The organism is Nonomuraea jabiensis, assembly GCF_014204795.1.
Lineage (GTDB): Bacteria > Actinomycetota > Actinomycetes > Streptosporangiales > Streptosporangiaceae > Nonomuraea > Nonomuraea jabiensis.
On the sequence record NZ_JACHMB010000001.1, the window covers coordinates 9787861 to 10691642 of the forward strand.

Below are 903782 nucleotides of genomic sequence, written 5' to 3' on the forward strand. Positions count from 1 at the left end.
CTCGGACACGTAGGCGAAGTTGTTGACGACGTTGGACACGGTCCGTACGGAGACTCCCGCCAGCCGCGCCACGTCGCGCTGGGTGACCACAGCCGCTCACATCCTCCAGTCGGCAGCATTGTTCAAGGAGAAGTCTTGCCGCGCGGCATGCCGCGTGGCAAGAATGAATTTGCCACGCGGCAACATTTCTTTACGACACGTTCACGCGCCGCGCGGTGAAAGGCAGGACCGATGACCGCGATGACTCGGCGAGGGTTCCTCGCCGCGGCGGGTGCCCTCACGGCCGTGGCCGCGACCAGTGCGTGCGGCGGGAGTGGCGGTGCCGGGGGTGGCGGTGCCGGTGGCAACTCGCTGACCTGGTGGGACCACCAGAACCAGCTCCAGTCGGCGAAGAAGGAGATCTTCGCCCAGTTCGCCAAGAGCCCCGGCGGCGCCCCCGTCCAGTACACGTACTACAACCCCGCGAAGCTGGGCCAGGCGCTGCAACTGGCCAAACAGAGCAATCAACTCCCCGACCTGCGCAGCAACGCCGGGCTCACGCTGCCCGCCGCGGCGCTCGTCGCCGCCGGATGGTCGCAGCCGCTGGAGCTCAGCGCCCAGGCGAAGGCCCGGGTCCAGGACTCGCTCATCGAGGGCCTGCACATGTTCGACGGCAAGATCTACGCCTTCCCCATCTTCAGCCATCAGACCTACTCCGCGGTGACGTGGTTCAACAAGGAACTGGTCGCGCGTGCCGGGCTGGATCCCGAGGCGCCGCCGAAGACATACGACGAGTTCCGGGCCGCGGCGCGCGCGGTGCAGAGCAAGGGCGGCGGCCAGACGTACGGCTGGGTGTGGAACATCGGCATGCCGATACGGCTGGCCGAGCAGGTCAACGACCTGGCGCAGGCGGCCGGGTTCGCCGGGGCCGCCGGCGTCCGCTACGACAACGGCCAGTTCGCCTTCCACTCCGACGAGTACCTCGACGTCATCGAGTTCCTGGTCTCGCTGAGCCGGGACAAGGTGCTGGTGCCCGGGGCGAACTCCTGGCTGGACGACGTGGCCCGGGCCCGGTGGACCGCCGGAATCGCGGCGTACTACTTCGACGGCCCGTGGTGCCCCGGCGTGGCGCTGAAGGCGACGCCCGGCTTCGCGGACAAGCTCGGCGTGGGACCGATCCTGACGCCCGAGGCCGGCACCGAGGTGGCCACCTACCATGCGCCGCAGCCCGGGGACTACTGGTTGTCCTCGACGAGCAAGAACGCCGCGCTGGCGAGCAAGCTGCTGAGCGAGCACTTCACCACGGAGGAGTACTCGCGCCGGGTCGCCGACACCATGTCGCAGCCGCCGCGCGACATCTCCGTCGTCGACCGGTCCCAGGCGCACCCCGCCTACAAGAAGCTGATCGGCTGGTTCAAGGAGAGCGTCTTCCTGGCCCCCGAACCGATCGCCGGCAACAAGGACCTCCAGCAGGTGCAGATCGCCACCAAACCGGTCAACCCCACCCTCGGGGACATCGTGCAGGGCGCGCTCACCGGCGACGTCACCGACGTGCGTGCGGCGCTGACCAAGCTGTCCAGCGACAGCGCCGCCATGCGTGACGCGGCGATCGCGGCGGCCAAGGCCAAGGGCGCGCAGGTCAGCCTGGACGACTACGTCTTCCCCAACTGGAAGCCGCGGACGGACTACACCAAGCCGATGTACGCCGAGCGCTGACGGAGCACCGTGAACCGACCCAACATCGTGCTGATCATGACCGATCAGCAGCGGGCCGACTGGACGGCCGCGAGCGGCTTCCCCCTGGACACCATGCCCTTCCTCGACGGGCTGATGGGCGGCGGGACGCGGTTCCGGCGGGCGTACACCACCTCGCCACTGTGCGTGCCCGCCCGGATCAGCCTGCTCACCGGGCGCTACCCGTCCGCGCACCGCGTCCGCCAGAACAGCGCCGCCCGGCACGTGCTGCGCGGGGCCGACCTGGTGGACGTGCTCCGCGACGCCGGGTACGCGCTGCATCTGGCGGGCAAGACGCACTTCCACCGCGAGCGGGCCGACTTCGACACGTTCGCGGCGCCGTACTGGCATGATCGCGGCCCGGACGGCGCGGCGACGCCCGAGCAGGCCCGTTTCGAGCGGTGGCTGGCCGAGCTGGACCACTCGGTCGGGCACGAGCCGACGCCGTTCCCGGTGGAGTGCCAGTTCCCGCACCGGATCGTGGACGGCGCGATCGACGCCATCGAACGCACCCCCGCTGACCGGCCGTTCTTCACCTGGTTGTCGTTTCCCGAACCGCACAACCCGTACCAGGTGCCGGAGCCTTACTTCAGCCTGTTCGACCCCGACGAGATGCCGGAACGGCTCGCGGGCCCCGAAGGCGCCGCGCGCAAGGGCGGCATGTACGCCTGGCTGCGGGAACTGATCGAGGAGAAACGGCCCGGCTACGACGCCGAGTGGCGGCGCTACCGCGCCAACTACTGCGGCATGCTGCGGCTCATCGACGACCAGCTGCGCCGGTTCTTCACCCACCTGCGTGAGACCGGACGGGACACCGACACGCTGGTGTTCTTCGTCGCCGACCACGGCGACTACGCCGGCGACTACGGCCTGCAGCGCAAGGGCGCCGGCATGGCGGAGTGCCTGATGCGCATCCCGTTCGCCGTGGCCGGGCCGGGGGTGCGGCCGCTGGCCAACGACACCGACTTCGTCTCGCTCGCCGATCTGTTGCCGACGATCTGCGACGTCCTCGACGTCGTGATCCCGCCCGGCGTCCAGGGCCGCAGCCTGTGGCCTCTGCTCACCGGGGCTCCGTACCCGGCTGAGGAGTTCGCCACCGGGTACGGCGAACGCGGGTTCGGCGGCCTGTCCTACGACGTCGACGAGCGCCCTCCGCTGCACTTCCCGTACGAGGGCCGCACCTTCGACGAGCTCAACACCGTCACCCAGGCCGGCACGACGGTGATGCTCCGGCGCGCCCAATGGAAGCTGCTCCTGGACGAGCGCGGCACTGGCGAGCTCTACGACCTGGAGACCGACCCGGCGGAGCTGGACAACCGGTATGACGATCCGGCGCTCGCCGAGATCCGCGCCGCCCTCACGACCGACCTCGCCCGCTGGATGATCCGCGTCCGGGACGACCTCCCGGAGGCGGCATACACCCTTAAACGCGCATCACACAACTGGCACGCCCCGGAACGGAGGTAGCCCCGGGCCGCGCAGACCAGCCAGTCCTCGCTCTCGCGGTGCTCTGATATCCGTTGTGCCGCTGCCCGGCGTGGCTGGGAAAGGTACTTCACCAGTAGGCGTTCTCCGGCCCAAAGGCGGCGGGCCGGGGAGGGGTCGGCGGCGGCGTACGGGGCGAGGTCGGTGCTGACCTCGCCGCCGGCGAGCATCTCAGGGGCGAGGGGACGGTCGTCGACCGGGGCGAATAGCGCTGGGCTGCCTCAGCCGGCGGGGGCGGCGACCATGCCGGCGCTCAGGAGCTCGCCGGTCTCGTCCGCCGGATCGGCGATGATGGCGACAGGTTCCTGGTCGTCCAGCGGATCCCGGATCTGCCTGACGTTTTCCTCCAGGTGTGGCACGAAGCGGGGGGCGACTACACGGTGGAGCACCGCGACGGCGGCCCCGAGCGGCACTTCCAGGTGACGGTCGGGGAGCCGGAGCCAGTGATCGCCGCCATGACCGGCTGGGCCCGCCAGGAGCACGAGTGGGGGCTGGGGCTGGACTGGGCGCCGCTCGACCTGGGACCGGCCCCGGACCCCGCTCCCCCGCTCGACCTTGACGACGACACGCGTGAACGGCTCGAAACGCGCCTGCACGAGGTGCTGGCCGGCGGTTATGCCACGCGAGCCCAACGGGTGGAGCTCGTCTCCGGCGAGCACCGGCCGGTGTCGCGCGAGCAGGCATGGCAGCTGGTCGACCGGATGTGGCTGGAGCGCGTCGAGGAGCAGGCCGCCTGGCAGGGCGAGACCGACCCCGAGCGGCTCGCCCGGGCCTTCGCGGCGCTGGAGCAGGCGGGCATCACGGCCCGGGAGGACTTCGCCTGCTGCCGTTCGTGCGGCGACGCGGAGATCGGCACGGCAGGCGCGGCGGACGCCCGCGGCTTCGTCTACTTCCACTCGCAGTGCACGGACGCGGCCACGCGGGGGCACGGGCTGACGCTCCTGTACGGCACGTTCGACGGCTCGACGGCGACTTCCATCGGCCGCGAGGTCGTGACGGCACTCGAAGAGAGCGGGCTGTCGGTGGAATGGAACGGCGACCCCCTGCGGGCTGTCACCGTCACGCCGCTGGACTGGCGCAAACGCCTCGTCGGGTAGGAGGGAGCGTCCTGGCCCAGGCTGACGCGGACCCTGCCCCTTGGTGGCGGGGGTTCAAACGCGCTTCGGTTCGTAGTGCAGCGCGGTGATCCCGCAGTCGAACGGCCGGGCAGCGACCAGACGCAGCCGCCTGTAGTCGCCGGCGTCGCCGAACACCGGCATTCCGGCGCCGATGGCGACCGGGTTGACGAACAGGTGGAGCTCGTCGAGCAGCCCCTGCGCGATCAGGCTCGACACGAGCGTGCCGCCACCGTAGGCGATCATGTCGCCGCCCGGCCGGGCCTTGAGCCCGTTGACGATCTCGGCGAGGTCACCGCCCGCGACCACGGCGTTCTCCCAGGGCGACTCGGTGAGGGTGTTGGAGATGACGACCTTGGGCGTGTTGTTCATCTGGTCGATGGACTTCTGGTCCTCGCCCTCGGGCCCGGCCGCCCACGCCGGGATGAACCCCTCGGCGAGCCTGCGGCCCAGCACGATGCAGTCGACGGAGTCGGTGAGCGCCTCGATGTAGGCGTTGATGTCGTCGGTCCACGGGAAGCTCAGCCAGTCCATCTCACCCTTCGGGCCGGCCATGTAGCCGTCGACGGTCATCTGGACCTGCAGTTTGAACGTGCGCACTGGATGCCTTCCTTCCGGGCCGAAGGGGGTGTTGATCAAGAGCGTAGCGGCGCGCCCGTACGAGCCGCTCGAAATTCCCTCTGCTCACGCCAGGCAACCGTGGTCGTGGCGCTGCGGGGCCGTCTCGTGCCCGGCAGTCCGTACGTCGTGTTCGCCGCGGGGATCGGAATGCTGGAGGCCGGCTTCGGGCTGCTCATGCGGAACCTGGTCGTTCTCGCGCAGAACGCCCCCTCCCTCCGCGGACCTGGCCATTGCTGGACCCGGTCGGTGAAGCCGTTCCGGTTGGCGATGCCTTCGACTTCGGGCCAGCCGTAGTTGCCGCCTGGCCGGATGACGTTGAGCTCGTCCCAGGTGTCTTGCCCGAACTGCACGTTCATGTCCTGGGCGGCGGTGTGGTCGCCGGCATCCAGATCCGGCATCCCCGGCCGTGCTTCCTACCACGCCTCTGAGCACGGCGTCATCGGCCTGACCACCAGCGCCGCCCCAAGTACGCGCCGCCCGGCGTCCGCATCAACGCGGTCTGCCCGGGCACGATCGACACTCCGATGGTCACCGACATGATCGCCAAGGGCGAGCTCGACCTTGGCGACGCCGAGGCCAACCAGCCCATCAACCGGCTCGGCACCGCCGAGGAGATCGCCCAGGCCATCCTGTGGCTGTGCAGCCCGGGCGCGAGCTTCGTGATCGGCCTCGCCCTTCCGGTCGATGGCGGCTACGTCGCCCGCTGAGCCCGCCCAGGGTCCTGCTGTGACCGGGCACCTTCACCGGGAAGGTCACGCCTGTCGGCTGCGGTTGGCGGGGACTTCGAAGATGAGTCCGAGACCTTCCTCTTCATCCCAATCTTCGCCGACCTGGACGAAGCCGAAGCCGGCGATCGTGGCCAGGGACGCCACATTGTCGGGACTGATCGTCGCCCGTACGGTCTTGACCTCCGGTTCGGCCGCCGCCCGGCGCAACAGCTCGATCAGGATGGCTCGGCCATAGCCCTGGCGGCGGAAGTCAGGAGCGACGGCGTAGCCGATCTCCACCATGCCCGCCTCATCGGGCGGTCCATGGAAACCGGCATGACCGATGACGACACCTTCAGGCCCGGTCACCGCCTGCCGCGCCATCCACCGCGCGTGGTGGGGATCGGCGGCCATCTGGTCGAGCCGAACCTGCCACAGCCACCGCGCTTTATCTGTCACGAAGTACTCGGTCAGCGCGACCCCGGCCGTGTCGCTGGCTGCGGGCAGATCCCCATCGAGCAGAGCGGACATCGCAGCGCTCGACAACTCGACAAAGCGCACGTGCTTCGAACTGGTGGGGAACGACGTCTGGCGTTCGGCTTCATCTGTCACGCGCGGATGATCGCAAAATGTCCGACAGACGTCCAACGAATTTCGGAGAGTTCCTGTCAGCCAGGCGACGCCCCACGAAGCTGGTCCTTGCGACGTGCCATGGCATGCTCGGGGCCACGACGGCTTCGCCGCGCAGCGCCCGGGAGGATGCTCTGGTGGACGCGCTCGCCGAGCGCGGCGACCTCACCCTGCAGCAGGCCGCCGACCGCCTGGCCCAAGGCGGGGAGAGGTACCGCACGTTCCTCGACGTGGGGCAGGCCACCATCGCCCGCGCCCTCAACACCCCCGCCGCGTCCTTCCTGGGGGCCCCGAGCGCACCGCGATCCGGCACGCCCTGGACGACCTCACCAACCGGCACCTGCCGTCTGCCGACGCCGAGCGCATCGTCGGCGCCCGGCTGGATCGGACCGGCAACTGGGAGCTCGGCGCCGGATCAAAGGGCGTCTCCGGGGACCGGACGCCCCCGGAAGATCCGCCAGATCAGCCACGCCTGCAGCAGACCGGCGCCGGCCAGGACCACGGTAAGCAGCACCGGGTTCTCGATCTGAGGCGGCACCAGGTGCCATCCCCACCAGATCAGCCATCCGAGAGGGAAGGTGACGGCGATGAGCGCGACGCCGGTCAGCAGGATCGGATCCCGCACCGTCAGCAGGATCACCAGCGAGATCACGCCGAGAACCAGCACGAGGGCGGCGTAGACGACGGCGAGCACAGCCGCGACCTTGCCGTTCCTGTAACGGCGCATCCAACCACGTCCTTCACGGGAGACTACGGCGTCCACCCACGATCCTTTCACGGTCGCGCGGCCGCGACCCTCCTCGACGCTTCGGGGCATGACGAGCAGCAGAACAGACGTGAGCGGCTTGCCGTGACTTTCCGCTCGAAGGCGTCTCGCCGAAAGGGTTTACGCAGGTAACGAGCCATGCAGGTGGGTTGCCCGGACGGCCGCGACGCGGGCGAGGCGGGAAGGCGAGAACCGCCACCCCGCCGTGCGGAGATCGGCGGCGATATCCATATCGATATGACTGAATGATCAATATCAATATTGGACGTCCCAGGCCGGTTTCTGATCTGCTCTCCGCCATGGCACAACCACTTCTGCGTCTTGGGATCGCGACATTGACCACTTCTCTGCTGCTGAGCGGCGCCGCCAGTGCGGCGCAGGCCGCCACCGGCGCGAAGGGCACCTCCGGCGTCGACTCCCGGACGGGGACCACCGCCCCGTCCGACTCCGAGCTGGACAAGACGCTGCAGGAACTTGAGAAGTCCTACCAGGGGCGTATCGGCGCGGTCGGCATCGACCTGGGAACCGGCAAAACGGTCGGATACCGAGCCGATGAGCGCTTTCCCCTCAACTCCATGTTCAAGGTGTTCGCCTGCGCGGCCGTACTGCACAAAGCACGTACCAGCGACCCCGGGCTGATGGACAAGGTGGTTCGCTGGAAGCCTGCCGAGATGGCCGGGCTGACCACGAACTCCCCAGAGACCACCGAATACACCGACACCGGCATGACACCTGCACAGCTGTGCCGCGCCGGGATCACCAAATCCGACGGCTTCGCAGGCAACACGCTGCTGAAGCAGATCGGCGGGCCGCGCGGGCTGACCGGGTTCTTCCGCGCCACCGGTGATCGGACAAGTCGGCTGGACCGACCGGAGCCCACCCTGACCGAGTGGCAGCCGGGTGAAGAGCGCGACACCACCACCCCCGCCGCGGCCGCACAGACCTTCGCCAAGCTCACCACCGGCAAGACCCTCCACATCGGCGACCGGGCGCGGCTGGTCGGCTGGCTGAAGGCCAGCCTCACCGGTGCCAACCGGATCCGGGCCGGACTCCCCAAGGACTGGACGGTCGGCGACAAGACCGGCACCGGCGGCGCGAGCAACTACGGCACCGCCAACGACCTGGCGATCGTCTGGTCGCCCGGGTCCAACGCGCCGATGATCCTTTCGGTGTTCACCAACCGTAACACCGACAACACCGCGCATGACGACAAGGTGATCGCCTCCACCGCGACCGCGCTGGCCAAAGCCCTCGGCCGGCTCTGACGGGCCCGTCCGTTCGCAAACGCGATCATGAACCAGATCGTGCGCTCCAGCCGCCGAAAGCCGGCAGGGGCTGTACGCAAATGAACAGACGCATGCCCGCTCCGGCACCTTGGCGACGTCGGCGGCCGCGGCCGGAGCAGGGCAGGCTCTTGGGCACCTTCGCGATGTCGATCCGGTCCATCGGGTTGGCCTGCAGCAACTCCTGCCGGACGGCCCACTTGGCGAAGGAGACGATCGCGGCGCGCTCGCGCTTACGGCCGGCCGGTGCCAGCCAGGCGAGCTCGGCCAGGAACGCGCGAACCGGCACGGCGGTCAGTGCGTCGATCTCCTCGCCGTGGTGGGCTGCGAAGGCGATCAGGTCGCCGCGGCAGGCGCGCCGAGTGTGCGGTACGGCGGTGAAGCAGACGTCGTCGGCAGCTGCCCTCACCCCGCGCGCAGCCCTCGCACCATCGTGTCGAAGGCGCGGTCCCAGTGACGGCGGGCCTCGGTGGCGTCGCCGAGGGCGCCGCGCAGGTCGAGGCTGCACAGCCCGTGCGCGAGCGCGTTGATCCCGACGGCGAGGTCAGCGGGCTCGGCGAGAGAGAAGGCTCCTTCCCGTACGCAGCGCGCGACGGCGGCGATGAGCATGTCGAAGGTCGGCTGGATCTGGGCGGCGGCTTCGGCGTCGGGCTGGAACTCGGGGATGGGACGGCCGAACATCAGCTCGTAGAGGTGCGGGTTGGCCAGGGCGTTGGCCCGGTAGGCATGCCCCAGCGCCAGGAGGTCGGCGATCGGATCGCTGGTGTGCGGGACGGCGGCGAAGGCCGTGGCGAGCCGCTCGAACCCGGCCAGGAACATCTCGCGCACGAGACCACCCTTGTCGCCGAACACCTGGTAGACGGCCATGGTGGACACGCCCGCCCGCTGCGCGACGCGGCGGGTGGTCAGCGCCGCCGGGCCCTCGGTGGCCAGGAGCCGGCCTCCGGCGTCCACCAGCTCTCGGCGAAGCTCGTCGTAGTCGCGGTTTCTCGGTCTTGCCATGGACGGGATAGTATCATAACGTTGTTATATAACACTGATTCGAAATGACCTCGCAGGAGTGATCACATGTCCGACCTTCATGTAGTCCTTGGAGCCACCGGCGGCATCGGCGCGGCCGTCGTCGCGGAGCTGACCGCGCGCGGCCACGAGGTCCGGGCCGTCAGCCGAGGAGGCGCCGCCTTCAGGGCCGACGTCACCACCACCGAGGGTGCCATCGCCGCCTGCGAGGGCGCAGCCGTGGTCTATCAGTGCGCCCAGCCGAAGTACGAGCGCTGGGCCAAGGAGTTCCCCGGCTTCATCCGCACGGTCCTGACCGGGGTCGAGACCGCCGGGGCGAAGCTGGTCATGGCCGACAACCTGTACGTCTACGGCCCGGTCGACGCCCCCATGACCGAAGACCTGCCGCACGCCGCCACCAACCCCAAGGGCCGGGCCCGCGCCGAAGTGGACCGGCTGATCCTCGACGCCCACCGGACCGGGCGCATCCGCGCGGCCCTGGGGCGGGTCTCCGACTATTACGGTCCCGGCGGGGTCAACACCACCATCGGCCCGACCGTTTTCGCCGCCGCGCTGGCCGGCAAGACCGCCCGCTGGGTCGGCGACCTCGACCAGCCGCACACCGTCGCCTACCTGCCGGACGTCGCCGCCGGGCTGGTCACGCTGGGCGAGCACGCAGAGGCCGACGGCCGCTCGTGGCACCTGCCCGCCGCCGAAGCGATCACCGGCCGGGAGTTCCTGGGCCTCGTACGGACCGCAGTGGGAGGCGAGCTGAAGGTCGCCGGGCTCGGCCGGGGAATGCAGCGCCTGATCGGGCTGTTCAACCCGACCGTGCGCGCCCTCGGGGAGACCTGGTATCAGCGCGACCGTCCGTTCATCGCCGACGACTCGGCCTTCCGCCAGGCGTTCGGACCGGTCAAGGTCACCCCGCACGCCGACGGCATCGCCGCGACCCTCGACTGGTTCCGCCGCAACGCCGCCTGAGATTGAGAAACAACCCCAGAGTTCGTTGAGCGGTTGAACGTCGACCTGGCCGCAGGACCTGGGGCAACGGGCCAGGCCGGGAGTAACCCGCACGTCAGATCCGCATCGGTGACTCCCGACGACGAACCAAACCCCGTACAGCCGCACGGAGGGCCTGGCGGTCGATGCCGGGCTGAGCGTCCGGGGCTTGGTTGCGTCGGTCCCGGACACCCCTACGTCAGCACACGGGGCAGGCACGCATGGCGATGCTCGACGGCGCGGCCGCGCTCGCGTAACAGGTGAGCCAGGAACTCCACCAGACCGGCTGCCCGGTGCTTGCCGCCGGCGCGCCCGATGGCGATGGCCCGCGGGCAGCATCGCATATTGCACCAGGCTGCCGATGGGGCTGCCATTCGGCAGGCTCTTGAACACCAGTCGCTTCAAGGACCCCTTTCACCAGCTCGGCGTCGATGTCGGCCTCGGTGACCTTCTTCTTACGTCCGTCCAGCAGCCGGGGCAGCTGCTTCATCGCCGCGACCGCCCGCGCGTCTTCGGGTTGGCAACGAATTCGATCACCGTGGTCAGCATCTTGAGGAACCTTGACACGGTGGCGATCCGGGAGGCCGGCAGCGCCCGCATCTCACCGTCGGCATCGGCGCCGGGCGGCGGCACCATCCCGGTCACCGCCGCGACCGCCTCCCACAACTCCCGCCGCGGCACGATCGCATCGATCGCCTCCCGCACCTGGTCCAACATGCCGTACCGCGCCAGGGCGACCATCCGCTGATGCGGCACCTCCGGCGGGAGCTGCATGGTCCCCCAGCCCCACTCCGAGGATTTCCTGCGGCGAGCTCCAGCGCCTTCTCCAGATTCCTGCCCGAGGACGCCGCCGGGCCTTTGCGCCAGCGTTCCAGGTTCGAGGCGCGCCGGCCTCCGGGCACCTCCAGCGGCATCTCCAGGATCATCCGCTGCCGCGGCGACAGCACCCCTCGGTGTACTGGCTGATCTGCGAGACATCCTCGATCCCGAGCTGCTCGCCGAGGTACACCAGCACCTCGTCGGGCACGTCCAGCGGGTCGGTCAGAAAGCACCCGACGTAGCGAGCTGTCGTCAGCTGGAAGGCGAAGCCGAGGCGGGCGTGCGCCCCACGCCCGCTCAGCGATCAACGCCCGATCCGCTTCCTCCAGATAGAAGAACCGCTCCAGCTCCGCCTGCGACTGAGCACCCGAGAAGCGGCCACCTCACCATCACTCAAGAACTCAACCGGCATAGACGCCGAAGGTAGGCCAGGCCCGGCAAGCAGGACGAGCGGAAGATCAAATAGTTAGCAGGGGCCACCCGCTAACGGGACTTTCGTTCGGATGCTCGTCATGCCCCGCTTCGAGCGCAGGGGCGGCGTCGCACCCGGTCGCCCGCCCGGCTGTACGGGATCGGATGACCCGTCACCCTGCTCGCCCCGACAGCCGGGTGTCCCGCCACGCCCGCTACGAGAAGGCGCGCGTCCAGTCCATGGGCGCGTACTCCACCCGCCGTAGCCACACCACCCGATACCCCCTGGGGAGTATCGGGCGGTGACATCACCAGGACGACGACACCACCGCACCCGGAACGCGATGCTCGACACCTCATCCGAAGAAAGGCATCGCCTCATGTCATCGACCCTGGTACGGCACATCACCCCCGTCCTCCCGCACCGCGCTCGCGGCGTGGTGGCCGAGGTGTACGTGCAGGTCAACGCCGAGTTCAGCAGCATCGGCCCGGTCGTGATGATGATGTCGCCCTCCCCCGAGCTCATGGCCGCGGGCTGGTCGCTCATGCGCGAGAGTCAGCTCGCCGGCGACGTCCCGGCGCTGGAGAAGACCGTCGTGGCACTGGGCGGGGCGCAGGCCAACGACCTCGACTACGACATCCAGGCGTTCCTGTCGGTGCTGCGCCTGCTCGGCGAGCCGCACCTGGCCGAGACCATCGAACGCGGCGACCCGCCCGCCGACGCCAGGCTCGCCGCCCTGCTGGACTGGGCCGCCTCCACCGGGGTGGCCACCCGCGAGCCGCTACGGCCCCCCTTCCCCGCCGGGCCCGAAGCCGCCGAATTCCTCGGCACGCTCCTGTTCACGCACTTCGTCGACCGGGTCGCGGCCGCCATGCTGCCCGCCGGGCTGACCCCCGGTACCCTGAACCCCGACGACGAACCGCCCTTCGACGGCGCCCCCGTCCTGCGCCCGCTCGACCAGGCCCTGCGCCCCGGCGCCACACTCCCCCTGCTGGACGGCCTGCCCACCGCGCCACCCCCGCCGTGGGCCGGCGACCACCCGATCGGCACCGCGTACGCCACCCTCACCGCCACCGCCGCCCAAGGCGCCGGCCTGCTCACCCCTGAGGCCGCGGCCGTGACGGCCGAGGTGATCGCCGAACACCGGGGCCGCCGCCTGCAGGTCGGCGACTGGCTCGACCAGCCGCTGGCCGGCCTGGCACCGGACGAGCGCGCGGGCGCGCGCGTCGCGATCCTCGCCGGCCTGGCACCGCACGCCATCACCGACGAGCACGTCGCCGCCTGGCGCGCCACCGACCGCCGCTTCAGCGACCACTGCACCGTCTTCCTGCTCGCCTACGGCGCCATGACCGCCGTCACCCACATCGAATCCGACATCACCACCTGACTCCATCCGCACCTGGGCTGCAAGGACGGCCGGTCCAGCACGGCTGCCACCACTCCGCGGGTGGCGCGAGTCAGGAAGGAACGGCTGCCACCACACCGTGGATGGCGCGGGCCAGGAAAGAACGGCTGCCACCAGACGCAGGCCACACCGAGACGGCGCCACCAGCGGGACCGCCACACCGCAGACCGCCCATTCCAACTCCCTCCCGTGAGCGCGCCGGGCAGCCGCACGCACGTAAGCCGCCACAACCACGGGGGCCACGCCCACCCAAGCCGGCGCGCGGCGGACGGTCCGCTCGGACACGGCGGCTCGGCGCGCTCACGGGCGGGAGTCCAGTCGGCGGGTGTGACGCTCACCGACAGTCAGCGGGTGCTGGGCGAGCCGATCATCCGAGGACGTGGCACCCGCTCGGACGTCTCAACCGCGCAGCAGCTCCTCCCGCTTGGCCAGCAGGCGCGCTCGTTCTTCGGACAGCACGGCGTCGCGGTGCCGCAGCTGCGTCCCCATGCCCTTGACCCATTGGGCCGTCCGCTCGACCTCGGCGCGAGTGTTCTCGATGCGCTGATGCTTCATCACATCGGTGATGATGTTGTCGAAGAACGTGTCGACGAACCACCGCGTGTCCACCTCGGGCAGGCGCGGATGCGCGGAGACCCCGACGTCGGCGAGTTCGCGAGAGAAGACGTCCAGGGCCCGCTGGGCGTGCCAGGCGGCCTCGTCGGCGGAGCGCAGCCGGTTGTGCTCGACGGCGTCGGCGATCAGGCCGCCGCCCAAGAGGTCCCAGGTGGAGGCGCCCTTGGCCGAGCCGAGGTAGCCGAGCACCTTGGCCAGCGCCTGGAGTGCGGCCTGCCCAGCCTGGTACGCCTCCGCCTGTTCGCGCAGCTGCGCCGCGACGCGGTCGAGCGCGGCGCCGAGCTCTGTCAGCTCACGGGCGCGGGCATCACCGCTGGCGAGTAGCTGCCGTTCCTTCTGGGCCAGCAGCGTCTCGTACTCCTCCGAGGCCGTCGCGAGTACCGCCAGCTCGGCTTCGATCGCCTGCGCGTCCGCCTCGATCTGGGCCAGCCGGGCCCGGTGGCCGTCGAGCCGCTGCCTGGCGGCGGCGGCCTCGGCACGCTCACGCTCCAGCCGCTCCTCGCGCTGGTTCACCAGGCGGGCCAGCAAAGCGGTCAGCCCGCCTTCCAGGCGCGTGACGTCGGCCTCCTCCTTGGACAGATCCTTCTCCAGGCCGGTCAGGGTGTGGTGGGCCTGCTTGATCTGCTCTACGGTGGCCGCTTGCTGACGCCGCAGGCGGTCAGCTCGATGCATTCGAGCGGCCGCCGCACGCAGCCGCTCGTCGAGATCTAAAGAACTCGTCACACTCCGGATGACGAACGAACAGCCCCAGACGTTCCGGCACCCGACCGCTCGCCCGTAGGGTCCGCGCCACGAAGGGTCCGCGCCCGTGGAGTGCGCACCACGGAGAAGGGTCCCCACCGACGCGGTGTCGCCGCCCACCACGGCGGGTCTCCACCGGCGGCTGGCACGGCCCATCACAGAGGAGGGTCCCACGGGCGCGGTGGCACGGCGCCTCACGAGTGGCAGTCGAACCCGCTGTTCGCGGTGCTCGCCGACCTCAACCAGGAGCGTGTCCTGCGAGCCCGAAACCCACGCCCTCCACCCCTCACCGCCGGCGCGCCACGAACGCCGGTAACCCCGCCACGTCCACATCCGCGTCCGGCCACCGCCGCCGCAATGCCTCGGCCACCCGCCACCCCCACCCGGCCAGCCCCGGCAGCACACCGAACGACTCCGCCACCCGCGCCGCCGCCTCCACCGTCGCCACCAGCTGCACCCGGCTGTCATCACCCGGCCCCCGCCCGTCCACCAGCGACAACCGCTGCAGCCGCAGCAACATGTACGAGAAGCACGCCGCCGCCAGCCCGAACCCGAACCGCCGATCGTCCTCCGCCTCCGGCACCCCCACGGCCAGCGCCCGCCGATACGCCGCCCCCATCCGCCAGTCCACCGACAGCCACGCGGGACCCGGGACGTACAGGCAGACCGCGTCATGCAGCGCATGCGTGAACCCGGCGAACTCGAAATCGATCAGCCGCGCGTCCGGCGCCCCCGTCACCCGCACCAGAACGTTGTTGGCCTCCGGATCGCCGTTGCTCAACGCCAGGAACGGCCCCGGATCCTCCAACTCCTCCAGCACCAGAGCCAACTCCCGCTCGGCACCACCGGCGACCTCCACCCCCAAGGCCGCCACCTGCAGCCGCCCCTCCTCCCGGAACCCGGCGTACCTCCCCGCACAGTCCGCCACCCGATCGACCGCCCCCAGAGCCGCCCTGCGCGCGTAATAGACCTCCGCCCGGCCGGCGGTCACGGCGTTCAGCTGACCGCGTATCCGGGCGAACGCCGCCAGCCGCTCCCCATGCGCCGCCGCCCCGTCCGCCAGCAGCAGGCCGTCCAGCGCCACCCGCGGCGCCAGATCCTCCAGCACCACCACCCCCGCCGCCAGATCCACCGCCACCACCCGCGCGGCCAGCCGCACGCCGAGATCGTCCGACAGGAACCGCAGGGCGGCCACCTCGCTGCGCAGCCGCCACGACTCCGAACGGTCGGGACCGGGCCCATGAGGCCGCATCCACTTCACGATCACCGAGCCGTCCGAGCCGTCCGAGCCGCTCAGCTGTGCCCGCGCGACCGCCCATGGCTCCAGCCGCCGCCACCCGACGACGGTCGCGGGCGACAGCAGCTTCTCGACCTTGTGGACCAGGTTGTTCTCTGTGGGATCGAGGATGATCATCAGCCCGGCGCCTTTACAAAGTAGATTTCTGAGGGAGTGCGACCAGGTGCTGCAGCCGCCGCGCCTCCTGGACCAGCCTGCTCGACCCCTTACGGGCCGCCACCGCCGCCACCTCCGGCAGCTCGGCCCGTACGCCGCCGATCCTGGCCGCCCGGGCCCCCGCCGCCAGCAGGTCGGACACGCCCGCGCGGGGCCGTTCGCCCTCCTGGGGCAGCAGTCCGGGCAAGAGCCGCACGACCACCTCCCACACCGCCTCGTGGGCCCCGGCCTGCGTGGCGTCGTCGAGCACCGACACCACCCGGTTGAGCTTGAGGAACCCCTCGGCGACCAGCTTCGTGAGCGTCTGCGCCAGGGCCTGCGCCGGCACCCGGCCGCGGGCGGCCAGCGTCAGGAGGGCGTCGGTGGCGGCGGCGCGTTCGGCGGCGTGCGCGTGGCCCATGCCGCAGGCGAGCGCGTGCGCCACCGCGCTGCCGAGCGGCCCGTCGGCGTGGGCCAGGCCGACCAGCGCCTGCGTCTGCGACTCGCTGGAGTCGATGCAGATCGACATCATCCAGACCAGGTGCGCGGCCACGATCTCCGGGTGCGAGGGCATGGCGAGCGGCCACCACTCGAGCGTGAACGCGTAGCCGGTCTCCGGCCGGTAGAGCGGGCGGAGCTCCTCGGGAAGATCGTCCGGCACGTCCACCACGGAGCGCAGGGCGGGCACACCCGTCAGGTAGTAGCCGTTACGTTCCTTGGCCAGGTGGACCGTCACCCGCGGATCGGGGGCCCCACCGTCGCGCATCCAGGCGGCGCACGCGCGGCCCGCCTCGGAGGCCAGCCGCTGCGCCCGCCGCACGCACGCGTCGGGGACGTCGCGGGGCAGCCGCAGCAGGGCCTGGATCAGGTCGCCGGGTAACGCCCGCGCCCCGGCGGCCTCCAGCAGCTCGAGCCGGTCGAGCAGCACCTCCGGATCGACGTGGCCACTGCCCGCCGTGGGCGTGGCCAGCAGGACCGGGTATCCGTCGCCCTCCTCGAACGAGCGCGCGAGCTCGGCGGCGCGGCCGAAGTAGAGCTGCTTGAACCCGCCCAGGGTCGGCGGCTGCCGGATGGCGGGCGTGGGCTGCCGGTGCCCGCCCTCCGGCGAGGCGAACGCGAGGAACACCCGGCGCACGACATGGAGGGGGTTCTCGCTGTTGGGACCGAAGAAGAACGGATCGAACGGCTCCAGCCAGGGACGCAACGCCTCGCGCAGCGCGTCGGGCGCCCGCCGCGACCACTCGACCAGCCCGGCCAGGAGGCGTTCGAAGGTGTGCGGGTCCACCTCGTGGGCGCTCACCGCGCGTACGAGCTGCTCCGGCGAGGCGTACGGCGCCGGCAACGCCGGCCCTTGCCCCACCGCCGGCAGCGGCGTGACGGTCACCTCCTCGGCGGCGATGTCGCCTCCGTACGCCGCCGAGACCCGCTCCAGCAGCTCCTCGGGCAGCCCGGCCGCCGCCTGCCGCACCGCCTCCCGGCCGGTCTCCCCCGCCTGCGGGGCCAGCTTGACGGCCAGCCGCACGGCACGCTCCTGCAGCGCCAGCGTGTCCTGCGCGAAGATCAGGGACACGGCGGCCAGCACGACGTCCGCGCGGCGGGCGTCACGCAGCACGGCATCGCCGGCCCACGACAGGGCCGCGCGCAGCAGCTTCTTCTCCGGCCGGAACGCCAGCGCCTCCACCGCCTCGGCGAACAGCTCCTCCTCCAGCCGCCCAGCCTCCTCCAGCCGACGCAGCTGCGCCAGCGCCAGATCGGCCACCGCCACCGGCCCGGCCGGCAGCAGCCGCGTGTAGTCCCTGGCCCGCTCGGCGGACTCGTCGATGTCGAGGTCGAGCCGATCGTGCAGGACGACCAGGGCGCTCAGCGCCGACGGCCCGTCACGCAGCAGCCGCCCCACGATGCCGTCGATGACCGGCTTGCGCTCCAGCGGGCCGTCCTCGACGAGCCGGGCGATGGTCCCCACCTGCTCGGGGAGGGCCTCGCCCAGGCCGTCGATCTCGAAGAGCCGCGGCGCGAACGCGGTGAACAGCGGATCGGTGGCCGCCGTCCGCGAGTGAAGCGAGCGTAACCAGCCCACCATGAACGCGTCGCCGTCCGGCGGCTCGATCCCGGTCTCGCGCACGAGCGCCGCGGCCACCTCCCAGTGGCGCAGCTCGGGAAGGCGCAGGCGGGCGGCGATGCGGCGGGCCACGTCGGCCCGCCACTCGGCCGGCCGCTGCCGCAGCAGCAGGATGATGCGCTCGTCGTCGCCGTGCTGGGCCCACTGGAACTCGCGCCTGAACAGCCACGCCGTGACGGCCGCCGCGCCGCCCAGGCACGCCACGCCCGCCAGCCGCAACGGCCTGAGCTGGTGCCGCCAGGACCCCCAGTCCGCCGGCCGCAGCCCCGACAGGTGGCCCGGCAGCTGCGCCGCCACCGCCTTGCGATCGTCGGCGTCCAGCTCGAGGAGCAGGTGGAAGACTCGGGCCACGTCACCGCCCTTGGCCAGCTTGACCAGGCGCTCCCAAGCGCTCATCCGGCCACCTCCGACACGGGCCGGCAAGAACCGGCGCATGGCCGGCAAGAGCCGGCGCATGAACACACCTCCGCTGCGTCAACCATGACGGTGACCCTAGCGATCACCCACGACAATCTCGGGCCCCGCACGTCGACCAGCCCCGCGGCACGTGGACGACGCCCGAGGGTGCCCTGCCATCGGCGACCTTCCGGCAGAAGTTCCGCGGTCAGAGCGGGGAACGGGACGGCTCACCTGCGGCCGCACGCTCCCGCTCCGGCGCGGGAACGACGGGGGCTCTCATGAACGCCGCGGCGACGGCCGTGGCGGCCAGCAGCACGAGGCCGAGCCCGAACGCGAGCGCCGCCGCCGCGCCCGCATCCGAGCCGCCGGCCAGGCCGTGCAGGAAGACGCTGCCGAGCAGGGCGATCCCCAGCGTGCCGCCGAACTGCTGGACGGCGTTGAGCAGGCCGGCCGCCGACCCGACCTGATGGGGGTGCAGGCGCGCCAGGGCGGCGGTGAAGAACGGGACGGTGACCATGCCGTTCCCGGCCCCGCACACCGCCAGCGCCGCAAGCAGCGGCCACGGGTGGGCACCCGCGTAGGCGGCCAGGGCGCCCAGCACCCCGGCGAACAGGACGCCCAGCCCGGCGAACATGACCCGGGTCAGGCGGCGCGGCGTCATCCGCGCGCCCACGATCGCCGAGGAGATCGCCAGCCCGCAGGACCACGGGAGCAGCGTCAGCCCGGCGGTCAGGACGTCGCGGCCCAGGCCGAGCTGCACCTGCAACACGATGACCAGCATCAGCCCGTTGGTGACCGCGAAGAGCAGCGTCGAGGTCGCCAGCGCGGCCGGGAAGACCCGGTCGCCGAACAGGCTCGGCTCGACCAGGGGAGCGCGCCCGCGCCGGGCCCGGCGGCGCTGGTGGAGCCCGAACGCCACCAGGACGAGGACCCCGGCGACGAGCATGGCCGCACCCCACCCCGGCCGTACGACGTCGCCGCCCTCGATGAGCGGGTAGACGACCAGCCCGGCACCCAGCACTGCCAGCCCGGTCCCGGGCAGGTCCAGCCGGGGCGGCCGTGCGGCCCGGTCCTCGCGGAGCAGGGGTCCGGTGGCGAGCACGGCCACAGCGAGGGGCACGTTGACCAGGAACGCCGCCCGCCACGAGGAGCCGAACAGGTCGGCGTGGGTGAGCACGGCCCCGAGCACCGGCCCGCAGATCACCGACAGGCCCATGACGGGCCCGATGGTGCTCATCGCCCTGGCCAGCTCGGCGCCGGCGAACATGGACCGGATCAGCCCGATCGTCTGCGGGATGACCAGGGCGGCGGCCGTGCCCTGGAGCGCCCGCGCCCCGATCAGCACCCCTGCGCCGGGCGCCAGCGCGCAGCACAACGACGCCAGCGTGAACCCCGCGACCCCGATCAGGAACACCCGCTTGCGGCCGAGCAGGTCTCCCAACCGGCCACCCAAGATCAGGAACGCCGCGAACGGCAGCGTGTAGGCCGAGCTGAACCACTGGATGGCGGACTCGGAGCCGCCGAGCCCGGCGCGGATCACCGGCGCCGCGACCTGCACGATCGTCGAGTCCAGCACGTTCATCGCCTCAGCGGTCAGCAGCGCGCCCAGCACGGCCCACCGCCACCGGTAGGCCGCCGTCGGATCCGGTCGAACCGGCATGTCTCAGTCCCCCTCAGTCGTACGGATGAATTCCGCGACCAAGGCTGCGGCCACCGGCACCGGCGATTCCACAAGGCCCGCGATGTTCGGGCGATTTTTCCACGAAGCACGGTCTGGTGCATGATTCGCTCATGCTCGACGATCTGGACCGTGGTTTGATCCATGCCCTGCACATCGACGGGCGGGCGCCGTTCAGCGGCATCGCCCGGGTGCTGGGCGTGTCCACCCAGACCGTGGCCCGCCGCTACCAGCGGCTGCGCGCGAACGCCTCCCTGCGCGTCGTCGGGCTGCCCGACCCGCGCCGGGTGGGGCGCAGCCAGTGGGTGGTCCGCCTCAGCACCAGCCCGGCCGCGACCCGCACCCTCGCCCAGGCCCTGGCCCGGCGGCCCGACACGTCATGGATCAAACTGCTGTCCGGCGGCACCGAGATCTTCGCCATGGTCCACGTCCCGCACGGCGTGGACGACCCGCCCTCGATGCTGCTGCACGACCTGCCCAGGAAGGCGGGGATCACCTCGGTCTCGGCCCAGTACCTGCTCCACTCCTACCGGGGCGGGCCCACCGCGTGGCAGGGCATCGCCCAGACCCTCGACGAGGAGCAGCAGCGGCAGCTCAGGCGGGCCCACGCGGCGCCGTCGGGCCGGCCGTCACTGGACCGCACCGACCAGGCCCTGCTCGACGCCCTGCGCCACGACGGCCGCGCCGGCTACGCCGACCTCGCCAGGAGCACCGGCTGGTCCGAGGCCACGGTCGCGCGGCGCCTGGCCGACCTGCGCGCCCACGGCACGATCTTCTTCGACCTCGAGATCGACCCCGTCGCCCTCGGCGTGGCGACGCAGGCGCTGCTCTGGATGGCGATCGCGCCGGCGCACCTCGACCAGGTTGCCACCGCCCTGGCGGGCCACGACGAGCCGGCCGCCGTCGCCCACACCACCGGCCCCACCAACCTGCTGGCCCACGCGCTGTGCTCCGGCACCGATCACCTGCACCGCTACATCACCCACCGGCTGGGAGCGTTGCCCGAGATCCGTACCATCGAGACGGCTCCCGTCCTGCAGACCGTCAAGCACGCCGGACCGCTCCGGCCCGGCCCCTGACCCTCACGAGCGGTCATCAGCCCTCGGCAACGCCGGCGGCCCGGACGGCGCGACCACCCACCTCTCGCAGGTACGCCAGCAGTTCCGGCGGGTCGTGCACCTCGAACTCGCAGCCGAGCATGAGCAGCCGCGCCGCCAGCCACTCCAGGGTGTCGGCGTGTCCGCGCAGCTCGCAGCTGTGCCCATCGACGGGCCGGACGTCGTCCGGAGCGGCGCCGAGCCGCCGGATCACCTCCTCGGCCGGCAGGCGCAGGGTCGCCCGCACCTCGTAGGTGGGAACGATCGAGTACATCTTGCGCGTGACGAAGGCGGCCGCGTCCGGCTCGGGCGGCTCGCGGAGCGCGACCCGCACGCCGGTCGGCCGCGGGGCGCTGAGCCGGTCGACGCGGAAGATCCGCCAGTCGTCGCGGTCGTTGTCGTACGCGAGCAGATACCAGCGGCGCCCGCCGGCCACCAGGCGGTAGGGCTCGACCAGGCGGCTGCTCCGGCTCCCGTCGTTGGCCTGGTAGTCGAAGCGCAGGCGTTCGCGGTTGGCGGCCGTCCAGGCGAGCACGGCCAGGTTCTGCGGGTCGACGCTGGGCCCGTTCGCCGCCGTCATCGATACCGTGGCGGCCCCGAGCGCGCCCACCCGCTGCCGCAGCCGCGCCGGCAGCACCTGCTCCAGCTTGGCCAGAGCGCGTACGGAGGCCTCCTCCATGCCGGCCACCGGCTGCCCGGCCGCCATGCGCAGGCCCACCGCGATGGCCACCGCCTCCTCGTCGTCCAGCAGCAGCGGCGGCATGGCCTTGCCGGCGACGAGCCGGTAGCCGCCCATCGCGCCCATCGTCGCCTGCACCGGGTAGCCGAGCTCGCGCAGGCGGTCGATGTCGCGGCGAACCGTACGGGGGCTGACCTCCAGCCGTTCGGCCAGCTCGCTGCCGGGCCATTCGCGCGGGGTCTGCAGCAACGACAGCAGCGCGAGCAGCCGTGCGGGGGTGTCGCTCATGACTCCAAGTATGCGTGCCATGTAGGACACGGATCGACCTAGATGCCTCCTACCGTCGGTCCCGTCATCGCGACCACAGGAGGACAATCATGGGCACCGAGATCCGCCCCTTTCGCATCGACATCCCCCAGGCCGACCTGGACGACCTGAACGACCGGCTGGCCCGTACCCGGTGGTCCCGGCGGCTGCCGGGCGAGGGCTGGAGCCGCGGCGTCCCCGCCGACCACCTCGAGGAGTTGGCCTCCTACTGGCGCGACGGCTACGACTGGCGCCGGCACGAGGCGCGGCTGAACGGGTTCCCCCAGTTCATGACCGAGATCGACGGCCAGGACATCCACTTTCTGCACGTGCGCTCCGCCGAGCCGGACGCCCTGCCGCTCGTCCTGACGCACGGCTGGCCGAACTCCTTCGTGGAGTTCGCCGACCTCATCGAGCTTCTCACCGACCCCCGCGCGCACGGCGGCGACCCCGCTCAGGCGTTCCACGTCGTGGTGCCGTCGCTGCCCGGGTTCGCCTTCTCGGCGCCGCCGCGCGAGACCGGCTGGGACGTCACGCGCGTGGCGCGGATCTGGGCGGAGCTGATGCGCCGCCTCGGATACGACCGCTACGGCACCCAGGGCGGCGATTACGGCGCGTACGTCGCCCCGGAGGTCGCCACGGCCGACCCGGAGCACGTGATCGGCGTCTACGTCATCAGCGGGCTCGGCTTCCCCACCGAGGACGACGTCCCGGAGATGACCGAGGAGGAGCGGGCAGCGTACGCGCTGCTGCAGGGGCAGGACTGGATGAACGGCGTGGACCATCACGGGCTGCTGCGCGCGGCGCCGGCGACCTTCGCCTACGGCTGGCACGACTCCCCGGTCGGGGCGCTGGCCTGGATGACGCACAAGTTCAAGGAGTTCACCGTCGCGGCCAAGACGCCGGAGGAGGTGATCGACCGTGACCTCCTCCTGACGAACGTGAGCCTCTACTGGCTCACCGGGACCTTCGGCACGTCGTCCTGGCCGTACTACGACAGCACGGGCTTCGGCTGGCCCCAGGGGCAGACGGTGGCGCCCACCGGCGTCTACAGCGGGCCGCCCGGGATCCGGCGGCTCGCCGAGCGGCACAACACCATCCTGCACTGGCCGGAGGACAACACGGCCGGGCACCACTTCGTCGCCATGGAGCAGCCCGATCGCCTGGCGGCCGACCTGCGCGCGTTCTTCGCCAAGGTCCGCTGACGTTCCCGTGCGGCCGCGCCGGTGGCGCGGCCGCACCGGTCAGAGCAGCTCGACGTAGCCCTCGGCGCCGTTGACGCGGATGAGGCGGCCGTCCTCGATGCGCCGGGTGGCGTTCTCCACGCCGACGACCGCGGGCAGGCCGTACTCCCTGGCGACCACCGCGCCGTGCGTCATCACCCCGCCGACCTCCATCACGACGCCCTTGACCGAGACGAACAGCGGCGACCAGCTCGGGTCGGTGTAGACGGTGACGAGGATGTCGCCCTCCTCGACCGCCGCCTCGTCCATGCTCAGCACGACGCGGGCGCGCCCCTCGACGACGCCCGAGGACACGGCGATGCCCGCCAGGGCGCCCTCGGGCAGGGCGCCGGTGTCGTACTCGCCGGAGATCACCTCGCCGTCGGAGGTGATGACGCGCGGCGGCGTCAGCTTCCGGTCCTCCTCGAACGCCTGCCGCCGCTCGTCGACGAGCGCGGGGTCGAGCCGCCCGGTCCGTACGACCTGCCGGAACTCCTCCAGCGACAGGAAGAACACGTCCTGCGGCTCCCTGATCACCCCGCGGGCGGCGAGGTCGGCGGCCTCGGCGAGCAGCGCTCGCTTGTACAGCTCGTACCGCTGGAGCAGGGCGTGCTTGGAGTACTCGCGGTAGCCGATGAAGTGGCGGATGAGGCTCATCTGCCGGGCCGCCTTCTTCGCCTTCCGCTCGCCGCCCGGCAGCGCCCTGAGGCGTTCCAGCAGGCCGGCGATGGTGCGCTCGGCCTCGGCGCGGCCCCGTTCGGCCTTGCGGGCGCGCTCGCCGGGCGCGAAGTTCCTGACGTTGCTCAGCAGGAGCGGGACGAGCTGGGTGGGGTCCTCGCTCCACCGGGTCCTGGTGATGTCGATGTCGCCCGAGCAGTGCATCCCGTACGTGCGCAGGTAGCCCTCAAGGGCGCGGCGCGCCTCGGGGCCGCCCTCCAGGCCGTCGAGCCCGGTCAGGAGCGTGTCGCGGCCGGCGCGTTCGAGGTGTTCGACCACCGCCGGGTACGGGCGGACGGCGTCCGCGACGTCCAGCAGGTCGAGGCCCATGGCGGCGACCACGTTGTGGTCGGCGGACTGGGCGATGGCGTCGGCGGCGTTCCGCACGCCGAGCCAGGCCTTCATGCGCTTGTTGACCCAGTTCACCGCCTGGATGCCGACGAAGGCCGCCGCCACGCTGCGCGGGTCGAAGGTGAGCCGGGCCAGCACGTCGTGGTCGTCCAGGATGTACGCGAACAGCTCGTCCCCCGTCTTGCCCGCGATGCCGCGTCGCAGCTCTTCGACCGTCCTCTCGTTCTCGGCGATCAGCTCGGGCACGGCCGCGGCGTCGTCCTTGCCGGACATCTTCAGATATTGGCGGGCCATCGGCAGCAGCCCGCCCTCGCCGAAGTCCAGCATCGAGGTCTTGCCGCGGGCCAGGTCGCGCACGAAGTCCTTCCTGGTCAGGACCTGGCGCAGGGCGTTGGCCATGAGGACGTCCACCTGGCCGAGGCTCTTGAGGGTGACCGCGCGCGCCCACGGCGAGGACAGCTCGGGCGAGACGTCCTTGTAGAACCGGCTGCCGGCCACCGTGCCCGCCGAGCGGCCCAGCCGGTCGTGCAGGAGCGCGAACACCGACAGGCCCAGGGGCTTGAAGGCGTCGGTCATCATCTGGCGGTGGCCGTAGGACATGAAGACGTGGTTCTTGCCGTCGGCCGTCCCGGGCACCGGGTAGAGGGTGGTGATCGGGCGGCTCTGCAGGATCTGGAACTCGCCGCCGGCCAGGCCCCACTCGATGTCCTGCGGGCGGCCGAAGTGGCTCTCGATGCGGCGGCCGAGGCGTTCGAGGCGGCGGATCTGCTCGTCGCTCAGGGTCTGGACGTGCCGGCGGGCGGGCTCGATCTCCCGCTCCTCCGTGCCGCCGTCCGGGGACGGGCGCAGCTCGATGGCCTGGGTGACGACGTTGCGCGCGATGATCTCGCCCGCGCGCACGCGGTAGTTGTCGGCGTTGGCCACGCCCGACACGAACGCCTCCCCGAGGCCGAACCCGGCGTCGATCGAGACCACCTTCCGGTTGCACGTCACCGGGTCGGCGGTGAACATGATGCCCGCGGCGTCGGGGAAGACCATCTGCTGCACGACCACGGACACGCGCACCGCGCGGTGCTCGAAGCCGCTCCTGATCCGGTACGCCACCGCCCGGTCGGTGAACAGCGACGCCCAGCAGCGCCGCACGCTCGCGAGCACCGCCGCGGCTCCCCTGACGTTCAGGTACGTGTCCTGCTGGCCGGCGAACGAGCTGGAGGGCAGGTCCTCGGCGGTGGCGCTGGACCGCACCGCGCAGGGCACGTCGCCGAGCTCCCCGAGGCGGCGCAGGATGTCATCCTCGATCTCGGCCGGCACGGGCAGCGTCTCGACGGCCTCCCGCAGGCGGGCGGACGCCTCGGCGATCCCGGCGCGGTCGTCGGCGCGCAGCCCGGAGAGCCCGTCGATCAGCGCGGCGATCGTCGCGTCCGACTCGACGACCGCGCGGTAGGCCTCGGTGGTGACGCAGAAGCCCGGCGGCACCCGCACCCCGTCGACGGCGGACAGCTCGCCGAGGTTGGCTCCCTTGCCGCCGACCAGGGGAAGCAGAGTCTTGTCGATGTCGTGGAAGCCGAGCACGTAGGCACCCATGGCGTGTTCCCGTCTGCCTGTCATGGCCAATTAGGATACAGAGCTGTCCTGTATCTTAATCCTCCGGGACCGCGCCGGGACGGCCGGGGTGGCTCAGGTACGCGTCCAGCCCGGCGGCGCCGGCCAGCATCGCCCGGCCGCGGGCCGTCAGCCGGGCCTGCCAGTCGCGCAGGGTCGCCTCCAGGGGCGCGATCCCCCCGGCGGAGCGCACCTGGGCGAGCAGCGGGGCGATCTGCTCCAGCAGGTAGCCGCCGCGCCTGAGCTGGTGGGCCAGCCGGGCGTCGCGCACGTCGGCGGCCGTGTAGACGCGGTAGCCGGTTTGAGGGTCGCGGCGCGGGTCGACCAGCCCGGCGCGCTCCCACTTGCGCAGGGTCGCGGGCCTGATGCCGAGCCTCCTGGCCAGCGGGCCGATGAAGGTGACGCCGCCGGGCCGCTCCTGTGACACTGCGGGCTTGTCCTCCGCCGTCAGGTCGCGCAGCGCCCGCTCCACGGCCAGCAGCGTCCGGCGGTCGTCGAGCAGCTGCGCGTGGCTCTCGTCGATGAGCCGCAGAGCCTCCTCGACCGCACCCCCGTTCACCTCCCGCATGATCGAGGTGGCCGTCTGGTGGCCGTGGCCGGGGATCAGGGCGAGGAAGGCGCGCAGGGCCTCCCGGTGGACGGGGGTATAGGTGCGGTAGCCGTGGGGGGTGCGCGCGGCCGGCGGGAGGATGCCCGCCTCCTCATAGTTCCGGATCGCCTGCGTGGACAGGCCGTGCTCGCGCGCCAGGTCCACGGGCCGGAGTCGCTCGCGGGGCATGGGCAAAGTTTACACAGAAGGTTCAACGATACGGTTGAAGGCATGGACTCCGCGATCCCCGACTCCGGCTGGCCCTTCGAGGGCGCCGCGATCACGAAGCTGCTCAGGTCGTTCCCGGCTCCTCCGCGCCTGCTCGCCCTCGGCGAGCCCACGCACGGCGAGGAGGTGTTCCTCCGGCAGCGCAACGAGGTCTTCCGCCACCTCGTGGAGCACGAGGGCCATCGGTCGATCGCGATCGAGAGCGACTGCCTGGCGGCGCTGGTCGTGGACGCGTACGTCACGGAGGGCGCAGGCACGCTCGACGACGTCATGCGGCGCGGCTTCAGCCACGGGCTCGGCGGCTCGGCCGCCAACCGGGAGCTCGTGAGCTGGATGCGGGAGCACAACCGGCACCGGCCCGCGGCCGAGCGGATCCGGTTCTTCGGCTTCGACGGGCCGCTCGAACTGGCCGGGCCCGGCAGCCCCCGCCAGGCCCTGGCCGGGCTGCACGGCTATCTCGCCGCCCACCTCGACGTGCCGCCCCTCGACGTGATCGACCGGCTGCTCGGCGCCGACTCCCGGTGGACGGACCCCGACGCCACCATGGACCCCACGCGGTCCGTCGGCCGCTCGCCCGAGGCCGTCGAGCTGCGCCTCATGGCGGACGACCTGGTGGCCCTGCTCATGGCGGAGTCACCGCGCCTGATCGCCGCAACCTCCCGGGAGGCGTGGTGGCGGGCCCGCCTGTTCGGGCGTACGGCCACGGGCCTGCTCCGCTACCACGCGGGGATGGCGGACACGTCGCCGGCCCGGGTCGGGCGCCTCATGGGGCTGCGGGACACGATGATGGCCGACAACCTCCTGGCCCTCGCGCCGCTGCACGGCCCGGCGCTGGTCCACGCCCACAACCGGCACCTCCAGCGGGACAGGAGCGTCTGGCAGACGTCGGGCTGGCAGGGCGGCGACCTGCTGCTGGAGTGGTGGAGCGCAGGCGCGATCGTCGCGGCGCAACTGGGCGAGGAGTACGCGTTCATCGCCTCGACCGTGGGCGCGGCCGCTCCGCCGGACACCCTGGAGGGCGTCCTGCACGCCGCCCTGCCTCCCGGCGCTCATCTGATCGCCTCCAGACGCCTGGCCGAGGCGTTGAAGGGCGTCGAGCCGGCTGCCCAGAGCGACACCAGCTCCGGCTACTTCGCCCTGGACCCCGGCCAGGCGCACACGACCGACGGCATCCTCTTCCTCAGGACCATTCCACCGGCCGAGTAACGGCCGCGGGGAGTCACTGCTGCCCCGGCCGCCGAGCCGGGGGAGGGGCGGGCCCGGCGGTGCCGTCGGCGAAGCGGGACGGGCGGAACGGCGCCAGCAACGGTGACTCCTCGCCGTACACCTCCCCCGCCACCTCCTCCATGAGCAGCGGCGCCAGCGTGACCCCGCTGTGCGTGGCCACCGTGTACACGCGCCGCTCCGCGTCCGCGAACCCCGCCACCGTGAGCCCGTCCCCCGGCATCGCCCGCCGGCCCACCACCGCCCGCTCCACCGTGGCCCCGTCCACGGCCCGCAGCACGCGCGACATCAGGGCCAGGATCGCGTCCAGGACGTCGCCGGGCACCGGGACGGCCGGGTCCGCCCGCCCGTCCAGCGGCAGCGACTGCAGCAGCAGCCGCCCGCCCCCGTCCGGCCGCAGGTTGAGCCCGTCGGAGTGGAGCACGCGGGACAGGCGGGCGGGCACCGGGGACGTGGTGAGGAGGAAACCATTGGTGACCGCGCCGGACACGGCCGGGTCGAGCATGGGCACCTCGGCCCCGGCCAGCGCCGCCACCCCCTGCGTCCAGCGCCCGGCGCAGGTGACCACCACATCGCCGTCGAAGGCCCGCCCGTCGGCCGCCGTCACCTTGACGCCCGACGGCGAGGTCTCGATCGCGGTCACCTCGGCCCCGCACGCGAGCGCGGCCCCGGCGTCGCGGGCCTCGCCGAGCAGGCGCCCGAGCAGCCGCAGCGGGTGCACGTGCGCCTCCGTGGGGAAGAACACGTACTCGGTGCCGGGAGGCTGCGGCACCAGGTCGGGCTCCAGGGTGCGGGCGCGCCCGGCGGTGATCCGCTCGACCGGGTAGCCCATGCCGATCAGCCGCCGTACGCGGGCCTCCAGGAGCTCCTTGTGCTCGTCGGAGACCGCGCACTCGAGGTTGCCCGTGGGGAAGAACCAGTCGCCGGGCAGCCGGTGATGCGCCCGGACGGCGGCCTGGTTGAGCTCGAAGTACTCCTTGGGCGTCTTGTTGTTGGCGTTGACCCACGCCAGGGACGTGGAGGTCGTACCGGATCCCGGAGTACGCGCCTCCAGGACGGTGACCTGCGCGCCGCGCCGGGTGAGCCCCGCCGCGACCGCCGCCCCGACCACCCCCGCACCGATGACCACGACTCGCACGCCGACTCCTTCCGCTTGCGTCAGGGTGGATGTACCCGTACGTGCTCTCTCAGCCGGCGTGAAGGACCCGGAAGCGATCGGGTTCCGCCGGATCTCGATCGACGACCTGGACCGGCGTCCAGGCCCATTGCCACACGCTGATGCCCGGCGTTCGGGAGAACCGGATCTGCCCGCGGGTCCCTTCGACCGCGACGCGCGACCAGGCTTCGGCGGTGCGCGCCCGGTCCGCGCCGTGCGAACGCAGCACCTCGGCCAGGACGGCGACCGTGTCGTAGCCCTCGAAGGCGACGAAGGAGGGCGCTTCGGCCAGCCGCTCGCGCAGGGCCGCCTCGACGCGCGCGCCGAGCGGGCTGAGGCGCTCGGGCAGGTAGCGCAGGAACGGGATCGCGGCGCCGTCCTCGCCCAGCAGCCTGGCCCATTCGGCGAACTCCGGCTGCCCGGCCGGAGCGCCGATCATGATCTCGGCGAGGCGCCGGTCGCGGCGGACGGACGTGACGATCGGCACGGCCGGCTCCGGGTGGCCGACCAGGAGAAGGAGGGCCGTCGCGCGACTGCCGGCGAGTTCGTCGCACACGGCCGCGGGTGCGAGTGCGCTCATGTCGAGTTCGATGACGGTGCCGCCGCGTGGCGCGAGGTGGTCCCGCAGGATGCGGGTGCCGGACGCCCAGTAGACACTCGGCTGGGCCGCCACGGCGATGCGGCTGTGGCCCGCGCCGAGGAGGAAGTCCGCGTAGATCCGCCAGCCGTGGGACTGCGCCGGGGCCAGGCGCGCGACCCATGGCGTCGGCTGTTCGGTGAGCGTGTCGAGAACGGCCGAGGAGCACAGGAACGGCAGGCCGAGGGCGTCGGCCCTGGCGGCGGCGGCGCGGGCGACGACGCTGTGGTACTCCCCCGCCAGGGCGGCCACGCCCAGGCCGGCCAGTTCTTCCACGGCCGCCGCGGCCCGCTGCGGATCAGCCGCGGTGTCCCGGACGAGCAGTTCGAGCGGTCTTCCGGCGATCCCGCCGGCGTCATTGACTTCACCAACGGCCAGCTCCAGTCCGGCGAGCAGGTGCCGGCCCGCCTCGACCCAGCCCGGCCTGGTCAGCGGAACGAGAGCGCCGATCCGGACGGACGACCCGTCAGCCCGCTCCGCTCGGGGCGGCGATGGTGGCGCATTCATGCGTTGGCGTCTCCCGTGTGGTGATTCGCTTGCAGTATGCCTGGATCGGGCCTAGCTGGGCGTGCCGGACGGCCGTCTGGTGGCGGCGTTCACACGGTCACAGGCCGATGTTCGACTTGGCGCCCATGTAGGAGCCTGCGCCGGGCCATCCGGCCTGAGCCAGCTCCACGAAACGCGGGGAGAAGCCGATCGCCGGCAGGTCGGTCAGTGGCACGAACCGGACGCCACGGATCGGCGTGGTGTCGGCGCCCTCGGCGACCGCGCCCACCCTGCCGCCGACCCGGGTGGCCTCGAACGTCAGGTGCACGACGTGGGTATCGCCACCGGGCAGGTGGTCGCACACGTACAGGAGCCGGCCCGCCTCCACGTCGATGCCGGTCTCCTCGCGCATCTCCCGCACCAGGGCGTCGCCGATGGGCTCGCCGGGCTCGACCTTCCCGCCCGGCAACGACCAGGAGCGGCCGGTGTCGGCGTCCTGGTCCAGCAGCAGGATCCGGTCGTCCTCGACGACCACGCCCGTGACACGTACCTTCACGTCGGCAATCTATCCCCCAGCAGGTGGCATGGCGATGGGCTGCCACGGGCACGCGGGAGAGCGCGGACCGCCGGTCGCGCGGCCGCTGGTCATGCGGGGCCCACGCCGAACATCGCGTGCTCGGCGTGGTCGAGCGCCAGCCGTACCGCACCGGCCTCGAAGCTATTTCGAGGCCGGTGGCAAGGACCCGAGCAGGCCGCTGCCCAGCGGGGTCAGCAGGTTGAGCACGGCGGGGCCCCGGCGCACGCTCCTGATCAGGCCGGCCTCCCGCAGCACCTTGGCGTGCCGGCTGGCCGCCGCCAGCGACACGCCCGCCCGCCGCGCCAGCTCCGTGGTGGTGGCCCCGCCGTCGGCGGCCTGCAGGACGGCCGCGCGGGTGGCGCCCATCAGCGCCACCACGGAGCCCGGCGTCCGCTCGCCCGGCTGCCACCGGAACGCCGCGTCGATGGGATAGATCAGCACCGGCGGCAGGTCGGGGTCGGCCAGCGAGACCGGTACGCGGCGGCAGAAGAAGGACGGCACCAGCGTCAGCCCCCGGCCGCGCAGGTGCAGCTCCCGGTCCACGCTGTAGTCGACCTCCAGCACCGGCCACCGCCAGCGCAGCATCGGCTTCATGCTGCTCAGCAGGCCCTCCACGCCGGAGTTGAGCAGGTGTCCGGCGCGCCAGGCCCGGTCGGCCTCCACCGCGGGCTGGATGAGGTCCTGGTACGGGGCGATGGCCGCCGCGTGGTAGCCGGCCAGGGCGGTGGCCAGCTCGGCCACGGGCGCGGACGGGCGGTCGGCGAGCGCGCCCAGCCAGGCGGGGATGGGCGTGTGCCGGGCAAGTAGCGCCAGCTCGTGGCGGAACCGGGGGCTCGGGGTGGCGCGCAGCGCGTCGAGCCCGGCCTCCAGGCCGTCGCGGGCCGCCGCCGGCGTGAGGAAGTCGGGGAAGTACGGCGCCTCGGGCGCCAGCGCGGTCAGCCAGCGCAGGCCGGAGGCCATCCCGGACAGCCTGGCCGGGCTCTCGCGCAGGGCGCGCTCCCAGGGCCGGAAGGCGGGCGCCTTGTCCCTGTCCTGCAGCCGGAACCTGCTGAGCACGACCTCCCACAACGGGTCCGCGCCCGCGGCCACCGTCGTGCGCGCCACGTCGTCCGCCGTGAAATGAATGCGCAGCAGCCCCACGAACCCTCTTCTCCGACGCCGGCGAGCAGCCTGTTCTCACTAGGCTGCAAAGGGTCTGGCCGAGGCATCGTACCAACGACCACCATGTGACCAACGATGATCGACAATCCCCCCGAATCCCTCTTGTCCGGGCGCTACCGGCTGATCCGGGCCCTCGGCCGAGGCGGCATGGGCACCGTCTGGCTCGCCCGTGACGAGACACTCGACCGCGAGGTGGCGGTCAAGGAGGTGCTGCTCTCTCCTGACATCGCGGCGGAGGAGCGCGCCGAGCTGTGCGAGCGCACGGTGCGCGAGGCGTACGCGGCGGCGCGGCTGAGCCATCCGGGCATCGCCACCGTCCACGACGTCTTCTCCGAGGACGGCCGCCCGTGGATCGTCATGGAGCTGCTGCGGGGGCGTACGCTGCAGGACTCGATCCGCGACGACGGCCCGTGGGCGCCGCGGCGGGCGGCCCGGCTCGGCGCCGACCTGCTGACGGCCCTGTCGGTCGCGCACCGGCAGGGCATCCAGCACCGCGACGTCAAGCCCGGCAACGTGTTCCTGTGCGACGACGGCCGGGCGGTGCTGACGGACTTCGGCATCGCCAGGATCGACGGCCAGGTCACCATCACGCAGTCGGGGCTGCTGATCGGCTCGCCGGGGTTCATCGCGCCCGAGCGGTTGCGGGGCGAGCGCGGCGGGCCGCTGTCGGACCTGTGGTCGCTGGCCGCCACGCTGTACACGGCGGTGGAGGGCACCTCGCCGTTCCACACCGCGTCACCGCTGGCGACGCTGCACCGGGTGCTCACCGAGGATCCGTCGCCGTCCGCGCAGGCGGGGCCGGTGCTGGGGCCGGTGCTGCTGCGCATGTTGTCGCGCGAGGCCGCCGACCGCCCGGATCCCGCGCTGGCGGGCCGGTGGCTGGAGGCGGCCGCCTCCGGCGTACCGGCTGCCGTGGGCCGTCCCCGGCGTCCGCGCCCGCACCTCGGCAGGGCCGTCCCGGTGGCCGCCGCCGTCGCCGGGCTCGCCGTCGTCGGCACCCTCGCCTGGTACGGCGTCGCCCGCGACGACGCCCCTGACCCGCCGCCACCGCGCCACGCGGCCGCCCCGCCTCCCCTGACCTCCAGCCCGCCGTCCAAGGGCAGGTTCACAGTGCCGGTCGACTTCTGCACGCTGCTCACCGGCGCGCAGGTCAAGCAGACGGCGTACGGGCGCGAGCTGAAGCGCGACCACTCGGACGACGGCTGCGCCTGGACGAAACGGAAGGTCGGGCTCTTGGTCGAGCCCACGAAGGCCCAGAACAAGGACTACTGGGAGGCCCTCCCCGTGGAGGCGCACGAGGAGTTCCTCAACAAGCGGACCGTCAACGCCGACGGGTCCGACGGCGGGGTGTGGCAGTGGGGCGCCGTCGGGATGCAGTGGCCGATCGGCACCACGTCCACCGCCGCCGCGCCGGTCGCCGGGGTCGGTGAGGAGGCGTTCCAGTACGACGTCTCCGAGCGGAAGTCGGGGACCATGGTGAGGTCCAACGTCGTGTTCCGGGTCAGCAACATGGTGGTGGAGGTCCAGTACGTCGACTTCGACGGCACGGAGGCGGCGCGGGTGCGCTCGGCCGCGCTGCGGGCCGCCAAGCTGACAGCCGCCGCGCTGAGCAGGCGGGGGTGACATGACGCCGCTGATCGGAGGCAGGTACCGGCTCATCGAACCCGTCGGCGAGGGCGGCATGGGCGTCGTCTGGCGCGCCCGCGACGAGAGCCTCGGGCGGGAGGTCGCGGTCAAGCGGGTGCGGCTGGCCCCGGGGCTGGACGCCGCGTCCCGGGCCGCGCTGTGCGACCGCGCGCTGGCCGAGGCGAGGACGGCCGCCGCGCTGCGGCATCCCTCGATCGTGGCCGTGCACGATCTGATCGTCGAGGACGGGGATCCGGCGATCGTGATGGAGCTGGTCCACGGGCCGTCCCTGGAGCAGGTCATGCGCGAGAACGGGCCGCTGCCGGCGCGCCGTGCGGCCGAGATCGGGCTGCGGGTGCTCTCCGCGCTGGCGGCCACGCACGCGGCGGGGGTGCTGCATCGGGACGTCAAGCCCGCCAACGTGCTGCTGGCGGGGGACGGGCGCGTGGTGCTGACGGACTTCGGCATCGCGACCCTGGTCGGCGGCCTGCCCGGCACCCCGGTCGGCACCCCGGGCTACACGGCCCCCGAATGCCTGCACGCCCCCGCCCTCGTCCACCCCCCGGACCCGACCGGCCCCGCCCACGCGCTCGTCCACCCCACGGGCCCGACTGGCCACGGCACCGTGGACGGCACGGCCGTCCAACCCACCGACCCGACGGGGACGGATCCTACGGACCGGACCGCGATCCAGCCGACCGGCCCGGCGTCGGCGCGGGCCGGGGGGGCCGGCTCGGAGGCCTGGTCGGGGGCCGCGGGACCGGCCTCGGATCTGTGGTCGCTGGCGGCCACCCTCTACACCGCCGTCGAAGGGCGCGGCCCGTTCGCCAGGGACAGCGCCGTCGCCACGCTGAGCGCCGTCCTCACCGAGCCGCCCGCCCCCTCGGGGAGCGTGCTGTGGCCGGTGCTGGCCGCCGCGCTGGACAAGGATCCCCACAAGCGTCCCGGTGCCGACCGGCTCCGGGGCTGGCTGGAGGCGGTCGTGCAGGGGCCGGCCGCTACAGCCGTACTTCCCGAACCGCCGCGGGCCACCCCGCCCGGGGTGCGGCTGCCGGTCGCGTTGGCCGCACTGGCCGTCGCGGCCCTGGTGGGCGCGGGTGCGGTCGTCGTACCCCAACTCGGCAGAGCCCCCGCGTCCGTCGCCGCCGCACCGTCGGCGACGGCCGCGGCGGGACGGTTCGCCACCCTGCCGCGCGCGTGCGGCCTCCTCACCCCGGAGCAGGCCGCCCAGGCCGTCCCGAAGGCGTTGATCATGCCGAGGGAGAACGCCGAATGCACCTGGCACCAGAGCCTGGCCAAGGAGTCCCGGTCGCTGCGGCTCGAACTGGAGATGCAGGAGCCGACCGGCACCCACGCGGAGATCGCGCTGGCCGCCGACGACTTCGACTCGCGGCGGGAGGAGGCCGAACGGAGCAGGAAGTACTCCTCCGTGGGCAAGACCTCCGAGATCACCGACCTCAAGGGGCTCGGCGACGAGGCGATGACGTGGACCGTCACCGGCGACCGCCGGCCGCAGACCGAGGTCGCGATCGTCTTCCGGGTGAGCAACCTGGTGGCCAAGCTGACGCTGCGGCGCGAGGTCGCCCAGGACCCCGCTCTGCCCGGGCAGGCGGGTGCCGCGGCCCGCTCGGTCGTCGAGGCGCTGACGCGATGAGGGGCACCGTACTGGCGGGACGCTACACCCTGGTCGAGCCGCTCGGCCCGGGCGGCGGCACCTGGCTGGCCAGGGACGAGGTGCTGCACCGCGACGTGGCGGTCAGGCGAATCCCCCTCACCACCGCGACAGGCGGGCTGCCGAGCTCGGGGGCGGGTGAGCGGGAGCGGGTGCTGGCCGGTGCCAGGTTCGCGGCGTCGCTGAACCATCCCGGGCTCGTCACCGTCCACGACGTCCTCGCCGCCGGCCCTCAGCCCTGGGTCGTCATGGACCTCATCCGGGGCGGCTCGCTCGACCGGGTCACCGCCGCCGAGGGGCCGCTGGAGCCGGGCCGGGTCGCCGCGATGGGGCTGCGACTGCTCGACGCGCTGGCCGTCGTCCACGCGCACGGGCACGCGCACGGCGCGGTCACACCGGGCAACGTCCTCATCGCCGCCACCGGCGAGACCCTCCTCGCGGGCCTCGGCACCGCCACGCCGGACGCCACCCCCGCCGTCGATGTGCGCATGCTCGTCAGCACCCTCGTGTTCGCCCTGGACGGAGGCTCCACGCCCCACCCGGACCACGCGGCCGCCTCCCCAGCGCTCCTTCCCCGGCTGCGGGAGGCGGCCGCGTTACGGGCCGCGCTCGCCCGGGCGCGCGACGGGGCGGAGGTCCGTGCCGTCCTCGCCGAGGCGGCGGCCCATGCGGCGGTCGTCGCGGCCGAGGTGCACACCGTGCCCACCGAGGTCGGCTCCACGAGCGGGCGCCGTACGCTCTGGATCTCCGTCACCGCAGCGACCGCGCTCGTCGCCGCCGTGGCGGCCCTCGCCGTCGCCGGGCCCGGCACCGCGACACGCGACTCGACCGCCGCCACCACCCCCGCCACTCCGACCCCGAGCCGGTCCCGGACCGCGGCGGCGGACCCCTCCCCCGACCCGTGCGCGGTGGTCGTCCCCACGGAGCGGGTGGTGCCGAGCAGGTCGTCCACGTGCTCCGTCACCGTGGACGGCGCCGGCGTCACGATCAAGACCCAGCGGAACGTGGAGACCGCGCGCAAGGTGTTCGACGCCCTCCGCAAACGCCGGCAGTCGCAGACCGGCACCTCGAAGGTGGAGCGCGCGGTCACCACCCCCGTCAAGAACGTGCCCGGCCTCGGCGACGAGTGCTTCTCCCAGGACACCACCGTGGGCATCCTGTCCAGCGTGAGCAGCAACGTCTGGCTGCGGGTCCGCACGATGGTGATCGAGGTGTCGGTGATGGGGAACGGCTCCGCGGTCACCTCCGAGATGCGGGACACCGCCATGCGCGCCGCGCGCACCACCGCCGCCAGACTCCAGGGGAACTCTTGACCGGCGAACGCTTCCACCCGATCGGCCCCCTCGCCCAGGGCGCGCCCGGCCGCGCTCTGCGGGTGTTCGACCGCCGCACCGGCATGGAGGTGGCGGCCAAGCGCCTGCCGCTGCCGGAGGGCCGGTCCGACTTCGACTTCGACTTCGACGAGGTACGGCGGCAGGCCATGGCCGCCGGAGGGCTGCGGCACCCGTCGATCCATCCGGTCTACGAGGTCGTCGGCGTCGGCACCGAGGTGTGGATCCTCTCCCCGGTCGTCAACGGCTGGTCCCTGCGCGCCGAGCTCCACCAGCGTGCCGCCCTCGGCCCGGCCGCGGCCGCCGCCATCGGGCTGCGCGTGCTGGACGCCCTCGCGTACGCGCACCGGCACGGCGTCACCCACGGCAACCTGCACCCGGGCAACGTCCTGCTGGCCCCGGGCGGCCACGTGGTGCTGAACGACTTCGCCATCCCGGCCCTCGCCGAGGAGACGACCGCCAGGCTGCCCGGCTTCACCGCACCGGAGCTCACCCCCGACGACGCCAAAGCCACCCACCCCCCGCAGCCACCCGACCGGAACGAGGCCACCCCAGAACCAGCCGCCGAACCCGGACCCGCCGCCGACCTGTGGGCGCTCGGTGCGATCCTCTACACCGCGGCGCTCGGCAGGCCGCCGTTCGTCCGGGCCACACCCGCCGCCACCGTGGAGGCCGTTCGGCAGGGGATCGCGATCGAGGCGAAGGACCCGTTCACCGCCCTCCTGCGCGACCTCCTCGACCCCGACCCGGCCCGCCGCCCCGACGCGGCCGCGGTCCACGCGGTCCTGCGGGAGGTCGCGGCGCGGCCCGCCTTCGAGGTCGTGACCGTCACGGTCGGCGGCGTCGAGATCGTCGGCCGGCCCATCCCCGCCGACGCCCCCGCCCCTCCCCCGGCCCCGCCCAAACGCTCGCGGCGCCTCAAGCCGGCCACCCTCGTCCCCGCCGTGGCCGCCGCCGCGGTCCTGGGCGCGGGCCTCGCGCTGCTCGTCCCCGTCGGCACCACCGCGGCGCCCCCGGCCGCCGCCTCCGGCACGGGCCCGGCCGCCGCGCCCGTGCCGGACGACCTCCCGCCGTTCACCAAACCTCTCAAACCGTGCACGCTGGTCTCCGACGACCTCGTACGGGAGCTCGCCCCCTCGGCGGGCGAACCGTTCACGTACGTCAAGGGCGCCTTCACCTCGTGCTCGTGGAAGAGCGACTACGCGGTCCCGGAGGCCAAGCGCGGCGAGCTGTCGATAACGCTGGACACGCTGGACAGCGCGGCGATGTCGGACGCCACGTTCGACCTCTCCAAAAGGGTCGCCTCCCGGCTGCACACGAACTACCGCGAGGTCGACGGCCTGGCTCACGACGCGTTCACCTACACCGACACCGCGACGCGCGGCTTGAGACGGTACAAGGTGACGTACGAGTTCCGGCTGGGCAACCTCCGGGGGACGGTCGAGTACGGCCGCTCGGTGGGCGTCGACCCGGACGGCTCCATCGCCGGGAACGCCGAGAAGGTCACCCGCCTGGTCATCGACCGCCTGCTGAAACGCCCCGGCTGACGAGCGCCCCAGGGCGGCCCCCGTACCGGCGACCTTAGGCTGGCCCCATGGACATCTCCTCGGCGCGCGAGCTCTGGGACGCCGACCCCGGCTGGCTCAACACCGCCTCCTACGGCCTGCCCCCTCGCCACGCCTTCGAAGAGCTCCAGGCCGTCCTGACCGAATGGCGGCACGGCAGCGGCGACTGGAAACCGTGGGACGCCTCGGTGGGCCGTTCGCGCGCCGCCTTCGCCCGCCTCATCGGCGCGCCCGTCACCGACGTCACCGTCAGCTCCACCGTCTCCCAGATCATGTCCACGGTCACCACCGCGCTGCCGCCGGGGGCGCGCGTGGTGGTGCCGGAGATCGAGTTCACCAGCAACCTGTTCCCGTGGGCGGTGGCCGCCGAGGTCGAGACCGTGCCCGCCGACCGGCTGGCCGACGCCGTCACCGGCTCCACCGCCGCCGTCGCCTTCAGCCTCGTGCAGTCCGCCACGGGGTACGTCGCCCCGCTCCAGGACATCGTGGCCGCCGCGCGGGCCCACGACGCGCTGGTCATCGCCGACGCCTCCCAGGCGTGCGGCTGGCTGCCGGTCGGTGTCGAGGGCATCGACGCGCTGGCCTGTGCCGCGTACAAGTGGCTGATGGCGCCGCGCGGGGCCGCGTTCGGCTACCTGTCGCCCCGCCTGCGCGAGCGCATGCGCCCGCTGGCCGCCAACTGGTACGCCGGGGCCGACGAGGGCGGCTCCTACTACGGCCCGCCGCTGCGGCTCGCGCCGGACGCCCGCGCGTTCGACCTGTCGCCGGCCTGGTTCTCCTACGTCGGCGCCGCCCCGGCCATCGAGCTGCTCGACGAGCTCGGCGTCGAGCGGATCCGCGACCACAACGTCGCCCTCGCCAACCGCTTCAGGGCCGGGCTCGGCCTCGAACCGTCCGACTCGGCCATCGTCTCCGTGGACGCCCCCGGCGAGCGCCTTGAGGCGGCCGGCATCCGCGCGGCGGTGCGGGCGGGCAAGGTTCGGGCCAGCTTCCACGTCTACACCACCGCCGACGACGTCGACCGCGCGCTGGACGCCCTCACCTGACTCGGCCCTGACAGCGGGCCCTTGCGGCCGGCAGACGGGGCCGCTTTAATACGCCGGGCCGCGGACGCGGCGACCCCGTGGGCCGATGAGGAGACATTGTGGCCATTTCCGCAGGTCTGACATTCGTCCCTGACATCCGCGGTCCCGGCCTGCGTCCGTTAACGCTAACACCCCGATGAAACTTTCTTTTTCGCCCATCGGGAAAGCGCTTACCACGAAGGGAAAGAACGCATGCGCTTACGACTGGCCGGCGCGGCGGCGGTCCTCGCCCTGGCTACGACGATCAGCGGCGTCCCCGCCCAGGCCGCCCCGCCCACGAAACAGATGGAGGACCTCGACCGCGGCCTGGTCAGCGTCCGGTCCGGTTCGGGCAACCTCGTGTCGTGGCGGCTGCTGGGCACCGACCCCGACGGCGTCGCCTTCAACGTGTACCGGGGCTCCACCAGGGTCGCCACGAACCTCACCGCCTCCACCAACTACCTCGACAACGGCGCCGCCGCCGACGCCTCGTACACGGTCAGGGCGGTGGTCGGCGGGACCGAGCAGGCCGCCTCGCCCGCCTCGCTCCGCTTCACCGGCGGCTCGTACCTCGACGTGCCGATCCAGCCGCCGTCCGGCGGCACGACACCCGACGGCGTCGCCTACACCTACAGCGCCAACGACGCCAGCGTGGGCGACGTGGACGGCGACGGCCGGTACGAGATCGTGCTCAAGTGGGACCCGTCCAACGCCAAGGACAACTCCCAGTCCGGCTACACCGGCAACGTGTACGTGGACGCGTACCGGCTGGACGGCACCCGCCTGTGGCGCATCGACCTGGGCCGCAACATCCGCGCGGGCGCCCACTACACCCAGTTCCAGGTGTACGACTACGACGGCGACGGCCGGGCCGAGGTCGCGATGAAGACCGCCGACGGCACCAGGGACGGCGTCGGCACCGTCATCGGCAACGCGTCGGCCGACTACCGCAACTCCAGCGGCTACGTCCTGTCCGGCCCCGAGTACCTGACGATGTTCGACGGCCAGAGCGGCGCCGCCAGGTCCACGGTCTCCTACGACCCGCCCCGGGGCACCGTGTCGAGCTGGGGCGACTCGTACGGCAACCGGGTGGACCGCTTCCTGGCCGGCACCGCGTACCTGGACGGCGAACGCCCCTCGCTGATCATGGCCCGCGGCTACTACACCCGTTCCGTCATCGCCGCCTGGGACTTCCGCAACGGCACGCTCACCAAGCGCTGGACGTTCGACAGCAACTCGGCGGGCTCCCAGTGGACCGGCCAGGGCAGCCACAGCCTGTCCGTCGGCGACGTCGACCAGGACGGCAGGGACGAGATCGTGTACGGCGCCATGGCCGTCAACGACAACGGCACCGGCATGTGGACCACCGGCACCGGCCACGGCGACGCCCAGCACCTGGGCGACTTCGACCCGGCCAGGGCGGGCCTGGAGTACTTCAAGGTGAGCGAGTCGGGCTCCCAGCCGTCCTCGCTCTACATCGACCCGCGCACCGGCCAGATCCTCTGGTCCACCCCCGCCAACGGCGACAACGGCCGCGGCGTGGCCGGCGACATCTCGACGGTCAGGGTCGCCAGCGAGTTCTGGTCCGCCGCCGACGCGAACCTGCGCAGCGTCACCGGCAACAACGCCGGCCGCAAGCCGTCCTCGGTCAACTTCCTCATCTGGTGGGACGCCGACCCGCTGCGGGAGCTGCTCGACCAGACCAGGATCGACAAGTACGGCACCAGCGGCGACACCCGCCTGCTGACCGCCTCCGGCGTGCACTCCAACAACGGCACCAAGGCCACCCCGTCGCTGTCGGCGGACCTGTTCGGCGACTGGCGCGAAGAGGTCATCTGGCCCACCAGCGACAACCGCGCGCTGCGGATCCACGCCACGACCACGCCCACCGACCGCCGCATCTACACCCTCATGCACGATCCGCTCTACCGGGTTTCGGTCGCGTGGCAGAACACCGCTTACAACCAGCCGCCGCACACGAGCTTCTTCATCGGCGACGGCATGCCCACCCCACCCAGGCCGAACATCTACGTCCGCTGATCCTGGCTATCACCAGTTGATCTCCTGGGCCGTCTGTGGGCCGTCAGCCATGGAGGCGGACCGCCCGGAGCGCACGGTCGATGACCTTGCGCATCCGCTGCTCGCTCTTCTCCATCAGGTGCGCGTAGGTCTTCAGGAGCAGCACACCGCCGTCAGTGTGTCCCACCCACTCGGCGACCGCCTTCGGGCTCTCGCCCTCGGTTCAAGAGCAGGCTCGCGAAGTGGTGCCGCATCGCGTGCATGCCGCGCTCACGGAAGGCGGCCCCGCGGTTCTCCTCGCGGGGCCACCTCAGCGCGTCGGGAGGCGCGTCGCGCTGAATAGTCAGACCGGTGATGGCCTGGCCGCTACGGATCCGCGCCAGGATTGCAGCCACCTGATTGTCCGGCATGCGGCTCACGTATGCCCTGAGGGATCGCGGGCGGGACTCGCTGTCGATAAGGGCGACGATCTGCTTCGCCTCCTCCGGGGTCGCGCCCGCAGCGATGCGGAGCCGCTCGGGAAGCGGTGGAACGATGCCGGCCTCTTCGAGCGCTCTGTGCCGCAGATGGCTCCTCTCGGGTCTTGTTGAACTTCGGCGGCGCGAAGAAGAGCTTGCCCTTCAATCCCTTGATCTGCCGCTGGATCGTCACGCCGTCGTGGAGCCAGTCAGGGAGAAGGCCAGGATCTCGCCCTGGCGCAGGCCGAGGCCGGCGTCCACTATGGCCTGGAACCGCCCAGGCAGCACCTCGCCCATGGCGTGCACCCTCTCCTGCGTCCACGGCACAAGCTTCTTCTTGGTCATGCCCGGCAACACGACCGTGCTCGACTTCGTCGGGTTTCGCTGGGTGCGGGCAGGTACGGGCGGGTTGATATTGGACAAGGACTTCGAGGCTACGGAAGCCAGAGCCGTGGTGCAGGCGTGGGCTTCACAGTGGGTAATCGACCAGTTCGAGCGACTGCGCGACTATGAACGCACTCACATGACGCTTCCCGAAGAATGGCGCCATGCGGGGTTTGGAAGCAGCCGCCACCTACGGCTCACCAAGGATGAGCTCGCGCAACTGGCCGACCAGCTCAATGCTGTGTTGGAGCCGTGACGCGAGCTGACCAAAGCGCGTGTCGAATCGAGAGAGGATTCGCCGGACACACGCCCGGTCTTCATCTTCTACCACGCGTTCCCCGAAGACCTCTGAGGAGAGGCTTCTGTATTTCATGCATGAGGAGTGGGGCCGCGCTCACCTCGCTGAACAGCGAGCTGAGGCCGCACGGTTACGCATGATTTCGCCGCGCTCGCGCCAGCGGATTCTTCCGCGTCTCCGCGGCCGGTTCGCGGTCACCCTCCACCGCCTCGAACCTGCGTGGTTGAGGGGGGCGGCCGGCATACGCCAGAAGGGGATCGCCGGGCCGTGTTTTATCTGGTCGGAGCGGTGATGCAACGACGCCCGAGCGTTGGCTCGGGTGTCGGTGGTGCTGGGTGGGTTCAGTTGGTGAGGCGGTGTCTTCGATCCCAGCTATCGAGAAGTCCAGTGCGGCCGACGCCTTGCCGACTCTGGGCACCGCATCGCTCTTGATCTGCATGATCCGGCCTCGGGACTGGTAGGAGTCGTTGATCAAGTGGTCTGTATTCGAGCTGGTCGCGCTGAGGACGTTCACCGTGAGTGGCCATTCGGGGCGTAGCGGTTCCAGGTGTCCCCTGCGTCAGCAGCGACTCGGGTGTGGTGTTGTCGTGGAAGCCGATGGCCCTGGCCATGACGGGTGTGGGGCCTGGAGGACACGTGCAGCTTTGATCTGACCGGGGCGCCACCCACCCCGAAAGCTGACGTGACAGAGGAAGCGCTGGTCAACATGACGGGATGAGCACCGGCGGCTCAGCCACCGCCCCGGTTGTCTGGAACGCGCGCCGGGCGCGGGGCTTGAGCAGCGCGGCCATCGCCTCCAAAAAGCCTTGGCGCGTGCCACCGTCGGGATGATGAAGTGGCACGGTGATCAACCACGATGAGGCGGCTGTCCGACCGTTAACACTGGCTTGGGTGAGTCGGCACCTGGAGGTCGGCGAACGGATCCTCAAAACCGAGGCGCTGCACGGCGGCATCACTGCCGAGATGCGGAGGCTGACCATCGGCACGCGGGACGGAGGCACCCGTGACCTGGTGCTGCGGAGCTTCGTCGACCCGTTCTACGTGAGGGGCGCCGAGGACGGACTGAACGGGGAGGCCGGCGCTCTGTCCCTGCTCACGGGGACCGGCGTGCCGGCTCCTGGGCTGGTCGCGGTGGATCCGACCGCCGCGCATTGCGAGTATCCATCGCTCTTGATGACACATCTGACGGGCCGGACGGTCCTCGACGATGAGGGATTGGAAACGCGCGTCCCTCTGCTGGCCCGTCAACTCGTGGCGATCCATGCGCTGCGGCCCGCCGAGCGGCCCCGGAAGTATGTGACGCTGACGACCGCCGACACCGTCGTGGTTCCGAAGGGCGCCGACGCGGAGGCATGGGCCGCGGCGATCGACGTGATCCGCAAGCCCGCGCCGTCCTATGAAGGGCGATTCCTGCACCGGGACTTCCAACCCGGCAACGTGCTGTTCGACGTGCCGCCCTCAACGCCGACGGGTGCCCGGATCACCGGCGTCGTCGATTGGGCAGGGACTTGTTGGGGCCCGGCAGACCTCGATGTCGCACACTGCTCCACCAATCTCGCGCTGCTGCACGGACCGGCGTGGGGCCTGCGGTTCGCTGAGGCGTACGAGGAGGCTGGCGGGGTGCTGGCCGCGGCCGCGAGCGAGCGGCTGTACTGGCAGGTGCGGGACGGGCTGGCCTGCTCAGAAGAAGTACAGTTAGTGTCGCAGCCATGGCGGGAGGCAGGCAGGACAGAGCTGACGACGCGAGCCGTGGAGGAGCGACTGGATGCCTATGTCACCGCCCTGATGGACGCGCTGGGCTGAGCCGCCATCTGCGAGATTGCTGAGGAGGTCCCGAACGTAGGGGCGCCGCAACCACATCCAGGTGGATTTGGGGTTGGGTGAGGCGATCAGCCGATCGGCGAGCGGGCGCAAGGCTGGGCTGATGGAGCCCGTGCCGTCGTCGAAGACGGTGTGGATCAGGTCGGTCAGGGTGCATCTGGTGCAGAGACGACCTGTATAGAGCTGGCCTTCATGTCTGCAGCGAGAGCAGGAGAACGAGCGGGTGATGCCGGCGCAGTCCCGGCAGATCGCCTCGCCGTTATCCCTGCGGCCGGGCAGGAGACGGTCGGTGCTGCAGGTGGGGCAGGTGCCGTGTGTGTTCTCGGCCTTGTGCAGGCAGGTCCGGCAGATCGGCCCGTCAGACCAGTTTGCGGCTTTGGCGGCGCGGCGGCCGCAGCGGGCGCAGTCGCGGATGTGATTGCGCTCGTAGCGCTCTGGGGAGAGGGGGCTCATTGGTCGGGGCGGATCCGGGCGCGCTTGGGTCTGATCGGCGCGATCTGGGTTGCCGGGCCGGTGTCGCCGGTGGCGGTGCGGCGGGGTGCGGCGTTTTCGGCTTTGGTGGCGATGAGGTCGGCGGGGGTGCAACCGAAGATGTCGCAGAGTGCGGCGAGGACCGGCATGGAGAGCCGTTCGGGGGTCTGGGTGACCAGCCGCCAGATCTGGACCGATGACAGGGTGATGCCGCGGTCGGCGAGAGGCTGGGCGAGGTCGGTGGCGGTGAACATGCCGTGCGCGGCCATGGTCTCGCGGAGCCGCCACTGGTAGCTGACCTGGCGTTTCATCGGTTCTTCCGTCCGGTGGCGAGGGCGGCATTCAGGGTCGATTCCATCGCTTGGCGCAGGGTGCGGGTACGGAAGACGGAGGAGACGCAGGTGTAGATCGAGGTGGTGGAGGCGTGCTCGTGGCCGACTTGCTCCTGGACGAATCGGGGGTCCCAGCCGTCCTCGATGAGGTGGGTGACGTAGGAGCGGCGAAAGGAGTGGAAGTCCAGGCCCGGGTCGAGGCCGAGTGCGTCGCGGTAGGTGGCGAAGCGGGTGTTGATCTGGGAGAACCCGATCCGTGGGCTGCGCTCGGAAGGCCAGAACGCCGGTGAGACGGCCGCCTGGGCGAACCCAGGCCGGACTTCGGTGACCCACTGGTCGAGGATGTCGACGATCCAGTCCATCCCGCCGATCCCGTCGCGCGGGCCGACCGTCAGGACGCTGCGGCGCTTGGGCGGTGAGCCTTTCATCGCCTTGCCCCAGCGGACGTAGCAGACGCCGAAGTCTCCGAAGATCGGCGCGTGCGGGTTGGGCCCGAAGTCGACCAGGTCCAGCATCCGGTCTTCGCGGCGGCGCAGCCCGTAGGCGTAGGCGGTCTTGAACAACGTCGCGTCCCGGAATGCCGGCAGCCAGCCCTTGCGTCCGGCGCCACTGACCCGGTGGACCTGGTCGGCGGCGTAGTCGAAGAACGCCTGGAGCTCATCGCGGGTGAACGCCCGTCTGGCTGGGTCGGCCTCGTTGTCCTAGAGGTGGACTGCGGTGTTCCACTCGTGGCAGACCTGGATCGGATGTGACCCGAACCGCCGCTCGCACTCGGCCGCCCACCCATAGGCCGGATCGGTGAGGAAAGCGCAGAACGACCGGAACGCCTCGGCGTAGTTCCGCAGCGTCGAGTGCCGCAGATGCCGGATCGCTCGCAGGTCGCCCAGCCACTCGTCCACCATCTGCGGCATCCACTGCCACGGAACGCACAGCGTGGCGGGAGAACGCCTTCACCGCGTTCTCTCGGCCCTCGATCGTGGAGAACGCCAGGTTCCGGGCCAGCTGCTGATTTCGCCAGCCCTCCAGCATCGCCTCGGCCACCTGTTCCTCAGGCCGGAGCAACACCGCCCCACCGCCCAGATACAGGCCTGCAGCGCCCGGCGCCATCCCGTCCCGGCTCACTCTCCGCCACCCTTCAACCGATTACATCAAACGAAAGGATCTTTCATCAAATGTAATCGCTTGGCAAATCCGCAGATGAGAGCCCTATCGCGATAAGCTGGCGACGGCTGCTAACTTGATCTCGCCTCCGCCATCCCGACGGATCCGAGCAGCAGGCCAGCATCTCTCTACGGCCCAACAGCCTGTGTGAAGTGGTCGGAGATTTCATCCGCTGCAATAGCGTGCGCTTGGAGCAATGGAACAGTGGTTGGCGTTAACCATTGACCGACGCCATGGACGCCTGACGGCGGGCGTTCCCGCCGGTCAGTCGATGCCTTCGATGATGCGGAAGTCGCGCTCGAAGCCGTCGGGGAGGGCCACCAGCGCCTTCTGGTATGCCTCGCTCTCGTATGCCGCGACGGCCTGTTCAAAGCTGTCGAACTCGATCAGAACGACGCGCTGCGTGATTCCGGCCTCGTGGGCGACGACTCGACCGCCACGGGACGGGAGGAGGGCCAGGTTGCGCCCGCCCCCAGCCTGGACCGCCGGACCGGCCAGCTTGTCGTAGGCAGTCAGCCTCTCAGGGTCGGAAATGGCGGGGTAGACACTGACCCAGTAGCCCTTAGCCATGGAAACTCCTGTGTTCGGCCGGACACGTCCGACTTCGAATTGACACTCAGATTGATCGATCCCAGCGACCGGTACTGCGGTCAGTTGAATCGTCATATGCGCAGGTTAGGGCTTGATGTGCGGTCGGGGGAAAGATCGGTACGAGATAGGCTCAGAACGGATCGTTATCAATCGGCAGGGGGGCACGTGGCACCGGATACGGTGAGCCTGCGGTACTTCCTGGTGCTGGCGCAGGAGTTGAACTTCACCCGCGCGGCCGCACGGATCGGTATCGCACAGCCCGCACTCAGCGCCCGGATGCGCCGATTGGAGGCGGAACTCGGTACGGCCCTGCTGGTCCGCAACACGCGTAGCGTCGTATTGACCACGGCCGGTGCGGCTTTGGCGGAGTCCGCGCCACCCGCGCTGGCGGCGCTGGACCGGGCATGGGACACCGCCCGGCGCGCGGCGGCCGGTGAACTGGGCACGCTGCGCATCGGATACAGCCTCAGCACCGGGGCCGAGACGGCACCGGCCCTGGTGGACAGGCTGATTCGCGACAACAGCGGACTCGAGGTCGGCGCGGTCCCGATGGCGACACCGGAGATCTCCCCCGCGGTCGCCGACGGCCGCATCGATGCCGGGATCACCCGCGGTGAACAGCCGGGCCGTGGCGTGCGCCGGTTCCTGCTGCGGCGTGAGCGCGTCGGGATCCAGCTGGCGCAGCACCACCCGCTGGCCGAACACCCGGAGATCGAGATCGCCGACGCGGCCGCGTATCCGCTGCGACTCCCGGACCGTGCGGCCAACCCCGTGATCCACGATCAGCTGTCCGCACTGTTCCGAGACACCCGACCACACCCCCGATTCCACACGCCCGCAGTCTCTGTCGACATGTCTCAGAGCCACCTGCGCGACGGCGTCACCCTCGCCCCGGCCGGAGAAGCTGCGGTCACGGCACAACCGGCCGGTCTCACCTGGCGACCGCTGCGGGGCGCGCCCAGCCTGACGATCCACCTGGTCCTCCCACTCGAGCCGTCGCCACTACACCGCCGCATCCGTGCCATCGCCAACACCCTGGCGCACGAGCTGCACTGGCTGCCGGACTGACGCGCAAGAGGTCAAGCGAGACGGACGCCTGCGGTGGCGAGGCCGAAGACCTTGTGCCCGGCGGACTTCGCGGTGATGACGACGACGGCGGTCTTGCTGAATGTCCGACACGACTCGCTACGCCGGCGGATCAGCATCCGATGATGGCCCCAGGTCCGGTCCGAGTCGTACACTGCGGCGACGTCCTCGCCCAGCCCGAGATCTCGGCGGATACCGCGCCTTCGCCGACGCTGAACCGGACAAGCACGGGTAACCGGCGGGAACGCCCGCCGTCAACGGCGCAGAGTCGGCAAGGCGTCGGCCGCACTGGACTTCTCGATAGCTGGGATCGAAGACACCGCCTCACCAACTGGACCCACCCCAGCACCACCGACACCCGAGCCAACGCTCGGGCGTCGTTGCATCACCGCTCCGACCAGATAAAACACGGCCCGGCGATCCCTTTCTGGCGTATGCCGGCCGCCCCCATTGACAGTTCTCGCGACCGAGATCACTCATGCTGGCTCGCTCGTATCGCTCAAGACGGCGGCGCAACTCCAGGTTCTCCCCCTGAGCCACTTCCAATGCTCTGCGGAGTTCCGCAACCTCGTGACGCCGAGCGCCTCGTCTTCCTCCAGCTTGCGCGCGAGCACTCTCACAGCGGCCGAGGACGAGGCGACGGGCTCATCATCTGCCGGGGGACGCGCTATGCTGCGGGATTTGGCTCGTTGCCGTTCTATCTGCGCACGTAGCGTGGGTGACGATAGAGGAAGTCGGTGCTCACGCCCGCAGCTTTGGCGACGGCAGTGAAGCTAACGGGCTCGCGCGCTGCGGCCAGGCGCCGCAGGGCTCGTCGAGCTTTGTCCTCTGCTGCCACTGTTCGAGCAGCAGCCGCTTGTCTCAGATGCTCGGGCAGGTCGTTGGGCCTTCCCCCACGGAAGTGGACACGCGTTGGGGTGTGTCATGCTAATCGATCTTAAGTTGATTCTTCGGATCGGTTTCCAGACCATCGAGACCTTCCTGGAAAACTATCCCGCAGTGCGGGCGCGGGCACGAGTCCGTGTTACTGAAGCCCGCAGAATTACATAAGGGCCCGGAGCTGCCATCCCTCGTCAGCCAGGCGTTCCAGGAGGCGGGTCTGCTCCTCCTCGTTGTCGCAGGTGACGATGATGCCCCACACCTCCGGGCGTACGTCCTCGTCGGCGTCGCCCGGGTCGGGCAGCGCCTCCGCGCGGTCGCTGCCGTCCGTTCCTGCGATGGCGTCGGCGAGGTCGTTCAGGTCGTCATCGATGTAACCGGTCGCGAGCAGCAGGTCCGGGTCGGCGTCGCGCAGGTCGGCGAGCATCCGCTCTTCCCAGCCGCCGCGCTCGGTGAGCCGGTTGTTCTCAAGCAGGTACGCCTCCGCGTCCGAGTCGCCGGCGTTCGGCGGGGCGGCGCACTACTGGTCGGTGCGGGGAAGGGCGGGTCTGGTGATGGCCGCGGCGTGGGCGGCGCCCCGGCCGTGGGCGCGGGCGACGATCTCGCCGGCCTGGACGCGTACCGCGGCCTCGGTGGCGTCGTCCGCGTCCGGGATCCCGGCGGCCGAGGCGACGGCGGCGTGCTCGTCGAGGACCAGGTGCAGGCCCGGCCAGGGATCGGGGCCGAACACCCGGCGCAGGCTCCCGGCCAGGTCGCCGATCCTGAGCCGGACGAGCCGCCCCAGCTCGGCGGGGTCGCCGGTCACCACGGCGATGGTGACGCGGTCCCCCGGACGGGCGGCGCGGACGGCCTCCTCGGCCGCCTCCAGCCGGCCGGTCCCCAGAACGGCGATCACACCGTCGGCGTCGAGCCGCGTCGGGCGGCCGGTGAGCTCGTCCGGCAACTCCGCGGGGGGCTCCCAGGCGTCGCGGACATCTCGCGCGGGGGTGACGAAGGGCAGGTGCGGCGGGTCCCAGGTGTCGGCGAGGTCGAGGCCGGCCAGGTGCCGGCAGGCGCGGGCCACGTCGAAAGGATCGCCGAAGCCGGGCGCCGTCTCGGCCAGATGAGCGGCTCCGCCCAGCAGCGTGAGGACCAGCTCGGCCAGCCGCACCCGCCGCGCATGGCTCGGCGCGCCCGGCTCCAGTGCCTGGCTCGGCGCGTGCGGCTCCAGTGCGAGGGCGAGCAGCAGGGCCTCCAGACGGGCGAGCTGGCCCAGGGCGGTGCGGCCGGGTTCGTCGTCGAACACCCCGGCCAGCGAGCGCGACTGCAGCTTGCCCCCGGCGGCGGTGTCGCCGGTCAGGGGCAGCCGTTCGAGCCACACGCGGGCGAACGCCCCCAGCGCCTCGGCCACGTCGGACGGCGGCCGGCCCTCCTCGGCCGCCGCGGGCCCGAGCGAGTCGACCAGGACCGCCAGGTAGAGGGCGCGCTTGCCGGGGAAGTTCGAGTAGACCGCGCCGCGGGTCAGCTCGGCCCGCTCCGCGATCCGGTCCACCTTGGCGTCGGCGTACCCGCGCTCGGCGAACTCCTCCCTCGCCGCCGCCAGCACGGCCGCTCGGGTGCGTTCCTGCTGCTGCGCCCGGGTCAGCCTGGCCATCGAGCCACACTCCCAACATTCAGATGTTCACATCATCCGAAAGGATAGTCCCTTGACATCGAGGCGTCGCGCAGGGGAGCCTGACTACGTAGTCAGAACCAGGAGCCGCACGTGTCCGACGCCAGGCGAAGGCCCCCGAGCAGCACCGACGTCGCCGCCCTCGCGGGCGTGTCGCAGAAGACGGTCTCGCGGGTGCTCAACGGCGAGCCGTACGTCACCGACGAGGTCCGCGAGCGGGTGCTGGCGGCGGCGCGCGAGCTCGGCTACCGCCGCAACACCGCCGCCAGGGCGCTCCACCTGGGCCGCTTCCACCGGATCGGGGTCGCCTCGATCGGCAGCTCGCTCTACGGCCCGTCATCCCTGCTCGTCGCCCTGGAGCGGCAGGCCAGGCAGATCGGGTACGCGTTCGCGGTCGCCTACGCGGGCGAGGGCGCCGGTGTCACGAACGCGGTCGAGTCGCTGCTGGCCCAGGGCGTGGACGCCCTCGTGGTCTCCGACCCGATCGACCCCATCGACGGGGGCCAGGAGTTGCGCATCGACCCCGACGTGCCCGTGCTGAGCTTCCGGCCGATCCCCGGGCTCGCCGGGCCGCGCGTGGTGGTCACCGGCGCGTCCGGCGTGGAGGCGGGCAGGCAGGCGACCGAGCACCTGCTCGGCCTGGGACACGCCACCGTCTGGCACGTCGCGGGGCCGCACCGGTGGCCGGCGGCGCGCGACCGGGCGCGCGGCTGGCGGGAGGCGCTGGCCGCCGCCGGGGCTGCCGAACCGCCGGCGCAGGAGGGCGACTGGTCCCCGGCCTCCGGGTACGCGGCGGGCCAGGTGCTGGCGGCGGACCCGCGGGTCACGGCGGTGTTCGTGGCCAACGACGACATGGCGATCGGCGTGCTGCGCGCCCTGGCCGAGGCCGGTCGGGCGGTCCCGGAGGAGGTGAGCGTGGTCGGCATGGACGACATCCCGGCGGCGGCGTACCTGTCGCCACCGCTGACCACCATCCGCCAGGACTTCGAGGCGATCGCCCGCCACGGTCTCGCGCTGCTCGCCGCCGAGATCGAGCGCTCCCCCAGCGAGCACAGCGACCCCGCCGAACCTGCAGAGCCCGCAGAGCCCCGAGAGCCCGCGGAGGCCGGCGAGCCCCGCGAGCCCGCCGGCCTGCCCCCGCACCTCGTGGTGCGCCGATCGACCGCACCGCCCGCCAAGCCGTGACAAGGAAGGGAACCCCCGTGCCGCGAGTACTCTTCGGCGCCGCCTACTACCCCGAATACCACCCCGCCGACCTGCTGAAGACCGACCTGGACCTGATGGCAGACGCGCGCTTCTCGGTGATCCGGGTCGGCGAGTCGGTCTGGTCCACCTGGGAGCCCGAGAACGGCCGCTTCGACCTCGACTGGCTGCAACCGGCGCTGGACGGCGCGCACGAGCGCGGCATCGGGGTCATCCTGGGCACGCCGACGTACGCGGTGCCGCCGTGGCTGGCCCGCCTCTACCCGGAGATCGCCGGGGAGCGGGCCACCGGGCAGCGCATCGGGTGGGGCGCCCGCCAGGAGATGGACTTCACGCACCCGGCGTTCCGCTTCCACGCCGAGCGCATCACCCGCAAGGTCGTCGAGCGGTACGCCGGCCACCCGTCGGTCATCGGCTTCCAGGTCGACAACGAGCCGGGCCTGCACCTGCTGCACAACCACGGCGTGTTCCAGCGGTTCGTCGACTGGCTGCGGGAGCGTTACGGCGACGTGGAGACGCTGAACCGGGAGTGGGGCCTGGTCTACTGGTCGCACCGGCTGTCGGACTGGGCCGACCTGTGGCGGCCGGACGGCAACGCCCAGCCGCAGTACACGCAGGCGTGGCGGCGCTTCCAGGCCGACCAGGTGACCGAGTTCATCGCCTGGCAGGCGGACATCGTGCGCGAGTACGCCCGTCCAGAGCAGTTCGTCACCACGTGCATCGCCTACGACCGGCCCGGGGTGGCCGACGAGGAGCTGACCCGGGGGCTCGACGTCACCGCGGGCAACCCGTACTACACGATGCAGGACGGCTTCGCGCTGCCCGCGCCGCAGGACGCGCCGCAGAGCTGGATGACCAGGAACACCTGGGCGCTGTACCTCAGCGCGGACCGGATGTTCTCCTCGCGCCAGGAGCCGTTCCTGGTGACCGAGACGAACGCGCAGGCCATCGGGCCGTCCTGGGTGAACCAGCCCGCCTACGACGGCCAGTGGCGGCAGGCCGCGTGGGCGCTCGTCTCCCGCGGCGCCTCCATGATCGAGTACTGGCAGTGGCGGACGCTGGTGTTCGGCACGGAGACGTACTGGGGCGGCGTGCTGCCGCACAGCGGGCGGCCGGGGCGGACGTACCGGGAGATCGCCCGGATCGGGGCCGAGCTGGAGACGGCGGGAGAGCTGGTCGAGGGGCTGGTCCCGGACGCGGACGTCGCGATGCTCTACTCCACGCCGAGCAAGTGGGCGCTGAGCGCCCAGCCCGCGCTCGGGCGACCGGACGGCGGGCCGGACGAGCGCTCCTACCAGGGCATCTTCGAGCCGTTCTACCGGGGCGCGTTCGACGCCGGCTGCCAGGTGCGGGTGGTGCACGCCGCCCAGGCGGTCGCCGAGGAGCCGGGCGCGCTGGCCGGCCGGCATCCGGTGCTGGTGGCCGCCGGGCTGTACGTCGCCGACGACGCCACGCTGGACTGGCTGACGGCGTACGCGCAGGCCGGCGGGCACCTGGTGGTCGGCCCGCGCACCGGCTACGCCGACGCCGAGGCCCGGGCCCGCAGGGACGTCCAGCCGGGCAGGCTGGCCGACGCGGCGGGCGCCTGGTACGACGAGTTCAGCAACCTGGCCGAGGACCTGCCGGTGAAGGGAGCGGCGTTCCCGGAGGGCGCGGCGGGCACCCGGTGGGCCGACGGCCTGCAGGTGGACGGGGCGGAGGTGCTGGCCGGTTACGAACACCCGCACTTCGGGCAGTTCGCGGCGATCACCACTCGCGCGCACGGGCGGGGCCGGATCACCTATGTCGGCACCGTCCCCAACGCGGTGCTGGCCGAGGCCCTGTTCCGCCGGCTGGTCCCGTCGCCCGGCCCCTGGTCGGAGCTGCCGCCCGGCGTCACCTCGACCGGCGCCACCGCGCGCGACGGGCGGCGGGTCCGTTTCCTGCACAACTGGGCGTGGGAGCCCGCGTCGGTGCGGGTACCGGTCCCGGTACGGGATGTCCTCGACGGCTCCGCCCACGAGGCCGGCGCCGAGTTGCCGCTGGGGCCGTGGGACGTGCGGGTGCTGTCGGAGACGGCAGGCGGCGACGTACGCTGATCTTGCGCCCGTACGGCCAGGAAGGAAACGCATGGCGGTCAACGTCACTGTCTGGAGCGAGAACTATCACGAGCCGCGCGAGGAGGCGGTACGCCGCATCTATCCCGACGGCATGCACGGCGCCATCGCGGAGGGGCTGACCGAGCTGCTGGGCGAGCGCGTGAGCACGCGTACCGCCGTGCTCGACGAGCCCGAGCACGGCCTGACCGACGCGGTGCTGGCCGGCACCGACGTGCTGACCTGGTGGGGCCACATGGCGCACGAGGAGGTCGACGACAAGATCGTGGAACGCGTGCGGCGGCGCGTGCTGGGCGGCATGGGCCTGCTGGTGCTGCACTCGGCCCACTACTCCAAGATCTTCCGCGCCCTGATGGGCTCCACCTGCACGGTCAACTGGCGTGACGCCGGCGAGCGCGAGCTCGTCTGGACGGTCGCGCCGGGCCACCCGATCGCGCGGGGCGTGCCCCGTCCGCTGGTCATCGAGCAGCAGGAGACGTACGGCGAGCCGTTCGGCATCCCGGAGCCCGACGAGCTGGTCTTCATCAGCAACTTCAGCGGCGGCGAGGTGTTCCGCAGCGGCTGCTGCTTCCGCAGGGGCCTGGGCAAGATCTTCTACTTCAGCCCCGGCGACCAGGAGTACCCCGTCTACCACCACCCCGGCGTGCGGCAGGTGCTGGCCAACGCCGTGCTGTGGGCCGCGCCGGAGGACGGCGTGGGCGAGCCGCTCCAGAACGCCCACACCCCCATCCAGTGGTAGGAGGCCCAGTGGTAGGAGACCCAGGGACCTTCGAGACCATCAAGGAGGACAGGCCGCTGCGCGGCGTGGTGGTCGGCGCGGGCTACATCGGCGGCCAGTGGGCGCCCGAGCTGCTCGCCCACCCCGGCACCGAGCTGGTGGGCTGGGTGGACGTGGTGGTGGAGCGCGCCCGGGCCGCCGCCGCCGAGCTCGGCCTCGACGACCTGCCCGTCAGCGACTCGCTGACCGCCCTGCTCGACGGCGAGGAGCCCGACTTCATCGTCAACTGCACCGTCCCCCAGGCCCACCACGACGTGACGGTCACGGCGCTGCGGCGCGGGGTGTCGGTGCTGAGCGAGAAGCCCATGGCGGTCACCCTGGACGAGGCCCGCTCCATGGTCAAGGCGGCCGACGAGGCGGGGCGGCTGTTCGCGGTCAACCAGAACCGCCGTTTCATGCAGACCCTGGTGGCCTTCCGGCGCACGGTGGCCGATCTGGGGCCGCTGGGGGTGCTGACCTCGGAGTTCTTCATGCCCTACCGGGGGCCGGAGTTCCTGGGGACGCTGGAGCATCCGCTGTTACAGGACATGGCGATCCACCTGTTCGACGCGGCCCGGGCGGTGTCGGGGGCGGATCCCGTGTCCGTCTACTGCGAGTCGTTCCGGCCGTCGTGGACGTGGTATCCGGGGGCGTGCTCGGCGACCGCGATCTTCGAGATGACCGGCGGGCTGCGCTACACGTTCGCCGGGAGCTGGTCGGCGCCGGGTCAGGCGACGTCGTGGACGGGCAGCTGGCGGGCGGCCGGCCCCCGGGGGACGGCGCGCTGGGACGGCAAGGGTGATCCGACGGCGGAGGCGGCCGAGGGGCACGTGGTGCGGCCGCACCCGCCGGAGGCCGACGCGTTCCCCGGTCGCCGGCGTTTCCAGGGGCTGGCCGAGGGGCTGGAGGAGTTCGTGACGGGGCTGCGTACGGGGCAGGCGCCGCAGGGCGAGTGCCACGACAACATCCGCAGCCTGGCCATGGTCACCGCGGCCCTGGAGTCGGCCCGCACGGGCGCGCGGGTGCCGATCACGCTCTGACCGCGCGGGGGCCGCGCCTCGGCGCGGTCCCCCGCTAGGATGGGAGGGCGTTGCCGGGCGCGTCCAGTCCGCGGGAAAGGGATCATCCCACCGGCGGCTCACCCCATGTGGTCGACGGACCTCGGCCCGAGCGCGCGGACCCGGGCAGCCGGAGGTTCGCCGTGTCCGATCTTCCCCAGCGCCCTTCGCTGGAGCATCTGCGCAAGCAGGCCAAACACCGCAAGCGTGCCCGGGGCGTCCCGCTGAGCCGGGCGCAGTTCGAGCTGGCCCGCGAGTACGGCTTCCCGAGCTGGCCGAAGCTGGTCGAGCACGTACGCCTGGCCGCCCTGGAGGGCATCGAGCGGGCGCTGGTCCTGGCCGATCCGGCCGCGCTGGCGGCGTTCCTGCCGGCCGGCGAGCCGGTCGGCGGCCTCCCGCCGCTGCTGGTGCTGCTGCGGCGGGCCGTCGCCCCCGCCGAGCGGGTACGCGAGTGCGCCCGGCTCCTGCTGGACGCGGGCGCCGACCCCGGCAGCCACACCGTCGAGCGGGACGGCGAAGGCAGGCGGACGGCGCTGTTCGACGCCGTGGAGCGGGGTGACCTGGCCCTGGTCCGGCTCCTCGTCGAGCGTGGCGCGCCCGCCGACGAGGACGCCTTCTACCACGCGTGCGAGCAGTCGGACCCGGCCTTCCTCGACCTCCTCCACCGGCCCGGCTTCGAGCGCATGGTGGTGCACAAGCTGGACTTCGAGGACGCGGCGGGGCTGCGCTGGTTCCTCGACCGCGGCGCCGACGTGAACGCCTGCCGCGCCCTGCACCACGCCATCGCCCGCGGCCGGGGCGTCGCCATCCTGACGATGCTCCTGGACGCGGGCGCGGACGTGAACCTGCCATGGGACCGCTGGGACGTCGGCCGCCGTCCCCTCGCGCTGGCCGCCCGCTGCGGCCATCTGGCGGCGTACGAGCTGCTGGCCTCGCGGGGCGCGACGGCCGACCTGGATCCGGTGGACGCCGCCGACCTGGATCCGGTGGACGCCGCCGTCCTGGCGGTGGCCCGGGGCGAGTCGGCGCGCCTGCCCGCCGCGCCGCCGCCGGCTCTCGGCAACCCGGCGGACAGCGGGGACTACGGCTGGGCGCTGGGCCAGTTCGCCCTCCTGGGCCGTACCGACGTGGTCCGGACCCTGCTGGACGCCGGGATGGCAGTGGACACGCGCGGCTGGAGCAACTTCACGCCGCTCGACCAGGCCGCCATGCACGGCCGCGCGGCGACGGTGCGGCTGCTCATCGAGCGCGGCGCCGATCTGGACGACCGCGCCTTCGACGAGGAGGGCCCGACCCCGCTGGACTGCGCGCTGTGGGGGCTGCGCCACAACCGCGCGCAGGACGGCGACTACCTCGGCACGGTGGCGGCCCTCCTGGAGGCGGGCGCCCCCACCCGCCTGGGCCCGCCCACGGGCGACCCGGCCGTCGACCACCTCTTTCTCACCAGGATCAGCCGAGCTTGAGGAGGAGTTCCGACAGCTCGACCGGCATGGTGATCATGCAGTCGTGGCCGGTCGCCAGTTCCCACACCTGTGACGGGGTGCCGTTGGGCTGCGTCTCGGGGACGGGCCGGCGGACGACGCCCTCCGGCACGCCGACGGTGCTGTGGATGTGGGTCCGCGGGATCGCGTTCAGAGCCGGGTTGTCCAGCCGGACCGGCTGCTGGAAGCAGCGCACCGGCTGGTCCGACAGCATCGTACGCAGCCAGGCGACGTCCGCCGGGTCGGTGACCCCGAACAGGCCGGCGGGCGGCGGCAGCTCGGGCAGCGGCGGAACCCGCCAGCCGCCGCCGGACTGCGCGACGCGGTCGATCAGGGCCCGGGTCACGGGCTGGACGTCGGCCGCGCTTTCGCCGTCCCGCGGGACCATCGCGTCGAGGTAGACCAGCCGTGCGATCCGGTCCGGGACCCGGTTGGCGGCCGACGAGACGACCAGGCCCGCGTAGCTGTGCCCCACGAGGATCACGTCGGTGAGGTCCTCCTCGAGGATCAGCCCGACGATGTCCTCGACGTGCGTGTCCAGCCCGACCTCGGGGCCGAGCAGATGGGCCTTGTCGCCGAAGCCGGTCAGCGACGGCGCGACCACCCGGTGCCCGGCCGACTCCAGCAACGGGACGACCCGCTCCCAGCACTGTCCGCTGTGCCAGGCACCGTGTACCAGTACATAAGTTGCCATGGTTCGCCAGGCTGCCGACCAGGCCCGGACCGAGCCAGAGCCCCCGCGATCCTGGGGGTGACAGGACCAGGCACGCAGGCGGCCGCCCGAATACAGTGCGAAGATGAGCGAATCGAACCTGCTGGGTGATTACGTGCGCGCGCGCCGCGAGCTCGTCACTCCCGAACAGGTCGGCATCCCCGTCTCGGGGGTGCGGCGCGTGCCGGGCCTGCGCCGGGAAGAGGTCGCGATGCTGGCCGGCATCAGCGCCGACTACTACCTGCGCCTGGAACAGGGCCGCGACCGCAACCCCTCCGCGCAGGTCCTGGAGGCCATCGCCCGCGTGCTGCGGCTCGACGACGACGCCACGGCGTACCTGCTGCGGCTCGGTGCGGGCAAACCCCGCCGGCAGCGGCGCCGGCCCAGGAAGGAGACCGTGCCGCCGGGCGTGGCCCAGCTCGTCGCCACGCTCCCGCTGCCCGCGTACGTGGAGGGCCGCTACTTCGACGTCCTGGCCGCCAACGCCCTGGCCACCGCTCTGTCGCCGCGCCTCGTGGCGGGGGCCAACCGCCTGCGGGACGTGTTCCTCGACCCCGCCGAGCAGGCGCTCCACCCGTACTGGGAGGGCGCCGCCGCGGGCATGGTGGCCGGCTTCCGCGAGTCCGTCGGCACCGACACGGACGACCCCCGCTTCATCGAGCTCGTCGGGGAGCTCTCCCTCGCCAGCCCCCTCTTCAGCCGGCTCTGGGCCCGCCACGACGTGGAGGCGTGCGAGGGCGCGTCCAAGCACATCGACCACCCGCAGGTCGGCGCCCTGCGGCTGAACCGGGAGAGGCTGGGCGTCGGCGGCGCGTCCGGCCAGACGCTCGTCGTCTTCCACCCGGACCCCGGCACCGACGACGCCGACAAGCTCGCGCTTCTCGCCTCGGCCATGAGCGTGACCCCACAAATGAGGCCAGCGGGGTGAAAGATCCTGCAAAGAACCATATGACGTGACGAAAGCCACGGTCCCAGCACGTAGAGTGACGGAACTGGAGAGGGGTCTGGGACGAGGCACGGTCGGGATGGTGTGGGAAGACGCGCCGTACCCGATGTTGACGGTCGATACCGCCGGCATCATCGAGCAGGCGAACGAGGCGGCCCGGCTGCTTCTCGCCGGCGCGGCCGCCAGCGTGCCGCTGGCGCGGGTGGCCCCGGCCTGGCTGTCGCGGGCCCATCACGACGTCTGTGCCGGGCGCCGGGTCGATCAGCGGGCCCGCGGGCCGGTCGGCGGGCCGGTGTTCGAGGCGCATCCCGTCCATGCCGGCCGTGACCGGGTCACGTGGTGGCTGGTCGACGTGGACGATCATCAGCAGGTCGTCGAGGAGCTGCGCGCCGAGCGGGAATGGACCGCCTTCATGGTCGAGGCGTCCGTCGAGCTGCTGTCGTCGCTCAACCTGGAGCGTTGCCTGGAGGCGACCGCGCGCCTGGCCGCCCGGCGGCTCGCCGACGCCGCGCTGGTCGTCATGCCGCTGGACCCGCGCCGGTACGCGATCGTCTCCTGCGATCCGCGGGGCGAGGTGTCCCGCGAGCACGCCTCCGTCGATCCCCGTACGCTCCCGGGGCTGGTGGAGGCGCTGCAGGGCTTCCCTCCGGCGCCCACCCGGTGGGTGGAGCCGGCCGAGGCGCCCGGCTGGGTGCTGCGCGACCTGGGCGGCGAGGTGGGCTCCGTGGCGGTGACCGCGCTGCCCGGCCATGGCCTGGCCACGGGCGCGCTGGTGCTGCTGCGCCGTACCCCTCGGGCGGGTTTCTCGGACGCCGAGAAGGTGTTCGCGCCGCTGTTCACCGCGTGGGCGGGCGCGGCGATCTCGGTCGCGCGGCTGTACGCCGAGCAGGCCGCCATCGCCGAGACCCTGATGGCCGAGCTGCTGCCGCCCACGGCGCCGCCGCTGGAGGGCGTGGAGCTGGCCGCCCGCTACCGGCCCGCGGGCGACAGCGAGCGCGTCGGCGGCGACTTCTACGACGTGCATCCCGTCGGCGGCTCCGGCCGGGAGTCGCTGGTGGTGCTCGGCGACGTGTCCGGCAAGGGCCTGGAGGCGGCCGTGCTCACCGGCCGGATCCGCAACATCCTGCGAGCCCTGGTGCCGCTGGCCGACGACCACCATCGGGTGCTGGAGCTGCTGAACGGCGCGCTGCTCGCCAACGGGGATCCGACGAGCTTCGTCACGCTCGTCCTGGCCTCGATCGAGCGCCGCGCGCGCCAGCTCGTGGTGCGGCTGACCAGCGCCGGGCACCCGCCACCGCTGATCCTGCGCAACGACGGCCGCGTGGAGCCGGTCCACGCCGTCGGCACGCTGATCGGCCTGATGGAGCACATCACCAGCGTCACCGAGTCGGTGCTGCTGGAGCCCGGCGAGACGTGCCTGCTCTACAGCGACGGCATCGTGGAGGCCAGGGGCGGCCCGCTCGGCGACGAGTTCTTCGGCGAGGAGCGGCTGTGCGAGCAGCTCCGGCAGTGCGCCGGCATGCCTCCCGAAGCCCTGGCCGACCGCGTCCAGATGCTGGCCTGCCAGTGGGTCGGCGCCGGCGAGCACGACGACATGGCGGTCGTCGCCATCACCGCGCCCCGCGAGCCCTCTCACCGAGCGCCGCCATGACGCCCGCCGTCGAGGAACGCGTCGAAACGTTGTGGGCGGCGGCCACGGCCGGGGACGAGTACGCCGCCGCGGACGCGGCGCTGGCCGCGCTCGACGCCGGGATGCCGATGGAGACCCTGCTGCTGGACGTCGTCGCCGCCGTGCAGGCGCGCGTCGGCCTGGAGTGGGCGGCCGGCCGCATCACGGTCGCCCAGGAGCACACCGCCACGGCCGTCAACGAGCGCGTCCTCGCGGTGCTGGCCCATCAACCCGCCGCGCGACGGAGTCGGGAGCCGGGCCGGGGCCGCATCACGGTGGCCTGCGTCCACGGCGAGTGGCACGCGTTCCCGGCGCGGCTGCTGGCCGAGGTACTGCGGCTACGCGGCTGGCACGTCGACTACCTGGGCGCGCAGGTGCCCACCCCGCACCTGGTCGCCCACCTGCACCGGACGAACCCGGACGCGGTGGCGCTGTCCGGCTCGCTCGCGCCCCGGCTGCCGGCCGCGCACGCGGCCATCACCTCGTGCCAGGCGGTGGGCACGCCGGTGCTGGTCGGCGGCGCCGCCTTCGGCCCGGACGGGCGCTACGCGCGGCTGCTCGGAGCCGACGCCTGGGCCCCGGACGCGTGCGCCGCCGCCGACCTCCTGGCCGGCGGGCCGCCACCGTGCCGGACCGCGTCCGGCCGCGGCGCCGGCGAGCCTCCGCACCTGGCCGGCCCCGAGTACGCCGCCCTCACCGGATCGGCCGCGGACCTGGTGAGAAGCGTCGCGGAAGAGCTGGCCCGGCGCGTGCCCGAGCTGGCACCGGCCTACGCGGAGCGGCGGCTCGCGCACCCCGTCGAGGACGTCGCGTCCATCATCGACTACCTGAGGGCCGCCCTGTACGTCGACGACCCCGAGCTGTTCTCCTCCTTCGTGGACTGGATGGCGGAGGTCCTCACGGCGCGCGGCATCCCGGCGCGCATGCTGCTCCCCGTCCTGGAGGCGCTGGCCGAACGCCTTCCCGGCTCCCCTCGCGCGCTCGTCATGCTGGAGGGAGCGCACGACGTGGCCCGGCGACACCGCGCAGGTGACCGTCGCTAATGCCGTATCAGGGAATGTTTGCCCGGTTGTGCTAGCTAGCTCGGCCAGGTGGCGTGGAGTCTCTGAGAGTGCGTTACGCGAGCTGATGCCCCTTTCGTCGTTGCGGTTGGATGAGGTCTGCGGGTCGGTGGGTCGCTGTTCGGTCTACGGGCGCGGCTGGGTGAACAAGCCGGGCTCGGTTTCGACGAGGATGCGGCGGCTGGCCAGGCGTTTGAGCTTGGCGCGGACGTTTTGGATGCCGTTGGGCGTCAGGGGCAGGCCCATCGCCGGCGCCAGGTCGCGGGCGCGTAGAGAGCCCTCGGCCTGGCCGAAGACGGTGAGGATCTGCTGGTAGTAGGGATGATCGAAGCCGAACAGCCGCGGCGCGTCCGGTTCGGCCGGAGCGGGGTCCGCTTCAGCGAGGGACAGGAGCGTCTTGCGGCTGATCCGCAGATGCTCGGCCTCCTGGCTGAGTTCACTGAGCCGCGCGGTCAAGGAGTCGATGTCGGTCTGGGTCTGCTCGATCTGGCGGGTCAGGGCCTGTTCTCGGGCATCCAGCCGGTCCAGGAGCCAGGTTCCGGGTCGGGCGGGCGGGTATCGGGCCTGGTCATGTCCACCGCCAGGACGGCGTCGAAGGGGGTCAGACGCCGGGACATCACGTCCGTCATCGCCCAGTACACCCGTGATTCGGAACTCGATGGGAGATGCTCATAGTCGCGGACCAGGCGCCGGTGGAACATCAAGATCCCGTAGGTCTGCTCGACGACCCATCGTTTCGGCTGGGGCACGAATCCCTTGTCGGACCGGTTGCGTTCGACGATGTCCATGTCGATTCCCAGGCTGGCGCCATGGGCGACGACCGCGTTCTTGAATCCCTGGTCGACCAGCGCCTTGGTCACGCTTCCCTCGGTGACGGCGGCGACCCGGTCCAGCAGGGCGATCCCGGCGGCGTTCTCGTGGGCTGAGGCCGCGAGCACGACGACCGTGATGACCAGGCCCAGCACGTCTACGGCCAGGCCTCGCTTGCGTCCCGGCTCCTTCTTGGCGACGTCCCGGCCGGTCGTTTCGGCGGGAACCCCGGCCGCGACGTGGACGCTTTGGGTGTCCAGCACGACCAGGCTCGGGTCGGCTAATCGCTTCTTCTTCTCGCGCAGGTGCCAGCGCAGCAGGTCGTGGATCGTCTTGTCGGTGCCGTCGTCGTGCCATTTGGCGAAGTAGCAGTACGTCGCGCCCTTGGGCGGCAGATCATGGGGAAGATAGTCCCATTGGACGCCGGTTCGTCCCTGGTAGCGGATCGCGTTGACGATCTCACGCAGCGCATAGTTGCCTTCGTGGCCGCTGACCGAGGGGTGCGCGGCCTTCCACGCCGTCAGAACCGGCTCGATCAACGCCCACTGCGCGTCGGTTAAGTCGCTCGGGTACGGCTTACGCTCAGTCACCGCGCCATCCCAGCACAACTGGACCCGCAGACTGGCGGTAACACAACAAATCCACACGATCACATAACGACATCACGGATGCAGGCTCACGTAGGCACTCTCAGGGACTCGAGGGCGGCTAGGACGAGGTCGAGGCCGAAGGTGAACTCCTCCACCGGGTCGTAGCCGGCAGCGGCGAGCACCGCGGCGGACTCGTTGAGGTAGGGGAACTCGTCAGGAGGAAGCTGGGGCAGGAAGACGTCCTCGGCCATGTCCGCGAACTCATCGGCGGTGTCGAACGGCAGGCTGGCTTCCTGCAGGGCGAAACCGTAGACATAGCTGTCGAGCAACCAATTGGCGTGCGTCGCCATCAAGACCGGGAAGCCGGCCCTTCGCAGGCAGGCGGTGACCGCTTCGCGGTGGCGAAGGTTCGCGGGCCCCGGCGATGTCCGCGACTCCATCAGGCCGATCGCCCACGGGTGGCGGGCGAGAACCTGTCGGGCGGATACCGCCCGACGTCGCATCGCTGACTGCCAGTCGGTCTCTTCGGGCGGGAGCTCGATCTCCTCGAACACGACGTCGATCATGGCGTCCAGCAACTCCTCCTTGCTCGCCACGTAGTAGTAGAGCGACATCGCGCCCGCGCCGAGCGCGCCAGCCAGCCGGCGCATGCTCAGCCCTCCGACCCCCTCGCGGTCGGCGAGCCGAACCGCCTCGACCACCACCCGTTGCTTGCTCAGCGCCGCGTCTGACGCCACCTGGCGTTGTTCCCTCGCAGGCACGGGTCTCCTCTCGCTCGCTCGAGCGGCTTGACAATCGTCCAGCGCACGGTCATGGCCCAGCGTACTACTCGTAGTACAGCGTACGACGTACGATGTACGAACCAGCGAGAGTCGTAGCTCGGACGTGAGGAGGCTCCTGTGGGAATCGAACAGCGATCGAGTGCCGGAGTACGCCTGGCGCCGGGGGCGAGTCCGCCGGGGCGACGACGATGCGTGCCGCCGACCGGCACCGCTACGGCCTGCCCTCAGCGCTCGAGTCGTCCGAGGTCCGGGCTACCGCTGCCCGGTCGAGGCGATGTGCTCGTTCAGGTGGGCGCGGCCTCGGTACATCCCTGCCGCCACTCCGGCGGAGGGACCGCTCCTCTCGAAAGAAGAACCGATGACCATCCGAACGAAAGCCCCGAACCTGCTCGACAACCCGCCGGTCCCCGTGCAGGCCAAGCTCGCCGCCGCATGGACCAGCTTCATGTTCCTCTACATCTACGTCGACTACTTCCACCTCCACAAGCCCGGCGTCATCGACAACCTCCGCGCCGGCGTCGTCTTTGAGTTCGACATCAGCCCGACGTTGTTAACCATGATGCTCGCGTCCGTGGCGATCCCGGCCCTGATGGTGATGCTCTCCATGACGCTGCCCGCCCGGGTGAACCGCGCCACGAACCTCGTCGTTGCATCGCTCTACATCCCCTACTCGGTGTTCAACGCGGCAGGGGAATCCTGGAACTGGGCCCCCTTCTACGGTCTCTCCATCGGAATCGAGGTGCTGCTCCTGGCCTTCATCCTGCGCTCCGCCTGGACCTGGCCTCGAACCCCCGCCGTCCCAGCCGGTCCCGCGACGACCGACCTTCGACAGGACCTTCGACAGTAGGTGTCCGTGTAAAGCCCTACGGCGTGAAGCCCGCCGCGGCGCCCGTAGGCCAAACGGTGGCTGACCGACCAGCAGACCTCATCCAACCAACCGCAACGACGAAAGGGGCATTAGCTCGCTTAACGCACTCTGACAGGCCGAACGTCGGCTGATGCGGCACGAGGCGCGGTTGGCGGGGAGGGGCTTGGGCTGAGGCCTGCGGTGCGGGCGAGGTCGCACCGCAGGCTGCCGCGTTGGGTTATGGGGTGATGGTTAGTGGTTCGCCGGGGTTGATGACTTTGACCGGGACGTCGGGGACGAGGCGGTGGACGGCGTCGACGAAGAGGGTGGGGTCCTTGTCGCTCTTGAGGAAGAGCGTGTCGCCTATCGTGCCGCCGGTGAAGGCGTAGTGCTGGGGGATGGCGAGTTTGGGGCGGAGGGTGGCGGTGAGTTCGGCGGCCTCTTCGGCGTTCATGACGACTTGTTTGCTGCGTGGTATCCGGGTGTGCAGGCCGTTGACGGGAAGCAGTGCGACGTCGAGTGGGCCGTAGCGGTCGGTGAGGGTGTGCAGTTCTGGGATGAGCAGGGTGTCTCCAGCGAAGTAGACGCTGCGCCCGCCGCTGCCGATCACGTAGGTGACCTCGTAGACGCCGTGTTTGCCGGGTGCTGCGGAGATGGTCAGGTCGCCGACCCGCGCGGATTGCCACGGCTCGAGCGCGCGGACGTGGCTGAATCCCGCCTTGCGAGCCTTCTTGAGGACCGGTCCGGCGACCAGCAGCGGCACGTCCTTGCGGGGGTAGCGGCTGAAGGCGTCGAGGTCGCAGTGGTCGTAGTGCTCGTGGCTGATCACGACCGCGTCGAGGTGCGGCAGTGCCTCGGGCTGCAGGGCGATCGGTTCGCCCGGGTGGTAGAAGGTGCGTTGGGAGAACCAGGGGTCGGTCAGCACGGTCAGGCCGCCGATCTGGATCAGGTGGCAGCTGTGGGTGATCCGGGTGATGACGAGCGGCTCGGTCATGGGGTTTTCCTCGTCGGGCGGGCGATGGATATTGAGGCGGGCAGGTCGATCGCGGTTCGGTCTGCGCGGGCGGGCTGCACGCTCAGCGCTCGGCCGCGTGCGTCAGGTGCAGACCGCCGAGCGGTGTGCGCTGCGCGAGGATGACGCGCCGGCTGATCCGCCAGCCGCCCTCCCCGCGCCGCAGGGTGTCGAGGTGGGTGACGCTGGCGACGGATCCGTTGGCCATGAGGATGAGCCCCTTGGACTGCGCGGTGACGACGTCGTCCTCCTGACTGCTGATCACGATGTTCGTGATGTGGTGCGCGACGGGGTTGCCGGCGCCGAGCTCCAGTGCGCCGTTCCTGATTGCCTCGATGCCCTCGAAGGTGCCGGCTCCGACGTCGCTGAGGTCGTAGACGGCGTCGGAGGTGAAGGTCTCGCCGAGCCGGTCGAGTTCGCCTCGGTCGACGATGTGTCCTGCCAGGCCCAGGGTCCGGTCGATGGCTCGGTGGTCTTCTAGGGTCAGTTCGTACGTCATCAGGGTCTCCGTTCGATTTGGTATCGCGTACCAAAACGTATCGAGTTCCTTTCGGGACGGCAACCGTCCGAGGTATGCTGCTCGCATGACCTCGTCGCGGCCCCTTGTCGAACGCAAGCAGCGCCAGGCGCGGCAGCGCATCATCGAGGCCGCTCAAGAGCTGTTCCAGGAGCACGGCTTCGACGGCGTTTCGGTCGGCGACATCGCCGAACGCGCCGAAGTCGGACGCACCACGTTCTTTCGCCACTTCCGCGACAAGCAGGAGGTCGTGTTCGCCAGGGAGCAGGAGTTGCTCGACCTGGTCGCCGCGGCCGCCCAGGCGGACGACGCCCCGCCTCCGCGCAACGTCACCGAGGGTGTCGAGCAACTGGGCCCGGTCGTGGTCGCCCTGTGCGCCCAGGCGACCGCCGACGCTGCGGGCTACGCGCGCCACTTCGCGTTGATCGAGCAGCACCCGGAACTACGCGACCGCGACGCCGTGAAGATGCAGCAGTTCGGGGACAAGCTGAGCGAACTGCTCATCCGACGCGGATCCGATGAAGCAACCGCCGTCCTCGCCGGCCAAATCGCACTGGCCTGCTTCCAGACCGCCAAACGCCTCGGCAACAATCCGCACACCCTGGCGGACGACACCCGCGCCGCACTCGCCCAAGCACTGACCCTCGGGACCGGAACCACCAACACGGCAGCCCCGTAAACCCGGCTAGAGCCGTAGCAGGCAACGTTTGCCCTGTAACCGCGTGGGGCGTCAGCTCGTACTGAGTGGTTCGCTCTCCTAAGCGTCGAGCTGGTGGTCCGCCCAGATGTAGCTTTCGGAAGGCAGGTCGGTGACAGGCACCATCCGGAGGCCGTCGCTTGTTCCGACGATGACCTTCAGGGCGGGGAAGTAGTCAAGAAGGACCTGGCGGCAGCGGCCGCATGAGGGCTCGACGCCTCGGTCGCGGTCGCCCACGGCGACGATAATGTCCAGGTCATAGGTGCCCTGAGCGGCAGCAGCGCCGATCAGGACCAGCTCCGCGCAGGGGCCTCCGGTGGAGTGATAAGCGTTCACCGCGGTGACGATCCGGCCGTCTCGGGCGCGGGCCGCAGCCGCCATGGTGTGGGAAACCGCCACGCAGACGACCGGCGCCTGCGCGCAGAACTGGGCTTCTGTGCGGTTGAGCCAGGAGCTGTTGGTCGGGTGTAGGCGATCTCGACATTGTTTGCTAACTGGGTGCGCTTCCTGACCGGCTTGATGTGGCCGTAGAGCTTGTCTTTGGCCAGGTCCAGTGCGGCGAACAGGTGCCGTACTCCGCCGTAGCGGTTGTAGGTCGCCCGTCGCCTGCGGCGTGGTTCGCGCTCGGGGTCCTTGCGCTTGCCCGAGCGTTCGGCCCACTGCCGGCCCGGGTGGGGCATCAGGTTGAGCGGTACGAACTCCTCCATGCAGAAGACGATGTGGGGCTCGTCCGTCTCGGGCATGACCTCCCCGTCGGCGCCTCGGCGACCAGGAAGTCCGCCAGCTTGGTCAGGCTCCAGGTCGAAAAGGGCAGGTCATGTTCGGTCGGCTTGGCATCCCGGACCCGGTCCGCGCTGGTGAACGTCACTTCGGCGATCTTCGCCATTGGCATGCCCTGGGCGGACAGCAGGACCATCTGGGCACGCCGCCAGGTCACTACCGACCCCGTTCCCCGGCGGATGATCCGAAGCAGCCGTCTGCCTTCGTCATCGTCGATCTCGCGTACATGTACTCGTTCTGCCACCCGGACAGGGTGACGGCCACGCGCCGCCCCGCACAGCACCAGGACGGCGCGTCACATCACAACAGGGCAAACAGTTGCCTGCTACGGCACTAGGGCCTGTTTCAGAAGTCGGGTGAGAAGTCTCGGGTGAGGGCTGCGTGTGCTCGACAAGCCTGAGCGATCCAGATGGTGACGTCGGAAGCGATGCGGCTCGGGTCGGTCGCGGTATCAAGACGGTGATACCGACGAAGCGGGTCGCGGTATTCGACCTCGTAGGTGCCATCGTCAAGGCGGGCAACTGAGGCGAACCAGGTGGGGTCGTCTTCGTCTGGTTCGACGATGACGAAGGTGTTGTCGGGCAGGGCGAGCGTGATGATCATCTCGTGCAGGGCGTCCTCGGACGGCTCTACGATGAGTTCGCCGCCCTCGGTTTCCGCCTTCAGCCGGATGTACTCGCGCCCCACCATCGGCCCCTTTCCAGGCGTACGGGTCACCGCTCCAACAGATTGTGCAGGATCCAACTGCGGCCAAGAGCGTGGTCACAACCACTCGTTGATGCAGGCGATGTGCACGGTCGCTTCGTAGCGGACAGCCAGCTTGTCATACCGCGTGGCCACGGCGCGGTTGCGCTTGAGCCGGTTGATCGCGCACTCGACGGCGTGGCGCTCGCGGTAGTCGATCTTGTCGAAGGCGGGAGGTCGGCCGCCGCGTGATCCACGTGCGCGGCGGTGAGCCGCTTGATCCTTCTTTTCAGGGATGGTGCATCTGATGCCACGCCGGCGCAGGTAGGAGCGATTGGCGCGAGAGGAGTAGGCCTTGTCGGCGCGGACTCGATCGGGGCGAGTACGGGGACGACCGCCGCCCGGACGCGGCACCCGGATCCCCTCCAGCACCGGTCTGAACTGCGGGGAGTCGCCCCGCTGCCCGGCCGTGACCACCATCGACAGCGGCTTTTGCCCCTGCTCCACGGCCAGGTGCGTCTTGGTGGTCAGACCGCCACGCGATCGGCCCAGCCCATGATCGTCCGGTTCCGTGCGAGTCCCGCCGGGTGGTTCCTTCTGCACATCGCCGTCTTTGCGCGCACCGGCGGCATGCTGGTGCGCGCGGACGATGGTGGAATCCACGGACACATCCCAGGTGATGAGCCCCTTGGCATCGGCTCTTGCCTGTAACGCGACAAGGATGCGCGCCCAGATTCCCTCCCGCTGCCAGCGGCGAAACAGTCCGTACACCGTCTGCCACGGCCCATACCGCGCGGGCACATCCCGCCAGGGCGCGCCAGTCCGAAGCCGCCACCGGATCCCGTCGATGAGCTGCCGCTTCGCCCAGACCGGCGGACGGCCCGCCTTCCTGCCCACCGGCAACAGCGGCTCCAGCACCGCCCATTGCCCGGCGGTCAAATCACCCCGATCCACACAAAGATCATCTCGGAAGTGAACCACCCAGGTGATCCACTTCTGAAACAGGCACTAGTTCTTGATGCCGGTCAGGGTGACCCCCTCGATGAAGTAGCGCTGCATGAAGAAGAACAGCGCGATGATCGGCGCGATGATGGCCGCCGAGGCCGCCATGAGGTAGCCCCACTGGGTGATGTACATGCTCTGGAACGACGCCAGCCCCAGCGACAGCGTGTAGTTCTCCTCGTTCTGCAGGTACAGCAGCGGCCCGAGGAAGTCGTTCCAGGTGCCGATGAACGTGAAGATGGTCACCACGATGATCGCGGGTTTGGACAGCGGCATGATGATCGTCCAGAACACCCGCCACGGCGAGGCCCCGTCGATGTAGGCGGCCTCGTCCAGCTCGAACGGGATCGTCAGGAAGAACTGCCGCAGCAGGAAGATGTTGAACACTCCCCCGCCCGCCCCGGCGAACCAGCTCGGGACCGTGAGCGGCGCGATGGTGTCGATCGCGTCCAGCTCCTGCCACATGACGAACGTCGGGATGAGCGTCACCGCGTACGGCAGCATCACGCCGCTCAGCAGCAGCGCGAAGACGACGTTGCGCCCGCGCCAGCGCAGCCTGGAGAAGCTGAAGGCCGCCACCGAGCAGGTCAGCACGGTGCCCAGGACGCTGATGACGGCGATGACCAGCGTGTTGAGGAAGTAGCGGCCGAACGGCTGGGTGGTGAGGGACTCGCTGAAGTTCGACCACTGGAACGGCGAGGGGATCCACTGGGGCGGCGAGACGAACATCTGCGCGTCCTGCATGAGCGCGCTGCGCACCAGCCAGACGAACGGCAGCAGGGTCGGGATCGATCCCGCCACCAGCGCCACGTAGAGCAGGATCCGGCCGTACCTGCGCGGTTTGCGCAGCCCCTGGGTCGGGGCCACGCCACGCGCGGCGGTCTGGTCCGGGGTCGCCAGGGCGGTCATCGCGCGCCTGCCATCTCGTAGTAGACCCAGCGGCGGGCGTTTCTGAACATGAGGAACGTGACCACCATAATGATCATGAAGAGGGTCCAGGCGAGGGCGCTGGCGTAACCCATCTCGCTCTCGGTGAACGCCTTGCGGAACAGGTAGTAGACGTAGAAGAGCGTGGCGTGGTTGGGGCCGCCCTCGGTCATCACGTACGCCTGGTTGAACACCTGGAAGGTGCCGACCACGCCGACCACCAGGTTGTAGAAGATGGTCGGCGTCATCATCGGCAGCGTCACGTGCCAGAAGCGCCGCCACGCGCCGCCGCCGTCGATCGAGACGGCCTCGTACAGGTGCCTCGGCACGCCCTGCAGCCCCGCCAGGAAGATCACCATGGTGTTGCCGAAGCCCCACGTGCTCATGATGATCATCGAGGGCACCGCGGTCGACTCGGCGTAGATCCACTGGGAGCCCGGCAGGCCGCCCTGCCGGAGCAGGGAGTTCAGCAGGCCGAAGTCCGGGTTGAAGATCCAGATCCACAGGACGACGTTGGCGATGGCGGGGACGAGCGTGGGCAGGTAGAAGATCGTCCGCCAGACGGCCAGGCCGCGCACCTTCTGGTTGAGCAGCATGGCCACGGCGAAGCTGACGATCAGCACCAGCGGCACCGCGCCGAGCGTGTAGTACGTGGTGGTGGACAGCGACTTCCAGAACAGCTCGTCCTGGACCATGGTGGCGTAGTTGTCCAGCCCGATGAAGTTCGGGCTGGCGCCGATCGTCCAGTCGGTGAGGCTGAAGAACGCCGAGGCCACCATGGGCCCGATCGTGAAGATGACGAACCCGAGGATGGCGGGCAGCGCCATCAGGATGCCCCATCGTGCTTCGAGGCGGCGCATCACAGCTCCTGGGTGTGCTGCCAGCCCTGGAGCATGCTGGAGATCTTCGGCGCGACGGCCTTGAGGATCTCGGCGGCCGGGCGCTTGCCGGTCTCGAGCTCCTGGAGGGCGGGGGTGAGCACGTCGCTGGAGATGGTGGACATGTTCTTGACGCGGTTGCCGAAGGTGGGCACGCCGTGGTCGCGCGCGTAGTCCACCACGGCCGTGCGGAACTCCGGCGGGTGGAGCTCGTTCTTGGTCCAGGAGTCGATGGCCGCCTGGTCCTCGTAGTACTTCTTCTCCTGGGGCATCCACAGGCCCTTGGCGAACAGGTCGACGTAGCGGGGGTCGTTGTGGAAGGCGAACAGCTCGACCGCCTCCTGCTCGTGCTTGGACCCGGCGAACACCGCCGAGGCGCCCGCCACCTGGGAGGAGGTGAACGGCTCCTGGTACTTGGGCAGCACGCCGATGCCGTAGTCGACCTTGCTCTCGTTCATGTCGAGCAGGCTCCAGTGGCCGTCCACCACCATCGCCACCCGCTTGGTCTTGAGCAGGATGTTGGTGCCGGGCACGTCGTCGCCGGTCGCGGCCAGCTGGCCCGGGCCGGGGGCGACGCGGTGCTTGTAGACGAGGTCCTGCAGGTTCTGGAACACCTGGATCGCCTCGGGCGTGTCGAGCAGGCACTTCTTGCCGGTCTCGTCGGCGAAGTCGACGCCGTTGCTGCGCAGGAAGCCGTACCAGGCGGCGCCGTAGGTGATGCTGCTGGAGATGCCGAACTGCTTGATCTGCTTGGGGTCGAAGCCCGACTCGTCCGGGTGCTTGCCGTTCTGGTCGATCGTCAGCTTGTAGGCGTTCTCGACGAGCTGGTCCCACGTCCACGCGGAGGCGGCGTCGGCGGGCGGCGTCACCCCGGCGGCCGCGACGGCGGACTTGCTGTACCACAGCAGCTCGATCTCGTTCGCGGTCGCGACGCCGTGCAGGTTGTCCTGGCCGCTCCACAGGTACGCGTCCGGCAGGTATCCGGCCAGCTGCGGATATTTCTTCAAATAGGGGAACAGGTTGACCAGCTTGCCCTGCTGGCCCAGCCGGTACGACATCGCCAGCGGCACGTACCCGGCGTCCGGGAGCCGGTTGCTGGCCACGAGCGTGTTGAGCTTCACGTCGTACTCGTCGGGCGTGTAGAGCGGCTTGACCGTCACCCCCGCGTGCTTCTGCTCGTACTGCTTGAGCATCCGCTCGACGGCCGCCTTCTCGAACGTCGAACCCCAGTACATGAACTGGAGCTGCACGTTCTTGCCGCCAGAGCCGGAGCCCGAGCCGCCACCGCAGGCCGCGGCCGCGGTGCCGAGGGCGGCGAGCCCGCCCAGCTTCAACAGGTCGCGTCTTCTCATCCGCGTCTTTCCTTACGCGAGGGGGATCCAGACCCGCATCGGGCCGCCGTCCCGGTTGTCCCACTGGAAGTAGGGGACGGCGGTCGCGGTCACGCTGGTGCTGGTCGCCAGGGGTTTCGTGGTGTACGGCAGTCCGCCGCGCGGCTGGTCCACGGCGACGGCGTCGGTTTCGATCAGTACGGTGCGCCCGGCACCCTGGAGGTCGTCCACGGGCTTGAGGCGCAGGGGTGCCTGCGGGCTCAGGGCGAGGTCGTCCACCTCGACGCCCTCGGGCTGGTCGGCCTGCTCGAAGCAGTAGACGAGCGGGCCGCGCTCCAGGGCCACGCTGCCCCGCACCGCGTCGATCCTGCGGTGGGGGTGGACGATCCTGGGCGTCATGTCGAGCCGGAGCTCGACGGTGTCGCCCTGACGCCACTGGCGACGGATACGGAAATATCCGTCTTCGGCGGCTTGGGCTGGGCTGTCATCGACGGTGGTGCTCTCGCTCCAGGCGGGGATGCGCAGCGCGAGCTCCCATTCGCCCTCGTCCTCGATCGTGATGCGGACGAGCCCGTCCCACGGGTAGTCGGTCTCGATCCGGACCCGGCCGTTCACGGTGCCGGGGACGTACTGGTGCAGCTGCAGGCCGGCGTCGGTGGTCGTGGCCAGGTAGGAGCCGAGCGAGGCCACCAGGCGCATGATGTTCGGCGGGCAGCAGGCGCACGCGAACCACTCCCGGCGCCGCCCGAGATAGGCGTCCTCGACGAGGTCGGCGCGGCGCTGCAGCGGGTTGACGTAGAAGAAGCGCACGCCGTCGGCCGACGTGGAGGCGGCGAAGGCGTTGTAGAGCGTGCGCTCGATGAGGTCGGCGTGGCGGCCGTGGCCGGTGGCCAGGAGCAGCCGCCAGTTCCAGTGGATGTTCGCGATGGCGGCGCAGCTCTCGCTGTAGGCGCGGTCGGGCGGCAGCTCGTAGCGTTCGCCGAACGCCTCGCCGTCGTGGCGCGAGCCGTGGCCGCCCGTGATGTACGTCTTGGTGGCGACCAGGTCCTCCCAGCGGCGCAGCGAGCACTCCAGCAGCGACTCGTCGCCGGTCTCCAGGTAGACGTCGACGACGCCGGCCTCCAGGTAGAGCTGGCGCACGGCGTGCCCGACCGCGGTGTCGGCCTCGCGGACCGGCAGGTGGTCCTGGGCGTACAGCAGGCCCATGCCGCTGTCCTTGATGAGGCCCTTGCCGCGGTTGTCGATCAGTTTGGAGGCCAGTTCCAGGTACGTGCGCTCGCCGGTCAGCCGGTACAGCTCGACCAGCGCGGTCTCGACCTCGGCGTGGCCGTCGATGCCGTCGTTCCCGCCGGTCAGGAACTCCTCCACCAGGTGGTCGGCGAAGCGCCTGGCGACCTCGACCACCCCCTCGCCGATCCCGGCGCGGGCGGCCGCCACCGCCGCCTGGAACAGGTGGCCGGCGCAGTACATCTCGTGGCTGTACTCGAGCTCGGCGTAGATCTTGTCCGGCTTGACGACCTGGTAGTGCGAGTTGAGGTAGCCGTTGTCACGCTGGGCCTTCTTCAGCACGGCCGCGGCCTGGTCGGCGAACTCGGCGTAGGCCGGCTCGGGGGCGCGGACGTGCTCCCACGCGATCGCCTCCAACTGCTTGTAGAGGTCGGAGTCCTGGAAGCGGTAGCCCTGGAAGGGCCCTTCGCCCTCGCCTGCGGCCCGGCGGAGGTTGGGCAGCACGCCCGAACGCTCCATCTGCTCCAGTCCCAGCGGGATGCTGGCCTCATGATTGATCCGCTGCCATCGCGCGAACGGGCCGCCGGTGATGACGACGTCATTGATGCCGATCGGCCGCCACAGTGCCCGACTGGACGGAACGACAGGACTCTGGTGCATCGAGCTCCTCAACCTCAACCTCGGGGCCTCGCAGAGAAAACCTTGGGAATAGGTTTTCTCAAACGGAGGGTAAGGTGTGATACATCACAGGTCAAGAGCGGATGCTTGTGCGAAAGGGGACTCGGTTGACCAGTCCTTCGGATGGGGCGGCGAAGACCATCACCATCAGGGACGTCGCGGCGGCGGCCGACGTGTCGATCGGCACCGCGTCCAAGGCGCTCAACGGCCGCGGCCGGATGCGCGACGAGACCCGCGACCGGGTGCTGGCCGCCGCCGAACGGCTCGGCTTCCGGCCCAACCCGCTCGCCCAGGGGCTGCTGGCGGGCCGTACGTACACGGTGGGCCTGGTCACGGGCGACAGCTTCGGCCGCTTCAGCATCCCGGTGATGCTGGGCGCCGAGGACGCGCTCGGGGCGGGGCAGATCTCGGTGTTCATGTGCGACACGCGCGACGACCCGATCAGGGAGCGGCACTACGTCGAGCGCCTGCTGGCCAGGCGCGTCGAGGGCATCATCGTCACGGGGCGGCGCACCGAGCCGCGCGCCGGCATCGGCCGCGACCTGCCCGTTCCCGTCGTGTACGCGATGACGCAGTCGACCGACGACTCCGACGTGTCGATCATCCCGGACGACGAGGGCGGCGGGGCGCTGGCCGCCCGCCACCTCATGGCGACGGGCCGCACCCGCATCGGCCACGTCACCGGGCCGCAGCGCTTCCAGGCCGCGCGGCGGCGCGCCCAAGGCCTGATCACGGCCCTGGCCTCGGCCGGGCTGTCGCCCGCGGGCGAGATCCTCTACGGGCAGTGGAGCGAGGAGTGGGGGCGGCAGGGCGCCGACGTGCTGCTGCACGCCGCGCCCGACGTGGACGCCATCTTCTGCGGCAGCGACCAGATCGCCCGGGGGGTCGCCGAGACGCTGCGCGAGCGGGGGCGGCGGGTTCCCGAGGACGTGGCGCTGGTCGGGTTCGACAACTGGGAGCCGATGGCGCTGGGGTGCCGGCCGCCGTTGACGACCGTGGACATGAACCTCGGCGAGATCGGCCGGATGGCGGCCCGGCACCTGCTGGACGCCATCGCCGGCAAGCCCGCCGCCGGCGGCGTCACGATCGTCCCGGCCAGCCTGGTCCTGCGCGAGTCCACCCGCCGCGCCGCCCCATAGCGCGGGGGTGATGCAAGGCGCTGCAAGGGCGGCGGATGGGGTTGACCGGTGCTGTGTAACACCTTACTGTGCGCCAGGGAAAACCTATTCCCATCCTTTAAGGAGTCCGGATGGACCGAGGATGCCGCAGCGCCCCGAAAGCCGCCAGGGGTGCCAGGCGAATCACCGTGGCGGCAGTCGTACTCGCCTCCTTACTCACCGGCGTGTCGCAGCCCGCGCACGCCGCCGCGCCGACCGCGACGGTCGTCGACATGTTCGGCAGGACCGTCAACGACTACGGCGTCAAGCTCGTCGACTGGCAGGGCTACCTGGCCAACCCGTACGTCGAGCTCACCGTCAAACCCCCGACCGGCGTCCAGTACCCGGTCACGATCGACCTCAAGGCCGAGGGCACCTCCAGGCTCATGATGGACCTGCCCAGCCAGCTCACCGCCACGGGCGCCACCAAGACGCTGACGTTCGCGAGCGCGAGTGACCAGAAGGTGTTCCGCCTCGCGATCCACTCCAAGCGGGGCCCCGGCCAGGATGAAAGTTACACGCTCAAGCTGAACATCCGGGACGGGTCCGGCACGACCACCCAGCAGCAGCTGCCCATCCGGGTGCAGCAGGACGAGAAGACCGCGCTGCAGCCCAGCCTGCCGCTCACCTTCGACTACCGCTACGACAACATCACCGGCTACTTCAACGAGCCGAACTTCAGGAACGCCGCCGAGGAGGCGGTGAAGGACTGGTTCCGGTTCTTCGACATGCAGCCGTTCGACACCGTGGCGGCCGGGGCGGAGAACAACCACCTGCCGGGCAACGACTGGCAGAACAACATCAACGTCACCAACAATGCCGCCTACAACGGCATGTACGTGTTCTTCCGTGGCATCCAGACCCCGTACTCGACCGGCTACCCCGCCGCCAACGGCAAGTACAGCACCCGGAACGGCCAGCAGGTCGCGGGTCCGCTGCACCGCTCGACCGCGATGATCTTCGAGTACGACGAGGCCGGCAAGCAGCTGTTCACCTCCCTGGCCGACGAGGACTGGTACAAGACGGAGATCGCGGGCTCGGTGCTCGACGTCCACGGCCTGGTCATGCACGAGTACGGCCACGCCGTCGCCTACCACAGCGACTGGGCCGGCATGCGCTCCTACGTCCAGTCGGGCGGGAACGACCCGGATGTCGTCGCCTACCAGGGCTACCCCGTCCCCCTGGACAGCAGCTACCACATCCCCGGCGACCAGAAGTACTGGGACCGGCTCAGCGGCCAGAACGGCGGCTGGACCCACATGTTCCCCACCCGCCGGTGGATGCTGACCAAGCTGGCGCTGCTGGTCGCCGAGAACGCCGGGTGGAAGCTCAACCGCAACCTCACCCCGTTCCTGCCGCCGTCCATCGTCACCACCTCCCTGCCGTCGGCGACGCCGGGCACGGCCTACAGCCAGACCCTGCAGGCCAAGGGCGGCGTGCCGTTCTACGACTGGCAGGTCACCAGCGGCTCCCTGCCCGCGGGGCTCACGCTCGACCGGTTCACCGGGACGATCAGCGGCACCCCCACCACGGCCGGGACGTCCAGCTTCACCGTCCAGCTGCGCGACTACGACAAGCTCAGCACCCCGCAGACCAGGACCTTCCAGCTGACGGTCGGCAGCGGCGGCGGCACCTCGGTGAACGTGGCCGGCAGCGCGACCCCGTCGGCGTCGTACACCTCCTCGTGGGAGAGCGTGGCCGCCATCAACGACGGCATCGACCCGCCCAGCTCGAACGACACCGTCAACCCCCGCTGGGGCACCTGGCCCAACACCGGCAGCCAGTGGGCCGAACTCACCTGGCCGTCCGCCCAGACCCTCAAATCCGCCGACGTCTACTTCTTCGACGACGCCGACGGCGTGCGCCTGCCCGCCTCCTGGAAGCTCCAGTACTGGAACGGCAGCGCCTACGTCGACGTCCCCGGCACGTACCCGATCGCCATCAACGCCTACAACAAGGTCACGTTCAACCCGATCAGCACCACCCGCCTGCGCGTGGCCCTGCAGAGCGGCCAAGCCTCGGTGGGACTGCTCGAAGTGAAGGCCTACACCTAGAAGGGTTCAATGCGGAAGATCGCCATCTTCAGCGCGCTGGCTGCCCTGGCCGGCGCGCTGTCGGTCCCCTCCCCCAGCCTCGCCGCACGCCAGCCCGCTCCCGCGCTGGACGTGTTCGACATCTTCTACCGCAAGGTCAACGACTACGGCGTCCAGCTCGTGGACTGGCAGGGCTACCTCGCCAACCCCTACATCGAGCTGACCGTGCGCGCCCCCAAGGTCCCCGGCATCCAGTACCCGCTGAAGGTGGACCTGCAGGCCAAGGGCACCTCCCGGCTGATGTTCAACATGCCGAGCGAGCTGACGGCCGCCGGGGCGACCAAGTCGTTCACGCTCACCGGCCCCGCCGACCGCGAGGTCGTGCGGCTGGCCATCCACTCCAAGCAGAGCGGCGGCCAGGACGAGCTGCACCAGTGGATCATGAAGACCACGGACGCGAGCGGCGCCACCGGCACCCAGACCATGCCGATCCGGGTGCAGCAGGACGAGAAGACCCCGCTCAAGCCGACGATCCCCATCGACTTCGACTACCGCTACGACGACATCACCGGCTACTTCAAGGACCCCGGCGTCCGCAAGGCCGCCGAGGCCGCCGTGCGCAACTGGTTCGCGTTCTTCGACCTGCAGCCGTTCGACACCGTCCCGGCGGGCGACGAGGTCAACCGGCTGCCGGGCGACGACTGGCAGAACGAGGTCGAGGTCTCCAACGCCAAGCCCTACAACGGCATGTACGTCTTCTTCCGCGGCATCCAGACCCCGTACTCGACCGGCTACCCCACCATCAACGGCAAGTTCCACACCCAGAACGGCAAGCCCACCCCCTACCACCGCTCGACCAGCATGATCCTCGAGTACGACGAGCAGCTGATGAAGCTGTTCACCTCGCTCAAGGACGAGGACTGGTGGAAGACCGACCTCGGCCAGGTGATCGACGTCGAGGGCCTGGTCATGCACGAGTACGGCCACGCGGTCGCCTTCCACAGCGACTGGCAGGGCATGGCCGACTACGTGGCCTCCAAGGGCAAGGACGACCAGGAGGTCATCGACTACCAGGGCTACCCCGTGCCGCTCGACACCAGCTACCACGTGCCCGGCGACGACCCGTACTGGGACCGGATCAGCGGGCAGAGCGGCGGGTGGCGGCACGTCTTCCCGACCCGCAGGTGGGAGCTGACCAAGCTGTCGCTGCTCATCGCGGAGAACGCCGGCTGGAAGCTCAACCGCAAGCTCACCCCGTTCCTCAAGCCCTCGATCGAGACCTCCGCCGTCCCGGCGGCCAAGGCCGGGGCCGCCTACGAGCAGCGGCTGCGGGCCAAGGGCGGCGTCCCGTTCTACGACTGGCAGGTCACCGGCGGCTCGCTGCCGGAGGGGCTCACCCTCGACAGGTTCACCGGAGCCATCACCGGCAAGCCCGCCAAGGCCGGGTCGTACGAGTTCACCGTCCAGCTCAGGGACTACGACAAGCTGAGCGCCCCCGTCACGCGTGACTACCAGCTCACCGTCGGATAGCACGAAGGAGGGCGGCGGAGACCCCGCCGCCCTCCCCCTTTTTCAGAGGCCGTAACGGCTCTTCAGGTGCCGCCACCAGTCCCGGAACATCCACTTGTCGAACTCCGTGATCTGCGTCGCGCTGCCCGCCTTCATCAGGAAGCAGCACTGGCCCGTCGGAGTCCAGTCGTAGAAGTCGTCCAGGCCGAACGAGTGGCCCATCTCATGCAGCAGGATGTGGATGTTGTCGGCGTTGAGGTTCGACATGTAGTACTCGCTGCCGATCCGCTGCCCCCAGTCGCCCCCTGCTCCCCCGCCGAACCCGGCGGTCAGCCAGAGCGACATGTCGTAGTGGTGCGAGGCGCCGCCCGGGCAGTTGGGGTACTGGCCGCTCTGGTTGAAGAACCGGCCGCAGGGCTCGGAGCACTGGGGCGCGTTCTCGCGGATGTTGTTGACGTAGATGTCCACGGAGTTGTCGCTCCACTGCAGCTGCGCCCGGTCCCGTACGGCCCAGCCCACGACCTTGACCGGCACGTTCGCGTAGGGCCAGCCGTTGTGGCCGGCCATGACGTCCATCCACTTCTTGAACTGGCGGGCCAGCGCCGCGTGGATCTGGTCACGCTGCGCCGCCGTCACCGTGGCGGTGGTGTCCCAGCGTACGCAGTAGTTGATCGAGCCGCCGTTGGCCATGATCTGGTCCCAGCCGTAGTTGCGGAACCCGTACAGGTTGGGGTACGTGCTCTCGACGTGCTGCCAGACCTCGTTGAGCGGGGTGACCAGGTTGGCGGGCGGGTTCCAGGCCGAGGTGCCGCCGCCGGAGTCGGGGGCCCACGCCTTGACCTCCAGCAGGCCGACCGAGCCCGCGCCGCTCTGCAGCTGCACGCGCAGGCGCGTGGTGCTGACCTGCGTGAAGGTCACCTTGTTGTAGGCGTTGACGGCGACCGGGTAGGAGGCGGAGATGTCGACGTAGGCGCTGCCGTTCCAGTACTGGAGCTTCCAGGAGGCGGGGACGCGCACGCCGCCGCCGTCGTCGAAGAAGTACACGTCGGCGCCCTTGAGGTTCTGGGCCGAGCTCCAGGTGAGCTCGGCCCACTGGGCGCCGGTGTTGGGCCAGGTGCCCCAGCGGGGGTTGACGGTGTCGTTCGAGCTGGGCGGGTCGATGCCGTCGTTGATGGCGGCCACGCTCTCCCACGAGGAGGTGTAGGAGGCGGACGGGGTCGCGGACCTGGCCGCGTTCGTGTCGGCCAGGGCGTTCTGGATGGGTAAGAAGAACGTGATGATCAGGAGGAGGGGCAGGACGGCCAGCCGTTTCATTCGGGCCTCTCTGATTGTGGTAGCGCTAACATTCGGGGGCTCACCGGTAGGTGATGTCGGATGAGGAGTAGATGCAGTTCACGCCGTCGGCCCCGGATCCGATCTTCACCGGCTCCTGGCCCTTGGGGACGCCCCGGTACTTCTCGCAGATGGTGGCGCTGCCGTACACGGTGATCCGGCTGAACCTGGCCGTGTCGCCCCAGTTCGTGTTGATCCCGGCCAGGACCTTGGTGGTGCGGACGGTGACGCCGTCCATGACCACGTTCCGCCGGTAGGAGGTGGAGCAGTTGCCGCAGGCGCGGTAGAGCTTGCCCGAGCTGTGCACCTGGAAGTTCCTGATGGTCAGCGTGCCGGCGCCGTTGTGCTGGAACACCTTGTCGGAGGCGGACTTGGCGCCGCCGCCGTCCACCAGGTAGGTCGCCGACGAGCTGGACGACTTGAACGTGGCGGCGTCCTCGCCCACGTCGTTCCACCACACGTTGCGGATGGTGCACGAGCCCTCGCAGTGGATGCCGTCGCCGGCCGGGGCGTCGATGATGACGTTCTGGATGGTGCCGCCGTTGGCCACGACGAACATCGGGTCCTGGCTCTCGCCCTGGCCGCCGTCGCCGATGCCGTAGTAGCGCTTCATGCCGCCGTCGAAGAACGTACCGGCGTTGCGGGTCGAGGTGAGATGCACGCTGCCGGTGTCCGAGGGCCAGGGACCGCTGCCGTCGGTCGGGGCGGCCTGCGCGGACGGCGCCGCGGTGACGGCGGCCAGCAGCCCGGCGACCATCGCTGTGGCCACCACGGTGGAACGGGATCGGAATGTCAAGGTCGCCCTCCCTAGTCGGTAAGCGCTTTCCCAATGGGACTTGAACCGCGCCTGCTTTGATCGCACGGGCACGGGTCCACGTCAAACCCGGGACGAAGGTGTCGCCGCCGACCTGCGGGTTCAGGCTGAAACTTTCATCTTCTCCGGGCCCCCTGAATTGTCGGCCCGGCCGCGTAGGGTGCCCCGCATGGCGATGCTCATCGGGAGGGAGCGACCCGCGGCCGTGCTCCGCGCCGAGGTCGAGCGCACGCTCGTCAGCCACGGCGCGCTGGTGCTCGTCACCGGCGAGGCCGGCATCGGCAAGAGCGTCCTGGTGGCGGGCGCGGCGGAGGAGGCCGTGCGCGGGGGCGCCCGGCTGCTCGCCGGCGCCTGCTGGGAGGGCGAGGGCGCGCCCGGCTACTGGCCATGGGTCCAGGTGGTCCGCCGCCTCACGCCCGGCGCCACCCCGCGAAGCCCCTTCCTGGGCCTGGCCGGCTCCGACGGGTTCGAGCTGTACGACGCGGTGACCGGCCTGCTGGTGGACGCCTCCCGCGAGCAGCCGGTGGTGGTCGTGCTCGAAGACCTCCACTGGGCCGACCCGGCCTCGCTGCGGCTGCTGGAGTTCGTGGTGCGTCATGCCTGGTTCGAACGGCTGCTGGTGATCGGCACCTACCGCGACGCCGAGGTCGACGGGCCGCTGAGCCTGCCCCTGGAGGCCAAGGCCACCGTCCTGACGCTGACGGGGCTGGACCGGGAGGAGGTGGGCCGGCTCGTGGCCCACACCACTGGCGTGGAGCCCGGCGAGGAACTGGTGACGGAGATCCACCGGCGCACGGGCGGCAACCCGTTCTTCGTGGAACAGACCGCCCGCCTGTGGCAGGGCGGGACCCCGCTCGCGACGATCCCGCCGGGGGTGGGGGCGGCCGTGCGGCGCCGGTTGGCGCGGCTGCCGGAGGAGGTGCTCGAGGTGCTGCGGATGGCGGCGGTCCTGGGCCGCGAATTCACCGAACCCACCCTCCACACCGCCCTCACTCCCCCACCCCTCAACTTCCCCCTCACCGCCTCCCCACCCAACGGCACCTCACCCCGCAGCACCTCACCCGACTGCACCCCGCCCCACCACACCTCACCCGACGGCACCCCATCCCAAGACACCCCAGCAGACGGCAACGCATCCGCCGACACCCCATCCAACGGCACCCCGCCCAACGGCACCTGTTTCGACGGCACCCCATCCGGCGACCCCGTGCCTGACGGCTTCTCTCCCGACGGCCCTCCGTGTGACGAGCCCGCGCCTGGCGAGCCTGCGCCCGACGACTCTTCACCCGACGAGCCCTCACTCGACAGGACCCCGCCCAACGACCGTGCGTCCAACGGGCCTGCGCCCAACGGGCCTGCGTCCAACGGGCCTGCGTCCAACGGGCCTGCGTCCAACGGCCCCTCGCACGACGACTCTCCACCTGGCGGACCCCAGCCCTACCGAGGATCCGCTCGCAGCGCCTCTCCAACCAGGCAGGCGTTCGTCGCGACCTCGGCCTCGGTGCGGCGGGCCCTCGACCAGGCGGTGTCCGCCAAGCTCATCACCCCTCTGGGCCCCGGCCGCCATGCCTTCATCCACGACCTCGTACGCGAGACCCTCTACGCCGAGCTGAACGAGGAGGAAGCCCGCGCCCGGCACGCGGCCGCCCTCCGCGCCCTCGACCCCGCACTCCCCGCGATCCGCGCCCACCACGCGTACCTCGCCGCCGCCCCCGACGCCCCCGCCCTCCTCCTCACAGCGGCCAGGGACGCCGAGGCACGGATGGCGGACGAGGAAGCAGTCGGCCACTACCAGCGCGCCCTGGAGCTGACCCCCGCATCGGAGGCACGCAGACGGGCCACGATCGGCCTGGACCTGGGCGTGGCGCAACACCGAGTGGGCGACACCACCACCGGCGCCCGCACACTGGAAGCCGCCGTCGCCATCACCCGCCGCCTGGACGACCCCGACCTGCTGGCCCTGACCGCCCTGAAACTGCACGACCTCGGCCACACCGACCAGGGCCGCTGGACCGACTTCGTCCACGAAACCCACCACCGCCTGGTCCCCCCACCCACGGCCGGCGCGCCCTCCCGCGAGATCACCGCCCGCGCATCGGTCAACCCCACCCCCGGCCGACCCGCGACTCAGAGCGCGCCAGATCATGGCAGACCCAGTCCAGCGAGCACAGTGGGCCCGGCAAGCACCCCCACCCCAACGACACACCGACGCAACAACATCGCGCAGACACCCACCCACGTCCTCCACGAGACGAGCGACACCACAGGTCCGCACGGCACCCCACAGGACCTCAATGTCCTGCACGAGCGCAAGGCCCGGGGCGTGCTCGACCACTTGCGTGAGGACGACTACCCGTGTGACGACGGTCATCCGCGCGAGGCCGACCACCAACGCGAGACCCACCCCCCACAGGATGCCGACCACCAACGGGAGGCCGACCCCCCGTGCCAGGCCAACCACTCACGGGACGCCCACCATCCACGGGATGCCGACCACCCCCATGAGGACGACCACCCACGCGAGGCCGACGCCCTGCTCGGCGGCGGCGACACCACACCCGACACCACTCGCTACCCCCGAGGGCGGTTGGACGTCGCGGCCCTGGAGTTGAGCGCGGTCGCGGCAGAGCTGGCCAGGCAGGGGCAGGACGACGAGACGCTAGGCTTCAGTCTCCTGGCCAGACTAGGGGCCATTTGGGGCCCGGGCAGCGTGGCCGAGCGGCTGGCCGTCACCGAAGAGCTGTCGGCCGTGGCGCGACGAAACCGGGATCCGCGCCTGGAGCTGACCGCGCGCTCCTGGCGCGTCGGAGCGCTGCTGGAAATCGGCGATCCCCGGTGCCTGCCCGAGCATCAGGCATTCGCCACGCGCGCCGAAGGTGCCGGGCTGACGCTGTTCCAGCACGAGGCTACGGTGCTCAAGGCCATGTTCGCCACGCTCACCGGACGCTTCGCCGAGGCTGCGACCCACATCGACGCCGCCTACGAACTGGGCGAGCAGCCAGGCATCGGCCGACGCGACCTGCGCTGGATGCAGCGGTGGTCGCTCGCGACGCTCAGCGGCCACTTCGACGTGGCCGACGTCGTTCTGGCGGAGATGGAGCTCGCGGGCAGCCATCACTTCCCGCTCTACCGCGCCGCGACGGCGGTGCAGCGCGGCGACGAGACTACGGCGCGCCACCTGGCGCAGGTCGTGACAGCAGGCGAGGGTGCAGTGGGGCACCCGGCGGAGATCGTGCCTGCAGGGGAGGGCACGGCGGGCCACCCGGCGAAGATCGTGACAGCAGGCGAGGGTGCGGCGGGCTACCTGGCGGAGGTCGTGGCGGCGGGTGAGCAGTATTTGCGGTGGATGGCGCCGCTGTGGCTGAGGCTCCAGGCTCAGGCGGCCGCCCTGTCCAAGGATCCGGTGCTCTGCGAGCGCGCGCGGGCCGCGATCACCCCGTACATCGGCCAATGGGGCGTGACGGCCACTGTCGCCGTCGAGGGGCCGTTCGCGTACTGGGCGGCCGTACTCGACGCCGCCCAGGGACGCTTGGACGAGGCCGTCGACGGGTTCACGGCGGCCTGTCGTGCGGCCGACCTGCTGGGCGCCCGACCCTGGTCGATCGAGTCCCGCGCCCGCCTGGCCGAGGCGCTGCAGGCGCGCGGCGACGACGCCTCCACGCTGATCGCGCAGGTCGAGCGGGAGGCCACCGCTCTCGGCATGCTGGTACGCCTGCCGCGCCCCGCAGCCAACGCCTTCCGCTTCGACGGCGGGGTCTGGACCCTGACCTTCGCCGGCCGTACCGTGCACGTCCCCGACTCCAAGGGCCTGGCTGACCTGCGCGTCCTGATCGACCGCCCTGGGAGCGACGTCTCGGCGGTCGAGCTGCTGAACCCGGCCGGCGGCGAGGTCGTCGTCACCGCCCGGAGCATGGGCGGCGACGACGTACTGGACGAGGAGGCCAGGACCCGCTACCGGAGGCGGCTGGAGCTGCTCGACGACGAGATCGACCGAGCCACGGAGCTGGGCGACGACCGCCGGGCGGCCGAGCTCGACATCGAGCGCACGGCACTGCTGAACGAACTGCGCACGGCCGCCGGGCTGGGCGGCCGTCCGCGCCGGCTCGGCGACGAGGCCGAACGCGCCCGCAAGGCGGTCACCAACCGAATCCGCAACACGCTACGCCAGCTCGACCACCGCCACCCGGAACTCGCGGCCCACCTGAGATCCTCGGTCTCCACCGGTGCCACCTGCCGGTATCACCCCAGCCCCGAGGTGCGCTGGTCCCCGTGACAACCGACCCTTAGGGGGCTCGGGCTGCGGGGCCTGACCGTGGCCCGCTGGCCGGAGGCCGTCCCGACCGAGCGGCTCGCCCACGACCCGGCCACCGCGGCCCAGCTCATCCCTCACAGGGCAGCCACCGCCGCTCAGCTCATGCCCCACAGGGCAGCCCCCGTCGCTCAGGTCATCGCCCACAGGGCAGCCCCCGCTGCGCGGCTCATCGCCCATGGGCCAGCCGAGGTGTTCGGCGCGGCAGCTCAGTACGACATCGGCGAGATCGCACAGGCCGTTGAGCACGCAATCCGGCCGGGGAAGACAGGCATGGTTCTCGTCGCCATTCCCTGACTCTTCGGTTGCCTTCCAAGTGTGTCCAGAGCAAAGCTGACGCCTTTACATTGTAGATTTCCCAGAAGGGTCCTCGAGTTGCCGGATCCGAGGCAAGCGGCAGCCGTGTCAGCTGGTTGCCGTCACCGGGTGGTGTCAGCGGAGCGTCGCGAAGAACGTGGTGACGTCCTCGGCGAAGAGCGCAGGCTGCTCGGTGGCGAAGAAATGGCCGCCCTTGTCATATTCGGCCCAGTGCACGATGTTGTGGTCGCGTTCGGCCCAGGGGCGGATGGTGACGTCGCAGGGCTTCGACACGAGCACGCCCGTTGGCACGGTCCCCCGCGCTGCCGCAGCCCAGTCCCCCGCGCCACCCCAGTCACCCACACCGCCCAAGTTGGACGCTCTCGAAGCGGTCGCATCGCCCCAGTCACCGCCACCACCCGAACCGGCCACACCCGAACAGGACGCGCTCGGGTCCGACGCACTCGAACCCGACGCACTCGAACCCGATGCACCCGAGCCCGATGCACCCGAGCCCGACGCACCCGAGCCCGACGCACTCGGGTCCGACGCACTCGAACCGGACACACCCGAGGCCGACGCACCCGAGGCCGACGCACCCGAGCGGGACGCGCTCCAGCCCGGCCCACCCGAGCCCGACGCGCCATCCCACTCACCAGCAGCGTCGGCATCGGGAGCGCTGGCCCAGTCGGAAGTTTCGCTTGGGACGGAGTCGCCGCTTGAGGGGGCGGTCCAGTCGGTCGGGCCGGATTCGCTCCAGGCGGCCGTGCCCATGCTCTCGTAATAGAACTGCGCCGACGACCCCGCCGTGCCGGTCAGCCAGTAGATGGTGACGTTGGTCAGCATGAGGTCGCGGTCGAGCGAGTCCTCGGGCAGCCCCTCCACCGGGTCCGTCAACTCCTTGAACTTCTCCATGATCCACGCCAACTGCCCCACCGGCGAGTCGTGCAGGCCGTACGAGACCGTCTGCGGCCGCTTCGACTGGGTCTGGAGGTAGCCGTCGTTGAAGTTCTGCATCGTGTCCCAGCGCCGCCGCTCCTCCTCCGTCAGCCCGTCCATCTCCCCCTCCTGGCCGACGGGAAAGGTGATGGCGGCGTTGAGGTGGACGCCGACGACGTGGTCGGGGGCGTGTTTGCCCATTTCGGGCGCGATGAAGGAGCCGCTGTCGCCGCCCTGCACCCCGTACCTGTCGTAGCCGAGCAGTGCCATCAGCTGCGTGAACGCCCTGGCGGTGCGAGCAGGATCCCAGCCGGGGCCGGACAGCGGGGTGGAGAAGCCGAAGCCCGGCAGGGAGGGGATGACCAGGTGGAAGTCTCGCGAGAGGGGCTCGATGACGTCCAGGAACATCACGAACGTGCCCGGCCAGCCGTGCAGGAGCATGAGCGGCAGGGCGGACGGGTTCTCGGAGCGGATGTGGGCGAAGTGGATGTTCTGCCCGTCGATCGTGGTGGTGAACTGGGGGAGCTCGTTGAGTCTGGCCTCGTGGGCGCGCCAGTCGTAGCCGGTGCGCCAGTATTCGGCCAGGTTCTTGAGGTAGTCGAGGGGGACGCCACGCTCCCATCCGGTGCCGGGGAGCTGGTCCTGCCAGCGGGTCATGGCCAGGCGGGTACGGAGGTCGTCCAGGTCCTGCTGAGGGACTTCAATACGAAAAGGGCGAATTGTCATGATATTTCTCCTGTTAATGAGCTAAATGCGGAAGGCGGCGGCGTGCGCTGCGGCCCACTGGGCGAACGTGCGCCCAGGACGGCCGGTCACCTGCTCCACGGTCGGCAGTACGACCGAGGCGGCCTCGGGCGGGTTGGCGCCAAGCCGGACCGCGAACTCGATCAGCTCCTCCCCCGCCCCCCACGCCTCCATCGACGCCCGGTACTGCGCCTCGCTCAGTTCCTCGAACCGGATCTCCCGCCCGACGGCCTCGCCGATCACGCGGGCCCTCCGCTCCGGGGTCAGCGCCTCCGGCCCGGTGAGCAGGTACGACTGCCCGGCGTGTCCCTCCTCGACCAGCGCCGCCACGGCGACGGCGGCGATGTCGGCCTCGTGCACCACGGCCCCCGCATGGTTGCCGAAGACCCGGACCACGCCCTCCGCGCGGATCGATTCGGCCCATTCGAGCGCGTTGGTCATGAACTCCACGCAGCGCAACTGCGTCCAGCCGAGGTCCCCGGCCCGCAGCGCCTCCTCGACCGAGCACTCGTCCCAGCTGCTCAGCACGCTGACGCGGGTCACGCCCGCCTTCGCGGCCAACTCGGCGAGCTCGGCCCCGGTCCGGAGCGCCGCCTGGTCGTCCTCGGCGACGGTGATCAGGTGCAGCCCGGTCACGCCTTCCAGCGCGGGCCCCAGGGTCTGCGGTGCGGTCAGGTCGCCGTAGGCCACCTCCACGGCCCCGGGCAGTTGGGCCGCCGCCGGGTTCCTGGTCAGGGCTCGGACGCGCTCGCCACGCGCGACGAGCTGCGTCACGATCTGGCGGCCGACCGTGCCGGTGGCGCCGGTCACGAGGATCGTCATGGTTTCCTCTCATCCGAAGGTCTCGAACGTCTCGACAGTCAGGCGCCACACGGGAAATAGCACCCGCTACACCGGTGGAGGCTCCGCCCAGCGGCCGCGCCCGCCATCGGCTGGAGCTCGATGACGTACCCGAACATCTCCCGCCTACGGGGAGGCAGGCCACGCCGGCAGAGCCCCCGAACGTTCGCGACTTCTGCGGAGGCGACAGGCCGCGACGAGCTTGGCGGCGGTGAACGCGCCGGCGGCTCTGGGCATTAGCCTTCTCGCCGGCCCGCGCGACATTTGACAAATTCGCCTCCTCCTGCTCTCTCAATTTACCCCGAGAGCGCCTGGAATTAATTTGTCAAATCGACTCGACAAAGGTCTCAGTGGTCAAAATGAAGCGCTACCTTAAACGCATGGAATTTCGTCGTCTCGGCCGTAGCGGCCTGTCCGTCAGCGCGATCTCCTATGGGCACTGGCTCGCATACGACGCCCCGGACCAGGAGGAACGTGCGCGAGCATGCGTCGCGGCGGCGCTGGACGCGGGCATCACCACATTCATCACCGCGGACGCGTACGCGAACACCGCAGCCGAGTCGGTGCTCGGCCGCGCCCTGAAAGGACAGCGGCGGGAAAGCTTGGAGATATCCACGAAGGTGTTCTGGCCCACCGGTCCGGGCGGGCCCAATGACAAAGGTCTGGGCCGCAAGCACATCATGGAATCGGCACGTGCGTCACTGCGGCGGCTGGGCACCGATTATCTCGATGTGTATCAGGCGCATCGATTCGACCGGACGGTGCCGTTGGAGGAGACCATGGTGGCGTTCGCCGACCTGGTCCGGCAGGGCCATGTGCTCTATGTCGGCGTCTCCGAATGGACGGCCGAGCAGATCACCAAGGGCGCCGCGCTCGCCCGGGAGCTGCGCGTGCCGTTGGTCTCGAACGAGGCGCAGTACAGCGCGTTGTGGCGGGTGGTCGAGGCCGAGGTCGTGCCGGCGTGCGAACGCGAAGGGCTCAGCCAGCTCGCCTGGTCCCCTGTCGCGCAGGGCGTACTGACGGGTAAGTACCAGCCGGGGCAGCCGGCGCCCGCCGGATCGCGTGGCGCCGACCTGAGCGGTGCGGGCAGTTTCATCCAGCCCTTCCTGAGGGAGGACGTGCTGGTACGGGTACGGCGGCTGCGTCCCCTGGCCGATGAGGCCGGGCTGTCGCTGGGGCAGCTCGCGCTGGCCTGGGTGTTGCAGCGCCCCAACGTGGCTTCGGCGATCATCGGGGCATCGCGGCCCGAGCAAATACGGGAGAACGTCGAAGCGGCCGGGGTCCGGCTCGGCGCCGATCTTGTGGAGCGCATCGATCAGGTGCTCGACGGCGTCGTCGAGACGAACCCGGCACTGACGACGAGCCCGTGAAGGGGAGGCTCGAAGACGGGCCTTCGGTCCAGTCGACACCGGATGCGGGTTGATCTTGAAGGCTCCGGCAGATCCGATCAGTCAGCCACCACGGCGGTCGTCGACGATCACGGCCAGGCCGGGCCAGGCGCCCGCAAAGCGGCGCAGGTCGTCGGCGAGCGGGGGCAACTGCGCATCGGGCAGGAAGTGCACGGTCGTCCCCGTGGTGCCGTCGCCGGCGACGGGCTCCAGGCCGGTGACGGGGACGCCGTGCTCGTACCGCTGGGTCCAGGACCCGTTCAGGCGGCGGTTGGTGTGGACGAGCCACTCGCTGAGCGCGGCGACGACGGACATGCCGCGGCGCGGATGCCCGTCGGCGAGCACCTCCGCGCCGAGGTTGTCGAAGAAGCGCAGGTCCCTGGACGCCATGACAGGCTTCTTCACCGGCCGCCCCTGGTCGTCGAAGCGGGTGTCAGTGCCTCGCCCCTCGTCGGCCACGGACACCGAGCCGTCGGCGTGGAGGGTGACGGTGCAGCGTCCGGCTCCGGTGCTCGCCGCCTCGTCGGCGGGGTAGGCGAGGACTTCGAGGATCAGGTGCCGGACGCCGCCGGGGGCGAACTCGGCCGGGTTGTCCCGGATGTGGGAGAGGTGGGCGAGGTCGATGTCGGCCGCCCAGTCGTGGGTGGTGTTACGCCAGGAGGCTCGGGGTGTGCTCACCGCAGCACCCTACTCACGGCCCGGAAGCGGTCGAGGGCGCCCTGTGGACGCTACGGCAGCGTGCGGCTGTGGCGGATGGCGCGCTCACGAGTGCGACGGGTGGGCTCTCCGCGCAGTTGCAGGTGACCACCCCAGATCGGGGGCGGCGAGCAGATGCGGCGGGCACAGGGTGAAGGTGCCCACGTGGTTGACGCCGAACTGCGACTCGAACCCGTCGGTGGTAGGCAGTGCGCGTCACGCTCGCCGGCGTCCTGCAGCCGGTCAACGGGTGACAGCGGGCGCGGTCGGCCCAGCCCATCGGCCGGGCGGCCGGGCGATCGAGAACTGCGGCGACGTCGCAGGCAGGTGCCCGCTCGGACAGCGCGCCGGTCAGCCGCCTCGGTGGTGCGGGTAGGCGGAGGCGATGAGGCGGCTCAGAAATTGATCGAGATCGTCGAGCCCGTAGGAGGCGAGGACGTCGGGCGGCTGGGTGAGCAGGTAGGTCAGAGCGCTGTTGACGGCCAGGGTCACGATGGCGGCGCTCTCCCGGGTGGCCGGGAGGCCGGCGGCCTGGTGGGCGGACAGGTGCAGGTCGAGGTCGGCGCGGGAGAGCCGGGCCAGAGCCTGCTGCACCGGGGGGTTCCTGGCGGCCTCGGCATGCAGTTCGATGAAGGCCAGGACCCGCGACCGGTTGACCGTCATCGCCCGCTCGATCATCAGGCGCAGCAACACGAGCAACTGGTCGACGGTGTCGATCTCGGCCTGCCGCAGCTCGCTCCAGTAGCGCTCGACGCACCGCTCGGCGGCGGCCCGGAGAAGGCTGTCGCGGGTCGGGAAGTAGTTCTTGGCCGTGCCTTCCGGCAGCTCGGCGGCACGATCCACCGCACGGTGGGTCAGGCCTCTGCCGCCCTCCCCCGCCAGCACCTCGATGGCCGCGTCGCACAACCGGTCGCGGCGGTCCCTGTTCTCCACCATGGCCCCATCCTCCCGCCTTTGTGCAATCACCATAGCTGTGGTACCACATATGTGGTGATTGAGATGAAACGAGCTGTCGTCGTCGGCGCCGGAGTCGGCGGGCTGACGACCGCGATCGCGTTGCGCGCGATCGGCTGGGAGGTTTCGATCTTCGAGCGATGGCCTCAGGTCGTCGCCGAAGGCACGGCGCTGGGCATCCGCCCGGACGCCCAGGCCGGCCTGGCCCGTCTGGGGCTGGGCGAGCAACTGCGCGAGCGCACCGTCCCCTACCGGCGCGCGCAGATCCGCACCCCCGACGGCCGGCGCCTGGCAGACCTGCCGTTGGAGCGCATCGAACGACGCGCAGGGGCGCCGGTCCGCATGCTGTCGCGGGTCTCGCTGATCGAGATGCTGGTACGGCAGGTGGACCCGGCGACGATCAGCACGAGCGTGGAGATCACCGATCCCGCCGCGCTACGCGCCGACTACGACCTGGTGGTGGGCGCCGACGGGGTACGCAGCGCGGTGCGCCAGGCGTTCTTCGGTGCCGCGACCCGTCCCCGCTACGCGGGCATCATCGCCTGGCGCGGCGTGATCAAGGGCTTCGAACCGCAGGACTACGGCGAGACGTGGGGGCGCGGACAGATGTTCGGGATGACGCCGCAGGCCCCGGGGGTGACCAACTGGTACGCGCCCGTACGCACCCCGGAAGGCGTTCGCGAGAGCCTCGACGACCTGCGCGCCCGCTTCGCCGGCTGGCACGACCCCATCCCGCGCGTGCTCGCGGCGGCCGAGGAGGACGCCGTGCTGCGGCACGAGGTCTACGACCTGGCGCCACCGCTGGGGTCCTACGTGAGGGGGAACGTGGCGCTGGTAGGGGACGCGGCCCACGCGATGACGCCCGCGCTGGGGCAGGGCGCCTGCCAGGCGCTGCTCGATGCGGTCGAGCTCGCCGCCTGCCTGCGTGCGCACCCCGGCGACGTGGGCAAGGCGCTGCACTCCTATGACGCGCGGCGGCGCCCGGCCGCCCAGCGGATGGTCACCGCCTCCAGCTGGATGACCCGCCTGGCCGGAGCCGGTCGCCTGGCGGGTCCGCGCAACACGCTGATGCGGCTGCTGCCCATCTGAGTGCATGGGACGAGCTCGACCTCCGCGGCGCCAACCGTGGCCCAGGGGCTACGGCAGGACCTTGAGCAGCCGGTCGGCCAGGACGGCTGCCGAGGCGGGGTTCTGGCCGGTGAACAGGTTGCGGTCGACCACCGTATAGGGCTTCCATGTCTCACCCTTGGTGAAGTCGACGCCCAGGTCGATGAGCTCGTCCTCCAGCAGCCAGCGGGCCTTGGGGGCGAGGCCGACCGCGTTCTCCTCCTCGTTGGTGAACGCGGTGACCCGGTAGCCCGCGAAGGGCGACACGCCACGGATCCGGGTCGCCAGCATCGCCGCCGGGGCGTGACAGACGACGGCCAGGGGCTTGCCGGAGGCCAGCGCCGCGGTCAGCAGCCGGCCGGCGTCCGCGTCGACGCACAGGTCCTCCATGGGACCGTGGCCGCCGGGGAAGTAGACCGCGTCGTAGTCCTCCGGACGGGCGTCCGACAACCGGATCGGCCGCCGCATCTCCTCGGCGGAGCGGATGATCGCCTCCAGGTCGAGGGCGAGCTGCGCGCTGCCGGCCATCTCGGGGCGCAGGCTCATCATGTCGACGGTCGGGACCACGCCGTCGGGCGTGGCGACGACGATCTGGTGGCCGGCGTCGGTGAGCACCTTGTACGGGGCCGCGAACTCCTCGGCCCAGTAGCCCGTCGCATGCCTGGTGCCGTCCTTGAGCGTCCAGTACGCCGTCCCGGTCATCACGAAAAGTAGCTTCGCCATCGGACAACCGCCTCCCCGTCCTGCGTTCTGATGCGGTTGGCACAGGTCGTACAGACAGCATTTCATGTCCGCCGTGATCGAGGCGACGGTGGGGCCTCAGCCCGGGCTGAACCAGCGGGTGAGCGCCGCCTTCAGGCCGTCGGGGTCCGCGCCCGCCCAGGCCACGTAGCCGTCCGGCCGGATGAGCAGGGCGGGTGCCGGGGCGTCGTCGGCGGTTGCGGTCACGCGGCGCACGTGCTCGTTCCAGGGCTCCGCGGTGGCGGCGAGGTCCCCGCCGGTGAGGTCGACGAGCAGGGGGCGGGCGTCGCGCAGGAGCTCGGCCAGGCGCCGCCTCTGCCCGTCGCCGGTGGTCAGGTCAAGGGACGGTACGAACCAGCCGGTGGGCGCGGCGGGGTGGTCCTCGCCCATGTCGTAGCGGACGTCGGCGCCCGCCAGCAGGGCGGCGACCAGGCGCAGGTTCTCGGTGCGGCCGAGGAGCTCGGCGAAGAGCAGGCGCAGGGCGGTGACATCGCCTCCCGGCGCCATCAGGGCGGTCGCGGCCCGCGTGTGCATGAGCACGCGTTCGCCGCTCGCGTGGCGTTCGGTCTCGTAGCTGTCCAGCAGGCCTTCCGGGGCCCACCCCCGCAGGGTGGCGGCCAGTTTCCAGGCCAGGTTGGCCGCGTCCTGCAGGGCCAGGTTCAGGGTGGGCCCGTGGCTGACGTGGGCGGCGTCGCCGGCGATGAAGACCCGGCCGTCACGGTAACGCTCGGCGAGCCGGGAGTTGCGGCCGCACTGGCGGCGAAGCAGCGTGGGCGCGCCCTCGGGCGGCGGAGCCAGGGGCAGGCGCACTCCGAGGACGCGTTCGACGCTGTCCTCCATCTCGGCGAGCGTCATCGGCGCGCCCGGCCCCGGGAAGTCGCCTGCCGGGCGATCCTCCCATTCGGCCGTGTTGATCAGCGGCCGCTCCGGGTCGTGCGCGAGGAGGGTGAAAACGCCCCGGTCGGTACGGTGGAAGTGCGCCGGGATCTCGCCGAGGCCCTCGATCACGACCCGTCCCCCCGGCGCGAACCGGAAGCGGTCGCTCGGCCCGATGAGGGCCGTCCGGTCGACGACGTTGTCATCGCTGGTGCCGGGGAAGGCGATTCCCGCCTGCTTGCGGATCAGGCTGTGGCCGCCGTCGCAGCCGACGAGGTACCGGGCCGTCAAGGTCGTCTCGATACCGTCCGCACCGCGTGCCACGACGTCCACCCGGTCATCGTCCTGGCTGAAGGACAGCACGTCCCAGCCTCGCCGGACCTCCGCGCCGAGTTCCGCCGCGCGCTCGCCGAGCACCCGTTCCAGATCGCGCTGGTTGACCGGCAGGAGATACATGGGGTTCTCGTCGCCGAGCACGTGCAGCGGCAGGGGCATCCCGCCGAAGAAGAACCCGGGCGCGGGCACCGGCGTCCCCCGGCCCCCGCAGCGTTCGAAGAGGCCGCGGTGGTCCAGCAGCCGCACGACCTGGCCGGCGAGGCCGTGCGCCTTGTCCGCCGGGTCCGGCTCCGGCCGCCGTTCCAGCACCAGGGGCCGGACTCCCGCGAGGCGGAGCTCGCAGGCCAGGAAGAGGCCGGCGGGTCCACCGCCGACGATGATGACGTCGAACATCGTTTTCCTTAGGATACGCATCTGTATCTAACGGCGGCCACCGTAGGTCACCGCGATAAGATACGCAAGTGGATCGTAAGCGTGAGGCGACCGGACGTCGTACCGGCGGCGGCACGGCCCGGGGGGACAGCGGCGCGTCCCGGCGCCGGGGTCCCAAGCTCGAGGACGCGATCCTCGACGCCGCGTGGGAGGTGCTGATCGAGCACGGCTACCACGGCTTCACCTTCGAAGCGGTCGCCGCCCGCGCCGGCACGAGCCGTCCCGTGCTCTACCGGCGCTGGCCGCAGCGCGACGACCTGCTGCTGGCCACCCTCACCAGGTTCTGGCAGCCGATCGCGGTGCCCGACACCGGCGGCCTCCGCGACGACGCGATCGGCTTCCTGCGCAACGCGAACGCCGACCGCGCCCCCACGATCACGTTCATGAGCGTGCAGCTGGCGGACTACTTCCGCGACGCCGGCACCAGCTTCAGCGAGCTGCGCGACACCCTCCTCCCGCCGGGCCGGGCGAGCGCCTTCGAGACGATCGTCGCCCGCGCGGTCGGGCGCGGCGAGCTTCCCGACGTGCCACGCCCGTCCCGCGTGGTGAACCTGCCGTTCGACCTGCTGCGCCACGACCTGCTCACGACGATGCGCGCGGTGCCGGACGAGTCGATCGTCGAGATCGTGGACGAGGTGTGGCTACCCCTGCTGGGGATGTCCGGAGACCCGTCGCCCCCACCGGCCTGATCCCAACGCGGTCCCGGCCGGGCGGCTCAGGTCCACACTTCCGGGGGATGGACCATGAGAAGTTGTGCGACGAACTCGCGCCGGCTGCGAACCCCGGCCTTGGTGAAGATCGACTTGAGATGGTCCTGCACCGTCAGTGGCGTCGTGCACAGGTTCTGGGCGATGTCGCCGGTGCTGCGGCCCTGCACGATGCGCAGGGCGACCTCGCGTTCGCTGGGGGTGAGCCCGTAGGAGGCGAACACCACCGGCATGATGTCGGCAGGCGAGGCCAGGGTGATCACCACCGCCGCGGGTCCGTCCGCCTTGCCTCCGAGCAGCGAGGCGTGCAGCACGAACCACCTGCCGTCGCGCCCCCGTACCCGCAGGCCCGAGGGAGTCCGGATGCCCGCCGCCGCGCCCCTGGCCTGCTCGGCCACCATGACGAACGACGTCGGCACGGTGAATATCGAGCCGGAGTCGTCGGCGAATTCGCCGAGCAGCCGTTCTGCCCGCTCGTCGGCGCCCAGCAGGTGGTTGTCGGGCCCCAGCAGCACCACGGCGGGCGGCAACGGCGGCTGCGTGAAAGGCGAGTGCAGCAACTGGCCACGCTGCAGGGCGATGCCAAGATGCCGCGCGGCGCGCTGGGCCAGCACCAGCTCACCCGTCCGGTACGGACCCCGGTCGGGAGCGCGCATGAACGCCGCACAACCCCACATCCCGCCTCGGCGTCGAACACCGCGCGCAATTCGTCACCGAAGCCGGCCGGGGCGATCTGCTCGCGATAGCGCAGACTGCGCCGCAGCACCCCACCGGTAGCGCGGCTGAGGGTGTCGGCACCGCGACCGCTCAGCCGGATCTCGGGGAACCTCGCGACGTCATCGCCCCAGATCTCCAGCTGCACCGCCTGGCGGAAATCGTCCAGCTCCAGATCATCGGTGAGCACCGAGGTGACCAGACCCGTCGCCGGATCAGTCGTGTGCCAGCACACCGCGTCGAATCCGAGCACATCGCGAAGCATGGGATCGGCCTGCCGGAACACCTCCGGCGCGCTCAAGCCCGCCCCGGCCAGGTCCCGTAGATCAGAGATCACCTGGCGCTCCACATCCCTGCGCGAGATCACGGCGGCAGCCTAACCCGTCGCCCGGAATATCCCAGATTTCTGGGATATTCACGAACTTCTTCCTGCTGTGATCATGAGCTGGTCATCCCCCGACCGAACCAGGAAGACGCATGACGCCTCGAAGATCCCCGCGACGAAAACTCCTCATGGTCGTCCTCGCCACCGTCTCCTTCCTCCTCTCCCTCCTCACCGCGATCGCGATCAACCCCGCACCCGCCTTCGCCGGCGGAACCTGTTCCACCGGCAGCGGCCCCGGCGGAGGCGGCGGAGGCGGCGGTCCCGGCGGCATCCCGGAAGATCCCGACGCGGACCCGAGCCAAGAACCGCAGCTGACAGAGGAGGAGATGCAGGCGTACGTGGCGGAGAATGAGAGCCCCTACGGGCTGAGCGGCAATCCGCACGTCTATCCCGACAGCGCCGACCCCCCGCACCCCTCGGTGGGCGTCGGGTTCAACCTGGACCGCCTTGACGCCCCCGCCCTGCTGGCGGCCGTCGGCGCCAATTACGCCGCGGTACGCGCCGGAACCCAGGACCTGACACCGCTTCAGATCAGCACCCTGTTCCAGGCCGACTACCGCACCGCCGTCGCGAACGCCCGCCGAGTGTTCCACAATTTCGACCGTCTGACGTCGGCCAGGCAGGTCGTGCTGATCGACATGCTGTACAACCTCGGGCCCGGGAAATTCGCAGAGTTCAAGGCGACGATCAACGCTGTGAACACCGGCAACTTCCTCGCCGCATCGGTGCACATGCAGAACTCGAAATGGGCGAAGCAGGTCGGCAACCGGGCCAAGAAGAACGGGAGACTGATGAGCCAGGGCGCGGTATGCGACCCCAGAGACAGGCCGCGCCACGTCCCCGTCCCTCACGGGGGTGGTGGCGGCGGTGCCACATATCCCGGTGGCATCGAGGTCACACCGGTGGGTGGGAACAGCCCCTCCGACTTCGAGATGATGCTCAAGAACATCGCCAGCGAAGTCCGCTGCTACACCATGACCGTCACGGTCACCGGGCCGGACGGAACGTATTCAGCCTCAGCGATCCGCTGCGACTGACCGAGAAGCGGCGGCGAAGGGAAACCCCGTAGGGCGTCCGGTCCCGGCGTCGACCACCCGTGCCGTGCAGAACGCCGCCACGGACCTGGCGATCTCGGTCTCGCGCAGGAACCGGTCCAGGGCTTCGGGCTCGGAGGCCGTCCGGGCGTGCAGCGTCCTGACGGCCACCCGCCGCCCGAGGGGGCCCGACCCAGATAGACGACCCCTTGGCCGCCCACGCCCAGCATCCCGACCAGTCGATAGTCCCCGATCCGCCGGGGATCGTTCTCGGCCGACGGGCGCGGACCGGACATGAGGCAATCTTCTCCTGCTCAAAAAGGTATGTGTCCGATGGTGGCGCAAAGCCCACCACGGGCGAGGGCCGTCAGCCGGACAGGACACGGTAACCCGCGTCCACCGGGATGCAGGCGCCGGTCACGGCGTCGAAGCCGCCGTCGAGGACGGAGCCGATCACCGCGGCGACGTCGCGAGGTTCGAGCATCCGGCCGAGGATCGAGCGCCGCCCCAGTGCCGCCTCGATCTCGGGCGTTCGCATCATCGCGCTGGCTTCGGTACGGACCGCGCCGGGCGCCACGATGTTCACCGAAATGCCCCAGGCACCGGCCTCCGCGGCGACATGCAGGGCAAAGGTGTTGAGCGCCGCCTTCGCCGTCGCGTGCGCGATCGCCCCCTGACGTACCGACTCGGCGCTGAGGCTGGAGACGTAGACGATCCGGCCGTTGCCCTGCTCGCGCATGCGGTCCAGGGCCCGCTGGGTGAGGTGGAAGACCCCGGCGAGTTCCCCGGTGACCTTGCCCTCGAAGTCCTCCCACTGCATCCGGGCCAGCGGGCCGAACGGCGGGGCGATGTTGGCGTTGCAGACCAGGGCGTCCACCCGCGGGCAGGCCTCAACGAGCTCGGCGACCTGGCCGGGGTCACGGACGTCGGCCCGCAGAGCCTGCGCCGTGCCACCGGCCGCCTGGATCTGATCGACCACCGAGGTGGCCGCCGACGTGTCGGCGCGATAGTTGACGATCACGTGGAAACCGCGACGGCCCAGCTCCTGTGCCGTCGCGGCACCGATACCGCGCCCTGCACCGGTGACGAGTGCGATGCGTCCCATGTCCTGCCTCCTCCGCTCCACGGCTCCGGTGGCAGACTCTAGGTATTGAGCATTCCAAGAGAAAGTACATACCCGTTGGTAAGCTCCATACCCCGCCATCGGCTTTCTGCTCGTCAAGGGGTGGCATGACGCATGAGTGACGCGTTTCACAAGGACTGCCCGGCGCGCATGGTGCTCGACCACGTCACCAGCCGCTGGGCGGTGCTCGTGCTGACAGCCGTCCGCGGCGGCCCGCTACGGTTCCACGAGCTACGGACCAAGATCGAGGGGATCAGCGAGAAGATGCTGTCCCAGACGCTGCGCACCCTCGTACGCGACGGCTTCGTCCGCCGAACCGTCACCCCTTCCACGCCGCCGCAGGTCAGCTACGGTCTGACCGCCCTCGGCGAGGGGATCACCGAGCCGCTCCAGACCCTGTCCGACTGGATCCGGGACCACGCGGATGACATTCTCGCCGCCCAGGCCGGGTACGAGCAGGAAACTCCCTGAGCGTCCAAGGAGCACACCCGCTCGACATTTGCCGGTAACAACCTGGTAACAGGGTCTTCTCCTCGGCAATGTGAGCGGTCACACTCAGGCAACAAGAAATGTGACCGGTCACATCAGCGCACCTCCACGTCCCCCCAAGGGCTCGAACGCCCGCAGCACGCAAGGAGGTTGTCTCGCCATGAGGAGGAAACATGCCTGGTCAGCGATGCTGGCGGTGGTCCTGGTGACGGGTGCCCTGCACGCCGCCCCCGCCCAGGCCGCGTCCCAGCTCGTCGTCGATCTCGGCAGCTCGACCGGCGCGCTCAGGTACGGAGCCACCGGCTTCCTGTACGGGCTCGGCGACGAGGGCATCCCGAACGAGACCATGCTCGCCGCCCTCAAACCGCAGGTCACCGCCCAGAAGGCGCCCGACGGCCTGCAGCACCCGAACGGCGACGCCCTCAAGGTCGCCCCCATGTTCAAGCGCGCCGGCGGCCGCGAGATCCAGATCTACATGCAGGACGTCTACAAGCAGTGGCCGTACGAGAACCTGGGCATCAACGACTACCTGGCCAAGGTGGACACGATGGTCAGGAAGGTCGTCGCCGACCCGTACCGCACCTCGTACGTCTACGTCCCCTTCAACGAGCCCGACCAGATCTGGTACGGCGGCAACCTCAACGGGTTCCTGAACGACTACCGGACCGTCTACCGCCGGATCCGCTCCCTGGACCCCGGCGCCCGCATCGCGGGCCCCAACTTCGCGAGCTACCGCTCGGCCGACCTGCGGACGTTCATGCAGTTCGCCCGGGACAACGCCGTGCTGCCGGACGTCACCACCTGGCACGAGCTGGGCGACGACTTCTTCACCGGCTGGCACACCCACTACGCCGACTACCGGGCGATCGAGTCCGCCCTGGGCATCTCCCCCAGGCCGATCACCATCAACGAGTACGGGCGCTTCTCCGGTGATCTGGGCGTGCCGGGCAACCTGGTGCAGTTCGTGGCGAAGTTCGAGAACAGCAAGGTCGACGGCTGCCTGGCGTACTGGACGACGGCCGGCGGGCTCAACGACCTGGTCACAAGGAACAACCAGGCGACCGGCGGCTGGTGGCTGTACAAGTGGTACGGCGAGCTGACCGGCAACACCGTGGCCGTCACCCCGCCCTCGCCCGGCGGCTCCCTCCAGGGCCTGGCCGCGCTCGACCAGGGCAAGAAGCAGGCCAGGGTGATCTTCGGCGGCAACAACCCGGCCAGCGGCACGTACGACACCAACCTGGTCATCAAGGGCATCCCGGGCGCCCTGGGCACCACGGTCCACGCCGCCGTCTGGGGCGTGGACGACACCGGGCTGAACCCCTCCCCCGGCCCGTACAAGGTCACCGAGGCGGACTTCACGCCGTCCGGCGGCCAGATCACGATCCCGCTCACCGGGCTGAAGGGCTCCTCGGCATACCACGTGATCGTGACCCCGGACAAGGACCCGACCGCCGGGTCCCGCTACGAGGCCGAGTACGCCGCCGCGCCGGGCGCGATCACCTACGGCCCGGTCTCCTCCGCGGACGGCGGCGCCACGTTCGTGGTCACCGCGCCCTCGGACGGCTACTACAACGTGGACCTGCGTTACTCGGCCTCCGCCGCCCGCACGGCCAGGCTGCGGCTCAACGGCTCCGACCTGACCGACGTCACCCTGCCCGCCACCCTGCCCGCCACCCTGCCCGCCGCCGCGAGCTGGAGCACCGTCACCACCAAGGTGTTCCTGGCCGCCGGGATCAACCGCCTGGAGGTCAACGCCGCCGGCGCCAACGTCGACTACCTCGACGTGTCGGCGACGACCGGGACGATCACCGCGTACGAGGCGGAGTCCAGCGCCAACACGCTGGGCGGCGCCGCCAGGGTCGCGGCCAACTCCGCCGCCTCGGGCGGGAAGTACGTCGGCTACGTCGGCGCCGGCGCGGCCAACACGCTGCGCTTCAACAACGTCACCGTCGCCTCGGCGGGCCGTTACCGCCTGGTCGTCACGTACGCCAACGGCGAGCTGGGCGAGGGCGCCTCCAACTACAACAGCAACATCGTCGACCGCTACGCCGACATCTCGGTCAACGGCGGCGCGGCCCAGCGGCACTACTTCCGCAACACGCTGGGCTGGTCGAACTACCGAACCACGGTCGTGGACGTGACCCTGGCCGCCGGAGCGAACACGATCACGTTCGGCAACTCCTCCGCCGGCTACGCGCCCGACATCGACCGCATCCAGATCGCCAAGCCGGTCGGCTGACACCCAGCCCGGCCGGTCGGAACGCAGCAGAGGAGATCCATGAACACCAGCGTCGTCTGGGGCCACCCGAGCCTGCGGGTCGTGCTCGACGTCTCACCCGACGGCCCGGTCGGCGTCCGGTCGCTGTCCGGCGGCGACGCCGCCACGGCGCACCTGCCCAGGGCGACGCAGCCGCTGGTGGAGCTGCTGGTCCCGGAGGAGGGCCGGGCGCGGGCCTCGCACCGCTTCTCCCGGACGGCCGTCGGCCTGCGCCTGGCCTACCGGGGCTGCGAGCAGCACAGGGATGGGGTGTGGCACGTGCTGCAGCTCGACCTGCACGACGCGCGGAGCGGGCTGAGCGCCGAGGTGTTCCTGCGCTCGGCGGAGGGCGTCAGCGCGTTCCAGGTCTGGACGCGGGTGACCAACCGCGGCCAGGACCCCCGGCTGCTGCTGGGCCTCACGTCGTTCGCCGCCGCCTTCGCGGGGGCGGTGGACGACCTGGACGTGGTACGGGCCGACAGCGAATGGCTGGGCGAGAGCCGCTGGGTCCGCGAGGCCCTGCGCGAGCACGCCGTACCCGATCTGCGCCTGGGCGGCCACGGGCAGGACGGCCGCGGGCGGCTCGCGGTCGTCAGCACCGGCACCTGGTCGACCGGCTCCCACCTGCCCACCGGCGGCCTCATCGACCGCGCCGGCGGGCAGGCGTGGCTGTGGCAGATCGAGCACAACGGCGCCTGGCGCTGGGAGGTCGGCGAGCGGCTCGACGAGCCGTACGTCGCGTTGTCCGGCCCGACCGACATCGACCACCAGTGGCAGCACCTGCTGCGGCCCGGCGAGTCGTTCACCACGGTGCCGGTGTCGGTGGCGGTGTCCGGCGCGGGCCTGGAAGGGGCGGCCGCCGCGCTCACCGCGCACCGGCGGATGATCGTCCGGCCGCATCCGGACCGGGAGCGGCTGCCGGTGGTGTTCAACGACTACATGAACACGCTGTCGGGTGACCCGACCACGGCCAAGCTGCTGCCGCTGATCGACGCCGCCGCCTCGGCCGGGGCCGAGGTGTTCTGCATCGACGCGGGCTGGTACGACGACGGCGGCACCTGGTGGGACAGCGTCGGCGAATGGCAGCCGTCGCAGACGCGCTTCCCGCGCGGCATCGAGGAGGTCCTCGGCCGCATCAGGGAGCACGGCATGGTGCCGGGGCTGTGGCTCGAACCCGAGGTGATCGGCGTCCGCAGCCCCATGGCCGACAAGCTGCCCGCCGAGGCGTTCCTGCAGCGTGGCGGCGTACGCCTGGTCGAGCACGGCCGCTACCACCTGGACCTGCGCCATCCCCGCGCGATCGCGCACCTGGACCAGGTCGTGGACCGGCTGGTGGAGGAGCTCGGCGTCGGCTATTTCAAGCTCGACTACAACATCGACCCGGGCGCGGGCACCGACCTGGACGCCGACAGCGCCGGGGACGGGCTGCTGGCCTGCAACCGGGCCCACCTGGCGTGGCTGGACGGCGTGCTGGCGCGCCATCCGGGGCTCACCCTGGAGAACTGCGCGTCGGGGGCCATGCGCATGGACTACGCCATGCTGTCCCGGCTGCACCTGCAGTCCACCAGCGATCAGCAGGACTTCCGCCTCTACCCGCCGATCGCGGTGTCGGCGCCGATGTCCGTGCTGCCCGAGCAGTCGGCGAGCTGGGCGTACCCGCAGCCCGACATGTCGGACGAGGAGATCGCCTTCGCGCTGTGCACCGGCATGCTGGGGCGGCTCTACCTGTCCGGCCATCTGGACGCGATGAGCCCCGCCCAGCTCGACTCGGTCCGCGACGCCGTGCGCGTCCACAAGGAGATCCGCGCCGACCTGGCCCGCGCGACGCCCGTGTGGCCGCTGGGGCTGCCGGCCTGGGGTGACCGCCACCTCGCGCTGGGATTGCGTGCCGCGGACGTCACATACCTTGGCGTATGGCGACGCGACGGGGCGAAGCCCGTACGGCTGGACCTGCCGCACCTGGCGGGCCGCGCGGTCGAGATCGACGTGATCTACCCGCGGCACCTGCCGGACTGGGCTCGCGACTGGCAGCCCGGCGCCGGCGTGTTGACGCTCACCCCCTGCTGCGACGAGCCCCACTCCGCCCGGATCCTCCGCATCCGCACCGCCTCATGAAAGAGACCACCATGAACACCAAATGGACGGCCGCCGCCGCCGCGACGGCGCTCGCGCTCGGCCTGGCCGCGTGCAGCGACCCCTCCGTCGAGACCTCCTCCGCCGCGCCCGCCACCGCCGCGGCCTGGCCCGACCCGGTCGCCAAGCTCGACGGCGTCAAGCTGACGATCTGGGCCGCCCAGAACAGCAACACCGTGCCCAAGGCGGTCATCGCCGGGTTCCAGAAGGCGACGGGCGCGACGGTCGAGGTCGTGACGATCCCGGACCCGTACGAGCAGGGCATCCAGACCAAGGTCGCCACCGGTGACAAGCCCGACCTGGCGTTCTGGCAGCCGACCGCGTCCATGCTGACCGCGATCAACGCCAAGGCCAACCTCCAGCCGCTGAACGACGCGCCGTGGCTGGCGCAGCTCTCGCCGGACCTGAAGGACATCACCGGCATCCTGGACGGCGCCCGGTACGCGGCCCTCATCACGAGCCCCGCCGTCGAGGGCGTCTACTACAACAAGGAGGTCTTCGCCGCCAACAAGATCGCCAGCACGCCGAAGAACTTCGACGAGATGGTGAAGCTGGGGCGCGCGCTGAAGGCCAAGGGCGTCACGCCGTTCTTCGAGATGGCCGGCGACAAGTGGGCGACCCAGTGGTGGGTGCAGGTCCAGCTCGCGGACGCGGCCAAGGACGGCCTGTGGGAGCGGATCAACACGGGCAAGGAGACGTTCAACAGCCCGGCCGTCGTCGGGGCGATCAAGACGTACAAGTCGCTGATCGACGAGGGGCTGTTCAACTCCGACATCAAGACGGCGAAGTTCGAGGACCAGGGCGCGGCGCTGCTGTCCGGCAAGGCGGCCATGGTCGTGCAGGTGAACTCGTTCTTCGGGCAGCTGCAGGCCTCGGCCGACACCGCCACGCTGAACAAGAAGATCGGCTTCTTCCCGATCTCGCCGTCGGGGAACGTCGGCACGTTCATCCCCGACCAGTCGAACGCGCTGGTGGCCTTCAAGACCGGGGACGCCAAGCGCGAGGCCGCGGCGCGGCAGCTGCTGGCGTACTGGATGGGGCCCGGCTACAAGGACTTCGTCGCCGACCGCAACACCGTCTCCCTGGAGCCGTCGGTGCCCAGCCCGGCGGGCGTGCCGCAGGCGCTGCTGGACGTGCACGCCGCGCTGCCCACCGCGGTCGGGTCGATGCAGGCGCTGGCGGTGGCCAACCCGGACCTGTACCTGAACCTGGCCGACATGATCACCGGGACCATGACGCCGGAGAAGGTCGCCTCGGCCACCCAGGATCAGTTCGCCCAGCTCGCCAAGGCCGCCGGGGCGAGCGGTTTCTGACGTGCTGATCACCACCTCGCGGCAGGCCGCCTCCCGAACCACGACCGCGACCCGCGGGCGCCCGGTCGTCGGGAGGCGGACGCACCCCATGTGGTTCATGGCTCCGGCGTTCGCCATCCTGCTGGTGTTCTTCTTCCTGCCGACGCTGTTCAACTTCGTCTACGCCTTCACCGACTGGTCGGGCTTCAAGAGCGCGATCCGGCCGGTCGGGGTGGACAACTTCACCGACCTGGGCTCCAACGGCACGCTGTTCCGGTCGCTGCGGGTCACGGTCGTGTACGCGGTGCTGGTGGCGATCTTCCAGAACGCGTTCGGCTTCGGCCTGGCCGTGCTGCTCGAACGCGACACCTGGCTCAACCGGGTGGCCAGGGTGTTCTTCCTCATCCCGGTGCTGATGTCGGCGCTCGCCGTCGGCTACATCTTCCAGGCGCTGCTCAAGCCGACGGGCGGCCTGAACCGGCTGCTCGGGATCGACTACGCCTGGCTGGGCGACACCACCTGGACGATCGTGGTCGTCGCGCTGATCCACGCGTGGAAGTGGATGGGGCTGTCGATGCTCATCTACCTGGCGGGGCTGAAGACCGTGCCGGACGACATCGTGGAGGCCGCCCACATCGACGGGGCCTCGCGGTGGCGTACGTTCTGGGCGGTCCGCTTCCCGCTGCTGGCGCCCGCGATCACGTTCAACGTCGCCACGGCGCTGCTGGGCTCGATGAACGGCTTCGACATCGCCCAGGCCACCACCGGCGGCGGGCCCGCCCGTACGACGGAGATCCTGAACATCTTCATCTACCGCACCTTCGGCCAGGGGCTGTTCGCGCAGGCCACGACGATGAGCCTGGTGCTGTTCCTGCTGGTGGCCCTCATGGCCTTCCCTGTCATCTACGTGCTGCGCAAGCGGGAGGAGATCCTGTGACCCCCGTCGTCCCCGAGCGCCGCGGTGTGAGCGACGCGCCGGTGTGGCGCCGGCTCCAGCCGGTGGTCACGTTCGTGCTCGTGGTGCTGTCCATCGGCATCCCGCTGTGGCTGGTGCTGGTGACGGCGGCCAAGTCCCGCGGCGAGGCGCTCACGCCGGACCTGTCGCTGCCGACCGAGTGGCACCTGCTGGAGAACCTGCGGCAGGTGTGGGGCGACGGCGAGGTCCTGCGGGCGTCGCTGGGCAGCCTGCTCGTCGTCGTGCCCTCGGTGATCGGGGTGCTGCTGTTCGGGTCGATGGCGGCCTGGATCCTGGCCCGCCGCGCCACGCGGCTCAACGCCGTCCTGTACGCGCTGGCGATCAGCGGCATCGTGCTGCCGCCCGCCGTCGTCACCGTCGTCCTGCTGCTGCGCCAGCTCGGCCTGGCCGGGAGCGCCGTCGGGATGATCGGCGTCTACATGGGCATCTACATGTCCACGGTGATCTTCTTCGTCACCGGCTTCGTGCGGACGATCCCCACCTCCCTGGAGGAGGCGGCGCAGCTCGACGGGGCGAGCCCGATGCGGGTGTTCTGGCTGGTGGTGCTGCCGCTGCTGCGCCCGGTGCTGGCCACGGCCACCATCCTGGTCTGCCTGTACGTGTGGAACGACGTCTTCTACGCCTTCTTCGTGATCGGCGGACGCCTGGACACGCTGCCTCTCAACCTCTTCCGCGTGGCCAGCGCCGGGCTCTATCTCAACAACTGGCACCTGATCTTCGCGTACGTGATCCTGATGAGCCTGCCGCTGGTCGTGGTCTTCGCCGTCGCCCAACGCAAGATCATCTCGGGGATCACCAGCGGCGCCGTCAAGTAGCGGGCCGGCCGGTTCCGGAGCCGTCCAGCAGGCGCCGTACGTCCTGCAGGAGTTTCTGGTCGGCGGCCAGGTGCGCCTCGGCGTTGTCGAACAGGGCGTCGGCCAGCGGTGACAGCCCCGCCTTCGCCTCGCGCCCGGCGGCGAGCGCCACCCGCCGGGCCTCCAGCGCCCGGAACGAGGCCGCCACCAGGTCCCGCGCCTCGCCGGACTCCAGAAGCGCGTGCCAGCGCAGCGCCAGCGCGAAGTCGGACCTCGTGGAGTGCGGGGGCGCGGCGAGCGCCTTGCGCAGCAGGTCGCGGAGCGTGCGCCGGCCCTCGGGCGTGATCGCGTAGACGCGGCGCAGCCGATCGCCGGTGCGCTCCTCGGAGTGGGTCTCCGCCAGCCCCTCGGCCTCCAGCTTGGCCAGGGCGTGGTAGACCGACCCCGGCTTCACGTCGGTCCATTGCTCCAGCGCCCCGGCCGTGACGAGCTGGTTGATCTCGTAGCCGTGCCGCGGCCCCTCGTTGAGCAGCCCCAGGACGAGCATCCGGGTCGACGACACTCCACACCTCCACGCGATAGTCAAGGTTGACCATACCAGCGGCGCCATGCTCATATAGTCAAACTTGATTATTCAAAGTGGAGGTTCCTTGCTGTTCTCACGTCTCGCGCGCCGGATGGACGCGCTCGTCAGCGCGTACACGCGGCTCGGCAGGTTCAGCGGCGCGGTGCTGGTCGCCCGCGGCGACCGGCGGCTCTTCGCCAAGGGGTACGGCCACGCCGACCACGAGCACGGGGCGCCCAACACGCCGGCGACGGCGTTCCGCATCGGATCGCAGACCAAGACGTTCACCGCGATCGCGATCCTGCAGTTGCAGGAGCAGGGCCGGCTCCGCGTCACCGACCCGCTCGCCCGCCACCTGCCCGGCTACCCGCACGGCGAGCGGATCACCCTGCACCATCTGCTGACCAACACCTCGGGCATCCCCGACTACGTCACGACGGACGGCTTCACCCGCGTCATGGGGACGCCGCGCACCCGGCGGCAGCTCATCGACGGCTTCAAGGACCGGCCCCTGCTGTTCGAGCCCGGCGCGCGGATGAGTTACAGCAACTCGGGCTGGATCCTGCTGGGCGAGGTGATCGAGCGGCTGTCCGGCCTGACCTACGGCGAATACCTGCGCCGGAACGTCCTCATCCCCCTGGCCATGCAGCGCAGCGGCCTGGCCGGCGGCGCCGGGACCGCCGTCGGCTACATGTCGGCCGACGGCGGGCTCACCAGGACCCCGTACCTGGACAACTCCAACCAGGACGCTGCCGGAGCGCTCCACTCGACGGTCGAGGACCTGCACCGCTGGAACCGCGGCCTGCCCCGGCTGCTGCGGCGCGAGTCGCTGGCGGAGCTGTTCGGGCCGCACGTCGAGTCCGACGGCACCGGGTACGGCTACGGCTGCTGGGTGAGCGGCGACCGGGTGGAGAGCGCGGGCGGCACCATCGGATTCGTCAGCGTCTCAGCCCGGTACCGGCGCGACGACCTCTTCGTGACCGTTCTGTCCAACATCGAGAACGCCGCCTTCTCCGAGATCGAGTCCGCGCTGGCGGCCATCGCCCGCGGCGAGCCGTATGAACTGCCGAGCCGGCGCCTCTTCGTCACCGTCGCCCCGGACCTCCTCGACCGGTACACCGGCCGCTACACCATGCGGTACATGGGACGCACCTCCACGATGGACGTCACGCGGGAGGGCGAGCGGCTCATGGTGGAGGTGCACGGGCTGGTCAGGACGGAGCTGCGCCCGATGTCGGAGACCCGCTTCTTCGCCAGGATGAAGGGCGAGGTCGAGCTGGACTTCCTGGCGAACGGCGAGGTCGCGCTCAACTGGGCGGGTCACGAGGTCACCGCCCGGCCAGTCTGAACGCCCCGGCCCGCCCACCATGGCGAGGAGCGGGTGGGCCGGGGGTGTGCCTGTTGGTCAGGCGCAGGTGTAGCCGGATGGGAGGGCGGTGTCGCCGTTCGGGCGGGTCGCCTGGAAGCCGACGCTGGTGGTGGCGGCTCCGGGGGCGAGGGTGCCGTTGTGGCCGGCGTTCTTGATGGTCACGGTCTGCCCGCTGACGGTGGCGGTGCCGTTCCACGAGCCGGTGAGCGTGTGCCCGGCCGGCAGCGTGAAGGTGACCGTCCATCCGTTGATCGTCGAGGTGCCGGTGTTGGTGACGGTCAGGGGCTGGATGACGTACCCGGTGGCCCACTGGGTCTGCACGGTGGGGACGGCCGTGCACCTTCCGGTGGAGGTGCCGGGCTGGGTGGTGACCTGTGCGGTGTTCGAGACCGGCGAGGTGTTGCCCGCGGCGTCGCGCGCCCTGACCTGGTAGCGGTAGGTGGTGCTCGGGGTCAGGCCCGTGTCGCTGAACGAGGTCGTGGCCGAGGTGCCGGCCTGGGTGAACGTGCCGCCGCTCGCGCCGGGCGCGCGCAGGATGTCGTAGCCGGCGACGCCGGTGTCGTCCGTCGAGGCCGTCCAGCTCAGGGTCGTGCCCGTGGCCGTGGTCGCCGAGGCCACCAGGCCGGCCGGGGCCGTCGGCGGCGAGGTGTCGCCACCGCCGGTCGTCGTGAACGTGACCGGTTGCGAGTCGCCGGACAGGTTGCCGGCGCCGTCCCGCGCCCGCACGTACACCTGGTACTGGGTGTTCGCGGTCAGCCCGGTGAGGGTGATCGAGTTGGTGGTGGACTGGCCGAGCTGCGGGTCGGTGGCGCCCTGCTCGCGGTAGACGTTGTAGCCGGCCAGGCCGGAGCCGCCCTGGTCGGTGGACGCGGCCCAGGTCAGCGTGGCGCCGGTGGCGGTCACGCTGGACGCGGCGGGGGTGCCGGGCGTGCTCGGCGGGGTGGTGTCGCCGGAGTCGCCGAGGGTGGGGGTCTGCCAGTCCCTCCACTCGGCCAGATTGCCGAGCGCCTTGGCCGAGATCCTGATCGCGCCGGGAGCGTTGCCCGTCTTCAGCAGGAACTTCTGGATGTTCTGCTGGAGCGGGGTCCGCCATTCCGCCCTGTTGGCGCAGTGGTTGCCGTCCTGGATGTCGGACCAGTACGTGAGGTTGTCTCCCGCGCCGAGCGCCTTGTAGACCTCGGCTCCACCCAGGGCCGCCACGCTGGCGGACTTGGGTCCGAGGTTGGTGATGTGCGGATTGTCCATGATGAACAGTCCGCGTGGCGCGACCATGGCCACCATCTCATGCGTGTCCACCGGCAGCCTGGCCGGGCTGCTCGTGAAGGAGCCGAACGCGTCGCCGAGCCACGACTGCTCTCCGTACGCGCTGCTCAGGCTCTGGGCGCCCTCCCCGGGAATGCCGCGGAAGATGGGAACGCCGGCGCTGCCCGACTCGATCGGCATGGTCAAGGCGATGCGCTGATCGAACGCGCCGATCACGAAAGCGCCCTTTCCGAATCGCGAGCAGCCGGTGACGCCGGTCGCATCCGCTTTGAGAATGCTTCCGCCCGACTGTTCGATGACGTCGATGATCCGGCTCACGCCCCAGGCCCAGGCGAGCAGCAGCCCCGTGCTGCTGGAGGAGCCGTAAATGCTGTAGAAAGCGCCCTGTTTGTTGTTGCGCGGCGTGCCCTCTTTCCCGACCGCGTACGGGTCGTAATTGATGACGGCGGCGCCGGCCGCTTTGATGGCGGCCGTGTCCGCGCCGAATCCGCCCAGGACGACGACGGCGGGGAAAGGTCCGGAACCGCTCGGCAGATCGACGCTCGCCGAGAAACTCGAGCTCCTGCCGTTGTGGTTCACATTCACGGTGATGCCGGTCCTGGAGACCGTTCCGGTGACGCTGGCCGGCTTTCCGGGCTTCTCACCGTAGACGAATTTCTCGGCCAGCTTTTTGATCTCCTGCCGCCGGCAACGCCATTCGGACTTGGCGGAGATGCGCGTACCGTCCAGTTTCTTGAAGGGGTCGGGAAGCTTGGAGTTGGTGGGCAGGGAGCCTGCGTCGGGCAGGCCGGTCACCGTGCAGTCTGCGCCCTCGTCCTCGACTCCGGCAGCCGCGACGGCCTCGGGGGGCGCTACCGTCACCGCTCCGGCGACCGACAGCGTCAGCGCTGCCGTCAGCGCGACGACCCTCGAACGGATCTTGGAGCGGGCCAGGCTGGTGATCACCAGGGCTCTCCCTTCCGGGTGGAGTTTTGGCGATCAGTCTGGAAACCCTTATGAAACATGTCAACACTGAGCCGAAACGTTTCAAGAGTGGAGGTTTTTGAGCTGGGCTTGCTGGTTTGACGATGCCGAAACTTTCGGAAAGTCGGCCGAATGTGGGGCATCATCCCTCGGCACTATCCGCCACCCCGAAAGTTTCGAGCGTGCGGTCAGCGGCTGAAGGACGGCTGGTTGGCGGCGAGGGTGCGGACGGCCGACACGACCGCCTCGCGGCGCCGGGCCAGGGCCGCCCGGTCGTCCTGCTCGTCGAGGACGAGGCGGCACAGCTGGGGGACGGCGAAGTTCCAGGCCACCAGCCCGAGCACGGTGAACATCCAGTCCTGGGCGGCGCAGGTGCGCTCGGGCTCGCCCAATCCGGCGCCGACGCCGGCGTCCACGAGGTCGCGTACGTTGCCCCGGTAGGCCGCGCGGCGCTCGTCCTCGCCCTGGACGGGACCCGGGCCGCTTTCCAGCGCCTCCCACAGCAGCAACCTGATCAGGTCCGGGTGGTCCTGGTACCAGTCGAACAGCTGCCCCACGGAGTCGGCCACCGCGCCGGGATCGAGGGTGCCCGCGTGGCAGACCTCGTCGACCTTGGCCCGCACCACGGCGCCGAACAGCTTCTCCTTGCCCCCGAAGTACAGGTAGATCGCCTGCTTGTTGGCCTTGGCGGCGGCGGCGATGCGCTCGACCCGGGCGCCGGCCAGGCCGTGCGCGGCGAACTCGGCGGTGGCGGACTCGAAGATCCGCTGTCTGGTGGCCTCCGCGTCGTAGCTCATGTCCAGAATTAAACCATCCAGTTGACTTTGCGGGCGACTTCCGCTTCGATCTAAACCAACCAGATGGTTTATTTCTGAGGAGACATCATGTCCGTAACTCCCGTGCCGGTCCGCTCGCCGCTGCCCACCGGTCTCGCCGGCTCCACCGTTGTCCTCATCGGCGGCACCTCGGGCATCGGCCTGTCCGCCGGCGTGCTGCTGGGTGGGGTGGGCGCCCGGGTCGTGCTGGTCGGCCGCGACCAGGCCAGGCTGGCGGCCGCCGTGGACCGCGTACGCGAGGCGGCCCCGGCCGGCGGCCCGGCGGACTCGGTGCTCGGCGTCTCCGCCGACGGGTCGGACGAGGACGCGCTGGCGGAGGTCTTCGAGCAGGCCGGCCAGGTCGACCACGTGCTCGTGACGGCCGGCGGCATCGGCGGCGCGGGCCCGGTGACCGAGCTCTCCCGCGACGACCTCCGTTCGGTCCTGGACGCCCGCCTCTGGGGCGCGTTCGCCGCCGCCCGGCTCGCGGCGGCCCGGCTGCCGGCGGGCGGCTCGATCACGTTCACCTCGGGCACGTACGTCCTCCGCCCGGTCCCCGGGATGACCGGCCCGCTGGCGGCCGTCGGCGCCGTCGAGACCTTCACCAGGGCGCTCGCCGTCGAGCTGGCGCCGAAGCGGCTCCGGGTGAACGCCATCCGCTACGGCAGCTTCGACACCCCGCTGCTGCGCACGGTGTCCGGGCTCGACGGCGACGCCGCGGTCGCCAAGGCCGGGGAGGGCACCCCGCTCGGCCGCTTCGGCACCGCCGAGGAGGCCGCCGCCTCGGCCCTGTTCGTGATGGCCAACAACTACGTCACCGGTCAGGTGATCACGGTGGACGGCGGGCAGAGCCTGGCGTGAGACGGACACGGGTGAGCGGCCCCGGGCACCGCTCACCCATGCCCGCGCGGTGGGCGGCGTTCGGCCAGGCTGAGCAGCGCGTCGGCGGTCTTGCCGAGCGCCGGCCCTGGGCCAGGCCCAGCCGCAGGCCCGCCACCACCGCGGGGGCCGCCGACGGCAACTGGATCCGGGTGAGCAGGGCCACGCCGCGCAGCCCGTACGCCTTTCCGGCCTCCACCAGGTGCGGGTCCACGTGGGACAGGGCCGAGGAGAGCGTGGCGTAGACGGGGAAGAGGACGCCTATCGCCACCAGCACGGTCGTCGAGCCCTCCGCGATGCTCAGCCAAAGCACGAGCAGGGGGTCTCGCTTTCCTTTCGTGTGGAATCCGTAGAACCAGGATTCAGGCAGGCGTCCCCATCAAAGTCGCCTTCAGTGCTCGGAGTCGAGTTTCGCCCGCTGGTCCGCCGTCAACTCCAGGTCCACCGCGGCCAGGCTCTCCTCCAACTGCTCGACCGAGGAAGCACCGACCAGCGGGATCATCGGAATCTCGCCGCCGATGAGCCAGGCGAGCACCACCTGGTTGACGGTCGCGCCTGTCTCCTGTGCCACTTCCCGCAGTGCCGCCAGCCGCCGAGGCGTGCCGGGGTGGTCGAACGCGGCATCGAACGGCTTGTCCGCACGTACGTAGCCGCCGCCCAGCAGGGGCGAGTAGGCGACCAGCGTGAGCTCGGGCTCCGCCCTCAGATAGCTGAGCAGGTTCCCGTCGACCACGCCGAAGTTGCCGTCCTGGGACCGCAGCGTCGGCAGATCGGTACGTGGACGCAGGTAGGAATGGTGATACTGCAGGACCTCATAGCCGGGCAGACCTGCCGCAGCCGCCAGGTTCCGGGCCCGTTCGAGCCGCCAGGCCCAGTGGTTGCTCGCCCCGAGAAGGCCGACGGCGCCTGCCTGAACCAGATCCGCGAACGCCTCGACGGTCTCCTCCAGCGGCACCTTGGAACCTTCGAGGTACGCATGTGCGTACAGCAGGTCCAGCTTGTCCATGCCGAGCCGTTCCCTGCTTCGCTCCGAAGATTCCCGGATCACCTGGGCGGACAAGCCCTCAAGGTCGTGGCTGAGGCCGGTCGCCGGAGCGTTGGGCCGTCCGCCGAGTTTGGTGGCGATGACGATCTCATCGGTGACGTTGCGGCTACGGCGCCAGCGGCCGAGCAGCGCTTCGCTCTCGCCTCCCTGAGTGCCATTGACCCAGTAGGCGTAATTGTTGGCGGTGTCAATGAAATTGCCGCCGGCCTCGACGAAGCGGTCAAGAATGGCGAACGACGTCGCCTCGTCGATGGCGGTGCCGAACAACATCGCGCCCAGGCTCAGCACGCTGACGCGACGGCGAGTCTTCGGATCGGTGCCAATCGTGCGGTACTTCATGTGAAATCCTCTCCCGCTGCCCATCCATGTCGGACGTCGGCCGGGATTATTCACCCTAGAGTCGACTCAAGGTCAACCGGAGGCCAGATGGTCACCCCCCGTCGCGGGTCTCGCCGGTGAAGCCGATGCCGAGCGCCTTGCGTACCGGGCTCCTGCCGCCGTCCGCCGCGACCAGGTGACGCGCCCGCAGGGTCTCTCCCGTTCCGAGTCCGGCGGTCACCCCGTGCTCGTCCGGCTCGAGTTCGGCGATCCGCTCGCGCAGCACCGCCTCGGTACGCCACTGCGGGCGCGTCATCACGGTGGGGTACGGGCACCGCGTCGGTGGCCGGGGCGCGCTGCGGCAGGTGACGTCCCGGCGGGCAGGTCCACGGCAAGGGTGACTCCGGTCGGGCCGGCACCGACGATGAGGACGTCCGTCGTTTTCTCCGTGATCACCATGGCGCTGGTGAGCCCGGCCCGGCAGCCGGTCTTGGCGGTGAGGTCGGCGACCATGAACGACGGCACGAGGGCCCACGTGCCGGGCGCCTGCTCGCGGAACACGGCGACCATGGGGTAGCGTGCCAGGACGCGGACGCGCAGGTCGGTGTGGAAGGGCTCGTAGAAGACGAACGCCACGTCCAGGTGGCCCGAGACGACCCGGTCGCTCAGCTCGTCGCCTCTACCGGTCTCCAGCGTCAGGTGCAGCCGGGGCGAGCGGCGCAACCGTTCTGCCCGCGCTCCGCGACGCCTCGATCGAGAAGGTGACGGTGGACCGCAGGATCGTCCCCGCGGACGGCCTGCCCGTGATCGGGCGCAGCCCGGTGTACTCCAACGTGCGCAGCGTCACCACCAACGCCGGCATCACGCTGGGGCCGGTGCTCGCCCAGCTCATGGCTACCGAGGTGCTCGACGGGGCACGCATGGACGTGCTGGACCCGTACCGGGCCGATCGCTTCTGATCATTCCTGTTCGGCGCGGCGGCTTGATCGGCGGCGTACGAGCGTCACGGCGAGCGCCGCGCCACCCATGACCGCGATCGGCAGCCAGAGCGTGGCCCGCATGGCGCCCACGAAACCCTGATGGAAGACGAGCGTGAAGAAGGCGTCCAACTGGGCCCGCGCCTGATCGGGGAGCCCGGCGGGCAGGCGGGGGGCGATCTGTCCAGCGGCGATGTCCTGGCTGCCGGAGGCCACGTGGCTCAGCGTGTCGATCACCTGCGTCCGGTACTGCGGGGGCAGCCGGCCGGCGTCGGCCACGGCGGCGCTCTTGAGGTGGGTGGAGATCTGAGCCTGCAGCACCGCGCCGACGGCCGCGGAGCCGATCACTCCGCCGAGCTGCCGGGTCGTATTGATCAGGCCGGAGGCGGCGCCGGCCATCCGCGGCTCGACGTTGCGCATCGCGACGGTCTGCATCGGCGCGAACGTCATGCCCAGCCCGAAGCCGGCCACGATCAGCCCGGGCAGCAGGTCCAGCCTGCTGGTGTCCACCTGCGAGGACGCGATCAGCACGCCCATGCCGATGGAGAACAGCGACATTCCGGCGAACAGGATCCACTTGCCTCCGACCCGGTCGGCGGCGCGCCCGGCCACCGGCGCCACCAGCATGGAGATCAGCGCCATCGGCGCCATGGTCAGGGCCGCCTGCAGCGCGGACAGCTCCAACACCGACTGCAGGAAGATGGTCAACGGCAGGAACAGGCCGAGCATGCCGAACGCGATCGACGCGGCCACGACGTTCATCACGGAGAAGTTCCGATCCCGGAAGATCTGGAACGGGACCAGCGGCTCCCGGCGCTGCTGCGACCATTGGTGCGCGAAGAAAAGGCCGAGGACCACGACGCCGGCGACCAGGATCTCCACGATCGTGATCGGGCCCCAGACCCTGCCCCAGTCGTGGGACTGGCCCTCGATCAGGCCGAACGTGATCAGGAAGAGCGCCGCGGTGACCAGTACGGTGCCGGTCCAGTCCAGCCGGGGCCGGCGGTTCAACCGCAGGTCCGGCATCACGATCCCGGCGAGCACCAGCGCGATCACGCCGACGGGCAGGTTCACGAAGAAGATCCACTGCCAGCCGAAGTCGGTGACCAGCCACCCGCCCAGCAGCGGCCCGGCCAGCGTGGCCACGCCGGCGACCGCGCCCCAGACGCCGAACGCCGCACCGCGCTTGTCCGACGGGAAGATCACCGTCAGGACGGAGAGGGTCTGCGGTGTGAGCAGCGCGCCGCCCAGCCCCTGGATCACCCGGAAGACGATGAGCTGCGCCGGGTTCTGGGCGAACCCGCATGCGGCCGATGCCGCCGTGAAGATCACAAGTCCGATCATGAAGAGCCGCTTGGGACCGTACAGGTCGCCCAGGCGCCCGGCGGTGATCAGCAGGACCGCATAGATCAGGACGTAGGCGTTGATGATCCACAGGATGTCCGACAGGGACGCCTTGAGGTGGTCGCTCATCTGCGGGATCGCGATGTTCACGATCGTCGTGTCCAGCAGGATCATGAAAAAGCCGAGGCAGAGAGTGAAGAGGACGAGCCAGGGGCTGTGTCTGCGCTCTGTCGTGGTGGCCGTTGAGAGTGTCATGTCGCGAACTCCTTCTCGGCGTAAGGTACGCCGGGCCTCCCGCTGAAAGCCACCGCCGGCGACGCCGCGCCCTCGGCCGGCGGAGGCGGTGGAGCAGCCGGTACGGCAGCGAGTCCCGCATTGTTCGGCTGCGGAGCGGCGGGGTGGGCGCCGAACCGTTCGTCGCTGGTTTCTGACCGCTTGCCGTAAAGATCTTCGATCCTGCATACGGTATGTGGTACGCGTGTGAGGTGGCAAGATTCCTCGACCGTTCCCGGATCGTGGCGGCACCCGGCTGGAGCCGGTGGCTGGTGCCGCCCGCCGCGCTCTCGGTCCACCTGGCGATCGGCCAGGCGTACGCGTGGAGCGTCTTCAAGCCCCCGCTGGAGTCCTCCCTCCACCTGTCGGGCACGCAGAGCGCCCTGCCGTTCCAGCTGGGCATCGTCATGCTCGGCCTGTCGGCGGCCTTCGGCGGCACGCTGGTGGAGCGCAACGGGCCGCGCTGGGCGATGTTCGTCTCGATGGCCTGCTTCTCCTCCGGCTTCCTGCTGTCGGCGCTCGGCGTAGCCACCCGCCAGTACTGGCTGGTCGTGCTCGGCTACGGCGTCGTGGGCGGGATCGGGCTCGGCATCGGCTACATCTCCCCCGTCTCCACGCTGATCAAGTGGTTCCCCGACCGGCCCGGCATGGCGACGGGGATCGCGATCATGGGGTTCGGCGGCGGCGCGCTCATCGCCTCGCCGTGGTCGGCGCAGATGCTGGAGTCGTTCGGCACGAGCACGAACGGGATCGCCACCACGTTCCTCGTGCACGGCGTGGTCTACGCGGTCTTCATGACGATGGGCGTGCTGCTGGTGCGCGTCCCGGCGGAGGGCTGGTCGCCGCCGGGCTGGACGCGGCCCGTGGTCGCGTCGAGGCCGCTGATCACCGACGCGGACGTCTCGGCCCGCAACGCGATCCGCACCCCGCAGTTCTACTGCCTGTGGGTCGTGCTGTGCTGCAACGTCACCGCGGGCATCGGGATCCTGGAGAAGGCCGCGCCCATGATCAGGGACTTCTTCGCGGACACGGCCACGCCGGTCGCGGTGGGGGCGGCGGCGGGGTTCGTCGCGCTGCTGTCGCTGGCGAACATGACCGGCCGCTTCGTCTGGTCCTCCACCTCCGACGTGATCGGCCGCAAGAACATGTACCGCGTCTACCTGGGCGTCGGCGCGCTGCTCTACCTGGTGATCGCGCTGGCCGGCGACTCCTCCAAGCCGCTGTTCATCGTGTGCGCGCTGGGCATCCTGTCCTTCTACGGCGGCGGCTTCGCGACGATCCCGGCGTACCTGAAGGACCTGTTCGGCACCTACCAGGTCGGCGCGATCCACGGCCGGCTGCTCACGGCCTGGTCCACGGCGGGCGTGCTCGGCCCGCTGATCATCAACGCCATCGCCGACGCGCAGAAGGCGGCGGGGCGGTCGGGGCCCGCGCTCTACACGACCTCCCTCTACATCATGATCGGGCTGCTGGCGGTGGGCCTGCTCGCCAACGAGCTGATCCGGCCGGTGAGCGACAGGTACCACGAGAAGCCGGCCGAGCCGGCCATGGAAGGGCAGGCGACATGACCTCCAGGCGGACCGCCCTGATGGTGCTGGCGTGGGCCTGGGTCGCGCTGCCGTTCGCGTTCGGCGTGTACGAGCTGGTGCTGAAGCTCACGCAGCTGTTCGACTAGATCCGGTGGGCTCGACGGAGCGTTTCACGCCGTGCGGGCGGACCGGCCGTCCTGCGCGCCGCGGCCGCGCCCGGCACGGTGCCCGATCTGGATCACCGGGGCGCGACGGCCGCGGAAGTACAGCGTCAGCAGCGAGCCCGAACCGTTGTCCTCCAGGGTGACCTCGTCGCACAGGCGCTGGATCACCCACAGGCCGAACCCTCGCGAGCCGGTCGCGTCCACCGTGGCGGCGGCCAGGTGCTCCGGGGTCAGCCGGCCGCCGACGTCGAGGATCTCCACGATGACGCCGTCGTCGTGGCCGCGCGCGGTGATCAGGCCGGCCTGGCCGCCGTGGTCGAAGACATTGGTGACAGCTTCGTTGACCGCCAGCACCAGCCCGTCCAGCTGCTCATCGTCGAGTCCGTGGTGCTCGCCGTGGACGCGCACCAGGTCGCGAATGTAGCCCAGGTCGGGGCTGATGGGGCAGTGCAGCTCGAAATTCATCGCTCTCCGAGACCGCGGGCCGGGAATGGGAGGGAGCTTCGCGGGCTTTCGGGTAGTTTTCCGGCTGGCCGATCGTTAAACACCCGGGGCGCAATCTGCCACGTGAGGATCAGGATGGCTGCTGGGCACCGTCCGCGTCCTGGCAGCACATCGCGACGGCGGCCTGCTGAGCGTCGGGGTAAATGGTGACCACCGACCACACGCCGGTGACCTGCAGGATGCGCGCGGGCCTCCCCTGGACGCCCGCCACGCGGAGGAGCCCGCCCCGCTCGCCTGCCGCGGCGTGCAGCCGGAGCAGGAGGTGCAGGCCGCGGCTGTCCAGGAAGGTCAGCCCACCCAGGTCGAGGATCATGCCCGGGCCGGCCCCGCGGTGCGACTCGGCGTAGGACTCCAGCTCGTGCGCGTTGGTGGCGTCGAGCTCGCCCGTCACCGTGATCAGCACCCCGCCGGGCAGGTCGCGGCGGCTCAGGCTCAGGGGCGACATGGCGCCTCTTCGGTGACGGCCCGGTACGGGCGGCCGGCCCGTGACCGAACGGGCGAGAGCGCGCCTGCCGGCCCGCCGTGCCTGATGCTCCAGCCTGGACGCGGTTGCGCAAAACTCTTCCGAGCAGGGGTCACCCATCACCCTCTCTGTTCCACGACGCCGGCCGGCCTTCGCCCTCCCACTCTTGTGCCGCCGTCGCGGCTGGTCTGCACCCCAGGCGAAGCCTTGTCCGCACCGCTGTCCGAAAAACGAAAGCAGCCGCTCAGCGCTGGGGCGGTTCGGCGGAGGCGTTCAGGGTTTCGCTGGGCACGCACCCGTACACGGCCTTGTAGGAAAGGGCGAAACGCCCTGGATGGAAGAAGCCCCAGCGGGCCGCGGTCGCGGCCACCGTGGTCTCGGCGGGATCGCCGGTCTTCAGCTCATCGTGCGCGCGGGCCAGCCGGACCTGGCGCAGGTGGCCCAGCGGGGTGATGTTCAGGTGCCGGTGGAAGGCGTACTGCAGGGCGCGGGCGCTGACCCGGGCCGCGGTGGCGATCTCGTCGACGCCCAGGGGCGTGTCGGCGTTCTCGTCGATGAAGGCGATCGCGCGGCGCAGCGTCTGGGGATGGGCGTCGTGCCGGTCCACGGCGGTGGCCTCGGTGCCGGCGTTGCTGGGCAGGGCCGCCAGCACGCTCGCGGCGAGCAGTTGTGCGGCGGTCGAGACCACGAGGGGTTCGCCGGCCAGCTCCGGGTTGCCCAGGACGTCGTCGCGCAGGTAGGCAATGGTGCGTTGGAGATGCCGGCCGGTGGCGGCGGAGACGGGCCGGTGTCCCAGCAGCCGTACCGGTTCCGGCCGGCGCCCCGGAAGGGTGTCGGCCACCTGCTGCAACAGCGCCGCGTCGAACATGATGATGTTGTAGTGCGAGCGGCGGATCTCACCCGCGTAGGGCCGGTCCGGCGGCGCGAACAACACCGCGTCCCCCGGCCCGAACACGTCCTGCTCGCCCCCCGCGACCTGCTGGACGATGGACCCGGACTCCACGGTGCACAGGCACACTTTGCCGAGCGGGTTCACGTCGTAGCTCATGGCGTACTCGAGCTGCAGCTCGTCGATGCTGACCGGCCCCATGACCTGACGCGAGATCCAGGTCCGCGGACGGTCCACGTCGGACCCGATGCGCATCTTGGCGTAAGCCTTGCTGAGGAACTCCTCCGTCTGCCCGATATCACGACTGTCGAAGGTCAACGGCTCCATGGCAATCTCCGCTCGCCGGACGACCCGTAGCCACACCCGTGGAACCCTCGAGCCCCGCGTGCAGGCGCCGGAGCAAGGTGACTGATTTACCGACCATACCGTGACAGCGGTCCCGCGGGCACCGGAACCGGATGAGCGAGTCCCTGGATCGCTCCCTTCAGACCTCCGACGAATAGCGCAGCCAGGGCCCCCGGTCAAGAGTCTTGACGTGCGAACGCGCCGAGTGATCCTATGTCTCATGATAGGAAAGTTTCCTAATGGAGGGTCGATGCGATTACTCGTCACGAGCGCGCTGACCGCCGGGATGCTGCTGCCCGCCCTTCCGGCCGCGGCCGATCCCGTGGAGTCGGGGCCGTGGACCTCGTACTCGCCCACGTTCACCGTCCAGGAGCGGGGCTGCGGCGACGTCAGCGACCTGACGTTCACGCTGACCTGCTCGACCGACAGCGGCGACCAGCGGGCCGAACGGCGCTACGCCACCTACTCCAGCGGCACGCGCCAGTTCGAGGGCTACTTCAAGATCTCCAGCCTGCCCGGTTCGCGGATCAGCCTCAAGCAGACGTTCAAGACCACGGGCCCGTTCTTCATGCTCGCCGTCGAGCGCGGCGGGCGGCTGTACGCGGTGCACGGCGGCGACACGATCGCCACGGGCGCGACGATCGGCACCACGGTCCGCGTCAACACCGTCCACGTGGTCGGCAGCGTCCACCGCACCTATATCAACGGGTCGCTGAAGCACACCGTGGCCAGCGAGAGCGGCAGCTTCTACGACAAGTTCGGGGCCTACCGGACGGCCAGCGGCCAGGGGCCCGCCACGGTCGAGTGGAGCGGCATCCGCTTCTGGCGTAAGTAGGGGGCGATGAGGGCCCGGATGGTGTTGGCGCTGGCGCTGGTGGTCGCCGGGTGCGCGGCCCCTCGGCAGGAGCGGCCGCAGGATCCGGCGGCTGCTCCTGCCAAGGGGCCGCGGTATCCCGCGGTCCGGCTGGAGGCCGCGCTCGTGTCGCCGACCGACATCGCGCTGCGCTGGCGGGGCCGCGATCCGGGCGCCGCCGGGCACGTGCTCGAGTTCGCCACCGAGCCTCAGGGGCCGTACACGATCCTGGGCTTCCTGCCGCCGGAGCAGACCACGTACACCCATCCCGACCTCATGCCGCGCACCACGTTCCACTACCGGCTGCGGCCCTACTACGGCGCGGCCTCCGCGCCGGTCGACGTCGCGCTCGGCGACGGCCCGTACCCGAAGCCCGGCCCCGGCTGGGCCGAGCCGCGCGTGATCCCGGGAGGGTCCCCCGGGACGCGGCCGGTGGGCGGCGACGGGGCCGCGCCCACCGGCCTGGCGGCCACGGTGACGCAGGCCGACGGCGTCGCGTTCCGGTGGGCCGACCAGGCCCGCGACGAGGAGGGCTTCCTGCTGGAGGACCGGCCCGCCGGCCGGCCCGACTACCGCGTGATCGCTGTCCTGGCGCCGGACGTCACCACGTTCGGCCTGGTCACCCTGCCCGAGGAGCGGCACGCGTCATACCGGGTGCGCGCCTTCCGCTACGGCCCGCCGTCGAACGTCGTCCGGCGGACGACCGGCGACGACCCCCCATCCCCCACCACCGGAGAAGACTGAGCTCACCATGAACAAGCTGTCCGCGGCCGGCGCCCTCGCGCTGGCCGTCACATTGGCGCTGAGCGCCTGTTCGAGCGGTACGCCGAGCACGTCCGCCCAGCAATCAAGCGGCCCCTCCAGCGGGGGCAAGCAGAAGGTCACCTTCCTCGTCTTCCCGTCGCCGAACCTGCCGGAGTCGTACTGGAAGGCCCAGGTCGCGCTGGTGACGAAGGCCAACCCCGACCTCGACGTGGAGCTCGTCGCCGCGCCGTCGGAGTCGGAGCGCAACGACTACGCCAAGCAGCTCGCCGCCTCGGGCCAGCTGCCGGACGTGCAGATCGGCATGCAGGACCTGATCGCGCTGGAGCCGAACCTGGCGACCTGGACCCAGGAGGAGCTGAAGGACTTCATCTGCCCGACCTGCGGGGCGGTCAACGGCAAGGTGCTGCAGCTGCCCGCCAACACCCAGACGATCCCGAACGTCTACTACAGCAAGAAGCTGTTCAAGAAGGCCGGGATCGAGGCGCCGCCGAAGACGTACGCCGAGCTGCTCGCCGACGCCGGCAAGCTGCAGGCCGCCGGGATCACGCCGTTCGTGAGCGGCGGGGTGTTCGTCACGTCCCAGCCGTGGACCGCCATCCTGGCCACCGACCTGTACGCCAGGACGCCCGACTGGATCGCCAAGCGGCGCGCAGGGCAGGTCACCTTCGCCGGTGACCCGGCCATGAAGGCGGCCACGCAGAAGTTCGCCGACATGGCCGCCAAGGGCTACATCGACAAGCGGCAGATCGGCCAGGACTATCCCAAGACGCAGGAGGCGTTCCTGGGCGGCAAGGGCGCGATGTACCCGATGGGGAGCTGGTTCGCCGCCGCGGCCGACCAGTCGGACATGAAGGACGACATCGGCGTGTTCGCCTGGCCGAGCGACGACGGGAGCCTGCATCTCCCGGCGTTCACCGGCGGCGGCCTGTCCGTCAGCGCCACGGCCAAGAACATGGCCGCGGCCAAGAAGTTCGCGCTGGCCTTCCAGCTCACCAAGGAGAACCTGGACGCCTCGGTCAAGGCCGACGCCCTCTTCCCCGCCGTCAAGGGCTACACGCCGCCGTCCACCACCGGCCCGGTCTTCAAGGCCGTGTACGACCTGTGGCAGCAGGCCCTCAAGCAGAACGCGACCGTCCCGGCGTTCAGCTGGGAGGCGGGCGACGCGGCGATGCTGCCCGGCATGCAGGGCAAGTTCTGGTCGACCGCGCAGGACCTGGTCAGCGGCAAGAAGACGACGGACCAGGCGCTGGCCTTCCTCGACACCGAATGGGAGAAGAGCGGCTGATGGCCGTCAGCACCACCCATCGCAGGCCCGGCACGCTCACCCGCCGGAGGAGCAGGCGGCCGGCGCGGCCGGGCCTGTGGCACTTCCTGACGTTCGCGGCGCCGGGCACGCTCGTCTACACGTGCCTGGTGCTGCTGCCGATCGCGATGAGCGTCGGCTACAGCCTCACCAACCAGGCGCTGCTCAGGCCGAACACGCAGTTCGTGGGCCTGCGCAACTACGCGCTGCTCCTGCGGGACGAGACGTTCCTGAACTCGCTGCGGGTCACCACGATCCTGACGCTGATCGTGGTCATCGTCCCGAACGTGCTCGGCGTGGCCGTCGCCGTCGTCCTCGACCGGCGCGGCTGGCTCTACAACGCGCTGCGCAGCGTCTTCTTCACGCCGATGGTGATCAGCTCGGTGGTCATCAGCGTGATCTGGACGCGCGTGCTCGCCGACGACGGGCCGGTCAACCAGGGGCTGCGGGCCCTGGGCGTGGCCGAGCCGCCGGGCTGGCTGTCCGACCCGGACATCGCGCTGTACTCGCTGTCGTCCATCGTCTGCTGGCAGATGCTGGGCTTCTGCGTGGTCGTCTACCTGGCCGGGCTGCAGGGCGTGCCGCAGGAGCTGGCCGAGGCGGCCGCGATCGACGGGGCGGGGCCGCTGCGCCGCTTCTGGAAGGTGACCTGGCCGCTGCTGGCGCCCGCGCTGACCATCAACACCGTCGTGCTGCTGATCTCGGCGTTCAAGATCTTCGACCACGTGAAGGTCATCACGAACGGCGGCCCGGGCACGGGCACGACGGCCAGCGTGGCGTTCGTCGTCCTGCAGGAGGGGTTCGTGGAGAACCGTACCGGTTACGCCTCCGCCGAGGCGGTCGTCATGCTCGTGGTCATCGCCGCCCTGTCGGTGGTCACGCTGCGGATCCTGCAGCGCAGGGAGGTGCAGCTGTGAGCGGATCCCGCCTGCCGTGGGTGCGGCCGCTGGTGGCGCTGGTCATCGGCGCGGTCTTCTTCATCCCTCTCTACATCGCGCTGATCAACGTCTTCAAGGCGAGCGGCCAGGTCGCCCGTGACACGATGTCGCTGCCCGATCCGTTCACCCTGGACAACCTCACCCGCGTGCTGACCGACCCCGACAGCCTCTTCTGGTCGTCGCTGCGCACCAGCGTCGTGGTCACCTCGCTGTCGATCGTCATCCTGACGCTGCTGTCGGCCATGCTGGGCCACTACCTGGCGCGGCACACCCAGTGGTGGTCGCGCGCGGTCATGGTGCTGCTGCTGTGCGGGCTGATGATCCCGCCGCAGGTCATCCTCATCCCGGTCACGCAGGTGCTGAAGTCGCTCGGGCTGATGTCCACGCTCCAGGGGCTCATCCTGTTCAACGTCGGCTACTACGTGCCGTTCGGGGTGTTCGTCTTCTCCGGGTTCATGAAGGGCATCCCGCGCGAGCTGGAGGAGGCGGCCGCGATCGACGGGGCGACGCGCTGGCAGACGTTCTGGCGCGTCGTCTTCCCCCTCCTGCGGCCGGCCACCGCGAGCGTGCTGATCTTCCTCGGGGTGTGGATCTGGAACGACTTCCTCAACCCGCTGATCATCTACGGCCCGCGCGAGGGCACGACGATCATGACGGGCGTGTACAAGTCGCTCGGCCAGTACGCGGCGGACTTCGGCGGCATGTTCGCGCTGATGTTCCTGGCCACGCTGCCGATCCTGGTCTTCTACCTGCTGCTGCAGAAGCAGTTCGTCAAGGGCCTCACGGGCGGGGCGACGAAGGGGTGACGGCCTCCTCCAGGCGCAGGCCCGCGGGCAGGCCCTTGACGGTGGCCGCGCCGTCGTGGTCCACCCGTACCTCGACCTCCGCGTCCGCCACGCGCAGCCCGGCGGCCAGCGCGCCCAGGGGCGCGCCGGACAGCGGGCGCAGCTCCACCCGGCCGGCCGGCACGTCGGGGTAGAGCCCGGCCGCCGCGTGGGCGATGACGACCGCGGCGGCGGCCGACCACGCCTGGGGGCGGCAGGCGGCCGGGTAGGCCACGGGGCGGCCCACCAGGTCCCGGGCGTCGCCCGCGAACAGCTCCGGCAGCCGGTAGCCGAACGACTCGGCCGCCGCCAGCAGCCCCTCGGCCAGGGTGGTGGCCTGCTCGTCGAAGCCCTCCCTGGCCAGGCCGGCGATGACGATGGCCGTGTCGTGCGGCCAGACCGATCCGCAGTGGTACGACAGCGGGCTGAACCCGCCCTCCTCCGACGACATCGTCCGCAGCCCGAACGCCTCCGCCATGCCGGGCGCGGCCAGCAGGCCGGCGACCTGGGCCGACTCCTCGCGCGAGAGCAGGCCGGTGCCGAGCAGGTGGCCGATGTTGCTGGTCAGGGAGTTGACGGGGCGCTTGTCGCGGTCGAGGGCGAGCGCCGGGAAGGGGCCGTGGGGCCCGTCGACCCAGAAGGCGGCGCGGAAGCGCTCGGCCAGCGCACCGGCGTAGTCGCGCCACCGGTCGCCCCCCGGGAGGTCGAAGGCGTCCAGCAGGGCGGCCCCGTGCAGGGCGGCCTGGTGGGCGTAGCCCTGCACCTCCGCCAGCGCGATCGGCGGCTCGGCCTGGCGGCCGTCGTGGAAGCGGACGGAATCGCCCGAGTCCTTCCAGCCCTGGTTGGCCAGGCCGCGGCCGCTGGAGTCGATGTATTCGAGGAACCCGTCCCCGTCGGGGTCGGCGTGGTCGGCGAGCCAGCCCAGCGCGGCCTGGAGGTTCGGCAGCAGCGCCCGCACCTCCGAGTCCGGCAGCCCCCAGCGCCACGCGTCGTGGAGCAGGCTGATCCAGAGCGGGGTGGCGTCGATGGTGCCGTAGTAGGCGGCGGGCAGCCGTCCGCCCTTGTCGTCCAGGTCGAAGGCGTCCCGCCGCAGCTCGTGCATGATCTTGCCCGGGGCCTCGCCGGAGTCCGGGTCGAGGCGCCGTCCCTGGCGGCGGGCCAGGACGCGCAGGGTGCCGGCGGCCAGCCGGGTGCCGAGCGGGAGCAGCATGCGCGCCGCCCAGATGCTGTCCCTGCCGAAGAGGGTCAGGAACCAGGGCGCCCCGGCCGCGAGGAACGCGTCGCCGGGCTCGCCGGGCTCGGCCAGCCGCAGCGAGCGCAGGTCCTCGAGCGACTGGTCCAGCAGCCTGGTGACGCGCCGGTCGCCGGCGGTGACGTGCGGCGGGCTCCATTCGAGGGTGGCGTTGGGGGGCACGACGACCGCGGTGGGGTCCTCGACGGCCAACTCCCAGCGCAGGGTGGCCCGGCCGCGGGGCGGCAGGCTCACCTCCCACCGCAGGCGCGCCCCGTCGCCCGCCGTCGCGTGGGCGCCGTGGCCGGTGACGGTGACGCGGGTGGTGTCGGCGTGCCAGGTCAGGCGTCCGTCCCCGGCCTCGCCCGCCGGTACGGGGGTGCCGGAGCGCCCGGACTTGACCGCCTCGACGGCCGCGAAGTCGCACGCCAGCTCGACGGTGACGGTGGCCGTGACCGGCGACGACGCGGTGGAGACGATCTCCACCTGCTCGCCCATGCCGAACGGCGACAGCTCCCGCGAACGCTCGATCCGGACCGTGGGGTCGGTCGTGGGGTCGCCGAGCCAGCGGGTCAGGGACACGAACCGGGCCTGTCCGGCGGCCCCGGGCGCGTACCCGATGGACTCCGGCTCGCGCCCGTCCACGAGGAGCCGGGCCTGGGAGAGCACCCGGCGGTCCGCGCAGAAGAGCCCCTGCACGCCGGCCGGGCGGATCTGGCCGTCGGCGTCGCTCAGCGCGCTCGCCGGCGCCATGACGGTGCTGACCAGATCGTGCAGCAGCGGCTGAAGCACTACGTTTCCCCCTGAGGCTAGGTCAATGATCACCCCGGGTCTTGACAGACGGACGCCGGGGGTGCAGATTTCGAAACACTCCGCTAACTTTGAACGATCAAATCATGCCGCACCAGACTTTGAACGTTCAACCCCCTCGAAAGGCGATTTATGGCGGAAAAGGTGACGATCACCGATGTGGCGAAGGCAGCAGGCGTGTCGCGCCAGACGGTGTCGAACGCGCTCAACAGCCCGGAAGTGGTCCGGGAGGAGACCCTCAAGCACGTCCTCGAGGTGATCGAGCGGCTCGGCTACCGCGCCAACCAGGCCGCCCGCCAGATGCGCACCGGCCGCTCCCGCCTGATCGCCATCGGCATCGAGCCCGACGGCGACGGGATCAGCGGCTCGTGGGCCGACCGCTTCCTGCACAGCCTGTCGGAGACGGCCGCGCAGGAGGGGTACCGGATCCTGCTCTACACCGCCGCGGACGACGACTCGGAGATCGCGACGTACGAGGATCTGCTGGGCGCGTACAAGCCGGACGCGTTCGTGCTGACCGCCACCCACCACGACGACCTGCGCGCGTCCTGGCTGCTGGAGCGCGGGCTGCCGTTCGTGGCGTTCGGCCGGCCCTGGAGCGATCTGCCCGACGCGCGCCACCCGTGGGTGGACGTGGACGGCGCCGCGGGCACCGAGGCGGCCACCCGCCACCTGCTGGCCGCCGGGCACCGGCGCATCGGCTTCATCGGCTGGCCGCCCGGCTCGGGCGTGGGCGACGACCGCCGCGAGGGGTGGGCCAGAGCGCTCAGCAGGCAGGACCTCAGCGGCCTTCAGCGTGCGGTCGAGGACGGCATCGCCGCCGGGGAGAGCGCGGCCCTCGACCTGCTCGCGGCCGACCCCGGCGTGACCGCCCTGGTGTGCGCGAGCGACTCCCTCGCCCTCGGCGCGCTGCAGGCCCGCGAGCCCGGCCGGCCCGTCGCCGTGATCGGCTTCGACGACACGCCCGCTGCCCGGGCCGTCGGCCTCACCAGCGTCCACCAGCCGCTCGGCGAGGCCGCCGCGGCCTGCGTCGACCTGCTCGCCCGCGCCCTGGAGAGCCCCGACGCCGGGCCGCCGTCGGCGCACGTGCTGCTGGCCCCCACGTTGACCATCCGTCAGTCCGCCTGACCCCTGACCCCCCATAACGCGAGAACAGGAACCACTCCGATGACGCCACGCACCCGCCGCGCCGCCACGATCAGCGGCCTCGCCTGCGCCACGCTCGTTCTGTCGGCCTGCGGCAGCGGCTTCGACGACAAGCCGAGCCAGGCCCCCCAGCAGAGCGGCGGCCAGGTCAGCCTGCAGATCCTCATCGGCTCCTCCGGCGAGGCCGAGACCACCGCCGTCAAGCAGGCCGCCCAGACCTGGGCCTCCTCGGCGGGCGCGACCGCGACGGTGACGCCCGCGCAGGACCTCGCCCAGCAGCTCGGCCAGGCCTTCGCCGGTGACAACCCCCCGGACGTGTTCTACGTGGACGCCTCCCGCTTCGCCGACTACGCCAGCGTCGGCGCCCTGGAGCCGTACGGCGACAAGATCAGCCAGCCCGACGACTTCTACCCCTCCCTGCGCACGGCGTTCACCCGTGACGGCAAGCTCTACTGCGCGCCCAAGGACTTCTCCACCCTCGCGCTGATCGTCAACAAGGACCTGTGGTCCAAGGCCGGGCTCACCGACGCCGACGTGCCGACCACCTGGGAGCAGCTCACCTCGGTCGGCGAGAAGCTCAAGGCCAAGGGCGTCACCCCGCTGGCGATCGGCCCGACCCGCGACCGCGTCGGCGCGTTCATGGTGCAGGCCGGCGGCTGGCTGACCAGCCCCGACGGCAAGCAGGCCACCGCCGACAGCCCGCAGAACCTCGCGGCGCTCGAGTACGTGCGCTCGCTGGTGTCGGCCAAGCTGGCCCGCTATCCCGACCAGCTCGACGCCGGCTGGGGCGGCGAGGCGTTCGGCAAGGGCAAGGTCGCCATGACCATCGAGGGCAACTGGATCAAGGGCGCGCTCAAGGCGGACTTCCCCGACGTCAAGTACTCGGTCCACGAGCTGCCGGCGGGCCCCAAGGGCAAGGGCACGCTGTCGTTCACGAACTGCTGGGGCATCTCGGCCAAGAGCAAGCACAAGGAGCAGGCCATCTCGTTCGTCGAGGCGATGACCAAGGCCGACCAGCAGATGACCTTCGCCAAGGCGTTCGGCGTCATGCCCTCGCGCCAGTCCGCCAAGGCCGCCTACACCGCCGAGTTCCCCGACGACGGCCCCTTCGTCAACGGCGCCGACTACGCCCAGGGCCCCGTGAACGCCCCCAAGATGGACAGCGTCCTGGCCGACTTCGACACCGGGCTGCAGCAGCTGGCCACCACCGCGCCCAAGACGCTGCTGCAGCGGACGCAGAAGAACATCCAGGCCGCGCTCGGCACGTCATGACCGTTCGCAAGACACGTGAGCACCTGGCGGGCTGGCTGTTCGTGGCCCCCGTCGTGGTGATCCTGGGCCTGTTCATGCTGGCGCCGATCCTCATGGCGCTGTGGGTGAGCCTGACCGACTGGAACGGGCAGGGCAGCCCGTTCCGGGGCAGCGTGCCGTTCGTCGGCGTGGACAACTACACCCGCCTGTTCACCGAGGAGGGGCTGGCCAGGCAGGACTTCATGACGAGCGTCCGCAACAACGTCTACTACGTGGCCATCGTGGTCCCGCTGCAGACCGTGCTGGCGCTCGGCCTGGCCCTGATCGTCAACAGCCGGCTGCTGAAGGGCCGGACGTTCTTCCGCGCCGCGTTCTTCTTCCCCTCGGTGACCAGCTCGGTGGCGATCAGCGTGGTGTTCCTGTTCGTGTTCGCCAACTCCGGCGCCGTCAACGCCCTGCTGGGCCTGTTCGGCATCGACGGGCCCCAGTGGTTCGCCGACTCGCGCGGCGTGCTGCACCTGCTGCTCGGGGCCGTCGGCCTGGTCGATCCGGCGGCCCCGCCGGAGGCGCTGACCTCCGGCGGGCCGTTCGGGCTGTCGTGGTGGGAGTGGCTGTCCGGGCCCAGCGTGGCGATGACGACCATCATCATGCTGGTCGTCTGGACCACGTCGGGGACGTTCATGCTCATGTTCCTGGCCGCCCTGCAGGACATCCCGGTGTCGCTGGAGGAGGCGGCCATGCTGGACGGCGCGGGCCGCCGCCAGGTCTTCAGGAACGTGACGCTGCCGCTGCTCAAACCCACCCTGTTCCTGGTGCTCACGCTGGGGCTGATCTCGACGTGGCAGGTCTTCGACCAGATCTACGTGATGAGCCAGGGCAATCCCGCCAAGACCACCCTCACACCGGCGTTCCTGTCGTACCAGACGGCTTTCCGCAGCTTCGAGTACGGCTCGGGCACCGCGATCTCGTTCGTGCTGTTCGCCATCATCGTGGTACTGACCCTGGTCCAGCGCTGGGTGATGAGAGAGAGGCGTCATGCGTAAGGACAACGCGCGGTCGCTGGCCTCCACCTTCGCCGGCTACTGCATCCTGATCTTCTTCGCGCTCGTCTTCCTCTACCCGTTCGTCATCCAGATCGCCACCTCCTTCAAGACCGAGCCGGACGCGGCGGCGCACCCCCTGTCGCCCATCCCCGACCCGGTGACGATGGGCGGCTACGAGAAGGTGTTCCTCAACACCGACCTGCCGCTGTGGCTGGGCAACTCGCTGCTGGTGACCGTGGTCGTCACGGCCGGGCGCGTGCTGCTCGACTCCATGGCCGGGTACGCGCTGGCGCGGCTGCGCTTCGCGGGGCGGCGCGCGATCTTCTCGTCGATCATCGCGATCATGGCGGTGCCGGGTGTGGTGCTGTTCATCCCGAAGTTCCTGGTGCTGAACCAGTTCGGCATGTACGACAGCTACACCGCGCTGATCCTGCCGGTGCTCGCGGACGCGGCCGGGGTGTTCATCATGAAGCAGTTCTTCGAGTCGCTGCCGGTCAGCGTCGAGGAGGCGGCCCGGGTGGACGGGGCCGGAGTCTTCCGCACGTACTGGTCGGTCGTGCTGCCGATGGCCCGGCCCGCGCTGCTCACGCTCACCATCATCTCCTTCCAGGGCACCTGGAACGAGTTCCCGCACACGCTGGTGGCGGTGCAGAACCCCGAGCTGTTCACGCTGCCGCGGGGGCTGGCCGACCTGGTGAGCGGGTCGCTGGGCAAGGGCACGCAGTATCCGCTCAAGCTGGGGGCCGCGCTGATGGCGACCATTCCGGTGGCGGTCGTCTTCGTGATCTTCCAGCGGTACTTCGTGCGCGGCGCCAACGAGGGCTCCGAGAAGGGCTGACCGTTCCGCTGGGCGTCAGCGGATGTTCAGGAGCACACCATAGATTCCGGTCACGTGAAAGTTGATGACAGATCTTCCCTGCTCTCCCGTCGATCCCTGCTTGCCGGCGCGCTCTCCGGAGCGGGTCTCACCGTGCTGGGCGGCACCGCCGCCCAGGCGGCCACGCCCGGTAGGGCGCCCCGGGTCCTGATCGCCACGAACGAGCCGTGGGGCACCTACCACGTGGCTCCGCTGCTGCCGGAGGCGCGGCGGCGCGGGTGGGAGATCACGCAGCTGGTGCCCGACCTGACGGGCATCAAGCCGGGCGATCCGGTGCCGGTCGCGACGCCGGACCGCGCTCCGGACGCCGACCTGCTCGTCGTGACGGGCGCCGGGGACTGGCCGGCGGACTGCGCCGCCCGGTTCCGGAGGCTGCCGCTGGTCGCGAGCTCGCTGGCGTACCAGCTGCCGGTCGAGGCGCCCCGCGCGAAGGAGTTCCGCGACCGGCTCAGGGCGGTCACCGCGTCGTCGCCGGCCGAGGCCAAGGTGTTCGACGACTACCTGGGTACGCGCCGCCCGATCACGGTCGTGGGCACCCCGCAGACCGACGACCTGCCCCGGCAGGCGCCGGAGCCCGGCACCGTCCTGGTGCTCACCAGCGTGACCAGGTCCAGCAGCACGGGCGGCTCGGCGCCCGGCACCGAGCTGCTGCTGGCGGCGGCCGATCGGCTGGCGGCGGCAGGCAAGCACATCCTCGTGGGGCTGCACCCCCGCGAGGACCGCTCGCTCTGGGAGAAGTACGAGATCAGCTCCGTGCCGTCGGTCCAGGCGTCGGCCCAGGCCGAGGCCGCCATCGGCATCCCGGGCACGGTCTTCCCGGTGGTCGCCGCCGTGGGGATCCCGCTGGTGGGCTGCACGGACCCGGCCCTGAACATCCCCGGCTACCTGCTGAGCGTCTGCTCCCACACGATCACCGCCGCCGACGAGGCCGTGCCCGCCGTGACGCGGGCCGAGCCGGTGTCGCGGGAGGTGCTGTACGAGGCCGTCGGCCCGATCGGCGGCTCGGCGCGCCGGCTGCTGAAGGCGTGGCGGAAGGCCGGCGTCCGGGTCTAACCCGGTCGGGGCGGCTTAGGGCATGGTCTGGCGGAGCCGTTCGGCCTGCTCGCGCAGGGGTTGCGGGATGAGCTCCACGAGCTGGTCGGGTCTGAGCGGCAGGTCCAGCAGGCTGAGCTTGACCCGGTTGCGCCGGGCGTAGGCGTCGACGTCGAACCGTACGATGTCCACGGCGTCGGTGCGCAGCCGTATCCGCAGCTCGGCCCCCGGCCGGAGCGGCTCGGCGGGGGTGCCGTCCACGGAGAACAGCAGCGGGACGTCGCCGGACGGGTTGCGCAGGACGATGCGGTCGTCCTTGCCGAGGATGACGGGGCGGCTGATGCCGGACATCGGCGCGACCGGGGTCAGGGCGACGACGGGGGCGGACGGTGAGACGACCGGGCCACCCGCGGCGTAGTTGTAGGCCGTCGAGCCGGTCGGGGTGCAGGCGATCACCGCGTCCCCGCGGTAGTAGCCGTGGCTCAGGCCGTTGACCTCGAGGTCGAGGGTCACGCTGGACAGCGGCTCGACGGCGGTGACCACGATGTCGTTGAAGGCGGTGTGGTCGTCGGCCTCCAGGCAGCTGTGCGGTTCGAGGGTGTAGTGGCCCTCGGCCAGGCGGTCGAGGGCCGGCTCCAGCTCCGACGGGGTCACCTCGATGAGGAAGCCCAGGTGCCCGTGGTTGACGCCGAGCACCGGCACCTGGCGGCCGACGACCAGGCGCATCGCGCCCAGCATGGTGCCGTCACCGCCGAGGCTGATCACGCCGTCCACCCGTTCGACGAACTCCTCAGGCGTGACGATCTCGACCTCCGGCCCCACCTGCGCGGCATCGCACGGCCGGGCGACGACGGCGGCCCCGATGCGGCGCGCGTGCCGGACGATCAGCCGTACGGAGTCCAGCACCGGCCGGTCGGGGTGCACCACCAGCCCAAGAGTGAAGTGCTTCACGTGGTGCCCCCTACCCAGCGGTGCGGTCAGCGGACCTTTCTGATGGGAATCACCGTCAGGGCACCGAGCACGGCGAACACCAGTGCGGCCGTGAAGGCGGCGGGATAGCTGTCGTCGCCGCCGCCGATGGTGAGGAAGAGCGGGGCGATCAGCGGGACGAGCGACTGGTGCAGCGAGTTGGCGATCTGGAAGACGGCCAGGTCCTTGGCCGCGTTGTCGGGGTGGGGCATGACCCGCACGACCAGCGCGATGTCGACGGCCATGTACGCCCCGGGGACACCACCAGCACGAAGATCTTCCGGCGTCCCAGCCGATCGGACAGCCAGCCGCCGATCGTGGCCGTGACGAGCGAGCCGCAGGTGAAGACGAGCGTGGCGGTGAAGACCAGGGACACGGCCTCGGTGGGGCCCCGCGCGGCCCGTACCGGAGCGGCATCAAGCGCCGCCAGCAGATCGTCAGCGCCGCCGCCAAAGCTTTCGGCGAGCGCGGCTACAACGGGGCGTCCATGCGGCAGATCGCCGCGGACGTGGGCGTCTCACCGGCGGCCCTGCTCCGCCATTTCCAGGACAAGGAGGAGCTGCTCGCCGCGGTGCTCGAATGGTGGGCGCGGGAGACCGCCGCGCTCCGGCTCGAAGGGCGCGACGGGCTGGGGGCCTTCGACGGCCTGCGCGACCTCATGACGTACCACACCCACCACCGGGGCCTGCTCGAGCTGTTCATCCACCTCACGGGCGAGGCGTCCAGCGAGAAGCACCCGGCGCGCGCCTTCAGCCAGGACCGCTACACGGGCATCGTGAACATGCTGGTCAAACGCCTGCTCGCGACGGCGGAGACGGGAGAGATCCCGCCGTTGACCGACGCGCAGGCCGAGGTACGCGCGCTCTGCGCCACCATGGACGGCCTGGAGATCCAGTGGCTGCTCGATCCCACCGTGGACCTGGCCGGCCTCTTCGACTTCCACCTCGACCACACGCTGGCGCGGTGGAGGAGCGGCGGGTACGCGCCGGTCGGGGGCTCCTGAGTCAGCGGTTGCCGGCTTCGCGCGCCACGCGCTCCAGCCGGCTCCGGTGGCCTTCCCACCATGCCCGATCACCTGGTGGCAGGCTGTCCTTGCCCTGCGAAAGCCCGGCGGATCCGTCGATGAGCTCCCGCACGATGTCAGCGTGACCGGCGTGTCGCTGCGTGTCGGAGATCACGCGCACCAGGATGTGGTGCAGCGTCACCTTCCGGCGTTCGGCCGGCCACCACGGTACGTGACCGACGGCGTCGAGCGTCAGCGCCGCGATCGTGCTGTCGGAGTGCTCCCACGCCTGGCGATAGAGCCCGACGATCTCTTCGCGTGACTCGTCCGCGGTCGCCCACATGTCCGCGTTGGGTTCCGCCTCCTCCGTGTACCACCAGGGCGGTGGCGGCGCCTTGTCGAAGAACGGCCGCCCGAACGTGTCACCGAAGTATCCCAGCTCCACGCCGGCGACATGCTTGACCAGCCCCAACAGGTTCGTGCCCGTGGGGGTCAGCGGACGGCGGACGTCGTATTCCGGGAGCCCGTCGAGCTTCCACAGAAGGGCGTCACGCGCGTCTTGCAGATATCGGAGAAGGTCCGCTTTCGGATCCGGTTCGCTCATGCCGGGCAGTCTTCCACCCGGCACCGACAACCGGGCTCCACCTCGGCTCTTATGGGCGATCAAGAGCGCAGTACGACTCCTGATCTCGGAGGCCGGCCTGGTGAGCACCGCGGCATCCGCAACGGCGGCGACCACGGCCGCTGACACCGCAGCGACCTCGGCCGAGGAGGACGACGCCGCGGCGGCCTCGCCGAGGAGGGTGCCGTCCTGACGCGGTGGGTGGCGGCCGACGAGATGGTGTTGGTGCGCAACGACGGTGAGCTGCCGTGGGCCGCTCCCGGATCGGGTCGGTCGCGGCCCCCGGTCGGTCGCGGTGATCGGTCGGTCGCGGTGATCGGGCACAATGCCCTCCAGATCCGCACCCAGCGCGGCGGCAGCGCCACCGTCACGCCCCCGTACGTCATCTCCCCGCTGGACGAGCTGCGCACCGCGCTGCCGGACGCCGAGATCACCTGGACTCTCGGCGCCATCACGCAGGCGGGCGAGGACCCGACCGCTGAGCAGACAGCGGCGAATCCGTCGAGAACCACTGCCACCGGATGCCGACCGAGGCCCTGACCGGGGAGCACGCGCCGCCGCTCGCCCTCGTCACGCGGGTGCGGGTCATGCGGCAGGTGGTCGGCCTCCGCGCGCTGGCGGGAGGCCGGCCCGGACACGATCGCCCGGCTGCTCACCCCGATGTTCCGCCACGTGGTCGACGGCGAGTCCTGAAGCCGGCAGGCGGTTCAGCGGGGTGGGAGGTCGAAGCGGGTCAGTACGCTCCTGCCGTCCGTCACCATGAGGTCGAGGCGGTCGTCGCCGGAGGCGAGGACGAGCTCGTCGTCCCCGTCTCCGTCGTAGTCGCCCGCCGCCAGCGGCGCGCCGCGGTCCAGGCCGCGGATCCCGCCTCCGGCGCGCAGGCCGCCCGGCCCGCCCCAGAACATCCGGACCGGCTCACGCCCGCCGCGCGCCCCGCCGAAGGCGAGGTCGTCGCGGCCGTCGCCGTCGAAGTCGCCGCCGACCGCCGAGCCCCTGCCGCCCTTGAACGTACGGGTACGGCCGTCGCCGTAGTAGACGGTCAGCGTCCTGTCGACCTCGGGCGCCTCGGTCTCGGTGCCGGGCTCGTCGTTGCGGCTTCCGTCGTCGCCGACCGCCAGGTCCCTGGTGCCGTCGCCGTCGAAGTCGCCGAACGTGGCCGCCAGGCCCTTGCCCAGCTTGCGCCCTTCCTTCGCCAGGCCGTCCGGACCGCCGTTCAGCAGCCACCCGGAGGTCTGCTCACCGTCGTCGCCCGTGAACACCACCAGCCCGGTCGCGTGCCGCCCGTCGATCTCGTCGACGGTCATCCGCCAGAACTGGCCGCCGGTGGGCGAGGGCTGGACGGTCTGGCGGCTCGGCACGCCCGCGCGGCTGAACGGGCCGTACATCACGACCAGGTTGGAGGCGCCTCGGTTGTCGTCGGCGGACATCGCCACGTCGGCGGCGCCGTCCCCGTCGAAGTCGCCGGCGACGGATCGGAACGTCGCCATGGTGGTCTTGATGGGCGGCGGGACCGGGGTCGGGAGCGTTGCCGGGTCGATGCCGTCCGGGCCGCCCCAGAAGATGTGCGGGCCCATCTGCTCGTCGCGATCGCCCGGCCGCCCGTAGGCCAGGATGTCGCCGAAGCCGTCCCCGTCGAGGTCGGCCCTGATGCCTGGGTCGATCTGCCAGGCGAAGAACGTCTGCGACGAGACGATCGCCGGTCTGCCGGTGCGCAGCCCCCGGGACGAGCCGTAGACGACGGCGAGGAAGCGCAGGTCCGGCCGGGGCAGCTCGGCGTAGACGAGCAGGTCCGCACGGCCGTCGCCGTTGACGTCGTCGGACCGCCCACCGGCCGGGGCCGAACGCCGCGCGAGGGTCGGAGTGGTGGCAGGCGCCGGTGTGGACGCCGACGGCGACTGACCGGCGGGGCCGCGGGGCGCCGGCGGGACGCCGCCGCATCCGGCGAGCAGGAGGGCCAACGCCGGCCAGATCATCACCCTTCGCGGCACAGGCACCGAGCTTAGTGCGCCGCCGCCCTGCCGAGCGCCGGGTTTCCGTCACCAACCGTGATCAGATCCGCCGCCGCGCCTTCTCGCGACCGGGAGAGGCCCGCAGGTCCCGGGGCGCGTCAGTCCGCCGCCGCGCCTCCTCGCGGCCGGGAGAGGCCCGCGGGTCCCGGGGTGCGTCAGATCCGCTGGAGGGCCTTTTCGCGGCGGGCCGCGACGCTGGAGCCCGATTCCCTGCGGGCCATCCTGCGCAGCACGAACGGCGCCGCGACCAGGCCGAGCACGGCCCAGGCGACCAGTACCCCGGCCGTCTCCACGGGCCGCCAGGACCCGCCGATCTCGACGGCGGCCGCGGCGTCCGGGAGCAGGGCCGAGCGCATGCCGAGCCCGAGCCAGTAGACCGGGAACGCCTGGGCGATCCACTGCGCCCACTCCGGCAGCGCCGTGATCGGGTAGAAGATGCCGGAGATCGCGATCAGGCCCAGGACGGGGAGCTGGATCAGCCCCTGGCTGCGGGCGCTGACGAACACCGAGCCCAGCACCGCCCCCAGCGGCAGGGTCGCGACCAGCCCCAGCACGAGCACCCAGAGCACGGTCAGCCAGGCGCCCGCGTCGCCGAATGCCAGGCCGGGCACCAGGAACATGCCGGGCACCAGGAAGATCGCGAGGTCGGCGACCAGGCCGCCGGCGACCAGGATGATCTTTCCGATCAGGTAGCCGGTCATCCCGTGCGGCGTGGCCTTGGCGCGCAGCAGGGTGCCGTCCTCGCGGTCGGCGGTCAGGTGCTGGCTCATGCTCACCATGGACATCCCGGCGTTCATGCCGAGGATGCTCGGCAGGGCCAGGGCGCCGAGGGAGAGCCCGCTCTGCCCGAAGGAGACGTTCCGCAGGAAGTAGGTGGTGATCAGCATCAGCACGGGCCAGAGGAAGTGGCTGACCAGGTCGGCGGCGTTCGTGAACGACTGCCGCAGCTCGATCAGGCCGCGGGACCAGCCGGCCCGCCAGGCCGTCGCGGTCGGGCTCATCGGGTGCCCTCCTCCGCCTGCCGGACGAGGGAGAGGTAGGTGTCCTCCAGCGAGGCGCGGCGCACCTCGAGGTCCTCGATCTCCTCGCCGTACTGCTTGAACAGGTCGAACACCAGCCGGGTCGACTCGGTGGCCGACCGGGCGAAGCGCTGCCCGTCGCGGGTCCAGCGCACCTCGTCCTGGCCGGCGATCTGCCGGGCGAGCTGCGCGACCGTGCCGTCCGCGACAATGCGGCCCCCGTCGAGCACCATGATGCGGTCGGCGAGCTTCTCGGCCTCGGCCAGGTCGTGGGTGGTGAGCAGGATCGTGGTGTCGCCCTCGGCGGCGAGCTCCAGGACCAGCTCGTGGAAGGCGCGCCGGGCCACCGGGTCGAGCCCGGCGGTGGGCTCGTCGAGGAAGACCAGCTCGGGGCGGCCCACCAGGCCGACGGCCACGTCGAACCTGCGCCGCTGGCCGCCCGAGAGCGTCCTGATCTTGTGCTCCGCCTGCTCCGTCAGCCCGACCGCCGCGATGAGCCGGTCGGCCCACCACGGCCGGGCGACGGTCTCGGTGGCGTACGCGGCGTAGTAGCGGCCGAGGTGCTCGAGCAGCTCGCGTACCCGCCATTTGCCGTGGTCGCGCCAGGACTGCAGGACGACCCCGACCCGGGCCCGCCAGTCCTCGCCGGCGCGGGCCGGATCGGTGCCGAGCACCTCGACGCGGCCGGCCGACCGCATCCGGAAGCCTTCGAGGATCTCGATCGTGGTGGTCTTGCCAGCGCCGTTCGGGCCGAGCAGGCACACCACCTCGCCCCGGCGTGCCCGGAACGTCACGTCGTGCAGGACGTCGGCGGGGCCGTAACGCATCCGCAGGCCCTCGACGTCCAGCACGACTTCGCTCGTCGTCATGGATCTCGCCTCTCGTGGGAGCACGCCTCGGCGTGGCGCCCGGAGATCCCGGCCGCGCAAGCAACTCTAGTTGACTAATCTCAGCTTAGTCAACGCGGGTTGCTTGGCGCGGGCGCGCGAGGTCACTTCAGGCCGTAGGCCCGCTGGACGGTCTGCTCGACGGTGTTGCCCTCGGCGTCCGTCGCCTGGGCCCGCAGGCCCACCGCGCCCGTGGTGGCGGCCAGCGCGGGCGGCGTGATGGTGGCGTGGCCGGAGGCCGAGACGCGGACCGGGGTCCAGTGGGCGCCGTCGTCGAACGTGACCGAGAGCTTCACGTTCGTGACCTTCGCGTCCGGCGTGCCGTAGGACCCGTGGTAGCCGGTGACGGTGATCCGGTGCGGCCTGCCCGCCTTGAGGCGGTTGTCCAGGTCGAGGGGCACGTCGTAACGGAGGTTGAGCCGCCGGACCGGCTCGCACGGCGCCAGCTTGCCCGTGCTCAACCAGGCCAGGCAGAGCCCGTCGTCCGTGGTCTGCATCCCGCCGGTGGGCCGCTTCGACCGGAACGTCCAGGCGGTCTCGACGTCCTTGGCGTACAGCTGGGACTTGTTGGGGGTGTGGAACTTGTCGGTGAGCCGGTAGGCGGCCTCCGTCTCCGGGAGGGTGAAGGTCGGCACGATGATCGCGAAGATGGCGAGGACGACCGTCGCCTCGACGAGCGGGATCTCCTGCCCGTCGCGGTACAGGCGCAGCTCGTCCTTGCCGCCGTGCTTGTCGCTCTGGAAGTTGGCGTTGTACGCGAACGCCTCCTGGTGGTTCGGCACCGGGCCCATGACCGGCAGCGCCGCCAGGAAGGTGTCCTTCGTCCGGCAGGGGAAGCACTGGGCGGTCCCGGAGCGGAGCACCGCGTCGGAGACGACGACGTTGCCCGGCACGCGGGGCTGGATCCCCCATGGCTCGGTCCGCGTGCCCGCGGTGGCGAAGATGTCCACCGCGGTCGCCGACAGCGCGCGCCTGCTGTAGAAGTCGACGCCCTCGTCGTAGTCCATCGTGTTCGTACGGGTCCAGACGACGTCCGGCGAGACGGGCCCGACGTACTCCGTGAAGGTCGTCTGCGCCCGCACGACGTGCTCCATGGACCACGTGTTCGCGACCCTGGCCGGCCGCAGCATCGCCGCCGCCGTGCTCAGCTCGACCGCGCCGGGCCGGTCGGCGTGGAAGCGGTCCTCGATGCGCTGCAGGTCGCGCGTCCTGACCGAGTAGGACAGGTCGGCGGGGACGCGGCCCTGCTCGGGCAGCATCAGCGAGTACAGGTACGGCGTGGTCGCGACGCCCTCCGCCGTGACGGTCACCGGCCGGCGCGCGGCCAGGGCGGCCAGGGCCCGCCCCTGCTCGGCGGGCAGGCTCATGGTCGGGATCGGGTACGTGGGCCAGCTGCCCGCCGGGTCGAGGAAGGCCCGGTTGACGGCCCCGTACCCGAGGACTCCCACGGCCCCCGCCTGCTGGGCGGCCTTGACCCGGTCCAGGGCGTTGCCCGTGCAGGCCATGGCCGGGCAGAGGTCCCCGAGGTCGAGCAGGACGAGCTTGCCGCGCACGTCCAGGCCGCCGAAGTCGGTGCCCTTGCCGGCGTAGGCCAGCGGGAGCCGGCTGCGGCCGTCGAGCTTGGGCGTCTGCGGCGCCAGGTCCTGGTAGCGGGGAGTGATGCGGGGGCCGCCGGGCACCGTCATGGTGACGGCGGGCGCGCCGAGCTGGTAGCGGCCGTTGAGGGTGAACGTGCCCTGGGTGACCTTGCGGGTGGGCAGCATCACGTAGTTGTCCAGCCCGTACTGCGGATACAGGGATTGCACGTCGACGTAGCCGACGCCGTTGGCCGCGACGCGCCGGTAGGCGTACTGCGAGAGGTGGACCTCCGAGGCGCGCGGCGTCTCCACCGACACCTTGCGTGCCTTGCGCAGGTCGAGCGTGACCGTGGTGTCCTTGGTGATCTCGATCTGCGGGTCGGACGGGAGCGACTGGACCCATTCGCCGTCCGCGCCGCGCCAGGCCAGCGCGGTGAGCACGGTGTAGGTGCCGGGGTAGACCTGGGCCTCGGTCTCGGTGCCCGGGGCGGGGGTGTAGGCGTACTGGAGGTCGTCGCGCTCGTCGGTGCGCATGAACATCCACGGGTTGGCCAAGGGGGCGCTCGCGCCGTCGGGCAGCACCACCCGGGCCCGGACGGTGACCTTCTTCGGCTCGACGAACGCGCCCACGGCCGTGTTCACCTGGACCTGGCCGTTCTCGCCGGAGGCGCGGACGTAGCCCTCGTACCAGGTGTCGGGGCCCGCGGGGGCGAACGTGACGGCGACCGGCGCGGTGCCGTGCGCGGGGACGGTGACCGTGTCGCGGTCGGCGGTGAGCGTGCGCGCGGGCAGGTCGCCGCCCAGGTGCGCCTTGACGCCCGTGCTCAGCGTGAGGGTGACCGGCTGGTCGCCGTCGTTGGTGTAGGTGAGGGTCTTGGTGACGGGGCCGTTCTGGGGCGAGGGCAGGAAACCGAAGTCGATGCCGCCGGAGCCGCGCACCTGCTGCTTGACGGCGCGGGCGACGTCCACGCGGCCGGCTCCCTGCTCGTAGGCGTCCTGGCCGTCACCGTGGGCGGAGCTGGTGAGCGCGGCCTTGAGCTGGGTGTTCGTCCAGCCGGGGTGCTGCTGGGCGAGCAGCGCGGCGGCGCCCGCGACGTGCGGGGTGGCCATCGAGGTGCCGGACGCGGTCGTGTAGCCCTCCTCGGCGGGCTCGCCCATGGAGGTGCCGGCCGCGCGGGCGGCGACGATGTCCACGCCGGGGGCGCTGATGTCGGGCTTGAGGCTGTAGTCGATCGCGGTGGGGCCCCGGCTGGAGAAGGAGGCCAGCTTGTCCTCGCGGTCCACGGCGGCGACCGTGAGCGCCGAGGCCGCGGTGCCCGGGGTGCCGATCTGGCGGCTCTGGCCGTCGTTGCCCGCGGCGACCACGAACAGCGCGCCGGAATCGGCGGACAGCTTGTTCAGGGCCTGGTCGAGCGGGTTGTCCGGGCCGGGGCAGCAGCCGCCGAGGCTCATGCTGACCACGCGGGCCTGCTGGTCGACCGCCCACTGCATGCCCGCGATGACGTCGGACTCCAGGCCGCCGCCGTAGTTGTTGAGCACCTTGCCGACCACCAGCGACGCCTCGGGGGCGACGCCCCGGTACTTGGCGCCGTTACCCGCGATGATGGAGGCGACGTGCGTGCCGTGGCCGTGGCCGTCCTGGGCGGTCTGCTCCGAGCTGAAGTTCTCGGTCGCGGCGATGCGGCCGGCGAGGTCGGGGTGGGTGGCGTCGATGCCGGTGTCGAGCACGGCCACCTTGACGCCCGCGCCCTTGAGCCCGGCCGCCCACGCCTCGGGCGCGCCGATCTGCTTGACGCTCCGGTCGAGCGAGACCTGGACCTTGCGGTCGAGCCAGATCTTCTCGGAGGCGGCCCTGGCCGTGCTGACCCCGGACCAGAACTGCCCGGCGGCCTTCTTGTCCACCTTCACGGCCGCGGCGTCGATGCTGGCCAGGGTGCGGGCCCCGGCGACGCGCCGCTGCGTCCCGTGCTGGACGATCAGGGGCAGGGTGGGGCTCTCCGCGTCGGAGTAGCCGTTGGCCGCCAGGTAGGCCACGTCGAACAGGCCCCTGTCCAGGCGTCCCGCCGAGATCAGGCCCATCACGTCCGTGGGGTAGACGTAGTACGCGGCGGGCTCGCGTACCGACATGAAGAACACCGGCGCGCCGTCCGGCCGCCGGGCCGGCTGGATCTGGGCCTGCGGGCTGCCGTCCGGGGCGGTACTGTACGTGACCACGTCCCCGGTGATCAAGGTGATCTTCTTCGCGGACTCCCCCGCCGCGCCGACGAGCGGCGGCGGCACCGAGGGAGCGGGAGGTGGGGTCGGGGCGGCCATCCCGGTGGAAAGCAGCACCCCCAACGCGACAAGCGACCGGCCGATCATGCGTCTCCTCAGAGATCATCGTGTCCCCGGGAACCATGACAGATCGCAGTAAAGCCGCGAAAGACGATCGTGAGTCCTCTTCCCGCCATGTGCGGAAATAGGACATGCTGTGATCGTGCTGGAGATCATCGGGCTCTCGTACGCCGAGCAGGCGCTGTACGAGGCACTGGTGGAGCGCTCCCCCGCCGCGCTCGCCGAGCTGGGGCACGCCGCCTCCACGGCCGCCCGGCTGGAGCAGCTGGGGCTGATCACCCGGCTCCCGGAGGACCCGCCACGTTACGTGGCGGTCTCTCCCGAGATGGGGCTGGACGCGCTGATCCGGGCGCGTACCCGGGAGCTGGCCGCGGCCCGCCACCGCGCCGCCCAGCTCGCGGCGCGCTTCCACCGCTCGGTACCGGACGGGGACGCCGCCGACCTGGTGGAGGTGGTGATCGGCAAGGACGCGGTGGGCCGGTGGTTCCAGCGGCTCCAGGAGAGCGCGCGGCGGCGGATCAGCGTCTTCGACGCGCCGCCGTACGCGACGCCCATGGGCGGCAACGCGGTGGAGTTCGAGCTGCTGGAGCGGGGGGTCGAGTACCGGGCGCTGTACGACAGGCGGGCCATGGAGGTGCCGGGCACCCTGTCGCTCATCACCCGTTACGTCGCGGCCGGCGAGCAGGCCAGGGTCGGCGACGTGCCCGTCAAGCTCGCGCTGAACGACCTCCCCATGGCGATCATGCCGCTCCGCCACGACCAGCACGTGGTGGAGTCGGCGCTGGTGGTGCACGACTCGACGCTGCTGGACGCGTTGTCGGCGCTGTTCGAGATGTACTGGGAGCGGGCCGTGCCGCTGCAGGTCAGGCACGGGCGGCTGGCCGAGGCGACCGGCCCCGCCGACGCCCAGCGGGACCTGCTGCCGCTGCTCACCGCCGGGCTGACCGACGCGGCCATCGCCGCCCACCTCGGGTGGAGCGACCGCACGGTACGCCGCCACGTGCGCGCGATGATGGTCCGGCTCGACGCGCGCACCCGCTTCCAGGCGGGCTACCAGGCGGTCGTACGCGGCTGGCTGGACAGGGACGCCCTGTGACCGCCCCCGGGACCGGCATGGGCGGGGACCGGCCATGACCACGCTCGGGACCGGCATCGACGGGGACGGGCCGTGACCCCGCTGGGCGCGATCGGGCTCGGGCCCGATGAGGAGGCGCTGTACGAGGTGCTGCTGGACCGCTCCCCCGCCACCCTCGCCGAGCTGGCCGCCGCCTGGCCGCGCGCCGACCTGCAGCCGCTGCTCGCGTCACTGGAGGTTAAGGGCCTGCTCAGCGCCTCCCCGGGCCCTCCGCCCGCCTACGCCGCCGTCGCCCCGGAGATGGCGCTCGACGTCCTCCTGCTCGCCGCCGAACGCGACCTGCTGCGGGTCCGTGAACGCGCCCGCGAGCTCGAGGAGGTCTTCCAGGAGCGCGCCCGCGAGCGTACGCCGCCGGTGGTCGTCGAGGTCGTCACCGGGCGGCGGGCGGTCGAGCAGCGGCACGCCCAGATCCAGCGCGCCGCCAGGCAGCAGCTCCGGTGCCTGTCCAGGCGGCCGTACTTCGACCCGCTGGGCAGCGTGGCCGCGCAGCGGGAGCTGCTGGAGCGCGGGATCACCAGCCGCATGATCTACGAGCGGGACTTCGTGGCGGCCGAGGGCGCGTTGCGGCAGATCGAGGAGATGGTCGGGGCGGGCCAGCAGGCGCGGGTGCTGCCCGAACTGCCGATGAAGCTGTACGTGGTGGACGACCGGCTGGCGCTGCTCCTGCTCAGGCACGAGCCGGCGGACGCGGTGGCGGCGCTCGTCATCCATCCGTCGGGGCTGCTGGAGGCGCTGATCAGGCTCTTCGAGGCGTTGTGGCAGCGGGCGCTGCCGCTCGGGCTGGCACCGTCCGTCCGCAACCCGCCGCCCAGGGACTCCCGGGACGACGCGCGGCTGATCGCGCTCCTGCTGTCGGGGCTCACCGACGAGGCCATCGCCCGCCAGCTCGGGGTCGGCCACCGGACGGCGGAGCGCCGGATCGCCGAGCTGATGTCCCGGCTCGGCGCCCGCACCCGCTTCCAGGCCGGCGTCCAGGCCGCCCTCTCCCACCCGCCCCCGCCACCGTCCCCTTGACGCCCCCAGCCGGGGTGCTGTCCTTCGGGGGGAAGAGGGGGTGCGGGCCTTCCGGGGGAGGGGACGGGTGTGGCCGGATCGCGAGCCCCGCGCGATCCGGCCACAGTTCAGAGGGTCAGCTTCCGCAGTGTTCGAAGCCGCTCTCGTACGTGCTCGACCCTGCCTTGCCGCCCCACTTGACGCACTTGTCGGCGGCGGCGGCCCGGACGGGCCCGGCGTAGTACGCGAAGTTACCGGTGTCGGTGACCCGGGTCTGGCCCTCGACCTCCAGGAAGGCCGTGGTGGCGGTGGCCGTGCCCAGCGAGGTCGCCTTGATCGTGGCCACGCAGTTGTTACCGTTGTCCGTGTTGTACAGCAGATAGACGGTCCCGGCCGTGCCCAGCGGGTTCGAGTCGATCACCTTGTAGCCGGTGCCGCACACCGACTCGGGCGTGTGCGGGTTGGTGCCCCCGCTTCCACCGGTGACGTACTGCATGTACTTGGTCCAGTTCCAGTACTGGCCCGGGTCGGTGTGGTCGGCCTCGGGGACCTCACTGTGGCCCACGATGTGGGTGCGGTCCTTGGGGATGCCGTACCGGTCGGCGATGTTGCGGACCAGCGCCGCGGACGAGCGGTACATCGTGTCGGTGAACCACGTCGCGTTGTCGACCCAGCCCTCGTGCTCGATGCCGACCGAGCGCCGGTTGTAGTTGCCGGCGTGGAAGGCCCGGTCCTTCTCCCTGACCGTCTGGGTGATGGCGCCGTCGGAGGAGCGGACCACGTAGTGGGCCGAGGTGGGGTTCGGCCGGGGCCCGGTCTGGAACCAGGAGATCGTCCCGGCGTAGGTCCCCTGCGCCACGTGGATGACGATGCGGTCGATCGCGTCGCTGGTGGGCCGGTTGGAGACGGCGTAGTTGCTGCTGTGCGCCGGAGCCCACGCGGCCCCCGGGTAGTCGGTGCTCGCCGCCAGCGTGCTCGGCTGGTCCAGGTCGTCCACCTTGGCGTACGAGCCGCGGTCCGGCGTCACGGCCCGCGCCGGCGCGGTGACGGTCTCTCCCGCCGGCGTCTTGGCGTTCACGCCCTTGGCGAGTTCCTCGTACACGGTGTCGGCGTACAGCCGGGCGACCGCGGGCGAGGAGGCGCCGCTGTACCTGGCGATCGCCTGGTACCACTTGCCGGCGTCCTTGCGGGCCGCGGCGTCCAGCTTGAGCTCGTCGGCCAGAGAACGCAGCACGGCCGCGCCGCCCGTGATGTTGGCCGCGTCGTCCGACTTCAGGGCGGACAGCGGCTGCTTGGTCAGCGTTGCGGCCTTGTCCAGGGTCTTGGCGGTGACCAGGTGCATCACGCCGTAGCCGCCGTCGGCGCTGGGCTGTCCCTGGTGGCCGTCCAGGTGGGTCTCGGAGTAGGCCACCGAGACCAGCAGGTCACGAGGCACCTCGTACGTCGAGGCCGCCTTGGCGAACGCCTCGGTCATCGGATCGGCCGAGGCCGCCCCGGCCGGCTGCCCCACGAGCAGCGACAGGGGCAGGACGGCGGCGCCGGTCAGGAGAATACGCAGCTTCACAGGGGTTCAGCTCCCGCAGTGCTCGGACGGGCTGTTGTAGGTGCTGGAGCCGGCCTTGCCGCCCCACTTGACGCACTTGCCGGCGGCCGCGGCCCGTACCGGGCCCGCGTAGTACTCGAAGTTGCCGGTGTCGGCGGCCCGGGTCTTGCCCTCGACCTCCAGGTAGGCGGCGGTGGCGGTGGCCTTGCCCAGCGAGGCCTTCTTGATCGTGGCCACGCAGTTGTTGCCGTTACCGGCGTTGAACGTCAGATACACGGTGCCGCTGGAGCCGAGCGCGGCCGAGTCGATGACCTTGTAGCCGGCGCCGCACACGGACTCGGCGGTGTGCGGGTTGGTGGAGCCGCCACCGCCGCCGCACTTGTTCTTGGAGGTCACGCTGGCGTTCGGGTAGCCGAAGGTGGCGCCGTTGAAGGTGGCCTTGCGGATGTTGCCCGGGTAGCTGGTGCCCTGGCGCACCTCGTAGTGCAGGTGCGGGCTGATGTTGTTGCCGGGCTTGCTGGTGTTGCCGACCGTGCCGATCTTCTGGCCCTGGGCGACCTGCGCGCCGGCCGAGACCGAGCGGACGGTCAGGTGCGCGTAGTAGGTGCTCCACCCGCCCCCGTGGTCGATCTTGACCAGGTTGCCGTAACCGTTGGTCGAGCCCTGGTGAGCCGAGATGACCACGGTGCCGGCCGCGGCCGCGACCACGGTGTCACCACGGTCCGCATCAGCGGTGCTGCCCCGGTTGAAGTCGATCTCGTACGACTTGTGCGCGCTGCTGTTGCTGGAGTTGCCCGTCCACGTCTGGCCACAGGGGAACGGCAGCTGGAAGCTCGGCGCCGCCAGAGTGGACACCGGCGGCACGTCCACCTGATCCGGCGGGTTACCCATCTCCCCCTCGTCCTCCTTGGCGGAGGACGACGGCGACGGAGACGGGGTCGGGGCGGCCCATGCCGCCGCGACCGGGCCGGTCGTGAGGCTGAAGAGCAGGGCGAACCCGGCCGTAAGCACCCCTCTGGTTCTCATGCGGATACCTTTCTGCGCGCACCGGAGGGGCGATGCCCCACCGGCGCCGCGAATCTGTCCGTCGGATCTTTCGAAGCGCTCTCGCTGGGGATCAAGATTGCGAGTCCGGCATACAAAGAACATCCAAAATCGGTATAAAGGCCCTTCCAGCTTGAACGCTTCACCCAACGGACGCCCCGCACGGCGCCCAGCTCAGGAGAACGCGCGGTCATGGTGGTTGAACAGCCCGTATTCAGTGTTCTTGGGCCGTTGCAGGTCCGGGGCCCGGAAGGGTCCCTCCGCATCGCGGGCAGGAAGCCCAGGCTCCTGCTCGCCTCGCTGCTGCTGGAAGCCAACGAGGTGGTCAGCTCGGAGGCCCTCGTCGAGGTGCTGTGGCCACGGGCGCGGCCGTCGTCGGCGGTGGCCAACCTGCGCACGTACGTGAGCACGCTGCGCTCGGCCGGCGTCCAGATCGAGGCCCGCGCCTCCGGTTACGCGATGCAGCTCGACACGGGGCGGCTGGACGCCCTGGAGTTCGAGGACCTGGTGGCCAGGGCGCGGGCGGCGGGGCGTGCCGAGGAGGCGGCGGAGCACTTACGCCGGGCGCTGGCGTTGTGGCGCGGCACCCCGCTCGGCGACCTGCCCGCCAGCCCGCTGTGGGACGGGCGGCTGCGCGCGCTCACCCAGGCCCGGCTGGCCGCGGTCGAGGAGCTGGTGGCGCTGAAGCTGGCCCGCGGCGAGCACGCCGCCGCGATCGACGACCTGCGCGACCTGATCGGCGAGCACCCCTACCGCGAGGACCTGTGGCAGCAGCTGATCCTCGCCCTGCACCACAGCGGCCGGCGGGCCGAGGCCCTGAACGCCTACGCCACGATCCGGCGGCAGCTCGTGGACGAGCTCGGCATCGAACCGGGGCAGGAATTACGTGACGTGCACGCCTCCGTGCTGGCGGGCGACGCCCCGCCCGCGCCCGTCGCGGCGGCCCCCCACCAGCTGCCCGCGGACGTGCCGGACTTCACCGGCCGCGCGCACGACGTCGCGACCGTGACTCGAGCGCTGTCCGCCGAGGCGCACCGCCCGGACGGGCCGCCCGCGATCGCCGTGGTGACCGGACCGCCGGGGGTCGGCAAGTCCGCGCTGGCCGTGCACTGCGCCCACGCGTTGCGGGCGGGCTACCCCGCCGGCCAGCTCTACCTGTGCCTGGGCGGCACCGACGCCGAGCCCGCCGATCCGCTCGCCCTCCTCGCCGAGGCGCTGCGCGCGCTCGGCGTCGCGGAGGCGGCCCTGCCGCCGACCGTGCGCGAGCGGGCCTCCCTCTACCGTTCCGTGCTGTCCGAGCGCCCGATGCTCGTCCTCCTCGACGACGCCGCCGACACCGCCCAGGTACGCGCCCTGCTCCCCGGCAGCGGCAGCGCGGTGCTCGTCACGAGCCGCCGGCGGATCGCCGAGCTGCCCGGCGCGCTCCAGCTCGAACTCGACGTGCTGCCGCCATCGGAGGCCGAGGAGCTCCTGGGCCGGATCGTCGGCCCCGAGCGGGTGGCCGAGGAGCGCGAGGCCGCCCGGGCGATCGTGCGCTCCTGCGGCCACTTACCGCTGGCCGTCCGGGTGGCCGGGGCCCGGCTGTCCGGACGGCCCGGCTGGTCGCTGGGGGTGCTGCGGCAGCGGCTGGCGGACGAGGCCGGCCGCCTCGACGAGTTACGCGCCGGCGACCTGGAGGTACGCGGCTCGTTCGAGCTCAGCTACCGGCGGCTGCCCGACGACGCCGCCCTGGCCTTCCGCGCGATCGGCCTGCTCGGGGAGCAGTCCGTGCCGGGCTGGGTGGCCGACGCCGTGCTCGACCGGCCCCGCTCCGACGCCGTCGTGGACACCCTGGTGGACGCGAACCTCCTGCGCCTGGCCGGCACCGACCCCATCGGCCAGCCCCGCTACCGGCTCCACGACCTGATCCGCTGCGCCGCCAAGGAGAAGGCGGGCGGCGACACCGAACGGCACGCGCTGGCCCGGGTGCTCGGCGGCTGGCTGACCGCCGCCGAACACGCCTCCTTGCGACTGCCCACCACCCTCTTCGGGCTGACGTCCGACCTCGCGCCCCGCTGGAGCCTGGAGCGGGAGACCCTCGGCCGGCTGACCGCCCAGCCGCTGTCGTGGTTCGACGCCGAGCGGGAGTCCCTGGTCGAGGCCGTACGGCTGGCCGCCGGCGCGGGCCTGGCCCAGTCCGCGTGGGGGCTGGCCGCCACCCTGGTCCCGTACTTCGACCTGCACTGCCTGCTGGACGAGTGGCAGCTGACGCACCGCCTCGCCCTGGACAGCGCCCGCGCGGCCGGCGACCGCCACGGGGAGGCCGCCATGCTGCGCGGCCTGGCCCAGGTCTGCCTCTACCAGGACCGGTACGCCGAGGCCGAGGACATGTTCAAGCGGGCCCGCGCCATCTTCCACGAGCTGGGCGACACGCGGAGCGAGGCCATCTCGATCTGCGGGCTGGCGGCGGTCAACCAGTTCTCCGGCCGGCACCTCAAGGCGCTCGGGTCCTTCCGGCACGCGCTGGCCATGTTCCTGGCCATCGGCGACCGCAGCGGCGAGGCGTACGCGCGGCAGGCGATCGGGCGCGTCTACCTGTCGCTGCGGGACCTGCAGCAGGCGTCCCGGTGGCTGGGGGGCGCGCTGCGGCTGGCCGAGGAGCTCGGCGACGCCCACCGCGAGGGCTGCGTGTCGATGCAGCTCGGCCGCATGTACGACCTGTTCGCCCAGTCGGAACGCGCCATGCGCTACCAGGGGCACGCGCTGGACATCTTCGAGGCGCTCGGCGACCGCCACTGCGGCGCGTACGCGATGCGGAACCTGGGCGGGCTCCAGGTGGCCAGGGGCGACCGTTCGGACGGCTCCGACCAGCTGGAGCGCTCGCTGATGATCTTCCAGCAGCTGGGGGACCGCAGCGGGGAGGCGGACACGTACCAGACGCTCGGCGAGCTGTACCGCTCCTCCGGGCGCACCGCGCTGGCCACCCATTACCTGCACCAGGCCCGCGAGCTGCGCAGGGAGCTCAGCGAGTCGTTCGCGTGAGCTCCGGCCGGAGCCACTGCCCCGTGGGCCAGCTCTCCAGGCGCCAGGCGCTGTCCCAGAACATCCACTCGTACTCGGTGGCCCGGCAGAACGCCTCGTCCATCGCCCGGCGCGTCTCGGGGTCGGCGGTCTCTGCCAGCCGGTCGGTGATGGCCCTGGCCTGCTCCACCGAGGCGGCGAAGGCGGGGTCGGAGTAGGTGGCGATCCAGGTCCGGTACGGGTGGTCGGCCGCGCCCGCCGTACGTTCGAGCAGCGCCGCGCCGACGTCCTGGTAGACCCAGAAGCACGGCAGCACGGCGGCGGCGAGCACGGGCAGCGGGGCGGCCAGGGCCGTGGCCTGGAGGTAGGAGGAGTAGGCCAGGCAGGTCGGCGAGGTGGCCACGGCCGCCGTCTCGCCGGCCGTCAGCCCGAACTCCTCCAGGTAGCCGGTGTGCAGGGCCCGCTCGACGACCAGCGCCGTGTGGGCGCTCTGCGCGAAGAACGCGGCGTCGGCCGGGGCGGTGGCGCGGGCCGAGGCGGTCGCGAGGACCTTGGCGTAGGCCACCAGGTAGCGCCCGTCCTGGACCAGGTAGAACGCGAACCGCTCGCGGTCGAGGGTGCCGTCGCCGAGCGCGGCGTTGAACGGGTGGTCGTGGATCGCCTGGAGCAGCGTGGCCGTGCGCGCCCAGATCTTGTCACAGAAGGTCACCGATGACGTCCCTTCGCTAGTGCGAACTAGATCAGGTTCGACGGGTGTGATCTCAGCCCGGCAGCCCGGGCACCCCGCGTCGCGGCCAACGCTAGCAGAAGGCCCGGCCCTGCCGTGCAGCCGGACGTGTCAGGCGGGGATCAGCTCGTGCAGCGTGCCGGGGGTGTGGACCCGCGCCCCCTCCGGCAGGCCGGCCGGCGCCTCCAGCCCGATGTAGGTGGTGTGCCCGGCCGGCGAGCTCTTCGCGCGCATCAGGTCGGCCAGGTAGCGCACGCGCAGGAAGTCGCGTTCGACGATGGAGCGCACCAGCAGGGAGGCGCTGACGCGGTTGCCCTCCACCTGGTTGAAGCCGGGGTGGCCCTTCAGGTAGAGGTGCAGCCACTTCACCAGCCAGCCGCCGTCGGCGCCGCGCAGGAAGACGAGCGGCAGGGCGATCCGGCCGGCGCCGCGCAGGTCCGACTTCATGCGCACGGTACGCGGCTCGAACGGCCTGCCTTCCTGGGCGGCGTCCCTGGTCATGTAGCCGAAGAACGCCTCGGCGGCCTCGTCGAACCCCTCCCCGGCGTAGATGTTCACCTGCGGGATGATGATCGGCCGGGTCGCGGCGGCGAGCCGGAGGTCGATGAACTCGGACGCGCCCTCGGGCGCCTCGGTGAGGTCGCCGGAGTACCGGGCGAAGCCGTTGGTGTGGTTCGTCCAGGAAATGTGCTCCGGGCCGTCGTAGGTGTCGTCGAGCATGAGCGCCGACAGGTCGTAGTCGGTACGCCGGCGGGCCTCGTGCCAGTGGACGAAGAACCTGAGCAGCTCGCCGTCCACGGCCGACACCGAGCCCCGGGGCAGCATGCCGAGCCCGGGCACGACGGCCTTGCCGGACAGCGGCAGGGCGACGTCGAGCACGTCGGGATCGACGATCAGCTCGCCGGGGTCGGGGAGGCGACGGGCGATCTCCTCGTCCAGGATGGCCAGCGCCCGCGCCAGGGCCTCCTCCTCCAGCGGCGAGCGGGAGTCGGGGGTGGCCCACGCCCTGCCGTGCCGGTTGACGAAGACGCGGCCCGCGGCGGGGGCCAGCCGGTTCTGCAGATGCTCGCGCAGCGACAGCAGGACGCGGCCGGAGGCGCTGGAGGCGGCCCCTTCCGCGGCGTCCAGCACGGCCGTCGTGGACGGGGCGGTCCGCAGCAGGTGGTCGAGGCGGCGTAGCAGCGCGCCGGGGGCCTGCTCCAGCAGCTTCACCGCCTCGGCGGTGCGGCCCGCCGACAGGGCGGTCTCGACCCGGCCGTCCAGGCTCGGGGCCCGGCGGGTGCCCCTGGCCGTTTCGAAGACGGCCCGGGCGCGCGGGAACCGCGGGTACTCGTGGGGGTGCAGCCGTTCGCCGAGCCGCTTCCACGCCTCCCGGTGGCGCGGCACGTCGCCGAGCCTGGCCGGGGACGCGACGGCGTCCAGGGCTGCCAGCAGGGCGCGGCGCTCGGCCCGGCGGAACGAGCGGAACCTGGTGGGCTCGGCCAGCGTGACATCGCCGCCGGAGCAGCCGCAGGCCAGCCGGAGCACGTCGGTCACGGTGTCGACCAGCAGCGGCCGGCCCTCGGCCAGCCGGACCTCGTTGACGATCGCGCGGTTCTCGCGCACGGGGATGCGCTCGGGCTCGTCGGCGCAGAACCCGGCCAGCAGGCGCAGCGCGGCCAGGTCCTCGGCGGCCAGGGGCACCTCGGAGCCCGCCAGCGAGAAGTAGAGCTCCCGCGCCTCCGACTCCAGGCTCCCGCCCAGCTCCAGCACGGTCACCCGGTCCCCGGCCAGCGGGATCAGCTCGGCGTGCGCGGCCAGCAGGTCGGCGTAGGTGTGCCGGTAACGGCCGTAGCCGGGCAGGGAGAGCAGGTTGAGCGTCGAGGTCTCGACGCGGGCGGCGGCGACCGGGTCGAGCAGGGCCTCGCGCAGCAGCCCGGCCCAGAACTCCAGGGTGTCGGGCACGTTCCTGGGGAAGTTCAGGAAGTAGGCGTTGTGCCGGACGTGGTCGCCCACGAGCGTGCGGACGGCGGCCAGAACGCGGATGCCGAGGTCGACCACGGTCTCGCCGCGCAGCCCGGACAGCCGTTCGAGCAGCGCGGGCGAGCACGTGAAGCCGACGCTGAGCAGCGCCGCGTCGAGCTGGCGGGCGGCGGTCTCCCCCCAGCCGGACGCGGCGCCGGCGGGCGCGCCGCCGATGGGGACGCGCAGCCGCCGGGCGATGACGAGGCTCTCCAGAGTGTCCACGAACGGCACCATATAGCCGGGACACGCCCGATCACGGGGGGTTTTCCGGCCGGTCACCGGAGCGGGTCCGCCGCGCGTTCAGCGGCTGGTCAGCGGCCAGGGTCCGCCGAGCGCTCGGCGGCCGGGCGCAGCACGCCCGCCAGGGCCAGCGCGACCAGGATCCCGGCACCGCCCGCCACCGCGATCGCGGCCCCGGGCCCGATCAGCTCTCCGAGCGCCCCGACCAGCGCCGCCCCGGCCGCCTGCCCCGTCATCAGCCCCGACGACTGCAGCCCGAACGCCTGCCCCCGCACCTCCTCGGGCACCGACTCCACGAACCGCCGCTGCAACCCCAGCTGGTACGACAGCCCCGCGGTCGCCACGGCGGCCAGCACGGCGGCCCACGCCATCCCCGGTCCGAGCGCGAACCCCACCCAGGGCACGGCGAGCAGCACCGCCAGCGGGAACGACAGCCGCTCCCGCAGCCCCGGCGCGGCGAACCTGCCCACCGCGAACTCCCCCGCCGCCATCCCCCCGGCCGCCGCCGCGAGCACCACCCCGGCCTGCCCCTGCCCGCCCAGGTAGGGCACGACCATGGCCTCGGCCCCGGCCAGGCACACGCACGGCAGCCACCCCGCCAGCAGCAGCCCGCGCACGTGCCCGTCGGCCAGCAGCCGCCGGTTGACCCGCAGCGTCTGGCGCACCGCGCCCGCCCGCGCCGTACCCCGGGCGGGCCGGTACGGCAGTCCGGCCCGCAGCACCACGGCGGCGACCGCCGCCAGGCCCGCGGTCGTGGCCAGCGCCCCCGAGGGCCCGGCGACGGCCAGGAACGCGCCTCCGGCCGCCAGCCCGGCGATCTGCGCGCTCGCGGAGGCCACGTTCAGGACCGACCGTCCGAGCACGAACGCGTCGCCGGGCAGCACGTCGGGCAGCATCGCCGCCCGCGCGGCGAAGAAGACCGGCGTGAACAGCCCCGTGACCAGCACCAGCGCCAGCATCGCCCAGACCGGCAGCCCCGCGTAGGCCAGCAGCAGGCACGTCACCGCCCTGACCACCTCGCCGGTCACCATCAGCGCCCGCGGCGGCAGCCGGTCGGCCAGCGAGAGCAGGAACAGCCCGCCCACGATGAACGGCAGCCAGCCGGCCATGTACGCGGCGGCCGACAGGCCGGCCGAGCCGGTCCGCGCGTAGACGAGCACGGACAGGGCCAGCATCTTGATCGAGTCCCCGCCGATGAGCAGCGCGAAGCTGCCGAACAGGACCCGGAACTCCTTGACGGCGAACACCTCGCCGAACGTCGCTCCTTGCACGTCCACGATGGTGCAGACGGGGTCGGCGACCTGGCGACTGTTTCGGATATAACCGAAAGGTGCCGGTAAGGATCGAGGTCACCCCGCAGGATCTGGTGGCCACCAGGTTCGCGATCTCGCCGCTGATCGAGACCATGCACGCGCAGTGGGTGCTGGCGGGCCGGTTGGAGGCGGGCGTGCACGGCCGGTGGGCCGCGCGGTGGCGGGGCACGTACCGGGAGCTCGAACGCGCCCACCCCGTGCTGCGGGCCGCGGCCGCGATCAGCGGCAACCGGCGCGGCACGAACGTCGCCTTCATCGCCCCGCCGCCGACGGCGGTGGACGTGCCGTTCGAGGCGGAGCTGGCCGCCATGCGCGCGACGCCGCTGGAGCAGGCGCACGCGGAGATCGCCGGGGCGCTCGCCGGGCGGCCGGCGGCGGGCGAGGCCAGGGAGCTGCTGGCGGGGCCGCGGGTGGTGGAGCGGTTCGCCGACGCGTACGAGGCGCTCTGGAGGCGGATCCTCTCCCACGACTGGCCGCGCTTCCGCGCGATCCTGCAGCGTGACGTCGCCCATCGGGCGGGACGGCTGGCCGCCTACGGCTGGGCGGCGGCACTGGACGACCTCAGCCCGCAGGTCCACTGGCGGCCCCGGGGGCAGATCGAGGTCGAGCTGACCAGCCTGCACGGGCTGCGCCGGCTCGGCGGCAAGGGGCTGCTCTTCCTGCCGTCGGCGTTCACGACCGCCGTCGGGGCCTACCTGGAGGACGCCTGGCCGTACGCGATGATCTACCCCGCGAGGGGCGCCGCGGCCGCGCCCGCCGCGGCCGACGCCGGCCTGGCGGCCCTGATCGGCCGCAGCCGCGCCCGCATCCTCGCCGAGCTGGCCGAGCCGGCCACCACCACCCAGCTCGCGGCCCTGCTCGGGCAGAGCCTGGGCACCACGGGCGGCCATGTGGCGGCGCTGCGCAGGACGGGCCTGATCGCGGGCACCCGCGTGGGCCGCGGCGTCCTGTACGCGCGCACGGCCCTCGGCGACGCCCTGGTCAACGGCTGAGCACCCCCTCCCACGAAAGAGACAAAAGCCACTAAGCACCCCCCTTCGCCATATTCAGGTAAACCCTACTGATACAGTCGCTTATGTCACGAGTCCAGTGCGAAGCCCCGGCTTGCTGGACGGCAACCCTCCCACCGCGGCGGGGTGCCCCGGGTGATGACATGGTCGTCGAGCTGAACGGTGCTCCTGGCGGCAAGCGCGGATGACGAGTCGTGCTGCCCTGCGCCCTTGGCCGGCCGCTCGAAAGGGAAGGGAAAGATGAAGGGCGGATTCACTCGCCTCGCGGGACTGGGCATGGTGGTCGCGCTGGCGGTCACGGCCTGCGGCGGCGTCGACACGGGCGGATCGTCCAGCACGGGCGGATCGCCGGACGCGGCGAAGCAGGAGCTCACGGTGACCGCGTTCGCGGGGGCGTGGGGCGAGCTGTTCAAGAAGTCGTTCGTGGAGCCGTTCGAACGCGACACCGGCGCCAAGGTGAACCTCGTCTACGGCGCGAACGCCGAATGGCTCACCAAGCTGCGCGCGGCCGGCGGCAAGAACCCGCCGTTCGACGTCATCGCCTTCACGCCGGACGCGTCGCTGCCCGCGGCCTCCGCCGGGCTGCTCCAGCCGCTGGCCACCGACGGGCTGGCGCACTTCAAGGAGCTGGACCCGGTGCTCGCCGGCAAGTCCGCCTACGACGGCAAGCAGTACGGCGTGCCGCTGACCACCGGCTCCACCGGCCTCCTCTACCGCACCGACAAGATCAAGACGCCGCCCGCGGACTGGGCGGACATCTTCGACAAGCAGTACTGCGGCCACGTCGCCCTCCCGCCGCTCACCTACAACCCCGGCCTGGAGTTCTTCTCCGCCCTGGTCACCTCCCAGGGCGGCAGGCTGTCGGATCCGGCCGCCGTGGACAGGGCGTTCGACAAGCTCGCGACGCTGAAGGGCTGCGTGTCCTCCTTCCCCGCCAACGCGGGCAACGCCGCCACCGTCATCGAGAACGGCGACGCCTGGATCATGCCCTTCTGGGACGGGCGCGCCTTCGCCATGGCCCAGGCCGGCTCCCCGATCGGCTTCACCTACCCCAAGTCCGGCCCCGTGGGCGCGCTGACCTCGTACTTCGTCGCCGCGGGGACGCAGAAGAGCGACCTGGCGAACAAGTTCCTCGACCACCTGACGGCCGCGCAGAACCAGAAGCCGTTCGCCGAGGGCACCTGGTACGCCGCGGGCAACGACTCGATCTCCTACAGCGAGCCGTTCGAGCAGAAGGTGAAGCACGGTCCCGACGTCTTCAAGAAGTTCATCTGGGTGGACTACGCGGTCGCCACCCCGAAGCTGAACGAATGGCAGCAGCGGTGGAACCAGATCTTCGGCTGACCCCGGAAGAAGGCGGCGGGCACGTCGAGATCGAGGGGCTCGCCGCCGGGTACGACGGCGCGCGCGTGCTCGACCTGGACCGGCTGTCGATCCGCAAGGGCGAGTTCCTGTCGATCCTCGGGCCCAGCGGCTGCGGCAAGACGACGCTGCTCAACTGCGTCGCCGGGTTCGTCCAGCCCACGGCCGGGCGGATCGTGATCGACGGCTCCGACGTGACCGCGCGGCCCCCGTACCGGCGGGGCCTGGGCATGGTGTTCCAGAACTACGCGCTCTTCCCGCACATGACCGTGGCCGCCAACGTGGCGTACGGGCTGCGCGTGCGCCGGCTCGACCGGCGGGAGCGGGACGAGCGGGTGCGGGAGGCGCTGAGCCTGGTCGGCCTGGAGGGGTACGCCGGGCGGCGGCCCCGGCAGCTGTCCGGCGGGCAGCAGCAGCGCGTCGCCCTCGCCCGCGCCCTGGCCATCCGGCCCGCCGTGCTGCTGCTGGACGAGCCGCTGTCCAACCTGGACGCCAAGCTGCGCAGGGAGATGCGGGTGGAGCTGCGCGCCATCCAGCGGCGCATCGGCACCACCATGGTCTTCGTCACGCACGACCAGGAGGAGGCGCTCGCGCTGTCCGACCGGGTGGCCGTCATGAACGGTGGCCGGGTCGAGCAGCTCGGCACCCCCGACGAGGTCTACCGGCGGCCGGCGACCCGGTTCGTCGCGCAGTTCATCGGCGCGGCCAACGTCCTGGAGGGCACGGTGACCGGCTCGGGCGCGCTCGACTCCGGCGGGATCGTCGTCGAGTGCGGTCCGCTGCCGCTGCGGCCGGGCGGGCGCGCCGTCGTCGCCGTCCGCCCCGAACGCATCCGCCTGGCCACACCGGGCCCTGATGTGAGCGGGCTGGCCGGGACGGTGGGATATCGGGCCTTCGCCGGGGACGCCTGGCACGTGGAGGTGCGGCTGGCCGACGGGCGCACCCTGAGCGTGCAGGTCGCCGACACCGGCGGGGGCGCCGCGGACCCGCCCGGCGCGGGCACGTCCGTGCTCGCGCACTGGGATCCGGCCGACGTCATCCTCCTGGAAACGGAGGCGCGATGACACGCCGCTGGGCGGGCCTGCCGTACGTTCTGCCGCTCGTCGCCTTCCTGGCCGCCCTCTTCCTGATCCCCCTCGTGGGGCTGCTGCGGCTCAGCTTCAGCCCTGTCGGCGCTTTCAACGCGGCGCTGCCCGGGTTCACCTTCCAGCAGTACGCGCGGGTGTTCACCGAGCCGTACTTCTACGGCTCCCTGCTGCAGACCCTGGCCACCGCGCTGCTGGTGGCGGCGCTGTGCGTGGCGCTGGCGTACCCGGCCGCGTACTTCCTGGCCCGCCGGCGCCCCGGCGTGCTGCGGACCCTGCTGTTCGTCATCGTGATCTCGCCGCTGCTGACCAGCGTGGTGGTGCGCACCTACGGATGGGTCGTGCTGCTGTCCGGCAACGGGCTCGTCAACCGGGCGCTCGTCGCCTCCGGGCTGCGTGACCAGCCCGCCCAGCTGCTCACGAGCTATCCGGCCGTCGTGGTCGCGGTGACGCACGTGCTGCTGCCGTTCGCGATCATCCCGCTCACGACGGCGCTCGGCGGGCTGGACCGCAACCTGCACCGGGCCTCGCAGACGCTCGGGGCCGGACCGATCAGGACGTTCCTGCGGGTCACGGTCCCGCTCAGCCTGCCCGGCGCGGTCACCGGCGCCCTCATCGTCTTCGCCCTGGCCATGGGCATCTACATCACGCCGCTGCTGGTCGGCGGGGTGACCCAGCCGCTGACCGGCATCCGCGTCTACGACCAGGTGACGACGGTGTTCGACTACCCGGTGGCGGCGGCGCTGAGCTTCGCGCTGCTCGCGCTGACCGTCGTGGCCACGGGGCTGCTGGCGGGCGTGTTCCGGATCTGGGAGAGGCGCCTTCATGGGTGAGCGGGGCTACGACAGGATCGTGCGGCTGGTGGCCGCGGCCCTGGCGGCGCTGGTGTTCCTGTTCCTGATCGCGCCGCTGGTCGTGCTGGTGACGAGCTCGTTCAACCGGGCGGGCTCGATGGCGTTCCCGCCGTCGGGGCTGTCGCTGCGCTGGTACGCCGAGGTGCTCGGCTCGCCCGACTGGCAGGTGTCGTTCCGGCTGAGCGGCCTGCTGGTGCTCCTGGTGGTGCCGACGAGCGTGGTCATCGGGACGCTGGCGGCGTACGGGCTGACGCAGGGGTCGTTCCCGGGGCGGCGGCTGCTGCAGGGGTTCGCGCTGTCCCCGCTGATGGTTCCGGAGATCATCGTCGCGCTCGGCCTGCTCTACTACTTCCACGGCGTCGGCCTGGTCAACTCGGTGACCGGGCTGTGGCTGGCGCATTCGCTGGTGGCGCTGCCGTTCGTGGTGCGGGCGGTCATGGTGAGCGCGACGCAGCTCGACCCGGCGCTGGAGCGGGCCGCCCTGAGCCTGGGCGCGGGGCGGGTGCGGGTGTTCCTGACCGTGACGCTGCCGCTGCTGCGGCCCGGCATCCTCGCGGGCGCGATCCTCGCCGCGGTCACGTCGCTGGGCGAGGTCGCCGTCACGGCCCTGGTGGCGGGCGCCAACACCACGACGGTGCCGCTGCGCATCTTCTCGGCCGTGCAGTACCAGCTCGACCCGTCGATGGCCGCGGTGTCCACGCTGCTCATGGCGGCGAGCGTGGTGGTGATGGTGGTCGCGGACCGATTCGCTCGCATTTCGGAGGCCCTGTGACGAGCACAGTGACCAGCACAGTGACAAGCACGGGTAGGGCGGCCGCGGCCGGCGCGCGGATCGGCATCGACGTCGGGGGCACGTTCACCGACCTCGTGGCCTCCGTACCGGACCGCGGCCTCGTGGTGCACCACAAGGAGCCGAGCACGCCCGCTGACCCGTCCCTGGCGGTCGCGGACGGGCTGGCGGCCCTTCTCGCCCGCGCGGAGCTGCGGCCGGAGGAGGTCACGGGCCTCGTCCACGGCACCACGATCGGCCTGAACGCCGTCATCCAGCGGCGCGGCGCGCGCATCGCCCTGGTGGTGACCGAGGGCTACCGCGACATCCTGGAGATCGGCCGCAGCCGCATGCCGTCCTCCTTCGACCTGTACGCGGGCAAGGAGGAGCCCCTCGTCCCCCGCAACCTCATCGTCGAGATCGCCGCCCGGCTGGGCCCGCGCGGCGAGCCCGTGGCCGAGCCGGACGCCGCCGAGCTGGACCGCGTCGCCGCGCGGCTGCGGGCCACCGGGGCCGACGCGGCGGCGGTCGTGATCCTGCACGGCTACACCGACCCGGCCTTCGAGGAGGGCGTCGCGGCGGGCCTGCGCGAGCGGCTGCCCTCGTTGCCGGTGACGGCCTCGGCGACCGTGTGGCCCGAGGTCCGCGAGTACGAGCGTGCCCTGGTGGCCTGCATGAACGCCTACATCCAGCCGCTCATGCGCGACTACTTCGCCCGCCTGGAGGGCCGGGTGCGCGGGCTCGGGGTGTCGGCGCCGATCTTCATCAGCGCGTCCAACGGCGGCTCGATGAGCCTGCGCTCGGCCGCGGAACGGCCCGTCGAGACCGTGCTGTCGGGGCCGGCCGCCGGTGTGGCCGCGGCCGCCCGGCTGGGCGCGGGGGCCATCGTCACGTTCGACATGGGCGGGACCAGCAGCGACATCGCCGTGTCCGTGGACGGCTCGCCCGAGCTGGCCACCCACACCACGGTGGGCGGGCTGCCCCTCATCGTGCCGGTCGTGGCCGTGCACGCGATCGGGGCCGGGGGCGGGTCGGTGATCCGGGTGGACGGGCAGGGCGTGCTCAAGGTCGGGCCGGGCAGCGCGGGCGCCGACCCCGGCCCGGCGGCGTACGGCCGGGGCGGCGACCGGCCGACCGTGACGGACTGCTACCTCGCGACCGGGCTGATCGACCCGCGCACGTTCCTCGGCGGCCGGATGCCCCTCGACGCCGGCGCCTCGCTCAAGGCCCTGTCGGGCCTGGCCCCCCACCTCGCCTCCGGAGGCGAGCGCGGGGAGCCCGCCGGCGGCGACGTGGCCGGACCGGACGGGCCGGGTGGCGAGGTGGCCGCGTACCGGGTGGCGGCGTCGGCGTTGCGGGTGGCGACGGCGGGGATGGCGACCGAGCTGCAGAAGATCATGGCGCAGCGCGGGCTCGACCCGCGGCGGTTCGCGCTCGTGCCGTTCGGCGGCGCGGGCCCGACGCACGCCGCCCTGCTCGCCGAGGAGGTCGGGATCGGGCACATCGTGGTCCCGCCGACCGCCGCCACGTTCTGCGCGCTGGGCGCGGCCGGCGCCGACCTGCGCCGCGACTTCGCCCGCAGCCTGCGCCGCCCCCTGGACGCCGCGAGCGCCACCCGCCTGGCGGGCGTGCTCGCCGAGCTGTCCGCCCGGGCCCAGGAGTGGCTGGCCGAGCAGAACGGCGAGGCCAGGCTGCGGGGCCGGCTGTCGTTCGCGGCCGACATGCGTTACTCCGGCCAGGCGTACGAGCTCCGCGTCGACCTCGACCCGGAGCGCCTGGACGCCGAGGCGGTCTCCGAGGCGTTCCACGCCGAGCACGAGCGCCTGTACGGCTTCCGCGACCAGAGCGCGACCATCGAGCTCGGCACCGCCAGGCTCGGCGTGGTCGGCCCGGTGGCCGGCCTGCCGCCCGCCGCCGTCCCCCCGGGCACGGGCGCGCCCCACCCCACGGCCCGCAGGCGGGTCCTGCTGGCCGGCGCCTGGCACGACGCCCACGTCCATGCGCGCGAGTCCCTGGGCGTGGGGGACGCGTTCGACGGCCCGGCGATCGTCGAGCAGGACGACACCACCGTGGTCGTGCCGCCCGGCTGGTCGGCGGACGTGGACGAGGCCGGCAACCTGCACCTGCGCCGGACGGACGGCGCCCACCACCCCCGTCGGAAGGCCTGAACGTGCGGCTCGACCCCGTCACCATGGAGATCGTCGGCAACCGGCTCAGCGCCATGACCGAGGAGATGTGCCTCACCCTGCAGCGCACCAGCCGCTCCCTGTACGTCAAGGAGACCGCCGACTTCTGCTGCGCCTTCGCGGGCCTGGACGGCGGCTTCGTCGCCTACCCGCGCGGCATCGGCGTCTCCGGCTTCGTCGGCCTGAACGTGCTCACCGCCGTGCAGGCGGCCGGCCCGCTGGAGCCCGGCGACGTGATCATCACCAACGACCCGTACCGCTCCGGCGGCCTGGCCACCCACCTGACGGACATCCAGCTCATCGAGCCGTATTTCCACGAGGGCGAGCTGATCGGGTACGGCTGGGCGTTCATCCACTGCTCCGACATCGGCGGCCGGGTGCCGAGCAGCCTGTCGCCGGTCAACGACGAGATCTTCCAGGAGGGCCTGCAGATCCCGCCGGTCAAGCTGGTGCGCGCCGGGGAGCCCAGCCGCGACGTGGAGGCGCTGATCACGGCCAACAGCCGCACCCCCGAGGCGAACCTGGGCGACATCAGGGCCATGCGCGCGGCCCTTCGCACCGGCCGGGAGCGGCTGGCCGGCGTCGTCGCCCAGCACGGCCTGGCCACCGTGCTCGACGCGCAGCGCGACCTGGTCGAGTACACCGCGGGCAAGGCCCGCGCCGCCCTGGCCGGGCTCGGCGACGGCACCCACCGCTTCGTCGACTACCTCGACGACGACGCCGTCTCCAGCCTCCCGGTCCGCCTGTCGGTCACCGCGACGCTGCGAGGGGGCGACCTGCACCTTGACTTCACCGGTACGGATCCGCAGGTGGCCGCGGCGTTCAACATCGCGACCCTGGGCCGGCCGCACGCCTGGATCACCACCAGGGTGCTCGCGCTCATCTGCACCCTCGACCCCGGCATCGCGCTCAACGCGGGCCTCATCGCGCCGATCACCGTCACCACGCCCGAGGGCTCGCTGGTCAACCCCGTGCACCCGGCCGCCGTGGGGGTGCGGCACGCCTCGGCCAACCGCGTCAACGACGCCATCGGCGGCGCGCTCGGGCTGGCCGCCCCGCACGTGCTGCCGGCGGCCTCCAGCGGGCTCGTGGTGCCCGTGGTGGTCGCCGAGCAGCGCGGCGCCGGCCAGAACGTGCAGGTCCTGGAGCCGATGGTGGGCGGTACGGGGGCCCGCGACGGCGCCGACGGGGTGGACGGCCGCGACAGCGGCATCTCCAACCTGTCCAACAACCCGGTGGAGACCGTCGAGACGGAGATCGGGGTCGAGATCCTCAGGTACGGGCTGCGTACCGACTCGGGAGGCGCCGGGCGCTGGCGCGGCGGGTGCGGGCTGGAGCTGACGTTCCGGGTGCGCGGGGAGGGCTCGAAGCTGCTGGCCCGGGGGCTGGAGCGGATGTGCTTCCGCCCGTGGGGCGTGCGCGGCGGCGGTCCGGGCGCGGCCACCGAGCTGATCGTCAATCCGGGCACGGCCCGGGAGCGCAGGCACTTCAAGATCGATGTGCTGCCGCTGGAGCCCGGTGACGTCGTCACGCTGCTGACCTCGGGCGCGGGCGGCTACGGCGACCCGTACACCAGGGATCCGGAGGCGGTCCTGCGGGACGTGGAGCGGGGCGTGGTCTCCCGGGAGGCGGCGGCGCGCGCGTACGGGGTGGTGCTGGCGGAACGGGACGGCGGCCTGGCCGTGGACACCCACGCCACGGCGGACGCCCGCCGCGAGCACCGCCCGGACCGGCTCGGCGCCGTCGGCGGTGACCGCGGACCGGCAGGGCGGGACGCGGTCACGGCCGACGGCGGGCCGGCAGGGCGGGACGCGGTCACGGCCGACGGCGGGCCGGAGCGGCGGGCGTGGGAGTCGGTGTTCGACACCGCCACCGTGGACCGCCTGGTGGCCGCCCTGTTCCGGCTCCCCCGCCCGGCCCGCACCCCGCGCAGGACGGCCCTCTACACCGCGGTCCTGGCCGGGTTGCCGGCCGGCTTCCCCAGGACGCCCCCTACCCCCGAGCAGCGCGACGCGGCCCGCCGTACCCTCATCCAAGAGATCACCGAACTGGAACGGATGCCGGCATGAGCGATCAGGACGCCATCGACGCGATCATGGCCGGGCTCTCGGGCCCGGCGCTCGGCGAGCTCGCCGAGCTCTATCGGGACCTGCACCGGCACCCCGAGCCCGCCTTCGAGGAGAAGCGCACGGCGGGCATCGCCGCCGGGCGGTTGCGGGCGGCCGGGTTCGAGGTCGTCACGGGCCTCGGCGGCACGGGCGTGGCGGGCGTGCTGCGCAACGGCGACGGCCCCACGGTGGCGTTAAGGGCCGACATGGACGCGCTGCCGGTGCTGGAGGCCACGGGCCTGCCGTACGCGAGCACCGCCACCACGCCCGACGGGGTGCCGCTCATGCACGCCTGCGGCCACGACATGCACGTGACGTGCCTGAGCGGCGCGGCGCAGCTGCTGGCGGCCGGCCGGGACCGGTGGCGGGGCACGCTCGTGGCGCTGTTCCAGCCGGCGGAGGAGATCGCGGCCGGGGCGCGGGCCATGCTGGACGACGGGCTGTTCGACCGGATCGGCACCCCCGACGTCGTGCTCGGCCAGCACGTCTTCCCCAACCCGGCCGGGACGCTGCTCATCAGCCCCGGCGAGATCCTGGCCGCGGCCGACAGCATGGAGATCCGGCTGTACGGCCGGGGCGGGCACGGCTCCCAGCCGGAGCGGACCGTCGACCCGGTCGTCCTGGCCGCCTCGACCGTCATGCGCCTGCAGACGGTCGTCTCGCGCGAGGTCTCCCCGTTCGAGCGGGCGGTGCTGACGGTGGCCCAGATCCATGCGGGCCACAAGGAGAACGTCATCCCCGACGAGGCGTCCATCACGGTCAACCTGCGCTCGTTCTCGCCCGAGGTGCGCCGCACCTTGCTGGCGGCCGTCGAGCGGGTGGTCAACGCCGAGGCGGCCGCGTCCGGCGCGCCCCGCCCGCCGGAGATCCGCACGCTCAACGCCTTCCCGCTGACCGTCAACGACGGCGACGCCACGGCCCGGGTGCGCGAGGCGTTCGCCGGCCGGTTCGGCTCCGAGCGGGTGCCGGCCATGGCGCCGCTGATGGGCAGCGAGGACTTCGGCCTGTTCGGCGCCGAGGCGGGCGCGCCGTCGGTCTTCTGGGGGCTCGGCGGCGCCGACCCCGACCTGTACGCCCGCGCCGAGCGGGAGGGCCGGCTGCGCGAGGACGTGCCGGGCAACCACTCGCCCTTCTTCGCGCCCCAGCTCCTGCCCACGCTGCCCACGGGGGTCGAGGCCCTGGTCACCGCCGCCCTGGCCTGGCTGCCGGGCGTGCAGCGGTGAAAGTTTCACGTGCTGACCTGGGCGGACGTCGCCGGGCGGGCGCCTGGCTGGTGCCCGCGTCCGGCCCGATCTAGGGTGACGGTGCCTGTTCGGCGCCGGCCGTACACCTCGTGGACGGGTGCCCCGACCGGTGCCGGAGCGGCATTCCTGGCGCGCCCCCCCACGTGAAAGGGCCCCCGATGGCACCTCGCCACCTCCTCCCGGCGCTGGCGCTCGCCGCCGCGGTCACCCTGGTCTCCGCTCCCGCGCACGCGGACACGTTCCGCACCGCGAGCTCGTCCGGCTGGGGACCCAGCTGGTCGGCCGGTCAGGCGAACGCCGAGGCCAACGCCCGCGCGGAGCTGAACCGGCAGGCCGCCCAGGCGGGCGAGGTCTGCCCGAGCGTGTCGGTCACCTCCTCCCACGTCTACACCGCGCCCGACGGCTCGGCCTACGTCTTCAACGCGACCGCGTCGGGCACCTGCGTTCCGCAGCCTCCGCCGCCGTCGTACCCGGTGCCGCGCTCGGAGACCCGCCAGGGCAGCGGCGCCACCGCCGACGCCGCCATCCAGAACGGCGCCCAGGCGGCCCGGGCGGCGGTGCTCGCGGCCGGCGTCAACTGCGCGAACTGGACGACCACGTCGGCCCTCGTGTGGTCCGCGCCCGGCAGCGTCTGGTACATCTATGACGTCACCGTCTCGGCGAACTGCACCAATTGACGCCGTGTCCCGGCTCCTGACCCTGCTGGCCGGGCTCTGCCTGGCGCTCGCGCTGACACCCGTCGCCCCGGCCGCGGCCGCACCCGTGACCGTGCCGGTCGGCGCCCAGTTCACCGACACCTCGGGCAACCTGCTGCACGCCCACGGCGGCGGAGTGATCAAGGTCGGTTCGTACTACTACTGGTTCGGGGAGAACCGCAACGCCGACGGCACCTTCCGCTACGTCTCCGCCTACCGCTCGGCCGACCTGCGCACCTGGGAGTTCCGCAACCACGTGCTCACCCAGTCCAGCTCCGCCGAGCTGCAGGTCGCCAACATCGAGCGGCCCAAGGTCGTCTACAACGCCGCGACCGGCCGGTTCGTCATGTGGATGCACAAGGAGAACGGCCAGGACTACGGCGAGGCGCGGGCCGCCGTGGCGGTCTCGACCACGGTGGACGGCGCCTACACCTACCTGCGCAGCTTCCGGCCGCTCGGCCACATGTCGCGCGACATCACCGCGTTCGTCGACACCGACGGCACCGGCTACATGATCTCGGCCGCCAACGAGAACTACGACCTGCACGTCTACCGGCTCAGCGCCGACTACACCGACGTGGCCGCGCTGGCGCGCGTGTGGGCCGGCGACCACCGGGAGGCGCCGGCGATGTTCAAGCGCGACGGCGTCTACTTCATGCTGACCTCGGGCGCGACCGGCTGGCAGCCCAACCAGGCCCAGTACGCCACCGCCACCAGCATCACCGGCACGTGGAGCGCCTGGCAGAACGCCGGCGACGCGCAGACGTTCGGCTCCCAGCCGGCTTTCGTGCTGCCGGTGCAGGGCACGTCCGGCACGTCGTACCTGTACCTGGGCGACCGGTGGGCCGGCGCGTGGGGCGGGCCCGTCAACGACTCCCGGTACGTGTGGCTGCCGGTGCAGTTCCCCAGCAACACGTCCATGAGCCTGTCCTACGCGCGCCAGCTCACCATCGACGCGGCCGCCGGCACGATCGCCACCACGGGCACCGGCTACGACCGGCTGGCGGTGCGCCACTCCGGCAAGTGCGCCGACGTGCGCGGCGCCTCCACCGCCAACGCGGCCGCGGTCATCCAGTACGCCTGCGGCGGCGGCACGAACCAGCAGTGGCGCGTCCAGTCGATCAGCGGCGGCTACGTGCAGGTCGTGGCCCGCAATTCCGGCAAGTGCCTGGACGTCAACGGCGCCTCCACCGCCGACGGGGCGGCGCTCCAGCAGTACTCGTGCGGCACCGGCGCCAACCAGCAGTGGACGCTGCAGGACGCGGGCGGCGGCTACGCGCGCCTGGTGGCCAGGCACTCGGGCAAGTGCGCCGACCTGCCCAGCTCCTCGCAGGCCGACGACGTGCAGTTCAAGCAGTATCCCTGCAACGGCGGCCAGAACCAGCAGTTCACCCGCACCCCGCTGTGACCCATTGGAAACCCAAGCCACAGAAGAGCACGTCAAGCACTGGTCAATAGCACGACCCCGCCTCTTTCGGCACAAATCGTGACGTTAGAGTGACGTATTGTGAACGAATCGAAGCGTGTGGAAATCACCTGGCCCAGCCTCGGCATCACCGTGACCGCCGAACTCGACCAGCGCAACCGCGCCCTGGCCCAGTGCCTCTGGGACGCCCTCCCCTACCGCAGCCTGCAGGGGCACGCCCTGGTCGCCGGATATCACCTCTACCACGTCGCACCGGTCCATTCGCTGCTGCACACACCAGCGGAATACAAGGTGGACCGGCGCACCGTGCCCGACGGCACCCTGTTCTGCTCGCGACTACAGCATCTCGGCATCAAGTACGGCGAGCTCACCGAGCCCATGACCGCCACCCCGATCGGCCAGGTCGTCCCGGAGGACCTCGACGCCCTGATCCAGGCCGGCCGCGACGTCTGGCACTCCGTCTACACCACCAAGAAGCCCGTCATCGCCGAAGTACGCCGCCAGGGCCAGCCCAGCGGCCACCAGCTCCCGCGCCTGCCCATCGGCGACCCGCAGCTCAACGAGCTGGTCAAGGACGTGCACGCCGAGACCGAGCGCATCTGGCTGGACCCGCCCCGCGAGCTGCTCGACCTGCACGCGGGCCGCATCCCGTCCGGCGCCGGCAGCTACGAGACGGTCCTGACCACGCTGCTGTTCGTCAACGGCGAGACCCGGCCGCTCGGCTACAGCTGCTACGGCGGCCTCGTCCGCGCCGCCCTCGACGGCATGCCGATGCCGTGGCTGCGCCAGATGACCCGCCAGCTCGCGCACACGCCCGCCGAGTTCCTCGGCTACTGCGGCCTCGACACCCTGTGGGGCTTCACCCAGCGCCTGCTGGACGGGCTCGACCGCCTCGACGACCACGAGGACTTCGTCTCCGTCATGGCCCACATGGCCCTCTACTGCAACTGCCTCGGCGGCTGGAACCTGCACCTGTTCCCATGGGAGGCGGGCGAGCACCTGCGCCGCGAGGAGACGCCCGCATGAGCAGCCCGCGGGTAGTGGTCGTCGGCGGCGGCGTGATCGGCCTGTCGATCGCGTTCCACCTGGCCGAGGCCGGCGTCGACACCACGCTGCTGGAGCGGGACACGCTCGGCTCCGGCGCCTCGCGCGCCACCGCCGACGTGGTCCGCTCCTACTTCGCCGGCAACCCGGTCAGCTCGGCGCTGGCCGTGCGCAGCCTCGAGGCCTACCACGCCTTCCCGACCAGGCCGGGGATCGACCTGCCGCTGCGGCAGGTCGGTTACCTGGTGCTGTTCACCGAGGCCGACCAGGTGACCGCGTTCGAGGCCGACCTGCCCGCCCAGCACGCCGCCGGCGTCGACGTGAACCTGATCAGCGCGCGGGAGGCCCGGGAGCGCAACCCGCTCATCGGGGACTTCCCGCTGGTGGCCGCCGCCTACTCGCCGCAGGCCTACATCTCCGACACCACGGCCATCGTCACCGCCTACGCGCGGGCGGCCGAGCAGGCGGGCGCGACGCTGCGTACCGGCTGCCCGGTCACCGCCATCGACACGCGGGCCGGGCTCGTGCGGACCGCCGCCGGAGACGTCAGCGCCGACGCCATCATCTGCGCCGCCGGCGCCTGGTCGGCCTCGCTCGTCCGCGAGGCCGGCGTGGACCTGCCGCTCACCGAGCCCATCGAGCAGGAGCTGCTCACCACCGACCCGCTCCCGCCGGACACGCCGGACATCCCGGTCACCCTGCATGCCGCCACCGGCCTGCTGGTACGGCTGCGCGGCGACCGGCTGCTCATCGGCATGGGCTACCCGGGGCCCGACCGGGAGGCGTGGCGGCGGCAGGTCGCCGAACGCCTCGCCGCCACGTACCCGAGCCTGGCCGGGCTCGCACTGCACACCGCCGTCACCGGACTGCGCGACGCCAGCCCCGACAAGACCGCCTTCATCGGCCACCATCCCGGACCGCCGGCCTTCCTGTACGCGACCGGCTTCTCCGGGCACGGCCTGTGCAACGCGCCCGCCGCCGGGGAGCTGGTCCGCGACCTGTACCTCGACCAGGACCCCGGCTTCGACGTGACCGCGCTGGCCTTGAGCCCGCGCCGCGCGGGATGACCCAACGACAGACGGACGGGAAGATCCATGAGCCAAGAAAGCCGCCTCGACCAGGACACTCTCGACGCTCGGGAACAACAAGCCGCCGACGGGTACGACCCGGACGCCGGCCGAGGGTGCCCGCATGCCCGGTTCGTCCTCGACCCGGCCACCCCGAGCCTGCACGCCGACAACGACCGGCTGCGTGCGGCCGGCCCGCTCGTGCCCGTGACGGCCGAGGGCGTACCCGCCTGGGCCGCCACCCGTTACGCCACGCTGCTGACGGTCCTGACCCATCCGAAGCTGTCCAGGGACATCCGCCACTGGGCCACCCGCGACACCTGCCCGGCCGGCACCGCCATCGACCGCATCGTCACCGACACCTCGATGCTCAACGCCGAAGGCGACGACCACCGGCGGCTGCGCACCCCCGTGGCCGGCGCGTTCACCGCGCGCCGGCTCCAGCAGCTGCGCCCCAAGATCGAGGCGCTCACCGACAGGCTCGTCGACGCCCTCGCCGAGCTGCCGCCCGACGAGCCGGTGGACCTGCGCAAGGAGTTCGCCTACCCGCTGCCGCGCGAGGTCATCTCCGAGCTGATCGGCATCCCGGCCGAGCACCAGGACGCGCTGCACGAGCTCTCCGACGCCGTGGCCCAGGTGTCCGACACCCTCGACGACTCGCCCGACGTGCGCCGGGCCCTGCACGAACTGCTCGACCGGATCATCGAGGAGCGCCGGGACACGCCCGGCGAGGACCTCATCACCGACCTGTTCAGGCTGCGCGAGAAGGACGGCGACCGGCTCTCCAGCGACGAGCTGTTCGCCACCATCGAGCTGCTGTTCATCGCCGGGCACGTGACGACCGTCAACCTCATCACCAACGCCATCGGCGCCCTGCTCAACCGGCCTGACCAGCTCGAACTGCTGCGCACCGGCCAGTGCGACTACAGCGCGGCGGTCGAGGAGACGCTGCGCTGGGACTCGCCGATCGCCTACTTCCCCATGCGGTACGCCGTACAGGACATCGAGATCGACGGCGTGCGCCTGCGCGCCGGCGAGCCCGTGCTGGCCTGCTTCGCCGCCTCCGGGCGCGACCCCGGCCAGTTCGGCGAGAACGCCGACCGCTTCGACATCACCAACCCGCCCAACGCCCACCTGGCCTTCGGGCACGGGCCGCACTTCTGCCTCGGCGCGCCGCTGGCCAGGATCGAGGCCGAGATCGCGCTGAAGGCGCTGTTCGAGGCGTTCCCCGAGATCGCGCCCGCCGCGCGGCCCGAGGACCTGGCCCCGCTGGACACGCTGCTGGGCAACAGCACCCGCAGCATGCCCGTCCTGCTCGGCCCGCGCGCCCGCTGAAGCTCCCCGGACGGGCGGGCCTGCCCGTCCGGGGTCAGCCCACGCTCTCCGCGTGCCGGTCCGTCAGCCCACGCTCTCCGCGTGCCGGTCGTAGTGGCGCAGGAACAGCTCCTCCAGCGTCGGCGGCCGGCTCACCAGGCTGCGCACGCCCGCCTCCGCGAGCCGGCGCAGCGCCGGGTCCAGCGCCGCGCCGTCCACGCTGAACCGCACCCGCCCGTCACCGGCCCGCAGCTCGTGCACCCCGGGCAGCTCGGCCAGCCCGTCCGGCGGCTGCGCCAGCTCGGCCTCGATCGACGTGCGGGTCAGGTGCCGCAGCTCCGCCAGCGTGCCCGTCTCGACCGTGCGGCCGTCCCGGATGATCGTCACCCGGTCGCACAGCGCCTCCACCTCGGCCAGGACGTGGCTCGACAGCAGCACCGTACGCCGCTCCCGCTCCTGCCTGACGCACTCCCGGAACACCTCCTCCATCAGCGGGTCCAGGCCGGAGGTGGGCTCGTCCAGGATCAGCAGCTCCCCCTCGGAGGCCAGCGCGGCCACCAGGGCCACCTTCTGCCGGTTGCCCTTCGAGTACGTCCGCGCCTTCTTGCGCGGATCCAGGTCGAACCGCTCCAGCAGGTCCGCCTTGCGCCGCGCGTTCAGCCCGCCGCGCAGGCGGCCCAGCAGGTCGATCACCTCGCCGCCCGACAGGTGCGGCCACAGCGTCACGTCGCCCGGCACGTACGCCAGGCGCCGGTGCAGCTCGGCCGCCTGCGACCACGGGTCACCGCCCAGCAGCCGGGCGGTGCCCCCGTCGGCGCGCACCAGGCCCAGCAGAATCCGGATCGTCGTACTCTTCCCCGCGCCGTTCGGCCCCAGGAAACCGTGCACCTCCCCGGCGCGCACACTCAGGTCGAGCCCGTCCAGCGCCCTGGCCGTCCCGAACGACTTCACCAGCCCCTTCACCACGATGGCGTCACTCATGGCGGTGCTCCTCCAGATTCACGCGGTCGCGCCCCGATCGAGGGCCTTCCTGGCCTCCGCGGCCTCCTCCAGGCTGAGCAGCGGGTGCGAGTAGAGGTCCACCAACACCCGCATCAGCTTGACCTGCCCCTCCGGGCTGGTCAGGTCCACTCCCAGACCGCGTTCGACGTGCTGGCGCAGCACCGTGGCCGACAGCGCCATCGCCGCGATCATCGTCGAGCGGGAGCGGGCGTCCACGTCGGGCGGATCGGGGCGGCTCTTGTCGGCCTCGACGATCCACCCCTCGCCGAGGTCGACCATCTCGTCGAACAGCGGCGCCGCCCACCCCTCCGTCAGCGCCCGCGCCAGATAGGGCTGGTACGGGCCCATGACGGCGGCCGGGTTGAGCCCGGCGCCGTACGGGTCGTCCGCGGCCTGCCGGTTCAGCCTGCGGATCATCTTCATCAGGTGCTCGTCGCACGCCTCGCGCAGCGCCTGCTTCGAGCCGAAATGATGGCGTACCAGGCCCAGGGACACGCCGGCGGTCTCCGCGATGCCGCGGATCGTCGCCCGCTCGAAACCGTGCTCGCCGATGTGCCGCATCGCCGCGTCCCTGATCCGCGCACGCGCCGTGAGATCCTCCGGATCCGGTACGGTCGTCATCCATTCCCCTGTATAGCTCGCTGTTCACCCGAAAAGCAGACTATACCGGTGTATAGCGGCCCCGCAACGCGACCCCCGGCTACGCACGACGGCCCGGATCGTTCTACGCTCCATGCACGACGATTGGAGACAACGCCGTGCCACAGCCCGACCCGGCGCCCATGCGCCTGGCCACCGCCATCCGCCCCTACGACTGGGGCTCGGTGACGGCCCTGCCGCAGCTCTTCGGCACCGAACCGACCGGCCGGCCCCAGGCCGAGCTCTGGATGGGCGCCCACCCCGGCGACCCCTCCACCGTCGGCGGCACCCCGCTCAACGAGCTCATCGCCGGCGACCCCGCCGGCACCCTCGGCGAGCCCGCCGCCGCCCGCTTCGGCCCCGCCCTCCCCTACCTGCTCAAGGTCCTGGCCATCGAACGGCCCCTCTCCCTCCAGGTCCACCCCACCACCGAGCAGGCCCAGGCAGGGTTCGCCGACGAGGACGCCCGCGGCGTCCCCATCGACGATCCCGCCCGCACGTACAAGGACGCCTCGCACAAGCCCGAGATGGTCTGCGCGATCACCCCCTTCCACGGCCTGTGCGGCTTCCGCGACCCCGCCGCGACCGCCGCCCTCCTCGACCGCCTCGCCGTGCCGGACCTGGCCCCCTGGATCGGCCTGCTCCGGGCGGGCGACCTGCGGACCGTGTTCGCCCAGATGCTCGACGACGCCCACGAGCCGCTGCGCGCCCAGGTCGAGCGGGCCCTGCGCGAGTCGGACGACCCCGGCCTGGCCGTCTACGGCGACCTCGCCCGCGCCTGCCCCGGCGACCCGGGCGTCACCGCCGCGCTGCTGCTGCACCACGTCAACCTGGCCCCCGGCCAGGCCCTCTACCTCGGCGCCGGCGTCCCCCACGCCTACCTCGGCGGCATCGGCGTCGAGATCATGGCCAACTCGGACAACGTGCTGCGCTGCGGGCTCACCACCAAGCACATCGACGTGCCCGAGCTCATGCGCGTCGTCGACTTCACGCCCTCCGCCCCTCACCTGGTGCAGCCTGAGCAGGACGCGCCCGGCGAGCACCACTACCGGCCGCCGGCCCCCGAGTTCGCCCTCACGCGCTACGACCTCGACAGCCCCCACACGCTGCCCGGGGGCGCCCCCCAGATCGTCGTCTGCATCGACGGGGAGGCCCGCCTGGGCGACCTGACGCTGCGGCCGGGCGAGTCGGCGTTCATCCCCGCGGCTGCCGCGCCGGTGCCGCTTGCCGGGAAGGGGACGGCGTACCGCGCCGCGCCGGGCGCCTTTACATTGTAGATTCGCTACGACGTTTCGGTCCGGCGTTGAACGTCCCGTTCCTAGGCTCGCCCGCATGAACACTGTGACCATCGAGCCGAGCATCCTGTACTTCGGGACCCCCGTCGTCCTGCTCTCCACGGAGAACCCGGACGGGACGTTCAACCTCGCCCCGATGTCCTCGGCCTGGGCGCTGGGCCAGGTGATCGTGCTGGGGCTGGGCGCCGAGGGGCAGAGCGCCCGCAACCTCATGAGCCGCCCAGAGGTGGTCGTCAACCTGCCCGCCCCCCACCAGTGGGAGGCGGTCGAACGGCTGGCGCCCCTCACCGGGCGGCACCCGGTGCCGGCCACCAAGCACGCGGGCTGCCGGTACGAGCCCGGCAAGTTCGCCGCGGCGGGGCTGCGGCCCGAGCCCTCCGAGACCGTACGGCCGCCGCGCGTGGCCGAGTGCCCGCTCCAGTTCGAGGCGCGGGCGGAGCGGGTGGGCCACGACGTCTCGGGGTCGTTCGTGATCGCGGAGGCCGTCGTGAGCAGGGTGCACGCGGACCCGCGCATCGTGGTGCCCGGCACCCAGCACGTGGACCCGGGCACGTGGAGCCCGCTCATCTACAACTTCCGCCACTACTTCGGCCTCGGCCCCGAACTCGGCCACTCCTACCGCAGCCAGACGCCCCGCTAGGGCAGCCTGCGGACCTTGAGCACGCTGTCCACGCGGGTGCCGGGCCGGCCGTCCGGGTCGTCCTGGGCGCGCTCGTACTCCTCGCAGACCTGCACCTCCCACTCCCCCTCCGGCAGCCGCAGCGCCTCCAGGACCTCCTGCGGCGTGGGGAAGTGCACCTCGGCGTGCGCGGCGTGCTCCCAGGACGGCCATCCCGCGTGCCCGACGACCAGCAGCACCCCGCCGGGGGCGACCGCCGCCGCAGCGGCGCGCAGGATCTCCTCGCGCGGCAGCTCCACGAACGAGTGCAGGAAACAGGCGGAGACGAGGTCGAAGACGCCTTCGGGGAAGGACACGCCCAGGTCGTGCCGCTGCCAGTCGATGCGGTCGGCGACCCCCGCCTCCTCGGCGTGCGCGGCGGCGCGTTCGAGGGCCACGCCGGAGACGTCGGCCGCGGTGACCCGCCACCCCCTGCCCGCGAGCCAGATCGCGTCACCCCCCTCACCGGAGCCGAGATCCAGCGCCGTGCCGGGTTCGAGGTCCGACACCTCGCGGACCAGCGTCACGTTGGGGTTCCCGCTCCAGATCCGGGTCTTCTCGGAGTAGCGGGAGTCCCAGTACTCCTCCGGGGCGACGTCCATGGCGGCGACGGCGCGGCGGGTCTCCTCGGCGACCAGGTCGGCGTTGATCGCCGCCGCCGCCCGCACGCCCGCCGCCGCGGCGCCGATGACCTGCTCGTTCAGGGTGGTCACGTTCCCGGCCACCCACACCCCGGGCACGCTGGTGGCGCCCGCCGGGTCGGCGGGCACGCGGGTGCCGATCACGTGCCCGGACATCTCCATCTCCTCCGTCTCCAGCCCCAGCGCCGCGAACGGCCCCACCTGGGCGGTGAGCCGGCCGGCCGTCGCCAGAGCCTGGCAGGCGACCACGCGCCCGTCGGCGAGCCGCACCCCGGACAGCCTGCCGTCCGTCACCTCCAGGCCCACCACCTTGCCCTCGACCACGGTGACGCCCCGGGCGGCGAGCTGGCGCCGCTCGTCGAGACCGAGCTGGGGCGCGGTGTGCGGGAAGAAGGTCACCTCGGCGCTCCACTGCCGCCACAGCAGCGCCTGGTGAACGGAGAGCGGCCCCGTGCCCAGGACCGCGATCGCCTGGTCGCGCACCTCCCAGCCGTGGCAGTACGGGCAGTGCAGCACGTCCTTGCCCCACCGCTCGGCCAGGCCTGGCACGTCCGGCAGCTCGTCGGTCAGGCCGGTGGTGACCAGCAGCCGGTCCGCCTCGACGGTCGCGCCGCCCGTGTCCCCGCCCGCCAGCACGACCCGGAAGCCGCCGCCGTCGAGCCGCTCGGCGGTGGTGACGGTGCCGGTCACGATCTCCCCGCCGTACCCGATCACCTCCTCCCGCCCCGCGGCCAGCAGCTCCAGCGGCGCAAGGCCCTCGCGCCCCAGGTACGTGTGCACGCCCTCGGCGGGCGCGTTGCGCGGCCGGCCGGCGTCGACGACCAGCACCTTCCGCCGCGCCCGGCCCAGCGTGAGCGCCCCGCTCAGTCCCGCGGCCCCGCCGCCGACCACCACGACGTCGTATTTCGCGTCCATCTCGCCTCTTCTCACGATGATTCCGATGTCCGACACTGTCCGCGCCCGGCGGCTGATTTGACAAATTTCCTTGCCGAAATGGCAAAGTGGGTCGCATGGACGACCTCGACGACGTACTCCAGTCCGTGGGGCCGCGGCTGCGGTCGGTGCGCCAGGAGCGTGGCGAGACGCTGGCGCAGCTGTCCGCGAGCACCGGCATCTCCGTCAGCACCCTGTCCCGGCTGGAGTCGGGGCAGCGCAAACCGACCCTGGAGCTGCTCCTGCTGCTGGCCCGGGCGCACCAGGTCCAGCTCGACGAGCTGATCGACGCGCCGGTGACCGGTGACCCGCGCGTGCATCTGCGCCCCTTCAAACGCCACGGCACGACGTTCATCCCGCTGAGCCGCCGGCCCGGCGGCGTGCAGGCGTACAAGCAGATCCTCCCGCCGCACTGGCCGGGCTACGAGCCGGGGCCGCCGGACCAGAAGGTCCACGAGGGCTACGAGTGGCTGTACGTGCTGTCGGGGCGGGTGCGGCTGCTCCTCGGGGAGCACGACGTGATCCTCACGCAGGGGGAGGTGGCGGAGTTCGACACGCGGACGCCGCACGCGTTCGCCAACCCCGGCCCGGAGCCGACCGAGATCCTCGCCCTGTTCGGCCCCCAGGGGGAGCGCATGCACGTCCGCGCCCGCCCGGCCGCCCGGTGAACACCCGGTGGTCTGGTGCATGATGATGCACGTGACCGAGTCGGTGATGCGGTGGGTGCGGCGGCACCGGCCGGACGGCAATCCGCTGCGGCGGCGCTCCGACCGCCTGGAGAGCGCCGCGCTGCTCGTGACGGTGGTCCTCGTCCTGCTCAGCGTGTGGCCCGCGGCGGCGGCGGGGCGGCAGTCGTACGAGCACGCGCTGCCGGCGCTCGGCGACGGGCGCCGGGAGGTGGTGGCGACGCTGCTGGCGGACGCGCCGGTCACGCGCCTGTCGTTCGGGGAGGCGCCCCGCGGCGAGCCGGCCCCGGCACGCTGGACGACGCCGTCCGGCCTGGAGCGGACCGGCCGGGTGATGGCGCCGCCCCTGGCCCGGGCGGGCACGGAGGTGCGGATCTGGGTCGATCCCGGCGGCCGGCGCGTCGGCGCGCCGCCGAGCCCCGGCGACCTGCGGGTCACGGCCGTGGCGACGGCGCTGCTGCTGGTGCTGGTGGCGGCGGTGGTCGGGGGGCTGGGGTTCGCGGGCTTCCGGCTGCTGCTGGACCGGGGACGTTACCGCGAGTGGGAGGCCGCCTGGTCGCTGGCCGACGCGCGGTGGCGGCGCCGGCGCTCGTCGTAGGCGCCGGGCCGTCCTATACCGAAATCGCATGCCCGGTCAGGGCCCGAGTCAAGGGCCCGCCCAGGTCAAGGGCGGTATTGCGGCGAATCGCGGTGATCTCCGGGCGTCTAAGGTGGAGGGGATGGGACGCGTCACCCGGATGAACGGGGTGCGGGCGCGGGGCGCCCTGCCCGGCCAGGCGGAGCTGGAGCCGCCGCGGCCGGTGCGGGCGCCCCGCTGACGCACTCAGGCGTCCGGGAGCCGCTCGGTGCCGAAGCCGTCGAGCTCCTGGCGCTCCTCCAGGTCGCGCAGCTCCTGGAAGACCGTGATGTGCAGGCCCGCGGGCGCGTCCAGCCGGGCGTTCAGCGACTCCCAGGGCGTGACCGTGGGCGGCGCCACCTCCGTCGCGCCCGCCGCGACCAGCCGCTCGGTGGTGCCCCGCGCGTCGTCCACCTCGAACGCCACCCGCAGCTTCGGCGCCACCTGGCGCCCCACCTCGACCTCGTCGATCATCTTCTTCTGCGCCGGGTTCGCGATCTCCAGCGTGGCCCGCCCGGCGTCCAGGATCGCCACCCGCGCGCCGTCGCCGCCGGAGAACGCGGCCTGCTCGGGAAGGCCCAGCACGTCACGGTAGAAGGCCAGCGCGGCCTCGTAGTCCTCGGCCTCCACCACCAGCCGGAGCTGCCGTACGGGGCGGTCGTCGATGGGTGCGCTCATGCGATCTCCTCAGCGGGAATGCGGGCTTCAACTGCCTCGTGCAACCCACCTGCCCCGCCGGTTCATCCCGCTCGCATGGTTCGAGAAACCTCTAAGTGTTTCCGGGAACCCTCCCGTCTCCGGAAGAGTCCTTCATGCAAAAGGGGCCGCCTCTGGGGAGGCTGTATGGACGGGGCTTTACACACGGCTGCCATCGTGCTGCTCGCGCTGGTCGTCCTCATCGCGATCCGGACGCAATTCGCGTTGTTCCGCGCCCGTTCCGTCGCTGCGGCGCGCGAGGGCCGCCGCCTGAGCGTCTACGAGGCCGCGTTCCTGGCGGGCGGGCCGCGGCGGGTCATCAACGCGGCCCTGGTGTCGCTGGTCTCGCAGGGCGGGGTGCGGGTGTCGAGCGAGGGGCTGGTCACGCCGGTGAAGGGGTTCCGCGTGACCAAGTCGGTGCCGGTCGAGCGGGCGCTCTTCCGGCACGTGCGCTCCGGCGGGGGGCCGCACACGACGGCCGAGCTGCGGCACCAGACGGTCCGCGATCACGCGATGCGGCGGCTGGCCACGCCGTTGTGGCGGCACGGGTTCCTGATGTCGCCGGCCGTGCGGACGCGGTCGCGGCGGCGTACGAGCTGGCTGGCCGTCCTCGCCGGGCTGGCGGCGGTCGTGGCCGTGGTGAGCCTGCTCCTGCGCGCCCCGCTGGCCACCATCGTGATCGCCGGGACGGCCGCCGTCGCCGGCGGGCTCTGCTTCTTCCTGCTGCGGCGCTCCATGGCGAACCCGGTGACCAGGGCCGGGCGGGCCGCCCTGCGGCAGGCCGAGGCCCGCGACCTGGCGGACGGGTCGTGGAAGGTCTCGGACGAGGTCGGGGTGGTGGCGTTGCGGGGGCTCACCGAGCTGCCGGACCGGCGGCTGGCCGACTCGCTGGCCCGCGACACGCGGGCCAGGAACCTCGGCGGGCTGCGGGCGGCGTGCTGCGCGCCCGGCCACTGCGGGTCGTACGGCGGCCCGGCTTACTCCTACGGGGACGCCTCGTACGGGGGCGACGGGGGCGGGTTCTTCGACTTCGGCGGCCTGTTCGACGGGGGCGGCGGGTCCCACGGCCACGACGGCGGAGGCGGCGGCGGGTCCGACAGCGGGGGCGGCGGGTGCGGCGGAGGCGGTGGCGGAGACCCGTGACACCGCCGTTCCCGGTCAGCCCCGCCCGTAGCGGTCCTCGGCCCGCCAGAAGTACCAGAACCCGAAGATCAACGCGAACACCGCCCAGAACACGCACGACACCCACACCGTCCGCGGCGGGACGTGGCTGCCGATCAGGATGTCGCGCATCCACTCGATGTAGGAGGCCGCCGGGTTCAGGTACATCACCGTCGCCACCCACTCCGGCAGGCGCGCGCTGTTGACGACCTTGTCATGGATGGCGAAGAACACCCCGGACGCGTACAGCCACGTCCGCATGATGAACGGCAGCAGCTGGCTGAGGTCCCGCAGCGTGGACCCCAGCCTGGCCAGCACCAGCCCCGCCCCGATGTTGAACGACGTCTGCAGCGCCAGCACGATCGGCACCATCAGCCAGAACCACGTGGGGTACTCCCCCGTCACCGTCACGATCACCAGCAGCACCCCCATGGAGATGGTGAGCTGCTGCAGCTCCTGGATCGTGTACGCCAGCGGCAGCGACGCCCGGGGGAAGTGCAGGGCGCGGATCAGCGACAGGTTGCCGGAGATCGACTTGGCGCCCGCGGTGACGGTCCGCTGCGTGTACGTGAACACGAACATCCCGGTCAGCAGGAACGCCGGGTAGTTGTCGATGTTCTTGCTGCCGCCGAGGATGAGGCCGAACATCACGTAGTAGATGGCCGCGTTCAGCAGCGGGGTGAGCACCTGCCACAGCTGGCCCAGCGCGGACCCCGAGTATTTGGAGACGTTGCGCGAGGTCGCGTACGTCAGGATGAAGTGCCGCCGCTCCCACAGCTGGCGCGTGTAGACGGGCAGTCTCGGGCGCGCGATGGCGGGGCGCAGCCCGTGTCGCCTGGCGAGCTCGGCCAGTGACCCGCTCTCCGGCGGGGCGTTGTCCAGTTGGCTCATGAGCACCTCGCTGCGTTGCGGTCCCCGGCCCCGGTCCTGGCGGCGCGCGGCGGTGCGCGCGCCTTCCAGATGCCGAGGCTAACGGATCAACCGGCGTCATCGCAGCTAGCGGGCGGTAGCCGTTTCCGTGCGGCGTCGCCGGGACGGTGCCCTAATCGGGCGATGCAGGGACGCACCATCTCATCCGGACCCGCCCGCAACGCGGCGGTGGCTCAGGGACGGATGAGCCGGCGCAGCGGGGTCGCGGGGTCGGCGAGTGCGGCGCGGTCGAGCGGGGCGGCGGCTCGGACGAGTGCCTTGAGCTCGTCGGTCTGGTCCCAGATGTTGACGTTCATCGCCGCGATCACCGTGTCGTCCCGGAGCCAGAAGGCCAGGAACTCCCGTTTGGCCAGGTCGCCGCGGATGACGACGTCGTGGGCGAGGCCGGGCGGGACGTGGCCGACGTACTCCATGCCCAGGTCGTACTGGTCGGTGTAGAAGTAGGGCAGCTCGTCGTAGGCGGCCTCGCGGCCGAGCATGGCGCGGGCGGCCACGGCGGGCTGGTTGAGCGCGTTGGCCCAGTGCTCGACCCGGATGTGCGCGCCCAGGCGGGGGTGGTAGGCGTTGGCGACGTCGCCGGCGGCGAAGATGTCGGGATCGCTGGTGCGCAGGTCGGCTGTGGTCGTGACGCCGTTGCCGACCGTCAGGCCCGCGGCGGCGGCCAGACCGGTCTCCGGGACGGCGCCGATGCCGGCCACCACGGCGTCCGCGTCGATGCGGGTGCCGTCGGCCAGCTCTACGCCGGCCTCGGTGACCGCGGCCAGGCGGGCGGCGAGCCGCAGGTCGACGCCGTGGTCACGGTGCAGGCCGGCGAAGACGGCGCCGATCTCGGGGCCGAGGACGCCGAGCAGCGGCTGCCGTTCCTGCTCCACCACGGTGACCTCGACGCCGGCGGCGCGGGCCGCGGCGGCGGTCTCCAGGCCGATCCAGCCGGCGCCGACGACGGCGATCCTCGTGGCGGCGGACAGCGTGGCGCGCAGGCGGTCGGAGTCGTCCACGGTACGGAGGTACAGCACGTTGCCGCGATCGTGCCCGGGGACGGCCAGGCGGCGCGGGCTTGCCCCGGTGGCCAGCAGCAGCTTGTCGTACCGGAGCCGCTCGCCGTCGGACAGGGTCACCTGATGAGCGGTCCGGTCGATGCCGGTGACCGTGACGCCGGTGCGCAGGTCGACGGCGTGGTCGCGGTACCAGCCCGCGTCGTGCACGAAGATCTTCTCTCGCTCGCCGCCGTCCTGCAGGCAGGTCTTCGACAGCGGGGGCCGCTCGTAGGGCAGGTGCGGTTCCCTGCCGACCACGACGATCGCGCCGTCGAACCCCTCCTCCCGCAGGGCCTCGGCGGCCTTGGCCGCGGCCAGGCCGCCTCCGGCGATCACGAACGTGGCTGGTGCCGGCATCGTCAGTCTCCTGTCTGCTCGTAGGTGGAAGGGCTCGTACGAGGGGCTAGCCGTGGACGCCGGCCAGCGCGAAGAATTCCTGCCGGGAGCGCGGATCCTCCCGGAGCAGCCCCTGCAGGGCCGACGTCACCGTGCGGGATCCGCGGGCCTGCACGCCGCGCATCGACATGCACAGGTGCTCGGCCTCGATCACCACGCCGACGCCCTTGGGCTCCAGGTGCTGCTGCAACCAGTCGGCCACCTGCTTGGTCAGCCGTTCCTGCACCTGCAGGTCGCGGGCGAACAGCTCGACCACGCGGGCGAGCTTCGACAACCCCAGGATGCGGTCGCCGGGCAGGTAGCCCACGTGCGCCACGCCCTGGAACGGCAGCAGGTGGTGCTCGCACAGCGACTGCACCGGAATGTCGCGGGCCAGGACGAGCTCGTCGTACCCCTCCTCGTTGGGGAAGGTCGTCAGGTTGAACTCGCGCGGTGCCAGCAACTCGGCATAGGCGTGCGCGACCCGCCTCGGCGTGTCGGCCAGGTGCTCGGACTCCGCGTCCCGGCCCAGCGCGGTCAGCAGGTCGGTCACCGCGCGCTGCGCGGCCTCGAGGTCCACGTCGCCGCGTCCGCGGACCACGCGCAGGCGTCGCTGCTGGTGGTCCGGGGACACGACGGAAGACGAACCACTGGCCGGCTGCGCCACAGACTCGCTCATGCCGCCCCCTTCTATTGACAAGTTTCGCTAACGTTAGAAGGTGACCAGCGATTTAGTCAATAAGAATGGGTTTTAGAATGAGCGAGGCTGACGAGGCCTGGCCGGCACGCGTCTCCGCCGTCGCGGCGCTGGACGAGCCGACCCGGCGCCGCTTGTACGAGTTCGTGGTGCGACAGCCGGCGCCGGTGAGCCGCGACCAGGCCGCCGACGCCGTGCAGGCGCCACGCAACACGGTCTCGTTCCACCTGGACAAGCTGGTGGCCGAAGGGCTGCTCGAAGCCGTCTACGAACGCCGCACCGGCCGTACCGGGCCCGGCGCCGGCCGCCCGGCCAAGCTCTACCGGCGCGCGCTCGGGCAGATCACGATCTCCCTGCCCGACCGGCGCTACGAAACCGCCGCCCACCTGCTCGCCGACGCTCTCCAGGAAGCGCAGGCCTCAGGAGAGTCACCACGCGCCGTGCTCGACCGGCGCGCCCGCGAACTGGGCAGGGAACTCGGCCGCGAGGCCCGCCCCACCGCCTCCGCGCCCGATCCCCGCGCGGCGGTCATGCCTGCCCTGGAGGCCCTCGGATTCGAGCCCCGCGCCGAGGGCGCGGCCATCACCCTTGTCAACTGTCCCTTCCACAGCCTGGCCCGGCAGCACACCGAGCTGGTCTGCGGCATGAACCTCTGCCTTCTCACCGGCCTGCTCGAAGGTCTCGCCGCGACAGGCGTCACCGCCCGCCTGGAACCCGCCCCCGAACACTGCTGCGTCCGCCTCCACCCGACCGGCCCGGCCTGACGAGGGCGGCAGCGCCGAGCCTGCGGGGGGGGACGCGTGGGATCGGGCGCGCCATCGCCTGCGGTACCCGACCCTGCAGGGGACGTGCGGATCGGGCACGCCCGCGCCACCACCCGCCCCGCGCTCGGCAAGCCCGCCACCACCCACCCCGGACCTCCGCAAGGCCCCCGCCATGGCCCGACCTCGGCAAGCCCGCCGCCCGGGCCCCGCGCTCGGCAAGCTCCCCGCCCGGGCCCCGCGCTCGGCAAGTTCGCCGCCCTGGCCCGACCTCGGTAAGGCCGCCGCCCTGACCTCAGCGACCGCACGGGCTCGGCGGAGTGCGCCGCGGACGGCGGCGGCACCGGGGGCAGGTGTTCAGGAGGACGGGACGTTCACGCCCGTCACCGCGAAGCGTTCGACGGTCGCCACGTGGCCGCCCGTGGACGCCACGACGGTCAGCGTGCGCCCCGGGGGCGCCTTGAAGGAGACCCGGGCCGTCCACGGCGAGCCGGTCCCCCCGGCGCCCACGCAGCACGCCTCCCCCACCGGGGTGGTCGAGCCGGGCCGGCGGACCTGGACCTTGACGCTCTCGTCCACGCCCGTGATCCGGCCGCCCACGGTCAGCGGGGACCGCACGGTGGCGCCGTAGCGGGGTCTGGTGAGCGAGAACGAGGTGTCGTCCGTGCCCACCACCTCCCACGGCGCGTCCTCGCCCGAGCCGTACTTGACCAGGTGCACGACGGCCGCCACGAGCAGCCGCGGGCCCTCCTCGGCCTGGTAGGCGACGTGCACCCGCGCGTGGTCGCCCTGCCGGACGGACTTGGCGACCCGGTCGATCTCGGTGAAGCGGAGGAAGTCCCGGGTGAAGGCGAGCGCGGTGCGGCGGGCGTCGAGGTGCCACGCCTCGCGGCCGTCCCTGCGGTGCGCCTCCTGCCACGCCGTCGCCTCGCCGGGGGTCGAGAACGGCCACAGCGGCTGGTAGCGGCCGGCGACCAGGCCCCCGCGAGGGGCCGGCGTGCCGGGAGGGGTGGTCTCGGGGCTGGCCTGCGGGGTGGTCTCCTCGGGTGAGGCCGTCACGCTGATCGACGAGCCCCGCGGGTCCCCCACGGCCCCGCAGCCGGCGGTCGCCATCGCGAGCACGATCAGCACCGGAAGGGCTGGCCCGGTGAAGCGTTTCATGCGGCACCTCCTGACAGTGGCGATCGTGCCCGGCCGGCCACCGAAGTATCCCAGCCGACCGCCTCTGATCAGCAGCGAAACGCCGGGCCGCTACATGCCGTGGATGCGCCGGCCCGCGATCTGCTGGGGAACGATGCGGATGTACAGGCGGCGTTCGCCGCCCGCCCAGGGCGTGACGCCCGAGTCGGCCACCTCCTCCATCTCGTCCGCCGTCACGTGGTGGGCGGCCCCCTGCACCAGGACGCTCCACCCTTCGCGGTTGGCCTCGTCGATCTTGTCGACCTCGAAGGCGATCTTGATGTCCACCCCTTCCAGCCCCGACCGGAGGTCCTGGTCCATCGGGCCGCCGGACGCGGTACGGAAGACGATCACGCCGTGGTGCAGCTTGTAGTTGACGGGCAGCACGGTGGGCCCGCGCGAGCCGCTGAACGCCACCCGCCCGATCCCGCCCGGCGAGATCAGCCGCAGGCACTCCTCCGGGTCCAGCACCTCCATCGTCGGGTTGGCCATGGCGGGGCCGTGCCCGGGCGGGCGGTCCAGGCCGCCGCCCAGCAGCTCGTGCACCGTGGTCTGCAGGGCGTCCGCCAGGCGGTAGAGGGCGCCGGTGTCCGGCATATCCGGATTTTCCTCTAGGTATCTCAGATAGCCGGCCGACATGGCCGCACGCTCGGCGACCTGCTCACGGGTCAGGCCGAGGCGTTCGCGGCAGTGGATGAGGCGGCGTCCGAGATCTCCGGTGCCAGTCATGATCGTTTCTCCTCGCGTGTAGCTACGGCGCGCGGTGCCGTTCACGCGTGCCTCGCGGCCGTCGGCGTCGATGAAGAGCCGGCGTCCGTGGTAGCGGATCGGCATCGACAGCACCCCGAGCCGGCCGGGCGGCAGCGGATCCAGCCGCAGCCCGCGCACCAGCACGCCAAGCCGCAGCCCGCGCCCAGCACGTCGTGCCGCAGGTCGAGCTCGTGCCGGTAGGCCGGCAGCGCGGCCCGCTCGGGCCGGAACCACTCGCACCCCGGGGTGGCGAACCGGCCGTTGCCGGGCGTGCGCAGCGCCTCCCGCGTCCCCTCCCCGCTGGGGTCGGCGCCGTCGTACACGAGCGTCCCGTCGTTCATGGCCGTCCCACCGGCACGCGGCCGGAGACGTCCACGTCGGCCAGGTCGGCGACCACGACGTCCGCCCCGGCGGCCCGCATCGCCCGGGCACCGGTCCCCGCGGCGGCCCGCGGCCCGTCCCCCGGCACCCCGGACCCGCTCCTGTCCACCCCGACGACCAGGCCGAACCCGCCCTTTCGCGCGGCCTCGACGCCCGGCACCGCGTCCTCCACGACCGCCACCACGCCGGGGGCCAGCTCCAGGCGGCGCGCGGCCTCCAGGAACAGCGCGGGATCCGGCGTGCCGGGCAGTCCCAGCTCGGCGGCGTCCTCGCCGCCGACCACCACGTCGAACAGGTGCAGCAGGCCCGCCGACGACACCACCGCCCGGCAGTGCCTGGCGGCCGAGACGACGCCGGTGCGGCAGCCGCGCTGCCGCAGCTCGTGCAGCAGGACGACGGTGGAGGGGAACGGGGCCACGCCGTGGTGCGCGATCGCCTCCACGAACAGCGCGTCCTTGGCCAGCCCCAGCCCGTGTACGGTCTCCGCCCCCGGCTCGTCCTGCGGCCCGCCCTCGGGGATCGAGATGCCACGCGAGGCCAGGAACGTGCGCACGCCGTCCAGCCGGGGCCGCCCGTCCACGAAGGCCAGGTAGTCGGCGCGCACGTCGAACGGCGCGGAGCGGCCCCGCAGGAACGCGTCGAACACGTGCTTCCACGCGGCCGCGTGCACCCGCGCCGTGTCGGTGACCACGCCGTCGGTGTCGAAGACGACCGCCCGGACCCTGGTCAGGTCGAAAATGGCCATATCCAGCACGCTACCCACGCTCGTGGCGGCCAGCCCTGCCGCCTGACCAGGCATGACACACCTTCCGGGCCGGCGTCCTCACGGACACCCCGTAGCGGCGAAGGCGAGGAACTGGGTCGCCTCGCCCTGGTCGAAGTTGTCGTCCGAACCGATCACCAGCGTGCACGTCCCGTCGGCCAGGCGCGGGCCCCACGCCAGGCTCTCGAGGTTCTGCGCCGGGGGCCGGAAGGAGCTCAGGTCGGAGACCAGCCGCTTGGTCACCGGCCGGTATGGCTTGCCCTGCGCCAGGTCGTCCCTGGCCAGCACGTTCGTGGCGCCGCGCAGGTCGATCTCGTAGAGCTTGACCCGGTAGTTGACGCCCTGGATCCAGGACCGCTCCAGCGCGAGATAGCGGTCGTCGTCGATGGCCAGGATCTCCGACACCCCGCTGTCGGCGTCCCCGCCGGACGGGACCGGGGCGGCCGGCAGGGGTCCAGCGGGTAGGCGTACTGGGCGCGCGCGATGCCCAGGCGGTTCCACACGGTCAGGCGCGCGGGCGCGCCGCGCGTCACCGAGGGCACGGGCCCGTCCTCGTGGCGCGGGCCCTCGGTGACGGCGGTGATGCCGCTTTCCGTGACCGCCACCCCTTCAAAGCCGAAATTACGCCTGGGCCCGCTTTCGGTGTCCGTCAGCCGCAAATTCGGCGGCACCCGCAATTCTCCGACATTACGCCCCTGAAGGTCGGCCATGTGCACCGCGGAGGGGGAAATCGGAATGGCCGGATTGGCGCTGTCCGGCCGGTCCCCCTCGTCTCCCCAGATCAGCCGCCCGCTCCACCGGTCGTACCTGATCGACTCGGGGTCGGCCGAGCCCGGCTGGCCGTACGCCGCGTACGGCGTGCCGTCGGCCCTGGTCAGCGTCCTGACCCCGGTCAGCCGCACGCCGACGAACTCCCCCGTGTCCCGGTTGAAGTCCAGCCGCCCGGTGTAGAAGCGGGCGGGGTTGTAGCGCCAGCGGTCGTCGGAGACGAAGTACCAGGTGCCGGTGCCGGGATCGCGGTCGATCCCGGACAGCCCGCCCACCGTGGTGTCCTCGAACTTCAGCAGGTGCGGCAGCCGCTGCTCCCCGAGGAAGCGTGTGATCCGCACGGGATCCCGCTGCGCCGCCGACGCCGGAGGGGCGGCGCACGCCACCACCGTGAAGGCGACGGCGATATGCATGATTCGCCGCGAACGAGCCATCTGACCCCCGTAATTCGATGCCGAACCGACGGAGAAAATGAAAGCGCGGATCAGAGGCTAAGTCCACGGACAAATAACGGCACGCCGCCCATCAAAAAGGGCGATTCACGCCAAGAAAACCGTCCCGAAAAGAGGCGACCACGCCGTCACACACGGGCCGCTCCCGGTGACCGGCCACGCCGCCATGCGCGATCGGGTCCCGGTGACCGGCCGCGCCCCGTCACTCCGGTTCAGCAGCGTGCGGCGGTAGCGGTGGGCGGTCCGGGGCGGGGCGCGTACCGATCACGGCGGTGGCGTCCAGCTCGTCGGAGCTCGCCACCCGGGCGGCCAGCCCCGCCCGCGCGACGGCCTCGGCGGTGGTGGCGGCCTGGCGCTCGCTGGTCTCGACCAGGAGGTGCCCGCCGGGCGCGAGCCAGCGCGGCGCGCCCTCGATCACCCGCCGTACGACGTCGAGCCCGTCGCCGCCGCCGTCGAGCGCCATGAGCGGCTCGTGCAGCCGGGCCTCCGGGGGCAGCAGGTCGATGGAGGACGACGGTACGTACGGAGGGCTCGCGATCAGGATGTCCACCCGGCCCAGCAGGGAGGCGGGCAGCGGCTCGTACAGGTCGCCCCGGTAGACCCGGCCCGTGAGCGCGCCGCCCGACGGGAGGGGCACGGCGGCGAGGTTGCGGCGGGCGCACCGTACGGCGGCGGGGTCCAGGTCGACGGCGTGCAGCTCGGCCTCCCCCAGCCCCACCGCCAGCGCCGCCCCGGCCGCGCCGCTGCCGCAGCACAGGTCGAGGAGGACCGGCGGACCCGGGACGCGACGGGCCAGCTCGGCGGCCCGGCCGATGAGGAACTCCGTACGAGGCCTGGGCACGAACACCCCCGGCTCCACGACCACCCGCAGGCCGCAGAACTCCGCCCAGCCGAGGACGTGCTGGAGGGGTTCGCCGGCGGCGCGGCGTTCGACCATCGCGGCGAGCTCGGCGGGAGTGCGGGCGGTGGAGACGAGCAGCTCGGCCTCGTCCTCGGCGAACACGCAGCCGGCGGCGCGCAGCCTGGCGACGATGGCGGGGATGGAGAGAGCTGAAGGGACAGATGACGAAAAAACCGACATGAGAGCCTTTCGGGATGCCGATGGGCGCTCCCGCGGTCACCTAATCCGGATCACGGGGAGGGAGCACCCGGCCTGCAACAGCGTTGATGGGGCTCACCTCCTAAGGACGATCTGCCCGAGAGCGTACCAGAGCCTTCCTGGCAGAATTCCGTCTGGATCACCACCCCGCGACCTCCTGGGAGAGCGTCATGACCATCGCCCCGTACCCCGTGACCGACCCCGTGGCCGAGCTCGGCGAGGGCCCTGTGTGGTCGAGCCGGTGGGGCGGGCTGCGCTGGGTGGACCTGCTGGCCGGTGACGTGCTGGCGCTCGACCCGCAGGGCGGGGTGCGCCGCCGCCACGTGGGCAAGGTGGCCGCCGCGCTGCGCCCGCGCGCGTCGGGCGGGTACGTGGTCGCGGGCGAGCGCGAGCTGCTGCTGTCCGACTCCGACGATCTGGACGCCCCGCTCCACTCCCTGGGCGAGGCGTGGACCGACCCCGGGATCCGCATGAACGACGGCGGCTGCGACCCCGGCGGCCGCTTCTACATCGGCAGCATGGCCTACGACGAGACCCCGGGGCGCGGGTCGTTCTACGTGGCCGGGCCCGGCGGCGACCTGCGGGTGGTGCTGCCGGAGGTGACGATCTCGAACGGGTTCGACTTCAGCCCGGACGGCTCCCTGGCCTACTACGCCGACACCACGACCGGCCGCGTCGACGTGCTCGACTACGACCCGGAGGGCGGGCTGAGCGGGCGCCGCCCGTTCGCCGTCGTGGACCCGGAGGACGGGTTTCCCGACGGGCTGACCGTCGACGCGGAGGGCGGGGTCTGGGTGGCGCTGTGGGACGGCGGGGCCGTACGCCGCTACGACGCCGGCGGCCGGCTCGATGCCGTGGTCAGCCTGCCGGTACGGAGGGTCACGGCGGTGACGTTCGGCGGCGAGGGCCTGGACCGGCTGTTCATCACCACCGCCGCGCTCGGCGTGGACCGGGCGGAGCAGCCGGACGCGGGCGCCCTCTTCGCCGCCGACCCCGGCGTCAAGGGACGGCCGGTCCTCCTCACTACCTTGTGAGAGTGCTAACCTAGGGCATCTAGGAAAACAACTAGATGGCTTAGGTTCAGGAGGTGGCCATGGCCCGTGCCGGGCTGACGGCGGACCGGGTGACCGAGGCGGCCGCGGAACTGGCCGACGAGGTCGGGTTCGACAACATCACCGTGTCCGCGCTGGCACGCCGGTTCGGGGTCGCGGACGCGAGCCTGTACTCACACGTCAAGAACCTCAAGGACCTGCGGGTCCGGGTGGCGATCCTGGCCGCCCGCGACCTGGCCGACCGGCTGGCCGACGCGACGGCGGGGCGGGCGGGCAAGGAGTCGCTGGCCGGGTTCGCCAGTGCGTGGCGCGAGTTCGCCCGGACGCGGCCCGGCCGCTACCAGGCCACCCAGCTGCCCCTGGACCCGGCCGTGGTGGCCGAGTCCGCGGGGCATCTGCGGATCATGTCCATCACGTACGCGCACCTGAGCGCGTACGGGCTCGCCGAGCCGGACCTGACCGACGCCATTCGCCTGCTGCGCAGCACGTACCAGGGATTCTTCAGCCTGGAGGCGAGCGCCGGGTTCAACCACCCCCGCGACCTCCAGGACACCTGGACGAAGATCCTCGATGTGCTCGACGTCGCGCTGAGGCATTGGCCGAGCAACCCCCAAGGAAACGATCATGAATTCCCTCACTGAGAACGACATCCGCGCGTCCTTCGTCAACTGCTCCAAGGGCGAGGCCCGCCGGCTCGGCCTCCCGCGCGACCTGTCCGAGTCCCCTTGGACCGACCTCGACTTCCTGGGCTGGCGTGACCCGGGGGCGCCCGAGCGGGCGTACCTGGTGGCCGAGCGCGACGGCGAGCCGGTCGGCGTGGCGCTGCGCCTGACGCAGGAGGTGCGCAGGAGCTTCACGAAGTCCACGCTGTGCTCGGTCTGCGTGACGCCGCACTCGGGCACGGGGGTGGCGCTGTTCACCGCGCCCAGGACCGGAGCGGCGGGCCGCCAGGGCAACACGGTCGGCGCCTACATGTGCGCGGACCTGGCCTGCTCCCTCTACGTCCGCGACAAGAAGCGCACGGAACTGGGCACCCGCTTCGAGTCGCTCACGGTGGCGGAGCGGATCGTGCGTGCGGCCGCCAACCTGGACGGGTTCCTGGACCGGGTGCTCGACGGCAATCTCAAGTGACGTGACTCGGCGACAGCCGCCCGAGGCGACGCGGCTTCGCAACAGCGGCGCGAGGTGACACAGCTTGCAGACGGCGGCCCGAGGTGACGGGGCTTGGCGGGGGCGACGTCCAGCGCGCGTCCGCGGGCGGGAAGGGCCGTCCGCGGCGCCGTCCGGGCGCTCTGTGAGGCGGCCGGTGCGGGCGTCGCCCATGGCTTGGACAGCGCTTGCCCGCCCGGCGGTTCCATCGAAACGCCGGCGAACCCGCACCCGCGTCAACCCAGCAGCTCAGGCGCGTGATCCTTGAGCCTGTCCAGGAAGGCCGCCGCCAGCCGGCTCCGGTGGCCGCGCCTCCTCCGTACGGCGACCACGGGCAGGCCCGCGTCCAGGCTCTCCACCTCGATCGCCCGCAGGCTGCCGATGCGCAGCTCCTCCCGGACGCTCCCGGTGGGCATGAGCGCGACGCCCAGCCCGGCCTCGACCAGCCTGCGCTGCGCGGTGAGGCTGTCGATCCTGGTGATCGCGGGGTCGGCCAGCCCGGACGCGAGCAGCAGGCGTTCGAGGAGATGGCCGAACGAGTCCGACTGCCCCCGCTCGGGCGGAAAGCCGAGCCACCGCTCCCCCTGGAGCGCCCGCAGGTCGGGCAGGCGGCGGGCGGTGACCGGGTGCGAGGCGGGCACCACGACCTGGAGCTTCTCCACGCCGAGCGGGATCGACTCCAGCTTGGGGTCGGCGTCGGAGAAGTAGCGAAGACCCAGGGACGCCTCGCCGCCGCGCACGAGCGCGCTCACCTCGCGGCTGGTCGCGGTGCGCAGCTCGACCGAGGCGTCGGGGAACTCCGCCTCGAACGCGCGCAGCGCCCGGACGATGTGCGAGTCGGCCAGGGTGCCGACGATGGCCAGGCTGAGGGCCTGCGCCTCGGCGGGCTCCCGCGACAGGTCCCGTACGGCCCGCTCGCCGTCGCGCATCGCGGCGAGGGCGGCCTCCGCGTACGGCAGCAGCGCCCGTCCCGCCTCGGTGAGCACCACCCGCCGACCGGCCCGCTCGAACAGCGCCGCGCCCAGCGAGCGCTCCAGCTCCCTGATCCGGCGGCTGATCGCGGGCTGGGACCGGTCGAGCCTCCGGGACGCCTCCGTGAACCCGCCCGACTGGGCGATGCACACGAACGCTTCGAGCTCTTCCACCGTCATGATCCATCAGTATTCCTGATGTCAAATGTCAGATCTATGCATTTGACGGATCGCGAGAACGGCGACGACAGTGGGCTCATGACCGATCAGACGACCAGGGCCATGCGGTTCCGGGCTCTCCACGAACGGCCGGAGCCCTTCCTGCTGCCCAACCCGTGGGACGCCGGAACGGCGCGGCTGCTGGCCGGCCTCGGCTTCGAGGCGATCGCCACCACGAGCCTCGGCGTGGCCAACATGCTCGGCCGCACCCGGGCCGGCCGGCAGGACGTCCTCGACAACTGCCGCCTCATCAGCGAGGCGACGCCCCTGCCGGTGAACGCCGATCTCGAGAACGGCTTCGCCGACGAGCCCGCCGAGGCGGCCAAGATGATCGAGGACGCCTGCGCGTGCGGCGCCGTCGGGGCGTCCATCGAGGACGCGACGGGCGACCCCCGGCGGCCGATCTACGACTTCGGGCTCGCCGTCGAGCGGATCCAAGCGGCCGTCGAGGTCGCCCGCGGCCTGCCGGTCCCGCCCGTTCTGACCGCCAGGGCCGAGAACCTCCTGTACGGCGTCGCCGACCTGGACGACACGATCAGGCGCCTGCAGGCGTTCGAGGCGGCGGGCGCCGACGTCCTGTACGCGCCGGGCCTGCGCACGCTCGACCAGATGCGCGCGGTCGTCTCGTCCGTCGGCAGGCCGGTCAACGTGGTGATGGGCTTCGCGGACCCCTCGATCACGCTGGAGCAGCTCGCCGAGATCGGGGTGCGGCGGGTGAGCATCGGCGGCGCGCTCTCCCGGCTCGCCCTGGGGTCATTCCTGGACGGAGCCCGGCAGATGCGGGCGGGCCGGTTCGGCTTCCTCACCGAGATGGTCTCGATCTCCGACCTCCACGAGGCATTCGCCCCGCCATCCGAGTAGGTCGCCGCCCCCGCCCTTCGCAAGCGCCACCGCGCCGAGCCCCACTGCCCGAGTGCCATCCGCGTAGGTCATCGCCACCCGACCTTCCCGAGCGCCGCTTCCCGAGCACCACCGCCCGAGCGCCATCGCTGGATCAGCTCGCCGAAGCGCGGGCTCGCCGGGTGAGTAGCCACTGCCAGCGCGGCAGCTCCAGCACCGCGGTGACCACGGCCAGCACCGACACCGCCCCGGCGACGACGACGGGCCAGGCGGCCCACGCCGCCGCCATCGCGGCCACGAGCTGCAGCAGGACCAGCGCGATCGTCACCGGCCCTGGCACCGCGACGATCACGTTCCGTTTGTCGCCGGGCGTGGAGAAGAGCGTCGGCAGGCCGATCAGCACGACGACCGACAGCACGGCCAGCGGCACGGAGTGCGGGGCGAGGGCCCACGGGGTCGCGACCCAGGCGACCAGCTCGGTGGCGAACCGGAACGCGGAGGCGACGCGGTCGTCCGGGCGCGGGGTGGAGGGCATGCGCGCAATCTACCGGGTGCGCCCCGCGTGATCCGCGGGGGCACCCGGCGTCAGCCGACCACGACCCGCACCCCGGGCGAGGGAGGGTGCCGATGCGCGCGTGCGGGGTGTCGGGACGGCCTTCACGGCATGGAGGCCCGCCGCCTCATCCCCGACCCGGACACGGGCCTCTGACCCCCGCCTTACGTCCCCTTCCGCGCCATCGTCGGCAGGCCCCGCCGCCCGCGGGCCACCTCGGGGTGAGCTTCCCCTCGACTCGAGGCCATGGCTCGCGGCCCCGAGCCGCCGAATCCAGGGGCCCTGAGGTCGGGACGTTGTCCTTGACGGCGTCGGCGAGGTCGTCCTGCTCGGTCAGGCTCTCCTCGACCTTGTGCGAGGTCTCCTCGGCGGTCCGCTCGACCAGCGTGCGGCGGGTGCTGCTCTCGACCACCTCGACCATGCCGCCGGAGCTGATCCACAGGTGGCCGACGCAGGAAGGTGTCGAACTCGAAGAAGTACTCCCTGAACAGGTTGACCAGCCCGACCGGCGACAGCACCCCCTGCGCGAGGGTGTCGAACCGCTCGGCGAGCGCCGCCAGCCCCTCGTCGTCGAGCGCGGGCGGCCTGCCAGGCGAACGCGCCGCCGCCGAGGCGGGCCGGCCGCTCGTCGGCGAGCGCCCGGCGGCCCGCAGGAATCCGTTCTGGCCGAATCATCCGGCCAGCGGCTGGTAGACGCCGAACAGCTCGCCGGCGTACGGCAGGGCGCCGGTGAAGTCGTCGGGCGGTCGCCCGTTGAACACCGGCGCGCCGACCATGGGCGCGGTCATGACCTGCAGGGGCTGCGCCGTGGTGCCCGCCCCCCCGCCAGGAACGGCACCGCGGCGAGCGACTGCCCCTGCGGCGCCTTGGCCATGAGCACCTCGTACGAGGACTCCACCGACGGAGCGACGAACGAGATCGTCTGGGGCCCCGGCGAGGTGATCTGCCGGCCCGCGTACACGCGGCTGGAGGTGGCGCCCCGCAGCACGAAGGCGCCTTCGAGCTGCGGCACGCCCGGGTATTGCTCGGGGCCACGCACGTCCGCCCGGCGCGGCAGGCCGATGGCGATGCGCTGGCCCGGCGTGAGATCCCCCTGCCCGGCCCGGGGTTGTTCGTGTCCACCCGTCAGGACCAGATGCTGTATCCGTTGCCGGTGGTGGGCCCGGGATCGCGGCCCGGCCGGCGAAGGTGACTGTCAGCATCGAACACCACCTGACCAGGGTCAGGGCGGCCGGGCGCGGCGCATGAGTATGGCCTGCTCAACGTGCGCCCGCGGAAGCGGACTGTCACCCCGGGAGGGGGGCTCGGGCTAGAAGTCCATGTCGCCGCCGCCCGGCATGGCCGGAGCGGCAGGGGTCTTCTCGGGCTTCTCGGCGATGACGGCCTCGGTGGTGAGGAAGAGCGCCGCGATGGAGGCGGCGTTCTGCAGCGCCGAGCGCGTCACCTTGGCCGGGTCGATGATGCCCGACTCGAACATGTTGACGTACTCGCCGGAAGCGGCGTTCAGGCCCTCACCCGGGGTGAGGTTGCGCACCTTCTCCACCACGACGCCGCCCTCGAGGCCGGCGTTGACCGCGATCTGCTTCAGCGGCTCCTCCAGAGCCTTGCGCACGATCGCCGCACCCGTGGCCTCGTCGCCCGACAGCTCCAGCTTGTCGAACGCCTTGGCGCCGGCCTGCAGCAGCGCCACGCCACCGCCGGGCACGATGCCCTCCTCGACGGCCGCCTTGGCGTTGCGCACGGCGTCCTCGATGCGGTGCTTGCGCTCCTTCAGCTCGACCTCGGTCGCCGCGCCGGCCTTGATGACCGCCACGCCGCCGGCCAGCTTGGCCAGCCGCTCCTGGAGCTTCTCACGGTCGTAGTCGGAGTCGGTGCGCTCGATCTCGGCGCGGATCTCGTTGACCCGGCCGGAGATCTGCTCGGCGTCACCGGCGCCGTCGACGATCGTCGTCTCGTCCTTGGTCACCACGACCTTGCGGGCGCGGCCGAGCAGGTCGAGGGTGGCGTTCTCGAGCTTGAGACCGACCTCCTCGGCGATGACCTGGCCACCGGTCAGGATGGCGATGTCCTGCAGCATCGCCTTGCGGCGGTCGCCGAAGCCCGGGGCCTTGACCGCGACCGACCGGAAGACGCCCTTCATCTTGTTGACGATCAGGGTGGCCAGGGCCTCGCCCTCGACGTCCTCGGCGATGAGCAGGAGCGGCCTGCCCGACTGGACGACCTTGTCGAACAGCGGCAGCGCGTCCCTGTTGGCGGAGACCTTGCCGTTCACGACCGCGACGTAGGGGTCGTCGAGGACGGCTTCGAGCCGGTCGGCGTCGGTGATGAAGAGCGGGGCGATGAACCCCTTGTCGAAGCGCATGCCCTCGGTGAGCTCGAGCTCGAGGCCGAAGGTGTTGCTCTCCTCGACGGTGATGACGCCTTCCTTGCCGACCTTGTCCATCGCCTCGGCGATGAGCGAGCCGATCTCGGGGTCGGCGGCGGAGATGGAGGCCGTGGAGGCGATCTGCTCCTTGGTCTCCACGTTCTTGGCCAGCTTGGAGAGCTCCTCGCTGACGCGCTCGACGGCGGCCTCGATGCCCTTCTTCAGAGCCATCGGGTTGGCGCCGGCGGCCACGTTGCGCAGGCCCTCGCGCACCAGCGCCTGGGCGAGCACGGTGGCGGTGGTGGTGCCGTCGCCGGCGACGTCGTCGGTCTTCTTGGCGACCTCCTTGACCAGCTCGGCGCCGATCTTCTCCCACGGGTCCTCGAGCTCGATCTCCTTGGCGATGGAGACACCGTCGTTGGTGATCGTGGGAGCGCCCCACTTCTTCTCCAGCACGACATTGCGGCCCTTGGGGCCCAAGGTCACCTTGACGGCGTCGGCGAGCTGGTTCATACCGCGCTCGAGCCCGCGCCGGGCGTCCTCGTCGAACGAAATCATCTTCGAAGCCATGTTCTCTCCTGCTCATGATGGGGGCGTGCCGGGACGGCGCCCGCGACGGACGGCCCGCGGGCAGGCGGCATGACCTGCCCGCGGACCTCGCCGTCCCGGCGGCTGGCACTCTCAAGGGGTGAGTGCCAGGCGTCTCCCCGCACTTTACCCACAACTTGCGCGCCACGCACATAGTGCGCGGCACGCAATATCGGATAGAGTCATCTCATGAACGACGACGCCGTGGACCTCCGGGCCCGCAACAAGCAGGCCACCCGGGAGGCGATCAGCCATGCCGCCCTGCGCCTGGCCATCGAGCAGGGGCCTCACGGGCTGGCCCTCGTCCGCGTCCATGACATCGCCACGGCCGCGGGCGTCTCCCCCCGCACGTACAACAACTACTTCTCCAGCAGGGAGGAGGCGATCTGCGCCTTCCACGCCGACCAGGCCAGGCGGGCGGGGGAGGCGCTGCGGGCCCGGCCCGCCGGCGAGCCGCTGGACGAGGCCGTCATCGCGGCCGTGGTCGAGCTCTACACCGACCCCGAGCCCGACCGGGCCGGGCTGCGCATGATCATGTCGACGCCGGCGCTGGAGGGAGAGGCGCTGAAGACGTTCACCATGGCGGAGGGGCCGCTCGCCGAGGCGATCGCGGCACGCACCGGCGCCGATCCCGGGCGCGACCTGTTCCCCGCCGTCGTGGCCGCCGCGGTGGCCGGCGCCATCCGGGTGGCGGGGCGGCGCTGGCTGGAGCCCGGCAACACCGAATCGTTCGGTGCCATCCTGCGCCAGGCCCTGTCCGTCGTCCTGCCCGCCGCGCCGCCCGGAGGGCCCCAGGGGTAGGGCGCTCAGTGCTGGGCGGTGGCCAGGTCCAGCCGGGCGGGGGTGCGCCACCAGACGGCCGCGGCCGCCAGCAGCATGAGGACGGCGCCGTACAGGCTGGTCGTGCGGAGCGACTCGGTGAAGGCGAGCGTGGCCTGGGCGGCCAGGTCGGAGGAGCCGATCGCGCGGGCGGCCGCCAGCGCGCCGCCGAGCGACTCGCGGACCGCGTCGGTGGCGCCCTCGGGCAGTTCGGCCCGGTAGAGGGCGGTGGCCAGGCTGCCCAGCACCGCGACGCCGAAGGTGCCGCCGATCTCGTACGAGGTCTCCTCGATGGCGGCCGCGCTGCCCGCCTTCTCCGCTGGGGCGCCCGCCATGATCACGGCGGAGGCGATGGCCAGCGAGCCCATGCCCGCCCCGATCAGCAGGATCGACACGGCCACCCAGAGATAGGTCGTCGGGGCGACCCAGAGCACCGCGAAGCCAAGCCCGCCGACCATCAGCCCGCCGGCCAGCACCGTACGCGCGCCGATCCGGGTGGCCAGGGCCGGCGCCAGCGGCGACAGGACCGCGGAACCGGCCGCCATGGGCAGCATGGCCAGCCCCGTCTGCAGCGGCGAGTAGCCCTGGACCAGCTGCGCCCACTGGACCATGAGCAGCATCATGCCCGCCATGGCGATCGAGGTGGTGAAGGCGGCCACGGTGCCGGAGGTGAAGGCGCCGCCGCGGAACAGCCGGATCTCCAGGAGGGGGTCGGGGCGGCGCAGGCACCGCCGCACGAACCAAGTCAGCGCGATCGCGGCCAGGACGACCGTGAGGGCGGTCCAGGCGTCCAGGCCCTCGGTGGCCACGTGCTTGATGGCGTAGACCAGGGCGATCATGCCGACCATCGACAGGACCGTGCCGAGGACGTCCCAGCGGCCCGGGCTGAGGTTGCGCGACTCGGGCAACAGGAGCAGCCCGGTGACAACGGCGACGGCCATGATCGGCACGTTCACCAGGAACGCGGCGTGCCAGCTGAAGGCCTCCAGCAGCAGCCCGCCCACGATCGGGCCGAGCGCGCCGCCCACCGCCGCCATCGCGGCCCACACGCCCAGCGCGGTGGCCCGCTCGCGGGCGTCGGTGAACAGGTTGCGGATCATCGACAGCGTCGACGGCATGATCATCGCACCGCCGACGCCGAGCAGCGCCCGTACGGCGATCACCTCGGCCGGACTGTCGGCCCACAGCACGGCGACGGAGGCCAGGCCGAAGACGGTGAAGCCCGAGACGAGCATGCGCTTGCGGCCCCAGCGGTCGCCCAACGCGCTGACGGCCACCAGCAGGCCCGCCACGACCAGGGAGTAGACGTCGATCATCCACAGCAGTTCGACCGCGCCCGGCCGCAGGTCGGCCGAGATCTGCGGCAGTGCCACGTTGAGGATGGTCATGTCCATCGTGATCAGCAACAGGCTGGCCGACAGGACGGCCAGCGCCGCCCAGCGTCTGGGGTTCAGCTCGGTCACGGTGTTCGTCATGGGGGTCCTCCGGAGAAAAAAGGGGTGGTGGCGCAGGGTCACACGGCGGGCCCCGGCGAGCTGGACGAACGCCGGGGTGCTGGGCACGTATGGGGGGTGGAGGACGCCTGCTCGGACTCCTGCTTCAGCCGGCGTCGGCGTCCCGCGCCGCCACCAGCTTGAGCAGGCGGTCGTGGAGTGCCTGCTTGACCGGCTCGGACAGGGGGATCATGCTCGTGGCCCGCCACAGCCACAGCCCGTCGACGGCCAGCTGGGCCAGGAGCCGGTCGATGTCGTGCGGGTCGGTCGAGGTGGGCGGTGGGGCCCAGCGGGCGATGAGGTCGTCCCACGGCTCGGCCAGCGCCGGCGTGGCGACCGACTCGACCATGAAAGCCAGGTCGGCCTTGCTCACCGCTCCGTGCACGCCCAGCCGTACGTAGGCCTCGAGGGCCTCCTGCGGCGACGCCTGCGCCAGCGGCTTGCCCAGCTCGGCGACGAGCTGGGCCTCCCACGCGTCGGTCAGGTGCCGCTGGATGGCCAGCAGCAGCTCGTCGCGCGTGCGGAAGTGGTACATGAGCCCGCCCTTGGTCACGCCGGCCTCCTCGGCCGCCGACTCCAGGGTCAGGGCGGTGATGCCGTCGCGCTCCGTCACGCGGATGGCGGCGTCCAGGATCCGGGTTCTCTGGCTCGGTCGCATGGCGAGTAACTGTACCATCCAGAAGGTACAGTTACTCGCTCACGCGGTAGCCGCCCGGGGGCGGCGGCCGGAGTCAGGCGGGGCGCAGGGCCTTGAGGGTGAGCTCGACGAGGGCGTCGGCGTACTGGGGGGTGAGCGGGCCCGAGCGGTGCAGCCAGCGCTGGAACAGGGGGGCGTACAGGAGCTCCAGGGCCAGGTCGAGATCGGCGTCGGCGGCGATCTGGCCGGCCCGCTGCGCGCTGCGCAGCCGGGCCTTCTTGGCCTCGTCGACCGGCCCCGCCAGCTTCTCGCGGTACTGGGCGGCGAGGTCGGGATCGTTGATGATCTCCATGTTGAGCGCCCGGATCGGCGCCTCGAACGCAGGGTCGGCGAACTCGGCCACCGTGGCCCGCATCACGAGCTTGAGATCGGCCTCGATGTCGCCCGTGTCGGGCAGCGTGATGCTGTCGCCGACCTGGCTGAGGGCGAGGAAGGCGTCGAAGATCACGGCGCCCTTGGAACGCCACCAGCGGTAGATCGTCTGCTTGCCCACGCCCGCGCGGGCGGCGATGGCCTCGATCGAGACCTTGGCGTAGCCCAGTTCGGAGACCAGCTCGCGGGCCGCTTCGAGGACGGCCTGCCGCGAGCGCTCACTGCGGCGGGCGGGATCGGGGCGCTTGGACATGCGGATCAGCATAGCACCAAGACGAGACGATACGGTCCGTCTTGCTTGCGGCGAGCGTGTCGCGGTCGGCGCCGACCGCGATGCACCCCAGGTCCCGCTCCGCGCCGAGATAGGAGGCGATCCTAATGCAGGCCTCCGTCAGGACCGGGACGCCGGGCGCGCAGCTCGTCCCGGAAGGTGACGAGGGCGACGATCGCCCCGGCGACCGACCCGAACAGGGCCGTCAGCGCGTCCGCGAGATTCCCGGCGACGGTGCCGGTCCCGGCGGACTCGCGCAGCTCGGCGGTCTGGGCGTCCATCCGGTCGACGCGATCGAGCACGAACTCGGCGAGGAAGGCGTCGAAGTCCTCGAAGTGCCGGTGCAGGACGGGCCTGGCACTGGGTGGACCCGGTCGCCGGCGCGGCCAAGGCGGCGCGGGTGCTGCGTCCCGGGGGGACGGCTGGCGACGTGGAGGAGTGGCGGTTCGACTGGGAGCGGTCCTACACCCGCGACGAGTGGCTGGACCTGTTGCCCACGACCGGCCTCCACACCCGGCTCCCGGCGGGCACGCTGCGGGAGGTGCTCGCGGGCGTCGGCGCGGCCGTCGACGCGATGGGGGGCGCCTTAACGATGCGGTCCGCCACGGTGGTGGTCACCGCGGCGCGCCAGTCATGACGCTCCCACCCTGACCATCAGTCCGCGGATCTCGTAGCCGCCGATGTCGTTGTTGAAGCTCACGCGCGGCGCCGACGCCATCCGGACGCCGTCCATGGCGAACAGGCGGCTGAGGAAGACGTCCGTCTCCAGGATGGCGATGTTCGATCCCGGGCACCGGTGCGGCCCGTCGCCGAAGGACAGCGCCGCGGCGCCCGGGGCCCCGTCGATGGCGCGGCCGGGGCGGATCGACAGCGGCCGCGAGCCCACGGCCAGGGGATCGGTGTTCGCCGCGTCGACGAACACCTCGATCACCGCGCCCGCCGGCACCGTGACCGGCCCGTCGGCGCCGATCAGGTCGAGGGCGGCCGTGGTGCGCCGGCGCAGCCGCCCGACCACGGGTTCGAGCCGCAGGATCTCGTGCAGGACGGCGAGGCGGCCGGGCTCGTCCGCCGCGCGGTAGCGCTCCAGCAGCGCCTCGTCGGTGAACAGGTGCCAGGCCGCGACGCAGATGAACTCGCGCGTGGTCACCATGCCGGCCGCGGCGAAGGTCAGGCACTCGCCGAGGATCTCGGCGTCCGTGCACCCTTCGGAGATCAGATGCGAGATGAGGTCGTCGCGCGGCTCGCGGCGGTGGGCGCGGATCGCCGGGCGCACGTCGGCCAGGTAGACGCGCAGCCAGTTGACGTTCTGCCTGACCAGCCAGTAGATCCCGCTCGGGCTGGTCAGGCCGGGCCGGCCGAACTTCTCGGGGAAGAACCGTTCCAGCCTGCCCCGGATCCCGGGCCTGCTGGAGGTGAGGCCGATGATCGCGCTCGCCACCTCGATCGCCATGCCGAAGCTCAGCTCCGACAGGTGCGCCTCCCCCGTCGCCCGCAGTTCGGCGAGCCGGCTCTCCGCGACCCGCGCCATCAGGCCGCGATACCGCTCGTCCACCCTGCGGGGCGTGAAGAACCGCGCGGTCTGGCGGCGGTCCTCGCGGTGCTCGGGCCCGTCCCGGTAGAGGACCGGCCGCCGGACCCTGGCGGGCAGCTTCTCCACGGTCTCGACGCCCAGCCCGGCCTGTACGGTGTCGTGGCTGCGCAGCACGGCGCGGGCCTGCGCGTGGCCGCGGACCTCCCACGTTCCGTCGTCGGCGCGCCGGACCGGGCAGGCCCCGGGCGCGGCCGGACGCGGGATCTTGCGCGTGTCCTCGCTGTGGTCGTTCACGCCGGCACGCCTCTCCCTGTCGTCGGCCGCCGTTGACCATGCTCGTCCCCGTTCGACGTGAGATCAAGGGAACGGGGTGTCCGGGAAATACCGGATGTCACGATTCGACTTGACTGATGATCTTCGATGCACCAGATTGTTCGCGACTTTTCGGACCGTTCCCAAGGAAACCCATGAAGCGAGCCATCATCGGTGTCGCCGTGGTCGCGGGCGTGGTGCAACTCACCGCCACGCCCGCGCAAGCGGCACCCCAGATCGACCCGGTCAAGGCGCTCAAGGCCGAGCTGACCGCCGGCAGAGCCGTCAACGTGCAGTCCACGGCGAAGGTGACGTACACGCGCAGCCTGGTCGTCACCTCGGGGCTGGAGGGCACGATCGGGTTCGACCGGCGCGGCGCGGCCGCGTCCGATGTGGCCCAGACCCTGCAGTACAGCGAGGACCTCCTCCGCAGCGTGAAGAAGTCGAAGCCGGCCGAGGTCGAGGCCCTGCAGCAGGGGCCCATCAGAATGATCTCCACGCGGGAGGCGAGCTACGTCTCCGGCCCGATCGTGGATCCCGCGTTGCCCCAGGGCACGAGCTGGGTGCGCTACGGGACCGGCCTGCCGCCGGGCAATCTGGTGCTGAACGTCCTGGAGCCCGCCACGCTCAAGACGCTCCTGTCCCACCGCGCCTCCTGGCGTGACGGAGTGCTGAAGGGCTCCATCAAGGCCACCAAGCTCGCGGCGGTGTCGCCCTCGTTCGCGTCGCGCTTCGGCACGCGTTCCAAGAGCGGCGGCAAGATCACGTACACTCTCTGGTTCGGCCAGGGCGGCCTGGTCGAGCGGCTGTCCGCCAAGGCCGTCCTGCCCTACGGCGACGGCTCCATGACGGTCGAGTCGAGCACCCGCTTCTCGGACTGGGGTCGCCAGGTCACCGTCCTGCTGCCCCTGCAGGGAGACGTGCTCGACCGGGACCAGCTCGGGGACAAGGTCCCGGCCGAGGTCCCCGGGATCTGGAACTAGACGCCCCTCCGTTCGCCCGGCCGCGCCTCACGAGAGCCGGCCGGGATTTCCCGGCTCCGGAGCACGCCCCAGCGGGTGTGTGCCACGGCAGAACACCACCGCTGGGCCGGCGCCCCGCGATCTCCCGACCCTGCCAATCGATGACCGGCCACGCCGAACCGCCCGGCACCATCCGGCGACCCGAGGCCGGGTCAGGTGAGCGAGCGGGCGGCCCGGTGGGGACGGCTGAGGGCAATGTCAGTCGCGGGTCGTCAGTGCGAAGATGCGGACGAGCTGATGATCGATCAAGGCCACGGCTTCTTCGGGGGTCCGCTTTCCGAGCAGGACGGTGGTCTGGAGCCCGTCGGCGCCCGCCACCAGGAATGCCGCCTCGGCCGCGGCGTCGAGATCGTGAGACACCTGGCCGAGCTCCTGACCTTGCGTGATCAGAGCGGCGACGAGTTCCTCCATCGCATGCGGCGTGTCCCGGGCGACCTTGACCAGGGCGGGATCGGTCAGGAAGGGGACGAAGTAGGCGGCGTACACCAGGTGCCGGTTGCGTCGCTCCTCATCCAGCGGCAGCAGTTCGAGCAGCACTCCTCGCACGAGCGCGTGCATGCCGGGCGCTTCGCCGAGCGTTGCGAGGCGTTCGCGGGCTCGTCGCTCGGCGTCGTCGTTGAGGATCTCCAGCGCGCCGAGCAGCAACTGGTCGCGGGTGCCGAAGTAGTACTGCAGCAGCCGGGCGGAGACCTTGGCCTCGGCGGCCACCTGTCTCAGAGTCACATCCTCCAGGCCGCCTCGGATGGCCAGGCGCCAGACCGCTTCTGCGATCTGGCGACGGCGCTGGTCGTGGTCCACCTGTTTCGGCATGCGATCCATCCTCGCGACTTTTGTGGTGCGATCGTACCAAGACCAATGTTATGGTTCGATCGCACCACAACCTGTGGCGGGCGGTCCCCGCCTGCCGTCACGGCCCGTCGGGGCGATGGGAGACAAAGCACACATGAAGCACGTCGCCGTGCAGATCATCGGAATGCTGCTGCTGGTCCTGGGAGCGCAAGGCGCCATCCGGCTGCTGGCCGACCACGACAACGCCGGGCTGCTCGCATGGTTGCCCGGTGGATTCACGGTGTGGCTGGCGTGTTACGCGGTGGCCACCGTCGCCGGAGCGGTGCTGGCCGGCTGGGGCAGCAAGAAGGTCAAGCAGAGCGGGCGCGGGCGATGACCGGCCGCACATCGGCGACGGCCGCAGTCCTCGTCCTGATGGCAAGCGCATCGATGCTCGTGGCGGGCGGCACGCCCGCCCGTGCCGGCGAGGTCTCCGATCCGGTGGCCGTGACGGCGTCGGGCAAGGTCCGGGGAACGGCTCAGAGCCAGGTGCATCGTTTCCGCGGCATCCCGTACGCCGCCCCGCCAACCGGGGAGCGGCGCTGGCAGCCACCCCAGCCGCCGAGTCCCTGGCCCGGCATCCGCGACGCGACGAAGGCGGGACCGGCGTGCATGCAGCAGGAGGCGCCTGACATGCCCAAGGGCACGCCGCAGAGCGAAGACTGCCTCACCCTGGAGGTGACCACACCCGCCCGGCCCGGCAAGCGACGGCCGGTCATGGTCTGGGTGCCCGGCGGCGGTTTCATCACCGGCGCCGGCTCGATCTATGACACGGCACGACTGGCCGCGGCCGGAGACCTCGTGGTGGTGACGGTCAACTACCGGCTCGGCGTCTTCGGCTTCTTCGCCCACCCCGAGCTGGGCGAGGCCAGCAACTTCGGCCTGCAGGACCAGGTGGCGGCGCTGGGCTGGGTACGCGCCAACATCTCCGCGTTCGGCGGCGATCCCGGCAAGGTGACCCTCGCCGGAGCCTCGGCCGGCGCGATGAGCACCTGCACCCTCATGACCTCACCAGCCGCCCGGGGCCTGTTCCACCGGGCGATCGTCCAGAGCGGATCATGCCGCACCAGCCATCCGGCCGGAGCGTTGGGCACGGGCATGCCCGCGATCTCCTCCTGGCATCCGATCCAGACCATCCAGGGCGCCGGCCAGGCCCTCGCCGAGCAACTCGGCTGCGCCGACGTCGCGTGCCTGCGCCGCAAGAAGGCCGGTGAGCTGTTGCCGTACACCGCCCAGTTCCCACTGCTCGCCTACGGCACCAGCCTCGTCCCGCAAGAGCCGGCCAAGATCTTCGCCGCGGGCAAGCAGGCCACCATACCGCTGCTGCAAGGCAACGCCCACGACGAGCACGTCGAGTTCATCCTGACCGCCTACCCGCACGACATCACCACCCGCCAGTATCCGGCCGTGCTCAAAACCGCCTTCGGAGCGGCCGCACCACGGGTCGAACGACGCTACCCCGCGCGACGGTTCCCCTCCCCCATCGCGGCGGCCGGCCGCGTGTTCAGCGACAGCGGCTGGATCTGCCCCTCATGGAAGGCCGGCCGCGAGCACGCCAGAAAAGCGCCCACCTACGCCTACGTCTTCACCGACCCTTCCGCGCCCACCCCCAGCGGACAGCCCCTGCCCGCCCACGTCCGCCCCGCCACCGCGCACGGAGCCGAGACCTTCTACCTTTTCGATTTCCCCGACGCTCCAGGACTCACCGCAGACCAGCGACGCCTCGCGGACCAGCTCGTCGGCTACTGGACGCGGTTCATCCGCACCGGCGACCCCAACGGGGCGGGCAGCACGACCTGGCCCCGTCTCGACGCCGCCGACAGCGCGCTCAACCTCGCTCCTGATGCGGTACGCCCGGTCAACATAAAAGTCGCCCACCACTGTGGTCTCTGGTTCTGATCAACCGAGACACCGCAGGGAGACAAGAGGTTCACGACCCCCTTGACGATCTCCGACCGTCCCGTGCGGAACCTCCAAGGCCAGGCCGCCCACCGGCAAAAAACGCGGATCGCGGCGGCTGGCGACCGCCCAATTCGACAAGACCGGCTATCAAAAGTAGCTCTGACCTGGCAAAGGCTGGTCTGATCGGTCACCCACAATCACGAGCAGAAGGTGCTGGCTGCCGAGGCGGGTAGCCGGCTGCGCCGGGTCGGCATTTCATCGTGCCAGGCCTCTTCGACGGCACCCATGAGTTCGTCCTGACCGCGACGAACAGCGGAACACGCCTCATCCAGAGTGAGACCTTCAAGGGCATCCTCGTGCCCTTCCTCGGCAAGATGATCGCCGGCACCGAGCGGAACTTCGCGCGTCTGAACGAGGCGTTGAAGAGGCACGTGGAATCGCCCCGGGTTGATGAAGGCCTTGGTGTCCCCCGGCCGGCGAGCGAAGGGTGAATTCCGGGTGAGTGAATCGGGCGTGCGCCCGCTGAGGCGGAGGTGCTGATCAGGCTGCCGCGCGAGGCCACCGGGGCGATCGCGCCGCCGGCCCACGAGATCGCCGTCACCGAGCTGCTGCTCGTCGCCACGGCCGCCCGCCTGGCGCCCACGACGACGCGAGCGGCTGGCCGACCTCGACGCGCTCACCCGGACGCTCCGAGCGAGCGAGCGGGCGGCGAGGAACGCGGCGGGGGAACGCGGCGGGAGACTCAGTCGCGCAGGAACTCGGCGGCCTGGCGGCGGAGCCTGTCCGGGGCGTCCGCCCAGACGGGGGCCCGCGTCATCGCCTCCAGCCTGACCTTCTTCACCTCGCGTGGCGCGTCGGCGCCCACCCCGAGGTGCGGCCACAGGTGGTCGAGCTCGTCGTACGGCAGGTCCCACGACTGTCCGATCGCCCCTTCGTCGGGAGCCGCCGGCAGGAACACCTCGTCGGCGGTCCGCGCCGGGTCGACCTGGACGATCGTCAGTCCGAGGTGTTGGGCCGCGTCGCGCAGGCGGCGCCGGTGGCTCTCGACGGTCTCCGGCGACGGCTGCCCCCCGCCGGACAGCAGCGCCAACAGCCAGCCCGACGCACCGACCTTGGACAGGTCGAGGACGAGCCGCGCGCCGGCATCGTCGGTGAAGGCCCGGTGGGCGAGGCTGGCCTCATTTCCGGGCCCCTCGGCACGCGGGACCTCGTCGAGGCCGAGCGTGCCGATCAGCTGCCGCACCTGATCGGCCGCGAGGTCCCCGTGGGCGAGGACCCGGAGCACGGGCCAGAGCATCGTCAGTGTCCTCCCTCGTCGGTGAACGGCCAGTCGACCAGCCAGGCTCTCGGGTTGTCCGGGTTGTGGATGATCCAGTCGGTGTCGCGGAAGTGCGACGAGAGCGGCGAGCCCGTCACCGTCCCGTCGAACGGCCCGCTGGACTCGAAGAGCCCCAGCGAGATCGGCCGCCCCAGCAGCGCCTCCCAGTCATTCTTCCATGCCGCCAGTTCGGGGAAGGATTCCATCAGGCTCTGCTTGTCCATGTAGCCATGACCGCCCATGAAGTCCCCCGGGTAGCGGTCGGGGGCCCAGTGCGAGCGGGCCACCCGTACCATCGCGGTGCTGGAGAGGTCCATGTCGTAGTCACTCGGCTCGGTCTCCAACCCCAGCCGGTACATCGAGTCGAACGGGCGGCGCAGCGGGCGGTTCGGGTCGTCGCCGAACCATTCCCGCAGCCTGCGCGCCGCTTCCGGATTGCTGTCCGGGATGTCCTCCGGTGCCGGGAAGGTCTTGTGCATCCCGGCGAACATCCCGGCACCGGTTCCCTTGAGCCGGATGTCGACGTCGGACGGCCCGATCCCGTGGCGTCCGAGCGCGTCGAGCAGTTCGCCCGCGTACCGGTGGTACTGCTCCGGCGTCATTCCCAGCGGGGACTGCCGGGTGACGAGCCACTTGAGCTGCACGGGGGCGATGCCGAGGAAGTCGAGGTCCCGCTTGGCGATGCGGTAGCCGGAGTCGTCCGCGGGCCACCATGGGGGGTGGGGTTCCCTCCCGTCGAGCACCCGGTCGATGCGGCGGCTCACGGGGTCGTTGAGATCGAGGTCTCCGGCCATCACGGGAGTCGGCCGCAGCTCCTTGACGGCGGGGCCCGGGAACACGGCCGGCGGATCGGCCTTCTCCGTGGGCCTGCCTGCGGTGATGTGGTCCAGCGTCACCAGCCGGTCGCCGGGGAGTGAGACGAACTCGCGCTGCTTGAAGAAGCCCATGCCCGTCAGGGGCATGGAGATGATGTCCTGCGCGGGTTTCCTGTCGACCAGCAGAACGCCGCGGCCGTCGAGGGAGTCCAGCCAGTCCATGACCACCTGCCGGTCGGCGGACCAGCTCGCCAGCGGCCGGCTCCGCAGCTCGACCATGTCCCCGGGGCGCAGCGCGTCCCACGCCGAATACCCGCCCTCCGGCCAGGCCATCCCCCTGTACGCGATCACCTCGTCGATGCCGCGCCTGGCCAGCTCCTCCTGCGTGATCTCGTACTGCGCGCGCACGAACTCCCGCAGCGTGTTGCGGTTGTACAGCAACTCCATGTCGACCGCGCTGCGGGTCTTGCCGTCCATCGGCCAGGAGATGGCCTGGGTGAGGCCGAATTCCTCCTGGACGACCTCCTGCAGGGCCAGGACCCGGGCGTTGCTGTTGGCGTTGCGGTGTGCCCAGGCCCCGAGGAGCTCGCTCACCGCGATCCGCCGTACCAGGGACTCGGCGTCCGGGGTGTCCATCCGTATCACTTTGTCGGGCGCGTGGCTGGGGTCGGCGGTGTCGAGCTCGCGAACGTGGCGGACCTGCGCGCCTATGGACGGGAAACGCTCGTTGAACGGGACCAGCACGTAGTCGCCGTCGCCCAGGCGGTTGATCATGTCCGAGCCGACGTGCAGGCCGACCGCGGCCAGGACCAGCTCGGGCGTCGACGACCGCATTCTTCCCGCGAGGGCGTCGATGGTGTGCGTCTTGGCGTCACTGGTGTCGGTGAACCGGCCGTCGCCGGTCAGCAGCGCCTCCGCGGCCTGGCGGGCGTGCGCGCGCTCGGGAGAGCCGGGCGGCGGAGGCGGCGGATAGTGGACGGGCGGCTGGGTGTCGGGCATGGTGACCTCGTGGCCGGCCGCCCTGGGCAACAGCCGCCCGGTCCCCCGCGCGTGCTCGGCGACGTGCTCGAAGCGCTGAATCACCGCCTCGTACATGGAGAGCCGGTTCATCCGCGCGAACAGCGGGCGCAGGCCGTCCAGCTGACGCCTGATGATCGCGATGTCACCCGGCGGGATCGGATTGTCGACCCACCTGAACACGCGCGGCTCCGTCTCGCGGAAGAACGTCTGGACGAACGGGTTCGCCGCGTCGGGGAGCTGCAGATGGGACGCGGCTCCGTCGCCCGTCCCGATGAGGCCGCCGTTCGGGCCGAGCGTCAGATCCGCCGGCGTGAAACCGTGCTTGGCGGTCACCGCGTGGTACAGGCCGAGGAACACCCCGTCGCGGGTGGCCGCCCAGCCCTGTCCGGTCAGGTCGCGGTGCCGCGCGGACGCCGGCTCGCCGGGCATGTGATCGGTGTAGACGTCCCGGCGGCCGAGTGCGTACGACAGCGGCGTCCGGGCCCCGACCGCGCGGCCGACGTGTGAGTCGAGCACCTTGACCAGGGCGTCCCCGGCGTTGGCGTACCTCTCGTAGACCGTCCGGGTGCCGTCGTCGAACGTGACGAGCTCCCGGTTCAGCACGCTGTCGCCGTGCGGGAGAGGTTCCCTGCCCGTCACCCGGGCGCCTGTTACGGGGTGCGCGGGCAGCGCCAGGGCCGGGGCGTCGCCGAACCCGTATTTGGCCGCCGCCGGATACGAGGGTTCGCGCTCCGCCGCAGGAGGCGCCTGCTCCAGCGCCGCTCGCAGGCGCGGCCAGCTGGCGGCGAAGTCCGGGTGAAGGTCGAGTTCGGTGACCCTGTCGACCGGGATCCACGCTGTCGCCAGGGACTCGTCCCCGTTCACGTGGACCGGTGCCCGCCGCGGGACAGAGACGATCACCGTGTCGAACGCCCAGCCGCCGTGATCGTTCCTGAGGACCTGCTCGACGTGGAGCCCGTCGGGCGAAAGGTCGGTCTCCTCGACGGTCTCGCGGATGGCCGCCTCGGGCGCCGCCTCGTGGCTGTCACGCGCCCCGCCCGGCAGGGACCAGGTCCCCCCGAAGTGGGTGGCCAGGCCCCGCTGGTGCATGAGCACGTGCACGCCGTCAGGGCCACGGTGGACGGCCAGCAGGCCGGCCCCGCCGAACCGGCCCCAGTGGGCGTGCCCCTGCGCGCAGTTCACCCAGCCGTCGCCCGACATCGGTGGCAGGTCCGGTGCCGGCGTTCCGGTGGCGGCGCCGCGTTCCAGACCGCGTACGGCGGCGACCAGGGACTCGGCCGCACCCTTCCACGTGGAGTTCGACTCGCGCAGGACCTCCTGGAGCTGACGGGCCTTCTCCTGCGCCCTGGGCACGTCCTGCAGGATCTCCTTCAGGTGCGCGACCCAGCGCTCGATCGGCACCCGGTCCTCGAATCCCTGCTCGACCAGGCTGGACCGGGTCAGGTCCGGCGGGAAGCGGCCGGAATCGCCGAGCAGGGTGCCGACGCCGCTCGACCGGGGCACCAGAATGGGCACCGCCGCGCCGGCCGCCTCCAGACCGACCAGCCCGAACCCCTCGCCGCGCGACGGCATGATCACGACGTCGGCCCGCCGCATGTCGGCCAGCATCTCCTCGCGGTCCAGAGTGAAGGGCTTGACCTCGACCTCCCTGCCCGCCACGTTCGACAGCCGCTCCTTGGCCTCCAGCACGGTCTCCGGCGCCGCGCCCCGGATGACCAGCCGGACGTCGAGATCCTTCTGCAGCTCCCTGATCATGAGCGCCGCCTCGTGCCCGCCCTTCTGCGCGGCGTCGGCGCGGCCGATGAGGAGCACGGTACGGGTCCGTTCCCCAAAGAACGGCCGCTGCCGCGGCGCCTCGAACGGCACGCCGGGCAGCAGCTCGTGCACGGGGGGCTCGCGATCGCCGGGATTCGTGTCCGCCAGCCGCCGCGCCTCGCTCGCCAGCACCGGCCCGACGCCTACCAGCATGTCGGCCTCGGACACGATCGCCCGTTCGATGCCCTCGAAGTCGCGGCCCAGCGCCTCCATGTCGGCGATGCGACCCAGCGCGCCGGTCACCATGTGCAGGACGTGCACCAGCGGAGTGTCCGGGTAGAGCTGGTCACGGGCCCGCATGGCTGCCGGGCCGGAGTAGCGGCTGTGCCCGATGACGACGTCCACGTCGGGCGGCAGCTCCTCGCCGTCGAAGTCGAGCTGGTCCATCTCGCTGCGAGCCGGATCGTAGCTCCGGGGGCCGATCACGTGCAGCCGCTCGCCGCCCACGCCGTCCGGCACCTCGTGCCCCACACGGACGTACACGTCATGTCCGACCTCCGCCAGCGCCTCGACCAGCTTCCGGTTGACGGCGATGATGCCGCCCTTGTGGGGATCCCATTCGGTGCAGAACGCGAGAACGCGCAGCCCGGCCCGGTCGAGCTCGTGCTGCTGGGTGAGCCGGTTCCACTCCTCGGCCAGCTGCCGGCGCAGCGGCTCCCGCTCGTCCGGCGCCGCCTCGGCCAGCCGGCGGCGGTGCTCCTGCCAGAGCTGCTCGCGCTGCTGGACCTGCTCGTCGCGCAGGACGTCGTCGGCCCGGGAGGTGTACCGCTCCCGGAGCCGCTCGGCCCGCCCCCGCGGGTCGAGGTCGAGCCCGTGCCCGGCGGCCAGGTCTGCGATGCCGGGCAGTTGGGCCCGCAGTTCCTCCGGCAGCCGGGCGTCGAGGTAGGCGTACGTGTCCCGGAACCAGCGGGCCTGCTCCTCGCTGAACGGGCGGGTCCGGGTTTCCTGGAGGATCTCGTGAGCCTTGGCCGGATGCCGCCAGTTTCCCGTCTCGTCGAGGGAGTTGGCGTACACGACCTGGCCGCCCCACCGGTGGATGGTGATCGCGTCCAGGTACCGCGTCCGGTCGATGGCCCGCATGGTGTCGGGGATGCCGCCGTAGCCCGTGTCGTGAATGTCCTGGGCGACGAGGCGGCCGTATCCGTTCTCCTCGCGCATCCGCTGGTAGCGGTTGAGCACGGACAGGCGGCTGATCGGCGCCGGGACCGCCATGACGTGCGCCTCGGCGCGGTAGCCGAGCGCGTGGAACTGCGCGGCCTCGGCCTCGACGCCCTCGCTGCTGTTCATCGCGCCTTCGCGGATGAGGTTGACCCGCAGGTCGGCGGCCAGGGCGATGACCTTCTTCATCCACGTGTACGCGTCCCCGCCGACCTGCTTGGCGGCGATGCGGTCGTTCTCGGCCATCAGCTCGGCGTACTTCGGGTGGAACCGGAGCAGCCCGCCGAAGTCGGCGATGAGGGCGCGGTCGGCGCCCATGCCGTCCATGGCCGCCTGCTGCGCCGTGGTCTTGCCCGACGCGGCCTGGCCACCGATGAACACGATCCGCGGGTGTTCCGGGCGTTTCACGCCTGCCATCAGGGCGGGGATGATGTCGCGCCGGAAGATGAGGTCGTTGTCCTCCTCGGTCAGCTTCCACTGATCCGGGCCGCTGGCCTGGTAGCGGTACGGCCGCCGGCCGCCGGGGTCCTCGAGCGGGCCTTGCGGCGTTGCCGGGCTTGGTTCCCGGCTTTGAGGGGCTGCGGTGCCTTCGGGCGCGCGGGGCGTCCCGGCGTCGTCGGTCGCGGTCGGAGAGAGGTCCCTGCCGCTCAAGAGGTCGTGGAGGCTCGGCCCGCCTGACGCCGGCCCGCCTGACACCTGCTCGGCGACGCTCAGCTGCGGCGGCTGGGAGGGGGCCGGCCCAGTGGGGGGCCCAGTGGGAGGCGCGGTGGGGGGCGCGGTGGGGGGCGTGGTGAGGGGCGCGCCGTTGGCCGGCGTCTGCGCCTGCGCGGTGGCCTGCTCGGGCTTTGCCGGCGGCTCCGCCTGAACGTCCGCCCGCGTGCCGTCCGCAGGCCGCGCCACCTCGGGGTGCTCGGCCACCTGAGGGCCGTCGCTCACACCGCGCTGGTCGGCCGTCTCGGGGTGGTGGCTCCCACCGCGCTGGTCGGTCGTCTCGGGGTGGTGGCTCACACCGCGCTGGTCGGCCGTCTGAGGGGGGCCGCTGACATCACGGTGACCGGCGGTGTCGACGGCCGCTGCGGCCCGCGGGCGGTCCGGTTGTCTCGCCGGCTGTTGCGGCTGCTCCGGCCGGTCGGGCGTCCTTGTGGCGCCGCCCGGTTCGCTCCTGTGCGACGGAGGCCCCGTCTCAGGCAGGCCCCGCACCTCCGCGCGCCCCGGCATAGGGGCGTCCGTGGTCGTGGCCTGCCCACCCCCGGCGGCCGGGCTCGGGGGCGTCGCGCCATGAGCTGCGGCCGTGCGTGCCGCGTCCGCGGCCAGCGCGGCCGTGGTGGCCGTGTCGAGTGCCCGGCGCGGGTTGCTGATCGCGCTCATGACGTCCACGCTGAAGGGGCTGATCGTGTTCGTCCGCCCCACGCCCGCCAACGCGCTGCCCAGCAACGACTGCACGGTCGGCAGCTCGACCTTGCCGTACACGATGGCGTTGGAAATCATGCCGGCAGGCGCCGAGATCACCGCGTTCGTGAGACCGGTCTGCGCCGCCCTGCCCGGAAAGCGCATGATCGCGTTGAGCACGCCGGGGGCGTCACCCGCGGCCTCGTTGAGCGCCCTGATCCCGGGCATCCGTCCGACGAGTCCTGCCATGGGCCCGGTGACCTTCGACGCGAGCACCGCGCCCGTGGCGTCGCCCAGGATCGTGGCGGCGGTCTTCTGCCCGTCCCATCGGGTACGGGTGCCCCGGTCCATCTGCTCCTTCTGGGCGACATAGTCCGTCAGGAAGCCCTCACCGATCTCCTCGGGGAGCTCCCTGAGGATGTGACTGGCCGCCGCCCTGGCCAGCAGCCCCTTACCGGCCTGCCGTCCCGCCAGCGCGGCGAGTTTCGGCGCCCCCTTGACGGCGACCTGACCGGCGTACCTGGCCCTCGCCACGCGTTCGAGCCAGGTGAACACCTTGTCCATGAACGCCCGTAACCGCACGGCGAACTTGCCGATTATCCCCGACAACGCACCCGCGCTGGCCGCGGCCGCGAACGCGGAGATGGCGATGGACGAAACGGTGAGCCAGAACCCGGCGTTGATCAGCAGCTTGGCGTACTGGGTCTCCCGTGCGAAGGTGTCGTGCTGGAGCGCGTACGCGTGCGCCAGCTCGGCCAGGGCCGGGATCCCCTTGCCCTCGTCGAGGAGTTCGTCGGCCCGTCGGTAGAACTCGTCGGCCGCAGGTCCCAGGTAGCCGCGCTTGATCAGATCACGCGCCGTGCCCCCGGCCGCGGCGAACTCCATCGCCGCCCGGCTCCAGTCCTCGAAGGCGACCGCCAGCTGCGCCTCGTAGGACTCCTTGCACTCCGGCCACATGTCCCCCGACGACAGCAGCGAGATCAGCGCGTTGCACCACGCCGGCAGGCTGGTCCCCCACGCGGGGGTGACGTCGGTGGCGTACCCGGCACTGCCGATCGTGTTGTCCTGACCGGCCAACGGGCTGGTGACGGGTGTGCTGACGTTCCTGGTCACGGATATCCTTCCCGCCGCGTGATCAGGCCTGCTTCTCGCGCCCTTCCAACCCGCGGGTGGTGCCCAGGTCGGCGGCGGCGCTCTCCGAGTTGCGGATGTTCTCTGTCACGGCCGTCCCCGCCGACACCGCGAACTCCGCCAGATCAGCCCCCGTCCGGAGCAGCACGTTGGGGCCGTCGTCGGCCATGTACGCCCGCTCGAACTCCCGGCCCGCCGAATCGTGCCCCCATGGCGCCGCCGCGTGCAGGCTCTCGATCCTGGCCGCGGCCTCGGCCAGCTTGTCCCGGGCCGCGACCGCCGCGTCCGTCCAGCGCGCCACCCCGCCCACGACCACCTGCCGGTGGATCTCCAGCCGCTCGCCCACTGCTCTCGCCCCCTACACATAAGGCCCACGTGTACGGGCCATGCACTGCGCATGAACGCTAGTTCGCATGGAAGGCAGAAAGACGCCACTTCACCAATAATCGAAATGACCGAACCGCGCTCACTCGGACGCTGGTAGAAGAAGCTGCAGCAGGGCGCGCGACAGGCCCCGGCCCCCGCCCGCCTGCGCTGACCGCGCCGGGGGCCGTCAGAAGGCGAAGCCGCCCGGGCGGGCGTTGCGGTCGGCGATCAGCCCGGCCAGGGTGGCGACGGCGATCTCGGGCGGGGTGCGCGAGCCGATGTTGAGCCCGATGGGCCGGTGCACCCGGGCGATCTCCTCCGGCGGCACGCCGAGGCCGGCCAGCGCCCGTACGTGCGGCGCGGTGTGGCGGGCGCTGCCCATGATGCCGACCCACCGGACGGGGAACTTGAGCACGTCGCGCAGGACCGGCCCGATCTCCTCGCGGTGATGGTCGGTGAGCACCACGTCGGCCGTGGCGTCGAGCCAGGCGCCGGGTCCGGTCACCGCCGTGAAGCCTTCGAGGCGGCGCTCAGGATCGGGCTCGAAGAGGATCGGCCGGAAGCCGAGCTCGGCGCCGAACCTCAGCAGGCACTCGGCCACCGGGGAGGCGAAGACGGCGACCAGCGTCCGCCCGGCCGGCTCGGCGGGAGCCTCGCTGTGGGCCACCGCGCACGCCGGGTCCTCTGCGTCATGGGTGTGGGCCATATTCGCAGTCTGACATGAACAGGAGGCCATCCTCGGCCGCGTGCGTCCATGAACATCGCGCCGATAGGCTTCGGCGATGGACGCCGACCCCAGGATCGACCGTACGAAGCCGCATTCCGCCCGGGTCTGGAACTACCTGCTCGGCGGGCAGGACAACTACGACGTGGACCGCGAGGCCGGGGACACCCTGCTGCGCGTGTTCCCCGATTTCGCGCAGGTGGCCACGCTCCAGCGGGAGTTCCTCCGGCGGGCGGTGACCTACCTCGTCACCGAGGCGGGCATCCGGCAGTTCCTCGACATCGGCTCGGGCCTGCCCACCGCCGACAACACGCACGAGGTGGCGCAGCGCCTCGCCCCCGAGTCCCGCGTCGTCTACGTCGACAACGATCCCCTCGTGCTCGTGCACGCTCGCGCCCTGCTCGCCGGGACCCCGCAGGGCAGGACCGCCTACGTCGAGGCCGACGTGCGCGACCCCGGCACCATCCTCGCCGCGGCGGCCGAGACCCTGGACTTCTCCCGCCCGATCGGCCTGATGATGCTCAGCATCGCCGGCCAGATCCCCGACGACGACCTGGCCGCCAACCTCGTCCGCCGGTACGTCGCCGCGCTGCCGCCCGGCAGCCACCTGGCGCTGTCCGACGGCGCCGACGTCAACCCCTCGCTGGTGGCGGCGGTGAGCTCCTACAACGAGCGGGCCGCCTTCCCCTACACGCTGCGCAGCCCCGAGCGGCTCGCCGTCCACTTCGAGGGGCTCGAACTCGTGGACCCGGGCGTGGTCTCCACGCCGCTCTGGCGGCCCCCGGCGGGAGCGCCGCCCCAGCCGGCGGTGATCAACGCGGTCTGCGGCGTGGGCCGCAAGCCCTGACCTGGGGGCGGTCCGGCGGGGCCGCGCCGGACCGCCGCGCGGGTCAGGTGAGCTGGATGTAGTCGAGTTCGGCGTATCCGGTGCCGCCCGCGAAGTACGGCGAGCCCTTGGCCAGGCGGATCACGTTGTACCCGGCCCGGAGCGTGACGGTGGTGCTGACGGTGGCGCCGAACTCGCCCCACGCCGGCGTGGGCGGGTAGCTGACCGTGGTCCAGGCGCCGCCGTTGTAGGCCAGGCCCTGGGTGGCGGTGGCGCCGGTGCCGTTGGCGTAGCCGATGGTCATCGTGTACGAGCGCGCCGCGGGCACGTTCACCACGAAGTCGACGTAGCTGTCGGTACGCGGCGTGCCCGAGTTGTCGATCCGGCCCACGTAGCCGCCGCCCGACGCGCTCGAGGCGCTGAGCCGCTGGGCGCGGAAGACGGAGGCGTTCTCGGCCTCGTACCGCTGCTGGTAGGCGGGCCCCCCGCTGACCGGCTCGACGACGAGCTGGTAGGCGCTGGTGGCCACCATGTTCGGCACGGAGACGCTGAGCTGGCCGCCGCTGACCGTCCGGGTCGTCGTGGAGATCGTGGTGGGGGCGGTGACCGCGGTGAAGCGGCCGCTGGACGGGGTGGAGGTCAGCGTGACGCGGACGCTGGAGCCGAGCGCGCCGAGGCCGGTGAGGTTGACGGTGTTGGTGCCGGCCTCGTTGCCGAACACCACGTTGACGATCTTGCGGGTGCCGTCGTAGGCGGCGAACCCGTCCAGGCCGGTCGTCGTGGTGGTCGTGGTCGTGACCATGTTCCCGGCCATGTCGCCGTACCACTTGTACAGCCACCACGTGCCGGTGGGCTGGTTGTTGTTGACGACCAGGCCGTTCATGGTGCCGTACTCGTACCAGAAGGCGCGGTGCGCGGACTCCACGCCGCCCCGCTCCAGCTTGGCGACGTAACTGGCGATCCGGCCGGGCACGTCGACCTCGCCGGTGGCGGCGTACTCGTTGATGGAGATGCGGCGCGGGCTGATGCCGAGCGAGGACTCCAGGTTGCGGTAGTCGGCGATGTCGGAGGCGATCCTGGTGGGGTTCTGCAGCTCGTGCCAGCAGATGATGTCCGGCAGGGTGCCGGTGTTCTTGGCGTTGGTGAGGAACGACTGCATCCAGGAGCGGTTGTAGGTGGCGGTGCTGGGGCCGACGATCGGCGTGAGCGTGTCGAGCGCGCGCACCGCCCGGTACGTACGCACCCAGGCGTCGTTGAAGTTGCCCGCCGCGGCGGTGTTCCAGGTGTAGTCGGGCTCGTTCCAGAGCTCCCAGCCGATGACGTTCGTGACCGTGGTGGCCGACAGCCGGGCGTTGACCATGGTGTTGACCTTGGCCAGCCAGTCGTCCCAGCTCACCCACTTGTAGGGGAAGTCGGGGTAGATGTCGGGCATCCGGATGAACTCGCCCGCGCCTACCCGGGTGGCCTGCGGGGCCACCAGCAGGGAGTCGCCGCCGGGCGGCTGGCCGTTGGGGCGCTGGCCGACGCCGGGCGCGGGCTGGGTCAGGGAGTTGACCTTGATCGGGAGGAGGGTGGAGTCGGCCGGCCGGGAGTTCTCGGCCAGGCCGTACAGGCCGCCGGAGGCGACGTGGGTGACCGGCCGGAACGGCCGCGCGACGTCGACGGTCAGCGTCGCGCCGGCGGCCGCGGCCGGGGGTGAGACGGTCACCAGGGCCGTGGCCGTGGTGACCAGGGCTAAGGCGAGCACTCGGAATCGGGACATCGTGTCACTCTCCTTCGATGGGCAACCAGACACGCATGCTCGACGGGCCGCGGCGGGCCCACGAGTGGTACGGACGCAGCGGCACGTCGAACCACTCGATGCCCGCCGCGGAGGCGGCCGGGGCGCCGGAATAGGCCCACGGCCGGTCGGGGGGCGCGGCCAGGCGGCCGCGGACCAGCACCTCGCCGGACTCGGCCCCACGGACGGATCGGGGCACGGCCCGGGGATCGATCGCCAGGGCGTCGAGCCCGCCGGGGTGCGGGAGGTCGTGGGACTCGGCGCACAGGACCTCCGGGCCGCGCTCGACGGCGACGCAGCCGCGTACGGCGTCGATGCGGGGGTCCGGCCAGGTGAAGCGGGGCTCCATCGGCAGTTCGAGCGTGATCACCTCGCCCGCCCGGAACGCCCGCCGCACCGTGGCCATGCCGGGCTCGACCGGCCGGGCCCGCCCGTCGTCGGCGAGCGTGGCCCCCGCGGCCCAGGCGGGCACCCGCAGCGCCAGCGTCCAGAGCCCGTCGGCCAGGATCCGGACGCGGACGGTTCCGCCGTCGGGGTAGGCGGTCTCGACCTCCACCGCGACCTCCCGCCCGTCCGGCAGCTCGGCGCGGACGGTCGAGGGGGCGTACTGGTGGAGCTGCAGGCCGTCGTCGTCGGCCGTGGCGAGGTAGCCCTGGAGGCCGGCCAGGGTGCGGGCGACGTTGGTGGGGCAGCAGGACACGTCGAACCAGGCGGCCCTGACGCCGGCCTCGGCGCGCGGGCTCACCTCGTCCGGGTCCGCCGGCCGGCCCGGGGCCCGCTGGTGGAGGGGGTTGGCGTAGAAGAACGCCCTGCCGTCGGGGCTCGGGGAGGCCGCGACGACGTTGTAGAGCGTGCGCTCGATCAGGTCGGTGTAGCGGACGTCGCCGGTGGCGAGGTGGAGCCGCCAGGAGACCATGATCGAGGCGACCCCGGCGCACGTCTCGCAGTACGCCCGGTCCGGCGGCAGCTCCCAGTCCTCGCCGAAGCCCTCGTCCTGGTGGCGGGAGCCCATGCCGCCCGTGATGTACGTGCGGCGCGCGACCGAGCGCTCCCATTGCCGCTCCACGGCCCGCAGCAGCTCGTCGTCCCCGCGCTCGACGGCGACGTCCACGGCGGCGGCGGTGAGGTAGAGCGCGCGGACCGCGTGGCCGCGCCACACGTCGGCCTCCCGGATCGGCAGGTCGTCCTGGAAGTAGGCGCGGCCCAGGGGGATGTCCCTGAGCGTGCCGTGCCCGCGGCGGTCGAGGAAGATCCGCGCCTGCTCGACGTAGCGCTCCTCCCCCAGCGCCCGGCCGAACTCGGCCAGGCCGACCTCGATCTCCGGATGCCCGCAGATCCCGGCCCGGCCGTCCGGGCCGAAGGTGCGGCACACGTGGTCGGCGGCGCGGCGCGCGACCCGTACGAGGTCGTCCTCGCCGTGCGTGCGCAGCCGGGCCACCGCGGCCTGCAGGAGATGGCCGGTGTTGTAGAGCTCGTGGCCCATCTCCAGGTCGCTGTAGCGCGGCGGCTGCGTGCCGTGCCCGAAGCAGGTGTTGAGGTAGCCGTCCGGGTCCTGGGCGCGGGCGATCCGCCCGGTGAGCCGCTTGATCGCCGCCTCCGCCGCCGGGTCGCCGGTACGGCCGCTCTCCCAGGCCAGGGCCTCCAGGAGCTTGTAGACCTCCGAGTCGGAGAACGACCAGCCGGGGCGGTCGGGCGCGGTCGTCCCGTCGGCGACCCGGTCGAAGTTGGCGAGCCAGCCGAGGCGCTCCATCCACGACTCGCAGTGGGCCAGCGTCGCCGTGGCGTTCACGGCCTGCCGGCTCCCCCAGAACCCTCCGGTGATGGAGACCTGCGCGAGCCCGAGGGGGCGTACCCGGCCCTGGGACGGCAGCACGGGGCTGGTCATGTGGCGAACCTTTCGACGAATTGCTTGATCAGTCCTTCACGGCGCCCGCGGTGACCCCGGCGGCGATGTAGCGCTGCGCGAGGACCAGCAGGAAGGCCGCGGGGACGGAGGCGATCACGGCGGTCGCCATGATCGAGTTCCACTGCGTGGTGTTGTTGCCGATGTAGCGGAAGATGCCGAGCGTGATCGGGATCACGTCGCTGTTGCGGTTGAGGGTCGAGGCGAAGATGAAGTCCGACCACGCCCACAGGAACGAGAAGAGCGAGACCGTGATCACCGAGTTGCGGCTCAGCGGCAGGATGATCGACCGGAACGTCCGCCAGGTGCTCGCCCCGTCGATCTGCGCCGCGGCCATGAGCTCGCCGGGGATGCTCGCCATGAACGCCCGGAAGAGCAGCACCCCGAACGGCACGGCCAGCGTCGAGTCGGCGACGATCAGGCCGGGGACGGTGTTGAGCATCCCGAGCCTGATGTAGATGGCGTAGAAGCCCATGGCCATGACGACGGCGGGGATCATCTGCGCGACGAGGAGCAGGAAGTCGATCCCGCGCGCGCCGCGCGGGCGCAGCTTGGCCAGCGAGTAGCCCGCGGGCAGGGCGACGAGCAGCGTGAGCGCGACGGTGCCGAGGCCGATGAACAGGCTCGTGGCCAGGGCCGGCAGCTGCTGGGCGAGCGCCGCCGCGTACCCCTCGAACGTGGGGTTCCAGGGGAACCAGTGGGGCGGGTCGGCCCGCATGTCGCCCGTCCGGGTGAGCGAGACGTTGAACATCCAGTAGACCGGGAAGAGCATCACCCCGACGAGGACGACACCTGCGGCGGTTTTCCAGGTCTTCATGCGCGCTCCTCCTTGCGCTGCAGGTGCACGTGCAGGAGCCCGGCGGTGAAGGCGATGAGGATGAGCAGGTTGCCGACGGCCGCCGCCGGGGAGAAGTCGGGCTGGCCGGTGCCGAACGCCTCCCGGTACGACCAGATGGCCAGCGTCGTCGAGGCGTCCGCCGGCCCGCCCTTCGTCATGATCCAGATGATGTCGACGACCTTGAGCGTGTAGATCAGGCCGAGCAGCAGCGTGATCGCCGACACCGGGCGCAGCAGCGGGAAGGTGATGCGCCGGAAGCGCTGCCACCCGTTCGCCCCGTCCAGGCCGGCGGCCTCGTACAGGTCGGCGGGGATGTTCTGCAGCCCGGCGTACAGGATCACCAGGTTGAACGGGACGCCGAGCCAGATGTTGGCGATCGTGACGGCCAGCAGCGAGGTGTCGGGAGAGGTGAGCCAGTTGATCTGGCCGATCCCGAACGCCTCCAGTGCCGCGTTCACGATGCCGTTGTCGCTGTTGAGCATCCACGACCAGGTCGAGGCGGAGACGATCAGCGGCAGCAGCCACGGCACGAGAAACATCGCGCGCAGCACCGCCGACAGGCGGAAGTTGCGGTGGAAGAAGACCGCGAGGGCCAGGCCGAGCGCGTACTGCGCCGCGATGGACACCAGCGTGAACAGGGCCGTGTTGCGCAGCGCCCGCAGGAAGGTGTCGTCGGACAGGATGTCGCGGTAGTTGTCCAGCCCGGTGAACTCCGGGTCGCCGCGCACGAACGCCCGCGGCGTGTAGTCGTGCACGCTGAGGTCGATGTTGCGGTAGAGCGGATAGGCGTAGAAGAGGAGCAGGTAGATCACGAGCGGCGCGAGGAAGGCGTAGGCCGTCCACTGCCGCGAGCGCCGCCGGGGAGCCGCGTGCGTTGTCCTGCCCACCGTCACCGCCTCGCTGGCCTCGCTGCTGAGAGAGGTCATCGGATCAGCCGCCGGTGGCCTGCTTCGCCTGGGCCTGCGCCTCCTTGAGCGCGTCGGCGGGGGTGGCCGAGCCGCTCAGCGCCTTCTGCACCCCGGTCCACAGCGCCTCGGAGATCTTCGGGTACTTGGTGCCGAGGTTGTCGCTGGTGCGGCCCTTGGCCGACTTCACGGCGTCCACCCACGGCTTCAGGCCCGGCTCCTTGGCGAGGATGGCCTGCTGGCCCTCGGCGGTGGAGGGGATGTAGTACGCGAACGTCGTACCGGTCTCCACCAGGCCCTCGGGCGTCGTCATGCACTCGAGGATCTTCTTGGTGGCGGCGTAGCGCTTGGTGTCCTTCTGCACCGGGACCGTGATGAACTCGCCGCCCGTGGGCGTGGGCGCGGTGCCGCCGTCCTTGCCGGGGATCTGCACGATGCCGGTGGGGAAGCCCGCCTTCTTGGCGCTGTCGATCTGCCAGGTGCCGTTCTCGGCGAAAGCGAACTCCCCGGTCAGGAACTGCTCCCAGGTGGTGTTCTGGGAGTTGCTGATGACGGAGTTGGGTGCGATGCCGTCCTTGACCCACCTGGTCCACAGGTCGAGCGCCGCGACGGCCTGGGGCGAGTCGAGCTGGGTCAGCTGCGCGCCGGAGCCCCAGAACCACGGCAGGAACTGGAAGGAGCCCTCCTCCGTGCCGATGGCCGAGAACGTGATCGGCTTCTTGCCCGCGGCCTTGACCTTCTTCAGCGCCGCGTCGAGCGTGTCCCAGTCCTTGATCGAGCCGGGGTCGACGCCGGCCGCGTCGAGGATCTTCTTGTTGTAGTAGAGGGCGAGGGTGTTCGCGCCGATGGGGATGCCGTACGTCTTGCCGTCCAGCTCGCCGGCGGCGATGAGGTTCTTGTCGAACCGGGCCGTGTCCAGGCCGAAGTCGGCCATGGTGCCGGACCCGGGCACGTCGGACATCGTGGTGAGCATCCCGGCGTCCGCGAGCGTCGAGACGGCGGGATTGTCGAGGAGGATGACGTCCGGCGCGTTGCCCTCCTGGCCGGCGAGCAGCGCCTGGTTGGTCAGCGCGGTGGTGTCGTAGGCGGTGCGCTGGATGGTGACGCCGGCCTGCTTGCCGCAGGAGTCCACCCGCTTCGCCCAGGCGGAGGACGGGTCGTGCTGCGGGTACGGGTCCCACCAGGTGTACGCGCCGGAGCCGCCCGCGGAGGCGCCGGCGGTGGTGGTGCCGGCGGTTTGCGGGGCGGACGCGCAGGCGGACAGGGCCAGGACGGCGGTTCCGAGGACCGCCGCCTTCGCGGAAACCGACGTGCGGTTCATCGAGGCCTCCAATGATAGCGCTCACATCGGAGCGCGGCCGGAAGGTTGGGGGGTCGGGCCCGCGAACTAGCGGGCGGCAGGGGGTGCGGTCGGCGGCGCCGGCCGGGGGCGCGGTCGACGCGGTCTAGGGGGCGGTCGGCGGGGCGGTCAGGGCGGTCGGTGGGGCGGTGCTTCCGCGGGAGACCAGTTCGGGCGAGATGAAGCGCACGACGAACGGCTCGTCGCGGGCCGCCGGTGATTCGACGCGGCGCACGAGCTGGCGTACCGCCATGGCGCCGAGCCGGTCGGGCGCGCTCTCGATGAAGGAGTAGGGCAGGGAGAAGGTGGCGGCGAACTCGGCGGAGTAGCGGCCGATGACCGAGAGGTCCTCGGGCACCCGCAGGCCCCGCTGGTGGGCGACGGAGGGCAGGGCCGCGGTGGCGGCCTCGTTGTTGAGCAGCAGGCCGGTCGCCGACGGGTAGGCGTCGAGCAGGGCGTTGAGCAGGCGTCCGACCGCGGGCTGGCGGGACTCGCCGTACACGGCGTGCAGGGTGACGCCGAGCTGGCGGGCCCGTTCGAGTGCGGCGTCGCGCAGGCGCCACACGTACGCGCCGCCGCGCTCGACGACGTGCTCGGGCTGCGAGATCAGGATGAGCTCGCGGTGGCCGAGCCGGTGGAGGTGCTCCACCATGGCCCGGCCGGCCTCCTCGAAGTCGAGGTCGAACACGTCGAGCCCCGAGCAGTCGCCCGGCAGGCCGACCAGGGCGCCCGGCTGCGGCGCGGCCCGCAGGATGGGCAGTCTCGGGTCGTTCTGCGCGATGTTCATCAGGACGACGCCGTCGACCATGCGCGAGTCGGTGATGCGCCGCAGCGCCCGCACGCCGTCGGCCTCGGTGACCAGCAGCGTGTCGTAACCCAGGTCGCGGGCGGTGTTCGTGACGCCCAGGATGTACTGCATCATCGCGGGCGCGAACTCGTCTTCGTGGAACTGGGCGAGCAGACCGAGGACCTTGGTCTGGGAGGTGGCCAGCGCCCGGGCGCCCGCGTTCGGCGTGTAGTCGAGCGCCTCGGCGGCCGCCAGCACGCGACGGCGGACCTCCTCCGAGATGGGCCGCTTGCCCGACAGCGCGTAGGACGCGGTGCTGCGGCTCACCCCGGCCTCCCGGGCCACGTCTCCGATCGTCGCCACTCTCACCTCCTGTAGGTCATTGAACCGGTTCGACAGTTGCGTCGCGAAAACCCTCGGATCGCCGACCGGTCGGCGCTTTTTCTGGGGATCCGCAGGATCGATCGGCCCGCGGCCAGTCATGGTCGGGAGCGGGCTCCACCTGCGGGTCGCCGGAATCAGCGAACCGGTTCAACGATGTGGCTCGACTGTCGCGCCGCCGGTGAGCGACCGTCAAGAGTGAGAACGGTCGGCGATACCGAATCGTGACAAGCCGGAAACGCCCATTGACGCGCCGGACGCGGCTACGTAACCTACGCGAAACCCTCAGTTGCGCTCGCCGATCACCCTCCCTGAGACTTGTTAACGCTCACACCTCCCAGGGACATCGTCATGACCATCAAGGCCATGTGGGCCGGGCTGCTCCCGGCCGCCCTCGTCGCCGCCTTGACCACGGGCGTCGCGGACGCGCGGACCGTGGATCCGCCCTCTCCCGTGCTCCTCTACACGTTCGACTCCGACGACCTCGCCACCGGCTCCATCACCGACTCCTCCGGCAACGGCCTGAACGGCACGCTGGTCAACGGCTCCACCGCCGCGCTGGTCGACGGCGCCGGCGGTGGCCACGCGCTGAGCCTGCCCGGCGGCGCGCCCTCCTCCGACGGCGCCTACGTGCGCCTGCCGCTGGACGCGATCAAGGGCAGGACCGACCTGACGGTGTCGGCGCGGGTCAAGTGGGACGGCACCGCCGCCTCCTGGCAGTGGATCTACGCGCTCGGCAAGGACACCAACCGCTACCTGTTCAGCACGCCGTACAACGGGGACGGCGTGCTGCGCACCGCGGTCACCACCTCGGGCGGCGGCGGCGAGGCCAAGGTCACGGGGTATGCCCCGCTGCCGGCCGGCGCCTGGAAGACGCTGACGGTCACCCTCGACACCGCCGCCAAGCGCCTCACCACCTACCTCGACGGCGCCGCGGTGGCGTCGGCCCCCACCACCATCAGCGCCGCGCAGCTGATCGACGCCGCCACGACCTCCGCCGGGTTCATCGGGCGCTCGTTCTACCAGGACCCGCTCTTCGACGGCGCGATCGACGACTTCCGCGTCTACGCCGCCGCGCTGTCGGCGGAGCAGGTGGCGGGCGTCACCGGCGGCCAGACCCCCACGCCGACGGGCCTCGCCCAGAGCGCGTTCTCCGTCCGGACGACCATCGGCACCGCGCCCGCCCTGCCGGCCGCCGTCCGCGCCACTTTCAGCGACGGCTACGACCGCGAGCTGCCCATCACCTGGTCGCCCGTGGACCCCGAGGACTACGCCGCCGCCGGGACCTTCACCGTGACCGGCACGGCCGGCGGCAGGCCCGTCACGGCCGGGGTCACCGTGATCCGCGAGGGCCAGCTCGCCATCGACCTCGCCGCGGACACCGGCCCCTTCCACGGCGGCGCGTCCGGCACGCTCTACGGCCTATACGGGCAGGGGGTGCCGACCAACAACCTCATCGAGGGGATGCGCCTGCGCACCGTCTCGACCAAGGCGCAGGACGGCCCGCAGCACCCCGGGGCCGACGCCCTGGAGGTCGTCAAGCCGCTGGCCGACAGCACCGACGGCGACGTGTACATCTACATGACCGACATCCACCGCGGCTTCCCCTACCAGTGGCCCGGCGCCACGCCGCAGGAGAAGCTCGACCTGTACGAGCAGAAGATCGCCAAGCAGGTGGACCAGGTTCTCCAGCTCGACCCGAAATATCAGGACAACATTGTCTTCGTTCCGTTCAACGAGCCCGAGGGCAACATGTTCGGCACCGGCGAGTGGAGCTACAACCGGGTCAGCTGGCTCAGCGACCCGCGCGACTACTTCAAGGCGTGGGACGACGTCTACACCCTCATCAAAAGCAGGATGCCGGCCGCCCGGATCGCCGGCCCCAACACCAGCGTGCTCTACTCCCAGGTCAAGGGCTACCTGGAGCACGTCGTCGAGGCCGGCACCGTGCCCGACGTGATGACCTGGCACGAGCTCAGCCACCCCGAGCAGGTCAGGGCGAGCGTCAAGCGCTACCGCGAGATGGAGGCCGAGGTCTTCGCCGGCACCAAGTACGCCGGCAAGCGGCTGCCCATCAACGTCAACGAGTACGCCTTCAACTACCACACCTCGGTGCCGGGCCAGATGATCCAGTGGGTGTCGGCCATCGAGGAGTCGAAGGTCGACGCCGACATCGCGTACTGGAACATCGACGGCAACCTGTCCGACTCCGCCGTGCAGGCCAACCGCGGCAACGGCCAGTGGTGGCTCTTCAACGCCTACGGCAGCATGAGCGGCCACACCGTACGGGTCACGCCGCCGTACCCGGGGCAGAACTACACCCTGCAGGGCGTCGCCACGCTCGACCCCGGCAAGAAGCAGGCCCGCGCGATCTTCGGCGGCGCCGACAGCGCCGGGCACATCCGCTTCGAGAACGTCCCCGCCGGGGTCTTCGGCCGCGACGTGCACGCCTGGGTGCGGGAGATCCCGTGGACCGGCCAGGTCGGCGACTCGGCGCAGCCCGAGATCGTCGCCGAGCGTGACGTCGCCGTCAAGGACGGCACCGTGGTCTTCGACTTCGGCGCCGGTGACCTGCCGAGGCTCAAGGAGTCGTCGGCGTACGAGATCGTCCTCACCCCCGCCGGCTCGGGCACGGCGACGGCGCCCGCGCCCAAGCTGTGGGAGGGGTCGTACGAGGCCGAGGACGCGAAGTACACCGGCGGCGGCTACAGCCGCAACGGCCCCGAGGGCTCTCCGGCGGACGTGTCGAAGTTCTACACCTCCGGCCGCTACGACGTGGGCGGGCTGCGTACCGGCTCGGACGGCGTGCTCGACTTCACCGTCGAGGTCCCGCGGGCCGGCCGCTACGACCTCAGCGTGTTCGCCAACTCCCTGAACACCTTCGACCGGGTGCGCGAGCAGGGCCCGACCAACGTCTTCGTCCGCGTGGACGGGGGCGCCGAGCAGGAGCTGTTCCTGCCGCTGGGCTACAAGTGGGTGGTGTGGGACCACGCGGACACCACCGTGGAGCTCACGGCGGGCAAGCACGTGCTCTCCCTGGCCGCGCGCAGCCTCGACGGCGCCAGGGCCACCAAGGGCGACGCGATCGTCGACCGGATCCGCCTCTCGCTGCCCAACCCGGCGGCGGCGACCTCGATCTACGAGGCCGAACTGGCCGACCTGCGCGGCGCCCGCCCGTCCTACTCCGCGCACGGCGCCGCGCTCTCGGGCTCCGGCGTCGTCGCGGCCCGGCGCGAGGAGTCGGCCACCTTCTGGGTGTACTCCGCCCAGGACGCCCCGGCCACCCTGGACCTCAAGCTGCTCGGCGCCGGCAAGGCGTCGGTGACGGTCAACGGCGTACGGGTGCTGGAGCGCGCCCGGCGCGGCGACTCGACCGCGGCGGTGTCGCTGTCCGGCGGCGTCAACAAGGTCACGGTCACCGGCAGGTCCGGCACGTCGCTCATCGACCGGCTCGAGGTGCGGCCCACCGCCGGCGCGCTGCCGGCCACCGTGTACGAGGCGGAGTCCGCGCGGCTCGCCGGGACCGCGAAGGCGACGCCGCTCTCGCTGGCCGGCGGCGGGAGCGCGGTCACCGGGGTCGGCGGCACGCCCGGCAACGCCAACACGCTCACCTTCGACGTGCGGGCGGCGACCGCCGGAACGTACGCCATGCGGGTGCGCTACTCCAACCCGGAGCAGTCGGCCGCCACGCACTACAACCCGGACCCGCTGGCCAGGCACGCCGACATCGCGGTGAACGGCGCCGCCGCGCAGCGCGTCCTGTTCCCCCACACCTTCCACGAGAACAACTTCTGGGAGCTCACCGTCCCGGTGCGGTTGAAGAAGGGCGCCAACACGGTGCGCTTCTCCGCCGAGGAGCTGCCGAACTTCGACGGCACCACGTACGCGTCGGAGACCTTCCCCGGGGTGCTCCTGCGCGCGCAGTACGCCCCGGTGATCGACAAGATCACGGTCGCCCCGTACAGCGGCTGACCCCACCACCGGTGCCGCCCGCGCCCCCGGGTCTCCGGGGGCACGGGCGGCACCGCGCTCAGCGCGACGGCAACACCAGGCCCGCGTCGTAGGCCGTGATGACCAGCTGGATCCGGTCGCGGGCGGCGAGCTTGGCGAGCAGGCTGGCCACGTGCGCCTTGGCCGTGCCCGGGCTGATGTGCAGCTCGGCCGCGATCTCGGCGTTGGACAGGCCGCGCCCGACCAGGGTCAGCACCTCGCGCTCCCGCTCGGTGACCCCCGCGAGCTCGCGCGGCCGGGGCGCCGGGGCGGGGCGGCGGGCGAAGTCCTCGATGAGGCGGCGGGTGACGCTCGGCGCGATCAGGGCGTCCCCGGCGGCGACGACGTGCACGGCGGACAGGATGTCCTCCAGCGCCATGTCCTTGACCAGGAACCCGCTGGCCCCCGCCCGGAGGGAGGCGTAGACGTTGTCGTCGTCGTCGAACGTGGTCAGCATGATCACCCGGGTGGCCGGGGACTCGGCGGCGATGGTCTGGGTGGCCTCGATGCCGTCCATGCCGGGCATGCGGATGTCCATCACCACCACGTCCGGACGCAGCCGCCTGGTGAGCTGGACCGCCTGGGCTCCGGTCCCGGCCTCTCCGGCGACCTCGACGCCGGGGGTGCCGTCGATGACCATGCGCAGGCCGGCGCGGATCAGCGGCTGGTCGTCGGCGAGCACGACGCGGATCGTCACGGGACCTCCACCTCGGCGGTCGCCCGTTCGGCCGGGCCAGTGAGCGGGCCGGTGAGCGGCAGGCGGGCGGTGACGCGGAAGCCGCCGCCGGGCCGGGGGCCCGCGCTGAAGTCGCCGTTCAGCAGGGCGACCCGTTCGCGCATGCCGGCGATCCCGTGCCCGCTTCCCGCGCTCGGCATGGCGGGGTCGTGGGCGGCGGCCTGCGTCGTGGCGTCGCGTCCGGCGTCGGCGACGTCGATGCGCAGCTCCTCGTCCCCGTAGTCGATCGTGACCTGGCAGCGGTCGGTGCCCGCGTGGCGCAGCACGTTGGTCACCGACTCCTGCACGATGCGGAAGGCGGACCGGTCGACGGCGGCGGGCAGGGGCCGTGGCCGCCCGTGCCGGCGCACGTCCACGCGTACCCCGGCGGCCGCGGTCGCCTCGGCCAGCCGGTCGACGTCGGCCAGCCCCGCCGCGGGGACGGGCTCAGAGGGCTCGCGCAGCGCGCCGAGCAGGTGCCGCAGCCCCTTCAGCGTCTGCCGGCTGGTCGCCTCGATCGCGCCCAGCGCCTCGCGCGCCTGCTCCGGCCGGCTGTCGATCACGCGGGCGCCCGCGCCGGCCTGGATCGCGATGATGCCGATGCTGTGCGCGACCATGTCGTGCAGCTCGCGGGCGATGCGCAACCGCTCGTCCGTGACCGCCTGGGCCGCGGCGTGCGTACGCAGCGCGCGTTCGTACTCGCGCCGCTGCCGGATGAACATCCCGCCCATCCAGCCGGCCACGACGCCCAGGCCGAGCAGGACCGACAGCGCGAGGAACCCGGGCGCCAGGGCACGCAGGCCGTGCCGCAGCAGGTCCGCCTGCCAGGCCGTCTCCTGGACGACGAGCGTGACGGCCGCCGCGGCTAGGCCGGCGCGGCGCGACCGGGCGGCGGTGACCAGGCAGACCAGGACGTCGCCCGCCAGGAGGAGCGGCCAGAACCGCTCCGCCGGCAGCCCCGCCGCCGACGCCGTGACCACCCCGGCCAGCAGCACCGCGAGCACCGTGCCCGGCCGCCGCCGCGCCCAGGCCAGGGGGACGGCCATGGCGGCGGCGAACGCCGCGTGCGCGGCGCCCACCGGGAGCAGGTTCTCGCCGTCGGTCAGCGTCAGGGCGTACAGCAGCGGCACCAGGCCCGCCAGGCCGCACCAGGTGAGCAGCGTCCGCACGCCGCCCGGCAGCCGTTCCGGCCATCTGTCGCGCACCCGTCGATCGTAGTCACCCGATCAGGGGCCGGGCATCGGCCGCCGGGCCTATGCCCGCGGGCCACCCCCGCCCGCCGCAAACAGGCCCGCGGCCAGATGTGGCACGCCTACGACCTGCGACAACGTGGGTCACGTGATCGAAGTCAACGGACTGACCAAGCGCTACGGCGCGGTGACGGCGGTGAACGGCCTGACGTTCACCGTGCGGCCGGGGCACGTCACGGGGTTCCTCGGCCCCAACGGCGCCGGCAAGAGCACCACCCTGCGCATGATCCTCGGCCTGAACCGTCCCACGTCCGGGAGCGCCACCATCGACGGCCGCCCCCGCCCGGCGGGCCTGCGCCACGTCGGCGCGCTGCTGGACGCAGGCGACGTGCACGGCGGCCGCACCGCGGACGCCCACCTGCGCGCGCTGGCCCGCGGCATCGGCCTGCCCCGGCGCCGGGTGGCCGAGGTGCTGGAGGAGGTGGGGCTGGCGGGGGTGGCGCGCCGCCGGATCGGCGGGTTCTCCCTCGGCATGCGCCAGCGGCTCGGCATCGCCGCCGCGCTGCTGGGCGACCCGCCCGTGCTGATGTTCGACGAGCCGATCAACGGCCTGGACCCGGAGGGCGTGCTCTGGGTGCGCGGCCTGTTCCGGCGGCTGGCCGCCGAAGGACGCACGGTGCTGGTCTCCAGTCACCTGATGAGCGAGATGGAGAACACCGCCGACCGCCTCGTCGTCATCGGCCGCGGCGAGCTGATCGCCGAGGAGAGCCTGGCCGGGTTCGCCGCCCGCGGCACCGGCGCGTCCGTCACCGTGCGCACTCCCGACCCCGCCGAGCTGGCGGCCGTCCTCAGCCTGGAGGGGGCGCAGGTGCGGCCGGAGGGCGGCGACGCCCTGACCGTGACCGGGCTGAGCGCCGCCCGCGTCGGCGAGCTCGCCCATCGGCGCCGGATCATGCTGTACGAGCTCGCGCCGCGGACCGCCTCGCTGGAGCAGGCGTTCATGGAGCTGACCGCCGGACACGCCGAACATCGGGCGGGTGACCCGCCGATGCCCGCCGGACCCGCCGAACACCGGGGCCGGCGACTCCCGATGACCACCGGACCCGCCGAACACCAGGCCGGTGACCCGCGATGACCGCCAGGCACGCCGATGATCCCACGAAGAGTACCGGCACCTTCCGCGACCTGCTCGCCGCCGAGTGGATCAAGCTCTGGTCCCTGCGCTCGACCTCGTGGCTGCTCGGCCTGGGCACGCTGGCCATCGTCGCCCTGGCCGCCCAGAGCAGCTTGGACGCCTACCAGAGCTGGCCCGGCTTCACCGCGATGGAGAAGGCCAGGTTCAACCCGCTGGGCGAGGCGTTCAGCGGCCTGGCCGCCTCCATGCTCATGATCGGCGCCGGCAGCCTGGGCGCCCTGGCGATCGTCGGCGAGTACGCCACCGGCCTCATCCGCACGACGCTCACGGCCGTCCCGGCCCGCCACCGCGTCGTGGCCGCCAAGCTCGCCGTCACCGCCGCCGTGACGCTCGCGACCGGCGCGCTCATCTCCGCGGGCACGTTCGGCGTCAGCCAGGCCATCCTGTCCGGCCGCGGCGTCGCGGTCTCGCTCGGCGACCCCGGCGTGCTGCGCGTCCTGGCCGCCAACGCGCTGCTCGCCCCGGTGTCGGCGCTGACCGGCATGGGCATCGGCGCGCTGGCCCGGCACACCGCCGCCGCCGTCGTCACCGTCTGCGCCGCGCTGGTCATCGTGCCGACCTTCTTCCAGCCCACCGTCCACCAGTGGCTCAACGACCTGTACGCCCTGGTCCCCTTCTACGTCTGGCGGACCTGCCTGGGCCTGCCCCAGGTCCGCGACGACCCCGCCCTGCCCACGGTGGCCGGCTCGTGGGCGGCCTTCGCGCTGTGGCCGCTCGTCGCCGCCGTCCTGACCCTGATTGTCGTACGTCGCCGCGACGTGTGACCCCGTACGGAAGGAAATCCGATGAAGATCCACCTGCCCGCCATCACCCTGACGGCCTGCCTCGCCCTGACCGCCGTCCCCTCCACGGCGGCGAGCGCCTCCGCGCAGCCCGCCCCCTCGATCCAGCTGGAGCTCCCCCGCCCCACCGGCCCGAACCCGGTCGGGCGCGACATCCTCCCCCTGGTCGACAGCGGCCGCAAAGACCCCTGGGTCCCGGAGTCGGGCCCGCGCCGGCTCATGGTCTCGATGTACTATCCCGCCCGCTCGGCCACCGGCGGCCCCGCCCCGTACATGACCACCGCCGAGGCCGCGTCCCTGCTCCAGCGCAAGGCCCCCGGCGCGAAGATCCCCGCCGAGGTCGTCAGCGGCACCCGCACCCACGCCCGCGCCGGAGCCCCGCCCAAGCAGGGCCGCTACCCGCTGGTGGTGCTCTCCCCCGGCCTCGGCCTGCCGCGCGCGAGCCTGACCTTCCTGGCCGAGGACCTGGCCAGCCGCGCGTACGTGGTCGCGCTCGTCGACCACGCCTACGAGTCGTCCGGCACGACCCTGCCCGACGGCCGGACCATCACCTGCGTCCCGCTCTGCGACCAGCCCAAACCGCCGGAAGGCGGACAGGCGGCCATCACCGCGAACCGTACCAAGGACATCGCCTTCGTCCTCGACGAGCTGACCGGCCGGCACCCCGCCTGGAAGAACGCCCGCATGATCGCCCCCAAGTGGATCGGCATGGCGGGCCACTCCCTCGGCGGCGACGCCGGTGCCGCCACCATGGCCGTCGACAGGCGCGTACGGGCCGGGGTGAACCTGGACGGCACCTTCCACCCCGCGGTCCCGCTCGACCGGCCCTTCCTGCTGATGGGCAGCCGGTCCGACCACGTGCCCGGCGAGGACCACACCTGGGACGACGGCTGGACCAGGATGAGCGGCTGGAAGCGCTGGCTCACGGTGGCCCGTACCGACCACACGAGCTTCACCGACCTGTCCGTCCTGCAGCAGGCGGCCGGCATGTCGGGCCCGGACGTCCTCTCGGCGCGGCGCTCGCTGGAGATCATCCGCGCCTATGTCGGCGCCTTCTTCGACCAGCACCTGAAGGGCCGCAAGCAGCCGCTGCTCAGCGGCCCGTCACCGGCGAACCCGGAGGTCGCCTTCCACACCCCCTGACCGCGGCTCCTGGCGCAGCGGGAAGCGCGAGACCGCCGTCCAGCGGGCCCCGTCGAAGCTCGCCAGGTCCACGGCGGTGACGCGGGTGGTGAACGGCAGCCCGGGCGCGACGGCGGACTCGACGCCGTCCAGGACCTGGTCGTCGCCGTAGCCGACGGACAGGTGCGGGACGGCCTCGCCGTGCCGGCCGCCGTACGGGCGCAGCGCCGGCCACCGGCCGGTCACGCTCCGCGTGAGAGCGGCGAACGGCTCGGCGGGCTCGGGCCCCAGATAGAGCAGGCCCGGAAAGCGGGCGCAACCGGTGAAGGCCGCCTCGAAGGGCTGGTGGGCGGCGAACAGCCCCGCCAGCTCCGCCACCGTCCCCTCCCCGATCTCCGGCCGTGGCAGGAACGGATAGAGGACCGTGACGTGCGCGGTCACGCCGAACCTGGCCGACGGGTCGAACAGCGCGCGCTGCCCGCCGACGACCGGCTCGGCTTCGGGCACGGGCACCACGAGGACCGTGGCGCCGACCGGGTAGGGGGCCGCCCCGCCCGCGCTCAGCTCGTGCTCCGCGTGCCGTACCAGCGCCATTCGGTGAGCCGTGGGCGATCGGGGAGAGCGGTGCGCCCGGTCGCCCACAGCAGGACCTCCCAGGCGTCGCCGTCAACGGCGGCATGGTGGGGAAAGAGCCTCGTCAGGACGCGTTCGCACAGTTCCCTCGGCGGCGACCACTCCAGGTCCAGCCCTTGCGCGATGTCATGGGTGTGCACGAGGACCTCGACGACGGCCATGGCGGCGAAGCCCTCCGGGTCGGAGGGGCCGAAGACGTGGTAGGCGACGGTGCCGGAGGGGGCGGTGCGCAGGACGGACGCGAGCAGGCCGCCGCACGCCTCCACGAGGGTCAGCACGCCCTCGGCGCCCGCGGCCGGGTCGGCGAAGATGACGTTGGCCGGGCCACCGCTCCGGTCGCTGCTCGTCCGGAACGGCAGCAGCGCGGTCGTCGGCGGTCTGGCGAGCCCGAACCTCGCGGCGTAGGTGAACAGGTCGTCGGCCAGGTGCTCGAGCGTCTCCCGGCACGTCCACTCGAGCGTGCCCGCCTTGGCCTCCCACGCGTCGGCGTCCGCCTCCCTCAGGGCGTCGAGGGCCAGAGCCACGACCCGACGCACGTCCGCTCCGTCGACTGTGGCCTCCGCGCTGCGCATGACAAGGATCGTAACAACGGCCGGTCAGTCCCTGGTCGGGGTGAGGGCGCGCAGCGCCTCGCGCAGGTCGGCGCCGGAGCCCGCCGCGACGATCCCGCCCTGACGGTCGACGGCCACGGCGGAGAAGACCGGGCCGGACGGCGCGTCCAGGTCGCAGGTGAGGGTGACGGCGTGCCCGTCGAGCAGCATGGCCTCGGCGGCCGTCCTGGACGGGGGCGCGGCCCGGTTGAGGAGGTCGCGGGCCGAGATCAGGGCGGCCACCGGGGTGCGGTGGCGGCCCAGCAGCACGGGGCTCTCGTCGTACGGCTGGGTGACCTGCCGTACGAGGTCGCCGAGCTTGCCCCGGGCCGTCGAGAGCGGCACGAGCGGGAGCCCGCTCCAGATCCCGGACACCTTGGAGAGGGGGACGAGCGCGGCCCACTCCCAGCGCTCACGGGTGATCAGGATGGTCTCGCCGCCCCTGGCGGCCTTGACGATGGTCCCCCAGCGGGCGCGGGCCTCCTCGACGCCGAGCGGGGTGCCGTATCGGGCGTGGAGTTCGGCGTAGGAGGGCGGCTGGGCGACGGATTCGTTGATCACTTGAGAAATCGTAAGGCGCCTTACGGAATATGTGCAAGGCGCCTGGCAGAATCCCGGGAGCCGGTCAGGTGCGCTTGGAACACGTCACGTCCGCCGTGGAGGCGCGGACGATCAGCTCGGTGGCCAGCTCGACGTGGTGGGAGTCGATCTTCTCGCCGGCCGCCAGCCGCAGCGCCGTACGCACCGCCACCCCGCCCATCTCGCGCAGCGGCTGGCGAATGGTGGTCAGCGGCGGAGAGGCCATCCGGGCCATCTGGGTGTCGTCGAACCCCACGATGCTCAGATCCTGCGGGATGCGCAGGCCCCGCGCCCGGGCGGCCTCCATGACGCCCAGCGCGCTCTCGTCGCAGCCGGCGAAGATCGCCGTCGGCGGCTCCGGCAGGTCGAGCACGGCGGCGCCGCACTCCAGCCCGTCCTGGTAGCGGAAGTGCCCGGAGCGCGTGTACGCGGGCGGCACCGGCACCCCTTCGGCCTCCATGGCGGCGCGGTAGCCGTGCAGGCGGGCCTGGTTGCAGGTGGCGGTGGCCTGGCCGCCGAGGTAGGCGATACGCCGGTGGCCGAGGGACAGCAGGTGCTGGGTGGCGGCCAGCCCGCCGGCGAAGTTGGTGGAGCCGACGCTGGTCACGCCGGCGTGCGGCAGGTGGAGCGGGTCGATCACGACCAGCGGCAGCTGGACGCGGGACAGCGCGGCCAGCTGCCGGGTGGTCAGCTGGTCGCACGTGACGCAGATCAGCGCCCGGCGCCCGGCGGCGACCAGGTCGCGGGCCCACGCGGCGGGGTGGTCGATCTTCTTGCGGACGCTGACGACGATCCCGACGCCGACCTCGGCCCCGGCCGCGACCACACCCTGGATGATCTCCGTGGAGTAGGTGCTGAAGTCGTCGTCGAACTGCACCTCGATGGTGTCCGTCGCGACCGGCCCGTCCCGGCGCGGCGACGGCGCGATGTAGTCGTGCTCCCGCAGCAGCGACTGCACCAGGGAGCGGGTGGTCGGAGCCACGTCGCTGCGGCCGTTGAGCACCTTGGACACGGTCGCCACCGACACGCCCGCCGAGGCCGCGACCGTGGCCAGCGTGGCGCGTCTACGACTGGACGGCATCGCGTCCCCCCTCCCGTTCGACCGACACGGGGGTGTCCAGGCGCCGGTCGTGGCCGACGACCCGGGCCGGGCCGGTCAGCCGTACCGTGCCCCGGCACGGCAGGTCGGCCGCCGACGTGCCGACGAGCACCTCGATGTCCCCGGGCTCCACGATGCGCCTGAGATCGCGTCCGGTGAAGGCGGTCCGGTCGGCGTGCACCCGGAAGGTCACGCGGGCGCTCGCCCCGGGCTCCAGCCGGACCCGGGCGAACCCGGTCAGCTGCCGGACCGGCCGGGTGACCTGGGCGACGACGTCGTGCAGGTAGAGCTGGACGACCTCCTCGCCGGCCCGGTCCCCGGTGTTGCGCACGCTGACCGCCACGCCGAACTCGCCGTCCGTGGGCACCTCGGCGGCGTCGATCCGCAGGTCGCCGACCTCGAAGGCGGTGTAGGAGGCGCCGTACCCGAACGGGAAGAGCGGGGTCGGGTCGAGGTTGCTGATGCCCTGGCTGTCGGCGCCCAGCGGCGGCTGCAGGTACGTGCCCGGCTGCCCGCCGTGCCCGCGCGGGATCTGCACCGGCAGCCTGCCCGACGGCTGGACCCGGCCGGACAGCACGCCGGCGATGGCCGCGCCGCCCTCCTCGCCGGGCATGAACGCCTGGACGAGCGCCGCCGCGCCCGCGTGCACCCGGCCCAGCGCGTACGGGCGGCCGGAGACGACGACGGCGACGACCGGCGTGCCCGTCGCGGCCAGCTCGGCCACCAGGTCCTCCTGGACCCCGGGCAGGCGCAGGTCGTCGGCGTCGCACCCCTCCCCCGAGGTCCCGAGTCCGAACAGCCCGGCGAGGTCGCCCACGGCCACCACGCACAGGTCGGCCCCGCGTGCCGCTTCGAGCGCGGCGGCGAAGCCGGAGCGGTCGTCGCCCTGCACCTCGCAGCCCCGCTCGTGGACGAGCTCGGCCTCCGGCAGCTCGGCCCGCAGCCCGTCGAGCAGGCTGGGCGCCTCGATGCCGAGCCCGAGCGCGGGGTGGCGGGGCAGCACGTGGTTGGGGAAGGCGTAGCAGCCCATGAACGTCCGCGGATCGTCGGCGCACGGCCCGACGACCGCGATCCGGCGCGGCCCGGCAGGCAGCGGCAGCGCGTCGCCGGCGTCGAGCAGCACGATCGACCGCTCGGCCAGCTCGCGCGCCAGCGCCCGGTTGCCCGGCGAGTCGAGGTCCACGCCGGCCGCCCCGGCCACGGACTTCTCGGGCGTCCAGTCGGCGTCGAGCAGCCCGAGCTGCACCTTCTGGGTGAGCAGGCGGCGCACCGCCCGGTCGATCAGCGACTCGGGGAGCTCGCCGCCGCGTACCCGCTCGACCAGGTGCGGGCCGAAGCCGAGCGTGTCGGGCAGCTCGACGTCGATGCCCGCGGTGAGGGCCTGCACGCCCGCCTCGCCGGTGTCGGCGGCGACGTGGTGCATGCTGGCCAGGAACGGGATCGCCCAGTAGTCCGACACGACCGTCCCGGTGAAGCCCCACTCCTCGCGCAGCACCTCGGTCAGCAGCCAGGGGTCGGCTCCGGCCGGCACGCCGTCCACGTCGGAGTAGGAGTTCATCACCGACCGCGCGCCGCCCAGCGCGATGGCGGTCTCGAAGGTCGGCAGGATCATGTCCATCAGCTCGCGCCGCCCCATCGGCACCGGCCCGTGGTTGCGGGCCGCGCGGGAGGCGGAGTATCCGGCGAAATGCTTGAGGGTGGCGATGACGCCCGCGCTCTCCAGCCCGCGCACGTAGGCGGCGCCGAGCATCGAGACGAGGTACGGGTCCTCGCCCATCGTCTCCTCGACCCGGCCCCACCGGTAGTCGCGCACCACGTCCAGCACGGGTGACAGGCCCTGGTGCACGCCCACGGCCCGCATGTCCCGGCCGATCGCCGCCGCCATCCGCTCCACCAGTTCGGGATCGAAGGTCGCCCCCCACGCGATGGCCGCCGGGTAGACGGTCGCCCCGTACGTGGTGAACCCGGTCAGGCACTCCTCGTGGACGATGGCCGGGATGCCGAGCCGGGAGTGTTCGACGACGGCCCGCTGCAGCCTGACCACCTCGGCGGCGCCCTCCCGCGCGCTCACGGGAGCGCTGCCGTGCACGCGGGTCAGGTGGCCGAGCCCGTGCCGGGCGGCCTCGTCCAGGGGGACGGTGCCGGAGGCGGCGAACACGTCCTGCATCGGCGCGACGTTCAGCGTCTCGGCCTCCTGCGCCGGCTCGTGCTGCATGTCGTTGCCGATCCACCGGCTGCCGAGCTGGCCGACCTTCTCCTCGAGGGTCAGCTCCGCGAGGAGGGCCTCGACTCGGTCGGCCACGGGAAGCGCCGGGTCCTGCCACGGGTGGAGCACGCCGTCCATCGCGGGGGTCCGATCCAGAGCCGTCATGTGCTCTCCTTAAAGCCGTTTCCCGCCGTGATTATTTCGAAATGTTTCGATGTCGTCGAGTGGCCTGTGAGCAAGCGTCCCTGATTACAGACGACCAGATGAACGCCGCGCCTGAGTACTTTACACACGCGCTGCTCCCATGGGCAGATTCCCGGATACGGCGGTCTTGACAGGCCCATGGTCGAAACCTAAATTGACGGACCACGCGGTATGTCGCAAATGTTTCGACGAGCTCACTCAAAGGAGACGTGACGAGCGGCATCGGCAGGCGCCGCGTCCCCGGCCGCCCGCCACCACCATCCGACGATCAACGAGCCGCGCGGCCAATCCCCCCGGCGTTCAAGTACGGAGATCAGCGTGGAGAACAGGTCAACTTCTCGCCGCACCTTCCTCAGCCTCTCCATGGGCCTTCCCCTCGGAGCCGCCCTGACCGCCTGCGGAGGCTCCGGGCCGACCCAGGCCGGCGCCGGTGGCGGGGGTGGCTCCACCACAGGTGGCGGCAGCGGTGGCGGCAAGGCCACCTACTGGTATCTCACCGGACAGCCCCAGGAAGGCATCCGCACCCGCGCCGTCGAGCGCTTCAACAAGGCCAACCCGAGCACCCAGCTCGCGACCACGATGTTCCAGAACGACGCCTTCAAGACCAAGATCAAGACGGCGATCGGCGCGGGCGAGGCCCCCAGCATCATCTGGGGCTGGGGCGGCGGCGGGCTGAAGAGCTACGTGCAGGCCGGCCAGGTCGACGACCTCACCTCCTGGTTCGACCAGAACGCGGCCCTGAAGGACAAGCTGTTCCCGTCCTCCTTCAACGCGGCCACGGTCGACGGCAAGATCTACGCGGTGCCGGTCGAGGCCGTGACGCCGATCGTCCTCTTCTACAACAAGAAGGTCTTCGAGAAGGTCGGCGCGCAGCCCCCGCAGAGCTGGGGCGACATCATGGACCTGGTCAAGAAGTTCAACGCCGCGGGCGTCGCGCCATTCTCCCTCGGCGGCCAGTCACGCTGGACGAACATGATGTGGCTGGAGTTCCTCTTCGACCGCATCGGCGGCCCCGAGGTCTTCCAGGCCGTCTTCGACGGCGAGAAGGACGCCTGGAGCAACCCGTCCGCCATCGACGCCCTGACCAAGATGCAGGACCTCATCAAGGCGAATGGCTTCATCAAGGGCTTCTCCTCGATCACCGCCGACTCCAACGCCGACCAGGCGCTGCTGTACACGGGCAAGGCCGCGATGATGCTGCACGGCGGCTGGACGTACGGCAACATGCGCGACACCGGCGGCGACTTCGTCAAGGGCGGCCACCTCGGCTACATGAACTTTCCGCCGGTGGACGGCGGCAAGGGCGACCCCAGCAACACCGTGGGCAACCCGGCCCAGTACATGTCGATCTCCTCCAAGGCGACGGCCGAGGAGAAGGAGATCGTCAAGAAGTTCCTCTCCACCGAGATGAACTCCGACGCGCAGAACAAGGACTGGGCCAGCAACGGCTTCGTGCCGATCGTCAAGGGCACCGACTCGCAGTTCGGCACCGACCTCGACGGGACGTGGCAGCGGTTCGTCTACGACACCGCCAGCAAGGCCAAGTCCTTCCAGCAGTCCTGGGACCAGGCGCTCAGCCCGACCGCGGCCGAGGTCCTGCTGGACAACATCGCCAAGTTGTTCCAGCTGTCGATCTCGCCGCAGCAGTTCGCCACGAGCCTCAACGAGGTCATAGGCAAGTGACGGTCCCCCCGATCTCCGCCAGGGGAAACGCGCCCCTGGCCGCCGTGCCCGGCGGCCAGGGGCGCGGCCTGGCCTGGCTGGCCGTGCCGGCCCTGCTGTTCTTCGTCGGCTTCGGCGTCATCCCGCTCATCGGCGTCTTCGTGCTTAGCTTCACCGCCTGGGACGGGCTCGGCGAGATCCGTCCCGCGGGCTTCGACAGCTGGCGCGCCGTACTCTCCGATCCCGGCCTGCCGCACGCGCTGTGGGTGACGTTCCTGGTCATCGCGTTGTCGTGGGTGGTGCAGACGCCGGCGAGCATCCTGCTCGGCACGTTCCTGGCCGGCTTCCAGCGCTACCGCGCGGTGCTCTCGGTGATCTACTTCATCCCGCTGCTGCTCAGCTCGGCCGCCATCGCGATCACCTACAAGGCGCTGCTCGACCCGAACTTCGGCCTCGGTGCCGGGCTGGGGATCCCGCTGCTCGTGCAGGACTGGCTGGGCGAGCCCGTCCTCGCCTTCAGCGTCGTGATCTTCGTGGTGTCGTGGCAGTTCATCCCGTTCCACTCGCTGATCTACCAGGGTGGCGTGCGCCAGATCCCGCGCTCGATGTACGAGGCCGCCGAGATCGACGGCGCCGGCCGGGTCCGCATGTTCTTCAGCATCACCCTGCCCCAGCTCAAGTACACGATCATCACGTCCTCGACGCTGATGGTCGTGGGCTCGCTGGTCTTCTTCGACCTCATCTTCGTGCTGACCGCCGGCGGCCCGGGGGACGCCACCCGGGTGCTCGCGCTGGAGATGTACAAGAGGGGCTTCCAGGCCAACCTGATGGGCCCGGCCAGCGCGATCGCCGTCATCCTGGTCCTGGTGGGCCTGGTGCTGGCGCTGCTGCTGCGCCGTCTCGGCGGCCGCGACGCGAGCCACAGCCAGCTGGAAGGTGCCTGACATGACGACGACCCTCGCGAAGAACACCTCGCAGGCGGCGGCGCGGCACACCGCTCCCGGCACCAAGAGGGTGACCCGCCGGCCCAACTGGCTGGGCGGCGCGGTCGCCTGGTTCTGGCTGGCGGTCGTGGTCGTGCCGATCTACTGGATCGTCATCACCAGCTTCAAGTCGCAGAGCAACTACTACGTCGAGAACCCCCTCCTGCCGCCGGCCGAGCCCACGCTGGACAACTACCGGCTGGTCATCGAGTCGGACTTCATCCGATATTTCATCAACAGCGTCGTGGTCACGGTCGGCGCGGTCGCGCCCGCCGTGGCGGTGTCGTTCATGGCGGCGTACGCGATCGTCCGCAGCGGCAGGGGGCGGTTCCTGCGCTGGACCAACTCGGCGTTCCTCATGGGCCTGGCCATCCCGCACCAGGCCACGATCATCCCGATCTACCTGATCATCATCAGGCTCGGCCTCTACGACACGCCCATGGCGCTGATCCTGCCGTCGATCGCGTTCGCGATCCCGCTGTCGGTGCTGATCCTGTCGAACTTCATCAGGGACGTGCCCAAGGAACTGTTCGAGTCGATGCGCCTCGACGGCGCCAGCGAGCTCCGCACGCTCTGGAACCTGGCACTCCCCCTGACCAGGCCCGCCGTGGTGACGGTGACCATCTACAACGCCCTGACGATCTGGAACGGGTTCCTGCTGCCGCTGATCCTCACCCAGAGCCCCGAGCAGCGCACGCTGCCGCTGGCGCTGTGGACCTTCCAGGGCCAGTACAGCATCAACGTGCCCGCGGTGCTCGCCTCCGTCGTCCTGACCTCGGTGCCCATCCTCATCCTGTACGTGGTGGGCCGCCGCCAGCTGCTGGCCGGTCTGACCGCGGGATTCGGCAAGTAGCCGCGGTCGCCCCAGATTGCAAATGCGGACTGCGGTCCGGTAACGTCTTACCCACGTAACCGGACCGCAGTCCGACTCATTCTGGAGGCAATGACATGACCGCTCTGATCACCCGGGACGACCTCGCGGCGGCCATCGAGGCGGGCACGGTGACCGTGGTCGATGCGCTCGGCGGCGCGTACTACGCCCAGCAGCATCTCCCCGGCGCCGTCCCCCTGGCACCGGCCGACGTGGACGCCCAGGCGTCCGCGCTGCTGCCCGACAAGAACGCCGCGATCATCACGTACTGCTCCAACCCGGCGTGCCCGAACAGCGGCCAGGTCGCCGACCGGCTCACCGCGCTGGGCTACACCGACGTGCGCAAGTACCGCGAGGGCATCGAGGACTGGACGGCCGCGGGGCTCCCCGTCCAGTCGTCCTAGCCGCCCTGGCCGACGTAGGCGAGCAGCCCCGCCCCCGCGACAGATCGCATGGATCAAAGGTACGCACGTGCGGGAATGCCCGGCGGTGGTCCTGCGTTGAGGCGGGCAACCGATTGAATTTTCAACCACCAGGAGGGGTCATGCCCGCCATCACCGCCGACACCCTGGCTCTGCCCCGCGTCGCCGCGCCCGACCCCGCCACCCTCACGCGGCGGCCCGTCAGGTCGGTGACGACCGCGCCCAGCGGGTTCGAGGGCGAGGGGTTCCCGGTACGGCGCGCGTTCGCCGGCGTGCCGCAGTCCGCGCTGGACCCGTTCATCCACATGGACCAGATGGGCGAGGTCGAGTACGCGCCCGGCGAGCCGAAGGGCACCCCCTGGCACCCGCACCGCGGCTTCGAGACCGTCACCTACATCATCGACGGCATCTTCGAGCACCAGGACTCCAACGGCGGCGGCGGCACGATCACCGACGGCGACACCCAGTGGATGACCGCGGGCTCGGGCCTGCTGCACATCGAGAAGCCGCCGGAGCACCTGGTGGTCTCGGGCGGGCTGTTCCACGGCGTCCAGCTGTGGGTCAACCTGCCTCGGGCGCACAAGTTCCACCTGCCCCGCTACCAGGACATCCGCGGCCGCCAGGCGGCGCTGCTCGCCTCGGCCGACGGCGGCGCGCTGCTGCGGGTGATCGCCGGCGAGCTGGACGGCCACGCCGGTCCGGGCATCACGTTCACCCCGATCACGATGGTGCACGCCACGGTGGCCCCCGGCGCCCGGCTGGAGGTGCCGTGGAACCCCGGCTACAACGCCCTGGCCTACGTGCTGGCCGGACACGGCCACGCCGGTGACGAGCGCACGCCGGTGCACAAGGGACAGCTGGTCGTCTTCGGCCAGGGCGGGGCGATCACCGTCGCCGCCGACCCGGCCCAGCCGCAGGCCGAGCCGAACCTGGAGGTGCTGCTGCTCGGCGGGCAGCCGATCCGCGAGCCGGTCGTGCAGTACGGCCCCTTCGTGATGAACAACCGCGCCGAGATCCTTCAGGCGATGGAGGACTACCAGGCCGGCCGCCTGGGCGTCATCCCCGCCGAGCGCCTCCCGCACACCGGACAGGAGTGAACATGCCGATCGAGAAGCTGGCCGAGGAGTACAAGCGCGGGCGCCGGTTCTTCGACTCGCAGGACTACGTCGGGGCCGCCCGCATCCTGGCCCAGGTGGTGGGCGCGGCGCCGGACAACCTCGCGGCCCGGCTGCTGCTGGCCCGCGCCTACTACCACTCGGCCCAGCTGGGCCGGGCCGAGGCCGAGCTCCGGCTGGTGCTGGAGCGCGATCCGGCGGAGGGGTACGCCTGCCTGCTCCTCGGTCGTACGCTGCAGCGCCAGAACCGGCCGAAGGACGCCGAGCCGTACCTGCGCATGCACGCCGCGATGACCGGCGAGTGACATGCGCGACGCCGAGCGCCGCCGTCCCCGCACGGCGGCGCTCCGGCCTGCGGCGATATCCATTCGAATATCAATAATCAAGGCATATCAGTCTTGGACAGCGCGAATGGCTCTGTGCTGTCATGACGCCCATGTCTCGTTCGAGCCCCTTGTGGAGCCTTGCCCGCCTGACCGGAGCGGCCGTGGCCGCCGGCACGGTGGTCGCCGCGATCGCGCTGCCCACCGTGGGCGGCACAGGCTCCCTGTTCGTCTCGGCCACCGAGATGCTTGATCTCAAGCCCGCCCAGCTCGAAGAGCCGCCCCTGCCCCAGACCTCCGTCGTGTACGACGCCGAGGGCAACCGCATCGCCCAGTTCTACGCCGAAAACCGCAAGGAGGTGCGGCTGGACCAGATCGCCGACGTGATGAGGACGGCGATCGTCGCCATCGAGGACTACCGCTTCTACGAGCACGGCGCGCTCGACCTGGAGGGCACCGCCCGGGCCCTGGCCAAGAACCTCAGCTCCGGCGGCATCGCCCAGGGCGGCTCGTCGATCACCCAGCAGTACGTCAAGCAGGTCCTGCTGAACTCGGCCGACACCGAGGAGGGCAAGAACAAGGCGCTGGAGGCCAGCTACGCGCGCAAGCTCAAGGAGCTGCGGTACGCGATGGGCGTCGAGGAGAAGTACTCCAAGGACGAGATTCTCCGCAGATATCTGAACATCGCCTATTTCGGCGCGGGCGCCAACGGCGTGGAGGCGGCGGCGCGGCGCTTCTTCGGCGTCTCGGCCGCCGACCTGAACCTGGCCCAGGCGGCGACCCTGGCCGGCGCCGTCCAGAACCCCAACAGGACCGACCCCGCGCTCGGCAAGCAGGCCCGCGAGCTGCTGCTGGAGCGCCGGAACGTGGTGCTGGACCGGATGGCGCAACTCGGCCGGATCACCCCGGACCAGGCGGCCCTGGCCAAGGCGGCGAAACTCGGCTACAAGGGCGTCGAGGCCCCCAACGGCTGCCAGGCCGGCCGCTACCCGTACTTCTGCGAATACGTACGTCATGAGCTCCTCACCAGCCCCGCCTTCGGCAGGACCGAGCGGGCCAGGAAGCAGCGCTTCGCCCGCGGCGGCCTGAAGATCTACACGACCCTGGACCCGAAGGCGCAGCGGGCGGCGGAGACGGCGATCAGGAAGCACGTGTTCGCCTCGGACCACCCCGTCGCCGCCGAGGCGCTGGTCGAGCCGGGCACCGGCGAGATCAAGGCGATGGCGGCCAGCCGCCCCTACGGCCGTTCCGCCAAGCGGAAGGAGATCTCCTACAATCCGGTGGCGGACAAGCGGCACGGCGGGCTGATCGGCTTCCAGGCGGGTTCGACGTTCAAGACGTTCACGCTGATCACGGCGCTCTCCCAGGGCATGAAGATCGACGACGGGATCAGCGTGACCAACGCCTACACCGCCCCCGGCTACGCCTCGTTCAAGAACTGCAAGGGCCAGAACGTGGGCATTCCGTCCTGGACGGTCACCAACGACGAGGGCTCGCCCGGTTTCAAGACGCTCGCGACCGGTACGTGGGGGTCGGTGAACACGTTCTTCATGGCGCTGGAGCAGCGGGTCGGCCTGTGCGAGACGGTGCGGACGGCCAAGGCGCTGGGCATCAGCCGGGCGGACGGGGGGCCGCTGCAGGAGTACGAGACGTTCACGCTCGGGATCAACGAGATGGACCCCGTCACCGTGGCCACCGCGTACGCGGCCGTCGCCGCCCGCGGGACCTACTGCACGCCCATGGTCATCACCAAGGTGACCGAGGCGAGCACCGGCACGGCGACCTCGTACGACCCGTCGTGCCGCAAGGCGCTCGACCCGGAGGTGGCCGACGCCACCGCGCACGTCCTGTCCGGCGTGTTCACCAAGGGCACGATGCGCGGGGTCGGCGGCATCGGCCGCCCGGCGGCGGGCAAGACGGGCACCACGGACGGGTACGCCACGGCCTGGTTCGCCGGCTTCACCCCGGATCTGGCGGGCGCGGTCAGCCTGGGCGACCCGCGCGGCTCCCAGCGCTACAAGCTGACCGGCGTCACGATCGGCGGCCGCACCTTCGGCGCGGTGGCCGGCGCCTCGGTGCCCGGGCCGATCTGGAAGGACACCATGACGGCGGCGCTGAAGGACGTGCCGGCCAGGGACTTCACGCCGGTGAACACGGCCCGGTTCGGCGGCTGCGGCCAGAGCTGCGCACCGCCCCGCGAGGACCGCCCGGAATCGCCCCTGGACCAGCCCGAAGACGCCGAGTTCGAGCCCCAGGGGTGACTGACTCCCGCGCGTGCGGCGCTGCCCGCGGCGATCGGCATCGTGACAGGCGACCCGCTCGCCGCCGCGCCGGGCCGGTCAGGGTCGCTTCTGCGATCGGAGCAGCAGGGCGAGCGCGCAGTCCTGGTCCGTTCATGAGCGGGTCCGCCCGGTGCGCGGGACGGCCGTCCCCGCAGCTGGGCATCAGGAAAGCGCAGGCCGCCCGGCCGTCGGGACCGAAGTCGGCGAGGTTGGCCGCGAAGATCGCACCGGCCACGCGCTCGGCGTCCAGGGTCCGCAGCGCCTCGGGGAGCTGCCGAAGCGCGACCGCCGTGAGCACGCTCCAGTAGTGCGGGAACGTGTCACCCCACTGACGGTCGATGCCGAACCAGTACCCGTCCCAGTGCCGGATACCGAGGCCGGCGAACCCGAGCGCGTGCTCGGCCAGCGCGTCCCGGTGATCGACGGGCCGGCCTTGCCGCCGCCGCACACGTCGTACAGCGGATCGCCGCTGAGGCCTCCAAGGTGTTTCACACGTTTCAGGGGCGAGGCATGGCGGGTGCGGGAACGTGCGGCTGCTCGCGTGCGAGGAGCGCACCGAGGGCGGCGGCGAGGAGGGGAAGGCCGGCGACGACAGCCACGATCGCCGGCCAGGGGGTCTCGAACGGTACCCGTAACGGTGCCTCCCACGTGGTACGCACCGTTAGGGGCCACAGCAGCAACATCCCGGCGGGACATCCGGCGACCGCGCCAAGGAGTGTGCCGCACAGGGCGCTCAGACCCGCGCGGAAGGCGCAGAACCACCGGAAGGCCGCGGCGGATCCGTTGCCGGCCCGTCTCAGGACCCGGGCCTGGCGCGCGTTCGCGGCCTGGCCGAAGCTGGTGGCCAGCGCGCCCGCGAGGGCGATGAGGAGCGCCGCCGCGACGACGGGCAGCCACCCGGTCGAAGCCTCGAAGCCCCGTTCGACGTAAGTTGCCGCGACCGCATCGTCCAGCCGGTCGTCGAGGCGCTGCTGTTCCTGCACCGTCGTGCGGTGGAGGGTGGGGTCGACGATCAGCTCGTCCGGTTGGAGCTGGTAGCCGAGGCCCCGGACGACTTTCGAGGGGACGAAGATCGTCTGCATGTGCCGGTCGGCGGGCCTGGCGATGACCGCCCTGACGGTCTTGGTGACCGCCGTCTCGTCGTCCTCGTTGATCCCGTAGGAGAGTTCGACCGAGTTGACTTTCACGTTGGCTGACGTGATCACCACGGCCGTGCTCTCGTCGTATGGCGTCGACTGGTCACCCGTGAGATATCGCAGCAGCTTCTCATCACCGATGGCCTGATCCCAGTAGACGGCTTCCTCCGGTATTTCGACGTTCTCCGCGCTCGCGCGGAAGTGCCCGGACTCGGAGGAAATGCGCTCGCTCTGGGCGATCGGCACCTGGGGTAATTCCCGTTCGATCGCCGCTCGTACGATGTCCGCCTCCGCGGTTGAGAGAGGCTCTGCGAACATGGCGCTCGGCCGGACCAATAAGGTGCCTGGCCGGGCGCGGGGAGAGTATCCGGCCCTGCTCTGCGTTGTTTCGCCGGCCGCGATGACGGTCAGCGCGATGCCGGAGGCTGTCGCCAGCATCGCCAGCGTGATGGCGAGGACCGCGCGAGCGCGACGTTGGGCCAGGTCGCGGGCCGCCAGGCGGAAGGGCAGCGGCAGTCGTTCCGCGTACGGACCGATGATCTCCAGCAGCCACGAAGGCAGTGGCCCGAGACCGGCGACAAGCAGGCCCGCGCCGATGAGGGTGATCACCAGTATTCCGAAAAATTCGATGGCGCCGTAACGCGAATCCTCGCTCCCGAGCCACGCGCCGAGCCCCATCAACAAGGCGCCGGCGAACGATACGAACAATCCCACGGCGACGACTTCCCGGTTGATGAATTCGTGGCGGTTGGGCGGGGCGGAGAGCAGCGCGGCAGGGAGGGCCCCGGCTGCGGTCATCAGAGGAATGCCCACAAGCAGGGCGGCCATGATTGCGTAGAATGCAAGATCAACAGGCATGGCGGAATAGTAGTGAGTCGCTACGGCGACGCCTACGGGTCAGCGGCGCCGCGTACGCCCCCGCTCCGGCGGTGGTGCGCCGCTCCTGCACGACCCGGCCATGCGGCAGAGCCTGTCCTTGCCGACCTCATCAACGGCCCCCAGTTCGCCCGCTTGTGCGAGGCCTACGCCGCACTCCCCGTCAAACCCCGCCACCGGCCGAGCACCTACAGACCGGCCCGCTGGTGGGTTGCCGAAGGCTCCGGCCTGCCCGCCGGCGGCCATCCGGCCGAGGCGCCCGCCTCCCGCCAGGCCTACGAGTACGCCCTCGGATGGAACCTCGCCCACGCCGCCAGCCGCACCTTCGACAACCGGCGTGAGCCCAACGCGCCGACCGTCCCCGGGCAGGGCTGCGATGCGCCGATGAGGCGCGAGCCAGGACCCCGGACCAGGACGCGCGAGCCAGGACGCCCGCGCTGGTCGCCTCCCCCGGGGCGACCGCAGCATCGGGTTTCCACGGCAGAATGATGCCGATGACCGTCCCGCCCGCCGTGCGCGTCTCCGTCGCCGCCGCCGCCCTGATCTCCCTCGCCGCCTGCGGCGCGCAGGCGGCTGGTGCGGGTGCCGCGCCGGCACGTCCCACGGTGACGGGTCTCCCGCCCGGCCACCCCCTGGGCCAGCCGCCGCCGACCGTGTGGTCCCCGCCCCCGACCCCGTCCTGCGCCGGCCCGGGACTGCTCCTGTACGCCGGACCGCCGGATGCCGCCATGGGGCTGCGCGTCCAGACCGTGACGCTCACCAACTGCGGCGACACGGTGCGGCAGGTCAAGGGTTACCCGCGCGTCCGGCTCCTGGACGAGGACGGCGAGCCGCTGAAGGTGGAGATCGACCAAGGCGCCCGGCGGGTCACCACCGCCGTCGAGGATCCAGGGCCGAAGGCGGTGACCGTACGGCCGGGCCGATCGGCCGCCTTCACCCTGGCGTGGCGCAACACCTACGGCGGCACCACCCGTCCCCCGGCGGTCGGCGCCACGCTCGTCGTCACCGTCGGCTCCGGCCGGCAGCGCGTCGGCGGCCTCTTCGACCTCGGCTCCACGGACCTCCTGGGCGTCACCGCCTGGAAACCGGTCACGGCCAAGCGGTGAGGCGCGGCGGCCTCCTCCCGAGGAGGCCGCCGCGCGGACGCCCGGTCAGCTCGACGGGGTCTCGGAGTTCGCCATCCGCAGCAGGTCGTCCATGGCCGGCGGCTGCTGCCCGCCCTGGGAGGCGCCCATGCTGAGGAGGGTCGCCAGCGGGATCTGGGCGATCAGCGCCTGGCTGGCCGGGTCGGTGAAGAAGCTCTGCTGCCCGTCGGCGGCCTTCAGCAGGACCTCCTCGACGATCTTCCGGCCCCGGGGGTGAGCGAACCATTCCTGCAGCGTGCTGTCGGCCCTGAGCGCGGCCTGCGGGTGCTCCACGTCCAACTGGATGCGCTGCTCAAGGACCAGGTCGCGGGAGGAGTGGCCGACGTGCACGCCGTACTCGCCCGGCTCGGCCACCCAGCGCCCGTGCCGGGTGCTCCAGTAGCTGAAGGCCCGGGCGTCCAGCTCGATCGCCACGCGGGCGCTCTCGCCGGGGGCCAGGCGGACCTTGCGGAAGCCCCGCAGCTCGCGTTCGGGACGGTCCACGTCGGCGACGGGGTCGCTGACGTACACCTGCACGACCTCGGCGCCCTCCCGCGTGCCGGTGTTCGTCACCGTGACCTCGACGCGGGCCTCGGCCCGTGCCGGGTCGGGGACGTGCACGGCCAGGTCGGAGTAGGCGAACGTGGTGTACGACAGCCCGAACCCGAACGGGAAGGCCACGTCCCGCCCGGTGCGGTCGTACCAGCGATAGCCGATGTAGAGGCGCTCCCCGTAGAGCACCTGCCCCTCCGAGCCCGGCCAGTTGACGTGCGCGGGCGTGTCGGACAGCCGGTGCGGGACGGTCTCCGCCAGCCGGCCGGAGGGGTCGGCGTGGCCGAAGATCAGGTCGGCCGCGGCGCCGCCGCCCGCCTGGCCCGGCAGCCACATCTCCAGCAGGGCGGCCGCGTGCTCGGTGAGCGGGCCGGTCAGCACGACGCCGCCGTTGCTCAGCACGACCGCGACCGACGGGTTGACCGCGGCCACCGCCTCCAGCAGCTGGAGCTGCGCCTCCGGCAGGTCCAGGTCCTCGCGGTCGAAGCCTTCGGACTCGGCCTCCGACGGCTCGCCGAGGAACATCAGCACCGCGGCGGCGCCGCGGGCGGCCTCCACCGCCTCGGCGAGCAGGGCGGCGTCCGGCTCCCCGTCGAGGCGGAACCCCGGCGCGAAGGCGACCTCGCGCGAGGTGGCGGCGCGGATCGCCGTCAGGGCGTCGTCGAGCCGGGTCGGGTTGATGAGGGAGCTGCCGGCGCCCTGGTAGCGGGGGGTGCGCGCGAACTCGCCCAGCACCGCGATCGGCCCGCCGGACTCCGGGTCCAGCGGGAGCAGGCCGCCGTCGTTCTTCAGCAGGACCGCGCACTCGGCCGCGACGCGGCGGGCGAGCGCGTGGTGGGCGTCGAAGTCGGGCGCCGCCTCCGCGCGGCCCCGGCGCAGCCGGTCGTGGGTGCTCACCAGGCGTTCCACGGCGACGTCCAGGACGTCTTCACTCAGCTCGCCGGCGCGTACGGCCGCGACGATGGCGGCGGCGCTGCGGCCGCCGGTCCCCGGCATCTCCAGGTCCAGTCCGGACCGGACGGCGGCGACCGGGTCGTGGACCGCACCCCAGTCGGAGACCACGTATCCGTCGAAGCCCCACTCCTCGCGCAGGACCGTCGTGAGCAGCCAGGGGTTCTCCGACGCGTACACGCCGTTGATCCGGTTGTACGAGCACATGATCGTGGCCGGCCGCGCCTCGCGGACGACGTGCTCGAACGCGCGCAGGTAGATCTCCCGCAGGGTGCGCTCGTCCACCTCCGCGCTGACGCGCATGCGGTCGGTCTCCTGGTTGTTGGCCGCGAAGTGCTTGACCGACGCGCCGACGCCGCGCGACTGCAGGCCCGCGACCCACGCGGCTCCCATGACGCCGGCCAGCAGCGGGTCCTCGGCGAAATACTCGAAGTTGCGCCCGCACAGCGGGGAGCGCTTCATGTTGACGCCGGGGCCGAGGAGCACGTCCACGCCGAGCGCCCTGGCCTCGACCGCGAGCGCCTCCCCCACCTCGCGCAGGAGGCCGTCGTCCCACGACGAGCCCAGGGCCGCCGCGGTGGGGAACGCCGTGGCGGGCATGCTGTCGGCGAGCCCGAGGTGATCGACCCCGGTCCGCTGCAGGCGTACGCCGTGGGGGCCGTCGGTGAGCAGCGCGGCCGGCACGCCCGCGTGCGACACCTCCGCGGTCGTCCAGAAACTGGCGCCGGACACGAGCCGCGCCTTCTCCTCGAGCGTGAGCCGTTCGACGACGGATCGTCCGTCGGTCATGTCATGACCTTCCTGTCCTGCGAGGGATGAGTGGAGCTAGCGCGCGCTAGCTGCCCGCGATGTGACGCTAACCTTGGGGCACTAGCGCGCGCAAGTGCCAGGTCGGGAAAGGGAGGGCGGCCATGGGCGGAGGGGCACGGCGGGTGACGGCGAGCGACATCGCGCGGTCCCTGGGGATCTCCCGGGCCACGGTGGGTTTCGTCATCAACGACACCCCGGGCCAGACGATCTCCGAGGCCACCCGGCGCAAGGTCCTCGCCGAGGCCGCGCGCCTGGGCTACCGCCCGCACGCCGCCGCCCGGGCGCTCGCCCGGGGCAGCAACCGCATCGTCCTGTTCGTCCTGCCGGACTGGCCGGTGGAGCACAGCCTGCGCCGCTACCTGGAGGAGGCGACCCTCGTCCTGGACCGCGCCGGCTACTCGCTGGTGACCTGGACCCGGCACGCGAGCGGCCGTTCCCGCCCGCTGTGGGAGACGCTCGACCCCGACCTCGTCGTCCCGGTCATCCCCCTCCCCCGCGACGACCTCGACGTTCTGCGCCGGGAGGCGGGCGCGCGGCTGCTGCTCGGCGGCGATGAGCCCGCCGAACTGCACGAGGTGCCGTCCCTGCGGGCCGGGCCGCCCCTGCAGGTGGAGCATCTCCACGAGCGCGGGCACGCCCGGCTGGCCGTCGCCCTCACGGGCGACCCGCGCCTGGAGCTGCTCGCCGGCCTGCGCGCGTCCCTGGCGAGGGCGCGCGCCGCGGAGCTCGGCCTCGAGATCGCCGACCTGCGGACGGTCTCCGACGAGGACGGCTCCGCGGCCGATGCCGTACGGGACTGGCTGGACGCCGGCGTCACCGGGGTGGTCGCCTACAACGACGACATCGCCGCCGCCGTCGTGGGGGCGGCCGTGCGCGCGGGGATCGCCCTGCCCGGCCGCCTCGCGGTGGTCGGGCACGACGACAGTCCCCTGGCACGGCTGCTGGTGCCCGCGCTGTCGAGCGTGCGGGTGGATGTGGCAGGTCTGGGCAGGTACGCCGCCCACCGCGCGCTGCACGCCCTCGGGGTGGAGGACACGCCCCCGGCCAAGCCCGGCGTCCGGGCCAGTGTGGTGCACCGGGAGACGTCGTGACCGGGTGTCAGTCCGCGAGCTCCTGCCGGCGGCGGAGTTCGAGCTCCTGGCCGACCCGGGCGGTGTCGCGCGGGTAGGTGACGTACAGGACGGAGAGCACGAGGCCGTTGACGATCATCAGGATGACCAGGCGCTCGAACTGGCCGGGCGGGGCGTCGGTCTCGACCATGAGCCGGCGCAGCAGCTCGATCATCCGCAGCTCCACGTCGTCGTCCACGATCGGGCTCTCCTGCGCCGGATCCTCGTGGAGGTCGAACAGCGCGCCCTCCCGCAGCGGCCCGTCCTGGGCGAGGTCGTATGCTCCGATGAACGTTCCGAGTCCGGCAAGCCCGCGGGGAGACGTCGATGCCAGCACGGACCCGTCGCGGTACGGCGTCACCCCAGGTCCGGGAGGCTCAGGACGGGGAGGCGGCAGTGTGGCTGTGGCCCGGCCGCGCCCTGTACGCCGGGCCGTCCCTGCGGCTGGGCCCGCACTCCGGCGCGGTGGCGTGCGTGGCCGTCGGCGTGGACGCGCCCTTCACCGTACGGCGCGCGCCCGGCGGCGAACTGCGGGCCCGGACCGCTCTCATCCCGCCGCGAACCCGGCATCACCTCACGGCGGGCGGCGAGCGCATGGTCTTCCTCTACCTCGACCCGGGCTCGGCCGAGGACCGGGCGTGCCGGGCCAGGTTCACCGCCGGCGAGTACGGCGTCATGACCGGGCACGAAGCCGAGGCCGGCCTGCTGGCCCGGGCGGCGGCCATCTCCGCGCACAGCCCGGACCGGCAGGTCGCCGCCTGGACGGACGGGGCCACCGGCCACACGACGGCATCGTTCACCGACCCCCGGATCGCCGCCGCCCTGCGCCGCCTGATCGGCGCGGACGAGCCCGTGCCCGCCGCGCTGCTGGCCGCCGAGCTGGGGCTGTCGGAGTCGCGCTTCCTGCGGCTGTTCAGGGACGGTACGGGCACCTCGTACCGGAGGTTCCGGCTGTGGGCGCAGATGCACCGGGCCGCTCGGGCGCTGGCCGCGGGCGAGAACCTCACCCGTGCCGCGGCCGACGGCTACTTCGCCAGCCCGTCCCACTTCAGCACCGCGTTCCACGCGATGTTCGGCCTTCCCCCGAGCGCCCTGCTCTCCCGGCGCCTGACGATCCGGTGCCTGGACCCCCTGGTGTGACGGCTCACCCGGCGACGGCGGCCAGCAGCGCGCCCCCGCCCACCGCCTCCACCCAGAAGTACAGCCACGAGGGATAGAACGCCGACGGCCGCTCGACCGACCGCGCCACCAGCCGGCCGGCGGCCATGCCCAGCAGGGACACGGCGACGGTCACGACCATGCCCGTCCGCATCCCGCCCGTGTCGGCCGCCGCGGCCACCAGCAGGCCCGCGACGGCCACGCCGAAACCTCCGTACACGGCGCGGACCTCGGTCCGCGCCTCGACCGAGTCGGCCACGATCCGGAACGGCCTGATCAGCGCGGCGGGCGCGAGGAGGCCGTAAACGCCCATCCCCAGGAAGAAGACCGCCGCGGCGGCGATCACGACAGTCGACATGGAGGTGCTCCCCTTCGTGTCACGGCAGCTTGCCTGGCCAGGACAGCCTGCCGGGCGCGCACCGCACCCGGCTTTCACAAACCCGCCGCGTTCCCCGTCGCACCCGCGCGGACGGGGCCGACCCGCTAAATCGTTCGATCGCGGTCGTGGTCACGACCTACGATGCGGAGGCGTGGGCAACAGATTGAGCCATGTCGCGACGGTGAACGAGCGGATCGCCGCCGACGGCCGGTACACCGCCGAGGACGGCACCCTCGTCACCGTGGGTCCCGCGTTGGCGGCGGCGATCGCCGGCACGGTGAGCCATCCGGCGGACGAGCCGATCGCCGCGCCGGCCACCGGAGGGCACCGGACGTCTTTCGAGGTCACCCCGGAAGGCAGCCTGCAGGCCGCGCGGCGCCTGCACCTGGCCGGCGCCGAACGGATCGCCGTGCTGAACTTCGCCTCGGCCCGCAACCCCGGCGGCGGCTACCTCGGCGGGGCCAAGGCGCAGGAGGAGGATCTGTGCCGCGCGAGCCTGCTGTACCCCTGTCTGCTGAATGCCCCCGACTACTACGCCGCGCACCGCGCCTCCTCCGACCTGCTCTACAGCCACCGGGTCATCTGGTCGCCCGATGTGCCGGTGCACCGCGACGATCGCGGCCGGCTGCTGAGCGAGCCGTACCCGGTCTCGTTCCTGACCTCGGCCGCGCCCAACGCCGGGCAGCTGCTGCGGCGCGATCCCGGCGCGGGGCCGCGGATCCGGCGGGCGCTGCACGAGCGGACCGGACGCGTGCTGGCGGTCGCCGCGCACCACGGCGCGCGGCAGCTCGTGCTCGGGGCGTGGGGGTGCGGGGTGTTCCGCAACGACCCGCGGGAGGTCGCCGCGGCCTTCCACGCCCACCTGGCCGGGGGCGGGGTGTTCGAACGGGTGGTGTTCGCGGTCTGGGACCGGTCGGAGCAGTCGGCCAACCGGGCCGCGTTCGCCGAACTCTTCGGGCAGCCGGTCACCGGGTGAGCCCGTCGAGGCCGGCCAGGCTCGGGCGGCACGCCCACCAGGAGGACGAGGAACTGCGCCGCTGACTCGCCGGTTGCCCGTGTCTCGGCCGGACCCGCTAGAGGGCGATGTCGGCGGGAAGCAGCTGTTCGGTGAGCAGGCGCCGAACCCGGTCCGGACGCGTCGCCGCCCAGGGCCGTAGCAGCTCCCATCCGTGGAAATAGCCGAAGATGTACGGACTCATCGGCGACGGCTTGAGCAGCCCCAGCGCAGGCGCCACCTCGTCGTCGCCGTACAGAGCCCACCGGGTGAGGTACTCGCCCAGCTCGGCCTCGGCACGCCCCTCGGCCGCCAGGAACATCGCGTTCCCCCACACGCCCCACAACACGTTCTTGGCGTGGTGGATCGCCGCGAAGTCGCTTCCGTCGGACCGGATGCCGGCGTCGGGGAAGATGTGCCGGTTCAGCCATTCCTGCGCCTCGTCGCCGGGGAACAGGATCTCCTCGGCGAGCAGCCCGAGCCCCTCGCTGAGCACGAACGACGGCGACATCATGAACCGCACGCCCTGGTCCTGACGGTCAGCGAGGTGGATCTCCTTGAGCATCGACTCGGCGATGTGGCCCGGGTGCCCCTCGTGGGCGACGAGATAGAGCAGATCGGCCAGGTTGAACGGGATCGCCCTGTTGATGTGGATCGTGGACCTCAGCCCACCCTCGTAGGCGCCGGCGCCGTGGAACGACACGCCTTCCACGAGCCGGCAGCCGACCACCTCGTCCTCCGGCAGCGGGATGATCGTGTTCGTCCGTGCCCGTGTCTCGGCCACCGCCTTGGCCACCAGATCGGGCAGCCGGTCGATCGGGTCCAGCGTGTGCCGTGCCTGCCACGCCCGCAGCCGCTCCGCGAGCGATCCACGGCCTTTCGGCAGGGCGGCGTCGAGCTCGGCGTGCGCCTCCTCGAAGACCACCTCCGGCAGCCGCCGCGGTTCCAGGCCCAGGCATTCGCGCGCGTACTCGGCCGGCGGCGGCCGCTCGCCGTCCAGGTAACGGGCGACGGCCCGCATCGCGCGTACCTGGGCGGCCAGGTAGGGCGACGGGGCGCTCTCCAGCAACCGCTCGGCGTCGTCCGCCAACCTCCCCGGCGCGGCCGGCGGCTCGCTCCCCGCCTGGGCGCCCCACTCCTCCGGGCCCCGGTAGATCAGCACGGTGCCGCTGAGCGCGGCACCGCCGACCAGCCGGTCGATCCGCAACGCCAGCATCGCGTAGTCGCGCTGCCAATCGGTCATCGAGCCCTCCTGTCCTCTCGGTGGGCTGTTAAGTTAGCTGTACGGTTTTCCGTACAGTGCACGGAAGGGTCGGGGGATGCCGGAGTCCATCTGGTTCCGCGACGACGCGCGCCCGCGCAGGCCGCGACTGTCGCGCGAGCGCATCGTCGAGGCCGCCGTCGCCCTGCTCGACGCCGAGGGCGTCGCAGGCTTCTCGATGAGGGCGCTGGCCGCGCGCCTGCGGGCCGGCACGATGTCGCTCTACGAGTACGTCACGAGCAAGGAGGACGTGCTCGACCTGGCGCTCGACGAGGTGTTCGGCGAGATCTCGGCGGAGGAGCGTCCCGCCTGGCGCGACACGGTCGTCCGCCAGCTCAGCCAGAGCAGGGACGTCATGCGCCGCCACCCCTGGGTGCCCGCGCTGACCGCCACCCGGCCCCTGCTCGGCCCGAACGCGCTGGCCCGCTCCCGGCTCTTCTACTCCGCCCTGGCCGGGGCCGGGCTGACCGGCCCCGTCCTGACCGCCGCCGTCGGGACCCTGACCTCCTACGTGAACGGATACGTCGCCGCCGAGAACATCTGGTGGGCCACCGTCCGCACGCCCGGCGCGGACGCCGAGATCCGCGAGCGCGTCGGCCGCTTCCTGGAGGAGAACGCCACGGAGCTGTCTCGGCACGCGTATGTGGAGGACGGCGACTTCGACCGGCAGTTCCTCCTGGGCCTGGACATCGTCCTCGACGGCATCGAAGCCCGGATTCCCAGCCCGGAAGGGCGCCGATGACCCTCCGCCCGCCCGAGCCCGACGGCAGGCCGGACGGGCAGCGCCCGTGGTCGATCCGCTCCGGTCAGCGGTAGTCGTTCTCCTTCAACTCGATGACCCAGGCACGGCGCTCGGCGATCTTGCCATCGCGCATGACGAACACCTCCGCCATGGACATGCGCATCTCGCCGCCCGCGACTCGCCGCACCGTCCCGGTGAGCTCGGCCATGATGACATCGCCCTGCTCGACCATGCGCACGACCTCCAGGTGCGGCGGGTCGAGGAGCTCGGGCGGGCCGTCGATGGCCCGGTCATAGGCCTCTTTACCCGTCAGGTGGAAACCGCCGAAGACGGTCCACTCGATGTCGTCCGTCAGACAGGACAGGATCTGCTCGTGATCGTTCTTACGGAAACCGTCCAGATAGGTGTTGACGGTCTCGATGTTCCGCGACATGTCTGCTCCTTCGCGTCGGGTTGTCGGCGGTTCCCTCGCAGGACGGTCGGAGCGGCCAGAGCGTTCTCGACATGGCTTCGGCCCTGCTTACGGCGGTGAGCCACATGCGAATCAGTTGGATTATGTACTGATCACCTGTCGCCCTTCCCCTTTGTTCGGCTTCACAATCAGCGCATTCACCCCCCGTTGGAGATGCGCATGAAGGTCAGACACGCGCTCGTCACACTGAACGCCGCATTCGGACTTGCGGCAAGCCCCTTCACTCCCGCACGGGCCGCCGTGCCGCAACCCCAGCCCGGTACGCTCGGCAAGCACGACATCAGCGGCACGTACGTCAGCGGATTGTCGTCCGGCGGGTTCATGGCCAACCAGCTCCACGTCGCCTACTCCAGTGTCTTCAAGGGCGCGGGCATCTTCTCCGCCGGCGCCTACGACTGCGCGCAGAACAACCTCAACACCGCCCTGTACGCGTGCATGGACACCTTCATGGCGCGCACACCCCCGGCCCGGTTGGTGCAGCTCACCCGTGATCGGGCGGCGGCGGGCAGCATCGACCCGGTGCAGAACCTCTCGGGCGACCCGGTGTGGCTGTACCACGGAACCGCCGACCAGACCATCGACCCGGCGGTGAACGACGATCTGGCCACCTACTACCGCGACCTCGGCGCCAACGTCGTGTACAACAACACTTCCGGCGCCGGGCACGCCTGGGTCAGCCCGATCGGCTCCAATGCCTGCTCCGCCACGAGCTCCCCGTACGTCAACAAGTGCGGGACCACAGATCCGGTCAAGGAGATGCTGACCCACCTGTACGGAACCGTGAGCCCCGCCGCCTCCTCGCTGACCGGCAAGCTCATCCAGTTCGACCAGAACACCTATGCCCCCGGTGGCGACGCCGGCTCGATCAGCATGGGCCGCGACGGCTTCGTCTATGTCCCCCGGCAGTGTGAGGGAGGTTCCTGCAAGCTGATGGTCGCGGTGCACGGGTGCTATCAGTACTACGGTCTGGTCGGAGACGCCTTCATGGACCAGGCGTACCTCAATGAGTACGCCGACACCAACAACATGATCGTGCTGTATCCCCAGGCCACCACCAGCGCGGCCGGCACCAATCCGCGCGGCTGCTGGGACTGGTGGGGCTACCAATCCGCCCAGTACCCCCTCAAGAGCGGCCCGCAGATGACCGCCATCGTGAACATGGTCAAGGCCCTCGGCGGTGGCGGCGCGCCGCCCGCTACGTTGCCGGCCCCGGCCGGCCTGTCCGTGACCGGAACGACGAACAGCGGCGTCTCACTGTCTTGGACCGCCGTGTCGGGCGCGGCCTCGTACAACGTCTACCGCGACGGCAGTAAGGTCAACTCTTCCGCCGTGACGGGCACGAGTTACACCGACAGCGGCCTGAGCGCCGGCACCACCTACACCTACACCGTCGCCGCCGTCGACAACAGCGGCACGGCCAGCGCCCGGTCAACGGCAGTGACCGCGACCACCACGGGGCCCTCCACCGTCTGTGTGACGGCGAACAACTATGCGCACACCGTCGCCGGCAGGGCTTACGCGCAGGGGGGACAGACTTACGCGCGCGGTTCCAACCAGCCGATGGGCCTGTGGAACACCGCGATCGTCCACACCCTCAAGCAGACCGGAGCCACGACGTGGGTACTGGCCGACAACGGTTGCTGACCGGCCCGAGGCACCTCCTCCGAGCCGATGACGTGACAGACGCCCGCGATCGGCCGGCCCGTATAAATTGCGGTGATGACCTTCGATGATCTCATCCCGTCCGCCGGTGAGTCTCCTCTGGTGTCGCGGCCGGTGACCCAGGCCGTGATCCTCGCCGGCGGCAAGGGATCGCGCCTGCGCCCCTACACCGACACCCGGCCCAAGCCGATGATCGAGATCCCGGGCACCGGCCTGCCCGTCATCGGTCACCAGCTGGAATGGCTGGCGGCGGAAGGAGTGACGGATGCCATCATCTCCTGCGGCTACCTGTCCGAGGTCGTGCTCGACTGGCTGGGCAGCGTGAGCCTGCCGCTCAAGGTGATCCCGGTGGTCGAGACCGAAGCGCTCGGGCGTGGTGGCGGGCTGAAGTTCGCCGCCGCCTCTCTGCCCCGCCCCGATGGGCCCTGGTACGCCACCAACGGCGACATCTGGACCCGCTTCAGCCTGCGTGCCATGGCCGACTTCCACCATGAGCGGGACGCCCACGCCACCCTGGCCCTGGCCCGGCCCCGCCTCCCCTGGGGGACCGTCGACATCGACCGTTTCGGCAACGTCCTCGACTTCGTCGAGGCTCCGCCGTCGCCCTATCCGATCAACGCCGGTGTCTATGTCTTCTCCGCCGAGTTCGCCTCGATGCTCCCGGATGTCGGCGACCATGAGCGGAGCACGTTCCCCCACCTCGCCCGCCGGCGCCGCCTGGCAGGTTACGAGCTGCCGCAGGGGGTGTACTGGCGAGCCATCGACACGGCCAAGGATCTGGACGAGGCCGCCAAGGAACTGGCCGCCTTCCGCAAGAAGAACCCGGCGCCCTGACCGGACGGACGGCCACAGCTCAAAAGAGTGCGTAGCGCGTTACTTCATTGTCGCCGCGATGCCGGGGGAGTCTGGACCGTACGCCCATCTCTGCAGGGAGGATGACGTTGTCGACATCCGTGGGTCAGCGCCCCACTCCCCCGAACGTGCCGTTCCTGGACGTCCTGGATCCGGCCTTCGACTTCGGCGCCCCCGAGGTCCTCGCGGCCCAAGCGGAAAGCTGGTACGCCACCAGCCCCATCGGCCTGCTCGTGCTGCGCTACGAGCAGGCCAATGACCTCTTACGCGACCGGAGGCTGGACCACAACGGCAAGCGGTACCTGGAGACGAACGGGATCTTCGACGGTCCGATCTACGACTGGTTCGTCCCGATGATCGTCAACCACGAAGGAGAGGACCACCGCCGCCTGCGCCGCCTGACGAGCAAGGCGTTCACCGCGCGTACGGTGGAGAGCCTGCGGCCGTTCATCCGGGAGCAGGCCGAGCAGCTGACCGAGGGCCTGGCCTCGGCCGGGACGTGCGAGTTCGTCGAGGACTTCGCCTCCCGGCTGCCGCTGACGGTCATGTGCCGGCTGCTCGGCGTGCCGCCCGAGGACTACGACGTCTTCGGCACCTGGACCAGAGACATCGGCCTGGTCTTCAGCCTCGCGGCCGGCGGCGACGTCGTCACAAGGGTGGAAGCCGCGGTGCGCGGCCTGAACGACTACGCCGACTTCCTCATCGAGGAGAAGGCTGCCAGGCCCACCGACGACCTCAGCTCCGCCCTGGTCGCGGCCTACCAGGCCGACGACGGCCGCGTCAGCAGGGACGAGCTGCGCAACCTGCTGGTCACGCTGGTGTTCGGCGCCCAGGACAACACCCGCTACCAGCTCGCGAACGCCATGGTCGCCTTCGCCGAGCACCCCGCCCAGTGGACCCTGCTGGGGCGGCGGCCGGAGCTGGCGGCCCAGGCCGTCGAAGAGGTGATGCGCTGGCTTCCCTCGGCGGGCACCATCTACCGGTTCGCCGCGGAGGACTTCGACTACGAGGGGCTGCGCATCGAGCGCGAGACGTTCCTCACGATGTGCGTCAGCATCGCCCAGCGCGACCCGCGCGCGCACAAGAACGCCGGCCGATTCGACATCACGGCCGTCAGGGACAATCCCCCGCTGCAGTTCGGCGCGGGCCCGCACCACTGCCTGGGCGCGGCTCTGGCCCGCGTCGAGATAGGCGAGGCACTCCCCATCCTCGCCGCCCGGCTGGGCCCGCCCTCCGTCGCGGGGCCGATCGCCTGGCAGGGCCCGCTCGGGATCCAGGGCCCGGACACGCTGCCGCTGCGCTTCGGCTGATCAGGACCGGTGGCCGCCCGCCTCCCGGGGTGGGCGGCCACCCGTACGCCCCGGGGCGCTCATGGCCGGGAAACGCCGTGGTAGTGCGGCAGGTCCAGCGGCGGCACCGGGAAGCCGCCTGCCGCCGGCTCTTCGGACAGTTCCTCGAACTCGGCCTCGGCCTGGGCCTTCTGGGCCTCCTTGCGCCGCTGGTTGACGGTGTCGAACCGCGTCCAGATGGCCAGCGCGCCGATCACGACGACCCCGGTCACGCCGAGGGCGATCATCCGGGACTCCTCGTTGAGCATCACGCTGCGCACGCCGGCCACGAGCAGGATCCACGCCAGGTTGACGGGGATCAGCACCTTCCAGCCCAGCGACATGAGCTGGTCGTAGCGCACGCGCGGCAGCGAGGCCCGCACCCAGATGATGAAGCTGAAGGTGAGCACGAACTTGATGAGGAACCACAGCACCGGCCAGTAGCCCTGGTTGGCGCCCTCCCACCAGGAGATCGGGATCGGCGCCCGCCAGCCGCCGAGGAACAGCGTCACGGCCATGGCGGAGGCGGTGAAGGTGTGCAGGTATTCGCCCATCATGATCAGGGCGAACTTCAGCGACGAGGAGTACTCGGTCTGGAAGCCTCCGACCAGCTCGCCCTCGCCTTCGGGCAGGTCGAACGGGATACGCGCGGCCTCGCCGAACATGCAGATCACGTAGATCAGGAACGACGGGATCAGCAGGAACACGAACCAGGTCTCGCCCTGCGCCTTGACGATCTCCGAGGTGGACAGCGTCCCGGCGAACAGGAAGACGGCCACGAACGACAGGCCCATGGCGATCTCGTACGAGACCACCTGCGCCGCGCTCCGCAGACCGCCCAGCAGCGCGTACGGCGAGCGCGACGACCATCCGGCCAGCACCACGCCGTAGACCGACACCGCGCCCATGGCCAGCATGAACAGCACCGCCACCGGCAGGTCCACCAGCTGCAGCGGCGTCCGCACCCCGAACAGGCTCACGACCGGCCCGAACGGCACGATCGAGAAGGCCAGCATCGCCGGCACCACCATGATGACCGGCGCCAGCAGGTAGAGCACCCGGTCCACCGTGCGCGGGAAGAGGTCCTCCTTCAAGCCCATCTTGATCGCGTCGGCGACCGACTGCAGGAGGCCGAACTTACCGGCCCGGTTGGGCCCGTACCGGTTCTGCATCCGCGAGATCAGCTTGCGCTCGAACCAGACGCCGAAGACGACTCCCAACCCCAGAAAGAGGAACACCATCACGGCCTTGACGATGATGATCCACAGCGGGTCCTTGCCGAAGTCGGCAAGCGTGGGATCGGCCGCGAGAACGCCTGCCATGACGTGATGCCCCTTCCTCTCCCCCGGCCCTCGTGCGGTCCGGAGCGGAAGGTCACGCTAGCCCGTGAGCCGATCGCTGTCTTGAACGAATGCGAACAGCTGCTTGGGCGTCATCCGCACCATCGCCCGCATCTCGCGGGTGAGGTGCGGCTGGTCGGCGTAACCGCAGGCGACAGCCTCCTCCAGGGTGGCCGAGGGCCGCCGCCACCTGTCCACGGTCCGCTGGAACCGGGCGATCCGGGCCACCGTCTTGGGCGACAGGCCCACCACCCGGCGGAAGCCGAGCTCGAGGTAACGGCGGCTGACGCCCAGCTCACCGGCGAGGGACGCGATGGTGGGCGGGCCGGCCGGCTCCTGCAGCCGCCACCAGGCGCGCATGATCAGGTCGCCGGGGCCGGCGCCGGGGCGCAGCCACGCCGTCAGCCGCTCCTCCAGCAGCCTGAAGCGCTCCGCCCAGCCCTCCGGCGCCATCAGCCGGCCGGTCAGCTCCTCGGCTCGGGTGCCGAGGAGGTCGTCCAGGCGCACGCTCGTGCCGGCCACCTCGCGCAGGGGCGTCCCCGTCAGCGCCGACATCCCGGCGGGCGTGAGCCCGACCGCGACCCCGTGACGCCACGGCGTGTGGGCCGAGAACGTCGCGGTCGCGCGGGGGCCGGTGACGATCGGGCTCATGCCCGTGAAGTCGACGATCAGGGTGGCCGCGTTGAGCGGCAGCATCCGGCTGGGGTGGGCGGGCTCTCCCGCCCTGGTGCGGAAACCGGCCCATCCCAGCACGTACGGACGCAGGTGCGGCGGTGGCAGCCGGGCGATCATCTCGTACGGTTCCGCCTGTCGCTGCGCGGGCAGCGAATGGATCGCCATCACACCGGCAAGCCTGCCCTATCTCACGTCCGGCTACCGGACCCAGAGTTCCCAGTAGTTGCCGCCACCCGAGCACTCGTACTCGTTCCAACCCTCGCGGACCCACATCTGGCCGGCGTCGACGCACTTGTACTTGCTGGTGTACACGCCGATGTACGTCCAGGCGGCCGCCTGAGCGGAAGCAGGCGTGCTGAGCACGCTGACGATCGCGGTGACCAAGCCGGCTACCAGAAGCCCTGCACGAAGACGCATCCGTTCCTCCTCGAAACGCGGGAAGCGATACGCCAAGATCATGCTGGAAGGGCATGCCCGAATACAAGTGTTCAGCAAATCTGTTCACGATCAGTTCAAATGCACGGGCCTGGTCGAGGGCGGTGACCGCGGCCTCGACATCGGAGACGGTCGTCCGGTGGCTGGTCTGGCAGAGGCGCAGCGCGGGCCGCCCGGCCAGGCGTACGGTGCTCAGCCAGGCCTGGCCGCTGCGCACGACGTGGTCGGCGACGGCGGCGTGCCAGGCGGCGCTGTGCTCCGGCCCCTGCGACTCCGCCTCGGGGTCGGCGACGCGGACCACCGGGAGCGGGGTGTCGTTGACGCGCGGCCAGCCCTCCTCCGACAGCCGGCGAGCGAGCAGCTCGCCGCGCCGGACGTCGCGTTCGAGCTGCTCGGCGTAGGCCGGCCGGCCGGCGATCGCGAGCGCGAGGAACACCTTCAGGCCCGCGAACCTGCGCGACCACTGCACGCTGGTCGCGTACGGGTCGGGCACCTGGCCGCTCTGCGCGGGCATGTAGGAGGGGCTGGCGTGGAAGCTGCCGGCGAGCGCGTCCGGGTGCCGGGTGAGGAACATGCCCGCGCCCATGGGCGCCGACAGCCACTTGTGCGCGGCCGTGGTGCCGGCGGTGCCGATCAGGAGGAACGGCTCGAACCCCGCGGCCACATCGGCTCGGTGCGTCTCGCGCAGCGCCGCCAGATCCATGCGGTGCCGGGAATCGGTGGGTACGAGCCGTACCGCGTCGCGGCCGAGCCCCGTCATGTGGGCGATCTTGAGCCAGGCCAGGTGGCTCTCGGCCGAGGCGTACAGCACCGGCATGCGCGCCAGACCGGCCAGGCCGCCGCCCGGGTAGGCCGGGAACCTGCGGGTCAGCGCGACGATGACGGCGGTCAGGTTCGCCTCCGCGCCACCCACGGTGAAGCTGCCCTCGGCGGTGGGCAGGCCGAGGCGGCCGGCGACGAAGCGCAGCACGTGCCGCTCCATCTCCACGGCGGCCGGGGCGTGGCTGTAGGCGGCCAGCTGCGGATTGACGCCTGCCGCCAGGACCTCGCCGGCGATGCCCCGCCAGGTCGGGGTCGGGTTGAACAGCCCGAAGTAGCGCGGGTGCGTCGTGTGCACGCCCCACCGCCGCAGCATCCCCATGACCTCGGCCAGCGTGTCCGCCGCCGGGGCGGGGCGGGCGAAGTCGTGGCCGGCCAGCCAGTCGCGCAGCTGCCCGGTTCCGGGTTCGGCGGGCGCGACGGGCCCGTCCGCGACCGTGCTCAGATGCCGTACGACCAGCTCCGCGGCCGCGGTGAGCAGCCGGGCTCCCTCCTGGGCGCCGATGTCCAGCGTTCCTGTCTCCTCGTGCATGGGACCACTGTCGTGAGCTCCAGGCGCGACCTCGCCCCCGACTGGTACGAGCTGACCCTCTGCCACAGCACGCCGGGAGAGCAGGAATCGCTGCCGGGGCTGTGGCTGCGCGCGCCCGGCGACCTGACGGTCCTGCGCGACGCGGACCCCGTGGTGGTGCCCGCCTGCGTCGACGCCTCCTACCGGCCCCCGCAAAAGCTCCTGGACGCGCTGGTCGAGGCGCACGAGCGCGGCGCCCGGATCGCCGCCCTGTGCACGGGCGGCGCGACTTCGGCGCCGCGGTGGCCGCGAAGGTGGGCCGCCGGATGGTGATCGCGCCGCACCGCGAGGGCGACCAGGCCCAGTACGTCGCGCCCGCCCCCGCCGTCACCGCTGACCGGGGGCTGGCGCCGGTGCTTCAGTGGGCGCTGGAGCGGCTGGAGACACCGCTCACCGTCCCGCGGCTGGCCGAGTACGCCTCGATGAGCACCAGGACGTTCGTACGCAGGTTCCGCCAGCAGGTCGGCCTGCCGCCGATGCGGTGGCTCAACCAGCAACGGCTGATCAGGGCCCGCGAACTCCTGGAGACCACCCACCTGCCCGTGGACGTCGTGGCCGAGCGGTGCGGGCTCGGCACCGGCACCGGCCTGCGCCAGCACTTCACCCGGTATCTGGGGACCACGCCGTCGGCGTACCGGCGCACGTACCAGGGGGCCTACCGCACCGACCTCTGGATGCGCGACCATGCGTAGCCGTGGCATGGACTCCGTACCGCTGGTCATGATCGGCCCGCCCGGCCTCGGCTTCCTCGGCGACCACTGGGGCCTGCGCACAGCCATGCTGGCGGTGCCGGCCTTCGTCGCCTCCGCCGTCTTCCTGGCTCCCGCCGTCGAGACCCGCCGCCGCGCGGCCACCGTCCGTCACGGCGGACCCGGCGATGCTCCTATGGATGTCAATCGGAGCGTTCCTGGTCGTTCGTTGTGGTGATGAGTCCGTAAAGTTCGCGGGCGACGTAGCGCTTCAGGCAGCGGATGATCTCTTTCTTGGACAGGCCGTCTTGGGTGCGTCGGTCCATGTAGGCGCGGGTGCGGGCATCCCAGCGCAGGCGGCACAGGACGACGCGGTAGAGGGCGGCGTTGGCCTGCCGGTCGCCGCCGCGGTTGAGGCGGTGCCGGGTGGTCTTGCCGGAGGAGGCCGGGATCGGCGCGACGCCGCAGAGCATGGCGAAGGCGGCTTCGCTGCCGATCCGGTCGTGGTTCTCGCCGGCGGTGACCAGGAGCTGTCCCGCGATCTCGGTGCCCACGCCATGGGCGGCGATCAGCCGTGGGTTGATCGCCATCACCAGGACGTCCAGGAGCTCGTCGAGGTCGGCGATCTCGGCGGACAGCTGCTGGTGGCGGCGGGCCAGGGAGCGCAGCGCGAGCTGGGTGGCGGTGGTCGGGTCGGCGGCGGCCTCGCGGTCGGAGGTCAGGGCGGCGCAGGTGGCGATGAGTTTCGTGCTGGACAGGCCCCGCAGGCTTTGGCGCAGGGCGTCCGGGGCGGTGACGATCAGGGCCTTGATCCGGCGTTGGGTGTCGGCGCGCTGGTCGATGGCGCTGCGGCGGGCGATGCGCAGGGCGCGCAGCGCTTCGATGCGGCCGTCGCGCCGTTTAGGGGTGCCGGTGCGGTCACCGGCGAGGGCGGCCTTGGCGGCGGCGATGGCGTCGATCGGGTCGGACTTGCCGTGGAAGCGGCGGCTCTTGCGGTCGGGCCGGTCGATCTCGATCACGTTGATGTGCTCGGCCTGCAGCAGCCGGGTGAGCCCGGCTCCGTAGGCGCCGGTGCCTTCCACCCCGACCCGGCTCAGCTGCCCGAAGGCGCGCATCCAGGCGAGCAGGGCGGTGTAGCCGGCGGGGGTGGCGGGGAACTGCTCGGTGCCCAGCACCCGGCCGACTCCATCGATCACGGCCGCGGTGTGGGTGTCCTGGTGGGTGTCCACGCCGCCGGCGACTTCAGTGAGCGGCGTGCTGTCGGGTGTAATGGAGGTCATCGTCGTCCTGTCGTCTGACCGAGGGGGCGGGACGGCACGCACCAGCCGGGGCAGCGCGGACAAGACAGTGATGGGGCCTCTGGCCAGGCTCCTATGAAGTCACAGGTGCCGCGTCCGGTGAGTGCAGATGAGCGCTTCCCGTCCAGGGCCGACAGATCCCGTTGAGGACCTCAAGGTCAGTCAGTTGATGGGTCAGACCCTGGCGGGAAGCGCTCACCCCTCCATCATCACTGTCAGTTGACGGCTCTGTCGTGCCCGGCCCAGTAGGGCTCGCGCAGCTTGAACTTCTGGATCTTGCCGGTCGCCGTGCGCGGAATCGTGTCCCGGAACTCCACGCTCGTCGGCGCCTTGTATCCGGCCATCCGTTCCTTGCAGTACGTGATGATCTCCGCCTCGCTCACCGTCGCGCCCTCGGCCCGGACGATCAGGGCCTTGATCGTCTCCCCCCACTTGGCGTCCGGCACTCCGATGACCGCCACCTCAGCGACCGAGGGATGGCTGAAGATGGTGTCCTCGACCTCGATCGAGGACACGTTCTCGCCTCCCGTGATGATCACGTCCTTCTTGCGGTCGGAGATCGTCAGGTGCCCGTCCGCGTCGTCGAGGTCGCCGCCGTCGCCGGTGTGGAACCAGCCGTCGGCCAGCGCGTTCGCCGTCTCCTCGGGCTTGTCCCAGTAGCCGTCGAACACGACGTTCGAGCGCGCCAGCACCTCCCCGGACTCGGCTACCCGCAGTCTGACACCCAGCGCCGGGAGCCCGGCCCGCGAGAGCCTGCGGGCCCGTTGATCGCCCGGCAGGTCCGCGTCCTGCGGCCGGGCGCGGTTGACGGTGAGCAGCGGCGAGGTCTCCGTCAGGCCGTAGATCTGGATGAACTCCCAGCCGAGCTCCTCTTCCACCCGCTGGATCAACCGGCTCGGGGGCGGCGCCCCCGCGCACACGATCCGTACGCGCTCACGGCCCGGGATCTCCCCCTCCCAGCCGGCCGCGGCGTCCAGCACCGTGCTCCACACCGCCGGCGCACCGCACATCAGGGTCACGCCGTGCTCGTCCACGCGGCGCAGGATCTCCGCTCCGTCCACCTTGCGCAGCACCACCTGCTTGACGCCGAGCCCGGCCATCACGAACGGCATGCCCCAGCCGTTGCAGTGGAACATCGGCAGCGTGTGCAGGTAGACGTCGCGCTCCCAGGCCCGCGTGTGCAGGCCGAGGGTCAGCCCGTTCACCCAGATGTTGCGGTGGGTGAGCTGAACCCCCTTGGGGCGGGCCGTCGTCCCGGAGGTGTAATTGATCGTCGCGGTGGCGTCCTCGTCCGGGTTCGACCACGGGCGCGGCTCCGTGTCGAACCGCATCAGCTCCGTCTCGGTCTGCTCTCCCAGGACGAAACGGTGGTCCGCCTTGATGCCGGCGGTCACCTCGTGGACCTCGGGATCGACCAGCACGACGGAGGCCCCGCTCTGCCGCACCACGTAATCGATCTCCTCGCCCTTCAGGCGGAAGTTGACCGGGACGCAGATGCGGCCGCTCATCGGCACCGCGAACAGCAGCTCCAGGAGGCGGGCGGAGTTGTGGCTGATCACCGCCACCCGGTCGCCTTCGTGCGTGCCGAGCGCGTCCAGCCCGGCCTGCCACGCCCGTACCCGCTCGCCCAGCCGCCCGTACGTGGACGCCGCCACGGGCGGTGCGGGCTGATCGGGCTCGTCGATCACTCCGGGGCTGCCCGCGAACCCCAGCTCCGCCCGGTCCAGAAAGTCCGCAATCGTCATCGGAACCCGCATCGCTCTCCTGACTCTCGTACCGTTCGTTTCCGAGTATGAAGCTCCGTCATGCTTGTCCGCGGCGGATCATCGAGAGCTGCCGGCGTCAGCGGGTGAAAAGGGCCCGGTGCAGCATTTCGCGTACGCGTTTGTGACGGTTGTCGCGCTGGGCGGCGTCGCTGCCGGCCACGGCGCTCTCCCCCATGGAGATGGCGAGCATCAGGTCGTCGACGTCGACCACGGGGTGGACGACGCCGGCCGCGCGCCCGGCATCCAGGAGAGGCTCGAAGCAGGCCGCGATGCGGTGGGCGTGCTCGATGAACCACTGCAGGTCGGCGCTGGACAGGACCTGGGCGAGGCCGCGGTTGTCCAGTTGCATGTCCAGGACGAAGTCGAACAACTGGACCGCGCCGTCGGGTTGCCCGCGCAGCCCGGCGGCGTGGTGCTCGATCTGGGCGACGTTGTCGGCGAAGACCGTGGCCGCGAGCTCCTCGCGGGTGGCGAAGTTGCGGTAGATCGTGGTGCGGCTCACCCCGGCGTCCCGGGCGATCTCCTCCAGCGCGACGTCGTGGCCGTGTTCGGCGAACATCCGCCGCGCCGCGGCGAGCAGCCGGTCCCGGTTGCGGACGGCGTCCTTCCGTGTCACTGGCACCCGCTTTCCTGCACGGTCCAACCCTAACTTGCCACGAACCGTACATGATTGTACGTTTAGCGCCGACGGAAACGTACACCTATGTACGTTTTGCTGAGCGGGTGCCGGGCGGCCATGGGATCGCCCCACCGGCCTTCATCGCCGATCGGAGCGGACAATGCGTGGTTTGAAGGACAAGGCGATCATCGTGGCCGGCGGGGCGACCGGCATCGGCGCGGCGACCGCGATCAGGCTCGCGGAGGAAGGCGCCGGCGTCGTCGTCGGCGACATCAACCTCTCCGGCGCGCAGGCCACCACCACCAGGATCACCGAGGCCGGCGGTTCGGCCGTCGCGGTCCACTTCGACCTCGCCGACGAGGACTCCGTCAACGCGCTGGCCGCCAGGACCGTCGAGGAGTTCGGCGCCGTGCACGGCCTGTTCAACGTCGGCGCCGACCTGTCGCCGGGCACCCTCGGGCGTGACAAGTCGCTGCTGGACACCGACCTGGACGTGTGGGAGCGGACTCTGGACGTCAACGTCCTGGGTTACGTCCGCACCGCTCGCGCCGTCCTGCCGCACCTGCTGGCCGACGGCGGCGGCAGCATCGTCAACTGCTCCTCCGGCGCCGCGATCAGTGCCAGCGACCGCAAGCGCCCCGCCTACGGGGCGTCGAAGTCAGCGGTCAACGCGCTGACCCGGCACATCGCCGGGCGCTTCGGCCCCGAGGGCGTGCGCTGCAACGGAGTGATGCCCGGCCTGGTCATGGGCGAGACGCAGGCGGCGCAGAACGACGTCCAGCTCCAGAAGATGTTCCTGGAGCACGTCCCCACCACCCGGCTGGGCCGCCCGAGCGACCTGGCCGCGGTCGTGGCCTTCCTGCTGTCCGACGACGCCGAATGGATCAACGGCCAGGTGTGGGCCATCGACGGCGGCGCGAACATGCGCGCCTGACCCTGGGGGTGGGCCGACGCCTCAGCCCCCGGGATCAACGTGCGGTGGCCATCAGCGGCGTGTCGTCGAAGACCACGGCTACCTTGAGCCTCGTCCCCGCCTTGATCGCCTCCGGAAGGGTGACGCTGCCCCGCTGAGCCTGGTCGAAGGAGACCGAGCCGAGGTCCGTGACCCTCCCGCCGGCCGTGAACGCGGGGAGCGCCGCTCGGGCGTCAGGTCGCCGAGGGCTGGCGCCCGCTGAACGAGCCGCCACTCCTGCGAGCCGTCCCCGGCCGCGTTCTGCAGGGTCGGCGCGGCCCCAGGGGACGCGCCGGTCAGGTACACGGCGCGGTTCCTGACCGCCTGGAGCCTGAAGAAGCCGTCGCCGGCGTCGACGAGGTTCCGGCTTCGCCCGCCTCCGGTGCCCCAGCGGGCCAGCGGCTTTCAGCTCGGCCCCGAGGCGGGCGAGCTCGGCGTGGGCGCGGCCCTCCCGGTGACAGGCGGACCTGGCCGGGGCCACTGGAATGGCCGTGACGGTCTGACTTGACGCTGATCAGCGAGAGGTCGCGCGCCCGCGTCCCGGGGTCCTCCGGGGCGGGGGCGCGGTCGAGGCGCGGACGACGAGCTCGACCGGATGGTCGGCCGCCGGTGGGAGGTCTTCGTGCGGCCGCTCGACGGCGTGGACGAGGAGCCGCAGTCCCCCCGTCGCGACGGCGTCGAACGGCTGGCGCGCCGGGGTGAGCGGAGGGCTCACGTACGCGGCGACGGGGATGTCGTCGAATCCGACCACGCTGACGTCGTCCGGCACCCGGCGACCGGCCTCCGTCAGCGCGCGGAGCACGCCGATGGCCATGTCGTCGTTCGCGGCGAACACGGCGGTCACCTCGCCGTCGGAGGCGAGCCGGCGGCCTGCCGCGTACCCCGACGCGGCCGACCAGTCGCCCTCGACGACAGGCGGTTCGCCGAGCCCGCGGGCCGCCAGCGCGGCACGCCACGCCGCGAGCCGCTCCCTGGCGGCATACCAGCGCTGCGGACCGGCGACGTGGTGGACGGTCGCGTGCCCCAGGTCCAGCAGGTGCTCGGTGGCCGCGGGGAGCGCTCGAGGTCATGGACAAGGCGGCCCGGCACCTGCTGAACAGCCGTACCGGGCCGAGCTGGTTCTCCGATTCCCTTCGAGACCACGCGGACCGCCCCATCTCGGGCTTCTCCCACGGCACGGGCGGCATGGGGTGGGCGCTGGGGCTGGCGGGCGAGCTGCTCGCGGAGGACGCCTACGTACGCGCGGGCATCGAGGCCATCCGCTACGAGCAGGAGAGCTTCGACCCGGGCACGGGAGCCTTCGCGGAGCTGCGCGACCATTCCGCGTTCGACCTCCCCGCCGACGCGCCGCCCACCACGTTCTGGTGCTACGGCGCGATGGGCATCGGCCTCAGCCGGGTGCTGGCCGCCCGATGGCTGCCCGGGCCGCTCGCGCGGGCCGAGGTCGACGCGGCCCTGACGGTCACCAGGGCACACGGCTTCGGGCGCAGCCAGTGCCTGTGCCACGGCGACTTCGGCAACCTCGAACTGCTCCTGCAGGCGGCCACGCTCAGGAACGATCCCGGGCTGCGCGCGGAGGCCGTCGGCCTGGCGCACGCCTCCGCCGCCCGGCGGGAGTGGGCGTGCGGCACGGTGAGCGAGGTCCAGGTGCCGGGCCTGATGACCGGACTGGCCGGCATCGGGTACGGCATGCTCCGCGCCGCCCGGCCGGACCGCGTTCCCGCCGTGATCGCCCTGGAGCGTCCGGGCCACCCTCACCCCGTATCGGCACTCCCGCTGGCGCCCGACGCGGACACCAGCCCGGCGATGTAGTCGGAGACCGCGGCGACGGTCGGCTGCCGCCACAGCAGGGTGGTCGGCAGCGAGCACCGGAACCGTTTCTCCAGCCGCCGCCGGACCACCACCGTCAGCACCGAGTCCAGCCCCTGCTCGACCAGCGGCCGGTACGGCGACAGGTCGGTGGGGGCCAGCCGCATCTCCTTGGCGATCTGCGCGCCGACCTCTTCCAGCAGGAACGCGCGCAGCTCCGCCGGCCCCAGGTCGGCGATCGACTCGGCGGGCCGCACCCCGTCGGCGCCGTTGTCCGCGGGGGTCGGCACGTCGATCACCGGGTAGCGCAGTCCCGACAGCCAGCCGACGACGGCGCCGGCCTCGTCGGTCACCCGTACCTGCACCGTGTCGGCGCGCTCGGGGTCGAGCCACACCTCGATGTCCACCGTGCCCGGCGGCTCTCCGACCGCCACCAGCCGATCGACGTGCGTCACCATGCGCAGCAGCGGGTCGCCGGGGAACGCGCTCGGCGCCACCGACATCGCCGCGTCCAGGACGGGCGCCCACGTGGCGGCCGGCCCGCACCGTACCCGGGCACGCAGCGCGCCGTCGCCGCACAGCAGCTCCTCCACCTGCCAGTCGAACCCGGTCTCCGGTACGCCGACCGCGGCGAGCCGCTGTGCGACCAGCCCCGGGTCCACCGGCGCGAGCGGCCGGGCCGGTGGCGCGGGCGGCTGGCCCGGCGTGGCAGGCACCGTGGCGGTGGCGATCAGCTGCCAGGCGGCGTCCGGCTCGCCCGCCGCACGGGCGGCCAGCCGCAGTTCGGCTCCCTGCCGCACGACCTGGACCTCGCGGCGGTCGGCGGTCAGCAGCGGCGCCGACATCGTCACCTCGCCGAGCAGCCGGCCTCCGGCGGCGGCGAAGAAGGTCGCCGCGAGCACCGCGGCCGGCACGATCTCCACGCCCTCGATGGCGTGGCTGCCGGGATAGGGCCGCGTCCGGTCGTCCACGGCGGTCCGCCAGAGCCGTACGTCGGTGCCGGCGAGATCGACGCCGTCGCCGAGCAGCGTGTGGGTGTCCGGGTCGTGGCCGCGGCCGGCGGTATCCGGGGCCGACGGCGTACGCCAGTGCCTGCGGTGCTGCCAGGGGTAGGAGGGGAGCACGACCGGACCGCCGGCCGGCTGCAGCCGCCGCCAGTCCACGTCGAGGCCGGCGCAGTGGGCCGCCGCGACACTGGCCGGCAGGGTGACCCGCGGGGAGCGGTTGCGCCGCAGCGACGCGCCGACGAAGACCTCCTCGTGCCCGGCCGCGCCCAGCGTCTCCAGCACCGAGTGGGTGACCACCGGGTGCGGGGAGATCTCGACGAAGGCGCGGTATCCGTCGTCCGCGGCCGCCGCGACGGCATCGGCCAGGCGCACCGGCCGCCGCAGGTTGGCCGCCCAGTACGGGCCGGCGAAGTCATGGCTCGCCCGGGGATCGTCCAGCGCCGTCGAGTAGACGCGGATGCCGGGCGCGCCGGGCGCCAGGTCGGCCGCGGCGGCGGTCAGGTCGGCCAGCAGCGGATCCATCTGCGGCCCGTGGAAGGCCACGTCCGAGGCGACCCGGCGGGCCGGGATGCCCTGCTCGAGCCAGCCGGCCAGCACCTCGGCGACGGCGTCCGGATCGCCGGAGACGACCGTCGAGCCGGGCGACGACGCGATCGCGGCGACCACGTCGGTACGCTCTCCCAGCAGCCGCGCCGCCTCGGCGAACGGCAGCTGCACCATGGCCATCGCGCCGCGGCCGGCGACCCGCCGCAGCAGCCGGGACCGCCGGCAGATCAGCCGGGCCCCGTCGAGGCGGCTCAGCGCCCCGGCCGTGACAGCGGCGGCGATCTCGCCGACCGAGTGGCCGATGACCGCGTGCGGGCGCACCCCGTACGCGCGCCACAGCTCGACGAGGCCGAGCTGCATCGCGAAGATCATGGTCTGGATCCGGTCCACCCCGGTCAGCTCGTCCTCGGTGAGCACCTTCCGCGGCGAGAAGCCGATCTCGGCGGCGAACACCGGCTCCAGCTCGTCGATCACCGCGGCGAACGCCGGCTCGGTCTCCAGCAGCTCCCGGCCCATGCCGGCCCACTGCGAGCCATGCCCGGAGAACACGAACACCGGGCCGGGACCGGGGTCGATGAGCACCAGCCCGGTGGTCACGGCCTCGTGCGGGGTGCCGGCCGCCAGGGCGCGCAGCCGCTCGGCCAGCGCGGCCGGATCCTGCGCCGCCACCACCGCCCGGTGCGGCAGGTGGGCCCGGCGCAGCGCGAGCGTGTGCCCGACGTCGGCCGCCGGCAGGCTACCCGCGACGCCGGCGAGGTTGCCGGCGGCCTGCCGCAGCGCCGCCTTCGTCGCGGCGGACACCGGGAACAGCCGGCCCGCGGCCCCTTCGGCGCGCGGTCCCGCGGCCCACTCGGCGGACGGCTCTGCGGCCCTTTCGGCGGATGCCGCTGCGGTCCCTTCGGGGGACGGCCGGGACGGTGGGGCCTCTTCGAGGACGACGTGGGCGACGGTGCCGCCGTAGCCGAAGGCGGAGACCGCGGCCCGGCGCGGGTGCTCGGAGCCGGGCCACGGCGTCGGCGCGCCGACCACCCGCAGCCCGGCACCCTCCCAGTCGACGGCCGGCGTGGGCGTGTCGAGCCGGCTCGGCGGGATCTGGCCGCGTTCGAGCGCCAGCACGGCCTTGACCAGGCCGGCGATGCCGGCGGCGCCTTCGAGGTGACCGATGTTGGATTTGGCCGAGCCGATCAGGCACGGCTGCTCCGGCGGCCTGCCCGCCCCGTACACGGCGCTCAGCGCGCCGGCTTCGAGGGGGTCGCCGACCGCGGTGCCGGTGCCGTGCGCCTCGACGTAGCCGACCGTGCCCGGCTCGACGCCCGCCTGCCGCAGCGCGCGGCGCATGACGTGCTCCTGCGCCTGCCCGCACGGCGCCATGATGCCCGCGGTGCGTCCGTCCTGGTTGACCGCGCTGCCGCGGATGGTCGCGAGGATGCGGTCCCCGTCGCGTACGGCGTCGGCGAGCCGCTTGAGCACCACGACCGCCGCGCCCTCGCCCCGCCCGTACCCGTCGGCGGCGGCGTCGAACGACTTGCTGCGCCCGTCCGGCGCGAGGGTGCCCGCGGCGTCCAGGGTGAGCGTCTCGCCCGGCGACAGGATGAGGTTGACCCCGCCGGCCAGCGCCACGTCGGTCTCGCCGGCCCGCAGGCCCTGCACGGCCAGGTGGACGGCGACCAGCGACGCCGAGCACGCCGTGTCCACCGCCAGGCTCGGGCCGCGCAGGTCGAGCGCGTACGACACGCGGTTGGCCACCGCGCAGCCGGCGGCGCCGATCCCGGTCCACGCCTCGATGTCGGGCAGGTCCTCCAGCAGCCGATGCCCGTAGTCGCCGGTGCAGACGCCCACGTACACGCCCGCGTCCGTGCCGGCCAGCGCGTCCGGCGACACCCCGGCGTGTTCCAGCGCCTCCCACGCGGTCTCCATCACGAGACGCTGCTGCGGGTCCATCAGCTCCGCCTCGCGCGGCGAGAGCCCGAAGAACTCCGCGTCGAAGTCGGCCACCCCGTCCAGGAAGCTGCCGTGCGCGAGGGTGCGGCGCACGGCGGCCGCGTACGACGGGCCGCGCTCGGCGTAGTCGCGCCAGCGGTCGGCGGGCGCCGGTCCGCTGGCGTCCCGTCCCTCGCAGAGCAGGTTCCAGTACTCCTCCGCCGAGCCGACGCCGCCAGGCAGGCGGCAGCCGATCCCGATCAGCGCGATCATCTCGACCGGTCGATCCATCACACCTCACCCCGTATCCGCGCCCACACGGGCGACTCGAGAATCTCCACGACGGCGCCCGAGATCGTCACGCCCGGCCCGAAGCCGAACATCAGCAGGTGGTCGCCGGGTTCGAGGGCGTGGGCGCGGACCAGGTGCTCCAGCGCGAGGATCTGGTCGCTGGCCCCGCAGTGGCCGATGGTCCGGCCGAAGTCCCAGGCCGACCGGGACGCCGGGATGCCCAGCCGATGCTCGCAGATCTGGTCGGCGATCTCCTGGGAGGTGTTCATGCACGCCACCCGGGTCACGTCCGCCGCCTTGATCCCGGCCTCCGACAGGGCGCGGTCGATCACTTCGGCCATCCGCTCGTCCAGGGTCACGAGGACCCCGGTCCCGTCGCCCTCGACGACCGCGCGCCGCCGGAACACGTCGTTGTGCGCCGCGAAGTCCACCGTGCGGCCCTCGGTGACGCCGGGCGGGAACAGCGGCTCGGCGCAGCGGTGCATCTCCTCGGCCTCCGACACCGACATCGTGCACACCGACGCCAGCCGGGCGAACCCCGGCTCGGTGTCGAGCACGAGGGCGCTGCCCGCGTCACCGGCGACGGCCGCGGGCAGCATCCGCCACCGGTCGACGAGCGGGGTGCCGTAGTTGTCGGCGGCGACCAGCAGCGCCGCCTGGCGGCCGGGGGCCGCGCGCAGGTAGCTCGCGGCCAGCTCCAGGGCGGCGAACATGCCGTTGCAGCCCTGCTTGAGCTGGGTGGACAGGACGCCGTCGCCGACCAGGTGGCGTTGCACGTACGCCTGGGGCGGCCAGCCCTCCGGGCCCTGGTGCCAGGTCGAGACGTACAGCAGCAGGTCCAGCTCGGTGGGGGAACGCCCGCTGCGGGCCACCGCGCTCCGCGCCGCCCGTAACGCCATCTCCGGCGGCGGCACATCACCGGCCACCGCGACCGCGGCGAGCCGGTGCAGCTCGACCTCCTCGGCCGGGTACCACCCCGCCGCCACGGCATGCTCCACGCTCACCGTGGCAGGCAGGTACGACCCGACCCCGCTGATGTACATGTCCGCCGTCTCCATGCCGCCTCCCGGGCTGGTCGAACTCGGTCGTCGATGCGGGCGCCCGCTCAGCCGCCGGGGGCGTACTCCTGGGGCACGTCGAGGATCCGCAGGACGGCGCAGGCCATGGTGGTGCCGGCGCCCAGCCCGACGAGCAGCATGTAGTCGCCGCGGGCCAGCGCCCCCACGGACAGCAGGTGGTCGAGGGCGACGAACTGGTCGCTGACCCCGAGGTGCCCGATGCGCGCGCCGTAGTCCCAGGTGGTGTCGGCCAGGGTCAGCCCGAACCAGTTCACCCCCCGGTGCTCCAGGTCGTCCCAGCGCCCGTGCGGGAAGGCCACGCGCGCCACCTCGTCGAGGGTGATCCCCGCCTCCTTGAGCGTGCGGTCGACCAGCCCCATCAGCGTCGTCTGGATCGCCAGCATGACGCCGGCGCCGTCGCGGGCGAAAAGGCGCTTGCGGAACTCCCGGTTGCGGGCGGCGAAGTCGAGCGGCCGGCCCACGGTCGCGTCCGGCGGGAACATCGGCACGCCGCCGTCGTTGACCGACTCGGCTTCCGGGAGCACGACCACGTTGACCGACCGCAGCTCCGCGAAGCCCGTGTCCGTGGTGAGCAGCAGCGCGCACCCGGCGTCGCCCATCACGTTGCCCTCGATCATGCGCCACCGGTCGACCAGCGGGGTGCCGTGGTTGTCGGCGCCGACCAGCAGCGCGCTGCCGCCCGGCCGCAGGTAACCGGCGGCGAGCTGCAGGGCGCTGAACAGCCCGCAGCATCCGTGCCGCAGCTCGACGGACAGGACGTCGCCGCCGATGAGGTGCTGTTGCAGGTAGTACTGCGGCTGCCAGCCCTCCGGCCCCTGGTGCCAGACGTCGGCGTACAGCATGAGGTCCAGGTCGCGGGGTGACATCCCGCCGGAGCGCTCGAACGCGTGCCGGGCCGCGCGCAGCGCGAGCTCCGGCGCCGGTACGTCGCCGGCGACCGCCGCACCGCCGAGGCGGAAGTACTCCATCTCGTCGGCCGGGTAGCGGCCCTCGGCGACGGCCGTCTCGACGCTGACCACCGGCGGCAGATGGACGCCGATACTGCGCAGGTAGATGTCGGGTGTGCGCATCCGTCCTCCTTCAGCGGTGCGAAAGGCCGAGGGGCCTCACTGGGGGCCGGCCGTCGTCACGGGGTTCTCCGGCCCGTCGCGCAGCAGCAGCATCGGATCGCTCAGCTCGTACAGCCCGCACATGGGAGGGCAGGCCTCGTAGCCGAGGAGCCGCTGGATGTCCTCGGGGTAGCCGCGGACGGTGTCCAGCGGCAGGGACAGGTAATGGTTCTCCTCCTGGCGGAGGTTGCCGAGGTCGTAGGCGTACGACAGGCCGGTGCGCGGCGCGCCGGAGGCGTTGACGCCGGCGCCGTGGTAGGTGCTGCCGAGCCAGAGCAGCGCGGCGCCGGGCCGCATCTCGGCGGGGACCGCCTCGTCGTCGCGGGGCGCCCGCTCGTCGTCCCACCGGTGGCTGCCCGGGATCACGCGGGTGGCCCCGTTGCGCGCGGTGAACTCGCTCGCGGCGACCATGACCTGCACTCGGCTCTCGGGACCCGGGTGGGTGCGCAGGTGGGCCGTGTCGTCCCGGTGCAGCCCCTGGAGCGGCACGCCGGGCCTGATCTGGATCGCCCGCGAGATGCCGAGCTGGATCGTCGGGACCAGCTCCACGCGCTGCTCGCCGAGCCAGGCTCGCACCGGGCGCTGCAGGAAGTGCCGCGCGCAGCCGAGGAAGTGCGGCTGCCGCATGATCGTGATCGAGTGCCGGCTCCGGCGTACCAGGCCCGGCAGGATCCGGGTCTTCTCGCCGACCAGGCGGCCGTCGCCGTCCGCCTGGCGTTCCAGGTCCGGGCCCAGGTCGTCCCACAGGCCGCGGAGCGTGCCGGCGTCGACGAAGTCCTCGATGATCACCGCTCCGTCCCGCTCGACCACGTCGATCGCCTCGTCGAGCGGTGCCGACGCGGGCAGCGTGGTCAGCCTGGGATCACTCATCGCGAAGCCTCCTGTCCGGGGCGGCCGAACCATCGGGTGAGGGCGTCCCGCAGCGACGCCGGGCCGGCGGGGGTGCTCCAGGCGACGAAGCCGTCCGGCCGGATCAGCAGGGCGTCCGCCGGGGCTTCGGCGCATTCGGCCGTGACCACGTCGACCCGGTCGGCCCAGGGTCCGGCGAGTGCCCGCAGCTCGGGGGCGGCGCCGAGGTCGAGCAGCAGCGCCCGTCCGGTGCGTTGCAGCTCCGCCAGCCGTACGGGGCCGCCGGCGCGTCGCAGCCGCAGGTCCGGGCTGTAGCGCCCGACCAGCGGACCGGTCAGTGACGGGTCGCCCATGTCGTAGCTGATGTGCAGGTCGTCGACCAGAGAGGTGAGCTGGCGGTTCGCCTCGTCGCGGAGCAGCAGCTCCGTGAGCAGCCGGCGCAGCGCGTCGACGTACGGGCCGGGGCGCATGAGCGCGATCGAGGCGCGCTGGATCTCCAGCGTCTGCTCGCCGATCGGGTGCCGCTCGGAGGTGTAGGTGTCGAGCAGGTCCTCCCGGCACCAGCCGCGGGCGACCGCGGCGAGCTTCCAGCCGAGGTTGAGGGCGTCTCCCAGCCCGAGCCGCAGTCCCGGGCCGCTCCAGTGCGAGTGGACGTGCGCCGCATCGCCGGCGAGCAGCACCCGCCCGCTGCGGTACGTCTCGGCCTGCCGCGCGTTGTCGGTGAACCGGGTGATCTTCTTGACCTCGGTGACCGTCACCTTGGTGCCGCTGAGCCGGCGCAGCGACTCCTGGAACTCCTCGAGCGTGATGGGGGCGTCCCGGTTCGCCGGCGGCCCGTCGAACTCCAGGGTGATGAACCGGGGCGGTCCCTCCTCGTACACCAGGAGCCCGGCGTCCTTGCGGAACCAGCCGGGCAGGTGGAACTCGGGGTCGTCGATCTCGGCGAAGGCGCGGTATCCGGCCGTGACGCCGTCCGTGCCTGGGAAGGCGATGCCCGACAGCTTCCTGACCAGGCTCCGGCCGCCGTCGCAGCCGGCGAGCCATTCGGCCTCCATCCGGTACGGCCCGTCCGGACCGTCGACGTCGAGACGGACCCGGTCGTCGTCCTGGGTGACGCCGGTGACCGTGTGGCCGCGCCGTACCTCGATGCCCAGGTCCGCCGCGCGCCGCGCCAGGTCCTCCTCCAGGAGCTGCTGGGGCACCAGCAGGTCTGGAGATTCCGGGCGGAGCAGGAACATGGTGGCGAAATGCCGCGCGCCGGGGAACGCCTTGGGGAGCAGGCTGTCCGGCCGCCGCTCCCCCTCGGTGATGCGGGCCTGCTGCTCGGGCGTCAGCGGCGCGGCGGGCGCTTCGGTGACCCCGATCATGAGACCGCGACGGTCCATGATGTCGATGGCCCGCCCGGTGATGCCCTCGGCCTTCGGGCGCCATTCGATCGCGGGCAGCCGTTCGAGCACCACCACCGGGACGCCGTGCAGGGCCACCTCGCACGCGAGCATGAGCCCCACCGGTCCCGCGCCGACAACCGCGACCTGCGCATGCGGATACGCCATTAACACCTCTGCTGGAGGAAAGAACGAGCCTGCTGAAAAAGTGCCGGGTCGCCACTCACTGACCGGCGATACTCACGGCGGTTCGCAACGTGAGCGTTGACAGATGTGCCTCCGGGCGGTCAGCGCCGATGCTAATCGGATGATCCATAAATGACTAGTGGTGTCATTTTTCGGACTCACCATGCATAATCATCACCGCCGATGATCAACGGCGTGCCGGGCACGCAGGTGGGAGGTTGCCGGATGAGCAATGGTCGGCAGGCCCAGCCGTTGGAGACCGACCGGCCCAATCCCTTCGACCCGCCCGCCGGACTGCGGAAGCGAGCCCCGCTCAGCCGGGTCGCCTATCCCGACGGGCACGTGGGCTGGGTGGCGACCGGCTACGCCGTCACCCGCGCCATCCTGGCGGACCCGCGCTTCAGCACCCGGCGCGAGCTGCTGCACCAGCCGGTCGGCCGCGAGCGCGCGCACCAGCGCCCGACGCCCGCGGAGCCGGGGATCTTCCCCCACATGGACCCGCCCGAACACACCCGGTACCGCCGCCTGCTGAGCCGCCACTTCGGCTCTCGCCGCGTCGCCGAGCTGACGCCCGCGATCCGGCGCTACACCGAGCAGGCGCTCGACGCCATGCAGGCCGGCGGGCCGCCCGCCGACCTCGTCGCGTCGTTCGCCGTTCCCGTCCCGGCGCTGGTCATCTGCGAGCTGCTCGGCGTCCCGGCGCGGGACCGGCACCTGATCCAGGCGGCCACCGCGGTGATGAACGACCTGGACTCCACCCCGGGCCAGACCGCCGAGGCCGTGATGTCGATCACGGAGACGGTACGCGGCCTCCTCAAGCGCCTGCGCGCCGGATCCGGCCCGCCGGACGACGGGCTGCTGGCTCACGCCGTGGCGACCGGCGACCTGAGCGACGACGAGCTCACCAACCTCGGGATGGTGCTGCTGGCGACCGGCCATCTGCCCACGTCGAGCATGCTCGCGCTCGGGGCGTTCGCCCTGCTGACCGATCCGGCCCGGCGAGCCCGCCTGCCCGCGGACCCCGAGCTCGCCGGGCCGGCGGTCGAGGAGCTGTTGCGGTACCTGTCGATCCTGCAGTTCGACGTGCGGCGCACCGCGCTGGCCGACGTCGAGATCGGCGGCCAGGTCATCGCGGCCGGCGAGACCGTGGTGCTGGCGCTGCCGGTCGCGAACCGGGACCCGGAGCGTTTCCCCGACCCCGACACGCTGGACCTGGCCCGCTCCGCGACCGGGCACCTGGCGTTCGGGCACGGCATCCACCAGTGTCTCGGCCAGCATCTCGCCCGCGCCGAGCTGCGCATCGCGCTGACCGCGCTCTTCGAGCGCTTTCCCGACCTGCGCCTGGCCGTTCCGGCGGCCGAGGTGCCGACCCGCGACCGGATGGCGGTGTACGGGGTGGACCGCCTGCCGGTCGCCTGGGGCGCCGCTCCGGCGGACCGTTCGAGCGAAGGGTGACTTCGGATCATGCGTTACAGGACCTTGGGCGAGTCGGGCCTGCGGGTGTCGGTGGTCGGCCTGGGCTGCAACAACATCGGCTCGCGGATCGACGTCACCCGTACCAGGGAGGTGGTGGACGCGGCGATCGAGGAGGGCGTGACGCTCTTCGACACCGCCGAGGCGTACGGCGCGGTGCCCGGCGCCTCGGAGGAGATCCTCGGCGAGGTGCTGGCCGGCCGGCGGGACCAGGTGGTGCTGGCCACCAAGTTCGGCCGGCCCGGCGACCAGGGGGCGGCGGGCGGGACGCTGGGCGGCCGGTCGTACATCCGGCGCGCGGTGGAGGGGTCGCTGCGCCGCCTGCGTACCGACTACATCGACCTCTACCAGTACCACTTCCCCGACGGCGTCACCCCGATCGAGGAGACGCTGGAGGCCCTGACCGAGCTGGTGCGTGAGGGCAAGGTGCGCTACCTCGGCAGCTCCAACTTCGCCGGCTGGCAGATCGCCGAGGCCGCGCACGTGGCCCGCGCGAGAGGATGCGCGCCGTTCGTGTCGGCGCAGAACCACTGGTCGTTGCTGGAGCGGGGCGCCGAACGCGAGGTGGTGCCGGCGGCCCGGCACCACGGGGTCGGCGTGCTGCCGTACTTCCCGCTGGCCCACGGGCTGCTGACGGGGAAGGTGCGGCGCGGGCAGGAGCCGCCGGCCGGGAGCCGGCTCGCGGAGCGTCCCCATCTGGTCACGCCGGAGAGGCTGGACCGGGTGGAGGCGCTCACGTCCTGGGCCGACAAGCACGACCGGTCCCTCCTGGACGTGGCCGTCGGCGCGCTGGCCGCGCTGCCCGGCTGCGGCTCGGTGATCGCCGGTGCGACCGCCCCGGAGCAGGTCCGGGCCAACGCGGCCGCCGGCGACTGGGAACCGACCGCCGAGGAGCTCGCCGAGATCACCGGGCTGGTGCCGCTCCCCGCGGCCGTTTGACAGAAAGGGTCAGGACGAACGGTCGCGGGAGTGCCGGAACAATCGGGAAACTGCCGCGATCGATATCGGTCGCGGGCTTTCCATGACCACGCGGCGGACCACCGTTGAATTGAGCCCGCCGCCGGTCGTGGTCTCCTTCTCCTACGTCCTGACCCGCCCGCCGGCCGCGACCGGCTCCGCCTCGGGACCGGCGGCCGGGGTGGCGGCGCTGCGCAGCGGGACCTGGCGGATGAAGAAGGCCAGCACGATGCCGACGGCGGTCACGGCCGCGCCCCAGGTGAACAGGGTGGTGATGCCGTCGGTGACGGCCTGCTGGAACAGGTGCTGCGCTGCTTCGGGCAGGGCCCGCAGCGCTTGCGGGGTCATCGAGGTGGCGGAGGCGGCCACGTTCTGCGCGGCCGGCCCGGCGCCGGCCAGGGAGTCGGCCAGCTGGCTGGTGTAGACGGCGCCAAGCAGGGAGACGCCGAGTGAGCTGCCCATGTTGCGCAGGAAGGTCGACACCCCGGTGCCCGCGCCCATGTCGCGCAGGTCGAGGCTGTTCTGGGCGATGAGGGTGCTGGTCTGCATCAGCGCGCCCATGCCGGCGCCCAGGACCACCATGTAGAGGGCTGTCATCGTGGTGCTGGTGCCGAGGTCCACGGTGGCGAACAGGGCCAGGCCGGCGGTGACGAGGACGGAGCCGATGATCGGCAGCGACTTGTAGTGCCCGGTCCTGCTGATCAGCGCGCCGCCGGCCAGGCTGACGACCATCGCGGCGATCATCATCGGCATGAGCAGCAGGCCGCTGTTGGTGGCCGAGGAGCCCTGGACGAACTGCTGGAACTGCGGCAGGAAGCCCGTGGCGCCGAACATGGCGAATCCCGAGATGAAGGCGACCGCGCCGGCGAGGGAGAAGTTGCGGCTCCTGAAGACCCGCAGCGGCATGATCGGCTCGGCTGCGCGCCGCTGGACGATCACGAAGGCGGCGAACGCGGCCACCGCCAGCGCCGCCAGGCCGAGGATCTGCGGCGAGCCCCAGTCGTACTGGGTGCCGCCCCAGCTGGTGATGAGCACCAGCGCGGTGATCCACACCGTCAGCAGCGCGGTGCCCCACCAGTCGATCACGGCCTTGCCGGTGCCCTTGGGCAGCTTGGCCAGGGTGATCCAGCACAGGACCAGGGTGACGGCGCCGAGCGGCAGGTTGACGTAGAAGGCCCAGCGCCAGCTGAGGTTGTCGGTGATGAAGCCGCCGATGAGCGGGCCGCCGATCATCGCCACCGGCATGGCGGCCATCATCACGCCCTGGTACTTGCTGCGGTCGCGCGGCGGGATCATCTCACCGATGATCGACAGCACGCCGACCATGAGGCCGCCCGCTCCCAGGCCCTGCAGGGCGCGGAAGCCGATCAGCTGCGCCATGTCCTGCGACACCCCGCACAGGACCGAGCCGAGCAGGAAGATCGCCACCGCGGCGACGAAGATGATGCGGCGGCCGTACAGGTCGCCGAGTTTGCCCCAGATAGGCGTGGCCACGGTGGAGGCCAGCACATAGCCGGTGGTCACCCACGCCAGGTGGTTCAGGCCACCCAGCTCGCCGACGATGGTCGGCAGCGCCGGGGCGACGATCATGTTGTCCAGCATCGCCAGCAGCATGGCGATGACCAGGCCGCTCATGGTCACCAGGATCTGGCGGTGACTGAACCCCAGCCCCTCCTGCTGTCCTGTCGCCGGAGGACCGGCCGCGTCGTCTCTTGCCATCATCGCGCTCCCGTCAATGCAAAGAACTTACCTGCCGGTCAGCAAGCGTACTTGCTAACCGGCCGGTAAGCAACTGCGTCAACGGTCGTCGAGCTGGTTGATCCGGTCGCGCATGTCGGCCGTGGTGTTCTCATGAGGGAACGGCTCGTCCGGGACCGGAAGGCCGAGCGCGGCACACAAGGGCTCCCAGCCGTCGGCCGGCTGCCATTCCAGCAGCCGGTGCGCCGGCACGGCGGCGCGGACCTCGTCCAGGTGCCGCTCGTAGGCCGCGATGACGTTGTCGCGGTCGAACGGCTCGTCGAACGCGGCGCCGAACATGGCCCGCATCATCTCCCCCACGGCGCGGACCTGCTCGGGGGTGCCATAGGCGAGCAACGGCGGCCGCCCGCCGGCGACGTCCCCGGACCAGATGCGACGCGCCCCTTCCAGCACCGTCTTGTCCATGCTCCGGTACCAGTGCTCGGGGCTCTCCCGCCGGGACAGCAGCACTAACGCGTCCGGGTACGCGGCGGACAGTTCACGCCAGAACCACGACACCGGCCAGTCCACCCCGGCGGCGTATCCTCCCAGGAAGCGGTGCCAGTCCGGCATGACGCCCGCGTAGGCGTCGCGCCAGACCGCCGCGTCATCCAGCCGCCCGAACAGCTCCCTCATGTGGTAGCAGGGCGCCCCGAGCAGCCGCTCCAGCGCCGCTTTCAGCGAGGTCGTCCCCGTACGCGGAAACCCCGCTCCCACGACTCGCAGACCCATTCCGGCCCTTCCTTTCCGGATCATGGCGATTCGGCCGCGCCAGATCCTCGACGGTTGCCTACCGGTCGGTCAGTAACCCTACTTGCCGACCGACCGGTAGGCAACTGGGTGTAGACTTCGACAAGAGCTGAGCTCGGGAGCAAGGGAAGAGCGATGACGAAGACGGGACAGGTGACGGCCGCCCGGCGCAAGGGCAGCCAGACGCGGGCCGACATCCAGCAGGCCGCGCTGTCGCTCTTCACCGAGCGCGGCTACGACGCCACCTCGATGCGCGAGATCGCCGAGCAGCTCGGCATCACCAAGGCGGCGCTCTATTACCATTTCGACAGCAAAGAGGCCATCGTCCTCAGCCTCTTCCAAGAGAACATGCGCGCGCTCGACGACCTGCTCGACTGGGCCGCGAGCCAACCGCTCACTCCCGATCTGCGCTCGGAGTTCCTGGGCCGCTGGATCGACCAGAGTGCCCGGCAGGGGCTGCGTACCATGCGGTTCGCCGTCGCCAACCATGCCGCGCTGCGCGCGGTGATGCCCCCGCGGCAGGGCGGCCCGGTGGAGCGCATCGGCCGGGCGGCGCAGGTCCTGCTCGGCCCCGACGCGCCGCTCACCGACCTCCTGCACGTGCGCATGGCGCTGCTCAGCGTGCACAACGCCGTGGTGGCCGCCCAGGGCACCGACGCCACCGACGACGACATCCTCGCCCTCGCCACGCGAGCGGCCACGCTGCTGGTCGGTGACCTGTTCCCGGCACCACGGCTCCCCGCCCCCGAGTGAGCACGCGGGGGCCCGTGCCGATCTGCAGCGCGAGCAGGCACTTCATCCGGCTGAACTGCGCGAACTCCTCGCCGCTCACCTCGGCCCTCTCCAGGACGTCCCTCGCGGCGGCGATGCAGACGGGCTTCGCGGAGTCGTAGCCGGGCTCCCGGCAAGCCCGCGCGCCCTCGCCGACGAGCGCACGTGGGCGACTACGTCCCCGCCAGGCTCGCGATCTCCTCGCCCGACCCGCCGTCCACCGCCACCCGCCCCGCCGCGACGAGCCCGTCCAACACCCGCGAGAACTCGAACAGCTGCAGCCCTGACATCGCCTGAAGCTTGCGCAGCTCGGACTTGCCGTTGGCGCGCAGCGCGTCCAGCAGCACCTGCTCGGCGGGCGGCGCCTGCTCGAAGGCGGGCCGCAACGACTCCACCAGCTCCCGCAGCACCTTCTCACCGATCAGCGCCTGCAACGAAAGACCCAGCACGTACGACTTGACCTGCTCGGGAAGGGTGGCCTCCCGCCCCGAGCGCAGGGACGCGATCCGATCCTCGACCACCTTGACCTCGGCGGGCGTGAAGTTCTGCAGCGCCGCCACCGCGTAATGGAACAGCGCGTCCGCGCCCCGCTCGAACGGGAACCCGCCCATGATCTCGCCGACGCCCCTGGATCTGATCCTGGCCCGCCCCCGATCCACCGCCCGGTCGGCGGCCGACAGGATCACCGTGAGCACCGCGCTCGGCCCGACCCCGATCACCTGGTTGCCCGCCGTGACGTTGAACAACGAGCTGCGGAACAGCGCCCCCGACCCGAACCCCGCCACCAGCACCTGCGTGAACGTGACGCTCTCCCCCGCGGCGCCGAAGGTCCACCCGAACTGCGTGACCGTCCACAACGCCGCCGCCGCGCCGCCCGCGTTGACGCCGACGTAGAAGGCCGCCGGCACCGACCACAGTGCGCCGGCGGGGTTGTCGCGGTACCGCGACACCAGCTCGGCCAGCGCGACGAGCGCGCCGATGAGGACGACGGCGAGGAAGGACACCCACATGGCTCACACCTCGCGATACAGGTGGACGACCTCGTCTCCGGGAGGTCCCTTGACGGTCACCAACCCGTCCTCTGTCAGCTCGGCCAGCACCGCCGTGAACTGCAGGAACGACACCCCTGCCCGGTCCTGCAGCTCCGCGATGCGCATCTGGCCGCCGGCGTCGACCAGCGCCCGGACGGTCTCGTGGGTTCGGGGCGAGCCCAGGGCGCGGCGGAACGCGGAGCCCCCGCCGTCCTCGCCCGTGGCCCTCGAGAGGTCGTGCACCGAGCTGTCGCCCCGCCGTGGCGGCGGAGGGACGTTCGACGGTCCCGGGAGGCGCTCAGACGACATGGCAATCCTTCTCTCAGCCTGCGCTCACCTTGCGGCAGCCGGTAACCGGTGTCAATGGCTACCGGCACGCCTGGCGTCAGCGCTTCTCCACCGCCCGTGCCACGGGGTCGTACACGCCCGTGGTGTCGGCCGCGAGGGCCGCTCCGGGCCGGCCGTACTCGCGTGCCGGATCGCCGGGCGCGCCGGTCGCCCGCGCCCAGGCCGGGTCCTGGCCGCGTACGAACCCGACCAGATCGGCGTGCATCAGCGTGGCCAGGCCGGCGGGCGGGTTCGGGCCGAGCGCCTGGGCGACGCCAGGCGCGTCGAGCACGTCGAAGAAGAACGGGAGGTCGGTGCAGTGCGCGGCACCGCCGAGCACGGGAGACGGCCATTCGAAGGAGTACAGCCAGGTCCCGGCGACGGCCCGGCGGCGGGCGGCCGCCGTGCGCGCGCAGGCGGAGCGGAACAGGGTGTCCGTCACGCGGGTGCCCGCCGCGCGGGCGGCGGCCCTCGTCTCCTGCGGGGCGCCGCCGTCGAACTCGTCGCCCGTCGCCCCGAGCAGCACGGGCACGTCGTGCCCGTGGACGGCGAGCCCGTCGGCGATGGGCACCGGCAGGAGGTCGTCGCCGGCGCACGGGCCGAGCACGAGCCTGCCGCCGCTCTCGTCCCGCAGGTCGATGACCGCCTGCTGGATCTGCTCCACCGTGCGGCTGCCGAACCCGGTACGCGTCGGCGGCACGCCGAGCCGGCGCCCGAGCCGTTCGAGGAGGTCGCGGGCGGCGTCGGCGTCCCCGCCGAAGATGCCGCCGGACAGGCTGACCGCGCGGTGGAAGCGGCCGCCGCCCGCGGGTGAGGAGAGCAGCGCGAGCACCGCCGCGCCCCCGGCCGACTGGCCGGCGACGGTGATCCGGTCCGGGTCGCCGCCGAAAGCGGCGATGTTCTCCCGCACCCAGTCCAGGGCGAGCAGCAGGTCGCGCAGCCCGAGGTTCGGGTGAACGCCGTCCAGCGGGGCGAATCCGTCGACGCCCAGCCGGTAGCCGACGGTGACGCAGACGACGCCGTCGCGGGCGAAGGCGCGGCCGTCGTACCACGGGCTGGCGGGGCTCCCGGCCAGGAAAGCGCCACCGTGGATCCACACCATGACGGGGAAGCCGCCCCGGTCGCCGTCCGGGGCCGGGGCGACGATGCCGAGGTTCAGCACGTCGTCGCCCGGTATCGAGGGCTCCGGGATGGTCGTCGTGGCGAACAGCGGCACCCGCTGCGAGGTGGCGCCGTGCCGGGACGCGTCGAACGGCTCCGTGAACCGGCCGCGTGGGACCGGCGGGGCGAACCGCCGCGCCCCGGTGGGTGCTTCGGCGTAGGGGATGCCGAGGAAGCGCCGTACGTGGCCGGCGCGACGGCCGATGATCGTGCCCGCGGGAGCGTGAACGGTGACCGGCTCGCCGGGCGCGTGGAATGAGTCCATCCGATCATCCAACACCGCTCACCGCATCTCCGTTCCGGCGAGGCCCTGAGCACCAGCACGGGCGGCAACACGGCAGGCGGGGGCGAGGCGATCAGCCCAGCGACGCCTTGTCCGGCGTGCGGACGCGCGACGCGGCGGCGAGGGGGACCCTGGAGGGGACGGGGACGCCGAGGTCGGCCCACACGACCGCCGGAGGCGGCGGCCGGCCGCGCGCATCGATGCCTGCATCGACCATCATCTCGGCGACCCCAGCCTGGGGCCGTCGAGCGTCGCCGCCCGGCACCACATCTCCGTACGGACGCTGCGCGTGCTGTTCGAGAGGCAGCCGGAGACCGTCAGCGCCACGATTCGGCAGCACCGGCCGGCACGCTACCGCGCCGACCAGCGGCTGCGGGCCCGGGCAATCGGCGAGCTGGGGGTTCAGGACCGCCGCGGAGTTCAGCCGCGCCGCCTACGGCCTGAGCCCGACGGACCACCGCCGGCAGGCGCTCCCGGAGGACGGCCCGAACCGGTCGCGGGGCACGGCGTGCGCGGGCGTGCCGGGTCCCGGCTCGGCAGGTGTCCGGGCATGACGCTGCCGACGAACCCACACACCCGCCCCCGCGCGTATCCGGCGGCCTCGACCGTGGTGCGGGAGGAGGCGAAGTCCCCGTCCTGCGGTGTGGCCACGATGGCGGCGTCGCGGGTACCGGCCACCCCGCCGCCAGGGGCCCTCTCGATCGAGTCGTCAACGGTCTCGCGGAGCGGCGCATGAGTATGCCTGAGCCGCCACGGACTCCTCCGGTTCCTCCGGCGCCCGTCCCGGGAGCGGGACTGCCGGCGCGGCCGGTTACCGGGCCTGGCTCGCCGGATCCGGCGCGGGCCGCCCGTCCGCCTGCCGAGGCGTTCGTCGTCCGGATCAAGGCGGGCACCGTCGCGCGCAGAGGCAGGGGCAGCTGGCTGGTCCGGGCCGTGACGATCTTCGTCGCGCTCGGGGTCTGGTACGTGGCGCGCCCTTGGTTCTCGTCATCACCGCGACCTCCGGCCGACCGATTCGGCGAGTCCCTGGGCGACAGCGGGTTCGCCCTGCTGCAGGTCGTCGCGTACCTCCTGTTCGGCCTGCCGATCCCTTCGCCGGGCAGCGCCTGTCCTGGACCGCTGCCCGTTCCCCATGGCGTGACAAGGCCACCGACACCATCGGCCTGTGCTGCCTGGACGAGCTCAACACCACTCCGGGCCACCTCGACGCCGCCCTGCGCCACTTCGCACCCCGGCCCAGGCCCCCTGGCCGGTGATGTCGAGCGGCTCCCGCTGTCCCGGTGGTCCCCTCGTACTCGGCTATTCCTGAGCCAGCGCCGCCCGGACGCCCGGCTCGACCGCCGCGCGGAAGGCGGCGTCCAGTTCGGCGGGTGTGGCGGCGCTCTCGCCGTCCAACCACGCCCGCAGCAGCCCCATGAACGCGCCGACCACGCACACCACCAGCAGGTCCAGGGAGGCCGACGCCCGCGCGCCCGCGGCCAGCAGCTCGTTCCTGACCACGGCCGAGAGCAGTTGCTCGCCGCGCGCGTACACCTGGCCGCCGCCACGCCGCCCCAGCAGCGCGCGCACCAGCCGCCGCTGCTCCCGCACGTGCTCGAACATCGGCAGGCTGAACGCGAAAAGCTCCCCCGATCGGGTAGCTGGTACCGGATGGAGGAACACGAGCTCGTCGAGGTTGCTGAACAGCACGTCCTGCTTGTCCGTGAAATGCGAGTAGAACGTGGACCGGCCCACGTCCGCACGGTCGATGATGTCCGTGACGGTGACCGCGTCGTACCCCTTCTCCAGGATCAGCGTCACGAGCGCCTCCTGGACGATCCGCCGCGTGCGCCGTACCCGCCTGTCTCCGGACACTTCCTCGCCCTCTGTTCGGTACCGCACAACACGGCCGATCTGCTCGTTGCTCCGCTCGCCATTATGAACGCATCATTCGTAACTGAACACCTTGTTCATCATTGGGAGGTACCACCATGGGCATGGGAAAGCTTCTGCACACCCACGAAGAGCACGCCGCCGCCGGCGGCACCATCGACCACCCGCGCGCCTACGACACCTTCGTCTCGATCGGATTCCTGGGCGGCCGCCGCGCCGCCTACACCCGCGTGGCCACGGCGGCCAGGCCACGAGCCGGAGAGCGCGTCCTGGACGTCGGCTGCGGCACCGGCTACCTCAGCCGGATCCTCGCCCCGGTCGTCACACCCAGCGGCCACGTCACCGGCGTGGACCCATCACCCGCGATGATCGAGTACGCTTCCCGGCACGCTCCGGCCAACTGCACCTATGTGGAAGGTTCGGGCCAGGATCTGCCGTTCCCCGACGGCTCGTTCGACCTGGTGATCTCCAGCCTCGCCGTCCACCACATCCCCGCCGAGGCCCGGCCCGAGGCGCTGCGCCAGATGTTCCGCGTGCTACGGCCCGGCGGCCGCCTGCTCATCGCCGAATTCCGCCCACCTGCCAAGCCCCTGGCCCGGCGCGTCGTCGGCGCCCTCACCGGCCCCGCCATGCGGCACGATCCCCGCGACCTTCTCGGCACCATGATCCCCGACGCCGGTTTCCAGGTGGAGTCCGAGGGCGACCTGCCGTACCTGCTCTACTACGTCCGCGCCACCCGGCCATAGGCGGGCGGGGGCGAGACCACCGGCCACGGTGGGAGCGGGGCACGCGTCAGTAGCGGGTCCCGGCGCGGATCTTCCCCCGCGTCGCCACCCGCCCCCGCGTGCCCCCTACGGCGCGGCTCCGGGACTCACAGGACGGGCCGGCTGGATCTTTCTGCCCTGGTCAACGGCCGTCCCAAAGGACCATCGGAGGACAACGACCGGGACTTTCGGCCCTACTGCGGCCATCGGAGTCCCGCCACCATGGAGCAAGGGGGATCCGGCTGGAGGCGGAGATGAACACAGAACGTGCCAATCCAGACCTATACATGGACCATTTTCAACTTTCCGAGCAGGCGATGAACGGCGCCGCGAAGGTCACGGTCAGTGGGGAGATCGACCTGGCCGCGCTGCTACCGCTGCAGGAACTGCTCTTCGGCACGATGAACGGCCCGAGTTCGACCACCGAGGTCGACCTGGGCAACGTGTCGTTCATGGACGCGTCAGGAATCACAGCGCTCATCCGGGCCGACGACAAGGCCCGAGACGTCGGCGGACGGCTGCATCTGTCCCATGTGCCCGAACGCGTCTTCCGCCTACTGAAGATCTTCGACCTGGATCATCGATTCTCCATCCTGGCTTGATCACGCCGCGGGTGTGACGAGCAGGCTCGCCCACCGTGGCGGAGAGCTAAGGCGAACACGCCGCTCGCAGCACGACGATGACGATCGCCACGGATGGCCGAGGCATCCCGGGCAAGAGGAGGTCCCTGCGGGCGGCCTGGTCCAACGCCGTACCCAGGCCGCCGCCCTGTCCGCCCGACTGCGGACCACCAAGCCAGAATGACGGCGGTGAAGCCGACGTCGGCCGGGTCAACTCGGGAAGCTCCCGGACGGCCTCATCATCAGCGGCGGACCCGGACCACACGCCGAAGGGCGACCTCTAGACCCGGACAACACGACTGGCCACCGCCCGCCGTCATGGCCATTTTCCGCCATGCCGGCGGGCGGTGGATGTCCGACGAGAACGCCGGCCACTCCCCGCTCCTGGGATGACCGCCGCTCGGGCGAAATCAGCCGGCGGGCCTGCCGAACCAGCGGGAGAGGTGGTCGTCCAGGTCCTGCTGATCGTCGCCGATCCAGGCGACGTGGCCGTCGGGGCGTAGCAGGACGCACGGAACATCCAGTGCCGCAGTGGGATCCGCGAGGTGATCGACCCGGTCCGACCAGCCGCCGACGGTCAGGCGTTCGGTGCGGTCCAGCAGCAGGCCGCGGCCGCGATGCAGCAGACCGTACAGGTTGCCCTGTTTCACGTCGATGTCGCGCAGGCGGCGGCCGAGCAGGTCGGGGCCCTCGCCGAAGTCGTAGCGGATGCCGATCGCGGTGATCTTCTCGATCAGATGGCGGTTCACCTCGTCGAAGTCCATCAGTTCGGTGAGCAGCCTGCGCACGGCCTGCGGGCCCGGTTCGGTGGACAGCAGTTCCGTCTGGGCGCGGGTGTTGTCCAGCACGTCCTCGGCGACCGGCTGGCGTTCGGCCTGGTAGGTGTCCAGCAGTGTTTCCGGGGCCCAGCCGCGGATCTGTGCGGCCAGTTTCCAGCCGAGATTGAATGCGTCCTGAACGCCTAGGTTGAGGCCCTGTCCCCCGATAGGTGGATGGATGTGTGCCGCATCGCCGGCCAGGAGTACCCGCCCGACCCGATAGCGTTCGGCCAGCCGGGTGGCATCCCCGAAGCGGGACAACCAGCGCGGGGAGTGCACGCCGAAATCGGTTCCGGCGATGGTGCACAACTGTTGTTTGAAATCTTCGAGGGTGGGCGGTTCCGCGCGGTCGCTGACCCTCGCGGCGGGGACCAGGACGCTGTAGATCCCTTCGCCGAAGGGCCGGAGCCAGAATCGGTGATGGGTCCCGCTGACTTCGGTCACCTTGGCGGCGATCTCCTCCTGCGGTACACCCACTTTCATCTCGCCCATGAGCGTGTCGTTCCGTGAGGGCTCGCCGGGGAAGCCGACGCCGAGCAGTTTGCGCACCGTACTGCGCGCGCCGTCACAGCCGACGAGATAGCGCGAACGCAGCCGTTGCCCGTCGGCCAGTTCGACGGTCACACCCTCGTCGTCCTGCTCGAAACCGGCCACCGCGCAACCTCGCCGGACCTGCGCACCCAGTTCGATCGCATGCTCTTCAAGCAGACGTTCGATGACCGGCTGCGGGATGCCCAGCAGGTAGGCGTACGCGGAATCCAGGCCCTTGGGCACGGGTTTGGGGATGGCGGCGAAGAAACCGCCGGCCGGACGCTGTCTTCCATGCGGGAGAATGCGATCCAGCAGCCCGCGCATCGCCATCAGCTCGAGGCTGCGAATGTGCAGACCGACTATGCGGACGAACGACGCGGGCTCGGTCTCCTTCTCCAGAACGAGTACCCGTACATCGTGCAGCCGCAGCTCGGCGGCCAGCATCGCGCCGGTCGGCCCGCATCCGGCAATGATCACATCGAAGTCGAGGGGCGCGCGATCGGCGCCGGAGGCCGGCGACGGGACGTCGTCCACCTTCGACGGTGGCTCAGCGGTGACCTGCTCAGAGTGCATAGGTGTTGCCTTTCGGGAGTGCCTTGTTGGCGAGGCGCTCCCGGCGACACCTACGTCAATCGCCCGACCATGACGGGAGGGGGAGCACCCACATCGATATGGCGTTCATGGGTCTCACCTCCTCGGGCGGTGTCACGGTCAACTGGAAGCTACAAGCCCGATCGTCATCCCGTCCAATCCTTTTCCAGTACGTGACCACGACTCTGCAGCCACACCGGCCCGACGCCAGCGCGGTCACGATGTTTGGCTCAGGTCGCCGGCAGGGCGGTGGCCAGCAGGACGACACCGAGCGACCCCACCAGCGATGCCACTGCCATGGTCCGCGCCAGCCGGGGACGGGCCGCGCTTGAGGCCCAGCCGTGGAGAGCGGCGGCGGCCATGACCGCGCAGAAGAGCAGCAGCTTGGCGGCCAGGATCCGGCCGTATCCGGGATCGGTGAGCGAGGACCAGGTGACGCCCTTGTGCCAGGCGAGCGCGACGCCGGTGCTGATCTGCACCGGCAGGAACGCGGCCACGGTGATGATCCCGAAGCGGCGACCGACCGCGGTCAGCACCTCGGCGCGCGGCCGCTCGTCCAGCATGCGACGGGCCAGAGGCAGCACCACCAGCGACACCGTGAGCTGCCCGCCGACCCACAACGCCGCCGACAACACGTGCAGGAACCGGACCATCGTCCACCAGGTCATCGTGCCTCCACCTGGAACCTGTCACCCGCGCCGCTTCCGGCCTTGCGCGTCCTGAAGCATCGTCGGGCCATGGTAGCGCCACGTCCTCGCGTGGCCCGCGCGCATCGGCTCGGACGCTGAGGATCTCCGATCGTGCCACGGCCGGCTCATCGCAACGAGTGAGACCGCAGAACGGGTCACTCGCGACCAGCCCACCTTGCCGGGCAGCGCGACCTCGGCGACCAGGGCGAAGATGGCGCCGCTGCCCGCGCCGGCGCGGCGGGAACCATGCGCTGACCTCGCCCCGACCGCCAAGATCATGGATCCCTCAGTTGGGCGGCGAACATCGGCTCCAGGGCGTTCAACATAAGCGTTCTGCAGCGCTCCGTCCCACCGGCGATCCTGCCCGCCATCGCCAGCGAGACGCACCCGTGCAGGAAGGCCCAGATCGTGTCGACCGCGCCGGGCGGATCGGCCAGCTCGGCGCCCCGCGCCTGCGCGATGCCCTGCAACGCGAGGCGGAAGATGCGGAAGGCGTTCTTGGCCTCCCGCGGGGTCTCGGCCGTGCCGAACGGCACGCCGTCCATGCCGTTCATCGCCTGGTAGAGCTCCGGGGAGGCGAACGCGAACGCCCAGTACGCCTCGGCCATCGCGACCAGCCGCCCCTCAGGGGAGCCCTCCGCCGCCACGCGCAGCTGCTCGGCGAGTTCGGCGAAGCCGAGCATCATCAGCTGGACGAGCAGATCCTCCTTGCTGGAGAAGTGCTGGTAGAGAATCGGCGCGCTGTATTCGAGCTTGCCGGCGATGCGGCGGATCGTGACAGCGTTCCAGCCTTCCTCGGAGGCGATGACCCGGGCCGCCTCCAGCAGCCGGGCCCGCATCTCCTGCCGCTCCCGCTCACGCCGCTTCTTGCTGGCGCTCGGTTCGAGCTGGGCCTTCGTCGTCACGATGCGTCCTCTCTCTTGACGCCGACATCCTATCGCCGGTCTAATTCCTAACAACGTTAGATCTATGAACATCGTTAGGAGAGAAGCGTGATCGTCGTGTTCGGCGGGACGGGCAGACTCGGCCGTCAGATCGTGGAACAACTCCGCCAGCAGGCAAAGACAGTGCGCGTCGTCACCCGCGATCCGGCCACGGCGAACGCCGTGCAGGGCGTTGAGGTCGTCGCGGGCGACGTGCACGACCGGCGTACGCTGATCCGAGCCGCGAGCGGGGCCAAGGCGATCGTCTGCACCGTCCAGGGCGGCAACGGCAAGGGACACAACGGCCCCAAGGGCATCGAGGGCGCCGGGATCCCCAGCCTCATCGGCGTCGCACACGAGACCGCAGTCGAAAACTTCGTCTACATCTCCTCCGCCGGCGCCCGCGCCGACAGCCCCGTCGAGTTCTTCCGGCTCAAGTTCGAGGCCGAGCGCCTACTGCGCACCAGCGGCCTGCCGTACTCGATCCTGCGGCCCACCCACCTGATGGACACCTGGGTGGAGCTGCTCGCCGAGTCGATCACCAAGCAGGGGAAGGCCACCGTATTCGGCTCGGGCACCAACCCGGTCTCGTGGGTGGCCGGCAAGGACGTCGCCAAGGTCGCCGCCGCGCTCGCCACGCGCCCCGGCGAAGGCTGGTCCGCCGACCTCGGCGGTCCCGAGGCGCTACCGCTCACGAAAGTCAACGAGCTCATCGCGGCCTCGCTGGGCCTGCAGATCAAGCGTGAGAACAAGATGCCCGTCGCGATGCTCCGCGCGATGAGCCCGCTGACCAGGCCGTTCAACCCGGTCCTCGCCCGGCAGATGCAGATGGGGGCACTGCTGGACACCCAGCCGCAGATCGTCGACTCCAGCACGGTCTGGGCCCGGTTCGGCGAGCCGCTGTCCCTGTCGACGTGGCTGAAGATCAACCACCCGAGCGGCCGGGAAGGAGCCTGACCGGCAGCCCTCGGCGTGTCCGCGATTCAGGGGGACAACCGCAGATCTTCTCCCCCAACCTCCAGCAGCAGGCCCAGCACCGCCCGCTGGCACTCCAGTGACACTTTTAGATCATGGCTGCTGGCTGGATGCCCCCTCCTGGGCGATGAGAAATCGGTAGCCCTCGATCATGGCGTTGAACGCCCATTCACCCCATGGCGCGTGGCGTAGTTCCTGAGTCACCACTCCGGCTGCCTGGTGCTGCTCGTGGACCTTCTCCACGCCGTCATCCAGCCGGATGTAAACCTCGACACCTGCCCCGCGGTGGTCACGTGCGGCCACTGGGAGGAATCGCTCGTCGTCGACGCCCAGCATGACTTGGGCGTCGCCCAGGCTCACACAGGCAAGGCGGTCATCGGAGTCCGATGGCGTGGCGAACACCAGCTCCCAGCCCGCCCGCTTGAAGGACTCGGCGGCGCGGTAGGGGTCGTCGCAGGCGAGAATCACGGAGATCATGCGACATAACCTAGTGCTGCAGTGACATGCGCGATTACGGTTGGGATCTGCACTGGTGGTGCCAGCGCCGGGCGGTGGCTTGGTGGCGGCGGCGCCATTGTGACCAGTACAGAATCTGCCGGATGGTCGGGTAGCGGATCAGGATGGGGACGGCCAGCAGCCGGCGGATCTCGGGCTCGATCAGCGGAATGTGCTCCTCCTCGCAGGCAGGCTGAAGCGCGGCGAGGCGCGCTCCGGCGGGCGTAGGTCTCGCCGCCGCGGCTGACGATCCACGGCACCGCGGCCAGCGTCTCGACGTTGTTGACCACCGTCGGCGCATTCCACAGCCCCTGGCCGGTCGGGTACGGCGGGCGGGCCCGCGCACAGCCACGGCCGCCTTCCAGCCCCGCGATCAGCGCCGTCTCCTCCCCCGCCACGTACGAGCCGGCGCCCGCCACCACCTCCACCTCCAGATCCACCTCGCGCCGTGCACCCTCCGGCCAAGGTGGCCGTCCGCGCGCGCCTCCTCCACGGCCTGCCGCAGCGCCGCCGGCGCCCGCGGATACTCCGAACGCACCAGCACCAGCCCACGGCGAGCCCCGCAGGCGAAACAGGCCAGCGCCAGCCCCTCCAGCACGCGGGCCGGATCGACCTCCATCAGCAGCCGGTCGGCGTAGGAGCCGGGGTCGCCCTCGTCCCCGTTGGCGATCAACCGTGTCCGGAGAGCCGCCCGCCGCCGCCCACTTGGCCGCCACGGGAAAGCCCGCGCCACCCCGGCCGCGCCACCCCGGCCGCGCAGCCCGGCCGCGCCACCCCGGCCCCGCAGCCCGGAGGCCGCCACCTGCGACCGGATCAGCTCCGGCGAGCGCCGGCCGACGGTCTCCACCCAGGTCCGCCACGCGGCTTCCCCTGCCACGACCCCGGCCAGGACGACCGGGGTCGTGGCAGGCGTCGGCCGCCGGGATCGGCGGTGCGTGCGGGGCCGCCCGTCCGGCGACCCGGTCGACGACGTCCGGGCCGACGCAGGGTGGCTCGCCGTCCAGGCAGGCGGGCCCGGCGTAGCAGTAACCGAGGCAGCGGACCGTCTGGACGGAGACGCCGCCGCCCGATGGAGATCGTCATCAGCCGAGCACGCCCTGGATCGCAGGCAGATGCCGGCCCGCCTGCGCCGCGAAGCACGCGGTCGCGGCGCAGACCCGTACGTGGCAGCGCCCGTGCGGGCCGGCCAGGTCGGCGTAGAAGGTGGCCTGATCCAGCCCGGCCGCGGTGGGCAGCCCGAACCGCCGGGCCACCTCCGGCGCCCAGTGCTCAGGCCCTTCCGCATGCTCCCCGGCGCCTTCGGCAAGAGCCTCGATCAGGCGGACACCCACAGGCCCCCGCCTGAGGTGGGGCGGGGTGTTCGTCTCCTCGGTGCGCCCACCACGCTGACCGGGCAGTGCGCTCGTTGTAGCACCCCATGGCTGACGGAGCCCAGCATCGCGGAGGTGAACCCGCCGAGCCCCCGCGAACCCACCACCACGAGATCGGCGGCCCGCGACGCCGCCGCCAGGGCCGGAACGGGATGCTCATCGACGATCGACTCGATCAGCTCGATGTCCGGATATTTCTCCCGCCAGAGTACGAGCTGCCGCACGACCTCAGCGGCCTCGTCGACGGGCAACGGCCCGTACCCGGCGGGGTGCGGAGCCGTGACCGGATATCGCCGGCCGTGCAGAACGCGCAGGCGCGCCCGGCGGGCGACCGCCTGCGCCAGGGCGTACTCCAGGGCCATGTCCGCGCACGGCGAGGCGTCGTAGCCCACCACGATCTCCCCGCTTCCGTCGCGCGGGAGCCTCCTGACGACCACCACGGGGCTCTCGGCGTAACCGGCGAGGCCGAACCCGACCGAGCCGAGCACCAGTCCGGCGAAACCGCCCAGTCCCCTGCTGCCCACCACGACGGTGTCGGCCGTCTCCGACTCGCTCCTGAGCCGCTCGATCACCGCCCCGGTGACCAGGGCCGTCGAGATTCGCGCGCCGGGGGCGAGCTCGCGTGCGCGATCGGCCGCGCCCGTGAGCAGCCTGTCGCACCGCTCGGTCAGGGTCTCGCCGGAGGCGCCGAGCGGATGCTCGGCCAGCCAGGGCTCGCATACGTGGACGATACGCAACGGCAGCCCTCTGCGTGCGGCGTCGTCGGCGGCCCAGGCGAGCGCCGACCACGCGGTCCGCGAACCGTCGACTCCCACGACCACCGCTCTGTTCATCGTCCTTCGGAAAGCCCCCTACATCCCGGAGGGGACGATGAGGAGGTCGTCCTTGTCGAAGGTCACCTCGGATCTCACGTCCACGACTCCCTCGATCAGCCGGAGCTGCTCCATCAGCGCGAGAGCCTGGGATTTCCACTCGACCACGCCGCCGATCGTCACCACGCCCTGGTGGATGCCGACGGTGAACGCCGCCGGGTCCCGAAGGACGGCTCTGATGTCCGCCGCCAGCTCCTCGGCCGGGCGGATGAAGACGCGCAGCACGTCGCGCTGGTGCAGGGTGCCGACGATGCGCCCGGTGTTCGTGTCGACCACGGGCAGCTACTTGACGCGCTTGGCGTGCATCAGCCGGGCCGCGTCCCGGACGGAGGTGCCCGGCGTGACAGTGATCGCCGGGGAGGTCATGAGCTGGGCGGCTGTCACGCCCGCGGCCTTGCGGTGCTCCTGCTGCCGCCGGCGGGACTCGAAGATCGGCACGCTGTGCCGGGCCGTGTCGACCTCCTTGAGGAGCAGATCGTCTTCGGAGACGACTCCCACGGGCCGTCTGTAGGCGTCGATCACGGTGACCCCGCCTACCGCGAACCGCTCCATGGCCTCCACGATCTCGGTGAAGGATGCCTCCTTCAGCACGGCGATGGCCACCCGGCCCATGATGTCGTTGACTTCGAGTGACATGACTCCACCTCCGCTTCCACGATCCGCCGGAGCGGCCCGCTCCGGCAGTGACCAACGTCCCCGATGCCGGATGACCAAGGTCCTGACCGGCGCTTACCGGGCACGGACCACCGCCACCGGGCAGTGCGCGTGGTGCAGGACACCCCGGCTGACCGAGCCGAGCAGCATCGAGCCCAGGGCGCCGCGCCCGTGCGAGCCCACCACCAGCAGGTCCGCCCGCCCGGACGCGTCGGTGAGCGCTTCGACGGGATGGGCGGATTGGGCGTCCTCGACCACCTTCACCTCCGGGTGGTCACCGCTGAAGATCTTCACGCGGTCGCGGACGACCCGGTGCTGTTCCGTACGGATCTCGTCCATGTCGTAGGCGATCTCCGGCGCGAAGGCGTGCACCGGCAGCTGCCAGGCGTGCACCACCCGCAGCGCGCTCCCCCGCAGCTTCGCCTGCTCGAAGGCGTAGGCCAGCGCGGGCTCGCACTCCGGCGAGTCGTCCACCCCGACCACGACCTCCTGCCACACCGGCCGCCGCTCGCCGCGCACCACCACGACGGGACAGTTCACGTGGCCGGCCACGTGCATGCTGACGGAGCCCAGCAGCGCGCCGGCGAACCCGCCCAGCCCCCGGCTGCCGACCACGACCTCGGTGGCGTCCTTGGCCTGCTCGCGCAGGACCTCGGCCGGCGGGCCCTCGACGTCCTCGGTCGTGACCTCGACGGTGGGCTGACGCTCGCGCACGAGATCCTCCGCCGCACGCAGGATCCGCTGCCCCTCGCGCCGCAGCGCGTCCGGGAGAGCGTCGATGGGGTATTTGCGGATCTGGTACGGCGAGCGGTCCCGGGCATGGACGATCCGCAGCGCCACCCGCATGCGGAACGCGTCGTCGGCCGCCCATTCCAGCGCGGCACGCGAGTTCGCCGATCCGTCGGCTCCTACGATGATCACGGTACGCCTCCTTCGTCACCCTCCATCCGACCCGCTCGCGCCCGTCCGCAGCAGGGCCGGAGGTCGGTCCCGCAAGGGCCGAAAGACCCTGTCCGCCGGGTACGTCCAGCACCTCGAAACACTCCTGACACACGGGTACGGTGACCCGCCTGGCCGCCGCTCTCGAAACGACGGTCGGGCACCTGCTGGGCGGCCCCGCCCGGCCCCGGAGAGACGGCTCGGCCGACGCCGTCCTGGAGGTCCTCGAAACCCGAGGAGTGCCTGCGGCTGGTCGCCCCGGGCGGCATCGGCCGGGTGGCGTTCAACGGTCCGGAGCGGCCCACGGTGCTGCCCGTGAACCACCGGCTCCACGACCGTTCACGGCGCCGCTCATGTCAGTGACCACGGACACCGGGTAGTGCGCGAGCAGCCTGACCCCGGCGATCCGCAGCGGGAACTGCGGGCCGGGAACGTTGGAGCCGACCACGTTGACCGGCGGCCCCGTACGTCCCAGACGATCAAGCGCGGCGCGGTCGGCCAGGCCGTTCAGGGCGGCGAGCATGCTCTCGCTCACGTCACGCAGCAGGCGCGCGGGCGTCAGGGCGAACCGTTCCTTGAGCTGCCGCATCCCCTTGCTCACGAACGGCGGCGGAGGAGACCGGGCCGCTGAGCGGGGTGTGCGGGGCCTCCAGGTCCGGCAGCTCCGGCCGGGGTTCGCGCCGGATCAGCCGCGCGACCCCGCTCGCGCCGGGCAGCCGGGCAGCCGGGCAGCCGGGCAGCCGGGCAGCCGGGAGATGACGGGGAGCTGGTCCAGCACCGGCAGGGCCTCGCCCGCGAACCGCAGCAGGCGCGCGCTTCCCCACGGAAGTCCGGCCGACACCGCCCAGAGCCCGCCCGGTCAACGCCCTTGCGTCAAGCCTTCATTACTGTAAGTATTTTTCCAGTCACCCAATGTCCATGATCCCTTCAGAAGGCGTGCCCTGCGGCGGTGAAGCGCGCCGGCGCCTCCGTCGGGCGGCGAGGTCCCGATCACACCGGCCTCGGCGCGCTCGTCAACCCCCTCACGCCCAGGGAGGCCCCCATGAACCGCCTGTCAGGCGCGCTGGCCGTCGTCGTCCTCGTGCTCGCCACCGGCTGCTCCGGCCCGGCCGGCTCCCCCGCCCAGGGTTCCCCGCACAACGCGATCAACATCCACCTGTACCAGAAGCCGAAGCGCTTCTCCCCGCTGGATCCGCCCACCGGCCCCGACCAGCAGGTCATGACGTTGATCTTCGACAACCTGCTGACCGTCGACGATTCCTACGCCTACGCGCCGCGCCTGGCCGAGCGCTGGGAGGTGGGCGAGGACCGGATCACCTTCCACCTGCGCGAGGGCCTGAAGTGGAGCGACGGCATGCCGTTCACCAGCAAGGACGTGCTGTTCACCTACAGGCTGCTGGCCGACGCCAAGAGCGGCAGCGCGATGGCGGGCAAGCTCGCCGGGGCCGCCTTCGAGGCCCCGGACGACAACACGTTCGTGATCAGGCCGGCCAGGCCGAACGTCGGCTTCCTCAGCCTCATCGCCGGGCCGTTCGCCTTCATCCTGCCCGAGCACGTGCTCGGCATGGAGCCGGTGGACAGGATCGCGGGCAGCGTCTTCTTCAACCACCCGACGGTCGGCATGGGCCCGTACACCTTCGTGACCTACAAGACCGACCAGTACGTGGAGCTGGCCGCCAACCCGCACTACCGCAAACCCATCGCGATCCCGAGGATCTTCCTCAAACCGATCAGCTCGGACGTGGCGACCGCGCAGCTCGGCACCGGCGAGATGGACCTGGTCCAGATCTCCCCCACCGACCTGCGGGCGGTGGAGTCACTCAAGGGCATCACCGTGTCGGCCAGGCCGAGCCCGGGCTTCGTCAGGATCGCGGTCGACCAGAGCGACGAGCGCTTCGCCGACCCCAGGGTACGGCGGGCGATGCTCCACGCGATCGACCGCGAGGCACTGGTCGCCAAGCTCCTGGCCGGCCGGGGCCGGGTCCAGAACTCCTCGTTCGTCACCCCCTGGGCTCTGCCCGGCACGCTGGAGAGGTACGCCTACGACCCGGCCAAGGCCAGGTCGCTGCTGGCCGAGGCGGGCTGGAAGGCCGGTGAGAAGGTGACGCTGTCGTGGATCCCCGGCCAGCGCGACCGCGACGTGACGGCCACGGTGGTGCAGGGCGCGCTGGGCGCGGCGGGCATGACCGTCGAGCTCAAGCAGGTGCAGGCGGCCGAGCTGCTCGAATCCTACGAGAAGCGCACGTTCGACCTGGCGCTCTTCGGGGGCGGCAGCTACGCCGTGGACCCCTCCAGCAGCGTCACGATCCTCAATTGCGCCGCTTTCTACCCCGCCGGGGGAAATATCAGTAACTTCTGCGACGAGTCGCTGGACGCCCTCACCGCCCGAGCCGACGCCCGCACCGACCGGGACCAGCGCGCCAAGCTCTACCAGGAGGCCGCGGGCAAGGACAACGCCCAGGTCCCGTACCTGTGGTTGTACAACCCGGACACCCTGTGGGCCACCGGCCCGCGGCTGCGCGGCTTCAAGCCCGGCGGCGACTTCACCACCGGCTTCTGGAACGCCGACGAGTGGACCCTGGCCGGCTGATGCTCGCCTACCTCGCGCGCCGGCTCCTGACCGGCGCCGCCGTCTTCCTGCTCATCAGCGCCGGCGTGTTCCTCCTGGTCCGCGCCGCGCCCGGCGACCCGGTCCGGATGATGGTCGACCCGGAGCGACTGGCCTCGGGCGGCCCGGCGTTCGTCGCCGCCAAACGCGCCGAACTCGGCCTGGACAGGCCGGTCCTGGTCACGTACGGCATCTGGCTGCGTGACGTGCTGGGCGGCGACCTCGGCCACTCCTTCGTCAGCCGCCGCCCGGTGGCCGAGGTGCTCGGCGAGCGGATGGGCCCCACCGTGCTGCTCATGGGCACCGCCCTGGCGCTCGGCCTGGTGCTGGCGGTGGCGGCGGGCACGCTGGCCGCGGTCCGGCGCAACAGCGCGGTCGACCACGCCACCACCGTCGCCGGCCTCGGCGCGATCTCGGTGCCCAGCTTCTTCCTGGGCATCGCCGCGATCTACCTCTTCTCGCTGAAGCTCGGCTGGGTGCCGTCCTCCGGCATGTCCACACCGGGCGACGGCGGCGGCGCCGACATCCTGGCCCACCTGGTGCTGCCCGCGGCCGTCCTCGGGCTGTCCATCGCCGGGCCGTTCACCCGGTACGTGCGCGCCGGGCTGCTGGCGGAGCTCGACGCCGACTACGTGCGCACGGCCGAGGCCAAGGGCGCCGGTCCCGGCCGGGTGCTCATGCGGCACGCGCTGCGCAACGCGCTGGTCCCGCTCATCACCGTCGTGATGATCTCCATCCCGCAGCTGCTGGCCGGGGCGGTCGCCGTGGAGCAGGTCTTCGCCTGGCCAGGCATGGGGCAGCTCGCCGTCAGCTCGATAGGCCAGCTCGACCACCCGGTGGTGATCGGGTTCGCGATGTTCGTCGCGGTGCTCGTACTGGTCTGCAACCTCGCCGCCGACCTGCTCTACGCGGTGGCCGACCCCAGGATCAGCCTGTCATGACCACGACCCTCGCCTCGCCCCGCTCGCTGGCCGCCCGGCGCTTCCGGCGCAACCGCCTGGCGCTGGCCGGAGCCGTGTTCCTCACCGCCGTCGGCGTGCTGGCGCTGGCCGCGCCGCTGGTGGCCGGGCACGACCCGAACGCGGTGGATCTGGCCGCCTTCCGCGAGCCGCCGTCCGCCGCGCACCTGCTCGGCACCGACTCCTCCGGGCGCGACGTGTTCGCCAGGCTCGTGTACGCCGGCCGGGTCTCGCTGCTGGTCGGCCTGCTGTCGTCGCTGGCGGCGGTCGCCCTCGGCACGCTGCTCGGCGCGCTGGCCGGCATGTTCGGCGGGCCGGTCGACGCCGCCGTCATGCGCGCCGCCGACGTGGTGCTCTCCTTCCCGTCGCTGGTCGTCGTCGTCGTGCTGGCGGGCGTGCTCGGGCCGGGCGCCGCGATGCTCGTGCTCGTCTTCGCCGCGTGCAACTGGCCGACCGCCTGCCGCGTGGTGCGCGGGCTGACGTTGTCGCTGCGCGAGCGGGAGTACGTCCAGGCGGCGCGCGCCTTCGGGGCCGGGCGGCTGACGGTGATCGGGCGGCACGTGCTGCCCGCCGTCCTGCCGCACGTCGCGGTGGCCGGCACGCTGCTGGTGGCGCAGCTGATCCTGCTGGAGGCGGTGCTGTCCTTCCTCGGCCTCGGCGTGCGGCCGCCGCACGCGAGCTGGGGCAACATGCTGACCGACGCCCAGAACCTCACCCTCATCCAGACCATGCCGTGGTTGTGGCTGCCGCCCGGCCTGGCCATCGCGCTGACCGTGCTGGCCGTGAACTTCGTCGGCGACGGCCTGCGCGACGCCGTGGACCCGAAGGAGGTCCGCGGATGACGCCGCTGCTCACGGTCGACGACCTCGCGGTCGAGTTCGCCACGCGGGACGGCGTGGTGCGCGCCGTCGACGGAGTCAGCCTGCAGGTGGGGCCGGGAGAGATCCTCGGCGTGGTCGGCGAGTCCGGCTCGGGCAAGAGCGTGACCGCGATGTCGGTGCTCGGGCTGATCCGGCCGCCGGGGCGGGTGGTGCGCGGCAGCGTCCGCTTCGACGGCGAGGACCTGCTGACCCTGCCCGCGCGCCGGTTGCGCCGGATCCGGGGCCGCCGCATCGCGATGATCTTCCAGGACCCGATGACGGCGCTCAACCCGGTCGTCCCGGTCGGCGCCCAGATCGCCGAGGCCATCAGGCTGCACCAGCCGCGCCTCGGCCGCGCCGCCGTGCGGGCCCGCGTGCTGGAGCTGCTGGCCTCCGTCGGCGTCGCGGACCCCGCCGCCCGGTACGGCCGGCACCCCCACGAGTACTCCGGCGGCATGCGCCAGCGCGCGATGATCGCGATGGCCCTGGCCAACGAACCCGACCTGCTCATCGCCGACGAACCGACGACCGCGCTGGACGTCACCGTCCAGTCCCAGGTGCTCGCCCTGCTCGACACGGCCAGGCGGGAGGCCGGCGCGGCGGCGGTGCTCATCACCCACGACCTGGGAGTGATCGCCGAGCTGGCCGACCGGGTCGCGGTCATGTACGCGGGCCGCGTCGTCGAGCACGGCGACGTGCACCAGGTCTTCGCCACGCCCCGCCACCCCTACACGCGCGGCCTGCTGTCCAGCCGCCCCCGCCTGGAGGCGGCGGGGGACCTGGTGCCGATCCCGGGCAGCCCGCCTGACCTGCTGGCGCCGCCGCCCGGCTGCGCCTTCGAGCCGCGCTGCGCGCTGGCCGCCGGCCGCGCCGCCTGCCGGGCGGACCGTCCCGAGCCGGTCGTGGTGGCGGCCGGTCACCTGTCGGCCTGCCATTTCCCCGAGGAGCCGGTGTGAGCGAACTCGTGCTGGCCGTCGAGGGCCTGGTCAAGCACTTCCCGATCCGCGCCGGGGTCCTGCGCCGGCGTAGCGGGGCGGTCCGGGCCGTGGACGGCGTGGACCTGGCGCTGCGCTCCGGCCGTACCCTCGGGCTGGTCGGCGAGTCCGGCTGCGGCAAGACCACGACGGGCCGGCTCGTCGTGCGCCTGGCCGAGCCCACCTCCGGCCGCATCCTGTACGGCGGGCGCGACCTGGCCGCCATGTCGCCCGCCGAGCTCCGGCCGCTGCGCGGCGAGATCCAGATCGTCTTCCAGGATCCGTACTCGTCGCTGTCGCCCCGGCTGACCGTGCACGAGATCGTCGCCGAGCCGCTGCGCACCCAGGGCCGCTACCGCCGCGGCGGCCGGGAACGGGTCGGCGAGCTGCTGGAGCTGGTGGGCCTGTCTCCCGAGCACGCCGGCCGCTATCCGCACGAGTTCTCCGGCGGCCAGCGCCAGCGCGTCGGCATCGCCAGGGCGCTGGCCCTGAACCCGCGCGTGCTGGTGCTGGACGAGCCCGTCTCGGCGCTGGACGTCTCGATCCAGGCGCAGGTCGTCAACCAGCTCGCGCACCTGCAGCGCGAGCTGGGCCTGGCCTACCTGTTCATCTCGCACGACCTGTCGGTGGTGCGGCATCTGTGCGACAGAGTGGCGATCATGTATCTGGGCCGGATCGTGGAGGAGGGCGAGCGGGCGGAGATCTTCGCACGGCCCGCCCACCCCTACACCAAGGCGCTCATCTCGGCCGTGCCGATCTCGGATCCGTCGCAGCGGGGCGAGCGGAGGCGGATCGTGCTCGCCGGTGACGTGCCCAGCCCGGCCGACCCGCCGTCGGGCTGCCGCTTCCGTACGCGCTGCTGGAAGGCCCGGGAGCGGTGCGCCGTCGAGGAGCCGGCGCTGACCGGCGCGGGGCATCGTGTCGCCTGCCACTTCCCCGACGCCTGATGGTTACCGGGGCTCGTCGTCGGTCCAGCCCGCCTTGATCACCGCGGTGGAGTTCCACATCGTGCCGGGCTCGAAACCGGTCTGGAAGCCGCGCGGCTTCACCGCGACGTACTCGCTCGCCAGGGCCGACCCGGTCGCCTCGTCGATGATCAGCCGGTGCTCCGCGACGCCGTCACTGAGGGTCGGCTCGTTGATGGCCACGGCCGTGCCCGTGCGTCCCTCGGCGTCCGTGACGTTCTGGATGACCCGTACGTCGTCGAGTTCGGCCAGCATCCGGAACGCCGCGCCGCGCACCTCGGGCGTCACCGGCATGTCCATGATCAATCCCGCGCTGACCACGAACAGCCACCCGTCGCCCACCATCGGCACGTCGGTGGCATACCCCTTCCAGGCCAGGAGCCGCTTCTTGAGCTTGTCCGGGTCTCCGGGCAGCTCGCGCAGTTCTTTCACCGAGACGTTGCGGCCCAGCCAGAACACCTTGTCCCCGTCGGTCAGCGGGCTGCGGCTGGTCCTGGCCCGGCCCGGCGATGTCTTCAGGACCATGGGCTCGGGTTTCCCGGGGACCGCGACCTCGATGGAGGCGGGAGACCCGGCCCGCTCCCACGCCTGCCGGTCCTCCTCGGTGGCCGGGCGGGCGCCGAGGGACTGCAGGCGACCCCACTGCTTCTGGCCCGGACCGGTGGCGCTGGGCGTCCAGCCCTCGTCCCGCTGCTGGTCGAGCACCCGGTAGCCGCCCTTGGCCGCGGCGAACAGGGTCCGGCGCACCGACACGGTGTGCCAGTACTCGCCCGTGCCCTCCGGTTGCCGCTCCGCCCTGGCGGCCGCTGCCAGCAGCACCTCCCGGGCCGACAGCGTCACCGCCGGCCGGGTGCTCGCCGGGGTGTCGGGGGCGCGTGGCGCGGACGCCGTGCCGTTCGTCGCGACGACCACGGCCACGGCGGTGACGGCCGCGGCTCCGGCGAGCCCCAGGCTCCATACGGGCCGCGCGGTCCGGCGCCGGCGCCGGACCGGCCGGGGCTGCGCCATGGCGCGGGAGAGCTCGGCGGCCCTGGTGCGCGGGTCGATCGGCCGGTCTGCGAGGTGGGCGGGCCGGGCGGCCCTGAGCTCGTCGATGGGGTTCATGACCACTCCTCGTTGAGGCTCCGCACGTGGGGCAGGGGTTCGCGCCGGGGGCCGGCGTCCGTGGCCTCCATGGCCTGTTCGAGCCGTTTGCGTGCCCGGTGCAGCCGTACGCGGAAGGCCGCCGACGAGCAGCCGACGACCCGCGCGCCCTCCTTCGGCGACAGCCCGTGCCAGGCGACCAGGACGAGGATCTCCCGATCGTCCTCGGGCACGGCGGCCAGCGCGCGCAGCACGCCCATCCGCTCGGTCACGTGATCGGCGACGTCGCCCTCGGCCCAGGCCCGCAGCTCCGCCGCGACGGCCTCGCGGCGGACCTCGGCGCGTACGTTGTCGCGCAGGACGTTCCTGGCGACGCCGAGCAGCCACGGCAGCGCCGGCTCGGGCACGTCCTCCAACCGCCGCCAGGCGATCGCGAACGTCTCGCTCACCACCTCGTCCGCCACCTGGCGGCCCGCGCGGCTCACGACGTAGGCCCACACCCGTTGTCGGCATTCGTCGTACATGCCGGTGAACCGGTGCTCATCATCTGACACCGCCCAGCCCCTTCGTTCGGGATGCGTTCTTCTGACACCACGAAGTGGCCGCAACCCTGCCGTTGTTACACCCTTTTCGGGATCAGCTGATCGGGACGGTGAGGCGGCGCCTGGCGGGTGACGGCTCCTTGCGCTCGCCGAGGAGGGTCATGAGCTGGTCCATGGCCACCTCGCCGAGCTTCTCGCCGTCCACGTCGATCGCGGGGACGTCGCCCAGGCCGAGGCTGTCGACGATCATGCGCTCCGAGCTGACCACGACGTCGCGGATCCCGCGGTGGAGCAGGGCGAACATGAGGCCCAGGCCGATCGAGGTCGCGTACGGGACCACGGCGGTGGCGCGGGCGGCCACCACGGCCTCCGCCGTCTCCACCCCGGCGGCGAACGTCGAGGGGTAGGGGCCGAGCATGGTCAGCGTCGCGCCGCTCGACCCGGCCGCGGCGCGGATGGCCGCCTGGCGCTGGCGATCCTGCCAGGAGCCGGCCGGGCCGCCGATGTAGACGATGCGCTCGTGGCCCATCTCGGCGAACCGGGTGACGAGCGTGCCGAAGGCGGTGGCCGTGTCGGCGACCGCCGAGGTCATGCCCTCGATCTCGCGGTCGATGAGCACGGTCGGCTTGAACGACGCGGCGGCGCGGACGATCTCGTCCGAGCCTCGCGGCGCGGTGAGCAGGAAGCCGTCGACCTGGTGCGCGAGCTGCTCGACCGCGGCGACCTGGGCGGCGTGCTCCAGGGAGTGCACCGCGATGGTCAGCTGCATGCCCGAGTCGGCCGCGCGCCCCTGGGCACCGCCGATGATCGGGGTGAAGAACGTGTTGTCGAGCGTGGGCACCACGAGGGCGACCACTCCGGTCCGCCCGCGGGCCAGCTGGGTGGCTGCCCGGTTGGGGACGAATCCGAGCTGCTCGGCGGCTGCGCGGACGCGGGCCACCGTTTCCGGGGCGGCCAGGTCCGGCCGGCCCAGGGCGCGAGAGGCCGTCGCCTTGGAAACCCCGGCCAGCGCGGCGACGTCCGCGAGTGTCGGCACTGATCCTCCTTGAGTGGTTACACGGAATTCACACAGGGGTTTGTGCGAGAGGCCGCTCATAATCTATGGTCAGGCTCATGCAACCGGTTCCGCAACCGGTTCCAGCCAAGCGTACGCCACGGAGAAAGGACGCCGACATCTCCCGCAAATCGGCCCTTCTGCTGGTGCCTGGTCTCGTCCTTCTCGTCGCAGGTTTCCTCGTCCCCTCCGCGGCGATGCTCTTCGCGCCACCGGACGTGCCGACCGGCGAGATCTTCGCGCGCCTGGGCAAGATGCTGACGGATCCGTACGACCTGGAGGTGATCGGGCGCACGGTCGGGCTGGCCCTGGCTGTCACGATCATCTGCGTCGTCCTCGGCTTCCCCATCGCCTACTGGCTCGCCCGCTCGCCCTCACGCTGGAGCGGGGTCTTCCTGGCTGTGGCGATCTTCCCATTGATGCTGAGCAACGTGGTAAGGACGTTCGGCTGGCTGGTGATCCTCGGTTCCAAGGGGGCGCTGGGCCGGCTGCTCGTCCAGCTCGGCATCGTGGACGCGGCGCCGCAGCTGCTCTACACCAAGCTGGCGATCGTCCTCGGCCTCACCCAGCTGTTCCTGCCGCTGGCGATCATCTCCTGCTACTCGGCCGTCGCCCAGGTCGATCCCGGCCTGGACGACGCCTCGCGCGGGCTCGGCGCGAGCCGGATCCGGACGATGTGGAACGTCGTCATCCCGCTGACCATGCCGGGCATCGTGGTGGCCGCCACCCTGGTCTTCGCCGGGTCCGTCACCGCGTACACGACGCCGTACCTGCTCGGCGGGTCCAGCCAGCGGATGCTGTCCACGCAGCTGTTCAACTACGCGAGCACCACGCTCGACTGGGCCTCCGCCTCGGCGACGGCGCTCATCATGACGGTCCTGGTCTTCGTGGTCTCCGGGCTGTCCTCGCTGATCGGGCGGAAGGGGGCCACCTCGTGAAGCGGCCGATCACGGCGGCGCTCGCGGTCATCGGCTACGTCATCATGATCGTGCCGATCATCTTCGTGGTCGCCACCGCCTTTACCGCCGGAACCACGCTGAGGTTCCCGCCCGACGGGATCTCGCTGCGCTGGTTCGACGAGGCGCTCGGCTACGAGCCGTTCATCGAGGCCGCGGTCTCCAGCCTGGAGCTCGCCGTGCTCGCCACCGCGCTCGCGCTGGTGCTCGGCGTGCCCGTCACGCTCGCCGTCCACCGTGGCAAGCTGCCCGGCAAGGGGCTGGTCGAGGGGTTGTTCCTGTCGCCGCTCATCGTCCCGGAGCTGGTCGTCGGCCTCGCGCTGTTCCAGCAGCTGATGGTCGGCCTGGACCTGGACAACTTCAGCACCCTGCTGGTCGGGCACACCGCGCTGATGCTGCCGTACGCGGTGCGCGTGACCGGCGCCTCGCTCGCGCTGGCCGACCCCGCGCTGGAGGAGGCCGCCCGCGGTCTCGGCGCCTCGCCGCTGCGCGCGTTCCTCAACGTGACGCTGCCCGTCCTGCGTCCGGGCATCTTCTCCGCCGCGCTGCTCAGCGTGGTCACGTCGTTCAACAACGTGCCGCTGTCGCTGCTGCTGCAGGGACGCGACTTCCGGACGCTGCCGGTGACGATGCTCGACTACGTGCAGCAGTCGTACGACCCGATGGTCGCCGCCGCTTCCACCCTCATCCTGGCCGCCACCGTGGTCATCGCGGTGATCGCCGAGCGCACGGTCGGATTCGCCAAGATCTTCGGAGGGATCAACCAATGACCGCCGCCGCCGAGCTGATCGACGTCACCCAGAGGTTCGGCTCCTTCACCGCCGTCGACGGCATCGACCTCGCCGTGCCGGCGGGGAAGCTGACGACGCTGCTGGGCCCGAGCGGCTGCGGCAAGACCACCACGCTCAGGATGATCGCGGGCTACTCGGCGCCGACGTCGGGGACGATCCGCATCGACGGGGTCGACAGCACGCGCACGCCGCCGGAGAAGCGCGATCTCGGGATGGTCTTCCAGTCGTACGCGCTGTTCCCGCACATGACCGTGGCCGACAACGTCGGGTACGGGCTCAGGCTGCGCAAGGTGCCGGCCGCGGAGAGACGCTCGCGCGTCATGGAGACGCTCGACCTCGTCGGGCTCGCGCACCTGGCCGACCGCAAGCCGAAGAAGCTCTCCGGCGGGCAGCAGCAGCGGGTGGCGCTGGCCAGGGCGATCGCGATCAGGCCCAAGCTCCTGCTGCTCGACGAGCCGCTGTCCAACCTCGACGCCCGCCTGCGCGTCCAGATGCGGGCCGAGATCAGGCGCATCCAGGCGGAGACCAAGCTGACCGTCATCCTCGTCACCCACGACCAGGACGAGGCGCTGGAGATGTCCGACGAGATGGTCATCATGAACGAGGGCAGGATCGTGCAGCAGGGCACGCCCCAGCAGGTCTTCCCCCGTCCCGCCGACCGCTTCGTGGCCGAGTTCCTCGGCTACGAGAACTTCCTCACCGCGGCCGACGGCACGCCTCTGACCATCCGGCCCGAGCATCTGCGTATCGCCGAGGACGGTCCCGGGCTGGACGCGACAGTGGTCGACGTGGCCTTCCGCGGCGTCGACCTGCTGGTCTCGCTCGACGTGGTCGACCCGTCGGGCGCGACCGTCAGGCTGCTCGCCGACGTACGCAGCGGCGCCGCCCTGAGGCCCGGATCGGGCGTCACGGTGATCGCGCCCGACGACCATCTGGTTCCACTCCCCCGCTGAAAGAAGGAACGACCCCATGCCCACGCGCCGCGCCGTACTGGCCGCCGCTCTGACGGTGCTCGCCGCAGCCGGATGTTCCGGCTCCGGCTCCGCCGAGAAGCAGGCCGATCAGAACACCATCGTCGTCAGCACCTTCCCCTTCGGAGTGAAGGAGTTCGAGCAGGCGGTCGTCGCTCCGTTCAGCAAGCAGACGGGGATCAAGGTCGAGCTGGACACCGGGTCCAACGCCGACCGGCTGTCGAAGCTGAAGCTCGCCAAGGGCGAGCCGGAGGCGGACGTGGTGCTGATCTCCGACTACTTCGCCGCGCTCGGGCAGAAGGACGGCCTCTTCCAGAAGGTCGACGTGCCCAACATGAAGCAGCTTGCGCCGTTCGCGACCGAGGGCGCGTACGAGGGTCCGGCCTACACGCACCAGCTCAACGGGATCATCTACAACACCGGCAAGCTGAGCCAGAAGCAGGCCGCCGACTGGGAGCTGTTCGCGAACGCGGCCAACAAGGGAAAGGTCGCACTTCCCGATATTTCGGTGACCGCCGGACAACTCATGATTTCGGGGGTGGGTGAGTCGTACGGCAAGGGCCCCTACGACATCGACACCTCGCTGAAGACCCTCGCCGGCTGGGCCCCGAACGTCCTGCAGTTCTACACCTCCTCGACCGAGGTCACGAACCTGCTGACCCAGGGCGAGATCGTCGCCGCCGACGCGCTGAGCGGCTTCGCCACCAAGCTCGTCACCTCGGGCGAGCCGATCGCCTGGACGGCTCCCGCCAAGGGCCGCTACATGGCCACCAACCGGGCGATGATCCCCAAGGGTGCGCACAACGCGCAGGGCGCGGCGAAGTTCATCGACTACATGCTGTCGGCCGAGGCGCAGAGCGCCATGGCGAAGGCCGCCGGTGACCTGCCCACGAACCCGAAGGCCGAGATCCCGGCCGACATCGCCAAGGTGACGGGCGAGGCGGCGAAGGACCCGGTGGCCGCCGGGTTCAAGACCCTCGACCCCGCCCAGCTCGTCGACACCCGCGCCACCTGGGTCGACCGCTTCACCCGTGAGGTGGCCGGCAAGTGAACCTTGACCTGATGCCCAAGGTCGATCTGCACTGCCACCTCATCGGCACCGTACGCGCCTCGACCTTCGCCGAGCTGGCCCGGCGGGAGGGGCTCGACCTGCCTGACACGCCCGAGCGGATCTACGCGGACGTGAACTCGCTCCCGCCGGACCCGGCGCTCTACCTGGACACCCGGATCCCGGTGCCGCAGGGCAGGAGCGCGGACGAGCCCGAGGTCTCCTACTCGCTCTTCCAGGTGTCCTCGTGGGTGCTCCAGGTCCTGCGCGACGCCGACGATCTGACCCGGATCACCTACGAGGCGTTCGAGGACGCCCACCGCACCAGCGCGACCAGGCATCTCGAGGTCTCCTTCGACGCGCTGACCGAGCAGCAGGAGAGGCTCGGCTACGCCACGGTGGTCGAGGCGTACGCCGAGGGCATCAGGATGGCCGAACGCGACTTCGGCATGTCGGGCCGGCTCATCGCGGCCGTCGACCGGAGCAGGTCGGCAGACGAGGCGCTCTCCTGGGTGCGCACGGTCGTGGACCACCCGCACGACTACGTGGCGGGGATCGGGCTGGACAACCTCGAGACCGCGGGGCCGCCGGAGCGGTTCGAGGCCGCCTTCCGGCTCGCCGGTGAGGCCGGGCTGCGCCGTACCGCTCACTCCTCCGAGCACGCGCCCGTCGCCGTCAACACGGTCACCTGCCTCGACGTGCTCGGCTGCGACCGGATCGACCACGGCTACTTCGTGCTCGAGGACGACGAGGTCGTGGCCAGGGTGCGGGACGAGCAGATCCCGTTCACCGTCATCTCGACCACCTCGCGGCGCTCGTGGCGGCCGTGGCGGCGGGCGTCGATCGCGGCGATGCTCGAGGCCGGGCTCAACGTCATCCCCGCTTCCGACGACCCGGGGATGTTCCCGACGTCGCTGGCGAACGAGTATCGGATCCTCTCCGAGCAGCTCGCCGTACCGGATGAGCGGTTGCGGGCGATGGCGCTGGCCGGGGTGGAGGCGTGCTGGCTGCCGGAGCCCGAGAAGGACGCGCTGCGCAAGCGTTTCGAGAACGAACTCGCGGAGTGATACCGGCGCTCACTTCGGTGAGGCCAGGGGCTGGGGGCGGTCCGTCGCTTTTGCGATAGTGACGAAGACGAGTGCCAGGCCGACGCCGAGGGTGGCGAGCGTGAAGCCCAGGCTCTGGAAGCCGAGCAGGTCGCCGAGGGCGGTTCCGACGGCCGGCGCGAGGGCCGTGCCGGCGATGTAGGACGACTGCGCCAGGGCGACGTGGCGGCCGGCGCCGTCGAGCCCGGCCGCCAGGGCGAACAGGCAGGCCACCACGGCGGGATAGCACAGGCTCCACAGGAGCATGGCGGCGGCGAAGACGTCGCTGTCGTGGGCGGTCATGGCGAGGAGCTTCCCGCAGGTTCCCGCCGCGAGCAGCGCGCCGCGCGGAAGGGCGCGGCCGAACCGGTCGCCGAAGAGCCCGGTCACCACTGGGCCGGCGATCCCGGTCTGGCCGGCCGAACGCCAGATCACCACCATGCGGCAGTTCCTGGACCTCCTCGGCCTGTAGCCCGGCACGGCCGCCTGCTGGGCATGACGCAGGAGGTGAAGCGGAATGTCATGGGGGCGCCCCTTCGGCAGCCCTTTCCGCGCAGACGGGGCATGCCGTCTTGCGTTGCCCTTCCGCCTGCTCGGCGGTCACCCTGCGGATCTCGTGCAATCGGTACCCGGCCGCGTCGCTGCCGCGACGGCCGGCCTTGAACGCCTCACACTCCTCGCTGGAGTGGTAGCAGTCGCTGGCGTCCGTGGTGATGTACTCGCTCATGGCTGCCTCCGGGCGGTCAAGAGGTCAATGTCATCTCTCGCTCTTGCAGGATGCCGTCACGGGCTGGTGTGCGCACCGTGTTCGGCTGATCTCAGTGCGCATAGGCATCGCCCCTGCGCCTGGCGACCCGCCATCAGCCGTACCGGCCGGAGACTTTACTCATCGGGCGGCGTTTCGAGCGGGAACACGGCGTCACGTTCCGCTACCCTCCCACCGCAACCTGCCCACCGCGGACCCACAGGAGAACCCCCCACGATGCAGATCGACCCGTTGATGTCAGAACGGTTCCCGCGGACCTCGCGCTACCACCCGGACTGGATCCGCTCCAGCGTCAGCGGCGGGGCCAACTCGCTGTGGCTGGCCGAGTGGCTCACCGAGGCGATGTCGCTGGGTCCCGGCATGCGGGTGCTGGATCTGGGTTGCGGCCGCGGCGCCTCGTCGGTCTTCCTGCATCGCGAGTTCGACGTGCAGGTATGGGCCACCGACCTGTGGTTCAGCCCCGACGAACGCATGGAACGCATCCGCGACGCCGGCGCCGAGCATGCGGCGTTCCCCATTCACGCCGACGCCCGGTCCCTGCCGTTCGCCGCGGGTTTCTTCGATGCCGTCGTCAGCATCGACTCGTTCGTCTACTACGGCACCGACGATCTGTACCTGAACTATCTGGCCAGGTTCGTCCGGCCAGGCGGGCAGATCGGCATCGCGGGTGCCGGGCTGATGCAGGAGATCGACGGGCCGACGCCCGAGCACCTGGCGGCGTGGTGGGAGCCGGGCATGGCCAACCTGCACTCGGCGCAGTGGTGGCGCCGCCACTGGGATCGCAGCGGCGTCGCCCACGTGGACGTGGCCGACTCGATGACCGACGGGTGGAAGTACTGGCTGGAATGGCAGCGCGCGATCGCACCGGACAACCAGGTGGAGATCGACGCCCTCACCGCTGATCGCGGACGCCACCTCGGCTACGTGCGCGCCGTCGCCCGTCGCCGGCCGGACGCGGCGCTCGACGAGCCCATCTCGTCGGTCCCCGTCACGTATGTCAAGCGGCCCCTGTACCGCCCCCGGACGAGGGCCGGCGTCGCCGACCTGTACGGTTGACCGCTCCGCCTCTGGGCACACTGGCGAAATGATCCACCCTCCTGTGGACCTATGATCTTTTCTGCTGGTATTTGCCCGATTGTCGGAAGGCCTCCATGACCCACCCCCTCAGTCGGCGGTCCGCCCTGCTGGGCGCCGCGGCCCTGGCCGGCCTCGCCCTGTGGGAGAGACCGGCCGAGGCGGCCGGCGCCGCCGCGTTCGACGCCGCGCGCGAGCGATGGGTGAGCCTGCTGGCCGGCGGGTCGTACGACTCCGCGTACGCCGACAAGACGCAGGCGGTCGAGGGCTCGGCCAACGCGGTGCTGCGCAAGCTGAAGCCCGTACCCGGCGGCCCGAGCCTGTGGCCCGACCTGCCGCTCGCAGACCCCCGGACGGGCAACTTCAACCGCGCCTACAACCGCATGCGCACGCTCGCGCTGGGCTGGGCCACGCCGGGCACCGCCATGCACCGTGACCCGCGGGTCGCCGAGACCGCGGTCAGCGCGCTCGACTTCCTGTACGAGCACGCCTACCGCGAGGGGCTCGACCGGCAGGGCAGCAACTGGTACTGGTGGGAGATCGGCGTGCCCCGCGCGCTGACCGACACCTGCGCCCTGATGTACGACGGCCTGCCCAAGGACCGCATCGAGCGCTGGCTGCGCCCGTTACGCCGCTGGTGCCCCGACCCCGAGCGCCGCGTCAGCCACCCCGGCGTCGTCGAGACCGGCGCCAACCGGGCGGGCAAGGCCATGGCGGTGGCGATGCGCGGCCTGCTCACCCACGACGCGCGCCTGGTCAAGCGGGCCAGGGACGCGGTCTCCGACCTGCTGCGGCGGACCAAGGGCCCGGGCGACGGCTTCTACCGTGACGGGTCGTTCATCCAGCACGACGTGTTCCCCTACACCGGCAGCTACGGCGTCGACTACCTGGACAGCGTGGCCAAGCTGATCGCCATGCTCGCGAGGTCACCGTGGGAGATCGGCGGGATCGGGAACGTCTACGAGATCGTGGACCGCTCGTTCGCGCCGTTCATCTTCGACGGGCTGATGATGGACTGCGTACGCGGCCGGCAGATCTCGGTGCAGGGCCACCGCGACTACCACTCGGGGCAGAAGGCGGTCGAGGCCATCCTCACCCTGCTGGAGGCGGCGCCCGAACGCTATGCCCAGCGCTGGCGGCCGATGGTGAAGGGCTGGCTCACCCGCAACCAGGCCATCCCGTACGACACGCTCGCGCCGCTGCCGAGCATCGCGGAGGCCAAGGCCCTGCTGGAGGACCCGTCGGTGCCGGTCGGTCCGCGCATGACGGGCACGTACGTCTTCGCGGACATGGACCGGGTCGTGCACCGCCGTCCCACCTGGGCCTACGCGATCGCGATGAGCTCGGAGCGCATCGGCGCGGCCGAGGCCATGAACCTGGAGAACCTGCACGGCTGGTACACCGGCGACGGCATGACCTACCTCTACACCGGCGACCTCACCCACTGGAACGACGACCTGTGGCCCACGATCGACCCGTACCGGCTGCCGGGCACGACGGTCGACACCCGCAGGCGCGCCGATCTCTCGCACGGCAAGCGTCGCCTGCCGCCCACCCCGTGGGCGGGCGGCGTGGCCCTCGACGGCGAGTACGGCGTGGCGGCCATGAGGCTGATCGCCGACGGCTCCTCGCTGCGGGCCAGGAAGGCGTGGTTCCTCCTCGATGACGCGGTGATCGCCCTGGGCGCCGGCATCACGGCCTCCGACGGCCGCCGCATCGAGACCATCGTGGAGAACCGCAACACCCACGACACTCACCCGCCGCTGACCCGGGGCGACGGCTGGGTCCACCTGTGCGGCGTGGCCGGCTACGCGCTGCTCGACGGCGGCAAGGCGAAGGTGATCCGCGGTAAGCGCACCGGCCGCTGGCGGGACATCGACAAGGGCGCCACCACGGGAGGCGACGACACCCCCATGACCAGGCACTACACGACGATCCTCGTCGATCATGGCGTTGATCCGCGCAGGGCGCGCTACGCCTACGCCGTGCTGCCCGACGCCTCCGTCGCCCAGACCGCGGCCTACGGCCGGCAGGTCGAGATCCTCGCCAACTCCCGTACGGTGCAGGCCATCTCCCGCGACGACCTGCTCGCCGCCGTCTTCTGGCGCGCGGGGACCGTCGAGACCCCGGACGGCCCGCTCGCCGCCGACGGCCCCTGCACGCTGCTGCTCCGCCGCGACCACAAGCGGGTACGGCTCGCGGTCTCCGACCCGTCCAGGACCGCCGACGAGGTGAAGATCAGGCTGCCCTGGCCGGTGAAGTCGGTCAAGGAGAGCGACCGCAGCGTGCGCAAGTCGAAGAAGTCGGTCAAGGTGGAGGTCGGCGGCAGCCGCGGGCACGCCCACACCGCGGTGGTGCGCGTCTGAGACCTCTGGGGACTAGCGGGCAGACGGACGGGTGCGCAGCGCAGTGGCCGTCAGGGCGACGAAGGCGGCCAGCACGGCCGGGATGACCAGCGCGAGGGGCAGGCCCGCCAGCTGTGCCGCGCCCCCGATGAGCACCGGCCCCGACAGCAGACCCAGGTACCCGATGGAGGCGACCCGCGCCAGCGCCCGCCCCGCGAAGGCGGGATCGCGGTGGCCGGCCGCCGAGAACACCTGCGGCACGATGCACGACAGCCCGGCCCCGAAGCAGCCGAACCCGATCACCCCCGCCACCGGATGCCCGCCCAGCAGCGCCAGCCCCAGCCCCACGGCGGCCAGCAGCCCGCAGCAGCGCACCAGCGGCACCGCGCCGAACCTGGCCGCCAGCCGGTCGCCCGCCAACCGCCCCGCCGTCATCATGATGGAGAACGCGGCATACCCGGCGGCCGCGAATCCCGGCGAGGCGGCCAGGTCCTCGCGCAGGTAGACCGAGCTCCAGTCGGCCGAGGCGCCCTCGCCCACCAGGCAGCAGAACGCCAGCACGCCCAGGAAGACGATCCCCTTGGGTTGCGACCCGCCGGAATCCGCGGCCGTGGCCGGGTCCTGGGCGCGGGAGGGGACCGAGCGCAGGGCCCAGCGGGCGCCCCAGGTCGCCAGCAGCGCGATCACCGCCCCCATCGACACGAAGGTGGCCGCGACTGACAGGTCGAGGTGCGCGAACAGGCCGCCCGCAGTGGCGCCCGCGAACCCGCCGATGCTGTAGACCGCGTGGAACGACGACATGATCGGCCGTCCGTAGGCCCGTTCCACCTCCACCGCGTTGGCGTTCATGGCCACATCGAGGATCCCGTGCACGGTCCCGAACGCCAGCAACGCCCCCGCCAGCGCCCACAGGTCCGGGGCGAAGGCGGGCGGCACCAGGACGACGCCCTGCAGGAGGGCGGCCGGAATCATGACGCGGCTGCTGCCGTGCCGGTCGACCAGCCGGCCCACCGCGGTCATCCCGGCCATCGCCCCGCCGGCGATGGCCAGCAGGGCGAGGCTGAACTGGCCGTCCCCCAGCCCGAGGTGCTCCTTGATGGCGGGGATGCGGGCCGTCCAGGTGCCCATGGCCGTGCCGGCCAGGAAGAAGAGCAGGTAGACCGCCGTACGTTCGCGCCTGAGAAGGCCCTGCCGGACGCCGGGCCCGGCGCTCACCCGGCCTCCCTGACCGTCACCCCGGCCGCCATCAGGGCGTCCCGCTCCTCCCCCGGTATGCCGGAGTCCGTCACCACCACGTCCAGCCGCGAGATCGGGCACACGGCGCCGAAGGCCGTACGCGTGAACTTGCCCGAGTCGCACGCCACGATGACGCGCCGCGCCGAAGCGATGGCCGCCTGCTTGACCGCCACCTCCGGCAGGTCGTGCGCGGTCAGCCCGTGCTCGGCCGACAGGCCGCAGCAGCCGATCACCGCCGTGTCGAACCGCAACGCCTTCAACGAGTTCTCGGTCAGCGGCCCCATGAAGTTCAGCTCGCCCTGGCGTACCTCGCCGCCGGGCAGCACCAACCGCACGCGTGGCGCGGAGGCCAGCAGCGACACCGGCTGCAGGGCCAGCGGCAGCACGGTCAGGCGGCGGTCGTGCAAGGCCCGGGCCACCTCCAGCGCGGTCGTGCCGCCGTCCAGCACCACCGCCTCCCCGTCGGCGATCAGGGCCGCCACCTCCGCGCCGATGCGCTGCTTGGCCTCCACCGCCTCTCGCTCACGCACCCCGAACGGCGGCTCCTCGCCGCGCAGCAGCAGCGACAGCGCCCCGCCCCTGACGCGGCGCACCACGCCCTGCTGGGCCAGCTCGTCCAGGTCGCGCCTGATGGTCATCTCGGAGACGCCGTGCTCGGCGGCCAGTTCGGCTACAGAGACGCTGTCGTTGGTTCGTAAGGCGTTCATGATGGCCCTCAAACGTTCCATGTGTTCATACAAACACGACACATGTGCGCAAGACAATGGCAAGCGCCCCCCGCACTCGACACGCGCGCCGGGGTGCGGGAGAGACTGAGCTCATGTTTCCGGAGACTCCCGCTGCCGCGGCGGCGCTGTCGGTGGCCAGGCGTTTCTACTCACCCGCGCTGATCAACCACTGCGTGCGGTCCTACCTTTGGGGAGCGATGTACGCCGCGGCGCACCGCATCGCCTACGACGACGAGTTGTACTACGTCTCGGCGCTGCTCCATGACATCGCACTGACGGAGGCGTTCGACAGCCACGCGGTGCCCTTCGAGGCGGCCGGAGGCCGGTTGGCCTGGGTGTTCGGTACGGTGGCCGGCTGGCCGGCGGAGCGAGCTGCCAGGGCCGAGGAGATCATCGTGCTGCACATGCGCGAGGATGTGTCCGCGGCCACCGACCCCGAGGCGCACCTGCTGCAGGTGGCCTCAAGCTGGGAGGTCGTCGGGCGGCATGCCGAGCAGTTCTCGACGGGCGCACGAGCAGAGATGCTGGCCCGCTATCCCCGGCTGGGATTCGGCAGGGATTTCCTGGCGTCCTTCGAGGACCAGGCGAGACGCAAGCCGGACAGCGCCGCCGCCGCCTCGGTCCGCAACGACCTCGCCACGCGGATCGCCGCCAACCCCCTCGAAAGCCCGTCACTCTCCTGACCGAGTACGACGTGAGGGAACCGACGGTTTCGGATTCTGGCAGGGAGACCATCGCCATCCCACGTGGCAGCAGTCCGCTCGCCGCCTGGCCGCACGTCCTCAGCACGCGAGCGGCCCGCCGTGTCACCAGCAGCGTTCGGCCGCGAGGCGACCTCGACCGGCGCTCCGGACGGGGAGCACGACCTCAGCTCACGGATGTCCGACCACGAGCCGGAGCGAGCCGACGAACTCCGGCTGCTCGCGCAGCCGGCCGAAGCGGTCGTCCCAGGCGCCGCTGTCGAGGTCACGCCGGAGCCTGTCGACGGCCCGCGCCTCGGCGTCGTCGTCGACGAACCCCCACGCCGACTGGGACGCGCGAACCTGCGGGTCGAGGAAACGTTCCGGGCGGGCGTAGTACGCCTCGGTGAAGCCGTCCACGCAGTCGATGGGGATCGCGACCGGCATCACCTCCGTCCGGCCCCCGACGAGGGAGGCGATCAGATCGATCGGCGGGTAGCGGCGGCGTTCGGCGGCGATGAGCTCGGGGGCGTACTCGGCGAGCCACAGCAGGTCGAGGGCGTCGCCGTCGAAGGTGAGGATGACGACCGGGCCGCGGGAGACCCGGCGCAGCTCGCGCAGGCCCTGTTCGGTGTCGTTCCACTGGTGGACGGTGACGGTGGCCATGGCGGCGTCGAAGCTGTCGTCGTCGAAGGGCAGGCGTTCGGCGATCCCGTCGAGGGCGGGGGCCAGGTGGCGGGGGCGCTGGGCGCGCATCGCCGCCGAGGGTTCGACCGCCACCACGTGGCGGTCCTCGGGCTCGTACGAGCCCGCGCCGGCGCCGACGTTGATGACGGTGCGGGCCTGGCCGAGCGCGGCGTGCACGCGGGCGGCGATGCGCGGGTCGGTACGGCGCTGCCGGGCGTAGCCCCGGCCATGGCGGTCGTAGTCGAAGTCACCGGCGAGCGTGGCGGTCAATCGGGGCTCCCATCGGTTTCAGAGGGTGTGCAACGCACCGGCGATGGCCTCGGCGGGCAGGAGGGCGACGCCGATGCCGGTCATCTCGGTACGTCCCACGTCGTGCAGTCGTGAGGTGGCGTCGTCGGCGAGCACCAGCCGGTAGTCCCGCTCGCTGGCCTCGACCAGGGTCGCCCGCGGGCAGTTGGGGAAGTTGCAGCCGGCCACCACGAGCGTGTCGACCTCCCAGCCGCGCAGCAGCTCGTCCAGCCGCGTGCGGTAGAAGGCGCCCCAGCGCGGCTTGAACAGGGCGACCTCGCGCTCCCCCAGGGGCTGCGGCTCGCCGGACAGCAGCAGGCCGGCCTTCAGCGGCGGCGCGTCCGGCGGGAGCAGTTCGGGGGCGATGTCGCTGCCGGGGCTGTCCGGCGCCACGATGGCGGCGCCCGACGCGAGCAGCGTACGCCGGACGAGGTCGGCGTCGTGGCCGTCGGGGTCGTACAGGCGGACGATGTGGACGATCGGCCGTCCGGCGGCGCGGAAGGCGGTAGCCAGCCCGGCCAGCGTGGGCAGCACCTCGCTGGTGCCCGCGACGCCGTACGGCGCTTCGGACAGGAAGTCGCGCTGCACGTCGATGGTCAGCAGCGCAGAGGTGGCCCATCGGGGTGCGAGGTGAGGATCGGTGATGGCGTTCATGAACGGTCGTCCTCCGCGAGGGTCGTCACCCGGAATCATCGCATCACGCGCCGAGCCGCCTGGCGGCGGTCCGGAGTCAGTACCGGGCCGTGTGCATCAGGCGCAGCGCCGCCTCGGCCGTCTCGTACCGCCAGGCGGCCACGACGTGGTCGAAGCCATGAGCCTGGTCCCGCTGCCTGCGCAGGCTGAGGACGATCGGCTCGATGCGCTCCGCCTGCGCGTCCAGCAGCGGGCGCGGGTCCGCGCCGGACCGCCGGAGCAGGGCGAACTTGATCAGGAACTCGGTACGGATGTCGCGGATGTGCTCGACCGGGCATATCAGCCACCCACCCACGGCCGACGCCCCGGCCGCCGTGGCGGTGAACACCGTACGCTGTGGACCGCCCTTCCCCGGCTCGCTGCCGCACGGCTCGATGAGAGCCAGGTCGGCGAGCCGATCGAGCGCGCGGTAGACCCGAGGCCGCGGCACTTGCCAGATCGCGCCGACGGCACCGGTGGGAGCGGTGAGCCTCGCGACGGCGAAGCCGTACGTGGGCCCCTCCGCCACGAGCGCGAGCACGATCCACTCGGTGAGCGACAGGGCGCGAGGATCCACAGGCTCAAGGGTAGGGCCAGTCGCGGGCGTCAGAGGGTCGCCAAGTAGTCTCGCATTGACTAGCCACGGCTGCGGAGGACTGCTCTGTGAGGGAGAACGAGGCCGGCACCTTAGGGCGCCGCCCGGGATGAAACCCGTCCCGAACGCCATCTGCGTCGGCGGCCCCCACGACGGCATGCTGACCCGCATCGACCAGGACGTCGGCGTCGTGGAGGTGTTCGCGTTCGAGGCGGACGGCTCGACGCGCGGCGCCCCCTATCGGGTCACGGCAGGTCGCGTCCACCATCCCTCGTGCGCCACCCCGTTCGTCGTGCTCAGCTGGGTCGAGCCCGCCCACGGTCAGTTCTGAGGTCGCGGGCCTGGTCCTCCTGGGATCGACGACATGAGACGGTCCATGCGCCGAAGGGGTGGGCGCGACCGGCGGCGTGCAGGTTCCCGCCCGGCAGCGCTTGGTAGTCCCCATGAGACTACTGACAGTGAAAGAAGGCAAGAGGTGCTGATCGCCGACGGAAGACCTACATCAGGGTGTGCGCCGACGACCCGTCATGGATCCAGGCCGCAGGAGCATGGCGGGTCGGCCCAGTGCAGGGCGATGTACGGCTCGCCCTGGCCGAAGTAGCGCACCCGTTCGCGGGTGATGCGGTAGCGGGCGCACGTCTCGGGCTCGTCCGGCGACAGGCGCGGTACGGGGACGGTCAGGATGCCGATGTCCTGGTCGACGTGGGCGAGCACACCGTGGCAGGGCCCGCCGAGGCAGATGGCGTTGCACTCGTGGCGGCCGTCCGGCGGGAGCTCGTTCATGCGCGGTAGGCGTGGGTCTCGGCGGCCTTGACCGAGGCCCAGATCTGCTGGCCCGGGGTCAGGTCGAGGGCGGCCAGGGCGGCGGGGGTGATGTCGGCGAAGGCGGCGATGGGCCCGTCGAGGTGGACGCGTACGTTGTCGCCGTGCCGTTCGATGCCCTCGATGCGCGCCTGCCACAGGTTGCGCGGGCTCCCGTCCGGGCGGGTCCGGTAGAGGGCGACGGCGGCGGGCGGGAAGGCGACGAATGCGGGCCCATCGAGCCGTTCGGAGGGGTGCAGCAGCAGCTCAGCCAGCGGCAACACCAGGAAGGCCAGACCCACCAGCGCGGGCACGACCAGCATCCACGGCAACCGTCCAGAGACCTCGCCGCCCGCAACCGGCCGCCCAGCGAGCCCGCCACCCGGACCGGCCGACCACCCACCACCCGGACCGACCGGCCGCCCGGCGAGCTCATCAGGCGGATCGGCCGAACCCCCAGCCAGCCCACCACCCGGACCGGCCGAACGCCCGGCGAACCCGCCATGCGGGGCTGCCGGGTCGAGCGGTTCCGGGGCCGAAGAGCTCATCCTGGATCAGGGGGCCTCGAAGCCGGCCTTGGTCAGCACGTCCTTGCCCTGCTGCGACAGCACCAGGTCCACGAACTGCTTGGCCACGTCACCCGCGGGAGCCTTGGCCAGGGTCGCGATCGGATAGTCGTTGATCGCCTTGTCGGCCTCGGGGAAGGCGATGCCCTGGACCTTGCCCGCCGACGCGATCACGTCCGTCTTGTAGACCAGCGCCGCGTCCACCTCGCCCAGCTCCACCTTGGTCAGCGTGGCCTTGACGTCCTGCTCCAGCGTCACCGGCTTGGCCTTGAGCCCGGCCGCGTCGAGCGCCTTGATCGCCGCCGCCCCGCACGGCACCTGCTCGGCGCACAACGCCACCTTCACCTTGCTGTCGGCCAGATCCTTCAGCTCGTCCACCTTGGCCGGATTGTCCTTAGGCACGGCGATCTCCAGCTTGTTGCGCACGAACGTAGTAGGCGCACTCGCCAGCGACGCGTCGGTCACGGTCTTCATCGTGGCCGGGCTCGCCGCGGCGAACACGTCCGCCGGAGCCCCTTGGACGATCTGCTGGGCCAGCGTCGCGCTGGAGCCGAAGTTGAACTTCACCGTCGTGCCGGGGTGCGCGGCCTCGAAGGTCTTGCCGAGCTCGGTGAACGTCCCCGTCAGCGACGCCGCCGCGAACACCGTCACCTCCTTGGCCCCGCCACCGGCGGCCGGGGCCGACGAAGCCGCGGTCGTGGACGTGGCCGGTCCGCCGGAGCCGCAACCGGCCAGGCCCGCCAGCGCGAATGCGACGGGCAGGGCGATCGCCCATCGGGAAAGACGCCTGAACACCACAGGGGGCTCCTCACAGGTAACTGGCCACGTGCTCGTGACCGGGAATCTCCACGACGACGTTGGTGGACCTGATCACGGCGACCGCCACCACCCCCGCCTCCAGGCCCAACTCGTCCGCAGCCTGGCGGCTCATCAGCGACACCACCCGGAACGGCCCGGCGGCGATCTCCACCTGCGCCATCACCGCATCGCGGATCACCTCGGTCACGATCCCGCGAAAACGGTTACGCGCCGAGGAGCGGCTGCCGTCGCCGCTCTCCTCGATCTGCGAGCGAGCAAAAGCGGCCAGGTCGGCGCCGTTCACCTGCCGGTGGCCGTGCTCGTCCCGCTCGGCCCCCAGCCGGCCCGCGTTCACCCGCCGGCGGATCGTGTCGGAGCTGACCCCAAGCAGCGCCGCGGCCTCGCTGATCCGGAACGTCGTCACAAGCTCTCACGATACCTTCCGCACATTCGAGCCTGAATAGTCGTCTTCCACCGCATTAGCGCCATCATCTAAGGCCTTGTCATGGCATTCACGAGATCGGAGAGCACCTCCGTGAGTCTCGGTTCCCCCGCCACTGGGCCGTCGCATCCGCCCTCGCCACCGCCCTGCTGGCCGCCCTCACGCCCGCCACCCCAGCCACGGCAACGGCAACCGCCGCGACCGCGACCGCGACCGCGACCGCGACTGCGGCTGCGGCTGCGGCTGCGGCCCGACTGTCCTCCGCCCAGCAGACCGCCGCGAGCCTCTCTTCCGCCGAGCACACCGCCGCGGGTCCCTCCTCCACCGAGCCGGCCGCTGCGGGCCCCTTCTCCGTCCGCCGGACCGCCGTCGGCACGGTCAAGGTGCGCGGCCAGGTCGCCCGGCCGCGTTCGTTCACCATGGCGCGGCTGCGCGGCCTGCCGCAGCACACCGTCCGCGTGCGTTACCAGACCTCCCACGGCACGGAGAAGCACACCTTCACCGGCCCGCTGCTGTCCGACGCGCTCCAGCTGGCCGAGCCGCGCATCGACCCCGATGTCAAGAACGCCCACCTACGCCTGGTCGTCACCGCGAGCCGAAGGCCGGGAGCCGAAGGCCGGGAGCCGAAGGCCGGGAGCCGGAGGCCGGGAGCCGGAGGCCGGGAGTCGGGAGTCGGGAGCCGGGAGCCGGGAGTCGAAGGATCGTGGCCGCGACGCTGTTCTCCGGCTATGGGTGGAAATATCCGGATGTCGTGTGCGAGCCGACGTCGGAGGAGAAGCGTCCGCTCAGGTGTGACGATCTCGATGGCTTCCCGGACGAGGGCATCCAGCGCGTCGAGCGCCTGGTCGCCCTGCCCGCGCCCGGGTGATCCGCGGAGCGCCGCACACTGACGCGAAAGGCCGCCGGTCAGGCCCCGCCCGGCTCGGCGGTCTGCTCCCACAGCGACTTCATCTCGGCGTACCCCTGTTCCAGGGTCTCCACCATGGCCTCCCGGGCCCGCTCTCCGTCGCGGCGCTGGATCGCCTGGGCCACGTCCGTGTGCAGCTGCAGCGCGCGCTCGTCCGGATGATGGGGCATCAGGTGGTGGTGGTGGCGGCCGGCGAGCACCTCGGCGACGATCAGTTGCAGTTTCGCGAACATCTCGTTGCCGGAGGCGGCCAGCACCCGCCGGTGGAAGTCGATGTCCAGGTCGAGGAAGCGGGCCTCGTCGCCGGCCTTCCCGGCGGCCCACATCTTGGCCGCGAGCCCGACCAGCTCGCTCGCCTCGTCGTCGTCGATCCGCTCGGCGGCCAGCCAGGCGGCGTACGGCTCGATCGCGGTGCGCAGCTCGGTGATCGAGCGCATCTGCGCCATCCGCCCGTCCGAGGCGAGCCGCCAGCGGATCACCTGCGGATCGAAGACGCTCCAGACCCCCGGGGGCTGGATCATGATCCCCACCCGGCGCCGGGTCTCGATGAGCCCCATGGACGCGAGCACCCGCAGCACCTCGCGGATCACCGAGCGGGAGACCTGGTAGCGGTCGACCAGGTCTTCGATGCTCTGGATCGAACCAGCGGCCATGTCGCCGTTGCATATGGCGGTGCCGAGGTGGTCGAGGACGCGTGCGTGCAGCCCAGCCTCGGCGAGGGCGGACCGAGTGGGGGCGGCCCCCGAGGAGGACTGATTCACGGCAAAGAGCATATCAGTTGAAGCCCTGCTCTTGAATAAATCAGCTTTTTGGGCCTAGCATCCCGGCATTAAGCAGATGTTACGAGCATGTGGCGCCCTTACGGGGGGCGGCGGCCATGACAGAAAGGTGAGATGACATGCGACGTCGATCGATACTCGGTACATCTCTGGCCATGGTTGCCGCCATGGGCCTGACCGCCTGTGGGGGTGGCGGAGACAGCGGCGCGTCCAAGACGGTCCGCATCACGCTGACCAACCACGTGTGGACCGACAACATCAAGAAGGCCCTGCCCGAGTTCGAGAAGCAGACCGGGCTCAAGGCCGAGATCACCCAGCTCGGCGAGGACCAGCTCTCCGACCAGTACAACGTCAAGCTGAACGCCGGCTCGTCCGACATCGACGTGATGATGTACCGCCCCCTTCAGGAGGGCAGGCTCTTCGCCAAGAACAAGTACCTGGCCGACCTGTCGGAGCAGGTGAAGGCCAGCAAGGACTGGGACTTCGGCGACTTCCAGGCCGGCCCGGTGGAGGCCACCACGTACGAGGGCAAGCCGGTCGGCGTCCCGATCATCACCGAGCAGGAGGTCCTCTACTACCGCAAGGACCTGCTCGACAAGGCCGGCCTGAGCGCCCCGCCGAAGACCCTCGACGAGCTCAAGGCCGCCGCCGCCAAGATCAAGGCGGCCGAGCCGGACGTCGCCGGCTTCGTCGCCCGTACCGGCAAGTCGGCGGCGGTCACCCAGTTCTCCAGCTTCCTGTACAGCTTCGGCGGCGACTTCGTCGACGGCAGCGGCAAGGCCGCGGTCAACAGCGCGGCGGCCAAGCAGGCGTACGCCTACTACGGAGGGCTGATCAAGGACTCCGGCCCGGCGAACGTCAGCACCGACATGAGCTGGTCCGAGGCGATGGCCATCTTCACCCAGGGCAAGGCCGCCTTCTACACCGAGGCCAACTCGCTCTACAAGAACGCCACCGACCCGGCCAAGTCCAAGGTCGCGGACCAGGTTGGCTTCGCGCCGTTCCCGGCCGGCCCGAGCGGTTCCAAGCCGTACAACATCCCGGCCTGGGCACTGGGCATCAACGCCAACTCGGAGAACACGGCCAACGCCTGGAAGTTCATCGAGTGGGCCACCGGCAAGGCGCAGACGCTCGCCCAGCAGAAGTCCGGCGTGCCGGGCGCCCGTACCTCCGTCTGGGCCAACCCGGAGGGCACCTCGACCTTCCCGAAGGACATGGCGGAGGCCATCGCGGCCAGCACCAAGGACGGGGTGGGTCATGACCGGCCGCAGGTCGTGAAGGTCGCCGAGTCCCGGGAGATCGTGGGCCAGCCGATCGTCGACGCGATCACCGGCAAGGACGCCGCGGCGGCCGCCGACACGGCCAACGCCGCGTTCCAGAAGTTCCTGGACGACGAGGCCAAGTAAGCGGCACCCGCCGACCCCTGGAGTCCCCATGGCAACGATCACCACACCGACCACCAAGGCGCCGCGCGGCGCCCCCGCCGCCCCCGGCACGCCCGGCTGGCTGCGCTGGGTGGACGAGCACCGCAAATGGCTCTTCGCCGCGCCCGCGATGACCTTCGTCGCCGCGCTGCTCGTCTTCCCCCTGGCCTGGACCGGCTACCTCAGCCTGACCGACGCCGAGGGATCCGTCCGCGCGGAGAGCGACTTCGTGGGCTTGCGGAACTACCTCGACGTCCTGTCGGACACCGAGCGGTTCTGGCCCGCGGTCGGGCGGACCGCCACGTTCACCGCCGTCGCGCTGCTGTTCGAGGTGGTCCTCGGAATGGCGATCGCGCTGCTGCTGTGGCGGCCGTTCAGAGGGCAGAGGTGGGTCCGGGTGGCCATCCTCATGCCGCTCGTCGCCACTCCGGTGGCGGTCGGCATGATGTGGCGGCTCATCCTGGACCCGAACATCGGCCTGGCCAACCAGCTCCTCGGCTGGTTCGGCATCGGGCCGCAGCCGTGGCTGGCCGGCCAGCACTCGGCCCTGCCCACCACGATCTTCATCGACGTGTGGCAGTGGACGCCGATGGTGGTGCTGATCCTGCTCGCCGGGCTCACCTCGCTGTCGGAGGAGCCGCAGGAGGCGGCGCGCATCGACGGGGCCAGCACCTGGCAGCGGTTCCGGCACGTCACCCTGCCGCTGCTGATGCCCACGCTGACCGTGGCGGTCCTGCTGCGCGGCATCGACGCGCTGAAGACCTTCGACATCCTCTACGCCACGAAGGGCCGCGGCGGCGGTTCGTTCCACGAGGTCGAGACGCTGAACGTGTACGCCTACGGCCTCAGCTTCGACTACAACGAGTACGGCGTCTCCTCCACCGTCCTCATCCTCTTCTTCCTGATCATCATCGGGGCCATGTGGGCCCTGACCGCCCGGCGCAAGGAGGCGCAGCGATGAAGGCCCGGCCCGCATACCAGGTGTTCCGGGTGGTGGCGCTCGCCGTCGTGATGCTCTCGCTGGTCGCGCCGCTGCTCTGGATGGTCTCCGCCTCGTTCAAGACCAACGTCGACATCTACGACTCCGGCAAGGCGCTGGCCTTCTCCCCCACCCTGGACAACTACGCCAAGGTGCTCCAGCAGGCGAACTACGTCGAGTTCATCGTCAACAGCCTCTGGGTGGCCTTCGCCGCCACCGTGGCCTCGCTGATCCTCGGCGTGCCGGCGGCGTACTCGATGAGCCGGTTCAACATGAAGAAGTCCGCGCTGGTGGTGCTGATGGCCCGGGTCATCCCCGGCGTCTCGCTGCTGGTGCCCTGGTTCTACGTCTTCTCCAACCTGAAGATGGTCGGCGGCTTCGGCGTGCTGATCATCAGCCACATGTTCGTCTCGCTGCCGCTGGTGGTCTACATCATGATGGGCTACTTCGACAGCCTGCCCGAGGAGCTGGAGGAGGCGGCGCTGGTCGACGGGCTGACCCATGTCGGCGCGTTCCGGCGCATCACCCTGCCGCTGTCCGTGCCGGGCATCGCCACCGCCGGGATCCTGTCCTTCATCTTCTCCTGGAACAACTTCATGTTCGCGCTCGTGCTCTCCGACGCCGACACCAAGACCCTGCCCGTGGCGATCTTCGACTTCGTCGGGTACGCCAGCATCGACTGGGGCGGGCTGATGGCCGCGGCCACCGTGGTCACCCTGCCGATCATGGTGATCGCGCTGTTCGTGCAGAAGTACGTGGTCTCCGGCCTCACCGCCGGCGCGACGAAGGGCTGACCGGCATGACCACCATCGCGCGCATAGAGACCTTCCTCGTCGCCCCCCGCTGGCTCTTCGTCCGGGTGGAGACCGACTCCGGCATCGTCGGCTGGGGCGAGGCCACCTGCGAGGGGCGGTCCGAGACCGTCCGCACCGCCGTCGACCAGCTCGCGGAGCTGCTGATCGGCCGGGACGCGCTGCGCATCGAGGACCACTGGCAGGTGCTGACCAAGAGCTCGTTCTACCGGGGCGGCCCGATCCTGGCCAGTGCCGTGGCGGGCCTCGACCAGGCCCTCTGGGACATCGCCGGCAAGCACTTCGGCGCCCCCGTGCACCAGCTGCTCGGCGGTCCGGTCCGGGACCGGATCCGGGTGTACGGCTGGGTCGGCGGCGACGAGCCCGGCGAGGTCCGCGATCACATCGCCGCCCAGGTCGAGGCCGGGCTCACCGCGGTGAAGATGAACGCCTCCGGCAGGATGAGCCCGGTCGCCTCGGTCGCCGAGCTGGACGGCGTGGTCGCCCGGGTGGCCGCCGCCCGCGAGGTGCTCGGCGCCCACCGCGACGTGGCCGTCGACTTCCACGGGCGCTTCACCCTGGCCAACGCCCGCCGGGTGGCGCCGCTGCTGGAGCCGTACCGGCCGCTGTTCCTGGAGGAGCCCGTCGTACCGGAGAACTCGCACCTCATCGGCGAGTTCGTGCGCTCGACGACCACCCCGGTCTCGACCGGGGAGCGGCTCTACAGCCGGCAGGAGTTCCTGCCGGTCCTCCAGGCCGGCATCGCGGTCGCCCAGCCGGACCTCGCGCACGCCGGCGGCATCACCGAGGTACGCAAGATCGCCACCCTCGCCGAGGTGTACGACGTGCAGCTCGCCCCGCACTGCCCGCTCGGCCCGATCGCCCTCGCGGCCTGCCTGCAGGTCGGCTTCGCCACCCCCAACTACCTGATCCAGGAGCAGAGCATCGGCATCCACTACAACAGTGGCGCCGAGGTGCTCGACTACTGCCTCGACAAGACCCCGCTGACCTTCGTGGACGGGCACATCGAGCGGCTGACCGCGCCCGGCCTGGGCATCGAGGTCGACGACCAGGCGGTCCGCTCGGCCGACAAGAAGGGACACGCCTGGCGCAGCCCGACCTGGCGGCACCCGGACGGTTCGTACGCGGAATGGTGACCATGACCCCCGAAGTGAGAAAGGCTCCCGCGTGAAGATCATCGCAGCGGACGTCATCGTGACCAGCCCCGACCGCAACTTCGTCACCCTCAAGATCACGACGGATGAGGGGATCACCGGGCTGGGCGACGGCACGCTCAACGGGCGTGAGCTGTCGGTCGCCTCGTACCTGGCCGATCACGTCGTCCCGTTGCTGATCGGGCGGGACCCGCATCGCATCGAGGACACCTGGCAGTTCCTCTACCGCTCGGCCTACTGGCGGCGCGGGCCCGTCACCATGGCCGCCATCGCGGCCGTGGACGTGGCGCTGTGGGACATCAAGGCCAAGGCCGCCGGGATGCCGCTCTACCAGCTGCTCGGCGGCGCCTCCCGGAACGGGATCATGGCGTACGGCCACGCGTCCGGCCGGGACCTGCCGGAGCTGTTCGACTCGATCCGCCGGCACCTGGAGATGGGGTACCGGTCGATCCGGGTGCAGACGTCCGTGCCGGGCATCAACGCCGTCTACGGCGTGGCCGCCCAGCCCAGCGTCGACGGCAGGCGGTACGACTACGAGCCGGCCCAGCGCGCCGCGCTGCCCGCGGAAGAGGACTGGGACACCCGCGCCTACCTGCGCCACCTGCCCGGCGTCTTCGAGGCGGTGCGGAGCGAGTTCGGTCCCGAGCTGCCGCTGCTGCACGACGGGCACCACCGGATGACCCCCATCCAGGCCGCCAGGCTCGGCAAGGCCCTCGAGCCGTACGACCTGTTCTGGCTGGAGGACTGCACCCCGGCGGAGAACCAGGAGGCGCTGCGGCTGGTCCGCCGGCACACGACCACCCCGCTGGCCATCGGGGAGGTCTTCAACACCGTGTGGGACTACCAGACCCTGATCCGCGAGCAGCTCATCGACTACGTCCGCTCCGCCGTCACCCACACGGGCGGGATCACGGCCATGCGCAAGCTGCTCGACTTCGCCGCCCAGTACCAGATCAAGTCCGGCATCCACGGCCCGACCGACATCTCGCCGGTCGGCATGGCCGCCGCCCTGCACCTGGACCTGGCGATCCACAATTTCGGCATCCAGGAGTACATGCGGCACGGCCAGGCGACCAACGAGGTGTTCCGGCAGTCGTTCACCTTCAGCGACGGCTACCTGCACCCCGGTGAGCTGCCGGGGATCGGCGTGGACCTCGACGAGGAGGCCGCGGCGCGGTTCCCGTACCAGGCGGCGTACCTGCCGTTCAACCGGCTCAAGGACGGCACCGTCCATGACTGGTGAGCGGCAGCGCACCCGGCACATTGTGGTCATGGGCGTGTCGGGCGCGGGCAAGACGACCGTGGCCCGCAGGATCAGCGAGCTGACCGGGCTGCGGTTCGCCGAGGCGGACGAGTTCCACCCGGAGGCGAACGTGGCGCGGATGCGCGCCGGCATCCCGCTGGACGACGCGGACCGCTGGGCGTGGCTGCGCGACCTGGCCGCCTGGATGGCCGCCCGGCACGCCGAGGGCGTCTCCACGGTGCTGGCCTGCTCGGCGCTCAAGCGCTCCTACCGGGACGTGCTGCGGCAGGGCCCGCAGGAGGTGGAGTTCGTCCTGCTGGACGGGCCCGCGGCGCTGATCCGGGACCGGTTGGCCCGCCGTACCGACCACTACATGCCGCCCGGCCTGTTCGACTCGCAGCGGGCGATCCTGGAACACCTCGGTCCCGAGGAGTCCGGGATGGTGCTGGAGGTGGCGCTGTCGCCGGACGAGCTGGCGGCGGCGGTGACGGCCCGGCTCGGCCTGCCGCCGGTCACCCACCCGGCCCCCTGATCAGGCGGGGCCGAGCTGCGGCAGCACCTCGGCCGCGATCAGCTCCAGGTGGTCGGGATCGTGGAAGTCGATCAGGCGCAGGTGCACCCGGGTGGCGCCGATCGCGGCGAACTCGCCGATCCGGTCGACGAGCTGCGCGGGTGAGCCGATCACCGGGTCCTCCGGGGGCAGCGCGCTCGGCACGTGCAGCGGGGCGGCCCGGCGCCGGGCCTGCGCGTCGTCGCGGCCGATCGCGACGACGACGCCCGCGGAGAGCACCAGCGGAGCACGGCCGTCGCGGCCGCGCCCGATCCGCTCCTGCGCCTCGACGACCCGCTCGAACGCCTCCGCGGTCTCCGGCACGTTCCTGAACGGCAGGTTGAACTCGTCCGCGTAGCGGGCGGCGAGCCGCGGGGTGCGCCTCGGCCCGCGGCCCCCGACGATGATCGGCGGCCGGGGCCGCTGCGCCGGCCGGGGCAGGGCGGGGGCGCCGGTCAGCCGGTAGTTCTCGCCGTGGTGGCTGAAGCGGCCGCCGGGCGGCGTGGCCCACAGCCCGGTGACGATGGCCAGCTGCTCCTCCAGCCGGTCGAAGCGCTCGCCGACCGGCGGGAACGGGATGCCGTACGCGGTGTGCTCCCGCTCGTACCAGCCGGTGCCGAGGCCCAGCTCCACCCGGCCGCCGCTCATCCGGTCCACCTGCGCGACGGTCACCGCGAGCGGCCCGGGCAGCCGGAAGGTCGCCGACGACACCAGCGTGCCGAGCCGGATGCGGGAGGTCTCCCTGGCCAGGCCCGCCAGGGTCACCCAGGCGTCGGTGGGGCCGGGCAGGCCGCCCTCGAGCTCCATGGACCGGTAGTGGTCGGCGCGGAGGAAGCCCTCGAACCCGCCGTCCTCGGCCAGCCGCGCCATCCGGAGCTGGTCGTCGTAGGTGGCGCCGCGGTGCGGTTCGGCGAAGACGCACACGCGCATGCTCACTGCCCCCTTTCCCGGACCGCCGCCGACGTGCCCCTCCCGACCAGCAGCTCGTGCAGATCGGCGCTGCATCGTGCGACCTCTTCGAAATGGGCGTCGCGGCCGAGGGTGCGCGGGCGCGGGATGCTGATCTCGACGACCTCCCGGATCCGCCCCGGGCGCGGGGTGAGCACCACCACCCGGTCGGCCAGGAGCACCGCCTCGTCGATGGAGTGGGTGACGAAGACGATCGTCGAGGCGTTCTCCATGTGCACGCGCTGCAGCTCCACCGACAGTTCCTCGCGGGTGATCGCGTCGAGCGCGGAGAACGGCTCGTCCATCAGCATCACCCGGGGGTTGCCGATCAGCGACCGGCAGAGGGAGACGCGCTGCTGCATGCCGCCGGACAGCTCGTGCGGCAGGCGCTTCTCGAAGCCGGCGAGCCCCGCCATCTCCAGGAGCCGCACGGCGCGCTCGCGGTGCGCCGCCCGGCGCCAGCCGAAGATCTCCACCGGGAGCAGCACGTTGTCGAGGACCGACCGCCAGGGCAGCAGCGCGGGCCGCTGGAACAGCATCGCGATGTCGCGCCGCGCCTTGGTGACCCGTTCGCCGGCGATCGTGATCTCGCCCTCGGTCGGCGGCAACAACCCGGCGACCAGCCGGAGAAGTGTGGATTTGCCGCATCCTGATCGGCCCACCAGAGCGACGAACTCACCCTCGGCCACGGTCAGGTCGATGCCGCGTACCGCCTCCACGACCCCGGATCGTCCACTGAAACTGCGGGACACTCCAGCCAACCGAATCATCCGCGCAGCTCTCCCGGTTCTGATCCAGTCGAACCAGACTATACGGATTGACAAGAAATGGAAGCCTTGGTGGGCTGGGGTACGCAGGCCGCTCGGCGCCGGATGAAAGGACGCGTGCATGAGCAGGCTCATCCGTACGGTCACCACTCTCGCCCTGACCTGCACTTTCATCGCCGCTTGCAGCAATACCGGCAATCAACAACAGACATCAACTTCGAGTAATAAGTCGCTAGAAAAGGTGACTTATCTGACGTCGTTCGGCAATTTCGGGCGAGACTCGTACGCCTGGGTCGCGAAGGACAAAGGCTTCTTCCGCGAGGCCGGCCTCGACGTGGACATCAAGCCCGGGGGCGGCACGGGCGACAACATTTCGAAGATCGAGGCCGGCGCGGCGATGTTCACCCCGGTCGACCTCACCGGCCTCATGCTGGCGCGCGGCACCGGCGGCGCCCGGAACGTCGTCGTGGTGGCCGGGATCCAGCAGCGCACCATGGCCGCGCTCATCAGCCTCGAGGGCAACGGGATCGCCAAGCCGAAGGACCTGGAGGGCAAGACGCTGGCCGACAGCCCGGGTTCGGTGGTGCGCAACCTCTTCCCCACCTACGCCAAGCTGGCCGGTGTCGACGCGTCGAAGGTCAAGTGGGTCAACGGCGCGCCCGCGAACCTCATCGGCCTGCTGGCCGGCGGCAGTGTGGCGGGCATCGGCCAGTTCGTGGTGGGCGAGCCGACGGTGGAGTCGGTGGCCAAGGGCAAGCAGGCGGTCGTGCTCCCCTACAGCGACGTGATGAGCGATCTGTACGGCAACGTGCTGATCACCACGACGAAGATCGCCAAGGAGCAGCCGGACCTGGCCAAGCGTTTCATCGCGGCCCTGATGAAGGGGCTCGTCCACAGCATCGACAACCCGGACGAGGCCGGCCGGATCCTCCAGAAGAACGTCCCGGCGTCGGCCTCCGCCCCCGCCGCCGCCGAATGCACCTTGATGAGCGCTTTCGTACGGCCGGCGGGCTCGGCGGGCAACGTGGTCGGCACGATCGACACCAAGCGGGTCGCCGCCAGCGTCAAGCTGCTCCAGGACGCCGGCGCCATACCGGCCGGGCTGACCCCCGACCAGCTCATCAGCGCGGACCTGACGCCGAAGCCCTGAGCGTACGAGGAGCATTCGACATGGCCGAGGCAGGCGCCACCCCACCCGCGGCCCCCGGCGGGCGCGCGGCGGCCACGGCGGTGGGGTGGCCCGCCCTTGGACTCGCGGTCGCGGTCGGTGGCTGGTGGACGATCACCTCGGCGTTCCCCCTCGTCCACCCGGCGGTGCTGCCGCCGCCTTCCGAGGTCCTGGCCGCGTTCCGGGCGAAGCCGACTGAACTGCTCGGCGGGCTGGCCACGACGACGCTGGAGACGGTGTTCGGCTTCCTGATCTCCGTGGTCGCGGGGGTGCTGATCGGGCTGCTGCTGGCCGCCTCGCGGGCGGCCGAGCGGATGTTCTCCCCTTTGCTGGTGGCCATCAACGCGGTGCCGAAGATCGCGCTCGGCCCGCTGCTGGTCGTCTCGCTCGGCTGGGGACAGCGGCCGATCCTGACCATGGTCGTCCTGCTGTCCTTCTTCCCGATCGTGCTCTCCACCGCGACCGGCCTGACCACGACGCCCGCCGACCTCGCCGAGCTGGCCCGGTCCCTGGACGCCTCGCGCTGGCAGACCTTCCGCAAGGTACGGCTCCCCGCCGCGCTGTCGCACATCTTCGTCGGCCTGAAGGTCGCCATGCCGCTGGCCGCGATCGGCGCCGTGATCGGCGAGTTCCAGGCCGGCGAGGGCGGTCTCGGCTACCAGATCGTCCAGTACAGCGGCATCGCCGACAGCGCCACCGCCTGGGCGGCGATCGTCCTGCTGGCAGCGATGAGCGTCACCCTCTACTCCGCCCTGCTGCTCGTCGAGCGGCTGGCGCTGCCCTGGGTGCGGGAGACCACCTCGGAGCGCTGAACGGCCCGCGGCTGGGATAATCGCCGTCATGTGCGAAGCCGGGGGCGTTTGATGCGGTTCGGCGTGTTGGGTCCGGTTGAGGCGCGCCTGCCCGACGGAGACCCGGTGGCGGTGGGCGGCCCGCAGGTGCGGTCGCTGCTGGCGATGCCGGCACTGGAGGCGCACCTGGCCATCCTGCGCGCCGAACCGGCGGCCACCCCGCGCGCCGGCGGCTGCCGGCCCAGCTCACCAGCTTCGTCGGAAGGTCGCGGGAACTGCGCGAGCTCGCGGCGCTGCTCGCCGGCTCACGGCTGGTCACCCTGACCGGCCCGGGTGGCACCGGCAAGACGCGGCTGGCGGTGGAGGCCAGCGGCCGGGTGTCCGGCATAGATTCGGGTAAAATACGGCGGACCCCGCCACTTAGCAAACTGTGAGGTGACGCCGATGGCCGCCCAGCGCGCGGACGCCCGGCGCAACTACGCGCTCCTGCTCGCCGTGGCCGAGGAGGCGATCGCCACGTACGGCGCCGACGCCTCCCTGGAGCAGATCGCCCGCACCGCAGGAGTCGGATCCGGCACCGTGCGCAGGCACTTCCCCACCCGCCACGCCCTGCTGGAGGCGGTCTTCCGCGAGCGGGTCGAGACCCTGTGCGCCCACGCCCGCGACCTGACCGGCCGGGCCGACACCCGGGCCGCGCTGCTGGAGTGGCTGAACGCCGTCACCGAGCAGGCCGCGACCATCCGGGGGCTGGCCGTCGCGCTGAACCGCGACCGCGCGGCCGGCTCCGGCGAGGTGCACGAGCACTGCGCCTCGGCGCAGCTCACCGAGGCGGGCAAGCCGCTGGCGCGCCGCGCCGCGGACGACGGCGCGCTGGCCCCGGGCGTGACCATCGACGACCTGCTCGCCCTGATCACCGGCATCGCCCTGGCCACGGAGCACCACCCGGACTCCGCCGCCGAGTCGGTCCGGCTGCTCGGCCTGGCCGTGGCGGGACTCAGCCCCGTCAGGGGTGAGCCGCGGTGAGAATCGGCCGCCGTCAGGGATGAGCCGCGGTGAGACTCGGCCCCTGCCGTAGCGGGACCCAGCCCGGTCAGGGGTGGGCCGCGCCGTCCACGAAGCTCTCCAGCCGGTACAGGAGGGCGGCCATCTCGCCCTCGGGCAGGCGGGCGGTGTCCGCGCTCAGTTCCACACCGAGCGTGCCCTTCCACCGCATCAGGGCCACGCAGAAGTCGCAGCTGCGCCGGTCCATGCCGGGCAGCCATTCCAGCTCGGACTCCCCGTCCGCGCGGTCGGCGCCACCCGGATCCTCGCCGGGGCGCAGGTCGTTGAAGCAGCACAACGGGAACATGGGGACGCCCCGGTCGGCGCTCATCCCATCGACCATCGCGTGCAGGGCCAGCGAGTCGAAGCGGGCGCGCCGGTAAGACGCGAGAACCGCCGGATACGCGCTCACGAGGGTCTCGGTAAGGCTTCCGCACGGGCCCAGGGTGAACAGTCCCAGCTGGTTCAGGCTGGTGACCAGGCCCCGGGTCCGGCTGGTGAAGCGGTTGTGCACGATCGGGGTGATCGCGCACACCTCGTGCCCGGTCAGCTCGCGCAGCAGCATGGCGACCGCCACCAGCAGGACGGTGGCGGTGCTGACGCCGGTGCGGCGGGCGAGCACCCGTGCGGCGTGGTCGAGCCGGGGCGACGACAGCACGGCCCGCGCGAACCTCGGCGTCGCGCCGCCGCTGACCACGGTGGGGAACATGGCGGACGGCACGGTCCGCAGCAGCGCCTCCCACTGGGCGATCGACCGGTCCGAACGGGCCGAGGCCGTCTCCTCCTCCCGTACCAGGTCGAGCAACTGCGACGACGGCGGTCGCGTGATCACTCCGCGGAGCAGCAGCATCCGCAGATCGCGTACCACGACGTCGGCGGCGCGCCAGTCCGCGACGACATGATTCATCGCGAGCGCCACGTGGGTGGCGGCGCCGTCGCAGACCACGATCCCGGCGCGCAGCGGCTGCTCGCCGTCGCCGAAGGGTCGCCCGGCCAGACGGGCGACAAGTCCGGCCGCGGCATCGTCCACATCGCCGCGTGCGGCCTCGACCAACTCGATCGCCAGGGTCCCGGCCGCCGCCACCTCCTGGTACGGCCCGGTCGCGCCGAGCCGTACCACGGATCTCAGGGCGTCGTGCCGGCCCATCACCTCGGCCACAGCGGCCGCCACGGCCCCGGGATGGCGCGGGCCTCCCGCGCTCGGGACGGTCAGCAGCCGGGGCACGTTGAAGTAGCGTGCGTCCGGCCCCACCCCCTGGATCGCCGTCCAGACATCCCGCTGTCCCCACGCGAGCTCCGCCGTACCGGAACGGTCGGAAGCGAAGTCCACCGAAAGCCGCATGGCGCTCTCCTTAGTTCCGGACCGCTGCTCCCAGCTCGGACAGCCGCAGCCCCGGGTCTCCGCCCGCGAGCGTCACCACGCGGGCGAACGCCTCCGCCAGGCGGTGCGCGGTGGCGGCGTCGAACAGGTCGGTCGAGTACTCCAGCCAGCCGCCGATCCCCTCGGGCCCCCGGTACACGTCGAGGGACACCTCCACCCGGGCCCGGCCCAGGTCGGGCTGCGGGCACACCTCCACGGCCAGGTCCCCCAGCTCGGTGCGGAGCAGGTCGCCGGTGGGCAGGTTGTGGGTGAGGTTGAACATCGCCTGGCACAGCGGCGGCCGGCTCAGGTCGCGGGGCACCCGCAGCGCGCCGAGGATGCGGTCCAAGGAGGTTCCGGCGTGGGCGAGGGCCTTCATGGTGCCGACCCGGGTACGCCGCAGCAGCTCGCCGAAGGCCGGATCCCCCGACAGCTCGGCCCGCGCGACGAGCGTGGTGGAGAAGTAGCCGATCAGCGGGGCCAGCTCGGGCCGGTCGCGGCCGGCCACGGGCACGCCCACACAGAAGTCGTCCTGCCCGGCGGACGCGCCCAGCGTGACCTGCCACGCGGCCAGCAGGGCCATGAACGGGGTGGCCCGGTGGGCGCGCGCGACGGCTTCCAGGCCGGTGACGTCCGCGTCCGGCACGGCCACGGCGGCCTTCGCGCCGCGGCCGGTCCAGCGGGCGGGACGGGGATGGTCGAGGGGCAGGTCGAGCGGCGGCGCCCCGGCGAGCCGCCCGGTCCAGTAGTCCAGGTGGTCCCGGCCCTCCTCGGCCCGCCGCCGCTCGGCCACGGCGTAGTCGCGGTACTGCATGGGCAGCTCGTCCAGCCGGGGCGGGCGGCCCTCCCGGTGGGCGCGGTAGCATTCGCCGAGCTCGCGCATGAGCACGTCGAGCGACCAGTGGTCGACCACGATGTGGTGCAGCACGATGCACAGCACGGCGTCGTCGGCGGCCAGGCGCAGCAGGCCCGCCCGCCACGCGGGGGCCGCCGCGAGGTCGAACGGCCGCCCGGCGTAGCCGGCGACCGCCCGTCCGATGTCGGCGGAGGCGGGATCCAGGCGGTCCAGCCGCACCTCGCCGGGCTCGTCCACGACCTGTGCGGGCAGGTCGCCGTCCAGCACGAAGCGGGTGCGCAGCACCTCGTGCCGGGCGGCGATGGCGGTGAACGCCGCGGCGAGTGCGGTCTCGTCGACCGGGCCGCGCAGCCGTACCGGCCAGGTGATGTGGTAGGCGCAGTCGTCGGGGTCGAAGCGCTGCAGGAACCACAGCCGCTCCTGCCCGGTGGACAGCGGCCAGGTGCGCTGCTCCCGGCCGCCGAGCAGCGCCGTGCGCAGCGCCGCACGACGCTCGGGAGGCAGCGTGGCCAGGCGGCGCAGCAGCTTCTCGCGCTCGAGGTCGGGGCTCACGTCGGGTCACCTCGAAAGTTGGGAACGCTCCCAAAAGAGCCTAGATTTCGCTCAGGAACGGGGTCAAGATCTCCCGCCGCGACACCACGTGACCGATCACGGACGGTGGGCGATCTCCACACGTGGCACAGGACCTTCATTCTCGCCATTTGACAGTCTGGCAAGCTCGCCGTCTGACCATTGCCTGCCCGTCATGGTGATCGATAGAATTTGTGGGAGCGCTCCCAAAACCATCATTCCCCCTCAAGGAGTGCCGATCGTGCCGGAACGCCTGCTGGAAGACCTCACGGAGGACCTGTCCGACGACGACCTCGGGCTGCTCCTGCTGATCAGGCACTTCGAACGCAAGCTGCTCGACCTGTTCGGCCAGGGGCTCGTGCAGGGCACCACCCACACCTGCCTGGGGCAGGAGTACGTGCCGGTCGCGCTCGCGCCGCTGCTGGGCGAGCGGGACTTCGTCTTCAGCAATCATCGCGGGCACGGCCACTACCTGGCCCGGTTCCGGGATCCGTACGGACTGCTCGCGGAGATCACCGGGCGGGAGGGCGCGGTCTGCGGGGGCGTGGGCGGCAGCCAGCACATCCTGTCCGGCCGCTACCTGTCCACCGGGATCCAGGGCGAGAGCCTGCCGGTCGCCGCGGGCGTGGCCCTGCACCTGCGGGACGCCGAACCGGGCGCGCTGGCGCTGGCGTACATCGGCGACGGGACGTGGGGCGAGGGCGCCGTGTACGAGGCGCTCAACATGGCCGCGCTCTGGCGGCTGCCGCTGGTCGTGGTGACCGAGAACAACGGGATCGCGCAGACCACGCCGACCTCGGCGCAGCTCGCGGGCACGATCGGGGATCGGGCGCGGGCGTTCGGGTGCCGGTTCCTGCACGTGGACTCGCGGCACCCGCACGAGATCCGGGACGCGCTGCGGCCGCTGTTCGAGCGGACCAGGCAGGGTGCGGGGCCGCTGGTGGTGGAGTTCGCCACGCACCGGATCGGGCCGCACAGCAAGGGCGACGACACCCGCTCCGCCGAGGAGCTCCGGCACGCCCGCGACCACGACTGGTACCCCCTCCAGGGCGGCTCGGCCCGCTTCGCCCGCCTGGACGCCGAGGCGCGCGCGTTCGTCGAGGTGGTGGCCGGCGAGGTGCTCGGCCGGCCGCTGTCGGCGCGGGAGGGCTGAGGCGATGCGGGTCGCCGAGAGCCTCAACCGGGCGCTGCACGAGGTGCTCGCCGAGGATCCGTCCGTACGGGTGCTCGGCGAGGACGTGCTCGACCCGTACGGCGGGGCATTCAAGATCACGAAAGGGCTGTCCAGCCGGTTCCCCGGCCGGGTGCTGGCCACCCCGATCAGCGAGAACGGCATCGTCGGCGTGGCGGGCGGCCTGGCGCTCGCGGGCGGCAAGGCCATCGTCGAGATCATGTTCTCCGACTTCGTGGCGCTGGCCTTCGACCAGATCGTGAACTTCGCCAGCAAGTCGGTCTCCATGTACGGCAGACCGCTGCGGCTGCCGCTGATCGTGCGCTGCCCGTCCGGGGGCGGTCGCGGCTACGGCCCCACGCACAGCCAGAGCCTGCAGAAGCACTTCATCGGCGTGCCCGGCCTCGCCGTGTACGAGGTGTCCCCCTTCGACGACCATCGCGAGCTGTTCGGCGAGATGCTCGCGCGTGGCGAGCCGTGCCTGCTGTTCGAGGACAAGATCCTCTACACCCGGCAGGTCTTCGGCGGCGGCGTCGCGGACGATCTGTTCCAGTACGACGTGCTGCCCGGGGCCGGCGGGGTGGCCAGGGTGTACGTGGACGATCCCGAGCGGGCCGACTGCGTGATCATCGCGCCGGGCGGGCTCGCGCACCGGGCGCTGGCCGCGATGCGCACGCTGCTGCTGGAGCGGGAGATCTCCTGCCTGCTGCTCGTGCCGCGGCGCCTGTACCCCTTCGACGTGACCCCGCTGTCGCCGCTGCTGGAGCGGGCCGGCGCCGTGGTCGTCGCCGAGGAGAGCACCGCGGGCGGCACCTGGGGGGCCGAGGTGGCGCACCAGGTGCACGGCCGGCTCTGGGGGCGCCTGCGGCGTCCCGTGTCCCTCGTCCACTCGGCGGCCGGCGTGATCCCGGCGGCCGTCCATCTCGAGCGTGACGTGCTGGTGCAGGACACCGCGATCGTCCGCGCCGTACAGGAGCTCCTGCCTTGACCGAGCTGCGCGTGCCCAAGCTCAACAACAACGACACCGAGTACCTGCTGGTCGAGTGGCTGGCCGAGGACGGCGCCGCGGTGGTGAAGGGCGATCCGGTGGTGGTCCTGGAGACCTCCAAGGCGGCCGAGGAGCTGATGGCCGAGGCCGACGGCGTGCTGCGGCGGACGGCGCGGACCGGCGCGACCTGCCGGCCCGGGGACGTGATCGCGCACCTCTCCGACGGCTCGGCACCCCCGCCGTCGGCCCCCGATCCCGGTACGGCGGCCACCGATCCAGGTACGGCCGACGGCGGCTCGGGACCGATCGTCACCGCGCCCGCCCAGGCGCTGATCGACGAGCACGGCGTGGACCCGGCGCGGATCCGCGCGCTGGGCAAGAAGGTGATCAAGCAGGCCGACGTGCTGTCCCTGCTGGAGACCGGCACCGGTGACACGCAGCCGCTGCCGCCCGTCCAGCGGGCCGTGGCCGCCGCGGTCACCCGTTCCCACCAGACGATCCCGGCCGCCTTCACCGCCGTGAAGCTGGACGCCGGCCCCGCGATCGCCCGGGCCCGCGCCCTGGGCAAGGAGGTCAGGGCGCTGATCGGGCTGCCGGAGCTGCTGGTCTCGGCGGTCGCGTCGCTGCACGGGCAGTTCCCGATGTGCTTCGCCGAGCCCATGACGGCCGGCGGGCCCGGCGGCGAGCTGGCCGTGCGCCCCTCTCCCGGCCCGAACGTCGGCGTCACCGTGGACGTCGGCAACGGCCTGTACGTCCCGGTGCTGCGCGACGCCGACCGCCTGTCCGTCAAGGAGATCGCGGAGCGGCTCACGGCGTACCGGACGAAGGCGGCGCAGGGGGCCTTCCGCGAGGACGACCTGGCAGGCGGGAACATCGTCGTCACCCTGCACACCGACACGGCCGTGCTGCTCGCCGTGCCGATCGTGTTCCCCGGGCAGACGTGCGCGCTGTCGCTGTGCGCGCCGCAGCACGAGTTCGCCCTCGACTCCGCCGGGAACGTGGTGAAGCGCACCACGGTCACCCTCGGGCTCGCGTTCGATCACCGCCTCGTCAACGGGCGCGAGGCGGCGATGTTCCTGAACGCCATCCGGAAGGCCATCACCGCCTGAGCGGATCAGCCAGACCCGGTCAGCGCGCGCCGCGCCTCCTCCTCGCTCATCGCGTCGATCTCCTCGATCAGCAGGTCCTCGACGGCCTCGGCGAGCTCGGCCACGGTGCCGCAGCCGAACACCACCCGGATCGGCACCTCCACCTCCAGCATCGCCCGCAGCCGCGCCGCGACCCGGGTGGTCATCAGCGAATGCCCGCCCAGCTCCAGCAGGTCGTCCAGCACGCCGACCCGTTCGAGGCCCAGCACCTCGGCCCAGATCTCGGCGACCAGCGCCTCGCTGTCCGTGCGCGGCGCCGTGTAGTCCGTCCCGGTGACCCGGTCCGGCTCGGGCAGCGCGGCCCGGTCGAGCTTGCCCCGGGAGGTGAGCGGCAGCTCCGCCAGCCGTGACCACCGGGTGGGCACGAAGCCTCTCGGCAGCTGGCCCGCGGCGTGCGCGCGCAGCGCGGCGGGGGCGGCGGGGCCGGTGAAGTACGCCACCAGGTCCTCGCCACGCGCGGCCACGGCCACCTGACCGGCGCCGGGGTGCTCGCGCAGCGCGGCCTCCACGTCGCCGGGCTCGATGCGCACGCCGCGCACCTTGACCTGGTCGTCCAGGCGGCCCAGGAACTCCAGCTGCCCGTCCGAGCGCCACCGCGCCCGGTCACCGGTGCGCAGGCGCCGGGCGCCGGGCTCGCCGTACGGGTCGGGTTCGAAGGTGGCGGCGGTGCGGCGGGGCAGCCCGGCGTAGCCGCGGGCCACCCCGGCGCCGCCGATCGCCAGCTCGCCCGCCGCGCCCGGCGGCACCGGCTCCCCGCGGGCGTCCAGCACCCGCACCGACGTGGCCGACAGCGGCCGGCCGATCGGCGGGCGCCCGCCGGGGTCGCTCCCGTCGAGCTCGGCCCAGGTGGCGATGACCGTGGCCTCGGTCGGCCCGTACGTGTTGACCAGCCGCGCCCCCGGCCCCTCGCGATGCCATCGGGCCACGGCCGCCCCGTCGGCCTGCGAGCCGCCGAGGATCACCAGCCGCAGCGCGGGCGGCCACGCCACCTCCGAGGGCGACTCGACGAGCCGGTGCCAGTACGCGGTCGGCAGGTCCAGCACGGTGATCCGGTGCCCGTCCGGCCCGGCCAGCAGATCGGGCAGGCTCGCGGGGCCGTCCGGCAGCGGCATCACCGTCGCCCCGGACGCGAGCGCCGGGAAGATCTCCTCGACGTGGGTGTCGAAGCTCAGCGACGCGAACTGCACCACGTGGTCCCCGGGCCCCAGGCCGTACTCGCGCCGCATCCAGGCGACCCTGGCCGCCACCGAACGGTGCTCGACGAGCACCGCCTTGGGCAGCCCGGCGGACCCCGAGGTGGTCATCACGTACGCGATTCCCTTGTCCCCGCGCCCCTCGGCCACGGCGCGCACCCGGTCCTCGCCGATCAGCCAGGCGGCGCCGGCGGCGGCCATGGAGTCGGCGTGCCGGGCGGGCGGGTCGGCGGGGTCCAGCGGCAGGTACGCGGCGCCCGCCCGCCACACGCCCAGCAGCGCGGCGATCACCTCGGCGGACGGGGCCAGCCGCACGGCCACCACGTCGCCCTCCCGGACGCCGCTCTCCCGCAGGGTGCCGGCGAGCGTGCCGGCCTGCTCCCAGAGGGCCGCGTACGAGACGACCTGATCGCCGCAGCGCACGGCGGCGGCCTCCGGCGTCCGGCGCACCACGTCCGCCACCAGCTCCAGCACCCCGTCGGAGACCGGCTCGGCGGGCCCGGCGGCCAGCTCGGCCATCGCCTTCTCGTCCGCCCCGGTCCAGGCGGGAAGCCGCGAGATCGGCGTGTCCGGCCTGGTCACGGCCCCGGCCAGGAGCGTCAGGTAGCGCTCGGCGATCGTCGCCACCTCGCCGGCCTCGAACACCGCGCCGTCGTAGCCGAAGCAGATCGCCAGCTCGTCCCCCGCCGGCCAGACCTCCACCATCAGATCCACCACGATCTGCTCGTGGCGTCCCTCGAAGTCCGACACCCGGACTCCCGCGTACGCCCGGTCCTGCCCGGCGGCGTAGTCCTGCATGATGAACACGGTCGGCAGCAGCGTCTCGACGCCGCGCGCCAGCCGCTCCAGCAGCGGCGCGGGCCGGCTCATCGCGTCCAGCACCACTCTCTTGACGCGCCCGAGCAGCTCGGCGAACGTCGGGTCGCCCTCCAGGTCGCCGCGCAGCGGCAGGGTCTGGGTGAGGTAGCCGACCATCCGCTCCAGCTCGACCCGGTCCCGCCCGGCGACCACGGTGCCGACCACCATGTCCCGCTGCCCGCTGTGCCGGAACAGCAGCGCCTGGTAGGCCGCCATGAGCACCATGAACGGGGTCGCCCGGTGGGCCACGGCCAGCCGCTCGACCTCGGCGAGGTGCCGCGCGCCCAGCCGTACCCAGTGATAGCCGCCCTCCCGGACGGTCGCGCGCGCTCCCGGGCGGGCGAAGGGCAGCTCGGTGACCGGCGGCGCGGCCAGCGCCTCGGTCCAGTACGGCATGGCCTTGTCCGCCCTGCGCCGCTGCCAGCGGGCGTAGTCGCTGGACTGGATGGGCACGTCGGGCAGGCGGGCGGGGCGGCGTTCGACGGCGGCGGCGTAGTGCTCGCCCAGGTCGTCGAGCATGATCTCCAGGGAGTGCCCGTCGGCCAGGATGTGGTGCAGCGTCAGGCAGAGCACGTGATCGTCGGGCGCGATCTCGATGACGGCCACCCGCAGGGGGACGCCCGCGGCCAGGTCGAAGGCGGCGTTGGTGCGCTCGGCGACCAGCGCGCCCACCTGCTCCTCGGCCGCCGCCAGCCACTCGATCGGCGGCGCCCAGCCGGCGGGCCCGGCCACCGCCCAGGGCGTGCCGTCCTCCTCGGTGAAGGCGGTCCGCAGGCTCTCGTGCCTGGCCACGAGGGCCCCGACGGCGGCGGTGAACGCGTCGCGGTCGAGCGGGCCGCGCAGGCGCCGTACCAGGTACATCGTGTACGAGGCGTCGCCGGGCTCCAGCCGCTGGAGCATCCAGAGCCGTTCCTGCGCGGGCGACAGCGGCGCCCTCATGACCCGGCCGCCAGGTCGTCGAACAGCCCCTGGAGCTCCTCGGCGCTCAGGCCGTCCAGCTGGTCGCGCAGCGCGGCGACGTCGGCCAGGCTGAGCTCGGCGTCGTCCAGGTCGTCGAGCCGGGCGGCGAACCCGGCGATCGTCGGACGCTCGAACAGCACGACGATCGGCACCTCCAGGCCGTACCTGGCCTGGATCCTGGCGATGATCTGCGTCGCGGCCAGGGAGTGGCCGCCGAGCTCGAAGAAGTCGTCGTCGGCGCCGATGGGCTCGGTGGCGCCGAGCACCCCCGCCCAGATCTCGGCGAGGTCGGACTCGACCCCGGCGGCCGGGGCGCGGAAGGCGGCGGTGCCGGGGCGCGTCCACGACGGGGTGGGCAGGGCGGCGCGGTCGAGCTTGCCGTTGGGGGTGAGCGGCAGGGACGGCAGGGTCGTGTGCCGGACCGGGATCATGTAGTCGGGGAGCGAGGCGCGCAGCCGTTCGCGCAGCGCGGCCCAGTCCACGGCCTGCGCCCGCGGGACCAGGTAGGCCACCAGCCGCCCGTCGCGGACGGCGGCCGCGGCGTCCTTGACCTCGGCGGCCGCCCGCAGGGCGGCCTCGATCTCGCCCAGCTCGATGCGGAATCCGTGCACCTTGACCTGCTGGTCGGCGCGGCCCAGGTACTCCAGCCGGCCGGCGGGCGTGATCCTGGCCAGGTCGCCCGTGGCGTACATGCGGGCGCCGGGGGCGCCGGCGTACGGGTCGGGCAGGAAACGGGCGGCCGTCTGGCCGGACAGCCCGTGGTATCCCCGGGCGACGCCCGCGCCGCCGATGTGCAGCTCGCCGGCCTGCCCGTCGGCGACCGGCGTCCCGTTCCCGTCCAGCAGGTGGAGCGAGGTCCGCCCGATGGGCGAGCCGAGATCCACGGGCTCGGGTCCCGGCCGCACCCGGCCGGCCGTGGACCACACGGTGGTCTCGGTGGGGCCGTACACGTTCCACAGGTCGGCGCCGTCGGCCAGCAGCGCGTCCGCGAGATCGCGGGGCAGCGCCTCGCCGCCGCACAACCGGGTCCCGATCGTCGCGGGGACGCCGCCGGACTCCAGCAGGATCCGCCAGCCCGCCGGCGTCGCCTGCATGATCGTGGCCCCCTCGGCGACGGCCCGTTCGCGCAGCGCCCAGCCGTCGGAGACCTCCCCGGTGGCCGCGATCACCACCCGGCCTCCCGTGAACAGCGGCAGCAGCAGCTCCAGGACCGAGATGTCGAACGACAGCGTGGTGACGGCCAGCCACCGGTCCTCGGGCCCGATCGGCAGCAGCTCGGCGAACGACTCCAGCAGGTTCGCCACGGCCCGGTGCGGCACCGCCACCCCCTTCGGGCGGCCGGTGGACCCCGAGGTGAACATCAGGTACGCCAGCCGGTCCCCATCGGCCGCGACCCCGGCCGACGAGGCTGGAGCGCCGGCGGAAGGGGTGGGAGCACCGGCCAGAGGGCTGCCCCCGGGCGAGAGCGTGACGACGGTGGGGACGCCGTCCAGCAGCGCGGGATCGACGCCCGCCTGGGTCAGCACCAGGCCGATGCCCGCGTCCTGGCGCATCATCCGCAGCCGTCCGGCGGGGAAGGCCGGATCCAGCGGCACGTACGCCCCGCCCGCCGTCCACACGGCGAGCATCGCCACGAGCATCCCGGTGGTCCGCTCCACGCACAGCCCCACGGGCACCTCGGGCCCGACGCCGTGCCCGCGCAGCACGGCGGCCAGCTCCTCGACGCGCCGGTGCAGCTCCCGGTAGGTCACCTGACCGTCGGGGCCGGTCACGGCCACCGCGTCGGGCGCCTTGTCCAGCCACCGCCAGATCGTGCCCGCCACCCCGTTCGCGGCACTGCGCGGGGGCGACGTCGTGTCGTCACTCAACGTCGGTATCGCCTTTCAGTTTCGCAGGCTGAGCGGGCGCATGTCCGTCCAGACGGTCTCGATGTGGGCCAGGCACTCCTCCCGGGTGCCCGCGAACCCCGCGTCGGACCAGCCGGGCGGCAGTTCGCGAGCCGCGGCCCAGATGGAGTACTGCTCCTCGTGGTTGACGACCACGCGCATCTCGGCGCTCATGTGTTCTCCTCGCTGACCAGTAGCGTCTCGACCTCGCGCAGCGTCGCCTCGATCGCCTCCCGGGGCAAGAGGGAGGTGTCGGCGAGCAGGTCCAGCCGGCAGGTGTGGGTGGCGGGCCCGGCGGTGAAGAACACCTCGGCGTCCACCTCCGGCCAGGCCCCCACCGGGAAGATCCGGCCGGGGGTCGCGGGCGGGTTCGCCGGCAGGTTGGGCCAGCCCGCGGCGACCCGTACGTCGTTGAAGTAGGCGGTGGGCGGCGGGCCGATCTCCCCGATCAGGGCCCGCTGGGCGGCCGGGTCATAGCGGGCGTGCCGGTAGGTCGCCAGCACCCCCCGGTGCGCGGCCCGCACCACCTCGGCGAGCGGCTGACCCGGGACCACGTCCAGGACGAAGATCCCGTCCTGGACGAGGGTGGCCACCATGGGCGCCAGCCGGGGATCGTGCCGGTTGCCCACGATGAGCTGCAGCGCGACCGTGCCGCGGCCGGTCAGCCGGGACAGCAGCACCGCGTACGCCCCGAGCAGGACGCTGCTGGTGCTCACCCCCCAGCGCGCGGCCAGCCCCGTGGCCGCCGCGCCGAGCGCCGCCGACTCCATGCCGAGCTTGACGAACCTGGGCTCCTCGGGCGGGCCCGGCGGCGCGGCGAACAGCGGACGCGGCATCCGTTCCAGCGCCGCCCGCCAGTATCTGAGCGCCCGCTCGCCGCGCGCCGCGCCCTCGGGCGAGCGTTCCTCGGCGGCCAGGTCGAGCGGCTGCGGCACGTCCCGCGGCAGCGGCTCCCCGGACAGCAGCCGCGGCCACTCGCCGGCGATGACGTCGAGCGCCCGCCCGTCCACCGCCATGTGCGTGAACGCGAACGCCACCGCGCGCGGCCTGCCGCCGTCCATGACGACGGCGCAGCGCACCGGCAGCTCGCCGGCGTAGTCGAAGCCCTTGGCCGCGAGCTCGGCGGCGATCTCCCCGGCCAGCACCCTGGGCCGGGAGCCGGCGGCGTCGACCAGCTCGACCGTCAGCCGCCCGTCCCCGGCGACCCGCTGCACCATGCCGGTCTGCTCCGAGTCCGGGAGCCAGTTCGTCCGCAGGCTCTCATGCCGTTCGAGCAGCCGAGCGAGGGCGGCGAGGACGGCGGGCAGGTCGGGCTTGCCGTGCACCGGCAGGGCCCACGGCATGTTGAAGTACGGGTCGCCAGGGGGCAGCCACTCGGTGAGCCGCCAGATCGCCCGCTGGCCCCAGGTGAGCGGTCCCTCGCCGGACCTGGCGCCGGTGAACTCGACCGTCGCGGGTCCGGTCATGACGGGCGGCCCGCGAACCGGGACAGGTGCTCGACCAGCCCGTCGAGCGTGTCGAGGCTGCCGTCGAACTCGATGTCGAAGCCGAACGCCTCCTCGATCGCGTCGATCAGCCGGATGTAGCCCAGCGAGGTGAGGCCCAGCGCCGTCAGCGAGCAGTCGGCCGCCAGCACCTCCTCCGTGGTGAGCGCCCCGTCGCTGGCCTGGGCGACCAGCGCGGCCACGCGCTCCCTCAGCATGCCTGCCCCTGCAGGCGGGCGACCTCCGCGGCGATGCGCGTCGCGGTGGCGTCGTCGATGAACACCTCGAAGGACAGCTCCACGCCGAACCGCTCCCGGGCACTGGCCATGATCTGGGTGATCGTGAGGGAATGGCCGCCGAGGTCGAACAGGTCGTCGTCGGGTTCCACGTCGTCCAGTTCGAGCTCCTTGGCGAAGATGGCCTGGATCTCCCGTACGAGCTCGGCGGGCGCCGGCCCGTCCGCTCCCGTGCCGGCGGTGGCCATGGACGCCGCCGGGACGGGGCCGGGCAGCGGCAGCCGGTCCAGCGGCGCGTCCGGGTCCGCGGCGATCGCCGCCAGCAGCGCGACCAGATCCTCCCGGACCCGCTCGGCGCCCGCCGGGTCGAGGAGCGCCGGGTTGTACTGCAGCCGCGCCGCCGTGCCCGCCGGGTCGTCGACGATCTGCAGGTGGAGCGTGTTGCGCACCCAGCCGTTGAACATCATCCACTCCACCGACGCGCCCAGCCCGGGGAACAGCGGGCCCGTCTCCGGCCGCCGGCGGTAGCTGAGCGACACGGGGGTGAGCGCGGCGCGCGGGCCGATCCCGTCCACGGCCCTGGCCAGCGGCACCTCGCGGTGCCGGTACAACCGCCGCAGCTCGACCCGCAGGCTCCGGGCGAACTCGCCGAACGTGCCCGCCTCCGGCGCCCCGATCACGGGCAGCTCGTTGACGAAGGCGCCCACGTGGTCCCGGCTCTGTTCGGTCCGCGTGGACAGGTCCACGCCGACCGCGGGCCGCGCGTTGCCGTACGCGCGCAGCAGCGCGACGTACGCGGCCAGCACCACCTCGAAACGGGTGACCTCCAGCCGCCCGGCCGGCCCGCCGAGGTCCTCCATGACGAAGTCGAGGGCGCAGCCGGGCGCCGCGGCCACGGACACGCCGCTCAGGCCGGGCAGGTGCAGCTCCCGCTGGTCCTGCCACCGGTCCTGCCAGTAGCGCCGCGCGTCCGGCAGCGCGTCCGCCAGCCTGACCTGCTGCTGGAGCGTGACCTCCGGGTGCGTCAGCACCAGCGGCGCCGGCGCCGCACCCCCGTACCAGGAGGCCAGGTCGCGCAGCAGAATGTCCTTGGACTCCCCGTCGAACACCGCGTGATGGGCCTGGAACAGCAGCACGTGCCGCTTGGCGTCCTCCCGGATCAGCGTGAACCGCGCCGCGGGCCCTGCGACCGGATCGACCGGCCCGGCCAGCTCCTCCTCGAGGTCGCCGCCCTCGCGCATCGGCGGCACCCCCTGGGCGAGCACCCGCAGCTCACCGCCGTCCTCGGCGAGCACGCCGCCCAGCACGGGATGCCGGCGCGCCACCTCCTCACACGCCTCCCCCAAGGCCGCCACGTCGAGCGGCCCGTCCAGCCACACGGCCAGCGGCATGTGAAAGGCCCGCCCGCCGACCCCGGCCCGCTCGGTGAGCCACATCCCCTGCTGCGCAGGGGAGGCCGGCCACGATCCGGTCATCTCCCGCCTTCTTTCTCCACAGAGCCTGTTTCCATCACGGAGTCCGCCTGCTCCAGCAGATCGCGCAGGCCGGACTTGACGACCTTCCCCGAGTGGTTCCGGGGCAGGCGGTCCACGAAGATCACTCGCGCCGGCAGCTCGTGCGCGGCCAGCCTCGTCATCAGGAAGGTCCGCAGCTCCGTCACGCGTGGCGCCCGCGACCGGGGCACGACGGCGGCGGCCAGCACGGTGCCCAGCACGGGGTGCGGCACGCCGGTGACGGCCGCCTCTGCCACGTCCGGGTGCTCGTGCAGCGCGGCCTCCACCTGCACGGTCGACACCTTGTACGCCCCGGACTTGACGACGTCGCTCTCCCGGTCGACGAGGTACAGGTAGCCGTCGGCGTCCAGGTAGCCCAGATCGCCCATCCGCACCCAGCCGTCGCGGAAGGTGTGCGCGCTGGCCTGCTGGTCGCGGTAGTACGAGCGCGCGGCGGCGGGAGAGCGCAGCCAGATCTCCCCCGTCTCCCCGGCCGCCAGCGGCCTGCCGTCGGGGCCGGTGATCCGCAGCCCGCTGCCGAGCGCCGGCCGGCCCAGGGCCGCGGGCCGCGACGGGTCGTAGATCATGACGGTCTGGGCGGGCGCCGCCTCGGTCGAGGTGTAGTAGTTCGTCACGGTCGCCTTGGGGAACGCCGCTGCCAGCCGCGCGCACAGCGCCGCCGGCAGCGCGGAGGCCGCCGACCCGAGCAGGACCACGCCGGAGAAGTCGTGCCGCTCGTGCAGCCCGGCGTTGAGCAGCTCCAGGGCCATCGCCGGCACCAGGAACACGGTTCCCACCCGCCGCGACTCGATCAGCCGGGCGAACCTGCCCGGCGTGAACCGCGCCAGGGTCAGCACCGCCGGCCGCGCGTCCAGTGCGTTGATCAGCATGGCCTGGCCGGCGTTGGTGCCGATCGGGAAGGCGTGCAGGAGCAGCCGCGAATGCCCGAACCTGCGGCGATTGGCCCGGGTGGCGCTGCCGTAGGTGAGGTTGGCGTGGGTGGCCGCCACCGCCTTCGGCCGGCCCGTGGTGCCGGAGGTGTAGAGGATCTGCGCCAGATCGGCCGGCCCCGGCGGCTCGGGTTCGCGCGGGCCGGGCTCCAGCTCGTCCGGCACGGCGCTCCAGTAGGCGCCGTCCGGCGGCGCGGCCGGGCCCTTGCCGGCGTGCAGCACTCCGGTCGCCGAGCAGTGCTCCAGCATGTACGCCACCTCGGCCGGCGCGAACCGGTCGGAGATCGGCACGGCCACCCCGCCGGCCAGCTGCGTGGCGCAGTAGGCCACGGCGAAGCCGGTCCAGTTCTCGGCCCCGAACAGCAGCCCCACCCGATCGCCCCGCCGCACCCCGCGCCGGACCAGCCCGCGCGCCAGCGACTCCGCTTGCGCGTGCCACTGCGCGAAGGTCAGCGTGCCGCCCCCGGCGACCTCCAGCGCGACCCGCTCGGGCTCCTCCGCGGCCCGCCTGGCGAGCAGCTCCGGAACGATCATGCCTCACCTCCGGCGCGCCGCCGCAGCTCCGCAAAGATCATGACTCGCCTCCCGCGCGCCGCCGCAGCTGCTCGATGCCGACGAGGTCATCGGGCGGGGCGTCGGGCACCTCCCGATCGAAGCGGGCCAGCACCCTCACCCGCATCGCGCACACCGCGATCAGCGCGATGGCCAGCCCGAAGGCCACGTACATGAGCCCGATCCCGCGCCCCTCCCCCGTCCCGAGCAGCGCCCCCGCCGTCGCGGCCAGCGGCCCGTCCGGCGCCATCAGCGGCTCCAGCACCGTCGCCCCGTACGGCGCCACCAGCCCGAACCCGATCGGCAGCGTGGACCAGGCGACCAGCGTGTTGAGCGCGATGACCCGCCCGTGGAACCGCTGCGGCACCTTGACCTGGATGATCGTCGCGTACACGCCGTTGAGCAGCGTCAGGCACAGCGACATCCCGAACGCCCCCGCGGCGATCGCCACCAGATCCGCCCGCACGCCGACAAGCACGCAGAACGCCGCCAGCGCGAGCGTGAACAGCAGCACCCCGCGCAGCCGCCGCCGGCGCGGCCCGCCCCACACGGCCATCAGCAGCCCGCCGGCCAGCACGCCGATCCCGCCCGCCAGCGACACCCGCCCCACGTCCTGCAGCGTCGCGAACGACAGCACCAGCGGCGAGATCATCAGGAACAGCGGCGACAGGAACACGTTCAGGACGGCGAAGAACACCAGCATCCCGCGGAAGCCCCGGTTTCCCCAGGCCAGCCGCCAGCCGCCGACGATCTCCGCCATGACCGTCTCGCGCCGCCGCCAGGCCATGCTCCGGGGGAACCGGACCGCCAGCACCACCGCGGCCGCGAACACGTACGACAGCACGTCGATGACCAGGATGCCCTCCAGCCCGATGACCGCCATCAGCCCGACGGCCACCAGCGGCACCGCCACCTGGGCCGTGCCGGTGACGAGCTGCACCACCCCGTTGGCGTGGCCCAGGAACCGTTTGGGGACGAGTTGCGGGATCGCCGAGGCGTACGCGAAGCGCTGGAAGGTCAGCGCGACCGACAGCAGCGCGAGCAGCGGGTAGACGTGCCAGATCTCCAGGTTGCCGGTCCACAGCAGCACCCCCAGGACCAGCTGCACGCCGCCCGCGGTGACGTCGCCCGCGAGCATCACCGCGCGCCGGTCGTGCCGGTCGACGACGGCCCCGGCCAGCGGCGCGACCAGCATGCCGGGCAGCAGCCCGAGGACCGCGAACAGCGCGAAGTTCGCCAGCGAGCCGGTGGTCGTGTAGATCCACAGCGGCACGGCGAACTCGGTCAGCGCCGACCCCAGGATCGACACCAGCTGCCCGGCCGCGACCAGCGCGAACCGCCCCATGCCCGGCCGCGCCTGGCGTTCCGTCGAGGGGGCCGTCGAGGGGGCCGTCGAGGGGGCCGTCGAGGGGGCCGGGGAGTCTCCGGAGGACACGCCCTCCAGCCACCACGTCGATCGCGGCGTGCGCGCCAGCGGCTCGGTACGTCCCTCGGCGATGGCGCGGTGCGTGCCGGTCACGATGGCCGCCAGTTCCTCCGCCCGATATTTCAGGAAGAAGTGCCCGGCCTCGTCCAGCACGACCAGGGCCGTCAGCTCCGACAGCACGTGCCATTCGCGGTAACGCTCCTGGTAGAACTCCATCGCCGGGTCACGCTCGCCCGCCAGCGCGATCACCGGCGCCCGCAGCGGGGCCCCGTCCGCCCCAGCCGCGGCCTCCTCGAACATGCGGGTGAAGTACCGCTCCGCCTGCCGGGTGCCGCGCCGCCGGTTGCGGACCATGAGGTCGAGCTGTTCGCGCCCGACCTCCTCCACGTCCAGGCCGGCGGAGCGCAGGTCGTCGATCCAGGCCTGGTTGCCGCGGATGCGCTCCATGAGCTCGGTCAGGCCCGACAGGCGGCCGCGGGGGCGGGCGAAGGGGAAGACGCCGCCGAGGTACACCGCCTCGACCTCGCGGCCGGCGTCCTCCAGCCTGCGGGCGATCTCGGCGGCCAGCATCACGCCGAGGCCGCAGTGGCCGTACAGGGTGATAGGGCCCTCGATGCCGTCGAGGATCTCCTGCACGCACCCGTCGGCGACCTCGTCCAGCGGCCGGGCCTCCTCGCCCAGCTCGTGCCCCGGCACCGCGATCGAGTACAGCGCCCAGTCGGCCGGCAGCGCGTCGGCCAGCGGCTGGTAGATGACCGCGCTGCCGCCCCCGTACGGCGCGCAGACCAGCGTCGAGGTGGGCGTCCTGGCGGGGGTGAGCCGGTGCAGCAGGTGGCGCGGGCCGTCGCCGGCCGACTCCAGCAGCGCGGCCAGCTCGCGTACGGTGCGGTGCTTGAACAGGTCGAGCACGGTGACGGAACGCTCCGGCACCTCCTGCCTGAGCCGGGCCACCACCCGCATGGCCAGCAGGGAGTGGCCGCCGAGCTCGAAGAAGTCGTCCGTGGCGCCGACCTCGGTGACGCCGAGCAGTTCGGCCCACACGGCGGCGACCGTCTGTTCGGCGGCGGTCCGCGGCGGCTCGAACCGGCCGGTCGTCTCCGGCGCCGGGTCGGGCAGGGCGGCCCGGTCCACCTTGCCGTGCGACTTCAGCGGCGGCGGCTCGTCCAGCCACACGTACCGGGCGGGGATCATGTAGTCGGGCAGCCGCTCGGCCAGCCAGGTGCGTATCTCGGCGGCCTCGGGCCGGACCTCACCGGCCGCACCGGCATCGGCGGCATCGGCGGCGTCGGCGGCATCGGCGGCATCGGCGGCATCGGCGGCATCGGCGGCATCGGCGGCATCGGCGAGGAGGTACGCCACGAGGAGACCGCCGCGCATGTCGGCGATCGCCGACGTCACGCCGGGACAGCGGCCGAGCACCGACTCGACCTCGGCCAGCTCCACCCGGTAGCCGCGGATCTTCACCTGCAGGTCGCGGCGGCCGAGGAACTCCAGGTTCCCGTCGGGTAGGTGGCGGGCCAGGTCGCCGGTGCGGTACATGCGAGCGCCGGGCGGGCCGTACGGGTCGGGCAGGAACCGTTCCGCGGTCAGGGCGGGACGGTCGAGATAGCCCCTGGCCAGCCGGTCCCCGCCGAGGTACAGCTCCCCGGCGACGCCGACCGGCACCGGCTCCAGATGCTCGTCCAGCACGTACGCCCGAGCCCCCGGCAGCGGCCTGCCGATGGGGAGCGTGGTGGTGGTGCCGCCGGTGCTCTCGACCGGGTAGGTGGTGACGCCGACCGTCGCCTCGGTCGGACCGTAGTGGTTGACGACCCGGCAGCGCCCGGCGGCGGCCAGCTCCTCCGCCCAGTCGCGGGGCGCCGCCTCGCCGCCGAGGATCAGCAGCTTGCGCGGCAGCACGTCGGCCTGCAACGCGGCCAGATGGGACGGGGTGATCTTGAGGTAGTCGATGCCGGCGTCCCGGACGTACTCGGCCAGCTCGTGCCCCGCCGTGCGCGGCGGGATGATGTGCAGCGTCCCGCCGGTCATCAGGCACGCGTAGAAGACCGTCACCCCGAAGTCGAAGGCCAGCGACTGCAGCAGCCCGTACGAACCGCCGGGTTCGATCCCCAGCCGCTCCCGCAGGCCCGCGAGATACACCAGCGCCTGCCGGTGCTGGATCGCCACGCCCTTGGGCCTGCCGGTGGTGCCGGAGGTGTAGATGACGTAGGCCAGGTCGTCGGGGGTCACGTCATGAGGGACCGGCGCCTCGTCGCCGTCGGGCTCGTCGAGGCCGACCGTGACCAGCCCGTCGGGTAACCGCCCTCTGGAGGACGGATCGGTCACCGCGATCCGTACCTCGGCGTCCCGCACCACATAGGCCAGCCGCTCGGGCGGATGCTCCGGATCCAGCGGCAGGTACGCGGCCCCCGCCTTGAGCACGCCGAGCACCGCCACGGCCAGTCCGGCCGACTGCTCCAGGCACAGCGCCACCCGTTCCCCGGGCCCGGCGCCGAGGGCCCTCAGCCGCCGGGCCAGCCGGTCGGCGCGGGCGCCGAGCTCCCCGTACGTGAGCGAGACGTCCCCCGCGACCACCGCGACCGCCGCCGGATCCTGCCCGTCGACGACCTCGTGCAGCAGCCGGATCCCGGCGGGCGGCGCCGGCTCGGCGACCCCGAGCTCCAGCACGCGCCGCCGCTCGTCCGGGCCGAGCAGCGGCAACCGGGAGATCGGCAGCGCGGGGTCGGCGACCGCCGCCCGCAGGAGCGTCTCCAGGCATCCCGCCAGCCGCCGCGCCGTGTCCTCCCGGAACAGCGCGGTGCTGTACGTGAGCTGCCCGTGCAGCCCGCCGCCGCCCTCGAAGAGGTAGAGCGCCAGGTCGAACCGGCTGGCCACGGTCGGGATCGGGTACGGCTCCGCGCCCAGCCCGGAGGTGTCCAGGGTCCGGCCGCGATAGTTCTGCAGCGCGAACATGGTCTGGTAGACCGGCGTGCGGCTGACGTCCCGCTCCACGGACAGCTCGGTGACGAGCCGGTCGAACGGCAGCGCCTGATGCGCGAAGGCGTCCAGGGTGGAGTCGCGGACCCGGCCGAGCAGCTCGCCGAAGGTGGGGTCGCCGCGCAGGTCGGCCCGGATCGCCAGGGTGTTGATGAACGGCCCGACGACCGTCTCCAGCTCCGGCAGCTCCCGCCCGGACACCGGCGACCCCACCGCGAAGTCGTCCTGCCCGGCGAACCGGCCGAGCAGCACCTGGAAGGCGGCCAGCAGCGTCATGTACGGCGTGGCCCGGTGCGCCTTGCCCAGCTCCGCGATCGACGCGGTGAGGGCGGGGTCCACGACGACGTCCACGGCGGCGCCGGCCCAGCGCTGCTCGGCGGGCCGGGGCAGGTCGGTCGGCAGCTCCAGCGCGGGCACCCCGTCCAGCCGGGACACCCAGTAGCGCACGTCGTCGTCGAAGGTCCGGCCGCGCTGCCAGTGCGCGTAGTCGCCGAACTGCAGCGGCACCGGCGCCAGCTCGCGGCCCGCGTGCAGCGCCAGCAGCTCCTGGAACAGGATGTCGCACGACCAGCCGTCGGTGATCGCGTGGTGCATGGTGAGCAGCAGCACGTGCTCACGCGTGGTTTCCTCGGGGGCCGAGCGCACGAGCAGGGCGCGCAGCAGCGGCGGGCGGGCCAGGTCGAACGGCCGGGTCAGCTCCCGGTCGATCTCGCCGGGGTCGTCGGTGACGCGGAACTCCACGACCGGCTCCTCGGCGACCACCGCCTCCGGGCGGCCGTCCGGGGTGGTGACCAGGCTGGTACGCAGGCTCTCATGCCGCCGGGTGAGCTCCGTCAGGGCCCTGGCCAGGGCGTTCTCGTCGAGCTCACCGGTCAGGCGGACCGCGAACGGCACGGTGTAGGCGGCCGTGCCCGGGGCGTACTGCTCAAGGAACCACAATCGCTCCTGCATGGCCGACGGCGGCGGCGCGGTGCCGGGGTCACGGCGGGGGACGCTGACCTTGGTGCCGCGCGCCCGCAGGCGACGCTCCAGCAGGGCCTGCTTGGCCGGTGAAAGGGAGCTCCTGGTCACGCGTCTTTCTCCTCGGAACACGCGGTCGTACACGTACGGAGGTCCGCGACGATGACGCGGATGTGTTGCAGCCGGGGCGGCGAAGCCTGGATGAGGCCGTGGGAACGCTCCCACGAGGGAGGCTAGGTTTCGGCTCCTTCGAGGTCAAGGGCTAGATCCGCATTTCCGAATGCCCACCGTGGTCTAACAAGAACAATTCGCGATGTGCGCACGTCAACCCGGCGATTCTGTGCACCTTGTCTTTCGGGTCCTTGACAGTCCGGAAACATCTTCGTCATATATCTGGGAGCGCTCCCACAGCGTGTCATCAACTCTGACCTGCGCGCGCAAGGAAGGCGAGCGGCCGCGCCCTTTGAACCGCCCCCGCGCACGGGTCACCTGCCGCGAACCCCTGAGGTTCTGGGAGCAGGGTTGGCCCATGATTACCGAGTACGCCGAGCGCGTGTGGCGCGGCGAATCGGACGACAGCGTCGTGGACGCGGGGCTGCAGAGCAAGGGCGTTCAGCCGATCGCCGAGGGTGTCGGTTGGTGGCCGGGGTTCGGCAATGTGACCGCATTCGAGACCGAGGGCGAGTTGGTACTGTTCGATGACATAACGCTCGAATGGGTCAACAACCGCTTTATATGAATAAATCGTGGCCAAAGGCCCCGATTCCTCGAACGGCCCCGTCCCGAAGACGTGGTCGACGTGCCCATGCGAGTAGAAAGCCGTGGCCAGCGGAGCCCGCGTCCAGGCCCTGACATCCTCGTGCAATTTCGCCGCCGAGAACGCGCTCCCGGTGCGTCGCCCGGACGGCCGGGCGCCTGCGCGGCGTCAGGCGCGCTCGAAGGGAAGCACTTCCGTCAGATGGAGGATCAAGGCCCCCGGGTTCCTGGTCTGCGTCATGATCCTGCCGGCCCGGTGAACTCGAAGACCAGCCCTTCGCCCGACTTGAGCGATTGGACCGTCTTCCCTTCGACCGCCCGCCGCAGATTGCTCTTGACCGTCTCGTCGTAGGCGACCAGGTGCCCGGAGTCCGCCACGACCTGCTGCCCGGCTGCCAGCTCGATCAGGTCCATCGCGCCGTAGCAGCCGAGCACGACGACGCCGTCGCCCTGGCTTTGATGAGGAAGCCGCCCTCGCTGTCGATGAGGTTGGACATGCCGCCCCACTTGGTGGCGATCTCCACGCCGTCGCTGGAGGCGATCCACGATCCCCTGGTCAGCAGGAGCGCGTTGTCGCGCCGTACCTCGGCGGCCTGGAGATCGCCCGGCAGGTCGCACACGATTCGTTGACAACCCGTGAACGCCGTGACCTGGATCAGGTTGATCGCCTGGCCGACCTCGCGGCCCCACCGACGGAACCCGGCAACGACCGGCGTGGCCGCTGCGACTGGAGGCGGTGAACGGCCCGTCCGGAGGCGTCCGTCGCCTCGCCTGGGGTCCCGGCACGCGCGAGGAGTTGCACCGTGTCCTGCCGGTTGCGGCGTCGTACGGCCTGCCGTCCGGCGGTGGAAGGTGTGCTCGCCGTCGCCCTTACCGAGGGACCCTCGCGCGCCCGCAGGCTCATTTACCCCCAGGGGGTATATTGGGCACCGAGGTCGTGCGGGTGGGTGTCGAAGGTGTTGGAACGAGCCGGATTCAAGATCATTTCGGCACGATTGGAAGGAGACAAGGACATGACGATCCACGTCGAGGTGATCGAGACCTCTTCCCTGGGGGACCGCAGTTATCTGGCCCACGACGGGCGCGTCGCGGTGGTGGTCGATCCGCAGCGCGACATCGACCGCGTCCTGGCCCTCGCCGGGCGCCTGGGGGTGCGCGTCACCCACGTGGTGGAGACCCATCTGCACAACGACTACGTCTCCGGCGGTCTGGCGCTGGCGCGGGTGAGCGGGGCGGCGTACCTGGTGGGCGGGGCCGAGGAGGTCGGTTTCGACCGCGTGCCGGTCGCGGGCGGAGATCGGATCGCCGTCTCCGAGCGGATGTGGCTGGACGTGGTGAGCACACCGGGACACACGTTCCACCATCTGTCCTACGTGCTGGCCGGGCCGGGCGGTCCGGAGGGGGTGTTCACCGGGGGCTCGCTGTTGTTCGGCGGCACCGGGCGTACCGACCTGCTGGGCGCCGAGCACGCCCGCACCCTGGCCCGCCACCAACACGCCTCCGCGCGGCGGCTGTCCGACCTGCTGCCCGACGGCGCGCGGCTCTGGCCCACGCACGGGTTCGGCAGCTTCTGCGCGGCCACGCCGTCCGGCGCGTCCGCCTCGACCATCGGCCGGGAGAAGGACGTCAACGCGGTGCTGCGGATGGAGGCCGACGACTTCGTCACCCACCTCCTGGAAGGGCTGGACGCCTACCCCGCCTATTACGCCCACATGGGCGCGCGCAACGCCGCCGGCGCGGAGCCGATCGACCTGACCCCGGCGCGGCCGGCCGACAGCGCGGAGCTGCTGGCCCGCCTGCGGGCGGGTGAGTGGGTGGTGGACCTGCGCTCGCGCAAGGCGTTCGCGGACCGGCACCTGGCCGGCACGCTCAGCTTCGGCCTGGACGGGCCGATGGCGACCTGGCTGGGCTGGCTGGCCCCCTGGGGTACGCCCCTCACGCTGCTCGGCGAGTCCGCCGAACAGGTGGCCGCCGCCCAGCGCGAGCTGGCCCGCATCGGCATAGACCGTCCGGCCGCCGCGTCGACCGGCACCGTCGAGCAGTGGGCCGGGCACGACCCGGACCTGATCGCCGACCTGACCACCGCGACCTTCTCCGACCTGGCCGCCGCCCGCACGGGCGAACCGGCCACTGCGCGCGCGGGTGAGCCGACCGGCGCTCGTGCGGGCGAGCCGGCCGGTGGCCTGACTGTCCTGGATGTGCGGATGGGCAACGAATGGCGGGCCGGCCACGTGGCCGGCGCCGTGCACATCCCGCTGCCCGAACTGCCGGGGCGCCTGGCCGAGGTGCCGGAGGGAACGGTGTGGGTGCACTGCGGCAGCGGCTACCGGGCCGCGGCGGCCGCGAGCCTGCTGGCCCGCAGCGGCCGCCAGGTGGTCCACATCGACGACGCCTACTCCCACGCCGCCGACGCCGGCCTGCCCATCACCACCTCCGACGACAAGCCTTCTTGACCGCCTTCGGTTCCTCCAAGCAGGGCCAGGCCGAGCGCTCGAGCCGGTCGGCCCTGCGGACGCCGAAAGCACGCGATTGTAGTCACGATGACCCGTAAAGCAGCTTTAGTCACAATGGCAACGCATGAATGGTCTGCCCCACCTGTGCAGAGAGCGTAGGGCGTGGAAGCGACGGCCTCGATTTTTTGCCAAGTGTCAGAATCCCTACAGGCGCGGCATTTCAGCCCCACTCAGCCACCCACACCCTCGAATCCGATTTGCACTACTTGCACTATCTATGGCTATATGTCTATCTTTTGCCTAGTCGCGGCACACATGTGGCGCCCTTTGGCCGCATCGTTGCCGCTTCGTTGACCGGACCGTGCGCTGCCCGGAGAAGTTCTTCGGAGACAGCGTCCGGCCGCCGAATCCGCGCCTTGCGGAACCGGGGACCCACCTTTCTTGGGGTGAATCGGACGCCAGCCCAGGCTGCGCCACGTAGGGCACTTCCAGGCCCGAACCCGTCAGCTAACCCGGTAGGCGGTATGGGAGCAAGGAGTCAATCCCGTCATGTCCAAGCCTCGGCTTGCCGCAATCGCCTGCGTCCTCAAGAATCACCGCGACCTCCTCACCAAGTACCTCAGCTTCGCCGTCGCCGGCGCCATCCTCGCCGGAACCATCGCCATCACGAGCTTCGCATTCGCATCACCCACTGCGCAGCACCCGGTGCCGGAGACTCGTCATGGAGCCAGACCCCTCATCTACGGCCTGGACATCTCCAATTACGAGCCCCTGTACGACTGGAACGCCAGCCCGGCCAAGTTCGGCATCATCAAGGCCACGGAAGGCACCGCCTTCCGCGATGCCTCATTCGCCAGGCACTGGCGCAAGCTGGGCAAGAAGGGGATCGTACGCGGGGCGTACCACTACGGCCACCCGCGCAACAATCCCATCGCGGAGGCCGAGCACTTCCTGTCCGTGGTGAACTCGCAGCCCGCCAAGGCCGGCGACCTGCTGGTCCTCGACCTGGAGACCACGGACGGCAGATCCGTCGCCGAGGTCAACGCCTGGGCCAAGGCGTGGCTGTCGTACGTGAAGGACAAGACGGGCATCACCCCGATGTTCTACAGCGGCTGGAACTTCGCCAACAAATACGGCAAGGGCCTGGCCCAGTACCCGCTGTGGGTCGCGCACTACAGCAAGGCCAGGGGGGCGGTCACCCCGCCCGCCGACTGGAAGTCCTGGACCATCCACCAGTACTCCGAGTCCCCTGTCGACCAGAACGTCTCCGCGCTGACCGCCGACCAGTTGCGTGGGCTGGGCCGCCCCACCGCCTGAGCCGGCACGGCAGGAGTGGCAGCGGGTCCACGCCGCGCTCACCTCCTCTCGGCCCGGAGGAGCAGGCATGGGCCCGGCAGTCTTGCCCCATGCAAATCTTGCACAGTGCCATGAACACTCCCGCACCCCTCCCGCGTATCCCTCAGTGACCGGCGCCACTCACGAAGGCCGCGTCCACGGGACCGGAAGGGGATGACGGCGTAATGCGACTCCTCGACAGCCGTCGCGCTCTCATCAGTTGCGGCATTGCCGCCCTCTGCACTCTGACCGCCTGCGCCGGCTACACGCCGACGCCCGTCGCCGACACCGCCGGCCTCAGCACCGAGCCGACCGCCGTCGAGACCGAACCGACCGGCGCGCCCACCGTCCGGGGGGTGGAGGACGAGCCGGAGATCGGCACCCGGCAGACCAAATGGGGACCGCTGACCGAGGCCGACCAGGAGCTCATCCGGAAGGTCCGGCTCGCCAGCCTGTGGGAGATGCCCATGGCCCAGGACGCGATACAGCGCGCCAACAGCGCCCGCGTCCGCCAGGTCAGCAGGGAGATCGCAGCTCAACACGACACGCTCGACGGGCAGGTTCGCGACGTGGCCGCCAAGCTGAAGGTCAAGCTGCCGGTGAAGCCCACGCCTCAGCAACAGGACTGGATGGCCGACATTTCCGGCAGGTCCGGATCTGCCTATGACACCACGTACGTCAAATGGCTGCGCCTGGCGCACGGACAGATCTTCACCCTGATCGGCACGGTACGCGGCACCACGCAGAACACCCTGGTCCGGCGCTTCTCCGAACAGGCCAACGCCGCGGTGCTCAACCACCAGCGCCTCCTGGAGAGCACCGGCCTGACCACACCCGAGAGCTTCCCCACCCCGTCCATCTGAGTGCTCAGGCGGTTGCTCGTCGGCGGCGCGAGGCGCCGCGCGAGGTCCGCGATTCAGACAGCGGACCAGCCCAGCGGGTTCGGCACGTTCACGGGCGGCTCGCCGCCCGCCTCGTTGAAGGCGTTCATCGCCGAGATGAGCGCCCGGCGCTGCCTGTCCGACATCCGCGCCACGATCGCGCCGATCTCCTCCCTGCGGCGCGCGGTCACCTCGTCCACGATGCGGCGTCCCTCGTCCGTCAGCCGCATCAGGCTCTCGCGCCGGTTGTGCGGGTTGACCTCGCGTACGATCAACCCGGCGGCCACCAGCCGATCGGCCATCCGCATCGCCGTGGAGGAGTTGACGCCCAGCAGCTCCGCCATCGTGACCAGCTTCGTCTCGCCGTGGCCGGCCAGCACCACCAGCATCCTGAACTGCGGCAACGTGACCCTGTCCGCCACCGCCCCCAATGACCTCACCGCGACCGCCACCAACAGGCGCGACCCGGTCAGCACCGCCGTGACGACAGCGGAAAGATCCGCTCCCTGCGCCTGGAGGTCATCGTGTTCCTTCATAGGCACTGTTGTACATGCCGCGCCCCATCACGGGCACGAGATGCTCATCGCCGATGAGAGCGGAATCCGCGGGTCCAGGTGGCCGTCCTGGACCGCGGTGAACAAGGGCACGAGGATCCACGGGCCAAATCGCGAAAAGGGCTGACCTGGGAGAACCGGCTCATACAGGTCGTGCGATAGATATACCGTGAGACCGTTTCCCTTCCGACGGCGCGCGGCCCCGGACGTCACTGCGGAAAGCAATGACGCCGACCTCATCACCGCTGTCGCCGCGCGGAGCACCGTCGCCCTGCGCATCCTCCACCAGCGCCACGCCCCCTGGCTGCGCGCCCGCCTGGCTCGCCGCTGCGCCGACGCGGACGCCATCGACGACGCGCTGCAGGAGACTTTTCTGGCCGTGTGGCGCTCGGCGGGTGGTTTCCGCGGCGACAACCCGGCCGGCTGGTTGTGGACGATCGCCGTCCGCCGTCTGATCTCCGCTCTGCGCGGCCGCGGCGCGCGCTGGGTCGGCTCCGGCATCGAACCGAACGACAGCTCGCCGGTCGCCTCGGCCGAGGACGTGGTCCTGCTGAGCGTGGAGCACGGTGACCTCGGCGCCGCCTTGAACAGGCTCTCTCCAGAGTTGCGCGCCGTCATCGAGGCGACCGTCCTCGACGGCCTCACCACCAAGGAGGCCGCCGGTCTCCTGGGCATTCCGGAAGGCACGGTCAAGACCCGCGCCATGCGGGCCAGGGCCCGGTTGCGCGAGGAGCTGTCATGAGTAGCTGGCACATTCCCGATGACCTGCGCGAGCGCTACCTCGAAGGCACGCTCGGACCGGCGCTGGCCATGTCCGTGGACGCGCATCTCGGCCGTTGCGCTGATTGCCGGGCGGCGGTGCCGTACGACAAGGACTGGCTCGAAGCGTCCTGGGCGCGGCTGGAGGCCGAGCTGATCACGCCGCGCCCGAGCCTGGCGGAGCGTTTCCTGCGTTACAAAGGGGTGCCCGACCACCTGGCCAGGCTGCTGACGGCGACACCGACGCTGAGCCAGGCCTGGCTGGCCGCCGTGGTGGCGGTACTGGCGTTCGCGGTCCTTGCCGCGCGCGCGCAGGCCGAACTGCTGCCCGCTTTCCTCATCGTCGCGCCGATGCTGCCGCTGGCGGGCATCGCGCTCGCCTACGGGCCCCGCGTCGATCCCGCCCACGAACTGGTCGCCGCCACGCCGATGTCCGGCCCGCGGCTGCTGCTGACCAGGGCCACGGCCGTGCTGGCGGTGTCGGTCGTGCTGGCCGGGCTTGCCTCACCGCTGCTGGCCGCACCTCCCGGTCTGGCCGCCGCCTGGCTGCTGCCCGCGCTGGCCGCCGCCTCGGGCTGCCTGGCCCTGTCGAACCGGCTGCCGGTGCCGATCGCCGCACTCACCGTGGGCGGGGTGTGGCTGGCCATCGTCGGCACGGGCCGCTTCATCGGCAGCTGGCTGGCCGTCTTCGGTCCCGCTCCGCAGATCGGGTACGGCGTGGCCGCCCTCCTCCTGACATACCGCTTCTACAAGGTGAGCAGCAGATGATCCAGATCAAGGAACTGACCAAGACCTACGGCGCCAAACGGGCGCTCAACGGCCTCGACCTGACGCTCGGCACCGGCGTGACCGGTCTGCTCGGCCCGAACGGCGCCGGCAAGACCACCCTGCTGCGCTGCCTGGCCACCACCCTCGCCCCCGACGGCGGCGCGGTGGACGCCTTCGGCCTGGACCCGGCCGACCGCGTGCAGCGGACCGCGCTGCGGCGCAGGCTCGGCTACCTGCCGCAGAACCCCGGCTCCTACCCGCATTTCACCGCCTTCGACCTCGTGGACTACGTGGCGATCCTCAAGGAGCTGACCGACCGGAAGCACCGGCACGCCGAGGTGCGCCGGGTGCTGGCCGAGGTGGACCTCACCGACCAGGCCATGACAAAGGTGCGCAAACTGTCGGGCGGCATGCGCCAGCGGCTCGCGCTGGCCCAGGCGCTGCTGGGCGAGCCGGACCTGCTCATTCTCGACGAGCCGACCGTGGGCCTCGACCCGGAACAGCGGATGATGTTCCGCGCACTGGTCTCACGGCTCGGCGAGAGCCGTACCGTCGTGTTGTCCACCCACCAGACCGAGGACGTCGCCGCGCTGTGCGAGCGAGTGGTGGTCATGCGGGACGGCCGGGTCGTCTTCGACGGCACCCCCGGCGCGCTCGCGGCCGTCGCAGACGGCCGGGTGTGGCTGTCGGACGCGCCGCCCGCCACGTCGGAGCTGTTCTGGCGGACGGCCGACGGCCGCTACCGCACGCTCGGCCCGCGGCCGCCGGCCGCCGACGCGGCGGTGCCCGGTGTCGAGGACGGCTACCTCATGCTGCTCGGGGAGGCGGCGTGACGCGGCGGCTGTTCCTGTTCGAGACGCGCAGGCTGGTGCGGCACCCGCTCGTGTGGGGCGCGACCGTCCTGGTGCTGGCGCTGCAGACCTTCCTCAGCTGGGGCCAGCAGCCCGACCTCACGATGGACCCGATCAACGCCACCGGGCTGGCCACCTGTCTAGCCTCGGCGGTCCTGATCACGGCGAGCCTGGCCACCTCACGCGACGGGCGGCACGGCATGCCGGAAAGCCTCGCCGGCCTGCCCGGGCGGGCCGAGCACCGCACGCGGGCCCTGCTGCTGGCCACACCGCTGGTCGCGGCGCTCGCAGCGGGTGTGGCCGTAGGCGGTTACCTGGCGATCCGGCTGCTGAGCGGCCCCGCCGGAGGGCGGTTGGACGTGTGGGAGCCACTGACGGCGGTGGCTGCCACAGTCCTCGCCGCGACGCTGGGCGTGGCCGTCGGCCGTTGGACGCGGTGGCTGATCGCCGGGCCGCTGGTGGTGGCCGTGCTCGGCTTCCTCATTTACATGAACCCGACGAACGGACAGGCCCGCTGGCTGCTGCCGGTGATGCAGGCCCACCGGCCGGACTGGCCCGACCGCCCGTCCGCGCTCCACCTGGTGTACGTGCTCGCCGTCGCCGCCGTCTTCGGCGGGATCGCGCTGCTCAGGCATCGGGTACGGCCGGCACCCGCTGTGGCTGTGGTGGTGGCGCTGGCGGTCGCGGTGCCCTCCGGGGCCATCGCGGCGTCCACCCGGCCACCGAGCAGGTTTCCCACGAACGTGGAGCTGACTGTCGACCATGTGGACTCCCGCGTGCGTGAGCGCTACTTCGGCCCCGATGCCTACCGCTGCACGGAGCGCCAAGGGCTCACCTACTGCGCCTTTCCCGGTTACGAACCGTGGATCCCGCTGTGGGAACAGGCGGTCCAGCCGGTCGTGGCGGTGCTGCCCGCCGCGCTGCGGGCACGGGCGCCCCAGGTGCGGCAGATGAGTCCGACCTGGAGCTTCGCCGATGATTCGGGCGTGATCCGGCCGTCGATGAGCTGGGGGCATCCCGACCAGCGCAGGATGCTGGCCGAGGACGTGGCCTTCCGGGCGACCGGGCTGTACGACTCGGCCGCCAAGCACTTCAACCCCTCCCGGCGCGCCGCACCGTGTGACGTGCGCGGTCAGGCCCGCACGGTAGTGGCGCTCTGGCTCATCGGCCAAGTCTCCCCTCCCGAGGCCCGGCGGCAGCTTTATGTCGACCATCACCTGGGACGCCTGTCCGGTCTGGACTGGGGCCCGGCCGAGATCGGCTACGCCAAGCTTCTGCTGGCCTCCCCCGGCGCCCGTGAGAAGGTCCAGGCCAACTGGGACACGCTCGTCAAGCCCACCACCACGATCGACCAGGCCTTGCCGCTGCTCGGGCTGGAACGGAAGTTCGACGCGCCGATGGGAGCCATGCCATGCCTCTAACACTGCCCGCCCGCCCCCAGGCCGCCCGATCCGCCGCGGACGCACCCATCACGTCCGCCCCTGCCCCGCCACCATCCCGCTGGCGGGTGGCGCTCCTGCTGGTGCGCCCCCTCGCTCGGGCCATCGACTGGGGACCTCTGGCCGTGGTCGCCGCCTTCACCGCCGGGCTGGTGAGCCTGGTGGAGTACGGGGAGGCACTGCCCGGGGGCGACGCGCTCGTGCTCATGCGCATCTGTGGCACCCTGCTCGGCGCGGCGGCGGCCTTCGGGCTGGTCGATGCCATGTCCGCCGACCTCGGCGCCGCCGCGGTCCCCCGATGGGTCCGACAGGCGCTGCGCTGCCTGCTGCCCGGTGGCGCCGCGATCGCGATCTGGCTGGCCGCCTTCTCCTACATCTTGACCCGCCTGCCCGAGGGCGCCCTGTTCCCGGTCGGCGACCTGCTCATCGAGGTAGGCGTCTGCCTCGGCATCGCGCTGGCGGCCGCGGCGACCGCCGTGCGGTTCGCACCCGGACGGCAGGCCGCCATGGCCGCCATGGTGGTCCAGCTGGCGATGGTGCTGGGGACCATCCTGCTCCCCGAGCAGGCCCGGCTCTGGCCGCCGACCTGCGGGTTCGGGTACTGGGATCAGGCACACCTGTTCTGGCTGGCGATGCTGCCCCTGCCGTACCTCTGGCTGATCACCGCGGGGCGCGACCTGCGGCGCTGACCCGCCGCGCTGTCAGGCGATGACTTCGGCGGCCCGCATGGCGGGCCGCCAGCCTCCCTTGAAGACCACCATCGACAGCAGGAACCACCCAGCGCCACGCCGCGTGGCGCGCACCCTCGACCGCCCGTCGCGGCTACGCCGTCGGCACGATCGTTCTGGAAGCGGTGCTGCCGCCGCACCACGGCCCCACTGAGACCGTACCGGTCACGATGTCCGACGTCGGCCTCGACGAGCGCGACGGCATCGAGGCGAAGGCGGCCGTCGTCGGCCGGCTCGCGAAGGCCCTGGAGGTCATCCGCCGCAGCGACCCGGCACGGATCACGACCCTGGGCGGCGAATGCTCGGTGAGCGTGGCGCCCTTCAGCGAGCTCGCGCGTCGCCGTCAGTTCTCGACGCCCGTGGCCGCGTGGGAGGTCCCGACCGGCTTGGACTCGGGCGAGCCCCGCTGCCGTAGATAGATCGCCAGCACCACCATCGACAGCACGGCCAGGAGCTCCGACTGCCAGTTCTGCAGGCTACGGTTCCAGAACTCCGGCGAGGTGACGTACGCCCCCCATCCGACGGGATCACGCAGGTCGTCCAGCCGCTCGCTGTTGTACGCGGCCAGCCCCGCCACCGACTGCGCCAGCCACGACAGCACGAAGATCGCCCCCATCACCAGCGCCAGCGAGTTGCCGAACAGCCACAGCCGCAACCCCCCGGTCCTGGCCCACGCCGGGGAACCGTCATGGGCATACCGTCCGACCTGCTGCTCCTCATCCGATTCCAGCCCTTCCTGACCCACCTTCTTCGACTCGGGCGACCCCTTCTGCACCAGCCAGACGGTGAGCACGATGAACAGGAAGAACTGCAGATACTCCGACTGCCAGTTCTCCGCCACGTCGACCGCGAACGTCGAGGAGGTCACGTACTGCAGGATCGAGACCGGCTCGCCGCCCAGGGCCAGCTCCTGATCGTTGTAGTCCAGCATCCCCGCCACGGCCTGTCCGGCGAGCGCGAGCACGAAGAGGATCAGGAACGCCAGCGCCAGCGAGTTCTCCTTGAGCCACCTCACAGCAAAAACCTCATGAAGCTCCCGCTACCCGGAGGTCAACTCGGCATGCGAGCGACTTGACGCCCGGTGGTGCATAGCTCCCGGAGGGCGGGGTAAACGCGGTCCCATGATGCGCAGCCCGGAGGCAGTCCGATGAAAGGCCACGATGGCGCGGTACGGCGGGCGGCGCCGGAAAGTCCGGCCGAACTGAGCAAGCGCTCGTGGTGGGGCGTCCTCAAGCGCACGGTCAGGGAGTTCCGGGACGACCAGCTCACCGACTGGGCGGCCGCGCTCACGTACTACGCCGTCCTGTCCATCTTCCCCGCGCTGCTCGCGGCGGTGTCCCTGCTGGGCGTGTTCGGCCGGTCGGCGACCCGGCCGCTCTCCGACAACCTGGCGGCCATGGCGCCGGGCCCCGCCCGTGAGGTCATCGACCACGTGCTCCAGGCCCTGCAGAGCAGCCCGCGCGCCGCGAGCATCGCCACCGTCATCGGTGTCGCCGTCGCCTTGTGGTCGGCGTCCGGCTATGTGGGGGCGTTCATGCGCGCCGCCAACGTGATGTACGAAATGCCGGAAGGCCGGCCGATCTGGAAGATTCTCCCCCTGCGCCTGGCCATCACCACCGTCCTGGTGATCCTGATGGCCGTCGGGGCGGTCGTGGTGACGTTCACCGGAGAGCTCGCCGGCCAGGCGGGCCGGCTGCTCGGGATCGGCCAGAGCGCGCTGGCCGTGTGGGGCATCGTCAAGTGGCCGGCCCTGGTGGTCATCGTGACGCTGGTGCTGGCGCTGCTGTACTGGGCCGCCCCCAACGTCGTACAGCCCGGATTCCGCTGGATCACGCCGGGCAGCGTGCTGGCGGTCACGGTGTGGATCGTCGCCTCCGCCGCCTTCGGCTTCTACGTGACCAACTTCGGCTCCTACAGCAAGACCTACGCGGCGCTGGCCGGCGTCGTCGTCTTCCTGATCTGGCTGTGGATCACGAACGTGGCCGTCCTGCTCGGCGTGGAATTCGACGCCGAGCTCGCCCGCGGCCGCGCCATCGCGGCCGGCCAGCCGCCCGAACGGGAGCCGTACGCGGAGCCACGCGACCCCGCCGCTTCCGACGCGGAGGAACATCGGTGACATCCGGCCGCGGGGTCGCCTCTACGGTGCCGCGGCCGGCCGGCCGAGCGGTTGCAGCAGCAGGTTGACGGCTGCGCGGCCGGCTTCGAGCGCGGCTTTGAGTGGCTTGCCGTCTCGGGTGAGGCGGCCGACGCGCGGGGAGTCAAGTGCCGGCCGCACGGACAGCACCGCCGGATCGGGCGCGACCTGGCCCTCGGCGGATGGAGGGGGCACGGGCCGGTCGTACCGGGCGAGCAGCGCGTCGTCGTGCAGCGAGCGGTGGTCGCGCGCGTAGAAACTTCGGTGCAGTGCCTCCGGATAGCTCCGCAGCACGGTCGCGGCGATCAGGCGCGCCCCGTAGGACGGTCGCGCGGCCGGTGCTCCGGCCGCAGCCGGAAGTGCGGGCCGGGACCGCAGGACGAGGACGTGGCTGGCGCCCTGTGCCAGGGCGGTGCGGTACGGGATGGACTCGGCGAGTCCGGCGTCGTAGTAGAGCCGCCCGGCCAGCTCGACCGGCGGACCGGCGAGGAACGGCAGCGCGGCGCTGGCCCGCAGGGCCAGCCGCAGCTCGGCGGGACCGGTCAGATGCGGGCGCAGATCGGTGGATCGCCCGGTCTGTACGTCGGTGGCCAGCGGGTGGTACTCGATGGGGTTGGTCAGGACGGCGTCGAAGTCCATCCGGGTCACTTCGCAGTACAGGTATTCGACCAGGTTCCGCACATCGACCATGGGGCGGCCGCGCAGGAGGTTGGACGGGCGGATCATCGCTCTGGCGTAGACGGGCTCGGCCCAGCCGGTCAGGTTCTCGGGGGTTCCGCTGAGCAGCCAGGCCCCGGTGATGGCCCCGGCCGACGCCCCGTAGACCGCGTCGAAGGCGTGCGCCACTCCGGCCTCGTGCAGGGCCAAGGCCATGCCTGCGGAGACCGTGCCACGCATGCCGCCGCCCTCGATGGCCAGTGCCACCCGGTAGCCGTCCTGGCGCGCGCCGGGACGGCTGCCGCTACGGACCCGGTCGGCTATGACGCGCAGCACCTCGTGCTCGCTTGGCATATGTCCTTCCTTCGGGTGATGTGGCCGGTCACGGTGCCTGGGTCACGTCGCCGGCCAGATACGAGCGAGCCTCGGCCCAGATGTTCGGATCGGGTTGGGTGGTCGTCCAGGTGGTGGACCTGAGCTCTCCCCTCCCCCGGTAGCGCCGCACGATGGCGACGTGGTCCGGCCAGGCGACGAACGTGCGCAGGGCCTGTTCATCCTGCCAGATCGACACCGAGCCGCACCTGCCCTCCAGCGGCTCCGTCCACAGCCACATGCCGACCGCGCCGGGCAGGCCGGGCCACGCGCGGCGCAGGGTGAGCCCGGCCCGGTAGACGCCGGGCAGGTCGCGCAGCCGGCTGATCCGGAAGTCGGTGACGCTGACCAGCACCGAGCCGGTGGCGCCGGCCGCCGGTCCAGGGGTCCAGCGGGATCTCAGCATGCGCAAGCCCTTTCTTCTTTGTACGAACGTTCGTGCCGAGAATAGGAACACACCGAGGACGACGTCAAGCCGCTATCCTGGGCCGAACGTTCGTACGCGGAAGGGGTGGAGATGGCGGGACGGCCGCGGGACGAGCGGGCCCGCAACGTGATCCTGCGCCGGGCGGCGGACATCGCCTCGCAGGACGGGCTGGAAGGGCTGTCGATCGGCCGGCTGGCCACGGAGCTCGGCGTGAGCAAGAGCGGCCTGTTCGGCTACTTCGGCTCCAAGGAGGAGCTCCAGCTCGCCACGATCCGCACCGCGATGGGCGTGTACGTCGAGGAGGTCATCAAGCCCGCGCTGGCCGTGCCTCCGGGCCTGGAGAGGGTGCGGCGGCTGTGCGAGAGCTGGTTGAGCTACTCGCAGCGGCGGGTCTTCCCCGGCGGCTGCTTCTTCTTCGCCGTCACCGCGGAGTTCGACGCCCGCCCGGGCCGGGTGCGGGATGCCGTCGCCGCGGCCGGCCTCGACTGGATCCGCTTCGTGGCGCGTACCGTCGAGGATGCCCGCCAGCTCGGCGAGCTCGCCGGCGACACGGACGCCGACCAGCTCGCCTTCGAGCTGATCTCTTTCATGGAGAACGCCAACGCCGTCTCCTTGCTGCACGACGACCCGAACGCCTACGAGCGCGCCAGGACCGCCATCCGCAACCACCTGGCGGCCAGGGCGGAAGCCGGCTGAACCCCCGGCCGCCGAGCCCGATGCCCGGGCCCGGCCGGTCTTCTCGTGCGGCTACGCGCCGGGCTCGGCGAGCACGACGCGGCCCACCCGTACCACCTCCGCGGAGGCGACGGCGATGCCGTCGGGAACGTTCCGTACGGCCGGATCGACCCACACGCCGGTGTCGCGACGCCACGGCAGCAGTTCGAGCCGCACCCCCTGCCCGGCGACGTCGTCATGCCACGGCGTGAGGTCGATGTCCCAGGTGCGCCCGTGCCAGAAGTGGTCGCTGACGAGCCGGTCGCCCACGTACGCGCGGCCGACGTCACCGGTCCAGGTCACCCGCAGCAGCGCGCGGTCGATGCCGTCGAGCACCTCACCCGGCACGTCCAGGTGCACGCGCGCCGCGCCGGAGTAGTCGGTCGGGGCACTGAGCCGGTCCATCGGCCCGCCGCGCACCGGGTCGGGGGGTGCGGGGGCGTGCGGGTGCAGGTCGGCGGCGACCGTTCGGGCCCCCGCTCCGGAGACGTTCACCGACCAGGTGCGCCACAGCCCCTCCCCACGGGGACCGTCGAGCGCGCCGCCGTCGGCGGTCAACCCGGCGGGCGCGGGCAGCACGGCCACGGTGCACCGCTCGGCCTCGGAATGGAGCACCAGGGCGCCGTCGAGGGCGTACACCGGCGTGTCGGACAGCACCAGCCGCTCGCGGCCCGCGACCTCCAGCCGGTACAGGCGGTTCGCGCTCGCCTCGTCGAGGACCAGGACGCGCACGCCGGGCAGGTCGACGACGCACTCCGCACCGGGCTCGGCGACGTCCACCACCGTCGTGCCGCCGACGGACCGGGCCCCGTCGACCGCCCCGTCGATCGCCACGTCGCCGTCGAGGACGAGCTCCACCGGGACGCCGTCGGTCGCGCACAGGACGACCAGGTCGCCGTCCTCATCGGTGATCCGGGTGACGAGTTGCGCGGTGGCGCTGCGCAGGACGAGCCCCGGGGCGAGCGGATAACGCAGCGGCCACACCAGGGACACCCCGGCGGGAAGGTCGAGCGGCCTGGTCGGAACGGTGACGTCGGCGTCCTCGAACGACACCGTGACCTGGACGTCCTTCTGCGCGTCGAGCGGCCGCTTGGGCGGCTGGTACGTGGTCAGGAAGAGGTAGCCGCTGTGCCCGTCCGAACGGACGGCCCACCGCAGCTCGCCGGGGTCGTCGCTGCCGCCGCCGACGGTGACGCCCATCGGCGCGAGCCGGGCGCCTTCTCCGGCCAGCCAGAGGTGCAGGCGGCGCAGCAGGTGGTGGTGCGGGCGGATCTGGCCGTGCTCCCCGATCGGGGCGTAGAAGTCGTAGCTCAGGCTCGGCACGTCGTTGGGGTAGCCCGTGGCGTGGGACTCCTGCTCGGTGCCGTGCGGCCCGACCCGCTGGGTGCCGCCGGCGTACATGTAGTAGCCCTGCCAGATCGACCCGCTCCCGATCTTGGCCAGGGCGAGCGCGGCCACGTCCTGAGCGGTGACCAGCGGGCGCCGGTGGTAGGCGACGTGCATGCCGCCCCCGATCTCGCAGGTGGCGAAGGGGGTCGCGGCGTCGTCCTTGAGCGGGACCGCGGCGGGGTCGAGCACGATGCCGTCGAGTGCCTCGCGCAGGTCCGCGCCCACCGAAAGATCGTCGCGGACCTCGCCGTAGCGGAAGTGATGGGCCGCGAACTGGGGCCACTCCGTCTGGGAGTCCTCCCAGAATCCGTCGGAGTAGGCGCTGTAGAGCGGGAGCAGCGTCTCGGGCACCAGCGCGCCGCCCCAGCCCGTCGCGGTCCACAGGGGCACCCGCAGTCCCAGGTCCTCGGCGATGCGCCGGAGCATGGCGAGGTGCTGCGGCTGGTCGTACAGCTCGTTGTCCATCTGGGCGCCCACCACGGGCCCGCCCTCGGCGTGGGTGAGACCCGCCAGCCGGCTGATCGTCTGGGCGTAGAACGCGCGGACCAGCTCCAGGTAGGCGGGGTCGTTGGTGCGGGTCTTGAGCCCGCGTTCGACGAGCCAGTCCGGGAACCCGCCGCGGCGTGCCTCGCCGTGTGCCCACGGGCCCATCCGGACGACGACGTCCAGGCCGTGCCGCGCGGCGAGCTCGATGAACGCGCGCAGGTCGAGGTTGCCGTCCCACCGGAACCGGCCGGGCTCGGGCTCGTGCGCCTGCCAGAGCACGTACGTCGCCACCGTGTCCAGTCCGCCGGCCCGCGCGTGCCCGAGGACCTCGTTCCACCGCTCGCGCGGGAGGCGGGAGTAGTGGATCTCCCCGGTCACCGGGAACCAGGGCCTGCCGCCGCGTTCGAGCCACCGGCTCGTGACCTCGATGCGGTCCGACGTCCTCGTGTCGTCTCCCAGCGGGAGGTGCCCCCGGCGGGGCGGGGACTGCGGGGAGACGCGCACCGTGCGGGCCTTGTGGTTCATCGTTCTCCTTCGAGAGGGGGCGTGGGTGATCGTATGGCCGGTTGACCCGATGAGCCGATGGGCGTTTCACTGCCGCATATGGACGAAACGACGGGCAGGGCGGAGAGCAGCTCGCTGCCCGAGGAGTTCGCCGGCGGACGGATGCTGGTCGTCCCCCGGCCCACAGTACGCAAGGCGCTCAACCGACCCGTGACGAACCGGCTTCTTGTCACCGATACCGGGATCTTTCTCCGCGCCGCTCGGCACGGAATGGCCCGGCCCGGCGGCGCCGGACAGCACATCCTGCTGGTCTGCACCGACGGTTCGGGATGGGTCGAGACCGGCGATGGACGTTTCGCCGTTCAGCGGGGTGACGCGGTCCTCCTGCCCGCCGGGATGGCCCACGAGTACGGGGCCTCGGACACCGACCCCTGGACCCTGTGGTGGTTCCACGCCGTGGGCACCGACGCCGCCGACCTCGTCGGCGCCGCGCTGGCGGCGGCCGGTGGGATCGTCACGCATCTCCGGGATCCCGCGCCCGTCGCCAGCCTCATCTCCCAGGTGATCGACGGCCTCGACGCCGGGACCACGGGAGGTCTCGTACGGGCCGCCGGCGCGGCGTGGAACGCGCTCGCCCAGGTCGTCGCCACCGGCCGCCGTCCCCTCGGAACCTCGCTCAGCCCGGTCGAACGCGCCGTCGAGCACCTGCGCGCGACCACGCCCCAGCGCACCTCCGTGGGCTCGCTGGCGGCGATGGTCGGCCTGAGCACGTCCCAGCTCGGCGCCCTCTTCCGGGAGCAGCTCGGGGTCTCTCCGCTGAAGTACCAGACGCAGCTCCGCATGGCGCGCGCACGGGAGCTGCTGGACCACTCCAGCCTCACGGTCAGGGCCATCGCCCGCGAGGCCGGATACGACGACGCGCTGTACTTCTCGCGCAAGTTCGCGAGCGTCCACGGGCTCGCGCCTGTCGCGTACCGGAACCGCGCCCGCTGAGCCCTAACGCGCGTTCCGCCGCGCCCGGTGTCAGCCGGTGACCGGCAGGGCCAGCCCCGCGTCAGCCGGTGACCGGCAGGGCCAGCCCCGCAGCGCCGGCGACGGAGCACACGGCCTCGGAACCGGCCCGCGCCAGCAGGTCCAGGCCCAGCCTGGCGCGACGGACCCGCTCGATCGACAGCGCCACCGACGTGGACTCCAGGTGGCTGCCCGACGGGTAGATGTCCGGGGCGTTGCGCAGGCCGAACTTCGCGTACACCGGCGCCGCCAGCTCCACCAGCCGGGGCAGCTCGTAGTGGCGGACGAACCCGCCCAGGTTGTCCGGCGACTCGACGTAGATGTCCAGCGGCTGGGTGACCGCGCCGCGGATGGCCCCGATCTGCGCGAGGGTCAGGTCGGTCGGCAGATTGAGCGTGTCCGCGCCGAGCCCGGCGATCACCTTGGCGGTGGCCGGGTTCGCGATCGGGAGCATCACCGAGATCTTGGCCTGCATCTCCGCGGGTAGCTCCCCGCTGTCACGCAGCCGGCCGAACACCGAGAGCACGCCCACGTCGGCGATCAGCACGCTGCGCACGCCCAGCTCGGCGGCCCGGCGGATCTCGTCCACCACGGCGACCAGCTGGTCCTGCCCGCGCACCGCCGGGGCCAGGCCACCCCCGGCCGGCGCGCGGCTCATCGCGGAGGCGTCCCAGCCCGCACACGGCCGGGCGAACAACGACAGCTCCACCCCGGCGTCGGCGGCCATGCCGACCATGTCGGTGATCTCGGCGTCCGTGAGCAGGCCCACCCCGCTGCCCTGCGAGACCCGGGTGACCGGGACGTCCAGCCGTCGCGCCTCGCGCAGGACGGCGGCGAGGCTCGCCGGCCCCTCCACGCTGGGAATCTCCACCCGGTAGTGGGCCCCGTCGGGGAACCGCCCGGCGGACGGCGGCGGCGTGAACCCGTCGTCAGCAGGCAGCCCAAGACGGACGAGCAGCTCATTGGTGGTGGACATCGCGCTCCCAGGCCCCGTATTGTTCGAAATCTCGAACAAGGTTCGGTATATCGACATGCGGAGGCTAACGATTCAGGCTCGCGGCCGTCAATGCCGGCCGACGGACGTGCCGCGCCCCCGACCAGCAGGGAGACAGCCATGGCCCGGACCGTTCCGGCGGTCAACCGAGCGCTCGACATCCTCGAACTGTTCCTCGCCGAGGGCGCGCTGACCGCCTCCGACATCACCGCCCGGCTCGGCCTGCCCCGGACCACCGTGCACGAGCTGGTCAACACCCTCCTCGACCGCGGCTACCTGGTGGCCGAGCCGAGCGCCCCGATCCGGTACCAGCTCGGCATGCGGCTCTTCGAGCTGGGCGGGCTCTTCGCCGACCGCCTCGACCTGGCCAGGCAGGCTCAGCAGGCGGCCACCGAGGTGGCCGCCGCCTGCGACGAGAGCGTGCACGTGGCGATCCTGGACGGGGCCGAGGTGGTGTACATCGCCAAGGTGGACAGCACCCATTCGGTACGGATGGTCTCCGCGGTCGGCCGCCGGCTCCCGGCGCACTGCACCGCGGTCGGGAAGATGCTGCTGTCCGCACTGGCTCCGGAGGCCCTCGATGCCTGCTACCCGCACGACCGGCCCCTCCGGTCGATGACCCCGAACAGCATCACCACGCCCGCCGGGCTCCGTACACAACTGGCCGAGATCCGGCAGGCGGGCGTGGCCTACGACGACTGCGAGTCCAACGAAGCGGTCGCCTGCGTCGCCGTCGGCGTGTTCGATCACACGGGGCGCATGGTGGCCGCGATGAGCGTCTCGGTGCCCACCGTACGCTGGACCGACCAGCGCCGAGAGCAGTGGACCGGCCTCGTCCGCACCGGCGCCGCCGCCCTCTCCCACCGCCTCGGCCACCACGCCGGCCCGGCACCGTTCGCGACGACTGGCGGCGCTACCGCTCAAGGTTCGCTGTCACAGCACAGCACGAGAGGGTCATAGCCGTGCGGCCGTACGGATCAACCCTGCGAGGGCGAGGGAGCGGCTGTGCGCGGGCCAGGCGATGTGGGTGACGACGGGCGGCGCGTCGCTCAGGGGAACGGCGGCGTGCTCGGCCCACAGCCAGGCGCGGGCGGATTCGGGGAGAACGGTCACGGTGCGCCCGAGGGCGATCAGCTGGGCCAGCTGCGTCTGGTCGCGGATCTCGGGCCCCGGGCCGGGTTCGTACGTGCCGTGGCGGGGCCAGCGGGCGAGCGGAAGATCGGGGATGTCGCTGACGTCGGCCAGGCACAGAGTCTTGCGGGCGGCGAGAGGGTGCCCGGCAGGCAGGACGGCGATCTGCCCCTCGGTCATCAGTTCCTCGCTGTCGAACCCGGCGAGGGAGTTGTACGGCGTGTGCATGAGCGCCACGTCAGCGCGGCCATCGCGCAGCAGTTCGGCCTGCTCGCATATGCCGCACGGCAGCACCTCGACCTCGACGGCATCGGGCTCTGCCGCGTAGGCGTCGAGAAGCTTCTGCAGCAGCTCGTGAGATCCGCCGGCCTTCAACGCCAGCACCAGGCGGTTGCGGGAACCATCCGGGCTGTCGGCGCCACCGGCGCGACGGGTGCGGCGAGCGGCGGCGATGGTCGCGTCGAGGGCCGCGCGGCCCTCCTGCAGCAGCACCTCTCCGGCGCCGGTCAGGGAGACACCGCGGCGGTTCCGATTCAGCAGGGCGACGCCGAGGCGCCGTTCGAGCTGCTGGATCGCTCGGGACAGCGGCGGCTGGGCCATGCCGAGACGCTCGGCGGCGCGGCCGAAGTGCAACTCCTCGGCGACTGCCACGAAGTACCGCAACTCGCGGGTCTCCAAGGCATCCACGGCCATATCCTACCTCAGTGATACCTACCGGGTATGACAGGGCACTGTATCGGTGTTGGATGCGCCGCTCGTCCGCGAGCGAACATCGACGGCATGAGCGAAACGAAGACCGCGCTGGTGACCGGCGCGAACAAGGGCATCGGATACGAAATCGCGGCCGGCCTCGGCGCCCTTGGATACCGAGTGGGCGTGGGGGCCCGCGACGAGTCCCGGCGCGAGACCGCCGTGGAGAAGCTGCGCGCCGCCGGGGTGGACGCGTTCGGGGTGCCGCTGGACGTGACCAGCGACCAGAGCGCCGCCGATGCCGCCGAACTGATCGAACGGCAGGCCGGGCGCCTGGACGTCCTGGTGAACAACGCCGGCATCTCGGGAGAGACGGGGCCGGGGTGGGTGCAGGACCCGACCGCGCTGGACCTCGACGTGGTCCGCACGGTCGTGGAGACCAACGTCATCGGTGTCATCCGGGTGACCAACGCGATGCTTCCGCTGCTGCGGCGCTCGACGTCGCCACGCATCGTCAACGTCTCCAGTGCCGTCGCCTCCCTGACCCGGCAGGCGGACCCGGACATCGAGATCGGCCCCATCATGGCGGCCTACGCACCGTCGAAGACGTTCCTCAACGCCGTCACCGTGCAGTACGCCCGGCAGTTCGCCGGTACGAACATCCTCATCAACGCCGCCTGCCCGGGCCTGGTCGCGACGGACTTCACCGGCTTCCACGGACCCCGCACTCCCGAGCAGGGCGCAGCCACGGCGATCCGGCTCGCCACGCTGCCCGACGACGGCCCGACGGGGTCGTTCTTCGAGGACGCCGGCGTCATCCCCTGGTGACGTGATCATGCCGTGTGCCTCTTCCTGACCGGAATCAAGGGACCGGCTGAACCTCGTCGGCCTCTTCGCCCTGGAGCGAGGGGCATCGGGTCAAGGGCCTGCCGTCGACGGAACGGCATGGAACGCGATGGAACGCAGAAAGGGGAGAAGCAACCCCGGGCCGCCCAAGGAGCCATCCCATGACCATCACCAACCGTTCCTCGATCCGCAGGCCACTGACCGTCTTGTCGGCCGTGGCCACGGCCGCCGTCTTCCTGGCGAACCCCGCCTCGGCCGAGCCGAATCCCGTGAACGTGTGCAACAGCGGCAGCGGCTTCGTCATGTGCTTCAGCCTCGACCGGATCCAAACCGGCGGGGACATCAACGTCCACCTCGGCATCGACGTGGCCATGAGCCGCGAGGAGGCCCAGGCCATCATCGATCACCCCGGTGACGAGTTCTCCGCCAAGGTCATCGGCCAGGACCCCGCCTTCGACAACAGCCTGGTGTCGGTGCCGCTCACCTGGAGCGCCGCGGGAGACAGCGGACTCTCGGCCGAGTTCGACATGGTGGCGACCTGGAGCCAGCTCAACGAGGACGACGGATTCTTCGACGGCTACATCGACGACCTGTTCGGCCGCATCGTACTGACCAAGCCTGACGGCCAGAAGCGCACCTTCAACTCCACCACCATCCACGGCTACTACTGATCCCGGCCGCGCCCCACTTCAGTGTGAGAGAGACCCGACCCTACGCCGGGCCGGGTCCGCGCTCACTGGACGTCGGTCGCGTTCAGGCGCCGCCTGACCAGGTCAGCCGGGCCTGGATGTGGCTTCATCGACCGGGTTCCTCCAGCTCGACGGCGTGTTCCGCCTTGGCGGGAAGGAGCAGCGCGGTGATGACCACGGCCACGGACAGCACCGCGCCGAGGATGAAGGCCAGTCGCATCCCGTCGAGGTTGGCGAGCGCCTCGGCGACTCCCTCGGCTTTCAGGGCGTCGGCGCGGGCGCTCATCACGGTGATCACGAGCGCGGTGCCGAGGGCCGCCGAGACCTGCTGGAGCGTGCTCAGGATCGAGCTGCCGTGGGAGTAGAGCTTCGGGGGAACCGCGCCGAGCCCGAGGGTGAACACCGGGGTGAAGGTCGCGGCCAGGCTCACCATCAGCAGCGCGTGCAGGCCGAGGATCTGCCAGTACGGCATGGTCATCGTGACCTGGGTGAAGCCGGCGAGCGAGAGCATGATGCCGATCGCGCCCGGGATGACCAGAACCCGGCCGCCGAACTTGTCGAACAGGCGGCCGACGGTCGGACCGAGCAGGCCCATCGCCAGGCCGCCGGGCATCACGAGGAGCCCGGTCTCCAGGGCGCTGAGTCCGCGGACGCTCTGCAGGTACAGCGGCAGCAGGATCATCGAGCCGAGCATCGCCATGAAGGACACCGACATGAGGATCAGCGCGACGGTGTAGGTGCGGTGGCGCAGGGTGCGCAGGTCCATCAGCGGTATGTCGAGCTTCTGCAACGACAGCTGGCGGAAGACGAAGACGGCGATGGTCACCAGCCCGGCCGCCACGATGCCGGCGGCAAAGCGGACGTCGCCGCCCTCGAACCGGCTGAGCCCGTAGACCAGGCCGCCGAAGCCCGCCGCGGCGGTCACCACGCTGAACCAGTCGATGACGCTGAACTCGGGCTCGCCGATGTTCTGGAGCCGCTTCAGGCCGCTCCAGGCGATCAGGGCGGCGATGGGGAACACCACGGCGAACAGCAGGCGCCAGGACCCGAACTGCAGGATCACCCCCGAGATCGCCGGGCCCATCGCGGGCGCGACCGAGATGGCCAGGGTGACGTTGCCCATGACCCGGCCCCGGTCCTCCTCGGGCACCACCTGCATCAGCGTGGTCATCAGCAGCGGCATCATCACGGCCGTCCCGGACGCCTGGATGATGCGGGCGCCCAGCAGCACCCCGAACGTCGGCGCGACGGCGGCCAACGCCGTGCCGATCAGGAACAACCCCATCGCGACCGTGTAGGCGCGGCGGGTGGACACCCGCTGCAGGAACCAGCCGGTGATCGGGATGACCGCGGCCATGGTCAGCATGAAGGCGGTCGAGAGCCACTGCGCGGTCTGCTCGGTGATGTGCAGCGCGTCCATCAACCGCGGGATCGCGTTGATCATGATCGTCTCATTGAGAATGACCACGAACGTGGCGAGCACAAGCAGCCGGATCACGGCCGGGGTGCGGCCGGAACCGGCGGCCGCGGACTTGGCGGGTGAGTCAAGCTGTGGGATGGGCACGGCACCTCGATCGGAGTTGTCGGACATAGTGTGGTCACGGCTGGCATTCCAGCCTTGGGTCTCACGAGTAGTCGTGGTCATACACAGACTGACCGACACCACCGACAAAACTCATCGCCCACGTCTAACATTCCGGCACGTGAGGCGAAATGTCACCCAGTTTTACCGCCTGCCAGGGGCGCGAGATCGCGTGGACGAGGGTCCCGTTTCGCCTCGTGACCTGGGCGAACGCGCCCTGCGTCACGTCGAAGCCGAAGGCGCAGTCGAGCTGACGGCATCGGGGAACGACGAGGACATTTTCCGCCCCTCGTCGTCCGTCTGCGGTCCCCGGCCGGCTCTCGCGCCCCGGTGAGACCGGATCCGCTCACCGACCCCGGTGGCGGGGGGCGTCGGGCTTCGGCTCGGCCGGTATGTTCTTCACCGGCGGCAAGAAGTGGGACTAGGCACCGATGCCCTCGCTCGGTGACGGCGTGCCCGCCCGGGGCCTACCCGCTGTCGATCGACGCGAGTTCGGAGAACCCGGCGGGCGCCGACGCCTACCCGGCGCGCGCCTCGCTGCGTAGCGCCTCCAGCAGCCGTGCCAGGGCGGCCTGGGTGGCCGGCAGGTTCGCGGGGTCGTCCGAGGCGGCCAGCCACAGCGCCGCCTCGTTCATCGCGCCCGACAGCAGGTGGGTCAGTGGCGCCACTGGCTGGGGCGCGAGCGTGCCCTCTTCGATCAGGTCGGTGAGCGCGTCGGCCAGGTGGCGGGCCGAGGCGGCCTCGTCCATCGCGCGCCATTCGTTCCAGCCGAGCACGGCGGGGCCGTCGACGAGCATGATCCGCTGAACGCCCGGGGCCGTGCTGGCCGTCAGGAACGCCTGGCAGCCGACGGTCAGGCGGGTCCAGAGGTCGTCGTGTACGTCGGCGGTCCGCGCCACCGTCTCGGCCACCTCCTGCTGCACCTGCTCCAGGACGGCCCTGAACAACTCGGCCTTGCTCTCGAAGAGATGGTAGAGCGCGCCCTTGGTCACCCCCGCCTCGGCGACGATCTCCGACAGGCTCACCGCGCCATAACCCCGCTCCGCGAACAGGCGCCTGCTCTCCCGCAGCAGGGCCTGCCTGGTCTGCTCCCGCTGCTGCGCCCTGACGCCGTGCGTCTTCATGCTTCCTCCCTTGACATACCGATGGTACGTCAAATAGACATTCACGTACCGATGGTATGCGAAAGGATTTCTGGTGGAACTGACCAGCTTCTATCCCGTGATCTGCACCACCCGGCTGCAGGAGTCCCGTGACTTCTACACCGGGCTGCTGGGGTTCGAGACGACGTTCGAGGCCGACTGGTACGTCAGCCTGCGGCGTCCCGGGACGCCGCCCTATGAGCTCGCGCTGCTCGACCACGCCCACCCGACGCTGCCCGAGGCCTACCGCGTCCCTGTCCGCGGGCTGCTGCTCAACTTCGAGGTGGCGGACGTGGACGCCGAGTGGGAACGGCTCGTCGTCGGCGCGGGGCTGACCGCCGAGCTCGCGCTGCGCAGCGAGGACTTCGGGCAGCGGCACTTCATCGTGGCCGATCCCAACGGGGTCCTCATCGACGTCATCACCCCGATCGCACCCTCGGCGGAGTACGCCGAGCAGTACGTCGGCTCATGACTCCCGGCCGGTGAAGTGGCCGGTCAGGTCGCGGTGCAGGTGAGCGCCGAGGCGGCGGCGGTCCCGGTGGCGGTGAAGCAGAAGGTTGCGGTGGCGTCGGCGGCGAGCCTGCCGTTCCAGGACTCGTTGCGGACGCTGACGGACGGTGCGGCGCCCGAGCGGACCCCTTCCCACAGCTGGGTGACGCTCTGCGATCCGGGCCAGTTCCAGGTGACCGTCCAGCCATTGATCGCCGAGGTGCCGGCACCATGCCGACCTCTGCGAGCCCTGCATGGAGCCTTTCCAGTGGTGTCACTCAGGCCGGATACCCGAGATGTTTCATCGGCCGGTGACGTGTAATTTTCATCCTCCGTCGGGGGCGGGCCGCGCTCCGCGACCAGGGAAGACGGCGGGCGACAGGACGTGATCGGCGGGGCGGCTCATTGACGTGTCCGCGCCCGGCGGGGTTCGCTCCACGTGCAAGGAGCCGACCGTTCAGGGACCGCGGTCTCTGCCAGCGCTCACAGAAACGGAGGCATCCATGATGAGGATGACGCGCCTGCTGAGCGGCCTGGTCGCCGTGCTGGCGCTGCTCGCGGCCACGGTCTACGCCACGATGTACGCCCCGGCGGCCGGCGCGGAGTCGAACGGCGGCGTACGGGTGATGCCGCTCGGCGACTCGATCACCGACGGGCTCACCGTACCCGGGGGTTACCGCATCGACCTGTGGCAGAAACTCGTGGCCGCCGGCTACCGGGTCGACTTCGTCGGATCGCTGTTCAACGGGCCGTCGAGCCTGGGCGACCACGACCACGAGGGCCACTCCGGATGGCGCATCGACCAGATCGACGCCAACATCGTGAGCTGGCTACGCACCTACCAGCCGCGTACGATCCTGCTGCACATCGGCACCAACGACATGTACCAGAACCCGAACGGCGCGTCCTCCAGGCTGGCCACGCTCATCGACCGCATCACCGGCACCGCGCCCGACGCCGAGGTGTTCGTGGCCACGATCATCCCCCTCAACGGCGCCGACCCGACCGTCAGGAGCTTCAACTCGGCGATCCCCGGCATCGTGCAGTCCAGGGCCGCGGCCGGCAAGCACGTTCACCTGGTCGACATGTACAGCGCCCTGACCACCGCGGACCTGGCCGACGGCGTCCACCCCAACGCCGGCGGCTACAGCAAGATGGCGAACGTCTGGTACAACGCCCTCCGCTCGGTCCCCGGCAGCCTGGATGGCACCCCCACCCCGACCCCGACGCCCACGCCTCCCGGGCAGGGCGGTGCCTGCACCGCGACCTACCGGACGGTCAACACCTGGAGCGGCGGCTTCCAGGCGGAGGTGACCGTACGCAACAACGGGTCGGCGCCGCTGAACGGGTGGACCGTCGGCATGACCCTGGCCGCCGGGCAGGCCGTCACCAACCTGTGGGGCGGCGTCGCGACCGGGACCAGCGGCGCGATCAGCGTCCGCAACGCCTCCTACAACGGCAGCCTCGCGGCCGGCGGCACCACGACGTTCGGCTACGTCGCCGGCGGCAACGGCGCCAACGCGCCCACCGGCATCGGCTGCTCCAGCCCCTGAGCGATCCCGGCGCCGGCCGCGCACACTGCGGCCGGCGCCGGGCGTCACCAGGAACGGCACGATGATCCGCTCAGCCGGGCCGTCGATAGGGTGGGGTTCGTGCCCGCATCCCCCAAACGCCGGTTCCTGGGCTTCCTCCTGCTGGCCGGCCGGCCGTGGCTGGCGGCCCTGTCCCTCCTCGAACTGTTCCTCCTGGTGGAGCCGACCGCGGTGGCCCTGGTCACCGGTGAGCTGGTGGGCCGCCTGGCGCAGGGCCTGGCCACGGGCGCGGCCGGGCAGGGCGGCATCGTGGCGCCGCTGGCGCTGCTCGGCGCGCTGCTGGTCACCGGCAACGTGCTCCGCTCGATGAGCCGGCCGCTGGCCGAACGGGTGGGGCAGCGGATCGACGCGGCGGTCCGCGAGGAGCTGACCTCCCGCGTGCTGGCGCTGCCGACTCTGGACCGGGTGGAGGACGTCGCCGTCCAGAACGAGCTGACGACCATGCGTTCGCCGCTGCTCACCTGGACCGACGAGGGCATCGGCGCCGGGGCGGTGGTCCGGTTCCGGGCCGGGCTGACCATGGCCGGGCTGGTGACGGCGATGCTGGTGCTCTCCTCCGTGGTGTGGTGGTGGGGCCCGGCGACGGCCGCGGCGGCGCTGCTGCTGGGCCGTTACCGGGCGAGCATGTGGCGGGAGTTCTTCAGGGTGGTGTCGGGCACCATGCCGGCCGCGATGCGCGGGCGCGCGTGGGCCGCGATGATGTCCGACAGCCGGGACGCCAAGGAGGTGCGGATCTTCGGGCTGACCGGCTGGCTGGAGAGACACGCGGAGAAGAACATCGCCGACGCCGCGCGGCGGGTCATCGACGCGAGGGTGGCTCTGCTCCGGCGGGAGATGTCGGTCTTCCTCGGGTGGGCGGCGACCGCGTCGCTGGTGTACGTGGCGGTGGCCACCTCCGGTGAGGTGTCGGTCGGCCGGATCGCCGCGACGATCGGCGCGGTCTCGGCCATGTTCGTCATCTCCATGTCGAGCCAGGGCGAGGACATGGACGAGGTCGCGATGCCCGCCGTGGAGGCCGTCACCCGGATCCGCGCGCTCGCACCCGGCCTGGAGCCGCCGCCCGCGCCGGACGGCAGCGGACAGATCGCCCTTCGGGACGTGGAGTTCGGCTACGGGAAGGTCCACGTGCTCAAGGGCGTGACGTTAACGCTCACACCCGGCGAGGTGACCGCGGTCGTCGGCGTGAACGGCGCCGGGAAGACGACCCTCGCCAAGCTCCTCACCGGCCAGTACCTCCCGCACGGCGGCACGGTGGCCACCGAGCCCACGGCGTACGCGGTGTATCAGGACTTCAACCGGTACGAGCTGAGCGCGTACGAGAACATCAGGATCGCCGCGCCGCAGGCGACGCGGGAGCAGGTCGAGGCGGCGGCCGCCGCGGTGGGCGCGACCGCGCTGATCGAGAGGCTGCCCAGGGGCTGGGAGACGGTGCTCTCCCCCAAGTACGCCGACGGCGGCGACCTGTCCGGCGGCCAGTGGCAGAAGCTGGCGCTCGCCCGGGCGGCCCTGGCGGCCGCCTGCGGGGCGCGGCTGCTCGTCCTGGACGAGCCGACCGCCAACCTGGACATCGAGGCCGAGCTGGAGGCCTTCGACCGCATCCGCCAGGTGCGCGGCCGGGCGAGCGTCGTGCTGATCTCGCACCGCTTCTCCACCGTGCGCAAGGCGGACCGGATCGTCGTGCTGTCCGGCGGGCGGATCACCGAGGACGGCACCCACGACGAGCTGCTCGCCGCCGGCGGCGAGTACGCGCGGATGTTCCGCCTCCAGGCCCGGCAGTTCGAGGAGAGCGCATGAGGTTCGCCGAGATCCGTACGCTGCTGGGCGAGTGCCTGCGCCACCAGCCGGGGCGCACCTGGCTGCTGCTCGTCCTGACCCCGCTGGGCGCGATCACCCCCGCGCTGACCGCCCTCGGCCTGCAGTGGATCGTGGACGGCGCCCTCACCGGGTCCCGGCCGCTGATCGTCGGCGGGGCGATCTGCGCGGCGACGGCGGGCGCGTTCGTCCTGGCCGGCGGTCGCGTCATCCAGGTGCAGGCCGGTCTGGTGGGCAGCGAGGTCGGCACCGTGCTGGACAAGCGCATCATGCGATGGTGCGCGACCCTGCCGACCACGGCGCACCTGGAGGACAGCGAGTCGCTGCGCCGGATCGAGCAGATCCGCGGGCTCGGCCCGCGCACCGTCACCACCGGGCTGGCCGGCCTGAGCGTGGTGCAGAGCGGGCTCTGGCTGGTCATCACCACGATCCTGCTGGCCAGGGTCCATCCCGTGCTGCTCGCGCTGCCGCTGTTCGCGGTGCCGTCGATCCTGCTCACCCGGACCACCTCGCGCAGGACCGAGGCGGCCAGGGCGGAGACCGCCGAGCGCAACCGGGCCGAACAGCACCTCTTCGCGATGGTCACCGAGGCCAACTCGGCCAAGGAGCTCCGGCTCGGCACCTCCGGCGCCCACGCCGCCGCGATCGCGCGCCGCCTGCGCGAGGAGCGGACCGCGATCCTCTGGCGGGCCACGCTCGCCACCGCCGGTCTCACCCTGCTCGGCTCGCTCGTCTTCGTGGCGGCCTTCATCGGGGCGCTGTTCCTGACCGTCCGGCTGGCCCTGTCCGGCGCGGTCAGTCCGGGCGCGCTGCTGCTGGTGGCCACGCTCGGCGGCCAGATCAGGGGCCAGCTCGACCTGCTCACCCACGCGCTCACCCACGCCGGCCGCGGCCTGACCATGGCCGGCCACTACCTGTGGCTGCGCGACCTGCACCGGGCGGGCACCAGCGGCACTCTCTCCCCGCCCGACCGGCTGCGCGACGGCATCACCCTGTCCGGCGTGGACTTCTCGTACGGCGGGCCGCCCGTGCTGCGCGGCATCGACCTGCGGCTCCCGGCCGGGGCCACGGTGGCGCTGGTCGGCGACCACGGCAGCGGGAAGACGACGCTGGTCAAGCTGCTGTGCGGGTTCCACCGGCCGACCGGCGGCACCGTCACCGTGGACGGGACACCCCTCACCGAGCTGGATCCCGCGGCCTGGCGGGACCGCGTGACCTCGGCCTTCCAGGACTTCAGCCGCTTCCCGTTCCTGGCCCGCGAGGCCGTCGGCGTGGGCGACCTGCCGAGGATGCACGACATCGCGCGGGCCGCCGGGAAGGGCGGCGCCGCCGGGGTCTTCGCCCGCCTGCCGGAGGGCGAGGAGACCCGGCTCGGCAAGGCCCTCGGCGACGGCGTCGAGCTCTCCGGCGGCCAGTGGCAGAAGGTCGCCCTGTCGCGGGCCTTCATGCGGTCGGCGCCGCTCCTCGCCGTGCTCGACGAGCCCACGGCCGCGCTGGACGCGGCCGGCGAGTACGAGGTCTACCAGCGGTACGCCGAGGCGGCCCAGGAGTGGCAGCACGCCACCGGCGGGATCACCCTGCTGGTCTCCCACCGGTTCGCCACCATCCGGATGGCCGACCTGATCGTGGTGCTCGACGGCGGACGCGTCGTCGAGTGCGGCACGCACGCCGAGCTCATCGGCCTCGCCGGCCGCTACGCCCGCCTGTACGACCTCCAGGCCGCCGCCTACCGGTGACCGCTCAGGGGTGGCGGGAGAGGTAGCCGCCCATCGTCCGGAACACCTCGCCGGCCGGCAGGTCGGTGCCGTCCTCGGTGCGGACCCGTTCGATCACCAGGCCGTGGCTGCGGCCCCGGCGGGCCTCGGCGCCGGCGACGATGACGATGCCGTCGCCCTCGCGGATGAACACCCGGCCCGGGGTGCCGCCGTAGACGCCCCGGGAGACCGAGGCCTTCAGGATGCGCACGCGCTCGCCCCTGTAGTGGGTGAAGGCGTTGGGGTAGGGGTCGGACTGGGCGCGCACCAGCCGTTCGATGTCCTCGGCGGGCCAGTTCCAGTCGATGTTGCTGTCCTCGATCGAACGCTTGTGGAAGAAGCTGGCCTTGGTGCGGTCCTGGGGCGTCCAGTCGGTGCGGCCGGAGGCGATGAGGTCCAGGGCCTCGGCCACGATGGGGGCGATGAGGTCGACCGTGCGGTGGAACAGGTCGGTGGCGGTGTCGGCGGGGCCGACCGGGACGGCGCGCTGCACGACGATGTCCCCGGCGTCCAGTTCGGCGTTCATCATGTGGGCGGTGACGCCGACCTCCTTCTCGCCGTTGATGAGCGCCCAGATGAGCGGGGAGAAGCCGGCGTAGGCGGGAAGCAGCGAATCGTGCACGTTGAGGATGCCGTGCCGGGGCAGGGTGAAGATCTCGGGCGGGATCCAGGTGCGCCAGTTGTTGGCGACGATGAGGTCGGGCTCGACTTCCTTGAGGGTGAGCAGGAGCTCGTCGTCGGGCCGGTTGCGGAGCACGACCGGCACGCCGTGGGCCTCGGCCAGTTCGGCCACCGAGTCGCTCCAGATCTTCTCGTAGGCGTGGTCGCTCTGCGGGTGAGTGACCGCCAGCACCACGTCATGCCCGGAGTCCAGCAGGGCTTGGAGGGTGCGATGCCCCCAGGTCTGGTAACCGAACATCACGACCCGCATCAGCGCTCTCCTTGTGAGGTGGGGGGAATAAAGTTAGGCTCGCCTAATTAGGCGAGCCTAACCTAAGTTGGTTTCCGATTCCACCTGTGGCTCCCATCTCGGACCGCTCTCTCGAAAGGCCTTTCATGCCCACTGCCGAGCAGCCCGTCCACGACCTCGTCGGCATCGGTTTCGGACCGTCCAACCTCGCCCTGGCCATCGCGCTGCGCGAGCGTCAGGCGCGCACCGGCGAGCGGATCGACGCGGTGTTCCTGGAGAAGCAACTCTCGTTCGGATGGCACCGCGGCATGCTCCTCGAAGGCACCACGATGCAGGTCTCCTTCCTGAAGGACCTGGTCACCATGCGCAACCCCACCAGCGAGTTCAGCTTTCTGTCCTACCTGAAGGCGCGCGGCCGGATGCTGGACTTCATCAACCACAAGACGATGTTCCCCTCCCGCATGGAGTTCCACGACTACCTGGAGTGGGCCGCGGCCCCCTTCGCCGACCAGGTCGAGTACGGCTCGGAGGTCGTCGCGGTCACGCCCGTCACCGTCGACGGCGCGGTGGAGTGTCTCGATGTGGTGGTCCGCCAGGCCGACGGGGAGCTCAGCACCCGCCGCACCCGCAACCTGGTCGTCGCCGTCGGCCTGGTCCCGGTGCTGCCCGACGGGATGGTCGGCGACGAACGCGTCTGGCACAGCGAGGAGCTCCTGGACCGGCTCCCCTCGCTGACGGACCCGCGCCGGCTGGTGGTGGTCGGCGCCGGCCAGAGCGCCGCCGAGGTGACCGACCACCTGCACGGCCGCTTCCCCGACGCCGAGGTGTGCGCGGTCTTCTCCAAGTACGGCTACACCCCCGCCGACGACAGCTCCTTCGCCAACCGCATCTTCGACTCCGTCGCGGTCGACCACTACTTCGGCGCGCCCGAGGCGGTCAAGGACAGCCTGCGCTCCTACCACGCCTCCACCAACTACTCGGTGGTCGACCTCGACCTCATCGACGAGCTGTACCGCAGGCACTACCAGGAGAAGGTGCAGGGCAGGCAGCGGCTGCGCATCCTCAACGCCTCCCGGCTCGTCGAGGTCGCCAGGGACGCCGAGGGCGTGCGCGCCACCGTGGAGTTCCTGCCCACCGGGGAACGGACCGTCCTGGAGGCCGACGCGCTCGTCTACGCCACCGGCTACCGGCCCGGCGACCCGCTGACCCTGCTGGGCGCCGTCGGCGAGCACTGCGAGCGGCTGCCCTCGGGCGCCCTGCGCATCGAGCGCGACTACCGGATCGCCACCTCCGCGCACGTGCGCTGCGGCATCTACGTGCAGGGGGCCACCGAGCACACCCACGGCCTGACCTCGACACTGCTGTCCAACACCGCCGTGCGGGCCGGGGAGATCGTGGACGCGGTGGCCGGGCGGCTGCGCACCACGTACGCGTTCTCGCGCTGACGTACCCTGCGGTGACGGCCCGACTTGGCCGGCCGTCACCGCAGGGCCCAGGCCACATCCCTGAGCAGCGCGTGCCGCCAGCCCGCCCGATCGTGGCCCGAGGCCGAGCGGGAGACCCGCACGGTGGCGCCGGCCCGTTCGGCCAGGGTCTCGACCAGCTCGCAGTGCGGGAGCATCCGCGTCTCGTGCTCCCCCACGTCGAACGCGACCCGCAGACCGGACAGGTCGGGGCACTCCCGCAGGCGCGCGGCGACGGCGCCGCCGACCGGTCCGCCCATAGGGTCGGCCAGGTTGGCGGCGTCCGGCGTCCACCAGAACGACCCCGACTGGCAGGCGACGGCGGACACCAGCTCCGGGAACTCCAGGGCCGCGTACATCGCGCTCAGCCCGCCGAGGCTCTGCCCGGCGACCACCAGCCGGTCCGGGTCGGCGGGCACGCCGCTCCCGGCGACCAGCGGCAGCAGCTCGTCCCGGACCGCCTCCCACAGCTCGGGCCGGCACCCGAACTCGGCCTCCCTGTCCCGCGCGGGCAGGAAGACGAGCGTGACGGCGGGCAGCTCGCCCTGGGCGACGGCCGAGTCGAACGCGGTCATGGCCGGGTGCAGGTACAGCCAGTCGTCCCCGTCGAGCAGCAGGACCACCGGCCCGCCGCCGCCCGCCGGGTGGACCCGCACGGTGCGCCGCCCGCCGAGCCGTCCGCTGGTCCAGCGGATGCGGGTGCGCGGGAGGGGCAGGACGTCGCCGGCGCCGACGGCGGGCCAGTGCGGCTGGGCGGGGGCGTCCGGGGTCGCGGCGATGGACCGGTCGCCGCCCGCCCCTGCCGGGTTGAACGGGTCGGCGTACGCCCCGTCGTCCGTGACGAACTGGTACGTCACCCGCAGCCGCGCGGGCATGACCACCTCGGCGTACCAGCAGTCCGTGTCGCCCCACCGGCGCAGGGGCACCGGCTGCGACCAGCTCTCGAAGCCGACGCTCGCCGGGGACCCGCGCCACAGGAACAGGGTGGCCCAGCCGTCGCCCGCGGGCACCGACGCGGGCGCCCCCGCCGCCGCCCAGAACTCGTCGGAACCGGGCTCACCGGGCAACCCGTACGGGGTGAAAGTGCTCTCCATGCGCGGTCGTACTCCGTCCCTACCGTCGGCCAGAAACTAAGGATAGACTTACCTAAGTTTCATGATCGAGATGGGCTCCGTGGATTGTAGGTCGATGAGCACGACTCTGGAGAAACGTCCCACGTCCGAGGTCACGGGGGCCCGCCGGCGGCGGGTGCTGGGCCTGGGCGTGCTCGCGGTGGTTCTCCTGGTCGCGGGGGCGGTCTCGCTGGCCGTCGGCGCGCGCGGGCTGAGCCTCGCGGAGGTGTGGCAGGGCCTGTTCCCGGAGCCGGGCTCCGACCAGCGGCTCACCGAGATCGCGCTCATCGTGCAGACCGTACGGGTGCCCAGGACCGTGCTCGCGATCGTGGCAGGCGTCGCCCTGGGGGTCAGCGGGGCGCTGATCCAGGGGTACACGCGCAACCCGATCGCCGACACGGGGCTGCTGGGGGTGAACTCCGGCGCCTCGTTCGCCGTGGTGTCGGTGATCCTCCTGTTCGGGCTCGCCAATCCGTACCAGTACGTCTGGTTCGCCTTCCTCGGGGCGGCGGCCGCCGGTGCCGTCGTGTTCGGGCTGGCCGGCATCGGCCGGGGCGCGGGCAGCCCGCTGACGCTCGCGCTGGCCGGGCAGGGGGTCGCGGTCTTCCTGGCGGCGATGACCACGGCGGTGGCGTTATCGGACCAGGCGTCGCTGAACGCCCTGCGGTTCTGGAACGCGGGCACCGTCGCCGGGGTCGGATTCGACGTCATCTGGCCGGTGGTCGCGTTCATCGTGGCCGGGTTGCTGCTGGCGCTGACCACGCTGCCCGCCATCAACCTGCTCAACCTGGGTGACGACGTCGCGCGCGGGCTGGGCGTGAACCTCACGCGGACCCGGACCGTCGGCATCGTCGCCATCACCCTGCTGGCGGGCGCGACCACGGCGGCGTGCGGCCCCATCGCGTTCCTCGGGCTGATGGTGGCCCACGTGGCCCGGTATCTCACCGGGCCCGACTATCGCTGGCTGGTGCCGTGCGCGGGCCTGCTCGGCGCCGTCGTCCTGCTGGTCTGCGACATCGCCGGGCGCGTGGTGACCCGGCCGGGCGAGCTGCAGGCAGGCGTCGTCGTCGCCGTCGTCGGCGCGCCGTTCTTCGCGGCGCTGGTCTGGCGCGGAAAGTTCAAGACGGTATGAACGAGACAGCGGTGAAGCGGCCGGTGGCACCGGGCGTGCGGCTCGGCCACGCGTCGTTCGTGTGGCGGCCCTGGATGGTGCTGGTGACGCTGCTGCTGGCGGCGGCGGTCTTTCTGGTGTTCTGCCTGTCCATCGGCACCGGGGACTTCCCCATCGGCCTGCCCCAGGTGATCGCCACGCTCTTCGGCCAGGGCGAGCGGGTCGACGAGTTCGTCATCATGGATCTGCGCATGCCGCGCGCCCTGGCCGGGCTCGTCGTGGGGGTCGCGCTCGGGGTGTCCGGGGCGATCACGCAGTCCATCGCGCGCAACCCGCTCGCCAGCCCGGACGTGCTGGGCATCACCGGGGGCGCGAGCGCGGTCGCGGTGTTCCTGGTGACGGTGTCGGGCGGGGCCGCCACGGCCATCGTCGACTCCGTGGGCCTGTCGGCGGCGGCGCTCGCGGGCGGGCTCGGCACCGGGCTGCTGGTGTACTTCCTGGCGTGGCGGCGCGGGATCGACGGCCTCCGGCTCATCCTCATCGGCATCTCGGTGAGCGCCGTGATGGAGGCGATCACGATCTGGCTGCTGGTCACGGCCGACATCCGGGACGTGGCGCGGGCGCAGGCGTGGCTGGTCGGCTCGCTGGACGGCCGGTCGTGGGGCGAGGTCTCGGTGGCGCTGTGGTGCGCGCTCGCTCTCATCGCCGTCGTGTCGTGCGTGGCGTTCCAGCTCCGGCCGCTGCACTTCGGTGACGAGGTCGCGGCGGGCCTGGGTGTCCGGTACTCGATGGTGCGGGCGGTCCTGCTGCTGTGCGCGGTGCTGCTGGCCGGCGTGGCGGTGAGCGCGGCGGGGCCGGTCCCGTTCGTCGCGCTGGTGGCGCCGCAGGTGGCGATGCGCCTGTCGCGGTGCCCGACGCCGCCGCTGGTGGCCTCCGGGCTGGTGGGCGCGCTGCTGCTGATCGGTTCGGACCTGGTGGCGCGTACGGCGCTGCCGGTCAGCCTCCCCGTCGGCGTGGTCACCGCCGCGATCGGCGGCCCTTTTCTCGTCTACCTGCTGGTGCGGGCGAACCTAAAGAAGTAAGGTTAGGCTAACCTAATATCGGCGTGGCAGTGGAAAGCAAGGGATTCCGGATGCTCCTCCAGCGAAGAACAGGTACGAAGACCTTGCGGCGGTTCGCGGCGGTGGTGTCCGCTGCGGCATTGAGCGGGGGCCTCGTCGCGGGATGCGGTTCGGGCTCGGCGGACCAGCCGAGCAGCGCCCCCGTTGCCGCCACGGACGGTGGCGTGTTCCCGGTGACCGTGGAGCACGCGTTCGGGTCCACGCAGATCGCCAAGGCCCCCCAGCGGGTCGTCTCCGTCGGCTACACCGACGACCAGGCGATCCTGGCCTTCGGCATCAAGCCGGTCGGCATGGTCGACCAGTACCCGAACCCGCCGGGCAAGACCCCCGACATCAACACCCAGTGGCCCTGGGTGAAGGACAAGTGGGGCGACACCCGCCCCGAGGTCATCATGAACAACGGGGACTCCGGCCCCAACTACGAGAAGATCGCCGCCCTGCGGCCCGATCTGATCATCGCGGTCTACTCCGAGATCGACCAGGCCGCCTACGATCGGCTCTCCAAGATCGCTCCGACGGTGGGCCGCACCAAGACCGAGAAGGAGCCGTTCAGCGCGCCGTGGCAGGACAACGCGCTGCACATCGCCAAGGCGCTCGGCAAGGCCGACGAGGGCACCGAGCTGGTGCAGGGCATCCAGGACAAGCTCGACGCCGCCCGCAAGGAGCACCCGGAGTTCGCCGAGCGCACCGCCGTCGCGGTGTCCTGGTACAAGAACTCGGTCGCGCCGTTCACCACCACCGACGTGCGCGGACGGCTGGTGTCGGGCATCGGCTTCAAGGGCGCGACGGAGATCGACAAGATCGCGGGCGGCAGCTTCTACACCGTGCTCTCCCCCGAGCGCATCGACCTGATCGACGTCGACCACATCTTCGTCATCGCCGACCAGGCGGACCAGAACGCGCTGAAGAACTTCAAGCTGTTCGCCAACCTGCCCGCGGTCAAGGGCGGCAAGGTGTCGTACCTGCTGGACAGCGAGGGACCGGCGATCGGCGCGGCCATGTCGCAGGGCACCCTGCTGTCCCTGCCGTACGCGATCGACGAGCTCGTCAAGTCGGCCGCCCAGTGACGCCGGTGAACAAGTCCCGTCCCCGGCCTGCCGTGGTCCGGGTGTGAGCACCGCCGGCACGCGCGTCGCCCCGGCCATCCTGCGCACGGCGACGGGGCGCGAGGCCACCCGCTGGGTCGCGGCGTACTGCCGCGAGGTGCCCTGGCAGACGGGCGCTACCGTGCTCACGGCGGTGGCCGCGGCGGCGCTCCAGGTGCTGCCGCTGCTCCTGCTCGGCCGGGTGGTCGACGGCGTGGTCGAAGGCCAGTCGCGGTCGGTCCTGGTCACCGTCGGGGTGCTGATGGTGGCCGCCGCGCTGCTCGGCTCGGCGGCCACCACGGCGGCCACGTACCTGATCGGACGGCTGGGCGCGGACCTGCTCGCGCGGCTGCGGGAAGGCGCCGTACGGGCGGTGCTGGGCATGCCGAGCGCGCGGATCGAGCAGGTCGGCCGGGGCGACGTGCTGTCCAGGGTCGGCGACGACGTGGCCGTGGTGTCGAAGGGCATCCGGACGGCGGTCCCCACGGTGTTCTCCTCGGGGGTCCTGGTCGTCATCGCCACGGCCGGCATGTTCGGGCTGGACTGGCGGCTCGGCCTGGCGGGCGCCGGCGCGCTGCCCGCGTACGCGCTGGCCCTGCGCTGGTACCTCCCCCGGTCCGCGCCGCTCTACCAGAAGCAGCGGGAGGCGCAAGCCGACCGCGCGCAGGCGCTGATCAGTGGCCTGAACGGGATCGACACCGTCCGGGCGTACCGCCTTGAGGAGTCCTTCCGCGAGCAGGTCACCCGCGAGTCGTGGCGGGTGCGCGAGCTCGGCGTCGAGGTGTTCCGGTTCTTCGGCCGGTTCGTCGGCAGGGAGAACCGCGCCGAGTTCATCGGGCTGGTCCTGATCCTCGTGGTGGGCTACGCCCTGCTGGAGGCCGGCGCCGTCACGCTGGGCGAGGCGTCGGTGGCGCCGCTGCTGTTCCACCGGCTGTTCAACCCGCTGGGCGCCATCCTGTTCACCTTCGACGAGGCGCAGAAGTCGGGCGCGAGCCTGACCCGGCTGGTCGGAGTGCTGGGCGAGGCCACGGAGGAGAGGCTGGTGGGGCGGGTGGCCGCCGCCGCGGACGCCGGGCCGTACCCGGTGGTGGTGGAGGGGCTGACGTTCAGCTATCCGGGCTCGGAGCGGCCGGTCCTGCGGGACGTCGATCTGACGATCCCGGCGGGCGGCTCGCTCGCGCTGGTGGGGGCCACGGGTGCGGGCAAGTCGACCCTGGCGGCGCTGATCGCGGGGATCGGGACCCCGCAGGCCGGGTCCGTGCGCATCGGATCGACCGATCTCGCCGGGCTGGACGAGGCCGGCGCGCGGGCCCTGGTGAGCATCCTGACGCAGGAGACGCACGTGTTCTCCGGTCCGCTCGCCGGCGACCTGCGGCTGGCCGCGCCGGAGGCGAGCGACGCCGAGCTGATGGACGCGTTGCGCAGGGTCGGCGCCGAGACGTGGGTCGCGGCGCTGCCCGACGGGCTGGACACCCTGGTCGGCGAGGGCGGCGAGCGGCTGGACGGCACCAAGGTCGCCCAGATCGCCCTGGCCCGGCTGGTGCTGGGCCGCGCGCCGGTGGTGGTGCTGGACGAGTCGACCGCGGAGGCGGGCAGCCAGGGCGCCGCCGAGCTGGAGCGGGCCGTGGCCGCCGCGTGCCGGGGCCGTACCACGCTCTTCGTGGCGCACCGGCTCACCCAGGCGATGGCGGCCGACCGCATCGCCGTGCTGGACGCGGGACGCGTCGTGGAGCAGGGAACCCACGAGGAGCTGGTGGCTCTGGGCGGCAGGTACGCGCGGCTGTGGCGCGCGTGGCAAGAACCTTCATCCTTCGAAAGGGACGGCTGAGTCTTCGATGACGGAACCGAGCACTCGTCTCGCGCTGCTCTCTCCCGCGCGCCTGGCCGGCGTGCGCAGGCGGATCGGCGGCTACTCCGACAGGACCATCACCAGGGCGTGCGCCATCGGGCTGGCCTACTGGGCGACCGGCCAGAGCCCCGACGGTCTCGACCTCACCCCCGGCACCCTGTTCGCCGACGTCCTCGGATGGGCCGACAACGGCGGTGACGGGGTCGCCGGCTGGGAGGTCGGCGCGGACGGCCGGAGCATCACCGTCCCCGAGGGCGTCGCGCCGGCCGACGCGCAGCTCGCGCTGGACGACCTGGCCGACTTCCCGGACCGGCCCATCGGCACCATCGGCCCGTCCAGCGTGCCGGCCCGGCTCGCGGCCCTGGCCGAGTGGAACGACACCCGCGTGGACCGGGTCCGCCCGACCATCGTGGAGATGTTCCGCGAGCAGGCCCGGACCAGGCCGGACGCCGTCGCCATCGTGGACGGGCACCGGTCGCTGACCTACCGCGAGGCGGCCGAACTGTCCCACCAGCTGGCCCACCACCTGATCGAGCGCGGGCTCACCACCGAGCAGATCGTCGGCATCTCGCTGGGCCGCTCCGCCGAGATGGTGATCGGCCTGCTGGCCGTGCTCCAGGCGGGCGGCGCGTTCGTGCCGCTCGATCCGCAGTGGCCCGCCGCGCGCCGGGCGGTCGTCATCGAGGACGCCGGGGTCGTGGCGCAGCTCAACGACTCCGGCGAGCGCGCCGCGGGCGAGCCGGAGGCCGTGGCCGTCGACCTCGACGACTGGCGGTTCGGCACGTATCCCACCGAGGACACCGGGGTCGCCGTTCCCGGTCCCGCCCTGGCGTACGTGATCTTCACGTCCGGTTCTACCGGGCGGCCCAAGGGCGCGATGATCCGGCACGAGGCGATCAGCGAGCGCCTGCTGTGGCAGTCCCGCGAGATCCTGGGCTTCGGCCACGACGACGCGTCGCTGTTCAAGGCGCCGCTGTCGTTCGACATCTCCATCAACGAGATCTTCCTGCCGCTGGTGTGCGGCGGCCGGCTGGTGGTCCTGCGGCCCGGCGGCGAGCGCGACCCGCACCACCTGCTGAGCGTGATCGCCGAGCAGCGCGTCACCTTCACGTACCTGGTCTCGTCCATGCTGGACGTGCTGCTGGAGATCGCGGGCGACTCCGGGCGGCTGGACAGCCTGCGGCACGTGTGGTGCGGCGGCGAGGTGCTGACCCCGGAGCTGTACGAGCGCTTCCGCACCCGGCTCGACATCCCCATGTACCACGGCTACGGCCCCGCCGAGACGACGATCGGCGTCTCGCACGTCATCTACCGGGGCGCGGCCGAACGCCTGTCGACGTCGATCGGCAAGGCCAACCCCAACACCGAGCTGTACGTGCTGGACGAGGAGCTGCGCCCGGTCCCGGTCGGCGTCGGCGGCGAGCTGTACGTGGGCGGCTTCCTCCTGGGCCGCGGGTACGTCAACGCGCCCGGCCTGACGGCGTCCCGGTTCGTGGCGAACCCCTTCGCCACCGACGGGTCCCGGCTGTACCGGACCGGCGACCTCGCGCGCTTCGCCCCCGACGGGTCGCTGGACTTCCTCGGCCGGGCCGACAACCAGATCAAGATCCGCGGCATGCGGCTGGAGATCGAGGACGTCGAGGTCGGCCTCGCGGAGCATCCCCGGGTACGGCACACCTGCGTCGTCGCCAAGAAGAACGCGGCGGGCGGCACCTACCTGGTGGGGTACGTGATCCCGGCGGCCGGGAGCGGTGACCTGCGGGCGGACGAGGTCAAGGCGTGGGCCACTGAGCACATGGTCGAGTACATGGTGCCCGCGCACGTCGTCGTGATGAAGGAGTTCCCGCTCACCGCCAACGGCAAGCTGGACCGGGCCGCGCTGCCGGAGCCGGCGATCGGGACGGGTGCGATCGTCGCCCCGGCCACCGAGAAGGAGCGCCTGGTGTGCGCGGCGGTGGCGTCGGTGCTGCGGCTGGACGAGGTCGGTGTCGACCAGAACTTCTTCAGGCTCGGCGGCGACAGCATTCTGGCGATCTCGCTGCTGAGCGCGCTACGCGACGCGGGCCTCCACGTCACGGCGACGCAGATCTTCGCCTGCCGCAACGTGGGCGCGCTCGCGGCGGCGGCCACCCGCGACGACGTCTCCGCCGTGGACCGCGGGGACGTCGCGACCGGCCCCGTCACGGGAGTGCCCATCGTGCGGTGGCTCGGCGAGCACACGGACGCGATCGACGGCTTCGTGCAGTCCGTGGTGCTGAACACCCCGGCCCACCTGACCGCCGGCGCCCTCGGCGAGCTGCTCGACGCCCTGGTCAGGCGGCACGACATGCTGCGCGCCAGGCTGGTGCGCGGCGAGCGCTGGGGGTTCGACATCCCGGAGGCGGACCGGGCCGTCGCCGGGTGGGAGGAGAGCGACCGGCCGCTCGACGAGTGCGTCCGGCTCGCCACCGCCGCCCTGGACCCGGACGGCGGCGTGATGCTCCGTGCCGTCTGGCGGCGCGAGGCGCGGCAGCTGGTCCTGGTCGCCCATCACGTGGTGGTCGACGGCGTCTCCTGGCGGATCCTGATGGAGGACCTGGCCACGGGCTGGCGGCAGCTCACCTCGGGCACGCCGATCGAGCTGCCGCCGGTGGGCACGTCGTTCCGGCGCTGGACGCAGCTGCTGGAGCTCGCGGCGTTCGACGCGGACCGCGACTACTTCCAGCGGCCCCTGCCGGGAGAGGACGGGCCGCTGGGCCGGCGCCCGCTGTCCGCGTCCGACACCGTCGCGGCCGAGCGGACCCGGGTCGTCCCGGTCGGCCCCGAGGTCACCGCCGCGCTGCTGGGCGAGATCCCGGCGAGGTTCCACGCGGGCGTCAACGACGTGCTGCTGACCGCGCTCGCCGTCGCCCTCGCCCGGTGGCGCCGCGACCTCGGGCAGGACCAGACGTACGCGCACATCGAACTCGAGGGCCACGGCCGCGAGGGACGGTTCGTGGCGGAGGCCGCCGGCTACGAGCCGGACCTGTCGCGGACCGTGGGCTGGTTCACCACCCTGTTCCCGGTGACCGTGGACCCCGGCGCGACGGCCGATTTCACCGCCCCCGGCTACCTGTCCGCGGCGCTGAAGGCGGTCAAGGAGGACCTCGCGCGGGTCCCGAGCAACGGCGTCTCGTACGGCGCCCTGCGGTACCTGGCCGGCGCCGGGTTCGCCGCGCCCGCCCCCCAGGTGCTGTTCAACTACCTGGGCCGCTACGACGCGGGCGCGTCCGGGGACTGGCGGCTCGCGGGCGCCACGGGGCAGCTGGGCGAGAGGCGCGACCCGGGGATGCGGCTACCGCGCGCCCTGGAGTTCAACGCCATCGCCGAGCCCGGCGCGAGCGGCGAGTACGAGCTGCTCACCACCATCTCCTGGCCGGACGGGATGTTCGCCGAGGAGGACATCGCGACGATCGGCGAGTACTTCCGGGCGGCGCTGACCGGGCTGGCCGCGCTCGACCAGGGCGGCCACTCCCCCAGCGACTTCGCCGCGGTGTCCCTCACGCAGGCCGACGTCGACGCCCTGGACGGCCCGGCGCTGCGGGACATCCTGCCGCTGACCCCGTTGCAGGAGGGCCTGTACTTCCACTCCGTCTTCGACGACGACTCGGCGGGCAGCTACGTCGAGCAGCAGATCATGACGCTGGACGGTGACGTGGACGCCGACCGGCTCGCGGCGGCGGCCACCCGGCTGTTCGAGCTGTTCCCGAACCTGGCCGCGCGCTTCGTGGCCCTCGCCGACGGCCGCGTGGTCTCGGTGCTGGAGAGCGGGGTGACGGCGCCGTTCACCACGCTGGAGCGTCCCGGCATCACCGAGGACGAGCTCCGCGACCTCGCCGAACGCGACCGCCGCGCCGGGTTCGACCTGGCCACCGGCCCGCTGATGCGCTTCACCCTCATCCGCACGGGCCCCGGTGCGAACGTGCTGGTGCAGACCGTGCACCACATCATCGCCGACGGCTGGTCGGTGCCCCCGATGCTGCGCGCGCTGCTGGCCGAGTATCACGCGCCGTGGACCGCGTACCCGCAGGGCGGCTTCGCCGACCACGTGCGGGCGCTGGCCGCGCGCGACGACGGCGAGAGCGACCGGGTGTGGCGCGATCAGCTCGCCGGCCTGCCCGGCCCCTCGCTGGTCGCCGAGGGGCACACCCCGTCCGGCCGGTTCGCCGAGACCTCGATGGAGCCGGACGACGACGTCGACGCGGCCGCCCGGGCGGCGGGCGTGCCGCTGAGCGTCGCGGTGCACGGCGCGTGGGCGGTGACGCTGGGCGGCATCCTGCCGGGCAGGGACCCCGGAAAGGATGTGGTGTTCGGCTCCACGGTGTCCGGGCGCGACGCGGACGTGCCGGGCATCGAGGACATGGTGGGGCTGCTCATCAACACGATCCCCGTACGCGTCCGCTGGGACGGCGCCACCACGGCGCGCGAGCTGCTCGCCTCGGTGCGGGAGCACCAGAGCGCGGTGCTGCCGCACCAGCACGTCTCCCTGACCAGGATCGGCCGCCAGGCCGGTGGCGGCCCGCTGTTCGACACCCTGGTGGTGTTCGACGTCGCGGCCGACGTGGACGCTCTGCGCGGGCCGGGCGACGAGTTCGTCATCACCGGCATCGTGAACGAGGGGGCCCCGCACTACCCGCTGACGCTGGTGGTGGAGCGCGCCCGCGACGGCCGTCCCCGGTTCAACCTGATCTACGACCGCGAGCTGCTGCGGGAGACGCGCGCCCGGGCGATCCTGCGCGCGTTCACCCGGGCGCTGACCGGCCTGCTCACCCGGCCGGACGGCCCGGTGCCGGACGGCCTCGGGCGGCTCGCCCGGCCGGACGGCCTGGCGGCCGACGGCTCCGGGCGGCCCGCGCGGACCGCCCCGGCGACCTTGGGCGGGCTGTTCGACGCCGCCGCCGGGCGCGACCCGGCCGCCACCGCCGTCACCCAGTGCGGCCTCGACGGCGGCACCCGGTCGCTGACCTACGGCGAGCTGGCGCGGGCGAAGGACGAGCTGGCCGCGGCGCTGCGCGCGGCCGGGGTCGGGCCGGGCAAGCGGGTCGCCGTCGCCGTCCCGCGCTCCGTCGAGCAGGTCGTCGCCCTGGTCGCGATCGTCAGCGCGGGCGGCGCGTACGTGCCGCTGGATCTGGCCTACCCGGACGAACGGCTGGAGTACGTCCTCGCCGACGCCGCCCCGCAGGTCGTGCTCGTGGACCGCGACCAGCGGGACCGCTTCGCGGAGCCGGCCGCCAGGGTGGGCGCCCGCGTGCTCGTCCAGGGGGACGAGCTGCCGCTGGACACCACCGCGCCCGAGGTGAGCCCGGACGATCCGGCGTACGTGATCTACACGTCAGGTTCGACCGGCAGGCCCAAGGGGGTCGTCGTCCCGCACTCCAGCGTGGTGGCGCTGCTCGCGAACACCCGGCCCGGCATGGACTTCGGCCCGGACGACGTGTGGGTGCAGTTCCACTCCTACTCCTTCGACTTCGCGGTGTGGGAGCTGTGGGGCGCGCTGGCGCACGGCGGCGAGCTGCTGGTGCCGGAGTACGGGCTGACCCGCTCCCCGGTCGACTTCCACCGGCTGGTCCGCGAGCGCGGAGTGACCGTGCTCAACCAGACCCCGTCGGCGTTCTACCAGTTCATGGAGGCCGACCGGCACTCCGGCGAGCCGGTCACCGCGCTGCGCCGGATCATCTTCGGCGGCGAGGCGCTGGACCTCGGGCGGCTGCGCGGCTGGGTCGAGCGGCACGGCACGCGCTCGCCCGAGCTGGTCAACATGTACGGCATCACCGAGACCACCGTCCACGTCACGCACCGGGTGCTGACCGACGAGGACTTCGCGGCCGGCGACGCCAGCCCGATCGGCGGCCCGATCCCCGGCCTGGTCACCTACCTGCTCGACGACCGGCTCCGGCCGGTGCCGCCGGGCCGGGTGGGCGCCATCTACGTCGCCGGCGACCAGGTGTCGCTCGGCTACCTGGGCAGGCCGGGGCTCACCGCGAGCCGGTTCGTGGCCGACCCGTTCGCGGGCGACGGCTCCCGCATGTACCACACGGGCGACCTCGCCCGCCGCACGCTCGACGGCGAGCTGGAGTTCGCCGGGCGCGCCGACGACCAGGTGCAGCTCAAGGGGTTCCGCATCGAGCTCGGCGAGGTGGAGTCCGCGATCAGGGAGCTCGACGGCGTGGTCGACGTGGCCGTCACCGTGTCCGGAAGTGGCGATCATCTGGTCGCGCACGTCGTGGGCAAGGTGCCCGGCGACGTCACCGGCCTGCTGTCGGCGAAGCTGCCCGCGTACATGGTGCCGCGCCGGGTGCTGCGGGTCGAGGCGCTGCCGCTGACCGTCAACGGCAAGCTGGACCGCAAGGCCCTGAGCGAGCACGCCGCGCGGGACGACGCCGCGGTGCCCGTGGTCGATTCCGGGCACACCGAGCGGGACGACACCCTGATGCTCGCCGCGCTGGTCGGCGTCTTCGCCGACGCGCTGCCCGGCTGCGAGGTGGACGCCGACACCGACTTCTTCAGGGCCGGAGGCGACAGCATCGTCATCATCACCGTGGTCAACCGGGCCAGGGCGCTCGGCCTGCGGATCACCCCACGGGACGTGTTCCTGCTCAGAACGCCGCGCGCGCTCGCCGGACACCTGGGTACGCCGCAGGCCGCCGAACCCCTGCCCGCAGCCCCGCAGGACGGCCCGCTGACGCCGACGCCGATCATCCTGCGCCAGCGGGAGCTGGGCGGCTCGCTCGCCCGGTTCGCCCAGGCCAGGACGCTGGTGGCGCCCGAGGGGACCAGGTTCGCCGACGCCGAACGCGCCGCCGGCGCCGTCGTGGCCGCGCACCCCGCCCTCCGGCTGCGGCTGCGCGTCGAGCACGGGGTGTGGTCGCTGCGCACCGAGCCCGCCCGCGAGGTCACCGTCACCCGCACGGACGCGACCGACGCGGCGGCCGTCGCGAACGAGGCCGCCGGACGGCTCGACCCCGAGGCCGGGGAGATGATCGCGTTCTCGTGGCTGGCGCCGAGCCGGACCCTCGTGGTCACCGCGCACCACCTCGCCGTCGACTCGGTGTCGTGGCTGATCCTGCTGGACGACCTGGCCACCGCCATGCGCGGGGCGGCCCTGACACCGCCGGCCACGTCCTACGCCGAGTACGCCGACGCGCTGGCGGCGGGGTCCGCCCGGGCGATCGGCGACCTCGGGCACTGGGTCACCACGCTCGCAGCGCCCCCGCTGCTGCCCGTGGTCGAGCGGCCGCGCGAGACCACGGTGGAGATCGCGCCCGAGGTGACCGCCCGCGTGACGCGTACCGCGCCCGCCACGCTCGGCGTCGGCGTCACCGAGCTGCTGTGCGGGGCGCTGCGGGCCGCGCTGACGCACGTCCAGCCCTCGCCGGCCGACCTCGCGATCGAGCTGGAGCGGCACGGCCGGGTCCCGGCGCTCGAACACCACGACTACACCCGCACGGTCGGCTGGTTCACCTCCATCGCCCCCGTACGGCTCACCGCGCACACCGACCCCGTCGCGGCGGCGCGCGAGCTCGCCGAACGCCAGCCGGACGAGCGCCGGCACGTCGCCTACGGCCAGCTCAGGTACCTCAACCCGCAGACCGCGCCGCTGCTGAGCGCGCGCCCGCAGGTGCTGTTCAACTACCTCGGCCGGGGCAGCGAGTCCCAGGCGCTCCACATCACCGGCGGCGACCCCGGCAGCCCGTACGCGGTCGAGGTCAACACGTGGATCGACGCGTCCACCGGAAGCCTGCGCGCGACCTTCACCCTCGCCGAAGGCGTCCCCGACGAGCTCACCGAGCACTGGCGGCGCGCGCTGGAGCGGATCGCCGACGCCGCCGCGACGGCCGAGTGGACGGCGCCGGTCACCCCGCTCCAGAAGGGCCTGTTCTTCCAGGCCCAGCTGGCCGGCCCGGCCGGGCACTACGTCGCCCAGAACTACTTCACCTTCGACCGGCGGCTGGACACCGGCGCCCTGGCCGAGGCGATGGCGTACGTGATCGCGCGGCACCCGGTCGTGGGCGCCGGCTTCACCACCGACGCCGCCGGCGACCCGGTCCAGGTCCTCGCGGCGGGCCGCCGGGTCGACGTCCGCACGGTCACCGTGTCCACGGACGCCGAGGTCGAGGCCCTGCGCGCCCGCGACCGCGACACGGGCTTCGACCCGGGCGAGCCGCCGCTGATCCGGCTGACCGTGGTGCGCCTGCCCGGCGACCGCGACGGCCTGCTGCTGAGCTACCACCTGCTGCTGTGGGACGGCTGGTCGCGCGAGATCGTGCTGCGGGACCTGTTCGACGCCTATCAGGCCGTCCTCGCCGGAGAGCCACTCACTCCCGTCCCGGCCACGCCGAGCTTCGCGGACCACGCCCGGGCGCTCGCCTCCAGGGACCCCTCGGCGTCGGAACGCTTCTGGGCCGAGCACCTGACCGGACTCCCGGGCCCGACGCTGCTCGCCGGACCGTCGCCGTCGTTGCCGGACGAGCTGCCGGGCGCCATCGTGCGCACGCTCTCCCCCGAGCAGTCGGACCTGCTGCGCGAAGCGGCCAGGACCCACGGTGTCACGCTGAACTCGGTGCTGACCGGCGCGTTCGGCCTGCTGCTGGGCGCGCACACGGGCCGCGGCGACGCCGTGTTCGGCGTGACCGTCTCCGGCCGGGAGGGCGAGGGCCTGTCCGGCATGGTCGGCGTGCTGCTCAACACCGTGCCCATGTGGACGCGGGCCCGGCCGCACGACACGGTGCGGGAGTACCTGTCCGCGGTGCAGGCGGCCAGGGTCGCGGCGATGGAGCACGAGCACCTGGGGCTCGGCGACATCCAGCGGGCCGGCGGGCACGACACGCTGTTCGACAACCTGTTCGTGCTCCAGAACTTCCTCGACCTGGACGCGCTCGCCGCGATGAACGCCCGGCACGGCATCACCGAGGTGCGCGCCGAGGACTCCACGCACTACCCGTTCACCTGGGTCGTCACGCCCGGCGACCGGCTCACGATCAAGCTGGAGCACCGCGACGACGACGCCGGGCGCGCCCGCCGTCTCCTCGACGACTACGTGCGCGTGCTGGAGGAGCTGGCCCGCTCGACCGGGCCGGTGGGCGCGCTGCGCGGTCTGGGGTCGGAGCCCGAGCCGGCCGTACGTACGGACGTCGGCACGGACACCGTCGTTGACCGGTTCGACCAGGCGGCGGACGCGAACCCACAGCGGGTGGCGCTCGTCGCCCACGGCCGGACCATGACGTTCGCCCAGCTCAGGGACCGCAGCCGCGAGGTGGCGGGGGTGCTCGCGCGGCGCGGCATCGGCCCCGAGAAGACCGTGGGCCTGGCGATCCCGCGCTCCCTCGACTCGATCGTGGCGCTGTTCGCCGTGCTGCGCGCCGGCGCCGCGTACGTGCCGCTGGAGCTGGACCACCCGGACGAGCGGATCGCCGCGATCGTCGCGGACGCCCGCCCGGACGTGATCCTCACCGTGAGCGCGGTCGCCCCCCGGCTGAGCGGCGACCTGATCGAGCTGGACCGCCCCCTGCCGGAGGCCGAGCCGTTCACCACGTTCGCGCCGGACGACCCGGACCGCCTGCGGCACCCGGCCTACACCATCTACACCTCCGGATCGACCGGGAAGCCCAAGGGCGTGGTGACCGAGTACGCCGGGCTGACCAACATGCTGATCAACCACCAGCGCCGGATCTTCGAACCGGTGCTGGCGCGGCACGCCCACCGCGTCTTCCGGATCGCGCACACCGTGTCGTTCGCGTTCGACATGTCGTGGGAGGAGCTCCTGTGGCTCGCCGACGGCCACGAGGTGCACATCTGCGACGAGGAGCTGCGGCGCGACGCGCCCCGTCTGGTCGAGTACTGCCTGGAGCACGGGATCGACGTCATCAACGTGACCCCCACCTACGCGCAGCAACTGGTGGCCGAAGGGCTGCTCGACGATCCCGCGCGGCGGCCCGCGCTGGTGCTGCTGGGCGGCGAGGCGGTCACCCCGGCGCTGTGGCGCCAGCTCGCCGAGACCGAGGGGACGGTCGGCTACAACCTGTACGGGCCCACCGAGTACACCATCAACACCCTCGGCGTCGGCACCTTCGAGTGCCAGGACCCGGTGGTCGGCGTGGCGATCGACAACACCGACGTGTACGTGCTGGATCCCTGGCTGCGGCCGGTGCCGGACGGCGTGCCCGGCGAGCTGTACGTCTCGGGCATCGGCATCGCGCGCGGCTACCTCGGCCAGCCGGCCCAGACCGCGCACCGGTTCGTCGCCTGTCCGTTCGGCGAGCCCGGCGAGCGCATGTACCGCACCGGGGACCTCGTGGTCCGGCGGCCCGACGGGAACCTGGCGTACCTGGGCCGCACCGACCAGCAGGTCAAGATCCGCGGGCATCGGGTCGAGCCGGGCGAGGTCGAGGCCGCGTTCGAGGCGCATCCGGCGGTGCGGTTCGCCGCCGCGGTCGCCCAGCCGGACCCGCAGGTCGACGGCGCGTACCGGCTGGCCGCCTACCTCGTGCTGGACGGCTCCGACCTCGCGAGCGTCGCCACCGAGGTGGGCGCCGGGCTGCCGGACTTCCTGCGCCCCACGCACTACGCCCAGGTCGACGCCATCCCGCTGACCGTGAACGGGAAGGCCGACGCCAGGGCGCTGCCGGAGGCCAGGCCGTTGGGCGCGCTGACCAGGGCGCGCGAACGTGGCCCGGCGACCGGGACCGAGACCGTGGTGTGCGAGTTCTTCGCCGAGGCGCTGGACCTGGACGACGACGAGGTGAGCGCGGTGAGCGACTTCCTGTCCCTCGGCGGGCACTCCATGCTGGCGGTGCGGCTGATCGGGCTGCTCCGCCGCGAGTACGGTCCCGTGATCACCGTTCGTGACCTGTTCGCCCTGCGGACCCCCGAAGCGATCGCCCGGCACCTCGATGACCGCTCCTGACCGTACGGGGTCCGGCATCCTGCGGACCGCACTGCGACGCAACGCGGGCGCCATGGCCTGGGGCACCCTCCTCATGGGCATGTACCAGGCCGGCGAGACCGCCTTCCCCATCGCGCTCGGCCTGATCGTCGAGCACACCCTGCGCGAGCGCAGCCTCGGCTCGCTCGCGCTGTCGATCGCCGCGCTGGCCGTGATCATCACGACCGTGTCGCTGTCGTGGCGGTTCGGGATGCGCATCCTGCAGAAGGCCAACACGACCGAGGCGCACCGCTGGCGGGTGCGGGTCGCGGCCTGCGGGCTGCAGCCCGTGGCCAGGGACGCCGACCTCAAGTCCGGCGAGGTCCTGACCATCGCCACCGAGGACGCCGACCAGACCGCGGACATCATCGAGGTCGTGCCGCTGCTGATCAGCTCGCTGGTCGCGGTGCTGGTCACGGCGGTCGCCCTGGGCATGGCCAACGTGTGGCTCGGCGTGCTGGTGATCGTGGGGACCGTCGCGATCCTGTCGATCCTGAGCGTGCTGTCCAAGCGGATCGGCGCCGGCACCCGCGAGCAGCAGGCCCGGGTGGCGCGGGCGGGTGCGAAGGTCGCCGACCTGATCAGCGGCCTGCGCCCGCTGCACGGCTTCGGCGGCACCCACGCGGCGTTCCTGTCCTACCGGAAGGTCAGCACGGAGGCGAGGAGCCAGGCGGTCACCGTCGCCAAGGTGAACGGCGCGTACGCGGGCGCCGCGCAGACGCTCAACGCGGTCCTCGCCACCGCGGTGACCCTGACGGCGGGGTGGCTGGCGTTCGACGGCCGGATCACCATCGGGCAGCTCGTCATGGCCGTGGGGCTGGCGCAGTTCATCATGGAACCGCTCAAGCTGTTCTCCGAGATGCCGAAGTACGTGATGATCGCGCGCGCGTCGGCCGAGCGGATGGCGCTGGTGCTGGCCGCGCCCGCGGTGATGACCCCGGGGACGGAGCGCCCGGCCGCGGGCGGGGACCTGGAGGTCGACGGCGTCCGGTACGGGTCGCTGCGGGAGCTGAAGTTCCACGTCTCCGCCGGGGAGTTCGTGGCGATCGCCGCCTACCAGCCGCGCGCGGCGGCCGAGCTCGTGTCGATCCTGGCCGTGAACGTCCCGCCCGGCGCGTACGGGGGCGTGGTGCGGGTCGGCGGGCGGGAGGTCGCGGACCTGTCGATCGAGGCGGTCCGCGAGCGCATGCTGGTGAACCCGTACGACGGGGAGATCTTCGCGGGCACCCTGCGCACGAACATCGACCCGGCGGGCACCGGCCGCCTGGTGCCGGCGGCCGTCGAGGCGTCCATGCTGGTCGACGTCGTCGCCCTGCACCCCGAAGGGCTCGACTACGGCGTCCGCGACCGCGGCGCCAACCTCTCCGGCGGGCAGCGCCAGCGGCTGTCGCTGGCGCGCGCGCTCGCCGCCGACGCCGACATCCTCGTCCTGCACGACCCGACGACGGCCGTGGACGCGGTCACCGAGCAGCTCATCGCGCGCAACGTCGCCGAGCTGCGCCGGGGCCGCACCACCGTCGTGATCACCAGCAGCCCGGCCCTCCTGGACGCCGCCGACCGGGTCCTCGTCCTGGACGACGGCGTCATCACGGCGGAGGACACCCATCGCAACCTGCTCACCACCGACGAGAACTACAGCCTGGCCGTGGCCAGGTGAACCCAGAAGGGACGGAGCATGACCACCAACCCGTTCGACGACGCTGACGGCCGCTTCCTGGTCCTGGTGAACGCCGAGAACCAGCACTCCTTGTGGCCCTCCTTCGCGGAGGTCCCCGCCGGCTGGACCGTCGTCCTCCCCGAGAGCAGCCGTACCGCCTGCCTGGACTACATCGAGCGGCACTGGACCGACCTGCGCCCACGTTCGCTGGCCGAAAGGCTCAGCTGAGGACGCAGCTCACCTGGGGCGGCGTGTTGGTCGCGTTGTTCCAGGTCGCGTTGAAGCCGAACGCGGTCGACGCGCCGACCGGCAGGCCGCCGTTGTAGGCGGCGTTGCGTGCCGTGACGGTGGCGCCGTTCTGCGTGAGCGCGGTGTTCCACGACTCGCGGACCTGCTGGCCGTCGGCGAAGGTGAGGGTCGTCGTCCAGGCGGAGGACGCGCGCGTGGAGGCGTTCTTCACGGTGACCTCGGCCTGGAAGGCGCCGCCCCACTGGGAGATCACCCGGTAGGTGGCGGCGCACCGGCCGTCACCAGGCGTCGGGGTCGGGGTCGGCGTCGGGGTCGGCGTCGGGGTCGGCGTCGGCGTGGGGGTGGGCGTGGTCGGCGGGATCACGCCGTCGAGCACCCGCGCCAGGGCCGGGTACCAGCGGTCGGCCATCTTCTGGAAGCCGGCGTCGTTGGGGTGCACCCCGTCGCCGGTGTCCGTGGCCGGGTCGAAGCCGGTCCACTGGTCCACGACGACGATGGGTGACTGCGCGGTCGTGAGGCCGGCGGCCCAGCCCGGGATGGCGTTGTCGAGCGCCGTCACGCTGGCCGCGCAGGTGGGGCAGCCGGACGGGTTCATGGGGATGATCTGCGCCACGATGATCTTCATGTTGGGGTTGTTCGCGCGCATCTGACCGACCAGCTTCGTGTACGCGGCCAGCACGGTGCTGGTCGGGATGAAGCCGCCCCACATGTCGTTGGTGCCCAGGTGCATGAGGACGATGTCGGGCCTGGCCGCGGCCAGCCACGGCGGCAACTGGTTCTGGTCGGCGATGCCGGTGGCGGAGTAGCCGCCGTGGCCCTCGTGGTCGCCGTCGTAGGTGTAGCCGTAGTTGCAGCCGCCGTCGGGGTCGCTGCCGACGAAGTCGATGCCGGTGTACCCGGTCGTCTGCAGGCGGTGCCAGAGCATGGCGCGCCAGCAGCCGGGCCCGGCGGTGATGGAGTCGCCGAGCGGCATGATGCGCACGGGCGCCGCCGCCGACGTGGCGGGCAGGGCTGCCCCGAGGGTGACCGCCAGCAGGAGCGCGGTGAGCAGGGCGTACAGGTGGGATCGGCGAAGCATCGGTGACTCCCCGGGTGAGGCGGCCCGGCCCGCCCGGGTGGCGGGCCGGGCCTGGGGTTTTACGAGTAGGGGTTCTGGGTGAGCAGGTGTGCCTTGAAGCCCTCGCCGTACGTGCTGGTGGGGGTGCCGTTGTAGTCGGTGATGAGGACGTTGCCCTGGCTGCAGCCCCACGGGTTCCAGGTCCAGGCCGTGTATCCGACGCCGTGCGCGTCGGCCCAGGCCATCACCTGGTCGATGTAGTCGTGGGCGCAGGAGTTCTGCCCGATCTCGCCGGCGTGCACGGGCACCTGCGCGGCCACGGCGCCGACCTGGCTGTTCCAGCAGGAGACGTTGGAGCAGGTGTTGAAGTTGTAGGTGTGCCAGGCGGCCATCAGGTTGCCGGCCGGGTCGGTCGGCTTGTACGTCAGCCACTGGCTCAGGTCGTTCGACCAGGCCAGGCCGCCGAGCATGATGACGTTGGTGGCGCCGGTGGCGCGCACGGCGTTGACCAGCGACTGCATGCCGGCCACCTGGTAGCCGATGCCGGTGCAGGTGCCGCCGTCGCGCCAGCAGGTCCAGCCGGCGGTCGCGTTCCAGTTCGCGGCGGCGTCCGGGTAGGGCTCGTTGAACAGGTCGAAGATCACCGCGTTGTTGCCCTTGAACGCGTTGGCCACGCCGGTCCAGAACGTGGGCGCGTACTGCGCGTCGGGCATCGGCTTCTGGCAGGTGGCCGCGGTGTCGGAGCAGCCGGCGCCCTGACCGGTGTACTGGCCGTAGTTCCAGTGCATCTCCACGATCGGCGTGACGCCGTTGTTCACGAGCAGGTTCACGTAGTCCTTGACGTTCTGCTGGTACGCGGCGCCGCTGGGCGAGCCGTTGGTGCCGATCCAGCACTCCTCGTTCAGCGGGATCCGGACCGCGTGGATGTTCCACGCCTTCATCGCGTCGATCGAGGCCTTGTCCACGGGGCCGCTGTCCCACATGCCCTTGCCCTGCACGCAGGCGAACTCGCCGCTGGCCCGGTTGACGCCGAGCAGCCGGTAGGTGTTGCCGTTGTTCGCGACCAGCTTGTTCCCGGAGACGTGCAGCGACGGCGCGGGGAGGTTGGTGCCGTCGTCGTCATCGGTCTCGGTGGCGTTGACCGTGACGGTGGTCAGGCCGGAGGAGGCGACGCTGATGGGCCGGGTGCCGTTCATCCTGTCGGTGTCCTGCGCGGCGCGGAGCGTCACGGTCTGCGCGGTGTTCCAGTTGGCCGTGGTGAAGGTCAGGGAGGCGCCGGCGCTCACGGTGATGTCGCTGTCGCCGGTGCCCGCGGTGCTGGTGACCGTCACGTTGCCGGTCGGCTGGGACTGCAGGCGGACCGTGTAGCTCGCGGTCCCGCCCTCGGGCACGTTCACGCTGGTCGGGGAGACGACCAGAGCCTGCTGCTGCGGGCCTCCGGTGCCGTTGCCGACGCACGTGACGCTGGGCGGCGGGTTGTTGGCGCCGCCGGTGTAGGTGCCGTTGAAGCCGACGGTCCACGTCGCCCCGGTGGCCTTGGCGGCGTTGTAGGAGGTCGGGTTGACGGTGACGGCCGCACCCGCCGGGGTGGGCGTGGCCGGGGCCGGCACGCCCTCCCACATCTGGGTGATCACCTGGTTGTCGGGGAAGTCGAAGCTCAACGACCACTTGGTCAACGGGTCACCGGTGTTGGTGACCGTGATGTTGGCGCCGAAGGCGCTGCCGTTGTCCCAGACCTTGGAGTAGGTGGCCGAACACGACGCGGCGGCCTCGGCCGCGGTCTGCGCCGCGGCGAGGCCGAATCCGGCGAGCAGCACGGCGGCCGCGGCCGCCAAGGCTCTGCGCCACGAGTTCCGGTGAATGGACATGGGGGGTTCTCCGTGACTTTATGGATGGGAGCGCTCCCAAACGTTCTTCCCGACCGGTCCGCTTCGCAAGAACGCGCCCGGTGCCGGGGACGGAGCAGCCGCGCCGACCTTGACTAAGGCGGCGAACGTTGCTGAAACTTTCATCCCGGCGGGTGGGGACCGTGGGGATACAGTGTGATCTCATGAGCGGCGAGCGTTGGCTGCGCGTGCCGGTCGGGGACGAGGCTTCCCGGTGGCGCACGGTCGGCTCCAGCCGCACCGTCCTCGCGGTGGCGCGGACGGTGACCTCGGCCGGCCGGCTGCTGGAGATCCTGCCGCTGTTCCGGTCCGACCCTCGGGTGCAGGTGCTGTTCACCGTCGCGGCCGGCTCGGCCTTCGACGATGGCGTCGGTGACTACCTGCGCGGCGTCCAGGCGCGGGTCGTGCCCTGGTCGCAGGCCGTGGAGACGCCGTTCCACCTCGCCGTCTCGGCCAGCGCCAACGGCGCGTTGCACCAGCTGAAGGCCCCGCTGCTGGTGGTGCCGCACGGTGCCGGTCACAACCGGCTCCTCAGCCCGGCGGACGGCCCCGCGGGCGGGGTCTCGGGGCTGGCGCGGCGCCAGCTCGTTCATGAGGGCAGGATCGTGCCTGCGGCCATCGCCCTGTCGCATCATGAGCAACTGGCGCGGCTGGAGCGGGACTGCCCCGAGGCGCTCCCGCGGGCCGTGGTGGTCGGCGACCTGGTGTACGACAGGATCCGGGCCAACCTCGCCCGGCGCGACCGCTACCGGCGGGCTCTGGAGGTGGGCCCGGACCGCAAGCTGGTGCTGGTCAGCTCGACGTGGGGCGCGCACTCCCTGCTCGGCGCGAACAGCGACCTGGTGGCCCGGCTGGTGGCCGAGCTGCCCGTCGACGAATACCAGGTCGTGCTGGCGGCACACCCCAACGCCTGGTACGGCCACGGTGGCCTGCAGGTACGCCTGTGGCTGTCCGACGCCCGCGACGGCGGCCTGCTGCTGCTCCCGCCGCAGCAGGGCTGGCAGGCCGCGCTCGTGGCGTCGGACGTCATCGTGGGCGATCACGGCTCCGTCACCTTCTACGGCGCCGCCCTGGGCCGCCCGGTGCTCCTGGCCTCCTCCGGGCGCGAGGCCGGCGAGCTCGACCCCGGCTCCCCCACCGCCCTGCTGTCCGGGACGCTGCCCCGGCTGGACCCGGCCGGCGCCGTCCTGCCGCAGATCGAGCAGGTCATGGCGGCCCACCGATCGCACGACGACGTCACCGGACGCACCCTCGGCATGCCCGGCCAGGCTGAGGGCCTGCTGCGGCGCCTGGCGTACCGGCTGATGGAGCTGCCAGAGCCCGCCGCGCCCGCGACCGCCCGGCCGCTCGCCGAGCCGCTGCCCGAGCGCGGCGAGGTGCTCTCCTTCGAGGTGGAGGCGGTGGTCGGCGGCGACGGCGTGACCGTCCGCCGTTACCCCGCCGTCCTGGAGCGCCGATCCGGCGACCAGGTGCGGGACCCGCACCTGGTCGTGGACGCCGAGGAGGTGAACCCCCGGCTGCTGGAGAACGCCGCGATCGTGGTGGGCCGGGACCCGCGGCCGGGCTGGGCTCGGGAGACGCTGCGCCGCTACCCCGGCTGCTTCATGACGGCCGAGATCGCCGGCGGCAGGCCGGTCGTCCTGACGTTGAGGAGCGGAGAGCGGCTGCGGGTCGCCACCAGGCCGACCCGCGGCGGCGAGCCTGACCCGCGATGCCTGCCGTCGGCGGTGTACGGCTGGCTCGTGCGGGGCCGGAGCCGGGAGGACCTTCGCTCCGGGATCACCGTCCGGGTGGGCGACCGGCAGGTGGTCGTCAACTGCGGCGCCTGGGATCAGGGTTGATCCACGGCGGCCAGGCGGGCCCTCAACGTCCCGGCCCTGGGCAGGTTGCCCGAGGCCAGGCAGGTCGACAGGGCCCGCCGCAGGCAGTCCGCCGCCTCCTCGCGGTCGCCGCGCTCCTCGGCCAGCTCCGCCAGGAGCTCCCACGCCTGGGTCTCCTTCACCGGCACGCGGCACTCGCGCGTGAGCTCCGCGGCGGCCCGCGCCGACCGGGTCGCGTCGGCGGGGCGGCCGAGCCCGCGTTGGGCCCTGGCCAGTTCCAGGTGGATGCGCCCCTGGCTGAGCGCGTCTCCGGCGGCGGCCATGAGGGGCAGGGCGCGGCCGAGCGCGGCCGCCGCCTCGCCGTGCCGGCCGGCGTCCAGGTGGGCGAGGCCGAGGTGGTACTGCTGCATGCCGACCCCTCGGCCGTTGCCCGCCCGCTCGTGGATGGCCGAGGCCGCGGCGAAGCTCTCGGCTGCCGCGTCGGGCTCCCCGCGAACGAGGGCGGCCCGGCCCAGCGACTCCAGGATCACCGCCTCCATCCTCGGGTCGCCGGACGCGCGGGCCGCTCGCCGGGCCCGTACGAGCTGGTCACGAGCCTGGTCGAGCTCCCCCAGCATCAGCTGGGCGCGGGCCGCCTGGTTGCGCATCCTCGCCTCCACGGCGGGATCCGCCAGGCGGAGCGCGGCTTCCACCCCCAGAGCGTTGGCCTCGGCGCAGTCGGCGTGATAGCCGCGATCGTGGTGCAGCGGCCAGAGCGCCTCGGCCAGCTGCCAGACGATCTCGTCCCATTCGCGGGCGGCGGCGGCGCGCAGCACCGCCAGCAGGTCGGCACGTTCGGCGTCCAGCCAGTCGAGGGCTTCGCCACGCGAGGCGAACGACCAGCCGGCGCCGGAAAGCCGTTCGCCGTGGTCGGCCAGCCGCAGCCTCCTGCCCATCGCGGCGTCGGCGGCGGCCGCCCCGGTCAGGTACCACTCCGCCGCCCGCCGCAGCGCCGACTCCCGCTCCTCGGGCGGCTCCGCGCTCCGCGCACGACGGGCCGCGTGCAGGCGGACGAGGTCATGCATCCGGTAGCGGTCCTGCGCGAACTCCTCCACCAGATGCGCGTCGAGCAGCAGGTCCAGCGCCTGGGCCGGCTCGCCGTCCAGCACGGCGGCCGCGAGCCCCGGGCTGAACGCGCTGCCCGGCAGCACGCCGAGCAGCCGGTAGAGCCGGGCCGCGCTCTCCGGCAACCCCTCGTAGACCGCCTCGAAGAACGCGTCCACGAACACCCCGCCCTCCGCGGCCGCCCGGTCGAGCCGCCGTCCGGCCTCGGCCAGGTCCCGGATCAGCCGCTCGAGCGACCACGCCGGGTGCCGCAGCAGCTGCGCGCCGGCCATCCGCAGCGCGATCGGCAGCCCGCCGCACAGCCGCACCAGCTCGACGGCGTGCGTACGCTGCCCGGCGACTCGTTCCTCCCCGACCATCCCGGCCAGCAGCCGCAGCCCCTGCTCGGCGTCCAGCGGGCCGATCGTGATGGGCACCGCGCCCTCGGCGAGCAGCCCGCGCAGCTGGCGGTGGCTGGTCACCACCACGGCGCTGCCGGGCGAGGCCGGGCACAGCGGCGTCACCTCCGCGGCGTGCTCCGCGTCGTCCACCAGCACGAGCAGCCGCGACCCCGCCGTCATCGAGCGGAACATCGCCGCCCGCTCCGGCAGCTCCTCCGGGATCCAGCTCTCGTGCACGCCGAGCGCCCGCAGGAAGGCGGCGAGGACGTCGCTCACCCCGCTCGCCCCGCCGTGCCGCAACGCCCCGAGGTCCACGTAGAGCTGGCCGTCGCTGAAGCGCTCCCGCGCCTGGTGGGCCCAGCGCCGCCCGACGGCGCTCGTGCCCACTCCCTTCAGGCCGCTGACGACCGCCACGGCGGGACCGTCGGCGAGGTGCCGGTCGAGCAACGACAGCTCGAACGTCCTGTTGACGAAGCCGGGCGGCTCCGCGGGCACCTGCCGGGGGACCCGGGCGGGAGCGGCGGGCGGGGCGGCGATGTTGATGACGCCGACGTCCGCGGCCTGCACCACCGCACCAGCCACCTGCCCGGAGAGCTCATTGCGGACAATTCCGCCCCCTTCGGCGCTCACCACGCCCGCCTCGCCCTTGAACGCTCTTCGCCGGTCACGATTCAGGAGTGTTCCCCGGGCCGGGACGGCGGCACGGGGAGCCATAACCGATCGGCATGAGTGTCCGTGCCGGGCCCGCCCGGCCCGGTGCGGATCTACGCTCGTAGGACACCTCTCACACGCGAAAGAGGAGCGATGGATCCGAGTGTCATCGCCACCTTGACGGCGGTGGTCTCCGCCGTCGTCGGAGGCGCCGCGGGCGAGGCCGGCAAGAGCGCATGGGGCTCGCTGACGGCCCTCGTGCGGCGGCGGTTCGGCACGGATGCCGCCGTCACGGCCGCCCTGGAGCAGGCTGACACGAGGTCACCGGAGGAGACCACGCGCATCCTGGTGGACCAGGCGCACGCGGACGCCGAGTTCGAGCGATCGCTGGCCGACTGGGCCGGCGAGACGGCCCGGCTCCTCCAGTACAAGCACGACGTCAGCAACACCATCGGCGGCGACGCGCGCATCACCGGCACGGTCATCCAGGCCGGCGACATCTCCGGCTCCGTCAACCTCGGCACGCCAGGTCCGCCCGAACGCCGGGGGTAGGGCGGCCGCTGGTTCAGTGATAGGCCGGTGACTGTTCGGCGTCGGCCGGGGCAGTCCATGGTCATGATGGATGAGGGTCTCGTCTTACTGGTGGCCTGGGGGCAGTATCTCGCCCTGCTGGGCGTGCTCGCGTACGTGCTGCTGCGGCGGCGCGCATGAGGCGCGTATGGGCGCTCGTGCTGGTGGGGCTGCTCGTGCCGGGGTGTTCGAGTCCCGCGTGGGACGACCATGACTACGAGCTGAAAGCGGCCGCGTCGGCGGAGGCCGTCGGCTCGACGGTCGAGGCGGTGCGGCTGGCCGTCGGCGGGGGCGGGCGGCTGACGCGACCGTACCTGACGGTGCTGCTGACGAACGCGGCCGAGCAGGTGCAGAGCGTCAACGACCAGTTCGGGGCCGTGCAGCCGCCGTCGAAGGGGGCCGAGGCGCTGGGCGGGCGGTTACTGGAGATCGGCGACCGGGCCGAGAAGGCCGTCTCCAAGCTGCTGGTGCAGGTCAGGCGCGACCGCGTCGAGGATCCGGCCGCGGCGGCGCGAGAGCTGGCCGGGCTGGGCGAGAGCCTGCGGCGGTTCCAGGACGAGCACGAATGAACCGGTTCCTGGGCATCACGCTGGGCATCCTCACCGCGATCGGCGGCTTCGTGGACATCGGCGACCTGGTCGCCAACGCCCTGGTGGGATCGCGGTTCGGCATGTCGCTGGCGTGGGTGGTGCTGCTGGGGGTGCTGGGCATCTGCGTGTTCGCCGAGATGTCGGGCCGGATCGCGGCGGTCTCGGGGCGGGCGGTGTTCGACCTGGTACGCGAGCGGCTCGGCCCGAAGGCGGGGCTGGCGAACCTGGGCGCGTCGTTCTTCATCCTGGCGATGACGGTGGCGGCCGAGATCGGCGGCGCGGCGCTGGCCCTGGAGCTGGCCACCGGCGTCAACTACCTGCTGTGGGTGCCGGCCGTGGCGTTCGCGGCGTGGCTGGTGATGTGGCGGGTGCGGTTCGAGACGCTGGAGCGCGTCTTCGGGCTGGCCGGGCTCGCGCTGGTGATCTTCGTCGTCGCGCTGTGGCAGCTCGGTCCCGACTGGGGGGAGCTGTGGCGCCAGGCCAGCCAGCCCGCGCCGCCGCCGGACGAGGGGCTGCCCACCTACTTCTATTACGCGATCGCGCTGCTGGGCGGGGCCATGACCCCGTACGAGGTGTTCTTCTTCTCCTCCGGCGGCGTGGAGGAGAAGTGGACCCGCCGTGACCTGCCGGTCTCCCGGGCGAACGTGCTGATCGGCTTCCCGCTCGGCGGGCTGCTGTCGCTGGCGATCGCGGCGTGCGCGGCCACCGTGTTCCTGCCGGTCCACGTGCAGGTGGACTCGCTGGACCAGATGGTGCTGCCGGTCGCGCTCGGGGCCGGGCAGATCGGGCTGGCGCTGGTGATCCTCGGCGTGTTCGCGGCCACGCTCGGCGCGACGCTCGAAGTGGCGCTGTCGTCGGGCTACTGCCTGAGTCAGTATTTCGGCTGGCAGTGGGGCAAGCGGGTGCGCCCGCGCGAAGCGGGCCGCTTCCACGCCACGGTGCTCATCGTGATGATCGTGTCGACCGCGCTGATCCTGACCAGCATCGACCCGATCATGGTGACCGAGTACTCGCTGGTGTTCTCGGCGGCGGCGCTGCCGCTGACGTACCTGCCGGTGCTGATGATCGCCAACGATCGGGACTACATGGGGGACAAGGTGAACGGCGTCTTCTCCAACACCCTGGGCACGGTCTTCATGATCCTTCTCGTCGCGGTGTCGATCGCCGCCATCCCTCTCATGCTGGCCACGAAGGCGGGCCAATGACGACAGCACGCGTCCTGCACGCCCAGTTGCACCTGCTCGACCGGCAGGTGGTGCACGACCGCGACGGCCGCCTGGTGTGCAAGGTCGACGATCTGGAGCTGGCCTTCGACGAGCAGGGCCGTCCGTACGTCACCGCGATCCTCATGGGCCCGCTCGCGCTCGGGCCGCGCATCGGCGGGGTGCTCGGCAGGCTCATGACAGGCGTCGCCCGCCTGCTCGGCGCCCAGGCCCCGCCCCGCATCCCCATGGAGGACGTCAGCCGCGTCGCCAGTGCCGTACACGTCGGCGGCGACCTGGCCCGGCCCGCGCTCGAACGCTGGGTCCGCACCCACCTCGTCGAACCCATCCCCGGAGCCTGGCATGAGACTGAGTGACCTGCTCGCCCGCCCGGTCCGCGACAGCTCCGGCCAGGCCGTCGGCCAGGTGGCCGACGTGCGCCTGGTGCAGGACGGGCCGCTGCTCCGGCAGGTCCACCACGCCTTCCGCGTGGCCGGCCTGATCGTCGTGACCCGCCACACCGGACGGCTGTTCGGCTACGAACGGGGGCCGGCCATCAAGGGCCCCTGGCTGGTCAGGATGCTGCTCAAGGTGCTGCACCGCAACACCCGCTACGTCCCGTGGGAGCACGTCGACAGGATCGACGAGGCCGGCATCCTGCTCCGCGTCCCCCTGCGCGAAGTGCCTTCGGTCCATGACCTCTACCAGGAGAGCAACCCCTGATCCGGGGTCAGCGGTCCTCGGGGAGGAGCGTGCCGAGCGGCCCGAGGTCGAGGTTCAGATCGGCCGGCGACAGGTCGAAGCGCTCGCACAGCTCGGTCATGGCCTCCTCCAGCCGCATCAACGTCACGCCCAGCACCTCGACCTGCTCGTCCGACAGGTCGCCCTGCTCCATCCGCCGCACGCACTGCCGCTCCACGAGCTGGCGCACCAGCTCGACCAGGGTGAGGACGAGGCGTGACAGGTCGCGTTCCACCGCTTCCCGGTCGGCTTCGATGCGCAGGCGGCTGGATCGCGCCTCCCGCACCCGGGTGGCCGGCTCATTCCCAGGGCTCGCCATCGACGCCCCCGAAAGTGTCGGATTCGCGGATCGACATGATCAGCGCGCGGACGGAGATGCGTACCAGGTCGATGTCCGCGATGGACAGGACGAGATCCCCGCTCACCACCACGCCGCCGGCCAGCAGCCGGTCCAGCAGGTCGACCAGGGCCACCCGCTCCGCCGGCAGGCGCTCCTCCGCGGCCAGGACGGCGCCGCGCGGTGGCGCGTCGTGGGTCATCGCGGACCTCCCTCCTCCAGGACCGTGAACGAGTACGGCGCCCAGGGGCCGGTGAGCTCCAGCTCGATCCCCTGCCCGCGCAGCTCGTCCACGACCCGCGCGAACTCCTCCGCGAGCTCCTCGTCGACCAGGTAGGCGCCGTTGAGGACCATCCACTCGTCCCGGCCGGAAAGCTGCGGGTCCTGCGCCCGATGCCGCCGGCTCGCGACCGCGACGGACCTGAGGGCGTCGTGGATGCGCTCGGCACGCGCCCCCGCGTCCCGCCACGACTCCTCGCGGGTGCGCAGGCTCGCCTGGCGCCGCTTGAGGTAGGCGGTGCCGGGACTGGCCGGCTCCTGGCCGCCCGGCTCGGGCGCCACCGGGGCGGCCTCGGTCTTGGTCACGTACGCCTTCACGCCCCACTCCTGCCGGCCCGCGACGCGGGCGAGCGTGTCTGCGAAGTCGTCGTGCCGTTCCTCCAGCAGGCGGCGGACCTGCTCCTCCCCGCTGTAGACCGTGACGAGGCGCACCGGGGCGACCGGCCCCAGCCGCGCCACCGCCTCCACCACGCGGTGGTGGGCGTGGGCGGTCGCGCCCAGCCAGTCGAGGTCCTCCATCGACCGCCGCAGCGGCTCCTCGCCGAACTGGTCCAGCGGGACGGTGCTCACGTACGCGACCAGCCCGGACTGGGCGACGGCCCGCACGTCCCGGCCGGCCACCCCCTTCAGGCCCTGCGGGCACGGGGCGGCCACGTCGCTCGCCACCGCGTAGAGGTACGTGCCGGTGTCATCCACCACGCTCGTCCCTTCTCGCCTCCGTCCTTCTGACCGGCCGGTCGTCCTCCACGGACTCGACCTCGCCCTCGATCGGCTCGATGGCACGGCGCCGCGGCCGGCCCTCCTCCAGGGCCGCGATCCGGTCGCGCAGCCGGCGGTTCTCCTCGACGAGGGCCTGGTCCTTGCCGGTGAGCCAGGGATCGTGCTCCCACCAGTCGATGCCCATCTCCCTGGCGGTGTCGACCGAGGCGATGATCAGCCGCAGCTTGATCGTGAGCAGCTCGATGTCCAGCAGGTTCACGCGGATGTCCCCGGCGATCACCACGCCCCGGTCGAGGACCCGTTCGAGGATGTCGCCCAGGTTGGCCGGCTCGCGACCCGAGGACACCGAGGAAGGGTAGGACTGGCGTCCCACGACCCCCGGCCGGTACTGCTCGGTCATCGCGACTCCTCCGCGTAGTCGCCGCTGCCACGCCGGTAACGTCGCAGCCTCCGGTAGGAGAGCAGATCGCCCTCCATGTCCAGTTCGGCCTCGTAGAGCGCGAGGATGTCGCCGGAGGAGGGGACGCGGCGGTCCTCGACGACCTCGACGTTGACCAGCCACCCGTCCTCCGCGGGCTTCACCCGGGTCACGCCCTCCGTCTCCCTGCCGGTCAGGTCCGCGATGTGCCGCAGCCCGTACCCGCCCGCGCTCGCGGCGGACAGGCCGCCAGGCCGGCGCTTCGGCCGTGCGGCGGTGTCGCCGGCGGGATCTCTCGAACGCGCCGGAGGCGGAACCCCCTCTTCGCGAGGCCTTCGCCTCTCAGGCACAGGATCACCTCCCCTCGTCCCACCGCGCCGGCCCGCCGACGCGCCCGACTGGGCCGGGGCCGCCGATCATGCCCTGCAGGACCTCCCGCGTCTGCAGGGCTTCCTCCTCCTCGGAGATCAGGCCGGCGGCCCGGGCCGCCTCGATCTCCTCCAGCCGGTGCCTGACCACCGTCGGATCGCGCATCTCGCGCTCGACCTCTTCCTGGATCAGCTCACCGAGCCGGATCACGCCGCGCAGCGGGGCCACCGGCCAGCCGAAGAGGAGGCTGATCAGGCCCATCAGCCGACCTCCCCACCGCTCACCACGAAGTCGAAGGGCGCCAGCGGGCCGCGCAGGCTCAGCTCGATCCGGCCGGCCCACAGCCGCGAATACTCCTCCACGGCCGCCCGCAGCTCGTCCTGCCGCTCGTTCTCGACCAGGAGCGCCAGGTGGACGGCGTCCCGCTCGTGGGACGGGTCACGGATGACGGTGAAGACGCTGAGCGGGGTGAGCCTGTCGAGGACGGCCTGGGTGTCGGCCTCCCGTTTGGCGCTGACCGCCTGGTTGATGACCTCGCCGAGCCGGATGCGCGCCTCCCTGGTCGCGGCCTCGGGCTTGCCCCGGATCTCGTCGCGCAGCTGCGCCGCCTCGACGTTCTCGTTGAGCACCTCCATGAGCACCGCCCGCTCGTCGTAGCGTCCCTTGACGACGAACTCGGCCCGTCCCTCCAGCTCCCCGAGGGCGGCGGCGAACTCGTCGTGATGCGGTCCCAGCAGCTCGTCCACCACCGCCTCCCGGTTGGCCAGCACCGCGCCGAACCGGAGCGGGAGCACGGGGACCTCGGCCGCGGTGGCGTCCAGCAGCTGCTGGTGCGCCACGAGGTCGTCGGGCGTGCCCAGCGGGCGGTCGATCGCCACCTCGCTCACCAGGGCCCCGATCTCGCCGTACCTCACCAGGCGCACGGGCGCCGGCGGGGTGCCCACGCCGCGCGCGTCGTCGGAGACCTGGACGTCCTCCGGCACGATTCCGTAGACGTAGGTGCTGAGGCCCTGATCCAGGGGTTCGCGCTCCTCCTCGGACGGAGAAGGGGCGGTGTCGACGGACTCGGCCATGGTCAGCCTTCCTCCCTCACGCGACGGCGGGCGGGCCGTCGTTCGGAGTCCTCGGCGGGCTCTCCGACGAGCTCGTGCAGCTTGTCTCCGGCGGCCTCCAGCACCCCTTGCGTGATGTCCTTGGTCTTGTCGCCGATCTGGCCGCCCTTCATCTCCTGCATGATCTCCGGCAGGCCCTGGCCCTGTTCCTCCAGATCCAGCCGGTTCACGGCCTCGGCGAAGCGCAGGTACGTGTCGACGCTGGCGATCACGATGCGCGCGTCGATGGTCAGAACCTCGATGCCGACCAGTGAGACCCGGACATAGGCATCGATCACCAGCCCCTTGTCGAGGATCGTGTCGATCACGTCCGCCAGACCCGTCGGGGTCGGACGTTCTGCCATTCCGCCGCCCGCCGAGGGTTGTACTGTCATTTCCTCGCTCCTCGATCGTCACCCCGCCTCACGGCGGCGTCACCCGCGGCGGTTCGCCACCCTGCGGCGCACCGGCCGCCGGGGCTCCTCCTCCTCTTCCTCCTCTTCCTCTTCCTCTTCCGCGGGAGGACGTCGCACCGGGCGCCGGGCCTCCTGGCCCCTGCCGGTCTCGGCGCGGCGACGGGTCGGCTCCTCTTCCTCTTCCTCTTCCTCTTCCGGCTCTTCCTCGTATTCGCCCTCGGGCTCTTCTTCCTCTTCCTCCTCGTATTCTTCTTCCGGCCCCTCTTCGTGCTCTTCCGGCTTTTCGGCCTTTTCGTGTTCCTCTTCCGGGCCTTCCTTCTCTTCTTCGGCCCGCTCCTCCTCGACGGCGTCCTCGTGCGACTTGACCACCTGGCCGTCGTGGATCACGCCACGCCAGCCGTCTTCCTCCGCCTCTTCCGGGTGCAGCATGGTCTGCGTCATCACGTGCCGCCGGAAGTGCTTGAACTCCAGTCGCGCCCGCCTGCCCTGCGCCCGCCAGATGTTGCCGACGCGCTCGAACATGCCCTGCGGGTGATATTCGAGGACGAGCAGGATGCGGGTGAGGTCCGGGGTGATGGAGTGGAAGGTCACCGCGCCGTCGACGTAGCCCTTGGCCCCCTTCGACCGCCAGATGATCCGCTCGTCGGGGACCTGCTCGACGATGTGCGACTCCCAGGTCCGGTGGGACCAGAAGATCTGCGCCTTCCAGTTGAGCTTCTCGTCTTTTTCCTGGTCGACGTTCTCCACTTTCTTCATGTAGCCCGGGAAACTCTCGAACTGGGTCCACATGTTGTAGACGATCCGGATCGGGGCGCCCACATCAATCGACTCGACGATGTTGACGATCCGCGCCTTCCCGGCTTTTCTCCCCTTCTTTCCCAGCCCTTTCACCGTCTCCTTGACGGCCTCCCCCGCGCCGGCCAGAAGCGATTTCCCCATGATTTTCCCGGGGCTCAGGCCCTCCGATCCGGTGATGGCGCTCAGCAGCCCGGTCCCGCCGCCCTCCGCGAAATCGGTGAGCCTGCCCGACATGCCTTCGAGCCGGTCGGTGAGGGACGACAGCGCCCGCTCCACCAGGGCCTGGACCAGCTTCTGCGCCCCCTCCATGAGGAGGTCCTTCGGCAGCACCTCCTGCGCGGCCTTCTGGACCGGTCCGGCCTTGCTCTGCTGTGCCATGGGTCTCACCTCCGCCCTCTGCGCACAGGCGGGACGGAAGGCACTCGCCCGGGTCTCGGCCGCCGCACGCGGGGCTTCTCCTCCGGAGGCTCCTCCTCGTAGGCCTCCTCGCCGTACTCTTCCTCTTCTTCTTCCGGCTCCTCCTCCGCGGCAGGCGGCCGGCCGGCGTGCCGGATCGACTCGGCGCGCCCGTGCAGCTTCTCGGTCAGGGAGTCGATCTGCCTGCTGGTCGCGGCGACCGCGGCCGCCTTGCCGACCTCAAGCAGTTCTCCGCGCAGCCGGCTGGTGAGTTGCTCGATCTCCGGAGATGAGCCGAGGACCTTGAGCCCTTGCCCCAGGAGGCCCCCGCCGCCCTCGCCCCGCCGCATCGCACCGGCCGCTCCGGCCGCCGCCAGCGCGGCCGCCCAGCGCAGCTTGCGACGCCGGCCAAGGAAATAGCCCGCCGCGAGAGCCAGCGCCACTCGGCACCTGTCCTTCATGACCAGCCCCCCTCACTCGGCTGACCTGATCGGTCCCACCCTGCCCGTGAAGCGGACACAGAAACACATAAACCCCAAAAATGGACAGAGCTTCGTTCGTCCGGCAATGATTGCGCTAGGTGAACATGGCGCTACGCAGACGCATCACGCACGGGGGTTCGTGCGATCACGATCCGGGTAGAAGGGCGGCCTTCGAAGGAGGGAGAGGCGTGCTCGAACAGCTCACGCATACCGTCCTGGGCCTCACCATGGCGAGCTGGCGCAGACGCGGCCCGGGGCCCGCGGTCGTGTGCGTCCACGGCGCCGGGGTCTCGAGCCGGGAGATGCTGCCGTTCGTCGGGGTCCTGGGACGAACTCACGACGCCTGGAGCGTCGACCTGCCCGGCTTCGGGCACAGCGACAAGCCCGACGATCTTCCGACCGTGGCGGGCCTCGCGGACGCGCTGGCCGCCTGGCTGAAGGCGGCGGAGCTGGAGCGGCCCTGCCTGCTGGGCGGGTCCTTCGGCTGCCAGGTGGCGGTCGAGCTGGCGGCCCGCTTCCCGGGCCGGATCGGGGCGCTGGTGCTGGTCGGCCCGACCGTGGATCCGCACGCCAGGTCCGCCGTCCGGCTGGCCGGCCAGTGGCTGCGCAACTCGGTGCGGGAGAGCCCGCGCATGACACCCCTGAACGTCGCCGACTACCGGGACGCCGGGGTGCGGCGGGTGCTGGCCAGCTTCGGCGCCTCCATGCGGGACCGGATCGAGGACAAGCTCCCGGACGTGGAGGTGCCCGTGCTCGTGGTGCGCGGCGGCAAGGACGCGATGGTCAGCCAGGCGTGGGCCGAGGAGGTCACCAGGCTCCTGCCCCGCGGGCGGCTGTCGGTCATGGAGGGGCTGCCCCACATGGTGCCCTACCGCGATCCGAACGGCCTGGCCCGCGAGGTCGCCGCCTTCCTGCGGGAGGCCGGCTCATGAGGCCCGCCAGGGCGGTGGCGTCCTTCGACTCGGCGTCCGGCATGTTGCGGGCGCTGTCCCGCTTCCTGCACGGCAAGGACGCGCCCCTGATCGGCCAGGGCCCGGCCGCGCTGGAGGGCGTGGCGTCCGCGGTGCTCGGCGGGGCGGCCAGGCTGCCGCGCCCGCTCCAGGAGAAGGCGTACGCGCTGAGCGGCTGGGCCGAGGCCGTGCCGATGCGCCGCGTGCCCGAGCTCCGCTCCGCCGACCTGGCCCGCTGGGTGACCGGGCACTACCCGCGCCGCCCGTATCCGGTGGCCTTCATCGGCTCCTCCAACGGCGCCATGGTCCACCTGGCCGCGGCCCTGTCCGCGCCGTGGCTGCCGCAGACGCTGCTGATCCCGGTACGCCGCCACGGCGTCCGGCCCGACGACCCGCAGGGTGACCTGGCGAAGACGCGCGCCGCGGGCCAGGCGCTGCTCGACGCCAACCCCGACCTGGTGCTGCACCACATGCACGACGCCAACCAGGACCGGCTGATGATCGCCGGCATGACGTACTTCCGGGTCAAGTGGCGCCGCCTGGCGGCGGCGTACCGGACGTTCCTGGAGTCGTCGCTGCCGCCCGGCGCGACGCTGGTCGTCGTGGACTGCGCGCTGCGCTGGCCCACCACGACGGTGAGCGAGCGCCACGTGTTCCAGCACGGCGCGCTCGGCGGCGCCACCAAGCAGGAGTACGAGCACGGCGGCCCGCGCGTGGCCGACTACCTCGCCCGCTACGGGGCCGGGCGCTCGCGCTGGGAATATCCGCCGGCCGACGGCGAAAGCCCGGAGGCGGAGTGGGGGTTCCGGACCGAGCTGCTCGCCGACCTGGAAGAGCTGGCCGAACGCAACCGGTGGCGGCTGGTCCGCATGCGCTTCGGCGAGCCGGAGGACCTCAGCCCGGTGGTCGCCGACCTGTACCGGAGCTGGTACCTGCGGCGCGGCCTGCCCGGCGACCGGCTGCTCGTCGAGTCCTTCCTGCTGATGGAGCCCTGGTGGGCGCTGCGCAGCGGGTCGGTCCCGTACTGGATGGTGTTCAACACCGAGCAGTCGCTCGCGCACGTGCAGGACTACCTCGACCGGGCGGAGACGTTCGACGAGATCAGGCTCATCCTGTTCTCCCACGGCGTGGATTCCGTCGGTCTGTCCTCGGCCGACGACTGGCGCAAGATGCTGGCCCGGGCCCGCAAGCTGGGCGTCTTCACCGGTGTCGACACCCGCGCCTATCCGCGCGACTTCGCGAGCCTGGCCCGCGCCCACCGGGAGCTGTCCCGGATCCGCACCACCTACCCGATGCCGCGGCCCCTGGAATGGCCCGTGGCCGAGGAGTTCCTCACCGGACGCGACGAGCTGGAGTGGCGCGGTTGACGCCCTGCCGGAGAGCTGGAGGCCCCCAGTTCCCGGCAGGGCGTCGGGCTAACTGAGGGCCTTCTCCAGCTGCGCCTTGCTCATCTTCGAGCGGCCCTTGATGTTGCGGCGCTTGGCCTCTTCGTAGAGCTGGTCCCGCGTACGGCCACCCGCTCCGGAGTGCGAGCGCAGCCCTCCGCGCCGGCTCGACGACATGTCCTGGGTCGAGGTACGGCTGGCGGTCCGCGACTCACCGGCCCTGGCGCGCTCCTTGTTCACGGTCCGGGCGGCGATCTCCTTGGCCCGCTTGCTGCTTTCGCCCCGCTTCTTGGCGCTGTCCTTGATGTGCTCGTACTGTCGTTCCCGTTTCCGGCTCGATCCGCGAGGCATGTTTCCCCCTTTGCCCACTGTTCGCGGTTGGCTTGTCGTCACCTACCCAGCTGAAAGCCACGAAACGAACCGGCCGCGCCTCCCGGGCGGGAGGCGCGGCCGCGTGCACTACAGGCCGGGCTGCGTGGGCGGCGGGTAGCCGGCGCCGGGGCGCGGCGGCGGCGTGCCAGTGCCGGGCTGCGTGCCGGGCTGCGTGCCGGGCATCGAGGACGGCGTGCCGATCGGGGACTGCGTGCCGGGCAGCGGAGAGGCGTCTCCGGCGTGCTGCGGCGGCACGCTGCCGCGCCAGGCGCCGGTCTCGCTGCCGCGGTTCTCGATGAAGTCCTTGAAGCGGCGCAGGTCGCCCTGAACGCGCATGCGGACGATCTGGAGCCAGTCACCGGCGGTCTCGACGAAGCCCTCGGGGTCGTACTCCATCTGGAGGGTGACGCGCGTGGTGGTGTCGTCGATGCGGTGGAAGGTGACGACGCCGGCGTGGTTGGGCTTGTCGAGCGTGTGCCAGGCGACGCGCTCGTCGGGGTGCTGCTCGGTGATCTCGGTGTCGAACTCGCGCTTCACCCCGGCGATCTCGGCCAGCCAGGTGGCGCGGGTGTCGGTGTGCTGCTTGACCGACTCCACCCCTTCCATGAATTCGGGGAACGTCTCGAACTGCGTCCACTGGTTGTAGGCGACGCGGATCGGGACCTTGACATCTAGGGAGTACTCGATCGTGCTCATGGTGTCGCTCTCTGCCCACCATCGCCCGCGGCTAACGTCAACCGTTTGACGGTCTCTGTTTGGGTATGCGGGCCTATAACGTCCAACGGAGAGGCCCCAAATCATGCAAGCCGTGGTCATCAACTGCACCCTGAAGCCCTCGCCCGAGCCTTCCAACACCGAGGCCCTCGCCGAGGTCGTCAGCGCCGAACTGCGTAAACGTGATGTGGACGTGGACATGATCAGGGCCGTGGATCTGGACATCCGTCCCGGCGTCCAGACCGACATGGGGCCGGGCGACGACTGGCCCGCCGTGCACGACAAGCTGCTCCGGTCGGAGATCCTCGTCATCGCCACCCCGACCTGGGTCGGTCACCCGTCGTCCCTCGCGCAACGCGTGATCGAGCGGCTCGACGCGATGATCTCCGAGACGGACGACACCGGCCGGCCGGTCGCCTACAACCGGGTCGCCGGGGTGGTCAACACCGGCAACGAGGACGGCGCCCACCACGTCATCAGCGAGGTCTGCGGCGCCCTGGTGGACATCGGCTACACCATCCCCGGCCAGGCGTGGACGTACTGGCACCTCGGGCCGGGCGCCGGGCCGGACTACCTGGACGACGCGCGCGGCCACGAGTGGTCGCACAAGACCGCTCGCGCGATGGCGGCCAACCTGGTCGCCGTCGCCCAGGCGCTGGCGGCCCGGCCCATGACCGCGCCACCGGAGTGAGCGGAGGCCGGTCAGGTGGCGGGGACGGGGCTGTCGAGCTTGGAGAACCATTCGATGGTTCTGCGCAGGCCCTCCTCCGCCCCCACGACCGGCCGCCAGCCCAGCTCCGTCTCGGCCAGGCTGGTGTCGGGCCGGCGCACGCTCGGGTCGTCCACGGGCCTGTCGATGAACTCGATGGGTGACGACGAGCCCGCCAGCTCGCGGATGAGACCGGCCAGCTCCACCATCGTCAGCTCGTCGGGATTGCCGATGTTCACGGGTCCGGCGAAGTCGCTGGCGGCCATGCGCAGGATCCCGTCCACGGTGTCGTCGACGTAGCAGATGGAGCGGGTCTGGCTGCCGTCGCCGGTCACCGTGATCGGCTCGTCCGCCAGGGCCTGCCTGATGAAGGTCGGGATCGCCCGGCCGTCGAAGGGCCGCATCCGGGGCCCGTAGGTGTTGAAGATGCGCACGATGCCGGTGTCGACGTCGTGGGAGTTGCGGTAGGCGGTGGTCAGCGACTCGGCGAAGCGTTTGGCCTCGTCGTACACGCTGCGCGGCCCGACGGGGTTCACGTTGCCCCAGTACGTCTCGCGCTGCGGGTGTTCGAGCGGGTCGCCGTAGACCTCGCTGGTGGAGGCGAGCACGAACCGGGCCTGCTTCTCCTTGGCCAGGCCGAGCGCGTGCAGCGTGCCCAGGCTGCCCACCTTGAGCGTCTCGATCGGGTGCTTCAGGTAGTCGGCGGGCGAGGCCGCCGAGGCGAAGTGCAGCACCAGGTCCACCTCGCCGGGCACGTGCACGAAGCCGGTCAGGTCGCACTCGACGATCCGCAGCCCCGTACGGTCCAGCAGGTGTTCGAGATTGCGCGGGGAGCCGGTGAGGAAGCTGTCCATGCAGACGACCTCCGCTCCCCCGTCCAGCAGCTTCTCGCACAGGTGGGAGCCGAGGAACCCGGCCCCTCCGGTCACCACGACTCGCATCGCGCCATCACCTCGATCACCTCGTCGACTCCGATCTCCAGCAGGCCGGCATCGGTCTCGCGTCCGTGCGGGTCACCGGTGCCTCCTTTCCACAGCACGGCGTGCGGCCCGGCGGCGGGCGGCCCCCACAGCGCGGGAGAGACCGGCCCGAACAGCAGCACCGAAGGGGTGCGGTAGGCGGTGGCCAGATGTCCCACCCCGGTGTCGCCACACACCACCAGCCGGGCGTCGCGGACCAGCCGGGCCAGCTGCCGCACGTCCGTGCGGCCCGCGGCGACCCTGGCTCCCGTGTCGCCGGCCACCCGCTCGGCCAGCTCCCGCTCGGCCGGGCTTCCCGTGACGACCACCTCCCTGCCGCGGGCCCGCAGCGCGGCGACCACCGCCGCGAACCGGTCCGCGGGCCACCGTCTGGACGGGGCCGCCGCGCCGGGATGGACCACCACGGGCCCGCTCCTGTCGCCGCGTCCCAGGTACAGGTCGGCCGGGTCGGCCGCGATGCCGTACCACTCCAGCAGGTCACACCAGCGGCGCACCTCGTGCACGTCCGCGCGCCACGGCGGGCCCTGCCCGCCGTGGGTGAGCAGCCGCCCCGGGCGGGTCGCGCGCAGCGCCCGCGTGCTCTGCGGGCCCCTGCCGTGCAGGTTCACCGCCACCTCGGCCCCGCCGTACGGGACGGGGCCGGGCCCCCGCACCTCGATCACCTCGTCCACGGGGAGCAGCGGCGCGAGCGCCGGCGGCCCGGCCAGCACGAGGCGGCGGGCGGGGAAGGCGCGGCGCAGCGCCCGCAGCGCCGGGACCGCCGTCAGCAGGTCACCGAGCCCGAGCCCGCGCAGCGCCAGCACGTCTAGGGCCACGAGGTCTCCGTGGACGGGCAGACGACCAGCTCGCGCACCTCGCAGCCGGGCGGCTGCGAGAGCGCGAACACCACGGTCTGCGCCACGTCCTCCGGCCGGTTGAGCCTGGCGTCGGGCCCCGGCTGGTACTGCTCGGGCCGGCCGTCGAAGAAGTTCGTCGCCATCCCGCCGGGAACGAGCATCGTGACCCCGACCTGACCGGCCAGCTCGGCGGCCAGCGCCCTGGTGAAGCCCACCACGCCGAACTTGGCCGCGCAGTAGGCCGTCGCGTCGCTCACCGCGCGCAGGCCCAGCGTCGAGGCGCAGGTCACGACCCGTCCGGAGGACTCCCGCAGGTACGGCAGCGCGGCCCGGACGGTCGCGGCCGTCCCCATGAGGTTGACCTTGATCACCCGCTCCCAGTCGTCGGCGGTCACGTCCTCCAGCCGGCCGCAGGCGTCGATCCCGGCCGCGGTGACGACGCCGTCGAGGCCGCCGGCCCGCTCGGCCAGCTCCCGCACCGCGCGTTCGGCCTGGCTCCGGTCGGCCAGGTCGGCCACCGCGTGGTCGAACCCGTCGGCGGCGCGCAGGTCCACCACCAGCGGCCTGCCCCCCGCCTTGGCGACCGCTTCGGCCACGGCGTGGCCGAGGCCCGAGGCGCCGCCGGTGATCAGGATGTCTCCAAGCATTGCTTTCCTCCTCACGCCGCGTGCATCGCGGCGATGATCCCAGTCGTGGATCTGCCGGGCACGCTGGCCAGGACGACCGTCTCCGCGCCCAATTTCCGCAGCGACTCCGCCTCCGGCAGCTCTCTGCCGGAGTAGTCGCCGCCCTTCACCCACACGTGCGGCCTGAGCCGTTCGATGGCCTCGGCCGGGGTGTCCTCGTCGAAGATCATGACGGCGTCCACGCATCCCAGGGCGCCGAGCACCTCGGCTCTGTCCTGCTGCCCGACCACGGGCCTGTTCGGGCCCTTGAGCCGTCTGGCCGAGGCGTCGGAGTTGACGCACACGATCAGCGCGTCGCCGAGCGCCCTGGCCCTGCGCAAGAGGCTCACATGCCCGGCGTGCAGCAGGTCGAAACAGCCGCCGGTGGCGATCAGCCGGCCACCGTTGGCCCTGACCAGATCGGCGATCTCGATGGCGGTACGCGGCCGGTCGCCCATCTGCGCGCGGGACGGCCTGATGGCCGCGGCTCCGCCGGCTTCGACGAATCTGGCGGCCTCCCCGACGCCGAGGGCGACCGCGTCCTCCACCGGGAGCCGGTCACGCAGCGCCAGCGCCGCCGCCGCCGCGAACCTGTCCCCCGCGCCGCACACGTCGTGGCCGCCGTCGAGCAGGGGCGGCGGGATCCTGGTGTGGTGGCCGCCTTCATGCGCCAGCACCGCGCCGTCGGCACCGAGCGTCACCGCGACCGCCCGCGCGTGCAGGGCCTTGACCAGGCGGCGGGCCGCCTCGTCCGGCCCGGCGTACGGCGGCGGGCACAGCAGCCGCGCCTCGCTCTCGCTGGGAGTGATGAGCGCGCAACCGGCCAGCGGGCTCGGGCCCTTCGGATGCGGATCCCACACGATGGGCGCGTCCACCTCCCCGAGCAGATCGAGCAGCGAGCCGGCCATGCCTCTGCCGTAGTCGGAGACCAGCACGGCGCCCGCGGTCCGGAGAACGGAGCGGACCGTGCGGGCCAGCTCGCCGGCCGGGCCGCCCACGACGTGCCCGTCCCCGGTGTCCAGGCGCACCAGCGTCTGCCCGGCCGCCCTGACCCGCGTCTTGCAGACCGTGGAGCCGCGCAGCGGCACCGGCACGACCCGCAGCCGGCCGTTCAGCAGGCCCCGCAGCGTGCGCCCGCTCTCGTCGTCGGCCAGCGCGGTGACCAGCACCACCTCGGCGCCGTCCCTGGCGGCCAGCAGCGCCGCCAGCCCCGCACCGCCGGGCCGTGGATGTCTCGCCTCGACGTCGACGACGGGGACGGGCGCGTCGGGCGCGAGCCGTTCGGCGCTCCCCTCGATGTCGACGTCCAGCAGCGTGTCGCCGATGACGACCAGCGGTCCGTTCACTCTCCGGCCTCCTCGATCGCGTGGCAGAGGAGGTGGATCATGGCCAGGTGCACCTCCTGGACGGTCGCCGTGTCCGTGGCGGGCACCGCGACCACCTCGTCGCTGATCTCCGCCAGCGGGTTCGGCGTCCTGCCCGTCATGGCCCAGGTGACCAGCCCGCACTCGCGCGCCGCCCGGGCCGCGGCCAGCACGTTGCCGCTGGCGCCGCTGGTGGACAGGCACAACAGCACGTCACCCTGGCGGCCGTGCGCGCAGACCTGCCGGGCGTAGACGGCGTCCGCGCCGAAGTCGTTGGAGATCGCCGTCACCGACGAGGTGTCGGCATGCAGCGCGATGGCCGCGTAGGGCCGCCGCTCCCCCTTGAACCGGCCGACCAGCTCGGCCGTCAGGTGCTGGGCCTCGGCGGCCGAGCCGCCGTTGCCGCACACCAGCAGCCGCCCGCCGCCGCCGAGGACGGCCGCGAGCTTGCGCCCCCACGCCTCCACGGTCGGCGCCTGGTCGGCGCTCATCGTCAGCGCCTCACGCAGCAGGGTCAGGTGCCTGTGCATGTCATCCCCCTCACCTCGGCGCCCAGCACGGCGCGGTAGACGGCCTCGGTCTGCTCGGCCACCCGCGGCCAGCCGTAGCGCTGCGTGGCTCGGCGCGCCCCGGCGGCGCCGAGCTCCGCGGCCCGTTGCGGGGCGCCGAGCAGGTCTCTCAGCTCGCGTGCCAGCGCCTGCGGCCGGCGCGGCGGAACCAGCACGCCGCAGCCGTCGACCGTGTCGAGATGGCCGCCGACGGCCGAGGCGATCACCGGCACGCCGCAGGCCATCGCCTCCAGCGGCACCATGCCGAACGGCTCGTACCAGGGCACGGTGACGACGACGTCGGCCGAGCGCATCAGCGCGGGCACCTCGTCGTGCGGGACGCTGCCGAGCACCTTCACCCGGTCGGCCAGGCCGTAGGCGCCGGCCAGGCCCGCCAGCCTGGCGGCTTCGGGGTCGCCGTCGGAGCCCCCCGCGATCAGCAGCTCGGCCTCCGGCACCTCGCGCAGCGCCCGCAGCACGGTGTCGACGCCCTTGCGCGGCACCAGCCGGCCGATGCTCAGCACCCGCGGGCGCGTGCCCCTGGCCGCGCGCGGGCCTTCGGGGGTGAAGTGATCCAGGTCCACCCCGCAGGGCACGATCGAGATGAGGTGGTCGGGCACCCCCATGGCCCGCAGCTCGCCGACCTCGTCCGAGCAGGTGGCCAGCACCGCCGCCGCCTCCCGGCCGATCCGCCGTTCCGCGTCGATCCGGCCCGGCGGGCTGGTGTCCGCGCTGCCCTGCCAGCGCCGCTTCACGGTGCCCAGCGCGTGGAAGGTCTGCACGACGGGACGGTGGCCCGCCGCCAGCAGGGCGGCCGTGCCGCTCATCCAGAAGTGCGCGTGCACGACGTCCGGCGCCCGCCGCGCCCAGCACCGCGCCAGTTGCTCGGCGAAGGCGGGCATGTACGGAGGCAGCTCGTCCTTGGGGATCGGCACCGGGGGCCCCGCCCGGACGTACTCGACCCGCACCCCGTCACCCAGCGGCACGCTCCGCGGCTGCTCGGGCGAGCTGCGCCGGGTGTGGACCAGCACGTCGTGGCCGCGCCGCGCCAGGGCGAACGCGAGGGCGGCGACATGGACGTTCTGCCCGCCCGCGTCGACCCCGCCGATCGCGGCCAGGGGATCGGCGTGTTCGGAGACGAGATCGATCTTCATCGGATGAGTTCCCTCACTGCCTTGACGACTTGCTCGGCTGTGACTCCGGTAAGACACGGGTGACCATCGATCGGGCAGGTCTGCGCCCGGGTGTCCTTGCAGGGCCCCTCCTGGTCGCCGAGCAGCACGTACGGCACTCCGTACGGGGCCCACCGCCCGGCCGGCACCACAGGGGCGAAGAGGCTGACCACCGGCGTGCCGACGGCGGCCGCCAGGTGGGCGGGGCCGGTGTTGCCCGCCACCAGCGCGCAGGCGTCGCGGAGCACTCCGGCCAGCTCGGGCAGGCTGGTCAGCCCGCCGAGGTCGACCGCGTGGCCGCCCGCCACCTGGGCGGTCAGCGCGCGCTCGCCGGGACCGCCGGTGACCACCACCGTGAAGCCCTCATCGGCCAGCGCCTCGACCGCCTCCCGGTGCCGGGACGGCGGCCAGGCGCGGGCCGGCGCGGCGGTTCCCGGGTGGACGACGACGTAGCCGGGCGGGCCCACCGGGCTCGGCGGCGGCGGGGTGATGGCCAGCGCGCCGCCGTCGGCCGGTTCGAAGCCCGCGGCCGCGGCGACCGCCAGCATCCGCTCCGCCTCCGGCAGGTGCCTGGTCTCGTCGATCCGCACCCTGACGTCGAGCAGCGAACCGGGGTAGTCCTCGCTGATCGCGGTGATCCTGCCGACCCCGCGCAACCGCAGCAGCAGGGCGAGCGGCAGCGCCGACTGGTGGAAGGACGTGAGGATCACCGCCTCGCCGGCGTCGGGCAGCGCGTCCATGAGGCGGGCGACGTGCTCGCCGGTGACGGGCGGCGGGTCGGCGTCGATCCAGGGCGCCTGCCACTCGATGACGCGGTCGACGCCGGGCAGGAGCTCGGCGGCGGCCCTGCCGCGCGGGCCGGCCAGGAAGACCACCCGGTCGGCGTGCGCGCTGACCGCGCGCACGGCGGGACCGGCGAGCAGCACATCACCGGCGCTGTCCGGGCGGGCAACCAGGACGGTGCGGCTCACCAGCGCTCCCTCAGCTCCCCGCGAAGCCGGTGCGCGCAGGCGACGGGCGGGATGGCCACGCTCGTGACCAGCATCCTGAGGATCTCGGCGGGCGTTCGCGGCCCCGGCGCGATCCGCTCCCACGCGAAACGCGCGGTGAGCGCCGCCCACCCCGTCGCCGCGAGCAACGCGGCACCCGCCGCCCGGTTCCTGGCGGTGCCACTACCGTTCGCCGCCACCGTGGTCATGGCGAGGGCGGACAGCCCCAGCGCGGCCGTGGCGGCGTGCCTGGGCAGCAGCCCGCCTGCGCCGATCAGCGACCGCCAGCCGGGGCCGTGGATCCTGCGCATCAGCGCGTCGTCGGCGTTGCCCCGCTGGAAGCGCACGCTGGCCCAGAAGCCGTCGTCCCGCACCGGGTGCCGGGTCACGCGCTCCCCCTTGACCAGCCGGTAGCCGGCCGCCATCACCCTCAGCGCGAGGTCGGCGTCCTCCCGGTAGGCGCGGGGGAAGCGCTCGTCGAACCCGCCGACCTTCTCCAGCGCGGCCCGCCGGTAGGCCATGTCCGCGGTGATCCAGTCCGCGTTCGCCAGGCCGGCCGTGTTGCGCTCCGCGTCCGTCGGCCGGCGGCCCTCCGGCAGCGGCACCTCGATCCTGCCCTGGCTGCCGCCCACGTCCTCCGGCAGGTCCGCCAGGTCCTTGACGACCGCGTCCGCCCACCCCTCGGCGGGCACCACGTCGTCGTCGAGGAAGACCACCCATGGCGTCCGCGCCTGCCGCCAGCCCTGGTTACGTGCCGCGGCGGGTCCTCTGCGTCCGGTGTCCTCCACCACGATCACCGGCACGCCCGCCGGAACGGCGTCGGCCAGCGAGGCCCGCCCGATCGTGGGGATCACCACCGTGATCATGCCGGCCTCCGCACCACGCACGGCCCTATCACGAGCACGTCGACCGGCGCGGAGCCGAAGCACTCCAGCGCGTCCCTCGGCGAGTCGACCATGGGCCGTCCCGCCGTGTTCAGGCTGGTGTTCACCACGACGGGCAACCCCGACAGCGCCTCGAACCGCTCCAGCACCCCCGCCATCAGCGGATCGCTCTCCGGCGAGACGGTCTGGATGCGGGCCGTGCCGTCCACGTGCACGACGGCGGGGATCCGCTCCCGCCACTCCGGCCGCACGTCGTGGACGAACAGCATGTACGGCGAGGGCACCGGGCCACGGCCGAAGATGTCCCGCGCCCTGGACTCCAGCACCATGGGCGCGACCGGCCGGAACTGCTCCCGGCCCTTGACGTCGTTCAGCCGCTCGGTATTGCGCACGTGCCCGGGGTGGGCCAGCAGGGAGCGCCGGCCCAGCGCGCGCGGCCCGTACTCGCTGCGGCCCTGGAACCAGGCCACGATCCGGTCGTCGGCCAGCGCCGCGGCCACCTCGCCGGCCAGGTCCCGCGGCCGCGTGTACGGCACGCGCGCCACGTCCAGCCACGCGGCCACCTCGTCGTCGCTCCAGCGACGCCCCAGGTCCGCGCCGCGCATGGGCCCGGCGGGCTCGCCGTGCTCCTGGGCCAGGTGCAGGGCGCCCCCGAGCGCCGTGCCCGAGTCGCCGGCGGCCGGCTGCACCCAGATGTCCTCGAACGGCCCCTCGGCCAGCAGCCGCGTGTTGGCCACGCAGTTGAGCGCCACCCCGCCGGCCATCGCCAGGCGCCGCGCGCCCGTCCTGCCGTGCAGCCAGAACGCCAGGTCGAGCAGCACCTCCTCCAGCCGCGCCTGGACGCTGGCGGCCAGGTCGGCGTGGTCGGCGGTCCATCTCTCGCCGCTGCCGAGCCTCTTGGCGAAGCCGCCCCAGTCGATGGGCTCGACCCTGAAGCCGCCCTCCGGCGTGGCCGCGACCAGTTCGCGCAGCACGTCGAGGTGCCGGGGCGTGCCGTAGGAGGCCATGGCCATGACCTTGTACTCGTCGCTGGAGCGCATGAAGCCCAGGTGCTCGGTGACGTCCTCGTACATCAGGCCGAGCGAGTGCGGCAGCTCCTGCGTGGCGAGCGTGGTCAGCTCGCCGTCCCGGTAGTGGCCGGCCAGGTGCGAGACGGACTCGCCACGGCCGTCGCACACCAGGACCGCGCACTCGTCGTACGGCGCCGCGAGCCCCGCCGAGGCCGCGTGCGCCACGTGGTGCGGCACGAACCGCACCTGCGCCGGGTCAAGCCCGGGCAGCGCCGTGGCCAGGAAGTTCGGCGCCCTCGTCGCGTACGTGGTGCGCAGGTCCTCCCAGGGAGCGCCCGTCTCCTGCCGGACCAGCGAGGGATCGTAGGAGTAGGCGACCGCGTCGAGATCCTCGGGCCGCAGCCCGGCCTCGGCGAGACACCAGGCGGCGGCCTGCTCGGGCAGCTCCCACGCCGAGAACGGCACGGGCCGCTTGCCGTGCTTGCGCCGGCTGAAGCGCTCCTCTTCCGCGGCGGCGACGACCTCGCCGTCCACCACGAGGGCGGCGGCCGGATCGTGGAAGACCGCGTTGATCCCCAGGAATCTCATACGAGAAGCGCTACCGAGCGAAGCGGTCGTTAAACAACAGGTAGACGGGGCAGCCGTCCCTCATGCCGACGCCTCGGCCGGTCGGGGCCGCCTTTTTCGAGCACGACCGAATTCTGGAAACGGTGCGCGTATGAAAATCCTGGTCTGGCACGTGCACGGCTCATGGACCACCTCATTCGTCCAGGGCCGTCACACCTACCTCGTCCCTCTCACCCCCGGCCGCGACGCCGACGGCAGGGGACGGGCGCAGAACTTCGACTGGCCGTCCTCGGTACGTGAGGTGCCGTATGACCGGCTCGCGCACGAGCAGATCGACCTGGTCGTCTACCAGCGCCCGCACGAGATCGAGCTGGCCCGCGACTGGCTCGGCGGCTCGGTGCCCGGCGTCTACGTCGAGCACAACACCCCCAAGGGCGACGTGCCCGCCACCCGGCACCCGCTCGCCGGCCAGTCGGCCATCCCGCTCGTGCACGTCACCCACTTCAACGCGCTGTATTGGGACAACGGCGTCGCCCCCGTCCGCGTCATCGAGCACGGCGTGGTCGATCCCGGCCACCGCTACACCGGGGAGCTGCCCCGGGCCGCCGTGGTGATCAACGAGCCGGTCCGGCGCACGCGGGTGGCCGGCACCGACCTGCTCGCCGCCTTCGACGTGCCGCTCGACGTGTACGGCATGAAGGCCACGGGCCTGCCGTACCCGGCCTACGACCTGCCGCAGGCCGAGCTGCACGCGGCCCTCGCCAGGCGCCGCGCCTACCTGCACCCCTACCGGTGGACCTCGCTCGGCCTGGCGCTCATCGAGGCCATGATGCTCGGCCTGCCCGTCGTCGCCCTCGCCGCCACCGAGGCCATCGAGGCCGTCCCGCCGGACGCCGGCGTCCTGTCCACCAAGCTGCCCGTCCTGGTGGAGGCGCTGTCGGAGTTCGTGCGCGATCCCGCCCTGGCGAGCCAGTACGGCAAGGCCGCCCGCACGGCGGCGCTCTCCCGGTACGGCATCGCCCGGTTCCTCGACGACTGGGACCGCGTGCTGGGCGAAGCGCCGTGAACGTTTACTCCGTACACATCGGGTAGCCGACTTTCAACAAGAATCAACGTATCGGGATCGGTGAGAACATGATCATCATCGGCATCATCCTCGTGCTCCTGGGGTGGCTGCTCGGCATCTCGCTGCTCTACACGATCGGCGCCATCCTGCTCGTCATCGGCGTGATCCTGCTCGTACTGGGCTCGATCGGCCGTCCGGTCGGCGGCCGGCGATATTGGTTCTGACCTCGCCTCTCAACCCGCCCCTCAGCCCCCGGCTCGGCCCGCGACGAGAAGGATTCAGCTATGTCACGCATCGGATATTTCCTGAGCAGCGAGGAGCACGGACCCAAAGAACTCGTCCGGCAGTCGAAGCTGGCCGAGCAGGCCGGCTTCGAAGGGCTCTGGATCTCCGATCACTACCATCCGTGGCTCGACGAACAGGGCCAGAGCCCGTTCGTCTGGTCCACCATAGGAGCGATCGCCGAGGCGGTGACGCTGCCGATCACGACGGCGGTCACCTGCCCTCTGGTGCGCATCCATCCGGCGGTCATCGCGCAGGCCGCCGCGACCAGCGCCGTCCTGACGGGGGGCCGCTTCCAGCTCGGCGTCGGCACGGGCGAGGCGCTGAACGAGCACATCATCGACTCCCGCTGGCCGCCGGCCGCCGAACGGCTGGAGATGCTGGAGGAGGCGATCGAGGTGATGCGCCGGCTGTGGAGCGGCGAGCTGACCACCCACCGCGGAACGCACTACTCCGTCGACAGCGCGCGCCTCTACACGCTTCCCGACCAGCCGCCGCCGGTGTACATCTCCGGCTTCGGCGAGAAGTCGGTACGGCTGGCGGGGCGGATCGGCGACGGCTACATCAGCACGGGGCCGGCCGCCGACCTGGTCAAGCTGTTCCGCGAGTCCGGCGGGGCGGGCAAACCCACGCAGGGCGGGCTGAAGGTCTGCTACGCCGAGGACGAGGCGGCCGCCCGCAAGACCGTGCACCGGCTGTGGCCGACCCAGGGCATCAAGGGCGAAGCCTCCCAGCTGCTCCCCCTCCCCCGGCACTTCGAACAGCTGGCGGAGATGGTCAGCGAGGAGGACGCCACCGCCTCGACACCGTGCGGCCCCGACCCCGAGGTGCACGTCCAGGCGATCCAGAAGTACGTGGACGCCGGGTTCGACGAGATCTACATCAGCCAGATCGGGACCGAGCAGGACGCCTTCTTCGAGTTCTACGCCCGCGAGGTCCTGCCCCGGCTGCGCTGACCGGGCCTGATCATTGGGCGCGATGGATGAGCGGCCCGGCCGGCGTCAGCGGTTGACGCCGGCCGGGCCGCTCGGTGTTTGCCTGCCGCTCAGCCCTTGCCGCGGGTGAACAGCTCCTGGGCCTTGGTCTTGAGCCCCTTCTTGACCACGCCGAGCGCGTCGGGATCGCCCTTGATGATCGCCTCGGCGGCGTCCTTGAGCTGCTCGAAGTCCGTGTGCGGCGGGATCGGCGGGATGTCCGGGTCGCAGTGGACGTCGAGGACGACGGGCCGGTCGGCGGCCAGGGCGCGGTCCCAGGCCGGGCCGATCGCCTCGGGCTTCTCGACCTCGATGCCCTCCAGGTCCAGCGAGCGGGCGAAGCCGGCGTAGGAGACGTCCGGCAGGGTCTGGGACTCCTCGAACTTCGGCGCGCCGCCCATGGCCCGCAGCTCCCAGGTGACCTGGTTCAGGTCGTTGTTGTGCAGGACCGCCACGATCAGGCGCGGATCGGCCCACTGGGAGGCGTACCGTTTGATCGTGATGAGCTCGGCCAGCCCGTTCATCTGCATGGCGCCGTCGCCGACGAAGGCGATGACGGGCCGGTCGGGGAAGCCGAACTTCGCGCCGATCGCGTACGGCACGCCCGGCCCCATCGTCGCCAGGGTCCCCGACAGCGAGCCGCGCACGCCGGCGCGGATCTTCAGGTCGCGCGCGTACCAGTTCGCGGCCGAGCCGGAGTCGGCGGTCACGATGGCGTTCTGCGGGAGCCGCGCGTTCAGCTCCCAGAACAGCAGCATCGGGTTGATCGGGTCGGCCTCCACCTTGGCCTGGCGTTCGACCGTGGTCCACCAGCGCGCGAGGTTGCCCTCGACGGTGTCGCGCCAGGAGCGGTCCTGCTTGCGGTTCAGGCGCGGGATCAGCGCCCGCAGCGTCTCGGCGGCGTCGCCGACGAGGTTGACCTCGGTCGGGTAACGCATGCCGATCATGCGGCCGTCAATGTCGATCTGCACGCCGCGCGCCTCGCCGAAGGGCGGCAGGAACTGCGTGTACGGGAAGTTGGACCCGACGATCAGCAGCGTGTCGCAGTCGCGCATGAGCTCGTAGGAGGGCCGGGTGCCGAGCAGCCCGATGGACCCGGTGACGTACGGCAGGTCGTCGGGCAGCACGTCCTTGCCGAGCAGCGCCTTGGCCACCCCGGCCCCGGTGAGCTCGGCGACCGTGGTGACCTCGGCGGCGGCCGAGCGGGCGCCCTGGCCGACCAGGATCGCCACCTTCGAGCCCGCGTTGAGGACCTCGGCCGCGCGAGCGATCTCCTCGTCCGGCGCGCGGGTCACCGGCGCCGTGTAGCCGGGCGCCGACGACGGCACGTTCTTGAACGCGTGGGCGGGCGGCTCGTACGGCTCCTCCTGCAGGTCGGAGGGGATGATCACGGCGGTCGGCGCGCGCTCGGCGAGGGCGATGCGCATGGCGCGGTCGATGAGGTTGGGCAGCTGCGCCGGGACGGTCGCCATCTGCACATACGCGCTCGCGACGTCCTTGAACAGGCTCAGCAGGTCCACCTCCTGCTGGTAGTGGCCGCCCATGGCGCTGCGGGCCGTCTGGCCGACGATCGCCACGACCGGGACGTGGTCGAGCTTGGCGTCGTACAGGCCGTTCAGCAGGTGGATCGCGCCGGGCCCGCTGGTCGCCAGGCACACCCCGGGTTTCCCGGTGAACTTGGCGTATCCGACGGCCTCGAACGCGGACATCTCCTCGTGCCGGGACTGGACGAACCGCGGGCGGTCGTCGGCGCGGCCGAGCGCCGCGATGATCCCGTTGATGCCGTCGCCCGGATAGCCGAACAGGTGGTCCACGTCCCACTGACGAAGGCGCAGGAGCAGGTAGTCGGCAACGGTAGGCGCCATGACCAGATCCTCTCGAGGTGGCGGTGGCTCTTTTCGGGCCCTTCCCGAGCCACACGATTGAAACCGGGGAGCTGGGTAATCGACCCCGTATGTCCGCATCGCTTCAACGTGATCCAGCGGCGCGGGTGGACGGCGAAGGACGGTTCGACGCGGGCTCGCGCGCGGCCTATGCCCACGACGCCTCCAACTACCGGCAGGTGCCGATCGGCGTGGTGCTCCCGCGCACTGTCGACGCGGCGGTGGAGGCCGTGGCCGTGTGCCGCCGGCACGACGTCGCGGTGTTCTCGCGCGGCGGCGGGACGAGCCTGGCCGGGCAGTGCTGCAACACGGGCGTCGTGCTCGACTGGTCCAAGCACTGCCGCCGGTGCGGGCCGACCCCGAGCGCCGGCGGGCGGTGGTCGAGCCGGGAGCCTGCCTGGACGACCTCAACGCCCAGCTCTCCAGGTATCACCTGATGGTCGGGCCGAAGCCGTCCACGCATGACACGTGCACCATCTGCGGGATGATCGGCAACAACTCCTGCGGCGCGTCCGCCCAGGCGTACGGCAAGATGGCCGACTCGGTGGCGCGCATGGAGGTGCTGACCTACGACGGCACCCGGATGTGGGTCGGGCCGACCGGCGCGCAGGACTACCAACGGATCCTCGCCGAAGGGGGCCGGCGGGCCGAGATCTACCGGGCGCTGCGGGAACTCGTCGACGAGAACCTGGCGCTGATCCGCACCCGCTACCCGCACATCCCCCGCCGGGTCTCCGGTTACAACCTGGACGCCCTGCTGCCGGAGAACGGCTTCGACGTCGCCCGCGCGCTCGTCGGCAGCGAGTCGACGCTGGTCACCGTCCTGCGGGCGGAGATCGCGCTGGTGCCCGTGCCGAAGTTCCAGTCGCTGGTGGTCCTCGGCTTCGAGGACATCGCCGCCGCGGGCGACGCCCGAACGCGCCGGCCGCCTGCTGGAGGACATCCATCGCTCCGAGCACGATCTCCGCGTGTCCTATCTCGACGACCCGCGGGAGGAGGAGCGGCTGTGGAAGGTCCGCGAGGCCGGCCTCGGCGCGACCGCCTACCCGCTCGGCGGGGAGGGTGTCTACGCCGTCACGCCGCAGGAGCGCTTCGTGTGGGGCGGCGCCTACGAGCCGGGCTCGCTGATCTGGCGCAGCCGCTGGGTGACGCCCACCGGGATGATCGAGTGCCGCGAGGCGCTGGCGTTCCCGGGCGAGCGCGGGCGCGCCGTGCTGCTGCGCCGGATCATCGCCCGGGTCGGGGACGCGCGGGTGCACGTCGTCTGCGACCCGCGGCCCGGGTTCGGCGCCTGCCGCCCGCCGCGCGAAGGGCCGCCGGACGCCGGCCGACACGATCGTCGCCGACACCGCCGAACATGCCACGCACCCCTCCGGGCGCTGGCAGCGCACGCCCGACGACCCCCGCCTCGACGGCGCGCTGCTGCTCGAATGCGCCGCCCGCCTGAACGAGTGAGAGCGCCTTGTCCGGCCTTTACCCCGTGGGGCGGTTGCCGGATCGGCTGGAGGGCAGCCGGTCGACGAGAGGGGCCGCTGATGAGCGAGGTGTGGTGGATCGTAGGACGCGGATTGCTCGGGGGCCTGCTCGTGATGGCCTTCGCGGTGATCGGTGAGATGCTGACGCCCAAGCGGTTCGCCGGCATCTTCGCCGCCGCTCCCGCCGTGGCCCTGGCCGGGATGACCATCACCGTGCTGCAGAAGGGCGAACACCAGCTCGGCGAGGACGCGCTCGGCATGATCGCCGGATCGGTCGCGCTGGTGGCGTACTGCGCGGTGGCCGTGCCGTTCGTACGCCGCCTGGGCGCCTTGGCGGGCTCGCTGACGGCGCTCGCGGTGTGGGCGGCCGTCGCCGGCGCGGGCTGGGCGCTGATCGCATGAGCGCGATCCGGCTGCGGCCGTCCAAGCTGCGGGACACGCCGGTACGCGGGATGGTGGTGCGCTTCGCCTTCGGGGCGATCGTCTCCGTGGCCGCCGGCCTGGTCGGGCTGCGCTGGGGGCCCGTGGCGGGGGGCGTGTTCCTGGCCTTCCCCGCCATCCTGGCGGCCACGCTGACCCTCATCGAGGAGGAGGAGCATCGGCGCGCCCCGGCCGCCCAGGACGCCCGCGGCGCCGTGCTGGGCGCCACGGGCATGATCGCTTTCGCCGCGTGCGTGTGGGCGCTGGCGACCCGGCTGCCCGCCCCGCTCGTCCTGGCGGTGGCCACCGTGGCCTGGGCGGTCGTGGCGGGCCTGCTCTATCTGGTGTTCGGCGCCCGCCGCGGCCGGTGAGCCGTCCGCGGGCCGGGCCGCCCCGGGCTCAGCAGGGTGTCCAGGTGACCTTCAGCTGACCCTCCAGCGTCCCCCACTGGCCCGGCTGAGCGCACCCGAACCAGCGCTGCCCGACCAGCGTTTCCCCGGCGTAGTAACTGAGGACCGTGAGGTTGTCGCCCCCCGGTGGAGGCGGCGGAATGGCATGAGCCGGGGCGGAGCCGACGGCGAGCGTCGCGGCGACCAGCGCCGCCGCGGTAATCCCTTGCTTAATTCTCACGAAGGTCCCTCCAGGAGCACGTGAACGTTCAAGCAACGCGACCGAACTTTATTCTCTCCTGCTCGCGAGGGCTGTCAATATCATTTCGACGGGGTGCCGTACACGCTGACCTCAGTGAGGTGGAACGACAGGTTGGCGGTGTTGTGCGTGCCGATCACCCGTACGTACCGGGCCTTCGCCTCGGTGGTCATGGTGTCCCCGGCGTCGGTCGCGGCCCGGGGGCCGCGGCGGCCGCCGAGGGTGTACCAGGTGACGCCGTCGAGGCTGCCCTCCAGCCGGTACTCGTAGTAGCGCCCGCCCCCGACGTAGTTGCGCACGTTGACGCGGGAGATGTCGTCGACCGTCCCCAGGTCGACCTGCCACCAGGTCGTGTCCCAGGTCATCTGGCTGGCGAAGTACGGCGAGTTGGCCCGGTTGCCGTCGTTGGCGTGCTCGGGGCCCCGGTTCGGCTCCCAGCTCAGCGCCGTGACCGGTCTGCGGAGGCTCTGCAGGGTGTCCTGCGCGCCGTCGCGGGCGGTCGGCGGGGCCGGCGCGGGATCGGTCAGGACGGCGATCGCCTGCTGGCCGGTGTCCCGGTTGGCCGCGCTGACGAACAGCCCGGCGTCGAGCGCCGCGCCGGCGCCCGGGACGCGGGCCGCGCCGACCACCGCCCAGTTCCTGCCGTCGCTGCTGCACGAGCCGGTGAGCCGGTCGCCGGACCTGCCGACGCGCACGTGTACGGGCGGTGCGAACCCGCCCACCTCGGCGTACGAGTCGAGCTGCCCGTTGCCGTCGGAATCCCAGCTGAACACGCAGCCGTGGCCCGGAGTGACGGCGATGTTGGCGTAGCCGGTGGACCCGGGGGCGGCCAGGTCGTCGCTCACCACCAGCCCGGACCGGGTCCAGTCCGACGCGCCGTCCTGGCGCAGCACCGTGCTGACGAGCTGCTGCCCGTCGGCCAGGGCGTCCGGGCGGTAGGCGGTGGCCAGCTCGTTGGTCTCCCGCCACAGGTCCGCGCCGCCCGCCGCGATCGCGACCCCGTCGCCGGTCGGAGCGAACTCGGCCTGCGTGCTGCTCGCCGTCCGGTACGACGCGGGCGCGGCTCCGGCGATCAGCAGGCGGGTGGAGGCCGTGTCCCGCTGGTCGGCGTCGCCGGATCGCCAGGAGGCGGTGACGTCCAGCGCCGGCGTAGCGCCCGGGGCCTCGCCTGCGGGAACGGTCACCGCCCAGGTCACGGTGAGCTTGTCGCGCGGGGAGACGTGGTCCGCGCGGGCCGGGGAGGTCGCCCGCACCTGGTATCCGCGCGGGGCGTCGAGCCGGAGCGTCACCCGGTCGGTGGGCCGCAGCGTGTTGTCGTTGGTGAACACGGCGGTGACCTGTACGGTCCCGCCGGGTTTGACGCCCTTGCGGTCCGCCCCGACGGTCACCGCGCCGTCGGGCAGCGCGGCCACCCTGCTCGCCTCGGCGTAGGCGTCGCCGCGCGGCTCGGAGGCGAGCTTGGTGCCGGCCCTGGCCCAGTCCTGGGCGACGGCCATCCAGTCGATGGGCTCGGGATAGTCCTTGCCCGAGCGCAGCGCGGCCTTCAGGCTGTCGAAGAACAGCTGCCACCGCTTGGCGTAGTACTGCCCGACGAGGCCGTTCATCTCCCTGCGGGCGTAGTCCTGCAGGCGGGCGCCGGTGGCCCAGAGCGTGACCAGCGACTTGAGGTTGTAGTCGAGGGTCGCCGCCTCGGCCGGGGTGGCTGCCTGCCGGCGGGCCTCCTTCTGCCACGCCCCGAGCAGGAAGTTCTCGTCGGTGCCCAGCAGCCGGTCCATCAGCCGCATCCGGTCCGTCCACTCGCCGGTGAGGCGCTCGAAGCGGTCGAGATCCTTGGCACGGTAGGCGGCGCGGATCTTGGGCAGCTGCAGCCGGCTGTGGTTGGCCAGCACCTGCCGGGCGACGTCGACGAGGTCGTAGCGGTAGGCGCCGGAGCCCCGCAGGCGCCGGTCGACCTGGAGCAGTTCGTCGAGTGCCTTGTCGAAGGCGGCGATGTCGTACGGCAGCGGGTAGCCGGTGTTCGCCAGGCCGGGCTCGTCGTCGTACAGGCCGGTGACGTGCCGGCTGTCGGCGCCGGCGGGCCAGCTGTAGACGGTGTCGAGGAGGATCCGCCAGGCCGCCTTGGCGTGCGGGTCGTCGCCGCCGTACCGCGCGGTGGCGTAGTCGTCGAACCACTGCCGCATGTCGACCGGGCCGTCCTGCCACGGCAGGTCGGCGAAGAACGCGACCGCGGCCGGGTTGTTGTCGATGGCCTCCGGCATCAGCGCGATGCCGTTCATCGCCGTGCCCGCCTTGCCGCGCCAGGCGTGGAACTTCTCGTTCCACAGCGTCAGGCGGGCGCCGAGGTTGAAGTGGCCGCCGAAGTTCCAGATGGTGCCGAACGCGTACCCGGTGCCGAGGAAGTCCTTGTCCCGGTCGGTGATGCCGGCTTCCTCGCTGATGCCGTCGACGATGAACATCTTGGTCCGGTCGATGGCCTGCAGCGTCGCCGGGAGCGGGTTGCTCTGCCAGCCCAGGATCGTCCAGAGGGCGTCGGGGTGGGCGTCGTTCAGCGCCCGCTGCACCGCCTGCGACGCCTGCGCGACGTTGACCGTGCCGGCCGTGCCGCCCTCGTGCAGCAGGTCCATCTTGTACATCGTGCTGGGCCCGAACAGCTCGGTCTGCACCCGGTAGAACGTGGCCGCGACGCGAGCGAAGACGGGATCGGTCGGGTCGAGCCAGTGGGGGCGTTCGAGCTGGTTCCAGGTGCCCTGCGGGACGGTGTTGGCTCCGGGGTTGCGGACCTTGAAGTCGGTCGGCACGGTGCCGAAGTAGCCGGGCAGCACGGGGACCATGCCCAGGGAGCGCAGGCGGTCGGCCATCTTGCGGCCGAGTTCGACGCGCCGGTCGATGAGCTGCTGGGAGATCGGGCTGTCGGTGCAGCACATGTTCTGCAGCAGCCACCAGGACTGGTGACCGGGCTGCGGGATCCACTCGCGCATCTGCTGGTCGGAGTATCCGAACTCCATGAAGGTGCGCTGGTAGACCGCCTCCTGGCCCTCGTAGACGAGCACCTCGTTGATGCCGTGCAACGCGAGGACGTCGATCCGCCGCTGCCATTCCGGCCAGCTCAGGTACGCGCCCGCGTAGCCCTGGTTGGTGTCGTTGAGGGCGAAGCGATGGTCCACCGAGGAGTCCTTGGCGATGGGAGCCCCGGGCAGCGGCAGGCGCTGGGGCAGGTTCACCTGGGAGCCGTTGATGGCGACGTCGGCGTGCGCCACCTGGCGCAGGTAGTGGCCGAAGCCGGTCAGCTGCACGGCGGGCGTCGTGCCGGCGACGACGAGGCGGCCGTTCTCGGCGTACACCTCGAACCGGTCCCGGCCCGTGCCCTTGTCGATCGCGCGCAGGGTGACCTGCCTGGCGCGCGAGGTCCCGACCAGCCGTTCCAGGGCCTGCGCCGCCGGACCGTCGAGCCGGCCGGCGGTGCCGGCCGCCGCCGGCGGCGGGGCGACGAACGCGGCGGCGAGCAGGGTGAGAAGGGCGACGAGCGCCGCCAGGCGTGGTCGCCGCCGGTGCGGTAACGGGGCGGCGGGGCTCTGCGGTTCGCGGCAACGGGTCATGAGGGCGGCCACCTCCGGGAGGGCGGACCTATTATGTAAAAGACTTTTCGTAAGGTGTCTGCGAAATATACTCAGCCGGAGACGACAGATCGTCAAGAGGGGCGTGGATGACGGAGGAGCGGTCGGCGGGCACGCCGGTCCTGCGGAGGATGAACCGGGCCGCGGTGCTCGACGCGGTCCGGCAGCGCGCGCCCGAGCCCGTACGGGTGGCCGAACTCGCCCGGCTGACCGAGCTCACCCGCCCGACGGTCGCCCAGGCCGTGGAGGACCTGCTGGCCGCCGGCTGGCTGCGGCAGGTCGCACCGCAGCAGGCCACGGTGGGCAGACCGGCGACCCGGTTCTCGCTGAACGGCCGGGCGGCACCCGTGCTCGCCCTGGACGTCGGCCCGCACACCGTGACGGCGGGGATCGCCGACCTGGCCGGCGAGCGCCTGGCCATGATCCGCCGGCCGGTCAGCCGCCGGGGCGCCCGGCACCTGCTGGAGGCGGTCGACGAGGCGACGGACGCGGCCCTGGCGGCGGCCGGCCTGGCCGCCGAGCAGATCGCGGCGGTCACCGCGGCGACCCCGGGCATCGTCGAGGTGGCCACGGGCCGGGTGCTGTTCGCCCCGAGCGTGCCGGGCTGGCCGGAGATCGACCTCGCCGGCCGCCTGCGGGCTCGGTTCAGGTGCGCGGTCACGGTGGAGAACGACGCGAACCTGGCCGCGCTGGCGGCCGCCCACCGACACACCGGCGCGGGCACACTCCTCGCGGTTCAGTGGGGCGAGCGGCTCGGGGCCGGGGTCGTCATCGACGGGCGGCTGCACCGGGGCGCGGGCCAGGCCGGCGAAATCGGCTTCATCCGCCCGACCGACTTTCTCCGCCCGACCAGCGCCATCCACCCGACCGGCGACCTTCCAGACCCGACCGGCGACCACCCCCACCCAACCGGCGACCACCCCCACCGGGACGGGGACCACCCCCACCCAACCGGCGACCACCCCCACCCGACCGAGGACCACCCCCACCGGGACGGGGACCACTCCCACCCGACCGGCGACCATCCCCACCGGGCCGGGCACCATCCCGACCCGGCTGGGGACGGGCGCGGGCCGCTGGAGCGCGCGATCGGCGCCGAGGCGATCGTCGATCTCGCCCGCCACCGCGCCGCGGGCCATCCGGAGTCCAGGCTCGCCCGTGCGGCGGACGCGGCCGCCGTCTTCGCGGCCGCCGCCGACGGCGACCCGATGGCCGTGGAGGTCGTCGACCGGGTCGCCGCCGTCTTCGCCGAGGCGATCGCACCCGCCGTCCTCGTGCTGTCGCCGCACGCGATAGTGATCGGCGGCGGCATCGCCCGCGCCGGCGCGGTCCTGCTGGACGCCATCGCACGGCACCTGGAGGGCCTGACCCTCACCCCGCCCAGCGTGGAGCTCTCGGAGCTGGCCGAGGGCACCGTGCTCACGGGCGCGATCCAGCTGGCCCTGGACGAGGTGTGGCGCGACGCCCTGACCAACTGCTGACCCCACCGTCGTCACCCCACCGTCGTCACCCCACCGTCGTCACCCCACCGTCGTCACCCCACCGGGCGTCGGCGGAGGCCGGTGGTCGGTGGCCGGTGGCCGGTGGTCGGCGGCCGGTGGCCGTCAGGAGGACAGCGCCGCGCGCACCGCCTTGGCGCGTTCCTCGGTGAAGACCCCGGTGTCGAGCAGGTCGAGGATCGACAGGACGCGGCCGCCCGAGCCCCAGCTGCCGTCCTCGATCACCCGGAAGTTCACCCACCACGCCGGGGACGGGACCGGCAGGCCGCACGCCTCGGCCAGCGCCGCGAGAACGCGTCCGATGACCTCGGCGCGAACCTCTCGCCGCCAGTCGGCGTCCATGACCGCCACGTCGACGACCATCACGTCCTGCTCCGCGTCGGCGAGCAGGGTGCCGCCGATCGCCATCATGTCCGGTGCGCGCTCCACGAAGTGGACCTGGAAGCCCACCCGCGCAGCCGGCGCGAGCTGCCCGACCTCCGGCACCAGGACCGCGTCGGTCAGCGTCCGGGCCAGCACGCGCCGCTGCTCGACGCCTCTGCGGTGCGATCACCGTGATCACTGTCTTGAAGCGCTCCCCGGGACTAAGGTCGGGGGATTCCAGCCAGCTCGGGGCTCGCCGTAGCGTGGCCCTGAGCTGCTGTTGCTTGGCGGTTCGCCTTCCGGCCCACGTGGTTGCGTGGTTTGCGCGCCCCAGCCCGCGCGCCCGGTCTGGGTCGTGCGTGCTCCGCCCTCCCGGCGGTGAGGATGTTCTTGGCGGCGTTCACGTCGGCGTGTTCGGTGTGGCCGCACGAGGTGCACCGGAAGACCGCTTGGCTCTGGCGGGACTTCCGATCCACCACCGTGCGTACGTTGCACGTCTGGCTGGTGTACGCCGGGTTCACGGTGATCACGCAGGTGCCCGTGTAGCGGGCCTTGCCGCGGGTGGCCAACTCGATCCGGTGCCAGCCTTTGTCCAGGATGGACCGGTTCAGGCCGGACTTGCTCGCGGCCCCGTTGGGCAGGAACGCGCCCTGCTGTCCGGGGTCCGGCTTGGGCGCCACGGCGGCGGTCATGTTCTTGGTCGGCAGGGCCTCGAACACGATCAGCTCGAAGCCGGTGGCCAGGGTGTGGGCGGTCTTGGCGGCGAAGTCAGCGCGGCGACGCCGCACCTTCGCCAGCGCCTTGGCGAGTTTGGCGGCGGCGTGCTCGCGCCGGGTAGAGCCTTTCTGGGTGCGGGCCAGGCGGCGCTGGAGCGTGGCGGCGTGTTCGACCTCCCGCTCGCGGGCGAAGACCTGGTGGTGGAAGATGCCGTCCGAGCGGGTGACGACCTTGGCCACACCTCGGTCGATGCCGGCGGCGCTGCCCGGATGGTCGTGCCGCTGCGGCGTGAGCGCGCCGTCTTCGACGAGGAAACTGACATGCCAGTGCGTGCCGTCCCGGCTGACGGTGGCGTTCCGGACCGCGCCGCCGAGCGGGCGGGTGATGCGGAAGCGGACCCAGCCGAGCTTGGGGAGTTTCGCCCGTGCCCAGCGCCGGTTGAGCCGCTCGATGGCGATCTTTGCGCCTTCGGGGAACCGGAACGACGGCCGCGTCCTGGCCTTGGATTTCCAGCGGACCTTCCAGGTCCCGTGCCGGCTGCACGCCTGGTCCAGGTCGATGAGCGTCTGTTGAAGGCAGTGGCCGGGCACCTCTGCCAGCCACGCAAATTCCTGCTTGGCTTCGGCGAGCTGGCGGGCCTGTTCGTGGTAACCGATCCACGCGTCTCGGCGGCGGTAGGTGCGGCGCTGCTCCAGGGCGGTGTTCCACACACTGCGGCAGACGCCGCCGATCCGCTCAGCGAACTCTGCCTGATCGGGAGTGAGGTCCAAGCGGTACTTACGTCCGGTCAGCATCCGCGATCACCGGTCCTTCCGGTTCTCGACGTACCGCTTGACCACATCCAAAGGTGCCCCGCCCGCCGAGCCGCCCACGGTGGCCACGAAGGAAGAGTTGATCCACAGCGTCGGAAGTCTCGACGTTAAGCTCGGGAACTCCTGACGCAGAACACGGGAAGAGCGGCCCCTGATGGCCTTGACCAACTTGCGAAATCCCCGACTGCGGGCCCACCTCGACCAGCAGGTGAACGTGGCCGGGCATGACCTCCATCTCCGCCGGACATTCCCCCTTCTCCTCAATCACCTCGCGGATCAGCTCGTTCAGTCGCGTCTCGATCCGTCCGTCCAGCACCCGCCTGCCGTACTTGGGCACCGCATCACGTGAAAGGCGCACCGGAAGGCAACGTTGCTCTTCGTGCGTAGCTATTGACGCAAGGTCACAGCCGCACGGATCAATATACGGAGTTGATCTCTCTATCGCTCAAAGATTCGACAGAAGGGTTTACCCCCATGGCTGAAGCCAGGGGTCCGCGCCCTACACCTCCGATCGTTTCCTTCTGTGACGGTCGTCCTCAAAGGTCGGGTTGGAAGATCTCCAGCGGGAGCCGGCCGGGGCGCTCTGCCATGGTGTGGCGGGCGGTGGGCTCGCGGTGGACGCCGGTGACCGAGACGCCCATGGCGCGGATGAGGTCACGATGTGGGCCCGTTTCTGGTCGGGAGCGGGTCGCGGGCCAGGACGAGTTTGGTGGTGCGGGCGGCGTAGGCCGTGGGGGCGTCGTCCCAGTCGGCGAGCAGGGTGGTGACGCGTTCGGCGGGGAAGCCGGTGCGGTGGACGAACTCCAGGAGGTCGGGGAGCGTGGCGCGGGCGTGGGAGACGCCGACCCGGAGGGTGGCGTCGGTGGCGTACATGCGCATCAGGGGGACGCGGGTGCCGGTCGCCAGGTAGTAACCCACCGCGGTGCACACGCCGCCGGGAGCCGTCGCGGCGAGCGCCCGGCGCAGGCCCCGGGCTTGGGACGTGGCCTCCACGACGATGTCGTAGGCGCCACGGACGGGGCCGGCCAGTGGCCGGGCCTCGGCGCCGAAGGATTCGGCGATCTGGCGCCGTCCGGGGGCGTCGTCGAGGTAGTGGACGGTCGCGGCACCGTGGGCGACGGCGAGCCCGGCGGCGTACAGGCCGATGCTCTTGGCGCCGCCGCCGAGGACGAGCACCTTCGCGCCTTCGCGGCCGGCGAGCGGCGGGACGACCGTCCGCCAGGCGTCGGCGAGGTTGTCGCTCGCCGCGGCGACGCGGAGCGGCGGAACGCCGTCCGGGACGGGGACGAGCATGTGGTCAGCGTGGGGGACGCGGATCCGGTCGGTGACCATGCCGCCCCACGGGCCGCTGGCGGGGCCGAAGCCGTAGGCGGCGAGGGGGCCGCGGGTGGTGGTGGCGCATTTGGAGGTGAGCCCGGCCAGGCAGCGGGGGCAGGTGCCGCAGGAGACCGCCCAGGGGACGACGACGGTCTGGCCGATCCTGACCCTTCGCACGCCGGACCCGACCGCGACGACCTCGGCGACGCACTCGTGGCCGATCGGGAAGGGCCCCTGAAAAGGGACCTTCCCGCAGATGGTGGCCACGATCGGGTCCACCAGGCCGAGCGCCATCCCCGCCTGCAGCGCTCGTGAGACCGGCCGGTGGATCGGGAGGGTGTCGCCGTCGCAGCGGCCCGCCAGGAACGGACGGACGACGGCGTCGCCCGGCTCGGCCGGCCGCGGTGCGGCACGTTCGCGCCAGGCGAGGCGGCCGCTGCGCAGGAAGACGAGTTCGCGCACGGTGTCGGGGGTCATCGCGGCGCTCGCGTACCGGCCATCGCGCACGTCATCGCACCCGTAGGGACGGCGGCCTCAGCACCGGCGGCGTCGCCTTCTCGGTCAGCTGGCTCCACGCCTGGGAGCGGTAGAACGCCGTGTCCGGCGCGCCCCGCCAGCGCGGCAGCGCCCGGGCGAGCTCCCGCTGGACCTCCGCCCAGCCCTGGCCGGGCAGTGCCCGGGCGAGCTCCCGCTGGGCCTCCGCCCGTCCCTCGCCGGGCAGCGCCCCGGAGGGAGCGGTGAGCTGGATCGTCGGCATGAGACACCTCCTGGGAGGACGAGTTATGACGATCGTTATAACCGCTGCTCACGGTAGGCTATAACGCACGTCATAATCAACCTGGGGTAAGACATGGCACAGCGGGAACCGGGGTCACGGGAGCGGATCATCTTCGGCGCGGCCGACCTGATCCGGCGGCGCGGCCTGGCCGGGAGCACGGTCCGGGATCTGGCCGCGCACTCCGGCGCGCCCCTCGGCTCCACCTACCACTACTTCCCGCGCGGCAAGCAGCAACTGGCCGCCGAGGCGGTCCACTTCGCCGGTGACCTGGTCACGCGGGTCCTGGAGCGAGAGCTTCAGGCGGGCCCGGCGGCCGGGCTGCGCGCGTTCCTGACCTTGTGGCGGCAGACCGTCCTCGACAGCGACTTCCGCGCCGGCTGCCCCGTCCTGGCCGTCGCGGTCGAAGAACCTCCCGCCGACGGCCCTCCCGAGGCGATCGACGCGGCCGCCGAGGTGTTCGGCACGTGGGAACGGCTGCTCGCCGCCTCGCTGCGCGACCACGGCGCCGACCAGGCCCAGGCCGCGCAGCTGGCGACCCTGATCGTGGCGGCGACGGAGGGCACGGTGGCGATGTGCCGCGCCCAACGCGACATCCGCCCCCTCGACGACGTCACCGCCCAGCTCGAAGCACTGGTCCGGCACGCGACCGGCGGCTAGGGATGCTCGACCCCGACGCTTTCAGCCTCGGCGAGAGCTGGAAGACGGTCGCCGACGTGCTGCTGGGCCCGGGGCAACGGCAACGCCCACGAGCGGCGACGGACTCGTGAGCGTCACGAAACGGCGGCGCGCCAGGCCGCCGCCCACCGGAAGGGAGGACGGCGGGCCCGGGGCGCGTGGGGCCCTCGACAGCGGGGACGGTCAGTCCGGCTGCCGGGGGGCGCGGGCCGCTGGGTCAGGACGCTCATCCGGCCGCCTTCGATTGAGCCGGCCGCCGTCGAAGCCCTGCTGGTGAGAGTGATGCCGGATCCGATGGGGTTCGTCAGGCGTGTGCTCGGTGAGCTCGCCGAACGGCTTGCCGCCGCCCCGCCCGGTGAGGACTCCAAGGTCGTACAGGGGTACGGGCCGGCCGCACACCAGGCGCTCATCGACCGCAGCGTGCTGCTCGCCGCGGCCCTCTGCGGGCGGCCTGCCGCCGATGTCATGGACCGCGATCCGCCTGACCACCGACACACTGCTCCGCCCCCGGGGTGACAGCTGATCATCCATGCGACGGACGACGTCCTGTATCCCGCCTCTCTAACGTGTTCCACGCGACGGGGTGCATTCGGCTCCCCGCATGGACAAAGGGTGGGAAAGAACATGGGTAAGACGCGTACCAGCCTCGACGACATCGCGGCCCTGGGCGCTGAGCTCGACGAAGGCCAGTTGCTCCAGGTGAGCGGCGGTGCCAAGAGCCAGGTCATCGAGATCCACAACGGCCACACGCACACCTCCGGCGACAGCAACTAGTCAGCCGCGGGGGCGCGGCCCAGGTCGCGCCCCCGACCGGAACCACGCTGATGATCCTCGTACTGACCTGCGACGGAGACGAGCACGCTGAACGTGTCGTGGGGGCGCTCGCCGGGGCGGACGTCACCGTCTTCGACCCCGCGCGGTTCCCCGCCGCCGCGACCTTGGAGATCGGCCATCTGGGAGACGGCTCGACCGTTCGGACCCTCAACCGTGGCGGACGCCATCTCGTCCTCGACGAGCTGACCGCGATCTGGTACCGCCGCCCGGGGAATCCCGTGGCCCATCCTCTGACCGTCGCCCGCGACCACGTCGAGGAGGAGTGCCGTGTCATGGCCGAGAGCCTGTGGGACGGCCTGGAATGCCTCAAGGTCCCCGCCTCCAGGCCGGTCATCGACCGCGCGGGGCGCAAGCCGTACCAGCTCGAAGTGGCCAGGCAGCTCGGCTTCGAACTGCCCGCGACGCTGATCACGAACGATCCCGAGCGCTTTCTCGACTTCTACGACCGGCACGAAGGCCGAGTGATCACCAAGCCCGTGCACGGCAATCAGCTGGAGGCGGGCGGTGAGCGGTTCGGGCGGTTCGCGGCGCCCGTGACTCCGGCGGACCTCGGTCATGCCGACGCCCTGCGCCTATGTCCGATCATCGTCCAGTCGTACGTTCCCAAGCAGGTCGAGGTGCGAGTGACGGTGGTGGGCGGCGAGCTCTTCGCGGCGGAGATCCACTCGCAGGTCAGCAACCACACACGATACGACTGGCGGCACTACGACCCGGGCGCCACCCCCGTGCTGGCGCACGACCTGCCCGGCGAGGTCTCCCGGCGCTGCCTGGAGCTGGTCGAGCGGCTCGGGTTGTCCTACGGCGCCATCGACCTGATCCTCACGCCGGACGGCCGCCACGTCTTCCTGGAGATCAACCCGAACGGCCAGTTCCTGTGGATCGAGGACGCGACCGGGCTGCCGATCAGCGCGGCGATCGGCGAACTGCTCAAGAGGGGAGTGAAGCGATGACGTACGGGCCGATGCTCGCCGACGCGGTCGGCCTGCTCAGCTCGGGCAGGCCCGAGCGTGGCCTGGAGGGGTTCCGTGCGGCGTACCCGCAGGCCCGGACGCGACTGGTCGCTCAGCGCGAGGAGTTCGACGGCTCGCTGCACCACGCCCTGCTCATCAAGGACGGCGACGGTGCCACGATCTCGCTGTCCTGGTGTGCCGACCGGGCCCTGCCATGGCCGTTGCGCGGCGTGCACCGTGCGGGCGAGCACCTGCTGCTTCGGGTCAATGGCATCGAGACACCGGTGGCCAGGGCGATCGCCTGCCTGGACTTCATCTGGGACGAGTCCGCGCTGGCCGACCGGCTCGTCGCCGACAGCCTCGTACGTGAGGAACTGGAGGAGACGCGGGAACCGCTGAGCGACGCCGCGCTGCAGGAGGCGATGGACGCCTTCCGCCGCGCCCGCGGTCTGCTGACCGGGGAGGCGACCCGGGCCTGGATGGAGCGCAACCGTATCTCCCACCAGGAGCTGGAGGAGCTGGTCGCCCTTGAGGCAGCCGTCGCCGCGCTCCGCTCGCGGGTTGCCGCGGGACGGGTGGAGGACTGGTTCGCCGAACACGGCGGGGAGCTCGATGTCGCCCGCGTCGCGCGGGCGGTGTTCGTCACCGAACCGGCCGTGCCCGACGCGGCCGGGTTCCTGCACGTGGTCGAGCGGGCCTTCGCCGACGGCAGCGCCCATCCGGGCGAGGTGTTCGCCACCCTCCGCCGGGGCGACCTCGATGAGGAGGTGGCGGAGCGGATCTTCGCGGCCCCTCCGGGGACGATCATCGGGCCGTTGCCCGCGGAGGGCGGGCACCTGCTGGTGAAGGTCTTGGCGGTGGAGCCGGCCGTCCTTGACGAGACCGTACGCGACCTCGTCGAACGCCGGATCTTCAGCGAATGGATCGAGGAACGCAGGAACTCGGCCAAGATCGAATGGTTCTGGGGAGTCGCGGAACGGACGGCGGGCAGGTGAAGCCGCTTGCGTACCGGGAAAGGGCGGTTCATCACCATCAGGGCGTCCGGCGGCACGCCGAGCGCCCCTACCGCGTCTCCGGGACACTCCTGGCCTGGCTGTGGATCTACGTGGGCCTGCTCGCGCTGGCGCTGGCGATCGTGGTGCTGCTCGGCGTCCTTCCCGCGCTCGGTGACGCGTGATGAGGCGGGCCCGGGTACCCGTGATGAGGCAGAACACGATGGCCGACTGCGGCGCGGCGTGCCTGGCGATGGTGCTCGGGCACCACGGGCGTCGCGCGAGCGTGCGTGAGGTCGCCGCGGATCTCCAGGTGTCCAGGGACGGGCTGACCGCCTTCGCCATCGTCGAGGCCGCGAAGTCGTACGGCCTGCGCGCCAAGGCGCTCTCGATCGCGCCCGAGCGGCTCGGCTCGGTGCCGGGGCCGTTCGTCGTGCACTGGGAGTTCAACCACTTTCTGGTCGTCGAGCGCTGGCGCCCGGATGTCGTCGAGGTCGTCGATCCGGCCTCCGGGCGGCGCCGGCTCACGCCGGAGGAGTTCGACCTCGGGTTCACCGGGGTCGTGCTGGCCTTCGAGCCGGGCCCGGACTTCAGCGTCCAGGGGCCTGAGCGGCGCCCGTGGCGGGCGAACCTGCTGCGCGCCCTGCTCATGCGCCACCGCGGCCTGCTGATCCAGGCGCTGCTCGCCTCAGTGCTCCTGCAGGTGGCCGCACTCGTGCTGCCCCTGCTCTCCGGGCTCGTCGTCGACGAGGTGCTGCCCGGCCGCGACCGGTATCTGCTGCGCGTCCTCATCGTCGGCCTGCCGATCGTGGTGCTGATCCAGGCAATCCTCAACTACCTGCGTACGGCCGTCCTCCTCATGCTGCGGGCACGGGCCGACACGGAGTTCACGGGCGGGGTGGTCGGACAGCTGTTCGCGCTGCCTTACAGGTACTTCACCCTGCGCGGGACGAGCGACCTGGTCATGAGCACACAGAGCGCGGCCAGCCTGAGAGCCATGCTGTCCGGCCAGGTGCTGTCTGCGCTCCTCGACGGTCCGCTGGCCGTGGTGCTCATGATCCTCGTGCTGGCAGGCGATCCCGTGCTCGGCGGGTGCCTGGCCGCGGTGGCGGTCGTCCAGGTCGTCCTGCTGCTCCTCACCCGAAGACGGATCGCCGATCTCACCGGGCGCGGGCTGACCGCCGCCGCCACGACCCAGGGCCGGCTCATCGAGTCCATCCGGGGCATCGAGTCGATCAAGGCGTCCAGCTCGGAACGGCGTGCCGTCGAGCGGTGGTCAGCGATGTTCACCTCCCAGATGAACGCCGACCTGCGCCTGGGCTTGGCCCGCGGGCTCCTTGACTCGGTCCTGTCCGGCATCAGGATCCTCGCTCCCGCGCTGCTGCTGCTCGTGGGCGCGGTCCGAGTGCTCGACGGCGGGCCGAGCCTGGGAACGATGCTCGCGCTCAACGCGCTCGCCGTCTCCGCGCTCACCCCGCTGACCTCGCTGCTGACCAGCCTCCAGGAGCTCCAGGAGGCCGGAGCTCACGTCGAGCGGCTCGCCGACATCGTCGAGGCCGAGCCGGAACGCACCGGCGGCGCGCGGCCACGGCTGCGCGGGGAGGTGGCGCTGAGCGGCGTCGGGTTCCGCTTCGACCCACGTTCCCCCTGGACGCTCAGGAACGTCACGCTCAGGATCGATCCTGGACAGAAGGTCGCGCTGGTGGGCAGCTCCGGCTCGGGCAAGAGCACGCTGGGCAGGATCCTGCTCGGCCTGTACGAGCCGGTCGAGGGCGAGATCCGCTACGACGGGACGCCCGTGCGCGACATGGACCCGGGCTGGCTGCGCGGCCGATTCGGCGTGGTCACCCAGGACCCGCACCTGTTCACCGGGACCATCAGGGAGAACATCGCCTTGGCCGTCCCGGGCGCCGCGCTGGACAGGATCGTGGCCGCCGCCAGGCTGGCGCACGTCCACGACGACATCATGGCCATGCCCCTGGGGTACGAGACGATGCTCACCGAGGGCGGCGGCCTGTCAGGCGGCCAGCGGCAGCGGATCGCCCTCGCGCGGGCCCTGCTGCCCCGGCCGCGGATCCTGCTGCTCGACGAGGCCACCAGCCACCTGGACACCGTGGCCGAGGCGGCCATCGAGCACAACCTCGCGGCCCTGCCGCTGACCCGCGTCGTGATCGCCCACCGGCTGAGCACCGTACGCGACGCCGACCAGATCCTCGTCATAGAGGCGGGCCAGGTGGTCGAGCGAGGAACCCACGACGAGCTGATGCGATCCGGCGGACGGTACGCGGCCCTGTCCGACCTCACACGACCGCGGCTGTGACCCTCCACGGAGCGGGGCTCACAGGGCGGGATTCTCCACACGCCTGGAATGAGGATGTAGGCATTCGTCCACGTCCCCGACCGTGCCCGGGCGTCGGCGACGATGGTGGCGGCGCTGCGCCCCGGTGGCCGGCTGTTGGTCGAGGACGCCGATACCGAGCTGCAGCCGCTGGCCTGCCGCTGCCCGACGCCATCCTCGCCGCCAACGACGAAGCCGCCGTCGGCGCGCTCTGAGCCACCGGCTCCTCCCCAGGGAGACCACCGCACGCCGGCGTGGCGGCGGGTGAGGTCAGCCCTCCTGCTCGGTGGGCCGGATCAGCAACTCGTTGATCGCGACGTGCCGGGGCCTGGTCACGATGTAGCTGATCGCGTCGGCGATGTCCTCGGCCTGCATGCGCTCCACCGAGGAGAACCGCTGGTTGATCTGCTCCCGGATCTGCGGGCGGTTGTGGCCGGTCAGCTCGGTCTCGACCGCTCCCGGCTCGACCAGCGACACCCGGACGTGCCGGCCGGCGAACTCCTGGCGCAGCGACTCGCTGAAGGCTCCCACGCCGTGCTTGGTGAGGTTGTAGACACCGCTGCCGCTGCGCGCCACCCGTCCGGCGACCGAGCTGATGTTCACCATGTCGGCCACCTGGCGGGGGCCGTCGGCGGCGGCCCGTACCAGGTGCGGCAGCGCGGCGTGCGCGCAGTAGAGCACGCCGAGCACGTTGACCTGCACCATGCGCTGCCACTCTTCGAGCGGCGCGTCGGCGGCAGGGCCGAGCAGCATCACGCCGGCGTTGTTGACCAGGGTGTCCAGCCGTCCGAGCTCGGTCGCGGTGCGCTCCACGACCTCCTTGGCCTGCCGTTCGTCGCTGACGTCGGCCACGAGCGTCAGCGCGGTGCCGCCCTGGTCGCGGATCTGGCCGGCCAGCTCCTCCAGGCGATCGGCCCGCCTGGCCACCAGCGCGACGGTGGCTCCCTGGGCGGCCAGCGCCAGCCCGGTCGCGGCCCCGATGCCGCTCGACGCGCCCGTGATCAGCGCCACGGTGCCGTTCAGCCGATCCGCCATGGAAGCCCCCCGTCAGCCACGTTCGTCGTTCACCCCGCACGTTACTCCGTCGCCCGCCGGACCCGATCTCGGGGCGGTGGGGGCCGCGCGAGGCCCCGGCGGTGCGGGGCCTCACGCCCGTCAGGCCCGGAGGGGTGCGCGGTCGCGCTCCTCGACGAGCTCGAGGGCGACGTCGATGATCATGTCCTCCTGGCCGCCGACGTAACCCGCCTCGCCGACCCGCTGCAGGATCTCGTGGGCCGGTACGCCGTACCGCTCGGCGGCGCGCTCGGCGTGCAGCAGGAAGCTGGAGTACACCCCCGCGTAGCCCTGCGTGATCGCGGAGCGGTCGGCGAACGGCAGGCGGTTCAGGAACGGCTTGACCACGTCCTCGGCGGCGGCCAGCGCGCCCTGCACGTTCACCCCGGTGGGGATGCCGAGCCGGTCGAAGGTGGCGACCAGCACCTCGGTGGGCGAGTTGCCCGCCCCGGCGCCCAGCGCGCACAGGGCGCCGTCGATCTGGCGGGCGCCGTTCTGGGTGGCCAGCACCGAGTTGGCGACGCCGAGCGAGAGGTTCTGGTGGCCGTGGAAGCCGACCTCCGCCTGGTGGCCGATCTCGCTGACCAGCGCGCTGACGCGGGCCTGGGCCTCGCCGAGCACGAGGGCGCCGGCCGAGTCGACGACGTAGACGCACTGGGCGCCGCCGTCCACCATGATCCGGGCCTGCGCGGCCAGCTCGGCCGGGCCGATGCGGTGCGACAGCATGAGGAAGCCCACGGTCTCCATGCCCAGCTCGCGGGCGGCGGCGAAGTGCTGCAGCGACACGTCGGCCTCGGTGCAGTGGGTGGCGATCCGGGCCACGGACGCCCCCGCGCCGTGGGCCTTGCGCAGGTCCTCGACCGTGCCGAGGCCGGGCAGCAGCAGGACGGCGATCTTCGCGCGCTCCGCCTCGTCCACGGCGGCGGCGACGAGCTTGATGTCGTCCTCCAGCGAGAACCCGTAGTTGAACGACGAGCCGCCCAGCCCGTCGCCGTGGGTGACCTCGATGACCTCCACCCCGGCGTCGTCCAGGGCGTGCACGACGCCGCGTACCTGCTCCTCGGTGAAGCGGTGGGCCATCGCGTGGCTGCCGTCGCGCAGGGTGGAGTCGGTGATCCTGATCTTGCCGGTCATGCGCCCACCTTCGCGAGTCGCTCGCCGACGCGGGCGGCCGCGGCGGTCATGATGTCGAGGTTGCCGGCCCACGGCGGCAGGTAGTCCCCGTTGCCGCGGACCTCGAGGAAGACGGCGACGCGGGCCATGCCGTTCCAGATGTCGCGCGGCGGGTCGAACTGCGGCTCGGCCCGCAGGGTGTAGCCGGGCACGTACGCGGCCACCTCGGCCGCCATCGCCTGGATCGACGCGCCGATCGCGGCGGTGTCGGCGTCGGCGGGGATCGCGCAGAACACCGTGTCCCGCATGATCATCGGCGGGGTGACGGGGTTGAGGATGATGATCGCCTTGCCCTTGGCGGCGCCGCCGACCGTCTCGATGGCGCGTGCGGTGGTCTGGGTGAACTCGTCGATGTTGGCCCGGGTGCCCGGACCGGCCGAGCGGGAGGCGATGGAGGCGACGATCTCGGCGTACGCCACCGGGACCACGCGGGAGACGGCGTGCACGATCGGGATCGTGGCCTGCCCGCCACACGTGATCATGTTGAGGTTGGGCGCGTCCGACAGCGTGTCCAGGTTGACCGGCGGGCACACGAACGGCCCGGCGGCGGCGGGGGTGAGGTCGATCGCGGTGATGCCCGCCTCGGCGTAGCGGGGGGCGTTGGCCGCGTGCGCCTTGGCGGAGGTGGCCTCGAAGACCAGGTCGGGCAGGCTGTCCTGGGCCAGCAGCCAGTCCACCCCGCCCGCCGAGGTCTCGACGCCGAGCGAACGGGCGCGGGCCAGGCCGTCGGAGTCCGGGTCCACGCCCACCATGGAGTGGACCTCGACGGCCTCGCTGCGCAGCAGCTTGACCAGCAGGTCGGTGCCGATGTTGCCGGGGCCGACGATGGCCGCCGTCAGCCTGCTCACGACGCCTGCCCGAAGTTCGCGGTGACCGTGCCGAGCCCGGCGAACGTGGCCGTCACGATGTCCCCCCGTTCGACGGGGATGGCCGCGGTGACCGAGCCGGGGAGCACGACGTGCCCGGCCTCCAGCGCCACCTTGCGCTCGCCGAGGACGTTCGCCAGCCACACCAGCGCGTTGAGCGGGGATCCGAGCACGGCGCCGCCGGCGCCCGTCTGGACCAGCTCGCCGTTGCGGTGCAGCAGGCAGCCGGTCAGCGCCAGGTCGGCGGCCGCGAGCGGCGTCGGCCGGTTGCCGAGCACGAACCCGCCGCTGGAGGCGTTGTCGGCGATGGTGTCGGCCAGCGTGATCTTCCAGTCCGCGATGCGCGAGTCGATGACCTCCAGGGCGGGCAGTACGAAGTCCACCGCGGCCGCCGCCGTCGCGGCCGTGACGCCCGGCCCGGCCAGCGGTTTCTTGAGGACGAAGGCGATCTCCGGCTCGATGCGCGGCTGGAGGAAGCGCCCGGCGTCGATGGGGGCGCCGTCCATGTACGCCATGCCGTCGAGCAGGTGACCGTAGTCGGGCTGGTCCACGCCGAGCTGGCGGCGCATCACCGCCGAGGTCAGGCCGACCTTGTGCCCCACGATCCGGGCGCCGCCCGCCTGCCACGCCTCGACCTGCGCGAGCTGGATCTCGTACGCGGCTGAAACCGACATGTCGGCGTATGTCGCGGTGAGCGGCGCGATCGGGGTCCGCGTGGCGTACGCATCCAGCAGCCCGGTCGCGGCATCACCTATGGAACGAGGGTCCATCGTGATCCTTCCGTTGTTCTCCCGGGCAGACCTTGCTGCTCGAAGGCGACGCCGGGCAAGCGATCCGTCTCGCCAGGCGGGCCGAGGGAAGAACGGCCCTCGCGTCCTATCGCGGCGCGAGCGCGGCGAAGGCTTCGTCCAGGAGCTCGACGAGGTCGAGCCGGCCGTCGGACGCGGTCCAGTGGTCGACGGCGATGTTGAAGCAGTCGAGGGCGGCGGCCACCCGTACCGACAGGGCCAGGTCCGTGGATCGGGGGGAGGGTCTGCGCTCGGCGAGGGCCCGGGCCAGCACGGGCCACCAGCAGTGCTGCTTCTCCCGGTGGCGCGCGCACAGCGCGGGGGTGTTCCTGATGAGGCGGGTCGTCGCGAGGGTGCCGGCGGGGTCCTGGTGATAGAGCTCGATCACGGCGTCCAGCGCTCGCCGCAGCGCCGTCCAGTCGTCCTCGTCCGCGGGGCGGGCCCGCAGGGCGTCGGCGACCTTGTCGCCCTGGGCGTCGAGGGCGCTGACGACGGCGTCCTCCTTGGTGCCGAAGTAGCGCAGGAACGTGCTGCGGGAGACGCCGGCCGCCTCGGCCAGGTCGTTGATGGTGACCTGGTCGAAGCCCTCGCGCAGGAACAGGTCGAAGGCCACCTGGGCCAGCTCGGCCCGTACGGCGGCCCGCGCGATGTCACGTGTGCTCGTACGCGCTGCTTCGGTCACGCCGCGATCCTACCTCTGGTTCGGACCTGACTTGCAGAGGTGGAACCATATGGCTAATCTGACACTCAGTTTCACAATCGACGCACTGATCCAGCACTGGAGACCTGACACCGTGACCCAGACTCTCGGCCTCATCGGCAGCGGCATGATCGGCGGCACGGTGGCCCGCCTCGCCGTCGCCGCCGGCATCGATGTCGTCCTCAGCAACTCGCGCGGGCCGGAGACTCTCGCCGATCTGGTCGCCGAGCTCGGCGAGCACGCGACCGCGGCCACGCCCGCCGAAGCCGCCCGCGCCGGCGACCTGGTGGTGGCCACCATCCCCCTGCACGCCTACGACCGGCTCCCGGCCGCGGACCTGGCCGGCAAGACCGTCATCGACACGATGAACTACTATCCCGACCGCGACGGCGACATCCCGGAGCTGAGCGGCGGGACGCTGACCTCCACCGCCCTGGTGCAGCGCCACCTGGCCGGCGCCCACGTGGTCAAGGCGTTCAACAACATCGACTTCCACCGCCTGCTGACCCTCGCCCGCCCCGCCGGCGTCCCCGACCGCAGCGCCCTGCCCGTCGCCGGTGACGACGAAGGCGCCAAGGCGCAGGTGGCGCGGCTCCTGGACGCGCTCGGCTACGACGCGGTGGACATCGGCACCATCGCCGACAGCTGGCGCATCCAGCCCGGCACCCCCGTCTACGTCCAGCCGTACTTCCCGTCGCAGCGGCCCGAGGGGCTGGACCTCGACGGGTCGCTCCGCTGGTTCGTGGACACCCCCGGCGTCCCGGTGTCCGCCGACCAGGTGAGGAAGCTGGCCGACCAGGCCGTATCCAGCGCTTCGTGCTGACGCGCGGGCCGTCGTACTCGGTGCCGGTGACGTGGTCCAGCCAGGCGGTGCCGTTGCCCCGGAGGAACACGTCGGCCGCGACGTGTCAGGCAGCCGGCCGGCCGGTCCGGTCGGCGATGTCCTTGAGCCGGGTCATCGCGGTCATCGCGACCGGCCAACCGGCGTAGAAGGCCAGCTGCGTGATCGCCTCGACCAGCTCGTCCTCGGTCAGCCCGTTCTCCAGGCCCTTGCGCAGATGGAAGTCGAGCTGGTCGGTGCGGTAGAGCGCGGCCAGCGCAACGATCGTGACCAGGCTGCGGTCGCGCGGCGACAGCTCGGGCCGCTCCCATACGTCACCGAAGAGCACCTGGTCGGTGAGCTCGACCAGCTTCGGCGCGAAGTCGCCGAGCAGCTGCCGCGCGCCTGACGGCGGCGTGTCCTGTGCCATGGGTGGTCGTCCTTTCGGCGGTTCAGCGGGTGGCCGCCGGCGGCGAACGTACGCCCGCAGCGGCCCAGCGCCCATGAAACACCTGGTCAGGAGCGTGTGACAGGACCTGGTGTAACACGTACCCGCAGAACACCCTTGGTGGCGACCCGCGCGTTCAGGAGGTCGTGACCTTGCGCAGCCGTTCCAGCGCGTCCGGGTCGCTCAGCGCCGATCCCACGGCCACTCCCCTGCAGCCCGCGGCCAGGAAGGCGGCCGCGTTGCCCGCGTCGACACCCCCGGTCGCGACGAAACGGACGCCGGGGAACGGCGCGAGCTGCGCCTTGATCCAGTCGGGCCCGAGCTGCGCGGCGGGGAACGCCTTCAGCCAGGTGAAGCCGCGGGCGAGCGCGGCGGCGATCTCGGTGGAGGTGGCCACGCCCGGCAGGTGCGGCAGCCCGAGCCGCAGCGTCTCCGCCACGACCTCGGGGTGGAGGCCGGGCGCGACGGTGAAGGCGGCGCCCAGGTCGCTGACGGCGGTCAGCTGCTCGGCCGTGGTGACCGTTCCCGCTCCGACGCTCTTGCCGTTGGCCCGGGCGGCGTCCAGCGCCGCGCGCAGGGACGGCAGCGCGTCGGGCGTCTGCACGGGCACCTCGATGAGCTCGACGCCGAACTCCCAGGCGCGCTCGCACATGGCCACGGTGGCCGCGGGGTCGAGATGGCGGAAGATGCCCAGGATGGGACACCTTCCGAGGTGTGTGTCGAAGAAGTCAGCGGCGTCCATAGCGGTCTCCTCCCCAGCCCAGACTCTTGGAGATCTCGTGGGCCGCGTCGCGCAGGTCGTCGACGTGCGCGCGCAGCTCTTCCAGTGGCACGACCGCCCGCAGAGCGGTGATCGAGATGCCGTGCGTGACCTTGCCCCGGGCGTCGAAGACCGGCAGGGCCAGGCAGTTGATGTAGTCCTCGTGCTCGCCGTCGTCCTCGGCCCAGCCTCGTTCCCTGGTCAGGGCGAGCTCGGCCGCGAGCGCCTCGGCGGTGGTGATCGTCGTGGGGGTGAAGCGGGTGAACGTGGTGCCCTCCATGACCCGCGCCCGGGTCTCGGCGTCCTGGTAGGCCAGGATGACCTTGGCGACGGCGGCGGTGTGCCGCTGGGCGGGCAGCCCGATGCGCGAGCCCATGGCCACGGTGCCCCGGCCGTCGATCTTGTCCACGTAGATGACCTGGTCTCCGACCAGCTCTCCCAGGTGGACCGTCTGGCCGTAGCGCTCGCTCAGGCCGTGCAGGACCGGGTGCGCGAGCGAGCGGGCCTCGACCTGGTCGAGCGCGAGCTGGCCGAGCGCGATGAGCTGGAAGCCCATGCCGTACACGCCGCCGGGGACGCGCCGTACGAAACCGCCCTGCTCCAGCGTCTGCAGCAGGCGCAGCGCGGTGGACTTGTGCACGCCGAGGTGGTCGGCGATCTCGCCGAGCGTGCGATGACGTACGGAGACGAACCCGACGATGTCAATGGCTCGTGCGACGGTCTGCGACACGCCGGCCCGCTCCTTGTTCGAGCAGCGAGACGATCTCGCCGGCGGGCGGAAGATCGGTCAGGTCGGCCGGGGACATCAGGACCCGGGAGGCCGCGTAGTGTCCCAGCCGCAGGCGGGTGAGCTCGTCCCGGCCGTCGAGGTACCCGCTCAGCCAGCCGGCCGCGAAGGCGTCGCCCGCGCCGACGGCGTCGAGCACCTCGACCGGCGTCGAGGGCGCTCGGTGGACGCCCTCCGGGGTGAAGGCGACCGCCTCGATCGCGGCGTCCTTGACGATCAGGTACGGGGGCCGGTCGACGAGCCGGCGCACGCTCTCCGCGTCGGAGGTACCCCAGAGCGCCGCCGCCTCGTCGCGCCCGACGAAGACGATGTCGGCGCGCTGGGCGAGCTCCAGGAGCACGGCCGGGGCGTCGGCGTCCTTCCACAGGCTCGGCCGGTGGTTGACGTCGAAGCTGACCGTGGCCGGTCCGAGCGGCCGGTCGAACACGATGTGCCTGGTCAGCTCCAGGCACTGCGGGGAGATGGCCGCGGTGATGCCGGAGATGTGCGTGACCCTGGACGGCCGGGTGGCCCAGCCCGCGACCTCGGCCACGGTCATGGCCGAGGCGGCCGAGCCGCGCCGGTAGTAGTAGACGCGGGTGCCCGAGGCGGTCGGGTCCTTGAAGTAGACGGCGGTGGGCCGCTCGTCGTCGCGGCGGACCAGATCGACGTCCACGCCGTGGGCGCGCAGCGCGTCGAGGACGAGGTCGCCGAGGGGGTCGCGGCCGACGGCGCTCGCCCAGGCCGTGGTGTGGCCGAGCCGGGCCAGCAGCGCGGCGACGTTCGACTCCGCGCCGCCGGGACGCAGGATGAACGCGCTGTCCGCGTCGAGGCGGCCGCCCGGCGTCGGGGTGACCATCACCATGGTCTCGCCGATCGCGAGCACGTCCACGGGTCTCATCGGCCGTTCACCGTTCGCATAAAGCGCTCCTTCATTGCAAATATCGCAACGCACATGCTGTATTTGCAATATATCAGCGAGGCCCGGCTCGTCCGCCTTTGGGTCCGCACGCCGCGATGACGACGCGCGCCCGAAGGTCATCCCTCAGCGGCCGGTCGCGGTCACCCTGCGTTCCACGCGGCGTGCCGCTCGGGCGTCCAGGCGGCCTCCACTCCCGACGCCGACACCCGGCTCGGGGGCCCCGGGCCGGGTGTCGAAGGGTGCTGCTCCTACTTGAGGCTGTCCGGGACGCCGGACTTGTCGCCGAGGCCGACGAGGTAGTCCGCGTACTCCTTCACGTTGTCCTTCTTGACCAGCTTGCCCTGCAGCGTCTCGTCGGCCTGCACCTGCTTGCCGCCCAGGACGTCCGAGGCCAGCGAGACCACCTTCTGCCCGAGCGCGAACGGCGACTCGGCGTTCGTGGCGTACATCTCGCCCGCCGCGACGGCGGCCAGCGCGTCGGCGATGCCGTCGTTGCCGACGACCTTGACCTTGCCCACCAGGTTGCGGGCCTTGAGGGCGGACAGCACGCCCATGGCCATCTCGTCGTTGGCCGCGTACACGCCGTCGATGTCGGGGTTGGCCTGCAGCACGTTCGTCATGACGTTCAGGGCCTTGGCCCGGTCGAAGTCGGCCGCCTGCGTGGCGACGACCTTGATGTCCTTGTGCGTGGCGATCTGCTGCTGGAAGCCCTTGCTGCGGTCCTGGGCCACGTTGGTGCCGAGGATGCCCTGGATCTCGACGACCTTGCCCTTGCCGCCGACGGCCTCGGCCAGCGCGTCGGCCGCGTTCTTGCCGGCCTGGACGGCGTCGTAGCCGACGAACGTGGCCAGCTTGCCGCCGGACGGCTTGCGGTCGAAGGCCATCACGGGGATGCTCGCCGAGTTCGCCTGGGTGACGGAGCTGCTGGCCGACTGGCTGCCCACCGGGTCGAGGATGAGGATCCCGGTCTGCTTGGAGATGGCGGTCGTCGCCTGGTTGAGGAAGGTGGCGTCGGAGTTGTCGGCGTTCTGCACGTTCAGGGTGATGCCGCTCTTGGCGGCCTGGGCCTCGGCGCCGTCCTTCACGCTGATGAAGAACGGGTTGCCGAGCGTGCTCATGATGATCGTGGCGTCCTTCTTGCCGGACGCCTGGGGGGCGCCCGTGGTGGTCTCCTCGCCGCCCCGGCTGCAGGCGGTCAGGGAGACGGCGGCCAGGATCGCGACGGCGACGAGTTTGCGGGGAGTGCGCATGGATCTTTCCTTCAGATGTGCTGGGCGAGTTCGGGGGTACGGACGGGGGATTCGGCCCTGCGCGGCACGAGCCTGCGCAGGATGTCCACGTTGCGGTCGAGGAAGACGGCCAGGAGGATGACCAGGCCCTTCACCACGTCCTGGAGGAACGGGGAGACGTCGAGCAGGTTCATGCCGTTGTCGATGACGCCGAGCACGAGCGCCCCGACGAGGGTGCCGAGCAGGGTGCCGCGACCGCCGGCCAGGCTGGTGCCGCCGATGATGACGGCCGCGATCGCGTCCAGCTCCAGGCCCGCGCCGGCGGTCGGCTGGGCCGTGGACAGCCGGGCGGTGATGATGAACCCGGCCAGGGACGCCAGCACGCCGCTGATGACGAAGGCGAGGATCTTGACGCGGTGCACCCTGATGCCGGACAGCCGGGCGGCCTCGACGTTGTCGCCGGTGGCGTAGACGTAGCGGCCGAAGCGGGTGCGGGCCAGGACGTACCCGAAGATCCCGAACGCCACCAGCATGATCCACACCGGCACCGGCACGCCCGCGAACCGCGCCTGCCCGATCCCCTGGAAGTCGTAGTCCGTCACCGGGATCGGATTGCCCGAGGTGATGTGCAGGGTGAGCCCCGCGAACACCGACATCGTGGCCAGCGTCGCGATGAACGACGGCATCCTGGTCCTGGTCACGAGCAGGCCGTTGACCAGCCCGATGGCGGCGCCGGTCGCCAGGCCCGCGGCCAGCGCGGGGACCAGCCCGTACGTGCCGAGCGTCAGGGCGGTGACGACGGCGGAGAAGCCGAGCGCCGAGCCCACGGACAGGTCGATCTCCGCGAGGATGATCACGTAGGTCTGCCCGGCCGCGAGCAGCGCGGCCACGGAGGTCGCGAGGGCGACGTTGAACAGGTTCGTCGGGGTGAGGAACACCGGCGAGGCCACCGAGAGGACGATCCCTACCAGCAGGAGCATCCACACCGCGCGCAGCCGGCCCGCGACGGTCTTGAGCTTCGAGGTCATGCGGCACCTACCAGTGCGTGCTTGAGGATGGACTGCTCGTCGAGGTCGTCGCCGGTCAGCTCGGCGACGAGCCGTCCCTCGCGCATCACGACCACGCGGTCGGACATGGCGACGAGTTCGGGCAGGTCGGAGCTCACGAGCAGGACGGCGACGCCGTCCGCGGTGAGCTGGTTGATGATCCGGTAGATCTCGGTCTTGGCCCCGACGTCCACGCCGCGGGTCGGCTCGTCCATGAGCAGCACCCGCGGCCGGGTCATCACCCACTTGGCGAACAGGGCCTTCTGCTGGTTGCCGCCGGACAGCGAGCTGACCGCGACGGACGGTGAGGCGGCCCGCACCCGCAGCTCGGAGATGACCGCGCCGGTGGCCGCGCGCTCCTTGCCGCGCCGTACGACTCCGATCCCGGAGCTGAACGCGCGCAGCGAGGCCAGCGACACGTTCGCCTCGACCGACTGGCCCGTGCACAGGCCCTCCGCCTGCCGGTCGGGCGACAGGTAGGCGATCCGGCTGCCGATCGCGTCCTGGACGCTTTCGACGCGTACGCCGGAGCCGTCCACGCGCACGGACCCGCCGGTCAGCGGCTGCAGGCCGAACAGCGCGCGCAGCAGGTCGCTGCGCCCGCAGCCGACCACCCCGCCGATGCCGACCACCTCGCCGGCCCTGACCTGGAGATCGATGTCGTGGAAGCGGGCGCCGCCCCCGCCGCGCACCTCCAGCACGACCTCGTCCCTGGCGTTGCGCTCCTTGGGGTAGAAGTCGTCCACGGCGTCGCCGACCATCGCGGTGACGACCTCGGCCGGGGTGAGCCGCTCGGTGGGGGTGTCGAGCGTGACCCGGCCGTCGCGCAGCACGACGATGCGGTCCGACAGGGCGAAGACCTCGTCCAGCCGGTGGCTGATGTAGATCACCGAGACGCCGGCCTCGCGCAGCCGGTTCACCTGGGCGAAGAGCTGCTCGGACTCCTGCTCGTCGAGCGCCGCGGTCGGCTCGTCGAGGATGATCAGCCGCAGCTCGTGCGTCATGGCCTTGGCGATCTCGAGCATCTGCCGCTCGGCCACGCTCAGCTCGCTGACCTGGCGATGCACGTCGATCTCCATGCCGAGGCGGCGCAGCGCCTGCCTGGCCTCGGCGGCCATGCGCTGCTTGGAGACGAACAGGCGGCCGAAGGCGCGCTCGCGGTCCAGCACGTACATGTTCTCGGCCACGCTGAGGTGCGGGAACAGGTTCTGCTGGAACTCCTGGTAGATGACCTCGATGCCCTGCGCCATCGCGGCCTGCGGGTCCTTGAACACCGTGGCGGTCCCGTCGATCAGCAGCCGCCCCGAGTCGGGCTGGTGCGCGCCGGAGATCACCCGGGTGAGCGTGGACTTGCCCGCCCCGTTCTCCCCGACGAGCGCCACGACCTCGCCGGGACCGACGTCGAAGCTGACGCCGCGCAGGACGCTGTTGTCGCCGAAGGACTTGCGCACATCGGCCAGCTGGAGATGCATGCCAGGCTCCCGATCAGTACACGACGCCTGCGGTGAGCAGGACGTTGGCGTACGGGGTGAACTCGCCGGAGCGCACGGCCGCCCTGGCCCCGGCGGTGGCCCGCTTGAACTCGGTGTGCGGCAGGAACTCCAGCGTCAGGCCGAGCCGGTCGAACCGCTCCTGGATCGCGGCCAGCATGTCCGGGCTGTGCTGCTTGATCTCCTCGGACAGCAGCACGCCCTCCACGGCCACCTCGTCGAGCACCGCGTCCAGCAGGTCGAGGAAACGCGGCAGGTTCTCCCTGACGGCCAGGTCCACGCGCTCCACCTCCCTCGGGATGGGCAGTCCGGCGTCGGTGACGACGATCGTGTCCGTGTGGCCGAGCTCGGAGATCACGCGGGCGAGCTGGGCGTTGAGCGTTCCTTGGTTGCGCCTCATCGGGTGGCTCCTTCCATGGAGGTGTTGACCAGTGGCTCGACCTCGTCCCTGCCGGGGAGCGAGGGGCTGGCTCCCGCCTTGGTGGTGGCCAGGGCGCCGGCCGCCATGCCGTACTGGATGGCGGTGTCCACGTCGAGGCCGGCGGCGAGGGCGCCGCCGAAGAAGCCGGTGAACGCGTCGCCGGCCGCCGTGGTGTCCACGGGCGTCACGGCGTACGCGGGGAAGTGGCGGGTGCGCTCCTTCGTGACCGACAGGGCGCCGCCCGCGCCGAGGGTGATGATCGCGTGGCTCACGCCGCGCTCCAGGAACCAGGCCGCCGCCCGCTCCGCCGACTCCAGGTCCGTGACCTGCACGCCGGTCAGCACGGTGGCCTCGCTCTCGTTCGGGGTCACGATGTCGAGGTACGGCCACACGTCGTCCGGCAGTTCCTGGGCGGGCGCGGGGTCCAGGACCACGGTCAGCCCGGCCGCCGCGCCCTGCCGTGCCGCGTGGCAGGCGACCTCCGTGCGGATCTCGAGCTGGAGCAGGAGGACGCCGACCCGGTCGCGGACGCGCTCGATGCTCTCCGTGACCATCGCCTCGTCGAGGGAGGCGTTGGCGAGCGGCGTGATGACGATGTCGTTCTCGCCCGAGGCGTCCACCCGGATGTGGGCGACGCCGGTGCGGCCCTCGACCGTGCGGACCTCGGTGAGCGTGACGCCGTGCGTCTCCAGGCCGGACAGCACGATGTCGCGGAACGGGTCCTGGCCCACGCAGGCGGCCATCCAGGTCGGCGCGCCCGAGTGGGCCGCGGCCACGGCCTGGTTGGCGCCCTTGCCGCCGAGCACGAGGGTGAAGTCGTCGCCGAGCACGGTCTCACCGCGCCGCGGCAGCCGCCGGCTGAACGCCGTGACGTCCGCGGTGATGCTCCCGACGACGAGAACACCGGTGGGTTCCATGGGGGTTCCTCCAGATTCGGGGATGGGTGACCCGAGGGCACGGCCCATGGGCCGTGTCCTTGCGGGTGCGGGGTCGATCAGATCCCGGCGGGGTGCCAGACCGTCTTGGTCTCCATGAACGCGGTCATGCGTCTCGTTCCGGGGTCCTGCGCCGCGGTGAGCACGCGTTTGAAGTTCTCGGCCGCCGCCTGTTCGCAGGCCTGCTTCAGCTCGGGGGCCGCCGCGCCGGTGAGGTCGAGCCCGTTGACGTCCATGTGCGCCGCCAGCCACGGGGCCAGCTCGGCCTGGTGCCCGGTGAGGATGTTCACCACGCCGCCCGGCAGGTCGGAGGTGGCCAGCACTTCGGCGAACGTGATCGCGGGCAGCGGCCCTCGCTCCGGGGCGACCGCGACGCAGGTGTTGCCGGTGACGATCACGGGTGCGACGGCGGTGACGAGGCCGAGCAGGGGCTCGGCGGGCGCGATGACCGCGACCACCCCGACCGGCTCCGGCGAGGACAGGTTGAAGTACGGGCCCGCGACCGGATTGGCCGTCCCGCGCACCGCGGCGATCTTGTCGGACCAGCCCGCGTACCAGACGAGCCGGTCGACGGCGGCGTCCACCTGCTCCAGCGCCTGCTTGCGCGGCCCGCCGAGCTCGTCGGCGAACTGGGCGCGGCGGCCCTCCAGCATCTCGGCGACCCGGTAGAGGACCTGGCCCCGGTTGTAGGTGGTGGCGCCCGACCAGCGGGGGAACGCCTTGCGCGCGGCCACCACGGCGTCGCGGGCGTCCTTGCGCGAGGCCCTGGCGGCGTGCTCCGTTCTCGTCACGGGGTAGGACCTCCCGCTCTCCGAGCGCGGGAACGCTCCACCGATGAAGAGCTTGTACGTTTTGCGCACGGTCACTCGTCGATCAGACATCGAGGTAGGCCTCCAATCCGTGCAGGCCGCCCTCGCGGCCGTATCCGGACTCCTTGTAACCACCGAACGGCGAGGCCGGGTCGAACTTGTTGAACGTGTTGGCCCACACCACCCCCGCCCGCAACCGGTCAGCCATCCACAGGATCCGCGACCCCTTCTCGGTCCAGATGCCGGCCGACAACCCGTACGGCGTGTTGTTGGCCTTCTCCACCGCCTCGGCCGGCGTGCGGAACGTCAGCACCGACAACACCGGACCGAAGATCTCGTCCCGGGCGATCGTGTGCGACTGCGCCACCCCCGTGAAGATCGTGGGCGGGAACCAGAACCCCTGCTCGGGCAACTCGCACGCCGGCGACCAGCGCTCGGCCCCCTCCGACTCCCCGATCTGCGACAGCTCCCGGATCTTGGCCAGCTGCTCGGCCGAGTTGATCGCGCCCACGTCGGTGTTCTTGTCCAGCGGATCCCCCACCCGCAACGTGCCCAGCCGCCGCTTCAACGCCGCCAGCAGCTCCTCCTGCACCGACTCCTGGACCAGCAGCCGCGATCCGGCGCAGCACACGTGCCCCTGGTTGAAGAAGATCCCGTTGACGATCCCCTCCACCGCCTGATCGATCGCGGCGTCGGCGAACACGATGTTGGCCGCCTTGCCGCCCAGCTCCAAGGTCAGCTTCTTGTCCGTGCCCGCCACCGCCCGCGCGATCAGACGGCCGACCTCGGTCGAGCCGGTGAAAGCCACCTTGTCCACGTCGGGGTGGCCCACCACCGCCGCGCCGGTCTCGCCCGCGCCGGTCACGATGTTCACCACGCCGGGCGGCAGGTCGGCCTGCCGGCAGATCTCGGCGAACCACAACGCGGTCAGCGGCGTCGTCTCGGCCGGCTTGAGCACCACCGTGTTCCCGCACGCCAGCGCCGGCGCGATCTTCCAGGCCAGCATCAGCAGCGGGAAGTTCCACGGGATGACCTGCCCCGCCACGCCGAGCGGCTTGGTGCCGAACCCCGCGTATTCGAGCTTGTCGGCCCAGCCCGCGTAGTAGAAGAAGTGCGCCGCCACCAGCGGCACGTCCACATCGCGCGACTCGCGGATCGGCTTGCCGTTGTCGAGGGACTCCAGCACCGCCAGCTCGCGGGCCCGCTCCTGGATGATCCGCGCGATCCGGAACAGATACTTGGCCCGCTCCGCGCCCGGCAGCGCCGACCAGGCGCCGAACGCCTTGCGGGCGGCCTGCACGGCACGGTCGACGTCGTCGGAGGAGGCGGTGGCGACCTCGGCCAGTGTCTCCTCGGTCGCGGGGTTGATCGTCTTGAACGGGGTGCCGGAGCCGTCGACGAACTCGCCGTCGATGAACAGCCCGTACGACGCCTTGATGTCGACGATGTCGCGCGACTCGGGCGCGGGGGCGTACTCGAAGATCGCCATCATCAGTCCAGGGTGAAGTAGTCGGGACCGGCATAGCGGCCGGTGGCCAGCTTCTGGCGCTGCATCAGCAGATCGTTCAGCAGCGAGGAGGCGCCCAGCCGGAACCAGTCCGGCGACAGCCAGTCATCGCCGGCCGTCTCGTGCACCAGCACCAGGTTCTTGATGGCGTCCTTGGTGGTGCGGATGCCGCCCGCGGGCTTGACACCCACCTGACGGCCGCTCGCGTCGCGGAAGTCGCGCACCGCCTCCAGCATGATCAGCGTCACCGGGAGCGTGGCGGCCGGGGCCACCTTGCCGGTGGAGGTCTTGATGAAGTCGGCGCCGGCCAGCATCGCCAGCCAGGACGCGCGCCGCACGTTGTCGTAGGTGGCCAGCTCGCCGGTCTCCAGGATCACCTTCAGGTGCGCGCCGCCGCAGGCGGCCTTGACCGCGGCGATCTCCTGCCACACCTTCAGGTAGCGGCCGGACAGGAACGCGCCCCGGTCGATCACCATGTCGATCTCGTCGGCGCCCGCCGCCACCGCCAGCGCGGTGTCGCTCACCTTGACCTCCAGCGAGGAACGGCCGCTGGGGAAGGCGGTGGCGACCGAGGCCACCTTGACCCCGGTCCCGGCCAGCGCCCGGACCGCGACCTCGACGAGGTCGGGGTAGACGCACACGGCCGCCACCCGGGGAGCGTCGCCGCCGGGGTGGACGGCCTTGGCGCACATCGCCCGCACCTTGCCGGCGGTGTCGGCTCCTTCGAGGGTGGTCAGGTCGACCATGGAGATGGCCAGGTCGATGGCCTGTGCCTTGGCGGTGGTCTTGATCGAACGGGTGCCGAGCATCGCCGCCCGCTGGTCCGCGCCGACCCGGTCAACCCCGGGCAGGCCGTGCAGGAAAGCTCGCAACGCCGCCTCCGAAGAGGCCACGTCCGCGAGGGAAGTGGTCGCAACGCTCATCGCGATCGGGTCTTTCTCGTGCGTGAGGGGGCCGGCCAGCCGCCCGGCGGGGCGGTGGAGGCGCGTTCGATCAGCTTGGTGTCCAGGACGATGCGGCTGGCGCTGCCACCGGTCTCATTGGGGTCGAGGCGGCGCAGCAGCAGGCGCATGGCGAGCACGCCCTGCTCGACCATCGGCCGGTCGACGACGGTCAGGGGCGGCTTGAGCAGCGGACCGGTGTCCAGATCGTCGAAGCCGATCAGGCTGACCTGGCCGGGGATGTCGATCCGCATGTCGTGCAGCGCCTTGAGCACGCCCAGCGTCATGAGGTTGTTGGCGGCGAAGATGGCGGTGGGCGGCTCGGGCAGCGACAGCAGGGACAGCGTGAGCTGGTAGCCGCTGTGCTCCTTGAAGTCGCCGACCAGGTCGTACTCGGGCGGCACCTCGATGCCCGCCTTGGCGAGCGTCCCGACGAAGCCCTCGCGCCGCAGCCGCCCGGGGGTGGTGTCGAGGGTGCCGCTGATCGCGGCCACCTTGGTGTGCCCGAGGGCCAGCAGGTGCTCGGCCGCCTGCCTGCCGCCGCCGTCGTTGTCGACCAGCACGGCGTCGAACCGCTCGCCGCCCGCCAGATCGCGGTCCACGAACACCAGGGGCACGTCGGCGTCGCGCACGTGCAGCGGCGTCTGGTCCTGCTCGGTGGCGGGGGCGAGGATGATGCCGTCGACCCTGCGCACCAGGTCGGCCAGCACGTCGTCCTCCTGCTCGCTGCTCTCGTCACTGTTGGCGAGCAGGATGCGGTAGGGCTCCGTACGCGTGACGGACTCCATGCCCTTGACCACCGCGGCGAAGTACGGGTTGGTGATGTCCGGGACGACGACACCGATCGTGTTGGTCCGCCCGGACTTCAGCGACTGCGCCGCGGCACTCGGCCAGTAGCCCAGCTCGTCGATGGCGGCCTGGATCGCCTCGTACGAGCGCACCCGCTGGCCCCGCAGGAAACGCGAGACCGTGGCGGGAGAGACCCCCGCGCGAGCTGCTACGTCATGGATGGTGACCAAGTGAGCTCCAAACTGAAATCGATGTCAGTGATGATGGCAGGATCCGGCCACGGAGTGTCAATGCCATGTTTCCAAGTCGTTACTTACTCGGACATTTGCCCAACTCAGGGGCCTAGCCCGCTCAGTCGCCACCTAGCCTGACTGAAACCGTTGTCAGTAGAAGGGGCTCGAAGGAAACATCGGATGTAGTGGCGCTCATCAGCGCGGCAGCAAATCCGCCGGGATCCCCGTCCGATACGCCCGATCTATCCGACCTCAGTGGCCACATACTGGGCCAGGACAGGGGGAGGCGGGCCGGAGTCGCGACTGATTCGCAACTCAGGAAACCCTTGACCACATCCGATGTTTCGCCTACGTTACCCGCAAGTCGAGAGTTGCGAAATTTTTCGCACAGGGCTAACTACGACAGAGGGTGTCACGGATGTCCGATTCCCGTATCGACGAATTCCGGCAGCGCAGGTTCGGCCTGTTCATCCATTGGGGGCTCTACGCCCTGGCCGCCCGCCACGAGTGGGTCAAGCAGCGCGAACACATGTCCGACGAGCAGTACCAGCGGTACTTCGAGCGCTTCGACCCCGACCTGTACGACCCCGACGCGTGGGCGGAGGCCGCGCAGCGCGCGGGGATGCGCTACACCGTGCTGACCTCCAAGCACCACGACGGTTTCTGCCTGTGGGATTCGGCCCTGACCGACTACTGCGTGAGCGGGACGCCGTACGGCAAGGATCTGATCGGTCCGTTCGTCGAGGCGTTCCGGAGCAGGGGCCTCGGGGTCGGCTTCTACTACTCGCTGCTGGACTGGCACCACCCGGACTTCCCGATCGACGGGCTGCACCCGGCGTACGTCGAGGGCGGCACGTTCCCCGAACGCGATGTCACGAAATATGCGGATTACCTGCATGGGCAGGTCGAGGAGCTGCTCACCCGCTACGGCCCCCTCGACACGCTGTGGTTCGACTTCTCCTACGCCGGCCGGGTCAGGCAGGGCAAGCCGGTCTACGGCGGCAAGGGCAAGGCCGAGTGGCGCTCGGAGGAGCTGGTGGACAAGATCCGCCGCATCCAGCCGGACATCCTGATCAACAACCGGCTGGAGCTGCCGGGCGACTTCACCACGCCGGAGCAGTTCCAGCCCCCGGCCCCACTGTCGACGGTCTGGGAGGCCTGCCAGACGCTGAACGGGAGCTGGGGCTACGACCGGGACAACAAGGCGTGGAAGTCGCCCGGCCTGCTCATCCGCATGCTGATCGACTCGGTCTCCAAGGACGGCAACCTGCTGCTCAACGTGGGGCCCAACGGCCGGGGCGAGTTCGAGCCCAAGGCGCTCGAGACGCTGCGGGAGATCGGCGACTGGATGCGGCTGCACAGCCAGTCGATCCACGGCGCGGGGGCGAGCGAGTTCCAGGCGCCCGAGCACTGCCGCTACACCCAGCGCGGCGACCGGCTCTACGTGCACCTCTTCTCCTGGCCGTACCGGCACCTGCACCTGCCGGGGCTGGCGGGCAAGGTCCGCTACGCCCAGTTGCTCAACGACCGGTCGGAGATCCGCATGTGGGCGCCCGACCCCAAGGTCGACAACGGGAACGTCAACTTCTTCACGATCCCCGAGGGCACCCTCACCCTCGAGCTTCCCGTGGAGCCGCCGGACGTGGCCGTCCCGGTGATCGAGCTCTTCCTCTGAAAAGGCTGAAAGGCGATACCCCCCATGGACAACCCCCTGCGCGGCCTGAACACCACGGGCCTGAACCGGCGCCAGGTTCTCAGCCTCGCCGCCATGGCGGCGGCGGCCGTACCCCTCACCGCCTGCGGGAGCGGCGAGCGCACCCGCCAGGCCGGCCCGGCCTCCTCGACCGCCTCGGCGTCCGGCGGCTCCGCGGTGATCAACCCGGACCGGCCGGAGAGCGCGCTGTTCCCCTACGCCGAGGCGGAGAAGCTCTTCGACTCGCTGCCCTGGCCCACGACCAACGTGCCGGAGCCCACGTCCAAGGTCACCGTCACCGTCGCGATCATCCCGGGCCAGCGGCACGAGGTGCGGCACGCGCAGTTCGCCAAGTTCATCAAGAAGCGGCATCCGAACATCGACATCAAGGTGGAGGTCACGCCGTTCGACGACTTCCGCACCAAGTACCTGACGGGCGCCGCCAGCGGCGTGCTGCCCGACATCATGTACTCGCAGTTCCAGTGGGGGCAGAGCTTCATCAAGAACAACCTGTACCTGCCGCTGGACGACTACATCGCGGCCACGCCCGAGTTCAACCGCGCCGACTTCTCCAAGGCGGCGCTCAGCTACTGGGAGCGTGACGGCAAGCTCTACGCGCTGGGCACCGACTCGGCGCCCAAGCTGCTCTTCTACAACAAGGAGATCTTCGAGAAGGCGGGTGCCAAGGTGCCCGACGCCTCCTGGACCTGGGACAAGCTCATGGAGGCCGCGCGCGGGCTGGTCTCGGGCACGGGCGCGCAGAAGGTCTTCGGGTTCACGCCGGTGCCCAAGCCCACCAGCGACCTCACCGCCACGTTCCTGCTCGCGCACGGCGGCCGCTACCTGACGGCCGACGAGACCAAGTGCGTGATCCAGGAGCCGGCCAGCCGTGACATCCTCAAGCGCTGGATCGACCTGCTGATCAAGGACAAGGCGATGCCCGACCTGGCCGAGACGCAGGCGACGGCGAAGGTGGAGCCGTTCACGCTGGGCCGGGGCGCCCTGTACGTCGGCGGCGCGTGGAACATCGTCACCCTGCTCACCCTGCCCGCCGAGCAGCAGTTCGACTGGAGCCTGACGCACGTGCCCAGCGGTCCCGAGGGCCGCTTCACCCCGGTCCTGGGCAGCGCCTTCGGCATCACCAGCAAGACGCGCAACCCCGAGGCGGCGTGGATCGTGCTCAACTCCCTGCGCTCCTACGCCGGGCACCGCTTCTTCCTCGACACCCCGCCGTCGCGGCTGTCGGCCTTCGAGGAGAACCTCCAGGACCTCAAGCTCGACAAGGAGGTGATCGACACCACCAAGGACTCGCTGCACAAGTACGGCACCAGCGACGGCGTGCTGAGGCTGCCCGCGACGCCCAAGCTCGAAGACCTCACCAAGCCGATCTGGGAACGCGTCATGTCGGGGTCGCTGTCGGTGGACGACGGGCTCAAGCAGGTCACCGAGCGGGTCACACCGATGCTCGCGGAGAACGTCTGACCATGGCCACCTCCCCCCTCCTGCGGCGCGAGGCCCGCCGGTTCCACCTGTTCGCCCTGCCGTGGAGCATCGGCTTCGTCTTCTTCACCGGCGGGCCCATCGTCGTGTCGCTGGTGCTCAGCTTCACCCGCTACGAGCTGCTGTCGTCCCCGCAGTGGGTGGGCCTGGACAACTACGCCCAGCTGCTGCGCGACCCCGACTTCTGGATGGCGACGCGGAACACCGTGTACTTCGGCGCCGCCTCCGCCGCGGCCGGTGTCGTCTACAGCCTCGCCGCGGCGCTGCTGCTCAACATCAAGGTACGCGGGCAGGCGGTCTTCCGGACGATCATCTACATGCCGTCGGTGATCTCCGGCATCGCCACCGCCCTCCTCTGGATCCACGTGCTGCATCCCGACTACGGCCTGGTCAACTACCTGATCGGCCTCGTGGGCATCCAGGGGCCCGGGTGGTTGACCGACGCGAGCTGGGCGATCCCCGGCCTGGTCATCATGACGACCTGGACCACCGGAAACGCGATGATCATCTTCCTGGCCGGGCTGCAGGGCGTGCCCGCCTCGCTGTACGAGGCCGCGCACATCGACGGCGCCGGCTGGTGGAGCAGGTTCAGGCACGTGACGGTCCCGATGATGTCGCCGGTCATCTTCTTCAACCTGGTCGTGGGCTTCATCGGCAGCCTGCAGGCGTACCAGCTCATCCTGTTCATGACCGACGGGGGGCCGGCCAACTCCACCCTGGTCCTGGGTCTGTACGTCTACCGCTACGCCTTCAAGTACTTCGAGATGGGCTACGCCTCGACGATCGCCTGGGCGCTGTTCTTCCTCGTCATCGTGTTCACCGTGATCCAGTTCGGGCTCGCGCGCCGCTGGGTCCACTACGAGGTCAAGTAGGTCACGAGATGGCAATCAAGGTCCTGCCCGCACAGGCCCGCCCGGTGGAGAAGCGGCCCGTGGCCCCGGCCCAGGCCGAGCGGATCCGCCGGGTCCAGCGGCTGACGGCCTACGCGCTCCTCGTCCTGGCCTCGGCGGCCAGCCTGCTCCCGCTGCTGTGGATGCTGACCACCGCGCTCAAGCCGGCCGGAGCCGTGCTGGAGTTTCCGCCGAGGTTCCTGCCCGACGTCTTCACCTGGTCGAACTTCCCCGACGCGTGGACGGCCCTGCCCTTCAACACCTTCCTGGTCAACAGCGTGGTGGTGACCACGCTGTCGATCGTGGGCAACCTGATCTCCTGCATCCTGCCCGCCTACGCCTTCGCGCGGCTGCGCTCGCGGATGCGCGGCATGGCCTTCGCGCTGATGCTGGGCACGATGATGATCCCGGCGCAGGTGGTCATCGTGCCGAGGTTCCTGCTGTTCTCCAAGCTGGATCTGGTGGACACCTTCTGGCCGCTGTTCCTGCCCAACTTCTTCGGCACGGCGCTGTACATCTTCCTGCTCAGGCAGTTCTTCACCACGATCCCGCAGGAGCTGGTGGAGGCGGCGCGCATCGACGGCGCGGGGGAACTGCGGATCCTCTGGCGGATCATGATCCCGCTGTCGAAGCCGGCGATCGCGACCGTGACGCTGCTGTCGTTCGTCGGGGCCTGGGGCGAGTACATCGATCCGCTCATCTACCTGCGCTCGACGGAGAACTACACGATCCCGCTCGGCATCTCGCTGTTCCGCGGCCAGTACGCAGACGACTACAACCTCATGATGGCGGTGTCCATACTCGCGCTGGTCCCGGTCATCGTGGTGTTTCTGGCGGCGCAGAAGTACTTCATCAGGGGCATCATGCTCACCGGCATGGCGGGGAGGTAGGACGCCATCTTTCGAAAGGTGGCGAAAGGTTGGCGGGAGCAGCCGGACGGGCCGAGGAGCGGTGTTGACGAGCTCGATGCTCCCTCAAGCTGCCCGGCTGGTCCTGCACCGCCACGAGGACGCCGACCGCCGCCAGGCAGGCCACGACAGACGACCCGCCGTAGGACACGAAGGGCAGTGGCACGCCCACGATCGGCGCCAGCCCGACGACCATGCCGACGTTGATGAACGTCTGCACCGACAGCCAGCAGGCGATGCCCGCGGCGGCCAGCGTCCCGTACGGCGCGGGGCAGCCGCGCGCCGCGACGCTCAGCGCTCGCCGGACCACCGCCCAGAGCAGAACCAGCAGCAGCATCGCCCCCGCGAAGCCCAGTTCCTCGCCGGCCACGGTGAAGATGAAGTCCGTGTGCTGCTCGGGGACGAACCGTCCGCCGGTCTGGTCGCCCCGGAACAGCCCCCGGCCGAACAGCCCGCCCGACCCGACCGTCACCAGCGCCTGAGCCGCGTTGTAACCCGCGCCCTGCGGGTCGGCCATCGGGTCGGCGAACGTGAGCAGCCGCTGCACCTGGTGCGGGCGGAGCAGCCCGAGGAACCAGGCCCCCGCCGCCGCGCCGATGCCTGCCCCGGCCAGCAGGACGAGCCAGCGCCGCCGGACACCGGCGACCACGAGCACGCCGCCCACCGTCGCCGCCATGACCATCGCCGTGCCCAGGTCCGGCTGCAGCATGATCAGGGCCAGCGGCGCCGCGGTCGCCGCCAGCGCCATGAGCACCTGCGCTCCGCGCGGCCGGCGCTCTCCATCCGGGCGGTCTCCGAGCAGGGCGGCCAGGATGAGCACCAGCGTCACCTTGGCCGGCTCCGACGGCTGCACCTCGAGCCCGCCCACGGACAACCACGACTGCGCGCCGTTGGCGGTCCTGCCCAGCGGGGTCAGCACGGCGGCCAGGCACAGCAGCGTGACGAGGTACGCGGGCAGGGTCCAGGCACGCAGCCTGGCCTGGCCGGCCAGCACGACCGCTGTCATCAGCACCAGCCCGACCAGCACGTTGACGATCTGCCGCTTGAGGTACGTCTGAGGGTCCTCCCCCACCGCCGCCATGCGCGGCCGGGTGGCCGACCAGACCAGCACGACGCCGGCCAGGCAGAGCACGGTCGCGGGAACGACCAGCCGCCAGTCCATCCTGCGCAGGACGGTCACGACCTGCTCCCTTCCGGCAGCGCCGCCTTCTTGCCTTCCAGGCCGTACATGCCGGCCCAGATCTCCCGTACGGCGGGCGCGGCGGCGTCGCCACCCGAGCCGCCCTGGGAGATCACGGCGACCACCACGTACCTGGGGTCGTCGGCCGGCGCGAACGACGCGAACCAGGAGGTGTCCTCGGCGCCGTACGCCTCTGCCGTGCCCGTCTTGCCCGCCACCGGCAGCTTGCCGAGGGGGAACCCGGAGAAGGCGGTCGCGGCCGTTCCCGACTTGGGCACCTCGGCCAGGGCGCGTCGGACGTAGGCGAGCGTTCTGGCCGGGACCGGCAGGCGGCCGGCCACCGGGGGGGTGATCGTGCGGATCAGCGTGCCGTCCGGGCCGCGCACCTCCTTGCCGAGGCGCGGGCTGAACAGGGTGCCGCCGTTGGCCAGTGCCGCGTACGCGCGGGCCAGCTGCAGCGGCGTGACGAGCACCTCGCCCTGGCCGATGGAGAAGTTGGCGGCGTCGCCGGCGCTCCAGAGGTAGCCGTGGGCGCAGTTCTCGGCGGCGATCGCCTTGAGGTAGGCGGCCCGCGCGGGGTCCGTCCTCGCCGTCCCCGGGTAGCCCTCGCGGGCGTCCCTGCAGGTCCGGTCCTTGGTCTGCGCCCACTGCCGCCGCTTCCACGCGCGGTCCGGCACCCGGCCCGCCGCCTCTCCCGGAAGGTCCACGCCCGTCCTGACCCCGAATCCGAAGTCCCTGGCCATGCGCTGCATCGGCTCGCGGGGCCACAGCTCGTGCGCGAACCGGTAGAAGATCGTGTCACAGGACACGATCAGCGCCCGGTGCAGGTCCATGGCGCCGAGGTCGGCGCCCTGGAAGTTGCGGAAGGCCCGGCCGCCGATCCGGTACGAGCCGGGGCAGTCGTAGCGGCCCTCCAGGTCGTAGCCGGAGGCCGCGGCGGCGGCCGTCGAGACCACCTTCCAGGTGGAGGCCGGCGGCCACTGTCCCTGCACGGCCCTGGACACCAGGGGGCTGCCCCGTTCGGCGCTGATCAGGCGCCGGTAGTCGGCCGGCTCGATGCCGCCGGTCCAGACGTCGGGGTCGTAGGCGGGGTAGGAGGCCATGGCCGCGACGCGCCCGGTGCGGGCGTCCAGCACCACGGCGGCGCCGGAGTCGGCCTTGCGTGCTTTGCGCACCGCGCGTTCGAGTGCCTTCTCGACGACGGCCTGCACGCGGGCGTCGATGCTGGTGACCAGCGTCGCGCCCGGCGTGGCGGGCTGCTCGCGCTGGATGCGCAGCACCTGTCCGGCGCTGTCGACGACCACGTCCCTGCTGCCGGGGCGGCCGCGCAGGTCGGCCTCGTACGCGGCCTCCAATCCGTCCTTGCCCACGGGTCGGCCGTCCGAGCCCTCATCGGGCGCCAGGTAGCCGAGCACGTGAGCGGCCAGATCTCCGCGCGGGTGGTCGCGTACCGGACGGGGCTCGGCGGTCACGCCGGGGAAGTCCTCCGGCCGTTCGGCGATCTGCGTGGCGTCCCGCTCGGCCACGCCCTCCGCCACCGGGATCGGCTGGTACGGCGAGCCCGCCCAGCACGGCTTGCCCACCTTCGGCCCGCACAGCCGGATCCGCCCGGCCAGCTCGCTGTAGGGACGGTCGAGCAGGCCGGCGAGCCGGCGCAGGGTGGCCCGCCCGTGGTCCGGCTGCCGGCCCAGCGCGACGCGGTCCACCGACACGGTCATGGCGGCGCGGTTGCGGGCCAGCGGGCGCCCCCGGTCATCGAGGATGCGCCCGCGAACGGCCGGGATGGCGATGTGGCGTACGTGGTCGGCGACGGCGGCTTCCGTGTAGCACTCGCCGTCCAGGATCTGCACCTGCCACAGTCGGCCGAGCAGGACGACGAACAACGCGGACACCAGCAGACGGATCAACAGGAAGCGTCGCATCGGAGAACCTTCTGAACAGTGACCGGCCGCGTCCGGCGAGCAGGAGCCACACCAGGGGCACGGCGAGCAGGTTGAGCGGCAGGGCGGTGAGCGCCGGCCGATCGGGCCAGCCGCCGATCAGCAGGCCGGCGCCCGTGGCGGCCAGGGTGCCGGCCGCGCCCCCGGCGAGGATCCGGGCCGCCACGGGGACCTTGCGCGGCAGCAGGCCGCAGGCGTAGCCGAGCACGCAGAGCAGCAGGGCCGTACGGCCCGCGGGCGGAAGGGCGGGCGGGACCAGGTCCGCCACGAGCCCCGTGGCGAACCCGGTCACCGCCCCGGCCACCGGCCCCATGGCCGGCCCCGCTGTCACGGCCACGAGCATGACCAGATCGGGCGCGGCTGGAAGGCGCTCCAGCATGGCCACCTGGAGCAGCGGGGCGAGCACGGCGGCCGCCGCGAACCTAGCCCGCATCGACGATCACGCCTACGACGTCGAGGGTGCCGAACGTGACGGCGGGGCGGACCAGGGCGGTGCGGGTCAGCTGGTCGCGGGCGGGGTCGACGCGCTCGACGGTCCCGACGGGCACGCCGGGCGGGTACGGCGTCCGGCCGCTCGACCCCAGCGTCTCCACCCGCTGACCGGGGCGCAGCGGCGCGTCGGCGTCGAACAGGCGCAGGGCGAGCAGCCCGTCCTCACGCCGGCCCGTGACCGTGCCCATCGCACCGCCACTCTCGCGGCCGACCTCCCGACCGACCGCGCCGCCGGACTCGCGGCCCGACTCGCCGGTCTCACGGCCGGTCTCACGGCCGGTCTCACGGCCGGTCTCACGGCCGGTCTCACGGCCGGTCTCACGGCCGGTCTCACGGCCGGTCTCACGGCCGGTCTCACGGCCGGTCTCACGGCCGGTCTCACGGCCGGTCTCACGGCCGGTCTCACGGCCGGTCTCACGGCCGGTCTTGCCGGTGGCCGCCGTCCGGACGCCGATGGTGGCGGATGGCGCGGTGGGCAGCAGCACGGTGGCGACGCTCGGCCCGGCCTCGATCACCCGGCCGGCCAGCCCGTCGGAGGTGACCACGGCCAGGTCGGGACGCACCCCGGCCCGCGTACCGGCATCGATGGTGACGGTGTCGTCGCGGGCCGCGATGACCTGCGCGGTCACCACGGTGAGACGCGCCCGCCCGCTCGGGGGCGCGTCGCGCCGGCCGTCGGCGGCAGGGCCCGCGTCCTGGGCCCGACCCGCGTCCTCGGCCGGGCGCGCGTCCTCAGCCCGGTATGTGGACAGGAGGCCGGCTCGTTGCGCGTCCCGGGTCCCGGCCGCGCGCTCGGCCCAGAGCTCGGCCGCCAGTCGGATGTTCCGCCGCTCCAGCTCCTCGGCGCGCCGGCGGGCCTCTCCCGCGCCCGCCAGCGCGGACAGGGGACGAGCCGCGGCAGCGAGCGCCTGCTCGACGGGACCGGTCATGGCGGCGCCCGCGGAGCGCAGGAAGGAGGCGTCGCCGCGCAGGTCGAGGGTGATGAGGACGGCGGCGGCGGCCACCAGCAGGGCGACCACGCGGGCAGGGCGATGAAGGAAACGCATGGTCAGTGCCTCGGCTCCGGGACCAGCACGCTCTGCAGCCGGTCGAACTCCTCGACGCAGCGGCCGGAGCCGAGCACGACCGAGTGCAGCGGGTTCTCGACGGTCCTGACGGGCATGCCCGTCGCCTCGCCGAGCCGCCGGTCCAGCCCGCGCAGCAGGGCGCCGCCGCCGGTCAGCGTGATGCCGTTCTTCACGAGATCGCCCGCCAGCTCCGGCGGGCACAGGTCGAGCGCGGTCTGCACGGCGTCGATGATCGCGTGCACGGGCTCCTCTATCGCCTCGCGCACCTCACCCGCGGAGATCGTGACGGTTCGCGGCAGACCGCTGATCAGGTCGCGCCCCCTGATCTCGGCCTTCGGCTCCTCCCTCTGCGGCCAGGCGAAGCCCAGCGCGATCTTGATCTCCTCGGCCGTGCGCTCGCCCAGGAGCAGCGAGTGCTCCTTCTTGACGTACGCGATGATCGCCTCGTCGAGCTCGTCGCCGCCCACCCGCAGCGAGCGGGCGGTGACGATGCCGCCGAGCGAGATGACGGCAACCTCGGTCGTACCGCCGCCGATGTCGACGACCATGCTGCCGACCGCCTCGTGCACGGGCAGCCCCGCCCCGATGGCGGCGGCCATGGGCTCCTCGATGATGTAGACCTTGCGCGCTCCGGCCTGGTAGCCGGCCTCCTTGACCGCGCGCTGCTCGACCCCGGTCGTGCCGCTGGGCACGGCCACCACCAGGCGTGGCTGGGCGAAGTAGCGGCGCCGGTGCACCTTCTGGATGAAGTAGCGCAGCATCTGCTCAGCCACGTCGAGCTCGGTGATGACGCCGTCGGCCAGCGGGCGGATGGCCACGATGTGACCGGGCGTGCGGCCGATCATCTGCTTGGCCTCGTGGCCGACCGCGACGGTCTTCTCGGTCCTGGTGTTCAGCGCCACCACGGAAGGCTCGTCGAGGACGATGCCGCGGTTGCGTACGTACACGAGCGTGTTGGCCGTGCCAAGGTCCACTGCCATGTCCCGGCCGAGGAAATCGAGCACAGACATGTCTCCCCCACGAGGCGAGCCCGAGCACGGCGCGGGTTCTTCCGTCTCGGGCGGCATCTCTCTCCGTCTGAGTCCAGAGAACTTATAACTTGAAGCGGAGGTTTATGCAACATCGATATCCACCTTTTCCATAGCCACAGTTGCATGCATCCGAAGCAAGAGCTAATCTCCGACTCGAATTACAAGTTCCCCCCGGCTCTCGAGAAGCTAGGAGGTACCGATGCTGCTGACTTCCATAGACCCGTTCATCCAGGAGTTCGAGCGCCAGTTCAGCCGGCTGACGCCGCGCGTCCTCAACGGCCCCTCGATGCCGATGGACGGCCTGCGCCACGACGATGACGTCGTCCTGCGCTTCGATCTCCCCGGCATCGATCCGGGCTCGGTCGAGGTGACCGTCGACCGCGGCGTGCTCAGCGTCAGCGCGCGCCGCGAGGAGGAGCTCGGCGAGGACGACCGGGTGTTCGTCCGCGAGCGTCCGATGGGCGCCTTCACCAGACGCGTCTATCTGTCGGAGCACCTCGACAGCGACCGGATCGAGGCCGGCTACGCCAACGGCGTGCTCACCGTACGCATCCCGGTCCTCGAACGCGCCAGACCGCGCAAGGTCGAAGTCCGACGCGGCGACACCCGGGCCATCCCGGCCTGACCTCGTCCACGGGGGCGGGTGGGCGCCCGCCCCCGCGAGCATGGAAGGCCCATGATGTCCGATCTTCCCTTCGACGACGAGCACGCCCCCCTCTACTCCATGGGGCAGGTCGCCCAGATGCTCGATGTGCAGCAGGCCTTTCTGCGCCGCCTGGACCAGCACGACGTCGTCACCCCGAGCCGCTCCGAGGGAGGCCGGCGGCGCTACTCGCGCCGCGACATCATGACCGTCCAGCGCGTCACGCGCATGGCCGACGAGGGCATGACCCTCATCGCGATCCGCCGCATCCTCGAGCTTGAGCACGAGCTCGCCCGCCTCCGCGAGGAGCTCGCCGAGGCGAAGGCCCGCCTCGAGGAGTAGCCGGGCCGCCCGGCCTTCTCCATGGCCCCGCATGAGCGGACTGCTGGGCCGTGTCCATGGGTCCCGTCACAACGGAGGTGATTCTTGATGTCCGTACGGTCCCGACTGCACATCGCGATGGTGGCGCCGCCCTGGTTCGAGGTGCCCCCACGCGCGTACGGCGGTATCGAGGCCGTGCTCAACGACCTGGTACAGGCGCTGCTCAAACTCGGGCACCAGGTCACCCTGATCGGCGCCGGCCGGCCTGGCACGGCCGCGCGCTTCCTGGCCACCTATCCCGAACCGCCCTCCAGCCGGGTCGGCGAGTCGCTGCCCGAGGTGGTCCACGCCGCCCACGTGGCACGGATGCTGGAGGACCTGGACGTGGACGTGGTCCACGACCACTCGCTCGCCGGACCGCTCACCGCGGCCGGCCGCCCGGTGCCCACCGTGGTGACCGTGCACGGGGCGGCGCAGGGAGAGCTCGCCGACTACTACCGGCAGCTCGGCGACGCGGTGGCGCTGGTGTCGATCTCCACCTCCCAGCGCCTGCAGGCGCCGGACCTCAACTGGGTCGGAACCGTGCACAACGCGATCGACGTGACCACCTTCCCCTTCAAGGAGCGCAAGGAGGACTACACGCTCTTCCTCGGCAGGTTCAGTCCCGACAAGGGACCTCACCTGGCCATCGACGCCGCCCGGGCCGCGGGCCGCCGCATCCTGCTGGCCGGCAAGCTCACCGAGCCGTCCGAGCGCGCGTACTTCGACACTCACATCCGACCGCGGCTCGGCGACGACGCCGTCTATGTCGGCGAGGCGGACGGGGCCGCCAAGCGGAAGCTCCTGGTCAACGCCCGCTGCCTGCTCTTCCCCATCCAGTGGGAGGAGCCGTTCGGCATGGTCATGATCGAGTCCATGGCCTGCGGCACGCCGGTGGTCGCCCTGCGCGGCGGCGCGGTCCCCGAGGTGGTGGAGCCGGGGGTCACCGGCTTCGTGTGCGCGGACCCCGCGGAGCTGCCCGCGGCGATCGACGCGGCCGGCGACCTCTCCCCCGCCGAGTGCCGCGCCCACGTGATTCGCCACTTCGACGCGGTCAGCATGGCCCGCGGGTACGAGAAGATCTACGAACAGCTGATCGACGACCGGCACCCCACCCCCATTGCCGCCTGACCGCTTCCAGAGGTGGTCTGGCCGTCCGGAGGCCGGGACGCCAGTGCGGCATGAACACGATATAGCGCGAGCGGGGCCAGCGGCACGAGCGCCTCCCCATCGACCGCGAGAGGTTCGCGGCTCGTGGCGAGCACCCGCAGCCCGGAGCATCGGGCCGCGCCGCAGGCCGGAGCATCGGGCCGCGCCGCAGGCCGGAGCATCGGGCCGCCCCGCAGTCCGATCGCGGCGAGCGCGGCCGTGGCGATCTTCGCCGGCTCGGTGACGGGCGCGAGGTCGACGAGCCAGGCGCCGTCGCGGTATTCGTGGGGCCGGGCAGTGGTGGGTGGCGGCGGGCGGCCTCCAGCCGGGGCGTCCGGCACCGGGATGGGCCGGTCGGGGCGCTCCGCGCCGCGCCGCCTGTTCCTCGACGAGCCGACGACGGGGTTCGATCCGCGCAGCAGGGCCGAGCTGTGGTCGGTAGTTGGTGTGATTGACCTGGCCGCCGGTCTCTTCCCGCGTCCCCGCCGGCGCGGCCGGGTGGGGGTCGGTACCGTCGTCGGCGAGGACTGGATCCCGTGTCCGGCCGCCTCGCGGAGCGCATCCGGCATCGCCGCCGCCGGCCGCAGGAAGAACCGGGTCCGCCGCCCGCTGCCGATCGCGCCGAACGTCGTGGTCATGAAAGCCTGACCTCCTCGCGAGCCGGAGCGCTCTCGGCAGCTCCTGACCGTCGCAAGTCACGGAGTTGTCAACCACGATTCTTGGCAAATGGTCGAACTGCTCCCCCATGGCCTCGCGTATCTCCCGGAGACCGGACTTCCACCCGGGTCATGAGACTTGAAGGAGCAACACATGCGGAATCCGCTCGGGGGGAGACGACTCAGGTCGTGGCGAGCAGCCGTTTCCTTAGGGGGAAGCATCGCACTTGTCCTGACCGGCTCCCCACTGTCCGCACAGGCGGGCACGATGGCGGCGGCGGCGCAGACCATCGTCTGCCCCAGCGTGGCGGACAAGCTCCCCGAGATACCGGCATCGGCCAGGGCCGAAGTCGACAGAAACCTCGCCCTCCTGGAGACCCAGATCCAGGAGGCCAACAACCGGCTCGCCCGCTCAGCGGGAGAAGGAGGCCCCAACTTCGTCCAGAACGCCATCCTCGGCCCGCTGGCCGGCAAGCGCGCCGCCACCCTCGACCGCATCGCCATCGCCATCGGCCGCACCGGCCAGCGTCCCAGCGGCCTCGGCAACCTGGCCACCTGCAGGCTCACCGGCACTGCCAACGGCGGCAACAACAACGGCAACAACAATGGCAACGGCGGAAATGGGGGTAACGGCGGCAACGAGGGCAATGGCGGGAACGGGGGTAACGGCGGCAACGAGGGCAATGGCGGGAACGGGGGTAACGGCGGCAACGGCTCCTCCCCCACCCAGGCGCCGAGCCAGGGAACAGGGTCGGGGTCCGGGCAGACCATCGTCTGCCCCAGCGTCGCGGACAAGCTCCCCGAAGTACCGGCGTCGGCCAGGGCCGAAGTCGACAGAAACCTCGCTCTCCTGGAGACCCAGATCCAGGAGGCCAACAACCGGCTCGCCCGCTCAGCGGGAGAAGGAGGCCCCAACTTCGTCCAGAACGCCATCCTCGGCCCGCTGGCCGGCAAGCGCGCCGCCACCATCGACCGCATCGCCATCGCCATCGGCCGCACCGGCCAGCGCCCCACCGGCCTCGGCAACCTGGCCACCTGCACCCTCGGCAACGGCGGCAACGGGGGCAATGGCGGTAACGGGGGCAATGGCGGTAACGGCGGGAATGGGGGCAACGGGGGGAACGGCGGCAACGGCTCGCCCAGCCCCGATCCCACCGGCGGCCAAGGCGACGGCAACGGCAACGGCAACGGTGAGGACCCCGCGAACGGCGTCGGGCCGTTCGCCCAGGACTTCGTCGACATCCGCCAGGTTCAGCCGGGCCAGTCCAACCTCGCCGAATTCGGGGCCGGCCGGAACGGCTCCCGCGGCACCTTCGTCTCCCAGTGCGGAAGGAACGAGAACCGCCACAACAACTCGGACAACTTCATCGTCACCCCCGGCGTGAGCGACGGCGCGCACCACCTTCACGACTACGTGGGCAACCTGACGACGGACGGATTCTCCACCGACGAGAGCCTTGCCGCAGGGGGTACGACCTGCCAGCGGGGCGACCTGTCCGCGTACTTCTGGCCCGTGCTCAGGGACCGCACGTCGAACGAGAACGCCGACGACGAGCACGGCAACATCGGCCGGGTGCTGACGGCCCGCTCCGTGCAGCTCCAGTTCCGCGGCAACGCGAGCTCCCGGGTCACGGCGATGCCCAGGTTCCTCAGGCTGATCACCGGCGACGCCAAGGCCGCGACGAACGGCGGGGCCAACGCACGCGCCGCGTGGACCTGCACGGGGTTCCAGAACCGGATCACCGACAAGTACCCGCTGTGCCCGCGCGGCAGCCAGGTCGTCCGGATCCTGGACTTCCCCAGCTGCTGGGACGGGCAGAACATCGACAGCGCCAACCACCGCACGCACGTGGTCTTCCCCGGTCAGAACGGCGCCTGTCCCCAGGGCACGCAGGCGGTTCCGCAGCTGCGCATGACCCTCGTCTACTCGGTGCCGCAGGGCCGGTCGTTCGCCGTGGACGCCTTCCCCGAGCAGAAGCACAACCCGATCACCGACCATGCCGACTTCGCCAACGTCATGCCCGACAACCTGATGCGCGTCGTCGTCGACTGCATCAACCAGGGCCGCCGTTGCTGATCTGACACCCCCGGCCGGACCACCCCTTTCCCAGGGGCGGTCCGGCCGTTCGGTTCTGATCATCAGGTGGCGAAGCGCTCAGGGCGGAAGTCCATCAGGAGGGGGTGCCTGGCGCCGGTGAGCACCTCGTACGCGGTGAGCTCGCCGGCGATGAGGCCCAGCGTCGCCCCCGAGTGGGTGAACGCCACGTGGCACCCGGGCACCGCCTCCAGCTCGCCGAACACCGGCTCGCCGTCCCCCGGGATCGGCTTGCGGCCGAGCCGCCACGACGCCGCCTGGAGGGAGACCTCGCCCTGGAGCAGGGCGGACGCCTCGGCGAGCAGTTCCTTGACGTACGCCTCGTCGATCGAGCAGGAGCCGTCCTCGTGCTCGACGATGTGCTCTTCGTACCAGGAGTGGTCGATCGCGAACGTCGAGCCCGGATTGGGGCGCATCGCGGCACGCGGGGTGTTCAGCACCGTCACGACCTCGGTCTCGACCGGCTCCGTGACGACGAGCATGGACAGCGGGGACGCGTCGGGGACGTTCACGCCGAGCTCCGCGAGCACGGCAGGGGTCTGCGCGCCGCAGGCGACCACGACGGCGTCGCCGCTCCACGACGTGCCGTCGGCGGTGCGTACGCCGCGTGCCCGGCCGTCCTCCACGGTCACCGAGCAGCGGCCCGCGCCGGTGACGAGCCGTCCCCCGCGCCGGACCAGCTCGTCCGCGAGCTCCCGGATCAGGTGCGGCAGGGAGACCCAGCCCTCGCCCGGGTTGTGGATCGCGAGCCCGCCGCGCGGACCCGCCTCCACACCGGCCACCCGCCCGCCGACGTCCGCCCGGTCGAGAAGGTGGGACTCGTAGCCCCGCTCGATCTCGTGCTCGTGCCGGGCGCGGGTCCGCTCGGCGCCGTCGGGGGTCGTCCACCACAGGCCGCCGTCGAACCGCAGCCACTCCAGGGCAGGGTCGGCGGCGAACAGGGTGCGGTAGCGGTCGATGCCGAGCAGGCGCAGGAGATGGTACGGCCCGGACCGCGCGCCCGCCGAGTTGAGCCAGGACAGCGAGCGACCCGACGCCCCGCTGGCCAGCTCCGCCTCGGTGACCAGGACGACCTCGGCGCCGCCCCGCACGAGGTGCGCGGCGGTGGACACCCCGAGGATGCCGCCCCCGAGGACGACGACGCGCGCCGGCGCGGTGTGATCTGTCACGTGACTCCTCACTTCTTCGCGTTGGTGTGGGCCCGCTCGATGACGTCCAGGACATCGACGGCGTCGCCGGGATCGACGGGCAGGTCCGCGCCGTCGCGCAGGGCGAGGGCGAGCAGGCGGTAGAACTCGGCGTAGTTCCCGCGCTCGGGCTCGACGGGCGTCGTCTCGTGGCCCTGCCCCAACCGGCCCCAGCAGTCCTCGGGCTCCCGTCCGAACGCCGGGTCGGCGGGGCTCGTCCCGGCCTTCAGGGCGGCCTCCTGGCCGTCCAGCCCGTGCTTGACGTACCCGTTCCGCGAGCCCAGAACCCGGAACCGGGGGCCGGGCAGGGCCGCGACGCTGCTCATCGTCAGGCGGGAGCTCGTGCCGCAGGCGTGCCGGAGGATCACCACCGTGTCGTCGTCGGCGTCGCAGCCGGCGCGCGGGTCGCGGCGGTTGACGTCGGCCAGGACCTCCGTCACGGGGCCGAACAGCTGCAGGGCCTGGTCGATCAGGTGGGTGCCCAGATCGAACAGGATGCCGCCGCCGTCGGCGACGCCGGTCTCGCCCTTCCACCCGCCGAGCCCGTCCGGGCGCCACCACTCGAACCTGGACTCGAAGGCGTGGACCGTGCCCAGCCGCCCGTCTGCGATCAGGCGCCGCAGGGTGCGGAAGTCGGCGTCCCAGCGGCGGTTCTGGAACACCGTGAGGCGCCGTCCCAGCTCGGCCGCCAGCGCGATCAGCTTGCGTCCTTCGGCGGCGGTCGGCGTGAAGGGCTTGTCGACGACGACGTCCAGCCCCGCCCGCAGGGCGTTCCCGGCCAGCTCGACGTGCGTCGACGGCGGCGTGCCCACGACGACGAGGTCCAGGTCGGAGGCGTGGGCGGTGACGGCGTCAGCGGTCGCCGCCACCGTGGCGGACGGGTGGGCGGCGCGCGCCGCCGCCTGGCGGTCCGGATCGCCTGTGATGATGAGCCGCAGGTCGTACGCCGGGTCTGCGGCGAGGAACGGCGCGTGGAAGAAGCGTCCGGCCGTGCCGAAGCCGATGACGGCGACGCGAATCGGGGAATCGTTCCGCATGTCTTCCTCAGTCCTCCAGGCCGTAGGCGTCGCGGGCGGTCTCGGCCGAGATGACGCCCTCGCGCAGGTCCTTCTCGACCAGCTCGGGCGCCCGGCGCGCCGGCGGGCCGTACCCTCCGGCGCCCGGGGTCGTGATCGTGACGACGTCGCCGGTGTTGAGCACCGTGTGCCCGTGGTCGATGGGCCTGGCGCCCTGGCTGACCGCCCAGCCGCCGCTGGCGCCGGGCCCGCCGCCGAACAACCCCCACGGCCGGGACCGGTAGCGGGTGCCGTCGAGCCAGAACCCGATGCCGTCGGCCTCGACCCGCACCACGCGCCTGATGGCCATGCCGCCCCGGAACTCGCCGACGCCGCCGGATCCGTCGACCAGCTCGTAGGCCTCCACGGTCAGCGGGTATTCCTGTTCGAGGCTCTCGACGGGCAGGTTGCTGGTGTTGGTGACGTGCACCTGCACGCCGTCGAGACCGTCCTTGGTGGCGCGGGCGCCGGACCCGCCGCCGATGGTCTCCAGGTACACGAAGTACTTGCCGGTCCGCGGGTCGAGCCCGTCGAAGTGGAAGCCGGTGTTCGAGCCGTTGTGCGCGGCCGTGACCCGGTCGGGCAGCGCGGGGGCGAGGGCGCCGTGGATGAGGTCCACGACCCGCTGGCAGGTCTCGGTGCGGGCGTTGACCGCGGCGGGGGCGACGGCGTTCAGGATGCTGCCGCGGGGCGCGTCGATGTGGATCGCGCGGATGACGCCGGCGTTGGGCGTGATGTCGGGATCGATGAGCGTCTTCACGGCGTAGTACACCGTGCTTTCGAGGGCGCCGTACACCATGTTGACGCTGGCGCGGACCTGCGGCGGGTTGCCGGAGAAGTCGAAGAAGAGCTCGTCGTCGCGCACGGTGATCGCCACGCGCAGGGTGAGCTCCTCGTCGAGCTCGGGGCAGTCGAAGCGGTCCTCGAACGTGTAGACGCCGTCCGGGACCTCGCGGATGGCGGCGCGGGTCTGGCGGTCGGCGTGGTCGAGCAGCGCCCGCGCGGCGGCGGCCATCGTCGGGATCGAGTGCCGCGCGCACAGCTCCCGGTAGCGGATGACCGCCGCCCGGTTGGCCGCCAGCTGGGCCTGGAAGTCGGACCGGCGCTCGTCGGGCACCTGGCAGTTCAGCAGGATCAGGTCGAACAGATCCGTCTGCAGCTCCCCCGCGCGCAGCAGGCGTACCGGCGGGATGCGCAGGCCCTCCTGGAAGATGTGCGCGTGCCCGCGGTCACCGAAGTCGGCGTGGTGGGCCAGGTTCGCCGCCCAGGCCACCAGCCGGCCGTCGGCGAAGATCGGGCAGGCGAGCACGATGTCGGGAATGTGGGTGCCGCCGCCGCTGTGGGGGTCGTTGGCGACGAACGTGTCCCCGTCGGCGATCTCATCGACGGCGTAACGCTCCACGATCTTCCCGACCACGCCCATGAGGACGCCGAGGTGGGCCGGGTTGTGCTCGCCCTGCGCGATCAGCCGGCCCTCGGCGTCGAAGAACCCGGCGGTGCAGTCGCGGCGTTCCTTGATGTTCGTGCTGTACGCGGCCCGCACCATGGTCTCGACCATCTCCTCCACGATGGAGGCGAGGGCCGCTCCGATGACCTCGACGGAGATCGGGTCCAGCGGGGTCGTGTCGGTGGTGTTCATGACGCTCCGGGTGCTCACAGGTGGATGACGAGGTTGCGATGGGCGTCGACCTCCGCGGTGGAGCCGGGCAGGACGAGGGTGGTGGTGTCCATCTGCTCGACGATCGCGGGGCCTTCGACGACCGTCCCGGGCGCGAGCGCCGCCCGGTCGTGGACCAGGCACTCGTGGAAGCCGCCCAGCTCGGGCAGGTAGACGGCGCGCTTGCGGGGCTGCTCCCCCTCGGGGCGGCCGCCGACGACCGGGCTCGACGACGGCCGCGCGTCGATCTCGCCCCAGGCCTGTACGCGGAACGTCACGGCCTGGACGGGGCTGCCGGGGTTGGCATAGCCGTAGGCCCGCTCGTGCGCCGCGGCGAAGTCGTCGAGCGCCGCGGCCACGCTCTCCGCGGTGACCGGCCCGGTGGGGAAGGCGACGGTCAGCTCGTGGTTCTGGCCCGCGTAGCGGAGATCCATCTGGCGGCGCGTGCCGCGGGCCCGCTCCTCGATGCCGCTCGCCTCGAACCACCGCTCCGCCTGGGCGTCCAACTCGGCGAAGACGGCGGCGACGTCGCCTGCTGACGGGTCCGCCCCGCCGAGGACGGCCGCCACGTCGCCTCCTGACGGGTCCGCCCCGCCGGTCCCCAGCGGCATGACGGCGGTACGCGAGAAGTCGCTCCTGACGTCGGTGAGCAGCAGGCCGAGCGCCGACAGCGCCCCCGGCGACTCGGGCACGAGGATGGTCGTCATGCCGAGCTCCGCCGCCAGCCGGGAGGCGTGCAACGGGCCGGCGCCGCCGAAGGGCACCATGACGTAGTCGCGTGGATCGTGGCCGCGCTGGACGGAGATGACGCGGATCGCCCGGGCCATGTTGGCGGTGACCACCCTGATGATGCCCTGCGCCGTGTCCTCGATGCTCATGCCGAGCTCGGTGGCCAGCGTGCCCACCGCCCGGCGGGACGCCTCCGGGTCGATCTTCATGCGCCCGCCGAGGAAGTACTCCGGGTTGAGCACCCGCAGGACGACGTTCGCGTCGGTGACCGTGGGCAGGTCCCCGTGGCCGTAGCAGGCGGGGCCGGGGAAGGCCCCGGCGCTCTTCGGGCCCACCTTGAGCAGGCCGCCGCTGTCCAGGCGCGCCACTGAGCCGCCGCCGGCGCCGACGGTGTGGATGTCGAGCATGGCCGTACGGATCGCGCGCCCGTCCAGGTCCAGGCCGGAGCTGGTCCTGGGTGCGCCCCGCTGGACGAGGGAGACGTCGGTGGACGTGCCGCCCATGTCGAAGGTGATGATGTCCGGATGTCCGGCGGCGCTGGCGAGGCGCGCCGCGCCGACGACTCCGGTGCTCGGGCCCGACAGGACCATGCGGACGGGGTACTTCTCGGCCTCGGCGAAGGACACCACGCCGCCGTTGCTCTGGGTGACGTACGGCTGCACGGCCAGCCCCTTTTCGCCCAGCCGTTCCCGCAGCCGCGCCAGGTAGCCGGAGACCTTCGGGCCGAGGTAGGCGTTGGCGACGACGGTCGACAGCCGCTCGTACTCGCGGAACTCCGGCAGCACCTCGGACGACAGGGAGACGTAGGCGCCCGGGAACTCCTCCTCGATCCACCGCGCGAGGTGCCGCTCGTGGTCGGGGAGGACATAGCTGTACAGCAGGCACACGGCGACGGCCTCGACGCCCTGGTCGCGCAGCCGGCGGATCTGCGCGCGGACCTCCTCCTCGTCGAGCGGGGTCCGCACGGTGCCGTCGTGCCTGACCCGTTCGGTGACCTCGAGGCGCAGGTCGCGCGGCACGAGGGGTGCTGGTTTGTCGGCCTGGAGGTCGTACAGCCTGGGGCGGCGGCCGCGGGCCAGCTCCAGCAGGTCGCGGAAGCCGCGGGTGGTCAGCAGGCCGGTCCGCGCGCCGGTCTCGGTCAGGAGCGCGTTGGTGCCGACGGTCGTCCCGTGCGCAAAGTAGGAGATGTCACCAAATCCGCCACCTCCGCCACCGTCGCCGGCGATGCGGAGCAGCTCGGAGACGCCGTCGATGATCGCTTTGCCGGGGTCCTCTGGGGTGCTGGAGACCTTGAAGACGCGTAGTTCGTTGCGTTCTGTGTCGTAGAGACAGATGTCGGTGAAGGTGCCGCCGGTGTCGACACCGATGCGAAGGGCCATTCGCCTTCGTTTCCTCTCGCCGGAGTTCGGCAGTTGCGGCGTTCTGTTGGGAGAACGTTCTCTGAACGTAGCCACCGATGCACTGCACCGTCAAGGCGGCGATCGCCCGCCCAGACCAACTCCCGAACTCGCGTCGCCGCGCATCGGTTGGTTTTTGATACGCGTGGAGCCGTGACGGGGCCGCATCGACCGCCCCGCTCATGCCCGCCTCGCCGGTGCGCGGGGACGGCACGCCCGGAGACGACGCGCCCGGAGACGGCACGCCCGGAGACGACACGCCCGGAGACGACACGCCCGGAGACGGCACGCCCGGAGACGGCACGCCCGGAGGACGCACCCCGAGACGACGCACCCCGAGACGGCACGCCCCAGGACGACGCGCTCAAGAATCACGCGCTCAGGGACGACGCGCTCGGGGCGGGGCCCGTCTCGCGTGGATCGTTCGGGTGCCGGCGGGAACCCCCGGGGCCGGTTGGGGCGCTAGGTGGGTGGGGCTGCGACCGAGCCGCGGACGATCAGGGAGGACTGCAGGATCGTCTCGCTGGGGGCGCTGCGCGAGCCCGGGCTGGAGAGCCGGCCGAGGAGGACCGTGCCGGCCGCGGCGCCGAGGTCGTAGGCGGGCTGCGCGACCACCGACAGCTGCGGGCGCACCAGGGTGCTCCACTCGTGGTCGTCGAAGCCCATCAGGCTGATGTCCTCCGGGCAGCGCCGGTCGCCGTCCATGATGGCGCGGAAGGCGCCCCCGGTCATGACGTTGGTGGTCGCGAAGATGGCCGTCACGTCCGGCCGGGTGACCAGCAGCTCGCGCACCCGCTCGCAGGCCGCGTCGGCGTCGTCGCAGCGCAGGACCCATCCGGGGTCGCAGGTGACGCCCGCCTCCTCGAGCGCGTCCAGGTAGCCCTTGAACCGCAGCGAGCTGGGGAACTCCGCCGCGGCCTTGCGCCGCCGGGAGGAGGAGTGGCCCTCTCCGGGCGTGGCCGAGGTCACCGCCGCGACCGCGCGGTGCCCCAGGTCCAGGAGGTGGCTCACGGCGCGTTGCGCGGCGGCCCGGTTGTCGAGCAGCACCGCGTCGACGGCCCCGGCCCCGTCGTTGCGGCGGTCGAGCAGGACCAGCGGAACGCCCGCCTCGCGGACCCGGCGCAGGTGGCCGCCCTCGGAGACGCTGGCCGAGGCGACGATCATGCCGTCGACCCGCTTGGCCATCAGCGCCTCCACCGCCGAGCGCTCGCGCGCCAGATCCATCCGGGTGCTGACCAGCAGCATCTCGTAGCCGGCGGCCCGGGCCCGGTCGGAGATCCCGTTGACCGCGCGGGCGAAGAAGGGGTTTTCGATGTCGCTCACGACCACGCCGATGACCCGGGTCGAGCCGGTCACGATGCTGCGCGCCACGTCGTTGGCCCGGTAGCCCAGCCGCCTGGCCGAGTCCTGCACCCGCCGCACCAGCTCGGGCGACGGGGTGCCGTAGCCGCCCAGCACCCGGCCGGCCGTGGCGGGCGACACTCCGGCGTCACGCGCGACATCGATGATCGTCGGTCGCCCAGCGGCCACGTCCAGCGCCTCCCCGCTCCGATGGTGGCGGCCCGTCCACGGCCTCGACGATCATCGTAGCGGCCCGCCCTTGAATAGTAGGTGACGAGTGCTTGACACATCGTCACACCGATTCTAGCTTCTTGGGAGAACGTTCTCCCGACTGAGTTATCCATGCGCGGTCCGCCACCCGCCGGACACGGCACCCGCCGGACACGGCACCCGCCACGACGACCCGCGTCCGCCGCGCCAGGCTTGCACAAGCGAAACTACCTGCGCCGACGGCAGGCAACCCCACCACCCTCCACGTCGCCGCCGCATCCACCGTTCCACGAGGAGACCCCATGAGCACCCCCGTAGCCAACGATCCGGACGTCGTCCACACACCACGGGCTCGCCGGCGCCTGTTCGCCTCCACCATGATCGGCAACGCCGTCGAGTACTACGACTTCACGCTGTACGGGACGCTCGCCGCGGTCATCGCCTCGCACTTCTTCCCGGAAGGGGAGACCACGGCCGCCCTGCTGGCGGCGTACGTTGGGGTGGCGCTCTCCTACTTCATCCGGCCCCTCGGCGCGATGATCCTCGGCCCGCTGGCGGACCTGAAGGGCCGGCGGCCCGTCCTCGTTCTCACGATCATGCTGATGACGGTCGGCACGGCGGGCATCGGGGTGCTGCCCACGTACGCGGCCGCCGGGGTCGTGGCGCCGGTCCTGCTGCTGACCGCGCGGGTCGTGCAGGGCCTCGGGGCCAGCGTGGAGTTCACCACCGCGGCGAACTTCCTGCTGGAGCACGAGGACCGGCGGCGCCGCAACTACGTCCTGGGCAGCCTGAACTCCACCGCGTCGATCGGGTCGTTCCTCGCGGCCGGGGTGGCGTTCCTGCTGACCCAGACCATGTCGGCGGAGGCCTTCGCGAGCTGGGGCTGGCGGATCCCGTTCCTGCTGGCGATCCCCCTGTCCGCGGTGGCGGTCTACATCCGCAGGCGGCTGAGCGAGAGCCCCGAGTTCGAGGCGGTGCAGCGCCTCACCGAGCAGCAGAAGGTGCCCCAGACCCCGCTGCGTACGGCGGTGCGCTACTACTGGCCCGACATGCTGCGCTCGATCGGGCTGAGCGCGGGCCAGCGGATCGGGTCGTTCGTCATCCAGGCGTACTTCGTCACCGCGCTGATCAGCGCCGGCTTCCCCACCTCGCTCGCCCTGCTGGCGTCGATGATCACGTACGTGGTCGGCCCCGTGCCGAGCATCTACGGCGGCTACCTGGCCGACAAGTACGGCGCCCGCGTGCCCCTGCTCATCGGCTACGGGCTGTTCATCGTGCTGACGGTGCCCACGTTCATCGGCATCGGCAGCGGCTCCATCCTCATCGCCGTGCTGGCGGTCGTGGGCTTCACGATCATCAACAACCTCATCTCGGCGCCGATGATGGCGGCGGCCGTGCTCAGCTTCCCCCCGGAGGTCCGCTCCAGCGCGGCGGCCCTGAACTTCAACATCGCCACCTCGCTCATCGGCTCCACCGCCGGCCTGGTCGCCGTCTGGCTGCACGACATCACCCAGAGCGACGTGACCTTCGGCTGGTACATGACCGGGTTCTGCCTGCTGTCCTTCCTGACCGCCATCTTCGCGCTGCCGACCGGCGCCCGCCGCGAGCTCCCCACGAACCTCCTGGCCGAGCGGAAGTGACCGCTACATCGTCATCTCCGACACCGAGCGGCGGACCGAGCCCTTGTCGTCGGAGGTCACGCCCAACCGCATGATCATCTGCGGGTACTCGTCCGAGCAGAGCTCGTGGCGCAGGAACTCGCGCAGCAGGTCCATCTCCAGCGCCTGCGTGTGGAAGGCGGCGCTGACACCGCAGGCGGCGGCCTCCAGCAGGACGTGCTGGAGCGCCTGCCCGGCGTCGATCCACTCCTGGCGGCCGTCGCCCCGCGTGGTGAGCAGGGCCACGACTCCGGCACACGTCTCGGTCCGCTGGTCGGCCTGGCTGCCCCAGTCGTGCCGCCAGGAGTAGTCGCGCTGGGGGAAGTCCGGGTCCGTACGTGCCGCCCGGCGGGGGTAGCCCTCGGCCGGCACCCCGTCCCTGCGGCCGCTGCCCGGCGGCCGGGCCCAGCGGACCACCTCCAGGCTGAAGCGGCGGTCCTGCGCCTGGATGCCCTGGGCGGCCTGGGTGAGGGCGGCGATGACCCGTACCGCATCCGGGGAGCGGACGGGGGTCAGCCTGGCGCCCTCCTCCATGGCCGCGCGGGTCAGCCGTTCGATCAGCCTGTCGGGCACCGGCACGTCGGCGAAGCCGGCGCGGTGGGTGCGGCGCCGCTCGATCTCCCTGCCCAGCGTCTTGAGGGACTCGTCGGGGGCCATTTCGGTGCCCGGCCGGAGCCTGGCGAGCAACGAGGGGCGGTCCGGGTCCGGCAGGATACGCACCACGGGATCCCAGCCCTCGCAGCGCATGGCCGTACGGAGGGTGTAGAGCGCCGCGCCGCAACTGATCAGCAGCTCGCGGCCGGAGGTGTCGCTGGCACGCAGCTTTCTGTCCGGGTCGGCCCGCAGGCTGATCTCCTCCCCCGAGGTCGTGAAGATCCACGGCTGCGTGTTGTGTATGGACGGCGCCCAGCGCGCGGCCTCCAGCGCGGTGTCGATCGCGTGCTTCGCCGACAGGACAGCCATGACTCCCACCTCCGTACGGGCCCTGGGTCCAGCGCATCACACCCGCCGCGTCCCGGTCAGGGCCGAAGGTCCCCGGCCGCCAGGGCCGTCAGGCCCTCCATCGGCGGGAACCCAGGGACTTTCGCCTCTAACGCCGAGGTGGCCCTAGCGGGGAAGTTGAGGGTATGCAGGTCGATTCGTCCGGACTTCAGGTGCTCTCCCGCGAGGAGTGTCTCGGCCTGCTGTCCACGACCCCCATCGGCCGGATCGTGTTCACCGAACATGCCCTGCCGGCCGTGCAGCCGGTCAACTTCCACCTCGACGGCCGGTCCATCGTGATCCGGACCTCGACCGGGTCGAACCTGGCGGCCGCCACGCGGCACGCCGTGGTGGCCTTCGAGGCCGACGAGTTCGACTCGGAGCTGCGTACCGGCTGGTCCGTCACCGCGGTGGGGCAGGCGCGGGCCGTGACGGACCCGGACGAGATCCACCGGCTGGCGGCGCTGCCGTTGACCGCCTGGGCACCGGGGAGCCGGGACCACTACATCGTGGTCGACGCCGAGCAGGTGTCCGGCCGGCGCATCACCCACTGAGGACGCTGAGGACCTGAGGACGCTGAGGACGCCGCTGTTCGGGCGTTTGACGAATCCAGGGAAAAGCGCGGGATTCATAGCAAGCCATCAGGCAACAGTAATAGCAACATCACTGTCTGTAATCGGGGTGAAGCAATGCGCAAAGTGATCATTCTGACCGTGGCCGTGGCCGCCGCTGCCGCGCTGACGATGGCGGGCCTGGCGGTCCTTCGAGGCGACTCGCGTTCGGCCAAAGCCCGCTAGGCGGGCCTGGATCCAGGGCCCCGAAGTCCCGCAGTTCGCGTCGCGGGCTGCGGGAAGGTCGTGGACTAAGCGAAGGTGGTCACTTCCGCATGCCGCACGGCATGCTCCAGCCCTTGAACCACTGGCCCAGATACCGCTGCATCCGGAACATCTCGGCATGCCGAGCGTCGCGCACCCTGATGGCGAAGTCGGCGGTCTGGGAGTGATGGGCCCGTCCGGACATCAGGAGCTGCTGGGACATCGACACCGCGGCCATGTGATGCGGAATCATGTCGAGCAGGAACGCATTGTCCAGCGCGTCGCCCGACAGCTCGGACAGGTCGCGGATCATCGGCTGGTAGCCGGTCGCCATCCCCGAGCGCCCCGGGTACCACTTGTCCAGCCAGGATCTCATCGTGGCGAGGTCGGCGCCCTGCCGGGCGATGATCGAGGCTCCGAGAGCGCGCATCTGCGGCCGGTCGGAGCGCCGCAGTTGCCGCGCCGCCGTCACGGCTTCTTGATCGTGAGCCACCATCCGGGCCAGGTAGCCGGCCTCGTCGGTGATGTTCATGCTGCGCGTGGACCCGTACGGGCCGATCAGGCTCCGATCCGTCGGCGTGGCGTTGCGCTGCTCGACGATGGCCTGCCGGGCGATGCCGGTGGCCGTTGCGGCAAGGCCGGTCACCGCGGCGGCCGCCAGCGCGGAACCGGCCGCGATCCCCACCATTGCCGAACGATTCATCTCGGCTCCCCGTGATTGATTCTCCTTCCTCTCCATGCTCGGGGTGGCTCACCGCAACCGACAGGGCCTTACGCCCCCTCCGATCAGGACCAACGTCCCACGGGAGCCGGAGCCGGTCTCACAGGGGGATCCGCCAGCACAGCCGGGTCCCGCCCCCGTCGGGCGTCGTGAGCTCCGCGCTGCCGCCCAGCCGGGTGGCGCGTTCCTCGATGTTGCGCAGGCCGCTCCGGCGGCCCGTCTCCCCCAGCCCGACGCCGTTGTCCGTGACCTCCAGCACCAGCTCGCCGCCCACGGCCTCGACGAGGACGTCGATGCGCGTCGCGCGGGAGTGGCGGACCACGTTGGACAGGGCCTCGCGCAACACGGCCAGCAGATGATCGGTGACCGGCTCGGCCACCAGCGCGTCGATCTGCCCTTCCATGCGCAGGCCCGGCATGAAGCCCAGCTGGCCGGCGGCGCCCTCCACCAGCTCCACGATCTGGCCCCGCAAGCTGGGACCGGTCTTCTCGCCGGAGCCCTGCAGCGCGAAGATGGACGAGCGGATCTGCCGGATCGTCCCGTCCAGCTCGTCGATCGCGTGCTGGACCCGCCTGGCCGCCTCCGGCCGCTCCACCAGCCGGATCGTGCTCATCAACGTCATCGCGGTCGCGAACAGCCGCTGGATGACCACATCATGCAGATCCCTGGCGATGCGATCGCGGTCCTCCAGCAGGCCGAGCCGCTCGGCGTCCCTGCGCGTCTCGGCCAGCTCCAGCGCGATCGCCGCCTGACCGGCGAACGACTGCAGCACCTGCTCGTCCGCCCCGCTGAACGGCAACCGTCCGCTCCGCTTGGCCAGCACCAGCACCCCGCGCACGTCCGGCGCGCCGCCGAAGGGCACCATCATCACCGGCCCGTAACCCAGCCGCCGCAGCGGCGAGCCGGGGCGCGGGCCGCTCTGCATGTCCGGGTCGGACATCGCCTCGCCCTGGACGAACACGTCCCCCGCGAGCGTCTCCGACACCACGAAGACGGCGCCCAGCAGCTCCTGCGCGCCCTCGCCCTCCGCGAACTCCACGATCAGCGACTGCCTCGACGGCTCCGGCAGGAGCACCTCGACCAGGTCCGCGTCGGTCATCGCGAGGGCGGAGTCGGCCACCAGGCTGAGCGCCTGGCGGGGGTCGGCGCCGGACAGCAGGCGCGTGGTGACGTCGGACGACGCCCGCAGCCAGGTCTCCCGCCGCCGGGACTCGTCATAGAGCCGGGCGTTGTCCACGGCGACGCCGGCCGCGGTGGCCAGCGCCACGACGATGGCCTCGTCCTCCTCGTCGAACTCGCCGCCGCCGCGCTTCTCCGTCAGGTAAAGGTTTCCGAAAACTTCCTCGCGCACCCGGATCGGCACGCCGAGGAAGGTGCCCATCGGCGGATGCCCGTGCGGGAAGCCGTACGACTCCGGGTGGTCGGCGATGCGGCCCAGCCTGAGCGGCCGCGCGTCCTTGATCAGCAGGCCGAGCAGGCCCAGACCGTGCGGCCAGTGCTCGATCCTGGCGATCTCCTCCTCGGTCAGCCCCACCGGAATGAACTGGATGAGCGTGTTCTCCTGGCCGATCACGCCCAGCGCGCCGTAGCTGGCGTCCACCAGCTTGGTCGCGGTCTCCACGATGCGGCGCAGCACGGTCTCCAGATCGAGCTCGCTGCCCACCGACACCACGGCCTCGAGCAGCACGTGCACCCGGTCCCGGGTGGCCAGCACGGCATTGAGCCGCACCTGCAGCTCGGCCAGCAGCTCGTCGAGCCGTACCTGCGGCATCACCGGGTGGTGCTCGTTCCCCACATCTTCAAGTGTCGCACCAGGTCAGGCGCGGTGCCTCTTGCGGTGCTCCTGGCATCGGATAGCGTCGTAAGTGTGATTCGTGTGTTCCTCGTCGACGATCACGAGGTGGTCCGGCGGGGCGTGGCGGCGCTGCTCGAATCCGAGGACGACATCGAGGTCATCGGAGAGGCCGGCACGGCCGAGTCCGCGATCGCCCGCATCGTCGCGCTCAAGCCCGATGTGGCGGTGCTGGACGTCCGGCTGCCGGACGGCACCGGCGTGGACGTGTGCCGGGAGGTGCGTTCGAGGGTGCCGGGGCTGGCGTGCCTGATGCTGACCTCGTTCGGCGACGACGACGCGCTGTTCGGCGCGGTGATGGCCGGGGCGGCCGGCTACGTGCTCAAGCAGATCCACGGCTCCGACCTGGTCGGCGCGGTCCGCACGGTCGCCTTGGGGCAGTCGCTGCTCGACCCGCAGACCACCGCCGCCATGCTGCAGCGCCTGCGCGACCAGGCCGCCAGGAAGGATCCTCTCGCCGCGCTGTCGGACCAGGAGCGGCACATCCTCGACCTGATCGGCGAGGGGCTGACCAACCGGCAGATCGGCGAGCAGTTGTTCCTGGCGGAGAAGACGGTCAAGAACTACGTGTCCAACCTGCTGGCCAAGCTCCACATGCAGCGCCGCACCCAGGCCGCCGCGCTGGCGGCGCGCCTGCGGGACGACCGTCCCGAATGACGTTCAGGTCATCCCTCCCGCGGTCGGGGCCGGGGGAAGGACGGGTTCGAGGTGGAACATCCCGGTGACCACCTCATGGGACCCTTCGGCGGGGCGGAGCCGTCCGGCGACGGCCAGCAGCACGTCGTGAGCCGTGACCAGGCCGATCAGCCCGCCGCCGTCGACCACCGGCACCGCGTCGCACCCGGCGTCCAGCATCGCCGCCGCGACCCGGGCCAGCGGGGTGTCCGGGCGGACCACCGGCCTGCGCTCGCACCCGAGCAACATCCGTACCTGACGGCTCGACTGCTCCTCCGGGCCGCCCGACCAGGAGAGCGCCACCTGCTCGCGCGTCAGGATGCCGTACACGTGCCGCCCCTCGACGACCGGCAGGTGATGCACGTCGGCGCGGCGCATCAGCTCCCAGGCCATCAACGGCGACTCGTCCGGCTTGACCGCCACCAGGACCCGGCTCATCACCTGCTCGGCGGCCAGCATTTCGACGGTCATGATCCCTCCTTTGCGTGCGCGATCCAGAGCTCCCACCTCCACCTTCGCGACGGCGAGCCCGCCGCGCCCGGGGACGAAGTCCCGAATGGGGGTGACATTGGTCCCCATCTCGCGTGGTTCAGGAGAGTGTCGCGTCGGCGAGCAGCTGGGCGAATCGACCGGGCGTGCCGGCCTGCGACCACATCGTCCGCTGCCGGGCCGCGCCCGTCCCCCGGCCGGCCAGCCGGTGGAGCAGCAGGGCGATCGGTTCGGGCTCGGGCAGGCGCGGCAGGAGCATCTCCAGCAGGTCGCGGTGGGACATGGCCCGCGACGTGTACGGATCGAGAGCGAGCGCGTCCAGGCCGAGCCGGGCGGCGGCGGCCAGCTCGGCGACGATCTGCCGGTCGCTCAGTGCCTTGATCGGCACATTTCGCGTCATGTCGGCGATGGCCAGGGCGACGAGTGCCCGTGCCATGGCGGCCAGCAGCACGGTGTCCTCGACCGAGAGGCAGGTGTCCATGACCCGCAGCTCCACCGTCGGGTAGCGCGGTGACAGGCGGGCGTGGAAGTACACGCTCCGTTCGTCCAGGGCGCGGCCGTGGCGGATCAGGTGGCACACGGTGGCGTCGTAGTCGGCCGCCGACCGCCACGCCCGGGGAGGCGCCGCCGTCGGCCAGCGGCTCCACTGCCGGTAGCGGCGGCTGGCCCAGCCCGTGTCCCCGCCGCCGGCGATGGGAGAGTTGGCGCTGAGCGCCAGCAGCGTGGCCAGAAAGGGCCGGAGCCGGGTCAGGATCTGTACGCCCAGCTCGCGGGAGGAGATGCCGACGTGTACGTGGCAGCCGCAGGTGCCCGAGCCCGCGACCAGGGCTCCATGGCGGGCCGCCAGCGCCTGGTAACGGTCGTCGGCCGTGAGAGCGGACAGGCCGGGCATGTGTCGCGGCGGGATCCCGCAGGCGACGAGGTGGCAGCCCAGTTCCCGGGCCGCGCCCGCGGCGAGCGCCCGGTGGCGGGACAGTTCCTCGGCCACCTGCGCCAGGTCCGTGCACACGCCGGTGACCGTCTCGAGCTGGTAGCGCATGGCCTCGGCCTTGACGTGCGGATCGCCGCCGAGCAGCGCCAGGACCTGCGGCGCGGTCAGGGCCGGGCCGCCTTCGGCCTGGTCCAGCAGCAGGAACTCCTCCTCCACGCCGACCGTCAGCGTCCGGTCCGCAGGGGTGGCGGTGCCATCCGGTCTCATCGCAGCCTCCCCGGAATGCGTACGGGGCGATCGCTCCGTCCTTTACCGCACCACGGCCACGGCGCAGCGGGCGTGGTGCAGCATCGCGTGGCTGACCGAGCCCAGCAGCGCCGAGCGGATGACTCCGCGCCCGTGCGAGCCGACCACCACCAGCGCGGCCTTGGCCGAAGCGGCCACCAGGGCGTCGACCGGGTGGGCGCGCCGCACGTCCTCGATCACCTCCACCCGCGGGTACGCCTCCCGGCATCGGGCGATCCGGGCGGCGACGACCTGGTTGGCGGCCGCGGTGATGTCGTCGGGGTCGTAGTTGACCTGCGGGGCGTACAGCTGCACCGGCGGCTGCCAGGCGTGGAGCGCGCGCAACGGGCTGCCGCGCAGCTCGGCCTGGCGGAAGGCGAACTCGAGCGCGGGCTCGCACTCCGGCGAGTCGTCGACGCCGGCCACCACCTCACCGCGTACGGACTCCTGATCGGGCCGCACCACGACCACCGGGCAGTGCGCCTGGCCGGCCACGTGCAAGCTCACGGAGCCGAGCAGGGCCCCCTCGAACCCGCCCAGCCCCCGGCTGCCGATGACGATCTCGGTCGCGTCCTTGGCCTGCTCGCGCAGCGCCACCGCCGCGGGCCCCGCGACGACCTCGGTCGACACCTCGACGTCCAGCTGGCGCTCGCCCGCCAGCGCGGCCGCCTCGGCCACCATCGTCTGCGCCATGCGGTCGAGCACGTCCGGTTCGGGAGCGGCGTGGAACCTCGAAAAACGGTACGAATCGCGGTTCACGGCGTGCACGATGCGCAACGGCTCGTGCCGGCGCTTCGCGTCGTCCACCGCCCAGGCCACCGCGGCGCACGAGGCCCGCGATCCGTCGACACCTGCAACGATCATGTCGGCCTCCCCTCTCCCCCATCGCACCGCACGCGACCTCGCCGCCCCAGGGTCATAAGTCCCTCGTGGACAGGGCCAACGGCCTGATCGGCGGGCGTGGAAATGCTCGTCAAGGGGGCCTTTCCGGGGTCCGGCGCGCGCCGATGGGCGGCGTGATCGCTGATCACGCCGCCCACCGCCATTCAGGACAGGAAGCTGCCGTAGGGGCCGTTCAGCATGGCGTTCTTCTGCGTCTGGTTGAAGACGCAGTTCGGGTAGGAGTAGAAGGTCGCCGACATGCACGTCCCGTCGGTGGAGGTGGCGTCGGGCAGGCCGAAGGCGTGCCCCAGCTCGTGCACCATCCCGCCGTACCACCGGTTCATCGGGCCGTTGATCCCCGCGGCGCCGTCGGCGTCGTGTCCGCTGAGGATCACCCACCCGTTGCCGCCGCCGCCACCGGCGCCGTCGCCCTCGGCACTGATCTCGCCGACGTTGACCCAGCGGCTGTCCGGCGCGCCGAGACCGAGCTTACGGCGCAGCTCGGCCTGCATGTTGCACACCGTCCACCAGTACTTCTCCCCGCAGTTCGGCGTGTTCTCGTACCAGCTCCGCGGCTGGTCGCCGTTGACGACCTCGACGACCGGGTTGTTCAGCGTGAACGTCTTGCCCAGCTGCTGCTTGAAGAAGCGCTGCGCCTCCTGCATGACCTTCGCGATGCCGTCCGGGTAGCGCTGGTCGTAGGCCACGTCCGAAGGCTTGAGCCAGTAGACCCGCACGGTCCGCGAGGGCGGCGGGCCCGACGTCGGAGTCACGGTCGGGGTCACCGTGGGAGTCACTGTGGGGGTGGGGGTGGGGGTCACGGTGCCCGTGCAGGCCACGCCGTTGAGGGTGAAACTGGCCGGCACCGGATTGGTGGAGTTGTTCCACGTGCCGTTGAACCCGAACGAGGCGCTGCCGTTCGTCGGCAGGGAGCCGTTCCAGCTCACGTTGGCAGCGGTCACGGCGCTGCCGCTCTGCGTCACGACGGCGTTCCATGCCTGGCTGACCGTCTGCGCGGCGCCGAAGCTCCAGCGCAGGGTCCAGCTCGCGAGTGGATCACCGAGGTTCTTGATCGCGACGTTGGCGCTGAAGCCGCCGGACCACTGCGAGCCCACCGTGTAGCTGACCTGGCAGCCGGCCGCGGCCGCGTGCGCCGTGATCGTGCTCGCCACTGCGGCGCCGGCCAGGCAGACGGCCAGGACTCCGGCGATGAGGCCCCTGCGTAATCCTCGTAAGTGCATCCGCATCCTCCGTATGAGGGGGAGCCCGAAAAATGTGAACCTTAACACCGAGTACGGTGAGGATCCGCCCCGACTCTGTCAATACACGCCAGCGGCAGGCTGCAGCGGACGTGGGGAAACGCTTTTGGGACCCTGAAAGTTTCAGGCCGACAGATGTTCGCGCAGCAGCGCGAAGAACGTGTCGCCGCGGACGATCTCGAACGGATCCCCCAGGAGGCCGGCGAGCTCGGCGATGTCGGCCGGCGTCCAGTTCCAGGCGTTGACCGCGCCGGCGATGAACAGCGGCGTGCCCCCGTCCCAGCCCTCGATCCGCCGCACCAGCGTGTCCCTATACTCCTGCGCCTTGCCCTGCGGCGAGAAGTTGCCGATCACGGGCAGGCCCGCCGGGTGGATCAGCAGGTCGCCGGTCTCCCACGACTGGATGATGCCGCGCACCGGGGTGTCGCGCCGGTAGGCGGCGACGATGCGCTCGTCGAAGGCCACCCAGCCGTCGCCCTCGGGCCTGCGGTGGTTGTAGGCGTAGACGAGATCCATGCCGGTACGGCGCAGGAAACGGCCGGTGAGCTTCGTGTACGCGGCCAGCGCCGCCGCCGGCCAGGACCCCGGGTAGGTGTAGCCGGCCCCGGACGGACCGGCCACGAGCAGGTCGTTGGCGGTGGACGTGCGCTGGTAGTACGCCAGCAGGGCGGGCCCGATGTCGGCCAGCAGCGGGCTGACCGTCCAGTTGACCGGCACGCCGCCGCGTGCGGGGTCGTCCCAGATCTCGCGCATCCGGCGCTGGCAGTACTGGATGTTGTCGCCCTCGCCGACCGTGAGCGTGAGATAGACGCGATCACGTAACCTGGCCGGCGGTCGCGGGCGTACCCGGTCGGAGATCCTGGCGGAGACCCCGGCGTGGACGGTGGCGTTCATGTAGTAGTCGGCGGGGATCACCTCGACGCCGTGCTGGGAGGCCCGGTCGACGCCGCCCCACTCGCCCGCCACGTCGTTGGAGAACCAGCCCGCGTAAGGAGTGGCGGGCTCCACCCGGCCGAAGATCTCGTCGAGCAGCTCGCCGGTGGCGCCGCTGGGCGGCAGCCAGAAGACCATGGCCCGGGTGGCCACCGCGTAGTCGCGGAAGTAGGGGAACGGCTCGACCCGGGTGGGCGCGGTCGTCGTGGCCGTGACCAGGTACTGGTTCCACAGGTCCACCTCGACGAGCAGCTGCCGGGCGCCGGCCGGGGCGGTGAAGCGGTAGATGAAGTAGTTGCCGCCGTCGGCGAAGCGGTTGCCGTCGCCGCCGATGGCGGAGTTGAGGCCGTCGAAGAGGTAGGGGGCCTCGGCGTCCGTGCCGGGGGTGAACGCCGCGATCTGCGTCCCGTCCGCGCTCACCTTCACCGAGCCCACCGACGCGCCCCAGCCGTCGTCGCCGAGTGAGTCCTGGAAGCGCAGGTAGACGCCGTCCTGGGCGGTCGGCAGCTCCTGGCTCAGGTCGAACGTGCGCACCGCCCGGTTGGAGGAGTCGCGCACGCGCTCGCTCTCCCGCGCGAGCTCGCGCCACCGCACGCCGTCCACCCGCACGGTCCTGGTGGGCGGGAGCCCGGCGAGCAGGGCGTGGGTGCAGCGGGGGAACAGGTGGTCGAGCTGCCAGCGGTACGTGGCCAGGACGTCGGCGGGGTCGAAGCGCCCGCGCAGGTCCACGACGGTACGCAGGCCGTACGCGGCGGCCTGCTCGGCGGTCGCGGCGACGGCGTCCTCCAGCCCGGCCAAGGTGGTGGCGACGTTGACGGAGTCGGGGACGTCCGGGTCGTGCAGGATCGCGCCGCGCACCTCGGCCCGGTAGCGGGCGACCAGGTCGAGGGGGCGGTCGTGACGGGTGACCGCCGCGCCGGTGCTGGACAGCCAGCGCTGGTCGTGCCCGGCGGCGTCGTAGTTGAAGTAGAGGCGCGGCCGGCGGCGGTTCACGACGCCCTGGAGGGTGGTGAGGAGCAGCTGGTCGTCGCCGTGGAGGGCGGTGAGGTCGGCGAAGTCGAGGTGGGTGGGACGGCCGAAGTTCGGCAGGAACGTGGGGAGGGTGCGCGCGGCGGCGGGGGACTGGAGGGTGAGGCCCAGGCCGCCGGCAGCCAGGACCACGCCGTTCGCCCGCAGGAAACTGCGTCGTGACACCATCAACGATCTCCGCTCCTCGTGGGGGGACAAGGATTGACACCGCTGTCAACTGTCCTCGAACGTAACAACGTGACGTGATGTTGTCCATGGTGTAAAACAGCTCACCGGTCGCCGAACACCGCCCGGCCGAGGGGCGGGACGGCTCCGCAGGCGCGGAAGAACCACCGGCTCGCCGACCGCTTCAGCGGGCTGCGGACGATCGCCGCGTCGGTGTTGCGGACGACCTCGCGGACGGTCTCGAACCCGTGGCGGAGCAGGTCCGCCTCGTAGGCGCGCAACGCCTGCGGCAACGGCTGCTCGCCGCGGTCGGCCGCGGTGAGCGCGGCGCAGAGCCGGTGCGCGTCGCGCAGCGCCGCGTTGCCGCCGAGCCCGCCGACCGGGGGCATGTGGTGGACGGCGTCGCCGAGCCCGGTGACGTTGCCGGTCTGCCACGGTTGGAGCGGTTCGGCGGCGCTGAACTCGGTCCGGTAGAGGGTGTCCGGGGTCGAGTCGGCGAGCAGCCGGCGCAGGTCGGGATGCCAGCCGGCGGTCCGCCGGGCCAGCATCGCCCGCACCGCGGCCGGGTCGGCCTGGGCCTGCGGCGTGAAGTCCGCCGGAAGGGAGTCCCGGTGCGCGATGAACGCCCACAGCACGTAGTCGTCGTCGTGCGCGTCCGCCAGCAGCCGCTCCGGCTCCAGCCCGAGCGCGCGTACCCGGTCGCCGAGCCGGGCGGTGATCGCCGCCGGGTCCTCGCGCCTGCGGAAGATCGCGGTGAACAGGAAGTCCCGGCGTGGCCAGAAGACGTTCATGCCGGCGAGCAGCTGCTCCGGCAGCCATCGCCGGTTGTCCTCGGTGAGGAAGAGCTTGCCGGCGACGGCCGTCGCCGGCAGCGTGGTGCGGCCGGCCGCGGGGTGGAGCTGCGCCCACACCCGGGAGTTGACGCCGTCGGCCGCGACGAGCACGTCGGCGGTCGCGGTGGTGCCGTCGGCGAACTTCGCCGTGACCGTCCCGTCGTCCGCCCGGGCGAAGCCGGTGAACTCCTTGCCGAATCGGACGGCGTCGTCCAGGCCGGCCAGCAGCAGCTTGCGCAGGGTGATGCGGCTGACCGCGTGCCCGCCGGTCGCTGGGTCCAGCGGGTCTCGGTCGCCGCCGTCCTGGCCGATGCGGACGAGCGTGCGCATCCGTTCGTCGAGGAAGGTGATCCCGGCCCCCGGGTCGCCCGCGGTGGCCACCAGCACCTCCCACAGGGCGGGCGGTAAGCAGGCGTGCAGGGCGGTGCTCCCGGTCGGCTCGATGTTCAGCCGGAAGCCCTGCAGGCGCGAGTCGGCCGTGCGGTCCCGCTCGTACACGGCGACGTCCACGCCGGCTCGCTTCAGGCCCTGCGCCAGGCAGAGCCCGCCGATCCCGCCGCCGATGACGGCGACGCGCAAACGTTGAGAGGCCATGAGTTCTCGCCTTTCCGGTAGCGGGCGCGTCAGGGCTGCCCGTCGGTGTCCGCGAGCTCCGCGAGCAGGCGGTCGTGCCAGGTCAGCTCCATCTCGAGCTGCATCAGGGTGTAGTCGAAGGCGACCGCCTCCAGCCTCGTCAGGTGCGGTTCGGCCTCGGCGCGCAGGTTGCGCCAGAAGTCGAGCTGCGCGGCGTAGGCGTCGCGCCGCCGCTGGACGGCCGTGCGCAGCTCGTCGGGGCCGATCTCGCCGCTGTGCAGGAGCACGAGCTGGATCGGGTCCGGCCGGAACTTCGTGTCCTCCAGGACGGACCTGATGAGCGAGACCAGCTCGGTCCGGCCCTTGCCGGTGATGCCGTACACCGTGCGGGCGGGCAGGTTGCCTTCCTGCTCGGTGCGGACGACCTCGACGACGCCTTCGTCCGCCATCCGGCGCAGGGCGCCGTACAGCGAGCCGGGTTTGACGTCCGCCCACAGCTCCACCCGGTCCATCTGCGCGGCGGCCCGGATCTTGTGCCCGTGCATGGGGCCGCCGTCGGCCAGGGCGCCGAGAATGAAAAGGCGTGTTGCTCGCATATGAGTACTCAAACACGAGTACTCGGACAGCGCAAGGGCGAGCCAGGTAAGGATGCGGGCCGCCGGGGAACGGCCCGTCGTTACAGACCCTGGACCAGGGCCACGATCACCGAGGTCAGCGCGACCGGCCCCATCACGGCCACGGTCACCACGGTCGCGTTGCGGCCGGGCAGCAGGCGGGCGAGGGTGCGCGAGGCGACCTGCCGCACCACGCCCGCGCCGGGCAGCACGAACAGCCCCAGCGTGAACGCGCCGGCGGCCAGGGACTCCGCGTGGCTGGCGCTCAACCGGCCGGACAGGTGCAGGAGGCTCGCGACGACGGTGCCGAACGCCAGCGACAGGAACAGGTGGCCCACCGCGACGAGCGCGGACCTGCCGAACGGCTGCCCGGTCTCACCGAAGAAGTGGTCGCCGGCGCGTAACGCCAGCGCGAGGGCCGCCGCCACCAGGCCCACGGCGACCGGCATGACGACGGTCGCCGCCACCAGCGTCACGAGCACCAGCACCCCGACGAATCCGCTGCCGGCCAGAAACCGCTTGAGCTCGAAGGGCTCCGCGGGAGGCGGGGCCGGGCGGGGCTCCCGCGGCCGGTCGGCGTGGAGGGTCGGCGCCGGGGCGGGCACGTAGGCCGGCGGCCGCTCCTCCTGGTGGCTCGGGGCGTATTCGACCGGCGGGAGCAGGTCGGAGACGATGTCCATGGTCAGCGTGCCGCTCGCGAGCCGCTTGGTCCCGTCCGTACGGGCCGCCGGATCGAGCGCCCTGGCCAGCCGCAGCAGCTCCCCCGCGCCGGGCCGCGCCGCCGGGTCGACCTGCATCGCCCGGCGCAGCCAGCCCTGCAGCCACGCCGGCGCCTTGTCGATCTGCGCCCGCCCTTCCATGGTGTTGAAGCAGATCGCCTCGAACGTCCCCGTCCCGAACGGCGGCAGCCCCGTGGCCGCGAAGAACACCGTCGAGGCCAGCGCGTGCACGTCGGCCGCCTGGGTGATCTGCGAGTCACGGATGATCTCCGGCGCCAGGTAGCCCGGCGTGCCGACGAACATCCCGGTCTGCGTCAGCCGGGCCGCGTTCACCAGATGCGCGATGCCGAAGTCGATGACCAGCGGCTCGCCGTCGACCAGCATGACGTTGGACGGCTTGAGGTCCCGGTGGATCACGTCGGCCGCGTGGATGTCCACCAGCGCCTGGCACAGCCCTTGCGCGAGCTTGACGACCTCGCGCGCCTCCAGCGGGCCGTCTGTCAGCACGGTGTCCTCCAGCGTGCGGCCCGCGGCGAAGCGGGTCACCACGTAGGGCCGGTTGCCCGCCAGCTCGGCGTCGATCACCTCGGCCACGTAGCGGCTGCGCACCCGCCGCATCGTCTCCACCTCGCGGAACAGCCGGTCGCGCGACTTGAGATCCGCGGCCACGTGCGGGTGCAGCACCTTGATCGCGACCTGGCGACCCGCGCCGTCCAGACCGAGGTGGGCCACCCCCATGCCGCCCTCGCCGATCTTCCCGATCACCCGGTACGGGCCGAGATGCTCGTGCGTCTGCGTGCTCATTCCCGCCGTCATCCTCCGTGTTTCCCCCGCTACGCCGCGCCTGCGTACGCGCCGGCCCGGCCATTCTCCCGCAGCGTTTCCCCCGAGATGCACAGTAAGCGAAGATCGGCCCGAACGCGCCGCTCGCGGAGGTTTCAGGTGGAGGAGCGGTGAATGATGTGCGGGGACAGCGAGGCGGGCGCCAGGCGTGGCGTGCGGCCCGACAGGTTCGCCACGACCGTGTCGGCCAGGGAGCGGCCCACCTTCTCCAGGTCGAAGGCGATCGTGGTGAGCGGCGGATCGGCGGCCTGGGCGAGGGGGATGTCGTCGGTGCCGATGACCGCCAGATCGCCGGGGGCGGCGAGCCCGGCGCGGCGCATGCCCACGAGGAGGGCGATCGCGACCTCGTCGTTGTAGGCGCACACGGCGGTCACGGACTCTCGCCGCCACCGCCTGGCAGCGCGGGCCATGGCGGCGCTGTCGAGCTTGGTGTCGAGCGCTGCCGGAGGGTCGATTCCGGCGTGCGCGCAGGCCTCGGCGACCCCGGCGAGCCGCTCGTCGGCGATCTTGCGGAGCAGCGGGTGCTCGGGCATGGCGTAGCCGATCCGCCGGTGGCCCAGGTCGATGAGGTGCTCGGCCTGGAGGCGGCCCATGAGCAGCACGGTGGGGTGGGCCTCGACCTCGGTGGTGAAGACGAGGTCCGCGCCCGCCCGGCGCAGGGCCTGCGCGGTCTCGTCGTCGAGCGGGTCGAGGCTGGCGACCACCGAGGCGTCGATCGCCGCGCAGACGTCGGGCAGCGGCCGCCCCGGCGCTCCGGCCAGGTGGGTGACCAGGGTGAGCCCGGCGTGGGCCAGGGAGGCGGCGAACTGCTCGACGAAGCGGTTGATGCCGGGGCCGATCGACAGGTGCGGGATGGACAGCAGGACGACGTCGCTGCGTCCGGCGGCCAGGGAGCGGGCCGAGCCGCGCGGGCGGTAGTCGAGCTGCTTGACCGCGTCCAGGACGCGGCGCCTGGTCTCCGCCGGGATCGACTGCCCCGGGGTGTCGTTGAGCACGTAGCTCACGGTGGCGGCGGAGACGCCGGCTGCTCGGGCGACGTCGGCGCTGGTGACCCGCTTCGCTGGGCGTCTCATGTCGGCATCGTAGGAGATTCCGGCCCCATGTGTGACGGGCGCCTCTGTTGCGTACTTGTTACGGGAAGACGTCTTGCGGCCTGTGCGACGGTCAACGGTAGGTTACTGATGCGCTTAAGTAATGAGCTGCACTTTCGACCCCTGACTGCTTTGGGAAGGGTGTTCATGGCCACTCCCCCCTCTCTCGGACCGCTCGAGACCCGCACCCCCGACGACCTGCCGAGGGCGAGCGCGAGCTACATCTTCTGGATGATGGCCGCCAACTTCGGCATCTCCATGGCCTTCGTGGTCCCGCTGTCGTTCTCGCTGGCGGTGCGGATCGACGAGCTCGCCCCCGGGCACGAGGAGGTGCTCGGGTACGTCACGGGCACCGCCCAGACCGTCTACCTCCTGCTCAGTCCCCTGCTCGGCGTCTGGAGCGATCGCACCCGCAGCCGCCTCGGCCGGCGCCGGCCCTTCCTGCTCGCCGGCCTCGTCCTGGGCCTGGCGGCGCTGGTCGGCATCGCGGTCGCACCGAGCCTGCTGCTCGTGGGAGCCGGCTGGATCCTCGCGATGCTGGGCTGGGCGACCGCCTCCCAGGCGATCCTCAACGTGCAGGCCGACCGCATCCCTGAGGCCCAGCGCGGCAAGATCGGCGGCCTCACCGGATTGACCGGCCAGATCGCCCCCATCGTCGGCATCGGGATCACCACCGCCGTGACGGGCAACACGTTCCTCGTCTTCGTCCTGCCCGGCGTCGTCGGCGCGGCGCTGCTCGGCGTCTTCCTCGTCGTGGGCAAGGAGGACGACACGCGCGGCGCCGTCCACACCACGCCCGTGTCGATGCGGACGCTGGCGGCCAGCTACGTGTTCAACCCCCGCAAGTACCCGGACTTCGGCTGGAACTGGCTGGGGCGCCTGGCGTTCTTCATGGGGCTGTACTTCAACACGACGTTCACCACGTTCTTCTACGCCCAGCGCCTGGACCTGCCGGTGCGGGAGGTCGCCGGGGCGGCGGCCCTCATCGGGATCCTCGGCGTCGCCGCGGCGGCCCTCGGCGCGATCGGCGGCGGCTTCCTGTCGGACAAGCTGCGGCGGCGCAAGCTGTTCGCCCTCGTCGGCGCGCTGTTCTTCGTCGCGGGGGCGCTGGTGGAGGCCTTCGCCCACTCCTTCCCGGTGCTGATGGTCGGGTCCGTGCTGATGCAGCTCGCGATCGCGTTCTTCAGCGCGGTCGACCAGGCGATCGTGCTGGCGGTGCTGCCGAGCCGGGAGGAGGCCGGGCGGTACATGGCCGTGGTGTCCTTCGCCCACAAGCTCCCGAGCGCGATCGCGCCGCTCATCGCCCCGTTCGTGATCGGCATCGGCGCGAGCGGCGGCGAGAAGAACTACACGCTGCTCTACCTCACCGGTGGGGTGCTGGCGCTCGTCGGCGGGTTGCTGGTGTTCACGCGGGTGCGGTCGGTGCGATGAGGATGAGCGAGCACGCGCCGTACGACCTGCGGATCGCCGCCGGCGGCGATCAGTTCCCGGTCGCCGAGGAGCGGCCGGCGCTGTCCTGGAAGCTGCCGCGCACGTGGCGCGGGCAGGACGGGTACGACCTCCAGCTCCGCGTCGACGGCGTGGAGCAGAGCGTGGAGAACGTCGTCTCCGCCCGGCACCTGTTCGTCGAGTGGCCGCTGCCGCCGCTGCGCAGCCGGCAGTCCGTGTCCTGGCGGGTCCGGACGCGCCTCGGCGGGCGGTCCTCGGACTGGTCGCCCTGGCACGCGTTCGAGTCGGGCCTGCTGGAGCCGGACTGGTCGGCGCGCTGGATCTCCCCGCAGGAGGACGGCGGGTACCCCCGCCCGGCCTACGTCCTGGCCGGCGGCGTGGACCTGCGCGGCGACATCGCCCAGGCCCGGCTCTACGCCACCGCGCTCGGCGTCTACGAGGCGTTCGTCAACGGCACGCGGGTGGGGACGGCGGAGCTGGCGCCGGGCTCCACCTCGTACGGGGACACGCTGTACGCCCAGGCCGCGGACGTCACGGCGCTGCTGCGCGGCGGCGGCAACGACCTGGAGATCCTGCTGTCGGACGGCTGGTACCGGGGCGGCGTCGGCACCTGGCGCAAGCGCGACTCGTGGGGCACGACCACCGCGGCGCGGCTCCAGCTCCACGTCCGCTACGCCGACGGCACCGAGACGGTCGCCGTCACGGGCGCGGACTGGACCTCGCGCCGGGGCACCGTCGTCGCGGCCGACCTGATGAACGGCCAGACGACCGACTTCACGGCCCTGCCCGGCGCCGCGCGTCCCGTCCGGGTGGACGCGGTCACCGCGCCGCCGATCAGCTGGTCACCGGCCCCGCCGGTGCGCCGGGTGGAGCGGATCGCCCCGCGTTCGGTGACCCGGCACGGCGACGGCGCGTGCATCGTGGACTTCGGCCAGAACGCCTCCGGCTGGATCGCCCTCGCCGACCTGGGCCCGGCCGGCACCCGTACCGTGATCGACCACGGCGAGCACCTGGACCCGGCCGGTGACCTGACGACGGCGCATCTGGACAGCCGGAGACCGGGCGAGCCCGCGATCCCGTTCGTGCAACGCGACGAGGTCGTCTCCTCGGGACGGCCCGGCGAGGTGTTCGAGCCCCGGCACACCGTGCACGGCTTCCGCTACGCGCGCCTGTCCCGCGCCGTGGACCCGGCGGGCATCGTCATGCGGGTCGTGCACACCGATCTGCGCCCGACGGCGACGTTCGCCTGCAGCGACGACGACCTCAACCGGCTGCACGAGGTGGCGCGCTGGAGCTTCCGCGGCAACGCGGTGGACATCCCGACGGACTGCCCCACGCGCGAGCGCCTGGGCTGGACGGGCGACTACCAGATCTTCGCGCCGACCGCGGCCCGCCTGTACGACGTCGACGGCTTCAGCCGCAAGTGGCTGCGCTCCGTCCGCGACGACCAGCTGGACGACGGCCGCGTGGTGAACTCCTCGCCCGACGCCAACCGGCTGAAGGTCCGCGACGAGCCGATGGTGAACGGGATCACCGGCTCGGCCGGGTGGGGCGACGCGATCGTCCTGGTCCCGTGGGAGCTCTACACGACCTACGGCGACACCGCCGCCCTCGCCGAGAACTGGCCGGCGATGCGCCGCTGGGTCGAATGGGCGCTGGCGACCGCGCGCGACGCCCGGCATCCCTCCCGCGTCGAGCGTTCGGCCGAGCCACTCGCGCACGAGGAGTTCGTCTGGGACGGCTCCTTCCACTGGGGCGAATGGCTGGAGCCGAAGGAACGCGCGGCGGACGGGTCGCTCGTCGATCCCGTGATGAGCGACCCCATGGCGTGGTACCTGGCGGACAAGGGCGAGGTGGGCACCGCGTACCTGTTCCGCTCCGTCCGCACCCTCGCCGACGTGGCGGGGGTGCTGGGGCACGCCGGCGACGCGGCCCGCTACCGCGAGACGGCGGAGCGGGTACGCCGGGCGTGGCAGACGGAGTTCCTGGACCTCGAGGGCCGGACGAAGACCGGCACGCAGGCGAGCTACGTGCGCGCCCTGGCCTTCGAGCTCGTGCCCGAGGACCTGCGCGAGCGGGCGGCCCGGCACCTCGTCGGCCTGATCGACGCGGCCGGCGGCCACCTCGGCACGGGCTTCCTCTCGACGGCCGACCTGCTGCCCGTCCTGGCCGACTCCGGCCACCCCGACGTCGCCTACCGGGTGCTGTACCAGCGCTCGTCCCCCTCGTGGCTGGGCATGCTCGACCGGGGCGCGACCACCATCTGGGAAGACTGGGACGGGGTGGCCGAGGACGGCACGGCCACGGCGTCACTCAACCACTACAGCAAGGGCGCGGTCATCCGCTTCCTGCACACCCACACCCTCGGCCTGCGGCAGGCACCGGGCTCGGCCGGCTGGGAGTCCTTCGTGGTCGCGCCGGTGCTCGACCCGGTGCTCGACAGGGCGATCACCTGGGCCACGGGCACCTTCGACGGCCCGCAGGGGCGGATCGCGGTCGATTGGCGCGTCGAGGACGGCCACCTGAGCATCGCGGTCGACGTGCCCGGGGGCTCCGAGGCGCGGATCCGCTTCCCGGACGGCAGCACGTTCCACACCGGTCCGGGGCGTTTCACTCAACGACGTCCCATCAACTGAAGGAGTACACGCATGTCCATTGCCGAGGTGTCGGGCAAGTCCCTGGCGGAGCTCGTTTCCCTGCGAGGGCGGCGCGCGGTCGTGACCGGCGGCGGTCGCGGGCTGGGCAGGGCGATCGCGCTGCGCCTGGCCGAGGCGGGCGCCGACCTGCTGATCGGCGACATCGACGAGGAGCTCGCCGGCACCGCCGCCAAGCAGGTCGCCGAACGCCACGGGGTACGCGCGGCAGGCATCGCCATGGACGTCACCGACGCGGCGTCCGTGGCCGCGGCGGCCGACCTCGCGGTCACCGAGCTCGGCGGCCTGGAGATCTGGGTGAACAACGCCGGGATCTTCCCCAGCGTCCCGCTGCTGGAGATGAGCGAGGAGACCTGGGACCAGGTGTTCGCGGTGAACGCCCGCGGCGTCTTCGTCGGCGCGCGCGAGGCGGCCCGGCGGATGTCGGCCGGCGGCACGGGCGGCGTCATCGTGAACATCGTCTCGACCGCGGGTTTCCGCGGGAGCGCGCCGGGCCTGGCCGCCTACGTCGGCTCCAAGCACGCCGCCCGCGGTCTCACGCGCGAGCTGGCCCTCGAGCTCGCCCCGCTGGGCATCCGCGTGCTCGGGGTGGCGCCCAGCTACGTCCCCACGGAGGGCAACATGATGGCGGCGGCCGCCGTGCCGGCCGGTGACCTCCCGCCGACCGACCTCATGCTGAACAGCCCGGTCGGCCGGGTCGGCGTCCCCGACGACATCGCGCGCGTCGTCCTGTTCTGCGCGTCGGACCTGGCCGCTTTCATGACGGGCAGCACGCTGCTCGCCGACGGCGGCGACACCGCCTGACGCGCGTTCAGCCGCCTTCGACCGGCACCGGGATCCGCGCCTCCACCTTGAACGACGCGCGATCGGCCCGGTAGACGTCACGCGCGAACTCGATGCAGCGCCCCTCGGCCGTGTACGTGCGGCGGGTCAGGAGGATCCCGCTGGAGGCGCTGCGGACCCGCAGCCGGGCGCAGGAGGCGTCGTCGATGACGATGGACTCGATGACGGCGGAGGCGTCGGCCGGCACGACGCCGTAGTGGGCACGCAGGATGTGCCAGAGCGAGCCGGTGAGGGGCCGCTCCAGCAGGCCGGGCGTGATCGCGCTGGGGAAGTAGGTGGTCTCCAGCGCGATCGGCTCGTCGTCGGCGAAGCGGAGCCGGTGCAGGGCGTGCACGGTCTCGTCACCGGCCAGGTTGAGCGCCTCCCTGGCCGAAGGGGTTGGGGCGCGCTCCTCGGCCCAGATGAGCTGGGCCGACGGCCGCCGCCCGGCCAAAATGATCTCGTCGGAGAAGCTGCCGATGTGGAACGGCACCCGCGGTTCGGCCACGAACGTGCCCCGCGGTGGCCGCCGGTAGACGTATCCCTCCTTCTCCAGCAGCGCCAGGGCCTGCCGGGCGGTCATCCGGCTGACGCCGAAGGTCTCGCTGAGCTCGCGTTCCGACGGCATGAGCGTGTGCGGACCGAGCTTCTCGCCGGTGATGCGGTCGCGCAGCTCCGCGGCGATCGTCACGTAACGGGGTGAGCCCATGTCTGGACTATACCTTTCGGTCTACACCACATGGTATATACCAAGAGACCTTATCGCGCAGAAGGAGCAGATCTCACGATGCACGTCCTCGCGATCGACCAGGGCACATCAGGGACCAAGGCCATCGTCGTGGACGCCGGTGGCGCCGTCCTGGCGATCGCCGAGGAGGCCCTGCGCCCGCGTTACCTGGCGGGCGGCGGGGTCGAGCAGGACCCGCGGGCCCTGCTCGACTCCGTCCTGACCGCCGGGCGGCGCGCGGCCGCCGCGGCGGGCGTGCCGCTGGACGCGGTCGCCCTGGCCAACCAGGGCGAGACCGTGCTGGCCTGGGATCCCGTGACCGGCGAGCCGTTCACGCCCGCCATCGTCTGGCAGGACCGCCGTGCCGAGCCGCTGTGCGCCGCGCGGGCCGAGCAGGCCGGCCGGGTGGCCGCGCTGACCGGCCTCGTGCTCGACCCGTACTTCTCGGCGCCGAAGATGCGCTGGATCCGCGAGGAGCTGACCACCGAGGGCGTCGTGACGACCACCGACACCTGGCTGGTGCACCGGCTGTGCGGGGCGTTCGTCACCGACGCCGCCACCGCCAGCCGCTCGCTCCTGCTCGGGCTGGAGGACGCGCGGTGGAACGGCGAGCTGCTGGAGCTGTTCGGTCTCGGCTCCGAACGGCTCCCCGAGATCGTCGCCGGCGACGCCGTCGTCGGCACGACCACCGCATTCGGCCCGGAGGTCCCCGTGACCGGGCTGATCGTCGATCAGCAGGCCGCGCTGCTGGCCGAGGGGTGCCTGGAGGCGGGCACCGCCAAGTGCACCTACGGCACGGGCGCGTTCCTGCTCGCCCAGCTCGGAACGTCCCCCGCGCGCTCGGCGTCGGGCCTGGCCACCTCGATCGCCTGGCGGCTGCGCGGCGAGACGCGCTACTGCGTCGACGGTCAGGTCTACACCGCGGCCTCGGCCGTGCGCTGGCTCGCCGACCTCGGCCTCGTCTCCGGCGCGGACCAGCTCGACGCCGTCGCGGCGCCCTCCGGCGACGGCGTGCTGTGCGTACCCGCGCTCGCCGGGCTGGCCGCGCCGTGGTGGGACGCCGGCGCCACCGCCTCGTTCACCGGCATGACGCTCAGCACCGGCCGCGGGCACCTCGTACGGGCGCTGCTGGAGGGGATCGCCGCGCAGGTCGCCGCGCTGACCGCGCTGGTCGGGGCGGATCTCGGCGCGCCGCTGTCGCGGCTGCGCGTGGACGGCGGCCTGACCCGCTCGCGCGTCCTCATGCAGGCGCAGGCCGACCTCGCCCAGCTCCCCGTGGAGGTCTACCCGTCGCCGCACGCGACCCCGCTCGGCGCCGCCGCGTGCGCGCTGATGGCCCTCGACCCGGCCCTGGACGCCGCCGCGGCGGTGGGCGGCTGGCGACCGTCGGCCGTCTACGAGCCCGCCTGGCCCCCGGACCGGGCCGCCGCGTACCTGGAGCGGTGGCAGGCCGCCGCCCGGACCACCTTGTCGTCGAAGGAGAAGTCGTGAGCACGTACGACGTGGCCGTGGTCGGCGGCGGCATCGTCGGCTCGGCCATCGCGCGCCTGCTGGGCGGCACCGCGCTGTCGGTGGCGCTGGTGGAGGCGCGCGACGACGTGGGCGAGGGCACCAGCAAGGCCAACACCGCCATCCTGCACACCGGCTTCGACGCCAGGCCGGGCACCCTGGAGTCCCGCCTGGTCGCCCGCGGCCACGACCTGCTCGGCCGGTACGCCGAGGCCACCGGCATCCCGGTCGAGCGCACCGGGGCGCTGCTCGTGGCCTGGACGCCGGAGCAGCTCGACGCCCTGCCCGGGCTGCGGGCCAAGGCCGAGCGCAACGGCTACACCGCCTGCCAGATCGTGGACGCCACCGAGGTCTACCGCAGGGTCCCCGCCCTCGGCGCCGGCGCGCTCGGCGGGCTGACGGTGCCCGGCGAGTCCATCATCTGCACCTGGACCACGAACCTCGCCCTGGCCATCGACGCCGTCAACCGCGGCGTGCGGCTGCTGCGCGGCCACCGCGTCACCGCGGTCCACCCCGGGCCGGACACCACCAGGCTGGTGACCACGGCGGGCGAGCTCTCCGCCCGGTGGGTGGTCAACGCTGCCGGGCTCGGGTCCGACGTACTCGACGCCCTCTTCGGCCACGACCGCTTCACCGTCACGCCGCGCCGCGGCGAGCTGCTGGTCTTCGACAAGCTCGCCCGGCCGCTGGCGCCCTGCATCGTGCTGCCGGTGCCGTCGTCGGCCGGCAAGGGCGTGCTCGTCAGCCCCACCATCTACGGCAACGTCATGGTCGGCCCGACCGCCGAGGACCTGACGGACCGGGCCGCCACCGGCACCTCCGAGGCGGGACTGGAGTTCCTGCGGGAGAAGGGCGCCGAGCTGATGCCCCGGCTGATGGCGGAGGAGGTCACCGCGACCTACGCGGGCCTGCGCGCCTCGATCGGGCGCGACGACTACCTCATCGACCTCGACGCCGGGCAGCGCTATGTCCTGGTCGGCGGCATCCGCTCCACCGGCCTGACCGCCGGCATGGCGATCGCCGAGCACGTCGCGGACCTGCTCAAGGGCCACCTCGACATCACCGGGCGCGCGGCCCTGCCCGCGCCGCCCCGCATGCCCAACCTGGGCGAGGCCTTCCCGCGCCCCTACCAGGACGCCGCCGCGATCGCCGCCGACCCGGAGTACGGCAGGGTCGTGTGCTTCTGCGAGCGGGTGACGAAGGGTGAGATCCGCGACGCCCTGGCGTCGGTGATCCCGCCCGCCGGGGTGGAGGGCCTGCGCCGCCGCACCAGAGCCATGAACGGACGCTGCCAGGGCTTCTACTGCGGAGCCCGGGTACGCGAGATCTTCGAAGGGGGAGCGGGATGAATGACCAGGTACGGGTGGCCGTGATCGGCGGGGGCCCGGCCGGGCTCACCGCCGCCGCCACGCTCGCCCCGTCCGTGGACGGCGACGTCCTGGTCCTGGAGCGTGAGCCGGAGACCGGCGGCATCCCCCGGCACAGCGACCATCCCGGCTACGGCCTGCGCGACCTGCGCAGGTTCATCTCCGGACCCGCGTACGCGCGCCGGCTGACCGGCCACGCCCGCGACGCCGGAGCCAGGCTGGAGACCGAGGCCATGGTCACCGGCTGGGCCGGACCGCGAACCCTGGAGGTGACCTCGCCGAACGGCCGCCGCCTCGTCCAGGCCGACGCGGTGGTCCTGGCGACCGGCGCCCGGGAGCGGCCCCGCCCGGCCCGGCTCATCCCCGGCGACCGCCCCGACGGCGTCCACACCACCGGCCAGCTGCAGAACCTCGTCCACCTGCACCACCGCGAGGTCGGGCGGCGCGCCGTGGTGGTCGGCGCCGAGCTGGTCAGCTGGTCGGCGGTCCTGACCCTGCGCGAGGCGGGCTGCCGCACGGTGCTGATGACCAGCGAGTACGACCGGCCCGAAGCCTACGCGGCCTTCCACCTCCCGGGACGGCTGGCCTTCGGCGTGCTCGTCCGGGCCCGCACCCGGGTCGTCGCCATCAACGGCAGGGGCCGCGTGACCTCGGTCGACATCGAGGACCTCGGCACCGGGCGGCGCCGCCGCGTCCCCTGCGACACGGTGATCACGACCGGCGACTGGATCCCCGACCACGAGCTGGCCCGTACGGGCGGCCTGGAGATGGACCCGGCCACGCTCGGGCCGCGCGTGGACACCTCCCTGGCGACGAGCCTGCCCGGGGTGTTCGCGGCCGGGAACCTCCTGCATCCGGTCGACACCGCCGACGTCGCCGCGCTCGACGGGCGCCACGTGGCCGCGGCCGTCCTGCGGCACCTGGCCGGGGACCCCGGGCCCGCCGGCGGGGTGCCGCTGGTGGCCCAGGCGCCCCTGCGCTGGGTCGCGCCGCAGCTCGTCCGCCCCGGCGGGCCGCCGCCCTCCCGCGGCCGGCTCCTACTGTGGGCGGACGCCTTCCGGACGCTTCCGCGGGTCACCGCCACCCAGGACGGGCGCGTCCTCGCCCGGGTCCGGCTCCCGTGGCCGGCCGCCCCCGGCCGGGTCTTCCGCGTCCCCTTCTCCATCGTGGCGGACGCCGACCCCGCGGGCGGCCCGGTGCACCTCACCCTGGAGTGACAGCTACCCCTGGGGTTTGCGGCTGCCGAGCGACCTCCAGCGGGCCCGCAGCGCGTGGGCGGCGGCCTTGGGCCTGCGGTCGCGGGTGAAGACGCCCTTCTTGTTGCCGTCCACGCGGTGGATGCCATGGGAGGTCTGGAAGTCGGCGAAGTTCCACACGTGCTCGCCGACGAACGCCTCGATCCGGTCGAACACCCGGTGGTTCATCTCCAGGTAGGCCTGCTGGTACTCCTCGGTCCACGGCGTGTCCCACACCGAGTGCAGGCCGGGCATGGTGTCGGCGCCGTACTCGCTCATCATGATCGGCTTGCCGAACCTGTCGGCCCAGCCGCGCAGGTCGTGCTCCAGGTACGTCTCGGCCGTGGCGAGGTCGCCGGTGGCGACGTACCAGCCGTAGTAGCGGTTGATGCACAGCACGTCGAAGAGGTCGGCGATGCGGTCGTTGTCGTGCGTGGCGAAGAGCACGGCCGCGTAGCTCACCGGGCGGGTGGGGTCGAGCTTGCGGGTGAGCTCCACCAGCGGCTCGAAGTACTCGCGCGCCCCCTCCTCGTTGGAGGCCGGCTCGTTGGCGATGCACCACATGACGACACTGGGATGGTTCTTGTCGCGGGCGACCAGCTCGCGGATCGCCTGGGCGTGCGCCTCGCGGGTGGCCTCGCCGAACGTGTCCGGCGAGAAGGTGGGCCGGGGCGGGGCGCCGGTGAGCCCGGACGCGACGGCGAGGTTGAGGCCCACGGCGGCGGTCTCGTCGATGACGACGATGCCGTGCCGGTCGGCGAACTCCATCACCTCCTCCGCGTACGGGTAGTGCGAGGTGCGGAAGGAGTTGGCGCCGATCCAGTCCATGAGCTGGAAGTCGTGCACGAGATAGGCGTTGTCGTGGCCCTTGCCGCGCACCGGCGTGTCCTCGTGCCTGCCGAAGCCGGTGAAGTAGAACGGCTCGCCGTTGATGAGGAACCGCGTGCCGCGCACCTCCACCGTCCGCACGCCGAACGGCTCGGGGTAGCTGTCGACGACCCGCTCACCGTCCAGGACCTCGGCGACCAGGTCGTAGAGGTAGGCCGCGCCGGGGCGCCACAGCCGCACGTCCTCGATGCGCAGGGCGCCGTTCGTGCCGTCGGCCGTGGCGACCTGGGTGCCGGTGGCGTCCAGCACGCGGACGCGGACCTGGGCGGGCGCGCTGGTCCGCACCGCGTACTCCACCGTCCCGTCCATGGCGGTGACGACGGTGATGTCCTCGACGTGGACGGCGGGACGGCTGCAGAGCCACACCGAGCGGGCCAGGCCCGCGTAGTTGTAGAAGTCGTGCAGGTACGTCTGCCTGCGCCGCCCGTCGGCGGTGACGGTGATCGTGCCGGGCGGGATCGTCGTGTCGGTCAGCTCGTTGTTCACCCCGATGGTGAGGCGGAACTCCTGCCCGGCGCGCACGTGCTCGGTGACGTCGGCCTCGAACGGCGTGTAGCCGCCCACGTGCTCGGCCACGAGGATGTCGCCGACGTAGACCCGGCCCTGGTGGGTGGCCGCGTCGACGCGCAGGACGACGCGCTCGCCGGCCCAGCCGCGCGGCACCCGCACCTGCCGCTGGTACCAGACCCAGCCCACGTGGTCGCGGATCGCGCTGTCGGTGAACAGGTCGTTGTAGCTGGCCGGGACCGCCGCCTCCAGCGTGGTGTCGAGCGGGCCGGGGCCGCCGTCGAGGGCGAACCGCCAGAGCCCGTCGAGGCTGACCAGCTCGCGGGTGGCGGTGGAGCGCGGCTTCAGCATCAGATCTCCCCTCGGCGGGCGACCCCGCCCAGCCAGGCCAGGCTCGGCTTGGGGTGGCGCTCGAACGTCGTGCGGTCGACGGCGATGAGGCCGAAGGTCGGCTCCCAGTGGCCCCACTCGAAGTTGTCCAGCGCGGTCCAGTGCAGGTAGCCGCGCACGTCGACGCCGTCGTCCATGGTGGCGAACAGGTGGCCGAGGGCCTCGGAGGTGTAGGCGATCCGCCGCGTGTCGTCCGGGGTGGCGATGCCGTTCTCGGTGACGAGGACGGGCGTGTGGCCGGTCGTCTCCCAGGCGTGCCGGACGGCGATGCCGATCGCGTCGGGCCGGTAGGCGTTGCCGGTCATCGTGTTGTCCGGGTGCTGCGGGTGCGGGACGACGCCGTTCTCGTCGACGGCCTGGCTGGAGTAGGACTGCACGCCGATGAAGTCGTCGCCGCGGGCCGCCTCCAGGTAGAGGTCCTCGCGGACGTGACGCACCTCGCGCAGCTTGTCCTCGTTGCCCGGGGTCGCGGTGAGCGCCTGGCAGGCCACCGTCCAGCCGACGGCCGCCCCGGTGTGCTCCTTCAGGATCGCGCGGGCCGCGTGGTGCGCCTCGGCCAGCCGCTCGCCGATCGCCGGGTCGGGGTCGGGGAGCACCGGCCGCGCGGCGCCCTCGACGGTGGGGCTCATCCACTCCTCGGTCGTCCGCCGGGTGGCCTGCGCGTCCCGGGCCATCCCGATCATGAGGGCGAGCATGTTGGGCTCGTTCATCGTGCACACCCACTCGACGCCGTCGAGGATGCTTGTGGCCTGGCGCACGTAGGTCTGGAAGCGCTGGACGGCGTCGTCGGCGAGCCAGCTGAACCAGCGCGGGTTCGTGAAGTGGTGCAGCGTGATGACGGGGGTGAGACCCAGGTCGAGGGCGGTGTCGATCATCCGGCGGTAGTGGGCGAGCTCGGCCCGGGAGAACTCCCCGGGCACCGGCTCGATGCGGGCCCACTCGATGCCGAAGCGGTAGGCGTTGAGCCCGGCCTCGGCCAGCAGGCGCATGTCCTCGGCGAAGCGGTGGTAGCTGTCGACCGCGTCGCCGCTGCGCTGCATGCCGGGCATCTGCTGCTCTAGGGCCCACCAGTCGCTGTTGACGTTGTTGCCTTCCACCTGGTGCGGGGCGGTCGCCGCACCCCAGAGGAAACCGGAGGGGAGCTGGGGCATGGTTGAGTTCCTTGCTCGAGACCATGGGTGTCGGCGACACGCTAGCATGAAAAACGAATCGCGATACTAATTTGGAGGGGCGTCCATGATGGCATCCGGCAACCGGGGCCCGTACGCGAAGACGGCGGCGGTGCGCCGGCGCGTCCTCGAGGCCTGCGTGGACGCGTTCGGCGAGACCGGCTTCTACGGCGCCACCATGAAGGACATCGCCAAGCGCGCCGGCATCAGCCACACCGGGCTGCTGCACCACTTCCCCCGCAAGGAGGACCTGCTCCTCGGGGTGCTGGAGCTGCGCGACGAACGCGGCACCGAGTTCCTGGAGGCGGCCAAGGTGCTGGACCCGGCCGCCGACCCCGTCGAGACCCTGAAAGGCATGATCGCCGTCATCGTCGACAACGAGCTCCAGCCGGGGCTCATGGAGCTGCACTGCGTCGTGTCGGGCGAGGCGACCTCTCCCGACCATCCCGCGCACGCCTACTACGCCGACCGCTACCGCAATCTCCGCCGCTTCTACGCCGACATCTTCACCGCCCTGGCCGCACGCGACGGGCTGCGCCCGGCGATCGACCCCGAGACGCTGGCCACCATGACCATCTCCCTCATCAACGGCCTGCAGGCACAGTGGCTCTTCGACCGCGACTCCGTGCAGGTCGAATACGCCATCCGCGAGTTCTTCCTCTCCGTCATTCCGGGGCTGCCCCGCGCGGCCCTGTCGTAAGAAGACTTATTTAAGGACTGAAACTTTCAGGCACCCTGGGGCCGGTCGTCGCAGGCAGGGCCGTGGATCGGCACCCAGCGCGGGCCGGGCGTGATCTCCCGTGCTTCTCCGTCATCCGACGGCTCTATAGCGTGTGGGGCGCTTCCCGCCCCGGATGGCCGGGGCCCGACCACGAGGTAGGTCATGAGGAGAAGGCTTCTCGCCCTCGGCGCCGCCGTGCTCGCGGCCGTTGCGTCGGTCTTGGTGTACGTCCAGTCCGCGTCCGCCGCCGCGGGCCTGCACGTCAGCGGCACCAAGATCGTCGAGGCCAACGGCCGGGAATTCGTCATGCGGGGCGTCAACCACCCCCACGTCTGGTACACCGGCCAGACCAGCTCGTTCGCCGACATCAAGGCGCTCGGCGCCAACACCGTGCGCGTCGTGCTCGGCAGCGGCAAGCGGTGGGGCCCGTCCACCGACGTCGCCAACGTGATCTCCCTGTGCAAGCAGAACAAGCTGATCTGCGTGCTGGAGGTGCACGACACCACCGGGTACGGCGAGGAGGGCGCCGCCGCCTCGCTCGACGAGGCGGCCGACTACTGGATCAGCCAGAAGAGCGCGCTCGTCGGCCAGGAGAACTACGTCGTCATCAACATCGGCAACGAACCGATCGGCAACACCAACGCCGGCCAGTGGACCGCCGCCACCGCGAACGCGATCAAGAAGATGCGCAGCAACGGCTTCGAGCACCTGCTCATGGTCGACGCCCCCAACTGGGGCCAGGACTGGCAGTACGTCATGCGCGACAACGCCCAGACGATCCTGGACGCCGACACCCGCCACAACACCGTGCTGTCGATCCACATGTACGCCGTCTTCAACACCGCCGCCGGCATCGTCGACTACCTCAACCGGTTCCAGGCGAACGGGTGGCCGCTGGTCATCGGCGAGTTCGGCTGGCGCTTCAGCTCCAGCGAGGTCGACCACGAGACGATCCTGTCCGAGGCGCAGTCGCGCGGCCTCGGCTACCTCGGCTGGTCCTGGAGCGGCAACACCGACCCGATCCTCGACATGGCGACCGGCTTCGACCCGAGCCGGCTCACCACCTGGGGCCAGCGGATCTTCAACGGCGCCAACGGCATCAAGGCGACCGCCAAGGAGGCCACGATCTACGGCGGCTCGACCGGCACCCCGTCACCCACCCCCACCCCGACCCCCACTCCCACGCCCACCCCCACGCCCTCGCCCAGCGCCTGCTCGGCCACCTACCAGGTGACCGGCCAGTGGGGCGGCGGCTTCCAGGCGGAGGTCCGGGTCACCGCGGGCAGCTCGGCGATCGGCGGCTGGACGGTGACGTGGGCCTTCGCCAACGGCCAGACCGTCACCAACGCCTGGAACGCGACGGTTACCAGCAGCGGGTCCAGCGTGACCGCCCGCAACATGAGCTACAACGGCAGCCTCGGCGCCGGAGCGAGTACGACCTTCGGGTTCCTGGGCTCGTGGAACGGCAGCAACAGCGTCCCCACGCTGTCCTGCGCCGCCCGCTGACGGAACAACGGCCCGGGCCGGACACACCGGCCCGGGCCCGGCTTTCTTTGGCACCCGAAATAAGGGAGACCGAGTGGCCGGGAGGCCGAGAACCCGCGGAATGGTGCTCAACCACATCCGGGCCGCGCGCACCATCAGCCGGATCGAGCTGGCCGCCGAGTCCGGGGTCACGCCGGCGACCATCACCCAGGTCGTCCGCGAGCTCATGGACCACGGGCTGGTCGTCGAGGTCGGGCGCGGGGCCTCCACCGGCGGCAAGCCCCGGACGCTGCTGCAGCTCAACCCGCGGGCCCGGTACGCGGTGGGCGTCCTGTTCGAACGCAACACCTGCGTCGTCGTCCTCGTCGACCTGACGGGCCGGCCGGTCGCCCGGACCTCGTTCCCCGGCACGGCGACGCTGCCTCCCGGCCAGGGCGTCGCGCTGGTGGCCTCGCGCGTGAACGCCCTGCTCGACACCGCCGGAGTCGACCGCGGGAAGGTGCTCGGGGTGGGGCTGGCGACGTACGGGCCGCAGGACCGGCGGGCGGGCGTGCTGCTGACCCACCAGCCGACCCCCGAATGGTTCGGATACCCGGTCGCGCCGCGCCTGTCGGAGATCCTGGGCCTACCGGTGCTGCTCGACAACGACGCGGCGGCCGCGGCGATCGGGGAGTACTGGCTGGGGGCGGTGGACACGCCCGCGTTCGGTTGCATCTACATGGCCAGCGGAATCGGCGGGGGCGTCGTCGTCGACGGCGAGCTGTACCGGGGCAGCTCCTCCAACGGCGTCGAGATCGGCCACATCACCGTAGACCTCGACGGCGGGCCGTGCGGCTGCGGCAACTACGGCTGCCTCGGCAACTACGCCGACCCCACCGCGGTGATCAAGCAGGCGCTGGAGGCATCGCCCCTCGGCGCGCGGCTGGGGCTCGACCCCGGCGACACCGACGTCATGGCCGCGTTCGGCCGCATCGCGACCGCGGCCCAGGCCGGCGACCCGGCGGCACGTACCCTCATCGAGCGCTCGGCCCGCCACCTGGGCACCGCCGCCGTCACCATGACGAGCCTGTTCGACCTCGACACGATCGTGCTCGCCGGGCCCAGCCTCGCCGCGGCGGGCCCGATCTACCAGTCGGTCGTCCAGGAGGAGGTGCGGCGGCGCACCTTCGCCCGACGGGCGCACCCGGTGCGGGTGGTCACCTCGGTCAGCGGCTCGGACGCGGCCGCCGTCGGCGGGGCCGTGCTCGTCCTGCAGGGCGAGCTGGCCGTCCTGGAGCTGGCGTCCACGGCCGGCCCCGCCGAGTCCGCCGGCGAGCCCGCCGAGCGGGCCGGGCACCGGCGTTAGCCGGCGGGGTTCCAGCCGTCGCCGCCGGCCAGGTACTTCTGGGGGGTGTAGTTCGCCGCCTGCGCGTCGCTGAGCTGCGGGCGGTTGGCGTTGGTGGTCGCGCCGGCGCCGTTGTTGCGATATTCGAGGAAGCGGGCGTTCTTCCAGGAGTTCGATGACATGTCCGTCCACGGCTGCGCGGTCGCGATCGTCGCGCTCAGCGTCGACTCCCGGTAGAGCACCTGCGCGTCGGGGCGCCACGGCCGCCCGAGGGTGGTCACGTTGTTCGCGGCGCCGCTGATGCGCGACTTGTAGAACAGGAAGCCGTACGTTTTGGCCGCCGCCGTGCTGGCCGCGGTGACGGGACCGCCCGTGCTGCGCTTCTCGTAGATGTCGCAGCTGTGGAAGACGATCGTGCCGCCGCCGAAGATGAAGTCGACGGTGCCCTCGACGTAGGAGTTCTTGACGTACGCGCGGGCCGAGTCGTTGACGAGGAGGGTGTCCTGGTCGCCCAGGATGCGGACGTTCGACAGCGTGGTGCGGTCGCCGTCCAGCCGCAGCGCGACGGCCTGCGCGCCGCTGGGGACGGTGCTCTCGTCGAGGTCGTTGGAGATTGTCAGGTTGGTGGCGGCGGCGTCACGTGCCGAGATCAGCGCGGTGTAGCTGCCGGAGGTGCCGTGGGTGTAGGCCGAGCGGTTGTTCACGATGAGGGTGTCGGACGGGGAGGAGCCCAGGCCCTGCAGCGTCACGTACGGCTTGTTGACGGTGACGATCTCCCGGTAGGTGCCGGGCTTGATGGTGATCACCACCTGGCTGGTGTTGCCGGCCGGCACCGCGTCGATCGCCGCCTGCACGGTCCGGTAGCGGCCGGTGCCGTCGGACGCCACCGTCGGGGTGACCGATCCGGAGACGGAGTTGAAGGTCCATTGCATGCGGGCGACGTCGGAGCAGGTCTCCTGGACGATCGGGTTGTTGCCGGCCGTGGAGCCGTCCTTGTTGCTCACGCACAGCCCGGTCGCCACGCTCTTCACCAGGTACTTGCCGGACGCGGCCGACGAGGGCGTGAAGGTCCACTGCTGGTTGCTCTTGCTGCCGTCGCCGCAACCCCACTGCTGCAACTGCGTACCGGAGACCGTCGAAGCACCCGGCACGTCGACACACCGGCCGCTACCGCCGTTCACCAGATTGAACGCACTCCCCCGCGCCACCACCCTGAACTGCTGATCGGCGGCCGAGGCGGCGCAGGCGGTCTGGACGAGCAGGGCGCCGTTGTCCGCCGAAGCGCCCGTCACCTCCACGCACTTGCCGCTCGCCCCCGACGCCAGCGTGTAGAGGCCACCGTCGGCCGGGGCCGCGGCGGCCGAGCTCACTCCGGTGGAGATGGTCAGGGCGGTGACGGGCACCGCCAGGACGACCGCGATCTTCGCGGCGCGTGACGGTGCCTGGATGCCGTGACGCATGGTCGGTCCTTTCCCGAGGTGGGGGGTACCCCGGGCCGGCTCTGGGGCCGGCCCGGGATGTCGATCACAGGCCGATGTTGGCCTGCGGGCCCGCATACGTGCGGAGGAGCGCCGGGACCTGCGCCGCGGGGTCCAGCGTGTAGGAGTAGAAGGAGGACGGCGTGAAGGCGGAGCCGCCGGTCTCCCGCTGGCCCGTCGAGTTGACCACGATGCTGCCGCTCTGGCGGAGCTCGGCGGCGTCGTCCCTGTAGTAGGGGTCCTTGACGTTGTCGTAGTAGCTGTTCTCGATCACCATCTTGGTGGCGCCGCGCGAGTAGTTGCCGTAGCCGGTGATGTTCTGCAGGTAGTTGTTGTACAGGTGGGCGTAGGCGACGTTGTCGGTGCTGGGGTTGCGCTGGTTGTTGTCGTGGATCCAGTTGTGGTGGATCGTCATCCGCGACGTGACGTTGTCGGTCCAGCCGATGCCGAACGCCTTGTTGTTCTCCGACAGGACGTTCCAGGACACGGTGAGGTAGCTGGTGTCCTTGCGGCTGTCGATCAGCCCGTCGTTCATCCGGGTGATCGTGTTGTGGTCGATCCAGATGTGGTGGGCGGTGTCCATCTGGATGCCGTCGTAGTCGTACAGCTTGTCGTCGGGGTCGTCGTCGGCCATCCGGGTGTCGCGGATGGTCAGGTTCCGGATGATGACGTTGCTGACGCCGGAGCCGAGGAAGAAGCCGCCGTTGACGATGTGGCCCCTGGTGCCGACGCCGACGATGGTCTTGTTGGAGGCGACCTTGATCTCGGTGCCGTACGGCGTGACGGTGATGGCGCCGTTGACCTTGATGACGTACGGCTCGGCGGCGGTGGCGTACCTCACCAGGTCGGCGTAGGTGGTGACGGTCACCGTGGCGCCGGCCGCGCCTCCGGTGGTGGTCGCCAGGCCGCTGCCGCTGGTGGCGGCGAACCCGTCGGCGTTGTTGGACCAGACCCGGTCACCGGATGAGGGCGAGTTGACGGACCACTGCATGCGGGCGACGTCGGAGCAGGTCTCCTGGACGATGGGGTTGTTACCGGCCGTGGAGCCGTCCTTGTTGCTCACGCACAGGCCGGTCGCCACGCTCTTCACCAGGTACTTGCCGGACGCGGCCGACGAGGGCGTGAAGGTCCACTGCTGGTTGCTCTTGCTGCCGTCGCCGCAACCCCACTGCTGCAACTGCGTACCGGAGACGGTCGAAGCCCCGGGCACGTCAACGCACCGGCCGCTGCCGCCGTTGACCAGATTGAACGCACTCCCCCGCGCCACCGCCCTGAACTGCTGATCGGCCGCCGAGGGGACGCAGGCGGTCTGGACGAGCAGGGCGCCGTTGTCCGCCGAAGCGCCCGTCACCTCCACGCACTTGCCGCTCGCCCCCGACGCCAGCGTGTAGAGGCCGCCGTCGGCCGGGGCCGCCTGCGCCGGTCCCGCCGACGCCACCAGCGCGGTGGCGGTGACCAGGACGGCGGCCGCGGGGACGCCGATCGATCGGGTGCGGCCTTTGATGGTTGTGAGCAGATTCATTGATCGCATCCTCGAAGGTCGAGAGGAATCTCCGCGTCGGACGAATCAGCGCGCTGCATGCAATCGCCGCCCTCCGCGTCAGTGCGCCGAGGTTACGACCACGTTTCCGATTACGTCAATCCATGAAACAAACAGGCGACCGCTGGTGGAGCCCTCGTTTTCAGAGCCGCTGACGGCCGGTCAGCCCGCCCTTACGGCGTTCTCCGCTGGTCATTGCATTTCCCGGGACGAAGGGCGGCGGGCCGCCATCCGAAAAATTTCGAGGATTCGCCGGCGCGCCGATCTGAAACTTTCCCCGGCCGCCCGGCGGCCCCGCCGGCGACGCTGTGCGCGTACTCTGGCATGTCACCCGTCGTCCATCCAGGGAGCACCGCTTGCGCAGCAATCCGGCAGATTTACGCCTGAGGGCCACGACCGCGGTCTACCCCGCGGGCGTCTTGGCACCGCCGCCCCGTACCCTCATCGACGTCCTCGACGAGACCGCGCGCCGCCACCCGCACGCGCCGGCGATCGACGACGGCACCGTGGTCCTCGACTACCGTTCGCTCCGCACCGAGGTGGACCGGCTGGTCGCCGGCCTCGCCGAGGCCGGGATCGGCCGCGGCTCCCGCGTCGGCGTGCGCCTCGCCTCGGGGACCGCCGAGCTGTACGTGTCCATCCTGGCCGTGCTCGCCGCCGGAGCCGCCTACGTGCCCGTCGACGCCGACGACCCGGCCGAGCGCGCCGAGACCGTCTTCGCCGAGGCCGGCGTGGACGCGATCGTCTCCGGGGAGCTCACGGTGACCGGAACCCCGGGCCGGGCGCCCGCGCCGCCGGAGCCCGGCGACGACGCGTGGATCATCTTCACCTCCGGCTCGACCGGCAAGCCGAAGGGCGTCGCGGTGACGCACCGGTCCGCCGCCGCGTTCGTGGACGCCGAAGCGGGGCTGTTCCTGCAGGAGCGGCCGCTCGGCCCCGGCGACCGGGTGCTGGCCGGGCTCTCGGTGGCCTTCGACGCCTCCTGCGAGGAGATGTGGCTGGCCTGGCGGAACGGCGCCTGCCTCGTGCCCGCGCCCAGAGCCCTGGTGCGCACCGGGATGGACCTGGGCCCGTGGCTGGCCGCCCACGGGATCACGGCCGTCTCGACCGTGCCCACGCTGGCCGCGCTCTGGCCGGCCGAGCACCTCGACGGCATCCGGCTGCTCATCTTCGGCGGCGAGGCCTGCCCGCCCGAGCTGGCCGAGCGGCTGGCCGTACCGGGGCGCGAGGTGTGGAACACCTACGGCCCCACCGAGGCCACCGTGGTGGCCACGGCGGCGCGGCTCACCGGCGACGGCCCGGTCCGCATCGGCCTGCCCCTCGACGGGTGGGACCTCGCGGTCGTGGACGGCTCGGGCGAACCGGTGTCCATGGGCGAGACCGGCGAGCTGGTGATCGGCGGCGTCGGCCTGGCCCGCTACCTGGACCCGGCCAAGGACGCCGAGAAGTACGCGCCGCTGCCCTCGCTGGGCTGGCAGCGCGCCTACCGCAGCGGCGACCTCGTACGCGCCGAATCCGACGGGCTCGTCTTCGCCGGCCGGGCCGACGACCAGGTGAAGCTGGGCGGCCGCCGGATCGAGCTGGGCGAGGTGGACGCCGCGCTGCAGGCGCTGCCCGGGGTCGCGGGCGCGGCCGCCGCCGTCCGCACCGCCGGGGGCGGCCACCAGGTGCTCGTCGGCTACCTCGTCACCGAGCCCGGCTTCGACCTCGTACAGGCGCGCGAGCGGCTCGCCGACACGCTGCCCGCGGCCCTGGTGCCGCGCCTGGCGCCGGTCGACTCGCTGCCCACCAAGACCTCCGGGAAGATCGACCGGGCCGCGCTGCCGTGGCCGCTGGCCGAGCCGGCCGCCACGCAGGTCGCGCTGAGCCCGGCCGAGGCGCGGCTGGCCGGGCACTGGACCGCCGTCCTCGGCGTGCCGCCGAGCGGCCCCGACGCCGACTTCTTCACCGACGGCGGCACCAGCCTGGCCGCGGCCCGGCTGGTGTCGGTGCTGCGCGCCGACCATCCCGACGTGGCCGTGGGCGACGTGTACGCCCAGCCGACGCTCGGCGGGCTGGCCCGGCTGCTGTCCGGCAGGGGCGAGGCCGAGCCGGAGCGGCCGCCGGTGACCCCGATGCCCAGGCGGTCCGCGCTGGCCGAGTCGGCGCTCATGGTCGTGCTGCTGAGCGCCGGCGCGGCGCGCTGGATCGTGCTGCTCGCCGCGCTCGGCAACCTGCTCGCGCCCGCGTGGGCGCCGGCGTTGTCGTGGTGGTGGGTGGCGCTGGGCGCGCTGCTGTTCGTCACCCCCGCGGGGCGGATGGGCCTGTCCGCGGCCGTGGCCCGGCTGGTGCTGCGCGGCGTGCGGCCCGGCGCCTATCCGCGCGGCGGCGGCGTGCACCTGCGGGTGTGGTTCGCCGAGCGGTTCGCGGAGCGGCTCGGCGTGCCCGACCTGGCCGGGGCCCCGTACATGGCGTGGTACGCCCGGCTGCTCGGCGCCCAGGTGGGCGCCGACGCCGACCTGCACTCGCCGCCGCCCGTCACGGGGCTGCTCAAGCTCGGCAGGGGGGCCTCGGTCGAGCAGGAGGTCGATCTCAGCGGCTACTGGTACGACGGCGACCTGCTGCGCGTCGGCGAGATCCGGATCGGCGCGGGCGCGACCGTCGGCTCCCGCTCGACGCTGCTGCCCGGCACCAGGATCGGGAAGAACGCCCAGATCGCTCCCGGTTCGGCGGTCGCCGGCACCGTGCCCGCGGGCCGGCACTGGGCCGGCGCGCCGGCGTTCCGGCAGGGCAAGTCCCGCCGGTCGCGCCCGGTGGAGCGGCCCGCCCGCTCCCGGTTCTGGGCCGCCGTGTACGGGGTGAGCGCCATGGTGCTCAGCCTCCTCCCCGCCGTCGCGGCCGCGGCCGGGCTCGCGGTCCTGGCCGCGTTCGCCGGCGACGCGCGCACGATCGGCGCGGCCCTGGCCGCCGCCCTGCCGGGGGTGCCGGCCGCGACCCTCGCGGGCATGGCGGCCTTCGCCCTGGTCACGCTGGTCAGCGTGCGGCTGCTCGGGCTGGGCCTGCACGCGGGCCGCCATCCGGTGCACAGCCGCCAGGCGTGGCAGGCGTGGGCGACCGGACGGCTGATGGCCTCGGCGCGGGTCTGGCTGTTCCCCCTGTACGCCAGCGTCCTGACGCCCGTGTGGCTGCGGGCGCTCGGCATGAAGGTGGGCCGCGGCGTCGAGCTGTCCACGGTGCTCGCGCTGCCCACGATGACGTCCGTCGGCGACGGCGCGTTCCTGGCCGACGACACGATGGTGGCCCCGTACGAGCTGGACGGCGGGTGGATGCGCATCGCCTCCGCGCGGATCGGCAAGCGCGCCTTCCTCGGCAACTCGGGGATGACCGCGCCCGGTCGCAAGGTGCCCAAGGACGGGCTGGTCGGCGTGCTGTCGGCGACGCCGAAGAAGGCCAGGTCCGGCTCGTCGTACGTGGGCATGCCGCCCATGGAGCTGCGCCGCACCGCCGAGGACGCCGACCGCAGCCGCACCTACGACCCGCCCGCCCGGTACAAGCTGGCCAGGGCGCTGGTCGAGGCGTTCCGCGTGGTGCCCGCGATGTGCGCGGTCGCGCTCGCCGTCCTGGTGGCCGCCGCCTTCGAGTGGATCGCGGCGAGCTACGGCTTCGCCGTGACGCTCGCGCTGGGCGGCGTGGTGCTGCTGGTCGCGGGCGTGGCCGCCGCCCTGGTCGCGACGGCCGCCAAATGGGTGCTGGTCGGCCGGATCCGGGCGGGCAGCCGGCCGCTGTGGAGCTCGTTCGTCTGGCGTAACGAGCTGGCGGACAACTTCGTGGAGGTGCTGGCGGCGCCGTGGTTCGCGCAGCCGTGGCTGGGGACCGCGCCGCTGAACGTGTGGCTGCGTTCGCTGGGGGCGCGGATCGGGCATGGGGTCACATGTGACACGTACTGGCTGCCGGAGGCGGATCTGGTGACCTTGGGTGATGGCGCCTGCGTCAACCGGGGCTGCGTCCTGCAGACCCACCTGTTCCACGACCGGGTCATGAACATGGACACCGTCACCCTCGACGCGGGCGCGACGCTGGGTCCGCACGGCGTGGTGCTGCCCGCCGCGCGGGTGGGCGCCGACGCCACGATCGGGCCGGCCTCGCTCGTCATGCGGGGGGAGTCGGTGCCCGGCCGTACGCGCTGGTTCGGCAACCCCATCTCGGCGTGGCGATGACACCGTACTTCCCCGGGCACGGCGACCACCGCTACATGGTGTCGCACTATGACCTGGCGCTGAAGTACCGGCTGGCGAACAACCGGATCGACGGCACGGCCCTGCTGACGGTGACGGCCGCCGAACCCCTCAGCATGCTCGACCTGGACCTCGGCCGGTTCCGGGTCGAAGGCGTCACCGTGGACGGCATTCCCGCCCGCCACGTGCACGGCCAGGGCAAGCTGCGGGTGACGCTGCCCTGGTCGCTGGCCGCGGGCGCCGTCGCCGGGGTCGAGGTCCGCTACTCGGGCAGGCCGGTGCCGGTGCCGAGCCCGTGGGGCGGGCTGGGCTGGGAGGAGCTGTCCGACGGCGCGCTGGTCGCCGGGCAGCCCATCGGCGCGCCGTCCTGGTTCCCGTGCAACGACCGGCCCGGGGACAAGGCGACGTACCGGATCTCCGTGACGACCGCGTCGCCGTACCACGTCATCGCGAACGGGGTGCTCACCGACCAGCGCCGCTCGGGCGGGAACACGACCTGGGTCTACGACCAGCCCGAGCCCATGGCGAGCTACCTGGCCAGCGTGCAGATCGGGCGCTACCGGGTCGCGGAGGTCGCGGGCACCCGGGTGGCCCACCCGGTGCGCCTGGCCACCCGCGTCCGGCACGACTTCGGACGGCAGGGCGAGATGATGGCGGTGTTCACCGACCGGTTCGGCCCCTATCCGTTCAGCGGCTACGTCGTCGTCGTGGCCGACGACGACCTGGACATCCCGGTCGAGGCGCAGGGCATGTCGATCTTCGGCAGGAACCACGTGGACGGGCGGCGCGGGTCCGAGCGGCTGGTCGCGCACGAGCTGGCGCACCAGTGGTTCGGCAACAGCCTCACGTTGTCCCGCTGGAGCGACATCTGGCTGCAGGAGGGGTTCGCCACCTACGCCGAATGGCTCTGGTCGGAGGCCTCGGGCGGGCAGCCCGCCGCCGCCCACGCCCGGCGCTGGCACCAGCGCCTCACCGCCCTCCCGCAGGACTTCGTGCTGAGCGACCCCGGGGTGGGCACGCTGTTCGACGACCGCGTGTACAAGCGGGGGGCGCTGACCGTGCACGCGCTGCGCCGGACGCTGGGCGACGAGGTCTTCTTCCCCATGCTGCGCGACTGGACGGCGGGGCGCCGGCACGCGAACGTCACCACCGAGGACTTCGCCGCGCACGTCCGGCGGCACACCAGCGAGCCGGTGGGGCCGCTGCTGTCGGCCTGGCTCCACGACAAGCCGCTGCCCCCGCTCCCCTGACGGGCACCGGTGATCGGGAAGTGCTCTACAACCTGTAGAGTAAGCCCGACAATCGGACGAAAGGGTGGATTGTGCTGCGCTGGTTTCGACTCGTGGCGGTGGCCGAGGCGTGCTCGTGGGCGGGGCTGCTGGTCGGGATGTTCTTCAAGTACGTGACCGAGACCGGCGAGCTCGGCGTGAAGGTGTTCGGGCCGATCCACGGCGCGCTGTTCGTGCTGTACGCGGCCGCTGTGGTGCTCTCGGCGCGGGAGGCGGGCTGGAGCCGGGGCGCCGTGGTGCTGGGCCTGGTGTGCGCGGTGCCGCCGTTCACCTCGGTGTGGTTCGAACGGCGGATGGCGGCACGCACGGCGGCCGGGCAGCCCGCCTGACCCGGCGCCGCGGGTCACGGGGTGTGCCGCGCCAGCCGTACGGCCAGGAGGGCGAGCGGGAGCAGCGGGACGAGCAGGTGGACGGCCCCGGCCAGCCGCTGGTCGGCGAAGAGGTCCGGCGCGTCGTCGGGGCCCACCAGGTAGAACCAGTCGGCCGCGACCGGCGGGCCGAGCAGCAGGAACGCCCCCACGGCGAGCTGCACCAGCAGCACGCCGCCCAGCAGCCCGGCGCGCAGCGGCCGGGAGACGGGGCCCGGCATCGGGTCCACGCCCGCCAGCACCCGGAAGACCAGCAGCCCGCCGCCCAGGAACAGGGCCATGGTGAACAGGTGGGCGGCGTGGCCGGCCAGCGACCAGACCAGCCAGCCGGTGCGGTACAGCAGCGGAAACGCCACCATGTACGCCGCCGGGAGAACGGCGAGGAAGGCCGGCCCGCCCTTCCGGAGCCGGGCGCCGAGGTCGCCGTACTGGGAGGACTCCGTGGTGGCCCGGGCGGCGAGCGTGAGCGGGGCGCCGAGGCAGAGCAGGAGCGGAGCCACGACGGCCACCACGACGTGCTGCAGGGCCTGGACCGACAGCATCGCCCGCGCGTAACCGCCGATCCCGGAGAGCAGGACCAGCGCCAGGAGCGCCAGACCGGTGTACCAGGCGAGCGTGCGGCCGAGCGGCCAGTCCCCCACCCGGCGCACGCCGACCAGGTATCCGACGGCGGGCAAGGCCAGGCAGAGCAGGATCAGCGAGTCCGGGCGGAGCTCGGTGAGCAGCGCGCCGGGCGTGAAGGGCGGCAGGTCGTACTCCAGCAGGCGCTCGTGCGCCTCGACGGCGCCCGGGGGCGGGGGCGGCGGCGGGGTGCGGGACAGGCCGACGGCCAGGCCCATGGCCGCCATCATCACGATCAGCTCGCCCGCCGCCAGCCGGACGAAGAGGTGGCGCGCGCTCCGGTCGGCGACGTGCGCGACCGTACGGTCCCGGTGGGTCCGGCCGAACAGGCCGAGCAGCACGAGCGCGGCGGTCTTGGCCAGCAGGAACTGCCCGTACTCGGTCCGCCAGAGGTCGGACACCGCGCTCAGCCGCACCCACGCCCCCACCGCCCCGGAGACGGCCACGGCCGCGAAACAGCACAAGGCGATCGTGCTGAACCGGGACAGCACGACCCGCAGGTCGCCGGCGCGGCGGAAGTGGACGAGCACGGCGCCCAGCCCGCCGACCCACAACGACACCGCGATCAGGTGAACCGTCAGCGCGGAGACCGCGACGTCGTGGTCTGCGGCCGAGGCGGCGTGCCCGACGTAGGCGGGGGGCAGCAGCCCGAACGCGGCGACCGCGAGCGCGATCCATCCGGGCAGGCGCGGCAGCCGGGTGGCCAGGACGACCATGGTGATCGCGCCCAGCACCGGCAGCACGACCCGCGCCTGCGGGATGGTCAGGCCGTAGCGCAGCAGGCCGGGATCGGCGATCAGGTCCGTGACGGGCAGCGGCAGCACGTACGACATGGTCAGCGGGTAGCTCAGGGCGGCGGTGACCGCCCACCCCAGCGCCCACCACCGGGCCGCCCGCAGGCAGGCCGCCTTCTCCGGCGAGCCGGCCGGCGCGAGGACGACGGCGGCCAGCAACGTTCCCAGGGTGGCCGCCGCGCACAGGTCGTAGCAGAGCTTGACCAGCGGCAGGGCCCACTCGGTGACCGGGCCGGCGGTGGGCAGTCCGGCGATCACCGGCTCCGCCCCGGCGCCCCCGAACCACAGCGCCGCCACCAGCACCACGACGCCGGCCGCCACCACCGAACCGGCATAGAGCCGCGTCGCTGCCCTCATATTCATCGGATACGCGGAGAGAAGCGGGCCGGTTCATTGGCAGGGTTTGCCGGAAATGTTCAGCATTGCAACTCTTGACAGTAAAGATCCCGATATTAGGCTGATGATCAGATTTCCGGTCTAGACCGCGCAGAGAAAGGCGCGCCCCCGACCTCTCATGGGTATAGACCAGTGGAGACTTTTCGTGAGAAGACGCAAGATCACCCCTGCGGCGTGCCTCGCGCTGGCCGCGACCCTGTGTGCGGGGGCGCTCCTGCCCGTTCCCCCCGCCCATGCCGCTCCCGTCCCGCCGTTACCCCCGGTGTCGCCCACCCCGCAGTCGCTGACCGGCGCCGGCGCCGCCGCCGTCGTCACCGGCCGGGTGCTCGTGGTCGCCGACGCGCAGACCGACCCCGCCGCCCGCGACCGCCTCGTACGGGAGCTCAGGGCGCACGGCGCCGGCCGGGTGGACACGGTCGCCCCCGACAGGATCCCCGCGAGCACGTCCGGCCTGCTCAAGGTCCGCCTCGGTCCCGCGGCCCGCCCGGACATCGCGCAGGCGCTCGGCGGCACGGCCGTGCCCGGCCAGGCCGAGGGATACGCGTTGCGGGTCTCAGGCGGCACTACCCGCCAGATCGCGCTCGGCGGCAAGGACGCCGCGGGCCAGTTCTACGCCGTGCAGACGCTGCGCCAGCTGTTCGTCCCGTCCGGCGGCGGCTGGAAGGTGGCGGGGGTCCAGGTCAGCGACTTCCCGTCCATGCCGCTGCGCGGCACCATCGAAGGCTTCTACGGCGCGCCGTGGACCCACGCCGAACGCCTCGACCAGATGGACTTCTACGGCGACGTCAAGGCCAACACCTACATCTACGCCCCCAAGGACGACCCCTACCACCGCGACAAGTGGCGCGACCCCTACCCGGCGGACAAGCTCGCCGAGCTGGGCGAGCTGGTGGCCCGGGCCGGCGCGAACCACGTCCGCTTCACCTTCGCGCTCTCCCCGGGCGTGTCGATCTGCTACTCCGACCGCGCCGACCGCGACGTCCTCAAGCGGAAGCTGCCACGAAGGCGCCCAGCCGCTGCAGATGGTGCCCACCGAGTACGGCGACCTGACCGACACCACGTACAAGCAGACCATGCGGGCCTCCCTCGATCCCGCGGTCGAGGTGATGTGGACCGGCACCGACACCGTGCCGCCGGAGATCACCAACGCGCAGGCCGAGAAGGCGGCGCAGCTGTTCGGGCGCAAGGTCTTCGTCTGGGACAACTACCCGGTCAACGACTACGGCAACACCAGCGGCCGGCTGCTGCTGGCGCCCTACGACAAGCGCGAGGGCGGCCTGGCCGCGCACCTGTCCGGCATCGTGGCCAACCCGATGAACCAGCCGTACGCGAGCAAGGTCGCGGTCTTCGGCGCCGCGGACTTCACCTGGAACGACAGGGCGTACGACGCGAGGAGGAGCTGGCCGCGCGCGATGTCCTATCTGGCCGGCGGCGACCAGGCGGCCACCGCGGCCCTGCTGGTCTTCGGCGACCTGGAGCACCTGGCTCCGACCTTCGGCAGCGCGCCCTGGCAGGCCCAGGCGCCCGAGCTCGCCGCGCGGGTGGCCGCGTTCTGGCAGGCGTGGGACGCCGGGCGGCGCGCCCAGGCGATCGCCGCGCTGCGGCCGTACGCGAAGGCCATCGCCACGGCGCCGGCCACCATCCGCGGCGGTGCGGTGCAGAAGGGCTTCACCGATGACGCCGCGTCCTGGCTGGACACCACCGAGCTGTGGGGCAGGGCGACGGTGGATCTGCTCGACGCGCTCCAGGCCCGGGAGGCCGGGGACGAGGCCAAGGCGGCCGCGTTGCTCGCCGAGTCGCGTGACCTGCAGCGGCAGGCCCGCGCCATCCGGGTCAGCCCGCCGCGCAACCGCTGGGGCGCGGCCCAGCCCCAGGTCGGCGACGGGGTGCTCGACGTCTTCCTGGCCGCGGCCGACGCCCGGCTCCAGCGGTGAGCGGGCGGCGGGTCAGCCGAACTCCTCGACGTACTCCTCCGGCGGGCCCAGCTCGGGGCGGTCGCGCAGCTCCAGGGTCGCGCCGAGCCGTTCCAGCTCGAGGACCGTCACGGTGTTGCGGCCCGCGCGGAGGAGCGGCGCCGGGCAGTACAGGGTGACCCGCCCGGCCCCGGGACCGGCGCCTGGGTGACGTTCGCCAGCCGCTCCGACGGCGTCGGGCACGACCGGTCCGTGACCGGCTTCGGCAGCGTCACGACCTCCCGGCTCCGGGTGTCGCTCACCGGGAAGGTGCCGAGCGAGGTCTGCACCCCGACGATGACCGAGATCGCCGTCTACCGCGCCGCCTGGCAGCGCGGGCGGGTGGATGCCACGGCGTCCACCCGCCCGCCCCGACATAGGCCCACAAACCCGGATATCTTGCCTGACCTGCAACAACACTCCGAACAACCACCGACAACCGAGCATCAAACCCGGCAGACCACAACACCGGGAGCACCATGAGAACTGGAACGAGAGCAGCCCTCGCCGTCATCACCGGCGCCCTCACCACCACCGCCACGTTCCTCGTCACCGCCGCCCTGAGCCCCGTCCCGACCCCCGCCCGGCCCACCCTCCAGCCGCCCCGGCCTCACTGCGCCGCCGGCCACGGCACCTGGCACCCCACCAAGCGGACGTGCCGCCGCGACCCCGCCGGCCGGGCCCGCCGGCTCAGCCCAGTTCAGCCATGACCCGGCGCATGTCGGCGACGGCCCGCAGGGTGCCGCGCACGGTCCCGGTCACTTTGGACCGTCCGGCCCTGGGCAGGTAGTCCACGTCCACCTCGGCGATCCGCCAACCGGCCGCGGCGGCCCGCAGGACCATCTCCAGCGGGTAGCCGAACCGGCGGTCCGTCAGCCCCAGCTCCAGGAGCCGGCTACGCGCGGCCGCCCGCATCGGCCCGAGGTCGTGCAGCCTCACCCCGGTGCGGCGGCGCAGGGTGCGGGCGAGGGCGGCGTTCCCGAGCCGGGCGTGCCAGGGCCAGACGCCCGCGGTGCGCGGCCGGCGGGCGCCGAGGACCAGGTCGGCGTCACCGCCGAGGACGGGCGCGGCCACGCCGGGAAGGCGGCGGGGGTCGAGCGAGGCGTCGGCGTCCATGAAGCAGACGACGTCGGCGGTCGAGGCCAGCAGCCCGGCGTGGCAGGCGGCCCCGAAGCCGCGCCGGGGTTCGTGGACGACGTGGGCGCCGAGTTCGCGGGCGAGCTCGGCCGAGCGGTCGGTGGAGCCGTTGTCGACCACGACAGGGCGGTAACCGTCCGGCATGCGCCCGAGCACCCAGCCGAGCGCGGCCTCCTCGTTCAGGCAGGGCAGGATCACATCGACCGTCATGACCAGGCGAACTCCTTCATACCGTCCTCGAAGCCGATCTCGGCGCGGAAGCCGAGATCGAGCCCGGCCCGTTCGGGGGAGGCGACGATGTGGCGGACGTCGCCCAGCCGGTAGCCGCCGGTGATCCGCGGCTGCGGCCCGCCCCGCGCGGCGGCCAGCGCGACCGCCATCTCGCCCACGGTGTGCGGGGTGCCGCTGGCGATGTTGTAGGCCGCCAGCTCCCCGGGACGCGCGGGCGTGCGGACGGCGGCCAGGTTCGCGCGGGCGACGTCACGCACGTGCACGAAGTCGCGGAGCTGGCCGCCGTCCTCGAACACCTTCGGCGGCCGCCCGGCCTCCAGCTCGGAACGGAAGATCGCGGCCACTCCGGCGTAGGGGGTGTCGCGGGGCATGCGCGGCCCGTAGACGTTGTGGTACCTGAGCGCCACGGCACTCCCGCCGGTCTCCCTGGCCCAGTTGGCGGCCAGGTGCTCCTGCGCGAGCTTGCTGGTGGCGTACGCGTTGCGCGGATCGGGCGAGGCGTCCTCCCCGACGGCGGCCCAGCGCACCGCCCGGCCGCACCGGGGGCAGAGCGGGTCGAACCGGCCCTGCTCCAGGTCCCGTACGGCACGCGGCCCCGGCCGGACCCGCCCGTGCTCGGCGCACTCGTAGCGGCCCTCGCCGTAGATCACCATCGAGGAGGCGAGCACCAGCCGGCCGACGCCGTGCCGTGCCATCGCCGCCAGCAGCACGGCCGTGCCGTACACGTTGACCGAGGCGTAGTCCGGCAGGTCGGAGACGTCCACGCCCAGGCCGACCTTGGCCGCCTGGTGCGCCACGAGGTCCACGCCCGGCAGCAGCCGGTCCAGCGCCGCGGCGTCGCGCACGTCGGCGCCGGCCCGCAGGTCGAGGCCCACGACCTCGTGTCCCGCGCCCTCCAGGGCCTGGGCCACGTGGCCGCCGATGAAGCCGGCCGAGCCGGTCAGCAGCACTCTCACCCGGCCGACGCTAACGCGCCCCCGTGATCGCGGTGAAGCCACGTTCGCACTCCGTAAGAACCTCGTCCGGCGAGTTCTTACGAAGCCCGTACGGCCGGAGCCGGAGCCGCCGCGAGCCCGGTTCCGGATGCGACGCTGCCGGGTGTGAGCCGTCAGACGCTGTTCCTGGGCGGGGTGCTCCTGGCACTGGCCGCCGTCCTGATCGAGATCGTGACCGGGCCGCCCGCGCTGGGCTGGTACCTGCTGGCCTGGGCGCTGTTCGCCACGGCCCTGTGGCGGGCCCGGCGGGTGCCCGACAGGCAGCTGACCGCCCTGGTGGTGGCGGGCGGCGTCGCGCTGGCCGCGATCGGGCTGGCGGCGCCGCCGAGCAGCAGCACCGACTCCTTCCGGTACGCCTGGGACGGCCGCGTGCAGGCGGCGGGCATCTCCCCCTACGACCACCCGCCGGCCGATCCCGCGCTCGCCCCGCTGCGCGACGGCTGGCTGTTCCCCTCCGAATGCGGGGCCCCGCAGCTCTGGCCGCTCCCCGGCGGCGGCTGCACCCGGATCAACCGCCCCACGGTGCCCACCATCTACCCGCCGGTCGCGCAGGGCTACTTCCTCCTGGTCGACTGGCTCTCGCCGGAGGGCGCCAGGCACAAGGTCCTCCAGCTCGGCGGCTGGGTGATGGCCGTCCTGGCGCTCCTCGCGCTGTGCCGCCAGGCGGGTGTGCGGACGGCGGCGTACTGGGCGTGGTGCCCGGCCGTGCCGGTCGAGGCCGTGAACAACGCGCACGTGGACATGCTGGGCGTGCTGCTGGTCGTCCTCGCCTTCTGCACCGTACGCGCTCGCGGCGCGCTGCTGGGCGCGGCGGTGGCGGCCAAGCTGCTCCCCGCGACGGCGCTGCCCGGCGCGTTGTCAGGACTGCTGGCGAACGGGGTGGCCTGGCCACGCCTCCTTCGGGTCGCCGTGCCCGCCGTGCTCGTCGCGGGCCTGACGTACCTGCCGTACGTACTGGCCACGCAGGGTCCGGTGGTGGGCTTTCTGCCGGGCTACCTCCAGGAGGAGCGATACGAGGCACCCGCAGGCGGCAACCGGTACCTGGTGCTGCGGCTGGTGATGCCCGACTCGTGGGCTCCCTACGCCGCGATCCTGCTCCTCGCCCTGGTCGCCCTCCAGGTGCTGCGCCGCGGGGACCCGGAACGGCCCTGGCGCGGGGCGCTGGTGGTCACCGGCTCGCTCCTGCTGCTGCTCACCCCGGGCTACTCCTGGTACGCCCTCCTGGTCGTCGCGCTGGCCGCCATGGACGGCCGGTGGGAGTGGCTGGGCGTGGCCCTGGCCGGCGCGGTGGCCTACGTCGCCGGCCCGACGGCGCACCCCGGCCCGGCGACGGCCTGCTACGCCGCGGCCACGCTGGCCGTGCTGGCCGGCTGGGCCGTACGCCGGTCCCGCGTCCCTCGCCGCCCTGGTCGGGCGGCGGCTGTCAGCAACTCGTAAGGATTGAGCATGTCACGCCGCCCTACTGTCGATCACATGGCCCAGATCATGATCATCGCCAAGGAGCCGGTGGCCGGGAGGGTCAAGACCCGGCTGACCCCGCCGTACAGCCCTGAGCAGGCCGCCCGCCTCGCCGGGGCCGCTTTCCACGACAGTCTCCTCGCCGTCTCGGGAACGCCCGCCACCCAGCGGGTGCTCGCCCTGGACGGGCTGCCGGGCAGCTGGCTGCCCCCGGGATTCGTGGTGATCCCGCAGCGCGGCCCGGCCGCGGACGGCGGCTTCTGGCTGCTCGGCCTGCGCGAGCCGGACGCCTCGCTGCTGCTGGGGGTGCCGATGTCACACCCGGAGACCGGCAAGCTCCAGCTCGACCGGCTCGATCGGGCCGGGCTGTCCGTCCAGGTGCTGCCCGAGCTGATCGACGTCGACACCCCGGCGGACGCCGCCGAGGTGGCCGCGCAGGCACCCGATTCCCGCTTCGCCGCCGTACTGCGGGAGACGGGCCGATGATGGGGCAGATCTACGCCGACGCGCTCGCCGGGGCGGCCGCCGAGATCGAGTACGTGGACGGCACCCGCGTCGTGCTGGAGGCCGCGCGCTGGTTCGAGCCGATCGAGGGCGACGAGTCCCTCCTGCGCAGGTGCACCGGGCCGACCCTGGACATCGGCTCGGGTCCGGGCCGGCTGACCGTCGCGCTGAACCGCCGCGGCGTGCGGGCGCTGGGCATCGACATCACGCCGCGCGCCGTCGCCCACACCCGCAGAGCGGGCGGCTTCGCCCTGCTCCGGGACGTGTTCGACGAGGTCCCGGGCAGCGGCCGGTGGGCGACGGCGCTGCTCGCCGACGGCAACATCGGCATCGGCGGCAACCCCGAGCTGCTGCTGCGCCGGGTGCGGCAGCTGGTCCGGCCGGGTGGCACGGTGCTGGTCGAGGTCGCATCGCCGGAGGTCAGGAGCCGCGTCGACCGGGTACGGCTGCACCGCGGCCCGCTCGCCGGCGAATGGTTCGGGTGGGCGGCCGTGTCGGTGACCGACATCCGCCGGGTGGCCCGTGCCGGCGGGTTCCCGGCCGTGGAGTGCTGGACGGCTCACGGCCGCTGGCTGGCCTGCCTGAGCTAGGCGGGCCGGCGGTCATCGGCCTTCACCTGGTGGTGGCCGTCGGGGCGGATCAGGACCGCGCCGACGGCTCGCCACTCCGCGGGCGCGTCGTCCCCGAGCGCCCCTCTTACGTGGTCGCGCCCAGGTCGCGGGCGTGGGGGGTGAACGCGGCGAGAGGCCACCGCGCTGCCGCCCCCGCGAAAGTTTCACCCGGGGTTGACTGAAGGAGTCAGAAGCTTTTTAGTTTGGATGGCAGCCAAACTAAGCACAGGCAGGCAGAAGGGATCCAGCATGCGCAAGATCATGCGTTCCGCCGTCCCCGTTTGCGTACTGGCGACGGTCGCCGTCCTCTTCGCCCCGCCCGCCCTGGCCGCCACCTGGTCCTCCACCGACCGGTGGGGCACCTGGTCCAACGGCGGCTACACGCTCTACAACAACATCTGGGGCAACGGCGCCGGCCCGCAGACCATCTGGGCCAACTCCTACAGCAACTGGGGCGTGTGGGCCAACCACCCCAACACCGGCGGGGTGAAGTCGTACCCCAACGCCACCAAGTACGTCGGCAAGCGCATCAGCGCCCTCGGCAGCGCCACCAGCAGCTTCAACGTCACCGTGCCCAACGGCGGCTCGTACGCGACGGCGTACGACATCTGGGACTCGGCCAACGCGTACGAGATCATGCTCTGGATGAACAAGCACGGCGCCGTCGGCCCGCTCGGCACCCGCCAGACCGGCGCCACGGTGGGCGGCCACAGCTGGGACGTCTACCGCGGCAGCAACGGCGCCAACCAGGTCTTCTCGTTCGTCAGGACCGGCAACACCAACTCCGGCGCCGTGGACATCAAGGCGGTCCTCAACTGGCTGCGTACCAACGGCTGGATGGGTGACGTGACGCTCGGCAACGTGCAGTTCGGCTACGAGATCACCTCCTCCAGCGGCGGGATGGACTTCGTCACCAACAGCTTCTCCGTGTCCGCCGGCTGACCGTCCCCCTACGCCTCGGCGTGGTCGTCCCCGCGGTAGACGGCCATCAGCAGCGGGCGGGTCAGGGCGGCCATCTCGGCGGGTGAGCGCGGGCAGCCGTGCTGGAGCCAGTCGGTGGCGACGCCGATGAGCGCGCCCGCCGTGAACGCGGCGGGCACGTCATGCGGCGTCTGCGCCGTGTAGTCGGTCGGGGTGTCGTCCCCGGTGGCCGCGCGGCGCGCGCCGACATAGGCCGCGACGGTGGCGTGGCGGCGCACGTGGTTGATGACGCGCGCGCTGCCCTGGGGCCCGAGCACGCTGCGGTAGAGGCCGGCGTGCTCGTCGAGGTGGGTGAAGAAGGTCAGCAGCGTGTCGGGGGCAGTGTCCGGGACGTCCCGGACACCGGGGTCGGGGATGGCCTCGATCAGGTCGTCGATCATCGTGGTGCACGCCGCCTCGGCGAGCTCGTGCACGTCACGGTAGTGGTCGTAGAACGTGGAGCGGCTCACCCCGGCGCGTTCGGCGACGTCGGCGACGCTGATCCGGGACAGGTCGCCGTCCTGGACGAGGTCGATCAGCGTGCGTTGCAGGGCCGCCTGGGTGCGGCGCACCCGCGGGTCGCTCAGGTCGCTCTTTCTGTCTCTGGTGAGGGCCACGCCTCAGTGTACTGTGGCCTACATCTGTAGGTTAGCCTACAGATGTAGGGAAGTTTGGGAATGGCACGCTGATTGGGGACGACCGTGACCGCTGACTCCGCTGAGACGCTCCAGCTCACCCGCACCTGCCCGTACGCACCGCCCGAGCAGCACCTTCGCCTGCTGCGCGAGCAGCCGGTCACCGAAGTGAGGCTGCCGAGCGGTTCGAACGCCTGGGTCGCCGCCCGCTATGAGGACATCCGTACGATCCTGAGCGACCCGCGTTTCAGCGCCGACCGCCGCCATCCCAACGCCCCCAGGCTGAGCGGCGAGATGGCGCCCGGCGAGTCGCCGCTGCCCAAGATGATGCTGGAGATGGACCCGCCCGAGCACGGTCCGGCGCGACGCGCCGTGGTCGGGGAGTTCACACTCAGGCGCATCGCGGCCCTGCGGCCGCGCATCCAGCAGATCGTGGACGAGCACCTCGACGCCATGCTGGACGGCCCCCGCCCGGTCGACCTGGTGCGGGCGTTCGCCCTGCCGGTGCCCTCGCTGGTGATCTGCGAGCTGCTCGGCGTGCCGTACGAGGAGCACGACTTCTTCCAGACGCACTCCGCCCAGTTGCTCAACCGCGCCGCCACGCCGCAGGAGCGCCAGCACGCCGCCTTCGAGCTGGTCGTGTACCTGGACAAGCTGATCAGGGCCAAGGAGGAGGACCCGACCGACGACCTGCTCGGCCGCCAGGTGGTCAAGCAGCGCGAGAGCGGCGAGGTGGACCACGGCGCGCTGCTCAGCCTGGCGTTCCTGCTGCTCCTCGCCGGGCACGAGACCACGGCCAACATGATCTCGCTGGGCACGTACATGCTGCTGCGGCACCCCGAGACGCTCGCCGCGCTGCGCGCGGACCCGAGCAAGACGCCGGGCGCGGTCGAGGAGCTGCTGCGGCACTTCACCATCGCCGAGTTCGCGATCGCGCGGGTCGCCACCGAGGACGTGGAGCTCGGCGGGACGGTCATCCCGGCGGGGGCGGGCGTGCTCACGCTGGCCAACGCCGGCAACCGCGATCCGGAGGTGTTCGCGGACCCCGAGGCGTTCGACATCGAGCGCGACGCCCGCAGCCACCTGGCGTTCGGTTACGGCCCGCACCAGTGCCTGGGCCAGAACCTCGCCCGCGTGGAACTGGAGATCGTCTTCGACTCGCTGTTCAGGCGGATCCCCGGCCTGCGGCTGGCCGTGCCCGCCGAGGAGCTCTCGTTCAAGGACGAGGCCAGCGTCTACGGGATGCACGAGTTGCCCGTCACCTGGTGACGCGTTGAACCAAGTTCATGAATCGGCCCGTACCTCCCAGGAGTAAGCAATCACCTAACCAAGGGCCGATTCATGAACAAGCGCACCCTCGTTCTTCCTGGCCTGGCCGTCACCACCGCACTGGTCGCCGCTCCCGTGCCACCGGCCGCCGCGCAGACCAGCACTCCCGTCTACCTCGCCGCCAGCCTGGCCGGCAAGAACGAAGTGCCCGCACCCGGCACGAAGGTCGGCGATGACGACGGCAGTGCCCTCGCGGTCTTCCGCATCCACGGCAACCGCGTCGACTACGCCGTCCGCTGGAGCAACGTCAACGCCCCCAGCGGCTTCCACATCCACAAGGGCGACGCCGGCCAGAACGGCGAGGTCAAGATCCCCTTCATCACCACCGCCCTGCCGGCGCAGCTCCACGCCGTCAAAGGCACCGTCATCGTCAAGGACCTCAACCTCCTCGGCCGCATCCTCAACAACCCCATGGGCTGGTACGCCAACCTCCACAACGCCGACTTCGCCGGCGGCGCCGTACGGGCCCAGCTCCACCGCATCCGGCCCGTCGCCCTGGAGAGCGTCCTGGCCTATGGCTTCGGCCGCACCCTGACCACCCGCGCCGACGGCAAGCAGGAGATCCCCGCCCCCGGCACCAAGGTCGGCGACAGCGACGGCCGCGCAGCGTGGCTCGTCCAGCCCGAAGGCGACCGCGTCTGGTTCGCCGCCACCTGGAAGCACGTCGCCACGCCCACCGCCGCCCACGTCCACCGCGCCCCGAAGGGCAAGAACGGCCCCGTCGTCGTCCCCTTCTTCGAGGCCAAGGACGGCCTGCCGCCCAGCGTCAACGGCCTCGCCGGCAGCTCCAAGACCGACACCGCCACCGCCCGCCGGATCTGGAAGAACCCCAAGAACTGGTACGCCAACCTGCACAACGCCAAGTTCCCCGGCGGCGCGGTCCGCGGCCAGCTCTACCGGGGCGACTGGTAGCGGGCCCTCCTCGGCCCAGCGCGGGCGCGCTGGGCCGAGAGGCCGGTCCATCCAGGCACCCGCGGGCTCGTCCCCGCCCGGCCTACGCGTCCTGTTCCGCGGCGTCGGGTACGGGGACCGGATGCAGGCGGACCTGCGTGATCGCGTGGCGTTCGACGCCGAGGACCTCGATGCGCCAGCCGGCCACGGTCACCGACTCGCCCGGCGCGGTCGGCACCCGTCCGAGCTCGGCCAGGACCAGCCCCGCGACGGTGGTGTAATCGCCCTCCGGCTGCCCCTCCAGGTGCACGTCCACGTCCGGCAGGTCGTGCACCGGGAAGCCGCCGGGCATCGTCAGCGTCCCGTCGGCGCCGCGCTGGACGGTCTCCAGGTCGCTGTCGGTCTCGTCGTAGATCTCGCCGACCACCTCTTCGAGGAGGTCCTCCAGGGTGACGATGCCGTCCACGGCGCCGCGCTCGTCGACGACGAGGGCGAACTGCTGGCGTTCGGCCTTGAAGCGGCGCAGCGCGTCGGAGACGTGCACGCTTTCGGGAAGGACCAGGGCGGGCCGGGCGACGTCCGCGGCGACCTCGGCGTCCTGGGTGAGCAGGTCGCGCAGGTTGGCGATGCCGAGGGTGTCGTCCAGGTCGCGCCCGCGGACAACGGGCGCACGGGAGTGCCCGGAGGCCGCCAGTTCGGCCGCGGCCTGCCGGAGCGGGGTGCCGGCCTCGATCGTGAACACCTGGCGCGGCGGCACCAGGACCTCGCGCAGCACCCGCTCGGTGATCTCGACGGCTCCCGAGATGATCAGCCGCTGCTCCGGGGTGAAGCCGCGATGGGCGCTGACCAGATCGCGGATCTCCTCCGGGCTCATCTCCTCCCGGTGCAGGTTGGGGTCCCCGCCCATCGCCCGGACCGCCAGGTCGGTGGACTTGCCCAGGGCCCAGATGACCGGCCGCGACATGCTCCCCAGCACGCTCAGCGGCCGGGCGACCAGCAGCGCCCAGGTCTCCGCGCGCTGCATCGCCACCCGCTTGGGCGCCAGCTCGCCGAACACCAGGGTGAGGAACGTCAGCACCAGGGTGACGAGGATGATCGCCACCGGTCCGGCCGCGCCGCCGAGGAAGGACAGCACCGGCACCAGGGGCTCGGACAGGGTCACCGCCGCGGTGGCCGAGGCGAGGAACCCGGCCAGGGTGATGCCGATCTGGATGGTCGCCAGGAACTGGTTCGGGTCGCGGGCCAGCTTGGCCAGCGTCCGTCCTCCGCTGCTGTGCTGCTCCAGGCGGCGCAGCTGGCCCTCCCGCAGGGAGACCAGCGCGAGCTCGCTTCCCGCGAACACCGCATTGATCACGATGAGGACCGCGACCAGGGCGAGTTGCACCCAATAACCATCCACGAAAGGGGTTCCTCCAGACGCCATGACACTTGCTGTATTGCGCAACTATAAAACAAGTGTGGCGTCTACGGCGTCCTGCGGCCTCTGTCCCGGAATCTCCGGCGGGTGAGGGCCAGCAACGTGACCCCGTACAGGCCGACCACCGCCAGCAGCCACAGATAGCTCGTGGCAGGCAGCGCGACCAGCCCGAACGCGCTCGCCAGCGGCGAGAGCGGCAGCAGCAGGCCGACGGCGGCGAGCGCGCCCGTCGCCAGCCCGAGCGGGCGCGACACCCCGCTGATGGGGCGCAGCAGCAGCATGATGACGGCCTGGGTGAGCATGTTCTCGATGAACCAGCCGGTGTGGAAGGCCGGTGCCCCCGCCACGCCGAGTACCCAGGTCAGGACGGCGAACGTGACGAGGTCCGCCACGGCGTTCAAGGCCCCGAACCCGACGACGAAGCGCAGGATGGCACGTGGCCGCAGCCGGAGGGGGCGGCGCAGGACGGCCGGGTCGGCCCGGTCGAAGGCGAGGGCGAGCTGCGCGGCGTCGAAGCACAGGTTCTGCACCAGCACCTGGACGGGCAGCATCGGCAGGAACGGCAGCGCCAGCCCGGCCGCGAGCATCGCGATCACGTTCCCGACGTTGGACGACAGCGCGATGCGCAGGTAGGTGACGATGTTGCCGGTGCTACGCCGCCCGGCGACGACCGCGTGGTCGACCGCGGCGAGGTCCTTGGCCGCCAGCACGACGTCGGCCGCCTCACGGGTGACGTCCACCGCGCCCCTCGGGCAGATGCCGACGTCGGCCGCGCGCATGGCGGCCAGGTCGTTGACGCCGTCGCCGAGGAAGCCGACCGTGTGGCCGCGGGCGCGCAGCGCGCGCACGACCCGCGCCTTCTGCTCCGGGGTGCAGCGGGTGACCACCGTCGCCCGGCCGACCGCCTCGGCCAGCTCGGCGTCGGACAGGTCCGCCAGCTCGCCCGCGTTGACCACCGTGCCCACGCTCAGGCCCAGGTCCCGGCAGGTACGGGCGGCGGTCGCCGGATGGTCGCCGGTCAGCACCTTGGGAGTGATCCCCCGGCGGGACAGCGCCGCCAGGGCGGCGGGCGCCTCCGGCGACGGCTCGTCGGCCAGCGTGACGAAGCCGGCGAAGGCCAGCCCGCGTTCCTCGCCCAGACGGTGGACGGCAGGGCGGTCGGCAGGGTGGTCGGCCGTGGCGACCGCGAGCACCCGCAGCCCTTCCTCGGCCAGCCGGTCGGCCAGGCGGGCGGCCCGCAGGCGGTCCGGCGGGCTGAGCGTGCAACGTTCCAGCACCGGCTCGACTGCGCCCTTGACCACGACGCGGTGCGCCCCGCCGTCGCGGACGAGCGCGCACGAGACGCGGCTCACCGGATCGAACGGCGAGGCGTCCACGCCCTCGACGTCCCCATGGTCGGGCGCGCCGAGCAGGATCGCCTCGTCCAGGGCGTCGGGCACCGGCGGGTCGGCCAGGTGCAGCGTCCAGAAGCTGTTGATCGCGGCCCAGCGCAGCACCTCGGGATCCGGATCGCCGTCCGGGCCGATGGAGTCCCGGAGCACGGGACGGTCCCGGGTGAGCGTGCCGGTCTTGTCCATGCACAGCACGTCGATCGCGCCCACGTCGTGCAGCGCGGCCAGCCGCTTGACGATCACGCCGCCGCGCGCCAGCAGCGCCGACCCCCTGGCCAGGGCGGTGGTCACGACGACGGGCAGCATCTCGGGCGTGAGCCCGACGGCCACCGCGACCGCGAACGGCAGCGCCTCCAGCCCCCGGCCGCGCAGGACCGCGTTGGCCACCAGCGCCACCGGCGGGATGATCACCATGAGCCGGACCAGCGTCCAGGAGATGCCGTTCACCGAACGGTCGAACGCCGACAACCTGCGCGCCGGCGCGGCGGAGGAGCCCGCGAGCATCGTGTCCGCGCCGGTGGCCGCCACCACCGCCAGCGCGCTCCCCGAGACGACGCTGCTGCCCTGCCGGCACAGGTGATCGTCACCCTCGGGCAGGTCGAGCGCCCGCTTGGGGACGGGGGCCGACTCCCCGGTCAGCGGCGCCTGGTGCACCGTCAGCCCCCTGGCACGCAGCAGCCGGACGTCGGCCGGCACCAGGTCGCCGGGCCCCAGCTTGACCACGTCGCCCGGTACGAGCTGATCGACCGGGATCTCCCGCTCCCACGGCTCGGCATCCTCCGACGGGCGCCGCCGGACCGTCGCCGTGGTGGCCACCAGCTCCCGCAGCGCCGCGGTCGAGCGGTCGGCCCGGTATTCGCCGTTGGAGCGGAGCACGCAACTGGCCACGACCAGGAGCACGATGACGCCCGCCGTGCCCCAGGACGCGATCAGCGCCGACACCAACCCCAGCGCGAGCAGCACCATCGTGAACGGGTCACGCAGGCTGCGCGCCAGCCGGCGCGGCCAGGACACGGGACGGCGGCCGGGAAGGACGTTCTCGCCGTGGCGGAGCAGCCGGGCCTCGGCATCCGCCTCCACCAGGCCGCGCGGCCCGCTGTCCAGCAGCCGCAGCGCCTGCAGCCTGCTCAGGGCCGCGATGTCGCCCTGCGCCGGCCGGGACGGCGTGCTCGGCGCCTCAGGCGCCCAGACCATGGGCATGTCCCCCCGGGCGACCCGCCCGCTCGGCAAGGCGCCCCACCAGCACCTGGACCGTGGCGACGATGTCCTGATCGTCGATCAGGTAGACCACCCTGCGCCCCTCGCGCCTCGACCGCACCAGGCCGGCCAGCTTCAGCTTGGCCAGGTGCTGGCTGACCGCGGGGAGCGCGCCGCCCACCCGCTCGGCCAGCCCGGTCACGTCGCACTCGCCCTGCGCCAGCGCCCAGACGATGTGCAACCGCGGAGGCGACGACAGCAGCCCGAAGGCGGCCGCGGCTTCGGCCAGCACGTCGGCGGGCGGGTCGCCGAGCTCCCCTGTCGCCACCGTCATTCCTCTTCCGGACATAGCCGCCCAGTCTAGGCGGTCACGGCTTGGCCTGCCCGTCCTCCCGTATGCCCGCGCGCAGCCTGGCCGCCTGCTCCTCCAGCCGCCGCGCCTGCTCCTCCAGCGACGGGCCGGCGGCCGGCGGCGTGGCCGGCTCGGCCGGCTCGGCCGGTTCGTCGTCGCGGAGCTTGCCGGCCTCGGCTTTGAAGATCCGCAGGGAGCGGCCGACGGCCCGGGCCGTCTCCGGGAGCTTCTTCGCGCCGAAGAGCAGCACGAAGACCAGGGCGATGATGAGGATTTCAGCCCATCCGAGATCCTGCATGAGGAGTCCTAACGTTGCTCAGATGCGCAAGTATAGGAGTGTGCGGGCACGGCGAGGGACGGCCCACCTGAGAGAGCGCCCGGCTGAGCGCGGTCGGCTCGATCGGCTCGTGTCGGCTCGGTCAGCGCGGTCGGCTCGGTCAGCTCGGCGCCGGAAGCTCTATCAGGCCCGCGAACTCGGGACTGGGGCGGACCTTGATCTCCCGCCACAGCAGCTCCGTGAACGCGCGCACGGCACGGACCGCCTCGACCAGGTTGCCCTCGGCGAGGTGGATGCGGACGACCAGGCGCTGGGAGCTCTCGCGCAGCGGCTCGTACTCGACGGCGGCCAGCGCGAGGTCCAGCGCGCGGCCGTAGGCGCCCCAGGTGAGCTGCCGTTCGGCCATGGCCTCCAGGGTGTGCAGCTGGAGCTGGCGGACGCGCTCGCGGACGGCGACGACCCACTCGTCGTACCAGCCGGGCAGCAGCACGCCGCGCGGCGGCACCCACGAGCCGTCGTCCTCGGCCTGCGCCGGTCGCCGCACGTGCAGCCGCCGGCTCAGCGCCTGCAACTCGTCGACGTCCACCGAGACCCGCGAGTCCAGCCGCATGGCCGCCCCGCCCGTGACGATCAGCCCCGGGCAGGCCCGGCCGGCCCGCCAGAGGGTGGTGCGGAGGTCGGCCTGCGCGTGGGCCTCGCTGGAGTCGGGCCACAGGCTGCCTGCGGCGAAGTCACGGGTCGCGGTGCCGTGCAGGCCGAGAAAGGCGACCAGCCGCCGAGCGCTGTGCGGGAGCTCGCCCCACCGTGCACCGCCCGTCTCAGCGCATGCCGACACCTCGAAGGTGCCCAGCAGGCGCAGGCTCACCGACCCCTCCGGCCGTGCAACGTACGCCGCGACAGCAGAAGTGCTGTCCATCGGGCGCCCCTCCTATGCACGAACAGATCCCCCTGGGTTTTATGTTGTCCGCAGATGATCTGTCAATAGGGCGCTACCGTCTGTGAATGAAGCGGTCATGAGCTGGGCTTTTGAGCTACACTCGGCGCTCGACAAAATCGCGTTGAAACTGCCGAAAATCCCATTCTCCGTTTATTCCGAGCGATAATCGAAAAGCACGCGGCTCAGCCGTATTTGGTCAGTTCCGGGTGCCGGCGCAGCGCCTCGTAGGTCTTGCGGTCGGGGGCGTAGGCGTCGGCGCGCGAGCCGTCCTCGCCGCGTTCCCGGAAGACCGCGCGAAGCCGGTCGACCAGCGGGTCCCACTGCGTGTAGACCGGCTTGAGCTTGTTGAGCGCCTGGATGACGGCGATGACGTCCGGCCCCCGGTACCACGGCGGATGCTCGAGTTCCTTGCGCGCCTCGGCGAAGACCGCCCTCTCCTGGTCGCGCAGCGTCAACAGGGCGGGGATCAGGCTCCGGATCTTGGCGTTGCGCTCCTCCACCGCGTCGGCGTCAGGAGCGGGCGCGGGCGGAGGCCCCACCGTCTCCTTCTGCGCGGGCGCGGGCGCCGGCGGGGGTCCCACCGTCTCCTTCTGCGGGGGCGCGGACGCGGGCCCCAGTGCCGCCTTCAGCTTGCGCAGCTCGGCGCGGATCTCCGTCTGCCTGTCGCCGATCCTGCGCAGCATCTCGGCCACCGCCGCCACGTCGGTGAACTGCTCGGAGGCGGCCGTGATGGCTCTGGCGGCCTTGTCGAGCCTGAGGTTGTCGGCCTTCAGGCCCGCCTGGGCCTCCTCGAAGGCCCCGGCCGCGGCGCGGGCCTTGAGGTGGGCGACCCGGTCGCCCACCACGATCGTCTCGAACGCCTCCCGCTCCTTGGCCAGCTCGGCCGGCCAGTCGTAGCGCACGCCGCCCTCGGCCTGACCCTGCGGCCGGACCACCGCCTGCACGGCGTCGGACGCGCCGTCGTTGCGGCTGGCGTACTCGGCGAGCGCGCGGCTCATCGCCTCCCTGTCCGCGCCGCCGGCGGCGATCCTGCGGCCGAGGAGCTGCCAGTCCTGGAAGCTCGCGATCCGGCCGCGGAAGGCGTGGTTCCACCTGCCGGGTTCCCGGGAGATCGACGCGATGGTCGCGAAGTCGTCGTCCGACAGCTTCATCCCGATCACCTCGGTGCGCGGCTGCAGCAGCTTGCTGCCGCCGGTGGCCAGTTTGAGCGCGCTGGCGACGGGCGACTGGTCGGCGGCGGAGGCCAGCGCGCGGGCCGAGGCGCCCAGGTCGGTCTCCGAGGTGGTGGTGCTCACGTCGCCCGTGGCCCTGTTGCCGGGACCGACGGCGGCGGTGACGGCCTGCTCGGTCCGGTATTCGAGCTGGGGGCCCGACGCCGCCCCGGCCTTGAGCCCGCCGCCCGTCGCCCCGGAGAACAGCTTGTGCGTGCCCTCCTCGCCGACGACCGTCTTCTCCGCGAAGGAGTGGGTGGTCGAGATCGACGCCTCCAGCCCCGCCACGCCGACCTTGGGGGTCAGCGTGGTCGACCAGCCGCTGCCTGACTCCGTACCCACCACCCGGGTGGGGTCGGCGGCGGCCAGGGCGGTCAGTTCGGCCGCGCCGTCGACCGCGAGTATCCGGTCGAACCTGGTCCGGTAGTCCGGGTCGCCCGGGTTCAGGCGGAAGGTGACCGCCCGGCCCTCCGACGTCGTCCTGCCGTAGCTGAGGCCGCCGCTCACCGCCCCCGACGAGCCGGACGCGCCGACGGACTTCGCGGTCTCCGCCACCACCTCGACCGTGACCAGCACGGCCCCGCCCCGGCGCGCCACCGTCCGCTTGAGCGACCTGCTCCTGCTGTAGGAGACCTCGGCGCCGACCGGCGATCTGCCTGCGCCGGTCACGCCGAGCGAGCCGCCGACGCCCTTCCTGGCCTCCAGGCTCGCCTGGTCGCCCTCGCCGAGCTTGGCCGCCTCGGCGGCCGACACCGGGGCCGCCAGGGTGGTGAGCAACTGGCGCGCGTCGTCGACGCTGCCGCGCGCGACGAGGTTGACGACCCGCAGCTCCTGCTCCGCGCCGCCCGCCCCGTCCCGAGCCAGGTCCCCGAGGTAGCGCCTGGTCTCCTCCTCGCTGAACCGGTGGACGAACGTCCCCATCACCGTCCCCGTGACCGACAGCGACGCGTTCGCCGTGCCCTTCCGTCCCGCCCCGCCGCCCACCGTGCCGGACGCGCCGATCGTGACGGTCACCATGAGCTGGTACGCCGGCGGCTCCGTCGCCTCCACCCGCGTGGCCTTCACCACCACGCCGGCGTTGCCCGCGACGGACCTGGTCGTGGTGAAGCCGTTGCCGTACGCGGTGGTCCGCTGCGCGCTCGCCGCCCCCTGCCCGCCGAACCCCTCGGGGCCGGCGACGAGGCCGGCGCTCGCCTGACGGCCGGTCCGGGTCCCCTGCTGGAGCCTGCCCTCCTCGTCGAACGTCCCCGTGGCGGTGTCCTTGCTCCGGGTGAGGGTCAGGCTGCCCTCGTTCCGCGCCACCGTCGTCCCGGTCGTGCTCTTGGACGTGACCTCAGGGGTCCTCTTGGAGGGAGCCACGGGCACGGGGGGCGCGGACGCCTTCGGCGCCGCACCAGAGGGCGTGCCAGGCGCAGGCGCTGGGGCAGGCGCGGGCGCTGGGGGCTTGGCCGGTTTGGGGGTGGGGGGCTGCTGAGGAGCTTCCGGTTTCGGCTTGGCCTTGGGCGCCTTCGGCTGGGCCTGTGCCTGCTGGAGGATCTCGTCGTCCGCGTTGGCCGGGACCGGGAGGGTGTCCGCCTTGGGCAGCGGGAACCGGATCAGCCGCCGCCTGGCCGGAGGTGCGGCCGGGCCGGTGGGCGGGGCTCCCTCCGGGCGCGCCGGGTGGCGTCGCTCGACAACCGGTTCGGGCCTCGGCGGCTTGCGCGGGAGCTTCTTGATGGCCTCCAGCGCCGGTGAGATGTTCGCGGGGACGTGCTCGCGCTCCGGATCCTTGGCCCGGGGGCTGGCGGCGGTGGCGCCGGCCTGCCCGAGCTTGGCCGCGCAGTGCGGGCAGATGTTGGAGCTGGCGCCGACCGCGACCAGCTTGAGCCCGTGCTTGGCCGCGTAGGCGGCCAGCCTCGCCTCCGCGTCCTTGAGCGCCTGCTGCGCCGTACGCTTGCGCTTCGGCTCGTCAGACTGCGACGTCTCCCCCTCGGCGGCCCCGCCCTCATGCTGGTCGGCGAGATGCGGTCCCGGCGCGGACGCCGGATCGGTCTTCGGCACCACTCCCGACTGAGGCACCGGCTCGGACTCGGGCTCGGCTTCGTGGACGAGCGCGAGCGCCGACCCGGGCGTGGGCATCGGGCCGGGGACCGGCGACGGGGCCGGTGAAGGAGCGGGGGCCGGTGAAGGAGCGGGGGCCGGTGACGGGCCGGCCTTGTCGGCCGGAGCCGGTGCGGCGGGGTCAGCCGGTACGACCTTGAGAGCGGGAGCCTTCTGTCTCGGTTGGCGCACGGCCTTGACCCACGTCTCCCCCGGCTCCAGTTCGTCGTCCACGAGCTTGCGGCGGCTGCCGTTGGAGGTGGTGACGAGCTGGTGCAGGTTGCCTTCCTCGTCCACGCCATAGGCGACACCGACGGTGACGTTACCCCGGGCGAGCCCCTCATCCGCCTTACGGCGTTCCTCAGGGGTGAGGTCGTCGGGTGGCAGTGTCCTGCCCTCCTGCGCCGCCTGGGCGATCTTCGCCTCCCGGGCCGCCTGCCGCTGGGCGACCTCCTTCTGGACGACACGATCCATCAGCTCGTTCGCCCGCAGGTCGGCGGCGTCCTGGAACTCCCGCAGCCGCCCGAGCGCCTCGGCGTCCTCCGGGGCCGCGGGGCCGCCCGTCTCCTCCGCCATGGCCAGCCCGACCGACGCGCTGCCGCCCACGGCCACCGGACCGCTCTCGTGAGCCGCCGTATCGGTCACAGCGTCGGCCGCCGCGTGGGCCGCGGCCTCGAGGCCCGCGTGGCGGGTCGGCCGCGGCCCCGCGCCGCCGCGCTGCTGGATGACGTGGGCCAGCTCGTGGGCGAGCAGGTGCCTGCCGTCGGGGGTGTGCGGCGCGAACCTGCCGGGGCCGAAGACGATCCGCTCGCCGACCGTGTACGCGCGGGCGCCCAGCTCGCGCGCCGATCTCCCGGCCGGGCCGTCGGAGTGGACCCTGACCTGGCTGAGGTCCTGCCCGAACCGCTGCTCCATGGCCGTACGCGTCACCCGGTCCAGCGGCTCGCCCCTGCGCGCCAGCTCCCTGCGGGCCGCGGCGGGGACGGGCGCCGGGCCCCGCGCGGCTTCGGCACGTCGGTCGCCGGCCGCCATGGTCACAGACCGTGCGTGAGCGGCAGCGCGAACGACGTCCGCCAACCGGTGACCCCGTCACCCTCGACGACGGCCAGCGGCGCGTAGTGGTAGGCCACGCCGTGCGGGCCGCGCCCCTGGGGATGGGGCCAGATGACGTCGCCCAGCGTGCGGCGCGCGGGGAAGACCCAGTAGTCGCCGGTGCGGTAGCGGTGCGGGTTGCCGCGCTCGCCGGCGAGGAAGCGCACCTCGACGCCCCGCTCCAGCGGGATCCACCCCGCGTCCTTCCTGGCCGCCTGCGCCTCGGTCACCGGAACGGCCCCGTCAGGGGACTTGCCCGGCGGCGTGTGGTCCCAGCGCCGCAGGTACGGGTGACGGCGCCGGTCGATCGCGGGCGGCGGCGCGTCCAAGGTCACGGTCGACAGGTCCACGTCCACGTCCACCACCTGGCGCAGCGGCGCGGCCGGACGCGGCCGGCCCAGCTCGCGGCGCAGCGAGACGGCGTCGTCCACGGCCTCCACCCACTGGCCGACCTCCAGCGTGGTGTGCCGGTCGCGGCCCAGGCCGCTCACCTGGACGACGGGCCCGTCGCTCGCCTGGACCGGGTAGATCACCGAGCCGTTGTCCCGCGACCAGGCGAAGCTCGCCCCTTCCCGGGCGGTGCCCCCGCTGCGGATCTCCACCCGGTAGAGCTGGTTCTCCCCGGTGTATCCCGCGTCGGACGGCGCGGTGCACGGGTCGTCGTCGGCCTCGTGCGGGCGCGTGGCCCGTACCTGGAGGACTCCCCGGTGCTCCGCCGACGCGGCCTCCGCGATCCAGTCGGCGACCCAGGTCTCCACCGGCACGTCGCCGGCCGGCACGGGCACGGCGCGCACCTGCCAGACCACCTGCGCGCGGCTGCTGGTGTCGGGGTGGTGCGGGCCGAGCGCTGGCTCGTGCAGCGCCGGGTCCTCCACCTCGGTGACGTGCCGCTCCCAGACCTTCAGGTAGGCCAGGTACCTGCCCTTGGGCAGCCGGTCGGCGCCCCCGGCGTCCAGCACGGCGTGCGGCTGCCTGGCGTAGGTGGTCTCGGCCGGGTTCTCGACGCCGATGCCGTTCACGTAGTAGCGGCCCGCCCCGATGGTGAAGTCCGCCACGGCCGGGTCGCCGATGGCGAAGCCCAGTCCGGGGCCCGCCGGCCCGGCGTGGGGGCCCATCAGGTCGGCCAGCGCGCCGCGCAGCTGGTGCAGCAGGATCGCGGTCTGCTCATTGCGGTCGGCGTCCAGGCCGATCCTGCCCTGCAGGTCGAAGACCGCGGAGTAGCCGCGCTCCGGCGAGAAGGTGATGTTGGAGAAGTCTCCGTGCACTGCGCTCTCCCTAGGTGGCGTTGATGACGGCGGCATCGACACCGAGGGGGACGAACCCGTTCAGGTGGTCGACGAGGTTGGCGAGGCTCCGCGCCTCGAACAGGTCGTGGAAGGCGCCCATCTCGGCGCCGTCCGCGGCTCCTGTGCGGATGGCGTCGGCGCAGGTCTCGTGCAGCCGGCAGTAGCCGGGCGTGCCGTACCTGACGCTGGTGAACCTGGGCCGCAGCCGGTGGTCCGCATCGGGCGGGCACCGGTAGCGGGGCGGGCCGCCGTGGCAGGCGTAGGAGACGTAGGAGTAGCGCGCGCAGCCGGTGTCGCGCCTGGCCACGTGCACGCAGCCGGTCACGATGCTGTCCTCGGCGAGCCTGAGCAGGTAGACGCGCAGCCGGCCGAGCACGGTGCAGCGGCGCAGGGTCAGGTCGGCGTAGGCGTTCCGGTCGTCCACGCCCGTCACGGCGGCCAGCTCGCGGCCGGTCGCGTCGATGATCGAGTCGTACGCCTCGACGACGAGCGGCTCCCCCGCGGTCTCGTCCTGGTCGACGAGGATCGTGCCGACGATCGACCGTTCGACGCGCAGGCGGGCGGTGGTGCGGCGCAGCTCGATCGACGGCTCCTCGCCGTGGCGGGGCTCGCACCGGTCGTCCAGCTCCCAGCCGGGCACGAGGGTGCAGTGCCTGATCGTGACCTCGCCCACCTGCCCGGTGATGTCGACGCTGCGGCCCGAGATCACGAGCCCGTCGAGGAGCAGGCGGGGGCGGCGCGCGGAGGGCGGCGGGCAGTCGGCGGGGCCGCCCGGCGGCGGGGTCTTGGAGCGGGCGCGCACCAAGAGCGCGTCGAACCTGTTGGCCCGCTGGTTGAGCAGCCTGATCACTGGCCGCTGGTACGGCGCCGCCCGCAGCTCCAGCCGGTCGTCCAGGTCCAGCTCGACGCAGAGCGCCTCGGTGTAGTCGGCCGAGTCGACGATCTCCACGAGCACGTCGTGCAGGGACGGGTCGGCCTCCCTGTCCTCCTGCCACTGCCGGAGCGCGGCGGTGATCGAGCCGAACCCGTCACCGCCCACGACGTACCGGCGGCGCTCGCCGGCGGGGGCGGTCGGCCGGGCGTAGGCGCCGCCGCCCATGCGCTCGCTGAAGCCGTAGCTCCAGCTCACCCACACGCCCTCCTCCGGCGCCTCGTCCGGCGGGAAGGCGATCCTGCCCAGCACCGGGTCCACGACCACCTGGCCCGGCTGGGGCCGGTAGCGCCAGTCGCTCAGGTCTGCGCCGACGATCCGGCTCGCGGGGACGGGGTTGTCCAGGCTGTCGCGCCAGATCCGCAGGGCGCGGCCCGGGCCGTAGTACTCGGTCACGGCCGCGGCGAACTCCTCGCGGCCGATCGGGTGCGGCAGGTCGGCGGGTCCCGACAGGTGGGCTGCCTTCGGCCCCGTCCCCTGCGGGGCGAACAGCTGGGTGTCGATGCCCAGCACGTTGACCAGGTAGCGGCTGTAGCGCTGGTCGACGCAGAACGCCGGGGCCCGGGTGACGGGGAAGGACAGCAGCCGCCACACGTACAGGGCCAGGCTGGGGATGTTGTGCAGGCCCCTGGTCAGCTCGCTGTCGATCCGGCGCACGTCGGCCAGCCTGGGGGCGGTGTCGAAGGGCCCGCCGACGCGCTCGCAGGCGACGAGGTCGCGCACGTCGAAGGTGGCCGGCCGGTCCGGCCGCAGGTGCCGCAGGTGCTGGTCGCGCACCAGCATCCGGTACGTCTCCACCGCCCGCGCGGGCCGGCCGGCGACGTCGAAGGCGAGCTGTTCCAGCGCGGCGGCGGTGCCCTTGCGGCGGCGTACGGCCACCGCGTCCGCCACCTCGGCGCGGGAGACGCCCTCCCTGTCGATGCCGACCAGGGCCGCGATGTACGGCACCACCCACTCGTCGCAGGTCTCGGCGAACCAGTTGGCGTACCAGGTGTCGAGGTCGTCCTCGATGACGCGTACCTGCTCCTCGATGACCCTCAGCAGCGCCCGCAGCGGGTGGCCCTGCTCCTCGTCCCTGCTGCGGTGGATGGCGGGCAGCAGCGCGGCCAGCTCGTCGCGGGTCATCGGGCCACCTCCACGTGCAGGACGACGAACCCGTCCAGGCCAGGTCGGATCAGGACGAGCTCGGCGGGGTCGATGTGGACGCCGTCGGCCCGGGTCCTGGCCGCTCGCGCGGGTATCCGGTCGGCCACGCCGGTGACCGCGGCGGCGTCCGGGGCGGTCGTGCCGCGGGTGGCGCCCAGCCGTACGACGTGGGCGAACGCGACGCCGGGCACGCGCTGGAGCGCCGCGACGACCTCGGACAGGTACACGGCGCGCCCGAGGGCCCGCGCGTCGAACCCGAACGCCGACTCCAAGGCCGCGCGGGCCTGCGGGCCGACCAGGTCGGGGGTGCGGTCGGCGTCGATCCACACGTTGGCCTCCAGGACGACGTTCCACAGGGTGCGCGGCGCCGCGGCGACCGGCACGCCGGGGTCGCCGTAGCGGCGGCAGGCCGCGAGCAGGCCGCGCAGGAGGTCGGAGTCCGGCTCGATCGGCGCGTCGTCCACGCCGGCGACCGTCAGGTGGACCAGTTCCCTGCCGCCCGCGCTCAGGCGGGTCGCCTCGGCCTTGCCGACGCCCGCGCGGGCCAAGGTGAAGTCCGCGTAGTCGCGCAGGCCCACCAGCCGGTCCATGGCCAGCGTCGGCAGCGGCGCCCGGCCGCGCAGCGCCGGGTCCGCGTCGTGGTCGGTGCCGCCACCGGCGCGCAGCGGGTTGGTCACCGCGCTGACGCCCAGCGGTTTGGTCTGCAGCTGGCTGAGCTGCCCGGCGCCCACGTTGCCCGCCCTGCCGATGCCCACGCGGTAGGTGAAGGCCACGTTGCCGGTGCCGGTGGGCAGCCGCGATCCGCGCCTGCCGTCGCCGAACTCGACGGTCGCGCCGCCCGCGGCGTCCACGCTGAGCTGGTAGGCCCGCTCGGACGGCCCCGCCCAGGCCAGCTCGGGGACCTCGTGCCAGGCGATCCCGCCCACCCTGACGACCAACTCCGCCTCGGCGCCGTCGGCGTCGGGGGTGGCGACGTACGTCAGCGGCTGCTGGCCCAGGGTGAAGCGCTGGCCGGCCGTGCCGGCGTCGCCGCTGCCGGCCGCGGGTTCGAGCTTCGTCTCGCCGTTCGTGGCGCGTACGACGTTGGCCCAGACGGTGACGGTGGAGCGGCGGTAGCTGCCGCGCAGCGGGGCCGCGAGGTCCAGCACGGTGTGATCCGGCACGCTCCCCGAGGAGGAGACCCGCCGGGTGCCGATGACCCGCGCGACCTCGCCGCCCGGCGGGGTGAGGGGGCCGGCGTCCTGCGGCATCCCGGACACGACGATCGTGCGGCCGGTCGGCAGGTCCTGGATCACCACTCCGAGGTCGATCGAGCCGCCCTCGACGGGCCCCGTGACGGGCTCGTCGGCCAGGACGAGGGGCTCGGCCTGGGCATAGAAGGTGTATCCGCGCAGCTCGGCGAGGGAGCGTCCGGCGTCGCCGTGCTCCTCGGGGAACCAGGGCGCCACCAGCACGAGCGCCGTCACCCTGCCGGAGAGGCCGTAGCGGGCCAGGCCCAGCGTACGCACCTCTTTCACGAGGTTGACGTGCACGAGGCCGTCGCCGGAGACCACCACGATCCAGCTGCCCGGCAGGATGCGCGGGTAGTCGGCGTCGAGCGGGAGCAGGGTGCGCGCGCCCGAGTCGGAGTCGTACAGGCTCTCGTCGAGCTCCCAGTCGGGGTCGTCCGCGGCGACCTCGGCGATCCGGGGTGTCGGGGGCGGGAGCGGGGCGGCGGCGCCGAACGTGGCCGCCTTGGCCCGCAGGACCTCCAGCCGGACGAACTCCGCCTCCTCCTCGCCGTCCTCGGCCAGGCCGAGCGGGAGGGACTGCAGCCGGACGGCGGTCACCTGGGCGTCCAGGTCGGTCTCCGCCGACTCGACGATCCTCAGCAGGGGCGATCCGTCGGTGAAGTGGAAGAGCAGGCGGTCGTTGGGCGCGAGCCCGGTCGCGACCCCTTCGACGTGCACCACCCGCAGGGAGGCCGCGCGGCAGCGGGTCAGCCGGGTCGGGCGGCGCAGCCTGGGCGGCAGCGCGCCCCACGACGGGCGGGCCACCAGCTCCCCGGCCGTCTCGAAGATCTGCGGCTTGGCGCCGGGGTCGGGCACGCTCTGGACCCTGGCGCCCGCGGGCACCCGCACGAGCGGGTCGGCGGGGTCGGGGTCGAGGGTGTAGGCGAGCCAGGCGCTGGCCGCCAGCCCCGGCCGGGGCCGGTAGCCGACGAGCGCGGCCAGCTCCACCAGCGAGCGCCGCTCCTTGGCCGTCGCGAGGTAGCCCTCGTTGGCGATGCGTTCCTGGTAGAAGGTCAGCACGTCGCCGACGCAGGCCCACGCGTCCAGCAGCGCCAGCGCGGGGTCGTCGGGGGCGCGCGTGGTCAGCCTGGCCAGCTCGGGATGGTCGGCGGAGGCCAGCCGCCCGATCATCGTGGCCAGGAACGCCGCCCGGGTGCCCACGCGGACGCTCAGGCTCGATCGCCCCGGAGGGTTGGCCGTCGGCAGCGGTGTGCCCGAAGCGCACCGGCCGCAGCATCCCGCCGCTTCACCGCAGCTCATACCGGCTCACCGCCCTCCCACGAGATCCAATGTCAACGTCCCGGCCGAGGGGATCTCCAGCGGGCCGAACGCCAGCGCGCCGCCGGCGGGCACGGGCGGGCCGGTGGAGACCGTACGGGCCAGCCGGACGACGCTCGCCGACACCACTCCCGGCACGGCCATGGCCTCGGCCAGGATCCGGCTCACGTACAGGCCGGCGCCGAAGGTGAGGCGGTCGGGGTCGAACATGCCGCCCGGCGCGTCGCCGAGCCTGGCCCGCAGCGCGACGGTGACGGCCGAGCGGGGCGCGGTCGCCGCCAGGCAGACGCGCAGCCCGAGGTCGACCGCGACCGGCCGGGGCGGGTCGGCCCGCAGGTCGTGCCCGATCCGCCGGACCTGCTCCAGCCGGGTCCGCACCGCCTCCAAGGGGAACTCCTCGCCGCATCGGCCTCGCAGGGGGTCGATCGCCACGTCGGCCTCGTACCAGCCGCCGGTCCAGGCCAGGTCGGTGGCCGCGCTCTGGACGCCCGGCTGGGCGGCGGCGATCGTGGCGTAGTCCTCGGCGGTGACCGCGCGTACCAGGCGGTGCCGGTAGGCGGTGGGGCCGAGCAGGCGGGCGTCGGCGACCGGTTCGGGGTCGACGCCGCCGGTGGCGGCCAGCGGGTTGCGTACGCCGGTCACCGGCACCGCGATGGGGCGGGAGGCCACCAGGTGGGCCACCGCCTCGGGGCCGACGTTGCCGGCCGTCCCGTTGCCGACCCGCAGGCGCAGGTCGAACCGCTGGCCGGGGCGGACCCCGCGGCCGTACCTGCCGTCGCCGAAGCGCAGGTGCGAGCTGCCCTCGTCGTCCACCTCGACGACGACGTGCCGGTCCTCGGGGCCGCTGCCGATCAGGTCGGCCCGCACCGTCCAGCTCTCGCGGTCGGAGGCGAGCCAGAGCTGGGCCAGTGCCGTACGCGGGTCCTGGGTGAGCGCGGCCGCGGCGGGGCCGGCGGCGACCGGCTCGGCGGGGTCGAGCCCCGCGCCGGTGCCCCAGGTGGCGGCCACCTCGGCCGCGTCGGCGGCGTCCAGCGGCAGGCCGAGACGGGCCTGGGCGGTCAGCCTGGCCAGCCTGGCGGCCTGCCGCGGCCGGGTGTCCGCGGGGATGCGGGCCAGCGTCAGGGCCTGGCCTTCCGCGACGGTCTCGGGAGCAGGGTAGGGCGCCCGGCGGGTGAGCGGCGCCTGCGGCAGCACGGGCTCGAAGCGCACCCGTACGGGGTCGCGCTCCGGGCGGCCGGGCCCCTCGCACCGCACGGGGCCGGGCTCCCCTTCGGGCACGGTCAGCGTGCCGGTCCCGGTGGCGCCGTGGTCGACGAGGACCACGTTCGCCCTGGCCACGCTCACGTCCTCGAACAGGCAGCACTCCTCGCCGCCGATGGCCGCCAGGCACAGGTCGAACGTCAGGGCGTCGGCGCACGCCCAGCTCACCCGGAGCAGCGGCTGGTCGTACACCGGGTCGTCGAGCTCCTCGACCTCGGTCAGCCGCACGGCCTGGCGGTGGGTGACGTCCGCGTCACCCGGCACCCCGGTCAGCGGGCCGCGTACCTCCTCGAAGATCACCACGTCGCCGGGGCACAGGCCGAGCAGCCGCTGCGACCGCTCCTCGTCGCACCAGCCGTCCACGAGCGTGGCGGCCGTCGCGCCGCGCGGCAGGCAGCACTCCTCGCCGCCCCAGGTCCACAGCCGGATGCGGTTGCGGGCGGGGCTGACGGCCACGTCGTGCGCCGGCACCGGTTCGTACACCTGGTGGCCGCCGCCGGGCGCCAGGCGGCGCAGCTCGCCTTCCGAGACCATCGGGCGGCCGCCGAGCGCCGGGACCGCCGTCACGAACCGGTAGGTGCCCGCGCGCAGGACCCCGGCCTCCTCGACCTCCAGGTGCACCCAGGTGCGCGCGTTGCAGCCGTCGTGCATCCGGTAGTCGACCAGCCGCAGGTGCCGCCGCACCGACGTCCGCAGCCGGGCCGTGCCGAGATACGCCTCGGTGGCCACCGCGTCCTGGCGGTAGGAGAGCCGGTCGCCGACGTAGGCGAGCAGCTCGACGAGCGTGACGCCCAGGTCGGGTACCTGCCGGTCGGTCCAGGCGGGGGAGGTCAGCGCGAGCCGGTCCAGGATGAGCCGGCGGAAGCTCGCGTAGTCCTTGGCCAGGTAGTCGATGACCGCCCGGTCCTCCTCGCCCGGCGGGCAGGGCGCCGTCGCGCCGCAGTCGCTCTCCTCGCCGCAGTCGCCAGTGAAAGTGAAGGCGGCGCGGGCGTAGCGGGGGTCGAGGTCCTGGACGCCGGTCAGCTCCACCTCGTACGGCGAGCGGTCCCCGAGCCGGTCGAGGTGGACGACCAGCTCGTCGTAGCGACCGGCCCGCGCGGCGACCACCTCGACGTGGACGGCCCGCACCACGCGCCCGGGACCGGTGATGGCGACGTCGTCCGCCTCCGGCGCCGGCTCGGGCGCCTTGCCGAACAGCAGCAGCCGCAGCGTGCGTGCCTCGTTGTCGACCTGAACGCCCGCGATGCCGCCCCACCCGCGGGCGCGGTCCCGTTCGCGCCGCCCGCGGGGCGGGCAGCCGTCGTCGGCCGTCATGGCCCGGTCCTCCGTTCGACGGTGACCGAGTTGAGCTCCCCGGTCAGCACCAGCACGTACGCCACCGACACCAGCAGCGCCCCCTCCTCGGCCCGCACGTCCACGCGCTCGACCCGCAGGTCGTCGGGCAGCCACTGCTGCAGCGCCGCCTGGAGGGTGTATTCGACGGCCCCGGCCAGTTCGGGGCTGTTGGGGGCGAAGACCAGCCGCAGGACGCCGGTGCCGAAGTCGGGCCGGTTGACCCGCTCCCCCGGGATCGTGAACAGCAGCTGCTCCACCATGTCGCGCACGTGGTCCTCGTCCGTGGTGGTGGCCGACCTGCCGTGCGCGTCGACGTGGAAGGGGAAGTCGAGGTGGGTGCTCATGATCCCGCCGCCCTGAGCTGCGTCGAGGTGATGACCGGCGTGCCCTGCGGGGCCTTGGCCGCCGACTGGCTGACGCCGGCGCCGGGCCCCGCGGGTTCCAGGACGACCGGCTTGCCGAGCACGAAGACCCGGGTGGAGGCGGCCAGGGCGAAGTCGACGGTGACGCAGGGGCTCGGCGGGGTCGCGCCCGACAGCGAGCAGCCCGCCACCGCGACCACGTCGGCGACGGTCACCACCGGCGCGCCCCCGGCCAGCACCACGCTCTGCCCGGGGACGATCGTGGCCTTGCCCTGGTGCAGGCAGGTCACCTGGGAGGCGGCGGTCAGCAGGAATCCCGGCATCGTCGGCACCCCCTCTCAGGCCGGCTTCACGACGAGCGCGCCGTTGTTGATGTTGACGAGCCCGACGAGGTTGATGGCCGGCGCGGTGATGGTCACGCCCGAGGTGTCGACCGTGATGGCCGCCGACTGCGACTGGAGCAGCACGCCGCTGCCCTTCATCGGAGCCACCGGGGTGTCGGACAGGGCGATCCTGCTCTTGCCGATGGTCTCGATGAGGAGCGCGGGTGCCGCGGGGGGCAGCAGCTTGGCGGTGGCGGGCGCCTCTTCCCGGCTCCCCCAGAAGAAACCCACCCAGATGGGGCTGTCGGGGCTGCCCTGCTCGAACTCCACCCAGACCCCGGCGCCCGGCGGCGGCACGGCGAAGAAGCCCATCTGCAGTCCGGCCAGCGGCACGCACGGCATCGCCCACGTCGAGGGCAGCACGCCGAGGACGTCGGGCACGCTGACCAGCAGCCGTCCCTTGCCGAGGGGGTCGATGTTGTTCAGCACCGAACCCCGGTACTTGCCGTAGAAACGTCTGGTGCCCGGGGGCTCGGCGTCCTCGCGCTCGGCGGGGCCGAAGAAGCCGGGAGACTCGACGTACCCGAGCTCGTCCATCAGAGTCCCCCGAGGGAACCGTCGTCTTCGGGCGACGGGAGAATCGGGAGCGGGAGGGCCGTCAAGGCCCGAGTGTGCCTTGACCTGTCAGGTTCGCGGGTCACAGATGTCCTTCCGGGTTTGTCGGTGCCGGGCGATACCGTGGTGGTCTCGTTACCGAGCGTGGGAGGTGGGGTGGGTGCGCAGGTCGTTCAAGTTCCTGCTGCGCCCCACCAGCAAGCAGGCCGCCGCGTTCGCACGGTGCCTGGAAGACCACCGGCAGCTGTACAACGCCGCTCTCGAACACCGCCGTACGGCCTACCGTAAAGCCGGGGTGGCGGTGCGTTACGGCGAGCAGTCGGCGGAGCTGAAGCACATCCGCGCCGACGATCCCGGCGGTCAGGGCCGGTGGTCGTTCTCCTCCCAGCAGGCCACGCTGCGCAGGCTGGACAAGGCGTACCGGGCGTTCTTCGACCGCGTCAAAGCAGGCCGCACGCCAGGGTTGCCGCGTTTCAGGGGGCGGGGCTGGTTCGACACGGTCGAGTGGCCCAAGGACGGCGACGGCTGCCGGTGGGATTGCCAACCCGAGCACCCGACGGCCGCTTTCGTCCGTCTGCAGGGCGTCGGGCATGTGCGGGTCCACCGGCACCGCCGGGTGCTCGGCACCGTCAAGACGATCAGCGTCAAGAGGGAAGGCGCCCGCTGGTTCGTCGTGCTGTCGCGCGATGACGTGCCCGCACACACCCTTCCCGCCACGGGCGCGGTCGCGGATATTGACATGGGTGTCGCCTCGCTGGCCACGACCAGCGACGGCGACCACCTCGACAACCAGCGCCACCTCGCCACCTCCGCGAGCCGTCTGGCAGCGGCCCAGCGGAACCTGGCCGGTAGGAAACGAGGATCGAAGCGGCGCGGTAAGGCTGTCGCGCGGGTGGCGGCCTTGCATGCCAAGGTGCGGCGGCAACGCCTTGATGCGGCGCACAAGGCCGCGCTCGCGCTGGTTCGCGGCTACGACGTGATCGTGCACGAAACGCTGAACGTGGCGGGCATGACCCGGCGTGCCGCGCCGAAACCGGACGGCGAAGGCGGCTACCTGCCTAACAGGCAAGCGGCTAAATCCGGGCTGAACAAGAGCATTCTCGACGCGGGTTGGTCGGCGTTCTTGACGATCCTGTCGCACAAGGCTGAAAGCGCCGGTCGGCAGCTGATCGCGGTGAACCCGGCCAACACCTCTCGTACGTGCTCGCGTTGCGGGCACTGCGCGAAGGACAACCGCGTCACCCAGGCCGTCTTCCGATGTACGGGGTGCGGGTTTTGCGCGCACGCCGACGTGAACGCGGCGATCAACATCTTGAGGGCAGGGCTTGCCCTTCGCGAGGCTGCGCAAGCGGCTTAGCGAGAAGCCGCTCCCTTCAGGGAACGGAGGAGTCACGTTCATGGCAGGTCCTTAGGAGAGGGGCAGGAACGCGTTGCGGGTGAGGGTGAACTGCTGGGTGTATCCGCCGCGGGTGATGTCGTGGGTGACGCTCTTGACGAAGTAGGTGCCGTCGTAGCCGAGGCCGGCGCCGCGTACCGTGACGGGACGGCGGGCGCGCAGCGGCCGGCCGTAGCGCAGCACGTCCAGCGTGCCCTGCCCGCTGATCACCTCGTAGCTGTCGGCGGCCCTGGCCAGCGCGACCAGTCCCGCCTCCAGGGGGGACAGCTTGGCCAGGCCCCTGACCACCGACGCCTTCAGCGGCAGCGGCTTGCGGGCGCCCATCGGCGGGTTGACGGGGGTGACGTCCGGGATGGGGATGGGGACGGGGAACTTGGTGACCGGCTCCTGGACCAGCGCCACGTACTGCGTCGCGGAGAACCCGTCGAAGGTGAACGTCAGCGTCTCGACGTTGGTGGTCGCGTCGGCGTTGGCCCACAGGGTGGGCTGTGGCGGCCCGGCCTTGACCAGCGGCCCCCAGTACGCGTAGTTGACGCCGGGGTCCGGCCCCGGCTCGACGTAGAACTGGTAGCCGACCTGCGCCGCGAGCGCCTTGACGTAGGCCAGGTCGGTGCCCTGCTGCGAGGGGATGGACTCCATCGGGTTCGGGGTGACCAGCTTGACGCTCGGCACGATCCGCGGGACGAGCCCGTACATCGGGTATTTGGCGCAGATCATGGCAACCCGCACCTCCGGCGGCAGGCCCATGTACGGCACCCCGGTGAAGTCGACGACGTCCATCATCCGGGAGACGTCCTCGCCGGTGAGCGTGAGCCGCGCCTGCCCGGGTTCGGCGGACGGCGTCACCTCGTGCCGGGTGACGACGCCGTCCATCAGCACGGTGGCCTGGCCTCTGATCGTCACCACGATCTGCGCCCGGGCCGGCGGGTCGAGCGCCCCCGAGGGCAGCAGCTCGCGGAACAGCAGCGACCTCTTGCCCATGCCGAACGACAGCCGGAACCCGCCCGGCTGCCCCACGCCCTCGCTCACCTGCACCGACAGCAGCGCGTCCACGACCTCGCGCGGCACCCGCTCGGCCCGCACCGCGCCGAGCCTGAGCGACAGCAGCAGCTCAGAAGCCATGCGGGCTCCCGGTGGTCGCGGTGGGCAGCGCGACGTCGAGCCGCCGTCCCGGTCGGGCGGTGAGGTCGGCGGGGTCGAGCACCGGGTTGGCGTCCGCGATCTGCCAGAAGCGCTCGGGGTCGCTGAGGTGCAGCGCGGCGATCCGGTCCAGGCGGTCGCCGTCGCGCACCACGTGCACGGCGATCACGGTGAGCGTGCGCCGGTCCGGCAGGAACCTGCGGCGCACGTACGGGATCGGCTCCCCGCCCTCCGGCCGGTGGGTGGCGATCTCGATCCCCTGGTAGCGACTGGACGCGGTGAACATCAGGTGCCTCCTGGCGGGCCGTCGAGGCCGAGGGCGCGCAGCTGGTCGGACGGGTGCAGCGCGGCGAGCTGCTCGCGGCGCCGCTGGTGGCCGATGAACAGCCCGCTCCCCCGATGGGTGAACCCCAGGTCGTCAACGGTGAGGATGCGCATCGACAGCGACACCTTGGCCCTGATCGGGTTGAGGTTGGAGTCGAACGCCTCCTCCGTGACGGTGAACTCGGTGAGCCTGACCGGCACCACGCGCTCGCGGCTCCACACGAAGACCGTCAGCGGCGACTCGACGGGGACGATCTCGAAGGCGCCGTTGCGGGCCGCCTCGTCCTGCGCGATCAGGGCGCCGGCCGTCGGGTTCACCAGCAGGTCCAGCGTGGCCAGGACGGGCAGCAGGCCGTAGGCGGCGACGGCGTCGTTGCCCGGCGCGAGAGGGTCTTCGAGCTGCGTCGTCGCGTCGAGTTCGGCTTCGAGCCTGATGGTCTCGTGCGCGGGCCCGCGCAGCCGCAGCGCCTCGCTGCGGTCGCCGGGTTCGGCGCCCACGCCCTGGGGCTGGAGCGTGCGGGTGATGGTGTCCGGGTTGTACTGCAGGGTGATGACCCTGAGCACCGTGCCGTCGGCTGGGTCGAGCAGGACGAGCCCGCCCCTCGGCACCACGGGCGTCCCCGGTGCGAACTGCGCGCTCACCGCTGCCCGCCTCCCGCCAGCCCGTGGATCCCGGCGACGACCGCCTGTGCCAGCCCCGGCGTGGAGCCGTCGGCGGCGTCCACGCTCAACCGCCGCCGGCGGGCGGGCTCCGCCGTCCCGTCCCCCAGCTCCCGCCGTACGGCCTCGGCCAGGGCGTCGACGAGCTCCTGCCGGGAGTGGCCCGCCGACTCCAGCACGACCCGGTCGATGTGCAGCACGATGCGCGTCACCGGCCCACCCGCTCGGGGCGCGGGACCGTCAGCGGCAGGCCCAGCTTGCGGAACTCCGTCCGCGCCGCGGCGAGCACCGTCGCGGTGTCGACGGGCTCGCCGGCGTCCGCGGCGAGGAACGCGGCGCCCAGCGCGATCGCCTGTACGGCGGCGCCCGTGACCGGCAGGTCCACGAGCGCGTCGAGGTCGAGCACGCCGAGCGGCACGCCCGCGGGGAAGGCCGCCGACCACAGCCGCCTGCGCTCCTCCCGCCCCGGCATCGGGAAGTCGACGACGAACCGCAGCCGCCGCAGGAAGGCCGGGTCCAGCGCGGCACGCAGGTTGGTGGCCAGCACCGCCACCCCCTCGTAGGCCTCCATCCGCTGGAGCAGGTAGCTGACCTCGATGTTGGCGTAGCGGTCATGGCTGTCACGCACCTCGCTGCGGCGCCCGAACAGCGCGTCGGCCTCGTCGAACAGCAGCAGCGCGCCGCCGTCCTCCGCCGCGTCGAAGACCCTGCGCAGGTTCTTCTCGGTCTCGCCGATGTACTTGTCGACCACGGCCGACAGATCGACGCGGTAGAGGTCCTGGCCGAGCTCGTGGGCGAGCACCTCGGCCGCGAACGTCTTGCCCGTCCCGCTGGGGCCGCTGAACAGCGCGGTGACGCCGTTGCCGCGTGCCCTGCGCTCCCCGTACCCCCAGGTGGACATGACCGTGGCGCGGTGCCGCACCTGCGCGACGAGCCCGCGCAGCAGGTCCGTCTGCTCGCCGGGCAGCACCAGGTCCTCCCACCTGGCCTGCGGGACAGTCCGCCGGGCCAGGGCCTCCAGCCTGGGCCTGGCCGAGGTGCGGCAGGCCGCCCACAGGCGCGCCCGCCCGTCGGGGCTGTCGAGCACGGGCCGCAGGGCGGTGGCGATGCGGTGGACGGCGGGCACGCTCAGCCGGAACTGGCCGGCCAGCGCGCGCGGCGCCCCCTCCAGGGGCAGCCCGGTCGCGGCGGCCCACAGCTCGGCCTGCTCGGCCAGGGTCGGCCGGCTGACGTCCACCACGGACGTGGCCCGGCCGGCGACCGGCCACACCTCGCGCGTGGCCAGCAGGACGAGCCCGCCTGCCTGGGACAGGAAGCGCCGCAGCGCCGCGGCGGTGGCGGGGTCGGCCAGGTCGGCGTCCACGGCGTCGAGCAGCAGCGCCATCGGCAGCAGCAGGCTTTCGCGCTGCCACAGCCTGGCCACCAGGTCCTGATCCGTCCCCGCCGCCACGAGCGCGCTGACCGGCAGGTGGTACAGCTCGCGGTTGAGCAGCGCCATGGCCCGTACGGCGACCAGCTCGCAGCTCGGCCCGTCGCCGCCGAGCAGCTGGATCACCGGGAAGCGGCCGTCGGGCGTGTCGGTCAGCGCCGCGCCGACCAGGGCGTCCACCGCGGCCTGGGACGAGGCGGGCAGCCCGAGGCCGGCCGCCGGGTCGGGGCGGTGCTCGACCAGCCCCGCCAGCCGCTCGTCGAGCCGGTTGAGCCCTCTGATCAGGTCGACGATCCGGTCGTCGGCCCGCAGCGGTACGACGGCCAGCGGCTGGGCTCCGGCTCCCACGGGCTCGGCCAGCCGCCAGAACCGCAGGCCCCGTTCGGGCGAGAGCACGTCCCAGCGGGCGTCGTCGAACAGGCGCAGCGCCAGGGCGAACGTGGGCGCGGGCTCCCCCTGCGCGGCGGCGATCAGCGCGGTGATGCCGGGCTCGATCGCGGGGGCGGCGCACAGCAGCAGCACGTCCCGTTCGAAGTCGGTCAGCCCCAGCCGCTCGGCGATCTGCGCCAGGGCGGGCGCCCCGAGGCCCGCCATCGCCCGGGCCGCGGCCTCCCGCGCGCCCGCCATCGCCTCGGCCGCGCCCTGCCGGGCGCCCGCAGACACCTGCACCGCGGTCTCCGGCTCTGCCTGTCCGCTGGTGGAGGGCGCGTCGGCGGAGCGGTCGCGGGTCCTGCGCCACCCCCGTTTCGACCCGAGCGGCTCCATCTCGAGGGGCTCGGCCGGAGTTGGAGCCGGGGGCGGCGGCGTGAGGCCGGCGAGCCGGACGGCCAGCCAGTCCAGGGACGCCTTCAGGTAGGCGCCGTTGGCCTGCTCCCAGGTGGGCGCGTCGCTCATGGGATCACCACCTCTGCCGTGGGGCCGGTCTTGAAGGCGCCCGTGGCGCGGTCGACGATGTCGGTGTCGACGCCGTCCACGCGGACGCGGACCTTGTACGTGCCCGGCGGGATCGCGGCGACGACCGAGAGCGTGCCGGTGCCGGCGGTCAGCAGGGGCACCGGCAGGTGCAGGCCGCCCACGAGGACGGCCGCCTGCTGGCCGACCAGCACGGGATCGGCGACGGTGGCGGTCACCGTGGTCCTGGCCGGGGTGCCACCGGCGGGGGTGGCGGCGAGGGCGACGATCTCGGGGGCAACGGCCAGCGGCACCTCGTTGGTGGGCACCCCGCCGGACGCGGGCGTCAGGGAGATCGCCCACGGTCCCGCGGGCAGCCCGGTGGCGGGCAGCGCGACGGCAACCTCGTCGGGTCCCGGGGACGGGAGGTGGACCTCGGCCGTGGCCGGCACCCGCAGATGACGCAGGTGGGCCGCGAGAGCCCCCGGGGGCAGGTTGCGCACGCTCAGCGTGACGGTCTCGCCGGGCAGCGCGACCGGGCTCCCCGGCACGCCGTACCGGATGCCGGTGAGCGCCGGGAACGGCGAGGCGGCGTCCGGGTGGGCGACCGGCGACCTGCCGTCGGGGCCGCGCTTGAGCACGGGCAGCGGCGCGGCGCCGGGCGCGGGGTTGTCGATGAGCACCGCCGAGACCTGGTACGACGCCGAGACCCGGTACGGCGTGGCGAACGCGGTCCACATCTTGGCGATGTCGTCCTGGCTCAGCGACTCGAAGCTGACCTTCACGTTCTCGAGCTGCAGGTGCAGGTCGCTGCCTGGCAGCGGGATCGCCGTGGCGGCCCGGATCTCCTCCCCCGGCAGGATCGGGGTGTCGTGCAGGGCCAGCATCGCGGCGCCGAGCAACTCGTGGGCGGTGCCCTCGTCGTTGCTGTAGGCGGCCAGCAGGTAGTGCAGGACGAGCGGGAGCAGCGGCCTGGGCGACTCCCCGGGCGGCGAGCCGGGCGGGTCGGCGTTGCGGAAGGAGGGATGCATGTCGGTGCGGTACAGGAACAGGTTCACGTGGTCGCCGTTGACCTCGTCGGGCGCGCGGTCCGGCGGCACGATGGTCACCTGCGGGCCGCCGAGCCGGTTGAAGATCCTGGCGCGCAGCGCGGCGGTCACGGCGGCGATGGCGAGGGAATTGCTCATGCCAGCTCCCCCTTGCTCCGGCCGCGCAGGTACGCCTGGAGCACCGAGGCGTGGTCCTTGCGCGGCGGCCTGGCCTGCGGGGCGGCCTGGGCCTGCGGTGCGCGTACCTCGAGCCGCCCGATCGAGATCTCGACCACCGGGGACGCGGGGGCGTCCGGTGCCGCCTGGGGCCGCGAAGGCCGCGCCGGCGCGGCGAGCACGGGGCCCGCGGCGACCCGCAACAGGGGTGCGCCCGCGGCGCGCCCGGCCTCGGCGAGGTCGGGGAGCGGGGAGCCGGGCCGGTCAGCGGGGAGCTGCGGCCGCGGCGTGGCGGCTGGGGCGCGGCGCCCTGCGCGCGGCGCCCGGACGGCGACGGCCGGGTCCACCGCATCGGGCCTGGTCACGGTCGGCACCGGCGGAGCTGCCGGGGTACGCCCGGGCTCCTCGGGGCCGCGCGGGGACCGTTCCACGTCGATCTCGCGCTCCTCGTACGCCTCCGTCTCCTGCACGGCGGGCCGCCGGAGTCCCGTCGCGGGGGCTTCTCCGGGCGGCCGGGCGGCCGGGGCAGGGTCCGGCGCGTCGAAGAGCGCGGCCGGTCGCCCCTGGGCGGGGCCCGCCGGCGGGTGGTCCTCGAACAGCGAGGCCGGGCGGGGACGGATGCCGGTGACCGGTTCGCGGCTGCGCGCGATCAGCCGCTGGACCAGGCCGCTCACGATCTCACCAGCCCCAGGTAGCACTGCCGCCGCCAGGCGCTCAGCGCCAGGATCTGCGGCTCGGTCCAGCCGTAGGCGGCGGCCAGGTCGTGCACCTCCAGCAGGGTCCGGCGGCACCAGCCGTCCAGCTCCGACCACAGGTAGCTGACGATGTCGAAGGGCTCGGCCCACTCCCGCCCGCAGTCGGGGCACGACAGGCACAGCTCGACGTCCACCAGCGGGTCGGCCGCGGCCCAGGCCGCGGCCGTCTTCTCGGCGTCCCCCGCTTCTGAGCAGCGGCCGACGAGGGCCTCGCACGGGTCGCGCTCGGACAGCGCGGCGGCGACGTCGGCGCTGGTGGGCAGCCGGCACGGTGCCGAGGACGGCGGGTCGAGCAGTTGCTCCTGGTCGAGGGAGACCTCCACGTCCGTGCCGCACTCCGGGCACGTGGACACGCCGTCCAGGCTCGCGCCGAACAGCGCGGCACGCAGCTCGAACAGCGCCCGGTCGCGCTGCCCGACGGTCAGGTGGGCCAGCTCGCCCGGGGAGCGGCCCGTACCGGCCGCGAGCAGGGCGAGGCCCCGCTCCAGCGGCGTGCGGTCCCAGCCCGCCTCCCACGCGTCGAGCAGCTCAGCAGCACCGGCCACCACTGTCACCAGGACCGCCCCTCAGGAGTCCTGCTCGGTGGGCTCGGTGACGCTCAGGTCGCGCACCCATCCCTCGTTCTCCAGCTTCAGGTGCTGGATCGCGATGGCGTTGGCGTTGGCGTCGAGGTCGGGCAGCGCCTGGAACTCCGAGACCCAGCAGCGGAAGACCTGGTAGGCCAGCACCTTCTGGCCCGCCTCGTTGTAGACCTCGATGACGAGGTCCTTCCTGAAGGAGGCCAGCGCCACCTCGCGGTCCCGCTGGTCGGGGCCCGCCTGGGCGTTGGCGTAGTTCCACACCTTGTTGGCCCACTGCTCGAACTCGGGGTCGTGGGTGACCCCGCGTTCCAGCGTGATCGGCTCGTACTTGGTGCGGCCCGGCGACTTGCGGGAGCTGGAGTGGTCGCCGCCGTCGCGGTGCTCGACCACTTCCGTGGTCCGGCGCAGGGCGCTGACCTTGCTGATCCCGGCCACATACTTGTTGTCCCACTTCACCCGGAACTTGAAGTTCTTGTACGGATCCAGGCGAGTGGTGTTGACGGAGAACTGAACCATGTCGCTCCTCGGGACTGGCCGATCGTCAGGCGTCGGGACGCTTCTGCTGGATCCGGATGCGCACGAACTCGGCGGGTTTCAGCGGCTGGAAGCCGACGTCCACGTTGACGACGCCGACGTCGATGTCGGCCTGCGGGTTGTTCTCCCTGTCGCACTTGACGAAGTACGCCTCCCGGGCCGTCCTGCCCTGGAAGGCGCCCTGGCGGAACAGGCCGTCCATGAAGGCGCCGACGTTCAGCCGGATGGAGGCCCACAGCGGCTCGTCGTTGGGCTCGAACACCACCCACTTGGTGGCGCGGAACAGCGTCTCCTCGATGAACAGGGCGAGCCTGCGGACGGGCACGTACTTCCACGGGTCGCCCACCTCGTCGTTGCCCCTGCAGGTCCGCGCCCCCCACAGCACGTGCGAGTAGACGGGGAAGGTGCGCAGGCAGTTGACGCCCAGCGGGTTGAGGCCGCCGTTCTCCGCGTCGGTCAGCGCCACCGTCGCCGAACGCACGCCCGCCAGCGCCGCGTCCACCCCCGCCGGCGCCTTCCACACCCCGCGCAGCGTGTCGGTACGGGCGAACACCCCGGCCACGGTGCCGATGGGCCCCACGGTCAGGTCGGGGCCGCCCGCCGGGTCGGAGATCGTGAGGCGCGGGTAGAAGACGGCGGCGTTGCGCCCGGCGACGCCGGTGACCGGCAGCCCCGCGCCCGCCCCCGAGGTCGCGTTGGCGACGCTGGTCCAGGAGAAGGGCGGATCGAGCAGCAGCATCGCCCTGCGGTCCACGCACAGCCGGGCCGCCGCGTCGATCACCGGCGCCCAGCGGGCGTCCCTGTCGTCGGCCCCGGACGCGGGCGGCGCGAGCTGCGGCGGGATCACCAGCAGGTTGAAGATCGGCACGTCGAGCAGGGCCTGCATGCCGGTGCGCCGGACCGGGTCGCCGATCACGTCGGCAGGGCTGAGCGTCACGTCGGTCGCCTGGGTGACGGTCTTGTCCCCTTCGGGGGGCCGCTTGTCGACCGCGCTGCCGTCGGCCGGCCCGACCAGCCGGGAGGTCTCCAGCGCCCGGTCCAGCCACCTGCCGCGCAGGGCCGGATCGACGGAGATCTCGTACGTCTCGGCCGTCTTGCCGGCGACCTTGATCGTCAGCGTGTAGTGCTTGCTGTCGGCGGCGTCGTGCTTGACGGTCGCCGCCAGCGTGTTGCCGGCCGTGCCCGGGGTCCTGGCCCGCAGCTTGACGCCGTCGCCGAGGTCGATGGTGGCGTACTGGCTGTCGCCGCCGACCCGTACGACGATCGCCTTGGCGCCGCCGTTGAGGAAGAACTGGTAGACCGCGTAGCTCAGCTCGCTGCCGGTCCACAGGCCGCCGAAGGTGGTGTCGTACTCGGTCCAGCTGTTGATCGTCGTCGGGGTGCGCGGGCCCTCCAGAGCCAGGCCGACGAACGCCGCCACGGACGTGTCGACGCCGACGATCGGCCGGACCGCGCTCTCGATCTCCTCAAGATAGACACCGGGATAGGTGAATCTCGTCGCCATCGACCTTCCTCGTCCCCGTAGCCGCAGAGCCTCTGCCGGTAGTGTCGGCCCAGGCCATAACCCGGCCGTCACCCCGCCGTCACTGCGCCATCACCCCCGCACCCCCCGCCGGCCTCGTGGGGGCGATCGGGCAGACTCGTCGCATGCGTAACGGACGGCTCTTCACCATCGTGGGCGGGATCTTCGGTCTGGTCGGCCTGGTGCTGCTCTGCGTCGCCATCGCGATCGCCGTCTCCACGGCGGGCTTCCTGGCCTCGGCCGAACGGGCCGACGGCACGGTGGCCGGGCTGGCCGCGCGGACCACCACGACCCGGGGTTCGGACGGCCATACGCGTAGGACCACCTTGTGGTACCCGACCGTGGAGTTCACCGTCGACGGCAGGCGGTACGCGTTCGAGAGCTCCACCGGCAGCAACCCGCCGTCCCATGAGAAGGGCGAGAGCGTACCCGTCGCCTACGACCCGGCCGATCCGTCAGACGCGCGGATCGCGTCGTTCTGGTCGGCGTTCCTCGCCCCGCTGATCGTCGGCGGGCTGGGAGTGGTGTTCACCCCGATCGGCGCGGTGCTGTTCGTCAAGGGACGGCGGATCACCCGGCTGTGAGCCGGCCGGGCGGATCAGGACCGGGACGCCGCGATGAGCTTGTCGACATCGGGGGCGTAGACGGTCATCCAGTGCGGGTGCAGCCGGTAGTAGACCACGTCGTTGTGCCAGTCGAAGCCGTCGTCGCCGTAGAAGTCCTTCAAGTACGCGAGCAGGTCCGGCCAGTCCGCGGCCGGCTCCCCGTCCAGGGGGTTGAGGATCTCGACCGTGCCGTGGGTGAACACGCCCAGGTCCTCCCCGCTCATGTGCGCGACGCTGGCGGCGGGGCGGGCGGCGAGGTGGCGGGCCTTGGCGGCGTCGCGCGCCGTGCCGAAGTGCCACTTGCCGTGCAGGAAGTGCCCGTCCGCGCCGCTGATCCGCGGCTCGCCCTTCGCCGTCACGGTGGACAGGGCGAGCACGCGCATGCCGGTCAGGATCCGGGTGAGCTGCCCGGCTGTCATCGTGCGCTCGGTGACGATCGAGCGCAGGTGCGAGGTGGAACGGGAGAGGGAGGCTTCGAGGAGAGCCTGGAGTTCTTTGAGCTCTTCGGGCGTTTCGCGCATGGGGATCCTTGTCTGTTCGTGAGCCGGCCGGCGTCCGCCATCGACGCCGGCCGGAAAATCCATGCTCGACCCGAAACCCGACATCTTGTGTCCTGTTTATCCGGCGTTCTCATCGCCCGGAGGTGATCGCCGGCTCCTGCCGCACCGGCGTCAGCCGTTCGTGGAAGCCGCCATCCGCGGACCGCACGATGATCCCGGTCTCCACTCCGTGCTCGGCCTCGTGGCGTTCCGCCTGCTGGAGGCCCAGGCAGATCCACCGGGTGACGACGAAGGCGACGGCGGGGCCGATGACCACGGCGAACCTGAAGAAGATCGTCACAGCGTCGACCGTGAGGTGGAACTGGTGGGCGAACTGGTCGTTGGCCGCGGCCGCCCACAGCAGGCCGTAGAACGTGACGCCGGCGACCGCGACGGCCGTCTTCACCGGCGTCTCGCGGGGCCGGTCGAGCAGGTCACGCCCGGGCGTCTCGCGGGCCGTGCGGCCCGCCGGCTTGGGCCGGCCCAGCGCGTCGCGGCGGCCGCGACGCGAGGCGAGGAGGCGCTCGGCCGCCGGGTAGGCGGCCAGGGCGGTGAAAAAGACCCCGGGGATCACCAGCGTGGGGACGAGGACCGCGAGGCTGAGCGTGTAGTCCCCGAGGGTGAGCTCCCATCCGGGCATGATCCGGAGGGCGCCGTCGAGGAAGCCCATGTACCAGTCGGGGACCGAGCCCGCCGAGATCTGCGTCGGCGTCGCGGGACCGTACAGCCATATGGGGGCGATCTGGAAGCCGAACCCGAGGATGATCAGCATGCCGATCGTCGCGAGCGCCATCATCGGGCGTGCGCTCCGCCGCGCCGGCAGCGAGGCGACGAACCGGGAGTGGCCGTGCCGCCGCACCAGCAGCTCGCGGGCGACCAGCAGCGCGGCCATGACCACCGCGACCAGCAGGTGGCCGCCGTACATGACCGGGATGACCCGGTCACCGGGGAAGTCCGGGCCGAACAGCAGCGACAGAGCCCAGGTGCCCACCACCGGGACGGACTGCACGACCGACTTCATCAGCCACAGGCTGCCGCCCGACAGCAGGTCGTCCGGCAGGGCGTTGCCGGTCTCGCCCGCGGCCATGCCCAGGGCCAGGAGCGTCACCCAGATCAGCCACTGACCGGTGCGCGGGCGGCGGAACGCGCCGGTGAGGAACATGCGCAGCAGCTGCGCCACGACGGCCGCCACGAAGACGAGCGCCGCCCAGTGGTGGACCTGGCGGATGAGCAGGCCGCCGCGCACCTCCAGGCTCAGGTGCATGGTCGAGTCGAAGGCCCTGCTGACGAGGAGCCCGCGCAGCGGGCCGTACGAGCCGTCATAGGTCACCTGGGACATGCCGGGGTCGTAGAACACCATGAGCACCGCCCCGGTCACCGCCAGCACGGCGAACGACCAGACGGCGATCTCGGCGAACATGAACGACCAGTGTGAGAACTGAAACGAGCGGCGCTTGGCCGGCAACGAACGCATGTGAGCTCCCTAAACGTGCCTCACTCACAAGACGGGATCGGGCCGCGAGGTGTGACACCGAGGAGGCGCCGGCGACGGTGATTCGCGTCACCACGGGCCCGGATCCGGCGGATTTCACGAAGGACCCAACCGTTCACCGCCTCCCGGACGTCTTGTCTACATGACGGATTCCGAGGCGTTCGAGGCCTTCGTCGCCGCCTGGCACCCGCGGCTGCTGCGGGCGGCCATCCTCATCAGCGGTGACAGGCATCTGGCCGAGGACGTGCTCCAGGACGCCCTGATCAAACTGGCGCGCCGCTGGTCGAAGGTGCATACCGACCCGGTCAATTACGTCCGTACCACCTTGTACAGGGACGTGGCGTCCAGCTGGCGGAGGAGACGGGAATTCGCCTACGGGGAGCCGCCCGACCTGGCGGATCACGACACGTCGGGAGCGTCGGACCTGAAGGTGGTGTTCGCCCGCGCGCTGGCCAGGCTGCCGGTGAAGCAGCGGGCGGTGCTGGTGCTGCGCTTCTACGAGGACCTGCCGGTCGGGGAGGTCGCCGCGATCCTGCGGGTCTCGCCCGGGACCGTGAAGAGCCAGACGCACGCGGCGCTGAAGCGGTTGCGCGAGGTCGCTCCCGAGCTGGAAGAGGTGTTGATATGACGGACCAGAGGCTGCGGGAGCTCTTCGACGATCTGGCCGAGACCCTGCCCGAGGGGTCGTCCCGCGCGGGCGAGCTGTGGCGGCAGGGCACGCGCGGCAGGGCCCGCCGCCGGTGGGTGGTGGTCGCGGTGGCCGCGGCGGTCACCGCGCTGGTCGCGGTGGAGCTCGCCGTGTCGCCGGAGCCGGTCGAGCGCGGCATCGCCGTGTATCCCAGCGTCACGCCCACGATCGCGCCGCCCCCGCCCATGGACACGGCGCCGCCGCCCGGCGGCGAGGCGGGGCTGCCCGCGCTGGCGACCGGGCTGCCGCAGAGGTGGGCCGGCATCCCCGCGGTGACCGCGGTTCCCGGACCCGTCCTGGCGCTGGCCGAGTTCGGCGACGGGCGGATCTACCTGATGAAGTCCGGCGGCCGCGTCCCTCTCGATGTGAAGCTGCGTGACTCCGTGGACTCGGCCGGCAACGGCGGGACGCCGCTGAAGCCCAACTCGCTCTCCCCCGACGGGACGATGGCCGCCTTCCCGCAGAAGGACGCGGTGGTGGTCGTCGACCTCGTGATCGGCCAGGCCAGGCGCTACCCGGTGCCGGGGTTCAACGAGGTGGTGCTCTGGCGCGGCGAGCAGCTCCTCGTCGAGCAGGAGGAGGCGAACTACCTGCTCGACCTGGCCACGGGGAAGGCGCGGCAGCAGGCGTACAAGGGCTTCACGGGTGTGGCGGGCTTCCGCGACCTCAGGATCGTCTCGCCCGGCGAAGGCGGCCGGACGGTCATCCAGGAGGGCGGGTCGGAGGTGACGCTGGACGTCCGGGGCATCACCGACGAGGGCAGCATGCCCGTGGGCGTCCTGGGCAACCACGGATGGCAGCGCGGCGACCTCGTCGCCAGGTCCGCGTCCGCCCACGACCAGGCGGAGAAGGCGGACGTGGTCGTCGTGGCCGACGCCGACACGGGACGGGTGCTCAGGACGCTGCTCCTGCCCTGGGGCGATGGTCCCGGCATGAGGTGCGGGAAGGGCGGCTGCCCCGTACGCGGCTGGATCGGCCAGGACACGGTGATCATCGAGAGCGGGGACCGGCTGCTCGGCTGGAACATCGGCACCGGCGCGCTGTCGCGCGTCGCCGAACTGCCCGACGAGGTGACCGCCTACTCCCTGCGCGGTTGGTGAGCGCCCAGGCGTTTCCGATCTGCAAATGCCCAGACAGGAGGTTTACCAGAACAATTCCCGGCTAGTCAGATCAGTAATGTGGCTAACGTGCGATTCTTATACGGAATGCGCACGCACAATCACATACCTTCCGTAACTCTCATTCAGTGATTAAACTCACACAAATGACGACGCAACTAGCTCGTTACCTCACACCGATGGAGGACAGCTCTCGGTGGGACGGGTTCCAATTCCGGCCTGGCGACATCGTCATCAATTCCCCCGCGAAGTGCGGCACCACCTGGACCCAGATGATCTGCGCGCTCCTGGTCTTCCAGACGCCCCGACTCCCCGCGCCCCTGTCGAGCCTCTCACCGTGGATCGACATGCTCGTACGTCCGAAGCAGGAGGTCTGGGACCACCTGGCCGCGCAGCGGCACCGCCGTTTCATCAAGACCCACATTCCGCTCGACGGCATCCCGGCCGATCCGCAGGTCACCTACATCACGGTGGGGCGGGATCCGCGCGATGTCGCCATCTCCCTGCGCAGCCACGGCAAGAACCTCAAACGTGACGTGATCCGCCGGCTGATCCACCAGGCCGCCCACCCCGGCAACGGGGCGGCCGACGCCCCGGTCGACGGTCACGACGAAAGGGACCTCCTCGACGAACGGACGTACTTGTTACGTTGGGTCGACAACGACGACTCGCCGTACGTCAACCTCGACTCGCTGCGGGCGCTGATCTGGACGCAGAGCCGCGCCTGGGTCCGCCGCGAGGAGCCGAACGTCATCCTGCTCCACTACGCCGAGCTCTCCGAGGACCTCGCCGGCCAGATGCGACGGCTCGCCGAACGGCTGGACATCGAGATCGACGAGAGCAAGTGGCCGGAGCTGGTCGAGGCGGCGACGTTCCAGCAGATGCGAAATCGCGCGGACGAACTCGCACCCGACGAGCAACTGGGCTACATCCGCGATCGCGAACGCTTTTTCCGCAGCGGTAAGTCGGGCCAATGGCAGCAGTTCCTCACCGCTGAGGATCGAGCGCACTACGACCGACGGGTAGCCGAGTTCGCCGAGCCGGACCTGCTCGCGTGGCTCCATCATGAGCCCGGCTGACGGCCTGACTGCGGTGTTTCGATGACGCACCAGAAAATTCCAGAAATACAGCCAGAAGTAGTAGCCAGGCCCGTGACGGTCGAGCGCGTCCCCTCGTTGGACGACATCGCCGGGGGCGCGTGGGACGACGTCGCCGACCCGCGGGACATGTTCCAGAGCCGCGCGTGGCTGCGGGCTCTGGAGCAGTCCGGTGAGGCGCCCGTCACGTACCTGATCGCCCGGCGACCAGGGCACCCTCGGATCCTCGGCGCCCTTCCCCTCTATGACTCGCTCCCCAGTCGTGGTGACTTCCTGTACTGGCCGGAGCTCCACTTCCAGGACCTCCTGCACGCCGCGGGTCCGCCCGGTGGCCGGCTGGGACTGCTGGCCGGTTCGCGTGCGGGATTCAGCACGCGGCTCATCGTGGACCGCGCCCTGCCGGCCGCGACCAGGACGGAGGTGCTGCGCGCCCTTCGGGATGCCGCCTGCGCCGTGGCGGTCGAGCGCGGGCTCCCGTACACCTTCTTCCTGTTCCTCGACGCCTCCGCGTGGCGGGACCTCGCTCCGGTCGCCGGCGGCGGAGATCACCACCGGTTGGCGAGCGTCGCGCAGACCGAGCTGGAGCTCCCCGGTGCGGACTTCGAGGATTACCTCGCGACGCTGCCGCGGAACACCCGCACCAGCGTCCGCAGGGAGGTGGGGCTCTTCACCAGGACCTGCGCGACCGAGACCGTCCCTCTCCGCGAGGCCGTCACGACCGTCGCGCCGATGATCGTGAACGTGCGGGCCAAGCACGGGATGGCGTACAGCGTGGACGCGGTCACGCGGCGCCTCGCGGCGTACTCCTCCGCGCTGGGAGACGCCGCGGCGACGGCCCTGCTGTGCCGGGTGCGGGGCCGGGTCGTCGGCGCCGGGGTCCTGTGCCGCTGGCACGACCGGCTGTACGTGACGGACTTCGGGCGCCTCGACGACGACGGAGCGCCCGACCCGTTCGTGTACTTCAACGCGACGATCTACGAACCGGTCAAGCACGCCTATGCGATGGGCCTGTCGAGCGTCGTCACCGGTGCCGGGGCGGAGCTGGGCAAGGCCCGGCGCGGTTCGGCCGTGCTCCCGCTGATGCACGTGGCGTGGGCGGCGGCCGGAGATCGCCCGGACCGCCGGATCGACACCGCGCCGGCGGAGACGCGCAGGAAGCACTGGAGCGAGCTGCGCAGCGCTCACCCCAGGTACTTCCACCCGGTCTGGGATGAGCTGTTATGACGCCGACGCCGAGCCGAGGGAGGCCAGCGTGAGCCGAGGGGACAAGCTGATCAGTCCCGTCCGTGACCCGGCCGGCACCGCCGTGCCGGGGCTGCTGGGACGGGTGCCACGTGACCCGGGCAGGGTCGCCCTGGTCCACGAGGGCCGAGACCTCACCTTCGGCGACGTCGCCGCGCTCGGCGAGGACGTCGCCGACGTCGTGCGGGCTCACCGCCTGGAGGGCCGCGTGGTGGGCGTGCCGGCGGAGCGGAGCCCGGAGTTCGTCGCGCGGATCGTGGGCGTCTGGGGCGCGGGCGCCGTCCCGGCGATCCTCGGGGACTGGGGTCCCGAGCGGGTGCGCGCGGCATTGACGGCCTCCGGCGCCGCGGCGGCCTTCGGGCCGGCCCTGACCGAGCTGCAGCCGCTGCACACCGGCCGGCGGCTCCATGCCGGAGACGCGGGAGAAGTCAGTCATGTCCTCTTCACGTCCGGCACGACGGGGAAGCCGAAGGGCATCGTCGTCGGGCGGGCGGCCTTCGAGGCCGCCAGTGAGGCGTTCTTCAAGGAACTGCCCATGGACGAATCCGACCGGATCGCCTTTCTCAGCAGGCCCGGACACGACCCGAGCCTGCGGGAGCTGATCGCGCCCTGGCTCACCGGTGCGACGCTGTTCATTCCCGACAGCCGCACGGCCGCGGATCCCCGGCTGCTGGCGGCCTGGCTCTCGCGGCATTCCATCACCGTGCTCCAGGGCTCGCCGGTCCTGCTCCAGCTCATGGCGGGCGCGTCGCGGCTTCCCGTCGAGAGCCTGCGGCTGGTCTGCTCGGTGGGGGCCCGGCTCACGGCCGCGGCGCTGCGGTCGGCGGCCCGGTTCGCGCCGCGTGCCACCATCGCCAACTGCTACGGCGCGTCGGAGACCCCGCAGGTCGTATGCATGCACCAGGTGCCGCCCGGCGAGGGGGCCGCGAGCGAGGATCCGGTTCCGATCGGACGCGCGCTCGGCCACGCCTCCGTCAAGATCGGCGATGAAGGCCGGCTGCACGTGGAAGCCGCCGCCTGCGCGCTCGGCTACACGGACGGAACCCCGCTGCCGGCCTCCGGCCACGACGGCCGGCGCTGGTACGACACCGGCGACATCGTCCGCCTGCTGCCGGACGGCTCGATGTGCTTCCTCCGGCGGGCGGACCGGCAGGTCCAGGTCAACGGCGTGCGCGTGGAGCTGGACGAGATCGAGGGCGCGGCCGCCCGGGTCGCGGGCGTCGTCGACGCGGTGGCGACGTACGTCGAGGACGGCAGCGGAGTCGGGTCCGTGCGCCTGACCGTCGTACGCGGCCCCACGGCGGCGGTGGACGGCGAAGAGCTCCGTGCGGTGCTCAGCGACTGCCTGGACCCCGCGGTCATGCCCGCCGGCATCGAGGTGCGCGACTCGTCGCCGAAGGATCAACCCGGCGCGCAGGGCGAGGAGCGGCCGGCGACGCTGTGGGAGGTGCTGCACGACAGCGCGCAGCTCGTGCTCGGCCCAGGCCGAGGCCGGATCGACCCCGACGGCGGCTTCTTCGACGCCGGTTTCACCTCGATGTCCCTCATGCGATTCGTGGCGGAGGTCTCCGTCCGTCTCGGAACGGAGATTTCTCCCGTCCTCGTCTTCCAGTATCCGACCCTGAACGCTTTTGCCGATCACCTGCGGGAGAACCTCGATGAAGGGCGCGACTCGGAGGGCGGACGACATGGGTGACCTCGTTGAGCCGATCGCGATCATCGGGATGGCCGGTCGTTTCCCCGGTGCGGCCGACACCCGGGAGCTGTGGAGCAACCTCGTGGCCGGACAGGAGGCGGTGCGTTTCCCGTCCGCGGACGAGCTCCGGTCGCGCGGCGTGTCGCGTGAAGCGCTGGACGACCCGGCCTACGTGCGGGCAGTGGCGGAACCCGAGGGCATCGACCTGTTCGACGCCGGGTTCTTCCGCCTGACCCCGCGTGAGGCCGAGGCGTGCGACCCGCAGCTGCGGCTGTACCTGGAGACCTCGCACGCCGCCGTCGAGAACGCCGGCTACGACGCCTCGGGGCTCGGCAGAGCGGGCGTGTTCTCGTCGGTCGCCGCCAACCGCTACGGGATCGGCCGCGTCCTGGGGAGCCTGGAGGCGCTGCGGAGTGCCACCGGCATGGCGGCCGGCATGTGGAACAACCCCGACAGCGCCTCGACGCTGGTCTCGTACAAGCTGAACCTGCACGGCCCGAGCATGACCGTGCAGAGCGCGTGTTCGAGCTCGCTCGTGGCCGTGCAGCTGGCCGTGAACGCGCTCCGGCTGCGCGAGTGCGACGTCGCCCTGGCCGGCGGCGCCGACGTCGAGTTCCCCGTCGGTCACGGGTACTGGTGGGCGCAGGACGGCCCGCTGAGCCGGGACGGCCACTGCCGCCCCTTCGACGCGGCGGCCGGCGGCACGATCTTCGGCAGCGGCGTCGGCGTCGTGGTGCTCAAGCGGCTCTCCGACGCCCTGGCCGACGGCGACCGGATCTCCGCGGTGATCCGGGCCGTGGCCGTCAACAACGACGGCGCGAACAAGGTCGGCTTCACCGCGCCCAGCGCTGATCGGCAGGCGGAGGTCGTGCTGAGAGCTCTGGAGCTCGCCGGCGTGGGCCCCGAGGACATCGGGTACGTCGAGGCGCACGCCACCGCGACCCGGCTGGGTGACGCCATCGAGATCGCGGCGCTGCGGAAGGCGTTCGGCGCCCGGGCGGCGCCCGGGCGGTGTCCCATCGGATCGATCAAGGGGAACGTGGGCCACCTGGGTCACGCGGCCGGGATCACCTCGCTGATCAAGGCCGCGCTGTCGCTGGCCCACGAGCAGATCCCCGCGAGCATCAACCTCGAGGAGGTGAACCCGCTCCTCGGGCTCGGGGACTCGCCGTTCTTCGTCAACGACGCGCTGCGGCCCTGGCCTCGATCGGCCGGCCACCGGCGCCTGGCGGGGGTCAGCTCGTTCGGGATCGGGGGCACGAACGCGCACGCGATCCTCGAAGAGGCGCCGCCCCGCGCGGTCGCCCCCGCTCCGGGGCCCACGCAGCTGATCGTGTGGTCAGGGCGGACGCCGTCCGCGGCCGAGGCCTACCCGGAGCGGCTCGCCCGGTCCTTCGAGGAGAGCGCGGACCGGCTCTGCGATGTCGCGTTCACGCTGCAGGAGGGGCGCACGCCGCACCCGGTCCGGGGCGCCGTGGTGGTCGAGAGCCTGTCCGACGCGGCCACCGCCGTGCTCGACCACGCCAGGCGGATCGTCACGCCGGAGGAGCGGGCGGACCGGAGCACCGTGTTCCTGTTCCCGGGCGAAGGGGCGCAGCACGCCCGCATGGCGGCGGAGCTCCATCGCACCGAACCGGCGTTCAGGGCGGCGCTCGACGAGTGCTTCGACCTGTTCGAGGCTCACGGCCTGGCGCAGCGAGACAGCTGGGAGGGGACGCCGGACGGCCCGCAGGACTCCACCGTGCTCTTCAGCGTCGAGTACGCGCTGGGGCGGCTGTGGCTGGCGCTGGGCGTCGAGCCGGACGTGCTGCTCGGCCACGGCGTCGGGGAGTTCGCGGCCGCCGCGCTCGCCGAGGTGTTCACCCTGCCGGAGGCGGTACGGCTGGTGAGCGCCCGGGCCAGGGCGCTGGCCGAGGCCCCCCAGGGCGCGATGGTGGCGGTCGCGGCCGGTCTGGACACCGTGTCGCCGCTGCTCTTCGGGACCCTGGACGTCGCCGTGGTGAACAGCGACCGGCGGACGGTCGTCGGCGGATCGCCGCAGGACGTGCGCCGCTTCGAGGCCGAGGTCCTCGCCGGGGCGGGGATCGCCGCCTCCCGGCTGAGATCGCGGCACGCCTTCCACACCCCGGCCATGGCGAGCGCCGCCGAGCGGTTCCGCCCGGCCTTCGACGGCATCCGGCCGCGCGCTCCCCGCTGGAAGATCTGCTCCGCGTCCACGGGCGGGCCGGTGGAGGCGGCCCAGGCGCGCAGCGTGGACTTCTGGGTCCGGCAGCTCACCCGGCCCGTCCTGATCAAGCAGGCGCTCGACGCCGTGCTGTCCGGCGGTGACCGGGTGCTGGTGGAGGTGGGCCCCGGGCGGACGCTCACCACGCTGGCGCGCTCCCATCCACAGGTGCGCGCCAAGCGGCACCTGGCGGTGCCGACGCTCCCGGGCGGGCCGTCGAAGGGCGCCACCGAACGCACCTCGTTCCTTCACGCGCTGGCCCGGATGTGGACCCTTGGCGCGGAGGTGAACTGGTCGGCGCTGAGCGCCACGGGTTCTCGTGAACGCGTGCCCCTGCCGGGCTACCCGTACCAGCGCGAGCGGCACTGGATCGAGCCGGCGTCGCCGAGCGGCCCGCCCGCTCCGGAGGCGCGGGAACCGGCGGGCCGCTCGGTGTTCCGGCTGCCCACGTGGGTGGAGGCGGCACCGGCCGGGCACCGCGACACCCCCGCCCGGGACCGGCCGCTGGTGTTCCTGCCGGACGATCCGCACCGCGCCGCCGAGCTGGCCGCCCTGCTCGGCAAGGCCGGGTGGAATGCGTTACGGGTGCGGCACGGCACCTCGTACTCGGGGGCGGGAGACGAGTTCGTGATCCGCCACCGCCACCCGGCCGACGTCGTCCGGCTGCTGGACGAGCTGCGGGACGCGCGGCGGTACCCGGACCTCATCGTCGACGCGACGCAGCTCGGAGTCCCGGCCGAGCCCGACCTGAGCAACATCGACGACCAGCTCGACACCGGCTTCCACCGGATCGTCGAGCTCCTGCGGGAAGCCGCGCGGCGGGCGCCCGACAAGCGCGCCCGCGACGTGCTGGTCGTCACCGAACTGTCCGCGGACGTGACGGGCGGCGAGGCCGTGCACCCGGTGCGGGCCATGCTGCTCGGGCTCCTGCGGAGCTACCTGCTGGAGAACCCGCGCGCCACGTGCAGGCTCGTCGACGTCCAGGGCGGCGCGATCGACGACCGGCTGCTCGCGGAGCTGCGCGGCCCTAAGCGCTCGGAGATCGTCGCCCTGCGGGGGGACCGGCGCTGGGTCCCCGGCGAGCGGGAGCTCGTCCCTGACGGGCTGGATCCCGCCGGCCTGCGCCGCGGGGGTGCCTACGTCATCACCGGCGGGCTCGGCGGCCTCGGCCTGGCGGTGGCGCGCGGCCTGGCGGACACCGGCCTGCGACCACGGTTGCTGCTGCTGGGCCGCCACGTGACGGGCGGGCACGACGCCGAGCTCGCCGAGATCCGGGCGCTCGGAGCCGAGTGCCGCGTCGAGGCCTGCGACGTGACCGACGTGGAGGCGCTGCGGGGCGCGATCGACCGGGCGTCGGACGCTTTCGGGGGCATCAACGGGGTGTTCCACCTGGCCGGCGTGGCGGGAGGGGGCATGCTGCAGTTCCGGACGCGGGAGCAGGTGTCGGCGACGCTCGCGCCGAAGGTCCACGGCACGCTGGCCCTGGTCGAGGTGCTGCGGGGCCGGGCGGAGCTCGACTTCTTCGTGGCCTTCTCCAGCCGCGCGGCGCTCAGGGGACTGGTCGGCAGCGCCGACTACGCCGCGGCGAACGCCTTCCTCGACGCGGTGGTGCGCCGGCAGCCCCTGCCCGGCTGCGCCTCGATGACCATCAACTGGCCGTCCTGGGCCGAGGTCGGCATGGCCGCCCGCCAGGGGCGGCAGCCGCAGGCCCGGCGCTCCGGATCGGGGGCGGAGGAGCGCCGGTGGTCCACCCCGCTGTCGGCCGAGGACTATCCGATCCTGGACGAACACCGCATGAACGGCGTGCCGGTGCTGCCGGGCACGGCCCAGGTCGACTTCGTCCTGCGGGCCTTCCGCGAGGCGGTCGATCACCCGAACGGGCGGCCCGCGCAGCTGCGCCACATGGTCTTCCGGCAGCCGATCACCACTCCGGAGCCCGTGTCGCTCGAAGTGGGCTTCGAACCGCATGAGGACCTCTGGCGATTCACCGTCCGCACCGCGCCGCTCTCGCCGTCCCCCGGCGACTACCGCGTCCACACGACGGGTGAGATCCGGCTGGCGGACGCCAGGGCGGGCACGGTGGACCTGGACGGGCTGCGCGCGTCGCTGCCCGAGCGGCGGGTGCCCGCCAACGACCCTGGCAACCGGCTGTTCACCATCGGTCCGCGGTGGCCGGGCGAGGAGATCTGGATCTCCGGGGAGGACGCCGGCACGAAGCTCGCCGTACTCACCTTTCCCGAGGCGTTCGGCCACGAGCTCGACGAGCACGCCCTGCATCCCACCCTGCTGGACGCGGCGGTGTCGCTGGCGCGGGATCCCGACCATGAGCCGCCGCACGCGCCGTTCGCCTACCAGTCGATCGTGGTGCACCGGCCGATACCGGGGCTCGCGTACAGCCACATCCGCCGGCGCCCGAGCGGTCCGGACACGATCGTGGCCGACATCGACGTGCTGACGGCCGGCGGTGACGTCGCCGTGGAGGTCAGGGGCTTCACCATGCGCCGCGTCGACGAATCCATGGTCGCCCCCGAGACCTACCGGGAGGAGCGGGGCCCGGGGATCATGCCCGCGGCCGGGGTCGGCATGCTGCTGCGCATGCTGGGCCGGCCGGGCCACAGGCAAGTGGCGATCACCTTGCCGGGTGAGGACGCCGTCCTGAGGAACCCCGAGGTCATGCCGGACGACGGTCCAGGCGAGGACGCGCCGGCCGATTCACCCGAACGGATCTCGGATGAGACGCCGCCGGACGAGGAGTCGCTGGAGGCCCGGCTGACGGAGATGTGGTGTGCCGAATTCGGGGTGGAGTCGGTCCGCCCCGACGAGAACTTCTTCGAGCTGGGCGGCGACTCCTTCGCCGCCGTGGGCCTGGTCGAGGAGATCCGCAGGGGTTTCGGCGTGGACGTCGGCATCGCCGTGGTCTTCGACCACCCGACGGTGGCCGAGCTCTCCGCCGAGCTGCGGCGGCTGCTCAGCCACGAACCTTCCTGACCCATTCGCGAAGGGTCTCGGCAGGCAGCTGCTCGACGATCTGGTGGCCGCCGTCGATCAGCTGGACCGAGAGCCACTCCGTCGTGTACTGGCCCCAGTCGTCGAGGCACTCGGTGTCCCAGGAGCTCGCATCGTCTCTGGCGCCGACCGCGACGATCGGCGCGTTGAGCATCGGGCGCGGGTCCGACTCCAGATAGCGGTTGAGGAGGTGGTACTCGGAGCGCCAGAGACGTGCGTACTCGGGCAGGGCCACCGTGTCCAGGATGTGCGGCGGCGCCTCGATCTCCTCGGCCAGCGCCCGGTCCGGCAGCTCCGCCAGGGGCGAGACCGGCGTGCGATGCGGCGGGTACTGGCACATGACGACGATGCCGCGGAGCCGCCCCTCCAGGTGCTTGGCCGCCTCCAGGCAGACCAGGGCACCCATGCTGTGGCCCACGAGCACGACCTCGGTGGCGCCGGAGTCCGCGACGACGGACGCGAGCGCCGCGCCGCGCTCGTCGATGGAGGGCACGCTCATCGGCTCGCTCCAGTTGGCCCGGCGGATGACAGGTTCCCGGCCCGGCTCGTTCCACCGGTCCACGAACTTCGTCCGGCCCCCCAGTCCGGGAACGAAGATGACGGCGTGGTCACCATCGAGTGCCGGGCTGACGACATAACTCGCAGATTCCTGACCACCCATGTAATTCGCTCCTCATTAACCCCTGACAATACTGGATCATTTAAATAGATCTATGGCAAAGTGTGATAGGTGTCCACGCTGCTTGCCGCCGCCGTGATCATCCTGATTGCTTCAACGGTGCACGCCGTGACCGGATTCGGATACGCCCTCGTCGCCACCCCGCTGCTGGCCCTCGCGGTGGACCCCCACACAGCGGTGGTCTCCACCACGATGTCCGCCCTGGCCATGACCATCACGATCGCCGTACGCCAGCGTCAGCACGCCGAGTGGAAGGTGGCCATGATCGCCATGGCCGGCATCGTGCTCGGCCTGCCGATCGGCCTGTGGGTGTACGGAGTGACGTCCGAGCGATTGCTCACGGCGCTGATCGGGATCGGAGTCTTAGGCTGCACGTTGATGGTGTGGCGGCGCGTGAAGGTGCCCGGAAGCGTTCCCGTACTGGTGGGGGTCGGGCTCGTGTCCGGCGCGCTGTCTACCTCCACCGGCACCAACGGGCCGCCGATGGTCGCCGCCTTCCAGGGCATGGGCTACGAGCCCGCCAAGTTCCGCGCCACCCTCTCGGCGGTGTTCGCCGGCACCAGCGTGTTCAGCCTGATCGGGTTCGCCGTGGCCGGCCAGGTGAACACCCAGTCGCTCTGGATCGGGCTCGTGGGCCTGCCCGTCGTGCAGCTGGGGTGGTTCGCCGGCAATGCGATCTTCAGCCGGATCGATCCGGAGCGCTTCCGCAAGGTGGTGCTGGCGGCTCTCCTCGTCAGCGCGGCCGTGACCCTGGCCAGCGCGCTCAACGGCTGACGTCGGCGAGAGGCGTTATTCGGGCAATAGTGACGGAAGTCTTACGGGGCTCCGCCTTTCCGCGCGGCCGGGGACTGCGGCTGCTCGAATCACGAATGTGACTCATGAACGACCTTCAGCGGAGAGCGGCCCGCCCATCGCGCGGCGGATGATGCTCTCGATGCTCGGCGCGGGCGCCGCCGGCCTCGCCGCCGCGCCTCTCGTGCGGGACGGCTGGGAACGGCTCCTCGAGACGGCCTCCCAGAACGACCCCACCGGGCTCAGCGGGCTGCTGCCCAACCCGGGCGGCTTCCGGTACTACAGCGTGGCGGCCGCGGTGCCCAGGAAGAGCGCGGCCGACTACCGGCTGGAGATCGGCGGGCTGGTCGAGCGGCCGGGGACGTACACGCTGGACGGGCTCCGCGCGCTGCCCCAGACCCGGGTCGTCGGTGAGGCACGGTGCACCGACGGCTGGCGGGTGCCGGACGTCCCCTTCTCCGGGGTGCTGCTCTCGCACCTCCTCGACGCGGCGGGGGTGCGCCCGGAGGGCAAGGCGGTCCGCTTCACCTGCTTCGACGGCGTCTACAGCGAAAGCCTCACGCTCGAACAGGCCCGCCGGGCCGACGTGCTGGTGGCCCTCGACATGCTGGACGCGCCGGTCACGCACGCCCACGGCGGCCCGGTCCGGCTCTACGTCGCCCCGATGTACTTCTACAAGTCCGCCAAATGGCTGTCCGGCATCTCCGTCACCGACCAGGTCGTCCCGGGCTACTGGGAGGAGTACGGCTATGACGTCGACGGCTGGCTCGACCCGGCGGCCTGAGCGCCCGCTGCGGCGGTTCAGCCGGGGCGAGCGGCTGGTTCACCGCGCGAGCGCCGGGCTCATGCTGCTGTGCGTGGGCGCGGCGGCCTGCCTGTACTTCCCGCCGCTGGCCCAGCTGGTCGGCCGCCGCCACCTGGTGGTCGTCGTGCACGAGTGGTCGGGGCTGCTGCTGCCCGTGCCCGTCCTGCTCGGTCTGGCCTCGCGGGCGTTCCGCGCCGACCTGCGCAGGCTCAATAGGCTGGCGCCGTACGACAGGGAGTGGCTGCGCGCGGTGCGCCGGCGCGCCCCGGGCCCGCGCCCGGCCGGCAAGTTCAACGCCGGGCAGAAGGTCTACGCCGGGTGGATCGCCGGAGCCGTGCCGGTCATGACGTTCACCGGCCTGCTGATGTGGTTCACCGGCCTGCTGCCGGGCATCCCCCGCGCGAGCGCGATCCTCGTGCACGACCTGACGGCGGTGGCGATCGCCGCCGTCGTGATGGGGCACGTCCGGCTGGCGTACCGGGATCCGGAGGCGCGGCGCGGGATGCGTACGGGCTGGGTGACGGCCGCGTGGGCCAGGAGGAACCATCCCCGCTGGCTCGACGACGGGACGGACGGCCAGTCACCGGTCTGAGCGGTGATGGCGATTGCACAGCCCGGCGTCACCTGTCAAACTGGTGATGTGAAGCATGTCTTTCTGTGCGGCAACCCCGCGCTCGACCTGGCCTGCACGCTGCGGGCCCGCCGCACCGCACGCTTCGAGACGCTGGACGCCCCCGACCGGCTCGACGCCTGGTATCTGGAGTCCGGCATCGTCGACGCCGTCTCCCCCTGCCAGGAGGCGGACCTCGTCCAGGCGGTGGCGGTGCGGGAGGCCGTCTACGCGCTGGTCACCGCCCGGCTGGCCGGCGACGGGTACGACGACGAGGCGCTCGCCCTGGTCAACGAGACGGCGCGCAGGCCGCCGGCGACGCCCCAGCTCACCGCCGAGGGGCGGTGGGTCGAGGCGACGCCGGAGCAGGCGCTGTCCACCGTGGCGCGGCACGCGATCGAGCTCCTCAGCGGGCCCGAGGTGCCGCTGATGAAGGAGTGCGCCAACCCCGAGTGCACCAAGGTCTTCATCGATCGTTCGCGGGGCGGGCGGCGGGAGTGGTGCGGCATGGAGTCCTGCGGCAACAAGATCAAGGCGGCGGCCTACCGGGCACGCAAGAAGGAGACCGCCGCCGCCCGCTGACCCCGACCGGCGGCGATCAGGCCGGGTAGTCCTTGGGGTTGATCTGCGTGGTCCCCGCCTTGCCGCCCCTGACCGGGTGCAGGGTGATGGTCCAGATGCTGTACGAGGTGGCGGTGGTGACGAACTTCAGCCGGTCGTCGAAGCGCTGATAGCTGGCCCCCACGGCGAACCTGCGCTTGCTGGTGCTGAAGCGGGAGCCGGTGGTGAAGTAGATCCGGTACGTGCCGTCCCTGACGTCCTTGATGCTCGCGGAGGACTTCGCGCGGACGTAGATGCTGATCGCCTTGGTCCTGCCCTTGACGAGGGTGACGACGCCGTCCCTCGACGTGCCGTTCTTGATCTTGAGGACGCCGCGGCCGCCGCTGAGGCCGTCGTAGATGATCCTGCCGTTGCCCGGGCGGGCCGCGGCGGCGCTCTGCGCGGCCAGGGCGACGGACTCCGCGCCGGTCGCGGCGGTGGCGCCGGCCGGGGAGGTGGTCAGCAGGCCGGCGGTCAGCGCGACGGCGACGGCACCGGCCCGCAGGGCTCCTTCGAGAGGTTTCTTCACGACGAACATCTCCTTGGGCGCATGGTCACGGCCAGGGACAAACATAGAAGAAACCGGGCGGATCGCGTACCTGTTTTGTCCAGCCGGACGGCTCAGGTGGCGTCCCACATTGCCACCACGATCACGCCGGCCGCGTGCAGGCTGGTCAGCAGGGTCCAGTCGTCGGCCGGGTCGAGCCAGACCTGCAGCTCCGCCGGTCCCGACGGCCGCGGCAGCGCCCCGGCGGGCTCGTAGAAGGCCGAGACCAGGACCAGGGGCACCGGCGCCTCCCAGCGGGAGGGGGCCGGTGGCTCGTGCCGGCCGCCGAGCAGGACGGCGCGCTCGGCCTCGTCGCAGGCGTCGAGCCCCGGCCCCGCCGCGAGCTGCGCCTGCACCCTGACCTGCAGGTCCATCGCGAGGCCGACCCGCGCTGCGGCGCGCTCGCCGTCGGTGGCGAGCGAGGCGTAGCCCGGGATGAGCATCCCGGTCAGCTCGGCGGCGTCGTCGGCGTAGCCGCGGTAGGTCCCGCCCGCGTAGATCATCTCGTAGCGGTACGGCCGGCCGTCGCCGTTGACCGGGGCGGCCGGGGGCGGCTCCGCCGCCGAGGAGTTGCGGATGATCACGGCCACCGGCCGGCCTCCCGTTCCGTGGCGAGGTCGTTCATGGCGCGGGCACCCAGCGAGTGGCCGCGAACAGGGCGGTGAGCTGCTCCTTGTCCGCGGCCCGCCAGAACAGCTCGTCCATCAGGAACCGGAAGGAGAGGCTTCCCCCCTCGGTGAGGTCCAGCCCGGGATCCTGCTTGGCGCGCTCGGCGTGGGTGCCCAGCCGGTCGAGCCGGCCCAGGTTGGGCAGCCGGCCCAGCGCCGCGTTGCGGAACGCCGCCTCGGCCTGCGCGAGCGACACCTTCACATGGGACTGGATCACGGCAGGGTCGAGCGAGCCGTCCCACAGCCGGAACTCGACGTGGTCTTTCGCGGTCCCCTTCATGCTCTCCATGTTCACCGCGGACTTGCGGCCGTTGAGATTGCGCACCGGGGCTATCGCCCGGTAGCCCCCCGTGGGGAGCTGGTTGGGCTGGCATTGCGCCACGCCCCGGTGGCTTTCGCGCTCCGGATTGTGCCCGAGCCTGAACAGGGTGTCGGTGTGCAGGCCCCCGTGGTTCAGCAGGCTGGTGTAGTTCTCCACGATGTGGTCGTAGTCGTGCGTGCTCACGTGGACGTGCCCGCCAGTCGAGGCGCCGGCCGTGCCGCCGTGCGCGCGGATGATCTCGGTGGCGAGGCGGAGGTTCTCCCACGTCGCCGGCTCGTCGTACAGGATGGGCGAGATCAGCTCGCCGTCGACCGTGCCGTCCTGCTCCAGCCTCCAGAGTCCGCGCCCGCCCTTCTTGCCTGACCGGTAACCCTCGCCCCGCATGGTGTGGTAGTCGCGCACCTGGGCGTCTCCGGTCAGACCGGCGTCGTGCAGGGCCTCGGCGATGGCCCGCAGGGCTTGGCGGGCGTTGTGCTTCGGCAGCTCGAACTCGATCTCCACCCCGAAGCCGCGCCCGCCGTCGCGGGCCGCGAGGGACGCGGTGGCGTTCTCCAGCATGTAGGGGATCACCTCCTCTCCCCTGACGGCGCGCTCCACCGCCTGGTCGTAAGCGCGCCGGTAGGCCGCGAAATCCTTCGTGAAAGAGACCTCGGGGCGCTCCGGCCAGCGCTGCCACGCCCGGGTGCGGGCCTCCAGCGAGGCGACCAATTCCTGCTTGGCCACGACCAGCGGGTCCTGGCCGACCAGGCGCGACACCGTGCGGCGCAGGGAGGACTGGTGGAAGGCCTCCTTCGCCCGCGCGTGCTCGTGGGCCGCGGCCTGCCGGGCGTCCCGGACGTCCGCGGGCGACAGGTCGTGCAGGCCCGGCGGGACCTGCTGCGGGTCCGGCCGCGTGACGGCGTTCGCGCCCAGGGCGTCGAGCACCCGCTGCCGGTCGACCGGTCCGAAGAGGTCGACGACGCGCGGCAGCACCACGGCGGCCTGCCGCACCAGCTGCTCGACGGAATGGTGGAAGCCCGCGTCCCCCGCCAACCGGCGCAGCGGATCGAACACCCACATCCGGGACGGCGACTCCGAGCCGGTGATCTCGGCGAGGCGGGAAAGGACGCGCGCCTCGTCGTCGTTCAGCTGCGTGAGGCCGCGCTCGGCCGCGACCCGCAGCCCGTCCCAAAGGTACGGGTCGCGCGCCCGGTACGCGTCCAGGCGGCCGACGAGATCCTCGCGGTCGGCCGCCCGCGCCAGATCGGCGCCGTCCGCCTGCGCGTCCGCGGCCAGGCGGACGAGCTGCTCGGCGGAGCGTCCCATCCCGAGGTCGGCGGCCAGGCGCTCCAGCGGCGGGACGGTGTCACGGCCGGAGTGCGCGACGATCTCCTCCAGGCGCGCGCACAGCCGCGCGATCGGGTCGCGCAGCTCGGGCAAGGAGTGTCTTTCGGCGAGCAGCACCCCGTTCCACAGGTACGGGTCATCCTGCCAGAACCGGTCCATGGCCGCGCCGAACTCCGCCTCCCCTGCCGTCCCGGCCGGGAAGTACCCCTTCTCGTGGGCGGCCCGGACGACCGGCAGCAGCTCCCTGACGTCGCCGATGCCGTACCGGTCGAGCACGGGTTTGACGAAGCTGCGGACTTTGGCGGAGGTGACGGGCTCGCCCATCATCTCGACCATGAGCCCGATCGTGCGCGCCTGCGCGGGGGTCGCCTCGGGGAGGGAGAACCGGGCCTGGTACTGCTGCCCCGTCCAGCGGTAGGAGTCCGCCGCCATGGCCCCTCGCAGAGCTTCGACCAGGTCCGTACGGCCGGGCGCGCCGTCCGGGTTCAAGCCGAGCCGCCGGGCGCTGTCGTAGACCTCCACCAAGGCGTCGAGCTCGAGGTCCAGGCCGAGTTCGGAGGCCAGGTCGTGCAGGGCCCTTCGCGGGTTCGGCCAGTTGAGGATCCGGCTCATCGTGGCCAGGGCTCTTGCCGTCGGGTCGCCCCCGTCGGTGACGGGCAGCTCTTCCACCAGGCGCCGGCCCTCCGCCAGGAGGACCTCGTCCGGCCCGGCCTGGGAGTTGCTCAGCAGCCGTTCGATCCGGTTCTGCGGGCCGTCCTGGTGCGGGCGGCCGTTGCCGGGCGTCCAGCGGTGGACGGTCGCCGCGGCCTCGGCGAAGTTCCGTGGCCGCGGATCGGCGATCGGCGAGAATCCGTCGGTGTCGGGGAGGCCGGGCGCCTCGTGGGTGTTCGCCGGGTGCGGCGGCCGGGGGCCGGTGCCGGGGGCCGCCAGGACGCGGTCGAGTTCCGTGCGTACGTCGGGCCAGGCGCGGGCGAGATCGGGGTGCAGGTTGAGGTCCGGCACCTCCTCCAGCGGCACCCATACGTTGTCGAGGGACTCGCGGGAGGCGGGCCAGACGTCCGCCAGGTGGGACATCTCGCCGATGACGGTGTGGTACGCCCAGCCGCCGTGGTCGTCCTGGTGGACTCCGCGCACCCGCACCTGGCTCGGGTCCAGCCTGTTCTCCTCGCCGGTTTCGCGGAAGCCGCCGCCGACCGGATCCTCGCCGCGGTGGAGGGCGCCACCGGGCAGCCCCATGGTCCCTCCGTGCTGCGTCTCCATGGAACGCAGCTGCATGAGGACGTGGACCTGGCCGGCGGGAGCGCGGTGGAAGAGCAGCAGCCCGGCCGCGCCCTCCGTACCCCAGTGCCGGTGGCCCTGCTCGCACTGGGTCCACCCGTCGGTGGGCTTCGAGACGTGCCAGCCGGGCGGAATGTCGGAATAGGCGGGGGACGTCTCGGTGACGTGCGGGGGCCGCAGCACTGTGACCTCGCCGGGCGTGGCCAGCACCACGAACTCGTGGAGAGGCAGCTGGCCCATTCCCGTCCACGGGGTGGACAGCAGCCGGGAGGCCGGGAAGACCGCCGCCATGACCGCCCCGTCTCCCAGGCCGGTGTACCGCTTGGCGACCCCGGGCATGGCGCTCCACGACTGCAGCGGCAGCGCGGGCGGGGCCGGCACGACGTCGCCGTTCGCGGCCTGCGCCAGGACGGGGACCGGATGCTGGTCGAACGTGATCCCCCGGTAGAGCACCAGCTCCTCGATGCCGCGGCTTGCGAGCTCGCGCTGCGTCTGCTCGTACTGCTGCCGCAGGAAGTCGCGCAGCATGTCCCCGGAGCGGGCGTGGACCTTCGCGGCCGTCCTGGCGCGGCTGAGGTCACCGTACGCCGACAGGTCGAGGATCCCGGTCAGCCCGAACTCGTCGCGCGCGGCCATGTGCATGGCCAGCCGATCCGGCAGCATCTCGCTCGCGCCGTATCCCCAGGTGCGCAGCAGCTCCTCGACGGCCAGCCGTCGCGCCGTCCGGAGCGCTTCCGGGGAGTCGAACGGCAGTTGCTGGATGATCCGGCGGTCGCCCTCCGCGTACCTGCGGGCGCCTTCCACGAAGGACCGCAGGTCGCTGCGTTCCACCGCCTGCCAGGTCCTGATGGTCCTGCCCATGACGCGGACCTCGCTCTGGACGAGGTCGCTCGCGGGGTCGCCGACCGCCGCCCGCAGATTCTGCTTGCGGCCCACGGCGAGCATGTCCTTCGTCGAGGACCGCATCGTGTCCATCAGCCGCTCCACCGTGGCGGAATGGGCGGCCTGCCAGGCGGGGCCGCTGATCGGGTCGTAGGCGCCGTCCCGGCTGAGCAGGTCCGCCACCTGCCGCGTCAGCGGGTCGGTCCGGCGCGGGTTGTCGGGGAGCGGGGTGGACCTGGGCATGACGGGCTGGCCGCCTTGGAGGTCCGTGCCCGCGTGCTGAGGCGTCTCCGGGATCGCCGGCGCCCGCTGATCGGCCGCCTGCGGATCACCGCCGTCGCTACGGTCGGTGCCGTCGCTGCTGTCACTGCGGTCGCCGTCCTCGTTGCCGTCGCTGTCTTCGCGCAGTGAGGGAGCGGAGTCATCCGTGTTCCGCTCGGCTGTGACGGGCGGCGCGGTTTCGGGAGGCGGGCTGTCCTGGGCCTGGTGGCGGGTGTCCTGTTCGGCGGCGCCGGGGCCGTCGGGGGTCGGGGTGATGATCGCCGGGACCGTGGCCGGGAGCAGTGACGTGCGAGGGAGGCTGCCCGCAGCCGCGGGCTCGACCCGCGGGGTGGCGGGGGCGGTGTCGCCTATCGGGGCCCGGGCGGTGGGAAGGTTCTGCTGGGGTCGTGCGAGGGTGCCGCCCTGCTCGGCCCTGTCCCCTGCCGGAGTGTGCAGGAGCACGTCCTGGCGCCGGGTGACCTCACCGACGATCACCTGGCCCTGGTGCGGCTGCGGGAGGTTGGCTCCCGGTTCGGGTGGCTGCCGGTTGATCAGGGTGGCGACGTCGGCGTGCTGTTCAGGCCGGGGGTGGTGCTGCGCCAGGGTGGTGGTGTCGTGCCCTGCGGGCAGCGGGGCGGCATCGTGCGGTACGAGCGGAGCGGCGGGGTCGTGCGGTACGGGTCTGGGCGACGGCGGAAGCGCAGGTGAGGACGAGGACGAGGGCTGGCCGCCGGATGAAGGAGGAGCATCGCCATGGGGGGCCGTGACGGGCGGAGTGTCGCCGAGCTCCGCGACCGCCCGCATCGGGATATAGCTCACCCGTGCGGAGGCGGGGATGTCGAGGCCGCCCGCGACGCCGGAGATGAAGGTGTACGCCAGGTGCTCGCCGTCGAGCTGCCCGCTGAGCGCCAGCCCCGGGACGGCCCCGGCGGTGGCCGCCGTTCCGCCCAGCAGCGCCTGGCCGTACATGCTCTGCGCGATCGCCGCGATCTTGTCGCGTACCGCCAGTTCGGCCTCGGAGGCGACGTACACCATCTGCCGGCTCAGCAGACGTGACAGGGCCGCGTTCGCGCCGGCGAACAGGACACCGGTCAGCGCGCCGCTGCCCAGCGACATCGCCAGCGACGCGAGGTCGAAGTCGCCCGCCTCGCGATCCCCCCAGATCTGCTGCGCCACCTGCACGCCGAAGTCCAGGCCGCCCATGATCCCGGCGAACTTCAGCATGTTGACCAGGATGAGCCGCTTCAGCGTCTGGATGTTCATCTGGGTCAGCAGCGTGTTGTGCTGGATCAGCCGGAGCACGGCCGGGCCGTTGACGTAGATCCACACCAGGAGCTTGACGATCATCGCGCCGAGCAGCGCGAGCGAGGCGTAGATCATCCACTCGGTGTGCTGCATGCGCACGCCGTGCTCGCGCAGGGCCGCCGCCTCCTCCCGGAGCGCCTTCTCCAGGAGGTCGATCAGCGTCTCGTCCGAAGCGGAGCCGTCCGCGTCCGGCTGCCCGCCGAGCACCTTGAACACCTGCTCGAACGTTTCCTTGGCGGCGCCCTGCCACTGGTGGTCGCGCAGCGACCGCATGACCGCGGCGGCGTCGTCCGACTTGATCGTGGCCAGCAGGTCCGCCAGGTTCTCCAGCACCTGCGCCTCGGCGAGGACCCCGTCGACGTCGGTCTCCGGAAGCGCCCCGCCCGTCAGCGGCAGCGCCAGCGGCCGCACGATCTCGGGCACCAGGTTGAGGTCGAGTCCCATCACCGCGGCTCTGGCGTACCGGGCCGCGGCAGGAACGACTCGAAGTTCGTTCCCTCGCCGAACAGGTCCTCGAACGGGAGATCCGGCACGCCGAAGGGCTCCATCAGTTCCTTCATCTCGGCGGCGACCTGCCTGGTCGCCCGCCCGATCTGCTCGACGACGGAGGCGGACAGCTCCGACGGGGACAGCTTGCGGTAGACCCGGGGGTCGAACTCGATTGCGCGCACCTCACCGCGGGGACCGACGGTCACGGTCACCATGCCGTCCTTGGACTTCGCCGTCGCCGACAGCTCCCGTACCTTCTCCTGCATCTGCTTGAGCTGTTCGGTCTGCTGGTTGACCTCCTGAACGAGTTGCTCCAACAGCCGCCACGGCTCGTCCATCGTCACCTCCGTCCCTCACGAGCACCAAAAACCTCAGAAGCACCATTCTTTACTGATTCTTCTACCGATGTCTGCACATCCCGGCTAGGCTTCCCACCCGTGGAGTTCGACGGCGTCGTCTACAGCAAGACCCACCTCCACCGGCTGGCGAGCGCGGCGGACGGCATGGCCGGTGACGTGTCCGGCGCCCACATCCGGTTCGAGGCGGCGTCGAGCGCGGCACGTACCGCCCTCGGCGACGACAACTACGGCCGCGCGTACTGGCAGGGGCGCGGGCAGCGGATGGAGAGCATCGGCAGAGGGCTCGACCTGCTCGCGAGCGCGCTCCGGGAGCAGGAGAACCGGCTGCACCTGGCGTCGAAGACGTACAAGGCCGGCGAGGACGCCAGCACCCTGCGCACCTGAGGGCTTCACGTGGGCGGATCAGGAGCCTGTCAGGGCCGGCTTGGGACGGATCGCCTGCGCCTTGCCCGTGTGATGATCAGCGTGGCTGCCACGCCGATCAGGAACTCCCCTTGAGCCGGCGCACGCGTCCGGTGAGTTCTGTGGCCCCGACGGCGCGCCAGACCGCATATTTCTTCGCGGAATGATTCGCCAAGTCCCGCCGCCCGCACGTCCTGTAAACCGACTGAAGCGGCGGGAGGCCGATTACGCGCCAGTGCGTACCAGACCGAGGTCCTTGACAATGGTGCCCGCCTTCATGACGATCTCGATGTGCGCGGGGTCGGCCAGTGCGTGGATGTCCCGCAACGGATCGGCGTCCGTGACCACGACGTCGGCGAGCTTGCCCGCCTCCAGCGTGCCCACCTCCCCGGAGATGCCGAGCAGCTCGGCGCCGGTACGGGTCCCGGCGACGATGGCGGCCATCGGGGACATGCCGAGCTCGACCAGATGCCCGAGCTCGCGCAGGTTCTGCCCGTGCGGGCACACGCCGGCGTCCGTGCCCAGCGCGATCCTGGCTCCGCGCGCGATCGCGTGGCCGATGTTCTGCTTGGTGATCTCGGACCACTTCACCTTCTTGGCGTAGTGGTACGGCTGCATCGTCTCCTTGTTGATCGCGAACACGGTCGACAGCGTCGGGACGAGGAAGGCGCCGCGCTCCTGCAGGAGGTCGAGTCCTTCGTCGTCGATGCCGTACCCGTGCTCGACGCTGGTCACCCCGCCCCGGAGAGCGGTCAGGATGCCCTTGCGTCCCTGCGCGTGCGCGGCGATCGGCTTGCCGCCGTGCCGGTCGAGCTCGTCGGCGATGGCCCGCACCTCGTCCAGGCGCAGGCCCTCGTCGTCGGGGTGGTCGTGCCTGCTCCCCATGCCGCCGGTCGTGCAGATCTTGATGAGGTCGGCTCCCTGGCGCAGCACCCGGCGCGTCGCCTTGCGGACCTCGTCGACGGTGTCGGCGATCTCGATCAGCTCGGGCACGGTGGGCGCGACCGTCCCGCCGTACAGGTGCATGTCCCCGTGCCCGGCGGTGTGGCTGATCGGGCTCACCGCGAGCTTCAGCCGCGGGCCCGGGATCAGCCCGCGCTCGATCGCCTCGCGGAAGCCCGAGGACAGCCCGCCGAGGTCCCGGGCGCTGGTGACGCCGGCCTCGAGTGTCGCCCGGATGCGCGCCGCGGACTCGAGGACGGTCAGGGCGGGATCGTTCTGGAGGGCGTGGAAGGGGCCGTTCGCCAAGGAGAAGCCCATATGCACGTGGCAGTCGACGAATCCCGGCAGGAGCGTCCTGCCGCGCAGATCGCGTACGTCCGCGCCGTGGACCTCCGGGGCCTCGGCCGCCGGGCCGGCGAATCCGATGGCGCCGTCCGCGGTCACGTCGAGGACACCGTCCTCGACGGGCGGCGCCCCGGTGCCGTTGATGATCCTGACGTTGGCGAGGCGGAGCTTTCGATGGGTGGTCAAGCGGAGTCCTTCTGACGGGGTTCGATGTCGAAGCCGGGGGCGCCCGGGACGGAGTCGAGCAGGGTGCGGGTGTACTCGTGGCGCGGGCGCCGGTAGAGGTCCGCGGCCGGGGCGTGCTCGACGACGTCGCCGTGGTAGAGCACCACGACCTCGTCGCTCACGTGCCGGACGACGGCGAGGTTGTGCGAGATGAAGAGCATGGTCAGGTTGAGTTCGCGGCGCAGCTCGGCGAGCAGGTGCAGGATCTCCGCCTGGACCGAGACGTCGAGCGCGGAGGTGATCTCGTCGGCGATCACGACCTCGGGCCGGATCATCAGGCCCCGGGCGATCGCGACCCGCTGCCGCTGCCCGCCGGAGCACTCGTGGGGGTAGCGGTCGATGGTGTCGGCCGGCATCCTGACGGCCTCCAGCCACTGGACGATCTCGTCCCGGTGCCGCCGCACGTCCGCCCGGCGCGGGTCCACGGCCTCGGCGAGCGCCTCGCCGATCGTGCGCCGGGGGTCGAGCGACGAGTACGGGTCCTGCGGGATCATCTGGACCTTGCGCCGCAGCGCCCGGCGGCTCGCCCCCCGCGCGGAGGAGATGGGGACGCCGCCGATCCTGACGCTGCCCGCGGTCGGCCGGACGAGCCCGACCAGCGCCTTGGCCAGCGTCGACTTCCCCGATCCCGACTCGCCGACGATGCCGACGGTACGGCCGCGGGCGACGTCCAGGGTGATGCCGTGCAGGACGCGTGTCGCGTTCTTGCCCCATCCGTAGCCCACCTCGAGGTCGCGTACCTCGACGGCCGTCTCCTCATCCATGCGAGTGCTCCTTCGTGCGCGGCGGGGTCCACGACGCGTCGATGTCGGGGGTGGCCTCCAGCAGGGCCCTCGTGTACGGGTGGCGGGCGGTCTCCACGGTCAGCTCCGCGGCGGCGATCTCCTCGACGATCTCGCCCCGGTACATCACGAGGACGCGGTCGCACAGCGCGCGGACCACCCCGATGTCGTGCGAGATGAACATGATCGAGGCGCCGAACTCGCGGTTGACGCGCTTGAGCTCGCGCAGGATCTCCGCCTGGACGGTGACGTCCAGGGCCGTGGTCGGCTCGTCCGCGATGATCAGGCGCGGCTCGACGGACAGCGCGGCGGCGATCATGGCCCGCTGCCGCATGCCGCCCGAGAGCTCGTGCGGATGCTGCTTCATGCGCTGCTCGGGCCTGGTCAGGTGGACCACCCGGAGCGCGTCGAGGATGCGCCGCGCGGCCTCCCGCCGGCCGAGGCGCTTGTGGGTCCGCAGCACCTCCGTGAGCTGGGTGCCCATGCGCAGCGCGGGGTTGAACGTCGAGCCCGGGTCCTGGTAGATCAGGCTGACGGCCTCCGCCATGAGGGCCGGCGGCACGGGCCGGCGCAGGTCCAGGTCGCCGAACGCCATGCGGCTCGCCATTGAGGTCAGGCCGTCCGGCAGCAGCCGCGCGAGCGACATCGCGGTGAGGGTCTTGCCCGACCCGCTCTCCCCCACGATGCCGACGATCTCGCCCGGCCCGATGCCGAAGGAGATGCCCTTGACCAGCGGCGTGTCGCCGGCGTGGATCCACAGGTCGCGGACGTCGGCGAGCTGCTCGCCCGTCGCCTCCTGCGCGGCCGGGGGTGTCGCGCTGCGGCCCGGCGCCGTGTGCCCGCGCGGGTTCGCCGCCGCCGCGAGGCCGTCGCCGATCAGCACCGCCCCCAGCCCGGTCAGGACGATGAGGAACGCCGGGCCGACCATCTGGAAGGGCCGGTCGGCCAGGAGCGAGGGCAGGGCCTCGTTCAGGAGCTTGCCCCAGTCGTAGGAGGGCGACTGGACGCCGAGGCCCACGAACGACAGCGCGGAGATGGCCGTGAGCGTGGCCGCGAACGTCGAGGCCGTCAGCACGAGCAGCGGCTCGGCCATGTTCGGCAGCATGTGCCTGATGGCGATCCGGGTGCGGCTCACGCCCAGCAGGCCCGCGGTCGACACGTACTCCTGCTGCGAGACCTTCGCGGCGAGGTTCGCGGTGAGGCGCGCGAAGTAGGGGATGCCGGACAGGCCGATGGCGATCACCGCCGAGGAGCCGCCCGCTCCGAGCACGGCCGCCACGACGAGCGCGAGCAGGAGCCCGGGGAAGGCCACCATCGCGTCGATGACGCGCAGGCAGACCTCCCTGACGCGGGGCCGCACGAGCCACACGCCGGTGCCCAGGACGACGCCGAAGACGACCGACATGGCCGTCGCGCCCACGGTCATCAGCAGGGTGAGGCGGGTGGCGACCAGGCTGCGCAGCAGGACGTCGTGGCCGGCCGCGTCGGTGCCGAGCCAGTGCCCGGACGAGGGCGCGGCGAAGCGCGGGCCCAGCACGGCCGCCCGCTCCGTGAACAGGATCGGGGCCAGCGCGGCGACCAGCACGATGCCGCCCAGCAGGGCCAGGCCGAGCACGAGCCCGGGGTTGCGGCGGCGGGGCCGGCTACGCGGAGACATGCGACCCCCCGAGGGTCCGCTGGTCGATCAGCCCGAGCAGGACGTCGACGAGGAGGTTGACGAGTGCCGCGATCATGCCGATGACCAGCACCATGCCCTGGATGACCGGATAGTCGCGGTCGAGGATGGCCTTGATGATGCCGCTGCCCAGGCCGGGCAGCGCGAACACCGACTCGATGATGATCGCGCCGCCGATCATGCCGGTCAGGATCAGCCCGCTCAGGGTGAGCGTGGTGGTGAGCAGGTTCGGCAGCGCCCACCGTACGTGGCGGCGGAAGGCGGGCAGCCGCCAGCCGCGGGCCGTGCGCATGTAGTCGGTGTCGAGCACGACCGCCGTCTCGCGGCGGACGACCCGGGAGATGGTGCAGATCGGGCCGATCACGATCGCCGCGACCGGAAGCACGAACGACGCGGCCCCGAAGCGGGGTGCGTAGGCCGGCGGGAACAGCGGCACCAGCCCGATGCCGAGGGCGAACATCACGACCAGGAACGACGCCATGATGTAGCCGGGGATCGAGTCGAGGAAGCCGGTGACCACCCCGAAGGCGGTGTCCAGCCACCTGCGCCGGCCGCCGCGCGTGAGCACGCCGATGACCATGCCGAGCGGGACGGCGACCAGCAGGACGACGACGATTCCCGTCACCGCGATGGTGGCGGTGAAGGGGAGCCGGTTCAGGATGATCGTCTCCACCGGCTGCCGGTACATGAACGACGTGCCGAGGTCCCCGGTGAAGACGCCGCCCGCGTGGGCGAGGAACCGTTCCCAGATCGGCCGGTCGAGCCCCAGCTCGGTCCGGACCCGCTGGACGTCGGCGAGATCGGCGTTGGCCCCGGCGACGCCCACCGCCGGGTCACCGGGAATGAGCTGGACGATGAGGAACGACACGACCAGCAGCGCGATGAAGATCACGACCAGGCTGGTGAGCCGCCGCACGGCGAAACCGGGCCAGGCGGAGGGGCTCCGCGACCGGACGCCCGGGCCGGGCGTGGAAAGTGAGGTCATGTCGGCTACTTGAGGATGCGCAGGGTGGCGGGGTCGAGGTAGTCGTCGAAGGTCCGGATGGCGAATCCGCCGGCGACGACGGTGGTGGTGGGCAGGGTCGCCAGCGGGATCGCGTCGACCCGCTGGAGGAACGACTTCTGCGCGGACTGGAGGGCGGCGCAGCGTCCGCCGCCGTCGGTCACGCTCATGGCCTGGGTGACGAAGCCGTACCCCTTCTCGTTGACCGAGCCCGTCTTGTTGCGGCCGCCCTTCTCGGTCACCGGGCCCATCACCCGCAGCAGCGAGGAGGTGAGGGTGCCCAGCTGGTTGTTGTCGCCCTGGACGTTGATGTCCCAGTCCGAGCCGCCGGCGGTGGTCACCGTGGCCCAGTTGGCGTTGTCCAGGGAGCTGACGGAGACGTTCGCGCCGGCGTTGCGCAGCGCCTCGCCGATGTAGTCGTTGCCGCCCTGCAGCAGGGTCGTGCCGACGATGCGGACGCGGACCCCTGCCAGTTTCTTGGCCGCGGCGGCGGAGTCCTGGGGGACCAGCAGCGACCGGTCGGTGTTCACGCAGGGGAGCTTGGCCGAGCCGACGGACAGGATCGTGCTGCCCCGCTTGCCGCTGATGATGTCGCTGAACGTCTGCGGGTCTATGGCCTGGGCCACCGCGGCGCGCAGCTCGGGCCGGTCGGCGAAGGCCGTCCCCGGACGCTCGTTGAACAGCAGGTACGTCGTGGTGTTGGCGGCGCTCGACGTGGAGAACCGGGTGTCGCCGTCGAACCGGGCCACGTTCTCGTCGGAGACCACGCCGACGTCGAGGCTGCCGGCCAGCAACTGGGTGGCGATGGTCGCGTAGTCGGTGATCGGCGTGAGGTTCAGCTGCTTGGCGGGCACGCCCTCCAGGGGCTTGGCGAACGCCGGCCAGGCCGCGTAACCGTCGCGCAGCGTCAGCTGGTAGGAGACCGCAGCCTGGGACGAGGTCAGCGTGTAGGGGCCGGAGAACGCCCCGGCGGCCTTGCCGGCGGCGAGTCCCTTGAGGTCGCGCAGGCCCGCCGGGCAGACGATCCCGGCCTGCGGCAGCGTCAGCCCGGTGACGAAGTCGGACCACGGGACGGACAGGGCGGCCTTCACCGTGCTCGTCTTGTCGTCGGCGGTGAACGTCGCGGTGCCCGATCCCAGCGCCAGCGTACGTCCCGAGGAGCCCGTCTCCTTGGCCGCGAACCGCGTCAGCGAGGCGGCCACCACGGACGGCGTGATCGGCGTGCCGTCCGAACAGGTCAGCCCGCCGCGGATGGTGAACGTGTAGTGCGCCGCGTCCTCCGCCTGCCACTTGGAGGCGATGCCGCCGACGAGGGTGTTGCCCGCGTCCTTGCGCACCAGCGTGTCGAACAGCAGCCGGGCCACGGTGAAATCGTCGCCGCCCTTGGCCAGCGCCGGGTCGAAGGTCGCCGGATCGGTGTTCAGCGACATGTTGATGGTGTCGGTCGCCCCCTCGGCCACGCCGCATCCGGCCAGGCCCGCCACGAGCGCCATCGCGAGAATGGAATTGCGAAACACTGATCCTCCAGCGCACTCGCGAGAATGAATGGCGCCGAGCCTAGGTGTCGCCTGCCGATTCCAGGCCTTCCGCGGCGCAGAGCGCACGGAATTGAGTGATATCGCGGCCCGGGTGCACGATCCTTCCCGCGGCCTTCGCCGGAGGTTTCCCTCGCGTTACGGCTTCCTGCACGTGAGCGTGCCTCTGAGGGCCGATCTTACGCGGCGGTCCGGCAGGCGATACACGGTCATGGTCGGATCGGGCCTGTCCGTGCAGGATGAGCGCATGGTCGACGGGCTGGACTTCCAGATCATCAACGCACTCCAGATCCATCCCCGGGTCCCGTGGGTCCAACTCGGGAGGATCCTGCGGGTGGACCCCTCGACGATCTCGCGCCGCTGGTCGGCCCTCACCCAGCAGCGGCAGGTGTGGACGAGCTGCTTCGAGTGCGAGCCGCGCACCGGCCAGCAGGAGATCTCGGCCCTGGTCGAGATCCGGTGCGCGCCCGGCCAGCGGGGCGACGTCATCGCCGAGCTCAGCCGGCAGGGTCCCATCATCAGCGTGCACTGCACGTCGGGCGCCCGCGACCTCTACGTCATGATCTCGATGCCCACCCTGCTCTCCATGGACCGCTACATCGACGAGCACGTCGCGGGCGTCCCCGGCATCGTCGGCACCCGTACCCACTACCTGCGCAGGATCTTCCTGGAAGGGTCGGGCTGGCGGCTCAACGTGCTCTCCGACGAGCAGGCCCGCGCGCTGCACCTGCTGCGGCCGTCCGAGCCGCCCGACCACCGCAAGCCCGCCCACGTCGACGTCATCGGGGCGCTCAGCACGGACGTCCGCCGCACCGCCGCCGACATGCAGCGGGAGCTGGGCCGCTCGATCTCGGTCATCTCCCGGGACATCGACGCGCTGCTCGCGGCCGACTGGGTCAGATGGCGCGTGGACTTCGCGCACACCCTCCTGGGCTGGTCGGCGGCGGCGGTGCTGTGGCTCGACGTCAAGCACCCCGACCTGGAACGGCTCATCGCCTCGCTCCGGCTGCTCTGCCACGTGCGGCTGTGCGCCTCGGTGACCGGTGAGGCCAACCTCGCGGTCTTCCTGTGGCTGCGCAACCTGCAGGAGCTGGACGAGATCGAGGGCAGGCTGTCGTCGATGTTCCCGAAGCTGCTGGTCAAGGACAGGTGGATCGTGCCGAGGATCGCCAAGCGGACGGGCTACATTCTCGATCTCGACAGCCGGCGCCTGCGTTACGTGCCCGTCGGCGGCCGGCCGGTGTTCGATGAGCAGCTTCGTGCGGGCCCGGCCCGAAAATCCGATGTTTCGTGCGGGATCAACGCCGATCGACGCTCATTCGCGGCGCCTTTCCTAGCCTGAGCTAGACGACCGCCCGGCCGTCGACCAGTGCGCAGAGAAAGAGGTCGTGTGGACATCGAGGAGCTCAGGGCATTCCGGCGAGAACTGCACCGCAATCCGGAACCCGCGTTCGTGGAGATCGGGACGGCGGCCCGGATAGCGCGGGCCGTCGAAGACCTGCCGGTGACCGTCCTGACCGGAAAGGACGCCCACGACCTCTCCCCCGTCGTGAACTACCCGTCGCCGGGCACGCTCGCCGAATGGGCGGCCCGCGCCGTCGATTCCGGCATCCCGCCGGAGAAGGCCAGGTATTTCCAGGAGAACGGCACCGCGCTGGTCGTCGACCTGGCCGGCGTGCGGCCGGGGCCGCGATGGGGCCTGCGCGCCGACATCGACGCGCTGCCGATCCGGGAGTCCGCCGATCCGGCCCATTTCCCGGCCGCGAACGGCTTCGCGGCGGCGAACGGCGCGATGCACGCCTGCGGCCACGACGCGAACGCCACCATCGGCGTGGGCCTGCTGCACCGCCTCGCCGACCGCGACTTCGCGGGCTCGCTGAGAGTGCTGTTCCAGCCCGCCGAGGAGGGGGTACGCGGAGCGCAGACGATGATCGACGCCGGGGTGGCCGACGACATCGACCTCATGCTCGCCGTGCACATGGCGGGCGAGCTGGGCGTCGGCCAGGTCGTGGGCAGCTTCACCGGCGGCATGGCCACCCGCAAGCTGAAGGTCGACTTCACGGGCCGGGCCTCGCATGCCGCCGGCTCGCCCGAGTCGGGGCGCAACGCGCTGCTCGCCGCCGCCATGGCCACGCTGGCGATCATGGCGCTCCCCCGCTACGGGTCCGCCGACACCAGGCTCAACGTCGGCACGCTCGTCGCCGGTGACGGCGTGAACATCGTCCCGTCCTCGGCGGTGATGACCTGCGAGGCACGCGCCACCGACGACGAGGTCGTGGACGAGCTGGTCGGCCGGATCCGCTCCATCGTGGAGGGCGCCGCCCGCACGCAGGACGTCGAGGTGGCACTGGCCGTGACGGGCAGCTCCGCCACCCTGACGCCCGACGACGACGTGGTGGACCGCATCGTGGACGTGGCCGGCGCGCACCCCGGCGTCGTGGAGGTGATCAGGACCCAGGCGTTCGCCGGCAGCGACGACGCCAACCTGCTCATCCGGCACGTCCAGCGGCGCGCCGGCAGGGGCGCGTACCTGATGATCGGCGCCGGCAGCCCGGGACCGCACCACAGCGCGGACTTCGACGTGGCGGAGGAGTCGATCCCGCTCGGGATCGACCTCCTCGAGTCGCTGATCCGGCAGGGCTGATCAGCGGAAGGCGGGGACCGTGGGCGGCAGGCCCATGAGGACGGCGCCCGCGGCGTCGTACATCGCCGGGCTGAGGAAGGCGTGCTCCTGCGGCACCAGCGCGTCGCCGAGCAGGGCCGGCAGCGGGTGGTCCTGGTAGATCGCGGCGGTGCCGGAGAGGGAGACGACCTTGTGGACCACCTCCGACGCGGTCCGGGCGAGGTGGGCGGCGGACAGGCGCAGGTGCGCGTTCTGCTCGTCGCTGACCAGGCCGCCGGCGACGAGCGTCTCCCAGGCCTCCTCGGCGGCCTCGTAGAAGTAGGCGCGGGCGGAGCGCAGCGTGGCCTCGGCCTCGGCGGCGTCGTACTCGGCCAGGAACGTGGCGGCGTCGGGATAGGTGAGCGCCTGGACCCCGACGCTCTCGAAGAGGAAGACGAGCGAGCGCCGCAGGTCGTGGTCGTCGTCGACGATGTGCACCACCGGGCCGGCCACGGCCGATTCGGTACCGCTCATGCCCGTACTATGCGCGGCCCGCCGGAGCTGGGCAATCCCGCCGGTTCGGCCAGCGGACTGGCGAGCTTGGAGAGCGGGCCGCGCCGGACATTGACTTCCATCGGTCCCGTACGCAACCAGAAGGACGGAAAACACGTGCACCACCGCATCGGCATCCTCGGCACCGGCAACATCTTCGGCCGCTACGTCACCGGCATGGCCCGCTACCCGGAGCTGGAGATCGTCCGCGTCGGCGACATCGACGTCGACAGGGCCAAGCGGGCCGCGGAAGGGCATGGCATCCCCGCCTGGGGGGACGGCGACGAGCTCTACGCCGACGACTCGATCGACATCCTGGTGAACCTGACCCCGCCGGCCCATCACGCGAGGACCGTCATCCGGGCCCTGGAGTCCGGCAAGCACGTCTACGTCGAGAAGCCGCTCGCCGCGACCGTCGCCGAGGCCCGGGAGGTGCTGGCGGTGGCCGGGACCAGCGGCCGCGTGCTGGGCTCCGCGCCGGACACGTTCCTGGGCAGCGCCTCCCAGACCGCGCGCAAGGCGCTCGACGACGGGCTGATCGGCGAGCCCATCGGCGTGTCGGCGTTCATCCGGCACAGCAAGGCCGAGACCTGGCATCCGGACCCGCGCTTCCTCTTCCAGCCCGGGGGCGGGCCCGTTCTAGACATGGGGCCGTACTATCTGGCCATACTGGTGAACCTGCTCGGCCCGGTCAGGTCCGTGGCGGGGGCCGCCCGCGTCGGCGCGCCGGTGCGCGCGGTGACCGCGCCGGACCGCGTCGTGGACCGGATCGACGTCGAGGTGGCGACCCATGCCTCCGCCGTCCTCGTCTTCGGTTCCGGGGTCATCGGCACCACGCTGATGAGCTTCGACGTCTGGGACAGCGATCTGCCCGCCATCGAGGTCTACGGCACCGAAGGGACGCTCACCTTGCCCAACCCCAACCACTTCGACGGGGACGTACGGGTGCGACGGCACGGGGACGCCGACTGGACGGTCCTGCCGCCCGTCGTCGGCCTGTTCGGCGCGGTCGGCACCAAGGAGCAGGCCCGCCGCGGGCTCGGCGTGCGCGATCTGGCCGACGCGATCGAGGGCGGCCCCCACCGCGCCAACGCCACGTTCGCCTTCCACGTGCTCGAGGCCCTGTCCGCGATCGACGGACCCGCCCAGGTCGTCCAGCTGGAGAGCACGTGCGAGCGCCCGGCCCCCCGCTTCGCGGAGTGACCCCGGCGCAGGCCGCGACGCTGGGCGCGGTCGTCGACACGATCGTCCCCGCCGACGGCTACCCGAGCGGCACCGAGGCGGGGGTCCTGGACTACCTCGCGGGGCAGTTCGGCCGTGACCTGGCCGAGCTGCGCGCCTATTACGGGGCCGGGCTCGACGCCGTCGAGGCCGAGGCGCGCGAGCGGCACGGCGCCGGCTTCCCCGAGCTCCCGCCCGGGCGGCGCGAAGAGCTGCTGCGGGCGCTGGAGGCGGGCGACACGCGGGTGCCGTGGCCGTTCGACGCGGCGGCGTTCGTGGAGACGGTGGTCGGTCACGTCATGGAGGGCTTCTACGGCGACCCGGACAACGGCGGCAACCACGACGCCGTCTCCTGGCGGATGATCGGATTCGAGGTGCGAGGCTGATGCGCGGGCGAGCGCAGGCCCTGATCGGATGCGAGGGACGGGGCTGATGCGCGCGCGGACGCGGGCCGTGACCGGATGCGAGGTACGAGGCTGATGCGGGTGGACGCGGTCGTGGTCGGGTCGGGCGCCGGGGGCGGGGTCGCCGCCGCGGTCCTGGCGGAGGCGGGCAAGCAAGTGCTCGTGCTGGAGCGCGGCCGCGACCTCACCTTCGCGGAGATCGGCCGTGACCATCTGCGCAACCACCGCCTCACCCGCTACCCGCACCGGTCCGGGCCCGACTACGAGAACGGCCCGCGCGTCGTCGTCGACGCCGCCGGCGAGCACCTGGTACGCCCGCACGAGCCGGGCTTCCACGGCAACGCCACGCTGGTCGGCGGCGGCACCCGGCTCTACGGGGCGCAGGCGTGGCGGTTCCTGCCCGCCGACTTCACCATGGCGAGCACGTACGGCGTGCCCGCCGGCAGCAGCCTCGCCGACTGGCCCATCGGCTACGACGACCTGGAGCCCTCCTACGAGCGCGCCGAGTGGGAGATCGGCGTCTGCGGCGACCACGCGGCCGGCAGCCGCCACTGGAGGCGCGCCAAGCCGTACCCGATGTCCCCGCTCCCGGAGGGCCTGCAGGCCGCCGCCCTGCGCAGGGGCGCGGCCGCCCTCGGCTGGGACGTGCTGCCGGTGCCGCTGCTGATCAACTCGGTGCCGTACGGCGGGCGGGCCGCCTGCACCCGCTGCCAGCACTGCGTCGGCTTCGCCTGCCCGGCGGACGCCAAGAACGGCTCGCACAACACCGTGCTGAGCCGCGCGCTCGCCACCGGCCGCGCCCGGTTGCTGCCGGAGGCCGTCGCCGAACGCGTCGAATGCGACCCGTCGGGCCGCGTCACCGGCGTGCGCTGGGTGGATCGCTCGGGGGCCCGCCACGTCGTCGAGGCCGAGGTGGTGATCTGCGCGGCCGGCGCGATCGAGACGGCCCGGCTGCTGCAGAACTCGCCGACCCGGCGCGAGCCGTACGGGCTGGGCAACAACCACGATCAGGTGGGGCGGCACCTGCAGGGCCACGCCTACGCGTGGGCGCTGGGCGAGATGGACGAGCCCGTGCACGACGGGCTGGGCCCCGGCGTCTCGCTCGCGACGCTCGACTTCGTCCACCACAACGACGGCCTGGTGGGCGGGGCGATGCTGGCGGACGAGTTCACCGTGCTGCCCCTGGCCTTCTGGGCCCGGAACCTGCCGCCGGACCTGCCGCGCTGGGGCGCGCGCAACAAGCAGTACATGCGGGACAACTACCGCCGTGTCATGCGGGTGGGCGGGCCGGTCCAGGAGATCCCCAGCCCGGAGGCGCGGACGCGGCTCGACCCGCGCGTGCGCGACCGGTGGGGCATCCCGGTCGCCCGCCTGTCCGGGACGACCCATCCGGAGACCCTGCGTACCGGGGATTTCATCGCCGGCCGCGCCCGTGAGTGGCTGCTCGCCTCGGGCGCGCGCCGGGCGTGGGCGGCACGGGCGCCCCTGGGCCTGCACGCCGGGCAGCACCAGTCGGGGACGTGCCGGATGGGCGACGACGAGCGGACGTCGGTCGTGGACCGGTGGGGCCGGGTCCACGGGCACGACAACCTCTATGTCGCCGACGCCTCGGTGCACGTCACCAACGGCGGGGTCAACCCGGTGCTGACGATCATGGCGCTGGCGTTCCGGACGGCCGAGCGGCTGTCCGCTGACTGGTGACGTCCTTCAGGACAGCCGAGCGGTGACGTCTTTCAGGACGGCCGGGTGGCGACGTCGAGGACCACCTTGCCGGTGGCGTGGCCGTCCTCCACGAGCGCGAGCGCGCCGGCGGCCGCCGCGAACGGGAACACCCGGCCGACGCGCGGGTCCAGCTTCCCCGCGACCACCAGCTCGCCCAGGGCCGACAGCGTCTCCGGCCCGCCGACGCGCGAGAGCGGGCGCGCGCCGAAGCGCGCGGCGGTCTCCTCGCCGGCCACGGTGAGCACGCGCGTCCCGGCGGTGAGGATCCCCGCGACGCCGTGGAGGGCGTCGCCGCCGACCAGGTCGAGCACGGCGTGGGCGCCCTCGGGAAGAAGGTCCCGCAGCCGGCCCGCGACGTCGTCGCGATCGTAGGCGACCGCCGTGGCGCCGAGGGATTCGACGAACGCGCGCTTCGCCCCGCTCGCCGTGCCCACGACCCGTACCCCGTCCATGACCGCGAGCTGGGCCGCGACGGTGCCGACTCCCCCGCCGGCGCCCAGGATCAGCAGCGTCTGCCCGGGGGCCGGGGCGAGGGCGGCGAGCCCCTCGTAGGCGGTCCCCGCCGCGATCGGCAGCGCCGCCGCGTCGGTGAAGCTCAGCCCGGCCGGCATGCGCGCGGCCCGGTCCTGCGGCAGCACCGCCAGCTCGGCGTAGCCGCCGCTCCCGCCGGCCGTGCTGCCGAAGACCGCGTCCCCGACGGCCAGCCGGGTGACTCCCGGCCCGGTCCGCACCACGGTCCCGGCCACCTCGCGCCCGAGGATCGCGGGCAGGCTCAGCGGCAGGAAGGCGCGCTGCAGGCCGGCGCGGACCTTCCAGTCCACCGGGTTGACGCCGGCCGCGCGCACCTCGACGAGCACTTCGCCCTCCTGCGGCTCGGGCGCGGGAACGCCGAGAAACCGCTGGACATCCGGACCGCCGTAGTCGATGAACCCGTAAGCGAGAGGCATGGTCAGGGACGCTACCGACCGGCCGGGGAGCAGGCTGAAGGGCTGTTCCGGTCAGTGAACCGGCGCGGGAGCCGCCCGAATCGTCCGGCTCTAGGGTTTGAGGCCACCACCTGAAGAACGGTGACTCCGCGTCCGGCAACAATTCGGGCAATTAGTACGATGCCCGACACCTCGTTACACCGCACGCCCCCAGATTGTCTCGAGGAGTACCAATGTCACTGACGAAGTCAGTATGGCGCCGTCGTCTCGCCGCGGGCGCCGCCGGCGCGGCCATGCTCGCCTCCGCCGCGTGCAGTGCCGCCAACCAGGGCGCCATCGGCAACTCCGCGAGCGCGAGCGCAGGCCCGGTGCGCGGGGGCGGCACTCTCATCGTCGCCCAGACGAGCGACGCCGACCCGGGTTCGTTCCTCAAGACCTCCTTCGGCAACATCGTGGCGGAGTACGCGGTCTTCGAGACCCTGACCCTCATCGACGGCAAGACCGGCCGGCCCAAGGGGGTCCTGGCCGAGTCGTGGACCCTGGCCCCCGACGGCAAGAGCCTGGATCTCAAGCTCCGCGACGACGTGACCTTCCACAGCGGCCGCAAGCTGACCGCGGACGACGTCGTCTTCGCCATCCAGAAGGTCCAGGACCCGGCCACCGGCGCGGCCAACCAGTCGATCGCCGCCCAGATCTCCGGCCTGAAGACCAAGGGCGAGCACGAGCTGACGCTGACGTTCAAGCAGCCGCTGCCGAACATCTTCGACCTCTTCGAGACGATGCCCATCCTCAACAAGGACTCCTACGCCGACTACGCCTCGGGCACGAAGGTCGACGGCACCGGGCGCTTCACGTGGAAGTCGTGGACTCCGGGCGGCAAGCTGGTGCTCGGCAAGTACGCGGGCTACCGCGACGCGGCCGGCACCCAGCTCGACACCATCGAGATCAACCTGATCAAGGACCCGACGGCCATGGTCGCGGCCATCCGCAGCGGCCGCGTCCAGTACGGCGTCGGCATGGCGGCCCTGGACGCCAGGACCCTGAGCCAGCAGCCCGGCTTCTCCCTCGTGACCTCGGGCGGCGCGGCCATCCCGCTGGGGTTCGACGTGACCAGGCCGCCGTTCGACAACAAGGCCGTGCGCCAGGCGGTCCACTACGCGATCGACCGCGACCGCATCGTGCAGCAGGTCATGGGCGGCCAGGCCGACCCGACCAACGTGCCCTGGCGGGCCTCGACGGTCGGCTACGACGCCGCCCAGGCCAAGCAGTACACCTACCAGCCGGACAAGGCCAAGCAGCTGCTGGCCGAGGCGGGGGTGAAGAACGTCTCGTTCGACGTGCTCACGCTGAACTCGCCCGAGGCCACCGGCGTCTTCCAGATCGTCAAGAACAACCTGGCCGCCGTGGGACTGAACGCCAACCCGGTCGTCGTGCCCGTGGCCGACTACGACGCGCGGATCGCCAAGAAGGACCTGGGCGCCCCCGCCTTCCTGATGCAGAACAGCAACGGCCTGTCCCCGGCGACCGCCGTCGTGAGCCGGCCGGAGCTGCTGGCGGACGGGAACGTCTCCCACTTCAAGAGCCCCGAGTACGCGAAGCTGGTCAAGGCGGTCACCAGCGCCAGCACCACGGAGGACCAGCAGAAGGCCCTGCGCGACTACGACGCCTACTTCATCGACCAGGCGTTCGTGCTCCCGCTGGTCACCCGCCCCACCCTCACCCTGCGCGCGAACTCCGTGAACGGCATCAAGTCCACCCAGATGGGATTCCTCGACGTCAGCCAGGCCTGGCTGTCCAAGTAACCGGAGGCAGGACGATGGTCCGGTTCCTGATACGCAAGCTCCCCTCGCTGGTGTTCGTGCTGCTCGCCAGCTCGATCGTGGCCTTCGCCCTGCCCCGCCTGGCGCCGGGCGACGTGGCGGTCACGCTCGCCGGAGCGGACCCGACCGCGGCCAACATCGCCGCGATCCGCCAGCAGCTCGGCCTGGACCGCCCCCTGGTGATCCAGTACGCGGACTGGATGGCCGGGCTGCTCCAGGGCGACCTCGGCCAGTCCTACCTGCTGCGCCGCAGCGTCTCGAGCCTCATCGGCGACCGGCTGGGGAGCACGGTCGAGCTGGCCGCCCTGGCCACGCTGCTGGTCATCGCGATCGGCACGGCCCTGGGCGTCGTGGTCGGCTCGGTCCGCAGCCGCTGGGCGCGGACCGGCCTCGACCTGGTCAACAGCTTCCTCGTGGCCGTCCCGTCGTTCGTCACGGGGCTGGGGCTGATCCTCGTCTTCGGCGTGCTGAACCGCTGGCTGCCCGTCAGCGGCGAGGTAGCCTTCCTCGACGATCCGGTGATCGGCTTCCAGTTCCTGATCCTGCCGGCGATCGCCCTGGCGCTGCCGCCCGCGGCGGTCGTGGCCCGGCTGCTGCAGGCGGAGATGCTGGTCGCCAGGAACGAGGACTACGTGGACCTCGCGCTCAGCAAGGGAGCCTCGGGCGCCCGGATCACGATCCGCCACGTGCTGCGCAACAGCGTGGGCACCGCGGTCGTCGCGGTGGGCCTGCAGGTCGGGAACCTGCTCGCCGGCGCGGTGATCATCGAGGCGATCTTCAACCGCAACGGCCTCGGCCAGCTCGCCGTCTCCAGCGTGCAGACCCGCGACTTCACCGTGCTGCAGGTGCTGATCCTGGCCGTCGTCTTCGTGGCGGTGATCTGCCAGATCCTCACCGAGATGATCCTGGCAGCACTCGACCCCCGGATCACGTTGGGAGCGTAGGCATGGCAGACATTCCACTCGAAGGGGGAATCCCGCGCGCACGCCGGCTGAACCCGACGCTGGCCCGCTACCTGTCGGCGTTCCGCACGCCGAAGGGCGTCATCGGGCTGTCGATCCTCGCCGTCATGAGCCTGGCCGCCCTGCTCGCCCCCGTGCTCTTCCCCGGCGGGTACGACGAGCAGGGCCGCGAAGCCCTGACCGGCATCTCGGCCGGGCACATCTTCGGCGTGGACGAGTTCGGCCGCGACATCTTCGTCCGCAGCGTCTACGGCCTGCGCATCGACCTCAGCCTGATCTTCACCGCGGTGCCGCTCAGCATGGCGATCGGGGTCCTGCTCGGGCTGAGCGGCGCGCTGTCGGAGCACCTGGGGTCGGCGGTGCAGCGGCTGCTCGACGTGATCATCGGCTTCCCCGGCCTGATCCTGGGCATCTGCCTGGTGGCCATCCTGGGGCCGGGCTGGCCGGCGCTGTTCCTGACCATCCTGATCAGCGGGCTGCCCACCGCCGGCCGGCTGGCCCGCGGCGCCTGGCTGGCCCAGCAGAGCAGGGAGTACGTCCTCGCCGCCCGGGTGCTCGGCGTCTCCCGCCCGCAGCTCCTGGTCCGGCACGTCCTGCCGAACGCCATGGACTCGGCCGTCGTCAACGCGGCCGTGTGGATGGTCGTCGGCGTCTACATCGAGGCCGGGCTGAGCATCGTCGGCCTCGGCGTGCAGCCGCCGACGCCCTCGCTCGGCGTGCTCCTGAACAACGGACTGCGGTTCGTCACCCAGTCCCCCACCTACATCGTCGGCCCCGCGCTCCTGCTGCTCCTCGTGGCGGTGGCCTTCAGCCTGGTGTCCGACGCCCTCAACGAGGCGGTGAACCGCCGGTGACCTCCACCGAATCCCTGGCCCCCGTGACGGCGAAGGACGTGCCGCTGCTGCGGGTCGAAGGCCTGCGCACCGAGTTCCGTCTGAAGAACGGCGGCGTCAAGGCCGTCAACGACGTCAGCTTCGACATCTACCCGGGCGACGTGCTCGGCATCGTCGGCGAGTCCGGCTCGGGCAAGTCGGTGACGGCCCGCTCCATCATGCGCATACTGCGCCCGCCGGGCGAGGTCGTGGCCGGCTCCGTACGGCTCGGCGGCGAGGACCTGCTGGCCCTGCCCGAACGCGAGATGCGGCGCCGCCGCGGCAGCAAGGTCGCGATGGTCTTCCAGGACCCGCAGGCCGCGCTCAACCCCGTCATGAAGGTGGGCGACCAGATCGCCGAGGCCATGACGCTGCACGGGGTGGACAGGCAGACCGCGCGCAGGCGCGCGATCGAGCTGCTCGACCAGGTCGGCATCCCCGACGTCCGGACGAAGATCGACCATTACCCGCACCAGTTCTCCGGAGGCATGCGCCAGCGCGTCGTCATCGCGATCGCCCTGGCCAACGACCCCGCGCTGCTGATCGCGGACGAGCCCACGACCGCCCTCGACGTGACCATCCAGGCGCAGATCCTGCGCCTGCTCGCCCGGCTGCGCACCGAGCTCGGCATCGCCATCGCGATCATCACCCATGACATGGGGGTCGTGGCCGAGCTCTGCACCGACGTCGTCGTCATGTACGGCGGCCGCACGGTCGAGAAGGGCACCGTCGAGCAGGTCTTCGAGCATCCGCGGCACCCCTACACCGCGGCGCTGCTGGCGGCCATGCCCCGCCTCGACGACGACCGGATCGGGCAGCCGCTGCCCGCGATCCCGGGCGCGCCGCCCGACCCGGCCGCGCCGCCCCCCGGCTGCCCGTTCGCGCCCCGGTGCCGCTTCACCGAGGACGTCTGCGAGCACGAGCCGCCGCAGCTGCTCCAGATCGGCGGCGACGGGCAGTCGGCGGCCTGCTTCGTCGCACAGCGCGCCGCCACCGACGTCCCGGCCCTCGCCCCCGAGCCGCCCGCCGCGGACGTCTCCGTCCGCGCGTCCGAATCGCCCGCCCAGGTCGGGCAGCCGGCCGCCCCGGACGGCGCGACGCCCGTGCTCGAAGTGCGCGACCTGCGGATCGACGTCGGCTCCAGGCGGCGCGGGCTGTTCCACCGCGACCCGCCCGTCTACGCGGTCGACTCGGTGAGCCTGTCGGTGCACGCCGGCCGCACGCTCGGGCTGGTGGGCGAGAGCGGCTGCGGCAAGTCGACGCTGTCCAGGAGCATCGTCGGGATCAACCCGGTCTCCAGCGGGTCGGTCCTCGTCGACGGCGCCGACGTCAGCACGATGGGGCAGGCGGATCTCGGGCGGGTCAGGTCCTCGGTGCAGTACCTGTTCCAGGACCCGTACGCGTCGCTGAACCCGCGCCGCACCATCCGGCAGTCGCTGTCCGAGGCGCTCGCATTCAGAGGCGTCGGCCGGCGCGAGCGCGAGGAGGCGGCGCGGTCGCTGATGGCGCAGGTCGGGCTGCGCACAGAGCACCTCGACCGCTACCCCCACGCGTTCTCGGGCGGCCAGCGCCAGCGGATCGGCATCGCCCGCGCGCTGGCCAGGCAGCCGCGCGCGCTCATCCTCGACGAGCCGGTCTCCGCCCTGGACATGTCGATCCAGGCGCAGATCATCAACCTGCTGGAGAAGCTGCAGAACGAGCTCGGGCTCGGCTACCTGTTCATCGCCCACGACCTGTCGGTGGTGCGGCACCTCAGCGACACCGTCGCGGTCATGTACCTGGGCCGGATCGTGGAGTACGGCGACGCCGCCGCCGTCTACGGCAGCCCGCAGCACCCCTACACCGCCGCCCTGATGTCGTCCTCGCCCATCCCGTCGGTGTCCGCGCGCACGCGCGAGCGCATCGTCCTGCCCGGCGACCTGCCCAGCCCCGCGAACCCGCCGTCGGGCTGCCGGTTCCGCACCAGGTGCCCGGTCGGCCCGCTGGTCAACCCGGATCGGACGATCTGCACGGAGATCGACCCTCAGCTCACCCTCACGGCCACCGGCCAGCGGGCCGCCTGCCACTTTGCCGACAACGGAAAGGAAACCGAATGACCGCGAAGATCGCGCTCAACCCGATCCAGTGGATGGCCAGCGCCGACGGCTGGCTGGACCCGTCGCTGGCCCCGGCGCCGAAGGAGCTGCTGACCCAGATCAAGCGGGCCGGGTTCGACCACGTCATGTCCGAGGTGCCCGCCGGCTTCGACGTCGAGCAGTACCGGGCGCTGCTGGACGAGGTCGGCCTGGCGCTCGCGCCCGGCTACTTCCCCTGCCGCTCGGACGGCAGGGACGGCAACGAGGACACCGTCGTGGCGGCCGCCGCCGAGGTCGCCCGCACGCAGGCCCGGCTCGGCCTGACCGAGATCGGCCTGGGCCTGGGCATGGGCAAGGAGGCGCCGCGCGTCCTGAACCCCGGGCAGGGGCACGATGCCGACCCCTCGCGCGTCGAGGCGGTGACGGCGTTGATCGGGCGAATCTGCGACGCCATGGTGGCCGAGGGCGTCCGGCCGTGCCTGCACCCGCACGTCGGCACGTGGGTCGAGACCGAGGAGGAGGGCCGGGCGGTGCTCGACGCCCTGCCGGAGTCCAAGCTCGGCTTCCTGCCGGACACGGGACACCTGGCGTGGGCGGGCGCCGACGTCGCCGGGCTCGTGAAGGACTACGCCGACCGGATCCCCTTCGTACACGTGAAGGACTGCCGGCTCAGCGTCGCCGCCGAGGGCCTCGAGAAGGGGTGGGACTACCGGCAGACCGTGCTCGCGGGGCTCTGGGTCGAGCCCGGCCGGGGTGAGCTCGACCTGACCGGCATCATCGGCAACCTGCCCGACGCGTTCGACGGCTGGCTGATGGTGGAGGTGGACCGGCCCGACATCGCCGACCCGTACGAGAGCGCGCAGGCGTCGGCCCGCTGGATGCACGGCGCCTTCTGAGGTTCAGCACTCCCGTGCGACGGCGCGGGAGATGCCGTCGGCCGCCGCGAACAGCCCGGGCAGCAGCCGCTTGGCTACCAGGCGGGACAGCGGGGCGGCGGCCGACACGGACGCCAGGACCGTTCCATCGGCTGCCACGACCGGCACGGCGATGCTGCCGAACCCCAGCAGGACCTCCTGCTTCTCGATGGCATAGCCCCGTTCCCTGACGGCCGCGAGCTGCCGGCGCAGGTCCGCCACGGACGCGACGGTGTGCGGCGTCAGGTGCGGCAGGCCGATCCGCGCGAGGCGGCGCAGCCGTTCCTCGAGGTCGGGGAGGTTCGCGAGCAGGGCCTTCCCCGTCGCCGTGCACGCGGCGGGCAGGCGCCCGCCCACCCGGGAGTGGGTGTTCACGTTCGCCTCCCCGGCCACCTTCTCCACGTAGAGCACGTGACCGCGGTCGAGGACCGCCAGGTGGATGGTCGCCCTGGTGGCGGCGAACAGGTCGGTGAGGAGGGGCCGGGCCACGCGGCGCAGCACGGCCGAGACCGGCACCCGCTGGCCCAGCTCGAACATGCGCATGCCGAGCTGGTAGGAGTCTCCCTTGCGCTCCAGCAGCCCCCATTGCACCAGCTCCTGCGCCAGCCGGTACGCCGACGCCTTCGGCACTCCCGAGCGCCGGCTGAGCTCGGTGAGCCGGAGCTGGACCGCCCCAGACTCGAACGCCCCGAAGATCAACTGGGCCTTGCCGAGCACCGAATTGGGGTATTCCTCCTCCTCGTCGGGGCCGGCCGGCGCCGCCACGAACACCTGTGAGGACATCGGAACTCCCCTCGACCACTTTCCATTTGTCCCATGAATAGTGCAGAAAGTCTGAAATGTATAGGTTTGGCCGGGCGGCCCGATGTAAAGATCAGATGACGACCGGCACGAGGGAGGACCCCTTGGACATCGCGGCACCGCTGCGCTTCGGGTACGCCGACTCGCCCCTCGGCCAGCTCCACTACGCCGAGCAGGGCACGGGCCGGCCCCTGCTGCTCCTGCACCAGACCCCCAGATCGTGGGACGAGTTCCGCGAGCTGATGCCCCTGCTGGCTCCACACCGGCGCGTCCTGGCCATGGACATGGTCGGCTTCGGGGCCAGCGCGAAGCCCCCGGCGCCCCACACGATCGAGCTGTTCGCGGCCGGCGCGCTGGCGCTGCTGGACGGCCTCGGCATCGAGCGGGCCGACGTGCTCGGCCACCACACCGGCGGCGCGGTGGCCGTCGAGCTGGCGGCGTCCGCGCCGGAGCGGGTGGGCCGGCTGGTGCTGTCGTCGGCCCCGTGGGCGGACGCCCGCTACCGCGCCGCCCACGCGCACGGCCCGGGGGTGGACGAGGCCGACCCGTCACCCGAGGGTGACCACCTGATCAAGCTGTGGCGGCTGCGGCAGCCGTACTATCCCGAACCGGTCACCGGCCTGCTCGACCGGTTCGTCCGCGACGCCCTCGCGCCGGGGGTCGATCCGGCGGAGGGCCACCGGGCGTGCGCGCGCTACGTCATGGAGGACCGGATCGGCCTGGTGACGGCGCCCGTGCTGCTGCTGGCGGGCGCGGCGGACCCGTTCGCGCTGCCGAACCTGGCCCCGCTCCGGGAGCATCTCACCGGGGCGGCGAGCGTGACGTCGGCCGTCGTCGAGGGCGGCACGATCCCGCTCATGGAGCACAAGCCGGCCGAGGTCGCCGCGGCCGTGGCGGCGTTCCTGACGGCCTGATCAGGTCCGGCCGCCGTCGGCGGCCATGATCGACTTCGTGATGCGCCTGCTCACCATGGTGAGCAGGCCCACGTACTTGTTGACGTCGGCGCGGAAGGTCGGCGCCGTCACCGACAGCGCGGCGACCATGGTCCCGGTGGCCCCGGTGAGCGGGATCGCCACGCTGAGGTAGCCGACCCGGGTCTGCTCCCGCTCGACGGCGTACCCCGCCTTCCTGGCCTGCTGGATCTCCTGGGCGAGCAGCTTCGGGGCGGTGACCGTGCGTGGCGTCACGCGGGCCAGGGGGGTGGCCACGACGTCGCCGAAGAGGGCCGCCGGGCCGAACGCCAGCAGGGCCTTGCCGGTCGCCGTGCAGTGCAGCGGCATGCGTCCGGCCACCCGTGACGGCCTGGACACCTGGCCGTGGCCGGAGACCTTCTCCAGGTAGATGACCTCCAGCCCGTCCAGCACGGCCAGGTGGATGGTCTCCCCCGTCGCCTGGTAGAGGTCCTCCATGAAGGGCCGCGCCGCCTCCCGCAGGATCCGCTGGCGCGGCACGCGCTGCCCGATCTCGAACAGGCGCATGCCCAGCCAGTACTCGGACCCGCGCCGCTCCAGCAGGCCCCACTGCAGCAGCTCCTGGGCCAGCCGGTGGACCGACGCCTTGGCCACGCCGGTGCGGCGCACGATCTCGGACAGGCCGAGGCTCTCGTCGTCGGGGCCGAAGGCCTCCAGGATCAGCCGCACCTTCCCCAGTACGCTGTTCGCCGCGGCGTCGTGCTCGGGTGAAGGAACGATGGCCAGGGGCTGGACGTCGGATGACGACGGGGAGTGCATAAGAGCCATTGCCCGATGATCGGGCCCGTACCCGTTCCGGACAACGGCCCTGTCTCGCTGAGCGGAACGGGACCGGCGGCTATCCGAACGTGACGACCGCACGCCCGCGTACCCTGCCCTCGCGCAGCAGTTCCAGGGCCTTGGGGAGCTCGGCCAGGTCGAACCGCTCGACCTCCACGCCGAGCTCGCCGGAGGCCAGGCGGCCGACCAGCGACGGGGCCACCTCGCGTGCCCGGCGCTCGTGCCTGACCATGTTCACGGGCAGCAGCGCCACGTCGTCGAGCAGCCACGACGGGAGATCGACCGTCACGGACGCGCCCAGCACGTACCCGATGACGACGGCCCGGCCGCCGGGGCGGACCCAGCGCGTGCGCTCGACCAGTCCGGCGCCGCCGAGCGTGTCGACCAGCAGGGACGCCGGGCGCGCCGAGGCCAGCTCCGCGACCGCCGCGGCGTCGTCGGCCGCCACGCCGCGCACCCCCTCGGGCACCCGGTCGAGCTGGTCGGACCGTCCGACGAGCCCGGTCACCGTGGCCCCGGCCAGCCGCGCCTGCTGGGCGACCATCGCGCCGACCGCCCCGGTGGCGCCGGTCACGACGACCTCCTCCCCCGGCTCCAGGCGGGCGATGTCGTGCAGGGCGACGTACGCCGTGGTGGCCGGGACGAAGAACGACGCGGCGACCTCGTGCGGCAGCGGCTCGGCCAGCGAGCTGACGGCCTTGGGGCTGACGCTGACCCGCTCGGTCCAGCAGCCGTCGCGCAGCAGGCCAAGCCCGCCCCCGCGAAGGAGCACCTGCGTGCCGGGGGCGAGGTCGTCGGCTGCCAGGACCACCCCGCTGGCCTCGACCCCGCCCACGTACGGGAGAGCCGGTTTCATCGCGAAGGACCCGGTGGCGACGGTCAGGTCCAGATGGCTGAGCGCCGCCGCCTTGACCTCGACCAGCACCCGCCCCGGCTCATACGCGGGTTCGGGAACGTCCTCCACGACGGGGGACGCTCCCCACGCGTGGAAGCGGGCCGCGCGCGTCATCGGCCCGACACCCTGCCAATGAATCGGCCCGAGAAACCCGCCGCGGAGCTCTTGGCCAGGAAGGACAGGCTGAGCGGGTTGTAGCGCGCGGCCTGCTCGTGCTGGGGCCAGTGGCCGCACTCCTCGAACAGTTCCAGCTGCGAGCCCGCGATGGCCTCGTGCATGGCGGTCGCCTCCGGCACGTCACCGAACGGGTTCTTGCGGCCCCAGACGATCAGCGTCGGCTGGGAGATCGCGGCCAGGTCGCCGGGGCGCAGGATGTTGCGCTGCCGGGTCTCCATGTCCTGCAGGCAGAGCAGGTTGTCGACGCCTGCCACGAACGCGGGCTCGTGGTAGATGGCGTGGCGCACCTGCACCAGCTCCTCGGTGGCGTCGGCCGGGTCGGCCATCAGCAGCCGCAGCCGCTTGCGGGTGAGCTCCACGTCATCGCTGAGCACGGCCTCACGCGTGCTCGTCCTGATGCGCTCCATGACCTGCGGGTTGGCGACCGTGCCGCCCGCGCAGAGCAGCTGCAGGCTCGCCACGCGGTCGGGGTGGTCGATCGCGGCGCGAGCGCCGACCCAGCCGCCCAGCGACTCCCCCACGATGTGCGCGCGCTCGATGCCCACGGCGTCGAAATACGCCAGCAGGTGATCGACATAGCGCGGGATCTCATACGGATAGTCCGGCTTGCCGGTGTAGCCATGGCCCAGCATGTCGATGGCGTGGCACTCGTACTGTTCGGCGTGCGCGGCCAGGTTGCGGGTAAACGCCTCCAGGTGCCCGCTGGTCCCGTGCAGGAACACCACGGGCTCGCCCGATCCGGCCCGCAGGCTGCGGGTCGGCACTCCCCCCGCGTCCACGTACGAGAGGCTCAGGCTCAACGGGCTCAACTCGGTCCATATGGTCATCGTCACGTCACCTTCAACGGTCGAGAGCGGGTTTGTCCTGGTTGATGCGGTGCACCTGGGTGTTGCTGCGGGCCGCCAGCAGGCGGGCGAGGAGCACGGCCAGCACGACGGCGGGCACGGCGATCAGCAGTCTCTTCATCGGCCGATCCCTTTCAGGAACCCGGTGACCACGGCGTGGTAGGCCGCGGGACGCTCCTCCTGGAGGTGGTGTCCCGCGTGGTCCATGACGTACAGGTTGCCCCGGGGCACCATGCGCGCCAGCATGAGCGGATAGTCGGGCGTCAGGAACGCGTCCTGCATACCCCACATGAACAGCGCCGGCGCCTGGATCTCGGCCAGCTCGGCGGTGAGGTCCTGCCATTCGCCGCGCGGCGAGTCGGACATGGCGGCCAGCGCCCGCTCCCCCGGGTCCAGGCTCTGCTCGTAGCGCAGGTCCAGCGTGGACTCCGGCAGGCGGTCGCCGTCGTACCACTCCAGCCGGGTGATGAGGTCGCGCATCTTCTCCCGCGTGGGCCCCTCGCCGCCGTAGTAGACGTCCCGGGCGTTGCGGCCGCGGCGGCCGCCCTCGGGCAGGGGGGCGAGCGGGCCGTAGAAGACCGGCATGCTGCCGGTGATCACCAGCGAGCGCACCCGGTCGGGGTGGCGGGCGGCCAGGCACAGCGCGATGGTGCCGCCCCAGGAGTTGCAGACGAAGTCGGCCCGCTCCACGCCCAGCGTGTCCATGAGCGCGACCGTCCTGGCCGCGTGGAAGTCCCACATCGGGCCGGTGATGACGCACTTCTCCGACTTGCCGTACTGGAGGATGTCCACGATCAGGCAGCGGCGCTCGGCGGCGAACAGCGGCGCCACCGGGCCGAAGTCGCTCCATCCAGTGCAGCCGGGGCCGCCGCCGTGCAGGAAGATCGTGTCCGGTCCCGACCCCAGGTCGAGGTAGTGGTATGTGACGCCGCCGGCGTCGGCGTACGAACCGCTGGGCGGTTCCATGGCGCCTCCTCAGTCGTTGGTCTCGTCGATCTCGGCGCGCGTGCGCGTGACGGTGTCGGCCGCCACCCGCAGGAGCACCTCGCACAGGCGGCGCATGGCCCTGACGTCGACGGTGTTCATGCCGAGGGCGAAGTCGACGTCGACGTCTTCTGGTACGGCCTTCGGCATGCCCACGCGGGCCGTCGGGATCCCGCGCGCCCGCAGGATGTTGGCGTCGGTGGCGCCGCTGTTGCCGGCCACGGGCTCGTGCGGGCGCCCGTTGGCGCTCTCCCAGGCGCGTACGGCGCTGCGCACCACCCAGCTCTCCGGCGGCGTGCGCGTGCCCGGGATGGCCAGCACCATCTCGACCGCGAGCTCCGTGCCCAGCTCCGCCGACACCTGCCGGACGTACGCCGCCAGCTCCCGCTTGGCCTCCAGCGGCGCCGTGCCGGGCGCGATGCGCAGGTCGAGGCGGATGCGGCAGGCCGCGGGCGTGACCGCGAGCATGCGCTCCCAGCCGCCCGCGATCGACCCGACGATCCCCTGAGGCGCGGCGGTCGCGGTGCGGTGCCGCTCGGGGTAGTCCGCCAGCCACCGTTCCAGCCGCGTCACCACTTCGGCGGCGGTCACGATCGGGTTCCGGTACGGCAGGCGGTGCCGGCTCCCCGCGTACGTGTGGGTCCCCGGGACGACGATCTCGAACCAGCACAGGCCGACCTCGTCGTGCGCGACGAAGTCCCCCGGCTTGGCGATCACCGCGTGGTCGGGCTGCCAGCCGCGTTCGAGCAGGAACGAGCAGCCGACCCCGTGCCCCGTGTTCGCCCGGCCGTCCGGGGCGATCGCGTTGGTGGGCATGCCGCCGGCCCCGAAGGCCACCAGCAGGTCTCCGGCCAGCCGCGGGCGCAGGGCGGCCAGGGCCTCGCCCACGACCAGGACGCACGCGGCGTGCCCCTTGGGGTTGCTCGCGCCGAGGCCGCTGACGTAGGGGCCCTCGCAGCGGGCCTCGGCCCGCATGTCGGGGCGCAGCTCCGGGCCGATCCAGGGCACGTCCAGGTCCGGGTCACCGGTGGTCAGGGTGTCGATCGGGGCGTACAGCATGAGGTCGGCGCCCGCGCCGTCGCCCCTCAACCGGCCGACCGCGTTGGCCTGGCCGTCGTCGATGCGCTGCGCGTGCGCCTCCAGGCCGGCGGCGGCGAGCCGGTCGGCCAGCCACCGGGCCAGCGGCGCTTCGCCGCCCGTGGGGCTGGCGATGGAGGTGACGTCCACCGCCGCCGCGCGCAGGCGGTCCTCGGTGATCGACGCGAGGGCCTTTCGCACCAGCTCGTCGCGGTTCATGACGCCGGCTCGATGACGGCGACCCCCATACCGGTCAGCCACTCCGGCATCGGCTCGTACGCCAGCCGCCGCCCGGGCGCGAAGCCCAGCGCCGCCGCCATGGCCAGCCACGACCGCAGCTCCTGGCCGCCGTTGCCGGCCGCCTCCTCGATCTGCTCGGTGGACAGGCCCGCGTAGCGCTCCAGCTCGCCCCGCTCCAGCGCGGCCAGGAACTCCTCGTCGAACTCGGGGAAGATGACCGGCCGCGCGGCGGTGATGATCTGCCGGCGGCGCGCGTCGTAGCGCTCCCAGTCGCCCCGGCCCTCCCGCCAGGCCTCCACCAGGAACTCCTCGTCCGGCCCGTGCGGGTCCTGCCAGCGGCTCGGCCACGGCAGCCGGTGCGAGAGCCCGCCCGAGGCGATGACCGCCACCCGCAGCCCGCCGGGCAGCGCCGCCACCGCGGCGGCGAGGTTGCGCCCCAGCTCGGCGCAGCGCCGCATGAGGGGCAGCGGCGTGGCGAACACGTTCACCACTAGCGGGATCACGGGCACGTCGAGGTCGCGCAGCAGGTACTGGATGGCGTGGCTCTGGCCGTGGTCGATCTGCAGCTTCGCCGAGATCGCCACTTCGGTGCCCGCCGCGACGAGGGACTCCGCGATGCTCTGGGCGACGGCGGGGCTGGTGCGCTGCGGGCCTGACGGCGTGCCTGACTCCCCGGACGCGATGACCTCGTCCACGCCGAGGGTGAAGGCGGGGATCAGGTCCAGCCAGAAGCCGCGGAAGTGGTTCGACCCGATGATGACCGCCACGTCGGGACGGGCCGCGGCGAGGGCGTCGCGGGCCGTGCCGAGCGCGGCGCGGAAGCGTTCCGCGCGGTCCTTGTGCTCGACCTGGTCCCAGTGGGTGTTCATGAGCGTCGAGTGGGACGCGCCCACGCCCAGGACGATCCGGCCCATCAGCCGAGGTCCCCGGTGAGCTTGAGGCGTTCGGCGCGCTCCTCGGTGACCTCCTCGGCGAGCTTGCGCCACTGCAGGAGCGAGTCGTCGGGGCGGTAGAGCCGCTCCGGCGGCGCGTCGGTCACCTCGACCATCCACTTGTCCTGGCCGGAGAACTGGCCGTGGAAGAGCCAGCGGACGGCGCCGAGGTATTTGGCGTAGAAGGGCAGAGTCCTGATGCCCTTCTCGAAGTTGGCCATCACGCCGACGTAGAGGTGGTTGTCCGCGTCGACCGGCACGTAGAACTCGTAGTGGATGAAGGTCGGGTAGACGATGCGCAGGACGCCCGGCATGCTGACCGAGGCGAAGCCGGGGAACTCCTCGGCGGCGATGGCCGGGTTCACCTTGCGGTGGCTGCCGGTGTTGCCGATGTTGGCGACCTGCTTCGGCGGCTTGAGCTTGTACCACGCCTGGTTGCTCCACCTGCCCAGGCCGGGGAAGTCGGCGTCCCAGTGCTGGGCCTCTTGCACCCGGTAGATCCACCGGCCGCGGCGGACGATCCGGGTCTCGTTCCACACCGGCATGGCCTTGAACAGCCGCCACAGCGCGGTGCGGTGCAGGTATTTCGCGTGTCCCTCGTCGTAGCCGTTCTCGCAGGCGAAGCGCCAGTTGCCCACGCGGGCCTGGATGCGCGCGCCGACCACGGCGGGGTTGTCGCGCAGTTCCTCGGGGAGCTGGTCGTCGATGGGCGGGGCGTCCTCGCCGTCGCCCACGAAGATCCACACCATGCCGAGGCGCTCCTCGACCTCGTACGTCGGCTGCGTCACCTTCCCGCAGATCGGCGACTGCGGCCCGTCGGTGATCACCGCCTTGAGCGCGCCGGTCTCCAGGTCGAACGTCCAGCCGTGGTACGGGCAGGAGATCGTGCCGGGGAACTGCTGGTTGCCGTAGCTCAGCGGCACGCCCCGGTGCGGGCAGCGGTCCTTGAGCGCGTAGACCTTCCCGTCATCGCGGATCACGACGATGCGCTCGCCGAGCAGGGTGATCGCCTTCGGCTTCCCGGTGATGTGCGAGGAGAACGCCACCGGATACCAGTAGCCGCGGAACCCGCTGGCCGCCGCCTGGTAATGGGGCCAGCTCGACCAGTCCTGCCGGCCCGGCAGCCGGCCCCGCCGCGATGGCCGGCGCCTGGCGTCTCCCCCGATCGCAGCCGGCGTACCCGCCTCCGCACTCATTCTCGCCTCCGCTTCCATGGCTTGTCCGCGGCTCCCGATGCGCCGCGACAGGCAGTTCACCACCCGCGGGGCCGACCGGCCCAGCGCGGCATCCCGCCCAACGGACCGTGTCCCGCTGAGCGAGCCGCGTTCCGGTCAGCGGGCCGCGACCCGCGGGGAGCCGCCCCGGCGCTGTGTAGCTTCCGTGGCCGGAAAGGAGAGCGACGTTGGAGATCGAAACCGATATCGCGATCATCGGAGCGGGGCCGACCGGGCTCTACGGCGCCTACTGCGCCGGGTTCCGCGGTCTGCGCACCGTACTCGTCGACGCGCTGCCCCAGGTCGGCGGGCAGATCTCGGCGCTGTACCCGGAGAAGGAGATCCGGGACGTGGCCGGCGTCCCCGGCGTTCCCGGGCGTTCGCTGGTGGCGGCGCTCTCGGCCCAGGCGGCCGCGTACGACCCGGTCCACCTGCTCGGACGCCAGGCCGTCGAGCTGTGCCGCGACGCGGACCCGCGGCCGGTCGTGGTGCTGTCCGACGGCACGGCGGTCCGCGCCGGGGCCGTCGTGCTCACCTCGGGCATCGGGACGTTCACCCCGCGGCCGCTGCCGGCCGGCGAGGAATGGCTCGGCCGGGGGCTGACGTACTTCGTGCCGGACCCGTCCGCGCACGCCGGCCACCACGTCGTGATCGTGGGCGGCGGGGACAGCGCGGTCGACTGGTCGCTGGCCCTGGCGCCGCTGGCCGAATCGGTCACGCTGGTGCACCGCCGGGCCGCGTTCCGGGCGCACGCCGGCGGCGTCGCGGCCGCCCGCGCGGCGGGGGTCCGCATCGTCGTCGACAGCCAGGTCGTCGGCCTGTCCGGCACGGATCGGGTCGAGCGGGCGCACCTGCGCACGCGCGGCGAGGCCGACCGCACGGTGCCGGCCGACTCCGTCATCGCCGCGCTGGGGTTCATCAGCGACCTGGGCCCGCTCGCGGGCTGGGGGCTGTCGCTGCGCGGCAGGTCCGTCCTGGTCGACCAGCGCATGCGTACGGGCCTGCCCCGGGTGTACGCGGCCGGCGACCTCGCCGAGTACGACGGCAAGGTCCGCCTCATGTCGGTGGGCTTCGGCGAGGTCGCCACCGCGGTGAACAACGCCGCCGTCGAACTGGACCCCGAGCTGTCCCTCTTCCCGGGGCACTCCACGGAAAGCGTCTGACCACAGGAGAGATTCATGAGCTACGTCATCGGCCCCGCGTGCGTCGACGTCAACGACCGGGCGTGCGTGGACGTGTGTCCCGTCGACTGCATCTACGTCGGCGACCGCAAGAGCTACATCAACCCCGCCGAGTGCATCGACTGCGGGGCGTGCGAGCCGGAGTGCCCGGTGGACGCGATCTTCGTCGACCGCGCCGCCCGGGGCGACGAGACGCGCACGCTCTTCCTGGACGACTCCAAGGCGTTCTTCGCCGAGGTGCTGCCCGGCCGCGACGCGCCTCTCGGCAGCCCGGGAGGCGCGCGCAAGGTCGGCGACCTCAACGCCGACACCGCGCTGGTGACCGGCTACGGCGCCTAGCGGCCGGTGAACCGCGGAGGGCGCTTGTCCAGGAACGCCTGGAGCCCCTCCGCGGCGTCCTGGGTCTGGATCAGCTCCAGGACCGCCTGCCACTCCAGTTCGAGCGCGTCGTCGAGGGGCAGGTCGTACCCGGCCTCCACGATGCGCTTGAGCAGGCCGATCGTGGTGGTCGGCCGGGCCGCCAGGTCCTCGGCGTGCGCGGCCACCACGCGGTCGAAGTCGTCGTCGTCGGCCACCACGTCCACCAGTCCCAGGTCCAGGGCCTCGGCGGCGGACAGGCGGGCGCCGTCGATCATCAGGCGCTTGGCGCGATGCGGGCCGAGCAGGCGCGGCAGCCGCTGGCTGCCGCCTGCTCCGGGGAAGAGGCCCAGGCTCGTCTCGGGGAAGCCGATGGTCGCGGAGGAGGCCAGGACGCGCAGGTCGCAGGCGAGCGACAGCTCGGCCCCGCCGCCCAGGGCGTGGCCGTTCATCGCCGCGATCACCGGCTTGGGCGCGCGTTCGAGCAGGCGCTGCACCTCGACCCAGCGGCGCATCTTGACGTGGTTGGCCACGGAGAGGTCGCGCATCACGGCGATGTCGGCCCCCGCGACGAAGAAGCGGCCGGTCCCGCGGATGACCAGGCAGCGGACGGAGGCGTCCGCGGCCAGCGGGGGGATCACCGCCAGGAACTCCTCGATCAACGCCGGGTCGACGGCGTTGGCGGGCGGCCGGTCGATGACGACCGTCGCCGTCCCCCCATCCCTCCGCACATCCAGATATTTCGTCATCTGCGCTCCTATTCCAGTGCGCCGGCGTCACGCAGCCGGGCGAGCTCTTCGTCGTTCAGATCGAGCAGGTCCTTCAGCACGCGGTCGGTGTGCTCGCCCAGCAGCGGGGCGGGCGCCGTCAGCGCTCCGGGGGTGCCGGACATGCGCACCACGATCCCCTCGTGCCGTACCGGGCCGATCAGCGGGTGCTCCAGCACCGGGTAGAAGCCGCGCGCGGCCAGATGCTCGTCCGCCTCCACCAGGTCCCGGCCGGTGGCGACGACGGCCGCGGCGACGCCGAGTCCCTGCAGCTCGGCCGCCAGCGCCTCGCCGTCGCGCTCCGAGCACCAGGCCGCGAGCGCGGCGTCGATCTCGTCCTCGTGGCGGCGCCGCTCCTCCAGGTCCGCCGAGGCCGGCTGCGGCAGCCCGGCGTGCGCGGCCAGCCGCCGCCACTCCTCGTCGCCCTGTACGGCCAGCGCGATCCACCGGTCGTCGCCCCTGACCGGGTAGACGCCGTGCGGGACCATGCGCGGGTGCCGGTTGGGCCGGGTCACGGCGCGATGCTCACCGAGCTCCGCCTCCAGGACGGCCGGCCCCATCGACGCCGCCATCGCCTCCAGCTGAGAGAGGTCCACGTGTCCCCCGCGCCCGGCCGCGACCAGGTCCAGGACGGCGAGCACGGCCGAGTTGGCCGCCACCATGTCGCCCAGCCCGAACGTCAGCCCCTCCGGCGCCTGGCCGGGATCGGCGGTCTCGCTGGTGAGGCCGGACATGGCGGCGAGCGTGTCGGCGAAGGTCACCGCGTTCCGCCAGGGGCCGCTCTGCCCGACCCCGGCCATCGACACCAGGATGACGCCGGGCCGCAGCTCCGCCAGCCGGTCGTAGGACAGCCCCCACCTGGCCAGGACGCCGGGGCTGAAGTTCTCGATGACCACGTCGCACTCGGCGGCCAGGCGCCGCAGCACCTCCAGGCCGGGCTCCGTGCGCAGGTTGAGGGCGACGCTGCGCTTGCCGCGGTTGAAGTTGACGAAGTAGCCGCCGTCGTCGATCCCGGCGTCGGGGCGCAGCCGCATGGACGGGGCGAAGCGCGTGGGGTCGCGGCGGTGCCGGGATTCGATCTTGATGATGTCCGCGCCGTGCTCGGCCAGCGTCTTGGTGGCGTACGGGCCGGCCAGCACCCAGGTCAGGTCCAGGACGCGGATTCCGTCGAGCGGGCGCGCGCCGGGCCCGCGGGCGCCGTCGCGGCGGCCCCGGGGGCGTTCGCTCCGCCAGGGGGCCTCGGCGGCGGCGGGCAGCGGCTCAGTGAGGCGCACCGGGCGGCGCAGGGCGGCGACGCCGGTCGCGCCGTCCTCGGAAACGGCGGCGATGCCGGTCGCGCCGTCCTCGGGAAGGCGCGCGAGGGGGAAGCCGACGTCGGTGACGCCCTCCTCGGGCAGTCCCGCGCCCAGAACGCGGACGAAGAACCCGCGCTCGGCGAGCTGCGGGTTGCCGGGCAGGCTCGTGGCCGTGGAGACCTCCGCCCACGGCAGCGCCCGGGCCCGCCCCTCCTCCGCCAGGGAGGCGGCCGAGCGCCGGGCCACGAACCTGGCCACGACCTCGTCCACGTGCTCGCGCCCCCGCCAGCGGAAGACGGGATCGGACCACTTCTCCTCCGTCAGATCCTCCGCCTCGCCGCACTCCGCCATCCAGGCGAGCAGATCGGTCCACATGCGGTCGCTGCCGGAGTATCCGCCCGCGACGTGGCCGTCGGCGGCGCGGAAGACCCGGTGGGCCACGTGTTCGTACACGCCGCCGGTGCGGGAGGGGTACCGTCCGGCGTGGATCCAGGCGATGGCGCCCGTCTCCAGCGTGGCGGCCACCGCCTCCTGCGCGGAGACGTCGATGAGCTGGCCCTGTCCCATGCGGTCGCGGGCGATGAGGCCGAGCAGGGCGGCGATGGCCGCGTGCGCCCCGGCGAGCTGCGTGGCCTGCTCGCGGGGCGGCGGCTTGGGCGGCCCGCCGGGCTTGCCGCCCAGCCAGGCCATGCCGCCGGCGGCCGTGGCCACGAGATCGTCGGCGCGCCAGTCACGCCGGGGGCCGGTCGTGCCGAACGGCGTGACGACGACGTGGACGGCCCGCGGCCAGCGCGACGTGACCGCCCCGGAGTCGGCACGGACGCCGCGGAGCTCGCCGAACGGGCCGCTCTCCATGATCACGTCCGCCTGCCCGGCGAGGCGGTCGAGCGCGTCGGGGTCCACCGGCGCGCTCACGACCCGCTTTCCCGCATGCCAGTGCAGGGCCTCCGCCCGCGACAGCGGCGCGCTCCGCGGACGCTCGACGCGTACGACGTCGGCGCCGAGGCCGACCAGCAGCCTCGCCCCGTTGAAGGCCAGATCGTCGGTGAGGTCGAGAACCCGCAACCTCGTCTCCTCCCGTGTGTGCCGGAGCCTCGACGCTAGAGCGCGCCGTCACCGGGGCGCGACCATGCCGGTCTGTCCAGCGGTCCACGCGATCAGGCCGTACGGGCGTCCCACGCGTCCGGCGGCACCCCCTGGTCGCGCAGGTCACCCTTGACCACCTTCGTCGAGGCGTTCCGCGGCAGGGTGTCCAGCACGCGCACGTACCGGGGGACGGCGTGGCGCGGGAGCCGGTCCAGGCACCAGGCGTGCACCCGCTGCGGGCTGAGCGTGGCCCCGGGCGCCGCGGTCACCGCCACCAGCACCTCCTCCTCGGTCAGCTCCGACGGCACGCCCACCGCGGCCACCTCCAGGACGCCCGGCATCGCGGCCACCGCCTGCTCCACGTCCCAGGTCGCGATGTTCTCGCCGCGCCGCCTGATGACGTCGGCGCGGCGGCCGGCGAAATGGAGGAAGCCGTCGTCGTCGAGCCAGCCGCGGTCCCCGGTCATGAACCAGCCGTCACGCAGGACCTTCCCGGTGGCGGCGGGGTCGCCCGCGTACCCGCTGAAGATCATCGACTCCGCGCGGGGCCTGGCGGTGATCTGCCCGGTCCGGCCCGCCGGGACCGGCCGGCCGTCGTCGTCCCTGATCACCACCTCGTACTCCGGGACGGGCCGCCCGGCCGCGCCCGGCCGCCGGGTGCCGGCCGTGCTCGCCGCCACGTCGCCGAGCTCGGTGCACGCGTACGCCTCCAGCAGCAGCACGCCGAACCGCTCCAGGAACCGCCTCGACAGGCCCTCCGGCGCCGGTCCCCCGTAGGCGCGGCGGACCTGGTGAGCGGTGTCGGAGCCGGTGGCGGGCGCGCGTTCCAGGATGGCCGCCACGGCGCCCATGAAGTTGAACGCGGTGACGCCCTCCCGCCGGCAGGTCTCCCAGAACCGGGAGGCGGAGAAGCGCGGGTGGGCCACCAGCGTGGCGCCGGAGATCAGCGCGGGCAGCAGGCCGGCGTGCCGGACGTTGATGTGGTTCCAGGGGAAGACGTTGAACAGCACGTCCCCCGCCTCGTAGCCCATGGTGCGGGCCACCCGCCGGGCGTGCCGGACGCCGGCGAAGTGCGGCAGCAGCGCGCCCTTGGCGCGGCCCGTGGTCCCCGAGGTGGCCATGACGACGGCGGGGTCCGCCGGTCCCGGCCGCCGCGCCGGAAGGCGGCGCGGCGCGGCGAGCAGGTCGTCCAGGTCGGCCGAGCCCGGCAGCTCGGCCGCCTCCCGCCCGGTCACGAGCACCACGCGGTCCATCCCCGCGGCCAGCGCGACCAGGCCGGGGTTGGCGCGCACGGCGTCCGTGCCGGCGATGAGCACGCGCGCCCCGGCGGCCCCGGCGAGCCGCCGCGCCGCGTCGAGCGGCACGTCCAGGGCCAGCGGCACCTCCACGGCACCGAGCCTGGCCAGGGCGAACATCACCTCGACCAGGCGCGGCCCCGGAGGCAGGCACGTCAGGACCCGGTCGCCGCCCGCCACCAGGCCCGCGAGCCCGCCCGCGACGGCGCCCGCCCGCTCCAGGCACTCGCCGACCCGCAGCGAGGCGCCGCCCTCGAACCGTACGAGCTCCGCCTCCGGAGCGCCGGCCGCCCGGCGCTCCAGCACGTCGAGCATCGTCTCCGGCGCGGCCGTGACACCGTCCGTGACACCGTCCATGTTCTCCCTCACGATCAGGACATTCCACCCATCGGATGTGGATGACAGGATGTCCCATCCCTCGGGGGACGACCCGCAGGGGGGTTTGCCTGGCGGGCCGGCTCATCTCGTGATGGCGCCCCCGCGTGACCGGTAGAGGATGTACGGCCTGGCCAGGTAGGCGAGCGGCGCCGCGAAGGCGTGGATGAGGCGGCTGAAGGGCCACAGGGCGAACAGGGCCATGCCGAGCAGGGTGTGCAGCTGGAAGACGAGCGGCGCGTGCGCCATGGCCGGCACGTCGGGGGACAGCTCGAACAGGCTGCGGAACCACACCGACACGCCGAGCCGGTAGTCGTAGTGGGCGGTCGTCGGGCCCACCAGGGTGGCGCACAGCCCGGCGAGCAGCACGGCGGCCAGCACGGGGTAGAGGACGTGGTCGGTACGTTGGGTGGCACGCCGCACGGCCCGCACCCGTAACCGCCGCCACAGCAGCACGCCCAGGCCCAGCACGCTGGCCAGCCCGGCCAGGCCGCCGACGACGAGGGCGTTGAGCTGGTAGAGGCGTTCGGGCACGTGCATCGCCTCGGTGACCTCCTCGGGAACGAGGAGGCCGACGACGTGGCCGGCGATGACGAACAGCAGCCCGAAGTGGAACATCGGGCCGCCCACGCGCAGCAGGCGGCTTTCGTGGAGCTGGCTGGAGCGGGTGGTCAGCCCGAACCGGTCGTAGCGGTAGCGCCAGATCACACCGGCCACGAACAGCACCATCACGACGTAGGGCAGCACGCCCCACAGCGCGGTGTTCAGGTGTGACATCAGCGGGTTCCTTTCGGGACGGCGGAGGCGGGCAGGCGGCCGACGCTTTCCCGGGGCGGGCCCAGGGCCGCCAGCTCGCCGGCGGCGCGGCGGTCGGCCGGCGTGGGCCGCGGCAGGGTCAGCACCACCGCTTCCACGACTGCGGCGTAGCGGCTGCGGTGCGACGCCAGCCCTGCGAGCAGCAGGTCGAGGCCGGGCCGGTGGTCACGCAGCAGGCGGGAGCCGGCGCCCGGCACGCGGGCGGCGAACTCCAGCATCACCGGCAGGTAGTCGGGCAGTTCGCGCAGGTCGGGTTGCCAGCCGTGGGCGCGGTAGAGGGCCTTGATGTCCACGAGAGACTGTCCGCGCCTGCGGGTGTCGCCGTCGGCGTAGTAGGTCATGTGGAGCGTGCGGCGCCTGCTGCGGTCGAAGGTGGACACGTATTCCGCGCCCGCCGCGATGGGGGTGAGGACGGCCGCGTCGGCGCAGAAGGTGCGAAGCCGCCCTGCCGGACCGCCGTGCACCGGCTCGAGTGCGGCGCGGACCAGATCCAGACGCTGACGCCAGTCCTCGCCCGGATAGCACAGCAAAAGGGACGCGGCCTGATGGATCAGGCGTGACTCCGCCCGGTTCACCGGCCCTCCTCCGGGCGCGGCGGGAACAGCCCGTCGGGCAGGCCCTTGCCGTCCCAGTTCAGCAGGTTGACCCGGCCGCTCAGGCGCTCGTCGCGGGTCACCGGAGGGCTGTGGAAGCCCTCGGCGGCGGCCGGCATGCCGGGCCCGCCGGGGCCGTCCAGGCTGCATCCCTGGCCCGCGCCGTGGTCTGACACGTGGTCGGCCGTGACGTAGGCGGTGGGGATGACGTAGCGCTCGTCGTACTTGGCCAGCGAGAGCAGCCGGTACATCCGCTCCAGGGCGGCGGCGTCCAGACCGGCCTCGGCGGCGGCCGCGGGGTCGGGCTCCTCGCCGAGGTTGATCGCGCGCATGTGGGTGCGCATGGCGGCCAGGCGGCGCAGCGCGGCCTCCACCGGTGCGGGGTCGCCGGCGGTGAACAGCTCGGCCAGGTACGTCACCGGGATCCGCAAGGTGTCGATGGCGCCGAACAGGTTGCCGGCATCCTCGCCGTCGTGCCCGGTATGGGCGAGCGCGTCAACGATGGGGGAAAGCGGGGGGACGTACCAGACCATCGGCATCGTCCGGTATTCGGGATGCAGCGGCAGCGCGATCCGGTAGCGGGCGATGAGCTGGTAGACGGGTGAGCGGCGGGCGGACTCCAGCCAGTCGTGCGGGATGCCCGCCGCCTCCGCCGCCGCGATCACCTCGGGGTCCTCGGGATCGAGGAAGCAGCCGAGCTGCGCCGGGTACAGATCGTGCTCGTCGGCGACGGCGGCGGCCTCGCCGACCCGGTCGGCGTCGTACAGCATGACTCCGAGGTAGCGCAGGCGGCCGACGCAGGTCTCGGAGCAGACGGTGGGCTCCCCCGCCTCGATGCGCGGGTAGCAGAAGGTGCACTTCTCCGCCTTGCCGGTCTGATGGTTGAAGTACACCTTCTTGTACGGGCAGCCGGACACGCACATGCGCCAGCCACGGCAACGGTCCTGGTCGACGAGGACGATGCCGTCCTCCATGCGCTTGTACATGGCGCCGGACGGGCAGGCGGCCACGCAGGAGGGGTTGAGGCAGTGCTCGCAGATGCGCGGCAGGTGGAACATGAACGCCCGCTCATAGTCCAGGCGGACGGTGTCGCTCACCTTGCGCAGCACGACGTCGGCGGCGAGCTGCTCGGGGCCGCCGCCCAGGTCGTCGTCCCAGTTCGGCCCCCAGGTGACGGCCGTGGGCTCGCCGTCGATCAGCGAGCGGGGCGGCGCGGTCGGCACGTCGTCGCCGAGCGGCGCGCTGATGAGATTGTCGTAGTCGTAGGTCCACGGCTCGTAGTAGTCGTCCAGCCGGGGGAACTCCGGGTTGGCGAACAGCGTGGCGAGGCGGCGGATCCGGCCTCCGGCGCGGGGGACGAGCCGGCCGTTGCGCAGCCGCCAGCCGCCTTTCCACCGGTCCTGGTCCTGCCATCCACGGGGATAGCCCTGGCCGGGGCGGGTCTCGACATTGTTGAACCACACGTACTCGGTGCCCGCCCGGTTGGTCCAGGTCTGCTTGCAGGTGACCGAGCAGGTGTGGCAGCCGATGCATTTGTCGAGGTTCATCACCATGGCGATCTGGGCCATCGGTCGCATCAGTAGGACACCTCCTGAGACCTGCGGCGGATGGTGGTCACCGCGTCGCGCTGGTTGCCGGTCGGGCCGTAGTAGTTGGGCGCGAAGGAGAGCTGGCCGTACCCGCCGATGAGGTGGGTGGGCTTGATGAGCAGTTTCGTGAGCGCGTTGTGCACGCCGCCGCGCCGGCCCGCGGCCTGCGACTTGGGCACGTTCACCAGGCGTTCCTGGACGTGGTACATGAACACGGTGCCGGGCGGCATGCGGTGGGAGACCACGGCGCGCGCGACCACGACGCCGTTGGCGTTGACGGCCTCGATCCAGTCGTTGTCGGCCACGCCGATGGCGGCGGCGTCGTCGACGCTGATCCAGATGACCGGGCCGCCTCTGGCCAGGGTCTGCATGAGCAGGTTCTCCTGGTACTCGGAGTGGATGGACCACTTGGAGTGCGGCGTGAGGTAGCGGACGGTCACCGCCTTGCCCTCCCCCGGAGCGCCGGGCAGGCACTCCCCGAGCGCCCCCAGATCCAGCGGGGGCCGGTAGACGGGCAGTTGCTCGCCCAGCTCGGCGATCCAGTCGTGGTCGAGGTAGAAGTGCTGGCGGCCGGTCAGGGTGTGCCAGGGTTTGCCGTGCTCGGTGTTGATGGTGAAGGGCGCGTAGCGGCGGTCGTGGCCTTCGGCGCCCGACCATTCGAAGCTGGCCCCGGCGGGGACGGGCCGGTCCTGGGTGTCGGAGAAGACCGCTCTGTGCCCGGCCAGCGAGGCGCCCAGGTCGGACAGGCGTGAGGCGGGTCCGCAGCGCTCGGCGAGCCGGTCGAACCCTTCCGCGGCGATCCTGCCGTTCGTCGTGCCCGACAGGGCGAGGATCGCCTCGCACAGCTTGACGTCGGTGTCCAGGAGGGGGCGGCCCTTGGCGGGGCCGTCACCGGCCGTGCCGCACCGGGCGGCGAGCCAGGCCGCCTCGGGCCCGGGCCGCACGGTGACCCCCTTGACGGTCATGCCCTGCTGCTCGGCCAGCGGGCCGAACGCGGCCAGCTTGTCGGCGACCGCCGTGTAGTCGCGCTCCACCAGCGCGACGGCGGGCATGGTGCGGCCGGGCTCGGGCGGGATGTCCGTATCCCGCCAGTCGGGGACGGCACCGCCCGGCTGGGCGATCTCACCGGGGCCGTCGTGCTGCAGTGCCGTGGCCACCAGGTCGTAGGCGACGTCGAGACGTCCGGCGGCCAGCTCGCTCAGCTTGCGCGCCAGCGCGTGGAAGATCTCGAAGTCGGTGCGCGCGTGCCAGGGCGGGTTGATCGCGGGGGTGAAGGCATGGACGAAGGGGTGCAGGTCGGTGCTGGACAGGTCGTGCTTCTCGTACCAGGTGGCGGCCGGCAGCACCAGGTCGGAGAACAGCGTCGTGGACGTCATGCGGAAGTCCAGTGACAGCAGCAGGTCGAGCTTGCCGCGCGGCGCCTCCCGCCAGGCGACCTCGCGCGGCCGGTCCTGCGGCGGCGCCTCCTCGGCGGTGGCGTTGTCCGGCGCGCCCAGCAGATGACGCAGGAAGTATTCGTTGCCCTTGGCCGACGAGCCGATCAGGTTGGCCCGCCAGACGGTGAGCACCCTCGGCCAGTTCTCCGGGGCGTCCGGGTCCTCGCAGGCGAAGCGCAGCCGCCCGGCCGCCGTCTCGTCCGCGACCCAGCCCGACGGATCCCGGCCGCTCTCGCGCAGCCGGCGGCCCAGCTCCAGCGAATTGGCCGAGAAGGTGGGATAGCTCGGCATCCAGCCCAGGCGCGCCGACTGCGCCACGAGGTCCACGGTGTGCCGCCCGGCGAACCGGCCGGGCCCCGTGGGGCTGGACAGCGCCCCGGCGGAGAAGCGTTCGTAGCGCCACTGGTCGGTGTGGAGGTACCAGTACGGCGTGCCCGCCATCTGGCGTGACGGGCGCACCCAGTCGGCGGCGGTGGACAGCTGCTGCCACCCCGCCAGCGGGCGGACCTTCTCCTGCCCCACGTAGTGGGCCCAGCCACCGCCGTTGACGCCCTGGCAGCCGGTGAGCAGCAGCAACGCCAGGAAGGAGCGGTAAATGGTGTCGGAGTGGAACCAGTGATTGGTGCCCGCGCCCATCACGATCATGGCCCGGCCGTTGGTCTTCTCCGCGGTGGCGGCGAACTCCCTGGCGATCCTCGTCACCTGCGCGGCCGGGGTGGAGGTGATCCGTTCCTGCCAGGCGGGAGTTCCGGGGGCGTCGGCGTCGTCGTAGCCGGCGGGCCACTGCCCGGGCAGGCCCGGGCGGGCCACGCCGTACTGGGCCAGCAGCAGGTCGAAAACCGTGGTGACCAGCCGGTCGCCGACGCGCCTGACCGGCACGCCTCTGCGCAGCACGCCGTCAGGTTCGTCGAAGCGCGGCAGCAGCACCTCGACGCTCGCGGCGCCCGGGGCGAGGAGGGTGAGCTCGGGGTCGAGCGTGCCGAGGTCGAGGTTCCACCGGCCGGTCCTGGCGCTCCAGCGGTCGCCCAGCGTGCCGTTGGGCGCCACGGCCCGGCCGGTCGCGGCGTGGAGCAGCACCGGCCGCCAGCGGGCCAGCTCCTCCTGGTCGCCCAGGTCGGCCGAGGTCAGGAACCTGCCGGGAAGGTAACCGCCGCCGCCCTGCTCCTCCAGGCTCACCAGGAAGGGCAGGTCGGTGAAGCGCTTGACGTAGTCGGTGAAGTACGGCACCTGCCGCTGGACGAAACACTCGCGCAGGATCACGTGTCCCATGGCGACCGCGACCGCGCCGTCAGTGCCGGGATGCGGGTGCAGCCACTCGTCGGCGAACTTGGTCGCGTCGGAGTAGTCGGGGGAGACCACGATCACCTTCTGGCCCCGGTAGCGCGCCTCGGTGACCCAGTGGGCATCGGGCGTGCGGGTGACCGGCACGTTGGATCCCCAGAGCATCAGGTAGGCCGCGTCCCACCAGTCGCCCGACTCCGGGACGTCGGTCTGGTCGCCGAACACCTGCGGCGACGCGATGGGAAGGTCGGCGTACCAGTCGTAGAACGACAGCATGGGCGCGCCGATCAGCGACATGAACCGGGCGCCCACCGCGTGCGAGGCCATCGACATGGCGGGGATCGGCGAGAAGCCGGCGATCCGGTCGGGCCCGTAGGTCATGAGGGTGTGCACGTGGGCCGCCGCGGCGATCTCCAGCGCCTCGTCCCACTCGACCCTGACCAGGCCGCCCTGGCCGCGGGCCGACTGGTAGCGGCGCCGCTTGTCCGGGTCCGTGGTGATCTCCGCCCACGCCGCGACCGGGTCGCCCAGGCGGGCCTTGGCGTCCCGGTACATCTCCACCAGGACGCCGCGGGCGTGGGGGTAACGCACCCGGGTCGGCGAGTAGGTGTACCAGGAGAACGCCGCGCCGCGCGGGCAGCCGCGGGGCTCGTATTCCGGCCGGTCGGGGCCGACGCTCGGATAGTCGGTCTGCTGGGTCTCCCAGGTGATGAGGCCGTCTTTGACGTACACCTTCCACGAGCACGAGCCGGTGCAGTTGACGCCGTGCGTGGAGCGCACCACTTTGTCGTGCGCCCACCGCTGCCGGTACGGGCTGTCGTTGACCTTCTCCTCGTCGCGGTACACGGCCCGCAGGTCGGGCGTGGTGTCGGCACGGCGCAGCAACGTTCCCGCAGCGAGCAGCCGGGCGGCCGCGGTGTCCGCGGCGCGTTCGGCTTTCGTGAGATATGTACGGATTCCGCCAGGCACGAGACATGACCCCCTTTTCTTGACGCTTGGCATTTGCGCACGCCATCCGCGTGACGCCCCCGCCGTGGACACAGGGATGTCGACTGGCTCTGACATCTTCGGTCAGTCGATTGTTTCTAGCATGCGACAGTGTCCATATGGAATCTGTTAGGTTAACGAATTATTTGTTTATGCCCGAAAATGCCAATTAACGCGCTTCGCGGGTTATTGGTCGGCCGCATCCGTCAACTGGAGAAGCAGGCGGAAAAGGGTCGCGCGGTCAGCGAGCTCCAGCCTGTCCAGCGCCTGACCGATCCGGCGCCTGCGTACAGCGCGCAGCCGCTCCAGCACCTCGCGGCCCTCCGGCGTCACCTGGATGCGGATCTCGCGCCTGCTGTGGGGCGCCGGCTCCCTGCTCAGCAGCCCTGCCTCGGCCAGTCGGTCGACGACCCGCCCGGCCGCCGAGAGCGACATGCCCAGTCGCTCGGCGAGCGAGCTGAGATTCATGGGACCGTGGCGATCGACCGCCAGCAGCACGCGCAACCGCGTCACCGACAGCGAGCCCAGCGCTGCCATCGCGTCCAGCGTCGCTTCCACCAGCACCAGCGAGGCCTCTTCGATCTGCCACGCCGAGTCGTTCGTGTCCGCGTGCTCGGTGGGTGCCGTGAGGGGGCCCGGGTCGTCGGAGGGGAACACGTCGGGCACGGCGCCACCCTATGGCCATGCCCGCGCACCGTGCCGCCAAAGTCCTCAATCGCAACGAACTCTTGGCCGCCGCGAGCCGGGCGGGGCGGGGGCTTCTCCGGCAGGCCGCCCGGCTGATCCGGCGGGGCGGGCCGGGAGGCGCGCCCCGCCGGGGAACGGGTTAGTCCACCTCCACGACGGCCTGGGCGAACTGGGCCGAGTACAGGCGGGCGTAGGCCCCGCCCTCGGCCAGCAGCGACTCGTGCGTGCCCTGCTCCACGATCCGGCCCTCCTCCATGACGAGGATCAGGCTGGCGTCGCGGATCGTGGACAGCCGGTGGGCGATCACGAAGCTGGTGCGCCCCTCGCGCAGCGAGCTCATCGCCCGCTGGATGAGCACCTCGGTGCGGGTGTCGACCGAGCTGGTGGCCTCGTCCAGGATCAGGATCGCCGGCTCGGACAGGAACGCCCGGGCGATCGTGATCAGCTGCTTCTCGCCCGCGCTGACCGTCCCGCCCTCCTCGTCGATCACCGTGTCGTAGCCGTCGGGCAGCGTGTGCGCGATGCGGTCCACGTGGGCGGCCTCCGCGGCGGCCTCGATCCGCTCGCGGGTGGCGCCCTCCGCCCCGTAGCCGATGTTCTCCGCGATCGTGCCGCCGAACAGCCAGGTGTCCTGCAGCACCATGCCGATGTTGGCGCGCAGCTCCTCCCTGGACATGTCGGCGATGTCGACGCCGTCGAGCGTGATGCGGCCGCCGGTCACCTCGTAGAAGCGCATGATGAGGTTGACCAGCGTCGTCTTGCCCGCTCCCGTGGGGCCGACGATGGCCACGGTCTGGCCGGGCTCCACGGTCAGCGACAGGTTCTCGATCAGCGGCCGGTCCGGCGCGTACCGGAAGGACACGTTCTCGAACGCCACCCGGCCCCTGACCTGCGCCGGCCGCTCCGGCTTGGCCGGCTCCGGCGACTGCTCGGGAGCCTCCAGCAGCTCGAAGACCCGCTCGGCCGAGGCGACGCCCGACTGCACCAGGTTCGCCATGCCGGCCACCTGGGTGAGCGGCTGGCTGAACTGCCGCGAGTACTGGATGAAGGCCTGCACGTCGCCCAGCGAGATCGAGCCCGAGGCCACCTTGAACCCGCCCACCACCGCGACCAGCACGTAGTTGAGGTTGCCGATGAACATCATCGCCGGCTGGATGATCCCGGAGATGAACTGGGCGCGGAAGCTGGAGGTGTACAGGGCGTCGTTGTGCTGCTCGAAGATCTCGGCGGCCTCCTTCTGCCTGCCGAACACCTTGACCAGCGTGTGCCCGCCGTACATCTCCTCGATGTGGCCGTTGAGCTTGCCCGTCGAGGACCACTGCTTGATGAACTGCGGCTGCGAGCGCTTGCCGATGACGGTGGTGACGTAGACCGACAGCGGCACGCTGACCAGCGCGATGAGGGCGAGCACGGGCGAGATCCAGAACATCACCACGAGCACCGCCACGACCGTCAGCACCGAGGAGATGAGCTGGCTCATCGTCTGCTGCAGCGTCTGGGCGATGTTGTCGGTGTCGTTGGTGGCGCGGCTGAGGATCTCGCCGCGCGGCTGGCCGTCGAAGTAGCTCAGCGGCAGCCGCGCCAGCTTGGCCTCGATCCGCTCGCGCAGCCGGTACGCCGCCCGCTGCACGACGGTCGTCGTCAGCCGGAACTGCACGATGCCGAGCAGCGCCGCCAGCACGTAGATCGCCAGCACCCAGGCCAGCACCTGGGCCAGCGCGGTGAAGTCGATGCCCTGGCCGGGCACCACGTTCATCGACGACACCAGGTCGGCGAACGTGCCCTGGCCCCTGGCGCGCAGGCCCGCCACGGCCTGTTCCTTGGTGACCCCGGCGGGCAGCTGGGCCCCGATGATGCCGGCGAAGATCAGGTCCGTGGCGTGGCCGAGGATCTTGGGGCCCGTCACGGTCAGCGCGACGCTGGCCGTGCCGAGGGCCAGGATGACCGTCAGCAGCGTGCGCTCGGGGCGCAGCAGCCGCAGCAGGCTGCGGAGCGTGCCGCGGAAGTCGAGGGCCTTCTCGGCGGGCCCGGACATCATCCTGCCCGGCCCGAAACCGGGCTGGGGCCGGCGCGCGGGCGCTTGAGTCGTCATGCCGCGGCCTCCTGTTCGGTGAGCTGGGACAGCACGATCTCCCGGTAGGTCGGGCAGGTCGTCATGAGTTCGGCGTGGGTGCCGCTGCCGACCACGCGGCCCTCGTCGAGGACGAGGATGCGGTCGGCGTCGCGGATGGTGTTGACCCGCTGGGCCACGATGACGATCGTGGCGTCGGCGATCTCCTCGGCCAGCGCCGCCCGCAGCCGGGCGTCGGTGGCGTAGTCGAGGGCGGAGAAGGAGTCGTCGAACAGGAAGATCTCGGGCCGGTGCACCAGGGTCCTGGCGATGGCCAGGCGCTGGCGCTGGCCGCCGGAGACGTTCGTGCCGCCCTGGGAGATCGGCTCGTCGAGGCCGCCGGGCATCGCCTCGACGAACTCGCGGGCCTGGGCCACCTCCAGGGCCCTCCACAGCTCCTCGTCGGTCGCGTCCGGCCTGCCGTACCTCAGGTTGGAGGCGACGGTGCCGGAGAAGAGGTAGGGCGACTGCGGCACCAGGCCGACCGCCCGGGAGAGCGCGGCCATGTCGAGGTCGCGCACGTCGACGCCGTCGACCAGCACCTCGCCGGCGGTCGCGTCGAACAGGCGCGGGATGAGGTTGAGCAGCGTCGTCTTGCCGCTGCCCGTGCTGCCGATGATCGCGGTCGTCCGGCCGGGCCGCGCCGTGAAGCTCACGTCGCACAGCACCGGCTCCTCGGCGCCCGGGTAGCGGAAGTCCACCGACCGCAGCTCCAGCTCGCCGATATGCCTGTCGGGGGTGACGGGGGCCTTCGGCGGGTGCACGGTCGGCTCGGTGTCGAGCACCTCCTCGATGCGCTCGGCGCAGACCTCGGCGCGCGGGATCATCATGAACATGAACATCGCCATCATCACCGACATGAGGATCTGCATGAGGTAGGAGATGACCGCGGTCAGCGCGCCCACCTGCATGCTCCCGTCGGCGATGCGGTGTCCGCCGAACCACACCACGGCGACGCTGGAGACGTTCACCACCAGCATCACCGAGGGGAACATCAGCGCCATCAGCCGCCCGACCCGCAGCGACACGTCGGTCAGCTGGTCGTTGGCCACGCCGAAGCGCTCGCGCTCGTGCCTGTCGCGGACGAAGGCCCTGATGACCCGGATGCCGGTGATCTGCTCGCGCAGCACCTGGTTGATCCGGTCGATGCGCTCCTGCATCGTGCGGAAGAGCGGGCGCATCAGCACCACGATCACGCCCACGATGACGATCATCACGGGCAGCACGACGAGCAGCAGCGACGACAGCGCCGCGTCCTGGCGCAGCGCCAGCACGATGCCGCCGACGCACATGATCGGCGCCGCCACCATCATGGTGAACGTCATCAGCACGAGCAGCTGGATCTGCTGCACGTCGTTGGTGGTCCGGGTGATCAGGGACGGGGCGCCGAACCTGTTGACCTCCTGGGCGGAGAAGTCCTGCACCCGGTGGAAGATCGCGGCCCGCAGGTCCCGGCCCAGGGCCATCGAGGTCCGGGCGCCGTAGTAGACGGCCACGATCGAGCAGACGATCTGGATGAGGGTCACACCGAGCATCACCAGCCCGATGCGCATGATGTAGCCGGTGTCGCCCTTGACGACGCCGTCGTCGATGATGTCGGCGTTGAGGGTGGGGAGATAGAGCGTGGCCAGGGTCTGCACGAACTGGAAGAGGACCACGAGTGTGATCTCTTTCCCGTACGGCCTGAGCTGGACCCGCAGGAGACGGAGCAGCATCAAGAGGAGCTTTCTGTCGATGGGGTGGTAGCGGGCCGCACGAGCAGCCCGTCGAGCAGAACGGAGACGATCTCCTCGTCGTCCAGGTCGCCGAACTCGCCGATCCGGCCGAAGCCGCGGTGCTCGCTCGACGCGATCAGCACGAGCAGCAGCTGCGCCGTGGCCTGGGGCGAGCGGCGCAGCCGGTCGCGGTCGGGCTCGATCAGGGCGGCCAGCCCGTCCACGATCAGGCGCCGGCCCTCCATGATCTGCTCGAAGAACTCGGCGTCGTCGGCCATCAGCTGCTTGGGCACGGCCATGAGGTTGGCGTTGGCCCTCATCCCCTTCCGCAGCATCGCGACCGCCTCGCTCAGCCGCGCGCGCAGCTCGGCCCGCGTGCCGATGCCCGCCAGCGCCTCCGCCGCCGGCCGCGAGTCGAACGCGACCATGAGCGTCGCCCGCAGCAGCGAGGCCTTGTCGGGGAAGACGCCGAAGATCGTGCCCTCGGCCACGCCCGCGGCCTCGGCGATCTGACGGGTGCTCACCGCGGCGCCGTACTCCCGCAGCAGCGGGAGCGTGGCGGCGATCAGCGCGGCACGGCGGTCTTCCGGCGCCATGGCCGGCACCCTTCGTCTCCTCCTGTTCATAGCGGGCAATCCTAATGAGCGAGTACTCACTCGTTCAAATGGTTATGTGTCAGGACCAACCGCTACGCTCCATCCGTGCTCAAACCTTGGTTGCCCGGTTTCCTGCTGCTCGCCGCCATCTGGGGCAACAGCTTCTTCTTCATCAAGGTCGCCGTGGAGGCCCTGCATCCGCTCCAGGTCTCCTTCGGCCGGATGGTCATCGGGGCGCTGGTGCTCCTGCTGGCCGTGCTGCTCGGCGGCAAGCGGCTGCCGCGCGACCCGCGCCTGTGGGGTCACTTCCAGGTCGCCTCGATCGTGCTGACCACGCTGCCGTTCACCCTCTTCGCGTACGGCGAGCAGTACGTCTCCTCCGTGGTCGCCGCCATCTGGAACGCCACCACCCCGCTCTGCACGCTCGCCTTCACCCTGCTGCTGCGCACCGAGAAGGCGACCACCGGCCGGGTGGCGGGCCTGGGCCTCGGCTTCGCGGGCGTCATGGTCGTGCTCGGGATCTGGCAGCCGATGGGCGGCGGGCAGCTCGGCGGCAGCCTGGCCTGCTTCGCCGCCGCGGCCTGCTACGGGATCGGCGGCGCCTACATGGGCCGCTTCATCACCGGCCGGCGCCCCGAGCCGCCGGTCGTGCTGGCCGCCGGGCAGCTGCTCAGCGGCGCGGTGCAGCTGGCCGTGATCACGCTGCTGGCAGGGGTGCCGCTGGTGGACCCGCACGCGCCCGCCGCGGTCTGGTGGAGCCTGGCCGGGCTCGGCGGGCTGGGCACCGGGCTGGCGTACCTGCTGCTCTACTGGGTGCAGGTCCGCGCGGGGGTCACCACGACCTCCACGGTCACCTACCTGCTGCCGGTCTTCGCCGCGGTCTCCGGGGTGGCCATCCTGGGCGAGGGCCTCAGCTGGAACCAGCCGGTCGGCGCCGTCGTCATCCTCGCCGCCATCGCGCTCACCCAGCGCGCCGCGCCCCGCCCCGTCCCCGCTCAGCCCGAGCAGGCCCCCGGCGCCATGGATCACCCGGCGCCTCAACCATGAACGGGGAATGAATTCTGCCGTAAGGTCGCCTTTCCGACCGCGCGGACCCGGCAATCGCCATCCCATAATTCCAGCCATGGGGGTTATTTCAAGAAACAGAATGCGATGAAGCGCTGGATCGGTGTCATTCTGGCGGCGGTTCTGGCCGGGGTGGCGGTCGTGGCGATCCTCTTGGGGAACCGGGCGGACGAGGCCCCGGAGGCGCTGGTGGTGCGGGGGGTCATCGGGTCGGAGAAGAAGCCGTTCTTCGACGACCCCCGGGTCAAGGCGGCCTTCGCCAGGCACGGGCTGCGGGTGGAGGTGGACACCGCGGGGTCGCGGCAGATCGTCACCGACGTGGACCTGAGCCGCTACGGCTTCGCCTTCCCCTCCAGCGTTCCGGCCGCCGAGCGGATCAAGCGCGACCGCAAGGCGGTCACCACATATTCGCCGTTCTACTCGCCGATGGCGGTGGCCACGTTCGAGCCGATCGCGAAGCTGCTGGCGGGGGCGGGCGTGGTCCGCGATTCCGACAAAGGTTACCAAATCCTTGATATTAGGAAATATCTCGATTTAATAGACAAAGGCACGCGCTGGGATCAGCTTCCCGGCAATTCTGCTTACCGGGCTCGTAAGCGGATCCTCCTCACCACCACCGACATCCGTACCTCCAACTCCGCCGCCATGTACCTGGCGGCCATCGGCTACGTCGCCAACGGCGAGGACGTCCCCACCTCCGACGCGCAGATCGCCAAGATCGCCCCGGTGATCGCCCCCGCCGTACTCGACCAGGGCTTCTCCGAGTCCACCAGCGAGGCGTCGTTCGACGACTACCTGGCGCTGGGCGCGGGCAAGACGCCGCTGCTGGTCGTCTACGAGGCGCAGTACCTGGCGCACGTCTTCGCCGGCGACGGCGCGATCAAGCCCGAGATGCGGCTGATCTATCCCTCGCCGACCGTGCTCAGCAAGCACACGCTGGTCCCGCTGACCCAGCCGGGCGACCGCGTGGGGCAGTTGCTCACGAAGGACGCCGAGCTGCAGGCCCTGGCGGCCGCGTACGGCTTCCGCACCACCGACCCTCAGGCGTTCGCCGGCCTGGTCGCCAAGACCGGGGCGCCGGCGGCGGCCGAGCTGGTGGACGTCGTCGAGCCGCCCACGTACGAGCGGCTGGACCAGCTCATCACCACCATCGACTCAGCCCGGCCCTAGCAAGGAGATCCCGCACGTGTCCGATCTGGTGCTCACGCCGCCCGAGCCGGTCGCCCCGGTGCCGGCCGAGACGGCGGCCACCATGCTGCCGATCGCCGGCGAGCGCGCCGCCGAGCTGGCCGCCAAGGCCCGTGACTTCGCCGGCGAGCTGAGCGGGCTCGACCACCGCTCCCCCGAGTTCTCCCGCAAGGTGCACGACATCGCCTCGATGGGCGACACCGAGATCAAGTCGGCCTCCCAGGTGGCCAACCGCATGCTCAAGCGGCCGGTCGCCGCCCTGGACGCGGCCCGGGGCGAGGGCGCCGACGCCCAGGCCAGGGTCGCCAAGGGGCTGGTGGCGCTGCGCCGTACCGTCGTGGACCTGGACCCGAAGCAGGCGGCGAGCGGGACGCGCAAGCTCCTGGGGCTCATCCCGTTCGGCGACCGGCTGCGCGACTACTTCGCCAAGTACCACTCCGCGCAGAAGCACATCGACGACATCATCCGCGCGCTGAAGTCCGGCCAGGACGAGCTGCTGCGCGACAACGCCGCCATCGAGGGCGAGAAGGCGAACCTGTGGGAGACGATGACCCGGCTGCAGGAGTACGCGGTCCTCGCCCAGGCCATGGACGCCGCTCTTGAGGAGCGCATCGCGCTGGCCGACGAGGAGCGGGCCACGGCGCTGCGCTCCGACGCCCTGTTCACCGTGCGCCAGCGCCACCAGGACCTGCTCACCCAGCTCGCCGTGTCGGCCCAGGGCTACCTGGCGCTCGACCTCGTACGCAAGAACAACCTGGAGCTGAGCAAGGGCGTGGACCGCGCCACCACGACCACGGTCGCGGCGCTGCGCACGGCGGTGACGGTCGCGCAGGCGCTGGCGAACCAGAAGCTGGTGCTCGACCAGATCACCGCGCTGAACGCCACGACCGGTGACCTGATCCTGGCCACCAGCGAGATGCTGCGCACCCAGGCGGGCGCGATCCAGAACCAGGCGGCCTCGACGACCGTGGACCTGGACACGCTGCGGAAGGCGTTCGACAACGTCTACGCCACGATGGACATGATCGACGCGTTCCGGTCGAAGGCCGTGGACAACATGGCGGCCACCGTCGACAGCCTGTCCGCCGAGCTGGGACACGCCAAGGCGTACCTCGAGCGGGCCCGGGAGGGCGAGCGATGAGACGAGCCCTGCCCCTCGTCCTGCTCACCGCCTTACTGGCCGCCCTGCTGGCGGGCTGCGGCTCGGGCGAGGAGCCCGCCGACGCGCCCGACGTGCTCCGCGTGCTGGCCGGCAGCGAGATCAAGGACCTCGAGCCGCTGCTGCGGCGGGCCGAGGCGGAGGCCGGCGTCAAGGTGCGGCTTACCTACACCGGCACGCTCGACGGCGCCGAGCAGGTCGCGAGCGGCCGCGCCGACGGCCGGCTGGACGCGGTCTGGTTCTCCTCCAACCGCTACCTGTCCCTGATCGACGGCGCGCAGGCCAGGCTGTCCACCCAGTCCAAGATCATGATCTCCCCCGTCGTGCTGGGGCTGAAGCCCGCCAAGGCCCGCGAGCTCGGCTGGGACGGCAAGCAGGTCACCTGGGCCGACATCGCGCGGGCGGCCAAGGAGGGCAGGTTCGGCTTCGCCATGACGAACCCCGCCTCCTCCAACTCCGGCTTCTCCGCCCTGGTCGGGGTGGCCGCGGCGCTGTCGGACGCGGACGGCGCGCTCAGCGCCGAGCAGGTCGCGTCGGTGACGCCGCGGCTGAAGGAGTTCTTCTCCGCGCAGCGCCTGACGGCCGGCTCGTCGGGATGGCTGGCCGACGCCTACGCCCGCGACCGGCGCGTGGACGGCATGGTCAACTACGAGTCGGTCCTGCTGGGGATGCGCGAGCCGCTGACGCTCGTCTACCCGTCCGACGGCGTGGTCACCGCTGACTACCCGCTCACGCTGCTCGCCTCGGCCCCCGAGCCCAAGAAGGCCCTGTACGGCAAGCTCACCGCCTGGTTGCGCAGCCCCGCCGTGCAGAAGGACATCATGACCGGCACCCACCGCCGGCCGATCGCGCCGGGCGTGACCCCGGACCCCCGCTTCGGCGGCCGGCAGCTGATCGAGCTGCCGTTCCCCAACCGGCGCAGCACCGCCGACGAGCTGATCGCCACCTACCTCAACCAGGTGCGGGTCCCGGCGGAGGCGCGGTTCGTGCTGGACACCTCCGGCTCGATGGAGGGCGAGCGGATCGACGCGCTGAAGCAGGCGCTGGTCGCCCTGACCGGCGCCGACACCTCCGCCTCCGGTGCGTTCTCGCGCTTCAGCAACCGCGAGGCCGTCACGATGATCCCGTTCAGCAGCGCGCCGATGAAGGCGGTCCCGTTCACCGTGCCAGAACGCGACCCGGCACCGGTGCTCGCCGAGATCAAGGCGTTCACGGAAGGGCTGTCCGCGGGCGGCGGCACCGCGATCTACGACAGCCTGGCCGCCGCCTACGACCGCCCGGTGACGCCCGGGCACTACACCTCGGTCGTGCTCATGACCGACGGCGACAACACCGACGGCTCCGACTACGCCGCCTTCGAGGCCCGTTATCGGGCGCTGCCGGAGGACCGGCGGGCGCCGGCGTTCGTGGTGCTGTTCGGCGAGAGCGACGTCGAGGAGATGCGCAAGGTCGCCGAGCTGACCGGCGGCGCCGTGTTCGACGCCCGCAAGACGTCGCTGAGCAGCGCCTTCAAGGAGATCCGTGGCTATCAGTGAGCGCGTCCTGCGCTACCTGGGCTCGAACCGGAACATCGCCGGCTCCTGCCTGGCGCTGCTCGGCCTGGTGGCCCACTTCCTGGGCCTGGCGGGCGCGTTCTGGCCGGTGGTCGTGGTGGCGCTGTACGGGGTGGGCGCGCTGCTCGCCCCGCCGGACCGGGTCCGGCTGACGATCTCGCACGCCGAGGTGGAGACGCGGGCGCTCAGGGCGGACCTGGACGGGCTGCTGCGGCGGATCGGCGGGCGTTTCCCCGGCGACGTGCACGCGGCCGTGGACGCGCTGGCCGAGGTCCTGAGGGGCGTGCTGGACCGCGCCGAGCAGCTCACCTCCTCCCCCGACCAGCTGCACGTGGTGTCGCAGACGATCCGCCGGTATCTGCCCGCCAGCCTGGAGGCGTACGCGAACCTGCCGCGCGGTTACGCCCTCACCCGCCGCGGCGGGCGGGAGCGCAGCGCGCACGAGGAGCTGCTCGCCCAGCTCGCCCTGCTCGACGCCCAGCTGCGCAAGGTGGCCGAGGCCATCCACCGGGGCGATGAGCAGGCGCTGCGCGATCAGGGCCGGTTCCTGCGGGACAAGTTCGGCGGCTCCGAGCTGGACCTAAGCTGAGGCCCCGCGCGGGCTGGTGGGCTCGTGGACTCGCGGGATCACGAGCTCGCAGGCTCGCGGGCTTGTGGGTTCAGCCCGCGGCCCGGTCGGCGGGCGGGCGGCGCCGGTGGGCGGTGTCCGTCAGCGCCGTCGGCGCGGTAGAGATCGGTGCCCGGCGGGACGATCTCGTCGATGCGGTCGAGGGTCCGGTCGGCGAGGGTGAGCGCGGAGCCCTTGAGCGTCGCCTCCAGCTGCTCCATGGTGCGCGGGCCGATGATGACCGAGGTGACGGCCGGGTGCGCCGCCGGGAAGGCGACCGCGAGCTCGGGCAGCGAGCAGCCGAGGTCCGACGCGAGCTCGATCAGCTGCTCCACCACGTCGAGCGTCTCCTCGATGTCGGTCGTGTGGTCGGGCCGGTGCACCTGGTAGAGGTCGATCCAGTCGGTCCGGAGCCGCTTGAGGCTCTCCTCGACCTCCTTGAGGATCCAGCGCCGCGAGTTGCCGCGCCGGTTCGGCCCGTCCCCCATCGGGAAGTGCACCTTCGTGGCGAGCACGACGTCGTCACGGCGGCCCCGCAGGGCCTCGCCCACGATCACCTCGGACTCGCCGGCCGAGTACATGTCGGCCGTGTCGATGAAGTTCACGCCCTGGTCGAGGGCGTGGTGGATGATCCGGGCGCAGTCGTCGTGGTCGGGCTTGCGATGTGGATGGGGTGCCGGCGCGCGTCGGAGCCTACGGGCTAGAGCCGACTCTAGATCAAGCGGCCGAGGAAGGGCCCGGATTGTCCGGACGCGGAATCTTCCATTGCTTTGTTTATTGAATGCGCCGGGAAAAGGTGGAGACCCGCGACTACGTACCTACATTCGAAGGACTAGGTAGTCATACGGGTATCCCCCCCGTGCCGCTCGCGCCGCCGCCGTACGCACGCTGGATTCATCGGCAACACCGTCGAGAAACGAGGGAATCGTCAACTATGTGCAAGCACCGGCCACGGTGCCCATCCGTATACGGCGGCGACCACGAGACCACCCGTCGATTCGCATGTGGGAGTGCCGTATGAACGACTACGCCTTGATGAATAAGAGCGCCGGACACCATCTCGACCTGAGCGTCCTGAGCCGGGCCTGGGACTGGATCAAGTACCGGGCTCTCGGCCTCGACGAGAGCGACGTGCCGGGTGAGCGGGTCGCCTCCTGGTCGCTGTCCTCGGACGCGCGGGTACGGCCTCTCATCCATGCCCGGCTGGCCCTGTGGGGGCTCGACGGGCTGGCAGAGGCCGCCGAGCTGCTGGTGGAGCAGCTGGTCGCCGATGTCGAGGAGCACGCGGTCGAGGTGCACGCACCGGGGCAGTACCGGCTGACCGTCTGGGCCACCGACGACATGCTGCGCTGCGAGGTCGAGGCGGAGGACCCGGACGACGCGCCGATGCCGCATGACATGCGGGTGTTCCGGCGGCTGGCCTGCTGCTGGGGCTCCGCGGGCAATGCCTTCTGGTTCGAGATCCCGATGAATCCTCAGGACAAGTGCCGCAACTCGGGCTGGGTCTCGGGAGGCCGGATCGCGTAGGTGACGGCCTGGTCGACGCCGAGCTTCGCCCCGTGGCGGAAGGCGGACGTGAACGCCGGTTTCCCGAGGGCGTGGCGGGCCTGCCGCGTACAGCGCTCGTGCCAGGCGGCGTGGTAGCAGAGCCGTTCGGGTGAGGCGCCCGCCGCCTGCCACAACGCGTGCGCCGCGCCGAGGAGTTCGGCGGCCCTCTCGTGCTCGTCCCGGGCGCCGGCGATCCAGGCCAGCACTTCCAGGCACTGGGTCAGGCACCACCGGTCGTCGATCTCTCCGGTGAACTGCGCGGCCGACGTCAGGAGCGCTTCGGCCTGCTCGTAGTCGCCCAGGTTCCACCGCGCGACGCCGAGCGCGAACTGGGCGTACGCGCGTGACACCAGCGCATGGTGGGACTCGCTCAGCGCCAGCAGTTCCTCGCCGAACTCCGCGGCCAGACGGGGGTCCTCGGTCGATCCGTACGCGGCGGCGAAATACAGGTTGAACATGAGCCCGTCCATGTCGTTCAGGGACCGGTGGAGGGCCAGCGACTCCCGCAGCAGCGCGAGGCCGCGCCCGGTGTCGCCGGCGGTGCAGGCGGCCACGCCCGCGGTGCGGACGGCGTACGGCACGAGGTCCTCGTTCCCCGATCTGCCGGCGATGGCGCGGCAGTCCTCCAGCAGCGGCAGCGCCGCGTCGAGATCTCCCTGGCGCAGGGCGAGCATGCTGTCCGCCCAGAGCGCCGTCGCCCTGGCCCGGCCGGGCTCCGGCACCAGCTCCAGGCCGCGTTCGAGCCAGTAGCGGCCCTCGGTGAGCGCGCCGGCGAGCACCCAGAAGCACCACATCGCGGACGCGGTGCCCAGGCCCAGCGGCGCCAGCGCCGGCTCGTCCAGGCACGCCTGGAGCGCGACGCGGATGTTGGGCAGCTCCTTGCGCAGGGCCAGGTACCGATCGAGCTGGTCGTGAACCAGCTGGTCGGTCCGGTGCGTCTCCGTCAGCTCGCGGTAGTGGCCGACGAAGCGCCTGCGCAGCCATTGCCGCTCGGCGGGCGTCAGCTGCTCGCAGCCGTACGCGCGCAGGCTCTCCAGCATGCGGAAGCCGAGCCCGCCCCGGCACAGGACCGACTTGTCCACCAGTCCGGCCAGGAGGTCGAGCACGTCGGCCTGATCGATGCCCTCCCTCGAGCACACCGTCTCCGCGGTGTCCAGATCGACCCCTCCGGCGAACATCGACAGCCGGGCCCACAGCCGCCGCTCCTCGGGCGAGCACAGCCGGAAGCTCCATTCGATGGTCGCCCGCAGCGTCTGGTGCCGCGGCAGGGCCATGGTGCCGCCGGTGGCCAGCACGTCGAAGCGCCGGTCCAGTTCGTACGCGAGCTCCTCCAGCGACAGGGTGCGCAGCCGGGCCGCGGCCAGCTCGATCGCCAGCGGGATTCCCTCCAGCCGCCGCACCAGCCGCACCACGCAGGCGAAGTTGCCCGCGTTCAGGGAGAAGCCCGGCACGACGTGCGCCGCGCGCTCCACGAAAAGGCGCACCGAGTCGTGTCTGGCAGCCTCCCGTACGGTGCGGCTGGGCGTCCGCGGGCCGGCCCGCGCCTCCTCGGGGAGCGCCGGGCCGGCCTGGACCTCGCCGAGCCCCGGGACGGGCTCGGGGACGGGCTCGGGGACGGACAGCGGCGGGACCGGGAGCACCTGCTCGCCGTTCACGCCCAGCGAGTGCCTGCTGGTCACCAGGACCTGCAGGCGGGGCGTGGCGTGCAGCAGCCGTTCCACGAAGTGCGCGCAGCGCGTGTCCAGATGCTCGCAGTTGTCCAGGACCAGCAGCGTCCGCCGGTGGGACAGGTGCTCCACCAGCAGCCCCATGGGATCGGGGTGGACTCCGCGCAGGCCCAGAGCCTCGGCCACCGCCGGCTCCAGCAGCTCGCCGGTCTCCAGGGTGGCGAGCTCGATCACCTCGACGCCGTCCCGGTACTTGTTCCGCAGGTTCTCCGCGAGCCGGAGCGCCAGCCGGGTCTTGCCGACCCCGCCGGGGCCGGTGAGGGTGAGCAGCCGCGTCCTGGACAGCGCCTTGCGCGCAGCCGACAGTTCCCACCTTCGCCCAATGAAGGTGGATTTATCCAACAAAAACGTCATGAGGGGCCCTGCCACTCCCGTGAGACACCGAACGGCGCCAAGCCTCCACACCCCAGAGTATTCCTGGCGCGTTTCCCGGCACAGCCGGACGGAGCCCGCCGGAGACGCGTGTTCTCATTTCCCGGCAAAAGGCGTCCCGCACCATCTTTGCCAATGCGAGCCCACAAATTTGCCGGTCAGTTGATTTCTATGAATCGCATCGGCGCCTTATAATTCCTTGTTCATCATGAGTCTCACCGAGGAACCGGTCGTCGCCCGCCGCCCGTACCGCTGGGTCGTGCTGGCGCTGGCGTGGGCGTCGTTCACGATGACGGCCGTGGACCGCTCCACCTGGGGTCCGGCCTCGGTGGCGGTGGGCGAGCACCTCGGCGTGTCGCTGGCCGGGCTCGGGGTCTTCGCCACCGGCTACTACGTCGGCTATGTCGTCTCCAACGCCGCGGGCGGCGTGCTGACCGACTGGCTCGGCCCCCGGGTGGTCGTCGGCTGCTCGCTCTTCCTCGCGGGCGGGTTCATGATCCTGTTCGGCGGGACGGACTCCGTGGCGACGGGCATCGCGTTCCAGGCCGGGGTCGGGGTGTTCGCCGGGTGCGACTACTCGGCCGGGGTCAAGCTCGTCTCCCAGTGGTTCCCGGCCGGGGACCGCGGGTTCGCCATGGGCGTGTTCATGACCGCCACCTCGCTGGGCACGGTGATCGCGAACGCGGTCGTCCCGAGCCTCATCGCCGCCTCGGGGTGGCGTACGTCGTACCACGTGTTCGGTGCCGTCTCGATGGTCGTCGCGGTCCTGTGCCTGCTGCTGCTGCGCGACACCAGGGCCGCGTACGCCGCCCGCGCGGTGCCGGACCTGCGCCCGCTGGCCCGCGACCGGGACCTGTGGCTGCTCGGCCTGGCCGGGTTCGGCGCGCTGTGGGGCACCTACGGCTTCATCACCTGGTCCAACGCGCTGATGATCAAGGGCAGTCATCTCACCCCCGTGCAGGCCGGCACCGTGGTCGCGATCTTCGGCGTCGCCGCCATCGTGGCGAAGCCGTTCATGGGCATGGTGTCCGACCTGTTCGGCGGTCGGCGCAAGCTCCCGGCCGTCGCCGTGCTCGCCGCCTTCGTGGTGGCGCTGCTGGTGTTCGGGACCCGTGACAGCCTGAGCGGGTTCCTGTGGGTGGCGCCGTTCCTGGGGGTCGCGGCGTACGTGTACAGCCCGCTGATGATCGCGCTGATCCCGGAGCTCGCCGGGGTCCGGCTCGCCGGGTCGGCGGCCGGTGCGACGAACGCGTTCTGGCAGCTCGGCAGCACGATCGTGCCGGTGGTGCTCGGCGCGGTGTTCCAGGCGACGCACTCGTTCTTCTGGGCCTTCGCCACGCTCGCCGCGGGGCCGCTGCTCGGCCTGGTCCTCCTGCTCGGGGTCCGGGAGCACAGAGCCGGCGCGCGTGTGGCCGCCGCGACGGCTCTCGCGGGGTGAGGGCGGCGCACGTCCATCCCGCCTCGACGATCACGCGGCCGAGCGGGTCGCCCGGGCTGCTGCTCAGGTCGTGAGATCCGGTCAGCACACCGAGGGGATGCAGGTGAAGGGGTTCTGGAGCGTGGGCGCCGGCTGCGTCGGGGCGGGGGCGGCGGTGGTCTCCGCGGGCCGCTCCGGGGGATCTTCGGCGCTCGGGCCGGAGGTCGGTCCCACGCCTGAATCGTCGCTCACCGAGGCGCTCGCGGGGTTCCTGGTGCGGGTCGGCTTGGGGGCGGGTGCCGAGGTCGAGGTCTTGGGGCGGGGCGTCCGCCCGGCTGCCGGGGGTGACGTCGTCCGGCGTTCCGCCTTCTTGGTCTGCGCCGGTGTGGTGGGCTCGGCTGTGACGGAGGGCATGAGCGGCTGAGACGTCACGTGCTGCTCGGGAGGCGATCCCACCGGCCGGCCGCCCCAGTCGATCAACAGGCCGCCCGTGACCACCAGCGCGGCCGCCGCGACACCGGCCGCCGTCAGGATCGCCCTACGGCGGCGCCTGGCCTCCGGAGGGAGCGTGGCCGCCGCAGGGCGCGCGGGTGAGGGCAGCCCGCTCGACGGCAGCCCGCTCGACGGCAGCCCGGCCGGCGGCAGCGCGGTCGGCGAGGTCAGCTGGGCGACCAGGTCGTCGGCGCTCGGCCGCTTGGCGGGGTCCTTGGACAGGCTGGCGGTGACGAGTTCGAGCAGCGTCCCGGCCAGCCCGGAGATCTCCGGCTCCATGTTGAGGATGCGGTTGATCACCGCCGGGGTGGAGTCCGTACCGAACGCGGCCCGGCCCGAGGCGGCGAACACCATGGTCACGCCCCACGCGAAGATGTCGGCCGCCTCCGTCACCGGCAGCCCGCCGAGCTGCTCCGGCGCGAGGTAGGACGGCGTCCCCATCACCGAGCCGGTCGAGGTGGTGCCCGGCGCGTCCAGGGCGCGCGCGACGCCGAAGTCGATCACGACGGGACCCTCCGGTCCCATCAGGATGTTGCCGGGCTTGAAGTCCCCGTGCAGGATCCCGGCGCGGTGGATCGCGGCCAGCGCGGTGGCGGTGCTGATCGCCACCCGGTCGAGCGCGGCGCCGCGCCGCGGCCCCTCGACGGTGACCAGGTCGCGCAGGGAGGGGCCGGGCACGTACTCGCTGACGATGTACGGCCGCCGGCCCGCGAGGTCGGCGTGGAGCACGGGCGCCGTGGAGAACCTGGCCACGCGCTGGGCCAGCTCCACCTCGCGCAGGAACCTGTTCCGCTGCCTGGGGTCGGTCAGCAGGCCCCGGTGCAGGAGCTTGATGGCGACGGGCTCGCCGCCCGCCGCCTGCCCGAGATAGACGACGCCCTGGCCGCCCTCGCCGAGGCGGCCGACGATGTCGTACGGCCCCAGCCGCCGCGGGTCGTCCTCCACCAACGGCTGATTCACCGAGCCCCCCAACAGCGCCAACAGACCGGGCAAAAAGGTATCAGCGCGACAGTCAGGATGTCCCACACTCGCGATCAAGAGACACGCGGTTTTCGCCGAGATCACAGTCTCCGTACAAATGCGGACAAATGTTGACCATTCCACTTTCCTGATGGTTAATCGGAAGGGAGTGCGCCGCTTTCAACGGGGGAAGCGGCTCTTCATGGCCATGGGGGAAACATGACCAGGAGTCTTGTCGGCATGCTCTTAGCCGCCACCGTCGCGACCGGGGTCATCGCGGTGACGCCGACGGCGGCCTCGGCGTCCGAACTGGGGCAGAGCGCCGCCCGTCCACACCTGCTCGACTACAAGATCTACTTCGGTAAGTGCGAGGACACCTGCCGCATCAAGGTGCGGATCAAGAGCGTCACTCGCCTGAAGCTCTACGACGTCAGCCTGAACGCCCGGCTCTGGGTCAACGGCAAGAAGGTCGGGTCCTGCTACGACTACGTCGGCAGCATCCGTCCGAAGGGTGTCCGCTGGGCCGGGTGCACCGTACGGTCGTCGAAGCTGTCCACCATGTGGAACCGCTACAACGACGGCGAGATCGACTTCAACACCGAGACCAAGACCAACGTCCACTACGAGTGGTATTCGTGACCGGCGGGCCCGGGGCCGGGCCTGCTCGGCCCCTGGCGTCACCTATCTGAGGGCGAAGACCGCGGAGGTGGAGTCGCTCTCGCTCTGCCGTACGGTGCCCGCGGTCCAGACCTCCGTGGTGCCGGGGACGAGCGCCAGGTCCCACAGCTTGATCACCTTGCCGGCGACCTGAGGGGTGCTCACCGACCACTGACCCGCGGCCGAGCGGGACAGTACGCGGGAGCTCGTGTCATCCGGTGGATCCGCGATCACCCGGATGCCGCCGCGGCCGTCCGCGACCGCGTCGCCGAGACGCCACCCGGGCGCCGCCGTGGCCGGGACGTCGACCGGCGACCAGGCGCGGCCGTCGAAATGCGCGGCGAACACCTTCTCATTGTTGTCGCCGAAGACCCAGACATCATTCCTGGCCACCGCGAGAATGCCGGTCAGGCTGACGGTCCGCCTGTCGCGGACTGCGGGAAAGGCGACCTTCTTCCAGGCTTCGCCGTCGAAGTGGGTGACCCGGCAACAGCCGATCGCCCAGACGTCCTTCTGCGACACGGCGCTGGTCCGGATGACGTCCCTTGGCGCCCGCCGCTGCCAGGTGCGGCCGTTCCAGAACCAGGACGCCGAATGGCCGTCCGAGCCGAAGGCCCAGACGTGGTGGCGGCCGAGCACCAGGCCGCGGCTGAGGTTGGGGCGGGGTCCCATGGCGGATCTGCCCGCGTCCGTCCAGCGACGGCCGTCGTAGCGGAGGGCGGCGGACTCGCCGGTGTCGCTCGTGGTGAAGGCCCACACGTTGTCGGGTCCGGACGCGCCCGCCGAGCCGATGGCTCCGTAGCGGCGTCCTGGCAGCTCAGCCGCCCGCCAGGCGCGGCCGTCCCAGTGCTGCGCCACCGGACGGGCGGTCCCCGCGCATTCGTCGTCTACGGGCTCGCTCTGGCCGAACACCCAGACGTCGCTCCGGCTCAGCGGCACGATCGCCGACATCGAGTCGCAGCCGCCGAAATTGTGCATCCGGACCAGCTCCCAGACCGGCTGGTTCGCCGGGGGCGGGGCCGCTATCAGACCGACAGTCAATAACATTCGTGTCAGCACGGCACCCATCATGCTGGGTATCCGCACATCACCCGAGCAGCCACACCCCCACCAGCGAGATCGTTGCGATCAGTCCGGTGGCGATGCCGCCGAGCAGCATGACCCGCCCGCCCTTGAGCAGCTTCCGCAGGTCGATCCCCGCGCCGAGGGCGAACAGGGCGGCCGCCATCAGCGCGTTCGTGACCGCCGGGACGTTCCCGGTCACCGCCGTCGGCAGCAGCCCCGTGCTCCGTACCGCCACCATCGCCAGGAACCCGGCCACGAACAGCGGCACGATCGGCGGCCTCTTCCCGGGAGCGGCGGCAGACGGTGTCACCGCGCGGGCAAGGGCGGCACCCTGCTCAGCGGCCCCACCCACCACCGCCCAAGCGGGCCCGTCCGTCACCGGCCGAGCAGACGCGCCCGCCACCGGCCTGACAGGCGCGGCTACCGCCGTGGAACTGGGGGCGGCCACCATCGTGGAGCCGGGGACGACCACCGCCGTGAGGTTGGGGGCGGCCGTGGAGCCGGATGCGGCCGCCGCCGGCCGGGCGGGGGTCCTGCGCGGGCGGTGCCGGGACGTGGTGATCGCGACGATGGGGGCGAGCAGCACGACCCGGGCCAGCTTGACCGTCACCGCCGTCGCGAGCACCCCCCCGGCGGCGCCGATCGCCGCCACCTGGGCGACCTCGTGCACGGCCGCCCCCGCCCACACCCCGAGCTGCTCGCGCGACAGCCCCAGCCAGGACGCCAGCAGCGGCAGCACCACGATGGCCGCGCTCCCATAGAGGACCACCACGCTCAGCGCGCCCGCGGCATCCTCGTCCGAGCTGTCCGCGCTGTCGTGCATGGCCGCGATCGCCGCCGCCCCGCAGATCGACACACCCGTGGCGACCAGCAGCGACGTACCGGGAGAAAGGCCGAGCCGGCGGCCGGCCAGTGGCGTGAGCACGAACGTGAGCCCCGTCGCGACGGCCACGACCGCGAGCGCCTGCCACCCGAGCGCGAGCACCTGCGGCACCGCGATCTGCAACCCGAGCAGCACGATCGCCACGCGCAGCACCCGCCTGGAGACGAACAGCAGCCCGGGACGCAGCGACGCGCGGATCACCCCGGCGCCGGCCAGCGCCGCCCCCAGCGCCACCGCGGCGGTGGCCGGGCTGAGCCCCGGTACGAACCGGTTGACGGCCAGGGCGGCCACCGTCGCCAGAGCGCACGCCGCGATGCCCGGCAGGCAGGACGTCTTGGAGGGGGCGAGAAGCATGATCCCAGTCTTCGGGGCCTTCGGCAGGGCCGGTAGCCGCGCGTTGCCTGGGAGGTCATAGCCTGTGGCTATGACCGCGCTGCCCGATCTCGACTCCCTCAAGCTCCTCGTGGACGTGGGCGAGCTCGGCAGCCTCGGGCAGGCGGCCAAGCTGGCGGGCATCGCGCAGCCGTCGGCGAGCAAGCGCATCGCCCAGCTCGAACGGCGGCTCGGCCTGCCGCTGCTGGAACGCACGCCGCGCGGCTCCACGCTCACCGCCGAGGGCAAGATGGTGGCGGGCTGGGCCGCGCAGGTGCTCGCCGCGGCGCAGGAGCTCATGCGGGCCGCCGAAGCCGTCCGGCACGGCGAGGCGGCGCACCTGCGGGTCGCCTCCAGCATGACGGTCGCGGAATACCTGGTGCCGCGCTGGCTCGGGGAGTTCCAGAGCCGGGAGCCCGGCGTCCAGGTCGGCCTGGACGTGCTGAACTCCGCCGACGTGGCGGCGCTGGTGCTGTCGGGCGCCGGGGGCGTGGAGCTGGGGTTCGTGGAGGGGCCGAACGTGCCGGACGGGCTGGCCAGCCGGGTGGTCGGCACCGACAGGCTGGTCGTCGTGGTCGCGCCGGACCACCCGTGGGCGCGCCGCCGCACGGTCCTCAGGGTCGCCGAGCTGGCCGCTACCCCGCTGGTCGTACGTGAGCGCGGCTCGGGCACCCGCGAGACCCTCGACGTCGCCTTCACGGGGCTCCACCAGGCCAGCCCGCGCCTGGAGCTCGGGTCGAACTCGGCCGTCAAGGGCGCCGCCCAGGCGGGCGCGGCGCCGGCGGTGCTCAGCGGGTACGCGGTCGAGGCCGAGCTGGCCACCGGCCGCCTCGTCGAGGTGCCGCTGGCGGGCCTCAACCTGGTCAGGAGCCTGCGCGCGGTCTGGCGCCGGGGCCGCTCTCTGACGGGCCCCGCCGCGACCCTCCTGACGATCGCCAGCCGCCCGTGATCCACGCTCGGCGGGTCTGCGCGTTCGCCGTTCAAACAGGGGAGAATCTCCAGCGATGAACATTACTCCCGCCCAGTTGCGCGACCTGGCCGACCGCGCCGACGCACTCCAGGCCGAGGCCCGCGCCCTGTACGCCGGCCTGCCCGTCGATTCTCCCGAACGCGCCCATCTCCAGGCGGCGCATCATGCCGCCGAATGGCTGAAGCGAGCGGGCGAGGACCTGCTGCGCGCGGCCGGAGACCTGGCCCAGTATCGGGCCCTGGCCGAGTCGACGTGCGGCTTCCCGTGGGGCGTCTGTCCCGAGCACGGCAACACGCTCTCCTCCATGGCCAACGTGTCCACCTGCCGGGTGTGCCGCCGTACCTGGGACTACGACCGGCGCGGCCAGAAGTGCGGCGAGCCGGTGACGTGGAAGGTGACCGACCGGGTGGGGACGGAGTCGCTGATGTGCGACGGGCACGTTCTCGGCGCTCGCGCGGCCATGCAGGGCGCCACCTTCATGCGCCTCGACGCGGCGACGTAACCGAGCACCCCAGGAAATTACTCCCTCATCTCGCCACAAAAGCGCTGATCAGCGACCTGCAACAGCCGCAAACAGCCCCCGAATCCGCGGTGCATCCTGCATCCTGGGCATGCATTCGCGTTTTCCCCCTTCAAGGAGCTGCCGTGACCCGGTATGCCGTCGATCACGCCAGAAACGCGCTCGTCGCCCACTGGAGCACCGGCATCGGGGACGTCGCGGTCACCGTGGCCACCCTTCCCCCGGGCCGCCCCTCGGACGCCCTGCGGCTGGCCGCCCGCCTGACCGAGCTGTCGCAGGCCTGCTGGCGCTGCTACACCCACCCGGCGAGCATCTCCGACCAGCACGGACCGGGCAGCCTCGGCTGGCACCGGCAGCGCGAACGCGACGCCTTCGCCGGCGTCGTCCCGATCCTGACCGCCTCCACGCACGTCCCCGTCGCCGCCAAGGTCGGGGAGATCGCCCAGCGCACCGGACGCGCCCTGCGTGCCCTCGACAGCCCAGAGCTCACCGTGCAGGTCGTCGCCGACGTGGCCACCGAGCTGTCGGCCGTCGAACAGGCCGAGCGCGGCGACCTGTCCGGACGCGCCCAGCAGGCCGTCACCCTCAGCCGCGAGGACGCCTCACCCCTTCAGGTCGCCCAGGCGGACGCCTTCCTCAACCGGCAGCCCTTCGGCTGCGAGGAGCTGATCACCCAGATCGACCCCGCCGCGGCCGCCATCGCCGCCGCCCACTGGCTGCACGCGGCGGCCGCCACGACGGGCCGCTACGTCCGGCAGCATCCGGTGCAGGTCGTGGCCGAGGGCGACCACCTCAGGCCCCTGGCCGTCGAAAGCCTCGTCGAGATCGTGAGCGCCATCAGCTCCGGCGCCACACCGCGCCAGACGGTCATGCCGCTCATCCGCCACACCCTGCACGTCGCCGAGGGCCACCTCTGCGGCGTGACCGACGCCAAACGTCGCATCGCCGCCGCCGAACGCCTCGTGGCCAGGACCCGGATCGACCACCCCCACTCCGGCTCCGACTCCGTCTGCCTGCCCATCACCTCCCTCGACCCGGCCCGGCCGGCCCTCGACCTGCTCGACAACCTCATGGCCGGCATCCACGGCTGCTGGCTGCAGTACGCCGGCCATGCGCGCACGAAGGACGCCCTCTCCTGGCAGGACCCGGACGGCGACCGGCGGCAGGAACACCACGCCGAGCTGTTCCTCACCGAAGTCCGGCAAGAAGCAGCCACCCGCCACCAACACCTGCTCTGACGCGCTTGCCTCCTCAGCGAGGCGCGGCCGCCCATCGGGTCGTGGGGTCTCACGCTCGGCCGAGATGCACGTCCAACCGGCGGGCCGCGCGGATGAGCCCGCTCGACCCGTCACGCGCCGCGATGCCGGCGACCTCAGGGATCGTGCCGCGCGCCCCCACCCAGCCGGCCACTTCAACAGCGAACTCCAGCGCCCGGGTGTGGGCGGCGTTGGCCCGCTCCCCGGGCCGCGGCAGGAAGACCGGCAGCAGGCCGCTCATGATCTCCCAGACCTCCCGGTGCGCGCCCTTCCGCGCGCACTCTTCGAGCGCCTGCAGCACCGGGCCGAGCTTGACGTCGAGCAGGCGCAGGCACTGCCCCAGCTGCCGTCCGCACTCCGCGGCGGGCAGGGACCGCGTGGCGACCGCCCGCAGCAGCACCTCCCGGCATTGCCCGGCGTTCCAGCCGCGCTCGCCCAGCAGTATGCCCACAAGCAGTGCCATCCCTTCGCCCGCGGGCCCGTCCTGGTCGCAGAGCCGGGCCGCGTGCAGGCGCAGGCGGCCCGGCCCCTCCCAGCCCCCATACAGGTGCGGGATGAGGTGCATGGCCACGACTTCCCGGTCCGAGGGCAGCACGAGCCACCACGACAGTTCGTAGGAGCCGTGGTGGTGGCTCGGCCGGTGGAGGGGCGGGTCACAGAACAGCGCGTCCACGAACGCCACCCCCGTCGGCTCCTGCCGGATGCGCGGGCGCGGGCGGCCGCCGGGCTCGGTGGGCCATTCGACGCTCGTCACGGGTTCCGGCCGCGCCTTGAGCCAGCGCACCAGCGTGGCACCCGCTTCGGAGGTCAGCCGGGCGGCGCGGGCCACCACGCCGGAGTCCGCCTCTCGCGGCAGTCTCAGCAGCGCCTGCCCCAGGTCGGCGGGCAGGGGCCGGACGCCGTCCCGCTCATAGCCTTCCAACCTGGCGACGAGCTCGGCGGGGTCGATGTGGCCGGAGGTGAGGGTGGGCGTGGCCAGCAGGTACGGCGGCAGCGTCCCCTCCTGCAGCGCGGCGTAAATCTCAGCGCAGCGCTGCAGCATCGCCCAGTGAGGCGGTGAGACCAGCGCCGGACTGGGCAGCCGCCCCGCAGGGGCGATCGGCAGCAGGCGGGGCGGCTTCTCCTCCCGCCTCTTCTTCCGCACCGGGGTGAGAAAGATCCGCTCCCCTTCCTGCGGCTCCTCCGTGTCGAGCCGTTCCGCGCCGCCGAGGACCAGCCCCAGCTCAGCCAGGCTCGCCGCGATGCCACCGCGCACGCCGGGGGTCAAAATCCCCTGGCGCGCCCGACCCTCAACCGCCCGACCCTCAACCGCCCGACCCTCAACCGCCCAGCCCTCAACCGCCCGGCTCGCGGCCTTCCGGCTGGCGGGTTCACGGGGAACCGGCGGCTCCAGTGCAGGACCGGCGGCCTCGCGCAGCAGCGCCTCCGCCCACTGCTCGACGTAACGCCACTCCCCCGCCCCGTACAGGTCCGTCGTGTGCGCCGGAGGCCGCCTGGCGCCGGGGTGGCGGACGAATCCGTCGAGCCAGCGTTCGAAGGCGAACTCGTCGTACGAGTGGCGGAAGGTGCCGGCCAGGTTCTCCATCGCCGGGCGGACCGGACTGCGGCGGGGCGCCTCGAACGCCGGCAGCGTTCCCGGCTCGAAGGCGTCGGCCGGCGCGGCGTCGGGCTCGACGTGGCCGTACGCCGGGGTCAGGCGGGCCACCAGGTCCGGGGGCAGGACGGCCGCCGCCTCGCGCACCGTCTCCGCGCCCGCGGGCGAGAACCGCCGCGCGTGCTTGACCGCCCAGCGCACCGAACGCTCCCTGACCTCGTACGACTCGCACAGGAACGCCGAGGCCAGCGCGGGCGCCAGGTGGTCGAGGTCGTCGCCGGCGTCGCGGGCGGCCTGGTCGAGCAGGGTCAGGCCGGCACGTACGAGCTTGCTCTCGGACCGGAACAGCAACGCCGCCACCGCCTCGTTGGCCTCCTCACCGCTCAACGTGACACCGGGACCGCGCAGCATCCGCAGGGCCAGCTCGGCCACCGGACCGGGGGCGGCGGGCAGCAGCCGTAGGTAGTCACCGACGCGTTCCCGGCTGGGAGCCGGGTCGAGCAGGTCGTGCAGGCGTACGAAGAAGCGCAGGTCGGTGGCGCTGCCGCCGCGCAGGAACCGGCGGACGCACCCCTCTACCAGCACCTCCCGCTCCACCGGCGCCGCCTTGGTGAGAGCGCGCAGCCAGGACCGGCCGGAAGGAGCGTCGATCCGGTCGTCGCGCAGCACCCGGCCCACGCCCTCCGCCTCGAACAGCCGCGGGACCAGGTGCCGGGCCAGCGGGTCGCGGGCCAGGTCGGGGTCCGTGGACACCCAGGCGACGACGAGCGGCTCGTGGTCGGGCGGCTCGGCGCCAGTGCGGCGCAGCAGCTCCAGCGCCAGCGCGACGGTGCCGTTCTCGAGCTGGAGCCGCGTCGCGCGCAGGCGTCCGCTCAGGTGCGCGGCGAGGTCGGCCTGCCACTGCGCCGGCCGCGCGGCGATGACCCTCAGCAGCGGCTCGAGCGGCATGTTACGGCCCCACTCGGAGAAGTCCCGCCGCACGAGCCAGTCGGCGACCGCGGCCGCCCCGCCCAGCGTGCCCGCGCCCGCGACGCGGAGGGGCCCGATCCAGTTGTTCCGCATCCCCCAGTCGACGTGGCGCTGGTGGTGGTGGTACGGCCCCTCCCACCACCACTGCTGCGCGACCTCTTCGGCCACGCCTTCGTCCATCCGCTCCCGGATGTACGCCCGCATGGCCCGCTCCTCCTCGGCCTCCGCCCGCTGCCGCGCCGCGTCAAAACGCGCGTGAGCGGCCTGCCGCGCCTCGCGGATGTACGGGCGCAGCCGGCGGGCGACCTCGCGGCGCTCCTCCGCACCGAGCCGCAGCACCTCGTCGGCCACCAGAGACGCGTCAGCCGTGCCGACGGCCCGCTGAATGTCCTCCCACCCGCTCATGCTCGCGCCTCCCCGTCGTCGAGGCGGTGCGCGGAGATCTTCCCGGGGGGTGGGCAGGCGCGGCTGTGCGCCTGCACGGCAGTCGTCATGAGGCGAACAGTAGAGATCACCACCGACAAACGGGCGGACGCCGTCTTGGGCCGGGTCCCTCGGGGTCGTCGGGGTACCCGACCCCCTCCTATGACGTCATCCGGGTGAACTGGCTGATCGCCCCACGCGCGTGAACACCCAAGCTGTAGACGACCTGCAAACTGGCGGGCGCGAGCACCGGGCCGGCGTGGTTCATCACCCCCGTCAGCCCGATCGGGCGGCACAGCTGCGGCAGGCCCTCCCCGATGCACCCGGCGTACGTCAAGTCCCCTTGGGCGGAACGGCGCAGGTGCGTGACCGCTCCCCACGCGAAGGCCGGGCCTTGGACGCTCCCGTAGACGCTCGTTCCGTCGGCGCTGACCGCCACGTCGACGTACTGGCCCTGGGGACCGGTGGCACGGCACCCTGCGGCGTTACCGATGCAGCCCCAATAGGCGATATTGCCGGTGGTGGTGTCGCGGTGCAGATGGGTGACGCCACCCGGTCCGGACACGTAAAGGCTGTCGCCGGCCTGGGTGATCGCGCCCTGGGTGATGCCGAGCAGGCCGTCGGTGACGGGGATCGCGCAGCCGCCGACCCCGGACGCACCCACGCAGCCCGCCTCCGCGAGCGAGCCTGTGGTGAGGTCGCGCCGGAAGTGCGTGACCGAGCCGGGCCGCTGGGCCACGACGTAGAGGCTGCGCCCGTCGGCGCTGACGACGACGTCACCCGACGATGTCATGACGCCGGTACGGCCGATCGAGGTGCAGCCCGGCATCGCCTCCCCGATGCAGCCGCTGTAAGCGAGGCGACCGGTGACGCCGTCGCGCCGCAGGTGGTAGACCGCGCCCTTGCCGCCGCCTGCCGCGTACAGGTACAGGTCGCGGCCGTCCGCGGTCGCCGTCAGCGCGTTCTGCGACGTCGCCCAGGGGGTGAGCCCGGGCAGGGCCGCCACGCTGCCGCACGACGGATCCCAGACGCAGAAATCCGTCACGAGGTCGCCGTTGGCCGCCGTGCTGAAGCCGACCACGGCGGCGGGAGTGGACACGTACGCGTGGAGGCCCGCGGTCACCACCGAGCTGGCGGCGTACAACCGGCCCGGAATCTCCTTGCCGTCCACTTTCGTCGGGCGGCATCCCGCGAGACCGCCCATGCAGCCGGTGAGGGACAGCGTGTCGTTCGCGGCCCGGCGGAACGTGGAGATCGCCGGCTGCGCCGTGCCCGACCCGCCATCGCCGCCGGCCACGACGTAGACGGTGCTTCCGTTGCCCGACAGCGTCGCCGCCGACGCCCAGTCCAGCGGATTGACCGGGCCGATGTCCACGGCACCGGGCACGTTCTGCGCGATCGTCCGGACGAAGACGAGGTCGCCCACCGCTGCCTGCGCGCTGGTGGGGAACCCCACGATCAATGCCAGTGCCGCGGCGATCCCCGCGGCACACCGTCTTGTACGGCCAGGTACCGGCACGTTGCGCTCCTTTCGTCAGATCGACGATCGGAGATGGGCCTTGCCGTTGGGAACGCGCTCCGAATTATCCGTACAAGACCGTACAGGAGCCGGGCGCTCCGTCGCGGACGAGCAGGCGGCGACGAGCCGCCACGAGCCGGGTAATCTAGCCGCCTTTTCCCGGGGGACCTAAAATAAAAAGCCCAGCGCGCAGTAAACGCGTGGCGCCAATCCCCCTATAGCAACGAATTTGGCCATATACACATCCCGATTGCGGCAAAGTCACAGGAAGGTCCGAAACGCAATGGTCGATACTCGCAGCATCAGGGCTGAGGCCGGGTGACGGACGGTGAGGGGCGAATCGCCCGTGAGCTGTGCGCGGCGCTCGGCCCGTCCGCCGCTCCGGCCGACGTGGGTGCGGCGATCTCGCAGATCGTGGGACGCCAGGTGGCGCACGACGCACTCCGGCTGGTCGCCCTGAACCCGGCGATCGGCATCGGCCTGGGCGCGTTCAGCTTCTGGCACGAATACCAGCCCGCGCTGATCAGTGCCCTGGTGCTCAACGGGTATCTGCACGGCGACCCGTGCCCGCTGCCGGCCCTCGCCCGGCAGAGCCTGCCGGTGTGCGTTGTCGGAGCAGGTGCCGGCGACGGCCGGCGCAACACGCTGATCCGGCAGGTCCTGGCCGCCCACGGAGCCGGCAGCGAACTGCGCCTGGTGATACGGGACCGCCATGGGGTGTGGGGCCTGCTCGGCCTGCTTCGCGCCGAGGGCGGCAGACCCTTCGGCGAGCGGGACTTCCACCGGATCCAGCGACTCGCCCCTGCCCTACCGGCGGCGTTGCGCGGATACGTGACGGCCGGCCCGCTGACACCCACCGTTCCGGCGCTGCCGACGGGGGTCATCACGATCAGCCCTGACCACACGGTCCGCTCCATATCGCCCCAGGCACGGGCATGGGTACGGCAGATGTGGCCCGCCGCCGGGAGCGGGGTGCCGGACTGGATCGCCAACGCGTTCTGGGTCGGCCTGTCGCTGCACGTACGGGCGCACACTCGCGATCCGCGCGCCTGGACGCCGCTGATCTGCGCGCCGGCGGCGAATTTCGGACGCTGGATATTGATCCACGGCCAGCCGCTGGACGAGAACGGCGACAGCGACGTGGCCATTCTCATCCAGGCGGCGGGCGGCAAACTGCTGCTGCCGTCATTTTGCGATTGGTACGGCATCACGACCGGCGAACGCCGCGTCATCGAATACCTGTACGCGGGGGCCTCGGCGAAACAGATCGCCCGAATCCTGGACCTGTCCATTTACACCGTCAACGACCACTTGAAATCGGTGTACCGCAAGACTCGGGCGCAGAGCCGGGACGAACTCATCGCGGCCATCGCCGGCTGACCACCATTTCCCGACGGACCAAGCACTTCGACTTCGGCCCCATCGGCAATACCGTCTCGGACGACCGGCACGCCGGCCAGGTCGGCGGCGGAGACCTCGCCCCCGGACCAGCCGGAGATGCACAACCTGTCACCGCGGCGACTCGACCAGCCCGCGACCCGTCAGCAGCGTCCTTGTCTCGCTCATCCTCACCACGTCCTCCTTCGTCAGGAGACGCCGCTCTGCCGTCTTCCGTCCAAACGGCCGCCGATCAGACCGAAGGAGTCCTCCGATCGCGGCGGGTGTCGAGTGGAGCGGCGCCCGCCCGCCGGCCCCGCGGACCAAGCTCGGACCGGTGGGTGGGCGCCGCCGGCATGGGGATGTCAGGCGCCGCGGGCGGCGTCGTAGCGGGCGATGAGGTCGTTCCAGTTGATCAGGCCCCAGAGCTTCTCGACGTAGTCCGGGCGCACGTTGCGGTACTGCAGGTAGTAGGCGTGCTCCCAGGCGTCGAACACGAGCAGCGGGGTGGTGTTCATGCCGACGTTGCCGTGGTGGTCGTAGACCTGCTCGACGACGAGCCTGCGGCCGAGCGGCTCCCAGGCCAGCACGCCCCACCCCGAGCCCTGCACGGTGGCGGTGGCGGTGGTGAGCTGCTTCTTGAACGCGTCGAACGAGCCGAAGTGCTCGGTGATCGCCTCCCCCAGCTCACCGTCGGGGCGGTCGCCGCCGTCGGGAGACAGGTTCTGCCAGAAGATCGTGTGCAGGACGTGCCCGGACAGGTTGAACGCGAACGTCTTCTCCAGCCCGACCAGGCCGCCGAACTCACCCTTGTCGCGCGCCTCGGCCAGCCGCTCCAGGGTGTCGTTGGCGCCCTTGACGTAGGCGGCGTGGTGCTTGGCGTGGTGCAGTTCCAGGATCTCCCCGGTGATCGCGGGCTCCAGGGCCGCGTAGTCGTACGGCATGTCCGGAAGGGTGTACTCGCCCATGGGCGTCTCTCCTCGAAAGGTGTTACTTGCAAATATCTTGCAAGAACAATAATCATGCAAGTACTTCACGTCGAGATCGGTGGCGGTCCACGGGGAGCTCGACGAGCACGTCGGAGCGGCGGCAGATCGGGTGGTGGTGAGGGGTGGGGTCGCCGCAAGGCCGAAGAGCGATCGTCAGCCCCGGCACGGCCCTGGCGCAGGCCGAGGCGGGTCAGCGCCTCCCCCAGGTCCTCTTTCTAGCTCATGCCCGCCCCCGCCAGGGTCGCGAACGCCCCTCGCCCCGCCTCCCAGCTCAGCGCGCCTCGCCCCGCCGTCTCGCAGCCCAGCGAGCCTCGCCCCGGCGTATCCCGGCCCAGTGCGCCTCGTCCCACCGCCTTCCGGCCCAGCGCGTCCGACGGCGCATTCGAGGGCGCAACCCGCCGCAACCCCCGAACCTCCGAATGCGGGCACCTCGATGTGCGCCCCGCTCCACCTTCAGACCGGCGAAGGAGCAGTGGGCGTCGAGTATGACGAGCACATTGTCGGCGGTGGGGCCGTGCTCGGCCAGGCGCCGCCCGGTGGTGAGGCGCACGGGCCGCCCGACCTGGGTGGGGCCGGTGCGGTGGCGGGCGGTGAGCGCGGCTATGCTGCTGATCCCCGGAATGACCTTGTAGTCGAATGTCACGTTGCCTCGCTGGAGGATCTCCTCGACGATGGCAAGCGTGCTGTCGTACACGCCGGGGTCGCCCCGCACCAGGAACGCCCCGGCCTGGCCGTCACGCAGCTCGTGGCGGATGAGCGCCTCGCAGGCGAGCGCGCGGTGCGAGCGCCAGTCCTCCACGGCGGCGGTGTACGCCGGGACGGTTGTCCGGTCGCGCTCGGGGTCGCGGGCCTCGGCGATCCGGTACGGCGCCCGACCGTGCGCGGCGATCAGATCCAGCCGGAGCTGGACCAGTTCATGTTTGACCTCGCCCTTGTCCACGATGAGGAACACCTCCGTGGCGCCGATGGCCTTGACCGCCTGCGGGGTGAGATGGTCGGGATCTCCGGCTCCGATGGCGATGACGAGTCGCCGCTTCACTCGCAAGAATGTGCCAGAACGGCAGATATACGATATGCCTCGCAAATCACCCAAGGAGGGCCGTGAATCTCGTTGAACAGGGTGACGCCTTCGCCGCGTTCTGGCAGGAGCGGCACCTGTGTACGCTCTCCACCGCGCGCCCCGACGGCCCGCCGCACGTGGTGCCGGTGGGCGCGACGCTGGACCTGGCCACCGGCATCGCCCGGGTCATCACCTCGGGCACCTCGGTCAAGGCCGGGCTCATCGGCGCCGACGGCGCGCTGGTGGCGCTCTGCCAGGTGGACGGCCGCCGCTGGTCGACGCTGGAGGGCCGGGCGGTGGTGCGTACCGAGCCTGAGCAGGTGGCCGACGCCGAGCAACGCTACGCCGCCCGTTACAAGCCGCCGCGCCCCAACCCGGCGCGGGTGGTCGTGGAGATCCAGGTGACGCGCGTGCTGGGCAACGTGTGATCACGGCCGTCGGCATCGGCGCGGACGGCCGGGACGCGCTGTCCCCGGATGTGCAGCGCGCACTGGAGACCGCCGACGTGCCGGCCAGGCTGGCGACCGGGCTCGGGTACGGCCCCAGCCCCATGACCGTCCTGTCGGACCCGGGCGCGGACTCGGAGAGCGTACTGACGGGGACGGCGGAGACCTGGTCGTCGACGGAAGCCGACCCCTCCACGCTGAACGTGATCGCCCTCGAGCACGTCCCCGGCCCCGGCGCCGAGCTTCTCTCCCGCGTGCCCGGCCCGCCCGATGCCGCGTTCGAGCACGACGGGCAGCTCACCAAGCGGGAGGTCCGCGCCGTCAGCCTGTCACGGCTCGCCCCGCGGCCCGGGGAGACGCTGTGGGGCGTGGCGATGGAGAGCAGGGCCGACCGCGCCGCCGCCATCGCGCGCAACGCCGACCGGCTCGGCGTGCCGGTGCTGCGGGTCGTCGAAGGCAGGGCGCCGGCCGCGCTGAAGGGCCTGCCGGTGCCGGACGCGGTGTTCGTCGGCGGCGGCCTGACCGTGCCCGGGCTGCTGAAGACCTGCTGGGCGGCGCTGCGGCCCGGCGGCAGGCTGGTGGCGAACGCCGCCACCCTGGAGTCCGAGTCCGTCATGGCCCAGTGGTACGCCCGGCTCGGCGGCGATCTGGTACGCCTGGCCGTACAGCGGGCCTCACCCGTCGGCTCCTTCACGGGCCTGCGGGCCGCGATGCCGGTGACCGTGTGGTCGGTCACCAGGAAGGACGTGCCGTGACCGTGTACTTCATCGGGGCGGGCCCCGGCGCCGCCGACCTGATCACGCTGCGCGGCCTGCGGCGGCTGCAGTCGGCGCCGGTCTGCCTGTACGCGGGTTCGCTCGTGCCCCGCGAGCTCCTGGACGCCTGCCCCTTGGGAACCAGGCTCGTCGACACCGCGAACCTCACCCTCGACGAGATCGTGGTGGAGCTGCTCACCGCCCACCGCGCGGGCCTGGACGTGGCGCGGCTGCACTCCGGCGACCCGTCGGTGTTCAGCGCGGTGGCCGAGCAGATGCGCCGGCTGGACGAGCTCGGCGTGCCGTACGAGGTGGTTCCGGGGGTGCCGGCGTTCGCGGCGGCCGCGGCCGCGCTGGGCAGGGAGCTGACCGTGCCCGGCGTCGGCCAGACCGTCATCCTGACCCGCACCTCGGCGCGGGCCACGCCGATGCCCGAAGGGGAGGACCTGAAGACCCTGGGCGCGAGCGGCGCCACGATCGTGCTGCACCTGGCCGTGCAGCGGATCGACGCGGTGGTGGAGGAGCTGCTGCCCTCCTACGGGCCGGACTGCCCGGTGGCGGTGGTGGCCCGGGCCAGCAGGCCCGACGAGGTGATCCTGCGGAGCACGCTGGCGGACATCGCCGGGCAGGTCCACGCGGCCGGGATCCGGCGTACGGCGGTGATCGTCGTCGGCCGGGTGCTGTCGGCCACGCAGTTCCCCGACAGCCACCTCTACAGCGCGGATCGGGAACGGCCGTGCGACGGGTCCTGATCCTGGGCGGCACGGCCGAGGCACGGGCGCCGGCCGCCGAGCTGTCCAGCCGCACCGTTCACGTGGTGTCGTCGCTGGCCGGGCGGGTGAACAACCCGCGGTTGCCGGGCGGGTGAGCAAGTCGCGGTTGCCGGGCGGGGAGGTGCGCGAGGCCGGGTTTAGACCGCCGGCACCAGGGCCGCCGTCCGACCGGGGGCCGACCCGTCCGCGCAGGCCGGCGCACACGAGGGCGAAGATCCCTCTCACGGCCAGCCCGTACAGGCCATGAAAGCTACCGGCAGGTATCCCTTCCTCCCGTTCGCGTGCGAGCCCCGCGTAGGGTACGGGGGATGAGGCGGTTCCTGGATGGGCTGGCCGCGTTGATCGTGGTCGGGATGTTCTGGTTGCCGCCGACGGCGGCGGCCTCCGCGGACCGGTCGCGGCTGGTGGCCGGGCTGGTGCTGGCCTGCGTGACGGGCGCGGTGATGGTCCTGCGGCGGCGCCTGCCGGCCGTGTCGCCGTTGCTCGCCGCGGGCGCGACCATCGCCGGGAGCGTCCTGGGGGTGTGCCAGGACCCGATGCTGGCCGCGGCGTGGTGCCTGTACCCGCTCGCGGTCGCGCACGCCGGCCGCACCCGTACGATCGTCCTCGTCCTCGTCGGCCTGCTCACCGCGCTGGCGACGGTGGCGGCGGTCCCGGACGAGGGCGCGAGCGGCGCAGGGCAGCGGCTGACGCTGGCCGTGGCCGCGTTGAGCGTGTCCTGGCTGCTCGGCACGGCGGTCGGCAGGCAGATCGCGGCCGCCCAGGAGGCGGAACGGGCCCGGGTGCAACTCGCGGTGGCGCGTGACGTGCACGACGTGGTCGGCCACGCGCTCGGCGTGATCAGCGCGGAGGCGGGGGTGACCCGGAGCCTGACCGACGCGAGTGAGCAGGAGTTACGCGACACGCTGGCCGGCGTCGAGTCGCACGCGAGGCGGGCGCTGGAGGAGATGCAGGCGCTCGTACGCGGGCTGCGGTCCGGTGCGCCGGAGGGCGTGGCGGGGATCGCGCGGCTGGACGGACTCGTGGCGGCGACCCGCGCGGCGGGCGTGGGCGTCGAGGCGCGCATCGAGGTGAACGGCCCGGTCGACGACGTGGCCGGGGCGGTGGCGTACCGGATCGTCCAGGAGTCGCTGAGCAACGTGGTGCGGTACGCGCCGGGCGCGGCCTGCTCGGTGGACCTTCGGCAGGACGGCGGGGAGATCGTCGTGCGGGTGCGCGACCACGGGCCCGGGACTCGGCCGGCGCGGAGCGGCGACGGATCGGCGTGGGACGGCGACGGGCCAGCGCGGAGCGACGGATCGGTGCGGGGCGGGGACGGGCCAGCGCGGAGCGACGGATCGGTGCGGGGCGGGGACGGGTCGGGGTTGGAGGGGATGCGTGAGCGGGCTCGGCTGATGGGTGGCACGGTGACCTGGGGGAACCATCCGGGGGGCGGGTTCGAGGTGCGTGCCAGGCTGCCGGTCAGGAGCGCGCCTTGAGCGGGGTCGTCAGCGTCTTCCTGGCCGATGACGACGACCGCTTCCGGGCCGCGTACCGGAAGTTGTTCGACCGGACCGAGGGGTTCCGGGTCGCCGGGGAGGCGGGCGACGGGGAGACGGCCGCGCGGCTCGTCGGCGCGCTCAAGCCCGCGGTGGCGCTGCTCGACGTGCAGATGCCGGGCATGAGCGGCCTGGAGGCGGCGCGCCGCATCCTCCCGGACGCGGCCACCCGGGTGATCATGCTGACGACCTTCGACCTGGACGAGTACGTCTATGAGGCGCTGACCCTCGGCGCGTCGGGGTTCCTGCTGAAGAACGCCTCCCCGCAGGAGGTGCTCCAGGCCGTCCGCACGGTCCACGCCGGCCACGCCATGCTGGCGCCGGAGGTCACCGCGCGGCTGATCCGCCGCTTCACACCCCAGCGGCCCGGGCGGCGGCACGCGTTCGCCGGGCAGGTGCTGTCCGAGCGCGAGCTGCAGGTCGTGCGGCTCGTCGCCCGCGGGCACTCGAACCAGGAGATCGCCGATGAGCTGTTCCTGAGCGTGGAGACGGTCCGGACGTATCTGCGGCGCATGTTCGCCAAGCTCGGCGTGCACGACCGCACGCACCTGGCCGTGCTCGCCCACGAGGCGGGACTGCTGTACGAACCCCGGTAGGTGTCTCCTTTCGGGGGACGCGAGCGGGTGCCCTCCCGCCCCAGGCTGGCGACGTCCATCCGAGGCGAGGTAGGCGATGATCGAGATCTCACAGCTCAGCAAGCGTTACGGGGCCAAGGCGGCCGTGGAGGACGTCAGCTTCACGGCGCGTCCCGGCCGGGTCACCGGCTTCCTGGGCCCGAACGGAGCCGGCAAGTCCAGCACGCTGCGCGTCCTGCTGGGCCTGGACGCGGCGAGCGCGGGCACCGCGCTGGTCAACGGGATGCGCTACCGCGACCTGAGGCATCCCCTTCGTACGGTGGGGGCGCTGCTGGAGGGAGCCGGCCCGGTGCCCGAGCGCCGCGGCGTCGATCACCTCACCTGGATCGCGCAGTCCAACCGGATCCCGCCCCGCAGGGTCCGGGAGGTGCTCGAACTCGTGGGGCTGGGCGAGGCGGCGCGGCGGCGGGTGAGGACGTACTCGCTGGGGATGGGGCAGCGGCTTGGCCTGGCCGCGGCGCTCCTCGGCGAGCCCGAGATCCTGGTGCTCGACGAGCCGGTGAACGGGCTGGACCCGGAGGGTATCCGCTGGATCCGGCGCTTCCTGCGGGACTACGCGGCGGCCGGGCGTACCGTGCTGCTCTCCAGCCACCTGATGACGGAAATGTCCGGCACTGCGGATGACGTGGTCGTCATCAACCGCGGGCGCGTCGTCACCCACGGCTCGCTCGCCCAGGTCACCGCGGGGCACCGCTCGCTGGAGGAGGCGTTCTTCGCGCTGACCGGCGACCCCATGGGGCCGGGGTGGTGAGCGCCGTGCGGGCCGAGCTGACCAAGATCCTCACCCTGCCCCGCGTGTGGATCGCCACCGGCGTCGTCCTCGCCCTCCACGTGCTGGTCCTGGTCCAGTCGGTCCGGCTGACCGCCGAGGCGGTCGCGGGCATCACCCCCGACGGCGTCATCGAGATCTTCATCGGGACGCCGCAACCGGCGACCGAGGCGATCCTCGGTCTGCTCGCCGCGTCCTCGCTGCAGATGGGCCTGCTCGTCCCGGTCCTCGCCGCGATGATCGCCGGGCAGGAGTTCCGCTCGCACCAGCTCGGGGTGACGGTGCTCGCCATGCCCCGGCGAGGCCGGCTGGTCGCGGCCAAGGCTCTGGCGACCGCCGTGTACCTGCTCCTCATGGCTGTCGTGATCGCGGGGATCAGCACCGCCTTCATGTACGCCGCCGTCCGGGACTGGAACCCGGGCCTGCTCGTGACGGGTCCCGCGGTCCTCGGCCACGGGAAGTTCGTGGCCTTCGCGGTCCTGTTCGGGCTGACCGGCTTCGGGGTCACCGTCGTCGCGCGCAGCACGCTCGTCGGCGTCATCGTCACGATCGCCCAGATCGCCGTCACCATGACCCAGGCACTGGCCGGGGCCGCTCCCGCCCTGGACGCGCTCCTCCCCGTCAGCGCCGCCCGGAACCTGCTGCTCGACCCCGGGATCAACCGGCTCACCGCCGGCCCCGGGCACGCCCTGCTCGTACTGGTCGCGTGGGCGGGGGCCACGACGGCGGTCGCCGGGATCACGCTCAGCAGGAGGGACGCGCGATGAGCGCCATCCGGCTCGCGGACCTGCTGCGCGCGGAGCTCACCAAGACCCGCACGCTCCCGGCCACCTGGATCGCCCTGGGCGTCGCGTCCGCCGCGAACACCGTGCTCGCCCTCCTCGCGGCGACGGACGCCGTACGGCTCGCCGGGCAGGACGGGCCGGTCGCGATCGGGCAGCTGGGCACGCTCATGGTCGCGCCGGTCTACGTCTTCGCCGCGATCGCCGTCTTCGCGGCGGGCAGCGAGTACCGCGCCGGGCAGCTGCGCGTCAGCCTGGCCGCCGTCCCCGACCGCCACCGGCTGGCCGCCGCCAAGCTCGCCGCGGTCACGGCGGCCTGCCTGCTCGCGGCGGGCCCCGCGATCCTGCCCGGCCACCTCGTCCAGCCGGTCGCCGATCCGGCCTCTCTCCTGGCGGTCTATCTCCTGCTCGGCCTCGTCGGATACGGCTTCGCCGTCGTCGCGAGCGGCGTCGTGGCCCCGCTCGCCGTGCTGTTCGTCACGCCGGTCCTCATCTCGCCGGCGCTGCGCGGCAGCCTGCCGGACGTCGTGCGGTTCCTCCCCCACGAGGCGGCCCTCAGCCTCCTCGGCCTGCCCGCGGACCCGGCCACCGCCCTGAGCCGCACGGGCGGGCTGCTGACGCTGGTCGCCTGGGCCGGCCTGTCCGCCGGAGCCGGCTGGGCGGCCCTCGTCAGGCGGGACGCCTGAGATGTTACGTTACGTTCCTTGCTCCTTGATCGGTTGAGGACTGCTGATGAGACAGGACGTACGCGTGCCACTGCCGGACGGCGGTTCGCTGGCGGCGACGGTGGCGCTGCCGCAGGGGACGGCGCCCGCGGCCGGGTGGCCGGGCGTGGTGGTCCTGCACGAGATCTACGGCATCGAACCGGACATGCTGGACGTGGTGGACCTGTTCGCCGAGCACGGGTACGCGGCCGTCCTACCGGACCTGTACAGCCACGGCACCAGGGTCGGGTGCCTGGCGCGGGCCATGCACCAGTTCGTGACCGAGAAGCCGGGCCGGCCGGCCGCCGACATCGACGCCACCCGGCAGTGGCTGGCCGCCCGCGACGACGTCGACGGCGGCCGGCTCGGGGTGATCGGCTTCTGCATGGGCGGCGGGTTCGCCCTCGCGTACGCGGCGAGCGCGCCGCCCGGAGTGCGGGCCGCGTCGGTCAACTACGGCGCGGTCCCCCGCGACCAGGAGCGGCTGCGGCCGGTGTGCCCGGTCGTGGGCTCCTACGGCGGCCGCGACCAGGGCTTCGGCAGGCACGGCACGCGGCTGCGCGAGCACATGCGGGCGCTCGGCATCGAGCACGACGTCGAGATCTATCCGGACGCCGGGCACTCCTTCATGACCGACGGCCATCACCCCGTCGCGAAGCTCGCGCTGTTCCCGCTGCGTCACGGCCTCGTCCGCGCGGCGGCCGACGACGCGTGGCGGCGCACGTTCGCCTTCTTCGACAGGTACGTGGCAGGCGGCGAGTAGCGCGGGGAAGGCGGGAGGCCGCAGGGCCTCCCGCCTATGGCATGACCGGGCTCAGACCAGCGGCAGGCGCCGCACGCCGGTCATGGTCGGCATGGGCATGAACACCACGGGGTCGTCCGGATCGGTGCGCAGGTGGTCGAACCGGTCGAGCAGGATGTCGAGGGCGACCCGCCCCTCCAGCCGGGCCAGGGGCGCGCCCAGGCAGAAGTGGATGCCGCGGCCGAAGGCGAGATGCGGGTTGGGGTCGCGATCGGGGTCGAAGACGTCGGGGTCGGTGAACTGCCGGGGATCGCGGTTGGCCGCCCCGAGCCAGACCAGGACCGTCTGATCGGCCGGTATCGTCACGCCGCCGAGCCGGGCCTCGCGGGTGGTGGCGCGGGCGAGCAGGGCGAACGGGGTGAAGAAGCGCAGGGACTCCTCGATGATCGCCGGGATCGCCGCACGGTCGGCCCGCGCCCGCTCCTGGTGCTCGGGGAAGGCGTCCAGGGCCAGCACCGTGTTGCCGAGCAGCATCGTCGTGGTGACGTGCCCGGCCAGCAGCAGGACGATCGCGAAGTTGACCACCTGCTCGTCGGGCAGGCGTTCGCCGTCCACCTCGGCCTCGACCAGCTTCGTGAGCAGGTCGGCGCGCGGCTGCCGGCGGCGTTCGGCGGCGTGGCCGGCGAGGTAGGCGGACATCTCCCACCACGACTTCATCGTGGTCTCCCTGTCCTGCGGCCGCCGTTCGAAGAGCTCGTCGAAGGAGACCTTGGTGTCCTGCCGGAACAGCGTGTCGGCCCACTGCTTGAACAGGCCGCGGTCGCTGCTGGGCACGCCCAGCAGCTCGGCGATGACGATGACCGGGAGCGGGTAGGCCAGGTCGCGCACCAGCTCGAACCCGCCGCGCTCGCGTGCCTCGTCGAGCAGTTCGTGGGTGACGGCGGCGATCCGCGGCTCGAGGTCCGCGACGACCTTGCGGGTGAAGGCGCTGCTGACCAGCTTGCGCAGCTTGCCGTGCTCCGGCGGGTCGATCTGGGTGATGAAGCCCTCCAGTGACAACCCCTCCGGCTTCTGGTCCTCGGGGGTGATGCGAAGGACGTTGGAGGAGAACGTCGCGGGGTCGCCGAGGATCTCCTGCAGTTCGGGGTAGCCGTAGACGTTCCACATCCCGGCGGCGGCGTTGTGCTCCACCGGCCCGCCCGCCCGCGGGCCGTGCAGCCAGAAGTGCTGTTCGGGGATGTTGTACCGCTCGACGATGTCAGACATCGCCACTCCCTTGATCGTTGGATGATTTCCCGGTTGAGCGGATCGCCCGGCAGGGGACGCGGTGGCGTCGTGCCGGGGTCGTGCGATGAACGGCACGTGCTCCTCGACGATCGAGTTTCACCCGGAGTCCTGATCGTCGTCTTTCAGCCGCTTGCGATACTCCTCCCAGCGCTGGAGCGACTGGTCCGCGTCGCGTACGAGGAAGTCGAAGAAGTCCCTGGTGTCCTTCAACAGCGCCCGCTGCGCGGTGCGGTCGTCACCGATGATCGACAGTCCGAGGCTCAGCGCCTCCACGATCGACTCGACGCCGGCCAGCCGGCCCCGCATGATCTGGGCCCATCCTTCGCGAACGACCTGGTAGCGGTGCTCACGAGCCGACGTGGGGACGCGCTCGATCATCCCGCCGGCCTCCAGCTGCCTGGCGACGGTGCTGACCATGGTCTTGCTGACACCGAGCTCGGCGGCCAGATCGGTGAGCGACTGGTCCGGCGGGGCGCAGATCAGCAGCCACGCGTACAGGCGGCCCATCGTCCGGCCTCCGCCGAGGCGCTCCATGACGAGCCCCATCCGGTCGACGAACTCGCTCTCCTTCTGATCCACCTTGCCAACTCCGTGAGCGTCGTAAAGCACGTACTTGATGAAGTCTACGTCGATGCGCCGCTCCGCGCGGCGCCCGGCGCTCGCAAATCGGGATACTGTGAACATCCAGATGATGTCATCATCCCAATCGAGGAGCGATATGACCGACGTGCCGGAGATCGACCTGACCGATCCCGCCGTGCTGGCGGATCCGTTCACCGCGTACGCGGGCGCCAGGGAGCAGTCACCCGTGGCGCGGCTGGTGGCGCCCGGGTTCGGCCCGTTCTGGGCGGTGCTCCGGCACCAGGAGGCCAGGGCGATGCTGAGCGACCCCAGGCTGACGACGAACGAGCACAGCTACCGGCGGCCCGACGTGCCGGAGCACTGCCTGCCGTACCTGCGGACCATGTCGGAGATGAACGGCGCCGAGCACGCCCGGCTGCGCCGGCTGGTCGCGCCCGCGTTCACGCCGCGCAAGGCGGCCGGGTTCGGGCCGCGCATCGAGGCGATCGTGGAGCGGCTGCTCGACGAGCTGCCCGCGGAGCCGGATCTGCTGGCACACTTCGCGGGCCCGCTGCCGATCGAGGTGATCTGCGAGCTGGTCGGCATCCCCGTCGCCGACCGTCCCCGGTGGCGCGAGTACGGGGCCGCCATCGTGGCCGGGCACGGCGAGAGCTTCAAGGACGCGATCCCCCGCATCCTCGAGGGCGCCACCGCCGCGGTCGCCAGGGGCCGGGCGGAGCCGGGCGAGGACCTGATCTCCGACCTGGCCCGCGTCATGGAGGAGGACGGCGACCGGCTCTCCGAGACCGAGCTGATCACCATGGTCTGGACGCTCGTCATGGCCGGCCAGACGCCCACGAACCTCATCGCCAACGCCGTCGCCGCCCTGCTGTCCCACCCCGGCCAGCTCGCCGCGCTGCGGGCCGATCCCGCCCTCATGCCGCGGGCGGTGGAGGAGCTGATGCGCTGGTGCGGGCCGCAGTTGCTGACCATCCCCCGCTTCGCCGCGGAGGACCTCGAGATCGGTGGCGTGCGCGTCCCCAAGGGCGTGCCGGTCACGGCCTCGATCGCCGCGGCGAACCGCGACCCGCGCGCCTTCGACGAGCCGGACCGGTTCGACGTGCGGCGCGAGCCGTCGGCGCATCTCGGGTTCGCGCACGGGCCGCATTTCTGCGTCGGGGCCTCGCTGGCCCGCGTGCAGACCGGGATCGCGCTCGGCGCGCTGCTGCGCCGCTTCCCCGCTCTGGCGCTCGCCGGCGAGGCGCGGCACATGCCCGACCCGGGCACCTGGCGCCTGACGTCGCTGCCCGTGTCCCTGTGAGACCGCGGTTCAGTAGCCGACCGTGAATCTGGCGCGGTGGTGCCGGGGGCGCTCGGCCTCGTCGAGCAGCGCGACGGCGAAGTCCTCCATGGAGATCGCCGACGTGCCCTCGGCGTCCACCAGCAGCTCGTCGCCCCCGACCCGGTAGCGGCCGGTACGCTCCCCCGGCTCCAGCAGCGCGGGCGGGCTCAGGTACGCCCAGTCGGCGCCCGGCTCGGCCCGGCAGACCTCCAGCTGAGCGTTGCAGGCCAGCGCGATGGGCCGCCACGAGGGCGGGAAGTCCGGGGTCTCGACGACGGTGAGGCCGCCGGTGCCCGGCACGGTCAGCCCGGCCGCGCCGCCGACGAGCAGCAGCCGCACGCCGGTCCGCGCCACCCCGGCCAGCAGCGCCTTGGCGGTCGTGACCAGGTCGGCCTCGTGGCCGGGCGCGGGCCGGGTGGCGCTGATGACGAGGTCCTGCCCGGCGCTGAGCGCGGCCACGTCCTCGACGTGCGAGGCGTCGCCGGCGCGGGCGTGCGCGGCGGGCGGCAGCAGGGGGAAGCGGGCGGGGTCGCGGACGACGGCGGTGACCTCGTGGCCGCGCGACAGCGCCTCGGCCACGACCCTGCCCCCCACGGCTCCGGCGGCTCCGAAGACGGTGACGCGCATGTCAGGACTCCTTTCCGACCAGGACGCGGGGCGTCGCGGTCAGCGTGCGGGCGGGGTTGCGCTGGGCCACGACCAGGGCGGCCAGGACGACGAGCGCGCCGAGCGCCTGGGCCGCGGTGAGCTCCTGGCCGAGGACGAGCCAGCCGAGCGCGGTGGCGACCACGGGGCTGAGCAGGCCCAGGAACGTGACCTTGGTCGCCGACAGCAGCCGCAGGCCCCGGAACCACAGGACGTAGGCGAGCGCGGATCCGATGATCGTGAGGTAGGCGTACCCGGCGAGGTTCGCGCTGGTGAGGGTGGCCGGCGGCGCGCCCTCGACGAGGAGCGCCACCGGGAGCAGCAGCAGGCCGCCGGCCACGAGCTGCCAGCCGGTGGTGGCCAGCAGCGGCGCGGGCGACTGCCACCGCTTGCTCAGCACCACGCCCAGGGCCATGACGACGGCGCCACCGAGCGCCGCGGCCACGCCGAGCGCGTCCAGCCGGGCGTCGGCCCGCAGCACGAGCAGGCTCACCCCGGCCACGCCCGCCACGGCGGCCAGCGTCGTGCGCACGGACAGGCGTTCGCCGAGGAGCCCGGCCGACAGCAGCGCGACCAGCAGGGGCTGGATGGCGCCCACGGTGGCGGCCACCCCGCCGGGCAGCCGGTAGGCCCCCACGAACAGCAGCGCGAAGAACACTCCGATGTTCAGCGCGCCGAGCACCAGGGCGCGCCACCACCAGATGCCCGCCGGCAGGCGGCGGGTGACGGCGACCAGGAGGAGGCCGGCGGGCAGCGCGCGGATCACGGCGGCCAGCAGGGGGCGGCCGGGCGGCAGCAGCTCGGTCGTGACGAGGTACGTGGTCCCCCAGATGGCGGGGGTCAGCGCGGTCAGCAGAACGGTTCCCGATTGATTTCTTAGCACTAAGACAAAGTATCTCAGCGCTAAGTTACTTGGCCAGGTGATTTACCTCACCGCTAAGGCATCGTTAGGCTGGAGTGGTGGCTGATCACGTCGACCTGATACTCAAGCAATGGGACGCCCAGCGCCCTGACCTGGACGTCTCCCCCATGGCGGTGATCGGGCGGCTGTCGCGGCTGATCCGGCTGATCGACGCGGAGCTGGGCCGTACGTTCGCCGCGCACGGGCTCGACCGGGCCTCCTTCGACGTGCTGGCCACCCTGCGCCGCAGCGACCCGCCGCACCGGCTGACGCCGGCCGAGCTGATGCGGGCCTCCATGGTCACGTCGGGGGCGATCACCCAGCGGCTCGACCGCCTGGAGTCCAGGGGGCTGGTGACCCGCACGCCCAGCGAGGCCGACGGGCGGGTGGTGTACGTGACACTCACCGACGAGGGGTACGCCCTGATCGACCGGGCCCTGCCGGACCATGTCGCGACCGAGGACCGCGTGCTCTCGGCCCTGCCGAAGGAGCGCCGCGACGAGCTCGCCCACACGCTGCGCGACCTGCTGGAGTCCCTGGGGGACACCACCACGCTCACCTGACCGGGCACGCTCACGACCCGGATGCCCGCGCCATCGCCCAGCGCGGGTCGTCCACGAAGTGGACGTCGTAGCGGTGCTGCTCGGTCAGCAGACTGTCCGGCGCTTCCAGACCCTGGGAGATCCGCCCAAGATGCCGGAAATAGTCGAACCGCTCCATCCCCGGCGTCATGACCACGAGCAGGTCGGCGACCACCCCGAGGGCGGCGCCGAACGCGTGCGGCAAGCCTGGGGGCACCACGACCAGGCCCCCTGCGGCCACGGTGACCATCCGCTCTCCGAGCAGGAACTCCGCCTGTCCGTCGAGCACGTAGAACAGCTCCGACGACAGCAGGTGACGATGCGGCCTGGCGCCGTCGGCTCCGGCGCTCAACGTGAGCCGGTTGACGCCGGCGGCGCCGCCCGTCCCGCTGGCGTCCACGAGCAGCCGGAACGCGCTGCCCCCGGCCAGCTCCACCACTTCTGCGGTCTCTCCGGCAACGACCACGGACATGTCCACTCCTTTCAGAAACGATCGAATTCGTGGCCGTCTACCAGGCGACCGGCAGGCGGTCCACGCCGTAGATCAGCATGGTGTCCCGCAGCGGGATCTCCTCGGCGGGCACGGCGAGCCGCAGGTCCGGGAAGGCGCGCAGCAGGGCCGTGTAGCCGATGCGCATCTCGACGCGTGCGAGCTGCTGCCCGAGGCATTGGTGCAGCCCGTGCCCGAAGGCCAGGTGTCCGGTCGCCGACCTGCGGAAGTCCAGCCGGTCGGGATGTTCGAAGCGGCCGGGGTCGCGGTTGGCGGCGGGCAGCGAGATCGTGACGACCTCGCCCTCCCTGACCAGCCGGCCGCCGACCTCCACGTCCGCCAGGGCCGTCCGGGTGGGCCCGATGTGCACGATGCTGAGGTAGCGCAGCAGCTCCTCGACCGCGTCCTTGATCAGCGACGGGTCGTGGCGCAGCTCCGCCAGCCGGTCCGGGTCGCGCAGCAGCGCGTACGTGCCCAGGGCGAGCATGTTGGCGGTGGTCTCGTGCCCGGCGACGAGCAGCATGAGGGCGATGTTGGTGAGCTCCTCGTCGTTCAGCTCCCCGCCGGTGATCAGGCCGCTCAGCAGGTCGTCCGCGCTCTCGGCGCGCTTGCGCGCCACCAGTTCGCCCAGGTACGCGGCCAGGCTGCCGACCGCGCCCATGATCGCCTCGGCGGAGGCGTCCAGCGAGAACATCACCGCCGTGTCGTGCTGGAAGCGCTCACGGTCGGCGTACGGGACGCCGAGCAGGTCGCAGATCACCAGGGACGGGATCGGCAGCGCGAACGCCTGGACCAGATCGGCGGGCGGCCCCTGGCGGCGCATCTCCTCGATCTGCCGCTCGGCCAGCTCCTCGATCTTCGGTTCGAGCAGCTTCATGCGCCGCACGGTGAACTCGCCGGTCAGCAGCCGCCGGTAATGGGTGTGTTCGGGCGGGTCCAGGCGGCTGATGACGCCGGGAGGCGCGGGCCGGGGCGCCTCCTGGGCCATCGCGTGGGGTGTGGGCGAGCGCCGCAGCTCCATCCGGGCGCTGAAGCGGGGGTCGGCCAGGACGGCGCGGGCGGCGGCGTAGCCGGTGACCAGCCAGCCCTCGTGGCCGTCGGGGTAGGTCATGCGGCTGACCGGCTCCCGCCCGAGCAGATCCTTGGGCGGGTCGAAGGGGCAGCGGGGGTCGCGGTCGGTGGGCAGTGCCACGTCGGTCTCCTTACGGGTCAGGCGAGGTCACGGCGCTTGAAGGCGGCCAGTCCGAGGCCGGCCAGCGCCAGGGTGAGCAGGGTCAGGACGATCAGCGGGGTCGCGGAGAACGAGGCCCCGGTGAGGATCTTGGGCACGTGGTGCATGGGCACGATCGTGTTGGCGACCCAGTAGTCGATCCCGAGCGCGGGCCCGACCGCCTCGCCGAACACCTGCTGGCCCAGGAAGACCACCCAGATGACGGCCACGGCCAGCCGCGGGACGAGCCCGAAGGCCAGCATCCCGATCGCGCCGACCGTCCACACGGCCGGTACGAGCGCCAGGGCGGCGCCCAGCACCCTGGGCAGCTGGGTGCCGACGTCCCCCATGCTCAGGCCGTACACGAGCCCGGCGCCGAGGCCGCCCGCGGCCATCACGCTCGCGCCGCCGGCCGCGGCGAACACCAGGTGGCTGACGGCCCAGCTGGTACGGGTGACGGAGGCCGACAGCGTCAGCTCCGCGCGCCCGCTGGACTCCTCGGCCCGCAGCCGCAGCGTCGCCAGCATCGGGTAGAGCGTCGCCAGCCCGGCCAGGCTCACCAGCACCATCCAGATGAAGGTGTCGGAAAGCCCCGCGTCAGGGGAGGCGGTGTAGCGGCGGAAGAACTCCTCCACCTGCGCCCCGCCCTGCTTGGCGACCTCCGGCATGCCCTTGGCGATGCCGGCGGTGGCCATGCAGAAGACGGCGTACGCGGCGGTCCAGCCGAACAGCTGGCCCTTGTGCTGTCGCCAGGCCAGCGCCAGCGGGCTGCGCAGCGAGGGGGCGGCGGCGTGGGCTCCGACGCGTTCGGGCAGGGTCCCGGCGCCCAGGTCGCGCCGGGCGGCCAGCCGGTAGGCGACGGCGACGAGCGCGGCGGCGAGGAGCAGCGGCACGACGGCCACCCACCAGCGATCGGCCGCGAACGGCTCCATCAGGTGGCTCCACCCGAGCGGCGACATCCACCGCAACCACGGCAGATCACCCCCGTCGGCGACGAAGCGGAACAGGTAGGCCACGCCGAGGACGGTGAAGGCGATGGCGTTCGCGCTGCGCGAGCGCACGGTGAGCTGCGCGGCCACGGCCGCCACCCCCGCGAACACGACCCCCGGCATCGCCATGGCCAGCGCCATGGTCAGGGACCCGGGGCGTCCAGGCCGTTCCATGCCGAGCCCGGTGAGCAGCCCGGTCAGCAGGCTCACCGCGCAGGCCAGCAGCAGGCTCGCGGTCAGCGAGGCGAAGCGGCCGATCACGGCGGCGCCGACCAGCTCGGCGCGGCCGGACTCCTCCTCCGCGCGGGTGTGCCTGACCACGGACATGATCGCCATGAGGGCGGTGAGGGTGAACCCGATGTCGCCGATCTTCCACAGCGCCAGGTTGCCCAGGCCGTGCCCGTGCAGCGGCCCGGTGAACGCGGTGAGCGCCGAGTTCCCGCCGACCTCGGCCACGAAGTCCAGCCGGGCGGCCTCGGTGGGGAACACCTTGCCGTAGTACGGGACCATGCCGACGACCAGCAGGACCAGGAACAGCACCCAGCCGGGCGCGACGACCCGGTCGCGGCGCAGGTAGAGCAGCAGGAGCCGTCCGGTGCCGGTCATCGGGCCGTCCCCGCGGTGGTGTAGTGGCGCAGGAACAGCTCCTCCAGCGTGGGCGGCCGGCTGGTCAGAGCGCGCACGTCCGCGCGGCTCAGCAGCTCCAGCACCCGGGGCAGGGCGTCGGGATCGACCTGGCAGCGTACGCGGCCGCCGGACACCTCCGCGTCGTGCACGCCGGGGACCCGCTCCAGGCCGGGCAGGGCGCCGCCGACCTCGGCGGTGACCGACGTCCTGGTGAGATGGCGCAGGTCGGCCAGCGTGCCGGTCTCGACGATGTGGCCGTTGCGGATGATGCTCACCCGGTCGCACAGGGCCTCGACCTCGGACAGGATGTGGCTCGACAGCAGGACCGTACGGCCGCGCTCGCGCTCCTCCTGCACGCACTCCTGGAAGACCGCCTCCATGAGCGGGTCCAGGCCGGAGGTCGGCTCGTCGAGGATCAGCAGCTCGGCCTCGGAGCACAGGGCGGCGATCAGGGCGACCTTCTGGCGGTTGCCCTTGGAGTAGGTGCGGCCCTTCTTGCGCGGGTCGAGCTCGAAGCGGTCGAGGAGCACGGCCCGGCGCTTGGCGTCGTTGCCGCCGCGCAGCCGGCCGAGCAGGTCGATCACCTCGCCGCCGGTCAGGTTCGGCCAGAGGGAGACGTCGCCGGGCACGTACGCGAGCCGCTTGTGCAGCTCGGCGGCCTCGCGCCAGGGGTCGCCGCCGAGCAGGCGGGCCTGTCCGGAGTCGGCCCGCATGAGGCCGAGCAGGATCCGGATCGTCGTGGACTTTCCCGCGCCGTTGGGGCCGAGGAAGCCGTGGACCTCGCCGGTCTCGACGGACAGGTTGAGGTCGTCCAGTGCGCGGATCCGGCCGAACATCTTGACCAGGCCGGACACCGCAATCGCGGTTTTCATGCTTCAGAAGCTACACAGTATTCACAAGTTTGTGAAGTTAAATAAGAATGTACCCTGTGCGAAGGACGAGGCTTGGAGGGGAAGCATGCGTGATGATCAGGCGGTGGCGCAGTTCGTGGAGAGCGCGGCGGCGACCTTCGCGGAGTGGGGGTTCCCCCGGATGGCGGCCCGGGTGCTGCTGACCCTCATGGCCTCCGACGAGCCGGCGCTGTCGGCGGCCGAGCTGGCCGAGCGGCTGGAGGTCAGCCCGCCCGCGATCTCCGGCGCCGTGCGCTACCTGGTCCAGATGGGGCTGCTCGAACGCCGCCCCGTTCCGGGCTCGCGCCGCGATCTCTACCAGATCAGGGACGACGCCTGGTACACGTCCTCGGCCACCACGGGTTCGGTGTACAAGGTGCTGGGCGATCTGGCCGACGACGGCGTGCGCGCGCTCGACGGCTCTCCGGCGAGCGCTCGGGTGACAGAGATGCGGGACTTCTTCCGCTTCGTCCAAGTTGAGATCGCCGGAATCCTGGACAAGTGGCGGGAGCATCAGAAAGCGAAGTGATCGCCGGGGGTCGTCACCCGGCGCAGGTGAGGATGATCTTGCCAGCGACCTCGCGCCGCTCCAGCGCCCGGTGCGCGGCGGCAGCCTCCGCCAGCGGGAAGCAGGTTCCGACGCGTGGCTGGAGGCGGCCGTCGCAAGCCAGGTCGAACAGCGTGCCGAGCAGGACCCGATGGCCCGCCGGATCGGCCCTGATCTCGGCGGGCAGCGAGCAGATGGCCGTGCGACAGCCCGGGAGCAGGTTGAGCAGCCGGTTGTGCGCGGCGCCCGTGATCGTGCCGGCCAGGACGTGACCGGGGCGGCCGATGAAGGCGTAGCTGACCAGCACGCCGCCGGGGGCGAGCAGGCGGCGGTTGGCGCGCATGGTACGGCCGCCGATGTGGTCGAACACGGCCCGCACGCCGTCCGGATGCCGCCGGCGGATGATTCGTGCGGCGTCGTCGCGACGGTAGTCGAGGGGAATGACATCGTGGCTCTTCAACCGATCGAGGCCGCGGTCGCCGGCGGTCCCGTACATGACCAGTCCCCGCAGGCGGCCGAGCTGGCACAACGCGTCGCCGACGCCCCCGGCGGCGCCGTGGATGAGGACCGCGTCGCCGGGGCGGGCGCGGGCGTGCCGGTCGAGGAGGCTGAGCGCGGTCAGGTAGTCCAGCGGCATCGCGGCGGCCACGACCGGATCCAGGTCCTCGGGAACGGGGGTCAGCGAGGCGACGGGCAGGGTGGCGTACTCGGTGTAGCCGCCCATCCGGGGCAGGCAGGCGGCGACCCGGGTGCCCGGGACGAGCCGGTCCGGGCCGGTGGCCGGTCCCTGGTCGACGACCTCGCCGACGATCTCGTAGCCGGGGGTGAAGGGGGTACGGCGCTGGAACAGGTACTCGCCGCGCCGCGCCATCACGTCCGTGTGGCCGACGCCGGCGGCCAGGACGCGCACCCGGGCCTGCCCCGGGCCCGGGACGGGCGCGACGGCGTCGGCCAGGCGGAGCGCGCCAGGACCGCCGAAGCGCTCCACGACGATCCGGCGGTGCTCGACGGGCTCAGCCATGGCACACCGTCCGGCGGGCCCAGTCGAAGATGACCTCGTGCGCGAGATGGACGGCGCCGTTCTGGCAGTGCCCGCCGCCACCGTCGGCGGCGGCGAACTCGTGGACGTTCACCGAACGCGCGCCGGTGAGCTTGCGGGCGAAGAGGTGGCCGAGGTGGGGGTCGTAGAAGTGCTCGGCCTCGCCCAGCAGGACCAGGACGTCGGCCTGGATGTCGCCCACCCATTCGCCCTCTTCGTAGCGGCCGATCTCGGCGATCAGCTCCGGCAGCGTGGCAGTGCCGAAGGTCCAGTGCGCGTTGCGCAGCGCCCAGCGCAGCTCGGCGTCGTAGCGGGCGTACAGCCTGATCAGAGTCCGTAACCAGGCGGGCATGCGGGTGAGGTGACCGCGGAGCGGGCCGGGCATCTTGTGTGCGAACGCCTCCAGCATGCCGGGGAAATAGTCGAACAGGACGATCCCGTCATAGCGCCGTTCGACGGCGGCGGCCCTGGCCATCAGGTGGCCGCCGAAGCTCACTCCGACGCCGATGATCGCGCCGGGATCGCAGTGCCGCGTCAGCGAGTCGATGGCCGTGGCGGCCGGGCGTTCCCAGTGGGGGGTGAACGGCTTGGCGAACTCCCGCAGCAGGTTCCCCTGCCCGGGCCCCTCATAGATCAGCACGTGGAAGCCCCGTTCCAGGGCTCCGGCGCCGATGGTGAAGTACAGCTCCTCGGGGGTCGAGTCGAAGCCGCCGTGCACCACGAACACGTCCCTGGCCTCCGGGTGCGGCGACCGCAGGAAGATCGTTTCGAGTTGGGCGTCCTCGTACGGCAGGCGCGAGCGGGTCGCGTCCACCCCGAGCGCCGTCAAGCCCGCGTCGAACCACTCGCGCGAGCGGCGCGCGGTCGACGCCCGGCGCGGGTCGTCGGCCGTGAGGTAGAACTCCGCCGTGCGCAGGTAGTTGCCCGCTCTCAGCAGGGCCTTGCCGCGAGAGACCGCGTCGGCCAGGCGTTCGCCGCGGGCGTGAACCGCCGTGCCGAGCCGGGACCAGTGCTCGTACCAGGACCCGAAGTCGCCGCGGCGGACACGGGACACCGCGCTCACGACCTCGCCGTAATCCGCCCCGTCGAACGGGCCCGACCACAGCGCCCGCACCGCTTCGAAATGGAACGTGGGGGTCGGGGAGAAGGAATGACGCATGCCGCCTCACAATGCATGTCATGTCATTAGATGTCATGACGCACAATATAGATGACATGACATTTATTCAAGTAGACTCCCGTGGGTGGACGAGGTCCTGGAGTTCGTGCTGGCGATCAAGGCCGCGCATCGGGAGATCAACCGCCGGTTCGGCGAGGCCCTGCGGCCGCTCGGGATCACGGTGGTGCAGGCGGAGGCGATCCTCGTCCTGGCCGAGGACGAGCCGCTGTCGCTGAAGGAACTGGGTGCGCGACTGATCGCCGAGGCGGGCAATCCGAGCCGGCTGATCGACCGCCTCGACGCGGCCGGCCTGGTCCGGCGCACGCTCTCGCGGGAGGACCGGCGCCAGGTCGAGCTGGCCCTGACCGAGCGGGGGCACGAGATGGCGCGCCGCGTGCGTGAGGCGCGGCGGCCGCTGCTCGACTGGGGGCGCGAGCTGCTGGACGAGCACGAGTTCGTCGCCGCCAGCACCGCTCTGCGGCGGCTGCTCGACCGGTCCTGAGCCGGTCTTGCGGCCTCGCCCGTTCTGACGCGCGCTCCTACTGCTTCTGCGGCTTCCTGATGCCCTCGCGCCAGATCTGCCGGAACAGGTGGGGCGTGCCCTCGTCGGTGTGCACGCCCACGGTCCCGCGTACGTGCCCGTGCCCGGAGACCTCGGCGAGCATGGCCGCCGCGAGGTCGGCGCGGCCGGTGTACAGGCCGCCGGGGAAGTCCTCGCGCAGCCCGTAGTCCGTGATCGTCCCGGAGTCGTACAGCCAGGCCGAGCGGACGATCGTCCAGTCCAGGTCCGCGGCCCGCACCAGGGCCTCCATCCGGATCGTGTCCGCGTAGAGGGTCCGGCCGGGTTTGCGCATGAAGTACGGCTCCACGATCCGGGTGAACAGGAACGAGTCGCTCGGCCGGTAGGCGGGGTCGATGGCGGCGCTGCTCGCCACGACCAGCCGCTTCAGGCCGTGCCGGGACATGGCCGCGACGAGGTTGGCCGCGCCGGTCGAGTACGTGGTGATGGGCTTGGAACTGTAGGAGACGCCGACCACCGACAGCACGGCCTCGCCGCCCGCGACGACGTCCTCGACCGCGCGACGGTCCTTGACGTCGGCGCCCGCCACGGTCAGCCCGTCACGCGGCGCGATGGCGGACGGGACGCGGGTCACGGCGACGACCTGATGCCCCTGGGCGAGGGCCTGGGCGGTCAGCACCCGGCCCGTGGGCCCGTTGGCGCCGAAGACGACAAGACGCATGTCTGCTCCTTCACGAGGGTCTTTCCCCCATGACGCGGCGCGGGCCGCGAAGGTGACGGCGCTACCCCAGGCCGCTGAGGTCCAGCCGGGCGACGCGCTCCGGGTCGGCGAGCACGTCGATCTGCGCCACCCGCCCCTCCACGATCGCGAACCCCATGATCGCGAACGGCCGCCCGTCCCGCAGCGCGACGAACCCCGCCGAGCCGTTCACCAGGGCCGGCCACGCCGACCCCGCGAGCCGGGCCCAGCCGATCGCCTGCCGGGCCACCGCCGCCGCGCCCCTCACCACGGTCAGCGCCCCCCGTCCGCGCAGGTCGGAACGGGCGGTGACGTCCGGATCCAGCACGGCCAGCAGCGCCTCGAAGTCGCCGTCACGGGCGGCGGCCAGGAACGCGTCGACGACCTCCCGCTGCCGGGTCAGGTCGGCGTCGGGCCCCGGGGCCGAGCCGCGTACCCGGCGGCGGGCGCGGCTGGCGAGCTGCTTGGCCGCGTCCGTCGTACGTCCCATGATCGGCCCGATCTCCTCGAACGGCACGCTGAACATGTCGTGCAGCACGAACGCCAGCCGCTCCGCCGGCGTCAGCGACTCCAGCACCACGAGCAGCGCCAGCCCCACCGAGTCGGCCAGGAGCGCCTCCTGCTCCGGATCGGCGCCCTCCGCTGGGCCGACGACGGGGTCGGGCAGGCGCGTGCCCAACGGCTCCTCGTGCCGCGCGGCGCGCCTGCGCAGCAGGTCCAGGCAGATCCGCCCGACCACGGTGGTCAGCCAGCCGCCCAGGTTCTCCACCTCGCCGGCGTCGGAGCGGCTGAGCCGCAGCCACGCCTCCTGCACGGCGTCCTCGGCCTCGCTGTGCGAGCCGAGCATCCGGTAGGCCACCGCCGCAAGGCGCGTGCGGTGCTCCTCGAACCGCCCGGCCAGAAACTCGTGCTCGTCCATCTGTCACCTTTCCGCACGCGGTCGCGTCATCCACATGACGCACCACGACCGGCGAAGGTGACCGGTCGCCAGACCCAAGGAGAGATCATGACCGACGTTCCCTTCACCCGGACCGAGACGCCCGTGCTGGAGCCGATCACGATGATCAACGCCTTCACCGTGCCGGTGGAGGAGTCGGAGCGGTTCCTGCGGCGCTGGAAGAGCAACGCCGAGATCATGGCAGGCAAGCCCGGCTTCGTGCGGGCCCGGCTCCACCAGTCGCTGATCAACGGTGCCGAGCTGCGTTACGTCAACGTCGCCCACTGGGAGAGCGGTGCGCAGCTGGAGGAGGCGCAGAAGGATCCGGAGTGGTACGCGAACACCCTGCAGATGCTCAACGATCCCGAGCTGCACATCCAGGCGCGGCCCAGCATCTACGAGGTGGTCGTCGAGGTGGAGCCGGGGGCGCGGCTGCTTCCCTAGCCTTGCCCCCCAGGCCGGGGACGGCCGGCCGGGCGCGGTGTTCAGCCGCGGCGCCGGCGCCCGGAGCCCCGTCTCGAGCCGGAGCCGCGCCCTGAGCCGGTCCCCCGTGTGGAGGCCGTGCCGTCTGTGGAGCCGGGGGCGCGGCGGGGGCCGGTGCCGCGGGACGGCCGTTCGTAGCGGGTGGCGGGCCAGTGGGCGGGACGCGTGAGCGTGGCCGGGAGGCGGGTGGCGGCGTCGCCGCCGGCGGAGTTGAGCTGGGGCTGGGTGAGGAAGATCGCGCCCGCCAGGTCCGCGCCCGCCAGGTCGGCCCCCCGCAGGTCGGCCCCGATCAGGTCGGCCTCCCGAAGGTCGGCGCCCCGCAGGTCGGCGCCGATCAGGTACGCCCCGCGAAGGTTGGCACCCCGCAGGTCGGCGCCCGCCAGCTTGGCCCCGATCAGATCCGCTCCCCTGCGCTCCTTGCCCTTGCGCCCGGCCCGGGCCAGCTCGCTCGTCCGCAGCAGCAGCACGTTGACCTCGGCCCGGTGCGCCGGCACGTCCAGCTTCCGCAGCTCGTCCACGCTCTCCAGGGTGAGCCGCTCCGTCGCCTCGAACGCCTCCCGCAGCTCGGCGTGGACGGGCCGGGCGGCCTCCAGCGTCAGCGCCTCCGCCAGATACCACAGCAGCTCGTGCAGCTGCCGGACGACCGGGAAGATCGCGTACATCTGGCCGGCCGTGCCCGGCTCCTGCCGCCAGCTCGTGCCCTGGAAGGTGACCTGCGAGACCTTCTGGCCCGCGCCGAAGCAGTCGTACACGGTGCAGCCGGGAAAGCCGCGCTCCCTGAGCCCGGCGTGGATGGAGCAGCGGAAGTCGTCACGCAGGTTGCGGCAGGGCTCCCCGGCCTCCTTGTCGATCGCGAAGTCGGCCGACGCCGAGAACGGCAGCGCGACGCAGCACAGCCCGAAGCAGCTGTCGCAGTCGGCCAGCAGGCCGAGCTCGCGCGGGTTCGTGCCAGGCAACGTGCGGGCCTCCTCCAGCGGATACGGTCAGGTCAAGGGTACTCACTCGTGGACGTACGGCGTCGTCGTGGTGATCGCCTCGAACCCCAGCCGCAGCAGGATCGGGCGGCTCTGGCTGGAGGCGTCCACCTGCAGATGGTCGTAGCCGCGGGCGACCGCCTCGCGGGCCCGGTAGGCGACCAGCGCCCGGTAGATGCCGCGCCCGCGCCATTCCGGCACGGTGCCGCCGCCCCACAGGCTCGCGAACCGGGTGCCCGGGTGCAGGTCCATGCGGGCCGCGCTCACCGGCACGTCACCGGCCATCGCGACGAGGGCGACGACCTCGCCCTCGGCGAGCTGGTCGAGCAGCCGTTCGCGGAAGTGCGTGCCGGGGGTGCCGAAGGCGCTCTCGTGGACGTCGGCCATCAGCTCCACGCCGTCGGGGCCGGTCACGGGGACCAGCCGCACTCCCTCGGGCGGCTCGCCTTCGAGGGGCAGGCGCCCGATCTCGGCGATCATCAGCGTCTCGGCGGGCTCCGGGGTGAACCCGGCGGCCAGCAGGCGCCGGTCGAGGTCGCCTGGCCGGTCGTAGCCGTACAGCTTCCACTCGAAGGGCTGGCCCAGCTCGCCGAAGTAGCGCACCTGCTCGGCGATCTCCGCGTCCGCGTTCCGCTCGTCGAGGCCGGACCAGAGCACGCCGTTCCAGCCGTGCCCGGGAGCGACCTGCCGCACCACGTTCCCGGCCCGCTCCACCCTGGCATCCGGGCCTTCGGGGCGGGCCTGCCGGCGCAGCTGCCGGTCGAAGAGCTCCAGCATCTCAGCCACCGAACCGCCGCTGCCGGGCCGCGAAGCTGCGCAGCGCCCGCAGGAAGTCGATCTCGCGGAAGGCCGGCCAGTACGCCTCGCAGAAGTACAGCTCGGAGTAGGCGGACTGCCAGAGCAGGAAGTTCGACAGGCGCTGCTCGCCGCTGGTGCGGATCACCAGGTCGGGGTCGGGCTGGCCGGCCGTGTAGAGGTGGGGCGCGATGTCGTCCACGCTCAGCGTCGAGGCCAGCTCCACCATGGACTGCCCGGCCTCGGCCCGCTCGTACAGCAGCTCGCGCAGGGCGTCGATCACCTCCTGGCGGCCGCCGTACCCGATGGCCAGCGTGAGGTGGAAGCCGGTGGCACACGTACGGGTGGCCTCGACGGCGCTCTTGAGCGCGCGGGCCGTGGTGTCGGGCAACATGTCGAGCAGGCCCGCCACGTGGACGCGCCAGCGGGCGTCCGGCCGGTCCAGCCGTTCGGCGACCATCTGCTCGATCACCCGCAACAGGTAGGCGACCTCCTCGTCACCACGGCGCTGGAGGTTCTCCGTCGAGCACAGGAACACCGTCACGTGCTCGATGCCCAGCCCCTCACACCACGACAGCACGTGCTCGATGTGCTCGGCGCCGTACTTGTGGCCGATGCTCGGACTGGCCAGACCCTGCTGCCTGGCCCAGCGCCGGTTGCCGTCCATGATCAAGCCGACGTGGCGGGGCAGCGGGCCCGCCGTGACCTGGCGGCGCAGCCGCCGGGCATAGAGGGAGTGAAGAAGATCAGTCGTCCACATCCTCCAAGGATGACCCACCCGCCGAACCGGAACCGCCCCCTTCCCCATTTCCGTGATCGAGCCGCAAGCCGTCATCGCCCCAGCCGTCGCCCCAGTCGGCGTCCCTGGCGGCGCGGTAGAGGTCGCCCTGCCGCTTGGACACGATCACGTCGCGGATCCCCTCCTGCCCGGCGCACAGCCGCAGGGACACCACGCCCTTGCGTTTGACCGGGTGGCGCAGGATCCGGGCGCCGGCCCGCTCCCCCGGGACCGCCGTGGCGGCCACGTAGGAGAACTTCTCGTCCTCGAAGCTGAGCGTGCCCGCCTTGATCCGGCGGTGCAGGGACGTCCTGGGGAGCCTGACGGAGAAGTGGCACCAGTCGCGTCCCTGCTCGATCGGGCAGCGGCCGTCGTGGGGGCAGGGGGCGGCGACGCTCAGCCCCTGGGCGACCAGGACCTCTCTGGCCTCGGCGACGGTGGCGTAGCCCGCCGGGGTGCCGGGCTCGATGACGATCACCATGGCCGCGTCCGCGGCCAGCCATCGGACGATCTCCCGGCGCTTGTCCTGGGGGAGCTCGCCCAGCGCGTACGACATGGTCACCAGGTCGGCCGCGGGCCGGTCGAGGCCGGGACGGACCGACGCCTGCCGCCAGGTGGCCGCGCGCAGGGCTTCGGACGTACGGGCGAGGCGTTTGCCCAGGTCGATGATCTGCGGGTCGTGCTCGATGACCGTGACCCGCTCGATGGACGGCCAGGTCTCGCCCGCCGCCCAGATCGCCGCCCCCGTGCCGCCGCCGACGTCGAGGTGGCTCCCGGGCCGGAAGCCCGGGGTCATGGCGGCCGCCTGGCGCATGGCCGTGGCCGCGGCGGCGTAGGTGGCGGGCATCCGGTACGCGGCGTAGGCCGCCACGTCGGCCCGGGACCTGATGTGGGTGCCTCCGCCGGTGGCGGCGTTCGTACGGTAGCGCTCAGTGAGCCGCGCCACGGAGTCGGACAGCTCCTGCGGCGAGTAGCCGGACAGGGTCTTGTCCAGGGCGGTTCTGAGCTCTTCTGGAAGCATGGATGGGGTCACCTGTGGTCCGTACGTGGCTTGCCTGCGTCCATGATGCTCGCGATTCGCCGGTGCTCGGAACTGGTTGCCGCCGAACATCAGGGTGTTCTCGGCGGCGACCAGCGCGTCCAGGGCGGCGACCTGGTGTGCGCCCCGCTAAGGCCAGCAGTGAGGCGACGGTGATGATCGTGCCCTCGCCGGCCGGGAGCACGTCGGCCGTGACTAGAGTCACACGGCGACTGTAGGACAAGCGCCTGTAACCCATCAACCGCTTGATACCCCTGAGAGGGTTGTAAGGTTGCGGCATGACGCGGGACGATGACGAGCCGGTCGGCGCCGATGCGACGGGCCGGTTGCTCTGGGCTCTGCGCCGAGCCGAGCTGGCGGTGCGGGCCCTGAAGGAGCAGCGGCTGCGGCCACTGGGCATGGCGCCCGCGCACTATTCCCTGCTGATGCTGGTTCACACCGAACCCGGCCTCACCGGTGCCGAGCTGGCCCGCCGGCTCGATGTCACGCCCCAGGCCGTGGCGTCGCTGGTCACGAGGCTGGTCGACAAGGGGCAGCTGGAGCGACGGTCGCATCCGCGCCACCGGCACGTCCAGGAGCTGCACCTCACAGACGCCGGCCGCCAGGCGCTGAAGTCCGCGGACGCCATGATCGTCTCGATCGAGCACCAGATCATCGAACGGATCGGGCCCGACAGCGCCGCACAGTTCACCGCAATGCTCGGCGAGGTGATCGACGCGGCCCGCGACACGAAGTCGTAGCCTGTCACGTCACCTGTGCCGTCAAGCGATGCATAGCTATCAAGCGTTTGATATCGCACAGACGCTTGAGTACTGTGCACTGGTAGCAGGCACGACTCGGGAGGCACCTGTGACCGGCAACAACCCAGCGATGACGCGTGACGGAGCCCTCGGCGCCGACGGCACCGAGGTGATCACCATCGATCAAGCCACTGGGGCCGAACTCGCCCGGTACCCCGTCGCGAGCACCGAGGAGGCGGCCGCGGCCGTGGCCGCCGCCCGCTCGGTCGCCGGGGCCTGGTGGAACCTGGGATTCGACGGACGCGCGGCGCGGCTGCGTGCGTGGCAGCGGGAGATCTCCCGGGGCGGCGAGGAGGGGGCCGCGCTCATCCACGCGGAGAACGGCAAGCCCGTCGACGACGCCCGCAGCGAGGTCCTCGCGACTCTGGCGCACCTGCAGTTCGCCATCGCCAACGCCGAGCGCGTGCTGGGACGCCGGGACGTCCCGGCCGCCCCCGTCGCGCCCAACCAGCGGGCGTGGATCGAGCACCACCCCTACGGCGTGGTCGGCGTCATCGGTCCGTGGAACTTCCCCCTGATGACCCCGGGGGCGATCGTCATCAACGCTCTCGCGGCCGGCAACGCCGTCATCCTCAAGCCCAGCCACATCACGCCCGGCGTCGGGGAGTGGCTCGTCCGCGCCTGGCAGCGCGCCGTTCCCGACTTCCCGACCGTACTGCAGCACCTCATCGGATACGGGGCCACCGGTCAGGCGCTCATCGCCGCCGGACCGGACAAGGTGGCGTTCACCGGCAGCGTCGCCACGGGGAAGACCGTGGCCGCCCAGTGCGCGGCGACCGTGACCCCCATGCTGCTGGAGCTCGGAGGCAACGACGGCGTCATCGTCGCCGAGGACGCCGACCTGGACGAGGCCACCACCCACATCGTCTGGGGCGCGCTGCAGAACACCGGGCACGGCTGCGTCAGCCTCGAAGTGGCCTATGTCGTCGCATCCGTGTACGACGCCTTCGTCGAGAAGGTCAGCGACCTCGCCCGGCAGGTGCGCGTCGGCAGCGACCACGACGCGCAGATCGGGCCGGTGCCGCTGACCAGCCAGATCCCCGTCATCCGGCAGCACATCACCGACGCCCTCGCACGCGGCGCCACCGCCACCGTCGGCGGCCCCGAGACAGCGGCCGGCGACCGTTATGTCGCTCCCACCATCCTCGTCGACGTGCCGGCCGACGCCCTGGCGGCGACGGAGGAGACCTTCGGGCCGACGCTGGCCGTCGTCAAGGTCGCCGACACCGAAGAGGCCATCGCGCGGATCAATGCCGGCCCGTACGGGCTGGGCAGCGCCGTGTTCAGCCGCGACCGCGGCGAAGCCGTCGCCCGCCGCCTCCGCGTCGGGATGACCAGCATCAACGACGCCCTCGTGTTCTCCATGAACCCCGCGCTGCCCTTCGGCGGCCGGGGCGACAGCGGGTACGGGCGCAAGCACGGCGAGGAAGGTCTGCGGGAGTTCGCCTACCCGCACTCGTTCTCCGCCAAGACCGGCCCGGCCCAGCTGCCGGCCTCGACCTTCGACAGGCCGGCCGGCGCGATGGCGGCGGCCCTCGCCGCCGTCCGCGACCGGATCCTCTCCCAGGACGACCCCACGACCACCTGACCCGCGCGGCCAACGCGGCCGCGGCGAGCGCCGCCGAACTCGCCGAACTCGCCGCCGACGGCAAGCTGGAGGTCCCCATCGCCAGGGTCTACCGCCTCGACGAGGTGCGCGCGGCGTTCGAGGGGCTGGAACGCCGGCGCACCAGGGGAAAGATCGTGCTCAAGCCCGGCACGCTCCAGGCCGGCCCCACGGCCAGGCCGCGTCCGTGATCGACAAGCGGACCGAGGGCCGACCGGTCTTGGGGTATGGCGCGGGTTGCGCCCGGACGAAGGGCGGGCGCCCGGCTCGGGTGGCTGCGCCCCTGGCGAACGGGCCGGTCCTCCGGCTCCGCGCGGCGGTAGCGTGCCCAGCATGCTGATCATCGGCGACATCAAGATCGCATACGAGGAGGCCGGCCCCGCGACCCCCCTGGGCACCGTCGTGCTCGTGCACGGCGGGACGACCGACATGCGCCTCTGGGAGCACCAGTTCCATGCCCTCTCGGAGCGCTACCGCGTGATCCGCTACGACTGGCGCGGCCACGGCCGGTCCGGCGACGCCGCGGGCGAGGTGTGCCACCACGAGGACCTGCTCGCCGTCATGGACGCGCTGGGGGTCGAACGGGCGGCGCTGGTCGGCAACTCGATGGGCGGCGCGTACGCGACCGAAGTCGCCCTGGCCGCCCCCTCCCGGGTGGCCGCGCTCGCCCTGATCAGCTCGGGCCTGGCCGGCCACCAATGGCCGCAGGAGATGCTGGACCAGGCGCGCGAGCGCGTCCACGGCTCGGTGCCCGCCGACCGCCTGGCCCGCTACCGCGCCGGCACCGCCGACCATGTGGATCCCGCCGACGTACGCGCGATGGCGCAGGCCCACACGCTCTGGCAGACCGCCGGGCCCGACCGTGGCCGCGACGCGCTCTCCGACGAGGTGTGGGAGTCGGCGGTGGAGATGTGCGGCCTGGTGTTCGAGCGGTCCTGGAGCGGCCCCCGATCCACGGAACGCCATCTGACCCCGCCCGCCGTGACGCGCCTGCCCGAGATCACCGCCCCCACCCTGGTGATCAACGGCCTGTCGGACGTGCCCGGCATCCAGCAGATGTCCGACCTGCTGTCGGCCGGCATCCCGGCCGCCCGCCGCATCGACCTCCCGGAGACGGGCCACCTGCCACCGCTCGAACGCCCCACGGAGGTAACCGAGGCCCTGACGGCGTTCCTCGCGACCGTCTTCACCCCCTGACCCACCTCCCGGCCAGCCGCACCCTGCGGGAGCGACACCGGCCCACTCCAACGCGCCCCTCTCGACCACCGCGGCAGGGCGAGCGCGGGCGCCTCTGGGCCGACGACAGCGGGCGCATCAGGGCCGGTGAGAGGGGGCGGGCGTCACTGGGCCGGCGACCGGCGGGCGCGTCACGGCCGGTGATGACGGGGGCGGGCGTCGCTGGGCCGGCGACCCGGGGCGCGTCAGGCGGGCGAAGCCGGGGGCGCCAGGGCCGGTGATGGCGAGGGCCGGGGTCAGGCCGGTGTGGCCGAGGTGCGGGCCGGCTGAGGGCGGGTCGGTTGGGGGCGCGGGCGGCCGGTCGTGGAGGCGTACTCGGCGAGGATCCCGTCGATGGCGGACGCCAGCAGCTCCCTGTGCTCCACCGGCAACTCCCCCGCCAACGCCTCCAGCCGAGCCTCCACCCCGTCGTGCGCCAGCGCCCCGACGCGCTCCCCTTCGGGGGTCAGCTCGACGAGCCAGACCCGCCGATCCCGGGAATCGCGCGTGCGGGCCACCAGCCCCCGCTTCTCCGCCCGGTCGACGAGCCCCGTCAGGCTCGACTTCTCCAGGTGCAGCGTGCGCGTCAGCTCCGTCATCCCCACCGGCCCGCCGACGAGCAGGCACAGCAGCTGCGCCTGCTGCGGCGTAAGGTCCTGCTCCCTGCCGACGTCCCCGAACACCTGCTGCACCAGGTGCCCAAGACGTACGAGGGCGGTAGTGAACGTCGCGACCACGGCACCGAGTCTAGTTGACAATGGTTCACGATACGAACTAATTTAGTTCTCATTACCAACCGTTCGTACAACCAACCAAAGTCCGGCGGCGAACGGCAGAGCCAAGGAGCCCCCATGCCCGACTACGGCCACGAGCTGCTCTTCAGCGTCAGCTTCGTGCCCTCCGCCCACCAGGCCGACACCGTCGTCGCCCTCACGCAGCTCGCCGAGCGCGCCGGACTCGACCTCGTGACCTTCTCGGACCACCCGTACCAGCCCACCTTCCTCGACACCTGGACCCTGCTCGGCTACGTCGCCGCCGCCACCGAGAGCATCCGGCTGGCCGGCAACGTGCATCCGCTGCCGCTCCGGCCGCCCGCCATGCTCGCGCAGGCCGCCGCCAGCCTCGACATCCTCAGCCGCGGCCGCTTCGAGCTCGCCCTGGGCACCGGCGGATACTGGGACGCCATCGCCTCCATGGGCGCCCCGCGCCTGACCCCCGGCCAGGCCGTGGACGCGCTCGAGGAGGCCATCCCGATCATCCGCGCCGCCTGGGACACCGACGCCCCGGGCGCCATCGCCCACCACGGCGAGCACTACCAGGTCACCGCCCCGCGAGGCCCGCGCCCGGCCCACGACATCGGCATCTGGCTCGGCGCGTACAAGCCGCGCATGCTCCGCGTGACCGGCCGCCTCGCGGACGGCTGGCTCCCCTCCCTCCCCCGCCTCCAGAGCATCGGCGAGCTCGGCGAGGGCAACACCCTCATCGACGAGGCCGCCGCCGAGGCGGGCCGCTCGCCCCGCGACATCCGCCGCCTGCTCAACCTCGGCGAGGAGCTGCCCGCCGCCCAACTCGCCGAGATCGCCCTCACGTACGGCGTCAGCGCCTTCATCCTCGCGGTCAACGACCCCGACCGGCTGCAGCGCTTCGCCCAGGAGACCGCCCCGGCCGTACGCGAACTCGTCGCCGCGGAACGCACCCGGACCACCCCGCCGCAACTCCCCTCCACCGCAACGGCCAGGAACGCCTCCGACCTGGCCGCCACCCCGACCCCCGACGACGGTGTACGGCTCACCGACGTACGCGTCTGGGACGAGACCACCCGCCCCACCGGCCCCGCCCCCGACCCCACCAGGCGCTACACCCCCGCCGAACAGGCCAACGGCCGCCACCTCATCGACGTGCACGACCACCTGCGCGGCGAACTCGCCCAGCTCCGCGACCTCATCGACCAGGTGGCCTCCGGAGCGATCGACGCCGGCACCGCCCGCTCCCACATCAACACCATGACCATGCGCCAGAACAACTGGACCCTCGGCGCCTACTGCGAGTCCTACTGCCGCCTCGTCACCATGCACCACACCGCCGAGGACGCCATGGTCTTCCCGCACCTCCGCCGGTCGGAGCCCGCCCTGGCGCCCGTGCTCGACCGCCTCCAGGAAGAGCACCACGCCATCCACAAGATCATCGAACGCGTCGACCGCGCCCTCGTCTCGTTCGTCGGCGACCCGGACGGCCTCGGCCATCTGCGCGAGACCGTGGACCTGCTGACCGACAGCCTGCTGTCCCACCTGTCGTACGAGGAGCGCGAACTCGTCGAACCCCTGGCCAGGCACGGCCTCTAGACCCGGCGGGCCGGGAACGCGCGGCGGCGCGCCGCGACCACGACCGCCAGGGCCACCGCCACCAGCGGCAACGAGGTCCACGGCAGCGCACCCGCCCCGGCGCCCTCCAGCACCAGCCCGCCGGCCAGCGACCCCGCCGCGATCCCCGCGTTGTACACGGTCGTCTGCATGGACGTGGCCGCGTCCGCGTTCCCCGCCCCGGAGGCGTCCACCAACGCCGACTGCAGCAACGTCGGCACGCCGCCGAAGGCCGCCCCCCACAGCGCGACCGCGCCCAGCGGCGCCCAGCCCGGCCCTCCCAAAACGGCCAGCACCGCCATGGCCCCCGCCACCACGGCCAGCACCACCACGAGCGCCACCCGCGGGAACCGGTCGATCACCACCCCGGTCACCCAGATCCCCGCCACCGTCCCGACCCCGAACACGAGCAGCACGACACTCGTCCGCCCCAACCCGGCGAAGGCCACGAACGGCGCCAGGTACGTATACATCGCCTGGTGCCCGACCAGCACCAGCACCGTCACCCCCAGGATCGTCCGGACGCCGGGCAGCACCGCCACCCGCCGCAACGGGACCCGCACCGCGGCCGCCTCGCCGGGAAAGTCCGGCACCTTACACAGCACCCACCCCACCAGCGCGACGGCCACGACCGCCAGCCCCAGGAAAGCCGTCCGCCACCCGAACGCCGAGGCCAGCGCCGCCCCCGCAGGGATTCCCGCGCACAGCGCCACCGTGATCCCCGCCGAGACGATCGCGATGGCCCGCCCCCGCCGCTCGACCGGCACCATCCGCGCCGCGTACCCGACCAGCATCGCCCACAGGATCCCGCCCATGACACCCGCCAGCACCCGCGCCCCGAAGGTCACCGCATAGGACGACGAGAGCGCGGTCACCGTGTTGAACAGCGCGAACCCCGCCAGCGTCCCCACCAGTACGGGCCGCCGCGGCAGGCCGCGCAGCAACGCCGTCAGCGGGATCGCCGACAGCGTCGAGGCCACCGCGTACGCCGTCACCAGGAACCCGGCCCGCCCCTCCGGCACCCCCAGCGCCAGGCCGAGCTGCGGCAGCAGCCCCGCCGGAAGCAGCTCCGTCATCACCGCCGTGAACGCCGCCGAGAACAGCGCCAGCAGCCCCGACCAGGGCATTCTCCCGACGCGTACGGCGCCGGCGATCGTCGCACCAGACATGCCGAATATGCTGAAACGTTCACATCAATGTGAAGGCAAGCCGGGAGGCCCCGCAGTGAGAATCGGTGAGCTGTCGCGACTGACGGGGGTGCCGACCCGCATGCTCCGCTACTACGAGGAGCAGGACCTCCTCCACCCCGAGCGCGCCGACAACGGCTACCGCCATTATCCCGAGTCGGCCGTCTACCGGGTGCAGCAGATCCGCGGCCTGCTCGACTCCGGCCTCACCACGGAGATCATCCGCCGCATCCTCCCGTTCCTGACCAAGCCCGACGAGATCCACCTGCATCCGCAGTGCCTCACCCCGGAGCTGGCCGACCTCCTGGAGGCCGAGGCCGACCGCATCCAGCAGCGCATCGAGTGCCTGGCCCGCAACCGTGACGCGATCCACGCGTATCTGGCGGCCGTGCGATCTTCCTGAGCCCGGCGCCTTTACAAAGTAGATCACGTACATTTCGAGTTACTGATCAACGGCGACGCCTTGATCGAAAACGGGGTGTGGCGCTACTCCCGCCTCCAAGATCGCTACGTATAGTGATCTCCGATGTCACTTCGTGATTACAGGGGGAGATCATGAGGAACAGCCTCATCGCCGTCGGTGGTGCGCTGCTCGCCGCGACCGCACTGTACGGCAGCGTGACGCCCGCCACCGCCGACACGGACCTGAAGCGCCACCACTCGAAGCACTGCGGCCTCGGGGTGGACGACGACATTACCTATCACCACGTCACCGACCACGGCGTGTTCGCCGGTACCCGCGAGATCAAGGCCTGCAAGGACGGCGGCGGCGCCGGCTGGGACTGGTCGTGGGACCACCACTGGAAGCACCGCAACTGGCCCACCAGCGGCAACGGCAACTGGGTCGGCTCCTGGCCCGACCACGGCTTCCACCACGACGACTGATCAAGCCCCGCATCACGCGCTCGTCCCGGTGCCCACCGCGCAGGCACCGGGACGAACGCGTTCAGGCCCCCGGCCACCGTTCATGCGTCACCACCGGGACAGGCCGTTACGGCCCCACCACCAGGACAGGCCGTTACGGGCCCACCCCTGAGACGGGCACGTCCGGGTGCCCGCCACCGTGCCTCCCCCCGGCCGGTTCGGCGTTCCGGGGGCGTCGCCGACATGCTGGGACGATGGATGATCCACTGAGCTGGCTGGCCCAGGACGCCGGATCGGGACCTCTCCCCGTCCGCGAGGGGCAGTTCCACCGGGTCGTGATGGGCTCGGACCGGGTCGTGTGCCTGCCCCGCACCGAGGCGGCGGCCGCCCGGCTGCCCCAGCGGGCGGCCATGCTGCGCGTGCTCGCCGGGCTCGACCTCGGCTTTCGCATCCCCCGGCCGCTGTCCGAAGGCGCGGGCGCGGCGCCGTACCTGGTGCTCAGCCGCGTCCCCGGCGCGCCGCTGGAGAAAGGCGCGCTCGACGACCCGGCGGTGGCCGGGGCGGCGGCGGAGCAGTACGCCGAACTGCTGGGCGCGCTGGCCCGGGCGGGAGCCGACGAGCGGGCGCGGGCGGCGCTGCCCTGGACGCCGGCGGACCGGTGGCGGCGGTTCGAGGGGGAGGTCCGCGCCGAGTTGTTCGAGCTCATGTCGGGCGCCGGACGCCGGCGGGCCGAGCGGGAGCTCGCCGCGGCCGCGGGTCTCCCCCACGTCGCCACGGCGGTGGCCCACGGCGACCTCGGCGCGGAGAACGTGCTGTGGGAGATCGACGGCGGGCGGCCCCGGCTCAGCGGCGTGATCGACTGGGACGAGGCCACGATCGGCGACCCCGCCGAGGACCTCGCGGCCATCGGGGCCGGCCACGGCGACGCGTTCCTGGACCGGGTGCTCGCGCTGGCCGGCTGGACCGACGACGGGACGGCGGCCCGCATCGCCGCCATCCGCGGCACGTTCGCCCTCCAACAGGCGCTCGCCGCCCACCGGGACGGCGACGCGGAACAACTGACGGACGGCCTGACCGCCTACCGCTGACCGAATACCGCTGAGCAGCCGGGCCTGGCCGCCGGCGTTGCGCACCGCAGGCGGATCATCCGCCTTCGCGACCTGCCCACCACGATCCCCGCCGGGAGCACACTGCCCACGGCCCGGCAACGGGAGGTGCCGGGCCGGCCATGGCGGTCAGCCGGGCGAGGGTCCCGGCGTCGTAGCCGCCGCTACGGCGCGAGTTCGGCAGCCAGGCGGCGGAGGTGGTCAGCGAGGCCGGCGGCGTCCTCGCATCGCGCGGCGGGCATCCTGTCCGGAGCTCAGCGTCCCGGTGATGCCGGGCGGCGAAGGTGGCGTCGGCGATGGCCCTCCGAGCGGGCACGCGAGGGCAGCAGCACGACGACGAGTACGGCGCCGAACGCCACGCAGAGCGCGCCCGCCGTGAGCCCGCCCGAGTAGCCCATGACGGCCAGCGCGGCCACCCCGACGGCGCCGCCGATCTGCTGGACGGAGGTGAACAGGGCCGAGCCGAGACCGGCGTCCTCCTCGGTGGTGCCGTCGACCGCGGCCACCGCCATGGCGGGTAGGCTCAGCCCGTTGCCCACACTCAGGATGAGCATGCCGGGCAGGACGTGGGCGGCGTAGGAGTCGCCCGCCGCCAGGCCCGACAGCAGCAGCAAGCCGGCGATGTTGACCAGGAACGCCAGCAGGAGCGCCCAGCGCATCCCGATCCTGAGCGAGATACGGGAGGACAACCACATGCCCGCCAGGATGCCGGCGCCGTAGGGCAGGTAGGCCACGCCGGCCAGGAGCGGGCTGTATCCCAGAGCGGTCTGCACCTGGATCATCAGCAGGAACGACATCGCATACATCGCCATCGAGAACAGCAGGGTCGCGCCGTTGGCGACCGTCCGCGTCCGCGAGGCCAGGAACGATCCGGGCACCAGCGGCGCCGCCGCCCGCGACTCGGCCACCAGGAACGCCACCGCCAAGACAGCGGAGAGCACGACGGCTCCGATGACGAGCGGGTCGCTCCACCCGGTCTCGCCGGAGCGCAGCAGCCCGTACACCAACGACACCGCGGCGCCGGTGACCAGGACTGCGCCGGGAACGTCGAGACGGCGCCGGCCGGGCGCGCGGGACTCGGGGACCAGGCGGGGCACCGACGCCAGGGCCACGGCGACGACGGGCAGGTTGATCAGGAAGATCCAGCGCCAGGACACCAGGTCGGTCAGCGCTCCGGACAGCACCAGGCCCGAGGTCCCGCCCAGGGCCGCGATGCCGCCCCAGATCGCCAGCGCCCTGGCCCGCTCCTCCGGCCCCGGATACAGCAACGTGATCATCGACATCGCCGCAGGCCCGGCCATCGCGGAACCCGCGCCCTGCACGAACCGCCCGACCACGAGCTGCCACGGCTCCTGCGCCAGCCCGCAGGCCAGGCTGGCCACCCCGAACAGCGCCACCCCGATGAGGAAGACGCGGCGACGGCCCAGCAGATCCGCCATCCGGCCGCACAGCAGCAGCAGACCGCCGAAGGCCAGGAAGTAGGCGTTGACGACCCAGGGCAGCCCGGACGCGCTGAAGCCCAGCTCATCGCGGATGCTGGGCAGGGCCACGTTCACGACGGTGTCATCGAGCACCAGCATGAACTGGACGAGACACAACACAATCATCGGCACCCGATGACGCTATGATCCGCCGCATTTGGCCACAATTCGTGACGGGGCCAGACTATGTCGCATGGAGGACATGGGCGCGATCATCGTCGGCCACTTCCCGCTGACCTCCGGGGAGTGGATCCCCCCGCACAGCCACACCCACCACCAGCTCGCCTGGACCCGGCGCGGCGTCCTGAGCGTCGAAGTGGGCGAGGTGTACTGGGTCCTGCCGCCCACCCGGGCACTGTGGCTGCCCGCCGGTGTGACCCACGCGACCGGCGCGACCCGCGACGCCGTACTGTGCAGCCTGTACCTGGCGCCGGAGCGCTGCCCGCTGGACTGGCCCGAGCCCACCGCGGTCGGCGTCGACGGCCTGCTCGCCGAGCTGATCGGCTACCTGGCCCGCCCCGGCCTCACCGACGACGCGCGGCTGCGCGCCGAGGCCGTGCTGCCCGACCTGCTGCGCCCGCTGCCCGCCCGGCCCATCGACGTGCCGCAGCCCACCGACGAGCGGGTCCAGGTGGTGGCGGCCGCCCTGCTGGCCGACCCCGCCGACCCGCGCAGCCTGGAGGCTCACGCGCGCGCGGCGGGCGTGAGCAGGCGGACGTTGACCCGGCTGTTCGTACGTGACACGGGCATGAGCTTCGACCACTGGCGCACCCAGGTACGGCTACGCGCCGCCCTGCCGCTGCTGGCCGAGGGCCAGCCGGTGTCGCGGGTGGCACACAGCGTGGGGTACGCGACGGCCAGCGCGTTCCTGGCGGCCTTCCGCCGCACGGTCGGCACCACACCCCGGCGCTACCTGCTCAGCCGCGGATCATGGGATTGACGCGGGCGGCCTGCCCGGCTGGATGCTCGGCCAGGAGCGTCTGCCGCAGCGTCGCGACGACGCTCGTGGTTATACACCTGGCCGAGGACCGGAACTGGCCACGCTCGCCGAACCAGCTCGATGCCGGCGGCGTTGGCCGCGCGATCCGCACCGTGCAGCTGCTGCGCTACCTCTCCGACGCCCCACGGCTGCGCCGGGTGACTGCGGCGACGAACAAGCTGGGCGAGCAAGGTGAAGGCGTTCAGCTGCTCGGGGACGGGACGCGCGTCACTGAGCCTGCGCCTAGGAGACGCGTTCGGCGTTGGAGATGTAGCCGCCTCCGCCCGGGTAGACCCAGGCGCCGTTGAGGGTGGTGTCATCGGCGCTGAAGGTGCCCTGGTAGTAGGCGGGTGAGCCGCGCTCGCCGGCCCAGATGGTGAGGGTGTCGCCGAGGATCTCGTAGGTGTAGTCCAGGGTGCTGCCGTCGTCGCCGTAGTAGCGGGAGGTGATGTCGGCGCCGGGTTCGGCCATCAGCTTGCGCTCTCGGCCGATGATCTCGATGCCGAAGGTGTCACCGAGCCGGACGTCCTGCTGGAGGAAGTGGTCGTTCATCCAGCGGTAGGTGACGGTTCCCTCATGGCCTCCGGTGATCTTCCACGTGCCGACGAGCCGGGCCAGGGCCTGCAGTGCGGGGTCGTTGCTCATCGCGGTCTCCCTCGGAGTGGACGAATGTCGCCCATTCTGACCACCCGCGGCACCGAAACTCATCGGTCCCACAGCGGAGAGTTCCGAGCGGCAGATGCCGGGCGCGATGGCCGCGATGGAGCCCGACGACGGCGAGCAGACGGCCTTGCGGGCAGGCGACGTGGTCATCCAGAACGGCACCCGGCACGCCGGCACAACCACGGCACCGAGTCCTGCACGATCGTCGGCGTCGCCATCGGCGGGGACCGCACCCGGCTCACGTAGTCAAGATGGTCAATGGCGGGCCGGCACCGCAAGCTCCCCATTGAAGCCCACCACCAGCTGCCCACTCGGCGTCAGCGTCATCGAACAGGGCATCGACGGGAACCTCAGTGGAGGACTGACCTGCTCACCGGTGGTCAGGTCCCACAACCGCGGTGGGGCCTCCGCTCGCCGGGTGGCCCTGGTGCATTGCCGCGCCGAGACTCCCTCAGAGCCCGTGCCACTGTCAGGATCGGAGGCGGGAGGAGGGGGTGGCGGGGGAGGCCGGGCGGCCGACCCGGGCCACGTGGAGGAGGGTCCGGGGGTCCGCGACGCCCAGCCGGTCCGCGAGGGTCCGCCTGGTCGGCTCGCAGTCGATGATCTGGCTCAGCGGATGCGTGGCGTAGCCGTGCGCGGACAGCGTGAGCCAGTGCCGCATCAGCACGCGCCCCATCTCCAGCTCGTCCTCGACCGCCCCCACCAGCACCAGGACGTCCCCGTCGTAGTCCAGCAGGTCCCGCGACGCCCCGGCCAGCACCCTCGGCAGGCCCAGGGGGCGCAGGGCCGGGTAGAGGGCGAGCGAGGCGCGCAGGCCGATGGCCTCCGCCCTGGTGAGGGACAGGGCCCGGTCGGTGAGGCCGTCGAGCAGGTAGCGGCGGTGGCGGCGGGTGAGCCGCAGCCAGGCGCGCAGCTCCCGCGTCACCTCCCGGTCGCCGAACTGGTGCAGGTCGGCCGCGTGCAGCAGGTCCGCGAGGTCGCGGCAGGCCAGCCGCCGCATCCCGGTGAGCTCGGCGACCAGCGGGTCCGGCAGGCGTCCCGGGTGGTACTCGCCGCGGTTGGCCCCGCGCGCCCGGACGTCCGCCGTCGTGAAGGGCGTCCGGTACGGCTGCGCCGCGGCGTGCAGGACGCCCACCCGATGCGGCCCCGGATCGGGACGGAAGCCGACCGACAGGCCGGCGTCGGCGCAGACGATCAGGCAGCACTCCACGAACGCGCCCAGGCTCAGGCGCAGGTCGCGCCCCGTGGGGTCGCTGATGGGCAGGGCGCGTGACGGGTCCCAGCCGACCTCGGCCCCCTCGGCCGTGTAGGTGAGGGTCCAGGGCTGGGTGTTGTGGGCGCTGGGGGCGCGCCAGAAGTCCGGCTCCAGCGGCCGCAGCCGGTCTTTCACGCCGTCAGGCCCTTTTCGTAGAAGGTGTAGCCGTGCAGGGGGCGGCCGCCCATCGCGGTGTACTGGGCGGCGGAGCCGGGGTTCGTGCGCTCGACGTACGTGCTGCGCAGCGCCCGGTAGCCGCCCCGGCGCAGCCCCTCGTGCAGCTCCCGCGACAGCAGCCGCATGTAGCCGTGGCCCTGCTCCCCGGGGACGGTGCCCTTGATGATGAGCACGGCCTCGCTGCGGTAGCGGGATCGGGTGGCCAGCAGGCGGAGCTGGTGCAGGAGGTGAAGATTGCCACGAATTTTCGCGATAAATCGCGAAATGTCGGGCAAGCACAGCACGAACGCGACCGGCCGCTCCCCCTTCGTCAGGTACAGCAGCAACGACTCGTCCAGCAGGTACGCCAGCCCGTCCGTCTGCGCCGCGAGCTGCTCCGCCGAGATCTCCGTGTAGTAGCCGAGCTGCGCGAAGCTGGCGTTCAGCATCTCGCGCAGGATCGGCAGCTGCTCCGCCACGCGCCGCCGGTCGCCCCGGTGCACGCGCAGCCCCTCGGCCGCGATCCGCCCGTCGTCGAACGCGAACACCGGCTCGTCCGGCACCGGGCAGATCCACGTGTCGGACTCGAAGCGCCGCACGAAACCGTGCGCCTCGTACGCGACCGGATAGTACGGATGGTTCCAGGCGCTGTCGATGAAGCCGCGCTCCTCGAAACCGGAGGTGATGACCCCGCCCGACTGGTTGGGCAGCAGCGACACCGGCCCGAACACCGCCTCCTTCCCGGCGGCGCGCCCGGCCGCGAGGATGCCGTCGAACAGCTCCTCCGCCGCCTCCTCCACGAACTCGGTCAGCCCGAACAGCTGCGTGGCCCGGCCCAGCTTGGCCTCCAGCGCGGCGTCGGCGTGCAGGGTGGTCCGCGCGACCACCTGGCCGCCCCGCCTGAGCAGGAACAGCCGTACCCCTTGCCGGTGCCACGCGCGTACCTGCGCGTGCAGCGGCGGGATGAAGCGCGGCTCGCCCGCGTAGACGCGGTCGGTCAGAGACAGGAAGTCGCGCAGGTCGCGGCGGCTCTCGACGGGATGCAGCCTCACCCGCGCCTCACCCGGGGACCCTCGCCGTCCTCCACCGACAGCGGGGTGAACGTCTCGATGTGCGCCATCGGCCCGCCCTCCGCGCGCCAGACCCCGTTGCTGTAGCCCTCGGGCTCGGCGTTGTAGAGCCGGATGTAGCCGCCGGTGGCGTTCCTGGTGCCGTCCGTCACCCACTGCATGAGCTTGCGGTGGTGGCGGCTGCGGGCGAAGCGCAGCAGCGCGTCGCGGTCCTCGAAGAACGCGAGCGTCCCCAGCGTGAACGGGAACTCCCAGTAGACCTTGTGCCAGCAGTAGCCGCGCATCCGCTTCATGTCCCGCACCATGCGGAACCAGGTCAGGGTGAGCGTGATGATCGACAGCGGCCCCCGGTAGCGGGTCGCGCCGACGAACATCGCCGTCGCCCGCCCCTGCCGCGGGGCCTTGCTGAAGTCCGTGGTCCTCATGCGTCCTTCACCAGGTAGACGTTCTTCATCTTCGTGAGGCCGGCGAACGGCCCCTCGCCCGGGTCGAAGACCTTGACGCGCAGGTCGGCGGCCGTCGGGTCCTCCTTGAGCGACTCGGCGAAGTCGCGCGAGACGGCGCTCAGGTGGGCGACCACGCCCTTGCGGCAGATCTCGGCGAGTTCGTCGCGGTCGGCGGCGTCAGGGCCGCGCAGCTCGATGTTGATCACCGGGCGGTACTCCAGGCCCGGCAGCTCCTCCAGCGACAGGCAGAACCGGTTGATCGCGGCCGCGTACGGATTGCCCTGGTAGAGGCCGTACTCGACGTCCTGCGGATACAGGTTGGCCCCCATGTAGGAGATCGTCGAGTCCTTGCGGCCGAACAGGAACAGCAGCGGCAGGTTCAGCCGCTCGTCGGTCCACGCGCGCTCGTACGCGTCGGCGCCGAGCGCCCGCCTGACGTCGGCGAGGGTGTGCAGCCTGGCCTCGTCGCCGACGTTGTAGCGGAGCTTGGGCTGCAGGCAGCTCTTGGTGTTGATGGTGCACAGCAGCTCGCCCTCGCCGTTGACCTCCAGGAACGTCTCCAGCGGGTTGTAGTGGAAGATCATCGGCAGCCGCTGCTCCCCCGGGCCGAGTAACAGCTCGCGCAGCCGCTGGTCGGTGGCCAGGCGCTTGCGCAGCCAGACGCTGAACCCGCTCTCGGCGCCCATCCCGATCGTCAGGTCGCTGGCGCCGTACCCGGAGCGGACCTCCTCGAAGCGCTCCTCCAGGTAGTCGCGCAGCGCCTCGGTCATGCCCTCGCCGCCGACCATGCCGCGGATGCGGTAGTCCCGCCACGGGAAGCCGCTCTCGTCCAGGCGGTCGCGCAGGTGCTTGAGGAACGGCGGGTACGCGGCCACCACGTAGTCGTAGCCGGGCCCGAAGTGCTCCAGCGTGTCGGCGATCTTCTCCAGGTCGGGGCCGGTGTTCTTGACCATCGCCACGCGCGCCATGGCGGTGCCCGTGGTGGTGCCGGTGGCCCAGGCGCCCATCGAGTACGCGTTGATCACGAACAGCCGCTTGCCGGGGAAGACCAGCTCGATGTAGCCGGCCGCGTTGCGGTAGATGCCCTTGAGCTCGCGCGGCCCGCGTACCCAGTTGTACGGCTTGCCGCTGGACCCCGACGACTCGTCCACGATCACGCCGGGCCGGTGCAGCCTGCCCTCCTGGCAGCGGCTCTCCTCGTCGTACACGGCGGCGTAGTTCTGCTTGCTGGTCTCGGGGAAGTCCGCCAGCCGCCTGGCGTGCCCGGCGCCGTTCGCCCGCAGGAAGTGCCGGTAGGCGGGCACGTCCACGGCGGCGAACTGGCAGGCCAGCCTGGCGTGCCGGGCCGCCAGCCAGTCGAGGGCCGGGTGGTAGCTCCGGGCGACGAGCCGCCAGATGGCGGGGTGCATCGCGCCCAGCCGGTACGCGCCGGTCAGCGACCAGGAGTAGGCCTGGAGGCGGGCCCTGCGCCAGCGCTGGCGGACGGTGAGCGGCCCGAGAGCCGGGCTGAGGCGGGTCATGAACGGTGAGACTAGTGGGCCGGATAGAAGATCACTTTACAGGCGCTTTCATCAGGTTTGCGCCTTCCCCATCCTTCCCTATCGTGTGCCATCATAGGGAGCGATATGGAGCATTACACCGTCGAACAGGTGGCGTCACTGCTGGGGCTGCACGTCAAGACCGTCCGCAATTACGTACGCGACGGGCGGCTGCCGGCCGTGCGCATCGGCAAGCAGTACCGGATCGCCAAGGAGGACCTGGCGGCCTTCACCGGCACGCCGCTCGGCGCGACCCGCCGCGCGGAGGCGTCGAGCATCGTGCAGATCGACGGCATCGCCAGGGGCGACATGGACCGGGTCAGCACGATGGTCCTGGGGTCGCTGGCCGGCCGGCCCCATGGCCTGCACGTGGAGTTCGTCTACGACGAGGAGCGCGAGCACCTGAAGGTCATCGTGCTGGGCGGGCTGGAGGACAGCGCCCAGGTCCTGAGGATCGTCGACGCGCTGGTGCGGGAGTGAGGCGCCCGCGATCGGGATGCTCCCCGCCCACATTCAAGAGATCATGAACTTCCTGGAGACCGCACATGCTTGACGACCGCGTATACGTCTGCGAGCCGCACGGCGAGCCGCTGCGCGAGACCCGCGACGCGCTCGACCTCCTCGGCGAGGCCTTCGGCAGGGGCGCCACCTGGGTGGCCGTCCCCGCCGAGCGGCTGCACGACGACTTCTTCGCGCTGCGCACGGGCGTGGCGGGCGAGATCGCGCAGAAGTTCGTCAACTACCGCGTCGGCCTGGCCGTCGTCGGGGACATCTCCCGCTTCACCGCCGCCAGCTCGGCGCTGCGCGACTGGGTGTTCGAGTCGAACCGGGGCGGGCACCTCTGGTTCGTCGGCGACCTGGAGGAGCTGGCGGCCCGGCTGCCGGCCCGCGAGGATCCCGCGGGCCGGTCCTGAGGCGCCTCAGCCGCGGCGGGCGGCCACGGCGGCGAGCATCTCCCAGGCCGCCTCGGGGTGCCGCGTCTCGTCCGGGTCGGTGTGGAACGGGTCGAGGACGACCGTCTCCGCGCCGAGCCCCCGCAGCTCCTCCAGGTCGGCCATGACCTGCTCGATCGTGCCCTCGCCGGCGCGCCGCTCCGCCGGCGGCGCGTCGGTGATCCGCAGCAGAATCCTGGGCGCCAGGGCGGGCACCGGCCGGCCCTCCTCGGCGGCGATCTCCTTCAGGCGCGACCAGTGCTCGCGCAGCCAGGGCAGGGTGTTCCGCAGCGGGTGCCATCCCTCGCCGTAGCGCACCGCCCTGCGCAGCCCCGCCTCGCTGCCGCCGCCGACCCAGATCGGCACGCCGCCCGAGCGGTAGTCGCCCTCGTCGGCCCAGGCCGCGCGGATGGCGGCGAGGTACTCGTCGGTCACCTTGCCGCGCCGCTCGTACGCCGCCCCGAGCGCCTCGAACTCCTGCCGCGCCCACCCGATCCCCACGCCCAGCACCAGCCGCCCGCCGCTGAGGTCGTTGAGGTTGGCCGCCATGCGGGCGACGAGCAGCGGGTGGCGGTAGGGCACGATGAGCACCGTGGTGCCGATCCCGATCCGGGTGGTAGCGCCGGCGAGCCAGGCCAGCGTCGTGAACGGTTCGTAGAACGGCGCGGGATACTGCTTGGCGACGTCGGGGGTGATCGCCACATGGTCGGAGACCATGAGCAGGTCGTATCCGAGCCCCTCGACCGTCTGCGCCCAGCTGCGCAGCACGTCGGGGTTGGTGCCGGGGCCGAAATTGGGGACGTTCACACCTATGCGCACCGGGTCAGGCTATCCCAGCGATCACCGCGTCAGCCGCAGGCGGCTCGAACGTCGGCCACGAGGCCCGCCGCGGCGTCGATCGTACGGGCGATCTCCTGCGGGGTGCGCCCCACCTCCGCCAGCAGCGCCTGGGCCCGCTCGCCGAAGCCGGGCGGGGCGGACGGGAGCCGGGCCGCCGAGGCGACCATGCCCTTCTCGTTGATCAGCCAGGCGCCGTCGGCGGCGTGCAGGGCGTGGCAGGCGACGCCGACGGCGCGGAACAGCGCGCCGGCCGCGTACACCGGGTCCCGGCCCTTGGCGCCGTAGCCGCCGATCATCAGGGCGAAGTCGGCCTGCCCCAGCGCCCCGATCAGGGCCTGGCGCAGCGCGGGCGGGTACGCGGCGGCGATGTCCCGCCGCAGGGCGGTGAGCTCGCCGGTGGGGTCGGCGAGGACCTGGCACAGGGCGACCTCGCCGGCGTAGGCGTGGGAGTAGAAGCCGAGGGGATGGCCGTTCTGGAAGCCGACCTCGTAGCGGCCCTGGCGGCAGTCGTCCCAGACGCGGTGGACGCGGTCGAGGTCGCGGTAGATCCAGTCGACCCGCAGGCCGTCCACGGTGAGCCAGCCGCCGCCGTCCACCCACGGCCCCCAGCCGCCCGGCTCGGTCACCTCGGCCGGCTCGCCCGTCACCTCCCGCGCCAGGGCGCGCAGGCCGGCCACGTCGAGCGGGCCCCGGTAGTAGAGGCCGAGGTCGATGTCGGAGTCCGGGCGGTGCGTGCCGCGCGCCCGGCTCCCGCCCAGGACGACGGCCACCACCCCGGGCACCTCGACCAGTCGGGCGGCTATGGCGTGAATGTCCGGCTCCTGCACGGGTCGATCTTAGAACGCCCCGGGGCGCTCCCGGGCGAGGTACCGCGAGTGAGGAGTGGGCAGGGAAGGGGTCGTGAGAGTCGTCGCGTTGTCGGACACGCACGCGCCCAGGCGCTGGCGTTCCTGCCCGCCCCGCGTCGCCGAGCACCTGCGCGGCGCGGACGTCATCCTGCACGCGGGCGACGTCTGCGTGGCCTCCGTGCTGGACGAACTGGCCGCCTACGCCCCGGTTCACGTGGTGAAGGGCAACAACGACGGCCCGGACGTGGTGGCGCCGGAGACGCTGGAGCTGACCCTGGACGGGCTGCGGATCGGCATGATCCACGACAGCGGCCCGGCCAAGGGGCGCCTGGACCGCCTGCGGCGCCGCTTCCCTCAGGCGGACCTGGTCGTCTTCGGCCACTCGCACATCCCGCTGGACGAGTCGGGCGGCGGCCTGCGCATCTTCAACCCCGGCTCCCCCACCGACCGCCGCCGCCAGCCGCACGGCACGCTGGGCCTGCTCACCATCCACAACGGCGTCCTGACCGGCGCCGAGATCGTGCCCGTCACCTGACGACGTCGTCGCGGCCCGCTCCGGGAAGCCGGATCAGTCCGGCCGTACGACCGGCGGTGTAGTGCGGGGGGCGGCGGCGCGCGGGACCGTACGTCCGGCGGCGTACCGGAGGCGGAGACGGCGGGCGGATTCTGTCACCGCCGCTTGCGAGGATCCTCGGGACTTAAGGGCCGCGGTAAGTCGACGGGAACGAAGCCGTAAGCGCCCTCCAGCACAGTGATCCCAGATCACAGGAGAGAAGGGCCGAGAGATGAGCCAGCCGTACACCATCCAGGACGAGATCGCGCTCCCCGGGTTCGCCGGGACCGTGCACCTGCCGGGCGAGGCCGGTTACGACGAGCTGCGCCGCTCGCTCAACCCGCGCGTGGACGCCCGCCCGGCCCTGGTGGCCGAGGCGTACGGCGTGGCGGACCTGCGCGGCGCGCTGCTGGCGGCGCGGCAGCACGGGGTGCCGTTCGCGGTGCAGGCGACCGGGCACGGCACCCACGAGGCGTGCGACGGCGGCGTCCTGGTCAGGACCTCCCCCATGGCCTCGGTCCTGGTGGACCCGGACCGGCGGATCGCCCGGGTGGGGCCGGGGGCGCTCTGGGGCGAGGTGGTCGCGGCCGCCGCGCCGTTCGGGCTGGCGCCGCTGTCGGGGTCGTCGCCGTCGGTCGGCGTCACCGGCTACACGCTCGGCGGCGGGCTCGGGTGGCTGGCGCGCAAGCACGGGTTCGCGGCCGACAGCGTGGTGCGCGCCGAGGTGCTGCTGGCCGACGGCCGGCACGTCGTGGCGAGCGCGGACAGCCACCCCGAGCTGTTCTGGGCGCTGCGCGGCGGCGGTGGCGGGTTCGGCGTCGTCACCTCGCTGGAGTTCCGCCTCCACCCGGTCGAGCGGGTGTTCTCGGGGTTCGCGTACTTCCCGATCGAGGCGGCGGCCGAGACGCTGGCCGCGTACCGGAGCTGGATCGAGGACGCCCCCGACGAGATCAGCACGGCGGTGGTGCTCAGGCGGATGCCCGAGGACGCGCCGGAGGCGGTGCGCGGCAGGCACGTCGTCATGGTGAAGGTGGTGCACGCCGGCGAGGCCGAGGAGGCCAGGCGGCTGCTCGCGCCGCTGTGGCGGGCGGCCGGTCCGGCGCTGCTGGACGAGACGCGCCCCAGCACGTACGCGGCCACCTCCATGGGCGGCACGCCCAACCGGCACATGGACATGTTCGAGACGGTGCCCGACGAGGTGATCGGCACGCTGGTGCGGGCCGCGCGGCACGCGCAGACCGTGGAGATCCGCCACTGGGGCGGCGCCATGGCCCGCCCGGGGCAGGACGCCGGCCCGGTCAGCCACCGCGGCACGAAGCTGTCGGTCATCGTGGACACCGTCGTGCCGGGGCTGGCGGAGGAGCTGCGCCCCTACGCCAGTGGCGGGACGTTCCTCAACTTCCTGGCCGACCCCGCCAGGACGGCGGCGGCGTTCACGCGCGGCGACTTCCGGCGGCTGCGCGAGGTCAAGCGGGCCTACGACCCGGACGGCTTCTTCCGCGTCGGCCACGTCACCCGTTGAGCATGAGCCAGAACCGCCCCCTGTTTCATGACGGCGGGGCGAGGCCGGACATGACGAGCGCGAAGAGGTGGTCGCGGCGCGAGGCGAGGGACGGCGCCTGGTCGGTGATCCAGCTGAGCGCGTTGACCAGCGCGAACACGTCCGTCCCGTCGACGTCGGCCCGGATGCGCCCGGCCGCCTGGGCGCGTTCCAGGAGGTGGCCGGCCGCCGAGCGCATCGCCGCGCACGACGCGTGCAGCGGGGACTCCTCGTCGCTGATCGTGGCCATCATCGACGCGGCCAGCCCCCGGTAGGCGCCCGCGCCCCCGATGAGGTCCCCCAGGAACGCCACCAGCGCCTCGTACGGCGCCTCGCTCTCGCCCAGGGCCTGCGCCCGCGCGGCGAGCCGGTCGAAGTTCTGCCGCAGCAGCGCCTCCAGCAGCGCCTCCCGGGTGGGGAAGTGCCGGTAGAGCGTCCCGAGCCCGACCTGCGCGCGCCGGGCGATGTCGCGCAGGGACGCCTCGGTCCCCTGCTCCTCGACGACGACCCGCGCCACGGCGAGGATGCGCTCCCGGTTGCGCCGCGCGTCGGCGCGCAGCTCGGGGGAGGTTTTCGGCGCGGCGGTATCCGGTGATTCGCCCGGCATGCACGGTCCTTCCGTTGACAAGTGGAGCAGTGCTCCAGTTATGATCCGGAGCACTGCTCCGAATCATATCGGGGCCGATTCCGTTGGGAGAACCCATGCCCGCGACCATGCATGCCGTGCGCCTCCACGCCCAGGGCGGCCCAGAGGTGCTCGTGTACGAGGAGATCGCCCGGCCCGAGCCGGGGCCCGGCGAGGTCCTGGTCCGCGTCCACGCCGCCGGGATGAACCCGCCGGACTGGTACGCCCGCAAGGGCTTCGCCGACATCCCCGAGGGCATGCGGCCGGAGGTGCCCCTGCCGTTCACGCCGGGGACCGACGTGTCGGGCGTCGTGGCCGCGCTCGGGCCCGGCGTCACCGAGTGGCAGGTGGGGGACGAGGTGTTCGGGCTGCTCCGCTTCCCGAGCCTGGACGCCAGGGCCTACGCCGAGTACACCACCGCGCCCGTCGCAGACCTGGCCAGGAAGCCCGCGTCCGCCGATCACCTGCAGGCGGCGGGCGTGCCGATGGCGGGGCTCACGGCGTACCAGTTCCTGTTCGACTACATCAAGCTCGAACCGGGCAGCCGGGTGCTCGTCAACGGCGCGGCCGGCGGCGTGGGGCACTTCGCCGTGCAGCTCGCCGTCGACGCCGGCTGCCACGTGATCGGCGTCGCCTCAGGGCGCCACGAGGCGTTCCTGAAGGATCTGGGGGTGGCCGAGTTCGTCGACTACACGCGGGCCGCCGCCGGAGAGGTGGTGCGGGACGTGGACTACGTGCTCGACGGCGTCGGCGGGCCCGAGGCGTACCGGCTGCTGCCGGCGATCAGGGACGGCGGCGTCTACAGCCCCGTCTTCCTCGGGCAGTACGGCGAGGAGGAGATGGCCCGGCGGGGCATCGAGAAGCGCGGGGGCCAGGTGCGCTCGGACGGGGCGCAGCTGGCGGAGCTGGCCCGGCTGATGGACGAGGGCCGCCTCCGGGTCGGCATCGACTCCGTCTTCCCGCTCAGGGACGCGGCCAGGGCGCACGAACGGGCCGAACAGGGACACATCCAGGGCAAGATCGTGCTCCAGGTGACCGCCCAGGCGGGCCTGCCTCTAGCATTTCGCAGGTGACCACCTACGACGATCCCGACGCGTTCGAGTACCTGGACTTCTCGGCCCTGCCGCCGCGCCAGCAGCGGATCCTGGCCATGATCCGCGACTGGGTGGTCAGGTACGGCTATCCCCCGGGCACGCGCGAGATCGGCCGCGCGGTCGGGCTGCGGTCGTCCTCCTCGGTGTCGAAGCACCTGAAGAGCCTGGAGGACAAGGGGTTCCTGCGCCGGGGCGCGACCATGACCCGGCCGATCGACGTGCGGCTGTTCCTGCGGGCCGCGGCGCCGGAGCCCGCCGGCGACGTGGTGAGCGTGCCCGTGGTCGGCGACATCGCCGCGGGCGCTCCCATCCTGGCCGACGAGCACGTGGACGACACCCTCACCCTGCCCCGCGACCTGACCGGGCGCGGCACCGTGTTCGCCCTGCGCGTGCGGGGCGATTCGATGATCGACGCCGCGATCTGCGACGGCGACATGGTCGTGGTACGGCAGCAGCCCGAGGCCCACTCGGGCCAGATCGTCGCCGCGATGATCGACGGGGAGGCCACGGTCAAGGTGTTCCGCCGGCGCGACGGGCACGTCTTCCTCGAACCGCGCAACCCCGCCTACGACGTCATCGACGGCGACGGCGCCGTGGTGCTGGGCATCGTGGTCTCGGTCCTGCGCAGCGTGTGAGCGCCCCCGTCAGGCGAGGACGGCCGGCTTGAGCACGTCCTCGCACCACTGGCGGAAGGTGGTGGGGGTGCTCGCCCGCGACGTGCGGACGGCGCCGTTGTCGAGGCCGGCGTCCTTGGCCAGCGCCATGTCGAGCATCCCCTGGGCCATGGCTTCGGACATCCCTCCCTCGACCAGCCCGGACCTGAACGCCTCGCCCGACAGCCGCTCGAAGCGGATCGGCCGGCCCAGCACCTCGGACATGATCCGCGCCATGTCCTCGAAGGAGAGGTCCTCGGGGCCGAGCACCGGAACCTCCTCGACGCCGCTCCAGGTGTCGTCGAGCAGCAGGCCGGCGGCGACCGCGGCGATGTCGCGGGTGGCGCAGCTCGGAGCCTTGTGGTCGCCGGAGATCGGCGAGGTGAACATGGACCGGTTCCTGATCAGCTCGATCTGGCGCAGCAGGTTGTCCATGAACGAGGGCATCGCCAGCGCCCGGTAGTTCACGCCCGTGCTCGCGATCAGGTCGTCCATGGCGAGGGACGCCGTCACGTACCCGGCGTTCCCGGCCACCGCCGTCCCGCGGCCCAGGGCCGAGACCCCGACCACCCGCTCGACCCCCTGGGCGACGATGGCCTCGCACGCGGGGCGGCTGAAGCCGACGTAGGCGGCCTCGACGCTCGAGGAGCGCGGGTCGGACGGCACCAGCCAGAAGACGGTGCGGGCGCCGGCGAACGCCTTGGTGACCACGTCGAGGTCGCGGTGCGTGCCCACGACGACCTCGGCGTACGCGTGCACCGCGGCCGGGAGCCGGGCGGGGTCGCGCGCGATCACCCGGGTGGGCGCGCCGGCGGCCATGAGGCGGTCGAGGACCTGGCGGCCGATCTTGCCGGTGGGCGCGGTGACGACGATCATGAAAACCCCTTGAGGGAAGTGTCGACGGGAAGGACGGGAGCCAGTCAACCCGGCGCCGCGGCAGACCTGAAGGACCGATTCGATCGCCATTGATACTGTCGAGGTATGAATGACCTGGAGGTCCGGCAGCTCCGCTATTTCGTGGCCGTCGCCGAGGAGCTGCACTTCGGACGCGCGGCGGAGCGGCTCGGCATGGCGCAGCCGCCGCTGTCCCGCGCGATCCGGGCCCTGGAGCGGCAGCTCGGCGTGCCGCTGCTGGAGCGCACCACGCGCCACGTCGCGCTCACCCCCGCCGGCGAGACCCTGCTGCGTGACGCCCGGATCGCGCTCGACGCGGTGACCGCGGCCGCCCGGCGGGCCCGGCACGCCGGGCGGTCCGAGCCGGGGCTGCGCCTGGCGCTGAAGGCCGACTACGACGGCGGGCTGCTGCCGCGGATCCTCGCCGCGTACCAGCGCGAGGCGGCCGCCCTGCCGGTGGAGCTCGTGCTGGGCGGAAAGGGGGAGCAGGTGACGGCGTTGCGCGACGGTCGCGCGGACGTCGCCCTGGTGCCCGCTGCCGTTGACGAACCCTTTGACGTGCATGGGCTGGACGTCGAGCCGCTGCTGACCGAGCCGCGGCTGGTCGCGCTGGCGGCCTCGGATCCGCTGTCCGCCCGCTCGTGCCTGCGCCTGGCCGACCTGGCCGGCAGGGTCCTCCCCGACGGGACGCCCGCCGACGGCCGGGAAGCCTGTCCGGCGACGGCCGGGGCCCGGCCGAGACGCCTGGACCTGGCAGAGATCTTCAACCTGGTCGAGGTGGGCAGCATCGTCTGGTTCCCGCCGGCCTCGGTCGCGCCGCGCCACCCCCGGCCCGGCATCGCGTACCGGACGGTCAGCGATCTGCCGCCGCTCACCCTCACCCTGGCCTGGCCGCACCACAGCCGCTCACCGGCCGTCGCCGCCTTCGTCCGCACGGCCACCGCCACCGCCGCTGCCACCGCTGCGCATCCGGCGGACGAGCGGGCGCCCCAGCCCGCCACGAGCTAGAACCACGCCTCGCCCCGCTCGCCGCCGGCTGCGGCGGCTCCCTAGGCCGCCGGGCGGAGGCGGGCGGCGGCCGTGACGCTCAGGAGGGTGCGGGCCAGGGCGTCGGCCTGGCGCAACAGTGGGGCGTCGGCGCCCGGGCGGGCGAAGCCGGCCGTGCCGGGGCCGCCCGCGGTCCACGGGCCGAGGGCGAAGCGGCGGGGGTGGACGGCGCCGGTGCGGGCGACGAGGCGGCGGTCCGGGAGGCGCACGTCCAGGAGCCCGGACTCCTCGCGGCACTCGCCCCGGGCGAAGAGCGCGCCGAGGAGCGGGTCGGTGCTGCGGGCCACGGTCGGCTCCGGCAACCGGGCCTCCACCAGCGCCCGCGCCGCCACCGCGCCGGGCACGCTCGCGCTGACCGCCCGCCAGACCCCCGCCCGCTCGTCCCGCCCGACCCGGATGCCCTCGCCCAGGAACGTGACCACGCCGGCCCGCGCCAGCGCCCGCAGCTCGGCCAGCCGGGAGGCGGGCGGGCCGCTGGCGAGGTAGTTGTACAGGCCCTGGAACCAGGGATCCGCCGGCACCACCCCGCGCAGCGCGTTCAGGCCGTGGATCAGGGCCAGGTCCGCGCTGTGCGCCGGGTCGGCCCGCCGCTCCAGGCCGGCCGTCAGGTAGCCGGCCATCCACCGGCCCAGCCCGGCGAGGTCGCCGAAGCGCATCCCGCGCAGCGGCCGTTCCAGCCGGTCCAGTTGCAGCCGGTCGGCGAAGCGCGGCACCGACCTGGTGACGAGCGCGCGCATCTCCTTCGTGCCCCACTCGGCCGCCGCGAAGGCGGGCTCGAAGGCGTCCCAGCCCATCCGCGTGCGCGACGGGTGCCCGTTGAACAGCTCGAAGTAGTACGCGTACGCCAGCTCCTTGGCCACCGCCCGCCGCAGCTCCCCGGCAGGCGTGCCCGGGGTGACGAACCTGGGCAGGCCGGGCGGCGGCGCGGCGAGCCGGTAGCCGATCTTGGCGTGGTACGGCACTCCCCTGCGCGACCCCACGTACAGGTGCGGCTCCGACCCGCCGGGCACGTAGCGCAGCTCGCCGCCGTGTTCGGTGAAGCGCCCGCCGCGTCCCGACGTGAGCAGCGCCAGCAGGTCGGCGAACGCCAGCCCGGCGCCCCGTACGAGCACCGGCTCCCCGGCCGGGACCACGCCCGGGTCGAGGTCGGCGGCGTACCCGGCGGGGAGGTAGGCCAGGCCGTGCCGGGCGGCGAAGGCGAGCTCCTCCACCTCCGGCGGCGAGGGCAGCGCGCCCAGGTGGCCCTGTGCGAGCACCACCGCGTCCACCTCCAGCGCTCCCCCGCCGGACAGCTCCACCCGCTGGCCCCCGCGCACGTCGGTCAGGCCGACCGCGGCGGCCCGGTGCAGGCGCACCCGTACGTTGGGCGGCGCGGTCCGCACCACCTGCCCGAAGGCGAAGGAGAGATAGCGGCCGAGGACCGGGCGCGGCGCGAAGTACCCGGGCTCGCTCCCGAGCCACTCGGCCAGCGACGGCCCGGGGCGGAGCGGGCCCTCGCAGCGCACCGACCGGTCGGTGAAGACCGTGATGTCGGCGGCCGCCGAGTTGGCCCACAGCAGGTCAGGCTGGCCCGCGCGCCAGACCCGGCCCGCGCCGTGCGGGTACGGGTCCACCACGTGCACGTCCAGCTGATGGTCTCCGAGCAGTTCGGGGGCGTTGGCGCAGATCCGCTCCACGACGGACGTCCCCGTGGGACCGGCCCCGATCACCGCGACAGCGCTCACCCCGACCCCGCCCCGCTCTCCCGTGGTTGCGCGCCGCATCGCCCCTCCCGCCCAGACCGGGGTCCGCCGGGACACCTCCCCCGGCGGAGCGCTAATACCTACATTAACAGTAGGGATTACGGGAAAGATCGTCAACCCGGCCGGTGCTCGTCCGGCGGCAGGCACACCGTGAGCGCGCCCGCGACGGCCTTGGCCTTGAGCCGGCTGGTGGGCTCGCGCTCCCCGCCGTCGAGCTCGTACCTCAGCGGCACCCCGAACCGGGCCGACACCTTCCTGGCCCGCGTGATCCGGACGAACGGCGAGTCGTCGGAGCGTCCCGCGGCCATCCTGCCGATCACCCGCCCCCATTCGAGCGGCCCCCTGGCGGTCGAGACGCCGACCTCCAGCCAGCCGTCGTCCGGCCGCGCGTCATCGAACGCCTGGACGCCGCCGGCGATCCTGCTCACGTTGCCCAGCAGCAGGCAGCTCGCCCGGCCCTCGAACCAGGTCGTCCCGTCGATCTTGACCGTCATCGGCACCAGCGGCTCGCCGACGTGCCGGACGGCCGCCTTGACGTAGCTCAGCTTGCCGAGCCGCTTCTTGGCCCGCCCGCCGGCGTCGGCGATCATCTCGGCCTCGAACCCAGCCCCCGCCATCACCGCGAAGTGCTCGCCGTTGAGCACCCCCAGGTCCAGCTTCTCCCGCCGGCCGTGGAAGCCGATCCGCACCGCCTCGTCGAGGTCGGCGGGGATGCCGAGGTTGGCGGCGAACAGGTTCGCCGTCCCGGCGGGGAGCACGGCCATCGGCACGCCGGAGCCGGCCATCGCGTCGGCACAGCGCTGCACCATGCCGTCGCCACCCCAGACGAACACCAGCTCGGCGCCCCGGTCGAGGGCTTGCCTGACCTTCTTGGGCGCCTTCCTGCTCTTGGGCACCTCGTACCAGAGGAGCTCGCCGGCGCCCTCTTCGGTGATGAGCACGCGTAATCTGTCCAGGCCGGCGCCTAGGGTCTTCTTGCGGTGCGCGACGACCGCCACGATGGGGGACATGCGTTCGGGACTACCCCGGGCACCGGATTTCAGGCGGAGGAATCAATCCCGCGCGCCGGGGTAGCCGTGCGCGAATGAGTATCCACGGCGACCGCAGGCTGGGACTGCGACTGGCGCTCGCCAGCCTGGCGGTGGCACTCCTCATGATCCCGTTCACCCTGTTGCTCGTCGTGGCCAAGATGCCCGTCAACGGGCTGGACGCGGAGGCCGCGCGACATCTGCACGCGTACGCGCTCACCCATCCCGAGGTGACCACGTTCCTCATCGTGTGGACTGACCTGTTCGGGCCGTGGCCGTGGCGCGTCGCGGTCATCGCGTACGCCGGCTGGCTGCTGTACAAGGGCGCGCCGAGGCTGGCCATCTGGGCGGTCACCACCATCACGGTGGGCGGGCTGCTCGGCCTGGCACTCAAGATCGTCGTGGCCCGGGCCAGGCCGCACCTCCCGGACCCCGTCGCGCTGGCGCCGGGCGACTCCTTCCCGTCGGGCCACGCGGTGAACGTGACGCTCGGCGCGGGCGTGCTCGTCCTGCTCGTCCTGCCCCTGCTGCCTCGGTGGGGGCGGGTGGTGGCGTGGGCCGTCGCGTGCTTCCTGGTGCTGTCCGTCGGCTACACGAGGATCGCGCTCGGCGTGCACTGGGTGAGCGACGTGGTCGCCGGGATCGTGCTGGGCGTGGCCGTGATCGCCGCGACGGCGGCGGCGTTCGAGACGTGGCGGCGCGAGCAGGGACGCAGGCCCGCCTCGCCGCCGGTCGAGGGAGTGGAACCCGAGTTCGTGAAAGCGAGCGATGAGCAGAAGTGAAACGTTACGCGTTATCGATCTTGCTGCCGATGATCCTGATGGCCGCCGTGACGTACGGCGTGGGCAGGGCGATCCTCGCCTGGCCAACCGGTGAGGCGTCGGTGAGCCGGAGCCTGGCCGCCGGCCGCACCCCGCTGTGGAACACGCTCACCGACCTGGGCAGCAGCCTGTCGGACACCCCGTACATCGTGGCGCTCACCGCGATCGCCGCGATCGTCTTCAGACTGGTCTACCGGCGCTGGCGCGAGTCGATCTTCCTCGTCGCGGCCGTCTGGAGCCAGTCCCTCATCTTCCTGGCCACCACCGAGGCCGTCGGCCGGCACCGGCCGCCCGTACAGCACATCGACCCGGCCCCGCCCACCTCCAGCTTCCCGTCGGGGCACGTCAGCGCCGCCGTCGCGTTCTACTGCGGGATGGCGCTCGTCCTGAGCACGCATGTCCGCAACAGAGCGCTCCAGGTGCTGATCTGGGCGCTCGGGATCGCCGCCCCGCTCGCGGTCGGCCTGTCGCGCCTGTACCGCGGCATGCACTTCGTCAGCGACGTGCTCTGGGGCACGCTGCTCGGCGTGGGCTGCGTCGTCATGGCCGCCCGCGCGATCCTGTACGCGCGCGAGCGGCGGCGGCAGCGCTCAGAACTCGTTCGATCGGCGTAACCGCGCGGGCCGGCCGTCGGGGTCCACGACGCTCCGGTACAGCGGCATGGCCAGCGCCCGGCGGACCCGGCCGAGCCCGGGTCGCGGGTGCGGGCGCAGCCGTCCCGGCGGGCGGGGCCCCCGGCAGCCGTCCCGGTGCCAGGCCTCCAGCCGCGCGGCGGACTCGGCGAACGCCTCGTAGGCGCTCTCCGGGTCGAGCAGATCGTCCAGGTCGCCGGGGTCGCGGTCCAGGTGCTCGGCGGCCAGCGTGAGCCGGAGCTCCCTGGCGAACCTGCGGGCCCCCGAGGGCGGACGCGGATCGGGCTCGGCGTCGAGCACGGCGCAACTCAGCTCGGAGTCGAACGTCCACGAGCGCAGGTTCACGTTGTCGGAGCCGACGCTCGCCCACACGTCGTCGACCACGCAGACCTTGGCGTGCACGTACACCGGCGTGCCCCGGTGGTTCTCCAGATCGTAGATCGCGACCCGGCCGTCGCCCGCCCGCATCAGCCTGGCCAGCGCTTCCGACCTGCCGATCAGGCTGGCCGGGCCGGCCAGCCAGCCGTCCTGGTCGGGATGGCGGGGCACCACGATGATCATGCGCAGGCCCGGCTCGCGCTCCAGCGCCTGGGCGAACGGCTCGATCACCTCCGTGGACCACAGGTACTGGTCCTCCAGGTAGACCAGCGATCTCGCCCGCGTCAGGACCTTGCGGTACGCCCTGGCCACGCTGCGCTCGCCCTCCGGCGCGAACGGGTAGGCGTGGCGCAGGTGGGGATAGGTCCTCAGGAGCTGCACGGCGTGCGTGCCGGCCGCCGCCGGCGCGGGGCCGGGCTCCGGCAGCGGCGGCACGTCGGCCATCCGGCTCAGGCGGTCACGCAGCCGCCTGAACGGCTGGCGGGTCTCCGGCGCCGGGTCCTCCCAGCGCTCGCAGAAGACCTTCTCCACCTCGGCCACCGCCGGGCCCCTGATCGCCACCTGGACGTCGTGCCACGGCGGGCGATCGCCGTACGCGCCGGGCATCGGCGCCGCCTGCGGGTCGCCCAGGTGCTCGGCGTCGTCGCGGCGGCTGTGGCACAGGTCGATGCCGCCGACGAACGCCACGTCCCGGTCCGGGCCCCCGTTGTCGCGCCGGTCGTGGCGCAGGACGACGAACTTCTGGTGGTGCGAGCCCCCACGCCGCACCCGGGTGTCGAGCAGCGCCTGCCCGCCGGCCGCCTCGATCTCCTCGCCGAGGTGCCGGTTCTCGGCCGAGCTGAAGCGCAGGAAGTCCAGGTGCGAGCGCCAGATCAGCCCTCGTACCAGGGCTCCCCTCTCGGCCGCCCGCGCCATCGCGGCCGCCACCCCGGGGCCGTCCGGCGTGAGCCGCTCGTCGGGGTCGCCGCGCCAGTCGGTGAACAGCAGCAGGTCGTCCTTGCCCAGGCCGGCCAGGCACGCGGCGAGCTCGGCGAAGTAGGTGGCGCCGTGGACGAGCGGGCGCACCAGGTTGCCCTCCGTCCAGGGCTCGAGCTTGGTCGCGTCGTTCCCGCGTTCCGGGCCGGTGAGGAACCAGTCGTCCAGCCTCATGTACGCCGCCAGCGCGCCTCTCCGAAGCAGTATCCGGCGAACAGCAGCAGCCCGAGGGCCACCACCACCAGCAGCCAGGGCCCGGCCGGAGTGTCGGCGAACGCCCTGAGCGTGGCGTCGATGCCCCCGGCCTTGTCCGGGTCGAAGGTGATGGCCGCCTGGACCACGAAGACGCCGGCCAGCCCGGCGATCAGCCCGCGTGCGAGGTAGCCGGCGAGCCCGAGCCGGTCCATCACCGAGCCGGCCCTGCTCGGCATCGGCCTGAGCTCCTTGCGGAACTCCTTCCTGATGCCGTACCGCAGCCAATAGACGCCGAGCGCGATGATGCCGAGCCCGATCGCGCCCACGACGACCTGCCCGCCGGGCAGCTCGAGAAGCTTGCCCGTGAGGTCCTGGGTCCGCTGGTCGTCGGAGGTGGTCTTGTGCGTCAGCAGCATGGTCAGCAGCGTGGAGCACACGAACACGTAGACCGCGACCCGGGCGATCGGCTCCACCCGGTCCTTGAGCCTGTGGGCGCCGAAGATCGCCTCCGACGCCTGCCACACGGTCAGGGCGGCGAACCCGACGACCATGATCCACAAGAGCACGGCCCCGAACGGCAACGACGCGACGGTGCTGATCGCCCCGTTCTTGTCGGCCTGCCGCCCGCCGTCCCCGAACGCGATCTGGACGGCCAGCACCCCGATCAGCCCGTACAGCACGCCGCGGCAGACCAGCCCGACCCGCGCCAGCTTGTCCATGGCGGGGCTGTCGGCCGCCTGTCGTGCTTTGGCTTTGGCTTTGGCTTCAGCTTCGGTCATGACTTCTCCCAAGAGCTCGTCAAGACCGGCGAACTGCCCCGAATCGCGCGTCGTAGACCTTCACCCGCCGCGACCGGCGGCGACGCCGGCAGGCGGGCCGCCGGAAACCGAGATCACTCGCCGAGATCGAGATCGGGCGGCCTGGCGGCGGAGACCATGGGGGCGGCGTCGCCGACGTGAACGGCGGGCAGGCCACCCGTCCAGGCCCTCACCCACGACGGCTCGGCGCTCATCCGGCCAGGAAATCCCATGGATCACCTGGCGTGCAAGGCCCGCGGGTTACCGTCCTGGGCCGCTGAGCCCCAGCGTCAGGGCAGGGAGCCGGGACTGTCGTCGGCGCGGTGGGACGTCAGGCGGTCGGGGTTCGGCCAGCGTACGCCGTGGGCCCAGCCCGCCCGCTCGAACCAGCGGATCAGCCGCGCGCTGGGGTCGAGCTGCCCCTTGAGCACGCCGTGCCGGGCGCAGGTCGGCTCCACGTGGTGCCAGTTGTGCCAGCCTTCGCCGAGCGTCAGCATCGCCACCCACCACACGTTGGACGAGCGGTCCCGGGTGCGGAACGGGCGGTCGCCGAAGGTGTGGGCGATCGAGTTCACCGACCAGGTGACGTGGTGCACCACGGCGTAGCGGACCAGGCCGCCCCACAGGAGCCCGCTCCACGCTCCCGGCCACGACATCGACCACAGCCCGCCGGCGGCGGCCGGGAGCGCGAACGACAGGAGCACGACCGCCGGGTAGGCGGCGTCGAAACGCCGCACGTCCGGGTCGGCCAGCAGGTCCGGCACCCAGTGCCGGCGGCTGGAGCGATGACGGGCCGTGTAGAACCAGCCGATGTGGGCGTGCAGCATGCCGCGCAGCAGCGCCAGGCCGCTGTCGCCGTAGCGCCACGGCGAGTGCGGGTCACCTTCGCGGTCGGCGTACTTGTGGTGGCGGCGGTGCTCGGCGGCCCACAGCGTGAGCGGGCCCTCGACGGCCATGCCGCCGGCCAGCATGAGCGCGATCCGCAGCGCCCGGTTGGCCTTGAAGGCGCGGTGGGTGAAGAGGCGGTGGTAGCCGATGGCGATGCCGAAGATGCTCACCAGGTACATCGCGACCGCGATGACCAGGTCGCGGGGGCCGATGCCCCAGCCCCAGGCGGCCGGCACCGCGAGGGCCAGCAGCAGCACGGGCAGGACGACCAGGACGACCAGATAGGCGGTGCGGCGGCCGGTGGTGAGCGTCACCGTCTCCACCGTGCCCGGCTGCGGCATGGGTGACGTCACGTTTCCTCCCATGAGCGATACAGGACGATCGGGCTCCTCATTCAACGGCCACGCCCATGGAGTGCGGCAATGTCCTGACAGTAACGGCGTGATTACCGTACGGAAGCAAAACAATGCACTCCGTCGTCATGAAGAAAACGTGCGACACCTCCCTAGATTGTGATTGCACAACGTGATCATCCTTGTGCGCTCCGGCATCAGGCGGAAGGTCCACGGAATGGGTGCTGTCGATCAGGCGACCACGGGCGGGCATCTGGAGAGGTACGACGAGGCGCTGGCCCGGGATCCGATGTCCGCGTTCGGCCTGGTCCGGGAGTGGATGCGGACCGGCTGGCGGAGCCTGTTCGCCGAGTTGCGCGAGCGGCGCCCCGTCTTCGTCACCCCCGCCTTCACGGTCGTGACCCGCTTCGCCGACGTCATCGAGGTGCTCTCCCACGAAGAGGTCTTCTCGGTCCGCGCCTTCGGTCCGCGCCTCGACGCCGCGCTGGGCGCCCCGTTCATGCTGGGCAGGGACGCCACGCCGATGAACTGGCGGGAAAAGGGCCTGATGCAGCTCATGCTCGACCCGCGGGACGCGGCCGGCGTGCGCGAGCTGACCGGCCGCCTGGCCGACGAGCTGCTCGACGTCGCCTGGCCCGACGGCCGCCTCGAAGCGGTCGGCGGGCTGTTCCGCCCCGTCGCCCTCGGCGTGTGCGCGCGGTATTTCGGCGTTCCCGGCCCCGATCCGCAGACCCTGGGCCGGTGGACGCGGGCCATCGTCGCCGACGGCTTCGCCAACTTCCTCGGCGATCCGCAGCTCCAGGCCGCGTCCGTCGGAGCGGGCCGCGAGCTGGTCGGATACCTGCGAGACCGCCTCGCCGCGCACCGGGCCACGCTGCGGGCCGGAGGGGACCTCCCCGACGACGTCTTCACCCGCCTCGTCCGATCCTCCTTGCCCGCCGGGACCGGCGTGACCGACGACCGCATCGTGATCAACATGGCCGGGCTGCCGCTGGGCTTCGTGGAGAGCGCGCCGGGGGCCATGGCCGAGGCGGTCGAGCAGCTCCTGCTGCGCCCGCGGGTGCTCGCGGAGGCCGCGGCCGTCGCCGGGGACCCCGAACGGTTCGATCCGTACGTCTGGGAGGCGCTGCGGTTCAGCCCGTTCTTCAAGCTGCTTCCCCGGATGTGCGAGCGCGACCATGTCCTGGCCGCCGGCACCCCGCGCAGCACGGTGATCCCCGCGGGCACGTTCGTGCTCGCGGCGCCGGCCTCCGCCATGTTCGACGCGGCCGTGGTGCCGGAGCCCGGCGAGTTCCGCCTCGACCGCCCCCGCCACCATCAGCTGTTCTTCGGCTCCGGCCATCACGCCTGCCTCGGCGTGCACGTGGCCGGCCCGGTGATCGCCGAGACCGTACGCCGCCTGCTGCTGCGTCCCGGCGTGCGGCCGCTCCCGCCACCGGCGGGCCGCGTCGAGCGGACGCTCGGGATCTTCCCCGACACCTTCGCCCTCGGGCTGGGCACCGACGGACAGGAAGGCTGACGATGGCGGCGAGCCGAGCACGCAGCATCGCCACGGATGGTCTCGCCAACCGGCTCAGGTTCCTGGCCCTGACCAACGGCCGGCCGTTCTGGGACCTCGTGCAGAGAAGCCGGCCGGTCCGGAGCCGGGTCAACGCCTCGCTGATCGACCATGCGATCCGCGAGATGCCGCCGCGCCCCGAGCCGCTGAGTACTATGGCCGACTACACCTCGTGGGCCTCCTTGACCGACCGCACCTACAGCGGCAGGCACCTGCCCCCGGTCCCCGTCGCCGAGGGCAAGCGGCCCACTCCCGAGAGCGCCGGCGGCCTGTTCGCCCGCGGCGAGTCCATGATCCCCTGCCCGCGTTCCACGGTGCTCTTCGCGTACTTCGCCCAATGGTTCACCGACGGTTTCCTGCGCGGCGACACCAACGTCCCGCGCGACCCGCGCAAGAACAGCTCCAACCATCACATCGACCTGAACCAGGTGTACGGCCTCCACGAGGCGGCGACGGCCGCGCTGCGCACGTTCGACGGCGGGCTGCTCAAGAGCCAGCTCCTCAACGGCGGCGAGTTCCCACCCTACCTGTGCGAGAACGGCAAGATCAAGCCGGAGTTCGCCCCGCTGAGCGTCATCCGCTTCGACCAGCTCTCCGACGCGCAGCGCGACACGCTGTTCGCCACCGGCAGCGACCGGGGCAACGGCCAGATCGGCTTCACCATGCTCACGGTGCTGTTCCTGCGCGAGCACAACAGGGTCGCGCGGCTGCTCGCCCGGGAGCATCCGCGCTGGGACGACGAGCGGCTGTTCCAGACGGCCCGCAACATCCTCATCGTGCTGCTGATCAAACTGGTCGTCGAGGAGTACATCAACCACATCACCCCCTACCACTTCCGGTTCACCCTGGACCCGCGGCTGCAGGCGCGGCTGGAGCGCGCGCCCTGGCACCGGCAGAACTGGGCCTCGGTGGAGTTCAACCTCGTCTACCGCTGGCACAGCCTGATCCCGTCCCACCTGTCGGTGGGCGGGCGCGACCTGCCGATGGCCGAGACCTTCTTCGGCAGCGCGCTGATCCCTGGGCCCGGCCTCGGGCGGCTGTTCGAGGACGCCTCCTGCCAGCGGGCCGGCCGCATCGGCCTGTTCAACACCGACCCCGTCCTGCGCGAGATCGACGTGGCCAGCATCGCCGACTCCCGGGCGCTCGACCTGGCCCCGTACAACAGCTACCGGGAGCACTGCCGCTTCCCCAGAGTGCGGGCCTTCGAGCAGATCTCCGGCGACCGGCGGGTCAGCGGCGCGCTGCGCGAGCTCTACCGCGACGTGGACGACGTCGACCTGTACGTCGGGCTGTTCGCGGAGGAACCCGGATCCCCCGCCGCGATCCTGCCTCCGCTGCTGACCAAGATCATCGCTATCGACGCCTTCTCCCAGGCGCTCACCAACCCGCTGCTGGCGCCGCGGATCTTCAACGCCGCCACGTTCTCCCCGCAGGGCGTGCGGGTCATCGCGGCCACGCGCACGCTGTCGGACGTGCTGCGCCGCAACACGCCGGAGGACCCGGCCCCCCGCCTCGTCAGCATGTCCCGGCGGCCCCGGCCATGACCGGGGAGAAGGATCCGTCCGCCGGGCCGCTGCGCGCCGCGGCCCGCGAGCTGGTGGACATCGCGGTCACGATCCAGGACGCGGCGGCTCACGCCACCGCCGCGCTCACCGACGGCGCGCTGCTGAGCGCCCTGCCGCACGCCCCCTCGGCGGCCCGGCCCGCCTACCGCGCGCTGCTCCGGGCCACGACGAACGGTCAGGGCCTCGGGTGCACGTTCACCGGCGGCCGGCTGGCCACCGCGGCCGCCAAGGCCGGCGCCATGCTGGGGGCCGAGAGCCTGGCCGTACGCGTGCTGGCCACGTCGCTGCGGTTGCGCGTGGCGGCCGTGGCGATCGCTCACCCGGAGCTGATCGAGGACCCCATGCTGGCCCGGCTCATCGACGCGGCCGCCGCCGACCGCGATCTGGAGGCCGTCCGGGCCCTGCGCGCCCTGCTCAAGGACCGTGGTGCGGTGCGCGCCCTCAGCCAGCTCGCCCCGGTCTTCGGCGAGGTCCTCGCGCTGCGCGCACTGCTGGACGAGAACCCGCTCAACGACGCCGCCGCCTGGCTCATCGCGACGGGGAAGGGCTTCGCCACCGCCGATCCGATCACCGGGATGAGCAACAAGGCCATCGCGGTCCTCGACGTCGGGGAAGGCGCCGCGCGCCGGATCGAGCTGGCCGCGGCCGAGTCGGCCCGGCTGTGCACGCGGGGGTCGCTGCTCGGCTTCCTGGGCAACATCAGCACGATCGGCACCACCGGGCGGGCCCTCATCCAGAGCGTCGAAGGACCCGACGGTGTGATCCGCCACGTCCTGCAGGCTCCGGGCATGCGCGTGGGACGTCCCGACGGCGCCTCGCCCCAGGACCTGCTCGGCGCGTTCAGCAGCGCCGTCCTGGCCAGCAGCCCCTACAGCCGCGCCCTGGCCGAGGCCGTCGCCGACTACGGGCTGCCTGCGGGCGCCGAACTGGCGCTCGTCGGGCACAGCGCGGGCGGAGCGGCGATCATGAACCTGGCGCAGGACCCCGGCTTCTGCGCCCGTCACACGGTCACCCACGCCGTGGCCGTCGGCTCGCCCGTCGACTTCAAACGCCCCGCCGACCCGCGCATCTGGGTGGCCAGCGTCACCAACCAGCACGACATCATCCCCACCCTCGACGGGCAGGGCGCCGGCACCTGCTTCGACCTGCATCCCGACTGGTACGTGGTCGATTACGGGGATTCCACCCACCTGTTCCCGCTCTGCCACAGCATCGAGCACTACCTCGCCAACCTCACCGACGACCTGCCGGAGGCTCGCGATCTCATCGACGAGCGGCTCACGCCGTTCCGGGGGCAGGTCGTGCGTTCCCAGGCGTACCTGCTGTTCGACCGCCCGCCCGACCCGGGGGAATCGCCCTTCCTGACCGTGCCCACCCGCGCCGTGGACAGTCCTGAGGGAACCGTCGAGCTGCCGATCAGGTGCCGCGACGGCGACGCGCTCACGGCGTACTTCGCCGCGCGCCCGGCGGCGGTGGCGGGCCTGCTGGAGGGCACGGGGCTCGGTCCCGCCGTACGGGTGGCGGGCCGGGCGCTGGTCGCCGTGCACGCCGCCTGGAACCGGCACACCAGTGCGGGCGGTTACGGGGAGTTGCAGGTCGGCGTCGTCGTGGCTGGCCCGTTCCGCCGACGCTCCCGCTCTTCCGTCCGGTCCGGCCTGCCGGGGCGAGGCTCCCGTCTTTCCGTCTGGCCCGACCTGCTGCGGGCGGCGGACCTGCGCCGCTCCGGCAGCTTCCTCGTCGGCTCCGCGGTCGACACCACGATCGTGCGCGCCCTCGGCCCGCGGCTGTGGGGCGGCGCGACGTACCTGACGCCCCTGGAACTCCGGCTCGGCACCCGGTCCGCCCACGTCAGCGCCGGTCAGATCCTCACCCTGCGTGGCAGGCTCGGCCCGGGACTGCCGCTGAGCGATCCCGGGCTGGTCGGCTACACCCGCGAGGCCGGTGCCGTGCTGCGGTCCTGCGTACGGGCCCGCGGGCAGGCCCGGCTGCACCCGGCGCCGTCACTGCGGCTGGTCGTCGAGCCGCAGTCGGCCCACCCGCTGGCCGGCCGGCTGCGCGAGCTGGGGCTCGACGGCGCCCGCCCGCTGCTGTGCCTGTCGGCCACCACCCGCCAGACGCTCCGGGACGCCGCCGTCCCGGTGCCGCCCGCGTGACGGAGGAGCCATGTCCGCCCGGATCGCCGCGATCCTCGCCCACGCCGAAGTCCTGCGTTCGGACGCCCGCGCTCTCGCCGCCTGCGCCGAGCGCCTGCGCGCGGTCGAGGCGGGGCTGCAGGCCGGCGGCGGGGCACCGCCCTGGCTGCACGCGTCGGTGACCGCCCACCTCGCCGCCTGCGCGGCGGCCGCCGCCGACCTGGAGACGGCCGCGCAGCGCCTGAGCCGCTACGCGGACGAGGCGACGCCGGGGAGACCCCTCAAGATCGTCCCGCGGCGCTGAGCCGCCTGTCCGGGCGCCGGCCCCCGCCGCCGGGCCGGGCCAAAAGTCCGTTGAATGCCCTGTTGCCGCCCTGGTCCGCGCTGTTTCCCGTACTGAGAATCAGTGCTGTGCACCCTGAGGAGGCGGATATGGCACACACTTTGCGGAAGCCGGCCATCGTCCTGAGCACGGCCGCCATGCTGGGCACGGCCATCGCGCTGGTGACGGGCGGGACCGCGAGCGCCGACCAGGCGTCGTCGGGCATGGCGCTCGCGGTCACCTGTGGAGACGGCTCGCTGTCAGGCGACTGGTACTTCGAATCTTCGCACTACAACCCCAACGCGTGCGCCAAGTGCCAGGAGGCGGGCGCCAGGCTCGAGGCCACGGGTTACTGGCGCGCCTACTGCAAACGGCGGTACAACCCGGCCGGCACGCTCACCCGGGTGGACCTCTATCGCTTCTGCCTGGCGTGCCGGAGCACCGAGGCGGCCCGCGCCGAGCGCCCCTGACGGGTGTCCGCCCCGCCCGCCCCGCGGGTGGCGGAGGTCGAGCCCGGCAGGTCGACCCGGGCGCGGTAGACGGGTCCGCCGCGTACCGCGAGCGGCACGAAGGTGCACAGGATCCCGGTCCCCCCGGCCGACGCGGCGAACACCGCGGCCGGCCACATCAGGTACGGCGAGCGCAGGCCCGCCAGCACCCCCGCGGCCCGCCCGGCGACCGCCGGACGGCCCGGCAGGAACGGGACGGTGAGGACGGACAGCACGGGGACGGCGGCGGTGGCGACGAAGACGGCCTCATAGCCCGCGACCTGCGCGAGCCAGGTGCCGGCGGGCAGCGCCAGGAGCGCGCTGACCCCGCTGACCAGGCCCACCAGCGCGAGCCCCTCACCGCGCCGCTCGGCGGGCAGCAGCTCTGCGGTGAGCGCGCCGCCCGCCACGACCGTGACCGCGAAGCCGAGGCCGCGCAGCGCGCTGACGGCGATGACGGCCGCGGCGTCCGAGGACGTCAGCAGCACGAGGGTGGGCCCGCCCAACGCGACGTGGCCCAGGCCGAGCGCCCACCGGTAGCCGAGCCTGGCCACCAGGGCCGGTGCCGCCAGTTCGACGGCCACGGTGGTCACCAGGAGCGCGGCGTTCGCGGCGCCGGCGGCGGTGGCGCCCGCCGACCGCTCGGCGTACTCGGGAACGACGGCGAACGGCAGGAAGAACCCGATCGACGAGGCCACCACGGTGGCCATCCGCACCAGCAGCGCGCCGGTGACGATCGGCGGGCGCGCCGCCGTACGGGTGGTGGTGATCATGGCCGCGGCTCCCCTCCTGCGGTGTGCCCGCCGAGCTCCGCCTCCAGCGACTTCAGCGCGTTGCGCATGTGCTGCTCGAGCTGGGAGGTGTCGTGCTCGGTGAGGAAGGCGGCCTGCTCGGTGTGGACGAGCCTGGTGCCCCGTCCGTGCCGGACGAACTCGATCGTGGCCAGCGAGACCAGGACGCGTACCTGGTCGAGCAGCACGTCGTAGCTGTAGACGATGCGTTTGCTCGGCACGATGTCGAGGTAGCGGGCCTGGACCGTGTGCGCGGGGCCGTCGGTCCGGGTGCCGTGGTACCGCTCCACTCCGTCGACGCGGAAGTCCAGGTCGAGGCGCGGGTTCCAGCCGGGGGGACCGCCGGCCCAGCGGGCCTTGACGGCCGGGTCGGCCCAGGCGGAGAAGACCTCGACCGGCGGGACGGCGTAGACGTGCGCGGCCACGAGGGTGGCGTGCTTGATCATGGGAGCCTCTCGTTGTCCGTTCGCTGCCTGCGACTTTGACCTGCCGCAACCGGCCTGGACATCCGTGCGGGCCCCCTGATCGCCACGGAGGGGGTACGGATTCGCCGCGGAAGGAGCACGGGGTGGGGAGCACGTGCGAGTCGGCGAACCGCGGATTGTGGCACTGCTCCGCCGCCCGGCCCGCACCGGCCGGGCAGGGTCGCGGCGGAGTGCTAATGCCTGGTGACGGCGGCGTGGACCGGATCGTCGATCCCCGTGCGGACCCGGGCCTCGGCGATCCTGGCCAGCGCCGCGCGCGCCTCGGACCGCCTGCCCTCCGGCCGCATGGCCGGTACGGGGTCGAACAGCGTCACTTCGACGACCAGGTCACGGGTCCCGGCCACCCGGACGATGGAGGCGAGCAGCGAGTCGTCACCGACGTAGCAGGCGCGGGTCGAGGTGGCCGTCCCTTCGCGGTAGCGCAGCGTGGCCGGGCGGACCGCGGCACCGGTGTCGACGGCCGCCTGGAACACCGCCGGCCGGAAGCGTCCCATGCCCCGCCCGCACCACGTGGTGCCCTCGGGGAAGGCGACGACGGTGTCGCCCTCCCTGAGCGCGTCCGCGACCGCCGCGACGGCCGAGGGCAGCGCGGAGAGCCGTTCCCGGTCGATGAACAGCGCCCCCGAGCCCCTCGCCAGCGTGCGGATGACCGGCCACTCGCCGATCTCGCGCTTGGCCAGCGGCCGCGACGGCAGCGTGGCCGCGACCACCAGCGGGTCGAGCCAGGACACGTGGTTGGCCACGACCAGGGCGCCCCTGTCCGGAGCGGCCGGGGCGCCAGTGACCTCGAGCCGGATCCCGAGCGCGCGCAGGAGCAGCCGCGCCCAGGCCCTGGTCAGCCTCGCCCGCCACGCCGTCCGTACCCGCCCCACCAGGGACACCGGCACCCCGGCGAGCACCACGAGGAGCGCGGCGCACAGCCGGGCGGCCAGGCGGACGGGCCCGGTCGCGCGGGCGGCGGGCGCCAGGCACGCCTGCGCGGTGCAGGGGCCGGACGGACGCCAGGGGTCGGGGGCGGCCGGCGGAGCCGGAACCAGAACCGGGGCCGGGGTCAGGGTCTGAACGGCCGTGTTCACAGCGGCTCTCCCAGGAAGTGGCGCAGGTAGCGGGTGTTCACGTTGGCCATCGAGAGCAGCACGAAGAAGTCGGCGGTGCCGAAGTCCCGGTCGTGCGCGGGCGCCCCGCACACCCACGACCCCAGCCGCAGGTAGCCGCGCAGGAGGGCGGGCGGCACGAACCGGTCGGAGCGCGCCACGCCCCGGGGACGCCACGGCGTGCGCGGCGTGACCCGGTACTCCTCCGGCCCGAGCGGCACCCGATCCACCACGGCGGCGGCCACCGCGCCCGCGTCGTCGAGCGGCACCGAGCAGCAGCCCGCCAGCCACTGGTGACCGCCGGCGACCATGTAGCGCGCGATGCCCGCCCACATCAGCGCGACGACCGCGCCGCCCCGGTGGTCGGGGTGCACGCACGTACGGCCCGCCTCGACCAGCCCCTTCCGGAGGGGCGCGAGCCTGGCCAGGTCGAACTCGCCGTCGGAGTAGAGCCGCTCCGTGCGCCCCGGGGGAAGCAGCCGGTAGGTGCCCACGACCTCGCGGCCGTCGCGCACGAGGAGGTGGTCGCAGTACGCGTCGAACCTGTCCACGTCGAGGCCGGAGACCGGGCTGTCGAGCCGCGCCCCCATCTCCTCGGCGAAGACCTCGTGCCGCAGCCGCTGCGCGGCCTGGACGTCGGCGGGGCTGGTGGCCATGCCGATCGTGTAGCGACCGGTGTCAAGAGAGATCGTCATGGGCGCGGGTCCTTCCCTGAAAGCGTCTCACGCCTATGTCGACATGCGGAAATGACGTCCGAACCGCACATCGGGGTCAGCGAGGCGACCGCGTGGTGAACCTCGCACGCGCGCGACAAATCGCTTTCTCCACCCGGCCCCGGTTCACTACACTCGCCACTGATCGTCGACGAGGGAGAGGAGTACGGCCGTGCGCCACAGCACCGCTGCCGTCGTCCCCCCGTCGCGCCACGAGGTGATCCTGGTGTCTCCGTCGCCCCGGTGCCGGCTGCGCGGCCGCCACTGGACGACGCCCTGACGACACCCGCCTCCTGGCCTTCCGTCAGGGGAATCGCGCTGTCCTGCTGAACAATCCTCCTGAAAGGGTTTTGGGCTGTGCGCCCCCGAATACCTGACAACCCCCTTGCCATCGTCCGCAACCTCGGCATCCTCGCCCACGTCGACGCGGGCAAGACCACCGTCACCGAGCGCATGCTGTACCTGGCCGGTGCCACGTACAAGCGCGGCGAGGTGCACGACGGCACCACCGTCACCGACTTCGACCCCATGGAGCGCGACCGCGGCATCACGATCTTCGCCGCCGCGGTGAGCTGCGCCTGGGACGGGCACCGCGTCAACCTGATCGACACCCCCGGCCACGTCGACTTCTCCGACGAGGTGGAGCGCTCGCTGCGGGTGCTCGACGGGGCGATCGCGGTGTTCGACGCCGTCGCGGGCGTCGAGCCGCAGAGCGAGAGCGTGTGGCGGCTGGCCGACCGGTACGGCGTGCCGCGCATCGCGTTCGTCAACAAGCTCGACCGGGCCGGCGCCGACCTGGACACGGCCGTCGAGTCGATCCGCCGCCGGCTGCACAAGGCCCCGCTGGTGGTCCAGCTGCCGATCGGGCAGGAGGACCGCTTCACCGGGGTCGTCGACCTGGTGCGGATGCGGGCGCTGGTGTGGGCCGACGGGGTGTGCTCCGCCGGGCCGGTGCCGGAGGACCTGCTGGCGCAGGCGCGGCGGCGGCGCCGGCTGCTCGAGGAGTCGGTGGCCGAGCTGCACGCCGGCGCGCTGGAGGAGTTCTGCGCGCGGCCGTCGATGTCGGACGAGACGCTGGCCGGCGCGCTGCGCGACCTCACGCTCAGCGGCGCGGGCCTGGTGGTGCTCTGCGGGTCGGCCTACCGCGACCGCGGGATCGAGCCGCTGCTCGACGCCGTGGTGGCGTACCTGCCGTCGCCGCTGGACGTGCCGCCGGTGCGGGGCGAGGACGGCGCGGAACGGGCCGCCGACCCGCGGGCGCCGCTGGCGGCGCTGGCCTTCAAGGTGAACGCCACCGCCACCGGGCGGCTGACGTTCGTGCGGGTCTACTCGGGAACGATGCGGAAGGGGGACACGGTGCTTGTCACGGGGCTTGTCACGGGGCTGGACACCGGCGCGGGGCGCACGGAGCGCGTCAGCCGCATCCTGCGGGTGCAGGCCGACCGGCACACCGAGGTGGACCTGGCGGTGGCCGGGGACATCGTCGCGGTCGTCGGCCTGAAGTCGGCCCGCCTCGGGACGACGCTGTGCGCGCCCGGCGCGCCGCTGGTGCTCGAACCCCCGAGCACGGCCGAGCCGGTGGTGTCGGTGGCGGTCGAGGCCCGCAGGAGCACCGACGCCGACCGGCTGGCCTCCGGGCTGGCGCGGCTGGCCGAGGAGGATCCGTCGCTGGCGGTCCGTACGGACGCCGAGACCGGGCAGACGCTGCTGTCCGGGATGGGCGAGCTGCACCTGGAGGTCGCGGTGGACAAGCTCCGGCGCGAGCACGTCATGGACGTCTCCGTGGGCCGCCCGCAGGTGGCCCACCGGGAGACGGTCGTGCGCGGCGTGTCCGGGCTGCTGTACCGGCACGTCAAGCAGGACGGCGGCGCCGGGCAGTTCGCCCACGTCGTGCTGGACGTGGAGCCGCTGGACGGCGGGGACTTCGAGTTCGCCTCGACCGTCGTCGGCGGCCGGGTGCCGCGCGAGTACGTGCGCGCGGTCGAGGCCGGCTGCCGCGACGCCCTGGCCGACGGCCCGCTCGGCGGCCACCCGGTGACCGGCCTGCGGGTCACGCTGACCGACGGGGCCACCCATCCGAAGGACTCCTCGGACCTGGCGTTCCGCACGGCGGGGCGGCTCGGGCTGCGCGAGGCGCTGCGGGCCAGTGCCATGCAGCTGCTGGAGCCGGTGGTGGAGGTCACGGTCACCGTGCCCGGCGACGCGGCCGGCGGCGTGCTCGGCGACCTGGCCGCCAGGCGCGGCCGGATCTCGGGCTCGTCGGCGCGGGGCGGGACGGTGGTGATCACCGCCGTGGTGCCGCTGGCCGAGGTGTTCGGGTACGCGACCCGGCTGCGCAGCCGTACGCAGGGCCGTGGCACGTTCACCACCAGGCCCGCCGGTTACGCCCCGGCCCGGTAGGGGCGGCCGGGCGACGCCCGCAGGCCGGACCTGCGGGCGGCGCCTGCCGGGGGAGGCGATCGGATCGGCCATAGTGTGACCATGAGATTGCTGGCCGGGGTCGACGCGGGGACCACGCATGTCAAGGTGGGCCTCTTCGACGAGCGGGGCGGCTGCGTCGCGGCCGTGCGGCAGCCGACCCCGCGCGAGCTGCCCGCCCTCGTCGCCGCGGTGACGGGGGCGCTCGGCGAGTGCGCCGCGCGGGCCGGGCGGGGGCCGGACGCGATCGGGATCGCGGGCATGGCCGAGACCGGCGTGCCCCTCGACCGCGCGGGGCGGCCGCTCGCCCCGCTGCTGTGGTGGAACGACCCGCGGGCCGCGCGGGAGGCCGCCGAGCTGGCCCGGGACGCCACGGCGTTGTACGCGCTGACCGGCCGCCGCGCCGACCCCAAATCGCCGCTGGCCAAATGGCTCTGGCTGCGGGCCCACTCCCCCGAGGTGCTGGAGGCGATGCGGTGGTGGGTGAACGTGCCGGACGCCGTGGCGTACGCGCTCACGGGTCGCCTGCGCACGCACGAGACGCTGGGCGCCCGCACCCTGGCCTACGACCTGGAGGCCAGGGACTACGCCCCGGAGCTGCTCGCGCGGGCCGGGCTGCGCGGCGACCAGTTGCCGGCTCCGGCCGGGTCCGTGGAGCCGGTCGGGCCGCTGACCGCGCAGGTGAGCGGGGTGGCCTCCGGGGTCCCCGTGGTGATCGCGGGCCACGACCACGCGGTGGGGTCGTGGGCGGCGGGGGTGCGGCGGCCCGGCGACGTGGCCGACTCCCTCGGCACGGCGGAGGCGGTGATGGTGCTGTCGGACTCCCGCCCGGATGCGCGTACGGGGCTGGCCCGCGGCATCACGACCGACCCGTCGCTGGACGGGAGGCGCAGGGTGGTGGTCGGCGGCCTGCCGACCAGCGGCGCCGTGCTCGACTGGCTGCTCACCCTCACCGGCAACGGCGAGAGCGGGTACGCGGCGCTGCCCGGGCTGCTGAACGGGGTGCGGTTGCCGACGGGGATCGTGGTGGAGCCGTACCTGCGGGGCCGGAGCGCTCCCGCGCCCGACCGCGGCCGGCGCGTGACGGTGTCGGGGCTCGGGCCGGAGCACACGCCGGGCGACCTGCTGGCGGCGGCCGTCGAGGGCACCTGCCTGCACGCCCGCTGGATGCTCGACGAGCTCGCCGCCGTCACCGGCACCGCTCCCGAGCGCCTGGTGGTCCTCGGCGGGCAGGTCAGGATCCCGCTGTGGATGCGGGTCAAGGCCGCGGTCTCACCCGCCCCCGTCGAGGTGGTGCGATCCGATGACGCGGTCTGCGCGGGCGCGGCGCTCATCGCGGGGCAGGCGGGCGGGTCGCTCGACGACGTACCCGTGCTCCCTCGCGATCGCCAGCCGCCCGAACCCGAGCTCGCCGCCGCCTACGTTCCCATTTACGAGCGTTTCCTGGCCTCGGCCCGCACACCCCGATAACGGCCCGCCGCCGCAGGCACCTGCGACGACGGCGCCGCAACGTGCTCGGGGACCGGCGGGGCGTGGCAGGGCGGGAGAGGCGGCGCAACGCGGGCGGCGCAACGCGGGCGGCGCGGCACGGGCGGCGCGGCACGGGCGGCGCGGCACGGGCGGCGCGGCACGGGCGGCGCGGGGGCACGTCTCAGGTGACGCGCAGGACGATGCGGCCGCCGGCCGTGCCTGCCGTCTGGCGCTGCCAGGCCGGGCCCGCCTGCGCCAGCGGCACCACCTCGTGGGCCACCGACAGCCGCCCCCGGGCCGCGTGTCCGGCGATCAGCGTGATGGCCTGGGCGCGTTGCTCCCGGGTGAGCTCGTTGTTGGTGTACCCGAGCACCCGCAGCGACCGGCCGCGCAGGGTGGAGGAGTCGAGCGGGCACGTCTCGGAGGCCGAGCCGCCGAGGTTGACGAGCCTGCCGCCCGGCCGGAGGGTGCGGGCCGCCGCGGCGGCCGGGGCGCCGAAGAGGGGGTCGAGCACCAGGTCCACCGGCCCGTCGCAGGCGGCCGAGAGGCGGGCGGCGAGGCCGGCCACGTCCTGCGTGCCGAGCTCCACCACCGCGTCCGCCCCCGCCCGCCGCGCCCGTTCCCGGCCTTCGGGAGAGCGGGCGGCCGCGACGACCCGGCGCGCGCCGGCCAGGCGGGCGAGCTGAACGGCCGCCTGGCCCACCACGCCCCCGGCGCCCAGCACCACCACCTGCTCCCCCGCCGCGAGCTCGCCGCGCCAGGTCAGCGCCAGGTGGGCGGCCACGGCCGACAGGCCGAGCGCGGCGACGGCGTACGGGTCGGCGCCGGCGGGCAGCTCCACCAGGTCCTCCGAACGCACCACGGCCAGCCCCGCCATGCTCCCGTCGCCGGGCGCCATCCCGGCCGTGGTCGGGAACCACACGGCCCTCTCCCCGACGGTCCCGACGCCCTGGACGCCGGGCACGTAGGGGACGGCGGGCGTGCCGAAGTAGGAGGCGCCGCCCGCGCACAGCAGGTCCAGCGGCGTGACGGGGGCGGCACGTACGCGCACCAGGCTCTCCCCCGGCCCGGCCACCGGCACGGGGACGTCGCCGACCACGGGCGGCCGGCCGCACGTCTCGATCCGGGCCGCGCGCATCCGGCCGGGGTCACCGGTCCCGGTGGCGGTCATCAGGTCGCGATGTCCGGGTACGGGAGCCGGAAGCTTGCCAGCCGCCGGGCGTACTCCGTCTGGAAGCCCAGCGGCGGGTGGTCGCGCTCGAACATCGCGATGAACAGGGTCAGCGTGAGGAACGGGTGCGCCCCCAGCTCGAACAGCTTCGGGTAGTCGTGCGCGGCCAGCGCCTCGCGCTCGGCGTCGTCGAGGCGCAGCCACGTGGACGACTCGCCGGTGTGGCAGCCGAGGATGCGGTTGGCGTACTCGGACTCCCACCACTCGACGGTGGCGCGCGGCTCCTCGCGGTAACGCTCGACCAGCTCGGGATCGCGGTCGACGGTGAAGAGGAACTTGTTCAGCAGATACTTGCTCATGCGCCCTCCTTCGTCGGGCACATGAGCATGCTGCTGTGCCCATTGGTTCGCTCGCTCCGCTCGCTCACGCAGCCCCTCCGCTCGGATACCAGGTGAAGTACGCCTCCATGGTGTGGAACAGGTCGTAGGTGTCCACGTAGTCGGCCTTGCGGCCCTCCCCCGCCACCCCCATCATCAGCATGAAGTCCATGAACCCGTGAGTGGCGTTCCCCGGCAGGTGGAGGCTGTCCAGGGTGACCTCCGACAGGCATCCCTCGATGTCCCCGGTGGAGATCCACTCGACGGCCTTGCGGTCGAACTCCGGGTCGGGCCCGTGCGGCCCGAACTGGCGCGGCCCGCCGAGCTCCAGCGACAGGTGCCCGGTGCCGATGACCGCCACCCGCCGGTCCGCCGGCCACGACTCCACGAGCTGCCTGATCGTCCGCCCGAGCTGCACGAACCGCTGGGGACGCGGCAGCGGCGGGGCGAAGATGTTGGTGTAGACGGGCACGATCGGCAGGTCGGCCTCGGGACGCAGGGTGATGATCGGGCACGTGATCGAGTGGTCGATGCGCAGCTCGTTGCTGAAGGCGAGGTCGAAACCGGCGTCCAGGCCCTCGCGCAGGAGGTACGCCGACAGGTCCTCCTGGCCCTTGAGCACCATCCGGGGTAACCCGAACTCGCGTTCCTCGTTGTAGAAGTTCGCGTCGTAGAAGGGCGCCTTGCCGACCAGGAACTGCGGCATGTTGTCCAGCCACAGCTGGTGGAAGTGGTCGGAGCCGACCATCACCAGCACGTCGGGCCGCGCCCTCGTGAGGGTCTGCCGGAACGCCTCCACCTTGCGCACCCACTCGTCGGCGAACGGCGGGCGGTCCTCGCCGGTGGAGGTGCTGGCGCGGTAGTAGAAGGGGTGGTGGGTGGATGCGATGACCGCGACGAGTTCAGCCATGCGTACCTCCGTTGGCGGCATACGGCTCGGGCGGGACGGGACGGTTGTTGAGGTCCACCGAGAGGAAGATGTCGTTGGCCACGGGACGGCGCAGCTCCTCGGCCAGCTGCCCGATCAGCCCGGCCGTCCTGGCCAGCAGCGCGAAGCCGCGCAGCAGCTCCAGCGGCAGCCCCAGGTCGGCCAGGGCCGCGCCGCACGCGCCCGCCCCGTTGAGCGGCAGCGTCCGGCCCAGGATCCGGGGGTGCACGCGGCCGACGGCGGCGAAGAGCGACAGGTGCGGCCCGAACAGGCCCTCCTCGGCCGCGATCTCGAACAGCCGGGCCGTGCGCGGGTCGCCGTCCTTGTGGACGTGGTGGCCGAGGCCGGGGACGCGCCCGCCCGCCGCGCTCCGGGCCCGTACGGTCTCCAGCGCCAGGGCGTCCCAGCCGGCGTCGTCGGCCGGGAGGGGGTCGTGGGCCCGCAGCACGTCGGCGAGGAAGCGGCCGCAGTCCTCGGTGACGCCGAGGAAGCGGGAGCCGCCGCCGAGCAGCCCGGCGGCCAGCGCTCCCTGGACGGAGTCGGGCGCCGACAGGTACGTCAGCCGCGTCACGATCGCGGTGGGCGTGAACCCGTGGTCGGCCAGCGCGGCCAGCACGGCCTCGAACACGCGTACCTCGCCGCGGGCCGGGCGGCGCTGCGTGGCCAGCCAGAACGCCAGCTCCCCGAAGCCCACCTCGCCCATGACGTCGGCGGCCAGGTCGTGCCCGAGCAGGGTGATCGTCTCCCGCGAGGACGCCCCGAGCGCGGTCGGATACACCTTCGGCTCCCCGGCACGGCCGCCCCCCACGCCGACCGCCTCCTGCGCGTGCCCACCACCCACGCCGACCGGCTCCTCTCCGTTCTCGCCACCCACGCCGGCCGGCTCCTGCGCGTTCCCGCCGCTCACGACCGCGCCTCTCCGGGGGATCCCTCCGGCGGCTCGGGGAGGGTGAGCCACTTGCGCAGCTCCGTGCCGTGCTCGTCGAGCTCCGGCGGCGGCAGCCGGTAACCCGCGGGCGTCTCCGAGAACCGGATCGGATGCCGCGTCGTCGGCACGGCCCGTTCCCCCTCCCCCACCACGACCACCGGTTCGAGCCCGAACCGCTCGGCCACCGCGAACCCGCCGTCGATCGTGTTGATCGGCCCGCTCGGCACCCCCGCCTCCACCAGCAGGTCGAACCACTCCTCCGCCCGCCGGGTCACGAGCCGCTCCACGAGGATCGGCCTCAGCTCCTCCCGCCGCGCGGTCCGGTCGGCGTTGCGGGCGAAGCGCGGGTCGGCGGCCACCTCGGGGATGCCCAGCACCTCGCACAGCTTGCGGAACTGCCCGTCGTTGGCGGCCGCGACGATCAGCTCGTGGTCCGCCGTCGGCAGCGGCTCGTACGGGAACACGCTCGGATGCGCGTTGCCCATCCGGTACGGCACCACGCCCCCGGCCACGTACGCCGAGCTCTGGTTGACCAGCCCCGCCAGCGCCGACGACAGCAGGTTGACCTCGACGTGCTGCCCCCGCCCGGTGGCCTCCCGATGCCGCAGCGCGGCGAGGATGCCGATGACGGCGTGGTTGCCCGCCATCACGTCGAACACCGAGATCCCGGCCCGGTACGGCGGCCCGCCGGGATCGCCGGTCAGGCTCATCAGCCCCGACATGGCCTGCACCATCAGGTCGTATCCCGGCACCCGCGCGCCCGCCCCGGCGCCGAACCCGCTGATGGAGGCGTACACGACGCCGGGGTTCAGGGCCCGCACGGCCGGGAAGTCCAGCCCGTACTTGGCGAGCCCGCCCGGCCGGAAGTTCTCCACCAGCACGTCCGCGCGCCGGGCCAGCTCCCTGGCCGCCTGCGCGTCGGCAGGGTCGCGCAGGTCGAGGGCGATCGACCGCTTCCCCCGGTTGACCCCGAGGTAGTACGTGGACACCTCGCCCCGCGCGGGCGGCGTCCACGACCGGGTGTCGTCCCCGCCGGGCGACTCGACCTTGACGACGTCGGCCCCCAGGTCGGCCAGGAGCATCGTGGCGTACGGCCCCGCCAGGACCCTGGAGAAGTCGGCCACCAGCAGGCCGGACAGCGGCCCCTCAGCCACGATGCGACTCCCCTTTCCGCGTCCGTTGAACGGACATATGTCCGCTGAGCCTGATCTCATCATCGACGCGAGCCCGCGTCAACCGTCTTGACACGTGGACGAGCGCTCATCACAGTGACTGTGACCGTGTAGCGGACAATCGTTCGCAAGGAGCGTGTGCCATGAACGAGTTCGAGGCCGGACGGCCCGTGGTGCTGCGCGGCGGCACCGTGCTGCCCATGTCGCCCCGTGGGAGCAGGCGGGTTCTGCCCCGCACGGACGTCCTGGTGACCGGGGACAGGATCGCCGCCGTCGGCCCCGAGCTGGCGGCGCCCGAGGACGCGGTCGTGATCGACGCGTCCGGCGGCCTGGTCATGCCGGGCATGATCGACACCCACCGGCACATGTGGCAGACGGCGCTGCGCGGCTACGGCGCCGACTGGACGCTCACCCAGTACTTCGTCTGGTTCTACCTGGAGCACGGCAAGCTGTTCCGCCCCGAGGACATCCACGCGGGCAACACCCTGGCCGCGATCGAGGCGCTGGACGCCGGCGTCACCACCGTCGTGGACTGGTCGCACGGCCTGCGGACCGTCGACCACGCCGACGCCGCCGCCGACGCGCTGGAGTCCGTGCCCGGCCGGTACGTGCTCGCCTACGGCAACATCCAGCAGCCGCCCGCCGAGTGGACGGCCGCGCCCGAGTTCCGCGACTTCGTGCGCCGGCGCGTCACCGGCGGCGACATGCTCGGCTTCCAGATCGCCTTCGACGTGCTCGGCGACCCCTCCTTCCCGGAGCGGCCCGCGTTCGAGGTGGCCCGCGAGCTCGGCGCCGCCGTCACCACGCACGCCGGCGTGTGGGGCGCCACCAGCGACGACGGCATCCGCCTGATGCACGAGCACGGCTTCATGACGCCGGAGACGATCTACGTGCACGCGGCCTCGCTGTCGGCCGACTCCTACCACCGCATCGCGGCCACCGGCGGCTCGATCTCGGTCTCCACGGAGAGCGAGCAGAGCGCCGGCCAGGGCTACCCGCCCACCTGGGCGGTCCGCGCCCACGGCATCCCGGTGTCGCTGTCCATGGACACCAGCGTGTGGTGGAGCGGCGACCTGTTCTCGGCCATGCGCGCCACGCTCGGCGCCGACCGCTCGCGCGAGCACCTGGAGGCGCACGCCAAGGGCGAGACGGTCACGCACTGCGGCCTGCGCGCCGACCAGGTCGTGGAGTGGGCGACCCGGGGCGGCGCCCGGGCGCTGGGCCGCGACGATCTCGGCGTCGTCGAGCCCGGAGCAAAGGCCGACCTCGTGCTGGTCAAGAACGAGCACTCGCCGGTGTCGTTCCCGATCCTCAACCCGTTCGGGCACGTCGCGTTCCAGGCCCAGCGCGGCGACGTGCACACCGTCATCGTCAACGGCCGCGTGGTCAAGCACGAGCACCGCCTGCTCGGCGTCGACCTCGCCGCAGCCCGCGCGCGGGTCGAGCGCACGGTCGAGCACCTGCGCTCGACGATGGGCGACGAGGCCTGGGAGAAGGGCATGAACCCGGACATCCCTTCGGCGAAGGTCCTCGACAACCCGTACACGTACACCGACTACCGCAGCGACGCCACCCACCGCCTCTGATCGGCCGCTGTGCGGACGGGCGACCGTCTAAAGTCGGATCGAACGGATTCCGAGCGAGGCGAGGGCGTAGATGGCACGCGGTGACACCGGACCTGACTTCATCGAGGCGCTGGCCCGCGGCCTCGATGTCATCAGGGCGTTCCAGCCGGGACGCCCGGTCATGTCCCTGACGGAGGTGGCCACGGCCGCCGGCCTGGCCCGGCCGACGGCCCGCCGCATCCTGCTCACCCTTCAGGAGCTGGGGTACGCCAGGGCGGAGCAGGGCGGGTTCGCGCTCACGCCGCGGGTGCTGGAGCTGGGCGTCACCTACGTCCGGTCGATGGGGCTGTGGGAGGTGGCCAGGCCGCATCTGGAGCGGCTCGTCACCCAGACCAACGAGTCGTCCTCGATCGCCCAGCTCGACGGCTCCGACATCGTCTACGTCGCCCGGGTCGCGGTGCCGAAGATCGTGTCGCTCCAGGTGCAGATCGGCACCCGCTTCCCCGCGCTCCAGACGTCCCTGGGCAAGGTGCTGCTGGCCGCGCTGCCGCCGGCCGAGGTGGAGCGGGTGCTGGCCGAGCCGAGCCGCTCGGGCATCGAGCCACGGTGGCGCCCGGACGCCAAGGAGCGCGAGGCGGCGCTGCGCGCGGTCCGCGCCAAGGGGTGGGCCGCGACGGACGAGCAGCTGGCGCTGGGGATCCGGTCGGTGGCGGCGCCGCTCAGGGACGGGCTCGGCAACGTCATCGCGGCCGTCAACGTCAACGCCCACGCCGCCGAGACGTCCATGGAGAAGCTGACCGGGGAGCACCTGCCGCTGCTGCTGACGACGGCCGGCGCGATCAGCGCCGACTGGGCGCTCTACCAGGCGGTCCCGCACGTCACGGCCTCCTGAGAGCCGTCCCCGCGCCGCCGGGGTCTTGCCGGTTTGGGCAAGTCCGCCTTGAATGTGCCCCATACGGATGATCCAGGAGGGGCCGATGGGTGGTTTACGGGCGTCCGCAGTCGTTCTGTTGACCGTTCTCACGACGTTCGTGGCCGCGGAGCCGTCGGTCCCGGCGGTCGCCGGGCCGAGCGACCCGGAGCCGGCCTCGCTGGTCACGCTCGCCGTGCCCGACCGCGCCGCGATGGAGCGGCTGGTGGCCGCGGGCGCCGACCTCACCGAGCGGGTGCGGCCGCAGGCGGACGGCAGCGTCCAGGTGGACGCGGTGGCCACGCCCAGCCAGCTCGCCGCCTACGCCGCGCTCGGCGCGACCCTGGCGCCGGGCACGCCGCCCCAGGCGAAGGCCAAGGCCACCACCGTCCAGGACCAGCTCGTCATCGAGCGGGCCGTCTGGATGAAGTCCCGCGAGGGCTACTTCCTGTCGGTGGAGGCGTCCAGCAGCGCGGGCGAGGCGGCCACGCTCACCGTGACGTGGAAGGGCAAGGGCGGCGCCACCGGGCAGGCGCCGATGGTCGCGTACGTGGACGCGGGCGCGTACCTGGGCCACCAGTTCAGCACCCCGGTGCCCGCCGACGCCAGGCCGCAGTGGGTCACCGTCACCTCCGACGGCGGCGGCACGGCCGAGGCCAGGGTCAGGGAGTGGCCCGACGGCGAGCGGCCGGACCGCGCCGGTCCCGGTTACCAGAAGGACTTCGTCACCCAGTACATGCCGCCCGCGCAGCTCAACGAGCGCATCAAGGCGCTGCACCAGCGCTACCCCAAGCTCACCGAGCTGATCACGCTGCCGTACCCGACCAACGGCTACCGCCGCCACGCCCAGGCCCTGATCGGCACGCCGCCCGCCGCCGCCGTGGTGATCACCTCGGACGCGTACGGCTCCGAGGGCGGCAACGACCTGGCCGTCGAGCTGGTGAACCCCGGCGCGCCCGGCCGCCCGCCGCAGGTCACCGTGAACGGCAAGCTCATCACGGTCAGCCTGGCCACCGACGCCTCGGGCGCCCCCACCAGCACCGCCGCCCAGATCGCCGCCGCGATCAACGCCACCGCCCGCACCGGGGTCAAGGCCACGACCTACCGCGCCAACGCCGGCGACGGCGTCATGGCGCCCGCGCCGCTCACCCAGCTCAGCGACTTCCTCAACGCACCCGCCAGCGTCTCCCGCGCGCCCGCCCGGGTGCTGGCCCTGCGGATCGGCGCGCACCGCGACGGCAGCCGCACCGGCGTGCTGGCCTACGCCCAGGAGCACGCCCGCGAGTGGGTGGCGCCCCTCGTCGTGGTGGAGGCGGCCGAGCGGCTGCTGCGCAACCACGCCCGCGACCGGGCCACCCGCAGGCTGCTGGAGCGCACCGACGTCTTCATCGTGCCGACCGTCAACCCGGACGGCGCCAACTACAGCTTCTACGACTTCAACGGCCAGCGGAAGAACATGACGAACCACTGCCCGCCGCAGCAGTCCGACCCGGCGCTGCGCAACACCTGGGGCGTGGACGTCAACCGCAACTACGCCGTCGGCTCGCTGTCCGACGGGTACTTCGGCGCCTCGGCCAACTGCCAGAGCGGCACGTACGCGGGCCCCGCCGAGCACTCCGAGCCCGAGAGCCGCAACGTGATGTGGCTGGCCGAGAAGCACCGCAACATCAGGTTCGCGATGAACGTGCACAGCTACGGCGGCTACTTCATGTGGCCGCCTGGCGCTTACCGGCTCGACGGCCGCGTCACCCTGCCCAGGCCCACGGAGCGGCAGGAGGCGTACTTCATGCGCTCGGCCCGCACGATCGAGCAGGCCATCGCCGCCGAGCGCGGCACCGTCATCTGGCCCCAGCAGACCGGGCCCGTGACGGACGTGCTCTACTCCGCGGCCGGCAACTCCGCCGACGAGCTCTGGTACGACCACGGCGTCTACGGGTGGGACTTCGAGGTGGGCGCCGACCTGTGGGACCCCGGGACGCGGACGTGGCAGGCCGTGGGCTTCCAGCCGCCGTTCGCGGAGGGGCACGCGGAGGCGCTGGAGTTCGCGTCCGGGCTGATCTCGCTGGTGGGGGTCGCCGCCGACTACCGAGAACCCTGATCCGCACCTTCTGGAGGACTCCCTTGCGCTTACCCCCTGCCCTGCTCCCGGCTCTGCTCACTGGGTTCCTCGTGGTCCCGCTCGTCCCGCACGCGGTGTCGGCCGACCCGGTCGCGCCGCCGGCGCCGGCCGTGCGCGACTTCGGCAACGGCCCGGAGCGGAACGAGGTCGCCGCCGACGTGCCCGTCCGCGCCGAGGCGCGGACGGCCGCCCCGGCCGAGCAGCCGGGCACTCTGTCGCACGACCGGGGCTACCCCCGGCGGACCCGGCTGCCGGTGCCCCCCGAGAACCCGGCCGACGCCTCGATCAAGCTGGGCCTGGTGCCCCACCACGGCATCGCGCCCCGGCTGAACGACCTCCAGCAGCGCGGTGACCGGGTCAGCGCGCAGGTCATCGGCCGCTCGTACGGGGGCCGCGACCTCTACCTGGTGACCGTCACCGCGCCGGAGAGCGCCGCCGAGACGCGCGAGCAGGAGCGCATCCGCGAGCGCATCGAGAACGACCCGGCCGCCGCCGCCCGCGACCGGAAGCTGATCAAGAGGTACAAGGCGCCGCTCTTCGTCAACGCCAACATCCACGGCAACGAGTGGGAGGGCACCGACGCCGCCCTGCGCGTCATCGAGGAGCTCGCGACCAGCACGGATCCCAAGGTCGCCGACCTGCTGGCGCGCACCCGCCTCTACTTCAACATCACCGCCAACCCCGACGGCCGCGTCAGCGGGGTGCGCCAGAACGGCGCCGGCTTCGACCTGAACCGCGACTTCGTCACCGCCTCCCAGCCGGAGGTGCGGGCGATGCGCCAGATCATGATCGACGCCCAGCCGGTCACAGTGATCGACCTGCACGGTTACGTCAACGGCACGCTCATCGAGCCGACCACGCCGCCGCACGGCGCCAATTACGAGTACGACCTGTTCATCCAGAACGCCTACGCCAACGGCCTCGGCATGGAGGCCGCCGTGAACGGGCTGGGCTACACCGTCGAGAAGGACGGCGTGTACCCGGCGCAGATCCCGTTCCGCGACTCCGCGGAGGGCTGGGACGACTGGCCGCCGATCTTCACCCCGCAGTACGCGCCCTTCCACGGGGCGGTGGCCACGCACACCGTGGAGATCCCGCTGCGGGTCAACGGCTCGGACTACACCCAGCAGCCGGTCGAGGAGCTGCGCCGCCGCTCCGCGATCAACACCGACGTGGCCGCCGCCGCCATCCGGGCCACCTACGCCTTCGTACGTGACCGGCACGACCGGCTGATCGCCGACCAGATCGAGGTGTTCCGGCGGGGCGCGGCCGGGGAGCCGTCGAAGGCGGTGCCGCTCGGCATCGTGCCCGGGTTCGGGCCGGAGGACGTCTACACCACCACCTTCCCCCGGGCGTACGTCATCACCGGCCGGCGCTCGCAGGCGGCCGCCGCGCGCCTGGTGGACCACCTGATCGCGAACGACGTGCGGGTCGAGCGGGCCAGGCACGCGTTCCGGGCGGACGGCAGGACGTATCCGGCCGGATCGTACGTGGTGGACATGCGCCAGCCGAAGCGCGGCCTGGCCAACGTCATGCTGGAGGCGGGCGCGGACATCTCGCCCAGGGTGGATGCCATGTACGACATCTCCGGCTGGAGCCATGGCCTGCTCTGGGGCGCCGGCGTGGACGGCGTCACGTCCCTGCGCGTGCAGGCCGATCCGGTCAAGGTCGCCGCGCCGACCGGTTCCGTGCCGCGTACGCCCGGGGCGCTCGCGCTCAAGGTGGCCGACGCCAAGGACGTCCTCGCCCTGAACGACCTCCTGGCCCAGGGCACGGCGGTCACCTGGGCGGACGGCGCGGCCATCGTGCCCGCCTCCGCGCGGCCGGCCGCCCGCGCGGTCGCCGAGCGCTACGGCGTCGCCTTCACGCCGGCTGGCACGACGTCCGGCGCGCCGCTCTCACAGGTCAGAATCGCCGCCGCCGCCTCGGCCGACGAGCTGTTCACGCTGCGCGAGCTGGGCTTCGCCGTCACCCCCGTCTCCACGGCGGCCCTCAACGCGGGCTACGACTGGAGCGGGACCGACGTGCTGTTCGTCTCCAGCGGGCTGAGCTACACGGCGCTCAACCCGGCGGCCAGGGCGGCGCTGGACGCGTTCCTGACCACCGGCGGCGTGATCACCCGTGGCGGCACCGGGGCGGCCTTCAACGCCGCCGCCGGGCTGCTCACCGCGACTGCCGTCGCGGGCCGCGGCGACGCCAACGGCGTCGTCCGCGTGCTCTCCACGGGCGGGCAGGTCGGAGGTGGCTCGCCGGACCACTCGTTCGTGTACTCGCCGCGCTGGTTCACCGGCCTCGGGCCGGAGGTCACGGTCGAGCAGTCGTACGCGGCCGAGGGTCCGCTGGTCTCCGGCCACTGGCGGCCCGACGCCGGCGGCACCGGCGGCCAGGACGCCGCCAGGGGCCAGGCGGCCGTGGTGAGCGGCAGGGACGAGCGGGGCGCGGCCGTGGTGCTGTTCGGCACGGAGCCGATGTTCCGCAACCACCCCAAGGGGCTGTTCCCGCAGGTGGCCAGGGCCCTGTACTGGGCCTCCTCGGTTACCGGAGCGGCCGTCAAGGGGTAGTGACGCGGTCCAGGAGCTCCAGGAGGTGGTGGTACGGCTTGCCGGTGGCGCGGGTCAGGCCGAGTTCGCAGGTGCGGTTGACCGAGGCGTGGGCGGCGAAGTCCTCCCGCGCCACGGCGGCGGCCTCCGCCCGGGTGGCGGAGGCGGTCAGCTCGGGGTGGAGCAGGCCGCGGTCGCCGGCGAAGGCGCAGCACTGCCAGCCGTCCGGCACGACGACCCGTTCGGCGACCGTCTCGGCGACGCGGGTGATGGCGGCGTCGAGGCCGAGCCGGGTCGAGGAGCAGGTCGGGTGCAGGGCCAGTGAGGGCAGCCGGCGGGCGGCGGGCAGGCGCGGCAGGAGGTGCTCGGCGGTGAAGGCGACCGCGTCGAGCACCCGGACGGCGGGCGAGGCGGCGGCGGTGAGGCGTTCGAAGCCCTCGGTGCAGGAGGCGGCGTCGCTGACGACCGGGATGCGGCCGCCGTCCGTGGCCGCGGCCAGCGCGTCCCGGACCCGGCGGCGCATCACCTCGTAGCCGTCGGTGAGGCCCTTGGACGACCAGGGCGTGCCGCAGCACAGGCTGCCGATCCCGTCGGGCACGCGCAGCCGCACGCCCGCCCGCTCGGCCAGGCGGAGCAGGGCGGCCATCGCGCCGGGGCCGCCCTCGGCGGGGGCGAACAGGGTGTTCAGGCAGGACGGGACGAACACGGCGTCGGCGTCCTCGGCCGGGGCCGGGCGGCGGGGCGTCCCGCCTCGGGGCAGGTCGCGGCTCCACTGCGGCACGGCGTCCTGGCCCGCCACGGCGCGGGCGGCCTTGGCGGCGCCCTCGGCGAGCGGGGCCGGCGCCGCGGCGGCGGCGTCGAGGGCCAGGTCCAGGGCGCGGGTCACGCCGTTCCAGTGCTTGGCGGCGGACTTCCAGCCCGCGCGGGCGGCGCGGCCGTGGCGCTCCTCGCGCAGGCGTTTGGTCAGGTCACCGGTGTTGATGAGGACGGGGCAGGCGGTGGCGCACATGCCGTCCACGGCGCAGGTGTCCACGGCGTCGTAGCCGTACTCCTCCTCCAGCCGTTTCGCCAGCGCGTGGTCGCCCGCCTCCCGGGCGGCGGCCAGCTCGCGGCGCAGCACGATGCGCTGGCGGGGCGTGGTGGTCAGGTCGCGGCTGGGGCAGACGGGCTCGCAGTAGCCGCACTCCACGCACCGGTCGACCTCGGGCTCGACGGTGACGACGCTCTTGAGGTCGCGCAGGTGGGCGTGCGGGTCGTCGGTGAGGACGACGCCCGGGTTGAGCGTGCCGGCGGGGTCGCACAGGCGCTTGACCTCGCGCATCACCTCGAACAGCTCGTCGCCGTACTGGCGGCGGACGAACGGGGCCATGACGCGGCCGGTGCCGTGCTCGGCCTTGAGGGTGCCGCCCCGGTCGAGCACGGCGGCGACCATGTCCTCGGTGAAGTCGGCGTAGCGCTCCAGGTCGGTGTCGAAGCGCTCGTTGAGCATGAAGTGCAGGTTGCCGTCCTTGGCGTGGCCGAAGATGACGCTGCGCTCGTAGCCGTGCTTGGCGAACAGGCCGGCCAGGTCGTCGCAGAGGTCGGCCAGGACGGGCACCGGGACGGCGACGTCTTCCAGGAGCGCGGTGGTGCCGCTGGGGCGGGCTCCGGCGACGGAGGCGTACAGGCCCTTGCGGATGTGCCAGAGCGCGGCCCGGCCGCCCGCGTCCCTGCTCAGCCGCGCCGGGGCGGCCAGGTCGAGCGTGGCGAACAGCCGCTCGGCCGTGCGCTCGTGCTCGGCGAGCGGTTCGGGGTCCGACTCCTGCCATTCGACCAGGAGCGCGGCGTGGTCCCGGACGGTCAGCGTGCGCAGGACGTCGTCGGCCTTGGGGTCCCGCTGGGCCACCCGCAGGGACTCGGCGTCCAGCAGCTCGACGGCGGCGGGGCCGGCGGCGACGAGCTGCGGCATCGCCGCCATCGCCCGGCGCAGCGTGGGGAAGACGAGCAGGCCCGTCGCGGCCAGGCGGTGCGCCGGGACCGTGCGCAGGACCGCCTGCGCGACGAAGCCCAGGGTCCCCTCGCTGCCGATGGCGAGGTGGGCGAGGATCTGGGCGGGCGTGTCGTGGTCGAGGAAGCTGTTGAGCCCGTACCCCATGGTGTTCTTCAGGGAGAACTGGGCGGTGACGCGCCGCACCGACTCGGGGTTGCCGCGGATCCGGTCGCGCAGCCGTTCCAGGCCCTGCGCCAGCTCGGGCTCCAGGGCGCGCAGCCGCGCGTCGGCGTCGGGGGCGGCGGTGTCGACGACGGTGCCGCTGGGCAGCACGAGGACCAGCGACTCCAGCGTCCGGTACGTGTTGGCGTGCGTGCCGCAGGTCATGCCGCTGGAGTTGTTGGCGACGACGCCGCCGATCGTGCAGGCCGACTCGCTGGCCGGGTCGGGGCCGAGCTTGCGGCCGTGGGCGGCCAGCCGGGCGTTGATCTGGCGCAGCACGGCGCCCGGCTGGACGCGGACCCGGGCGCCGCCGTCGAGCACCTCGATGCCGCGGAAGTGCCGGCGGGTGTCGACCAGCAGGTGCTCGCTCACGCCCTGCCCGCTCAGGCTGGTGCCGCCGGAGCGGAACGTCAGCGGCAGCCCGGCCCGCATGAGCGCCGCCACCTGCTCGGCGCTCTCCGGCACCAGGACCGCCTGCGGGGTGAGCAGGTAGTGGGAGGCGTCATGGGCCATGCCGAGCCGGTCGGTGGCCCGCGTACGGGTGATCCCGGGCACGGCGGCCTCGACCGCCGCCAGGACGGCGGGGTCCGGGGCGGTCAGCCGCGACTTCTCGGAATGGGTGACGCTCATGCCGATCCTTACCTCGGGCCCAGGACCTGCTGGCGCTGGGCGCCCAGGCGGTCGATGCCCAGCTCCATGACGTCGCCGGGCTGCAGCCAGATCTGCGGGTCGTGGCCCATGCCGACGCCGGGCGGGGTGCCGGTGTTGATCAGGTCGCCGGGCTCCAGCACCATGAACTGGCTCAGGTGGTGGACGATCACGTACGGGTCGAAGATCATGGTCTTCGTGGTGCCGGTCTGGCGGCGCACGCCGTTGACGTCGAGCCACATGCCCAGGTTCTTGACGTCGGGGATCTCGTCCGGGGTGACCAGCCACGGGCCGGCCGGGTTGAAGGTCTCGGCGGACTTGCCCTTGGACCACTGGCCGCCGCGCTCCATCTGGAAGGCGCGCTCGCTGACGTCGTTGACCACGCAGTAGCCGGCGATCGCGTCCTTTGCCTCCTCCACCGAGTCCAGGTAGGAGGTGCGCCGGCCGATGACGATGCCGAGCTCGACCTCCCAGTCGGTCTTGGTGGAGCCGCGCGGGATGCGCACCTCGTCGTACGGGCCGATCAGGGTGTTGGGCGACTTGGTGAACAGGATCGGCTCGTCGGGGACGGCCTGGCCGGTCTCGGCGGCGTGGTCGCTGTAGTTGAGGCCGATGCACAGGATCTGGTGCGGCCGGGCGATCGGCGCGCCGACGCGCTCGCCCGCGAACGCCCGCACGTCGCCCCGGGCGACCCGGTCGGCCAGCAGCGCGGTGCCTCCCGCGGCGAAGAAGCGCTCGTCGAAATCCGGGGTGACGTCCGAGACGTCGATGTAGTGGCCGTCGTCCACGCGGACGACGGGCTTCTCGGCGCCGGGCGCGCCGATGCGCATCAGGTACAACGCTTTCTCCGTGTTCGGATCGGGAGGGTATGGGCTTTGAGGTTCACGAGGTCCCCCGCCCCGCGACGATGCCGCGGATGGCGGCCAGGTCGTCGACGAGTGACTTCAGCGGCGTCCGGTAGGCCAGCCCGCTGACGCTGACGGCGCCGCTGGGCACGGTGGGCGAGGTCAGGTAGGCCAGGACGGCCACGCAGTTGACGCCCGGCTCGTTCTCCTGGTCGTCGACGGCGTAGCCCTGCTCGCGGACGCGCACCAGCTCGGCGTGCAGCCGCTCCACCGTGCCGATCGAGCGCTCGGTCGGCAGCTCCAGCCGCCGCTCCCCCACCCACTCGCGTACCGCGTCCTCGGTGCGCAGGGCGTCGGCGAGCAGCGCCTTGCCGACGGCGGTGCAGTGCGCCGGGTTCCGGCCCCCGACGACGGTGGTCAGGCGGACGGCCCCGTCGGACGGGTCGAGCTTGGAGCGGTAGACGACCGAGGCCCCCTCCAGCACCGCGTAGTGCACGGTCTCGCCGTAGCGGTCGCACAGGGCCCGCAGGATCGGCGTGACCCGCACGTGGTCCGGCCGGGCCTCGTGGTGGGCGAAGGCCATCCGCAGGAACTCGTCGCCGAGCACGTACCGGCCGTGGCCGTGCTGGGCCGCGAACCCGGCGCGGCGCAGCGACGCCAGGGCGCGGTGCACCGTCGGCTTGGGGCTGGCCACCGCTCGGGCCATCTCCTCCAAGCCGATACCGTCGGGGTGGCGAGCCAGCTCGGCGAGGACCGCGAGCACGCGGTCGGATCCGACGAGCTTGGACTCGGCAGCCATCTCGGACATCTTCCGAAGATTAGACCATCGTTCCGGAAACTGAAAGTTGACCCCTGCGTGGATTCCCAACCTTCAGGGTGCCTGAAGGTTGCGCTAAGCTTCAGTCACCCTGAAGGTTGGAGGTTGAGGAATGCTGGAGCATGTCCTGCTGTCGGTGCACGTCCTGGCCGGCATCGTGTTCGTGGGAGGCTCGGCCGTGGCGACGAGCCTGTTCCCCCGCTACGTGCCGGTCGCGACCGGCGATGCGGGCGAGCGCAGCCGGGGGGTGGCGGTCGCGCTGCACCGCATCACCGGGGGCTACGCCGCCTTCGGGCTCGTCGTCCCCCTGGCCGGGGTCATCCTGGCGAGCGTGCAGGGCCGGATGGGCGAGATCTGGATCACCGTCTCCATGATCCTCACGGCCGTCGCGGGCGCCCTGCTGGCCACGCAGATCCACCCGCGCCAGCGCGCCGCGCTCAGCGAGCCCGGCGACGAACGGCCGCTGCGTACGCTGTCCATGCTGGCCGGCTTCTACAACCTGGCCTGGGCGGTCGTCGTGGTCCTGATGATCGTACGGCCCGGCGCTGGGGACTGACCCGCCGGCGGCCCGCCCGCTGGCGTTCGTGCCGGGGATCGGCGGGCTGCTCGCCCTGCAGAGCCCGCGCGCCCGCGCCGGAGGCTGAACTCGCCTTTATCCGGCCCTCTTTATCGTTCCACCATGAGGTCGAACAGAGCGAGGTTCCCGGTGCCGGGCTCCGTGGCGCTGCTCGTTCTGGGCACGGTGATGGGCTTCGCCGCCCGTACGCCCGCGTGGACCGCCGTGGACACCGCCGTGAGCGACGGCGTCCAGTCGCTCCGGGGCCCGTGGCCGACCGCGGTCGCCCAGGTCCTGAACGTGGGGTTCGGTACGGTCATGGGCTCGCTCCTCGCCCTCGCCCTCGTCGTGGGGGTGGCCGTCGCGGGCCGGCCGCGGGCCGCCGGGCGGGTGCTGGTGGTGATCGCCGCGGGGTGGGGCGTGAGCTGGGTGCTCAAGACCGTCGTCGCCCGTTCCCGGCCTCCCGTCTCCGACGCCCTGGTGTTCGGCCTCGGCCCCGGCAGCTTCCCCAGCGGTCACGTGTGCCTGACCCTGTCGATCGTGATCGCGGTCGCGACCCTGGTCAGGCACACGCGCTTCCACCGGCCGGTGCTGGCGGCGGGCTTCGTGCTCGTGGCGGCTCAGATGCTGGCGCGGGTCTACCTGGGAGCGCACTACGTCACCGACACGCTGGGCTCGATCGTCGTGGCCCCCGCCGCGATCCACCTGGCGTTGAACGCGCGCCGGTGGCCGGGGCTGTCCGATGCGCCGTGGAAGCGTTAGCCGGCCCGCCGCCGGGCGCGGTGGGCGGCAGGGGGCCTGATCAGGCGTCGAGTTGCCGGCGCTCACCCGTCGGCAGGTCCACCACCCGCAGCTCCGGGCCCGCCGGGGCCACGGCGCCGATGCCGTCAGCGCAGCCGGAGGGTGGCGGCGGCGTGCTCGACCCAGGCCGCGAGGAACCGCTCCGGGTCGAGACCGCCCGGAGTGTGGCCGATCATGGCCCGCAGCAGCGGATAGTAGGTCAGGGACGCCAGCAGCACGGCCCCGGCCGCCTCCGGATCGTCGACGTCGGCCCTGCCCAGCTCCTTCTGGGCGGCGATCCAGGCGGCCCCCTGGGCGTACACGCTGGCCAGCACCCCCTCCCACATGCGCTCGAACAGCTCGGGAAACCCGTCGTACTCGCGCAGCATGATGCGGATGAGATCGCGGTCGCCCTCCAGCGACTCCCAGACCACCCGCGCCATGCGCTCCAGGGCGGCGCGCCCGTCCTCGTCCGCCGGCCGCTCGGCCGTGGCCGCGGCGGCGCGCCGGGCGACGGCCTCCATGTTCTGCCGGACGGCCTCCTCCAGCAGCGCCCGTTTCGACGGGAAGTGCTTGTAGAGCGCGCCCGAGCCGGTGGTCAGCCCGCACGCCGCCTGGATGTCGGCCACCGAGGTCGCGGCGTATCCGCGGGTGGAGAACAGCCGCACCGCCTCGTCGATGAGCCGCTGCCGGGTGACCCCTGGTGTCGATCTCGCCATAGTGAGAGAGTACTCTCTTTCTATGCGAGTGTTCATCACGGGCGGCACCGGCGCGATCGGCCGCCACGCGGTCCCTGCCCTGCTCGCCGCGGGGCACACGGTGACCGCTCTTGCCCGCACGCCGGGGAAGGCGGCCGCCCTCGCCGGCCAGGGCGCCGCCCCCGTCACGGTGTCGCTGTTCGACCGCGAGGCGCTGGCCTCGGCCTTCGCCGGGCATGACGCGGTGGTCAACCTGGCCAGCGCGATCCCGCCGATGAGCAGGTTCATGAGCGCCGGCGCGCAGCGGCAGAACAACCGGGTACGCGTCGAGGGCTCGGCCGCCGTCGTGGACGCCGCGCTGGCCGCCGGGGTCGACCGGGTCGTCCAGGAGTCGGTCAGCATGGTCTACCGCGACCAGGGCGCGCGCTGGATCGACGAGGACGCGCCGGTCGACCACTACCCGATGACCCGCGGCAACTTCGCCGCCGAGTCGAGCGCACACCGCTTCGGCCGGGAGGGCGGCGGCGCGGGCGTGGTGCTGCGGTTCGGCTGGTTCTACGGGCCGGGGGCCGCGCACAGCGAGCAGATGTACGCCCAGGCCCGCCGCCACGTCGGCATGGTGCTCGGCCACCCCGACGGCTACGTCTCCTCCATCCACCTGGCCGACGCCGCCGAAGCCGTCGTCGCCGCGCTCGGGGCGGCCGCGGGCACGTACAACGTCGTCGACGACGAGCCGCTGACCAAGCGGGAGTACGCCCACGCGCTCGCCCGCGCCGCCGACACCCGCCTGTGGCTCACCGTCCCCGGCCGCGCCGCCTACCTCTTCGGCCACCGCCTCACCTCGCTGACCCGCTCGCTGCGGGTCAGCAACGCCCGCTTCCGCGCGGCCACCGGCTGGGCCCCGCGCTATCCCAGCGCCCGCGAGGGCTGGCCGGCCACGGCCGCCGTCCTCGCCGCATGACGCGCCCATAGATAGGGGTCAGGGCGTCGGCTGCCGAGGGGCGGGTTCGGAGGGGCTGTCAGCGGGTCGGGGTCCGGGGGCGGTTCCACCAGAGGGACAGGGACAGGGCCGCGGTGATGAGGACGGCGCCGCCGGCGGCGAAGGCGGCGGCGGTGTCGACCCGCTGGTGGACGACGGTGAAGCTGCCCGGGAGGGCGTCGAGGGCGCTCTGGAGCTGGTCGGCGTTCTCGGCGCGGTGGTAGGAGCCGCCGGTGGTCTGGGCGATCTGCTTGAGCGCGGGCTCGTCGATCATGCGGATGTTGCGGCCGCCCCTGTCGAATCCGCCGCCGCCACCGAAGCCGCCGAAGCCGCGGCCGTCGAACTGGGAGTTGTCGCAGACCATGGGAGCCGGGTTCGTGGTGCCGAAGCCGATGGTGAAGACGCGGACACGGCGCAGGGCCGCCTCCTGGGCCGCGGTCCGCGGGTCGACGCCCTGGGTGTTGGCGCCGTCGGTGAGCACGACGATCGCTGCACCGGCGTACCCTCCCCCGCCGCCATCGCCGGGGTCCGCCCCGGTGGGGGCGACCGACGGGTCGACCTCCGCGATCGCGTCGATCGAGGTGAGCATGGCCTGCCCGATCGCGGTGCCGCGGGACACGGTGAGGCCGTCCAGCGCCTTGATCAGCGAGTCGGTGTCGTCGGTGGGGGGCACGAGCAGGCCCGCGGCGCCCGCGAAGGTCACCAGGCCGATGCGCGGCCCGCCCCGCTGCGACTCGATGAAGTCGGCGGCGGCCTTCCGCGCGGCGGTGATGCGGTTGGGGTCGACGTCCGTGGAGCACATGGAGCCGGAGGTGTCGAGCGCGAGCAGGATCGTCGCCGACCTCATCGGCACCGGCACCGACGCCTGCGGCCGCGCGGCCCCGACCGCGAGCAGCGCCAGCCCGGCGATGAACAATGCCGCGGGGATCCTCCGCGTCCAGCGCGTACGGCCGGGCAGGGCGCTGCGTACGAGCGCGATCGAGGTCACGCGCACGGCGGCCCGCCGGCGGCGGCGCCCCGCCCACCAGCGGATGGCGAAGATCAGCGGGATGATCAGGACGGACAGCAGCGCCCACGGCCATGAGAACGACATTCAGATCACCCGTCCTGACCGGAGCACGGTGAGCGCCGCTCCGGCGGTGAGCAGCGCGAGGGCGAGCCCGATCAGGGCTCCGGCGAGGGGCAGCGGCTCGTCGGAGACGGTGAGCCGCAGATCGATCGTGTCGGCGATCCCGTCGAGCCGCGCCGTGTCGGAGGCGGGGTGGTAGGCGCCGCCGGTGGTCTGCGCGATCGAGGTGAGGGTGTCCTCGTCCAGTGAGGTCTGCAGGCGGTAGCCGTCGACCTGCACCGTCGCCCCGGCCGTGGTGCCGACCCCGACGGTGTGGATGTGGACGCCGGCCTTCTGGGCCACTTCGGCGGCCGGTTCGACGGCCGGTTCGCCGGCTCCGCCCCGGTTCTGGCCGTCGGAGAACATCACGATCGTCGCCGACGGCCAGTAGCCGATGTCGGGCGCGGTGCCGTCGCGGCCGATGGCCGCCTGCTTGCCGGTGATCGCCGTCAGCGAGGCCATGATGGCCGTCCCCAGCGAGGTGCTGCCGGAGATCTTCAGCCGGTCGATGGCCTTGAGCGCGATGGAGTGGTCGGCGTCGGGGCGTGCGGTGGTGAGCCCGCCCCGCGCGAACGCGACGACTCCGATGTCGACGCTGTCGGGCTGCGCCGCCACGAACGCGCGGGCCGCCCGCTGCGCGGCCGCCAGCCGGTTGGGCGCGACGTCGTCGGCGCCCATGCTGTTGGAGACGTCGATGGCGAGGATGACGGTGCCCGTGGCCCGCGGGACCGGCACCATGGCCGCCGGTCCGGCGGTGGCGATCGCGAGCACGGCGACGCCGGCGATCGTCAGGCCGCTGCCCAGGTACGCCCGCCGGCCACCCGGTACGGCGACGCCGGCGGCGGCGAGCGCGGCCCTCCGGCGGCGGGCCGAGACGACGGCCGCCCAGGCCAGCGCCGCCGTGACGAGCAGCCCGGCGGCCAGCAGCAGCGGGGAGGACAGGGTCATGAGCCTCCTCCGTGTCGGTTGATGGCCTCGACCCGCCCGGTCATGGCGACCGGTCCCGGGTTCGGGCGACGACCTCGACGAGCGCCTCGGCCAGGTCGCGGTCGGTGTCGACGCGGTGGACGGGCACTCCGGCCCGGCGCATGCCCGCCGCGAGCCGGGCGTCGCGGGCGTCGACGGCCTCGCGGAAGCGCACCCGCAGCAGCGGGTCGGCGGAGTCGACGACGAGCTGCTCGCCGGTCTCGGCGTCCTCGACCACGATCAGCCCGGCTTCGGGTAGCACGTCGTCGGCGGTGTCCACGATCCGCAGGGCGACGACCTCGTGCCGCCGGGCCAGGCGCTGGAGCGAGCGTTCCCAGTCGCCGTCGCCGATGAAGTCCGACAGCACGACGACGAGGGCGCGGCGGCGCGCGAGCCGTCCGGCCGCATCGAGCATCTCCGCCAGGTCGGTGGTGCTGCCGCCGCGCGCCGTCCCGGCGGTGCGCTCCAGCTCGGCGCCGATCCGCAGCGCGTGCCGCCGGGACGTGCCGGGTGGCACGACGCGCAGCATCCCCGTGTCGAACAGCAGGGCGCCGACGCGGTTGCCGCCCCGGCCGAACAGCCGGGCCAGGACGAGCGCGAGCTCGGCGAGCACGTCGTGCTTGCCGCGCCCCGGCCGGCCCGCCAGCATCGACGCCGACCGGTCGAGCACCAGCCACACCGTCAGCTCCCGGTCCTCGGTGAACACGCGCAGGTGCGGCTCGTCCAGGCGTGCGGTCACGTTCCAGTCGATGTGCCGGGCGTCGTCGCCGTCTCCGTAGGGGCGCAACCCGGTGAAGTCGATCCCGGAGCCGCGATGCGCGGTGCGGTGGGCGCCCTGGAGCCGGCCGTCCAGCCTGCGGACGACCTTCCACTCCAGGCGGAGCAGGAGCTTCTCTGGGGCGGTGGCCATGGCGGCTCAGCGGTTCTGCAGGACGACGTCGGGCGCGCGGACGGCTCCGAGCACCCTGGTGATGATCGTGTCGGCGTCGACGTCGTCCGCGAGGGCCTCGTACGACAGCACGAGGCGGTGGCGCAGCACGTCGAGCGCGAGCTCGGACAGGTCGTGCGGCAGGACGTAGTCGCGGCCGCGCAGGAACGCCAGCGCCCGGGCGCCCGTGACCAGCGCGATCGACGCCCGCGGGCTCCCACCGTAGGTGACGTACCGTTCCAGCTCGCCGAGCCCGGCCGTCGCGGGCGAACGCGTCACGGAGACCAGCCGGACCGCGTAGTCGACGATCGCCGGATCGACGTACACCTGCTGGGCCCGGGCCCGCATCGCGATCAGGTCCTCGGCCGTCACCATCGCCTGCGGCGGCTCCGGCGGACGCAGCGCGCGCTCGACGATCGCCTGCTCCTCGGACCGCGTCGGATAGTCGACGACCACCTTCATCATGAACCGGTCGACCTGCGCCTCGGGCAGCGGGTAGGTGCCCTCCGACTCGATCGGGTTCTCCGTCGCCATGACCAGGAACGGCTCGGGCACCCGGAACGTCTCACGCCCGATCGTCACCTGATGCTCCTGCATCACCTCCAGCAGGGCGCTCTGCACCTTGGCGGGGGCGCGGTTGATCTCGTCGGCCAGCAGCAGGTTCGCGAACACCGGGCCGAGCTCCGTCTTGAACTCCCCGGAGTGCTGGTGGTAGACCCGCGTGCCGACGAGATCGGCCGGCACCAGGTCGGGCGTGAACTGGACGCGCTGGAAACTCCCGTCGATCGCGGCGGCCAGCGACCGCACCGCGAGCGTCTTGGCCAGCCCCGGAACGCCCTCCACCAGCAGGTGGCCGTCGGCGATCAACGCGACGGCCATGCGCTCCAGCAGCACGTCCTGCCCGACGATCGTCCGTTTGACCTCGAACAGCACCTGTTCGAGCGGATGAGCCGGCTCGGGGGACTTGGTCGAGGTCATACGCTGTTCCTTCTCGTGACGCGTCGGTCGGTCAAATCTGAGGTCCCTCACCCGGCGGGCCGTCGCCGTCGCCACCGCCGCCCAGGGCCACGCCGATCGGCACCGCGAACGCGATGCCCGCGAACGCGTCGTCGCCTCCCGGGTCGGCCATCGAGACCACGATCCCGATGACCAGCCCGCGAGCGTCCAGGAGCGGGCCGCCGGAGCTGCCCGGGTTGACGGAGGCGTCGAACTGGATGAGCCCGCCCAGGTCGCGGTCGCCGTCTTCGGTGGTCCGCTCCAGCCCCGACACGACGCCGGTGGAGACGCTGTAGGTCAGGCCGAGCGGGTTGCCGATCGCCACGACGGGCGCGCCCACGGCCACGGCGCCGCCGAGCGTCGCCGGGACGACGATCTCCGGCAGCTTCGCGGGCTTGAGGGCCGCGACGTCGCGCTTGGGGTTCGACGACACGACGGCGGCCTTGGCCTTGGTGCCGTCGGCGAACGTGAGGTTGACGTCCTTCGTGCCCTTGATGACGTGGTGCGCGGTCAGGATCGTCCCGTCCTCGGCCGCGATCACCCCGGTTCCGAGGGACTTCCCGGCCTGGATGACCACCACCGACGGCCCGACCCTCTTGAAGACCTCGGCCGTCGTGAGCGTCGCGCTGGGGGTCGGCGTGGGGCTCGGCCGGGGCGCGGCCACCTCACCGTTCCCGCCGCCGCTTCCCAGCCAGTACGCCAGTACGGCCACGACGACGAGCACGCCGCCCCCGACGGCGAACCGCCGAACCTTCCCGGCCCCGGCTCCCCGAGCCGGGGCCGGATCGGCCTCCTGCGGCACGTGCTCCATCGCCCCATAGTCATAAAACTCAGCTCAAAGTGCCACAAAATCCACCTGAGAACTCCATGAGAACCGGTGAAGCCCGTGGCACACCTGTCAGCCCAGCTTTTTCAGGTTGACGGCCTGCTTGAGGAAGACGATGCCGTCGACCTGGTCGAGCTGGGCCGGGTCCAGCGGGAAATAGGCGAAATCGTGGGAGACGCGTGGGGTGGGCTCCGTGACGGCCTCGGCCAGGCGGCGGGCGTCGACGAGGGAGTGGTCCCACGGGAGCGTGGACAGGATGCCCTCGACGGTGTCCGGGGGCGGGGTGCCGTCGCCGACCGTGCCGAAGGCCGAGGCCAGGAAGGCGTACCGGCCTCGCAGGTACGTCGCGGCGATCGCCCCCGCGCTCCACCACTCCAGCCGCTGGTCGCCGAACGGCATGAGGGTCTTGTTCCGCTGCAGGTGGAGGTTGGAGGAGAAGACCAGGGCCGGGCCGTGCTCGGCGACGGCGCGCAGGTTGGCGGCCATCATCACGGCCCGCAGGGCCGACAGCCGGGTCCAGCGCAGCGGGGACGCGTCGGCCATCCAGTAGTGGTAGCGGAGCAGGCCGGTGGCGGTGCGGGCGTACAGTGCCGCCCGTTCCCTGTCCTCCGCGCTCAGCTGCGGCGCCTGCGTGTCGAGCAGCGCCACCAGGTCGTCGGCGATCAGCCGCAGCCGCTGGGCGTCGGCGGACTGGCCGATCGACTGGGACGGGTCCATGGCGGTGGCCTCGTTCGACCACCGCTCGTCCGGGCCCAGCAGCGCGTCGAGGGTTTCCCTGCCGCACAGGAGCGGGCCGTCGAGGAGGTCGTGGAGGGCGGTGAGCGCCTGGCGGGGACTGGCCGCCCAATACTCCAGAGGGCCGTCGAACCCGAAGAACCTGAGCTTGTCGTCATGTTCCTCGTTGTAGGCCCGCATCCAGCGTACGAGCTCGCGGTTGGCCGGTACGGAGCCGAAGTCGTGGCTGAAGCCGCGTTCCATGACGTCGTCGAGCGTGCCCGCGCCCGTGGTGACGTAGTCGTCCACCACGAGGCCCATGAGGCAGTCGCTCTCGATGGCGAACGACCGGTAGCCCTCGTGCTCGACCAGATGCCGGAAGATCTCGTTGCGCAACTCGCCCAGCTCCCCCACGAAGTGCCTGGCCTCGCCCAGGCCGAGCAGCAGGGGCGGGGCGGGAAGCGACCGCAGGAACGCCGAGATGCCCGCGCCGTCGACCGGCCGGGCCGTGTCCTTGATATCCATGCCTTGAACGGTATCGTTGAACACTCGGTGTAAACTTTTCCGCTTGAATTCTGCTACCAGCGCGATGGACCTTCAATCGGTGGTGCATTCGTGAGGCGAGCGGGCCCGGCGCCGCCCTTGCGGCATGGGAAGAACGCCGGGCTGGTGCGGTCTACTGCGCCGATCCGGCCCGCCCGCCGCAGAACACCTCGTCGACGAGCCGCCGCGTCGCCTTCTGGAACGCCTCCGCCAGGGACATCGTGACGTCGTCCACGTAGTTCAGCGCGGCGGTCAGGGTCCTGCTGCCGTCGGGCGTGCTGTACATCAGCGCCCCGTGGCCCGCGATGCCGCCGTTGTGGGTGATGACGGTGCCGCCGCACGCCGTCTCCTGCACGAACACCCCCAGCCCGTAGCCGGCCTTCGGCTCCGGCGTGCACATCTCGGCCAGCAAATGGGCCGGCAGGAGCCTGCCGCCCATCAGCGCGGAGATGAACGTCTGCAGGTCCTGGGTGGTCGAGATCATGTCGCCGCCGGTGGAGATCCAGGACGGGTTCTGGCGGGTGACGTCGACCGTCTCCTCCCGGCCGGCCTCCTCGTACCGGTAGTAGGCGTGGGCGTGCGGCTCGGGGAGCTCCGGCGAGGTGTCCGGCACCACGGTGCCCGACAGGCCGAGCGGCCCAAGGATCAGCCGGTGCATCTCCTCGGCCAGCGAACGGCCGGTGACCTTCTCGACCAGCAGCCTGGCCAGCACGTAGTTGGTGTTGGAGTAGCTCCAGTCCGTGCCCGGCTCGAACCGCGCCGGCTTGGACAGCGCCAGCCGTACCAGCTCCTCGGGCCGGTAGGGCCTGAACCGGTTGTCCACCCACTCCTGGCCCGACCAGACGATCCCCGGCACGACCGTCCCGTCGTCGTAGTACTCGCCGGTGAAGTTGAACACCCCGCTGGTGTGCTGCAGCAGCATCCGCACCGTGATCCGCCGGTCCAGGCCGAACTCGGGAAGGTAGTCGTCCACCGGGTCGTCCAGCCCGAGCTTGCCCTCGCCCACCAGCTGCAGCACCACGGTCGCGGTGAAGGTCTTGGTGTTGCTGCCGATCCGGACGTGCCCGTTCACCGGCGGCTCGGCGCTGTGGCCCAGCCTGCGCACGCCGGCGCTGCCGGCCCACTCGCCCCGCTCGTCGCGTACGCGCAGCGTCACCCCGGTGAAACCGGAATCGACGATCTCCTGGAGGACCTGCTGCAGCTCCGGGCGATCCTGGCCGGCAGCGGCCCTCGACGGGGCCCCGCCGTTCGCGGCCTCGAGGGCTCCAGTGATCTTGCGGACCATCTCCGCCACGGTGGGGCTGGGCCGGCCCTGGTGGGTGCGGGTGGCTGCGGCGACGGCGACGTTGACGGTGTTGCGGAAGTTGTCCGCCTCGGCCGGGTCCTGCTTGCGGAGCAGGCTCATGGCCGCCGTCAGGGCCGGCAGCACGTGGTCGGCGAGTTCGGCCACGGACTTGCCGTTCAGCTTGATGTCCCTGGTCTTCGCGGCGAGCACGTGCCCGATGGGGCCGGTCGCGGAGGCCAGGGCGATGGAGCCCTCGGTGGCGATCCTGTGGGGCGAGCCGGCGGCACCGGCGGCGGCCAGCAGCGAGACGGCACCGTACGCGGCGGTCCGCAGGGTGAGCTTGTCCTGGTCGGTGAGGGTAACGGCCATGGTCATGTGCTCCTTCGGCAGATTCGGCTGAACGGGCGGGCGCTGCACCGTTCATGGCGTCCACCATCGCCGAGCGCGCTGATACCGGGCCGTCGCCGTTCTGACGCGGCCGCTGACACGACACCGCAGCACGGTCGAGGGCGCACCTGCCGGCTTCCTGGACCAGGGGCGGCCGAAATGCGGATCGTGGGCGGACGGCGGCGGCGACGCACCGCCGGGGGCTCGTCCTCGCCCTGTCGGCTCGGTAGGGGCGGCTCGGCCTGCTGGAGCTGGGGCTGGGCCGGGCGAGCGCCGCCGTGCACCACCTCGAACGCGTGGTCGCCGGCCCCGCGCACCACCCCGTGATCGTGGTCCGCCGCGCGGCCGACCTGGTCGACGCGGCGGTCCAGGCCGAGCCCGGCGGAGCCGCTCAGGAGCGGCGACCGCCCGCGGGGAGGCGGTCGCCTGAGCGCCCTTAGGGGTAGTACGCGGCCAGCTTGGCCTTGATCTTGGCGACGGTGGCGTCGAAGGGCATGAGCTGCGGGTCGCCGTGCCGGTAGTCGAGGAGCTGGACGGCGTACACGGCGCGACCCTGGCGGACCACGGCGACCCAGAAGTGGTAGGTCAGGGTCGAGTACGGGTTGGTGGCGGCGGTGACCCGCAGGACCTCCACGCCGTCCGCCTCACCCGCCCGGGTGATGTCGAACACCGCCGAGCCGGTCTCGGCGGGCGGATTGCGGTCGACGCAGGTCGCCAGGTCGGCGCGCCACTGCCGTTCGAAGGCGGCCGCGGCGTCCGCGCTCGGGAAGACCCAGACGTCGTTGGAGGAGTGGAACCACGTCGGCGTGGAGAATCTCGCGCTGAGGCCCGCGCTCGCGCCGGTGTCGCGCCCGTACTCCCAGCAGGTGGGGCCGGTGACGTCGGGCTCGAAGTACGGGTTGACCCAGGGGTCCCCGTACGTCTCGCTGACCGGCGGCTGGTCCGCCTTGGTCAGCAGCACTCCGCGGTCGACTCCGGCCTGGGCGGTCGAGGCCGGCGCGGCGGCGGCGGTCGCGGGCAGGGCGGTGAGGAGCATCGCGCAGACGACGGTGGCGCCGCTCAGAGCAGCCCGGACTGCGGATAAGTGCATGAGGGGTCCTCTCTCTCCGAAGCTTGACTGTATTGATCATGCGATGTCATGCGGGAGAGTCATCCAGATTCGGCAATCGTGATCAAAGCGCAACCAAGATCCGCAGGCTCGGGTGATGGATCCCTTACCGGCAGAAAAATGTACAGGCGTTGAGATTTTTCGCCCGTCCTCCTAGCCTGAGGGGCGACCGTCATCGCGGACGACAGGGGATCTCGGCATGATGAAAGTCATCGGCGCGGGCCTTCCACGCACTGGCACCACGTCCATGAAGGCCGCGCTGGAGCGGCTGGGCTTCGCTCCCTGCTACCACATGGTCGAGGTGATGACCCATCCCGGCCACGTCGATCACTGGCTGGAGGCCGCCGCCGGGAAGGTTCGCACCCGCGAGGACTGGGACCGGGTCTTCCAGGACGGCTACCAGGCGGAGGTGGACTGGCCCGCCAGCTTCTACTGGCGGGAGCTGGCCGACGCCTATCCCGAGGCGCCGGTCGTCCTGACCGTGCGGGACCCGCACCAGTGGTACCCGAGCATCCGGATGCTGCTCTCCGGCGAGAACCGTCCGGCCCCTTCGGACGAGCTGCCCGAGCAGGTCCGCCGGCTCTTCACGACCATGCAGCGCATGGGGCCGGTGCTGGACCAGATGGGGCGCGCCCTCTTCGGCCCCGACTGGGCCTTCGGGACGGACCTGGCCGACGAGGAGCTGGTCGTCGCGGCCTTCAACCGGCACGTGGAGACGGTGAAGCAGAGCATTCCCGCGGAGCGGCTGCTGGTGTTCGACGTGCGGGAGGGGTGGGAGCCGCTGTGCGCCTTCCTCGGCGTGGACGTCCCGGCCGGCGAGCCGTTCCCGCATCTGAACGACGCCGACTCGATGCGGCAGGCGTTCGAGCGGATGAAGTCGGGCGACCTGCCGGGCTTCCCGCTCGGCCACCCCGGCGGCTGACGGGCCGGCAGTGGATAGCATCGGCCTGCGCGGGAAGAGGTGACCAGCAGTGACCGATGCCATCGAGCAGGCCGGCGGCGGCGAGCGAAAGGGCGAGCGCACCCGCCGCCGCATCCTGGAGGCAGGGCGGCGGGTGTTCGGCGAGGTGGGCTACGACCGCGCCACCATCCGGGCCATCGCCGCCGAGGCGCAGGTGGACAAGTCCTCGGTGATCCAGTATTTCGGCACCAAAGAGCAGCTCTTCCGCGCGGCCCTCGACCTCCGCATCGATGTGGACGCGCTCACGGTGGACGGCGACCCGGCGGCCTCGGCGGAGAGCTACCTGCGCGCCATGCTCGAACGCTGGGCCGCCGACAGCCCCATGGCGGTGCTCCTGCGTACCAGCCTGACCAGCGAGGAGGCCGCCGACCTGCTACGCAGGCACATCACCGCCGAGGCCATCGACCGCATCGCCCTCCACGTGGAGGGACCGGACCCGCGGCTGCGGGCGGCGCTGGCCGGGGCCGTCATGTTCGGCATCACCTTCCACCGCCACCTGCTGCGCACTCCCGATCTGGCCGGCGCCCCGCTGGACGACGTCCTGCGCCTGGCCGTCCCCCTCATCCGCGACCTCCTCGCACCGCCGCCGACCAAGGATCCCGACGATCCGCCTCCACGACAAGACCACCGCACGGCTCCCCACCCACGATCGGACCTCCCTCGATGAGCCGGACGTACGAGGCCGAATGCTGGCTCACTCCCAGCGCTCGGCCCCGGCTCTCCTCGATCCACGGCACCGGCCTGTTCGCCGTCGAGCGGATCCGCCAGGACGAGGTCGTGATGCGGCTCGGCGGGCGCGTCATCAGCGATGAGACCCTGGCCCGCCTCACACCGCCCTACAGCAGCCTCACCGTCGCCGAAGGCGTCCACCTGCTTCTCGATCCCGCTCACCCGGTGCGCTACGGCAACCACTCCTGCGACCCCACTCTCTGGCACCGTGACGCGACCACGGTGATCGCGCGACGCGACGTCGATCCGGGCGAGGAGCTCACCATCGACTACGCCACGCACACCGGCGTCGAAGCGTGGTCGATGGCCTGCCGCTGCGACACGCCTCTGTGCCGTCGCGTCGTCACCGGCAACGACTGGCGGCTGTCACGGCTGCAGGCCGCCTACGGCACCCATTGGAGCCCGCCCCTGCTCGAACGCATCGAGGCCGCGACCCCTCCTGAGTGACGCCCGCTCCCGCGCGATCGACGCGTCCCACGTCACTCAGTACAGTGTCGGGGTGTCAGGTGAGCAGGTGAGTGCGCGGGTGGACAGCTGGATCTGGTCGGTGCGGCTGACCAGGACTCGTTCGATCGCGTCCGACGCCTGCCGGGGCGGTCACGTCCGGGTCAACGGGGTGCGCGTCAAGCCCGCGCACGTCGTCCGGGTCGGTGACGAGGTCCGGCTGCGGCACGAGGGGCGCGAACGCATCGTGGTCGTCGCCCGGATCATCACCAAGCGCGTCGGCGCCGCCGTGGCCGCCGAGTGCTACGTCGACAAGAGCCCGCCGCCTCCTCCGCGCGAGGAGGCCGTGACGGTGGCCGTCCGGGCCCGTGGCGCGGGACGTCCCACCAAACGCGAGCGCCGCAGCATCGACAGGCTGCTCGGCCGCCCGTCGGCGGAGGGACGGGGCCGCAGGGATGACCACGCTGATTGACGCGGCCATCCGCGGGAGCCGGCTGACAGTGGGGTCCCGAGGGCCGGTGCCGGAGCACGCGGGTCAGGTCGTGGGCGTGGCGTCCGGGGAGAGGCCGGCGTCGTCGAGGTCCGCAGCCTGGGCCGGTGCTCGCCGCGCGCTGACCGCCATCACGGCGAGGCCGGCCAGGACGATGGCGGCGCCGGCGTACAGCGGGGCGGTGTAGCCGAGGCCGGCGCTGATGGCCAGGCCGCCGAGCCAGGCGCCCAGCGCGTTGCCGACGTTGGAGGCCGAGACGTTGGCGCTGGCGGCGAGCGGGACCCCGTTCGCGTAGTCGGTGACGCGGGTGATCATGCCAGGCACCCCGGCGAACCCGAAGAAGCCCAGCAGGAAGACCAGGACCACCGACGCCACGGGACTGCCGGCCAGCAGGCCGAACGCGATGAGCGTGACGGTGAGGCCGGCCAGGGAGACGATCAGCGTGCGGTCCCGGTCGCCGTCCGCGGCCCGCCCGCCAGCCAGGTTCCCGATCACCAGGCCGCTGCCGTACACGACGAGCAGCCAGGCGACGTCGGCGCTGGAGAAGCCGGTGACCCGGGTGAAGGTGTAGGCGATGTAGCTGAACGCGCCGAACATCCCGCCGTAACCGAGTGCGGTGGCCGCCAGCGTCAGCCAGACCTGCGCGGAGCGGAACGCGCGGAGCTGGACGCGCAGCCCGTTCAGGCCGGATGCCGCCGAGGGATGCGTACGGTCCACCGCGCCGGCCCAGCCCGGCACCAGCGCCGCGATGGCGATCAGGGCGAGCACGCCGATCGCGGTGATCGCCCAGAACGTGGCGCGCCAGCCCCAGCGTTCGCCGACCAGGGCGCCGAACGGGACGCCCAGGACGTTCGCGAGGGTCAGCCCGGCGAACATCACCGCCACCGCCCGCGACGCCCGCTCCGGCGGAACCATGCGCCGGGCGACGAGCGAGCCGATGCCGAAGAACGAGCCGTGGCACAGGGCGGCGACGACGCGTCCGAGCAGCATCACCGGATAGCCGGACGCGACGGCGGAGAGGAGGTTGCCGGCGACGAACAGCGCCACCAGCCCGACGAGGACGGACTTGCGGGACAGTCCGCTGGTGGCGGCGGTCACCACGATCGCGCCGACCGCGACGCTCAGCGCGTACCCGGAGATCAGCCATCCCGCCGCGGCCTCGGACACGGCCAGGCTCCGGCTCACCTGCGGGAGCAGGCCCGCGATCACGAACTCGGTCAGGCCGATCCCGAAACTGCCGAGGGTCAGCGCGACGAGCCCGGCGGGCATTCGCCGGCTGCCGTTTGCCTGATTTGTCACCCGAACATCATCCACCGTGGCCCGAGCCGGTCTCCGGGCGGCGCCGAGCCCGGGCGTCAGGAGATGTTCCCGCACCGTTGATCCCCCCTTCAGGCTGCCCTTTCCGGACACGCCGCCGCAGGGTCCAGGATCGGTGCCGCGACGAGGAGCCGGCGCTCATCGGCCGGCCCACGGGTCATCCGGTCGCGCGCCACTCCCCGGAGCACCGGCGACACCCGCGGCCGGTGGTGGCCGCGTCCTGAAGGAGTGATCCATGCTTGGCAAGTCCCTGTCAGTGCCGGCCGCTGCCGCCGTCATGGCCGCGGCCACTTTTACGGGCGCCGCCCCGGCCTCGGCCGCGGCCACGTTGACGGGCGCCGCCTGCGCTGACGCCCCCGTTCCGGCGCGCGTCACGACGACCGCCGTGTTCAACGACCCCGCGGGCGGGGACCCGGCCGCCCTCGTGCGTACGCTCTGCGGCCTCGTCCGGCAGACTCCCGCCGGAGCCCGCATCCAGGTCGCCCACTTCGTCATGTCGGGCGCCGCGGGGACCGAGTTCGCCGACGAGCTGATCAGGGCGCACCAGCGGGACGTGGACGTGCAGGTCATCCTGGACGGGGACACGCGGGGCGCGGCCGTGGCCGCCAAGCTCTCCGCCGCGCTGGGCACCGACACGGCGGCCGGCTCCTGGACGCACGTCTGCAGCGGGCCGCTCTCGGGCGGCACCGCCGCGTGCATCGGCAACAAGGGGCAGCACAACAAGTTCTACCTGTTCTCCCGCACCGGCGACGCCTCCGACGTGGTGGTCCAGTCGTCGGCCAACCTGACCGACCTCAACTCCGCCACGTACTGGAACAACGCGGTCGTCCTCCCCGGGAACCGGCGCCTGTACGACGCCTACGCCGGCTACTTCGGCGACCTGGCCGCCGAGCGCAAGAACCTCGACTACTACCGCGTCGTCCAGACCGGCGGCCCCGGCGGGTCGGTGCGGGCCGCCTTCTTCCCCAAGGCGGACGGCGACCCCATCGTCGACGAGCTCGGCAAGGTGTCCTGCCGGGGCGGCACCACGATCCGGGTCGGCATGTCCGAGTGGGACACCTTCCGGATCGCCATCCCCGCCAAGCTCCGCGACCTGGCCGCCCGCGGCTGCACCGTCCGGATCGTGTACGGCATCATGAGCGACGAGGTCAAGCAGCTCCTGCTGGCCGAGCCGCGCGTCGAGCTGCGCACCCTCGGCGACGGCGGCGCGCTGCCCGGCCGCGTGCACTCCAAGTACCTGCTGATCGAGGGCTCGTACGGCGGCGACCGCGACGCCCACTGGGTGATCACGGGCAGCCACAACTACATCGAGACGTCGCTGCGCCGCAACGACGAGACGCTGCTGAGGCTCAACGACAAGTCGATCTACCGGCAGTACGTCGCCAACTTCGAGCGCATGCGCGCCGTCGCGCCCCTGGCCGGTTGATCCCGGGCGCCGGCCGGCGATCCTCGATCGCTAGCCGGCGCTGCTGTGGTCGGCCAGGACCTCGTCGATGACCCGCCGCTGGACGGCGGCCTGCTCCTCGTCGGTGCCGATCTTCTCGGCCAGCACGATCAGCGCCTTCCACAGCGCCCAGCCCCGGGCCCGCGCCCACATGGCGGGATCCTGGCCGACGGCCTCGCGGAAGGCCTCCCGGCTCTCGCCCGAGAACATCGTCCAGGCGATCACCAGATCGCAGGCGGGATCGCCGACACCCGAGGTCCCGAAGTCGATGACGGCGGCCAGCTTCCCGTCTCTGACCAGCAGGTTGCCGGCGGCGAGGTCGCCGTGGAACCACACCGGCGGCCCGGACCAGGTCGCCTCCAGGGCGGCGTCCCAGACGGCCGCGGCCAGGCCGGTGTCGAGCTGACCGTCCAGCGCGGCGAGGGCACGGCGGGTCTCCCCGTCGTAGTGCGCCGGCGGCGTACCCCGGTAGAAGCTGTGCGCACCGGCCTTGGGACCGCCCGCGGCGTCGACGCGCCGCAGCGCGAGCACGAACTCGGCCACCGAGACCGCGAACGCGCACAGGTCGTCGACGCGGTCGAGAGCGGCCGTCCGCCCCTCCAGCCACCTGCGGATCGACCAGCCGAACGGGTATCCCGCGCCGGGGACGCCCTTGGCCAGCGGCACGGGAATGTCCACCGGCAACGACGGCGCGAGGACCGGCAGCCATCGGTGTTCCTTGTCCACCGCCGGCGCGTAACCGGCGGCGGTGGGGAGGCGCACCGTCATCTCCTCGCCGAGGCGATAGGTGCGGTTGTCCCATCCGTCGACCTCGACCGGCGTCACGGGCAGATCGGCCCACTGCGGGAACTGCTCCTCGAGCAGACGCTTGACCAGCGAGGCATCGATCCCGGCACGTCCGTCGGGGGGCACACTGTCGACCATCCGGAGAGTGTGGCGGCCACGCCCGCCTCCGGGCAACGGGTTTTCAGCCCGGGCTCTCGTCCTCCTCGAAGCAGAGCGAGCCGCCGATCTGGGCGCCGAGCTCCAGCTGGTCGTAGTAGATGCGGTGGCTGACGATGAGATCGTCCTCCACGGTCGAGACGCTGCACGCGCGTACGAGGATGGGGCGGCCGGTCGCCGGGGCCAGGCCCCCTCCGGGCATCAGGTAGGCGCCCTGGTGGGTGCCGCTCAGCGTGTACTCCGCCACCAGGGTGTCACCCAGGACCGTGAGCGACTGAACGGTGCACCTCGAGTCCGGGAACGCCTCGATGAACGCGCCGTAGTAGGAGGCGATCTCGTCCCTGTCCTGGCCCACGCCGTCCGGCGCGACGAGGACCGCACCGCGGCTGAAGGTGTCCGCGAGGCCGCCCAGGTCGTGGCGGTTGAACGCTCTGCGGAGCCGGTCCAGCGGGCGTCGGGGATCAGACATCGAGCCATTTTAATACCCCAAAGGGCAATTATTGGGCCAACCCCCAGTACAGAAGCCATACGCCGGCGACTGGAATCCGTCCTGAAATATCGGGCACAGTCTGTTTTCTGGAGACATATACGCCTGTCACAGGTCGCCGGGCTGTCCTGTCAGAGGGGGTGACCACCCTGGTGCCGGCGTCGCCCCGGCAACTACCATCTCGGCCAGTTCGAAAAGACGAGGAGTACCCTGCCCGGTGAAAGTCGAGACCGCCTGATGCAGGCCCTCCTCCACGCGGTGGCGATCTCCGCCGGGTGCGCCCTGGCCCTGGCCCCGGCCCTGCTGCCCTCCGCGCGTCCCGCCAGGAGGTGGCCGCACGTCGTCATGGCGTTCGGCATGGCGGCCGGGCACCTGGGCGGCTGGTTCCTGTCCGGCGCGGTGCTCGCGCTGCTGACCGCCGGCTGGCTCTGCGGCTCCCCCTCCCGCCGCGCCGAGACCGGTCATCACATCCAGGACTTCGTGGTCATGTCCCTCCTCCTGGTGCTGACGGCGTTCGGCTCGCCCCCTGTCATCGGCGCCGCGTCCGGGCACCCGCACGGAGGCGGTTCGCCGGCCGTGGTGGCCCTGGTCATCGGGCTGGCCTGGACCTGCGCCCGGCTCGTCCGCGTCCTGCCCGAGCGGAGCGGGGACCGAAAGATGTTCGGCCAGGACGTGTGCTCGGCCGGAATGGCGGCCAGCATGGCCTTCATGGCCGCGCTGGCCCTCTGACGGGCCGGAGCGTTGTCACACATCGGGCCGCTGCCTTGTCTGAGCTGGTACACGGCCGGATCGAGCCGGCCACCGTCCCGTGAAGGGAAGCCTGATGAGCATCGATCACGCTCACGCCCACCACCTCGACAACCCCGACAAGAGCGGGCCGCCGCCGAAGATCGACGTAGTCGCCACCGTGCCGGGGGCGCCGCCCGCGCCGGAGGGCGCCGAGGCGATGACGATCCTGGTCACATTGCCGCCGAACAGCCCGGGCGCGCCGCCGCACCGCCACTCCGGCCCCGCGTACGGGTACGTGGTCAAGGGGGCCGTCAACTTCGAGCTCGAAGGCGAGCCCGTGCGGGTCGTCCGGGCCGGCGAGGCGTTCTGGGAGCCCGGTGGGGACGTGATCCACTACCAGGACGGCAACCACCTGGCCGACGAGGAGTCGGCGTTCGTGGTGACGATGTTCTGCGCGCCTGGGCAGCCGATGCTGATCCCGGTCAGCCCGCAGGAGCTGGAGGCCCGGCGCGACCGCCGCGCGCCCCGTTCATGACCGCGCGCTGAAGGCGAAGAAAACAAAGACGTGCGCTTGGGCCGGTTTTCACCGTTTATATAACCGTGATTGTCACTGTCTATATAGATTGCGGTCGCAAAACAACGGGGGAAACCATGGAGAAGACGCTTGACCAGGATCGGGTGAAGGAGTTCCTGGAACGCGTGATGGTCGACAGCGGTGCCGCCCTCGCGGGCCTCTGCACGTCGATCGGCGCCCGGCTCGGCCTCTACGAGGCGATGGCCGGGGCCGGGCCGCTGACCTCCGGGCAGCTCGCCGCCCGTACCGGGCTCGACGAGCGGTACGTACGGGAGTGGCTGGCCTCCCAGGTGGCCGGCCAGTACGTGCACTACGAGCCCGGCACGGACACCTACGTGTTCCCCGACGAGCACGCCGCCGTGCTCGCGGACCCGGACTCTCCGGCGTACTCGGCCGGGGCGTTCGCCATGCTCCAGCCGCTCTACGCCACCGAGGACGCGCTGGTGGACGCCTACAGGACCGGCGGCGGCGTGGGCTGGGAGGAGCACGGGCCCGCCTTGTACGAGGGGGTGGCCAGGTTCTTCCTCCCCGGCTACGCCGCGTTCCTGGTGCAGGAGTGGCTGCCGGCCATGGACGGCGTCGTGGAGGGGCTGGAGCGGGGCATGTCCGTCGCCGACGTCGGCTGCGGCTTCGGCCACAGCACGCTGCTCATGGCGCGCGCGTACCCCGACTCCCGCTTCCACGGCTTCGACTTCCACGGCCCGTCCGTCGAGAGCGCGCGGCGGGCGGCGCAGGAGCAGGGGCTGGCCGATCGGGCGACCTTCGAGGTCGCGGGCGCGGGCGACTTCCCCGGCGGCGACTACGGCCTGATCACCTTCTTCGACTGCCTGCACGACCTCGGTGACCCCGGCGCCGCGTTCCGGCGGGCCGCGCGGACGTTGGCCGCCGACGGCGCCTGCCTGGTCGTCGAGCCGAACGCCGCCGCCGCGCCCCAGGACAACATCAATCCGCTCGGCCGGGCCTTCACCGCGACGTCCGCGACGTTGTGCCTGCCCGGGGCGCTGGCCCAGAAGGGGCCGTACGCGCTGGGGAACCACGCCGGCGAGGACGCCCTGCGGCGCATCGCGTACGAGGCCGGCCTGCGCACCTGGAAGCTGGCCGCGGAGGGCCCCGCCAACCGAGTCTACGACGTCCGCCGCTGATCCCCGGCCGCTGATCCCCCCGGCCGCGTCAGCCGGCGAGCGGCACCTGTGACGATGACGTCACCCCGCGCCGGGCAGCCTCCAAGAATGACGCGTCAGGAACCGGTCGAGGCACCTACCGGATCTCGTAGATGGCGGTGGTCCCGCTCACCTCGTTGCCCACGATCAGCAGCGGCCGGCGGGTCGGGCTGTCCCCCGCGGACACGAAGAAGACACCCTCGGGGCCGACGTCGCCGGCGGTCCCGTCCTCGACGGATCCGGCGAAGTCGCGGGTGCTGAGATAGTCGACGAGGGCCGGGCGCCGCGGTTCGGTCACGTCGTAGGCGACCACCCCGCCGACCCGCTCAAGCCCGACGAACGCGTACGTCCTCCCCCGCACCTGACCCACCGCGACGCCCTCGGGCTCCGGGCCCTTGTTGTCGCTGCGGCTGTCGAAGGAGTCGTTCTCCTCGTTGTCGGAGTTGAACTCCTCGGGCAGCTCCCGGGCGATCAACTGCTCGAGCTCGTCACCCGAGTCCCAGACCAGCGCGCCCGTGGCGGAGCGTACGGAGATCGAGCGAGCGCCGAAGGCGTACAGCTCCCGGTAGGCGCCCGAGGCGTCCTTCGGCGAGTCCGCGGCCACGGTCAGGCGGCCGAGCTCCGCGTCCTTCTTCAGCTCGGTGGCGTTCGGGAACGCCGCCGCCGACAGGGTCAGGTCCTTCACGCGCACCTCGTCCGTATGACAGTCCCAGTCACGGCCGTCGCCCTCATTGGCGGCGCTGGCCGAGGAGCGCATCCGCGTCGCCCGTGAGCTGCACGGCATCGTCGCGCACAGCCTGAACGCCATGGTGATCCAGTCGGCGGGGGCGGGCGCCGCCCTGCTGGACGACGACAGCGCCGAGGCGAGGGCGGCCGTCGAGGTGATCGGGCACGGGCGCGAGGCGAGCGCGCCCGGGCACGGCCTGATCGGCATGCGGGAGCGCGCCGAGACGTTCGGCGGAACGGCGCGGGGAGAGCCGCTGCCCGACGGCGGCTTCAGGGTCGAGGCGACCCTGCGGTGGGTGTGAGACCGTCCGCTCCGCCTCGACAGGACCGCGTCCGCGCCGAGGCGCGGCCCCGTCCCATGTCGGGCGGCAGCGGCTCCGACCCGGCGTTCGGCCTGCTCAAGGTCACCCGGCGGGAGCCGCTCTGCCGGGATCGTCGGCTCCAACGGGCTCGGACCGGCTCACCTCGGACCGGCTCACCTCGGAGCCGGGCTCCGCGCCCGAGCCGAGCCGCTCGCTCAGCCGCCGATACGGGCGGCTGCGTAGTGCCAGGGCCGTGGCGATCAGGCCGATGACGCCGGTCAGCATGAAGACGAGAGCCAGGCCGCGGTCGGCGCCGGTGCCGAACCAGTCGCCGATCGTCCGGGCACCCGCACCGTCGGTCATGAACGGGATGAAGACGAACTGGGCGATCGGTGCGATCAGGAACGCGGTCAGCGGGGAGGCGGCCTGCTCGACGCTCTGCGCGAAGCCGAAGACCCGGCCCTGCCGCTCGTAGGGCACCACCTTCTGCAGGATCGTCTGCTCGGCGGCCTCCGCGTACGGCACGAGCAGCATGTACGCGTACATGCCGACAGCGAGCAGGACGATCGAGGATCGTACCGGGAACAGCAGCGTCACCGTCCACAGCACGAGGTTGACCAGGAGCAGCACGCGGACGGGGTTGCGGCTCAGGCCGGTCCGGGCGACGAGCAGCCCGCCGAAGATGAAGCCGGTGCTCAGCACCCCCCAGAGCAGCCCCCACACCTGCACCGACACCAGGGACAGTCCGTAAGCGTCCATCAGCGCCATGAAGATGCCGCCGAGGAGGTTGTTGAACGCGGAGAAGGCGATCAGGGCCATCAGCCCCGGCACTTCCCGGACCACCCGGATCGTCCCTCTCAGGTCCACGGCGGTCTCCCGGGCGGCGGCCGGCTCGCCGGGCACCGGCGCCTGCGCCGAAGGGTCCGCCCGCACCGGCACGGGCACGCCGGGCGCCGCCGCCCGCTCCGGCATCCGGACGGCGGCCAGGTGCAGCACGCCTGCGGCAAGCGCCACCAGCGCCAGGATCAGCACCCAGAACATGCCGCCGAACGCCACGAGCAGGCCACTGAACACCGACGTCACCAGGAAGCTCACGCCCGACGTGCTGCCGACGAGCCCGTTGGCCCGATCCCTGCTGTCTTCTTCGATCAGCGCCGTCACCAGCGTCGGCAGCGCGATCGTCCGTATGTTGCCCACGATGACGCCGAACATCAGCAGCACGATCATCGCCCACAGGGCAACGCTCGCCGGATCGGTGAACGACTCCTCCGGGACAGCCTGGTAAACCGCCAACGCCGCGGCGTAGAGCACGAGCGACACCAACGCCGACAATTGCATCATTGTCTTCTTCGCGTGCCGGTCAACCAGGCTGCCGAACCAGATACCGGTGAGCGCCGTCATCACCAGGAAGATCCCGGAGATCACGCCGGTGGCGAAGACCGAGCGTGTTTGCAGGTAGACGTAAAAGGTGATCGCGAACCAGACGGTGTTGTTGATGACCGACACCACCAGGGTGTTGGCCAGCAGCTGGTAGAACGTCCTCCGGTCCCCTCGAATGACGCTCATGCCACGGACCCCGCGGCCCCGCCTGTCACCGGCGGAAAGGTGACCGGCGTATCAATGTGCTTGTCGTCAGTTGGCATCGGTCGCTCCGTTCTCATGGGTTGGTGCGCCTGTCACGAGTTATGACCCGCCGGAACCGCCAAACTCATCGGGTACCGGGCAACGCTTGGGCCCCTGTGGGGAGTCCGAGCGGCAGGCGTACGTGATCCTCAGCGTCGCACTCACATCAGCTACATCGCCACCATCCCCAACCCGACGGTCACCCTCTACCGGCCGCGGTCGACACCGCCGATGAGCTGCTCCTCGCCGCGTCCCGCGGAGCCGACCGCGAAGGTGGCCGGCGGGACGTGCTGCCGCACGGTGGGCAGCGCCTCCCACCGGATCCGGCGGTAGTCGGCGTAGGGATCGTCGACCGGCGGTGGAGCGGTGCCGTCGGGAATGACGGTGGCGGACGGCGATCCCGCGCGCAGAGCCGATGTTGACGCCCAGGCCGCCGGTCGGCGGGAACTGATGGGCGGCGTCCCCGCAAGCAGTAGAACGGCCTGTGCACTCCGTAGGTGTGGGCGTGCGGGCCGACGGATGCCGAGGTCGCCCGTGGCTTGCCCCAACAGATCCTCAACAAGTTCTCAACGACCACGCCCTAACCTCCAGGCGAAGCACCAGCTACGTGAAGGGGATCGCGAAATGACACACATCATCGGGAAAGCTGGGGCGGTGCTCAGCGGGGCCGGCCTGTCACTCGTCCTTCTGACCTCCGCCGCGCACGCCACCGCGGCTCCCGCACATCGCGTCAAAGGGAGCTGCACGATGGGTGACGGTCAGAAGGTGGGCTTCGAGATGAAGTACAGGACGTCCGGCGGGTACCACCGCGTCTCGGACGTCTTTTTCCGGTGGAGCTCCGAGGTGCCGACCCGCCTGAAGACTGCGCATCTTCGTCTGATGGTCGAGCGACGTGGCGAGGACAAGAAGATCTTCGGGGAGACGCTCCACGAGAAGCAGGCATCCAACGACGTCTCCTACGACATCGTCGTCGAGGTCAAGGTCCCGGCCAAGGAGAAGCTCTATCTCGTCGTCGACTCCACGTTCGTGAAGAAGGGCCGGGACATGCGCTGCGCGGGACGCACTGCCGGCGTGTAGCGCCGTTGGCCTGCATCGAGAGAAGGTCTCAGTCTGGCGCACCGCTCCAGCACCTGCTTGGCCCGTCGGCAGCTCGCCGCGTCCGACCGGCACCCGCAGACAGCCACTTCACCTCGCGTCCTCCAGCAGCAGCGCGACCTTCTTCTCGCAGGGTGCGTGCCCGATCTGCCGGCACAGCCGCAAGACCTGGCCCGCCCGGTGCGAAGCCGCCTCCCGGTCGCCGCGCCGCCGTTCCAGCTTGACCAGCTCCGTCAGCGCCGCCAGCTCCGGCAGCCGGTACGTGTTCTCGGACGCCACCGCGTGTCCCCGCAGCGCGTGGCGGACGGCGCCCTCCTGGTCGCCCAGGGCGTCGAGCAGCCGGGCGCGGGCGAGCAGCGCGTAGGCCAGGTGCCAGTTCAGGCCGCCCGCGCCGATGAGGTCGTCGGCCAGGTCCAGGCTGTCCGCGGCCTCTGCCGTCAGGCCGAGGCGGATCCCGGCGTCGGCCAGGGCGATCAGCGCCGCCGACTCCACCAGCCGGTCCCCCTGGCCGCGGCACACGTCGAGCGCCGCCAGCGCCTCCTCCCGCGACTGCGCCCACCGGCCGTTCTCCCAGTGCAGGCGGCTGATCCAGATCTGCGTCGTGGCCGCGCCGTGGCCGCCTATCGAGGTGATCAGGGCGACCGACTGCCGCAGGCAGGTCTCCGCCTCGCCGTAGCGGCCCTGGTCGAGGAGCACGGCGCCCAGCTGCCGCAGATCGGCCCCCTCGGCGTAGGGCAGATCGTGGCGCCGGCTCAGCGCGAGTGCCTGCCTGCAGTACTCCTCGGCCAGGTCCAGCCGGCCCAGGTGGTGGTACTGGTTGCCGAGCGCGTGGAGGGCCCGGATCTGGCCGGGCACCGAGCCGAGCTCGCCGAAGAGCTGCGCGGCCCGTACGTTGTCGGCCATCGCCTCGACGAGGTCGCCCGTCCACGCCCGCGCGAAGCTCAGCCCCATCCTGGCCGCCGCCTCGCTCTCCCGCTCGCCGCTGTCGCGGGCGATGCGGACGGCCTGCTGCAGGTGCCCGACGGCCTCCTCGCGGCGGCCGACGCGGAAGAGGCCGTCGCCCATGCCGGTGTGCAGCATGGCGGTCACGGCCGGCACGTCCTGCGCGGAGGCGGTCTCCAGCAGGGTCGGCGCGATCTCCATCCACTCGCCGATGCGTCCGGTACGGGCGCAGATGGCGCGGACCATGTCGGCCAGGCGCCAGACGGCCGGGCCGGGATCCCGCTCGATGGCGCGCCTCAGCGCGGCCAGCAGGTTGATGACGTCGGCCGCCTCGGGGGCAGGCAGCTCGCGGCCTTCCGGGGCCGGCTGCGGGCCGGAGAGCAGGGACTCGCCGGGCGCGCACCGGGCGGCGATGGCCGCGCCCAGCTCCAGGTAGTGGCCGAACAGGCGGCGCCAGGCCGGCTCGCGCTCGGAGTCGCGCCCGGCCTCCGCCACCGCGTACAGGCGGACCAGGTCGTGGAAGCGGTAGCGATCGGTGATGTGGTGTTCGAGCAGGTGGGCCGCGGCCAGGGCCTTGAGGGAGGCGCGTGCCGCGTCCTGCGGGAGGCCGGCGACCGCCGCGGCGGCCGCCACGGTGACATCGGGGCCGGGTACGAGCCCGAGCAGGCGGAAGACCCGCTGCTCGGCGGGGGCGAGCGCGCGGTAGGAGGCGGAGAAGGCGACCGTCACGGCGTTGTCCTTGGCGCCGTCCACGGTCAGCCCCGCCAGCGGGTCGCCGGCGGCCAGCTCCGCCGCGACCGTCGCGGTGCCGTCCTGGGGCCGGGCGGCGGCGTTCGCGGCGGCGATGCGCAGCGCGAGCGGCAGGCCGCCGCACGCGCGCACCAGCTCGCCGCGCGCGTCCGACTCGGCCGGGCCGCCCGCCGGCCCGAGCACGCCGTCCAGCAGCGCCCGGCCGCCCTCCTCGGACAACGGACTGAGCGAGTGCTGCCTGGCGCCCGCGAACGCCACCAGCTCGCCCAGGCGGTGCCTGCTGGTCACGAGCGCCACGCCGTTCGGCGGCAGGAGCTGCTCGATCTGGGCCGCCGCGCGGGCGTTGTCCAGGACCAGCAGGAACGAACGCCCCGCCAGCAGCGAACGATAGAGGCCGAGCTGGGTCTCGAACCCGCCCCGCACCCGTTCGGCGTCGACGCCGAGCGAGACCAGCAGCCGGGTCAGCGCCGCCGTCGTGGTCAGCGGCTCGTGGTCCGGGTCGTAGCCGCGCAGGTCGATGTAGAGCTGCCCGTCGGGGAAGCGGTCCTTGGCCTGGTGCGCCCAGTGCAGCGCGAGGGCCGTCTTGCCCATGCCGGCCGTGCCGCTCAGCACGCACACGCCGTCGCCGCCGCCCAGGCACTCGTCCAGCCACGCCAGCTCCGCGTCGCGGGCGGCGAACTCGGGCACGTCCCTGGGTAACTCGGCCGGCCGGGCGACGAGGGGCTCCCGTCGCGGAGGGAGGGGCGCCGGCTGCGTGCCCTCTCCCGGTGCGTCGGGTTCGTCGTCCCGCAGGAGCCGCTGGTGCAGCTCGCGCAGGGGGCGGCCGGGCTCGATGCCCAGCTCGTCGACCAGCCGCCGTCTCGCCTCCCGGTACACGGCCAGCGCCTCGCCGCGGCGCTCGCACCGGTGCAGGGCCAGCATGAGCTGTCCCAGCAGCCGCTCGCGCAGCGGGTGCTCGGCCACCGCCGTGTGCAGCTCGCCGACGATCTCGGCGTGCCGCCCGGCCGCGAGTTCGGCGTCGTACAGCTCCTCCAGGGCGCAGATCCGCCTGTCCTCGAGGCCCGGACGCTCCTGGTGGATCAGCTGGGCGCTGGTCCCGGCCAGCGCGGGCCCGCGCCACAGGCCCGCCGCGGCGCGGAGCCGTGCCGCGGCGTCGGTGTGGCGTCCCTCCTCGGCGTCGGCGCGCGCGGCGGCCCGGTACGCCTCGAACAGCTGCAGGTCGAGCTCGTCCGGGCCGGCGTGGATGCGGTAGCCGGCGCCGACGCGGCTGATGCGCTCCTTGCCGACCAGGGCTCGCAGCTCGTGGATGTACACCTGCAGGCGCGCCACGGCCGTGCGCGGGGCCCGCTCGCCCCAGATCAGGTCGACGAGCCGGTCGTTCGACACCGTACGGTTCGCCTCGAGCAGCAGGGCGGCCAGCGCGGTCCGCTGCTTCGGCGAGCCCAGCGTGATCGGCCCGTCAGGCCCGTCGACCGACACCGGCCCGAGAAGCGCGAACCGCGCCTCCGATTCCATGTGCCCCCTTCACGTCCCGATTCCCCCGCTGCGATGCTAGCGAGAGATGATCGTGAAGATGGGGGATACCGGATCCCGGGGTTACTTCAGGACCCAGAGTGCCCAGAACGGGCTGTCCCAGTCGCAGTCCCAGTATTCGTGGTCTCCGGAGTATTTCCAGCCCGCCGCCTCGCACTGCGCCAAGGTCCGGTGGACGCTCTTGATGTAACCGGCCTGCGCGCTCGCGGACGGGCCGGCGCCGACCGTCGCGGCCAGCGCCAGAGCGGTCGCCGGGACCAGCACTCTCATGATCTTGTTCCGCATGGAGAACCTGCCTTCGCTTGGTTACGCGAAGCGTCGCAGCCCGGGCTTCCGTAACGCTTCTCCTTCACTCCCGGCCGTCGCGGATCCAGACGGTCATGTCGGTCAGGCCGCGGTTGGCCCAGGAGAAGTACGGCACGGCGGTCATCGTGACGCCGCGCCGGGCGGGAGGGCGGTCGCCGTACAGCGACCCGTCGGTCCCGTCGTCCGCGGTGGCCTCGGCGCTCAGGGTGACGACGCCGGTCCGCTCGTCCGGGACGACGTGGACGGGGGCGTCGCGGGCGAGGACGAGGCTGTGCACGGCGCAGTCGTGGTCCACGCCCTCCAGGCAGAACACGATCGGGCCGCGCTCGAGGGCGACCTTGCCGGCGGTGGCGGCGACGGCGGGGTGCGCCCAGGTCCGGCGGACCTCCATGCCGAGGTCGATCTCGACCACGTCCCCGGCCCGCCAGCGACGGGAGAGCGTGCAGTAGCCGTCGCGGAGGTCGGGCCGGTGCACGGGTTCGCCGTTGACGGTGACGGCGGGCTGCCGGCTCCAGCCGGGGATGCGGACGGCCAGCGCGAACTCGGCCCCGTCGTCGGCGTGAGTGACCGTGATGGCCAGGCGGCCTTCCCGGGGGTAGGCGGTGTCCTGGCGGAGGGTGACCTCGCCGCCGGCGAAGGCGAAGCGAGCGGTGCCGGCCACGTACAGGTTGACGACGGCCTCGCCGGGTCCCTGGGCGTAGACGTAGCGGCCGAGCTCGCTGAGCAGCCGGGCGAGGTTGGGCGGGCAGCAGGCGCAGTCGAACCACTCCTGCCGGGTGACGGTGCCGTCGCCGGCGAGGGGGTTGCCGTAGAAGTAGCGGGTGCCGTCGGCGGAGGCGCCGCTGAGGACGCCGTTGTAGAGGGCGCGTTCGAGGGTGTCGACGTAGTGGCCGTCGCCGGTGAGGTTGCTCATCCGCCGCGCCCACTGGACGAGGCCGATCGCGGCGCAGGTCTCGGCGTAGCCGTGGGCGTCGGGCAGGTCGTACGCGGGTCCGAAGCCTTCGATGCTGGGGTCGGAGCCGAGCCCGCCGGTGATGTACAGCTTCTTGCCGGTGACGTCGGCCCACAGCCGGCGCACGGCCTGGAGCAGCCGGTCGTCGTCGTACTCGCCGGCCAGGTCGGTCATCGCGCTGTACATGTACATGGCGCGGACCGAGTGGCCGACGGCTTCGGCCTGGTCGGCCGCGGGCAGGTGGCTCTGGTTGTACTCGCGGAAGCGTCGCAGGTCCCCGGGTTTGCGGGGGAGTCTGGTGCCGAAGTAGCCGGGGGTGCCGCGGTGCCGCAGCTCGGTCTCGAAGTAGTAGGGCTGCTCCCCGCGCCAGTCGATGAAGCGCCGGCCGAGGTCGAGGTAGCGGCGCTCGCCGGTCGCGCGGTAGAGCCTGACCAGCGCGAGCTCGATCTCCTGGTGCCCGCAGTAGCCGCCGGCGCGGGGGCCGTCGGGGCTGAAGACGGTGTCGATCAGGTCGGCGTAGCGGCGCACGATGTCGAGCAGCCGGGTCTTGCCGGTCGCCTCGAAGTGGGCGACGCCGGCTTCGATGAGGTGGCCGGCGCAGTACAGCTCGTGGGCGTCGCGGAGGTCGGTGAACCGCTCCCCCGGCTTGACGACGGTGAAGTACACGTTGAGGTAGCCGTCGTCCTGCTGCGCGCCGGCCAGCAGCTCGATCGCCTCGTCGACGGCCCGATCGAGTTCGGGGTCGTCGGTGGTGGCCAGGCAGTAGCTGGCGGCCTCGATCCACTTGGCGACGTCGCTCTCCCAGAAGATGTGCGGCTCGTCCGGGTCCCCCGGCCGCCAGGTCAGGCTCAGGGCGTCGAACTGCTGTCCGGGCCGGCGCAGCTGGCCCTCCTGGTGCCGCAGCGTACGCGTACGGATCAGCTCGCGGCGCGGCGCCCAGAACTCGTCGTCGATGGTGACCGCGGTCAGCGGCAGCGGCTCGCGGCGCAAGGCGGCGGCAGAGGTCATGGTCATGGGATTCCCAACGTGAAATGGCTGAAGACCGTCACGAGCCCGCGGCCCTGGGCAGGACCGCGGTGCCCCAGACGTAGGCGAAGGAGGCGAAGGCCGGCACGGCGACGCCGAAGACCGGGACCAGCCCCGGGACGAGGTAGTACGCGCACAGGACCACGCCGACCACGAGCAGCGTGACGAGCGCCTGGACCGGGCGGGCCAGGACGAGGATGGCGCTGCGGCGGACGAGCGCGCCCGGCCCTTCGTCGAAGTGGGCGGCGAGGATCCAGATGTTCGCGGTCATGCCTGACACGAACAGCGTGACCAGCCAGAGCACCGCGCCGAGCAGCGGTTCGACCACGCCGAGGTCGGCGGTCTCCAGCAGCCGCCGGTCCAGCAGGAGCACCGCCCAGGCCGCCGCGAAGACGTAGCCCACCACGTTGGCGGTGCGGAACTCCTGGCGCCAGAGCCGGCGGAACTCGGGGGGCGACCCTGGGCGCAGGAGCTCGCCGCGGATGACGCCGTACACCGCGGCGGTCGCGGGGAAGACGCCGAGCACGATGCCGCCGGCCAGGCTCCACACGACCCAGAGCAGGTGCAGCTTGAGCAGCAGCAGGCCCACCTCGCCCGCCCTCGTGTGCCAGGTGAGGACGCGTCTCATCAGCCTTTCACCGACCCGATGAGGACGCCCTTCTCGAAGTAGCGCTGCAGGAACGGGTAGAGCACCAGGACCGGCAGGCTGGAGACGACGATCACGCCGTACTTGATCTGGTCGGCGTACTGCTGGTCGTAGGAGGTGCCGCTGCCGCCGGAGGCTCCGACGCCACCGGCGAACGCCTGGTTGGACAGCAGGATGTCACGCAGCACGATCTGCAGCGGTTGCAGCGCGTTGTCCCGGACGAACACCATGCCGGTGAAGAAGTCGTTCCAGTGCTGCACCAGGTAGTACAGGCCGATGACCGAGACGATCGCCTTGGACAGCGGCAGCGCGACCCTGGCGAAATACTGCAGGTAGGACACGCCGTCGATCATCGCCGCCTCGAACAGCTCCTTCGGCAGCGAGTGCTCGAAGAACGCGCGGGCGATGATGAGGTTGTAGACGTTCACGGCCGGCGGCAGGACGAACACGAGCCAGTTGTCCAGCAGGCCGAGGTCGCGATAGAGCAGGTACGTCGGGATCAGCCCGCCGTTGAAGAACATCGTGAACACGAAGAACAGCATGAGGATCCGCCGCGGGCGGAACTCCGGCCGCGACAGCGCGTACGCCGCCGGGATGGTCACGACGAGGTTCAGCGCGGTCCCGACCACGCTGTAGAGCAGCGTGTTGCCGTAGCCCGTCCAGATCCGCTCGTCGTTGAAGATCTCCCGGTACCCGAAGAGGTTCACGCCCTTCGGCCACAGCCACACCTCGCCGGTGGAGATCAGCGACGGGCTGCTCACGGACGCGATCGCCACGAAGTAGACCGGATAGACCACCGCGAACAGGACCGCCACGCAGATCGCGCCGAGCGCCAGCGTGAAGACGACGTCGCCCGGTGACTTCTTCAGGGGAGTCGCGCTCACCACAGGCTCCAGTTCGACACGCGGCGCGCGATCGCGTTGGCGGCGATCAGGAACGCGAAGTTGATGACGGTGTTGAAGAGGCCGATCGCGGTGGCGTAGCTGAACTGCGTGCTGAAGATGCCGATCTTGTAGACGTACGTCGCGATGACCTCCGACACCGGCAGGTTCAGGTTGTTCTGCATCAACCAGACCTTCTCGAAGCCGGTGTTCAGCACGCCGCCCATGGTGAGGATGAGCAGGACCACCATGGTCGGCACGATGCTCGGGACGTCGACGTGCCGGATGAGCTGCAGCCGGTTCGCGCCGTCCACCTTGGCCGCCTCGTACAGCTGCGGGTCGACCCGCGAGAGCGCGGCGAGGTAGATGATGCTGTTCCACCCGCAGTGCTGCCACACGTCGGAGATCACGTACACCGGCACGAAGGCGGCCGTGTCGCCGAGGAAGTTCACCCCGTCGAGGCCGAAGGGCGCGAGGAGACGGGTGAGCAGTCCGGTGGACGGGTTGAGGAACGCCTGCAGCATGCCGACGATGACCACGATCGAGATGAAGTGCGGCAGGTACGTCGCCGTCTGCATGATCCTCTTGCGCCGGCCGCCGGCGATCTGGTTGATCATCAGCGCCAGCAGGATCGGCGCGACGAACCCCACCACGAGCGTGGTGAAGGCGATGACGAACGTGTTCTTCAGCAGCGGCCAGAACAGCGGGCTGTCGAAGAACTGCCGGAAGTACTTCAGCCCGACCCATTCGCCACCGGTGAGACCGGCCGCGAAGTCGAACTCCCGGAAGGCGAGCTGGATCCCGTACATCGGGACGTACATGAACACGGCGACGAAACCGACGGCCGGCAGGACCATGAGCCACAGTTGCCAGTACCGCCTGACGTGCCGGCCGGCGCCGGGCCTTGGGGCGCCGGGCCTTGGGGCGCCGGGCCTTGGGGCGCCGGCCGCCGGCTTGCGAGCCGCGAGGAGAGAGTCCGCCATCAGCGCGTCTTCGCGTACTCGTCGTAGTAGCGCTGGTAGATGTCGATGTTCTGCTGCAGGCCGGCGTTCTGGACCTGCTGGACGTACTGGCCCCACTGGTCCTCGACGCCGCCCTTGGTGATCCACTCGGCGAACTTCGTCATCGCGGTGTTGAGCATCGTGGTGTTGTTCAGCCCGAGCTGGTTGGTGTCGTCGGGCTTCATCTGGATGAACTGGAACGGGTAGACGTCCTTGTCCACGTCCATGTTCGCCAGCGCCTTCTTCAGCGGCTCGGTCTGCTCGACGGCCTCGTCCAGGTCGGCCGGCAGCTTCACCTCGATGTCGTCCCGGATCCAGACCGGGCCGGCGTCGGCGATGGTGACCGTCCACTTCCAGGTCGACGGGTCGACCTTGGGGTCGGCCGGCGGGAGCACCTCGTACTCCTTGTCGCTGATCTTCTTGACGTACCGGCCGAGGTCGCCCCACAGCACCTGCAGCGACATCTCCTTGTCGTAGAGGGCGTTGACGATCTTGAGCGCTGCCTGCTTGTTGCTCGACCTGGCGGAGACGAGGATCTGGTTCGACGGGAAGTTCTCGCCGTTGGAGTCGTACGTCCAGGTCACCGGGGTGGTCTGGCCGGCTTCGGCGAGCAGCGGCGCCATCGCGACGTACTGGTCGGCCAGCTCGGCGCCGAACCGGTCGCTGGCCGTCCAGCCCCAGCTGAAGCCGACCTTGGCCACCTTGCCGGAACCGCGGCCGACCGCCTGGTAGGCCGAGTAGTCCTGCGTCATGACGTTCTTGCTGATCAGGCCCGCGGCGTAGCAGCGGTGGAGGAACTCGATGACCCGCTTGTAGCGCTCGTCGACGAGGAAATTGCCGACCTTGCCGTCCTCGAGGAAGTAGCCCTGGCCGCCGCCGCCCGCGATCGGCAGGCCGAGGCTGCCGAGCAGCACGCTGGGCTGGAAGTAGCCGAAGCCGTCCGTGCCGACCGGTGACCAGTCCATCGGGATCTCGTCGTTCTTGTCGCCGTTGCCGTTCGCGTCCTCCTCCTTGAACGCGACGAGCACGGTGTAGAGCTCGTCCCAGGTGGTCGGGACCTTCAGGCCGAGCCGGTCGAGCCACTGCTTGTTGATGTACTGGTGGGTCACGGTCGTCGGCCAGAACCGCTTGTAGCCCGGGACCGCGTAGACCTCGCCGGTGGTCAGCGTGGCCATCGACTTCAGCTGCGGCTTGGCCGCGAACAACGCCTTGACGTTCGGCAGCGCGTCCAGGTCGTCGGCCAGGTTCTCGAAGAGCGTCCGGTACGTGCCCAGGTCGGCATTGGTGATCGCGTTCGTGCCGATGATCAGGTCGGGCACGTCGCCGGCCGCCAGCATGGTGGACTTCTTCTGGTCCCAGTCGGCCGAGATCTCCTGCCACTGGATCTTCACGCCCGCGATCTTCTCCAGCTGTTTGGGCCACTCCATCGTGCTCATCGGCTTGGTCAGCGGATGTTTGTTGACCAGGATCCGCAGCGTGTTCGGATCGCCTGCGGAGGTCCTGCCGGAGCAGCCCGCGAGTGCGGTGAGGCCGGCCGCGACGACGAAGGCCCGGCGGGACAGTACCGGTGGGGTGGCCATGCGGTCCTCCTGAGGGGGACGGAGGGTGTGACCGAGATCTCGGTGAATGTTTCAGCGATGTTAGGGGCGGTCATTCAGCGTTGTCAACGACAGGACAAACGAGGGAAGGAACGACCGCGGCAGGGGTGCGGAGGGGGTCAGGCCTGCGCGGACGAGTCGCGGACCACGAGGTGCACGCCGGTGTGCACCTGCCGGGCCGCGCCGTCGTACCCGTCGAGGCGCTCGATGAGCAGGCGGACGGCGGCGGCCACCATCTCGCCCTGGTCGGGGCTCACCGACGACAACGACGGGATCGTGAACTCCCCCTCGTCCGTGTCGTCGAAGCCGGTGACCGCGACGTCCTCAGGAACGCGGATGGCGTGCGCGCGCAGCGCTTTCAGCACGCCCACGGCGATCGTGTCGTTGACGCACACGGCGGCGTCGAACCTCGGGCCGGAGCGCCGCAGCAGCCCCACCATCGCCTCGTAGCCCGAGGCCCTGCGGTCCCAGTCGGAGCTGTACGCTACGAGCGAGGGATCATGCTCGATGCCGCGCTCCCGCAGAGCCGCGACGAACCCGGAGTAGCGGTCCCCGGTCGGGACGGCGCCCGCCGGACCGTTCCAGACGAACGCGAGCCGCCGCCGGCCGGTGTCCAGCAGATGCCGGGTGATCGCCAGGAACCCCGCGTGCTCCCCCATCAGCACACCGTCGAGCGTCCTGATCGGCGCGCCGCCGAGCGCCACCGCCGGGCGCCGCGGGATCGCGCCGGCGAGCAGCTCGTCCGACAGGTGGTGCGGGCAGATGATGACGCCGTCGACGTCGGCGGTCGTCACGCCGAGCACCGCGTCGCGCTCGCGGTCGCCGCCGCTGGCGATCCGCAGCGTGCTGGTGAACCCGCACTCGGCCAGGGCGAGGATGAGCCGCTCGGCGTTCTCCGCGAAGTACGGCTGGTAGAGGTTCGGCACGACGACGGCGATCCGGCCGGTCCGGCCGGAGGCGAGCCCGCGCCCGGCCTGGCTCGTGGCGTGTCCCGCCTCGTAGCCGACCTCCTCGACCGCGGCCTGGACCTTGGCCCGGGTGGCGGCCGAGACATGCGGGCGGCCGAGAAGGACGTTGGACACGGTCTTCGCCGAGACCCCGGCCAGCACGGCGACATCCGCCAGCGTCGGGCGCCTCATCGCGGGTCCCGGCCGAGCGTGGACTCGCGCCGGATCAGCGCGACCGGCGAGACCACCGCGCGCGGCTGGCGCGGCGCCGTGCCGGCGAGGCGGTCGGCGAGCAGCTCCAGCGCGCTGCGCGCCAACCGGGCCGGGCCCGGGTCGATCGTGGTGAGCGACGGCGTCGAGAACCGCCCGTCCTCCAGGTTGCCGTAGCCGGCGACCGCCACCCGTCCCGGGACATCCACCCCGTGCTTGACCAGCGCCGCGAGAGCCCCGAGCGCCACCTCGTCGTTGGCGCACAGCAGCACGTCGACGTCCGGGTGCCGCTCCAGCACCTGTACGGCGGCCCGCGCGCCCGCGCGCCGGTCGGCCACCTCGCCGAGATCTACACACGGCACGGGCGCCGGGCCGGAGCCGTCGAGACAGGCGCGCAGCTCGTCCTGATGCGCGCCGAGCAGCGCCGGGCGGGAGCGGCCCATGACGTCGAGGTGGCGGGCCATCAGGGCCGCCGCCTCCGCGACGTCCTCCTCGACCCGGTCCACCCCGGCCGCGTCCCCTTGCACGACGACCACGGGGCGCTCGTCCAGCCCGTCACCGACCGGCGCCGCCGGCCCGATCAGCACCACGCCGTCGAACGTCTTGCCCCGGGCGGCGAGCACCGCCGCCAGCCGGGCCGGATCGCCGTGCGTCGGCTCGACGGCGGCGAGCATCCCCCAGCGATCCGCCTCGGTGACCAGGGCCTCGACGAGACCCGCGAGATAGGGGCGGCGCAGCTCGGTGACGGCGATGCCGACCACCCCGACCTGCCCGGTCCTGAGCGCCCTGGCGGCCCGGTTGGGGACCCAGCCGAGCTCGTCGATCGCCGCGTGCACCCGGCGTACCTTCTCCGGGCGGATGTGCGGCTCGCCGTTCACCACACGTGACACGGTCTTGATCGAGACGCCCGCCCGATCGGCCACCTCCCGCATCGTCACGCGCATGCGTACAGCGTAGGTCACGGCAGGACTTCCCAGCATTCGGATGACCAGTGGTCAGCAGGACAGCGGTGCCGAGCCGAGCGCGACGTCGTCGTACCAGAGAGTGTCCTGGTCGCTGCCGTAACTCTCCCAGCCCAGGCGCAGCGTGGCCGGGCGCGGCGCGGTGGCGCGGCGCAGCCACTGGGAGTCGATGTCCTGCGTCGGGGTGCCGTCCACGCGCAGGCCCGCGACCTCCTGGTTGTCCAGGTACGTACGCATCGACTGCTTGGTGGTGTCGATCTCGTAGCGCAGGCAGACCCACCGGTTGACGGGAAGCGGGGTGCTGAGCGCGACGCCCGCCGGGCTCTGCTCGGGCAGGGTGGCGTCGTCGGACTCGCGGTTCCACTGCAGGGCGCCGTTCTGGCCGCCGATGCGCAGGTCGCGGTTGCCGTCATTGGCGTCGGCCATGGTGATCATGCTGACGTGCGTCGCGGGCAGGGCGGTCGTGTGCCGGACCCACATCCTGGCGTAGAGCACCGGGCCGACGCGGGAGACGTCGCGGGTGGTGCCGACGAAGAGGTGGTTGCAGTAGCCCGCGCCCCCGTTGACCCGCAGGGACTTGCCGCCGCTGTGCGCGATCGCGGTGTCGATCACGGCCGTGCCGGTGCCGGCGCAGTTGGGGGTGACGACCTGCCAGTCCCCGGACGGGCTGCCCGTCTGGTCCTCGAACCCGGAGCAGACCGTCGCCCCCGAGCAGCCGGGCGGCACCGTGGGGGTGACCGTGGGGGTGACCGTCGGGGTGACGGTGGGCGTCACGGTGGGTGTCACGGTGGGTGTCACGGTGGGTGTCACGGTGGGTGTCACGGTGGGGGTCTGGCTCGGGGTCGTGGTGCCGTTGCAGGCCACGTCGTTGAGCGTGAAGTCGGTGGGCGCGGGGTTGGCCGCCGACCAGGTGGCCTGCAGGCCGAACTCGGCGCTGCCGCCCGTGGCCAGCGCGCCGTTCCACGCCACGTTGGCCGCCGTCACGACCCGGCCGTTCTGCTCGACCTGCGCGTTCCACGCGCTCGTCACCCGCTGGTCCCCCGCGTACGTCCACCGCAGCCGCCACCCGGTGAGCGCCGTCCCCAGGTTCGTCACCTTCACCTGCGCGGTGAAGCCGGCCTGCCAGGAGTTCACGGTGTAGTCCACTTTGCACCCGGTGTCCGCGGACGCGGGGACGGTCACGGCGGCGATGCCGCCGATCGCCACGGCGACGCAGGCGACGACTGCCCAGAGCCGGGCAGACAGCGTGAGGGGACCGGACATGACATCGCTCGCCTTCGGGGTCCGTATGGGAGCGCTCCCAAACCGTCTCTTGAGAGACGATGTTTCGCGCGATCACGCCGGAGTGTCAACCCCGGGGCTGCCTCCTGCGTACCTGACCAGGGAGTCCACCCCTGAACCTTTCATCCTGACCGCAGGACGTCAGCTCGCGGCGAGGGCGGACAGGATGGAGTCGGCGATGACCCTGTGCCCGGCGGCGTTGGGGTGGTCGCCGTCGGCGGCCAGCAGCGGGGTGTCGTCGTGGGAGCCGTCCCCCTTGAACGGCCCGTAGACGTCGACGTAACGCGCACCCTTCGCGGCGGCCGCCCCAGCGAGGGTCCCGTTCACCGCGCGGGTGAGGGCGTCGCTGTTCGACACGTACGTCGTCCCCTTGGCCCGGGCGCTGTCGCCGTCCAGGAACACGTTCCAGTAGCCGGTTACGACGATCCGGCTGCGCGGCCGGGTCTGCAGCGCGCGAACCTTGCCGAGGATGCCGTCCACGTTGGCGCGCAGCCGCGCGAGGCCGTCCTTGTAGCAGGCCAGCCCCGCACGGGGACCGCAGTCGTCGTCCTCGAGCGAGGCGCTGTCGAAGTCGTTGGCGCCGATGGTGATGATCACCAGGTCGGCCTTCCCGATGGCGCCCGTGGCCGACCCGCTGTCCATCTGGTCGAGCAGCCCCTGCGAGGTGAGCCCCCCGGTGGCCAGGTTGTCGGCGGCGACGCCGGTGCCCTGCCTGGCCGCCAGGGTCTTCCTGACCAGCGAGACGAAGGTGTCGCAGTCGCACGCGGACCCCGCCGGCACCGAGTCGCCCAGCCCCACGACGGAGGTCACCGCCGCCGATCCGGCGTGGGGGGCGGCGACGGCACCCGTGTCACCGGCTCGCGCGTCCCGCGCCACCCTCGCGATAGGGACGGTCTCCAGCGCGACGCTCCAGGCCACGGCGAGGACCACGACCACCGCGACCCCTTTGAACCGCCGTGTCGTGCCGGTATCGCGGCGGCCTGCTCCGTGACGCCCCGGCCCGCCGCCTTCCCACCGCACGCAATCGCCCTCCCGCCTCCGCCTCTCAGCCCCACGTCACCGTAGCGGCCGTCTGCGGCAGCGCGAGCGAGATGCACCAGCTTACGCCGGACACTCCACGCAAAACCCCGTAACCACCATGAGGTCCCCTTAAGCGGGGATATGCGCAGCGATCAGTCGCCCGTCACCGGCCTCCAGAGCACGGCGTGCTGCTGACCGTCGGGGTACATCGCGTTCCCGGCGATCTGGCCGGATGCCCGCACCATCGACACTCGCCCCGCAGACACCCGCCCCACCGACGCCCGCCCTACCGACGCCTGCCCCCCGGACACCCCCCGACACCCGCATCACCGACGCTCGCCCCGCGAACGCTCGCACCACCGGCGGCCGCTCTAGCGCGCCGAGATCACCGCCGCCTCGCCGAGGGGCGCCTCCCCGCCGCCGGCGTCCGGCGGGACGGCACGCTCCACGACTTCACGCTGCCCAACCCCGCCATGGCCCCATGCCGCGCGGGCCACCGTCGCCCGAGGCGATCGCGGATCTTCGGAAAGGAGCGGAGTCCCGCCAGTCACCCCATCGCCTTCAGGACGTCACGCACCCGGCGCAGGTCCCGCATGCGGGCCTCGTACGTCGCCCCGACCACCACGAGCAGCACCCCGCCCACCGCGATCGGCACCCAGCGCGGCACCACGAGGAGCATCTCCGACACGTACGGGGCCAGTTCCCGCACCACGACCCCGGCGAGCACGACGCCTCCGACCACCGTGGGCGCCTGCAGCCGGGACCGGGCTCCGGCGAACAGCACCGCCAGCGCCAGCACGCCGAGCGCCAACGACCGCCGCCATTCCGTGTCCGAGTAGACGACCACCAGGCTGGGCAGCATCGTGAAGGACAGGCCCGCGCCGTAGGCCGCCCAGGACGAGACCGGCGCGCGGCGCCGCCGCAACCAGCCGAATCCCAGCAGCACCAGCGAGCAAGGCACCGTGTACGCCTCGACGACGGTGACCTCGTCCGCCCCCAGCCGCAGCCACGAGGCCAGCAGCAGCAGGGTGGCGCCGGCGTACCTGAGGCCGCTCGCGCCGCCCGCCCGCAGCGACATGAGCAGCACCAGCACTCCGGCCACGGCGAATCCCACGCTGGCCGCGACCAGGACGCGCAGGCCCAGCGAGAACCCCACCGCCACCGCCTCCAGCCCGAGGAACAGCGCGGCGAAGCCCAGTCCCCAGACCCGCAGCTCCTTCAACCTGGCCGCCAGCGCCACGGCGGCGGCCGCCACCGCCAGGATCGGCAGCACGATCAGCGTCGCCGGCTCGCTGCCGAACGCGTACGCCGCCGCGCGTGCCGAGACCGGAGCGGCGACGAGCGCGCACGCCACCGCCCACCAGGGCGCCCGTCCCAGCGTGGCGGCCACCGCGAGCGCGACGGCCAGCACCGCCTGCACCGCCACCGCGGCCGGGTACGGCATCGCGAAGGCTTGGGGAACCACCGCAACCATGAGCGCCCCAGCCACCAGCACCCCGACCGCCAGCACCCGGAACACCAGCACGCCGGACGTCGCGCCCTTCATCGGAGCCGGCCATCCGCCGGTGCCGCGTCCAGCCACCGCCTTCAGCGGCCGCCCACCAGCGGCCTTCACAGCCACCGCCAGAAGGCCGGCCGCCAGCGTGCCCAGCACCGCCACTTCCACCGGGGTGACCTTCTCGAACGGCGGCCACTGCCGTCCGTTCCAGGTGCCGGTCCAGAGCACGTCCAGCCAGGCGAGCGGCGCCACCAGCGTCGCGACGACCCGAGGGAGCACCACCAGCGTGGTCAGCAACGCCACCAGCCCGCCGGTGGCCATGCCCGCCAGTCGTACCCTCCGCCAGGGCAGCCAGGCGGCGGCGAGCACCACCGCGAGCGCGGGAACGAGGTACGCCAGGGGACGCCAGTCCGTCCCGGGGACGCCGAGCACCGGCTGGGCCAGCGCGGCCGGCACGGCGATCAGGGTGAGCGCGGTTCCGACGGTGACCGCGGCCGCCCAGGTCTCCCCCTGGGGTTGAGCCTTGCCCGGCCTGACCAGCAGCCACGTCACGAACCCGCCGAGCAGCGCCAGCGCGACCAGCGGCACCGACCTGACCAGGGCCTGACCGACGGAAGGGGAACCCAGCGCGTCCGGCGCGCCGACCAGCAGCGCAAGGGCCGCGACCCCGCCGCCGGCCACGGCGGCCGTCACCCGCACCGCTCCCCGGCCGTAACGGACCAGGGGGACGTCCAGGGCCGCAGTGGCCACCAGCATGGCCACCAGCCAGGTCGCCGGCAGGTCGCCGGTCAGCAGCGGCAGGACCGGCTGCGCCAGCACCACGGCGACGGGAGCGGGCCCGCGAAGCCGGGTGACCCGGGCATAGGCCACCAGGATGAGCGCGGTGAGCCCGAACACCCCCGCCGTGTACTGCGGCGCGTCGAGTGCGTCGACCCCGAGGAATCCCACCCGTCTGGCCGCGTACCCGTCGAGCAGCAGCAGCACGACCGCGAGCCCGGCCACGGTCTCGGCCGTCGCGGTGAGCCTGCGCCGGATCAGCACGACCGGCGCCAGCATGACCAGCGCGGTGAACGCGACCAGCACGGCCGCGCGCCCGGCCATGCTCATCTGCCCCCAGCTCACCACGGTGAACACCACCGCCGCCACCGTCAGCAGCAGCCCACCGAGGATGAGCAGGACATTCTTCGCAGCACCCGGAGAGACCTCCCGCCCCGGAACCCCGGGCCCCGCGCCTCCAGGCCCGGCCGCCGCCCCCGGGTACGGCGGCATCGCACCCGCATAGGGAGGCACCGCACCCGCATAGGGAGGCACCATCCCCCCGGACCCTGCCCCCGCCATCCCCGCGGGCCCGGCCCCTGCCGCCCCCACGCTCGCCGCCCCCTGACCCGCCGCGCCTGCGCGCAGGATGCCGAGCAGTTCCGTACGGCGGGTCTGCAACCTGGCCTGCTGATCCCTCAGCCCGGCGAGAGCCTGGTCAACCTGCCAGAGCTCGTGCGCGGCGGGCCCCTGCAGCGGCAGCCCACACCCCGGACACCTGGACACCGGCCCCGGGGACCCGGTTCCGGACAACGCCGCACCACAGTCCGGACATTTCATACTTCCACGCACCGATACTCCGTCTGAGCCTGTCGAGATGACCCCTATTTCACCCCGACGCCCTTGCGAACCACTGTCACCGGAACCACGAACGACAACCGGCCGGCGCAAGGGAGTGACATCCGGCCGGAGGCGGTCAGACCGGCCCCGGTCCCTGGCCGCCGCTGCCGCGGAGGATGTCGGCCATCAGCCTGGCGAGCGTCCGCAGCAGGGAGTCCGAGCTGGCCCGCTTGAGCAGCTCGAACTCCACCTTGGTCCCGTCGGCGTCTCGCTGGATCTTGATCGACACCTTGGTCTGCAGGAACGCGATCATGGCGGCGAGCACCACGACGACCGCCGCGGCCGCCTCCACCGACAGCTGGTCGTCGGCGGGTGGATCCTGGGTCAGCGCCCGCGCGACCGGTCCGGCGTCCTCGTCCCGCTGCGCGGCGGCCAGCAGCCGCCGTCCGGCTCCGATCGCCTCCGCGGCGCTACGGGGCAGGGGCGGCGCGTCCTGGGCCGTCCGCGGGTCACCGTCCGCGTAGCCGTCGAGGAGGGCCCGGAGCACCAGCCGTGCTTCGTCCTCGCTGGTCACCTCCAGAGCGGCAGCGGGCCTCTGCAGGTCTTCGGCCAGCTCCTGCAGGATGAGGATGACCGTACGGTCCGCGAGCTCTGTCACGAGATCATCTCCAGTCGCCGATCAGGGCGAGCGCCCCCCAGTGGTAGGGATGGGCTTCCCAGGGGTCGAGCGGGCGTTCGATCATCTCACGCTGCGTGTGCCAGAAGCCACGCCACAGCGGCTCGTCCGGCCGCTGCGCCAGCCTGCGGTAGAACGACTCCAGGAAGCGTCCAGAGCTGGTCCTGTCGACGTTCCACAGGGCCGCGATGACGGCTCCCGCTCCGGCGTAGAGCAGTGACTGCGCGAGGTTGGCCGCTTGCTCGGTCGGGTCGTAGCGGCCGGTGGAGCAGGCGCGCAGGGTGATGAGCCCCATGTCGATCCCGGCTCCGGCGAGGTCACCCACCGTCAGCAGGTGACGGAGCCGCTGGGGCATGGAGAGCGCGGCAGGCTCGCGGCTGGGCCGCTCCCCGTCGTCGGCGAGCAGCAGCCCGGAGTCCAGCGGGTTGACGGCGTCGAAGTGGCCGTGGCAGGTCAGGTGAGCCATACGGCGGGTGCGAAGCGCGTCGAGGACGGCCTGCCGGACGGCGTTCGTGCCACTCAGCTCCTCGACCGCCCAGCCGGCGGCGCGCAGCAGGTCGCCGTCGCGCTCCAGCGCCGCCGGGTCGGGGTCCTCCCGCGCGGCCACGCCCGCGCAGAAGATCGACTGCGGCCGGGGCGCCGCCGTACGCCTGGCGACGAGGTAGCCGAGCGCGCTCGCCGTCGGCACGTACGTCACCGCGTGCCGCTGCCCCAGGCAGGTGCCGTCGGAGAGGGGCAGGGCATGCAGCGGCAGGCCGTGGAGCGGGCCGTCGGGCGAGAGGCAGAGATGCTCGCTGCCGGCGACCTCGGGCAGGAAACCCAGCAGCTTGCCCGCCGTCTCGGCGAGGAAGCCCAGGTCACGCTTCCACGGGCGCCGCGCGGGCAGCGGAGCGAGCGGCGGGAAGTCGTGCGGCGCGCCGTTGAAGGCGCGGTCGAGCGCGGCGGCGGCACGGGCGAGCGTCCCCGCGCCGACCGGGACGCGGGTCACGGACAGCCGTCCCGTACGCGGCGTGTACACGAAGGCGACGGTCACGGCCGAGCCCGCGTGGAAGGAGACCAGCGCGGTGTCGAGGTCGCCGGCCAGTTGCTCGCGCAGGCGTGCCAGCGTGATCGGTTCTGCCCGGCGGAGCAGCGCGTAGCCGGGGGCATGCCGTTCCATCTGGGCCCAGACCTCGGACAGCAGGTCGTCGACGCGACCTTGCCGGCCACGCTTGGTCCATTCATCGACGGGCCGGCCCTGGCCGCGTGGCCGGGCGGCCAGGGCGCGCCGCTCTTCCAGCAGGGCGGCCTCCCGCTCGGCCAGCTCGACCGGAACCCCGGCCGGGACAGGCAGCGGCATTCCGGCCAGCCCGCGCAGAATCCGGCGGGACTTGATCGCCTCGTGCAGGTCGAAGGCGAGCTCGTGAGCGTCGCGCGAGTCGGGCAGACGCGCGGGCGGCAGGTCGTCGCAGAGCAGCGCCACCAGCGCGCCGTCGAGTTCGTCGGAGTCGTCCCACGACGCCGGCCCGTCCTGCGGCCCCGGCGCCTCCGTGGGAGCCGCCGGTTGCGGGGTGCGGGCCGTCCACAGCAGGTCGAAGGCCTCCTGCCGGGCCGGCGGCGAGCCGTCGGCGTCGACGAGGACGCCCGCGAGGAGCAGCGTCATGTGGACCCGCTCCGCCGCGCTGTCCGCCGGGCGGGCGAGCTGTTCCTTGATCGCCGCGACGGCGCCGGCCACGTCGCCGTCCGCCACGAGCAGGTCGGCCCTGGCGCGTACGGCGAACCGTGCCAGCATCGCGTCCTTGCCCGCCTCCGCCAGCTCCAGCGCCTCGCCGACCAGTTCGGCGAAGCGGTCGCGGTGGTGCTCCAGGACGGCAGGGCGCGTGAGGATCTGGATCAGGGCGTCACGGCGGTTGCCCGCCTCCCGCGCGATCTCCAGCCCGCGCAGGAAGCGATCGGCCGCCGTGGCGGAGTCCTCGGCGACGTGTCCGAGGCCGAACCAGGCCAGCGCCAGGCTGAAGCTCGGCTCCTCCTCTCCCAGCAGTTCCACGACGCGGCGGTAGCACCACTCGGCCTCCGCGCCGTTGCCGGCGTCGTACAGGGCCATGGCCAGGTTGTTGAGCGCGGACGGCTCGACGCCAGGATGCTCGCGCGTCCAGTCCAGCACCCGGCGGTTCTCCTGGACGGCCAGACGCACCCGCCCCGCCTTCAGGTGCGAGCCGGCCATGAACGACCAGGCGCGATGGTACAGCTGGTCGTCGTTGGCCGCCTCGGCGAGCTGCCGCGCGTTCGCGTAGCTCTCGAGGCCGGCGTCGTAGTCTCCCGTGTCCTCCTGGAGCAGGCCGTACATGAGATGCATGCGTGCCGCCAGACCCAGCACTCCGGACAGATCGGACGCCATGCCGACCCTGGACGGGTGGAAGCCGGTCGAGGCCAGCGCCTCCTTGGCTTCCTGATACCTGCCCAGGCCGCGCAGGACGGTGGCCAGCTGCAACGAGATCCGTGCGGGCCTGATCGACTCCTCCAGCACCCACACCGGTACGGCGATCGCCCGCCGGTAGGCGTCGACCGCCCCTTCCACGTCGCTCCGGCCGAGCAGCAGGTCGCCCAGGTCTTCGAGGGCGCGGCTCAGCCTGCCGTACCCCTCCGGGCTGCTGTGGAGCGCCACCAGCCGCTCCAGGTGCCGCTCGGCGTGGCCGTACGCGCCGCGCGCGCGGCAGTCGGCGATCCACGTCACGCGCGCGTCGGCGCGGTCGTCCTCGTCTTCGGCCAGGAAGGCGACCGCGATCCGGACCTGCGCGTACTGCGGGATCCAGTCGGGGAAGAACTCACGCCGGTGCCGGGCCAGCACCTCGGGAGGGACCCCGCTGCCGCGCAGGTGAAGGTAGGCGGCGAGCACGCCTTGCCGCTCGTGCGCTGCGGTGTAGAGCGCCGTCGTGGCGGCCTCGTCCAGGTCGAGCTCCGGTTCGGGTTCGGGTTCTGGAAGCCGGCCGTAGCCGACCTTCTCGCGCCTGGACTCGGCGAACTCGGCGAAGAACCTGGCCAGCGCGGCGTGCGCCGGAAGGCCGTCGGACTCGTACCGTTCCGCGGCGGACTCGAGGGTGGCGCGCAGCGCGTCCACGTCGTAGTCCTGGGCGGCGATCAGGAGCCGCTCGGCCTCCTCCACCGTCTCCGTCTCAAAGAGCCATCCGAGGACCCGCTCCTCGCTCGCACCCACCGGCGCCGCCCCTTCCGCTCCGGACCGAACTGCTCGTGCAGGAAAAGAATCATGCGCATGGCGTCCTGGGCCTCTTCGTCGTTCTCCGCCAGCTCGATCGCCCGCACCAGGTGGTCGTTGGCCCTGCCGTACTCGCCGTTGTGCCAGTAGACCTGAGCCACGTTGAAGTGGGTGTCGTGCGTGTCGGAGTCGGCCACCAGGGCGTCGGCCAGCGCCACGCCCTCCGCCCAGTCCTCCCGCGCGATCGCCACGGCCCAGCAGCGCGTTGCGGTACGAGAGGATCCTGGGGAAGGCGCGGGCGAAGGTGCGCAGGTCGTCGCGGGCCGCGTCGGCCTGCGGCCCCTGGCCCATGGCGTCCTCGGTCAGCCTGGTGATCTGCTGCTTCCACAGCTCGTACCGCTCGGCCGCGCTCTCCTCGTCCGGCGGCCGCATCGCCTCCAGCAGCGGAGAGTGCGGCGCGACCCGCTCAAGCCTGTGCAGCGCCTCGCGCAGCGCCTCATGATCGCGGTCCTGCCAGACCGCTCTCACCAGCAGCTCCAGCGTGGCGGCGTCCTCGCCGTCCACGTCGCACGCCTGACGGAGCACGTCGGCGGCCTCACGTGCGGTCGCCGACCCCCCGTGATCGGCCGAGACCAGCTCCAGGAGCGCGGCGCCCAGCCGGCGCCGATCGCCCGGACCGGCCAGGCCGCGCTCGACGCGCTCGCGTAACATCGCCGCCCGCAACGTCACCAGCCGGGCCTGCTCCCGCCGCGTCTCCGCCCACTCTCTGAGCTCCCAGAGCCGGTGCTGCACGAACTCGTGCTCGTGCGGCTCCTGCGCGTGCTCCAGCGCCTCTTCCAGCACGGTGAGGGCCATGTACGGCTGGCGGAGTTCGAGATGGCACCGGCAGAGGTTCAGCCAGGCCGGGATCAACTCAGGATGGTCGGCGACGACGGCACGCAGGCGATCGACCGCCTGCCCGAGCTCGCCCGTGGCCGCCAGCGCCACAGCGTGGAGATTGCGCGCGTCCCGGTCGCCCGTCGAGGCCCGCTCCTCGATCTGCGCCATGTGCCGGCCGGCGAGGCCCTTGGGCGCGGTCATCAGGTCGTCGAGCAGCTGGAGACCCTCTTCGTCCGCGCCCAACGTCCACGGGAAATCCATCAGAGTCTCCAGAGGGAACCGTCGTCTTCAGGCGACAGGGGAATCGGGAACGGGAGGGCCGCCAAGGCCCGAGCGTGCCTGGACCTGTCAGGTCCGCGGGTCACAGATGTCCTTCCGCGTTTGTCGGTGCCGGGCGATACCGTGGTGGTCTCGTTACCGAGCGTGGGAGGTCGGGTGTGCGCAGGTCGTTCACGTTCCTGCTGCGCCCCACCAGCAAGCAGGCCGCCGCACTCGCGCAGTGCCTGGAAGATCACCGGGAGCTGTACAACGCGGCCCTCGAACACCGCCGTACGGCCTACCGCAAAGCCGGGGTGGCGGTGCGTTACGGGGAGCAGTCGGCGGAGCTGAAGCACATCCGCGCCGACGACCCCGGCGGTCAGGGCCGGTGGTCGTTCTCCTCCCAGCAGGCCACGCTGCGCAGGCTGGACAAGGCCTACCGGGCGTTCTTCGACCGCGTCAAAGCAGGCCGCACGCCAGGCTTCCCGCGTTTCAAAGGGCGGGGCCGGTTCGACACCGTCGAGTGGCCCAAGGACGGCGACGGCTGCCGGCGGCACTCCCAACCCGAGCACCCGACCGCGACCTACGTGCGGTTGCAGAGCGTCGGGCAGGTGCGGGTCCACCAGCACCGCCGAGTGCTCGGCATCGTCAAGACGATCAGCGTCAAGCGGGAAGGCGCCCGCTGGTTCGTCGTGCTGTCGTGTGATGAGGTGCCCGCACACCCCCTTCCCGCCACGGGCGCGGTCGCGGGTGTTGACGTGGGTGTCGCCTGGCTGGCCACGACCAGCGACGGCGACCAGCGCCACCTCGCCGCCTGCGCGAGCCGTCTGGCAGCGGCCCAGCGGAAGCTCGCCGGTAAGAAACGAGGATCCAAGCGGCGCAGGAAGGCCGTCGCGCGGGTGGCGGCCCTGCATGCCAAGGTGCGGCGGCAACGCCTTGACTCGGCGCACAAGGCCGCGCTTGCGCTGGTTCGCGGCTATGACGTGATCGTGCATGAAGCGCTGAAAGTGGCGGGCATGACCCGGCGTGCCGCGCCGAAACCGGACGGCGAAGGCGGCTACCTGGCCAACGGCCAGTCGGCTAAATCGGGGCTGAACAAGAGCATTCTCGACGCGGGCTGGTCGGCGTTCCTGACGATCCTGTCGCACAAGGCTGAAAGCGCCGGTCGACAGCTGATCGCGGTGAATCCGGCCAACACCTCCCGTACCTGCTCGCGCTGCGGGCACTGCGCGAAGGACAACCGTGTCACCCAGGCCGTCTTCCGATGTACGGCGTGCGGGCACGAGGCGCACGCCGACGTGAACGCGGCGATCAACATCTTGAGGGCAGGGCTTGCCCTTCGCGAGGCTGCGCGAGCGGCTTAACGAGAAGCCGCTCCCTTCAGGGAGTGGAGGAGTCACGCAGACCTCCGCCCGGTCGAGGCCGCTGTCGACCGGACGGTAACACAGCGCCGCGGCCGCTGGGCGGGTTGTCGTAACGTTCCACATGGTGACGGTGGCGGCGCTATGAAGAGGCAGACCGTCGCCTTGATCGGCTCCACTGTCTCCAGCGGATCACGATCCCACCCCGGGTGAGACCGCTTGATCGACGCGCGCCGCCGGATCCGACCCCCGGTCGAGGGCCCGGGTGGTGATCAGGCACGCGAACGCCGCGAGGGCGAGCGCCGTACGGATGAGGTGCAGGTTGAACCACCGCCGGCGGCTCTCCTGCCGGTCGGCGGGCAGCTGATCGGGGTTCCAGGCGTCCGCGATCCGGTTGAGAGGTTCCAGAGCTGTCAGGGTGAGGATCACCAGGATCAGGGCGGCCGAGTTGATGCCGAAGAGCAGCCATCCGCGGCGCCACGACAGGACCGAAACAAGGGCCATCGCCACGATGCCGGCCAAGCGGGAGTTGATGATCAGGAAGGGCTGCGCCGACACCACGATGGCTGAAGTGGCACGCGAGGCGGGCGTGGCCGTCCAGACGCTGTACACGTCCGCCCCGGCGGCAAACCCGCCCTGGCCAAGCTCGTCCACGACATCACGCTGGCGGGGAAGCCCGGCCCCTGCCGCAGAGCGACCGCCCCGAGGTCCAGGCGATCATCGACGAGCCGGACCCCGCGCGCAAGCTGGCCCTGTACGCCGCCATGGCCACCGCGATCCTTCGGCGCATCAAGCCCGTACACCGCGTCCTGCGCGCGACGGCCGCCGCGTCCCCGACCGGCGCGGGGCTCCAGGACCTCCTGGCCGACATCGAACGCGAGCGGCTGACGGGCAGCCGCGGACCGGCCGAACACCTGCACGCTCTCGGCGCGTTGCGCCCGGGCCTCGCTCCGGCCAAGGCCGCCGAGCACGTTCGTCCCCGGAGCGCTGCAATCGGGTGTCGCGAATCGCCAGACACCACAGAGCATCGCCACGGCGGCGGGCCGGCGGGGATCGCCGGCGGGGGTGTTCGTCACTCCTCCACCACCGCCGGTCCCGCCGGAGCCACCGCCGCCGGAGCCTCACCCCCCCGGGGATCGCCACCCTCCACCGTCCGGGAGGTCCTCAAGCGGGAAGGTCATGATTGGCCACCCGAGCGGACGTCCACCACATGCTCCGGCCTCCCGCGGACGCCGCTCCACGGACGGCCGCGTCAGGCGGGGCGCCGCTGCCCTCCAGGCGGGTGGTGATCGCGATCCGGTTGTGCGCGTTGATCACTGTCGCGGCCCAGATCAGCGCCGCCAGCTGCGTCTCCTCGAACTCCCTCGCCGCCTCGGCGTACACCTCGTTCGGGACCTGTCCCGCGAAGACGAGGGTGATCGCCTCGGTCAGCGACAGCGCGGCCCGCTCCCCGCTGGTGAAGAGCTTGCTGTTGCGCCAGGCCCGCAACTCCCGGATGCGCTCCTCTCCTTCCCCCATGGCCCGCGCGTCCTGGGTGTGCCGGTCGAGTGAGAGGGAACAGCCGTTGATCTGGGACGCGCGGATCTTGATCAGCTGGAGCAGCCCCGGCGCGATGTCCGCCGCCTGCGCCGCGGCCAGAGCGGCCTCCTGCAGGGCGCTCATCGCGCTGGAGACTTCGGGGGTCACGTTCTTGATCGCAATCCGCGGGGCAATCGTGGCTACAGACATGTCGTGACTCTCATCTCGCTCGTTGAAGCTCTTCGAAGCAAGGACGGGCGCAGCGACGATGTGGCGATATGTCCCCCTCTCCGTCCCGCTCGAGAGCGCGCCCCCGGCACCAGGCCCCGCGCGCCCTCCGTACTGCATGGGATACGCGACATCGCCCGCCCCGGTTCGCACCGCGCCTGTCACCGAGGAGTCAGAGAGTCAGCCGGGAGCGTGGACGATTGCCCCGGGGTGCCGCTCAGCCGCACGCCTTCCCGGTGCCGCCCGAGCCGGTCTGGACGTTGCGGCGGCCGGCGTTCCACTCCACCGTGACCCTGCCCCAGGCGCAGGTCCTGGGGGCTCGGAGCATGTTGCCCCAGTGACGGCCGTTGTTGCCTGGCTTGAAGTCGTACGCGTCCCTCCTGCGGTCCCCCGTGTACAGGTAGATGGTGCCGCTCACCTTGGAGTCGGTCGTGATCTCGACCCAGTTGGTCTTGCACCGGGGGGACCACCAGAGGTTGATCCGTCCGGCGGCGGAGCGGCCCCGGTGCCTGACGAGCGTGCCGGTCCGCACCACCTGGGCGGAGTTCCAGCAGCCCGACTCGGCCGGGTCCTGGTGGTCGTACGTGTTGGCCTGCGCGTGCGCGGGAGCACCCGCCGACAGGACCGCCGTCATGGCGGCCACGGTGATGGCCACAACTCGAAGCTGCACGTGGAGTCGGCTCCTTACCTCGAACGACAGATGAAGATCGGCGAGGTTCAGGATAACAGAGCGCGTGCTCCAAAATTGCGGACCGGCGGCTAGCGGGGGACGAGGTCGCGGACGCCCGCGCGCATGCCGAGGTAGGCGAGGACGCCGAGGCCCGCGCACATCACCCAGACCGCGCCGCCGACGTACTCGAACAGCGCCGTGCCGACGCTGGGGCCGATGGCCCAGCCCGCTGTCTGGCAGGTGGACAGCGCGCCGATGTAGCGGCTCCGCAAGGCGGGGGTCGGGGCGGCGAGGGCCGGGTACGCGCCGATGGACGGGGCGCTGATGATCTCTCCCAGCGTCCAGACGACGGCTCCGAGGATGAAGACCCACGGGCCGAAGGGCAGGCCGAACAGGCCCAGGCCGACGCCGAGGAGGAGGCAGCCGGCGGCGACGGTGGCGCGCATGGAGAAGCGCTGGATGAGGGTGGTCAGCGGTAGTTCGACGAGGATCACGAGGGCCCCGTTGAGCGCGACGACCGCGCCGTAGAGCGCGGTCGGGTAGCCGCGCTGCTGCACCTCGAGCGGCAGCGTCGACTGGTACTGGACCTCGGCGACCGCCGTGATGAACATCCCGGCGAGGAACAGCAGGAACCGGCGGTCCCGCAGCAGGTCCCGGTAACGGGCGGTATCCGCGGGCACGGCGGCGCCCCCGAGCACGGCGGTGTCCCCGGGCGCGGCGGCGGCCCCGGGCGTGGCGGTGGCCTCGCGGGTGCCGTGGCCGGGCCCGGTCGGGATGACGAGCCATACGACGGCGGCGAAGAGCAGGTCGACGAGGGCGTTGACGACGAAGACCACCTGGTAGGAGTACGCGGCGGCCAGCCACACGCCGAGCAGCGGGCCGACGGCGGCGCCGAGGTTGAGCCCGAACCTGCCGGCGGCCGAGGTCATCACCAGGCGCTGCGGCGGCGTCAGCTCGGCGAGCATCGTCGCCGCGGCCGGGCGGTACATCTGCCCGAACGCGCCGGCCGCGAAGCCGACGACCAGCAACGGGACGATCGCCGTCACGGCCGCGAGTCCCGCGGTGGACAGCCCGCACAGCAGCATCGACCACACGATCACCGCCCGCGCGCCGAACCTCCCTGTCACGCTGCCGCCGACGAACGTGCCGACGATCGACCCCACCCCGAACCCGGTGAGGACGAACCCCGCCTGCGCGGGGCTGTAGCCGATGCCGGTCAGGTACAGGACCAGGAAGAGCGCGACGAAGCTCCCCATCCGGTTCAGCGCGATGCCGAACAGCAGCACAATCGCCGGCCGCGGCAGCTCGCGCAGCGTGCGGATCACTCCGGCGGGAGCCTCGTCGGCGGGTGCCCGCGGCGCTTCGGTCATGCGGGGCTCCACGTGCAGCGCAACGCCGCCAGCGCCTGGTCCAGCGCGGCGGACAACTGTTCGCGGGTGGCCGCGGCGGCGGTGGCGAAGGCGACGCGGCCGTCCATGAGGTCCTTGTGCGGCAGCAGGACGACCTCGCCCGGCCGGACGAGCGGGACGGCCAGGTCCGCCTCCGGCGGCAGGCCGGACTCGTCGAAGGCGATCTCCTCGACGCGGGTCTCGTGCCACGGCGGGTAGGCGAACCTGATCCCCGCGCACAGCGCGCGCGTCCGCGTGAGGTCGGGGACGTCGCCGCACGACACCGCCGCGAGGGCCAGGCCCGGGTCCACGCCGGAGGCGCTGTCGCACAGGTAGGACAGGAGGTCACCGCCGAGCCGGCCGTTGATCTCGATGAGCTTCGGGCCCTCGTCGGTGAGCTTGAGCTCGGTGTGCGTGGCGCCGGTGGCGTACCCGATGGCCTCGTGGACCTGGGCGAGGAAGCGCGTGATCGCGGGGTCGCCGAGCAGCGGGTCGTCGCCGCGCGTCCAGTGGCCGGTCTCCTCGAAGTACGGCGCGTAGCCCATCTCCTTGTGCGAGACGAAGACCGGCAGGACCCGGCCGTCCCGTACGACGGAGTCGACGGCGATCTCCGGCCCGGTCAGGTACTCCTCGATCAGCACGGAACGGTCCGGGAATCGCAGGCCGGCGGCCGGGAGGCGGCGTGCGGAGGCGAAGTGGCCGGCGAGTTCCTCGCCGTCGCGGACCAGCGCGACGGCCTGGCTGGCGACCCCGGCCCTGGGCTTGACGACGACCGGATAGCCGAACTTCTCGGCCACGGCGCGCGCCTCGGCCACGTCGGCGACCAGTTCCGACTGCGGCTGCGGCACGCCGCATGCGGCGAGGGCCGAGCGGGTGGCATGCTTGTCGCGGCAGGCCCGGGCGGCGTCGGGGCCGGGGCCGGGCAGGCCGACGGCCGCCGCGGCGAGCGCGGTGTCGACGACGTGGTCCTCGGCCCACGTCATGACCCCGTCAATGGCCCCACCGATGGCGGCGTCGGCGGCGCGGGAGGTGGCGCCTCGGGCGACGACGTCCCGGACGGCGGCCACGATCCCGTCTGTTGTCATGCCGGGCACGACGCTGACGCCGGACACGTACGGCGCCTCCCACTCGACCGGCCTGCCGATGACGAGGTGGACGTCGTAGCGCTCGCCGATCCGGCGCAGCATGAACTCCCGGTACAGGCGCGGCCCCGTCCCCACGACGACGAGCCGCTTCATGACGGCCGTTCCGCGCCGATGCCGACGAACGCCATGAGCGCCGGTGTCCCGGCGCGGTTGTGCCAGGCGTGCCGGGTCCCCTGCTGGACGACGCAGGCGCCGGGGGTGAGCCGCACCTCGTCGCCGGAGTCGAGTTCGAGCCACAGCTCGCCTTCGAGGCAGATGCCGTAGTCGAGGGTGTCGGTGGTGTGCATCCCCGATGGGTCGCCGGGTTCGAAGACGTCCATCAACCCTGGCAGCCGCTCCTCGACCTCCGCGTCGATCTCGGCCTGGTCCTCGGGCGACGAGGCGGACGGCAGTCCGATGATCGCGGACGCGGGCGGGAAGCGCACGAGCAGCAGCCGCGTCCCGCCGGCTCCGGCGAAGAACGGCAGCGTGACCGGGTCGGCGGCCTTCGGTCCGACGGTCGCGCCGCCGTCGGGGCTGCCCCACAGCAGGTACATCTCCTGGCCGGGCAGCGCGCGGGCCGTGATCGGCGCGACGGGCGCGTCACGTACGATCACCCCCGCGCCGTCCGGGCCGAACCCGGTCACGATCAGGCGTGGATCGATCGCCATCAGGCTCCCCCTTGTCCCCGCAGCAGCTTCAGCGTGTCCTCCTCCGCCGCGCGGAGCTCCGCGCACGCGGCGGCCACGCGGAACGCGTCCACCTGGCCGATCGCCTTGCCGATCATGAGCTGGTTCCTGATGTCCCTGCACCGGCCGACGAGGTCCGCGAGCGCCGGCTCGACGTCCGCGTACGCCGGTTGCCGCGCGACGAACGCCCGCAGGCACGCCCGCGACCCCTCATACACCGAAAAAGCGTCATAAAGGAGGGCGATCGTGCGCGCCGGCGTGATCCACCGCGTCCCCAGCAGGTCCTCGACCCCCTCCAGCAGCGCGTACGTGTCGTCGTACGCCCGGAGCACCTCGGAGAACGCCGCCGCCGACCCGGTCACCGCCGCCGCCGCGTCGTACGGCCCGGCCGGGAACCAGCTCACGTGCCGCAGCTTCCCGTTGTCGTACGCCGCCGCGATGACGTCCTCGGGATAGGCGTACCGGCACAGCACGCTCGCCCGGTTGTCGTCGAGGATCGACCAGTGCCCGTCCGCGTACGAGGTGAGCGTGATCGTGTGCACGACGTGGTCGGTCCGGTACTCGGGGGTGTGCGGCAGGTAGTAGACGTCCACGAACAGGATCACGTAACCGGCGCGCCGGGCCGTGTCGATGACGAGGTCGCGCGCCTGCGCGTAGGTGTCGAACGGGACGTACTCGCGGGCGACCCCGACCCGGGCGAGGGCCGCGGGGTCGAGGAGCCTGCTCTGGAAGTCGTACTTGGGGCGGCCGAGGCGGATGACCTGGTCGGCGATGTCGTCGCCGCCGACCAGGCAGTTGTAGAAGGCCAGCGGCAGGTCGGGAACCCGCTCGGCGAGCATGACCATGGCCTGCCGCTGGTAGCAGTTGAGGAACGACCGGTCGTATAACTGCTGGTCGTAGTCGTAGACGTCGTCCTTCATGCCGTCAGAGCGTCCGGGTCATGAAGGCGCTGTGCGGGTCGGGGCCGTAGCCCGCGAACGGGCCGCAGGGCTCGAAGCCGAACTTCTCGTACAGCTTCCGCGCCCGCTCGAAGTGCTCGGTCGAGCCGGTCTCCAAGCTGAGCCGCTGGAGGCCCATCGCCTTGGCCTCCTCCAGCATGTGGGCGAGGAGCAGGCTCGCGACGCCGTCGCGCCGCCGCTCGGGGGCGGTGCGCATGGACTTGATCTCGCCGTGCCCGTCGTCGATGCGCTTGATCGCGCCGCAGCCGACGAGCTGGTCGCCGTCGTACACCGACCAGAACGTGACCTCGGGGACGCGCAGCCCGTCGAGGTCGAGCGCGTACACGCTCTCGGCGGGGGTGATCGAGTGCATCTCCCGCAGGTGTTCCTCCAGGAACGCGGCGATCTCCGGCCCGCGCAGGTCGTCGACCACGATCTTCATTTACCTTGCCTCCAGTAGTGCGCACGCGAAGAAGCCCGGTGCGGAGGCCTGCGCGAGGTAGAGCGCTCCTCGCTCCGGGCCGGACTTGTCCGTGTAGTCCATCAGGTTGATGAGCCAGTCGGCGTTACCGCAGTGACCGTACCGGGTCATCGGCCCCTGGAAGTGCAGGAGCTCGCGGGCCTGGCCGGCGGCCATCGCGTTGAAGCTCACGATGGGGGCGAACAGGCTCGAGGTGAAGATCTTCGTGACGTCCCCCGGCACCCGGCCCGCCTGGCGGAACGCCTGGTCCAGCGCGGCCCGGGCGACCGCCTGGCGGGAGGCGAACGTGTCCTGCCCGATCATGCCGGAGAAGTCCGCGGCGAGCCCGGTCCCGGCGAGCGTGAGGTCGCCGTGGTCACGGCTGATCAGGCAGCCGGCCACGGCGTCCCCGAAGAGCGCGAAGGACTTCACCCGGTCGCGGTCGTCCGGCGTGAAGTCCAGCGCCACCAGCACGACGTTGCGCGCGTCCGCGCCGAGCAGGCCCCAGCCGTACCGGAGGGCTTCGAGCGAGCTGCAGCACTGCTGGAGCGACACGATCGCCGGAACGCACGCGGTCAGCCCGGCGGCGCGCATGACCTCGACGGCGACGTCCCTGCCGAGCAGGCCGAGCACGGCGTCGGAGGTCGCGAGCACGAGCCGGTCCACCTCCGCCGCGCGGACCCCGTGCGCGCTCAGCACCTTGGCCACGCAGTCCACGAGGTACGGGACGAGCGGCCCGGTCATCTTCCGGTACGTGCCCGTGCCCATCGCGGCGAACGCGGTGTCCGGCGACACCGCGCGCCACAGGTCCTCGAAGCCGGGTATGTGCTCCGGGCGCCCTTCCACGTCGCCGACCACGCACGCGAAGGATCCGATGCCGCCCACTCAGACCTCGGCCGGCGCGCTCGCGTCGATTTCCTCGATCACCGACAGGATGCCGTCGATGTCCTCGAGCATCGGCACCCATTCGGGACGCAGCGCGATCCTCCCGTTCGCCTTCTCCTCGATGTAGCTGTTGACGAGGATGAGGATGTTGAGCGAGCTGATCCCGAGCTCGGCGCGCGACCTGCTCCGCGCGACCTCGTCGTAGGTGAGCTCCGGCGCCATGGGCTGCGTGCCGAGGAAGTCGACGAAGTTCCTCAGCCGCTCGTCGATGTCAGGCATCGGCGGCCACCCGCTTGAACGGGAAACCGTTGAGGTTCTCGGTGTAGATGCGGTTGTAGCCGTACCTGTCCTCGCCGGAGACCAGGACGCAGCCGTGGTAGTCGAGAGCGATCTCGTCGCCGAACTCGACCAGCCGGTCCACGTGCTCGTACACCTTGGTCTGCGGGATCACGTACCTGGAGGCGTAGCCGAGGCGGGTCTGGTCACTGACGTTGGGCAGGGACCCGTGGACGCACTTCTCGACGAACAGGACGAACTGCCCCGGCCCCATCTCCATCTCGACGACGTCCTCCTTCTCCGGGTCCCAGTCGGGGTCGAGCTGGAGCTCGGAGTAGTCGTAGCCGAAGAAGTCGGTCTTGCGCTCCGGGCTCTTGGTGAGCCGCTTGGTCTCGTCGTAGAACCAGCGCTTCTGGCTGCCGCGGATGAAGCGCAGGCAGCCGTTCTCGCGTCTGGCCGGGGAGAAGGCGGTCCAGACGCTGACGTCCTGCAGGACGGCGTCGTCGTCGCGGTCGTACGCGAAGCTCAGCGACGGCGTGGCGGCGGTCGTGGTCTCGCCGACGATGTACTTCTCGACCTGGTGCCAGCCGGTGCCCGCGTCGCCTGGCTGCTTCTGGAAGATGTTGGACTTCCAGCAGATGATGTCCTCGCCCAGGAGCGAGCGGAGCTTGTTGACTATCTCCGGCCGCGAGATGTGCTCGGAGAGCGTGTCGCAGTCGAGGTGCCGGTCGTAGTTGATGACCGTCGAGTTGTGCGGCTTGTTCTTCGACAGCGCCATCTCGATCATCGCCTTGCTCCAGATCTTCTGAGCCTCGTCGGGCTCGTAGAGATCGAAGGGGCCGACGTAGCCGTTGTCCTTGAAGAACTGGACCTGCTCGGCGGTGAGGCCGTCGGTCAACGATGTCATCTGCCTGTGCCCTTCTTGTCGAGGAGCCGTTTCGCGTTCTTCCCCATGAACAGGTCGCGATCGGCCTGGGTCATCTCAGCCGGGAAGGCTCCTTCGGCCGTGAGTCGTTCCACGAAGTTCGTCTGCTTGCCCTGCAGCCGGAAGATCGGCCAGTCGGTGCCGAACAGCACCTTGTGGTTGATGTTGCGGCGGAAGAACCGGTTGAGCCCGGCCACGCCGTCGGGGGCCTCGTAGCCGCTGGCGTCGATGTAGACGTTCGGCCGGTTGTTGCAGAGCATCGCGCACTCGTCGGGGTAGTGGACGCTGCCGTGCGCGAGCACGAAGTCCACGCCGGGGAAGTCGCGCGCGGGCCGGTCCACGTAGATGGGCAGCGCGATCTCGAAGTCGAGCACCGGGGAGGTCGCGCCGATGTGCGACAGCACCGGCAGCCGGTGCTGCGCGCAGATCTCGTAGAACGGGTAGAGCGCCTTGTCGTCGAGGCGGTAGCCGCACGGCGGGTAGAGCTTCATGCCGTCGAAGCCGTACTCGACGATGGCCCGCTCGAACAGCGCGATCCCGTCGGCCCCCCAGCGCGGGTCGACGCCGATCAGGACGCGGAAGCGGCCGGGATGCCGGTCCACCACCGTCTTGTGGTGGTCGATGATCTCCTCGATGGAGTGCGTGCCGTCCTTCAGCGCGTACGTGAAATCCGGCAGCAGCAGCACGGCCTCGTCGATCCCCGCGTCCTCCATCTCCTTCACGAGCTGGTCGCACAGCGGGTCCTGGAGGGTCGCGTCGTGCATGCGGCGCAGCCGCTCCTTCGTCGCGGGCAGGCCGCGCGCCTGCATGGCCGCGGCCATGTTGTCGATGACCCCGTCGCGGAACGACGGCGGGAAGCACATCTCGGCCGCGACGTGGCAGTGGAAGTCGATGATCGTCATGAGCCCGCTCCCTGGCAGATGCCGACGATGTCGTGCACGTACTCGGCCTCGATGAACTCCCCCATGTGGCTCATGGCGTCGATGCCGGTCTGCTCCTCCAGGACGAACACGATGCTCATGAGCCCGATCGAGTCGACGCCGAGGTCGTTCCTGAGGCTCATGGACGGCGCCACGTCCCTGCCGGGCAGGACGCTGGCGATGATCTGGCAGAGCGCCTCCTCGGTCACCTGTCGCCACTCCCCCAGACGGCGCGGGCGACCGCGCCACGGTCGATCTTGAAGTTCCGGGTCAGCAGACCGCTCTCCACGGTGAGCTCCTCCGCCGGGCGGACGAGAGTCGTCGCGATGCGATGCGACGGCTCGCGGCCCGCGTTCATCCGCTTGATGTACGCCTCGATTTCGGCCGCCCTGGCCGTGTCCTCGATGTCCTCGATCCAGACGACGCAGGCGAGCAGCGCGGCGCCGTCCGGCAGGGCCACCATGGCGCGGACGCCGGGAAGGGCGCGTTCGAGGTCGGCTTCCAGCTCGGCCGGGTTGATCTTCACCCCGCTCCGGGTGATGATCACGTTCTTCTTGCGGCCGGTGAGCCGCAGGAAGCCGTCCTCGATGACCCCCAGGTCGCCGGTGGCGATCCGGCCGTCGGGCAGGAAGACCGCGTCCTGTGTCTCGACGCCTTCGTACACGTACCCGACGACCTGCGGCCGTTCGGCGCGCACGACGACTTCGCCGTCGTCGCCGAGTTCGACGGTGATGCCGTCCACGGGCCGTCCCGCCGTGCCGATCCTGGCCAGGCCCGGCACGTTCATGGCGATCCAGCCGATCTCGGTGCTGCCGTAGAGCTCGTAGAGCGGCGCGCCGAGCTCCTGGAACAGGGTGACCATGGCCGGCGGCACCGGCGCGGACCCGGTGTACATGAGCCGCACCCGCGAGCCGTACATCGACAGCCACCCGCGGCCCCGCTCCATGCGCTCGGCCGGGTCGGCGGCCATGACCCGGTGGTGGAGCAGCTCGAAGAAGGAGGGCGGGCCGAGGATGATCGTGGGCTCCACGGTCTTGAAAGCCTGGAACATGATCTCCGGCGGGACGACGGTGGCCGCGCAGCCCGTCCAGATCGCGAGGTAGGTGAGGTAGCGCTGCTGGAAGTTCGAGTACGGCATCACGATCGCGATGTCGTCGTCCGGCGTGACCCGCCACGCGCGGGCCGACAGCTCGACGGTGTTGGCGATGCCGTCGTCGGTGAGCAGCAGGCCCTTCTGCGTGCCCGCGGTCCCCGAGGAGAACGCGATCGTGCGCACGCCGGGCGGCAGCTCCGGAGCGTCGGCGTGCCGTACGGGATCGAGCTTGACCGGCCGGTCGGAGAGGCTCGCGGTGGCGGCGGGCAGGCCGGCCTCGCCGGGGAGTGCCCGGGTCACCAGCAGCGCGGCCAGCCGGTACCGGTCGACGAGCGCGCCGATCTCCGCCGCATCGTGCCGGTTCTCCGCGGGGATGGCGACGGGGACGCAGCCGAGAGCGAGCAGCGCGAGGTCGGCGAGGATCCACTCGTAGCAGTTGGGGCCGAGCACGCCGACGAGGTCGCCCGCGCCGAGGCCGCTGTCACGCAGCTCGGCCATGAGCAGGCGGGCGTCGTCGTGGATCTCGGCGTACGTCTTGACCAGCGTGCTCCCGTCGCGCGCCAGGAAGCGCATGCGCTGCCCGGGGTGCTCGGCGAGCCTGGCCACCAGGGAGTCAACGAACATGGATGTGTTCCTGGACGTACTCGACGGACTGCATGGGCCTGCGGCGTAACTCCTCGACCAGCGGCTCGAGGGGCCCGAGGTCGGCCGGCCCGTACGCGGCGTGGAAGGCGAGCGAGGGCCCGGGGTCGGGCAGCAGCAGGGTCTCGGCGAGGACGCGGGCCAGCGACCGCAGCCCGGCGAGGACCACGTCCGGCTCACCGATGAGCACGGGGCCGTCGAGCGCGAGCGCGCCGAGTTTCGCGAGGTAGGACAGCTGGAGGAACATGCCGTCGCTGTCGGGGAACGTGCCGAGCCCGCGGTCCACGTAGCGCAGGCACTCGGCCAGGTAGTAGGAGATGACGTCGGCCTGGTCCAGCCCGAGCGGCCCGGCCCACACCTCGGCCAGGACGAGGATGCCGAACACGTCGGCGGCCGTTTCCTGCAGCACCCCCACGACCCACCGGTCGGCCGTCCACAGCGGGGTGAAGTCCGTGGCGGGCCGGTGCACGAAGTGCCCGAACTCGTGGCTGAGCACCCCGAGCGTCGGGATCCCCGCGAACCGCTCGGCCGCCGGGTCGAACCCGTTCCCCACCCGCGCGTACCGGGCGGAGAGCGGCCCGGACACCGTGTCGAGGACGGCCCGGTGGGTGTTGCGGAAGTAGTAGGTCTTCTTGTACGGCGACTGGTCGACCCCTTCGTCCTCCGGCAGGAAGTACGCGATGTGCTTGGGGTGCAGGTTGCCCTCCCCGGCCATGAAGAACAGCCGGGTCGCGCCGAACGCCGGCAGGTCGCCGAGCCGCAGGTCCGCCATGAGCGCGCGCAGGTACGGCTCGACCTGGTGCCGCTCGGCGAGCGCGGCGGCCACGTACTCCTGCCCCACGTCGTCGCGGCGGCAGGCGAACGCCGTGGGCAGCCCGCCGGGGTCCTTGCCCGACCAGGTGCCGAGATGGCCCGCGACGAGCGTCACGTCCTCGCGCAGCTCCGCGAGCTCGCACAGGGCCTCGGCCGGGTAGCCGTGCTCGACGGCGTCGGCGCGCAGCGCGAGCGCGCGCCGGTCGGCGTCGCCGGGCAGGTGCTTGGCGATGTCGCGCATGGCGGAGGCGACCAGCGCCGGGGCGTGGAAGCGCCGCCTTTCCCGCGCGTCCTCGGGCGGCCCCGCCGTCTCCTTGACCCGCTGCCAGTCGGCCTCGACGGCCGCCCTCAGCGCGGCCAGCCCGGCGAGGAAGCCGCCGCCGAGGTCCGGGGTCTCGGCCGCGAGGTCGAGGCACGCCAGCTGGTATCCGGCGGACGGCGGCCAGAAGGCGCTGCGCCAGTCACGGTAGGTCCCGGCGGCGGCCAGATTGCGTACGTAGTCGAACCTCATGCGTTCTCCAGGGAGTCGGCGATAACGAGCGCTGCGCCTTTTTCGCCGATCATCATGCTCGCGGCGTTCGTGTTGCCTGAGACCATGGTCGGCATCACCGAGGCGTCGATCACGCGTAGCCCGGACAGACCGTGGACGCGCAGCCGGTGGTCGACGACCGCCATCGGGTCGGCGCCCATCCGGCACGTCCCCACCGGGTGGTAGGACGTGTCGCCGTTCTCGCGCGCGTAGGCGACCAGCTCGTCGTCGGTCCGGACGTCCTTGCCCGGGATCAGCTCGAACTCGCGGTACGCGTCGAGCGCGGGGTCCTCGACGACGCGGCGCGCGATGCGCATCCCGGCGACCAGCCGCGCGCGGTCGGCCTCGGCGGCGAGGAAGCGCGGCCGGATCGCGGGCGGGGCCGTCGGGTCGGCGGAGCGGATGTGGATGGACCCGGCCGACTCGGGCCGCAGCGGATAGACGCCGACGGTCATGCCGGGAGCGGTGTCCAGCCGCCGGGTCGCTCCCGCGCCGTAGCTGGCCGGGGCGAAGTGGAACTGGATGTCCGGCCGCGGCTCGGCGCCGGACGAGCGGACGAACCCGTGGCCGAGCGCGATGGGCAGGCTGAGCAGCCCCCGGCGGCGTGTCACGTACGTCACGACCTCGCGGGCCAGGCGCAGGCCGCGCGAGCGCTCGTTGAACGTGATGGGCCGGCGGACCCGCCAGCGCAGCCGGGTCGCGTAGTGATCGCGGAAGTTCTCGCCGACGCCGGGTAGATGGTGCACGACCGGCACCCCGGCCGCGCGGAGCACGTCGGCGGAGCCGATCCCCGACAGTTCGAGCAGCTGCGGCGACTGGACGGCCCCCGCGCTGACGATCACCTCGCGCCCGCAGCCGGCCCGCCGCGCCCGGCCCTGGTGGCGGAAGCTGACGCCGACGCAGCGCGTGCCCTCGAACCGCAGCCCGGTGACATGCGCGTCGGTGAGCACCATCAGGTTGGGCCGCCGCAGCGCGCGGCGGAGATACGTGCCCGCGACCGACGAGCGGCGGCCCCGGTCGTGGTTGACCTGGTAGTAGCCGAAGCCCTCCTGGTCGCCGGAGTTGTAGTCGGGGTTCTCCCGGTATCCGGCTTTCTGCGCGGCCACCAGGAACGCGTCACACAGCTCGTCACGCTCGCGCGGCAGGCCGACGCTGATCAGCCCGTCGCTGCCCCGGCTCGGCCCGCCGATCCCCGTGCTCTCCAGGCTCCTGAAGTACGGCAGCACACCGGCCCACGACCAGCCCGGGTTGCCGAGCCGCTCCCACTCGTCGTAGTCCTCGCGCTGGCCGCGGACGAAGATCATGCCGTTGATCTGGTTGGACCCGCCGAGCAGGCGCCCGCGGGGGATGCGCAGGGTCCGGCCGCCGATCGTCGGGTCGGCGTCGGTCTCGAAGCACCAGTCGTAGCGGGGGTTGCCCATGAGTATGGTCTCCGCGGCCGGGATCGACAGCAGCGGGCTGCGCCGCCGCGACCCCGACTCCAGCAGGAGCACCCGCGTGCCGGGGTCCTCGGACAACCGCGACGCGAGCACGCAGCCCGCCGCGCCCGCTCCCACGATGATGTAGTCCGCCCGCATCTAACCGGCCGCCGCGAGGGTCGTCCGGTGCATCAGGCGCCGGTGGTTGACGTGGTCATAGGGGGTGGCCCGGTGCATGGCGCTGCGGTTGTCCCACAGGACGATGTCGCCGGCCTGCCAGCGGTGGCGGTAGGTGAAACGCGGCATCGTGGCGAACTCCTGCAGGAACGTGATGAGCGGCCGGCTCTCGTCCTCGGGCATGCCCTCGATCCGCCACGGCACGTTGCCGCCGACGTACAGGGCCTTGCGGCCGCTCACGTCGTGCACCTTCACGATCGGGTGCGCGACGTCGGCCCACTCCTCGCGTTCCTTAGCGGTGGGCGGCGGCCGGTCCGGATAGTTGTAGGGCCGGGACTGGACCCGGCTGATGATGACCCTGAGATCGGCGATCCGGTCCTTGACCTGGTCCGGGAGCGCGTCGTAGGCGGCGTACATGTTGCCGTACCACGTGTCCCCGCCGACCGGCGGCACCTCGCGGGCGTACAGCATCGACCCCGCCGGCGGGGCGGGCAGGTACGCGCCGTCGCTGTGCCAGACCCGGCCGCTGTACGCCGAGCCGATCGGCTTGCCGTCGCGGGTCAGATTCGACAGGACGAGGATCTCGGGATGGTCGTCGGCGTTGAACTGGGACCGGGTGTAAGTGACCACCTCACCGAACCTGCGACTGAACTCCACCTGTTCGGCCGGGGTCATTTTCTGACCCCTGATCAGCAAAATGGTGGTGTCGATCCAGGCGCGATAGATGCGCTCGAAATCATGGTCCGAAATATAACCGGTGACATCGATCCCACGGACTTCAGTGCCAATACCCGCCGTGATGGGAATCAACTCAAGCACGGCGGGAGCATACGGTGCGGTCACCGCGCGACGCAAGGACGCGGGAAACTTTCATTTTCCGTAATCGGCCCGGCGGGCGACCCCGATAAGTGCCGCGACAAAAACCGCGCACCGGCACCGACCAGCGAGTTTACATGTTACAAACTTCTCACACCCAACGAATCGGCATGCCCCGGCCTTTGCGCAGGCCGGAATTGGACACGGCCCTTTGCCCGCCGTCGGCCGCGTGTTACGCTCCTGCCGCTCGTCCGACGACCGGAAACTCAACGGCGAGAATTCCGCCCCGCCGGCGCGGCTTTGACACCGGTCAACCCAGGGAGGGAAAGGGTGCCGCAATCCAGACCGGAGCTGGCGCGCATTCACGACTATTACTGCCTGCCTCGCTCCGTCGGCTCCGCCTCGCAGAGCATCTACGACATTTGGGAGAGCGGTGGCGCCTTCAACGACTCCATCACCCCCTCGACCTACGTCCCCGAATACCGCGCGCACGTCGTCCTCAAGATCCTCATGCTGACCCCGCCCGGGGCGGCGGTGCTCTCGCTCGGCTGCGGCAACGGCTTCGTCGAAGGCGACCTCGCCGACCACGACCGTGACGTGCGCGCCATCGACTGCAACGCCGAAGCCGTCGAGCTGACCAGGAAGAAGGGGGTCGACGCCCGCACCGTCGACTTCTTCGACCTGCGTCCGGACGACGCCGCCGACGTCTCGGCCGTCTACGCCGACGGCCTGCTCGGCCACCTCTTCGACGCGGCCGGGGAACTCGCCCCCGCCCTCGGCAAGCTGCGCGACCTTAACCTGCGGCCGGGGACGCACCTGGTCCTGTCGAACGACGCGCCGCGCGACGGCAAGGCCGACTTCGCGCCGCACGAGCACGTGGACGGATTCTGGTTCATCGCGAAGGACTATCTGCACAAGAGCCTGATTTCTTTCGGGTTCGAGCCGGTGGAAAGCTACTATTTCCCGTACCTGCGGCCGGTGAGCGGAATACGCAACCGCACGATCTGCGTCGCGCTCGTGCCCTGATGATCGGATCCCGCCTTGCCAATGTCGGCTGAATTCGCCGAGCGCCTGCTGCCGCGGCTCCCCGATCTCGTCGCGGATTACGGCACGCCATTCCACATCTACGACGCGCGCGGCATCGTGGCCACCCACGAGGCCATGGTGCGCGCATTCGGTGACCCCTCGTACCGGCAATATTTCGCCGTGAAGGCGTTGCCGAACCTGAATGTCCTGGCGTTGCTGCGCGCCGCCGGAAGTGGTTTCGACTGTTCGTCCCCGGTGGAAGTGCGCCTCGCCGAGACGGCCGGCGCGCAGGCCGGCGACATCGTCTTCACCGCCAACAACACCGCGCTGTCCGAATATCGCGCGGCCCGCGCCGCGGGAGCGTTGATAACGTTCGACGACAGGTCTTTCGCGGAAAAGGTCGACGAACTTCCCGAGACCGTCGCCTTCCGCATCTCCCCCACCGGTCTGGCCGCCGGCTGCGCGCTCATGGGCGACGCGGCGCACAGCAAGTTCGGCGTGCCCGTGCGCGAGCTCGCCGACGCGTACGCGGACGCCGTCGCCCGTGGCGCGCGACGGTTCGGCATCCACGGCATGACCTGTGCCAACGAGCTCGACACCGGCCGCGCCGCGCGGGCGGCCGCCGACGTCATCCGGCACGGCGCGCGGGTCGCCGAGGCCGTCGGGATCGAGCTCGAGTACGTGAACGTCGGCGGCGGGCTCGGCATCCCCTACCACGAGGACGACAAACCCATCGACTTCACCGCGTACGCGCAGGAGATCCTCGCCGCCCGCGAGGAGTTCTTCGGCCCCGGCGGGCCGCGCATCCTCACCGAGATCGGCCGGTACGTCACCGGCCCGCACGGCGTCCTGGTCACCCGCGTCATCAACCGCTGCCGCAAGGGCCACGAGATCGTCGGCCTGGACGCCTCGATGTCGTCCCTGATGCGGCCCGCCATGTACGGCGCGTACCACCACATCTCCCTCCCCTATGCCGAGGGCAGGGAGATCGGCAGGTTCGACGTCGTCGGCGCGCTCTGCGAGAACCTGGACAAGTTCGCCGTCGACCGCGAGCTGCCCGAGCCCCGCGACGGCGACATCGCGCTCATCCACGACACCGGCGCCCACGGCCACGCCATGGGCTTCACCTACAACGGCCGCCTGCGTCCCGCCGAGCTGATGCTCACCGACGGCGGCGACGTGGTGGAGATCCGGCGTGCCGAAACCTACGACGACTACATCGCGACCGTCCGCTGGGGAGTGTGACCTTGAACAGGAGCTTGGTCGAGAGCGCCTTCGAGCGGCGGGGGTCGTTGTCCGAGGAGGAGCTGGCGGCCCTCGCGCCGCACGTCGCCGCCGGACTCGCGGCCCTGGACCGCGGAGAGCTGCGCGCGGCACGGCCGCAGGGGCCGGAGTGGGTGGTCGACACCTTCGTGAAGAAGCTCATTCTGCTGTCGTTCCTGATCGGCACGAACGAGGTCGGGTCCGGCGGCCCGCGGCGGCCGAAGAGCTTCGACAAGATCGCGCTCAAGTTCGAGACCTGGGACGACGCCGCCTTCCGCGACGCGCGCCTGCGCGTGGTCCCCGGCGGGGTCGTCCGCCACGGCGCGTACGTGGCGCCCGGGGTCGTGCTGATGCCGTGCTTCGTCAACGTCGGCGCCCACATCGGCCCGGGCACGATGATCGACACGTGGGCGACCGTCGGCTCCTGCGCGCAGATCGGCGCTCGCTGCCACATCTCCGGCGGAGCCGGCATCGGCGGCGTGCTCGAACCCCTCGGCGAGCAGCCGGTCATCGTCGAGGACGACGTCTTCGTCGGCGCCCGCTCGGAGATCGCCGAGGGCGTGGTCGTACGGCGGGGCGCCGTGATCGGCATGGGGGTCTTCCTCGGGAGATCCACCCCCATCGTCGACCGCGCCACGGGGAAGGTCACGTACGGCGAGGTGCCCGAGAACGCGGTCGTCGTCCCGGGCTCCCGCATCGACGCCAACAATCCCGATATATCGGTGTATGCGGCGATCATCGTCAAGCACGCCGACGACCGCACCCGCGGCAAGACGGCCCTGAACGACCTCGTCCGCGACTGAGCCCCCTTCATCGATGCCATCATCGACCCCATCATCGACCCCATCAACGACCCCATCAACGACTTCGACGCCGAGCGCCTTCGACCGGCTGCGCGCGCTCCTGGCGGGGATCCCCGCTCCCGCCGGCGTCACCCCGATCCCCCTCCATCTCGGCGAGGCCCGCCTCGTCACGCCGCCGGTGGACGGCCGGCTCCTGGGTGACGTGACCGGCTGGACGCGATATCCCCCGCTCGGCGGCACGCCCGAACTCCGCGCCGCCTACACGGGCTGGCTCGAACGCCGCTTCGGCGCCCGCGTCGGCGCCGCCGTACGGGAGGGATCGCTCGCGATCGAGCCGTCCCCCGGCACGAAACAGGCCGTCGCGGCCGCCATCGCCCTCGCCGCCGGCCGCTCGGCGGCTCCGGGGGTCGTCCTGCCCAATCCGTTCTATCCCACGTACCACGCGGCGGTGCGGGCGACGGGCGGCCGGGCGATCTTCTACGGCCACGCGTCGGAGGTCGCCGCCGCCGTGGCCGCCCAGCGGGACGTCGCGGCGGTCGTCGTCTGCTCACCGGGCAATCCGCGCGGCGAGACGCATGCCCCCGGCACGCTGCGCGCGATCAGCGCGGCGGCGCGGGCGGCCGGTGCGCTGCTCATCGTCGACGAGTGCTACATCGACCTCGTCCACGGCGCGTCCACCGGCAGCTTCCTGACGGCCGGCACGGTGAGCGAAGCGGGACGCTTCCTGGTGCTCCACAGCCTGTCCAAGCGGTCCGGGATGCCGGGCCTGCGGTCCGGGTTCGTGATCGGGGATCCGGGGAGCGTGGCGGCGTACGCGAACCACAACCGCACCTGCGGTGTCTCGCTCGCGGCGCCGGTGTGCGCGGTGGCGGCGCGGTTGTGGGCGGATGACGCGCACGTCGCGCGCCTGCGGTCGGCCGTGAGCGCGAACTGGGACGTCGCGGACGAACTGCTCGGCGAGCTCGCCGGTTACCGGCGGGCCGAGGCGGGATTCTTCCTCTGGTTCCCCGTGCCGGACGACGAGGAGGCGGCGCGCCGGCTGTGGCGCGCGGAGGCGGTGACGGCGATGCCGGGGCGCTACCTCGGCGCGGCCACCGGCCGCGGGAGCAACCCCGGCGCCGGTTACCTGCGCATCGCGCTCGTCCACGCGCCGGAACGCACCCGCGAGGCGCTGACCCGCCTGCGGCGGGTGCTCGTGGAGCTGGGACCCACTACTACCGCAAGGGAGCTGACCAGATGAGCGGCGGTCTCGTCGGATGGATCGACCTCGAACGTGACCTCACGGACCGAGCGGACGTCGTGCGTGCCATGACGGACACGATGTGCGATCGCGGGCCTGACGGAGGCGCGGTCCACATCACCCGGCACGCGGCGCTGGGCCATCGCCGCCGCACGGCCCCGGGCGTCGGCGAAGGCCGTCAACCGGCGCTGTTCGCCACGCGCTGCAGCCCCTCGCCGGACGAGGGGACCGTCGTGCTCGTGTACGACGGCGCGATATACAACCTGGCCGCTGTCCGCCGGTCCCTCGGCCTGCCCCCCGTGGCCACCGACATCGATGTGCTGCTCCACGCCTATCTGACGCACGGCGCGGACTTCGCCGGCCGTCTCGTCGGCGCGTTCGCGATGGCGATCTGGGACGGGCGGGACCGGCGGCTGCTGCTGGCGCGGGATCACCTGGGGCTGAAGCCGCTCTACTACCACCCCTATCCGGGCGGGATCCTGTTCGCCTCGCTCCCGCGGGGGATCATGGCGAATCCGCTGTTCACACCGCGTCTCGACCGGTCGCTGATGACGATCGCGCTGCAGCCGCGCCTCACGCTCGCCGGTGAGACGCCCCTCGTCGGCCTGCATGAGGTCAAACCCGCGCACGTCATCACGTACACGCCCGATCACGGGCCGGTTTCGCGGGCGTACTGGCGGCTGGCGAGCGAGCCGCACGAGCACACGCCCGCCGAGACCGCCGAGCGCGTGCGGGAGCTGCTCCATGACGCCGTGGCGGGCCAGCTGCCCGCGTCGGGGCCGTGCGGCGCGATGCTGTCCGGCGGCGTGGACTCGACGTCGGTGGCGGCGCTGGCGGCGCGGCTGCTGCCGCACGCGCTCGACACGTACTGCGTCGAGTTCGACAGCGACAAGGCGCACTTCGCGCCGACCGAGCTGCGCCCGGACGTGGACGCGCCGTACGCCGCGGCGGCGGCCGAGCACATGGGGAGCAGGCACACCACGCTCACGGCGACGATGGCGGACCTGCTCGACGTGATCCCGGCGACGCGCCGCGCGCGTGACCTGCCCGGGTGGGGGCAGTTCGACGCGTCGATGTACCTGCTGTTCCGGCGGATGCGGCAGGACACGACGGTGGCGCTGTCCGGCGAGGCGGCCGACGAGTTCTTCGGCGGGTATCCGTACCTTTTCAAGCCCGAACTGATCCGGCGCGACACCTTCCCGTGGCTCGGGGACGGGCCGAAACTCGCCGACTTCCTCGTGCCGGAGCTCGCGCGGGACGGTGACGAGAAGGCGCGCTACGCGCAACTCCTCGGCGAGGTGCCGCGCCTGCCGGGTGAGGCGGGGCCGGACGCGCGCATGCGGGAGGTGCTGTATCTCGGGATGGCGGGGCCGCTCGCCGTCGTGCTCGACCGCAAGGAGCGGATGAGCGCGGCGCAGGGGCTGCAGGTGCGGCTGCCGTTCTGCGACCACCGGCTCGTCCAGTACGTGTGGAACGTCCCCTGGTCGATGAAGTGCGCGGGCGGGTTGAAGAGCCTGCTCAAGGACGCGATGGCCGGCCTCCTCCCGCCGGCGACGCTGACCCGGCAGAAGAGCGCGTACCCGCACGTCCAGAACCCGGCTCACGATCAGGCGCTCGTGCGCGAGGCGACGTGGATCGTGAACGCGAGCGAGTCGCCGCTGCGCGCCATGTTCGACGCGCCGCGACTCAACGACCTGCTGAAACGGATCGGCGCCAACGAGCTGCGCGCGCAGCTGCCGGGCGGGGCGAGCGCCGCGCAGCTGCTCGTCCAGCTCGTCGAGCTGAACGCGTGGGTGCGTGAATATCGCGTGTCCGTATCCTGAGGGCCCACAGGGTCACCCGCCAGAGCGCCTCGACGAGGACGCCGGCGCTCATTTTGCTCGCCCCGCTCGTACGGTCGACGAAGGTGATCGGCACCTCCGCCACCGCGCATCCGTGACGTACGGCCCGCAGCGTGAGATCCACCTGGAAGCAGTAACCCCGCGACTCCACGCCGTCCAGGAGGATCTTCTCGAGCGCGGCGGCCCGGTAGACGCGGAACCCGCCGGTGGCGTCGGCGACAGGGAGCCGGAGCGCCGCCCGAACATACCGGTTCGCCAGCCGTGACAGCAGCTCCCGCCTGCGCGGCCAGTTCGCCACGCGGCCGCCGGGCACCCAGCGCGAGCCGATGACGAGGTCGGCCCGCTCGGCCGCGTCCAGCAGGGCGGGGAGCCGCTCGGGCGGGTGCGAGCCGTCGGCGTCGATCTCCACCAGCGCGTCGAACCCCCGGGCGAGCCCCCAGCGGAAGCCCGCCAGGTACGCGGCGCCCAGCCCTTCCTTGCGCTCCCGGTGCAGGACGTGCACGCGGTCGAGCTCGGCCGCGAGCCTGTCCGCGACCAGGCCCGTCCCGTCGGGGCTGTTGTCGTCGACGACGAGCACGTGGGCGGCGGGTACGGCCGCGCGGATCCTGCCGACGATGCCGGGAAGGGTGTCTCGTTCGTTGTAGGTCGGCGTGATGACCAGGACGGTGCTCATGATCGCTCCTCAGCTCGCGTGCCGGAAGTCTGGCCAGGCGGTCTGCCACGGGGTCCGCGGTCCTGAGCAGACCGTGACGGGCAGGCCCAGCTCCTCGTTCTCGACGCCGGTGCCGTGGTCGATGGCCCCGGCGGATTCGCAGCGCGCGAAGCGCAGCCGCAGCTGCTCCGGCGGCAGCCCCACGGCGACCACCGTCTGCGCCGTTTCCGGCGGTGGCCCCTGGTACCACAGCTCGTTGTGGCCGCTGTAGACGGGAATGTCGGGCGCGAACCGGTCCAGCGCGCCGGCCTCGCCGTAGTTCGCGGTGAGCACGACCGTTCCGGACGGCAGCGTTCGGTACACCCCGGCCACCTGGGCGGCGAAGCGCGGCCAGCCCACCGACTCCCTGGACACCTCGTTGGGCGAGGCGCTGAGCGCCGGCAGCGGGAGCAGCGGCAGCGCCACGACGATCCCGATGACCGAGGTGCCGAGCAGTCCCCACCACACCAGTCGACGGCGGGCGGCCCGGCTCTCCGTCCACGCGGCGGCGGGCACGCAGCCGGCCACGAAGGCGAAGATCAGGCTGCCCGCGACGTAGTCCGCCCGTCCTCCCGACGCCAGGCCGAGCAGGATCGTCACCAGGGACGCGATGGCCAGGGGCCGGGTCTCCGGCCGCCCGCGCAGCCAGAGCCACCCGACGACGGCGATCGCGAAGGCTCCGATGCTGAGCAGCGCCACCAGCATGGGCACGAACATGATCCGGTTCTCGGGTTCGCTGAGCGTGGCGGCCATGGTGAGCTGGGGCCAGCCGTGGGTGGCCTGGTAGAGAAGGTTCGGGGCGGCGATGACGGCCGCCAGGAGCGCCCCGGACCAGAACCACCTGTCGGCGAAGACGGCACGCGGCCCCTTCACCGCCATGCCGACGGTGATGAGCAGGCCGGTGGCCAGTCCCGTGATCAGCAGGACGATGAGGTGCTTGTTGAACGTGGCGGCTCCCGCGACGGCGCCGGCCGCCACCCACCATCGCCCGTCGCCACGCAGCAGGGCCCGCAGCACGCACAGGATGCACGCTGTCCAGAACACGAAGTCGGCCGACTGGGTGAGCAGGGTGTGCCCGGCGACCAGGGGGAACATCCCGGTGCCGAGGCCGGCGGCGGCGAGCGTCTGCGCGTTCGCGCGCCCGCCGAGCTCCCGCGTGATGGCGGCGCCCAGGAGGATGAGCAGTCCCGCGCACAGCGCGGGGACGACCCGCAGGCCGACGATGGTGTCCCCGAACAGCGTCGTGGACAGCCGCGCGAGGAGCGGGGTCAGCGGCGGCTGGTCGAAGTACCCCCAGGCGGGGGTCTGGCCGAGCAGGCGGAAGTAGAGCTCGTCGCGGTGGTAGCCGTACCACGGGCTCAGCGCCAGCAAGCTGACCACGGCGACGCCCGCGATGGGACCGACGGTCCGCCAGGCGATCGCCGGGAGCGAGGGAGCGGTGTTCCGAAGATGGGGGGCTTGAAGAAGCATGCCTCCACGGTTTCCGATGGCCCGCCGTCTGTCGTCTGGCCGGGAGCAGAACCTGGGGTCAGACCCCAGGCATAGGCGGCGCCTCCCCGGGACGGACCACGCCGTGGTCGAACGCGAAGACGACCGCCGCCGCCCGGTCGCGCACCGCCAGCTTCGTGAAGATCCGGCCGACGTGGGTCTTGATCGTGCCCTCGCCGATCACCAGCCGGCGGGCGATCTCGGCGTTCGTGAGCCCCCGGCCGATGAGCTTGAGCACGTCGAGCTCGCGGGCGGTGAGGTCGGCGAGCCGCCGTACCGCGTCGGGGTCGGTCACCGGATCCGCGCGGTAACGCCGCAGGACCCGCCCGCAGACGGCGGGATCCAGCCAGCCGTCGCCGGCCGCCACCGCGCGTACGGCACGCTGGATGTCCTCGGCCGGGGCGTCCTTGAGGCAGAATCCCGACGCGCCCGCCCGCAGAGCCGCCGCGAGAACGTTGTCCTCGCCGAACGTGGTCAGCACCAGGATGCGGGAGGCCGGATCCGCGGCCAGCAGCGCACGCGTGGCTTCGACCCCGTCCATCCGCGGCATGCGAATGTCCATGACCACGGCATCGGGCCGGACCCGCGCGACCTCCGCCAGCGCGGCCTGGCCGTCGGCCGCCTCGCCGACCACGTCGAACCCGTACGGCTGGCGCAGGATCGTCCGCAGTCCTGCCCTGGCGAGCTCCTGGTCGTCGACGAGCACCACCGAGATCATGCCGGCAGCTCCGTCCGCACGACCCACCGGTCGTTCTCGACGCCGGCGGTGACGTGGCCGCCGACCATGCGCACCCTGTCGGCCATCGCGCGAAGTCCCATGCCGCCATTGTGCCGAGGCGGGCTGCCGGGCATGGAATTGGTGACGGTGGCCCGGACCGTGCCGTCCTCCGAGACGCGCAGCCGTACCTCGACGGAAGCGTGCGGAGCGTGGCGGCTCGCGTTGGCCAGCGCCTCCTGCATCAGCCGGTAGAGCACCATCCCGGTCGTCGGGCTCACCGCCGCCAGCTCGCCGTCGACGCGGGACTCGAGCTCCAGACCCGCCGTCCGGTACTCCTCGAAGAGCTCGGGAAGCCGGGGCGCGGTGGGCTGGGGGGCGACCACGGCCGGGTCGGAGCCTTCTTCCGCGAGAACGCGGACCACCTTCCGCAGCTCCGCCATGCTCTGCCGGGCAAGGCGCTCGGCCTCGGCGATCCCCGCCGCCGCTTCCCCGGGATCGTGTTCGAGCGCCAGCCGGGCACCTCCCAGATGCAGCACGGTCACGGCGAGCGTGTGCGCGACGATGTCGTGCAGATCGGCGGCCAGCCGCTGCCGCTCGGCCAGGGCGGCGGCAGCGGTGGCGGCACTCTCCGCGCGGTGCAGCCGCTCCCCCACCTCGATGCGGTAACGCGCGGCCCAGCCGCTCCAGAAGACGAGCGTCACGGCGGCCAGCCAGTTGGGCCACCCGGGGTCCGGCGTGGTGAACGCCGCCACGACCACCACGGAGAGCGCGGCGAGCCACATGACGATGCCCGGCCAGAGCCGCAGGTTCAACGCGACGAAGGCGATGTAGATGACCAGGACGAACCAGCCGATGCTGTTGACCGCGAGCCCGGTGAGCGCCGCTATGGCCGCGGGGGCGAGGAGAGCGGCCGCCTCGGCGAGCCGGTCCGACGCCGTACGGACGATGACGAGGCAGAGGACGATGAGGGCGCCCCCTCCGGCGAACGGCCACACGCAGCCGCAGCCACGCATGACCGTCTGCGCCCACGACAGCCCGACCAGCAGCATCAGCAGCCCGAGGCCGGCCCGTAACAGCCAGCGGGGAGTCACCACCACCCGCTCATCGTAGGAACCGCCGGTTTTGCCCGCATCCACCCGGAGGGGTACCCGCCATCTGCCCACGGTCAGAGGGCGGTCAAAGGCGTTCGAGCTCTTCGGCGCGGCGCAGGTCCTTGGGGCGGCCCAGGGCTCGGCGCATCCGGATGAGGTCGTCCCGGCGCAGGTAGAGCACCCGCAGACCGTCCGTGTCGACGGCGGTCAGTGCCCGGTCGAGCAAGGGGCGCACCGGCAGCGCTCCCCACGGCAGGGCGGGCGTGCAGCAGTCGCCGCTCACCTGGGGGGAGTCGAACTGCACCTTGGGACGCAGGAGCGCCTGCGGGCCGGGCGGGACGGGGCGATGGTCGTCGTCCAGCAGCGTGCAGCCGGCGGCGGCGAAGGCGCGCGCCAGGGCGCCGGCGTGCTCCGGGGCGCCGTCCCACAACAGGTCGAGGTCCCCGGTCAGTTCGGTCGAGCCGTGCAGGATCCCGGCGACCTGGCCGATCACCACGGCTCGGGCTCCGGCCGCGTCCAGGGCCCGCAGCAGCGGGAAGGGGTCGAAGCGCTGCGCGCTGTCGGTGGCGAGGGAGCCGGCGACGGGATCGGCGTCGTCGTGGGTACGGCCGGTGGCGGGGCGGCCGCGGGTCAGCGCCCTGGTGCGGTCGACGGCGTGGTGCAGCAGCTCCAGTGGTCCACGGTTCACCGCTTCATCCAACACCACGCGCACGACGGGCCCGACCGGCCCTGCCGATCCGACGTGGCGGCACCCGCATTCCCCGGTATCTTGGGTTGAAATAAAGGCTTAAGGGGGGATCTGGATGCCGCCGTCCTCGCGCCCGCTGCGGAAGCTGGGCTTCTTGACGATCGGGCTGTTCGACGAGGCCGACCCGCGGCGGGGCCACGAGTCGACGCTCGAGATCATCGAGCTGGGCGAGCGGCTGGGGTTCGACAGCGCGTGGGTGCGCCACCGCCACCTGCAGTACGGCATCTCCTCCCCGGTCGCCGTCCTGGCAGCGGCCTCCCAGCGCACCAGCCGCATCGAACTGGGCACCGCGGTCATCCCCTTGGGCTGGGAGAATCCGCTGCGGCTCGCCGAAGACCTGGCCACGGTGGACATCCTGTCCGGGGGCCGCCTCAATCCGGGCGTCAGCGTCGGCCCGCCGTTCCACTACGACCGGATCAAGGACGCCCTCTATCCCGGCACGGCCGAGGCCGAGGACTTCAGCCACGAACGCGTGCGGCGGCTGCTGGACTTCGTCCGCGGCGAGCCGGCCACCGACTTCCACGGGACCGAGGGCTTCGAGGTCTTCTCCGACCGCGTCCAGCCGCACTCCCCCGGGCTCGGCGGCCGCATGTGGTACGGCGGCGGGAGCCTGCGCTCGGCCCGGTGGGCGGGCGAGCACGCCATGAACTTCCTGACCAGCAGCGTCGTGAAGGCGGAGGAGTCGGAGGATTTCGCCGAGATCCAGCTCTCCCACGTACGGGAGTTCCGCGCGCACCACCCCGACGGCGACCGCGCCCGGGTCTCCCAGGGCCTGGTCGTCATCCCCACGGACTCGGCCTCCTCCGACCAGCGGGCCAGGTACAAGGAGTACGCCGACAAGCGCACGCCCCGGACCGCCACGCCCCAGGGACCGGCACGGATGATGTTCGCGCCCGACCTCGTCGGCGGCTCCGCCGAGATCGCCGAACGGCTCCACGACCATGCCGCCTTCCGGGAGATCGACGAGGTCGCGTTCGCGCTGCCGTTCACCTTCGACCACGAGGACTACGTGCAGATCCTCACCGACATCGCCACCAAGCTGGGCCCCGAGCTCGGCTGGCGGCCCCGGCCCTAGAGGGCCGCCGGGACGCCGGCGCGGGTCCGGACCACCGTTCCGCTGACCGGCTGCGGGTTGCGGATCAGGTTGAGTATGGGGCACACCCGCTCGACCTCGGCGTGCAGGTTCGCCAGTTCCTCGTCCGAGGCGGGCGAGTCGATCAGCACCTCGTAGGTGAAGTTGTGCGGGTACACGGGAATGTCGCCGTCGCCCGGCTGCTGGGCTCTGGGGTCGTATTCGGCCTGTACGTCCACTTCCAGCGCGTCGATGGGCACCGCCAGCTCGGCCGCCTTGATCAGGAAGATGTGCGTGACGCAGCTGCCCAGAACGCCGGCCTGCAGTTCGGGCGAGGTGGGCCCAAGGTCGTAGCCGGCGAAGTCGGGACCGCTGTCGCTGATGATCTGGAAGTCCCTGATCCTGATGCGCCGGATCCCGCTGCGGCCTTCGGCGGTGACGTGGGCTCGCAGCGGCACCGGCCCGGCGGCGGGTGCCTCCCGGCGGGCCAGCAGGGCGGCGCGTTTGTGTGACAGATACTCGCGTAGGGTGCTCATGGTCTTTCTCGTCTGATCAGCGCAGGTCACGGGGTCGAGCTGGACGCAGGGGGCCGGGTGGCCGGATGGACCTGCTCGCGGGTCATCGGCCTCGCCCGTGCGGCGAGTCCCAGTCGGCGGGCAGCCCCTCGGTCGTCTCCCTGAAGGCGGGCCGCTGGTAGAGGTCGCGGGCGTACGGCCACAGGTGCTCGAAGTCGCTCAGCGTCCGCTCGCTGATGAGGTCGCCGCGGTTGTACTCGGAGTCGAACCTGGCCAGCGTCACCCACAGCCGCACGTCGGCCTCGGTGATCGTGTCGCCGGCCAGGAACCGCTGCCCGGCCAGGCGCTCGTCCAGCCGTTCCAGGGCCGCGATGACGCGGTGGCGCTCGTTCTCGCGGTCCTCCTCGGTGGTGGCGCGGGCCACGCGGGAGACGCCGGCGTTGATGTCGTAGTAGATCCAGCCGTTGAGTTTGTTGATCTCCGGGCGGAGCCTGTCCGGGTAGAGGTCGACGGAGGTGTCGGCCCACTGCTCGAACTGGGTGGCCAGGTCGATGGTGATGTCGGGGAAGTGGTTGCTGACGATCCCGCCCGTGCGCCGGTCCCAGAGCACGGGGACCGAGATGTGGCCGCCGTACCCGTGCTCGGTGGCCTCGTACGCCTGCTCCAGCAGGGTGAAGCCGTTGACCGGGTCGGGGCCGCGGCGCTCCCTGAACGCCCAGCCGCGGCCGTCGCGCTCGTCGTCGACGTACGACAGCGAGACCACGTCCTCCAGGCCCTTGAGCTTGCGGACGATGGCGGCGCGCTGGGCGTACGGGCAGACCCAGGCGACGTAGAGGTGGTAGCGGCCGGGCTCGGCAAGGAACCCGCTGGAGCCGTCGGCGGTGACGCGGCCCTGGAAGGGGTAGATCGGGCGGTTCCAGTCCGGCGAGAGGTGCAGACGGCCGGGGCCGTAATGACCGTATGCGGTGTGGTCGACGGGACTTGCGTAGACCGGCGTCTGGGTGATGGGCACGGGTTCTCCGGGTTCGAAGAGTCGGGATGGGCCAGGATGCGGCCGAGGAGGCCACGCCCCGGCGGTGTCAGTGAGCGCCGGGGGCCGCCGACCGGCGCCACCAGGGCCGTCGCGGCACGGAGGGCTGCTCCTCCTGCTCGAGCTCGGCCTCGTCGTCCGGGAGGTCGTACCAGTGCGTGTCCCCCGAGAGGTCCGTGCGGACGGCCACGTCGCGGTCCTTGTTCATGCCGCCAATGTACGATCACTCGGCACAATAGTCAACTTTCCCTACTAGCTTTATCGGGAATTCTTTGACGAAGGCGAGCGGGCCCTGCGCGGGGCGGTCCCCGACGTCGAACTGCGGGTCGTAGCCGCTGGCCAGGTAGAGGCGGACGGCCTCGGGCTGGCGCGGCCCGGTGGTCAGGTAGATCCGGCGGTACCCGCGGCGCAGCGCTTCCCGTTCCAGCTCCCGTACGACGAGGCGGCCGAGCCCCTCCCGGCGGTGGCGCGGGTGCGTCCACACGCGCTTGACCCTCGGCCGTCGCCGCGTCGTAGCGGCGGAACGCGCCGCCTGCCACGGTCTCGCCGCCCGACACCACGATCAGGAACGCACCATACGGCGGCGCGAACTCGGACTCCGGATACCTCGCCAGCTCGTCGTTGGGCCCGTACCGGGAGGTGTACTCCAGCCTCAGCCCCGCCAGCAGCGGCGCGGCGGCCGGGTCCGACATGGGGACGAGCCGCACCTGCGCGGTGAGCTCGCTCATGACTCCTGCCGCGGCAGGCCCGGCGGGTTGATCTGCGACTTGGGGATCGCCTCGTTGCCCAGACCCCACCGGTCGAGCACCTCCTTGTACTTGCCGTTCTCGATCACGGTGTTGAGCGCCTCGTTGAGCGGCTTGACCAGGCCGTTGTCCTTCTTGGTCATGGCCGCGATGAGCCCCTGCAGGTCCGGCCCCGCGCCGGAGAAGGTGCCGACGATCCTGGAACCGCCGCTGACGGCGATGTTGTAGGCGATGGTCGGGTTCGGCCCGAAGTACGCCTGGACGCGGCCGGACTTGAGCCCCAGCAGCACGTCACTGTACTTCTCGTAGTAGAGGATCTCGACCGGCTTCAGCCCGGCGGCCTTGTTGTGCTTGTCCCAGTCGAGCAGGATCTTCTCCTGGTTCGTGCCCGACCCGACCGAGACGCGCAGCCCGGCGATGTCGGCGGGCTTGGCGATCTGCTTGATCGGGCTGTTGTCGGGGACCTGCCAGCCGAGCTGGTCGACCCGGTACGTCGCGAAGTCGTAGGTGTCCTTGCGCTCCTCGGTGACCGTGACGTTGTTGAAGACCACCTCGTCCTTGCCGGACTTGGCGGCCAGGAACAGGTTCTCCCACGAGCTGATCTGCGGGGAGATCTCCAGGCCGAGCACGTCGGCCACGAGCTGGGCGAGGTCGGTCTCCACGCCGATCAGAGTGGTGTCGTCGTCGGCGCGGAACACCAGAGGCGCCGCGCCCTGGCCGCTGAAGCCCACCGCGAGCTTGCCGTCGGCGGCGATCTCCTTGGGCACCTGGGCGGCGATGGCGGCTACCTTGTCGACCCGTACCCGCTTCTGATCCGGGCTGAGGTTGATCTTCTTGCCCGCCACCACGGGGGCGGTGGCGGGCGACGGGGCGGTGACGGCGGGCTCGGCGCCGCAGGCTGCGGTCAGGAGGAGGAGCGCGGGCACGGCGAGGGCCCGCGCGAGCGAAGCGCGCATGTCATGGTGTCCTTAGGGATTCAGAGAACCTTGCTGAGGAAGGTGCGGGTGCGTTCGTGGGCGGGGGCGTCCAGGAGCTGGGAGGGCGGTCCGAGCTCGACGATGCGGCCGGCGTCCATGAAGGCCACGGTGTCGGCCACCTCCCGGGCGAACCCGATCTCGTGGGTGACCACGATCATCGTGGTGCCGCCGCGGGCGAGGTCCTTGATGACGTCCAGCACCTCGCCCACGAGTTCGGGGTCCAGCGCCGAGGTCGGCTCGTCGAACAGCAGCAGCTTGGGCTCCAGGGCGAGCGCCCTGGCGATGGCGACCCGCTGCTGCTGCCCGCCCGACAGCGTGCGCGGGTAGGCGTCGGCCTTGTCCGCCAGCCCCACCCGGGCCAGCAGCCGCTCGGCCAGCGGCGCCACCTCGGCCCGCGGTCGGCGCTGGGCCGACAGCGGGGCCTCCATGAGGTTCTGCCTGACCGTGAGGTGCGGGAACAGGTTGAACGACTGGAAGACGAACCCGATCTGGGTGCGTTGCCGCAGCACCTCGCGTTCCGGCAGCTCGTACAGGCGGTCGCCGGCCTGCCGGTAGCCGAGCAGCTGCCCGTCGACGTGGACCGAGCCGCGGTCCACCTTCTCCAGGTGGTTGATCGTCCGCAGGAGCGTGGACTTCCCCGACCCCGAGGGGCCCAGGATCACCAGGACCTGCCCCTGGCGGACGTCCAGGTCCACGCCGCGCAGCACGTGCAGGGCGCCGAAGCTCTTGTGCACGCCGCGTAACTTCACCATGGCGCTCACGCGCGCCCCCTGCCGTAGTGCCGCTCCACGTAGTACTGCACGATCGACAGGGCAGTGGTCAGGATGAGGTACCAGATGGCCGCGACCAGCAGCAGCGCCATGACCCTGCCGTTGCGGTTGTAGATCACCTGCACCTGGTAGAACAGCTCCGGCAGCGCCATGATGTAGACGACCGAGGTGCCCTTGACCAGGCCGATGATCTCGTTGCCGGCGGTGGGCACGATGGTCCGCATGGCCTGCGGCAGGATGATCCGGAAGAGCCGCCGTGCCGGCGGCAACCCCAGGGCGGCCGCCGCCTCCCGCTGCCCGTGGTCCACCGACAGCAGGCCGCCGCGGACGATCTCGGCGGCGTACGCGGCCTGGTGCAGCGCCAGCCCGAGCGCCGCCGCGGTCAGCGGCCCGATCAGGTCCATCGTGCCGAAGTCGAAGAACGCCGGCCCGAACGGCACGCCCACCGAGAGCCTGGGGTAGAGCAGCGCGAGGTTGTACCAGAACAGCAGTTGCAGGATGAGCGGCACCGACCGGAACAGCCACACGTATGCCCAGGCCACCGACGACAGCAGCCGGTTGGGCGAGAGCCGCATCAGCGCCAGGATCGCGCCCAGCAGGAACCCGAGCGCGATGCCCAGCGCGGTCAGCTCCAGCGTGAGCAGCACCGAGCGCACCACCGACGGCGCGAACAGGTACTGCCCGACGACGGGCCACTCCCACGCGGGGTTGGTGATCAGGGCGCTGGCGACCATGGCCAGGATGACGAGTACGCCGGCCCCGGCCAGCCACCGCAGCGGGTGCCGGGCCGTGACCACTTCCGGCGGCCGCTCCGCGTCCTGGCGGGAGACCTCCTGGACCTCGGGCAACGTCACGAGCCGCCTCCACTTCTGATCACGGATCGCTCCACTTGGAGAGGGGGGTGGACGGGTGAGATCTCGTGATCAGCGACACTGCGCGCTGGCGACGTGGCCGTGGTCCACGTGCGGGCGCCGGGTCAGGTTCGCGGCCTGGCTCATGACCACGAAGCTACGAGCCGGATCGCCCAAAGTCAACATTTCCTACTGGATATACATAGTTATCCCTCGGAGGCGCCGGGGCCGTGTTCTTCGATCTTGCCCCCGAGTTTCCCGCTCAGTTCCTGCATGAAGGACTTGGACTTGGCCGACAGTGCCCATCGATCGCCGACGAGGTAGAGGCCGCCGTACATCTCGGCGTAGTCAAGCCACTCCCGCTGGCCTTCAGCCGTGACGAAGTCCAGGAACACATACGGAATCCCGTCCCTGGTGCACTCCCCTTTTCGGTAGTCCAGGGCCTTGAGGGTGATCTCGGCGGTGCAGCCGATGGTGGCCGCCAGTTGCTCGACGGTGTACGTGCGGGAGGCGTTCCCTCCGGCGGCGGCAGTGCTCACAGCCGGCTTCGGCCCGCCGCCCGCCTCGGCCTGCACACCGCAGCCGGTGAGGGTGAGCGCCGAGGTGACGGCGAGCGACAGGACGAGGCCGCCGCGATCTCGCCTCCCGATGACGCCGGTCAGACGCGCCGCAGCCGCCGGCGCGGCGTCTTGAGCGCATCGCGGTCGGGAGAAGCCAGCCATGATGTTGCCCTTTCTCGCACCTGATGTGGCCTTGTTCCTGGCGATGTTCCTGGCGATGAGGAAGACGTGGCCGGTCGCCGGGCCACGCCGTACCTCTCTTCTGCCAGGTGATTCAGGGTCAGCGGCAGCGTCTGCCGCTGTTGATGCAGTCGACGACCCTCCCCATCTGCTGCTCGTCCATCAGGTTGATGAAGTCGCTGTGGTCGGTGACGGGCTTGTGCAGTTCCTCGGGAAAAGTGTCGACGGCGAAGTTGGGGCCCTGCGGCACGTTGTAGACGAGCCGGTGTTCCAGCGCGGGAATGGGCTGGAAGCCCTGCGGGCAGCTACCGTCGGCCTGCGGGAAGGTGACATGGGTGCGGTGGTTGGCGCTGTCGACGTTCTGGCCGTCCCAGCAACTCTGGAAATCGAAGACCCGCACCAGCCTGCTGCCTCGCGGGCAGAGCGGGTACTTGTCCGTCAACTGGCGGTTCTCGAACCCGGTGCACGTCCATCCGGCGTTGGCTTCGGCCCCACCGACCCGGGCGTTACCGGTGATGATGCGGAGGAACTGCGGAGCCGCCACCACCTTGGCGGTCGGGTTGCCCTTGAAGGTGATCTGTACCGAGACCGGGGTGAGGATCTTGCCGACGTTCAGGTCGAGCCCGCCGCCTCGCTGATTGGCGTCGAATTCCTCCTGCCCCAGGGCCCTCAGTACGGGCCAGTAATGTGAGGACTTGTCACCGTTGCGGCAGGTGGTACTGGCCGCCAGCAGGCTCTCATTGGTGGACTGGTTGTTGGTGGACTCGTTGCCCACGTAGTCGTGCGTGTGCTGCGCGCCGTTGGAGACGCCGGGCGCCACGATGACGTTGTCAGAGTTGAAGATCCGCCCCTCGTTGCGGCCGCAGTCCACGCTGAACGTTCCCCTGGAGCCGTCCTGCTGCGGGCGGGGCGTTCTCACATTCGGCTGTACAGAACGGATGTCAACGAAGTCGTCCGGGACCGGCCCCCTGGCCTGGCCGCCGCCGTTTCCATTGTTCTCGCCGTTACCGCCGTTGTCGCCATTTCCTTCGTTTCCGTTGTCTCCTCCGTCTCCGTTGTTTTCGCCGTTCCCGTTGCCCGGATTGCCATTCCGAAGCTCACATGCCGCCAGGGTTCGGAGGCTGGCCGGGGCTTGGGCGCCGGCGCGCTGGAAGGCGATCTGGATCCGCTGAAGGGTCGCCGTCCGCTTGTCCCGCAGCGGTCCGAGGATCGCGTTCTGGACGAAATTCGGACCGCCCTGTCCCGCCGAGCCTGCCAGCCGCCGATTCGCCTCAGCGATCTGGCTCTCCAACTGCTGCAGGTTCCGCTCGACTTCCGCCTGAGCGCGATCGGGGACCTGGCCCAGCCTGTCAGCTACATCGGGACAGGAGATTTGACCAGCGGCACCACCGTTGCCCTGATTACCGTCGCCCTGGTCGCCGTTGTTCTGGTCACCGTTGTTCTGGTCGCCGTCGCCGTTGTTCTGGTTACCGTTGCCCTGCTCGCCGTCGCCGTTGTTCTGCTCGCCATTGCCCTGGTCGCCGTTGTTGTTCCCGGTCTCATCGTCCTGCACAGTGCAGCCGGCCAAGCCCTGGAGGCCGGTCGGGGCTTGGGCGCCGGCGCGCTGGAAGGCGATCTGGATCCGCTGAAGGGTCGCCGTCCGCTTGTCCCGCAGCGGTCCGAGGATCGCATTCTGGACGAAATTCGGACCACCCTGCCCCGCCGAGCCCGCCAGCCGCCGATTCGCCTCAGCGATCTGGCTCTCCAACTGCTGCAGGTTCCGCTCGACTTCCGCCTGAGCGCGATCGGGAACTTGGCCCACCCTGTCCGCAACAGAGGGGCAGGAGATGGCGGGCGCGAAGGCCGTACCGGATGCCCCGCGTGCTGCCGCGTCAGCGGTGCCAGCCGTGAGACCGCTGCTCATGACAGCCAGGGCCGTGAGCACACCCGCCGTCCTTCGGTGGACGCGGGAGCCAGGTTGATGTCTCATAAATCCCTCTCTCCCTCTGTAGATGCGGCCGGGCCTTCAGACTCGTGAGGCTGCATCCACGAAGGGGGTCGCGGCCGTCGTCAGAACGAGATACGCGCCCCCGAGGCCTCAAGTTCGACATCAAGTAGAAGTTGGCCGGGATCCCGCGTCAGGTGCGTCTCATGCGGAGGGTTTGAGATGCTCGCCGAGGAACTGCAGCGTCGACCGGTGCAGCCGGGCGCGGTGGGGAACGGTGCTCCATCCGTGGTCGGCCCCGGGGACGACTTCCAGTTCGGCGTTGCCGTCGTAGTGGTCGAGATAGCGGCGGGCGTAGGCGACAGGGGCGATGTCGTCCTGGTCACCATGGATGATGCGCACCGGCCCGGCATAACCGCAGGACCGGCCGTAGACGTCGAGGCCGGCGATGTCGTCAACGAGAGCGGGGCTCATGCGGTGGCTGTCGGCGTCGAAATAGCCCTTCTCGCTGATCTCGGCGGCGATGTCGCGGCCCTTGAGGTAGCCCGAGCCCACTTCGAAGGGGGCCACGGCGGCCGGCGACCACAGGCACGCGGCCCGGATTCCGGGTTCTTCGGCGGCGACGATGCCCGCGACGACGCCGCCCATGCTCATCCCGACCAGGGCGATGCGCTCGGGGTCGGCGAAGTCGAAGGTACGGACGGCCTGCACGACCGACCGGGTTTCGGCTATTTCGTTGGTGATGGTGACGTCGAAGAAATCGCCGTCGCTTTCCCCGTGCCCGGACAGGTCGAACCGGACCGACGCCATACCGATGCCCTCCAGCAGCCGCGCCATGAGGACGAAGGAACGGTTCTCCATGCGGTTGTTGGAGAACCCGTGGACGAACACCACCACGGCCCGGCGGGCCGTGGCCTGCTCCTCGGGGATGTGCACGCTGGAGCGCAGGGTCAGCCCTCGGTGCTGGAACTCGTGGTGGTGGATCATCAGGCCGCCTTTCCGGATACGCATGCGAGGTCAGGTCATCCCTTGATGGCGCCGGCGGTCATACCGGCGACGATCTTGCGATTGAAGAAGACGAAGAGCAGCAGCGGCGGGATCGTGATGAGGACGATGTCCATGAAGAGCAGGTTCCACTGGGTGTTGTACTGGCTCTGGAAGTTGTAGAGGGTCACCTGCACGGTGGCGTTGTCGTCGCCGGGGGTGAAGTAGAGCGGGTTGACGAAGTCGTTGAAGATGGCCACCGAGCTGGTCAGGATCACGGTGATGGTGACCGGCCGCAGCAGCGGGAAGATCACCCGGAAGAAGAGCGTCAGCCCGGTGCAGCCGTCGATCTGCGCCGCCTCGTCCAGTTCGCGCGGGATGGCCGCGATGAACGCGCGGAAGAGCAGCACCGCGTACGACAGCCCGAACGCCACCTCCACCAGGATCAGCCCGGGCAGCGTCTTGAACAGCCCCAACCCCTGCAACAGCCAGATGGTGGGCACGATCGCCGGCGGGATGATCAGCCCGGACAGCACCAGGAAGCCGGCCACCTTGCCGACCTTCCCCGCCCTGCGCTGCAGCACGAACGCGGCCATCGCGGCGAACACCACGATCAGCGCGACGGAGGTGACGGTCAGGACGGTGGAGTTCACGTAGGCGCGCAGCAGCACGTAGTCCCGCGCCTGGATGACCTCCAGGAAGTTCCGCACGATCTGCCACTCCGTCGGCCAGGAGAAGTCCAGGTCCGCGGCCTGGTTCTGATCCTTGACCGCCGTCAGCAGCATCAACGAGAACGGCACCAGGAAGACCACGGTGGCCACCCCCAGCGCGATCACCTCGGCGCCGGCCCTCTTCAGTGTTCTCATGCGGCCACCTGCCTTTTGCCGAGGAAGTAGTTGAGCGGAACGACGATGGCGGTGACGACGATGAACAGCAGCACGTTGCCGGCGGTGGACAGGCCGAAGAAGCCGGCCTGGTACTGCTTGTAGATGATCGAGGCGATGGTGTCGCTGGTGAAGCCGGGTCCGCCACGGGTCATCGTCCAGATGAGGTCGAAGGAGCGCAGGCCGCCGATGAACGACAGGATGATCACGGAGTAGGTGGCGGGCCAGCTCAGGGGCAGCGTGACGTGCCGGAAGCGGTGCCAGGCCCCGCCGCCGTCCACGGCGACGGCCTGGTAGTAGTCGCGGGGGATGGACAGGATGCCGGCGATGTAGATGACGGTGGCGATGCCGACGCCCTTCCACACGTCGACGAGGGCGACCGACAGCAGCGCGGTGTTGGCGTCGCCGAGCCAGTCGGGGCCGTCGATGCCGATCACGGCCAGGGCCTTGTTGACCAGGCCGGTGTCGGGCCTGAGCAGGGCGCTGAAGGTGATGCCGACCGCGACCGTGGAGACCAGGACGGGGAAGAAGACCACCGAGCGCAGGAATCCGCGCAGCCGCAGCTTGCCGGTGAGCAGCACGCCGAGGAGCAGGCCGAGGACCACCTTCAGGCCGCTGGTGACGACGGCGTAGAACAGCGTGTTGGCGAAGCCGATGCGCAGGTTCTGCTCGGACAGGAAGTCGCGGAAGTTGTCCAGGCCCACGAAGGTGCTGTCGAACAGGGTCCAGCGGGTCAGCGCGAAGTAGAAGGCCATCACCGTCGGCACCAGGAAGATCACCAGGTAGACGACGGCCGCCGGCAGGTACAGCGCGTACGGGTAGGCCGCGTGCCGCCGAGCCCTGGACGCTCGGGCGGGGCCCGGCCCGGCCGACACGCCGGGCCCCGTACGAGGCCCGGCGTGCTGCCCGGTCACCACCCGGTCAGTCCCAACTGCTGGGCCTGCTTCTCCACGTCCTTGTCGTACTGGGCGGCGCCCTCGGCCGGCGCGGTCAGCCCGGAGCCGACGGCGACGGCGATCTGCTCCAGCGACGGGCCCTTCACCGGGGACAGGAACTCCAGCGCCGGCGAGGTGGCGCCCTTGTCGATGTACGCCTGCACGTCCTTGGCCACCTGGATGGCGTTGTCGGGCAGCTTGGCGCCCTTCACCCGGTACGGTCCCGTCGGCTGCACCACCTTGCTGATGGCCTCGGCGGCGGCCGGCGAGGCGACGAAGGCCGCGAACTTCTTGGCCGCCTCCAGGTTCTTGGTGCTCTTGGGGATGTAGATGGCCGGCGGCTCCCACACGGTGGCGCCGTTCTTGGCGGCGTCGGTGCCGGGGATGCCGAAGAAGCCGATGTCCGTCGCCGCCTGCGGGCTCGTGGCCAGCACCGGGGGCAGGATCGCGGTGAGCATCGGATAGTGCGCGCCTTGACCTTCGGCGAGCAGCTTCAGCCCCTGGTCCAGGGTGGCCGAGCCGAAGCCCTTGTTGAGGTAGCCCTTGGCGTGCACCTCGGCCAGGTGCTGGAAGCTCGCCAGCGCGGCCGGGGTGGTGGCGAACTTGGCCTTGTTGGCCGTGTAGTCCTGGGCGAAGGCGGGCGCCGCGGCCTGGACGTTGTAGAAGTCGGCCAGGACGAACAGCTGCGAGGTCCAGGTGTCCTTGAACGTCGAGATCACCGGCGTGATCCCGGCCGCCTTGATCTTGTCGTTGTTGGCCATGAACTCGTCCCACGTCTTCGGGACCTGCAGGCCGAGCTTCTCGTAGACCTTGCGGTTGTAGAGGATGCCGCCGCCGGACGCGGCGGTGGCCGGCACGCCGTACACGTGGTCCCCTTGGGTCACCACCCGCAGGTAGTCCGGCTGGACGTTGGCCACCACCGGGTCGCCGGTGAGATCGACCAGGCTCTGGGCCGGGTTGAGCGCCTGCAGCAGCGACCCGGAGTTGTACCAGAACACGTCCGTCATCTCGCCGGTCGACAGGCGGGTCTTGACGATGTTGTCGCCCTCGCTGCCGCCCGGCTGGTTCTCGATCTTGACCTTGATCTTGGGGTTGGCCTGCATGAAGGCATCGGCCAGCGCCTTGGACGTGTCCACGGTCGACTGGTCGCTGCCCGTCATGAAGGAGAGGGTGACGGTGCCGTCGGAGGCGGGCTCCGAGCCGGATCCGCAGGAGGTCAGAGCCGCCAGCGCCAGGACGGCCGCAGCCGTCGCGAGCGTGCGGTGGGAGGTCTTCACACACCCCTCCAGGGTTATTGAATCGTTTTAAGCGACTCCCCGATGCGGTTAACGTAGGCGTTACATGGAAGGAGTGTCAAGAGACCTTTTGGGTAACGGTACCCAGCCTTTTCCCAGCTCCGCTCGCTGCAATCGGGTTTCATTCGGTAACGGTTCTCACGCCGGGCAGCGCTCCGCGGAGGGCGGCGACAAGCAGTACAGAGCGGTACTCGAGCAGCCGGGCTCAGCTGCCGGACTGTCCCGGCGCGGCCGTGGAGCCGCGGACGACCAGGCTCGGGGTGACCGAGAAGCGCACGGGCGTCATGCGGCCTTCGATGCGTTCCAGCAGGAGCTTGCCTGCGGCCCGGCCCATCTCGGCGCCGTCCTGGTCGACGCTGGTCAGCGCGATGTTGGGCAGAGCGGCCAGGTGGATGTTGTCGTAGCCGGCGACCGAGACGTCCGCCGGGACGGACAGGCCGGCCTCGTGGACCGCGGCGAGCGCGCCGAGCGCCGCCTGGTCGGCCCCGGCGAAGATCGCCGTCGGCTGGGCCGAACGGCTCAGCAGCTCGCGAGCCCCCTCGTAGCCGCCCTGCTCGTGATAGAAGCTGGTCGCGATGGCGATCTCGTCGCCGAGCCCGTGCTCGCGCATGACGCGCTCGTAGGTCGCCGACCGGATGTTGTGCAGCAGGTCGGCCGGCCGCGCCTGGCTGTCGTCCTGGTGCGTGATGTGCGCGATGCGGCGGTGGCCCAGCTCGATGAGGTGCTTCACGACGAGCTCGGCGCCCGCCTCGTCGTCGTCGAACACCGAGTCGTAGTACGACGAGCGCTCGTGCCGGGCGAGCACCACGGTCGGCTTCTCCTTGGCCACTTCCTCCAGGCGTGCCTTCGAGGCGAGCGGGGCGACCATGATGATGCCGTCCACCTGGCGGTCCATGAGGGCGTCGACCGCCCGGAGCTCGACCTTGCGGGTGGCGCCGCCCTGGATCATGAACGCCTGGTAGTCGGTGCTCTCCAGGTACTCGGTGAGGCCGTCGAGGATGTCGGCGAAGAACGGGTTCCTGATGTGCGGCAGCACGAGCCCGATGGTGAAGGTGCGCCCGCGCATGCCGCGGGCCACCGCCTGCGGCCGGTAGCCGAGCTCCTCGATGGCCGTCTTGACCCGGTCTTTCATGGCCGGGCTGACACCGTAGGCGTTGCGGATCACCTTGGACACCGCTGTGACGGAGACCTGAGCGTGAGTCGCCACATCGGCGATGGTCACTCGTCGTCGACCAGGCGCGGCCATGGAACTCCATTTCCCGAGACGTGGTCCGATTGTACGAGCTCAGCGCATTGCTCCACCGGGCCCGTCCCGGCCCAAGGCCGGACCGAGATCCGTCCTCGCGGACCTCCTGTATCCTCGGTGCATGCCCACCGACTCGCCAGCGCCGATGGGCCATGACCTGTCGCAGTCCTACCGCGGGCTGCTGACCGAACGCATCGCCCGGCAGCTGGAGCACGACATTCGCTCCGGGAAGATCCGGGTGGGGACCAAGCTGCCCTCCGAGCGCGAGCTCGCGGCCCAGTTCGGCGCGAGCCGTAACGTCGTCCGCGAGGTGCTGCGCCGGCTCGAGGCCCAGGAGCTGATCGAGGTCGCCCCGGGACGAGGATCGTTCGTCAGCGAGCGCTCCCCCGTGCAGGCCCGCCACTACGACGCGCTCTACCGGGCGGAGCGGCCCACGGTCCGCCAGCTGATCGAGGCCCGCATCCCGCTGGAGGTCGAGATCGTCGGCCTGGCCACCGAGCGGGCCACCGAGGCGCAGCTCGCGGCCATCGGGCGGGCCAACGACGCGTTGCTCAAGGCGACCGACGTCGTCGACCAGGCCCACGCCGACCTCGACTTCCACGACGCGATCGCGCGGGCGTGCGGCAACCCGGTGCTGCGGATCATGCTGTCGTCGCTGAGCGGCATGATGTTCGAGATGATGCTCCGATCGCACTCCGACCCGGCCATCGCCGAGCCGGGCGTTCCGCATCATCCCGAGATCTTCGAGGCGATCACGGCCCGCGACGTCGAGCGGGCCCGCCGCTGCATGCTCGAGCACCTCACGCTCGGCCTTCGCACCTACGGCCAGGACCTCGACGTCAGCGTCGACGTGATGGCCAGGCAGCACATCGAGACCCTGCTGAGCCAGACCAAGGGCAACGGCTAACCACCTCCCGCGCGGGCCGCCGGGGCTGGCCATGCCAAAAAGGGACTGCTATGGTCCGACTGGTCCTACCAGTTGGACCAAGTCCAGAGAGACCGAGCGCAAGCATGTCCATCACCAGCAAGAACCCCACTCGCCGTACCTTCGGCAAGATCGCGGCCGGGATGGCGGTCACCCTCGGAGGGGCAGCACTCGGAGGCTGCTCAGCCGGCGGCGGGAAGCCCTCCCCCGACACGCCGCTCCGCATCATGGCGATCAACCACGTCTGGTCGCAGGCGGTCAGGAAGCATCTGGCGGAGTTCGAGGAGCGGATCGGCCGCCGCGTGTCGATGTCGCTGCTCACCTCCGACCAGCTCGCCAACAGCTACAACGTCAAGCTCAACGCCTCGGCCACCGACATCGACGTCATGATGGTCCGGGCGCTGCAGGAGCAGCTGCTCTTCGCGCACAACGGCTGGCTCGCCGATCTCACCGGCCTGGTGCAGGGCGACGCGGCCTACAACTGGGCCGACTTCCTGGAGGCGCCGCGCGAGCGCTCCGTCACCGCCCGCAAGGTCCTGAGCGTGCCGGTGGTGACCGAGCGCCCCCTCCTGTACTACCGAAAGGACCTGGTCAAGGCGCCTGCCACGCTCGACGAGCTCATGGAGGCGGCGCTGCGGCTCGCCGACCGGCAGCGTAACTTCTTCGGGTACGTCGGCCGCGGGCAGCGCAGCGGCGCGGTGACCATGTGGTCGAGCTTCCTCTACTCCTTCGGCGGCGCGTTCACCCTCCAGGGGCGATCCGGCATCGGACGGCCGGAGGCGATCACCGCCTACGAGTACTACGGCAGGCTGCTCGCGCAGGCAGGGCCGCCCGGCGCCACGAACATGAGCCTGGAGCAGGCCATGCCGATCTTCGCCCAGGGCAAGGCGGCCTTCTACGTCGACGCCGACGCCATCTACACCAACTTCCTCGACCCGAAGATCTCGACCGTCCAGGACACCGTCGGCTTCGCGCCGTTCCCGGCCGGCCCCGCGGGCGCGCGGCCCTTCAACATCCCGTCCTGGAGCCTGGGCATCAGCGCGTTCTCGCGGCTGCGTGACGAGGCCTGGCAGTTCATCCGCTGGGCGTCGAGCCCGGAGATGGTCAGGCGGCTGCAGGCGGACGGGATACCGGGAGCCCGGCAGTCGGCGTGGTCGGACCCGGCCACCCTCGCCTCGTTCCCGCCCGAGCTCGCCAGGAGCATGCAGGCGCAGGCGCGGAGCGGGGTGGGGCTCGACCGTCCCGACGTCCTGCAGGTGGGCCGCGCCCGGGACATCATCGGCCGGCCGCTCGTGGCCGGCATCCTCGGACAGCCGGTGGGGCCGGTCGCGCGCGAGGCCGACGCCGAGTTCGCCGACTTCCTCATCCGCGACAACCGTCACAGGGAGGCATGATGTCCGCCACCCGGACAGCGCCGGCGATCAGCCGCGCCGCCGATCGCGGCAGGCCCCGCTCGTTCGAGCAGGCGAACAGGCGCCTGAAGTGGACGATGCTGGCCCCGGCGCTCGCGTTCGTCGGGCTGATGATCGTCTTTCCGCTGGCCTTCACGCTCAACCTCAGCCTCACTGACGCCTTCGGCGCCGTGAACGCCGGCAAGGGCTACGTCGGCCTGCGGAACTTCGGCGACGCGCTCACCGACTCGCGCCGCTTCTGGCCGGCCGTCGAGCGCACCGCCCTGTTCACGGTCGGCGCCGTACTGATCGAGACCGTGCTGGGCCTGGCCCTGGCCATGCTCATGCGCAAGCCGTTCCGCGGCATCCGCTGGGTCCGCACCGTGCTCATCATCCCGTTGCTGACCACCCCCGTGGCGGTCGGGATCCTCTGGCTGCTCATCCTCGACCCCACCAACGGCATCGCCAATCACCTGCTCGCCTCCGCCGGGATCCCGCCGCAGGAGTTCCTCGGCTCGGTGACTCAGTCGCTGCCGATCCTCATGCTCATCGACGTGTGGCAGTGGACGCCCATGATGACTCTGCTCCTGCTCGCCGGGCTGTCCACCCTGCCGGAGGAGCCCGAGGAGGCCGCCCACGTGGACGGGGCCGGCCTGTGGCAGCGCTTCCGGTACGTCGTCCTGCCGATGCTCGTGCCGACGCTGGCGACCGCCGTCGTCCTGCGCTCCATCGACGCGCTCAAGACCTTCGACATCCTGTACGCCACCAAGGGCCCGGGCGGTGGATCCTCCTTCGAGGTCGAGACCCTCAACGTCTACGCCTACGGCCTGACCTTCGACTACCAGGAATACGGCCTCGCCTCCGCCGTCCTGGTCCTGTTCACCCTCGCCATCATCGGCGTCGTGGCCCTGCTCCGGCGCCGCCCCGGAAGGGGGTCCGCATGAGATCCAACCGCGTGCTGTCCTGGCTGCGCGGCGTCGCCATCACGGTCGTGTGCCTGGGCTTCGTCCTGCCGATCGTCTGGATGTTCGCCGCCGCGTTCAAGACCAACGTTCAGGTCACCGACCCCGGCGTGGGCCTGATCTTCTCCCCCACCCTGGACAACTTCCGCAACGTCCTGGCCGACGGCGAGGTCCTCGCCTCGCTGCGCAACTCCCTGATCGTCGGGGTGGTCTCCACCGCGCTTTCGGCGGTCATCGCCGTGCCCGCCGCGTGGGCGGTGGGACGGTTCAGGATGCACCGCACGGGATCCCTCGTCCTCGTGGCCCGCATCGTCCCGGCGATCTCCCTGCTGGTCCCCTGGTACTACCTGTTCGCCCAGGCCGGGCTGGTGGGCAGCTACACCGTGCTGATCCTCAGCCACATGTTCGTCTCCGTGCCGCTGATCCTGTGGATCATGATCGGGTTCTTCGAGGGGCTGCCGATCGAGCTGGAGGAGGCCGCCCGCACCGACGGGCTGACCGTCTTCGGCGCCTTCTGGCGCATCGCCCTCCCCCTGGCCGCGCCGGGCACCACGACCGCGTCCGTGCTGGCGTTCGTGGCGAGCTGGAACAACTTCATGTTCGCCCTGATCTTCTCCGACGAGACCACCCAGACCGCGCCGGTGACGCTGTTCAACTTCATCTCCTACGCCAGCACCGACTGGGGCGGCCTGATGGCCGCCGCCACGCTCATGACGGTGCCGGTCGTCATCGTCGCGGTCCTCGGCCAGAAGTACCTCGTGGCCGGGCTGACCGCCGGCGCCACCAAGGGCTGAGCCCATCCCTGAAAGGTTGTTCATGAAGATCGTCGACGCCAGAGTGGTCCTGACCAGCCCGGGCCGCAACTTCGTCACGTTGAAGGTGGAGACCGACGAGGGCGTCACCGGCCTGGGTGACGCGACCCTCAACGGCCGCGAGCTCGCCGTGGTCGGCTACCTGCGGGATCACGTCGTCCCGCTGCTGCTGGGCACCGACCCCTACCGCATCGAGGACACCTGGCAGGCCCTCTACCGGGGCGCGTACTGGCGTCGCGGACCGGTGACCATGGCGGCGATCGCCGCCGTCGACGTCGCGCTCTGGGACATCAAGGCGAAGGTCGCGGGACTGCCGCTGTACCAGCTGCTGGGCGGCGCGAGCCGCGAGCGGGTCCGCACCTACGGGCACGCCAGCGGGCGGGACATCCCCGAACTGTTCGACTCCATCCGCGCCCGGCTGGCCGAGGGCTACCCGGCGATCCGCGTGCAGACGGGCGTGCCCGGGCTCGAGCGCGTCTACGGCGTCCACCACGGCGCCACGCCCGACGGGGCCCGGCCCGTGGTCGAGGACTGGGACACCGGCGCCTACCTGCGCAGCCTGCCCGGGGTCTTCGACGCGGTACGCCAGGAGTTCGGGCCGGAGCTGACGCTGCTCCACGACGCCCACCACCGCCTCACGCCGATCCAGGCGGCCCGGCTCGGCAAGGACCTGGAACCGTACGACCTGTTCTGGCTGGAGGACTGCACGCCCGCCGAGAACCAGGACGGGCTCCGCCTGGTCCGCCGGCACACGACCACCCCGCTGGCGATCGGCGAGGTCTTCAACACCGTCTTCGACTACCAGACGCTGGTGGGCGAGCAACTGATCGACTACGTGCGCTCCGCCGTCACCCACTTCGGCGGCGTGTCCCCGCTGCGCAAGCTCTTCGACTTCGCCGCGCAGCACCAGATCAAGAGCGCCATCCACGGGCCCGAGGACATCTCCCCCGTCGGCATGGCCGCCGCGATCCACCTCGATCTGGCGATCCACAACTTCGGCATCCAGGAGTACGCCGGGCACACCCCGCTGACCCACGAGGTGTTCCCTCACGCCTACACCTTCACCGACGGGTACCTGCACCCGGGCGAGGCTCCCGGCCTCGGCATCGAGCTCGATGAGGAGCTGGCGTCCGCGCACCCCTACGAGCCGGCGTACCTGCCGATCAACCGGCTGCAGGACGGCACGATCCACGACTGGTGAGGCAGCGGAGAGCTGCTTCAGCCCGCACGGTCGGCGGGTGGAGCGGTGCTCTCGCGGACCGTCAGGGTGGTGGCCAGTTCGAGCCCGGCCTGCGGCGTCTCCTCCCCGCGCCCCAGCGCGAGCGCCAATTCGGTGGCGGCCGCGGCCATCTCGGTGAGCGGTTGGCGGACGGTGGTCAGCGGAGGGTCGACCAGGGCGGCGATGGGCAGATCGTCGAAGCCGACCACGCTCAGGTCCGCCGGGATCCGCAGCCCCATCGTCCGCGCGGCCTGGTAGACGCCGATCGCTTGCAGGTCGTTGCAGGCGAAGATCGCCGTGGGGCGTTCCGGGCGGTTCAGCAGTTCGAGCGCGGCGGCGCGGCCGTGCTCGGTGGTGAGCGAGGTGCGTACGACGAGGTCGGCCTGCACCGGCAGGCCGGCGCTCTCCCGGGCGGAGCGGTAGCCGTCGAGCCTGGCCTGGCAGTAGAGGGTCCGGTCGGGGCCGCCGATCATCGCGATGCGGCGGTGCCCCAGCTCGATGAGGTGGCGGGTGGCCGACCGCCCGCCGGCCCAGTTCGTCGCTCCGACGAAGGGGACGTCGTCCGGCAGCTCGGTGGCGGGATCGAAGACCACGAACGGGATGCCCTTGGCGCGCAGCTGGCCACGCTGCTCCGCCGACAGCTGGGCCACCGTCACCACGCAGGCGGGGCGGCGGGCGAGGGTGTCCTCGCTCGGATAGTGGACCGCGTTGCGCTCCGGGCCGAACTCCGTCAGCACGACGGCCACGCGGTGCTCGCGGGCCACCCGCTCCACCCCGCGGATGATCTCGGTCCCCCACATGTGCTCGAGCTCGTCGAAGACGAGCTCCATCATGTTGCTGCGGTTGGTCCTGCGGTATCCGTACTCGTTGATCAGGGCCTCGACGCGGGCACGCGTGTCCGCGGACACGCCGGAACGGCCGTTGATGACCTTGGAGACCGTGGGGATCGACACTCCGGCGGTCTCCGCGATGTAGGAGATCGTCACAGGTCTCGACGAATCGCCTCGCGAGGCTTCCCGGTCGACCGCGGGTTCGCCCGACTCGGCGTGTGTCAACCTGGCTCCCCTCCTCATCGGCCCCGTCCGGTCGCCCGGAGCGGGCCCGTTCACGGCGCAAGGATAACCTGACCCGGCCGGCTGCGGTGATCGAGAGGCTCGTAGTCGAACCAGTCGAACCGCACCGTGCCGGACGCGGCGTACATGCCGATCACCCGTCCGGTGAAGCCGCCGGCCACCTCCGTCGACAGGTACCGGCCGTCGAGCTCGGCCAGCACGTCGAACGCTCCGTCCGCCGCCTCGACGCCGAGGCGCAGGACGTCGGGCTCCTTGCGAGGATGCTGGTCGGCGGGCAGCGAGGCGAGCACGTCGATCCGCAGCGTGATCGGCCCGGCCGGCGCGGGCCGGGTGGCCACGGCCGGTCGCAACGAGCCGATCCGCGCGAGCACGACGACCTCGCCGTCCCGCGCCTCGATCTCGTAGTGGTGCCGCTCGTCCAGGCGTACCGCGAGCCCGCCGTGGCCGCCGGCGGGGTCGATCAGCGCTCGTACGCGGCAGGACGGGTGTTGCTGGCGGCGGCCGACGAAGGTGACGTCGTGATCGTCGAGCGACCTGCCGCGCGCGTGCAGGCTGAGCCGGCCGGGGCGATCCGTCAGCGACCAGCACCAGGCGGGCCGGGAACGTACCGAGATCCAGCGCGGGTGCAGCCGGTCCGCGTCGAAGTCGTCCCGCACCGGCGGCGCGGCCAGCGGGTGCGGCGGCCACGCGGGCGCCTCCATGACCGGCGCCACCTCGCCGACCACCGGCCAGCCGTCGTCCCAGGTGACCGGCGCCAGGAAGGTCTCCCGCCCCAGCACGTGCCAGCCCGGGGTGCCGCCGCCCGGCCGTACGCCGAGCAGCACCATCCACCAGGACCCGTCGGGCGCCTCGACGAGGTCCGCGTGGCCGGTGTCCTGGATCGGCCGGTCGGTGCCGCGGTGGCTCAGGACGGGGTTGGCCGGGCACGGCTCGAACGGCCCGCCGGGGGCCGGCCCGCGGGCGATCGAGACGCCGTGCCCCCGCTCGGTGCCGCCCTCGGCGATCAGCAGGTACCTGGAGGCGCCGATCCGGTACAGATGCGGGGCCTCCGGCGCCAGGGAGCCGGGCGTGCCGGACCACAGCCGGCGCGGCTGCCCGAACGTGCGACCCGTCTCCGGGTCGATGCGCACCTGCTCGATCCCCGCGTACGTGCACCAGCACCGGCCCTCCTCGTCCCAGGCGAGATCCGGGTCGATACCCGTGACCCCGGGCACGCTGACCGGCTCCGACCAGGGACCGGCGGGGTCGGTGGCGGTGAACAGCACGGTGCCGCCGCCGGGCGCGAGAATCGAGGTGATCAACCAGAAGCGGCCGTCGTGGTGGCGCAGCGTCGGCGCGTAGACGCCGCCGGACGACGGCGTCCCGGCCGGCAGCGGCAGCTGGCCCGGCCGGTCCAGCGCGTTGCCGATCTGCTGCCAGTGCACCAGGTCCCGGCTCTCGAGGACATCCCTTGATGGCGCCGATCAGCATCCCCTTGACGAAGTGCCGCTGGACGAACGGGTAGGCCACCAGGATGGGAATGAGGGTGAGAGTCACCACCGCCATCTGCAGCGACAGCGGAGCGAGCGCCTGATGTCCCAGGTGCTGCCCGTTGGTGACCCCGGTGCCGGGGATGAAGTTGCCCTGCAGGGTGTAGGTGTAGATGATCATCTGAAGGGGCCATTTGCCGTTGTCGGGCAGGTAGAGCAGCGCGTCGAAGAACGAGTTCCAGTAGCCGACCGTGTAGAACAGCGTGATCACCGCCACCACGGCGCGAGAGGTGGGCATCACGACGGACCACAGGATGCGCCAGTCCCCCGCCCCGTCGATGCGGGCCGCGTCGATGAGGTCCTGCGCGGTGTCGATGAAGAATCCGCGCATCACGATGATGTTGAACACGGACACGGCGCTCGGCAGGATCAGCGACCAGTAGTTGTCATAGCCGCCCAGCGCCGAGACGACGAGGAAGGTGGGGATCATCCCGCCGCCGAAGAACATCGTCACGACCAGGGCCATGAGGATCGCACGGTGGCCGAAGGAGCGCGGCCGCGACAGCCCGTACGCGCACAGCACCGTGACGACCATGGAGACGGCGGTGCCGGCGAGCGCGACCACCATGCTCACCAGCAGCGAGTGAACGATCAGCGAGTTGGTGAAGATCATCCGGTACGACTCGAGAGTCAGGTTGTGCGGCACGAGCACCATGCCGCCGGCCAGGTTGATCGACTCCTGGTCCGACAGGCTCGTGAGGACCACCGAGTACAGCGGCACCAGAACGGCCGCGAGGACGACGAGCAGCACCCCGCCCTTCGCGGTCTGCCCGCCCGCGGTCGGCCTCTCCTCCCAGGGCGGGCGCGTGGCGATGGTCGTCATCTCCGGTACAGCCCGTCCTCGCCGAAGGCGTGCGCCAGTTTGTTCGCCGCCAGGATCAGCACGAGTGACAGCACCCCCTTGAACAGCCCGGCCGCGGCGCCGTAGCTGAAGTTGTTGTTGACGACGCCGTAGAAGTAGGCGAACGTGTCGAGCACCTCGGAGGCGTCCCGGCCGACGGCGTCGCGCTGGATCAGCATCTGCTCGAATCCGACGGCCAGCGCGTTGCCCAGCCTCAGCACGAGCATGAGGACGATGACGCCGCGCATGCCGGGCAGCGTGATGTGCCACATGCGGCGCCACCGGCCGGCCCCGTCGACCGCGGCCGCCTCGTAGCGCTGCTGGTCGATCGCGGCGAGGGCGGCGAGGAACACGATGACGCCCCAGCCGGCCTCCTTCCACACCGCCTGCGCCGTGATCAGGTATTTGAACGCCGCGGGATCGGTCATGACGTCCCACACCGCGAATCCGTGCCGGCGCAGGAACGAGTTCAGCGCGCCCGCGCCGCCGAGCATCTGCTGGAAGATCGTGACGACGAGCACCCAGGAGAAGAAGTGCGGCAGGTAGACGACGGACTGGATGAACGACCGGATCCTGGCGCTGAGGATGGAGTCGAGCAGCAGCGCCAGCGCGATCGGGACGGGGAAGTACAGGACGAGCTGGACCGCGCTGATCACCAGGGTGTTCCGGAACGCCTGCCAGAACAGCGGGTCGGCCAGGAGCTGCTGGAAGTTGGCCGTCCCGACCCACACGCTGTCCCAGAACCCGGTGTAGACGTCGTAGAACTGGAAGGCCATGACCGAGCCGAGCATCGGCACGCAGGTGAACGCGACGAGCAGCACGAGCGCCGGCACCGTCATCACCAGCAGCGTGCGGTCGCGCCGCAGCCGCGTCCGCCGGGTCATCCCGTCGGCGGCCGGCCGGCGGCCGGGTTTCCTGCGGGCCGCGGTGGCCGGGTCGATCCTGGTCGTCGACGCCACCTCACGCACCCGTGCCGTGCTTGTCACGGATGCCTTCGTAGAAGCCGCGTAGTTGGTCCCCGCCCTGCTTGCGCCAGGTGTCGACCGCGGACTTGAAGGCTTCTACCGGCTTGCGGCCGTACCGCACGTCCTTGATGGTGTCCTCGACCTGCTGGCCGATCGAGGCGTACTGCGGCGGTTCGGAGATGTTCATCGCGAAGAACAGCGGCTTGGCCGCGTACTTCACCGCGTCCGCCTGCCAGGCGGCGTAGTCCCTGGCCACCTGGGTGAACCCGTTCTGGACCAGCGTCACCTGCGGGCCGGTGGCCAGGAACTGGAAGCTGGTGGCCACGTCCTTCTGCCCGCGCTCGGCGAGGATCGCTTCCCGTCCTTCATGGTGTGGTCCACGCCGGCGGCGCCGAAGTTGACCAGCAGGTACTCCCTTGAACGCCTGGCGGCTGTAGTCGGGGTTGGCCGCCGTCCCGCCCTTCGCGTCGTCCCCGTTCATCGCGCCGGTGCCGCCACCGCTGATGGCGACCTTGCCGCTCCAGAAGCGCTGCTGGCCGTTGGCGGTGTTGCCGGCGAGGGCGTCGGGGTGGACGTAGCCCGCCTTGGCGAGCCTGGCCGCGAAGTTCAGCGCCTCGATCATGCCCGGCGTCTCGTACTGGTGGATCAGCTTGCCGCCGGGGCCCTGGTTCCACGTGCTGATCACCCGGAACGGGAAGAGCAGGTACGGCCACAGGTCGTCGAACGCCCACCGGCCCGCCTTGGCGTCGGTGAGCGCCTTGCCCAGGGCGAACAGCTCGTCGGCGGACCTCACCTCCGCCGACACGCCGGCGGCGTCGAGGAGGTCCTTGCGGCAGAAGAGGTAACCGGGGAAGTTGTTGGGCGAGGAGTAGGACGGGATGCCGTACAGCTTGCCGTTCCACACGCCGGCCTGCCACGCGGCTGTGGGGATGTTGGCCAGGTTCGGATATCTGGCGATGTTCTCCCCCGCCAGGTACGGCGTGAGGTCGGCGAACCGGTCGACCGCGCTGCCCAGGTTCAGCCGCTGGTTGATCCAGGACGGGATCTGGATCCAGTCCGGCAGCTTTCCCGAGGCGAACAGCGCCGGCAGGGCGTCGACGTAGGTGTTGCCGTCGGCGGGCTGCATCTTCAGCGTGGCTCCGAGCGCCTTGTTCACCGCGTCGTAGTAGGAGTTGCCGCTCGACGGAGGGATGGCGCCCCACAGCGGCGTCCGCGTGACGTACGTCCCGCCCGAGCCGGGCACGCCGGTGACGGTCCGCACCGGGTCGGCGGGGTAGCTGAGGAACGCCGGGTCGGAGGCGGCCCCGTTCGCTCCGGCCACGCTGGGCAGGTCGGGCGTCACGGACTTGCTCGGGAGGTACGTGGGCAGGACCCGCTTCAGCTGGTCCGCGCCGGTCGTGCCGGGCCCCTTGGACTTTGCCGGCGAGCCGCAGCCCGCCAGACCGCCGGAGGCGACCAGCGCGCCGGCGACGCCGGCGAGCAGGCCCCGGCGGGAGATTGCAGGAATGGGTTCCGCTGTCCTGGACGAACCACCTTGGCGCGTAGCTGGAACTGGTGTGCCGGTGGTGCTCCGGCCGCGCAGGGCGGCTCGGAGACCACCGGGTGGCCGGGTCAGCCGGCGGAGCAGGCAGACCCGTTGAGCGCGAAGCCGGTGGGGTTCGCGTTGTTGCCGGTCCAGGTGCCCTGGAACCCGAACGACTGGGAGCCGCCCGCCGGTATGGCGCCGTTGTAGGAGGCGTTGGTGGCCGTCACCGCCGCGCCGCTCTGCGTCACGCTCGCGTTCCAGGCGGCGGTCACCTTGGTGTCGCCGGGGAAGGTGAAGGTCAGCCGCCATCCGTTGACGGCGCTGCCGCCGGTGTTCCTGATCGTCACGCTCGCGGTGAGCCCGCCCTGCCACTCGTTCTTGGTGTAGTCGACCCGGCAGGCGCCGGTCCCGCCGCCGCTTCCCGCGCGCAGCTGGACGACCACGATGGAGTAGGCGGGCACGGTCTGCGTGGCGGCGCTCCCGGTGGAGGCCGAGCCGATCGAGGAGGCGTTCTTCAGGTACGAGTACACGGTCGGCGTCGCCGAGGACGGGGTGAAGCCGCTGTAGGAGAGGTTGACCGTCGTGTCGTTGCCGGGGTCCTTGTTGATCAGCATGACGCTCAGGTCGCCGTTGGCGCGCTTGACGGCGTGCGCGGACAGCATCGCGGTGGAGGAGGTCGCCCGCACCAGCGCGTCGCCGGGGGCGCCGAGCTTGGTCATCATCTGGATGCCGTAGTACGGCGGGAACGGCGTGTTGGCGGGCGGTTCACAGGACGCCCCGCTGGACACCACGCCGCCGTCGTTGTAGTCGGTCGCGCCCTGGATGGTGGTGACCTTGCTGCAGTCGGTGCCGTTGCGCAGGTTCCACCAGTCGATGTTGAACGCGCCGTTCTCCATCCAGGTCAGGTAGACGTCGGGCGCGTACAGGCCGGACGGCGAGGTGTTCAACGCGTAGTTGGAGCTTTCCTCGGTGACGGCGATGCCGACGTTGGGGGCGTTGGCGCCCGCGTACTGGTTGATCAGCGCGCGCAGCGCGCTCGTCATGCCCGGGACCTCGGCCTGCGGCTTGGTCACGAGCTCGGCCTCGTTGGCGCTGTTCGGGTAGTGGTGGACGATCACGAAGTCGATCCGCGAGCCGGCGATGGACATGACGGTGCGGTTCCAGTCCATGGTGTCGCCGGGGCCCACGATGCCGTCCGGCCAGTTGCCCGGCGTCGTCAGGACCGCGCCGATCTTGATCGTGGGGTCGACCGCCTTCATCGCGGTGATGTAGTCGAGCAGGTTGGTGGCGTACGTGGTGGGGCTCTTGCTGGCGTGCTTGTCCATCTCCCACTCGGCGCCGTAGTGGCCGTTGCCGTACACCTCGTTGCCGATCTCCCAGTACTTGATGCCGTAACCCTTGGTGACGTTGGCGTACCGCACCCAGTCGGCGGCCTCCTGCGCCGTGCCCGAGCCGTAGTTCGCGGTGACGATCGGCTGCGCGCCGGCCGCCCGGGAGGTGGCCACGTACGCGTCGAACCCGGTGTTGGGCGCCACGTACCCGCCGCCCTCGACGGTGTGGGTCTGCCAGTGGTAGCCGTCGGCGTAGCTGCCGCCCGGGTACCGGACGGCCTTGATCCCCGCGTCCTTCAGCAGCGTGGAGGTCGCCGGATCGTTCATCCGCCCGTCCCACACGGCGACGTTCATGCCGACTCCGGCGGCGGGGATGGTGGCCAGCGTCTGACCGGCGTCGACCGACACGGTGGCGGTCGTGGCGGCGGAGGCGGGCGGGGCGGGGAGCGGGGATAAACCGGCGATGACCGCGATCGTGGCTCCGGCCAGCGCGATCAGGCGGGTGACGCGTCTCCTCATAAGCCCTCCTGGGAGCGAGAAAATTTTCCGCGATCTGGCGGGATAGTTTCTCTCGCAGGTCGTGAGCGTCAACAAAACCGGCCACGTAGCACGCGGCTGCCTGGAATTACAGCCCTGGCAGCAGCCATTTCGCGCATCGTTCCTTTGAAACTTTCAGAGCTTCGCCTGCGAAACGTTTCTACCGCCCTGGCCGACACAGACCCGCGGAGTCGCCTCCAAGCGGCGGACATCCGCTCCGCGTGCTGTAACTTAGAGTAACGATCATCACTCTAAGTGAAAAGGCGGTGTTGTCATGAACGCCCTGGCGTCGCTCCTCAACGCGCTCTTGCATCAGGTGCAGCAGCTCCTCGCGAGCCTGCACGTGGGCTGACGGAAGACGGTGATCGGCTCCAGCCGAACACACGGCTGGAGCCGATCACCACCCGCGGATACGTCAGACCGAGGTGGCCCGGACCGCCTCGCGGATCAGGTCGGCCACGTCCTTGGGCCGGGACACCGCGACGGCGTGCGAGGCGCCCTCGACCTCGACGGCAGTCGCCCCCGCCTGGCGCCGAACCGCTGCGGCCGCCCGGCGGCTCAGCGGCGCCAGGGGCAGCACGGGCAGGTCCGGGTTGAAGCCGTCCGGAGGCGTGTGGCCCCGTGCCGCGAGCAGCACCGTCACGGCGTGGCCCGCCAGGCGGCGCATCACGAAGCCGAGGACGTCGCGCGTGTCGCGGTCGAAGTGCTGCACGTCGTCGGCGATCAGCAGGACGGGCCGGCTCCGGGAGACGCGGGCCAGGAGGTTCAGCACTCCGACCCGCAGCGGCATCGGGTCGTGCTGCCGGGTGGCGGCGACGATCCCGAACGCCGCTTTCAGCGCCTCCTGCTGGTGTTCGGGAAGATCGTCCGTCTCGGGCAGCAGGGGAGGGAGCAATGGTGCAGGGCGGCGAACGACTGCTCCACCTCGGCCTCGCACCCGCGCGAGGCCAGCACCAGGCCTCCGATCCCTCGGGCGTGCTCGGCCGCGGCCGCCAGCAGCGCCGTCTTCCCCGTGCCGGCCTCGCCGAGCAGCAGCATCGTCCGCGGCCCGCTCCGGTCCCCGTCGATCGCGTCCACGATCCGGGCGAGCTCGGCCTCCCGGCCGGTCAGCGTCGTGGCGGGGCCGGGCCGGATCCCGCGTTCCTCGCCCGCGCCGTCGATGCGCACCCCGGCCAGGAAGAACCCCGACCGGCGGCGACCATCGGCTCATCCATGGTGTGTCCCCCGTCGTACCGATGCCCATCGACCGGCTGAGCAGGCAGGGCGACCTTATTCTGCCAGTTACTGATGGTTTGGGGGATTTCCGGATCGGAGAGCCGGCGCACCCCCCGGAAGACAGCAAACGTTCCTCACCCAGGTGGTGCCCGAGATCGTCGAAGAGGCGAGGACGACCCCGCCCACCGAGATCCCGGACGGCGACGTCCAGCGGCCCTTCGCCATCGCGACGGAGCCCGACCGTACGCTGGTCGCGACCGTCAGCGAGACCGACATCGGCATCGGCATGCCCGAGGCCGACGGCGCCGGCAGCCAGCCGCTGCCCGGCCTGGTCACCTACGCCGCCAAGCAGCCCAGCGTGGCCTACGCCCACCAGCGGACCGGCCAGATCGCCCGCGCGCTGACCATCATCAAGGACGCCTCGGCGCCGACCGAGTACCGCTTCCCGATCTCCGCCCCCGAGGGCAGCGTGCTGGAGGTCGAGACCTCGTACCGGGTGGAGGGCATGACGCTCGTCCAGACCGTCGACCACGCGGGCGCCGCCTACCCCGTGGTCGCCGGCCCCGCGCTCAAGCTGCAGTGCGAGTGGTGGAAGGCCATGTGCCGGCTGATCTTCTCGAAGAAGCTCACCAAGAAGATCTACAACGCCTGGTTCGTCGCCAGCGTCGCCGGCGCCATCGAGGCGCTGAAGGGCTCCTGCGACAAGCTCAAGGGCAAGGCCAAGCTGATCTGCAAGGTCGCCTACACGACGGGCGGCGCCTCGGCCATCCACAAGGTCCGGGAGGCGGCCAGGAAGAACCAGTGCTTCGCGATCCGGTTCCAGGCGCCAGTCATCGTCTGGTACGAGGTCCGCAAGAAGAGCTGCCAGAGCAAGTAACCCCGCACCACCCCGATGCCCCCGCCCGATCCGGCGGGGGCATCGCGTACGTGGGCGGCCGCGCCCTAGAACGGTGAGTGCGGGGTCTGCGGCGGCTCGATCGGCTCAGCCAGCGCGGCGCGCCCGGGAGCCGCGGGGAACGGGTCGGCGAAGTACTGGGTCTCGTGCGTGACGAGGCCATCGGTGAGCTCCATGACGCTGAGCGAGTAGGTGGGCACGCCGTCATAGGTGATCACGCACTCGCTCACCCAGAGGTCGCCGCGGCCCAGGATGCGGCGGACGGTGAAGTGGCGTTCGGCCGGGTGCCCGCCGCGTTGCGCCTGGATCCTTGCCCGGCCGGTGAAGCGCTCGCCCGACTGCGGGTAGTCCAGGATCGCGTCCGTGGCGTAGATCGCATGCTCGGCCTCGACGTCCCCGCGTTCGGACGCCTCCCAATGCTCCTGGAGTCGAGCCCGGATGTCGGCTGCCGGATCCATTGCGCTGTTCACCCCCATTCCCTGTATCCATTCATTCTCGCCCCATCGCTGGTGGGGCCCATCACGGCCGTCCGTCCCCCTTGCTCCCGCGGAAATTGCGAACCGCCGGCTGATGATCCTGCACTGCCACTGCAACCATCTGACTGATTGCTTGACTCGATCGCCATCCATATTTAAGGTCGCGTTGCCGAAGCGACGTGAAACGTTTTTATCAATGTCAGGCGCGCGTCTGGCGGCAAAGCGCGGCCGCCATCTCCCCACCCCCATCAACGGGAGAAACGGAGAACCCCATGACAACACTCACCACCACGGCGCCACGTCCGCCCAAGGGACGACGTCGCCGGTTCGCCCGCATCGTCGCCGCCCTCGCCGTCCTGGCGGCCGGCGCCGGGGCCGGTGTCGTGCTCGGCCCGCCCCCGGCGTCCGCCGCCGCCTGCGGAGAGGGCACCTTCCAGTCCCAGGTGACGGTCAGCGGTAGCACCTGGACCGCCCGCAACAGCGCCGGCAGCAGCGTCTACACCGGCACCGACTTCCGGGCGGCGGTCCAGGCCGGCATCGGCAGCCTCACCGCCGGGCGTACCTCGATCCAGCGGGTCGTCGTGCGCGGCAACGGCACGATGAGCGCCGGCAGCCGGATCTCGCTGCCGAGCTACACCTCCCTGTCGGTCTGCGGCACGATCAACGTGACCGGCTCCGGCTCCGGCGACTACGCGCCGATCTACTCCCGCGGCACCACGAACATCGAGGTCCCCTACCTCAACGTCACCGGCACCCCGATCTACGGCATCTTCCTGCGCAACGTCACGAACGTCTGGCTCGGCCAGATCGACATGCGGCTCGGCGCGGGCCTCGGCGTGCGCATCGACAACCGCGGCGACACCAGCCAGTGGACCCGCAACGTACGGGTCGACACCGTGTACGTGCAAGGAGCCAGTTCGCACGCGATGGAGACGTACGGCGTCGACGGCCTCACCGTCGGCACCGTGACAGCACGCAACGTCGGCGAGTCCGGCCTGCTGCTCAACCAGACCATCAACGCGACGGTCGGCACCGTCGACGCCGACAACGCCGGCGCCGGCACCGGGTACGCGGCCTTCCGCATGGCCAACCGCAACGGCCGGGTCGGCAGCGCCTACCCGAACAACATCCGGGTCGGCACCGTCAAGGCACGCGGCGGCGGCCGGGGCATCTTCTGCGTCTCGGAGAGCGGCGGCGCCACCATCGACCGGGTCGACATCGCCAATACCGGCAACAACTCGGTCCTGGTGGAGAACTGCTACAACGTCGTCATCGCCGGAGTGTCCGGCACGATCAGCGGCGGCGGCGAGGTCCGCATCGCGGCCCGTACGGAGTTCGCCCCGTCGTCGGGCATCAGGTTCCAGAACCTGACGGTCTCCAACACCGACATCAGATGGAGCCCGTGCACCGGCAGCAACAACACGATCAGCAACGTGACCCGTACCAACTCGACGCTCACCTGGTGCTGACGCGTCCGCACCGGCAGCCCGCCGCCGCGATTTCCTCCGCTCCCGGACTGACAGGAGAGACCATGCGTAAGATCCCCTTATTGATCGCCTCTGCTCTGGTGCTGTCCCTGTCCCTGCCCCTGTCGCTGGTCGCCCCGGGCGCCGCCTCGGCCGCGGCGATCGGGCAGACCGCGTGCGGCGCCCGGGTCGCCGGTACGGCCGCAACCGCCGCCATGGCAACGACCACCGTCTGGATGGCCGGCGACTCGACCATGGCGAACCCCAGTGCCACCTGCCCCGTGGGCTGGGCCACCGAGTTCGACTCGCTGTTCCACAGCAACATCGTCGTCAGCAACCTCGCCGTCGCCGGGCGCAGCATCCAGACCTGGCTCTACGAGGGGAACGTCACCTCGACCATCGGCTCGGACGGCGAGTGCGTTCTCAACTCCACCACCTACTCGTCCCGATGGCAGCAGGTGCTCACCGGCATGAAAGCGGGCGACTACCTGTTCATCCAGTTCGGCATCAACGACGGCTCGACCACCTGCCCCCGCCACGTCGGCACCGCCCGCTACCAGCAACTGATGACGATGATGGCGCAGGCGGCGCTGGCCCGCGGCGCCCACCCGGTCCTGCTCACCGCCGTCGCCGCCATCACCTGCTCGGGCAGCACCGCGGTCAGGAACCGCGGCTACGTCACCCAGACCAACGCCGCCGGCGCCGCCACCGGCTCCCCCGTCATCGACCTGCAGACCCTCAGCGTCGACTACTACAACTCCCTGGGCCTGTGCCCGAACAACGGTGACTACACCTCCGGGCTGCTCGGGCAGTTCTTCTGCAACGACCACACCCACTTCGAGGCGTACGGCGCCCGGCGGATCGCGCGGCTGGTCACCGGCGCCCTGCGAACGCAGAACATCCCGCTCGCCGGATCCCTGCTGTAGCCCCCGCCGCCACCCTGCCCGCACCCTGCCCGCCTGCCCGCGCGCGACCGTCTCCTACCACCCTCACCCCCGGACCGGGTGTCGCCCGAGCTGCGCCGCCACGTGCTGACCGCCACCGAAGATCTCGGCTACGTCGGCAACGACGCGGCGCAGCGGCTTCACGTCGATCTACGTGGGATCAGGCGATCTCGATGTGGTCCAGCTCCGCCCAACGCGTCTGGTACTGGAAGCGCAGGGTGTTCCACCCGGCGTTCAGCGTGAGCTGGGCCGGCACCTGCGTCCAGTTGTCCCAGCCGCGGTCGGGATAGCTCAGCGTGAACCGCGTGCCCCCGTTCACCGTCACCAGGTGCTGCGCGTCGCCGTACCCGGCGGCGTAGGCCACGTACGCGGTGTAGTCCCCGGCGACCGGCGCGAACACCCGCACGTCGACCCAGCTGTCCGCATAGTCGATCTTGGCCACGACGGCCCCCTGCGAGGCCCCGGCCGCGCCGGTACGGACCTCGGCATGGTTGAGCGTGCCGCGCTCGGCCTCGTACCGGACCCGGCTGCCGCGCACGACCGGGTAGTCGTCGGCCCAGCCCAGCTCCGCGGTGTACATGTGGCGCGCGTTGCCCACCCAGCCGTGGAAGAAGACGCGGCCCCCGAGCACGTCGGTCCCGCCGGGGCCCTGAACGGCGCCGTCGAAGGTGGCCGTGGTCATCAGCGGCCGGTACGCCTTGGTGTAGGGCCCGGTGAGAGAGGGGGACACGGCGTAGCTGGTGAAGTAGCTGTTGCCCGCGTAGGAGCCGGCCGAGTAGAAGAGCACGTACTGGGAGGGCCGCTTGACGAGCACGGGAGCCTCGATCACCCCGGCCTCCTCGAGCCGGTCGTTGCGGATGAGCTCGGTGCGGCCGCCGACGAAGGTCACGCCGTCCGAGCCGACCTGCTGCAGCCACAGAACGGTGGGCCGGCCGACGGCGTTGCCGTCGTTCTTGTAGAGCAGGTACCGCTTGCCGTCGGTGTCGACGAAGCTCGACGGGTCGATGTCGCCGCCCTCGGCCGCGTTGCAGACGAGCGGTGAACCGCTGGTCGGCTGGAAGGGGCCGAGGGGGTTCGCCGAGGTCGCGGCGCCGATGCACATGCGCCCGGTAGCGGTGCTGGGGCCGGTGAAGTACATGAGGTAACGGCCGTCGGGGAGCCGGGAGACGTCAGGTGCCCAGAACCCGCCGTTCCCCGCCCAGGCCGGTTTGGCAGGCAGCGCGTCCCCGCGTACGGTCCACGGACCGGTGGAGGACGAGGCACTGGCGACCGGGATGCGCCCCGCCCCGCTACTGGTGGAGTAGGCGTAGAAGGTGGAGCCGACCTGGATGACGTCCGGATCGGGGAAGTCCGCGCGAATCACGGCCGTCGGAGCCACGGCGGCCGCCGCCGGCCCCGCACCGGCCGCAGGCATGCAGACCGCGGTCGCGGTGAACACCAGGAAGAGCCGGCCGAGCAGCCGCATGAGGACCTCCGATCATCCGTACTCACGGGTATAGGCCATTCCGGAGCCGCGGAGAAGAGATTTCTTGGCATTTCAAGCGGCGTGGATGACACGCTGCGATGGCGGCCGCCAGCCGAAGGCATCACAGCACGTACTGAGGATTGGTGATCGCTGCAGCCACACAGATGATCAGCCCGGCCAGTGCGACGAGGGCGTGGAAGTAGACGACCCTACGAGTGATCCGCCCATAGAGCCGCCGGTCCGTGCTGCCCCGGATCCAGGCGCTGGCCGCCAGGCCGAACGCGGTGAGAGCGGTGATGATCACGCCCGCTTGGAACACGTCCGCGTATTCCTGCACCGACCCGAACGACTGCACCATGTAGCCCGGGATCATGTATACGGCCGTCGTCCCTGTGAAGATCACCCCTATCCATCCGGCCCACCAGGCGAACCCGCCTCCTGTGCTCAGGGGCGTGCCCCGGTCGGCTGCCCTCTGGCCGAGCGTCTCCTGGGGAAAAGGCGCCTTCGAAGGAAAGTCGGCCGGAGCAGGGCGCGGCGGCTGGGCTGTCGGGCTCCTCGCCTCGAGGGTGGCGGGTCCGCGCCGATCGCGCTCGGCCCGCTGGTCGGCCCGCCAGGCCAGGTAGACCGTGGCGACGTTGAACGCTGTCCCCACGATGAGGCCTATCCAAGCAACGTCCATGGAAGGACTGTGAGTCTCCGGACAGCGCGGCACAAGGGGTGCGATCCAGCATGGCCGTCGAGATCAAGGTGCAGGTCAACCTCATCGGCGGCGGCGCGCCGGAATTCGGCCTCCAGAACGGATGTGACCAGTCAGACACGGAGGTCCCATGCGACAGTTCCGCCCGACCCGCGCAGTCCTCACCGGCGTCCTCCTCACCCTGACCTTGACCACCATCTCGCCGGTCAGCCCCCGCTCACGCGGCCGAGATCGTCATCATCGACGGCGACCCCGTGACGGTGAAGGAGCTAGGCGGCAGCGTCGTCTGCCCGGCCGGCCAGGTCCTGCTCGGCCGCTCCCACTACGGCGACGAGAACAGCGACACCACCTACTACTGCGGCCTGCCCCCACTACGTCCGGGCATCGGGGCAACGACACGCACGTCGGGGGGCCATCACCGCCGAGCGCGCCCCCGCCAACCGCCGACGCCGTCACGAGCCTTTTCTGCGGACCACCGTCCGCGATGCTCGGGTCTGTACTGGACGCGGGGAAGCGAGCCGGACAGCTTCGTTCACCGCCCCAGCCACCGACGTTCTGAGACCTGTGTAATCGCAGGTCACAGTCAGGTCCGTCGGACCCTCCCAACCACTACTGAGACCCCGGCCTAGAGGCGCGGAGACGGATGCGGCTGCCACCTCCTCCCCCGCGAGCACAGGCGCGCTCGACATTAAACACAGATTGTGACTCAATAATTACTGACAGTGTTCTCGTCGTTCCCCGAAGAGGAGATCCATGCGTCTACACTCCGCCGTGGCCGCCGCCGGCGGCGCCCTCATGCTGGTTCTGGCCGTTCCCGGCTCCGCATCGGCCGCCACAGGCCAGTTCCGTTACTCCTACCAGACCGCCGACGGATACGACGCCGTTGGCTTCATCAACAACCCCGAGAGCAGGAGATGCATCAACATCCAGGGAGCCGACTCTGACGGCACGTCGGCCGCCTACGCGCCGAAGAACCTGACCGACGCAACGGCCACGGTATTCCTGGAGGCCGACTGTATGGGGGATATCTTCTACAGCCTGCGCCCCGGCGCAGGTGCTTCAGAGCGCCTGCTGGTGCGCTCCGTCGTCTTCTCCTGAAGCGCGGATTCGGGCGCGGTGCTCTGACGGCGCCGGCAGCAGAGCACCGCACGACCGAGGGCGGCGCCATCTCACACGTGCATTGAGCTATGCCCACCGCCCGTCTCCTGCTCGGGGCACTGCGCCGGAGCTGCCGCCCCGCTCCCCGATCACCCAGCTCATCATCATCGGCCGATACGTCCGCCTCAGGCGAGAAAACCTCCGCCCGCATCACCGCCGAACACGATCCGGCCGCACGCCGACCGCTCCCGCTGACGATCTCGCGTCCTCTGCCCGCGAGAGTTGCCCCTGAGCAGGGGTAACAGCCCTCGCGTGTATTTCATGCCACCGTCTTGAAGACAGGACGTTTCCCGCGCATCACCATGGAGCGAACTTTCGCGTCCTCATCCCGGTCGGCCGCGAGCGGCGGCAGCCGTTCCTCCATCCCGCCAACCCCCTGTGCGATGGAGCGGAATCCGGAGGATGAGCTGTTCCGGGCGCGGCCATTACTACCGAGACCCCATGCGGATGCGGGCCACGCCGGAACGCTCAGGCGTGCCAAGGCCTGTTCAGGCGACGACAGGTTCGCCGCTCAGCGCGACACCGGCCCGGCGCAGTTCGTCCAGTGCGGTGCGCGTGGTGTCGGCAGCGACGCCGGCGGTGTAGTCGAGCAGGACCCGCACCGCGAAGCCCGCGCGCGCTCCGTCCAGTGCCGTGGCCTTCACGCAATGATCGGTCGCGATGCCGACGACATCGAGTTCGGCGATGTCACGGGCCTTCAGCCAGTCGGACAGTGTCGTACCGTCCTGGGTCGAGCCCTCGAAACCGCTCTTGGAGGCGGAGTGGGCGCCCTTGAAGAAAACCTCGTCGACGTACCCGGAGTCGACGGCGGGCGCGAAATGCGGATGGAACTCGCCTCCCTCACTACCGACGACGCAATGCACGGGGAATGAGTCCCGGAAGTCGGGGTTGTCGGAGAAGTGGTCGCCCGGATCGATGTGGTGGTCACGAGTGGCGACGACGAAGGCATACTGCCCGTCGGCGCTCCGGACCAGCTCGGCGATGGCGGCGGCTCGATCCGCGCCGCCCTTCACCGGAACGCTGCCGCCCTCACAGAAGTCCTTCTGCACATCGACGATGATCAGTGCACGACTCACCGAAAATCCCCTTTCCTCTGCTGCGCCTCTCCGAAGAACACTCTTCCGCCGACGGGGGGACACACCCCTCGCGGGACGTTCACCGACCGGCGTGACGCGCACGGCAACGCGGTTCGCCGCTCCAGATCCGGGCCACATCCACCCGAGCGTGACATTGAGTGCATGCATTCTCACTATAAGTGTTCATACTGGGGAGCAGAAGGAGCCCCGATAGTAATAAGGAAATTTCCAACGGAGATGCCGCCGAACTGCGCCGGGTCAGCGGCATCTCCAGCTCGGCACACCGATCCTGCGGCGCCGATGACCCTCACACCTTTACCGCATCCTCGCGACGAGTGGCAGAGCCCCTCCTCATGGGGCGACCAGGTGCGGCAGAACACAGAAGCAGATCGGCCGAACGGACCACGGCCGACCTCTCTCCCCGGCCACGTCTACGTCCCGAGGGTCAATATGCCTCTCCCGGACGTCACTCTGGCCGCCTTTCCGGTGGCAGGTGGATCATCGAGCCGCGAGCCTTTCCAGACGTGTCTTTCACCCCTCGGCTTGAGGTCTGTACCGGGCCGGGCGGTGCGAGGCCGACGACGGCACTTTCGCGGCGAGCAGTGCGGCGGTCGCTTCCGCTGCCGCGGCGACTGCTTCGGGGTAGACGCTGGTGTAGGCGTCGCGGGTGAACTTGTGCTCTTTCAGGATGGCCATCGTCTCGGCATCCACCGCGATCTCACGGTCACTGGCATCGGTCTTCAGGGTGCCCTGGATCGGATCCCAGCCGAGCTGGGCGATCTGCCAACGCACGCCGGCCGATCCGCGCCTTCTCGAAAATGACATCCGGCCGGCCCACCCCGACCCCCACACTGCTCGCCGGGCCGTCTTCCGCTGGATCACCCGCTACAACACCCTCCGACGACACTCCCACCTCGGCCACCTCAGCCCGATCATCTACGAGAAGACAGCAGATAACCTGAAGCCCGCCGCCTGAAATGGGTGTCCGCATCCAAGGGGGAAGTCCCATCATCCCTTGGATCGCCCGCGGCCGGTCAGCCACTCTGCGAGGACTGCGGCCTGGCTGTGGTCCACGTCCTTGGTGGCGGTCAGCAGCGTGAGATCGTCATGGGCAGCGAGGTCACGCAAGTGTCGGGCCGCCTCCCGATGTCCGGCATCGCGCAGCTCAGCAAGGTAGCGGCGGCGGAACTCGGCGAATCGGCTCGGCTCGTGGCCGTACCACCGGCGCAGTTCGCTGGACGGGGCGACGTCACGCAGCCACTCGTCCAGGTGAGCGTCCTGCTTACGCATACCCCGCGGCCAGACCCGGTCGACGAGCACCCGCTTGCCGTCCTGCGGTGAGGTCTCCTCATAGACTCGGCGACAGGTGATCTGCACGGCCATGACAGCACCTTCCCGGATCGATCGGCTCGCCTCGCGCAAAGCTAGAGGGTGGCTCCGTTGAGCGGGCGTTTCCGACGTACCCATTTTATGAGAAGAGCACCTGCGCGAGGCCAAGACCGCTGGCGCCCAACCGCCGGAGTGGCTCCGCAGGATGCCGGCGACGTCTGCAGGCGATGTGGGCGACACCTCGCATCATCGACGGGAGGCTGTCGGCGGCCATCGGCGTCAACGTCTCGGCCAGGGCGCTGCCGAGGGTGAGCAACGCTGTGGCGGTCACTGTCCTCGGCCGCCGACCAGGCACCTCGTGAGGTGAGGCGTCTGTCCGAATACAGACCGCTGAACCCCACGACGTCGAGAGACGCCCAGGTAAGGACGCCTCCCCCGGCTCGAGGGGGAGGCCAAGCAGCTTTCCGCGCGGTCTTCGCGGACATACGCCGGGCAGTGCCGAAGCTTTCACGAGATATGGGGTGCGCCGCCTGTCACGCGAGCCCCGTCTTGAATGCAGCACCGCGGTGGCGCGGCGCCCGGCCGGACGCAGGTGAGGGCCTGTCCGACAGCAGTTCGAGCCGATATCGGCTCATGGTTCGCGTGCCTTCATCCGCCTCCGGTACGCAATATCCGCAACTCCCGCGTTCCCCCGATCTGGCCCCCTTGCGTGCGGCCGGCGCGGGGAGTACGGCTGAGCGCGCCCCTTGGAGGCCCATTTCGGGCTGAGAGGGGTTACGCCGGACTCGGTGAAATCTGCGGGTGTGACCCTCGACCGCCTCGGTGCCACACCCCGGCACGCCCACGCCGGGCGACATCTGCGGCGCTCTCGGCGCGATCCGGCGCGGCGAGGCGGCGGCTCCGGGGTTGTCCAACAAGATCAAGACGCTGCCGGCGATCACCGGCCCCACCCTGATCGTGATGGTAGGCAACGATGCCGGGGCGTTCGCCACCTACGGGCAGACCGGCCACGCGCTCACCCTGATCACGGAATTCGTCTATCTGGGTCTGCCGAAGATTCTCGCCGGACTTGTCGTCATGGCTGCTGCTTCCACCGGTTCGTCCCGCCGCTTCGAACGGATCGCCATCGCGCTGTGCGGCGCGTGCCCGGTCCTCGCACGGGATGCGGCCGGCGCTGCCTTTGGCCGTGGACGTGGCCGCCACTCCTCAACTACCCATAAGTCAGGAATTGTCATAAATGTCCTAAAAGTGCGTTTTGTCAGGCATTAGGCGGCCCGGGGTGGTTATCACTGCTTACTGAGGAGGACAACCGGGGAGGTGACGGAACGTGTCGGACACAATGTCCAACCGAGCTGCGGAGACCGATCAGGCCGCGACCGTGCCGAGGGCCAGGACGTACGAGGGCGGCCCGGGAGCCGGGCTGGTCACCGAGAAGGGCACCACCAGGATCGAAGACGTCGTCGTCGCCAAGATCGCCGGGGTCGCTGCCCGCGAGATGTCCGGTGTCTACGCCATGGGCGGGGGCGCGGCGCGCGCGTTGAGCAGCGTACGCGGCATTGTCGGTGTTGACGAGAGCGTGACGCAGGGCGTGTCCGTGGAGGTGGGCGAGCGGCAGGCCGCCGTCGACCTCGACCTCGTGGTGGAGTACGGCATGGCGATCCCGGACCTGGCGGGGGCAGTGCGGAAGAACGTCATCAACGCGGTCGAGCGGATGTGCGGGCTCGAGGTGACCGAGGTCAACATCCGCGTCGACGACGTCCATCTGCCCGAGCAGGACCGCGATCGAGACCGCGACCGAGACAGCGCCAAGCACCGTGGGCAGGACACCGGGTCGGAGCCGCGGGTCCAATGACGGACACGGGCCCGGCCCCAAGTTCCGGTACGAGCCCCGGAACCGGAACGTGCCCAGCCGAAGACGCGGGCACCGGGGCGGACGACGGCTTCGGGACAGGCCCCGAGGACGAGGCGTGGGCGATCGCTGAGCGGGCCCGAGCGTGTGGCGGCGTGGCCGGGCTGTCCGGTGGCCTGTTCGGGACCGTGGCCACCTACCTGCCGGGCCGGCGGCTGACGGGCGTCTCCGTGAACGACCGCGCGGTCGAGATCGCCATCGTGGCCACGATGGAGCGCCCGCTCACGGAGACCGCCGACGAGGTGCGGCGCGCCGTGACGGACCTGGCCGGCGAGCGCCGGGTGAACGTGCGCATCGACGACATCGTGGAGGGACCATGAACAACCAGTGGCTACCGCTGATCGGGATGACCGTCGGCATCGTTCTCGGGATCGTCGGGGCGTTCGGCGGGCTGGTGCCGTTCCTGATCGTGCTGGTGCTCGGCGCCGTCGGCTACCTTGTCGGCCGGCTGGCCGAGACCGGCGAAGTGAACCTGTCCGTGAGGCGAAAGTGATCGCTGCTGTCGGCGCAGGCACCGTGGCCGTGCCGGGGCAGCGTCGTCCTGCGCCCCCGCCGCCCGAGGTGCGCGGGCGCACCCGGATCGCCGGCCGGGTGGTCACCAAGATTGCCTGCTGCGCCGCCGGGGAGGTTCCCGAGGTGCTGAGGGTGCGTCCCGGAGGCGCGTCGCGGTCGCGCTCGTCGGACGCTGAGGTCCGCGGTGAGCAGGCCACGGTTCACCTGAGCGTGAGCGTCGCCTACCCGTCACCGTTGCGCACCGTGGCGGCGCGGGTCAGGCAGCACGTGATCGCTCGCGTCACCGCCCAGACCGGCCTGAACGTCACCCGTCTGGACGTGACCATTACCGACTTCGGCGGTGACCTTCCATGACCGGACAGACACTGAGTCAAGAGGACGGCGCGATCCCTCCTGAGGGCGGCCCCGTAGACGCTCACCAGGCGAAGCGCAACAAGGCCGCCGACCGGGCGGCCGTGCGGGCGTTCCGCCCGTCCAGGAGGGCTCCGGCCATCGTGGTGGCCCTGCTGCTCACGCTTCTGGGCCTGCTCGTGGCCGCCGAGACCGTCTCGGCGCTGCTCGGCAATCCGCTGCGCCTGGTGCCGTACGACCGGATGCTCGGCTGGGCGGTCTCCACACCATGGTCCAACCCGCTGTTCGTGCTGGCCTCGATGGTCGTGGCGCTGCTGGGGCTGGCGCTGCTGATCACCGCTCTGGTGCCGGGACGGCCGCGCATGATGCCGGTACGCAGCGGCGACCCCGACGTGATCATTGGCCTGCGCCCCAAGAGCGTCACCAGGGCCCTGGCGCACGCGGCCGAGGAGGTGCCGGGCGTGCATTCGGCCCACGCCACGCTTCGAGGCTGGACCGTCGCCGTCACACCCTCCACATCGGGGTGGGACAAGGAGAGGTTCGCCCAGGAGGTGCACGCCGCCGTGCTCACCAGACTGGCGGGACTGGATCTCGTGGAGCCGTACCGGGTGACCGTGAACGTCAAGGAGCGCAAGTGAACAGGAAGACCAGCCGGGGCAACCGATGGGGACTCGCGCTGGTCGGGATGGTGCTGGTCGTCCTGGGCGGGCTCGCGGCGGCCCGCGGACTGGGCGGCTTCGGATCAGCGCAGACCTCGATCGTGGACGGTAGCGTACAGGGGTTCTTCGCCCGTAACAGCCCGGCGATCTGGTGGGCCGTGGCAATCGTGTCGATCGTGGTGGCGCTGCTGGCGCTGCGCTGGTTGTCGGTACAGGGCCGCAGGGAGATCACGCACCGCCCGATTCGGCTGGAGCGGTCGCCGACCGGCCTCTCGGAGGTGTCCGCAGACGGGGTGGCGCACGCCGTTGCCGCCGACGTGGCGTCGAGCCCGGCCGTGCTCAACGCCGACGCAGGCTTGACCAGCGCGCATTACCCCTCTGAAGTGCGGCTACGCATTGTCGCCGACGAGAGGGCGCCCATCGGAGAGCTCAGCCGGCACCTGTCGGCGATTGCGCTTCAGCACTTGCGCGACGCCCTGCACCTTGATGATGTCCAGGCGGTGGCCCGCGTCAGCCTGGAGCCGCCGCGCACCCCGCACCGGACGGTGCACTGACGAGAGCGTTTTACTGAGCGTGCCCGACATCGATCCAAGAGTTGCACTCACCATTCCATACGCTAAGCACTGCGAACCAAGCCCACTCAGCCATGTGGCGACGGCAGGCGCCGGCCGAGGTCGACGTATGCCGGCGCGGCGCCGCATGGGATGGGCAGAATCCGAGCACGAGGTGCGCCAACGCACTCATTGCACGCCCACGGCGCCGGGACTGCCAATTCACCGCGACGCCGGACGAACACCTCTTGATCTGTACATGCCGGTCGCTTTACGTGCAGAGACGGCCCAAACCCCAGCCCGCGGTGTTCACGGTGGCCGGGCCCGTCCGACACAGAGGCGTCCGAGCCCATAAACCCCACCCGAGGTGTGAACGGGAGGAGCTGTCACCCCCAGGCGAGGCCGATCGGTCATCTTCCCAGCCAGGCATGGTTATGACTCTGCCCCACCACGCTGGTGCCTGCGCGCGGTTCCGGGAGGCCAGCCATGTGGGGACGGCTCTCATCGAGTACCGTCCCCAGGCTGGGCCTACCTTCGGGCTAGCGACCTCGAAGTAACCCGCACCGTGGACTCATGGCTAAAGCGGGCCGGCCTCCTCGTAGGCCAAAAGGAGACCGTAACCCATTCTCCGGGCTGCGGGTCGGGGATGTTAAGGATCCCCGCGCGATCGTAGATGAGGCTTGTCTGCGCTTTGACCTGTGACGAGATGGCTGGATAGGGCCCACCCTCCGAGCGCCGTCCCGTGCTGACCCGGCCTTGGGACTGCCAAACTCAAAGTGGTCCTCCGTAGGCCGGGAAGACCGTCGCCGTCATCGTAGATGCGCACCGTGGCGTTTGGACACCATCCCGAGTGAGGCGCATGCCAGGCCGATTACGAAGATGACCGCTCCCGTGATGACGTTGTTGATGATCGTCGAGGCGCCCGCTCCGTGTGGAGGGAGCACCCATGGCGTGATGATGGTCCAGACGCCAATGATCGGTACAACCCAGGCGAGACTATGGAAGCGGCCGTTGGCCGATGCGACGCCGCCCGCCAGCAGGATCACCGCTATACCGGTGATCAGGTTGTTGACGGCCAGGGTCGTGTGGCCGAAGAAGCCCGCCACCCATGGCGAGATGGCCAGGTAGAGCCCGCTCAGAAAGGCGACCCCGCTGATGGACTGCCCTGTTGGCCGCTGGGCCGCCCAGTCGTAGCGAGCGCGAAGCGCGGCTATGTCGGGGTGCTGGTCGATATCGTAAGTGGGACGCGTCGGCTGGTCAGCCATGTCGCACACCACCTTTCCCCTCTTGCAGAGGTACGATCATTGATCCTCTGCCCGCCCCGTCTTGCCAACACCCCTGATCAGGTAAAACGTCTCTCCATATCCTCACGCGGTCGCGCAGTCATGACGCCTGGCGTGAGCCGGACGCCCCATCAAGCCCGCTCGGCGATGCAGGGGAACGCACATGATCCACGCGTCGGGCTCATGAGAAACGTGGACGCGGTGGTGGCGCCCCGAACGCCCACGGCGGCCCGGCGTTTCATTTGACGGTCTGCGGTCGGACAACTCAGATAACTCCCAGCAATCGTCATGCTACTCTTCGAGTAAGTCCTCGCATTGAGTAACCGCATTGTCCGAGCTCACGGGCGGGAGGCCACCGTGCACGAGCCACCGCCTTCGGGCGAGACGGCCCCCATCACCACCTGGATACTCCAGCTCCTCGCACTGGCCGGCGTGCCCCCCACACTGCCCATGCCGCCACAGCGGCTGGCCCTCACGCAGCGGAACACGCCCGCAGGCCCGAAACGCCGACCATGACCTCAGACAAGGCCCCCGAATGACCCTTATCGACAGAGGGCCGGAAGACGTCCAGCCCCGAAACCATAGAAACATCCTCAGGCGTTAAAGCATCGGCCAACTTGACCAAAGAATCACTGGCAGGGGTCCGACTCGAAACCATGACACATATAGACAGATAGCGTGAAGTTCGCAAAGGGACTCCCTCGCCGACTGCTGGATGTCCCATCGTTGGACAGCCGAAAGGTCGTCGCTGTCCCGCTGAGCATGATCGTCGTGATTACGGCCGCCGACCTCCTGACCCCTTCGAGCGTCCACATTGGGTCGTTGCTGGTGGCCGCCCCCGCGATCACCGCCCCCTTCGCCAGCCCCCTGCTTACCACCGTTATCGGCACCATGACCATCGCGGCCGAGGTTCTCATCGGCATGCACGATCAGCTGCTCGGAACCTTGAACTTCCAGGCCGGGCTGCTCGGCCTGGCCCTGGTCTGCCTGTTCCTCGTGCTGTTCGCCCTGGTCAGGGATCGCCAGCAGCGCGAGCTGACACAGGTTCGCTCCGTGGCCACGGCTGTTCAGACGGCGCTGCTGCGACCCGTTCCCGAGCGCCTCGGGCCGCTCCACCTGGCCTCCGCGTATATGGCTGCCGAGGCCGAGGCCCAGATCGGTGGCGACATCTACGCCGCCGTCCGCACTCCGCACTGCACCCGGCTGATCATCGGCGACGCCCGCGGCAAGGGCCTGCCTGCGATCTCCGAGGCCGCCACCCTGCTCGGCGCGTTCCGCGAGACCGCCCGCCGGTGCCCGGAACTACCCGATCTCGTCGCCGACCTGGAAGACAGCTACCTCACGCATAACCATCCCGACAACGCGGCGGATCAGGTCTTCGCGGAGAGCTTTGTGACAGCCGCGATCGTCGACATCCCTGACGAACGGCCAGTCCTCACCATCGTCAACTGCGGCCACCCGCCGCCGCTCCTACTGAGCAAGGGGCGAGTCATTTCCCTTGACGTCAGCCAGCCCGCGCCACCCCTGGGCCTCGGCGGGCTCAGCGAACCGCAGTACCTGCCCACTGAATTCGCCTTCGGGGATGGCGATCTCCTCCTGCTCTACACTGACGGCGTCATCGAGGCCCGCGACACCACGGGCACTTTCTTCCCGCTGGCAAAAAAGGCTGCCCGCTGGACCGAGGAGGAGCCGGCGGCGACGCTCAAGGGCATCTGCGACGACCTGCTTGCGCACGTTGGGGGGCGTCTCGGCGACGACGCCGCCCTCATCGCGATCCGCCGTGTCGGTTATCCGCCATAGACACACAGCACGCTCGACCGTCCTTCGGAGACCGGCTGGGTGCGGCTGGACCGCGCTGCCGGTCTCGTTCTGCGGCCGAACGGGGTGACGAGCGGATGAGCGACATCCTCAGACTGCGGTACCGCCGCACTGGGTGCGGCGAAAGCGCCGGCGGAGGGCGCCGCCGACCGGCAGGGGCGGCGTGGCGGCCGGTCGGCCAGGGTCCACTGGATCGCCGTCGCGCTCGGAGCGGGGGCCGTGGTCGCCGTGGTGGTACGGGCCGCCCGGCGTGCCTCGCGGTGATTCAGTTCATTCCACGTGAAGGGGGCCACTCGAATGGCCGGACACGACCCGCAAACGGCATGACGAGCTCCGGTACATCCACATACGGCACGAGGAGGTCGCGGCGGTGGGCTACGCCAAGTTCACCGGGCGGCTCGGCGTCCGCTTCTCCACCTCGGGCCCCGGCGCACGTCATCAACGCCACCGACTTCGCGGTGCGCATCGCCCTGGCCCAGCGCGGCCCCAGCCACCTGGCCTTCCCCATCGACTTCCAGAACGCGCCCGCCGACTCGGGCAAGCGCTTCCGGCGCAACGTCAAGGGGCACACCTCCACCATCTACCGGCCGCCCGTCCGCGTCCCCTGCCGCCAGGACCTCGACGCCGCCGCCTGGGCGCTGGCCGGCAGGTCCCGGATCGCGATCCTCGCCGGAGCCGGGGCCCGCGGCGGCACCGACGAACTGGAGGCCGTCGCGGACGCTGCTCACCCGTAACGAGGACCGCTCGTTCGTGGAGAAGGCCCAGGCCGGCATGAAGGAGTGGTGGAGGCTGCATCCGGATGCGATCGTCTGCGGTGACTCGGACACCGTCACCACCTGGGTGGCCCGGCAGGTCAAGGTCCGCCGTGGCCAGCTCTTCAACTTCTCGGGCACGAACTGTTCCATGGCCGCGGGTCTGCCGTACGCCATCGGCGCGCAGGCCGCCTACCCGGCCGCCAGGTGGTCGCGTTCACCGGGGACGGGTCGACCATGCAACTCGGCGACTTCCTCACGGCCGTCCAGCACCGGCTGGCGATCAAGATCGTGGTGGTGCGCAACGACACCCTGGGGCTGATCAAGTGGGAACAGATGGTCTTCCTGGTGAACATGGCCCCCTTCGACTTCGTGAAGTTCGCCGAGGCGTGCGCGGCCCGCGGCATGCGCATCGAGGATCCCGGGACGTGCGCCGATCGGACGCGGGAGGCCCTGTCCTGGGACGGGCCGGTCATCATCGAATGCGTCGTGGACCCCCATGAGCCACCACAGCCGGCGAAGGTGAAGAAACACCAGCTCACCGCGCTGATGTCGGCGTTGCGCGCGGGAACGCCCAACCGCAACCGGATAGCGCTGCAGATGGTCAAGGACGTGCTGGACGAGTCCTCGTTCGAGGCCGCCCCCGGGCCCGGGGCCGGGCCGGATCGGCGAGGCGGTTTCCGGCGTGGTCGGCAAGCTCCGCAACCACACGAGGGAGAAACACCCCGAGTGACGGCCGCGCGGGGAACCCGCCGCCGCCTTCCACTGACGCGATCGGTCATCTGGGTCAGTGCCACAGCGGGGACCAGCGCTGTTATCTTGCTGAACACGTGTGAGTCTGTATATCGTGCAATCTGCCCGACGAGTCCCGACCGTCCGGGCAGCGGGGACCGAGGGGACACGGTGGAGTCAGCGACCGTTGAACGGCGCCCGCCGGGGCGGTGGGCGGTCTTGGGGTTGTTGGTGCGGCGCTTCCGTGTAGAGGCGTTCGCGTTCGTCATGGCCACCGGGATCGTGTCCAAGGCGCTGGACATGGGCGGCACGCGGATGGTTTCCGCGGCGCTGCTGGTGGTGGCGGGAGCCGGTTTCGTGACGTTGGCTCTGGCGTACGGGTGGTGGCTGCTGCGCCGGCGAACGTGGTCGGCGGAAGGTGGCTTCGCCGTCCTGACGATCGCGGCGGCATCGAACGTGCTGGCGAGCCGGATCCTGGCGGCCGGCCACATCGGTGTCGCCGTCGTGCTGCTGATGTTCGGTGCGGCGGTATGGGCGGTGCTGACCTACAGCGTGCCGCTCCGGCTGATCGTCTCCGGCGAACGTCATCAGGCGGACGGGAGCTGGTTCGTGTGGGTGGTCGGCACCCAGTCCGTCGCGGTCGCCACGGCAACGCTGACCAGGCTCTTCCCCAGTGCGGCATTGGCTGTGCCGGCGTCGGTGTGCTGGGCGATCGGGCTCGTGCAGTACCTGCTGATCGCCGCGATCGTGCTGGCCCGGCTGCTGGCGCGCCCGCTGAGGGCGGAGGAGCTCCGGCCGCACTACTGGATCTTCATGGGCGCCGCTGCGATCAGCGTCCTGGCCGGGGCACAGCTGCTGAACCTCCCGCCGGGCGTCGGCGTGGTGCCGCGCGAGTTCATCGCCGGGGTGTCGCTCATGCTGTGGGCGTTCTGCAGCTGGCTGATCCCCTTGCTGGTCGCCCTGGGAGTATGGCGGCATGTGCGGCGCCGCGTACCACTGCGCTGGGAGTGGGGCCTGTGGAGCATGGTCTTCCCGATCGGCATGTACGGCGTCGCGACCCGCGAACTCGGACACTCCACCGGAATGTCGTGGATAGCCGCGCTGGGCGACGGCGAAGTCTGGCCGGCCGCCGCTGTCTGGCTGATCGTTTTCAGCGCCATGATCAGAGCCTCGTTCCGTCTCCTGAGCGACAACCGCGCGCCACGGATGCCATGACAGCACGTCACACGCGGGACGCGAGCCGAGAGGCACCGCAAGCCGATCGACACAGGCGCCCCGAGGGCAGGGTGACCTGAGGGACAGCGCTTTCCCGCAGCACTTCGACCAGGCCGTCCATGGTGTGAGCAGGAGGCGTCGGTCGGGCGGTTTCGCGGGCGAGGAGGATCTTAAGCAGGTCCTGCGGTGCGTCCCGCATGAGGTTGTGCCCGCCGTCCAGCACGTACGTCTCCCACGCGAGATCCTCGCGTAGCCGCTGGTAGACGGGCGTGAAGGGGACTCGCCGTCGCCCGGCACCATGGCGTCCAGGTACACCAGGGCAGCCACGCGGGCCGGCGCTCGCCCTCATCCGCACCCACCTCGTAATGCATCGCGAGGTTCGGTCAAGTACAAGGTGTAGGCACTGTTGAACGAAGGGAGCCCAGCTCGTGCGGCCCGACCAGGAGAAACCGGCGGACCCGTTAACACGGACGCAGGCTTTCGAAGACTTCTACCTGCGGCACTTCGACATGATGACGCGGTTCGTTGCACGGCGGATAGGCAACCCACACACGTGGGCGATCTCGCGGAAGCAGGGCTTGCACCATGCGGACAGCATGTTGGCGTTGTCATGATCAGGCGTAGAAGTCAGCGCGGGCCCGCGCCGGCGGCAGCGGGGGCAGAGCAGGCCCAGCTCTGATGGAGGCTGCGTGGGCGGTTCTGTGGGCGGCGGCACCCCTGCTCGCGCCATGGCTTGGGCCCGCGGTCGTTGAAGACGACGCGCCGTTCAAGGCCGGATCTCCACCACCGACGGGACGTAACCCACCGTTGGTCACAGCGACTCCACGACACGCCGACCTGACAAAGCACTACTGGTCGGTCAGTTGGAGGGTGGCGAGTTCTGATCTGGAGGTGACTCCCAGTTTGGGGTAGGCCTTGTAGAGGTGGTGGCCGACGGTTCGTGGGCTCAGGAAGAGCTGTGTCGCGGTTGGTCAGGCCCTGGGCGGCCAGTCGGGTGATCTGCGTGAGCTGGGAGAGAACACCTTGGGTCCGTCCGCGTGTGACGGCCAGACCGGTGGCGTCGAGTTCGATGCCGGCACGTTCGGCCCAGGGCCTGGCGTTGATGTGATCGAAGATCGCCAGTGCGGCGCGCAGGTGCTCGCGGGCCTCGGCTTTGCGCGCGCCCGGCGCAGCCACTCCCCGTACAGGAGCATCGTGCGGGCGTGTTCGAACGGCCTGCTGTCGTGTTCGTGGCTGCGCAGCGCGGCGGCATAATGTGCCTCCGCCCGCTCGTCGGGTGAGAGCAGAGCCCGGCAGCGTTCGATGAGGGCGTCGATGGACGCCTGCCTGACGCGGCGGGCGACGTCCTCGAAGCGGGTGTACGGGCCGGTCGCCCGCTCGGGCACACCGATCCGTACTGCTGCCTCGATCAGGTCGGGGGCGCTGCGTTCACCGGATAGTTGATGGCGCCCGTCCCCCCAGGCCGAGGGGCTCGAGCCGCTCCAGTGCCGCCTCCGCCCGGCCGTACCCGAGGTCGAGCAGGCCGAGCGCCCATTCGGCCCGGTGCATGCCGGGCGGGAAGACCCGGTCGCGGGAGCCGGTTCGGGTGCCGGCCGCCAGGCCGCAGGTGTGTGCCTCGTCGCCTTCGATCGCGGCGTGGTAGGCCAGTACACCGCTCGCGAGGCTGATCCACTGCCACTGGCCGGTGTCCTGCGCGATGCTGAGCGCCTCGGTGGCGCTGGCTACGGCGTCGCGGTGCCGCCCGAGCATGGCCTCGGTCATGGCCGCGTGATAGAGCGCCGCGAACAGGTCTGCGATCGCCCCCCGCGCTCGGTTGTCGGCGACGACGGTGTTCGCGAGGTCGAGTGACCAGGTGTCCAGGCTCGAACGAGACGATCCAGTCGAGCAGCTGATGCACCGGCACAAGCGAACCGCCCTCGTCCAACTGCAGGGCGTCGAGGTGCCCGGCGGCTTGGACGGCCATGTCGAGGTCGCCCGCGAACCAGGCGTTCCCTACCGCTTCCATCACCATACCGATGGCACTGTGGCGATCACTCCTGGCAGCCTCGGCGAGCAGCAGGTCGTTCGCTCCCCGGAGCGAACCGTTCCCGGCCCTGGCTGCCGCCAGCACCCGGACGAGCCTGGCACGCGCAACGGGGCGGGTGACGTACGGCACCGCCCGCTCGGCCAGGGCACGGGCGGTGTCGAGCTGCCCGGCCTGTGCGGCCGATGCGGCCGCCGGCACCGGCGCCCGTACGAGGGCGCTGACAACGCCCGGACGGCCATGGAGGCGTACCTTGTGTGGGAGTTCGGCCTGGTCGGGCAGCTCGAGCGGGACGGCACCCACCACTTCCGGGTGGTCCGGTGAGCCGTCAACCCCGGCGGTGGGCGGCCCCCGGATGGGTGGCGGGCAACCGGTGGACGCCCGGGCCGAGCAGCCGCTCGCGCAGCGTCGTGTCCTCGTAGGAGGTCCGGTAGCGGCCCCTGCGCTGCAGCTCGGGCACGACCAGCTCGATGAAGTCCTCGGCGGTGCCCGGTGACAGGTACTGCATGAGGTTGAACCCGGTCGCGCCGGTCTCGTCGGCCCAGCGTTCGATCTCGTCCGCGACCCGCTCGGGCGTGCCGGCGGCGAAGAACGGGCCGCCCTGCCCGATGCGGCCCACGGAGTCGAGCACGTCGCGCACCCGCAGGCCACGGCCGGTCAGCGGGCGCACGGCCCGCTCGGTGAAGTCGCCGCCCCGGGCCACGATGTCGTCGATGAGCTCGTCCGGGTCGTAGGCGGCCAGGTCGATGCCGCTGCCCCGCTGGGCGAGGAAGCCTTCGGGGCGGATGTGCCGCTGCAGGTCGGCGATCTTGGCGTCCACCTCCTGCTGCGTGTGCGCCACGATCACCGATGCGCTGGGGAAGAACGTGATGTGTGAGGGGTCGCGGCCGTACGCCGCAGCGCGGCGGCGGGTGTCGGCGATGTCGTCGCGCAGCGCCTCCAGGGACGCGGCGCCGGTGAAGACCGCCTCGGCGTGCCTGGCCGCGAAGTCCTTGCCCCGGTCGGAGTTGCCCGCCTGGTAGAGGACGGGCGTGCGCTGCGGCGACGGCTCCGACAGGTGCGGCCCGGCCACCCTGAAGTGCTTGCCCACGTGGTCGATGGCGTGCACCTTGGCGGGATCGGTGTAGACGTGCCGTTCCCGGTCGCGGACCACGGCGTCGTCCTCCCAGCTGCCCTCCCACAGCTTGTAGAGCACCTCCAGGTACTCCTCGGCGATCTCGTAGCGCAGGTCGTGCTCGATCTCGTCGTCGAGCCCGAAGTTACGGGCGGCGCCGCGCAGGTAGGAGGTGACGACGTTCCAGGCGACGCGGCCCTTGGTGAGGTGGTCGAGGGTGGACATGCGGCGGGCGTGCGCGAACGGCGGCTCGTACGTGGTCGAGAACGTGACCGCGAACCCCAGGTGCTCGGTAACGGCGGCCATGGCGGGCACCACGAGCAGCGGGTCGTTGGCGGGGATCTGCACGGCCTCCCGGATGGCGGTCTCGGGGCCACCGCGGAAGCGGTCATAGGCGCCCACGACGTCGGCCAGGAAGACGGCGTCGAACAGGCCGCGCTCCAGCAGCCTGGCCAGGTCCGTCCAGTACTCCAGGTCGGTGTAGCGGTGGCGGTTGTTGGCGGGGTGGGTCCACAGGCCGTGCTGGATGTGGCCGACGCAGTTCATCTCGAACAGGTTGAAGTGGATGATGCCGCTCATCTAGGAAAGCTCCTGGGGGCGATGCCGTTGAGGTGGTAGTCGCCGACGTCGTGCACCTTGGCGCGCCGCGGGTCGTGGACGGTGTGGGTGCGGGCGTTGCGCCAGTGCCGGTCCAGGCCGAGCGGGAGCCGAGCGGCGCTGGCCCCGGCCAGCTCGAACCACTCGGCGCTCACCCGATTGGCGGCGCGGTCGGCCTGCGCGCGGGCGGCGGCCATCGCGACGGCCGCCTCCGCCGCGAGCGCGGGCAGCTCTTCGGGCGGGGCCGATCTGGCCCGGTCCACGGCGTCGCCGGCGCTCTCCAGCAGCGCGCGGGCGGCCCTGGTCAGCACGGCCAGCTCGCCGAAGAGCTGTACGACGACCGGGTCCTCGACCACCTTCTCCGCCTGGGCGCCTGGCCAGCCGCCCTTGACGTACCCGCGCAGGAAGGCGGCGGCGTCGGCGAGCGCGCCCTCCGCGATGCCCGTGTCGATGGCGGCGTGGATGAGCAGGCCGAAGCTGCGGAACGTGCTGACGTCGTCGCGGCGCACCGGCATGACGCGGTCGGCGGGCACGAACACGTCCTCCAGCAGGACGGTGCCGCTGGCCGTGGTGCGCTGGCCGAAGCCGTCCCAGTCGTCCACGACCGTGAGGCCGGGGGTGTCGCGGGGCACGAACGCCACACTGTGCGAGTCCTCGTCGAGCGCGGTCACCGGGATCCAGTGGGCGAACAGCGCCCCGGTCGAGTAGATCTTCCGGCCGGAGATGAGGTAGCCGCCGTCGTGCGGGCGCAGGGTGGCGCGCTCGCGTTCGCCGTCGGGGCCGCGGGCGTCCACCGCGGCGTTGCCGAGGCGGCGCCCGGCGAGGACCTCGGCGTGGAAGAACGCCTGCTGGCCGGGGGTGCCGTGCTCGCGCAGCGAGTCGAGGTACCAGAAGTGGTTCTGGGGGATCTGCCCGATGCTGGCGTCGGCGGCCGACAGCTCCCTGATGACGGAGCCGAGCGTGGCGGTGCGCACCCCGGCGCCGCCGTGCTCGGCGGGGACGGTGATGCCGAGCAGGCCGCTGTCCGACAGCGCCTCGATCTCGGCCACGGGCAGGACGCGCTCGGCGTCACGCCGCGCCGCGCCTGCCGCGAAGCTCGCGGCCAGCTCGCGGGCGACCGCGATCGCCTCCTCGTCGGTTTTGATCACATGTGCCATGTCACGCCACCGCCAGTCTCGGGATCGCCGCCACGAGTTCCTTCGTGTACGGGTGCGCGGGCTCGCGGAAGACCGTCCCGACCGGCCCTTCCTCGACCACGCTCCCGTCCTTCATGACCAGCACCCGGTCGCACAGGTGGTGGACCACGCCCAGGTCGTGGGAGATGAACAGGTAGGCCACGCCCGTCTCCCGCTGCACGTCCTCCAGCAGGTCGAGGACCTGCGCCTGCACCGACACGTCGAGCGCCGAGACCGGCTCGTCGCACACGATCACCGACGGCGACGGGGCCAGGGCCCGCGCGATGGCCACGCGCTGCCGCTGCCCGCCGGACAGCTTCAGCGGCCGGCGCGCCAGGTGCTCCTCGCCGAGCCCCACCAGTTCCAGCAGCTCGACGGAGCGGGCGCGGCGGCGCTCGCGCGGCACGCCCGCCACCGCCAGGGCCTCGGCGAGCACCTTGGCGACGGTGTAGCGGGGGTCGAAGGAGGCCAGGGTGTCCTGGTAGACAACCTGGACATCGCGGCGCAGGCCCGGGTCGTGTCCGGTCCAG

General features: G+C 72.0%; 832 protein-coding genes, 11 pseudogenes and 4 riboswitches (2 of these 847 only partly in view). Of the genes and pseudogenes, 363 read left to right on the forward strand and 480 right to left on the reverse strand.

The genetic code is table 11. The annotated features are described in order from the left end of the window. Positions 1-90: the beginning of a LacI family DNA-binding transcriptional regulator gene (locus HD596_RS44820; RefSeq protein ID WP_185075445.1), read on the reverse strand. It extends 918 nt beyond the left edge of the window; only the first 90 of its 1008 coding nucleotides appear in the window; the start codon lies at positions 88-90; its stop codon lies off the left edge, out of view. Positions 91-231: 141 nt separating this feature from the next. On the opposite strand from HD596_RS44820, the gene HD596_RS44825 reads away from it, so the two are divergent. Both HD596_RS44825 and HD596_RS44830 read left to right on the forward strand, forming a co-directional pair. Next, entirely contained in the window at positions 232-1695 is a 1464-nt protein-coding gene (locus HD596_RS44825) for an ABC transporter substrate-binding protein (RefSeq protein ID WP_185075446.1), read from the forward strand. A 9-nt stretch (positions 1696-1704) separates the two neighbouring features. Then, positions 1705-3180, forward strand: a complete 1476-nt coding sequence (locus tag HD596_RS44830; RefSeq protein ID WP_221519858.1) for a sulfatase-like hydrolase/transferase — start codon at positions 1705-1707, stop codon at positions 3178-3180. 239 nt (positions 3181-3419) lie between these two features. Here the strand turns inward: HD596_RS44830 and HD596_RS60880 are convergent, their stop codons facing one another. Beyond that, positions 3420-3557: a hypothetical protein gene (locus HD596_RS60880; RefSeq protein WP_221519859.1), complete on the reverse strand. Its 138-nt coding sequence runs from the start codon at positions 3555-3557 to the stop codon at positions 3420-3422. On the opposite strand from HD596_RS60880, the gene HD596_RS44835 reads away from it, so the two are divergent. Beyond that, positions 3549-4295, forward strand: a complete 747-nt coding sequence (locus HD596_RS44835) for a DUF6891 domain-containing protein (protein WP_221519860.1) — start codon at positions 3549-3551, stop codon at positions 4293-4295. The two genes, HD596_RS60880 and HD596_RS44835, sit on opposite strands and share 9 nt — an antisense overlap. Positions 4296-4349: 54 nt before the next feature. Here HD596_RS44835 and HD596_RS44840 read toward each other — a convergent pair whose 3' ends face one another. Next, positions 4350-4913 (reverse strand): dihydrofolate reductase family protein, encoded by a 564-nt coding sequence (locus HD596_RS44840; protein WP_185075447.1) that lies wholly within the window; start codon positions 4911-4913, stop codon positions 4350-4352. 35 nt (positions 4914-4948) lie between these two features. Then, the gene (locus tag HD596_RS62830) at positions 4949-5332 is read right to left on the reverse strand and encodes a PQQ-dependent sugar dehydrogenase (protein WP_246555315.1); all 384 of its coding nucleotides are present in this window, start codon (positions 5330-5332) and stop codon (positions 4949-4951) included. Positions 5333-5458: 126 nt separating this feature from the next. Here HD596_RS62830 and HD596_RS44850 point away from each other — a divergent pair, with 126 nt between their 5' ends. Beyond that, on the forward strand, positions 5459-5641 hold the full coding sequence (locus HD596_RS44850) for an SDR family oxidoreductase (protein ID WP_246555317.1): 183 nt from the start codon (positions 5459-5461) through the stop codon (positions 5639-5641). A gap of 45 nt (positions 5642-5686) precedes the next feature. Here the strand turns inward: HD596_RS44850 and HD596_RS44855 are convergent, their stop codons facing one another. Together HD596_RS44855 and HD596_RS44860 are read right to left on the reverse strand one after the other, a co-directional pair. Then, complete coding sequence (locus tag HD596_RS44855; protein WP_313046341.1) at positions 5687-6253, reverse strand: GNAT family N-acetyltransferase; 567 nt, start codon at positions 6251-6253, stop codon at positions 5687-5689. Between the two features lie 433 nt (positions 6254-6686). Then, complete coding sequence (locus tag HD596_RS44860) at positions 6687-6998, reverse strand: SCO4225 family membrane protein (RefSeq protein WP_185075448.1); 312 nt, start codon at positions 6996-6998, stop codon at positions 6687-6689. 284 nt (positions 6999-7282) lie between these two features. Here HD596_RS44860 and bla point away from each other — a divergent pair, with 284 nt between their 5' ends. Beyond that, a complete protein-coding gene (bla, locus tag HD596_RS44865; protein ID WP_246555319.1) occupies positions 7283-8302 on the forward strand; it encodes a class A beta-lactamase in 1020 nt (339 codons plus the stop codon). A 25-nt stretch (positions 8303-8327) separates the two neighbouring features. On the opposite strand, the gene HD596_RS44870 is transcribed toward bla, so the two are convergent. Then, entirely contained in the window at positions 8328-8729 is a 402-nt protein-coding gene (locus HD596_RS44870; RefSeq protein ID WP_221519862.1) for a site-specific integrase, read from the reverse strand. Beyond that, entirely contained in the window at positions 8726-9322 is a 597-nt protein-coding gene (locus HD596_RS44875; protein WP_185075449.1) for a TetR/AcrR family transcriptional regulator, read from the reverse strand. The genes HD596_RS44870 and HD596_RS44875 overlap by 4 nt, the downstream gene beginning before the upstream one ends. Before the next feature lie 66 nt (positions 9323-9388). On the opposite strand from HD596_RS44875, the gene HD596_RS44880 reads away from it, so the two are divergent. After that, entirely contained in the window at positions 9389-10303 is a 915-nt protein-coding gene (locus HD596_RS44880) for an NAD-dependent epimerase/dehydratase family protein (protein WP_185075450.1), read from the forward strand. 217 nt (positions 10304-10520) lie between these two features. Here HD596_RS44880 and HD596_RS44885 read toward each other — a convergent pair whose 3' ends face one another. The 3 genes from HD596_RS44885 to HD596_RS44895 form a co-directional block, all read right to left on the reverse strand. Continuing rightward, the gene (locus HD596_RS44885; protein ID WP_185075451.1) at positions 10521-10811 is read right to left on the reverse strand and encodes a hypothetical protein; all 291 of its coding nucleotides are present in this window, start codon (positions 10809-10811) and stop codon (positions 10521-10523) included. Then, positions 10808-11062 carry a hypothetical protein gene (locus HD596_RS44890; RefSeq protein ID WP_185075452.1) on the reverse strand — a complete coding sequence of 85 codons (255 nt, stop codon included), beginning with the start codon at positions 11060-11062 and terminating at the stop codon, positions 10808-10810. The genes HD596_RS44885 and HD596_RS44890 overlap by 4 nt, the downstream gene beginning before the upstream one ends. 181 nt (positions 11063-11243) lie before the next feature. Continuing rightward, a complete protein-coding gene (locus tag HD596_RS44895; RefSeq protein ID WP_185079097.1) occupies positions 11244-11441 on the reverse strand; it encodes a DUF4158 domain-containing protein in 198 nt (65 codons plus the stop codon). Positions 11442-11931: 490 nt separating this feature from the next. Here HD596_RS44895 and HD596_RS44900 point away from each other — a divergent pair, with 490 nt between their 5' ends. Next, on the forward strand, positions 11932-12939 hold the full coding sequence (locus HD596_RS44900; protein ID WP_185075453.1) for a DNA-binding protein: 1008 nt from the start codon (positions 11932-11934) through the stop codon (positions 12937-12939). Between the two features lie 417 nt (positions 12940-13356). Here the strand turns inward: HD596_RS44900 and HD596_RS44905 are convergent, their stop codons facing one another. The 4 genes from HD596_RS44905 to HD596_RS44920 form a co-directional block, all read right to left on the reverse strand. Further along, a complete protein-coding gene (locus HD596_RS44905; protein ID WP_185075454.1) occupies positions 13357-14295 on the reverse strand; it encodes a hypothetical protein in 939 nt (312 codons plus the stop codon). Positions 14296-14599: 304 nt separating this feature from the next. Continuing rightward, positions 14600-15727, reverse strand: a complete 1128-nt coding sequence (locus HD596_RS44910; protein WP_185075455.1) for a phosphotransferase — start codon at positions 15725-15727, stop codon at positions 14600-14602. A 13-nt stretch (positions 15728-15740) separates the two neighbouring features. Then, entirely contained in the window at positions 15741-18260 is a 2520-nt protein-coding gene (locus HD596_RS44915; RefSeq protein ID WP_185075456.1) for a DUF7825 domain-containing protein, read from the reverse strand. 208 nt (positions 18261-18468) lie between these two features. Further along, positions 18469-19923, reverse strand: a complete 1455-nt coding sequence (locus HD596_RS44920) for an MFS transporter (RefSeq protein WP_185075457.1) — start codon at positions 19921-19923, stop codon at positions 18469-18471. Between the two features lie 131 nt (positions 19924-20054). Between HD596_RS44920 and HD596_RS44925 the strand changes: the two genes are divergently transcribed. Continuing rightward, positions 20055-21020, forward strand: a complete 966-nt coding sequence (locus HD596_RS44925) for an Lrp/AsnC family transcriptional regulator (RefSeq protein ID WP_185075458.1) — start codon at positions 20055-20057, stop codon at positions 21018-21020. Positions 21021-21036: 16 nt separating this feature from the next. Here HD596_RS44925 and HD596_RS44930 read toward each other — a convergent pair whose 3' ends face one another. Continuing rightward, entirely contained in the window at positions 21037-22005 is a 969-nt protein-coding gene (locus HD596_RS44930) for a helix-turn-helix transcriptional regulator (RefSeq protein ID WP_185075459.1), read from the reverse strand. A gap of 89 nt (positions 22006-22094) precedes the next feature. Here HD596_RS44930 and HD596_RS44935 point away from each other — a divergent pair, with 89 nt between their 5' ends. Next, the gene (locus tag HD596_RS44935; protein WP_185075460.1) at positions 22095-23228 is read left to right on the forward strand and encodes an epoxide hydrolase family protein; all 1134 of its coding nucleotides are present in this window, start codon (positions 22095-22097) and stop codon (positions 23226-23228) included. A 39-nt stretch (positions 23229-23267) separates the two neighbouring features. On the opposite strand, the gene rph is transcribed toward HD596_RS44935, so the two are convergent. Together rph and HD596_RS44945 are read right to left on the reverse strand one after the other, a co-directional pair. Beyond that, positions 23268-25922 carry a rifamycin-inactivating phosphotransferase gene (gene rph / locus HD596_RS44940; RefSeq protein WP_246555320.1) on the reverse strand — a complete coding sequence of 885 codons (2655 nt, stop codon included), beginning with the start codon at positions 25920-25922 and terminating at the stop codon, positions 23268-23270. A gap of 31 nt (positions 25923-25953) precedes the next feature. Further along, positions 25954-26694: a TioE family transcriptional regulator gene (locus HD596_RS44945; RefSeq protein WP_185075461.1), complete on the reverse strand. Its 741-nt coding sequence runs from the start codon at positions 26692-26694 to the stop codon at positions 25954-25956. Positions 26695-26736: 42 nt separating this feature from the next. On the opposite strand from HD596_RS44945, the gene HD596_RS44950 reads away from it, so the two are divergent. Beyond that, a complete protein-coding gene (locus HD596_RS44950) occupies positions 26737-27939 on the forward strand; it encodes an erythromycin esterase family protein (protein ID WP_185075462.1) in 1203 nt (400 codons plus the stop codon). Between the two features lie 13 nt (positions 27940-27952). Here the strand turns inward: HD596_RS44950 and HD596_RS44955 are convergent, their stop codons facing one another. From HD596_RS44955 to HD596_RS44970, 4 genes are all read right to left on the reverse strand, one after another. After that, positions 27953-29095: an NAD(P)/FAD-dependent oxidoreductase gene (locus tag HD596_RS44955; RefSeq protein WP_185075463.1), complete on the reverse strand. Its 1143-nt coding sequence runs from the start codon at positions 29093-29095 to the stop codon at positions 27953-27955. Between the two features lie 49 nt (positions 29096-29144). Further along, entirely contained in the window at positions 29145-30257 is a 1113-nt protein-coding gene (locus tag HD596_RS44960) for an ABC transporter substrate-binding protein (protein ID WP_185075464.1), read from the reverse strand. A gap of 97 nt (positions 30258-30354) precedes the next feature. After that, on the reverse strand, positions 30355-30792 hold the full coding sequence (locus HD596_RS44965; protein ID WP_185075465.1) for an NUDIX domain-containing protein: 438 nt from the start codon (positions 30790-30792) through the stop codon (positions 30355-30357). Between the two features lie 162 nt (positions 30793-30954). After that, the gene (locus HD596_RS44970; RefSeq protein ID WP_221519863.1) at positions 30955-31953 is read right to left on the reverse strand and encodes an ArsR/SmtB family transcription factor; all 999 of its coding nucleotides are present in this window, start codon (positions 31951-31953) and stop codon (positions 30955-30957) included. Between the two features lie 96 nt (positions 31954-32049). Here HD596_RS44970 and HD596_RS44975 point away from each other — a divergent pair, with 96 nt between their 5' ends. From HD596_RS44975 to HD596_RS45000, 6 genes are all read left to right on the forward strand, one after another. Continuing rightward, positions 32050-33597, forward strand: a complete 1548-nt coding sequence (locus HD596_RS44975; RefSeq protein ID WP_185075466.1) for a serine/threonine-protein kinase — start codon at positions 32050-32052, stop codon at positions 33595-33597. Position 33598: 1 nt separating this feature from the next. Continuing rightward, entirely contained in the window at positions 33599-35254 is a 1656-nt protein-coding gene (locus HD596_RS44980; RefSeq protein ID WP_185075467.1) for a serine/threonine-protein kinase, read from the forward strand. Further along, positions 35251-36585, forward strand: a complete 1335-nt coding sequence (locus HD596_RS44985) for a protein kinase domain-containing protein (protein ID WP_185075468.1) — start codon at positions 35251-35253, stop codon at positions 36583-36585. Before HD596_RS44980 ends, HD596_RS44985 begins: the two co-directional genes overlap by 4 nt. Continuing rightward, on the forward strand, positions 36582-38150 hold the full coding sequence (locus tag HD596_RS44990) for a protein kinase domain-containing protein (RefSeq protein ID WP_185075469.1): 1569 nt from the start codon (positions 36582-36584) through the stop codon (positions 38148-38150). Before HD596_RS44985 ends, HD596_RS44990 begins: the two co-directional genes overlap by 4 nt. Before the next feature lie 47 nt (positions 38151-38197). Next, positions 38198-39214 (forward strand): aminotransferase class V-fold PLP-dependent enzyme, encoded by a 1017-nt coding sequence (locus HD596_RS44995; RefSeq protein WP_185075470.1) that lies wholly within the window; start codon positions 38198-38200, stop codon positions 39212-39214. 231 nt (positions 39215-39445) lie between these two features. Then, positions 39446-41272: a rhamnogalacturonan lyase gene (locus HD596_RS45000; RefSeq protein ID WP_185075471.1), complete on the forward strand. Its 1827-nt coding sequence runs from the start codon at positions 39446-39448 to the stop codon at positions 41270-41272. Positions 41273-41315: 43 nt separating this feature from the next. On the opposite strand, the gene HD596_RS62835 is transcribed toward HD596_RS45000, so the two are convergent. Both HD596_RS62835 and HD596_RS45005 read right to left on the reverse strand, forming a co-directional pair. After that, complete coding sequence (locus HD596_RS62835; RefSeq protein WP_246555321.1) at positions 41316-41438, reverse strand: trafficking protein particle complex II-specific subunit 120; 123 nt, start codon at positions 41436-41438, stop codon at positions 41316-41318. Positions 41439-41898: 460 nt separating this feature from the next. Next, a complete protein-coding gene (locus HD596_RS45005; protein ID WP_185075472.1) occupies positions 41899-42054 on the reverse strand; it encodes a hypothetical protein in 156 nt (51 codons plus the stop codon). Here HD596_RS45005 and HD596_RS45010 point away from each other — a divergent pair. After that, positions 42053-42349: a hypothetical protein gene (locus HD596_RS45010; RefSeq protein WP_185075473.1), complete on the forward strand. Its 297-nt coding sequence runs from the start codon at positions 42053-42055 to the stop codon at positions 42347-42349. The two genes, HD596_RS45005 and HD596_RS45010, sit on opposite strands and share 2 nt — an antisense overlap. Positions 42350-43234: 885 nt before the next feature. Further along, positions 43235-44194: a phosphotransferase family protein gene (locus tag HD596_RS45015; protein ID WP_185075474.1), complete on the forward strand. Its 960-nt coding sequence runs from the start codon at positions 43235-43237 to the stop codon at positions 44192-44194. 467 nt (positions 44195-44661) lie between these two features. Here the strand turns inward: HD596_RS45015 and HD596_RS45020 are convergent, their stop codons facing one another. From HD596_RS45020 to HD596_RS45030, 4 genes are all read right to left on the reverse strand, one after another. Next, positions 44662-44994, reverse strand: a complete 333-nt coding sequence (locus HD596_RS45020; RefSeq protein ID WP_185075475.1) for a helix-turn-helix domain-containing protein — start codon at positions 44992-44994, stop codon at positions 44662-44664. Then, positions 44991-45578 (reverse strand): tyrosine-type recombinase/integrase, encoded by a 588-nt coding sequence (locus HD596_RS60885; RefSeq protein ID WP_221519864.1) that lies wholly within the window; start codon positions 45576-45578, stop codon positions 44991-44993. Before HD596_RS60885 ends, HD596_RS45020 begins: the two co-directional genes overlap by 4 nt. A gap of 138 nt (positions 45579-45716) precedes the next feature. After that, positions 45717-45926: a hypothetical protein gene (locus HD596_RS60890; RefSeq protein ID WP_221519865.1), complete on the reverse strand. Its 210-nt coding sequence runs from the start codon at positions 45924-45926 to the stop codon at positions 45717-45719. A gap of 514 nt (positions 45927-46440) precedes the next feature. Continuing rightward, on the reverse strand, positions 46441-46746 hold the full coding sequence (locus HD596_RS45030) for a DUF1330 domain-containing protein (protein WP_185075476.1): 306 nt from the start codon (positions 46744-46746) through the stop codon (positions 46441-46443). A gap of 186 nt (positions 46747-46932) precedes the next feature. On the opposite strand from HD596_RS45030, the gene HD596_RS45035 reads away from it, so the two are divergent. Further along, positions 46933-47835 carry a LysR family transcriptional regulator gene (locus HD596_RS45035; RefSeq protein ID WP_185075477.1) on the forward strand — a complete coding sequence of 301 codons (903 nt, stop codon included), beginning with the start codon at positions 46933-46935 and terminating at the stop codon, positions 47833-47835. Positions 47836-48895: 1060 nt separating this feature from the next. Here the strand turns inward: HD596_RS45035 and HD596_RS45040 are convergent. Further along, entirely contained in the window at positions 48896-49159 is a 264-nt protein-coding gene (locus HD596_RS45040; RefSeq protein WP_185075478.1) for a hypothetical protein, read from the reverse strand. Between the two features lie 93 nt (positions 49160-49252). After that, entirely contained in the window at positions 49253-50365 is a 1113-nt protein-coding gene (locus HD596_RS45045; protein WP_185075479.1) for a TetR/AcrR family transcriptional regulator, read from the reverse strand. Between the two features lie 111 nt (positions 50366-50476). Between HD596_RS45045 and HD596_RS45050 the strand changes: the two genes are divergently transcribed. The 5 genes from HD596_RS45050 (at position 50477) to HD596_RS65280 (ending at position 56960) form a co-directional block, all read left to right on the forward strand. Further along, positions 50477-51568, forward strand: a complete 1092-nt coding sequence (locus HD596_RS45050; protein WP_185075480.1) for a LacI family DNA-binding transcriptional regulator — start codon at positions 50477-50479, stop codon at positions 51566-51568. Between the two features lie 17 nt (positions 51569-51585). After that, complete coding sequence (locus HD596_RS65275; protein ID WP_185075481.1) at positions 51586-53664, forward strand: beta-galactosidase; 2079 nt, start codon at positions 51586-51588, stop codon at positions 53662-53664. A gap of 31 nt (positions 53665-53695) precedes the next feature. Then, positions 53696-54421 carry a ThuA domain-containing protein gene (locus tag HD596_RS45060; protein WP_185075482.1) on the forward strand — a complete coding sequence of 242 codons (726 nt, stop codon included), beginning with the start codon at positions 53696-53698 and terminating at the stop codon, positions 54419-54421. Positions 54422-54429: 8 nt separating this feature from the next. Next, a complete protein-coding gene (locus tag HD596_RS45065) occupies positions 54430-55479 on the forward strand; it encodes a Gfo/Idh/MocA family protein (protein WP_185075483.1) in 1050 nt (349 codons plus the stop codon). 161 nt (positions 55480-55640) lie between these two features. Next, positions 55641-56960 carry an ankyrin repeat domain-containing protein gene (locus HD596_RS65280; protein ID WP_221519866.1) on the forward strand — a complete coding sequence of 440 codons (1320 nt, stop codon included), beginning with the start codon at positions 55641-55643 and terminating at the stop codon, positions 56958-56960. On the opposite strand, the gene HD596_RS45075 is transcribed toward HD596_RS65280, so the two are convergent. Further along, on the reverse strand, positions 56947-57672 hold the full coding sequence (locus HD596_RS45075; protein WP_185075484.1) for an alpha/beta fold hydrolase: 726 nt from the start codon (positions 57670-57672) through the stop codon (positions 56947-56949). The genes HD596_RS65280 and HD596_RS45075 overlap by 14 nt on opposite strands. A gap of 103 nt (positions 57673-57775) precedes the next feature. Here HD596_RS45075 and HD596_RS45080 point away from each other — a divergent pair, with 103 nt between their 5' ends. From HD596_RS45080 to HD596_RS45090, 3 genes are all read left to right on the forward strand, one after another. Beyond that, positions 57776-58618: a helix-turn-helix domain-containing protein gene (locus HD596_RS45080; RefSeq protein ID WP_185075485.1), complete on the forward strand. Its 843-nt coding sequence runs from the start codon at positions 57776-57778 to the stop codon at positions 58616-58618. Positions 58619-58742: 124 nt separating this feature from the next. Further along, a complete protein-coding gene (locus HD596_RS45085) occupies positions 58743-60287 on the forward strand; it encodes a PP2C family protein-serine/threonine phosphatase (protein WP_185075486.1) in 1545 nt (514 codons plus the stop codon). Beyond that, positions 60284-61348 (forward strand): cobalamin B12-binding domain-containing protein, encoded by a 1065-nt coding sequence (locus HD596_RS45090; protein ID WP_185075487.1) that lies wholly within the window; start codon positions 60284-60286, stop codon positions 61346-61348. Before HD596_RS45085 ends, HD596_RS45090 begins: the two co-directional genes overlap by 4 nt. A 144-nt stretch (positions 61349-61492) precedes the next feature. On the opposite strand, the gene HD596_RS45095 is transcribed toward HD596_RS45090, so the two are convergent. The 3 genes from HD596_RS45095 to HD596_RS45105 are packed head-to-tail and all read right to left on the reverse strand — an operon-like array spanning position 61493 to position 63503. Further along, the gene (locus HD596_RS45095; RefSeq protein WP_221519868.1) at positions 61493-61822 is read right to left on the reverse strand and encodes a hypothetical protein; all 330 of its coding nucleotides are present in this window, start codon (positions 61820-61822) and stop codon (positions 61493-61495) included. Between the two features lie 38 nt (positions 61823-61860). Then, positions 61861-62829 (reverse strand): IS5 family transposase, encoded by a 969-nt coding sequence (locus HD596_RS45100; RefSeq protein ID WP_221519869.1) that lies wholly within the window; start codon positions 62827-62829, stop codon positions 61861-61863. Positions 62830-62852: 23 nt separating this feature from the next. Next, positions 62853-63503, reverse strand: a complete 651-nt coding sequence (locus HD596_RS45105) for a TetR/AcrR family transcriptional regulator C-terminal domain-containing protein (protein ID WP_313046342.1) — start codon at positions 63501-63503, stop codon at positions 62853-62855. A 403-nt stretch (positions 63504-63906) separates the two neighbouring features. On the opposite strand from HD596_RS45105, the gene HD596_RS45110 reads away from it, so the two are divergent. Continuing rightward, positions 63907-64395, forward strand: coding sequence for a DUF6326 family protein (locus HD596_RS45110; protein WP_185075489.1), 489 nt, complete (start codon positions 63907-63909; stop codon positions 64393-64395). Positions 64396-64633: 238 nt separating this feature from the next. Here HD596_RS45110 and HD596_RS45115 read toward each other — a convergent pair whose 3' ends face one another. Both HD596_RS45115 and HD596_RS45120 read right to left on the reverse strand, forming a co-directional pair. Beyond that, entirely contained in the window at positions 64634-65389 is a 756-nt protein-coding gene (locus HD596_RS45115) for an MBL fold metallo-hydrolase (protein WP_185075490.1), read from the reverse strand. A gap of 82 nt (positions 65390-65471) precedes the next feature. Further along, positions 65472-65906 (reverse strand): nuclear transport factor 2 family protein, encoded by a 435-nt coding sequence (locus tag HD596_RS45120; RefSeq protein WP_185075491.1) that lies wholly within the window; start codon positions 65904-65906, stop codon positions 65472-65474. Positions 65907-65991: 85 nt separating this feature from the next. Here HD596_RS45120 and HD596_RS45125 point away from each other — a divergent pair, with 85 nt between their 5' ends. After that, the gene (locus HD596_RS45125) at positions 65992-66603 is read left to right on the forward strand and encodes a TetR/AcrR family transcriptional regulator (RefSeq protein WP_185075492.1); all 612 of its coding nucleotides are present in this window, start codon (positions 65992-65994) and stop codon (positions 66601-66603) included. 78 nt (positions 66604-66681) lie between these two features. Here HD596_RS45125 and HD596_RS45130 read toward each other — a convergent pair whose 3' ends face one another. The 9 genes from HD596_RS45130 to HD596_RS45170 all read right to left on the reverse strand — a co-directional run bounded on the left by HD596_RS45130 (position 66682) and on the right by HD596_RS45170 (position 74110). Then, positions 66682-66957 carry a hypothetical protein gene (locus tag HD596_RS45130; protein ID WP_221521418.1) on the reverse strand — a complete coding sequence of 92 codons (276 nt, stop codon included), beginning with the start codon at positions 66955-66957 and terminating at the stop codon, positions 66682-66684. Then, positions 66954-67328 (reverse strand): hypothetical protein, encoded by a 375-nt coding sequence (locus tag HD596_RS45135; protein WP_313046343.1) that lies wholly within the window; start codon positions 67326-67328, stop codon positions 66954-66956. The genes HD596_RS45130 and HD596_RS45135 overlap by 4 nt, the downstream gene beginning before the upstream one ends. Next, positions 67301-67645, reverse strand: coding sequence for a hypothetical protein (locus tag HD596_RS45140; protein ID WP_221519870.1), 345 nt, complete (start codon positions 67643-67645; stop codon positions 67301-67303). The genes HD596_RS45135 and HD596_RS45140 overlap by 28 nt, the downstream gene beginning before the upstream one ends. A 101-nt stretch (positions 67646-67746) precedes the next feature. Further along, complete coding sequence (locus tag HD596_RS45145; protein ID WP_185075493.1) at positions 67747-68091, reverse strand: hypothetical protein; 345 nt, start codon at positions 68089-68091, stop codon at positions 67747-67749. 72 nt (positions 68092-68163) lie between these two features. After that, positions 68164-69039: an IS5 family transposase gene (locus HD596_RS45150; RefSeq protein WP_185075494.1), complete on the reverse strand. Its 876-nt coding sequence runs from the start codon at positions 69037-69039 to the stop codon at positions 68164-68166. A gap of 54 nt (positions 69040-69093) precedes the next feature. Further along, complete coding sequence (locus tag HD596_RS45155) at positions 69094-69996, reverse strand: carbohydrate ABC transporter permease (RefSeq protein ID WP_185075495.1); 903 nt, start codon at positions 69994-69996, stop codon at positions 69094-69096. Then, complete coding sequence (locus tag HD596_RS45160; protein ID WP_185075496.1) at positions 69993-70874, reverse strand: carbohydrate ABC transporter permease; 882 nt, start codon at positions 70872-70874, stop codon at positions 69993-69995. The genes HD596_RS45155 and HD596_RS45160 overlap by 4 nt, the downstream gene beginning before the upstream one ends. Continuing rightward, the gene (locus HD596_RS45165; protein ID WP_185075497.1) at positions 70874-72244 is read right to left on the reverse strand and encodes an extracellular solute-binding protein; all 1371 of its coding nucleotides are present in this window, start codon (positions 72242-72244) and stop codon (positions 70874-70876) included. Before HD596_RS45165 ends, HD596_RS45160 begins: the two co-directional genes overlap by 1 nt. 12 nt (positions 72245-72256) lie before the next feature. Next, positions 72257-74110 (reverse strand): glycoside hydrolase family 127 protein, encoded by a 1854-nt coding sequence (locus HD596_RS45170; RefSeq protein WP_185075498.1) that lies wholly within the window; start codon positions 74108-74110, stop codon positions 72257-72259. 125 nt (positions 74111-74235) lie between these two features. Between HD596_RS45170 and HD596_RS45175 the strand changes: the two genes are divergently transcribed. The 3 genes from HD596_RS45175 (at position 74236) to HD596_RS45185 (ending at position 78848) form a co-directional block, all read left to right on the forward strand. Continuing rightward, entirely contained in the window at positions 74236-75267 is a 1032-nt protein-coding gene (locus HD596_RS45175; protein WP_246555325.1) for a LacI family DNA-binding transcriptional regulator, read from the forward strand. A 110-nt stretch (positions 75268-75377) separates the two neighbouring features. Then, positions 75378-77339, forward strand: a complete 1962-nt coding sequence (locus tag HD596_RS45180) for an Ig domain-containing protein (protein ID WP_185075500.1) — start codon at positions 75378-75380, stop codon at positions 77337-77339. 9 nt (positions 77340-77348) lie between these two features. Continuing rightward, positions 77349-78848, forward strand: a complete 1500-nt coding sequence (locus tag HD596_RS45185; RefSeq protein WP_185075501.1) for an Ig domain-containing protein — start codon at positions 77349-77351, stop codon at positions 78846-78848. A gap of 42 nt (positions 78849-78890) precedes the next feature. Here HD596_RS45185 and HD596_RS60895 read toward each other — a convergent pair whose 3' ends face one another. Together HD596_RS60895 and HD596_RS45200 are read right to left on the reverse strand one after the other, a co-directional pair. Further along, positions 78891-80141, reverse strand: coding sequence for a hypothetical protein (locus HD596_RS60895; RefSeq protein WP_221519871.1), 1251 nt, complete (start codon positions 80139-80141; stop codon positions 78891-78893). Positions 80142-80181: 40 nt separating this feature from the next. Beyond that, positions 80182-80955 carry a pectate lyase gene (locus HD596_RS45200; RefSeq protein WP_246555327.1) on the reverse strand — a complete coding sequence of 258 codons (774 nt, stop codon included), beginning with the start codon at positions 80953-80955 and terminating at the stop codon, positions 80182-80184. A gap of 187 nt (positions 80956-81142) precedes the next feature. On the opposite strand from HD596_RS45200, the gene HD596_RS62845 reads away from it, so the two are divergent. Continuing rightward, positions 81143-85246 carry an AAA family ATPase gene (locus tag HD596_RS62845; protein ID WP_246555329.1) on the forward strand — a complete coding sequence of 1368 codons (4104 nt, stop codon included), beginning with the start codon at positions 81143-81145 and terminating at the stop codon, positions 85244-85246. A 468-nt stretch (positions 85247-85714) separates the two neighbouring features. Here HD596_RS62845 and HD596_RS65285 read toward each other — a convergent pair whose 3' ends face one another. Continuing rightward, positions 85715-87244: an epoxide hydrolase family protein gene (locus tag HD596_RS65285; protein ID WP_313046344.1), complete on the reverse strand. Its 1530-nt coding sequence runs from the start codon at positions 87242-87244 to the stop codon at positions 85715-85717. Between the two features lie 21 nt (positions 87245-87265). Further along, on the reverse strand, positions 87266-88084 hold the full coding sequence (locus tag HD596_RS45215; RefSeq protein ID WP_185075502.1) for an NAD(P)H-binding protein: 819 nt from the start codon (positions 88082-88084) through the stop codon (positions 87266-87268). A 398-nt stretch (positions 88085-88482) separates the two neighbouring features. Between HD596_RS45215 and HD596_RS45220 the strand changes: the two genes are divergently transcribed. Continuing rightward, positions 88483-89472 carry an aldo/keto reductase family protein gene (locus HD596_RS45220; RefSeq protein WP_185079103.1) on the forward strand — a complete coding sequence of 330 codons (990 nt, stop codon included), beginning with the start codon at positions 88483-88485 and terminating at the stop codon, positions 89470-89472. Between the two features lie 81 nt (positions 89473-89553). On the opposite strand, the gene HD596_RS45225 is transcribed toward HD596_RS45220, so the two are convergent. Further along, positions 89554-90168 carry a DNA topoisomerase subunit B gene (locus HD596_RS45225; protein WP_185075503.1) on the reverse strand — a complete coding sequence of 205 codons (615 nt, stop codon included), beginning with the start codon at positions 90166-90168 and terminating at the stop codon, positions 89554-89556. 369 nt (positions 90169-90537) lie between these two features. Continuing rightward, positions 90538-91122, reverse strand: coding sequence for a TetR/AcrR family transcriptional regulator (locus tag HD596_RS45230; RefSeq protein ID WP_185075504.1), 585 nt, complete (start codon positions 91120-91122; stop codon positions 90538-90540). 63 nt (positions 91123-91185) lie between these two features. Here HD596_RS45230 and HD596_RS45235 point away from each other — a divergent pair, with 63 nt between their 5' ends. Next, entirely contained in the window at positions 91186-92229 is a 1044-nt protein-coding gene (locus tag HD596_RS45235) for an FAD-dependent monooxygenase (protein ID WP_185075505.1), read from the forward strand. A gap of 48 nt (positions 92230-92277) precedes the next feature. On the opposite strand, the gene HD596_RS45240 is transcribed toward HD596_RS45235, so the two are convergent. Together HD596_RS45240 and HD596_RS45245 are read right to left on the reverse strand one after the other, a co-directional pair. Continuing rightward, positions 92278-92970, reverse strand: coding sequence for a type 1 glutamine amidotransferase domain-containing protein (locus HD596_RS45240; RefSeq protein WP_185075506.1), 693 nt, complete (start codon positions 92968-92970; stop codon positions 92278-92280). A 96-nt stretch (positions 92971-93066) separates the two neighbouring features. Continuing rightward, on the reverse strand, positions 93067-94593 hold the full coding sequence (locus tag HD596_RS45245) for an FAD-dependent monooxygenase (protein ID WP_185075507.1): 1527 nt from the start codon (positions 94591-94593) through the stop codon (positions 93067-93069). 68 nt (positions 94594-94661) lie between these two features. Here HD596_RS45245 and HD596_RS65290 point away from each other — a divergent pair, with 68 nt between their 5' ends. Next, positions 94662-95321 carry a TetR/AcrR family transcriptional regulator gene (locus HD596_RS65290; protein ID WP_185075508.1) on the forward strand — a complete coding sequence of 220 codons (660 nt, stop codon included), beginning with the start codon at positions 94662-94664 and terminating at the stop codon, positions 95319-95321. A 26-nt stretch (positions 95322-95347) separates the two neighbouring features. On the opposite strand, the gene HD596_RS45255 is transcribed toward HD596_RS65290, so the two are convergent. Further along, positions 95348-95995 (reverse strand): helix-turn-helix transcriptional regulator, encoded by a 648-nt coding sequence (locus HD596_RS45255; protein WP_185075509.1) that lies wholly within the window; start codon positions 95993-95995, stop codon positions 95348-95350. Positions 95996-96566: 571 nt separating this feature from the next. Between HD596_RS45255 and HD596_RS45260 the strand changes: the two genes are divergently transcribed. Beyond that, positions 96567-97475 carry a lysozyme family protein gene (locus HD596_RS45260; protein WP_185075510.1) on the forward strand — a complete coding sequence of 303 codons (909 nt, stop codon included), beginning with the start codon at positions 96567-96569 and terminating at the stop codon, positions 97473-97475. Between the two features lie 364 nt (positions 97476-97839). On the opposite strand, the gene HD596_RS45265 is transcribed toward HD596_RS45260, so the two are convergent. Continuing rightward, positions 97840-98577 carry an SDR family oxidoreductase gene (locus tag HD596_RS45265; protein ID WP_185075511.1) on the reverse strand — a complete coding sequence of 246 codons (738 nt, stop codon included), beginning with the start codon at positions 98575-98577 and terminating at the stop codon, positions 97840-97842. Positions 98578-98709: 132 nt separating this feature from the next. Here HD596_RS45265 and HD596_RS45270 point away from each other — a divergent pair, with 132 nt between their 5' ends. From HD596_RS45270 to HD596_RS45295, 6 genes are all read left to right on the forward strand, one after another. Continuing rightward, complete coding sequence (locus HD596_RS45270; RefSeq protein WP_185075512.1) at positions 98710-99066, forward strand: winged helix-turn-helix transcriptional regulator; 357 nt, start codon at positions 98710-98712, stop codon at positions 99064-99066. A 178-nt stretch (positions 99067-99244) separates the two neighbouring features. Then, positions 99245-101323: a carbohydrate-binding protein gene (locus HD596_RS45275; protein WP_185075513.1), complete on the forward strand. Its 2079-nt coding sequence runs from the start codon at positions 99245-99247 to the stop codon at positions 101321-101323. A 39-nt stretch (positions 101324-101362) separates the two neighbouring features. After that, positions 101363-103456 carry a glycoside hydrolase family 36 protein gene (locus HD596_RS45280; protein WP_185075514.1) on the forward strand — a complete coding sequence of 698 codons (2094 nt, stop codon included), beginning with the start codon at positions 101363-101365 and terminating at the stop codon, positions 103454-103456. A gap of 11 nt (positions 103457-103467) precedes the next feature. Next, the gene (locus tag HD596_RS45285; RefSeq protein ID WP_185075515.1) at positions 103468-104787 is read left to right on the forward strand and encodes an ABC transporter substrate-binding protein; all 1320 of its coding nucleotides are present in this window, start codon (positions 103468-103470) and stop codon (positions 104785-104787) included. 1 nt (position 104788) lies between these two features. Next, the gene (locus tag HD596_RS45290; RefSeq protein WP_221519872.1) at positions 104789-105703 is read left to right on the forward strand and encodes a carbohydrate ABC transporter permease; all 915 of its coding nucleotides are present in this window, start codon (positions 104789-104791) and stop codon (positions 105701-105703) included. Further along, on the forward strand, positions 105700-106557 hold the full coding sequence (locus HD596_RS45295; protein WP_221519873.1) for a carbohydrate ABC transporter permease: 858 nt from the start codon (positions 105700-105702) through the stop codon (positions 106555-106557). The genes HD596_RS45290 and HD596_RS45295 overlap by 4 nt, the downstream gene beginning before the upstream one ends. Here the strand turns inward: HD596_RS45295 and HD596_RS45300 are convergent. Continuing rightward, positions 106550-107098 (reverse strand): PadR family transcriptional regulator, encoded by a 549-nt coding sequence (locus HD596_RS45300; protein ID WP_185075516.1) that lies wholly within the window; start codon positions 107096-107098, stop codon positions 106550-106552. The genes HD596_RS45295 and HD596_RS45300 overlap by 8 nt on opposite strands. Positions 107099-107186: 88 nt before the next feature. Here HD596_RS45300 and HD596_RS45305 point away from each other — a divergent pair, with 88 nt between their 5' ends. After that, a complete protein-coding gene (locus tag HD596_RS45305; protein ID WP_185075517.1) occupies positions 107187-108449 on the forward strand; it encodes a serine hydrolase in 1263 nt (420 codons plus the stop codon). A 57-nt stretch (positions 108450-108506) separates the two neighbouring features. On the opposite strand, the gene HD596_RS62850 is transcribed toward HD596_RS45305, so the two are convergent. Continuing rightward, a complete protein-coding gene (locus HD596_RS62850; RefSeq protein WP_313046345.1) occupies positions 108507-110678 on the reverse strand; it encodes a fibronectin type III domain-containing protein in 2172 nt (723 codons plus the stop codon). Positions 110679-110884: 206 nt separating this feature from the next. Beyond that, positions 110885-111493, reverse strand: coding sequence for a TetR/AcrR family transcriptional regulator (locus HD596_RS45315; RefSeq protein WP_185075518.1), 609 nt, complete (start codon positions 111491-111493; stop codon positions 110885-110887). 87 nt (positions 111494-111580) lie between these two features. Here HD596_RS45315 and HD596_RS45320 point away from each other — a divergent pair, with 87 nt between their 5' ends. Continuing rightward, complete coding sequence (locus tag HD596_RS45320) at positions 111581-112372, forward strand: SDR family NAD(P)-dependent oxidoreductase (RefSeq protein ID WP_185075519.1); 792 nt, start codon at positions 111581-111583, stop codon at positions 112370-112372. Here HD596_RS45320 and HD596_RS45325 read toward each other — a convergent pair. The 4 genes from HD596_RS45325 to HD596_RS60910 form a co-directional block, all read right to left on the reverse strand. Then, on the reverse strand, positions 112341-112703 hold the full coding sequence (locus HD596_RS45325; RefSeq protein ID WP_221519874.1) for an ABC transporter permease: 363 nt from the start codon (positions 112701-112703) through the stop codon (positions 112341-112343). The genes HD596_RS45320 and HD596_RS45325 overlap by 32 nt on opposite strands. Before the next feature lie 78 nt (positions 112704-112781). Further along, positions 112782-113774, reverse strand: coding sequence for an aldo/keto reductase (locus HD596_RS45330; protein WP_185075520.1), 993 nt, complete (start codon positions 113772-113774; stop codon positions 112782-112784). Positions 113775-113865: 91 nt separating this feature from the next. Then, on the reverse strand, positions 113866-114069 hold the full coding sequence (locus tag HD596_RS60905; RefSeq protein WP_221519875.1) for an FAD-dependent monooxygenase: 204 nt from the start codon (positions 114067-114069) through the stop codon (positions 113866-113868). Next, positions 114069-114476: a LysR family transcriptional regulator substrate-binding protein gene (locus HD596_RS60910; RefSeq protein ID WP_221519876.1), complete on the reverse strand. Its 408-nt coding sequence runs from the start codon at positions 114474-114476 to the stop codon at positions 114069-114071. The genes HD596_RS60905 and HD596_RS60910 overlap by 1 nt, the downstream gene beginning before the upstream one ends. 44 nt (positions 114477-114520) lie before the next feature. Between HD596_RS60910 and HD596_RS45345 the strand changes: the two genes are divergently transcribed. Further along, positions 114521-114712 carry an FAD-binding oxidoreductase gene (locus HD596_RS45345; protein ID WP_185075521.1) on the forward strand — a complete coding sequence of 64 codons (192 nt, stop codon included), beginning with the start codon at positions 114521-114523 and terminating at the stop codon, positions 114710-114712. Here HD596_RS45345 and HD596_RS45350 read toward each other — a convergent pair whose 3' ends face one another. Next, positions 114713-116329, reverse strand: a complete 1617-nt coding sequence (locus HD596_RS45350; RefSeq protein ID WP_185075522.1) for an MFS transporter — start codon at positions 116327-116329, stop codon at positions 114713-114715. A 230-nt stretch (positions 116330-116559) separates the two neighbouring features. Between HD596_RS45350 and HD596_RS45355 the strand changes: the two genes are divergently transcribed. Both HD596_RS45355 and HD596_RS66205 read left to right on the forward strand, forming a co-directional pair. Continuing rightward, positions 116560-117915, forward strand: coding sequence for an L-lactate MFS transporter (locus tag HD596_RS45355; RefSeq protein WP_313046346.1), 1356 nt, complete (start codon positions 116560-116562; stop codon positions 117913-117915). Beyond that, complete coding sequence (locus tag HD596_RS66205) at positions 117912-118022, forward strand: MFS transporter small subunit (protein WP_417629245.1); 111 nt, start codon at positions 117912-117914, stop codon at positions 118020-118022. Before HD596_RS45355 ends, HD596_RS66205 begins: the two co-directional genes overlap by 4 nt. A 24-nt stretch (positions 118023-118046) precedes the next feature. On the opposite strand, the gene HD596_RS45360 is transcribed toward HD596_RS66205, so the two are convergent. The 3 genes from HD596_RS45360 to HD596_RS45370 form a co-directional block, all read right to left on the reverse strand. Continuing rightward, positions 118047-118505, reverse strand: coding sequence for an ATP-binding protein (locus tag HD596_RS45360; protein ID WP_185075524.1), 459 nt, complete (start codon positions 118503-118505; stop codon positions 118047-118049). A 109-nt stretch (positions 118506-118614) separates the two neighbouring features. Then, positions 118615-118989 carry an STAS domain-containing protein gene (locus tag HD596_RS45365; protein ID WP_185075525.1) on the reverse strand — a complete coding sequence of 125 codons (375 nt, stop codon included), beginning with the start codon at positions 118987-118989 and terminating at the stop codon, positions 118615-118617. Between the two features lie 262 nt (positions 118990-119251). After that, a complete protein-coding gene (locus HD596_RS45370) occupies positions 119252-120223 on the reverse strand; it encodes a helix-turn-helix transcriptional regulator (RefSeq protein ID WP_185075526.1) in 972 nt (323 codons plus the stop codon). Positions 120224-120491: 268 nt separating this feature from the next. Here HD596_RS45370 and HD596_RS45375 point away from each other — a divergent pair, with 268 nt between their 5' ends. The 5 genes from HD596_RS45375 to HD596_RS62855 are packed head-to-tail and all read left to right on the forward strand — an operon-like array spanning position 120492 to position 124906. Next, a complete protein-coding gene (locus tag HD596_RS45375; protein ID WP_185075527.1) occupies positions 120492-121076 on the forward strand; it encodes a polysaccharide lyase family protein in 585 nt (194 codons plus the stop codon). 18 nt (positions 121077-121094) lie between these two features. Next, on the forward strand, positions 121095-121838 hold the full coding sequence (locus HD596_RS45380; protein WP_221519877.1) for a fibronectin type III domain-containing protein: 744 nt from the start codon (positions 121095-121097) through the stop codon (positions 121836-121838). Between the two features lie 7 nt (positions 121839-121845). Continuing rightward, positions 121846-123144, forward strand: coding sequence for an ABC transporter substrate-binding protein (locus HD596_RS45385; protein ID WP_185075529.1), 1299 nt, complete (start codon positions 121846-121848; stop codon positions 123142-123144). Continuing rightward, positions 123144-124079 (forward strand): carbohydrate ABC transporter permease, encoded by a 936-nt coding sequence (locus HD596_RS45390; RefSeq protein WP_185075530.1) that lies wholly within the window; start codon positions 123144-123146, stop codon positions 124077-124079. Before HD596_RS45385 ends, HD596_RS45390 begins: the two co-directional genes overlap by 1 nt. Further along, entirely contained in the window at positions 124076-124906 is an 831-nt protein-coding gene (locus HD596_RS62855) for a carbohydrate ABC transporter permease (RefSeq protein WP_185075531.1), read from the forward strand. Before HD596_RS45390 ends, HD596_RS62855 begins: the two co-directional genes overlap by 4 nt. Here HD596_RS62855 and HD596_RS45400 read toward each other — a convergent pair. After that, complete coding sequence (locus HD596_RS45400; protein ID WP_313046347.1) at positions 124881-126947, reverse strand: amylo-alpha-1,6-glucosidase; 2067 nt, start codon at positions 126945-126947, stop codon at positions 124881-124883. The genes HD596_RS62855 and HD596_RS45400 overlap by 26 nt on opposite strands. A gap of 162 nt (positions 126948-127109) precedes the next feature. Here HD596_RS45400 and HD596_RS45405 point away from each other — a divergent pair, with 162 nt between their 5' ends. From HD596_RS45405 to HD596_RS45425, 5 genes are read left to right on the forward strand one after another with little or no spacing between them, the layout of a single operon-like run. Further along, positions 127110-128093 carry a LacI family DNA-binding transcriptional regulator gene (locus HD596_RS45405; RefSeq protein ID WP_221519878.1) on the forward strand — a complete coding sequence of 328 codons (984 nt, stop codon included), beginning with the start codon at positions 127110-127112 and terminating at the stop codon, positions 128091-128093. 39 nt (positions 128094-128132) lie between these two features. Continuing rightward, complete coding sequence (locus tag HD596_RS45410) at positions 128133-129383, forward strand: sugar ABC transporter substrate-binding protein (protein WP_185075533.1); 1251 nt, start codon at positions 128133-128135, stop codon at positions 129381-129383. Beyond that, on the forward strand, positions 129380-130405 hold the full coding sequence (locus HD596_RS45415) for a carbohydrate ABC transporter permease (RefSeq protein WP_185075534.1): 1026 nt from the start codon (positions 129380-129382) through the stop codon (positions 130403-130405). Before HD596_RS45410 ends, HD596_RS45415 begins: the two co-directional genes overlap by 4 nt. Further along, positions 130398-131243, forward strand: coding sequence for a carbohydrate ABC transporter permease (locus tag HD596_RS45420; protein ID WP_185075535.1), 846 nt, complete (start codon positions 130398-130400; stop codon positions 131241-131243). The genes HD596_RS45415 and HD596_RS45420 overlap by 8 nt, the downstream gene beginning before the upstream one ends. A gap of 54 nt (positions 131244-131297) precedes the next feature. Further along, positions 131298-132335, forward strand: coding sequence for a hypothetical protein (locus HD596_RS45425; RefSeq protein ID WP_221519879.1), 1038 nt, complete (start codon positions 131298-131300; stop codon positions 132333-132335). Between the two features lie 15 nt (positions 132336-132350). On the opposite strand, the gene HD596_RS45430 is transcribed toward HD596_RS45425, so the two are convergent. Together HD596_RS45430 and HD596_RS45435 are read right to left on the reverse strand one after the other, a co-directional pair. Then, the gene (locus tag HD596_RS45430) at positions 132351-133265 is read right to left on the reverse strand and encodes an NAD(+)/NADH kinase (protein ID WP_185075536.1); all 915 of its coding nucleotides are present in this window, start codon (positions 133263-133265) and stop codon (positions 132351-132353) included. A 26-nt stretch (positions 133266-133291) separates the two neighbouring features. Then, entirely contained in the window at positions 133292-133528 is a 237-nt protein-coding gene (locus HD596_RS45435; protein WP_185075537.1) for a hypothetical protein, read from the reverse strand. A 188-nt stretch (positions 133529-133716) separates the two neighbouring features. On the opposite strand from HD596_RS45435, the gene HD596_RS65295 reads away from it, so the two are divergent. Next, the gene (locus HD596_RS65295; RefSeq protein ID WP_313047658.1) at positions 133717-134286 is read left to right on the forward strand and encodes a TetR/AcrR family transcriptional regulator; all 570 of its coding nucleotides are present in this window, start codon (positions 133717-133719) and stop codon (positions 134284-134286) included. Position 134287: 1 nt separating this feature from the next. Here the strand turns inward: HD596_RS65295 and HD596_RS45445 are convergent, their stop codons facing one another. After that, a complete protein-coding gene (locus HD596_RS45445; protein WP_185075538.1) occupies positions 134288-134890 on the reverse strand; it encodes a DinB family protein in 603 nt (200 codons plus the stop codon). 219 nt (positions 134891-135109) lie between these two features. Between HD596_RS45445 and HD596_RS45450 the strand changes: the two genes are divergently transcribed. Continuing rightward, positions 135110-135448 carry a glycoside hydrolase family 3 protein gene (locus tag HD596_RS45450; RefSeq protein WP_185075539.1) on the forward strand — a complete coding sequence of 113 codons (339 nt, stop codon included), beginning with the start codon at positions 135110-135112 and terminating at the stop codon, positions 135446-135448. Between the two features lie 167 nt (positions 135449-135615). Here the strand turns inward: HD596_RS45450 and HD596_RS45455 are convergent, their stop codons facing one another. From HD596_RS45455 to HD596_RS45470, 4 genes are all read right to left on the reverse strand, one after another. Continuing rightward, complete coding sequence (locus tag HD596_RS45455) at positions 135616-136896, reverse strand: FG-GAP repeat domain-containing protein (RefSeq protein ID WP_185075540.1); 1281 nt, start codon at positions 136894-136896, stop codon at positions 135616-135618. A 176-nt stretch (positions 136897-137072) separates the two neighbouring features. Beyond that, complete coding sequence (locus HD596_RS45460) at positions 137073-137918, reverse strand: ABC transporter permease (RefSeq protein ID WP_185075541.1); 846 nt, start codon at positions 137916-137918, stop codon at positions 137073-137075. Beyond that, the gene (locus HD596_RS45465) at positions 137915-138805 is read right to left on the reverse strand and encodes an ABC transporter ATP-binding protein (RefSeq protein WP_185075542.1); all 891 of its coding nucleotides are present in this window, start codon (positions 138803-138805) and stop codon (positions 137915-137917) included. Before HD596_RS45465 ends, HD596_RS45460 begins: the two co-directional genes overlap by 4 nt. A gap of 122 nt (positions 138806-138927) precedes the next feature. Further along, a complete protein-coding gene (locus tag HD596_RS45470) occupies positions 138928-142761 on the reverse strand; it encodes a S8 family serine peptidase (RefSeq protein ID WP_185075543.1) in 3834 nt (1277 codons plus the stop codon). Between the two features lie 115 nt (positions 142762-142876). On the opposite strand from HD596_RS45470, the gene HD596_RS45475 reads away from it, so the two are divergent. Together HD596_RS45475 and HD596_RS45480 are read left to right on the forward strand one after the other, a co-directional pair. Beyond that, positions 142877-143830 carry a TrmB family transcriptional regulator gene (locus HD596_RS45475; protein ID WP_185075544.1) on the forward strand — a complete coding sequence of 318 codons (954 nt, stop codon included), beginning with the start codon at positions 142877-142879 and terminating at the stop codon, positions 143828-143830. 72 nt (positions 143831-143902) lie between these two features. Continuing rightward, entirely contained in the window at positions 143903-144883 is a 981-nt protein-coding gene (locus HD596_RS45480; protein WP_185075545.1) for a helix-turn-helix domain-containing protein, read from the forward strand. Between the two features lie 115 nt (positions 144884-144998). Here HD596_RS45480 and HD596_RS45485 read toward each other — a convergent pair whose 3' ends face one another. After that, entirely contained in the window at positions 144999-146426 is a 1428-nt protein-coding gene (locus HD596_RS45485) for an N-acetylmuramoyl-L-alanine amidase (RefSeq protein ID WP_313046348.1), read from the reverse strand. A 6-nt stretch (positions 146427-146432) separates the two neighbouring features. Continuing rightward, complete coding sequence (locus tag HD596_RS45490) at positions 146433-147431, reverse strand: M23 family metallopeptidase (RefSeq protein ID WP_185069108.1); 999 nt, start codon at positions 147429-147431, stop codon at positions 146433-146435. Positions 147432-147641: 210 nt separating this feature from the next. Between HD596_RS45490 and HD596_RS45495 the strand changes: the two genes are divergently transcribed. Next, complete coding sequence (locus HD596_RS45495) at positions 147642-150470, forward strand: AfsR/SARP family transcriptional regulator (RefSeq protein WP_185075546.1); 2829 nt, start codon at positions 147642-147644, stop codon at positions 150468-150470. Here HD596_RS45495 and tenA read toward each other — a convergent pair. The 3 genes from tenA to HD596_RS45510 form a co-directional block, all read right to left on the reverse strand. Beyond that, positions 150451-151158 (reverse strand): thiaminase II, encoded by a 708-nt coding sequence (gene tenA / locus HD596_RS45500; RefSeq protein WP_313046349.1) that lies wholly within the window; start codon positions 151156-151158, stop codon positions 150451-150453. The two genes, HD596_RS45495 and tenA, sit on opposite strands and share 20 nt — an antisense overlap. Continuing rightward, positions 151150-151245: riboswitch (TPP riboswitch) on the reverse strand. (Overlaps the previous gene by 9 nt.) A 42-nt stretch (positions 151246-151287) precedes the next feature. Beyond that, the gene (locus HD596_RS45505) at positions 151288-153402 is read right to left on the reverse strand and encodes a hypothetical protein (RefSeq protein ID WP_313046350.1); all 2115 of its coding nucleotides are present in this window, start codon (positions 153400-153402) and stop codon (positions 151288-151290) included. Positions 153403-153491: 89 nt separating this feature from the next. After that, complete coding sequence (locus tag HD596_RS45510) at positions 153492-154691, reverse strand: MFS transporter (RefSeq protein ID WP_313046351.1); 1200 nt, start codon at positions 154689-154691, stop codon at positions 153492-153494. A 59-nt stretch (positions 154692-154750) separates the two neighbouring features. Here HD596_RS45510 and HD596_RS45515 point away from each other — a divergent pair, with 59 nt between their 5' ends. From HD596_RS45515 to HD596_RS45575, 13 genes are all read left to right on the forward strand, one after another. After that, positions 154751-155725, forward strand: coding sequence for an ArsR/SmtB family transcription factor (locus HD596_RS45515; protein ID WP_313046352.1), 975 nt, complete (start codon positions 154751-154753; stop codon positions 155723-155725). Between the two features lie 84 nt (positions 155726-155809). After that, positions 155810-155930: riboswitch (SAM riboswitch) on the forward strand. A gap of 53 nt (positions 155931-155983) precedes the next feature. Continuing rightward, the gene (locus HD596_RS45520; protein ID WP_185075548.1) at positions 155984-157087 is read left to right on the forward strand and encodes an ABC transporter substrate-binding protein; all 1104 of its coding nucleotides are present in this window, start codon (positions 155984-155986) and stop codon (positions 157085-157087) included. Then, positions 157066-158169, forward strand: coding sequence for an ABC transporter ATP-binding protein (locus tag HD596_RS45525; RefSeq protein ID WP_313046353.1), 1104 nt, complete (start codon positions 157066-157068; stop codon positions 158167-158169). The genes HD596_RS45520 and HD596_RS45525 overlap by 22 nt, the downstream gene beginning before the upstream one ends. Further along, on the forward strand, positions 158166-159023 hold the full coding sequence (locus HD596_RS45530) for an ABC transporter permease (protein WP_185075550.1): 858 nt from the start codon (positions 158166-158168) through the stop codon (positions 159021-159023). The genes HD596_RS45525 and HD596_RS45530 overlap by 4 nt, the downstream gene beginning before the upstream one ends. Beyond that, positions 159016-159816, forward strand: a complete 801-nt coding sequence (locus tag HD596_RS45535; RefSeq protein ID WP_185075551.1) for an ABC transporter permease — start codon at positions 159016-159018, stop codon at positions 159814-159816. Before HD596_RS45530 ends, HD596_RS45535 begins: the two co-directional genes overlap by 8 nt. 20 nt (positions 159817-159836) lie before the next feature. Beyond that, on the forward strand, positions 159837-161981 hold the full coding sequence (locus HD596_RS45540) for a hydantoinase/oxoprolinase family protein (protein ID WP_185075552.1): 2145 nt from the start codon (positions 159837-159839) through the stop codon (positions 161979-161981). Between the two features lie 2 nt (positions 161982-161983). Continuing rightward, on the forward strand, positions 161984-164068 hold the full coding sequence (locus HD596_RS45545) for a hydantoinase B/oxoprolinase family protein (protein ID WP_185075553.1): 2085 nt from the start codon (positions 161984-161986) through the stop codon (positions 164066-164068). Then, positions 164065-165330 carry an amidohydrolase gene (locus HD596_RS45550; protein ID WP_185075554.1) on the forward strand — a complete coding sequence of 422 codons (1266 nt, stop codon included), beginning with the start codon at positions 164065-164067 and terminating at the stop codon, positions 165328-165330. The genes HD596_RS45545 and HD596_RS45550 overlap by 4 nt, the downstream gene beginning before the upstream one ends. Positions 165331-165509: 179 nt before the next feature. Next, a complete protein-coding gene (locus tag HD596_RS45555) occupies positions 165510-166028 on the forward strand; it encodes a hypothetical protein (protein ID WP_185075555.1) in 519 nt (172 codons plus the stop codon). Between the two features lie 4 nt (positions 166029-166032). Continuing rightward, the gene (locus HD596_RS45560; protein WP_221519881.1) at positions 166033-167454 is read left to right on the forward strand and encodes an RICIN domain-containing protein; all 1422 of its coding nucleotides are present in this window, start codon (positions 166033-166035) and stop codon (positions 167452-167454) included. Positions 167455-167553: 99 nt separating this feature from the next. After that, positions 167554-168498, forward strand: coding sequence for a cucumopine synthase-related protein (locus HD596_RS45565; protein WP_185075557.1), 945 nt, complete (start codon positions 167554-167556; stop codon positions 168496-168498). Next, entirely contained in the window at positions 168495-169583 is a 1089-nt protein-coding gene (locus HD596_RS45570) for an NAD(P)/FAD-dependent oxidoreductase (RefSeq protein ID WP_185075558.1), read from the forward strand. The genes HD596_RS45565 and HD596_RS45570 overlap by 4 nt, the downstream gene beginning before the upstream one ends. Before the next feature lie 27 nt (positions 169584-169610). Next, positions 169611-170918, forward strand: coding sequence for a cytochrome P450 family protein (locus HD596_RS45575; protein ID WP_185075559.1), 1308 nt, complete (start codon positions 169611-169613; stop codon positions 170916-170918). Positions 170919-170981: 63 nt separating this feature from the next. On the opposite strand, the gene HD596_RS45580 is transcribed toward HD596_RS45575, so the two are convergent. Further along, a complete protein-coding gene (locus HD596_RS45580; protein ID WP_185075560.1) occupies positions 170982-171878 on the reverse strand; it encodes an ABC transporter ATP-binding protein in 897 nt (298 codons plus the stop codon). Between the two features lie 18 nt (positions 171879-171896). Beyond that, positions 171897-172520, reverse strand: coding sequence for a TetR/AcrR family transcriptional regulator (locus HD596_RS64300; protein WP_185075561.1), 624 nt, complete (start codon positions 172518-172520; stop codon positions 171897-171899). Positions 172521-172657: 137 nt separating this feature from the next. On the opposite strand from HD596_RS64300, the gene manA reads away from it, so the two are divergent. Then, positions 172658-173815: a mannose-6-phosphate isomerase, class I gene (gene manA, locus HD596_RS45590; protein ID WP_313046354.1), complete on the forward strand. Its 1158-nt coding sequence runs from the start codon at positions 172658-172660 to the stop codon at positions 173813-173815. A 55-nt stretch (positions 173816-173870) separates the two neighbouring features. Further along, positions 173871-174473: a flavin reductase family protein gene (locus HD596_RS45595; protein WP_185075562.1), complete on the forward strand. Its 603-nt coding sequence runs from the start codon at positions 173871-173873 to the stop codon at positions 174471-174473. Here HD596_RS45595 and HD596_RS45600 read toward each other — a convergent pair. Then, positions 174470-176047, reverse strand: coding sequence for an SAM-dependent methyltransferase (locus HD596_RS45600; protein WP_185075563.1), 1578 nt, complete (start codon positions 176045-176047; stop codon positions 174470-174472). The genes HD596_RS45595 and HD596_RS45600 overlap by 4 nt on opposite strands. Positions 176048-176142: 95 nt before the next feature. Here HD596_RS45600 and HD596_RS45605 point away from each other — a divergent pair, with 95 nt between their 5' ends. Both HD596_RS45605 and HD596_RS45610 read left to right on the forward strand, forming a co-directional pair. Next, the gene (locus HD596_RS45605; RefSeq protein ID WP_185075564.1) at positions 176143-176733 is read left to right on the forward strand and encodes a helix-turn-helix domain-containing protein; all 591 of its coding nucleotides are present in this window, start codon (positions 176143-176145) and stop codon (positions 176731-176733) included. Between the two features lie 31 nt (positions 176734-176764). Next, positions 176765-177349 carry an Rv1733c family protein gene (locus tag HD596_RS45610; RefSeq protein ID WP_185075565.1) on the forward strand — a complete coding sequence of 195 codons (585 nt, stop codon included), beginning with the start codon at positions 176765-176767 and terminating at the stop codon, positions 177347-177349. Between the two features lie 225 nt (positions 177350-177574). Here the strand turns inward: HD596_RS45610 and HD596_RS45615 are convergent, their stop codons facing one another. Beyond that, entirely contained in the window at positions 177575-178045 is a 471-nt protein-coding gene (locus tag HD596_RS45615) for a VOC family protein (RefSeq protein WP_185075566.1), read from the reverse strand. Positions 178046-178210: 165 nt separating this feature from the next. Here HD596_RS45615 and HD596_RS45620 point away from each other — a divergent pair, with 165 nt between their 5' ends. Beyond that, positions 178211-179206 carry a TIGR04222 domain-containing membrane protein gene (locus HD596_RS45620; RefSeq protein WP_185075567.1) on the forward strand — a complete coding sequence of 332 codons (996 nt, stop codon included), beginning with the start codon at positions 178211-178213 and terminating at the stop codon, positions 179204-179206. A gap of 15 nt (positions 179207-179221) precedes the next feature. Here HD596_RS45620 and HD596_RS45625 read toward each other — a convergent pair whose 3' ends face one another. The 3 genes from HD596_RS45625 to folE all read right to left on the reverse strand — a co-directional run bounded on the left by HD596_RS45625 (position 179222) and on the right by folE (position 182245). Further along, positions 179222-180115 (reverse strand): ABC transporter permease, encoded by an 894-nt coding sequence (locus tag HD596_RS45625; protein WP_185075568.1) that lies wholly within the window; start codon positions 180113-180115, stop codon positions 179222-179224. A gap of 212 nt (positions 180116-180327) precedes the next feature. Beyond that, positions 180328-181548 (reverse strand): NAD(P)/FAD-dependent oxidoreductase, encoded by a 1221-nt coding sequence (locus HD596_RS45630; RefSeq protein WP_185075569.1) that lies wholly within the window; start codon positions 181546-181548, stop codon positions 180328-180330. 46 nt (positions 181549-181594) lie between these two features. Then, positions 181595-182245, reverse strand: a complete 651-nt coding sequence (gene folE, locus HD596_RS45635) for a GTP cyclohydrolase I FolE (protein WP_185075570.1) — start codon at positions 182243-182245, stop codon at positions 181595-181597. 77 nt (positions 182246-182322) lie between these two features. Here folE and HD596_RS45640 point away from each other — a divergent pair, with 77 nt between their 5' ends. After that, positions 182323-183027, forward strand: a complete 705-nt coding sequence (locus HD596_RS45640; RefSeq protein ID WP_185075571.1) for a helix-turn-helix transcriptional regulator — start codon at positions 182323-182325, stop codon at positions 183025-183027. Positions 183028-183381: 354 nt separating this feature from the next. Here the strand turns inward: HD596_RS45640 and HD596_RS45645 are convergent, their stop codons facing one another. From HD596_RS45645 to HD596_RS45670, 6 genes and pseudogenes are all read right to left on the reverse strand, one after another. Continuing rightward, positions 183382-184185, reverse strand: coding sequence for a Gmad2 immunoglobulin-like domain-containing protein (locus tag HD596_RS45645; protein ID WP_221519882.1), 804 nt, complete (start codon positions 184183-184185; stop codon positions 183382-183384). Positions 184186-184275: 90 nt separating this feature from the next. Continuing rightward, a complete protein-coding gene (locus HD596_RS45650; protein ID WP_185075572.1) occupies positions 184276-184932 on the reverse strand; it encodes a helix-turn-helix domain-containing protein in 657 nt (218 codons plus the stop codon). Between the two features lie 358 nt (positions 184933-185290). Continuing rightward, entirely contained in the window at positions 185291-186079 is a 789-nt protein-coding gene (locus HD596_RS45660; protein WP_185075574.1) for an HAD-IA family hydrolase, read from the reverse strand. A 78-nt stretch (positions 186080-186157) separates the two neighbouring features. Then, positions 186158-186502 carry an esterase-like activity of phytase family protein gene (locus HD596_RS66275; protein WP_221519883.1) on the reverse strand — a complete coding sequence of 115 codons (345 nt, stop codon included), beginning with the start codon at positions 186500-186502 and terminating at the stop codon, positions 186158-186160. Positions 186503-186600: 98 nt separating this feature from the next. Then, positions 186601-187299, reverse strand: a pseudogene (locus HD596_RS66280) (esterase-like activity of phytase family protein); the annotation flags it as partial. Between the two features lie 220 nt (positions 187300-187519). Then, positions 187520-188398 (reverse strand): putative protein N(5)-glutamine methyltransferase, encoded by an 879-nt coding sequence (locus tag HD596_RS45670; RefSeq protein WP_185075575.1) that lies wholly within the window; start codon positions 188396-188398, stop codon positions 187520-187522. Between the two features lie 188 nt (positions 188399-188586). Here HD596_RS45670 and HD596_RS45675 point away from each other — a divergent pair, with 188 nt between their 5' ends. From HD596_RS45675 to HD596_RS45685, 3 genes are read left to right on the forward strand one after another with little or no spacing between them, the layout of a single operon-like run. Next, on the forward strand, positions 188587-189450 hold the full coding sequence (locus HD596_RS45675) for an SMP-30/gluconolactonase/LRE family protein (protein WP_185075576.1): 864 nt from the start codon (positions 188587-188589) through the stop codon (positions 189448-189450). A gap of 59 nt (positions 189451-189509) precedes the next feature. Then, entirely contained in the window at positions 189510-190109 is a 600-nt protein-coding gene (locus HD596_RS45680) for a TetR/AcrR family transcriptional regulator (RefSeq protein ID WP_185075577.1), read from the forward strand. Next, a complete protein-coding gene (locus tag HD596_RS45685) occupies positions 190093-190599 on the forward strand; it encodes an FBP domain-containing protein (RefSeq protein ID WP_185075578.1) in 507 nt (168 codons plus the stop codon). The genes HD596_RS45680 and HD596_RS45685 overlap by 17 nt, the downstream gene beginning before the upstream one ends. Before the next feature lie 254 nt (positions 190600-190853). On the opposite strand, the gene HD596_RS45690 is transcribed toward HD596_RS45685, so the two are convergent. Continuing rightward, on the reverse strand, positions 190854-191768 hold the full coding sequence (locus tag HD596_RS45690; RefSeq protein WP_185075579.1) for a LysR family transcriptional regulator: 915 nt from the start codon (positions 191766-191768) through the stop codon (positions 190854-190856). Between the two features lie 78 nt (positions 191769-191846). On the opposite strand from HD596_RS45690, the gene HD596_RS45695 reads away from it, so the two are divergent. Beyond that, positions 191847-192668, forward strand: coding sequence for an isocitrate lyase/PEP mutase family protein (locus HD596_RS45695; protein WP_185075580.1), 822 nt, complete (start codon positions 191847-191849; stop codon positions 192666-192668). Positions 192669-192801: 133 nt separating this feature from the next. On the opposite strand, the gene HD596_RS45700 is transcribed toward HD596_RS45695, so the two are convergent. After that, entirely contained in the window at positions 192802-193182 is a 381-nt protein-coding gene (locus HD596_RS45700; protein ID WP_185075581.1) for a hypothetical protein, read from the reverse strand. Between the two features lie 477 nt (positions 193183-193659). On the opposite strand from HD596_RS45700, the gene HD596_RS45705 reads away from it, so the two are divergent. Continuing rightward, positions 193660-193893 carry a hypothetical protein gene (locus HD596_RS45705; RefSeq protein WP_185075582.1) on the forward strand — a complete coding sequence of 78 codons (234 nt, stop codon included), beginning with the start codon at positions 193660-193662 and terminating at the stop codon, positions 193891-193893. A gap of 91 nt (positions 193894-193984) precedes the next feature. Here the strand turns inward: HD596_RS45705 and HD596_RS45710 are convergent, their stop codons facing one another. Next, complete coding sequence (locus HD596_RS45710; protein WP_185075583.1) at positions 193985-194212, reverse strand: hypothetical protein; 228 nt, start codon at positions 194210-194212, stop codon at positions 193985-193987. 297 nt (positions 194213-194509) lie between these two features. Beyond that, complete coding sequence (gene groL, locus HD596_RS45715; RefSeq protein ID WP_185075584.1) at positions 194510-196135, reverse strand: chaperonin GroEL; 1626 nt, start codon at positions 196133-196135, stop codon at positions 194510-194512. Between the two features lie 207 nt (positions 196136-196342). On the opposite strand from groL, the gene HD596_RS45720 reads away from it, so the two are divergent. Beyond that, a complete protein-coding gene (locus tag HD596_RS45720) occupies positions 196343-196954 on the forward strand; it encodes a TetR/AcrR family transcriptional regulator (RefSeq protein ID WP_185075585.1) in 612 nt (203 codons plus the stop codon). Positions 196955-196959: 5 nt separating this feature from the next. On the opposite strand, the gene HD596_RS45725 is transcribed toward HD596_RS45720, so the two are convergent. From HD596_RS45725 to HD596_RS65300, 4 genes are all read right to left on the reverse strand, one after another. Then, positions 196960-198447, reverse strand: a complete 1488-nt coding sequence (locus HD596_RS45725; RefSeq protein ID WP_185075586.1) for an MFS transporter — start codon at positions 198445-198447, stop codon at positions 196960-196962. A gap of 124 nt (positions 198448-198571) precedes the next feature. Next, positions 198572-199123: a TetR/AcrR family transcriptional regulator gene (locus HD596_RS45730; RefSeq protein ID WP_185075587.1), complete on the reverse strand. Its 552-nt coding sequence runs from the start codon at positions 199121-199123 to the stop codon at positions 198572-198574. 73 nt (positions 199124-199196) lie between these two features. Next, entirely contained in the window at positions 199197-199787 is a 591-nt protein-coding gene (locus HD596_RS45735; RefSeq protein ID WP_185075588.1) for a TetR/AcrR family transcriptional regulator, read from the reverse strand. Between the two features lie 122 nt (positions 199788-199909). After that, entirely contained in the window at positions 199910-200107 is a 198-nt protein-coding gene (locus tag HD596_RS65300) for a hypothetical protein (RefSeq protein WP_313046355.1), read from the reverse strand. 62 nt (positions 200108-200169) lie between these two features. Between HD596_RS65300 and HD596_RS45745 the strand changes: the two genes are divergently transcribed. Further along, positions 200170-200442 carry a hypothetical protein gene (locus HD596_RS45745; protein WP_313046356.1) on the forward strand — a complete coding sequence of 91 codons (273 nt, stop codon included), beginning with the start codon at positions 200170-200172 and terminating at the stop codon, positions 200440-200442. Here the strand turns inward: HD596_RS45745 and HD596_RS65305 are convergent. Further along, the gene (locus HD596_RS65305; RefSeq protein ID WP_185075589.1) at positions 200437-201630 is read right to left on the reverse strand and encodes a cytochrome P450; all 1194 of its coding nucleotides are present in this window, start codon (positions 201628-201630) and stop codon (positions 200437-200439) included. The two genes, HD596_RS45745 and HD596_RS65305, sit on opposite strands and share 6 nt — an antisense overlap. Positions 201631-201803: 173 nt before the next feature. Here HD596_RS65305 and HD596_RS45755 point away from each other — a divergent pair, with 173 nt between their 5' ends. Next, positions 201804-202631 carry a hypothetical protein gene (locus tag HD596_RS45755; protein WP_185075590.1) on the forward strand — a complete coding sequence of 276 codons (828 nt, stop codon included), beginning with the start codon at positions 201804-201806 and terminating at the stop codon, positions 202629-202631. Between the two features lie 237 nt (positions 202632-202868). Here the strand turns inward: HD596_RS45755 and HD596_RS45760 are convergent, their stop codons facing one another. Beyond that, the gene (locus HD596_RS45760; protein ID WP_185075591.1) at positions 202869-203480 is read right to left on the reverse strand and encodes a TetR/AcrR family transcriptional regulator; all 612 of its coding nucleotides are present in this window, start codon (positions 203478-203480) and stop codon (positions 202869-202871) included. Positions 203481-203613: 133 nt separating this feature from the next. Between HD596_RS45760 and HD596_RS45765 the strand changes: the two genes are divergently transcribed. The 3 genes from HD596_RS45765 to HD596_RS45775 all read left to right on the forward strand — a co-directional run bounded on the left by HD596_RS45765 (position 203614) and on the right by HD596_RS45775 (position 205891). After that, entirely contained in the window at positions 203614-203835 is a 222-nt protein-coding gene (locus HD596_RS45765) for a hypothetical protein (protein ID WP_185075592.1), read from the forward strand. Positions 203836-203873: 38 nt separating this feature from the next. Further along, positions 203874-205397, forward strand: coding sequence for a carboxylesterase/lipase family protein (locus HD596_RS45770; protein WP_185075593.1), 1524 nt, complete (start codon positions 203874-203876; stop codon positions 205395-205397). 263 nt (positions 205398-205660) lie between these two features. Then, positions 205661-205891 carry an SRPBCC family protein gene (locus HD596_RS45775; protein WP_185075594.1) on the forward strand — a complete coding sequence of 77 codons (231 nt, stop codon included), beginning with the start codon at positions 205661-205663 and terminating at the stop codon, positions 205889-205891. Positions 205892-206142: 251 nt separating this feature from the next. Here the strand turns inward: HD596_RS45775 and HD596_RS45780 are convergent, their stop codons facing one another. From HD596_RS45780 to HD596_RS45795, 4 genes are all read right to left on the reverse strand, one after another. Next, on the reverse strand, positions 206143-206697 hold the full coding sequence (locus HD596_RS45780; protein ID WP_185075595.1) for a hypothetical protein: 555 nt from the start codon (positions 206695-206697) through the stop codon (positions 206143-206145). A gap of 2 nt (positions 206698-206699) precedes the next feature. Next, the gene (locus HD596_RS45785) at positions 206700-214028 is read right to left on the reverse strand and encodes a zeta toxin family protein (protein WP_313046357.1); all 7329 of its coding nucleotides are present in this window, start codon (positions 214026-214028) and stop codon (positions 206700-206702) included. Between the two features lie 22 nt (positions 214029-214050). Then, positions 214051-214392, reverse strand: coding sequence for a hypothetical protein (locus HD596_RS45790; RefSeq protein WP_185075596.1), 342 nt, complete (start codon positions 214390-214392; stop codon positions 214051-214053). A gap of 207 nt (positions 214393-214599) precedes the next feature. After that, on the reverse strand, positions 214600-215118 hold the full coding sequence (locus HD596_RS45795; RefSeq protein WP_185075597.1) for an XdhC family protein: 519 nt from the start codon (positions 215116-215118) through the stop codon (positions 214600-214602). A gap of 76 nt (positions 215119-215194) precedes the next feature. On the opposite strand from HD596_RS45795, the gene HD596_RS45800 reads away from it, so the two are divergent. Next, positions 215195-215983, forward strand: a complete 789-nt coding sequence (locus HD596_RS45800) for an SAM-dependent methyltransferase (protein WP_185075598.1) — start codon at positions 215195-215197, stop codon at positions 215981-215983. Between the two features lie 43 nt (positions 215984-216026). Here the strand turns inward: HD596_RS45800 and HD596_RS45805 are convergent, their stop codons facing one another. The 6 genes from HD596_RS45805 to HD596_RS45830 form a co-directional block, all read right to left on the reverse strand. Beyond that, a complete protein-coding gene (locus HD596_RS45805; RefSeq protein ID WP_185075599.1) occupies positions 216027-217724 on the reverse strand; it encodes a CBM35 domain-containing protein in 1698 nt (565 codons plus the stop codon). Positions 217725-217728: 4 nt separating this feature from the next. Beyond that, positions 217729-219627, reverse strand: a complete 1899-nt coding sequence (locus HD596_RS45810) for a glycoside hydrolase family 127 protein (protein WP_185075600.1) — start codon at positions 219625-219627, stop codon at positions 217729-217731. 28 nt (positions 219628-219655) lie between these two features. After that, positions 219656-220462 (reverse strand): carbohydrate ABC transporter permease, encoded by an 807-nt coding sequence (locus HD596_RS45815; protein WP_185075601.1) that lies wholly within the window; start codon positions 220460-220462, stop codon positions 219656-219658. Then, on the reverse strand, positions 220459-221409 hold the full coding sequence (locus tag HD596_RS45820; protein WP_185075602.1) for a carbohydrate ABC transporter permease: 951 nt from the start codon (positions 221407-221409) through the stop codon (positions 220459-220461). The genes HD596_RS45815 and HD596_RS45820 overlap by 4 nt, the downstream gene beginning before the upstream one ends. A 4-nt stretch (positions 221410-221413) precedes the next feature. Next, complete coding sequence (locus tag HD596_RS45825) at positions 221414-222709, reverse strand: sugar ABC transporter substrate-binding protein (protein WP_185075603.1); 1296 nt, start codon at positions 222707-222709, stop codon at positions 221414-221416. Between the two features lie 124 nt (positions 222710-222833). Further along, a complete protein-coding gene (locus tag HD596_RS45830) occupies positions 222834-223877 on the reverse strand; it encodes a LacI family DNA-binding transcriptional regulator (protein WP_185075604.1) in 1044 nt (347 codons plus the stop codon). A 369-nt stretch (positions 223878-224246) separates the two neighbouring features. Between HD596_RS45830 and HD596_RS45835 the strand changes: the two genes are divergently transcribed. After that, complete coding sequence (locus HD596_RS45835) at positions 224247-227867, forward strand: LamG-like jellyroll fold domain-containing protein (RefSeq protein ID WP_221519884.1); 3621 nt, start codon at positions 224247-224249, stop codon at positions 227865-227867. A 58-nt stretch (positions 227868-227925) separates the two neighbouring features. Here HD596_RS45835 and HD596_RS45840 read toward each other — a convergent pair whose 3' ends face one another. After that, the gene (locus tag HD596_RS45840) at positions 227926-228582 is read right to left on the reverse strand and encodes a response regulator (RefSeq protein ID WP_185075605.1); all 657 of its coding nucleotides are present in this window, start codon (positions 228580-228582) and stop codon (positions 227926-227928) included. Beyond that, on the reverse strand, positions 228579-229805 hold the full coding sequence (locus tag HD596_RS45845; RefSeq protein ID WP_313046358.1) for a sensor histidine kinase: 1227 nt from the start codon (positions 229803-229805) through the stop codon (positions 228579-228581). The genes HD596_RS45840 and HD596_RS45845 overlap by 4 nt, the downstream gene beginning before the upstream one ends. Before the next feature lie 133 nt (positions 229806-229938). Here HD596_RS45845 and HD596_RS45850 point away from each other — a divergent pair, with 133 nt between their 5' ends. From HD596_RS45850 to HD596_RS45860, 3 genes are read left to right on the forward strand one after another with little or no spacing between them, the layout of a single operon-like run. After that, positions 229939-230925: an ABC transporter ATP-binding protein gene (locus HD596_RS45850; protein ID WP_185075606.1), complete on the forward strand. Its 987-nt coding sequence runs from the start codon at positions 229939-229941 to the stop codon at positions 230923-230925. Further along, positions 230922-231749, forward strand: coding sequence for an ABC-2 transporter permease (locus tag HD596_RS45855; RefSeq protein WP_185075607.1), 828 nt, complete (start codon positions 230922-230924; stop codon positions 231747-231749). Before HD596_RS45850 ends, HD596_RS45855 begins: the two co-directional genes overlap by 4 nt. 21 nt (positions 231750-231770) lie before the next feature. Next, the gene (locus HD596_RS45860) at positions 231771-232910 is read left to right on the forward strand and encodes an alpha/beta hydrolase family protein (RefSeq protein WP_185075608.1); all 1140 of its coding nucleotides are present in this window, start codon (positions 231771-231773) and stop codon (positions 232908-232910) included. Here the strand turns inward: HD596_RS45860 and HD596_RS45865 are convergent. The 5 genes from HD596_RS45865 to HD596_RS45885 form a co-directional block, all read right to left on the reverse strand. Next, positions 232872-233483, reverse strand: a complete 612-nt coding sequence (locus HD596_RS45865; protein ID WP_185075609.1) for a 2'-5' RNA ligase family protein — start codon at positions 233481-233483, stop codon at positions 232872-232874. The genes HD596_RS45860 and HD596_RS45865 overlap by 39 nt on opposite strands. After that, positions 233450-234058: a maleylpyruvate isomerase N-terminal domain-containing protein gene (locus HD596_RS45870; RefSeq protein ID WP_313046359.1), complete on the reverse strand. Its 609-nt coding sequence runs from the start codon at positions 234056-234058 to the stop codon at positions 233450-233452. The genes HD596_RS45865 and HD596_RS45870 overlap by 34 nt, the downstream gene beginning before the upstream one ends. A 60-nt stretch (positions 234059-234118) precedes the next feature. Beyond that, entirely contained in the window at positions 234119-234673 is a 555-nt protein-coding gene (locus HD596_RS45875; RefSeq protein ID WP_185075611.1) for a type II toxin-antitoxin system prevent-host-death family antitoxin, read from the reverse strand. Positions 234674-234737: 64 nt separating this feature from the next. Further along, positions 234738-235772 (reverse strand): LacI family DNA-binding transcriptional regulator, encoded by a 1035-nt coding sequence (locus HD596_RS45880; protein WP_185075612.1) that lies wholly within the window; start codon positions 235770-235772, stop codon positions 234738-234740. After that, a complete protein-coding gene (locus tag HD596_RS45885; RefSeq protein WP_185075613.1) occupies positions 235756-238161 on the reverse strand; it encodes a beta-xylosidase/alpha-l-arabinosidase in 2406 nt (801 codons plus the stop codon). Before HD596_RS45885 ends, HD596_RS45880 begins: the two co-directional genes overlap by 17 nt. Positions 238162-238563: 402 nt before the next feature. Between HD596_RS45885 and HD596_RS45890 the strand changes: the two genes are divergently transcribed. The 7 genes from HD596_RS45890 to HD596_RS45920 all read left to right on the forward strand — a co-directional run bounded on the left by HD596_RS45890 (position 238564) and on the right by HD596_RS45920 (position 245837). Further along, on the forward strand, positions 238564-239883 hold the full coding sequence (locus tag HD596_RS45890; protein WP_185079120.1) for an extracellular solute-binding protein: 1320 nt from the start codon (positions 238564-238566) through the stop codon (positions 239881-239883). Then, on the forward strand, positions 239880-240806 hold the full coding sequence (locus tag HD596_RS45895) for a carbohydrate ABC transporter permease (RefSeq protein ID WP_185075614.1): 927 nt from the start codon (positions 239880-239882) through the stop codon (positions 240804-240806). Before HD596_RS45890 ends, HD596_RS45895 begins: the two co-directional genes overlap by 4 nt. A 1-nt stretch (position 240807) precedes the next feature. Further along, complete coding sequence (locus HD596_RS45900) at positions 240808-241698, forward strand: carbohydrate ABC transporter permease (protein ID WP_185075615.1); 891 nt, start codon at positions 240808-240810, stop codon at positions 241696-241698. A 95-nt stretch (positions 241699-241793) separates the two neighbouring features. Beyond that, positions 241794-242120, forward strand: a complete 327-nt coding sequence (locus HD596_RS45905; RefSeq protein ID WP_185075616.1) for a rhodanese-like domain-containing protein — start codon at positions 241794-241796, stop codon at positions 242118-242120. 140 nt (positions 242121-242260) lie between these two features. After that, positions 242261-243235, forward strand: a complete 975-nt coding sequence (locus HD596_RS45910) for a pirin family protein (RefSeq protein ID WP_185075617.1) — start codon at positions 242261-242263, stop codon at positions 243233-243235. A 2-nt stretch (positions 243236-243237) separates the two neighbouring features. Continuing rightward, a complete protein-coding gene (locus tag HD596_RS45915; RefSeq protein ID WP_185075618.1) occupies positions 243238-243558 on the forward strand; it encodes a tetratricopeptide repeat protein in 321 nt (106 codons plus the stop codon). Between the two features lie 131 nt (positions 243559-243689). Further along, positions 243690-245837 carry a transglycosylase domain-containing protein gene (locus HD596_RS45920; RefSeq protein WP_185075619.1) on the forward strand — a complete coding sequence of 716 codons (2148 nt, stop codon included), beginning with the start codon at positions 243690-243692 and terminating at the stop codon, positions 245835-245837. A gap of 518 nt (positions 245838-246355) precedes the next feature. Here the strand turns inward: HD596_RS45920 and HD596_RS45925 are convergent. Beyond that, positions 246356-247852 (reverse strand): hypothetical protein, encoded by a 1497-nt coding sequence (locus HD596_RS45925; protein WP_185075620.1) that lies wholly within the window; start codon positions 247850-247852, stop codon positions 246356-246358. A 512-nt stretch (positions 247853-248364) separates the two neighbouring features. Between HD596_RS45925 and HD596_RS45930 the strand changes: the two genes are divergently transcribed. Further along, positions 248365-248976 carry a DUF4232 domain-containing protein gene (locus HD596_RS45930; RefSeq protein ID WP_185075621.1) on the forward strand — a complete coding sequence of 204 codons (612 nt, stop codon included), beginning with the start codon at positions 248365-248367 and terminating at the stop codon, positions 248974-248976. 45 nt (positions 248977-249021) lie between these two features. Here HD596_RS45930 and HD596_RS45935 read toward each other — a convergent pair whose 3' ends face one another. After that, the gene (locus HD596_RS45935; RefSeq protein WP_185075622.1) at positions 249022-251286 is read right to left on the reverse strand and encodes a glycoside hydrolase family 3 C-terminal domain-containing protein; all 2265 of its coding nucleotides are present in this window, start codon (positions 251284-251286) and stop codon (positions 249022-249024) included. Positions 251287-251408: 122 nt separating this feature from the next. On the opposite strand from HD596_RS45935, the gene HD596_RS45940 reads away from it, so the two are divergent. Further along, complete coding sequence (locus tag HD596_RS45940) at positions 251409-252398, forward strand: LacI family DNA-binding transcriptional regulator (protein WP_185075623.1); 990 nt, start codon at positions 251409-251411, stop codon at positions 252396-252398. 7 nt (positions 252399-252405) lie between these two features. On the opposite strand, the gene HD596_RS45945 is transcribed toward HD596_RS45940, so the two are convergent. Next, a complete protein-coding gene (locus HD596_RS45945) occupies positions 252406-252777 on the reverse strand; it encodes a hypothetical protein (RefSeq protein WP_221519885.1) in 372 nt (123 codons plus the stop codon). Positions 252778-252812: 35 nt separating this feature from the next. Between HD596_RS45945 and HD596_RS45950 the strand changes: the two genes are divergently transcribed. Then, positions 252813-253556, forward strand: a complete 744-nt coding sequence (locus HD596_RS45950) for a helix-turn-helix domain-containing protein (RefSeq protein WP_221519886.1) — start codon at positions 252813-252815, stop codon at positions 253554-253556. 4 nt (positions 253557-253560) lie between these two features. On the opposite strand, the gene HD596_RS45955 is transcribed toward HD596_RS45950, so the two are convergent. Further along, entirely contained in the window at positions 253561-253932 is a 372-nt protein-coding gene (locus HD596_RS45955; RefSeq protein WP_185075626.1) for a DUF4345 family protein, read from the reverse strand. Between the two features lie 172 nt (positions 253933-254104). Between HD596_RS45955 and HD596_RS45960 the strand changes: the two genes are divergently transcribed. After that, complete coding sequence (locus tag HD596_RS45960) at positions 254105-254929, forward strand: TIGR02452 family protein (protein WP_313046360.1); 825 nt, start codon at positions 254105-254107, stop codon at positions 254927-254929. Between the two features lie 97 nt (positions 254930-255026). On the opposite strand, the gene HD596_RS45965 is transcribed toward HD596_RS45960, so the two are convergent. Continuing rightward, positions 255027-256190, reverse strand: coding sequence for a hypothetical protein (locus tag HD596_RS45965; RefSeq protein WP_185075628.1), 1164 nt, complete (start codon positions 256188-256190; stop codon positions 255027-255029). Between the two features lie 76 nt (positions 256191-256266). Between HD596_RS45965 and HD596_RS45970 the strand changes: the two genes are divergently transcribed. Next, positions 256267-256950, forward strand: coding sequence for a TetR/AcrR family transcriptional regulator (locus HD596_RS45970; protein ID WP_185075629.1), 684 nt, complete (start codon positions 256267-256269; stop codon positions 256948-256950). A gap of 64 nt (positions 256951-257014) precedes the next feature. Here HD596_RS45970 and HD596_RS45975 read toward each other — a convergent pair whose 3' ends face one another. After that, entirely contained in the window at positions 257015-257383 is a 369-nt protein-coding gene (locus HD596_RS45975) for a nuclear transport factor 2 family protein (protein WP_185075630.1), read from the reverse strand. 198 nt (positions 257384-257581) lie between these two features. Here HD596_RS45975 and HD596_RS45980 point away from each other — a divergent pair, with 198 nt between their 5' ends. From HD596_RS45980 to HD596_RS45990, 3 genes are all read left to right on the forward strand, one after another. Then, the gene (locus HD596_RS45980; RefSeq protein ID WP_185075631.1) at positions 257582-259066 is read left to right on the forward strand and encodes an extracellular catalytic domain type 2 short-chain-length polyhydroxyalkanoate depolymerase; all 1485 of its coding nucleotides are present in this window, start codon (positions 257582-257584) and stop codon (positions 259064-259066) included. A gap of 75 nt (positions 259067-259141) precedes the next feature. Further along, positions 259142-259918, forward strand: a complete 777-nt coding sequence (locus tag HD596_RS45985) for a nucleotidyltransferase family protein (protein ID WP_185075632.1) — start codon at positions 259142-259144, stop codon at positions 259916-259918. Between the two features lie 107 nt (positions 259919-260025). Further along, positions 260026-261246, forward strand: coding sequence for a cytochrome P450 (locus HD596_RS45990; protein WP_221519887.1), 1221 nt, complete (start codon positions 260026-260028; stop codon positions 261244-261246). 59 nt (positions 261247-261305) lie between these two features. On the opposite strand, the gene nuoH is transcribed toward HD596_RS45990, so the two are convergent. The 4 genes and pseudogenes from nuoH to HD596_RS65950 all read right to left on the reverse strand — a co-directional run. Next, the gene (gene nuoH / locus HD596_RS45995; protein WP_185075634.1) at positions 261306-262586 is read right to left on the reverse strand and encodes an NADH-quinone oxidoreductase subunit NuoH; all 1281 of its coding nucleotides are present in this window, start codon (positions 262584-262586) and stop codon (positions 261306-261308) included. Between the two features lie 57 nt (positions 262587-262643). Then, on the reverse strand, positions 262644-263444 hold the full coding sequence (locus HD596_RS62880) for a helix-turn-helix transcriptional regulator (protein WP_246558159.1): 801 nt from the start codon (positions 263442-263444) through the stop codon (positions 262644-262646). Between the two features lie 33 nt (positions 263445-263477). Next, positions 263478-263696 (reverse strand): hypothetical protein, encoded by a 219-nt coding sequence (locus HD596_RS62885; protein ID WP_246555333.1) that lies wholly within the window; start codon positions 263694-263696, stop codon positions 263478-263480. A 415-nt stretch (positions 263697-264111) separates the two neighbouring features. Further along, positions 264112-265065, reverse strand: a pseudogene (locus HD596_RS65950) (pyridoxal phosphate-dependent decarboxylase family protein); the annotation flags it as partial. Positions 265066-265370: 305 nt separating this feature from the next. Between HD596_RS65950 and HD596_RS60930 the strand changes: the two are divergent. Together HD596_RS60930 and HD596_RS60935 are read left to right on the forward strand one after the other, a co-directional pair. Continuing rightward, entirely contained in the window at positions 265371-265796 is a 426-nt protein-coding gene (locus HD596_RS60930; RefSeq protein WP_221519889.1) for a GlxA family transcriptional regulator, read from the forward strand. A 7-nt stretch (positions 265797-265803) separates the two neighbouring features. Beyond that, positions 265804-266031: a hypothetical protein gene (locus HD596_RS60935; RefSeq protein ID WP_221519890.1), complete on the forward strand. Its 228-nt coding sequence runs from the start codon at positions 265804-265806 to the stop codon at positions 266029-266031. Here the strand turns inward: HD596_RS60935 and HD596_RS46020 are convergent. The 3 genes from HD596_RS46020 to HD596_RS46030 form a co-directional block, all read right to left on the reverse strand. Further along, positions 265997-267073: an IS110 family RNA-guided transposase gene (locus HD596_RS46020; RefSeq protein WP_185070271.1), complete on the reverse strand. Its 1077-nt coding sequence runs from the start codon at positions 267071-267073 to the stop codon at positions 265997-265999. The two genes, HD596_RS60935 and HD596_RS46020, sit on opposite strands and share 35 nt — an antisense overlap. A gap of 233 nt (positions 267074-267306) precedes the next feature. Then, positions 267307-268836 carry an AMP-binding protein gene (locus HD596_RS46025; protein WP_221519891.1) on the reverse strand — a complete coding sequence of 510 codons (1530 nt, stop codon included), beginning with the start codon at positions 268834-268836 and terminating at the stop codon, positions 267307-267309. Between the two features lie 97 nt (positions 268837-268933). After that, positions 268934-269479: a TetR/AcrR family transcriptional regulator gene (locus tag HD596_RS46030; RefSeq protein ID WP_185075638.1), complete on the reverse strand. Its 546-nt coding sequence runs from the start codon at positions 269477-269479 to the stop codon at positions 268934-268936. A 157-nt stretch (positions 269480-269636) separates the two neighbouring features. On the opposite strand from HD596_RS46030, the gene HD596_RS46035 reads away from it, so the two are divergent. Continuing rightward, positions 269637-270410 carry an SDR family NAD(P)-dependent oxidoreductase gene (locus tag HD596_RS46035; RefSeq protein ID WP_185075639.1) on the forward strand — a complete coding sequence of 258 codons (774 nt, stop codon included), beginning with the start codon at positions 269637-269639 and terminating at the stop codon, positions 270408-270410. 34 nt (positions 270411-270444) lie between these two features. Here the strand turns inward: HD596_RS46035 and HD596_RS46040 are convergent, their stop codons facing one another. Both HD596_RS46040 and HD596_RS46045 read right to left on the reverse strand, forming a co-directional pair. Next, positions 270445-270663 (reverse strand): hypothetical protein, encoded by a 219-nt coding sequence (locus tag HD596_RS46040; RefSeq protein ID WP_185075640.1) that lies wholly within the window; start codon positions 270661-270663, stop codon positions 270445-270447. A gap of 279 nt (positions 270664-270942) precedes the next feature. Continuing rightward, on the reverse strand, positions 270943-271464 hold the full coding sequence (locus HD596_RS46045; protein ID WP_185079121.1) for a substrate-binding domain-containing protein: 522 nt from the start codon (positions 271462-271464) through the stop codon (positions 270943-270945). 32 nt (positions 271465-271496) lie between these two features. Here HD596_RS46045 and HD596_RS46050 point away from each other — a divergent pair, with 32 nt between their 5' ends. After that, on the forward strand, positions 271497-272240 hold the full coding sequence (locus HD596_RS46050; RefSeq protein WP_185075641.1) for a lanthionine synthetase LanC family protein: 744 nt from the start codon (positions 271497-271499) through the stop codon (positions 272238-272240). Here HD596_RS46050 and HD596_RS46055 read toward each other — a convergent pair. From HD596_RS46055 to HD596_RS46075, 5 genes are read right to left on the reverse strand one after another with little or no spacing between them, the layout of a single operon-like run. Further along, positions 272183-276001, reverse strand: a complete 3819-nt coding sequence (locus tag HD596_RS46055) for a type I polyketide synthase (protein ID WP_185075642.1) — start codon at positions 275999-276001, stop codon at positions 272183-272185. The genes HD596_RS46050 and HD596_RS46055 overlap by 58 nt on opposite strands. Further along, complete coding sequence (locus HD596_RS46060) at positions 276001-277059, reverse strand: ketoacyl-ACP synthase III family protein (protein WP_185075643.1); 1059 nt, start codon at positions 277057-277059, stop codon at positions 276001-276003. Before HD596_RS46060 ends, HD596_RS46055 begins: the two co-directional genes overlap by 1 nt. Positions 277060-277106: 47 nt before the next feature. Then, the gene (locus tag HD596_RS46065; RefSeq protein WP_185075644.1) at positions 277107-278150 is read right to left on the reverse strand and encodes a ketoacyl-ACP synthase III family protein; all 1044 of its coding nucleotides are present in this window, start codon (positions 278148-278150) and stop codon (positions 277107-277109) included. A gap of 36 nt (positions 278151-278186) precedes the next feature. Next, positions 278187-279059, reverse strand: a complete 873-nt coding sequence (locus HD596_RS46070; RefSeq protein WP_185075645.1) for a phytanoyl-CoA dioxygenase family protein — start codon at positions 279057-279059, stop codon at positions 278187-278189. Beyond that, positions 279056-280591, reverse strand: a complete 1536-nt coding sequence (locus HD596_RS46075) for an FAD-dependent monooxygenase (RefSeq protein ID WP_185075646.1) — start codon at positions 280589-280591, stop codon at positions 279056-279058. The genes HD596_RS46070 and HD596_RS46075 overlap by 4 nt, the downstream gene beginning before the upstream one ends. 243 nt (positions 280592-280834) lie before the next feature. On the opposite strand from HD596_RS46075, the gene HD596_RS46080 reads away from it, so the two are divergent. Together HD596_RS46080 and HD596_RS46085 are read left to right on the forward strand one after the other, a co-directional pair. Further along, positions 280835-282064 (forward strand): cytochrome P450, encoded by a 1230-nt coding sequence (locus HD596_RS46080; protein WP_185075647.1) that lies wholly within the window; start codon positions 280835-280837, stop codon positions 282062-282064. A 9-nt stretch (positions 282065-282073) separates the two neighbouring features. Then, positions 282074-283021, forward strand: a complete 948-nt coding sequence (locus HD596_RS46085; protein WP_185075648.1) for an aldo/keto reductase — start codon at positions 282074-282076, stop codon at positions 283019-283021. A gap of 141 nt (positions 283022-283162) precedes the next feature. Here HD596_RS46085 and HD596_RS46090 read toward each other — a convergent pair whose 3' ends face one another. Then, complete coding sequence (locus HD596_RS46090) at positions 283163-284761, reverse strand: MDR family MFS transporter (protein WP_221519892.1); 1599 nt, start codon at positions 284759-284761, stop codon at positions 283163-283165. 75 nt (positions 284762-284836) lie between these two features. After that, a complete protein-coding gene (locus HD596_RS46095) occupies positions 284837-285508 on the reverse strand; it encodes a sulfotransferase family protein (protein ID WP_246555337.1) in 672 nt (223 codons plus the stop codon). A 153-nt stretch (positions 285509-285661) separates the two neighbouring features. Here HD596_RS46095 and HD596_RS46100 point away from each other — a divergent pair, with 153 nt between their 5' ends. Beyond that, entirely contained in the window at positions 285662-286279 is a 618-nt protein-coding gene (locus HD596_RS46100) for a TetR/AcrR family transcriptional regulator (RefSeq protein WP_185075649.1), read from the forward strand. 14 nt (positions 286280-286293) lie between these two features. Next, positions 286294-286419 (forward strand): hypothetical protein, encoded by a 126-nt coding sequence (locus tag HD596_RS64315; RefSeq protein ID WP_281398321.1) that lies wholly within the window; start codon positions 286294-286296, stop codon positions 286417-286419. Positions 286420-286470: 51 nt separating this feature from the next. Here HD596_RS64315 and HD596_RS46105 read toward each other — a convergent pair whose 3' ends face one another. From HD596_RS46105 to HD596_RS46125, 5 genes are all read right to left on the reverse strand, one after another. Further along, the gene (locus tag HD596_RS46105; RefSeq protein ID WP_185075650.1) at positions 286471-287307 is read right to left on the reverse strand and encodes a hypothetical protein; all 837 of its coding nucleotides are present in this window, start codon (positions 287305-287307) and stop codon (positions 286471-286473) included. Between the two features lie 3 nt (positions 287308-287310). After that, positions 287311-287637, reverse strand: a complete 327-nt coding sequence (locus tag HD596_RS46110) for a hypothetical protein (protein ID WP_185075651.1) — start codon at positions 287635-287637, stop codon at positions 287311-287313. A gap of 76 nt (positions 287638-287713) precedes the next feature. Further along, a complete protein-coding gene (locus HD596_RS46115; protein WP_185075652.1) occupies positions 287714-289081 on the reverse strand; it encodes a carboxylesterase family protein in 1368 nt (455 codons plus the stop codon). A 91-nt stretch (positions 289082-289172) separates the two neighbouring features. After that, the gene (locus HD596_RS46120) at positions 289173-289319 is read right to left on the reverse strand and encodes a hypothetical protein (protein ID WP_185075653.1); all 147 of its coding nucleotides are present in this window, start codon (positions 289317-289319) and stop codon (positions 289173-289175) included. A 1079-nt stretch (positions 289320-290398) separates the two neighbouring features. Next, a complete protein-coding gene (locus tag HD596_RS46125; RefSeq protein WP_221519893.1) occupies positions 290399-290953 on the reverse strand; it encodes a TetR/AcrR family transcriptional regulator in 555 nt (184 codons plus the stop codon). Between the two features lie 122 nt (positions 290954-291075). On the opposite strand from HD596_RS46125, the gene HD596_RS46130 reads away from it, so the two are divergent. Both HD596_RS46130 and HD596_RS46135 read left to right on the forward strand, forming a co-directional pair. Beyond that, the gene (locus HD596_RS46130; RefSeq protein ID WP_221519894.1) at positions 291076-291717 is read left to right on the forward strand and encodes a class I SAM-dependent methyltransferase; all 642 of its coding nucleotides are present in this window, start codon (positions 291076-291078) and stop codon (positions 291715-291717) included. Positions 291718-291989: 272 nt separating this feature from the next. Further along, complete coding sequence (locus tag HD596_RS46135) at positions 291990-292337, forward strand: STAS domain-containing protein (RefSeq protein ID WP_185075655.1); 348 nt, start codon at positions 291990-291992, stop codon at positions 292335-292337. A gap of 428 nt (positions 292338-292765) precedes the next feature. On the opposite strand, the gene rox is transcribed toward HD596_RS46135, so the two are convergent. From rox to HD596_RS46150, 3 genes are all read right to left on the reverse strand, one after another. After that, on the reverse strand, positions 292766-294277 hold the full coding sequence (gene rox / locus HD596_RS46140; protein WP_185075656.1) for a rifampin monooxygenase: 1512 nt from the start codon (positions 294275-294277) through the stop codon (positions 292766-292768). Positions 294278-294525: 248 nt separating this feature from the next. Beyond that, positions 294526-294963 carry a hypothetical protein gene (locus HD596_RS46145; RefSeq protein WP_185075657.1) on the reverse strand — a complete coding sequence of 146 codons (438 nt, stop codon included), beginning with the start codon at positions 294961-294963 and terminating at the stop codon, positions 294526-294528. Between the two features lie 296 nt (positions 294964-295259). Continuing rightward, positions 295260-295889, reverse strand: a complete 630-nt coding sequence (locus HD596_RS46150; RefSeq protein ID WP_185075658.1) for a TetR/AcrR family transcriptional regulator — start codon at positions 295887-295889, stop codon at positions 295260-295262. Positions 295890-295976: 87 nt separating this feature from the next. On the opposite strand from HD596_RS46150, the gene HD596_RS46155 reads away from it, so the two are divergent. Then, positions 295977-296864, forward strand: coding sequence for an SDR family oxidoreductase (locus HD596_RS46155; protein ID WP_185075659.1), 888 nt, complete (start codon positions 295977-295979; stop codon positions 296862-296864). A gap of 111 nt (positions 296865-296975) precedes the next feature. On the opposite strand, the gene HD596_RS46160 is transcribed toward HD596_RS46155, so the two are convergent. From HD596_RS46160 to HD596_RS46180, 8 genes are all read right to left on the reverse strand, one after another. After that, the gene (locus tag HD596_RS46160) at positions 296976-297359 is read right to left on the reverse strand and encodes a hypothetical protein (RefSeq protein WP_185075660.1); all 384 of its coding nucleotides are present in this window, start codon (positions 297357-297359) and stop codon (positions 296976-296978) included. Continuing rightward, positions 297356-297817, reverse strand: a complete 462-nt coding sequence (locus HD596_RS65955) for a hypothetical protein (RefSeq protein WP_221519895.1) — start codon at positions 297815-297817, stop codon at positions 297356-297358. Before HD596_RS65955 ends, HD596_RS46160 begins: the two co-directional genes overlap by 4 nt. Next, positions 297751-298254: a hypothetical protein gene (locus HD596_RS60945; protein WP_221519896.1), complete on the reverse strand. Its 504-nt coding sequence runs from the start codon at positions 298252-298254 to the stop codon at positions 297751-297753. The genes HD596_RS65955 and HD596_RS60945 overlap by 67 nt, the downstream gene beginning before the upstream one ends. Positions 298255-298459: 205 nt before the next feature. After that, positions 298460-298708: an NAD(P)H-dependent oxidoreductase subunit E gene (locus tag HD596_RS60950; protein WP_221519897.1), complete on the reverse strand. Its 249-nt coding sequence runs from the start codon at positions 298706-298708 to the stop codon at positions 298460-298462. Continuing rightward, a complete protein-coding gene (locus tag HD596_RS46170; protein WP_185075661.1) occupies positions 298693-299580 on the reverse strand; it encodes a universal stress protein in 888 nt (295 codons plus the stop codon). Before HD596_RS46170 ends, HD596_RS60950 begins: the two co-directional genes overlap by 16 nt. An 18-nt stretch (positions 299581-299598) precedes the next feature. After that, positions 299599-299895 carry a BON domain-containing protein gene (locus HD596_RS62895; protein WP_313046361.1) on the reverse strand — a complete coding sequence of 99 codons (297 nt, stop codon included), beginning with the start codon at positions 299893-299895 and terminating at the stop codon, positions 299599-299601. Positions 299896-299901: 6 nt separating this feature from the next. Continuing rightward, positions 299902-300255, reverse strand: a complete 354-nt coding sequence (locus HD596_RS62900) for a CBS domain-containing protein (protein WP_246555344.1) — start codon at positions 300253-300255, stop codon at positions 299902-299904. Positions 300256-300348: 93 nt separating this feature from the next. Beyond that, the gene (locus HD596_RS46180; protein ID WP_185075662.1) at positions 300349-301194 is read right to left on the reverse strand and encodes a universal stress protein; all 846 of its coding nucleotides are present in this window, start codon (positions 301192-301194) and stop codon (positions 300349-300351) included. A gap of 294 nt (positions 301195-301488) precedes the next feature. On the opposite strand from HD596_RS46180, the gene HD596_RS46185 reads away from it, so the two are divergent. After that, positions 301489-301575, forward strand: coding sequence for a hypothetical protein (locus HD596_RS46185; protein ID WP_313047659.1), 87 nt, complete (start codon positions 301489-301491; stop codon positions 301573-301575). A gap of 4 nt (positions 301576-301579) precedes the next feature. Here the strand turns inward: HD596_RS46185 and HD596_RS62905 are convergent. After that, positions 301580-301801: pseudogene (locus tag HD596_RS62905) on the reverse strand (WS/DGAT domain-containing protein); the annotation flags it as partial. Positions 301802-301897: 96 nt separating this feature from the next. Further along, positions 301898-302053 (reverse strand): hypothetical protein, encoded by a 156-nt coding sequence (locus HD596_RS46190; protein ID WP_185075663.1) that lies wholly within the window; start codon positions 302051-302053, stop codon positions 301898-301900. 201 nt (positions 302054-302254) lie between these two features. On the opposite strand from HD596_RS46190, the gene HD596_RS46195 reads away from it, so the two are divergent. Genes HD596_RS46195 through HD596_RS62915 form a run of 5 tightly spaced genes read left to right on the forward strand, consistent with a single transcriptional unit; the run spans position 302255 to position 307560 of the window. Further along, positions 302255-303802: an ABC transporter substrate-binding protein gene (locus tag HD596_RS46195; RefSeq protein ID WP_185075664.1), complete on the forward strand. Its 1548-nt coding sequence runs from the start codon at positions 302255-302257 to the stop codon at positions 303800-303802. Then, complete coding sequence (locus HD596_RS46200; protein WP_185075665.1) at positions 303802-304761, forward strand: ABC transporter permease; 960 nt, start codon at positions 303802-303804, stop codon at positions 304759-304761. The genes HD596_RS46195 and HD596_RS46200 overlap by 1 nt, the downstream gene beginning before the upstream one ends. After that, the gene (opp4C, locus tag HD596_RS46205) at positions 304758-305621 is read left to right on the forward strand and encodes an oligopeptide ABC transporter permease (protein WP_185075666.1); all 864 of its coding nucleotides are present in this window, start codon (positions 304758-304760) and stop codon (positions 305619-305621) included. The genes HD596_RS46200 and opp4C overlap by 4 nt, the downstream gene beginning before the upstream one ends. Then, a complete protein-coding gene (locus tag HD596_RS62910) occupies positions 305618-306595 on the forward strand; it encodes an ABC transporter ATP-binding protein (protein WP_185075667.1) in 978 nt (325 codons plus the stop codon). Before opp4C ends, HD596_RS62910 begins: the two co-directional genes overlap by 4 nt. Continuing rightward, entirely contained in the window at positions 306592-307560 is a 969-nt protein-coding gene (locus HD596_RS62915) for an ABC transporter ATP-binding protein (protein WP_313046362.1), read from the forward strand. Before HD596_RS62910 ends, HD596_RS62915 begins: the two co-directional genes overlap by 4 nt. Before the next feature lie 3 nt (positions 307561-307563). Here HD596_RS62915 and HD596_RS46220 read toward each other — a convergent pair whose 3' ends face one another. From HD596_RS46220 to HD596_RS46230, 3 genes are all read right to left on the reverse strand, one after another. After that, positions 307564-308682 carry a CU044_5270 family protein gene (locus HD596_RS46220; protein ID WP_185075668.1) on the reverse strand — a complete coding sequence of 373 codons (1119 nt, stop codon included), beginning with the start codon at positions 308680-308682 and terminating at the stop codon, positions 307564-307566. Then, on the reverse strand, positions 308679-309215 hold the full coding sequence (locus HD596_RS46225) for an RNA polymerase sigma factor (RefSeq protein WP_313046363.1): 537 nt from the start codon (positions 309213-309215) through the stop codon (positions 308679-308681). Before HD596_RS46225 ends, HD596_RS46220 begins: the two co-directional genes overlap by 4 nt. Positions 309216-309297: 82 nt before the next feature. Then, positions 309298-310239, reverse strand: a complete 942-nt coding sequence (locus HD596_RS46230; protein ID WP_185075669.1) for a LacI family DNA-binding transcriptional regulator — start codon at positions 310237-310239, stop codon at positions 309298-309300. 164 nt (positions 310240-310403) lie between these two features. Here HD596_RS46230 and HD596_RS46235 point away from each other — a divergent pair, with 164 nt between their 5' ends. Genes HD596_RS46235 through HD596_RS46255 form a run of 5 tightly spaced genes read left to right on the forward strand, consistent with a single transcriptional unit; the run spans position 310404 to position 315090 of the window. Then, positions 310404-311195, forward strand: a complete 792-nt coding sequence (locus HD596_RS46235) for an ABC transporter permease (protein ID WP_313046364.1) — start codon at positions 310404-310406, stop codon at positions 311193-311195. Beyond that, positions 311192-311983, forward strand: a complete 792-nt coding sequence (locus tag HD596_RS46240; protein WP_313046365.1) for an ABC transporter permease — start codon at positions 311192-311194, stop codon at positions 311981-311983. The genes HD596_RS46235 and HD596_RS46240 overlap by 4 nt, the downstream gene beginning before the upstream one ends. Continuing rightward, a complete protein-coding gene (locus tag HD596_RS46245; protein WP_185075671.1) occupies positions 311980-312957 on the forward strand; it encodes an ABC transporter ATP-binding protein in 978 nt (325 codons plus the stop codon). Before HD596_RS46240 ends, HD596_RS46245 begins: the two co-directional genes overlap by 4 nt. Positions 312958-312973: 16 nt before the next feature. Then, on the forward strand, positions 312974-314026 hold the full coding sequence (locus HD596_RS46250) for an ABC transporter substrate-binding protein (protein WP_185075672.1): 1053 nt from the start codon (positions 312974-312976) through the stop codon (positions 314024-314026). Beyond that, positions 314023-315090 carry an adenosine deaminase family protein gene (locus tag HD596_RS46255; RefSeq protein ID WP_221519898.1) on the forward strand — a complete coding sequence of 356 codons (1068 nt, stop codon included), beginning with the start codon at positions 314023-314025 and terminating at the stop codon, positions 315088-315090. Before HD596_RS46250 ends, HD596_RS46255 begins: the two co-directional genes overlap by 4 nt. A gap of 9 nt (positions 315091-315099) precedes the next feature. On the opposite strand, the gene HD596_RS46260 is transcribed toward HD596_RS46255, so the two are convergent. Both HD596_RS46260 and HD596_RS46265 read right to left on the reverse strand, forming a co-directional pair. After that, a complete protein-coding gene (locus HD596_RS46260) occupies positions 315100-315549 on the reverse strand; it encodes an MFS transporter (RefSeq protein ID WP_185075673.1) in 450 nt (149 codons plus the stop codon). Between the two features lie 79 nt (positions 315550-315628). Next, positions 315629-315835 carry a hypothetical protein gene (locus HD596_RS46265; protein ID WP_185075674.1) on the reverse strand — a complete coding sequence of 69 codons (207 nt, stop codon included), beginning with the start codon at positions 315833-315835 and terminating at the stop codon, positions 315629-315631. Between the two features lie 273 nt (positions 315836-316108). On the opposite strand from HD596_RS46265, the gene HD596_RS46270 reads away from it, so the two are divergent. Further along, positions 316109-316930: an SAM-dependent methyltransferase gene (locus tag HD596_RS46270; protein WP_246555347.1), complete on the forward strand. Its 822-nt coding sequence runs from the start codon at positions 316109-316111 to the stop codon at positions 316928-316930. Between the two features lie 95 nt (positions 316931-317025). Continuing rightward, a complete protein-coding gene (locus tag HD596_RS46275; protein ID WP_185075676.1) occupies positions 317026-319314 on the forward strand; it encodes a polysaccharide lyase 8 family protein in 2289 nt (762 codons plus the stop codon). Between the two features lie 12 nt (positions 319315-319326). Here the strand turns inward: HD596_RS46275 and HD596_RS46280 are convergent, their stop codons facing one another. After that, entirely contained in the window at positions 319327-320508 is a 1182-nt protein-coding gene (locus HD596_RS46280) for an MFS transporter (protein WP_313046366.1), read from the reverse strand. Continuing rightward, positions 320505-321257 (reverse strand): DeoR/GlpR family DNA-binding transcription regulator, encoded by a 753-nt coding sequence (locus HD596_RS46285; RefSeq protein ID WP_281398322.1) that lies wholly within the window; start codon positions 321255-321257, stop codon positions 320505-320507. Before HD596_RS46285 ends, HD596_RS46280 begins: the two co-directional genes overlap by 4 nt. Before the next feature lie 92 nt (positions 321258-321349). Between HD596_RS46285 and HD596_RS46290 the strand changes: the two genes are divergently transcribed. Continuing rightward, positions 321350-321940 carry an HD domain-containing protein gene (locus HD596_RS46290; RefSeq protein ID WP_185075678.1) on the forward strand — a complete coding sequence of 197 codons (591 nt, stop codon included), beginning with the start codon at positions 321350-321352 and terminating at the stop codon, positions 321938-321940. A 189-nt stretch (positions 321941-322129) separates the two neighbouring features. On the opposite strand, the gene HD596_RS46295 is transcribed toward HD596_RS46290, so the two are convergent. From HD596_RS46295 to HD596_RS46305, 3 genes are all read right to left on the reverse strand, one after another. Beyond that, entirely contained in the window at positions 322130-322894 is a 765-nt protein-coding gene (locus tag HD596_RS46295) for a class I SAM-dependent methyltransferase (protein WP_185075679.1), read from the reverse strand. 18 nt (positions 322895-322912) lie between these two features. Next, a complete protein-coding gene (locus HD596_RS46300; RefSeq protein ID WP_185075680.1) occupies positions 322913-323566 on the reverse strand; it encodes a cysteine hydrolase family protein in 654 nt (217 codons plus the stop codon). 76 nt (positions 323567-323642) lie between these two features. Next, complete coding sequence (locus HD596_RS46305) at positions 323643-324161, reverse strand: PadR family transcriptional regulator (RefSeq protein ID WP_221519899.1); 519 nt, start codon at positions 324159-324161, stop codon at positions 323643-323645. 127 nt (positions 324162-324288) lie between these two features. Between HD596_RS46305 and HD596_RS46310 the strand changes: the two genes are divergently transcribed. After that, a complete protein-coding gene (locus HD596_RS46310) occupies positions 324289-324510 on the forward strand; it encodes a hypothetical protein (protein ID WP_185075682.1) in 222 nt (73 codons plus the stop codon). A gap of 194 nt (positions 324511-324704) precedes the next feature. Here the strand turns inward: HD596_RS46310 and HD596_RS46315 are convergent, their stop codons facing one another. The 4 genes and pseudogenes from HD596_RS46315 to HD596_RS46330 form a co-directional block, all read right to left on the reverse strand. Further along, entirely contained in the window at positions 324705-324962 is a 258-nt protein-coding gene (locus HD596_RS46315; RefSeq protein ID WP_185075683.1) for a hypothetical protein, read from the reverse strand. After that, positions 324959-325225: pseudogene (locus HD596_RS62920) on the reverse strand (TOBE domain-containing protein); the annotation flags it as partial. The gene HD596_RS46315 and the pseudogene HD596_RS62920, both read right to left, overlap by 4 nt. A gap of 309 nt (positions 325226-325534) precedes the next feature. After that, entirely contained in the window at positions 325535-326341 is an 807-nt protein-coding gene (modA, locus tag HD596_RS46325) for a molybdate ABC transporter substrate-binding protein (RefSeq protein WP_313046367.1), read from the reverse strand. A 13-nt stretch (positions 326342-326354) separates the two neighbouring features. Then, positions 326355-326768 carry a TOBE domain-containing protein gene (locus HD596_RS46330; protein WP_185075686.1) on the reverse strand — a complete coding sequence of 138 codons (414 nt, stop codon included), beginning with the start codon at positions 326766-326768 and terminating at the stop codon, positions 326355-326357. 721 nt (positions 326769-327489) lie between these two features. Between HD596_RS46330 and HD596_RS46335 the strand changes: the two genes are divergently transcribed. Further along, positions 327490-327654, forward strand: coding sequence for a hypothetical protein (locus HD596_RS46335; RefSeq protein ID WP_185075687.1), 165 nt, complete (start codon positions 327490-327492; stop codon positions 327652-327654). 38 nt (positions 327655-327692) lie between these two features. Here the strand turns inward: HD596_RS46335 and HD596_RS46340 are convergent, their stop codons facing one another. Then, on the reverse strand, positions 327693-328454 hold the full coding sequence (locus HD596_RS46340; protein ID WP_221519900.1) for a FadR/GntR family transcriptional regulator: 762 nt from the start codon (positions 328452-328454) through the stop codon (positions 327693-327695). A gap of 137 nt (positions 328455-328591) precedes the next feature. Here HD596_RS46340 and HD596_RS46345 point away from each other — a divergent pair, with 137 nt between their 5' ends. The 6 genes from HD596_RS46345 to HD596_RS46370 are packed head-to-tail and all read left to right on the forward strand — an operon-like array spanning position 328592 to position 334616. Continuing rightward, positions 328592-329878, forward strand: coding sequence for an ABC transporter substrate-binding protein (locus HD596_RS46345; RefSeq protein WP_185075689.1), 1287 nt, complete (start codon positions 328592-328594; stop codon positions 329876-329878). 28 nt (positions 329879-329906) lie between these two features. Next, complete coding sequence (locus tag HD596_RS46350) at positions 329907-330857, forward strand: carbohydrate ABC transporter permease (protein ID WP_221519901.1); 951 nt, start codon at positions 329907-329909, stop codon at positions 330855-330857. Then, positions 330854-331669, forward strand: a complete 816-nt coding sequence (locus HD596_RS46355; RefSeq protein ID WP_185075690.1) for a carbohydrate ABC transporter permease — start codon at positions 330854-330856, stop codon at positions 331667-331669. The genes HD596_RS46350 and HD596_RS46355 overlap by 4 nt, the downstream gene beginning before the upstream one ends. Before the next feature lie 5 nt (positions 331670-331674). Beyond that, entirely contained in the window at positions 331675-332823 is a 1149-nt protein-coding gene (gene dgoD, locus HD596_RS46360) for a galactonate dehydratase (RefSeq protein WP_185075691.1), read from the forward strand. A 31-nt stretch (positions 332824-332854) separates the two neighbouring features. Beyond that, on the forward strand, positions 332855-334084 hold the full coding sequence (gene manD / locus HD596_RS46365; protein ID WP_185075692.1) for a D-mannonate dehydratase ManD: 1230 nt from the start codon (positions 332855-332857) through the stop codon (positions 334082-334084). Beyond that, a complete protein-coding gene (locus HD596_RS46370) occupies positions 334074-334616 on the forward strand; it encodes a gluconokinase (RefSeq protein ID WP_185075693.1) in 543 nt (180 codons plus the stop codon). Before manD (HD596_RS46365) ends, HD596_RS46370 begins: the two co-directional genes overlap by 11 nt. Here the strand turns inward: HD596_RS46370 and HD596_RS46375 are convergent, their stop codons facing one another. Next, positions 334617-335564: a TIGR03560 family F420-dependent LLM class oxidoreductase gene (locus tag HD596_RS46375; protein ID WP_185075694.1), complete on the reverse strand. Its 948-nt coding sequence runs from the start codon at positions 335562-335564 to the stop codon at positions 334617-334619. A gap of 2 nt (positions 335565-335566) precedes the next feature. After that, on the reverse strand, positions 335567-336301 hold the full coding sequence (locus tag HD596_RS46380; protein WP_221519902.1) for an ABC transporter ATP-binding protein: 735 nt from the start codon (positions 336299-336301) through the stop codon (positions 335567-335569). 289 nt (positions 336302-336590) lie between these two features. Between HD596_RS46380 and HD596_RS46385 the strand changes: the two genes are divergently transcribed. From HD596_RS46385 to HD596_RS46400, 4 genes are all read left to right on the forward strand, one after another. Continuing rightward, positions 336591-337499, forward strand: a complete 909-nt coding sequence (locus HD596_RS46385; RefSeq protein WP_221519903.1) for an ABC transporter substrate-binding protein — start codon at positions 336591-336593, stop codon at positions 337497-337499. Between the two features lie 20 nt (positions 337500-337519). Next, positions 337520-338329 carry an ABC transporter permease gene (locus tag HD596_RS46390; RefSeq protein ID WP_185075697.1) on the forward strand — a complete coding sequence of 270 codons (810 nt, stop codon included), beginning with the start codon at positions 337520-337522 and terminating at the stop codon, positions 338327-338329. Between the two features lie 63 nt (positions 338330-338392). Beyond that, positions 338393-338632, forward strand: coding sequence for a hypothetical protein (locus HD596_RS46395; protein WP_185075698.1), 240 nt, complete (start codon positions 338393-338395; stop codon positions 338630-338632). Positions 338633-338752: 120 nt separating this feature from the next. Next, complete coding sequence (locus HD596_RS46400; RefSeq protein WP_185075699.1) at positions 338753-339331, forward strand: TetR/AcrR family transcriptional regulator; 579 nt, start codon at positions 338753-338755, stop codon at positions 339329-339331. A gap of 67 nt (positions 339332-339398) precedes the next feature. Here the strand turns inward: HD596_RS46400 and HD596_RS46405 are convergent, their stop codons facing one another. After that, complete coding sequence (locus HD596_RS46405; protein ID WP_185075700.1) at positions 339399-340691, reverse strand: condensation domain-containing protein; 1293 nt, start codon at positions 340689-340691, stop codon at positions 339399-339401. Positions 340692-340701: 10 nt separating this feature from the next. Beyond that, the gene (locus HD596_RS46410; protein WP_185075701.1) at positions 340702-342117 is read right to left on the reverse strand and encodes a condensation domain-containing protein; all 1416 of its coding nucleotides are present in this window, start codon (positions 342115-342117) and stop codon (positions 340702-340704) included. 259 nt (positions 342118-342376) lie between these two features. Between HD596_RS46410 and HD596_RS46415 the strand changes: the two genes are divergently transcribed. From HD596_RS46415 to HD596_RS46425, 3 genes are read left to right on the forward strand one after another with little or no spacing between them, the layout of a single operon-like run. Next, the gene (locus HD596_RS46415; RefSeq protein WP_313046368.1) at positions 342377-343288 is read left to right on the forward strand and encodes a thiamine pyrophosphate-dependent dehydrogenase E1 component subunit alpha; all 912 of its coding nucleotides are present in this window, start codon (positions 342377-342379) and stop codon (positions 343286-343288) included. Positions 343289-343292: 4 nt separating this feature from the next. After that, positions 343293-344294, forward strand: a complete 1002-nt coding sequence (locus HD596_RS46420; RefSeq protein WP_185075703.1) for an alpha-ketoacid dehydrogenase subunit beta — start codon at positions 343293-343295, stop codon at positions 344292-344294. Next, entirely contained in the window at positions 344291-345403 is a 1113-nt protein-coding gene (locus HD596_RS46425; protein ID WP_185075704.1) for a 2-oxo acid dehydrogenase subunit E2, read from the forward strand. The genes HD596_RS46420 and HD596_RS46425 overlap by 4 nt, the downstream gene beginning before the upstream one ends. A 5-nt stretch (positions 345404-345408) precedes the next feature. Here the strand turns inward: HD596_RS46425 and HD596_RS46430 are convergent, their stop codons facing one another. From HD596_RS46430 to HD596_RS46480, 11 genes are all read right to left on the reverse strand, one after another. Beyond that, positions 345409-348432: a non-ribosomal peptide synthetase gene (locus tag HD596_RS46430; protein ID WP_185075705.1), complete on the reverse strand. Its 3024-nt coding sequence runs from the start codon at positions 348430-348432 to the stop codon at positions 345409-345411. Beyond that, positions 348429-350321, reverse strand: coding sequence for a non-ribosomal peptide synthetase (locus tag HD596_RS46435; RefSeq protein ID WP_185075706.1), 1893 nt, complete (start codon positions 350319-350321; stop codon positions 348429-348431). Before HD596_RS46435 ends, HD596_RS46430 begins: the two co-directional genes overlap by 4 nt. 15 nt (positions 350322-350336) lie before the next feature. Beyond that, the gene (locus tag HD596_RS46440; protein WP_185075707.1) at positions 350337-350513 is read right to left on the reverse strand and encodes an MbtH family protein; all 177 of its coding nucleotides are present in this window, start codon (positions 350511-350513) and stop codon (positions 350337-350339) included. Continuing rightward, on the reverse strand, positions 350510-351805 hold the full coding sequence (locus HD596_RS46445) for a condensation domain-containing protein (RefSeq protein ID WP_185075708.1): 1296 nt from the start codon (positions 351803-351805) through the stop codon (positions 350510-350512). Before HD596_RS46445 ends, HD596_RS46440 begins: the two co-directional genes overlap by 4 nt. Then, entirely contained in the window at positions 351802-352041 is a 240-nt protein-coding gene (locus HD596_RS46450) for a phosphopantetheine-binding protein (protein WP_185075709.1), read from the reverse strand. The genes HD596_RS46445 and HD596_RS46450 overlap by 4 nt, the downstream gene beginning before the upstream one ends. Beyond that, positions 352035-353534: a condensation domain-containing protein gene (locus tag HD596_RS46455; RefSeq protein WP_185075710.1), complete on the reverse strand. Its 1500-nt coding sequence runs from the start codon at positions 353532-353534 to the stop codon at positions 352035-352037. The genes HD596_RS46450 and HD596_RS46455 overlap by 7 nt, the downstream gene beginning before the upstream one ends. Continuing rightward, positions 353531-355036 carry a class I adenylate-forming enzyme family protein gene (locus HD596_RS46460; RefSeq protein WP_185075711.1) on the reverse strand — a complete coding sequence of 502 codons (1506 nt, stop codon included), beginning with the start codon at positions 355034-355036 and terminating at the stop codon, positions 353531-353533. Before HD596_RS46460 ends, HD596_RS46455 begins: the two co-directional genes overlap by 4 nt. Positions 355037-355073: 37 nt before the next feature. Continuing rightward, entirely contained in the window at positions 355074-360527 is a 5454-nt protein-coding gene (locus HD596_RS46465; protein WP_185075712.1) for a non-ribosomal peptide synthetase/MFS transporter, read from the reverse strand. Positions 360528-360834: 307 nt separating this feature from the next. Continuing rightward, complete coding sequence (locus tag HD596_RS65310) at positions 360835-361281, reverse strand: MBL fold metallo-hydrolase (protein ID WP_185075713.1); 447 nt, start codon at positions 361279-361281, stop codon at positions 360835-360837. A 128-nt stretch (positions 361282-361409) separates the two neighbouring features. Further along, positions 361410-361607, reverse strand: a complete 198-nt coding sequence (locus tag HD596_RS46475; protein WP_185075714.1) for an AIM24 family protein — start codon at positions 361605-361607, stop codon at positions 361410-361412. Continuing rightward, complete coding sequence (locus tag HD596_RS46480) at positions 361577-361792, reverse strand: AIM24 family protein (RefSeq protein WP_185075715.1); 216 nt, start codon at positions 361790-361792, stop codon at positions 361577-361579. Before HD596_RS46480 ends, HD596_RS46475 begins: the two co-directional genes overlap by 31 nt. A 393-nt stretch (positions 361793-362185) precedes the next feature. Between HD596_RS46480 and HD596_RS46485 the strand changes: the two genes are divergently transcribed. From HD596_RS46485 to HD596_RS46495, 3 genes are all read left to right on the forward strand, one after another. Continuing rightward, the gene (locus tag HD596_RS46485; RefSeq protein ID WP_185075716.1) at positions 362186-363625 is read left to right on the forward strand and encodes an MBL fold metallo-hydrolase; all 1440 of its coding nucleotides are present in this window, start codon (positions 362186-362188) and stop codon (positions 363623-363625) included. A 391-nt stretch (positions 363626-364016) separates the two neighbouring features. Further along, positions 364017-364161: riboswitch (cyclic di-AMP (ydaO/yuaA leader) on the forward strand. Between the two features lie 13 nt (positions 364162-364174). Continuing rightward, entirely contained in the window at positions 364175-364942 is a 768-nt protein-coding gene (locus HD596_RS46490) for a glycoside hydrolase family 25 protein (protein ID WP_185075717.1), read from the forward strand. 203 nt (positions 364943-365145) lie between these two features. Then, positions 365146-365823: a DUF4142 domain-containing protein gene (locus tag HD596_RS46495; protein WP_185075718.1), complete on the forward strand. Its 678-nt coding sequence runs from the start codon at positions 365146-365148 to the stop codon at positions 365821-365823. 53 nt (positions 365824-365876) lie between these two features. On the opposite strand, the gene HD596_RS46500 is transcribed toward HD596_RS46495, so the two are convergent. After that, positions 365877-366377, reverse strand: coding sequence for a MarR family winged helix-turn-helix transcriptional regulator (locus HD596_RS46500; RefSeq protein WP_185075719.1), 501 nt, complete (start codon positions 366375-366377; stop codon positions 365877-365879). A gap of 187 nt (positions 366378-366564) precedes the next feature. Here HD596_RS46500 and HD596_RS46505 point away from each other — a divergent pair, with 187 nt between their 5' ends. The 5 genes from HD596_RS46505 to HD596_RS46525 are packed head-to-tail and all read left to right on the forward strand — an operon-like array spanning position 366565 to position 370901. After that, positions 366565-367137 carry an RNA polymerase sigma factor gene (locus HD596_RS46505; protein WP_185075720.1) on the forward strand — a complete coding sequence of 191 codons (573 nt, stop codon included), beginning with the start codon at positions 366565-366567 and terminating at the stop codon, positions 367135-367137. Further along, positions 367134-367922 (forward strand): zf-HC2 domain-containing protein, encoded by a 789-nt coding sequence (locus tag HD596_RS46510; RefSeq protein WP_185075721.1) that lies wholly within the window; start codon positions 367134-367136, stop codon positions 367920-367922. The genes HD596_RS46505 and HD596_RS46510 overlap by 4 nt, the downstream gene beginning before the upstream one ends. Next, positions 367919-368755: an ABC transporter ATP-binding protein gene (locus HD596_RS46515; RefSeq protein ID WP_185075722.1), complete on the forward strand. Its 837-nt coding sequence runs from the start codon at positions 367919-367921 to the stop codon at positions 368753-368755. The genes HD596_RS46510 and HD596_RS46515 overlap by 4 nt, the downstream gene beginning before the upstream one ends. Further along, the gene (locus HD596_RS46520; protein ID WP_185075723.1) at positions 368752-370194 is read left to right on the forward strand and encodes a hypothetical protein; all 1443 of its coding nucleotides are present in this window, start codon (positions 368752-368754) and stop codon (positions 370192-370194) included. The genes HD596_RS46515 and HD596_RS46520 overlap by 4 nt, the downstream gene beginning before the upstream one ends. Continuing rightward, positions 370185-370901: a hypothetical protein gene (locus tag HD596_RS46525; protein ID WP_185075724.1), complete on the forward strand. Its 717-nt coding sequence runs from the start codon at positions 370185-370187 to the stop codon at positions 370899-370901. Before HD596_RS46520 ends, HD596_RS46525 begins: the two co-directional genes overlap by 10 nt. A 382-nt stretch (positions 370902-371283) precedes the next feature. On the opposite strand, the gene HD596_RS46530 is transcribed toward HD596_RS46525, so the two are convergent. After that, entirely contained in the window at positions 371284-371955 is a 672-nt protein-coding gene (locus tag HD596_RS46530) for a DUF6766 family protein (protein ID WP_185075725.1), read from the reverse strand. 132 nt (positions 371956-372087) lie between these two features. On the opposite strand from HD596_RS46530, the gene HD596_RS46535 reads away from it, so the two are divergent. Next, positions 372088-373056 carry a YihY/virulence factor BrkB family protein gene (locus tag HD596_RS46535; RefSeq protein WP_185075726.1) on the forward strand — a complete coding sequence of 323 codons (969 nt, stop codon included), beginning with the start codon at positions 372088-372090 and terminating at the stop codon, positions 373054-373056. Positions 373057-373077: 21 nt separating this feature from the next. Here HD596_RS46535 and HD596_RS46540 read toward each other — a convergent pair whose 3' ends face one another. Beyond that, positions 373078-374085, reverse strand: coding sequence for a patatin-like phospholipase family protein (locus tag HD596_RS46540; RefSeq protein ID WP_185075727.1), 1008 nt, complete (start codon positions 374083-374085; stop codon positions 373078-373080). A 28-nt stretch (positions 374086-374113) separates the two neighbouring features. Then, positions 374114-374509, reverse strand: coding sequence for a hypothetical protein (locus HD596_RS46545; protein WP_185075728.1), 396 nt, complete (start codon positions 374507-374509; stop codon positions 374114-374116). 111 nt (positions 374510-374620) lie between these two features. Here HD596_RS46545 and HD596_RS46550 point away from each other — a divergent pair, with 111 nt between their 5' ends. Beyond that, complete coding sequence (locus HD596_RS46550) at positions 374621-375226, forward strand: TetR/AcrR family transcriptional regulator (RefSeq protein ID WP_185075729.1); 606 nt, start codon at positions 374621-374623, stop codon at positions 375224-375226. Positions 375227-375277: 51 nt separating this feature from the next. Here the strand turns inward: HD596_RS46550 and HD596_RS46555 are convergent, their stop codons facing one another. Continuing rightward, positions 375278-377644, reverse strand: coding sequence for a beta-galactosidase (locus tag HD596_RS46555; RefSeq protein ID WP_185075730.1), 2367 nt, complete (start codon positions 377642-377644; stop codon positions 375278-375280). Between the two features lie 78 nt (positions 377645-377722). On the opposite strand from HD596_RS46555, the gene HD596_RS46560 reads away from it, so the two are divergent. Next, a complete protein-coding gene (locus HD596_RS46560) occupies positions 377723-378616 on the forward strand; it encodes a helix-turn-helix domain-containing protein (RefSeq protein ID WP_185075731.1) in 894 nt (297 codons plus the stop codon). Between the two features lie 61 nt (positions 378617-378677). Here HD596_RS46560 and HD596_RS46565 read toward each other — a convergent pair whose 3' ends face one another. Then, a complete protein-coding gene (locus HD596_RS46565; protein ID WP_185075732.1) occupies positions 378678-379610 on the reverse strand; it encodes a U32 family peptidase in 933 nt (310 codons plus the stop codon). A 138-nt stretch (positions 379611-379748) separates the two neighbouring features. On the opposite strand from HD596_RS46565, the gene HD596_RS46570 reads away from it, so the two are divergent. Beyond that, positions 379749-380588, forward strand: a complete 840-nt coding sequence (locus tag HD596_RS46570) for an IclR family transcriptional regulator (RefSeq protein ID WP_185075733.1) — start codon at positions 379749-379751, stop codon at positions 380586-380588. Here the strand turns inward: HD596_RS46570 and HD596_RS46575 are convergent. After that, a complete protein-coding gene (locus tag HD596_RS46575) occupies positions 380583-381452 on the reverse strand; it encodes a LysR family transcriptional regulator (RefSeq protein ID WP_185075734.1) in 870 nt (289 codons plus the stop codon). The two genes, HD596_RS46570 and HD596_RS46575, sit on opposite strands and share 6 nt — an antisense overlap. An 87-nt stretch (positions 381453-381539) precedes the next feature. On the opposite strand from HD596_RS46575, the gene HD596_RS46580 reads away from it, so the two are divergent. Together HD596_RS46580 and HD596_RS46585 are read left to right on the forward strand one after the other, a co-directional pair. Continuing rightward, positions 381540-382277 carry an SDR family oxidoreductase gene (locus tag HD596_RS46580; RefSeq protein ID WP_185075735.1) on the forward strand — a complete coding sequence of 246 codons (738 nt, stop codon included), beginning with the start codon at positions 381540-381542 and terminating at the stop codon, positions 382275-382277. 179 nt (positions 382278-382456) lie between these two features. Beyond that, positions 382457-382966, forward strand: coding sequence for a hypothetical protein (locus HD596_RS46585; protein WP_185075736.1), 510 nt, complete (start codon positions 382457-382459; stop codon positions 382964-382966). Between the two features lie 124 nt (positions 382967-383090). On the opposite strand, the gene HD596_RS46590 is transcribed toward HD596_RS46585, so the two are convergent. Together HD596_RS46590 and HD596_RS46595 are read right to left on the reverse strand one after the other, a co-directional pair. Next, positions 383091-384548: an MDR family MFS transporter gene (locus tag HD596_RS46590; protein WP_313046369.1), complete on the reverse strand. Its 1458-nt coding sequence runs from the start codon at positions 384546-384548 to the stop codon at positions 383091-383093. A 536-nt stretch (positions 384549-385084) separates the two neighbouring features. After that, positions 385085-385690, reverse strand: coding sequence for a TetR/AcrR family transcriptional regulator (locus HD596_RS46595; RefSeq protein WP_185075738.1), 606 nt, complete (start codon positions 385688-385690; stop codon positions 385085-385087). A 73-nt stretch (positions 385691-385763) separates the two neighbouring features. On the opposite strand from HD596_RS46595, the gene HD596_RS46600 reads away from it, so the two are divergent. Next, positions 385764-386180 (forward strand): VOC family protein, encoded by a 417-nt coding sequence (locus tag HD596_RS46600; protein ID WP_185075739.1) that lies wholly within the window; start codon positions 385764-385766, stop codon positions 386178-386180. Positions 386181-386203: 23 nt separating this feature from the next. On the opposite strand, the gene HD596_RS65960 is transcribed toward HD596_RS46600, so the two are convergent. Beyond that, positions 386204-386587 carry a cellulose binding domain-containing protein gene (locus HD596_RS65960; protein ID WP_185079132.1) on the reverse strand — a complete coding sequence of 128 codons (384 nt, stop codon included), beginning with the start codon at positions 386585-386587 and terminating at the stop codon, positions 386204-386206. A gap of 113 nt (positions 386588-386700) precedes the next feature. Between HD596_RS65960 and HD596_RS46610 the strand changes: the two genes are divergently transcribed. From HD596_RS46610 to HD596_RS46620, 3 genes are all read left to right on the forward strand, one after another. Further along, positions 386701-387750: a cellulose binding domain-containing protein gene (locus HD596_RS46610; protein WP_221519904.1), complete on the forward strand. Its 1050-nt coding sequence runs from the start codon at positions 386701-386703 to the stop codon at positions 387748-387750. A gap of 99 nt (positions 387751-387849) precedes the next feature. Continuing rightward, positions 387850-389583 carry an ATP-binding cassette domain-containing protein gene (locus HD596_RS46615; RefSeq protein ID WP_185075740.1) on the forward strand — a complete coding sequence of 578 codons (1734 nt, stop codon included), beginning with the start codon at positions 387850-387852 and terminating at the stop codon, positions 389581-389583. Next, on the forward strand, positions 389580-391337 hold the full coding sequence (locus HD596_RS46620) for an ABC transporter ATP-binding protein (protein ID WP_185075741.1): 1758 nt from the start codon (positions 389580-389582) through the stop codon (positions 391335-391337). Before HD596_RS46615 ends, HD596_RS46620 begins: the two co-directional genes overlap by 4 nt. Positions 391338-391341: 4 nt before the next feature. Here the strand turns inward: HD596_RS46620 and HD596_RS46625 are convergent, their stop codons facing one another. After that, positions 391342-392286 carry a methionyl-tRNA formyltransferase gene (locus HD596_RS46625; protein WP_185075742.1) on the reverse strand — a complete coding sequence of 315 codons (945 nt, stop codon included), beginning with the start codon at positions 392284-392286 and terminating at the stop codon, positions 391342-391344. A 125-nt stretch (positions 392287-392411) separates the two neighbouring features. Here HD596_RS46625 and HD596_RS46630 point away from each other — a divergent pair, with 125 nt between their 5' ends. Beyond that, positions 392412-393710, forward strand: coding sequence for a lysine N(6)-hydroxylase/L-ornithine N(5)-oxygenase family protein (locus tag HD596_RS46630; protein ID WP_185075743.1), 1299 nt, complete (start codon positions 392412-392414; stop codon positions 393708-393710). Positions 393711-393745: 35 nt separating this feature from the next. Here the strand turns inward: HD596_RS46630 and HD596_RS46635 are convergent, their stop codons facing one another. Beyond that, positions 393746-394822 (reverse strand): alpha/beta hydrolase-fold protein, encoded by a 1077-nt coding sequence (locus HD596_RS46635; protein ID WP_185075744.1) that lies wholly within the window; start codon positions 394820-394822, stop codon positions 393746-393748. A gap of 94 nt (positions 394823-394916) precedes the next feature. Between HD596_RS46635 and HD596_RS46640 the strand changes: the two genes are divergently transcribed. Genes HD596_RS46640 through HD596_RS46670 form a run of 7 tightly spaced genes read left to right on the forward strand, consistent with a single transcriptional unit; the run spans position 394917 to position 412830 of the window. Further along, positions 394917-395972 (forward strand): FecCD family ABC transporter permease, encoded by a 1056-nt coding sequence (locus HD596_RS46640; protein ID WP_185075745.1) that lies wholly within the window; start codon positions 394917-394919, stop codon positions 395970-395972. Continuing rightward, positions 395969-397033 carry a FecCD family ABC transporter permease gene (locus HD596_RS46645; protein ID WP_185075746.1) on the forward strand — a complete coding sequence of 355 codons (1065 nt, stop codon included), beginning with the start codon at positions 395969-395971 and terminating at the stop codon, positions 397031-397033. The genes HD596_RS46640 and HD596_RS46645 overlap by 4 nt, the downstream gene beginning before the upstream one ends. 50 nt (positions 397034-397083) lie before the next feature. Then, positions 397084-398139 carry an iron-siderophore ABC transporter substrate-binding protein gene (locus tag HD596_RS46650; protein WP_185075747.1) on the forward strand — a complete coding sequence of 352 codons (1056 nt, stop codon included), beginning with the start codon at positions 397084-397086 and terminating at the stop codon, positions 398137-398139. A gap of 43 nt (positions 398140-398182) precedes the next feature. Beyond that, the gene (locus tag HD596_RS46655) at positions 398183-399985 is read left to right on the forward strand and encodes an ABC transporter ATP-binding protein (protein WP_185075748.1); all 1803 of its coding nucleotides are present in this window, start codon (positions 398183-398185) and stop codon (positions 399983-399985) included. Between the two features lie 7 nt (positions 399986-399992). Beyond that, positions 399993-410927, forward strand: coding sequence for a non-ribosomal peptide synthetase (locus HD596_RS46660; RefSeq protein ID WP_185075749.1), 10935 nt, complete (start codon positions 399993-399995; stop codon positions 410925-410927). Next, complete coding sequence (locus HD596_RS46665; protein ID WP_185075750.1) at positions 410914-412602, forward strand: ABC transporter ATP-binding protein; 1689 nt, start codon at positions 410914-410916, stop codon at positions 412600-412602. Before HD596_RS46660 ends, HD596_RS46665 begins: the two co-directional genes overlap by 14 nt. A gap of 18 nt (positions 412603-412620) precedes the next feature. Next, complete coding sequence (locus tag HD596_RS46670; protein ID WP_185075751.1) at positions 412621-412830, forward strand: MbtH family protein; 210 nt, start codon at positions 412621-412623, stop codon at positions 412828-412830. Here HD596_RS46670 and HD596_RS46675 read toward each other — a convergent pair. After that, entirely contained in the window at positions 412823-413929 is a 1107-nt protein-coding gene (locus HD596_RS46675; protein WP_185075752.1) for a cellulose binding domain-containing protein, read from the reverse strand. The genes HD596_RS46670 and HD596_RS46675 overlap by 8 nt on opposite strands. 59 nt (positions 413930-413988) lie before the next feature. Further along, positions 413989-415776, reverse strand: a complete 1788-nt coding sequence (locus tag HD596_RS46680; RefSeq protein ID WP_185075753.1) for a cellulase family glycosylhydrolase — start codon at positions 415774-415776, stop codon at positions 413989-413991. A gap of 182 nt (positions 415777-415958) precedes the next feature. On the opposite strand from HD596_RS46680, the gene HD596_RS46685 reads away from it, so the two are divergent. Continuing rightward, a complete protein-coding gene (locus tag HD596_RS46685; protein WP_185075754.1) occupies positions 415959-417635 on the forward strand; it encodes a hypothetical protein in 1677 nt (558 codons plus the stop codon). Here the strand turns inward: HD596_RS46685 and HD596_RS46690 are convergent. After that, positions 417626-419728, reverse strand: coding sequence for a hypothetical protein (locus tag HD596_RS46690; protein ID WP_185075755.1), 2103 nt, complete (start codon positions 419726-419728; stop codon positions 417626-417628). The two genes, HD596_RS46685 and HD596_RS46690, sit on opposite strands and share 10 nt — an antisense overlap. A gap of 174 nt (positions 419729-419902) precedes the next feature. On the opposite strand from HD596_RS46690, the gene HD596_RS46695 reads away from it, so the two are divergent. Genes HD596_RS46695 through HD596_RS46715 form a run of 6 tightly spaced genes read left to right on the forward strand, consistent with a single transcriptional unit; the run spans position 419903 to position 422834 of the window. Further along, a complete protein-coding gene (locus tag HD596_RS46695) occupies positions 419903-420301 on the forward strand; it encodes a hypothetical protein (RefSeq protein ID WP_185075756.1) in 399 nt (132 codons plus the stop codon). Between the two features lie 27 nt (positions 420302-420328). Further along, complete coding sequence (locus tag HD596_RS64320) at positions 420329-420460, forward strand: hypothetical protein (RefSeq protein ID WP_281398324.1); 132 nt, start codon at positions 420329-420331, stop codon at positions 420458-420460. Then, positions 420457-420888 carry a hypothetical protein gene (locus tag HD596_RS46700; RefSeq protein ID WP_185075757.1) on the forward strand — a complete coding sequence of 144 codons (432 nt, stop codon included), beginning with the start codon at positions 420457-420459 and terminating at the stop codon, positions 420886-420888. The genes HD596_RS64320 and HD596_RS46700 overlap by 4 nt, the downstream gene beginning before the upstream one ends. After that, positions 420885-422114, forward strand: coding sequence for an NRAMP family divalent metal transporter (locus HD596_RS46705; protein WP_185075758.1), 1230 nt, complete (start codon positions 420885-420887; stop codon positions 422112-422114). The genes HD596_RS46700 and HD596_RS46705 overlap by 4 nt, the downstream gene beginning before the upstream one ends. Then, entirely contained in the window at positions 422111-422488 is a 378-nt protein-coding gene (locus HD596_RS46710; protein WP_185075759.1) for a hypothetical protein, read from the forward strand. Before HD596_RS46705 ends, HD596_RS46710 begins: the two co-directional genes overlap by 4 nt. Further along, on the forward strand, positions 422475-422834 hold the full coding sequence (locus HD596_RS46715; protein WP_185075760.1) for a PRC-barrel domain containing protein: 360 nt from the start codon (positions 422475-422477) through the stop codon (positions 422832-422834). The genes HD596_RS46710 and HD596_RS46715 overlap by 14 nt, the downstream gene beginning before the upstream one ends. Before the next feature lie 7 nt (positions 422835-422841). Here the strand turns inward: HD596_RS46715 and HD596_RS46720 are convergent, their stop codons facing one another. Genes HD596_RS46720 through HD596_RS46765 form a run of 10 tightly spaced genes read right to left on the reverse strand, consistent with a single transcriptional unit; the run spans position 422842 to position 428119 of the window. After that, positions 422842-423138: a gas vesicle protein K gene (locus tag HD596_RS46720; RefSeq protein WP_313046370.1), complete on the reverse strand. Its 297-nt coding sequence runs from the start codon at positions 423136-423138 to the stop codon at positions 422842-422844. Between the two features lie 13 nt (positions 423139-423151). Continuing rightward, positions 423152-423391: a gas vesicle protein gene (locus tag HD596_RS46725; protein WP_185075762.1), complete on the reverse strand. Its 240-nt coding sequence runs from the start codon at positions 423389-423391 to the stop codon at positions 423152-423154. Continuing rightward, the gene (locus HD596_RS46730) at positions 423388-424167 is read right to left on the reverse strand and encodes a GvpL/GvpF family gas vesicle protein (RefSeq protein ID WP_313046371.1); all 780 of its coding nucleotides are present in this window, start codon (positions 424165-424167) and stop codon (positions 423388-423390) included. Before HD596_RS46730 ends, HD596_RS46725 begins: the two co-directional genes overlap by 4 nt. Beyond that, positions 424157-424588, reverse strand: coding sequence for a gas vesicle protein (locus HD596_RS46735; protein ID WP_185075763.1), 432 nt, complete (start codon positions 424586-424588; stop codon positions 424157-424159). The genes HD596_RS46730 and HD596_RS46735 overlap by 11 nt, the downstream gene beginning before the upstream one ends. Then, entirely contained in the window at positions 424585-424956 is a 372-nt protein-coding gene (gene gvpO / locus HD596_RS46740; protein ID WP_185075764.1) for a gas vesicle protein GvpO, read from the reverse strand. Before gvpO ends, HD596_RS46735 begins: the two co-directional genes overlap by 4 nt. A 4-nt stretch (positions 424957-424960) precedes the next feature. Next, positions 424961-425236 (reverse strand): gas vesicle protein GvpG, encoded by a 276-nt coding sequence (locus HD596_RS46745; RefSeq protein WP_185075765.1) that lies wholly within the window; start codon positions 425234-425236, stop codon positions 424961-424963. After that, a complete protein-coding gene (locus tag HD596_RS46750) occupies positions 425236-426048 on the reverse strand; it encodes a GvpL/GvpF family gas vesicle protein (protein ID WP_185075766.1) in 813 nt (270 codons plus the stop codon). Before HD596_RS46750 ends, HD596_RS46745 begins: the two co-directional genes overlap by 1 nt. 2 nt (positions 426049-426050) lie before the next feature. Further along, positions 426051-426461 (reverse strand): gas vesicle protein GvpJ, encoded by a 411-nt coding sequence (gene gvpJ / locus HD596_RS46755; RefSeq protein WP_185075767.1) that lies wholly within the window; start codon positions 426459-426461, stop codon positions 426051-426053. Positions 426462-426500: 39 nt separating this feature from the next. After that, positions 426501-427658, reverse strand: a complete 1158-nt coding sequence (locus HD596_RS46760) for an SRPBCC family protein (RefSeq protein WP_185075768.1) — start codon at positions 427656-427658, stop codon at positions 426501-426503. A 5-nt stretch (positions 427659-427663) separates the two neighbouring features. Then, positions 427664-428119: a hypothetical protein gene (locus HD596_RS46765; RefSeq protein WP_185075769.1), complete on the reverse strand. Its 456-nt coding sequence runs from the start codon at positions 428117-428119 to the stop codon at positions 427664-427666. Positions 428120-428346: 227 nt separating this feature from the next. Between HD596_RS46765 and HD596_RS46770 the strand changes: the two genes are divergently transcribed. After that, on the forward strand, positions 428347-429090 hold the full coding sequence (locus tag HD596_RS46770) for an alpha/beta fold hydrolase (RefSeq protein ID WP_185075770.1): 744 nt from the start codon (positions 428347-428349) through the stop codon (positions 429088-429090). Further along, complete coding sequence (locus HD596_RS46775; protein ID WP_185075771.1) at positions 429087-430475, forward strand: hypothetical protein; 1389 nt, start codon at positions 429087-429089, stop codon at positions 430473-430475. The genes HD596_RS46770 and HD596_RS46775 overlap by 4 nt, the downstream gene beginning before the upstream one ends. 48 nt (positions 430476-430523) lie before the next feature. On the opposite strand, the gene HD596_RS46780 is transcribed toward HD596_RS46775, so the two are convergent. Both HD596_RS46780 and HD596_RS46785 read right to left on the reverse strand, forming a co-directional pair. Further along, positions 430524-430844: a plasmid stabilization protein gene (locus HD596_RS46780; protein ID WP_185075772.1), complete on the reverse strand. Its 321-nt coding sequence runs from the start codon at positions 430842-430844 to the stop codon at positions 430524-430526. A 108-nt stretch (positions 430845-430952) separates the two neighbouring features. After that, positions 430953-431561 carry an SRPBCC family protein gene (locus tag HD596_RS46785; RefSeq protein WP_185075773.1) on the reverse strand — a complete coding sequence of 203 codons (609 nt, stop codon included), beginning with the start codon at positions 431559-431561 and terminating at the stop codon, positions 430953-430955. Positions 431562-431664: 103 nt separating this feature from the next. On the opposite strand from HD596_RS46785, the gene HD596_RS46790 reads away from it, so the two are divergent. Continuing rightward, positions 431665-432270, forward strand: coding sequence for a flavodoxin family protein (locus tag HD596_RS46790; RefSeq protein ID WP_185075774.1), 606 nt, complete (start codon positions 431665-431667; stop codon positions 432268-432270). Between the two features lie 11 nt (positions 432271-432281). On the opposite strand, the gene HD596_RS46795 is transcribed toward HD596_RS46790, so the two are convergent. From HD596_RS46795 to HD596_RS46835, 9 genes are read right to left on the reverse strand one after another with little or no spacing between them, the layout of a single operon-like run. Further along, positions 432282-433229, reverse strand: coding sequence for a UDP-glucuronic acid decarboxylase family protein (locus tag HD596_RS46795; protein ID WP_185075775.1), 948 nt, complete (start codon positions 433227-433229; stop codon positions 432282-432284). Further along, complete coding sequence (locus HD596_RS46800; protein WP_185075776.1) at positions 433214-434083, reverse strand: glycosyltransferase family 9 protein; 870 nt, start codon at positions 434081-434083, stop codon at positions 433214-433216. Before HD596_RS46800 ends, HD596_RS46795 begins: the two co-directional genes overlap by 16 nt. Then, on the reverse strand, positions 434074-434751 hold the full coding sequence (locus tag HD596_RS46805; protein ID WP_185075777.1) for an SDR family oxidoreductase: 678 nt from the start codon (positions 434749-434751) through the stop codon (positions 434074-434076). Before HD596_RS46805 ends, HD596_RS46800 begins: the two co-directional genes overlap by 10 nt. An 11-nt stretch (positions 434752-434762) precedes the next feature. Then, positions 434763-436115 carry a PfkB family carbohydrate kinase gene (locus tag HD596_RS46810; protein ID WP_185075778.1) on the reverse strand — a complete coding sequence of 451 codons (1353 nt, stop codon included), beginning with the start codon at positions 436113-436115 and terminating at the stop codon, positions 434763-434765. Further along, entirely contained in the window at positions 436112-436663 is a 552-nt protein-coding gene (locus HD596_RS46815) for a D-sedoheptulose-7-phosphate isomerase (protein ID WP_185075779.1), read from the reverse strand. Before HD596_RS46815 ends, HD596_RS46810 begins: the two co-directional genes overlap by 4 nt. Beyond that, a complete protein-coding gene (locus HD596_RS46820; protein ID WP_185075780.1) occupies positions 436648-437835 on the reverse strand; it encodes a glycosyltransferase in 1188 nt (395 codons plus the stop codon). The genes HD596_RS46815 and HD596_RS46820 overlap by 16 nt, the downstream gene beginning before the upstream one ends. Further along, on the reverse strand, positions 437832-438827 hold the full coding sequence (locus tag HD596_RS46825) for a glycosyltransferase family 9 protein (RefSeq protein ID WP_221521139.1): 996 nt from the start codon (positions 438825-438827) through the stop codon (positions 437832-437834). The genes HD596_RS46820 and HD596_RS46825 overlap by 4 nt, the downstream gene beginning before the upstream one ends. Continuing rightward, complete coding sequence (locus tag HD596_RS46830) at positions 438821-439708, reverse strand: glycosyltransferase family 2 protein (RefSeq protein WP_185075782.1); 888 nt, start codon at positions 439706-439708, stop codon at positions 438821-438823. The genes HD596_RS46825 and HD596_RS46830 overlap by 7 nt, the downstream gene beginning before the upstream one ends. Next, a complete protein-coding gene (locus tag HD596_RS46835) occupies positions 439705-441324 on the reverse strand; it encodes a carbamoyltransferase family protein (RefSeq protein WP_185075783.1) in 1620 nt (539 codons plus the stop codon). Before HD596_RS46835 ends, HD596_RS46830 begins: the two co-directional genes overlap by 4 nt. 130 nt (positions 441325-441454) lie before the next feature. Between HD596_RS46835 and HD596_RS46840 the strand changes: the two genes are divergently transcribed. The 3 genes from HD596_RS46840 (at position 441455) to HD596_RS46850 (ending at position 443607) form a co-directional block, all read left to right on the forward strand. Beyond that, positions 441455-442369, forward strand: coding sequence for a glycosyltransferase (locus HD596_RS46840; protein WP_185075784.1), 915 nt, complete (start codon positions 441455-441457; stop codon positions 442367-442369). Positions 442370-442437: 68 nt separating this feature from the next. Further along, positions 442438-442593: a DUF6131 family protein gene (locus tag HD596_RS46845; protein WP_185075785.1), complete on the forward strand. Its 156-nt coding sequence runs from the start codon at positions 442438-442440 to the stop codon at positions 442591-442593. Positions 442594-442653: 60 nt separating this feature from the next. Then, positions 442654-443607 carry an LLM class F420-dependent oxidoreductase gene (locus tag HD596_RS46850; RefSeq protein WP_185075786.1) on the forward strand — a complete coding sequence of 318 codons (954 nt, stop codon included), beginning with the start codon at positions 442654-442656 and terminating at the stop codon, positions 443605-443607. A gap of 89 nt (positions 443608-443696) precedes the next feature. Here HD596_RS46850 and HD596_RS46855 read toward each other — a convergent pair whose 3' ends face one another. Continuing rightward, on the reverse strand, positions 443697-445490 hold the full coding sequence (locus tag HD596_RS46855) for a thiamine pyrophosphate-requiring protein (protein ID WP_185075787.1): 1794 nt from the start codon (positions 445488-445490) through the stop codon (positions 443697-443699). A 125-nt stretch (positions 445491-445615) separates the two neighbouring features. Here HD596_RS46855 and HD596_RS62935 point away from each other — a divergent pair, with 125 nt between their 5' ends. Continuing rightward, the gene (locus HD596_RS62935) at positions 445616-445945 is read left to right on the forward strand and encodes an FAD-binding protein (protein ID WP_313046372.1); all 330 of its coding nucleotides are present in this window, start codon (positions 445616-445618) and stop codon (positions 445943-445945) included. Then, positions 445885-446040, forward strand: a pseudogene (locus tag HD596_RS64325) (FAD-binding oxidoreductase); the annotation flags it as partial. The gene HD596_RS62935 and the pseudogene HD596_RS64325, both read left to right, overlap by 61 nt. A gap of 206 nt (positions 446041-446246) precedes the next feature. Here HD596_RS64325 and HD596_RS62940 read toward each other — a convergent pair. After that, positions 446247-446402, reverse strand: a complete 156-nt coding sequence (locus tag HD596_RS62940; RefSeq protein ID WP_246558557.1) for a hypothetical protein — start codon at positions 446400-446402, stop codon at positions 446247-446249. A 74-nt stretch (positions 446403-446476) separates the two neighbouring features. Between HD596_RS62940 and HD596_RS65315 the strand changes: the two genes are divergently transcribed. Together HD596_RS65315 and HD596_RS46870 are read left to right on the forward strand one after the other, a co-directional pair. Next, a complete protein-coding gene (locus tag HD596_RS65315) occupies positions 446477-447385 on the forward strand; it encodes a DUF3147 family protein (RefSeq protein WP_313046373.1) in 909 nt (302 codons plus the stop codon). Then, positions 447382-447774, forward strand: coding sequence for a DUF3147 family protein (locus HD596_RS46870; protein WP_221519905.1), 393 nt, complete (start codon positions 447382-447384; stop codon positions 447772-447774). The genes HD596_RS65315 and HD596_RS46870 overlap by 4 nt, the downstream gene beginning before the upstream one ends. 28 nt (positions 447775-447802) lie before the next feature. On the opposite strand, the gene HD596_RS46875 is transcribed toward HD596_RS46870, so the two are convergent. After that, entirely contained in the window at positions 447803-448033 is a 231-nt protein-coding gene (locus HD596_RS46875; protein ID WP_185075789.1) for a hypothetical protein, read from the reverse strand. An 80-nt stretch (positions 448034-448113) separates the two neighbouring features. Further along, complete coding sequence (locus HD596_RS46880) at positions 448114-451647, reverse strand: alpha-N-acetylglucosaminidase TIM-barrel domain-containing protein (RefSeq protein ID WP_185075790.1); 3534 nt, start codon at positions 451645-451647, stop codon at positions 448114-448116. Between the two features lie 107 nt (positions 451648-451754). Between HD596_RS46880 and HD596_RS46885 the strand changes: the two genes are divergently transcribed. Continuing rightward, positions 451755-453146 (forward strand): ROK family transcriptional regulator, encoded by a 1392-nt coding sequence (locus HD596_RS46885; protein ID WP_185075791.1) that lies wholly within the window; start codon positions 451755-451757, stop codon positions 453144-453146. Between the two features lie 123 nt (positions 453147-453269). Here HD596_RS46885 and HD596_RS46890 read toward each other — a convergent pair whose 3' ends face one another. From HD596_RS46890 to HD596_RS46910, 5 genes and pseudogenes are all read right to left on the reverse strand, one after another. Then, positions 453270-453683, reverse strand: coding sequence for a tautomerase enzyme (locus HD596_RS46890; protein ID WP_185075792.1), 414 nt, complete (start codon positions 453681-453683; stop codon positions 453270-453272). 65 nt (positions 453684-453748) lie between these two features. Beyond that, a complete protein-coding gene (locus HD596_RS46895) occupies positions 453749-455038 on the reverse strand; it encodes an RNA-guided endonuclease InsQ/TnpB family protein (RefSeq protein ID WP_185075793.1) in 1290 nt (429 codons plus the stop codon). A gap of 6 nt (positions 455039-455044) precedes the next feature. After that, a pseudogene (gene tnpA, locus HD596_RS46900) lies at positions 455045-455398 on the reverse strand (IS200/IS605 family transposase). A gap of 312 nt (positions 455399-455710) precedes the next feature. Beyond that, positions 455711-456880, reverse strand: coding sequence for a zinc-dependent alcohol dehydrogenase (locus HD596_RS46905; RefSeq protein WP_221519906.1), 1170 nt, complete (start codon positions 456878-456880; stop codon positions 455711-455713). A gap of 1 nt (position 456881) precedes the next feature. Beyond that, positions 456882-457130, reverse strand: coding sequence for a hypothetical protein (locus HD596_RS46910; RefSeq protein ID WP_185075794.1), 249 nt, complete (start codon positions 457128-457130; stop codon positions 456882-456884). A 93-nt stretch (positions 457131-457223) separates the two neighbouring features. Here HD596_RS46910 and HD596_RS46915 point away from each other — a divergent pair, with 93 nt between their 5' ends. The 7 genes from HD596_RS46915 (at position 457224) to HD596_RS46945 (ending at position 462922) form a co-directional block, all read left to right on the forward strand. After that, positions 457224-457808, forward strand: a complete 585-nt coding sequence (locus tag HD596_RS46915) for a TetR/AcrR family transcriptional regulator (RefSeq protein WP_185075795.1) — start codon at positions 457224-457226, stop codon at positions 457806-457808. 300 nt (positions 457809-458108) lie between these two features. Further along, positions 458109-458342: a hypothetical protein gene (locus HD596_RS46920; RefSeq protein WP_185075796.1), complete on the forward strand. Its 234-nt coding sequence runs from the start codon at positions 458109-458111 to the stop codon at positions 458340-458342. Between the two features lie 108 nt (positions 458343-458450). Beyond that, positions 458451-458600, forward strand: coding sequence for a hypothetical protein (locus HD596_RS46925; protein ID WP_185075797.1), 150 nt, complete (start codon positions 458451-458453; stop codon positions 458598-458600). A 50-nt stretch (positions 458601-458650) separates the two neighbouring features. Further along, on the forward strand, positions 458651-459610 hold the full coding sequence (locus HD596_RS46930; protein ID WP_185075798.1) for an MvdC/MvdD family ATP grasp protein: 960 nt from the start codon (positions 458651-458653) through the stop codon (positions 459608-459610). Beyond that, a complete protein-coding gene (locus HD596_RS46935) occupies positions 459607-460605 on the forward strand; it encodes a TIGR04500 family putative peptide maturation system protein (RefSeq protein WP_185075799.1) in 999 nt (332 codons plus the stop codon). The genes HD596_RS46930 and HD596_RS46935 overlap by 4 nt, the downstream gene beginning before the upstream one ends. Next, positions 460602-460787: a hypothetical protein gene (locus HD596_RS46940; RefSeq protein ID WP_185075800.1), complete on the forward strand. Its 186-nt coding sequence runs from the start codon at positions 460602-460604 to the stop codon at positions 460785-460787. The genes HD596_RS46935 and HD596_RS46940 overlap by 4 nt, the downstream gene beginning before the upstream one ends. 23 nt (positions 460788-460810) lie before the next feature. Beyond that, complete coding sequence (locus HD596_RS46945) at positions 460811-462922, forward strand: peptidase domain-containing ABC transporter (protein WP_246555353.1); 2112 nt, start codon at positions 460811-460813, stop codon at positions 462920-462922. 288 nt (positions 462923-463210) lie between these two features. On the opposite strand, the gene HD596_RS46950 is transcribed toward HD596_RS46945, so the two are convergent. From HD596_RS46950 to HD596_RS46970, 5 genes are all read right to left on the reverse strand, one after another. Beyond that, complete coding sequence (locus HD596_RS46950) at positions 463211-463975, reverse strand: SDR family NAD(P)-dependent oxidoreductase (RefSeq protein WP_185075802.1); 765 nt, start codon at positions 463973-463975, stop codon at positions 463211-463213. Positions 463976-464095: 120 nt separating this feature from the next. Continuing rightward, positions 464096-465127: a 4-hydroxy-2-oxovalerate aldolase gene (dmpG, locus tag HD596_RS46955; RefSeq protein WP_185075803.1), complete on the reverse strand. Its 1032-nt coding sequence runs from the start codon at positions 465125-465127 to the stop codon at positions 464096-464098. Then, positions 465124-466014 (reverse strand): acetaldehyde dehydrogenase (acetylating), encoded by an 891-nt coding sequence (locus HD596_RS46960; RefSeq protein WP_185075804.1) that lies wholly within the window; start codon positions 466012-466014, stop codon positions 465124-465126. The genes dmpG and HD596_RS46960 overlap by 4 nt, the downstream gene beginning before the upstream one ends. Next, a complete protein-coding gene (locus tag HD596_RS46965) occupies positions 466011-466802 on the reverse strand; it encodes a 2-keto-4-pentenoate hydratase (RefSeq protein WP_185075805.1) in 792 nt (263 codons plus the stop codon). Before HD596_RS46965 ends, HD596_RS46960 begins: the two co-directional genes overlap by 4 nt. A gap of 106 nt (positions 466803-466908) precedes the next feature. After that, entirely contained in the window at positions 466909-467502 is a 594-nt protein-coding gene (locus HD596_RS46970; protein WP_313046374.1) for a TetR family transcriptional regulator, read from the reverse strand. A gap of 112 nt (positions 467503-467614) precedes the next feature. On the opposite strand from HD596_RS46970, the gene HD596_RS46975 reads away from it, so the two are divergent. Continuing rightward, complete coding sequence (locus HD596_RS46975; RefSeq protein WP_185075806.1) at positions 467615-468343, forward strand: NADPH-dependent F420 reductase; 729 nt, start codon at positions 467615-467617, stop codon at positions 468341-468343. 85 nt (positions 468344-468428) lie between these two features. Here the strand turns inward: HD596_RS46975 and HD596_RS46980 are convergent, their stop codons facing one another. The 13 genes from HD596_RS46980 to HD596_RS47040 all read right to left on the reverse strand — a co-directional run bounded on the left by HD596_RS46980 (position 468429) and on the right by HD596_RS47040 (position 480633). After that, the gene (locus HD596_RS46980; RefSeq protein WP_185075807.1) at positions 468429-468770 is read right to left on the reverse strand and encodes a carboxymuconolactone decarboxylase family protein; all 342 of its coding nucleotides are present in this window, start codon (positions 468768-468770) and stop codon (positions 468429-468431) included. 154 nt (positions 468771-468924) lie between these two features. Continuing rightward, positions 468925-469530, reverse strand: a complete 606-nt coding sequence (locus tag HD596_RS46985; RefSeq protein ID WP_185075808.1) for a bifunctional 4-hydroxy-2-oxoglutarate aldolase/2-dehydro-3-deoxy-phosphogluconate aldolase — start codon at positions 469528-469530, stop codon at positions 468925-468927. Beyond that, positions 469517-470278, reverse strand: coding sequence for an IclR family transcriptional regulator (locus HD596_RS65320; protein ID WP_185075809.1), 762 nt, complete (start codon positions 470276-470278; stop codon positions 469517-469519). Before HD596_RS65320 ends, HD596_RS46985 begins: the two co-directional genes overlap by 14 nt. Further along, positions 470250-471215, reverse strand: coding sequence for a sugar kinase (locus HD596_RS46995; protein ID WP_221519908.1), 966 nt, complete (start codon positions 471213-471215; stop codon positions 470250-470252). Before HD596_RS46995 ends, HD596_RS65320 begins: the two co-directional genes overlap by 29 nt. A gap of 269 nt (positions 471216-471484) precedes the next feature. Further along, complete coding sequence (locus HD596_RS47000) at positions 471485-472486, reverse strand: substrate-binding domain-containing protein (protein ID WP_185075810.1); 1002 nt, start codon at positions 472484-472486, stop codon at positions 471485-471487. Between the two features lie 11 nt (positions 472487-472497). Continuing rightward, positions 472498-473493 (reverse strand): ABC transporter permease, encoded by a 996-nt coding sequence (locus HD596_RS47005; RefSeq protein WP_185075811.1) that lies wholly within the window; start codon positions 473491-473493, stop codon positions 472498-472500. Next, complete coding sequence (locus HD596_RS47010) at positions 473490-474983, reverse strand: sugar ABC transporter ATP-binding protein (protein ID WP_185075812.1); 1494 nt, start codon at positions 474981-474983, stop codon at positions 473490-473492. Before HD596_RS47010 ends, HD596_RS47005 begins: the two co-directional genes overlap by 4 nt. Before the next feature lie 13 nt (positions 474984-474996). After that, positions 474997-475401 (reverse strand): D-ribose pyranase, encoded by a 405-nt coding sequence (gene rbsD, locus HD596_RS47015; protein WP_185075813.1) that lies wholly within the window; start codon positions 475399-475401, stop codon positions 474997-474999. Continuing rightward, on the reverse strand, positions 475398-476339 hold the full coding sequence (locus tag HD596_RS47020) for a ribokinase (RefSeq protein ID WP_185075814.1): 942 nt from the start codon (positions 476337-476339) through the stop codon (positions 475398-475400). Before HD596_RS47020 ends, rbsD begins: the two co-directional genes overlap by 4 nt. 77 nt (positions 476340-476416) lie before the next feature. Next, entirely contained in the window at positions 476417-477238 is an 822-nt protein-coding gene (locus HD596_RS47025; RefSeq protein ID WP_185075815.1) for an aldehyde dehydrogenase family protein, read from the reverse strand. Beyond that, positions 477231-478658, reverse strand: coding sequence for an aldehyde dehydrogenase family protein (locus HD596_RS47030; RefSeq protein WP_185075816.1), 1428 nt, complete (start codon positions 478656-478658; stop codon positions 477231-477233). Before HD596_RS47030 ends, HD596_RS47025 begins: the two co-directional genes overlap by 8 nt. After that, positions 478658-479596, reverse strand: a complete 939-nt coding sequence (gene deoC / locus HD596_RS47035; protein ID WP_185075817.1) for a deoxyribose-phosphate aldolase — start codon at positions 479594-479596, stop codon at positions 478658-478660. The genes HD596_RS47030 and deoC overlap by 1 nt, the downstream gene beginning before the upstream one ends. Then, complete coding sequence (locus HD596_RS47040; RefSeq protein ID WP_185075818.1) at positions 479593-480633, reverse strand: LacI family DNA-binding transcriptional regulator; 1041 nt, start codon at positions 480631-480633, stop codon at positions 479593-479595. Before HD596_RS47040 ends, deoC begins: the two co-directional genes overlap by 4 nt. 421 nt (positions 480634-481054) lie before the next feature. Between HD596_RS47040 and HD596_RS47045 the strand changes: the two genes are divergently transcribed. From HD596_RS47045 to HD596_RS47060, 4 genes are read left to right on the forward strand one after another with little or no spacing between them, the layout of a single operon-like run. Further along, positions 481055-482311: an alpha-L-fucosidase gene (locus HD596_RS47045; RefSeq protein WP_185075819.1), complete on the forward strand. Its 1257-nt coding sequence runs from the start codon at positions 481055-481057 to the stop codon at positions 482309-482311. A gap of 24 nt (positions 482312-482335) precedes the next feature. Further along, entirely contained in the window at positions 482336-483811 is a 1476-nt protein-coding gene (locus HD596_RS47050) for an ABC transporter substrate-binding protein (RefSeq protein WP_185075820.1), read from the forward strand. A 2-nt stretch (positions 483812-483813) separates the two neighbouring features. Continuing rightward, positions 483814-484701, forward strand: coding sequence for a carbohydrate ABC transporter permease (locus tag HD596_RS47055; RefSeq protein WP_185075821.1), 888 nt, complete (start codon positions 483814-483816; stop codon positions 484699-484701). Positions 484702-484709: 8 nt separating this feature from the next. Beyond that, on the forward strand, positions 484710-485609 hold the full coding sequence (locus tag HD596_RS47060) for a carbohydrate ABC transporter permease (RefSeq protein ID WP_185075822.1): 900 nt from the start codon (positions 484710-484712) through the stop codon (positions 485607-485609). Here the strand turns inward: HD596_RS47060 and rodA are convergent. Genes rodA through HD596_RS47080 form a run of 5 tightly spaced genes read right to left on the reverse strand, consistent with a single transcriptional unit; the run spans position 485587 to position 491316 of the window. Next, a complete protein-coding gene (gene rodA / locus HD596_RS47065; protein ID WP_313046375.1) occupies positions 485587-486807 on the reverse strand; it encodes a rod shape-determining protein RodA in 1221 nt (406 codons plus the stop codon). The genes HD596_RS47060 and rodA overlap by 23 nt on opposite strands. Continuing rightward, entirely contained in the window at positions 486804-488678 is a 1875-nt protein-coding gene (gene mrdA / locus HD596_RS47070) for a penicillin-binding protein 2 (protein ID WP_246558201.1), read from the reverse strand. Before mrdA ends, rodA begins: the two co-directional genes overlap by 4 nt. After that, complete coding sequence (locus HD596_RS62955) at positions 488560-489180, reverse strand: rod shape-determining protein MreD (protein WP_246555360.1); 621 nt, start codon at positions 489178-489180, stop codon at positions 488560-488562. Before HD596_RS62955 ends, mrdA begins: the two co-directional genes overlap by 119 nt. After that, entirely contained in the window at positions 489170-490285 is a 1116-nt protein-coding gene (gene mreC / locus HD596_RS47075) for a rod shape-determining protein MreC (RefSeq protein ID WP_185075824.1), read from the reverse strand. Before mreC ends, HD596_RS62955 begins: the two co-directional genes overlap by 11 nt. 2 nt (positions 490286-490287) lie before the next feature. Beyond that, positions 490288-491316 (reverse strand): rod shape-determining protein, encoded by a 1029-nt coding sequence (locus HD596_RS47080; protein WP_185075825.1) that lies wholly within the window; start codon positions 491314-491316, stop codon positions 490288-490290. Between the two features lie 220 nt (positions 491317-491536). Between HD596_RS47080 and HD596_RS47085 the strand changes: the two genes are divergently transcribed. From HD596_RS47085 to HD596_RS47105, 5 genes are all read left to right on the forward strand, one after another. Continuing rightward, entirely contained in the window at positions 491537-491962 is a 426-nt protein-coding gene (locus HD596_RS47085; RefSeq protein WP_185075826.1) for an Hsp20/alpha crystallin family protein, read from the forward strand. A gap of 51 nt (positions 491963-492013) precedes the next feature. Beyond that, on the forward strand, positions 492014-492322 hold the full coding sequence (locus HD596_RS47090) for a MerR family transcriptional regulator (RefSeq protein WP_185075827.1): 309 nt from the start codon (positions 492014-492016) through the stop codon (positions 492320-492322). An 87-nt stretch (positions 492323-492409) separates the two neighbouring features. After that, positions 492410-493471 (forward strand): glycosyltransferase family 4 protein, encoded by a 1062-nt coding sequence (locus HD596_RS47095; protein ID WP_221519909.1) that lies wholly within the window; start codon positions 492410-492412, stop codon positions 493469-493471. A gap of 123 nt (positions 493472-493594) precedes the next feature. Continuing rightward, on the forward strand, positions 493595-494137 hold the full coding sequence (locus tag HD596_RS47100) for a hypothetical protein (protein WP_185079475.1): 543 nt from the start codon (positions 493595-493597) through the stop codon (positions 494135-494137). Positions 494138-494413: 276 nt separating this feature from the next. Next, positions 494414-496222 carry a DUF1996 domain-containing protein gene (locus HD596_RS47105; RefSeq protein WP_246555361.1) on the forward strand — a complete coding sequence of 603 codons (1809 nt, stop codon included), beginning with the start codon at positions 494414-494416 and terminating at the stop codon, positions 496220-496222. A 62-nt stretch (positions 496223-496284) separates the two neighbouring features. Here HD596_RS47105 and HD596_RS47110 read toward each other — a convergent pair whose 3' ends face one another. From HD596_RS47110 to HD596_RS47135, 5 genes are all read right to left on the reverse strand, one after another. Further along, positions 496285-497409, reverse strand: coding sequence for an NAD(P)/FAD-dependent oxidoreductase (locus HD596_RS47110; RefSeq protein WP_185075828.1), 1125 nt, complete (start codon positions 497407-497409; stop codon positions 496285-496287). A gap of 8 nt (positions 497410-497417) precedes the next feature. Next, on the reverse strand, positions 497418-498464 hold the full coding sequence (locus HD596_RS47115) for a Gfo/Idh/MocA family protein (RefSeq protein ID WP_185075829.1): 1047 nt from the start codon (positions 498462-498464) through the stop codon (positions 497418-497420). A 7-nt stretch (positions 498465-498471) separates the two neighbouring features. Continuing rightward, positions 498472-500121 (reverse strand): hydantoinase B/oxoprolinase family protein, encoded by a 1650-nt coding sequence (locus HD596_RS47120; RefSeq protein WP_185075830.1) that lies wholly within the window; start codon positions 500119-500121, stop codon positions 498472-498474. A 14-nt stretch (positions 500122-500135) separates the two neighbouring features. Next, the gene (locus HD596_RS47125) at positions 500136-502247 is read right to left on the reverse strand and encodes a hydantoinase/oxoprolinase family protein (RefSeq protein ID WP_185075831.1); all 2112 of its coding nucleotides are present in this window, start codon (positions 502245-502247) and stop codon (positions 500136-500138) included. 480 nt (positions 502248-502727) lie between these two features. Then, complete coding sequence (locus tag HD596_RS47135; RefSeq protein WP_185075833.1) at positions 502728-503795, reverse strand: LacI family DNA-binding transcriptional regulator; 1068 nt, start codon at positions 503793-503795, stop codon at positions 502728-502730. Between the two features lie 323 nt (positions 503796-504118). Between HD596_RS47135 and HD596_RS47140 the strand changes: the two genes are divergently transcribed. Continuing rightward, positions 504119-505456 (forward strand): MFS transporter, encoded by a 1338-nt coding sequence (locus tag HD596_RS47140; protein WP_185075834.1) that lies wholly within the window; start codon positions 504119-504121, stop codon positions 505454-505456. Between the two features lie 3 nt (positions 505457-505459). Here the strand turns inward: HD596_RS47140 and HD596_RS47145 are convergent, their stop codons facing one another. Further along, a complete protein-coding gene (locus tag HD596_RS47145) occupies positions 505460-506437 on the reverse strand; it encodes an Acg family FMN-binding oxidoreductase (protein ID WP_185075835.1) in 978 nt (325 codons plus the stop codon). 164 nt (positions 506438-506601) lie between these two features. On the opposite strand from HD596_RS47145, the gene HD596_RS47150 reads away from it, so the two are divergent. Beyond that, complete coding sequence (locus HD596_RS47150; protein ID WP_185075836.1) at positions 506602-507009, forward strand: pyridoxamine 5'-phosphate oxidase family protein; 408 nt, start codon at positions 506602-506604, stop codon at positions 507007-507009. Positions 507010-507331: 322 nt separating this feature from the next. Here the strand turns inward: HD596_RS47150 and HD596_RS47155 are convergent, their stop codons facing one another. Together HD596_RS47155 and HD596_RS47160 are read right to left on the reverse strand one after the other, a co-directional pair. Beyond that, a complete protein-coding gene (locus tag HD596_RS47155) occupies positions 507332-507973 on the reverse strand; it encodes a DUF305 domain-containing protein (protein ID WP_185075837.1) in 642 nt (213 codons plus the stop codon). A 118-nt stretch (positions 507974-508091) separates the two neighbouring features. Continuing rightward, entirely contained in the window at positions 508092-509762 is a 1671-nt protein-coding gene (locus HD596_RS47160) for a sensor histidine kinase (RefSeq protein ID WP_185079142.1), read from the reverse strand. Positions 509763-509858: 96 nt separating this feature from the next. Between HD596_RS47160 and HD596_RS47165 the strand changes: the two genes are divergently transcribed. Continuing rightward, positions 509859-510500, forward strand: coding sequence for a response regulator transcription factor (locus HD596_RS47165; protein ID WP_185075838.1), 642 nt, complete (start codon positions 509859-509861; stop codon positions 510498-510500). A 3-nt stretch (positions 510501-510503) separates the two neighbouring features. On the opposite strand, the gene HD596_RS47170 is transcribed toward HD596_RS47165, so the two are convergent. The 9 genes from HD596_RS47170 to HD596_RS47210 all read right to left on the reverse strand — a co-directional run bounded on the left by HD596_RS47170 (position 510504) and on the right by HD596_RS47210 (position 521146). Next, positions 510504-510989: a CBS domain-containing protein gene (locus tag HD596_RS47170; protein WP_185075839.1), complete on the reverse strand. Its 486-nt coding sequence runs from the start codon at positions 510987-510989 to the stop codon at positions 510504-510506. Between the two features lie 118 nt (positions 510990-511107). Further along, complete coding sequence (locus tag HD596_RS47175; protein ID WP_185075840.1) at positions 511108-512205, reverse strand: carboxylate-amine ligase; 1098 nt, start codon at positions 512203-512205, stop codon at positions 511108-511110. Positions 512206-512247: 42 nt separating this feature from the next. Then, entirely contained in the window at positions 512248-513087 is an 840-nt protein-coding gene (locus tag HD596_RS47180) for a universal stress protein (RefSeq protein WP_185075841.1), read from the reverse strand. 182 nt (positions 513088-513269) lie between these two features. Continuing rightward, complete coding sequence (locus HD596_RS47185) at positions 513270-514346, reverse strand: cellulose binding domain-containing protein (RefSeq protein ID WP_221519910.1); 1077 nt, start codon at positions 514344-514346, stop codon at positions 513270-513272. A 141-nt stretch (positions 514347-514487) separates the two neighbouring features. Beyond that, positions 514488-516494, reverse strand: coding sequence for a GxGYxYP domain-containing protein (locus HD596_RS47190; RefSeq protein ID WP_185075843.1), 2007 nt, complete (start codon positions 516492-516494; stop codon positions 514488-514490). Positions 516495-516595: 101 nt separating this feature from the next. Next, entirely contained in the window at positions 516596-517918 is a 1323-nt protein-coding gene (locus tag HD596_RS47195; RefSeq protein WP_185079143.1) for an FAD-dependent oxidoreductase, read from the reverse strand. A 29-nt stretch (positions 517919-517947) separates the two neighbouring features. After that, positions 517948-518493, reverse strand: coding sequence for a PadR family transcriptional regulator (locus HD596_RS47200; protein ID WP_185075844.1), 546 nt, complete (start codon positions 518491-518493; stop codon positions 517948-517950). A gap of 80 nt (positions 518494-518573) precedes the next feature. Continuing rightward, positions 518574-520034 (reverse strand): serine/threonine-protein kinase, encoded by a 1461-nt coding sequence (locus HD596_RS47205; RefSeq protein ID WP_185075845.1) that lies wholly within the window; start codon positions 520032-520034, stop codon positions 518574-518576. Positions 520035-520168: 134 nt separating this feature from the next. After that, positions 520169-521146: a LacI family DNA-binding transcriptional regulator gene (locus HD596_RS47210; RefSeq protein ID WP_185075846.1), complete on the reverse strand. Its 978-nt coding sequence runs from the start codon at positions 521144-521146 to the stop codon at positions 520169-520171. Between the two features lie 165 nt (positions 521147-521311). On the opposite strand from HD596_RS47210, the gene HD596_RS47215 reads away from it, so the two are divergent. Genes HD596_RS47215 through HD596_RS47225 form a run of 3 tightly spaced genes read left to right on the forward strand, consistent with a single transcriptional unit; the run spans position 521312 to position 526071 of the window. Continuing rightward, entirely contained in the window at positions 521312-522595 is a 1284-nt protein-coding gene (locus HD596_RS47215; RefSeq protein WP_221519911.1) for an MFS transporter, read from the forward strand. 2 nt (positions 522596-522597) lie between these two features. Then, on the forward strand, positions 522598-525249 hold the full coding sequence (locus HD596_RS47220; protein WP_185075848.1) for a family 78 glycoside hydrolase catalytic domain: 2652 nt from the start codon (positions 522598-522600) through the stop codon (positions 525247-525249). Positions 525250-525261: 12 nt separating this feature from the next. Then, a complete protein-coding gene (locus HD596_RS47225) occupies positions 525262-526071 on the forward strand; it encodes an SDR family NAD(P)-dependent oxidoreductase (RefSeq protein ID WP_185075849.1) in 810 nt (269 codons plus the stop codon). A 7-nt stretch (positions 526072-526078) separates the two neighbouring features. On the opposite strand, the gene HD596_RS47230 is transcribed toward HD596_RS47225, so the two are convergent. After that, complete coding sequence (locus HD596_RS47230) at positions 526079-526798, reverse strand: GntR family transcriptional regulator (RefSeq protein WP_185075850.1); 720 nt, start codon at positions 526796-526798, stop codon at positions 526079-526081. Between the two features lie 78 nt (positions 526799-526876). Between HD596_RS47230 and HD596_RS47235 the strand changes: the two genes are divergently transcribed. Genes HD596_RS47235 through HD596_RS47245 form a run of 3 tightly spaced genes read left to right on the forward strand, consistent with a single transcriptional unit; the run spans position 526877 to position 530909 of the window. Then, positions 526877-528307, forward strand: a complete 1431-nt coding sequence (locus HD596_RS47235; RefSeq protein ID WP_185075851.1) for an FGGY family carbohydrate kinase — start codon at positions 526877-526879, stop codon at positions 528305-528307. Beyond that, on the forward strand, positions 528304-529674 hold the full coding sequence (locus HD596_RS47240; RefSeq protein ID WP_185075852.1) for an NAD(P)/FAD-dependent oxidoreductase: 1371 nt from the start codon (positions 528304-528306) through the stop codon (positions 529672-529674). The genes HD596_RS47235 and HD596_RS47240 overlap by 4 nt, the downstream gene beginning before the upstream one ends. Then, on the forward strand, positions 529671-530909 hold the full coding sequence (locus HD596_RS47245) for an NAD(P)/FAD-dependent oxidoreductase (protein WP_185075853.1): 1239 nt from the start codon (positions 529671-529673) through the stop codon (positions 530907-530909). The genes HD596_RS47240 and HD596_RS47245 overlap by 4 nt, the downstream gene beginning before the upstream one ends. A 3-nt stretch (positions 530910-530912) precedes the next feature. Here HD596_RS47245 and uidA read toward each other — a convergent pair whose 3' ends face one another. Beyond that, positions 530913-532673, reverse strand: coding sequence for a beta-glucuronidase (gene uidA, locus HD596_RS47250; protein ID WP_185075854.1), 1761 nt, complete (start codon positions 532671-532673; stop codon positions 530913-530915). Beyond that, positions 532673-533863, reverse strand: a complete 1191-nt coding sequence (locus HD596_RS47255; protein ID WP_185075855.1) for a family 1 glycosylhydrolase — start codon at positions 533861-533863, stop codon at positions 532673-532675. Before HD596_RS47255 ends, uidA begins: the two co-directional genes overlap by 1 nt. An 85-nt stretch (positions 533864-533948) precedes the next feature. On the opposite strand from HD596_RS47255, the gene HD596_RS47260 reads away from it, so the two are divergent. The 3 genes from HD596_RS47260 to HD596_RS47270 all read left to right on the forward strand — a co-directional run bounded on the left by HD596_RS47260 (position 533949) and on the right by HD596_RS47270 (position 537432). Further along, positions 533949-534581, forward strand: a complete 633-nt coding sequence (locus HD596_RS47260) for a TetR/AcrR family transcriptional regulator (RefSeq protein WP_185075856.1) — start codon at positions 533949-533951, stop codon at positions 534579-534581. A gap of 183 nt (positions 534582-534764) precedes the next feature. After that, positions 534765-536108, forward strand: coding sequence for a cellulase family glycosylhydrolase (locus HD596_RS47265; protein WP_185075857.1), 1344 nt, complete (start codon positions 534765-534767; stop codon positions 536106-536108). 100 nt (positions 536109-536208) lie between these two features. Next, entirely contained in the window at positions 536209-537432 is a 1224-nt protein-coding gene (locus tag HD596_RS47270) for an ROK family transcriptional regulator (RefSeq protein WP_185075858.1), read from the forward strand. Here HD596_RS47270 and HD596_RS47275 read toward each other — a convergent pair. After that, entirely contained in the window at positions 537429-538871 is a 1443-nt protein-coding gene (locus tag HD596_RS47275) for a pectinesterase family protein (protein ID WP_185075859.1), read from the reverse strand. The two genes, HD596_RS47270 and HD596_RS47275, sit on opposite strands and share 4 nt — an antisense overlap. Positions 538872-538935: 64 nt before the next feature. Next, positions 538936-540411 (reverse strand): RICIN domain-containing protein, encoded by a 1476-nt coding sequence (locus HD596_RS47280; protein WP_185075860.1) that lies wholly within the window; start codon positions 540409-540411, stop codon positions 538936-538938. Between the two features lie 374 nt (positions 540412-540785). Here HD596_RS47280 and HD596_RS47285 point away from each other — a divergent pair, with 374 nt between their 5' ends. From HD596_RS47285 to HD596_RS47295, 3 genes are all read left to right on the forward strand, one after another. Further along, positions 540786-544625 carry a Pls/PosA family non-ribosomal peptide synthetase gene (locus HD596_RS47285; RefSeq protein ID WP_185075861.1) on the forward strand — a complete coding sequence of 1280 codons (3840 nt, stop codon included), beginning with the start codon at positions 540786-540788 and terminating at the stop codon, positions 544623-544625. After that, positions 544622-545893 carry a M1 family metallopeptidase gene (locus HD596_RS47290; RefSeq protein ID WP_185079144.1) on the forward strand — a complete coding sequence of 424 codons (1272 nt, stop codon included), beginning with the start codon at positions 544622-544624 and terminating at the stop codon, positions 545891-545893. The genes HD596_RS47285 and HD596_RS47290 overlap by 4 nt, the downstream gene beginning before the upstream one ends. Before the next feature lie 71 nt (positions 545894-545964). Further along, the gene (locus HD596_RS47295) at positions 545965-546261 is read left to right on the forward strand and encodes a DUF3817 domain-containing protein (protein WP_313046378.1); all 297 of its coding nucleotides are present in this window, start codon (positions 545965-545967) and stop codon (positions 546259-546261) included. Between the two features lie 14 nt (positions 546262-546275). On the opposite strand, the gene HD596_RS47300 is transcribed toward HD596_RS47295, so the two are convergent. Continuing rightward, the gene (locus HD596_RS47300) at positions 546276-548072 is read right to left on the reverse strand and encodes a bifunctional copper resistance protein CopD/cytochrome c oxidase assembly protein (RefSeq protein ID WP_185075862.1); all 1797 of its coding nucleotides are present in this window, start codon (positions 548070-548072) and stop codon (positions 546276-546278) included. A gap of 157 nt (positions 548073-548229) precedes the next feature. Here HD596_RS47300 and HD596_RS66285 point away from each other — a divergent pair. Both HD596_RS66285 and HD596_RS65975 read left to right on the forward strand, forming a co-directional pair. After that, positions 548230-549517, forward strand: a pseudogene (locus HD596_RS66285) (glycoside hydrolase family 84 protein); the annotation flags it as partial. Between the two features lie 6 nt (positions 549518-549523). Next, on the forward strand, positions 549524-550045 hold the full coding sequence (locus tag HD596_RS65975; protein WP_512699285.1) for a hypothetical protein: 522 nt from the start codon (positions 549524-549526) through the stop codon (positions 550043-550045). Positions 550046-550057: 12 nt separating this feature from the next. On the opposite strand, the gene HD596_RS47310 is transcribed toward HD596_RS65975, so the two are convergent. Next, positions 550058-550267, reverse strand: a complete 210-nt coding sequence (locus HD596_RS47310) for a hypothetical protein (RefSeq protein WP_185079476.1) — start codon at positions 550265-550267, stop codon at positions 550058-550060. 275 nt (positions 550268-550542) lie between these two features. Here HD596_RS47310 and HD596_RS47315 point away from each other — a divergent pair, with 275 nt between their 5' ends. Then, positions 550543-550773: a hypothetical protein gene (locus HD596_RS47315; protein ID WP_185075863.1), complete on the forward strand. Its 231-nt coding sequence runs from the start codon at positions 550543-550545 to the stop codon at positions 550771-550773. Here the strand turns inward: HD596_RS47315 and HD596_RS47320 are convergent. Together HD596_RS47320 and HD596_RS47325 are read right to left on the reverse strand one after the other, a co-directional pair. Beyond that, positions 550754-551410 (reverse strand): glycosyltransferase family 2 protein, encoded by a 657-nt coding sequence (locus tag HD596_RS47320; protein ID WP_185075864.1) that lies wholly within the window; start codon positions 551408-551410, stop codon positions 550754-550756. The genes HD596_RS47315 and HD596_RS47320 overlap by 20 nt on opposite strands. After that, positions 551407-552387: an NAD-dependent epimerase/dehydratase family protein gene (locus HD596_RS47325; RefSeq protein WP_185075865.1), complete on the reverse strand. Its 981-nt coding sequence runs from the start codon at positions 552385-552387 to the stop codon at positions 551407-551409. Before HD596_RS47325 ends, HD596_RS47320 begins: the two co-directional genes overlap by 4 nt. Positions 552388-552531: 144 nt before the next feature. Between HD596_RS47325 and HD596_RS47330 the strand changes: the two genes are divergently transcribed. The 4 genes from HD596_RS47330 to HD596_RS47345 all read left to right on the forward strand — a co-directional run bounded on the left by HD596_RS47330 (position 552532) and on the right by HD596_RS47345 (position 555941). Then, complete coding sequence (locus HD596_RS47330; RefSeq protein WP_185075866.1) at positions 552532-553863, forward strand: glycosyltransferase 87 family protein; 1332 nt, start codon at positions 552532-552534, stop codon at positions 553861-553863. A gap of 36 nt (positions 553864-553899) precedes the next feature. After that, positions 553900-554370: a TIGR04282 family arsenosugar biosynthesis glycosyltransferase gene (locus HD596_RS47335; RefSeq protein WP_185075867.1), complete on the forward strand. Its 471-nt coding sequence runs from the start codon at positions 553900-553902 to the stop codon at positions 554368-554370. After that, complete coding sequence (locus HD596_RS47340) at positions 554367-554978, forward strand: class I SAM-dependent methyltransferase (RefSeq protein ID WP_185075868.1); 612 nt, start codon at positions 554367-554369, stop codon at positions 554976-554978. The genes HD596_RS47335 and HD596_RS47340 overlap by 4 nt, the downstream gene beginning before the upstream one ends. Before the next feature lie 270 nt (positions 554979-555248). Continuing rightward, the gene (locus tag HD596_RS47345; protein ID WP_185075869.1) at positions 555249-555941 is read left to right on the forward strand and encodes a glycoside hydrolase family 12 protein; all 693 of its coding nucleotides are present in this window, start codon (positions 555249-555251) and stop codon (positions 555939-555941) included. Positions 555942-555949: 8 nt separating this feature from the next. Here the strand turns inward: HD596_RS47345 and HD596_RS47350 are convergent, their stop codons facing one another. Further along, entirely contained in the window at positions 555950-556576 is a 627-nt protein-coding gene (locus tag HD596_RS47350) for a TetR/AcrR family transcriptional regulator (protein WP_185075870.1), read from the reverse strand. An 84-nt stretch (positions 556577-556660) separates the two neighbouring features. Between HD596_RS47350 and HD596_RS47355 the strand changes: the two genes are divergently transcribed. Together HD596_RS47355 and HD596_RS47360 are read left to right on the forward strand one after the other, a co-directional pair. After that, complete coding sequence (locus HD596_RS47355) at positions 556661-557863, forward strand: cytochrome P450 (RefSeq protein WP_185075871.1); 1203 nt, start codon at positions 556661-556663, stop codon at positions 557861-557863. Between the two features lie 72 nt (positions 557864-557935). Then, positions 557936-558835, forward strand: a complete 900-nt coding sequence (locus HD596_RS47360) for a CHRD domain-containing protein (RefSeq protein WP_185075872.1) — start codon at positions 557936-557938, stop codon at positions 558833-558835. Between the two features lie 82 nt (positions 558836-558917). Here the strand turns inward: HD596_RS47360 and HD596_RS47365 are convergent, their stop codons facing one another. From HD596_RS47365 to HD596_RS47425, 13 genes are all read right to left on the reverse strand, one after another. After that, positions 558918-560213: a hemolysin family protein gene (locus HD596_RS47365; protein ID WP_185075873.1), complete on the reverse strand. Its 1296-nt coding sequence runs from the start codon at positions 560211-560213 to the stop codon at positions 558918-558920. 65 nt (positions 560214-560278) lie between these two features. After that, a complete protein-coding gene (gene mgtA, locus HD596_RS47370) occupies positions 560279-562816 on the reverse strand; it encodes a magnesium-translocating P-type ATPase (protein WP_185075874.1) in 2538 nt (845 codons plus the stop codon). Beyond that, positions 562800-563168 (reverse strand): ArsR/SmtB family transcription factor, encoded by a 369-nt coding sequence (locus HD596_RS47375; RefSeq protein WP_246555363.1) that lies wholly within the window; start codon positions 563166-563168, stop codon positions 562800-562802. Before HD596_RS47375 ends, mgtA begins: the two co-directional genes overlap by 17 nt. Before the next feature lie 19 nt (positions 563169-563187). After that, entirely contained in the window at positions 563188-563469 is a 282-nt protein-coding gene (tatA, locus tag HD596_RS47380; RefSeq protein WP_185075875.1) for a Sec-independent protein translocase subunit TatA, read from the reverse strand. A gap of 139 nt (positions 563470-563608) precedes the next feature. After that, positions 563609-564364 carry an AfsR/SARP family transcriptional regulator gene (locus HD596_RS47385; RefSeq protein ID WP_185075876.1) on the reverse strand — a complete coding sequence of 252 codons (756 nt, stop codon included), beginning with the start codon at positions 564362-564364 and terminating at the stop codon, positions 563609-563611. 203 nt (positions 564365-564567) lie between these two features. Continuing rightward, positions 564568-568707, reverse strand: coding sequence for an eCIS core domain-containing protein (locus tag HD596_RS60975; RefSeq protein WP_221519917.1), 4140 nt, complete (start codon positions 568705-568707; stop codon positions 564568-564570). Positions 568708-568709: 2 nt separating this feature from the next. Further along, positions 568710-570032 (reverse strand): DUF6519 domain-containing protein, encoded by a 1323-nt coding sequence (locus HD596_RS47395; protein ID WP_185075877.1) that lies wholly within the window; start codon positions 570030-570032, stop codon positions 568710-568712. A 10-nt stretch (positions 570033-570042) separates the two neighbouring features. After that, a complete protein-coding gene (locus tag HD596_RS47400; RefSeq protein ID WP_185075878.1) occupies positions 570043-572109 on the reverse strand; it encodes a phage tail protein in 2067 nt (688 codons plus the stop codon). Continuing rightward, the gene (locus HD596_RS47405; RefSeq protein WP_185075879.1) at positions 572106-574562 is read right to left on the reverse strand and encodes a putative baseplate assembly protein; all 2457 of its coding nucleotides are present in this window, start codon (positions 574560-574562) and stop codon (positions 572106-572108) included. The genes HD596_RS47400 and HD596_RS47405 overlap by 4 nt, the downstream gene beginning before the upstream one ends. Before the next feature lie 105 nt (positions 574563-574667). Next, on the reverse strand, positions 574668-577253 hold the full coding sequence (locus HD596_RS47410) for a putative baseplate assembly protein (protein WP_185075880.1): 2586 nt from the start codon (positions 577251-577253) through the stop codon (positions 574668-574670). Beyond that, the gene (locus HD596_RS47415) at positions 577250-577618 is read right to left on the reverse strand and encodes a GPW/gp25 family protein (RefSeq protein WP_185075881.1); all 369 of its coding nucleotides are present in this window, start codon (positions 577616-577618) and stop codon (positions 577250-577252) included. The genes HD596_RS47410 and HD596_RS47415 overlap by 4 nt, the downstream gene beginning before the upstream one ends. Further along, positions 577615-577959, reverse strand: a complete 345-nt coding sequence (locus tag HD596_RS47420) for a hypothetical protein (RefSeq protein WP_185075882.1) — start codon at positions 577957-577959, stop codon at positions 577615-577617. The genes HD596_RS47415 and HD596_RS47420 overlap by 4 nt, the downstream gene beginning before the upstream one ends. Before the next feature lie 15 nt (positions 577960-577974). Continuing rightward, positions 577975-578556, reverse strand: coding sequence for a phage baseplate assembly protein V (locus tag HD596_RS47425; RefSeq protein WP_221519918.1), 582 nt, complete (start codon positions 578554-578556; stop codon positions 577975-577977). A gap of 178 nt (positions 578557-578734) precedes the next feature. Here HD596_RS47425 and HD596_RS47430 point away from each other — a divergent pair, with 178 nt between their 5' ends. Then, entirely contained in the window at positions 578735-579931 is a 1197-nt protein-coding gene (locus HD596_RS47430; protein ID WP_185075883.1) for an RNA-guided endonuclease InsQ/TnpB family protein, read from the forward strand. Between the two features lie 51 nt (positions 579932-579982). Here HD596_RS47430 and HD596_RS47435 read toward each other — a convergent pair whose 3' ends face one another. Genes HD596_RS47435 through HD596_RS47480 form a run of 10 tightly spaced genes read right to left on the reverse strand, consistent with a single transcriptional unit; the run spans position 579983 to position 588993 of the window. Beyond that, positions 579983-581092: an ATP-binding cassette domain-containing protein gene (locus HD596_RS47435; RefSeq protein WP_185075884.1), complete on the reverse strand. Its 1110-nt coding sequence runs from the start codon at positions 581090-581092 to the stop codon at positions 579983-579985. Further along, positions 581082-581396, reverse strand: coding sequence for a LysM peptidoglycan-binding domain-containing protein (locus HD596_RS47440; protein ID WP_185075885.1), 315 nt, complete (start codon positions 581394-581396; stop codon positions 581082-581084). The genes HD596_RS47435 and HD596_RS47440 overlap by 11 nt, the downstream gene beginning before the upstream one ends. Next, a complete protein-coding gene (locus HD596_RS47445; protein ID WP_185075886.1) occupies positions 581396-582076 on the reverse strand; it encodes a hypothetical protein in 681 nt (226 codons plus the stop codon). Before HD596_RS47445 ends, HD596_RS47440 begins: the two co-directional genes overlap by 1 nt. Further along, the gene (locus HD596_RS47450; protein WP_185075887.1) at positions 582073-582306 is read right to left on the reverse strand and encodes a hypothetical protein; all 234 of its coding nucleotides are present in this window, start codon (positions 582304-582306) and stop codon (positions 582073-582075) included. Before HD596_RS47450 ends, HD596_RS47445 begins: the two co-directional genes overlap by 4 nt. Next, positions 582303-584417: an AAA family ATPase gene (locus HD596_RS47455; protein ID WP_185075888.1), complete on the reverse strand. Its 2115-nt coding sequence runs from the start codon at positions 584415-584417 to the stop codon at positions 582303-582305. The genes HD596_RS47450 and HD596_RS47455 overlap by 4 nt, the downstream gene beginning before the upstream one ends. After that, positions 584414-585601, reverse strand: coding sequence for a Pvc16 family protein (locus HD596_RS47460; protein WP_185075889.1), 1188 nt, complete (start codon positions 585599-585601; stop codon positions 584414-584416). The genes HD596_RS47455 and HD596_RS47460 overlap by 4 nt, the downstream gene beginning before the upstream one ends. Beyond that, positions 585598-586293: a hypothetical protein gene (locus HD596_RS47465; RefSeq protein ID WP_185075890.1), complete on the reverse strand. Its 696-nt coding sequence runs from the start codon at positions 586291-586293 to the stop codon at positions 585598-585600. The genes HD596_RS47460 and HD596_RS47465 overlap by 4 nt, the downstream gene beginning before the upstream one ends. After that, positions 586290-586928, reverse strand: coding sequence for a hypothetical protein (locus HD596_RS47470; RefSeq protein ID WP_185075891.1), 639 nt, complete (start codon positions 586926-586928; stop codon positions 586290-586292). Before HD596_RS47470 ends, HD596_RS47465 begins: the two co-directional genes overlap by 4 nt. 12 nt (positions 586929-586940) lie before the next feature. Next, positions 586941-587471, reverse strand: a complete 531-nt coding sequence (locus HD596_RS47475; protein WP_185075892.1) for a phage tail protein — start codon at positions 587469-587471, stop codon at positions 586941-586943. Positions 587472-587496: 25 nt separating this feature from the next. Beyond that, positions 587497-588993 carry a phage tail sheath family protein gene (locus HD596_RS47480; protein WP_185075893.1) on the reverse strand — a complete coding sequence of 499 codons (1497 nt, stop codon included), beginning with the start codon at positions 588991-588993 and terminating at the stop codon, positions 587497-587499. 143 nt (positions 588994-589136) lie between these two features. Here HD596_RS47480 and HD596_RS47485 point away from each other — a divergent pair, with 143 nt between their 5' ends. After that, positions 589137-589595, forward strand: coding sequence for a DUF3592 domain-containing protein (locus tag HD596_RS47485; protein WP_185075894.1), 459 nt, complete (start codon positions 589137-589139; stop codon positions 589593-589595). A gap of 14 nt (positions 589596-589609) precedes the next feature. Here the strand turns inward: HD596_RS47485 and HD596_RS47490 are convergent, their stop codons facing one another. Further along, positions 589610-590137 (reverse strand): pyridoxamine 5'-phosphate oxidase family protein, encoded by a 528-nt coding sequence (locus HD596_RS47490; protein ID WP_185075895.1) that lies wholly within the window; start codon positions 590135-590137, stop codon positions 589610-589612. Positions 590138-590246: 109 nt separating this feature from the next. Beyond that, entirely contained in the window at positions 590247-591629 is a 1383-nt protein-coding gene (locus HD596_RS47495) for a cytochrome b (RefSeq protein WP_185075896.1), read from the reverse strand. A gap of 160 nt (positions 591630-591789) precedes the next feature. Between HD596_RS47495 and HD596_RS47500 the strand changes: the two genes are divergently transcribed. The 6 genes from HD596_RS47500 to HD596_RS47525 all read left to right on the forward strand — a co-directional run bounded on the left by HD596_RS47500 (position 591790) and on the right by HD596_RS47525 (position 602700). Next, positions 591790-592275: a SigE family RNA polymerase sigma factor gene (locus tag HD596_RS47500; RefSeq protein ID WP_185075897.1), complete on the forward strand. Its 486-nt coding sequence runs from the start codon at positions 591790-591792 to the stop codon at positions 592273-592275. Beyond that, positions 592272-593435 carry a hypothetical protein gene (locus HD596_RS47505; RefSeq protein ID WP_185075898.1) on the forward strand — a complete coding sequence of 388 codons (1164 nt, stop codon included), beginning with the start codon at positions 592272-592274 and terminating at the stop codon, positions 593433-593435. The genes HD596_RS47500 and HD596_RS47505 overlap by 4 nt, the downstream gene beginning before the upstream one ends. A gap of 164 nt (positions 593436-593599) precedes the next feature. Beyond that, positions 593600-594532 (forward strand): sulfotransferase domain-containing protein, encoded by a 933-nt coding sequence (locus tag HD596_RS47510; RefSeq protein WP_185075899.1) that lies wholly within the window; start codon positions 593600-593602, stop codon positions 594530-594532. 72 nt (positions 594533-594604) lie between these two features. Beyond that, positions 594605-595774 carry a peptidogalycan biosysnthesis protein gene (locus HD596_RS47515; RefSeq protein WP_185075900.1) on the forward strand — a complete coding sequence of 390 codons (1170 nt, stop codon included), beginning with the start codon at positions 594605-594607 and terminating at the stop codon, positions 595772-595774. A 28-nt stretch (positions 595775-595802) separates the two neighbouring features. Further along, a complete protein-coding gene (locus HD596_RS47520; RefSeq protein ID WP_185075901.1) occupies positions 595803-597488 on the forward strand; it encodes an AMP-binding protein in 1686 nt (561 codons plus the stop codon). Further along, positions 597481-602700, forward strand: a complete 5220-nt coding sequence (locus HD596_RS47525; RefSeq protein ID WP_185075902.1) for a type I polyketide synthase — start codon at positions 597481-597483, stop codon at positions 602698-602700. Before HD596_RS47520 ends, HD596_RS47525 begins: the two co-directional genes overlap by 8 nt. Here HD596_RS47525 and HD596_RS47530 read toward each other — a convergent pair. Beyond that, a complete protein-coding gene (locus tag HD596_RS47530; RefSeq protein WP_185075903.1) occupies positions 602681-603379 on the reverse strand; it encodes a thioesterase II family protein in 699 nt (232 codons plus the stop codon). The genes HD596_RS47525 and HD596_RS47530 overlap by 20 nt on opposite strands. Positions 603380-603448: 69 nt before the next feature. On the opposite strand from HD596_RS47530, the gene HD596_RS47535 reads away from it, so the two are divergent. From HD596_RS47535 to HD596_RS47550, 4 genes are all read left to right on the forward strand, one after another. Beyond that, entirely contained in the window at positions 603449-604171 is a 723-nt protein-coding gene (locus tag HD596_RS47535; protein WP_185075904.1) for a sulfite exporter TauE/SafE family protein, read from the forward strand. A 97-nt stretch (positions 604172-604268) separates the two neighbouring features. Further along, positions 604269-604973, forward strand: a complete 705-nt coding sequence (locus tag HD596_RS47540; RefSeq protein WP_221519919.1) for a molybdopterin-dependent oxidoreductase — start codon at positions 604269-604271, stop codon at positions 604971-604973. After that, on the forward strand, positions 604939-605586 hold the full coding sequence (locus HD596_RS47545) for a cytochrome b/b6 domain-containing protein (protein ID WP_185075905.1): 648 nt from the start codon (positions 604939-604941) through the stop codon (positions 605584-605586). The genes HD596_RS47540 and HD596_RS47545 overlap by 35 nt, the downstream gene beginning before the upstream one ends. A 48-nt stretch (positions 605587-605634) precedes the next feature. After that, the gene (locus tag HD596_RS47550) at positions 605635-606186 is read left to right on the forward strand and encodes a CGNR zinc finger domain-containing protein (RefSeq protein WP_221519920.1); all 552 of its coding nucleotides are present in this window, start codon (positions 605635-605637) and stop codon (positions 606184-606186) included. 16 nt (positions 606187-606202) lie between these two features. On the opposite strand, the gene HD596_RS47555 is transcribed toward HD596_RS47550, so the two are convergent. The 4 genes from HD596_RS47555 to HD596_RS47570 form a co-directional block, all read right to left on the reverse strand. Further along, positions 606203-606733 (reverse strand): hypothetical protein, encoded by a 531-nt coding sequence (locus HD596_RS47555; protein ID WP_185075907.1) that lies wholly within the window; start codon positions 606731-606733, stop codon positions 606203-606205. 92 nt (positions 606734-606825) lie between these two features. Next, positions 606826-607341: a hypothetical protein gene (locus HD596_RS47560; protein ID WP_185075908.1), complete on the reverse strand. Its 516-nt coding sequence runs from the start codon at positions 607339-607341 to the stop codon at positions 606826-606828. 31 nt (positions 607342-607372) lie between these two features. Then, positions 607373-613237, reverse strand: coding sequence for an NUDIX domain-containing protein (locus HD596_RS60980; protein ID WP_221519921.1), 5865 nt, complete (start codon positions 613235-613237; stop codon positions 607373-607375). Continuing rightward, entirely contained in the window at positions 613237-613620 is a 384-nt protein-coding gene (locus tag HD596_RS47570) for a YbaB/EbfC family nucleoid-associated protein (RefSeq protein ID WP_185075909.1), read from the reverse strand. The genes HD596_RS60980 and HD596_RS47570 overlap by 1 nt, the downstream gene beginning before the upstream one ends. 99 nt (positions 613621-613719) lie before the next feature. On the opposite strand from HD596_RS47570, the gene HD596_RS47575 reads away from it, so the two are divergent. Next, positions 613720-614025: a hypothetical protein gene (locus HD596_RS47575; RefSeq protein WP_185075910.1), complete on the forward strand. Its 306-nt coding sequence runs from the start codon at positions 613720-613722 to the stop codon at positions 614023-614025. A 243-nt stretch (positions 614026-614268) separates the two neighbouring features. On the opposite strand, the gene HD596_RS47580 is transcribed toward HD596_RS47575, so the two are convergent. The 5 genes from HD596_RS47580 to HD596_RS47600 are packed head-to-tail and all read right to left on the reverse strand — an operon-like array spanning position 614269 to position 620508. Beyond that, positions 614269-615516, reverse strand: coding sequence for a metal-dependent hydrolase family protein (locus tag HD596_RS47580; protein WP_185075911.1), 1248 nt, complete (start codon positions 615514-615516; stop codon positions 614269-614271). Next, positions 615513-616319: an ABC transporter ATP-binding protein gene (locus HD596_RS47585; RefSeq protein WP_185075912.1), complete on the reverse strand. Its 807-nt coding sequence runs from the start codon at positions 616317-616319 to the stop codon at positions 615513-615515. The genes HD596_RS47580 and HD596_RS47585 overlap by 4 nt, the downstream gene beginning before the upstream one ends. Beyond that, a complete protein-coding gene (locus HD596_RS47590; RefSeq protein WP_185075913.1) occupies positions 616312-617994 on the reverse strand; it encodes a dipeptide/oligopeptide/nickel ABC transporter permease/ATP-binding protein in 1683 nt (560 codons plus the stop codon). Before HD596_RS47590 ends, HD596_RS47585 begins: the two co-directional genes overlap by 8 nt. After that, on the reverse strand, positions 617981-618997 hold the full coding sequence (locus tag HD596_RS47595; protein ID WP_185075914.1) for an ABC transporter permease: 1017 nt from the start codon (positions 618995-618997) through the stop codon (positions 617981-617983). The genes HD596_RS47590 and HD596_RS47595 overlap by 14 nt, the downstream gene beginning before the upstream one ends. A 5-nt stretch (positions 618998-619002) precedes the next feature. Beyond that, positions 619003-620508 (reverse strand): ABC transporter substrate-binding protein, encoded by a 1506-nt coding sequence (locus HD596_RS47600; protein ID WP_185075915.1) that lies wholly within the window; start codon positions 620506-620508, stop codon positions 619003-619005. A gap of 289 nt (positions 620509-620797) precedes the next feature. Here HD596_RS47600 and HD596_RS47605 point away from each other — a divergent pair, with 289 nt between their 5' ends. Together HD596_RS47605 and HD596_RS47610 are read left to right on the forward strand one after the other, a co-directional pair. Further along, positions 620798-621892 (forward strand): Lrp/AsnC family transcriptional regulator, encoded by a 1095-nt coding sequence (locus HD596_RS47605; protein ID WP_185075916.1) that lies wholly within the window; start codon positions 620798-620800, stop codon positions 621890-621892. A gap of 48 nt (positions 621893-621940) precedes the next feature. After that, positions 621941-623194 carry an amidohydrolase gene (locus HD596_RS47610; protein WP_185075917.1) on the forward strand — a complete coding sequence of 418 codons (1254 nt, stop codon included), beginning with the start codon at positions 621941-621943 and terminating at the stop codon, positions 623192-623194. Here the strand turns inward: HD596_RS47610 and HD596_RS47615 are convergent, their stop codons facing one another. Continuing rightward, on the reverse strand, positions 623195-623686 hold the full coding sequence (locus HD596_RS47615; protein WP_185075918.1) for an acyl-CoA dehydrogenase family protein: 492 nt from the start codon (positions 623684-623686) through the stop codon (positions 623195-623197). It abuts the gene before it with no gap. Positions 623687-623695: 9 nt separating this feature from the next. On the opposite strand from HD596_RS47615, the gene HD596_RS47620 reads away from it, so the two are divergent. The 3 genes from HD596_RS47620 to HD596_RS47630 all read left to right on the forward strand — a co-directional run bounded on the left by HD596_RS47620 (position 623696) and on the right by HD596_RS47630 (position 627030). After that, the gene (locus HD596_RS47620) at positions 623696-624907 is read left to right on the forward strand and encodes a Gfo/Idh/MocA family protein (RefSeq protein ID WP_185075919.1); all 1212 of its coding nucleotides are present in this window, start codon (positions 623696-623698) and stop codon (positions 624905-624907) included. Next, a complete protein-coding gene (locus HD596_RS47625) occupies positions 624904-625311 on the forward strand; it encodes a gluconate 2-dehydrogenase subunit 3 family protein (RefSeq protein ID WP_185075920.1) in 408 nt (135 codons plus the stop codon). Before HD596_RS47620 ends, HD596_RS47625 begins: the two co-directional genes overlap by 4 nt. 75 nt (positions 625312-625386) lie before the next feature. Beyond that, positions 625387-627030: a GMC family oxidoreductase gene (locus HD596_RS47630; protein ID WP_221519922.1), complete on the forward strand. Its 1644-nt coding sequence runs from the start codon at positions 625387-625389 to the stop codon at positions 627028-627030. Positions 627031-627062: 32 nt separating this feature from the next. Here HD596_RS47630 and HD596_RS47635 read toward each other — a convergent pair whose 3' ends face one another. Further along, the gene (locus tag HD596_RS47635) at positions 627063-627998 is read right to left on the reverse strand and encodes an NADP-dependent oxidoreductase (protein ID WP_185075921.1); all 936 of its coding nucleotides are present in this window, start codon (positions 627996-627998) and stop codon (positions 627063-627065) included. 212 nt (positions 627999-628210) lie between these two features. Here HD596_RS47635 and HD596_RS47640 point away from each other — a divergent pair, with 212 nt between their 5' ends. Genes HD596_RS47640 through HD596_RS47660 form a run of 5 tightly spaced genes read left to right on the forward strand, consistent with a single transcriptional unit; the run spans position 628211 to position 634602 of the window. Next, positions 628211-629779 (forward strand): ABC transporter substrate-binding protein, encoded by a 1569-nt coding sequence (locus HD596_RS47640; protein ID WP_185075922.1) that lies wholly within the window; start codon positions 628211-628213, stop codon positions 629777-629779. Positions 629780-629793: 14 nt separating this feature from the next. Beyond that, positions 629794-630741 carry an ABC transporter permease gene (locus HD596_RS47645; RefSeq protein ID WP_185075923.1) on the forward strand — a complete coding sequence of 316 codons (948 nt, stop codon included), beginning with the start codon at positions 629794-629796 and terminating at the stop codon, positions 630739-630741. Positions 630742-630743: 2 nt separating this feature from the next. Next, a complete protein-coding gene (locus HD596_RS47650; protein ID WP_185075924.1) occupies positions 630744-631613 on the forward strand; it encodes an ABC transporter permease in 870 nt (289 codons plus the stop codon). Further along, positions 631610-633727, forward strand: coding sequence for an ABC transporter ATP-binding protein (locus HD596_RS47655; protein WP_221519923.1), 2118 nt, complete (start codon positions 631610-631612; stop codon positions 633725-633727). Before HD596_RS47650 ends, HD596_RS47655 begins: the two co-directional genes overlap by 4 nt. Then, positions 633724-634602 carry a sugar phosphate isomerase/epimerase family protein gene (locus tag HD596_RS47660; RefSeq protein WP_185075925.1) on the forward strand — a complete coding sequence of 293 codons (879 nt, stop codon included), beginning with the start codon at positions 633724-633726 and terminating at the stop codon, positions 634600-634602. Before HD596_RS47655 ends, HD596_RS47660 begins: the two co-directional genes overlap by 4 nt. Positions 634603-634605: 3 nt before the next feature. Here the strand turns inward: HD596_RS47660 and HD596_RS47665 are convergent, their stop codons facing one another. Further along, positions 634606-635403, reverse strand: a complete 798-nt coding sequence (locus HD596_RS47665; RefSeq protein WP_185075926.1) for an IclR family transcriptional regulator — start codon at positions 635401-635403, stop codon at positions 634606-634608. A gap of 122 nt (positions 635404-635525) precedes the next feature. Between HD596_RS47665 and HD596_RS47670 the strand changes: the two genes are divergently transcribed. Further along, on the forward strand, positions 635526-636335 hold the full coding sequence (locus HD596_RS47670; protein WP_221519924.1) for an alpha/beta fold hydrolase: 810 nt from the start codon (positions 635526-635528) through the stop codon (positions 636333-636335). On the opposite strand, the gene HD596_RS47675 is transcribed toward HD596_RS47670, so the two are convergent. From HD596_RS47675 to HD596_RS47705, 8 genes are all read right to left on the reverse strand, one after another. Continuing rightward, complete coding sequence (locus tag HD596_RS47675; protein ID WP_185075928.1) at positions 636336-637160, reverse strand: IclR family transcriptional regulator; 825 nt, start codon at positions 637158-637160, stop codon at positions 636336-636338. It lies immediately after the preceding gene. Positions 637161-637230: 70 nt separating this feature from the next. After that, on the reverse strand, positions 637231-638181 hold the full coding sequence (locus HD596_RS47680; protein WP_185075929.1) for a quinone oxidoreductase family protein: 951 nt from the start codon (positions 638179-638181) through the stop codon (positions 637231-637233). Beyond that, positions 638178-639071: an alpha/beta fold hydrolase gene (locus HD596_RS47685; RefSeq protein ID WP_185075930.1), complete on the reverse strand. Its 894-nt coding sequence runs from the start codon at positions 639069-639071 to the stop codon at positions 638178-638180. The genes HD596_RS47680 and HD596_RS47685 overlap by 4 nt, the downstream gene beginning before the upstream one ends. Before the next feature lie 13 nt (positions 639072-639084). Further along, the gene (locus HD596_RS64335) at positions 639085-639210 is read right to left on the reverse strand and encodes a hypothetical protein (protein WP_281398331.1); all 126 of its coding nucleotides are present in this window, start codon (positions 639208-639210) and stop codon (positions 639085-639087) included. Continuing rightward, on the reverse strand, positions 639207-640055 hold the full coding sequence (locus tag HD596_RS47690) for an alpha/beta fold hydrolase (protein ID WP_185075932.1): 849 nt from the start codon (positions 640053-640055) through the stop codon (positions 639207-639209). Before HD596_RS47690 ends, HD596_RS64335 begins: the two co-directional genes overlap by 4 nt. Before the next feature lie 9 nt (positions 640056-640064). Further along, positions 640065-641369 carry a M20 family metallopeptidase gene (locus HD596_RS47695; protein ID WP_185075933.1) on the reverse strand — a complete coding sequence of 435 codons (1305 nt, stop codon included), beginning with the start codon at positions 641367-641369 and terminating at the stop codon, positions 640065-640067. Then, a complete protein-coding gene (locus tag HD596_RS47700; protein ID WP_185075935.1) occupies positions 641366-642304 on the reverse strand; it encodes a DODA-type extradiol aromatic ring-opening family dioxygenase in 939 nt (312 codons plus the stop codon). Before HD596_RS47700 ends, HD596_RS47695 begins: the two co-directional genes overlap by 4 nt. Beyond that, positions 642304-643518: a Rieske 2Fe-2S domain-containing protein gene (locus HD596_RS47705; RefSeq protein WP_185075937.1), complete on the reverse strand. Its 1215-nt coding sequence runs from the start codon at positions 643516-643518 to the stop codon at positions 642304-642306. The genes HD596_RS47700 and HD596_RS47705 overlap by 1 nt, the downstream gene beginning before the upstream one ends. 206 nt (positions 643519-643724) lie before the next feature. On the opposite strand from HD596_RS47705, the gene HD596_RS47710 reads away from it, so the two are divergent. After that, a complete protein-coding gene (locus HD596_RS47710) occupies positions 643725-644699 on the forward strand; it encodes an NAD(P)/FAD-dependent oxidoreductase (RefSeq protein ID WP_185075939.1) in 975 nt (324 codons plus the stop codon). A 15-nt stretch (positions 644700-644714) separates the two neighbouring features. Continuing rightward, positions 644715-645056: a ferredoxin gene (gene fdxA, locus HD596_RS47715; protein ID WP_185075940.1), complete on the forward strand. Its 342-nt coding sequence runs from the start codon at positions 644715-644717 to the stop codon at positions 645054-645056. Here fdxA and HD596_RS47720 read toward each other — a convergent pair. The 11 genes from HD596_RS47720 to HD596_RS47770 all read right to left on the reverse strand — a co-directional run bounded on the left by HD596_RS47720 (position 645053) and on the right by HD596_RS47770 (position 661702). Further along, positions 645053-645823 (reverse strand): enoyl-CoA hydratase/isomerase family protein, encoded by a 771-nt coding sequence (locus tag HD596_RS47720; protein ID WP_185075941.1) that lies wholly within the window; start codon positions 645821-645823, stop codon positions 645053-645055. The two genes, fdxA and HD596_RS47720, sit on opposite strands and share 4 nt — an antisense overlap. An 8-nt stretch (positions 645824-645831) precedes the next feature. Continuing rightward, entirely contained in the window at positions 645832-648201 is a 2370-nt protein-coding gene (locus HD596_RS47725) for a CaiB/BaiF CoA-transferase family protein (protein ID WP_185075943.1), read from the reverse strand. A 92-nt stretch (positions 648202-648293) separates the two neighbouring features. After that, the gene (locus HD596_RS47730; RefSeq protein WP_185075945.1) at positions 648294-649874 is read right to left on the reverse strand and encodes an AMP-binding protein; all 1581 of its coding nucleotides are present in this window, start codon (positions 649872-649874) and stop codon (positions 648294-648296) included. 102 nt (positions 649875-649976) lie between these two features. Then, positions 649977-650669, reverse strand: coding sequence for a respiratory nitrate reductase subunit gamma (gene narI / locus HD596_RS47735; protein ID WP_185075946.1), 693 nt, complete (start codon positions 650667-650669; stop codon positions 649977-649979). After that, a complete protein-coding gene (narJ, locus tag HD596_RS47740; RefSeq protein WP_185075948.1) occupies positions 650669-651283 on the reverse strand; it encodes a nitrate reductase molybdenum cofactor assembly chaperone in 615 nt (204 codons plus the stop codon). Before narJ ends, narI begins: the two co-directional genes overlap by 1 nt. Next, positions 651280-652878, reverse strand: a complete 1599-nt coding sequence (narH, locus tag HD596_RS47745; RefSeq protein WP_185075949.1) for a nitrate reductase subunit beta — start codon at positions 652876-652878, stop codon at positions 651280-651282. Before narH ends, narJ begins: the two co-directional genes overlap by 4 nt. Next, positions 652878-656576, reverse strand: coding sequence for a nitrate reductase subunit alpha (locus tag HD596_RS47750; protein WP_313046379.1), 3699 nt, complete (start codon positions 656574-656576; stop codon positions 652878-652880). Before HD596_RS47750 ends, narH begins: the two co-directional genes overlap by 1 nt. 204 nt (positions 656577-656780) lie before the next feature. Then, complete coding sequence (locus tag HD596_RS62960; RefSeq protein ID WP_185075953.1) at positions 656781-657260, reverse strand: MarR family winged helix-turn-helix transcriptional regulator; 480 nt, start codon at positions 657258-657260, stop codon at positions 656781-656783. Between the two features lie 160 nt (positions 657261-657420). Beyond that, entirely contained in the window at positions 657421-659373 is a 1953-nt protein-coding gene (locus tag HD596_RS47760; protein ID WP_185075955.1) for an ABC transporter ATP-binding protein, read from the reverse strand. Continuing rightward, positions 659370-661106 (reverse strand): ABC transporter ATP-binding protein, encoded by a 1737-nt coding sequence (locus HD596_RS47765; protein ID WP_185075957.1) that lies wholly within the window; start codon positions 661104-661106, stop codon positions 659370-659372. Before HD596_RS47765 ends, HD596_RS47760 begins: the two co-directional genes overlap by 4 nt. Then, positions 661106-661702, reverse strand: a complete 597-nt coding sequence (locus HD596_RS47770) for a TetR/AcrR family transcriptional regulator (protein WP_221519925.1) — start codon at positions 661700-661702, stop codon at positions 661106-661108. The genes HD596_RS47765 and HD596_RS47770 overlap by 1 nt, the downstream gene beginning before the upstream one ends. 105 nt (positions 661703-661807) lie before the next feature. Here HD596_RS47770 and HD596_RS47775 point away from each other — a divergent pair, with 105 nt between their 5' ends. The 5 genes from HD596_RS47775 (at position 661808) to HD596_RS47795 (ending at position 667256) form a co-directional block, all read left to right on the forward strand. Beyond that, positions 661808-662749 (forward strand): DMT family transporter, encoded by a 942-nt coding sequence (locus HD596_RS47775; RefSeq protein WP_185075960.1) that lies wholly within the window; start codon positions 661808-661810, stop codon positions 662747-662749. A 105-nt stretch (positions 662750-662854) separates the two neighbouring features. Beyond that, entirely contained in the window at positions 662855-663937 is a 1083-nt protein-coding gene (locus HD596_RS47780; protein ID WP_185075961.1) for a hypothetical protein, read from the forward strand. A 16-nt stretch (positions 663938-663953) separates the two neighbouring features. Further along, entirely contained in the window at positions 663954-665096 is a 1143-nt protein-coding gene (locus HD596_RS47785) for a toxic anion resistance protein (protein ID WP_313046380.1), read from the forward strand. After that, positions 665093-666649: a VWA domain-containing protein gene (locus tag HD596_RS47790; RefSeq protein ID WP_185075963.1), complete on the forward strand. Its 1557-nt coding sequence runs from the start codon at positions 665093-665095 to the stop codon at positions 666647-666649. The genes HD596_RS47785 and HD596_RS47790 overlap by 4 nt, the downstream gene beginning before the upstream one ends. Continuing rightward, the gene (locus HD596_RS47795; RefSeq protein WP_185075964.1) at positions 666636-667256 is read left to right on the forward strand and encodes a hypothetical protein; all 621 of its coding nucleotides are present in this window, start codon (positions 666636-666638) and stop codon (positions 667254-667256) included. Before HD596_RS47790 ends, HD596_RS47795 begins: the two co-directional genes overlap by 14 nt. A gap of 38 nt (positions 667257-667294) precedes the next feature. On the opposite strand, the gene HD596_RS65325 is transcribed toward HD596_RS47795, so the two are convergent. Next, entirely contained in the window at positions 667295-667879 is a 585-nt protein-coding gene (locus HD596_RS65325; protein ID WP_313046381.1) for an aldo/keto reductase, read from the reverse strand. Between the two features lie 412 nt (positions 667880-668291). Here HD596_RS65325 and HD596_RS47805 point away from each other — a divergent pair, with 412 nt between their 5' ends. Continuing rightward, positions 668292-668801 (forward strand): hypothetical protein, encoded by a 510-nt coding sequence (locus tag HD596_RS47805; RefSeq protein ID WP_185075966.1) that lies wholly within the window; start codon positions 668292-668294, stop codon positions 668799-668801. Here the strand turns inward: HD596_RS47805 and HD596_RS47810 are convergent. Then, positions 668750-670903, reverse strand: a complete 2154-nt coding sequence (locus tag HD596_RS47810; RefSeq protein WP_185075968.1) for an ATP-binding protein — start codon at positions 670901-670903, stop codon at positions 668750-668752. The two genes, HD596_RS47805 and HD596_RS47810, sit on opposite strands and share 52 nt — an antisense overlap. Positions 670904-671129: 226 nt before the next feature. Between HD596_RS47810 and HD596_RS47815 the strand changes: the two genes are divergently transcribed. After that, positions 671130-672359 (forward strand): MFS transporter, encoded by a 1230-nt coding sequence (locus HD596_RS47815; protein ID WP_221519926.1) that lies wholly within the window; start codon positions 671130-671132, stop codon positions 672357-672359. An 81-nt stretch (positions 672360-672440) separates the two neighbouring features. Here HD596_RS47815 and HD596_RS47820 read toward each other — a convergent pair whose 3' ends face one another. Further along, positions 672441-673790 (reverse strand): serine/threonine-protein kinase, encoded by a 1350-nt coding sequence (locus tag HD596_RS47820; RefSeq protein ID WP_185075969.1) that lies wholly within the window; start codon positions 673788-673790, stop codon positions 672441-672443. A 219-nt stretch (positions 673791-674009) separates the two neighbouring features. On the opposite strand from HD596_RS47820, the gene HD596_RS47825 reads away from it, so the two are divergent. Beyond that, a complete protein-coding gene (locus HD596_RS47825) occupies positions 674010-674429 on the forward strand; it encodes a hypothetical protein (RefSeq protein ID WP_185075970.1) in 420 nt (139 codons plus the stop codon). 42 nt (positions 674430-674471) lie between these two features. Here the strand turns inward: HD596_RS47825 and HD596_RS47830 are convergent, their stop codons facing one another. Further along, positions 674472-675488: a hypothetical protein gene (locus HD596_RS47830; RefSeq protein WP_221519927.1), complete on the reverse strand. Its 1017-nt coding sequence runs from the start codon at positions 675486-675488 to the stop codon at positions 674472-674474. A gap of 46 nt (positions 675489-675534) precedes the next feature. Then, positions 675535-676749 carry a YeiH family protein gene (locus HD596_RS47835; RefSeq protein WP_185075973.1) on the reverse strand — a complete coding sequence of 405 codons (1215 nt, stop codon included), beginning with the start codon at positions 676747-676749 and terminating at the stop codon, positions 675535-675537. A gap of 70 nt (positions 676750-676819) precedes the next feature. Between HD596_RS47835 and HD596_RS47840 the strand changes: the two genes are divergently transcribed. From HD596_RS47840 to HD596_RS47850, 3 genes are all read left to right on the forward strand, one after another. After that, positions 676820-677716, forward strand: coding sequence for a LysR family transcriptional regulator (locus HD596_RS47840; RefSeq protein WP_185075975.1), 897 nt, complete (start codon positions 676820-676822; stop codon positions 677714-677716). A 55-nt stretch (positions 677717-677771) separates the two neighbouring features. After that, positions 677772-678239: a hypothetical protein gene (locus HD596_RS47845; protein ID WP_185075976.1), complete on the forward strand. Its 468-nt coding sequence runs from the start codon at positions 677772-677774 to the stop codon at positions 678237-678239. Positions 678240-678382: 143 nt separating this feature from the next. Then, positions 678383-679495 (forward strand): hypothetical protein, encoded by a 1113-nt coding sequence (locus tag HD596_RS47850; protein WP_185075977.1) that lies wholly within the window; start codon positions 678383-678385, stop codon positions 679493-679495. A gap of 49 nt (positions 679496-679544) precedes the next feature. Here HD596_RS47850 and HD596_RS47855 read toward each other — a convergent pair whose 3' ends face one another. Both HD596_RS47855 and HD596_RS47860 read right to left on the reverse strand, forming a co-directional pair. After that, entirely contained in the window at positions 679545-682481 is a 2937-nt protein-coding gene (locus HD596_RS47855) for a DUF7824 domain-containing protein (protein ID WP_185075978.1), read from the reverse strand. Between the two features lie 178 nt (positions 682482-682659). Next, positions 682660-684018 carry a lactonase family protein gene (locus tag HD596_RS47860; RefSeq protein ID WP_185075979.1) on the reverse strand — a complete coding sequence of 453 codons (1359 nt, stop codon included), beginning with the start codon at positions 684016-684018 and terminating at the stop codon, positions 682660-682662. A gap of 318 nt (positions 684019-684336) precedes the next feature. Between HD596_RS47860 and HD596_RS65330 the strand changes: the two genes are divergently transcribed. Beyond that, the gene (locus tag HD596_RS65330) at positions 684337-685398 is read left to right on the forward strand and encodes a helix-turn-helix transcriptional regulator (protein WP_221519928.1); all 1062 of its coding nucleotides are present in this window, start codon (positions 684337-684339) and stop codon (positions 685396-685398) included. Positions 685399-685760: 362 nt separating this feature from the next. Here the strand turns inward: HD596_RS65330 and HD596_RS47870 are convergent, their stop codons facing one another. Further along, positions 685761-686363 (reverse strand): superoxide dismutase, encoded by a 603-nt coding sequence (locus tag HD596_RS47870; RefSeq protein ID WP_185075980.1) that lies wholly within the window; start codon positions 686361-686363, stop codon positions 685761-685763. Positions 686364-686655: 292 nt separating this feature from the next. Next, on the reverse strand, positions 686656-687423 hold the full coding sequence (gene cobF, locus HD596_RS47875) for a precorrin-6A synthase (deacetylating) (RefSeq protein ID WP_185075981.1): 768 nt from the start codon (positions 687421-687423) through the stop codon (positions 686656-686658). Between the two features lie 62 nt (positions 687424-687485). On the opposite strand from cobF, the gene HD596_RS47880 reads away from it, so the two are divergent. From HD596_RS47880 to HD596_RS47925, 10 genes are all read left to right on the forward strand, one after another. After that, a complete protein-coding gene (locus HD596_RS47880) occupies positions 687486-687872 on the forward strand; it encodes a TIGR03618 family F420-dependent PPOX class oxidoreductase (RefSeq protein WP_313046382.1) in 387 nt (128 codons plus the stop codon). Beyond that, on the forward strand, positions 687869-688645 hold the full coding sequence (locus tag HD596_RS47885; RefSeq protein WP_185075983.1) for a bifunctional cobalt-precorrin-7 (C(5))-methyltransferase/cobalt-precorrin-6B (C(15))-methyltransferase: 777 nt from the start codon (positions 687869-687871) through the stop codon (positions 688643-688645). The genes HD596_RS47880 and HD596_RS47885 overlap by 4 nt, the downstream gene beginning before the upstream one ends. Further along, the gene (cobM, locus tag HD596_RS47890; RefSeq protein WP_185075984.1) at positions 688642-689397 is read left to right on the forward strand and encodes a precorrin-4 C(11)-methyltransferase; all 756 of its coding nucleotides are present in this window, start codon (positions 688642-688644) and stop codon (positions 689395-689397) included. Before HD596_RS47885 ends, cobM begins: the two co-directional genes overlap by 4 nt. Further along, positions 689382-689513 carry a precorrin-6A/cobalt-precorrin-6A reductase gene (locus HD596_RS47895; RefSeq protein ID WP_185075985.1) on the forward strand — a complete coding sequence of 44 codons (132 nt, stop codon included), beginning with the start codon at positions 689382-689384 and terminating at the stop codon, positions 689511-689513. The genes cobM and HD596_RS47895 overlap by 16 nt, the downstream gene beginning before the upstream one ends. Positions 689514-689726: 213 nt before the next feature. After that, positions 689727-690896 (forward strand): sensor histidine kinase, encoded by a 1170-nt coding sequence (locus HD596_RS47900; protein ID WP_185075986.1) that lies wholly within the window; start codon positions 689727-689729, stop codon positions 690894-690896. Next, positions 690893-691552 (forward strand): response regulator, encoded by a 660-nt coding sequence (locus tag HD596_RS47905; protein WP_185075987.1) that lies wholly within the window; start codon positions 690893-690895, stop codon positions 691550-691552. The genes HD596_RS47900 and HD596_RS47905 overlap by 4 nt, the downstream gene beginning before the upstream one ends. A gap of 76 nt (positions 691553-691628) precedes the next feature. Next, the gene (locus tag HD596_RS47910) at positions 691629-692342 is read left to right on the forward strand and encodes an ABC transporter ATP-binding protein (RefSeq protein ID WP_185075988.1); all 714 of its coding nucleotides are present in this window, start codon (positions 691629-691631) and stop codon (positions 692340-692342) included. Next, positions 692339-693127: an ABC transporter permease gene (locus HD596_RS47915; protein WP_185075989.1), complete on the forward strand. Its 789-nt coding sequence runs from the start codon at positions 692339-692341 to the stop codon at positions 693125-693127. Before HD596_RS47910 ends, HD596_RS47915 begins: the two co-directional genes overlap by 4 nt. Next, positions 693124-693828, forward strand: coding sequence for an ABC transporter (locus HD596_RS47920; protein ID WP_185075990.1), 705 nt, complete (start codon positions 693124-693126; stop codon positions 693826-693828). Before HD596_RS47915 ends, HD596_RS47920 begins: the two co-directional genes overlap by 4 nt. Positions 693829-693874: 46 nt before the next feature. Then, a complete protein-coding gene (locus HD596_RS47925) occupies positions 693875-694609 on the forward strand; it encodes a dienelactone hydrolase family protein (protein WP_185075991.1) in 735 nt (244 codons plus the stop codon). 51 nt (positions 694610-694660) lie between these two features. Here HD596_RS47925 and HD596_RS47930 read toward each other — a convergent pair whose 3' ends face one another. Then, the gene (locus HD596_RS47930) at positions 694661-695854 is read right to left on the reverse strand and encodes a cytochrome P450 (protein ID WP_185075992.1); all 1194 of its coding nucleotides are present in this window, start codon (positions 695852-695854) and stop codon (positions 694661-694663) included. Positions 695855-695971: 117 nt separating this feature from the next. Further along, positions 695972-696454 (reverse strand): GbsR/MarR family transcriptional regulator, encoded by a 483-nt coding sequence (locus tag HD596_RS47935; RefSeq protein WP_185075993.1) that lies wholly within the window; start codon positions 696452-696454, stop codon positions 695972-695974. Between the two features lie 139 nt (positions 696455-696593). Here HD596_RS47935 and HD596_RS47940 point away from each other — a divergent pair, with 139 nt between their 5' ends. After that, positions 696594-697757 (forward strand): cytochrome P450 family protein, encoded by a 1164-nt coding sequence (locus tag HD596_RS47940; RefSeq protein ID WP_185075994.1) that lies wholly within the window; start codon positions 696594-696596, stop codon positions 697755-697757. A 9-nt stretch (positions 697758-697766) separates the two neighbouring features. Here the strand turns inward: HD596_RS47940 and HD596_RS47945 are convergent, their stop codons facing one another. Beyond that, entirely contained in the window at positions 697767-698405 is a 639-nt protein-coding gene (locus HD596_RS47945) for an NAD(P)-dependent oxidoreductase (protein WP_185075995.1), read from the reverse strand. A gap of 1 nt (position 698406) precedes the next feature. Further along, on the reverse strand, positions 698407-699306 hold the full coding sequence (locus HD596_RS47950; RefSeq protein WP_185075996.1) for an EamA family transporter: 900 nt from the start codon (positions 699304-699306) through the stop codon (positions 698407-698409). Between the two features lie 77 nt (positions 699307-699383). On the opposite strand from HD596_RS47950, the gene HD596_RS47955 reads away from it, so the two are divergent. Then, positions 699384-699887, forward strand: coding sequence for a MarR family winged helix-turn-helix transcriptional regulator (locus HD596_RS47955; RefSeq protein ID WP_185075997.1), 504 nt, complete (start codon positions 699384-699386; stop codon positions 699885-699887). A 10-nt stretch (positions 699888-699897) separates the two neighbouring features. On the opposite strand, the gene HD596_RS47960 is transcribed toward HD596_RS47955, so the two are convergent. From HD596_RS47960 to HD596_RS47975, 4 genes are read right to left on the reverse strand one after another with little or no spacing between them, the layout of a single operon-like run. After that, entirely contained in the window at positions 699898-700377 is a 480-nt protein-coding gene (locus HD596_RS47960; protein WP_185075998.1) for a cupin domain-containing protein, read from the reverse strand. A gap of 37 nt (positions 700378-700414) precedes the next feature. Continuing rightward, a complete protein-coding gene (locus HD596_RS47965) occupies positions 700415-701587 on the reverse strand; it encodes a cytochrome P450 (RefSeq protein WP_313046383.1) in 1173 nt (390 codons plus the stop codon). A gap of 17 nt (positions 701588-701604) precedes the next feature. After that, positions 701605-703200 carry an ABC transporter permease gene (locus HD596_RS47970; protein WP_185075999.1) on the reverse strand — a complete coding sequence of 532 codons (1596 nt, stop codon included), beginning with the start codon at positions 703198-703200 and terminating at the stop codon, positions 701605-701607. Next, positions 703197-704093, reverse strand: coding sequence for an ABC transporter ATP-binding protein (locus tag HD596_RS47975; RefSeq protein WP_185076000.1), 897 nt, complete (start codon positions 704091-704093; stop codon positions 703197-703199). Before HD596_RS47975 ends, HD596_RS47970 begins: the two co-directional genes overlap by 4 nt. A gap of 85 nt (positions 704094-704178) precedes the next feature. Here HD596_RS47975 and HD596_RS66210 point away from each other — a divergent pair, with 85 nt between their 5' ends. Beyond that, positions 704179-704640, forward strand: coding sequence for a GbsR/MarR family transcriptional regulator (locus tag HD596_RS66210; protein ID WP_185076001.1), 462 nt, complete (start codon positions 704179-704181; stop codon positions 704638-704640). A 13-nt stretch (positions 704641-704653) separates the two neighbouring features. Here the strand turns inward: HD596_RS66210 and HD596_RS47985 are convergent, their stop codons facing one another. Beyond that, positions 704654-705679, reverse strand: coding sequence for a zinc-binding dehydrogenase (locus tag HD596_RS47985; protein ID WP_185076002.1), 1026 nt, complete (start codon positions 705677-705679; stop codon positions 704654-704656). After that, a complete protein-coding gene (locus HD596_RS47990) occupies positions 705672-706856 on the reverse strand; it encodes an alpha/beta hydrolase (RefSeq protein ID WP_185076003.1) in 1185 nt (394 codons plus the stop codon). The genes HD596_RS47985 and HD596_RS47990 overlap by 8 nt, the downstream gene beginning before the upstream one ends. Before the next feature lie 85 nt (positions 706857-706941). Here HD596_RS47990 and HD596_RS47995 point away from each other — a divergent pair, with 85 nt between their 5' ends. Then, positions 706942-707358 (forward strand): MarR family winged helix-turn-helix transcriptional regulator, encoded by a 417-nt coding sequence (locus HD596_RS47995; protein WP_185076004.1) that lies wholly within the window; start codon positions 706942-706944, stop codon positions 707356-707358. A 37-nt stretch (positions 707359-707395) separates the two neighbouring features. Here HD596_RS47995 and HD596_RS48000 read toward each other — a convergent pair whose 3' ends face one another. Together HD596_RS48000 and HD596_RS48005 are read right to left on the reverse strand one after the other, a co-directional pair. Further along, the gene (locus HD596_RS48000; protein ID WP_185076005.1) at positions 707396-708097 is read right to left on the reverse strand and encodes an NAD(P)-dependent oxidoreductase; all 702 of its coding nucleotides are present in this window, start codon (positions 708095-708097) and stop codon (positions 707396-707398) included. A 61-nt stretch (positions 708098-708158) separates the two neighbouring features. Next, a complete protein-coding gene (locus tag HD596_RS48005) occupies positions 708159-709034 on the reverse strand; it encodes a sigma-70 family RNA polymerase sigma factor (protein WP_185076006.1) in 876 nt (291 codons plus the stop codon). Positions 709035-709121: 87 nt separating this feature from the next. On the opposite strand from HD596_RS48005, the gene HD596_RS48010 reads away from it, so the two are divergent. Further along, the gene (locus HD596_RS48010; protein WP_185076007.1) at positions 709122-709496 is read left to right on the forward strand and encodes an antibiotic biosynthesis monooxygenase family protein; all 375 of its coding nucleotides are present in this window, start codon (positions 709122-709124) and stop codon (positions 709494-709496) included. A gap of 188 nt (positions 709497-709684) precedes the next feature. Here HD596_RS48010 and HD596_RS48015 read toward each other — a convergent pair. The 4 genes and pseudogenes from HD596_RS48015 to HD596_RS48030 form a co-directional block, all read right to left on the reverse strand. Further along, positions 709685-710461, reverse strand: a pseudogene (locus HD596_RS48015) (pentapeptide repeat-containing protein); the annotation flags it as partial. 72 nt (positions 710462-710533) lie between these two features. Next, on the reverse strand, positions 710534-711286 hold the full coding sequence (locus HD596_RS48020) for a GNAT family N-acetyltransferase (RefSeq protein WP_185079156.1): 753 nt from the start codon (positions 711284-711286) through the stop codon (positions 710534-710536). Position 711287: 1 nt separating this feature from the next. Next, the gene (gene uppS, locus HD596_RS48025; RefSeq protein WP_185076008.1) at positions 711288-712064 is read right to left on the reverse strand and encodes a polyprenyl diphosphate synthase; all 777 of its coding nucleotides are present in this window, start codon (positions 712062-712064) and stop codon (positions 711288-711290) included. Then, on the reverse strand, positions 712051-713103 hold the full coding sequence (locus HD596_RS48030; RefSeq protein WP_185076009.1) for a small ribosomal subunit Rsm22 family protein: 1053 nt from the start codon (positions 713101-713103) through the stop codon (positions 712051-712053). Before HD596_RS48030 ends, uppS begins: the two co-directional genes overlap by 14 nt. Positions 713104-713399: 296 nt before the next feature. Between HD596_RS48030 and HD596_RS48035 the strand changes: the two genes are divergently transcribed. The 4 genes from HD596_RS48035 (at position 713400) to HD596_RS48050 (ending at position 716724) form a co-directional block, all read left to right on the forward strand. Further along, complete coding sequence (locus HD596_RS48035; protein WP_185076010.1) at positions 713400-713861, forward strand: MarR family winged helix-turn-helix transcriptional regulator; 462 nt, start codon at positions 713400-713402, stop codon at positions 713859-713861. 130 nt (positions 713862-713991) lie between these two features. Beyond that, a complete protein-coding gene (locus HD596_RS48040; RefSeq protein WP_185076011.1) occupies positions 713992-715509 on the forward strand; it encodes an aldehyde dehydrogenase family protein in 1518 nt (505 codons plus the stop codon). Next, positions 715506-715718: a zinc-binding dehydrogenase gene (locus HD596_RS64340; protein WP_185079157.1), complete on the forward strand. Its 213-nt coding sequence runs from the start codon at positions 715506-715508 to the stop codon at positions 715716-715718. The genes HD596_RS48040 and HD596_RS64340 overlap by 4 nt, the downstream gene beginning before the upstream one ends. Before the next feature lie 142 nt (positions 715719-715860). Then, a complete protein-coding gene (locus HD596_RS48050; protein WP_185076012.1) occupies positions 715861-716724 on the forward strand; it encodes an alpha/beta fold hydrolase in 864 nt (287 codons plus the stop codon). A 275-nt stretch (positions 716725-716999) separates the two neighbouring features. Here HD596_RS48050 and HD596_RS48055 read toward each other — a convergent pair whose 3' ends face one another. Continuing rightward, positions 717000-717479, reverse strand: coding sequence for a MarR family winged helix-turn-helix transcriptional regulator (locus HD596_RS48055; protein ID WP_185076013.1), 480 nt, complete (start codon positions 717477-717479; stop codon positions 717000-717002). 114 nt (positions 717480-717593) lie between these two features. Here HD596_RS48055 and HD596_RS48060 point away from each other — a divergent pair, with 114 nt between their 5' ends. Continuing rightward, the gene (locus HD596_RS48060) at positions 717594-719084 is read left to right on the forward strand and encodes an LLM class flavin-dependent oxidoreductase (RefSeq protein WP_185076014.1); all 1491 of its coding nucleotides are present in this window, start codon (positions 717594-717596) and stop codon (positions 719082-719084) included. On the opposite strand, the gene HD596_RS48065 is transcribed toward HD596_RS48060, so the two are convergent. Then, complete coding sequence (locus HD596_RS48065; protein WP_185076015.1) at positions 719081-720271, reverse strand: MFS transporter; 1191 nt, start codon at positions 720269-720271, stop codon at positions 719081-719083. The two genes, HD596_RS48060 and HD596_RS48065, sit on opposite strands and share 4 nt — an antisense overlap. Before the next feature lie 55 nt (positions 720272-720326). Here HD596_RS48065 and HD596_RS48070 point away from each other — a divergent pair, with 55 nt between their 5' ends. The 3 genes from HD596_RS48070 (at position 720327) to HD596_RS48080 (ending at position 722241) form a co-directional block, all read left to right on the forward strand. Further along, the gene (locus tag HD596_RS48070) at positions 720327-720692 is read left to right on the forward strand and encodes a MerR family transcriptional regulator (RefSeq protein WP_185076016.1); all 366 of its coding nucleotides are present in this window, start codon (positions 720327-720329) and stop codon (positions 720690-720692) included. Between the two features lie 152 nt (positions 720693-720844). Beyond that, positions 720845-721174, forward strand: coding sequence for a hypothetical protein (locus HD596_RS48075; protein WP_185076017.1), 330 nt, complete (start codon positions 720845-720847; stop codon positions 721172-721174). A 233-nt stretch (positions 721175-721407) separates the two neighbouring features. Further along, positions 721408-722241 carry a phosphotransferase family protein gene (locus HD596_RS48080; RefSeq protein WP_185076018.1) on the forward strand — a complete coding sequence of 278 codons (834 nt, stop codon included), beginning with the start codon at positions 721408-721410 and terminating at the stop codon, positions 722239-722241. Between the two features lie 272 nt (positions 722242-722513). On the opposite strand, the gene HD596_RS48085 is transcribed toward HD596_RS48080, so the two are convergent. Continuing rightward, positions 722514-723866 (reverse strand): DHA2 family efflux MFS transporter permease subunit, encoded by a 1353-nt coding sequence (locus tag HD596_RS48085; RefSeq protein ID WP_185079158.1) that lies wholly within the window; start codon positions 723864-723866, stop codon positions 722514-722516. A 67-nt stretch (positions 723867-723933) separates the two neighbouring features. Between HD596_RS48085 and HD596_RS48090 the strand changes: the two genes are divergently transcribed. Further along, the gene (locus HD596_RS48090; RefSeq protein WP_185076019.1) at positions 723934-724680 is read left to right on the forward strand and encodes an AraC family transcriptional regulator; all 747 of its coding nucleotides are present in this window, start codon (positions 723934-723936) and stop codon (positions 724678-724680) included. A 282-nt stretch (positions 724681-724962) separates the two neighbouring features. On the opposite strand, the gene HD596_RS48095 is transcribed toward HD596_RS48090, so the two are convergent. From HD596_RS48095 to HD596_RS48115, 5 genes are all read right to left on the reverse strand, one after another. Continuing rightward, on the reverse strand, positions 724963-725364 hold the full coding sequence (locus HD596_RS48095; RefSeq protein ID WP_185076020.1) for a hypothetical protein: 402 nt from the start codon (positions 725362-725364) through the stop codon (positions 724963-724965). 487 nt (positions 725365-725851) lie between these two features. After that, on the reverse strand, positions 725852-726772 hold the full coding sequence (locus HD596_RS48100) for a nitroreductase (protein WP_185076021.1): 921 nt from the start codon (positions 726770-726772) through the stop codon (positions 725852-725854). Beyond that, positions 726769-727845 carry a hypothetical protein gene (locus tag HD596_RS48105; protein ID WP_185076022.1) on the reverse strand — a complete coding sequence of 359 codons (1077 nt, stop codon included), beginning with the start codon at positions 727843-727845 and terminating at the stop codon, positions 726769-726771. The genes HD596_RS48100 and HD596_RS48105 overlap by 4 nt, the downstream gene beginning before the upstream one ends. Further along, complete coding sequence (locus tag HD596_RS48110) at positions 727842-728288, reverse strand: DUF4188 domain-containing protein (RefSeq protein ID WP_185076023.1); 447 nt, start codon at positions 728286-728288, stop codon at positions 727842-727844. Before HD596_RS48110 ends, HD596_RS48105 begins: the two co-directional genes overlap by 4 nt. Beyond that, complete coding sequence (locus HD596_RS48115; protein WP_185076024.1) at positions 728285-729829, reverse strand: phenylacetate--CoA ligase family protein; 1545 nt, start codon at positions 729827-729829, stop codon at positions 728285-728287. Before HD596_RS48115 ends, HD596_RS48110 begins: the two co-directional genes overlap by 4 nt. A gap of 105 nt (positions 729830-729934) precedes the next feature. Here HD596_RS48115 and HD596_RS48120 point away from each other — a divergent pair, with 105 nt between their 5' ends. Both HD596_RS48120 and HD596_RS48125 read left to right on the forward strand, forming a co-directional pair. Then, positions 729935-730327: a helix-turn-helix domain-containing protein gene (locus HD596_RS48120; protein ID WP_185076025.1), complete on the forward strand. Its 393-nt coding sequence runs from the start codon at positions 729935-729937 to the stop codon at positions 730325-730327. 65 nt (positions 730328-730392) lie between these two features. Beyond that, positions 730393-730761 carry a DUF4180 domain-containing protein gene (locus HD596_RS48125; protein ID WP_185076026.1) on the forward strand — a complete coding sequence of 123 codons (369 nt, stop codon included), beginning with the start codon at positions 730393-730395 and terminating at the stop codon, positions 730759-730761. A gap of 6 nt (positions 730762-730767) precedes the next feature. Here HD596_RS48125 and HD596_RS48130 read toward each other — a convergent pair whose 3' ends face one another. Together HD596_RS48130 and HD596_RS48135 are read right to left on the reverse strand one after the other, a co-directional pair. Continuing rightward, positions 730768-731598, reverse strand: a complete 831-nt coding sequence (locus tag HD596_RS48130) for an LLM class flavin-dependent oxidoreductase (RefSeq protein WP_185076027.1) — start codon at positions 731596-731598, stop codon at positions 730768-730770. 29 nt (positions 731599-731627) lie between these two features. Then, positions 731628-732446, reverse strand: a complete 819-nt coding sequence (locus HD596_RS48135) for a nucleotidyltransferase domain-containing protein (protein WP_313046397.1) — start codon at positions 732444-732446, stop codon at positions 731628-731630. 73 nt (positions 732447-732519) lie between these two features. On the opposite strand from HD596_RS48135, the gene HD596_RS48140 reads away from it, so the two are divergent. After that, positions 732520-733002, forward strand: coding sequence for a metallophosphoesterase family protein (locus HD596_RS48140; protein ID WP_185076028.1), 483 nt, complete (start codon positions 732520-732522; stop codon positions 733000-733002). A gap of 250 nt (positions 733003-733252) precedes the next feature. After that, the gene (locus HD596_RS48145; RefSeq protein WP_185076029.1) at positions 733253-734542 is read left to right on the forward strand and encodes an FAD-binding oxidoreductase; all 1290 of its coding nucleotides are present in this window, start codon (positions 733253-733255) and stop codon (positions 734540-734542) included. 25 nt (positions 734543-734567) lie between these two features. Here the strand turns inward: HD596_RS48145 and HD596_RS48150 are convergent, their stop codons facing one another. Continuing rightward, entirely contained in the window at positions 734568-735167 is a 600-nt protein-coding gene (locus HD596_RS48150) for a TetR/AcrR family transcriptional regulator (RefSeq protein ID WP_221519931.1), read from the reverse strand. Positions 735168-735262: 95 nt separating this feature from the next. Between HD596_RS48150 and HD596_RS48155 the strand changes: the two genes are divergently transcribed. Next, entirely contained in the window at positions 735263-736258 is a 996-nt protein-coding gene (locus HD596_RS48155) for an NADP-dependent oxidoreductase (RefSeq protein ID WP_246555370.1), read from the forward strand. After that, complete coding sequence (lexA, locus tag HD596_RS48160) at positions 736246-736914, forward strand: transcriptional repressor LexA (protein WP_446685876.1); 669 nt, start codon at positions 736246-736248, stop codon at positions 736912-736914. The genes HD596_RS48155 and lexA overlap by 13 nt, the downstream gene beginning before the upstream one ends. A 9-nt stretch (positions 736915-736923) precedes the next feature. Here lexA and HD596_RS48165 read toward each other — a convergent pair whose 3' ends face one another. Continuing rightward, positions 736924-737808: an NAD(P)H-binding protein gene (locus tag HD596_RS48165; protein ID WP_185076031.1), complete on the reverse strand. Its 885-nt coding sequence runs from the start codon at positions 737806-737808 to the stop codon at positions 736924-736926. A 105-nt stretch (positions 737809-737913) separates the two neighbouring features. Here HD596_RS48165 and HD596_RS48170 point away from each other — a divergent pair, with 105 nt between their 5' ends. Then, positions 737914-738834, forward strand: a complete 921-nt coding sequence (locus HD596_RS48170) for a LysR family transcriptional regulator (protein ID WP_185076032.1) — start codon at positions 737914-737916, stop codon at positions 738832-738834. A gap of 41 nt (positions 738835-738875) precedes the next feature. On the opposite strand, the gene HD596_RS48175 is transcribed toward HD596_RS48170, so the two are convergent. Both HD596_RS48175 and HD596_RS48180 read right to left on the reverse strand, forming a co-directional pair. After that, complete coding sequence (locus tag HD596_RS48175; RefSeq protein ID WP_185076033.1) at positions 738876-740636, reverse strand: FAD/NAD(P)-binding protein; 1761 nt, start codon at positions 740634-740636, stop codon at positions 738876-738878. Between the two features lie 92 nt (positions 740637-740728). Further along, complete coding sequence (locus HD596_RS48180) at positions 740729-741625, reverse strand: diacylglycerol/lipid kinase family protein (protein ID WP_185076034.1); 897 nt, start codon at positions 741623-741625, stop codon at positions 740729-740731. Positions 741626-741699: 74 nt separating this feature from the next. On the opposite strand from HD596_RS48180, the gene HD596_RS48185 reads away from it, so the two are divergent. Then, the gene (locus HD596_RS48185) at positions 741700-742425 is read left to right on the forward strand and encodes a phosphatase PAP2 family protein (RefSeq protein WP_185076035.1); all 726 of its coding nucleotides are present in this window, start codon (positions 741700-741702) and stop codon (positions 742423-742425) included. Between the two features lie 29 nt (positions 742426-742454). Beyond that, on the forward strand, positions 742455-743078 hold the full coding sequence (locus HD596_RS48190; RefSeq protein WP_185076036.1) for a phosphatase PAP2 family protein: 624 nt from the start codon (positions 742455-742457) through the stop codon (positions 743076-743078). On the opposite strand, the gene HD596_RS48195 is transcribed toward HD596_RS48190, so the two are convergent. The 3 genes from HD596_RS48195 to HD596_RS48210 all read right to left on the reverse strand — a co-directional run bounded on the left by HD596_RS48195 (position 743055) and on the right by HD596_RS48210 (position 746682). Next, positions 743055-744623, reverse strand: a complete 1569-nt coding sequence (locus HD596_RS48195; protein WP_185076037.1) for a phospholipase D family protein — start codon at positions 744621-744623, stop codon at positions 743055-743057. The two genes, HD596_RS48190 and HD596_RS48195, sit on opposite strands and share 24 nt — an antisense overlap. Next, a complete protein-coding gene (locus HD596_RS48200) occupies positions 744620-745423 on the reverse strand; it encodes a DUF1206 domain-containing protein (protein WP_185076038.1) in 804 nt (267 codons plus the stop codon). Before HD596_RS48200 ends, HD596_RS48195 begins: the two co-directional genes overlap by 4 nt. Before the next feature lie 308 nt (positions 745424-745731). Then, complete coding sequence (locus HD596_RS48210; RefSeq protein ID WP_313046407.1) at positions 745732-746682, reverse strand: acyl-CoA desaturase; 951 nt, start codon at positions 746680-746682, stop codon at positions 745732-745734. A gap of 217 nt (positions 746683-746899) precedes the next feature. On the opposite strand from HD596_RS48210, the gene HD596_RS48215 reads away from it, so the two are divergent. The 5 genes from HD596_RS48215 (at position 746900) to HD596_RS48235 (ending at position 752729) form a co-directional block, all read left to right on the forward strand. Further along, positions 746900-748201, forward strand: coding sequence for a cytochrome P450 (locus HD596_RS48215; RefSeq protein WP_185076041.1), 1302 nt, complete (start codon positions 746900-746902; stop codon positions 748199-748201). Between the two features lie 2 nt (positions 748202-748203). After that, positions 748204-749784: a peroxidase family protein gene (locus HD596_RS48220; RefSeq protein WP_185076042.1), complete on the forward strand. Its 1581-nt coding sequence runs from the start codon at positions 748204-748206 to the stop codon at positions 749782-749784. Then, a complete protein-coding gene (locus HD596_RS48225) occupies positions 749781-751958 on the forward strand; it encodes an alpha/beta hydrolase family protein (protein WP_185076043.1) in 2178 nt (725 codons plus the stop codon). The genes HD596_RS48220 and HD596_RS48225 overlap by 4 nt, the downstream gene beginning before the upstream one ends. Positions 751959-751968: 10 nt before the next feature. After that, complete coding sequence (locus tag HD596_RS48230) at positions 751969-752241, forward strand: hypothetical protein (RefSeq protein WP_185076044.1); 273 nt, start codon at positions 751969-751971, stop codon at positions 752239-752241. Between the two features lie 128 nt (positions 752242-752369). Continuing rightward, positions 752370-752729 (forward strand): hypothetical protein, encoded by a 360-nt coding sequence (locus tag HD596_RS48235; protein WP_185076045.1) that lies wholly within the window; start codon positions 752370-752372, stop codon positions 752727-752729. Here the strand turns inward: HD596_RS48235 and HD596_RS48240 are convergent. The 4 genes from HD596_RS48240 to HD596_RS48255 all read right to left on the reverse strand — a co-directional run bounded on the left by HD596_RS48240 (position 752672) and on the right by HD596_RS48255 (position 755812). Then, positions 752672-753520, reverse strand: a complete 849-nt coding sequence (locus HD596_RS48240) for an MFS transporter (protein ID WP_185076046.1) — start codon at positions 753518-753520, stop codon at positions 752672-752674. The genes HD596_RS48235 and HD596_RS48240 overlap by 58 nt on opposite strands. Next, positions 753517-753984 (reverse strand): SRPBCC domain-containing protein, encoded by a 468-nt coding sequence (locus HD596_RS48245; RefSeq protein WP_185076047.1) that lies wholly within the window; start codon positions 753982-753984, stop codon positions 753517-753519. Before HD596_RS48245 ends, HD596_RS48240 begins: the two co-directional genes overlap by 4 nt. A 212-nt stretch (positions 753985-754196) precedes the next feature. Continuing rightward, entirely contained in the window at positions 754197-755099 is a 903-nt protein-coding gene (locus HD596_RS62985) for a lysophospholipid acyltransferase family protein (RefSeq protein WP_221519932.1), read from the reverse strand. Beyond that, positions 755096-755812, reverse strand: coding sequence for a GNAT family N-acetyltransferase (locus HD596_RS48255; protein WP_185076048.1), 717 nt, complete (start codon positions 755810-755812; stop codon positions 755096-755098). The genes HD596_RS62985 and HD596_RS48255 overlap by 4 nt, the downstream gene beginning before the upstream one ends. A 375-nt stretch (positions 755813-756187) precedes the next feature. Here HD596_RS48255 and fusA point away from each other — a divergent pair, with 375 nt between their 5' ends. After that, positions 756188-758230 (forward strand): elongation factor G, encoded by a 2043-nt coding sequence (gene fusA, locus HD596_RS48260; protein WP_185076049.1) that lies wholly within the window; start codon positions 756188-756190, stop codon positions 758228-758230. Positions 758231-758311: 81 nt separating this feature from the next. Further along, complete coding sequence (locus HD596_RS48265) at positions 758312-759718, forward strand: FGGY-family carbohydrate kinase (protein ID WP_185076050.1); 1407 nt, start codon at positions 758312-758314, stop codon at positions 759716-759718. Between the two features lie 181 nt (positions 759719-759899). Here HD596_RS48265 and HD596_RS48270 read toward each other — a convergent pair whose 3' ends face one another. The 5 genes from HD596_RS48270 to HD596_RS48290 all read right to left on the reverse strand — a co-directional run bounded on the left by HD596_RS48270 (position 759900) and on the right by HD596_RS48290 (position 764276). Continuing rightward, positions 759900-760889 (reverse strand): quinone oxidoreductase family protein, encoded by a 990-nt coding sequence (locus tag HD596_RS48270; protein WP_246555377.1) that lies wholly within the window; start codon positions 760887-760889, stop codon positions 759900-759902. Beyond that, positions 760889-761248: a hypothetical protein gene (locus HD596_RS48275; protein WP_185076051.1), complete on the reverse strand. Its 360-nt coding sequence runs from the start codon at positions 761246-761248 to the stop codon at positions 760889-760891. The genes HD596_RS48270 and HD596_RS48275 overlap by 1 nt, the downstream gene beginning before the upstream one ends. A 64-nt stretch (positions 761249-761312) precedes the next feature. Next, positions 761313-762176: a DODA-type extradiol aromatic ring-opening family dioxygenase gene (locus HD596_RS48280; RefSeq protein ID WP_185076052.1), complete on the reverse strand. Its 864-nt coding sequence runs from the start codon at positions 762174-762176 to the stop codon at positions 761313-761315. Then, positions 762169-763101, reverse strand: coding sequence for a citryl-CoA lyase (locus tag HD596_RS48285; protein ID WP_313046417.1), 933 nt, complete (start codon positions 763099-763101; stop codon positions 762169-762171). Before HD596_RS48285 ends, HD596_RS48280 begins: the two co-directional genes overlap by 8 nt. Next, on the reverse strand, positions 763098-764276 hold the full coding sequence (locus HD596_RS48290; RefSeq protein WP_313046419.1) for a CaiB/BaiF CoA transferase family protein: 1179 nt from the start codon (positions 764274-764276) through the stop codon (positions 763098-763100). Before HD596_RS48290 ends, HD596_RS48285 begins: the two co-directional genes overlap by 4 nt. 161 nt (positions 764277-764437) lie before the next feature. Here HD596_RS48290 and HD596_RS48295 point away from each other — a divergent pair, with 161 nt between their 5' ends. The 4 genes from HD596_RS48295 to HD596_RS48310 all read left to right on the forward strand — a co-directional run bounded on the left by HD596_RS48295 (position 764438) and on the right by HD596_RS48310 (position 771449). Then, entirely contained in the window at positions 764438-765880 is a 1443-nt protein-coding gene (locus HD596_RS48295; protein WP_185076053.1) for an amidohydrolase family protein, read from the forward strand. 70 nt (positions 765881-765950) lie between these two features. Then, positions 765951-766751, forward strand: a complete 801-nt coding sequence (locus HD596_RS48300; RefSeq protein ID WP_185076054.1) for an IclR family transcriptional regulator domain-containing protein — start codon at positions 765951-765953, stop codon at positions 766749-766751. Positions 766752-766869: 118 nt separating this feature from the next. Then, positions 766870-768867, forward strand: a complete 1998-nt coding sequence (locus tag HD596_RS48305; protein ID WP_185076055.1) for a M14 family zinc carboxypeptidase — start codon at positions 766870-766872, stop codon at positions 768865-768867. A gap of 23 nt (positions 768868-768890) precedes the next feature. Further along, on the forward strand, positions 768891-771449 hold the full coding sequence (locus HD596_RS48310) for a M14 family zinc carboxypeptidase (RefSeq protein ID WP_246555379.1): 2559 nt from the start codon (positions 768891-768893) through the stop codon (positions 771447-771449). On the opposite strand, the gene HD596_RS48315 is transcribed toward HD596_RS48310, so the two are convergent. From HD596_RS48315 to HD596_RS48325, 3 genes are read right to left on the reverse strand one after another with little or no spacing between them, the layout of a single operon-like run. After that, the gene (locus tag HD596_RS48315; protein ID WP_185076056.1) at positions 771439-774249 is read right to left on the reverse strand and encodes an FAD-binding and (Fe-S)-binding domain-containing protein; all 2811 of its coding nucleotides are present in this window, start codon (positions 774247-774249) and stop codon (positions 771439-771441) included. The genes HD596_RS48310 and HD596_RS48315 overlap by 11 nt on opposite strands. Positions 774250-774257: 8 nt before the next feature. Continuing rightward, complete coding sequence (locus HD596_RS48320) at positions 774258-775106, reverse strand: fumarylacetoacetate hydrolase family protein (protein ID WP_185076057.1); 849 nt, start codon at positions 775104-775106, stop codon at positions 774258-774260. Positions 775107-775149: 43 nt separating this feature from the next. After that, positions 775150-775920 (reverse strand): IclR family transcriptional regulator, encoded by a 771-nt coding sequence (locus tag HD596_RS48325; protein WP_185076058.1) that lies wholly within the window; start codon positions 775918-775920, stop codon positions 775150-775152. Between the two features lie 121 nt (positions 775921-776041). Between HD596_RS48325 and HD596_RS48330 the strand changes: the two genes are divergently transcribed. Both HD596_RS48330 and HD596_RS48335 read left to right on the forward strand, forming a co-directional pair. Then, on the forward strand, positions 776042-776485 hold the full coding sequence (locus HD596_RS48330; RefSeq protein WP_313046424.1) for a hypothetical protein: 444 nt from the start codon (positions 776042-776044) through the stop codon (positions 776483-776485). A 123-nt stretch (positions 776486-776608) separates the two neighbouring features. After that, positions 776609-777247 (forward strand): phosphatase PAP2 family protein, encoded by a 639-nt coding sequence (locus HD596_RS48335; RefSeq protein WP_185076059.1) that lies wholly within the window; start codon positions 776609-776611, stop codon positions 777245-777247. Between the two features lie 125 nt (positions 777248-777372). Here the strand turns inward: HD596_RS48335 and HD596_RS48340 are convergent, their stop codons facing one another. Continuing rightward, positions 777373-777984 (reverse strand): TetR/AcrR family transcriptional regulator, encoded by a 612-nt coding sequence (locus HD596_RS48340; RefSeq protein ID WP_185076060.1) that lies wholly within the window; start codon positions 777982-777984, stop codon positions 777373-777375. 22 nt (positions 777985-778006) lie between these two features. Here HD596_RS48340 and HD596_RS48345 point away from each other — a divergent pair, with 22 nt between their 5' ends. Next, complete coding sequence (locus tag HD596_RS48345) at positions 778007-778924, forward strand: NAD-dependent epimerase/dehydratase family protein (RefSeq protein ID WP_185076061.1); 918 nt, start codon at positions 778007-778009, stop codon at positions 778922-778924. Positions 778925-778982: 58 nt separating this feature from the next. On the opposite strand, the gene HD596_RS48350 is transcribed toward HD596_RS48345, so the two are convergent. The 8 genes from HD596_RS48350 to HD596_RS48385 all read right to left on the reverse strand — a co-directional run bounded on the left by HD596_RS48350 (position 778983) and on the right by HD596_RS48385 (position 787785). Further along, positions 778983-780035, reverse strand: coding sequence for a vWA domain-containing protein (locus HD596_RS48350; RefSeq protein ID WP_185076062.1), 1053 nt, complete (start codon positions 780033-780035; stop codon positions 778983-778985). Further along, positions 780036-780998, reverse strand: coding sequence for a VWA domain-containing protein (locus HD596_RS48355; RefSeq protein ID WP_185076063.1), 963 nt, complete (start codon positions 780996-780998; stop codon positions 780036-780038). A 40-nt stretch (positions 780999-781038) separates the two neighbouring features. Next, positions 781039-781926: a DUF58 domain-containing protein gene (locus HD596_RS48360; protein WP_185076064.1), complete on the reverse strand. Its 888-nt coding sequence runs from the start codon at positions 781924-781926 to the stop codon at positions 781039-781041. 6 nt (positions 781927-781932) lie between these two features. Further along, positions 781933-782922 carry an AAA family ATPase gene (locus HD596_RS48365; RefSeq protein ID WP_185076065.1) on the reverse strand — a complete coding sequence of 330 codons (990 nt, stop codon included), beginning with the start codon at positions 782920-782922 and terminating at the stop codon, positions 781933-781935. Between the two features lie 31 nt (positions 782923-782953). Next, positions 782954-783751 carry a S1C family serine protease gene (locus HD596_RS48370; protein ID WP_185076066.1) on the reverse strand — a complete coding sequence of 266 codons (798 nt, stop codon included), beginning with the start codon at positions 783749-783751 and terminating at the stop codon, positions 782954-782956. Positions 783752-783838: 87 nt separating this feature from the next. Continuing rightward, positions 783839-785005: an erythromycin esterase family protein gene (locus tag HD596_RS48375; RefSeq protein WP_185076067.1), complete on the reverse strand. Its 1167-nt coding sequence runs from the start codon at positions 785003-785005 to the stop codon at positions 783839-783841. Between the two features lie 151 nt (positions 785006-785156). Further along, positions 785157-786683 carry a serine hydrolase domain-containing protein gene (locus HD596_RS48380; protein ID WP_246555380.1) on the reverse strand — a complete coding sequence of 509 codons (1527 nt, stop codon included), beginning with the start codon at positions 786681-786683 and terminating at the stop codon, positions 785157-785159. Positions 786684-787131: 448 nt separating this feature from the next. Beyond that, positions 787132-787785: a hypothetical protein gene (locus HD596_RS48385; RefSeq protein ID WP_185076068.1), complete on the reverse strand. Its 654-nt coding sequence runs from the start codon at positions 787783-787785 to the stop codon at positions 787132-787134. 217 nt (positions 787786-788002) lie between these two features. Here HD596_RS48385 and HD596_RS48390 point away from each other — a divergent pair, with 217 nt between their 5' ends. Genes HD596_RS48390 through HD596_RS48405 form a run of 4 tightly spaced genes read left to right on the forward strand, consistent with a single transcriptional unit; the run spans position 788003 to position 790409 of the window. Further along, a complete protein-coding gene (locus tag HD596_RS48390; protein WP_246555382.1) occupies positions 788003-788725 on the forward strand; it encodes a sulfotransferase family protein in 723 nt (240 codons plus the stop codon). A 49-nt stretch (positions 788726-788774) separates the two neighbouring features. Beyond that, positions 788775-789431 carry a TetR/AcrR family transcriptional regulator gene (locus HD596_RS48395; RefSeq protein ID WP_313046431.1) on the forward strand — a complete coding sequence of 219 codons (657 nt, stop codon included), beginning with the start codon at positions 788775-788777 and terminating at the stop codon, positions 789429-789431. Beyond that, positions 789428-789940, forward strand: a complete 513-nt coding sequence (locus HD596_RS48400) for an SET domain-containing protein (protein WP_185076069.1) — start codon at positions 789428-789430, stop codon at positions 789938-789940. The genes HD596_RS48395 and HD596_RS48400 overlap by 4 nt, the downstream gene beginning before the upstream one ends. Positions 789941-789992: 52 nt before the next feature. After that, positions 789993-790409: an Hsp15 family ribosome-associated heat shock protein gene (locus tag HD596_RS48405; RefSeq protein WP_185076070.1), complete on the forward strand. Its 417-nt coding sequence runs from the start codon at positions 789993-789995 to the stop codon at positions 790407-790409. Positions 790410-790472: 63 nt separating this feature from the next. Here HD596_RS48405 and HD596_RS48410 read toward each other — a convergent pair whose 3' ends face one another. Continuing rightward, complete coding sequence (locus tag HD596_RS48410; protein ID WP_313046434.1) at positions 790473-791726, reverse strand: MFS transporter; 1254 nt, start codon at positions 791724-791726, stop codon at positions 790473-790475. 253 nt (positions 791727-791979) lie between these two features. Here HD596_RS48410 and HD596_RS48415 point away from each other — a divergent pair, with 253 nt between their 5' ends. Continuing rightward, positions 791980-793170, forward strand: coding sequence for a phospholipase D-like domain-containing protein (locus HD596_RS48415; RefSeq protein ID WP_185076071.1), 1191 nt, complete (start codon positions 791980-791982; stop codon positions 793168-793170). A 30-nt stretch (positions 793171-793200) separates the two neighbouring features. On the opposite strand, the gene HD596_RS48420 is transcribed toward HD596_RS48415, so the two are convergent. Together HD596_RS48420 and HD596_RS48425 are read right to left on the reverse strand one after the other, a co-directional pair. Next, entirely contained in the window at positions 793201-794112 is a 912-nt protein-coding gene (locus HD596_RS48420; protein WP_185076072.1) for an aminoglycoside phosphotransferase family protein, read from the reverse strand. 43 nt (positions 794113-794155) lie between these two features. Continuing rightward, positions 794156-794599, reverse strand: coding sequence for an ester cyclase (locus HD596_RS48425; RefSeq protein ID WP_185076073.1), 444 nt, complete (start codon positions 794597-794599; stop codon positions 794156-794158). A 255-nt stretch (positions 794600-794854) separates the two neighbouring features. Here HD596_RS48425 and HD596_RS48430 point away from each other — a divergent pair, with 255 nt between their 5' ends. The 3 genes from HD596_RS48430 to HD596_RS48440 all read left to right on the forward strand — a co-directional run bounded on the left by HD596_RS48430 (position 794855) and on the right by HD596_RS48440 (position 797062). After that, positions 794855-795346, forward strand: a complete 492-nt coding sequence (locus HD596_RS48430) for a hypothetical protein (RefSeq protein WP_185076074.1) — start codon at positions 794855-794857, stop codon at positions 795344-795346. Positions 795347-795440: 94 nt separating this feature from the next. Further along, positions 795441-795881, forward strand: coding sequence for a cupin domain-containing protein (locus tag HD596_RS48435; RefSeq protein WP_185076075.1), 441 nt, complete (start codon positions 795441-795443; stop codon positions 795879-795881). Between the two features lie 116 nt (positions 795882-795997). After that, complete coding sequence (locus HD596_RS48440) at positions 795998-797062, forward strand: class I SAM-dependent methyltransferase (RefSeq protein WP_185076076.1); 1065 nt, start codon at positions 795998-796000, stop codon at positions 797060-797062. A 115-nt stretch (positions 797063-797177) separates the two neighbouring features. On the opposite strand, the gene HD596_RS48445 is transcribed toward HD596_RS48440, so the two are convergent. Beyond that, positions 797178-797765 (reverse strand): choice-of-anchor I domain-containing protein, encoded by a 588-nt coding sequence (locus HD596_RS48445; protein ID WP_185076077.1) that lies wholly within the window; start codon positions 797763-797765, stop codon positions 797178-797180. A 46-nt stretch (positions 797766-797811) separates the two neighbouring features. Between HD596_RS48445 and HD596_RS48450 the strand changes: the two genes are divergently transcribed. Continuing rightward, entirely contained in the window at positions 797812-798108 is a 297-nt protein-coding gene (locus tag HD596_RS48450; protein WP_185076078.1) for a histidine kinase, read from the forward strand. A 102-nt stretch (positions 798109-798210) separates the two neighbouring features. Here the strand turns inward: HD596_RS48450 and HD596_RS48455 are convergent, their stop codons facing one another. Next, positions 798211-799674 carry an MFS transporter gene (locus tag HD596_RS48455; RefSeq protein ID WP_185076079.1) on the reverse strand — a complete coding sequence of 488 codons (1464 nt, stop codon included), beginning with the start codon at positions 799672-799674 and terminating at the stop codon, positions 798211-798213. A gap of 936 nt (positions 799675-800610) precedes the next feature. On the opposite strand from HD596_RS48455, the gene HD596_RS48460 reads away from it, so the two are divergent. Further along, a complete protein-coding gene (locus HD596_RS48460; RefSeq protein ID WP_185076080.1) occupies positions 800611-800808 on the forward strand; it encodes a hypothetical protein in 198 nt (65 codons plus the stop codon). A 108-nt stretch (positions 800809-800916) separates the two neighbouring features. Here the strand turns inward: HD596_RS48460 and HD596_RS48465 are convergent, their stop codons facing one another. The 14 genes from HD596_RS48465 to HD596_RS48530 form a co-directional block, all read right to left on the reverse strand. Further along, positions 800917-804033 (reverse strand): AfsR/SARP family transcriptional regulator, encoded by a 3117-nt coding sequence (locus HD596_RS48465; RefSeq protein ID WP_185076081.1) that lies wholly within the window; start codon positions 804031-804033, stop codon positions 800917-800919. 81 nt (positions 804034-804114) lie between these two features. Further along, positions 804115-804336, reverse strand: a complete 222-nt coding sequence (locus HD596_RS48470) for a hypothetical protein (RefSeq protein WP_185076082.1) — start codon at positions 804334-804336, stop codon at positions 804115-804117. A gap of 64 nt (positions 804337-804400) precedes the next feature. Next, a complete protein-coding gene (locus HD596_RS48475; protein ID WP_221519933.1) occupies positions 804401-806323 on the reverse strand; it encodes a glycoside hydrolase family 127 protein in 1923 nt (640 codons plus the stop codon). A gap of 31 nt (positions 806324-806354) precedes the next feature. Further along, on the reverse strand, positions 806355-806963 hold the full coding sequence (locus HD596_RS48480) for a YesL family protein (protein WP_185076083.1): 609 nt from the start codon (positions 806961-806963) through the stop codon (positions 806355-806357). Continuing rightward, entirely contained in the window at positions 806963-807865 is a 903-nt protein-coding gene (locus tag HD596_RS64345) for a carbohydrate ABC transporter permease (RefSeq protein ID WP_221519934.1), read from the reverse strand. Before HD596_RS64345 ends, HD596_RS48480 begins: the two co-directional genes overlap by 1 nt. Further along, positions 807862-808719, reverse strand: coding sequence for an ABC transporter permease (locus tag HD596_RS48490; protein ID WP_246555385.1), 858 nt, complete (start codon positions 808717-808719; stop codon positions 807862-807864). Before HD596_RS48490 ends, HD596_RS64345 begins: the two co-directional genes overlap by 4 nt. A gap of 125 nt (positions 808720-808844) precedes the next feature. Further along, the gene (locus tag HD596_RS48495) at positions 808845-810443 is read right to left on the reverse strand and encodes a type 2 periplasmic-binding domain-containing protein (protein ID WP_185076086.1); all 1599 of its coding nucleotides are present in this window, start codon (positions 810441-810443) and stop codon (positions 808845-808847) included. A 137-nt stretch (positions 810444-810580) separates the two neighbouring features. Beyond that, the gene (locus HD596_RS48500; protein WP_185076087.1) at positions 810581-811600 is read right to left on the reverse strand and encodes a LacI family DNA-binding transcriptional regulator; all 1020 of its coding nucleotides are present in this window, start codon (positions 811598-811600) and stop codon (positions 810581-810583) included. Continuing rightward, the gene (locus tag HD596_RS48505; protein ID WP_185076088.1) at positions 811597-812562 is read right to left on the reverse strand and encodes a LacI family DNA-binding transcriptional regulator; all 966 of its coding nucleotides are present in this window, start codon (positions 812560-812562) and stop codon (positions 811597-811599) included. The genes HD596_RS48500 and HD596_RS48505 overlap by 4 nt, the downstream gene beginning before the upstream one ends. Before the next feature lie 51 nt (positions 812563-812613). Continuing rightward, positions 812614-813843, reverse strand: a complete 1230-nt coding sequence (locus HD596_RS48510; protein ID WP_185076089.1) for a cellulose-binding domain-containing protein — start codon at positions 813841-813843, stop codon at positions 812614-812616. Between the two features lie 159 nt (positions 813844-814002). Then, positions 814003-814797 (reverse strand): SGNH/GDSL hydrolase family protein, encoded by a 795-nt coding sequence (locus HD596_RS48515; protein ID WP_185076090.1) that lies wholly within the window; start codon positions 814795-814797, stop codon positions 814003-814005. Positions 814798-815428: 631 nt separating this feature from the next. Continuing rightward, positions 815429-817948 (reverse strand): SCO7613 C-terminal domain-containing membrane protein, encoded by a 2520-nt coding sequence (locus HD596_RS48520; RefSeq protein WP_185076091.1) that lies wholly within the window; start codon positions 817946-817948, stop codon positions 815429-815431. Between the two features lie 163 nt (positions 817949-818111). Beyond that, positions 818112-818633: a hypothetical protein gene (locus HD596_RS48525; protein ID WP_185076092.1), complete on the reverse strand. Its 522-nt coding sequence runs from the start codon at positions 818631-818633 to the stop codon at positions 818112-818114. A 4-nt stretch (positions 818634-818637) separates the two neighbouring features. Beyond that, positions 818638-822984 carry a CHAT domain-containing tetratricopeptide repeat protein gene (locus HD596_RS48530; RefSeq protein WP_185076093.1) on the reverse strand — a complete coding sequence of 1449 codons (4347 nt, stop codon included), beginning with the start codon at positions 822982-822984 and terminating at the stop codon, positions 818638-818640. A gap of 176 nt (positions 822985-823160) precedes the next feature. Between HD596_RS48530 and HD596_RS48535 the strand changes: the two genes are divergently transcribed. Next, positions 823161-824345 (forward strand): RNA-guided endonuclease InsQ/TnpB family protein, encoded by a 1185-nt coding sequence (locus tag HD596_RS48535; protein WP_185076094.1) that lies wholly within the window; start codon positions 823161-823163, stop codon positions 824343-824345. A gap of 189 nt (positions 824346-824534) precedes the next feature. Here the strand turns inward: HD596_RS48535 and HD596_RS48540 are convergent, their stop codons facing one another. Then, complete coding sequence (locus tag HD596_RS48540; protein ID WP_313046451.1) at positions 824535-824996, reverse strand: anthrone oxygenase family protein; 462 nt, start codon at positions 824994-824996, stop codon at positions 824535-824537. Between HD596_RS48540 and HD596_RS48545 the strand changes: the two genes are divergently transcribed. Beyond that, complete coding sequence (locus HD596_RS48545) at positions 824905-825525, forward strand: hypothetical protein (RefSeq protein WP_246558249.1); 621 nt, start codon at positions 824905-824907, stop codon at positions 825523-825525. The genes HD596_RS48540 and HD596_RS48545 overlap by 92 nt on opposite strands. Here the strand turns inward: HD596_RS48545 and HD596_RS48550 are convergent. From HD596_RS48550 to HD596_RS48625, 16 genes are all read right to left on the reverse strand, one after another. Next, positions 825507-826028, reverse strand: a complete 522-nt coding sequence (locus HD596_RS48550) for a carboxymuconolactone decarboxylase family protein (RefSeq protein WP_313046453.1) — start codon at positions 826026-826028, stop codon at positions 825507-825509. The genes HD596_RS48545 and HD596_RS48550 overlap by 19 nt on opposite strands. 277 nt (positions 826029-826305) lie before the next feature. Continuing rightward, positions 826306-826758 carry a hypothetical protein gene (locus HD596_RS48555; RefSeq protein ID WP_185076097.1) on the reverse strand — a complete coding sequence of 151 codons (453 nt, stop codon included), beginning with the start codon at positions 826756-826758 and terminating at the stop codon, positions 826306-826308. Between the two features lie 89 nt (positions 826759-826847). Continuing rightward, positions 826848-828128 carry an MFS transporter gene (locus HD596_RS48560; protein WP_185076098.1) on the reverse strand — a complete coding sequence of 427 codons (1281 nt, stop codon included), beginning with the start codon at positions 828126-828128 and terminating at the stop codon, positions 826848-826850. Next, a complete protein-coding gene (locus tag HD596_RS48565) occupies positions 828125-829384 on the reverse strand; it encodes an ATP-grasp domain-containing protein (RefSeq protein ID WP_185076099.1) in 1260 nt (419 codons plus the stop codon). The genes HD596_RS48560 and HD596_RS48565 overlap by 4 nt, the downstream gene beginning before the upstream one ends. Next, entirely contained in the window at positions 829381-829941 is a 561-nt protein-coding gene (locus tag HD596_RS48570) for a cupin domain-containing protein (protein ID WP_185076100.1), read from the reverse strand. The genes HD596_RS48565 and HD596_RS48570 overlap by 4 nt, the downstream gene beginning before the upstream one ends. Further along, positions 829941-830879 (reverse strand): hypothetical protein, encoded by a 939-nt coding sequence (locus tag HD596_RS48575; protein WP_185076101.1) that lies wholly within the window; start codon positions 830877-830879, stop codon positions 829941-829943. Before HD596_RS48575 ends, HD596_RS48570 begins: the two co-directional genes overlap by 1 nt. A 4-nt stretch (positions 830880-830883) precedes the next feature. Continuing rightward, complete coding sequence (locus HD596_RS48580; protein WP_185076102.1) at positions 830884-831339, reverse strand: GNAT family N-acetyltransferase; 456 nt, start codon at positions 831337-831339, stop codon at positions 830884-830886. Further along, positions 831340-832215: a beta-ketoacyl-[acyl-carrier-protein] synthase family protein gene (locus tag HD596_RS48585; RefSeq protein WP_185076103.1), complete on the reverse strand. Its 876-nt coding sequence runs from the start codon at positions 832213-832215 to the stop codon at positions 831340-831342. Between the two features lie 27 nt (positions 832216-832242). Continuing rightward, positions 832243-832521, reverse strand: coding sequence for a hypothetical protein (locus HD596_RS48590; RefSeq protein ID WP_185076104.1), 279 nt, complete (start codon positions 832519-832521; stop codon positions 832243-832245). Then, the gene (locus HD596_RS48595) at positions 832514-833425 is read right to left on the reverse strand and encodes a chlorinating enzyme (protein ID WP_185076105.1); all 912 of its coding nucleotides are present in this window, start codon (positions 833423-833425) and stop codon (positions 832514-832516) included. The genes HD596_RS48590 and HD596_RS48595 overlap by 8 nt, the downstream gene beginning before the upstream one ends. Then, positions 833422-834345 carry an amidohydrolase family protein gene (locus HD596_RS48600; protein WP_185076106.1) on the reverse strand — a complete coding sequence of 308 codons (924 nt, stop codon included), beginning with the start codon at positions 834343-834345 and terminating at the stop codon, positions 833422-833424. The genes HD596_RS48595 and HD596_RS48600 overlap by 4 nt, the downstream gene beginning before the upstream one ends. Beyond that, positions 834342-834572 carry an acyl carrier protein gene (locus HD596_RS48605; RefSeq protein WP_185076107.1) on the reverse strand — a complete coding sequence of 77 codons (231 nt, stop codon included), beginning with the start codon at positions 834570-834572 and terminating at the stop codon, positions 834342-834344. Before HD596_RS48605 ends, HD596_RS48600 begins: the two co-directional genes overlap by 4 nt. Next, entirely contained in the window at positions 834569-836080 is a 1512-nt protein-coding gene (locus tag HD596_RS48610) for an AMP-binding protein (protein WP_185076108.1), read from the reverse strand. The genes HD596_RS48605 and HD596_RS48610 overlap by 4 nt, the downstream gene beginning before the upstream one ends. After that, positions 836070-837422, reverse strand: coding sequence for a DUF8614 domain-containing protein (locus HD596_RS48615; protein ID WP_185076109.1), 1353 nt, complete (start codon positions 837420-837422; stop codon positions 836070-836072). Before HD596_RS48615 ends, HD596_RS48610 begins: the two co-directional genes overlap by 11 nt. Continuing rightward, on the reverse strand, positions 837419-839017 hold the full coding sequence (locus HD596_RS48620; RefSeq protein ID WP_185076110.1) for a GMC family oxidoreductase: 1599 nt from the start codon (positions 839015-839017) through the stop codon (positions 837419-837421). Before HD596_RS48620 ends, HD596_RS48615 begins: the two co-directional genes overlap by 4 nt. Beyond that, the gene (locus HD596_RS48625) at positions 839018-839878 is read right to left on the reverse strand and encodes a TauD/TfdA dioxygenase family protein (protein WP_313046461.1); all 861 of its coding nucleotides are present in this window, start codon (positions 839876-839878) and stop codon (positions 839018-839020) included. Positions 839879-840181: 303 nt separating this feature from the next. On the opposite strand from HD596_RS48625, the gene HD596_RS48630 reads away from it, so the two are divergent. From HD596_RS48630 to asnB, 5 genes and pseudogenes are all read left to right on the forward strand, one after another. Continuing rightward, positions 840182-840877, forward strand: coding sequence for a class I SAM-dependent methyltransferase (locus tag HD596_RS48630; RefSeq protein WP_185076112.1), 696 nt, complete (start codon positions 840182-840184; stop codon positions 840875-840877). Between the two features lie 21 nt (positions 840878-840898). Further along, complete coding sequence (locus HD596_RS48635; protein ID WP_221519935.1) at positions 840899-842122, forward strand: diaminopimelate decarboxylase; 1224 nt, start codon at positions 840899-840901, stop codon at positions 842120-842122. 2 nt (positions 842123-842124) lie between these two features. Next, positions 842125-842943 carry a 2,3,4,5-tetrahydropyridine-2,6-dicarboxylate N-succinyltransferase gene (locus HD596_RS48640; RefSeq protein ID WP_221519936.1) on the forward strand — a complete coding sequence of 273 codons (819 nt, stop codon included), beginning with the start codon at positions 842125-842127 and terminating at the stop codon, positions 842941-842943. Between the two features lie 13 nt (positions 842944-842956). Beyond that, positions 842957-844183 (forward strand): aminotransferase class I/II-fold pyridoxal phosphate-dependent enzyme, encoded by a 1227-nt coding sequence (locus tag HD596_RS48645; RefSeq protein WP_185076114.1) that lies wholly within the window; start codon positions 842957-842959, stop codon positions 844181-844183. Continuing rightward, positions 844180-845922, forward strand: a pseudogene (gene asnB / locus HD596_RS62995) (asparagine synthase (glutamine-hydrolyzing)); the annotation flags it as partial. The gene HD596_RS48645 and the pseudogene asnB, both read left to right, overlap by 4 nt. On the opposite strand, the gene HD596_RS48655 reads toward asnB, so the two are convergent. From HD596_RS48655 to HD596_RS48675, 5 genes are all read right to left on the reverse strand, one after another. After that, complete coding sequence (locus HD596_RS48655; protein WP_221519937.1) at positions 845870-846697, reverse strand: polyprenol monophosphomannose synthase; 828 nt, start codon at positions 846695-846697, stop codon at positions 845870-845872. The pseudogene asnB and the gene HD596_RS48655 sit on opposite strands and share 53 nt — an antisense overlap. A gap of 9 nt (positions 846698-846706) precedes the next feature. Further along, positions 846707-848185, reverse strand: a complete 1479-nt coding sequence (locus tag HD596_RS48660; RefSeq protein ID WP_185076116.1) for an ArnT family glycosyltransferase — start codon at positions 848183-848185, stop codon at positions 846707-846709. Positions 848186-848243: 58 nt separating this feature from the next. Then, positions 848244-848921 (reverse strand): response regulator, encoded by a 678-nt coding sequence (locus HD596_RS48665; RefSeq protein ID WP_185076117.1) that lies wholly within the window; start codon positions 848919-848921, stop codon positions 848244-848246. After that, positions 848918-850018 carry a sensor histidine kinase gene (locus HD596_RS48670; RefSeq protein ID WP_185076118.1) on the reverse strand — a complete coding sequence of 367 codons (1101 nt, stop codon included), beginning with the start codon at positions 850016-850018 and terminating at the stop codon, positions 848918-848920. The genes HD596_RS48665 and HD596_RS48670 overlap by 4 nt, the downstream gene beginning before the upstream one ends. A gap of 79 nt (positions 850019-850097) precedes the next feature. Continuing rightward, positions 850098-850700: a hypothetical protein gene (locus tag HD596_RS48675; protein ID WP_185076119.1), complete on the reverse strand. Its 603-nt coding sequence runs from the start codon at positions 850698-850700 to the stop codon at positions 850098-850100. 115 nt (positions 850701-850815) lie between these two features. Here HD596_RS48675 and HD596_RS48680 point away from each other — a divergent pair, with 115 nt between their 5' ends. After that, on the forward strand, positions 850816-851835 hold the full coding sequence (locus HD596_RS48680) for an LLM class flavin-dependent oxidoreductase (RefSeq protein ID WP_185076120.1): 1020 nt from the start codon (positions 850816-850818) through the stop codon (positions 851833-851835). Here the strand turns inward: HD596_RS48680 and HD596_RS48685 are convergent. The 14 genes from HD596_RS48685 to HD596_RS48750 form a co-directional block, all read right to left on the reverse strand. Further along, positions 851832-852368, reverse strand: a complete 537-nt coding sequence (locus HD596_RS48685; RefSeq protein ID WP_185076121.1) for an OsmC family protein — start codon at positions 852366-852368, stop codon at positions 851832-851834. The genes HD596_RS48680 and HD596_RS48685 overlap by 4 nt on opposite strands. Positions 852369-852450: 82 nt before the next feature. Continuing rightward, positions 852451-853359, reverse strand: coding sequence for a glutathione S-transferase C-terminal domain-containing protein (locus HD596_RS48690; RefSeq protein ID WP_313046471.1), 909 nt, complete (start codon positions 853357-853359; stop codon positions 852451-852453). A 67-nt stretch (positions 853360-853426) separates the two neighbouring features. Beyond that, positions 853427-853585: a hypothetical protein gene (locus HD596_RS48695; protein WP_185076122.1), complete on the reverse strand. Its 159-nt coding sequence runs from the start codon at positions 853583-853585 to the stop codon at positions 853427-853429. A gap of 15 nt (positions 853586-853600) precedes the next feature. Further along, positions 853601-853861, reverse strand: coding sequence for a GNAT family N-acetyltransferase (locus HD596_RS63000; RefSeq protein ID WP_313046474.1), 261 nt, complete (start codon positions 853859-853861; stop codon positions 853601-853603). 240 nt (positions 853862-854101) lie between these two features. After that, positions 854102-855079, reverse strand: coding sequence for an ABC transporter substrate-binding protein (locus HD596_RS48705; RefSeq protein ID WP_185076123.1), 978 nt, complete (start codon positions 855077-855079; stop codon positions 854102-854104). 20 nt (positions 855080-855099) lie between these two features. Beyond that, positions 855100-855852: an amino acid ABC transporter ATP-binding protein gene (locus tag HD596_RS48710; RefSeq protein ID WP_185079175.1), complete on the reverse strand. Its 753-nt coding sequence runs from the start codon at positions 855850-855852 to the stop codon at positions 855100-855102. 5 nt (positions 855853-855857) lie between these two features. Next, positions 855858-856724, reverse strand: a complete 867-nt coding sequence (locus tag HD596_RS48715; RefSeq protein ID WP_185076124.1) for an amino acid ABC transporter permease — start codon at positions 856722-856724, stop codon at positions 855858-855860. A 203-nt stretch (positions 856725-856927) separates the two neighbouring features. Continuing rightward, the gene (locus tag HD596_RS48720; RefSeq protein ID WP_185076125.1) at positions 856928-857443 is read right to left on the reverse strand and encodes a hypothetical protein; all 516 of its coding nucleotides are present in this window, start codon (positions 857441-857443) and stop codon (positions 856928-856930) included. 118 nt (positions 857444-857561) lie between these two features. Then, a complete protein-coding gene (locus tag HD596_RS48725) occupies positions 857562-859385 on the reverse strand; it encodes a DUF1996 domain-containing protein (RefSeq protein ID WP_221519938.1) in 1824 nt (607 codons plus the stop codon). 204 nt (positions 859386-859589) lie between these two features. Further along, on the reverse strand, positions 859590-860396 hold the full coding sequence (locus HD596_RS48730; protein ID WP_221519939.1) for an alpha/beta hydrolase family protein: 807 nt from the start codon (positions 860394-860396) through the stop codon (positions 859590-859592). Positions 860397-860407: 11 nt separating this feature from the next. After that, entirely contained in the window at positions 860408-861235 is an 828-nt protein-coding gene (locus HD596_RS48735; RefSeq protein WP_185076126.1) for a carbohydrate ABC transporter permease, read from the reverse strand. Then, positions 861232-862167 (reverse strand): carbohydrate ABC transporter permease, encoded by a 936-nt coding sequence (locus HD596_RS48740; RefSeq protein WP_221519940.1) that lies wholly within the window; start codon positions 862165-862167, stop codon positions 861232-861234. Before HD596_RS48740 ends, HD596_RS48735 begins: the two co-directional genes overlap by 4 nt. Further along, entirely contained in the window at positions 862164-863465 is a 1302-nt protein-coding gene (locus HD596_RS48745) for an ABC transporter substrate-binding protein (protein WP_221519941.1), read from the reverse strand. Before HD596_RS48745 ends, HD596_RS48740 begins: the two co-directional genes overlap by 4 nt. 223 nt (positions 863466-863688) lie before the next feature. After that, positions 863689-864690 (reverse strand): LacI family DNA-binding transcriptional regulator, encoded by a 1002-nt coding sequence (locus HD596_RS48750; RefSeq protein WP_313046482.1) that lies wholly within the window; start codon positions 864688-864690, stop codon positions 863689-863691. A gap of 160 nt (positions 864691-864850) precedes the next feature. Between HD596_RS48750 and HD596_RS48755 the strand changes: the two genes are divergently transcribed. From HD596_RS48755 to manD (HD596_RS48775), 5 genes are all read left to right on the forward strand, one after another. Beyond that, complete coding sequence (locus HD596_RS48755; protein ID WP_185076128.1) at positions 864851-865636, forward strand: FadR/GntR family transcriptional regulator; 786 nt, start codon at positions 864851-864853, stop codon at positions 865634-865636. Between the two features lie 104 nt (positions 865637-865740). Beyond that, positions 865741-867048, forward strand: a complete 1308-nt coding sequence (locus tag HD596_RS48760) for an ABC transporter substrate-binding protein (protein WP_185076129.1) — start codon at positions 865741-865743, stop codon at positions 867046-867048. Then, on the forward strand, positions 867045-867989 hold the full coding sequence (locus HD596_RS48765; protein ID WP_185076130.1) for a carbohydrate ABC transporter permease: 945 nt from the start codon (positions 867045-867047) through the stop codon (positions 867987-867989). The genes HD596_RS48760 and HD596_RS48765 overlap by 4 nt, the downstream gene beginning before the upstream one ends. Then, positions 867986-868801 (forward strand): carbohydrate ABC transporter permease, encoded by an 816-nt coding sequence (locus HD596_RS48770; RefSeq protein ID WP_185076131.1) that lies wholly within the window; start codon positions 867986-867988, stop codon positions 868799-868801. Before HD596_RS48765 ends, HD596_RS48770 begins: the two co-directional genes overlap by 4 nt. 22 nt (positions 868802-868823) lie before the next feature. Next, positions 868824-870020, forward strand: a complete 1197-nt coding sequence (gene manD / locus HD596_RS48775) for a D-mannonate dehydratase ManD (RefSeq protein ID WP_185076132.1) — start codon at positions 868824-868826, stop codon at positions 870018-870020. 17 nt (positions 870021-870037) lie between these two features. On the opposite strand, the gene HD596_RS48780 is transcribed toward manD (HD596_RS48775), so the two are convergent. The 3 genes and pseudogenes from HD596_RS48780 to HD596_RS63005 form a co-directional block, all read right to left on the reverse strand. Further along, entirely contained in the window at positions 870038-871024 is a 987-nt protein-coding gene (locus HD596_RS48780; RefSeq protein ID WP_313047667.1) for a LacI family DNA-binding transcriptional regulator, read from the reverse strand. 119 nt (positions 871025-871143) lie between these two features. Further along, complete coding sequence (locus tag HD596_RS48785; RefSeq protein ID WP_313046487.1) at positions 871144-872535, reverse strand: glycoside hydrolase family 43 protein; 1392 nt, start codon at positions 872533-872535, stop codon at positions 871144-871146. Positions 872536-872638: 103 nt separating this feature from the next. Further along, positions 872639-873106, reverse strand: a pseudogene (locus tag HD596_RS63005) (carbohydrate ABC transporter permease); the annotation flags it as partial. Between HD596_RS63005 and HD596_RS64350 the strand changes: the two are divergent. Further along, positions 873105-873227: a hypothetical protein gene (locus tag HD596_RS64350; protein ID WP_281398335.1), complete on the forward strand. Its 123-nt coding sequence runs from the start codon at positions 873105-873107 to the stop codon at positions 873225-873227. The pseudogene HD596_RS63005 and the gene HD596_RS64350 sit on opposite strands and share 2 nt — an antisense overlap. A gap of 232 nt (positions 873228-873459) precedes the next feature. On the opposite strand, the gene HD596_RS48795 is transcribed toward HD596_RS64350, so the two are convergent. The 5 genes from HD596_RS48795 to HD596_RS48815 form a co-directional block, all read right to left on the reverse strand. Continuing rightward, the gene (locus HD596_RS48795; RefSeq protein WP_313046490.1) at positions 873460-874467 is read right to left on the reverse strand and encodes an ABC transporter permease; all 1008 of its coding nucleotides are present in this window, start codon (positions 874465-874467) and stop codon (positions 873460-873462) included. Continuing rightward, the gene (locus HD596_RS48800; protein ID WP_185076133.1) at positions 874442-875788 is read right to left on the reverse strand and encodes an extracellular solute-binding protein; all 1347 of its coding nucleotides are present in this window, start codon (positions 875786-875788) and stop codon (positions 874442-874444) included. Before HD596_RS48800 ends, HD596_RS48795 begins: the two co-directional genes overlap by 26 nt. A 269-nt stretch (positions 875789-876057) precedes the next feature. Continuing rightward, the gene (locus HD596_RS48805; RefSeq protein ID WP_185076134.1) at positions 876058-877821 is read right to left on the reverse strand and encodes a cellulose binding domain-containing protein; all 1764 of its coding nucleotides are present in this window, start codon (positions 877819-877821) and stop codon (positions 876058-876060) included. A 433-nt stretch (positions 877822-878254) separates the two neighbouring features. Further along, on the reverse strand, positions 878255-878734 hold the full coding sequence (locus HD596_RS48810) for an ATP-binding protein (RefSeq protein ID WP_185076135.1): 480 nt from the start codon (positions 878732-878734) through the stop codon (positions 878255-878257). Beyond that, positions 878674-879006 carry an ATP-binding protein gene (locus HD596_RS48815; protein WP_185076136.1) on the reverse strand — a complete coding sequence of 111 codons (333 nt, stop codon included), beginning with the start codon at positions 879004-879006 and terminating at the stop codon, positions 878674-878676. The genes HD596_RS48810 and HD596_RS48815 overlap by 61 nt, the downstream gene beginning before the upstream one ends. A gap of 193 nt (positions 879007-879199) precedes the next feature. On the opposite strand from HD596_RS48815, the gene HD596_RS48820 reads away from it, so the two are divergent. Then, positions 879200-879931 (forward strand): hypothetical protein, encoded by a 732-nt coding sequence (locus HD596_RS48820; RefSeq protein WP_185076137.1) that lies wholly within the window; start codon positions 879200-879202, stop codon positions 879929-879931. Between the two features lie 65 nt (positions 879932-879996). Here HD596_RS48820 and HD596_RS48825 read toward each other — a convergent pair whose 3' ends face one another. Beyond that, complete coding sequence (locus HD596_RS48825) at positions 879997-880419, reverse strand: nuclear transport factor 2 family protein (RefSeq protein WP_221519942.1); 423 nt, start codon at positions 880417-880419, stop codon at positions 879997-879999. Between the two features lie 278 nt (positions 880420-880697). On the opposite strand from HD596_RS48825, the gene HD596_RS48830 reads away from it, so the two are divergent. Then, positions 880698-881894 carry a hypothetical protein gene (locus HD596_RS48830; protein WP_246555387.1) on the forward strand — a complete coding sequence of 399 codons (1197 nt, stop codon included), beginning with the start codon at positions 880698-880700 and terminating at the stop codon, positions 881892-881894. Positions 881895-881956: 62 nt separating this feature from the next. Then, positions 881957-882817, forward strand: coding sequence for an SGNH/GDSL hydrolase family protein (locus tag HD596_RS48835; RefSeq protein WP_185076138.1), 861 nt, complete (start codon positions 881957-881959; stop codon positions 882815-882817). A gap of 178 nt (positions 882818-882995) precedes the next feature. Here the strand turns inward: HD596_RS48835 and HD596_RS48840 are convergent, their stop codons facing one another. Together HD596_RS48840 and HD596_RS48845 are read right to left on the reverse strand one after the other, a co-directional pair. Next, positions 882996-884300: a family 43 glycosylhydrolase gene (locus HD596_RS48840; protein WP_185076139.1), complete on the reverse strand. Its 1305-nt coding sequence runs from the start codon at positions 884298-884300 to the stop codon at positions 882996-882998. A 121-nt stretch (positions 884301-884421) separates the two neighbouring features. Further along, positions 884422-884979: a hypothetical protein gene (locus HD596_RS48845; protein ID WP_185076140.1), complete on the reverse strand. Its 558-nt coding sequence runs from the start codon at positions 884977-884979 to the stop codon at positions 884422-884424. Positions 884980-885768: 789 nt separating this feature from the next. Between HD596_RS48845 and HD596_RS48850 the strand changes: the two genes are divergently transcribed. Beyond that, positions 885769-886095 (forward strand): hypothetical protein, encoded by a 327-nt coding sequence (locus HD596_RS48850; protein WP_221519943.1) that lies wholly within the window; start codon positions 885769-885771, stop codon positions 886093-886095. A gap of 548 nt (positions 886096-886643) precedes the next feature. Here HD596_RS48850 and HD596_RS48855 read toward each other — a convergent pair. The 3 genes from HD596_RS48855 to HD596_RS48865 form a co-directional block, all read right to left on the reverse strand. Then, positions 886644-887231, reverse strand: coding sequence for an isochorismatase family protein (locus HD596_RS48855; RefSeq protein WP_313046500.1), 588 nt, complete (start codon positions 887229-887231; stop codon positions 886644-886646). Positions 887232-887762: 531 nt separating this feature from the next. Beyond that, positions 887763-888023: a hypothetical protein gene (locus HD596_RS48860; protein WP_185076142.1), complete on the reverse strand. Its 261-nt coding sequence runs from the start codon at positions 888021-888023 to the stop codon at positions 887763-887765. 216 nt (positions 888024-888239) lie between these two features. Continuing rightward, positions 888240-888614: a DUF488 domain-containing protein gene (locus HD596_RS48865; protein WP_185076143.1), complete on the reverse strand. Its 375-nt coding sequence runs from the start codon at positions 888612-888614 to the stop codon at positions 888240-888242. A 294-nt stretch (positions 888615-888908) separates the two neighbouring features. Next, a riboswitch (M-box (ykoK) riboswitch) is annotated at positions 888909-889088 on the forward strand. 294 nt (positions 889089-889382) lie between these two features. Here HD596_RS48865 and HD596_RS48870 point away from each other — a divergent pair. The 7 genes from HD596_RS48870 to HD596_RS48900 all read left to right on the forward strand — a co-directional run bounded on the left by HD596_RS48870 (position 889383) and on the right by HD596_RS48900 (position 892546). Then, the gene (locus tag HD596_RS48870) at positions 889383-889829 is read left to right on the forward strand and encodes a hypothetical protein (protein ID WP_185079477.1); all 447 of its coding nucleotides are present in this window, start codon (positions 889383-889385) and stop codon (positions 889827-889829) included. Positions 889830-889899: 70 nt separating this feature from the next. Continuing rightward, a complete protein-coding gene (locus tag HD596_RS48875) occupies positions 889900-890412 on the forward strand; it encodes an Asp23/Gls24 family envelope stress response protein (protein ID WP_185079185.1) in 513 nt (170 codons plus the stop codon). Between the two features lie 152 nt (positions 890413-890564). Then, positions 890565-890789 carry a hypothetical protein gene (locus HD596_RS48880; protein ID WP_313046505.1) on the forward strand — a complete coding sequence of 75 codons (225 nt, stop codon included), beginning with the start codon at positions 890565-890567 and terminating at the stop codon, positions 890787-890789. Next, positions 890786-890962, forward strand: coding sequence for a DUF2273 domain-containing protein (locus tag HD596_RS48885; protein WP_185076144.1), 177 nt, complete (start codon positions 890786-890788; stop codon positions 890960-890962). Before HD596_RS48880 ends, HD596_RS48885 begins: the two co-directional genes overlap by 4 nt. Then, positions 890959-891336 carry an Asp23/Gls24 family envelope stress response protein gene (locus HD596_RS63015; RefSeq protein ID WP_185076145.1) on the forward strand — a complete coding sequence of 126 codons (378 nt, stop codon included), beginning with the start codon at positions 890959-890961 and terminating at the stop codon, positions 891334-891336. Before HD596_RS48885 ends, HD596_RS63015 begins: the two co-directional genes overlap by 4 nt. After that, entirely contained in the window at positions 891333-891971 is a 639-nt protein-coding gene (locus HD596_RS48895) for a DUF6286 domain-containing protein (protein WP_185076146.1), read from the forward strand. Before HD596_RS63015 ends, HD596_RS48895 begins: the two co-directional genes overlap by 4 nt. Beyond that, positions 891968-892546, forward strand: coding sequence for an Asp23/Gls24 family envelope stress response protein (locus HD596_RS48900; protein ID WP_185076147.1), 579 nt, complete (start codon positions 891968-891970; stop codon positions 892544-892546). The genes HD596_RS48895 and HD596_RS48900 overlap by 4 nt, the downstream gene beginning before the upstream one ends. Positions 892547-893352: 806 nt before the next feature. Here the strand turns inward: HD596_RS48900 and HD596_RS48905 are convergent. Beyond that, a complete protein-coding gene (locus HD596_RS48905; RefSeq protein ID WP_185076148.1) occupies positions 893353-893808 on the reverse strand; it encodes an SPW repeat protein in 456 nt (151 codons plus the stop codon). A gap of 780 nt (positions 893809-894588) precedes the next feature. Here HD596_RS48905 and HD596_RS48910 point away from each other — a divergent pair. The 4 genes and pseudogenes from HD596_RS48910 (at position 894589) to HD596_RS48920 (ending at position 898343) form a co-directional block, all read left to right on the forward strand. After that, on the forward strand, positions 894589-895626 hold the full coding sequence (locus HD596_RS48910; RefSeq protein ID WP_185076149.1) for a PP2C family protein-serine/threonine phosphatase: 1038 nt from the start codon (positions 894589-894591) through the stop codon (positions 895624-895626). 346 nt (positions 895627-895972) lie between these two features. Then, positions 895973-896080 (forward strand): annotated as a pseudogene (locus HD596_RS65990) (thiamine pyrophosphate-binding protein); the annotation flags it as partial. Between the two features lie 22 nt (positions 896081-896102). Then, the gene (locus HD596_RS63020; RefSeq protein ID WP_185076150.1) at positions 896103-896378 is read left to right on the forward strand and encodes a hypothetical protein; all 276 of its coding nucleotides are present in this window, start codon (positions 896103-896105) and stop codon (positions 896376-896378) included. A 162-nt stretch (positions 896379-896540) separates the two neighbouring features. Next, on the forward strand, positions 896541-898343 hold the full coding sequence (locus HD596_RS48920) for an SLAC1 family transporter (RefSeq protein WP_281398899.1): 1803 nt from the start codon (positions 896541-896543) through the stop codon (positions 898341-898343). An 848-nt stretch (positions 898344-899191) separates the two neighbouring features. On the opposite strand, the gene HD596_RS65995 is transcribed toward HD596_RS48920, so the two are convergent. The 3 genes from HD596_RS65995 to HD596_RS48935 are packed head-to-tail and all read right to left on the reverse strand — an operon-like array spanning position 899192 to position 900104. Continuing rightward, positions 899192-899293 (reverse strand): helix-turn-helix domain-containing protein, encoded by a 102-nt coding sequence (locus tag HD596_RS65995; protein ID WP_185079187.1) that lies wholly within the window; start codon positions 899291-899293, stop codon positions 899192-899194. A 21-nt stretch (positions 899294-899314) separates the two neighbouring features. Next, on the reverse strand, positions 899315-899728 hold the full coding sequence (locus tag HD596_RS48930) for a hypothetical protein (RefSeq protein WP_185076152.1): 414 nt from the start codon (positions 899726-899728) through the stop codon (positions 899315-899317). Positions 899729-899771: 43 nt separating this feature from the next. Beyond that, positions 899772-900104, reverse strand: coding sequence for a hypothetical protein (locus tag HD596_RS48935; RefSeq protein ID WP_185076153.1), 333 nt, complete (start codon positions 900102-900104; stop codon positions 899772-899774). Between the two features lie 91 nt (positions 900105-900195). Between HD596_RS48935 and HD596_RS48940 the strand changes: the two genes are divergently transcribed. Continuing rightward, positions 900196-900690 carry a rhodanese-like domain-containing protein gene (locus HD596_RS48940; RefSeq protein WP_185079478.1) on the forward strand — a complete coding sequence of 165 codons (495 nt, stop codon included), beginning with the start codon at positions 900196-900198 and terminating at the stop codon, positions 900688-900690. Positions 900691-900694: 4 nt separating this feature from the next. On the opposite strand, the gene HD596_RS48945 is transcribed toward HD596_RS48940, so the two are convergent. The 3 genes in view from HD596_RS48945 to HD596_RS48955 are tightly spaced (at most 1 nt apart) and all read right to left on the reverse strand, a layout consistent with a single transcriptional unit that may run on beyond the window. Then, positions 900695-902059: an LLM class flavin-dependent oxidoreductase gene (locus HD596_RS48945; RefSeq protein WP_185076154.1), complete on the reverse strand. Its 1365-nt coding sequence runs from the start codon at positions 902057-902059 to the stop codon at positions 900695-900697. Next, positions 902056-903234: an SfnB family sulfur acquisition oxidoreductase gene (locus tag HD596_RS48950; protein ID WP_185076155.1), complete on the reverse strand. Its 1179-nt coding sequence runs from the start codon at positions 903232-903234 to the stop codon at positions 902056-902058. The genes HD596_RS48945 and HD596_RS48950 overlap by 4 nt, the downstream gene beginning before the upstream one ends. A gap of 1 nt (position 903235) precedes the next feature. Then, positions 903236-903782 carry the end of a dipeptide ABC transporter ATP-binding protein gene (locus HD596_RS48955; protein WP_185076156.1) on the reverse strand. The gene runs 1022 nt beyond the window's last position, so 547 of the gene's 1569 nt are visible here — the last part of the coding sequence; the start codon falls outside the window, past its right edge; it ends in the stop codon at positions 903236-903238.

What these genes read in the sequence shown, in the direction of transcription:
- HD596_RS44825 (WP_185075446.1), top strand. Translation starts at nt 232, where the DNA reads ATGACCGCGATGACTCGGCGAGGGTTCCTCGCCGCGGCGGGTGCCCTC.
- HD596_RS62830 (WP_246555315.1), bottom strand. Translation starts at nt 5,332, where the DNA reads ATGCCGGATCTGGATGCCGGCGACCACACCGCCGCCCAGGACATGAAC.
- HD596_RS44850 (WP_246555317.1), top strand. Translation starts at nt 5,459, where the DNA reads ATGGTCACCGACATGATCGCCAAGGGCGAGCTCGACCTTGGCGACGCC.
- HD596_RS44860 (WP_185075448.1), bottom strand. Translation starts at nt 6,998, where the DNA reads ATGCGCCGTTACAGGAACGGCAAGGTCGCGGCTGTGCTCGCCGTCGTC.
- bla (WP_246555319.1), top strand. Translation starts at nt 7,283, where the DNA reads ATGATCAATATCAATATTGGACGTCCCAGGCCGGTTTCTGATCTGCTC.
- HD596_RS44875 (WP_185075449.1), bottom strand. Translation starts at nt 9,322, where the DNA reads ATGGCAAGACCGAGAAACCGCGACTACGACGAGCTTCGCCGAGAGCTG.
- HD596_RS44880 (WP_185075450.1), top strand. Translation starts at nt 9,389, where the DNA reads ATGTCCGACCTTCATGTAGTCCTTGGAGCCACCGGCGGCATCGGCGCG.
- HD596_RS44885 (WP_185075451.1), bottom strand. Translation starts at nt 10,811, where the DNA reads ATGAAGCAGCTGCCCCGGCTGCTGGACGGACGTAAGAAGAAGGTCACC.
- HD596_RS44890 (WP_185075452.1), bottom strand. Translation starts at nt 11,062, where the DNA reads ATGGTCGCCCTGGCGCGGTACGGCATGTTGGACCAGGTGCGGGAGGCG.
- HD596_RS44900 (WP_185075453.1), top strand. Translation starts at nt 11,932, where the DNA reads ATGTCATCGACCCTGGTACGGCACATCACCCCCGTCCTCCCGCACCGC.
- HD596_RS44910 (WP_185075455.1), bottom strand. Translation starts at nt 15,727, where the DNA reads ATGATCATCCTCGATCCCACAGAGAACAACCTGGTCCACAAGGTCGAG.
- HD596_RS44915 (WP_185075456.1), bottom strand. Translation starts at nt 18,260, where the DNA reads ATGAGCGCTTGGGAGCGCCTGGTCAAGCTGGCCAAGGGCGGTGACGTG.
- HD596_RS44920 (WP_185075457.1), bottom strand. Translation starts at nt 19,923, where the DNA reads ATGCCGGTTCGACCGGATCCGACGGCGGCCTACCGGTGGCGGTGGGCC.
- HD596_RS44925 (WP_185075458.1), top strand. Translation starts at nt 20,055, where the DNA reads ATGCTCGACGATCTGGACCGTGGTTTGATCCATGCCCTGCACATCGAC.
- HD596_RS44930 (WP_185075459.1), bottom strand. Translation starts at nt 22,005, where the DNA reads ATGAGCGACACCCCCGCACGGCTGCTCGCGCTGCTGTCGTTGCTGCAG.
- HD596_RS44935 (WP_185075460.1), top strand. Translation starts at nt 22,095, where the DNA reads ATGGGCACCGAGATCCGCCCCTTTCGCATCGACATCCCCCAGGCCGAC.
- rph (WP_246555320.1), bottom strand. Translation starts at nt 25,922, where the DNA reads ATGACAGGCAGACGGGAACACGCCATGGGTGCCTACGTGCTCGGCTTC.
- HD596_RS44945 (WP_185075461.1), bottom strand. Translation starts at nt 26,694, where the DNA reads ATGCCCCGCGAGCGACTCCGGCCCGTGGACCTGGCGCGCGAGCACGGC.
- HD596_RS44950 (WP_185075462.1), top strand. Translation starts at nt 26,737, where the DNA reads ATGGACTCCGCGATCCCCGACTCCGGCTGGCCCTTCGAGGGCGCCGCG.
- HD596_RS44960 (WP_185075464.1), bottom strand. Translation starts at nt 30,257, where the DNA reads ATGAATGCGCCACCATCGCCGCCCCGAGCGGAGCGGGCTGACGGGTCG.
- HD596_RS44975 (WP_185075466.1), top strand. Translation starts at nt 32,050, where the DNA reads ATGATCGACAATCCCCCCGAATCCCTCTTGTCCGGGCGCTACCGGCTG.
- HD596_RS44980 (WP_185075467.1), top strand. Translation starts at nt 33,599, where the DNA reads ATGACGCCGCTGATCGGAGGCAGGTACCGGCTCATCGAACCCGTCGGC.
- HD596_RS44985 (WP_185075468.1), top strand. Translation starts at nt 35,251, where the DNA reads ATGAGGGGCACCGTACTGGCGGGACGCTACACCCTGGTCGAGCCGCTC.
- HD596_RS44995 (WP_185075470.1), top strand. Translation starts at nt 38,198, where the DNA reads ATGGACATCTCCTCGGCGCGCGAGCTCTGGGACGCCGACCCCGGCTGG.
- HD596_RS45000 (WP_185075471.1), top strand. Translation starts at nt 39,446, where the DNA reads ATGCGCTTACGACTGGCCGGCGCGGCGGCGGTCCTCGCCCTGGCTACG.
- HD596_RS45010 (WP_185075473.1), top strand. Translation starts at nt 42,053, where the DNA reads ATGCCCGGCAACACGACCGTGCTCGACTTCGTCGGGTTTCGCTGGGTG.
- HD596_RS45005 (WP_185075472.1), bottom strand. Translation starts at nt 42,054, where the DNA reads ATGACCAAGAAGAAGCTTGTGCCGTGGACGCAGGAGAGGGTGCACGCC.
- HD596_RS45020 (WP_185075475.1), bottom strand. Translation starts at nt 44,994, where the DNA reads ATGAAACGCCAGGTCAGCTACCAGTGGCGGCTCCGCGAGACCATGGCC.
- HD596_RS60890 (WP_221519865.1), bottom strand. Translation starts at nt 45,926, where the DNA reads ATGCCGCAGATGGTGGACGAGTGGCTGGGCGACCTGCGAGCGATCCGG.
- HD596_RS45030 (WP_185075476.1), bottom strand. Translation starts at nt 46,746, where the DNA reads ATGGCTAAGGGCTACTGGGTCAGTGTCTACCCCGCCATTTCCGACCCT.
- HD596_RS45040 (WP_185075478.1), bottom strand. Translation starts at nt 49,159, where the DNA reads ATGCTCGCCGACCTGCGCGACGCCGACCCGGACCTGCTGCTCGCGACC.
- HD596_RS45045 (WP_185075479.1), bottom strand. Translation starts at nt 50,365, where the DNA reads ATGGCCAGGCTGACCCGGGCGCAGCAGCAGGAACGCACCCGAGCGGCC.
- HD596_RS45060 (WP_185075482.1), top strand. Translation starts at nt 53,696, where the DNA reads ATGGCGGTCAACGTCACTGTCTGGAGCGAGAACTATCACGAGCCGCGC.
- HD596_RS45075 (WP_185075484.1), bottom strand. Translation starts at nt 57,672, where the DNA reads ATGGCAACTTATGTACTGGTACACGGTGCCTGGCACAGCGGACAGTGC.
- HD596_RS45080 (WP_185075485.1), top strand. Translation starts at nt 57,776, where the DNA reads ATGAGCGAATCGAACCTGCTGGGTGATTACGTGCGCGCGCGCCGCGAG.
- HD596_RS45085 (WP_185075486.1), top strand. Translation starts at nt 58,743, where the DNA reads ATGTTGACGGTCGATACCGCCGGCATCATCGAGCAGGCGAACGAGGCG.
- HD596_RS45090 (WP_185075487.1), top strand. Translation starts at nt 60,284, where the DNA reads ATGACGCCCGCCGTCGAGGAACGCGTCGAAACGTTGTGGGCGGCGGCC.
- HD596_RS45110 (WP_185075489.1), top strand. Translation starts at nt 63,907, where the DNA reads ATGACCATCCGAACGAAAGCCCCGAACCTGCTCGACAACCCGCCGGTC.
- HD596_RS45115 (WP_185075490.1), bottom strand. Translation starts at nt 65,389, where the DNA reads ATGACCGAGCCGCTCGTCATCACCCGGATCACCCACAGCTGCCACCTG.
- HD596_RS45120 (WP_185075491.1), bottom strand. Translation starts at nt 65,906, where the DNA reads ATGACGTACGAACTGACCCTAGAAGACCACCGAGCCATCGACCGGACC.
- HD596_RS45125 (WP_185075492.1), top strand. Translation starts at nt 65,992, where the DNA reads ATGACCTCGTCGCGGCCCCTTGTCGAACGCAAGCAGCGCCAGGCGCGG.
- HD596_RS45135 (WP_313046343.1), bottom strand. Translation starts at nt 67,328, where the DNA reads ATGGAGGAGTTCGTACCGCTCAACCTGATGCCCCACCCGGGCCGGCAG.
- HD596_RS45145 (WP_185075493.1), bottom strand. Translation starts at nt 68,091, where the DNA reads ATGGTGGGGCGCGAGTACATCCGGCTGAAGGCGGAAACCGAGGGCGGC.
- HD596_RS45155 (WP_185075495.1), bottom strand. Translation starts at nt 69,996, where the DNA reads ATGACCGCCCTGGCGACCCCGGACCAGACCGCCGCGCGTGGCGTGGCC.
- HD596_RS45160 (WP_185075496.1), bottom strand. Translation starts at nt 70,874, where the DNA reads ATGCGCCGCCTCGAAGCACGATGGGGCATCCTGATGGCGCTGCCCGCC.
- HD596_RS45165 (WP_185075497.1), bottom strand. Translation starts at nt 72,244, where the DNA reads ATGAGAAGACGCGACCTGTTGAAGCTGGGCGGGCTCGCCGCCCTCGGC.
- HD596_RS45170 (WP_185075498.1), bottom strand. Translation starts at nt 74,110, where the DNA reads ATGCACCAGAGTCCTGTCGTTCCGTCCAGTCGGGCACTGTGGCGGCCG.
- HD596_RS45180 (WP_185075500.1), top strand. Translation starts at nt 75,378, where the DNA reads ATGGACCGAGGATGCCGCAGCGCCCCGAAAGCCGCCAGGGGTGCCAGG.
- HD596_RS45185 (WP_185075501.1), top strand. Translation starts at nt 77,349, where the DNA reads ATGCGGAAGATCGCCATCTTCAGCGCGCTGGCTGCCCTGGCCGGCGCG.
- HD596_RS60895 (WP_221519871.1), bottom strand. Translation starts at nt 80,141, where the DNA reads ATGAAACGGCTGGCCGTCCTGCCCCTCCTCCTGATCATCACGTTCTTC.
- HD596_RS62845 (WP_246555329.1), top strand. Translation starts at nt 81,143, where the DNA reads ATGGCGATGCTCATCGGGAGGGAGCGACCCGCGGCCGTGCTCCGCGCC.
- HD596_RS65285 (WP_313046344.1), bottom strand. Translation starts at nt 87,244, where the DNA reads ATGACAATTCGCCCTTTTCGTATTGAAGTCCCTCAGCAGGACCTGGAC.
- HD596_RS45215 (WP_185075502.1), bottom strand. Translation starts at nt 88,084, where the DNA reads ATGACGATCCTCGTGACCGGCGCCACCGGCACGGTCGGCCGCCAGATC.
- HD596_RS45220 (WP_185079103.1), top strand. Translation starts at nt 88,483, where the DNA reads ATGGAATTTCGTCGTCTCGGCCGTAGCGGCCTGTCCGTCAGCGCGATC.
- HD596_RS45230 (WP_185075504.1), bottom strand. Translation starts at nt 91,122, where the DNA reads ATGGTGGAGAACAGGGACCGCCGCGACCGGTTGTGCGACGCGGCCATC.
- HD596_RS45235 (WP_185075505.1), top strand. Translation starts at nt 91,186, where the DNA reads ATGAAACGAGCTGTCGTCGTCGGCGCCGGAGTCGGCGGGCTGACGACC.
- HD596_RS45240 (WP_185075506.1), bottom strand. Translation starts at nt 92,970, where the DNA reads ATGGCGAAGCTACTTTTCGTGATGACCGGGACGGCGTACTGGACGCTC.
- HD596_RS45245 (WP_185075507.1), bottom strand. Translation starts at nt 94,593, where the DNA reads ATGTTCGACGTCATCATCGTCGGCGGTGGACCCGCCGGCCTCTTCCTG.
- HD596_RS45255 (WP_185075509.1), bottom strand. Translation starts at nt 95,995, where the DNA reads ATGCGCGCTCCCGACCGGGGTCCGTACCGGACGGGTGAGCTGGTGCTG.
- HD596_RS45260 (WP_185075510.1), top strand. Translation starts at nt 96,567, where the DNA reads ATGGTCGTCCTCGCCACCGTCTCCTTCCTCCTCTCCCTCCTCACCGCG.
- HD596_RS45265 (WP_185075511.1), bottom strand. Translation starts at nt 98,577, where the DNA reads ATGGGACGCATCGCACTCGTCACCGGTGCAGGGCGCGGTATCGGTGCC.
- HD596_RS45270 (WP_185075512.1), top strand. Translation starts at nt 98,710, where the DNA reads ATGAGTGACGCGTTTCACAAGGACTGCCCGGCGCGCATGGTGCTCGAC.
- HD596_RS45275 (WP_185075513.1), top strand. Translation starts at nt 99,245, where the DNA reads ATGAGGAGGAAACATGCCTGGTCAGCGATGCTGGCGGTGGTCCTGGTG.
- HD596_RS45280 (WP_185075514.1), top strand. Translation starts at nt 101,363, where the DNA reads ATGAACACCAGCGTCGTCTGGGGCCACCCGAGCCTGCGGGTCGTGCTC.
- HD596_RS45285 (WP_185075515.1), top strand. Translation starts at nt 103,468, where the DNA reads ATGAACACCAAATGGACGGCCGCCGCCGCCGCGACGGCGCTCGCGCTC.
- HD596_RS45315 (WP_185075518.1), bottom strand. Translation starts at nt 111,493, where the DNA reads ATGAGCTACGACGCGGAGGCCACCAGACAGCGGATCTTCGAGTCCGCC.
- HD596_RS45320 (WP_185075519.1), top strand. Translation starts at nt 111,581, where the DNA reads ATGTCCGTAACTCCCGTGCCGGTCCGCTCGCCGCTGCCCACCGGTCTC.
- HD596_RS45330 (WP_185075520.1), bottom strand. Translation starts at nt 113,774, where the DNA reads ATGAAGTACCGCACGATTGGCACCGATCCGAAGACTCGCCGTCGCGTC.
- HD596_RS60905 (WP_221519875.1), bottom strand. Translation starts at nt 114,069, where the DNA reads ATGACGCGCCCGCAGTGGCGTACCGAGGCGGTGCTGCGCGAGCGGATC.
- HD596_RS45350 (WP_185075522.1), bottom strand. Translation starts at nt 116,329, where the DNA reads ATGACACTCTCAACGGCCACCACGACAGAGCGCAGACACAGCCCCTGG.
- HD596_RS66205 (WP_417629245.1), top strand. Translation starts at nt 117,912, where the DNA reads ATGACCTCCAGGCGGACCGCCCTGATGGTGCTGGCGTGGGCCTGGGTC.
- HD596_RS45360 (WP_185075524.1), bottom strand. Translation starts at nt 118,505, where the DNA reads ATGAATTTCGAGCTGCACTGCCCCATCAGCCCCGACCTGGGCTACATT.
- HD596_RS45365 (WP_185075525.1), bottom strand. Translation starts at nt 118,989, where the DNA reads ATGTCGCCCCTGAGCCTGAGCCGCCGCGACCTGCCCGGCGGGGTGCTG.
- HD596_RS45370 (WP_185075526.1), bottom strand. Translation starts at nt 120,223, where the DNA reads ATGGAGCCGTTGACCTTCGACAGTCGTGATATCGGGCAGACGGAGGAG.
- HD596_RS45375 (WP_185075527.1), top strand. Translation starts at nt 120,492, where the DNA reads ATGCGATTACTCGTCACGAGCGCGCTGACCGCCGGGATGCTGCTGCCC.
- HD596_RS45380 (WP_221519877.1), top strand. Translation starts at nt 121,095, where the DNA reads ATGGTGTTGGCGCTGGCGCTGGTGGTCGCCGGGTGCGCGGCCCCTCGG.
- HD596_RS45385 (WP_185075529.1), top strand. Translation starts at nt 121,846, where the DNA reads ATGAACAAGCTGTCCGCGGCCGGCGCCCTCGCGCTGGCCGTCACATTG.
- HD596_RS45390 (WP_185075530.1), top strand. Translation starts at nt 123,144, where the DNA reads ATGGCCGTCAGCACCACCCATCGCAGGCCCGGCACGCTCACCCGCCGG.
- HD596_RS45410 (WP_185075533.1), top strand. Translation starts at nt 128,133, where the DNA reads ATGACGCCACGCACCCGCCGCGCCGCCACGATCAGCGGCCTCGCCTGC.
- HD596_RS45415 (WP_185075534.1), top strand. Translation starts at nt 129,380, where the DNA reads ATGACCGTTCGCAAGACACGTGAGCACCTGGCGGGCTGGCTGTTCGTG.
- HD596_RS45420 (WP_185075535.1), top strand. Translation starts at nt 130,398, where the DNA reads ATGCGTAAGGACAACGCGCGGTCGCTGGCCTCCACCTTCGCCGGCTAC.
- HD596_RS45435 (WP_185075537.1), bottom strand. Translation starts at nt 133,528, where the DNA reads ATGGCCGTCGACATCGCGCTGGTCGTGCGGGTCATGCCCCACCCCGAC.
- HD596_RS45445 (WP_185075538.1), bottom strand. Translation starts at nt 134,890, where the DNA reads ATGAGCGAACCGGATCCGAAAGCGGACCTTCTCCGATATCTGCAAGAC.
- HD596_RS45460 (WP_185075541.1), bottom strand. Translation starts at nt 137,918, where the DNA reads ATGAGCCCGACCGCGACGGCCTGGCGGGCCGGCTGGTCCCGCGGCCTG.
- HD596_RS45465 (WP_185075542.1), bottom strand. Translation starts at nt 138,805, where the DNA reads ATGACGACGAGCGAAGTCGTGCTGGACGTCGAGGGCCTGCGGATGCGT.
- HD596_RS45470 (WP_185075543.1), bottom strand. Translation starts at nt 142,761, where the DNA reads ATGATCGGCCGGTCGCTTGTCGCGTTGGGGGTGCTGCTTTCCACCGGG.
- HD596_RS45490 (WP_185069108.1), bottom strand. Translation starts at nt 147,431, where the DNA reads ATGAGAACCAGAGGGGTGCTTACGGCCGGGTTCGCCCTGCTCTTCAGC.
- HD596_RS45495 (WP_185075546.1), top strand. Translation starts at nt 147,642, where the DNA reads ATGGTGGTTGAACAGCCCGTATTCAGTGTTCTTGGGCCGTTGCAGGTC.
- HD596_RS45520 (WP_185075548.1), top strand. Translation starts at nt 155,984, where the DNA reads ATGAAGGGCGGATTCACTCGCCTCGCGGGACTGGGCATGGTGGTCGCG.
- HD596_RS45530 (WP_185075550.1), top strand. Translation starts at nt 158,166, where the DNA reads ATGACACGCCGCTGGGCGGGCCTGCCGTACGTTCTGCCGCTCGTCGCC.
- HD596_RS45535 (WP_185075551.1), top strand. Translation starts at nt 159,016, where the DNA reads ATGGGTGAGCGGGGCTACGACAGGATCGTGCGGCTGGTGGCCGCGGCC.
- HD596_RS45550 (WP_185075554.1), top strand. Translation starts at nt 164,065, where the DNA reads ATGAGCGATCAGGACGCCATCGACGCGATCATGGCCGGGCTCTCGGGC.
- HD596_RS45555 (WP_185075555.1), top strand. Translation starts at nt 165,510, where the DNA reads ATGGCACCTCGCCACCTCCTCCCGGCGCTGGCGCTCGCCGCCGCGGTC.
- HD596_RS45570 (WP_185075558.1), top strand. Translation starts at nt 168,495, where the DNA reads ATGAGCAGCCCGCGGGTAGTGGTCGTCGGCGGCGGCGTGATCGGCCTG.
- HD596_RS45575 (WP_185075559.1), top strand. Translation starts at nt 169,611, where the DNA reads ATGAGCCAAGAAAGCCGCCTCGACCAGGACACTCTCGACGCTCGGGAA.
- HD596_RS45580 (WP_185075560.1), bottom strand. Translation starts at nt 171,878, where the DNA reads ATGAGTGACGCCATCGTGGTGAAGGGGCTGGTGAAGTCGTTCGGGACG.
- HD596_RS64300 (WP_185075561.1), bottom strand. Translation starts at nt 172,520, where the DNA reads ATGACGACCGTACCGGATCCGGAGGATCTCACGGCGCGTGCGCGGATC.
- HD596_RS45595 (WP_185075562.1), top strand. Translation starts at nt 173,871, where the DNA reads ATGAACACTGTGACCATCGAGCCGAGCATCCTGTACTTCGGGACCCCC.
- HD596_RS45600 (WP_185075563.1), bottom strand. Translation starts at nt 176,047, where the DNA reads ATGGACGCGAAATACGACGTCGTGGTGGTCGGCGGCGGGGCCGCGGGA.
- HD596_RS45605 (WP_185075564.1), top strand. Translation starts at nt 176,143, where the DNA reads ATGGACGACCTCGACGACGTACTCCAGTCCGTGGGGCCGCGGCTGCGG.
- HD596_RS45615 (WP_185075566.1), bottom strand. Translation starts at nt 178,045, where the DNA reads ATGAGCGCACCCATCGACGACCGCCCCGTACGGCAGCTCCGGCTGGTG.
- HD596_RS45620 (WP_185075567.1), top strand. Translation starts at nt 178,211, where the DNA reads ATGGACGGGGCTTTACACACGGCTGCCATCGTGCTGCTCGCGCTGGTC.
- HD596_RS45625 (WP_185075568.1), bottom strand. Translation starts at nt 180,115, where the DNA reads ATGAGCCAACTGGACAACGCCCCGCCGGAGAGCGGGTCACTGGCCGAG.
- HD596_RS45630 (WP_185075569.1), bottom strand. Translation starts at nt 181,548, where the DNA reads ATGCCGGCACCAGCCACGTTCGTGATCGCCGGAGGCGGCCTGGCCGCG.
- folE (WP_185075570.1), bottom strand. Translation starts at nt 182,245, where the DNA reads ATGAGCGAGTCTGTGGCGCAGCCGGCCAGTGGTTCGTCTTCCGTCGTG.
- HD596_RS45640 (WP_185075571.1), top strand. Translation starts at nt 182,323, where the DNA reads ATGAGCGAGGCTGACGAGGCCTGGCCGGCACGCGTCTCCGCCGTCGCG.
- HD596_RS45645 (WP_221519882.1), bottom strand. Translation starts at nt 184,185, where the DNA reads ATGAAACGCTTCACCGGGCCAGCCCTTCCGGTGCTGATCGTGCTCGCG.
- HD596_RS45650 (WP_185075572.1), bottom strand. Translation starts at nt 184,932, where the DNA reads ATGACTGGCACCGGAGATCTCGGACGCCGCCTCATCCACTGCCGCGAA.
- HD596_RS45660 (WP_185075574.1), bottom strand. Translation starts at nt 186,079, where the DNA reads ATGGCCATTTTCGACCTGACCAGGGTCCGGGCGGTCGTCTTCGACACC.
- HD596_RS45670 (WP_185075575.1), bottom strand. Translation starts at nt 188,398, where the DNA reads ATGTCGGTTTTTTCGTCATCTGTCCCTTCAGCTCTCTCCATCCCCGCC.
- HD596_RS45675 (WP_185075576.1), top strand. Translation starts at nt 188,587, where the DNA reads ATGACCATCGCCCCGTACCCCGTGACCGACCCCGTGGCCGAGCTCGGC.
- HD596_RS45680 (WP_185075577.1), top strand. Translation starts at nt 189,510, where the DNA reads ATGGCCCGTGCCGGGCTGACGGCGGACCGGGTGACCGAGGCGGCCGCG.
- HD596_RS45685 (WP_185075578.1), top strand. Translation starts at nt 190,093, where the DNA reads ATGAATTCCCTCACTGAGAACGACATCCGCGCGTCCTTCGTCAACTGC.
- HD596_RS45690 (WP_185075579.1), bottom strand. Translation starts at nt 191,768, where the DNA reads ATGACGGTGGAAGAGCTCGAAGCGTTCGTGTGCATCGCCCAGTCGGGC.
- HD596_RS45695 (WP_185075580.1), top strand. Translation starts at nt 191,847, where the DNA reads ATGACCGATCAGACGACCAGGGCCATGCGGTTCCGGGCTCTCCACGAA.
- HD596_RS45700 (WP_185075581.1), bottom strand. Translation starts at nt 193,182, where the DNA reads ATGCCCTCCACCCCGCGCCCGGACGACCGCGTCGCCTCCGCGTTCCGG.
- groL (WP_185075584.1), bottom strand. Translation starts at nt 196,135, where the DNA reads ATGGCTTCGAAGATGATTTCGTTCGACGAGGACGCCCGGCGCGGGCTC.
- HD596_RS45720 (WP_185075585.1), top strand. Translation starts at nt 196,343, where the DNA reads ATGAACGACGACGCCGTGGACCTCCGGGCCCGCAACAAGCAGGCCACC.
- HD596_RS45725 (WP_185075586.1), bottom strand. Translation starts at nt 198,447, where the DNA reads ATGACGAACACCGTGACCGAGCTGAACCCCAGACGCTGGGCGGCGCTG.
- HD596_RS45730 (WP_185075587.1), bottom strand. Translation starts at nt 199,123, where the DNA reads ATGCGACCGAGCCAGAGAACCCGGATCCTGGACGCCGCCATCCGCGTG.
- HD596_RS45735 (WP_185075588.1), bottom strand. Translation starts at nt 199,787, where the DNA reads ATGTCCAAGCGCCCCGATCCCGCCCGCCGCAGTGAGCGCTCGCGGCAG.
- HD596_RS45755 (WP_185075590.1), top strand. Translation starts at nt 201,804, where the DNA reads ATGAAGCGAGCCATCATCGGTGTCGCCGTGGTCGCGGGCGTGGTGCAA.
- HD596_RS45760 (WP_185075591.1), bottom strand. Translation starts at nt 203,480, where the DNA reads ATGCCGAAACAGGTGGACCACGACCAGCGCCGTCGCCAGATCGCAGAA.
- HD596_RS45765 (WP_185075592.1), top strand. Translation starts at nt 203,614, where the DNA reads ATGAAGCACGTCGCCGTGCAGATCATCGGAATGCTGCTGCTGGTCCTG.
- HD596_RS45770 (WP_185075593.1), top strand. Translation starts at nt 203,874, where the DNA reads ATGGCAAGCGCATCGATGCTCGTGGCGGGCGGCACGCCCGCCCGTGCC.
- HD596_RS45780 (WP_185075595.1), bottom strand. Translation starts at nt 206,697, where the DNA reads ATGCTCTGGCCCGTGCTCCGGGTCCTCGCCCACGGGGACCTCGCGGCC.
- HD596_RS45795 (WP_185075597.1), bottom strand. Translation starts at nt 215,118, where the DNA reads ATGGCCCACACCCATGACGCAGAGGACCCGGCGTGCGCGGTGGCCCAC.
- HD596_RS45800 (WP_185075598.1), top strand. Translation starts at nt 215,195, where the DNA reads ATGGACGCCGACCCCAGGATCGACCGTACGAAGCCGCATTCCGCCCGG.
- HD596_RS45805 (WP_185075599.1), bottom strand. Translation starts at nt 217,724, where the DNA reads ATGTCCCGATTCCGAGTGCTCGCCTTAGCCCTGGTCACCACGGCCACG.
- HD596_RS45810 (WP_185075600.1), bottom strand. Translation starts at nt 219,627, where the DNA reads ATGACCAGCCCCGTGCTGCCGTCCCAGGGCCGGGTACGCCCCCTCGGG.
- HD596_RS45815 (WP_185075601.1), bottom strand. Translation starts at nt 220,462, where the DNA reads ATGAAGACCTGGAAAACCGCCGCAGGTGTCGTCCTCGTCGGGGTGATG.
- HD596_RS45820 (WP_185075602.1), bottom strand. Translation starts at nt 221,409, where the DNA reads ATGACCTCTCTCAGCAGCGAGGCCAGCGAGGCGGTGACGGTGGGCAGG.
- HD596_RS45825 (WP_185075603.1), bottom strand. Translation starts at nt 222,709, where the DNA reads ATGAACCGCACGTCGGTTTCCGCGAAGGCGGCGGTCCTCGGAACCGCC.
- HD596_RS45835 (WP_221519884.1), top strand. Translation starts at nt 224,247, where the DNA reads ATGACCATCAAGGCCATGTGGGCCGGGCTGCTCCCGGCCGCCCTCGTC.
- HD596_RS45855 (WP_185075607.1), top strand. Translation starts at nt 230,922, where the DNA reads ATGACCGCCAGGCACGCCGATGATCCCACGAAGAGTACCGGCACCTTC.
- HD596_RS45860 (WP_185075608.1), top strand. Translation starts at nt 231,771, where the DNA reads ATGAAGATCCACCTGCCCGCCATCACCCTGACGGCCTGCCTCGCCCTG.
- HD596_RS45865 (WP_185075609.1), bottom strand. Translation starts at nt 233,483, where the DNA reads ATGGCGCTGGTACGGCACGCGGAGCACGAGCTGAGCGCGGGCGGGGCG.
- HD596_RS45880 (WP_185075612.1), bottom strand. Translation starts at nt 235,772, where the DNA reads ATGCCGTCCAGTCGTAGACGCGCCACGCTGGCCACGGTCGCGGCCTCG.
- HD596_RS45885 (WP_185075613.1), bottom strand. Translation starts at nt 238,161, where the DNA reads ATGACGGCTCTGGATCGGACCCCCGCGATGGACGGCGTGCTCCACCCG.
- HD596_RS45890 (WP_185079120.1), top strand. Translation starts at nt 238,564, where the DNA reads ATGGGCCTTCCCCTCGGAGCCGCCCTGACCGCCTGCGGAGGCTCCGGG.
- HD596_RS45900 (WP_185075615.1), top strand. Translation starts at nt 240,808, where the DNA reads ATGACGACGACCCTCGCGAAGAACACCTCGCAGGCGGCGGCGCGGCAC.
- HD596_RS45905 (WP_185075616.1), top strand. Translation starts at nt 241,794, where the DNA reads ATGACCGCTCTGATCACCCGGGACGACCTCGCGGCGGCCATCGAGGCG.
- HD596_RS45910 (WP_185075617.1), top strand. Translation starts at nt 242,261, where the DNA reads ATGCCCGCCATCACCGCCGACACCCTGGCTCTGCCCCGCGTCGCCGCG.
- HD596_RS45915 (WP_185075618.1), top strand. Translation starts at nt 243,238, where the DNA reads ATGCCGATCGAGAAGCTGGCCGAGGAGTACAAGCGCGGGCGCCGGTTC.
- HD596_RS45920 (WP_185075619.1), top strand. Translation starts at nt 243,690, where the DNA reads ATGTCTCGTTCGAGCCCCTTGTGGAGCCTTGCCCGCCTGACCGGAGCG.
- HD596_RS45925 (WP_185075620.1), bottom strand. Translation starts at nt 247,852, where the DNA reads ATGCCTGTTGATCTTGCATTCTACGCAATCATGGCCGCCCTGCTTGTG.
- HD596_RS45930 (WP_185075621.1), top strand. Translation starts at nt 248,365, where the DNA reads ATGACCGTCCCGCCCGCCGTGCGCGTCTCCGTCGCCGCCGCCGCCCTG.
- HD596_RS45935 (WP_185075622.1), bottom strand. Translation starts at nt 251,286, where the DNA reads ATGACCGACGGACGATCCGTCGTCGAACGGCTCACGCTCGAGGAGAAG.
- HD596_RS45940 (WP_185075623.1), top strand. Translation starts at nt 251,409, where the DNA reads ATGGGCGGAGGGGCACGGCGGGTGACGGCGAGCGACATCGCGCGGTCC.
- HD596_RS45955 (WP_185075626.1), bottom strand. Translation starts at nt 253,932, where the DNA reads ATGTCGACTGTCGTGATCGCCGCCGCGGCGGTCTTCTTCCTGGGGATG.
- HD596_RS45965 (WP_185075628.1), bottom strand. Translation starts at nt 256,190, where the DNA reads ATGACCGATTGGCAGCGCGACTACGCGATGCTGGCGTTGCGGATCGAC.
- HD596_RS45970 (WP_185075629.1), top strand. Translation starts at nt 256,267, where the DNA reads ATGCCGGAGTCCATCTGGTTCCGCGACGACGCGCGCCCGCGCAGGCCG.
- HD596_RS45975 (WP_185075630.1), bottom strand. Translation starts at nt 257,383, where the DNA reads ATGTCGCGGAACATCGAGACCGTCAACACCTATCTGGACGGTTTCCGT.
- HD596_RS45980 (WP_185075631.1), top strand. Translation starts at nt 257,582, where the DNA reads ATGAAGGTCAGACACGCGCTCGTCACACTGAACGCCGCATTCGGACTT.
- HD596_RS45985 (WP_185075632.1), top strand. Translation starts at nt 259,142, where the DNA reads ATGACCTTCGATGATCTCATCCCGTCCGCCGGTGAGTCTCCTCTGGTG.
- nuoH (WP_185075634.1), bottom strand. Translation starts at nt 262,586, where the DNA reads ATGGCAGGCGTTCTCGCGGCCGATCCCACGCTTGCCGACTTCGGCAAG.
- HD596_RS62880 (WP_246558159.1), bottom strand. Translation starts at nt 263,444, where the DNA reads ATGGCGATCCATTCGCTGCCCGCGCAGCGACAGGCGGAACCGTACGAG.
- HD596_RS62885 (WP_246555333.1), bottom strand. Translation starts at nt 263,696, where the DNA reads ATGCGTCTTCGTGCAGGGCTTCTGGTAGCCGGCTTGGTCACCGCGATC.
- HD596_RS60930 (WP_221519889.1), top strand. Translation starts at nt 265,371, where the DNA reads ATGGTGATCGCGCCGCACCGCGAGGGCGACCAGGCCCAGTACGTCGCG.
- HD596_RS60935 (WP_221519890.1), top strand. Translation starts at nt 265,804, where the DNA reads ATGGACTCCGTACCGCTGGTCATGATCGGCCCGCCCGGCCTCGGCTTC.
- HD596_RS46020 (WP_185070271.1), bottom strand. Translation starts at nt 267,073, where the DNA reads ATGACCTCCATTACACCCGACAGCACGCCGCTCACTGAAGTCGCCGGC.
- HD596_RS46025 (WP_221519891.1), bottom strand. Translation starts at nt 268,836, where the DNA reads ATGACGATTGCGGACTTTCTGGACCGGGCGGAGCTGGGGTTCGCGGGC.
- HD596_RS46035 (WP_185075639.1), top strand. Translation starts at nt 269,637, where the DNA reads ATGCGTGGTTTGAAGGACAAGGCGATCATCGTGGCCGGCGGGGCGACC.
- HD596_RS46050 (WP_185075641.1), top strand. Translation starts at nt 271,497, where the DNA reads ATGGACAAGGCGGCCCGGCACCTGCTGAACAGCCGTACCGGGCCGAGC.
- HD596_RS46055 (WP_185075642.1), bottom strand. Translation starts at nt 276,001, where the DNA reads ATGGATCGACCGGTCGAGATGATCGCGCTGATCGGGATCGGCTGCCGC.
- HD596_RS46060 (WP_185075643.1), bottom strand. Translation starts at nt 277,059, where the DNA reads ATGGAGACGGCGGACATGTACATCAGCGGGGTCGGGTCGTACCTGCCT.
- HD596_RS46065 (WP_185075644.1), bottom strand. Translation starts at nt 278,150, where the DNA reads ATGCGCACACCCGACATCTACCTGCGCAGTATCGGCGTCCATCTGCCG.
- HD596_RS46070 (WP_185075645.1), bottom strand. Translation starts at nt 279,059, where the DNA reads ATGAGTGATCCCAGGCTGACCACGCTGCCCGCGTCGGCACCGCTCGAC.
- HD596_RS46075 (WP_185075646.1), bottom strand. Translation starts at nt 280,591, where the DNA reads ATGGCGTATCCGCATGCGCAGGTCGCGGTTGTCGGCGCGGGACCGGTG.
- HD596_RS46080 (WP_185075647.1), top strand. Translation starts at nt 280,835, where the DNA reads ATGAGCAATGGTCGGCAGGCCCAGCCGTTGGAGACCGACCGGCCCAAT.
- HD596_RS46085 (WP_185075648.1), top strand. Translation starts at nt 282,074, where the DNA reads ATGCGTTACAGGACCTTGGGCGAGTCGGGCCTGCGGGTGTCGGTGGTC.
- HD596_RS46090 (WP_221519892.1), bottom strand. Translation starts at nt 284,761, where the DNA reads ATGATGGCAAGAGACGACGCGGCCGGTCCTCCGGCGACAGGACAGCAG.
- HD596_RS46095 (WP_246555337.1), bottom strand. Translation starts at nt 285,508, where the DNA reads ATGGGTCTGCGAGTCGTGGGAGCGGGGTTTCCGCGTACGGGGACGACC.
- HD596_RS46100 (WP_185075649.1), top strand. Translation starts at nt 285,662, where the DNA reads ATGACGAAGACGGGACAGGTGACGGCCGCCCGGCGCAAGGGCAGCCAG.
- HD596_RS46105 (WP_185075650.1), bottom strand. Translation starts at nt 287,307, where the DNA reads ATGTGGGTGTCCTTCCTCGCCGTCGTCCTCATCGGCGCGCTCGTCGCG.
- HD596_RS46110 (WP_185075651.1), bottom strand. Translation starts at nt 287,637, where the DNA reads ATGTCGTCTGAGCGCCTCCCGGGACCGTCGAACGTCCCTCCGCCGCCA.
- HD596_RS46115 (WP_185075652.1), bottom strand. Translation starts at nt 289,081, where the DNA reads ATGGACTCATTCCACGCGCCCGGCGAGCCGGTCACCGTTCACGCTCCC.
- HD596_RS46120 (WP_185075653.1), bottom strand. Translation starts at nt 289,319, where the DNA reads ATGATGGTCGATGCAGGCATCGATGCGCGCGGCCGGCCGCCGCCTCCG.
- HD596_RS46130 (WP_221519894.1), top strand. Translation starts at nt 291,076, where the DNA reads ATGGGAAAGCTTCTGCACACCCACGAAGAGCACGCCGCCGCCGGCGGC.
- HD596_RS46135 (WP_185075655.1), top strand. Translation starts at nt 291,990, where the DNA reads ATGAACACAGAACGTGCCAATCCAGACCTATACATGGACCATTTTCAA.
- rox (WP_185075656.1), bottom strand. Translation starts at nt 294,277, where the DNA reads ATGCACTCTGAGCAGGTCACCGCTGAGCCACCGTCGAAGGTGGACGAC.
- HD596_RS46145 (WP_185075657.1), bottom strand. Translation starts at nt 294,963, where the DNA reads ATGACCTGGTGGACGATGGTCCGGTTCCTGCACGTGTTGTCGGCGGCG.
- HD596_RS46160 (WP_185075660.1), bottom strand. Translation starts at nt 297,359, where the DNA reads ATGATCTCCGTGATTCTCGCCTGCGACGACCCCTACCGCGCCGCCGAG.
- HD596_RS46170 (WP_185075661.1), bottom strand. Translation starts at nt 299,580, where the DNA reads ATGAACAGAGCGGTGGTCGTGGGAGTCGACGGTTCGCGGACCGCGTGG.
- HD596_RS62900 (WP_246555344.1), bottom strand. Translation starts at nt 300,255, where the DNA reads ATGTCACTCGAAGTCAACGACATCATGGGCCGGGTGGCCATCGCCGTG.
- HD596_RS46195 (WP_185075664.1), top strand. Translation starts at nt 302,255, where the DNA reads ATGAACCGCCTGTCAGGCGCGCTGGCCGTCGTCGTCCTCGTGCTCGCC.
- HD596_RS46200 (WP_185075665.1), top strand. Translation starts at nt 303,802, where the DNA reads ATGCTCGCCTACCTCGCGCGCCGGCTCCTGACCGGCGCCGCCGTCTTC.
- opp4C (WP_185075666.1), top strand. Translation starts at nt 304,758, where the DNA reads ATGACCACGACCCTCGCCTCGCCCCGCTCGCTGGCCGCCCGGCGCTTC.
- HD596_RS62910 (WP_185075667.1), top strand. Translation starts at nt 305,618, where the DNA reads ATGACGCCGCTGCTCACGGTCGACGACCTCGCGGTCGAGTTCGCCACG.
- HD596_RS46220 (WP_185075668.1), bottom strand. Translation starts at nt 308,682, where the DNA reads ATGAACCCCATCGACGAGCTCAGGGCCGCCCGGCCCGCCCACCTCGCA.
- HD596_RS46245 (WP_185075671.1), top strand. Translation starts at nt 311,980, where the DNA reads ATGACCGCCGCCGCCGAGCTGATCGACGTCACCCAGAGGTTCGGCTCC.
- HD596_RS46250 (WP_185075672.1), top strand. Translation starts at nt 312,974, where the DNA reads ATGCCCACGCGCCGCGCCGTACTGGCCGCCGCTCTGACGGTGCTCGCC.
- HD596_RS46260 (WP_185075673.1), bottom strand. Translation starts at nt 315,549, where the DNA reads ATGGTGGTGATCTGGCGTTCGGCCGGCCAGACCGGGATCGCCGGCCCA.
- HD596_RS46265 (WP_185075674.1), bottom strand. Translation starts at nt 315,835, where the DNA reads ATGAGCGAGTACATCACCACGGACGCCAGCGACTGCTACCACTCCAGC.
- HD596_RS46270 (WP_246555347.1), top strand. Translation starts at nt 316,109, where the DNA reads ATGTCAGAACGGTTCCCGCGGACCTCGCGCTACCACCCGGACTGGATC.
- HD596_RS46275 (WP_185075676.1), top strand. Translation starts at nt 317,026, where the DNA reads ATGACCCACCCCCTCAGTCGGCGGTCCGCCCTGCTGGGCGCCGCGGCC.
- HD596_RS46285 (WP_281398322.1), bottom strand. Translation starts at nt 321,257, where the DNA reads ATGGAACGTTTGAGGGCCATCATGAACGCCTTACGAACCAACGACAGC.
- HD596_RS46290 (WP_185075678.1), top strand. Translation starts at nt 321,350, where the DNA reads ATGTTTCCGGAGACTCCCGCTGCCGCGGCGGCGCTGTCGGTGGCCAGG.
- HD596_RS46300 (WP_185075680.1), bottom strand. Translation starts at nt 323,566, where the DNA reads ATGAACGCCATCACCGATCCTCACCTCGCACCCCGATGGGCCACCTCT.
- HD596_RS46310 (WP_185075682.1), top strand. Translation starts at nt 324,289, where the DNA reads ATGAAACCCGTCCCGAACGCCATCTGCGTCGGCGGCCCCCACGACGGC.
- HD596_RS46315 (WP_185075683.1), bottom strand. Translation starts at nt 324,962, where the DNA reads ATGAACGAGCTCCCGCCGGACGGCCGCCACGAGTGCAACGCCATCTGC.
- HD596_RS46345 (WP_185075689.1), top strand. Translation starts at nt 328,592, where the DNA reads ATGCGACGTCGATCGATACTCGGTACATCTCTGGCCATGGTTGCCGCC.
- HD596_RS46350 (WP_221519901.1), top strand. Translation starts at nt 329,907, where the DNA reads ATGGCAACGATCACCACACCGACCACCAAGGCGCCGCGCGGCGCCCCC.
- HD596_RS46355 (WP_185075690.1), top strand. Translation starts at nt 330,854, where the DNA reads ATGAAGGCCCGGCCCGCATACCAGGTGTTCCGGGTGGTGGCGCTCGCC.
- dgoD (WP_185075691.1), top strand. Translation starts at nt 331,675, where the DNA reads ATGACCACCATCGCGCGCATAGAGACCTTCCTCGTCGCCCCCCGCTGG.
- HD596_RS46370 (WP_185075693.1), top strand. Translation starts at nt 334,074, where the DNA reads ATGACTGGTGAGCGGCAGCGCACCCGGCACATTGTGGTCATGGGCGTG.
- HD596_RS46375 (WP_185075694.1), bottom strand. Translation starts at nt 335,564, where the DNA reads ATGCGCGTGTGCGTCTTCGCCGAACCGCACCGCGGCGCCACCTACGAC.
- HD596_RS46390 (WP_185075697.1), top strand. Translation starts at nt 337,520, where the DNA reads ATGGCCGAGGCAGGCGCCACCCCACCCGCGGCCCCCGGCGGGCGCGCG.
- HD596_RS46400 (WP_185075699.1), top strand. Translation starts at nt 338,753, where the DNA reads ATGGCCGCCCAGCGCGCGGACGCCCGGCGCAACTACGCGCTCCTGCTC.
- HD596_RS46405 (WP_185075700.1), bottom strand. Translation starts at nt 340,691, where the DNA reads ATGCGGCTTTCGGTGGACTTCGCTTCCGACCGTTCCGGTACGGCGGAG.
- HD596_RS46420 (WP_185075703.1), top strand. Translation starts at nt 343,293, where the DNA reads ATGCGGGTCGCCGAGAGCCTCAACCGGGCGCTGCACGAGGTGCTCGCC.
- HD596_RS46430 (WP_185075705.1), bottom strand. Translation starts at nt 348,432, where the DNA reads ATGAGGGCGCCGCTGTCGCCCGCGCAGGAACGGCTCTGGATGCTCCAG.
- HD596_RS46440 (WP_185075707.1), bottom strand. Translation starts at nt 350,513, where the DNA reads ATGAGCGCCGAGATGCGCGTGGTCGTCAACCACGAGGAGCAGTACTCC.
- HD596_RS46445 (WP_185075708.1), bottom strand. Translation starts at nt 351,805, where the DNA reads ATGACCGGACCCGCGACGGTCGAGTTCACCGGCGCCAGGTCCGGCGAG.
- HD596_RS46450 (WP_185075709.1), bottom strand. Translation starts at nt 352,041, where the DNA reads ATGCTGAGGGAGCGCGTGGCCGCGCTGGTCGCCCAGGCCAGCGACGGG.
- HD596_RS46455 (WP_185075710.1), bottom strand. Translation starts at nt 353,534, where the DNA reads ATGACCGGATCGTGGCCGGCCTCCCCTGCGCAGCAGGGGATGTGGCTC.
- HD596_RS46460 (WP_185075711.1), bottom strand. Translation starts at nt 355,036, where the DNA reads ATGATCGTTCCGGAGCTGCTCGCCAGGCGGGCCGCGGAGGAGCCCGAG.
- HD596_RS46485 (WP_185075716.1), top strand. Translation starts at nt 362,186, where the DNA reads ATGACGATCCACGTCGAGGTGATCGAGACCTCTTCCCTGGGGGACCGC.
- HD596_RS46490 (WP_185075717.1), top strand. Translation starts at nt 364,175, where the DNA reads ATGTCCAAGCCTCGGCTTGCCGCAATCGCCTGCGTCCTCAAGAATCAC.
- HD596_RS46495 (WP_185075718.1), top strand. Translation starts at nt 365,146, where the DNA reads ATGCGACTCCTCGACAGCCGTCGCGCTCTCATCAGTTGCGGCATTGCC.
- HD596_RS46500 (WP_185075719.1), bottom strand. Translation starts at nt 366,377, where the DNA reads ATGAAGGAACACGATGACCTCCAGGCGCAGGGAGCGGATCTTTCCGCT.
- HD596_RS46510 (WP_185075721.1), top strand. Translation starts at nt 367,134, where the DNA reads ATGAGTAGCTGGCACATTCCCGATGACCTGCGCGAGCGCTACCTCGAA.
- HD596_RS46515 (WP_185075722.1), top strand. Translation starts at nt 367,919, where the DNA reads ATGATCCAGATCAAGGAACTGACCAAGACCTACGGCGCCAAACGGGCG.
- HD596_RS46525 (WP_185075724.1), top strand. Translation starts at nt 370,185, where the DNA reads ATGCCTCTAACACTGCCCGCCCGCCCCCAGGCCGCCCGATCCGCCGCG.
- HD596_RS46535 (WP_185075726.1), top strand. Translation starts at nt 372,088, where the DNA reads ATGAAAGGCCACGATGGCGCGGTACGGCGGGCGGCGCCGGAAAGTCCG.
- HD596_RS46540 (WP_185075727.1), bottom strand. Translation starts at nt 374,085, where the DNA reads ATGCCAAGCGAGCACGAGGTGCTGCGCGTCATAGCCGACCGGGTCCGT.
- HD596_RS46545 (WP_185075728.1), bottom strand. Translation starts at nt 374,509, where the DNA reads ATGCTGAGATCCCGCTGGACCCCTGGACCGGCGGCCGGCGCCACCGGC.
- HD596_RS46550 (WP_185075729.1), top strand. Translation starts at nt 374,621, where the DNA reads ATGGCGGGACGGCCGCGGGACGAGCGGGCCCGCAACGTGATCCTGCGC.
- HD596_RS46555 (WP_185075730.1), bottom strand. Translation starts at nt 377,644, where the DNA reads ATGAACCACAAGGCCCGCACGGTGCGCGTCTCCCCGCAGTCCCCGCCC.
- HD596_RS46560 (WP_185075731.1), top strand. Translation starts at nt 377,723, where the DNA reads ATGGACGAAACGACGGGCAGGGCGGAGAGCAGCTCGCTGCCCGAGGAG.
- HD596_RS46565 (WP_185075732.1), bottom strand. Translation starts at nt 379,610, where the DNA reads ATGTCCACCACCAATGAGCTGCTCGTCCGTCTTGGGCTGCCTGCTGAC.
- HD596_RS46570 (WP_185075733.1), top strand. Translation starts at nt 379,749, where the DNA reads ATGGCCCGGACCGTTCCGGCGGTCAACCGAGCGCTCGACATCCTCGAA.
- HD596_RS46575 (WP_185075734.1), bottom strand. Translation starts at nt 381,452, where the DNA reads ATGGCCGTGGATGCCTTGGAGACCCGCGAGTTGCGGTACTTCGTGGCA.
- HD596_RS46580 (WP_185075735.1), top strand. Translation starts at nt 381,540, where the DNA reads ATGAGCGAAACGAAGACCGCGCTGGTGACCGGCGCGAACAAGGGCATC.
- HD596_RS46585 (WP_185075736.1), top strand. Translation starts at nt 382,457, where the DNA reads ATGACCATCACCAACCGTTCCTCGATCCGCAGGCCACTGACCGTCTTG.
- HD596_RS46595 (WP_185075738.1), bottom strand. Translation starts at nt 385,690, where the DNA reads ATGAAGACGCACGGCGTCAGGGCGCAGCAGCGGGAGCAGACCAGGCAG.
- HD596_RS46610 (WP_221519904.1), top strand. Translation starts at nt 386,701, where the DNA reads ATGATGAGGATGACGCGCCTGCTGAGCGGCCTGGTCGCCGTGCTGGCG.
- HD596_RS46620 (WP_185075741.1), top strand. Translation starts at nt 389,580, where the DNA reads ATGAGGTTCGCCGAGATCCGTACGCTGCTGGGCGAGTGCCTGCGCCAC.
- HD596_RS46625 (WP_185075742.1), bottom strand. Translation starts at nt 392,286, where the DNA reads ATGCGGGTCGTGATGTTCGGTTACCAGACCTGGGGGCATCGCACCCTC.
- HD596_RS46630 (WP_185075743.1), top strand. Translation starts at nt 392,412, where the DNA reads ATGCCCACTGCCGAGCAGCCCGTCCACGACCTCGTCGGCATCGGTTTC.
- HD596_RS46635 (WP_185075744.1), bottom strand. Translation starts at nt 394,822, where the DNA reads ATGGAGAGCACTTTCACCCCGTACGGGTTGCCCGGTGAGCCCGGTTCC.
- HD596_RS46640 (WP_185075745.1), top strand. Translation starts at nt 394,917, where the DNA reads ATGAGCACGACTCTGGAGAAACGTCCCACGTCCGAGGTCACGGGGGCC.
- HD596_RS46645 (WP_185075746.1), top strand. Translation starts at nt 395,969, where the DNA reads ATGAACGAGACAGCGGTGAAGCGGCCGGTGGCACCGGGCGTGCGGCTC.
- HD596_RS46650 (WP_185075747.1), top strand. Translation starts at nt 397,084, where the DNA reads ATGCTCCTCCAGCGAAGAACAGGTACGAAGACCTTGCGGCGGTTCGCG.
- HD596_RS46660 (WP_185075749.1), top strand. Translation starts at nt 399,993, where the DNA reads ATGACGGAACCGAGCACTCGTCTCGCGCTGCTCTCTCCCGCGCGCCTG.
- HD596_RS46665 (WP_185075750.1), top strand. Translation starts at nt 410,914, where the DNA reads ATGACCGCTCCTGACCGTACGGGGTCCGGCATCCTGCGGACCGCACTG.
- HD596_RS46670 (WP_185075751.1), top strand. Translation starts at nt 412,621, where the DNA reads ATGACCACCAACCCGTTCGACGACGCTGACGGCCGCTTCCTGGTCCTG.
- HD596_RS46675 (WP_185075752.1), bottom strand. Translation starts at nt 413,929, where the DNA reads ATGCTTCGCCGATCCCACCTGTACGCCCTGCTCACCGCGCTCCTGCTG.
- HD596_RS46680 (WP_185075753.1), bottom strand. Translation starts at nt 415,776, where the DNA reads ATGTCCATTCACCGGAACTCGTGGCGCAGAGCCTTGGCGGCCGCGGCC.
- HD596_RS46685 (WP_185075754.1), top strand. Translation starts at nt 415,959, where the DNA reads ATGAGCGGCGAGCGTTGGCTGCGCGTGCCGGTCGGGGACGAGGCTTCC.
- HD596_RS46695 (WP_185075756.1), top strand. Translation starts at nt 419,903, where the DNA reads ATGGATCCGAGTGTCATCGCCACCTTGACGGCGGTGGTCTCCGCCGTC.
- HD596_RS46700 (WP_185075757.1), top strand. Translation starts at nt 420,457, where the DNA reads ATGAGGCGCGTATGGGCGCTCGTGCTGGTGGGGCTGCTCGTGCCGGGG.
- HD596_RS46705 (WP_185075758.1), top strand. Translation starts at nt 420,885, where the DNA reads ATGAACCGGTTCCTGGGCATCACGCTGGGCATCCTCACCGCGATCGGC.
- HD596_RS46710 (WP_185075759.1), top strand. Translation starts at nt 422,111, where the DNA reads ATGACGACAGCACGCGTCCTGCACGCCCAGTTGCACCTGCTCGACCGG.
- HD596_RS46715 (WP_185075760.1), top strand. Translation starts at nt 422,475, where the DNA reads ATGAGACTGAGTGACCTGCTCGCCCGCCCGGTCCGCGACAGCTCCGGC.
- HD596_RS46725 (WP_185075762.1), bottom strand. Translation starts at nt 423,391, where the DNA reads ATGACCCACGACGCGCCACCGCGCGGCGCCGTCCTGGCCGCGGAGGAG.
- HD596_RS46735 (WP_185075763.1), bottom strand. Translation starts at nt 424,588, where the DNA reads ATGACCGAGCAGTACCGGCCGGGGGTCGTGGGACGCCAGTCCTACCCT.
- HD596_RS46745 (WP_185075765.1), bottom strand. Translation starts at nt 425,236, where the DNA reads ATGGGCCTGATCAGCCTCCTCTTCGGCTGGCCGGTGGCCCCGCTGCGC.
- HD596_RS46750 (WP_185075766.1), bottom strand. Translation starts at nt 426,048, where the DNA reads ATGGCCGAGTCCGTCGACACCGCCCCTTCTCCGTCCGAGGAGGAGCGC.
- gvpJ (WP_185075767.1), bottom strand. Translation starts at nt 426,461, where the DNA reads ATGACAGTACAACCCTCGGCGGGCGGCGGAATGGCAGAACGTCCGACC.
- HD596_RS46760 (WP_185075768.1), bottom strand. Translation starts at nt 427,658, where the DNA reads ATGGCACAGCAGAGCAAGGCCGGACCGGTCCAGAAGGCCGCGCAGGAG.
- HD596_RS46775 (WP_185075771.1), top strand. Translation starts at nt 429,087, where the DNA reads ATGAGGCCCGCCAGGGCGGTGGCGTCCTTCGACTCGGCGTCCGGCATG.
- HD596_RS46780 (WP_185075772.1), bottom strand. Translation starts at nt 430,844, where the DNA reads ATGCCTCGCGGATCGAGCCGGAAACGGGAACGACAGTACGAGCACATC.
- HD596_RS46785 (WP_185075773.1), bottom strand. Translation starts at nt 431,561, where the DNA reads ATGAGCACGATCGAGTACTCCCTAGATGTCAAGGTCCCGATCCGCGTC.
- HD596_RS46790 (WP_185075774.1), top strand. Translation starts at nt 431,665, where the DNA reads ATGCAAGCCGTGGTCATCAACTGCACCCTGAAGCCCTCGCCCGAGCCT.
- HD596_RS46795 (WP_185075775.1), bottom strand. Translation starts at nt 433,229, where the DNA reads ATGCGAGTCGTGGTGACCGGAGGGGCCGGGTTCCTCGGCTCCCACCTG.
- HD596_RS46805 (WP_185075777.1), bottom strand. Translation starts at nt 434,751, where the DNA reads ATGCTTGGAGACATCCTGATCACCGGCGGCGCCTCGGGCCTCGGCCAC.
- HD596_RS46815 (WP_185075779.1), bottom strand. Translation starts at nt 436,663, where the DNA reads ATGCACAGGCACCTGACCCTGCTGCGTGAGGCGCTGACGATGAGCGCC.
- HD596_RS46820 (WP_185075780.1), bottom strand. Translation starts at nt 437,835, where the DNA reads ATGAAGATCGATCTCGTCTCCGAACACGCCGATCCCCTGGCCGCGATC.
- HD596_RS46830 (WP_185075782.1), bottom strand. Translation starts at nt 439,708, where the DNA reads ATGATCACGGTGGTGATCCCCACGATCGGGCGGGCCTCGCTGGCCGAC.
- HD596_RS46835 (WP_185075783.1), bottom strand. Translation starts at nt 441,324, where the DNA reads ATGAGATTCCTGGGGATCAACGCGGTCTTCCACGATCCGGCCGCCGCC.
- HD596_RS46840 (WP_185075784.1), top strand. Translation starts at nt 441,455, where the DNA reads ATGAAAATCCTGGTCTGGCACGTGCACGGCTCATGGACCACCTCATTC.
- HD596_RS46845 (WP_185075785.1), top strand. Translation starts at nt 442,438, where the DNA reads ATGATCATCATCGGCATCATCCTCGTGCTCCTGGGGTGGCTGCTCGGC.
- HD596_RS46850 (WP_185075786.1), top strand. Translation starts at nt 442,654, where the DNA reads ATGTCACGCATCGGATATTTCCTGAGCAGCGAGGAGCACGGACCCAAA.
- HD596_RS46855 (WP_185075787.1), bottom strand. Translation starts at nt 445,490, where the DNA reads ATGGCGCCTACCGTTGCCGACTACCTGCTCCTGCGCCTTCGTCAGTGG.
- HD596_RS62940 (WP_246558557.1), bottom strand. Translation starts at nt 446,402, where the DNA reads ATGTCCTCGAAGCCGAGGACCACCAGCGACTGGAACTTCGGCACGGGC.
- HD596_RS46870 (WP_221519905.1), top strand. Translation starts at nt 447,382, where the DNA reads ATGAGCGCGATCCGGCTGCGGCCGTCCAAGCTGCGGGACACGCCGGTA.
- HD596_RS46880 (WP_185075790.1), bottom strand. Translation starts at nt 451,647, where the DNA reads ATGACCCGTTGCCGCGAACCGCAGAGCCCCGCCGCCCCGTTACCGCAC.
- HD596_RS46885 (WP_185075791.1), top strand. Translation starts at nt 451,755, where the DNA reads ATGACGGAGGAGCGGTCGGCGGGCACGCCGGTCCTGCGGAGGATGAAC.
- HD596_RS46895 (WP_185075793.1), bottom strand. Translation starts at nt 455,038, where the DNA reads ATGCTGACCGGACGTAAGTACCGCTTGGACCTCACTCCCGATCAGGCA.
- HD596_RS46910 (WP_185075794.1), bottom strand. Translation starts at nt 457,130, where the DNA reads ATGCCGACGATCCAGCTCACCGCTCCCTCCGGGGCGCTGCCCGGCGAG.
- HD596_RS46915 (WP_185075795.1), top strand. Translation starts at nt 457,224, where the DNA reads ATGGCACAGCGGGAACCGGGGTCACGGGAGCGGATCATCTTCGGCGCG.
- HD596_RS46920 (WP_185075796.1), top strand. Translation starts at nt 458,109, where the DNA reads ATGCCGGATCCGATGGGGTTCGTCAGGCGTGTGCTCGGTGAGCTCGCC.
- HD596_RS46925 (WP_185075797.1), top strand. Translation starts at nt 458,451, where the DNA reads ATGGGTAAGACGCGTACCAGCCTCGACGACATCGCGGCCCTGGGCGCT.
- HD596_RS46930 (WP_185075798.1), top strand. Translation starts at nt 458,651, where the DNA reads ATGATCCTCGTACTGACCTGCGACGGAGACGAGCACGCTGAACGTGTC.
- HD596_RS46935 (WP_185075799.1), top strand. Translation starts at nt 459,607, where the DNA reads ATGACGTACGGGCCGATGCTCGCCGACGCGGTCGGCCTGCTCAGCTCG.
- HD596_RS46945 (WP_246555353.1), top strand. Translation starts at nt 460,811, where the DNA reads ATGAGGCAGAACACGATGGCCGACTGCGGCGCGGCGTGCCTGGCGATG.
- HD596_RS46950 (WP_185075802.1), bottom strand. Translation starts at nt 463,975, where the DNA reads ATGGCGGATCGGCTGAACGGCACCGTGGCGCTGATCACGGGCGCGTCG.
- dmpG (WP_185075803.1), bottom strand. Translation starts at nt 465,127, where the DNA reads ATGACCGGCAAGATCAGGATCACCGACTCCACCCTGCGCGACGGCAGC.
- HD596_RS46965 (WP_185075805.1), bottom strand. Translation starts at nt 466,802, where the DNA reads ATGGACCCTCGTTCCATAGGTGATGCCGCGACCGGGCTGCTGGATGCG.
- HD596_RS46980 (WP_185075807.1), bottom strand. Translation starts at nt 468,770, where the DNA reads ATGGCACAGGACACGCCGCCGTCAGGCGCGCGGCAGCTGCTCGGCGAC.
- HD596_RS46985 (WP_185075808.1), bottom strand. Translation starts at nt 469,530, where the DNA reads ATGGACGCCGCTGACTTCTTCGACACACACCTCGGAAGGTGTCCCATC.
- HD596_RS46995 (WP_221519908.1), bottom strand. Translation starts at nt 471,215, where the DNA reads ATGAGACCCGTGGACGTGCTCGCGATCGGCGAGACCATGGTGATGGTC.
- HD596_RS47000 (WP_185075810.1), bottom strand. Translation starts at nt 472,486, where the DNA reads ATGCGCACTCCCCGCAAACTCGTCGCCGTCGCGATCCTGGCCGCCGTC.
- HD596_RS47005 (WP_185075811.1), bottom strand. Translation starts at nt 473,493, where the DNA reads ATGACCTCGAAGCTCAAGACCGTCGCGGGCCGGCTGCGCGCGGTGTGG.
- HD596_RS47010 (WP_185075812.1), bottom strand. Translation starts at nt 474,983, where the DNA reads ATGCATCTCCAGCTGGCCGATGTGCGCAAGTCCTTCGGCGACAACAGC.
- rbsD (WP_185075813.1), bottom strand. Translation starts at nt 475,401, where the DNA reads ATGAGGCGCAACCAAGGAACGCTCAACGCCCAGCTCGCCCGCGTGATC.
- HD596_RS47020 (WP_185075814.1), bottom strand. Translation starts at nt 476,339, where the DNA reads ATGGAACCCACCGGTGTTCTCGTCGTCGGGAGCATCACCGCGGACGTC.
- HD596_RS47025 (WP_185075815.1), bottom strand. Translation starts at nt 477,238, where the DNA reads ATGTCTGATCGACGAGTGACCGTGCGCAAAACGTACAAGCTCTTCATC.
- HD596_RS47030 (WP_185075816.1), bottom strand. Translation starts at nt 478,658, where the DNA reads ATGATGGCGATCTTCGAGTACGCCCCCGCGCCCGAGTCGCGCGACATC.
- deoC (WP_185075817.1), bottom strand. Translation starts at nt 479,596, where the DNA reads ATGAGCGTTGCGACCACTTCCCTCGCGGACGTGGCCTCTTCGGAGGCG.
- HD596_RS47045 (WP_185075819.1), top strand. Translation starts at nt 481,055, where the DNA reads ATGTCCGATTCCCGTATCGACGAATTCCGGCAGCGCAGGTTCGGCCTG.
- HD596_RS47050 (WP_185075820.1), top strand. Translation starts at nt 482,336, where the DNA reads ATGGACAACCCCCTGCGCGGCCTGAACACCACGGGCCTGAACCGGCGC.
- HD596_RS47055 (WP_185075821.1), top strand. Translation starts at nt 483,814, where the DNA reads ATGGCCACCTCCCCCCTCCTGCGGCGCGAGGCCCGCCGGTTCCACCTG.
- HD596_RS47060 (WP_185075822.1), top strand. Translation starts at nt 484,710, where the DNA reads ATGGCAATCAAGGTCCTGCCCGCACAGGCCCGCCCGGTGGAGAAGCGG.
- HD596_RS62955 (WP_246555360.1), bottom strand. Translation starts at nt 489,180, where the DNA reads ATGCGGGCTAGGTTCGCGGCGGCCGCCGTGCTCGCCCCGCTGCTCCAG.
- mreC (WP_185075824.1), bottom strand. Translation starts at nt 490,285, where the DNA reads ATGCGTTTCCTTCATCGCCCTGCCCGCGTGGTCGCCCTGCTGGTGGCC.
- HD596_RS47080 (WP_185075825.1), bottom strand. Translation starts at nt 491,316, where the DNA reads ATGTCTGTGCTCGATTTCCTCGGCCGGGACATGGCAGTGGACCTTGGC.
- HD596_RS47085 (WP_185075826.1), top strand. Translation starts at nt 491,537, where the DNA reads ATGCTGCTGACTTCCATAGACCCGTTCATCCAGGAGTTCGAGCGCCAG.
- HD596_RS47090 (WP_185075827.1), top strand. Translation starts at nt 492,014, where the DNA reads ATGATGTCCGATCTTCCCTTCGACGACGAGCACGCCCCCCTCTACTCC.
- HD596_RS47095 (WP_221519909.1), top strand. Translation starts at nt 492,410, where the DNA reads ATGTCCGTACGGTCCCGACTGCACATCGCGATGGTGGCGCCGCCCTGG.
- HD596_RS47105 (WP_246555361.1), top strand. Translation starts at nt 494,414, where the DNA reads ATGGCGGCGGCGGCGCAGACCATCGTCTGCCCCAGCGTGGCGGACAAG.
- HD596_RS47115 (WP_185075829.1), bottom strand. Translation starts at nt 498,464, where the DNA reads ATGCGGAACGATTCCCCGATTCGCGTCGCCGTCATCGGCTTCGGCACG.
- HD596_RS47120 (WP_185075830.1), bottom strand. Translation starts at nt 500,121, where the DNA reads ATGAACACCACCGACACGACCCCGCTGGACCCGATCTCCGTCGAGGTC.
- HD596_RS47125 (WP_185075831.1), bottom strand. Translation starts at nt 502,247, where the DNA reads ATGGCCCTTCGCATCGGTGTCGACACCGGCGGCACCTTCACCGACATC.
- HD596_RS47140 (WP_185075834.1), top strand. Translation starts at nt 504,119, where the DNA reads ATGAGCACCCCCGTAGCCAACGATCCGGACGTCGTCCACACACCACGG.
- HD596_RS47145 (WP_185075835.1), bottom strand. Translation starts at nt 506,437, where the DNA reads ATGGCTGTCCTGTCGGCGAAGCACGCGATCGACACCGCGCTGGAGGCC.
- HD596_RS47150 (WP_185075836.1), top strand. Translation starts at nt 506,602, where the DNA reads ATGCAGGTCGATTCGTCCGGACTTCAGGTGCTCTCCCGCGAGGAGTGT.
- HD596_RS47155 (WP_185075837.1), bottom strand. Translation starts at nt 507,973, where the DNA reads ATGAATCGTTCGGCAATGGTGGGGATCGCGGCCGGTTCCGCGCTGGCG.
- HD596_RS47160 (WP_185079142.1), bottom strand. Translation starts at nt 509,762, where the DNA reads ATGCCGCAGGTACGGCTCGACGAGCTGCTGGCCGAGCTGCAGGTGCGG.
- HD596_RS47170 (WP_185075839.1), bottom strand. Translation starts at nt 510,989, where the DNA reads ATGACCGTCGAAATGCTGGCCGCCGAGCAGGTGATGAGCCGGGTCCTG.
- HD596_RS47175 (WP_185075840.1), bottom strand. Translation starts at nt 512,205, where the DNA reads ATGAGACCGGATGGCACCGCCACCCCTGCGGACCGGACGCTGACGGTC.
- HD596_RS47180 (WP_185075841.1), bottom strand. Translation starts at nt 513,087, where the DNA reads ATGATCGTTGCAGGTGTCGACGGATCGCGGGCCTCGTGCGCCGCGGTG.
- HD596_RS47185 (WP_221519910.1), bottom strand. Translation starts at nt 514,346, where the DNA reads ATGCACTTACGAGGATTACGCAGGGGCCTCATCGCCGGAGTCCTGGCC.
- HD596_RS47190 (WP_185075843.1), bottom strand. Translation starts at nt 516,494, where the DNA reads ATGGTGTCACGACGCAGTTTCCTGCGGGCGAACGGCGTGGTCCTGGCT.
- HD596_RS47195 (WP_185079143.1), bottom strand. Translation starts at nt 517,918, where the DNA reads ATGGCCTCTCAACGTTTGCGCGTCGCCGTCATCGGCGGCGGGATCGGC.
- HD596_RS47200 (WP_185075844.1), bottom strand. Translation starts at nt 518,493, where the DNA reads ATGCGAGCAACACGCCTTTTCATTCTCGGCGCCCTGGCCGACGGCGGC.
- HD596_RS47205 (WP_185075845.1), bottom strand. Translation starts at nt 520,034, where the DNA reads ATGAGCACGCAGACGCACGAGCATCTCGGCCCGTACCGGGTGATCGGG.
- HD596_RS47210 (WP_185075846.1), bottom strand. Translation starts at nt 521,146, where the DNA reads ATGAGACGCCCAGCGAAGCGGGTCACCAGCGCCGACGTCGCCCGAGCA.
- HD596_RS47215 (WP_221519911.1), top strand. Translation starts at nt 521,312, where the DNA reads ATGGCCACTCCCCCCTCTCTCGGACCGCTCGAGACCCGCACCCCCGAC.
- HD596_RS47220 (WP_185075848.1), top strand. Translation starts at nt 522,598, where the DNA reads ATGAGCGAGCACGCGCCGTACGACCTGCGGATCGCCGCCGGCGGCGAT.
- HD596_RS47225 (WP_185075849.1), top strand. Translation starts at nt 525,262, where the DNA reads ATGTCCATTGCCGAGGTGTCGGGCAAGTCCCTGGCGGAGCTCGTTTCC.
- HD596_RS47230 (WP_185075850.1), bottom strand. Translation starts at nt 526,798, where the DNA reads ATGGGCTCACCCCGTTACGTGACGATCGCCGCGGAGCTGCGCGACCGC.
- HD596_RS47235 (WP_185075851.1), top strand. Translation starts at nt 526,877, where the DNA reads ATGCACGTCCTCGCGATCGACCAGGGCACATCAGGGACCAAGGCCATC.
- HD596_RS47245 (WP_185075853.1), top strand. Translation starts at nt 529,671, where the DNA reads ATGAATGACCAGGTACGGGTGGCCGTGATCGGCGGGGGCCCGGCCGGG.
- uidA (WP_185075854.1), bottom strand. Translation starts at nt 532,673, where the DNA reads ATGCTGAAGCCGCGCTCCACCGCCACCCGCGAGCTGGTCAGCCTCGAC.
- HD596_RS47255 (WP_185075855.1), bottom strand. Translation starts at nt 533,863, where the DNA reads ATGCCCCAGCTCCCCTCCGGTTTCCTCTGGGGTGCGGCGACCGCCCCG.
- HD596_RS47260 (WP_185075856.1), top strand. Translation starts at nt 533,949, where the DNA reads ATGATGGCATCCGGCAACCGGGGCCCGTACGCGAAGACGGCGGCGGTG.
- HD596_RS47265 (WP_185075857.1), top strand. Translation starts at nt 534,765, where the DNA reads ATGAGGAGAAGGCTTCTCGCCCTCGGCGCCGCCGTGCTCGCGGCCGTT.
- HD596_RS47270 (WP_185075858.1), top strand. Translation starts at nt 536,209, where the DNA reads ATGGTGCTCAACCACATCCGGGCCGCGCGCACCATCAGCCGGATCGAG.
- HD596_RS47275 (WP_185075859.1), bottom strand. Translation starts at nt 538,871, where the DNA reads ATGCGTCACGGCATCCAGGCACCGTCACGCGCCGCGAAGATCGCGGTC.
- HD596_RS47280 (WP_185075860.1), bottom strand. Translation starts at nt 540,411, where the DNA reads ATGAATCTGCTCACAACCATCAAAGGCCGCACCCGATCGATCGGCGTC.
- HD596_RS47290 (WP_185079144.1), top strand. Translation starts at nt 544,622, where the DNA reads ATGACACCGTACTTCCCCGGGCACGGCGACCACCGCTACATGGTGTCG.
- HD596_RS47300 (WP_185075862.1), bottom strand. Translation starts at nt 548,072, where the DNA reads ATGAGGGCAGCGACGCGGCTCTATGCCGGTTCGGTGGTGGCGGCCGGC.
- HD596_RS65975 (WP_512699285.1), top strand. Translation starts at nt 549,524, where the DNA reads ATGTCCTATCTGGCCGGCGGCGACCAGGCGGCCACCGCGGCCCTGCTG.
- HD596_RS47315 (WP_185075863.1), top strand. Translation starts at nt 550,543, where the DNA reads ATGAGAACTGGAACGAGAGCAGCCCTCGCCGTCATCACCGGCGCCCTC.
- HD596_RS47320 (WP_185075864.1), bottom strand. Translation starts at nt 551,410, where the DNA reads ATGACGGTCGATGTGATCCTGCCCTGCCTGAACGAGGAGGCCGCGCTC.
- HD596_RS47335 (WP_185075867.1), top strand. Translation starts at nt 553,900, where the DNA reads ATGGCCCAGATCATGATCATCGCCAAGGAGCCGGTGGCCGGGAGGGTC.
- HD596_RS47340 (WP_185075868.1), top strand. Translation starts at nt 554,367, where the DNA reads ATGATGGGGCAGATCTACGCCGACGCGCTCGCCGGGGCGGCCGCCGAG.
- HD596_RS47345 (WP_185075869.1), top strand. Translation starts at nt 555,249, where the DNA reads ATGCGCAAGATCATGCGTTCCGCCGTCCCCGTTTGCGTACTGGCGACG.
- HD596_RS47360 (WP_185075872.1), top strand. Translation starts at nt 557,936, where the DNA reads ATGAACAAGCGCACCCTCGTTCTTCCTGGCCTGGCCGTCACCACCGCA.
- mgtA (WP_185075874.1), bottom strand. Translation starts at nt 562,816, where the DNA reads ATGGTCTGGGCGCCTGAGGCGCCGAGCACGCCGTCCCGGCCGGCGCAG.
- HD596_RS47375 (WP_246555363.1), bottom strand. Translation starts at nt 563,168, where the DNA reads ATGTCCGGAAGAGGAATGACGGTGGCGACAGGGGAGCTCGGCGACCCG.
- tatA (WP_185075875.1), bottom strand. Translation starts at nt 563,469, where the DNA reads ATGCAGGATCTCGGATGGGCTGAAATCCTCATCATCGCCCTGGTCTTC.
- HD596_RS47385 (WP_185075876.1), bottom strand. Translation starts at nt 564,364, where the DNA reads ATGGACAGCACTTCTGCTGTCGCGGCGTACGTTGCACGGCCGGAGGGG.
- HD596_RS60975 (WP_221519917.1), bottom strand. Translation starts at nt 568,707, where the DNA reads ATGGCGGCCGGCGACCGACGTGCCGAAGCCGCGCGGGGCCCGGCGCCC.
- HD596_RS47400 (WP_185075878.1), bottom strand. Translation starts at nt 572,109, where the DNA reads ATGACCCGCGACGAGCTGGCCGCGCTGCTGCCCGCCATCCACCGCAGC.
- HD596_RS47410 (WP_185075880.1), bottom strand. Translation starts at nt 577,253, where the DNA reads ATGACGGCCGACGACGGCTGCCCGCCCCGCGGGCGGCGCGAACGGGAC.
- HD596_RS47415 (WP_185075881.1), bottom strand. Translation starts at nt 577,618, where the DNA reads ATGAGCACCCACCTCGACTTCCCCTTCCACGTCGACGCGCACGGCAGG.
- HD596_RS47420 (WP_185075882.1), bottom strand. Translation starts at nt 577,959, where the DNA reads ATGCCGGGATTCCTGCTGACCGCCGCCTCCCAGGTGACCTGCCTGCAC.
- HD596_RS47425 (WP_221519918.1), bottom strand. Translation starts at nt 578,556, where the DNA reads ATGGACGAGCTCGGGTACGTCGAGTCTCCCGGCTTCTTCGGCCCCGCC.
- HD596_RS47435 (WP_185075884.1), bottom strand. Translation starts at nt 581,092, where the DNA reads ATGGCTTCTGAGCTGCTGCTGTCGCTCAGGCTCGGCGCGGTGCGGGCC.
- HD596_RS47440 (WP_185075885.1), bottom strand. Translation starts at nt 581,396, where the DNA reads ATGTTCACCGCGTCCAGTCGCTACCAGGGGATCGAGATCGCCACCCAC.
- HD596_RS47455 (WP_185075888.1), bottom strand. Translation starts at nt 584,417, where the DNA reads ATGAGCGACGCGCCCACCTGGGAGCAGGCCAACGGCGCCTACCTGAAG.
- HD596_RS47460 (WP_185075889.1), bottom strand. Translation starts at nt 585,601, where the DNA reads ATGAGCAATTCCCTCGCCATCGCCGCCGTGACCGCCGCGCTGCGCGCC.
- HD596_RS47475 (WP_185075892.1), bottom strand. Translation starts at nt 587,471, where the DNA reads ATGGTTCAGTTCTCCGTCAACACCACTCGCCTGGATCCGTACAAGAAC.
- HD596_RS47480 (WP_185075893.1), bottom strand. Translation starts at nt 588,993, where the DNA reads ATGGCGACGAGATTCACCTATCCCGGTGTCTATCTTGAGGAGATCGAG.
- HD596_RS47485 (WP_185075894.1), top strand. Translation starts at nt 589,137, where the DNA reads ATGCGTAACGGACGGCTCTTCACCATCGTGGGCGGGATCTTCGGTCTG.
- HD596_RS47490 (WP_185075895.1), bottom strand. Translation starts at nt 590,137, where the DNA reads ATGCGCGAAACGCCCGAAGAGCTCAAAGAACTCCAGGCTCTCCTCGAA.
- HD596_RS47495 (WP_185075896.1), bottom strand. Translation starts at nt 591,629, where the DNA reads ATGCGTTCGTTGCCGGCCAAGCGCCGCTCGTTTCAGTTCTCACACTGG.
- HD596_RS47500 (WP_185075897.1), top strand. Translation starts at nt 591,790, where the DNA reads ATGACGGATTCCGAGGCGTTCGAGGCCTTCGTCGCCGCCTGGCACCCG.
- HD596_RS47505 (WP_185075898.1), top strand. Translation starts at nt 592,272, where the DNA reads ATGACGGACCAGAGGCTGCGGGAGCTCTTCGACGATCTGGCCGAGACC.
- HD596_RS47510 (WP_185075899.1), top strand. Translation starts at nt 593,600, where the DNA reads ATGACGACGCAACTAGCTCGTTACCTCACACCGATGGAGGACAGCTCT.
- HD596_RS47525 (WP_185075902.1), top strand. Translation starts at nt 597,481, where the DNA reads ATGGGTGACCTCGTTGAGCCGATCGCGATCATCGGGATGGCCGGTCGT.
- HD596_RS47530 (WP_185075903.1), bottom strand. Translation starts at nt 603,379, where the DNA reads ATGGGTGGTCAGGAATCTGCGAGTTATGTCGTCAGCCCGGCACTCGAT.
- HD596_RS47545 (WP_185075905.1), top strand. Translation starts at nt 604,939, where the DNA reads ATGACGTCGACGGCTGGCTCGACCCGGCGGCCTGAGCGCCCGCTGCGG.
- HD596_RS60980 (WP_221519921.1), bottom strand. Translation starts at nt 613,237, where the DNA reads ATGGGACTCGACCTCAACCTGGTGCCCGAGATCGTGCGGCCGCTGGCG.
- HD596_RS47570 (WP_185075909.1), bottom strand. Translation starts at nt 613,620, where the DNA reads ATGGACGAGCCGTGGCGGCTGTTGGAGCAACTCGTTCAGGAGGTCAAC.
- HD596_RS47585 (WP_185075912.1), bottom strand. Translation starts at nt 616,319, where the DNA reads ATGGATGAGGAGACGGCCGTCGAGGTACGCGACCTCGAGGTGGGCTAC.
- HD596_RS47590 (WP_185075913.1), bottom strand. Translation starts at nt 617,994, where the DNA reads ATGTCTCCGCGTAGCCGGCCCCGCCGCCGCAACCCCGGGCTCGTGCTC.
- HD596_RS47595 (WP_185075914.1), bottom strand. Translation starts at nt 618,997, where the DNA reads ATGACCTCACTTTCCACGCCCGGCCCGGGCGTCCGGTCGCGGAGCCCC.
- HD596_RS47600 (WP_185075915.1), bottom strand. Translation starts at nt 620,508, where the DNA reads ATGGCGCTCGTGGCGGGCCTGGCCGGATGCGGCGTGGCCGAGGGGGCG.
- HD596_RS47605 (WP_185075916.1), top strand. Translation starts at nt 620,798, where the DNA reads ATGGTCGACGGGCTGGACTTCCAGATCATCAACGCACTCCAGATCCAT.
- HD596_RS47615 (WP_185075918.1), bottom strand. Translation starts at nt 623,686, where the DNA reads ATGAGCGGTACCGAATCGGCCGTGGCCGGCCCGGTGGTGCACATCGTC.
- HD596_RS47620 (WP_185075919.1), top strand. Translation starts at nt 623,696, where the DNA reads ATGCGCGGCCCGCCGGAGCTGGGCAATCCCGCCGGTTCGGCCAGCGGA.
- HD596_RS47630 (WP_221519922.1), top strand. Translation starts at nt 625,387, where the DNA reads ATGCGAGGTACGAGGCTGATGCGGGTGGACGCGGTCGTGGTCGGGTCG.
- HD596_RS47635 (WP_185075921.1), bottom strand. Translation starts at nt 627,998, where the DNA reads ATGCCTCTCGCTTACGGGTTCATCGACTACGGCGGTCCGGATGTCCAG.
- HD596_RS47640 (WP_185075922.1), top strand. Translation starts at nt 628,211, where the DNA reads ATGTCACTGACGAAGTCAGTATGGCGCCGTCGTCTCGCCGCGGGCGCC.
- HD596_RS47645 (WP_185075923.1), top strand. Translation starts at nt 629,794, where the DNA reads ATGGTCCGGTTCCTGATACGCAAGCTCCCCTCGCTGGTGTTCGTGCTG.
- HD596_RS47650 (WP_185075924.1), top strand. Translation starts at nt 630,744, where the DNA reads ATGGCAGACATTCCACTCGAAGGGGGAATCCCGCGCGCACGCCGGCTG.
- HD596_RS47660 (WP_185075925.1), top strand. Translation starts at nt 633,724, where the DNA reads ATGACCGCGAAGATCGCGCTCAACCCGATCCAGTGGATGGCCAGCGCC.
- HD596_RS47665 (WP_185075926.1), bottom strand. Translation starts at nt 635,403, where the DNA reads ATGTCCTCACAGGTGTTCGTGGCGGCGCCGGCCGGCCCCGACGAGGAG.
- HD596_RS47675 (WP_185075928.1), bottom strand. Translation starts at nt 637,160, where the DNA reads ATGGCTCTTATGCACTCCCCGTCGTCATCCGACGTCCAGCCCCTGGCC.
- HD596_RS47680 (WP_185075929.1), bottom strand. Translation starts at nt 638,181, where the DNA reads ATGACGCGCGCGGCCCGCTTCCACGCGTGGGGAGCGTCCCCCGTCGTG.
- HD596_RS47685 (WP_185075930.1), bottom strand. Translation starts at nt 639,071, where the DNA reads ATGACCATATGGACCGAGTTGAGCCCGTTGAGCCTGAGCCTCTCGTAC.
- HD596_RS64335 (WP_281398331.1), bottom strand. Translation starts at nt 639,210, where the DNA reads ATGAAGAGACTGCTGATCGCCGTGCCCGCCGTCGTGCTGGCCGTGCTC.
- HD596_RS47690 (WP_185075932.1), bottom strand. Translation starts at nt 640,055, where the DNA reads ATGGAACCGCCCAGCGGTTCGTACGCCGACGCCGGCGGCGTCACATAC.
- HD596_RS47695 (WP_185075933.1), bottom strand. Translation starts at nt 641,369, where the DNA reads ATGAACCGCGACGAGCTGGTGCGAAAGGCCCTCGCGTCGATCACCGAG.
- HD596_RS47700 (WP_185075935.1), bottom strand. Translation starts at nt 642,304, where the DNA reads ATGGGCCGGATCGTCCTGGGCGTGGGCGCGTCCCACTCGACGCTCATG.
- HD596_RS47705 (WP_185075937.1), bottom strand. Translation starts at nt 643,518, where the DNA reads ATGAGTGCGGAGGCGGGTACGCCGGCTGCGATCGGGGGAGACGCCAGG.
- fdxA (WP_185075940.1), top strand. Translation starts at nt 644,715, where the DNA reads ATGAGCTACGTCATCGGCCCCGCGTGCGTCGACGTCAACGACCGGGCG.
- HD596_RS47720 (WP_185075941.1), bottom strand. Translation starts at nt 645,823, where the DNA reads ATGACGAAATATCTGGATGTGCGGAGGGATGGGGGGACGGCGACGGTC.
- HD596_RS47730 (WP_185075945.1), bottom strand. Translation starts at nt 649,874, where the DNA reads ATGGACGGTGTCACGGACGGTGTCACGGCCGCGCCGGAGACGATGCTC.
- narI (WP_185075946.1), bottom strand. Translation starts at nt 650,669, where the DNA reads ATGTCACACCTGAACACCGCGCTGTGGGGCGTGCTGCCCTACGTCGTG.
- narH (WP_185075949.1), bottom strand. Translation starts at nt 652,878, where the DNA reads ATGCGACCGATGGCCCAGATCGCCATGGTGATGAACCTCGACAAATGC.
- HD596_RS47760 (WP_185075955.1), bottom strand. Translation starts at nt 659,373, where the DNA reads ATGACGACTCAAGCGCCCGCGCGCCGGCCCCAGCCCGGTTTCGGGCCG.
- HD596_RS47765 (WP_185075957.1), bottom strand. Translation starts at nt 661,106, where the DNA reads ATGCTGCTCCGTCTCCTGCGGGTCCAGCTCAGGCCGTACGGGAAAGAG.
- HD596_RS47770 (WP_221519925.1), bottom strand. Translation starts at nt 661,702, where the DNA reads ATGGCGCCGGAAGACCGCCGTGCCGCGCTGATCGCCGCCACGCTCCCG.
- HD596_RS47780 (WP_185075961.1), top strand. Translation starts at nt 662,855, where the DNA reads ATGAAGCGCTGGATCGGTGTCATTCTGGCGGCGGTTCTGGCCGGGGTG.
- HD596_RS47790 (WP_185075963.1), top strand. Translation starts at nt 665,093, where the DNA reads ATGAGACGAGCCCTGCCCCTCGTCCTGCTCACCGCCTTACTGGCCGCC.
- HD596_RS47805 (WP_185075966.1), top strand. Translation starts at nt 668,292, where the DNA reads ATGAACGACTACGCCTTGATGAATAAGAGCGCCGGACACCATCTCGAC.
- HD596_RS47810 (WP_185075968.1), bottom strand. Translation starts at nt 670,903, where the DNA reads ATGACGTTTTTGTTGGATAAATCCACCTTCATTGGGCGAAGGTGGGAA.
- HD596_RS47815 (WP_221519926.1), top strand. Translation starts at nt 671,130, where the DNA reads ATGAGTCTCACCGAGGAACCGGTCGTCGCCCGCCGCCCGTACCGCTGG.
- HD596_RS47825 (WP_185075970.1), top strand. Translation starts at nt 674,010, where the DNA reads ATGACCAGGAGTCTTGTCGGCATGCTCTTAGCCGCCACCGTCGCGACC.
- HD596_RS47835 (WP_185075973.1), bottom strand. Translation starts at nt 676,749, where the DNA reads ATGCTTCTCGCCCCCTCCAAGACGTCCTGCCTGCCGGGCATCGCGGCG.
- HD596_RS47840 (WP_185075975.1), top strand. Translation starts at nt 676,820, where the DNA reads ATGACCGCGCTGCCCGATCTCGACTCCCTCAAGCTCCTCGTGGACGTG.
- HD596_RS47845 (WP_185075976.1), top strand. Translation starts at nt 677,772, where the DNA reads ATGAACATTACTCCCGCCCAGTTGCGCGACCTGGCCGACCGCGCCGAC.
- HD596_RS47855 (WP_185075978.1), bottom strand. Translation starts at nt 682,481, where the DNA reads ATGAGCGGGTGGGAGGACATTCAGCGGGCCGTCGGCACGGCTGACGCG.
- HD596_RS47870 (WP_185075980.1), bottom strand. Translation starts at nt 686,363, where the DNA reads ATGGGCGAGTACACCCTTCCGGACATGCCGTACGACTACGCGGCCCTG.
- HD596_RS47900 (WP_185075986.1), top strand. Translation starts at nt 689,727, where the DNA reads ATGAGGCGGTTCCTGGATGGGCTGGCCGCGTTGATCGTGGTCGGGATG.
- HD596_RS47910 (WP_185075988.1), top strand. Translation starts at nt 691,629, where the DNA reads ATGATCGAGATCTCACAGCTCAGCAAGCGTTACGGGGCCAAGGCGGCC.
- HD596_RS47920 (WP_185075990.1), top strand. Translation starts at nt 693,124, where the DNA reads ATGAGCGCCATCCGGCTCGCGGACCTGCTGCGCGCGGAGCTCACCAAG.
- HD596_RS47925 (WP_185075991.1), top strand. Translation starts at nt 693,875, where the DNA reads ATGAGACAGGACGTACGCGTGCCACTGCCGGACGGCGGTTCGCTGGCG.
- HD596_RS47930 (WP_185075992.1), bottom strand. Translation starts at nt 695,854, where the DNA reads ATGTCTGACATCGTCGAGCGGTACAACATCCCCGAACAGCACTTCTGG.
- HD596_RS47940 (WP_185075994.1), top strand. Translation starts at nt 696,594, where the DNA reads ATGACCGACGTGCCGGAGATCGACCTGACCGATCCCGCCGTGCTGGCG.
- HD596_RS47945 (WP_185075995.1), bottom strand. Translation starts at nt 698,405, where the DNA reads ATGCGCGTCACCGTCTTCGGAGCCGCCGGAGCCGTGGGGGGCAGGGTC.
- HD596_RS47960 (WP_185075998.1), bottom strand. Translation starts at nt 700,377, where the DNA reads ATGTCCGTGGTCGTTGCCGGAGAGACCGCAGAAGTGGTGGAGCTGGCC.
- HD596_RS47970 (WP_185075999.1), bottom strand. Translation starts at nt 703,200, where the DNA reads ATGACCGGCACCGGACGGCTCCTGCTGCTCTACCTGCGCCGCGACCGG.
- HD596_RS47975 (WP_185076000.1), bottom strand. Translation starts at nt 704,093, where the DNA reads ATGAAAACCGCGATTGCGGTGTCCGGCCTGGTCAAGATGTTCGGCCGG.
- HD596_RS66210 (WP_185076001.1), top strand. Translation starts at nt 704,179, where the DNA reads ATGCGTGATGATCAGGCGGTGGCGCAGTTCGTGGAGAGCGCGGCGGCG.
- HD596_RS47985 (WP_185076002.1), bottom strand. Translation starts at nt 705,679, where the DNA reads ATGGCTGAGCCCGTCGAGCACCGCCGGATCGTCGTGGAGCGCTTCGGC.
- HD596_RS47990 (WP_185076003.1), bottom strand. Translation starts at nt 706,856, where the DNA reads ATGCGTCATTCCTTCTCCCCGACCCCCACGTTCCATTTCGAAGCGGTG.
- HD596_RS48000 (WP_185076005.1), bottom strand. Translation starts at nt 708,097, where the DNA reads ATGCGTCTTGTCGTCTTCGGCGCCAACGGGCCCACGGGCCGGGTGCTG.
- HD596_RS48005 (WP_185076006.1), bottom strand. Translation starts at nt 709,034, where the DNA reads ATGGACGAGCACGAGTTTCTGGCCGGGCGGTTCGAGGAGCACCGCACG.
- HD596_RS48010 (WP_185076007.1), top strand. Translation starts at nt 709,122, where the DNA reads ATGACCGACGTTCCCTTCACCCGGACCGAGACGCCCGTGCTGGAGCCG.
- HD596_RS48020 (WP_185079156.1), bottom strand. Translation starts at nt 711,286, where the DNA reads ATGCTGGAGCTCTTCGACCGGCAGCTGCGCCGGCAGGCCCGCCCCGAA.
- uppS (WP_185076008.1), bottom strand. Translation starts at nt 712,064, where the DNA reads ATGTGGACGACTGATCTTCTTCACTCCCTCTATGCCCGGCGGCTGCGC.
- HD596_RS48030 (WP_185076009.1), bottom strand. Translation starts at nt 713,103, where the DNA reads ATGCTTCCAGAAGAGCTCAGAACCGCCCTGGACAAGACCCTGTCCGGC.
- HD596_RS48035 (WP_185076010.1), top strand. Translation starts at nt 713,400, where the DNA reads ATGACGCGGGACGATGACGAGCCGGTCGGCGCCGATGCGACGGGCCGG.
- HD596_RS48040 (WP_185076011.1), top strand. Translation starts at nt 713,992, where the DNA reads ATGACGCGTGACGGAGCCCTCGGCGCCGACGGCACCGAGGTGATCACC.
- HD596_RS48050 (WP_185076012.1), top strand. Translation starts at nt 715,861, where the DNA reads ATGCTGATCATCGGCGACATCAAGATCGCATACGAGGAGGCCGGCCCC.
- HD596_RS48060 (WP_185076014.1), top strand. Translation starts at nt 717,594, where the DNA reads ATGCCCGACTACGGCCACGAGCTGCTCTTCAGCGTCAGCTTCGTGCCC.
- HD596_RS48065 (WP_185076015.1), bottom strand. Translation starts at nt 720,271, where the DNA reads ATGTCTGGTGCGACGATCGCCGGCGCCGTACGCGTCGGGAGAATGCCC.
- HD596_RS48075 (WP_185076017.1), top strand. Translation starts at nt 720,845, where the DNA reads ATGAGGAACAGCCTCATCGCCGTCGGTGGTGCGCTGCTCGCCGCGACC.
- HD596_RS48080 (WP_185076018.1), top strand. Translation starts at nt 721,408, where the DNA reads ATGGATGATCCACTGAGCTGGCTGGCCCAGGACGCCGGATCGGGACCT.
- HD596_RS48085 (WP_185079158.1), bottom strand. Translation starts at nt 723,866, where the DNA reads ATGATTGTGTTGTGTCTCGTCCAGTTCATGCTGGTGCTCGATGACACC.
- HD596_RS48090 (WP_185076019.1), top strand. Translation starts at nt 723,934, where the DNA reads ATGGAGGACATGGGCGCGATCATCGTCGGCCACTTCCCGCTGACCTCC.
- HD596_RS48095 (WP_185076020.1), bottom strand. Translation starts at nt 725,364, where the DNA reads ATGAGCAACGACCCCGCACTGCAGGCCCTGGCCCGGCTCGTCGGCACG.
- HD596_RS48110 (WP_185076023.1), bottom strand. Translation starts at nt 728,288, where the DNA reads ATGAGGACCACGGACTTCAGCAAGGCCCCGCGGCAGGGGCGGGCGACG.
- HD596_RS48115 (WP_185076024.1), bottom strand. Translation starts at nt 729,829, where the DNA reads ATGACCCGCCTCAGCCCGGCTCTCGGGCCGCTCACCGTCCGCCAGCGC.
- HD596_RS48120 (WP_185076025.1), top strand. Translation starts at nt 729,935, where the DNA reads ATGGAGCATTACACCGTCGAACAGGTGGCGTCACTGCTGGGGCTGCAC.
- HD596_RS48125 (WP_185076026.1), top strand. Translation starts at nt 730,393, where the DNA reads ATGCTTGACGACCGCGTATACGTCTGCGAGCCGCACGGCGAGCCGCTG.
- HD596_RS48145 (WP_185076029.1), top strand. Translation starts at nt 733,253, where the DNA reads ATGAGCCAGCCGTACACCATCCAGGACGAGATCGCGCTCCCCGGGTTC.
- HD596_RS48150 (WP_221519931.1), bottom strand. Translation starts at nt 735,167, where the DNA reads ATGCCGGGCGAATCACCGGATACCGCCGCGCCGAAAACCTCCCCCGAG.
- HD596_RS48155 (WP_246555370.1), top strand. Translation starts at nt 735,263, where the DNA reads ATGCCCGCGACCATGCATGCCGTGCGCCTCCACGCCCAGGGCGGCCCA.
- HD596_RS48165 (WP_185076031.1), bottom strand. Translation starts at nt 737,808, where the DNA reads ATGATCGTCGTCACCGCGCCCACCGGCAAGATCGGCCGCCAGGTCCTC.
- HD596_RS48170 (WP_185076032.1), top strand. Translation starts at nt 737,914, where the DNA reads ATGAATGACCTGGAGGTCCGGCAGCTCCGCTATTTCGTGGCCGTCGCC.
- HD596_RS48175 (WP_185076033.1), bottom strand. Translation starts at nt 740,636, where the DNA reads ATGCGGCGCGCAACCACGGGAGAGCGGGGCGGGGTCGGGGTGAGCGCT.
- HD596_RS48180 (WP_185076034.1), bottom strand. Translation starts at nt 741,625, where the DNA reads ATGTCCCCCATCGTGGCGGTCGTCGCGCACCGCAAGAAGACCCTAGGC.
- HD596_RS48185 (WP_185076035.1), top strand. Translation starts at nt 741,700, where the DNA reads ATGAGTATCCACGGCGACCGCAGGCTGGGACTGCGACTGGCGCTCGCC.
- HD596_RS48190 (WP_185076036.1), top strand. Translation starts at nt 742,455, where the DNA reads ATGATCCTGATGGCCGCCGTGACGTACGGCGTGGGCAGGGCGATCCTC.
- HD596_RS48195 (WP_185076037.1), bottom strand. Translation starts at nt 744,623, where the DNA reads ATGAGGCTGGACGACTGGTTCCTCACCGGCCCGGAACGCGGGAACGAC.
- HD596_RS48200 (WP_185076038.1), bottom strand. Translation starts at nt 745,423, where the DNA reads ATGACCGAAGCTGAAGCCAAAGCCAAAGCCAAAGCACGACAGGCGGCC.
- HD596_RS48215 (WP_185076041.1), top strand. Translation starts at nt 746,900, where the DNA reads ATGGGTGCTGTCGATCAGGCGACCACGGGCGGGCATCTGGAGAGGTAC.
- HD596_RS48220 (WP_185076042.1), top strand. Translation starts at nt 748,204, where the DNA reads ATGGCGGCGAGCCGAGCACGCAGCATCGCCACGGATGGTCTCGCCAAC.
- HD596_RS48225 (WP_185076043.1), top strand. Translation starts at nt 749,781, where the DNA reads ATGACCGGGGAGAAGGATCCGTCCGCCGGGCCGCTGCGCGCCGCGGCC.
- HD596_RS48230 (WP_185076044.1), top strand. Translation starts at nt 751,969, where the DNA reads ATGTCCGCCCGGATCGCCGCGATCCTCGCCCACGCCGAAGTCCTGCGT.
- HD596_RS48235 (WP_185076045.1), top strand. Translation starts at nt 752,370, where the DNA reads ATGGCACACACTTTGCGGAAGCCGGCCATCGTCCTGAGCACGGCCGCC.
- HD596_RS48240 (WP_185076046.1), bottom strand. Translation starts at nt 753,520, where the DNA reads ATGATCACCACCACCCGTACGGCGGCGCGCCCGCCGATCGTCACCGGC.
- HD596_RS48245 (WP_185076047.1), bottom strand. Translation starts at nt 753,984, where the DNA reads ATGATCAAGCACGCCACCCTCGTGGCCGCGCACGTCTACGCCGTCCCG.
- HD596_RS48255 (WP_185076048.1), bottom strand. Translation starts at nt 755,812, where the DNA reads ATGACGATCTCTCTTGACACCGGTCGCTACACGATCGGCATGGCCACC.
- HD596_RS48265 (WP_185076050.1), top strand. Translation starts at nt 758,312, where the DNA reads ATGAGATTGCTGGCCGGGGTCGACGCGGGGACCACGCATGTCAAGGTG.
- HD596_RS48270 (WP_246555377.1), bottom strand. Translation starts at nt 760,889, where the DNA reads ATGACCGCCACCGGGACCGGTGACCCCGGCCGGATGCGCGCGGCCCGG.
- HD596_RS48275 (WP_185076051.1), bottom strand. Translation starts at nt 761,248, where the DNA reads ATGAGCAAGTATCTGCTGAACAAGTTCCTCTTCACCGTCGACCGCGAT.
- HD596_RS48280 (WP_185076052.1), bottom strand. Translation starts at nt 762,176, where the DNA reads ATGGCTGAACTCGTCGCGGTCATCGCATCCACCCACCACCCCTTCTAC.
- HD596_RS48295 (WP_185076053.1), top strand. Translation starts at nt 764,438, where the DNA reads ATGAACGAGTTCGAGGCCGGACGGCCCGTGGTGCTGCGCGGCGGCACC.
- HD596_RS48300 (WP_185076054.1), top strand. Translation starts at nt 765,951, where the DNA reads ATGGCACGCGGTGACACCGGACCTGACTTCATCGAGGCGCTGGCCCGC.
- HD596_RS48315 (WP_185076056.1), bottom strand. Translation starts at nt 774,249, where the DNA reads ATGAGCGTCACCCATTCCGAGAAGTCGCGGCTGACCGCCCCGGACCCC.
- HD596_RS48325 (WP_185076058.1), bottom strand. Translation starts at nt 775,920, where the DNA reads ATGTCCGAGATGGCTGCCGAGTCCAAGCTCGTCGGATCCGACCGCGTG.
- HD596_RS48330 (WP_313046424.1), top strand. Translation starts at nt 776,042, where the DNA reads ATGCTGGAGCATGTCCTGCTGTCGGTGCACGTCCTGGCCGGCATCGTG.
- HD596_RS48335 (WP_185076059.1), top strand. Translation starts at nt 776,609, where the DNA reads ATGAGGTCGAACAGAGCGAGGTTCCCGGTGCCGGGCTCCGTGGCGCTG.
- HD596_RS48340 (WP_185076060.1), bottom strand. Translation starts at nt 777,984, where the DNA reads ATGGCGAGATCGACACCAGGGGTCACCCGGCAGCGGCTCATCGACGAG.
- HD596_RS48345 (WP_185076061.1), top strand. Translation starts at nt 778,007, where the DNA reads ATGCGAGTGTTCATCACGGGCGGCACCGGCGCGATCGGCCGCCACGCG.
- HD596_RS48350 (WP_185076062.1), bottom strand. Translation starts at nt 780,035, where the DNA reads ATGTCGTTCTCATGGCCGTGGGCGCTGCTGTCCGTCCTGATCATCCCG.
- HD596_RS48355 (WP_185076063.1), bottom strand. Translation starts at nt 780,998, where the DNA reads ATGACCCTGTCCTCCCCGCTGCTGCTGGCCGCCGGGCTGCTCGTCACG.
- HD596_RS48360 (WP_185076064.1), bottom strand. Translation starts at nt 781,926, where the DNA reads ATGGCCACCGCCCCAGAGAAGCTCCTGCTCCGCCTGGAGTGGAAGGTC.
- HD596_RS48365 (WP_185076065.1), bottom strand. Translation starts at nt 782,922, where the DNA reads ATGACCTCGACCAAGTCCCCCGAGCCGGCTCATCCGCTCGAACAGGTG.
- HD596_RS48370 (WP_185076066.1), bottom strand. Translation starts at nt 783,751, where the DNA reads ATGGAGCACGTGCCGCAGGAGGCCGATCCGGCCCCGGCTCGGGGAGCC.
- HD596_RS48375 (WP_185076067.1), bottom strand. Translation starts at nt 785,005, where the DNA reads ATGGATATCAAGGACACGGCCCGGCCGGTCGACGGCGCGGGCATCTCG.
- HD596_RS48380 (WP_246555380.1), bottom strand. Translation starts at nt 786,683, where the DNA reads ATGACCATGGCCGTTACCCTCACCGACCAGGACAAGCTCACCCTGCGG.
- HD596_RS48385 (WP_185076068.1), bottom strand. Translation starts at nt 787,785, where the DNA reads ATGCACTTATCCGCAGTCCGGGCTGCTCTGAGCGGCGCCACCGTCGTC.
- HD596_RS48390 (WP_246555382.1), top strand. Translation starts at nt 788,003, where the DNA reads ATGATGAAAGTCATCGGCGCGGGCCTTCCACGCACTGGCACCACGTCC.
- HD596_RS48400 (WP_185076069.1), top strand. Translation starts at nt 789,428, where the DNA reads ATGAGCCGGACGTACGAGGCCGAATGCTGGCTCACTCCCAGCGCTCGG.
- HD596_RS48415 (WP_185076071.1), top strand. Translation starts at nt 791,980, where the DNA reads ATGCTTGGCAAGTCCCTGTCAGTGCCGGCCGCTGCCGCCGTCATGGCC.
- HD596_RS48420 (WP_185076072.1), bottom strand. Translation starts at nt 794,112, where the DNA reads ATGGTCGACAGTGTGCCCCCCGACGGACGTGCCGGGATCGATGCCTCG.
- HD596_RS48425 (WP_185076073.1), bottom strand. Translation starts at nt 794,599, where the DNA reads ATGTCTGATCCCCGACGCCCGCTGGACCGGCTCCGCAGAGCGTTCAAC.
- HD596_RS48430 (WP_185076074.1), top strand. Translation starts at nt 794,855, where the DNA reads ATGCAGGCCCTCCTCCACGCGGTGGCGATCTCCGCCGGGTGCGCCCTG.
- HD596_RS48435 (WP_185076075.1), top strand. Translation starts at nt 795,441, where the DNA reads ATGAGCATCGATCACGCTCACGCCCACCACCTCGACAACCCCGACAAG.
- HD596_RS48440 (WP_185076076.1), top strand. Translation starts at nt 795,998, where the DNA reads ATGGAGAAGACGCTTGACCAGGATCGGGTGAAGGAGTTCCTGGAACGC.
- HD596_RS48455 (WP_185076079.1), bottom strand. Translation starts at nt 799,674, where the DNA reads ATGAGCGTCATTCGAGGGGACCGGAGGACGTTCTACCAGCTGCTGGCC.
- HD596_RS48460 (WP_185076080.1), top strand. Translation starts at nt 800,611, where the DNA reads ATGGTCGAGCGACGTGGCGAGGACAAGAAGATCTTCGGGGAGACGCTC.
- HD596_RS48465 (WP_185076081.1), bottom strand. Translation starts at nt 804,033, where the DNA reads ATGGAATCGGAGGCGCGGTTCGCGCTTCTCGGGCCGGTGTCGGTCGAC.
- HD596_RS48470 (WP_185076082.1), bottom strand. Translation starts at nt 804,336, where the DNA reads ATGCGGAACAAGATCATGAGAGTGCTGGTCCCGGCGACCGCTCTGGCG.
- HD596_RS48475 (WP_221519933.1), bottom strand. Translation starts at nt 806,323, where the DNA reads ATGACCATGACCTCTGCCGCCGCCTTGCGCCGCGAGCCGCTGCCGCTG.
- HD596_RS48480 (WP_185076083.1), bottom strand. Translation starts at nt 806,963, where the DNA reads ATGAGACGCGTCCTCACCTGGCACACGAGGGCGGGCGAGGTGGGCCTG.
- HD596_RS48490 (WP_246555385.1), bottom strand. Translation starts at nt 808,719, where the DNA reads ATGGTCCTGCCGGCCGTCGGTTTCGTCGCCGTGTTCATGTACGTCCCG.
- HD596_RS48495 (WP_185076086.1), bottom strand. Translation starts at nt 810,443, where the DNA reads ATGGCCACCCCACCGGTACTGTCCCGCCGGGCCTTCGTCGTCGCGGCC.
- HD596_RS48500 (WP_185076087.1), bottom strand. Translation starts at nt 811,600, where the DNA reads ATGAGGCGCCCGACGCTGGCGGATGTCGCCGTGCTGGCCGGGGTCTCG.
- HD596_RS48505 (WP_185076088.1), bottom strand. Translation starts at nt 812,562, where the DNA reads ATGCGCGTGACGATGCGGGAGGTGGCCGATCGGGCGGGCGTCTCGATC.
- HD596_RS48510 (WP_185076089.1), bottom strand. Translation starts at nt 813,843, where the DNA reads ATGTCCGGTCCCCTCACGCTGTCTGCCCGGCTCTGGGCAGTCGTCGCC.
- HD596_RS48530 (WP_185076093.1), bottom strand. Translation starts at nt 822,984, where the DNA reads ATGGATTTCCCGTGGACGTTGGGCGCGGACGAAGAGGGTCTCCAGCTG.
- HD596_RS48545 (WP_246558249.1), top strand. Translation starts at nt 824,905, where the DNA reads ATGGCTGAAGTGGCACGCGAGGCGGGCGTGGCCGTCCAGACGCTGTAC.
- HD596_RS48560 (WP_185076098.1), bottom strand. Translation starts at nt 828,128, where the DNA reads ATGACCGAAGCGCCGCGGGCACCCGCCGACGAGGCTCCCGCCGGAGTG.
- HD596_RS48565 (WP_185076099.1), bottom strand. Translation starts at nt 829,384, where the DNA reads ATGAAGCGGCTCGTCGTCGTGGGGACGGGGCCGCGCCTGTACCGGGAG.
- HD596_RS48570 (WP_185076100.1), bottom strand. Translation starts at nt 829,941, where the DNA reads ATGGCGATCGATCCACGCCTGATCGTGACCGGGTTCGGCCCGGACGGC.
- HD596_RS48575 (WP_185076101.1), bottom strand. Translation starts at nt 830,879, where the DNA reads ATGAAGGACGACGTCTACGACTACGACCAGCAGTTATACGACCGGTCG.
- HD596_RS48580 (WP_185076102.1), bottom strand. Translation starts at nt 831,339, where the DNA reads ATGAAGATCGTGGTCGACGACCTGCGCGGGCCGGAGATCGCCGCGTTC.
- HD596_RS48590 (WP_185076104.1), bottom strand. Translation starts at nt 832,521, where the DNA reads ATGCCTGACATCGACGAGCGGCTGAGGAACTTCGTCGACTTCCTCGGC.
- HD596_RS48595 (WP_185076105.1), bottom strand. Translation starts at nt 833,425, where the DNA reads ATGACATCGTTGACCGACGGCCTCACCGCCGAGCAGGTCCAGTTCTTC.
- HD596_RS48600 (WP_185076106.1), bottom strand. Translation starts at nt 834,345, where the DNA reads ATGACGATCATCGACTTCCACTGCCACGTCGCGGCCGAGATGTGCTTC.
- HD596_RS48610 (WP_185076108.1), bottom strand. Translation starts at nt 836,080, where the DNA reads ATGTTCGTTGACTCCCTGGTGGCCAGGCTCGCCGAGCACCCCGGGCAG.
- HD596_RS48615 (WP_185076109.1), bottom strand. Translation starts at nt 837,422, where the DNA reads ATGAGGTTCGACTACGTACGCAATCTGGCCGCCGCCGGGACCTACCGT.
- HD596_RS48620 (WP_185076110.1), bottom strand. Translation starts at nt 839,017, where the DNA reads ATGCGGGCGGACTACATCATCGTGGGAGCGGGCGCGGCGGGCTGCGTG.
- HD596_RS48635 (WP_221519935.1), top strand. Translation starts at nt 840,899, where the DNA reads ATGTCGGCTGAATTCGCCGAGCGCCTGCTGCCGCGGCTCCCCGATCTC.
- HD596_RS48645 (WP_185076114.1), top strand. Translation starts at nt 842,957, where the DNA reads ATGCCATCATCGACCCCATCATCGACCCCATCAACGACCCCATCAACG.
- HD596_RS48655 (WP_221519937.1), bottom strand. Translation starts at nt 846,697, where the DNA reads ATGAGCACCGTCCTGGTCATCACGCCGACCTACAACGAACGAGACACC.
- HD596_RS48660 (WP_185076116.1), bottom strand. Translation starts at nt 848,185, where the DNA reads ATGCTTCTTCAAGCCCCCCATCTTCGGAACACCGCTCCCTCGCTCCCG.
- HD596_RS48665 (WP_185076117.1), bottom strand. Translation starts at nt 848,921, where the DNA reads ATGATCTCGGTGGTGCTCGTCGACGACCAGGAGCTCGCCAGGGCAGGA.
- HD596_RS48680 (WP_185076120.1), top strand. Translation starts at nt 850,816, where the DNA reads ATGCCGCCGTCCTCGCGCCCGCTGCGGAAGCTGGGCTTCTTGACGATC.
- HD596_RS48685 (WP_185076121.1), bottom strand. Translation starts at nt 852,368, where the DNA reads ATGAGCACCCTACGCGAGTATCTGTCACACAAACGCGCCGCCCTGCTG.
- HD596_RS48695 (WP_185076122.1), bottom strand. Translation starts at nt 853,585, where the DNA reads ATGAACAAGGACCGCGACGTGGCCGTCCGCACGGACCTCTCGGGGGAC.
- HD596_RS48705 (WP_185076123.1), bottom strand. Translation starts at nt 855,079, where the DNA reads ATGCGCGCTTCGCTCGCGCGGGCCCTCGCCGTGCCCGCGCTCCTCCTC.
- HD596_RS48710 (WP_185079175.1), bottom strand. Translation starts at nt 855,852, where the DNA reads ATGGTGAAGTTACGCGGCGTGCACAAGAGCTTCGGCGCCCTGCACGTG.
- HD596_RS48720 (WP_185076125.1), bottom strand. Translation starts at nt 857,443, where the DNA reads ATGGCTGGCTTCTCCCGACCGCGATGCGCTCAAGACGCCGCGCCGGCG.
- HD596_RS48730 (WP_221519939.1), bottom strand. Translation starts at nt 860,396, where the DNA reads ATGCGTATCCGGAAAGGCGGCCTGATGATCCACCACCACGAGTTCCAG.
- HD596_RS48735 (WP_185076126.1), bottom strand. Translation starts at nt 861,235, where the DNA reads ATGAGAACACTGAAGAGGGCCGGCGCCGAGGTGATCGCGCTGGGGGTG.
- HD596_RS48755 (WP_185076128.1), top strand. Translation starts at nt 864,851, where the DNA reads ATGCCCACCGACTCGCCAGCGCCGATGGGCCATGACCTGTCGCAGTCC.
- HD596_RS48760 (WP_185076129.1), top strand. Translation starts at nt 865,741, where the DNA reads ATGTCCATCACCAGCAAGAACCCCACTCGCCGTACCTTCGGCAAGATC.
- HD596_RS48765 (WP_185076130.1), top strand. Translation starts at nt 867,045, where the DNA reads ATGATGTCCGCCACCCGGACAGCGCCGGCGATCAGCCGCGCCGCCGAT.
- HD596_RS48770 (WP_185076131.1), top strand. Translation starts at nt 867,986, where the DNA reads ATGAGATCCAACCGCGTGCTGTCCTGGCTGCGCGGCGTCGCCATCACG.
- manD (WP_185076132.1), top strand. Translation starts at nt 868,824, where the DNA reads ATGAAGATCGTCGACGCCAGAGTGGTCCTGACCAGCCCGGGCCGCAAC.
- HD596_RS64350 (WP_281398335.1), top strand. Translation starts at nt 873,105, where the DNA reads ATGAGGATCGCACGGTGGCCGAAGGAGCGCGGCCGCGACAGCCCGTAC.
- HD596_RS48805 (WP_185076134.1), bottom strand. Translation starts at nt 877,821, where the DNA reads ATGAGGAGACGCGTCACCCGCCTGATCGCGCTGGCCGGAGCCACGATC.
- HD596_RS48830 (WP_246555387.1), top strand. Translation starts at nt 880,698, where the DNA reads ATGACAACACTCACCACCACGGCGCCACGTCCGCCCAAGGGACGACGT.
- HD596_RS48835 (WP_185076138.1), top strand. Translation starts at nt 881,957, where the DNA reads ATGCGTAAGATCCCCTTATTGATCGCCTCTGCTCTGGTGCTGTCCCTG.
- HD596_RS48840 (WP_185076139.1), bottom strand. Translation starts at nt 884,300, where the DNA reads ATGCGGCTGCTCGGCCGGCTCTTCCTGGTGTTCACCGCGACCGCGGTC.
- HD596_RS48845 (WP_185076140.1), bottom strand. Translation starts at nt 884,979, where the DNA reads ATGGACGTTGCTTGGATAGGCCTCATCGTGGGGACAGCGTTCAACGTC.
- HD596_RS48865 (WP_185076143.1), bottom strand. Translation starts at nt 888,614, where the DNA reads ATGGCCGTGCAGATCACCTGTCGCCGAGTCTATGAGGAGACCTCACCG.
- HD596_RS48875 (WP_185079185.1), top strand. Translation starts at nt 889,900, where the DNA reads ATGTCCAACCGAGCTGCGGAGACCGATCAGGCCGCGACCGTGCCGAGG.
- HD596_RS48885 (WP_185076144.1), top strand. Translation starts at nt 890,786, where the DNA reads ATGAACAACCAGTGGCTACCGCTGATCGGGATGACCGTCGGCATCGTT.
- HD596_RS48895 (WP_185076146.1), top strand. Translation starts at nt 891,333, where the DNA reads ATGACCGGACAGACACTGAGTCAAGAGGACGGCGCGATCCCTCCTGAG.
- HD596_RS48905 (WP_185076148.1), bottom strand. Translation starts at nt 893,808, where the DNA reads ATGGCTGACCAGCCGACGCGTCCCACTTACGATATCGACCAGCACCCC.
- HD596_RS48910 (WP_185076149.1), top strand. Translation starts at nt 894,589, where the DNA reads ATGATCGTCGTGATTACGGCCGCCGACCTCCTGACCCCTTCGAGCGTC.
- HD596_RS48935 (WP_185076153.1), bottom strand. Translation starts at nt 900,104, where the DNA reads ATGACCGAGGCCATGCTCGGGCGGCACCGCGACGCCGTAGCCAGCGCC.
- HD596_RS48945 (WP_185076154.1), bottom strand. Translation starts at nt 902,059, where the DNA reads ATGAGCGGCATCATCCACTTCAACCTGTTCGAGATGAACTGCGTCGGC.
- HD596_RS48950 (WP_185076155.1), bottom strand. Translation starts at nt 903,234, where the DNA reads ATGGCACATGTGATCAAAACCGACGAGGAGGCGATCGCGGTCGCCCGC.